Source organism: Bradyrhizobium sp. USDA 4502, from assembly GCF_054063355.1.
This window is the reverse complement of the sequence record NZ_JBSSGF010000001.1, coordinates 8162390-9065249: the sequence shown is the minus strand read 5'-3', so window position 1 is coordinate 9065249 and position 902860 is coordinate 8162390. Positions and strand designations below refer to the sequence as shown.

Below are 902860 nucleotides of genomic sequence, written 5' to 3'. Positions count from 1 at the left end.
GGCTTTCCGAGCCCGGCCAGCGCGTCGAGAGGCAGTCGTGCAATCGCATCGGGATCGAGCGACTTGCAGACATTTTCATCAAGCGCATTGCCGAGTTTGCGAAAGCGGAAAGCCGCGCGATCGAGCGCGAGGACGCCCTGCGCGACATTGTCCGCCGCCGCGCGCACGTCGTTCGTGAGGCCTTCGAGTCTCGTCGCCAACGTAGTAAGCTGCGACTTGGTTGGCTCGATGCTGACGGCGGCGTAGTCGCGCACGGACACGACCAGCAGGTCGAGCTGTTTCAACAGCCGCACCGCCTGCTGAGCGAACTCCTTGGCGGTGACCGGCGTGGTCAGAGCCGGCGGCCCTTCAGGACCGCAATTGGAACTGGCATCGACCTTGCACTCGTCGGCCGGATCGGGAACTATGCCCGGCGACGGCGCGACGACGTTGAGCACCTTGGCAATGGCTGCAACAGCCTCGCCGCACATCGTCCGCGCGCCGCCCAGCGCATTGTCAATCGCGGGTTGGGCGATGGACTGTGCCGCTGACGCAAGCAGCTTGAGCTTCTCTAGGAGTCTTGCCGGATCGAACTTCGCGTCGTCTAACACTGCCCTTATTTCTCGCGCCGCCCCCAACAACACGCGGAAATTCGCCACTACTGTTCTGAAGATGATGCCTTCGAGCCTGTCGGCCGCGCGCGACCCCCGCGCCTTCCAGTTGTTTACTGCTTGCTCAAGCGCGTTCGCCATCGGCGACGGCACCGGAAAGACCCCGAGGACAGTGCGCAACTCCTTTATCGCGGCTTCGAGCTGCTTGCGAAGTTCATCGGAGATGTCTTTCAACGCATTTTCGACGGCGACATCGTCGGACAGGAACGCGTCGAGAAGCGCGTCCCGCTTGCCGCGGAGGACCGCGGTAAACGTCTCCTCGATTTTCTTCTCCGCTGCCTTGGATGCCGCTGAGGGGTCAGCCACGAGGTCAACCGCAGGCAGCGCGAAAACGAGACGTCGGTACGCGACCAGCGCGGAATCCTCGAGCAGTGTGCGAACCTGCTCCCTGACCTCGCTTTCGATGTTCGCGAGAGCCGCGGCTGCCGTCCTGTCGATCAAGCCGCTCGCGGCTCGGATCAGATCATCGAGCGTGGTCTTGAACGCATCCTTCAGCGCCGCGCGCACCGGCGCCACGGGATCGCGGGCGACGCGGTCGATCGCCGCGATGAAACGTCTCCCGGACGCATATATCTTCGCAAAATGTTCCGTCAGAGCCGGGAGTTCGGTGACCGCAGCGCTGGTCTCGATCGCCGCGTCGACAGCGCGCCGCAGGTCCGCGTAGCTGGCGCCGACATCCGGATAAAGTCTGGTCAGCTTCGCATCGGCGCCTTCGGCTCCAGTCGCAGCTGCGCCGGACGCGATTGTCTGCGCCCACTCGCTCTGCAGCGTATCGAGTGCATCTCGCAGCGGGATCAGCAGCGCGTCACGCACTTTGGCAATCGCCGCGGAGCCATTCTGTTCGCCTTGCGTTATCAGCGAGGATGCATATTCGGTGACTTCCTTGAATTCGGGTGTCTGGGAGATCGCGGCGAGCAGCAGCTTGAGCGCTTCGGCAAAAGTCAGAATGCCTAGTATCTTGGCATCCGTATCGAAGAACGAAGCGGCGTCTGGCTTCGCGATCTGCGCCGACGCGGGAGCAGTCGGCGTAGGATCGGTCTTCGAAGCAACCGTGCCGCCGATCGGACCGCGCGAGCGTGAAACGCCGATAAGATTCGTCGTCGGGCGCGTCGCGCCGCCGCTCCTGTCTCCGGCGGCTCCCATTTCGAGTTTGACAGATTCCTTGAAATCTAGAAAGACGTCCGTCTGAGCCTCGGTCAGCGCATCGGCCGGATTGCAGGCCGCAATTTTGCTTTTGTCTTCGGTCAACTTGTCCGGCGTCGGAAAGCCAAACGCTGTGTATTCGTTATCGAACTTTACCGTGACCGGCTCAACCCGGCCTCCGGCGAAACGGTCGACGCGCTCGATCCGAACATCGGCCTCCGCCATGACAGGATAGAACGGAGGCTGGTCCGCACCCTGCAACAGCGGCGGAAAGTCGAAATCGACGTTGTCGAAGCTGGCTTGCCGCGCACAATTGATCTTCGGTAACGTGCTTTGCTGGCCCTCGGCCTCGAGCAACCAACTCAAGGTCTCGAAGCTGGTGTTGTCCGGCTCGGTCTCCGGCGCATAGCGACGCTTGATGCCGCTATGCTGCATGCGGCGGCGCCACTCCTGATCGCCGGTGAGGGTCGTATTGTAGTATTTGGTGAGGCGCCGCATCGCTTCTTCGTCGTTGGCGGCGGTATTGTCGACGAAGATCAGCGGCAGGCGAACGCGGGTACCGCGCTGGTCGATCTGCATTTCGAAGCGGATATCGGCCCCGTCGCGCGGCGAAGTGCGCGGCCAAAACACCAGGCCGGGGCTGATCGTGGTCGAGCTGGCGCGGAGAAAGATGCGTCCCTCATTCGCAACCATAGAGCATTTTCCACATGATGTGGATCATCTGGTGTATCCAGCATGCCTAAAGTAGTTGGCACACATCTGCGGCGCAAACGACTTGACGAGTTTGCCGATGAGTTTGAGCAGGGCTTGGACCGTGCGGGTGGCGCCTTTGCGCAGCGCAGCTTTCAACCGGGAGAAGGCCTGTTCGATTGGATTGAGGTCGGGCGAGTAGGCCGGCAGATAACGCACGCGGGCGCCGACAGCCTCGATCGCCTCGCGGACACCGGCGATCTTGTGAGTGCGCAAGTTGTCCATGAAGACGATGTCGCCCTTGCGCAAGGTCGGCGCCAGGACTTGCTCGACATAAGCCAGGAACGAGGGCCCATCCATTGCACCGTCGATGACATAGGGCGCCGTGAGGCCATCGATGCGCAGCGCGGCGACAAGCGTCAGCGTCTTCCAGTGACCATGGGGCACGCCAGAGACGAGGCGCTCACCGCGAGGAGAGCGCCCATAGTGCCGGACCATCTTCGTCGTGACCGCAGTCTCGTCGATAAAGATGAGGCGCGGTGCACGCAGCTTGGGCTGCTCGGCTTTCAGCGCGGCACGCTCGGCAGCGACGTCAGGTCGATCCTGCTCGGCGGCGTGCAGTGTTTTTTTTTGAAGGTGATGCTGTGACGGTCGAAGAAACGCCAGATCGAACCGATGCCGGCCTTTTGCTTTCTCTGAGAGCGCAGACGCGCGCGGATCTCCTCGAGCGTCAGGTCCGGCTCCGCGGCGATCAGCTCGATCAGCCACTGCTTGTGCTGCTCCAACGGCGAGCGGCTGTGCCCGGTGCCGGGCTTGGCCTCAACGTTTCCGGTCTTCCTCCAACGATCCATCCATCGGATCGTAGTCGAAGCGCCGAGATTGAGAATGCGCGCAGCCTCACGTGCGCTTTCGCCGGACTCAACAAGCTCAACCGCACGCACCCTGAGGTCCTTGGAGTATCCCTTCGCCATCGCATGCCCCGCATGTTGTCGCGGGCAACACCGAATCTGATTTGCGTGCCCGTGGGAATCCCCTTTGACTGTTCCGATTCACCTCAACTGGAAACCGCTCTAGTCTCTGTGGGATTATTCGAACCGACCGTCGCCGCTGCCGGATCGACGATATCCGACGTCACCCGGGTCAGCAGTTCGAGACGTTCGACCGGCCAGCGACGGCCGCCATTGGGCTGCCCGATCGCCGGATAGTTTTTTTCCGGCACGCCGACACGCAGGAACATGCGCTGGATCAGGAAGGCGGTCGGCCTGCCGTCGGGCGCGGCGTAGAATCTGCGCTCGGTGAGCTTGATCAGCGATGCGCGATGACCGAGCGGAAACAGAAACCCCTTGTAGATGACCTCAACCTTGATGTCGCGGCCGAGCACCACGAGGTGACGCCAACGTTCGATCGACAGCGCGTCGAACAGGTTGCGGCGGCTATCCTTCAGATCTTTCCGCAGGGCCTCCGGAACCAGCGACTGGAAGAAGCTGACCGGAACGACGACCTTGGCGGACGCCGGCGGAACAAAGGACGTATCGGCATTGAATGTGCCGCCGAGGGCGGTGAGCGTCAGTTCGCTTACGTCAAGCGCTTGAGGCTTGTAGATCGCTGAGCGATCCGCTAACGCGACGCCGGCGCCAAGTTTTTCCGGAAGCGCGTCGCGCAATTCGAAGCCGGCAGGAATATTGATCTGGCTGAGGTCGGTAAGACTTCCGTCCTCCTTGCGGCGTCCGCGCACCGGCAGCCCGGGGACCGACGACAGGATTACGAGTTCGTGCCTATCATACGCATCGAGGCTGGCACGAAACTGTTCCGTATCGGGCGCGGGAGGTTTGATCGAGGAAAATTCGTGCCCCAATGCCCACGGCGCCCACGGTCCGCGCGGCGGCGTACCGATCTCCCGATCGACCAATGCCTCCGGCCGGAAGTCCGGCGACCAAATGGCGCGCACACTCGACGTACCCGACGTTTCGTCGAGCGTCGCAAACCACAACGGAACCGGCTGCTCCGCATTCGGCGTCAGCCCCAGCTTCTGCGCGATGTGCTGCGGGATCGACAACGGCGTACGGAACGAAGCATCCTGCGCCGGTGACAGCATTAGCCGGAACGGCATCTCGATCGACGTCTCGTGCCAGCGTGGCGGTTCGCGGCTCGCGCCATAAATCTCCGCCATGCGCTGCGCGCCGGTCACGCGACCCGCATTCGGCGCCAATGATTTGGGAGCAGGACAGTCTGCGTCGATCTTGCCGTCACTCAGGCGGCGCGCCCAAGCGTCGCCGCGCGTGAGGCCCTGGTGCAACAGCTTCTCCGCTTCGTCGAGCGTCTCGTTGCGCCCCCAACGCGATGCCGCCCGCCCGCCCGGCAATGGGTCGAACAGCTTCTCGGCCCGACGCACCACCGCGAGGTCAAACGAACCCCAATTGGTCAGCGCCGCCATCGTGAACGGAAACGAACCCGCCGGCTTGCCCTCGATCCTCTCACCCGGCCTACGCTCCGGATCGGGACGCCCGCCCTCGTAGTCATCGGCCGAAATCCGAAACGCCAGACGGGACGGGCCGGAGAGGCGCGCCTCTGTCGGAATTTTAAACGCGTCGGCGCTCCTCAGTTCATCATCGAGCGCTTTGATGACGGCGAGAATGTCGGCAATCGCCCGATTCTGCAAATCGCCGGCCGGGACCTTTTCGATGAACGCGACATAGGTTTCGCGTCCCGGATATTCCTGCGGCGCGGAAATGCTGGCGCTATACAGTTTCCCTGCCAGCCCCTTCTCAACGTAAAGGGCGCGGAATCGTTGGTAGTTTGGCGTGGTGTCGCGCTGCTCCTTGCGCAGTTCGCGCTCGTGCAGATAGGGAGCCCATTCGGGATTTTTGAACAGGCCTCGGGCTCGGGCCGAACCTGGCCGCCCTTGGCGCCGCCTTGCGGAAACACCAGACCGAGTTCCTCGCGCAACTCCACCTTCAGCGGCTGCGGGATATCGATATCAGGCAGTGAGCGCAGACGATCCCGCGGAGGCAATCCATCTTCGCTCTTGACCAGGGCCAGGGCAGCTTTGCGTGCGATCCGCCGCGCGTCGGGATCGAGGAAATCCTCGCCCACGTAGATTTTTTGATCCTCCGGCAGATCTCCGGCGAATTCCAGGAATTTGGCTACAAAAGTCGTAAAATCGGCCCCCGTGGCACTTTGTGTGCCGCTGATCTCTTTTCGTTTGTTCAGCCGGCTCGTCGGGTCGCCGTTACGCAGTATCTCGGCGTCCGCGCGCGAAACCTCGGTGCCGGCGCTGGGCGCCGGCAATTTGGGCTCGGTGGGAAGCTGTCGAAAGAACGCGCGTTCAGCGATATGTTGCGGCGGAAACTCTACGACCATAAGCGGTCGCGGATCACGTGGCGCGTCGAAACGCGACGGCGCGGTCGCGGTGGCCTCGGGATCGCTGCAGGCAGGTTGCGGCGACGTCGGAAGGAACCAGCGGCGGCGCCGGTCGGGCAGTTCGGCGGCCTTCTTTCGTTTGGCTTCCTCGGCGGCGTCCACCTGTTGGGTCGTTGCACCCTCAGGAAGGTCGCGACCAATCGGTTTGAGGTCTCGTAAGGGGAGTGGCGGGCGATGCGCGACGAAATCGGCCAAGCGCCGGTCAGGCACGATCCACTTGCCGGTGTCGTCGAGTTCGAGCAGGAGATCCTGGAAACGATAGCCGAGCGACAGCAAGTCGCGCGGCCGGCGCACACTGAGCCGTGCTCGCGCCAACGATATCTGCGCCTGCGCAACCGCACCACCTAGGTTCACGATCGACTCGGCCTGCGGCGGCGTCGTCTCTGGAATGAGAGTCCCGCGCCCGTCCTTGCGAACCCGGCCGACTCTGACGTCGGGAATCCTGAACAGGCACTCTGCTTCGTCGAAATCGAGACTGGTGAATATCTCGGTATCGCCGTCGACTGGAATCGCCGCGTGGGTCAACGCCATCGGCGCGGCGAAACGACCGAGCGTTCCACCGGCAGTGCTTTCGACGCGGATCGGCGGGACGCGAGCTGCGGCTCCTGGACGCGGCCGAATCGCTGGCAACGGTTCCACGCAGAACGGACCGAAGCGGGTCTCGATTTCGAGCTTCGATTGTGGCTCGAGTTCGGCAATCATATCGAGTTGGTTGTTCGCATCACCAATACCCGCATTGACGCCGCGCCAGAGAGTCCCGGTCAAGGCATCGAACTTCGCCTCTGGCGCGGACTTTGCGCTGTCCTTCGCCCGTGCCTTTGCGTCGGGCAGCACTCGCAGCGCGAACCAACTACGCAGCGACAGGACGGTTTCGCGGGCCGATCCGGCGTTGCGCAGACCGACATAGACGCTGCCGGCGACGGGCTCGGGCTTTATCGCAAGCGCCGCGTCCGGCCCGAGGCGCACGGTGACGCCGGAGGCGCTGCCAACCGCGAACTCGCGCAAGAACCGAGCATCCCGGGCCAGCCCATAGAGCATCACACCGATTTGGCCTGACGAAGACAGGCGAAGGTCCTCGTTCTCAAACAATGCCCGCACATCCTCCGCGTCTGCGGCTTTTGGCGGCGTTGCGCCAGCACCGCCCGCGGTCACGCGCAACACCCCCGCCTCCTTGGGCAGCAGAAATGCCGTATCGCGCCGCGCGGACTGCTTTTCCCCTGCTACGCGCAGGTCCGCCCGCTTGCGTGACAGCAATGCGAACGACAGAATGGAGAAAACCGCGCAATCGCGGCCCTCGTCTTTGAGAACGCTGAACGTGGGCGCGTTTCCCGTGCCAACCAGCCGGAAATGACCGTCGCGGTGGAATGTCAGGACGACGTGACGCTCAGCGTCCTGGGCGAAAAGCAGTCGCGGGCCGAACAACTCTTCCATCAGGGCTTTGGCTGCAGGTTCGCTGAGCGCTGCTGCGATCTCGGGCGTCGAATCATTGAACAGCAGATCGTCGAGACTCGACGCGGCGTTGGGCACGCCAGTCCGCAACGCGATGCTGTGGCCGGCGATCCGCTCGAACGCAAGGGAAAGGCTCCAGTTCTGTTTCGACTGGTCTGGTTTCAGCGTCAGGAGCACTGCGAATGGTTTGCCGCCGGGAAACTGGGCGTCGAGCAGCTTCGCGGCCCAACCAGTTTCGGTTCGATAGCGGATGAAACGGCCTTGGATGCCGTCGGAATGCTGGCGCTCCTTGTCCTGAAAGGCATAGAAGCTCGCCGCATCGAGGCGCATGAATTGCACGTTTTTCGGATCGTCGCCTCTGCCGCGCCTGACATAAGTGATGATCAGCGCTCTGCGCGTCGCGTCCTCATAGTCGACCGTGACTTGCGGCTCGCGCGCAGCTTCGGCCGGCGCGCTAGTCGCCAAAACAGCTGACGCCGCCCCTACAATAACCGCGCGCCGAGAGATGTCCGGAAGGGCAAAAGGCTCCTCTTTGTAGGATTCATTGTCGTCACAACGAAGACTGGGTTGGAATTTTTCAACGTCGTCAGCCACCGGTGCCCCCGAGCGATTCGCCGATCAAAGATGCCGTGCCGCACGGCGGTTTCGCACTTTCGTCTGGGACCAAGCGGCCATAAGAATTTGCACATGCAATAGTTGTATCCACCATATTCACGAATGAGTTCGATGCATCGGTAACGAAACCCCGTGGGTCTTCCGAAGCAGGCGATCAATAAAATCGATCAGCGATTGGGCATCCTCGAACGCGCCAGAATGCTCGTTATCGCCGAGAGTTACCCGTCCACGCCACGCACTTCCATTTTCGAGCCAGATGTGAACGACGAAGCTCATTTCGGCGGAAGCCTCGCTACCCATCGCACGCCCCGTCGAACAGAGATCCGTTTGGAAACGTGAGCTTAGCCGATCGCCTTCATTCGCCTGGCACAAGAGCTTGAACACAGGGGCAACCGAACGAAACCCACAGGCAACTGAAAGATGACAACGTCGTCACTGTGACGTCACTACGCATTCCGACGCCGGACAACGGGCTTCTCGAGGCTATGACTTCCGGTCGACGTGTTAACGTGCTCTATCTTTTTGACTTAACGGCTAACCATTTCACATAGGTTGATACGTCACGGCAAACATTCCTGTTCGCTGATAGCTACTCAGATCAGGAATGGGGAAGATTGGTTGAGCGCAATAATTTAAGGAGCGTGCTGCGGCGCGCATTACAAAGCCACCGGCGAACTCGTCGCGAGAAGGATGATAAGCCGCTGTTGAACGGCACCCACGCCATCGGCCCACATAGTGAGCGGTCCGGTTGTTACTTGTCGCCTATTCTCAATGTGATGCGGAGCATCCCGATGACTACAGCGGCTGTTCTATCCTGATGCGCTCAACGAGATCGCGCGTCGTCTTTGAAGGCGCAATCCCGAGTTCATGTTTCAACAGCTGAGCCAGCCGTTCATATTGGCGCATTGCTGCAGCCCGCTGCCCCGACGCGGCATAAAGCTCGATGACGTGCTGTTGGACCAATTCCTGCAGAGGCTCGATCCGGAGGGCAGACAGGCCGGCTGCGAGCGCGTTCTCCAAATCCCCAACAGCGGAATAGTGCTCCATCAGCCTGCGATATCCGCGCAGGCAAAGTACGCGCAGCCGCTCACGCTCGATCAGTACCCAATCGTCATACCAGCCTAGCATCAGATCACCGCGATAATGGCCAAGAGCGGTGGTGAGGCTGCTCACCAGCGACGGCTCTAATCGACCAGGAGATGCCGACAGCGACAGCGCCATACCGGCCTCAAACGCGACGATGTCGAACCAGATCTGGGACGAAACACAGATTCGTGGCTCGCCTCGCGGCGAGAATTCAAGCCAGCTTGACCCGCCGACATTCAAAGCACTTCGCAGTCGCGACAAAGCTGTCCCGAGACAAGACCTCGCGCGGGCAGGCTCACTTGACGACCAGAATTGTTCGATAAGAACGTCACGAGGATGATCAATCTCACGAAACAATACAAGGTAAGCTAGGAAGGAAATGTTTTGCCGCGACAGGGCTATTTCGCTATCGCCAGCCGACACGCGCGTTCGACCCAAGAACTCAACAGAAATTTGCACGCGGTCCCCCAAAAAAGAAATTTGTAGGAAGACTTTTTTCAATGGCTTTAATATCAGTAGAGACTAGTCGTGATCGGACGATCGTGCAATCTTTGAATGTATCAGTTTTCTCGTTCTGGATATGCTGCCAGCGGTATTTGACGGCCGGTGCCCCGCGCGCAGCGGCGATGCGATGATCATACAATGCCTCTCTTGCCGCTCTTCAAGAGGTGCCTACCGCCCCTATCCCGGTCAATTGGAATCTCTTGCCGCGATGGTCGACTGAAATTCTCGGCCGTGACCGGAGCAAACTACTGCGGGCTACCTACTCGCGCCTGAACGCTCGCCGCCGGGGGACTTTGCCTTCGACTGCGCATGGAAATCATCCAAGTGGTCCGCCAGACCCGCAGGAATCTGTGCTTGATCGCGCAGCGGCTCCGCCCACGATCGCCTCATGAAGCGCCTGCGCTTGCGAAGGCTCAACATCTGATCGGGGGCATGTCGATAAGGTGGTCCCAGGGCGGGAACCGCGATGGATCCATGGTCGCGCGAGTGGCAAAAGCGAGACTCGGACGCCAGCGTGATGTCGCATATCCTCGTCGCCCGCATCCCGGACCGTTCCGCGCGGCGCCAAGTGCAGGGCCGGCGGCCCCCTGAAGTCGCCGGCCCGGATCTCGCTTAGTCGTCCGTGAAGAATGCGGATTGACTTGAGAAATAAGCAGAATTGGTCTTGATGTAGTATTCGATTTTGCAGGGAAGCGGGGTTTTGGACCTCGCTTTCTTGCGTTTTAGGTTTTGCTTTTGGGCGATTCGTGATTCCCTGACGGCGTCGTCGACATTGGGGAATGCGATAAGCAAGCCGCGGGATGATCGCCAGAAAGACCTGTTGCTTCCGGCGCTTGATCAGATCATCGACATGGGTCATCCGCTGGTGCGGTTGGCAGCGCTGATCGACTGGAACATCCTGAATGAGCGCTTCAGTTCGGTGTGCCAAGCAGGGTCGGGACAGCCGGGCTTGCCGACGCGGCTAGTCGCCGGCCTGTTCATTTTGAAGCACATGCACAACCTGGCAGATGAGGTGCTGTGCGCTCGCTGGATCGAGAACCCCTATTACCAATACTTCTGCGGCGAGCTGAGCTTCCGCCACCGTCTGCCGTTCGATCGATCGTCGATGACGCGCTGGCGGCAGCGGCTCGGCGAGGAGCAGCTCGTTGCGCTAATCCAGGAAAGTCTGTCGGTGGCGCACAAGACAGGCGCCCTCGGCCCGAAGGACCTGGAGCGCGTGATGGTCGATACCACGGTGCAGCCCAAGGCGGTTGCGCATCCGACCGACGCGCGGCTCCTGCATCGAGCAATCATCAAGCTGGTCGGGCTCGCCAAGCGCAACCGTGTGCCGCTACGCCAGAGCTATCTGCGCCTGGCCAAGCGCGCCGCCATCATGACCGGCCGCTATACCCACGCCCACCAGTTCAAACGCGCCCGGCGGCAGCTCAAGTTCCTGCGGACACGGCTTGGCCGGATCATCCGCGACATCCGCCGCAATATTGATGGCGATACGGTGCTGGAAGCTCGCTTCGGCCCGTTGCTCGGTTTAGCGCAGCAGGTGCGCAGCCAGGATCAGCATCAGCGCGGTCCGAAGGTCTATGCGTTACATGCTCCGGAGGTTGAGTGCATCGGCAAGGGTAAAGCCCGCGCGCCCTACGAGTTCGGCTGCAAGGTCAGCATCGCCACCCCTGTGACGTCTCCGAAGGGCGGCCAGTTCGTGCTCCATGCCAAGGCGCTGCATGGCAATCCCTTCGATGGGCACACGCTCGGTCCCGTAATCGCCGACATGGAGAAGCTCACCGGGGTGGAGGCTCGCGGTATCCACGTCGACAAAGGATATCGCGGTCACAACCACCCGCATCGGTTCAGGGTCTGGATCTCGGGTCAGGTCCGCCGCGTCACAGCTTCCATCCGTCGCGAGATGAAGCGTCGCGCGGCTGTCGAGCCCGTCATCGGCCACGTCAAGGCCGAGTACCGCATGGACAGAAATTATCTCAAGGGACGCCTCGGCGACCGCATCAACGCTGTTCTCGCCGCTGCCGGCTATAACTTCGGCCTGCTGCTGCGATGGCTCGCAGAGCTCTTGCGTGTCATCATCCGAGCCTTCTTCGAGACCGTCCCGGCTCGAAACACCGCTTAAGCGGGGCGCCGGCGCAAGTTCTTCACGAACGACCATGTATCCCCACGAACCGGTGGCGAGTTTTTCCACTACACCGGACCGGATGCATTCAAGGGCTTCGCCGCGAACGGCGTTCTATGGCTTGCGCACCTTCTGAAGCGGATCGACGAACATGAGGTGTCGACCCATGCCAAGCAGCACGGCTGAACAGGATACACGGACGTCTCGAAGGGATCCGCTTACCTGAAGACCCTGGCCAAGGACCTGTTTTACACCTCGGTGACGCCGATCGGCGCGACCAACGACAGGGCAATGTGAGCTGCTTTCGCCGAGTGGGGCACCGGCGTCCGGCTCCGACTTCGCATCGAGGTCGACCGGGATCGGCAGCATGGCGAATTGCGCAAGATCCGGTATCTCGTCCCCGGCGAGAAGACGCTCCTGAATCTGATCAACGACGATCTGAACGCCGCCGGCTTCCCCGAATTCCTGCCCTGGACGACTTCCAAGATCGGAGCGTTCTGTCTGCCGGAGGCAATCTACGGCGGCGAATACGAGGTCAGACTGCTGTACAAATTCCATCAGGACGCGGTGCCCCACGCCCAGAAGGACCCGAGAGACCTCCGAGAGGACAGCGGCAAGTTCGAATACTGGAAGCTTCCGCTCAACCAGGACAACCGCATCGCCTCCGTGACGCTGCTCGGCATCGAGGCCGGACCGAACGCAAACATGGCCGAAATTCGCAATATCGTGGCCGGGTCCGGCTTTTCGGGAATCAATCCCACGCAAGTGCCGTGATCGCCGACCCCCGCGACGTCACGCCGACGCATGACGTCGACAGGGAAGGCGGCAGGCCGCACAAGGCAGAAAACTTCGGCTACCGCGTGGGCAGGTTCAGCGGCGTGTACGAGAAGATGAACTCGCCGGTCACCTGAACCTTCGCGGGTTTACCGCGCTCCATGCGCGGGATCGCTCCGAGCGCGGTCTTGATCGCGGCACCGAGCGAGCGATTGATCCGCGCCTTCGTGTGATTGCCTCGCTCGTCCGCGGGCCGGCCGCCGATGGCGCGGCTGTACTTTGGGTTCAGACGCTCGTCCTGTCGGATGTGGCGGAAGACCTTCAGCGTGATGTCGGAATTGTCGACATTGGGATTCTCGCGGACGAAGCGGCGTGCATACGCGATGGCTTCCGCCTTGATCTCGATCTCGTCCTGCAGGCGCTGCGCCGCTTCGGGTTCGGTCTTGCGGATCTCTTCGAGCACTTTGTGGGCGATGATGTCGCCGGCATAGTCGGCGGTCTCCTGGCCGGCAGCGAGTGCGGCGCGCGCGAGCGCTTCGCTGACGACAAGGTCGAGGCGGATGGTCATCGGCACCAGATTGTCTCGCATATCGCTCTCCAGCATAAAGCATCTTTACGATGGGTGAGGCATAGGGCGGTACCTTCTCGTTGTCAATCATAAAGATGCTTTATGCTGGACTAGCGGTTCGGCGATTCAGAACCGCGCCGGCCCGTCTGCAGGAAGGCGCCCCCGACCACGCTGCCGAGTATCTGCGCCGCTCGTTGGAGATTTTCCCGGAGCAGCCGTCTCAAGAATCTCTATGAAGTGCGATCTGCCGACCGCAATCCTTCAGGTATGGAACCGGAATGAGGGATTTGGAGCGACGTTGTCCGACAACTCCGTCATGATCTCCCCGACTCGCTTGGCGAATAGAAGCGTAACCGGAAGCCGAGTAATTCCGTCGCTCGAATTCCAATTCATCTTCGAAAGCAGCAGGATTTCACGCGCTCGGGCCTCGATATCCGTGTCGCCTGCCGATCCGATCTGAATGGGCGACGGAATGTGCGCACCGGGAAACTCCTCCCACCAAGGAACATATCCGCTGGTGAAGAGGAACGACTCCCCTTCGATTTGACACAGCGTTCCACGCCACGGTTCTTCAGAGCCCTTGCGGACGAGACGGAAGGGCGTCTGGCGCAACCAGACCAGGTCGCAACCGGGCACAGAACCTCTAACTGCGCGACGGAATCCCTTTTCCTCGTCGGACTGATAGATCGAAGTCTTGTGGACCACGATCCTCTTGGGCAGCAGACCTGTTCGGAGGCGATAGCCCTCCATGACGTCCTTCATCAAAGAGTAGGCTTGGGACTCGTTCAGGTAGGGCTGCCGGTCGATCCGCTGTTCGTGGCCGATGTGTGCCCCTTTCAGACAGAAGGGCTCATGGTCGGACGAGAACGCCTGCGCGACGCTGGCGTAGACGAGGTGCCCACCGCGCTTCTTCAGGTGATGGAAGGATACGCCGACGAAGCAGACGCCCTCCGGAAGGCCGGACGGACGCCAGGGCAATCCACCCGCCTTGTAGTAGAGTGCCGTGGTGAAATTCCAGTTTCTCGTCGCCTGGCTTTGGCCCGTATCGTCGTTGCGCTCAATCGTGCTCCGCCGCAGGATCTGGATGGGCACCGCGTTGTCGTACTTGTGCACTCTCGACTTCAGAGCCCGGTAGAATGTCCGGAATAGTAGATCTTCAGCGCTGGTCCGCAGCGCTTCGGCTTCGGCCAGGTCTTCCTCGCTCGGAGCGAACAGGTCGAATTGTGCGCTCTCCTCCTCCTGTTTCAAGATCTCCAGCGCGCGCCGCTCTCTCGCCGAGAGACCAGGATTCTCGATTCTGAGGTCGCCCAGTTCGTCCGGAATGCAGACCACTATGCAGTCCGGACGGGCGTCGCCGAACATGGTGACCATCGGACCTTCGAACATCTCGACGAGCGTCTCAAAGGCGTCGGCGCCGATGGGCTTCCTGAAGAGGCGATCGTAAGTGCCGTCGTCGAGGACGCGCACGAACTGATCGTCGATCTCGAATTTCGCCTTCAGCGCACGTGCCGCTCCCGGCCAATCGCGGTAGCGCCGCGCGTTCCTCTCCTTAGCCGGACGGAACAGATCGATGTCGCCGATCCATCGGCGCGCGGCGGCAACATCGGAAGCCAAGCCAATGAGACCAAGCCGAAAGCGCCGGCCGCGATTGTCGACGGGACCGTGCGCGACCAGGGCACGCCGCGGATCGACGTCCTCATGTCCGTTGTTGAACTGAACCGTTGGTTCAGGCAGGCACTTGATCTTGATCGCGATCGTCATCGATCAGTCCTTCCTCGGGAACGTCTATCGACAGGAATGAACCCTCGAGCAGGATGTCCTGTGCATCAACCTGGCTCAGGTTGATGGCCGGGGTGCCCTGCGCGATGAACCGTCCCCAGAACACGAGGTCGCCGTCGACGGCCTGATTCCTGTCGAACTTCATGCGTCGGCTCGCGCGCTTCGTCCTCGCGTATCCCGGCAGGGGTACGGAAGCGTCCGGTCCCGTGAACATGTAGAACGGCTTGAGACGCACGCCCCACAGCGACCCGACGCGCGCGACGTCGTAGGCGAAACCTTCGTTCTCGAACCAGACCGGCGGCTTGTCGCTTCTCTGCTTGACGACCTCGCGAGGCACGTTCTTTCGGGTCGGGGTGTCGTACACGTACTTGCGGGGACCCTTGTTGACGCCGACAAAATAGGCGCGCCGTTGAGACTTCATCCCGGCTTCGATCATGAGGCCATGCCTTTTCAACCGCACAAGTTGTCCCTCGAAGTGTTTGCGAAGGAACCACGTGAACACCCGCGCCAGATCCGAATCGGATTCGAGGTCCGGACGCTCGGTGACCACCACTTTCCCGTCGGTCATGACTGGACGAAGAACCGAAGTGAGGACGGCGGGCGGAGCCAGGGACCATAATTCGCCGCTCCAAAGAAGGACCGTCCCGGCCTCTTCGAGTGGGACAGCCTGCGCGATCTCCCGCAGCGTCCCTCGAACCTTGACGCGCGAAACCGCTTCGGGAAGAGCCGCGAATGGCAGGAGGTTGACGATGTAGGTCCCTATCGGCCGAGTGTCGATGGCGACGCCGGCGATACGCCCGGACGAGGTCGGCTGAAAGATCTCGGCCCGGAAGCTGTCGTCGCCGGGCGGAAACTTGAACACCGCCTGGCCGCTTCCGTCGCGTGCGTAGCGGGCCACATCGGTCAGACCGGTCCCAGCGCGCTCCATCGCGCTCATGCCAAAGAAGATGTCGCACAGCGCCCTGTTGCGAACCGACGTCAGTTCGCTCACGGGTTCGAACATTCCGTCGTCTCCGATGAGGAGCTTTTCCGTCAGCGGCTGGGAGGGGCGGCCGGGGTTGGAGAAGGAGATCTTCCGTCCCGGTTCGACGTCGATCGCGGAGGGACGAGGGTCTTCGTAGTCCCGGTGGACCAGGAGATTGACCACCAGCTCGATGAGAGCTCGCTGGTGATAGGCTAGTCTCTCTACGTGACGACCGACCGTCTTCACCTTGATCGTAGGATTGACGTCTTTGTCGCCCATCCAGTCCAGAAGATCGTTCCGTTGTTTGATGAGGTTGCCCTCAATGACCTGTCGCTTTTTTCCGTCGACGGTCGCGGTGACCACGGCGTGACGGAAGAACCGCTGCGGCTCCGCACCGAAAAGAAGAATCGCGGCGTTGGTCGGCCTCTGCGCTCCATCGCATTCGACCAGAAGTCCGTGTTCGCGCAGGAACGCCGCGAGCGTCGCGGACGTCGGCTCGCGTAGCTTGAGCTTTCTGGCATACTCGATCGCGGTGCGGAGCGTGAGGTCCAGATCCAGATCTGCGAGTGTAGCCGTCGCCGCCGGCCGGTCGTCGAACGACACTTCGCCTCCGGCCGCCGGCGAGCCCAAATTTCTCTGCTGACCGGCGAGCGAGACGTCGAGGTCGCGAAAGAGTTCGTCGAAGCCGTCGATCTCGAGGAGCCGAAAGTTGCCGCCAAGCCGGGCCTGGAGCGCGAGGACGTTCGGGTGAGGACTGTCGCCGGCGCGCTGGCACCAGAAGATGCCCTTCTTGAACGCGAGATCGCTGGCATCGCCCAGCAGGCACTCCATGATGGAAGGTTCCGCCCCCCTGTACCCGACGACGACCAGCGGAGTGGACTGCAGCAGGGGAAAGAGCAGGCTGACGAGTTTGGAATCGAGCGAGGTGACCTCTTCGGCCAAATTCTTGTCGGTATAACCCTCGGCCTTTCCGTGTAGCCAAACGACTTGCGCCCGGTTGAAGATGTCGAATTCCCGGAAGTCGCCCGGTGCTCGATTGACCTCCGAAACCGAGTGGAGATGCGGGCGCTTGTCGTTCAGCGCCTTGGGCAGGCAGATGTCGAAGTTGGTGGTAAGGAGCGTGCCGGCAAGCCCACGCAGAACGAGTTCCGCGAGCGCCCTATAGCCGATCCCAACGTCTTCAGTGGGCTGGACCAGATCGAGCAGAACCTTCTGCCGATAGGCCTGGGGCTGAAGAAGATGTTTGACCGCGAGCGGGAAATTGTCGGCGAATCGATTCTCATCGTTGATGAACCAGGACTGCTGGTTCAGCCACGCTCTCCACTCCGACGTCTTGACCTGCTCGGGTAGGACGTTTCCGCCCAAGATCCGCTCGGAGAAATACCGCCGCGCCATGCGCCGTACGGCTTCGTCCGCCAGCGGAACACCCGAGGTGAAGGAAGCGCCGGCACCGAGCAGCACGGTAGGCCGCGCCTCGTTGTTTGGGCTGAAGATCGACGCAAGCTCACGCACGCTCTGGATGTGGGACATCGGAGTGCCATCGGCTTAGGAATCGGAGGCTTGGAACAATACAGGAACAAGACGCCATGACCAGTGTCGATCCAACTACTTTCCCCCAATTTTTTTGGCGGAAACGCTGAGAGCGTCGCTACGAGGTAACGACGGCCTCGGACCGCTCGCGCTCACCCCATCCCCGCGATAGTCTCTGCTTCACGTCGTGGCGCGTCAGGACCTTCTCGCACAGCTCCCAGCGATCGCCCTTCGGAGTCACGTCACCGGCATAGCGCAGGTCGAACGCATTCGCTCGGGTCCGCCGCTCTGTGTACTCCCTCAGGCGGGCCTCCAGTTCCTCCTCGTCCTCGATCCAGTCGTCGTCAATGACGTCCGGCAACGTGCCGAAGATATCGAAGCGATTCCGCGTGCGCTCGGAGAGCTTGGCGTAGACTTTCTCGTCGACGGTTTGCTGCGCGACCCCGTGATAGAGGAGGTTCAGCATGTCGACGCAGTCGCGACGCTGACCTCATCGGCGATCTGGTGCGTACGTGTCATTCATCCCTACCAGCCAGCAGCGTTCGGATCCTGATTGTCACGTCAGCTCTTGCGACCCATGCCTTCCTGACCGACCTGCTCGCGCGGGAGCCTCTTCTGTTCCTTCAGAGGCCCGACATTCATCGACGAGAAATTTTGGGGCTGAACATGCATTATCCCGCGCTACCATCCGATTTGTGCGCCACTGCACGCATGGGCTTCCGAATCGGACCGCGCGCCCTTGCTTGGACGAGCCAACCACCTTCATGTTGCGATGCACAGATCGGCGGAATGGATCGCCTGTCATAGGGCATCGCGATGCCACGGCAAATAGCGCTACCGCCATCACTTGCACCACGGCTCATCAGTCGCGAAGCCGCGGCCGCCTACGTCTGCGTGTCACCCAACACGTTTGATGAGATGGTGAAGAACGGCCAAATGCCCCGAGCACGATTGCTTGGGGAGCGGCGTCGGGCTTGGGATGTCCGTCAACTCGACATCGCCATTGATGAACTGCCTTCCGATGGCAATAATGCTCGCGTTGATGACACGTGGAATGATGTCGATGCCCCGCAAGCTGCCGCCTTACGTCGAGCGTAATCACGTCAAGGGCCATACGTATCTATCGTTTCGTCGCGGCAAAGGACCCCGTTCTCGTTTGCCGAATGATCCCACGAGCGAAGAATTTATGGTGGCATACCAAGCCGCGTTGCTCGGCCAATTCGTACCGGTCCGAGATCGGTTTGTGCCGGCCGCGCCTGGCACTATCGCGGCGCTCATCGCCTCCTACATGAAGAGCGCCGAATACGTTGGCCTCCGTGACACGAGCAAGACGGGCTACATTGGCCGTCTTGAGACGCTCCGGATCGAACACGGTCATCGCACAGTCGCCGGGCTCTCGCGCGAGCGCATCATCACTGGCATCCTTCAACCCTATGCGAATCGCCCAGGTGCGGCACTCGATACACTGAAGAAGCTCCGGATACTGATCCGTCACGCGATCAATATCGGATGGCTGAAGCATGATCCGTCATTGGGTATCAAGCGGCCGAAGATCAAGAAAATTCGGTCGTGGACCGACGACGAAATTGAGCAATTCAAAAAATGCTGGCCGCTCGGGACCAAGCAGCGCACTGCGTTTCACCTGTTCCTCAATCTGGGTCAGCGTCGCTCCGACGTAGTCAGGATGGCGCAGACGCACATCACGCCAGAACGCAAGATCAGGATAAAGCAACAGAAGACTGGGCGCGAGCTCCTCATCCCGTTGCATCGGGACACCGTCGAAGCGCTCAACGCATATGACATGCAACGCGTCGTGATCATTACGACTGCTTATGGCAAGTCCTTCACCGTTGATGGTTTCAGTGGATGGATGCGCGACGCTATCTCGAAGGCCGGACTGCCTCTCGATTGCAAGCCGCACGGTCTACGGAAAGCCGCCGGACGTTTGCTCGCCGAAGCCGGCGCAACGGCGAAAATGATCATGGCTGTCCTCGGACACACGACGCTAGCTGAAGCTGAGCGCTATACGGAGGAGGCTGATCAGGCGGCCCTCGCGGAAGACGCGGTGATCAAGCTTGAAGGACGGAACGCGAACGGGATTTCCCAAACCGCTTCCGCAGGTTTGGGGAAAACGCCGAAAACGAAAGGGAAAGCAAGTCGAAAGGTCTCAGGCTGGCGCTCCCTAGGGGAATCGAACCCCTGTTTCAGCCTTGAGAGGGCCGCGTCCTAACCGCTAGACGAAGGGAGCGTTGAGAGGCAAGGCAATAGCCTTGAAATCCGGCCGCCGCAAGATGCCTTGTGCATTGCGGCGGGGATTTTGTCACGCATGCTTTACGAACGCCCCCGGGGGCATCCGGCGCCATAGCGCTGGATTCCGGGTTCATCGCCGCGCGATGCCCTCAGGTGTGCAATCGCGCACCCGGGAAGACGAGGCCGGGCGAGATGCCGCGCGTGCCTTTGCCGAGCGCGTCGCACCTGCACGCTACAGTGGCACCGCCCGCGCGATTGCATGATGGCCACCCTGAGATGTCATGTCGTCGTCGTGCACGGCCCTGCTTTCGCCAAATGGCAATGCAAAACACTTGGCTGTGAAGTCACCCGGCGTCCGTCTCTGCTAACATCGCAGCCCTTCACCATGCTGCGCCCCGCACGGCGCCGGACAAGCGAGAGGAGTGCTTGGAACAAAGCGCAAGCGCTTGACGGCCTTGGCGCACGGCAGATTTGGCTCACGAATATCTTGGCACAACAAACATCAGCGCGGTCGCAGGCCATGGAAGACGTTCCGCACCTCGCGCCGCACAGGTCAATAGCTTAAGCAGAGCGAGGACAGACCATGATCAAACTAAAAATCAACGGCCAGGAACAGAATTGGGACGGCGACCCGGATCTTTCGCTGCTCTGGTATCTCCGTGACGAAGCAGGCCTCACGGGCACCAAGTTCGGCTGCGGCCAGGCGCTGTGCGGCGCCTGCACCGTGATCGTCGACAAGGAGGCGGTTCGCGCCTGCATCACCTCGGTGTCCGACGTCGTCGGCCGCGAGGTCACCACCATCGAGGGGCTGCATCCGACCGGCGACCATCCGGTGCAGAAGGCCTGGCGCCAGGTCAACGTGCCGCAGTGCGGCTACTGCCAGGCCGGCCAGATCATGCAGGCCGCGGCGCTGCTGGACCAGAACCCGAAGCCGAGCCACGACCAGATCCGCGAAGCCATGGCAGGCAATATCTGCCGCTGCGGCTGCTACCAGCGGATCGAGAATGCCGTCCATCTCGCATCGACGGGGGTATGACATGAATATCCGCACCAACCCCAGCAAGCTTCGCGGCTTCGAGAAGCACGTGAAGGTCGAGAACGTTTCGCGCCGCAGCATCCTCAAGGGGCTCGGCATCGCCGGCTCTTTCGTGCTCGCCGCGCCCGTGATGACGCGCCAGGCGTTCGCCTATGAGACCGGCGCCGGCAAGATGCCGCACGGCGTCGTGGTCGATCCGCGCGTGTTCGTCGCGATCGCCCCCGACGGCATCGTCACCATCCTGGCGCACCGCTCCGAGATGGGCACCGGCGTGCGCACCAGCCTGCCCTTGATCGTCGCCGAGGAAATGGAGGCCGACTGGTCGCGCGTCCATGTCCAGCAGGCGCACGGCGACGAGGTCAAGTTCGGCAATCAGGACACCGACGGCTCGCGCAGCACGCGGCACTATCTGATCCCGATGCGCCAGATCGGCGCCTCGGCGCGCTCGATGCTGGAAGCCGCCGCCGCCAAGAAATGGGGCGTGCCGGTTACCGAGGTGAAGGCGCAGAACCACGAAGTGGTGCATAGCGCGAGCGGCCGGAAGGCAGGCTTCGGCGAACTCGCGGCCGACGCCGCGAAGGAGTCGGTGCCGAGCGTCGAGGGCCTCAAGCTGAAGGACCCCAAGGACTTCCGCTATCTCGGCAAGGGCCAGGTCTCGATCGTCGACCTGCACGACATCACCACCGGCAAGGCGAATTATGGCGCCGATGTCCGCCTGCCCGGCCTGAAATACGCCGTCATCGCGCGTCCGCCGGTCACCGGCGGCAAGCTCAAGTCGTTCGACGACAGTGCGGCCAAGAAGGTGCCGGGCGTCGAGAAGGTGATGGAGGTCAAGGGCTGGCCCTGGCCGTCCAAGTTCCAGCCGCTCGGCGGCGTGGCCGTGATCGCGCGCAACACCGGCGCCGCAATCAAGGGCCGCGACGCGCTGAAGATCGTCTGGGACGACGGCGCCAACGCCAAATACGACTCCGTCACCTATCGCGCGTCCCTCGAAGAGGCCGCGCGAAAACCCGGCCTCGTGGTGCGTAAGGAAGGCGACGCCGATGCGGCCCTGAAGACCGCCGACAAGGTGATCACGGGCGAATATTATTTGCCGCATCTCGCCCATGTCAGCATGGAGCCGCCGGTCGCGGTGGCCGACGTCAAGGGCGACAAGGCCACGATCTGGGCGCCGGTGCAGAGCCCCGGCGGCACCCGCGAGGATGTCGCCAAGACGCTTGGCATCCCCGAGGACAATGTCACCGTCAACGTGACGCTGCTCGGCGGCGGCTTCGGCCGCAAGTCGAAATGCGACTTCGCGCTCGAGGCGGCATTGCTGTCGAAGGAGCTCGGCGCGCCGGTCAAGGTGCAGTGGACCCGTGAGGACGACGTGCATCACGACTTCCTGCACACCGTCTCCGTGGAGCGGATCGAGGCCGGTCTCGACAAGAGCGGCAAGGTGATTGCGTGGCGGCACCGCAGCGTGGCGCCGACCATCGCCTCGACCTTCGCCGCCGGCGCCAATCACGAAGCGCCGTTCGAGCTCGGCATGGGCCTGATCGACAACCCGTTCGAGATCGCCAACTTGCAGTGCGAGAATCCGGAAGCGGCCGCGTTCACGCGGATCGGCTGGTTCCGCTCGGTCTCCAACATCCCGCGCGCCTTCGCGGTGCAATCCATGGTCGGGGAAATCGCGCATGCGACGGGCCGCGACCAGAAGGAGATGCTGCTGGAGCTGATCGGAAGCCCGCGGATCGTCAACCTGTCCTCGGTGAAGGATCCCTGGAACTACGGCGAGCCCTATGACAGCTACCCGATCGACACCGCGCGCTTGCGCAAGGTGGTCGAGCTGGTCGCCGAGAAGGGCGAGTGGGGCCGCAAGGTGCCGAAGGGCCACGGCCTCGGCATCGCGGTGCACCGCTCGTTCGTCAGCTACATCGCGACCATCGTCGAGGTGGCGGTCGACGACAAGGGCAAGTTCTCGGTGCCGCGGGTCGATACCGCGATCGATTGCGGCACTTACGTCAATCCGGAGCGGATCCACTCGCAGATCGAAGGCGCTGCGATCATGGGGCTCAGTCTCGCCAAATACGGCGAGATCAGCTTCAAGGACGGCAAGGTGCAGCAGGGCAATTTCGACGACTTCCCGGTGATCCGGATGGACGAGTCACCTGTGATCACCAACGTCTACATCGTGCCGCCCGGCGCCGACACCCCGCCGAGCGGCGTCGGCGAGCCCGGCGTGCCGCCGTTTGCGCCGGCCTTGATCAACGCGATCTTTGCCGCGACCGGAAAGCGCATCCGCGCTCTTCCGATCGGCAAGCAGCTGGAGACGTGAGGCTGGAACGTCAGGCGAGATAGGTCGTTCTCATCGATCAACGGGAGCAGATCGATGAGAACCCCACCTCAAACATTCGGGACACTCGCGGCAACCCTGTCCGCGGGCGTCTTGCTTTTTGCGACACAGACGGCGCTTGCCCAGACCGCCTCGCCGCCAAGCGCGACGGCGACCCGTCCGGCGCGGGTGCTGCCCGACCAGAGCTCGGTTCCGAGCAGCGGGCCGCCAGCGACCACCGGCCAGACCACTGGCGAGGCCAACCGCGATCCCACGATCAAGCAGATGAACGACGACGAGAAGCGGAAGGTCGATACCAAGGGCAAATAAAGCAAGCGCGGACCGGGAAGCGGCGGTCTCCCCATCCGCCGCCTCCCGATCGCATCGCCCCCTATCGGTGAGAAGCGCTTTCGAGCGAAACGAACACCGTTACGCTTGAAGAAAACGCGTCATAACAAGCCGGAGCTTCGGTCCTCATTCAATCAGGACCGAAGCTCAGATCGTGCCTTACTTCTTGTCGAGCGCGAACACCCAGATCACGCCGCCTTGCGGGACGTTGTTCTCGAAGCCCTTGACCTTGCCGGCCAGTGCATCCTGGATGCGTTGCGCGTCGACGCCCCAACCCGACTGGACCGCGATGTATTGCGTTCCGTCGACCTCATAGGACATCGGCATCGCCATGATGCCGGAGTTGGTCTTCTGCTCCCACAACAGCTCGCCGGTCTTGGCGTTGAAGATGCGGAACATCCGGTCGTTGGTGCCGCCGGCGAGAACCAGATCGCCCGCGGTCGCCGTCACCGAGCCGAACAGCTGCGAGGTCTTGAAGTCGTGCTGCCAGACCTTCTTGCCGGTGGCCGGATCCCACGCCTGCAACTCGCCGAAATGGTCGGCGTTCGGTGCCGGCGTCAGTCCGATGTCCTCCGGCTTGGTGCCGAGCCAGAGCTGGCCGGGTACCAGCGGCTGCTTCTCGCCCGTGAAGCCGCCGCAGAAGTTCTCGTTGGCGGGAACGTAGACGAGCTTGGTGCTCTGGCTGTACGCCGCCGACGGCCAATCCTTGCCGCCCCACAGCGACGGACAGAACTCGACCCGCTTGCCGATCACCGGCTTGTGCTCGGGATCGACGATCGGCCGGCCGGTCTCGGCCTCGATGCCTTTCCAGACGTTGGTCTTCACGAACGGCCAGCCGGACACGTAGTTGATCTTGTCGGGCTTGTTCTCGAGCACCCAGAAGATGGCGTCGCGTCCCGGGTGGATCAGGCTCTTGAACGACCGTCCGTCACGCTGCAGGTCGACCAGCATCGGCGCATCGACCTCGTCCCAGTCCCAGGAATCGTTCTGGTGATACTGGAAGTGCTTCTTGATCTTGCCCGTCTCGGGATCGAGACCGATCACCGAGCTGGTGTAGAGGTTGTCGCCGGCGTGAGCCGAGCCCGGCCACGGCGCAGCGTTGCCGACGCCCCAGAGGATCGTCTTGTTGTCCTTGTCGTAGGTGCCGGTCATCCAGGCCGATCCGCCGCCCGACTTCCAGTCGTCGCCGCTCCAGGTCTCATGCCCGGGCTCGCCCTCGCCGGGGATGGTGAAGGTGCGCCAGAGCTCCTTGCCGCTCTCGGCATCGTAGGCGACGACATAGCCGCGCACGCCGAACTCGCCGCCGGAGCCGCCGACGATCACCTTGCCGTCGACCACCAGCGGCATCAGCGTCAGGTATTGACCTTTCTTGTAGTCCTGGACCTTGGTGTCCCAGACCACCTTGCCGGTCTTGGCATCGAGCGCGACGACGTGGTCGTCGGTGGTGGCGAAGTAGACCTTGTCCTGCCACAGGCCGACGCCACGGCTGGTCGGATGCAGCTGGAACAGATCGTCGGGAAGCTGCCGCTTGTAGCGCCAATACTCCTCGCCGGTCTTGGCGTTGAGCGCGATCACCTGGCCCATCGGGGTCGCGGCGAACATCACGCCGTTGTTGACGATCGGCGGCGCCTCATGGCCCTCGATGACGCCGGTCGAGAAAGTCCAGACCGGCTTGAGGCCCTTGACGTTGGAGGTGTTGATCTGGTTGAGCGGACTATACCCCTGTCCGTCATAGGTCCGGCGATACAGCATCCAGTTGCCGGGTTCGGGATTTTCGAGCCGCGCCGAGGTCACCGAACTGTAGTTTTCGATCGGCCCCGCGACGGCATAGGTCGAAATGAGGCACGTGAATGCGACACAACTCGACAGTAACCACTGCTTGCTTGTCATGAGATGCTACCTCCCTGCTCTGTTTTGATTTTTTCAGTTTAGGTCATGCAGAAATCCCGATGTGGCCTCATCCTCCCTGCTGAGCACCCACCTTTCCGACGAATGGCGCTGCGACCGTGATCGCGCCGTCGGCAACCGTCAGCGGCAATGCCGCGAGGCGACGTGGCGCCGGCCCGAACACGACCTGCGCATTCTGCCGCGGATCGTATTCGGAGTTGTGACAGAGGCATTTCAGGACGTTCTTGTCGCCCTGCTCTTCCTTCAACCAGGCAGTTATCGGACATCCGGCATGCGTGCAGATGACCGAGTAGCAGACGATGCCGTCAGGGGCGCGGGCGCGCGTGGCATCGTCGAGTTCGCTCGGATCGAGCTTGACCAGCACGACCTCGTTCAGCCGCGAGCCCTTGCGAACGACCGAGGTGTTCGGGTCCTGCGGCCAGGCGCGAATGGGCGGGCCGCCCAAGGTCAGATCTTCCGACTTGATGACCTGGCCGGCCTTGTCGCCTTCGGCGCGCACGAGCCGATCGGCTTTTTGCGGCCGCTCGCTGGCACCGGGCTGTTCTTCATCATCGGCGGCGGCTGGTTCGATCGCGGCGAGACAGGCGCAGCCTGCGAGCGCGGTCAACACCGCGCGGCGCGTCGGGTCGGCGCACGACCCTGCCGCATCGGATTCACCGGACTGTTCGATCGAAGCGCTGGAGTTGGCTTGCGACATGGCGCAAGCTGAACGTGCAACTCGGCCGAAAAGATGGCGGCACACCTTCTCGATGCGAGAACGCATGCGCAAAAAATACGCTGCAGCTTTGGGTTGATCGACGGCGCGGCTTCGCGATTGCTGCGATCAGGGCTCGTTGACGAAGCTCAGCCTGCCGACAGGTTTCAGCGTCTTTGCATCAAATGTGCGAATCTCTGTTGCACCGCCCACGTCAAGCGTGAGGACCAATCGTTCGCCGGCGACACCGGTGGCGACGATGCGCGCGCCTTTCGGCAGCGCAGCAGTGACGTCGGAAACGGAAACGGGGCTTCCCTCGCTGCGATAAAGGCGGTAGCCGATGGCAATCAATACGACGGCCACGGCCAGTGCCGAGGTCAGGCCCGCGATCAGCATCATGCGCCGCACCCGCGCGATCAGCGCGGCCTGGTCGGGGGTCGGTTCGGTCACAGCGGTGTCGGTCATCACAAGGCTCTATCTTTGCAAGTGTCTTCGCAACAAGTCTCTTCGAATGGCGGTCGGAAGCTGGAGGTCGTCGTCGCCGGCGACGAGGGCTCGGCCCGGCTCGACCGCGTGCTCGCGCAGCGCAGTCCCGAGCTGTCCCGGTCCCGGCTGAAGGCGCTGATCCTCGCAGGTTCCGTGACCGTCAAGGACGCCGTCGTCCGCGACCCCGCTTATCATGTCGCCAAAGGCGATACGATCATAATCGACGTGCCGGAGGCCGCGCCCGCCGAGCCGCAGGGCGAGGACATCGCGCTCGATATCGTGTTCGAGGACGACGACATCATCGTCATCGACAAGCCGAGGGGCCTCGTCGTGCATCCCGCCGCCGGCCACGCCAGCGGAACGCTGGTCAACGCGCTGATCGCCCATTGCGGCTCGAGCCTGTCCGGCATCGGCGGGGTCAAGCGGCCGGGCATCGTGCACCGCCTCGACAAGGACACCACGGGGCTGATGGTGGTCGCCAAGAACGACCACGCCCACCAGTCGCTGACCGCGCAGTTCGCCGACCATGGCCGCACCGGGCCGATGGAGCGCGGCTACATGGCGTTCGTCTGGGGCGTGCCGAACCGGCCCCACGGCACGATCGACGCGCCGATCGACCGCCACCCGCACGCCCGCGAGAAGATGGCGGTGCGCCAGGGCGGCCGCGAGGCGATCACGCATTTCGAGGTGCTCTCGAGCTTCGCCGGCCGCGACGGCAAGCCGGTCGCCTCGCTGCTGGCGTGCCGGCTCGAGACCGGGCGGACCCATCAGATCAGGGTGCACCTCGCCCATCTCGGCCATCCGCTGCTCGGCGACAGCGTTTACGGCGCCCACTTCAAGACCAAGGCCGGGCAGCTCGGCGCGGAAGGTAAGGACACACTCACTGCGCTGGGCCGGCAGGCCCTGCACGCCTATCTGCTGGCATTGGAGCACCCCCGGACCGGAGAACTTTTGCACTGGGAGGCGCCTTTGCCGGAGGATTTGCTTCTTCTGCAACGGGCGCTGGAAGCGGCGGTATGACGCACCACTTCCGGAAAAGCCGCGTTATGACAACAGGTTATACCTGCCACACGGGGACGTGACGTCAGCAATCCTTCCCTATCACGGACAGTTTGGTGTATGTTGCACCTGCGCTGAATATCCAGCGCGGAACATCGCAGCATGGCCGGCTTTAACCCAGCGGCCACCTGCCGGGCCCGCCGCTATCGGGGGCCTGAACCACTGGAGGGCGCTCAAATGGCCCGTACAGCTACGTTGCCGGTCCTCAATGGAGAATCCGGCCTCTCTCGATACCTCGCCGAGATCCGCAAGTTCCCGATGCTGGAACCCCAGCAGGAGTACATGCTCGCCAAGCGTTGGCGCGAGCATGACGATCGCGACGCGGCGCATAAGCTCGTCACCAGCCATCTCAGGCTCGTGGCCAAGATCGCCATGGGCTATCGCGGCTACGGCTTGCCGATTTCCGAGGTCGTCTCGGAAGGCAATGTCGGCCTGATGCAGGCGGTGAAGCGATTCGAGCCCGAGAAGGGCTTCCGTCTCGCCACTTACGCCATGTGGTGGATCAAGGCGTCAATACAAGAGTACATTCTGCGTTCCTGGTCGCTCGTGAAGATGGGCACCACCGCGAACCAGAAGAAGCTCTTCTTCAACCTGCGCAAGGCGAAGAGCAAGATCTCCGCCCTGGAAGAGGGTGATCTCCACCCCGACCAGGTCAAGCTGATTGCCAAGCGCCTCGGCGTGACCGATCAGGACGTGATCGACATGAACCGCCGCCTCGGCGGTGACGCGTCGCTCAACGCCCCGATCCGCGACGACGGCGAAGCCGGCGAATGGCAGGACTGGCTGGTCGACAACTCGCCCAACGCCGAAGCCCTGATGGCCGAGAGCGAGGAGTTCGATCATCGCCGCCAGGCCCTGAACGGTGCGATCGGCGTGCTCAACCCGCGCGAACGCCGCATCTTCGAGGCGCGGCGTCTGGCGGATGAGCCGATGACGCTGGAAGACCTCGCCGCCGAGTTCGGCGTGTCGCGCGAGCGCGTGCGGCAGATCGAGGTCCGCGCGTTCGAGAAGGTGCAGTCGGCCGTGAAGGGCACGATTGCCCGGCAGGAAGCCGCGCTCGAAGCCGCGCACTGATCGCGCAGCAGCGAGCCAACAGACACGAAAGCCGGCGGCAACGCCGGCTTTTTTGTTGTTTGCAAAGTGGTGCTCGGCACGCACCTCGATCCGGGGCGTGTAGCCATCAATCCGCCTGCCGACGAATGTCCGCATCAGCCTCGGTACAAGCGAGGCGCGCTTGGTCATGTCGGCTAAGGGGCCAGTTTCGGACCTTCCCGACAGGCTGCAGTGTCTTCGTGCAACGCTACCTGTTCCCCGGATGCGTCAGGTGACGTAGAATGTCACGGCCCTTGAAGCGGGACGTGCCGAAATCACCGTCCGGGCAAACGAGCAGCACAGGTGCTATCGGCAGGCACACGCTCTCCTAGAGGCCGTTCTTTTTTCGGTTTCGCACCACCGTTCACCACGAACTTTGCGCGCTGCATTTGCGGCCGCTCGTTCGGTAACGTCGGGAGAAAAGCGATGAGGAAGGTCGATCGAAGGTCCGCACTGGGAATCGCGTTGGCAGCGGTTTCGACTGCCATGATCAAGCCCGCCGAGGCTCAAGCCACGGGCTACAAGGATACGGCACCTTGGCCAGGTGTCGTGTTGCGTGAATATGAAGGCGAGACACCATCCCTGATCCCAGGATTTAAGACGGTCTCAATGCGCGATGTCATTATGCAGCCGGGATCGAAGACCATGGGCCCCCCGATGATGAATGCCATGATCTGCCATATCACCGAAGGGGAGCTTCGGCTTGAACAGGAGGGAAAGACCTTTACGGGCAAGAAGAATTTTGTCTGGACCTGCAACAAGGAAACAAAAGAGCAGGCGTACAATGATGGGAATGTGGTCGCGATCATGCGGATCACGGACCTGAAGGCCTGAGGCTCTCTTTCTTCGCAAGAGATAGCAAGAGACAGATTGCAGGAGCGGATGGCGCACGCGACGGCGCGCCATCCGCGTGCAGGACCGCTTCGGGCCAGAAGGCGATATCCCTGAACTCGGATCGGGTTTCCGCTTCGTCCCCGAAAGCAGGCGTCCTGGATTTTAATGGAGTACGCGGCCCTACTCGCCCACTGCCGCGCGAGCTCATTCCGCCGAAAACCACGGAGTGTCCTATGGCTTCGCCTTCGCCGACTTCGACGGCACCTTCAAGTCACTGACGGGAAATCCGAGGGCGACGATGAACCGGCATAAACTCCAAAGCGACCCATTGATGCGCGGATATTGATACGCGGATACTTCAATCCGGGTCCTACCCGTTCCGCAGTCGGTCTCTCCGTTGGGAGATAGTCAACATGGCATCACCTGGAAAAATCCAGGAGTACGGATCGCAGGCACCGGATACGATTGCGGCGAAGTTATTCAACTTCGAAGTCGGCAAGTTCGCCATAAAGCCGGAACATTCCAATTGGCTGATCAGTGTCGTCGCTCCAAGATTGAGGAGCGGAGGAAGCCTTACAATTATAGGACTTGCGAGTCGTACCGGCAGCGACGATTTCAACATGGAATTGTCGCAGAATAGGCTGCGGGCTGTAATTGATTTGCTTCGCAAGCAAGTGCCCAACAATTTCAAAGTTGCGCTCGAGGTGGCGAAAGGGGAACGCGCGGCCAAGTATGCAGGTGAAATGGATGGGGTGGAAAACGAAGCCTGGCGTGGTGTGATCATCTCAGTTTGGAATAAGCCAAATCCACCACCGCCACCGCCACCACCGCCGCCTCAACCGAAACCTCAATTTTATCCGGAGGAACGCAAGTTCTTCAAACGTTGGCTTGGCTTCGGCGTCAAGTCTGGCGGACAGTTGTTGATCGGCGGCATCGAGAGCACGACCGCGTACGTCGTGAACCTGGGAGATTTGGAGACCTTTGATCTCCAGATTATTAGCAGCCGGTGGGGACTGGGTCTTGGAGGCAGCGGAGGGGCCGTTGCTGTTATCGGCTTTGGTTTCAGCGTTCCATATGAGTTGCACCGTGAACCCCTGAATGACTGGGGCGTCAATGTCGCATTTACCGAAAAGCTGATCTCGAAATCGGCACTACAATCGATCCATAACAGCAAGTACTTCATCGATGGCTTGAAAAACGGCAGGTACGTGGCACCCGCGCTGAATACGCGTAACACCTTTACGGCTATTGGCTTACTTCAAAACGTGAGAAATGCACTCCACACGCTGTACGGAGGATTCGAGGCAGCCAAGGGCTCGGGCGTCATTGTGCTCGACTTGCCGTTTTTAGGTGTGGGACTTGAATTGTCCGCTTTCTTGACGCGAGGAACCATGTACGTCTCGAATCCTTCCCATTGGATTGAACCGAGCTGAAGGCTCGGACGAGACTCGCCAAAGCCTTGCCGCTACCGAGGGACTTCCGGTTCACCTCGAAGACCCGGCGTTCTCGATGGTCACGCAGGCCGTCAGCGATGGTGTCCGGCGGCCCCGCGACGGGAGGGGTTCCTTTTTGCTCGCCGCCGGTGTTTCCTCTGCACGGCGGAGAACGGGCATGCGGGGATCGCTGGGGGAAAAGATCGGTGAAGGCGTCTTCGCTGATGTCCACGCCTGGGCGCCCGGTCAGGTCGTCAAATTGTCCAAGCCAGGTATCCCGCAGTGGGTCGTCCGGCACGAGATGCAAATGACCCGCGCGGTCTTCGCCGCCGGCGGCCCGGCGCCGGAGGTGCTCGGCGAAGTCACCCTGGACGGCCGCTTTGGCATCGTGCTGCCGCAGTTCGATGGGCCGACCCTGACGCAGGCTACGCGCACCGGCGCCATCACGCGTGAACAAGCGGGCGCAATCCTCGCGACGCTCTGCCTTGCCGTCCACAAGACGCGACCGCCGCCGGACGCACTCTCGCTGCGCAAGGCGATGGACGCCCGATTGCGGTTCGGCGGCAGCGTGCTTCCGGAGCGCATCACCACCGGCGTCCTCGCGCTGATCGAGCACCTCTCGCCCGATGACGTGCTGTGCCATTCCGATCTTCACCCCGGCAACGTGATCATGACGGCGCAGCGTCCGAGACTGATCGACTGGCTCGGCGCGGCTCGTGCGCCCGCCGCCTACGAGATTGCACAGTGCCATGTCCTGATTGCCGAGCTTGACCCGGAACACGGCGACGATCCGGAGCGGGCCACGGTCAATTCGGCTCTGCAGGCGGAGTATGCGCGGCTGGCCGGCATAGCCCCTGCGGCGCTCACGGCGGCGATGCAGCCCTATTTGCCGATCGTCCGCGTCTTCCTCCTGCTCGGCGGGGCCATGCCTGAGATGCGGGAGCGGCTGATCCAGCGCGTCGAGGCGGCCCTGCGCCCGGCGGGGTGATTACTCCCGGTCATCCCGCCTACGCCAAGGCTACGCCGGGCCGACATACTCGCTCGGCCGCCGAAGCTTCAGCGAAGGCGGCATGCCCGGCCATGGCCGTTCGAACAACGGCGTCGCTTCGCTCCGCCTATGACGAGTGACCATAGGGTGAGGGTCACAGCAACACGGGAGCTAAAGATGCAGGGATCGCTGGGGGAAAAGATCGGTGAAGGCGCCTACTCCGAAGCCTACGCCTGGGCGCCGGGGCAAGTCGTCAAACTGTTCAAGCCCGGCTTGCCGCGGCGGATGCCCTGGTTCGAGGTGCACATGATCCGCGCCGTCCACGCTGCCGGCGCTCCGGTGCCGGAGGTGTTCGGAGAGGTGACCCTGGACGGGCGCTTCGGCATCGTGCTGCAGCGCCTCGACGGACCGACCCTGCTGCAGCTAACCCGAACCGGCGCGGTGACGTTCGAACAGGCCGGCGCGATCGTCGCGGCTCTTGCCATGTCCATTCACAAGACGCCCCTGCCGCCGGAGGTCCTCTCCATGCGCGAGTATATGGAGGCTCAGTTGGAGCACGACGACGGCAAGCTACCGAAGCACATCGCCACTGAAATCCTCGCGCTGATCGATCGCTTGCCGCCGGGCGACGGGCTCTGCCATACCGACCTGAGCCCCGGTTACGTGATCATGACAGCGGAAGGCCCAAAGCTGGTCGACTGGGTCAGCGCGATGCGCGGGCCCGCCGTCCTCGAGCTTGGGTTCTTGCGCGTGATCCTGTCCGAGCTTGGGCCGGAAGTCGCCGACAATCCGGAGCGGCCGCGCGCGACCAATGCGGCGGCGCAATCCGAATATGCCCGGCTCAACGGCATGTCTCTCGCGGATCTAACGGCGGCAATGGAGCCGTATTTGCCCATCGTCCGCACCTTCGCCGTTCTCGGCAACGCGGTGCCTTCGCTGCGGGAGCAGCTGATCCAGCGCATCGAAGCGGCACTGCGCTCGGGAGACTGAATTGTTCTGGTCGCGCGTATGGCTCCGGTCTGGCCGCCAGATCGGAGCCATTTCATTTTGCCGGTCCGTGCGTTTGATCGGCCAACATGATGGTGACCTCTCTCCGCACGCTTCACAGCGCTCCGTCGCAATTCATCGAACGGCGCTCAATTGCCTGGCGTTTTCGAACCTTGCTTGGGCCTCTGAGAGGGCACTGTCGATGGCGAGTCCCAGTCAATCATCTTCAAGCAAATGAGGAGTTCGACATAGCTTTGTACTTGCCCTGACCCTGCCATGAGTTCGCAACTTTCTCGCGGTCCCGCCGGGACAGTTAGCCAGATCGAGTTTAGCTGCTGCCGCGCAACCGCCTCGTCACTCACGCACTTGCTCGCGTCCTGGGGAAGTCCCGACGCTTTATCGTCAACGGAAACGTCCGCGCAAAGCGACTTGATGTCGAAGTTGGGAACACTGTCTGAAATTTGTACGGGCGGCTGACCAACGAGCGATAATGCCAAGAGCGCTGCCCTCATGAGATCTCCCTCCCCGTCCGGTGCGCCCAGCTGGAAGGCGGATTGAGCTGGGACTGACGCGGCTTCGGAGGCTGTAGCGGCCGCCCTCCGCCCACGACGTTACATTGCGCCTTTTTCCCAGTTTCTATCCACTACGAACCGCAATGCTGCGGCGCGCTACTACTTTTGCGCACGCGATTTGCCTGCCAGTCTGTTGGTGACGAATAGTTCGGAATGGCAATTGCCGCGGGCATTTGCCGATTTACGATGTGCTCAGTGAGACGTGATCCCTAACGCGAAAGGACGGCTGTGACCGCGGGCCCTGCATGCTGGTGCTCTTGGCCGTCGCGATGGTGTGGGGGTTGTAGCGCTGATCATCCGAGCAGAAGAGCGCCGCCGACGAAGAAAACGATCGCTAGAGCTATCAGGCTGTACTCGACGCCATCCATCCCGATCGACCATCGAACGAGGAACCAAGCAAGCCCCAGCTCAGGGGGTGAGCTGGGGCTGCCGGGGCTGGAAGGCTGTAGCGGCACAGCCTCTACTCACGACGCTACGACTTTCCCGAATTTGATCCACAAGAAACCGCTGTTGCTGCAGCGCGCTACTACCAATGCCCCACGCACGCGATCATACGGTCTCATACAGCGCACCGACGCCTGGCATGCCGCAGGTTACGGTGCGGCCACCCAGCCCATTTTGAACGGGGCTGCTTCTCAAGTTGTAGATCTGGGACAGAAGAATTGAGTTACTGGGCGTCGGCCATCTTCGATCGAGAAGCCTGCGGTTGCGCGTTGACTGCCGAGGGCCGGCTCGACGGCGACGCCGGTTCCTGCGATGAGACGGCGGCGTCGGGCAGCGCGCCCGGGGATGGTCGATGGGCGGCGGGTGCCGGAAGCACGATCACTTTCGCGCCGACTTTCACCCGATCATAGAGGTCCGTGACGTCGTCATTGGTGAGCCGGATGCAGCCGGACGAAACCCGCTTCCCGATTGTATCGGGCTTGTTGGTGCCGTGAATTCTGTATTCGGTATCGCCCAGATACATCGCCCGGGCACCGAGCGGATTGCCGGGGCCGCCCGCCATGAACCGCGGCAGATAAGGCTGGCGCGAAATCATCTCTGCCGGCGGACGCCAATCCGGCCACTCTGTCTTGCGGGCCACGACCTGTTCACCGGACCATGTGAAACCTTCGCGGCCGACACCGATGCCGTAGCGCATCGCCTGCCCGCCATTCAGAACCAGATAGAGGAATGTGTTTCCGGTATCGATGACGACGGTGCCCGGCGGCTGGTGACTGACGTAGTCAACCACCTGCCGAGCAAATTTTCCGGGAGCGTCAGCGGCTTTTGGTGTTTCGATCCGGGGCGCGGCGACCGGGATCGGAACCGGAGCTGGCGCTGGAGCCTGAACCGCCGCCGCTACGTGAATGGGAGTCGACGGCGCAGGACTAGATGGTGCCGGCACCTGGTGCGCGGCTTGCTTCCGTATCGGTTGAACGCTCGCCGGCCGCCACAGCAAGCCGTACCCCAATGCGGCAGCGGCCACGACGCCAACTACAACTCTTCCGGCCACTGGTAGCGCGAGCGTCTCGGTCTTTCCACGTTTGGCCCGCTTACCCATACCTCTCCCCTGATCGCTGTGCCCGGAAGGGGTATCCGGCAAATTTTAACAAGCTTCGAAGCGATGTCGCCCAGGCTGGAAATCGCCAAGCGTCGTTAACGCCAGCCCCTGTGCTGCAACACCCATCGTCCACATTCGATCGCCGGTTCGGGCAAAGCAAGGGCCGCCCAAAGGCGGCCCTCGCGCAAAGATGCAACATCACTTCAATGTATAGGTACCAGTCTGGTGATTGCAGTCTTGAAAGGTTCCCTCTTTGATGACCGGGAAAGGCCCTAAGGGTTGTATCGTTGCGGTCATGACCATGCCGTCGTACTTCCCAGTCCCCGCGACTGTCTCTCTGGTTACCTTTCCTTCTGACGTCGAGAAGTACGAAAGTCGCTTATCACCGTCGCGGTCAATGGACTCGCAGACCGTGGTGCCAGTAATTTTCCCACCAAGAGACGCACTAACCCCTACGCACCGGAATGTATCTTTGTCGAAAAGCCCACCCGGAGGATTGCTTCGGATAGAGCCGGTATGCTCATAGCTTCGCGCGATGTGGGTCTTGGAAAATGAGATAGTGCTGCTCGTGCCCGACCAGCACGCCGTGTAATCGAAGTTGCCTTCTTTTGGGAGCTCGGCGGCGAAAGCAGACGGTGCCAACGCAAAGACGATCAACGCTAAGGGATACCTGCATGCGCTTTCCATAGTACCCTCCGTATGGATTGGCAGAACGAACGATGCCAACGCGAGCGTGAGAGGACGCATTGATCCAGATCAATGGATGAAGACGAGGAAATGTCCGCGATGGGTCAAGGCTGCCCTGGCCAGTCCGTAGGATAGGTAGAGCGCAGCGATACCCATCATCCCACCGCGCAGCACAAGCTTGATGGGTATCGCTGCGCTCCACCCATCCTACGAAGCGGACAAAACAGGCGCTTTTGGCTATGTCGGCCAGGGTCCAAAAGCAGACGAATTATTGCGCTTCGGCGCGGAGACGGGTTGGCCAACCGACACGGACCGACGTTTCATCCGGGTCAGAGATCGCGAATTCGTACATCCCCCACGGCTTGTCTTCGGGTGATTGCTGAAATTCGCGCGCCGCAGCATCAACACTCTCGAGGTAAAGATAAAGCCCAAAAGGGTTTCTGCCCGGCGTCAGCCATCCCTCGACCGCGTCCGTCAGATGTAGATATCCGCCCTTCCCGTTCGACAGCATGCGATAGGTGTCGGGCTCTCCCGGAGCAGGCCTTTCGCTGTCCGGGCGCGCAAAGCCCAGCCGATTGTAGAACCGCTCCGACGCATCAAGGTCATTGCACGGCAGGATCGCGATCAAAGCTCCAGAAGGGCTCATCTTGGTGCACTCCAACGTCACGCAACAACTTGCGTCCGCACTTCTCAATGTCTGAAAATTTGTCACCTTTAAGGTGGGAGTTGGGGTTGGGACAGCCAGATGACCGCTTCAGAAGGCGATATCGCCGAGGTCGGGTCGGGTTGCCGCTTCGTCACGAAACGCTAGCGTCCCGGATCTTGATGAGTACCCGCCCTACTCGCCCCACTGCCGCGCCATGGTGGCGAGCGCGCAGCCCTCGCAGTAGCGGGCATCCTTGAAGTCGATCCAGTTGTGGGCGTAGACGCGCTCCGGCGGGATGCCGTAACGCGCGCGCAGCAGCTTCACCAGCACCCGCCAGGCCGCGACCTGTGCGTCGGTCGGGCCCCTCGTGACGTCGGGGTAATTGCCAGCGAACTCGACGCCGATCGACGTGTCCTTGTTCACTTGGTGATAGGTCTTGCTGTTGTCGATGTATTTGCTGTCGTTGCGATCGGCGCCGTCTGTGTGGGTCGGAACGAGGTTGTCGGAGACCGCCCAATAGACCGTGCCGTCGGTTTCGACCCAGACCATGACGCCGCGCCGGGTCGGGTTCTTGTGCTGCGCCTCGGCGCCGTATCGCGCCGAGCCCTGCGGCCCCTCGGTCTGGTGCACGATGATGTTGCGCCAGGGATGCGATCTGGTGACGTCGCCCCAGGCCGCCAGCCAGACCATCTTCAAGCCGGGAATCTCGGGCGTGCCTTGCGATCGCGCGATGGTCGCGAGATCGGGCGTTTCGGCCGATGCGGCAGCGAACAGGACAAGCACAAGAAGTGCGGTGAGCAGGCGAGGCATCATCACGGAGATCCGGTGTCGTCTCTCGTTAGCACGCTCAGGCGCGCTTGCGCAGGCTCGCCTCGACCGTCTCGGGCGCCGGCTTCGGCTCGTAGGTCGCGTAGCCGTTCTTGCCGCCCTTCTTGGCGTCGTAGAGCGCGTGGTCGGCGGCGGCGACCAGGCGATCGGGATGCAGGCCGATCTCGCGGGTCCATTGCGCGACGCCGATCGAGACCGCGATCGGAATGTCCCTGCCGGTGCACTGCTCGGCATCGGCGCGGCAGACCTCGAGCACGCGGCGCGCGATCATCGCGCCTTCGCGCAGCGTCGAGGACGGCAACACGATGCAGAACTCGTCGCCGCCGGTGCGGGCCAGCATGTCGCCCGGGCGGAGCCGCGTCTGCGCCATCAGCGTGAAATGCTGCAGGCAGGCGTCGCCGGCGGCGTGGCCATGGGTGTCGTTGATGCCCTTGAAGCCGTCGAGGTCGATCACCAGCAGCGCGAACGCCTCGCCGTTGCGGTCGGAGCGCGCGCATTCCTCGGTCAGCCGCTGCAAGAGATGGCGGCGGTTGCCGACGCCGGTGAGATCGTCGAGCAGCGCGAGGTCGGCGACCTCGTTGCGCAGCCGGTCGATCGCCATCAGCAGGAAGCCGAAATTGAGCGCCATCGACAGGAACACCATCAGCAGGATCACCAGCGACTGCCCCGCAGAGAAGCGGACGAAGGAGAACTCGCCGGGCTGCAGCAGCGCGCCGACGGCACGCAGCGCATAGATGCCGATCAGCACGGAGGCGACGATGCCGGCGAGCCGGGCACCGGGGCTGACGCGGCCGTTCTCGGACGACAGCAACAGCTTCAGCGTCAGCGCGAACGGCGTGACCTGGGCAATGGTGTAGACCAGGATGCGCATCGGCATGCTGTCATAGGCGAAGATGAAGGTGCCGAGACCGGCGAAGGCCAGCGCCGTGGTCAGCAGGGTGGCGCGCCAGGTCGCAGGCTTGTCGTAGAACCGCTCGATGCCCATCGCGGCAAGGCCGGCGGCGAACACCATCAAGGTCCCGGCCGCAAGCAGCGGCAGCAGCGAGTCCGTCAGCATCACGCGAAGCATCGCGCAGCTGGCCCCGGCGGAGGCGACGAGGGCCGACGCGGTCCAGAACCGCGCCGCGCCGAAAGCAGGATAGCTGCGCGCGACATAGGCCCAGGCCAGCCCGAGCGCGAGAAAATTGATAATGAATACCGTCCAAAGCGTCGGAACGCTCAACATCGCCCCTGTTCGAGAGCCGTATCGGCCTCGCCTCTCCTGAAATGACCGTCTGCCCCCTCCGGGCGTTTCCTCAAATGACAATCCCCGTTGTCTTACGGAACAGCATGCGGCCGCGCCGCTTAACGGAGCGTCACCCACAACGTGCCAATCCGCGCCGTGGTTTTGAATTGATGAAGATCTGCGCATCCGCCGTTTGCGCATCGTTAAGCATGACGGATGCGCCGACGCCGCGACGCGCGACATGCGCAACGCTTTGCGAAAAAGCTGGCGAAAACGCGTAACAGTTGTGGATAACACGATGACGACGCCGTGACAGCACGCGGCAGCAGCCTCCGAATCTGCTGAGTTTGATATCGAGGATGTTGCGAGGCTGGCCCTCCGCCAAGCATGCCTCGGAGTCGCGTTCAATCCATGAAACCCTGAGAGGATACTATGGCTAAGAAAGCGAAGAAGGCGAAGAAGGCGAAGGCGAAAAAGGCCACCAAGAAGAAGGCCGCCAAGAAGTAACGAATTCCAGCCCGGGTAGCGGCTCTTGCCCTGCCCGGGCACCCGGACCGGGACAACCGGTCGCAGCGACGTCAACCTCGAATTCACCACCCTACATCGATCGGCCCCGAACTGACGGGGCGCAAGGCAGCAGGCGCAACGCCTGCTTTTTTATTGCCTGCGTCCGGGCGTGACGGCCGCGACGTCAGCGCTCCGCCAAGGCGAGCCTGGCGCCGAGCAGGGCAAAGCCCGCGGCAAAGCTTCGCCGCAGCCAGGCCATCACCTTCGGCCGGGTGATGACGCGGTCGCGCACCGAGGCGGCGAACAGCCCGTAGACCGCGAACACCGCAAAGGTCATCGCCATGAAGACACCGCTGAGCTCGACCATCCGCGCCAGCGGGTGCGGCTCGTCGACCGCGATGAACTGCGGCAGGAAGGCCAGGAAGAAGATCGACAGCTTTGGATTGAGGATGTTGATCAGGATCGCGGTCACGATCACCCGCCGGCGCGAGCGCGGCTTGATCTCGGTGTCGACGGCAAGCGCGCCGCGCTCGCGCAGCGCCTGCCAGGCCATGTAGAGCAGATAGACGACGCCGCCCCATTTCAGCGCCGCGAACGCCACGGCGCTGGTGTGCAGGATGGCGGCGAGCCCGAGCATCGCCGCGATCATCTGCGGCACGATCCCGAGCGTGCAGCCGAACGCCGCCGCGACGCTCGCCCGCGCTCCCCGGGTCAGCGCCACCGCCAGCGTATAGAGCACGCCGGTGCCGGGCGAGGCCACCACGATCAGCGACGTCAGCAGAAAGGACCAGGTCACTTCAAATCCTCGGCGGGCGGGACAGGCGGACGGGACATCGTCCGCCAATATCACGGCGACGGGGACGGCGGAAGCGGCTGCCGGCCTCCGCCCGGCGCCAGCGTCGACACCCCGTTATGACGACCTGCGCCATCCGCGATGCGAAAGCTCCGACGCCTTCATCTCGGCGACCCGGATCACGTCCAGCGGCGCCCAGGGCTTGGCCCAGAACAAGGCGCCTTCGGGCAGGCGCTGCCGCAGCGGCTTGCCCGAGGTGACGATCACGTCGAGATCGGGTCTGTACTTCTTCGCGGCATAAGCGAGCTCGATGCCGGTCATGTTTCCGGCCAATTCGACGTCGGTCATCATCAGCACGACGTTGTCGCCGTTGCCCTGCAGCACCAGCTCGGCGGCCTCGGCGCTCTCGCAGGCGATGACGTCGAACTCGCTCTCCTCCAGCAGCAGCCCGATCATCTCGCGCTGCATCGGGTCGTCCTCAACCACCAGGGCCTTCGCACGGTAGGGCTTTGACTGTCCCATGGGTGTGGCTCCCTTGGTTTGAATGCTTCGCTTCGAGCGCGTAACATAGATTAAATGCTCAAAATCACTGGATGGTTCAGTTCCAATTTGAGAAAAGCGTGGAAATGCCGTGTTCCTCGCTTGGCAACCACCACCCCCGTTGAGATGGAGCTCACCCGACATGACCGCGATCCCTGGATCCGCCGCTGCCGTGACCGGAGCCGCCAGCGGCATCGGCCGCGCGCTCGCGCATGAACTGGCGCTGCGCGGCTGCGATCTGGCGATCGCCGACCGCGACGAGGCCGGCCTGCAGGCCGCCGCCGCGGAGATCGCGAAAGCGAGCCCGCGCAAGGTCACCGTGCATCGGCTCGATGTCAGCGAGCCGGACCAGATCACGGCGTTCGCGGAGGCCGCCGTTACAGCGCACCCCTCGCTCAACATCGTCGTCAACAATGCCGGCGTCGCGCTGCTCGGCGAGTTCGGCGAGTTCGATCAGGCGCAGATGGAGTGGCTGTTCAACATCAATTTCTGGGGCGTGGTGCACGGCACCCGCGCCTTCCTGCCGCAGCTTTCGCGGCAGCGCGAGGCGCATATCGTCAACGTCTCCTCGATCTTCGGCATCATCGCCCCGCCCGGCCAGAGCGCCTATTGCGCGGCCAAGTTCGCGGTGCGCGGCTTCTCGGAAAGCCTGCGCCACGAGCTTGCGGTGGCGAACAGCCCGGTGCGCCTGTCCGTGGTGCATCCGGGCGGCGTCGCCACCAACATCGCGCGCAGCTCGCGCGCCGGCACCGGCGTCACCGACAATGCCCGCCGTGCCGAATCGATCGAGCGCTTCGACGCGCTGGCCAGGACCACGCCGACCGCGGCCGCGCAGCGCATCATCGCGGGCATCGAGAAGAACCAGCCCCGCATCCTGATCGGCAAGGACGCATACTTCATGGACCTGCTGCAACGCTTCCGCCCGGCGACCTACTGGAAAACGATGCAACGGATGATGGAGAAGACGGCGGCGCGGCGGATCGCGCGCGATGCCGCGAGGGCGAGCCAGTAGCACGATAGCGCGGAGTAACCCGCGCACCGCCGTCGTCCCGGCGAAAGCCGGGAGGTGGATTCACATTCGAAGTGCAACACTTGAGCAAAGGACTCGGCGGGCGTGCGGTAGTCAAGGCATTTGCGCGGGGTGTTGTTGTAGGCGGCGATGAACTGGCAGAACCTGGCGGTCGAGAGGGTTACGAGATCCGTCTTGCGGGGAATAAAGCGGCGCATCCTGCCGATGGCGTTCTCGATGCCACCCTTCTGCCAGGGGGCATGGGGATCGCAGAAGAAGGTCGCGATCGAGAGGCGGTGCAGCGCCAGGTGACCGGCGAACTCGGTGCCGTTGTCGAAGGTAACGCTCTGGCGCAGCTCTTGTGGAAGGGTCGCGAAGAAGCCCACGAGATGGCGGGCGACACCGCGCGCGACCTTGCTGGCAAGGCGGATGCCGAGCAGCAGCCGCGAGGTGCGCTCGTGCACGGTCAGCACGGCCTGACCGTATTTCGAGAACATCATCAGGTCGGCCTCCCAGTGTCCGGGCACGCTGCGGTCGGCCACTTCGAGCGGCCGATTTGCCAAGGATACACGGCCTTCGATGAAGCTTGCGGGGCTGCCGCCCCGCTTGCCGCGGCAGCCGCGCTTGCTCTTGGCGCGCGGCAGATAGCGCCGCCAGTTGAAGTCCGTGGTGCGCCTGAGTTGGCCATAGATGAAGCGGTAGATGGTCTCGTGGGAGATCACCTTGCGCCCGCACTCGCGGGCCAGCCGGCCAGCGACCTGCTCGGGCGACCAGCCGCGGCGAAGGCGTTGCAACACCGCGCGGCGCAGGCCGGGCTCCCGTTCGAGGCGTCCGCCCGTCCAGCGCCGCGCTCGCATCTGGTGCTGGGCATAGCTCGGCTTGTAGCCGACCTGGCTCCCCCGATTGCGCCTCAGTTCCCGAGAGATCGTTGATGGCGAGCGATCCAGAGCTGCCGCGATTTGCCGGACCGAGCTGCCATTGGCCGATAGGCAGGCAATCTCGCATCGGTCGTCCAGAGAGAGCTGCTTGTAAGTCCGCCCCATGGCAACACCTCCTCAAGGAAGTGTTGCACTTCGTTTGTGAACTCAGGGGACCCATTACCACAGGATTGGGTGGGTGAGGCACGCCGGGGGCCACAGCGTCGTGCAACACGGACATTTGTGGTTATGGGTCCCGGGTCAAGCCCGGGACGACGCTGAGGATGCTGCCGGCCCGCGGGTCATACTGTGCCTGCGCATCACAGCTGCGCGTCATCGTGACACGAGATTACCCGCCCAGCTGCTTCTTCACCCCGAGCGCCAGCCGGAACAGCGGATCGCTCCGCTCCGATGGATAGAGCGCGCTCTTCGCGACCTGCGGGAAATTGTCGTTCTTCCAGAACGACGCCGGCGCGAACGAGAATTTGGCGACCAGCCGCCGGCCGAAATCCATCTCGTAGGGAAAGTAGTTTTCCTTCTGCTCGGTGCCGGACATCTCCGGATACTCGCCGAGCAGATAGCCCTCCTGGATGTGCGGCCGCACCGCCGACGGCGGGCAGACGCTGGCGAGGCGCACGATCTGCAGGCCGGCCTCGGCGCTCGCGGTGATCGCGCCGCTCAGATTCGGCACGCCGAGCACATAGAGGAAGGCGGTGCCGGTCTCCGCCAGCGAGGCAAAGGAGGCGGCGATCCGAATCGAATGGGTGACGTCGAGCAGCGGCGTGGTGCAGACCTCGTAATGCTGCAGGATCGACCAGCGCAGGATGCGATGCCGCTTCAACCGCTCGAGCCCGAGCAGCTTTTCCCTGGCGTATTCGGCGATCAGGATCCGCTCGGCGCGTTGCAGCGCATCGAACCGGCCGACCAGCGTCGCTTGATCGGGATTGCCGCGGCCGCCGCGAAACAGCGTCGGCTTCAGCGACGAGTTGCGCTTGATGTTCCTGTAGTCGGCGCCCTGGCCGCGAAACAGCAGCACATGATCGCGGTTGAGGAATTGCAGCTCGGCGATCTTGGTGGCGAGCTCGAGATAGGAGCCGACGCGATGGCCCGGCCCCTCCCGCACCGCCGAGTTCTTCGCGACCTGGCATCCGCGGCGGTCGAAGAACGACCAGATTTTTTGGCTGCCGATGGTTTCCATGGGACATTGCGCATCTGGGGCTCGCGAAGCGAGAGCCCGGAATTCATTTCTCAACACATGATGCGACCCGATGGAAGCAATCCATCGTCCCGCATTTGCCGAAAGATGGATTGCTTCGCTCCGCTCGCAATGACGGACAAGGCCGCCGCGCCTTCACCGCCCCACGAGCTGATCGGCAAAATACCCGATGGTCTTGCGATAGATCACCGCCCTGTTCCACTCGCGCATCGCCTCGAAATTCGCGGTGCCCTCGCCATAGGGCGCGCCCATCTTGAAGCCACTGGTGTGCAGGAGGTTCGCGGTCGAGGCCAGCACGTCCGCGACCGAGTGGCGCAGGTCGACATGGCCGTCGCCGTCGAAATCGACGCCATACTTGATGTAGGACGACGGCAAGAATTGCGTCTGGCCGATCTCGCCGGCATAGGCGCCGATCATGTCGTTGAGACGGAGATCGCCGCGCTGCACGATCTTGAGCGCGGCGAGCAGCTCGCCCTGGAACAGGTCGGTGCGGCGGCAATCATGCGCCAGCGTCGCGAGCACGCGAAACACCGGCAGCTTGCCCATGTCGCCCTTGCCGAAATCCGTCTCCAGCCCCCAGATCGCGACCAGGATCTGGCGCGGCACGCCGTATTGCTGCTCGATCTTCGAGAGCAGCGCGGCGTGACGCTGCAGCATCGCGCGGCCGCCATTGATGCGCCCGGGCCCGACCCGGGTTGCGACATACTGCTCGAACGTCTTGTTGAAGGTGTAGCGCTGCCGCCGGTCGAAGGCGAGCACCCCGCCATCCTGCTGCACGCCGCCGAGCGCCGCGGAGATCACATCCTGCTGGATGCCGGCGCTCGCCGCCTCCTGCGAGAACGACTGGACGAAGGTCGGAAAACTGCCACCGCAGCGCGCGGCATAGGAGGGGGTGGCAAGCAGCAAGGCGCCGAACACAACCGCCAAACGACACCTGAGCATGCAAAAATCCCCCTGCTTCGATTGGCCGATCATGCCATGGAGCAAACGAGGCAGTCAAAGTGTCGGCACGACGCTCCATCCACCGCTGCCGCAGCTACGCGCCTCAATCCATGTTCGCACGGTGAATGACCACGGCGCATCCATCAACCGATCGGCACGTAGCTGAAGCTCAATCCCTGAGCTGGCGCTCCAGGTCCACAAAATCGATCTCCGCCCAGCGCTCGGAAATCCTGCCGTCCTGAATCCGCCAGAACGTCATGCCGCGGAATTCGACGTGGCGGCCGGTTGGCTGGATGCCGCGCCATGGGCTGCGGTGCCGGCCGCGCCAGACGAAGCGGCCGGCGACGATGTCGCGCTCGGCCACCAGGCATTCCGCCACCGCCGACAGGTCGGCGAAAGTCTCGTGCATCGCGGCCGAATGCGCGATCACGTCCTCGGCGCTCAGCCGCTTGCCCACCGCATGGTCGAAGAAGTCGGGCGCCAGCTGCGCGCGGATCGCCTCGGGATCGTGGCGGTTGGTCACGGCCTCGTAATGCGCGAGCACGAGCGCCTTGTTGGCGTCGATTGTGGCGTTGGACATCGGCGATCGATTCTCGAAGGGAAGGTTGTAGAAAGAGAAAGATGCGCCTCATACGCGAATCGGACGGGATGGCGCAAGTGACGATGGTCAGAAAAAGCTCGGCTTTCGGGCGTCGCTCGTTTGCGCGCCGATACGAAAGACGGCTGCCGGGAAAGTGCGCCGGCGTGCGCGGCTCCGCGGCCAGCCATTCCCTCGTCTCTGCCCCTCGCCTCTGCGCGAACGGCAGGCCGGCCGGCCTACCGGCGGTAACATCATCCGTTGGCTTGACTGCCGGTGGCATGCAAGCGGCGGTGCCCGGGCGAGCCACGCACCGCACGGCAGCATTTGAGGACACGACACATGAACGCCGAAGCCGCCGGCCGCGACCAAGAAGCACGGGCCGGGCAAGCCGCTTCCGCCGGCAGGCGGCCGGCCGTGCTGTCTTGTTCATGCAAAGCCGCGCCGCTAAAGCCAGGCGCGCCGGCTGCAACGCCGCCGTCATTTGGGGACGCCATCCGATGACGCGTTTGGGGATGAGGGTGTGCTGCCGATGACGATCGCCTTGGGCTTCCCCTTGGGTTTCGCACGCGCGCGCAGGGCCGCCGCATCGATCGGTGTCGTGCTCGCGCTCGGCGCTGTTTTGAGCGCAGCGATCGACAGCGCCGCCGCGCAGAACGCCCCCGCCAAGCGCGCGCCGGCGCAAGGCGCCGGCAGCACGCAGGCGATCGCCGCACAAATGAAGAACGCCGTCGCGCTGACGCGCGGCGGCAAGATCGACGCCGGATATGCACAGCTGCTTGCAGCACTGGATGCCGCAGACAAGCTCGACGACGGCCAGTTCGTCATGGAGCATTATTTCGACGCGACCGCGACGCTGCGCGCGGTCAAGCGCGACGATCTCGCCGAAAAACTGTTCGTGCGCGCGTTCCAGAGCAAGGCGGCGGCGCAACGGCCGCCCGGCAATGCCGACGTGCTGCTGATGTACGCGATCCTGCTCTCCGACCACGCCAGGATCGCCGAAGCCGTTCCGCTTTACATGAAGGCGATCGCGGCGTTCAACGCCTATTGGGGCGAAGGCTCCGAGGAATCGCTGATCGCGAGCGACAAGCTCGCGGTCGCGCTGTCCGCCAACGGCTCGGCGGCGTCGGCGACCAATTTGGGCCGGCACAATTTCGAGCGCGCGGAGAAGGCGCTGGGGCCCGACCATCGCACCACCTGGAAGCTCGCCAACAATTATGCCGACATGCTGCGCGAGATCGGCGCGCCGGCGAAGGCGCTCGAGCTCGATCTGTTCGCGATCGAGAAGCGCGCCAGACATTATGGCGAGAACCATCTCAACACGCTGGTGACGGTCAACAACGCCGGCCAGGATTTCCTCAATCTCGGCCGCTTCGACGACGCCCGCCGCTACTTCCGCCGCCACCGAGCGATCGCGGCCGCGATGGCGCCGAAGGATCCGAGCTTTGCCGGACAGGCCGACGCCTGGCTGTTCTACACCGACATGCTTGCCGCCGGCGATGCCGCGATCGCGCCGGCCGATCTGGGGCGGCTGGAGGCGATCGTCGCCAATGAGGCGAATTATGCGGATTTCCTGCGCATCAAATCCGCGGTGCTGGCTGCCGGCCAACGCGAGCAGCGCCGCGGGCGGGACAAGGGGATGCGGCTGCGCGAGACCGCGCTGGCGATCTCGACCCGCGCCTTCACCGCGCAGCATCCGATCAGCTTCGAGATCAAGCTCGGCATCGCGACCGCCCTGATCGCTGATGATCCGAGCCGCGCGGTGCAGGCCTTCGCCGCGCTTGACCGCGAGATGTTCGACTGGATGAAGCGCGAGGTCGGCACATCGGGCGATCGCGCCGTCGCCGAAGCGATCCGCGCCCATGCCGACCATCTCTTGTTCGCGTTCGGCCGCTTCGCCACCGGCGCCGGCTCCGCCGTGGCGCAGCCGGCCTTTGCCGCCGCCGTGCTGCGCTGGAAGACGCTCGGCGGCGCCGACGGCACGGCGCTGCGCCGGCTCGAGACAGAGGTCGCCGGCAAGGACGAGGAGACCGCGACGCTGCTGCGGACGGCGCTCCGGCTCAACGGCGAGAAACAGGAGCTGTTCTCGTCGGGCAATATCGACGACTGGGCGAGGTCGGTGTGGGGGCGGCAGGACGCCGCCGAGAAGGCGCTGCAGAAGCGGCTCGATGCGATCGGTGCGAAGCTGCCGCAAGACCCGATCCGTCCGTCACAGCTGCTCGCGGCGCAGGAAGCCGTCGTCAACTATTTCATCACCCGGCAATGGAAGGCGGATCGCCAGGCGAATGCGCCGCTGGCGGCGACCGTGCTCTACGCGATCGTCGAGACCGCAACGAGCGAGGCGCGCGTGGTCGATCTCGGCGATCCCGGCCGGATGGTCGACACCGGCGTGCGCACCGAGATCGCGCGCCTGCGCGCGACGCGGGCTACTGCGCCTGATCCCGACACGCACGCGCCCGACGTCAAGGGCCGCTTCCAGAACCTCCGGGCGCGGCTGTTCGCGCCGCTGGAGCCGCTGCTGCAGGACAAGACAACGCTCTATGTCGTGCCCGACGGCTTCCTGTTTGCCGTGCCGTTCGCGCTGCTGCCCGGCAGTGGCGGCGGCCTGCTGGAGGACAAGTTCACGATCCGGATGCTGACCAGCCCCGATGCGCTGATCGCGATCCATGCGCGCGAGACGCTCGATCAGCGAGGGGCGATGCTGCTCGCCGGCGGTATCGAATATGGCGAGCCGGGGCCGATGCCGCTGCCCGCGACCCGGACCGAGATCGAGGCGATCGCCAAACTCGCCCGCACCCGCGGCGCGCCGGTCGAGATGCTGACCGGACGCGGCGTCAGCGAAGGCACGCTGCGCGCGGCGATCGGCAAGGCGCGCATCGCGCATCTGGCGACGCACGGCTTCTATCGCGACGGCACAGCGTCGGGCCTCGACACGCTGTGGCAGAGCGGCATCGTGCTGTCGGGCGCCGGCGACAGCCGATTTCCGCTGCGCGACGAGAACGACGGCTATCTCTATGCCTTCGAATTGATGGACTGGGACCTGTCCGGGCTCGACCTCCTGGTGCTGTCGGCCTGCGAAACCGGTCGCGGCGACGAGAGCTTCGTCAGCGGCCTGCGCGGCCTGCCGACCGCGCTCGGCATCGCCGGTGCGCGCCGCGCGCTGCTGACGCTGTGGCCGGTCGCCGACGATGGCACCGCGAGTTTTACCGTGCGGTTCTACGAGCACCTCGCGGAGGGGCTGACCTATTCCGATGCGCTGCGCCAGACGAGGCGCGATGCGCGCGACGGCAAGGTCGCGGGCGCGGGCGACGCCAGCGTGTGGGCGGCGTTCGTGCTGTTCGAGGGCTGAGCCGTATATGTCGTTGATGTGACCGGACGGGCACCGCGAGCGCATGCCGGGCCGAACTGCGCCCGGCGTTGCGCAAGGGCGGCACGCAACTCGATCGCGCAGGGCAGACCGGCGCACGGGCGCGGGCGATTTGCTTTGACAGCGGCGCCCCGATCGAGGACAAGCCGCGCATGCCGAAAAAACCCGGGACCAATCCCAAAGGCGAATTCGCCTTCTTCAACGTCTTCTATGAAGACGGCTCGCAGCGCTCCAACCGCCGCGTGCCGTCGGAGCTCATTGGCGGGCTCGACGGCGACGAGCCGGTGCGCGCCTTCCTGCGCGAGCAGGACCGCGAGATCGCCGAAAAGGGCGGCCGCCCGCCACTCGAGATCAAGTCCATCGAGCGCGTCGGCGCCAAGAAGAAGTAGCGGCGTCCACACAACTCTATCCACGTCATTGCGAGCGCAGCGAAGCAATCTCCTCGCGATGACGTCGGAGACGGATCAAAATGAAAACGGCGGGCCCAGGCCCGCCGTTGTTGTTTCGATGGATTGCCGGGTCGAGCCCGGCAATGACAATCGGAAATATTAGTTGTCCAGGAAGCTCCGCAGCTTCCGCGACCGCGACGGGTGCTTCAGCTTGCGCAGCGCCTTGGCTTCGATCTGGCGGATGCGCTCGCGGGTGACCGAGAACTGCTGGCCGACTTCTTCCAGCGTGTGGTCGGTGTTCATGCCGATGCCGAAGCGCATGCGCAGCACGCGCTCCTCGCGCGGGGTGAGCGAGGCCAGCACGCGCGTCGTGGTCTCGCGCAGGTTGGACTGGATCGCGGCGTCGATCGGCAGGATCGCGTTCTTGTCCTCGATGAAATCGCCGAGATGCGAATCCTCTTCATCGCCCACAGGCGTTTCGAGCGACAGCGGCTCCTTGGCGATCTTGAGGACCTTGCGCACCTTCTCGAGCGGCATGCCGAGCTTCTCGGCGAGCTCTTCCGGGGTCGGCTCGCGGCCGATCTCGTTCAGCATCTGGCGCGAGGTGCGGACGATCTTGTTGATCGTCTCGATCATGTGCACGGGGATGCGGATGGTGCGGGCCTGGTCGGCGATCGAGCGGGTGATCGCCTGCCGGATCCACCAGGTGGCGTAGGTCGAGAACTTGTAGCCGCGGCGATATTCGAACTTATCGACCGCCTTCATCAGGCCGATATTGCCTTCCTGGATCAGGTCGAGGAACTGCAGGCCGCGGTTGGTGTACTTCTTGGCGATCGAGATCACGAGCCGGAGGTTGGCTTCCACCATCTCCTTCTTGGCCTGACGGGCCTCGCGCTCGCCCTTCTGCACGCCGTGCACGATCTTGCGGAATTCGCCGATCTCGAGCCCGGTGAGCGCCGCCAGCGACTGGATCTCGTGGCGCAGGTCCTTGATGCGGTCCTTCTCGTGATGGACGAAGTTCTTCCAGCCCTTGGCCGACAGCTTGGAGACGCGGTTGAGCCAGCGCGGGTCGAGCTCGGAGCCCTGGTAGTTGCGCAGGAAGTCCTCGCGCGCGACGCCGTGGCTGTCGCCGAGGCGCAGCAGGCGGCCCTCGAACGAGACCAGCTTCTTGTTGATGTCGTAGAGCTGCTCGACCAGCGAATCGATGCGGGCCTGGTTGAGGCGCAGCGACTTCACCTCGACGATGATCTCGTCCTTCAGCTTCTTGTACTTGCGCTCCTGCGAGGGCGACAGCGACTCGCTCTGCAGCTGGTTGGCGATGTCCTGCTCCTGCAGGCGGCGCAGCTTCTTGTACTCGGATGCGATCTTGTCGAAGGTCTCGACCACCTTCGGCTTCAGCTCGGCCTCGATGGCGGCGAGCGACATCTGGTTCTCGAACTCGTCGTCGTCCATGTCGCCTTCGGCGGCGGCCTCGGCGGGATCCTTCTCCTCGGTGGCGGCTTCGCCACCGGCGGGCGCGGCGCGGAACGGGGTCGGCGACGGCGGCGCTGCCGGCGGCGCGACATGGGCCGGCGCACCGGCCTGCGCGTCGCCGCCATTGCCCTCAGCGGCGGCACCCTCGGCGCCGTTGTTGCCGATCAGGTTCGGATTGATGCCGCCCTTGGACTCGGGGCCGGCATAGGTGGCTTCGAGATCGATGATGTCGCGGAGGAAGATCTTTCCTTCGTTGAGCTCGTCACGCCAGATGATGATGGCCTGGAAGGTCAGCGGGCTTTCGCAGAGGCCCGCGATCATCGCCTCGCGGCCGGCCTCGATGCGTTTTGCAATCGCGATTTCGCCTTCGCGCGACAGCAGCTCGACGGTGCCCATCTCGCGCAGATACATGCGCACGGGATCGTCGGTGCGCTCGCCGGGCTCCGACTTCTTGACCTCGGTGACGGCCTTCTGCGTGACCTCGACGAGCTCGTTATCGGTCTCGTCGTCGCCGTCGTCCTTCTCGTCCTCGCCTTCGCTGTCGTCGGCCTCGGTGACGTTGATGCCCATGTCTGACAGCATCGACATGATGTCTTCGATCTGTTCGGGCGACGTCGTGTCGGAGGGCAGCACTTCGTTGAGCTGATCGAAGGTCACGAAGCCGCGCTTCTTGGCCTGCTTGATCATCTTCTTCACCGCGGCATCCGACAGGTCGAGCAACGGCGACGGCGCGTCAGCGGCATCCTTCTCAGGAGCATCCGCTGCCTTGTCGTCCTTTTCCTTGTCCTTAACCTGCAGCGTCTTTGCCTTGGTGGCCATTCACTAAGCTCCCGAAACGCGGTCATGCAAAATGGCGCCACGCACGCGCATCCGCACGAAATCTAGATTTACTCTCTCGACGCACAAAGGGCGGCGCAATATCTCGCCACCCCTGTCATCCGTCTCGACGGTTTCCAATCTGCAATAGCCCGTCGCGTCTTCCGTAAAAGTGGACACCGGTTTTACGATCGGAAGACGCGACAGATCTAGATCTGACGCATTTTCTGACGGCGAACCGGGAACCACTTCGCCTGAAAATGCTACGGTAGCTATTAAGTTTCGCTTAACCCTGTTTTTGCAGCCAAACCATGGATTTGGCGAGTCTTTTCGCGGGTGCGGCCAGCGCCGTCCGCAGCATTTTTGTTATCAGACATTACGCTGGAACCGGCCCGATAATTCGCCGAACCCTTCAATCAGGGCTTCGGTCCCGTCGGCTTCTGCCATCCGGGCCTGGATATCCTGCAACCATGCCAGATTGGCCTCGCTGGAGTCTTCAGCCAAAGCCGCTTCCGCATCTTTTCTTTCCCTAAGTAAGGCGTGGGTTTTCTGATGCAAGGCAACGAGTTGACGCCAGGTTGATAAAACATCCTCGCGCGCCGCGCCGACCTGCGCGCCCCACACCGCCTGGGTTGTGATCGCCCGCTCAACCCTTTGAAGAATCGGGGATAATCCGCCCGCTTCGAGGTCGGCCCGCATCTTCTCGGCCTGCTCCTCGGCGTCAGGGGAATGGTGATGGTCGTGGGCAAAGGCGGCGATGATGGCGGCCCTGAGCTTGTGGGCCTCGGGATGGGCGAGCTCCAGCGCCGCCACCTCCTCGAGATGGTCGTGCAGCAGCCAGGGGTGGTTGATCAGCGATTGCAGGATCAGGGCCTCGCGGCGGGAGACCGCGCTGCGCTGGCCGCGCATGATCGGGCTGTTGGCCAGTTGGGGGCTGGCGGCCTGATAGGGACCCCGTGAAATCCCGGGGGTGGCACCGAACCGGCCGCCCTGCGGGCCTCCCTGTCGGCCGTTTTGGGCAGGTCCCCGGGGGACAAACTGGCGGGGTGATTCGCCGCCGCGGCCGCCGCCGAAATTGCCCCTTCCGTAGCCGCCGCGGCCATAACCGCCGCGGCCGCCCTCGGGCGCAAAATTGCGCTGCAGCCGCTCCTGCAGGTCCTGCCGGTAATAGCGGCGCACCACCTCGTCACGGATGCCATTGGTGAGCTCGCCGATCCGCGCCTCCAGCGCGGCGCGGCGCTCGGGCGTATCGAAATTGCCGCCCTCGATCTCGCGCGACCAGATCATTTCGGCGAGCGGACGCGCGGCCGAGATCACGTCCTCGATCGCGCCGCGGCCGCCGGAGCGGGCGAGATCGTCGGGGTCCTGCCCTTCCGGCAGCAGCGCAATCCGCAGGCTCTTGCCCGGCTTGAGCTGCGGCAATGCAAGGTCGGCAGCACGATAAGCCGCCTTCTGGCCGGCGCGGTCGCCGTCGAAGCAGAGGATCGGCTCGTCGACCATCTTCCAGAGCAGGCCGAGCTGGTTCTCGGTCAGGGCGGTGCCGAGCGGCGCGACGGCGCCGGGAAAGCCCGACGTGACCATGGCGATGACGTCGACATAGCCCTCGACGACGATCAGCTGCGCGCCGTCATGCGCGGCCTGCCGCGCGGTGAACAGATTGTAGAGATTGTCGCCCTTGTGAAACAGCGTGGTTTCCGGCGAGTTCAGGTACTTTGCCGGAACGTCCTTCTCCAGCGCACGCCCGCCGAAGGCGATGACGCGGCCGCGGGCATCCGTGATCGGGAACATGACGCGGTCGCGGAAACGATCGAACGGCACCGGCTTGTCCTCGCCGGACACCAGAAGCCCGGCCTCCACCATGTCGTCGGTGGAGATCCCTAACGCGCCGAGATGCTCCTTCAGCGCGAAGCGGTCCGGCGGCGCATAGCCCATCCGGAACTGGAGCTGGGTCGCCGGCGAGATGGCGCGGTCGGCGAGGTAGCCACGCGCCTTGGCGCCGCCGCGCGAGGCCAGCGTGTCGGCGAAGAACTTGGTCGCCAGTTCCATCACGTCGTGCAGGGTGCGGCGGTGCTGCTCGTGCCGCGCGGCGTCGGGCGTCACCGCCGGCAGCGGGACACCCGCCATCGCGGCGAGACGTTCCACCGCCTCGGGGAAAGTCACGCCCTCCGTCTTCATCAGGAAGTCGAAGATGTTGCCGTTCAGCCCGGACGAGAAGTCGAACCAGGCCTGCTTCTGGTCGTTGACGAAGAACGACGGCGTCTTCTCCTGCTGGAACGGCGACAGCCCCTTCCACTCCCGGCCGGCCTTCTTGAGCTTGACGCGCCTGCCCACGACTTCCGAGACCGGAAGCCGGGCGCGCAGCTCATCGAGGAATTCGGGCGTGAAACGCATCAGTCAGGATTTTGGGCTCGGGCGGCGAATCGCGGACAACCGGTTAGCCATATAGCGGCACGGCCCGCCATGCCGAACAATGTGGGGCTTTTCCGGGCTATTCACAGGTCTGGCCCGTCACGGCTCCGTCGAGCGGGCTACCCCCAAATCCACGGTGGAGAGCCTGTGCGGCAAGCTTGCCCCCTCCCCGCTTCCGGGATTGGATAGGCCATGTTCACGACATTCAGAGGCGGACAGAGCGGCGGCTGGCAGGTCACGTCCATCACGCGGGTGAAGGGCGAGACGCTGCCGAAGGTCGCGGCGTTGTCGATCGTTGCGAGCGAGTCGATCGCGCTGCCGCTGCTGCCGGCGCAGACCTCCTGGCGGCTCGCCGGCGTCGCCAGCCATCTGCGCTACACCGAGAAGGAGGAGCGCGAGAAGCTCTTGGCCGTGCAGGCCGGGCTCGGCCGCAGCGAGGCAACCCACGCGGCGCTGATTCCGATCCGGAAATCCGCGGCGTGGTGGGAGCTGACGCAGGAGGAGCGCCGCAAGATCTTCGAGGACAAGTCGCACCACATCGAAGGCACCCTGAAATTCCTCCCCGCGATCGCCCGCCAGCTGTTTCATTCGCGCGACCTCGGCATGCCCTTCGACTTCCTGACCTGGTTCGAGTTCGCCCCCGACCACGTCACCCTGTTCGACGAACTGGTCGGCATGCTGCGCGCGACCGAGGAATGGAGCTATGTCGAGCGCGAGGTCGATATCCGCGTGGTGCGGGAGGATTGACTTCTCTTTCGTCGTGGCCGGCACAGCCGTCAGAATGACGGCGTCGCTTCCGCTCGCCTATGACCCGGCAATCCATCAAAAGAATGACTATTGCGAAGTGAGATGGATGCCCGGGTCAAGCCCGGGCATGACGAAACATGCGGCACGTCCGGGCGCTAATGCTCCAGGAATTTTCCTGACGCGATCCGTGGCAGCTCGGTGACCGGCCAGTTGTAGAGATAGGTCCACGCCTCGCTCACATTGCCGTCGGCAAGCGTGACCTCGAGCATCTCGCGGACATATTCGGTCGGCGGCGGAAAGCCTTCGCCGCAGGCTTCGTACATGTCGAATTCACGCAGCATGGCCTCGCGCTCACGCAAGCGGAACAGTTCACCATGCACGATGTCGGCCGGATCGTCCGACACGACCAGGCCCGGATAATGCTTCACCAGATAGAGCCGGCCGCTGCACTGCGCCGGCCCGAGAAACTCGGCATTGCCCGCGAGCAGCTTCGCCATCGGATGGTCGAAGCCGCGCATCAGCGTGCCGTAGACGAAAAGAAGATCGGGGGTCATGGGTTCAGTTGTCATTCCGGGATGGTCCGAAGGACCAGACCCGGAATCTCGAGATTCCGGGTCTGATGCTAACGCACCATCCCGGAATGACAGAAAATCCCGGGGGACGCTAGGCCGCCGCCACCTCATCGGTCACGACGACGAACTTCGTCAGCGTCATGCGGCCGAAGCTCGTGGTGAGGGCGACGTCGGCGGCGTCGCGGCCGGTTGCCATCAGGATGCGGCCGATCCGCGGCGTGTTGTGGCGGGCATCGAAGGTGTACCACTGGCCGGACAGATAGACCTCGAACCAGCCGGAGAAATCCATCGGCGCCGGGTCCGGCGGCACGCCGATGTCGCCGAGATAGCCGGTGCAGTAGCGTGCCGGAATGCCCATGCAGCGGCAGAAGGTGAGCGCCAGATGCGCGAAGTCGCGGCAGACGCCGGCGCGGCTTTTATAGACGTCGTGCGCCGACTTCATGTGATGGGCGTGCTGATAGCCGAACGTCACGTGGTGGTGCACGAAATCGGTGATCGTCTGCACCCGCGCCCAGCCCTGCTGTGTGTTGCCGAACAGCGACCAGGCAATGTCGGTCAGCTTGTCGGTCTCGCAGTAGCGGCTCGGCATCAGATAGAGCAGCATATCGTCAGGCAATTGCTCGATCGGCAGCTGCTGCGCCGCCGGATTGACGGGATCCGGCAGCCCGGGATCGCGCACCAGCGCGCTGCCGCGGAAGGTGACGCCACCGCTGGGCGCCACCAGACGCCCGCAGACATTGCCAAAGCCGTCGCGATAGAGGCCGATCGGCACGTCCGGCTCGGTCGAAAGGCGCTCGGTGCCGACGATGTCGGCGTAGCGCGACGGATGGATCGACAGCATGATCACCATCGGGGTCGGCTGCGCCGCCGTGTAGGTGATCTCGAAGCCGACCTTGATCTGCATCGTCAGGCCGTCTCCTGCTCCGCGTTCTCGCCGACCGAGACCACCTTGATGTCGACATCCATGCCGAGAAAGGCGTCCGCCGCGCCGAGATAGACGCCGTGCAGCGGGATCGCCTGGCGCGGGTCGCGCGCCACCGCGACGCGGATCAGATCGCGCGTGCCGACGATGCCGTTGGTCGGATCGAACTCGATCCAGCCCGCGCTCGGCAGATAGACCTGCACCCAGGCATGGGTCGAGCCGCCGCCGACATAGCCGTGCGCGCTGCCGGGAGGCATGGCGAGATAGCCGGAGACGAAGCGCGCGGCGACGCCGAGCCGGCGCAGCGCCTCGATCATGAACAGCGCATAGTCGCGGCAGGTGCCGGACTGCGTGCGCAGCGTGTCGAGCGGATGCTGGGTGCCCTGCTCGTAGCGCTTGCGATAGCTGAACGCCTCGCGGATGCCGTGGGTCATGCCGCTGAGGATCTTGAAAGTCGGCGTCGGCGCCTCGACATCGAGGAAGCGCCGCGCCCAGGCCGACAGCTCACCGTTCGGGTCGCCATATTGCGGCGTAATGAACTGCTGCAGGTCGGGGAATTCCTCATCATCGTAGAGGAACGGATAGAAATAGGCGGGATCGTCCGGCGTCAGCGCAAACGTATCGGCCGGATTGTGCTCCACCGTCGCGGTCGAGACGAAGGACAGCATGTCGGCGCGCTCGTCGAAGGCGGCGATCGCCATGCTGTTGCCGAACACGTCGTGGATCCAGCGCAGCGACATCGGCTGTGGATCGATCACAAGTGCGCTGTCGAGCACGCGCAGATCATGGCCGTCACGGGGGCGCAGCATGATGCGGTGTTCGCCGAACGCCACCGGGCGCGCGTAGCGATAAACGGTCTTGTGATGAATAGTCAGCAGCGGCATCTTCAAACAATCATCGTGATTTCGGGCTGCATAATCTATAGAGAAAGCTGCCCGATTCCAGATCAGCATGCCGCCTGAATAGGCAAAGTTGAGGAAAAAAGCCCTTGAATTACGGAGGCGGTCCATCGTTCCTGCTCGCGAGCACCGACGCTTCACCGGTTCTTGAACACAATGCCGACGGCCGCTCGCCGTTCCTGTTCACCTGCGACCACTACGGCAGGCTGATTCCCTCTCCGCTCGGCGACCTCGGCCTGCCCGAAGATGAACTGGTGCGGCACATCGCCTGGGACATCGGCATCGCCGGCGTCGCAACCCGGCTCTCGGAGCGGCTCGGCGCGCATTTGATCGCGCAGCGCTATTCGCGGCTCGTGATCGACTGCAATCGTCCGCCGCATGTCGCAAGCTCGATCCCGCTGATCAGCGAGGCCACCACGGTGCCGGGCAATGAAGGCCTGTCGCGCGAGGCCGCCGAGATGCGCCACGCGCAGATCTTCGATCCCTATCACAAACGCATCGACGAGATCATCGACGCGCGTGCGCGTCGGGGCCTGCCGACGATGCTGGTGTCGCTGCACAGCTTCACGCCGATCTACGCCGGCATCGCGCGACCCTGGCACATCGGCACGCTCTACCACCGCGACACGGTACTGCCGCCGCTGCTGCTGAAGCATCTGCGCGCCGAGGGCGATCTCGTGGTCGGCGACAACGAGCCCTACGCGGTCAGCGACGAGACCGACTACACGATCCCCGTGCATGGCGAGGCACGCGGCCTGATGAACTCGGGCATCGAGATCCGCCAGGACCTGATCTCCGACCAAGCCGGCGAGACGGCGTGGGCCGAACGGCTGGCGCGCATCCTCGGCGAGATCGAGGCGACGCTGCGCACGGAAGCGCTGATCTAGCGACTGACGGTCAGCCAGGGCGTGGCCTCTAGCCCGAAGGCGGCTCGACGTGCTTTAATTGGCCGGGTTGAACTTCCAAGTTAGGGTAGTCCGTGGCGCCCGAGCGAGTGGAAAGGCGACTGGCAGCAGTGCTGGCGGCAGATGTCGCCGGCTACAGTCGCCTGATGGGAGCGGACGAGGAAGGCACGCTCGCGCGGCTCAAGGCGGCCAGAAAGAATCTCATTGATCCAACGATCGCCGCTCATCGAGGCCGCATCGTCAAAACGACCGGCGACGGCATGCTTGTCGAATTCGGCAGCGCCGTCGATGCAGTGCGCAGCTCTGTAGAGGTTCAGGGCAGGATGGCGGAGCTCAACGTATCCGCACCGCAACAGCAGCGGATCGAATTTCGCATCGGCATTCACGTCGGCGACATCATCATCGACAACGACGACATCTTCGGCGACGGCGTCAACATCGCCGCGCGGCTGGAGAACATCGCGGACCCGGGCGGCATATGCCTGTCTGACGACGCCTACCGGCAGATCCGGAGCAAGGTCGATGCAGCCTTCGAAGACATGGGCCAACAGAATCTGAAAAACATCACTGAGCCGATCCGCGCCTGGCGAATGAAGATTGGCGCCAGACCTTCGCCTGAGCGCCATCCAACTCCCGCCGAATCGCATCACGTGCGCCCGTTTTCGGGAAAGCCCTCCATCGCGGTGCTGCCGTTTCAGAACATGAGCGGCGACAGCGAGCAGGAGTATTTCGCGGACGGGATCGCGGAAGACGTCCTTACGACCCTGTCAAAGATACAGGAATTGATGGTGATAGCTCGCAACTCGAGCTTCGCGTTCAAGGGGCAGAACCGGGACATTCGCGAAATCGGGCAGATCCTGGGTGCTCGTTATCTGCTGGAGGGGAGCGTTCGAAAGATCGGCAATCGCATCAGGTTGACGGCGCAGTTGATTGATGGTCGAGACGGCGGCCATCTCTGGGCGGATCGCTTTGACGGAGACCTGGACGACGTGTTCGATCTCCAGGACCGAATTACGCAAGAGATCGTCGAAGCGCTCGAGGTCCAGTTGACGGTCGGCGAACGCGCAAGGGTGTGGAGAAAGCGCTCGGGCAGTCCGCTGGCTTATGAGTATGTCTTAAAGGGACGCGCCCTGTACGTTAATTTCGCAAGGCAAACTCACGCACAGGCCCGGAAGCTTTTTGAACAGGCGCTGGAGATCAATGCCTCGTTTATGCCGGCGCTCTACTTGTTGGGTCTGACCCTGACCGACCAGGCGCGCTTCGGTTGGATCAAGGATGAAAATGAAGCGTATCAAGCCGCACTGGGCTGCGCTGATCGGGCTCTCGCCGCCGACCCGAGCTTCGGGGAAGCATACCTGGTGATCGGCTATGTTCGTACCTATCAACGTCGTCATGATGAGGCTGTGGCAGCAGGAGAAACGGCGATCAGCCTCGCTCCCAGCAGCTCTGACGCCCATCACATGGCGGGCATGTACCATGGCTACGCCGGCAATTTCCGAAAGGCCGTCCTCTACGAGGAACACGCCCAACGGCTCAGTCCGATTGAGCGCAACGAATCGATGGTGGACGAAGCGCGCGCAAGATTTCATCTCGGAGATTTCGCGGCGGCGCACGATATAGCCTCCCGCGTGCTGAGGCAGCGGCCGCTCTGGCTGACCGCGCAGTCGACACTCATAGCGGCGCTCTGGAATCTCGGCCGGCAAGATGAAGCGCGGATGATCTCAAGCGACTTGCTGGCGGGCCACCCCAATTTCAGCCTGGCCCGCTGGGCGGGGCTGCTGCCGTATCGTCGACAGGGCGACCTGGACGCATTGGTCAACCCGCTACGCATGGCGGGGCTCCCGGAGTGAAGCCCGATGCCGCACGCCAGGCACCTGCGCGGCCGCGACTGCTTGTTCGGTTGCCGGTACGGCTTCTTGCGCATCTCCGCGGATGAGACACCGCAGGGATCGGCATATTCCGATTGGACCGGCTTTGCTGATTGCCCGGCCGGTTCGAAGCGCGATCAGGCGAACCCGATCAATTCGGCTGGCGCCGCCAGATGAACACCAGATAGAGCAGCACAGGCAGGCCGAGCCCGGCCCACGAGACCGCATCCCACCAGCCGTCGCCGACCAGCGCGCTGATCAATCCGACCGTGCTCACGATCGCGATGACGAGCGGGGCGGCGAAGATCTGGGTCAATGAACGATGCGAGACCATGCTGGCGTCACGACGATAATGCGGGGTTGTCGAGGGAGGCGGCGTTGGCGATCGCGCGTTCCTGGCTCACGCCCGCCTTGCGGCGGCGCATCCACAGATACACGCCGGTCACCAGGATGAAGATGGTCAGGATGTCGAGCAGTGCCCAGACGATCTTGAGCGGCATGCCGCCATAGTCGCCGAAATGCAGCGGCTGCGAGACGAACAGGGTCGTCACATACCAGGGCATGTCCCTTGTGTCGGTCAGCTTGCCGGTTTCCGCGTCGATCAGCGCCGGTTTGAGCAGCCGCGAGGTCAGCGGCGTATCGCCATGCAGGAACACGGCGTAGTGGCTCTTGCTGCTGAACAGGGTTCCCGGGAAAGCAACGAAGCTCGGCGTCATGCCGGGCACCGCATGGGTGGCCACTTCGACCGCCGCATTCAGCGAGGTCAGCTTCGACGACACCGGCCGGTCCCTGTACTGCGCCGTCATTTCGGCGAGCTGGCCGAACTGCCACATCTTGAGCACGAGGTCGGCCCAGGTGTTGATGACCCCGGTGAAGCCGACGACCAGCGTCCAGGCGACGAGCAGGATGCCCGCGAGATTATGGACGTCGAGCCAGCGCACGACGCGGGTCCGCTGCGCGCGATAGGCGCCGAAACGCAGTTTCCGCATCGACGGCGCGTAGACCACGATGCCGGAGATGATCGCGACGCAGAACAGGATCCCCATCAATCCGAGGAACAGCTTGCCGGGCAGGCCTGCGAACATGTCGGTGTGCAGCTTCAACATGATGTAGGTGAAGCGGCCGGTCACATCGGGCGCATCGAGATAGGCGCCGCTATGCGTATCCATCCGGATCAGCAAATTGTTGGTCGGATCGGCATCGATGGTCGGACCGACGCTGACGAACATCGCGCTCGGATCGTCGCGATCCCAGATCAGGAAGTGAGGCACCTTTCCGGGTGCCTGCGCCAACGCGTTGCCGAGCAGACGGTCCAGATTGGCCGGCGGCGTGCCTGGCGGCACGTCGGGCGGCTTGACCTGGCTGTGCAGGAGATCGTCGATCTGCTCGTGGAAGATCAGCGGCAGGCCGGTGATGCAGAGCAGCAGCATGAACAACGTGCAGATAAGGCTGGTCCATTTATGGACAGCGCCCCATCGCCGCAAGGATCTGGTCGTCGCAGTCAATTTCGTTACCTAGTTCCAGGTGTACTTCATCGTGCCCAGCACCGTGCGGCCATTGCCGAGGCCGCAATAGGGAAGCCCGGTGAGGCAGGATGCAACGTAGAAGTGATCGGTCAGGTTGGTCACGTTGACCTGTGCCTTCCAGCCCTTCAGGTCCGGCCGCAGATAAGCGAAGTCGTAGCTGACCGACGCATCGAGCAAGGCATAGGAGGGAATGACAAAGGTATTGAGGTTGTCGCCGTAGGTCTCGCCGACATAGCGCACGCCGAGGCCGAGCCCAAGGCCCGCGAGCGCGCCGTCATACCAGGTATACTTGCCCCAGACCGCGCCCTGGTCCTGCGCCGTGTTCATCATGTACTTGCCGGCATAGCCGGCGATGCTCGTCGTCACCCGCGGATCGAGATGGGTGTATCCCGCCGTGATCTCGAGCTCGCGCGTGAGATTGCCCTTCAGCTCGAGCTCGAGGCCGCGGACACGCACGGCATCGGTCTGCACGTTGAACAGCGGGTTCAACGGATCGGCGGTCAGCACGTCCTGCTGACGGATATCGAACGCTGCCGCCGTCACCATGAAGTTCGAGCCGTTCGGCTTGAACTTGACGCCGACTTCCGCGCCCTCGCCCGTCGTCGGCCTGAACGACCGGCCGGCGCTGTCGGCGCCGAGGTTGGGCGTGAACGAGGTCCCGTAGCTGACATAGGGCGCGAGGCCGATATCGAACAGGTAGCTCAGGCCGATGCGCCCGGTTTGCGCCGAGTCATCGCGCGAATAGTGGCCGGCCGGCGGATAGAACGCCATGCTGGTGAAGCCGGAGCTGACCCAGTCCTGGCGGCCGCTCATGGTCAGCGTCCAGCGATCGAGCTTGATCTGATCCTGCAGATAGGCGCCGAGCTGCGACTGCCTGTCGTCGCGCAGAATGAAAGGCGCCAGCGAGCTGGCTGACGGAACGGCGGTGCCGTAGACCGGACTATAGGCATCGATCGGCGCAATCGGCGTCGTGCGATAGTCCGTGTTCGCCCACAGATCGAAGTAGTCGACGCCGGCCAGCACCTTGTGGACCAGCGGCCCGGTGGCGAAATCCGCCTGCAGCTGATTGTCGAGCGCGACATTGGCGGCGTTGGCCTTGACGTAGTTGTAGGTGCGCGCGACCAGACGATCCGTCACCATGCCCTCGGTCCGCACCGATGCGAGGTCGTTGCTGACCTGGGTGTAGCGGAGGTTTTGCCGGAACTGGAAGATGTTGTCGAAGCGATGCTCGAACGCGTAGCCGACCGCGAACTGCTCGAGATGATAGCCATCCAGCCCGGGCTCGCCGAGGTAACGGCTGTAGGGAATATGTCCGTTGGGGTTGGGCAGGAACGACACCTGTCCCGGGACGTATTGCTGGTAACCCTTGTTGTCGACCTTCTGGTACTGCGAGAGCACGGTGAAGCTGGTGTCGTAGGTCGGGCGCCAGGTGAAGCTCGGCGCGATGAACAGCTTGTTGTCCTGAACGAAGTCGGTCTGGCTGTTGCTGTCGCGGCCAAGGCCGACGATGCGGTAAAGGAACCGGCCGTCCTTGTCGGCCGGACCGCCGATATCGAAGGCGCCCTGGAAGCGATCGAACGAGCCGAACGATCCCTCGATCTCGTAATGCGGCGTCTCGGTGGGCCGCTTGCTGACCAGGTTCAACAGGCCGCCCGGATCGGATTGTCCATACAGGCCGGATGACGGCCCCTTCAGGACCTCGATGCGCTCGAGACCATAGGTCTCGATGCGCGGGACCGCGAAGGTCGTGGTGTCGGTCGGCAGCCGCAACCCGTCGAGATAGCGCGGCGCGGTGAAGCCCCGCAGCTTGAACTCGTCGAAGAACGCGTTGGCGCCAAAACTCTCGATCGTCACGCCGGGCGTGTAACGCAGCGCTTCGGTGATGTTCTGCGCACCCTGCGCCTGGATCTGATCCTGGGTGACGATCGAGATCGACTGCGGCGTCGTCAGGACCGGGCTGTCGGTCTTGGTTGCGGTGACGCTCTGGCTGGCGAGATAACCGGTGACCGGGCCGTTGCCGCGCTCTCCGCCGCCACCTGCCCCCGGTGCTGGAACGTTCTGCGCGGGCGCCCGGTTCGCGATCGATCGCGGCGTCGTACGTGCAGGACGCGCCGCGCGTCGCGCCGGCAGCGTCCGCCGCGCCTGCTGCTGTTGTTTCGGCGCCTCGACCGTCACCGGCGGCAGCGCCGATTGCGCAACGCTTTCACGCGGCGTCACCACACTCAGCGCGAACAAACCGCTGCCAGCCATGTACCCGGCCGCCAGCGCAGTGCGACGAAACATCCGACCCCCGTCAACTCACATCGCCTTCATCCTCGCCGTCACTAACACGATGAAAGACGTACGCAGCTGATCGGTGATTAGAACACATCCAGTGTTGGGCTTATCGCCGATGGTGTTGCGAGCTCGCAACGTGAACGCAGCGAAACTGCGTCAATGCGCCTCAGATTTTTCGAGCGCTTCTAAGGACGATTCTAAACTGCGTTTCGCTCCGCGATACTTCGAGTCAGTTCCGCGCACAGCGATCGAACGACGCCGTGCGCGGAAGCGATGATCGCAGTTGCGGTGCTCTCGCCGAGCTCAGCGTCAGACTTCGGTGACGTGCTCCGGATCGGCGGATGCGAGCGCCGCGGCACGCTCGGCGCGCGGCGGATAGATCCAGACGGTGTTGATCTCCCGCTTGGTCTTCTTGGCCACATCGCCGACCATCTCGACCTTGCGCTCCCAGCCGCGGGTGAACAGCGCACCGGCCTCGCCGAGGTCGAGGCAGGTGACATAGGCCTTCTGGTGATACGGCTTGGTCGCGACACCGAGCAGCTCTGCCGCGGCGTTGTTGCCTGCAAAGGCGCCCATCCGCGTCGCGTGCTGGCACGACATCAGCGCGTAATTGCCGACATCGTCGCATGCAGCGCGCGCCGCATCGCCGGTGGCGAACACGCCCGCGACCGACGGCACGCGCAGATCACGATCGACCAGCAGCCGGCCGAAATTGTCGCGTTCCGCCGGGATCTGCGTGGTCAGCGGCGCGGCGCGAATGCCCGCCGCCCAGACCACGGTCGCGGCCTCGATATGCTCGCCGCTGGAGAGCGTGACGCCGGACTTGCTGACCTCGGCGACGCCGGCACCGAAGCGGCCTTCCACGCCGAGCTTGCGCATCGCGTCCTCGATGATCGGGCGCGGGCCCTCGCCCATGTCGGGTGCAATCGCGGCGTTGCGATCGACGATGACGACGCGCGGCTTGGCGTCCTTGCCAAGGATCTCGCGCAGCCGCGCCGGCATCTCGGTCGCCGCCTCGATGCCGGTGAAGCCGCCGCCGGCAACGACGACAGTGTCGCGTGCCACTGATGCCGGCTGCCTGGCGAGGTCGTGCAGATGGCGGTCGAGCGCGATCGCATCCGCAAGATTGTCGACGCTGAAGCCATGCTCGGCGAGACCGGGTACGTTCGGACGGAACAGCCGGCTGCCGGTCGCCACCACAAGGCGATCATAAGGCAGCGTCTTGCGCGCGTCCTTGGCGGTGACGATCTGTACGGTGCGGGCCTTGGTGTCGACGGCTTCGGCGCTGCCCTGCACATAGACGACGTCGATCGCGTTGAAGACGTCGAGCAGCGGCGCGGTCAGCGTCTCCGGCTTCGGCTCGTAGAGCCGCGGGCGGACCACCAGGGTCGGCTCCGGCGCGACCAGGGCGATCTCGAGCTCCTCGGGCGAAACGCCCTTGATGTCGCGCAGGCGGGCTGCGGAGAGCGCGGCATACATGCCGGCAAAGCCGGCGCCAATGATGACAATTCGCATGGGTATCTCCTCTGGGTTGACAGTCTCTGATGTCCGCGCGTTGCCGTCGCTGCCTGCCGCTTGCGGCGAAGCCTGTCGCGATCGGCGACGCGAAGAGGTGGAAAGGCGAGCGCCTATTGCCGGGCGCAGCTCGACAGGAACGGCGTGCGCGCCCCGGGCATGCAGGCTGCGCGGCAGCCTCTCGCGCCCGACAGCGCTCCATGGTGAAGGCCGATCGGCAGCGCGGCGCTCGGGAGCCAATCGCGGTAGAGCGCCTGGGCGGCGTCGCTGATCATCACCGACGTCATGGCATCGGCGCCCTGAACGGCCTGCGCCGGCGCATCGGCATCCTCGCCGGTTGCCGACGTGAAGCGGACGGTGAGCGTAAGCCCGTACATCAGTGCAGTCGCGAGAACCCGGCGTCGCCGCGTGACTGCAAGGGAGCTACCGAAATCCTTCCAGGCCATCGCTTGTCTCCGTTGTTGGCGTGGGCGCCACGGTGATCTAGCGAATTGGCCGTATGAGTGCCCCAGAGCGATTGCCTGACCTGAAGAGCGATTGCGGCTAGAGCATTTTCGGTTCTTTGCTCGAAAACGCTCTACCGCAGACGGCGCCGCCAATCGCTCGGGGTTTCGCCGGTCAGCTTCCTGAATGCGGCCGCGAACGCGGTCTGCGAACTGTAGCCGAGCGCCGCCGCGATCGAGACCACGGATGCGTCGGTGTCGCGCAGCATGTTCATGGCCTGCTCGAGCCGGTGCTGGCGCAGCCAGGCATGCGGCGAGAGCCCGGTGCTTTCCTTGAATGCGCGGCAGAAGTGAAAGCGCGACAGGCCGGCGTCCGCCGCCAGCGCCGCGAGCGAGACGTCCGCATCGCTGTCCGAGCGCAATCGCTCGATGGCGCGGCGCAGCGCCGTCGGCGCAAGACCGCCTACGGTCACCTGCACGGTCGCAGGCACGCCGGCGTGCGCCGACAGCAGGCGCGTGGCCAAAAGATCCGTCAGTTGCTGCCGGAACAGCGCATCCAGCGCCGCGCTGCCCTCGAGTGCATCAGCGGCGCTCAGCAGCAACCGCGATGTAATCGGATCGGGATGCCCGGTGCGCTCCAGCAGATCGCCGGGAGCGGCGGTGTCGGCCTCGCCGGCGACGCGCGCCAGCGTCGCATGCGGAAGATAGAGCTGAACGACATGCACCGACTGGTGAATATCCCAGCGCGAGCTCGAGCCGGCCGGGATGATCGTCACGACCCCGGACCGGGCCGTTCCGATCGAAGCCACCCTGCCGGTGCGCCGCTCCAGCCGCTGCGAGCCTGCGGGATAGCTCATGACGACGTGGTCGACCATCGGCCTGACCACGTCGTGCAGCGCGTCATGCTTCCAATAGGCGATCGCGCCGCTCGACGGGTCGGCCGCCATGCGAAGCGGCTGCGTCTTGAGCACGCGGGCCATCTCCTGGCCGGCCGGGCAGCGCGGACCGGCCGGCGCCTCGGCCTGCCGCGCATCGGATGCGGCGGGCGAATCCCGCAAAGGATCGTGCAGGATCGGCTTACTCATCACCTGTGCTCGCGTTTGAAGGCTCATGCGCTCCCTCCTTGCGGGCCGGTCTGTCGGACCCATGAGGCGCGGAACTGCCCGCCGGACCTAAGCGCCGCGCGGTTCGAATGTCTTTCCTGAAACGGCCATGCTTTGCCCAATTCTGCGCCAAGCGCGCGGCTGCGACATTTCTGCGTCCGGCACGGTCGATTGGACCAAAGCAGTTGAATTCATTCCGGAATCGCATTGCGCTGAACGACCGGCAGCATCGTTCATGATCGCGTGAGACAACTGGACTGCGCCGCAGCAATCCCGGATAATGAGTGACGGCTTCGCAGGCTGACTGACAAGTCCCTGCCCGGCTGCACATCAATGATGGACTCAACACGCATGGCACAGGCGGGCGCCTACGGGCAGCGGCTCGGGCAATTCCTACGCCTGAGGGATACGCCGCCGGCGCTGATCACGCGCACGCTGCGCAGCGCCGAACTCGCGGTCACCGAAACCCGGGACGACAACCCGGTGCCCGGGCTGTCCGGATCGCTCACCGCCGAGGATGCCTTTCTGGTCAGCCTGAAGCTGCACGATTATCCGGACTGCGAATTGTGGGAGGGCGGCAAGTGCCTCATGAAGCGGGATATCCCGGCGGGCGCGACCTATCTTTACGATCTCAAACGCGATCCGCGCTACGTGATCGACAAGCCGTTCCACTCGCTGTTCTTCTATCTGCCGCGCTCGGCGCTCACTGATTTCGCCGAACAGACCGGCTCGCCGCGCATCGGTGAACTGTCCTGCGAAATCGGCACCGGTCACGACGATGGCGTCATTCGTCACGTCGGGGCGCTGCTGCGCGAGGGATTGCGCCGGCCGGACGAAACCAACCAGCTGTTCATCGATCACATGATGCTGGCGCTGACCGCGCACGTCACCCGGACCTATGGCGGAATACAACATCCGACCGGACCGACCCGTGGCGGCCTCGCCGCCTGGCAGATCAACCGCGCCTGCGAAAAGCTCGAATCCGACCTCAGCGGGAAGATTTCGCTGAAGCAGATCGCGGCCGAGCTCGATCTGTCGGTCGGCCATTTTTCGCGCGCCTTCCGCATCTCCACCGGCCTGCCACCGCACCAATGGCTGCTTCAGCAGCGCCTGAAGGTGGCCAAGCAACTGATGGCGGCGCGCGACCTGTCGCTGTCCGAGATCGCGATTTCGGCCGGCTTCGCCAATCAAAGCCACTTCACGCGGGTGTTTTCCGCCGTGGTCGGCGTCAGCCCGGCGGCGTGGCGGCGCGAGATGCACCGCCCGGCGAGAAGCGAGAGCTGAACAGCGCCGCGCTCAACCGGCCGGCGCGGCTTGAACGGCGTGCTTCGCATGCCATTTGGGACCCGGTCCGCGCATGTAGTGCAGCTCGGGCCGGTAGGGATCGCGAATTCGCGCGATCAGGTTCTGCAAGCCCGTCGTGATCGCGTTCCAGCCGTCGCGCAGAGCGAGCAATGATGCGTGCGGTGACAGCATGGCGCCCTCTCAGTGCGGCTTGCCGAGCACGGATGCGAAGGACAGGATCAGGATCTCCTCGCCGGCGTCGTCGCTGACATGCACGACCCAGTCGCGCCAGTCTTCCAGGCTGACCGTTGCGACAAGCGATCGCATCATGCACGTCGCCGCCTCGCAGGCCTCCGAGAGGCTGGTCACCGAGGTGCCGCGGCGATCCATCAGCACCCCGTGCGTGGTCGAGCAATGGAAAAAGACCTGGGTCATGTGCGTATCCTCGCAAGCTCCGGACCAGAAGGTCATCTTTGGAGCTCCACGTTTCTTCGACGCGACCATTCGAAAGGCGGTTCACACGGACGCGGGCCGCGCGGCGGCCTCGCGGAATGGTGATCAAGCCCCAGCACCGCCTCCTCACCAAATCGCGATTTGACAGTTTTTCCATATTTGTCAAAATCGTCAAATGGGACCGAAAACCCGCATCCTCGATGCCACCATGCTGGTGTTCCGCCGGCACGGCTTTCGCCGCTCCTCGATCGAGCAGGTCGCCGAGGCGGCCGGCCTGACGCGGCAGGCGCTCTATCACCACTTCGAATCCAAGGAAGCGCTGTTCCGTGCCGTGATCGAGCGCGTGCATGAGTCCGCGATCGCGGCCGAGGAGACCGCCCTTGCCGCGGCGGAGACCGCGGGCGGCGATCTCGGCGACATCCTCGCCGCGGGCATGACCGCACGGATGTCGACCATGATCGGCTCGCTGGACGGCTCGCCGCATCTCGAGGAGTTGTATTCCGAGCACCTCGTGCACGCGCGCGACCTCTACCAGACCTACGCCGCGCGCTATGCGGAGCGCATGGTCGCGACGATCACGCGGATCGTGCGCAAGCAGCAGCTCGCGCTGCCGCAGGACCTCTCGCCGGCCGAATTCGCGCGGCTGGTCGAGATGGCGATGTACGCAGCGAAGTCGCAATATCCGGCGATGCAGCCGGCGGATGCGTTCCTGAAGGACATGGCGATCATGGTGCGGACGCTCTGCGCCGGCGCGCTACCGAAATCGCAGAAGCCGCCCGTCAAGAAGGCGGCAATCCCCAAGAGGCCGACCCGCAGGACAACTGGAGGACATCCATGAGCACGACGACCGTCAATGGCCGCGTCGAATCCCTGCCCGATGATCCCGATGCGCTCTTGATCGACATCGTGCGCGACCAGCTCAAGCTAACCGGCACCAAGCTGGTGTGCGGCGCCGGCGTCTGCGGCGCCTGCACCGTGCTGGTCGACGGCGCGCCGGTCGCAAGCTGCCTGATGCCGGCGCACGCCGCCGCCGGCAAATCGGTGACGACGGTGGAAGCCATCGGCGCGTCCGGGCTGCATCCGGTGCAGAAGGCGTTCATGGCGCATGACGCCCTGCAATGCGGCTTCTGCACGCCCGGCTTCATCGTGGAAGCGACCGCGTTCTGCGACCGCTGGCGCGCGACCAGGGGAACGGCGGTGCCGTCGCGCGAGGAGATCGGCGCGGCGCTGTCCGGTCATCTCTGCCGCTGCGGCGCCTATGACGGGATCTTCCGTGCGGTGGCGGATGCCTGCGCCGGCCGTTTCGACGGCGATCATGTCACGGCGCCCCGCATCGAGGCCCGCGACAAGGTGACGGGCGCGGCGAAATACACCGTCGACATCCATCATGACGGCCAGCTCGAAGGCCTGATCCTGCGCTCGCGCGAGGCGCATGCGCGCATCGCCACGCTCGATCTGGCGCCGGCGCGCGCGCTCCCCGGCGTTACCGCGGTGTCGCTGCTCGGCGACGACCGTGTCGTGCGCTATGTCGGCGAGCCGATTGCGGCGGTTGCCGCCCGCGATCGCAAGACGGCGCTGGCCGCGCTGGCCGCGATCAAGCTGACCAGCGAGCGCCTGCCCGCCGTGGTCGGGCTCGACGCCGGACGCAAGGATGATGCGCCCGTGGTGTTCGACAAGGCGAGCCGCAAGCGGGCCGGCAACGTCTCGGAAGCGGCCGGCGGGCCGGCGCCCTGGAAGCAGAACGTCCGCGGGCCGACCGCGGTGTTCTCGACCCGCGCCAAGAAGGCCCGCAACTGGGTGGACGAGGCGCGCCAGGCCAACAACAAGCTACTCGTCGAAGCCACCTTCCGCACCGCCACGCAGCAGCATGCTTGTCTCGAGCCCCACGCCGCGGTGGCGCGCTTCGACGGCGACCGGCTGACCCTGCACGCCTCGACCCAGCAGGTGTTTCACCTGAAGGAGCAGATCGCAAAACGCTACAAGCTCGATCACGACAAGGTCCGCGTGATCGCGGAGCACGTCGGCGGCGGCTTCGGCTCGAAAGCGAGCCTCGGCACCGAGACGATCGCCGCGATCGAGCTGGCCCGCGCGGCGAAAGCGCCGGTGCGGGTCGCCTATGATCGCCAGGAAGAACTCTCGGTCGCCGGTTATCGGCCGGCCGCGGAGTTGAAGGTCGCGCTGCTACCTTCCGAGCAAGGCGGCCTGAAGGCGCTCTCGGTCACCGCGCATGCCGATACCGGGGCCGCGACCAACTCGACCATCGCGGGACTGGCGCGGCTGATCTATCCGGCCGAGGCGAAGGACCTTTCGGATTTTGACGTCATCAGCAATCTGCCGCCCGGCGCCGCCTTCCGCGGCCCCGGCGGTCCGCCGATGGCATTCGCCGTGGAGCAGTCGATCGACGAGGCCGCGCTGCGGCTCAACGTCGATCCGATCGCCTTGCGCAAGCGCTGGGATCCCGATCCCAACCGGCAGCGGCTCTACGATTGGGCATCAGGGCTCGAGATCTGGCGCAACCGCAAGCCGGCGCAGAACGGCCGCTATCGCCGCGGCATCGGGGTCGCCACGGGCTACTGGCTCTATCTGTGGCAGCCGAAGGTGAAGGTCGAGGTCGCGGTCAAGGGCGGCCGCATCGTCGCCAGCACGGCGACGCAGGACATCGGCACCGGCACCCGCAGCGTGCTTGCCGACGCGATCGCGCGCGAGTTCGATCTCGAACCCGGCGAGATCGATGTGCGGATCGGCGATTCCTCGCTGCCCGAAGGCCCCGGCTCCGGCGGCAGCCGCGTCACCGCCTCGGTGATGCCGCCGACGCTGCAGGCGGTGCGGAAACTGAAGGCCGCGATGCTCGAACAGGCCACGCGAAAGCCGGCGCCCGGCTCGAACGCGCCCTGGCGCGAGCTGATCGCGCGCTCGCCCGACATCGCAATGGTGGAGACGCGCGGCGAGGACGGCAAGAACACCGCGCCCGGCATCCGCTCGCCGCTGCGCGAAGTCGGCCTGATGGGCATGGTGTTCGGCTGGATGATGCGCCGCTTCTCGAACATCGCGGTCGGCGCCGGCGTGCCGAGCTCGGTGCAGGTCATCGAGGTGGAGGTCGACACCTGGCTCGGCCATGTCCGCGTGCTCAACGTGCATACCGGCATCGCGGTCGGCAAGATCGCAGCGCCCGCGCTGGCGCGCAGCCAGGCTTGCGGCGCGGTGATCCAGGGCCTCGGCTACGCGCTCTACGAGGCGCGCGAGCTTGATCCGAAGACCGGCGACGTTCTGACCGCGGGGATGGAGGATTATCGCATCCCTGGGATCGCCGACACGCCGGAGATCGAGGTCCATTTCGACGAAGCCGGCTTCGACCATGTGCTCGGCAACAGCGTCGGCATCGGCGAGGCGTCGACGGTGCCGACCTCGGCCGCCGTCGCCAACGCGATCCACAACGCGATCGGCGTCCGCCTCACCGAGATTCCGATCCGGCCCGATCGCATCGTCGCCGCGCTGAAAAGGAGGGATGCCGCATGAGTGTCGCGACTGCAGACGTCATATCCGCGCCCGAATTCCGCGCCGCCGGCACCGATCTGTCGGAGCGTCGCCGCAGCGGCCTGTCGTGCGGCTCGATCATCGATCTCGCCGCCAGTCCCGATACGATCGGTGTTGCGTCGAATGCGGACGGCTCGGCCCGCATCGGCGCCCTGACCACGATCGCTGCGATCGCATCCGATCCGCGGCTCGCCGAGGCTTACCCCGGCATCGCCGCCGCCGCGCAGGGCCTCGCCACGCCGCAGATCCGGCACATGGCGACACTCGGCGGCAATCTCGCCCAGCGCTCGCGCTGCTGGTATTTCCGCAATCCGCAGATCGCCTGCCTCAAGAAGGGTGGCGCCGACTGCCCGGCGCGATCCGGCAACCACCTCTATCACGTCGCGTTCGATCTCGGCCCATGCGTCGCGCCGCATCCGTCGACGATGGCGATGGCGCTGCTCGCCTATGATGCGAAGGTCACCACCGATCGGCGCAGCGGCTTGTCGATCTCCGAGCTGCTCGGCGACGGCAGCAACGGCGCGGCCGACAATCTGCTTGCACCGGGCGAACGCATCGAGCGGATCGAGCTCCCCGTTCCGCTGGCCGGCGAGCGCGCGCTGTACAAGCGCGCCATCAGCCGGACGCATGCGGAATGGCCGCTGGTCGAGATCTGCGTGCGGGCGGTGATCTCCGGCGGCGCGTTCCAGCAGGTCCACATCGCCGCCGGCGGCATCGCCCCGGTCCCGCTGCGTCTGACCGCGTCCGCGGCGGCGCTGCAGGGTAAGCAGATTAACGCGGCGACCATCGCGCAAGCCACCGAGCTGGCGATCTCGGGAGCCAGGCCGCTGCCGATGACCGGATACAAGCTCGAGCTGCTGACGGGCCTGGTGCGCGACGTGGTCGAGCGGATCGTGGCGTAGGATCAAGCGCCCATTCGCGGCCTCGAGACAGCGTCGCGTCTGGAATGCATAGATCCAGGAATTCCTACGCCGGTATGCCGGCCTCACACAGCACGGCGACCATGCGGTCGCCCCATTCGGCGGATCTGGTCGGAAAATTCTGCCGCGCGTAGGACGCGCGGAAATCGGGCCGCAGCTTGAGCAGCCGGCCGGCGATGACGCGCGCCTCGTCGAGGCGCCCCGAGCCGACCTCGTTCATGATCAACGCGCTGAGCGTGTGCGCGTCTTCGCCGATGACCAGCGCCTTGGCGGCGGCCGCACGGCCCTGCTCATACTGACCGAGCATGAAATGCGCGAAACTGATTCCGTTCCACATGGACGCCCGCCCGGGATCGATCGGGCTGAGCCGGAGTCTGTGCTCAAAACTTTCGATCGCGCGTGCCGGCTGGACGCACATGAGCGAAATCCAGCCGCGATATCCCCACGCCGCAGCATCATTCGAATTGAGCGAGATCGCCTCTTCGATCATGGTCTCAGCGCGATCGTAGTCGTGGCCGAGATAGGCAAACATGTGAGCCGCGCGCGCCAGCACGAACGGATCGTCGCTGGCTAGCGCGCAGGCGAGCCCGGCGATCCGCAGCGCCTCCGCCAACTCCTCCGCGCCGGGGGGCGTGCCGCGCGTGGTCTGTTTCAGCAGCGACGAATAGGCCAGCATGACCTGAGCGGCTGCATAGTTCGGATCAAGCCCGCAGGCCTTGTTGAACCACTCGCCGAGTTCAGCGTCGCCCCACTTGGAGCGATCTGCATAGGCCGCAATGCCTCTCAGAAAGAGATCGTAGCTATCGAGACGGTCGGTCGGCTTGGTTCGGGTTCGTTCGATTTCGCTCTGCTGGATCTTCGGAGCTATGATGCTGACGACATTCGCGGTGACCTGGTCCTGCAGGTCGAACACATCCCTCAGTTCGCCGTCGAACCTGTCCGCCCAGAGATGCGTACCGCTGCCGGCCTCGATCAGTTGCGCGGTGATCCGAACGCGGCCGCTCGACTTGCGCACTGATCCCTCCAGCACGTATCGCACACCGAGCTCGTGCCCGACCTGCTTGATGTCGACGGACTTCCCCTTGTAGGTGAAGCTTGAATTGCGCGCGATCACAAACAGCGATCTGAAGCGCGACAGCGCGGTAATGATGTCCTCGACGACGCCGTCGGCAAAGTATTCCTGCTCCGGATCGCCGCTCATATTCTGGAACGGCAGCACCGCGATGGAGGCCTTCTCGGCAATCGCGGCTGGGGAAGCCGGTGCAGTGAACGCGTGCTTCGCGATCGCGGCCGCTGCGGAGGCGCCGCCGACGCGAACTCTCCATGTCCGAATAGGCTCGGCAATATTCTTCAGGACCTGCGGCCCCATGTCCTCGAAGGTCGCATCGACCTTGCCGCGAATGTGCCGTTGCACGTCATCGGAAATGCAGACGCCACCCGGCTCGGCAATCCCCTCCAGGCGCGCTGCGATGTTGACGCCGTCGCCAAAGATATCGTTGTCATCAAAGATGATGTCGCCGACGTGGACTCCGATTCGGAATTCGAGCCGCTGCTCCGTTGGCACGGCAGCATTCTGATCGGCCATGCGGCGCTGCACTTCGACGGCACTGCGCACCGCGTCGACGGCGCTGGCGAATTCAACGAGGATTCCGTCGCCGGTCGTCTTGACGACGCGGCCGCGATGTGCCGCCAGCGCTGGATCCAGCAACGCTCGCCTGACCGACTTCAGCTTGGCCAGAGTGCCTTCCTCGTCGATTCCCATCAGCCGGCTGTAGCCGGCGATATCGGCCGCCAGAACCGCTGCCAGACGCCGATCCATGCTATCGGTGGTCAAAGACATGCCCCCGGACGAGGGGTTAATTTTCGTCGCCGATCAAAGCACGGCTGACGGCCTCCGGGCTAGAGCAAACGTCTGCGCTGCTTGCCCAGGCTGGAAATCGGCGGCATTGTCAACGACGACCTTGAGGCTATCGCCCAGCGGGTCTATCGCGCCCGGGTCAGCGCCAGCCAGATGCCGCCGCCGATCATGAAGCCGCCCGAGATGCGCGACATCAGCCGGGTCCGCTCCTTGGAGAAGAATTTGCGGGCGCGGCCGGCAGCCAAGGCGTAGGCGGCGTCGGTCAGCACGGCGGTCGCCATGAAGGTGAGGCCGAGCAGCGCCACCTGCGGAACGTGCGGCTTGTCCATATCCATGAACTGCGGGATGAAGGCGCCGAAGAACACCAGCACCTTCGGGTTCGAGAGCAGCACCAGAAAGCCTTGCAGGAAGAAGCCGCCGCGCGGCGGCGGCGGCGTGTCGTCGGTGCTGACGCCCTCGACCGGCGAGCGGATCAGCTTGAAGCCGAGCCAGACCAGATAGGCGGCGCCGGCAAAGCGCACCCAGTCGAACCAGTAGCCCATCGTCGCCATCAGCGAGGTCAGCCCGACCGCGACGGTGCCGATCACGATCGCAAGTCCGACCTGCGCGCCCAGCACGTTGGTGAGCGCGGCGCGCGTGCCGTAGCGCAGCCCGTTGGCGATCACCATCGTGACGATCGGACCGGGCAGCAGCGCCAGCGCGATGCAGGCGGCGACGAAGGCGAAATAGGCTTGCAGGGACATGGGAGAGCTCGTTTGTTTCTTATCGTCATTATGCACGCAAGAGCCGAACATGGAAGCGGCCCGCCGCCTCTCCCCGTTCTTCGCGGGGTCGAGACGAGCGAAGCTCGCTCTTAGAGGGTTGGGGTGAGGGGCTCTCTCCGCCAGGCGGTGCGGGCCGTTAGACCTGTACCCCCCTCACCCGGATCGCATCTGGCGATGCGATCCGACCTCTCCCCGCAAGCGGGGCGAGGTGAAGAGAGATCACGCTCAACGGCCCTCCATGGCCGCGATCATCCATGACCTGATCTCTTGCCCCTCCAGAAATTTCAACGTCGCTAGCTGCACGCGCGCGGCATCGCCGCTCCCCTGCGCCGCGACCGCCATCAGGTCGCAGCGATGCGACACCGCGATGCCGATCGCAGTGCGCTTCCCGTTGGGCATCTCGAGATCATAGACCCTGATCCGCCCCGGCATATCGGCGACAGCAACGACATCGCCCGCCTTCAGCGGCACAAAGCGCGGGCTGATCATGTCGACATCGGCGACGCGATCGACCTCGTCGTCATCGGCGACGCCGCCGTCGCAATTGCAGAAGCCGAGCTTTGGCCTGAGATAAACCTCGACGTCGTCACCGCACTCCGCCGCGCCGCAACGGAAAGCCCGGCCGGCAGGCCAGCCGTCGCGCGGAAACGGCCAGCCGATCTCGCGCCACGCGGCCGCGCGCGGCGGCGCCATCTCGTAGCCGGCGACGGCGGAGAGCCCGCCGAGCACGAGGATCATCGCCGCGATGACCCGCCATGAGTGCATCATCGCGTGCTCACGGCAGACCGGCGACGGCGCGCGCCGCGCCGGTCAGTTCGAGGATGTGCAGGCCGGTGTTGGCGCGGTCGACCGCATAGATGTAGCCGCGCTCGTCGGTCTCGACATTGTTGGTCTGGATCGCGGCCTTGCAGCGGTCCTTGCCGTCGATGGTGACGCAGCGCTTGTCGGTCGCCGCCGTGATGGAGGGAATGAAGTACCCCACTTCCTTCGGGTGATAGGGATCGCGGATGTCGAGCGCGCGGACGCCGGCGTTGAAGAAGGCGATGAAGGCCAGCTTCTTGTAGTAGACCGGCGCCATGCTCTCGTTCGACGAATGCGAGCCGAACCGGCCGCCGCGCGCGCAGAACGCGCCGGAGGCCTCGGGTACCGTGTAGCTCGAGATCAGCATCGGCCGCGCCTCGGTGGTGACGTCGGCGAACCACACCATCTGCCGGGCCTCGCCACATTCGTTCTGGATCGCCTCGTCGACGATCATCACGATGTCGCGGCTCTTGCCATCCTTGTCGTGGGCGAATTCGGCGATCGGCATGCCGGGCATCGGAAACACCGTATGCGCGCCGTTCATGGCGGACAGCGGCATCCGCGCGATCTCCGGGTATTTCAGATTGTCCGGCGTCGGCTCCTTCGGTCCGTTCAACAGCTTGTCGCGGTCGACGATCTGCAGGAAGCCGCCCTTGTTGGTGCCGTAGCCGAAATAGACGCGATTGCCCGTTGGCCCGGTCGAGATCGGCCCGTGCAGTTCGGTCGGCACCGCGCCGGTCGCGCCCGGCTCCTGCCCGGGCAGGCCGAAGTCCCTGATCTTCTTTGGCTGCGCGGGATCGGAGAGATCATAGACCTGCGTCATGCGCCGCGTGCGCCAGTCCGGCGCGCCCGACACCAGGAAGGCGATGCCGGTGCTGCATTCCCAAAAACTCTTGTGCGTGTCCTTCAAGCCGCCGATCCGGGTGACGAGCGCCGGATTGGCGGGATCGGCGACGTTCCAGATCTCGTGCGCCTCGCTGCCGAAGGTGCGCAGCATGTAGACTGCGTTGCGATCGCCCTTCGGCAAATCCTTGCCGTCGCAGATCCGCACCATCTGCGCGCCGCCCGATTCATACTTGCCTTCCTGTCCGGGAATGTGCCGCAGATATTTCGGATGCGCGGGATCGGTGACGTCGACGATCGAGGTGCCGTTCGGCTCGGCCTTGCCGGTCACCGGGTTGACGGGATCGGGAATGTCGTCGGTGCCGCCGTGATGACCGATATAGGCGATCCATCTGTCGCCCTGATGATGGATGGTCGGCTGATAGGCGCTGCGCGCCTGCAAATCGTTGGTTCCAACCAGCCTCATGTTGGAGGCCTCGGGCGGATCGCCGATCTTCTGCTGGGCGCTCGCACCATTCGCGAGCAGGACAAGAACCAACGTGCAGCAAACTGCCGTAACGCGACCGCCCATGCGCACCACCCAATGTTCCACACCAATCTGCGTTGGCTGCCGGCGAAGCTAGCACGGTGCTGCCGATGCCAAAACACACGCTCTTGACATGCAACCATTCGGTTGCCTATTATCCGACCCATGGATGAAGTCTTCAAAGCCCTCGCGGATGCCTCACGGCGAACGCTGCTTGACCGGCTTCACGATCAGAACGGGCAGACGCTCGGTGAGCTCTGCGACGGCCTCGACATGACGCGTCAGGCCGTCACCAAGCACCTTGTGATTCTCGAGGAGGCCAACCTCGTCACCACGATCAAGCATGGCCGCGAGAAGCTGCACTATCTCAACCCGGTTCCGATCCATCAGATCGGCGAGCGGTGGATCAGGAAGTTCGAGCGCGGGAAACTCGCCGCGCTGAGCGAGTTGAAAAGACAATTGGAGAAGCGTGATGAGTAAACCGGACTACGTCTACGTCACCTATATTGAGACCACCGCCGACAAACTGTGGCATGCGCTGACATCGAGCGACTTCACCGAACGCTTCTGGTTCGGCTATCGCATCAGTTCCGACTGGAAGGTCGGCTCGCTTTATTGTCTTACCAAGGACGGGCGACGCAGCGTGCAGGGCGAGGTGCTGATCGCAGATCCCTCGAACAAGCTCGCCTACAGCTGGGACGTCGTGAAGGAAGGCGTCGAGCGCGAGCAGGTCTCGCGCGTGACCTTCGACATCGAACCGCACGGCACGGTCGTCAAGCTGACCGTGACGCACGACAATCTCGGCCCGAAGACGCTGCGCGACATCTCCGGCGGCTGGCCGATGGTGATCGCAAGCCTGAAGAGTTTCCTGGAGACCGGGCGCGAACTGCCGGCCGACCTGCTCACCAGCGGCGCCAGGGAGGCCTACCATGCCTAAGCCCGAATTCGCCTACGTCACCTACATCGAGACCACGCCGGACAAACTGTGGGACGCGCTGACCAAGAGCGCGTTCACGCGGCAATACTGGTTCGACACCGAGCTACAATCGGACTGGAAGGTCGGCTCGCCGCTCGCGCTGGTGATGGGCGGCAAGACCACCGACACCGGTGAGATCCTCGAGGCCGACCGGCCGCGGCGTCTCGCCTACACCTTCAAGCACGTGCTCGACGAGGACATGCGCAAGGAGCCGGCAACCAAGGTGGTCTTCACGCTGGAGGCCCATGGCAAGATCGTGAAGCTGACCGTGACCCATGAGGGCTTCGGTGCGGGCAGCAAGCTGCTCGACGGCATTTCCAAGGGCTGGCCGGCGATCCTGTCGGGGCTCAAGAGCCTGCTCGAGACCGGCAAGGCGGTCACGATCCCGCCGGCCGCGCTCGGGATCGACGGCTTCGAATGACAATGAAAATCTATCGACGGGTGCGTACAGACATGAACATCGAGAAATTCAAACCGGCAATCGTCTACGCGATCTACATCGCCGCCACGCCCGAGAAGGTGTGGCAGGCTTTGACGACTGCCGAATTCAGCCGGCAGTATTTCTCCGGCAACGCGATCGAGGTCGACCTGCGGATCGGCGGCGCCTACGTCGTGCGGACGCCCGACGGCGCGCTGCACATCTCCGGCGAGGTGATCGAGTGCGATCCCCTGAAGCGGCTGACCGTCACCTTCAACGTCAACTGGCCGCAGCTGGTCGAAAAGCTCGGGCCGACGCTCGTCACCTGGGAGATCGAACCGGCAGGCGACGGCGTGAAGCTGACGCTCCTGCAATCGCATGACCGTCCGATCAGCGACGACATTCTCGCAGGCGGCCGCACCGGCTGGCCGGCGATCCTCTCCAGCCTGAAGAGCCTCGTGGAGACCGGCAAGGCAATGGTGATCCCGATGCAGCCGCCAGCGCGCATGATGGCCGCGCTGAAGGAATTGGGAATCCCGATGCCGACGTAAGGTTGGCGATACAGTCGCTCCATACTCCGCTGTCGTCCCTGCGAAAGCAGGGACCCATAACCACCGCTCTGCGTGTGAAGTTCGCTGGGGCCACGGCGTCGCACAACAACATATAGCTGTGGTTATGGGTTCCGGGTCGCGCTTCGCTTGCCCGGGACGACGGTGAGGAGGTATTACGCCCAGCCCTCGTAGCTCACGCCACGAGCAAGAGCGCAACAATCAGGTTGGCCGCAAACAGCGTCGCGTCGATGGCGAAGATCCTGAGCATCGGGCCCTTCAGCACCGGCCAGTAAGCGACCCCGACGCGCCCGCCGCGCATCAGCACAGGCAAATTATAGGCGAACTGGCTGAAGTGACACGCGGCGAAAAACAGGAACAATGCGAGCTGCGCCTCAACGCCGTGAAAGAACGGCGGCCTTGCGGCCAGGAAGTACATCGAGAGCAGCCCGATCGGCAGATTGATGCCGCCGAGAAACGCGACGCTGGCCGACAAGGTCGGCGCAATCGGGTTGCCACGCTCCTCGCGTGGGACCAGGATCTTCAGCGTGTTGCGTTGGGCGATGCTGAACTGGACGAATGCGGCGCCAAACCAGAGCGCGTTGAGCAGCAGGACGACATCCGAAAATCGCATGGGCTATTTTCCGTAGAACGCTTCGCTGCGCACCACACGGCCGGCGCCATCGAAGTCCATGAACTCGCTGGCGCGCGTATCGCCGAGTTGCCACCACACCGTCAGGCGCGCGATGGTCTCGTCCCAGCTCCAGTTCAGGATCTTGAGGTCCGCGCTTGCGATGCTGCCATAGGCCTTACGCCAGTAGGCGCGGATATTCTCGGCCCCCGTGACCACCGGGGCATCCGTCAACTTGAGCGCCAACGGGCTGCGCATCTCGGCATCGTCGGCGAAGTGCGCGACGACGGCGTCGATATCGACGTTGCACCAGTTCGCGCACCACGCCTCGACAAAGCGTCCGGCAGCCGCCCGGTCCATGATCTGTTCGCCCATGCGACTGCCCTCCCCTGCGTGACTGCAGGGCAGACTGGCACGGTGGAATCTTCACGTCAACTATGTTGACTTGAGAGACTAGTTGTTGTCGGCGATCGCTCCCATCACCGCCATCCATGCGGCGGTGCCGGGCGCGCCGACGCGATCGAACGCCTCGCGGAGCACCTCGCGCTCGTGGTCGGACGCGCGCTGCTCGATGCGTTGCCCTGCTGCGGTCAGGTGCAGCAATTTGGAACGATGCTGCTCGGGCGACCGCTTCGCCGCCACGAGCTTACGCTCCAGCAACAGGCCAAGTGGCCGGTTCAGGGCCTGCTTGGAAATGCCGAGCACCTCGATCAGCGAGCCGATCGAGATGTCGGGCCGCCGCGCAATGACGTAGAGAATGCGATGGTGCGGCCGCGACAGGCCAACCGTGGCAAGATACTGGTCGGCCGCCAGCGTCATCCCGCGCCAGCCGTAATACATCAGCTCCAGCGCCGCATCCAGTTCGTGGAGCTTCCTGAGCGAGGCGCGATGCAGGCCGGGCGCCTGCGAGGCAGTCTTTTGCATGTGCGTATCGTGACGAACTTGCCGGAGAGAATCTAGCCCAGCGCTCTCAGCTCCCGGCGCAGCACCTTGCCCGTCGCCGTCATCGGCAAGCTGTCGGCGAACTGCACGAAGCGCGGATACTCGTGGGCGGCGAGCTGGACCTTGACGAACTCCTGGATCTCGCGCGCCAGGGCATCGCCCGGCGCGTAGCCCGGCCGCAGCACGATCCAGGCCTTGATCGATTCGGTGCGGATCGGGTCGGGGATGCCGACCACCGCCGACATCGCGACCGCCGGATGCTTCATCAGCGTGTGCTCGATCTCGGACGGGCCGACCCGATAGCCGGCCGTGGTGATGACGTCATCCTCGCGGCTGACGTACCAGAAATAGCCGTCCTCATCCTGCACGCCGAGATCGCCGGTCAGCAGGAACTCGCCGGCATATTTCTTCGCGGTCGCTTCCGGATTGCGCCAGTACTCGATCATGGTGCAGGGGCACGGCTGGCGCACGCCGATGATGCCGCGCTGGCCCCGCGGCAGTTCCGCGCCCTTGTCGTTGACGATGCGGACGTCGAAGCCCGGCGTGGCGCGGCCCATCGAGCCCGGACGGATCGGAAACAGATTGGAATTGCTGCCGATCACGAGATTGCATTCGGTCTGCCCGAACACCTCATGGGCGTCGATGCCGAAGGTGTCGCGCACCCAATCCAGCAATTGGCCGCCGAGCGACTCGCCGCCGGTGAAGATGCTGCGCAGCCTGACGCCGGAATTCTTTACATTGGCCTGCCGCATCAGCTTCAGCGCGGTCGGCGGCAGGAACACGTTGCGGATGCCGAGCTCGGCCATCATCCGCATCGCCGCCTGCGGCTCGAACTTGCGGGCGCGGTGTCCAACCATCGGGATGCCGTGGTACCAGAATGCGAACAGGCCGTTGATCAGGCCGCCGATCCAGGCCCAGTCGGCCGGCGTCCACATCAGGTCGCCGGGCCTCGGCAGGAAGTTGTGGCACATCTCGACATTGGGCAGATGGCCGAGCACGACGCGATGCGCATGTAGCGCGCCCTTCGGGTTACCCGTGGTGCCCGACGTGTAGATGATCAGCGCGGGATCGTCGGCCGAGGTGTCGACGGTCGCGAACTCGGGCGATGCCGACTTGACCGCGCTCCAGAACGGTTTCGTCCCCGCCGGCGTCTTATCGCCGACGATATAGACGCTCTTCAACTCGGGCAGACGATCGCGGACTTTCGCGATCTTCTCCCAGCCTGCTTCATCGGTGATCACGGCCTTGGCAGCAGAATTCGACAGGCGGAATTCGAGCGCATCCTCGCCGAACAGCGCGAACAGCGGGATCGAGATCATCGCTGCGCGAAACGCCGCGAGATGCGCGACCGGCAGTTCGAGCGATTGCGACAGGAACACCGCGACGCGGTCGCCGCGCACCAGCCCGTCGTTGGTCAGCACATTGGCGAAACGGCGCGAGGCGTCCGCGACCTCGTCGAACGAGGTGCGCGTGGTGCCGCCATCCTCGTCGACATAGACCAGCGCGAGCCGCCCGGTGCCGTCGGCATGGCGGTCGCAACACGCGGTCGCCATGTTGAAGCGCGCGGGAACGTCCCAGCGGAAGTTGCGATAGAGTTCGTCGTAAGTAGCGGCTTCCTTGAGCATGGTGTGTTTTGCTTCCGTCCCTCGTCATGGCCGGGCTTTCCCCTGCCATCCGCATTTGCTGCGGCAGATTGTAGAGACGTCGATGCCCGGGACAAGCCCGGGCTGACGAAGAATGTGATGCCCGGATAAAGAACCCCGGATGGAGCGGTCGCGCGAACGCGCGCCCGATGACAGGCTCCGCGCAATCCGGGGTTCTCATCGAGTGGACAGACTCCCCCGGATTTCGCTTCACTGCATCCGGGCTACGAACATCCTTGAGGAGAAAGCCGTCAGGCTGACGCCCGCTCCGTTGCGACCTCGGCCTTGAGGCTATCGAGGTCGCGATAGATCGACGCGACCGCGAGCACGCGCCCGCCGCGCTTGTAGCGCAGCACGCAATCCCTGCCGGCAATGCTGCCGTCCACCGCGATCTCGTCCCACTGCTCGGCATGGCCGACATAGTTGATCGGCACGTCGTAATGCTGGCTCCAGAAGAACGGCACCGCGTCGAACACCTCGCGCTGCCCAAGCATATTCCGCGCGGCGGTCTGGCCCTGGCGCTCCGCCACCACCCAATGCTCGACCCGGATCGTCTCGCCGCTGTGCGGATCGGGCCAGCGCGCGATATCGCCGGCCGCGTAGATGCCGGGAACGCTGGTCTCGAGATAGGCGTCGACTGTCACGCCGCGGTCGATGGCGAGCCCGGCCGCTTCCGCCAGCGCCAGCCGCGGCTTCACGCCGACACCGACCACGACGAGATCGGCATCGAGCACAGGCCCGCTCTTCAGGCGGGCTCGCTTGCCCTCGATCGCGGTCACCGTGTCGCCGAGGTGGAATACGACACCATGCTCTTCGTGCAGCGCACGGACGAAATCGCCCATCTCCGGCCCGAGTACGCGCTCCATCGGCCGCTGTTCCAGCCCGACCACGTGAACCTCGATCTGGCGCGCGCGGAGCGAGGCCGCCACCTCGAGACCGATGAAGCTTGCACCGATCACCACCGCGCGGCGCGCTCCGCTGGCCGCGGCGATGATGGCCCGGCAATCGTCGACGGTGCGTAGCACATGAACGTGGGGCTGGTCCGCGCCCGGGATCGGCAGCCGCACCGGCTCCGCGCCGGTCGCCAGCAGCAGCCGGTCATAGGCGAGCGTTTCGCCGCCGGCGAGCACGACATTGCGGCGGCCGGTATCGATCGACTTGACCTCGGTCCTGAGTTTCAGATCGATCGCCGCGTCACGATAAAAATCGTCCGGCTTCAGCGGCAGCCAGTCTTCCGGCGCGCTGCCGGCGAGGAAGTCCTTTGACAGGTTCGGACGATCCACCGGCGGCGCGGCCTCGCCGCTCAGCATGACGATGCTGCCGCGATAGTCCTGCCGTCGCAGCATCTCGGCGGCGGCAAACCCCGCCCCGCCGCCGCCGACAATCACGATGCTGCCGGGCGCATCGACCGGGCCCTTGACGCGGAGTTTCGGCTGCGCGCGCTTCTCGCGCACGATGATGCGATCGCCCTCCCGCTCGACCTTCCAGACAGCGAGCGCGTTGAAGGCGGGCGCGGCGGTCGCTTCACCGGTGCGAATATCGAAGCAGGCGTGATGCCAGGGGCAATGGACGGTCTCGCCCTCAAGGAGGCCTTCGGCGAGCGGGCCGTGGTAATGGCTGCAATGCGCGTCGATGGCGAAGATATCCGCCCCCGAGCGCACCAGCAGCACGTCCTCGTCGCCGACATGGCCGAGCAACATCGCGCCCGTGAAGTCGGAGAGGGCAACGCCTTGTGTCAGATCCGGACCGGAAGGAGCTTGCTGATCGGCCATATCATTCCTCCATCGCCCTGTGACGCTCTAAACCGCGATGCCGAGGAATTCCTGGCGGGTTAGCGCATTGTCGCGAAAGCAACCCAGCATGCGGCTGGTCACGAGATCGGTACCCGGCTTGTGCACGCCGCGGGTCGTCATGCAGTGATGCGACGCCTTGATGATGACGCCCACGCCCTGAGGCTTCAAGACGTCGTTGATGGTGTTGGCGATCTGCGCCGTCATCTTCTCCTGAATCTGCAAACGCCTGGCATAGATGTCGACCACCCGGGCGAGCTTGCTGATGCCGACCACGCGGCCGTTCGGGATGTAGGCAACCCAGGCCTGACCGATGATCGGCGCCATATGATGCTCGCAATGGCTCTCGAAGCGGATGCCCCGCAGGGCAATCATTTCGTCGTAGCCTTCGATCTCCTCGAAAGTCTTTTCCAGGATCTCCGCGGGACGTTGGTCGTAACCCGCAAAGAATTCCTCGAACGAACGCGTCACACGCGCCGGAGTTTCAAGCAAACCATCCCGCTCGGGATCGTCGCCGGTCCAGCGGATGATGGTGCGGACTGCTGCCTCGACTTCGGCCCGGGTCGGCTTGTCGGATTCGGTTTGAGCAGCTCTTGCACGATCCAGCGCATGCACAATCGGGTTCATCGGGGCCTTTCCTTTGCGGAGTCATCGCGAGGTCATGCCCGTCAGATGCTCCGTCAGCAGAAAGGTTCCCGCAATTCGGTCCGCGGCACTTTGCGCCGCAAGCCAGCCGGGACGAACGGCTAGCCCGTCAGCGCCGCCTTCACCAGGCCGCTGGCCTTGCCGAAATCCATCTGGCCGGCGTATTTCGCCTTCAACGCGCCGATCACCTTGCCCATGTCCTTGATGCCGGCGGCACCCGTCTCGGCGATGATCGCCGAGATCGCGGCCTTCACGTCGTCATCGGACATCTGCTTCGGCAGGTACGCCGAGATCACGGCGATCTCCTCGCGCTCCTGGGCCGCGAGCTCGGCGCGGCCGCCCTTGTCATAGAGCTCGACCGACTCCTGGCGCTGCTTGATCATCTTCTGCAGCAGGCCGAGCAGGTCGGCATCGGAGAGGGGCGGCTTGCCCTGCCCGCGCGCGTCGATGTCGGCGTTCTTGATGGTCGAATTAACCATGCGCAGCGTGGACAGCTTGCGCTCGTCCTTCGCCTTCATCGCTTCCTTGACCGCAGTATTGATGTCGTCGCGCAGCATTTCGTTGTCCTTGAGCCAACAATCCCCTCATCTAGGCAGTTTGCACCGGCAGAACAACCTAGTTCCTCAGCCATTCGACCAGCGCATCGGCGCAGGCCTGCGGCAGTTCCAGCTGCGGCAGGTGACCGCAATTGGCGAGCACCACAAGTTTTGCGCCGGGAATGCCGTTGGCCATCTCGTCCGACAGCGAATTCGGCACGGTGTTGTCGGTATCCGACGTCAGCACCAAGGTCGGGCACTTGATCCAGGCCATGCTCGGCCGCGAATCCGGCCGGCTGAGCACCGCGTTCTGCTGGCGGATGAAAGCCTCGGCGCCGACGTCCTCGCTCATGTCGTCGACGATCCGGCGCAGGCTTGCATCGCCCTGCCGCGACGGATGCACGAAGCCCGGAAACAGCTCATCGACCACGCTGCGATATTGGCCGCTTCTGGCACGCTCGATCATGCCGCGGCGACGCGCGGTCGCTTCCGGCGTATCGGCCCGCGCCTGGGTGCTCATCAGCGCCAGCTTCGCAACCCGGTCCGGCGCCTGCCGCATGATCTCGAAGGCGATGTAGCCGCCCATCGAGTGCCCGGCGAGCGCAAAGCGCGGCGGCGCCTCGGCCAGGATCCGGCGGGCGATGGCCCCCATATTGTCGTCCCTGATATGGTTGGCGACCGTCACCGGCCCGCATCGCCACAGCGCCGGAATGACGGGGGCGAAAATCCGCGGCGAGCAGATGAGGCCCGGGACGAGCAGGATCGGCATCGTATTATCCATGCGGGAGCTCCGGACGGGTCATTTTCGGCAAGCAAACGGCCGCTTCAGGGAACTTTAGATTAAAAGGCCGTTCGGGCCTGTCAAATCGGCCGGTATTGCCGTGTGAATCCGTGCCCTTTCGCTTTGACGCCGCAGGGTGCGGCGTCTATTTAAAGGGCTCATGACAACATCCGAAAACGCTCCCGCCTGGCCGGACCATAAACCGACCGCGCTCCTTGTGCTCGCCGATGGTACCGTGCTGGAAGGCTTCGGTCTCGGCGCGGAAGGCCACGCCGTCGGCGAGGTCTGCTTCAACACCGCGATGACCGGCTATGAGGAGATCCTCACCGATCCGTCCTATGCCGGCCAGATCATCACCTTCACCTTCCCGCATATCGGCAATGTCGGTACCAACGAGGAAGACATCGAGACGGTGAACATGGCGGCGACGCCCGGCGCGCGCGGCGTGATCCTGCGCTCGGCGATATCAGATCCCTCGAATTACCGCGCCACCCGCCATCTCGACCTGTGGTTGAAGGCGCGCGGCATCATCGGCCTCTCCGGCATCGACACCCGCGCGCTGACCGCGCTGATCCGCTCCAAGGGCATGCCCAATGCGGTGATCGTGCACGCCAGAAACGGCGAGTTCGACCTGCACGGCCTGAAGGAAGAAGCCCGCGAATGGCCCGGCCTCGAGGGCATGGACCTGGTGCCGATGGTCACCTCCGGCCAGCGCTTCACCTGGGACGAGACGCCCTGGGTGTGGGGCAACGGTTTCGGCCAGCAAACCGCGCCGGAATTCAACGTGGTCGCGATCGATTACGGCATCAAGCGCAACATCCTGCGCCTGCTCGCCGGCGTCGGCGCCAAGGTGACCGTGGTGCCGGCGACGACCGCCGCCGAAGACATCCTGGCGATGAAGCCGGACGGCGTGTTCCTGTCGAACGGCCCCGGCGATCCCGCCGCCACCGGCAAATATGCCGTGCCCGTGATCCAGAAGGTGATCGCGTCGGGGACGCCGACCTTCGGCATCTGCCTCGGCCATCAGATGCTTGGCCTTGCCGTCGGGGCCAAGACCATGAAGATGCATCAGGGCCATCACGGCGCCAACCATCCGGTCAAGGACGAGACCACCGGCAAGGTCGAGATCACCTCGATGAACCACGGCTTTGCCGTGGACCAGGCGACGCTGCCGAAAGGCGCGACCCAGACCCATATCTCGCTGTTCGACGGCTCCAATTGCGGCATCGCGCTCGAGGGCAAGCCGGTGTTCTCGGTGCAGTATCACCCGGAAGCCTCGCCCGGCCCGCGCGACTCGCACTATCTGTTCCAGCGCTTCGCCGATCTGATGCGGAAGAACAAGCGCGCGGCTTAGAGCCCGATCGTCATTGCCGGGCTTGACCCGGCAATCCATCCCTTGAAGAAGATGGATGCCCGGATCAAATCCGGGCATGACGGCTATTGCGCGCGGCTGGCACCGACAGCAGCAATGCGTCTTCGCATCACATCACGGGAAATCTCGACATGACCGCCCCCGCCACCCCGAAGCCCGTCTACGGCGTCTCCTCGATGGCGGTGATGGCATCGATGTCCGGGCTCGACTTCGTGCGCGGCATCTTCGCCCGGACCCTGCCGGAGCCGCCGATCATGGAGAATGTCGAGCCGTTCGACTGCTCCGCCGAGACCGGCCATGTGGTGATCCACAGCGTCCCGGGCCTGCGCCACTACAACCCGATCGGCTCGGTGCATGGCGGCTACGCCGCGATCCTCTTGGATTCCGCGATGGGGCTTGCGGTGCAGACCACGCTGCCGCAAGGCTTTGGCTACACCACGCTGGAGTTCAAGATCTCCTTCGTCCGCGGCATGAGCCAGGACACCGGCAAAATCCGCACCGAGGGCCATGTGCTCAACGCCGGCCGCCGGGTTGCGACGGCGGAAGCGCGGATTACCGACGACAATGGCAAGCTGCTCGCCCATGCCACCACGACCTGCCTGGTGTTCGAGTTGCCCAAGACGACCTGAAGGCAATCGCGTCTTGGCGCCAGATCTTGGCGCATTGGAGCCATGACGAAGCGCGCTGGATCGCGGCCTGCGCTCTGTGATTGAGTTTCCCTGTCCGAGATCAGGCAAACATGATCCGGCCCGGAAAGGAAACGCCGATGATTTCAGCCCATTCAGACATGACCATCCGCGACATCCGCGTGACGATGCTGCGGCTGCCCTGGGCCGACGATCCCTGGCTGAAAGGCGCAGCGCTCGGCGCGACGCGCGACATTCTGATCTGTGACGTCGAAACGTCCGGCGGCGTTACCGGCATGGGCTATCTGTTCGTGTTCAAGCCGGCGATGAAGTCGATCGCGGCCTGTCTCGAGGAATGCATCATTCCGCGCGTCATCGGCAAGGACGCCACCGCGATCGAGGCGATCTGGCGCGATCTGTGGACGGCGACGATGACCTATGGCCGCGGCGGCATCGCCACGATGGCCATGTCGGCGCTCGACATCGCGCTGTGGGACGCGGTCGGGAAACGGGCCGGCCTGCCGCTGCACCGGCTGTGGGGGCACTATCGCTCGGAAATCCCGATCTATGGTTCCGGCTGCTTCCGGGGCGCCGGCGGCGACGGGATGATCGAGAAGGCGCTGCATTTCGTGAAGCAGGGCTACAAGGCGATCAAGATGCAGGTCGCGCACGTCCACACGCCGGCGCAGGACCTCGACAATGTGCGCCGCATGCGCGAGGCGCTCGGGCCCGACATCGACATCATGATCGACGTCAACATGGGCTGGAGCGCCGATGTCGCGATCGAGATGGGACGCAAGTTCGAGAAGTACGATATCTACTGGCTTGAGGAGCCGGTGCCGGCCGATGATTTCGCCGGCTATCAGCGGATCGCGGCGGCGCTGGACATGCGCGTCGTCGGCGGCGAGACGCATTTCACGCGCTACGATCTGCGGCCGTTCTTTCTCAATCCCTGCCTGCCGATCCTGCAACCCGACCCGATGCGCGGCGGCATGACCGACCTGCGCAAGATCGCGGCGCTTGCGGACACGTTCGGCATCACCATCGCGCCGCATCTGTTTCCCGAACTCAATGTGCACCTCTTGGCTTCGATTCCGAACGGGATCTGGTGCGAGAACATGGCGCTGATCGACGATCTCTGGGTCGACCCGCCCGAAATCGCCAACGGCATGATCACCGCGCCGGAGCGGCCCGGGCACGGGCTCAGGTTCAGGGAAGACGTGTTGAAGTTCAAAATCTAGCTGGAACGGTTTGCGGACCGACGGTTTGATGGTCTGGAGACCACCTCGCAGCGCTGGAGAGCCACCATGTCGGTCGTCCGTACCGATATCGAACCCCAGACCATCGTCTTCCGGGACGACGGCCTCGTGCCGAACAATCCGATGCCGTTCCTGGTCTACAAGGCCGCCGTCGACGTCAGCAAGAATCCTGAGGCCACCATCGAGCAGCTGTTCGGCGAGAACGGCTGGGGCGCGATGTGGCGCAACGGCGTCTACGACTTCGCGCATTACCACGCCACCGTGCACGAGGTGCTGGGCGTCGCGCGCGGCCGCGCGCGCGTGCAGTTTGGCGGCGAGCGCGGGCAAGCACTCGAGATCGCGGCCGGCGACGTCGCGATCCTGCCCGCCGGCACCGGGCATCAATGCCTGTCGGCGAGCGACGATTTCTGCGTGGTCGGCGCCTATCCGCCGGGCCCCCCGATGGATCTGCAGCGGCCGACGCCGGAGAACCACGCCAGGGCGCTGAAGACGATCCCACAGGTTGCGATCCCCGCGACCGATCCGGTGATGGGCAAGGACGGGCCGCTGGTGCGGCTGTGGAAGCGCTAGGATTCAAGATTATCGAACGGACTGTGCTTCGTTCTCCCCCTTGGGGAAGGTGACGGGATACAGGCAACCTAAATTGATTATCCGTAGCCCAATCGTTATGCGTGGGGCTCTTTTTGCGCGCTCAACGGATTCCCGAAACTATGCGGGCAGAGAATGCCCGTGATCACGGAAGGCCGCTGACGATTCGGCCTGTCGCCATATTGAGCGCTACTCGCTCCCGCTTCCTGCTCGTGCTAGAGTGCCACGCGTGGAGGTAGTGCAGCCCTTTTCAACGTTAAGCCTGCCGGCATCACTTTTCAAAGAACCTTGATTTAAGTCAGCATCGCTGCGGCGATTTATACCGCCAATGACACCTTAAGGCGCGCGATTCATCTGCGGGAGTGACAGAGCTTCCGCGTCCGCTGCTGCTCTTTTTGCGGAGGTCATACACATCACCTGACGGCATCAGATGCTCCGCGCCTCCCACAAGCAACCGCAACACATATCAGAAGAGGAAATTCGACATGTTTCGAGGAATTCTGACGCTGACATTGTCGCTCTGCATTGGCGCGGCTACCGCGCCTGCAGCGCTGGCCCAGACGGCGCCGGCAATCAACGAGCAGGAGGCACACGCGATCGCGGTGGACGCCTATATTTACTTCTACCCGCTCCTGACGATGGACATCACGCGAAAGCAGTTCACCAACGTCGAGCCCGGCAAGGACAACTTCAAGGGCCCGATGAATACCTTCGTCAACGTGCCCGAATACCCACCGGCGAATTTCAAGGGCGTGGTGCGGTCCAATTTCGATACGCTCTATTCCGTTTCATGGCTGGACATGACCAAGGAGCCGGTTGTCGTCTCCGTTCCCGATACCGATGGACGCTTCTATTTGCTCCCGATGCTGGACATGTGGTCGGATGTGTTCGCCTCGCCCGGCTGGCGCACCACGGGCACCAAAGCGGGGACCTTTCTGGTGACGGCTCCGGGATGGCGGCCTGATCTGCGCGACAGGTTTGCGGAGGAGTTCAAGCTTCCGAAGGATACCCAGCGCATCGACGCGCCGACGCCTTACGTCTGGGTCATTGGCCGCACCAAGACGGACGGCCCGCCGGACTACGATGCGGTCCACAAGATCCAGGCCGGCTACAAGGTCACGCCTCTTTCCGAGTTCGGCAAGACTCAGAAGCCGACCGAGGTCAGGATCGATCCCAGCGTCGACATGAAGACGGCGCCCAAGGTGCAGGTCGATACCATGTCGGCCGGCGTCTACTTCGCGCAGGCCGCCGAGCTGCTCAAGCTTCACCCGCCGCACATCACCGATGAACCAATCATCGCGCAGATGAAGAGGATCGGCATCGAGCCCGGCAAGAGCTTCGAAATCAGCAAGGTGGACCCGGTGCTGCAACGGGCGCTGGAGACGGCGCCGCAGGACGGGCAGAAGCTGATGGCATGGAAGGTGCCGACGCTGGCGCGCGTTGCGAACGGCTGGTCGATGAACACCGACACGATGGGCGTTTACGGCAACTACTATTTGAAGCGTGCGATCGTCGCGCAGGTCGGGCTTGGCGCCAACCTGCCGGAGGACGCCATTTATCCGCTCAATCTCGCCGACAATACCGGCAAACCGCTCGACGGCGCCAACAAGTATACGATCACCTTTGAGAAGGGCGCGGCCCCGCCGGTCAATGCCTTCTGGTCGATCACGCTTTACGACCAGGAAGGATTCCAGGTCGGCAACGTGCTGAACCGCTTCGCGGTCTCCAGCTGGATGCCGTTCAAATACAACCCGGACGGCTCGCTCGATCTCTACTTCCAGAACGAAAGTCCGGGCGCGGACAAGCAAGCCAACTGGCTCCCGGCGCCGAAGGGCGCTTTCAACCTGACCATGCGCCTTTACGGTCCGAAATCGGAGGCGCTGACCGGAAAGTGGAATCCTCCGCCGATCGTGCGATTGGAGACAGCGGTGGGTCTGTCAGCTCAGTAGGCTTCAACCGCACTGACCGCAGCCGGGCGGCCAGACCGCAAGCTTCGCGAAGCAGTCCGGAGCAAAGCAGCTCTGGATTTGCTTCCTCGCGGGTGCGGCAACGCAGCTTACGCCGCGTTGCTGCCTTCCTGGCGGCTGGCCTCGAACAGGAACCAGGTGCGGCGCTCGGTTTCGTCGATGAAGGTTTCGAGCAGGCCTGCGGTGCCGGAGTCCTCCTGGTCGTCAGCCAGCTTGTGCGCCTTGCGCATCGCAGCCGCCATGTGCTTGTTGTCTTCCATCAACTCGCGCAGCATTTCGCGCGGCGGCACATAATCGTCGTCATTGTCCTTGATGGTCTGATGCTTGGCGATATCGCCGATCGACTTCAGCGTCGCGCCGCCAAGCTTGCGCACCCGCTCGGCGAGCTGGTCGGTGGTCGCGAAGATCGCCTCCGACTGCTCGTCCAGCAACAAATGGTAATCATGGAAATGCCGGCCGCTGACGTGCCAATGGAAATTCTTGGTTTTCAAATAGAGCGCGAAGGCGTCGGCCAGAAGCGTGTTGAGCGAGGCCGAGATCGTGTGAACCGCAGCCTGCGGCAGGTCGCTCGGCGTGTCGAGATCGGGCGAGATCTTGTCAGTCTTGGCTTTGCTCACGTTGGACCTTCCTGTTAGGAACCCGTATTTCGGCGCATTGAACATTGGCCGCCGGACCGCTAACGCATCATCAGCCCACCCGTTCCTGAGGCCAGGAACCCGTTCTGCCGGATACCAAACGCGATGGATGAATGGATCGATTATTACGATTCCACGCATACGATCTATGCGAGCCGACTGCACCGTGACCTGCATTTCCAGATCATCGCAAACGACATCATCGGCTACATCGCTTCGCCGGATGCCGTGGTGCTCGACTATGCCTGCGGCGAGGCGCTGTCGGCGGCGAAGGTCGCCAATGCCTGCGCCCAGCTCTATCTGGCGGAGCCGGCGCCCGGCGTACGCGGCCGTCTGGTCGCGCGCTTTGCGCCCGACACCCGCATCCGTGTCCGCTCGCTCGATGACCTGAAGCACATGGACGCGGACTCGATCGACCTCGTGGTGATGAACTCGGTGGCGCAATACATGACGCCGCAGGAGCTCGATTCCGCGTTCGACGTGATCCACCGCCTGCTGAAGCCCTCGGGCCGGTTCGTGCTCGGCGATATCCTGCGGCCCGAAGTCGGGATGGCGAGGGACGTCGTGGCCCTGCTGCGCTTTGCGGCGACCCACGGTTTCCTGCGCGATGCGCTGGTCGGGCTGGCTTCGACCGCGCTGTCCGACTACCGCCAGCTGCGCACTAGGATCGGACTGCAGCGCTACCGCGAGGACGAGATGATCGCCAAGCTCGGGGCCGCGGGGTTCAGCGCCCGGCGCGCGCCGCGCAACATCGGGCACAATCCGTGGCGAATGACGTTCGTGGCGCACCACTGATCCAGGGTTGCGCCAGCTATTAACGTTACCCACCAGTAAACGTGGCGGCCGCTGAAATAATCAGCAATGATCCACTCGGCCCGGTGGCGGAAGCTTCGACGCGGCAGTGGTGCAACACTGTTTATCCTGGTTCAAATCCAGGCCGGGCCTCCAGCCTTCGCTGCTGACGCAGCCTCGGCTCGGCAGGCCTTCTCGTAGCGAAGGCTGCCGCGGCGTAGCCCGCAGGGCGAAGCCGGGCCGATAGCCCCCTCCCCATCCCTCGCCCCCAACGGGCATACGCCGAATGCGGATTTTCCCCCAGAATCGCGGTTGATTGCGCGTTTTTGGGGGTTTCGCGGGTGCGGAAACTGGTCTAAAGACCACCCGCGCGCGAGGGATCGCGCTTCCAGCGCTACAACATGTAGCGCATGGCTCGAGGGACGCGCGGGAAGCGCGCCCTTTTTTTGTGCCTAAATTCCAGTCCGCGAGAGCCGATGCCCAAAAGAACCGACATCTCCACCATCCTGATCATCGGCGCCGGTCCCATCGTGATCGGCCAAGCCTGCGAGTTCGACTATTCCGGCACGCAGGCCTGCAAGACGCTCAAGGAAGAGGGCTATCGGATCGTCCTGGTCAATTCCAACCCGGCGACGATCATGACCGACCCGGAGCTGGCGGATGCGACCTATATCGAGCCGATCACGCCCGAAATCGTCGCCAAGATCATCGAGAAGGAACGCCACGTCGTGCCCGGCGGCTTCGCGCTGCTGCCGACCATGGGCGGCCAGACCGCGCTGAACTGCGCGCTGTCGCTGCGCAAGCAGGGTACGCTGGAGAAGTTCGACGTCGAGATGATCGGCGCCACCGCCGACGCCATCGACAAGGCCGAAGACCGCCAGCTGTTCCGCGACGCCATGGAGAAGATCGGGCTGCAGACGCCGAGGTCGCGGCTCGCCAATGCGTCGGCGCTGAAGAAGTCCGACCGCGACAAGTACCTCGCCGATCAGGCCAAGCTGTCCGGCCCCGAGCTCGAAGCCTTCGAACGGCAGTGGGAAGGCGGCGAGAACGAGCGGCGCAAGCGCTACCAGCAGCAGGCCTTGGCCGAAGCGCTGATGGCGCTGTCCGACATCGGCCTGCCCGCGATCATCCGCCCCTCCTTCACGCTCGGCGGCACCGGCGGCGGCATCGCCTACAACAAGGAAGAATATCTCGACATCATCGAGCGCGGCCTCGACGCCTCGCCGACCAACGAGGTGCTGATCGAGGAATCCGTTCTCGGCTGGAAAGAGTTCGAGATGGAGGTGGTGCGCGACAAAAAGGACAATTGCATCATCATCTGCTCGATCGAGAACGTCGATCCGATGGGCGTGCACACCGGCGATTCCATCACGGTGGCGCCGGCGCTGACGCTCACCGACAAGGAATACCAGATCATGCGCGACGCATCGATTGCGGTGCTGCGCGAGATCGGGGTCGAGACCGGCGGTTCCAACGTGCAGTTCGGCATCAATCCGGACGACGGCCGCATGGTCGTGATCGAGATGAATCCGCGAGTTTCTCGTTCTTCGGCATTGGCTTCGAAGGCCACCGGCTTCCCGATCGCCAAGGTCGCCGCCAAGCTTGCGATCGGCTACACGCTCGACGAGATCGCCAACGACATCACCGGCGGCGCGACGCCGGCCTCGTTCGAGCCGACGATCGACTACGTCGTCACCAAGATTCCGCGCTTTGCGTTCGAGAAATTCCCCGGCGCCTCCTCCACGCTGACCACCTCGATGAAGTCGGTCGGCGAGGTGATGGCGATCGGTCGCACTTTCCAGGAGAGCCTGCAGAAGGCCCTGCGCGGGCTCGAGACCGGGCTGACCGGCCTCGACGAGATCGACATCGAGGGCCTCGGCCGCAGCGACGACAAGAACGCGATCCGCGCGGCGCTCGGCACGCCGACGCCGAACCGCCTGCTGCAGGTCGCGCAGGCGATGCGGCTCGGCTGGTCCAACGAGGATATCTTCAATTCCTGCAAGATCGATCCCTGGTTCCTCGCGGAGCTGCGCGCCATCGTCGAGATGGAAGGCAAGATCCGCGGCAGCGGCCTGCCGACCAATGCGTTCGCCATGCGGATGCTGAAGGCGATGGGCTTCTCCGACGCGCGGCTCGCCGTGCTCACGGAGACCATCGAGGCCGACGTCACCGCCAAGCGCCACGCGCTCGGGGTGCGCCCGGTGTTCAAGCGCATCGACACCTGTGCGGCGGAGTTCGCGTCGCCGACCGCCTACATGTATTCGACCTATGAGCGGCCGTTCGCCGGCGAACTCGCCGACGAGAGCGCGCCGTCGGACCGCAAGAAGGTGATCATCCTCGGCGGCGGCCCGAACCGCATCGGCCAGGGCATCGAGTTCGACTATTGCTGCTGCCACGCCTGCTTCGCGCTCGAGGACGCCGGTTACGAGACCATCATGGTCAACTGCAACCCGGAAACGGTGTCGACCGACTACGACACCGCCGACCGGCTGTATTTCGAGCCGCTGACCGCCGAGGACGTGCTCGAGATCATCGCGACCGAGCGCAAGAACGGCACGCTGCACGGCGTGATCGTGCAGTTCGGCGGCCAGACCCCGCTGAAGCTTGCCCGCGCGCTCGAAGCCGCTGAAGTGCCGATCCTCGGCACCTCGCCTGATGCGATCGACCTCGCCGAGGACCGCGACCGCTTCAAGCGCGTGCTCGACAAGCTGCGTCTCAAGCAGCCGAAGAACGGCATCGCCTATTCGGTCGAGCAGGCCCGCCTCGTCGCCGCCGATCTCGACCTGCCGCTGGTGGTGCGTCCGTCCTACGTGCTCGGCGGCCGCGCGATGCAGATCATCCGCGAGGAGAACCAGCTCAACGACTACCTGCTGGGAACGCTGCCCGAGCTGGTGCCCGCCGACATCAAGGCGCGCTACCCGAACGACAAGACCGGGCAGATCAACACCGTGCTCGGCAAGAACCCGCTGCTGTTCGACCGCTATCTGTCCGACGCGACCGAAGTCGACGTCGACTGCCTCTGCGACGGCAAGGACACCTTCATCGTCGGCATCATGGAGCACATCGAGGAAGCCGGCATCCATTCCGGCGACTCCGCCTGCTCGCTGCCGCCGCATTCGCTCGACGCCAAGACCATCGAGGAGCTGGAGCGGCAGACCCGCGAGCTCGCGCTCGGGCTCGACGTGGTCGGCCTGATGAACGTGCAATACGCCATCAAGGACGGCGAGATCTACGTGCTCGAGGTCAACCCGCGCGCATCCCGCACCGTGCCGTTCGTCGCCAAGGTGATCGGCACGCCGGTCGCCAAGATCGCGGCGCGGATCATGGCCGGCGAAAAGCTCGCCGACTTCAAGCTGAAGAAGAAGAAGCTCGGCCATGTCGGCGTGAAGGAATCGGTATTCCCGTTCGCGCGTTTCCCCGGCGTCGATACCGTGCTCGGACCGGAGATGCGTTCGACCGGCGAAGTGATGGGCATCGACCGCTCCTTCGAGGTCGCGTTCGCGAAGAGCCAGCTCGGCGGCGGCACACGCGTGCCGCGGCAGGGCACGGTGTTCGTTTCGGTGCGCGGCGACGACAAGATGCGCATCGCGGATGCGGTGCGGCTGTTGCACTCGCTCGGCTTCAAGGTGATGGCAACCTCGGGCACGCAGCGCTACCTCAGCGACAACGGCGTGCCGACGGAAAAGGTGAACAAGGTGCTCGAAGGCCGTCCGCACATCGTCGACGCCATCACCAATGGCGACGTCCAGCTGGTCTTCAATACCACCGAAGGTCCGCAGGCGCTGGCCGACAGCCGCTCGCTGCGGCGGGCTGCCCTCTTGCATAAAGTGCCATATTACACCACTCTTTCGGGCGCGGTGGCGGCCGCACGGGGAATCCGGGCCTATCGGGCCGGGGACCTTGAGGTCCGCACGCTTCAGAGTTACTTTTCCGAAAGCTGACCGCTGCCCGGGCTGAAGGCCCGAAGCGGTCAATTAGCCGAATGGCTGGAACTCACCGCGCGATTGGATGTTGTCACGGCCCTTAGCGGGGCCGAATATCACTGGGCTTCCGGGCGCGTTGGCGCCCTGATTCCTGCGTTAGCTGAACTGGATATTCGTGCACGGCCGCCGGGCGCGCGCGATGAAGGACGAAGATGATGGATAAGGTTCCGATGACCGCGGGCGGATACGCCGCGCTGACGGACGAGTTGAAGCATCGCCAATCGGTGGATCGTCCGCGCATCATCGAACACATCGCGGAAGCGCGCTCGCACGGCGATCTCTCGGAGAACGCCGAGTATCACGCCGCCAAGGAAGAGCAGTCGCACAACGAGGGCCGCATCGCCGAGCTCGAGGACAAGCTCGCGCGCGCCGACATCATCGACATTTCGAAACTGTCAGGCGACACCATCAAGTTCGGCGCGACCGTGACGCTGATCGATGAGGACACCGAGAAGAAGGCGGTGTGGCAGATCGTCGGCGAAGTCGAGGCCGACGCCAAGAAGGGCCGCATCTCCATCACCTCGCCGCTCGCGCGCGCGCTGATCGGCAAGAAGAAGGGGACCACCGTCGAGGTGATGGCGCCGGGCGGCGCCAAGGCCTACGAGATCACCAAGGTCGAGTGGCGGTAGTTACCTTCACGTGACTGGTGCAGAAAAGCCGCGTCCCGCACGCGGCTTTTTTTATGCCCCGCGTTTCTCCCCGGTCTGACAGCAATGTGAATGGAGAGCCGCTGCACGCCATGCCAGTGAGGCCGTGACATGTTTATGCAGTATAATCATGTCGGGGGACGGAGTTCGGGCTGACGATCGCGTCGCAACACGGATCGCTGCGCGTCACCGTGCCGCTGCCGCGTTCTCTCGCAACTGCCATCGCGCGAGGAATGATTCCAGGCGCAAGGTGTTGACATCACACTCCGGTGGCGGACACCGTGTGTTTCTGCATCTTGCAACGTTCCAGTGTGTCAAACAGGGGGTAAATGACAATGGACCAGATGTTCTCCAAGCTCCAGCCGGTGGCGCTCAGCCTGTTCCGGTTCATCACCGGACTGCTGCTGTTTCAGTTCGGCGTTGCCAAGATTCTCAAATTCCCACCCGGGACAATGTTCGAGAAGGTCGAGTTGTTCTCATTGATCGGCGCGGCCGGCGCACTCGAATTGGTGCTCGGCGGGCTCCTGATGATTGGCCTGTTCTCGCGGATCGTCGCCTTCATCCTGGCGGGTGAAATGGCCTTCGCTTACTTCATCGGCCATTTCCCAAAAGGGTTCTACCCGCTGCTCAATAACGGCAGTCTGGCGATCGCGTTCTGCTTCGCCTGCCTCTACCTCGCGACCTCGGGCCCGGGTCCGATCAGCGTCGACGCTGCGATGGGGAAGAGGTAGCAGCGCTAGGCGCTTCCCACTCCTTGATGACGTCATTCCGGGATGGCGCGTTAGCGTCAGACCCGGAATCTCGAGATTCCGGGCTCGATGCTAACGCATCGCCCCGGAATGACGCGCACAGCGCTCTAGCCCACCGCCTTCAATCCCAGCGGCACCGCGGCCTCGTACTTCGAATTGTGCAGCACCAGTGACGTCCTGACGTTGCGCACATGCGGCGCCGCCGTCAGGTGGGTGACGAAATCCTGGAACGTCGCCATGTCGGGCGCGACGCATTTGAGGATGAAATCGACTTCGCCCGACAGCATCCAGCATTCCCGCACCAGCGGCTCGGCGCGCACGAAATTCTCGAAGGCGCGGAGATCGGCGTCGGCCTGGCTCGACAGATGCACCGAGGCGAACACCGTGACGTCGTAGCCGAGGCGGCGCGGATCGAGCAGGCCGCGGTATCCCTGGATGTAGCCTTCCTCCTCCAGCGCCCTGACCCTGCGCAGGCAGGGCGGCGGCGAGATACCGACGCGTTTGGCCAGTTCCACATTGGTGATTCGGCCATCGGCCTGGATCTCGGCGAGGATTTTGAGGTCGATCTCGTCAAGGTTCTTCGACACGCGACTACAGTTCCCTAGGGGTTTGGAAGGCTTGGCGGATCCGCCGGCAACTCTCATAGCGCAGCCCGCTGGCATTGCGCAATTTTATTGCGCGTGCAGCGCACGATTTCGCGAATGTGACTTCAGTTCCGGGGAAAAATCGCTGCCATGGATTGCAAATCTTGCATAGCTTCCCAGATATCTTAGACTTGGATTTGACACTTTCAGCACCGCCGTGACCTGCTTCCGGGGTGCTTCCCACACAAGTCCCCGTCAAAGTCCCCAGCAGAGAGGGATCAGCTAATGCCCGCGCCTGTCCACGCCAAGGTCGTCATCATCGGGTCCGGCCCCGCCGGCTACACCGCAGCGATCTACGCGGCACGCGCGATGCTCGAGCCGGTGCTGATCCAGGGCATCCAGCCGGGCGGGCAGCTCACCATCACCACCGACGTCGAGAACTATCCCGGCTTCGCCGATGTGATCCAGGGCCCCTGGCTGATGGAGCAGATGGAGAAGCAGGCGGCCCATGTCGGCACCAAGATCGTTACCGATCACGTCAACAAGCTGGAACTCGGCCAGCGCCCGTTTCGCCTGACCTGCGATTCCGGCGACGTCTATCTTGCCGAGACCGTGATCCTCGCCACCGGCGCTCAGGCGCGCTGGCTCGGCCTGCCCTCGGAAGAGAAGTTCCAGGGCGGCGGCGTGTCGGCCTGCGCGACCTGCGACGGCTTCTTCTATCGCGGCAAGGACGTCGTGGTGGTCGGCGGCGGCAACACCGCGGTCGAGGAAGCGCTGTACCTGACCAATCACGCCTCCCAGGTCACCATCGTGCATCGCCGCGGTCATTTCCGCGCCGAGCGCATCCTGCAGGAGCGGCTGTTCAAGCATCCCAAGATCAAGGTGGTGTGGGATTCGGCAATCGACGAGATCTGCGGATCGGAGAACCCGAACAAGGTCACCCATGTGCGGCTAAAGAACGTCAAGACCGGCGCGCTCACGAACCTCAAAACCGACGGCGTCTTCATCGCGATCGGCCATGCGCCGGCGACGGAGCTCGTCAAAGGCCAGATCAAGCTGAAACCGTCGGGCTATGTCGAGGTTGCGCCGAACTCCACCGCGACCTCGATGCCCGGCCTGTTCGCCGCGGGCGACGTGGCGGATGAAACCTTCCGGCAGGCGGTCACCGCCGCCGGCCTCGGCTGCATGGCTGCGCTCGAGGCGGAACGCTTCCTGGCTCTTCGCGCGAGCGATCGCGCAGCGGCGGAATAATCATGGCACGATCTCGCGACGGATTTACGGATATGGATTGGGACAAGCTGAAGGTCTTTCACGCAGCGGCGGAGGCTGGCAGCTTCACTCATGCCGGCGAACAGCTTGGCCTGTCGCAATCGGCGGTCTCCCGCCAGGTCAGCGCGCTGGAGCAGGAGCTCTCGGTGTCGCTGTTTCACCGCCACGCCCGCGGCCTGATCCTCACCGAACAGGGCGACCTCCTGTTCCGCACCGCGCATGACGTGTTCATGCAGCTGCAGGCGGCCCGCGCAAAGCTCACCGACAGCCGCGAGCGGCCGAGCGGCGACCTCAAGATCACGACGCCGCCGGCGCTGGGCATCAACTGGCTGATCCCGCGGCTCGACGAGTTCACCGCGCTCTATCCCGACATCCGGATCTCGCTGATCGTCACCGACGAGGATCTCGACCTCTCGATGCGCGAGGCCGACGTCGCGATCCGCACCCGCAAGCCGACCCAGCCGGACCTGATCCAGCGCAAGCTGTTCTCGATCGGCTTCCATGCCTACTGCTCGCCGGAATACATCAAGCGCTTCGGCACGCCACGCACGCTCGATGATCTCGACTCGCACCGCATCATCATGCTCGGCGACTCGCAGGTGCCGGCGCATCTGCAGAACCGCAGTTGGCTGATCGATGCCGGCCGCAACGGCTCCGGTCCGCGCGAGCCCTACTTCAAGGTCAACAACATCCTCGGCCTCGTGCGCGCCTGCCAGCAGGGCCTCGGCATCGCCGCGCTGCCGGACTATCTGGTCGAACAGAACAACCTCGTGCAGCTGTTCGGCGAGTCCGACTCGATCGCGCTCGACACCTACTTCGTCTATCCGGAAGAGCTGAAGACGGTGGCCCGGGTGCAGGTGTTCCGCGACTTCGTGGTCAGCAAGGCGCAGCGCTGGCCGTCGTGATTAAGCCGCCCTTATAGGGCTGCTTTATAGGGATATCCGTGCTGCCCCCGGTCTCCGCATGACTGACATGCGACCTGGATAGTTGCTGCAAGCCGTCGATGGGGATCATAGTGCTTACACGCTGAGCGTTCGCGTCGCGCATATGTCCCCCTCCTCCAGTGGCGCGGAAGTTCAGTAATCCCTCTTGGAAGGTGATTGTGTCGGCCTCACGTGGCCAATACCTTAAGCCGGGCTCACTCGAGCCCGGCTTTTTTTCATCGCCGTGCCTTTTCACCTCCACGTCATGCGCAAAACGCGCCGCACGCGCCGATCAGCATGTGCATTGACAACAACCTCGCAGCGCAGCATCATTATCCAATGATCACGACTTCGTGCGCCGTTCTGTCGTCGAAAAAAGCTCCCCTCCCGGGGACACGAGATCGCGCGCGATAAGATCACCTTCGCATTCAGACCGATCCCGAAACCCCGCCGCCTGGACGGGGTTTTTTGTTGGTCCCGTCTCCGGCTTTGCCTTCTTAAGGAGATGGAACATGACCGATCTACATCAGCAATTGCAGGGCCTCTGGCTGCCTTTGATCACGCCATTCCGTAACGGCGAGCTCGACGTCACGTCGCTGCGGCGTCTCGTACGGCACTACGCCAATGGCCCCGTCGACGGGTTCATTCTCGGCGCAACCTCCGGCGAGGGCATGGCGCTCAGCGTGGACGAACTGGAGGGGCTGGTGAGCGTCGTGCTCGACGAGCTCAGTGCCAGCTCCCGCCATTTGCCGGTCTGTCTCGGGCTCTCCGGCGCCTCGACCGCCCGGATGAAGGAAGCGCTGGATGATACGGCCGACTGGCCGATCAACGGCTATCTGATCGCCAGCCCCTATTACATCAGGCCCTCGCAACGCGGGCTCGTGCAGCACTTCAACGCGCTCGCCGATCACGCGTCGTGGCCGATCGTGCTTTACAACATCCCCTATCGCACGGCGGTGAACCTGACCAACGAGACGCTGCTGGCGCTCGCGGACCATCCGAACATCGCCGGCATGAAGGATTGCTGCGCCGACCGCGCGCAGTCGATCGACTTCCTCAACCGCCGGCCGGCCGGCTTTCGCGTGCTGACCGGCGAGGACGCGCAAACCTTCGATGCGCTCTCGGACGGCGCCGACGGCGCGATCCTGCTGTCCGCACATCTGGAAACGAACACCTTCGCTGCGATCCGCACGCTGCTGCAGCAGGGCCAGCGCGACGCGGCGCTGGCCGCCTGGCAGAGCGTCGTCGGCCTGACGAGGCTGCTGTTCGCCGAACCGAGCCCCGCGCCGGCCAAGCACTGGCTGTGGCGACAGGGGCTGATCGACAGCCCCGAGGTGCGGCTGCCGATGGTCGCGGTGAGCGAGGATCTCGCAACCTGGCTCGATGCCGAGATAGAGCGCCGCGCGCAGCTGCTGCTGCCAGCCTAAGTCTTGTAGCCCGGATGCAGCGCAGCGAAATCCGGGGGCATCTCCACGTGGCGAGACCGGCCCCGGATTACGCTGCGCTTCATCCGGGCTACCGATCTTGCTGGCTCAATCCAGCCTCGTCCTCGCCAACCGCAGCGCATTGCCGATCACGCTGACCGAAGACAGCGCCATCGCGGCGGCGCCGACCATCGGCGACAGCAGGATGCCGAACAGCGGATACAGCACGCCGGCCGCGATCGGCACGCCGGCCGCGTTGTAGACGAAGGCGAATGCCAGGTTCTGGCGGATGTTGTGCATGGTCGCGACCGACAGCCGCCGCGCGCGCACCAGGCCCATCAGGTCGCCGGTGAGCAGCGTGACGCCGGCGCTCTCGATCGCGACGTCGGTGCCGCCGCCCATCGCGATGCCGACATCGGCGGCGGCGAGCGCCGGTGCGTCATTGACGCCGTCGCCCGCCATCGCGACGGTGCGCCCCTCGCCGCGCAGCCGCTGCACGACCTCGCTCTTGCGCTCCGGCAGAACGCCGGCCTCGACGTCGTCGATGCCGAGCGTCTTTGCCACCGCCCGCGCGGTTGTCTCGTTGTCGCCGGTCAGCATCACGATGCGCAGGCCCTCGGCACGCAGTGCCTGCAGCGCGCTGGTCGCGGACGGCTTGACCGGATCGGCAATTGCGATCACCCCGGCGATGCGGCCGTCGACCGCGACATAGATCGCCGTCGCGCCGTCCCGCCGTGCAGCCTCGGCCGCCTCGTCGAGCGCTGCCGTCGCGATCTTCAACTCGGCCATCAGCACCGCGTTGCCGAGCGCAACCTGCCTGCCCTCGACCGTGCCGGTCGCGCCCTTGCCGGAGGGCGAGGCAAAATTGCTGACGGCGGCGGATGCGAGCTTGCGCTCCCTGGCAGCGGCGATAATCGCCTGCGCCAGCGGGTGCTCGCTGCCCTGCTCGACACTGGCGGCAACGCGCAGCAGATCGCTCTCGTCGAATCCTTCGGCAGCAATGACGCGCACGACCTTCGGCTTGCCCTCGGTGAGCGTTCCGGTCTTGTCGATGACCAGCGTATCGATCGCCTCCATCCGCTCCAGCGCCTGCGCGTCGCGGATCAGGATGCCGGAATGCGCACCGCGGCCGACGCCGACCATGATCGACATCGGCGTCGCCAACCCCAGCGCGCAGGGGCAGGCGATGATCAGCACCGTGACGGCGGCGACCAGCGCGAAGGTCAGGCGCGGCTCGGGGCCGAACACCGTCCAGGCGATGAAGGCGAGCGCGGCAGCGGCGATCACCGCCGGCACGAACCAGCCGGCGACGCGATCGGCCAGCCGCTGGATCGGCGCGCGTGAGCGCTGCGCCTTCGCCACCATGTCGACGATCCGCGACAGCATGGTGTCGCGGCCGATCTTCTCGGCGCGCATCACGAGGCCGCCGCTCTGGTTGACGGTGCCGCCGATCACCCTCTGGCCTTCGGCTTTCGTGACCGGCATCGACTCGCCTGTGACCATGGACTCGTCGATGACCGCACTGCCCTCGATGACGACGCCGTCGACCGGCACCTTCTCGCCCGGCCGCACGCGCAGGCGGTCGCCGACCTTGATCGCGTCGATGTCGATGTCCTCGTCGCCATGTTCGGTGATGCGCCGCGCGGTCTTGGGGGCGAGACCGAGCAGCGCGCGGATCGCGCCCGAGGTCTGCGCGCGGGCGCGCAATTCCAGCACCTGGCCGAGCAGCACCAGCACCGTGATCACGGCTGCCGCCTCGAAATACACCGCGACCGCGCCGTGCATGTCGCGGAACGCGGGCGGGAACAGCTGCGGCGCCAGCGTCGCGACCACGCTGTAGACATAGGCAACGCCGGTGCCCATCGCGATCAGCGTGAACATGTTGAGATTGCGGGTGACCAGCGACTGCCAGCCGCGCACGAAGAACGGCGCGCCGGCCCACAGCACGACCGGCGTCGCCAGCACGAGTGAGACCCAGTTCGACCAGTGCAGCGGCACCAGCTGCATCAGTCCGAGATGGCTGCCCATCTCGAGCACGAACACCGGCAAGGTCAGCGCGAGGCCGATCCAGAACCGCCGCGTCATGTCGATCAGTTCGGGATCGGGACCGTCGTCGAGCGAGACCTGCTCGGGCTCCAGCGCCATGCCGCAGATCGGGCAGCTGCCGGGGCCGACCTGGCGCACCTCGGGATGCATCGGGCAGGTGTAGATGGTGCCCGCGGGCGCCGGCGGCTCCTCTTCACGCGGCTTGAGATACTTCTCAGGGTCGGCTTCGAAGCGCTCGCGGCAGCGGCCGCTGCAGAACAGGTACTCCTCGCCCTGGTAGCTGAAGCGGTGCTTGGCGGTCACCGGATTGACCTTCATGCCGCAGACCGGATCGATAGCGAACGCCGCCTCGGCCGGCGGCGTGTCGTGATCATGCTTGCCGCAGCAGCAGGAATGCGCGGCCGCGCCATTGTGGTGATGATCCGCGTGCGAATGGTCGTGCTTTGCGTGTGCCACGAAACTCTTCCCGGCCGGTAACCCGACCTCTTGATTTAGATACCCTAGGGGGGTATATGAGACCTATGAGAGACGAGGTCAAGACATCCTGCTTAAAACGGCTCAAACGGATCGAAGGTCAGATCCGCGGATTGGCCGCCATGGTCGAGGACGACCGCTATTGCATCGACGTGGTGACGCAGATCGCGGCCGCGCGCGCGGCGCTGCGCCGCGTCGAGGAAGAGGTGCTGCGCGATCATGTGGCGCATTGCGTCGAGCATGCGATCTCGTCCGGCGACAAGGCCGACCAGCGGCGCAAGATCGCCGAACTGATGGACGTGATCGGGCGCGCGGATAGGTGAGGCGAGCGCCGCCCCATACTCGATGTCGTCCCTGCGAAAGCAAGGGACCCATAACCACAGGACGTGGCGATGAAGCGCGCTGGGGCCACAGCTCGCTTCAACAACACGACCCTGTGCTTATGGGTCCCGGGTCGCGCTTCGCTTGCCCGGGACGACGTGGGAAAGAGCGCCACCCGCACACTCAGTGTCGTCCCGGCCTTCGCCGGGACGACGTGGGGAAAAAGCTCTCTCGAAATCGATGCTCAGGTATTGAATCTGAAATGCATGACGTCGCCGTCGGCGACGACGTACTCCTTGCCTTCAAGCCGCAGCTTGCCGGCATCGCGCGCGCCGGCTTCGCCGTTGCCGGCGATGTAGTCGGCATAGGCGATGGTCTCGGCACGGATGAAGCCCTTCTCGAAATCGGTATGGATCACGCCGGCGGCAGCGGGCGCCTTGGTGCCGCGGTCGATGGTCCAGGCGCGGGCTTCCTTCGGGCCGACGGTGAAATAGGTGATGAGATCGAGCAGCCGGTAGCCGGCGCGGATCAGCCGATCGAGGCCGGCCTCTTCCAGACCCAGCGTCTCCAGGAAGTCAGTGCGTTCCTCACGCGACAACGTCGCGATTTCGGATTCGATCTTGGCCGAGATCACGACCGCGACCGCGCCCTCCTCCTTGGCGCGCTCGAACACTGCCTTGGAGAAATTGTTGCCGTCCTTGGCCGAGCCTTCCTCGACGTTGCAGACGTAGAGCACGGGCTTCGAGGTCAAGAGCCCGAGCATGCGGAACGCACGCTCCTCCTCCGGCTTGCGTTCCAGTCCGCGGGCAGGCTTGCCGTCGCGCAGCAACACCAGCGCGCGGTTGACCAGCTCGAGCTGCTCCTTGGCTTCCTTGTCGTTGCCCTTGGCCTTCTTCGAGAGGTTGTCGACGCGCTTCTCGAGGCTGTCGAGATCGGACAGCATCAGCTCGGTCTCGATGGTCTCGATGTCGGCGAGCGGCGCGATCTTGCCTTCGACATGGGTGATGTCGGAATCCTCGAAGCAGCGCACCACATGGGCGATGGCGTCGACTTCGCGGATGTTGGCGAGGAACTGGTTGCCGAGACCTTCGCCCTGCGACGCGCCGCGGACGAGGCCCGCGATGTCGACGAAGGTCAGCCGGGTCGGAATGATCTGCGCGGACTTCGCGACCGCCGCGAGCTTCTCCAGCCGCGGATCGGGCACCGCCACCTCGCCGACATTCGGCTCGATGGTGCAGAACGGATAGTTCGCCGCCTGGGCGGCCGCCGTCTCGGTCAGCGCATTGAACAGCGTCGACTTGCCGACGTTAGGCAGCCCGACGATCCCGCATTTGAATCCCATGTCTTCCTCAATATTCTCTGGTTCGTCATGGCGGGCTCGTGCCGATGACGAATAAGGGAGATCAGGCCGGCTTCTCGCCGCCGTTCTCACCCTTGTCGAAAAATCCCTTGGCCTGCATCGTCAGATGCACCTTGTTGGCGAACGACGCGTCGTGCCCCGCAGCCAGCAGGCCGGCATTGTCGGCGACGGCCTGGCACAGGGCCTCCACCCACGCCCGGTCGCTCTTGGCGAAGTCCGACAGCACGTGGCTGTGCACGAGCTCCTTGACGCCGGGATGACCGATCCCGAGCCGCACCCGCCGGTACTCGTTGCCGATATGCGCGGAGATCGAGCGCAGGCCGTTGTGGCCGGCGATCCCGCCGCCGATCTTGACCCGCACCTTGGCCGGCGGCAGTTCGAGCTCGTCCTGGAACACGGTGATGTCGGAGGGCGCGAGCTTGAAGAAGTTCGCCGCTTCCTGCACCGCGCGCCCGGACTCGTTCATGTAGGTGGTCGGCTTCAGCAGCACGACCTTCTCGCGATCGACGACGCCCTCGGAGGTCTCGCCCTGAAAGCGACGGCGCCATGGTGCGAAACCATGACGCCGTGCAATCTCTTCGACCGCCAGGAAACCGATATTGTGCCGGTTGCTGGCGTATTTCGCGCCGGGATTACCGAGACCGACAAAAAGGCGCATGGCGCGGCATCCCGCGTCGGCGCGCCATCAGACGATCGCGCGCCGACCTGATCGGTTACTTCTTCTTGTCGCCACCGGCGGGAGCCTTGGCACCCGCGGCCGGAGCTGCAGCACCCGCAGCCGGAGCGGCCGCAGCGGCCGGAGCTGCAGCACCCGCGGCCGGAGCAGCGCCACCGGCAGCAGCCGCAGCCGCGGCCTTCTGCTCTTCGGCGTAGCCGGACGGCGGCACGAGGGTGACCAGGGTCGCGTCCTCGCGGGTCAGCGACTTCACGCCCTTGGGCAGCTTGATGTCGGTGAGATGCAGCGAGTGGCTGATCTCGAGGCTGCCGACATCGGCTTCGATGTATTGCGGAATGTTGTCGACCGCGCATTCGAGCTCGAGCGCGTGGGTGACGATGTTCACGGTGCCGCCGCGCTTGATGCCGGGGGCGGTTTCCGCGTTCACGACGTGCAGCGGCACGCTGACGCGGATGGTGGCGCCTTCGCCGAGCCGCATGAAGTCGACATGGACCGGGAAGTCCTTCACCGGGTCGAGGTGGTAGTCGCGCGGAATCACGCGGTGCTTCTTGCCCTCGAGATCGATATCGAACAGCGTCGTGAGGAACCGGCCCGCCAGGATGCGCTGGCGCAGTTCACGGTCGTCGACCGAGATGGTGACGGGGGGCTGGTTGTCTCCGTAGATCACTCCGGGAACTCTCCCGGCGCGACGCTCTGCCCGGGCGGCCCCCTTGCCGCTCTTCGGACGCGCGGTCGCCTTCAATTCCTTGACGGTCGCCATAGCGTTAAGTCCTTGTATTTAAAAAGTTAAAGGCCGCAGCGCGGCCCATGCTCAGGTCCACAGCAAGCCTCCAGGGGTGCGGGGGCCGCGGACGTGGCGGGCTTTTAGCCCCAAAGGGCCGAAATGACAAGGAAATGAAGGGATTTTTCTTGGGTTACCGAGCGAGGATCGTAGCCCGCATGGAGCGAAGCGAAATCCGGGACCACTGCCTCCGCGGGGCCGGCCCCGGATTGCGCTTCGCTCCATCCGGGCTACGGGGCTGCGCTCCGGGCCTTTTCAGCCGGCCGTACCGCCGAGCTTGGCTTCCAGCGCCGCGATCCTCGCCTTCAGCGCCTCGTTCTCCTCGCGCGCCAGGCGGGCCATGTCCTTGACCGCGTCGAATTCCTCGCGCTTGACCACGTCGAGGTCGCGCAGGATCCGTTCCGCCTGGTTGCGCATGACCGTGTCGACCTCGCGCTTGACGCCCTGGGCGGCGCCCGCGGCATCGTTCATCAGACGGCCGATCTCATCGAAAAACCGGTTGCTGGTCTGGGTCATCTCGCAAAACTCTCCGCGTTCACTGCCTCGCGCCAAAGACAATGGCGATCTCAGCCATCCGGTTCAAGTCCGCCGCGAATGGCAGGCCTCCCGAGGCTTGCCTTGTCATGCTCCGGTTTCCTTGCAATCGTATGAACTCACAACAGAAATCGCACACATAACGCGAGCAGAAACGCCATGATCGACCAGACCGTCGAGATCCCGACCAAGGACGGCAAGACCACCACCTTCATCACCCATCCCGAGCGCGGCGGCCCCTTCCCCGTCGTCATCTTCTACATGGACGCGCCGGCGATCCGCGAGGAGCTGCGCGACATGGCGCGTCGGCTCGGCACGTCCGGCTATTATGTGATGCTGCCCAATATGTATTACCGCGCCGGCGTGATGGAGCTCGGCCCGATCAATCCCGATCCGGAATCGCCCGAGCGCAAGCGCATGTTCGAGCTGATGCACTCGCTCAACATTCCGCTGGTGATGGAAGACACCAAGGGCCTGCTCGCCTATGCCGAGACGCAGAAGGCCGCCAACACCAGGATCATCGGCACCGTCGGCTATTGCATGAGCGGCCGCTATGCGGTGAACGCGGCGACGCATTTCGGCGATCGCGTGAAGGCCGCCGCCTCGGTCTACGGCACGCATCTGGCGACCGACCAGCCCGACAGTCCGCATCTTGCCGCGCAAAAGACAAAGGCCGAACTCTATTTCGCCTGCGCCGAGACCGATATCTACGCGCCACAGGACATCATCGAGCAGGTGAAGGCCGGCATGAAGGGATCGAACAACGAGGTCGAGATCTATCCCGGCACGCATCACGGCTTTGCGTTCCCCAAGCGTCCGGTCTATGACCGCGACGCCGCCGAACGCCATTGGGAGCGGCTCCTCGCGCTTTACCGGCGCAACCTCGTGGGCTGAGCCTCAAGACGCACGATGCCGTTCCTGCTGATCGACTTTCCGGTGTTCAATCCCGTCGCGCTCTCGCTCGGGCCGATCGTGATCCGCTGGTATGCGCTGGCCTACATCGTCGGCATCGTGCTGGGCTGGATCTACGCCCGCTCGCTGATCAAGAAGGAGCGGCTGTGGGGCGGCCCGGCACCGATCACGCTGCCGCAGCTCGACGATTTCATCCTCTGGGTCACCATCGGCATCATCGTCGGCGGCCGCACCGGCTATGTGCTGTTCTACAATTTGCCCTTCTTCATCGCGCATCCGGCCGAAATCCTCGAATTGTGGAAGGGCGGCATGTCGTTCCATGGCGGCTTCCTCGGCTGCGTCGCCGCGGTGATGCTGTTTGCCCGCCGCAACAACATCCCGATCCTGTCGCTCGGCGACATCACCACCGCGGTCGCGCCGATCGGGCTGTTCCTCGGCCGGCTCGCCAATTTCATCAACAGCGAATTATGGGGCCGTCACGCCGATCCGAGCCTGCCCTGGGCCATGATCTTCCCCAATGGCGGGCCGCTGCCGCGGCATCCGAGCCAGCTCTACGAAGCCGGGCTCGAGGGCATCGTGCTGTTTGCGGCGCTGGCGATCATGATCCGGATGGGCGCGCTCAAGCGTCCCGGCCTGATCCTCGGCAGCTTCATCACGATCTACGGCGTTGCCCGAATCATCGGCGAGCACTTCAGGGAGCCCGACCCGCAACTCGGATTCCTGTGGGGCGGACTTACCATGGGCATGCTGCTGTCGGTGCCAATGATCATCGTGGGCGTTATCATCATCACGGCCGCCGTCCGCCGCAGGGCGAACGGTCCGGCACCGAGTTCAACCTGAACAAGTTCAATCTAAAGCAAGTGCAATCCAAGGAAGGCCGTGAACGAACCCTCCCCGCTGCTGGATGAGATCAGGAAGCTGATCAAGCTGTCCGGGCCTATGCCGGTCTGGCGCTACATGGAACTGTGCCTGATGCATCCGCGGTACGGCTACTATCTGTCGCGCGATCCGCTCGGCCGCGAGGGCGATTTCACCACGGCGCCCGAGGTCAGCCAGATGTTCGGCGAACTGCTCGGGCTGTGGAGCGCCTCGATCTGGCGCGCGATCGGCTCGCCGGAGACGTTCCGCCTGATCGAGCTCGGGCCCGGCCGCGGCACCATGATGTCCGACGCGCTCCGTGCGCTACGCGTGCTGCCGCCGCTCTACCAGTCGCTCAGCATCCACCTCGTCGAGGTCAACCCGGTGCTGCGCGAGAAGCAGTACGCGACGCTGGCGGGCGTGCGCAACATCACCTGGCACGATAGCATCGATGACGTGCCCGAGGGACCGGCGGTGATCCTCGCCAACGAATATTTCGACGTGCTGCCGATTCACCAGATGGTCCGGCGCGAGACCGGCTGGCACGAGCGGACCGTCGGGATGGATGCCAATGGCAATCTGTATTTCGCTCCCGCGCCCGAGCCGACGCCGCATTTCGAGGTGCTGCTGCCGCCGCTGGTGCGCGCCGCCCCGCTCGGCGCGGTGTTCGAATGGCGGCCCGACAACGAGATCATGAAGCTCGCCACGCGGCTGCGCGACCAGGACGGCGCCGCGCTGATCATCGATTACGGCCATCTGCGCAGCGACGCCGGCGACACCTTCCAGGCGATCGCGCGCCACAGCTTCGCCGACCCGCTGAAGAACCCGGGACAGGCCGACGTGACCGCGCATGTCGATTTCCAGGCCCTGGCGCGCGCCGCCGAGGATGTCGGCGCGCGCGTCCACGGACCGGCGACGCAGGGCGACTTCCTCAAGCGCCTCGGCGTCGAGGCCCGTGCGGCCGGACTGATGGCGAAAGCAAGCCCCGAAGTCTCCGCCGACGTCGCCGGTGCGCTGAAGCGGCTGACCGATTCCGGACGAGGCGGGATGGGCTCGATGTTCAAGGTCATGGCCATCTCCGACCCGCGCCTCACCTCGATCGCCGGATTGAGCGATCAGCCTGACGAGACCGAACAATGACATTAGGATCACCGCTGCTGTCGTCCATTCCGGGCCTGCGCCATGCCTTCTTCTCGCGCGAGGGCGGCGTGTCGGAGGGCATCTATGCCGCCCTCAATGGCGGGCTCGGCTCGCGCGACGATCCGGCCAAGGTCGCGGAGAACCGACGGCGGATAGCGGCGCAGCTCGGCGTGCCGCTCGATCACCTCGTCAGCGTGCATCAGGTTCACTCGCCTGACGTCGTGGCCGTGACCGGTCCATGGAATGGCGCCGCGCGCCCGAAGGCGGACGCGCTCGTCACGCGCACCGAGGGCCTTGCGATATCGGTCACGACGGCCGACTGCGGCCCGATCCTGTTCGTCGATCCCAATGCGCGGGTGATCGGCGCGGCGCATGCCGGCTGGAAGGGCGCGCTGACCGGCGTGCTGGAATCGACCATCGACGCGATGGAGAAGCTCGGCGCCGAGCGCGGCGGCATCGTCGCCGCCATCGGCCCGCTGATCCGCAAGGAGTCCTACGAGGTCGGCAACGAATTCGTCGAACGCTTCATCGAGGCCGATGCGGAGAACGGCATGTTCTTCATGCCCGCCGAACGCGACGGACACGCGATGTTCGATCTTGCCGGCTTCATCCGCATGCGGCTGGAAAATGCCGGCGTGCTGATGATCGACGATCTCGGCATCGACACCTATTCCGACGAGCGCTGCTTCAGCTACCGCCGCTCCGTGCATCGCAAGGAAGCCGATTACGGCCGGCTCGTTCACGCCATCGCGCTGGAAGGCTGACGCCGGGCACTCCCGCGATTTTTGTGCGACAAGCGTCTTGACTCTCCACCTGCTGGAGACCGGACAAGCGGCGCATGACACAACGCACCTACAGCATCGGCGAGGCGGCGCGGCTCAGCGGAATTTCCGTCCGCAAGCTCCGCTTCTATTCGGACCAGGGGTTGCTGCCGCCGGCCGGCCGCACCGCGAGCGGCTATCGCGTCTTCACCGACGACGAACTGGTTCGCCTCGACCTGATCCGCTGCCTGCGCGATGCGGGGCTCGGTCTCGATGCCATCCGTGAGGTTCTGACCAAGGAACTCTCGCTGGTCGAGGCGCTGCAGCTTCGCCTCGAGACGCTGGAAGCGGAGATCGCGGCACAGCGCCGCGTCGCCTCGGCCCTACGGGCTGCGTTGCGTTCACCGCAACTCACCGAAGCAGACTTGAGAAGATTTTTGACCATGACGCAGCTGTCCCGCACCGAGCGCCGCAACGTCGTCGAACGCTTTTTCGAGAAAGTGTCCGACGGCATCAACATCGACCGGAAATGGATCCGGCAGATGATCGAGACCAGCGTGCCCGAATTGCCGGACGAGCCGACGCCCGAGCAGTGCGATGCCTGGATCGAGCTTTCGGAAATGCTCAACGACCCTTCCCTCGTCGCCAACATCCGCGCCAACGCGGAGGACGTCTGGAATCACCACGTGCTGGATCTCGCCGCTTGGCAAGCGGCCAACGAAACCGTGCTGGCGAGAGCCAAGGAGATTATCGCGCGCGACCTCGGCCCGACGTCGGAGGCCGGCCAGGCGCTGGCGCGCGACTGGCTGGAAACATCGGCGCGATTGCTGAAGCGAAAACCTGATCTGGAATTCCGCAACTGGATCCGCGGCAAATATGCCCTGCACGATGCCCGTGCGGCGCGCTATTGGGAGCTCGTCGCCATCATGCGCGGGCAATCGCCGGACGCGAGCCCGAACCGCGAATGGGCCTGGATCACCGCAGCCATGCGGCACCATCTCTCTGACTGAGCAGGGAAATCCGAAACCTCGTGGCGCGCCGCCCGGATCGGTTAAGTGCTGTGGCCGTCCTGCCCTAGACGTTAAGCCGTTTTAACGATATCGCAGGATGCAATGAGGGAAGCGTCGAACCGCCAGTTTCAAACTGGGACAGCCGTGCGTGCCGCGATCGCATGTTCGTGGCTCGCGGTCGCGTGCGCGCTTGGCGGCTGCGCGGCCGGCGGCAACGTGGCCGACTCCTACGCCATGGCCACGCCGGCAAGCAGCGGCGCAACCGTTGCGTTCGAATCGATCGACGGCCCGCCGCCCCAGGTGTTCGACCGCATGGTCGGCGTGCTCGACAGCGAGTCCAAGCTGCGCAGCCTGTCGATCGTGTCGCGCCAGGGCGCTGCCGCCTATCGCGTGCGCAGCTATCTGTCGGCGCAGGTGGTGCGCGGCCGCACCATGATCGCTTGGGTGTGGGACGTCTACGACAGCAACCAGCAACGCGCGCTGCGGCTCTCCGGCGAGGAGCCCGCCGGCAAGGCCGGCCGCGACGCGTGGGCCGCCGCCGACGACCTAGTGCTGCGCAAGATCGCCCAGGCCGGCCTCAGCGGCCTGTCCGGCATGATCAATGGCGGCCCGGCGGACAGCCCCGCGCCCGCCCCGGCACCGGACCTCCGCGGGCCCACGGTGGCAAGCGCCCCGGCCGCCGCCGCGCCCGAGACCGTGGCGCTCGGCTATTCCGCCGACTAAACCCCGTTATCGCCCGGGGAAATGCGTTTTTTGCCCAGGAAAACGGCGGCCAAAGCCGGCTAATGGGTTGCCATCGGATGCGCCTGCCTGATATTCCCTCGCGCACCGAAAACCCGCCGGTTCTGTAAGGACTTGAGATGCTGAACGTCGTATCCAGCAAGGCGCGGGGGGAAGCATCGATGTCGGCAAAGAACGGATCAATCAAACTCGTCGCCGGCAACTCCAATCCTGCGCTGGCGCAGGACATCGCCAAGGGACTTGGCATCGAACTGACCAAGGCCGTGGTCCGGCGCTTCGCCGACATGGAGATCTTCGTCGAGATCCAGGAGAACGTCCGCGGCTCGGACATGTTCATCCTGCAGTCGACGTCGTTTCCGGCCAACGACAATCTGATGGAACTATTGATCATCACCGACGCGCTGCGCCGTTCCTCGGCGCGCCGCATCACCGCGGTGGTGCCCTATTTCGGTTACGCCAGGCAGGATCGCAGGTCCGGCTCGCGTACGCCGATCTCGGCCAAGCTGGTCGCCAACCTGATCTCGCACGCCGGCGTCGACCGCGTCATGACGCTCGACCTGCATGCCGGCCAGATCCAGGGCTTCTTCGACATCCCGACCGACAACCTGTTCGCGGCGCCCCTGATGGTGCGCGACATCAAAGAAAAGTTCGACCTCGCCAAGGTGATGGTGGTGTCGCCCGACGTCGGCGGCGTGGCGCGTGCCCGCGGCCTCGCCAAGCGCATCAACACCCCGCTCGCCATCGTCGACAAGCGCCGCGAGCGCCCCGGCGAGTCCGAGGTGATGAACGTGATCGGCGACGTCGCCGGCTACAACTGCATCCTGGTCGACGACATCGTCGATTCCGGCGGCACTCTGGTGAATGCGGCCGAGGCGCTGATCGCGCACGGCGCCAAGGAAGTCTCGGCCTACATCACCCACGGCGTGCTGTCCGGCGGCGCCGCCGCGCGCATCGCCTCGTCGCGGCTGAAGGAACTGGTCATCACCGACTCGATCCTGCCGACCGAGGCCGTCAACAAGGCGCCGAACATCCGCCAGATCTCCATCGCCGGCCTGATCGCCGAAGCGATCGGCCGCACCGCGGCGGAAGAGTCGGTTTCGAGCCTGTTCGATTAAATCGATATTTGCTGTCGTCCCTGCGAAAGCAGGGACTCATAACCACAGGCCTTGTTGTTGCGAAGGCTGTGGCTCCAGCGTTGTCAATCAATTCGCATTGGTGGTTATGGGTCCCGGCTCAAGGCCGGGACGACACCGAGTATGTGGCAGCCACCCCGCTAAAACCCCGGCCGTGGAACGTGGCTCATCAGCGTCCGCGCATAGCCGCCATCGACGATGATCTCCTCACCATTGACGTATGACGAGCGGTCGCTGGCCAGGAACAGGGTCGCGTCCGCCATGTCCTGCGGTGCGCCGATCCGGCGCATCGGCACCACGGCGGTGCGCCGCTCGGTGACCCCTGGCGTGTCGTAGAAGGCCTGGCTCATCGGCGTCACGACAAGGCCGGGGCTGACCACATTGCTGCGGATGCCATGCGGCCCCCATTCGGCGGCGAGTTGCTGCGAGAGCATGACGACCGCGGCCTTGCTGACGCTGTAGGCGCCGCTCTGCCCCTGCGCATTGCTGGCAGCGATCGAGGCGACGTGGATGAGGCTGCCGCGTCCGGCCTTGCGCATCTGGTGGCCGAACGCCTGGGCGCAGATGAAATAGCCGGTGAGATTGACCGCCAGCACCGCATTCCACTCCGCGAGCGGCAGCGTGTCGAGCCCGCCCGGGCGCAGCACCGCCGCTGTGTTGACGAGGATGTCGCAAGCGCCGAGCGTGCGCGCGACGGCGTCGGCGGCTGCCGCGACATTGTCCTCGCTGGTCGTGTCGCAGGTCGCGACGAGATGACCGTCGCCGAACTCGCCAAGCTTTGCCTTGGTCTCCGCAAGGGAGCGCTCGTCGCGATCGAGCGCGGCGACCCTGGCGCCGGCCCGCGCGAAACTGACGGCGATGGCGCGGCCGATACCGCCGCCTCCGCCGGTGACGACGGCAACGCGGCCCGACAGGCCGAGCCAGTCGGAAGAATGTTGTTCGGTCATGGGGCGCCTCCCGCGCGTTTTGGTTTTATGCCGCAAGCATAACCGAACGCGCCGCAGGCGAGAGCGATCCCGGCACGCATGCCGGAATCGCTTTTCCGCCGATGCTAGCCGGGGATCCCCGCCGCGACCTGGCCGCGCAGACGCTCGAGGCTGAGCAGCGTGTTGGCGCAGGCTTCCGCGACCTCGATCCCCTTGATGACGAAGTGCTTGCGGAAGAACTCGTAATGCACCTCGGTCTCGTGGAATTGCTGCGGCGTCAGCACCGCCGAGAACACCGGCACCTCGGTGCGCAATTGCACATCCATCAGCGCCTTGATCACGGTGTCGGCGACGAATTCGTGGCGGTAGATGCCGCCATCGACGACGAGCCCGGCCGCGACGATCGCGGTGTAGCGGCGGGTCTTCGCCAGCAGCTGGGCATGCAGCGGGATCTCGAACGAGCCCGGCACCTCGAACACGTCGACATTGGTGATATGGCGCGCCTCGATCTCCTTCAGGAAGGAGATGCGGCACTCTTCCACCACGTCGCGATGCCAGGACGACTGCACGAAGGCAACGCGCTGCGGCTTTGCGAAGTGCGGATGCTCCGGCGTCGGCGGATTGGCCGGCGTATCGGGAGCGATTTCTGCCTGGGGGGTTTGGACTTGAGAAGCTTGAACGTCTTGATCTTGCAACATCTGATTCATGGCTTTCCTCTTTCAGGACCAGAATCAGGGCACACGGACAACGACACGAGCCCACGCGAAAATCGCGTTGGCTGCCGCAACCGTTCTCTTTCATCCGGACTGTAACCGTCGGCTTCGGAATTGCACCGAATCTGCTGACCCTTCCGCCGGCTTCGCGGAGGAAGGCGCTCGCGGGCTTGGGCTCATCACCCTTACCGCCGGTGGGGATTTTCACCCCGCCCTGAGAACTCGGCACGCCCGGGATGGACGTGCCTGAGGAGAAATATGACCAAAGCGCGACAGCCGGGCAAGGCCTTTGGCATGGGGAAACGGCATGTCCCCATGAGCGCGTTGCGGCTCTGCGAGGTTGATGCGAGGGCCCGACAGCTGATTCACAGGCGCGGCGAAGCGCCGGCAAATGGTTAACAAAGCGTTACGCAAACGCCTAGATTCCGATTTGTTCTCAAAATCACAGATGTGGCGGAGATCAGCTGTGGACGATGCGCGCTTTGGCTGTGGACGGACTCGGCGTGCGGTTGCGCGGATTCCGCAAATCACATCACTTCATCGGCGTCAGGTCCAGGGGCATCCGGAAGCCCGCATCAGGAACTGCACTCGGCCACGACGCAGTATGTCGCAAGTGCCGGCTTCCGTGTGCGTATCAAGCGATCATAAGAACAAGGTCCGAGACGGCATGTCCCTCCTCGAAAGCATTATCGATTCCCGGAATAACCCGCTTGCGGTGGTCGAAGATATTGCCACCGACAACAACTGGGCGTTCGAGCGTTCCGGCGAAGACGAGGTGACGATCGTCTCCAAGGGAGACTGGATCGATTATCAGCTCTCGTTCACCTGGATGGGCGAGATCGAGGCGCTGCATCTCGCCTGCGCCTTCGACATGAAGATGCCGCAGGCGCGCCGCGCCGAGGTGCAGCGGCTGGTCGCCGCGATCAACGAACAATTGTGGGTCGGCCATTTCGATCTGTGGACCCACACCGGCATGGTGATGCACCGTCAGGCGCTGGTGCTGCCCGGCGGCCTCACCGCCTCCACCGCGCAGTGCGAGGCCATGGTGGTCAACGCAATCCACGCCTGCGAGCGCTACTACCCGGCGTTCCAGTTCGTGGTGTGGGCCGGCAAGTCGACCGCCGACGCGATGGCCGCGGCGATGTTCGATACCGAGGGCGAGGCGTAAGCTCCACGGACTCAATCGTCATGCGCGGGCTTGACCCGCGCATCCATCCGACAAAGCTGCTTTCATTCCGATGGATTGCCGGGTCAAGCCCGGCAATGACATTTGGCAGCTTGTGGCTCGCGCTTCACTTCACTAGAACCGCCTGTGGTTATGGGTCCCGGCTTTCGCCGGGACGACACCGGGTTTGTGGAGACGCCTGTGAGCACGAGCAGCGCACTGAAAAACTCGACCGGCACCATCGCGCTCGCGGGCGCGGGCAAGATGGGCGGCGCCATGCTGACCGGCTGGCTCGCGCAGGGCCTTGCACCCGAGCGCGTCGCGGTGATCGACCCGCATCTCTCGCCGGAGATTTCCGTGCTTGCCGCAAAGGGCGTGCGGCTCAATCCGCAGGCGAAGGATCTCGGCACGGTCGACACGCTTGTCGTCGCGGTGAAGCCGCAATCGTTCCGCGACGCCGGCGCCGCACTGAAATCCTTCGTCGGTCCCTCGACACTCGTCGTCTCGATCATGGCCGGCACGACCATGTCAGCGCTGGAAGAGGTTGTCGGCGGCGCGGTGGTGCGCGCGATGCCGAACACGCCGGCAGCGATCGGCCGCGGCATCACCGTCGCTGTACCGTCGAAGCGCGTCACCGCCGGGCAGCGCGCGATGACCGATGCGCTGCTGAAAGCGACCGGGCTCGTCGAATGGGTCGACGATGAGAGCCTGATGGACGCGGTGACCGCGGTCTCCGGCTCGGGCCCTGCCTATGTCTTCCTGCTCGCCGAGGAGCTGGCGCGCGCCGGCGTTGCGGCCGGCCTGCCCGAGCAGCTCGCGACCACGCTGGCGCGGGCGACCGTCGCCGGCTCCGGCGAGTTGCTGCATCGCTCGGATCTGCCGTCGGCGACCCTGCGGCAGAACGTCACCTCGCCCGGCGGCACCACGGCTGCGGCGCTCGAGGTGCTGATGGCCAGTGACGGCATGCAGCCGCTGATGACCCGCGCGATTGCCGCCGCGACAAGGCGCTCAAGGGAGTTGGCGAAGTAGCGCATGCACCGTCATTGCCGGGCTTGACCCGGCAATCCATCGAACAAGGACGCTTTCTTCCTTGATGGATGCGCGGGTCAGGCCCGCGCATGACGAGTTCGCCGGACCAACGACACAGGCCGCCTACTGCGCCGAACCCGACGTCCCGGCCAGCCGCTTGTTGAAGCTTTCGACATTGATCAGACCGCGGGCATGGCGGCCTTCGCCGAGCTTGCGCGAGCCCTCAAAGGCCTCGACCTCGAAGCGGATCACGCGGCGTTCGACCGCGATCACTTTTGAGGTCGTCCGCACGGTGGCGCCGACCAGCGCGGCGGCGAGATGGCGGATATCGACCTCGGTCCCGACCGTGACCCAGCCGGGCTGCAGCGCGGCGCGAATGGCATCGCCCGACGCCATCTCCATCTCGAGGATCATCATCGGCGTCGCATAGACCATCGGCATGCCCGGCACGAAATGCCCGACGGTGCGCTCCGGCGGCACCACGAGCATGCGCTCGGCGCTCATGCCGATCCTGATGAAATCGCGTGCGTCCATGGATGCCTTGCTCGTCATTCCGGGGCACGCGAAGCGTGAACCTCAGGTGCGCAATCGCGCATCGGGGAATCTGGAGATTTTGATCGAGATCCCCGGCTCGCGCTAATGCGCGCCCCGGGATGACGCGCTTTCGCGCGTCACTTCTTCGCCGCAGCCGCGCGCTCGACGAACGACTTGCCGCCCTTCATCTTGTGATGCAGCGGCGCTTCGTTGATCTGGATCACGACCGCGTCGGCATCGACGCCGAGATTCTTCACCAGTGCCTGGGTGATGTCGCGCATCATGCCGAGCTTCTGCTCGTCGGTGCGGCCGGCGGCCATGCTCACGGTGATCTCAGGCATTGTTGCTCTCCCTCTTGTTGTCGCCATGGCCGGGCTCCTCCCGGCCATTCACGTCGCCGCGCATCAAACAAGAGGTGGATGCCCGGCACAAGGCCGGGCATGACGTCACAAGCGAATGGCTATCCCCACGCCACGTCATGCCGCGCCAGGACCTCGCGGACCCTGGCGACCAGATCGGCCTCCGCGCAGGAGAACTGCGCCGGACGCGTCTCACGCCATTCCTGGTTGGAGGCGATCGCAGCGGCGGCCTTGGCGCCCTCGATCAGATCCTTGATCTGCACCTCGCCGCGCGCCTTCTCGTCCGAGCCCTGGATGATCACGCAGGGCGAGTTGCGGCGATCGGCATATTTGAGCTGGTTGCCCATGTTCTTCGGATTGCCGAGATAGAGCTCGGCGCGGATGCCGGCCTGGCGCAACTGCGCGACCATCTTCTGGTAGTCGGCGACGCGATCGCGGTCGAACACGGTGACGACGACAGGACCGAACTCGGCCTGCGTGTCGAGCTGGCCGAGCATCGTCAGCGCCGCCTGCAGGCGCGACACGCCGATCGAGAAGCCGGTTGCCGGCACCGGCTCGCCGCGGAAGCGCGAGACCAGACCATCATAGCGGCCGCCGCCACCGACCGAGCCGAACCGCACCGGGCGGCCCTTCTCGTCCTTGGTGTCGAGCAGCAGCTCAACCTCGTAGACCGGGCCGGTGTAGTATTCGAGGCCGCGAACAACGGTGGGATCGATGCGGATGCGATCCGCGCCATAGCCGGACGCCGCGACCAGCTTGGCGATCTCCTCGAGCTCGCTCACGCCGGCCTGACCAACTTCGCTCTTCGCCAGATAGGTCTCCGCCGCAGCAATCGCCTCTCGCCAATCGTCGCGCTGCTGCGTGACGGCCAGGACGATATCGGCATCCGCGGGGCTCAGGTCGGCGCCCTTGGTAAAGTCGCCCTTGCCTTCTTCGCCGCCATCCCATCGTCCGGGACCAAGCAGCTTGCGAACCTCGTCGGCGGGAAATTTGTCCAGCTTGTCGATCGCGCGCAGCACCGTGAGACGGCGGCCCGCATTCTCCTCACCGCCGAGGCCGATCGCCTCGAGCACGCCGTCGAGCACCTTGCGGTTGTTCACCTTCACGACATAGGAGCCGCGCGGAATGCCGAGCGCTTCCATCGTGTCGGCCGCCATCATGCAAATCTCGGCGTCGGCCGCCGGCGTCGCCGAGCCGACCGTGTCGGCGTCGAACTGCATGAACTGGCGGAAGCGGCCGGGACCGGGCTTCTCGTTGCGGAAGACATAGCCGAACCGATACGACCGATAAGGCTTCGGCAGCGCGTCGAAGTTTTCCGCGACATAGCGCGCCAGCGGCGCGGTGAGGTCGTAGCGCAGCGATATCCACTGCTCGTCATCGTCCTGGAACGAGAACACGCCCTCATTGGGCCGGTCCTGGTCGGGCAGGAACTTGCCGAGCGCGTCGGTGTATTCCATCGCCGGCGTCTCCACCGGCTCGAAGCCGTAGAGCTCGTAGACGGCGCGGATCTTCTCGACCATCGCCCGCGTGGCATTGATCGCGGCCGGGCCGCGATCTTCCAGCCCGCGCGGCAGGCGCGCCTTCATTTTCTGGGGTTTTTTGGGTTTCTCGGCCATGAGCGGCCGTTTACCAGCCGGCGCGCAAGGCGGCAACCGGTGCCGCTACGCTGTCATTCCGGGGCGCGTCGAACGACGCGAACCCGGAATCTCGAGATTCCGGGTTCGATGCTGCGCCTCGCCCCGGAATGACGTTGCGTCCGTCACTGGACGTTCCTGATCCAGTTATGCGGGTCGTTGGTGCGACCGTACTGGATGTCGACCAGCTTCTTGCGCAGGCCCATGGCGACCGGGCCGGCCACGCCGCCGCTGATCTGGAAGTCGCCGCTCGCCGAGCACACCTTGCCGATTGGCGAAATGACGGCCGCGGTGCCGCAGGCGAACGCCTCCTTCAGCTTGCCGCTGGCGGCGTCAGCGCGCCATTGCTGGATGGTATAGGGCTCCTCGCGCACACGCGTGCCGGCATCCTTGGCAAGCGCGATGATCGAGTCGCGGGTGATGCCGGGCAGGATGGTGCCGAGCGGCGGCGTCAGCAGCGAGCCGTCGTCGAATGCGAAGAACACGTTCATGCCGCCGAGCTCCTCGATGTAGCGGCGCTCGACCGCATCGAGGAACACGACCTGGTCGCAGCCCCGTTCGATCGCCTCGGCCTGCGCGCGCAGGCTGGCGGCGTAGTTGCCGCCGCACTTGACGGCGCCGGTGCCGCCGATCGCGGCGCGGGTGTAATTCTCCGACACCCAGATCGACACCGGCGCAGGGCCGCCCTTGAAATAGGAGCCGACCGGGGAGGCGATGACCGAGAAGATGTATTCGGCCGACGGCTTCACGCCGAGGAAGACCTCGCTCGCGATCATGAAGGGCCGCAGATAGAGACTGCCCTCGCCGCCCGGGATCCAGGCGCGATCGATCCGCACCAACTGCTCGACCGCATCGATGAACAAATCCTCGGGCAACGGCGCCATCGCCATGCGCTCGGCCGAATCATGGAAGCGGCGGGCATTGGCGTCCGGCCGAAACAGGTTCACGCCGCCGTCGTCGCGCTTGTAGGCCTTGAGGCCTTCGAAAATTTCCTGGGCGTAGTGCAGCACCGCGCCGGCCGGATCGAGCGGAAAATTCGCGCGGGCCTCGATGCGGGCACTGTGCCAGCCCTTGCCCTGGCTGTAGCGGACGATCGCCATGTGATCGGTAAAGACCCGGCCGAAGCCAGGGTCCACGAGCTTCGCCGCGCGATCCTTGTCGGATGTCGCATTCGGCGAAGGCTGGATATCAAATTTCAAAGTCATTTTTCTTGCTTTCCGCTGTCGGAACCGGCGCGATACCCGGCGCCGGCCTGTTTCCCCCGGAGCCATCAGGCTCGGCTGGCCCGAACTTCACCACCGCCGGCCGCGCCGCCGGCTTCCATCGCCAACATGCCGTTTAGACATGCTTTTGCGGAATGCTGAAGTCCAGTATGTTTGCCCAAATGCCGCTCGACAATCGCACGGTAGTCCAATTTGCGGCCCAAACCGCCTCACAGGCTCGTTCAGGCCGCCTTAAGCGCTGTCGAGGACAAAACGACCTAATGTTTCGTCGTGACAGGCGGTTTTGTAACATTGAACCCAAGATACGTCAATATGACTGACATAAATTTCTCAGGCATGGCTGCCAAGCCCGATTCGCAGGGAGACGACAACGCTCCTGGGGCGGGGGCGCGCGACCTGCGCTGGGACATCATCGAGCTGTTGTTCTTCGCCTACCGCGACTTTGTCGGCGATGCCGACCAGGAACTGGAGGCGTTCGGCTTCGGCCGCGCCCACCACCGCGTCATCCACTTCGTCACCCGCTATCCCGGCCTGAAGGTCGCCGACCTGCTCGACGTCCTGCGCATCACCAAGCAGTCGCTCGGGCGCGTGCTCAAGCAGCTGCTCGACGAGGGCTACATCGTGCAGAAGACCGGCAACAACGACCGCCGGCAGCGCCTGCTCTACGCCACCCCGAAGGGCGAGGCGCTGGTCGCCAAGCTCGCGGGGCTGCAGACCGACCGCATCAACCGGGCGGTCGCCGGCATCGATCCGGCCGGCGTCGAGACGGTTCGCCAATTCCTCCGCGCGATGATCGACCGCGACGATCCCGACAAGGTGCTCGAAGCGATCTTCGGCGGCGGCAGAAAAACGAGGGAGTGAGCTGGTGCAGGCTGCAACCATGATGCGCGCGCCGGTCGAGCCGGCCGACGACGCGCCGCATCTTCTGCTGGTCGACGACGACCGCCGCATTCGCGACCTGCTGTCGCGCTTTCTTTCCGGCGAAGGCTACCGGGTCACGACGGCAATGAGCGCCACCGATGCGCGCGCCAAGCTGCTCGGGCTGCATTTCGACCTGCTGATCCTCGACGTGATGATGCCCGGCGAGAACGGCTTCGACCTCGCCCGCTTCATCCGCAGCTCCTCGACGGTGCCGATCATCATGCTGACCGCCCGCCACGAGGCGGAAGCCCGCATCGAGGGCTTGCAGATCGGCGCCGACGATTATGTCGCCAAGCCGTTCGAGCCGCGCGAGCTCGTGCTCAGGATCGGCAATATCCTCAAGCGCAGCGCGCCGCCGCAGGTCGCAGTCGTCGAGCAGATCGCGTTCGGCCCCTATATTTTCCACATCGAGCGCAGCGAACTGCGTCAGGGCGAGGAGATCATCCACCTCACCGATCGCGAGCGCGAGATGCTGCGCATCCTCGCCAGCGCGCCCGGCGAGACCGTGCCGCGCGCCGAGTTGACCTCCGGCGGCACCGTCAACGAACGCGCGGTCGACGTGCAGATCAACCGCCTGCGCCGCAAGATCGAGCACGATCCTGCCAATCCGCTGTTTCTGCAGGCGGTGCGCGGCATCGGCTATCGCCTAGTGGCTTCGCCCTGAGCATGACCCAGAAAGTAGCCCGCATGAGCGAAGCGATATGCGGGGTTGGCAAACCCCGGATATCGCTTCGCTCATCCGGGCTACGAAATCCCATCGCTCTATAAGTATCGAACATGAGCACGCTCGACTCCGGCCTGACCCTGATCCGCAACGCCTCGCAGCGCGTCTCGAAGGCGAACGGCTGGATGGGCAATGCGTTCAAGAGCTGGATGCCGACCGGCCTCTATGCGCGCGCGCTGCTGATCATGATCGTGCCGATGGTGATCCTGCAGACCGTGGTGGCGTTCGTGTTCATGGAGCGGCACTGGAACACGGTGACGCGGCGCCTGTCGGCCGCGGTGGTGTCCGATATTGCCGCGCTGATCGACGTCTACAAGAGCTACCCGCAGGACAAGGACCGCGCGCAGCTTCGCCGCATCGCCCAGAAACTGCAGCTGGTGGTCGACTTCCTTCCCGCCGGCGACATGCCGCCGCCGGGGCCGAAGCCGTTCTTCTCGCTGCTCGACCAGACGCTTTCGGTGCAGCTCGGCCGCCAGATCAGCCGCCCGTTCTGGATCGACACCGTCGGCAAATCCAATTTGGTCGAGATCCGCGTGCAGCTCGACGATTCGGTGATGCGGATCTTCGCCCAGCGCAGCGCGGCCTACGCCTCCAATTCGGAGATCTTCATCTTCTGGATGCTCGGCACCTCGACGATCCTCCTGATCGTCGCCGTGCTATTCCTGCGCAACCAGATCAAGCCGATCCTACGGCTCGCCGACGCCGCCGAAAGTTTCGGCAAGGGCCGCGAGGCGCCGAACTTCCGGCCGCGCGGCGCGCGCGAGGTGCGGCGCGCGGCGCAGGCCTTCATCGAGATGAAGGCGCGCGTCGAACGTTCGATCGAGCAGCGCACCGCGATGCTCGCCGGCGTGTCGCACGATCTGCGCACCATCCTGACCCGCTTCAAGCTCGAGCTTGCCCTGATCGGCGAAGGCCCCGAGATCGACGCGATGCGCAAGGACGTCGACGAGATGTCGATGATGCTGGAGGATTATCTCGCCTTCGCGCGCGGCGATTCCGGCGAGGTCGCGCAGCCGACCGACATGGCGTTGGCGCTGGAGGAATTGCGCAGCGACGCCGAGCGCCACGGCCACACCGCAACCGTTGCATTCCACGGCCTGCCCGTCGTCACGGTGAAGCCGGCCTCGTTCAAGCGCTGTCTCGCCAACCTCGTCTCCAATGCAGCGCGCCACGCCAACACGATCTCGATCACCGGCCATCGCGACCATCGCTATCTCAACGTCACGGTCGACGACGACGGGCCGGGCATCCCCGCCGACATGCGCGAGGAAGTGTTCAAGCCGTTCCTGCGGCTCGACGATGCCCGCAACCAGGACGAAGGCGGCACCGGGCTCGGGCTTGCGATCGCCCGCGACATCGCCCGCTCGCATGGCGGCGACATCATGCTCAGCGAAAGTCCGATGGGCGGCCTGCGCGCCGTCGTGCGGGTGCCGGTGTAACCTACCAGCGGTAGGACAAGGTGCCGATGACCTGCCGCCGTTCGCCGGCATAACAGTAACCGGACTGGCAGGTCTGGTAGTGCGTGTCGAACAGATTGGTCGCGTTGACGCGCATCGTGGCGCCGAGGAAGCGCCGGTCCAGCTTGCCCAGATCGTAATCGATCACCGCATCGAACAACGTCGTCGCAGCGTTCTGGAACGTGTTCTGGTCGTTACCGAAGTTCGTGCCGATATAACGCACGCCGAGACCAAGCCCGAGGCCTTCGACGGGCACGCCGGACTGGAACGTATACTTGCCGAAGGCGGCGAAGGAATTCCTCGGAATGCCGGAGAGCTCATTGCCGGTCGTATCGGGATTGCCCTGCGTGATCACGACGTTGAGATGGGTGTAGGCGGCGGTGAGATCAAATCCCTGCTTGAGCGCGAGCTTCGCCTCGAGCTCCACACCCTTGGATTCGACCTGCCCGGTCGCTGCCTGGAATGCCATGTTGTTCGGATCGGTACGCAGCACATTGTCCTGCGTGATGTCGAACACCGCGGCGGTCAACAGCACCGGAACGTTCGGCATCTGGTACTTGATGCCCACTTCCTTCTGCTCGCCGGTGGTCGGCCTGAACGGCAATCCGGATGCGTCGACGCCGACCTGCGGGGCGAATGCCGTCGCGTAGCTGATATAGGGCGCAATGCCGTTGTCGAAGACGTAGCTCAGGCCCGCACGGCCCGTGAAGGCGGTCGCCTTCTGCGTTGACGGCACGCCGTCGAGACCCGCGGTCGTGGTCTGCGACACCCAGCTCTGGCGGCCGTTGAGCGTCAGAATAAAGCCTCCGAGCTTGGCCTGCTCCTGCGCATAGACACCGACCTCGTCGGTCGACTGCTTGTTGAAGATCGAGAATGCCGGCGTCGCGATGGCCTGGGCGCCGTAGTTCATGGTCAGGAGATTGAGATCGGGCGCCGGGCCGTAACCGATCTTGTCGTTGTAGTAGGAGTGACCGTAGTCGACGCCCAACAGCACGGTATTCTTGATCGCGCCGAGCATGAACTTGGCCTCGGCCTGATTGTCGAGCGTCACCGTGTTGAAGCTGTCCAGGATCCGCCACGCGGACCGCGACGCCAGATTGGTGCTGCTGTCGATTGAATCGATCTGGGTGTATTTCGCGTCGACGTCGACCTGGTAGAAGCGGAAGTTCTGCCGCACCGTCCACACGTCGTCGACATTATGCTCGAACGCGTAGCCGATGCGATATTGCTTCTGATCCATCGCGCTGAACGCCGGATCATTCGAATAGATGTTGGTCAACTGTCCGTCAGGCGTGCGGAAATTGCCGATGCTGGCGGCGGTTCGGCTCTTTTGATATTCGCTGAGGATGGTGAAGGACGTGTCGGCGTCCGGCCGCCAGGTCAGCGCCGGCGCGATATAGGCGCGATCGTCGTCGTTGCCGGGGTACCAGGTCTTTGCGTCGCGAAGCAGGCCCGTCAGCCGGTAGTGCAGCTGATCGCTGCCGGGCACCGGACCACCGACATCGAAACTGCCCTGGTAACGGTCGTAGGTGCCGCCCTGCAGCTGCACCTCACCGAATGCCGTCAACGGCGGCCGCTTGGTCGTGACATCCACGATGCCTCCCGGAGAGCCGAGGCCATAGAGGCCCGAGGCTGGTCCGCGGAGGATCGACACGCTGTCGAGACCGTAAGGTTCGATCTTGGGAATTGCGAAGTTGCCGCCGCCCTGGCGCAGGCCGTCGCGATAGATCCCTGTATAGGTCGCGTCGAAGCCACGGATGTAGAAACTATCGAACCTTGGATCATAGCCGAACGCCGTGGTCGTCACGCCGGGCGTGTAGCTGACGGCGTCCTTGAGCGTCTGAACGTTGCGATCCCTTAGCTCCTTTTGCGTCACGACCGAAAGCGACTGCGGCGTTTCGATCAGCGCTGTGCTGGTCTTGGTGCCGGCCGTGCTCGCGGTTGCGACGTACCCCGTGGTCGTACCGATCGCGCCTCCTGTGCCTTGCGACCGCGGAGCCTGGCTCCGGGCGGGCGCCGCGGCACTGCGGCGCCGGTTCGCCGCGACCGCGCGCGAAGTCCTGGTGTTCTGGCTTGAAACGACGGCACCGCGCTTCCTTGCGGCGCCAGGTTCATCCACCGTCACTGCGGGAAGTTCGCTGACATTGCTCTGCGGAGGACTTGTCTGCGCCTGAGCGCTGGCGACGTCTGCACCCATTGGCACAAGTATGACCGAACCGAGTAGCGCCGCATTGATCGCAGCCGTTGATGCGAGCAAGCCGCGCTTGCTCCGCAACGAAGCCATTCCCACCGAACAAATCCCCACATTGCCTTACGCCGACATCGATCGAGTCGCGTTTGCGACAAGGCCGACATCGATTGGGGCGGACTTCTATCGGCGGGATGATCGAAATTCCACACGCGCAAAATAGAATCGATGGAAGCAGCAACGAAGCGCAACACTGGAGTGGTTCAAGATGCGCATCACTGGAACGATTCAAAACGACATGTTGGCGGGTCAGGCTTTCGACACGACGAATGCGATGCGCGTCGTCTCTCGCAGAGAGTCTCGAACGCGGGAGCACGCGGCGATCATTCAATGATGTTGCATCCCGTCGACGTCATCGCGCGCCAAGGAGCGCACGAACGCGGTGAACCGTCATCTCCGCGCAAAGGCTATCGCATTTCGTGGCGGCGTGCTCGTGGCCATCCTTCGAGACGCCCGCCTTCGGCGGGCTCCTCAGAGCCTGACTGAAAAATGGGTGAGTGATCTCAGTGGGGTGTGATTCCATCGGATTTGCAAAGATTCGAGGGAGAGCACGATGCCCTGGACCAAGATCACTCGGGAGCAATATCGGCGGGACGATCTGCGTTATGCAAGCGATATGACCGATGCGGAGTGGGCGCTGATCAGACGCCTGTTGCCGCGAGCGAACCGGCGCGGCCGGCCGCGTAAGACGGAGCTGCGTCGTGTGATCGAAGCGATCCTCTATATCGTTTCGACCGGCTGCCAGTGGCGGGCGTTGCCGCAGGAGTTCCCGCCCTATTCGACGGTGCAGGGCTATTTTTATAGATGGCGGGATACAGGCCGGTGGCAGAGGATTGTCAGCGTGCTTGTCCGACGGGCGCGAAAAAAGCTTGGACGGACACCGAAGCCGACGGCAGCCGTGATCGACAGTCAAAGTGCGCCGACCACCCAAGCTGGCGGACCGCGCGGCTACGATGCAGGCAAGCGCATCTACGGCCGCAAGCGGCATATCGTGACGGATACCAATGGCCTCCTCCTCGGGGTTCATGTTCATCCGGCCAACGTTCAGGACTGCCATGGCGCCGTACCGCTGCTGAAGAACGTGCGGATGAACTTCCCCCGGCTGCGCCACGTCTTTGCCGACCGGATCTACCGCGGAAATCAACTCCTCGACGCGCTCTCAGACTGCGGTCCATGGACTGTCGAGATCGTCGAGCGGCCTCAAGGCGTCAAAGGCTTCCAGCTTCTGCCGAGGCGGTGGGTGGTTGAACGCACATTCGCTTGGTTCGGCAGATGCCGCCGCCTCGCCAAGGACTTCGAGGCGACGGTGGCAACCGAAGCTGCCTGGCTGCTGATTGCACACATCAGGCTCCTGACCCGCAGACTCGCGGCTGCAGCTAAGGTTGGGTGATTTATGAGTCAGACTCTCAGGATGAGGTCTTGTTCTGCGGCACAATAGTAGACCCTCATGGTGAGGAGCGCCGCTTGCGGCGCGTCTCGAACCACGAGGCCAAGCACTTGCGCGGTCGCCAAGGGGCATATGCGATAGCCCTGGGGGTGACGGGAAGGATCGGATGGATTGCGCATCGCGTCAGCGCAAGGTTTGCTCCGCATTTTCGTCGCGAGCTACTCGAAATGATGGTGCGGCAAGCGGCGCCGCCTCTCAGCGTGCGAGGCGATGCATTCAGGCGCGCGGCAACAGCCGGATGCGCTGCGCGCTACTTCTGCTTGGGCAGGAGGCCCTTCAGCTTTTCCATGTCCTTGACGTTCATCTTCATGCCGCCGGGCATGATGATGTCGCCGGCCTTCTGGTCGCTCTTGCAGGCGCCGAGCCATTTCGCCTCGATGGTCATCGTGGTGTCGCGCGAGCCGGCCGCGCCGCCCTCGGCATGGGAGGTGCTCTTCACCGTGTAGGCGGAATTAAAATCGCCGACGATCTCGGCATGGCTCTGCATCGTCATGCCGGCGACGCTGCAGACGCTGTCGCTGACATAGCCGGTCGCGGTCTTCTGGATATCCTGCTTCGAGCAGACTTCCTTGGCCATCGGCGAGGCCGCCGCGCTCATCTCCTTGTCGGTGGTCTCGTCGGTGCAGTGCTGCATGGTGATTTCGGGCATCGGCCCGCCGGTGCGCACCATCTTCATCTCCCACAGACCGGCCTTGCGGATCGGCAGGTCGACGGCACTTGCGGCGCCAGCGGACAGGACAAGGCACACAGCCGAACCAAGCAAGGCAAGCTGTCGGGTCATGCGGTCGGCTCCCGGCTGAACGATCGAAAGATCCGGTGCGCGCTCAGTAGAGCGTGCGCAGCGGCCTCTGGGCTGCGCCATAGGGCACCCAGCGACAGGCGAAAGAGATGTAGCCGCCCGGATAGTTCTGCATCGCAAGGAACTTAACCACCTTGCCGTAGGAGGCGCAGTGATCGACTGCGAGTTGCCGGGCGTCGCTCTGGGTCGCCAGCGTATAGGCGATGATACCGCCGGTATCATTGCCCTTGAACGGCGGTACCGGCTGCATCCAATCCGCCCGCGCCGGCACAACGGCCAGCATCCCGCAAACGGCAACCAGGCACGCGGCCAATTTCCTTCGCATCGCAGACTCCATTTCGCTTCGAGCCAACATAGAGTGCGCCGGCGACCGTGAAAAGAACGAGCCGGCTCCCCAAAGTGGACTTCTCCGCAGGTGTTGCCGCCCTGCACTTGACCTTGCCGGGGCTTCGCGGCACCGTCCGCGGCATCGGATAATCGGGTGGATTCCCATGCGCAACCTGTTCAACTCCCGCAATAAACTCGGCCGCAAGCTCGGCCTCGGCGCCGCACTCGTGGTCGGCCTGCTGGCTTTCGGGGGTACGGCCCAGGCCGCCAATCCGCTCGAAATGAACTTCTGGCTGTCCGGCCCGCGCTATGACGGCAATGTGGCCCCATGCGAGAAGGCCCTGACGGTCATCAGCACGCAATTCCAGGAAAAGGAAGCCACCTTCTGGAATTCGCCGCTCGTGATCACCGGCTTCAACGGGATTCACGAAACCGCCTTCCGCCCCTGGCAGTCCGACAATATCCCGCGCCGTTATTGCACGGGCGAGGCGATGCTGAGCGACGGCAAAGTGCGCAAGGTGCACTATTCGATCATCGAGGACGGCGGCTTTGCCAGCATCAATCAGGGCGTCGAATGGTGCGTCGCGGGGCTCGACCGCAACTGGACCTATAACCCGTCCTGCAAGGCCGCGCGGCCCTGATCTCCGACCAGATTGCTAAAGCAGGAGCCGCCGCCATTTGGACGGCGGCTTTTTGTTCTTGAAATGTTCTCGCAGCCTGCTAGGCTCTGGGCGGTCGAGTGAGGGAGCGTTTGATGCCTCGGTTGGACACGATTTCCCGATTTTTGATTTCGGTTGCCATTATTCTGTGCGGTGCGGTCGGGGCGTCGGCCCAGGATCGCCGCCAGAATGCGCCCGGTGAGTTCGATTTCTATGTGCTGTCGCTGTCGTGGTCGCCCTCGTTCTGCGAGGCGGCGAGCGAGCGCGGCAACAACGGCCGCGGCACGCAGGCGCAATGCGGCGGACGGCCCTATTCCTTCGTGGTGCACGGCCTGTGGCCGCAATATGAGCGGGGCTTTCCGGAATACTGCCAGCGGCCCTCGCCGCGACTCGCCCGCAGCATCATGAGCTCGATGCTCGACCTGATGCCGGCGCCCGGGCTGATCTACAACGAGTGGGACAAGCACGGCACCTGCTCCGGTCTCGGCGAGCGCGCCTATTTCGAAGCCATCCGCAAGGCCCGCGCCACGGTGAAGATCCCCGAGGAATTCCTGCAATTGTCGGAGCCGAAGACGGTCGCGCCCGACGAGCTGGAGACGGCATTCATCAAGGTCAATCCGGGCCTCAGCAACTCCGCGATCTCGGTGACCTGCGACAGCAAGCGGCTCAGCGAGGTGCGGATCTGCCTCAGCAAGGATCTGCAATTCCGCTCCTGCGAGGAAATCGACCGCCGCGCCTGCCGCCGCGATCAGGTGCTGATGCCGCCGGTTCGCGGCGGCTGAAACTCTGGGTCATGGCCGGCAGACCCGCGCTGCGCGTCGTCGCGCAGCATGTCCCGGCCACCTGCGCCATCGCGAAACAAGCAAGATAAGGCGCAGATGCCCGGGAGCCGGCTACGCCAAGGCTTCGCCGAGCTCGGACGTTACCCCCGCCGAAGCTTTAGCGAAGGCCGGGACAAGCCCGGGCATGACGAGTACAACATGCGCACCCTTTGGGAGCGCAGCACGATCATCACATGAACTACCGTCACGCCTTTCATGCCGGCAGCTTTGCCGACGTCATCAAGCACATCGTGCTGGTGCGCATGCTCACCTATCTGCAGGACAAGCCGGCGCCGTTCCGCGTCATCGACACCCATGCCGGCGCCGGTCTCTATGATTTGACGTCGAGCGAAGCGCAGCGCGGCGGCGAATGGCTCACCGGCATCGCGCGGCTGATGCAGGCGCGGCTCTCCGACCAGGCATTGCCGCTGATCGCGCCCTATCTCGACATCGTCAGAGCATTCAATCCGAAAGGCGAGCTGAAAGCCTATCCTGGTTCGCCGTTGATCGCGCGGGCGCTGCTGCGTCCGCAAGATCGCCTCACCGCCTGCGAGATCGAACCGACGGCGCGCAAACAACTGATCGACGCGCTGCGACGCGACGCGCAAGCGCGCGTCGTCGATCTCGACGGCTGGATGGCGCTGCCCGCATTCGTGCCGCCGAACGAACGGCGCGGCCTGGTGCTGATCGATCCGCCGTTCGAAGCGAAGGACGAGTTCGAGCGGCTGGCCAGTGCTTTCACGGAAGCGTACGCGAAGTGGCCGACCGGCTCGTATCTTTTGTGGTACCCCGTAAAAACCCGGAGAGCCACCGATGAGCTAACGCGCAGTGTGGCTGCTGCAGCAGCAAGCAGCCGGGCCGCCGGCAAATGCCTGCGATTGGAATTCAGTGTGGCACCGCAAGAAGCAGGCGCAGGCCTCGTTTCCACAGGGCTTTTGCTGGTGAATCCGCCGTGGACGCTGGCGAATGAGTTGAAGATCATCCTGCCCGAACTCGAGAAGCCGCTCGGTCAAGGCGGCGCGGGACGCTTCAGACTCGAGACGCCTAAACCATGATCGACAACCTCCTACTGAAAAGTTCAATTTTGAGCATAGGCAATTTGCGCGGAACCGTATTATGCTCATCCTGTTACGACTGGCTTTACGTTCCGCTTCCGCGAATGGTTGCGGCGGAGTGACAAGGCCGAAATAAATCCAGGCAGACCGGCGGCGTGACGCCGGCCTGTTCAGGTGGCCAAGCTTCCGACAAGCGAATGTCGGTCAACCGCTACGCGGCGTGCGCGTAGCGGTGGAGCAATACGGGGGAGGAGTTTCCCGATGGCCATGACTGGGACAGTCAAGTTCTTCAACGGAGAGCGTGGCTACGGCTTCATCAAGCCTGATGATGGCGGCCGCGATGTGTTCGTTCACATCACAGCTGTCGAGCGTGCAGGATTGAAGGACCTGACTGAAGGACAACGCATTACGTTCGAGGTTGAGCCCGACAAGAAGGGCAAGGGCCCGAAGGCGGTCAACCTGGTGGTCTCATGACGAGCGCTCGCGATGCGCGGCTCGGAATGAACACCGAATGAGGCGTTGCGTGTGAGTTGGCTGCCGAGCGCGTGGCTGGCGCTCGCTGGATGACCACCTGCATGATGCGGACGCGACCGGCGGAGCCGCATATCCCACACGTGCGGCCCACCGATTGGATTCGCGCACGCCGCGGCGTGTACACGGCCGTGCGCGACGTTGAGATCATCAACACAAAGAAAAACCCGGCCGTGCACGGCGCGGCCGGGAGTTAATGGTCGACGTTTCTTGTTCTCAGAAGTGATAGTTGATGCCGGCGCGAACCAGGCTGAAGCTGTAGCCGTTCGACACGCCACCGGTGATCGTGAAATTGCTGTTGGCAAGGTCGACGTAGAGATACTCGATCTTGGCGCTCCAGTGCGGGGCAAAGCCCATTTCGGCGCCGGCACCGACGGTGAAGCCCGCATTGGTGTGGCTCTCCGTGATGCCGAACGTCTCGCCGCGCAGTTCGCCGAAGGCGAGACCGCCGGTCGCGTAGAACAGCACGTTGTTGACCGCATAGCCGGCGCGGCCGCGCACCGTGCCGAACCACGGGTTGGAGAACTTCCACGGCGCGAACCGGTCGTCGGCTGTGGTGCCCTGGATATCGGCCTCGATACCGAACACCCAGGGGGAGCCGTTCTGGAAGTTGTAGCCGGCCTGTACACCGCCGACGAAACCGGACGGCTTGGTCGGGTTGTTCTCCACCGAGCCCCAGCCATAGCCGACATTGCCGCCGAGATAGGGGCCGGCCCAGCTATAGGCATTGAGCGGCTGATAGACGGTATAGGGCGATCCGTAGTTGAGATCGGCCGACGCCGCCGAGGTCGTCCAGCCTGCAACGATCAGTGCCAGCGCACGCGCAACAAACCGGGGCATTGGTACTCTCCAGAACGCAACTGCCGCAGCCCGCCGGCCAGGGCCGGCGTGGTTACGGAATTCCACTTTTTTCGCTAAGGTTTATCGAGAGTTTTAAGTTAAAGGGCTGTTAAGCCCGGTTACCGGCCCGCTCATCAGTCTTAACAAGGTGTTACACACCCCTCCCGCATGCGCGCGGGGCCCCGGTAACCTCCTGCAATCGAGGTGCTTTTTGTTGGTGCCGTCAGCGCTGGCGACCGGTCGCCCAAGCACTTAGTTTACGGCCCATGGTTCACGATTCTCCCGAGCGCCCGACGCCGGCCCCCAAGGTTGACTCCAAGGCTGACCCCAAGCCACGGCGCGGTTCAAAGTCCGACCTGCCACAGGACGATCTGGCGCTCGATACAAGCGACGTCGATCCCGAAACCTCCGCCGCCGAGGAGGACGACGAGGCACGCCTGCCCGAGGCTTCGGAGGACGCCGCCGAGGCGGTCGCCGAGGGCACGCTCTCGGTCGGACATGCCGCGATCGAGAACGCGGTCCGCCTCGCCCCGACCTCGCCCGGCGTCTATCGCATGCTCAACGCCGCCAACGACGTGCTCTATGTCGGCAAGGCGAAGAACGTCAAAAAGCGGCTGTCGTCCTATGCGCGGGCCAACGCGCCGCTGCCGGCGCGCATCCTGCGTATGATCGCGGCGACCACGCAGGTCGAGATCGTCTCGACCATGACCGAGACCGAGGCGCTGCTGCTCGAAGCCAATCTGATCAAGCAGCTCCGTCCGCGCTTCAATGTGCAGCTGCGCGACGACAAGTCGTTTCCCTATATTCTGATCACCGGCGACCATTGGGCGCCGCAGATCCTCAAGCATCGCGGCGCGCAGTCGCGGCCCGGGCGCTATTTCGGCCCGTTCGCCAACGCAGGCGCGGTCAACCGCACCATCACGGCGCTGCAGCGCGCGTTCCTGATTCGTTCCTGCACCGACGGCTTCTTCGAAAGCCGCAGCCGGCCCTGCCTGCTCTATCAGATCAAGCGCTGCGCCGGTCCCTGCACGCGCGAGATCGACTTCCCCGGCTATAGCGAACTGGTGCGCGAGGCGACCGAATTCCTCTCCGGCCGCAGCCACGCCGTGAAGGAGCTGCTCGCGGCCGAGATGGAGAAGGCCTCCGGCGAGCTCGAGTTCGAAACCGCGGCGCTGTACCGCGACCGTCTCGCGGCGCTGTCGGCGATCCAGTCGCAGCAGGGCATCAATCCGCGCACGGTCGAAGAGGCCGATGTGTTCGCAATCCACCAGGAGGGCGGCTACTCCTGCGTCGAGGTGTTCTTCTTCCGCACCGGCCAGAACTGGGGCAACCGCGCCTATTTCCCGAAGGCCGAGAAGAGCTTCACGCCCGAGGAGGTGCTGTCCTCGTTCCTCGCGCAATTCTACGACGACAAGCCGCCGCCGAAGCTGATCCTGCTCTCGCACGAGATCGAGGAAAGCGCGTTACTCGCCGACGCGCTGTCGGTCAAGGCCGGATCCAAGGTCGAGGTCACCGTGCCGAAGCGCGGCGAGAAGAAGGAGCTGATCGGCCACGCCCTCACCAACGCGCGCGAGGCGCTCGGCCGCAAGCTCGCCGATACCGCGACGCAAAGCCGGCTGCTGGAGGGCATGGTCAGCACGCTCGGCCTGCCGCACAGACCCAAGCGGATCGAGGTCTACGACAACAGCCACATCCAGGGCACCAACGCGGTCGGCGCGATGATCGTGGCGGGACCCGACGGGTTCATGAAGAACCAGTACCGCAAGTTCAACATCAAGTCCGAAGGGCTGACGCCGGGCGACGATTACGGAATGATGCGCGAGGTGCTGGAACGCCGCTTCAAGCGGTTGCTGAAGCCGCCGGAGGGCGAGGCCGCAGCCAAGACGAAAGCGGATGACGATTCGTTCCCGCAATGGCCCGACCTCGTCATCATCGACGGCGGCCGCGGCCAGCTCAACGCGGTCCGGGAGATCTTCCAGAATCTCGGGCTGACCGAGGTCTCGTTGATGGCAGTTGCCAAGGGTCCGGAGCGCGATGCCGGGCGCGAAACCCTGTTCATGCCCGACCGCGAGGCCATCAAGCTGGAGCCGCGGGACCCGGTGCTCTATTTCATCCAGCGGCTGCGCGACGAGGCCCATCGCTTCGTGATCGGCTCGCACCGCAAGCTGCGCAAGAAGGACATCCGCGAGGCCGGCCTGCAGGAGATCCCGGGCATCGGCCCGTCCCGCAAGCGTGCCTTGCTGCACCACTTCGGAACGCTCAAGGAGATCGAGCGGGCCTCGATCGCCGACCTCGGCAAGGTTCCCGGCGTCAGCGCCGAGAGCGCCCGCAAGATTTTCGAGTTTTTCCACGCCCAGCCGGGTTAAACCAAAGGCGAGTCATCAGGGCGTCGCCTGCGACAGGGCATCTAGGGCATGATGCGGAAAAGTGTGAGGCAGTTATCCGAAAAGATCATGCTTAAACAACGGGCTAAGGCGCTATGACGATGAAGCGCAATCTGGTCGCGCTTGACGCGTCCGCACGGTTGACCTTCTCGCTTCAGCGGTATTGGTAGAACGGATGAACATCGCCACGACCCGGGGACAGACCAAGACCATGTCCCTCCCGAATATCCTGACCTACGCCCGGATCGCCGCGATCCCGGTGGTGATCGGCTGCGTCTACTGGCAATCGATCCTGGACGGCCCGTTGTGGCTGCGCTGGGTGGCGCTGGCCGTGTTCATCGCGGCGGGGGTCACCGACTATCTCGACGGCTATTATGCCCGGATCTGGGACCAGCAGTCCGCCTTCGGCCGGATGCTCGATCCGATCGCCGACAAACTCCTGGTCGCCTCCAGCCTCTTGATGCTGGCCGCCGACAATTCGATCCATGGCTGGACGCTGTGGGCGGCGATCGTGATCCTGTGCCGCGAGATCCTGGTCTCGGGCCTGCGCGAATATCTCGCAGGGCTCAGGGTCAGCGTTCCCGTCACCAAGCTGGCGAAATGGAAGACGACGATCCAGCTGGTAGCGATCGGCTTTCTGATTGCCGGCGAAGCGGGCGAGCAGGTCTTCCCTGCCACCACCTTGATCGGCATCGTGTTGCTCTGGATGTCGGCGATCTTCACGATCTACACCGGCTGGGATTACTTCCGTGCCGGCATCCATCACCTCATCAAGGAGGATGAGGGATGAAGCTGAAATATTTCGCCTGGGTGCGTGAACGCATCGGCAAGGCCGAAGAGATCGTCGAGCCGCCGGCCGAGGTGCGCACCGTCGGCGAGCTGATCGGATGGCTTGCCGCGCGCGATGACGCCTATGCCTATGCCTTCGAGAAGCCGACGGTGATCCGCGCCGCGATCGACCACGCCCATGTCAAATCGGACGCGGCGATCTCCGGCGCCCGCGAGATCGCGTTCTTTCCGCCGATGACCGGCGGGTAGGATAGCGTTTTCGAGCGAAGTGGGTACCGGTTCGCGTGAAGAAAACGCGTCAAGCAAAGAAGTCCACATGACCGTTGCAGCGACCATTCGTATCCAGCAAGCCGACTTCGACGTCGCGCAGGAGATCGCGGCCTTGAGCCGAGGCCGCACCGATGTCGGCGCGGTCGTCAGCTTCAGCGGCATCTGCCGCGGCAACGAACAGGGCGAGCCGATCGCGGCGCTGACGCTCGAACATTATCCGGGCATGGCGGAAGCAGAGATTGGACGCCACGCCGACGAGGCGCTGTCGCGCTGGCCGTTGCAGGGCCTCACCATCATCCATCGCTTCGGCCGCATCGCGCCGGGCGAGAACATCGTGCTGGTCGTGACCGCCTCGGCGCACCGGCAGGCCGCGTTCGAGGCCGCCGAGTTCCTGATGGACTATCTGAAGACCAGCGCACCGTTCTGGAAGCGCGAGGAAAGCACGCGCGGCGCGAGCTGGATCGAGGCGCAGGGCCATGACGACGCGGCCGCCGCGCGCTGGACCAAATCCTGATGGCCAAGCGCAGCAAAGTGCCGGCCAAACGCAGCCTCGCCGTGCCGAAAGCGCCGAAAGTCGGCGCCGGCGAGCTGCACACCCTGTTCGATTTCCTGCGCTATGCCGTGAGCCGCTTCAACGCGGCCAAGCTCGTGTTCGCGCACGGCACCACCGATCCGGTGGCCGAGGCCGCGTTCCTGATCTGCGAAACGCTGCACCTGCATCCCGACCAGTTCGAGAACTTTGCCACCGCGCGCGTCACGATTGCCGAGGGCAAGCAGATCCTCGACCTGATCGAGCGCCGGATCGCGACGCGGAAGCCGGCCGCCTATCTCGTCAACAAGGTCTATATGCGCGGCCTGCCGTTCTATGTCGACGAGCGCACCATCGTGCCGCGCTCCTTCGTCGGCGAATTGCTGGATTCGCATTTCGGCGGCGACGAGGACGGCACCTCGCTGATCGGCGATCCCGAAGAGGTCGAACGCGTGCTCGACCTCTGCACCGGCTCCGGTTGCCTTGCGATCCTGGCGGCCCGGCATTTCCCCAACGCCGCGGTCGATGCCGTCGATATTTCAAAGGACGCGCTCGAGGTCGCCGCGCGCAACGTCGCCGATCACGGCCTCGACCATCGCCTGACGCTGCATCGCGGCGACCTGTTCAAGCCGCTCGGCGACAACAGATACGATCTCATCATCTCGAACCCGCCCTATGTCGACGCCGAAGGCATGGCGGCGCTGCCGCGTGAGTGTCGTGCCGAGCCGAAGATCGCGTTCGACGGCGGCGCTGACGGGCTCGACATCGTACGTCGCCTGCTCGATGAGGCGAGGCAACATCTGACCCCGCAGGGCGGCCTGCTCTGCGAGATCGGCCGCGGCCGCGGCAATCTCGAGGCCGCCTACCCGAACCTGCCGCTGCTCTGGCTCGACACCGAGGACTCCGAGGGCGAGGTGTTCTGGATCGCTGCCGCGGACCTCTGACCGGCGTGCCGCCGCCGGCTCCGGCGATTTGCGGAGCCCGATCCGGGCGAAGCGAAAATCGTGTGCAGTTCCAGCCGGTTCCGAAGATCGCTGGCCCGTCGAATCAACAATGGTGCTAAGGTCGCGGTCCGGGGACGTTCGGACAGAGGGCGCGGGCGCGCGACATGATTCGCATTTCGACGATCTTCATCGCCATCTGCATGGTGCTGGTCGCAGCCTCGCTCGGCTTCGTGCTGTATTCGGTGGCAGGCATCAGCGGATCGGAATCGGCGATCGTGGCGCTCGCCGCCCTCACCTGCCTGATCCTCTACAATGCGGTCTCGATGCGGCTGCGTGACCGCAGCGACGTCGGCGGCCAGATCGCGGATCTGTCGCGCGGCACCGCCGACCTTGCCCGCCAGGTCGCCGAGTTCGGCCGCCGGCTGGCCGCGGTCGAAGGCCGCGTCGCCTCGGCCAACTCCTCTGGCGCCGACCGGATGCAGGGCATGGCCGGCGAGATCAGCGAGCTCGGCGGACTGGTGCGGCAGCTTGCGGCATCCGTCGCCCATCACGAGGACCTGCTGGCGGCGGCTCCGGCGGTGCAGCCGGTCGCGTCCCCGCGCGACGATGTGTTGCAACGGGTTGCGCCGGCGCCGACCGTCGTGGTTGCGCCTCCGCCGCCACCTGCGGCTCCGCCGGAGGTCTCGCGCAGCCAGACCCAGCTGATCGGCGCGATCAAGCAGGCCATCGACGAGAACCGCCTCGACATCTACCTGCAGCCGATGGTGACGCTGCCGCAGCGCAAGGTGCGCTACTACGAGGCGGTGACGCGGCTGCGCGACGAGCGCGACCAGGTGCTGGCCGCCGAGGATTTCATCGAGGCGGCCGAGGCCGGCGGCCTGATCGGCCGCATCGATCACATGGTGATGCTTCGCTGCGTCCAGGTGCTGCGCCGCCTGATGATCCGCAGCAAGGATGTCGGCGTGTTCTGCAACGTCTCGGCGGCGACGCTGTCAAACCCGGCGCATTTCACCCAGTGTCTCGACTTCCTCGAGGCCAACCGCGCGCTGGCGCCGTCCTTCGTGCTCGAGTTCAAGCAGGCGACCTTCCGCAATCTCGGCCCGACCGAGAGCGAGAACCTCGCGGCGCTGGCGCAGCGCGGTTACCGGTTCTCGATCGACCATGTCAGCGACCTTCGCCTCGAGCCGCGCGAGCTCGCCGATCGCGGCGTCCGCTTCATCAAGGTGCCGGCGGCGCTGCTGCTTGACGCCAAGCAGATCGCGAGCACCGATATCCATCCTTCGGATCTGTCCGACCTGCTCGGCCGCTACGGCATCGACCTGATCGCCGAACGGATCGAGGGCGAACGCTCGGTGGTCGACCTGCTCGACTACGATGTCCGGTTCGGCCAGGGGTTCCTGTTCGCGCCGCCGCGGCCGTTGCGGCCGGAGGGGGCATCTGCTACCGCCGAGACTCCACAGACCAACCCCCAGGATCTTAATGGCGCCAGCACTTCAGCCCCTGTCTCCAGCCCCGCAGCTCCGCCGCGCGCAACCGGCAGCGCCGCGCTGGCGCGCCGCGCCCTCGGTCCAAATTAGCCGGCAATTCGCATCATGACCTCACTGCGTTTCGTGGAGCAGCTGCGCGACCTCGTCGGCGGCGTCGATGTGGTGCTGTCGGATATCTGGGGCGTCGTGCACAACGGGCTCGAGTCCTTTCCCGAGGCCTGCGAGGCCCTGCACACCTTCCGCCAGCAGGGCGGCACGGTCATCCTGATCACCAACGCGCCGCGGCCGGCCGATTCCGTGCAGCGACAACTGCGCAAGCTCGGCGTCGCCGACGAGACCTATGATGCGATCGTCTCCTCGGGTGACCTGACGCGCCACTTCGTGGCCGATCATCCGGGCCAGAAGATCTTCTGGATCGGCCCGGAGCGCGACAGCTCGATCCACCGCGGCCTCGACGCCACGCTGGTGCCGCTGGAGCAGGCCGACTACATCATCTGCACCGGCCTGTTCGACGACGAGACCGAGTCGGCCGAAGATTATCGCGACACGCTGCTGAAGGCGCTCGAGCGCAAGCTCACGCTGGTCTGCGCCAATCCCGATATCGTGGTCGAGCGCGGCGACCGGCTGATCTACTGCGCCGGCGCGGTCGCCGAACTCTATCGCGAGCTCGGCGGCGAGGTGATCTTCTACGGCAAGCCGCACCGGCCGATCTATGAGCGCGCCATGGCTCTGGCCGCCGAGCGCCGCGGGCGTCCGACCGAGCTCAGCCGGGTGCTCGCGATCGGCGATTCCGTGCGCACCGATCTCACCGGCGCCCTTGGCTTCGGCATCGATCTGTTGTTCGTCACCCGCGGCATCCATTCCGAAGAGTTCGAGGGCATCGAGCAGCTCGATGCAGCCTCGATCAAGGAATTGTTCGGCCATCCGCCGCGCGCGCTGATGCGCGAGCTGAAGTGGTAGCCAAAAAGTCGTCGGACTCCCTCGCCCCGCTCTTGTGCGGCGTCGAGACGAGCAAAGCTCGCTCTTGGAGGGTTGGGGTGAGGGGCTGCCTCCCCAAGCGCTGGATGCCGAGAGACCTGTACCCCCTCACCCGGATTGCATCTCTCGATGCAATCCGACCTCTCCCCGCAAGCGGGGCGAGGTAAAGGGGCGCGCTGCCAAAATATCGAAAACAACCCCATGCAAAGTAGCCCATGGCGCCCGGTGTTCGACCAGGCGCCTGTCGACCAGGCGCCTTGACACGTCGGGCAACTCAGCGATATTCTTCTAATATTCCGAAATCATGCCGCCCCCTTCGTCCCGCAAGCGGGGCGGGGTGAAGGGAAGCGTGATCAAATGCAAATGCCCGGGACAAGCCCGGGCATGACGTGAATTTCAATCGATGGGATGGACGGGCGTGTTACGCGGTGGCCATGTCCGGGAACACCGCCTCGATCTTGGTCTTCAGCGTGGCCGCATTGAACGGCTTGACGATGTAGTTGTTCACGCCGGCCTTCTTGGCCGCGATCACGTTCTCGGTCTTGGATTCCGCCGTGATCATGATGAAGGGCGTGGTCGCGAGGTTGGGATCGGCGCGGACTTCCTTGAGCAGGTCGTAGCCGGTCATCGGCTCCATGTTCCAGTCGGAAATCACCAGGCCATACTTCTTGCCGCGCATCTTGTTCAGCGCTGCGGAGCCGTCGGAGGCATCGTCGATATTTTCAAATCCAAGCTGCTTGAGAAGATTCCGGATGATGCGGATCATGGTGCTGTAATCATCAACCACCAGAACCGGCATGGACAAATCAACCGCCATCTTTCCCCCCAAAACACAAACGCAACTTGGCTTCTGCACAAACGCAGCTTTCCGCCAACGACTAACAGCAGCCGTTAAACAGCGCGTTAACCGGCTGAATCCGGATTGTTACGGATTTGACGCGATTTTCGTTAGCCTTGACTTCCACGCCGCCGCCGCGTCACGGTCCGGCCCGCACCAATCATGCTTAAGAATCCTTGAAGAATACCGCTCATGAGCACCGGCTTTACCGTTATCCGCGACAACACCCCCGCAAGCGCCATTCCGAAAGGCGCCGTGGTCGCGATGGGGAATTTCGATGGCGTCCATCTCGGTCACCGCGCCGTGATCGGCGCGGCGCTTGCGATGGGCAGAGCACGCGGCGTGCCCGCGCTTGCCGTGACCTTCGAGCCGCATCCGCGCAGCTTCTTCAGCCCGAACACCCCGCAATTCCGTCTCACGGACGAGACCAACAAGCTGCGGCTGCTCGCGGCCACCGGGCTCGCCGGTGCCGTCGTGATGACGTTCGACAAGGCGCGCGCCGGGACCTCGGCACAGGATTTCATTCACCATGACCTGATCGGCCGGCTCGGCATCAGCGGGATCGCAGTCGGTTACGACTTCCATTTCGGCAAGGGCCGGGTGGGCTCCCCGAGCCTCCTGGTCAGCGAAGCGCCGCGGCTCGGCATCGAGGTCGATGTGCAGGCCCATGTCGACATCGAGGAACGTCCGGTTTCCTCCAGTGCCATCCGCATGGCGCTCGCCGAGGGCGAGATCGCGGATGCGACCACGATGCTGGGCGGACCGTGGTTCGTCACCGGCAAGGTGGTCCACGGCGAGAAGCGCGGCCGAGATCTCGGTTACCCCACCGCCAATATCCGCCTCGACAAGCATTGCGGCTTGAAGCACGGCATCTACGCGGTGCGGGTCGGCAAGGGCTCGCAACGGTTCGACGGTGTCGCAAGCTTCGGGCGCCGGCCGACCTTCGACAACGGCGCGCCGCTGCTCGAGGTGTTCCTGTTCGACTTCAAGGGCGATCTGTACGACGCGGTCCTTGATGTCGCATTCATCGGTTTCATTCGCGAAGAGCTGAAATTCGACACCATCGAGGCGTTGATACGCCAGATGGATGACGACAGCGCCAAGGCGCGCGCGGTGCTGGCCGCGGCGCCCGACGCGTTCCCGCAGCTCGGAGTGATTGGTTGAACCGGACTGAAAAGCAAAAAATGCTGGCGGGCGAGCTGTATCGCCCGGATGCAGAGCTCGCCGCCGAGCATACAGCGGCGGAACAATGGATGGCACGCTACAATGCGTCGGGCGCATCGTCCGCGGCCGAGTTGCACGCGCTGCTCGGCGAGCGCTTCCGCAAGGTCGGCAGGGATGCCGTGATCCGCCCGCCGTTCTTCTGCGATTACGGCAGCAATATCAGCCTCGGCGACGGCGTGTTCCTCAACTTCAATTGCGTCATCCTCGACGTCGTCGAGGTCGCGATCGGCGATCGGACCCAGATCGGACCCGCGGTGCAGATCTATACCGCCGACCACCCGCGCGATGCCGAAACCCGCCGCGCCGGGCTGGAATTCGGCCGCCCGATCCGGATCGGCAGCGACGTCTGGATCGGCGGGGGGGCCATCATTCTGCCCGGCATCACGATCGGCGACGGCGCCCTGGTCGGGGCCGGCAGCGTGGTCACACGGAACGTCGCCCCCGGCGCGATCGTGGCGGGAAATCCGGCCCGGGCACGGCCGGCCTGAACCGCGCCATGCGCGGCCCTGCGAGCCACCGGGGGCTTTGCGATTTCCCCGTCCGGCTGCTATGGAAACCCCATGTTTTCGCGGCGCATCATACGGATTAGCGGCCCGGCTTCCGCCTGAGCCTGAAGGCTCGGCGCAAGACCGGGACTTCGCCGTTTCACCCGCGATTGATCGCGTATCCGCGCCCGCACCTGCCAAATCAGAGCTTTCATGTCCGACAAGCCGCAAAAGATCGACGCCCAAAAGACTGACGTTAGGGACTATTCCAAGACCCTTTACCTGCCGCAGACGGATTTCCCGATGCGCGCCGGCCTGCCCCAGCGCGAGCCGGAAATCCTGAAATACTGGAACGACATCGGCCTCTACGACAAGCTCCGCCGGGAAGCCGAGGGCCGCGCCAAATTCGTGCTGCATGACGGCCCGCCCTACGCCAACGGCAACATCCATATCGGGCACGCGCTGAACAAGATCCTCAAGGACGTCGTGACCAAGAGCCAGCAGATGCTCGGCTTCGACTCCAACTACGTGCCGGGCTGGGACTGCCACGGCCTGCCGATCGAATGGAAGATCGAGGAGGAGAACTACCGCTCCAAGGGCAAGCAGAAGCCCGATTTCCGCGACTCGGCGGCGATGGTCGCGTTCCGCAAGGAATGCCGTGCCTATGCGACGCACTGGATCAACGTGCAGCGCGAGGAGTTCAAGCGGCTCGGCATCATCGGCGACTGGGACCATCCCTACCAGACGATGAGCTATCCGGCCGAGGCCCAGATCGCCCGCGAGCTGATGAAGTTCGCCGCCAACGGCACGCTCTATCGCGGCTCGAAGCCGGTGATGTGGAGCGTGGTCGAGAAGACCGCGCTTGCCGAAGCCGAGGTCGAATACGAGGACTACACCTCCGACATGGTGTGGGTGAAATTCCCGGTCACCTCGCCGGCGCATGGCGCGCTGGCCAATGCCTCGGTCGTGATCTGGACCACCACGCCGTGGACGCTGCCCGGCAACCGCGCCATTTCGTTCTCGCCGAAGATCGCCTATGGCCTCTACAAGGTGACGGACGCGCCGGCGGACAATTGGGCCAAGACCGGCGATCTCCTGATCCTGGCCGACGCACTTGCCGCCGAGGTGTTCAAGCAGGCCCGCGTCACGTCCTATGAGAAGGTCCGCGATATTCCCGGCGACACGCTGGACGCGGTGGAATGCGCCCATCCGCTGCGCGGCTTCGGTGGCGGCTACGAATTCATCGTGCCGCTGCTCGCCGGCGAGCATGTCACCGACGACACCGGCACCGGCTTCGTGCACACCGCGCCGAGCCACGGCCGCGAGGACTTCGACGTCTGGACGGCCAACACCCGCGAGCTCGATGCGCGCGGCATCCCGACCGCGATCCCGTATACGGTCGACGAGAACGGCGCCTACACCGCACAGGCGCCGGGCTTCACCGGCAAACGCGTGCTCAACGACAAGGGCGAGAAGGGCGATGCCAACGAGGCCGTGATCAAGGCGCTGATCGAGGCCGGCAGGCTGCTCGCGCGCGGCCGCCTCAAGCACCAGTATCCGCATTCCTGGCGTTCCAAGAAGCCGGTGATCTTTCGCAACACACCGCAATGGTTTATCGCGATGGATAAGCCTATCACAGCGAAACTCCTTCCTGAACTTCCGGCATCGCGGGTCGACGACGTAGACTTTGTTGATGACGAACCTGTTTTGGACACGATTCGAAACCGAGCACTAATTGCTATCGGTGAAACGAAGTGGGTTCCTGAAGCGGGCCGCAATCGCATCAACGGCATGATTGAAAATCGCCCCGACTGGGTGATCTCGCGGCAGCGCGCCTGGGGCGTGCCGATCGCCGTGTTCGTGCGCGAGAACAGCGACGGCTCGGCCGAGATCCTGCAGGACGAGGTGGTCAACCAGCGCATCACCGAAGCGTTTATGGAGGAAGGCGCCGACGCCTGGTACATGGACGGCGCCCGCGAGCGCTTCCTCGGGTCCCGCGCGTCCGAGAACTGGAAGAAGGTCGACGACATCTGCGACGTCTGGTTCGATTCCGGCTCCACGCATGCCTTCGTGCTGGAAGACCGCCAGAACTTCCCGCAGCTCGGCAACATCGTCCGCAAGGTCGATGGCGGCAACGACACCGTGATGTATCTCGAAGGCAGCGACCAGCATCGCGGCTGGTTCCACTCGTCGCTCTTGGAAAGCGCCGGCACGCGCGGCCGCGCGCCTTATGACATCGTGCTGACCCACGGCTTCACGCTCGACGAGAACGGCCGCAAGATGTCGAAGTCGCTCGGCAACACCGTCGAACCGCAGAAGGTGATCAAGGATTCCGGCGCGGATATCCTGCGCCTGTGGGTGTGCGCCACCGACTATGCCGACGACCAGCGCATCGGCCCGGAGATCCTCAAGAACACCATCGAGACCTATCGCAAGCTACGCAACTCGATCCGCTGGATGCTCGGCACGCTGCATCATTTCAAGCCGAGCGAGAAGGTCGCCTTTGCCGAGATGCCCGAGCTCGAGCGGCTGATGCTGCACGAGCTCGCCGGCCACACCGAGACCATCCGCAAGGCCTATGCCGACTTCGACTACAAGACCGTGGTCGCAAGCCTCGCGGCCTTCATGAACTCCGAGCTGTCGGCGTTCTACTTCGACATCCGCAAGGACACGCTGTATTGCGATCCGCCGTCCTCGGTGGCGCGCAAGGCGGCGCTGACCACGATCGATCTGCTCTGCGACGCGATACTGAAATGGCTGGCGCCGATCCTCAGCTTCACCACCGACGAAGCCTGGCGGATGTATCGGCCGAACGCCGAGCCTTCGGTGCATCTCACGTTGTTCCCTGAAGGTCTCGAGCAGTTCCGCGACGACGCGCTTGCCGCGAAGTGGGAAACGGTCCGCAACGTCCGCCGCGTCGTCACCGGCGCGCTCGAGCTCGAACGCGCCGCCAAGCGGATCGGCTCCTCGCTCGAGGCATCGCCGGTGATCTACGTCGCCGACAGGGAGATGCTGGCCACGCTGTTCGACATCGATCTCGCCGAAGTCTGCATCACTTCGAACTATGAGGTGCGCAAGGGCGAGGCGCCGGCCACAGCCTTCCGCCTCGATGCCGTGCCTGGAGTTGCTGTCGTGGTCGAGAAGGCGGTCGGCACCAAATGCGCCCGTTCGTGGAAGATTCTGCCGACGGTGGGCGAGGACCCCGAATATCCCGACGTCTCGCCGCGCGACGCGCAAGCGCTGCGCGAATGGAAGGCGCTGGAGGTCTCGGCTTGAGCTCGCCCGTTCGCGCCGGTGTGCTTGCGGCGGTGATCACCCTGATCGCCGACCAGGCCTCCAAGCTCTGGCTGCTCCATGTCCTCGACATCGTGCATCACGCCCCGGTGCGGGTGACGCCGTTCTTCGACCTGGTGCTGGCCTGGAATCCAGGGATCAGTTTCGGCTGGTTCCAGAGCGAGACCCCGGCGGCCCAGATCCTGCTGATGGTGATCAAGGCCGCGGCCGTGATCGCGCTGGCGATCTGGATGGCGCGGTCGCGGACCTGGCTCGCGACGGTGTCGCTCGGCCTGATCATCGGCGGTGCCATCGGGAACGGCATCGACCGTTTCGCCTATGGCGCGGTGGTCGATTTTGCCCTGCTTCATGCCGAGATCGGGGGAAAAACCTTCAATTGGTACATCTTCAACCTCGCCGACGTAGCCATCGTTGCTGGCGTGGCAGCCCTATTGTATGATTCCGTGGTGGGGACCCCCGCCGTAAAAGCGCCCTGATCCCGGCCGATACGAGCCGGTCAGCGGTCGACACCTGCTCAAGCGGAACTGTGCCTAAGCCAGTGATCGCTTTGGCGAATTTTGAGATGGGAATGGCGCGATGCGCAACACCAAAGCCCGCGGTTACCTGATCGAAACGTCCCGGATGCCGCTGATGCGCGGCCTGCGCCTGGCGTTCGTCGCAGCCGGGATCGGCCTTGTCATGACGGCCGGCCCGGTGCGCGCCGGCGACGATGAGGATGACGGCGACGATGGACTGACCTTCGAAGAGCGGATCGTCGACAATCTGATGACCGGGCTCGGCGCCAAGAGCGCGGCCAGCAAGGGCATCGACTACCGAGAGCGCTCGCCGCTGGTGGTGCCGCCGAAGCTGGATTTGCCCCCGCCGGCATCGACCGCCCAGGTCAACGCGCCGAACTGGCCGAAGGACCCTGATATCGCGGCGCGCAAGGCTGCGATCGCGGCGCGCAAGAAGGATGTCAAGAAAGAGCCGTGGCAGTCCGCGGTGGCGTTGACGCCGGCCGAGATAGAGGCGGGCCGCAAGCAGCAGACGGCCACCGATGGCCGCAAGGAGCCGCTGGAGCCCGGCGTGAGCACCAATCCGTCGCTGATGCCGAGCCAGCTCGGTTACACCGGCGGCCTACTCGGCATGTTCAAGGGGAACAGCAGCGAGTCCAAACCGTTCAAGGGTGAGCCGACGCGCGACTCGCTGACCGAGCCGCCGCCGGGCTACCAGACCCCGTCCTCGGGCTTTGCCTACGGCACCGGACCGATGATGCCGAAGTCGCAAGAAGGCCAATACGACGTCATGAGCGGAAAACCGGTACAGTGATCGCTTGGCCTCCGCGGGCGAAGGCTGACATGAGCAAAGCTTAATGCGGGGCGGCGGGTGTCTCTCCGCTTCGTGACCATCGGCACGGGAACGACCGTGTACGATGGCATGCTTTCGCGCCCCGGCCGTGGGTCCGGGCTTTCATAAGGACCATGATGCGCTCTCGCCGATCGATCGCCCTGTTCGCTGCCGCATTCGTTTCCACCATCCCGCTGCCGGGTGCCAGCCTCCGCGCCCAGACCACCGTCACCTCGGAACGCCCCGCCAGTTTCACGCTCGACAACGGCCTGCAGGTCGTGGTGATCCCCGACCACCGCACGCCGGTGGTCACGCAGATGATCTGGTACAAGGTCGGCTCGGCCGACGAGACGCCCGGCAAGTCCGGCCTGGCGCACTTCCTCGAGCATCTGATGTTCAAGGGCACCGCCAAGCATCCGGCCGGCGAGTTCTCGCAGACCGTGCTGCGCGTCGGCGGCAATGAGAACGCCTTCACCTCGGTCGACTACACCGGCTACTTCCAGCGCGTGCCGCGCGAGCAGCTGCCGACCATGATGGAGTTCGAGGCCGACCGCATGACCGGCCTGATCCTCAAGGACGAGAACGTGCTGCCCGAGCGCGATGTCGTCCTCGAGGAGTTCAACATGCGGGTTGCCAACAACCCGGATGCAAGACTGACCGAGCAGATCATGGCCGCGCTTTATCTCAACCATCCCTATGGCCGGCCGGTGATCGGCTGGCACCAGGAGATCGAGAAGCTCGACCGCGAGGATGCGCTCGCCTTCTACCGCCGCTTCTACGCGCCGAACAACGCGATCCTGGTCATCGCCGGCGACGTCGACGTCAAGGATATCCGCCCGCTGGTCGAGAAGAACTTCGGCCCGATCCCGGCGCAGCATGCGATCCCCGAGAAGCGGGTCAGGCCGCACGAGCCGACACCGGCCGCGCCGCGCACCGTGACGCTGTCGGATCCGCGCGTCGAACAGCCGAGCCTGCGCCGCTATTACCTGGTGCCCTCGGCGACAACCGCCGCTTCAGGCGAGAGCCAGGCGCTCGATGTGCTCGCGCAGTTGATGGGCGGCGGCGCCAACTCCTATCTCTACCGCTCGCTGGTGATCGACAAGGGCCTCGCGATCTCGGCCGGCGCCGGCTACCAGGGCACTTCGCTCGATCCGTCGCAATTCTCGATCTCGGTGACGCCGAAACCCGGCGTCGAGTTCGCGCAGATCGAGGACGCGATCGACAAGGTGATCGCCGACCTCGCGCAGAACCCGGCGCGCGCCGAGGATCTCGAACGGGTCAAGACCCAGCTCATCGCGGAGGCGATCTACGCCCAGGACAACCAGGCGACGCTGGCACGCTGGTATGGCGGCGCGCTGACCACCGGGCTCAGCATCGAGGATATCCGCAGCTGGCCGGACCGCATCCGCGCCGTCACCGCCGAGCAGGTGCGCAATGCCGCCGCCAGCTGGCTCGACAAGAAGCGGTCGGTGACCGGCTACCTGATCAAGGATACTGCGCCGAAACGTGAGGAGAAGCGCTCGTGATCTATTCCCTCACCCGCCGTGCGGCGCTGATCGGCGGCGCCTGCGCCGCGCTGCTGACGCTGACTTCAGTGCCCTCGCAGGCCGCGGCCAAGATCCAGCGGCTGGTATCGCCCGGCGGCATCGAGGCCTGGTTCGTGCAGGACGCGACCGTGCCGCTGATCGCGATGGAATATGCCTTCAGCGGCGGCGCCAGCCAGGATCCGCCCGGCAAGCCCGGCGTCGGCAATCTGGTCGCCGACCTGCTCGACGAGGGCTCCGGCGATCTCGATTCCAAAACCTACCATGAGCGGCTCGAGCGCCGCGCCATCGAGCTCAGCTTCCAGTCGAACCGCGATCAATTCCGCGGTTCGCTGCGCATGCTCAAGGACAACAAGGACGAAGCCTACGACCTGTTGCGGATGGCGCTGACCTCGCCGCACTTCGAGCCGAAGGACGTCGAACGGATCCGCGCCCAGGTGATCGCCAATCTGCGCCGCGAATCGACCAATCCGTCCTCGCTCGCCGGCCGCAAGTTCCTCGAACTCGCATTCGGCGATCATCCCTATGCCAGGACGGCCACCGGCACGCTCGACAGCGTGCCGACCATCCAGATCTCCGATCTCAAGGACTACACCCGCCGCATCATCGCCAAGGATACGCTGCGCGTTGCCGTGGTCGGCGACGTCGATGCCGATACGCTCGGCAAGCTGCTGGACAAGACCTTTGGCGGCCTGCCGGCGAAAGCCGAATTGACGCCCATTCCTGACGTCGTGGCGACCAGGCCGCCGCAGCGCGCCTTCGTCCCGCTCGACGTGCCGCAGACCGTCGTCACCTTCGGCGGCCCCGGCATCGCCAGGCACGATCCGGACTTCATGGCGGCCTATGTGGTGAACCACATTCTCGGCGGCGGCGGACTGTCGTCGCGGCTCTACAAGGAAGTGCGCGAGAAGCGTGGGCTGGCCTACTCGATCTATGAAGCGCTGGTCTGGATGGATCACTCCGCGCTGTTCATCGGCAACACCGGCACCCGCGCCGATCGCGCCGGCGAGACCGTCGATGCGATCGAAGCGGAAGTCCGCCGCATCGCCGAGGAAGGTCCGACGCAGAAGGAGCTCGACGAGGCGAAGTCCTACCTGAAGGGGTCGCAGATGCTGGCGCTCGACACCTCCTCCAAGCTCGCGCAGGCGATGCTGCAATACCAGCTCGACAAGCTGCCGATCGATTACATCGAGAAGCGCAACGCCATCGTCGACGCGGTGACGCTCGACGATGCCAAGCGGGTCGCCAAAAAGCTCTGGGGCAACGGCCTGCTCACCGCAATCGTCGGCCGCGCCCCGCAGGCCGCGGCGCAGCCGGTGTCGGCGCCGCCGAAGGCGAACTGACGCGCTTCGGCGCGCTCTCACTTCTTCGTCCGCACCACCGCCGTGGCCACCCCTCTCCCCACCCTCCCCCGCAAGGGGGGAGGGAGCTGGAACAGCGTGCTCACCTCACACCGAGTCACCGCAAACACTACAGCCCGTTCTCGGGCCGTCAGGGACGTATAGGCGGTAGGGCTCCCTCCCCCTGCGGGTAGGGCAATCGCATATGGCCGTTTGAGGCGATCGGAGTTCCCACAAACTCGTCATGCCCGGGCTTGTCCCGGGCATCCACGTCTTCGTTTCCACGCGAAGAAAAGACGTGGATGGCCGGGACAAGCCCGGCCATGACGGCGCGGAAGAATCGGCTCATTCCATATGCGATTGCCCTGCTTTTGCGGGGGAGGGTGGGGAGAGGGGTAAGCCACACGCGGCGCTCTCAGACGTACCTAACGCTGCATCTACGCAGCTGAAGCACGCACAGCACAAACCCGCTATCCTGCGGCCTGCCGATTCTTCCCTCCACGGGTGATGTCATGCTGCGGGTGTCCCGCGACCTTGCGATCGACGAGAACGACATTGAGATCGTCTTTGTCCGCGCCTCCGGCCCGGGCGGACAGAATGTCAACAAGGTCTCGACCGCGGCGCAGCTTCGCTTCGATACCAACAAGATTGCATTGCCGGCAGACGCCGCGCAGCGGCTGGCGCGGCTCGCCGGCAGCCGCATGACCAAGGAAGGCGTGATCGTGATCCACGCCTTCCGCTTTCGCACCCAGGAACGCAATCGCGCCGATGCGATCGAGCGGCTGCTCGAGATGTTGAGGGAGGCGATGGTGCGGCCGACACCGCGGCGGCCGACCAAGCCGACGCTCGGCTCCAAGCAGCGCCGGCTCGAGGGCAAGAAGCGCCGCAGCGACATCAAGGCGGGGCGCAGCGCCCGCCGTTTCGACGATTAGATCATAACGCGTTTCCACGGAATCGCATCATGATCTCATCTCCTTGTTTGAGCATGATCTTTTCGGAAAACCGGTTTCCACTTTTCCGGATCATGCTCCAGGGAACGCCGGACGCAGCGCGCGCGGCACTGCATCCGGGATCCGGTCAGCGTAACCAGAAGCGTTTTCGCGCGAAGCGGATGTCGGTTCGCGCGAAGGAACGCGTCAGAACAAGAAGCTCGAGCCTTGGTTCCGATTGATCAGAACCGCGAAGGCTCTCGTGCTTCAGTACTTCTTGGTTGCGGGCGCCATCTCGGAACCGCCCGACTTCGGTGCCGTGCGTCCGCTGCCGACCGTTCCCTTGCTGCCCGACTTGGCGGCGGCGCCGCTCTTCTGCGTCGTCGCGCCAGGTTGCGCCGTCATTTCCTCATCGCCGCTGCCGGACATGCCGCCGCCCTGCTGCATGGTACCTCTGCCCTGTGCACCGCCGCGGGTATCCGGTGCAGTCGTTCCCTGTGCCAGGACGGGGCCGGCCATCGCGGCCGAGATGGCAAGGGCGAGCACGCTGGTTTTTGCAAACGTCATCCATTTCTCCTGGGACTTTAATTGACGATGGAGGAGCGGCGCAGGTGGTGCGCCGTTTGCAGCGCCGACCCTGAACCCCATCGCGCAAGACTGCATTTTCCGCAAACGGCGCACGCGAGATGCAAGCTGCGTCGTGTGGTGATCGTGCAGGGATTTCGCGGTCATTTTGCGAAATTGTCGTCCGCATATGCGGCAACCACCGGTTCCGCGCCAGATCACCGCCCAGCTTTGTTCTGCTGTGAAACAGCCCGCTACTACCAACGGCGGATTTCAGCCTCCTACAGTCACCGCACAGAGGCGGTGATGTAGATGACAAAGCTGCGCGCAAGGTGGTCGTTGGGGCTGGGATTTTGCAGCGCAATGCTTGCAGTGCAAATGACGGCTGCGCAGATGCCCCTGCCCGCCGCCAGGCCGCCCGATGGGGCGACGCTGTTCAAGCAGCAATGCGCGACCTGCCACACCACCAACATGTCGGATGCCGTCCGGCAAGGCCCGTCGCTCTATAAGGTCGTCGGCCGCCACGCCGGCAAGGCCGACGGCTTCAAATATTCCGCGGGATTCAGCAAGGCCGATTTCGTCTGGGACGACGCCAGGCTCGATGCCTGGCTGACCAATCCGCAGGAGGTGATCCCGGGCGCCGTGATGGCCTACCGGCAGGCCAAGCCGGAAACCCGCGCCATGATCATCGCCTATCTGAAGGAGCTGAACTGAATGGCGAAACCCGTGCATTCGATGATCCGCGTGTTTGACGAAGGAAAAGCGCTCGACTTCTACCAGCGCGCGTTTGGCCTGGAGATCGCGGACAATCTGAGATTTCCCGATTTCGCGCTGATCTATCTGCGCCATCCCTCCTCGCCCTTCGAGGTCGAGCTCACGGTCAACTTCGATCGCAAGGAGCCCTACACGCTCGGCGACGGCTACGGCCATCTCGCCGTCATCGTCGATGACGTCGATGCCGAGCACGCGCGCTTCGAAAAGGAGAAACTGTCGCCGGGGCCGCTGCGCGACTTCAAGCACGACGGCAAGACGCTGGCGCGCTTCTTCTTCGTCTCCGATCCCGACGGCTACAAGATCGAGGTGATCCAGCGCGGCGGGCGCTTCGGCTAGAGCATGCTCAGACAACAAGGCAATTGCACAAATAAAAATTGACGGAGGAACCCATGAGAGAAATCGATCGACGCAGCAAATATGACCGGCGTGTCTTTCTCAAAGGCGCGGCCGTGACCGCACCCGCAGTCGCGATTGCGACCTCGACGGGGCTCGGTATCACCGATGCGTGGGCCGAAGGCGCCACGACGCTGACGCCGGCCACGCTGAAGACGCTGCTGAAGATGGCGCGCGATATCTATCCGCACGATTTCCTCGGCGACAGCTACTACATAGCAGCGGTCAAGCCGTATGACGAGAAGGCCGCGAAGGATCCGGCGGTCAAGTCGCTGATCAATGACGGCGTCACGAGGCTCGATCAGGCGGCCAACGACCGCCACAAGATGCCTTATGTCCAGGTCGCCTGGGAAAACGATCGCGTCGCGCTGCTGCAACAGATCGAACAGAGCGCCTTCTTCCAGAAGATCCGCGGCGACCTCATCGTCTCCATCTACAACAACAAGGAGGTGTGGCCGCGGTTCGGCTACGAGGGCTCCTCGGCCGAGCATGGCGGCTACATCAAGCGCGGCTTCGCCGATATCGACTGGCTGCCGAAGGTCTAACGGGTCGGGAGGAAACAATGGCAAAATTCGATCTGAATGACAGCGGCGTTGTGGTGATCGTCGGCTCCGGTGCCGGCGGCGGAACGCTCGGCAATGAACTGGCGCAGAAGGGCGTCAAGGTCGTGATCCTGGAAGCCGGCCCGCGCATCGAGAACCAGGACTTCATCAACGATGAATGGGACAGCTTCACCCAACTCGCCTGGTCCGACGCGCGCTCGACCTCGGGCAGCTGGCGCGTCCACCAGGACTTTCCGGGCCTGCCGGCCTGGATCGTGAAGGCGGTCGGCGGCTCGACCACGCACTGGGCGGGCGCCTCGCTGCGCTTCGACGAGCACGAGTTCAAGATCAAGTCGGCCTATGGCACCATTCCCGGCGCCAACCTGATCGACTGGCCGATCACGCTCGCCGAGATGGAGCCGTGGTACGCCAAGGCCGAGGACAAGATGGGCGTCACCCGCACCAACGGCATCCCAGGGCTGCCCGGCAACAATAACTTCAAGGTGATGGAAGCCGGCGCCAGGAAGCTCGGCTACAAGGAGGTGCACACCGGGCGGATGGCGATCAACAGCGAGCCGCGCGACGGCCGCGGTTCCTGCCAGCAGATCGGCTTCTGCTTCCAGGGCTGCAAGTCGGGCGCCAAATGGTCGACGCTCTACACCGAGATCCCGAAGGGCGAAGCCACCGGCAATCTCGAAGTGCGCCCCGGCAGCATGGTGATCAAGATCGAGCACGACCAGTCCGGCAAGGTCACCGGCGTGGTCTACGCCGATGCGACGGGCGCGATGCAGCGCCAGAAGGCCCGCGTCGTCGCGGTCGCCGGCAACTCGATCGAGAGCCCGCGGCTCTTGCTCAACAGCGCGTCCAGCATGTTCCCGGACGGGCTCGCCAATTCATCCGGCCAGGTCGGCCGCAACTACATGCGGCATATGACCGGCAGCGTGTATGCGAGCTTCGAGAAATCGGTGCACATGTATCGCGGCACCACGATGGCCGGCATCATCCGCGACGAGGCCAAGAACGATCCGAAGCGCGGCTTCGTCGGCGGCTACGAGATGGAGACGCTGTCGCTCGGCCTGCCCTTCATGGCCGCGTTCCTCAATCCCGGCGCCTGGGGACGCAGCTTCACCAGCGCGATCGAGGGCTATCCGCGGATGGCCGGCATGTGGCTGGTCGGCGAGGACATGCCGCAGGAGACCAACCGCATCACGCTGGATCCGAAGATCAAGGACAAGTTCGGCATGCCGGTCGCCAGCGTGCATTTCGACGATCATCCGAACGACGTCGCGATGCGCGATCACGCCTACAAGCAGGGCTCCGCGGTCTATGAGGCGGTCGGTGCCACCGTCACCTATCCGACGCCGCCCTACCCCTCGACCCATAACATGGGCACCAACCGGATGAGCGAGAAGCCGCGCGACGGCGTGGTCAACAAGTTCGGCCAGACCCACGACATCAAGAACCTGTTCGTCTCCGACGGCAGCCAGTTCACGAGCGGAGCGGCCTGCAACCCGACGCTGACGATCGTGTCGCTGGCGATCCGCCAGGCCGACCACATCGCCGGCGCGATGCAGCGCAAGGAGATCTAGACCAGACGACCATTCGAACCGAGTCCGGATTCCGCCTCACCTCGCCCCGCGTGCGGGGAGAGATCGGAGCGCATCGTTAGATGCGTTCCGGGTGAGGGGGAGTCTCCGCAAACGCAGCTGTCACCGGATACGCGGAGACGGCCCCTCAGCCCAACCCTCTCCCCGTAAGCACGGGGCGAGGGAGCGCAGCGCCGTCGTGGTCGCCACTGCGCTTTAGCAAGAAAATACAATTCCCCTCTCACTGAAGCGGCCCTGTCCAGTCAGGGCAAGGCCGCTTTCTTTTTGCGTGATGGACTTGCGCGAAATCTATTCCGCCGCATCCATGATCGCCGCCGCCCCGCGATAGTCCGGGACCACCGCCGGCGCATTGGCCTTGGCGCGGTAGATCAGGCAGGAGCAGCGCAGCAGCGACGCGAAATTGTTCACCTCGCCGTGATGATCCAGCACCTCGTTGTGCAGGGTGGTGAGGAACTTGGCCAAGGTCATGCCTTCCTTGGCCGCGATCTCCTCCAGCGTATCCCAGAACGACATTTCCAGCCGGATCGAGGTGCAATGGCCGTCGATCCGCAACGATCGGGTCTGCGATTCATAGTCGCGTTGCGGCTGATGCGCGAAAAGATGGCACATGGCGTTCCTCCGGCGAGAACTTATAATTTTTCTAAACGATATACCTGTGCGCGCGGCCCCACAATCGGGACGTAGGGCGTAACGCGCCGGCCGCCGAAGCCAAGCGTCTTCAAGGCGCTAGGCCGGACTCATCCCCAACCCGCATCCGGCCGCCATATCGGTCCCATGCATTTGCCGGCGCGGCGACTTATAGTAATGGCCAGCCTCGAATCGCTCCTCCGAACGTCCAATCCATGCCCGTCCGCCAGCTTCCCGAACAGCTCGTCAACCGCATCGCTGCCGGCGAAGTGGTCGAACGCCCCGCGAGCGTGGTCAAGGAACTGGTCGAGAACGCGATCGACGCCGGCGCCAGCAGGATTGACGTTTTCACCGATGGCGGCGGGCGGCGCCGGATCGGCATTACCGACGACGGCGGCGGCATGACCCGCGCCGACCTCGCGCTTGCGGTCGACCGTCACGCCACCTCCAAGCTCGACGACGAAGACCTGCTGCGCATCCGCACGCTCGGGTTCCGCGGCGAGGCGCTGCCCTCGATCGGCGCGGTCGCAAAGCTCGGCATCACGACGCGTCATGCCAGCGAGCCGCATGCCTGGTCGCTGTCGGTCGAAGGCGGCGAGAAGTCGGAGGTCATGCCGGCCGCGCTCGGCCAGGGCACCCGCGTCGAGGTCAATGAACTCTTCTATGCGACGCCGGCGCGGCTGAAGTTCCTGAAGACCGACCGCACCGAGGCCGAGGCGATCCGCGAGGTGGTACGCCGCCTCGGCATGGCGCGTCCCGACATCGCCTTCACGCTGGCCGGCGAAGAGCGTGCGCCGGTCACCTGGGCCGCGGCGCTGCCCGGCGCGGCCGGCCGGCTGACCCGGCTCGGCGATATCCTGGGTGCGGATTTTCGTGCCAGTGCGATCGAGGTGCGCGCCGAGCGCGAGGGCGTCGTGGTCGAAGGCTTTGCCGCCGCGCCGTCGCTGACCCGCGCCAATGCGCTCGGGCAATATCTGTTCGTCAACGGCCGCCCGGTGCGCGACAAGCTGATCCTCGGCGCCGTGCGCGCGGCCTATTCCGACTATCTGCCGCGCGACCGCCATCCCGTCGTGGCGCTGTTCGTGACCTGCGACCCCGAGGGCGTCGATGCCAATGTGCATCCGGCCAAGACCGAGGTGCGCTTCCGCAACGCCGGCCTGGTTCGCGCGCTCATCGTGCACGCCTTGAAGGAGGGCCTTGCGCGCGAAGGCAGGCGCACCGCGGCCAATACCGCCGACGGCGCCGCGCTCTCGGCCTTCCGCCCGGCCTTCACGCCGCCACGTCCGGGCAATTGGGACTGGCGCGGCTCGCCGTCCTATCCGGTTGGTCCGATGCGCGCATTCGACGGTGCGGCGGCGCCCGCCTTCGCCGAGCCCGGACAGGCCGCCTTCGACGTCGGCGCGCCGACCGCCGATGTGCGCTTCGAGGCCGCGCCCGCGCCCGACCTGCTCGACCGGCCGCTCGGCGCCGCGCGCACCCAGATCCACGAGACCTACATCGTCTCGCAGACCCGCGACGGCCTCATCGTGGTCGACCAGCACGCGGCGCATGAGCGCATCGTCTATGAGAAGCTCAAGGCCTCGCTGGCGAAGAACGGCGTGCAGCGGCAGATCCTCTTGATCCCCGAGATCGTCGAGCTCGATGAGGCGACCGTCGAGAAGCTGCTCGACCGCGCCGAGGAGCTGGCGTCGTTCGGGCTGGCGATCGAATCCTTCGGCCCCGGCGCCGTCGCGGTGCGCGAGACGCCTTCGCTGCTCGGCAAGGCCAATGCGGCGGGCCTGTTGCGCGACCTCGCCGAGCACATGGCCGAATGGGACGAGGCGCTGCCGCTGGAACGCCGGCTGATGCACGTCGCCGCCACCATGGCCTGCCACGGCTCGGTCCGCGCCGGCCGCCGCCTCAAGCCGGAAGAGATGAACGCGCTACTCCGCGAGATGGAGGACACGCCGAACTCCGGCCAGTGCAACCACGGCCGCCCGACCTATGTCGAATTGAAGCTGAGCGATATCGAGAAGCTGTTCGGGCGGCGGTAGTCTCCATCCCCGTCGTCCTGGGCAAGCCAACGGGTCGGCGCAAAGCGCCGCCCGATGACAAACTCCGCGCGACCCGGGACCCATAACCACCGATCTCTCGTTTGAGAGACGCTCGGGCCACAGCGCGCTTCCACAAAGCACATTCGTGGTTATGGGTCCCTGCTCCCGTGCGCAATTGCGCACTAGGCAGGGACGACAGATCAGGGCATCCTACAAATCCTTGCGCGCGAACACCTCCAACGCCGTGCGCAACTGTGCGATCCATTCGTTGCCGTCCTCGAACTCGCCCGCCGCAATGCGAGCGCAGATCCGATCGAGATCATCGTCATCGGCTGCACGCTTGCCGATCTGCCGGACGATCGCGGCATAGCCGTCCACCAGCAGCACGAGGCCGGGCGCGCTCGCTGCAACATATTGCTCCCGCGCATCGCGGAACAGCCGGGACGCGTCGTCGTAGCGGCCGAGCGCAAGGTCGAAGGCCCCCACCATCCAGACGCCCGTTCCCTCGCGCAGCGGTGCGAGCCCCAGGCTCCGCACCAGCGCTAACGAACGTTCCGCAAGCTCGCGTGCGGCCAGCAGATTGTCCTGATTGATCGGCTTGTCGGACACGCTCCAGCCCGGCCAGCAATCGGCCGCCGCATTGAACGTCCAGCGCTGGACCATCATGAGCGCGTCACGCGCGTCCCCATCCCGCGCGCCGCAACCGCGCTCGATCTGATCGGCGGCATCGCGCGCTGCCGCAAGCAGCGCCGCATCATCGCCAGCGCCGCGCAACGCCTTGACCTGCGTCTCCAGCTGACCGGCCAGCCCGGCAAGAGTGTCGGCCATGGTTCGCGCTCCCCTAGCGGTGATGAATCAGTATCGCGTAGGATGGGTAGAGCGCAGCGAAACCCATCATCTTTCCCGCGGCCCGGAAGTTGATGGGTTTCGCTGCGCTCTACCCATCCTATGAATTCTAGATTGCGGTGACAGCACGCAAAAACACGAACTCGGTGTCGTCATAGGCCCGCCGCTCGAGCTCCTCGAAGCCCTCGGGTGCCGCGAACGCCGCGGCCTTTGCCTCTTCCACCACGAGCAGCGCGCCCGGCGTCAGCCAGCCGCCGTCGCGCAGCGAGGCGAGCGCCTTGTCGGCCAGCCCCTTGCCATAGGGCGGATCGAGAAACACCAGCGAGAACGGCTCGACCGGATGCGCCGGTCCAAGATCGGTGGCATCGCGGCGATAGACCTTGGTCGTGCCGCCGAGGCCGAGCGACTCGACATTGTTGCGCAGCAGCGCGCGCGCCTCGGCGCCATTGTCGACGAACAGCGTGAACCTGGCGCCGCGCGAGACCGCCTCGATGCCGAGCGCGCCGGTGCCGGCAAACAGATCGAGCACGCGCGCGTCCTCAATCGGATTGTCGTAGGCGTGGATCAGAATGTTGAACACGGACTCGCGCAGGCGGTCCGCGGTCGGACGAATCTCGCGGCCCGCAGGCGAAGCGAGATTGCGGCCCTTCAGCCTGCCCCCGACGACGCGCATCGACCGTTACTCGTCGCGCGGCTTGAGATCGCGCTTGCCGTGATAGCCGCGCTTGGGACGGCGCGGCGGGCCGTAGCCGCTCGCTTCGTCTTCATTGCGGGCACGCGCTTCCTCGCTGCCGGTGCGCTGCACCAGCACGCGGCGGCCCTTGCGATCGTTGATGGTTTCGCGCTTGCTGGGCTTCGGCTTCCTCGCCGGTGCATGGTCGCCGTCGGCTGCGTCACGCTGCTCCGGTCGCGTGAAGTCGGCGCCCGCGATCTTGGCGATCTTCTCGCCGAGCTGCTCGCGCAGCACCCGCGTCTTGACCTCCTCGACCTTGCCCTCCTCGAGCTCGCCGAGCTGGAACGGGCCGTAGGAAATCCGGATCAGGCGGTTCACCTCGAGCCCGAGATGCGCCATCACGTTGCGCACCTCGCGGTTCTTGCCTTCGCGGATCGCAAACACCACCCACACATTGGCGCTCTGGTCGCGTTCCAATGTCGCGTCGATCGGCCCGTATTTGACGCCGTCGACCTCGACGCCGCCCTTGAGCTGGTCGAGCTGGCTTTGCGTCACTTCGCCATGCGCGCGCACGCGGTAACGGCGTAGCCATCCTGTGTCGGGATGCTCCAGCGTCCGCGCCAGGCCGCCGTCATTGGTCAGCAGCAACAGGCCTTCGGTGTTGAAGTCGAGCCGGCCGATCGAGATCAGCCGCGGCAAGCCCTCGGGCAGATTGTCGAACACGGTCGGCCGCCCCTCGGGATCGGCATGCGTCGTCATCAGCCCGCGCGGCTTGTGATACATGAACAGCCGGGTCCGCTCGCGCGGCGGCAACGGCTTGCCGTCGACCGCCACCACATCGTTGTCGGTGATATCGAGCGCCGGCGAGTTGATCACGCGTCCGTTGACGGTGACGCGCCCTTGCGTGACGATCTCCTCGGCATCGCGGCGCGAGGCGAGACCGGCGCGCGCCAATACCTTGGCGATGCGTTCACCTGTCTTCTTCGGCTTCGGCTCGGGACGCTCGCGCCGGTCGTCGGTGGCGCGTTCGCGATAGGCACCGCGGCCGCCGAAGGCCGGGCGCTTCGCAAAGATCCTGCTGTCGTCCTCATTGTCGCGGCGCGGCCGGTCGGAGAAGCGACCCTCGCTGCGCGGGTGCTCCTGCCAGTCGGTGCGGCCTTCGGGCCGCTCACGCCGGCGATTGTCGCGGCCACCATCTTCATTATGACGATCCCAGCGCGGCCGGCCGAACTTCGGACGATCACCCTGCTCGCGGTCGTCGCGTGACTTCGAGAACCGCGGACGTTCGCCGCCACCGCGATCGTCGCGCGACCGCGAAAAGCGCGGGCGCTCGTCGCCGCCGCGGTCGTCGCGCGGCTTGTAGCCGTCGCGCGGCGTGCGATCCCGCTTTTGCCAGGGCTTCTCGTCGCCGCGGTCGCGGCCCTCGAAGTCGCGGTCGCGCTTGAAGCGCGGGCGATCGCCGAAATCGCGGCGCGGTGCGTCGCCATCCTCGCGGCGACGGAACGGGCGGCCTTCGCCCTTGTCCCCAAACGAGCGCTTGTCGCGATCGCCGCGCGAAAACTTCCGGTCATCGAATTTGCGCTCGGCGCGCTCGCCGCGCGGCGCAAAGGTCCGCTTCTCGCCGTCGCGCTCGCCACGCGGCCTGTAGGGGCGCTTCTCGCGATCGCCATAGGACCGCTTCTCGCCGAACTTGCGGTCGGATGAGCGGCCCTCCGAGCGCGCGCCGCCGCGCTGCGGACGATCGCCCGCATCAAAGTCCCGGCGCTCGCCGCGCGGTTTGAACGGGCGCTTTCCGCCACCCTCGCCGCCGCGGTCGTCGCGCTTGAAGCGCGGCCGGTCGCCGTAATCGCGGCGCGGCGCATCGCCGTCCTCGCGGCGGCGGAACGAGCGGCCCTCGCCCTTGTCGCCGAACGAGCGCTTGTCGCGATCACCACCTTTACCGCCGAAGCTGCGCTTGCCGAACGGCTTGTCCGATCCGCGGGAGCCACTGGGCCGCCCCTTCCCGGGCGCCCCCCGGTCCCGCCGGCCGCGGGAATCGTTGTTTTTGTCGCTGTCGCGGGGCATGAATGTTCTCGCCTGGAGGTTCAATTGGGGCGCAGGGCAACCGGCGATACGCGCGCCATCTGGGCGCGACTGGCGCAAAACCGGCATCCACTTCTGCTGAAGGCGACGCTACTAGCAGGTTTCTTCCGATGATACGAGGCATGTCTGCCCCTTCTTTCATGGATTTGGCGCTAAAAACCGCCGAAAGTGCCGGAAAAGCTGGCGAGGTTCCGATCGGATGCGTGATCGTGCGGGGCTACGAGGTGATCGCCACCGCCGGCAACCGCACCCTGACCGACCACGATCCGACGGCCCATGCGGAAATCCTTGCGATCCGGCAGGCCGCCGAGGCCATCGGCACCGAGCGGCTGGTCGATTGCGACCTCTACGTGACGCTGGAGCCCTGCACCATGTGTGCCGGCGCGATCTCCTTTGCCCGCATCCGCCGGCTCTATTACGGCGCCGCCGACCCCAAGGGCGGCGCGGTCGAGTCAGGCGTCCGGTTCTTCGCGCAGCCGACCTGCCACCATGTGCCGGAGGTCTATGGCGCGGTCGGCGAGACCGAGTCCGCGCGCCTGCTGCGCGAGTTCTTCAGGGAGCGACGCTAACGAATTCGTAGCGCGGACGACCTGTAGCCCGGATGAAGCCAACGGGTCGCGCGAACGCGCGCCCGATGACAGGCTCCGCGCAATCCGGGCTACCAAGATCTTGAACCCGTCATCCTGAGGAGCGCGCAGCGCGTCTCGAAGGATCGACGGCCACCAGCCGGGCCGTGCATCCTTCGAGACGCGCGTTCCGCGCTCCTCCAGCGACAAAGGCGAAGCCTTTGCGCGGGGATGACGGTGCTACCCCGCCAGGAAAAACTCCCGCAGCAGCTTCGCGGTCGCCTCCGGGGCCTCCTCGGGCAGGAAGTGCCCCGACGCCACCGGCGCGCCGCTGACATTGGTGGCCCAGGTCTTCCAGGTGTCGAGCGGTGTCGTTGCGGCGCTCGCAACCCCGGCATCGCCCCACAGCGCCAGCATCGGGACCGTGATCTTCTTGCCGGCGTCGACATCGGCCTTGTCGATCTCGTAGTCGGCATAGGCGCCGGCGCGATAGTCCTCGCACATCGCGTGGATGCGCGCGGGATCGCGGAATGGCGCAAGGTAGTGCGCGAGCGCGCGCGGATCGATCGCCTCCAGCGTCTTGCTTTTGGTCTGACTCGCCATCTTCTCCCTGAGGAAGAATTCGCCATTGTTGGAGATCAGCGTCTCCGGCAGCGGATAGGGCTGCGCCAGGAACGCCCAGTGATAGATCTTCAACGCCGACAGGCGATTGAGCTTCTGCCAGTAATCATAGGTCGGCGCGATATCGAGCACCGCAAGCTTCGACAGCCGGCCGGGATGATCGAGCGCGAGCCGGTACGACACCCGGCCGCCCCGGTCGTGGCCGGCGAGCGCGAAATGCACGTGCCCGAGTTGCTCCATCACCTCGACCATGGTCTTCGCCCAGGCCCGCTTGGTGTAGGGCGTATGATCCTTGTCGCTGTCGGGCATATCGGACCAGCCATAGCCCGGCAGGTCGGCGACGATCAGCGTGAACCTGTCGTCGAGTTTCGGCGCAACCGTGTGCCACATCACATGCGTCGAGGAGAAGCCGTGCAGCAGCAGCAAGGGCGGGCCCTTGCCGCCGACGCGGGCGAAGATGCGGCCCTGCGAGGTGTTGATCCATTCGGACGCATAGCCGGGAAAAAGATCAGCGAGATCAGGCATCGATAGCTCCTTCCCTGTGGCGGCCGCGCTGCTTCAAACTTTGTTCGGCGTTGCCGCTGGCTTTGACGAGGTTTATGCCATCCTCAAGTCCTGCCAACAACAACATGAAACGAGGAAGTGCCATGTCGATCGACTTCGAAATTCCCGCCGAAGCCAAGGCGATCCGCGAGAAGGTTCGCAAATTCGTCCACGACGAATGCATTCCGGCGGAAAAGGAACTCGACACCAAGCCGCTTGCCGAGGTGCTGGGACCGCTGCGGAAGAAGGCCCGCGCGCAGGGCCTGTGGTGCCCGTTCGTGCCCAAGGAGTATGGCGGTATGGGCCTCGGCCCGCTCGCCAACGCGCTGGTGCAGATGGAGCTCGGCGAGAGCATGCTCGGCGCGCTCTCGATGAACACGCAGGGACCGGACGACGCTTCGATGATGACGATCCTGGCGCACGGCACCGAGCACCAGAAGGAAAAATTCCTCAAGCCCCTGCTGAACGGCGAAAAGCGCATCTGCTTCTCGATGACCGAAAAGGCCGCCGGCGCCGATGCCACCGGCATGCAGACCACGGCGGTGAAGGACGGCAACGAGAACTACATCCTCAACGGCGAGAAATGGTTCTCCTCGTCGGCGAGCGTCGCCGACCTCGCACTGGTCATGGCGAAGACCGATCCCAACGCGCCGCGCCACAAGCAATATTCGACCTTCATCGTCGAGCTGCCCAACCCCGGCTACCGCATCAAGCGCAACGTCGCCAACATGGCGATCGAGGGTCCGCATGACGACGTGATCCATGGCGGCCACTCCGAGATCGAGATCAAGGATCTGAAGGTGCCGGCCGACAATCTGCTCGGCGGCGAAGGCAACGGCTTCAACATGGGTCAGCACCGCCTCGCCTACGGCCGGCTGCGCCACGGCATGCACAACGTCGCCAAAGCGCAGCGCGCGCTCGACATGGCGGCCGCCCATGTCACCAAGCGCTCGACCTTCGGGCAATTACTGGCTGACCGGCAGGCGGTGCAGTTCATGCTCGCCGACTGTGCCAGCGAACTCTATATCGGCCGGCTGATGCTGCTGCACATCGCCTACAAGGCCGAGAAGGGCCTCGACATCCGCCAGGAGAACTCGATCGCCAAGATCTTCCACGCCCACATGGTGCACAAGGTGATCGATACCGCGATCCAGCTGCACGGCGCGCTCGGCTTCAGCCAGGATACCCCGCTGGCGAAATGGTACACCCAGGTGCGCTCGCAGCGGCTGGTCGACGGCCCCGACGAGGTGCACAAGTGGAAGATCGGCAAGAACGTCATCAAGGCGTTCCGCGAGCACGGCACCACAGCGTCAGCGGCAGGCGGGGATCTGCTCTGACCCACTTCGTCATTCCGGGGCGGCGCAACGCGCCGAACCCGGAATCCCGAGATGAGGTGAGAAGGTGTCCACAACATCGAGATTCCGGATCGACGCGCGATGCGCGTCGTCCGGAATGACGGCGTGGGGCCGAACCTAGCCGCTCGCCGCAAACAGCTCCCATGTCCCGGGCAGTCCCTTCAGCTCGAACGCGCCGCGTTCGGCGAATTTCAACCCGGCGCCCGCGACCAGATCGGTCACCACGCGTGACACCAGCACCTCGTTCGAGCCACACTGCGACATCACGCGCGCCGCGGCGTGGACCGCTATGCCGCCGATATCCGCCCCCCTCACCTCGATCTCGCCGGTATGCAGGCCCGCTCGCACCGGCAGGCCGATCTGCCGCGCGGCCGAGCCGAACGCCAGCGCACAGCGTACGGCGCGGCCCGGACCGTCGAAGGTCGCCAGAATGCCGTCGCCGGTGCTCTTCACCAGATGGCCGCGATGGCGGCCGACCACCTGCTGCGCGAGTTGATCGTGATCGTCGAGCAGACGTCGCCAACGATGATCACCCATCGCGGCGGCGCTGCGGGTCGAATCGACGATATCGGTGAACAGCACGGTCGCAAGCACACGGTCGAGCTCGGCATCACCACCATCGCGATGGCCGGTAACGAATTCCTCGATATCGCCGAGCATCGCCTCGGTCTCGCCGACCCAATAGTAGTGATCGCCGCCCGGATATTCCACGTATTTCGCGCCGGGGATCGAGCGCGCGACGGCACGGCCGAGCGCCACAGGAACGCGGGCATCGCCGGTCCGATGCAGGACAAGCGTCGGAGTCTGGAGCATCGGCAGGATCGCCGTGACGTCGATCGCGCGATTGAGAACGAGCAGCGTCCGCAACGCTCCCGGACTGCTCGACAGCCGCTCGAATTTCGCGATCTGCGCGATCACTTCCGCATTCGTTGCCTGGCTCGGCGCGACAGTCTTGACCGTATCGCCAGAACCCCAGTTCTGCACGATCTCGTCACAGCGCAGCTGCCACACATCGTCCGCCAGGCGATCCTTCGAGCGGGCAAAGCTGCCGAGCAGAACGAGATGCGAAACGCGGTCCGGATAGGTCGCTGCAAACAGCACACTCATCGGGCAGCCCTCGGAGAAGCCGAACAACACCGCCTTCGCGGAGCCGATAGCATCCATGATGGCCCGGACGTCGTCCATGCGCTGCTCGAGGGAGGGCGCGCCGGTCATCCGATCCGACAATCCCTGTCCGCGTTTGTCGAAGGTCACGACCCGGGCGAAGCGCGACAGGCGGCGCAGCACGGCGGTGTAGCCGGGCATCTCGTGCATGAACTCGATGTGCGAGAACAGGCCGGGGACAAGGATGATGTCGACAGGACCATCGCCCATCACCTGATAGGCGATGCTCGCGTCGGCGCTTTGCGCGTAGTGCGTCTCGGGCAGTCTGAAATCGGTCATTCGAAGGCCCCGGGGCGCGCCATTGTCGCCGCTGAGGCCGGATCGATCAACCCTTCTCCGCCTCCACCGCCTGCCAGGCGATGTCGCGGCGGCAGAATCCGTCCGGCCATTTGATGCGATCGACAGCCTGATAGGCGCGGTCGCGCGCCTCGGTGACCGTCTTGCCCATCGCGCAAACGTTCAACACCCGGCCGCCATTGGCGATGATCGCGCCATCCTTCGCCACCGTACCGGCGTGGAAGATCTCGACGCCCTCGACCTTGGCGGCGTCGTCGAGGCCATCGATCCGCGTGCCCTTGATGTAATCGCCGGGATAGCCCTTGGCCGCCATCACTACCGTCAGCGCCGGGTCCGGATACCAGCGCAGATCGAAGTTCTTCAATTGCCCGTCGATGGAGGCGAGCAGCGCCGGCACGATGTCCGACATCATCCGCATCATCAGCACCTGGCACTCGGGATCGCCGAAACGGACATTGTATTCGAACAGCTTTGGGCCCTGCGCGGTCAGCATCACGCCGGCATAGAGCACGCCCTTGAACGGCGTGCCGCGGCTCTTCATCCCGGCCACCGTCGGCAGGATGATCCGCGCCATGATCTGGTCGTGCACCTCTGATGTCACGAACGGCGTCGGCGAATAGGCGCCCATGCCGCCGGTGTTCGGCCCCTTGTCGTGATCGAACACCCGCTTGTGGTCCTGCGCCGAGGCCAGCGGAATTGCGGTCTCGCCGTCGCACAGCGCGAAGAAGCTGATCTCGCGGCCCGACAAGAATTCCTCGATCACGACCTCGGCGCCGGCCGAGCCGAACGCGCCCTCGAACATCATCGCAATCGCGGCCTCGGCCTCGGGCAGCGTCTGTGCCACCACGACGCCCTTGCCGGCGGCAAGCCCGTCGGCCTTGACCACGATCGGCGCGCCCTGGGCACGGACATAGGCCACCGCGTCCTTCGCATTGTCGAAGCGGCGATAGGCGCCGGTCGGAATGTTGAACTCGCTGCACAGGTCCTTGGTGAAACCCTTCGAGCCCTCGAGCTGGGCGGCCTGCCGGCTCGGTCCGAACGCCTTGATGCCTTCAGCGGCGAGGTCGTCGACGATCCCGGCGGCGAGCGGCGTCTCCGGACCGACCACCACCAGATCGACCGCATTGCCCCGGCAGAATTCGATCACCGCGGCATGGTCGGCGATATCGAGCGCAACGCATTCGGCCTCGCGCGCGATCCCGGCATTGCCCGGCGCGCACCACAGTTTCGTCACCAGCGGGGATGCGGCGATCTTCCACGCCAGCGCATGTTCGCGGCCACCGGAACCGAGCAGGAGGATGTTCATCTGTGTCGCCGATCAGAGGGGTTGTAACGCCATTTCGTCCGGTTTAGCACGCTCCCGAACCGCGGCAACACGCGGTTCGATCAGATGTGGATATGTGATTCGACGCCCGAAACGCGGCGTCCGGACCTTGCACACGGGGTCGAAAACCCCGATTCTATAGATCAGATGACCGCTGCTCCGAATCTCGTCAACGCGCCTGAATTCACCGTCTCGGAACTCTCTTCCGCCCTGAAGCGGACGGTGGAGGACCGCTTCGGCCATGTCCGTGTCCGCGGCGAGATTTCGGGCTTTCGCGGCCCGCATTCCTCCGGCCACTGCTATTTCGCGCTGAAGGACGAGAGCGCCAAGATCGAGGCGGTGATCTGGAAGTTCGCCCACGCCCGGATGCGCTTCAAGCCGCAGGAGGGCCTCGAGGTCATCGCTACCGGCAAGCTGACCACCTATCCGAACTCCTCGAAGTACCAGATCGTCATCGATTCGCTGGAGCCCGCCGGCGTCGGCGCGCTGATGGCGCTGATGGAGGAGCGCAAGAAGAAGCTCGCCGCCGAGGGCCTGTTCGACGAGGCCCGCAAGCAGCTTTTGCCCTGGCTGCCCGAGGTGATCGGCGTCGTCACCTCGCCGACCGGCGCCGTGATCCGCGACATCCTGCACCGGCTGGAGGACCGCTTCCCCCGCCGGGTGCTGGTCTGGCCGGTCAAGGTGCAGGGCGACGGCTCGGCCGAGCAGGTCGCGGCCGCGATCCGCGGCTTCAATGCGCTTCCGGAGGGCGGCCGGATTCCACGGCCCGATCTGCTCATCGTTGCGCGCGGCGGCGGCTCGCTGGAGGACCTCTGGTCGTTCAACGAGGAGATCGTGGTCCGCGCCGCGGCCGAGAGCCACATCCCGCTGATCTCGGCGGTCGGCCATGAGACCGACATCACGCTGATCGATTTCGTCGCCGACAAGCGCGCGCCGACGCCGACCGCCGCCGCCGAGATGGCGGTGCCGGTACGCAGCGAGCTGTTCGTCGAGGTCGCGGCGCTCGCCCGCCGCACCATGGTGTGCTGGCAGCGTGCCCAGGAGACCCGCCGCAACGAGCTGCGCGCCGCGGCGCGGGCGCTGCCGGCGGCGCACGAACTGCTCGCGATCCCGCGGCAGCGGCTCGATCATCTCGCAGCAGGTTTGCCGCGCGGGCTGAAGGCCAATACGCACGCGCATTTCCGCCGCTTTGCCGCCAGCAGTTCGCGCCTCACCATCGGCGTGCTGCGCGGCCAGATCGCGCATGCGCGGCAGCGGCTCACCGCATCCGGCGAGCGCATCACGCTATCGGCGCGCGCGCTGCTGCATCGCCGCCGCGAGCGCTTCAGCGGGCTCGAGATCCGGCTCAAGGCCTCGAAGCTCGCCAACGCCAAGGCCCAGCGCAACGCCATCGCCCGCGACCTCGAGCGCACCCACCGCCTCGCCGAGCGCGCCCGCCGCGCGCTGGTAACGACGATGCAGCGGCTCGAGGCGCGCGTCGCCCATAGCGGACAACTGCTATCGGCGCTGTCCTATCGCGGCGTGCTGGCGCGCGGCTTTGCGCTGGTGCGCGACGCGCAGGGCCACGCCCTGCACTCCGCCGCGGCGGTCGGCCCGAACGCCGGCCTGTCGATCGAATTCGCCGATGGCCGCGTCGCCGCCACCGCGAACGCCGATCAGCCCCCGGCGACGGTGGCGCCCGAGAGCCAGCCGAAGCCTCAGCCGCGCGAGGCGAAACCGGCAGCGCCGAAGCGCGTCACCAAGCCGGTCGATCAGGGCAGCTTGTTCTAGCCCGGCAACAGCTGTCTTAGCGCGACAGCCACTCGGCGACTTGCTTTTGCGCATCCTTGCGCGCGCCGGTATCGGTGCCGACGTGACCGCGCTCGGCGATCTCGGCATCGGAGGCCGCGACCGCGTGCAGCGGCAGGTTGGGCCGGTCGAAGTCGTGATAGGCCTCGGGATAGACCACGATCCGCGCCAGCGCGCTGCGGCCGCGGGCGCCGTCGACCATCTGGTGGCAGGCCGATGACGATGTCACGTCGTCGCGCGCGCCGATCAGCACCAGCGTCGGCACCCGCGCGCTCCAGCCGAGGCCGAACGAGGCGCGGCAATCCGGATAGAATGCGACCGCCGAGCGAAAGTCCGGCTCGACGTTGCGCGACCACATCTGCGGCCGCACCGCCCACAGCAAAGCGGCGGCGCCGTTGCCCCAGCCGATCAGGCTGATGCGGCCCTTCGCCACCCATTTCTGCTGCACCAGCCACTGCCGCGCCGCGTTGATGTCGGCGACCCGCGCACGGCGGGTCTGGACCTGATGCTCTTTGATGCGGCACTGCGGACCGAGCTCGCGCGAGCCGTAGCTGTCCGGCAACAGCACCGCATGGCCGGTCGTCAGCAATTGCTCGGCCCAGTCGCGATAGCGCGGCAGCACCGGCTCGGAACGGCCGGCGAGACCGCCGCAGCCATGCAGCGCGATGACGGTCGGGAACGGGCCGTCGCCATCGGGCCGGTAGAGCTGCGCGTGCAGCGTGACGTTGCCTTCGGGGATCTCGACCTGATGCGGGTCCGGGAGCGGCGCCGCGGCCGCGGCCGGCACGGCAAGCATGGCGAGGCACATGAAAACTGACGTGAGGCGCATCCGATCCGGCCGGCTCGTTATGGCGCTGCAAACACAGCGGACCACACCGACAAGGCTACCATGCGCCTCCGCCGCCAAATCATCACAAGTCGGTGGTTTAACGGGCGGACATGACACCCTATCTGTGATAGACGGTTTCATCGACATCCAGATGGCCTCGTTGGAGGCAAGGCGGAGAGCTCAATCGTGCTGAACAAGTTCGGTCCCTCGGGCCATGGCGAAGCGCAGGTGCAATATCTCGACGGCGATTTCCGCGTGATCTCGCCCGGCACCTTTGTGCGTTGTGCCATCACCGACGTCCGGATTCCGCTCGACGAGCTGAAGTACTGGAGCGTCGACCTGCAGGAAGCCTACGCCACCCCGACCGCCGTGCTGCAGCGCCACCATCCCGGCGTCCTCAAGCCGCAGGCCTAGGCTCAAGGCCGGGTTCATTTGCGCAGCCTCCTGTCCCGCGCCCTGAACAGCTGATCGGCCACCAGGCGCCGCAGCGCGTCGCCATCATCGAATTGCAGCGTCACCGCAAACGGCACGATCGCCTGTGCCCAGGCCGGCATCCCGTCCGGACCACGCAACCGCGCGAGATCCTTTTCCGTCGTCACCAGCGTCAGGGCGTCGCCACGCGCGTCAGCAACGAGCGCTTCGATCTCCTCCTTCGTGAAGGCATGATGATCGGCGAAAGCCTTGCTGCGCACGACGTCCACGCCGCTTAAGAGCAATGTGTTGAAGAAGCGCGCGGGATCGCCGATGCCGGCAAAGGCGAGCGCACGTGTTCCGTTCAGCGCCGCCAGCGAAGCCTGGTCCGGCTTCAGATGCGCCGACAGCACCGGCTTGCCGCGGGACGCGAGATCGGCCGCAATCCGTTGCGCCGCGCTCCCCTCGCCGACCACGATCAGCGCGTCGGTCCGTTCCAGCTGCGGCGACAGCGGCGCGCGCACCGGTCCGGCCGGAATCACGCGGCCATTGCCGACGCCGCGCGTGCCGTCGATCACGATCAGGCAGACATCCTTGGCCACCGAGGGATTCTGGAAGCCGTCGTCCATCAGGATCACGCTGGCATTCTGGGCGCGCGCCAGCGCCAGGCCCGCGGCGCGGTCGCGCGACACCACGACCGGCAAACTCGCCGCCATCATCAGCGGCTCGTCGCCGACTTCGGCCGCCGTGTGGCTGTCGCGATCGACCTTGACCGGGCCAGCGAGCCTGCCGCCATAGCCGCGGCTGAGCACCACCGGCCGCTCGTCGAGTTCGCGCAGCAATTTTGCCAGCGCCAGCACCGTCGGCGTCTTGCCGGCGCCGCCGACATGGTAATTGCCGACGCAGATCACGGGAATGCCGGCATCGACGCCGGATTGCCGCATCCGCCGTGCGGCGACCGCGCCGTAAAGCGCGGCAAGCGGTTGGAGCAGTTGCGATGTCCAAGACGACGGCCGGTGCCAGAAGGCCGGCTCACGCATTGGCGGCTCCCATCTCGAGCCGCAACTGCAACAGATAGGGCTCAAGAGCGGTCACCGTGCGCTCCAGCGCGCCACCGAGCTGTTCGACGACGCGCTCGGAGGCCGCCAGCGAATTGTCGCGGGCCGCGGAATCCGCAAGGAACTGGCCGAGCTGCTTGACCAGCGCTTCCCGATCATCGGCGCGGCGCGCGCCGCCGGCGCGATCGAGCGCCTCATAGACATCGGTGAAGTTGAACACGTGCGGGCCGTGCACGATCGCCGCGCCAAGCTTGATCGCCTCGATCGGATTCTGGCCGCCATGCGCAACCAGCGAGCCGCCCATGAACACGATCGGCGCGAGGCGATAGAACAGGCCGAGCTCGCCCATCGTATCGGCGACGTAGATATCTGTTGTCGCGACCGGCAGATCCTCATGCGAGCGCAGGCCGGGGCGCAGGCCGGCCTCCGTCACCAGCCGCGCCACCGCCTCGCCGCGCGCGGCATGCCGCGGCACGATCACTGTGAGCAGGCCGGGGAAGAATCCCGCGAGCGACTTGTGCGCCTCGATCAGGATCTCTTCCTCGCCGCGATGGGTCGACGCCGCAACCACGATGGCGCGGCCGCGGGTCACCGACATCAACCGCTCCAGCTTGGCCGGATCGGCCGGCGGCGCCGCGACGTCGAGCTTGAGGTTGCCGGTGACGACGACGTTGTGGCTGCCGAGCGCGGCAAAGCGTTCGGCGTCGGTGTTCGACTGCGCGAGGCAGATGTCGAACCGGCCGAGCAACGCGCCGATGGTGTTGGAGACCCGGCGCCAGCGCGGGAAGGAGCGCTGCGACATCCGCCCATTGATCAGCACCATCGGCAGCCGCCGCGCGGCGCTCGACAGGATCAGATTCGGCCACAAATCGGATTCGATGAACAGCGCCAGCGACGGATGCCAGTGATCGAGGAAGCGCGTCACATAACGCGGCGAGTCGTACGGCACGTATTGATGGATGACGTCGGGCGGGAAGCGCTTGGCGACGATCGCGGCCGAGGTCACCGTGCCCGAGGTGAGCAGGATGCGCAAATTGAGCGCGCGCAGCCGCTCGATCAGGCCGGCCGCTGCCAGCACCTCGCCGACGCTGGCGCCGTGAATCCATACCAGCGGGCCCTGCGGCCTGGTATCGGCGCTCACGCCGCGCCGCTCGCCGACACGTTCGGGATCTTCCTTGCCGAGCTTGAGCCGCCGCTTGATCAGCGCAGGCGCGAGCGGCACCATCGCGGACGACAGCTTGCGGTACACACGCAACGTCATCGGTAGCGAGCTAGCCAAGCGCTGCCTCCGGCCGCCCGACCGCTGCATAGGCACGTCGGGTCGCTTCGTTGAGAAGTTCCTCCACGTGCTGCCGAAGCTTTTCCATCGTCGCGGCGTCGGCGTCGGGCGGCACATAGACCGGCTCAATACCTACCACTGCGCCGCGCCCGAATGGCAAATTGATGGTGGTCGAATCCCAGTTTTTCAACCGGATGAATCGGCTGGTGACCATCGCAAAGGGGATGATCGGCCGGCCGGTCTCCCGCGCCAGCATGATGGCCCCGAGGCCCGCCACCCGCGCCCGCTTCGGCACGTCGGCGGTGGTGGCCATGTTGCAGCCGTCTTCCAGCGCCCGAACCATCTCCAGGAAGGCGCCGACGCCGCCCTTGCGATGGAACGCGCCGGAATGATCGCCGGAACCTCTGATGGTGCCGATGCCGAGCCGCTCCACCGCGAGGGCGTTGAACTCGCCGTCGCGGTGGCGGGAGATCAGGACCTTGGCGCGGTAGCTCTCCTTGGTCTTGATGAACGGCGTCATGAAGTGCTGGCCGTGCCAGAACACGAAGATCGCCGGCATCAGGGGCTCGACGATCCCGTACACGTCATGCGGCTGGTAGCTGAAGCGGTTGGTGTACCACACCAGCCGCAGATACTCGGCCGCAAGCACACCCAGCGCGCGCTGCACGAAGCCGCTGCGCAGCAGATCGCGAAAAAGTCGTTTCAATGGGAATGCTTTGTGTCCTGCTCAGGATCGAGCAACCGGTGGAGGTGAACGACGAAGTAGCGCATCTGGGCGTTGTCCACGGTCTGCTGCGCCTTCGCCTTCCAGGCCGCATAGGCGGTCGCATAGTTCGGGTAGACGCCGACGATCTCGACTTCGTCCAGGTTCTTGAAGGTGTTGTGCTCAAGATCGGTCAACTCGCCGCCGATCACGAGGTGAAGCAGCTGGGGCTGGGCATTGTCTGACATGATGGTGCTTTTCCTAACGAGATGCCCGGCAAACAAATGAAGTCGTAGTCGTCACAGGTCTGGTCGTCACAATCGGAAACGCGGCGCGGATCGGCGAGGCCTCACGGCAAAGGACGGCTGCGAAAATGCTCGACAATGCGTGCATGACGTTCGCGTCCTGCTGCCACCAGCACCCCATGCGTCACCTCCCGGCGATTGTACTCAATCGCGTCCCCCGAGAGCGCGGTCATCTTACCACCCGCTTCCTGCACGATCAAATTCGCGGCGGCAAGATCCCAGTCGCGGCTTTGCCCGCCTGCAAAGGCCGCGTCAAGTCGACCTTGTGCTACACGGCACAACCTGAGCGCCAGCGATCCGATCCGCGGATAGAGCGTGATCTCGTCCAGCGTCGGGCTGAGCCGCTGCACCAGCGGCTTCGGTCCCGCCATCCGCGGAAAGTTGAAATCGGTGCCTGCGGTTGCATGCACCGCGCCGTCGTTCAGGGTGGCGCCCTGTCCGCGGGCGGCGAAGAAGAATTCCTCGCTGACCGGCGCATACACCGCCGCGAGCACCGGCGATGCATTTTCAACCAGCGCCACACTGACGCACCAGTCCTCGCGGCCGGCGAGATAGGCGCGGGTGCCGTCGATCGGATCGACGATCCAGGTGAAGCGCTTGCCGATCCGGGTGTCGTTGTCGGCGCTCTCTTCCGACAGCCAGCCGTAGCCGGGCGTTGCCGAACGCAGCTGCTGCTCCAGGAGGTCGTTGACCGCGATGTCGGCCTCGGAGACCGGCGAGGACGCGCCCTTGATCCAGTTCTTCAATTCGGTGCGGAACAGTGACGATGCGAGCCGGCCCGCTTCCTGCACCGATCTGGTCAGCAAGACGGCATCGCGCGCCTTGGTCCAGTCGTCCGTATCAGCGTCCGCCAAGCGTCAGGCCCTCGATGCGCAGCGTCGGCGAATTGACGCCGTAGCGGAATTCCAGATCGTTGGCGGCGACCAGCGACTTGAACATCGGCAGCAGATGGCCGGCGATGGTCACTTCGCTGACCGGATAGGTGATCTCGCCGTTCTCGATCCAGAAGCCGGACGCGCCGCGGCTGTAATCGCCGGTCACGCCGTTGACGCCGGAGCCGATCAGGTCGGTGACATAGAAGCCCTGCTTGATGTCGGAGATCAGCTCCTTCGGCGTCACCGAACCGGGCTCGAGATGCAGATTATACGTTCCGGGAGACGGCGAGGACGACACGCCGCGATGCGCATGACCGGTCGTAACAAGCCCGAGCTCGCGCGCGGTCGCCGAATCCAGTACCCAGGTGGTGAGCACGCCCGCATCGATCAGCGCCGTCTCCTTCACCCTGACGCCCTCGGCATCGAAGGTCTGCGAGCGCAGGCCGCGCACGCGCAAGGGATCGTCGATGATGCGGATGTCTTTGGAGAACAGCTGCTCGCCGAGCTTGTCCTTCAGGAAGCTGGTCTTGCGCGCGATCGAGGCGCCGTTGATGGCGCCGACGAGATGGCCGACGATCGAACCGGCCACCCGCGGATCGAACACCACCGGCACCTTGCAGGTCTCGACCTTGCGCGGATTGGACCGCGCCACCGCTCGCTCTCCGGCCTTGCGACCGACGGTAGCAGGTGAATCGAGATCGGAGGCATGCGGCGCGCTGGTGAAATCGTAGTCGCGCTCCATGCCGGTGCCCTCACCGGAAATCGCCGTCGTCGAGATGCCGTGGCTGGAGCGCAGATAAGAACCGTGGAAGCCGGTCGACGTCACCAGCACCATGCCGCCGATCCCGGTCGAGGCCGACGCGCCGCCGGACTTGGTGACACCCTTGACCCCGAGCGCCGCAGCCTCCGCTTCGATCGCGCGCTGCTCCAGTTCGGCCGTGCTCGGAACCTTGCGATCGAGCAGATCGAGATCGGGGAAATCGTGGGCGTGGAGCGCCGGATCGGCGAGACCAACATATTTGTCGTCCGGCGCCACGCGCGCCATCGCGACCGCACGCTCGGCAAGCTTGGCGACCCCGTCGCCGCTGACGTCATTGGTCGACACCACCGCCTGGCGGTGACCGACGAACACCCGCAGGCCGACGTCATCGCCTTCGGAGCGCTCGGTTTCCTCGACGCGGCCGTCGCGCACCTCGACGCCCTGCGAGACGCCGCGCACCGCGATGGCATCGGCCGCATCGGCCCCCGCGCGCTTTGCGGCATCGACCAGGCGCTGTGCAAGGTCGCTCAGGCCCGATTGGTCGAACAGATCGGAGCTATCGCCGTGTCGCGATGCAGATGGTGAAGAGTTCACGAACGAATTCCTGCGGATTGAGGGGGGCCCGGAACGAGGTCGACAGACCCACCAGATGTGCCGGTTTCACAGGGATTTCAAGCACTTTGCGCCGCAGGCAACAAAGATTTGAGTGATGGGGGCAAGGCTTCGTCAATCATGCGGGCCAACCTCTTGTCAATCATGGCACGAGGTGAGGAGGGATTAACCAGGCTTTTTAAGGGGGAACGGACATCGCTCGGCTAGGCTCTCACACAACGACCGGGAACATAATCCCGGCGGGGAGACAGAGCTTTGAGGCGTCAAACACCAACAAGCGGAATCAATTCCGCCGGGTCGAGCTGCGCGTTGCGGCTCGACCCTCTTTCCCTTCCGCTCAGCTTCCACGCGCAGGACGCGCGCGCGGATGGCGGCATGCGGCAGGTCGAGCTTCATCGCGAACATGTCGTGCTGCGCCGTGCCGTTCTCGGCATGCGGATGGCGGTCAATGTTCGCGTCAGCGACTTTCTCGGCGTCGCGGTGCGCGGCATCGACGACGCGCAGATGCTGGTGCTGGTTCACCGCGATCCCGCGCTCAGCATTCCGCTCGGCTCCAGTTCGGATGCCGAGGAGATCAGCTCCGCCTGGCAGATGTGGAGCGACATCTTCCGTCTCCCGCAACTGACCGAGCCTGCGCCGCGGACGCCCTCCCCGCGCCGCCGTCGCCGCAACGCGATCCGCGCGCGGAGACCGAAATTCCTGGTCCACCGCCGCGCCGGCGTCAGCCTCAACGGCACCAGCGTACATCGCGGCGAACGCGAGATCATCGCGCGGGATTGAGTTCGGCGCACTCAGCATGAACGGGATCGCGGCCCCAGCGTCGCGCAACAATTGTGATTTGGGGTAATGGGTCCTGGCTTTCGCCAGGACGACGATGAGGATGGGACGACGATGAGGATGGGTTTCGATTCATCGTCTCACACCACGCGGTGTCATCACCCGCGCATGCGTGATTTGTCGTACCTCTCGCCGTCATTTCGAGCTGCGTAGGATGGGTAGAGCGAAGCGAAACCCATCAACTCTTGTTCTGCGGCGAGAATGACGGGTATCGCTTCGCTCCACCATCCTGCGAAGTCGTCACGCCGCGCGCAGCACCGCGTCGACGACCAGGCTCGCGAACAAGATCAAGCCGGCGTCGCGGTTGGACTTGAAGATGCGCAGGCAGAGCGCGCCATCGCTGATGTCGAGCCGCCGGATCTGCCAGGCGAGATGCAGCGCGAACGCCGCCAGCCCAATCCAGGCCGGCCAGCGCGCCCCTGCGAGTGCGAACGCCACGCCGATCAAGAGCACGGCGAGACCATAGAAGATCACGAGCGCACGATGGGTGCGTGCACCGAACAGGCGCGCGGTGGATTTGACGCCGATCAGCGCATCATCCTCGGCGTCCTGATGGGCGTAGATGGTGTCGTAGGCGATCACCCAGGCGATCGATCCGGCGTAGAGCGCAATCGCGGTCGCATCGATGCGCTCGAGCGTCACCGCAAATCCCATCAGCGCGCCGTAGGAGAAGGCAAGGCCGAGCACGACCTGCGGCCACCAGGTGATCCGCTTCATGAACGGGTAGATCGCGACGATCAGAAGCGAGGCGATGCCGGTCATCACCGCGAAGCGGTTGAACTGCAGCAGCACGAGAAGCCCGATCAGCGCCTGCAGGACCATGAAGACCACCGCCTGCGTCACCGTGACCTGCCCGGCGGGGATCGGCCGCGACCGCGTGCGTTCGACCTTGGCGTCGAGATCGCGATCGGTGATGTCGTTCCAGGTGCAGCCGGCGCCGCGCATCACAAAGGCGCCGATGAAGAACAGCAGGACCACGAGCGGCAGCGAGCGCACATCATGCGCGACGCCGGCGGCGAGCGCCGCCGACCACCAGCACGGCATCAACAGCAGCCAGGAGCCGATCGGCCGGTCGTAGCGCGCAAGCCGCAGATAGGGCCGCGTCCAGACCGGCGCATGGGTATCCACCCAGTTGCCTGTGGAATCGGCAACGCGGGTGGAGACATCGCTCATGGGTGATCCATCAACGGGTGAGGACGTTGCCGTTCAGCGTATCGAAGGTGCTGCCGCCCTTCTTGGTCGGCGTCGCTTCCGGCAGCGAGGCGGACGAACCGAGCACGTCGCTCAAGCTCGGCCCCGCTGGCCCACGCGGCTGCGCCGCCGCCTGCTCCGCGACATTGCAGACCTTCTTCAGCAGCGCTTCGGTATTCTTGTGTCCGGCCTTGAGCTGGTCGGCGATCTGCGGCGGAATTCCGCACTTCTGCGCATTGGTGTCGACATATTTGATCATCTTGATCTCGGCCTGGCTGTAATTGCCGATCAGCTTGCAGGCCTCCTGGGGGCTGGCGTGGCGATCGCTCGCCGCCTTGATCGCCTTGCCGCGCTTCTCCGCATCCTCGCGCAGCGGCGTGAAATTCTTCATGCAGGCGTCGGCGGCACCACCACCACCCGCACCCGGCGGGGGCGGCGACGACAGCCCGCCGCCGGCGATGGGGGCCGCGCCACTGCTCGGAAATGCCGACGGCGTGGCACCGACCCTGGCCGCCGGCGCGCCGTTGACCGGCGGGAATGCGGAATCCGAGGCGGTTCCGGCCTGGCTTGGACGCATGCCATTGACCGGCGGAAACGCGGGGTCGGACGCGGTGCCGGCCTTACCGGCCTGATTGGGCAACGGGGCCGGAAAGGCGCTCTGCGCGGCGGCTTGCCCCACGGACAGGGCGGTCGCAGCAACGGTCAGCACGATCAGACGGCGGATCATCGAGGGTGTTTCTCCGGCAAAAGGTCCAGGCAACCCCAGCGCAACAAAAACGAAGCAACGAATTTTGGGGGCGTTTTACGATTCCTGTGAGGCCTTAACAACCCGTGGATTTGGGCGACAGCGCGGCGTAGGGCCACACCGGCCATATTAAATTGTTCCCCGATTCTAAGCCTTTAGGCTACGAACGGCGGTAAAATGGACCATCAAATTTGCCTGAACAGGATTTTCGGTAAGGCCCCGGTTTGGATTCATGGGCCGACGCCGCGGGCGACCGAACAACAAAAGGGACCGCGTGCAAGCGGCCCCTTGGACTAAAGAAATGACTTGGTGACAGAAGCAATATATCGACGCTCAATATTACCTGGCTGGCGAGTTCCTGAGGAGTCCGCGGGATTACGGTGTCGCGCGGTTTGGTAAACTGGCCACACCGCACTGAAGCCGCCTCGGATATGCCTGAACTCGATTTCCGCAGCCCCCGCCTGTTTGTCGACGCCCCGCTCGGCGCCGGCGCAACCGTTCCGCTCGAACGCGATCAGAGCAACTATCTCGGCAACGTGCTGCGGCTCGGCGCCGGCGACAGCGTGCTGGTGTTCAACGGGCGTGACGGCGAATGGCGCGCCGAGATTTCCGGCCGCAAGCGCCCCGACACGCTGACGGTCGCGGCACAGACCCGCCCACAGGACCGCCTGCCCGACGTCACCTATGTGTTCGCGCCGCTGAAGCATGCGCGGCTCGACTACATGGTGCAGAAGGCGGTCGAGATGGGCGCCGCGCGGCTGGTGCCGGTGCTGACACGCTTCACCCAGGTGTCGCGGGTCAACGGCGAGCGGATGCGCGCCAATGCGGTCGAGGCCGCCGAGCAATGCGGGATCATCTCGCTCGCCGAAGTCGCCGATCCCCTGCCCCTCGAACGTTTCCTGGCGGGGCGCGATCCGGCGCGGCTGCTGGTGTTCTGCGACGAGGCGGCCGAGGTCGAAAGCCCGGTGCAGGCGCTGGCGGCGGCAACGGCTGCGAATGCCGGGATCGATGTCCTGATCGGCCCGGAAGGCGGCTTTGCCGAGGAGGAGCGCACGCTGCTGCTGCGCCAGCCCGCCATCCTCCGCCTCGCCCTCGGCCCGCGCATCCTGCGCGCCGACACCGCCGCCGTCGCCGCGCTGGCGCTGGTGCAGGCGGCACTGGGGGACTGGCGAGGAAATGGGCCACACACTCCCTCCCCGTCATCCTGAGGTGCGAGCCTCTTCGGCGAGCCTCGAAGGATGCACGGCCCGGCTGGTGGCCGTCGATCCTTCGAGGCTCGCTGCGCTCGCGCCTCAGGATGACGGAACCTGCAGCTCGTTTGCCCGATGAAAGCCGAGGGCAAACATCTGCCCCTAGCCAAGCCGTCGCAAAATCGTTAACGCACGCAATCATTAAGCCACTTGGCCGATCGCTGTCGAAACCCCGATCCGGCCATGGTAAGGGCTGCCCCGAACCACCCTTGGAACCCGCACCGGAACCTGGTCCGGAGCTATTGGACGTCGAGATGACCGAAGCTGCCGCACCACGATCCGCCGCCGGATCCGCCGTCTGGGCGGATGCGCTGCTGGCCTCGTTCGCGCAGGCCGGCTATCAGAGGTCCGAGCCCGCGATCCTGCAGCCCGCCGAGCCGTTCCTCGATCTCTCCGGCGAGGACATCCGCAAGAGCCTGTACCTGACGACCGACCCGAGCGGCGAGGAGCTCTGCCTGCGCCCGGACCTCACGATCCCGGTGGCGCGCGACTACCTCGCCTCTGCCCGCGCCGGCCAGCCCGCCGGCTTCAGCTATCTCGGCCCGGTGTTCCGTTATCGCGGCGGCGCGCCGAGCCAGTTCCTGCAGGCCGGCATCGAATCGTTCGGACGGCAGGACCGCGCCGCGGCCGATGCCGAGATGCTGGCGCTGGCGCTGGAGGCGACCACGGCGTTCGGGTTGAAGGACGTCGAGATCCGCACCGGCGACGTCGCGCTGTTCAACGCGCTGATCGATGCGCTCGACCTCTATCCGGTGTGGCGGCGCCGGCTGATCAAGGACTTCAACCGCAAGGTCTCGCTGACCGACGACATCGAGCAGCTGGCGCTCAAGACGGCACCGGGCCGCAACGAATATGAGGGCGTGCTCGCTGCGCTGGCCGGCTCCGACCGCAAGGCGGCGCTGGCGCTGGTCACCGATCTGATGTCGATCGCCGGCACCACTAATGTGGGCGGCCGCACGGTGGCCGAGATCGCCGACCGCTTCCTCGAGCAATCGACGCTGAAGGGCGGCGCGCTGCCGCGCGATGCGGTCGCGACCATCAAGCGCTTCCTGGCGATCGCGGGCGATCCCGACGACGCGGTCGCGCAATTGCGCGCGCTGGCTGGCGAGGCCAAGCTGAACCTTGCCGCCGCGATCGACCAGCTCGAGAGCCGGATCGGCTTCATGGCCGCGCGCGGCATCGACATCCGAAAGACCCGGTTCTCCACCGCGTTCGGCCGCGGCCTCGACTATTACACCGGCTTCGAGTTCGAGCTGCACGCCAAGGGCAACGGCGCCGAACCGCTGGTCGCCGGCGGGCGCTATGACGGGCTGATGACGCAGCTCGGCTCGGCGAGCCCGATCCCCGCGGTCGGCTTCTCGGTCTGGATCGAGGCGATGACCCGGCATGGCCAGGCCATCTCCTCCTTCGGAGCCGCCCAATGAGCACGCCCTTCGTCGTCGCCGTTCCCTCCAAGGGGCGGCTGCAGGAAAACGCCGAAAGCTTCTTCGCCCGCGCCGGGCTGACCTTGTCGAAGGCCGGCGGCGCCCGCGACTATCGCGGCACCATCGCCGGCGTCGACAATGTCGAGATCGCCTATCTCTCGGCGAGCGAGATCGCGGCCAATCTGGCTCGCGGCTCGGTGCATCTCGGCGTCACCGGCGAGGACCTGGTGCGCGAGAGCATTCCCGATGCCGACAAGCGCGTGCTGATGATCGAAGGCCTCGGCTTCGGCTTTGCCAATGTCGTGGTCGCGGTGCCGCAGGCGTGGATCGACGTCCGCACCATGGCCGATCTCGACGACGTCGCGTCCGGCTTCCGCGAGCAGCACAATCACCGCATGCGGGTGGCGACCAAATACATCAATCTGACGCGCGGCTTCTTTGCCAAACACGGCGTCGGCGACTACCGCATCGTCGAAAGCGCCGGCGCCACCGAGGGCGCGCCCGCCGCCGGAACCGCCGAACTGATCGTCGACATCACGACGACCGGGGCGACGCTCGCCGCCAACGGGCTCAAGGTGCTCGACGACGGCGTCATGCTGCGCAGCCAGGCCAATCTGGTGGCGTCGAAGGATGCCGACTGGTCGAAGGGCGCCCGCGAGACCGCGCGCGTGATCCTCGACCATATCGCGGCGCGCGCCCGCGCCAGCAAGTATCGCGAGGTCCGCACCCGCTTCGCCGGCTGCAACGATGCGCTGCTCTCCGAGGCGCATAACCGCTTCGGCGTGGTCGCCCCGTTCGGCGGCCCGACCTCGTCGGGCATGCTTACGCTGCACTGCCCACCGGGCAAGCTCTACGCGCTCGGCAGCTTCCTGCGCGAGCACGGCGCCGAAACCGTGTCGGTGGTGTCGCTGGACTATGTGTTCGACCGCGAGAACCCGCTGTTCGCCAGGCTCGAGGCGTTCCTGCGACAATGAGGCGGCCACGCCGTTCATGTTGGCGACAGCTACCCTGCGGTACCATATTGTGTTCGAGGGATCTCTCGTTTTGACGCGGTTTCTTCGTGCGAGGCGGAAGGCCATTTCGCTCGAAAACGCTCTAGTTCTGGAACCTGATCGATGATGCTGGGCTCTGACGTTTCCAGCCTGACCACGACCGCCAAGACCGCCGCCGGGCAGGGTCTGTCGATCGTCGTTCCCGTCTACAACGAGGCGGCCGGGCTTGCTGCGTTGCATGAGCGGCTGATCAACCTCGCCAAGACGCTGCGCGCCCGCTACGGCCTCGCCTGCGAGGTGGTCTATGTCGATGACGGCAGCGCGGACAACACGCTGTCGATCGCGCGCGGCCTGCCCGCCGACGGGCTCGACCTGCAGGTGGTGTCGCTGTCGCGCAATTTTGGCAAGGAGGCGGCGCTGATGGCCGGCCTCGACCACGCCCGCCGCGGCGCGGTGCTGTTCATGGATGGCGACGGCCAGCATCCGCCGACGCTCGTCGAGCAACTGGTCGCACACTGGATCGATGACGGCTACGACGTGGTCTACACGGCGAAGGCGCATCGCGACAATGAATCGGCCGCGCGGCGGCTGGCCGTGCGCGGCTTCTACGCGCTGATCAACTGGGGCGCCCGGCAGCAGATCCCGGAGGATGCCGGCGACTTCCGCCTGCTGTCGCCGCGCGCGGCCGCGGCCCTGCGGCAATTGCCGGAGCGCAACCGCTTCTTCAAGGGCCTCGCCAGCTGGATCGGCTTCAGGCAGATCCGCGTCGACTACGAGCCGGCGCCGCGCGCGCACGGCGTCACCACCTTCAACGCCGGCCGGCTGATCGGCCTGTCGATCGAGGGCCTGACCTCGTTCTCGGTGGCGCCGCTGCGCTTTGCCAGCCTGCTCGGCGCGCTGCTCGCCGGCGCGGCGTTCCTGTTCGGCCTCTCGATCCTGTGGGAAGTGCTGACCACCGGCAAGCAGGTCCCCGGCTATCCGTCGCTGATGATCGGCATGATGACGATCGGCGGCGTGCAGCTGATCATGATCGGCATCGTCGGCGAATATATCGGCAAGATCCTCTCCGAGCTGAAGGCGCGGCCGATCTACTTCGTCGCCGAGCACACCGAGAAGCACGCCGACGGCGGCGCGGCGCAAAATGCCTCCGAGCGGACCGCCGCGGAATGAACACCGATACGCCGCGCCGGATCTGGCTGTGTGCTGACGATTATGGCTTGAGCGACGGCATCAACCGCGCGATCCGCGACCTGATCGAGCGCGGCCGCCTCAATGCGACGTCGGTGATGACGGTGACGCCGGCGATCGGCCGCGATGCGGCCAGCGCGCTCACGGCGTCGGTGGCGAACAGCCCGCGCTGCGCGATCGGGCTGCATGTGACGCTGACCGCGCCGTTCCGGCCGCTGACGATGCATTTCCGCCCGCTCGACAGCGACATGTTCCTGCCCTTCCCGCGGCTGCTGCGCGCCGGGCTGATGCATCGGCTCGACGCCGAACTGGTCCATGCCGAGGTGCTGGCGCAGCTCGACGCCTTCCATGATCTGTTCGGCCGCGCACCCGACTTCGTCGACGGTCACCAGCACGCGCAGCTGTTCCCGCAGGTGCGCGACGGCTTCCTGCGCGCCGTGAAGGAGCGCGCGCCGGGCGCCTGGGTGCGGCAGTGCGGCCGCGAAGGCCCGCTGGCGCGCCAGCTGGCGGCGCCGAAGGCGCTGGTGCTGAACGTGCTCAGCACGCAATTCCGGATCAAGGCGCAGCGAGCAGGCCTGCGGTTCAATCCGGCCTTCGCCGGCGCCTATGATTTTACGCGCGGCAATGATTTCGCGGCGCTGATGCAGGGCTTCCTCGACGGCATGCCGGAGGACGGGCTCGTGATGTGCCATCCAGGTTTCGTCGATGAAACGCTGAAGAGCCTCGACCCGCTGACGACGCAGCGCGAGACCGAACATGCCTATCTGGCAGGCGACGATTTCCCCGCGCTGCTGGCCCTGAATAAAGTTACACTCGAATAAAGTTACATTGGCCTGACAAGGTTCATCCGGTCGTATTGTCGCATACATAAATTTAATTCTGGCCCCCACTCCTTGCGCCACAAACCCGGTCCTACATCTCGGACGCGCCGATTCGATCGGCGCGATGGAGAACGCCATGACACCGCAAGAACGCCAACTGATCGACGATCTCTTCGACCGGCTCGCCAAGCTGGAGAATGCCCCGCGCGACGGCGAGGCCATGTCCGCGATCATGCAGGGTCTGCGCAGCGCGCCGAATGCGGTCTACGCGCTGGTGCAGACCGCGCTGGTGCAGGACGAGGCGCTGAAGCGCGCCCACGACCGGATCCAGGAACTCGAGGCCGCGGTCGGCCAGCAGCAGGGAGCCCAGCAGCAGGGCGGCGGTTTCCTCGATTCGATGCGCGATGCGATCTTCGGCGGACAGGGCCAGCAACATGGTTCGGTGCCGCCGGTGCGGGCGCCCGACATGGGCGGCCGCGATCCGGGCAGCCGCCCGGTCTGGAACTCGGGCCAGGCGATGCAGCAGGCCGGCGGCGGCTATGGCCAGCCTTACGGCCAGCCCGCGCAACCCTACGGCCAGGGCTATGGCGGCCCGCAGCCGCCGGCGCTCGGCGGCGCGCCGGGTGGCGGTGGCGGCTCGTTCCTCGGCACGGCGGCGGCGGCCGCGGCCGGCGTGGTCGGCGGCGGACTGTTGCTCTCCAGCATCCGCGGCATGATGGGTGGCGGCAGCCACCAGTCGATGGCCGATGCCGGCGGCCTCGGCGGCGGTTCGCGTCCCTGGGGCGGCGACCAGTCGTCGAGCGACCTCGCGCGCGACGCCGGGGTCAACGACATCGGCTCCAACCGCGACAGCGGCTCGCGCGCCGGCGCGTTCGACCAAGCGCAGGCCGACCGGGACAGTGACGATGATCAAGACGCCGACGACTTCGACAATGATGACGACGGCTTCGACGGCGGCGGAGACGGTGACGACAGCAATTACGCGTAAGCGTCTCACCTGAAACACAAACGGCCGCTCCATCGAGCGGCCGTTTTCATTTGATCAGTCGTAGCCTGGGCAGAAGCTGTTCTCCTTCCCCCTGAAAGGGAGAAGGTCGGGATGGGGGTCAGCCACAAACGCCGCTGCTCGTGGAGAGAGATGATCCCCACCCGCTTTGCTCTGTTGAGCAAAGCGACCTCCCCTTTTCAAGGGGAGGTTGACGCATCGTGCGGCTCGCTGTCCCGGATTTCGCTTCGCTCCATCCGGACTACAACTTCACATCACGACGACCCTGGCGCCGACATTGACGCGGCCGTAGAGGTCGATGACGTCCTCATTGCGCATCCGGATGCAGCCGGACGAGACGTTGGTGCCGATCGTCCAGGGCTCGTTGGAGCCGTGGATGCGGTAGAGCGAGGAGCCGAGATACATCGCGCGGGCGCCGAGCGGATTTTCCGGGCCGCCTTCCATGTGCCGCGGCAGATCGGGACGGCGCGCCAGCATTTCCGGCGGCGGCGTCCAGGCCGGCCACTCCTTCTTCGCCGAGATCGTCTTGATGCCGGCCCAGGTGAAGCCGGGCCGGCCGACGCCGATGCCGTAGCGCAGCGCGCGGCCGTCGCCCTGCACCAGATAGAGAAACTTGTTCGGCGTATCGACGACGATGGTGCCGGCGCTTTCCCTGCCGCTATAGTCGACCAGTTGCTTCTCGTATCTCGGATCGAACGGGCGCTGCGCCGGATCGCCCGCGGCCTCTTCCTGCTGGCGGAGCATCTGCTGCTGCGGATCCATCGGCGGCAGCTGACGGTTGCCGTAATAGCCGGGCTGCTGCTGATACGGCTGCGGCGAATAACCCTGCGACGACGGCGCATCGCCGAACAGGAATTCGATGAAGCCGCCGCCCATGTTGGAGCGCTGCGGCTGCACATAGGCGGTGCGCATCGGCGGCTGCGGAGCGCCCTGATTGGCATAGATGACGGCGGGCCCGGCGGGCGCTGCCGCGTCGATCGCCATGGCGTGATGGGGAACGGCAATAAGAGAAGACGCGCCGGCGAGCAGCGCAAGCGTGGTTTTCCTGAGCATCGACGTACTCTGTACTGGTTTCGTCGTGACGTGATGCGCGCGGCGCCGACTTTGCGCCGTTGCACGTGGTCAATAAGCAATGAAAACCGCATCGGTTTGGTAAACGGATCGGCCGTTTCGATTCACCACATCGGCAATGGAGCGCGGTTTTCCCTGACAGCGTTTATTTTGCGTGAACGGCGTGGCGACATGGTTAATCGCCGGTATCGCCGCGCTTGCGCGCTATCCGCGCAAACGGTTCCGGCGTGAACCTGACGTTAAATCCGCTCTGTCTAGAACGGACTTCAGTGAAGGGGCGGGAATGAAATCATGTCAGTGAAGCGCAAGCGTTTTCGTGTCGAGCAGGCGATGGGCGAGGTTGTGATGCCGGAGCCGGATGTTTCGGGCGGCGCCGATCTCGGTCCGATGCATCGCGAGATCATGGCCGAGCTTCGCTCGATCCGCGCCCAGATGGCCGCAGCCCCGGCACAGCGCACCGGCGACAGCGTCGATGCCGCGGTCGCCCGCGAAGTCGCCGAGACCCACGCGCTGCTCGAGACCTACCGCGCGCAGGTCGAACAGTGCGAGAAGCTCAAGGTCGAGCTCGACCTGATCCACGACGCGATCAGCCGCACCAAGCGCGAGATCGCCGTGCTGCACGGCAAGAGCTTCAACGGCGAGGAGATGGCCAAGGTCAATGGCGAGCTTGGCGCCGTGGTCGGCGGCACCGAACAGGCCACCCAGCAGATCCTCGAGGCGGTGGAGGCGATCGACCAGGCCGCGACCGCGCTCGCCAACAACGTCACGCCCGACCAGCAGAAGCGGCTCAGCGAAGATATTCAGGAGCGCGTGGTCTCGATCTTCGAGGCCTGCAACTTCCAGGACCTCACCGGCCAGCGCATCAGCAAGGTGATGCAGACGATGAAGTTCATCGAACAGCACATCAACGAGATGATGAACATCTGGGGCGGCGTCGACGCCATCAAGTCGCACGTCCCGGCGATCGTCGACACCCGCGAGGGCGATGCCCGCCTGCTCAACGGTCCGAAGCTCGACGGCGACGCCGGCCACGCCTCGCAGGACGACATCGACGCGATGTTCAACTGAGGTTCGTCAGATCAACACGAAAAACGCCGGCCCTCGGGCCGGCGTTTTTGTTTGAGCGATGGTGCACTCCCGCGAGGATCGCCGCCTCGCCCTCCGCGCAAGCCGATCGTCGCAACGCGTCGGATCGGTCAAGGCGACTTACCAATCGCGGCATCCTTTATCCTCCGTCGCCATACAACATCGCCTACTGGCTGCCGGCTGGCTCGCCATCTCGCTCACGCTCGGAGTTGCGCACGCCGTATTCCGGCGCGGTCGCGTCACCTATCATCGGATCATCGGCGCGGGCTGCCGTATCTGCTGATCGGGCTCGGCTTCGGGACGCTATTCGTCTTCCTCGGGTTGTGGTTTCCGGATGCATTCAAGGGAATGAATCTCGAGGATGACTCAGCCCCTGCGAGCTCGGTCTATTATCTCAGCTTCGTCACGCTCACTTCTACCGGCTACGGGGACATCATCCCTGTGCACCCGCTAGCGCGCAGCCTGTGCAATGTCGAGAGCGTGATCGGCCAGCTTTACCCGGCCACGCTGCTGGCGAGGCTCGTTACGCTCGAACTGAGAGACCAGGGCTCATAAGGCTTGTATTTCACGCTGCGAACCCGGCTCGCGCTACTTCGGGCTTCGGGCGACCGAGCCTCGCTCCCTTGGCACAAACCGCCCTATCGCCTTCAAGTTTTCCGACGTAGATTAGGTGCCCGATGGAAGGGATCGTTCATGGCACCCGGGTGCTTAAAACCGAACCCGTCAAATCACGTCCTCTATGACGAGAAGAGCTTGCTGCGACATCGAGCCGCGGCACCTCCCATCGGCGCTGCAAAAGTCGGATCGGCTCGCCAACCACAACGCGCATTTCAATCGAGCAAATTGCCTCGTCAGCTCAGGCGTCGATGGGTCGAACCGTCGAGCGGTGACGTGGTGCTCCGCATCACTCTGGCCGCGAGCGCGCTCTGGCCGATCCTGCTGTTGACCGTCCTGTTGCTCGAAGCTCAGTAAGGCACGGCAGGCCCGACGGATTGTCGCCGCTGATTGTCATGGATGATTTAGAAGCGGCATTCGACCGGATGCACTACAGTACTGGCGCCCAGTCGCGACCTGAACGCCAGTAGAGTCGTTCATTCATACAAGGCGCAGACCCCTCCCTGCCAGCGCACGCATCTGCGAACGGCTCGGCGAGTTTGACGGACGGTCGTCCTTGCTACGCATACACCATTGATACGCGTCCGGCCCGGACCGCAGCCGACGGCCACCGGTATTGCCATTGTTTCCGTCTGGGGGAGCGGCGCGGGTGTCATGGCTTGCGCAGGTGCTCCAACACACAAAGCGAAGATAAAGACAGCAAACAAGCGGATCATTGTGTTCCTCCATTTAATCCTTTGAGGCACCACAGCTCCACTCCATAGCGATGGAAAGGCCCGGCCTTGACTTGCGTCAAGGCTCGCAGGCATGCGTCCCCTCACCGCAGGCATATGCTACTTGATCACCAGATGAAGTTGCCGAACCACCCATATCGCGGACGTCGCTCCGCAAAATGCGCATAAGGTGACGGCGCGTATCTCCTGGCATGGGCATACTTCCGAGGCGGCTTGGCTTCCCTCGCCTTGCGGCCCGACGATTTTGGCCGCTCGATTTCGGATTTCTGCATCTGGGCAAACGCTTCCCGCTCGCGAACGATCGGGGAAGGCCCGACAGTTTCGGCCGCGGCTGGAGCAGGAATTTCCGCGACCTGTTCAGGAACGATAGTCGGGAGACTGGTGTCGTAAACGACAAGGTCGGGCAGCTTTTCCATCGAACGGATGCGAATGGTCGGACGACTCGAGTCGGGCTGCTTTGCCAGTGGAGAATTGGGGATGGTGGCATCCAGAAGGAATAGCAGCGCGAGCAGCACTCCGCCGATATACAGGAAATACCGCGCCACTGGCATGGATCGCTCCATCCGCCATTGTGCACATCGCCAGGCTTCTTTGCCCAAGGGCACGCATCTGCGCTGAAGCATGGCTCAGCACCGCGTCAGGCGGCTACCGGCCGACGAGACCGCATTGACGTGCGCGTGGTCGACACCAGCGTCCCATTCAAGAACTTCAGGACCTTTGACATAGATCAACAGTATCGCGACAAGGATGAATCAGTCCGATCCTCCGTCTCGACAACATGCATCTTGTGCCAGCGTCGACGGTTGCAAATCCGCTGGCAGGTTTGTTGTCGCGGGTGCATATTACTGCGTGAGGGAAATTGTCATGCGTATGCCGGGAGCCAACATTGGGTGCCGGTTGCATGGGACTTCCGGAATCTGCGTGTGACCAACGTGCAGAGCCTCCTATTAAAAATTGGCAAGCAGTTCGTATCGCAATAGCAATCGCCGCAAGTGCAACAAGCGGCGCGTGGTGGAAGCGAGCGTTTGAGCTTGTGGTGAGGACAGCCAACCGCCGGTAAGCACAGCGCGAGGTCGTCTTTGAAGGTGCGACGATGAGCGCCGGGCTTCTTTCAATCGCGCTGATGGCGTGCGCCTTGCTACCGGATCACTGATTGGGGCGGAGCCACTGGAGTACTCAACACTGGAGATTGAACATGACGCAAAGAATTGTCCGAAATACTGCAATTGCGCTTTCGACTATCGCTTGTGCGACACTGTTCTCCATCACCTGGTCCGAGCGGGGCGGTCTTTCGGCGTCGGTCGAAAGTGCCCAGGCGCGTGTGGGCCGGCCGCTGACGCCCGTGAGCGTCGCCGGCGTCGCGCGTCGTCAGACCCGGCGCGCCGCGTACGGGTACGGGGTGGGCGCGGGTGTCGCCGCTACGGCAGCGGTCGCTGCGGCCGCCGCTACCGCGCCGGCCTATTCCGGCTGGGGCACAAACGATTGGACCAATTCGTATGCCGCCCAGACGGATCCCTACTTCGGCCAGCCCTACTATCCGGCACGAGCCTACCAGAGGATCAGTCCGTATTACGGATATGCCGGATGGACGGAGTACAAGGCAGCCAATGGTATCGGCTGCGAGCCCGGCACGATGACCAAGATGGCTGACGGCCGCATGTACGTCTGTCAGTGAAGCCGGCGCAACGGCAGCGCAAGAGGGCGGCTCCCTGAGCCGCCCTCTTTCACGATGAAGCAGATCAATCCCACGCGGCGACGGGTCGCGCGCGGCGTTGATCTACGTCAACATCGCCTCCCCCTTTTGCCACTGACGATACCTTGGGCCGCATCTGAAGCGGGCTCCATCACCTTCAGTTCACGTGCGATGAGGAGGATCACCATGCGTCGGACGAACATTTTTCCAACCAAGTCAGTGACGGTTGCGGGAATAGCGGCGAGCCTGATGTTGGGGTTTGCAGGCGCCGCTCTCAGTCCAGCACCGGCCAACGCCGTGATTTACTGCACGTATGTCGGTTATCCGGCAGGCTGCGTGGCGCGGGCAGGCGTTGTGCTCAGGCCTCGTCCGGTGGCGCGCGCTGCGGTCCGCCACAATGCGGGCGGCAATTTGAATGGCGGCGTCAATCGGGTTGGCGTGCGGCGATAAGGCCGTGTTTGCGGGTCTCCTTCCCTTCTCCCCTTGTGGGAGAAGGTGGCGCGGATGCAATCCGCGCCGGATATGGGGTTGTCGCCGCCTACTCAAATCTCGAAAGGGTCACTCGCGGAGGGAGACCCCTCACCCGGATTGCATCTGACGATGCAATCCGACCTCTCCCACAGGGGGAGAGGTGCGCCGACTATGCGGCGCTATGTCGGCAGATCGCTCGAAGTCCCGCCGTTACGCCCTTGGCGCGCAGCGGACATAGACCATGTTGCCGTAGCGGACCCCGGCGTCCTTGTCGACGAAGCGGGTGATCATGACGCGGCCGTCGAACGAGACGATCTCGCGGTCCTGCTCGCCGGGCACAGGTCCAGGCGGGCCGATATAGTTCTTGCCACTCGGGGAACCCTTCAGCCGCAGTTCCTGCGGGGTGGCCTGGTCGGCCAGATGCATGATGACGCCGCCGTTCTGGCCGGCGCCGATCACGTAAGGCTGCTTGCACTGGCCGCGCGCGGCGGCCTCGGTGCGGGCGCGATCGGCGGGATTCTGGAACGAGGCGAGACCCCAGCGGCCGACGATCTCATCGGCGCGGATGCTCGCGGGCATTTCGGGGGCGGCCCCCGGCTCGGCTGGCGCCGGCTCAGGGTTCGACGACAACGACGGCAGGCTCATGCTGCCGCACGCCCCCAAGAGTGTCGTCAGCGCCGAAACAGCCGCGAACCGTGCGACCAATCGCGCGTTGAATGACCTGATCATATGCATCCCCCGACTATGTCCCGGCCGCACCCGTCCTGCAGCCAAGCGTAAAACTTAAGACGGAGCAATGACGTCTGACAAAATTACGTCATCGCTACGATTTGGTTTCTGGTCCACCATCCTATATTGGCCTCACCAAGGCCTTAACCCGTTTGCTTGACAGAAACTGCGCCAAGCCATATTTCCCGGCCCACAATTAGCACTCTCGCACCACGATTGCTAAGAGCGTCGGGCGTCCTGCCCAGCGCCGACCGGGTCGGCATCCAACGCCGGTCCCGATGAACCGGACCTGAAACCGAGCCTCCAAGAGGGAACGTCATGGCTAAATCCACCTTCCGCCCCCTGCACGACCGCGTCGTGGTCAAGCGTATCGATGCCGAGGAGAAATCCAAGGGCGGCATCATCATTCCGGACTCGGCCAAGGAGAAGCCGTCCCAGGGCGAGATCGTCGCCGTCGGCCCGGGTGGCCGCGACGAGGCCGGCAAGCTGATCCCGATCGACCTCAAGGTCGGCGACCGCGTGCTGTTCGGCAAATGGTCGGGCACCGAGGTCAAGCTCGACAACCAGGAGCTCCTGATCATGAAGGAGTCCGACATCATGGGCGTGCTGGCGTAAGCGCCATTCAACTGCGCGGCCGCACCACTCGCATCGTCATACCCGGACTTGATCCGGGCATCCATCACACTTCCGAAGAGTTCTTACCAAGGCGATGGATCGCCGGGTCAAGCCCGGCGATGACGAGCGCGGAAACGGCAAGCGCGTCTCTCAAAACTGACAGGAGTTCAAATCAATGGCTGCCAAGGACGTAAAATTCGCCGGAGATGCCCGCGACCGCATGCTGCGCGGTGTCGACGTGCTCGCCAACGCCGTGAAGGTGACGCTCGGCCCCAAGGGCCGCAACGTCGTCATCGAGAAGAGCTTCGGCGCTCCCCGCATCACCAAGGACGGCGTCACCGTCGCCAAGGAGATCGAGCTCGACGACAAGTTCGAGAACATGGGCGCGCAGATGCTGCGCGAGGTCGCTTCCAAGACCAACGACACCGCCGGTGACGGCACCACCACCGCGACCGTGCTGGCGCAGGCCATCGTCCGCGAGGGCGCCAAGTCGGTCGCCGCCGGCATGAACCCGATGGACCTCAAGCGCGGCATCGACACGGCAGTATCGGCCGTGATCAAGGACATCGAGAAGCGCGCCAAGCCGGTCGCCTCCTCGTCCGAAGTCGCCCAGGTCGGCACCATCTCGGCCAATGGCGATGCCGCGATCGGCAAGATGATCGCGCAGGCAATGCAGAAGGTCGGCAACGAGGGCGTGATCACCGTCGAGGAGAACAAGTCGCTCGAGACCGAGGTCGACATCGTCGAGGGCATGAAGTTCGACCGCGGCTACCTCAGCCCCTACTTCATCACCAACGCCGAGAAGATGACCGCCGAGCTCGAGGATGCCTACATCCTGCTGCACGAGAAGAAGCTGTCCGGTCTGCAGTCCATGCTGCCGGTGCTGGAAGCCGTGGTGCAGTCGGGCCGTCCGCTCTTGATCCTCGCCGAGGACGTCGAGGGTGAGGCGCTGGCGACCCTGGTCGTCAACCGCCTGCGCGGCGGGCTCAAGGTCGCCGCCGTCAAGGCGCCGGGCTTCGGCGATCGCCGCAAGGCGATGCTGGAGGACATCGCGATCCTGACCGGCGGTCAGCTGATCTCCGACGACCTCGGCATGAAGCTCGAGAACGTCACGGTGAACATGCTCGGCCGCGCCGGCAAGATCGTGATCGACAAGGAGAACACCACGATCGTCAAGGGCGCCGGCAAGAAGAAGGACATCGACGCCCGCGTTGGCCAGATCAAGGCGCAGATCGAGGAGACCACCTCGGACTACGACCGCGAGAAGCTGCAGGAGCGCCTCGCCAAGCTCGCCGGCGGCGTTGCGGTGATCAAGGTCGGCGGCGCGACCGAGGTCGAGGTCAAGGAGAAGAAGGACCGTGTCGAGGACGCGCTGAACGCGACCCGCGCCGCGGTGCAGGAAGGCATCGTGCCGGGCGGCGGCGTGGCGCTGCTGCGCGCCAAGAAGGCGGTCGGCCGGCTCACCAACCCGAATGCCGACGTCCAGGCCGGCATCAACATCGTGCTCAAGGCGCTCGAAGCTCCGGTCCGCCAGATCTCGGAGAACGCCGGTGTCGAGGGCTCGATCGTGGTCGGCAAGATCCTCGAGAACAAGTCGGAGACCTTCGGCTTCGACGCGCAGACCGAGGACTATGTCGACATGGTCGACAAGGGCATCATCGACCCCGCCAAGGTGGTGCGCACCGCCTTGCAGGACGCCTCCTCGGTGGCCGGTCTGCTCGTGACCACCGAGGCCATGGTCGCCGAACTGCCGAAGGATGCAGCGCCGGCAATGCCGGGCGGCGGCGGCATGGGTGGAATGGGCGGCATGGGCGGCTTCTAAGCCTCCCACATCCCCATCGAGATCGAAGGCCGCCTCCGGGCGGCCTTCTTTTTTTGCAGTTTGATTACGATCGGGATGCAAGGATCATCGCATGTCCCGCGACGCCAAATCACTGACGTTGACGCTCGTGCTGTTCTACGCGATCGGCGCCGTGCTCGCGGTCGGCGCCTATGCCCTGGACAGCATCGATGATCTTGCGGTCGTCTTGATGTTCTGGCTCAGGCAAACGCTGACGTTCGTCGTCCTCGGCGCGGGTTATGGCGTCTATTACGTCATTTCCGGTTCTGCCGGTCATCGTCCGAAAGCGCCGCTGCGGTTTCTGGACATATCGTTTCTGGCCGCTGCCGCCACGCTCGGTGTTGGCATGCTCGTGCACAGTTGAGCGATCCTTGACGCGACGGCCTGACAGTCCGTTACGCGACGCAGATGTCGGACACCGCCACCTTCTGGAACAGGTGCGGCGAGGCTACCGCCGAGGCCGGATAGGCCGAGAGCTTGGCCCTGAACTCGGGGTTCATGAAGGCGGCGCGGAAGGCGGCGGTCGATTCCCAGACCGCGTAGTTCAGATAGGCCGGGCTCTCGCCGAGCGCGCGGTGCAGCTGGGTGGAGATGAAGCCCGGCTGCCGCTTCATGATGGCGGCGTCGTCCTGCCAGGCCTTGAGAAACGTGTCCTCGTCGGCCGCATCGAGCGTGAAGAGGTTGACGAGCACGACGTTGCTGGCATCGACCGCGAGCTGGCGGTCGATCGGGAAAGCGGGGTCCAGGGGGCGCATCTGCGGCATGGTTGGCTCCGTTCGATATGGTGTTACGATGTCATTCCGTACTGATGGATACATACAAAAATTGACATTATGATGTCAATACGTTTATATGGTGACAAATGCCGAATGCAAAACGAACGCCGGCGGGCGAAGCCCTGAGCACCCTGATTCCCGACCTGTTCAGGCTCAACAGCCTGCTGTTCACATCAGGCGACCGGCTGGTGGCCGGGCTCGGGCTGACCAGCGCGCGCTGGCAGATCCTCGGCGCCATCGTCGCCACAGAGCGCCCGCAACCGGTCGCATGGCTGGCGCGCGACCTCGGCGCTGCCCGACAGAACGTGCAGCGGATCGTCAACGACCTCGAACGGGACGGGCTCGTCGCCTTCGAAACCAACCCGCATCACCGCCGCGCCCAGCTCGTCGTGCTGACCGCCAAGGGGCGGCAAAGCTTCGACGCGGCCATGCGCCTGCAGCTGCCTTGGGTGAACGGCCTCGCCGACGGGCTGTCGATGAAGGACCTCGAAACCGTGAGCCGGGTCGTGACGGTGCTGCGCGGCCGACTGGAGGGCGGCGAGGAACCTGACGAACGCACATGACCGCGATCGCGGCGCGCGGCCGCCGTTAGGCGGCCTTCTTTTTTGGCCAATGACATGGAGGTTTGCTAGTTACGACGGAACCGATTCTGCCCTTCGAGGACTTATCGTATGCGCGCGCTCCCGCTCCTGCTGCTCGGTCTTGCCGTCACCTCGGCGCCTGCCCTCGCCCAGATGAAGCTGCAATCGAAGGCGGCTCCCGCCAATGGCCCCGAGACGCGCTATTTCACCTCGATCGACGGCCTGATGGACGGCAATGCCGACGTCGTGCTGAAAGAAACCCGCCAGGGCAAGACCGTGACCGCGGCCGTGCTCGACGTCTGCTATCCCGCCGACAAGAGCTCCGACCGCAAGGACCGCTTCGTCGCCAACCTGACCGTCAGCGGCCAGACGCTTTCCGGCACCGCCCAGAGCGTCGCCGACAAGCAGCCGGTCACCGTCAAACTGAACCGCAAGCAAACCGGCGACGGTTTTGAGTTCCGCGGCCAGATCACGATCGGCCAGACCGTGACCGAGGTCGCCTCGACGGACAATTCCGATCTCAGCGAGAAGGAATTCCAGGACAACCAGGCCACCGAGGACGGCATCACGCCGCAGCCGAAGGATTTCACTGACGTTTCGCCGGAATCGATCGGTGTGCGGGTGAAGCTCGATGCGGCGGCGGATTTCCTCAAGAGCCTAAAAGGCGAGGCCGTCGAGATCGGCACCTCCAGCCTTGCGGTGACCTGCGATGCGATGCGCTCCGGCGAGCAGACCATCAACCTCACCGTCGATCCCGAGCACGCCGGCGCGCTGCTCGCCAAGGCGAAATCCGCGCCCGGCGTGACCGCGGCCGGCTGGACCAGCGGGGTGGTCGAAATGGACCGCACCATCCGCTTTGCTGCCGCCGATTGGCGCGAGGGCGACAAGGTCAACAAGGACAAGCTGGCATCGGCGATCGCGGGCGTGCTGGCGAAGACGCTTGCCGCAAAGCCCGCCTCGGCGACGTGGAACGCGAACACCGGCAAGCTCAAGCTGGTGCTGAAGCGGCCCAGCACGATTTACCCGGCGCTCGGCCTCACCCAGAATTACGAGGTCACTGCCCTGGTCTCGCCCGACAAGCCCGGAAGCTCTGACCGGCTGATGCTGTGGGTCTCGAGCCCCACGGTCTCGACATCGGACGACAGCGCCGGCGCCAAGCTCAATCTGTCCGACGATTCCAGCAGCGACGAGGAAGGCAGCGAGACCAGGGACGACAACGGCGCGATCGACGCGCTGCTCAAGGAGTTCAAGGGCCAGCGCTGGGACGCCGACAAGTCGGTGTGGCGGTAAGGCCGCCGCTGTCGTGAGTTAAGCCGCCCTCGTCTTCAGCGGCACGACGTTGTCGCGCACCGCCTTCGGGGTGGCGTCCGGACCGGACTGAAGCATCCCGTCGCTTCTGACGAACAATTCAGAACGAGGCTCGATCGCAGCGCGATCGAGCAGCGCCCGCAGCTCGGGACGAAGTCCGTCGCCACGCAGCGCGGCGATCGCATCGAAGTTGCGCATGATGTTCTCCTGAGTGATCGCGAACAGGTTTTCGCGCGTGTGTTGCGCGGGCCACCCGCTTCCCGATAGCGCGACGACGTTTGAGAAGCGGCGCTAAGCGCCATATCGACAAAGCGGAATCTCGCCCGAAAGCCGGCTGCACGCCCGATCTGGAATCGGGTGGTGCGAGACACGCCTCCAAATGTTCACTGCGCGCATCGAGAGAACGCCGGTCGCGATACCGGCAACGCGCAAATGGAGACGAAGAGATGTCAGAGGAAAACAAGAACGTCGTAGGCCGGTGGTTCAAGGAGTTCTGGGGCACCCCCTGGAATCCGCGCATCATCAACGAGCTCGCCACAGCAGACATTGTCGTGCATTACCCGATGCACGAACCGAAGAAGGGCCGCGCCGCGGTCACGCAATTCATGACCGAATTTCGCGAAGCCTTTCCGGATCTCAATTTTTGGGGCGTCGGCGATCTCGTCGCGGAAGGCGATCTCGTCGTCGGCCGCTGGGAAGGCGGCGGCACGCACACAGGACCTGCGTTCAGCGACTTCCGCCTCGGCTCACTTCCCGCGGCCTCCGGCCGCAAGATGACGTTCGCCGGCACCACCGTGCTGCGCGTGCAGGACGGACGGATCGCCGAGGAGCTCGGGCAGGAAGATGCGATCACAGCCATGCTGCAGCTCGGCCTCATTCGTTTGCCCGAAAACGACGGAGCCGCGTCGCGGCCGGGCGGCGAGCTGCCCGCCGGCTGGAACAACATGGCGGGATATCCGGAGGGGCCGCGCTGAGCACGGCCGGAGTGCATGGCTCCATCGACAATCGCATGCATTATGTATGATGACCCGAACGCGTTTGCTGCGCGTTCGGGTAACGCAATCGATCGGCGCGGTGAACTTGAAGGTCTCTAAGCCGCAGGCTTGCTGGAGGCATTCCAATATTGCTGCGCCGGCATCGTATCTCCCGATGCAGTGCCGGCGCGGTCTCGCCGCCGCAATTTGCGTCAAGACGGGAAGATCAGGCACGTCGTCGTGCCGTGGGCGAGCAGCCGGCCCTGCTCGTCGGTGACCCTGCCTTCGGCGGTGCCGATGCGGCGGCCGCAATTGAGCACATTGCCTTCCGCTCTGATCGGACCGGTGTCGGGCGTGATCGGACGCACCAGCGAGATCTTGAACTCGAGCGTGGTCTGGCTGGTGCCGGCATCGAGCGTCGACTGCACGGCAAGCCCCATGCAGCTGTCGAGCAGCGTCGCGGTGAGGCCGCCATGCACGGTGCCCGCCGGATTGAGATGCGCATCGGTCGGCACCAGCGTGACGACAACGCGGCCGCGCTCGGCTTCGGCGACGTCATAACCGAGTGTCCGCGCGATGGTGTTGAGCGGCAATGCGCCGCTGGCGAGGCCCTGCACGAATGCGAGGCCGCTCATCTTAAGCTTCTGTTCCGCACTGACGGTGCCGTAGCTCTTGGCCATTGCCGATCTCCATCGGGGTTTATTGGATCGCGACGGTTGGCCGCTTGCACCGCAGCGACGCGGCGGAGCGGCCGTAGAGTTTAGCGAATGCGGCATTCATGCGCCGCGCGCTGGAGAAGCCGGCGTGCTGCGCCACCAACGCAAGCGGCAGCTCGCTGCCGTCGATCAAGCGCTTGGCGCGCTGCACGCGCAGCGACAGCGCGACCTGGAGCGGCGAGGCATCGAGATGCTCGGCGAACAGACGCGACAGATGCCGCGCGCCGACGCCGAGCCGCCCCGCCAACGCCTCGACATTGCCGCGGTCGAGCGCGCCCTCCTCGATCAGCGCCAGGGCACGCTCGACGGTGGTCCTGGTGCCCTTCCAGGCCGGGCAGAACGGCGCCGCCTCGGGACGGCAGCGCAGGCAGGGCCGGAAGCCAGCACGCTCGGCCGACGCCGCGCTGCCATAGAACCGCACATTGCGCGCGAGCGGCGTGCGCGCCCGGCAGACCGGGCGGCAATACACACCGGTGGTCTTGACCGCGACGAACACGACGCCGTCCCAGGCCGGGTCGCGGCGCTGAAAGGCTGCATATTGTGCGGCGAAATCGAGCATGCGACCGCTATAGCCCCGCCCGCGCGCCGCGACGACCCGCTTTGCGGAGACGACGTCCGGAAACGACCGCTGCATGCGGAAAATACCCGGGCATCTACGGGGGCCTGCGACCAAAAGACTTCGTGCCGCCGCAGTTCGGTCACCGAAAATTAAGGCTCGATTTAGTTTCGAGGATCATGCTTCGCGCCATCGAACACAGGTCACGCCATGCAAGACCGCGAGCCGATCAACGCTGCGAGCATCTGGCCGACGGATGTGACGGAGGGTCATTCGCCGGCACCGACGGCGGACCTCTGGGATGTCACCGGCGAGAACCACGACGCCGCCCTGCTGCTGCGGGAGCCGTTTGCCGACCGCATCGGCACCGCGCTCTTGGCAGCGACCGCACTCGCCGCAAGCTTCGTGCTGGGATGGACCGGCGGAGCCAACTGGCACGACCTTGCAGCTCCCGCCCCGGTGCCGGTAGCCCAGAAGGAAGCGCCGGTCCCGCACATTGCGGAGGTGGCGCCGAGCCGAAAGAACGAGGGCCCGCGCCGGGCCGCGTCCAACGCCGACCCCGTCGTCACCGGCAGCATTCCGAGGACCGCGCCGGCCAGCCCGCGTCCGCTCGCCTTGGGCGCCGCGCCGACGACCTTGAATGCACAGGCCGCCGCATTGGGGCCGAAGCAGGCGCCGGCGGCGGCGCCGGAGACGCGGCCGAGCACCATCCCGGGATGGTCGGTGGTCGAAGTCCGCGACGGCACCGCCGTGCTCGAGGGCCCCGAAGGCGTCAAGATGGCCGCGCGCGGCGACGTCGTGCCCGGCCTCGGACGGGTCGATTCGATCGTGCGCTGGGGCAACCGCTGGATCGTCGCCACCGCAAGCGGACTGATCGCAACGCCCTGAGCGTTTTGTCTTGACGCGTTTGCTTGACGCGAACCGCCGTCCGCTTCGCTCGATGACGCTTTAGTTGCTGTTGATCACGAAACGCAGCGACTTGCTGCCGGTGAAGGTCACCTCGTCACCGTGCCGCCGCCAGCCCGTCATGTCGCCGAGCGCCGCCAGCAGATCCTTGTCCGCCTGCGCCCGCTCCGGCGTGCAGGTGCGGTTCTCCATCGCGCCGGGAACGAAGACGATGGTGTTGCCGGCCACCGAAAACTGGCCCTTGCCGCCGTCGCACCACAGCTCGAGGATCACCTCGCCATTGTCGCCGACCTCGATCGAGGGAATCCGCTTGGAGCCCGGCATGCGCGCGGCGTCGAGCGTCATGACGAAGCCGAACGGGAACTCCTCCTCGGCCCGCGCCGGCCCCGCGCCGAGAGCCGCGGCAATCAGCGCCAACGCGGCGATGCCGCCGTTCAAACCTCGCCTCATCGAAATCATGCCAATCCTCGAAATGCGACGCGCAACTGCGGCCCCTTCTATGGGAGCAGAGCGCGATTGGCCAGATTGGCATTGCCGGAAAATGTGCCTGAAAAGCAAATCCCCGCGAGTCGTTCGCTCGCGGGGATCCGTGGTTCGATGGACGCGTCGTGGCGCTATTTCAGCACCAGCATCGTGAACGGATAGACATAGGCCTGCAGGGTCACGAACAGACCGACCAGACACGCCAGCACGATCGAGTGCAGGAACACGTAGCGCAGGATCGAGCCCTCGTGGCCGTACCAGTTGGTCGCGGTCGAGGCGACCACGATCGATTGCGCGTCGATCATCTTGCCCATCACGCCGCCCGAGGAGTTCGCCGCCGCCATCAGGATCGGCGACAGGCCGAGCTGCTCGGAGGTGATCTTCTGCAGATTGCCGAACAGCACGTTCGACGCGGTATCCGATCCGGTCAGCGCCACGCCCAGCCAGCCGAGCAAGGTGCCGAAGAAGGGATAGAGCACGCCGGTCGCCGCGAAGGCGAGGCCGAGCGTGGCGTCGACGCCGGACAGCCGGGTCAGCGTGCCGATCGCCAGCATCGCCGAGATCGTGATCAGCGAGATCGCGCAGATGCGGATGGTGCGGCCATACTCGGCGATCAGCTTGAGCGGCGAGAAGCCCATCAACAGACCCGAGATAATCGCGGCGATCAGCATGCCGGTGCCGGTGAACGACAGATAGGTGAAGCCGAACACGGCGCCTTCCGGCGTCGGCTTGGCGGCCACCGGCGGCACCTTGAAGATCAGCTTGTCGAGCTCGGGGACCGGATAGTTCCAGACGAAGTTGGCGTTCGCCCAGGCCTTGAAGGCACCGTTGCCCCAGATCAGCATCAGGATGCAGACGATGATCCACGGCAGCAGCGCGCTCCACATTTCGCCCTGGGTCAGCGGCGTCTTGTCGAGCGGAGGTGCGGCGGCCATCGTCGCCGCCGATTCATCGCGGCCGCGCAGCGCCGGCGACAGCCAGAGCTGCCGCGGCTGCCAGACCTTCAGGAACAGGATCAGGGCGCCCATCGAGATCAGCGAGGCGCCGATGTCGACGATCCAGGGATTGATGTAGTTCGAGATCACGAATTGCGGGACCGCAAACGACACGCCGGTGACCAGGATCGCCGGCCACACCTCCTTCATGCCGCGCCAGCCGGCAAACGCCCACACCACCCAGAACGGTACGATCAGCGAGAACAGCGGCAGCTGCCGGCCGACCATCGCGCCGAGGATGTAGGGGTCGAGCCCGGTGACCGAGGCGAGGCCCTGGATCGGCGTGCCGAGCGCACCGTAGGCAACGGGTGCCGTGTTGGCGATCAGCGACAGGCCGGACGCGGCGAGCGGCGAGAAGCCGAGCCCGATCAGCACCGCGCCGGTGATCGCGACCGGCGTGCCGAACCCGGAGGCGCCCTCGAAGAAGGCGCCGAACGAGAACGCGATCAACAGCAGCTGCAACCGCCGGTCCTCGGTGACGCCGCCGACCGCGCGCTTGAGCAGCTCGAACTTCCCGCACCTCACCGTGACCTGGTAGAGGAAGATGACGTTGAGCACGATCCAGCCGATCGGGAAGAACCCGGTGATCACGCCGAGCAGGGTGGCGCGGATCGACATGTTGGCCGGCATGGTGAAGACGAAGATCGTGATCAGGTTGGTCACGATCACGGCGATGATGGCCGCAATGTGCGCCTTCACCTTGCCGCTGGCGATCAGCACCAGCAGCGTGACCACGGGAATGGCGGCCGCGACCGTCGACAGCGCCGCATTGCCCAGCGGGTTGTAGATTTGATTCCAGGTGTTCATCTCGGGATCCTTCCCACATTATTATGCAGCGCGCCGGCCTGCATGCGGGCAGGCGCGACTGGTGCGATTGCGGGAGTCCGTCGGAAAATCTGCAGCCCCGGCTCGCGAATGAACGATCGGTAAGGATCGCTCACATCCTCGCGAAAAATCGAAGGTCCCCCGCCCCTCGCCGTTGTCCTCATGCTAGGATTGACTCGATTGCCGGGACAAGCCAACGCTTGCATGCCAGAACTACGACTTTAGTCGAGGGCTACCCCGATTGTCCCGATTCTTCAGGCCTTTGCGGCCCCTTCCCCGGAGACGATAATCTGTGAACAACATTCGCTCGACGCTCGCGACGGTGTGGCGCATCGCCTCGCCTTATTTCAACTCCGAGGACAAATGGGCCGGCCGGGGGCTGCTTGCGGCGGTCATCGCGATCGAACTGGCGATCGTGGGCATCAACGTTCTGATCACGCAGTGGAACAACCGCTTCTACAACGCGCTGCAGGAACGCAATTGGGATTCCTTCGTCAGCGAGATCATCTATTTCTGCGTCGTCGTCGCGTTCTTCATCCTGCTGGCGGTCTACCAGCTCTACCTCAATCAATGGCTGCAGATCCGCTGGCGGCAATGGATGACCACACACTATCTCGGGGACTGGCTGCATCAGGCCAATCACTACAGGATGCAGCTGCAGGGCGACGCGGCCGACAACCCCGACCAGCGCATGACCGACGACGTCAAGCTGTTCGTCGACCGCACGCTCACGCTCGGCCTCGGCCTGTTGAGCTCGGTCGTCACGCTGGCGTCTTTTCTCACCCTGCTGTGGGGCCTTTCCAATGAGGCACCGCTGCATTTGTTCGGTACGGAATATTCAATTCCCGGCTACCTTGTCTGGTGCGCGCTGATCTACTCGGTGCTCGGCACCGTGCTGACCCATCTGATCGGCTGGCCGCTGGTCGGCATCGATTTCAAGCAGCAGCAATATGAAGCCGATTTCCGCTTCAACCTGGTGCGCGTGCGGGAAAACTCCGAGCAGATCGCGCTGCTGCAGGGCGAACCGGCCGAGCGCGAGCGCCTGCGCGTTCGCTTCGGACGCGTGGTGGAGAACTGGATCGCCCTCATGAACCGGACCAAGAAGATCACCGCGTTCACGGCGAGCTATAATCAGGCCTCGGTGATCTTCCCCTATGTGCTGGTGGCGCCGGCCTACTTTGCGCAAAAGATCCAGCTCGGCGGCATGATGCAGACCGCATCGGCGTTTTCGAACGTCCAGGGCGCGTTCTCGTACTTCGTCAGCATCTATCGTCAACTGGCCGAATGGCAGGCCGTGGTGAACCGGCTCGATGGATTCGAGGCAGGGATCGCGGCGGCATCAAACCTCGCCAAGCGCGACGACCGAATTCATGTCACGGCGACGCCGGGCGACGGCGCCGTCAGCCTGCAGGATCTGGTGCTGCGGCTGCCGGACGGCACGCCGCTGCTGAACGCGGACCGGTTCGGCTTCCGCAAGGGCGAGCGCACGCTGATGACCGGCCCCTCGGGCGCCGGCAAGTCGACACTGTTCCGCGCGATCGCCGGGATCTGGCCGTTCGGCGATGGCGCGGTCGAGATCCCGGCCAATGCCAGCCTGATGATGCTGCCGCAACGTCCCTATCTGCCGATCGGCTCGCTGCATGACGCCGTCGTCTATCCGGGCGAGGCCAGGCAATTCGATGCGGGACAGGTCCGCGAGGTTCTCACCGCCGTCGGACTGCCGCAGCTTGCGTCGCGGCTCGAGGAACAGGCGCACTGGAACCGGATGCTGTCGCTCGGCGAGCAGCAGCGGCTCGGCATCGCGCGGGCGCTGCTGCATGCGCCGCAGTTCCTGTTCCTGGACGAGGCGACGGCCTCGCTCGACGAACCGGCGGAAGCCGCGCTGTACAGGCTGGTTGCCGAGAAGTTGCCCGGCACCACGGTGGTTTCGATCGGCCACCGCTCGACGCTCGACACCTTCCATCAGCGCAATGTCACGCTGGTCCGCGACGGCGACCGCTTCACCCTGCGCGACGCGGTCAAGGTCGCCGCGTCGTAAGCGGCATTAGGGGGCAGCGGCGGCCACGGCTTGCGGCTAACCCCGGCGGGGGCAGCCCACAGGTCTCGCGAGCGCCTTTAGCTATTGTCCGCCCTGTGCCGATTAGACCTATCCGGCCAAAACAAAAAGGGCGGCAGATTGCTCTGCCGCCCCTCGATCCCCGGAGGAGAGATTACTTCAGGTTGGACATCGCGGTCAGGTCGACCGAGAGCTTGGCGATGCCGGCCGCGCCGCACCAGTTGGAGCTCGTGCCACCCGGATTGATCGGGGTGACGGCCGTGGTTCCGCCCGCGGTGAAGTCGCTGGTGAAGGCGCTGCAATCACCCTTCGACATGTCGGTGTCGGAGTAGCGCAGATCGAGCGTGAACACCTTGTAGGTGAAGCCGATGCCGATGTTCCAGGTGTTGTAGTCGGCATACTTGATGCCGTTCGGAAACGCTGGGACGCCGTAGAAGCTGTCGGAGGTGCCGAGCCACTGCCGGCCGAACTCACCCGACACGTACATGCCGACGCCGCTGCTGCCGAACACGGTGCTCGGCGCAGTGTACTTGCCGATGATCGAGGAGTAGTTGCCCCAGGCGCCGGTGTTGAGGAAGTTCGGCGAGTAGTATTCGTTGATGGTGAACGCCCAGTTGTCGTTGATGGTCCAGGTCGCCTTGCCATAGACTTCGAAGAACGACACGTCCTTCTTCATGACGGCGAGGTTGGTGAGGGTGTTGGCCTGGCAATCGGCGCTCAGCGGATTGCCTGCGAAGTCGGCCACGGCACCGCCGCCGTAGTAGCAGGTCCCGCCCGGATACAGGTAACCCCAGACACCGATGTCGAAGGCGAAGGCGCCGAAGGTCGGGCGGATACCGCCGTAGACGTCGACTTCAGCCGCGGCGCGATTAGCGAAGGAGATGCTTTCGGTCGACGTACCGACGTAGAGCTGCAGATCCTTGCTGACGTTGTAGCGCGGCTCGAAATAGGCAGTGACCGACGGATTGTGGTTGGACTGGGTGACGCCGCGGAAGATGTAGTCGCTCATGATGCCAGCGCCAAAGGCGATGTCCCACGGGTCGAACGGAGCCGGCGGCGGCGCCTTGACGGCCTTCACCGCCATGTCAGCTGCCATTGCCGAGCTCGAAATCATTGCTAGCGCCGTTGCTAACAAAGCCAGTTTCTTCATGACGATCCCCATCTAACTTTTCCAGACAGCCCAGCTCCGGTGGCCCCCAGGGCGCGCGCTAACGGACTGCAACTAAATCGCGTGGATCAATCTGAGGCCCGTGCACGGTACCGTGAAGCCAAAAAGACATGCATGTGCCGCCTTTTTAGGCGTTCTAGCCATCTTGCCGCATGTTGACTTGCGGGTGTTGCATTTGCACCACAAGACTGCTGCTCCCGCACCGGTTGAACGGGTCATTCGGACAGGGAAACGGCAACAGTCGGCTCGGCGCGAGAGCGTTCGGTGCGAATCGCCGTGCCCGTAAAAGCACGGATTGTCGTCGCACCTACGGAAGAAGCCGCAGCGTTGCGCGCTGCGGCTTCGATCAGTTGAACCTCGGCAATGTGGCAGCGGCTTAGTGGTGCTCGCCGCCGTCGGCCGACCCCGCAATCCAGCCCGGCGCCGGTTCGTGGCTCGGTGTGGCCCAGCTCGGCGCCGGCTGCGGCTCGGGCGCCGGGGGTGCTGCGACCGGAGCGGCCGGCTTCGGCGCGGCAGCCTTCTTCGGAGCAGCGGCCTTCTTCGGCGCGCTCTTCTTGGCAGCGGCTTTCTTCGCAGCCTTCTTCGGCGCAGCCTTCTTGGCGGCTTTCTTTGCCGTTTTCTTTGCAGCTTTCTTGGCCGACTTCTTCGCCGATTTCTTTACAGCCTTCTTGGCGGATTTCTTCGCAGCCTTCTTGGCCGACTTCTTCGCGGACCTCTTCTTCGCCGCTACCACCTTCTTGGCCTTTTTGGCCTTCTTGCTTTTCTTCGCCTTCTTCGACTTCGCCATCGTGGTCCTCCTGTTGCCGCTATCTGAGTCCACCGGGCGCATTGAAGTGATCGCTTGCCGGACGTTGGCTGCACCTCGAAGAGAGGCACCCGGGCATGATGGCCGCGCGATCGCTTCGCGTCTGTGGCAAGGAAGCGCCGGTCCTTCACGTTGCGTCAGGGCAAGGCTGAGGTCCGGATCATGCTCGAGTGGCAGTCGATCAATTCAATCCTGGCCGGGGACCTCCTGTCGCCCAATCGAGAAGCTCAATCGTGTGCACCACAGGAACTGACGTACCGCCGGCAATCTGAACCATGCAGCCAATATTGCCCGCAGCGATCATGTCCGGTTTGACAAGCGCAATATTGGCGACCTTGCGATCGCGCAATCTGCTCGCAATGTCGGGCTGGAGAATGTTGTAGGTCCCCGCCGAACCGCAACACAAATGGCTCTCGGGCACATCTTTCACCACGAATCCATTCTTGGAAAGCAATTCTTTCGGAAGTTGAGTGATTTTCTGTCCATGCTGCAACGAACAAGCCGAGTGATAGGCGACGGTGACGTCGCCTTTCTGCGTTGAAGGCGCGAGCTCGAGGCCAGCGAGATACTCGGTGATATCCTTTGCCAGCGCCGAGATTCGCTTGGCCGGCTCCGCGAATGTTTTGTCCTCGCGCAGCAGGTAGCCGTAGTCTTTGACAACTGTCCCACAGCCCGAGGTCGTCACCAGGATGGCGTTGAGCCCGTTCTGGTCCGCTTCCCTTTGCCACACTGTGATGTTGGCCCGCGCGCGCGCCAGCGCGTCGCCGTCCTGTCCCATGTGATGGGTCAACGCGCCGCAGCATTGCTCGTCCTTGACCAGCACCACCTCGACGCCGTGCCTGGTCAGGACATTGATCGCGGCCTGATTGATGCGTGGCGCCAGCACCTGCTGGGCGCAGCCCTGCAGCAGCGCGACCCGGCCGCGCCGCCGGCCGATCGGCGCAAACACGGTTCCCGCAGCCGGCCCCGGTTGCGGCAGGCCGCGCGGCGCGAGCGCCAGCATCGCCTTGATCCGCCGCAGCAGACCCGGGCTCGACGCACCGACCGATGGCGTCGGCAGCAATGCGGCGAACGGACGGGCGAGCCCGGCCAGGATCATGCTGATCCGGAACAGGCCCGGCCGCGGCAGCACGAGGGCGAGTACCCACCGCAGCAGCCGCTCGGTCAGCGGTCTCTGGTAATCCCGCTCGATCCGGACCCGGGCCTGGTCGACGAGGTGCATATAGTTCACGCCCGACGGACAGGTCGTCATGCAGGCGAGGCACGACAGGCAGCGGTCGATATGCTTGACCACGTCGGCCGTCGGCGGCTTGTCCTTCTCCAGCATCTCCTTGATCAGGTAGATGCGGCCGCGCGGGCTATCGAGCTCGTCGCCGAGCAGCACATAGGTCGGGCAGGTCGCGGTGCAGAAGCCGCAATGCACGCAGGCGCGCAGGATCTTGTCGGCTTCCTTGATGTCGGGATCGGCGAGCTGCGCCAGGGAAAACTCGGTCTTCATGCAGCCCCGCCTCGCATCATCCGGCCGCGGTTGAGGACGGACCTAGGATCGAAGCTCGCCCGGACCCGTTCACCGAGCGCGGCAAGCCCGGCCGCCTGCGGCTGGAACACATCGACCGCCCGGCGTACATCCTCGGCGGCGCGGATCAGGGTGGCGTGTCCGCCGATGGCCTCGACCTGGCCGCGGACCAGCGCGGCCTGGGCGTCGGCGCCCGGCGGCAGCGCGGCCCAGATCAGCCCCCCGCCCCAGTCGTAGATCACGTCGCCGCCAGTGGCGCGCGACAACGCCTGGCCCAGCGCGCCGCCAGAGGCCGGCGGGCAAACGATACGCCACACCGGCCAGGCTGCGAGCGCGCCGTTCGCCGCGAACGGCACCACGTCGCGCAGCGCGCTCCAGATTGCGGCCGACGCATCGTCGGCGAGGCTGTCGACCGTTCCATAGGACGAGAGCGTCTGGCTCAGCGAGGCCGCCCGATGTGCCGCCGACGCCGAAATCCCCTCCAGCCGCACCAGCGTGACCGGATGGCCTGAGGCTGCGAGGCCGGCGAGCGCACCGCCCCCGGTCCGCAACGCCGAACCCGGAAGATGCGCGGCGCCGGAGACGTCGAAGGGCGAACCCAGCGCCGCCGTCATCGCCTTGTTGGCGGTGACGTCGTCGAGCCCGCGCAGCAGCAGCGTCCGTTCGGCTTCCGGCTTCGGCATGACCTTAAGCGTGACCTCGGTCATGACCGCGAGCGTGCCCCAGGAACCGGTCAGCAGCTTGCAGAGATCGTAGCCGGTGACGTTCTTCACCACCCGCCCGCCGGTCTTGAAGCTGTCGCCAAACCCGGACACCGCGTGCGCCCCGAGCAGATGATCCCTGATACCACCGGCCTTGATGCGGCGGGGACCGGCCAGTCCGGCGCCGATCATGCCGCCGATCGTGCCGGCGCCCGCGGTGCCGAGCAGCACAGACGTGTCCATCGGCTCGAAGGCGAATTGCTGGTTCTTGGCGTCGATCAGGGATTGCACGTCGGCGAGCGGCGCGCCGGCCTGCACGGTGATGATCAGTTCGTTCGGCTCATAGGAGGTGACCGCATTCAGCGCCGAGACGTCGAGCAGCGCATTGGTCGCCATCGGATGGCCGATGGCGCGCTTCGATCCATGTCCAATGACCTCAAGCGGCTGCTCGCTGGCAACCGCCGCGCGCACCACTTCCTCGACGTCTTTTGCGTCTCTGACCCTGAGCGTATCCACACGCTAGGCGGTAACGAAATTTCGCGCCGAAATCAAATGCGCACCGAACGAACGTCTGAATGCGGCAAGCCGACCTCGTAATCCCGACGGAAGGGCCCGGCGGCCGGGGCTTGGCGCCATCCGGCAGGCATGGAAACCGCGGTCAGGCTGCCCTACTCGGAACGTCCCGCCAGCTCAAAAATTCGCCGCGCCAGGAGAGTTTGGCCCGAGAGTTCGAAGGGCTCGTCACCTCTGTGGGCGCGCCACCGGCCGTCCCTCCATCCGAGCGCCAGCGCCTTGACCAAATCGAAGAAGCTGACCCGGCCTGATTTGACCCCCCGCTTGAGCGTGTCCGGCATGGTCGACCAGATCAGCTCACACTCGGCATCGCGCTCGATGCGTTCGCTTGCCTCGACGGATCGGTCTTGATCGTTCCATATCTGGCTGGCGCGCATCGCCGGCCCGATCCTGTCGGTCCAGCGGAACGCGTGCTGCTCCCGTTCGGCGTATCCGTGGCGTGCGAGCCACTTCATCGCCGTCGCGTATCCGGGAGGAGGTTCGAACCAGTCGCGCTGGTCCGACAGGACGTCCCGGCTGTAGCCGCCGCAGGCGATGGCGACAAAGGACTGCACGATTTGCACGATACGCGGGTCGCCGTCGCCAATCGAAGCAGCGAGGAAATCCGGCATCTCTGCCGCATTCATCGAAAACACGGCCCTTGTCACGGCGTCGTCGGCTCCGACCGGCTCGACATGCATCACGCCGACGTCGAGCAGCGCCTGCTCGGCGGCCACCCAGTCGCTCGGGCAGGTGCGCGCGATGAAGCCGCCTTTCTGGCCGGCACCATCGCAGCCGGGTCCGGCAAAGAATGCGCAGAGGCTGGCCGCCAGATGACCGCACATACGCCCTTCGAGGCCTCCGATGTCTGTGACCTTGACCATGCCGGAACTGTACGACAGGCGACTTAAGCCGCCGTTAGCGCGATGCTTCCATGCGTCGCAGCGTGGCAAGCGCCGATATCGGGAAAATCGCGTCGTGCGGTCTCTGCTGCAACACTTCGATCATTGCCGAACTGTTTTCACAACATCGACATTTCGATCATCGCCGAACTCGGTTCGCCGAACGATCCACTACCTCTCGCGTTGCGGTTCGGCCGGCAGGACGGTTGGCGCGAATCATCTGGAGGCGAACATGAAACGTTCGGAAGTTTCGACCACGACGATGATCCTCACCCGACGATCGGCCATCGGCTCGTTCGCGATCATGGCGATCGCCGGCGTCTCGCCCTGGGCCGGATCGCAAGCTCGATCGGAGCACAGCAATGGAGGAATGCCAATGAAGCACTATGCGATGAGCACGAGAACCATCAGCGACGCGATCAACACGTCAGGCCTTCTGGTTGTGGCGCAATGGGAAGCCAAGGAGGGACAGGCCGACAAGGTGGCGGAAATCCTCGACGGCTTCCTGCCCGAGGCGCAGAAGGACCCCGGCACCAAGCTGTTCCTGATCGGCCGCGGCAAGGATAATCCGGCGCAATTCCTGTTCTACGAATTGTTCCAGGACGAAGCCGCGTTCAAGGCACACCAGGACAGCGCGGCTTTCAAGACCTACATCGCGGAGCAGGCGCTGCCGCTGCTCGCCAAGCGCGAGCGGTCGCAATACGCGCTGCTGTGAAGAAAAGCGGGGCGGGGAGGATGCTAGAGCGTTTTCGAGCGAAGTGGACCCGGTTCGCGTGAAGAAAACGCGTCAAGACAAGAAGCGAGAGCTTCGGTTCTGATTCAATCGGAACCGAAGCTCGTCCTTCCCGCCGGCGCGGGTCAGATCGACGCGCCGCTGTTGCCGAGCGTTGCGCGCAAGCCGGCCCGCTCGGGCGGCCTGCGCCAGAAGCCGACGATCGAGATCCGCGACAGCACCGCCGCCTCGAGGCTCTCGACCTGGGTTCGGAGCCGAAGCGCGCGTTTCTCGACGAGATGCCAGGACACGACGGCGACGCCGAAGGCGAGCGGCAGGCTGATCAGGAGGTTCAGATACCAGTGCTGGACCGGCGGGCCGAAGGTGGCGACGCATTGCTGGATGACGAAGCCGTAGAGATAAAGCCCGTAGGAGTAATCGCCTGACGAGACGATCCAGCTCCGCCGCGGATTCATCAGGCCGAGATAGCAGGCGACATAGGCGGCCGGCACGGGAGCCAGCGCGTCGCCGCGCCCGGTCGCCATGCCGGCGGCGCACAGCACCAGCGCCAGCAGGCACAGCGTGCGGTTGAACGGCACCTTGTCGCGCCAGAGGTAGAAGCCGACGCCGGCAAGGAAGCAGAACACCAGAAGGTGCGGGCGAAGCTGGATCGGCACCTCGTCCCAGCGCCAGATGTCGTAGACGATGAGCCCGATCTGGGCGATCACCATGAACCCCAGGAACGCCACCCGGTTGAAGCAAATCGTGAGCACGGCGAGCAGCGCCAGGATGACGTAGCACCACAGCTCGTACGGCACGGTCCAGAGCTGGGCGTTCACCAGATCGGGCAGCGGATTGTGCAGGAATACGCCCGGCAGCTCGTAATGGATGTCGCCGACGATATTGAGAAAATAGGCGTGGAATTTCGGATCGGCGACATATTGCGCCAACGGCAGCTCGGTGAAGACCGAGCCGATGATGATTGCCGATAGCGTGGTTTCGACCGCGAGCGCCGGTCCGATCCGCAGCACGCGCAGGCCGAGGAAGGAAATCAGACTCTTGCACCGGAGCAGGCTTGCGGTCACCAGGAAGCCGCTCAGGGCAAAGAACAGCGCGAGGATCATCGCGACGCCGATGCGCAGCGTGCTCTGGATTTCTAGCGCGCGGCCGAGCCCGAGCGTCACGTTCGTGCTGTGCAGGCCAATGATCGACGCCGCCAGCGCGATCCGCATGTAGTCGAAACCCGCGGGCCGATTGCGCGAAAGCGCCAGCTGATCGGCCAGGCTGGGCATCGATGTGCTCCCGAAGACGTGCATCTGCGGAAAATACCGAGCAACAGTCTAAGGCCGTGTAAATGGGTCCGCGCTGTAATTGCAGCGACGCACGGGCGCCGGCCACCGTGCAAGGATCGGTTAAGGTTATCGGCCGGCTAGGGCGATCCGTCGAATTGTATCGACCGGCCCTCGCGCGTTGGTGGCTCTGGGCGCACGCTCACGCATGTTGGCCTCGGGGCCCAATAGCCGACGTGGCTCCTGATGCCTTAGAAGCAGACTTGTTATCGTCATTCGGCAACCATTGATTTGATCGCGGGTCCGCCGGGAGAACCACCACGATGCTCATCAAACTGACGGCCATCGCGCTGCTCGCGATGATCGCGCCGGGACAGGCGCGTGCCGCGATGCTCACCGACGCCGAGACGACGTTCCTCGACCAGCTCGCGACCGCAGCCGCGGTGCTCGAACAACGATGCACCGGCTATGAGGCCAATGGTGCCGGCGGCGTTCAAACGGGCGCCAGACTTCTCGGCAGCCCCGACGCCGCGATGGCCATGATCAATGCGTTCGACGCGGCGATCAAGGCTCACGACGGCAATGACTACGATCCGCGCAAATTCCGCCCCGAGGTGTCCGAAGCGGCCGGCAAGACCTTCAAGCGAGTCCGGGCGGCGTTGATCAGAGACCCGGAAGGGGCCTGCGCCGCCTATGGCGATAGCGGCGCGGCGTCGGGGCTACTCAGACGGTACTAAAGCGCGATGAGATCGGGTTGAATCGTCATCGCGCTTTAGCTCTTTGTTTGACTATGATCTTTTCGGAAAACCGCTTCGCACTTTTCCGGATCATGCTCTAGAACCGCGGGATATCCGGGAAGGCCAGCTTGCCGGCGTGGACATGGACACGGCCGAGCTCGGCGCAGCGGTGCAGGGTCGGAAACACCTTGCCGGGGTTGAGCAGGCCCCCGGCATCGAAAGCGCATTTCAGCCGCTGCTGCTGGTTGAGGTCGATCTCGGTGAACATGTCCGGCATCAGGTCGCGCTTCTCGATGCCGACGCCGTGCTCGCCGGTGAGCACGCCGCCGAGCTCGACGCAGCAGCGCAGGATGTCGGCGCCGAACGCCTCCGCCTTCTCGATCTCGCCCGGCTTGTTGGCATCGTAGAGGATCAAGGGATGCAGATTGCCGTCGCCGGCGTGGAACACATTGGCGACGCCGAGGCCGTATTTCTCCGAGAGGTCGCGGATCCGCGCCAGGGCCTTCGGCAAGGCACCGCGCGGGATGGTGCCGTCCATGCAGAGGTAGTCCGGCGAGATGCGCCCGACCGCGGGGAACGCCGCCTTGCGGCCGGCCCAGAACAGATTGCGCTCGGCCTCCGAGGTCGAGATCTGGCAGGAGGTCGAGCCGCAGCCTTGCGCGATCGCCTCGACCCGCTTGATCAGCTCGTCGACCTCGACCTGGGGGCCGTCGAGCTCGATGATCAACAGCGCCTCGACGTCCAGCGGATAACCGGCGTGAACGAACGCCTCCGCGGCGTGGATCGCGGGCTTGTCCATCATCTCCATGCCGCCCGGGATGATGCCGGCGCCGATGATCCGGGCGACGCATGCGCCGGCCGCCTCGACCTCGGCGAAGCCGACCATCAGCGCGCGCGCCGTCTCCGGCTTCTGCAGGATGCGCACCGTGATCTCCGTGATGACGCCGAGCAGCCCTTCCGAGCCGGTGATAATTCCCATCAGATCATAGCCGGCATTCTCGGCCGACTTGCCGCCGATGCGCAGGATCTCGCCACTCATCAGCACGATCTCGCAGCCGAGCACGTTGTTGGTGGTCATGCCGTATTTCAGGCAGTGCACGCCGCCGGAATTTTCCGCGACATTGCCGCCGATCGAGCAGGCGATCTGCGACGACGGATCGGGCGCGTAGTAGAAGCCGGCATGGGCGACCGCCTGGCTGATCGCGAGGTTGGTGACGCCGGGCTCGGTGACCACGACGCGGTTCTCGAAGTCGATCTCGCGAATCCGCTTGAACTTGCCGAGCCCGAGCAGCACGCCGTCGGCAAGCGGCAGCGCGCCGCCGGACAACGAGGTGCCGGAGCCGCGCGGCACCACCTTGATGCCTTGGCCCTGGCAATATTTGAGCACCTTTGACACCTGCTCGGTGGTATCGGGCAGCACCACGACCATCGGCGGCTGCCGATAGGCGGTCAGGCCGTCGGATTCATAGGCCAGCATCTCGGCGGCGCTGTCGATCACGCCCTCGCCCGGGACGATTGCGCGCAAGGCGGCCACGATTTCGGCGCGGCGAGCGAGGACGGCCTGGTCGGCCGCCGGCATCATGATGGACATCGTTGTTCCCTCGGCTGGGCTTTTGCCCTTCGCCGATTTGTTACGACAAATCAATCACGTCTGCACCTGTTTCAGTGCACCGGCCGAAGGTCGGATTGCCCCACCCCGCAATGGCGAGTTCTCTCTCGGACAAGCGGGCGGCCGCGAAACCTGTCAAAGTTTCGTGGCTTGTCCTGTCCAAGCCGGACATGCCACAAACGATCACTACCTCCCGGGACGAAACGAAGAGAACCCCATGAACCTAAAGACCTTGAGCGCGCTGGCGGTCGTCACATCGCTGGCTTCCGCATCCTCCGCGCTGGCGCAGGATGCCGCCGCCGGCAAGACCTCGTTCAATAAATGCCTCGCCTGCCACGCAATCGGCGAAGGCGCCAAGAACAAGGTCGGCCCCGAGCTCAACGGCCTCGACGGCCGCCATTCCGGCTCCGCGCCGGACTACAATTATTCCGATGCCAACAAGAATTCCGGCATCACCTGGAACAAGGAAACCTTCCTCGAATACATCAAGGATCCGAAGGCCAAGATCCCCGGCACCAAGATGGCATTCGCCGGCATCAAGAACGAGAACGAGGCCAACAACCTCTGGGCCTACGTCTCCTCGTTCGACAAGGACGGCAAGCAGAAGTAATCGGCGGTATCGGTCGCGCCGTCCACCCGGCGCCAATGCCGGGGCGGACGTTAGAACGGGGATGGCCTTTCTTCGAAACGCCATCCCCTTTCAGCGCGGCAACAGATTGGTCTTGGCGAGATCGACCACCTCGTCGCCGCGGCCGCTCATCACCGCGCGCAGCACCCACAGGCTGAATCCCTTTACCTGCTCGAGCGTGATGGTCGGCGGCATCGACAGTTCCTGCGTCGCGGTCACGACGTCGAGCACGGCCGGGCCGTCATGCGCGAGCACGTCGCGGATCGCGCCCTCGAGCTCGCCGGGATCCTCCACCCTGACGCCGTGAATGCCCATGGCGCGGGCCATCGCCGCAAAATCCGGATTCTTCAGATCGACCCCGGTCTCGATGAAGCCGGCGGCCTTCATCTCCAGCGCGACGAAGCCGAGCACGCTGTTGTTGAAGATCACGACCTTCACCGGCAGCTTGGCCTGGGTCAGCGTGATCAAATCGCCCATCAGCATGGCGAAGCCGCCGTCGCCAGACATCGACACCACCTGCCGTCCCGGCTGCGCCGCCTGCACGCCGATCGCATGCGCCATCGCATTGGCCATCGAGCCATGGACCCAGGAGCCGACCAGACGGCGGCGGCCGTTCATTTTCAGATAACGCGCGGCCCAGATCGTCGGCGTGCCGACGTCGGCGGTGAACACCGCATCCTCGCTCGCCTGCTCGCTCAACAGGCGCGCCAGATATTGCGGATGGATCGGCTTCTGGCCCGGCTTGCCGCGGGCGAGATCGTCGAGCCCGGCGCGGGCGTCCTTGTAATGCGCGAGGCTGGCATCGAGATGCTTGCGGTCGGTCTTCACATGGAGCTTCGGCAGCAGCGCGGCGATGGTCTCGCCGACCTCGCCGACGATGCCGAGATCGAGCTTGCAGCGGCGGCCGAGATTTTCGGGGCGGATATCGACCTGCGCGATGTTGATGCCGGTCGGGAAGAACTGCTTGTAGGGAAAATCGGTGCCCAGCATCAGCAGCACGTCGCAGCCGTGCATGGCGGCATAGCCGGAGGAAAAGCCGATGAAGCCGGTCATGCCGACGTCATAGGGGTTGTCGTATTCGACATATTCCTTGCCGCCGAGCGCGTGCACGATCGGGCTCTTCAGCGTCTCGGCAAGCTTGATCAAGCCGTCATGCGCACCGGCGCAGCCGCGGCCGCAGAACAGCGTGACACGTCGCGCGCCGTTGAGCAGTGCCGCCAGCGCGTTCAACTCGGTGTCGGCCGGACGCACCACCGGCGCCGGCGGCAGCAAGCCGGCATTCGGCGCGATGTCGCGCTTCGGCGCCGTCCGCATCGCGACGTCGCCCGGCAGCACCAATACGGCGACGCCGCGCTTGCCGACCGCGGCGCGGATCGCGTTCTCCAGCATGTAGGGCAGTTGCGCCGGATCCGACACCAGTTCGCAATAATGGCTGCATTCGCGAAACAGGTCCTGCGGATGCGTCTCCTGGAAATATCCGCCGCCGATCTCGGCCGACGGGATCTGCGCCGCGATCGCCAGCACCGGCGTGCGGCTGCGATGCGCGTCGAACAGGCCGTTGATGAGGTGCAGATTGCCCGGGCCGCAGGAGCCCGCGCACACCGCGAGCGCGCCCGTGATCTGGGATTCGGCGGCGGCGGCGAACGCGGCCACCTCCTCGTGACGCACATGCAGCCAATCGATCGTGCCGCGCTTGCGCAACGCCTCGGTCAGGCCGTTGAGGCTGTCGCCGACGACACCGTAGATGCGTTTGACGCCGGCCTGGGCAAGGGTTTCAGCGATGAGGTCGGCAATGTTGTCGATCCGCATGAGAGGTGTCCTTTGCTGCAATCCGAAACCGCGTGGGCCGCATGATGTTCGGCGCCACGCGGCGGCGCAAGCCTTGCCGGATCACATTCGCGCGGCGCAAAGGCGCGGCAGCTATTGCGCCGTCACCGCGTCCCGCACCATCAGGCCGGCCATCGTCTCGATCTCGGACGCCACGAGATCGGGCACGACGTACTGCACCATGTGGCCTGTGTCCGGCAGCACGGTCAGCTTCGCGTTCGGCGCCGATGCGGCGAGCGGCCGCGAGTGGATGCCGGTCGAGACCGTCTTGTCGACGTCGCCCGAAATGATTGACAGCGGCGCCCTGATCTCGGCATAGCGCGGGGCCTGTTCGACAACGGCCGCCTTCAGCGTGACGAGGTCGCGCGCATTGGCGATGAACTCGCGCGGACGCAGCAGGAGCAACGACTCGCTGTCGCGGACGAAATCAGCCGGCACCGGCTGCGGCGCGAACACGCCGCGCGTAGCCGAATTGGCGACGAGGAAACCGAGCGGCAGCGTGATCGTGTGCGCAAGCAATGGTCCGATCAAAGGTGTCGAGATCGCATCATTGTAGCGTCCGGCGCCGCCGCGCCACGGATAGGCGACGGGCGCGAGCAGCACGAGGCCGGCGACGCGGTCCGGATGATCCAGCGCAATGCGCAAGGCGAGTGCGCCGGCCCAGGAATGCGCCACCACGATCGCCCGCTCGACGCCGAGCCTGGTCAGCGCCTCCACGATCATCCGGGCCTGGATCGCGGGCGTCGAATCCGCGACGCGCGCGCGGGTGCTCCAGCCGTGACCCGGCCGATCGATCAGGATCACCCGGCGCGCTTTGGCAACGCGATCGCCGAGCGGCTGCATCGCGCGGAGATTGGAGCTTGCACCATGCAGCATCACGACCGGCGGCCCGACCGCATCGCGCGGGCCGAGTTCGACCACATGCAGCCGCGCCCCGGCCACATCGATCATTCGCCCCTGCGGCGGGAAGGCCCGCTGGATCAGCAGGGCGCCGAGCTGTGTCACCAGCGCCAGGGCCAGCCCTGCGACCGCCAGCGCAATGATTGCGGTCAACATCGAGGGGATCCGAAAGGTCTTAGGCACCTGATTGGGCACCTGACAATTACGACGAAGCCGAAATCAGGTTTCGCGCGGATGTGCCCCCTGCCAGGGCATGCTCTTGTTCGGAAAGCCAATTGTCGATTATCCGGCTCGCGCCCCGGCGCGGAGTTGTCCACAATGCGCCCAGCCTGTGGATAGCGGGTTCATACCTGCGTCATTAGTCATTTCATAGATTGGCGGTGGCAATTTCGCCATCAGACGCGAGGCTTCATCGAAACCGGGACGCCATTGGAACGCTTCCTGGTTTGTACACGGTATCCACAGGAACCGGCGTCCGCATGACGAGTTCAACGGGAAGTAATCGGAGGAGTACCATGATTTCCGACCCTAGCGATGCGGCCATCGATCAGATCGTGGCGAGCTGCAATGGCGACCTGCGCGGCGCCCTGAAGGCACTGTTGCTGGTGAATGAGCACCTGGAGGCGGAGCTTCAGCAATTCTATGCTGCCGTAGCCCAGGACACCGCGTCCCGCGGCAAGTTCTTGCACTAGCCTCCTGCGCCGGACCGGACCGCGAGCAAGCATCAAGCTCGCGAGCAACGTGTCCATTCGCGGCCATCGCCCCACGATCGCGATCAATCGCACGCAATCAGATATCGCGGCCTTCGACCTTTTCGGTCAGCTGCTTGACGATCTGCGGCACCTTCTCGAGGTAGGGATCGACAGCCAGCGCCTTGCGGAAGGCGTCGAGCGCACGCTTGTCGTCGCCCATGTCCTGCATGATCATGCCGACGCCCGCCAGCGCGCCGAAATGGCGGGGTTCGCGGGTCAGCACCTGCTGCAGGTCTCCAAGCGAACGAACGTAATCGTTCTTCAAATAGTAGATCGTCGCACGCCGGTTCCAGGCCTCGACATAGTCGGGCCGGAGCTTGATCACCGCGTCCAGCAGCTTCAGTGCGACATCGACATTCTGGGCGTCGATCGCCGCCTTGGCGCGCACCATCAACAGCGCCGCGGTATCGCTCGGGGTTTGCAGCCACAGCGCCCAGATCCGCGCCTCGACATGGCGGGCACTGTCCTCGTCGGGCGCGGCCTTCAGCGCGCCGAACAGGAAATCCAGCCCGCGGGCCCGGTCGGCCGGCACCTTCGGCAGCTTGGTCGGAGCTTCAGGTAGTTTTTTCTGGGCCCTGGGCGACGGGACCACGCGCGGATCGTCCTGCGCGACGGCCGCAACGGGCATGGCCAGAAGCGCGGCGATCAGGATCGCCAGCCGGCGGTTGGTGGGCACCAGGAACTTGAATCCGAGCTTTAATCCCATCGCCGAAGTCTAGACGCACAACGCCGCACTGCAAAGCAGCGCGGCGTCAAAGACCTGTGAAGGAAGGATCGGAATCGGCCGGCGATCCGGGTGGGATCAGCCTTGTCGATCAGATTTGTTGGATCAACCCTGGCGCGCCTTGAAGCGGCGCTGGACCTTGTTGATCACATAGACGCGGCCCTTGCGGCGAACCAGACGGTTGTTGCGATGGCGGCCGCGCAGCGACTTGAGCGAGTTACGGACCTTCATGGGACAATCCTGTTACTTCGAAAGGCCCGTGTTGGAGGCCGTACCTGATCAATGCCAATAATTGGCAAAATGGGATTTATCCCGACAAGCGGCCTGCCGCCCGGGACCGCCGCGTTCTAAGCCATCGGACCGTTAAATGTCAACCGAGATGGGCCGATTTTCGGGCCTGCCCTGGTCCGGAACCCGCGCCGGGTACCGCGCCATGCCATTGAGATCGCTTCGGAAACGGCGACGACTACAATTATCCGGACCAACGACGGACCCGCCGTCGCCCTTTGACCATGGCGCCACGGCCGCCGAATCGAGTTTTCGTCCTCCTCGCGCCCGCCCCCGACCGAACCGGACCTCGCGCCGGGCCGAGCTCGGCGCGAGGCCATAAGCCTTCAACGCCACAGCGCTTGCGAAAATCGTTATATCATATAATTATTTTCCATCACCAATGAACACGCCGCCGGGGAAACCGAATGCCCAAGCTCAAACTGCCCGACATCGAAAAGGTCATCGCCATCGACATCCACACCCATGCCGAGGAGCCGTGCGGCATGCATGGCGACGACGGCTATGACGACTTCCAGGCGCAGATGGCCGACTACTTCAAGTCGCCGCACAAACATCCGCCGACCGTGCCGGAGACCGCGGCCTACTACCGCGCCAAGAACATCGCCGCGGTGATCTTCCCGGTCGACGCCGAGCGCGAGACCGGTTTCCGCCGCTACAACAATTACGAAATGCTCGAGGTCGCCTCCGACCATCTCGACGTGCTGATCCCGTTCGTCTCGATCGATCCGCACAAGGGCAAGCTCGGCGTCCGCGAGGCACGCAAGCTGATCGAGGAATACGGCGTCCGCGGCTTCAAATTCCACCCGACCATGCAGGGCTTCTACGCCAACGACCGCATGGCCTATCCGCTCTATGAAGCCATCAACGACGGCGGCGCGATCGCGCTGTTCCACACCGGCCAGACCGGCGTCGGCTCCGGCATGCCGGGCGGCATGGGGATGCGGCTGAAATATTCCAACCCGATGTACATGGACGACGTCGCTGCGGATTTTCCCGACCTCAAGATCATCCTCGCGCATCCCTCCTTCCCCTGGCAGGAAGAGGCGCTGTCGGTCGCGACCCACAAGCCGAACGTCTATATCGACCTGTCTGGCTGGTCGCCGAAATACTTCCCGCCGATCCTGGTCCGCTACATCAACTCGATCCTGCAGGACAAGATGCTGTTCGGCTCCGACTGGCCGGTGATCACGCCGGACCGCTGGCTCGCCGACTTCGCCAAGCTCGACATCCGCGAGGAGATCCGGCCGAAGGTCCTGAAGGCCAACGCGCGGAAGATTTTGGGAATCTAAGGGAGTATTGTCGGCGGCAAGCTTCGGAGGTGGTTCATGACGAACTTCACCGGACTTGCCACCCTCTCCGCACTCCTGATCGGAAGCGCAGGACTCTGCTGCGCGGCACGCGGCGGGCAGCCGCCCGCGTTCGTCGAATTCGAGAGCCCGCTTGCAAGTGCGCAGCCGCTGCAAGGCTATCTGCGAACACCCGATGGACCGGGCCCCTCGCCCGCCGTGGTGCTGCTGCACGGCTGCAGCGGCTTCTTCAAGCAACTCGACGAGCGCTGGGGCAAGCGCTTGGCGGCCTGGGGCTATGTCACGCTCACGGTCGACCGGTTCGGGCCGCGCGGCATCACCAGCGCCTGCACGAGCGGCGCGCCGGCCGCAACCGTCCATGACGCCTATCGTGCGCTGAGCTATCTCGCGCGGCAATCGGCGGTCGATCCTGATCGCGTCGCGGTGGTCGGGTTCTCGCAAGGCGCCTGGCTCGCCCTGCTCTCGGTCGAGCGTGGCGCGATCGAACATAACGCGGCAGAGAAATTCCGCGCAGCCGTCGCATTCTACCCGCCCTGCCTCAGCATCAAGGGCGACATGACGGTGCCGACGCTGATCATGGTCGGCGAGCTCGACGACTGGACGCCGGCCAAGGAGTGCCGGACCCTGGCCGAGGGCCGCGACGACTACGGCATCTCCCGGCAGAATCATGCGGGACACCCGATCGAGCTGATTGTCTATCCCGGCGCCTATCACGGTTTCGACGTGCCGCATTACACCACGCCGGTGCAGCTGCTCGGTCATCACCTCGAATTCAACGAGGTGGCCAGGGATCAATCCATCGACGCACTCAGGAAATTCCTGTATGCGACAATCGGCGGGCAAGAGAGATCACAATGACCATCAAGGCAATCGTCTTCGACGCCTACGGCACACTCTACGACGTCCAGTCGGTGGCCGACGTCACCGAGGATGCGTTTCCCGGCTACGGCGACATCATCACGCAGGTCTGGCGCATCAAGCAGCTCGAATACTCCTGGCTGCGTTCGCTGATGCGGCGTTACCAGGATTTCGCTGTCGTAACCCACGACTCCCTCGCCTACACGCTGCGCTGCCTCGGCCTGCAATATGACGCGGCGACCTTCGCCCGCATCATCGACAAATATCAGCATCTGGCGCTGTATCCGGATGCGCTCGCCGCGCTCGAGGCGATGAAGGACAAGAAGCTCGCGATCCTGTCCAACGGCAGCCCTGACATGCTGAATGCGCTGGTGCGCAATTCAGGCCTCGACCGCGTGCTCGATGCCACCATCAGCGTCGATGCCCACAAGGTGTTCAAGCCGGCGCCCGAGGCCTACACGCTGATCGAGGAGGTGCTGAAAGTACCGCCGGCGGAGGTGCTGTTCATCTCCTCCAATCCGTGGGACGCCTGCGGTGCCAAGTCGTTCGGCCTCAACGTCGCATGGATCGAGCGGGTGACGCCGCAAGCGATGGCGCTGGCCTGCGTCGAAAGCGAGACGGTCGCCCCATTGACGATGTTCAAGGCGCTACGTACCCAGATGGACGAGCTCGGCGTCGTGCCCGATCACCGGATCCGCGGTCTCTCCGAACTTCCTGCCCTGGTGTCTGCCAGATCCTGACTAGCAAGGTCCTGAACAACATGAGCCTCGAGTCCGTCCGCGCCTTCTTCGCCGAGAAGGCGCCCGAAATCTCCGTGATCGAATCCAACACGAGCTCCGCGACCGTCGTGCTGGCGGCGGAGGCCTATGGCGTCGAGCCGGCGCGGATCGCCAAGACGCTGAGCCTGCGGGTCGGCGACCGCGTGGTGCTGATCGTCGCCGCCGGGACGTCGCGGATGGACAACAAGAAGGTGAAGGCGGCGTTCGGCGGCAAGCCGAAGATGCTCGGCCTCGACGAGGTCGCCGACATCACAGGCCACGAGGTCGGCGGCGTCTGCCCGTTCGGGCTGAAGACGCCGCTGCCGGTCTATTGCGACGTGTCGCTGAAGGCGTTCGATGTCGTGGTGCCGGCGGCAGGCTCGACCCACAGCGCGGTCCGCATCACGCCCGACAAGATGGCGGAGCTGACTGCGGCCGAATGGGTCGACGTCTGCGAAGTCAGACCTGGGGACTAGTCCTCATCGTCGAACGGCGGCCGCGATGGCGCCGGCTGCATCGGCTGTGGTGCGCGCGGCCGCTGCTGCATCTGCGGCTGCTGCGGCGCACGGCCCTGCGCTTGCGGCTGTTGGGCCCGCCCCTGGGTCTGCGACTGTTGCGCGTTTGATTCGAACACGGCGCGACAACTGTTGGAAAGTTGCGGCGTGTTCTGCCGCAGGCAAGCCACGATGCGCTGCACGTCGGGCACCTGGTCGCTGCAGAGCCGCCACACGTCCGGTGTGCACGCCATCTGCTGTTCCCAGGTTCCCCGATACTCCTCGGCGACGGCGGCCGTTGCCGTGACAGCTCCGCCGATCGCTATGGCAAGGCTCAGGACGATCCGCTGCGATCGCATGTCGGGCTCCCGTTGTTCCAGATACTGGCCCGCGCGCGCATGTTCCCGCGCCGCGATTTGCTCCAAAGCTGCCCAATGAATGCGGCCAAGGATCGTTCGCGCGGACAACTAAAAGTGAAGAGAGTTTGTCCCGGGAGTTCCCTATTCGACCTTGCCGATCTTCTTCACCGCCGCGATCAACCGCGCGCTGTCGTCTGCAACAAATTTTGAGAACGCCGGCGCGTCCATATAGGCGACCGGACTGCCCGCAGTCTCGAAAGTCTTGATCACCTCCGGCGCCTTCACGGCATCAGCCATCGCCGCGCGCAGCCGCTCCATGATCGGCGCCGGCAGCGCTGACTGCGCGAACAGTCCCGCCCAGATGTAGAACTCGACGTCCTTGTAGCCGAGTTCCTTGAAGGTCGGCAGATCGGGGAAGCTCGCGATCCGCTCGGCGCCCCAATTGGCGAGCACGCGCATCTTGCCGTCCTCGACCTGCTGCTTGAGCGTGCCCGGCGCCGACGCCAATGCCTGCACGGTGCCGGAAAGCAGTGCGGTGAGCGCCGGGCCTGCGCCGCGGAACGGCACATGCAGCAGCTTGATTCCTGCGCTCGCCGCGAACATCTCCATCGCGACATGCAGCGTGCCGTACGGACCGGACGAGCCGTAGGGGATCTGTCCCGGGCGTTTCTTCGCGTCGTCGACGAATTCCTGCAGCGTCTGCCACGGCGCCGAGGCCGGCACCGCCAGCAGCGTCGGGTCGGCGAGCACGCGCGCGATCGGCGCGAACTGCGACACCTCGTAGGCAACCGGACGATCGAACAGCCGGTCGGCCTCCGGCAGCACCGCGAGCGAGGACAGCGTCATCAGCAGCGTATAGCCGTCGGGCTCGGCGCGCGCCGCCTGCGCATTGCCGATCGATCCGCCTGCTCCGCCGGCGCGATTGTCGACGATGACGGGCTTGCCGAGGATGCGCTCCAGCGCGAGCGCCACCGGCCGCGCCGCAAGGTCGGCCTGGCCACCGGCCGGAAACGGCACGATCATCGTGATGTTGCGGTTGGGATAGGCGGCTTGCGCAAACGCGGAGTTGGCGAGCGCAGCCTGCGCAAGCGGCAATGCGGCAGCGACGCGCAGGAGTTCGCGGCGGTTCATCGAGAGTTTCTCCCCAATCATCTTTTTTGGCGATCGCAACCGATCGCGATGCCGCGGTCAGAGCCGCGGCTTGGTCGTATCGTGCAGGAGCGGAGCGCTGATCTCAAGCGTCCCGCGCGTCGCACCTGACGCCGACTGACCGATGGGGAAGATCGAGCCTGGTCGGGCCGAGTGCATGTTGAGATTCGATCGAATAACGACGGCGCTGTGCTCCCTCTCCCCGTTCTTACGGGGAGAGGGTTGGGGTGAGGGGCTGCCTCCGCGTAAACGGCGACAGTTGGACTTGTGGAGGCTCCCCCTCACCCGGAACGTATCTGACGATGCGTTCCGACCTCTCCCCGCACGCGGGGCGAGGTAAAGCTGAGTCCGCTGCGCGATGCGATGCAAGTCATCTTGCTCTAGCGCTTGCGCGCCGCCTTGCGGGTCTTTCCGACCGACCGCTTGCTGGCGGCGCCGCGCTTGGTCGCGGTCTTCTTGCTGGCGGCCGCGCGTCGGACCGGAGCAGCTGCGGCCGGCCGCTTGCGCGCCACCGCCTTCTTCGGCGCCTTCCTGGTCGTTTCCCTCGCAGCTTTCCTGGCGGCCTTCTTCGCTGCTTGCGGACGCGCGCGTCGCGCGGTTGTCGCGCCGCGGCGCCGCGTGCTGCTGCCTCCGATCGGAACGAGGTGGTCGTCGGCATCCAGTGTGAGTTGCTGGAGCGGAAACGCCGGCAGGAAGCTCGGGTCGTTGTAGAGCTTGCTCAAACTGTCCTGATCGAACTTGCCGCCCTGCCCGCGGTCCTCGCCCGCGCCGGCGCGCCAGGCCGCTTCCCAGACCCGGGCCAGGGTCTTGGCACCATCCTGCATGCAGGCCGCGGTGGCATCCTTCAGCTTCGACCACAGCGCCTCGACCTGGCCGCTGCCCATGTGGGAGTTGAACAGGTTGACGATGGTCATCGGCGGCAGCCGCTTCACGGTCCGCTGCATCAGCGCGACCACGGCAACCGCGGCGTCGCGGCCGGTCGGGGTGCCGCCCGGGACGATCTCCGCGACGTCGCTGGTCCTGGCGTCAGGGATCATCTTGATGAGATCCTTGCCGTGGTGGCCGATCATCGTGGTCTCGTACACGCTGTGCACCTTGGCATGCGCCTTGTCGTTCGGATCGAGGCCATGGTGGAATTGCGAGATATGCAGCGGCTGGCAGGCATCGCCGATGTAATGTGCGACGATGCCCGCGGCGCAGACGAATTCCAACTTCTTGTTGGCGGCGGCATACTCGACCATCTCGTCGAAAATCTGCCAGACCCGGAACGGCAATGCACCGCGCCGGTCCTCGCCGATCCCTTCGTAATAGTCGTTCCAGACCTTCGGATCGACGTTGCGCGTCGACTCCGCGCAAAGATCGAGCAGCGTCTTGCCGTCCCTGCCGGGCTTGTCCATGTCGGCGAAATGGTTGCTTTCGTCGGTGTGCCGGGTGAAGCGCCAGACCAGGTCGGCGACATCGGCCAGCGGCGAGAACGTGCCTCGCTGATGCGGCTTGAGGTCGACGAGCAGCTTGTCGTCGAGGCCGATATTGTCGGCATTGGCGTCCATCATGGCGGCAAGCTTGGGAAGCTTCGCGGCAATCAGACCGGTCGCGTAGGCGCCGATCTTGACGTGACCCCATTCGCCCCAATACTCGGTATGGCCCGCGTTCCAGTCGCCGATCAGTTCGACATCGAGCTCACGGCACAGCGTCGACATGCAGATGCCGAGCGCGACCTGCATCGGGACCTTGCCGCTCGATCCGAACAATTCCTGGCCGCCCCATTCGAGCGCCAGGGGACTGAGGATCCGCGCGCCGCTGGCGTTCTTCTTGGCGTCCGGATCGTCGACAAACCAGACCGTGCCGGAGTCGCCCGGATAATTGTTGAGCGGCGTGTCGCCGTCGCGCGGGCCGATCACGAAATCGCTGACATATTCCACGCCGCCGACGGTCTTGTAGCGATAGAACAGGCCGAGGATCTTGCCCTTCATCAATCCGCTGGTCGCACCGAACGCGATCAGCGGCTGGTTGATGATGTCGAGACGGAAGGTGCCGACATTGAGGTCGACGACGTCGCCGACCTGGCCGACGCCGTAAACCTGTGCGGTCCAGCCCTTGACGTCATCGACGCGGATCAGGCCGGCATCGAGATTGGCCACCACGCGCGAGCCGGGCCAGCCGGGATAGACCTCGCTGAAGGCGCGCTTGCCGAGTTGCAGTGCATCGCTGATGCCGAGGCGGCGGTCGGTGTTCTTGAAGCCGGCGAAGATCTCGCGGCCGGCAGCGCCGACCACGTGACGGTTGGAGAGCGCAAACACCGTCTCGCCATTGGTGACGAGACAGCCGATCGAGCCGCGGTGGATCTTGCCCTGGATCATGGTCTGCACCGGAAAGCCGCCGCCGACCAGATCGCTCTTGAACACCGGCGGATCGACGGTGCCGGGACTGCCCTCGTTCGGATCGACCTTGACGACGCAGGTGGGCACGACGCGACCATCCGGCAGATAGAGGAACGGAGGCACCAGCTGGTCCTGCTTCTCGGGATGGTTCTTCAGCTCGGAGCGCTTCATCCAGTCGCGGACGAAGACGAGGATGCAGGGCCACGACCAGTCCTTGACCGACGAATTGAACAGCGTGCGCGGTCCGAGTGCCTGCGGCTTGGAGTGCGCCTTTCTTTCCGTCGCGTTGCGGTCGTTGTCCCGGATCAGATAGCGGCCGATCGCCGTGGCGTAGACCGATTGCAGATGTGCCAGATGCACGTGATAGGCCTCGCGGGCATCGAGCAGATCCTTCACCGACAATGACGTGAAGTCATGCTTGGTCAGATCAATCATCTGGTTCCTCCGAAAATGCGCTTTGCGGCAACACCGGTGCAGGACGCAGAAATAGACGATCGCGGCAGCCCTCGATCGTGGGTTAGTTCACATAAGCAATACAATTTAAAAGGGATGACACGAATGTGACGGGGCGGGCCGGATGTCCCTCCACCGCTCCGCGTGCGGATTTCTATTTCCGCTGCGCGCGCCCTTTGGCGAAATGCTTCGCCAGGAAATCCGCCAGCACCTCGACGCGCGCGGGCCGCGGGCCGCCGGGCGGGGTGACGAGATGCACGGCGCCCTCGGGCTGCTTCCAGCCTTTCAGGATCACCTCGACCTCGCCCCGCGCGATCGCGTCGCCGACGATGAAGTCGGGCAGATCGGCGATGCCGAGACCGGCGAGCAGCGCGGGCATCACAGCCTCGCCATTATTGACCCGGAGCTGGCCGGCGGGACGCACGCTCGCCTGCTCGCCCGACGCGTTGGTGTAGTGCCAGACGCCCTGAGTCGAGAGATAGGCGTAGCCGAAGCATTTGTGCTCGGCGAGATGCATCGGATGGGTCGGCCGGCCGTGGCGCTTCAGATAGGACGGCGCGGCCACCGTGTAGCGCGGCATGCCGCACAGCCGCCGCGCGATCAGTGAGGAGTCCGGCAGCCGCGCGATGCGCAGCCCGGCATCAAAACCCTCGCCGATCAGATCGACCGTGGCGTCGCTCAAGTGCAGGTCGATCGACACCTCCGGATAGGCCTCCATGAATTCCGGCAGCAGCGGCGCCACCGTCTTGATGCCGAAGCTCATCGGCACTGCGAGCCGCACCAGGCCGCGCGGCGTGGTCGATTGCGCCAGCGCCTCGTTCTCGGCGGCCTCGCCATCGGCGAGCAGCCGCGCGGCGCGCTCCGACAATTTCTGGCCGGCATCGGTCAGCGCCAGCCGCCGCGAGGTGCGGTTGAACAGCCGGGCGCCGAGCCGCTCCTCCAGCCGGCTGACCGCCTTGGACACCGTCGCCTTGGACAGCGAGAGCTCGGTCGCGGCCGCCGCAAACGACCGTAATTCCACGACTTTTGCGAAGATCGCGAGCGCCTCGAAGTCCGGCAGTTTCGACATGGGCCGCTGTCCTGATTGCTCAATACTGGAAACAATGAGTTTCAATAGTTTCTATTTCTATACCACAGCCGGAGGCATATCCAAGTGCCATCAAATTCAACCGATGGAGAAATCCAATGACAAAGAAGCTCTCAGGCAAGGTTGCCCTCGTCACCGGCGGCTCGCGCGGCATCGGCGCGGCCAGCGCCCGTGCACTCGCCGCGGAAGGTGCGAGCGTCGCGATCAGCTACGTCGCCTCTCCCGAGAAGGCCGAGGCCGTGGTCGCCGAATTGAAGGGCAAGGGCGTCAACGCCCGCGCCTACAAGGCCGACCAGGCCTCGTCATCCGATGTCGATCAGCTGGTGAAGACCGTCGCCAAGGATTTTGGCCGGCTCGACATCCTGGTCAACAATGCCGGTGTCGCATCGGGCGGCGCGGTCGACGACCCCAAGGCCGACACCGCGACGCTCGCCCGCCAGGAGGCGATCAACATCAACGGCGTGATCACCGCGATCCGCGCCGCCTCCAAGCTGATGGGCGAAGGCGGCCGCATCGTCACCGTCGGCTCGATGCTGGCGGACCGCGCCTCGTTCCCGGGGCTTGCCGACTACGTCGCCACCAAGGCGGCCGTCGTCGGCTACACCAAGGGCGCGGCGCGCGACCTCGGACCGCGCGGCATCACCGTGAACGTGGTGCAGCCCGGCTCGATCGACACCGACATGAACCCGAAGGACGGCGGCGAGTTTGCCGAGACGCAACGTTTGCAGCACGCGCTGCAACGCTTCGGCCGCCCGGAGGAAGTCGCAGCGGGCGTCGTGTTCCTGGCAAGCCCGGAAGCCTCGTTCGTGACCGGCACCGTGCTCAACGTCGACGGCGGCTTCGGCGCCTGATCGCAAAATTTTCTGGAGACGCCGGGCGCAGTGCGCCCGGCCTGCTCCTCAACATCGACATCAAGGGGAATGACCATGATCGAACTCAGACCATTCGCAAAGCTTGGCGGCGCCGACCACGGCTGGCTGAAGGCCAAGCACCACTTCTCGTTCGCGAGCTACTACGATCCCGATAATGTCAGCCACGGCGCGCTGCGCGTCTGGAACGACGACGAGATCGCGCCCAACTCCGGCTTCCCGGCGCATCCGCACGCCAACATGGAGATCATCACCTATGTTCGCGAAGGCGCAATCACGCACCAGGACTCGCTCGGCAACAAGGGACGCACCGAAGCCGGCGACGTCCAGGTGATGAGCGCCGGCAGCGGCATCCGTCACTCCGAGTACAATCTGGAGCCGGCGAAGACCAAGATCTTCCAGATCTGGATCGAGCCGACGACGAAGGGCGGCCACCCGACCTGGGGCTCGAAGCCATTCCCGAAGGCGGACCGCTCCGGCAAGCTCGTCACTATCGCCTCGGGTATCGACGGCGACGACGACGCGCTGCCGATCCGTGCCGATGCGCGGGTGCTCGCCACCACGCTGAAGGCCGGCGAGAGCGCGGAATACGCGGCCGACAAGGCCCGTCACCTCTATCTGGTGCCGGCGGCCGGCAGCATTGAGGTCAACGGCGTGCGCGTCAATGCCCGCGACGGCGCCGCGATCCGCGACGAGGCCAAGCTAAAGATCACCGCGCTCGAGGATGCCGAGCTCGTGCTCGTCGACGCGGCCTGATCACCACATCCACACTCGTCATGCCCGGGCTTGACCCGGGCATCCATCGGGCTTCGCAAGAGTTCTCCGTTTGATGGATTGCCGGGTCAAGCCCGGCAATGACGGGGTTCCTTAACCTCACCCTACTGCCAAACCACAAGGAGGCCATCATGGCCAAGGTTCTCGTTCTCTATTACTCTGCCTACGGTCACATCGAAGCCATGGCGAATGCCGTCGCGGAAGGCGCGCGCGAAGCCGGCGCCACCGTCGACATCAAGCGCGTCCCCGAGCTGGTGCCGGCCGAAGTCGCCAAGGCCTCGTACTACAAGCTCGACCAGGCCGCGCCGATCGCCAAGATCGACGATCTCGCCAACTACGATGCGATCATCGTCGGCACCGGCACCCGGTTCGGCCGCATGGCCTCGCAGATGGCCAACTTCCTCGACCAGGCCGGCGGCCTCTGGGCCAAGGGCGCGCTGCACGGCAAGGTCGGCGGCGCCTTCACCTCGAGCGCGACCCAGCATGGCGGCCAGGAGACCACGCTGTTCTCGATCATCACCAACCTCCTGCATTTCGGCATGACGGTGGTCGGCCTGAACTATGGCTTTGCCGGACAGATGAAGCTCGACGAGGTCACCGGCGGCGCGCCCTACGGCGCAACCACGATCACCGGCGGCGACGGCAGCCGCCAGCCGAGCGAGAACGAACTCGCCGGCGCCCGCTATCAGGGCCGCGCGATCGCGGAGACCGCGAGGAAACTTCACGACTGATGCGACGGGGGCGGCATTCTCGTTCGCGATTGCCGCCCCTACCAAGTCGCGACGTCGTTCCCGGACAACGGCGCAAGAGCGATCGCTGCTCGAACGCCAAGAGACGCCAAGAAAGGCCGATAATCGACGTAATAGGCGTCCATGCCCAGGATTGCCTGACAATTGGCCGCGAATTGAGCCCTTGAGCGGCGACAAGCCGCGTGTCATCGTGCCCGTCAATATCCAGGCCGGAGCAACATGACGGTTCCCTGTCGCGTCCTAATGATCTATCCGAAGTTCGTTCAGGACTCCTTCTGGAACTATACGGAAGCTTGTGAACTCGTCGATGCGAAGTATCCGGCGGCGCCGCTCGGACTGATCACCGTCGCCGCCATGCTGCCGAAGCATTGGGATATTCGCCTCATCAACCGTAACACCGAGCCCTTGACGGACGCCGATCTCGACTCGGCCGATCTTGTCATGATCGGCGGCATGCTCAACCAGCAACCTGATTTTCTCCACCTGATCGATCTCGCACACCGGCACGGCAAGCCGGTATGTGTCGGCGGACCTGACGTCTCCTCCAGCCCGCATCTTTACGCCGACGCGGACTTCCAGGTGATCGGTGAGGCAGAGCAAATCATTCAGCAATTCGTCGCCGCCTGGGAAAGTGGAGAGCGCAAGGGCGTGTTCGTCGCCGAGAAATTCAAGATCGACGTCACGTTAAGCCCGATGCCCCGCTATGACCTGATCAAGTTCGAGCACTATCTCTTCATTGGCGTGCAATATTCGCGTGGCTGCCCGTTCACCTGCGAGTTCTGCGATATTATCGAGCTGTATGGTCGTGTGCCGCGCACCAAGACCCCCGATCAAATTCTCGCTGAGTTGCAAGCGCTCTACGATCACGGTTATCGCGGACATGTCGATTTCGTCGACGACAACTTCATCGGGAACAAGAAAAACCTCCGCATCCTGCTGCCGCAGCTCAAAGCCTGGCTGGAGGAGCGAGACTATCCGTTCGAGTTTTCGACGGAAGCCTCGATCAATATCGCTGACGATAGCGAGCTGTTGCAGGCGATGAAGGACGCGAACTTCTTCGGGATTTTCGTCGGCATTGAGAGCCCGGATCCGGAGACCCTCGTGCAGATGAAGAAGAAGCAGAACACCCGGCGCGACATCGCCGAATGCATTCACAAGATCTATGGCTACGGCATGTTCGTCACCGCGGGTTTCATCGTCGGGTTCGATACCGAGAAAGCCTCGATGGGGCACGCGATGATCGACTTCATCGAGGAGGCGAGCATTCCAGTCTGCATGGTTGGACTGCTCTATGCACTGCCGGGCACACAGCTGACGCGGCGGCTGGCGAAGGAAGGCCGCCTGCACGAAGGCCACGATCTCATGAAAGTCGAGCAGGCGGGCGACCAATGCACGCTCGGCTGCAATTTCGACACCATACGTCCGCTGCGTGACATCCTTGAGGACTACAAGGCAGTGATCGGGCACGTGTTCAACCCGACGGCCTATGCAGGACGGCTGTCGCGGCTCGCCGCCATGCTCGACCGGTCCGACCGGCGCCGCGACCTGCCGGATGGCGACATACGCAAGAGGCTTGGCGGCATCGAGGGCGTGCACACGATCATGCGTGCCCTGCCGGAGGTCCGCGAACCGTTCTGGAAGACCTTCGTCGAGGTCGCCAAGTCCAATCCGGGCGCGCTTCGCTACATCGTGATGCTGATGGCGCTGTATTTGCATTTCGGGCCATTCTCGAAACACGTGATCCGTGAGATTGACCGCCGGATTGCCGCCCTCGACGATATGCCGCCGGTGAGGACCACGGAGCTTGGGCCGCGAACTAACCTACGTGCGGTTTGACGGCAAAGCGCGTTCGTGCGCTTCGCCGACCAGAGCACGTCGCGCGGAACCAGAGGATCGGTTCGCCCGAGGTCATCGCGACACAATTCGTAATAGCCGAAGCACTGTACGTCGCGCAGCCCAGAGGTTTGTCATGACCAACACACAGAAGACCCGCTGGCCGGAACTGCCGACCGCGGCGTGGCGCGACAGCTGTGCCACGCTCCAGCTCTTCACCCAGATCGCCGGCAAGATCCGGCTGGCGAAGTCGCCCTGGCTCAATCACTCCTGGCACGTCACGCTCTATGTCACGGCGCGCGGGCTGACGACCTCGCCGATCCCCGACGGCGATGGCACGTTCCAGATCGACTTCGATTTCATCGATCACGTGCTCCGCATCTCGACCAGCGACGGCACCGAACGGCAATTCGCGCTGGCCGGTCAATCGGTCGCAAGCTTCTACGCGGCGGTCATGAGCAATCTGAAGGACCTCGGCATCGACGTCGCCATTGACGAGATACCGAACGAAGTCGCCGATCCGATCCGCTTTTCGCAGGATACGCAGCATGCGTCGTACGACGCGGATGCCGTGCGCCGGTTTCACCAGATCCTCGTGAACTGCGATCGCGTGTTCAAGCAATTCCGGACCGGCTTCCTCGGCAAGGCGAGCCCGGTGCATTTCTTCTGGGGCAGCTTCGATCTCGCGGTGACGCGGTTTTCCGGCAGAACCGCGCCGCGGCATCCCGGCGGCGTGCCCCATTTGCCCGATGAAGTGGCGCACGAGGCCTATTCGCACGAGGTCAGCAGCGCCGGCTTCTGGCCGGGCGGCGGCGCGATCGATTATCCCGCGTTCTATTCCTACGCCTATCCGGAACCCGCGGGCTATCGCAGCGCGCCGGTACGGCCCGACGCCGCCTTCTTCAGCGAGGCGCTTGGCGAATTCATCCTGCCCTACGACGCCGTGCGGACGGCTGCGGACCCCGACAAGGCGCTGCTCGAATTCCTGCAATCGAGCTATGAGGCCGCGGCCATCAACGCGAACTGGGACCGTGCTGCGCTGGAATGCGCACCGGGCCAGCCGGGCGTGGTCCGAGGGGTCTAGCGGCGCGCTGTGCCGGCGGCTCAATCCTCTTCGCGCGACGGGGTCGCCTTGCCGAGCGCCTGCTTCAGCCGCGCGGAGAATTTCGGATAGTGACGCAGCGCCAGCACGCCGCGGTCGCGACCAAACGCTTCGTTTGCGATTCTCGTGGATAGTCGGCGAAGGCGCATAAGTTAAATTTTCGTGTTACGCCTTTACCGCATCGTTGCATCGCCGAGCTATCTTTCGGACGACGCCCCGCGACCCCGGCCGGCTCGAACACAACAGGCAGTATATTCGTGAGCGCCCCGCAACCCGTCACGATCCCGCGACAACCACCGCACGCTGATCGGTCATGACGCGGCCATCGATCCTTGCCCTCGCGGTCAGCGCGTCCATTCTGCTGTCGGTCGCCGCGCGGGCTTGCCCCGCCTTGATCGAAGGCGTCCCGGCCGACCGGCTCGAGGCGCTGTCACGCGGCGTCAATGCCGACGGCTGGATGGCCGATCCGCGGTCGGCGCCGCCCCGCAGCCTGCTGCTCGAGCTGCGCAAGGCCGGCATGACCCACATCCGGCTGCCGGTGCCCGCCGACTTCGTCATGCCGCGCTTCGCCGCGAAAGCCGAGATCGACAGCCGCCTGCGCACCGTCAATGCCGCGCTCAAGACCCTGCTCGCGCTCGGCTATGCGGTGTCGATCGACCTGCATTCCAGCGAGCGCTTCAACGCGCTGCACAAGGACGATCCCACCAGTGCGATGATCGAAATGAAGCGCGCCTGGACCGAGCTCGCACGGGTCATGCAGCGCTATCCGTCCGACCGTGTGTTTGCGGAACTGTTGAACGAGCCGGATGTCGAGGCCGCGCAATGGCAGGGCGAAGTCCGGGAGCTGGCCGGTTTCATTCGCGGCCTGCTGCCGCAGACCACGCTGGTCACCGGTCCGGTCAACTGGCAGCGCGCGGATTCGCTGCCGGATTTCACTCCGCTCGACGATCCGAATGTCGTCTATGCCATCCACTTCTATGATCCGATGGTATTCACCCATCAGGCCCATTGGGATCCGGGTGAACCGCTGCATGATGTCACCGGATTGCCTTATCCGGTCCGCGCCGACGATCCCAGGGTTCAGCAGCTGCGGGAGCAGCTCACCGCGCTGGACAAGCGCAAGGCGCTCGCGATGGTGGACCGCGCCATTCCCGACCGCGGCGTCGACAAGTGGCTCGAGCCTGCCGCCGCCTGGCAACGGCAATATTCGCGGCCGATCATCATCAATGAATTCGGTGTGCTCAAGGCCGGAGCGCCGCGCGACAGCCGGCTGCGCTGGCTCGCCGGCGTGACGGCCTACGCCCGGCAACAATGCTGGGGCTGGACCCATTGGGAGCTATCGCAAGGCTTCGGCCTCGCCGACCCGGTCACCGGCAAGGTCGACCGCGAGGCGCTGAGGGCCCTGCTCGGGACCCGCTGACCCATCTGGTTAACCGGTTCTTACACAATGCGCGGCTAGATCGACGATGCGGTGTGGCACGCCCACACGTCCGGTCACATTAGGTCAGAGCCCGTGCAAGCAGAGATAGCCCCGCGGCCGCTGTTGGCCGGCGATCTGATTCCTGCACTCGGCATCGCCGTGGCATCGATCGCATTCGCACCGATCATGCAGGCGGCCAACGCCGGGCTCGCGATCGTCGTCGAAAGCCTGATCGGCTGCGCCATCGTGCTCGCGGTGCCGGCCTACGCGCCGTCGATCGCCATCTTCATCATCTTCTTCCAGAACCTCTTCGTCTCGATCCTGTCGTCCTACATGACGACCGAGCAGGAGATGGATTTCGTCAAGGGCTACAATTTCCTGGTCATCGCGGTGATGTGGCTGGTCACGCTGGCGCTCTACGCGCTGCACGAGCGGAAACATTCCGCCGAGATCGACCGGATCATGAAATGGGGGTTGATCACCCTCGCAACCGTAACGGCGTATTTCCTGCTCGGCGCCACGCAGGACTCGCACGCGGCCCTCGTCTATCTGCGCAACATTGCGCTGCCGCTGTTTCTGTTTCAGCTATCGCTGCTGACGGCCGCAACCTTCGAGATCCGCATCACGCCGTTCCTGGTGACGGTTGCCGCGCTGCTGATCGTCTGCGGATATGTCGAACTGCTGTTCCGCGATTTCTGGCTCTCCATCACCAACGGCTACACGTTCTGGCATTTCGACGAGCTGAAGGCGACCCGCTCCGGATCCTGGGAAGCCGAGATGCGCGCAACCGGCAGGGTGCCGGTGGATCTGATCGATCGCTTCCGTTTCAGCTTTCTCAACAGCCCGTTGTTCGAAGACCTCGGCCTCTCGTCGTTGCTGCGTATCTTCGGACCGAATATGAGCCCGATCAGCTTCGGTTACGGGATCGCCTTCTCCATCCTGTTCCTGTTCGCGGTCGGATATCGCTGGCTGGCCTTGGCCGCGATCCCGCTGCTGATCTGCTGCAGCGTAAAAGGCGCGCTCATCCTGGTCATCTTCGTCGCCCTGGGCTGGACAGCAACCTGGCTGCTCGGCGCAACCGTCACCCTTGCCGTCGCACTGGTCGGGCTCGTGCTGTACGCCATCGCGGCGATCTATATCGGACTCCAGATCGGCGACTTCCACGTAATCGGCTTCATGGGCGGCTGGGACGGCTTTCGGCAGAATCCGATCGGCCGCGGACTTGGCGTCGGCGGCAACCTCTCCGAAGGTTATTTCTCGATCGATTGGAACGCCGCGCAGGCGGCCGGCACGATGGACGGCGCGGTGGAGAGCGCCGTCGGCGTGTTGCTGTACCAGATGGGGATCGGCTCACTGGTGCCGCTTGGCTACTTCCTGGCGATGGCGCTGAAGGCCTGGCGGCTCTACGCCTCGTCGGGAATCCTCATCCAGGGGCTCGCCGCTTTCGGCACGATGGTCGTTCTGGTGAACGGCATCTTCCAGGAAGAGGCGCTGTTTGCGCCGCCGGCACTTGGGCTGTTGCTGTGCCTGACCGGACTCGTGATCGGCCACCATCTGCGCACGCAGAGTGACGATCGGAAGGTCTCTGCGACCGACAGTGCTCCTCAATGAGGAGGGGCCTCGTCGCAGTGCGACCGAGGCCCCGCTCAACCTGCGCCGTCAGAGCGGCTTGATCTGCACCTTGCGGAACTTGACCACGCCCGAACCATACTGGAGCGCGATATAGCCGTTGGCGTGCTTGGAATCCTGGGCGTCGACGGTCTTCTGGCCGTTCAGCGTCACGACGAAATGCGGCCCCTGCGCCGTGATCTCGTAGACGTTCCATTTGCCGGCCGCCTTCGGCATCGGATCGACCTTGCCGACGTCGACAATCGCGCCGGTGCCGTAGGTCGGGTCCGGCCGCTTGTCGAAGATGTTGACCTCGTAGCAGACCTTGGAGTCGATCACCTTGTTGCCTTCGCAGCGGATGAAGATGCCGCTGTTGGCATCCTCGTCGGTCCAGAACTCCGCCCTGATCTGGAAATCCTTGTATTGGGTCTTGCTGACGAGATAGGAGAGATCCTTGCCGTCGAGCTTGTCGGCGACCAGCGCGCCGTCCTTCATCGCCCAATTGGCCTTGCCGACCTCGTCCCAGTCACCCTTCTTGGAGCTGTCGAGCAGCGTGACCCAGCCGTCGTCCCCCGAGGCGGCGGTGGAAAATTGCAGCGCGGCCGCACCGATCACAAGTCCCGCCGCCAGTATCGACAGATGCTTCTTCAAGGTTATCCTCCCGTCTTTTGGTTGGCGCGCAACCTATCATCGTCTGCGGCGGCGTAAATGCTTTTTCATATTGCAACTGCGTTGTGTCACGGATCGTTGTCGCAATCCTGAGGTCAGACATGCACGGCCGCGTCTTGCCGGGCTGAAGCAAGGACGACTAGCATCGCGCGGTATACGAGCGCGGCAGTCGCTCGAGAAATCCGATCTGGGAGCATACCGATGACGGCATCGAACGGGTCCTGGCGATATCTGATGATGCCGTTGGCCCTCGCCGCGACGCTGAGCGTCAGCTCCGCGGCCGAGCTCAATCCGGCCGCCGTCACCTACAAGCTGCCGGATCAGATTCCCTGGAGCCCGGTCGACGCGCGCGGCGCGCAGAATGCGGTCGTGGTCGGCGATCCCTCGAAGCCCGGCTTCTACATGGTCTACACCAAATGGACCAAGGGCAGTCACTTCAGCCGTCCACACTTCCATCCCAACGACCGCTACATCGTGGTCCTCAAGGGTACCTGGTGGGTGGGCTCGGGTCCGAAATTCGATCCCGATCACGGCACCGTGGCGATGCCGGCCGGCAGCTTCGTCACCCATTTCGGCAAGCAGGTGCACTGGGACGGCGCCAAGGACGAGGACGCCGTGCTGCTGATCATGGGCGAAGGCCCGGCCACCGCGACCGAGGTCGAGCAGAAGTAGCCGGAACCGGCTAGCAACCTTTGCATCCAGGCGGCGTTTCATCCTCATCAGCATGACGAGGATATGACGCATGGCAAACGCTGCCGACATTCGGGAACATATGGATGTGATCTCGTCGGACAAGAAAACGGTCGGCAAGGTCGACCACATGGAAGGCACCGACCAGATCAAGCTGACCAAGCAAAGCTCGCCTGACGGTCAGCACCATCACTTCATTCCGCTGTCCTGGGTCGACCATGTCGACCAGCACGTCCACCTCAACAAATCGGGCTCCGACGTGACGGCGCATTGGCAGCACGGCCGCCAATAGCCGCGTTGCGCGAGGTGGGAGCGATGCTATCATCCCGGCCCAAGGAAGGGCCTTCGATGCATCCCGCCGCCAAGCTGCAATTTGCCCGCATCGTCGACGAGTTCGCGCGCTGGCGCGTCATTCCGGAACCGGAACGGCCGCCCGCGCCGGCCTGGTGGTGGGGGCCGGCATTCGAGATGCGCGATGCCGCCGAACCGCTGCCATCCGCCTGGAGCCGCCAGTTGCGCCTTGCCGACGGCGCGAGCTTTGCGGAGGCTGCCGTTGTGTTGCGCCAGACTTTGGCCGGCCAGGACATCCTGCCGTGGCCCTATGATTTCTCGCGCAAGGTCGCATCCACCGATTCCGACGTTCGCGACCTGCCCGTGCAGCCGTCAGACGACAGCGCGTTTCCGCCCTAGATCCGGCTCGGCCTCGCTGGTCGCCTCGCCATCCAGCGACGGCTGCAATGGCGGCGACGCCTCTGCCTGCGACGGCTTCAACAATTCGGCGAGATCGCGCGGCGGCAGCGGCCGGCTGAACAGGAAGCCCTGCATCTCGTCGCAGGCATGGGCGCGCAGGAATTCCTGCTGCTCGGAGGTCTCGACGCCCTCGGCGACGATGGTCATGCCAAGCGCCTTGCCCATCGAGATGATCGCCTGCGCGATCGCGACGTCCTCGGAATCATTGGGCAGGTCGCGCACGAAAGAGCGGTCGATCTTGATGGTGTCGATCGGGAACTGCTTCATCAGCGACATCGACGAATAGCCGGTGCCGAAATCGTCGATCGCCAGCCGAATGCCGCGATTCTGGATCGCGTCGAGCACGCGCACCGCGCGCGTCACGTTGCGCATCACCATGCTCTCGGTGACCTCGAGCTGGAGCAACGCCGGCGACATGCCGCTCTCCTCCAGCGCCGCGTCGATGTCGTCGAGCAAGTTCGGATCGCCGAACTGCCGCGGTGAAAGGTTGACCGCCATCGTCACGGCCCTGAGGCCGCAGCGCTGCCACGCCATGTTCTGCCCGCAGGCTTCCTTCAACACCCAGCGGCCGATCGGCACGATCAGGCCGGTCTCCTCGGCAAGCGGGATGAACTGCCCCGGCGATACCTTGCCAAGCTCGGGATGGGTCCAGCGCAGCAGCGCCTCGACGCCGCTGATCTGCCCGCTCGCCATGTCCACCTTGGGCTGATAGTCGAGCGAGAATTGCTTGCGCTCGAGTGCGCGGCGCAATGCGCTCTCCATCGTCAAGCGCTCGATCGACTGCGCCCTGATCTCGTTGGAGAAGAAGCGGAAGCCATTCTTGCCGTCTTCCTTGGCGAGATACATCGCCATGTCGGCATTCTTGGTCAGCGTCTGCACGTCCGAGCCATCGGCCGGATACATCGCGATGCCGATCGAGGCCGTGGTGTGGCACTCATGCCCGCTGAGCTGCAGCGGCTGGCTGAGCGAAACCAAAAGATCGCCGGCGATGCGCTCGACGTCGTCCCGTTCGGCGGTTTCCTCGAGGATGACCACGAACTCGTCGCCGCCGAGCCGCGCCACCACGTCGCTCGCGCGCAACGATCCACGCAGCCGCTCGGCGATCGCCACCAGCAGCATGTCGCCGGCGTCGTGGCCGAGCGAGTCGTTGATCACCTTGAAGCGGTCGAGATCGATGAACAGCACCGCGAGCTGCCGGCGATGGCGATCCGCCGCCGAGATCGCGTGATGCAGCATCTCGTTGAACGTCTCGCGGTTCGGCAGATTGGTCAGGCTGTCGTGCGAGGCAAGATATTCGATGCGCTCGTCGGCCTTGTGTTTCTCATCGGCGCGATCGAAGCTCTCGAGCGCGAACGCCAGATTGTCGGCAAGGCGCTGCAGCAATTCGGCGAACTCCGGCGTGAACGTGTCCTTGTCGATCGCGACGAAGATCATGACCCCGACCACCTGCCCGCTGACAACAAGCGGAAACGAGGCGCTGGACTGCGTTCCATCGAGCCGCGCGCGCTCATGGAAAGCGGCGGTCTCGGGATCGGCAAAATAGTCGTTGATGATGCACGCCTTGCCGGAGCGGAACGCCCGGCCGCAGGCGCCGCGCCCCTCGGGGTGCGCCTCGCTGGTCGAGAGCGTCACCTGGCGCGCGCCCTCCGCCGCCGGCCCCGCAATCGCGACGATCCGCAGATAGTCGCTTCCGGTCTGCGCCAGCGCGATCGTGGTCGAGGTGAACTTGCCGCCGGTCGCCGCCGCCGCGCAGACCAGTCGATACAATTCGGCGCGGGACTTCGCCCGCATGATCGCCTCATTGGTCGCGCTCAGCGCCGCGAACATCCGCGACAGCCGCTCCTTCTGCTCGTCGTCCCGCGCCTTCTCGTCGGCGCGATCGAAATTGGCCAGCGCAAACGACACGTTCTCGGCAAGCCGCTGCAACAGCGCCATCATCTCCGGGCTGAAGGTGCCGAACTCGCTGGAGAGAAACACCAGCGCGCCGATCGCCTCGCCGTTCTTGAGCAGCGGCAGGGCTGCGCCCGATTTGCTGCCGCTGTCGCGCACGGCCGGATAGACGTGCGATTCGGGGCCGAAATCGCTGAGATAGTCGTTGCTGATGCAGGGCCTGCGCGTGCGGATCGCAACGCCGGTCAGCGTCTGTCCCTCCGGACGCGCCGCGTCGGCCGACAGCTGAACCTCTCGGGCCCGCACCCGGTCCGGGCCCGAGGCGGCCACATTGTCCAGAAAGACCTCGCCCGGGCGCACCAGCCTGATCGTGGCCGAGACGAACTGGCCGCCGACCGCCGCGGCATCGCAGACCAGATCGAACAGTTCGCTGCGGGATTTCGCCCGCATGATCGCCTCGTTGGTCGCGCTCAGCGCCGCGAACATCCGCCGCAGCCGCTCCTTCTGCTCCTCGGTCCGCGCCTTCTCGTCGGCACGGTCGAAGCTGCCGAGCGCATAGGAGACGTTGTCGGCGAGCCGCTGCAGCAGCTCGGCGAATTCAGCCGAGAAGGTGTTGCGCTTGGCGGAGATGAACAGCATCACGCCGACCGGCTCGTCGTCGACGATCAGCGGGAACGCCGCGCCCGATCGCGCATCCTCGCGGTCGATGACGTCGCGGAACGGATTGCTGGCGACGTCGCCCAGAAAATCGTTGTTGATGCAGGCGCGCCGCGAGCGGAACGCCCGGCCGCAGACGCCGCGCCCTTCGGGGCGAGCCTCGCTGCGGGAGACGTTGAGGCGGCGCGCATTTGCCGCGGTAGGCCCCGCGACCGCCATCATCTCCAGGAAATCGTCGCCGGGCTTCGCGATCAGGATGCTGGTGGAGTTGAACCCGCCGCCATGCGCCGCCGCCGCGCAGACCAGCTCGAACATCTCGAGCCGCGATCTCGCGCGCATGATCGCCTCGTTGGTCGCGCTTAGCGCCGCGAACATCCGCGACAGCCGCTCGCGCTCGGCGTCGGCCCTGGCCTTTTCGGTGGCACGGCCGAAATTGTCGAGCGCGACCGAGACATTCTCGGCGATCCCCGCGAGCAGCGCGATGATCTCCTCGTCACGCGCCCAGGAATTGCTAGTGAAGAAGATCAGGACGCCGACGCTCTTGCCGAACCGGATGAGCGGCAGCGCGACGCAGGCCATCAGGCCGCTGCCGCCGATCGGCATATGCGACGGGCTCATCGATATCGGGATATCGTGCTCGACGCAGGGCCGCTGGGTCCGGAACGCCTCGCCGCAAATCCCCTTGCCGTAGACGCTGTCCGGATCGGTCGAGAAGCGCGTCTGCGTGATCAGGTCGAGCGCCTCGCCGGTGCCGGCGACAGGCTCGAACCAGTGCGTGTCGGGTTCGGCCAGCAGCACCACCGTGGCGAAGGACTTTCCGCTGAACACCGCGGCATCGCAGACCCGCTGATAGAGATCGTGCTCGGTCTTGGCGCGAAGGATCGCCTCGTTGGTTGCGCTAATGGCACCGAACATGCGGTTGAGCCGGCGCATCGCCCGCTCGCCGCTCTTGCGCGAGGCCTCGTGGTCGAAATTATCGAGCGCGAAGGACACGTTCGCGGCCATGCGCTCGAGCAGCGAAACGGCCTCGTCGCTGAGCGAATTGATCTCGCGCCGCGTCACCATGAAGACGCCGACGCTGCGCCGGTTGCAAACCAGCGGCACCGCGGCGGCCGCCCCGACGCCGGCCGCTGCCGCGCCGCTGCGCCAAGCCGCCGAAACAGCGTCGTTGACATAGTCGTTGCGGACGCAGGCCTTCTGGTCGCGGAACGCGCGGCCGGCCACGCCTTCGCCCTCCGGGGTGTTGGCGATCGCGGAAATGGTGATGCTGCATAGTCGCGCGACATCGTCGCCGTAGCCAGCCGCGAACCTCAAGAGACCGGTATCCGGCTCCAGCAAAAACACGGTCGCGGCCAGGAAGCTCCCGCTCGAGAACGCGGCTTCGCAGACCTTGCCGTACAATTCTTCTGGTGATTTCGCGTACAGGATCGCTTCGTTGGTGGCACTCAACGCCGCGAAGGTACGCCCGATGCTCGACTGCACGATTCCTGAAGGCCCCGGGGCCAACCCCTCCAATCTGGCGGGGAACATTGCCCGCGAGAGGCCTAAGTGGTGGTTAGCGTATCCGGCAAGTTGCACGACAAAGTAAACGGCTGACGAATGCCGGCAGCGGTTTTCCGGGATATTACGGACACCGGTGTGCCAGCCTGAGGCGGAGGGCGGCGAGGCGCGGATGGACGTCCTGCTCGCGCCGCCGGAGCAGCCAAATTCCGCATCGCGACCGCGCCTGTTCCACTCGGTGAAATCGCGGCGGCGAGCACCCTGCTGGCGGTATGGCCGCCCGGATTTTCTGCCCTTGCTCGCCCCTCGGCGCTTTGAGAGCATGACGTCGACAACAGCAAGCACGACCCGCGCATCACGCGGGCAGACCGCGAGGAAAATCCCATGCCGATCGTCCAGGCCGACCGTCTCACGCGCATCGGCGCGGCACTCCTCAAGGGTGCCGGCGCATCGGAGGAGGAAGCCAGCGCAGTCGCCTCCGGCTGCGTCAACGCCAACCTCGCCGGCCACGACTCCCACGGCGTGATCGCAATCCCGACCTATATCGACCGCATCAAGGCCGGCCACATCGTGCCCGGCGCGAAATGGACCATCGTGCAGGAGACACCGACCACGACTGTGATCGACGGTCATTGGGGCTTCGGCTTCCACGTCAACGCCAAGGCGATGGAGATGACCATCAACAAGGCGAAGACCGCCAATGTCGCGGCCTGCACGGTGTTCCGCCAAAGCCACGTCGGACGGCTCGCGCATTACCCGATGATGGCGATGCGCGAAGGCATGATCGGGATTGCGGCCGCCGATTCCGGCCGCTCGCCGAAACACGTGGCGCCGTTCGGCGGCCGCGAGGCCCGGCTCGGCACCAACCCGCTCTCGATCGCGGTGCCCTCCGACCTCGAGGCGCCATTCTATCTCGATATGGCGACCTCGGCAGTCGCCGCCGGCAAGATCCAGCTCGCGGTGGCGCGCGGCGAGAGCATCCCGAAGGGCTGGATCATCGATGCCGAGGGGCGCGACACCACTGACCCAAAGGACTACCGCAGGGGCGGCGCGCTGCTGCCGCTCGGCGGCAGCGAAGGCTACAAGGGCTCGGGCCTTGCCGCGATGGTCGAGGTGCTGTGCGGCCTCCTGACCGGGCTCGGCTTCGGCGTCGAGCCGACCGGCCGACACAACGACGGCTGCTTCATGGCGGTGTTCAACGTCGCCGCATTCCGTCCGCTCAAGGACTTCAGGAAGGAAGTCGCCGACTTCGCCCGCTATTTGAAATCGACGCCGCCCTCGGAAGGGAGCCGCGGCGTGCTCTATCCCGGCGAGATCGAATATCTGCGCGAGCAGCAGCGGCGCAAGGACGGCATCGAGATCGAGGATGCGACCTGGGACAAGCTCAAGGCGCTCGCCGCCGATTACAAGCTCACCGATGAGCTCGACCTTCGCTGATAGTTGCGGACACAGGAGAACGACATGACACGGCAAATGGCGCTGGTTGGCTTTTTGCAGGCGCAGAACTGCACCAACCTGCCGAGCTCCTGGCGTCACCCGGAATCGCGCGACGATTCGATGTCGGCGGACTACTATCAGGAGATCGCGCGCATCCTGGAGCGCGGCAAGTTCCACATGGCGTTCTTCGACGATCGCCTCGCAATGCCCGATCGCTACGGCAACGATCACGCCCACACCGTCGAATACGGCATCCGCTGCGTGAAGATGGACCCGATCGTGGTGCTGACCACGATGGGCATGGTCACCACCAAGCTCGGCCTCGCCTCGACCGCCTCCACCACCTATTTCGAGCCGTTCGACGTCGCCCGCCGTTTCGCCACGCTCGACCTGATGACGGGTGGCCGCGCCGCCTGGAACGTGGTGACGTCGGTCAATGACGGCGAAGCGCTCAACATGGGCCGCGAGCAGCATCTCGAGCACGACCATCGCTATGACCGCGCCGACGAGTTCATGGAGGTGGTGCTCGGCCACTGGGACGCCTGGGAAGACGGTTCGCTGCTGATCGACAAGAAGAGCGGCCGCTTCGCCGATCCGACCAAGGTGAAGCGGCTCGACCACAAGGGCGCGTTCTTCACCTCGCGCGGCCCGTTCACGGTGCCGCGCTCGCCGCAGGGCCATCCCGTCGTGATCCAGGCCGGCGCCTCCGGCCGCGGCCAGCGCTTTGCCGGGCGTTGGGGTGAGGTGATCTTCACCGCGGCGCGCAACCTCGCCAATGCCAGGCAGGGCTATGACGCGATCCGGGGCGAAGCCGCCAAGGCCGGGCGCGATCCCGACCAGATGTTCCTCTGCAATCTGATCACCCCGGTCACCGGCGCGACCAAGGCCGAGGCCGAGGACCGGATGGCGGTGATCCAGAAGCTGCCGCTCGAGATCGACGCGTTGTCGCTGCTCGCCGAAGGCCTCAACTTCGATTTCGGCGCCAAACCGATCGACGAGCCGCTGACCACCGAGGAGTTGCAGGGCATGCAAGGCATGCTCGGCATTCGCGACGGCGTGCTGCGCACCTCCGGCAAGAGCAATCCCTCGACCCGCGACTTCATCACCTTCTCCGGCCGCGGCCAGGTGCAGGACGCGATGGTCGGCGGCCCGAAGGAGATCGCCGACCGGCTGGAGGAGATGTTTGTCAATCGCGGCTGCGACGGCTTCGTCGTCGCGGCGAGCTACGTGCCGGGCTCCTATGCCGACTTCGTCAACCACGTGGTGCCCGAACTGCAGAAGCGCCGGCTGTTCCACAAGGATTACGCCGGCACGACGCTGCGCGAGAATCTCGAGCTGAAGCGCCCGGCCGCGGGCGCCTGGAAGACCCGCGCGCAGGCCGCGGAATAGAGGGACATCATCATGCGCTGGCTGAAATTTACTGCCGCAGGCACTACGTCTTGGGGCCTCGTCGAGGGCGACGCCGTCACCACCGTCAATGGCGATCCCTTCGGTGAATGGAGCAAGACGTCGAAGACGCATGCGTTGAAGGACGTCAAGATCGAGCTGCCGCTGATCCCGCGCACCTTCTACTGCGTCGGGCTGAATTATTTGAAACACCTCAAAGAAGCCGCCGACAAGGCCGGCACGGTGCCGAACGTTCCCGATCGTCCCGAGATCGGCTACCGCGCGCAGAACGCGCTGATCGCCCATGACGAGAACGTCGTGATCCCCGCGAGCGCGACCGAGAAGATCCATTACGAGGGCGAGCTCGTCGTCGTGATCGGCAAGACCGCCAAGCACCTGACCGAGGCCAACGCGATGGACTGCGTGTTCGGCTACACCATCGGCAACGACGTCTCCGAACGCAGCTGGCAGAAGGCCGATCGCGGACTGTGGCGTGCCAAGAACGCCGATACCTTCAAGCCGATGGGTCCGTGGATCGAGACCGATGTCGACCTCGACCGCATGGAGACCGCGATCCGCGTCAACGGCAAGGAAACCGGCCGCTTCCACACCAACGAGATGATCTTCGGCATCGTCCCGTTCCTCGTCGAACTGACCAAATATTTCACGCTGTCGCCCGGCGACGTGATCTGGATGGGCACCGACGGCGCCTCGCCGGACCTGAAGGACGGCGACGTGGTCGAGATCGACATCACCGGCATCGGCACGCTGCGGAACAGGTTCGTGAGGGAGAAGGTGTGAGGCGGCTTGCACCACTTTAGAGCCGTCATCCTGAGGTGCTCGCGAAGCGAGCCTCGAAGGATGCACGGCCGCCGCTCCATCCTTGCGTCGAGAGCCGGGCCGTCGTGCTTCGAGGCTCGCTGCGCTCGCACCTCAGCATGACGGTGATGGACCGGGTCGCTTCTCTCTCCATTTGTCGTCCCGGCTTTCGCCGGGACGACGGCGAGTTTGTGGCGCCGCTTGTGGATCACACATCCGCATTCTCGCGACATCATTTGCCCGACGGGCCATCGTGACGTGATCACACAGCCGTTCGCATCGTGACAACACAGGGCGAAGCGCAATAAGGTCCGCGCGCACTCATCAGACAAGTCAGCCATGCCACTTTCACGCCGAACGTTGCTTCAGGGCTCCCTGCTATCGGCCGCAGGGATCGTTTGCGGGCCGTCGACCGCCCTTGCCGAGCAGCCCGCGGAGCTTCCGACGTCGGAGCAACGCAAGCAGATGGCTGACCTGGCCGCCGACTTCATGAAGGACTACGATGTACCGGGTCTTTCGATCGCGATCGCAATCAAGGGAAAGCCCGCTTATGTCGAGGCGTTCGGCGTTGCGGATCGGGAGACCGGCGAAGCATTGACCCCGCAACACCGCTTCCGGATCGCGAGCATATCGAAGCCTGTGACCTCGACCGGGATCTTCACCCTGATCGAGGCCGGCAAATTGCGGCTCGGCGACTATGTGTTCGGCGCAAGCTCCATTCTCGGCAAGGACTATCCGACGACACCCACGCTGCCAAGCTTGATGCCAGTCGGCTCGTCTCGCTCCCATGTCGAGCAGATCACGATCGAGCATCTCTTGACCCACACCGCCGGAACCTGGGGAAACCAGTTTCGCGATCCGATGTTCATGAACCAGAACCTGAAGCATCGCGAACTGATCAGCTGGACGCTGGAGCATATGCCGCTCACCAGTCCGCCAGGCGAAGCCTATGCCTATTCGAACTTCGGCTATTGCATCCTCGGCCGCGTGATCGAAAAGCTGAGCGGCCAGAGCTACGAGCAATACATCAAGGACGCCGTCCTGAAGCGATGCGGCATCACCGACATGCAGATTGCCGGCAATACGCTGAGCGAGCGCGCAAGCAACGAAGTGAAATACTACAGCCAGACCGGCGATCCGTACCGGATGAACGTCGCCCGGATGGATTCGCACGGCGGCTGGATTGCGACGCCGGGCGATTTGACGACGCTGTTCGTCCATATCGACGGCTTCAAGGACACCGAGCAGCTGCTGACCGACGACAGCCTCCGCGTCATGAGCACCCCCAGCGCCATCAACCCCCGCTACGCCAAGGGCCTGTTCGTCACCGCGAACAACAATTGGTGGCACAGCGGCCTGCTGGACGGAACGACGACGATCTCGGTGCGAACCAGCGGCGACTTCTGCTGGTCGGCGTTCACCAACACCAGATCGCGGGAAGGCATGACCCGCGCCCTCGACCTGCTGGTCTGGCACATGGTCAAGACGGTGCCTGACTGGCATCCTCAGAAGCGCGCCTAGACCCTCCCGTCGTTCCGCGATGACCTGAACGAGCAATGCAAATCCGGGCTCTTCTCACCGCTCAGCCCGCGGCCTGCTCTTCACGTGATCGATGAAGGCGCGCAGCTTCGGCATGATCTGGCGGTGGCCGGGATAGTAGAGGAACACGCCCGGCGTGGTCGGCGCGAACGGCTCCAGCACGCGGACGAGCTTCTTCTCCTTCACGGCGCCTGATATCAGCGGTGCGGGGACTTGCGCGAGGCCCACGCCTTCGATGGCGGCGCCGACCAGCGTCGGGAAATCATGGCCGATGAAGGATCCCGACACGGCAAGCTCGATCGAACGGCCGTTGTCGGTCAGCGACCATGGCGCGAGCCCGCCGTTCGATCGCCGCAGCCGCAGGCACGCGTGTTCGCGCAAATCGTCCGGGCGTTTCGGCCGGCCGCGGCGCGCGAGATAGTCCGGGCTACCGACGATGGCGAACGGGAACGGCTTGGTCAGGCGCACCGCGACCATGTCCGGGTTGATGAACTGGCCCATCCGGATGCCGGCATCGAAGCCGCCGGCGGCGAGGTCGACCAATTCCTCGCTGGCGGCGAGCTCGACCTCGATCTCGGGATAGGCCTTGCAGAACGACGCGATCAGCGGCTCCAGCAGGATCGGCACCACCGAGCGCGGTACGGTGAGACGCAACAGCCCGGCGGGCTTCTGCCCGAGCTCGCGCGCCGCCCCACTCGCCGCGACCAGCTCCTCGAATGCCGGTCTTGCGCGCGCCAGAAACCGTTCGCCGGCATCGGTCAGCCCGACGCTGCGGGTGGTGCGGATGAACAACACGGCGCCGAGGCGCGCCTCAAGGGCGCGCACCGCCTGGCTGATCGCCGATGGCGTGACGCCGAGCTCGGCCGCCGCGCGGCGAAAACTGCGGTGCTGGGCGACGGCCAGGAACGCCTCGACACCGTCGAGCGCGCCCTGCCGGACTGTGAAGTTCTGCTTCATGGCCTGTGAACATTATCGCGAATAGTCGCTCGCGGAAAGCCGCCCTACATCGGAGCCACAAGCAGCGGCAACGCGACCTGCGCTGCTCACGCGACATCACGACATCCGTCGTGAACGGAGACATGCGACCGATGCAAGCAATCCGTCACACAATCCTGGCTCTCACCCTCACTTTGACAGGCACCACTTCCATGACCGCTCCCTCCTTTGCCCAAGCTCAAGCACAAGCCCAAGCCACCGTCACCACCGGTGTGATGGTCATCCTCACCGCGAAAGCCGGCGTCACCCGCGATCAGGTGATGGCCGTGATGCCGGACGAAATCCGGCAGACCGTGCAGCTCTATCTCAACGGCAAGATTCGCGAATGGTATTCGCGCTCCGACGGGCGCGGCGTGGTCTTGCTGCTCGACGCCAAGGATGCATCCGAGGCGCACGCGATCATGGAAGGCCTGCCGCTGTCCAAGCTCGATCTGATGGATCACGAGTACATCGGGGTCGGCCCGCTGCTGCCGCTCCGCCTGCTCGTCGCCAAGCCCTGAGCGTCAAGGTCCTGAACGCAAGCCAGCCGAACCGATCGACAACAAGGGAATCCGCCGATGCCCCCGGGCTTCAATCTTCCATTCGTCCTCAGCGTCGCCGGCGCGTTTCTGACAAGTGCTGTCGTCGCCGTCACCTACGTCTGGCCGGCGGTCCGCGCGATGCCACGTGATAACGCGCTCCGACTGCTCGCAGCGTTCCATGCGTTCAGGTTCCTGGGCATGAACTTCATGGTGGCCGGGTTCGTGTCGCCGCAGTTGAGCACGGATTTCGCAAGCGAGGTCGGATGGGGCGATCTTGTCGCCGCCGTTCTCGCGCTGCTTGCGATGGCGGCGCTGTCCTGGCGGTGGGCGATCGCGATTCCGATCGTCTGGGTCTTCAACATCTGGGGCACGCTGGACCTTCTCAACGCCTATTACAACGGCGTGAAGATCGGCGATCCCGGCCTGTTCGGCGCCGGCATCTATATTCCGGCGCTCTATGTGCCGCTGCTGCTGGTCAGCCATGTCATGGTGTTCATGATTCTGTTGAAGACCAAGTCGACAGAACAGGCAGCATGACCCGTATCTTCGTAGATTCCATGGGGCGGTGAGCGTGGCCTTTCCGATAGATTTGGGTTTCCACACTCGAACCATCGGAGAAGTCAGATGCAAGCATCGACCGCAGGCACGCCCACCGCCAGCCATTGTGGCACAATTTTTGTTGCGATCGAACTCAGTCAGAAGACGTGGCTTGTGACGCTGCACAGCCCGGACCGGGATCGGATGTCGCGCCACAAGCTGCAAGGAGGCGATCACGCCGAACTGCTGGCGTTGATCGAACGGACCCGCGCCCGGGTGGCGGAGAAGCTCGGATCGGTGCCGCGTGTGGTGAGCTGCTATGAAGCCGGCTATGACGGCTTTTGGCTGCACCGGCTGCTGGAGGCGGCCGGGATTTTGAACTTCGTGTTCGACCCCGCGAGCATTGCGGTGGAGCAGCGGGCACGGCGAGCAAAGACGGACCGGATCGACGGCGAGCTATTGCTGCGCACGCTGATGGCCTATTTGCGGGGTGAGCCGCGGGTGGTCCGGATCGTGCGGGTGCCGCGCGTGGAAGCGGAGGATGCCCGGCGCGCCAGCCGCGAACGCGACCGCCTGGTCACCGAGCAGACCGCCCACAGCAACCGGATCAAGGCGTTGCTGCGTCTTCGGGGGATGGCGGTCGGCAATCCGCGGCGGCGCGACTGGCTTACCTGGCTCGAGCGGCAGCGCGACTGGCAGGGCGAGGCGCTGCCGCCGCATCTTCTGGCCGAGATCAAGCGCGAGCACGCCCGGCTGATGCTGGTGTGTGAGCAACTCGCGGCGCTGGAGCAGACCCAGGCTGCGGACACTTCTCCGGCGGTTCCGACGCCGATGGTCGAGCGACGAGATCAATTGCAGCGGCTCAAGGCGCTCGGCCCGGCCTTCACGGCAACGCTGGTGAACGAGCTGTTCTACAAGGACTTCCGCAACCGCCGCGAGGTCGCCAGCTATTGCGGATTGACGCCCAGTCCCTGGAAGAGCGGCGGCACCGATCGCGAGCAAGGCATCAGCAAGGCCGGCAATCGGCGCGCCCGCCACAAGGCGATCGAACTGGCCTGGCTGTGGCCTCGTCATCAAGGCGACAGCACGCTCAGCCGCTGGTTCCGCACCCGCACCGCCGACGCCGGCAAGCGCGCCAAACGCATCGCCATCGTCGCGCTGGCGCGCAAGCTGATCGTGGCATTGTGGCGCTATCTCACCACCGGCCTCGTCCCCGACCAGGCCGTGATCAAGGCGTAAAACCGACCACCCCACCACGCGCCGCGGCTTCGCCGCGCTCCGTGCGGGATGGATGATGACCGTGCCATCCTAGGGCTTCAACCGCCGTTTCGTAGATGGGTCTCATCCTCGCCAGGCTTCCTCGCCGCAAGCATGCGGAAAGTGGGTACGGATCAAACAATCCGACCGGATATGAGGTGATGCAGTGAACTGCAGCAATCTTCGGAAGCCAATCCCTGTTCGTTGCCCGGTCGTCGCGCTGCGCTACGCTCGGCTCCGCGCGCCGCCCTCTTGCCGTCAAACACCAACCCAGACCTCGCGAAGAGACTTGACTCACAAATCCCCATATGAGGATGGGTAGAGCGTGCGAAACCCATCAAGTCGAACCCGCGGCACCATGATGGGTTTCGCTTCGCTCTACCCATCCTACCGACTGGTTCGACCGTCATCCTGAGGTGCGAGCGGAGCGAGCCTCGAAGGATGCACGGCCGGGCTGGAGGCCGTTCGCCCTTCGAGACGGCCGCTACGCGGCCTCCTCAGGGTGACGGGACAAAATTGAGCGCGCGGCCCCATCATCGTCGTCACCTCAAAACGGCAACGCCACGCCGGTCTTGATCTCCTTCAGGATCACGTTGGTGCGGACGTGGCGGATACCGGGAATGCGGAACATGAACTCGTCGAGGAATTTGTTGTAGGCGTCCATGTCGCGCACCACGACACGCAGATGATAGTCGGCGTCGCCGGTGGTCGCGAAGCATTCCAGCACCTCGCGGCGCTTCATCACCCGGGCGACGAACTCGTCGACGAACTTGACGTCGTGGCGCTCCAGCGAGACGTGCAGGATCGCCGAGGTCGCAAAGCCGGCGCGCTCGCGCGCGACCAGCGCCGAATAGCCCGAGATGACACCGGACTCTTCCAGCGCACGAACCCGGCGCCAGCACGCCGAGGTCGACATCCCGACGGTTTCCGCAAGCTGCTGGTTGGTGGCGCGGCCGTCCTTCTGCAGTTCGGCGAGGATTTTCTCGTCCTGCTCTTCGACCATTGCGAGGCCCTCGATTTGGTAGATCCTACCGAACTACATCGTTCTCAGCAATATCCTGCCGATTTTTCCGCGACAAATGAATGGATAGGTAAGACCTACCACGCCCACAGGCATAGCCTTGTCGGATCAGACATCGCGAATCCCGGAGAGGTCAGTCATGGGCCAGATGCCGTTGCTCGACGCCTATCAGCTGTCCGAGCGCTACAGCCGCGACCGCGGCCGCGTCTTCCTCACCGGCACGCAGGCGATCGTCCGCATCGTGCTCGACCAGGCGCGGCGCGACCGCGCGGCCGGCCTCAACACCGCGGGCTTCATCTCCGGCTATCGCGGCTCGCCGCTCGGCGGCGTCGATCTCGAACTGTGGAAGATCGGCGAGCAGCTCAAGGACAGCCGCATCGAATTCCTGCCCGCGGTGAATGAGGACCTCGCGGCGACCGCCGTACTCGGCTCGCAGCAGGTCGAGACGCAAAGGGATCGCGAGGTCGATGGCGTGTTCGCCCTGTGGTACGGCAAGGGCCCCGGCGTCGACCGTTCCGGCGATGCGCTGAAGCACGGCAATGCCTATGGCTCTTCGCCGCGTGGCGGCGTGCTCGTCGTCGCCGGCGACGACCATGGCTGCGTGTCGTCCTCGATGCCGCATCAGTCCGACGTCGCCTTCATGAGCTGGTTCATGCCGACGCTGCATCCGGCCGATGTCGGCGAATATCTCGCATTCAGCGAGTATGGCTACGCGCTGAGCCGGTTCTCCGGCATGTGGGTCGGCTTCAAGGCGATCTCGGAGATCGTGGAATCCGGCGCCTCGGTCGAGCTTTCGCCGCCGCGCCGTTTCGTGCAACCGGATTTCGTGCCGCCGCCCGGCGGCCTGCATTATCGCTGGCCGGATCTGCCGGGCCCGCAGATCGAGGAACGGCTGGAGGCGAAGAAGCACGCGGTCTACGCGTTCGCGAAAGCCAATCCGATCGATCGCCACATCTACGACATCAAGGATGCGAGCTACGGCATCGTCACCACGGGCAAGGCGCATCTCGATCTGATGGAGGCGCTGCGGCTGGTCGGGCTGGATGAAGCCGCCTGCCGCCGCTTCGGCATCGACATCTACAAGGTCGGCATGGTGTGGCCGCTGGCGCTGCACGATGCGATGGAGTTCGTGAAGGGCAAGCGCGAGATCCTCGTGGTCGAGGAGAAGCGCGGCATCATCGAGAGCCAGTTCAAGGAGTATTTCTACGACTATCCCGGCGCCAAGCCGGACCGGATGGTCGGCAAGCATGACGAGAGCGGCGCGCGGCTGATCTCCTGGACCGGCGAATTGTCGCCGCGCATGCTCGCCGACGTGCTGGCGCGCCGGCTCGACCCGATGTTTCCGGAATTGCAACTCGCTCGCCGCGTTGCCGCGCTGGTGCCCGAACAGGACCGCATGATCGCGGTGCCGGGCGCGACCCGTACGCCGTATTTCTGCTCGGGCTGCCCGCATAACACCTCGACGAAAGTGCCCGAGGGCTCCAAGGCGCTGGCCGGCATCGGCTGCCATTTCATGGCAAGCTGGATGGACCGCGAGACCTCGTCGCTGATCCAGATGGGCGGCGAAGGCGTCAACTGGGCGGCATCGTCGAAATTCACCGGCAACAGCCACGTGTTCCAGAATCTCGGCGAAGGCACCTACTATCACTCCGGCTCGATGGCGATCCGGCAGGCGATCGCCGCGAAAGCCAACATCACCTACAAGATCCTGTTCAATGACGCGGTGGCGATGACCGGCGGCCAGCCGGTCGACGGCCCGGTCAGCGTGCAGGCGATCGCGCACTCCGTCCGCGCCGAGGGCGTCGCGCGGATCGCGCTGGTCTCCGACGACCCCGCGCATTTCTCGCCGGCCGACCTGCCCGTGGGCGTCACCATCCATCCGCGCGAGGCGATGGACGCCGTGCAGCGCGAGCTGCGCGCTGTTCCCGGCGTCACCGTGCTGATCTATCAGCAGACCTGCGCCACCGAGAAGCGGCGGCGGCGCAAGCGCGGACAGATCAAGGATCCCGCGCGCTTTGCCTTCATCAACGACCTCGTCTGCGAGGGTTGCGGCGACTGCTCGGTGGAATCCAACTGCCTCAGCGTCGAGCCGAGGGAGACGCCGTTCGGCCGCAAGCGCCGGATCAACCTCTCGACCTGCAACAAGGATTTCTCCTGCCTCAACGGCTTCTGCCCGAGCTTCGTCACCATCGAGGGCGGCAAGCGGCGGGCGAAGAGCGCGAGCGCGATCGATCCGCTGACGCGTGCAGCGGCGCTGCCGATGCCGGAGCTCGCGGCGCTCGAGCGGCCCTATGATCTCTTGGTCACGGGCGTCGGCGGCACCGGCGTCATCACGGTGGGCGCGCTGATCGCCATGGCGGCGCATCTCGAGGGCCGCGGCGTCTCGGTGCTCGACTTCACTGGTTTTGCGCAGAAGTTCGGCCCGGTGCTGAGCTACCTGCGGCTGGCGGCCACACCCGACGCGCTGCATCAGGTGCGGATCGACCAGGGCGCGGCCGACGCGCTGATCGGTTGCGACCTCGTGGTGAGCTCGTCGGCAAAAGCATCCGGCACCTATCGCAAGGGGATGCGCGCTGCGGTCAATACCGCCGAGATGCCGACCGGCGACGTGGTGCGCTTCCGCGATGCCGACCTCGCCTCGCCGGTTCGCTTACGCGCCATCGAGCGGGTGATCGGGTCGGGCAACCTCACCATGATCGACGCCAACGCGCTGGCCGAGCGGCTGCTCGGCGACAGCGTCTTTGCCAACATCATCATGCTCGGCTTTGCCTGGCAGCAGGGCCTGGTGCCGGTGTCGCTGGATGCGCTGATCCGCGCGATCGAATTGAACGGCGTCGCCATCGAGCGCAACAGGCAGGCGCTGGCCTGGGGCCGGATCGCCTTCGCCGATCCGGAGTTCTTGCCGAAGGCCGACGGTGCTGCGGCCGATGTGCCCGAAACGCTGGAGCAGGTGATCGCGAGGCGCGCCGATTTCCTCAGGGCGTATCAGGACGAGGCCTATGCCGCGCGCTATCGGGCGACAATCGACCGCGTGCGTCGCGCCGAAGTGGCGCTCGGCAGCGAGACCTTGACCGACGCCGTGGCCCGGTCGCTGTTCAAGCTGATGGCCTACAAGGACGAATATGAGGTGGCGCGGCTGCATATGCAGTCGGGCTTCCTCGACGAACTCAGTCAGGAGTTCGACGGCGACTTCACGGTGCAATATCACCTTGCGCCACCGTTCCTCCCGGCGCAGCGCGATGCACGGGGACGGCCGAGGAAGCGCGCGTTCGGACAATGGATCCAGACGCCGCTGCGGTTGCTCGCGGGCCTGAAAGGGCTGCGCGGCACGGCGTTCGACGTGTTCGGCTATACCGCGGAGCGCCGCACCGAGCGCGAGCTGATCACCTGGTATGAGGCGCTGATCGAGACCATGCTCGGCAAGCTCGACAAGGCACGGCTGCCCGATCTCGTCGCGCTGGCAAAGGCGCCGATGGAGATCCGCGGTTATGGGCCGGTGAAGGATGCCGCGATCGAAAAGACCAGAGCGGAGGTCGCGCGGCTCACCGCACGACTTGCCTCCGCGCCGTCAGACCAAGGCGACGGCTCAGGCCGCCGCGCGGCGCTTAGCGGGTGATATCAGGCCGACTACGACGGTCGCGAGCACCGCCACGACGATGTTGAGCAGCAGCGCACCGAGGCCGACATAGAAGCTGTAGCTGGCATCGCCGAGCGAGATGCTGGCGAGCGGCTTCAGCCCGTTGCTCCACGCGGTATATGTGCCCCAGCCGATGCCGACCGCCCAGCCGAGCAGCAGCCCTTCGGCACGGAACCAGACGGTGAACAGCCCGAACACCAGCGCCGGCAGGGTCTGCACGATCCAGAGGCCGCCGAGCAGTTGCAGGTCCAGCGCATATTGCGTCGGCAGGAACAGGATGAAGGCGAGCGCACCGACCTTGACCACCAGCGATGTGATCTTCGCCACCGACGCCTCACCGGCGTGCGAGATGTCCGGGTTGACGTAGGACTTCCAGACATTGCGCGTGAACAGGTTGGCGGCGCCGATGCTCATCACCGCCGCCGGCACCAGCGCGCCGATCGCGATCGCCGAGAACGCAAAGCCCGCGAACCATTCCGGGAACAGCGTCTTGAACAGCATCGGCACCACGTCGTTCGGCGAAGTCACCTTGATGCCGGCGGCATAGGCCATGTAGCCGAGCAGCGCGATCAGGCCGAGCAAGAGCGTATAGGCCGGCAGCAGGATCGCATTCTTGCGGATGGTATCCGCCGACTTCGAGGCGAAGATGCCGGTCAGCGTGTGCGGATACATGAAGGCGGCGAGCGCCGAGCCCAGCGCCAGCGTCGCATAGGGCAGATACTGTCCGGGCTTCAACGTCAGGCCGGTGGCGCCGCCCTTCGCCGTGAAGGCGTCGTTGGCGGCCGAGAACACCGCGCCGTAGCCGCCGAGCTTCGCGGGCACCACGACCACGGCGGCCAGCACCACGATGTAGATCATGATGTCCTTGACGAAGGCGATCAGCGCCGGCGCGCGCAGGCCGGAGCTATAGGTATAGAGCGCGAGGATCACGAAGGCGGCGATGATCGGCAGTTCGCCGGACAGCCCCATCGCCTTGATCACGACTTCCATGCCGATCAGCTGCAACGCGATGTAGGGCATGGTCGCGACCAGGCCGGTCAGCGCCACCGCGAGCTCGAGCGCGCGCGAGCCATAGGCGCCGTGGACGACATCGGCGGCGGTGACGTAGCCGTTCGCATGCGCCTTCTTCCACAGCACCGGCATGACAGCGAATACGAAGGGATAGACAATGATGGTGTAGGGCAGCGCGAAGAAGCCGTAGGCGCCGACCGCGTAGACCAGCGCCGGCACCGCGATCACGGTGTAGGCGGTGTAGAAATCGCCGCCGACCAGGAACCAGGTGATCCAGGTGCCGAACTGGCGGCCGCCGAGGCCCCATTCGTCGAGATGCTCGCTGACCGGGCCGGATTTCCAGCGCGCCGCGAAGAAGCCCATCACGGTGACGAGCGCAAAGAAGAAGATGAAGACGCAGAGCGCCACCCAGGCGATGTGATCGGTCATGGCTGTCCCCTCACCGCGGCTCGTCGGCATCGGGCCGGCGGCTGCGATAGACCAGCCAGATCAAGAGCGAGGAGATCGGCACCCAGGCGAGCTGGTACCAGTAGAAGAAGGGAAAGCCGAACAGGGAAGGCTCGACGAAATTATAGAACGGCACCCACAGCAAGCCGATGAACGGCAGCAGCAACAAAATCCACATGGCCTACTCTTTGACGCAAGACACAGCTCAAGGCGGGAGGTTCCGCTGATCATGGCAACGATCCAGGAACCGGTCCGTTGCGTCTAGAATCACGGTTACGGCAATGCGACGCAAAAAGATGTGATCGTCACCTGGCGCATGCCGCCTATTCGGCCTTGATGCCGGCGTCCTTTATCACCTTGCGCCAGCGCGCTTCCTCGCCGGCAAAGTAGCGGTCGAGCTCGGCCCGCGGTGAGGCCACCATCACGAGGCCCTCATTGACGCTGAGCTTCTTGAAGGCCTCCGCCTGCACGGCCTTTGCCGCCGATCTGTTGAGGCGATCGATGATGTCGGGCGGCGTATTCGCCGGCGCGTAGAGGCCGTACCAGGATTCGGCGACATAGCCGGAGGCGCCGGCTTCCGACACCGTCGGCAATTGCGGGAACGCGGCCGAGCGCTCAGCGGACGTCACTCCGATCGCGCGCAGCTGCCCGGCCTCGACCAGCGAGGCGCAGCTTGCCACCGTGGTGAACATCACCTGGATCTGGCCGCCCAAGAGGTCGGTGATGGCGGGCGCCGCGCCCTTGTAGGGAACGGTGGTGAGATTGACCCCGGCCATGTGCTTGAACAGTTCGCCGGCGAGATGCGCCGAGGTGCCGGTGCCATAGGTGCCGTAGGACAGCTTCTGCGGATCGGCCTTCGCGGCCGCGATCAGATCGGCAATCGACTTGATCGGCGAAGCGGGATTGACCACAACGACGTTGAAGGAGCGCGCCACCAGCGCCACGGGCGCAAAATCCTTGTGCGCATCATAAGGCAGCTTGCTGTAGAGGCTCGGATTGACCGCGTTGGCGAAGGTCGCCATCAGCAGCGTGTAGCCGTCGGATGGGCTCGCCGCGACGCTCTGCGTGCCGATGATGGTGCCCGCCCCCGGCTTGTTCTCGATGATGACGGTGACGCCGAGATCCTTCTGCATCTCCTGCGCCAGCGTCCGCGCCACGACATCGGTGCCGCCGCCCGGCGCAAACGGCACCACGATCTTGACGATGTGGTCGGGATAGGCGGCGCGCGCCGGCAGTTGCAGCAGCAGGTTTGCTGCGAGCGCGAACAGGAGTGATGCGAGGAGACGAAACGGCATGGCAGGCCCCGGCAGCAGGCGGTGCCGTCTTCATACACGCGAACGCTATGCAAGGGATGCCGGGCCGTCATGACGCGGTAGGAACGTCGTACTATTAGTCCCGTCATCCCCGCGCAAAGGCTTCGCCTTTGTCGCTGGAGGTGCGAGCGGAGCGAGCCTCGAAGGATGAACGGCCAGCAGCCGGGCCGTGCATCCTTCGAGACGCCGCTGCGCGGCTCCTCAGGATGACGGGGTGAATCTAAGTGCGAGCTCCTTCGCTCACGAATACGGATTGATCAGCTTCTGCTGCTCGGTGGCGTGGTGGACCAGCAGGTCGATGAAGGTGCGGACCTTCGCCGAGAGATGATGGCGGTGCGGATAGACAGCATTCATGGTGAGCTCGACCGGCCGGTATTCGGGCAGCAGGCGGACCAGTTGTCCCGACTCCAGTTCGTCGCGGACCAGGAAGCCGGCCGCGAGGAAGACGCCGACGCCGGCCAGCGCCGCGAGCTTCAGGGTTTCGCCGCTGTTGGAGATCAGATTTCCGGAGACGCGCACCGCAGCCGGCGTTCCCTTGCGGTCGGCGAAGCGCCACTCGTCGCCATAGGGATAGTTGGCGTGACGCATGCAGTTGCGCGCGGAGAGATCGGCCAGCAGCGTTGGCTTGCCGTGCTGTTCGATATAGCCGTGCGAGCAGCACAGCACGTGGCGCCAGGTCGCGATGGTGCGCACGATCAGGCTGGAGTCCGGCGGCGGCACCATGCGCACCGCGAGATCGTAGTTCTCGTCGATCAGATCGGCATTGCGCTCGCCGATCGTGAGATCGAGCTTGACTTCGGGATAGGTGGCGAGGAACTCGGCCACCGCCGGCGACAGGAACTGGACGAGATGGGTGTTGGTGAAGATCCGCAGCGTGCCGCGCGGCACCGATTGCTGGGCGCCCGCGATGTCGTCGGCCTGCTCGATATCGGCGAGGATCTGGACGCAGCGGTCGTAATAGGCCTGGCCGACCTCGGTGAGGCTGACCTTGCGCGTGGTGCGGTTGAGCAGCCGGGCGCCGAGCCGGTCCTCCAGCGACTGGACGTGGTTGCTCACCATGGTGGTGGACATGTTGAGCTTGCGCCCGGCGGCGGAGAAGCCGCCGGAATCCACGACCCGGACGAAGGCGGTCAGGCTGGTCAGGCGATCCATGCGGTAAGGTCCGGATTATCAGCGCTGGCTTGATAATGCTTCCAGTTTTATCGGGATTATCACAGCGGGGAGGACATTGCATCTAAGGGGCGTACTGGGCGCCCTTTCTGGAAGGACGCGAATGTTCGACCCGGAGGATGCCATGTCGACCACTACTTATGTCCCTGAACAAGCAACAAAAATCGGCCTCCGCCCGTCGCGGAAAACGGTCAAGCGGGTGGCGCTCGGGCTCGCCGCGATCATCGGCGCCGCCGTGGCAGCCGACTTTGGTTACGACTACGTCACCACCGGCCGCTACCTCGAAACCACCGACGACGCCTATGTGAAGGCCGACTCCACGATCATCGCCCCGAAGGTCTCGGGCTACATCGCCAAAGTGCTGGTCACCGACAACCACCCGGTGAAGGCCGGCCAGTTGCTGGCCGAGATCGACGACCGCGATTACCGCACCGCGCTCGGCCAGGCCAAGGCCGATGTCGACGCCGCCAGCGCCTCGGTACGCAACCTCGATGCCCAGCTCGAACTGCAGCAGCCGATCATCGACCAGAGCACGGCCGACGTCACCGCCGCCGAGGCCAACCTGAAATTCGCGCAGGAAGAGCAGACCCGCTACGACGGGCTGATGAAGTCCGGCTCCGGCACCATTCAGCGTGCGCAACAGACCGACGCAGCGCTGCGCGCCAACACCGCGCAATTGCAGCACGCGAAGTCGGCGCTGTCGGCGGCGCAGCGCAAGGTCGACGTGTTGACCACGCAGCGCGCCCAGGCCGCAGCGCAGGTGGACCGTGCTCGCGCGGTCGAGCAGCAGGCCGAGCTCAACCTGTCCTATGCCCGGATCACCGCGCCGGTCGACGGCACGGTCGGCGCCCGCACGCTGCGCGTCGGGCAATATGTGCAGGCCGGCACCCAGCTGATGGCGGTGGTGCCGCTGGACGCGGTCTATGTGGTCGCCAATTTCAAGGAGACGCAGCTGACCCATGTGCGCAACGGCCAGCCGGTCGAGCTCACGGTCGACAGTTTTCGCGGCACCACGCTGAAGGGCCATGTCGACAGCCTGTCGCCGGCCAGCGGCCTCGAATTCGCGCTGCTGCCGCCCGACAACGCCACCGGCAATTTCACCAAGATCGTGCAGCGCGTGCCGGTCAAGATCGTGCTCGACGATCAGAGCCTCACCGGCCTCTTGCGCCCCGGCATGTCGGCGATCCCGACCGTCAACACCAAGGCAACGGTGCTGGCCGAGCGCGAGGAGAAGCGGCGGCTGGCATCAGTGACGCGGGCGAACGGCGGATAGGACCAAACGCTTCTTCGGCTGGCTCCGCGCGATCGATCACCCATCGGTGGTCGATCGCGTTTTGCTGTCTACGCCCTCTTCGCCTCTCCCGCTTGCGGGTGGGGGCTCTCTCCGCGAGTCATCTTGTGGAGAGAGCCCCCACCCCACCCTCCCCCGCAAGCGCAGGGGTGTCCGGGGAATGATTCACTGTGTCGCGGTGCATGCTCGGCAGGACCGAGGCAAATCGGTCTTTTCTGGTTGTCGAGACACAGAGGGCCGAGCATGCGATATCGCGGTAGCATTTTTGGAAGGCTGCTTGAACCGATCAATCGACGGCAGTTTCAGACGGTTGTGGATCGTCTGGACGGGGATGCCTACGACAAGTCGTTCAGGAGCTGGGATCATCTGGTGGCGCTGATCTATGCCCAGCTTAGCGGCAACAGCAGTCTGCGCGGGGTGGTGACTGGCTTCAACGCCAATTCGCAGCATCACTATCACTTGGGAACCGGCAAGCTGTCGCGCTCGACGTTGTCCGATGCCAATGCCCGCCGTCCGATCGGCATTTTCGCGCAAACCTTTGCGGCGCTGTCGGCGATGGCGCGTCGCCAGCTGCGGAGTGAAGGCATGGAGATGGTGCGTCTGATCGACGCCAGTCCGATCCCGCTCGGCAAGGTCTGCAGTTGGGCGACGTGGAACGGCCGCATCCGCGGCATGAAGCTGCATGTCGTCTACGACCCAAGGAGCGATGTCCCGACCTGCGTCGAGATGACGGCCGCGAACGTCAATGACATCGAGATCGGCCGACAGACCCCAATCCAGCCCGCCACCACCTATGTGTTTGACAAGGGCTATTGCCGTTTCGACTGGTGGCAGAAGATAAATGATAGCAAGGCTTTCTTCGTTACCCGGGCGAAGACGAGCATCCGTCTTCGCTCGCTCAGGCATCGCGCCATCCGCAAGCGTAACGGGGATGGCTTCGAAATCCTTGCCGATGACGAGGTGAAGCTCACCAGCAAGGGCGATTCGCGCCTTCCAATCCCGCTCCGCCGCATCAAGATCAGACGCGAGAAAGGCGGCAAGATCACACTCCTGACCAACGACCTTGCCCGTAGCGCCGTCGAGATCGCCGCCCTCTACAAGAGCCGATGGCAAATCGAGCTGCTGTTCCGCTGGATCAAGCAGCATCTCGATATTCGCAAGTTCCTCGGCGCCAACGACAACGCGATCCGCCTTCAGGTGCTCGCTGCGATGATTGCCTACCTGCTGCTGCGCATCGCCGCTCACACCAACTGCATCAAAATGCTCCCGCTCAGGTTCGCCGAACTCGTCGGCCAGCTCCTGCTCACGCGTCGATCCCTCGCTGCCATCGACAAACCTCCGCCCATCAACCCCAGCCGTCGGAAATCAACCATCTCACCTGACCAGATGGAGCTCCGCTATGCCTGAATTTCCCCGGACACCCCTGCCGCAAGCGGGAGAGGGAGCTTGAGAGGCGTGCTCACCTCACTAGTCGACGGCACGCAGGCCAAACGCAGCCGTCGTGCCGTGGTCATAACCGCAGTCGCTCTCTCAGCCGCAGCCGTTGATTATCAACCTCTACCGGACAATCCTTCCAGTCTTTCTCGGATTATCGAAACCGGCCGCCTAATACATCTTGTGTGGGTAGCAAGGACGACCTCGATGACCGCACTTCACCCCACAGCCGACGCAGCGAACGCCGCCGCGCTCCCCGCCCCCGCAGCGCCGGCGGCGCCGGCGATCCCCACGAAAACCTGGATCGCGGTGATCGGGGCGACGCTCGGCGCGTTCATGGCTGTGCTGAACATCCAGATCGTCAACGCCTCGCTCGCCGACGTGCAGGGCGCGATCGGCGCCGGGATCGACGACGGCGGCTGGATCTCGACCTCCTATCTGATCGCCGAGATCGTGGTGATCCCGCTCTCCGGCTGGCTCGCGCAGGTGTTCTCGGTGCGCATCTATCTGCTCACCAATGCGTTCCTGTTCCTGGTGTTCTCGGCGGCATGCGCGCTGGCGCAGGACCTGCCGCAGATGATCGCGCTGCGCGCGGTGCAAGGCTTCACCGGCGGCGTGCTGATCCCGATGGCGTTCACGCTGATCATCACGCTACTGCCGAAGGCCAAGCAGCCGATCGGGCTCGCGCTGTTCGCGCTGTCGGCGACGTTCGCGCCGGCGATCGGCCCGACCATCGGCGGCTATCTCACCGAGAACTGGGGCTGGCAGTATATCTTCTATGTCAACCTGGTGCCGGGCGCCGTGATGATCGCGATGCTCTACGTCTCGCTCGATCCGAGCCCGATGAAGCTGTCTCTGATCCGCCAGGGCGACTGGCTCGGCATCATCACCATGGCGATCGGCCTCGCCGCGCTGCAGACCGTGCTGGAGGAAGGCAACAAGGACGACTGGTTCGGCTCGCCCTTCATCGTCCGCCTGTCGGTGATCGCCGCCGTCGCGCTGGCCGCCTTCCTGATCGTCGAGTTCACCGTGGAGAAGCCGCTGCTCAATCTGCGCCTGCTCGCCCGCCGCAATTTCGGCTTCGGCATGCTGGCCAACTTCCTGCTTGGCATCGCGCTGTACGGCTCGGTATTCATCCTGCCGCAGTACCTCGCGCGCATCCAGGGCTACAATGCCGAGCAGATCGGCATGGTGCTGGCCTGGACCGGGCTGCCGCAGCTCGCGCTGATCCCGCTGGTACCGCGGCTGATGCAGCGCTTCGACCCGCGCCTCATCATCGGCGTCGGCTTCGCGCTGTTCGCCGGCTCCAACTTCATGAACATCTTCATGACCAACGACTACGCCACCGACCAGCTGTTCTGGCCCAACATCGTCCGCGCCATCGGCCAGGCGCTGGTGATGGCGCCGCTGTCTGCGGTTGCGACCGCGGGCATCGAGCTGGAGAATGCGGGCTCGGCCTCCGCGCTGTTCAACATGATGCGCAACCTCGGCGGTGCGGTCGGCATCGCCGTGCTGCAGACGCTGCTGACCAAGCGCGAGCAATATCACTCCAACGTGCTGATGCAGTCGGTCTCGCTGCTGGAACAGGCCACACGGAACCGGATTGAGCAGCTGACGCAGTATTTCATGAACCACGGCGTCGCCGACCAGGCCGCGGCCGCCCACCGCGCAATCGCGGCGATCGGCAAGGTCGTGCAGAAGCAGGCCTACATCCTCGCCTTCAGTGATACCTTCTATCTGCTCGGCGTCGCGCTGATCATCGCACTCGCGGCGACACTCTTCCTGAAGAAGCCGGGCCAGCTCGCTGGCGGCGGTGCGCACTAACCCAAACCACAACCACGGAGAACGACCATGAAGCCCCGTATGAACTTCTACCAGGCCGCACCCGAGACCATCAAAGCGCTGGTCGCGGTCGAAAACCAGATCGCTGCGAGCGGCCTCGAGCAATCGCTGATCGAGCTGGTCAAGACCCGCGCCTCGCAGATCAACGGCTGCGCCTACTGCATCAACATGCACACTGAGGATGCCCGCAAGCACGGCGAGACCGAGCAGCGGCTCTATTTGCTCAACGCCTGGCGCGAATCCCCGCTCTACAGCGAGCGCGAGCGCGCGGCACTGGCCTGGACCGAAGCGCTGACGCTGGTTGCGGAGACGCATGCGCCCGACGCCGACTATGAGGCCGTGCGCGCCCAGTTCTCGGACAGCGAGCTGGTCAACCTGACCACGCTGATCGGCGCGATCAACGCCTGGAACCGGATCGCCATCGGCTTCCGCGCGGTGCATCCGGTGAAGGCGAAGGCGGCGGCGTAAACAGCGCGGACGATCCATCCCCGTCATCCTGAGGAGCCTGCGCAGCAGGCGTCTCGAAGGATGCACGGCCACAGCCGGGCCGTCGACCCTTCGAGGGCCGCTGAAGAAGCGGCCACCTCAGGGTGACGGTGCCAAGGCGATGCGCAGACCGTAGGGTGGGTTAGCCGAAGGCGTAACCCACCATTCTCTCCGCGGTGAGCAAAGTCGGTGGGTTACGCTGCGCTAACCCACCCCACCCAGCGTCAAACCGCCGTCGCGCGGGCGAACTCGACGTAGATCTCGCGCAGGCGGTTGGTGATCGGGCCGACCTTGCCGCCTCCGACCTTCTTGCCGTCGATCGCGACCACGCCCTGCACGAACACAGAGGCGCTGGTGATGAAGGCTTCCTTGGCAGCGAGCGCTTCCTCGATCGTGAAGGCGCGCTCCTCGATGCGCAGCTGGCGTTCCTCGGCGAGCTTGACCACCGCCTTGCGGGTGCAGCCGGGCAGGATCTCGTTGCCGTTCTGCCGGGTCACGATGACATCGTCCTGGGTGACGATGAAGGACGAGGACGAGCCGCCCTCGGTGACCTTGCCGTCCTCGATCATCCAGGCTTCGCCGGCGCCGGCCGCGGCGGCCGCCTGCTTGGCCAGCACCTGCGCCAGCAGCGCCACGCTCTTGATGTCGCGCCGCTCCCAACGGATGTCGGGTACCGTGATGACGTTAATGCCGGTCTTGGCCGAGGGCGCGTTGATGATGTCCTTTTCCGAGGTGAACATCACGAGCGTCGGCTTGACGTCGGCCTTCGGGAAGGCGAAGTCGCGGCCCTTGTCGGCGCCGCGGGTGACCTCGAGATAGACCATGCCGTTGACGAGGTCGTTGCGCGCAACCAGCTCCTTCTGGATCTCCTCGATCCGCTCCAGCGTCTCCGGCAGCGCGAGCTGGATCTCGCCGACCGAACGCTTGAGCCGCGCCAGATGCGAGGCGTTGTCGATCAGCTTGCCCTCGAGCACCGCCGCCACCTCGTAGATGCCGTCGGCGAACAGGAATCCGCGGTCGAAGACCGAGACCTTGGCCTCCGAATGCGGCACGAACGAGCCGTTGACGTAAGCGATCTTTTCCACGCGAGTTCTCCTGCCGACGAAGGGGGTTTCAGGCCTTCGTATACGCAAATTGTTAACGGGGGAAAACCCTGTAGCCGCCGTCATTCCGGGGCGATGCGCAGCACCGAACCCGGAATCTCGAGATTCCCCGTACGCAATTGCGCACCTGCGGTCTGGTCCCTCGGACCATCCCGGAATGACAGCCAGGCCCTCCACGTCATTGCGAGCGAAGCGAAGCAATCCATAGCGCCGCCTACGCGGATGGATGGATTGCTTCGTCGCTTCAGCGCAAATTGCCTTGCAATTTGTCGCGAGCTCCTCGCAATGACGGAGGGGCGTCCGGCGCTCCCCGGCCTCAGTGCTGCAGGATCTTCGACAGGAACTTCTGCGCGCGGTCGCTGCGCGGCGTGCCGAAGAAGTCGGCCTTCTTGGCGTCCTCGACGATCTCGCCGCGGTCCATGAAGATGACGCGGTCGGCGACCTTGTTGGCAAAGCCCATTTCATGGGTCACGACCATCATGGTCATGCCCTCGCGGGCGAGGTCCACCATGACGTCGAGCACCTCGCTGATCATCTCCGGATCGAGCGCCGAGGTCGGCTCGTCGAACAGCATCGCGATCGGGTCCATCGCCAGCGCGCGGGCGATCGCGACGCGCTGCTGCTGGCCGCCGGACAACTCCGCCGGAAACTTCTTGGCATGATCCTTCAGCCCGACGCGCTCCAGAAGCTTCATGCCCTTGGCGGTGGCGTCCTCAGACTTGCGGCCGAGCACCTTCTCCTGCGCGAGGCGGAGATTGTCGATGATCCGTAAGTGCGGGAACAGTTCGAAATGCTGGAACACCATGCCGACGCGCGAGCGCAGCTTCGGCAGATCGGTCTTGGGATCATTGACCTTGACGCCGTCGAGCGTGATGTCGCCGCCCTGGATCGGCTCCAGCGCGTTGACGCATTTGATCAGGGTCGACTTGCCCGAGCCGGACGGGCCGCAGACCACCACCACCTCGCCCTTGGCGACGCTGGTGGTGCAGTCCTTCAGCACCTGGAAGCTCGGCCCGTACCATTTGTTGACGTGGTTGATCTCGATCATGATGGCTCAGCTTTTTTGTTTAGGCATGACCTTGTCGGAAAACCGGTTCCCACTTTTCCGGGTCATGCCTCAGCGAACGATGGCAATGCGCGCCTGCAGGCGGCGAACGCCGTAGGACGCGATACAGGAAATGACGAAGTAGACCAGCGCGGCGAACAGATACATTTCGACCAGGCGGCCGTCGCGCTGCGCGACCTTGCTGGCGGCGCCGAGGAAATCCGGGATCGACAGCACGTAGACCAGCGAGGTGTCCTGGAACAGCACGATGGTCTGCGTCAGCAGCACCGGCAGCATGTTGCGAAACGCCTGCGGCAGCACGACGTAGCGCATCGACTGCGCGTAGGTCAGGCCAAGCGCGCTGGCCGCGGCCGGCTGGCCCTTCGAGATCGACTGAATGCCGGCGCGCATGATCTCGGAGAAATACGCCGCCTCGAACGCGATAAAGGTGATCAGCGAGGAGGCGAAGGCGCCGACCGTGATCGGCCGCGACGCGCCGGTCAGCCACTGCCCGATATACGGCACCAGGAAGTAGAACCAGAAGATCACCAGCACCAGCGGCAGCGAGCGGATGAAGTCGACATAGAAGCCCGCGATGCGCCCGAGCACCTTGTAGCTCGACAGCCGCATCAGGGCGATCAGGGTGCCGAACACCAGGCCGCCGAACGCGGCGAGCGCGGTCAGGGTCAGCGTGAAGCGCATGCCCTCCAGGAACAGGTAGGGCAGCGAGCGGCGGATGACGTCGAAATCGAAACTGCCGATCATCGTCATTTGCCCGTGATGTAGCCGGGGATCGCGACATAGCGCTCGAGGAAGCGCATCGCGGTCACCACGACGAAATTGAGGAGCAGGTAGAGCACGGTTGCCGCCGTGAACGCCTCGAACACCTGGAACGAGAACTCCTGCATCGAGCGGGCCTGGCCGGTCAGTTCGATCAGGCCGATGGTGATGGCGACCGCGCTGTTCTTGATGGTGTTGAGGAATTCGGAGGTCAGCGGCGGCAGGATGATGCGGAATGCCATCGGCAGCAGCACGTAGCGATAGGTCTGCACCGTGGTGAGGCCGAGCGCGGTCGAGGCCTGCTTCTGCCCGCGCGGCAGCGAGGTGATGCCGGCCTGCAATTGCACGGCGACGCGCGCCGACATGAAGAAGCCGACGCCGATCGCGGCGGTCCAGAACGGCGCATTCGGCAGTTGCTTCAGCCACAGCCCGGCCGACCGCGGCAGCAGTTCGGGCAGCACGAAGAACCACAGGAACAGCTGCACCAAGAGCGGCATGTTGCGGAAGAACTCGACCCAGCAGAAGCCGATCCACGACGCGGTCCGCGACGGCAGCGTGCGCAGCACGCCGATCACCGAGCCGGACACCAGCGCGATGATCCAGGCCAGCACCGACACCTTGACGGTGACCACCAGCCCCGACAGCAACAGGTCGAGATAGGTGCCGGTCCCCATCGGGTTCGGCTCAAGGAAGATGTGCCAGTTCCAATTGTAGTTCACAGGTCCCCCACGCGGCCGTGCCGGTCACGGCATTACGCCGGCATCGCGCGCGGCGTCTATGCAAATGTCCGGCCATTCTCCTCCAAAAATGGCCGGACATGCTAACTTTCAGGACCCGCTCCCAAAAGGGACGACGGGTCATACACAGCGGTCAGTTGACCAGATAGGCATCCGGATCCGGAGAGTCCGACGGCTTCGCAAACTGCTTCTTCATCTCCGGTCCAGCCGGCGAGTTGAGATTAAGGCCCTTCGGCGGGATCTTTTGGGTGAACCACTTGTCATAGATCTTCTGGCCCTCGCCGCTGGTGTAGAGCGCGGCGGTTGCGGCGTCGACGACCTTCTTGAACGGCGCGTCGTCCTTGCGCAGCATGATGCCGTAGGGCTCGGGCTTGGAGAACGCGTCCTTGGAGATCACGTAGTCATCCGGCGACTTCGAGCCGGCGACGAGGCTCGCGAGCAGGATGTCGTCCATCACGAAGGCGACCGCGCGATCGGTCTCGACCATCAGGAAGGCCTCGGCATGATCCTTGGCCGGGATGATATTGACGCTCAGCCCGCGCGCGAGGTTGGCCTCGGTCAGCTGCTTGATGTTGGTGGTGCCGGCGGTCGAGACCACCGTCTTGCCCTTCAGATCGTCGATCGAATTGATCTTGCTCGCCTTCTTGGTGACGTAGCGGCTGGCGGTCAGGAAGTGGCTGTTGGTGAAGGAGACCTGCTTCCTGGCGCTCGGCATTGTTGGTGGTCGAGCCGCATTCGAGGTCGACGGTGCCGTTGGCCATCAGCGGAATACGCGTCGCCGAGGTCACCGGGTTGAGCTTGACCTCGAGCTTGTCGAGCTTCAGCTCCTTCTTCACGGCATCGACGATCTTGTAGCAGATGTCCATGGCGTAGCCGACCGGCTTCTGGTTGTCGTCGAGATAGGAGAACGGGATCGAGGAGTCGCGGTAGCCGAGCGTGATCGCGCCGGTGTCCTTGATGTTCTTCAGCGTGCCGGTCAGCTCCTGGGCTTGCGCCTGGCTCGCGCCCAGCGCGGCGGCGAGCGCGAAGCCGATCAGATAGTTGCGTGTCATACGTCTACTCCTTGCGTGGAAACGGTCGTTCTAGTGCGTGAGAATATCAGCGAGGACGGGTGCGATATAGCGGCGAAACTGTTCCGGATTCTCGCTCATCGGAAAATGACCGAGCTGCTCCATGATCGTGACGCTGGCGCCCCCTATTGCCGCTGCCGTCCGCCTCGTGTCCTCAGGCGTGCAAGAGAAATCATACTCGCCCGTAAGCAGATAGAGGTTGCATACTTTAGTCTCGATTGACGCGACCCGGCCGCGCAGGTCGCCGTCGACACGGTAGAAATACAGGTCGCCCTTGAACACGCCGGGGCCGCCCTGCTTGTAGGCCCACAGCGTTTCCATCCGCGCAGGCTCCGGGCTTTGCGGGGCGATCAGCCCGGACACCAGCGCGGCGCAGACTTCGCCGCCGTGAACGTCCGGCCGGTTCAGCCAGTTGGTGTCATACCACGGCGCCTGGAAATCGGCAGCCTCGAGCCCGATCAGCGCGCGGAACTCGGCGGCATATTCGATCGCAAGGTTAAGCACGATGCGGCCGCCGATCGAGCAGCCCATCACGACAGGCTTCTCCAACCGCAGCGCACGGCAGAAAGCGCGGATGGTCTCGGTGTAGCGCGCAGTGGTGAGTTGGTATTCATCGCCGGTCCAGCTCATCGGCGGATTCGACTTGCCATGCCAGGGCATATCGAAGGCAATGATGCGGAAATTTTCGGCAAATTGCGTATCCGCGAGCAGATGGCGCCACTGCCGCGCATCCGATCCCGCGGTGTGCAGGCAGACCAGCGGAATGCCCGTGCCGTTCTCCTCGAAATAGATCCGGTGCAGCTCGCCGCCGATCTCGACGTGAACGTAGCGGCCGACCATCGGCTCGATGTGGCCGTCCATGATCTTGCCGCTCATGATACGGCCGCCGCGAAATGCTGCCGCGGCAGCGCCAGCAGGTCCTTGAAGTATTGCAGATGCGCCATGAAGGGATGCAGGTCGCCTTCCAGCACGGCCTCGCCGCGCTTGGTCAACGCCAGCAGATCGTGCCAGCCGGGCTTCGGCTCGGCCTGCCAATAGGCGGACCAGGCCTGCGGCGTCGCGCGATAGGAAAAGCGCCAGGAGCGCATCAGGACCGGCGAAGGCGCAAGTTCGACGATGCGCCCGGCCCGGATCGCGGCATGAAACGGCCGCGCCATCGGGCCGATCAGGCAGTCGCAATCGAGCAGCCGCCCGCGCGCAAGCAGCCGAGGGGCCTCGTCGAGCAACGCGGGAAGGCCGGCAAACGCCCTCGTCACAGCGTCGTCGGTGGCGTCAGGCGATGGCGTCATCTGTCGGGCGGCGTTCCTGCAGCGGGCGGCGCCATGATGACGGCAACCGCGCAATCCCGCAAGGCGCCGATGCCTTTGGGTTCCCTTGATTATTCGCTTGACCAAACCCGGCTTGCCGGTCAGGCGCGCACACCCCGCGCCCTCCCGGCACATTGCCAGGAACGGCCAATCCGTCCGACCAAAGGCCGATTGAATTCCGCGGCTCGGCAGGTCGCGCCAAATCGCGGCAGACCAATTGTCGCAGCCGGCGCTTCGAGCGCAATTCGCGCTTCCGTTGCCCGCCCCGTTCTGTCCAATGCGCTCGGTCCCAGCATGACAGGGACAATCATTGCCAACACCGAACAAGACGCGGCCGCGATCGAACGCGGTCATAAGGGAGAGATCGAGATGTCGCACCGCAATCGCTTGATGGTCCTGCTCGCCGCCGCCGGCATGCTGGTGTCAACAGCGGCGCTCGCGCAGGACTATCCGACCAAGCCGATCACGCTGATCGTGCCATGGCCGGCGGGCGGCTCGACCGATATCTCGATGCGCGCGATCGCCGAGAGCGCCTCGAAGGTGCTGGGCCAGCCGATCGCGGTCGACAACAAGGCCGGCGGCGGCGGCACCGTGGGTCCCGCGACGATGGCCGCCGGCGCCAAGCCCGACGGCTACACCATCGCCCAGATCCCGATCACCGTGTTCCGCCTGCCCCTGATGCAGGAGGTGTCCTGGGATCCGGCGAAGGATTTCTCCTACATCATTCACCTCACCGGCTACACCTTCGGCGTCACCACCAACGCGGAGTCGCAGTTCAAGACCTGGCAGGACGTGGTCGATTTCGCCAAGAAGAACCCGGGCAAGGTGACCTATGCGACGCCCGGCACCGGCACCTCGCTGCATGTCGGCATGGAACAGATCGCCCTGATGGCCGGGATCAAGCTGACCCAGGTGCCGTTCAAGGGCGGCGCCGAGACCAATGCGGCCGTGCTCGGCCAGCACACCATGCTGCAGGCGGATTCCACCGGCTGGCGGCCGCTGGTCGATGCCGGCAAGCTCCGCCTGTTGATGGTGTGGACCGGCGCGCGCTCGCCGAACTATCCGGACGTACCGACGCTGAAGGAGCTCGGCTACCCCATGGTCTATGACTCGCCGTTCGGCATCGCCGGCCCCAAGGGCATGGACCCCAAGATCGTCGCCAAGCTGCACGATGCCTTCAAGAAGGCGATCGAGGACCCGGCGGTGATCGCGACCCTCGCCAAATACGACATGGTGCCGAACTACAAGAACACCGAGGACTACAAGAAGTTCGTGGGGGAGGTCACCGAGTCCGAGCGCAAGGTGATCGACACGCTCGGGCTGGCCAAGAAGTAAGGACTGGCCGCGAAGTCTCCGTCCGTCATTGCGAGGAGCGAAGCGACGAAGCAATCCATCCCTCCGCACATGCGGTGAAATGGATTGCTTCGCGGAGCCTGTCATCCGGCGGCGCTTCGCGCCGACCGGGTGGCTCGCAATGACGGGGATAGGTCGATGCCCCACCTTGCGACTTGACGAGAGCACATCCCATGACAGACCAAACCAACGTCAAATTCCGCCTCAACAACTCCGAGCTCTGGGGCGGGCTGATCGGGCTCGGGCTCGGCGCCTTCGTGATCTGGTCGGGCCTCAAGCTGAAGCTCGGCACCATCAACGATCCCGGCTCCGGCTACGTGCTGTTCTACACCGGCATCCTGATGTGCGTGTTCGCGGCCTCGATCATGATCGCGGCGGTCACTGAGGGCGGCCCGACCTTCGCCTCGCGCTGGGAGAATGCGCGCTGGGGCAAGCCGGTGCTGGTCATCGTCTGCCTCACCGCGTTCGCCTTTGCGCTGGAGCCGCTCGGCTTCCTGTTGTCGGCGATCCCGCTGATGCTGTTGCTGCTCCGCGTGATCGATCCGGTGCGCTGGTCGCTGGCGATCCCGCTGTCCATCCTTGCCCCGCTCGGGATGTGGTGGGTGCTGAAGCACCTGCTCGCGATCCAGCTGCCGAGCGGCATGTTCGAGATCGGTTGAGCGCCCATGGATACTCTCGTCAACGTCGCCCACGGCCTCGGCGTCGCGCTGCTGCCGATCAACCTGCTCTACTGCTTCATCGGCGTGTTCATCGGCACGCTGGTCGGCGTGCTGCCCGGCATCGGCCCGATCTCGGCGATGTCGCTGCTGCTGCCGGTGACGCTGTCCGGCACGCCGGAATCCGGCATCATCATGATGGCCGGCATCTATTACGGCTCGATGTATGGCGGATCGACCACCTCGATCCTGGTCAATATCCCCGGCGAAGCGGCTTCCGTCGTCACCTGCATCGACGGCCACCAGATGGCCAAGCAGGGCCGCGCCGGCCCCGCGCTCGGCATCTCCGCCTTCGGCTCGTTCATCGCCGGCACCTTTGCGCTGATCGCCCTGATGCTGGTGGCGCCCTCGCTCGCCAGCGTCGCGATCGCGTTCGGGCCGGCCGAATATTTCAGCCTGATGGTGCTCGGCCTGGTGGTGCTGACCTTCCTCACCCAGGGCTCGATGGCCAAGGCGCTGCTGATGGCCTGCATCGGCGTCGTGCTCGGCCTGGTCGGGCTCGACAGCATCACGGCGCAGCCGCGGCTGACCTTCGGCCGCCTCGAGCTGATCGACGGCATCGGCCTGGTGCCGGTCGTGATGGGCCTGTTCGGCGTCGCCGAGGTGCTGCTCAACACCGAGCAAGCGATCAAGCGCGACATCATCAAGACCAGGATCAACCAATTGCTGCCGAGCAAGGAGGACTGGAAGGCCAGCGCCGGACCGGTGGCGCGCGGCACGGTGCTCGGCTTCTTCCTCGGCATCCTGCCCGGCGGCGGCGCCGTGGTGGCATCGTTCGCCTCCTACGCGCTGGAGAAGCGGCTCTCGAAGCATCCGGAGCGCTTCGGCCACGGCGCGATCGAGGGCGTCGCGGGGCCGGAATCGGCCAACAATTCCGCGGCCGGCGGCGCCTTCATTCCGCTGATGACGCTCGGCATCCCACCGAACGTGGTGATGGCGCTGCTGCTCGGCGCCTTCGTGATCCACGGCCTGCAGCCCGGACCGTTGATGATCTCGCAGAACCCGACGCTGTTCTGGGGCATCGTCGCCAGCATGTATATCGGCAACCTGATGCTCTTGGTGCTCAACCTGCCGATGATCGGCATGTGGGTGCAGCTGCTGCGGCTGCCCTACAACGTGCTGTTCCCGCTGATCATCCTGTTCACGATCATCGGCGTCTATTGCTCCAGCAACAACGTGTTCGACGTCCACGTCATGATCGCGTTCGGCGTGATCGGCTATTTCATGCGCAAACTCGGCTACGAGCCGGCGCCGCTGGTGCTGGCCTTCGTGCTCGGGCCGATGCTGGAGAACAATCTGCGCAAGTCGCTGATCCTCTCCCAGGGCAACCTCATGACCTTCGTGGAACGGCCGATCTCGGCGATCTGCCTCGCCTTCGCGCTGGTGCTGCTGGTCGGCCCGCTGCTGCCCTCGCTGCGCAAGAAGCGCGAGCTGGTGGCGCTGGATGAGGGGGCGTAGGAGAGCGAGCCCGACTTCAGCCGCGCCGGCAGCGCGCCCCCTCGCCCCGTTCTTACGGGGAGAGGGTTGGGGTGAGGGGCTGCCTCCGCAAGCACGGTGATAGCAGTATCCGCGGAGGCCCCCCTCACCCGCACGCGGGGAGAGGCAAAGTGGCAGCTCAACCGACCTTCGCCGCACGCCCGTTCTTCGGCGCCTGGGCCAGGGCGCGGGCCAGCACCTGGGCTTCCTTCTTCAGCATGTCGGCGAGCTCGCCTTCTCGGCGGCGGATGCGGTCGGACGCGGCGCCGATCGAGAGCGCGGCGACCACCTCGCCGGCATCGTCGCGGACCGGCACGCCGACGCCGCCCATGCCGGGGAACGCGGCGTCGATCAGCACGGTGTGGCCGGCCTTGCGTGCCATGGCGATCCGCTCGCGCAGGAACTTTGGCGTGATGCGCGGCGATTTCGCCAGCCGCGGCACGATCACCTCGATCACAGCCTCGATCTCGGCATCCGGCAGCCAGACCAGCAGCGCCAGCGCGCCGGCGCCGACGCCGAGCGGACGGCGGCTGCCGATCTGCAGATAGTTCGGCTGCAGCGGATGGTTGCCGACCGAGCGCGCCAGATAAAGCGCCTCAACGCCGGAGCGCACCGACAGCAGCGCCGTATCGGCCGAGCGCTCCGACAGCCGGAGCAGGCTCGGCTGCGCCAGCTCGGCGATGTCGACCGAACGGCGCGCGCCGACCGCCATCACCCGCGCCTCCTGGCCGAGCTCATAGGTCTTGGCGCCGGCGACGCGGCTGACGAAGCCTTCCTCAATCAGCGAGTTGAGAATGCGCAGCGCCGTCGCCTTGTTCAGCGAGGTGGAGTCGGCGATGTCGGTGAGCCGCAACGGCGAGCGCTGCGCCAGCACGCGCAGGATCGCGCAGACCTTCTGGATCGCGTTGAACTTGTCGGGTTGGCCCGGCTCCGGCAGTGGCCTCTTGCGGCTGGTCCGTGCGGTCGCAGTCGTGGAGGCGTTCATGCCCTGGCCTTCCTTGCCGTCAATTCCAAATCCTGAACCGCGCACGACGTTTAGACGCGCCCGGCGGACATCATCCTAGGACGGATGACGTGCGCCGGACACCGTATACTTTCGTCAGATGAAACTTTGATTTCGACTATCTACGCTGCTGTGCAACAATAAGGATATTTGAATTTCGCATCACGAAATCTGATGCGGTTAGCATGATCCTTTCGAAAAACCGCTTCGCACTTTTTCGGATCATGCGCTACGCCAGCCGCAGCCTGCGGATCGTGAACAGCGCGCAGAGGCTGAGGATGCAGACGGCGGTGAGATAGTAACCCGGCGCGAGCTCGCCGATCGCCGCGAAGCCACCCATCCAGGTCATGATCGCCGGCCCCATGCCGCCGAACAAGGTGACGCCGATATTGTAGCTGAGACCGAGCCCGGTCGCACGCGTCGCCGCCGGAAACAGTTCCGACATCAGCGCGGCGAGCGGCCCGTAATACAGCGACTTGAGGACGCCGAGCCAGAGCACGCCGATCAGGATGATCATCGGCGTCGGCTTGCCGGTGAGCAGGAGGAAGGCCGGGAAGATCGACACCAGCAACAGCAGCGCGAACAGGATCATGTGGGTGGTGCGTCCGATCTTGTCGGAGACCATGCCTGCGATCGGCGCCAGCAGCGCAACCGCGGTCTGCGCGGCGAACGAGGCGATGAAGCCAACCGATGGCGCGAGGTTGAGCGTCTTCACCACATAGGTCGGCATGTAGACGATCAAATAGTTGACCGCGGTCGACACCGCGAGCGCGCCGATCGCGAGCATCGTGGCGAGCTTCTGCCGCGCGAACACTTCCCTGACCGGCGATTCCTTCTTCGCCGCCGGCGGCGGGGTCGCATCGTCGACATGGTTGCGGATGTAGATGCCGACCGGGCCGATCAGGACGCCGAACAGGAACGGCAGCCGCCAGCCCCAGGACTGCAGATCCTCCGGGCTCATCAGCGAGGTCAGCAGCGCACCGAAGCCCGCGCCCAACAGACCGCTGACGCCCTGGCTCGCGAACTGCCAGCTCGCCACGAAACCGCGCCGCTCCGGCATGTGCTCGACCAGAAACGCGGTCGAGGAGCCGAACTCGCCGCCGGCGGAAAAGCCCTGCACCAGCCGCGCCAGCAGCACCGCGATCGGCGCCAGGATGCCGATGGTCTGATAGGTCGGCATCAGCGCCAGCACCAGCGTGCCCAGCGTCATCAGCACGATCGACAGCATCAGCGAGGCCTTGCGGCCGTGCCGGTCGGCATAGGCGCCGAGCACGACGCCGCCGATCGGGCGGATCAGAAACGACAGGCCGAAGCTGCCGAAGGTCAACAGCAGCGAGGTGGTCGGATCATTGGCCGGGAAGAACGCCTTGGAAAGATACACCGCGAAGTAGGCGTAGACCGAGATGTCGTACCATTCGAGCGCATTGCCGACCGAAGTCGCAACGATCAGGCGGGTGATGTTTTTCTTGGTCGTAACGTCGGCTTCGGAGTTAATCGGCGTCGATGTCGATAGTGTCATCAAATTTCCTTGGCCGTGTCGGCACTCTTCTCTCAACGCGTTGTACCCGGGCTTATCGTTCGAAGAACGGCGTTGCGTCCGCTCGCCTAAGCCCGGCCATTCACATCCTCCCCGTCATCCTGAGGAGCGGCGTCAGCCGCGTCTCGAAGGATCGACGGCCACCGGCGGGGCCGTGCATCCTTCGAGGCTCGCTCCGCTCGCACCTCCAGCGACAAAGGCGAAGCCTTTGCGCGGGGATGACGGGGAAAAAGCGCGCCCGTCCTTCGACCTTAACGCGCGGCCTCGCCGAGGTCCCAGAACAGGCCGGCCATGATGGTCAGCGCCTCCTCGGTCACCGGCAGCAGGATGTGCTCGTCGGGGGCGTGCTGCGAGCAGCCCGGATAGGAATGCGGCACCCAGATCGTCGGCAGGCCGAGGCCTTCGGAGAACACGTCGTTCGGCAGCGAGCCGCCGAAGTTCGGCAGCACCGCCGGCGCCTTGCCGGTGGTGGCGCGGATCGAGTTCGCCGCCCAGTCGATCCACGGGCTGTCCATGTCGGTGCGCGAGGCGGCAAAGCGCTGCGTGCCCGAGACCTCGACCATCGGGAAACCGTTGTTGTGCAGATAGTCCCGCACCGCGTCGATCACCTCGAGATGCCGGGTGCCGACGACGAAGCGGAGCTGCAGCACGGCGTTGGCCTTGCCGGGAATCGCGTTGGCCGGCTTTTCGATATTGCCCGACGACATCGCCAGCACCTCCAGCGTGTTCCAGGCATAGAGCCGCTCCGCCGCGGTCAGGCCCTCCTCGCCCCAATCTTCCGCCAGCGCCGGTTCGTCTGCCGACGGCTTGACCTCGACGTCGGCGAGCGCGACGCGGACGCGGTTCGAGATCGGCGGGGGTTTCAGGATCTCGAGCTTCATGCGACCCTTGCCGTCGACCAGGCTCGCGATCGCGCTCGCCAGGATCGTGGCGGGATTGGCGAGCACGCCGCCCCAATTGCCGGAATGGTTGCCGCCCTCGCGCAGATTGACGTCGAGATGGATGCGGTTGCCGCCGCGGCAGCCGAGGAAGATGGTCGGCCGCTCCGCCGACAGCCGCGGCCCGTCGGAGGCAATGAACAGGTCGGCCTTCAGCTCCTCGCGATGCGCCTCGCAGACCTCGCGCAGATCGGGCGAGCCGATCTCCTCGCCGGTCTCGATGATGAATTTGGCATTGAAGCCGAGCTTGCCGCCGCGCGCCTGCTTCACCGCGCGCAGCGCCGCCATGTTGATCGAATGCTGGCCCTTGTTGTCGGCGGTGCCGCGGCCATAGACGCGCTCGCCCTTGACCGTGGTCTGCCAGGGATTGAGCCCGTCGCGCCATTCGCCGACCATGCCGTCGACGACGTCGCCATGGCCGTAGGTCAGCACGGTCGGCCGCGAAGCGTCTTCCTGATAGTCGGCAATCAGATAGGGCCCGCGGCCGGTCGGCGACTCGATCAGGTGGGTCTTGAAATCGAGCTCGGCGAAGGCCGGTTGCAGATTCTCCACCAGATAGGCGCGCAGCGCATCGGCCTTGTCGGCATTCAGGCTCTCGGTCTGGTAGCCGACCCTGCGGTCCAGTTCCTTCAAGAACTCTCCCGATTGAAAATGCTCTCGCACCTTTGCGATTGCGTCGGCCCGTGTCGCCATGATTGTTCCTTCGTCCGGTCGCGTCTTGGCATGATCGCACCGGAACGCCACGCTTTGCGTCCCGATCATGCTTCTGGAGGGGCGCAACCTATCGGGATCGGCTCGCGACCGGAAGGGCGCGAAATGCGAATGGGCCTTGCCAAAACGTGGGAAGTCGCAACAAGTTGAAGCGGGACGCCCGGCATCGACCGGGCAGCATTCGAAGCGGCGCGCAAGGTTTCGACAATGACAAAGCAAATCCGGCTCAACGCCTTTGCCATGAACTGCGTGGCGCATCAGTCGCCGGGTCTGTGGACCCATCCGCGCGACCGCACCAAGGACTACAACAAGCTGTCCTACTGGATCGATCTGGCGAAGACGCTGGAGCGCGGCCGATTCGACGGGCTGTTCCTCGCCGACGTGCTCGGCGTCTACGACGTGTATGCCGGCAATCCGGATGCGGCGCTGCGCAACGCGGCGCAGACCCCGGCCAACGAACCGTTGATGCTGATTCCAGCGATGGCGGCGGTGACCGAAAATCTCGGCTTTGGTGTCACCAGCAATCTCTCCTTCGAGCCGCCCTACCCGTTCGCGCGGCGGATGTCGACGCTCGATCATCTGACCGGCGGCCGGGTCGGCTGGAACGTGGTGACCGGCTATCTCGATTCCGCCGCGCGCGGCGCCGGCAAGGACAAGCAGACCGCGCATGACGACCGCTACGAGCTCGCCGACGAATATATGGAGCTGGTCTACAAGCTCTGGGAAGGCAGCTGGGAGGACGATGCCGCGATCCGCGACGTCGCGCGCGGCATCTTCACCGATCCGAGCAAGGTGCATCCGGTACACCATGACGGCAACAACTACCGGCTCAACGCGATCCACCTGTCGGAGCCGTCGCCGCAGCGCACGCCGGTGCTCTACCAGGCCGGCACCTCGCCGCGCGGCCGGCAGTTCGCCGCCGAGCACGCCGAATGCGTGTTCATGTCGGGACCGTCGGCGAAGGTGATCGGTCCGCGCGTTTCGGCGATCCGCGAGCTCGCCGCCGCGAAGGGCCGCAACCCGGCCGAGATCCTGATGTTCTCGATGATGTGCGTCGTGGTGGCGCCGACCGAGGCGGAGGCGAAGGCGAAGTACGCCGAGTATCGCCGCCATATCAGCCATGAGGGCGCACTGGCGCTGATGTCGGGCTGGACCGGCGTCGACTTCTCGACCTATTCGCTCGACCAGGAAGTGCGCCACGTGCAGAACGACGCCGGTCGTTCCGCGATGGACAACGTCACCCGCGCCGATCCCGACCGGGTCTGGACCGTGCGCGAGGTCGCCGAGCATGTCGGCATCGGCGGCGCCGGCCCCGTGGTGGTCGGCTCGCCCGAGCAGGTCGCCGACAAGATCGAGCAATGGTTCGAGGACACCGACGTCGACGGCCTCAACGTCGCGTTTGCGATCTCACCCGGCGATTTCGAGGACATCGCCGACATGCTGGTGCCGGAGCTCGTCAAGCGCGGCCGCTACAAGCGGGAGTATGCCAAGGGCACCTTGCGGGAGAAGCTGTTCGGCGCAGGGCGTGCGAGGCTCGATGCGACGCATCCGGCGAGTCGGTATCGGGTGAAGCGTAGCGCTGCGGCGGAGTGATCCGCGCCGTCATTGCGAGCCACCCGGTCGGCGCGAAGCGCCGCCGGATGACAGGCTCAGCGAAGCAATCCATCGTTCCGCATATGCGGGATCATGGATTGCTTCGTCGCTTCGCGCCTCGCAATGACGCGGCACACACATCTGCCCATCCTGTCATCCTGAGGAGCGCGCTCTTGCGCGCGTCTCGAAGGATCGACGGCCACCGGCCGGGCCGTGCACCCTTCGAGACGCGCTTCGCGCTCCTCAGGGTGACGGGGATGGATTGAGCACGCAGCGAAATCTCAATTCACCGAATTGCTCACCACCACCTCGATCAGCTTCGCGCCGGGCCGGCTGAACGCCGACTTCATCACACCCTTCAGCTCCTGCGGATCGGTGACCTTGATCGCCTCGAGCCCAAGCGAGCGTGCGAGGGCGGTGAAATCGACCGGCGGGTCGATGAAGTCCATGCCGACATAGTTGTCGTCGCCGTGGAAGGCGAGCAGGCGCTGCTTGATGATGCGGTAGCCGCCATTGTTGACGATGACGAAGTTGAGCGGCAGCTTGTGATTGGCTGCGGTCCACAGCGACTGGATCGAATACATCGACGAGCCGTCGCCGGAATAGCACACCACCGGACGCTCTGGATTGGCGAGGCTGACGCCGACCGCGGCCGGCAGGCCCCAGCCGATGCCGCCGGATGCCAGCGCGTGATAGCCGTAGCGGTCGCGATGCGGCCTCAAGCCAATGATCTGGCGCGACGAGGTCAGGCCCTCGTCGACCAGGATCGCGTTGTCGGGCATCGCCTCCACGACCTGCAACGCCAGCCAGTCCGGATCGATCGGCGAGGTCTGGCTCGCCTTCGAGATCTGCTCGACCAGCGCCTTGCGCTTCGCCGCCCAGTTCTTCGTCGACAAGGCCGCGAGTCCCCGCTTGGCGCGCGTCTCCAGCGCGCCGTCGGCGGCCTCCTTCAACGCCGGCACCAGCGCGCGCAGCGTTTCCTTGACGTCCGCCTTCACACCGCGATCTCGGCGCCGTAGTTCCTGGCAAGGTCGCTGTCGACCAGGCCGACCTGCACGACCGAGAGCCCGTCCGGCAGCGGATCGACCTCGCTGTAAACAGACATCCGCAGCGGATCGCCGCCGAGCGCGATCAACAGATCATGCGGCGCCAGCACGTCGCGCGCGACCTTCTGCAGCCGCGCGATCGCGCCCATGAAGCTTGGGCTTTCGGACAGGAAATGCGAACCGTAGGGCGTCGGCGATTGCCAGGCCGGGCAGCCCAGCGTCTCGGCGAGATCGGCCGCCTCGCGCAGCGCATCGCTTTTCACGATCTCGTCGCCGACGACGATCACCGGTCGCTCCGCTTTCAGGATGCGCGCGGCCAGCGCCTTGAGCGAATCCTCCGACGGCCGGACCCGCGTGTCGATCCGGGTGGAGCGGCCGAGCTCGATGCCGGCTTCGGAATTGAGAATGTCGCCGGGCAGCGAAATGAACACCGGCCCGGTCGGCGGCGTGGTCGCGATCTTGGCGGCGCGGCGCACGATGCGCGGCAGGTCTTCGAGCCGCGTCACCTCGACCGCCCATTTCACCAGCGGCGTCGCCATCTGCACCAGCGGACCGTAGAGCACCGGTTCGGTCAGGCCGTGGCCCTGTTCCTGCTGCCCGGCGGTCAGGATCAGCGGCGTGCCGGTGAAGCTGGCATTGTAGAGCGAGCCCATCGCATTGCCGAGGCCCGGCGCAACATGAACATTGCAGGCGACCAGCTTGCCGGAGGCGCGGCTGAAGCCGTCGGCCATCGCGACCACCAGGCTCTCCTGCATCGCCATCACATAGGTGAGATCGGGATGGTCCTTCAGCGCGTGCATGATCGGCAGTTCGGTGGTGCCGGGATTGCCGAACAGATGGGTGACGCCCTCATCCTTCAGCAGCGCCAAAAATGCCGAGCGGCCAGTAATGCGATTCTTCATGTTCCCTCCAGGCCTGTCGGCGCGTTGACCGACGGGGATCAAGGGAGATGACCAAACTTGCGCAGCTGGAGCAATCGAGCAGGCGGTCATGGCCGCATTCCGCAGGCGCGCGCCTGAGGCGAAACGCTCGCTAGAACATCCCCTCGCGCTCGCTGCGCTTCCTCTTTTTCGAGCGCTGCCAGACCACGCCGGGATAGCCCTTCAGCGGCACCAGCGGCTCGCCGGTGTAGGCCCATTCCTGCAGTTCCTCGATCGCGATGTGATAGAGCGGCTGCCGGCCGGTGCGCCCCGAGAACAGCGCGCGCGGGATGTTGACCATGTGCGGCGACCGCGCGCGTTCGTAGATGATGGGCGTGCCGCAATTGGCACAGAAGCTGCGCGCGGTCTTGCTTTTCGCGTCCTCGTAACGCGACAGCTCGCTCTCGCCCTGCGTGATGCGGAAGCGCTTCTTCCAGCTGCCGACATAGGTCGCATAAACCGCGCCGTGCGCACGACGGCTGGCGGCGCTGTGATCATGCCAGGCCCAGCGCGCCGGCACGTCGATCTCGAACCGCACCTTGCCGCACAGGCATTGGCCGGCCGCGGGCTTCGCCAGCGCCACCGGCTTTGGCTTCTTGGTCGGCTCGAACTCGTCGTCCGGAAACATCGCGGTCTCCCATCAAGGCACTGTAGCCCGGACGAGCGAAGCGATATCCGGGCTACGAAGAGTTAAGCCTGCGCCAATTCGTCGTGCACCGGATAATCCGTGTAGCCCTTCTCCTCGCCGGCATAGAAGGTGGCGCGGTTGTACTTGGTCAGTGGATAGCCGCGCTGCAGACGGCGCGGCAGGTCCGGATTGGAGATGAAGTAGCGGCCGAACGCGATCGCATCTGCATGGCCTTCGGCGACCGCGCTCTGTGCGGTTTCGCTGACGAAATTGCCAGCCGTGATCAGCACGCCGCTCCACATCGGGCGGTACAGCACCATCGCGGACGGCACGTTCTGCCAATCGACCTCGGCACGCCCGGTGCCCGAGGCGCGCGGCTCGATGAAATGCAGATAGGCGAGCCCGAGCTTGTCGAGCGCCGTGATGGCGTGGCTGTAGAGCGGCATCGGGTCAGCCTCGCCGCTGCCATTGGCGATGCCGTAGGGCGAGAGCCGGACGCCGACGCGGCTGGCGCCCCAGACCTCGGTCACCGCCTGCGTCACCTCCATCAGGAAGCGGACGCGGTTCTCGATCGAGCCACCGTACCGGTCGGTGCGCAGATTGCTGCGCGACTGCAGGAACTGCTCGATCAGATAGCCATTGGCGCCGTGAACCTCGACGCCATCGAAGCCGGCGGCGAGCGCGTTTTTCGCGCCTTCCCGATAGGCCTCGACCATCAGGGCGACCTCGTCGGTATCGAGCGCGCGCGGCGTCTCGTAGTCGACCACCTTGCCGTCCGCCGTCATGCACTTGAACTCGGAGGGGATCGCCACCGCCGACGGCGCCACCGGCAGCGCGCCGCCCGGCTGGAACGAGGAATGCGAGACGCGGCCGACGTGCCAGAGCTGCAGGAAGATCAAGCCGCCCTTGGCGTGCACGGCATCCACCACCTCGCGCCAGCCCGCGATCTGGGCCTCGCTATAGATGCCGGGAACACCGGGATTGCCGAAGCCGGTCGCGACCACCGGCGAGGCCTCCGCGATCAGCAGGCCGCCCGGCGTGGCGCGCTGCGCGTAATATTCCGCGTTCATCGGCCGCGGCGCGAGGCTCGGCCGCGCCGCCCGCATCCGCGTCAGCGGCGCCATCACGACGCGATGTTCGAGCTGGTAGGGACCGATCTTGAGCGGAGAGAACAGCGACGGAGGATTCATGCCTGCCCCAATTAATCTTGTGTCATTTCCCGTTGTAGTCCGGGCATGATCCGCCCGGAAAACCGGTACCCACTTTTCCGGATCATGCCCGTTATCTAACGGGTTCATCTTGTTCATGAAAGCGGGTAGTGGCAATCTGTTGCCACGAGAACAGGTCTCCCATGTCGAAATCGAGCGCCTCATCGCTCCCCTCCCTCAGCGTCCGCATCGACCTCGATGCCGAGGACCGGATCGGGCCGGGCAAGATCCTGCTGCTTGAGCGGATCAAGGAATGCGGCTCGATCTCCGCCGCCGGCCGCGCCATGGACATGAGCTACAAGCGCGCCTGGGACCTGGTCGACGAGATCAACCGCATCTGCCGGCAGGCGGCGGTGGAACGGCAGACCGGCGGCAAGAATGGCGGCGGCGCGGTGTTGACCCCGTTCGGCCTCTCCTTGGTGGCACGCTACCGCAAGATCGAGCGCGACGCGGCAAGCGCCGTACGCAAGGATCTCGAGGCGCTGCGCAGCGACATCGGCAAGCCGAAGAAGGCCGCCGGACGCTAAACGCAGGAACCGGCGGCCGCAGCACGGGGCGCTTACGAAAAATATCGAAAACAACCCCATGCAAAGGAGCCGGCGGCGGCCGGCGTTCGACAACGCAGCTTGACGCGTCGGGCAAATCAGGGGTATTATTCTAATATTCCGAAATCATGCGGGCGTTGGGGTGAGGGCTTCGCTCCGCGAGCACGCCGAGCATCGAGACCCGTACCCCCTCACCCGGATTGCATCTGGCGATGCAATCCGACCTCGCCCCGCAGGCGCAGGGGTGTCCGGGGAAATTCAGGCATAGCGGAGCTCCATCTGGTCAGGTGAGATGGTTGATTTCCGACGGCTGGGGTTGATGGGCGGAGGTTTGTCGATGGCAGCGAGGGATCGACGCGTGAGCAGGAGCTGGCCGACGAGTTCGGCGAACCTGAGCGGGAGCATTTTGATGCAGTTGGTGTGAGCGGCGATGCGCAGCAGCAGGTAGGCAATCATCGCAGCGAGCACCTGAAGGCGGATCGCGTTGTCGTTGGCGCCGAGGAACTTGCGAATATCGAGATGCTGCTTGATCCAGCGGAACAGCAGCTCGATTTGCCATCGGCTCTTGTAGAGGGCGGCGATCTCGACGGCGCTACGGGCAAGGTCGTTGGTCAGGAGTGTGATCTTGCCGCCTTTCTCGCGTCTGATCTTGATGCGGCGGAGCGGGATTGGAAGGCGCGAATCGCCCTTGCTGGTGAGCTTCACCTCGTCATCGGCAAGGATTTCGAAGCCATCCCCGTTACGCTTGCGGATGGCGCGATGCCTGAGCGAGCGAAGACGGATGCTCGTCTTCGCCCGGGTAACGAAGAAAGCCTTGCTATCATTTATCTTCTGCCACCAGTCGAAACGGCAATAGCCCTTGTCAAACACATAGGTGGTGGCGGGCTGGATTGGGGTCTGTCGGCCGATCTCGATGTCATTGACGTTCGCGGCCGTCATCTCGACGCAGGTCGGGACATCGCTCCTTGGGTCGTAGACGACATGCAGCTTCATGCCGCGGATGCGGCCGTTCCACGTCGCCCAACTGCAGACCTTGCCGAGCGGGATCGGACTGGCGTCGATCAGACGCACCATCTCCATGCCTTCACTCCGCAGCTGGCGACGCGCCATCGCCGACAGCGCCGCAAAGGTTTGCGCGAAAATGCCGATCGGACGGCGGGCATTGGCATCGGACAACGTCGAGCGCGACAGCTTGCCGGTTCCCAAGTGATAGTGATGCTGCGAATTGGCGTTGAAGCCAGTCACCACCCCGCGCAGACTGCTGTTGCCGCTAAGCTGGGCATAGATCAGCGCCACCAGATGATCCCAGCTCCTGAACGACTTGTCGTAGGCATCCCCGTCCAGACGATCCACAACCGTCTGAAACTGCCGTCGATTGATCGGTTCAAGCAGCCTTCCAAAAATGCTACCGCGATATCGCATGCTCGGCCCTCTGTGTCTCGACAACCAGAAAAGACCGATTTGCCTCGGTCCTGCCGAGCATGCACCGCGACACAGTGAATCATTCCCCGGACACCCCTGCGCTTGCGGGGAGAGGTGAAGAGAAACAGCGGGACCAGCCCTAGCCCGTTTTGATCCAGACGGCCTTGACGTTGAGATATTCCTCGACGTGCTGCTTGCCGGACTCGCGGCCGTAGCCGCTCATCTTGTAGCCGCCGAACGGCACCGCCGGATCCATCGCCTGGTAGCAATTGACCCAGACCGAGCCGGCGCGCAGCGCCTTCGCGACCTGGTGCGCCTTGCTGACATTGGTGGTCCAGACGCCCGAGCCGAGGCCGAAGGTGGTGGCGTTGGCGCGCTTGATCAGTTCGTCCGGATCCCTGAACGAGATCGCCGAGATCACCGGGCCGAAGATCTCCTCCTGCGCGATGCGCATGTTGTCCTGCACATTGGCGAACACGGTCGGCTGCACGAAGTAACCCTTCGACAGCGCGCCCTCGGTGAGGCGGCCGCCGCCGGCCAGCGCCTTGGCGCCCTCCTTCTGGCCGATGTCGAGATAGCCCGACACCCGGTCCATCTGCTGCTGCGACACCAAGGGACCAATCTGGGTGTTGGGGTCGAGGCCGTTGCCGACCTGCAGCTTCCTGCCGAACTCGGCGACGCGGCCGACGAATTCGTCATAGACCTTCTGCTCGACGAACAGCCGCGTGCCGGCGCTGCAGATCTGGCCGGAATTGGCGAACACCGCCATCGCCGCACCGGGCACCGCGGCGTCGAGATCGGCGTCGGCGAACACGATGTCCGGCGACTTGCCGCCGAGTTCGAGCGAGACGCGCTTGAGGTTGCCGGCCGAGGCGCGGATGATCGCCTGGCCCGTGACGTGCGATCCGGTGAAGGCGACCTTGTCGACATCGGGATGCGAGGCAAGCGCGGCGCCCGCGGTCTCGCCATAGCCCGGCACGACGTTGACGACGCCGGGCGGAATGCCGGCCTCCATGCAGAGTTCGCCGATGCGCAGCGAGGTGAGCGGCGATTCCTCGGCCGGCTTCAGCACCACGGTGCAGCCGGTCGCGATCGCGGGGCCGATCTTCCAGATCGAAGCGGTCAGCGGCCCGTTCCAGGGAATGATGGCGCCGACCACGCCGATCGGCTCCTTCAGCGTGTAGGAGAAGATCTCGCCGGGCAGCGAATTCTCGATGGTCTCGCCATGGATCGCGGTCGCCTGGCCGGCATAGTAACGCAGCATGCCGATCGCGCGCAGGCGGTTGCCGCGGGTCCGGCTGATCGGTGCGCCCATGTCGAGCGTGTCGAGCTGGGACAGTTCCTCGAAATTGGCTTCGACGAGTTCGGCCAGCTTGAGCAGCATGTTCTGCCGCTCGAACGGCTTCACCTTGCTCCAGGGCCCTTCGAACGCGCGGCGCGCCGCCGCGACCGCACGGTTGATGTCCTCGGCATCGCCCTCGGCGACCGACGCGAGCAATTCACCGGTCGCGGGATTGTGCGTCTCGAACTTCTTGCCGGAGGCGGCGTCGACCCATTTGCCGTCGATCAGCATCTTCTTGTAGGAGCCATCGGCATAAGGATGGCGCGTGATCGGAACAGCCTGCGAAACAGCCATGTTTGCACTCCCTGTAAAATGTCGGCTGAGGTCTTTTGGAAGCGTTATATCCCGAATTCTACAGCGCCAGCGCGAAACCGTAAAGCCGAGCCGGCGTTGATCAGGGCGGCGCGCACGAAAACCTCCCATGCGCGCGCGTGCATGGTACGATAGCGACTGAACCTCAGCCACACATGTGTCCGGAGACCACCGATGCCCCACCCCGTGATATCAGCCAATCATGTTGCCGTGATCACCGGCGGTGCGTCCGGCATCGGGCTTGCCGCCGCATTGCGGTTCGCGCAGGCCGGCATGAAGGTCTGCATCGCCGACCTCGGCGACGACCGGCTGAAGGATGCTGCGACAAGACTGTCATCTGCGGCGCCGGGCGGCGCGGCTGATATCATGACGGCAGCGGTCGATGTCAGCCGCGCCGACGCGGTCGCAAGCCTGGAGGCCGCGGTCGCGAAAAAGTTCGGCGGCACCGATATCCTGATGAACAATGCCGGCATCCAGCCCGGCAGTGCGATGTTCGGGCCTGCGGACAATTGGCAGCGCATCCTCGGCGTCAATTTGTGGGGCGTGATCAATGGCACGCAGGCGTTCGCGCCCAACATGATCAAGCGCGGCCGGCCGGGGCTGATCATCAACACCGGCTCCAAGCAGGGCATCACCACGCCGCCGGGCGATCCCGCCTACAACGTCTCCAAGGCCGGCGTGAAGGCATTCACCGAAGCGCTGCAGCACGAGCTGCGCAACACCGACGCCTGCAGGATATCAGCGCATCTCTTGATTCCGGGCTTTGTCTTCACCGGATTGACCGCGCGCGGCCGCACCGAGAAGCCGGCCGGCGCCTGGACAGCGGAGCAGACCATCGACTTCATGATCGAACGCCTCGATGCCGGCGATTTCTATATCCTCTGCCCCGACAACGACGTGCCGCGCGCGCTCGACGAGCGCCGCATCCTGTGGGCCGCCGGCGACATCGTCGAGAACCGCCCGCCGCTGTCGCGCTGGCATCCGGATTACGGCGATGCTTTCGCCGCGTTCGTGAAGGGGAGGTAGGGCCACCCGTCATTGCGAGGAGCTCGCGACAAAATTGCAAAGCAATTTTGCGCTGAAGCGACGAAGCAATCCATGGCACCGCATGCGCGGAGGCATGGATTGCTTCGCTTCGCTCGCAATGACGTGAAAGCGTCGTCGAGCGCACTATCGTAGGACGGGTAGAGCGAAGCGAAACCCATCATCTCTCCTGCGGCCCGCTATTTGATGGGTATCGCTTCGCTCCACCCATCCTACAAAGCTCTCAATTCGCCCGCACCTGCATCCTTGTCACCGGCTGCGCCACCAGCGCCTCGCCGAGCTCGCTCTGCTGGGCGCGCGGAATCGAGAAGCAGACGCTGAAGCCGTCCGTGGTCTTGAGCGTCACCATGCCCTGCGCCGGATCGGTCGACTGTTCGATCACCCAGGAGTCCAGCGGATAGGCGTAGCGCAAGGTCTGGTCGCCGAAGCGGGTCTGCAGCGCCTTGCTGATCAGCCCGGGCAAGGTCATGACCAGCGCACCGACCTGGTTGATCGACAGGCGGATGGTTGCGGGCTCGCCCTTGCCGTCCACGAAGCCAAGCGAAATGGCGCGGCCATCGGACGCGACTTCGCAGGTGGTGAGCTCCTGGGTTTCGATCTGCATGCCGGCACTCCGGATCATCGTTATATTCCATTTAATATATCGCGAAGACGACCAGCGTCCAGCCCTTAAAATTATAGCCGCGGCAGCCATCGGCAGAGCCGCGCGCGGCATTAGAATCTATTGAAGCCTGCGGTGCCCCGATTGACGCCGGGCGGGCAACCGCGAATAAATCGGCACAAAGCCCAGGCTGATTTTTCTTCGCGATTTTCCAGAGAATTCATTCGGTTCGGCAGTGCCGCGCGCATGCCCTGAATGGCCGTGGCATCCGCGCCGCAGTCGTGATATACACGCGAATATAGCGAGGTCCGCGAAGGACCCGTTTGACCAGGGAGAGCAAGGCCAATGAGTGATTACAAGCTTCTCATCGACGGCAAGATGGTACCCGGCGACCAGACCATGCCGGTGCTCAATCCGGCGACCGAAGAGGTGGTGGCGCAATGCCCGCGCGCCTCCAGGGACCAGCTCGACAAGGCCGTCGCCGCCGCCAAGGCCGCCTACGCGGCCTGGGCCGCCACGCCGATCGAGGAGCGCCGCAAGCTGATCATCAAGATGGCCGAGGTGATCGAGACCAACGCCAACGAGCTCGCACATATCCTGACCAGCGAACAGGGCAAGCCGCTCGCCGATGCCACCGGCGAGGTGATGGGCATGGCCGGCTTCTTCCGCTATCTCGGCTCGCTCGAACTGCCGATGCGCGTGATCGAGAATTCCGGCGACCGCAAGGTCGAGGCCTATCGCCGTCCGCTCGGCGTGGTCGGCGCGATCATTCCCTGGAACTATCCGCTGCTGATCCTGGCGTTCAAGCTGCCGTCGGCACTGCTCGCCGGCAACACGCTGGTGGTGAAGCCTGCGCCGACCACGCCGCTGGCCTCGCTGCGCTTTTCCGAACTGGTCAAGGACATCCTGCCGAAGGGCGTGCTGAATTTCATCGCCGACGCCAACGATCTCGGCGACCACATGACCAAGCACCCCGACATCCGCAAGATCTCCTTCACCGGCTCGACCGCGACCGGCCAGAAGGTGATGGCGAGCGCATCGCAGACCTTGAAGCGGATCACGCTCGAGCTCGGCGGCAACGATGCCGGCATCGTGCTCGACGACGTCGATCCGAAGAAGGTCGCGCCGGGGATTTTCGAGGGCGCGTTCCAGAACTCGGGCCAGGTCTGCCTCGCCATCAAGCGGCTCTATGTGCACGAGTCGGTCTATGACGAGATCTGCAACGAGTTGGTCGCGATCGCGAAGAACACCGTGGTCGACGACGGCTCCAAGCAGGGCACCAAGCTCGGGCCGCTGCAGAACAAGATGCAGTACGAGAAGGTCAAGGCGTTCCTCGACGACGCCCGCAAGAATGGCAATGTGATCGCCGGCGGCGCCGCGATGGACCGTCCCGGCTATTTCATCGAGCCGACCATCGTGCGCGACATCAAGGAAGGCTCCAAGCTGGTCGACGAGGAGCAGTTCGGTCCGGTGCTGCCTGTCATCAAGTACTCCGACAAGGACGATGTGATCCGCCGCGCCAATGCCACCACCTACGGCCTCGGCGCATCGGTCTGGTCGTCCGACATCAAGCGCGCGCACGAGATCGCGACCCAAATCGAGGCCGGCACGGTGTGGATCAACAAGCACCTCGACATGGCCCCGAACATTCCGTTCGGCGGCGCCAAGCAGTCGGGCATCGGCACCGAATTCGCCGAGGAAGGCCTCGCCGAATTCACCCAGCTGCAGATCATCAACGGCCCGCCGGCCGCCTGATCCATCAACATGCGGCCGCGACGCCCAGGCGCCGCGGTCGCCTCTCCCCTCCACAACGAACAGAGCCCATCATGTTCGATGCCCAATGCGACCTTGCCGCCCTGGTCTATGACGCCAATGACGATCCCGATGCCGTCCTGCGCGACTTCGCTGCCGATCTGAGAGCACACGGCGCGCGCGTGGTCGGCATGGTGCAATCAGGCCAGTGTGCGGACTCCACCCTGTCGGCGGTGCTGGTGCATAGCGGCGAGACGCTGCTGCTGGCGCAACCGCCGAGCCAAACTCCTGCGAGTCCTGGCGCGACCGGCTGCAAGCTCGATCTGTCGCGGCTGCAGGCCGCCGGCATCCGCGTCGCCGACGCGCTCGCCGGAGGCGCCGATCTCGTCATCGTCAATCGATTCGGCAAGCGGGAACGCGACGGCAAGGGGCTCGGCTTTGTGATCGAGCGCGCGCTCGGCGCCGACATCCCCGTCGTGATCGCGGTGTCTCGCACGAGCTTTGCGGACTGGATCAAGTTCGCCGGCGGGATGAGCGTGAAGCTCGCCTGCGACCGCCACGCGCTCGACGCCTGGTGGCACAGCGTCTCGCTGCGGACCGCGGCCAGGATCGCGCCGGATCACGTCACGGTCTGCGAAGTATTCAAGTAGGCCTGCTTCGTAGGATGGGTGGAGCGCAGCGATATCCATCATCCCGCAGCACCGATGCAATTGATGGGTATCGCTTCGCTCCACCCATCCTACGCGACCTTCGCAAGCGCTATCACCGTCATCCTGAGGAGCGCGCACTTGCGCGCGTCTCGAAGGATCGACGGGCATCGGCCGGGCCGTGCATCCTTCGAGGCTCGCTCCGCTCGCTCCGCTCGCACCTCCAGCCTTTGCGCGGGGATGACGGTGTGAGAATTGTAGCGAGCGGCCTCCGCACGCCGTCGTCCTGGCGAAAGCCAGGATCCATCACCACCGAATTCGATTGAGAACGCGAAAGTGGCCCCAGCGTCGCACAACAACAAGCGGTTGGGGTAATGGGTCCTGGCTTTCGCCAGGACGACGCTGAATACATTCACATCCTCTCAGGATGACGGGAGGGCGGCCCCGCTCACAGCGTTTCCTGCTTGTGGTCGCAGTTCTTGCAGGTGAACTTGACGCGGGACTGGCCCTTTTCCGCCTGTACCCGGTTCGGCGCGCCGCATTTGCCGCAAACGGCCTCGATCCGGGTCGTGCCCTGCTTGATGACCAAGTTCCGCTTTTCCATGGTCTCGCGGATGAGGCGTTCGGCCTCCTCGCGCAGCGATTGCTTCGACATCATCTCCACCGGTCGTTGGTTAGCGGGCGGCGTCATAGCACGACCGCGTGAAGTTTTGACAGCGGGGATTGCAGCTTAATTTTCAGACAATGAGCCGGTCAACCGGCAACCGGAAATGCCGCGGTTTCAACGGTTTTGATGGCCGGCCGATGCGGAACACGTTGACGAGGCGCAGATCGGCACCGATTTTACCGAGCTTTCGCAGCCGGTCGTTGAAGTCAGGGTGATCGGCCAGCGCCGAAATCGGGCACGCCGCGAAACCGGCGCGATCGATCTCCAGCCAGGCGCGGTAGAAATGCCGTCCGGTCGTGAGTGGATCCTCACCGAGCGGACGGCAAAACAGCACGATCGCCGATGCCGACGCAGTCTTGGCGCCGTCGGCAAGCAACGACGCGGCGAGGCCGAGACGATCGAGCGGCTTGAACAGGCTGCCGAGCACGTAGCGCGCGGCGGTGGCCTCGACCGCATTCATGGCGAGCGCATCACGGTTGAGCCCATCGAGCAGATAGTGCGGATGGCCGGGCGACAGCCGCATCCATGCGAGCAGCTCGGCCCGGTAGTCGTCGCCGCGGACAAACGAGAATTCGGCCCGGTCGGCCCAGCCGGCGATATCGGCAATCGCCCCGCGATCGCCAATGCAGATCACATCGTCGCGCGCGGCAGCAAGCTGCGCCAGCGCCGCCGCATCGTCAGCCGACGCCGCGAACTTGCCGCGCCACGACACGCGGCGTGCCACGAGGTCCGCCAGCGGATCGGGCTCGGCTCCTTGCCTGATCGCAAAAGAGCAGAGCACGGAGAGTTGCGGCGACAGCGGCTGCTCGAGCGTGGTCATGCCCGTGATTGCGAAGCCACGCCGGTTGAGCGCGAGGCTCATGCCCTCCAGCGCCGCGCCGTGCGACACCAGCATGTCATGCCCCGCGGGGTCGGCGACCGGCGCACGCACACCGGTCGCGTCGACCAGCGCCAGCCGCCCGTCGCCGAGCAGGCGCCAGCGGGTCGGCTGGATGTTGTGGACGCTCGGCGCCAGCCGCGCCTCCGCGACCACCTCGCGCAGCAGATCCGGTGTCAGCTCGCTCATGCCGCGGCCAGCCGCTTGGTGAACAGATGCAGCCGGTGCAGCGGCCTGGCGCCGACCTTCTCGACCTGGCGCAGCGACGGACCGTTGATATCGGCGATCCAGGTGCCACCGAGCGTGCGGTAGCCCGCCTCCTGCAACGCCAGCGCGGTGCGGTAGAGCATCGCGCCGTTGAGGCCGCGATTGTGCAGGTCGCGGCAGACCGACTGATAGATCAGCACCGCGCGCCTGTTCATGATGCGGTGCTGCACGAATCTGAACGGCGCTGTCAGCCCGACCCGGCCGTCGATCGCCTTGATCAGCGGATTGAGGTCAGGGATCGCGATGATCGCGCCGGCGCGCCGGCCGCGGTGATAAACCACGGTCGAAATCCGCCGGTCGATGATCCACATCATGTCGCCGGCCTGAAACAGATATTCGGCGGCGGTCGGCGGCACGAACATCGGATTGTCGGCAAAGCCGTCATTGAGGATCAGCCGCGCGTCCTCCAGCCGCACCTTGAAGGCGGAACGCTTGATCGGCTGCCAGACGAAATCCGGGTCAGTGAGCACCGCGCGCTGCTTGTCGCCGAGCAATTGCTCCGGCTTGCCGCCGTCGAGCGCGATCTCGAACGTCGTCATCGGGAAGGTCGCGGCATAGCCGGCGCGTTCGAGATGCTGTGCAATGTGCGGCGGCGACCACATCATGTCGGTGAACGGCGCATGGTCGAACCCGTCGGTCATCACGCCGATCTGCTGCATCGCCGTGAGGTTGAAGTTGCCGGTGACGCGGCTCATGCCGCGCGCCGACAGCCATTGCTCGGCGGCGCGCAGCAGCGCATCGGCCACCTCGACGTCGTCGATGCAATCGAAGAAGCCGAATGCACCATGGCGGGTGCCGTGCTTGTGGTTGGACGCGTCGTGGATCGAGGCGGCGATGCGGCCGACCGGCCGTCCATCGCGATGCGCGGAGAACAGCGCGTATCGGCCGTGGCCTTCGGTGACGAACGGATTCTTCGCCGGATCGAACATCCGGTCGAAATCGCTCCACAGCGGCGGCACGTAGAGGCTGTCGGGCCCATAAGCGTTGAGCGCGGCGTCGAATGCCGCCCTGCGGTCACCCTCGCGGATCTCTGATGTCATTTGGCCTCCGGGGTCAACGCCAGCAGCCGGCGCACCAGCGCCAGCGCGGTCTCAGTGGCGGGGTCGGCCGCGGTGACGGGCACCGCGAGCACGATCAGGTCGAGCGGATCGTGTCCGAGCACGATGACATGGGAGGCGTTGTTGGCTGCGATCAGCGACACGATGCGCTCGGCCGCGGGATCGGTCGGCGCCAGTCCCCACGGCGCGTCGGACCGCCGCAGCACACGCCGTGTCGACAGGAAGTCGTGCAGCAGCGGCGGATCGTAGAGCGCAAGCTCGTTCTCGCGGAAGCGCCGCGCGCTTTCGAAGATCGGGTGCCGCGCCAGCTCGGCGATCAACTGCTCCCTTGTCTGCGCCGGCGATGCCGCGACTGAGTTGAGCACGCCCGGCTCCTGCGATTCGAACAGCGCCCGCAGCGCGTCCGTCATCAACCCGATGGTCAGGACGCCGGCGATCGCAACCGCGACGAAACGGATCATCTGCGCGGCGTCGACGTCGGGCGCCATGAAGGCAGCGGCGAGCCCCAAGAGGCCCGAAGAGATCAGCCGCAGCGCCATCATCGCAAGGCCGTGCCGGCGCGTCTCGGCGCCGCCGCCGGCGATCAGCATCACCGTCACCGTGAGCAGCGCGCCCAGCGCGCCGAGCCGCACAGGGATATGGGGAAACAGCGTACGGAAGTCGGTCAGGATGAACGGGATCACGACCAGCGCGCCGACCGCCATGCGGCCGATGCTGCGGTTCTCCGCAGCCATCAGCGCAGAGCGATCGCGCGTTGCCAACAGCAGCGCGCAGGTGGCGAAACCCAAGAGCTGGAACAGCGCCAGCGCGATCGCGTAAGGCATCACCAGCCGTTGCAGTCCGAACAGGCCGCCGAGCCCGAGCAGGATGGCGCCCGCCAGCGCCGCGATCTTGACCGGGCGCGGCGCGTGGCGCCGCAAAATGCCTTCGGTGACGATCAGGGCGCCGAGCGGGACCAGCGAGGCCGGGATCACCGAGAGGCGGTCGAGCAGGCGGCTTCCGGTCCACCAGGCAAGGCCGCGGTCGAGGAACAGGATCGCGATCACGCCGAGCGCGAGCAGCAGGCGGCGCGTCAACGGGCTCCTCGGATCGCGCCGGTAGAACGTCATCATCGCCACGGCGAGCCCGATGGCGCCGCACAGATTGACGATGGAATCGGCGATCACCCCGGAGGTCATTTGCCGCCCATCAGTTCATCGATGGCCCGCCGCACCAGCGGACGCATCAGGGCGGCGACGAGCGCATTGCGCGGCTTCTCGATCGCGGGCCGATGCGGGTTGAGAAACCAGCCGCGGCAATCGGTGCCCGAGGTGCGGCCGAGGATCAGCGCGACCGCCTCATAGGCCATCAGCATGCCGGTCGAGATCACCATCGGCGCAAACGACATCCGGCTACGGCGGCCGGCGGCGACTTCGCCGGCGATGGCGAGGTCGACATAGTTGCGCGACGAGGAGTGCAGCATCACGTGCTCGATCTCGGCACGCATCGCGGCGCGACGGTCGTCCTCAGTGATATCGGTCCAGTCCTTGCCAAGCGTCGGAAAGCCGAGGCGCTGCTCGGGCCGCGGATCGTGCGGGCGCACCACGATCACCGACGGCAGCGGCGACATGTAGGCGTCGATCACGGTTGCATCGGCGCGCTTCGCGGTCCGGTACAGATGCACGCCGGCAGCGATATCGTCCATGCCGTTGACGATCACCGGGCACTGCGCGGCAATCGCGGCGAGCTCGCTGGTCCAGTTCTCGCCAAGCACCTCGATCTCGATGGTCGGATTGATGCGCTTTGCGGCTTCGGCGGCAACTGCCGCCTTCTCGCGCCCGACCTCGTCGGCGAAGGCGAACACCTGGCGGTTGAGGTTGGAGACCTCGAAGCGATCGATGTCGGCGATCACGAATTTGCCGACGCCGGCGCGCGCCAGCGCCATGAAGGCCGCGCCGCCCATGCCGCCGACGCCGCAGACGAACACCCGCGCCTGACGCAGCAGCTGCTGCTCGTGCTCGTCGATGAAGCCGATATTGCGGCCAGTGAAGGAGTAGTAGTCGAAATTCATCGCGCGGCCCCGCTATCCTGCTTGCGCGGACGCAGCGTGCCGAAGGCGCGGCTGTCGTCCATCCAGTAGACCACCGGCAGCACCAGCCGCTGCAGCGCCAGCATCGCGGACGCCGCGAGCAGCGACGGCAGCGAGCCCGAGGGCACCTCGCTCATGAGATAGCGGCGCGCGCCGGCAAGATCGACGCGGCCGATCTGCAGCACGTCGTCGCCGCGGCCGTAATCCAGCTCGCGCTCGCAGAACTCGTTGTAGATTGCGTTGCGATGTTTCGGTGCGATCTCGAAGGTCTTCTTCAGCGCGTCCGAGCCGCCGGTATAGGCGTTGGTGATGACCGAGCGCGCCTCGTCGAAGCCGGCCTCCTCGCCGACGCCGAACACCGCGCGATGCCTTGCCATGATGCCGCGCGCCAGCTGCAGATGCGCAAAGCTCTGTCGCGCGCCCGGCAGCGGCGACGGGTAGACGTCCGAGAACGTATCGCTGACCATGCCGACCACCGCCGGGACCTGGGTGACGTTGGAAATCCATTTCGGCCGCAGCCCGTCGCGGGCGAACAGCACCAGCGCGGTCAGGCCGTAGAGCACCCAGGACAGCCCCTGCCCGCGCACATCGGGATCGACCATGACGAGGCCGAGATGGGTGACCTCGGCCGGCTCGCCGTCGAGCGGCACGTCCATCACCGACAGCGCGTTGAACGCGATCGGCCGCCCGGTGTCTTCCTCCGAGATCAGCGTGACGACGGCGCGCGACAGCCGCTCGGGTTCGCCGGAGAAGATGCCATAGGTCAGGCTCTCCTCGGGCAGCGTCTTGGCGGCGACGATGCGCAGCTGCTCGACCAGCGCGTCGAGCTCGTCCCTCGGCAGCGACAGACCGGGCGATTCGACGATGCGGGTGCGTTGGCCGGCCTGGGTGCGCAAGCTGAGATCGATGGTCGGCTGCGACAGCGCCTTCAGCCAGAAGCCGCCATGGCTGCGCAGACCGTCAAAGGCGGCGCGCGCCTTGCCAAGACTCTTGCCAAGGTTCTTGCTGCCGCGCGAAGCCGGCGTGGGATTGTCCGTGGACGCCATTTCTCTGTCCCTCGGGCGCGATCTCTGCACTCCCGCCTGTTAAAGAGCCATGAGCGCAACCTGACGCTGTTTGCCGCACGGTAAACAAGGCCTTCCGGAAACGGAACAAGTTGGTGGCAAGAGGCAGGTAGCCTCATTGCGAGCGAGGCTCGTGGCTGAAGAGTGCCAGCTCCTTCACCGTCACCCTGAGGAGCGCGGAACGCGCGTCTCGAAGGGCGACGGCCACCAGCCGGGCCGTGCATCCTTCGAGGCTCGCCGAAGAGGCTCGCACCTCAGAGCCTGACTGAAAAATGGGTGAGTGATCTCAGTGGGGTGTGATTCCATCGGATTTGCAAAGATTCGAGGGAGAGCACGATGCCCTGGACCAAGATCACTCGGGAGCAATATCGGCGGGACGATCTGCGTTATGCAAGCGATATGACCGATGCGGAGTGGGCGGTGATCAGACGCCTGTTGCCGCGAGCGAACCGGCGCGGCCGGCCGCGTAAGACGGAGCTGCGTCGTGTGATCGAAGCGATCCTCTATATCGTTTCGACCGGCTGCCAGTGGCGGGCGTTGCCGCAGGAGTTCCCGCCCTATTCGACGGTGCAGGGCTATTTTTATAGATGGCGGGATACAGGCCGGTGGCAGAGGATTGTCAGCGTGCTTGTCCGACGGGCGCGAAAAAAGCTTGGACGGACACCGAAGCCGACGGCAGCCGTGATCGACAGTCAAAGTGCGCCAACCACGCAAGCTGGCGGACCGCGCGGCTACGATGCAGGCAAGCGCATCTACGGCCGCAAGCGGCATATCGTGACGGATACCAATGGCCTCCTCCTCGGGGTTCATGTTCATCCCGCCAACGTTCAGGACTGCCATGGCGCCGTACCGCTGCTGAAGAACGTGCGGATGAACTTCCCCCGGCTGCGCCACGTCTTTGCCGACCGGGTCTACCGCGGAAATCAACTCCTCGACGCGCTCTCAGACTGCGGTCCATGGACTGTCGAGATCGTCGAGCGGCCTCAAGGCGTCAAAGGCTTCCAGCTTCTGCCGAGGCGGTGGGTGGTTGAACGCACATTCGCTTGGTTCGGCAGATGCCGCCGCCTCGCCAAGGACTTCGAGGCGACGGTGGCAACCGAAGCTGCCTGGCTGCTGATTGCACACATCAGGCTCCTGACCCGCAGACTCGCGGCTGCAGCTAAGGTTGGGTGATTTATGAGTCAGACTCTCAGGATGACGGGACTGCCAAGTCTAGCATCCGATCCGCGCAAAGCGTCTTAGGCAAAAGCGGCGAGTGCGAAACACCCGCCGCTTCATCCTGGCTTCGGCTCACCCGGCCTTGGAGACCTCCATCAGCAGGCGCTCCGCCTTGGCGTCCTCGATGCGGTTGACGAACTTGCTGCTCTCGTAATTGTCGCGCACAGTCTTGGTCAGCGTGACGCAGGTCTGGATCAGCATCACGATGCCCATCGTGAGATAGCCCTTCATCCAGAGGTCGATCGGCAGGAAGAACACGCCGACGGCGACGAGGAAGGCGGAAGCCGCAAAGGACGCGTAAGTGAAGGTAACCCAGCTGCCGCTGTGGGGTTGGATGGTCTGGTTCATGGTCGTCTCCTTGATGATAGATGGTTTGAAATTGGCTTGGTTTCAGACTTGAAGTTCAGGCTTGAGGTTTCAGGCTTGGGATTTCAGGCTGCTGGCGGGCGCTTGGCTTTCAGCCGCGCCAGCACGTCGTCGGCGGTCGATTTCATGCGCGGGCCAAAACCCTGCTCGGCGAGCTTCTCGGCGGTGGCGAGCGGTCCCGCGGCGGCGTCGATCTCGATCAACGCCTCGTCGGCGGCCTGGATCTCCATCTGCCGCTCGCGCAGCCGCTTCAGCGTCGCCTCCGCTTCCGGCAGCGTCGATTCGTAGGGGCGTGCAGCCTCGATGCCGCTCCGGCGCAGCGAACGCACCGCTTCCGATGCGCGGGCCAGCCGGCGGCCGCGGTCGAGCTCGGCGATGCGCGCCTCGGCGTTGCCGACATGGCGCTTCAGCCGCGTGATCTCGGAGGCGAACAGCGCGCGTGCGGTCATCGCGGCATCGCGCTCGGCTTCGAGATTGGCGATCGCCTGCGCGGCTTCGCGGGCGAGGTCTTCCCGGCCGCCCTCGAGTGCCGCCGACGCGCGCACCTCGAGATCGGCGATCCGGGCGTTGGTGGCGTCGAGCCGCCGGCCCTCCTGCTGGTCGCCGGCGATCGCCAGCGCCAGGGTCCGCTTCGAGCGGTCGACGGCGGCGGCGGCATCGCGCATCTGCTGGTCGAGGATGACCAGCGCGGTGCGGTCTTGAAGTTCCTCTTCGGCCACCGCAACGGTGCCGCGGAAAAGAGTGAAAACAGTTTTGAACATTTCATCGCTCCCTGTTATGAGCATCGCTCATGAATCTCTTGTACCACATAATGAGCATCGCTCAAGAATTATTTGAGCAACGCTCAAGACAATGGTTAACGAAGGATCAAAGATGTCCAAGGCATTGGAACGACGTGCAAAACTGCGGGAAGCGCTGATCGAGGCGGCGGAACGGGCGATTGCGGCAAAGGGTCTCGGTGGCCTGAAAACCCGCGAACTGGCCCAGGAAATCGGGGTCGCCAATGGCGGCGTCTACAATCTGGTCGAGGATGTCGACGAGCTGATCCTGCGCGTCGGCTCGCGCACGCTGGCGCGGCTCGATGCGTCGCTGTCGCTGGCCGAGATCGGCGGGGCTGCCGCGCCGCGCGAGATGCTGGTGCGGATCGCGGTCGCCTATTGCGATTTCGCCGCCGACAATCTCGAACTGTGGCGCGCGCTGTTCGAGCATCGCATGCAGCCCGGCAAGCCGGTGCCGGAATGGGCGATCACCGAGCAGATGGAATTGTTCCGCCACATCTACAAGCCGCTCGCCGCGCTGTTTCCGCAGCGTTCGCCGGCGCAACTCGGCGTCACCGCGCGCAGCCTGTTCTCCGCCGTGCACGGCATGGTCGCGCTCGGGCTGGAGCACAAGCTGATCGCGGTGCCGATCGGCGCGCTGCGGAGCGAGATCGCGACCTTGACGCGCGCGATGGTCGACGGGCTGACGGCGAAGAAGGAATAGGCCGCGTGCCCCAAACCGCACGATGTCCCCCGCCATGCGGTCAGGCAAAGTTGCCGCAGAGCACCGTGAATTGCAGCTGTTGCCCCAGGGGGACGCAGCGGCCGAGGTCAGAAAAGGGGGAAAGCCACTTGCGGAATGACCGAACCGTAGCCATTTACCACGGATCGAGTTTCGGCCGAACGACTTGGCCTCGCCGCTGATAGCGTGCCTGACTGACGACCCTCACCCCCTGAACTTCGAATTCGCCTGCTGCGCTCGTGAGTGCGGCTCCAAACACGCATCTATAGGACGATTTTCCATGAGCATGGGAACTGTGAAGTGGTTCAACAGCCAGAAGGGTTTCGGCTTCATTCAGCCGGACCAGGGAGGCCAGGACGTTTTCGTTCATATCAGCGCAGTCGAACGCGCCGGCATGAGCACCCTCAACGAGGGACAGAAGGTCTCTTTTGAGATCGTTGCAGACCGCCGGACCGGCAAATCTGCTGCGGACAATCTGCGCGCGGTGTAAGCTGCGACAATCGGCCATGATGCTTTGACCCCGGATGAACTGGCAAAGCCTCTGGTTACGCGACCCCGCGACCGGTCACCCGGCCGCGGGGTTCTCTTTGTCAACACCGCGCGCAATGCCCGCCAGGACCAGGACTTGAACCGTCCGCCGGCGAAACGGCCTGCGCATTGAAGCAGCTGAGGTCGCGAGCGTGTCCACCAATATCGATCCAGCTCGGCAGCACGACGACATCATGTACCCGCAGGTCCTCCCGTTTCTGCTGGTCCACGCAGGGTGTCTGGCGGCGATCTGGACGGGCGTCTCATGGCAAGCGATTGCAATTTGCGTCGCCCTATACTGGCTGCGCATGTTTGCGATCACCGCCGGCTATCATCGGTACTTCTCGCATCGGGCTTATTCAACAAGCAGGACGTTCCAATTCATCCTCGCATTCCTCGCCCAAAGCAGCGCTCAGAAAAGCGTCCTTTGGTGGGCCGCGAAACATCGACATCACCATCTTCATTCGGATACCGAGCAAGATGTGCATTCGCCGGGGCATAAGGGCTTCGTGTACAGTCATCTCGGGTGGATTTTTTATCGACAGCACGATGCAACTGATCTGACGAAAGTTGCGGATTTTGCCTCGTATCCGGAGTTGATGTGGCTTCACAGATTGGAGGTCTTGCCGGCGATCGTGGTCGCAGGTCTGTGCTTCCTCATCGCCGGATGGCCCGGGCTCGTGGTCGGTTTCTTCTGGAGCACCGTGCTGCTGTACCACGCCACGTTTTGCATCAACTCCCTCGCGCATGTTCACGGGCGCAAGCGATACGTTACGGGCGATGACTCCCGCAACAATTGGCTGCTGGCTCTGTTTACGATGGGTGAGGGTTGGCACAACAATCATCACGCCTACCAAAGCAGTGCGCGGCAAGGCTTCCGGTGGTGGGAGATTGATGTGACCTATTATGTTTTGGTGACTTTGTCCTTGCTCGGTATTGTCTGGGACCTGAAGGCGCCGCCCACGCTGGTTCTCCGCAACGAGCAGCGCTTGGGATCGCGTGTGATAAAGCGAACGGCTGAACAACTCGCTGGTCGCTTCAATCCCGAGTACATCGCGCAGGCCATCAAATCGTCGGTCCACGAAACCGGATTGTCGGTGCGGGAAGCGCTTGTTCTGTTACAGCATCGCGCCGACTTGCATCTGCCCAGCATACCAACGCGCGACCGGTTGTTGGCTGAAGCCCAGGCCATGTTCGCGAAGACAAGTTCGTTGGACGACATTGTCGACCGTGCGCATGAACTCCTGGTGGAGTCGGTTTGCCTCCTGCTCGCCGTTCCACCTCGGATGGCCGGCGCAAATCCGAAACCTCAGGTGAGCCAACCGTAACATTTTGCCTTGGCCTTTTCCCAACCTCGCGGCTCCATCGTGTAGGCGCGCCCGGGTTCGAGCGCGTAGATCGTCAGGAAGCGCAGCGGCCGGTCCGGGTCGCAATTGCGAAACAGCGTGTGCGGAACCTCGGGTCGATCCTGCAAAGTCTCGCCTGCCCGATATTTTTGTGGCGCCTCGTCGCCATAGGCCGACTCGGCCATGCCTTCGACGATGAAGACCACGCCGCCGACTGGATGCCGATGCAGCGGGGCGACCCCGCCGGGCGGATAGGTCACCTCGGCAACGACAAGCTCGCGATCATCGCCGGGCAAAGCGAGACGCTCAAGGGTCTTGCGGGTGACGCCGGCGAATCCGGCTTGTTGAGCTTTTGCCTGACCGTCGCTGCCTTCAGCCATTGGAACCCTTTCTTGACGCGTGAGCCTCCGTCCCGAACCGGGCCGCAGTGACTATGGGGGCGCTCCAGCGACGCAACAAGCGCGCAAGCATTTCAACACATGTCGCGCGGGCGAGGCGAAGCCCTTGCCACCCCTGCTCCCACGTTGCAGGATTCCTGCGCAGTAACCTTTCAGCAGTGGGCCTTGCATGAAAACGAGTATAGTCACGACGCGGGCGTTGGGGGTCGCCGCCCTGGCGCTCATCTTTGCATTAAATGTCACGCCGGCGTCTTCGGCGCAGCCCGTACCGGAATGCTCGATGTCGATGACATTGGCGGACTGGGGCGAGAATTCGAGCGGCGATATCGACGTCGCCTCGGGCCAAAGCTGCCAGATCCCGATCGGGATCCGCGGCACGGTGACGGACTCCGCGATCTCGCAAAAGCCGGCCTACGGCAAGCTGAAGAAGATCAACGCATCGACCTTCGAATACAGGGCGAAGGCCAAGTACAAGGGCAACGACACGTTTGCCATCAAGGCCACGGGTCAGGGGCCGAAGGCGTCCGGCACCTCGGTCATCACGGTGCGCGCGACGATCAAGTAGTCCCTCGATCGCGCGCTGAAAAGACCGACAAGATTAGTTCGAATGGCGTTGTGCTCCCTCTCCCCGTTCTTACGCTAGCGTGTCTACACGGTTTTGGGGCGCGACAGATTGACTCGGTGCAGCAAGAAGTGGCGTCTCTGCAGCATGTTGTATGATTCTCTCACTGGCGCTTTGATTCGAAGGAGCGCCAGCGATGCAGCCGGATTTGTCTTTGGGTGAGTTCGGGGACGTTCGTCTCGACAAAAGGGGGCGACGCTTCTGCGGGCTATGCTTTGCACGCGCAGCGTCTGCTTGCGCCAGATGGCCCGGGGCGATTGGGCTGCCAATATGGCGTTCTGGCGGTTTGTGAACAACCCCCAAGTCACGATCGATAAATTGATTGAGGGCTGGAGCGCGCAGACGCGGACTGCGGTCAGCGGGCGTCATGTGCTGGCGATCCAGGATACGAGCGAGGTCAAGTTCCAGACCCAGGCGGGACGGCGGCGCGGGCTGGGCAAAGTCGGCAAGGGCAATGCTCGCGGCGTGCTGTTGCATGCGATGATGGCGGTGGATGCCGACAGCGGGGTCTGTCTTGGCCTTACTGGCGGCAACGTTTGGACGCGCAAAGGCAAGGTAAAAATCCCGCATGAGCGGCGCGCCTTGGCCGACAAGGAGTCGGCGCGCTGGGTGACGGCCGCCGAGCAAGGCCGCGACGTCCTGGCAGATGCCCGCATGATCACCGTCGTCAACGACCGCGAGGGGGATTTCTTTGCTCACTGGGCGCTGACGCCAGCTGAGAATGTCCATCTTCTGTCGCGTGCCATGCACGACCATGCGCTGGTCGATGGCGACACACTTTATCAGGCGGTCGAGCGGAGCCGCTTCTGCGACAACGCGGTGATCGATCTGCCGCAGCGAATGGATCGGCGCGGCCGGCAGGCCCATCTCTCGATGCGCTTCGGAACCGTCGTGCTCAAGCGGCCGCAGAGGCCCGGCGTCACCGACTTGGCGGAGGGCATCAAACTCAGCTTCGTAGAAGTGGTCGAGTTGCATCCGCCGAGAGGTGCGGAGCCCATTCGCTGGCTGCTCCTGACCACTCATCCGGTCGCCACCGTTAAAGACGCCTGGCAGATCGTCTCCTGGTACCGCCAGCGCTGGATCATTGAGCAACTCTTTCGCTCGCTGAAGAGCCAGGGTTTGCGCATCGAGGATAGTCAGATCGAGAGCGCCGAAGGCCTGATCAAGCTCGTGGCGGTCGCCACCAGAGCGGCATGTATCGTCATTCAACTCGTTCAGGCCCGCAACAGTGGCGAAGAATTGCCGGCTGAATTTGTCTTCACCGCAGAAGAGATCGAGACGCTCAGGGCCATCAACAAAACCATGAAAGGTCGCACCGAGCTTCAGAAAAACCACCATCGCCCCAACACTCTTGCTTGGGCGGCATGGATCATCGCAAAACTCGGCGGATGGACCGGCTACGCCTCCCACCGTCAACCTGGACCAATCACCTTCCACACCGGAATGGCCCGCTTCCAAATCCTCGCAAATGGCCCGACAAACGTGTAGATGCACTAGCGTTCTTACGGGGAGAGGGTTGGCGTGAGGGGCTGCCTCCGCGCATACGGTGATAGGTGCGTCCGCGGAGACTCCCCCTCACCCGGAATGCATCTATCGATGTATCATAGCCGAAGCTCCGCTTCGGCGTTCTTGAGAACGGCCGCCGAAGGCGGCCTATGCCTCTCCCCGCACGCGGGGCGAGGTGAACGGAGTCCGCTGCTCGTATCAGGCCGGCCGCGCGCCGGTGCGGATGATCGATCCGACATGCTGGCCACGCAGCGCCGCCGCGAGCCGGCCGGGAACGAGGCCGTTCACGACCTGCACCCGCTCGATATGCCGCGCATTGGCCATCACCTCGAGCAGCGCGGGATCGAACGGCAGCGTGCCCTTCAGCTTCGCAAGGTCGGCGAGGCTGGCCTCGCGCAGCAGCTGCGCCTTCTTCCCCTCGGGACCATTCGGATCGTCGGTGTAGACGCCGTCGACATCCTCGACGATCGTCAGGCCGGCGGCACCGAGCGCATCGGCGATCAGGAACGCACCGGTGTCGGCGCGATGCAACGGGATGCGCGAGACCGGGAATTCATGATGGTGATAGGGCGGAAACGCGCTGCCCACCACGGCGCGGGCCGCGGAGAGATGGATCGCAAGCTGGCTCGCGATGGTCGGATGCTCGATATAGGACACGCCCTCCGGCGCGAGCAGGCAGGCCAGGATATGGCCGTTCTGGCCGGCTTCGCTTGCAGCGAGCGGCGCGAGCGAGCCGACCGGCAGGCCGAGATCGAGGCCGACGCTGTAGAGATGGCGGGCGCGGATGCCGGCGCCGGTCAGGATCAGCAGGCGGTGCTCGGGCAGCAGCGAACGCAACTCGGCGACGATCGGCAGGATCGCCTCGTGGCCGCGATCCATGATGGAGCGGCCGCCGATCTTCACCACCTGCACCCAGGGCAGCAGCGGGATCGGGCGACCGCCGGCGACGGGACGGGTGAGATCGCTGTCGAGCAGGGTCTGGCGCGCGAGCGGCGAGGCGACGTGCTTGATGGTGTCGTCCATGGTCGTGTCCCTGCTCAGTTCGCGGTGATGATGGTGCCGACATGCTCGCCCGCAAGCGCACGGGTGAGGTTGCCGGGGACGAGGCCATTGACGACCTGCACCTGGCGGACATGGCGCGCGGTGGCGAGCAGATCGAGCACCGGGAATTCGAGGATCGAATCCTGCAACCCCTTGGCCTTCATCTCGGCGACCGAGATCTTCGGGATGAACGTCGCGCCCTTCGAGGTCTTGGGGTTCGCGGTGTAGAGACCGTTTTCGTCCTTCACATAGATCATCGCCTTGCAGCCGAACTGTTCGGCGACCAGGAAGCATCCGGCGTCGGTGCGATAGGGCGGGATCATGCCCTCGGCTGCCGGCCGCATCCAGAGGCCGTAGGGCGGCATGCCGCTGAAGATCACGGCGTTCACCTCGGCGAGATAAAGCGGCACGGCCGAAAGCCCGGCGCCGCTGACCGCGGAGATGCCGTGCCTGGCGAGCAGCTGGCCCAGCATCACCGCGTTCTGGTCGGCGACCGAGGCGCCGAGCTGCGACAGCACGCCGGCCGGCAGCCGCAGCCCGGCCGCGATCGAATAGAGGTGCCGGGCGCGGGTGCCCGCGCCGGTCCCGATCAGCAACTTGTGCGCCTTGCGGGCCGCGACGATCTCGTCGACCAGCGGGTAGACGGCGGCGCGGCCGCGGTCGATCACGCTCTGCCCGCCGATCTTGATCACGGTGGCATCCGGCAGGATCCGGAAGTCCGATGCCGCCTCCGCCGTCGCCAGAAGCTGCGGATCGGTCAACGATCGCTGCATCAGCAGCGCTTCAAGCTCCGCCGTCGTGTTCGCCATGAGAAACGTTCCTTATGTCCAATACGCCGGGGCATTGCTTCCGTCGGCCCGCGATGTTCGATGTCTCCACCGGTGGCTCGCAAAGACCCGTGTTCGAATTGCACTGCTAACGGCAAGCCTGGCGCGTCTCAAGCCGCAACGGCAGGGATAGACCATCGCGAATGGCGCCGGCGAGTGCGTTTCCCGACACCCGCTGCGAGGCCGTTCGGAACGGGATACCTATGACGTTTTGCCGCACGCGACCCGACTGATGGGTGTGACACCCATCATAGATGCTGCATTGAAATTCTGCGATCCTGAATTTGATATTAACGATTTCTTTGGAATGCGCTGATCTCAGCCGGACGACACTAATCTCAGCCTGGCCCGCCTCACGGGCCAAAATTGATTGCCTTGCACCTTGGAAATTAGCCGGTCTCGACCGGCGCAGCCCACGAGGAAGCAAACCATGGCCAATTCCGCACCGGTCGTCACGATTGGTAACCACAGCCTGTTGTACAATCAGTGGCAAAAAATACAGCCATGGCTCACTTATGCCGACTCCGACGGCAATCCCGCGCAGAAATTTCAGTTCTGGGACGGCGGCACAGCTGCGAACAGCGCCTATTTCTGGACTTCCACCAACGACCATTGGGCCGCCAACACGACGATCGAAGTTTCGGCATCTGACCTGTCCGACGTGTGGGTGCGTGCCGGCGCGGTCGGCGGCACCGAGACACTGTGGGTACGCGCCTTCGACGGGACCAATTGGGGCAACTGGACGTCTTTCACGCTCACGACGATTCCAAACACTGCGCCGGTCGTCACGGTCCCCGACGTGCAGCTGCACACCAATACATGGACGCAAGCCAAGAATTGGCTGACCTACTCCGATGCCAACGGGGATGCAGCCACCAAATATCAATTCTGGGACAGCGGCACCTCCGCAACAAGCGCCTATTTCTGGACTTCCACCAATGACCATTGGGCTGCCAACACGACGATCGAAGTGGCGGCCGCCGACCTGGCCGATGTCTGGATCAAGGGTGGCTCGACAACCGGTGCCGAGACGTTCTGGGTCAGAGCGTTCGACGGAACAGACTGGAGCAACTGGGACAGCTTCACGCTGACGTCGGCCAATACTCCGCCCGTCGTGACAGCCGGTGATCATTCCATACATATCGATCAATGGGTCACCGTCGACAACTGGTTGACCAAGACCGATGCCAATGGCGATGCGATCACGAAGTACCAGTTCTGGGATAGCGGGACCGCCGCCACCAGCGCCTATTTCTGGACACCCGACAATTCCCACTGGGCCGCCAACACGACGATAGACGTTTCGGCTGCGGACCTCGCCAATGTCTGGATCCATGGCGGCTCGACAACCGGTTCCGAGACGATGTGGGTAAGGGGATTCGACGGAACGGAGTGGAGCTCCTGGGACACATTCACCGTGACGTCGACGCCAAACACGATCCCCGTCGCGACCATCAACGACCAGTCGCTACACGTCAATCAATGGGTCAAACCGCAAGGCTGGCTCACTGCCACCGATGCCGAAGGTGACACGATCACCAAATACCAGTTCTGGGACGCCGGCGCGGGCGCAACCAGCGCCTATTTCTGGACACCCGACAATTCCCACTGGGCTGCCAACACGACGATCGACGTTTCAGCATCCGATCTGGCCAATGTGTGGATCAAGGGCGGCTCGACGACCGGTTCCGAGACGATGTGGGTAAGGGCATTCGACGGTACCGCCTGGAGCAATTGGGACAGCTTTAATCTGACGTCGACCAATACGGCTCCGACCGCGACGATCAACGATCAAACGCTGAACGCCGCGCAGTGGGCGCAGCTCGTCAACTGGACGACGGCATCCGACACTGACGGCGATGCAATCACCCAATACCAGTTCTGGGACGGTGGCGGGGCTGCGACCAGCGCCTATTTCTGGACGCCCGACATTCACACTGGGCGTCCAGCACGGTCATCGACGTCTCGGCGTCCGACCTCGCCAATGTATGGGTGCGAGGTGGCACCGCGGCCGGTACCGATTCCATGTTTGTGCGCGCTTTCGACGGAACGAGCTGGAGTGCCTGGGACAGCTTCACCGTGACCAGCCTGGCAAACCACGCACCCGATGCCTCGATCAGCAATCAGACCTTGCATGTCAACGAGTGGAGCCAGGTCGGCAACCTGGTGTCCTATGCTGACGCTGACGCGAATCCCGCGGCCGCCTATCAGTTTTGGGATGGCGGCGGCAACGCCAACAGCGGCTATTTCTGGACCTCTGCGAATTCCCATTGGGCAGCCAGCACCGTGATCGACGTCAATGCCGCCGACCTCGATGATATCTGGATGCGTGGCGGCGCCACCACCGGCAGTGAGACGATGTATGTGCGCGCCTATGATGGTATTGACTGGAGTGCGTGGCACGCGTTCACGCTCTCGACCATCGTCTAGCTGCCCCGGCGTGACGTCGTGCGGACATGCGCCGGCGTGTCGCGCCGGCGAATATCGGGGGGTACGACCTAACTTGGCGTGAAGATCACCTTGCCCTTGAATGCCGCCGCCTGCGCGATCGCCTGTGAAAAATCCTCCAGGCGATAGGTGCCGACCACCGGCGCGCTGATCGCACCCGATGCGACCATCGGCACCAGATGGTCATACATTCCGGCCAACGCTTCGTCCGTCGCAGTCTTGCCCCAATGACCGAGCCAGAAGCCGCGCACCGACACCTCGTTGAAGATCACGCTCAAGGCCGAGCCGGAGAACGGCTGTCCGCTCATCGCGCTGTAGATGACGAGCACTCCTTTTGGCGCGAGGCAGTTCATCAGGTTCAAGGCGGATGAGCCGCCGACCATGTCGAGCGCCAGCTGGATCGGCGCCCCACCCGTTTCCCTGGCGACGCGCTTCGCGAGATCCGGCCCGTCGAGCAGCACGATATCGCCGCCGACCGACTTGACCTCCTCCATGACCTCCTCGCGGCGGACGATGTTGACGGTCTTGAGCCCGAGCGACTTGGCGATGGCGATCACCGCGCGCGCCGTCGCCGAATTGGCGCCGTTCTGGATCACCCAGCCGCCGGGCGGCACTTTCACGAAATCGGTCAGCAAGAGATAGGCGGTGGCCGGATTGACCCCGATCATGGACAGTTGCTGGACATCGGCATTGTCAGGCAGCGCACGCTGCCATGATGCGGTGAATTTGACCCGCTCGGTCCAGGTCGGGACCGTGAAGGGAATCAGCGTGCGGTCGCCCTCCTTCAGATTCCTCACCTGCGATCCGGCGGCAACAACCCGCCCGACGCCCTCGATCCCGAGCGTGGCCGGCGGTGACGGCAGATAGCCGTAGCGCCCGGCGATGATCATGAAATCCGAATTGTTGATCGGCGCAGCCTCAACCGCGACCACGATCTCGTCGGGGCCGGGGCTGCCGACGTCCGGCACCTCGTTGAGCTTGACCACGTCCGCTGCACGTCCGAAGGCAACGACCTGAACCGCTTTCATGGCGTGATCTCCCGATTTCGTTGTGTACTTCTAAGTACAGAATAAGGATTACGTCAATAGCCGGACCTGCCTTCACGGCAAGGTGAAGGCTTCACATCCGACGCGGGAGTACATAAAAGATGGATATGGCAAGGCCGCGCAGCTTCGATCCGGACGATGTCCTGGAAATCGCCCGCCAGATGTTCTGGCAGAAGGGCTTTCAGGCGACTTCGCTCGACGACATCACGGCGGCAAGCGGCGTCGCGAAACCCAGCCTCTATGCGGCGTTCGGCGACAAGAACGCGTTGTTCCTGAAGGTGCTGGACCGCTATCACGACGGCATCCTCGGCTGGGCCGAGCGCGTGCTGGCGCAGCCGGGGCCCACGCGGGACGTCATCAGGCAGTGGCTTACCGGCTTCATTCCCTATTGCTCGGGCGAGAAGGGACAGCGCGGCTGCCTGTCGATCAATTCCGCGACCGACGGCTCGCTCGACCAGGTCGAACTCCGCAAGAGCATCGAGCGCTACAACCGGCGGCTTGAAGAGCTGCTGCGCACGCGGCTGCGCACCGATCGCGCCCAGTTCAGGAAGGGCTTTGACCCCGACGTCACCGCCCACACCATCATGGTGGTGCATGCCGGACTGCTGGCTCTCGCGCATCAGAGGCCGGATTCGAAGCAGGTGAAGGCCGTGATCGACCAGGTGATGAGCCTGCTCGCCTGAGTTTGTCGGCACCCGGCCCTCCCGGCAGCAGCTCCGCTGCTCTCACGAATGTGATTATATTACGATTATCATCTAATTGATGTCCCGATCTCGATGACCATGTCCGGGTTGGCTGTCATGGGCTTTCCGGATTTTGGGGATCAGATGAACAATCGGTTTTGGCGTGCGGCAATCGTTGTAGTCACCGCCCTGCTGGCGAAGCCGGCGATCGGGCCGGTGCAGGCCCATGATCACGGGCATCCCGAATTGAACGCCTGGTATGAGAGCCTGCGCAGCGTCAAGGGCCCCTGCTGCGACGGCAGCGACGCGAAGCGTGTCGATGACGCCGATTGGGACACCAAGGACGGCCACTATCGCGTCCGGCTCGAAGGCGAGTGGGTCGATGTTCCCGACGAGGCCGTCGTCGCCGGACCGAACCGTGCCGGCCGCACCATGGTCTGGCCGTATTATCTGGACGGGCACCCGAGGCCACGCTGCTTCATGCCGGGCAGCATGGGCTGAGTGCCCGCGAAAGCGCTATGCGCCCGGTTCGGTCACAGCGCGAGCTGGATCCGGTCCTCGCCGTCGGCCTCCGGCTTCGCCGGCACGGCGCAGCAGATCAGCACCTCGTCATCGGCCACCTCGGCGGCGGGCTGCTTCACATAGGTCACGGCGCCTGCCAGCAATCGCGCTCGGCAGGTTCCGCAATTGCCCTCCCGGCAGCTGAAGGCGGGGCTAAGGCCACGCGCTTCCGCCAGTTCGAGCAGCGTCCCCGCCTCCGGCGTCCAGCGCGCCTCCTTCAACGAAGTGGTGAAGGCGACCGGGACCGGCGTCGTCGCCGGTGGCCGGCGCGGCGGCGCTGTGGTGATGAGGTCGGGCGTCCGGACCAGCGACGAAGGACCGAAGGCTTCGGCGTGAATCCTGCCGTCGGCAATATTGTAGCCGCGCAGGGCGTCATAGAGCGATTGGGTGAACTGAGGCGGTCCGCACAGATAGAAGTCATAGTCGTTGAACGGCAGGACGCGCGACAACAGCGCCATGTCGATCCGTCCCGCCGCGTCGTAGTCTGTGCCCTGCTCGGCACCGTCGACATCGCCGAGGACGCGGATGATCCGCACCGCGCCGCCGGCGGCATCCACCAGCTGCTGCAATTCGTCGCCGAACGCGCGATCCTGTTTCGCATGCGCAGCCTGAAACAGGAATGTCGGCCGGATGCCGCGGGTGCGCAGCCCCTCATAGACCACGTGGCGCAGCATCGCGAGCAGCGGCGTGATGCCGACACCGCCGGCGAGCAGCACCGCGGGCCGCTTCTCGCGCGCATCGATCGTGAAGCCACCAGCCGGAGCGCGCGCTTCGATGATGTCGCCGACATGGATGGTGTCGTGGAGATGCTGCGATACGACACCGTCGCGCTTCACGCTGATCCGGTACATGCCGTCCGACGGCGCGACCGACAGCGTGTAGGTGCGGATGACTGGCTTGTCGATACCGGGCAACGAGAGACGGATCGGCAAATGCTGTCCCGCCCGGTGCGGAAGCAACCCCGCGCCGTCGTCCGGCTGCAAATGAAACGAGCGGATCGATCGGCTCTCGTCGACGATCCCAGTGACCTTGAACGGCCGCCACCGCGTCGCGCGCTCGGCCGCGCGGATTCGGTCGGCGGTCTGCCCCCAGTCGCCGGTCATCAGCGAATTCGGCGACCAGCCTTCGGCCCGGAACGCCCAGCGCAGCGGCAGCGCGCCGCGCCTGCGCACCAGACGGCGGGCACGGAAACTCCAGATCCGCTCGGCGCCCTGAAACGCCGCGATCTCCGGCGAGTCCAGCATCACCTCGGCATCGCCGCTCAGCTGCAGCAGGTCGCCGGTCTCGAAATCGACGAACACCAGCCCGGCCTTGCCGTTGACGAGGATGTTGCCGAGCGTGTTGAAGAACAGATTGCCGGAGAAATCGGGGATCGTCAGCATGCCGTCGTCGGCTACGCGGACGAAGCCCGCCCGGCCGCCGCGATGCGAGACGTCGACCTGGCGACGGTCCTCACGCTCGGCATAGGACGCCACGAAGAACGTGTCGGCCGCCTTGATCATGTCGCGCGCGGCCTGATCGAGCGTCGTGCTCGCCTCGATCTCTCCCGCGAACGGTTCATCCGGCGCGCGCACGAAGGCGAAATCGCGCAGCTGGATGTACTGCGGGCAATTGCCAAAGCTCTGATCGAGCTCGAAGCTGAGTGCCTTACCTGACGATGCACGCAGCAGCCCGTTGGCACGGTTGCGGCGCCGCGTGTGCAATTCGATTCCGAGCAGTCCGATCGCATCGCCCTCGCGCATCCCCTCGCTGACGGGATCGCTGCGGTCGGGCCGCGCATCGATCTCGAGGCTGCGCGGTGTCGGCGAGGAAATGAAGCCGGGCCTACCGGCCAGCAACGAAGCCCAGGCGTCGCCGCTTCGGTCCACGCTGCCGACGACGATGAAGGGAATCTGCGCGAAGAAATCGCGATGCTGGTCGGGCATGAAGTCGCGCACCGCGCGCTGGCCGACGGCCTCCATCTTCTCGGCGACGCCGACCTGCCGTTGGATCGCCTTTTCGCCGGCATGCCAGGTCGCGAGCTCGCTCTTGGTTCGTCTGTCGCTCATCGTATCGCCCTCCCCTTCGGGGGTTGGACGGGCGCGCCCGACGGCACGCCCGGTCAGTAGGTCACGCAGCCGCCAGACCGACGGGGGTCTTGGCGAAGGCGACGAAGCCCGGCAGCGCCTCGATCCGGCGCAGCCACGCGTTGACGCGCGCATAGGCGGAGAGATCGACATTGCCTTCGGGTGCGCTGGACAGATAGCTGTAGAGCGCGACATCAGCGATTGTCGGCGCCTCACCGACCAGCCAGTCGCGCCCGGCGAGATGGGCTTCGAGCCGTTTCAGCAGAACATGCGCCCGCGCGATCACGTCGTCCGGATTGTGCTTCGCGCCGAACACGGTGATGAGGCGTGCCGCTGCGGGCCCAAACGCAAGATCGCCGGCAGCAACCGACAGCCAGCGCTGGACCGCGGCAGCGCCCTTTGCATCCTGCGGCAGCCAGTCGGTCCGGCCGAGCTTGGTCGCGAGATAGACCAGGATCGCGTTGGAGTCGGGGATGATTACGCCGTCATCATCCAGCACAGGCACCTGGCCGAACGGGTTGAGCGCGAGATATTCCGGCCGCTTCTGCGCGGCGGACTTGAGGTCGACGTCGACCAGTTCGTGCGGAATTCCCAGCAGGGACAAAAACAGCCGCGCGCGGTGCGCGTGGCCGGAGAGAGCGAAGTGATACAGCTTCATGTGCCGTTCCTGATGTGGTGGACGGGTTCATTCCCGATCGCCAGCTCAAGGTGGCCCATTGCAGCGGTTATTATAATTGCCGTCGACGGCACTTCATTATTGCATAAGTCGCAATAACACTTACTTGCGTCATGGCCGGGACTGTTCCTGCCACGACGAGGCCCTCGGCGGCGCACACGGTCGCGCGAACTGCGCCAACCTAAATCTCGACGATCACGTAGTTGTCCTCGATGTGCACCGGGAACGTCTCGGCAACATACGGCCCCTTCTGCAACTCGGCGCCGCTCTCGACCGCGACCGGATAGGAGCGGATCCTGAACCGCTTGGGATCGAACCAGGACTGCCCGTTGCGCATGTCGAATTCCCAGCCGTGCCACGGACAGCGCAGCATCTCGCCGACGCGGTCGCGCTGATAGATGCCGGGCTCCGGCGAGGTCAGGCGCGCGACGCAGGCCGCCTTCTCCAGCGGCGCGCCCTCATGCGGGCAACGATTGAGCAGCGCGAAGAACTCGCCATTGACATGGAACACGACGATGTCGCGGCCATCGAGGCCGAACACCTTGTTGCCGCCGGCCGGAATCTCACTGGTGCGCGCGACGATGTGACGGGTCATCGGAATCCTGGTGCCTGATGAGAGTAGGTCGAATAGCGACGGCGCTGCGCTCCCTCGCCCCGTTCTTACGGGGAGAGGGTTGGGGTGAGGGGCTATCTCCGCGGATACGGTGACAGATGAGATTGCGGAAGCTCCCCCTCACCCGGAATGCATCTAACGATGCATTCCGACCTCTCCCCGCACGCGGGGCGAGGTGAACCGGAGTCTGCGGCTCGGTTCGAAGCGAGGTCATCTCAATCCTAGAATTTGTAAACCGCGCGGGCGTTGGCATTGAAGATCTTGCGACGCTCGGCGTCCGTCAGCGGCGTCTTGAAGGCGTAGCGCGCGTCGTCATAGTCCCAATGCGGATAGTCCGACGAGAACAACAGCCGGTCGATGCCGACCCATTCGATCAGCTGCCGCAGGTGCCTGGCTTCATCCGGTTCGTCGATCGGCTGGGTCGTGAACCAGAAATGCTCCTTCACATATTCGCTCGGCCGGCGCTTCAGATGCGGCACCTCGCTGCGGAAGCGTTCGAAGTGCTGATCCATCCGCCACATCGTCGCGGGAATCCAGCCGAAGCCACCTTCGATGAACACGATCTTCAGTTTCGGGAAGCGCTCGGGAACACCTTCCAGCACCAGGCTGGTGAGGTTCGAGGCCACCGTGTGCGCGTTCGACTGATGCTCCTCGCAATAATAGGACGGCCAGCCGCCGCCGGTCGGAGCATGCCCGCCATAGCCGCCGACATGGATGCCGAGCGGCAGATCGAGCTCTTGCGCGCGTTCATAGATCGGCCAGTAGCGGCGGCGGCCGAGCGGCTCATTGGCACGCGGCGAGACGTTGATCTGGATGTATTCGCCTGATTTGGCGCAGCGCTCGATCTCGGCGAGGCCGAGGTCGGAGCCATCCTGCCCGACCAGGATCGAGGCCTTCAGGCGGGGATCGCGATGCGCCCAGAACGCCAGTTGCCAGTCGTTGATGGCGCGCTGGATCGCGGCGCCGAATTCCAGATTCTGCTGCGAGAAGATGAAGAGATCGAGCACCTGCAGGATCCCGAACTCGACGTCGAAGGGATCGAGATGCTGCTTGCGCATGAAATCGAGGTCGGAGCCGGGCACGCCGCCGGTCGGCGGCCAGGCATCGCGCCGCGCGATCAGCGGCGAGGAGCGCGGATACGGCGTGGTGCCGATATAGGGCGTGCGCAGGTGGCTGCCGTATTCCTTGAGATGCTGCTGCCAGCGCTTCGGCAAGAACTCGTTGAGGTCGCTGTGCGCGTGAAGGCTCGGATGGATGTCGCAGTCGATGATCTTCAGCCGCGTCGCCGCGGTCTTCTCCTGGTCGAGCATCGGGCGGTCGATGACGTCACTCATGCGATCCTCCTTCTTGTTTGCGCATGATCTTGTCGGAAAACCGGTTCCCACTTTTCCGGATCATGCGCGCGAATTACGAATTCAGCTTCAAACGCGGGAACGTTTCAATCGGATTGTCCTCGCACATCCGCTTGACGATGCTGTCGGGCAGATATCGCGGGATCGGATCGTCGCCGTCGAACTGCCAGTGCGGATAGTCGGATGCGAACAGGAACATCTTGTCGGAGCCGATCTGGTCGATGATGTCGGCGACGCTTGTTGCATCCAGCGGCGCGTCGAACGGCTGCATGGTGACGCGGAAATGGTCGCGGATGATCGCGGCCGGCTCGCGCTCCACCCACGGCACCTCGACTCGCACGCCGCGCCAGGTCTTGTTGGCGCGCCACATGAACGCCGGCAGCCAGCTGACGCCCGACTCCATCAGCACGACGGTCAATCCGGGATACTTCCCGAACACGCCCTCATAGATCAGGCTCAACGCCTGCGCCTGGAACGCCTGCGCCTCGGCGAGATAATATTCGTAGCGGTAGGACGGCCAGCCGATCGAGCTCGGCGCGCCCCGGTAGGCACTGCCGGCGTGGATCGCGATCGGCAGCTTGTATTTCTCGGCGGCCTGATAGATCGGCCAGTAATGCCGCCGGCCGAGCAGCGTCTCGCCTTGCGAGGGCACCAGCACCGAAACGAAGCGATTGTCGCCGGCCCTGCGCTCGATCTCCTCGACTGCAAGGTCGGGCGCCTGGATCGGCACCACGATCGAGGCGCGCAGCCGCTTGTCTCTCGCAAGCCACTCGGCCGCGATCCAGTCGTTGATCGCCCTACAGAAGTCCGCCGCCATGTAGGAATCGAATACCGCCTGCGCGCCATAGACGACGTTGCAGATCGCGTGGCTGGCGCCGAGCTGGTCGAATGCGCCGCGCTGCACCATGGCAAGATCGCTGCCGGGCTTGCTGCCGTCCGCCGGCCGCCAGTCGGCGCGGCCGGACAGCGGCATCGACGGCGGATAGGAATTGAGGTCGAGCCCGTCGATGGCGCGGCTGACGACCTGTTCCTTCCAGTGATCGCTCAGATAGGGCAGCAGCGTGGTGCGCGTTCCCCCCACCGCGGGATGGATGTCGCAGTCGATGCGCGTGGCCGCCATGGCGTTCCCCGGATTGATCTTCTTGTCGTCGTTGTTGGCGGCATCGCTGCCACGGATCGGACTGTGACGCCGATGGCGCGATCGTGCAAGCGGGTCCACGCGGGGCCGCCCTGCCCTGCGCGCATCCGCGCCTCACGCGAAGTTGCGGGATCGCGTGTGAATGGCGTCACCTGTTCAGGCCACGAGACGTGCTAGCGATTCCGCGCCGCGGAAAGCGCGGGCACCGGGAGACGGGAATGAGACTGGGCCGACTGACGATCCTCGCATGTTCAATGTCGCTGGCCTCGTCGGCCGCCTGGGCCGCGCCTGCGACCACCTCCGGCTCGGTCGCGCTGGCGCTCGCCGGCGTGGTGGCGCCCTACTCGCCGTTGCCGGCCAAGGAGAAGAAGGCGGTCGCCGCGTTCTTCGGCGGCGACAGCAATGTCCCCATCACCGGGAAGATCGTCGTCACCGCCGACAAGGTGGTCTGCCGCGCCAGCAATGTCGACATCACCTCGCGCTCCTGCGCGCTGACCTTCGGCGGCAATACCCGTACCGTGAAGGGACGCGAGGCCAACGCGATCTTCGCCACCGAAGCTTTGGCCGGCGTGCCGCCCGACGGCGCCGCGGGCACGATCTACGAGGCGTTGTCGAAACTGTCCTGCACGCTCGATCCGAAAGTGATCAAGGACAAGGCCGGCGGCGGCGCCGACTGCAGCTTCGAGCCAGGGAATTAGCCCCACTCAATCTCCCTGCAGGGCGACGCCCAGCCTCGCCGCGACACGGCGCGCAGTCTCTTCCCGCTGCTCCGTGATCGCGCGCACGGCCTGGCGCGACTGCTGCAGGATTTCGGGTGGCGCGGTCTCCGGCGTGCCGCTGTCGAACGGCGGCTCCGGCGCATACACCATATAGAGCTGGATCGCGCGCGCGGCATCGTCGCCGCGCAGTTCAGCCGCGAGCCGCAATGCGCCATCGATGCCTGCCGTGACTCCGGCGGCAAAGACGAAGCTTCCGTCCACCACCACGCGTTGGTTCACGGGCGTAGCGCCGAAAAACGGCAGCAGATGAAACGACGCCCAATGCGTCGTCGCCCTGCGCCCCTTCAGCAGGCCGGCCGCTCCGCAGATCAGCGCGCCCGTGCAGACCGAGAAGATGCGGCACGCCCCCGCCGCCTGCCGGTTGATCCAGCCGAGCACCTCCGCGTCCTCCATCAGGGCTTGCTGACCGAAGCCGCCCGGCACATGCAGCACGTCGAGCGGCGGCGCATCGGCGAGCGTCGCATCCGGTGTCAGCCGCAATCCCTTGATGTCGCGGACCGGCTCGGCGGTCTTGCCGTAGATGCGGTAGGTCGAATTCGGAATCCGCGACAGCACCTCGAACGGCCCGGTCAAATCGATTTGATCGACGCCTTCGAACAGCAGCGAACCGATCCGGAGATGAACATCGTGAGCAATCATCGAACTTCCCTCGAACTTTCCTTGCGCTATGGACAAAGCGAATCTAGCGCGGCAGGTTTCGGCGATGACGCCAACCAGCCCACGTTTTTCGCCAAACCGCCGCCGCTCGATCGAAGTGCTGGCATATCCGGCTGTGCAATTGCTCGACGTCACCGGGCCATTGCAGGTGTTCGCGTCCGCCAATGCGCTGGCGGCCAAGGCAGGCAACGCCGAGCCATATGAAGTCCGCGTCGTTGCAAAGGATGGCCCGAACGTTGAGTCATCCGCCGGCGTCGGGCTCGCGGTGCATCCGCTGCCCGCCATCGACACCGCGGTCGACACGCTGGTGATTCCGGGCGGCGACGGCGTCAACGCCGCGACGGCCGATGCCGTCCTGGTGGACTGGGTACGCGAGCGCGCCGGGCAGGCGCGCCGCACCGCATCGGTCTGCACCGGCGCGTTCCTGCTCGCCGCATCGGGCGTGCTCGATGGCCGGCGTGCCGCGACCCATTGGGGATTTTGCGCAGAGCTCGCCGAGCGTTTTCCTGATGTCCGCGTCGAGCCCGATCCGATCTTCGTGCGCGACGGTTCGTTCTGGACGTCGGCCGGCGTCACCTCCGGCATCGATCTGGCGCTGGCGCTGGTGGAGGAGGATCTCGGCCGCACGGCGGCGCTTGCCGTCGCCCGCTATCTCGTCGTGTTTTTCAAACGGCCGGGCGGACAGGCGCAATTCAGCGAAATCCTGTCGCTGCAAGCAACCGACGACAGGTTCAGCGCGCTGCACGACTGGATCAGCAACCATCTCGCCGGCGATCTCTCGCTGTCGACGCTGGCGAAACAGGCCGGCATGAGCGAGCGCAGCTTCAGCCGCCATTACGCGGAAGCGACCGGCTTGACGCCGGCACGCGCGATCGAGCGGCTCCGGGTCGAGGGCGCGCGGCATCTGCTTTCGGAAACGCGCCTGCCGATCAAGCGCATCTCGCAGCGTTGCGGCTTCGGGTCCGAGGAGACGATGCGGCGCAGCTTCCTGCGCCTGCTGTCGACCACGCCGCAGGACTATCGCGCCAGGTTTGCGCTCTGAAGTGCACGGCCGGCCGCGCGGTCGACGTGCAATGATTGACGCCAGGCGCGATCGCCTCAGCCGTTCCAGGCATATTCCTGCAACGCCGCCTCCAGCGGCGGATTGGTGACGCTGCCGGTGTAGTTGGTGATGGTCGAGGCCGCCACGATGGTGATCACCTCAAGCACGAGGTCCTTGTAGAACCCGGCTGCCAGGAATCGTTCGATCTCCTCTTCGTCGAGCCGCCCACGCTTTTCGATCAGCGACCGCGCCAGCGTCGAGAGCGCGCCGAGTGTCTTGTCGGCAGGCGAGCGGCCGGCACGCATCGCGTCGACATCGGCCGGATCGAGGCCAGCCTGCAAGCCGAGCGCGGAATGCAGCGCGACTGCCCAGGCGCAGCCATTGGTCACCGCGTCGGTGAGCAGCACGGTCTGGATCTGCTGCTCGGTGAAGCTGCCGCCGTGAACCTTGTCGAAGATGCCGAGGAAGCTCTGGATCAGCACGGGTGACGTCGCCATCGTCGCCGCAAGGTTCGGGATCATGCCGAACCGCGCCTCGACCTCGCGCAAAGTAGGCCTCGAGGCTTCAGGGGCAGACTCGAGCGTATGGACAGGAAAAAGCGCCATCGGAAATGCCTTTCGCGGTGTTGATTGAACCCGAAGCCTCCAGGCGCGGCTGAGCTGTTGCGATCCGCGCGCGGGCAACCGGATTCGATGGAAGCTATCTAGACCCGCCCTGACGCGTGCGTTCGCCAAACTCCCCACGTTCCGCGCCATCCAGGCGGCGGTGCGGGGCTCGCTGAGCTTCAGCTCCGTCCACTGTCATTGCGAGCGAAGCGAAGCAATCCATGTTTCCGCGCAACGGATAGATGGATTGCTTCGTCGCTGTCGCTCCTCGCAATGACGGTTGCAAGTCCCGCTTAGACCCCGGCGCGGTCCTTCACCCGCCGCGTCACGATCCCGAGCAGGCGGCCGAGCGTGCCGGCGGCGGGGCCCTTCTTGCGCGCCAGCGCCAGCGGCGCGACGAGGCCGGTGGCGCGCTCGAGGCGGAGATAGGAGACGCCGGCGGTCTCGAGCCGCGCCATCGATTCCGGCACGATCGAAATGCCGAGCCCCGCCGCGACGAGGCTGAGCGTCGACACCATCCGCGTCGCCTCCTGCGTCACCTTCGGGCTGAAACCCGCGGCGCGGCAGGCGGCGATGATACTGTCGTAGAGGCCGGGCCCGGTCGGACGGCGGTAGAGGATCAGCGGCTCGTCGGCGAGCGAGGCCAGCGAAGTCCGCCGGCGGGTGTCCTTGCGGGCGCGCGGGTGATGGTCCGGCAATGCGACCACCATCTCCTCGTCGAGCAGATGCGTGATCGTGAGGTTCTCCAGCCGCTCGCCTGGCGCACGCACGAATGCGGCATCGAGCCGATCGGCCTCGACGGCTGCGATCAGCTCGCCGGTCGAGGCCTCCTCGAGCGACAGCGTGATCGCCGGCGCGCGCTCGCGCATTTCGCGCATCACGCCGGTGACGAAAGGATGGAAGGCGGCCGAAGAGGTGAAGCCGATTGCAAGCTGCCCCTCCTGGCCGCGGCTCGCGCGGCGCGCGGCCTCCACCGCGAGGTCGGCGTCGCGCAGGATCGCGCGCGCCTTGCCGACGAAGGCACGGCCGGCCGCGGTCAGCTCGACCCCGCGCGGCTGCCGGCGAAACAGCGGCGCGCCGATCGCGGCTTCCAGGGCGCGGATCTGCTGGCTCAGCGGCGGCTGCTGAATGCCGAGCCGCGCGGCGGCGCGAGTGATATGGCCTTCCTCGGCGACCGCGACGGCATAGCGGAGATGGCGCAGTTCGATCATCAGGACAATCCATATGCAATAGATATGCAAATTCGCATATCCATATATTGGATATTTGGCACGCGGCCAACTAGAGTCGGCTCAACAACAAATCAAACCGGAGCCGCCCCGCCGATGGACGCCATCCCCGCCGCGCAAACCACTAAGCATCACGCACCTGACGTCGGCGAGTTGTTCACGGGCTTCTTCATCCTCGGACTGACCGGCTTCGGCGGCGTGCTGCCGCTGGCGCGCCACATGATGGTGGAGAAGCGCGGCTGGCTCACCGGCGCGGAGTTCACCGACCTGCTCGGGCTGTGCCAGTTCCTGCCCGGCGGCAACATCATCAACATGTCGGTCGCGGTCGGGCTGAAGTTTCGCGGCATTCCCGGCGCGTTCGCGGCGATCCTCGGCCTGATCGCGGTGCCGACCGCGGTCGTGATCGGCCTTGGTGTGATCTATGGCCGCTTCGCCGACGACCCGGTCGTCCGTCATCTGTTCGGCGGTCTCGCCGCCGCGGCGGCCGGGCTCCTGATTTCCACGGCGATCAAGATCGCCTGGCCGCTGCGGCGCGATGTGCTCGGCCTCTTCATCGGTGCGCTGTGCGTGCTCGCTATTGCCGTGTTCAGATTGCCGCTGCTGCCGACCCTGTTGACGCTGGCGCCGCTCAGCATTGTCCTCAGGTCGAGGCAGGCATCATGAGCGCAACCCTCGTCACGCTCGCGCTGATCTTCGCCGAACTCTCGCTGCTCGCCTTCGGCGGCGGCAACACCATCCTGCCGGAGATGCAGCGTCAGGTGGTCGACGTCCATCACTGGATGACGGCGCAGGAATTCGGCGCGCTGTTCGCGCTGGCGCAGGCGGCACCCGGGCCGAACATGATGGTGGTGCCGCTGGTCGGCTGGCATGTCGCGGGCTTCTCCGGCGTGCTGGTGACATCGCTCGCCAAGTTCGGGCCGTCGTCGCTGGTGACAGGCTTCGCGCTGCGGCTCTGGGAACGCTTCAAGGACCGACCCTGGCGCCGCACCGTGCAGGCGGGGCTGGTTCCGGTCACCGCCGGGCTCGTCACGGCCAGCGCCATCGTCATCACCCACGCATCGGCCTCGAGCTGGGGCACCATCCTGATCGCGGCTGGCGTCGCGATCGCCACCACCACGACGCGCATCCATCCGCTTGTCGCGCTCGCCGCCGGCGCGGTGCTCGGCCTGTCCGGCATCGGACAGCCCTGACACTCGGCCTGTTGCGGCGATGGCGCATCGTTCCACGCGGCGATGTGCGCGCTTTCGCCGCAATGGATGCGACGTCGCCAGCGGCTATGTTGATAATGCCATGATCGACACGCTTCGCATCGACACCCGTATTGCGCGCCGCGAATTGCGCGCCGGACGTCTGCACGCAGGCAATTAGCCGGCCGGCGATCGCGCGCCGTCCGGATTCCTCGACGTCATCAAGATCATTTCAGTCCGTCGCGTCGCGAGATATCCGCGCGCCGGCGCTCGTGCGCCTCCGATCAACCGCAAAGATCAACCGACATGACCCGAACCATTCAAAACAGCTTTACCGCCCTGGCATTGCCGCCGATCGTGATCACCGCGAGCGAGGCGCATCGCCTCAGCGCGCTGGCCGATTCCAGCATGGCGGTGTTTCCCCGCGTCGCCCAGTTCCTCGCACGCGAGACGGACCGCGCCCAGCTCGTCGCCGACGACGCCGATTTGCATGACGTGGTCCGCATGGGCTCGCTTGTGCGCTACCGCGACGACGAGACCGGCGACGTCAGGGAGGTCATGCTCGTCTATCCGCACGAAGCCGACATCGCGCTGCGGCGCATCTCGGTGCTGACGCCGGTCGGTGCGGCGCTGATCGGATTGTCGGTCGGCCAGACGATCGATTTTCAGACGCCGAGCCAGCAGACGCGTTCGGTGACGGTTTTGGCCGTGACGCATGAGGGCTAGCGGCTTTACGCCGCCTGATGACACTGTCCCATCTCGATCCCGTGCCGGCGCCCGCGCGCGATGCCCTCGGCGATCGCCTTCACGACGATCTCGGCGTCTTCGGGGGAGAGATGATCGAGCGGCTGCCAGGCGCGCATGATGTCGCGTGCGCGATCGAGGTCGCCGTAGATTGCAAGGAGAGGAAGCGATTTGCTCGGCATGTCCGTTGCTCCCAACCGCAGCTGGGCGAGTCTACTCCATCTGGACAGGTCGAGCCATGCGTCCGGCAACCGCGATTGCGTGCATTGCAGATCGCCGATGCATGGCGAGGGCGTTCCTGCCCCCGCCATCAACGCATTCGGTTACTCCGCGCCGGAGCCGCCCTGCACGATCTTCTCGTTCAGCTTCTGATCGACGGTTTCGACCGTGCGGTCGATCTCGGCGCTCGGCGTGCCGAGCTGATGCGAGATCAGCTTCACCAGCAGGTCGACGCGTTCTATGAAGGGCGCGCCGGCGGCGACCGCGCGGGCCGCCGATGACGGCTTGAGCAGGCTTTCCGCGGCCTTGGCGTATTTCGCGAACGGCACCTGGTCCGCGGGGTCGGCGCCGAGCTTGCGCGCGATGCCGTCGACGTGGTCGTAGATCGCCTGCGAGCGCGTCAGGTCGCCGTGCACGGCGTCGCGGATCGATTGCGGCTCCGTCGGCGTGATGCAGCGATAGTTGCCGGTCAGCAGCATCGACCACTTCGCCAGCGGCACGAACAGCGAATCGAACACCTTCAGCTTCACCGGAACGTCCTGGCCGTCGAGCGTCACCGCGTCGATGTCGGCTTCCAGCTCGCGCAGCACCTTGTTGTGCTTGTCGTCGGCGAAGGCGGAGGCCTTGAAGTTGGTCGGCAGGCCGACATGCAGCACATTGGCCTTCTCCTCCGGCGGACGGAAGGCCTGCGGATCGGGCGAGCACAGCGTGACGAGGCCCGGCTCGAAGCGCTCCCACACCTGCGCGTTGGTGTAGGCCTCCTCGAGGTCCATGCCGGCGAGTGCGGGGATCCGCTTCAGATACGGCAACGGCGGCATGTTCATGATCGACAGGCAGGGCAGCTTCGCCGCCGCGATCTTGATCATCAGCACGCGAACCGTGTGGTTGGTGTATTGCGGCTCCTGCATCGCAAGGCCGACCATGTCGTAGCGCGAGACGTCGACATCGGCAGGCGTGACGGCGTCGAGCTTGCCCGGCAGATCGCGCGAGAAGATCGAGCGGTGCTCCTTCTCGTCGCGCAGCTTGATCCGCACCTCGGTGCCTTCGCGGTTGATCAGGTCGGCGGTGTTCTTCCGGCACACCAGGGACACGTTGTGACCCGCCATCAGCAGCTTGGTCCCCAGCAGGGAGCCGTAGGAGGCTCCCAAAATCAGAATGTTGCGCGCCATGCTCTCTCCAATAGCCCTCCTCACGAAAGGCTTGCTCTCCAAATCCTGTCCGAAGCTGCTGCCGAACCGATGCCCGGTCGATCTTGGCCGTCCCGCATCCACGGGCCGACGATCGCCACATCACCAGACAATCAAGATCAGCTGGTGTATGGTATGCCACCGTCTATCGCAGATCGACAAGCGGCTGCCAAGGGGATTATCTCGCGTGCGGATTTTCGTTCCGCGATCAGGAAGGGCATTCGAGCTTGCAAGTCGCCGCCGACCCGACGGATCGGGCTGAAGAAATCCTCGTCTCAGCTTCCCGGCTGTTTGCCCGCCACTCCTATGCCAACGTGACGATGGAGCAGGTCGCAGCATCGGTGCAGGCCGTGCCGGGCGCGCTGTACCACTATTTCCGCGACAAGGAAGATCTCATCTTCCACTGCTATCTGCGCGGCCTTGCGATCTATCGCCACGAAATCGAGGCGGCCGCCGAGCCCGGCATCGACGGGCTCGAGATAATCAGGCGCTTCGTGCGCGGCAGGCTGAGGCCCGAAGGCCAGCGCATGATCCTGTTCAGCGATATCGATGCGCTGGCCGCGCCCTACAGCAGCGAGGTCCATGCCAAGCGCTGGCAGAATGCCGCGCTGCTGGCGGACATCCTCGATCGGGGCGTGGCGGACGGCTCGATCGCCTGCGACGAGCCGCTGCTCACGGCGGTGGCGCTGATCTCCATCCTGGACTGGGTTCCGTTCTGGCTGTCCGAACGCGACTACTACACGCGGCAACAGGGGATCGATGCCATCGACGACATCATCACGCATGGCGTCTACCGGCGCGAGATCGCGCTTCCCAAAATGCCCGAGCCGCTCAGCCTCGCCCCTTTTCTCGAGGCTCGCACAGCGTTGAACAAGCGGGCCGCCAAGTTCGACAGGATGCTGTCGATTGCTTCCGACAGTTTCAACCGAAGGGGCGCCTCGGGCACGTCGCTCGAGAGCATCGCCGTGGATGCGGGCATGACGCGCGCCGGCATCTACTATCACTTCAGTGAAAAGGAGAGCCTGCTGCTGGCCTGCCTGCGACGCGGGCTCGCCGGCGAGGTCAGCATTCGCGAGCATCTGCAAGAGCACAGCCTTGGAGCATTCGATCACATCGTTCAGCGAATTCGCCTGCTGTTGATGCTGCACGACACGCCCTGCGGCCCAAAGGCGACCTACCACAACATCAACTATCTCAACGACGCAGACCGAAAAGCCTATGTCGGAGACGTGCTGGCGACGATCCGACAAGACCAGAACAGCTATCAGCGCTGGGTCGACGAGGGCCGTTTCCGCCGCATCGATACCTATTTCGCGGAGCGCATTCTCACCGGAATGGGCCACTGGTATCCGATCTGGTTCAAGACCAGGCGTGACTGGTCTCCAGCCGAGATCGCCGATCATTTCGCGCGGCTGTTCCTCGCGGGCCTCAAGCCGCGCCGACATCCGGGCTAAGGCGCCACGGTAGCGATCGTGGTTTCCCCTTCCCCCTGAACGGCGAAGATCGGGATGGGGGTCAGCCGCAGGCGACGCTCCAAGTGGCGACAGCCGATCCCCACCCGCTTTGCTCTAACGAGCGAAGCGACCTCCCCTTTTCAAGGGGAGGTTTGGAGACGGACGACGCCGGTTCGGAACCGCGAATAAGCGTGAGCCCCATCCAAAAGTTTACCTGTAATTCAAAACAGCGCCCGATTCCGCCGACATATGGCCTATAACATCATAATACCTTCTGCTAAAACTTGACGCAGTATTCAAAGCGAAAGTTGCGAAGGCTCGGCGATTGGGGTTATGAGACGGCCTCGATCGCTAAAGATCAAGAAACACGAGCAAGGGAGAACGCAGGATGCATAGGCTGATCGTTGCCGCCGCGGCAGCGCTGACGGTGTTGGGAGGCGCGGCGTCCGCGCAGGAATCCATCAAGATCGGCTATATCGATCCGCTCTCCGGCGGCGGCGCCAGCGTTGGCGAAGGCGGCCTGAAGACGTTTCAGTATCTCGCCGACGAGTTGAACGCCAAGGGCGGCATCCTCGGCCACAAGGTCGAGATCGTCCCGCTCGACAACAAGACCAATCCGCAGGAAAGCCTGGTGCAGGCGCAGAAGGCGGTCGACGCCGGCGTCCACTACATCACCCAGGGCAACGGCTCGTCGGTCGGTGCGGCGCTGGAAGACTTCGTCACCAAGCACAATACGCGCAACCCCGGCAAGGAAGTGCTCTACTTCAACTACGCCGCGGTCGATCCGGCGATGACCAACGAGAAGTGCAGCTACTGGCATTTCCGCTGGGATGCGAACTCGGACATCAAGATGGAAGCGCTGACCAACTACATGAAGGGCCAGCCGTCCATCAAGAAGGTCTACCTGATCAACATGGACTATTCGTTCGGCCAGTCGGTGCGCACCACGGCGCGCAAGATGCTGGGCGAAAAGCGGCCGGATATCCAGGTCGTCGGCGACGAACTGCACCCGATGCTCAAGGTCACCGACTTCTCGCCCTACATCGCCAAGATCAAGGCGTCCGGCGCCGACACTGTCGTGACCGGCAACTGGGGCCAGGACTTCGCGCTGCTGCTGAAGGCGGCGGCCGACGCCGGCCTCAAGGTCAACTGGTACACCTATTATGCCGGCGGCGCCGGCGGACCGACCGCAGTCAAGCAGGCCGGCCTCGAGGGCCAGGTGTTCCAGATCAGCGAAGGCGTCCCGAACTCCGGCAACAAGGCGGCGATGGATTTCGAGAAGGACTTCCGCGCCAAGACCGGCATTTCCGTCTGGTATCCGCGCGCGGTCAACGAGATGCGGATGTTCAAGGCGGCCGCCGAGAAGGCCAATTCGATCGATCCGGTGAAGGTCGCGGCCGCACTCGAAGGCATGAAGTTCGACGTGTTCGACGGCGGCGAGGGCTTCATCCGCAAGGACGACCACCAGTTCTTCCAGCCGATCTACATCTCCTCGTTCGGCGCGCTGGCCGACAAGACCAAGGAGCCGTTCGACGAGGAAAACACCGGCTGGGGCTGGCGCATCGTGTCCAAGATCGACACCGCGCAGACGATGCTTCCGACCACCTGCAACATGAAGCGGCCCTGATCGGCCACATCAGTCATTCCGGGATGGTGCGCAAGCACCAGACCCGGAATCTCGAGATTCCGGGTTCGCCCGCTGACGCGCGCGCCCCGGAATGACAGGTAAGCTCCTTTCCTTCGACAGGTCTGATCACGTGAACCGTTCCAGTCTCAAGCGAGTGCGCCGTGGCTGAGCTGATCGTCATCTCGACGCTCAACGGCGTCCTGTTCGGCATGCTGCTGTTCCTGTTGTCCAGCGGGCTCACCGTCATCTTCAGCATGATGGGCGTGCTGAACTTCGCGCATGCCAGCTTCTACATGCTCGGCGCGTTCTTCGGCTTTCAGCTCACGCGCTGGATCGGATTCTGGCCGGCCCTGGTGCTGGCGCCGCTGCTGGTCGGCGCGGTCGGCATGGCGGTCGAGCGCTACGGTCTGCGCAACACCCACAAGCACGGCCATGTCGCCGAACTGCTGCTGACCTTCGGACTTGCGTTCGCGATCGAAGAGATCGTCTCGATGATCTGGGGCAAGAGCCCGGTGGACTACCGCGTCCCGGCGGCGCTCGACTTCCCCGCCTTCACCGTGTTCTCCACCAATTACCCCGCCTACAAGATCTTCATGCTGGTGATCTCGGTCGTGATCTTCATCGCGCTGCTGGTCACCTTGAAGAAGACGCGCGTCGGCCTGATCGTGCAGGCCGCGCTGACCCATCCGAGCATGGTCGGCCATCTCGGCCACAATGTCGGCCGCGTGTTCATGCTGGTGTTCGGCGTCGGCAGCGCGCTCGCGGGCCTTGCCGGCGTCATCGCCGGTCCCTCGCTGGTGACGCAGTCCGACATGGCCGCGCTGCTCGGCCCGATCCTGTTCGTCGTCATCGTGTTCGGCGGCCTCGGCTCGCTGCCCGGCGCCTTCATCGCTTCGCTCCTGATCGGCTTGATCCAGACCTTTGCAGTTGCTTTGAACGGCTCGCTCGCCAGCGTGTTCGGCCCGCTCGATCCGAGCCTCGGCCCCTCGCCGCTCACGGACATCTGGAACGTCACGATCGCGCAGATCGCGCCGATCCTGCCTTATGTGCTGCTGGTGCTGGTCCTGATCTTCCGCCCCATGGGCCTATTGGGGACGCGCGAGTCATGAGCAACGCTTCCACGCCCTCCATCGCTGCGGCCAAGCAGGAGCCCGGCAGCGCCTTGAGCTTCTATGGTGTCTGGCTGCTCGCCGCGGTCGCGCTGGTCGTGCTGCCGCTGGTGTTCGGCACCGGCGGCTCGCTGACCTCCTTCAGCCTGATCGGCATCGCGATCATCTTCGCGCTGTCCTACAACATCCTGCTCGGCCAGACCGGGCTGCTGTCGTTCGGACACGCCGTGCAGTATGGCCTCGGCGGTTTCCTCGCCGTGCACGTCATGAACGCGGTCGCGAGCCACAACTGGCCGATCCCGCTGCCGGTGATCCCGCTGGTCGGCGGCATCGGCGGCATGGCGTTCGCCCTCCTCGTCGGCTGGGTCATGACCAAGCGCGCCGGCACCGTGTTCGCGATGATCTCGCTTGGCATCGGCGAGCTGGTCGCCTCGTCGTCGCTGATCCTGCGTAGCGTGTTCGGCGGCGAATCCGGCATCACCACCGACCGCACCTCGCTGATGCCGATGTTCGGCTGGACCTTCGGGCCGCAGATCCAGGTCTATTACCTGATCGCGTTCTGGGTGATGGTGTCGGCGATCGCGATGTATGCGCTGACCCGCACGCCGCTCGGGCGGATCTGCAACGCGGTGCGCGACAATCCGGAGCGCGTCGAGTTCATCGGCTACGATCCGCATGTGGTGCGCTATCTCGCCTACATGTTCGCCGGCTTCTTCGCCGGCATCGCCGGCGGGCTGACCGCGATCAATTTCGAGATCGCCAACTCGGCCTATCTCGGCGCGACGCAGTCAGGCCTCGTGCTGTTCTCCGCGTTCATCGGCGGCACCGCCTATTTCTTCGGTCCGATCCTCGGCGCCATCCTGGTGACCTATCTGCAGCTCGGGCTGACCAGCGTCACCTCGGTCTGGCAGCTCTATTTCGGCATCATCTTCATCGGCATCGTGATGTTCGCACCCGGCGGCATCGCCGGCATCCTGATGAAGCACCGTCCGCTGATCCGCGCCGGGACCCTCGGCACCGTGATCCCGTCCTATCTGGTCGCGGCGATCCCGACGCTGGCGCTGGCGCTCGGCATCATCCTGACCATCGAAACCGTTGCGCGGTTCTCGGGCGGCGATGTGATCAACCTGCTCGGCGTTCCCTTCGTCGCCACGGCGCCGACCACCTGGGCGGCCGCGGCGGTCCTGCTCGTCGGCGGCTTCCTGGTCGCGCGCATCACCTGGCGGCGCGTCGCGGAAGCCTGGGACCGCGCCGCGACGGTGGCCCGTGACCGGGGGTATCTCGCATGACCGCAGCCATCCAAGTCAACGCCGTCGAGAAGAGCTTCGGCAATGTCGCCATCATCCGCGATCTCAACCTGAGCGTCGCCAAGGGCGAGCGTCACGCCATCATCGGCCCGAACGGCGCCGGCAAGTCGACGACGTTCAACCTGATCAGCGGCCACATCAAGCCGACCTCCGGCGAGATCCGCCTCAACGGCGAGGTGACCTCGGGCTTGCGGCCCTTCGAGATCAACCGGCGCGGGCTGTCGCGCTCGTTCCAGGTCACCAACGTGTTCGCCCGCATGACGGTGTGGGAGAACGTCCGCTGCGCCGTGCTGTGGGCGACCGGCCACCGCTACGCGTTCTGGAAGAACGTCGACAATCTGCCCGAGGTGAAGCAGCGCACCGCGCAGATCCTCGACGACATCCATCTCAGCCACCGCCGCGACGTGCCGGCGGGCCTCTTGACCTATGCCGAGCAGCGCGAGCTCGAGATCGGCATCACGATCGCGGGCGGCGCCAGCGTCATCATGCTGGACGAACCGACCGCGGGCATGAGCCACGCCGAGACCGAGCGCGCCGTCGCGCTGATCCGCCGCCTCACCGAGGGGCGCACGCTCGTGATCGTCGAGCACGACATGAGCGTCGTGTTCGGCCTCGCCGACCGCATCTCGGTCTTGGTCTACGGCCACATCATCGCCTCCGGCACGCCGGAGGAGATCCGCGGCAATCCGAAGGTCAAGGAAGCCTATCTCGGCGAGGAGGTCGACTGATGCTCGAGGTCAGGAATCTTCACGCCTATTACGGCAAGAGCCACATCCTGCAGGGCGTCGATCTCGACATCGCGGCCGGCGAGGTCGTCAGCCTGCTCGGGCGCAACGGCGTCGGCCGCTCCACCACCGTCAAGGCGATCATGGGCGAGGTGCCGCCGCAGGGCACCATCCGCTTCAAGGGCCAGGATATCGCAGGTCTTCCGAGCCACAAGATCGCACGCCTCGGCCTCGGCTATGTGCCGGAGCATCGCGATATCTTCCCGAGCCTGACGGTTCGCCAGAACCTGATCCTCGGCATCAAGGACCCGCGCCGCCCCGGCAAGTGGCGGCTGCAGGAGATGCTCGACATGTTCCCGAACCTCGCCGCGCGCGCCGACACGCCGGCGGGCGTGCTGTCAGGCGGCGAGAAGCAGATGCTGACCACCTGCCGCACGCTGCTCGGCGACCCCGAATTGATGATGATCGACGAGCCGACCGAAGGCCTCGCACCGCTGATCGTGCAGCAGGTCGGCGAGCTGATCGCGCGGATCGCCAAGGCCGGCGTCGCGATTCTCCTTGTCGAGCAGAAGCTGTCGATCGCGATGAAGATCTCCAACCGGGTCTACATCATGGGCCACGGCCGCGTCGTGTTCGAAGGCACCCCCGACCAGCTCAAGAGCAATGCCGCCGTTCGCGAGGAATGGCTCGAGGTGTGAGGCGGCGGTCGGCGAATAGACGACGCAATCGAAAGTCCGCTTAGCAGCGCCATCAGTCAGTTCGCGAACACGACCCAGACCAGCGCGACCAAGAGACTGTGGAAACAAATTATCGAAGCCAGGAATAGCCAGTCGTCCCCGGTCATGGGGCCGAAAACCACGGCCGAAGCGCGGCGACAGCGACACGCGAGCTGGGACAAGAGGTTCGACTGCATCGGACTGCCCTAGCGGAGTACACTCCGCCAGGTCTTGCTAGTCTGTGCCAGCTAGTTGAGAGCTGGTGTCAGCCCATCACCGATCGCCATTCGAGCTGCGATAGGCCCTCGGCGTGAGGCCGGTCCAGCGGACGAACGCATGTGTGAAGGAAGAGACCTCGCTGTAGCCCAATAGCCATGCGATCTTGGAAATCGGCAGCTCCTCATCTTCGAGGTAATGGCGGGCAAGGGCAATTCGAAACGCCTTGAGAACGTCTGAGAAGTCCACCCCCTCCGACGACAATGCGCGAGCGAGAGTTCTCCGGCTCATGCCAAGACGACGCGCGACCGCCTCGGCATTGGCTTTGCCGTGCGGCAGCAACTGGGCGATGTGTCCTTCGACGCGTGACTGCACGCTGCTTCGTCTCGGTGCCCGGTTACGAAGCGCTTCGTCGGCATATTGAAGCAACATCCTGTTGAGATGCAAATCGGCCCCCACGACAGGCAATGCGCCGATCCGGGACGGAAACAAAAGCTCGTCGCTGTCCGCTGCAAATTCGATCTCGCATCCAAGAAGAGATCGCACATCCGACGGCGTTTCTCGTCTGGAGTGCTTCAACTTGATTTGCTTTGGGACCAGCCTGCCGTCAGTCAGTGCGCGGCAAATACGGATCAGCGCAACCAGCCAGAATTCCGCATGGTGACGATCCGACGACCGATCGATGTTGACATATTCGAACCCGATGGCGAAGCCGCGATCCAGCGAGCTTCGCAACCGCACACCCTCGTTGTTGATCGCGCAGTAGCGTCCGCCGATTTGCAAGGCGTCAACGAGATGCTCCGATGAAGCCATGACGTAGTACAGAAGCCCGATCTCGCCCAGCTCGAAGCCTTGAGCCAGATGGAGTCCGAAGCAGTCGTCCTGCAATTCCCTTGCGGCGAGTTCGAGCAGCCTGACCTGCGCTCGTGCATCGATGCGGCGCTTGCGGTCCTCGACGTCGTCGATTGCCAGGCCTGCAGCTGACACGATCGGGACCGGATCAACCTGCGCATCGCGCAGCCGGGCACATGCGAGACGCGCGATTCCCCCGGCAGAGCTCGGTATCGACGGCAAGGCGCTAGCAACGCGTGTGGCGGCTTTCATTCGGCACCGAACTGTGTTCGTGGCTCAACGTCGGGAGCTTCCGGGATCGTATTTTGACCTATGTCAAACGAGCTCATGGGTTCGAGGCATCCGGTCTGACACCATCTCGCAATTTAACGACCCAGGATCACAAGACGCAACGGACGCAAATCGTCTAGCCGATTGCTCCGCGGCCAATCCATTTCTGCCTTGAAACGACGGCAGTCGGCTTCCAATGGGCCTGCGCAGGGGCGAACTCGTCATGGGCTTGGTCAAGCATGCAAATTCGCTGGGACAGGCGATTGGCGCCGAAGCGAACAGCCATATGAGCTAGGTCGTGGTTGGACAAACACCTGCCCAGCATAGCGGCATTCATCGTTCAATTCATTACACGATCATTGAAGGCGAGACCGCCGGCACCTGGCGTTACTCGTTCTCCATCGGCGATCGCAACTATTCGGGAACGGTTCAGGCGGTCCTGGGATTGCTGGCGGCACGCCGCGTAAGGATGAAGATCGATCGGGTGTTAAGGCAAAACGCGTCAATTGATCATCAAGGCCGGCAGCGGGTGGAGAAAGAGGTCGAGACGCCCGCTCCGCTCGTCCCACCAGCCGATCCCAAGGACTAGCGCGGCTGCAGCCGCGCTAGCCCGGCCGGAGCAACGCCACCACGTCGCCCGCGCGCAGCGTCTGGCCGGGCTTCACCGGCACCGAGGCGATGCGGCCCGCCGCGGGTGCGTGCACGGAGATCTCCATCTTCATCGACTCGATGATGGCCAGCACGTCGCCGGCCGCGACCTTGGCGCCTTCCTCGACCAGCACCTTCCAGATGTTGCCGGGCACTTCGGAGAACGCGCCGATCTGACCGTCGGGAATCCCCGTCGCGGCGGCTGCCGCATCGATCGTTTCAGCCGGCGCCTCGTCGAGCTTCATCTCGCGCCAGCGCTGGCGCTCGGCATCGAACGCGGCCTGCTGCGTTGCCTTGAACGTGGCGATTGACGGCTTCGCGTCGGCCAGTGTCCTGGCATAGTCGGCGTAGGAGAACTCGCCCTCTTCGATCCTAATGTCGTATTGGCCGTGCGGGAACGCGGCGCGCGCGTCGAGCAGTTCATCGGCGTCGACCGGGAAGAAGCGGATCTTGTCGAAGAACCGCAGCAGCCAGGGATGGCCCGGCTCGAACACCCGCGTGGTGCGCCAGGTGTTCCAGACCTGGATGGTGCGGCCGAACAGCTGGTAGCCGCCCGGCCCTTCCATGCCGTAGATGCACATATAGGCGCCGCCGATGCCGACCGCGTTCTCCGGCGTCCAGGTCCGCGCCGGGTTGTACTTCGTGGTCACCAGCCGATGCCGCGGGTCGAGCGGCGTCGCCACCGGCGCGCCGAGATAGACGTCGCCGAGGCCGAGCACGAAATAATCCGCGTCGAACACGATGCGGCGGACATCGTCCTCGCTCGCAAGTCCGTTGATGCGCCGGATGAACTCGACATTCGACGGACACCATGGCGCATCGGCGCGCACCAACTCCTGATATTTGCGCATCGCAAGCTCGGCCTCCGGATCGCGCCACGACAGCGGCAGATGCACGGTGCGGCTCGGCACCCGCATCGCGTCGACCGGCGGCAATTCGCGCTCGATCCGCCTGAGCACGTCGAGCAGCTTCGTTCGCGACAACGCGGTGCCGTCATAATGGATCTGCAGCGAGCGGATGCCGGGCGTCAGATCGATCAGGCCACTGAGCTTCGCCTCTTCCAGCGCCTGCGCCAGCACATGCACGCGCAGCCGCAGCGCGATGTCGAGCTCCATCGGACCATACTCGACCAGCAGATTGTCGTCGCCGGCGCGGCGATAGACCACCGGAATCGGGCCGTCGTCATTCCGACCGACGATCGCCGATCCGAGCTCAGGCGCGCGCAGCATCGTGGGGCCGGCCACCGGATCGTCGCGTTTGACCGGCACGAAGCGGACGGTGTCGCCCGGCCTGAGCTGGCCGACCTTCCATAGCTCGTCGCGGGCGACCACGGCCGGACAGACGAAGCCGCCGAGGCTCGGTCCGTCGGGCCCGAGAATGATCGGCATGTCGCCGGTGAAGTCGATCGAGCCGACCGCATAGGCGTTGTCATGGATGTTCGACGGATGCAGCCCGGCCTCGCCGCCGTCGGCGCGCGCCCAGCGCGGCTTCGGCCCGATCAGCCGCACGCCGGTGCGGGCGCTGTTGAAATGCACCTCGTAGCTCGTCGCGAACAGCGTCTCGATATCCTCGTCGAGGAAGAAATCCGGCGCGCCGTGCGGGCCGTAGACGACGCCGATCTGCCACGCCGATGTGAGTTGCGGCCGCTCGTGTTCCGTGGCGCGCCGCGGCGCCGCAAGGCCCGATGGCTCGGCACCGATATGCAAGACGTCGCCGGCCTTCAGCGATCCCGTCGCATGGCCGCCGAACGCGCCGAGCGCAAACACGGCACGCGACCCGAGAGTTTCGGGCACGTCGATGCCGCCGCGCACGGCGAGATAGGTGCGCTGGCCCGGGCCCTTGATGCTGCCGATCACGAGCGTCTGGCCGGCGCGTATCGCGAGCGGCTCATCGTAGGCGACATCAGCGCCGTCGAGCGATGCCTTCATCTGCGCGCCCGACAGCGCGACGATCGTATCGGTGTTGAAGCGCAAGGTCGGCCCGTTGACCGTCAGCTCCAGTGCGGTCGCCGTCTCCGGATTGCCGACCAGGCGATTGGCGAGGCGGAACGACCGCTCATCCATCGGGCCGCTCGGCGGTACGCCGACATGCCAGAGATGCAGCCGGCCGGGCAATTCCTGCACTCCGCTTTGCGCGCCCGGCGCGACAACGTCGATGGTGCGCGGGCGATAGCCGAATTCGCCAAGCACACTCGTCGCCACTTGCCCGCTGCGGAACACGTCGGACGCCGCGATCGCACGCAGATAGTCCAGATTGGTCTCGATGCCGGCGACGACCGTATCGTCCAGCGCTTTCGAAAGCCGGGCGATCGCGGCCTCGCGCGTATCGGCTGAAACGATGATCTTGGCCAGCATCGGATCGTAGAACGGCGACACCTCGGTGCCGGTCTCGATCCAGCCGTCGATCCGCGCCTCCGGCGAAAAGCTGACCTGCGTCAGCCGGCCCGCGCTCGGGCGGAAGCCGGCGCCCGGGTTCTCGGCATAGAGCCGCACCTCGATCGCCGCGCCCTTTGGTGCAAGCGCGCCCGCCTGGCCGAGCACATCCTCGCCGGCCGCCTGCCGGATCATCCATTCGACGAGGTCGACGCCGGTGACCTGCTCGGTGACGGGATGCTCGACCTGCAGGCGGGTGTTCACCTCGAGGAAATAGAAATCGTCGCGCTCGACGTCGTAGATGAACTCCACGGTGCCGGCAGATTCATAAGCCACTGCCTTGCCGAGCGACACCGCGGCCGCGTGCAGCCGCCGGCGGATGTCGGCGGACAGCCCCGGCGCGGGCGTCTCCTCAAAGACCTTCTGGTTGCGCCGCTGCAGCGAGCAATCGCGTTCGCCGAGCGCGACCACGCCGCCCTTGCCATTGCCGAAGATCTGCACCTCGATATGCCGCGCTCGCGCAACGAACCGCTCGAGATAGACCCGGGCGTCGCCAAAGCTGGCCCGCGCCGTGCGCTGCACCGATTCGAAGCGCTCGCGCAGCGTCGCCATGTCGTGGCACAGCTGCATGCCGATGCCGCCGCCGCCCGCCGTGCTCTTCAGCATCACCGGGAAGCCGATTGCTTCAGCCTGTTGCACCGCCTCGTCGATCGTCTCCAGCAGGCCGGAGCCCGGCAGCAGCGGCACGCCGCTGCGCTCGGCGATCTCGCGTGCCTTGTGCTTGAGGCCGAAGGCGTCGAGATGCTCAGGCCGCGGCCCGATGAACTTGATGCCGTGCTCGGCGAGCCGTTCGGCGAAACGGCGGTTCTCTGACAGGAAGCCGTAACCGGGGTGCACCGCCTGCGCGCCGGTCGCAAGGCACGCCGCCATGATCGCATCGACGTTGAGATAGCTCTCCGCGGCGGGCGCCGGACCGATCCGCACCGCCTCGTCGGCGTCGAGCACCGGCCGGGTGAAACGGTCGGCGTCGGAATAGACCGCGACCGAGCCGATGCGCATGCGGTGCAATGTTCTGCCGATCCGCCCGGCGATCTCGCCGCGGTTGGCAATCAGGACCTTGCTGAACATGCCTCACGCCTCCGGCTCGACGATCGCGACGTCGAAGATCGTGACCTGGACCGGCGTCGGGAAGAATCCGTTGCAGGGATTGTTGATCTGCGGACAGTTCGAGATCAGGCACAGTACGTCCATCTCGGCGACCAGCTCGATGGCGTCGCCGGGCCTGGAGACGCCGTCGACCACGGTGAAATTGCCGGCGGGATCGATCGGCACGTTCATGAAGAAGTTCAGATTCGGCACGATGTCGCGCTTCGACATGCCGTATTTCGCGGCTTCGATCACGAAATTCTCGCGGCAGGCGTGCTGATAGCGGGTCTGGTGCCCGAACCGCACGGTGTTGCTCTCACAGGAGCAGGCGCCCGCCGATGTGTCGTGCAGGCCGCAACTGTCTGCCGTCACGCGCAGCATCACGCGGCCTTCGTTGGACATGATCCTGGTGCCCAGCCCGACATAGGCCGAGCCCTGCGCGCGCAGCGTATCCTGGCCGCTGTAGCGCTCGCCGAAATCACTGGCGCAATAGAACAGCGTGTCGACCGCCTGCTGGCCATGGCTATCGGTGATCCGCAGCGTCTGCCCCTTGCGGATGATCGCCGACCACGGCTTGCGCGCGGGAATTTCGACATCGAGAACGATGCGGCCGGCGGTGCGAACAGGTTGCATGGTCATCGCACGGCTCGTTCCAGGGCTTCGCCGAGATACAGCGCATTGTTCTGATAGGCGCGGGCCGCTTCCGCGGTCGCAGTCCGGCACAGATCGTCGGCCGCCGGCGCGGCCGCGCGGTAGCGCACGATCTCCACGCTCGCCTGCGGATAGATTTTGGCGGGATCGAGCGGATGCGGGCAGTTCGACAGCGCGATCAGAAGCTCCATCTCCGCGCGCAGATCGACGAAATCGCCCTGCTGCCGCCGCTGCTCCGACCAGACAAACTTGCCGTCGGCGTCGATCGCGACCGGTGCGAAGAAGCTGACACAGGGATGGACATCGCGGCGATCCAGGCCAAGCTTGGCCGCGGCGAGAATGAAATTGTCACGTGTGTTGCGGAAATTGCCTTCGCCGTATTTGGCCAGGTTGGTCGCCGCGGTCGAGCCGCCGACCACGGCATCATGCGCGGCGCTGCTGTCCTCGGTGATGCCGAGCAGCGCGCGTCCCATGTCGGACATCAGCACCCGTCCCTTCTGCAGCCGCGCCGCCCACTGCACCTTGATGGTGTCGGCGTGGTTGAGCCGCTCGGTGGTGTCGGCATTGTTCCAGGCGAGCAGGCTGACGGTCGACGTCCCCGACGTGTTGACGATGCGCAGCGTGTCGCCGCGGTTCAGCCGCGTGGTCCAGTACCAGCCGGAGGGGATCGTCTCACGGTGAATGACCGTGTCGGCGTCGATCGGCGCGGCGTCGCGCGCAGTCGGCGCCGGCAGTGTCCGCGGCGCGTGCTCCTGTCCCGCCGCCTTCAGCTCGTTATACCGCCGGGTATGCGCCGCGATCTCGGCCTTTTGTTCCTCTGTGAGGATCATGGTTGCTCCTTCAAGACGAGAGCGCCGGGCCGTCCCGGCTGATGCTCCTTGCCTGACCGGGTCGTCCCGGTCGGAGCTGGTTGAACTGACGACCGCAACTCAGCACTGCGGCGCGGAAAGATCTCGAGGTCGCGCGACACCGTGGCGCCGTAGCGATCGCGCTCCTCCGGCCGGTTGCGCTGCCGCTCCAGCGCTATGACCCGCGTTGCGAGGCCGAAGGCTTCACTGAGGTCATGCGTCACCATCACGACGGTGAGATGGGTCTCGTTCCAGAGCCGCTTCATCAGAAGGTGAATGTCGGCACGAATACCCGGATCGAGCGCGCCGAACGGCTCGTCGAGCAGCAGGATCTTCGGACCGCGCATGATCGCCTGCGCCAGCGCGAGCCGCTGCTGCATGCCGCCCGACAAAGCGGACGGATATTTGCTCTCCTGACCGGCGAGCCCGACCTCGGCGAGCAGCTTCATCGCTTCGTCGGTGGCAGCGCGGCGCGCGGCGCCGAACAGCCGGCCGGTGAATTTGGCGTCGCGCAGTTCGCGCCCGAGCATGACGTTCTGCAGCACTGTGAGATGCGGAAACACCGAGTAGCGCTGGAACACCACGCCGCGGTCGGCGTCCGGCTCGCCGGGCAACGGCTTGCCGTCGACCAGGATTTGGCCGCGGGTCGGCTGCTCCTCGCCGAGCAACATGCGGAGCAATGTGGTCTTGCCGCAGCCGGACGGGCCGACCAGCGCGATGAAGGCGCGCGGCTCGACCTCCATCGTGATGCGCTCGAGCACGATGTGGTCGCCATATTCCTTCCAGACGTCTTCGAAGCGGATCGCGCTCATTCCGCCCTCACCGACGCAAACCAGGGAAACAGTTTTCGCTGCGTGACGCGCAGGCCGACATCGATCAGGAACGCCAGCAGTGTGATCCAGGCGACGTAGGGGATGATGACGTCCATCGCGAGATAGCGGCGCACCAGGAAGATCCGGTAGCCGAGCCCGGAATCGGAGGCGATCGCCTCCGCCGCGATCAGGAACAACCACGCCGGCCCGAGCTGCAGGCGCAGCACGTCGATCAGCCGCGGCAGGGTTTGCGGCATCGCGACGCGCAGCGCGATCTGCCAGGTCGAGGCGCCGAGCGTCTGCGCCTTGACGATCTGCTCGCGCGGCAACTCCTGCACCTTCATGGCGAGGTCGCGGATCATGCAGGGCAGCGTCCCGATCACGATCAGCGCGATCTTGGAATTCTCACCCAATCCCATCACGATGAACAGGATCGGGAGCAATGCCAGTGGCGGCACCATCGACGTGACGGACACGAACGGCCCGAGCAGGGCGTTGGCGCCCGGCAACAGCCCGATCACGATCCCGAGCACCAGCGCCGCCACCGTCGAGATCGCCAGCGCCGAGCCGAGCCGCCCCAGGCTGGCGACGGTGTCGGAGGCCATCAGATAGCCGCCGGTACGCGGGTCGACCTCGAACGCCATCTGCTTGACGGCCTGCACCATGCTCGGCAGCGCCGGCAACAGCTTGTCATTCGCGTTCTGCGCGAGCCGCGCGCTGGAGCCGGCGAAGTAGGCGATTGCGACCAATACGAACGGCAGCGCGAGCAGATAGAACCGCGTCTGCCGTCCCGGCCGTATGTTCACAAGTCGCATGGTCAGCTCCTGCTTGGGGCGACGCGCTGCGCGTCCGAGCTTGGCGTCAGAGCTTGCCCTTGGCGGCCTCGTCCATGTAGGTCGGGTCGAAGCGCAGCTTGACGTTCGACTTGTCGCCGAGCACCGACTTGTCGGCGAGCTCGATGCCGACCGCGTCGGCCGACTTCGCGCCCTTGCCGAGCAGGTCCTTCTCGAACAGGAATTTGCGCACGCGATCCATGGTCACGCCGACGGTCTGGCTGCGCGTGAAGGCTTCGGCATCGGTTGCCTTGTCGAACAGTTTTGTGGTCGAGAGCTGGCTGTCGAAGCCGGCGAGGTCGGTGCCGGAGGCCTTGGCCATCGCCTCCTTGGCGGCCTTCGCCGCGGCATCGTTCGCCGTCATTTTGGACAGCGTCTCGTACCAGATGCCGACCAGCGCCTTGGCGAAATCCGGATTGTCCTTGGCGACTGCGGTGTTCACCACCATCAGGTCCATGATCTCGCCGGGGATCTGCGAGGAATCGAACACCTTCTTCGCGTCGGGCGAGCCGAGGATTTCCGTCACGATCGGATTCCAGGTCACCACCGCGCTGACGTCAGGCGTCTTGTAGGCGGCCGCGATATCGGCGTCGGAGGTGTTGATGACCTTGACGTCCTTCTCGCTCAGCTTGCTGGTCTCGAGCGCGCGCGCCAGCAGATAATGCGACACCGAGAACTCGACCAGGTTGACGGTCTGGCCCTTGATCGCGGCGAGGTCGCTCTTGTTCTTCAGGATCACCGCGTCGTTGCCGTTGGAGAAATCGCCCATCACGACCGCGGTGGTGTCGACGCCGCCGGCTGCCGGAATCGAGAGTGCGTCCATGTTGGTGATGGTGACGGCGTCATAGCCGCCGGCGGTGTACTGGTTGATCGATTCAACGTAGTCGTTGAACTGCTTGACCTCGATCGCGATGCCGTATTTGTCGGCCCATTTCTTGACGATGCCGGTGTCGGCCGCATAGCCCCACGGCATCCACCCGACATAGATCGACCAGGCGACCTTGAAGCTTTTCTTCGGCGCGGCGTCGGCCGTAGGCGCAACCGCCAGCACGACCGCGCAGCCGATGACAACAGAGCGAAGGAAGAAAACGAATTTGTTCATTGCCGATCCCTCTTGCGAAATTTCACAAAAAGGGACTGGCGAAAAGACCATCGCTCCGCCAATCCCTTGGCTGACGAGGTCTCCCGGGCTTTTATCCCGCCGTGCACCTGCGGGGATGTCTCCCCCGCAAGCGGCTGCTCTCGGACCAGCACCTTGCTTCGCAAGATCGGAACCCTAGCGGCCAACTCGACGCCATTGATGCACGAGGCGTGCCAGCGGTCCGGCAATTGAATCTCATGAGATTTTTCCGCGCGCGCGGGCGCGGCCACGACAGTGTCTTGCTTAAAGATTGCGCAGACCTGCTCAGAATTGGCTCTGTCCTTTCGCGACCGGCATCAGCAGGATCGCGCGATGGTTGATGTCGAGGGGAGTTCGATGCGCAAGCTTCTGAGCGTTCTGTGCGCCGGCCTCTGGCGCGGATTGCACGGCCGGTTCGGCCTGGTGCCGAATTCCGAACTAAAAGACTGATCGCAAGATCGCAAAAAAAGAGCCCCGCTCTGCAGCGGGGCTCCTGCACAGAGATCCTATTTCCGATCGGAGTTTTGCGCCGGCGTCTGCGGGCTCTGGCCTGAGCCTGACGACGGCGGGTTGTTGTTCTGGTTGGGCTGGCTGGACTGCGTGTCCCGGCCGGCATTTGACTGATTGCCGTTGCCCTGACCGACGGTCGACTGGTTCTGCGGTGCAGCCTGGCCCGTCGTATTCTGCTGCGGAGCCTGCTGCTGAGCGGACGGCTGATTTCCGCTCTGGCCGGTTGTCGACTGGTTCTGCGGCGAGTTCGCCTGACCCGTGGTCTGCCCGGTCGTGTTCTGCTGGGCAGGCTGCTGAGTGCCGGTCTGGCCGGTCGACTGGTTCTGCGGCGCGTTGGTCTGACCGGTCGTCTGTCCAGTCGTGTTCTGCTGGGTGCGGCTCTGGCCGACCGTCGACGATGCGCCCGCGCCCTGACCGATTCTGTCGGACAGGCCGAGTGCGGTCACCGTGCGCGTGTCGACGCTGCCGCTGGTCGTGATGCCTTCCTGACGCTGGAAGGTGATCAGCGCCTCGCGGGTCCGCGATCCCAATACGCCGTCGGCCTCGCCGACCAGCAGGCCGCGGTCGATCAGCACCTGCTGCACCTCGCGGATCTGCTGCGGGTTCAGGTCCATCATCGCAACGCTAGCGCCACCACCGCCGCCGCGATGGCTGAAGCGCGTCCGCGGTCCGACCGGGACCACGTCGACGACGCGGCGCTCGCGATCGAGGAACACGACTTCATCCTCGACGACGAAGAAACTATCGTCGCGATAATACGGGAACGCATCGATCAGCGCCGGGAAGGTTGCGACCGACACCGCGTTGAACCTCCGCGGCACCACCACGCCCGGATTGACCGCGAAGTTGATCGTACTGACATTGACGCGCGGTGCGTTACGCGCCGACAGCACCGAGCGCTGGATCGTGCTCTGCTGCTGCGCGGTCACGGTGCGCCCAGCCTCGGTCTGGACCGTGGCGTTCGACTGGGCCTGGGTCTGAGCGGTTGTCCCGGTTTGTCCCTGGGCCTGACCGGTGGTCTGTCCGGAGTTCATCCGGTTTTGCGTCGTGCCGGACTGCGGAGCGGCCGCGCCCGTGGTCTGGCCGGCTCGCGTATTCGGGGCCGCCGTTGTGCCCTGGCCGGTGGTCGTGTTGGCGCCCTTTGCCTGGTCCGTGGTCGTGCTCTGGCCGGTCGTCGTGCCCGCCTTGCCTTGAGTCTGGCCTTGAGCCTTGTCCTGAGCCGTCCCCTGACCGGTCGTGGTGCCCTGGCTGCGGTTCGCAGTATTGGCGCGATTCTCCTGCTGCTGCTGGCTTTGCCGCGTCGTGGCGTTGCCGCGTTCGCGGGATTCAGATCGGCCCATCTGCTCGCGCTGGTTTCGGCTCTGGCCGACGGTCTGCTCTTGCTTGCTCTGGTCTTGCTTGCTCTGGCTGCGCTGACCCTGCTCGGCGCGGCCGCTCTCGCGGGCCTGGCCGGTGGTCTGGCTGCGCTCGGCCGCACCGCGGCCCATCTGTCCTTCAGCCCTGCCGCTCTCTCGTGCGCCCTGGCTTTCTCGTGCGCCACCCTGGCCGCGACCGGCCGTCATGCCTTCGCTTCGCCCTTCGCTTCGCGATGCCCCGGGACTGCCATGCATTGCGCCGCCGGAACTGCCGGCCGGCGAGCCTGCGGAGCGGCCGTGTTCGCTACCGCCACCGCCCGCGCCGACGCTTCCGCCACCACCCATGCCGCCCCCGCCCTCGCGCATGCTCTGCGCCGAAGCGAGACTGACGCCGGCCAACAGCACGGCCGTCGTCAGCAGAAACTTGCTCTTCATCATCTTACTCTGCATTACCGATTCCTCCTGCAGTCTAGCGGCTGGCCGGATTGCGAAGCTTGGCGCCAAATGGCTGGCGCGCTCCGCGCCGTGGCCGCGTTCCAACAAAGCCGGCGAGCGACACGACGCAGCGGCGCGCGCGACTCACCGGTGAACCTGCCTTGTGAGGAAACAGCGTCGCCGCCCGCACCGTTCCTAGATGCCGGCGCGACGCGACATTTCGCACCAAGGGAACTGCCGAGCGATCAAGCTGCAGGAACCGATGGCCGCGCTTTCCCGTTTTGAAATCAAGCGTGGTTTCGCCGTCACGTCGATGTTCAGCGCGTTCCCGCGGATCATCATTCGCTGCGACCGGCGGAGGATCGGAACCGGTTCCGTTCGCCCTTGAACATTTGATTCCCCGTCAACGGCGGCACCACTGCGCCCACCTCGCCGCCAGGCTTGTTGCAGGCCCAGGTTCATTGCAGGCGCGCGGCCATTCGCAACCAATGCCCCCCTGCCCCGTTGACCGGCTGGGCAACTATCATCGAGGAGGATCCCATGAGGAAGACAGGCCTTGTTCTTGCAACCGTCGGTGCGCTTGGGGTGAGCGCCATCGCAGCCCCGGCGCCCGCCGAAGCACGGTGGGGACACGGCGGGTGGGGTGCCGCGCTCGCAGGCGGATTGATTGCCGGCGCAGTCGTCGGCGGCCTCGCCTCGTCAGCCTATGGCTATCCCGGCTATTCCTATGGTTACGGCTACCCCGGCTACGGCTACGGTTACGGCTATTCGCCCGCCTATTACGGGTACGGCAGCTACGCCTATGACGACGGCTATTACGCTGCGCCGTATCGTTGGGGCGGCGGTTACACCACGACATATTATAGCGGATACCGGCCGGCCTATTACGGCTACCGCTATCGTCACGTGGTGCGGCCGGCATACGCCTATTATCGCGGCGGCTATCCGCGCTGGCATCATCGCTGGCGTCATTGGTGAGATCGGCCAGAGCAACCCGGCGCGGCCAGCCGAGCTGACTGGCGCCGGCAAGAGGCCGACAAGGGTCGACCGGGTTGAGCGGCAGCGTTACCCGGCGACCCGCAGCGCGGTCACCGCGACGCAGGCGTTGCCTAACGGAATCAGCACCACCTGCGCGCCGTTCGGCAGCGCCATCGTCGCGAGATCACCGAGCGCGCCGGTCTGTCCGTTGAGCTTGGCGAGTTCGGCGGCAACCGTCGAACAGCTCTCCGTCCGCGGCGTCACCCGCACCAGATTGCCTTCGCAGGACGATCCAACCGGCGCGGCAAACACGATACCGGCGGCCTGCTGATTGGCGGCGGGGGTGGCTTGGCTGGCCTGGTTAGGTGCGAGCGCGACCAGCGACTGCACCGAATGCGAATTGCCGGCCTTGGCGTCCCACTGCGACTGCGCGGTGTAGCTGGAGTTCATCGCGAGGCCGCGGCCGAGCGTCCCGAACAGATTGGCGCAGGTCACGATGTTGCCCTGCCGCGCGTGCTCGTCGAACACGGTCGGTTGCTGGCCCGCCTGCTGCGGCGGAACGGATGCCGCGGCAGACGGCGGCGTCGGCGCTTCCTGCGGACGCTGCTTGTGCGGCTGCGGCTTCGCGGCGACGGCGGGCTTTTTGGCCGGCGCGGGCGTCGCCGGCTGCAGCGGCATCGGCTGCGACTGGGCCGGCTGCATCTGCTGGGCATAGCCCACGACGCCGGCCGCACTGAGCGCCGCCACGACGACCGCCGTGAAAATCAGGATGGGGGTCTTCAGTCGCATCGGCGTATTCATCCTCTCGTCCCGCACTCCGATGCGTCGCTCCGGCTTCCGGATCCGCATGCAGCCTGTCGTCTCATTTCAGCTTCGCGAGCACGCCGGACAGTCCGTCCAGCGGCGCCTCCAGCACGATCGGCCCTTGCGGCAGCTGATAGGACACGCGGCACGGCGTCGCCGCGCGGATGTGCCGCCTCAGCACGTTGCCGATCGCGACCGTGGCGAAGCAGAAACTGGCATCGCAGCGATCGGTCTGCGTGACGATGCGGTCCGGACTGTCGCCCAGCGCGAGCTCGATCTGCGCACCGACCCCGGCGGCCGCGGGTATCCGCATCGCCATCAGCGGTTTGCCGTCGGCGGTCGCGATCAGCGACCAGTTGAAGGCGACCGCGCCCTGCGCGTTGACGATCGATTGCGTGACGTTGCAGACGCGGCGCTTCGATTTGAGACTCTCGTCGCAAATCAGGGTCCAGTTCCTGAACGGCTGGATCATCCGTCTGAACTCGCCGAGCGTCTCGCCCTCCGGCACCACGACGTCCGACGGCTTCACGGCGTAGGCGGCAGGCGGCGCGCCCTGCGCGGCGGCGCTCGCCGCCGCCCCGAGCCAGATCATCAAAGCCAGACACGCCAGCCGCCTCGTCGACGTCAGGGTCAATTGAGCGTCAGGCTCACGCCGGCGCTGACGCCCCAGTCGCCGCCGGCGGTGGTTGCCGCCGCGTTGGTGCGCAGCTTGCCGTTCTCGCTGGTGTAGCCGATGCCGAAGGCGAGCGCGCCCTGGCTGCGCCAGACGCCGCCGCCCGCCGAGGCGCTCACCTTGCCGGGCCGGTCGTCATAGCGCAGCGATGCGGCGGCCATGCCGATCGCGGCCGCCCGCCAGGCGTCCTGCCGCACCTCGCCGATCTGGCCGTTGAGCTGCTGGAACGCGCTGTTGAGCTGATTGACGTTGACCGCATCGGTGCCGAGGACGCCGGGCGCCACGTTGCTGATGGTCACTGGCGCGCCGTTGCCGCTGTTCAGCGTCAGCTTGTTGGTGGTGTTGCCGGAACCGTCGGTATCGTAGCGGATCGAGCTCGACGCAACCGCCTGGAGCTGGCTGACATTGACCGCATCGGTCGCCGCCGAGCCCGCGGCAACGTTGGTGACGCGGCGTTCGGCGCCGGACGAGCCGACCGACACTTCGCCGGTCGCAACCCCTGCGACACTCTTGCCGACCACAGGCGTATAGGCCGCGTCGCTCAGATTGGCCGTGGTGGCGGCGTTGGCACCGAGCGCCAGCGAGTTGGCCGCCGTCGCCTTGGCGCCGGCACCGATCGCGACCGAATTGTCGGCCGATGCGGCCGAGCCGTTGCCCATCGAGATCGCATTGGCGCCGCTCGCGACCGACTGCGGCCCGATCGCGACGCTCTCCGCGCCGGTCGCGATGGAATCCGCCGCGGTCGAATTGGCGTGGAAATATTTCACGCCGCCACCGCCGGTCGAGATGTTGCTCACCGTGGTGTAGAGAGCGGCGAGCGAGGTGTTGGTGGCCCAGAGCTGCGAGCCATTGATCGCGTCGGTCGAGGTCTGGGTGATCTGGCCCGCGGCCACGTTGGTGATGGTGCGCTCCGCACCGGCGCTGCCGACACTGACGGTCGAGGTCGGCGTCGTGCCGGCGAAGTTGTAGGTGGTGCCGCCGATCGAGGGTGCTCGAAGTCGCGACCACAGTGGAGGTGGTCGAATTGGCGCCGAGCGCGACGTCGCCGGCCTGCGCCGTCGCCTTGGCGTTCGGACCGAGCGCGACGCTGGTCGGGTTGGTGGTCTGGGATCCGGCGCCGATCGACACCGACTGGACGCCGCTCGCCTGGGCATTGGTGCCGAACGCGATCGAATCGGCGAAGTTGGACACCGAATTCTGGCCGATCGCGATGCCGCCGGGCGCGGTCTGCGCCACGGTTGCGCCGAAGCCCATGCCGATGCCGTTGTCGCCATTGACCACGGTCGCAGGGCCCACCGCGACCGAATTGTTGCCGACCGCAAGCGAGTCGGCGAGCGTCGAGTTGGCGTGGAAGTATTTCGTCGTCGTGGTCGCGAACGACGTCAGCGCACCGGTCAGCTGCCGCACGGTGACGGCGTCGCTGTCCTGGGTGCCGTCGGCCACGTTGGTGATCTGCCGGTAGCTCGTCGCGTTGCCGACCGACACCGCGCCGAGCAGCGCGAGATCGGTGGTGTTGTAGGGGATGATGGTGCCGCCGATCGTGCCGGAAGCCGGCGCGAGCGCGCGGTTGGAAATCGACCCCGAGCCGATCGCGACGCCGCCATCCACCGTCGCCCGGGTGTTGAAGCCGAGCGCGGTGGAGTTCGTCGCGGTCGCTGAGGCGGCAACGCCGGCCGCCATCGAGTTCACGCCGGTCGCGCCGTTGTTGTTGTAGTTGGCCTGCTGGGTGCCGCCGTCGTTGACGCCATAATAATGCGTCAGGCCGTTGCTGACGACGGTCGACAGGCTGTCGATCGCGGACGTCGCGGCAAACAGCTGCGAGCCGTTGATCGCATCGGTCGAGCCGTTGCTGACCCGTCCCGCCGCGACGTTGGTGATGGTGCGCTCATTGCCGACCGAGCCGACGCTGACCGTCGAGGTCGGGGTGGTGCCGGCGAAGCTGTAGGTGTTGCCGCCGATGACGATGCTGGCAGTTTGAACCGCCGCACTGGTCTGGCTGCCCGAGCCGAGCGCGATGTCGTTGGCGTTCGCGGCGTTGGCGCCGTTGCCGATCGACACCGAGCCGCTGCCGGTCGCGGTCGACACCGGTCCGATCGCAACCGAGTCGGTCCCCGCCGCGGAGGAATCCGCCAGCGTCGAATTGGCGTGGAAATATTTGATGCCGCCGCCGGTGTTGATGTTGTTGACGGTGGTGGCGAGGCCGTCAACCGCCTGGTTGGTGGCCCAGAGCTGCGATCCGTTGATCGCATCCGTCGAAGAGTTGCTGATGCGGCCCGCCGCGACATTGGTAATGGTGCGCTCCGCGCCGACCGTACCGACGCTGACGGTCGAGACCGCTGTCGTTCCGGCGAAGCTGTAGGTGGTGCCGTTGATCACCGTGTTCGGCGTGTTGACGGCGGCAGCGGTGACGCTGCCGGAGCCGAGCGCGACATCGCCGGAGCTTGCCGCCGCCGTGGCGCCGTTGCCCAGCGCGATATTGCCGGCAAGTCCGGCGGCGCCAGCCGTCGAGCCATTGCCGAGCGCCACGGAGCCCTGCCCGATCGCCTTGTTGTTGTTGCCGATCGCGACGGCGCCGTTGGCCTGGTTGGCGGCGGTGGCGCTGGCCGTGCCGTCACTGTTGGCGATGTTGTTGGCGCCGCCGGTGAAGGCGCCGGTGCCGCTGGCATAGCTGGGATCGCCGATCGCCACGGCGCCGTTGCCAAAGGCGGTGTTGTTCGCGCCGATCGAAACGGCCTGCCCGCCGGAGGCCGTCGCATTGGTGCCCACGGCGACAGCATTGGCGGCACTGGCCGCCGCATTGTTGCCAACGGCGATTGCGCTCGTGGCCGATGCTTTGGCGCCGATGCCGAGTGCGGTACTGGCGATTCCGCTGGCGCTGGCGCTGACGCCGGCCGCGAGCGAATTGTCTCCCGTCGCGTGCGCTCCAGACCCGAACGAGGAAGAGTTTTGGCCGCTGGCAACGGCCGTGTTGCCAATCGCAGTGCTGGCGGCGGCACTCGCATTTGAGGCAGTGCCGATCGCCAGCGAACTTGTGCCGGCGGCACTGGCCCCAACACCGGTTGCGATCGAACTGATGCCGGCGGATGCCGCATTGTTGCCGATCGCGATGCCGCCGGTCGCGGCGTTGGCGACGATTGCGCCCGATCCGATCGCAACCGAACCACCCGTGCTCAGCGCTTGCGCCTGATTGCCCACAGCCACGGCAAAATCTGCGGCTGCGTTGCTGGAGCTGCCTCCGGCGAATGAGTTGATCCCCGACGCGGTCGCCTGCTTGCCAAGAGCAGTCGCGCTGTCCGCCGAGGCAACGGATGCCCAGCCTCCGGCCCACGAATAGTTGGCGCTCGCCAAGGAGCTGACGCCGACCGCGGTGGCATTGCCCCCGGTGGCGCTGGCGAATGTGCCCAGGGCGCTCGTGCCGGCGCCGGTGGCATTGGCTTGAACACCGAGCGCGACCGAATTGACGCCGCTCGAGACCGTGCCCTGGCCCAGCGCCATTGCACCGCCAGTGCCTGTTGCCTTCGCGTTCAGGCCAAGCGCCACCGAGTACTGTGCAGACGCAACGGATGAACGTCCAACCGCAATGGCGTCGACCTGGGATGCTGTCACATCCGTGCCGATGCCGATGGCGCTCGTAGCGAGCGCGCCGGTTCCCGCGGCCGTACGCGACCCGAGATAGAGAGAGTTTAGCTGTGAAGCGATCGACTGAAAACCGATCGCGATGGCGTTCTGGGCGCCGGCGCTGGTGCCGGTGCCTTGGGCAACTGCATCCAGCCCGGCTGCGTTTGCTCCACTCCCGATCGCGATGGCGCGCAGGCCGCTGGCCGACGAATTGGTGTCGATCGCCACGGAATCGGTGCCGGTCGCAGTTCCACCACCAAGCTGTACGCTTCCGGCGCTCGCGGCCGAGGCGGTTACTACGACGACAGCAAATGCACCAAGCGTCACGGCAACGGCCGACGCTCGCCCGCCGCCGCCGAGCGCACCAAGTCCCAGCCGATCGCGCTTCACACCCAAAACCCGGTGCGCCAACCGCAACACCGCCAGCAACCGCCGCCGCAGCGAACGGCTGCCCGCAACGCCCGTTGCGACCCAGCTCCGGACGAAGCCGGCGCGGCCCTGACGCGTCAGCGATTCGGTTGAATTGCGTGCGATGGCCATGGTGCGTCCCCTTTGCGACATCTTGAAAAGACGTCGGGGGAGCCATGCCGCGGACTGTACCGACATGCGCGTCCCTTGGGAGCGCATGTGGAGATGTGAAGACCGCGCGACGTGCGCTCGCCTTCCGGTCCTGGCCGATGATGTGTCGAACTCAACGAGCGCATCTTGCCACCCAGCGCTCGCTCGACTGCCCCACCAATTTGCCCCGAGTCGTCATAAACAAAAATGATAGACACATATTTGACAACGTCACTCAGCAGGCCGTCCAAATAACACGCAGATCGTCTCACAAGTTGAATGATTTGCTCGATGCACCATGAGTTGTTTGTGCGCATCTCAACCGGTGGTTGATCGACGGCGCATGCGTTCGCGCATCTCGCGCGGGCTGACGCCGAATTCGCGGCGGAAGGCGCGGGTGAAATCGGACGCCAGCTTGAAGCCGTGGCGATAGGCGATCTCCTGCACCTGCCTGTCGGCGGACGAGACGAGTTCTGCATGTGCCGCGCGCAGCCGCTTGCGCAGGATGTAGCCGGCAACGCCCCCGACGCTCTCGAATGCACGGTAGAGGGCAGAACGCGAGATCCGCAATTGCTGCGCGATGCGGTCCGGCGTCAGGTCGAAGTCGGCGAGATGCGACTCTATATAAAGACGCGCCCGCTCGAACAGCACGGACTCGATCGCGCCGCGTGCCTGCTCCAGCCGATCCGAGGAGAGCTGGATGCACGCGGCGATCATCTGCGCGGTCGCCCGCCCCGCCTGCCTCAACTCCTCCGCGGACATCAGGGTGATGCGCGTTTCGACTCGGTCGAGATAATCGGCCAACAATTCGATCAGATTGCCTTCGAGTAGAATATTGCAGACAGCGTCGAGCTGATCGGCCACACCGGCGAACGACTGGCGCGGCAAGCCCAGCACCAGGCCGTCATAGTCCGTGATGCTGCCGCGGAAATCCTCATCGAGCGAGATCAGGAACATGGCGCCCGGCCCGGCGTGAATCCGCCGCTCTGCGGTCTCGAAGCGGGCTTCGCCGGAGCGCACCCGGTACAGCCACCAGATATCGACGGGCGCGCCATGCGACGGTCTGATGACGCGGGCGAATGATTGCGCGGCGAATCGCCCCGACGTGAAGACGACATCGGCCATGTTGCAGGTCAGGTACTCCACCAGGAACCCGTGCGCAGGGCTATGACCTTCCGGTGGCGTAACGTCGACCAGCGAAGCCATCCGCGTTTTCCAGACCTCGAACTGCTCCGAGGGCGGATAGTGTCGTGTCGAGAACCGCCGCGGCGGCGCGGGGGTTAGATCCCTGATGTTCCGCGGCTCGCGCGGCAAAGGAACGTGTTCCAGGAGCTGCGCTGCGCGTGCCGGCGTCTTGTCGTCTTCTTGCATGTACTTTCGTGCCCCGTTGGCGCGAACGACGAACGTTGGCTCAACGGAGGCGCATTCCCAAGGTTGCGTCGCCGGCCGCTCACAGACCGGCGAATTTCGGGGAGACAAGGAAGAGGCAATTCGGGATTCGGACATCGACGGCTTACGCCGGCCGCTCCTGATAGGGTTGACGCAGGTTCCTCTGGCAGTCGTGCTCGCACATGGCGTTCATCATTGTCGCGTCATTGCCGTGTCCGGCTCGGATGCTCCGTCACGGATCGGCTTGACTGATCTAGAGAACAATCTGCGCGAGAACCAGAGGGGCGGCAACGCGCGTCGTGCAGAAATCCAAAATTGCGTTCATGCGATGCGATCGGGCAACGCATCATCGCGGAGTCTTCGGAAAATTTTCTCGATCTCCGCGCCTGGACGAAACGCATGTCGCTGCAAAGGCGCGACCTAAGCACGGTAGATGACATATCGAGAATCCCACGCATGGCCGCATTGCGAGCGCTCTTGCCCAATCATGCGGCAATCCACCGCGTGCGACGTGAATGCATTCGTACGAATCGAACACGCGCGAGGCGTACATGCGCGCGCACGCTGCGGCATTCACATATGAGCGTCGAGATGACGAAAGTCACGACTGCCCGACGAATTTTTTCGGCGAGCACAGCGCGCCGAGCAAGCGAAGCGTCGCAGGCGGCTCGCGCCGTCCCGCGAGGTCATGCCGCGCGCGATGCGAGAGAAAACCCTGCCGCTGCTGCTCAAGCCTGCACGCGCGCGGATTTCCTGTACTGCGCGGTTTCAGCGCGCAGCAGATCGCAGAATTGAAGTGCGAGACGGCTTCGCGGTCGCTGCGAAGGAAGCAGCAACATGGTGGCGATCTCCAGCCGCGGCACGAACGGCTTGAGGACGATTCTGGAGCTTGCAAAATCCCGGGCCACGATCGGGTCGACGATCGAGAAACCCAGTCCCTGCGCAACCAGGGCACAACGCTGCATGCTGTACTGGATCTCCGCGACCGTCTTGATCTCAACCTTGGCCTCATCGAGGATGCGTTCAAAGCGGGATCGATGCGGTGCGCTCGGGGAAGCTGCGATCATGGGCTCCCCCCGCAGGTCTTGCGCTGAGATCGATCGCTTCGAGCGCAACCGGTGCTGGCGGGGCAGGACGCAGACCGCCTCCGTTGTCATGAGGAGCTCGTCGTCGACCGCGGCAAACCCCGCCTGCGGCCGCGCCAGCCCGACGTCGCATTGTCCCGAGGCCACCAGGCTCCAGACGCGCTCGGGGCTGTGGACGGCCACGGATACGACGATGTCGGGATTCTTCCTCAGGAAGCTGCTGACGATCTGCGGCATCAACGAATAGGTGAACGCCGGAAGACATGCGATCCTGAGCGTCCCGCTGCCACGCTCGCGAATGCCGCGCGCGGCGCGCGCCAGATATTCGAGGCCGGCCTGGCTTCTCTCGACCTCGCGCAGGAATATCTCGCCTTCCGGCGTCAGCGTGACGCCGCCTCGCCCGCGTTCGAACAACGCAAAGCCGATCTCGCGCTCGAGACGTGCGATCGCGCGGCTGATGAAAGGCTGCCCCACCCGAAGGCTCAAGGCGGCCTTGGTGATTCCGTTGTGGCGCACGACCTCTCGAAACAGGTCAACATGTCTTGGATTCAGGGGCATGACCAATTTGCATATGAACTGGCGTTCCGGTCATTTGACGGCATGCGCATCGGGTGCGTCAATACGGCATGTACCCGTCGAGCAACCATGCAAGCTTCGCCACCGACCGCATCCTGTTGACCAGGATCACCGGCCCGGAGACTTCGCGCGCGCAGCAGCTTCGCGAGGCAGCCATGCTGCGGCGGCTCGATCGCGGGACATCTGACCGGCCGAATACCGCGCGCCCGGCGACGGCATGGGACCAGGTCGACACCGCGGCCGCGTTCGCAATCGAGGCCGCTGGATCGGGAGACCTTCTCGGCGTTTCCGGGTTCGGCGCGATCGACCGGCACGAGAAGCGGGCGACCTTCGCTCCGATCTGGACCGTCGGACGACTGGACGAGGCCGTGCTCGTCAGTCACGTTGCACATCTGATGACGCGGTATGCGTTCGAGGTGCTCGTCGTCGAGCGGGCCGAGGTGCATCTGGACTGGCGCCGGAGGCATATGCTTGATCTCTACGCCAACCTCGGCTTCCGCTGCGAAGGCAGACTTCGCGCATATTTCGCAGCCGATGAAGAGCCGTCCGCCGATGCTGCGGTCCTCAGCGTGGTTCGCTCCGAATGGCCCTCCGTTGTGCGTCGGCAGCGCGGGGTTCTCGCTGGCGAAACGTGGCGCTACCAGCTTCCGTCCGACCGCCCTCCATAGCGGCGACAAACTCACACCTGGTGGTCGGTGTCCTCCGGTAATGATGGCGCGAGAATGCGAAGGCATGACCGACAGCGCAACACACTCGGTGTCGTCCCTGCGAAGGCAGGGACCATAACCACGAATGCTGATTGTTGGGCATCGTTGGAACGACGAGTCCCGCCGACAACGTCCGCCGCGGCGTATGGATCCCTGCTTTCGCAGGGACGACGCCTGGAGGGAGCCGCGGCCCCTCGGTTCAAGCACTGTTGTTTCTGGAATACCGGATCACCTGCATGCACGCATGATGACACCGAGAGCTTGGCTGTTTGACTGGTTGAATCAGAAGTCGCCGCCACGTCATTCCAAAGCGTGGCTTGCCGAGCCGAAGCTCGCGGCCGCAGGCCCGCCTCCGCCCGTTGGGCTTCGGCGCGGCATCCTTCTCTCGCTTCGCGAGCGAAGGATGGTGGGTGCGACAGGGATCGAACCTGTGACCCCTACCATGTCAAGGTAGTGCTCTCCCGCTGAGCTACGCACCCAAAGCGTATTTGGATCGGGTCCCTATAACGGACGGCGGCGGGGCAGGCAAGGATACAAAGTGAAGGTTTTTTGGCGAATCAGGCCGCCAGCAACTTATTCACTTCGCTGACCAATTCCCTGAGGTGCACGGGCTTGGCCAGCACCTTGGCGTTTTTCGGCGCCTCCGAATCGGAATTGAGGGCCACCGCGGCAAAGCCGGTGATGAACATGATCTTGATATCGGGATCGAGTTCCGAGGCACGGCGCGCCAGCTCGATACCGTCCATCTCGGGCATCACGATGTCGGTGAGCAGCATTTCGAACGGCTCCTCGCGCAGCCGCTGGTAGGCCGACATGCCGTTGTCGTGCGGCGAGACCTTGAAACCCGCGTTTTCGAGCGCCTTGACCAGGAAGCGGCGCATATCGGTGTCGTCTTCGGCGAGAAGTATTTTCGGCATGGCAGGAATCGTCGAATCCGGCTTGAGGAGCAGTCCGAACAGTAAGCCCGACAGACGGTAAATTTCGGGTGAAATTTGCGTCAAGCCAGCGGCAAATGCGCGCCACCCATTTGTGGACCGAACCAGACATCGAATCAACCGGGTGCCGCATTTGCTGCTTTTAAGACGCGTTCCAGCTGAAACCACACTCTTTTCACTTGGCAGAATGATCGCGATTACCGACAATGCGTGCCCATAAATCTCCGCTTTTCCGGCAGACTCAGTTGCTGCGGGGGCGAGGCGGACGCAAGGGACGGCGCCAAGAGAATGACCGAATTTGCTGGCGAGTTGTCGCCCCCGTTCGAGATCGTTGAGCCGCAGGCCTGGCGCGCGCCGATCATCTTCAATTCCCCGCATTCGGGCTCGGTCTATCCGGCCGAATTCCTCGACGCGTCGCGAATCGATGTGGTGTCGCTGCGCCGCTCCGAAGACTCTTTCATGGACGAGCTGATCGCGGGCCTCAGCGATCGCGGCTTTCCGATCGTGCGGGTCAACTTCCCGCGCTCCTATGTCGACGTGAACCGCGAGCCCTACGAGCTCGACCCGCGCATGTTCACCGGGCGGCTCCCGAGCTTTGCCAATACGCGCTCGATGCGGGTGGCCGGCGGCCTCGGCACCATCCCGCGCGTGGTCGGCGACGGCCAGGAGATCTATCGCGAGCGGCTCGACGTCGACGAGGCGCTGCGCCGGATCGAGGTGCTCTACAAGCCCTATCACCGCGCACTGCGCCGGCTGATCAACAAGGCGCACCAGGCGTTCGGCGCGGTGATGGTGGTCGACTGCCACTCGATGCCGTCGGTCGGCGTGTCGCGCGACGAGCCGCGCCGGCCCGACGTCGTGATCGGCGACCGCTACGGCACGAGCTGTGCGCCGCTATTGCCCGACCTCGTCGAGGAGATCATGAGCTCGCTCGGCTATTCGATCGGCCGCAACAAGCCCTATGCCGGCGGCTTCATCACCGAGCATTACGGCAATCCGGCGAGCGGCCTGCACACCGTGCAGATCGAGCTCAACCGCGCGGTCTATATGGATGAGCGCCGCCGCGAGCGCGGCCCGCGCTTCGCGCAGGTGGCCGCCGACTTTGCCACCCTGGCGGATGCGCTGGCGAAAATCCCGTTCGGAGATCTCGGCCCGTTCCAGGCGGCCGCGGAGTAGCGCTCGGTTCGGCCGGGACTGCGGTTGCCAACCGAAGCCGTGAATATGGAATTCAGTCGGCGACTGGGCCTCACGCGAAACTGGATTCCGTGTTCACGCGCGGAAGCAATGAGCCAAGAAAAAAGGGCCGCTTGAATGAACAAGCGGCCCAAGTCTAGGGAGGAAACGCCCAAGGAGGGCAGCGATAGCGCGAGGCGCTACCGCACCGCAACAATATGCGACCGCGCTGCACAAAACGCAAGAACTTTCGAAACATTTCTTGGGTAATGTTGGAAAGTCTGGCGAAACTGCAACAGGCCGGCAGGAGCGGCTTTCCGTATGTAGGATCAATATCTTACAAGGAAAGCCCCGAGCGGTCGGCGCTCTGCGCATAGCTTGTATACCAGAATTCGCAACTTCGTGATCGAGACCGAGACCCCGGGCGCTTTCGAATCCGAAGCCAAATCGAAAGTCCGGAACCGCGTCACCGGGCTGGATAACACTCCGTTAATCGTGCGCGCCGCGCCGGATTGAGCTAGGCAAGACCGCATCCGATTTCTACCGCGTCGTTTGCGCAGTTCAGGGACATGCCGTGACGGTCATCGACTTTACCGCCTTCATCGGCCGCCTTGCGACCGCATCCGGCGAAACCATCCTGCCGTTCTTCCGCACCTCGCTCTCGGTCGACAACAAGAGCTCGAACGATTTCGATCCGGTCACCGAGGCCGACCGGGCGGCGGAAGCCGTGATGCGGCGGCTGATCAAGTCGAACTTCCCCCAGCACGGCATCGTCGGCGAAGAGTTCGGCAATGAGCGCGAGGACGCCGACTATGTCTGGGTGCTCGATCCGATCGACGGCACGAAATCCTTCATCGCCGGCTTTCCGATCTGGGGCACGCTGATCGCGCTGCTGCACAAAGGTACGCCGGTATTCGGCATGATGCACCAGCCCTATATCGGCGAGCGCTTCTCCGGCGACAACGGCTCGGCGCACTACTCCGGCCCGTCGGGCGAACGGCGGCTCTCGGTGCGGCGCTGCGCCTCGCTGAAGGAAGCGACCGTCTTCACCACGAGCCCGCTGCTGATGAATCCGGATGACCGCGCCCGCTTCGGCCGTATCGAGAATACGGCGCGCCTGTCGCGCTATGGCGGCGACTGCTACTCCTATTGCATGCTCGCCGCCGGTCATCTCGACCTCGTGGTCGAGACCGAGCTGAAGCCCTACGACATTGCCGGCCTGATCCCGATCGTCACCGGCGCCGGCGGCGTCGTCACCACCTGGGACGGCAAGCCGGCGCAAAGCGGCGGCCGGATCATCGCGGCCGGCGACCCGCGCGTGCATGAAGCGGCGATGAAGCTTTTGAACGCCTGAGTTCCCTGCCTGATTTCTTGAGTTGCCGGGCGTCTGATCCGCGCCCATCCTGACCGCAACCAGAAAAGTCAGGGATGGGCGACATGACGATGCGCGGCAGGCTGCTGGCAGCCCTTCTCCTGTTTCTCGCGCCCGTCACGGCTTTCGCCCAGGATTTTCCGACCAAGCCGATCCGGCTGATCGTGCCATTCCCGCCCGGCGGGCCGAACGACATCATCGCACGGGTGATCGGGCAGAAGATCTCGGAGCTCGCAAGGCAACCCGTCATCGTCGACAACCGCGCCGGCCAGGGCGGCGTGCTCGGCACCGACGCAGTCGCGAAGGCCGCGCCCGACGGCTACACGGTGGCGATCGCGAGCGCCGGCGCGCTGGCGATCAGCCCCAGCATGGAGAAGGTCGCCTACGACACGCTGAAGGACCTCGCGCCCGTGACGCTGGTCGCGACCGTGCCGGAGATGCTGGTGGTCGCCGCCAACGTGCCGGCGAAGAACATGAACGAACTGGTCGCGCTCGCCAGGGCGCAGCCGGGCAAGCTCAACTTCGCCTCCTCCGGCCCGGGCAGCCTGCCGCATCTCGCCTGCGAATTGTTCAAGCTGACGGCCAAGGTCGACATCGTGCACGTGCCCTATCGCGGGGCCGCGCCGGCGGTGAACGACCTGCTGGGTCAGCAGGTGCAGATGACCTTCCTCGACCTGCCGGTGATCCTGCCGCAGATCAAGGCTGGCGCGCTGCGGCCAATCGCGCTCGGTGGGCGCGAACGCGCGCCGACCGCACCCGACGTGCCGACCACCTCCGAGGCCGGCATGCCCGACCTGGTCATCGAGAACTGGTACGGCATGGTCGCGCCCGCACGCACGCCGCCCGCGATCATCATCAGGCTGAACCAGTTCGCCACCGCGGCAATGGCCGATCCGATCGTCAAGCAGAAGCTCGCCGAGCAGGGTCTGACGCTGGCCGGCGACACGCCGGAGCATTTCCGCGACTTCATCGCCGCCGACATCAGGAAATGGGCGAAGGTGATCCAGGACGCCGGCGTGGTGACGACGAAATGAGCCAGCCGTCAGCGCTGCGCTTCGGCGCGCAGATAGTCCACCAAGTTGCTTGGCCGCGCGCGGCAGCGCCTTGAAGCTGCGCGCGCAGATCGTCAGCCGGCGGTTGGCCCAAGCGTCGCGGATCCTTATCGTCGTGATCGGCATCGACGCCGCGCAGCGCCGCGCCGCGGTCTCCGGGATCACGGCGATGCCGACATCGGCGGCGACCATCTGGCAGATCGCGTCGAAGCCGCGCAGGCGGGCGCGGAAGCGCAGCCGCGCCCCGAGCTTTGCGGCATGCCGCGAGATATGAACCTGCAGCGCGGATGTTGCCGTGAGGCCGACGAAATCGCGGCCGACCACTTCCTGGAAGTCGATCTGGCGGCGGCCGCCGAGATCGCCGCGCCGCGACGCCACCAGCATCAAGCGGTCCTCGCTGAACAGGAAGCGCTCGACGCTGTCGGGCAGCGCGTGCTCCGCGGCGAAGCCGAGATCGGCGGCGCCGCTGGCGATCGCGGTCGCGATATCGGTGCTCTCGCGCTCCTCGACATCGACGCTGATATCGGGATGCTCGTGCAGGAAGGCCGCGAGCGCGCGCGGCAGATGCTCCGACAGGCCCGAGGTGTTGGCGAGCAGCAGCACGTTGGCGCGCACGCCGCTGGCATAGGCGGCGAGATCGCTTTGCAGCGCCTCGACATTGTGGATCACGATGCGGGCGTGGCCGAGCAAGCTCTCGCCCGCCGCAGTAAGTTCGACGCCGCGGCGGCCGCGCTTGAGCAGCGCGACGCCGAGCGCTTCCTCGAGGCCCTTGATCCGCTCGCTGGCCGAAGCCAGCGCAAGGTTCGCGCGCGCCGCGCCCTGGGTGATGCTGCGCGCATCGGAAACCGCGATGAACAATTGCAAATCGGTCAGGTCGAACCGCATGACGTTTCCCACCCCATACCTTCGGGTCGTCCGAAGGCTAACTCCGTAACCTCCAGATTGTGCCGTTCGCATCGATCGGTCAATGTGCCGCCATGGTCGACCATCTCCTGATCTTCATCGCTTTCGCCTTCCTGCTCGCCGGCTTCGTCAAGGGGACGCTCGGCCTCGGCCTGCCGACGGTCGCGATGGGGCTGCTCGCAACCACGATGGCGCCGGGCCAGGCGATTGCTATCGTGATCGTGCCGGCGATCGTCACCAATATCTGGCAGACCTTCGTCGGCCCCTATCTGCGCGACATCATCAAGCGGCTGTGGCCGTTGATGCTCGGCACCGTGGCGGGCATCTGGATCAATGCCGGGCTGCTGACCGGGCCTTACGCGGCCTACGGCACCGTCGTGCTGGGCGTGCTGCTGGTGATCTACGCGATCGTCGGGCTGAGCAGGTTCAGCTTCAAGGTCGCGCGGCGCGACGAGAAATGGATCGGCGGCATCGTCGGCGTCATCACCGGGCTGATCTCGGCGGCGACCGGCGTTCAGGTCATCCCCTCGATGCCTTTCATGCAGGCGATCGGCATGGAGAAGGACGAACTGGTGCAGGCGCTCGGCGTGTTCTTCACCACTGCGACCGTGGCGCTCGCCTTCAACCTCACGGCATCGGGCCTGCTGACGGCAGCCACCGCGCTGCCGGGCGCGGTCGCGATGGCGGCGTCGTTCACCGGCATGTTCATCGGCCAGGCGGTTCGCACACGGATGCACCCCGAGGTGTTCCGCCGCTGGTTCCTGATCGCGATGATCCTGCTCGGCATCTATCTCGCCGGCAGCGCACTGCTCAAGATCCACGGTTAGAGCGGCAAAGCGAGAGCCTCAAGGCGCGAGCTAGCGCGCCTCCAGCGTCGCGACGCGGACGCCGAGATAGATGAAGAGCGCGCCGAGCGAGCGGTTGATCCAGGCGATCACGCCGGCCGATTGCCTGATGTGGCCGGCAGCCCGCGCCGCGAAGGCCGCAAGGCCAAGGCACCACAGCGTGCCGCCGGTGATGAAGATCAGGCCGAGCACCAGGAAGGCGAGCGTCTTGTGCGGCGAATCGGCCGCCACGAATTGCGGCAGGAAGGCCAGGAAGAACAGCGCCACCTTGGGGTTGAGGATATTGGTCAGCGCCCCCTGCCAGAACACGCGCGAGATCGAGGTCTCGCCGCCCTGCCCGGCGATCTCGGCGACCGGCTTGGCGCGCGAAAGCAGCATCTGCAGGCCGGTCAGCACCAGATAGGCCGCGCCGACCAGCTTGACGGCCAGGAACGCGGTCGACGAGGCCATCAGCAGCGCCGACAGGCCGATCGCCGCACCCAGCACATGGACCAGGCAACCGCAGCTGATTCCCATCGCCGCAGCAGCTCCGCCGCGCCATCCGAGCTGAATCGTGCGCCCGATGATATAAGCGGTATCCGGCCCCGGTGTGACGTTGAGCAGCAGGCCGGACAGGACAAACAGCCAAAGTTCGTGAATTCCCAGCATGGCAGTGAGATTAACCTATGCAAGTAACCGCCCGGAAAGGATGATCAGCCAGCCGGCGCCATCCCAGCGACACACGAATTCAGTAGAGAAACCACTGTACGATCCGTTGGTCGCATGCCAATTCCTGCTACTATGCATTATAGGTGCCTGCAAACCGGGCTTCCGCCGGACCCGGCCTGTCTTGTAAGTATCGGATTCGGTCACCTCGGCTAAGTGGCCATTCCAGGGCACAGGAGACATGGAAAGACGGCTCGCTGCCATTCTTTGCGCTGACATCGCCGGCTATTCCCGCATGATGGGTGCCGACGAGGCGGGGACGCATGCCTCGTTCAAGGCGCACCGCAGCGCGATTTACCCGATCATCCTCAATCATGGCGGCCGAATCGTCAAAAACACCGGCGATGGCTTCCTCTTGGAATTTCCGAGCATCATCGGCGCGATCGAGGCCGCCGTCGCGATGCAGACCCTGATGGCCGAGCGCAACGAACATTTGCCGGCCGACCGCGCCATGCACTTCCGGATGGGCGTCCACATGGGCGACGTGATGGCCGACGAGGACGAGGTGTTCGGCGACGACGTCAACATCGCAGTCCGTCTCGAGACGGTCGCAACGCCCGGCGGCATCGCGGTGTCGGACAAGGCCCGCACCGAAGCGGGACGGCGGCTTGCCGTCACCCTCGTCGACGCCGGCCCGCACCGCTTCAAGAACATCGCCGAGCCGGTCAATGTCTGGACCTGGGCGCCGGCCGGATCCGATGCCCAGGAGCAGGTTCCGGACGACGGCCCGCATCTGCCGGGGCAATACCGGACCGCAATCGTCGGCGTGCTGCCGTTCGACAATCTGAGCGGCGGCGCCGACGAATATTTCTCGGACGGCCTGACCGAGGACCTGATCCACGCGCTGTCGCTGCAATCCTTCTACCGCGTGCTGAGCCGCAACTCGACCTTCGCCTACAAGGGCAAGAACGTCTCGACGCGGCTGATCGCGCGCGAGATCGACGCGACCTATCTGATCCAGGGTTCGGTACGGCGCGCCGGCAACAAGATCCGCGTCTCCGCCGAGCTGATCGCGCCCGAGAAGGGCGAGCAGCTGTGGACCGGCCGCTACGACCGCGACATGGGCGACCTGTTCGCGATGCAGGACGAGATCACCGCGAATCTCTCCGCCGCCGTCGCGCAGGAGATCTATCGCGCCGAAGCATCGGCACCGGCGCGCTCGCCGAACGCCGAACTGACGGCGTGGGATCGCTTCCTGAAGGGGCTGTCGCACTACTATCAGCAGACCAAGGACGATTGCGAAACCGCGATCGCGCTGTTCAAGGAGGCGATCGAGCTCGACCCCGCGCTGTCGATCGCGCGCGCCTATCTGGCGCTGATCCAGATCCAGAGCATCCAGTTCGGCTGGATTCCGAGCACGCGCGAATTGTGGGCCTCGTCGGTCAGCCTGGCCGAGAGCAGCGTGCGGCTCGACCCGCGCTCCTCGTTCGCGTTTTCGCTGCTGGCCTATCTGCACGCGATGCAGGGCCATTACGAAGCCGCGATGGACGCCATCAAGCGGGCGATCGAGCTCAACCCCTACGACATGGGCGCGCGCGGCGTTCTGGGAATCTGCCACATGGTGATCGGCGATCATCGCAAGGCGGTCGATCTGTTCTCGACGGCGGTCCAGCGCGGCAACAGCGACCCGCGCTACCAATGGGCGGCGCTGAACGCATTCAGCCATTATCTGCTCGGGCAATATGACGCGTCGCTGTCGTGGTCGCGCGAGGGGCTGTATCTGAACCCGAACCATCTGCAGTGCCTTGCGGTGCGCACCGCAGCGCTCGCCCAGCTCGGCCGCGCCGACGAGGCCGCGCAGGCGGCCGAGGCCCTGCTCGCCAACCATCCCGAGCTGACGGTCGAGCGTCACTTGCGCAATTTCCACTGGAAGAACCCGGCCGACATCGCGCATTATCGCGACGGCCTCTTGAAAGCCGGCCTGCCGTTCGGCAAACTCGCTCTGGTTGCATCCACCTCGAAATTCGCCGTCGACTCCTGAGCGAATTCATCCACCGGTAATGGATGCTTTTTAAGCTGAAGCTTTTCAGGATGTGGTTTGATGTCCGATACGGCTGCAAGCGCGGCGCCCGCCCCGCAGATTTCCCCCGACAATCCCTGCCCGTTCCTGCGGGCGCTCGTCGCCGGCAACTATGTCGGCGGCCATATCGTGCCGCTGCCTGAACTGACCGGGACCATCGGGCGCGCAACCGGCAAGACCGGGTTCGAGGGATTCACCGCGCGGGCGAAGATCTTCATGGTGGCGCAGATCGCCAACGGCCTCGGTCCTTTCAGCCAGCTGCGCAGCCTGTTCCAGGGCGCCATTCTCGACGCGCTGCGCAACGGCCCGCTCGACAAGCACGGCGCCGGCTCGCGCATCCTCGACCAGCACGCGGTGGTCCATGAGGACGAGATCGCGCGGCTCGCGACCTTCGGCAGCGACTACAAGGCACCCGACGGCAGCGTCGAACGCGGGCTGTCGGCCGCCGAGATCAAGACGTTCATGGCGGCGAACTTCCAGCGCGCCAAGGACGAGCATCCGCCGTCCTACGGCATCCTGCACTGCTACTATCCGCTCTTGATGCTCGGCGAGTGGCCGGTGCTGCTCGACATCATGGGCAAGGGCGAAGGGAAGAACCGCTATCTCAGCGTCGCCGAGGTCAGGACGCTGTTCGTGGACAAGCGCTTTCCTGACCGGATCGTCGCGCTGCTACAGCGCTAGATTTTTGTTGGACGCGTTTTCTTCACGCGAACCGGTTTCCCCTTCGCTCGAAAACGCCATGTTTCACTTGAACAGCGGCGTGCCCGGCACGAACGCATCGAACGCCGCCCAGAATTGGCCGCGGTAGCGGTCCTGCTCCTGCAGGATCTCGTGCTTGGAGCCGGCGATCACGAGATGCGAGCCGGCGCGCAAGTGATAAGCGAACTCCTCGATCGCGGCCGTCGACACCACCTCATCATTGCTCGCCGCCAGCATCAGGATCGGCTGGCGGATTTCCGACGGATACGACGTGCCGCGGAAGGTGCGCATCGCGGTGAACGCGGTGTCGGCCCAGGCGATCGTCGGCGCCGCGATGCCGAGCGTCGGATCTTCTTCCAGGATCGCCGCGTTGCGGGCATGGCGCACCGGATCGCTGGTCACGGGATTGCCGATGAAGGGCGCGAGGCCGACCAGTTCGTCGCTGCCGCCGGGAACATAGCGGCCGCCCTGCCCGGCCAGCCGCATGATCCGAAGCAGCGCGCTCGGGAAGAACGACACGCGGCGGCGCGGCAGGTCGATCATCGGCGCCGACAGCACCATGCGGTCGAACCAGCGCTTGCCGGCATGCGCGAGGCGCAGCATCACCGCACCGCCCATCGAATGCGCCAGCGCGAAATAGGGCGGCGGGCAATCCGGCAGCACCACCTGCTGCACGAAGGTCTCGACGTCGACCTCGTAGTCGGCGAAGTCGCGCACATAGCCCTTGCGGGGATCGCGCAGCCGCCGCGACGAGTGGCCCTGCCCGCGCCAGTCGATCATCGCCACCGCAAAGCCGCGGTCGCGCAGATCGCGCACGGTCTCGAAATATTTTTCGATCATCTCGCCGCGCCCGCCGAACACGCAGACCGTGCCCTTGCGGCCGGGCGGCGGCGCCCAGCGCGCAAAGCGCAGCTCGGCCCCGTCTGGTGTCTTGATGGTGCCACTGACAACGTCGTCCGGAACCGGGTTGGCGGGAATCGAGACGAGCGTCATGAAGGGGACCGGAGTGGTGAGACAGGGTGGAGATCAAGGACGCCGGCGCCGAAAAATGCGACGCGGTTTCCGCCTCTTGAACGCGACGTGACCCCTCCCATATCACCTCCGTGCAGGCCGCTACCAGTGCTTCGGAACCGAAACATCAGGCTGCACACATCTAAGCCCGGCCCGATGGCGGGCGGGTAACTGAAACAGTCGCTCAATGGAGGACTATTCCTATGCGTAGCTACGACCTCACTCCGTTTTATCGTTCCACCGTCGGCTTCGACCGCCTCTTCAACCTGCTCGATCAGGTGACCTCGGACGGCAGCCCCGGCTATCCCCCCTACAACATCGAGCGCACCGGCGAGAATGCTTACCGGATCAGCGTTGCAGTCTCCGGCTTCTCGCAGGCCGAGCTTTCGATCGTCGCGAAGGAGAACACGCTGACGATCAAGGGCGAGAAAACCGCCAACGAGAACTCCGGCAACGGCGCCGAAGTGCTCTATCGCGGCATCGCCTCCCGCGCCTTCGAGCGCGTCTTCCAGCTTGCCGACTTCGTGCAGGTGAAAAACGCTTCGCTCGAGAACGGTCTGCTCCACGTCGATCTCGTCCGCGAGATTCCCGAGGCCAAGAAGCCCCGCAGCATTCCGATCGGCGGGGGCGAGAAGGCTCCGCAGGTCGTTGACGGCTCGGCCGGCAAGGTCGCCGCCTAAGCAACAAACCCCGCGTCAGCAGATATTGGCTGATCGCGAAAACGCCCCGGGAAACCGGGGCGTTTTTTGTTGCCGTCAGTCCGTAGCCCGGATGAAGCGAAGCGCAATCCGGGAGGGTCGTGCCGCCGGGAACGTCCCCGGATTTCGCTCCCCATCCGGGCTACGGATCTCACTCCAATCCCTGCACCTTGGGCATTGCCTGGGTCGGCAGGATCGCGGGCGCGGGCGCCGGCGGCGGAGCACCCTGACCGACGGTCGGAGCCTCGGCTTGCTGGACGGCTTGCGGCGCAGCCTGGGCCTCAGCCGGCTTCGGGGCTGCGGCCTGCTCGGCCGTCGCGGGTGTGGCTGCCTGAGCAGGCTGCGGCGTGGCCGCCTGCGGGACGGCGGCCTGGGCCGCCGGGGCCGGAGCCTGGGCTGCCGCCGGCGCTTGGGCAGCCGCCGGAGTCTGGGTCGCCGGAACCTGAGCCGCCGGAACCTGGGCCTTGGCCCCCAGCGGGTTCCGCTTCGGCACCGGCACGCGGCTGGCAACATGCGGGATCGGGAGTGGCGGGCGCGGCACCCGGGCCTGGATCGGCCGCGGCATCGGCCCGACGGGACCGTCGGTCGCGCTCATTTCCTCTTCGTAATTGTCGCCGAGCCGGGAGGCCGGCGTGAAGCGGATGATGTGCCCGTCACGGGCATCGATCACCAGCCGGCCGTCGTCGCCGCCCTGGTCGATCACCGAGATCGTGTAGACGAACCCGCGCTGCCGGGGCGCGCCAAGTGGCAGATAGCCGTTCTCGCGGAGCACGGTATAGACCTCGACCGGCGGCAACAGGCTCGGGACCCGGCCAAAGCGCGGCGGCGGCGGAACCTCGGGCATGGCGGCATAGGGCCCGTCCATGTCGGATACCCTGACCAGAAGCGGGCTGCCGATCCGGGCGGACGTCGCCAGCTGGGCCTCGGCCGAGGCTGCGCTGAGCGCGAGGGCGGCGGCAGCAACCGAACCTGTGAACAACTTCATCGCCGTAACTCCTGTCTGCCCCGCCCTGGAGCGTTTCCGCTCTCTTGCCGGCTTGCCCGGGGCAAAACTTCAGTTTCAAATTCGGCGGTCCTTGGTCCCTCCTTGGGCCAGATCACGGCGTGTTTGCTTCGAATCGGGGGCGCCTCATGCCCGCCGAGCCGTTCGATCCGAGCATGCGGGCGAGGACTTCCTCGCGCTTGTGTGATAGACAAAAATTTGGCAAGGTCTAAGTTAGGACAGTAAAGCTGTCTCAATTTCGAGGCCATCCCGGCATAGGGATTGCAACGAGACCTCGGCGCCCCGAGCTCCGAGAATGCTGCAGGCAGGGCCGTCCCTCAGGGGACGTTGAAACGCCCGTCGTCTGAATTTAGGAAAATGCGGCTCGCGGCGGACGAGCGGTGGCCCGGTGGGTGCCGCAACGTCCAAGGTGCGCCAAATATGGTGGGGCCCTTACGAAAGGGAGAGGACACATGAGCGGGTCGGAATTCGAGCGCGAAAACATCGTGGCAGGAACGCTGTCGGCGACCGCGGACTCGAAAGCCGCCGAGCCCGCGCGTGAGTTGCATACTTGGCGCCCGGAAGCCGAAGGCCTGTTTGATCCGAGCCTGGAAAAGGATTCCTGCGGCGTCGGCTTCATCGCCAACATCAAGGGCCAGAAGTCGCACCAGATCGTCTCCGACGCGCTGAACATCCTGTGCAACCTCGAGCATCGCGGCGCCGTCGGCGCCGACCCGCGCGCCGGTGACGGCGCCGGCATCCTGGTGCAGATCCCGCACGCCTTCTTCGCGCGCAAGACCGCAGAGCTCGGCTTCAAGCTGCCGCAGCCCGGCGAATACGCCATCGGCGCGCTGTTCATGCCGCGCGATGCCGCGTGGCGGAACGTGATCAAGAGCATCATCGCCGACGAGATCAAGAACGAGGGCTTCAAGCTGCTCGGCTGGCGCGACGTGCCCAGCGACAATTCATCGCTCGGCGTCACCGTGAAGCCGACCGAGCCCTACCACATGCAGGTCTTCATCGGCCGCAATGGTGCGGCCAAGACCGAGGACGATTTCGAGCGCCACCTCTACATCCTGCGCAAGTCGATCTCGCAGGCGATCTATCAGCGCCGCGACCGCGGCATGGCGGGCTACTATCCGTGCTCGCTGTCGTGCCGCACCGTGATCTACAAGGGCATGTTCCTCGCCGACCAGCTCGGCAAGTACTATCCCGACCTGCATGAGGCCGACTTCGACAGCGCGCTGGCGCTGGTGCATCAACGCTTCTCGACCAACACCTTCCCGACCTGGTCGCTGGCGCATCCCTACCGGATGATCGCCCATAACGGCGAGATCAACACGCTGCGCGGCAACGTCAACTGGATGGCGGCGCGACAGGCTTCCGTGCATTCGGAGCTCTACGGCAAGGACATCAGCCGCCTGTGGCCGATCTCCTATGAGGGCCAGAGCGACACCGCCTGCTTCGACAACGCGCTCGAATTCCTAGTGCAGGGCGGCTACTCGCTGCCGCACGCCGTGATGATGATGATTCCGGAAGCGTGGGCCGGCAATCCCCTGATGGATGAGCAGCGCCGCGCGTTCTACGAATATCATGCCGCGCTGATGGAGCCGTGGGACGGCCCGGCCGCGATCGCCTTCACTGACGGCCGCAAGATCGGCGCGACGCTCGATCGCAACGGCCTGCGCCCGGCGCGCTATCTCGTCACCAAGGACGACCGCATCGTGATGGCGTCCGAAATGGGCGTGCTGAAGATTCCGGAGGACCAGATCGTCACCAAGTGGCGGCTGCAGCCCGGCAAGATGCTGCTCGTCGACCTCGAGCAGGGCCGCCTGATTCCCGACGACGAGATCAAGGCCGACCTCGCCAAGAGCCATCCCTACAGCGACTGGCTGCATCGCACCCAGATCCAGCTCGAGGAGCTGCCGGATGCGCCGGCCAAGGGCGTGCGCTCCAACCTGCCGCTGCTCGATAGGCAGCAGGCGTTCGGCTACAGCCAGGAAGACATCGCGATCCTGATGACGCCGATGGCGGCCACCGGCGAGGAAGCCGCCGGCTCGATGGGCAACGACACGCCGATCTCGGCGCTGTCGGACAAGCCGAAGCAGCTGTTCACCTACTTCAAGCAGAACTTCGCGCAGGTGACGAACCCGCCGATCGACCCGATCCGCGAGGAAATCGTCATGAGCCTCGTCTCGATCATCGGGCCGCGGCCGAACCTGTTCGACCTGCAGGGCGTCGCCTCGACCAAGCGCCTCGAAGTGCGGCAGCCGATCCTGACCGACGCCGATCTGGAAAAGATCCGCTCGATCTCCGACGTCGCCGAGACCCACTTCAAGTCGCGCACGCTCGACACCACCTTCCACGCCGGGTTCGGCGCCGCGGGCATGGAGCAGGTGCTCGACGAGCTCTGCGCGCGCGCCGAGGGCGCGGTGCGCGAGGGCATCAACATCATCATCCTGTCGGACCGCATGACCGGCACCGACCGGATTCCGATCCCGTCGCTGCTGGCCTGCGCCGCCGTGCATCATCACCTGATCCGCACCGGTCTGCGCACCTCGGTCGGCCTCGTCGTGGAATCCGGTGAGCCGCGCGAGGTGCATCACTTCGCCTGCCTCGCCGGCTACGGCGCCGAAGCGATCAACCCCTATCTCGCGTTCGAAACCATCCTCGCGATGAAGGACCGGCTGCCCGGCGCGCTCGACGACTACGAGATCGTCAAGCGCTACATCAAGTCGATCGGCAAGGGCCTGCTCAAGGTGATGTCCAAGATGGGCATCTCGACCTACCAGTCCTATTGCGGCGCGCAGATCTTCGACGCGGTCGGCCTCAAGGCGGACTTCGTCGCCAAGTATTTCGCCGGCACCCACACAAGGATCGAGGGCGTCGGCCTCGGCGAGATCGCCGAGGAGACCGTGCGGCGCCACACCGACGCGTTCGGTGACGGGCAGATCTACAAGAGCGCGCTCGATGTCGGCGGCGAATATGCCTACCGCACCCGCGGCGAGGACCATGCCTGGACCGCGGAATCGGTCTCGACGCTGCAGCATGCCGTGCGCGGCAATTCGCAGGAGCGCTACCGGGCGTTCGCCAAGATCCTCAACGAGCAGTCCGAACGTCTCTTGACGCTGCGCGGCCTGTTCCGGATCAAGGGCGCCGAGGACGACAAGCGCAAGCCGGTCAAGCTCGAGGACGTCGAGCCGGCCAAGGACATCGTCAAGCGGTTCTCGACCGGCGCGATGTCGTTCGGCTCGATCTCGCGCGAGGCGCACACCACGCTCGCGATCGCGATGAACCGGATCGGCGGCAAGTCGAACACCGGCGAAGGCGGCGAGGAGTCCGACCGCTTCAAGCCGATGCCCAACGGCGATTCGATGCGCTCGGCGATCAAGCAGGTCGCCTCGGGCCGGTTCGGCGTGACGACGGAATACCTCGTCAACTCCGACATGATGCAGATCAAGATGGCGCAGGGCGCCAAGCCCGGCGAAGGCGGCCAGCTGCCCGGCCACAAGGTCGACGCGACGATCGCCCGCGTCCGGCATTCGACGCCGGGTGTCGGGCTGATCTCGCCGCCGCCGCATCACGACATCTACTCGATCGAAGACCTCGCCCAGCTGATCTACGACCTCAAGAACGTCAATCCTGACGGCCAGGTCTCGGTGAAGCTGGTGTCGGAGGTCGGCGTCGGCACGGTTGCCGCAGGCGTCGCCAAGGCGCGCGCCGACCATGTCACGATCGCGGGCTTCGAGGGCGGCACCGGTGCCTCGCCGCTGACCTCGATCAAGCATGCCGGCTCGCCGTGGGAGATCGGTCTTGCCGAGACCCACCAGACGCTGGTGCGCCAGCAGCTGCGCAGCCGCATCGCGGTTCAGGTCGACGGCGGCTTCCGCACCGGCCGTGACGTCGTGATCGGCGCGCTGCTCGGGGCCGACGAGTTCGGCTTCGCCACCGCACCCCTGATCGCGGCGGGCTGCATCATGATGCGCAAGTGTCATCTCAACACCTGCCCGGTCGGCGTCGCGACCCAGGATCCGGTGCTGCGCAAGCGCTTCACCGGCCAGCCGGAGCACGTCATCAACTACTTCTTCTTCGTCGCCGAGGAAGTCCGCGAGATCATGGCGCAGCTCGGCTACAAGACGTTCGACGAGATGGTCGGCCAGGTCCAGATGCTGGACCAGACCGCGCTGGTCTCGCATTGGAAGGCCAAGGGCCTCGATTTCTCCAAGCTGTTCGTGCGGCAGAAGGAGGAGAAGGGCCAGACGATCTATCACTCGGAGAGCCAGAACCACCATCTGGAAGCCGTGCTCGACCGCCGGCTGATCGAGAGGGCGCAGGCCGCGCTCGATCGCGGCGCCCCGGTCAAGATCGAGGAAGAGATCAACAACACCGACCGTTCCGCCGGCGCGATGCTGTCGGGCGCGGTGGCCAAGATCTACGGCCATGCCGGCCTGCCGCTCGACACCATCCATGTCGGCCTGAAGGGCACGGCGGGACAGGCGTTCGGCGCCTGGCTCGCCAAGGGCGTCACCTTCGAGCTCGAGGGTGAAGGCAACGACTATGTCGGCAAGGGCCTCTCGGGCGGCTGCATCATCGTCAAGCCGCCGAAGATCTCCGGCATTGTGCCGGAAGAGTCGATCATCGTCGGCAACACCGTGATGTACGGCGCGATCGCGGGTGAGTGCTACTTCCGCGGCATCGCCGGCGAGCGCTTCGCGGTGCGCAACTCCGGCGCGGTCGCCGTCGTCGAGGGCGCCGGCGATCATTGCTGCGAATACATGACCGGCGGCATCGTCGTGGTGCTCGGCAAGACCGGACGCAACTTCGCGGCCGGCATGTCCGGCGGCATCGCCTATGTGCTGGACGAGGCCGGCGACTTCGACAAGCTCTGCAATCTGTCGATGGTCGAGCTCGAGCCGGTGCTGTCGGAGGAGATGATCAACGCCGACACCTACCACCACTCCGGCGACCTCGAGGCGCATGGCCGGGTCGACGTGTTCCAGAACCTGCTCGACTCCGACGTGGAGCGGCTGCACGTCCTGATCACGCGTCACGCCAAGCTGACGGGTTCGAAGAAGGCGGCGGAGATCCTCGCCGACTGGAAGAGCTGGCTGCCGAAATTCCGCAAGGTGATGCCGGTGGAGTACCGCCGCGCGCTGAAGGAAATGAAGGCCAACGCCGACGCCGAGCCGAAGATCGCGATCGGCGCGTAGGGTTCATCACGCGTCATTCCGGGGCGCGCAAGGCGCGAACCCGGAATCTCGCAAGGCAACTTCAAGATTCCGGGTCCGCGCCTTCGGCGCAGCCCGGAATGACGGAACAACTGAGATGCAGGGGCATCGGGTTTCAATGGGTAAGATCACAGGTTTTCTCGAGATCGAGCGGCATGACCGCAAGTACGAGCCGGTCGCCGATCGACTCAAGAACTTCAGGGAATTCGTCATTCCGCTGAGCGAGAAGGACACGCGCGACCAGGCTGCGCGCTGCATGAATTGCGGCATCCCCTATTGCCACGGCACCGGCTCGACCGCGCCGGGCACGCCGGGCTGCCCGGTCAACAACCAGATCCCCGATTTCAACGACCTCGTCTATCAGGGCAACTGGGAAGAAGCCTCGCGCAACCTGCACTCGACCAACAATTTCCCCGAATTCACTGGCCGCATCTGCCCGGCGCCGTGCGAGGCGTCCTGCACGCTCAACATCGACGACAACCCGGTCACCATCAAGACCATCGAATGCGCGATCGTCGACCGCGCCTGGGACAATGGCTGGCTGAAGCCGGAGATCGCAGCCGTTAAGACCGGCAAGAAGGTCGCCGTGATCGGCTCGGGTCCCGCCGGCATGGCCGCCGCGCAGCAGCTCGCGCGCGCCGGCCATGAGGTGCACGTCTACGAGAAGTTCGCCAAGGCCGGCGGCCTGCTGCGCTACGGCATTCCCGACTTCAAGATGGAGAAGGACATCATCGATCGCCGCGTGGCGCAGATGGAAGCCGAGGGCGTCACCTTCCACTACGGCAAGGCCGTGGGCGGCTCGACGCCAGGCGCGATCGATCCGCAGGAGCTCGCCAAGCAGTATGACGCCGTGGCGCTGACCGGCGGCGCGGAAGCCCCGCGCGACCTGCCGATCCCCGGCCGCGAGCTTTCCGGCATTCACTTCGCGATGGACTTCCTGCCGCAGCAGAACCGCCGCGTCTCCGGCGAGCCGCTGAACGGCGCCGCCGACATCCTCGCCGGCGGCAAGCATGTCGTCGTGATCGGCGGCGGCGATACCGGCTCGGACTGCATCGGCACCTCGTTCCGGCAAGGCGCAAAGTCGGTGACCCAGCTCGAGATCATGCCGGCGCCACCCGAGCACGAGAACAAGGGCGTGACCTGGCCGAACTGGCCGCTGAAGATGCGCACGTCGTCGAGCCAGGCCGAAGGCGCGGTGCGCGAATTCGCCGTGCTGACGACGAAGTTCGAAGGCGTCGACGGCAAGGTGACGAAGCTGCATTGCGTCAAGGTCGACGATAAGTTCAAGCCGCTGCCCGGCACCGAGTTCACGCTCGACGCCGAGCTCGTGCTGCTGGCGATGGGCTTCGTCCATCCGGTGCACGAGGGCCTGCTCAAGACGCTGGGCGTCGAGCTCGATCAGCGCGGCAACGTCCGAGCCTCTCTGCACGACTACCAGACCTCGCGCGCGAAGATCTTCTCAGCCGGCGACATGCGCCGCGGCCAGTCGCTCGTGGTCTGGGCGATCCGAGAAGGCCGCCTGTGCGCGCGCTCGATCGACACCTTCCTGATGGGGAAGACCGATCTGCCGGGGTAAGCGCGTCAGCCGCCACGCCACTGCAGCCACACACTGAACTGTCATCGCCCGCGAAAGCGGCGATCCAGTATTCCAGAGACGTCAAGGCTTGAACGGACAGGCCGCGGCGTACTGGGTGCCCCGCCTTCGCGGAGCACGACACCTCATTTGAGATGCGACTTAGGCATCCTCACCGCTAATTCTGCACCCGCACGCCGAGCATCACCACCGTCGACGCCGAGCTCTGTCCCGGCTGGTTGGAATCCAGCCAGTCGCGGCGCAGCGTGCCCTTGATCCAGAGGCTGCGGGTCATCTTGTAGATCAGGTCGCCTGACACCGAGTAGATCGTGTCGTTGCGGTTGTCGCCCTGGTAGTCGAGCGTGCCGTAGGTGAACTTGCCGATGCCGGTCAGCCAGCGGCGGAAGTCGTGGTCGACCTCGACGGTGTAGGTGCGTGACAGCACGCCCGAGGTGCCGGGCAGCGTGGTCTCGCCGATCTGGGTGTCGGAATAGAATTTGGCCGTGGTCAGCGGCGTCGCGGTCCAGGTCAGCGAGGCCGTTGTGAGCAGGCCTTCGAGTCGGCTAAGCCGCGGGTCGACATAGTCGCGCATCGCATAGCCGATCGAGATCTCACCGAACAACAGCCGGGTGAACTCGAACGACGTACCGACCTTGGCATAACCGCCCGACGAATTGCGCGCGTAGCCGTTGCGGTCGAGATAGAGATCATGGAAGCGGCTGTCGCCCTCCACTTCCACGAACGGCTTCACGGCCGGATTGAGCTCATAGCTGACGCGGCCGACACCGCCATACTGCGTGAAGTTGCGATCGTCGTTGGACGACGAGGTGCCGTCGGTCAGCTTCGACCACTGATAGTCGGTGCGGTCGACGGTGCCGCCGAGCGAGACCTGCATGCGGTTGAAATTCTGGTCGATGCCGAAGGTGCCGCCGACGGTGGTGTAGATCGGATATCTGGCGAGGCCGGCCTGCACGTTCGGGCTGCCGGGATTGTCGGTCGAGACCAGCAGGCGGGCCTGCGCCGTGAGATGCGTGTATCTGGAGACGTCGAGCCGGCCGTCGACATGACCGGTGAAGTTCGGACGGTCGATGTCGAGCGGCGCCGACAGCGGTGTGCCGTTGGCGTTCGGCGTCAGCTCGGAGCCATAGCCGGTGAAGGAGCCGCGCAGATCGGCGACGACGGCGTGACGCTCCCAGTCGGAGACCGCGAGGAATTCCGGCGCGACCATGTAGAACGCCCTGCCCTGCGGCGAGTAGAGCCGGCCCGGATTGGTGTCGTAGCCCGCCATCACCTCGACCGCGGTCTTGACCATGAACGAGCCGGCGTAGTCGCCGACCGCGCCGAACGGATCGTCGTCGATCTTGAGCCGCTTGCGCGGCGGCTGGCCGACGATGGTGCCGGCCATCGCCGGCGGCAGCGGCGTCTTGTTGGCGGTCTCCGAGGGCGGGATCGACAGCCGCAGCTGCCCCGTGCCGTTCAATGGCACCGGCGTCGGCGGCGGCGAGCCGGGTCCCGCCGGCGGCTTCGGCTTGGCCTGACCCGGATAGTATTTCGGCTTCTGGCGCTTGCGGTTGAGCGAGTCGTAACCCGACGTCGAGGCGCCGTTCGCCGCGGGGAGCCCGTAGGTCGGGACCTGCCCGATCCGCGTCGTCGTTGATGTCGATGAAGACGATGACGAACGGCGATCGCGATCGGCGTCGGGCAGCTTCAGGCCATTGAGGGGATCCATGGCGTCGGCCGTGGTCCGGCGCAGCGGCGAATCCTGCGTGATCACCTGGCTCTGGCGATTAGGGCTGAACAGATCGGGCGTCACGGTCTGGGCCGCGGCGAACCCGGTGGTCACGGTCAGCGCCAGGACGGTCACGGCAGGGCATGGCAAAACCGCGCGGACGAGGCGTCCACGCCGGTCTTGGCCGCTTGCTGGCCGCCGCAACACGATGGAAAAACTCCAACGAATTCACATACTTGTCGGACGCACTCCACCGGGCGGCGGAAAACGTCGTTAATGGAGTTAAAACAATTATGGTTAATGAGCCGTTGAGGATCGGCCGCCGCGCGTCGCATCGCGGAATCGAACGTGCTAAGGGAGACGCCCCGGGTGCAAAACCCTCCCTTGGAATCCTAAATGGCCAAACCGAAACCGCTGATGACCAAATCATCCGGCCCCGATGACGGCGCCGTTCAATCGGCGCTCCGCACCCTCGATGCCGAAGCAAGCGGCGTCGCAGCCCTCTCCGCGGCACTGAAGTCCGACCTCGGCGCGCCGTTCGCGGCGGCGTCCGAGTTGATCGGCAATGCCAAGGGACGGCTGATCGTCACCGGGCTCGGCAAGTCCGGCCATATCGGGCGCAAGATCGCCGCGACCTTTGCCTCGACCGGCACGCCGGCGTTCTTCGTGCACGCCGCCGAAGCGAGCCATGGCGATCTCGGCATGATCACGATCGATGACGTGATCCTGGCGCTGTCATGGTCCGGCGAGCAGCCGGAGATGCGCAACCTGATCGCCTATGCCGCCCGCTTCGGCATTCCGCTGATCGCGATGACGGCCGACAAGGACTCGACGCTGAGCAAGGCCGCCGACGTGCAGCTGACGCTGCCGAAGGCCCGCGAGGCCTGCCCGCACAATCTGGCGCCGACCACGTCCTCGCTGATGATGCTGGCGCTCGGCGATGCGCTGGCGATCGCGCTGCTCGAGGGCCGCGGCTTCACCTCGACCGATTTCAGCGTGCTGCATCCGGGCGGCAAGCTCGGCGCGCTCCTGAAATATGCCCGCGACCTGATGCATGGCGGCGACGCGCTGCCGCTGAAGCCGCTCGGCACCAAGATGTCCGATGCGCTGGTCGAGATGACCTCCAAGGGTTTTGGCTGCGTCGGCATCGTCGACCGCCACGGCCATCTCGTCGGCATCGTCACCGACGGCGATCTGCGCCGGCAGATGCGCCCCGACCTTTTGACGCTGTCGGTCGACGAGGTCATGACGAGGACGCCGAAGACGATCAGCCGTGACACGCTGGCCGGCGAAGTGCTGGAACTGCTCAACGCCTCGAAGATCACGACGCTGATCGTGACCGACGCCAAGAAGCCGGTCGGCATCATCCATCTGCACGATCTGCTGCGGGCGGGCGTGGCGTAGAGCCGCGCTTTCTTCCGTCATTGCGAGCGAAGCGAAGCAATCCATCTCTCCTCGCGCGGAGACATGGATTGCTTCGTCGCTTTGCTCCTCGCAATGACAACTATGCTGGAAATCTTGCCGCGGTTTCCTCCAGCGGCAGGGCCAGCGCGTTGGCGAGGTAGGAGACCGTGCGGTAGAAGCCGCACAAGAGGATGATCTCCAGAATCTGGTCCTCACCGTAATGTGCCGACAGCGCCGCGAATTCCTCCTCACTCAATGTCGCGCGGGCATGCAGCGCGTCGACTGCCGTGATCATTGCCTGTTCGGCCTGCGACCAACAGCCGGCATCGGCCGCACCGCGCACGGTGGCGTCGACCTGCTGCTCCGTCAGTTCGGCGGCGGCGCGGAACGCCGTGACGTGGACGCCCCATTCATACTCGCAGGCATTGAGTGCGCAGGTGCGGTCGATCACGATCTCCCGCGCCCGCAAGGGAAGCGGGCCGCGGTCCAGCAGGCTGCCGCCGCGAAACTTCTCCCAGGCGCGCGGATGGCCGGCCATCACGCGGAACAGCACCAGCGGCGGCTTGCCGCGCATGGTGCGATCGAAATGCTGTTGAACGTCCGCCGGATAGGGCGGATCGAGCGGCGCGAGGCGTGACATGGGCTGATCCCGTTGCTACATTTAATGTAGCGACACGCTACAATATCTGTAGCGACTCGCAAGAGGGATCCGAAAGGAATTCGCGATATGCCGAAGCAGGGCCCAGTCACAAGACCCGGCGTCCGCGGCTCGCGGTCCGGCCGCCCGATCATGGCGCTGCTCGATTTATTGGGACGGCGCTGGACCTTGCGCATCATCTGGGAGCTGCGCGAGGGCGCGCTGACCTCGCGCGCGCTGCGCACCGCCTGCGACGAGGCCTCGCCGACCATCCTGCAGACGCGATTGACCGAGCTGCGCGAGGCCGGGTTCGTTGAACTATCGGAGGATGGTTACGGCCTCACCGCGCTCGGCCGCGAGTTATTTGCGACATTCACGCCGCTCAACCGCTTCGCCGAGCGCTGGAGCAAGCAGGGCGGCAGCTAGACCTCGGCGGCCATCAGTGTGTAGCCCGCATGAGCGGAGCGACATGCGGGACCGGTTTCCCCGGGTATCGCTGCCTCACCCGGGCTACGGATTACTCGCCCGAAGCAGCATCCGACGCTCGGGGCCGAGTCGTCGTCAATGGCTCAGGCCAGACTAAGCGATCGCCACCGTCAGGCTGGCACCGTCGGCGCGGACCACCTTCACCCGGCTGCCGGCCGGCGCATCGGGGCCGGCGACGCGCCACACCGTGTCGTCGATCCGCACCGTGCCAGATCCGTCGATGATCGGCTTCTCCAGCGTGAATTCGCGGCCGACCAGGGCTTCGTTGCGGCGGTTGAGGAACGGGTTGGTCTTGCTGGCCGCCGTCGCGCCCTTGGCAAAATGCCGCCATGCCGGCACCGCCAACGCGGCGAACACTGCGAACATCAAGAGCTGTATCTGCCAGGACGGCGTGAAGGCGAACGACAGCAGGCCCACAAGGAGCGCCGCGAGCCCGAGCCAGAACAGGAACACCCCGGGCGCCGCAAGCTCCAGCGCCATCAGGATAAAGCCGAAGATCAGCCAGTTCCAGGTACCCAATGTCGAAAACATCTCGGCCATGACGTGACCTCTACCATTGCGGGCGCGACGCCGTCACGCCCTCACCGCTGCGGCGGCACCGGAGGCGGCGCCGTCGGACCGGCCGGCGGCACCGAACCGCCGCGCCGTGCTGCGGCCGTGGCGGAGGCCGCGCTCTCGCCGAAGGTGGCGCGGGCGATCTCGCCGATGCCGGCCAGCGAGCCCAGCACGCTCGAGGTTTCGATCGGCAGCATCAGGACCTTCTGGTTCGGCGATTCCGCAAGCTGGCCGAACGCCTTGATGTACTTGTCGGCGATGAAATAGTTCAGCGCCGCGACGTCGCCCTTGGCAATCGATTCCGACACCATCTGGGTCGCCTTGGCTTCGGCCTCGGCGAGCCGTTCGCGCGCCTCGGCGTCGCGGAAGGCGGCCTCGCGGCGGCCCTCGGCCTGCAGGATCTGACCCTGCTTGGCGCCCTCGGCGCGCAGGATCTCGGATTGCCGCTGGCCCTCGGCCTGCAAGATGTCGGCGCGTTTGACGCGCTCGGCCTTCATCTGCCGGCCCATCGCCTCGACGAGGTCGGCCGGCGGCACGATGTCCTTGATCTCGATGCGGTTGACCTTGACCCCCCAGGGCGAGACCGCGGCGTCGACCACGCGCAGCAGCCGCTCGTTGATCTCGTCGCGATGCGACAGCACCTGGTCGAGATCCATCGAGCCCATCACCGAGCGGATGTTGGTCATGGTCAGGACGGTGATCGCCTGGTTGAGATTGGCGACCTCGTAGCTCGCCTTGGCGGCATCGAACACCTGGTAGAACGCGACGCCGTCCACCGTCACGGTGGCGTTGTCCTTGGTGATCACCTCCTGCTCGGGGATGTCGATCACCTGCTCCATCATGTTGATCTTGCGCCCGATGCGGTCGAAATAGGGCACGATCAGATTGAGGCCGGGGGACAGCGTGCGGGTGTATTTGCCGAACCGCTCGATGGTCCAGTCAAAACCCTGCGGAACGGTCTTGATCCCGGCGAACAGCGTAACGATGACGAGAAGAACAAACGCGATCGCGAAAACGTCGAAGCCAGTCATAAAGTCCTCCAGGGCCGGCGAGACCGTCGCCAGTCACGGTCGTGCATTGGTCGGCAGGACCGCTCCGCCGGTTCAGCCGGCTGTTGTTCTCCCTAGCACATAGGAAGCTGCTGTCGGATGACCAGATGCCAACGAATGCCCGTGCCCGGTGTCACGGATCGTTAACAATCAAATCCAGCCTTGTTAAATCCAGCCTTGTTAGATCCAGCCTTGCAGCTCGCGCAGCACGAGCTGGCGGATCACGTCCATGCCGCCGTCGCTGTCGTTGAGGCAGGGGATCGCTGCGAATTGCTCGCCGCCATTGTGCCGGAAGATCTCGGCATTCTCCTGCGCGATCTCCTCCAGCGTCTCCAGGCAATCGGCGGAGAAGCCGGGCGTGACCACGGCAATGCCCCGCACGCCGTCCTTGGCGAGTTTCTCGACCGTCTTGTCGGTATAGGGCTGCAGCCACTCGGCCTTGCCGAAGCGCGACTGGAAGGTGAGGATCAGCCGGTTGGCATCGAGCCCGAGCCGCTTGCGCAGCGCATTGGTCGTGGCGATGCATTGCGCCTGATACGGATCGCCCTTGTCGACATATTCCTTCGGCATGCCGTGGAACGAGGCGACGATGATCTCGGGCTGGAACGGCAATGTCGCAAGGTGCGCGTTGATCGAGACCGCGAGCGCCTCGATGTAGTCGGGATCGTCGTAGTAAGGCGGCGTCACCCGCAGGATCGGCTGCGCGCGCATGCCGGCCAGCACGCGAAACGCCTCGTCGCAGACCGTCGCCGACGTCGCGGCGGAATATTGCGGATAGAGCGGCACCACCAGCAGCCGGCCGCAGCCCTGCGCCGCCAGCGCCTCGATGCGCTGCTTGATCGAGGGGTTGCCGTAGCGCATCGCCCAGTCGACCACGACGTGGTCGTGATCGGCGATCGCCTCCGCCAGCTTGTCGGCCTGCGAGCGCGTGATGGTCTTCAGCGGCGACTCGTTCTTCTCGGTGTTCCAGATCTTCAGATAGTCGCGCGCCTTGCGGGCCGGACGGACCCGCAGGATGATGCCGTTGAGGATCAGCTTCCAGAGCAGGCCCTGATCCTCGATCACCCGCGGATCGGACAGGAATTCCTTGAGGTAGACCCGCACGCCGGCGGCATCCGCCGTATCGGGCGTGCCGAGATTGACCAGCAGCACGCCGACGCGTTCCGGCTTCGGCGCCCCGGCAGGCTTCGCGCTCTCGAAGGGGATCACCGTGCTCATGGCCTTGCGCTAGATATCCTTCGCCTGGGAGCTTTGGGCTTCGCGCGTTGCTCCAACCTTGTCAAGCCGAGTGCGGGTTGGCTACGTTCCCGTGCGGAATAAGGGGGAACCATGACGATCGCCGAATGGTGCGTCTTCGGGACGCTGATGCTCTCGCTGCTGACGATCGTATCGGTGAAGTGGACCGGCTTCCGCAGCTTCGACAATGCCAGACCGCGCGATCCCGACTTCTACGACGATCCGATCCGCTCGCGGGCGCTCGGCGCGCACCAGAACGGCATCGAAGCCTTCCCGTTCTTCGCCTTCGCCGTGCTGCTCGCCGAATTCCGCGTCGGCCCGCTGCGGCTGATCGACGAGCTCGCCGTGCTGTTCCTGATCGTGCGGATCGCCTACGTCTTCACTTATATCGGCAACCGCCCGACGCTGCGCTCGATCCTCTGGAGCATCGGATTTGCGATCAACATCGCGATCTTCCTGCTGCCGGCGATCAGAGGGTATCTGACGAGTTGAGTGCGAATCCGCTCCCCTCCCCGTCATCCTGAGAGTCTGACTCATAAATCACCCAACCTTAGCTGCAGCCGCGAGTCTGCGGGTCAGGAGCCTGATGTGTGCAATCAGCAGCCAGGCAGCTTCGGTTGCCACCGTCGCCTCGAAGTCCTTGGCGAGGCGGCGGCATCTGCCGAACCAAGCAAATGTGCGTTCAACCACCCACCGCCTCGGCAGAAGCTGGAAGCCTTTGACGCCTTGAGGCCGCTCGACGATCTCGACAGTCCATGGACCGCAGTCTGAGAGCGCGTCGAGGAGTTGATTTCCGCGGTAGATCCGGTCGGCAAAGACGTGGCGCAGCCGGGGGAAGTTCATCCGCACGTTCTTCAGCAGCGGTACGGCGCCATGGCAGTCCTGAACGTTGGCCGGATGAACATGAACCCCGAGGAGGAGGCCATTGGTATCCGTCACGATATGCCGCTTGCGGCCGTAGATGCGCTTGCCTGCATCGTAGCCGCGCGGTCCGCCAGCTTGCGTGGTCGGCGCACTTTGACTGTCGATCACGGCTGCCGTCGGCTTCGGTGTCCGTCCAAGCTTTTTTCGCGCCCGTCGGACAAGCACGCTGACAATCCTCTGCCACCGGCCTGTATCCCGCCATCTATAAAAATAGCCCTGCACCGTCGAATAGGGCGGGAACTCCTGCGGCAACGCCCGCCACTGGCAGCCGGTCGAAACGATATAGAGGATCGCTTCGATCACACGACGCAGCTCCGTCTTACGCGGCCGGCCGCGCCGGTTCGCTCGCGGCAACAGGCGTCTGATCACCGCCCACTCCGCATCGGTCATATCGCTTGCATAACGCAGATCGTCCCGCCGATATTGCTCCCGAGTGATCTTGGTCCAGGGCATCGTGCTCTCCCTCGAATCTTTGCAAATCCGATGGAATCACACCCCACTGAGATCACTCACCCATTTTTCAGTCAGGCTCTGAGGAGCGCGTAGCGTGTCTCGAAGGATGCACGGCCCGGCTGGTGGCCGTCGATCCTTCGAGACGCCTGCTACGCAGGCTCCTCAGGATGACGGATAACCTGGAGTGGGACCCTACAGGCACGTCGCCCGTTCGGCCGCGATGTAGCCGAACAGCAGCCCGAGCCCGAACAGCAGCACAAGGCCCGCGGCGGCGAACTCCAGGCCGCGCATGATCACCATGCCGCCGCCGTCGCGCGCCGCGCTCAGCCGCTCGGCCACGCCGCGCGCCGACACCGCGACCAGCGCGATCGCCGCCACCGTGATGGCGGTGCCGAGCCCCATCACGAAGGTCGCGGCAATGCCGGCCCAGAACAGGCCCTGCGCCAGCGCGAACACCAGCACCAGGATCGCGCCCGAGCAGGGCCGGATCCCGACCGTGAGGATCGCGCCGAGCCCCCGCCGCCAGCCGCCGGGACCGGCGAGCTCGGCCGGCGTCGGCCCGTGCGAATGGCCGCAATGCTCGTCACGGACGTGCTGCGCGTCATGCCCGTGATCGTGACCGTGATCATGATGATGCCCGTGATCGTCATGCGCGTGACGGTGATGGTGATCATGGCGGTGGTCGTGGTGATCGTGATCATGGTGGTCGTGATGATGCGCGCCGGCCATCGCCAGCGCCGGCCGCGGCGCCTGCAGGGCGCGGAAGAAGCTGCCGCCCTTGACCCACACCAGCCGGGCGCCGAACGCCGCGATCAGCGCGTAGCTTGCGATCTCGATCGCCTTCTCCGCCCCGCACATCGTCTTCGCGGTCGCGTTGAGCAGCCAGGCACAGATGCCCACGATCAGAACGGCGACCACCGACTGCATCAGCGCCGAGGCGAACGACAGCACGATGCCGCGCCGCGCGGTCTCGCGATTGGCGACCATGTAGGACGAGATCACCGCCTTGCCGTGGCCGGGGCCGGCGGCATGGAAGATTCCGTAGGCAAAGGAGATCGCAAGCAGCGTCCAGACCGCCGAACCGTCGGATTTCGCGGCGCGGATGGTCTGGGAGATCTCGCGGTAAAACTCCGACTGTTTCGCCAGCAGCCAGCCGACCAGGCCGCCCTGCGGCTCCGCCGCGCGCGGCGCGCCGAACGGATTTTGCGCCAGCAGCGCATGAACGGCGCCATCAAGCAATGCTATTGCAGCGACCACGGCGGCTGTGACGACGAGGCCGCGCGTCATGCGCGAGACGGTCGGCGTCATGGGCACTCCACCGAGACCTTGTTGGCGAACATCATGCCGAAATTGCCGTTGCCGCCGTCGAGAAAGGTCTGCTCGCCGAGCTTCTGCGCGGCTGCGGTGCCGTCGCTATTCGGCCGTTCGAACTGCATCTTGCAGCCCGCCGCGGCGCCGACCAGCTTGACCGGCTCCTTCTCGGCATACTGGAAGTCGATGAAATAGGTCGGGTCGAACACTTCGAGCGCGAGCTGCCTGGCCTTGAACGGCGTCTTCACCGGCAAGGTGAAGTGCAGCGTCAGCGCCGAATCCTTGTATTCGAGGAAATAGTCGACCGGCTCGGTGAACTTCTGCTTCTTGCCGTCGCCCTTGGCGAAGGTGAAGTAGGCGTATTCCTTCAGCGATTCGACATTGGTCTGCGCCAGCGGCGCCAGCTCCTCGCGGCTGTAGGCGCCCTTCACCTTGGTCTCGATGCCCTGCAGCGCGTAGGTCGAGAACATGTCGTCAAACGTCCAGGCGTGCCGGACCCCGGTGATGGTGCCGTCGGGCGCGTAGATCAGCTCGCTCCTGGCGACGATCCAGACATGCGGATGGGCCTCGGCGGCCGCCGTGCCGAGCACGACGGACACCGCAAGCACGAGCCAGCCGATCAGCCGGTTCAACGACGGCCGCACCTCAGGCCGCCTCGGGCGTTTCGAGCAGGCCGCGACGGCGCAGCAGCGCGTCCGGCTCGGGCTCGCGGCCGCGGAAGGCGACATAGGCCTCCTCCGGATCGCGCGAGCCGCCCGACGAATAGATGTCGTCATGCAGCCGCTTGGCGGTCGCGGGATCGAAGATGTCGCCGGCCTCCTCGAAGGCGCCGAAGGCGTCGGCGTCCATCACCTCCGACCACATGTAGCTGTAGTAGCCGGAGGCATAGTGGTCGCCGGAGAAGATGTGGCCGAACTGGGTCGGCCGGTGCCGCAGCGAGATTTCGGCGGGCATGCCGATCTTCTCCAGCTCCTTCTGTTCGAAGGCGCGGACATCCCAGCTCGCCGCTGCCGGCTGGGTGTGGAATTCGAGGTCGACCAGCGCAGAGGAGACGAACTCCACGGTGGCAAAGCCCTGGTTGAACTTGCGCGCGGCAAGGAAGCGCTTGAGCAAATCGTCCGGTAGTGCCTCCCCGGTCTCGTAGTGGCGGGCGAAGCGCTGCAGCACCTCGGGCCGCTCCTGCCAGTGCTCATAGAGCTGCGAGGGCAGCTCGACGAAGTCGGTGAACACGCTGGTTCCGGACAGTGACGGATAGGTCACGTTGGACAGCATGCCGTGCAGGCCATGGCCGAACTCGTGGAACAGGGTCCGCGCGTCGTCGGGCGACAGCAGCGACGGCGCGCCATCGGCGCCCTTGGCGAAGTTGCAGACATTGATGACCAGCGGCGCGACGGCACCGTCGAGCTTCTGCTGGTCGCGCAGCGAGGTCATCCAGGCGCCGGAGCGCTTCGAGGGCCGCGCGAAGTAGTCGCCGTAGAACAGCGCCTTGTGCTGGCCGTCGCGGCCCTTGACCTCCCAGACCCGGACGTCCGGGTGCCACACCGGGATATCCTTGCGCTCCTCGAAGGTGACGCCGAACAGGCGGGTGGCGCAGTCGAACGCGGCCTCGATCATGTGGTCGAGCACCAGATAGGGCTTGATCGCGGAATCGTCGAAATTGGCGCGGCGCTGGCGCAGCTTCTCGGCGTAGTAGCGCCAGTCCCAGGACGCGAGGGTGAAATTGCCGCCCTCCTCCGCGATCAGCGCCTGCAGCGCGTCGCGGTCGGCGAGCGCCCGCGCTCGCGCCGGCTTCCAGACCCGCTCCAGGAGGCCGCGTACGGCCTCCGGCGTCTTGGCCATGGAATCCTCGAGGCGGTAGGCGGCGTAGGTCGGGAAGCCCAGGATCTTGGCGGTCTCCTCGCGCAGCCTGAGGATCTCCACGATGGTGGCGTTGTTGTCGTTGGCGTTGCCATTGTCGCCGCGCGCCGTGAAGGCCTTGTAGACCTTCTCGCGCAGGTCGCGCCGCGACGAGCTCTGCAGGAACGGCTCGACCGAGGAGCGCGACAGCGTCACGATCGCCTTGCCTTGCATGCCGCGCTCTTCCGCCGCAGCCTTGGCAGCCGCCACAAATGTGTCGGAGAGGCCGGCGCGGTCGGCCTCGCCGAGCTCCATGAACCACTCCTGCTCGTCGCCGAGCAGATGGTGGCTGAACGAGGTGCCGAGATGGGCGAGGCGCTCGTTGATCTCGGCCATGCGGGCCTTTGCCGCATCGTCGAGGCCGGCGCCGGAGCGGCGGAAGCGGGTGTAGGTGCGTTCCAGCAGCCGCATCTGCTCGCCAGTCAGGCCGAGGGAGGCGCGCTTCTCGTGCAGCATGGCGATGCGGCCAAACAGCACAGCGTTCATCATGATCGGATTCCAGTGCCGCGCCATCCGGGGCGACACCTCCTTGTCGATCTCCAGGATCGCCGGGCTCGAATGCGCCGAGACCAGGTCGTAGAACACCGCCGAGACCTTCGACAGCAGCTTGCCGGAGCGCTCCAGCGCGGTGATGGTGTTGTCGAAGTCGGGCAGCGCCGGATCATGGGTGATCGCAGTCACTTCCGCGGAATGATCGGCGAAAGCCTGCTCGAAAGCGGGGAGGAAATGCTCCGGCTTGATCTCGGCGAACGGCGGCGTCTCGAGCGGCGTCCGCCATGCCTTCAGGAGGGGGTTGGCAAGAGCCTGAGCCTTGGCGTCTGCGCTGGTTTCTGACATCGAATGTCCCGTTTTTCGCCTTGAAAATGCTGCCCAATCTATATCACGCGATACGGCATTTTTGGGCCTTTTGCGCTTGATAGATGGGCACTTTTCGGAGAGATTGCGCCCCCTGAACAGGACCTATTTCATGACCATGCAGCCCTCCAACTCAGGCAACCGCACCATCGCCTGGCCAAGCGTCATCACCGTGATCTCGGCGGCGATCCTGATCGGCGCGGAAGTGTTCGGCGCGGCGTTCGCCGGCGGCTGGGCGCTCGCGATTCTGCTCGGGCTCGACGACGTCGCCGCGCACATCCTGCAGGCGGTGCTGTTCGGCATCGGCGTGCTGATCATGATCGCCTTCATCCGCGCAGCTCAGCGCGTCGAGCCGTTCACGCGTCGCGCGTGAGTTTGAGCGATTCAAGAAAGCACTGCGGCACAGGGCTAAAACGCACACACGCTTCGTTAGTCATTCTTAACAGCCGTTCATCTTCAGCGCGTCCGACGCGTGCTGCGCGCGACATCGCAAGCACGCGTTAGGGAAATTTGCCGCTATCGCAAAAAAATTCTTGCGCCACGAAGTCAAAAGACTTATTTCCTGCCTTGCCCAATTTCGCACGTGCCTGTGGTCGTGTGTCAGTCGGTAGGTATCCGGACAAGAGGCCGGACAGCCGCCAAGGGGTGGAAGAACCGAGGGTCGCTTACGTCCATCAGGACACGAGGCGGCCAGCATCTCTCTCCAGGGATGCCGTTGAAGGTCTCATCACTCTTTGCAACCGTGACTGGCAGCCGGAGGCGAACCGGCGCACCCCGCTCTCAACGGGGGACGCGACTTAAAGCAACGACGGATCGGGCTTTTTTGGTCTCTACCGGCGGTCCAACGCCGGCCCGGGCTACTGAAAAGGCTTGTCCTTCATTGCCAGGTGATCGGGCGGGAAACTCTCCCAACCAATCCACGGCAGCACAGTCTGGTTTGAGTCTCTTGGCCTCAACGCGCCTCCATCGCGCGATGTGGCCGAAGCGCTCTTACCCGACGTCACGTTGATGCGGATCCCGTCGCTGGGACCGTTGGAGAGTGCCATGACTGAACGTATCCAGGAATTCCTGCGCCACCGCCGCCAGGATGGACTCGACACCGAGCCGTGCCTCGTCGTCGACCTCGAAGTCGTGCGCGACAATTACCAGACCTTCGCGAAGGTGCTGCCGGACAGCCGCGTGTTCTATGCGGTGAAGGCCAACCCGGCGCCCGAAGTGCTGTCGCTGCTGGCCTCGCTCGGCTCCTGCTTCGACACCGCGACGGTTGCGGAAATCGAGATGGCGCTGGCCGCCGGTGCGACGCCGGACCGCATCTCCTATGGCAAACACGATCAAGAAGGAGCGCGACATCGCGCGTGCCTTCGCGCTCGGCATTCGCCTGTTCGCGGTCGATTGCGCCGCCGAGGTCGAGAAGATCGCCCGCGCCGCCCCCGGCGCCAAGGTGTTCTGCCGCATCCTCTATGACTGCGCCGGCGCCGAGTGGCCGCTGTCGCGCAAGTTCGGCTGCGACCCGGAGATGGCGGTCGACGTGCTCGACCTCGCCAAGCGCCTGGGCCTGGAGCCGTGCGGCATCTCGTTCCATGTCGGCTCGCAGCAGCGCAAGGTGAAGGCGTGGGACCGCGCGCTCGCGATGGCGTCGACCGTGTTCCGTGACTGCGCCGAGCGCGGGATCAACCTCACCATGGTCAACATGGGCGGCGGCTTCCCGACCAAGTACCTCAAGGACGTTCCTCCGGTCCTGCAATATGGCCGGTCGATCTTCCGCGCGCTGCGCAAGCATTTCGGCAACCAGATTCCGGAGACGATCATCGAGCCGGGCCGCGGCATGGTCGGCAATGCTGGAATCATCGAGACCGAAGTCGTTCTGATCTCGAAGAAGAGCGACGAGGACGAGGTGCGCTGGGTGTATCTCGACATCGGCAAGTTCGGCGGTCTCGCCGAGACGATGGACGAGTCGATCCGCTACGCCATCCGCACCCCGCATGACGGGGCGGACATGACGCCGTGCGTGCTCGCGGGCCCGACCTGCGACAGCGCCGACGTGCTGTACGAGAAGCTGCCGTATCCGCTCCCGGTGACGCTCGAGATCGGCGACAAGCTGCTGATCGAAGGCACCGGCGCCTATACGTCGACCTACTCGTCGGTGGCGTTCAACGGCATTCCGCCGCTGAAGACCTACCACATCTGACCCGCCTCGTTTTCGAGGCCCGATAAACCGGGAGCCGGCCCCGCCGGCTCCTTCCCGATCATTTTTGATTTTTCCTGAACGACGCTTGCCGCGGCGTACGACATGCCGTTGCAAGCGGGGACTGACGTGCCATGACTGCAAAACGGAACACCCCCGTTGCCCTCATCCGAGATGCCGCCCCGTTCGCGATCCGTGCGGAGCGTGGCTCGGACGTCGTCGCACGCGAAGCGCTGCTGGATGCCTGCTTTGGCTGTAATCGCCATACGCGCACCTGCCAGCGCCTGCGCGACGGACGCGCGCCCGCCGAAGGCCTGAGCCTTGCGGCCGTGCGCCAGGAAGGCCGGCTGGTTGGAACCGTGCGGTTGTGGCACGTCAGCGCGGGGGGCCGCAGCGCGCTGATGCTGGGGCCGCTGGCAGTCGATGACGACTGCCGCGGCCTCGGCGTCGGCGCCGCGCTGATGCGGCGTGCGCTGGCGGTGGCCAAGGCGCGCGGCCACGGCGCCGTGATCCTGCTTGGCGATGCGCCCTACTACGCCCGCTTCGGCTTCACGGCGGCCAAGACCGGCGAGCTGTCGCTGCCGGGCACGTTCGAGCGCGAGCGGCTGCTCGGCGTCGAGCTTGTCGCAGGCGCGTTGGATGGCGCCTGGGGCATGATCACGCCGACCGGCGCGCCGCTGCCCGAGGCCAAGGCACCGCGGACGCGATCCCGGACCCGGAAGGCACCGCTCGCCGTGCCGCACGCGGCGTAAGGCGGGCCGCCATGTCGGAGCACCTTCCCATCACCGATGGCGCGCGCCCGCGTTGGCGTGGCCTCGTCACCACGGTCATGCTGATTCTGATCTCGGTGATGATCGTCAGGGATATCCTGGGCCGGCGCTGGACCGGCACGCCGCCATCGTCGCCGGACAGCACGCTGCAGTCCCATTAGTGCCGGCCGCACCAGGCCTGAACCAAGGGGTTGCGCGGGCGCCAAAAATGCCCGTAAACCCCGCGCAAAGCCATTTTCAGTCGAGGTCCAATATGTCCCGCCGCCTGATTTCCACCGGCTCGCCCTTTGAGAAGACCGCCGGCTACAGCCGTGCCGTGATCGACGGCGACTTCGCCTTCGTCGCGGGAACCACCGGCTATGACTACGCCACGATGACCATGCCGGCAGATGTCACGAGCCAGTCACGGAACTGCTTCAAGACCATCGAGGCCGCCCTCAAGGAGGGAGGCTTTGCGATGGCCGACATCGTCCGCGCGACCTACTACCTCACCGACGCCCGTGACGTGGATGCCCATTTCGCGGTCTGCGGCGAGGTCCTCGGCGACATCCGCCCGGCCGCAACGATGCTGATCGTCGCGGGGCTCTACAAGCCCGAGATGAAGGTCGAGATCGAAGTCACCGCGAAGCGTCGCAACCCCTGATCCACCCTATCCGCCGCTAGGCACTCTCCTGGAGAAAATGATGAGCCCCGCCTCGCAGATCTACGCGAAGATCACAGGTCCCATTGTTATGATCGGCTTCGGCTCGATCGGCAAAGGCACGCTGCCTTTGATCGAGCGGCATCTCGATTACGACAAGTCGCGCGTCACCGTGATCGACCCCAAGGACGAGGGCCGCAAGGCGCATTGCGAGAAGCACAACGTCAAATTCATCCAGAAGGCCGTGACCAAGGACAATTATCGCGACCTGCTGAGCCCGCTGCTCACCGAAGGCGGCGGCCAGGGCTTTTGCGTCAATCTGTCGGTCGATACCGGCTCGACCGATATCATGGAGCTGTGCAACGAACTCGGCGCTCTCTACATCGACACCGTCAACGAGCCCTGGCTCGGCTTCTATTTCGATTCCTCGAAGGGCCCGGAAGCGCGCTCCAATTACGCGCTTCGCGAAGTGACGCTGGCCGCCAAGAAGGCGCGCCCCGCGGGCTCGACGACGGCCGTCTCCTGTTGTGGCGCCAATCCCGGCATGGTCTCATTCTTCGTCAAGCAGGCGCTGCTCAACGTCGCCGCCGATCTGAAGCTCAATGCCCCGAAGCCGAAGACCAAGGCCGAATGGGCGGACTTGATGCGGCAGGCCGGCGTGAAGGGCATCCACATCGCCGAACGCGACACCCAGCGCTCCAAGTCGCCGAAGGAGCCTGACGTCTTCGTCAACACCTGGTCGGTGGAAGGTTTCCTGTCGGAAGGCGTGCAGCCGTCCGAACTCGGCTGGGGCACCCATGAGAAATGGATGCCCGAGAATGCGCACACCCACGAAGCCGGCTGCGGCGCCGCCATCTATCTGATGCAGCCCGGCGCCAACACGCGCGTGCGCACCTGGTGCCCGACCCGCGGCGCGCAGTATGGCTTCCTCGTCACCCACAACGAGTCGATCTCGATCGCCGATTACTTCACGGTGCGTGACGCATCGGGCACGGCGATCTATCGGCCGACCTGCCACTATGCCTATCACCCGGCCGATGACGCCGTGCTGTCGCTGCATGAAATGTTCGGCCGCGCAGCGAAGATGCAGGAAAAGCACCACATCCTCGATGAGAACGAGATCGTCGACGGCATCGACGAGCTCGGCGTGCTGCTGTTCGGCCATGACAACAATGCCTACTGGTACGGCTCGCAGCTCTCCATCGAGGAGACCCGCAAGCTCGCGCCGTATCAGAACGCCACCGGCCTGCAGGTGACGTCCGCCGTGCTCGGCGGCATGGTGTGGGCGCTGGAGAATCCGAACGAAGGCATCGTCGAAGCCGACGAGATGGATTTCGATCGTCTCTTGGAAATCCAGCTGCCGTATCTCGGCCCGGTGAAGGGTTTCTACACCGACTGGACCCCGCTGACGGATCGTCCGGGACTGTTTCCGGAAGACATCGACACCAGCGATCCCTGGCAGTTCAAGAATATTCTGGTGCGCTGACAGGGTCATCCCGGGATGCGCGCTTAGGCGCGCAGACCCGGGATCTCGAAATCGTGGCGCGAGATTCGCAGGTGCGCGAGTGCGCACCATGGTCCATCGCCGACGCGATGCCCCGGAATGACTTCGTCATCTCGCCATGTAGTCGAACGCGACCGAGCCGAGGCCGAGCGTCAGGTCTGCCTTGAAATGCAGCGCCGAGACCACCTCGCGCACCGGCAGGCGGGCGACGTCGCACAGCGCGTGCGGAAACAGGCCGAGCGCGGCGGGGCCGGTCCAGGCCTCCTTCAGCGTGATGTCTTCCAGATGAAACCGCACCAGCTCGCAGATCCGCGGGCTGCCGTCGACATGCGGGATGATCTTCAGAATGAAGTTCGGCGCCGTCATCGACTTCAAGACGGTGTCGTGGTCGACCTTGCGATGCTTGTAGCCCATGGTGGCGGAGGCGCAGAGCACCGAGCCGTAATGCAGCGAGCCGACCAGCACATCGCTCTCGACCTCGATCCTGGGCTTTGCCAGCTTCTTCGGAAATCCCCACAGCTCGCGGCCGCCGGCGATCGGGCCTTCATCGTCGAGATACATTGCGTGGGTGTAGGCGCCCTCCTCACCCCTGAAGCGAACCGGGATCACCTGCCCGGTCTCGGTGTAGTCGCCGAAGCCGGTCGAGTCCGGCATGCGGATGAACTCGTACTTCACCACCGGCTCGGCGACCTCGAGCGGCTCCGGCACCACGGCGGCGAGCGCTTCCAGGTCGGTCTTGTAGGTGATGATGAAATATTCGCGGTCGAAGAACCGGTAGGGCCCCGGCGGAAACGACGGGTTGGTGAGCGGCATCGAATAGGCGGTGCGCCGGACGTCCTCGATCTTCATGGCAGGCCCCATCTGTCGTTGGCGAGACGACAGATTATGGAGGGCGCCGGCGGCGGAGGCGAGACCGTATAATCGGCAGCGTCCGTCAAATCCGCGTCACAATGCGGGCCGCGGCGCGCTTACTTTTTCTCGATCGGCGGCGCGGTCTTCTCCGCGGGCGCGGGCGGCAGCACCGGCTTGGCGCCGGACTTCCGTGCCTCATCGTCGGGACGCGCGGGCTGCGGCGCCGGCGTGGTCGGCCGCTCGCCGCCGGGCTTCGACTCGGCCGGTGGCGCCGTCTGCTGCGGCTCGGGCGTCGGCGTCGGTTGCAGCGGCTGGGTCGCCTGCGCGATCTCTTGCGGCGGAGCGGCATTGATCGCGTGCAGCGAAAGCACTGCGATCGCAACGCCCGCCGCCACCAGCGTCGAGGCGATCAGCATGTCGATTCGCAACCTGGTCCGATCCACAGCCATCTCGTTCACCTGCGCCTTGTCCGCGGGGTCAACGATCCCGCCACGGCATGGTTCCGAAGCGGTGCCTGCGGGAACCTCGGCTCAATCCGTGGTGCTGACCTCCCAGGTCGCGTGCCGCACGCCGGGCTGATGCTGCAGGTCGACCACCACGGCGTTCAACTCGTTGGGCTCGACCGCGGTCGAGACCAGCGTCGCCACGATCTCGAGGAAGTCGTCGCCGGCCTCGACCACGTCGACATCGGCAACCGGGTAGTTCGCTGCCTCCAGCTTCTCGACCAGGCGGTCGCGCATGTCGGGCAATGCCTCGGGAGTGACCGCGAGCTTGAAGTAGTAGGTCGCCTCCGAGGCCTTCTCGTTCAGCGGGATGCGGTTGATGGCGTTGACCAGCGGACGCAGCAGCGTGTTGCCGGCGATCACGAACACGGTCAGCGCCGCCGCCTGCGCCACGAGGTCGGCACCGGCGCAGGAGCCGACCGCGGCCGAGGCCCATAGCGTGGCCGCGGTGTTGAGGCCGCGCACGTCCATGCCCTGCTTCATGATGACGCCGGCGCCGAGGAAGCCGATCCCCGACACCACATAGGCGATCACCCGCACCGCGCCGTCGGCGCCGGCCAGATGCATCGCGAGGTCGACGAAGGCGGCAGCGCCGACCGCGACCAGCACATTGGTGCGCAGACCCGCGGTGCGCTGTCGGTACTGCCGCTCAGCGCCGATCAGGGTGCCGAATACAAAGGCCGTGGTCAGGCTGACCAGCGTGTCGATGAAGTCGGCGAGCTGGAACGTGGTGAGAAATCGCATGACGCTGCGGCCCCGGCGCGAGCTTCGTCTTTTGACGCGTTTTCTTCACGCGAACCGGTACCCACTTCGCTCGAAAACGCTTCGTCTGCCGCGATCTCTTACATTTCCACGATGCCCGCGTCACCATCTTCCGTGCCGAAGGCGAGCAGCGTGCCCTTGGCATTCCATCCGAGCGCCGACACCGCCGTGCCGGCGTTCCGGCGCACCAGGATCTCGGCGCCGTCCTCGAGCCGGACCATCAGCACGGTGCCGTCGGCATAGCCGACCGCCATGATGTCGTTCTTCGGATGGCAGGCGACCACGGCGACCCGCGCCGGCATCGGCGCCAGCATCGCCGGCTCCTTGCCCATCGGGCCGTCCTTGCTGGTGAACGGCCAGACGATCACGGTATCGGCGCCCGAGGTCGCGAGCCCCTTGCCGCCGACACTCCATGACATCGAGCGCACCCGGCCGGGATAGCCGCTCATCCGCATATGCCGGTTGTCGGCGAGCCGCCAGCCATGCATCGCGGGCTCGTGCATCGCGGTGACGAGGAATTTGTTGTCCGGGCTGAACATGACGGCGAGATGCGAGCCGGCCCATTCCAGAAACTCCGGATTGGCCGCCATGTTGGGAAACCACAAGGTCACGCCGTTGTAATGCGCGATCGCAAGCCGCAGGCCCTTCGGCGCAAAGGCTAGCCCGCCGACGGTCGACGGTACCTCGAAGGTTTTTTCCTCGCCCTTCGGATTGCGCACGAACGCGGTCTTGCCCGCCGACCATGCCAGCGTGCCGTCGCTGTGCAGGGCGACGTTGTCGATCCAGCGCCGCTTGGCGTCGGTCGCAATGACAGAGGTCTCGCCCTTGGCGTCGATCGCGATCAGCTTGCCGTCGTCACCGCCGGTGACGAGCCGCTTACCGTCGGAGGCGGCGCACAGGATGGCGCCGAAATGCGTCTGCGTCCGCGTGATCTCGCCGTCGGCGGTCGCGATCGCAACGCCCTCCTCGGAGCCGACGAAGAACGCGCGGTCGCCGAGGAAATGCACCGAGCTCACCGCCGCGCCGAGCGGCAGCGGCTTGACGCGGTCGGTGATCGAAACGATGGAAGAAGGGGCCTCGCCCAGATCGAACTCTTTCATCACGTGGTGATGCACTGCTCGAAGCCGTCGCGGATCGCCTGCTCGGGCAGTTCGCGACCGATGAACACGACGCGGCTCTCGCGCTTCTCGCCGTCCTTCCATTTCCGCTGATGGTCGCCCTCCAGCATCATGTGGACGCCCTGGAACACGTAGCGGTCGTCATCGCCGGTGAAGGCGAGGATGCCCTTCGAGCGCAGGATCTTCTGGCCCTCGGTGGCGACGAGCTGCTGCAGCCAAGGCATGAACTTGGTCGGGTCGAGCGGCTTCTCCGAACGCAGCGACAGCGATTGCATGTCCTCGTCGTGATAATGCTTCAACCCGGCATGGCCGTGCTCGTGATCATGGTGGTGGTGATTATGATCATGGTGATGATGATCGTGATCATGGTCGTGATCGTCGCCGGCCTCGAGGAAATCCGGCTCGATCTCCAGGATGCGGTCGAGATCGAACGCGCCGCGCTCCAGCACGTCGGTCAGCCCGACCTGGCAACGCTCGGTGCGGTGCAGCTTGGCATAGGGATTGATGCCGCGGATGCGGGCTTCGACCTCGGCGAGCTCGGGCTTGGAGACCAGGTCGGTCTTGTTCAGCACGATGACGTCGGCGAACGCGATCTGGTTCTTGGCTTCCGGCGCGTCCTTGAGGCGGTCACTCAGCCATTTGGCATCGGCGACGGTCACGACCGCGTCGAGCCGGGCGTTCTTCTGCACGTCCTCGTCGACGAAGAAGGTCTGCGCGACCGGCGCGGGATCGGCAAGGCCGGTGGTCTCGACGATGATGGCGTCGAACTTGCCCTTGCGCTTCATCAGGCCGTCCATGATGCGGACGAGGTCGCCGCGCACCGTGCAGCAGACGCAGCCATTGTTCATCTCGAACACTTCCTCATCGGCGCCGATAATGAGGTCGTTGTCGATGCCGATCTCGCCGAATTCGTTGACGATGACGGCGTATTTCTTGCCGTGGTTTTCCGACAGGATGCGGTTCAACAGCGTGGTCTTGCCGGCGCCGAGATAGCCCGTCAGCACGGTCACAGGAATTTTTTGCGAAGCTTCAGCCATAACAACTCCGAAGGAACTTAGGGCCGCGCTCAATCCAGGCAGGGAGGCCCCTGCCCTACTCGGCGAGCGCGCTGATCAGGGCCTTTATATTGTGCCTGACCATATCAATGTAAGTGGGTGCATCGCCCTTTTCGGCCGTCAAACCGTCCGAATACAGGGTGCCGCCGACCCGGGCGCCGGTCTCGGCCGCGATCCGCTCGATCAGGCGGGGATCGCTGATATTTTCGAGAAAAACTGCCGGAATTTTCGCAACCTTGATCTGGGCGATGATGGCGGCGATATCGCGCGCGCTGGGCTCGGAATCCGTGGACACGCTGAGCGGCGAGAAGAACGTGACGCCGTAGGCGTCGGCGAAATAGCCGAAGGCGCCATGGGTCGAGATCACCTTGCGCCGCGCCTCCGGCACTTTCGCCACCGCCTCATGCACCTCGCGGTCGAGCGCCTCGAGCTTGGCCAGATAGGCGTCGGCATTGGCCTTGAAGATGGCTGTGTGGTCGGGGGCCGCGGCGATCAGCCCGTCGCGAATATTGACGACGTAGATCTTCGCATTGGCCACGGATTGCCAGGCATGCGGATCGTCATGCCCGCCCATCTTTCGTGGCATGATCCCCTTGGTCGCCACCGCGACCGGCGCCTTGCTGCCCGAGGCCTGCAGCAGCCGCGGCATCCAGCCCTCGAAGCCGAGACCATTGATCACCACGAGCTTGGCGTCGGCGACCTTCTTGGCATCCGCCGGCGTCGGCGCGTAGACATGCGCGTCGCCGTCGGGCCCGACCAGCGCCGTCACGTCGACATTATTGCCGCCGACATTGCGCACCATGTCGGCGAGGATCGAGAAGCTCGCGACGACATTGATGCGCTCGGCGGCGCGCGCCGGTCCACTCGCCAGCAGCAGCGCCAGACCAATCAAACCGAACAATCGCCGCATCGTACTCACGCCTCGAGATGGCGGCCGGGAAACAGCTGCCGCACCAGGCCGCTGACATTACCGAACAGCAGCGACACAATATACAGCCCCGCCGCGACCAGGATGATCGCGGGGCCGGATGGAATCCGGGTCTGGTACGACAGCACCAGTCCGGCATAGCCCGACAGCATCGCGCTCACCACCGCGATGCAGATCATGGTGGTGATGTCGCGCGACCAGAACCGCGCAATGCCCGCGGGCAGGATCATCAGTCCGACGCCGAGCAGCGTGCCGAGCGCGTGGAAGCCGTTGACGAGGTTGACCACGACCAGCGCGAGGAAGGCGAGATGCGCCGGCGCGCCGGCCCGGCTCACGGTGCGCAAAAACACCGGATCGACGCATTCGATCACCAGCGGGCGATAGATCACCGCGAGCACCAGGAGCGTGAGGGTGGCGTTGAACGCGATCACCAGCAGCGTCTGGTCGTCCATCGCCAGGATGTTGCCGAACAGCACGTGCAGCAGGTCGATATTGGTGCCCTTGATGGACACGATGGTGACGCCGAGCGCGAGCGAGACCAGATAGAAGGTCGCAAGCGAGGCGTCCTCCTTCAATTCGGTGGTGCGGGCGACGAGGCCGGCGAGCAGCGCCACGGCAAAGCCCGCGATCAGGCCGCCGGTCGTCATCGCGAACAGGTTGAGCCCGGACAGCAGGAAGCCGATCGCCGCCCCCGGCAGGATCGCATGCGCCATGGCGTCGCCGACCAGGCTCATCCGCCGCAGCATCAGGAACACGCCGATCGGCGCACCGCCGAGCGACAGCGCGATCACCGCCGCCAGCGCGCGGCGCATGAATTCGAATTCGGTGAAGGGCGTGACCAGCGCGTCGGATAGCATCGGCGTCAGGCGGCCCGCGAGCGTGGATCGGCGGCGCAGGCCGCGGCGCTATCGTCGAACGCCTCGCACATCCGCATTGCGACCATCAGATTGTCCGCCGTCAGCGCCTCGGCGGTCGGTCCCCATTCGACCGGGCCGCGCGCCAGCAGCAGCGTCTCCGGGAAATTGTTGCGCACCATGTCGAGGTCATGCAGCGCCGCCAGCACGGTGCGCCCCTCGCCGTTCCACCGCTTCACCAGCGCCAGCAGGTCGGCGGTGGTCTTGGCGTCGATGGCGTTGAACGGCTCGTCGAGCACGATCAGCCGGGCGTCCTGCAACAGCACGCGCGCGAACAGCATGCGCTGGGTCTGGCCGCCGGACAGCGTGCCGATCGGGCGGTTCTCGAATCCGTTGAGGCCGACGGCGGCGAGCGCCGCCAAAATCTTCTCGCGCGCGGCCTTGCCGATGCCGCCGAAGAAGCCGGTGGAGCGCCACAACCCGGTGCCGACGAAATCGAACACCGAGATCGGGAAGCTGCGGTCGATGTCGGCAGACTGCGGCAGATAGGCGATGTCGCGATGATCCAGCCCGTCGAGATCGATCACGCCCGACAGCGGCTTGAGCACGCCGGCGATGCCGCGCAGCAGGGTCGACTTGCCGGCGCCGTTCGGGCCGATCACGGCGAGCAACGCACCCGCCTCGACGGCGCCATTGAGATGATGCACCGCCGGGTGGCGGTCATAACCGAGCGTGACGTCACGGAAGGTAACAAGAGCAGCCACAGGTCTCACCTCATCGCCAGCCAGACGACAGCCCACAGGCCGGCACTGACCGCGAGCGCCGCGAGCAGTCGGGCCGGCACGGGCATGCGCAGGATCGACCAGTGCGCGGCCTGCGCCGGATGCGCGTGCGGGGCGTGGCTGTGCCCGTGGGGATGGGCGTGGCCGTGATGGTGGTCCTCGTGGGTGTGCGTATGCGCCATGCAACGACTGTTATATTATAACATAACGCGAGTCTACAAAGGAGGAACTCATGGCGGACCCGCAAAACCGGGGAGATTTGAGCCGCGGCGAGGGGCAAGTCGTTTGTCTACCAGCTTGTCTATGTGAGCTAGACCCAAAGATGCCATTCCCGTCACCCTGAGGTGCGCGCAGAGCGAGCCTCGAAGGGCGACGGCCCGGCTGGTGGCCGTGCATCCTTCGAGGCTCGCAAGAGCTCGCACCTTGGGATGACGGGATGTAGAGCAGATTCAATTGTCAAACAGCCGAGCACGCGGTGTCATCACGCGCGCGGGCCGGTGATCCAGTATTCCAGAGGCAGTCGTGCCTGAGCCGAGAGGCCGCGGCGTACTGGATCGCCCGGGCTGAACTGCGAGCCGGGCGATGACAGCCTTAATGGTGACGCAGCTTCGCATTCTGGCGGCATGTCCGATCGGCGCGTGAGGAAAATATCGGCGGAAGGCTTCGACGACGGAGAGGCAGCCCCTATGCGACCAGCACGTAGACCAGCATGACAGCGGTGATCGCCATCCAGACGAGCGAGAGGCGGAAATACAGCAGGTCCCAATTCATGGGCGCGAGCGTACACGCCCGCGCTGACGCCAACCTTTCACCAGGTTAAAGCATCGCGGATTTATTAACTAAGCACGCCAGCGGAATGGATCAGTGGTTGGCACGCCGAAAGACACAGCCCTGGCCCTCAATTTATGAACATGGCAATCGCCACGAGGATGACCGGGCTCAGCCCCATCAGCACGACAAACACGCTGTAAAGTAGGTTGCCCATAACGCCGCCCTACGTTGGAAGGGGAAGCTATGCCGGGAGGAACTCGGCAAGCCAGTGCAGTTTGTGCCAGCGGTGTTCGAGCTTTGGGAATTACCCAGTTATCTCAGGTACCTAGCTGGACACCCCGTAACACTACGGGGCGACACAGCTCAGGCAGAGAAAAGGGCGACGAGCGCCACCACCGCCAAAGCGGTAGCGACGCACCCTGCGATCATGACCCAGTCCTGACGCTTCGCCATGCCGGACACGCTCACCCGGCCAGCGCAGGTCGCGTTGACCTAGGTCAACCGGCCAAAATCATTCATCGGCCGTCGAGGCATCACGCAACGAGGCAGCCTCACGCCTCGCGCGCGTAACTCTTCAACCTTGCCTCAAGCACCGCGATCACCTGGTCGCGGACCGGATCGCGGGAGCCTTTCAGCCAGGCGGCGGCGAGCGGCAGGCGGCCGGTGCTGCTGCCGCGCGTCAGGCGGAGCGGCACAAAGCGGACGCCGGGGATCGCCATCCGTGCGGTCCAGCGCGGCACGATGGCGACGCCGAGCCTTGCTGCGACCATGTTGACGATGGTCTGCTTCTCGTCGGCGATCTCCTGGATACGCGGCGTCAGCCCGGCCTCGAACAGCTTTTTATGCGGCCAAGACGTGAATGCCCGGCGCAAGGCCGGGCATAACGCGTTGTGGGGGAAGCGATCGAGCTCGTGTGCTCTCCGGCAAGAGCCGGGCGCATCGTCACAGTGCGGGGGTCCACCTGTTGCGATGACGGTAGAGCTTTGACAGGCTGAAGTTTCCGACCTCTTGTTCGCCCTTGCGGAAAATGGCTATCGCCTTCTGAACGCTCATTTCCGAAATGATATCGGGCCGGCTCCCACAGAGCATGACGAGCTCGAAGATCAGATTGGTGAGGGCGGGCATATCGGTCCATTGCTGCGTCTGATAGGGCTCCTCCCAATGAGCCCAGGCCCAATCTTCGATCAGATAGAGACCATCGCTCTTGAGATAATGGAAGGACGCCTCGAAGCTTGCTCGCGAGAGCTCGTATTGATGCGAGGCGTCGTCGATAATCATATCTATTCGCTGGCCGGGGAATTCCGTCCTGATGATGGTCTGGACGCGCGCGGTGTCGCCTTGCGACGTATTGTAGTATAATTTGACGCGGTCCGTCAGACCGTGGTCGCGGATCAGGCCAAGCACCGCTGGGCTCGCAGGTCTGATATCGATCCCGACGAACTTGATACGTTCCTCGATCGCGGCAAGAAGCAAAGCCGAACCACCTTCGAAGATGCCGAATTCCAGGATATTGGTAACCCCGTTCTCGCGAATGAGGCTTTTGTAGCGATCAATCATCCCGCGGTTCTTGATGATCGCGATGGAATCCTTCGTCGTCCTGGCATCATTGAAGTTCTGCCTGATCAGGCCAAACTTCATGTTGTTGATCACGAAGGTATTCTCATCACTCCAGACTTCATCCATTGGGAACCCCCTGTCGATATTGACTCAATTAACTGATCGCTGTTGTTTGCCCTGTGGCGTGCAGAGCCTCTCCTGCCAGATAAGCGGTATTTTTTCTCCATCCTCCGACGGTGCTTGGCGCAATTCCTCGCCTGCAATCTGCATGCCTGGCGGACATGGCCACGCAGTTGTCATCGAATCACTGGCCGATTTGCATCCGGCGCCAGCCGTTGTAGTTGAGATCGATGACGAACCGACGGCACACGCCTTCGGATCGATCCGCGTCGGCCACACCAGCTTGAACGGCGGAAGTGTCGGGCGTCGGCCCGCCGCGTTGGCGATCACTTTGAGACGCCGCACGCCTTCAGACAGCGTCGGCTGAATCCAGCCGCCTTCGGAGCTCTCGTTCCAGGCATAGATCACAACGCTCTTGAAGCGATCGTTGCGCGGATTGTTGGCCGCCTGACTGATTGCAGCACGGATTTGCCGTGTCCATTCCTCATCGGTGGCAGGTTGACACCAGTCCGGATTCGGCTTGCGAGTTTTCAGTTCCTGAGGATCGCGCAAAGCCGGTCGATAATCCCAGCCAAGCGTCACGGTTGGTAGGAAGCCTCCAGAACCATTCTGGGCTTCGGCTTGCCAGGCTTTCTGTGCAAGAGCCGCGCAACTGGCGTACGGCAGGGATTTTCCATTCGACCCAAGGGCGGTCGCATATGTACTCGCCGCATCAAATCCTATCCTGTGAGCAACGGGCTCCGTCTCGGACAGGTTGAAGAGCAAGGCAACCAGGTAGAGATCTCGGCCGGTCGCGGCCTTGACCCGATCCCTCATATCCTTCAGGGCCGCCTTTGTACCCTCTTCACCCCCAAGCCCCTTTATCCACGGGGTCATCGTACCAAGCAGGAAGAACACAGGCGCCGAGCCGTCGCTCGCCCGCATGTAATCCGGCCCAGCTACCGCTTTGCTGATTGCATCACTCACCATCGGCACATCACGAGGGGGGAATGACAGGTTGAAATTCAGCGCGTATTTGATGCCGAGCTTGTCTGGAAGCCGAAGAAAATTTCCCAACGCCCGATTGAGCGCCACGGCTCGACTGGGATCGCGTCCCCAGGACGAACTCTCCAGGTAGTAGCCGAAGATGAAATAATCCAAGCCTGCGGACTTCGCGTAATGCACGTCCGCATTCAGTGCTCGTTCGGTGTTTCCGGGAAAACCGAGATTTCCGTTCGGCAGACGCTCTGTGTAATACGGAGCGCGCGCGCGCAATCCAGGGTCGGCCAGGACCTGCCCATAGGGACTGTCGAGACTCCAATTGTCCCACCGAATGGCACCTAATGAGACCTTGCTCGACGAGGCCGGTGCCGCAGTTGGTGCGGCGGGCGCTGCGGGTGCCACGGCGGAAGGACTGCCCTTGCTCACCTGAGCCATGGCTGGGAATGAGGAGACTGCCGTCGCAAGCACAACAAGCAGACGGATCGAGCAGTGTCGGGCTGTCCACATCATCACTTTCCCTTGGTCCAAAGCCGCCATGATGCGGCTCGGGATTTCGGTTGTTACTCGACATGCATTCAAGAAGTAACAAAGGGCGCTTATGTGGCGGCGCACTGCAATCGTATCCGTTGAAGCGGAACATCGATGCAACAGCGTGACATCAGACTTGCCTTGGTTCTCGCGAGCATTGCGCCGCGATTCACATTAGGTCGAAATAGAACGGGATCGGTGGAACTTTCTGCGCCATGCGTTTCAGTTGATCGAGGAACTTTCTGCCGCCGAAATGGGCACAGGTGTTGCCGCGCTCCATGCCTCGCGACGACACGGTTGAAAAATCGAATGATCCTTCCATTGGTTGAAGACAGAGGCTCCGCGTTTTGCAACACAGGTCCCGAATCCATCGATCCGCAAAACGCGTGGTGGAATGGATTCCGAGCTCGCGCTTCGCACGCCCCGGAATGAAGAGAGAGAGGGACGTGTTCACGCCTCGCGCGCGTAACTCTTCAACCTTGCCTCAAGCACCGCGATCACCTGGTCGCGGACCGGATCGCGGGAGCCTTTCAGCCAGGCTGCGGCGAGCGGCAGGCGGCCGGCGCTGCTGCCGCGCTTCAGGCGGAGCGGCACAAAGCGGACGCCGGGGATCGCCATCCGTGCGGTCCAGCGCGGCACGATGGCGACGCCGAGCCTTGCCGCGACCATGTTGACGATGGTCTGCTTCTCGTCGGCGATCTCCTGGATACGCGGCGTCAGCCCGGCCTCGTCGAACAGTTTTGTCGTCAGATCGTGGCTGTGCGGCCGCGAGCGGCGTTCCGGCACGATCAGGGGCTGATCCGCGATGTCGGGCAGCACGATCTGCTTGCGCCGCGCCAGCGCGTGCTTGTGCGACAGCGCCACCACGGCGGTCTCCTGCAACAGCTGGACAAACTCGATGCGGCGGTCGGGCCGCTCCGGCGGGCGCACAAACGCAAGGTCGAGCGCGCCAGACAGCAGCTTCGGCAGCAGGCGGATGGTCTTCTCCTCGAGCAGTTGCACCGCAACATCAGGATGGGCGGCGCGGAGGTCGCGCAGCAGCGGCGGCAGCAGGCCGGCCGCCGCGCTGTCGATCGCGCCGATCCGGAAGCGGCGCGCCTGTGGCTTGCGCAGCCGACGGCGAAAGCCGTTCTCGATCGCCTCAGCGCGGCCGAGCAGCGCGCGGCCCTCGCGCAGCAGCACAGCGCCGTCCTCGGTCAGCGACACCGCGCGCGTCGTGCGCGCGAACAGCCGCACCCCGAGATCCTCCTCCAGCAGCTTGATGTGGCGGCCGAGCGCCGACGGCATCATCTGCAGGCGCTGCGCCGCGCGGCCGAAATGCAGTTCCTCGGCAGCCGCGACGAAGCAACGAAGCTGGTGCAGTTCCAAGACGTCGCTTCCTTATGCCCCGCGTTCGTCATGGCCGGGCTTGTCCCGGCCATCCATGTCTTTTCTTTGCCGCCAAGACGTGGATGCCCGGCACAGGCCGGGCATGACGCCAAGTGAGGTCGGGTCCGATTATATCATTTTTTTGTATAAACCGGCGCGGATTGAAGCGGAAGGGCGCGAGCTTCTAGGCTTCCCGGTGGCGCGCGACAGGCGCCGTCCCAACAAACAAGACGAACCCGGGAAGAAGCCCATGGAAAGCCAGCTTGGCGCGCGCGTATTGCGCAAGATCTCACTGCGCATCGTGCCGTTCATCATGCTGCTGTACTTCGTGGCCTTCATCGACCGCGTCAATATCGGCTTCGCCTCGCTGACCATGAACAAGGACATCGGCTTGTCGCCGACCGTCTATGGCTTCGGCGCCGGTATCTTCTTCTGGGGCTACTTCCTGTTCGAGGTGCCCTCCAACATCATCCTGCACAAGATCGGCGCGCGGATCTGGATCGCGCGGGTGATGATCACCTGGGGCCTGGTCTCGGCGGCGATGGCGCTGGTGCAGGGCGCGACCAGCTTCTACGTGCTGCGCTTCCTGCTCGGCGCCGCCGAAGCCGGCTTCTTCCCCGGCATCATTCTCTATCTCTCCTACTGGTTCCCGGCGCGGCAGCGCGCCGCCGTCACCGCGCTGTTCATGGCGGCGGCGCCGCTCTCAACCGTGCTCGGCTCGCCGCTCTCCGGCGCACTGCTGGAGATGGACGGAATGCTCGGCTTCAAGGGCTGGCAATGGCTGTTCGTGCTGGAGGCCGTGCCCGCCGTGCTGCTGGGCTTCGTCGTGCTGGGCTTCCTGACCGACCGGCCGGAGCAGGCCAGATGGCTGGCCGACGACGAGCGCGCCTGGCTGGTCAAGACCATGAAGGCCGAGAACGACGGCAAGGCCACGACCGCGAGCCACAGCATCTGGCGCGGCCTCGCCGACCCGCGGGTGCTGGCGCTGGCGCTGGTCTATTTCGGCACCTCGGCCGGGCTCTACACACTTGGGGTGTGGGCGCCGCAGATCATCAAGGCGTTCGGCCTGTCGTCGATCCAGGTCGGCTTCCTCAACGCCGTACCGGCGACGGTTGCCGTCATCGCAATGGTGCTATGGGCGCGACATTCCGACCGCACCGGCGAGCGCACCTGGCACGTGGTGCTGGCCTGCCTGATGGCCGCGGCGGGACTTGCGCTCGCCGGGCTGTGGACCGGCCTTGCGGCCGTGATCGCGGCGCTGACCCTGGTCAATATCGGCATCTCCTCGTCGAAGCCGCCGCTGTGGAGCATGCCGACCATGTTCCTGTCCGGCTCGGCCGCAGCGGCCGGGATCGCCACCATCAACTCGATCGGCAATCTCGGCGGCTTCGTCGGGCCGGCAATGATCGGCTGGATCAAGGAGCGCACCGGCAGTTTCGACGGCGGTCTTTATTTCGTCGCCGGCCTCCTGGTGCTCTCGGGCGTGCTCACGCTGCTGCTGTCGCGCGCGCAGAGCGCGCCGGCACAATCCGAACCGCAACCCAATCCCGTGCGAACCCGCTAACCATCGATCGGAGAGATCCCATGCGTATCCATTCCATCGCCGCCATTCCCGCCGACGGCATCGGCCCCGAAGTGATCTCCGCGGGTGTCCGCGTGCTGGAGGCGCTGGCCGAGCGCAGCGGCGACATCAGCTTTAACGTCAAGACCTTCGACTGGGGCTCGGACTATTACAAGAAGCACGGCGTGATGATGCCGGCCGACGGGCTCGCGGAGCTGAAGAACTTCGACGCGATCTATTTCGGCGCGGTCGGCGCGCCCGATGTGCCCGACCACATCACGCTGTGGGGCCTTCGCCTGCCGATCTGCCAGGGCTTTGACCAATACGCCAATGTGCGGCCGACCAAGATCCTGCCCGGCGTCGCCTCGCCGCTGCGCAATGTCGGCGTCGGCGATCTCGACTGGGTGATCGTGCGCGAGAATTCCGAAGGCGAATATGCCGGCATGGGCGGCCGCGCGCACAAGGGCCTGCCGGAAGAGGTCGGCACCGAAGTCGCTGTCTTCACCCGGGTCGGCGTGACGCGGATCATGCGCTATGCGTTCCAGCTCGCGCAGTCGCGGCCGCGCAAATTCCTCACCGTGGTGACCAAGTCGAACGCGCAGCGCCACGGCATGGTGATGTGGGACGAGATCGCCGCCGAGGTGGCGAAGGACTTCCTCGACGTCACCTGGGACAAGATGCTGGTCGACGCCATGACGGTGCGCATGACGCTCAATCCGATGAGCCTCGACACCATCGTCGCGACCAATCTGCATGCCGATATCCTCTCCGACCTCGCCGGCGCGCTGGCCGGCAGCCTCGGCGTGGCGCCGACCGGCAACATCGACCCGCAGCGCCGCTATCCCTCGATGTTCGAGCCGATCCACGGCTCGGCCTTCGACATCACCGGCAAGGGTATCGCCAACCCGGTCGCGACCTTCTGGACCGGTGCGCAGATGCTGGAGCATCTCGGCGAGAAGGACGCCGCGGCGCGCCTGATGGCCGCGGTCGAGAAGGTGTGCGCGGCCGGCGTGCTGACGCCCGACGTCGGCGGCAAGGCGACGACCAGGGAAGTGACCGACGCGGTGATCGACGCGATCCATGGATCGAATGCGTGAGGGGGCGGTCGCTTCGCATCATGCAGTGAGGCGAGCACGCTAGTAGGGATCCCTCCCCCCTTGCGGCAGGGGTGTCCGGGGAAATTCAGGCATAGCGGAGCTCCATCTGGTCAGGTGAGATGGTTGATTTCCGACGGCTGGGGTTGATGGGCGGAGGTTTGTCGATGGCAGCGAGGGATCGACGCGTGAGCAGGAGCTGGCCGACGAGTTCGGCGAACCTGAGCGGGAGCATTTTGATGCAGTTGGTGTGAGCGGCGATGCGCAGCAGCAGGTAGGCAATCATCGCAGCGAGCACCTGAAGGCGGATCGCGTTGTCGTTGGCGCCGAGGAACTTGCGAATATCGAGATGCTGCTTGATCCAGCGGAACAGCAGCTCGATTTGCCATCGGCTCTTGTAGAGGGCGGCGATCTCGACGGCGCTACGGGCAAGGTCGTTGGTCAGGAGTGTGATCTTGCCGCCTTTCTCGCGTCTGATCTTGATGCGGCGGAGCGGGATTGGAAGGCGCGAATCGCCCTTGCTGGTGAGCTTCACCTCGTCATCGGCAAGGATTTCGAAGCCATCCCCGTTACGCTTGCGGATGGCGCGATGCCTGAGCGAGCGAAGACGGATGCTCGTCTTCGCCCGGGTAACGAAGAAAGCCTTGCTATCATTGATCTTCTGCCACCAGTCGAAACGGCAATAGCCCTTGTCAAACACATAGGTGGTGGCGGGCTGGATTGGGGTCTGTCGGCCGATCTCGATGTCATTGACGTTCGCGGCCGTCATCTCGACGCAGGTCGGGACATCGCTCCTTGGGTCGTAGACGACATGCAGCTTCATGCCGCGGATGCGGCCGTTCCACGTCGCCCAACTGCAGACCTTGCCGAGCGGGATCGGACTGGCGTCGATCAGACGCACCATCTCCATGCCTTCACTCCGCAGCTGGCGACGCGCCATCGCCGACAGCGCCGCAAAGGTTTGCGCGAAAATGCCGATCGGACGGCGGGCATTGGCATCGGACAACGTCGAGCGCGACAGCTTGCCGGTTCCCAAGTGATAGTGATGCTGCGAATTGGCGTTGAAGCCAGTCACCACCCCGCGCAGACTGCTGTTGCCGCTAAGCTGGGCATAGATCAGCGCCACCAGATGATCCCAGCTCCTGAACGACTTGTCGTAGGCATCCCCGTCCAGACGATCCACAACCGTCTGAAACTGCCGTCGATTGATCGGTTCAAGCAGCCTTCCAAAAATGCTACCGCGGTATCGCATGCTCGGCCCTCTGTGTCTCGACAACCAGAAAAGACCGATTTGCCTCGGTCCTGCCGAGCATGCACCGCGACACAGTGAATCATTCCCCGGACACCCTGCCCTTGCGGGGGAGGGTTGGGGAGAGGGGCGCACTTGCTCCGCATCCAGTTAGAGCGGCGACACCTGCTGCGCGCTGATGCAACAGCATCATCCAATCTCTGACACCACGCCCGGGGCCACCCCTCTCCCCAACCCTCTCCCGCAAGGGGAGAGGAGCCTGAGAGGGTGCTCACCTCACGAAAGCGTACCCGCCTCCGCGCAATTGGTCAGCCGCGCGGGCACGCCGATGGCGGTGCAGCCGGCGGGCACATCCGTCGTCACCAGCGCGCCGGCGCCGATCCTGGCGAAATCGCCGATGGAGAGATGTCCGATCACCGTGGCGCCGGCGCTGAGCAGCACGCCGTGGCCGATCTTCGGCGCGCGGCGCGGATCATCCTGATGCCGCGCGATGGTGACGTTCTGCAGAATCGTGACCTCGTCGCCGACCGAGGCCAGCGCGCCGATGATGATGCCGGTGCCGTGATCGAGGAAAACCGCGGTTCCGATCCGGGCCGATGGGTGAATGCTGATCTGCAACTGGTCCGCCGTCGCGCTTTGCATCATGAGCGCAAGGTCGGGGCGGTCCTCGCGCCACAGCCAGTTCGATACCCGCCAGGCTTGCAGCGCGACGAAGCCCTTGAAGTTGAGGAGCGGCGGCAGGAAGCCCGTGATCGCGGGATCACGGCGCACGATGGCCGTGAGATCGGTGGCCGCGGCATCGACCAGCCCGGGCTCGGCCGCATAGGCTTCGCGGGCGGTCCGCGCGAACTGCGCGCGATCCTCTTCCGCGCGGCTGATATGCCGGCCGATCAGAAAAGCGAGCGCACCGCCGAGGTCGCCCTGATCTAGGATGAAGGCGGCCGACGCCTCGAGGAACGGATCGGCCGCGATCGCCGCCTCCGCCTCGCGCCGGATCGCAAGCCAGAGCTCGCCGGCCGTCACTGTCGCTGATCCCGCCATGGTCTTCACCTCATCGTCCGGATCCCAAACGATAGAGTGGGCGTCACCATCCCAAAATGCAAACCGCCCGCTTGCTCATCGCAAACGGGCGGCTCAGGGCCATCAGGTTCTATGGGGGCACATCGCCTGAAGGCTAGCGCTTGCCTCGCGCGATCAACCCTGCGGCGGCTGGTCGGTCGGCGGGGTCGGACGGGTCTTGTGCTGCGCCATGAAGGCGTCGAACTCCTCCTTGTCCTTGGCGTGGCGCAGGCGATCGAGGAAGTTCTTGAACTCGACCTGCTCCTCCTCGAGACGGCGCAGCGTATCCTGGCGGTACTCGTCGAAGGCGCGGTTGCCACTGGAGGGCGGACCGAAGCCGCCAAACGGGAAGCCGCGGCGCTCCATGCGGCTCTTCATCCGCTCCATCTTGTCCTGCATCCGCTCCATCTTGTTCTGCCAGCGATCCATATCGTTGTGACTCCAACAGGCCATCTTTCTGCTCCCGAGTGTGAAAAAGAGAAGGGCGAGGCCGATCGGCCACCAGATCATGAAGCCAAGGATGATCCCGGCGATCTTCAGGGGATGCCACGGCGTCGCGTAGAAGTAGGGACGGTAGGGCTCTTCGACGGGGCCGCGCCAGCGATTGACATCAGCGGTGTAGGCCATTTCCTTCTCCATCACGGCATCACGCCGTTGTGAATGTAAATAACATTTACATAGGTAGCCGATCCCTCGGGAAAGTCAAGCAGCGCGGGTGACGCACCCCTCGGATTATTTTTGGCTTGGCCGTTGAACCTTATTTCGCCTTGCCCCACGGACCGGCGGGCTTGTCGTCGGCGGCCGCGGTTCCAGGCCGGCGGTCGGTCGGGAAGCCGAGGCCGCGCAGATAGATCAGCACTTCGGCCTCGAGCAGATCCTCCGGCGACATCGGCAGCTTGCGCCGCGCGGCATCGCCGCGGCCGAACAGCGAAGCGACGCCGTGCGACATCGCCCAGATGTGCAGCGCCATCATCATCGCCGGCGGACGCGGCATGCCGGGCGGCGCCAGTGCCGCGAGCCGTTCGGCAGCGGCGCGGATGATCGCGAAGGCGCGCTCGCTTGCGGCCATCAAGGTCGGATTGGAATCGACCGGCAGGCCGGATTCGAACATCGCCGAATAGAACGCGGGCTCCTCGCGGGCGAAGGCGAGATAGGCCTTGCCGACCCGCTCGAACGCCGTGACAGTGTCGGGGCGGCCGTCGTCCCAGGCCTGCGTCAACAGCGATTCGAACTGCTCGAAACCGCGCTGCGCGATGCTGGCGATCAACTCGTCGCGGTCGCGGAAGTGGCGGTACGGCGCGGCCGGGCTGACGCCGGCCATCCGCGCGGCATCGGCGAAGGTGAAGCCGGCCGGCCCCTTCTTCGAGATCAGGTCGAGTGCGGCCTGCAGCAACGCCTCTTTGAGATTGCCGTGATGATAACCGCGCTCGGCGCGGCCTTGGTCCTTGCGCCAGCTCATGTGAACGGCTTTTACATGAGCTGGCGGTAAAGGTCACTAGCGGGGCGGCGGCGCGTCAATCAAGATTAACGGACCAGTCAGTCGGGGGGCTTCCGCGCAACGCCGTCAGGCACGTTGCATGACTAGGCGGGGACGTAGGTCAACCTGATCGTGTTTTCGCCTATCCGGTCGCTTGCCACCAGGCGGAGCGGCGCGCGGGGCCCGACGAAGAATGGCTTGCCGCGCCCGAGCACGATGGGCCGGAGGTACAGTCGATACTCGTCAATCAGGCCAAGCTCGGTCAGACTCCCCGCCAGGTCCGGCCCGGCGACTTCGATCTCCCCGTCGAGCCGGGCCTTCAGCCCGCGCACCGCCGCCTCAACGTCCCCCTCGACCAGTGTCGCGTTGGGTCCGACGGATTTCAGCGAGCGCGACACGACCCACTTTGGCCGTCTCCGCCACACTGCCGCATAGTCGCGCTCCTCTGCATCCCAATCAGGAAGGTCGTCGTCCCAATAGCGCATCACCTCGTACATGCGGCGGCCGTACAACATGCCGGCCACGCTGCGCACCTGCTCGATGAAATGACGAAAGAGCCCGGTGTCCGGCACCATCGCCTGATGATCGACATAGCCGTCGAGCGACTGGTTCAGTCCGAAGACAAGCTTCGCCATGGCGCAAGACCTCCACTCCAGGGCTTTCAGATTTGCTCGGGCCGGTGTGACCTGGACACGAAGTCGGCCGCTGGCGAGCGGAGGCCCTCTCCGCGAGTTACACAGTGGAGAGGGCCTCCATCCGCCTGCGCGCGACGACCTCCCCCGCGAGCGGGAGAGGTTCAGGGAGCCCATGGCCCAAAACGATTGCCTATCGGCCCGGGATCGGCAGCACCGGCATGATCTCCACGGCTTCGCCTGGGAAGATCGAAAAATGCGGGTGGTTCTCGAACAGCTTTGCCGCTGCCTCATGCGAGGGCGCGCGCACCACGGTGAAGCCGGTCATCAGATTGGCGATGTCGGTGACGCCGCCCTGCCCAACCTTCTTGGTCTTGCCGAGCGGTCCGCCCATCTCGACGATCACGTCATGGTGCTTCTCGACCCAGGCGCCCCAGGCCGCCATGCCCTGCTGCTCCTTGGCACGCCGTTCGGCCTCGGGCAGCGCATTCCAGGCTGCCATCCGCGAGCCGGTGCTGCCGCCGCCGAGATAGACCGCGAGAAAGGTGTTGGTGCTCATCTTGCATCTCCATTGTAGTCGTTACTGGTTTGACGATCGTTTGCTGACGCGATGACGCCGTGCGGCGGCATCGCTACTTGTTGCAAGACCGGATCATGCGGTGTCAGCGCAGAGCCTTGCCCCAGCCGCCCTGCGGATGCTCGAAGGTCGCGGCGGCCTGCTGCACCTCTTCGGAGAAATCTGCCATCTCCTGCACCTGGCGGATCTCGATCATCTCGTTGGCGGTGGCCGGGCACTTGCTGGCCCATTCGATGGCCTCGGCGCGCGAGGCGACCTCGATCATCCAGAAGCCGCCGATCACTTCCTTGGCCTCGGTGAACGGGCCGTCGATCACGACCGGCACGCCGGTGTCGAACTTGACGCGCGCGCCGGCAGCCGGCGGATGCAGGCCTTCCAGCGTGATCAGCACGCCGGCGTCCTTCAGCGCCTGATTGTACCGCATCATCGCGGCGACCCGTTCGGGGTCGAGCTCGAGCTTGGCCGGCGCGGACTCGTAGCCGAGCGGGATCATCAGCATCATGAAACGCATTGGTCGGATTTCCTTGCCTGTTGAGTAACTCGCAATCTTCACCCTCGTCATGCCGGGAAGCCCCACGCGGCGCCGGCCCGGAATCCACGACTTGCGACGATGATCATGTATTCCGGGCGCATCGCCGGTGCGATATCGCGGAATGACGTCGGGTGTCATTTCTTGCCCACCTGCGCGCGCAGGCGCTCTCCCCGCTCGCGCAGCTCGGGCGTCAGCGCCTCGCCGAAATCCTCCGCGGCAAACACCTGGCGGATTTCGATCTCGGAGCCGCCGTCGAACGGCGCGCGCTTCATCCAGTCGATCGCTTCGTCGAGCGACTTGGTCTCGATCAGCCAGAAGCCGGCGACCAGATCGCTGCTCAGGCCGAACGGGCCGCGCGACACCGTGCTCTGCCCGCCGGCATATTTGACGCGGGCACCCTTGCTGGTCGGATGCAGCCCCTCGCCGGCCTGCATCACGCCGGCCTTGACCATCTCCTCGTTGAACTTGCCCATCGCCGCGAGCAGCTCGGTGCTCGGCATCACGCCGGCCTCGGTATCCCTGTTCGCCTTCACGATCACCATGAACTTCATCGTCCTGCTCCGTTGTCCTGTTCAGCTGCCTTGCCGGTATCTCCGGTGCTCGTCTCAAGGACGACGCGGGGCTTGCCACGCCGACAGGCCAAGCGAAATTATTTCGGAGGTCATTGCATCGCGCGCCACAGCCCTCAGCGGTCCTGCCTGACAAGTTCGCCGTCCTGGTGCGATGGGCCGAAATAGACGTCGATGCGCGACACCTTGTCGCCGTCGAACACGAAGAACTCGGTGTTGCGAAAGCTCTTGCCGTCGCGGGCGACGCAGCGATAGGTGACGAAGGCTTCGAGGCCGTCGACCATGATGCGCTCGATCTCGTGGCGGCCGATCCAGCCGGAATCGCGCCAGCACTCGGCGAAATAAGTCGGCTTGTCGATGTTCTCGCCATAGGGCGTCGAGAAGCGGAAATCCTCCGCGAACGCCGCCTCGACGCTCGCGCGGTCATTGGCGAGGTAGGCGGCGAAGAGGGAGCGGATGATCTCCGCCCTGTTGCCAACTGCAGCCATGTCGTCTCCCACACGTATTGCCCGGGCCTCCGGAGCGGCCAGCGCTCCGGAAACCCGGGCCTCAGCGAGATGACGAACGAGACGGCGCGAAAGCGACATCCCGCCATAATTTATTTTTGGAACCGGGTCGGAGGCCGGCCTGCGTCAGGTTTCCTGCGGGAACATGCCGAAATAGGGCTCGGCCTCCTTCAGGACACGCGCGAAGGACGGCCGCGCCATCAGCCGCTCGAGATAGGCGGCCAGATGCCGATGTCCATCTCCGAACGGCTCGACCTTGTTGCCGTAGAACATCGTCGGCGCGGCCGCGCAATCGGCCAACGAGAAATGCTCGCCCATCATCCAGCCGCCACGCGCGCGTTGCTGATTCAAGATCAGTTGCTGATCCAGGATCGCATAGGAGGTGCGGAGTTGCGCCCGCGCCTCGGCGACGCCATGCGGATCCTTGCTGTCCGCAGGCCGCAGCCGGTCGCCGACGACCTTCTGCATCGGCAGGTGGACATAGAGATCGAGGAAACGATCACGCAGCCGGGTCTGCAGCGCGAGGTCCGGATCCTCGGGGATCAGCCTGACGGCACCGGGATAATGCCGGTCGAGATATTCGATGACGATGCTCGATTCCGGCACCGTCTCGCCCCGCGTCTCGTCGCGGAGCACGGGAAAGCGGCCGATCGGCGACAGCGCGAGCAGCGCCGCGCGCTCGGCAGGATCGCCGAGATTGACCATGTTCGGCGTGAACGGCGTGCCGTTCTCGTAGAGCGCAATCAGCGCCTTCCAGCAGAACGAGGACAGCGGGTGGTAATGCAGGGTAAGCGACATCGGAACTCCATCATGGAATGAGTGACCGGAGGACGAGCCCGGGACCGCCCTTCCGACATCTCGTGCGGCGATTTTTTTCGTATGGATACTTTTCGTATGGATACTTATTGCGGTCGGCGGGCGTGGAGACCCAAGCATCGAACGCGACGCACATTCATCGAGGACGCGAGACGCGCCTTGTTCCCATGCTGAAAGAGTATAGAACGGCCGACGCACCCATGTCATTGCGAGCCAACGGGTCGCGCGAAAGCGCGCCCGATGACAGGCTCCGCGAAGCAATCCACCTCGCCACACGGGAAGAATGGATTGCTTCGTCGCTATCGCTGCTCGCAATGACGGCCGAGCCAGTTGAGCGCCTCTCAGGTTGACATCACCAGGTAAAGGTCGCAGACGGTCGGGATTTCCTGCCCGAACCGATGGACCATCCGATGAATCCCGCTTCCCCCAAAGTCGCACTCGTGACCGGCGCCGCGCGTGGCATCGGGCTTGCCGCGGCGAAACGCTTTCTCGCCGACGGCTGGCGCGTCGCGCTGCTCGACATCGAGGGCGAATTGCTGCGCGCGGCGGTCGCGGCGCTGAAGCAGCCCGACGACGCGCTGGCGCTGACCTGCGACGTATCGGACGCCGCTGGCGTGGCAGCCGCGATCTCTGCGATCACGGACCGGTTCGGCCGGCTCGACGCGCTGGTCAACAATGCCGGCATTGCCGTGTTCACGCCGGTGCTGGAGACCTCGGACGCCGACTGGAGCCGGATCATGGCGGTCAACCTCACCGGCCCGTTCCTGTGCACCAAGGCGGCTGCGCCTGTGATGCGCGAGCATGGCGGCGGTGCGATCGTCAACATCACCTCGATCTCGGCGGTGCGCGCCTCGACGCTGCGCTCGGCCTACGGCACCAGCAAGGCCGGCCTTGCGCATCTCACCAAGCAGCTCGCGGTCGAGCTCGCCTCGCTCGGCATCCGCGTCAACGGCGTCGCGCCCGGGCCGGTCGAGACCGCGATGGCCAAGGCCGTCCACACGCCGGAAATCCGCGCCGACTATCACGACGCCATCCCGCTCAACCGCTATGGGCTGGAGGAGGAGCTGGCGGAAGCGATCTTCTTCCTGTGCTCGGATCGCGCCAGCTACATCACCGGACAGATCCTCGCCGTCGACGGCGGCTTCGACGCCGCCGGCATCGGCCTGCCGACCCTGCGCGGCGCGCGACGGAATGGGTAGACTCAGCGATACACTCACCCCATCTCCGTCATCCTGAGGAGGCCGCGAAGCGGCCGTCTCGAAGGATGGACGGCCCCGCTGGTGGCCGTCGACCCTTCGAGACGCGCTACGCGCTCCTCAGGGTGACGGAATTGCTAGTGCCGCTGAGTGACTAAATTAGCGCTCGTTCACCGCGACCACGCGCCAGGCATTCGGCAGCCGGTCGATCCGCGTCAATGACAGTGGATCGATGACGAAGCGCAGCGCGAGCTCCGGGGCAAGCTCGAGCGCGATCGCAAGGATCGCGCGAATGGTGCCGGAATGCACGACCAGTACGACGTCGCCGGCCGGCAGACGCGCGAGCCCTGCCCGCGCCCGCGCGATCTGATCGGCAAAGCTTTCGCCGCGCGGCGGCCGGTTGTTGCCCGGCGATTGCCAGAACGCGCGATAGGCTGCGCCGAGCTCGGCTTCGATCTCGCTATGGCGCCGGCCGGTCCAATCGCCAAAATCCTGCTCGCGAAAGGTGTCGTCCTCCGCTGCCGTCAGGCCGAGCTTTGCTGCGGTCTCGCGAGTGCGCCGCGCCGGACTGCAGACCGCGAGAGCGTAAGCCGGCAGCCTCACCTGCAACGACGCGAATGCCGCGGCATCGCTGAGGTCGGCGGGCGCATCCGGCGCGTGGATCACGCCGCGCGGACCGTCCACCGGCGCATGACGGATTAGCCAGAGACGCGTTTCGCGATCCATGTTCCGCCCACGCTTTCATTTTGACGCGTTCTCTTCACGCGAACCGGTATCCACTTCGCTCGAAAACGCCCTAACCTAACCGCGCCGCAAGCAACACCAGAATCGCAGTCTCCGCGACCTGCTCGGCGCCGCCGAGCACATCGCCGGTCTGGCCGCCGATCTGCCGCTTTGCCGCGAGCACCATGACCAGTGCGCTCGCACCGGCCGCGATCGCCGCCAGCAGCGCGCTGCCGAACGGCAAGGCGAGGACTGCGATCAGCAGCGCCAGGCCGGCCGCGACCACGGCAATTGTCCCATCGGGCCTACCGGCATTGGCGGCGAGCCCGTCCTTGCGCGCATAGGGCAGGCTGATCGCGATCCATGGCAGCACGCCGCGGCCCAGCGCGTGCGCAGATATCAGGCTCTGCACCACAAATCCGTTCGGAAGTGCAGCCAGCGCCGCGAGCTTGGCGGCAAAGCTCACCACCAGCGCCAGCGCGCCATAGGTGCCGAGCCGGCTGTCGCGCATGATCTCGAGCTTGGCCGCGACATCGCGGCCGCCGCCGAACCCGTCGGCGACATCGGCGAGCCCGTCCTCATGCAGCGCGCCGGTGAGCAGCGCACCGCCGCCGAGCGCGAGCGCGGCGGCGGCCAGATCCGGCACACCGATCGCCCGCAGCAGCAGGCAAAACAGGCCGATCGCCGCCCCGATGGCGGCCCCGACCAGGGGAAACAGCCGCTGCGCCCGGGCAAAGCTCTCCGGCCGCGCGCCGTCCGGATGCGACATCGGCAGGCGGGTCAGGAAGGCGGTGGCGGTCCTGAGCTCGTCGAGCCATTGATTCATGGTGAAGGCCTGGAAATTGGGCTAAAGCGCGACGAGATCGGGCTCGATCTCATCGCGCTTTGGCTTCCTGTTAGGGCATGATCTCCACGCAAATGCTACGCATTTGTCGCGAGGGAAAACCGCTTCACACTTTTCCGGATCATGCGTTAGCTTGCGGCCCGCTCGACGAGGGAATCGCATGCAGTTCAGTACTCTAGACGACATCCGCGGCTTTTGTCGCAACCTGCCGCAGGGCGACGAGGCCAGTGCCGCGGCCGCCACGCAGCGCCAGCAGAACCTGACCAAGCCGCCGGGAAGCCTCGGCCGCCTGGAAGAGGTTGCGATCTGGCTGGCGCGCTGGCAGCGGCGCGAGATGCCCCGGCTCGACCACGTCACCATCGCCGTGTTCGCCGGCAATCACGGCATCGCCGAGCGCGGCGTTTCAGCCTATCCCTCCGAGGTCACCGCGCAAATGGTGGCGAACTTCGCCGCCGGCGGCGCTGCGATCAACCAGATCGCCAGGCTTGCCGGTGCCGAGCTGCGCGTCGAGCCGCTCGAGCTGGCGCGCCCGACCCGCGATTTCACGACCGGACCGGCGATGGACGCCGCCGATTTCCTCGTCGCGCTCGATACCGGCTGGCGCACGGTGCCCGAGCAATGCGATCTGCTCGTGGTCGGCGAGATGGGCATCGCCAACACCACGGTCGCCGCGACGCTGTGCGCGGCCTTGATGGGCGGGCGCGGAGTGCGTTGGGCCGGCCGCGGCACCGGCGTCGACGATGCCGGGCTGATACGCAAGCGCACCACGATCGATGCGGCGCTCAAGCTGCATCGCGGCGCGATCGACGATCCGTTCGTCACCGCGATGTCGCTCGGCGGACGCGAGCTCGCGGCGATCGCGGGGGCCGTGCTGGCAGCGCGCGCACGCTGCATTCCGGTGCTGCTCGACGGCTTCGTGGCGACAGCGGCGGTGCTGCCGCTGGCGCGGCTTGCGCCCGATAGCCTCGCGCATTGCCGCGCCGGACATGTGTCGGCCGAGCTTGGCCACCGCGAATTGCTGCGCGAGCTCGAGCTCGCCCCCTTGCTCGACCTTAACATGCGGCTCGGCGAAGGCTCCGGCGCGGGGGTTGCGATCCTGCTGTTGCGCGCGGCGCTCGCCTGTCATGGCGGCATGGCGACCTTTGCCGAGGCCGGCGTCTCCGGCGCGGACTGAGGCTCCCGGGAGAGCCGGAGGGTTCCCTCAAAAAAGCCGGTGCATAGCGTCGGCGCGGGTCGACAATCTTCGCGTGTGCAGCATGACCTCTGCGCGCTGGAGGCCTAACCTTCGCGGCGGTGGGATGCCGGCCGGCGTCTCAGCCGTGCTGAACCAGATACCGGGGAGAAATCACCTCATGTCGGGCGTTCTCATCAATCTGATCATTCAGGTCATCAGCGGAGCCGTCGGCGGCAATGTCGCGGCGGGAGCGGCCAAGAACATCGATCTCGGCACGCTCGGTAACACCATCGCAGGCGCCATCGGCGGCGGCGCGGGCGGACAGCTTCTGGGCATGCTGATCCCGCTGCTCGCCAATTCCGGCGCGACGCCTGACATCGGCAGCATCATCGGCCAGGTCGCCGGCGGCGGCGTTGCCGGCGCTGTGCTCACTGCGATCGTGGGGGCGCTCAAGAACCGCGCGGCCTGAGCCACCTGCTGTCGCGACCGGGACATCGGTCTTGACGATGCCCCATTCCGGCGCGAGCCTTCCGGCTTGAGATGCGGCGGCACCTCGATCGCATCGTGGCAGGGATTGCGCGCATGAAAATACTTGTCGCGGCGGCAGCTCTCTGCGCAACGGTTAGCTGCGCGCAAGCAGATGTTCGTATCCTCGCCAGCCCCGGCGGGCAGGTCGGCCCGTTCATCGAACTGTTCGACAAGGTGCGCGAATCGGGCGAGCGCGTCGTGATCGACGGGCCCTGCCTGTCGGCCTGCACCCTGGTGCTCTCGATGGTGCCAGGCGACCGCATCTGCGTGACGCGGCGCGCCGTGCTCGGCTTCCACGCCGCGCGCTCGATCGACCAGCGCGGCCGCACCTATGCAGAGCCGGAAGCGTCCGTGGCGGTGCTGCAAGCCTATCCAGCACCGGTGCGCGGCTGGATCGCCCGCCGCGGCGGCCTGACCTCGCGCCTGCTATTGCTGCGCGGCCGCGAGCTCGCGGCGATCTATCCGCGGTGCAGGTAGCGGCAAATTTACACCGTCATTGCGAGGAGCGAAGCGACAAAGCAATCCATGTCCCCGCTTGCGGAGCGAAGGATTGCTTCGCGGAGCCTGTCATCGGGCGCGCTTACGCGCGACCCGCTGGCTCGCAATGACGTGGATAGCGCGGCACACACCATCTCCGTCAGCGCGAGCGGACGGAACGTCCGTGCCTACATCCCCTGCGGGCAGTTCACCATCCAGGGGATGCCGAACTGATCGATGCACATGCCGAAGCCGTTGGAGAAGAAGGTCTTGCCGAACGGCATCGTCACCGTGCCGCCCTCTGACAGCGCCTTGAAGCGGCGTTCGGCCTCCGCGGGATCCTCGACCTGCAACGCGACGTGGAAGCCCTGCGGCTTCTGGAAGTGGCCGGGCGGGGCGTCGGAGACCATGATGATCTCGCCGTCGATCGTGAGGCGGGCGTGCATGATCTTGTCCTTCCAGCCGGGCGGCGTCTGCATCTCCGCACTGCCCTCGCCATAGGGGAAGGTTTCCTCGATCCGCGCGCCGAGAACCTTCTCGTAGAATTTCAGCGCGGCGCCGCAATTGCCGTCGTAGGAGAGATAGGGGTTGACCTGCATCGCATGCTCCCTTGGGTCATTCGAGCCTCGCCCCGGTGGTACCGGAACGAGGGCTCCGGATTGTCATCTTGACGCGTTTTCCTGACACGAACCGGTAACCACCTCGTTCGAAAACGCGCTACTTTTCAGTCAGTTTCTTCAGATTGGCGAGACCGACCTCGAAATCCCTGCCGATCATGCGATCCAGGTTCATGAACACCTGCATCACCTTCGACATGAAGACGGCCGGACCATACATGGTCCATGTGACGCTGGTCGCATTTCCCTGCGGCAGCATTGTGAACTCGGCAGTGTTATGGCCTTCGAACGGCTTGATGAAGTCGAGCTTGATGACGATCTTCGACGGCGCGGAGGATTGCAGGATCTCCATGCGGCCGGCGCCGACATTCTTGTTGCCGTCCCAGGCGTAGGCCGCACCCTGCCCGCGCCCGGCGCCGCTGTAGATGCGCTTCATGGCCGGATCCCGGTTCTCGTAGGGTGACCAGAGCGTCCACTGATGGAAATCGTCGATCAATGGAAAGATCCGCTCGGCCGGCGCGTTGATGCTGATCGCACGCGTGACGCGGAGCGTGCCCGGCTTGGTCGCCGCGAGGATGAGGATGACGGCGATCGCGACGCCGAGGACAATCGCGATGATGGCAATGGTCTCCAACATGTCAGTCTCCACAGGGATGGATTGAACAATACCTCACCGGCGAAATGGAAGCATTGCGCGCAGATTGCCGTCGCGCAGATAGAGCCCGCCCCACAGCATCAGGCCGGGATAGAGCCCGAACAGCGTGTGGGTGAACAGCGGGCTGCCGATCCGCACATGCGATGCGATCGCGCCGCCGAGATAGCCGGTGAGCAGGATGGCGCCGAGGATCGAGGTCGGCGGCACCGAGTAGAGCAGCGTGCAAACGATGGTGATGATGCCGAGGCTACGCGCCAGCGCATCGCTCGCGCCGAAGCCCATCCTGTCCATGGTCTCGGTGACGACCGACAACGGCACCAGCTTGATCGCGCCGTCGAACAGCAGGAACAAGACGACCACGCCGCTCATGACGCGGCCGGCGATGCGGGCGGGCTTTGAGACTTCGGTGTCGACGATCGTCGGCATGACAGGCTCCGTAACGCTTGGTGATGCTCTCTGCCTTCATGACGAACGGCGGAGTACGCGGCCGACAAGGCGGGCGAAGATTTTTTCGGAAGCGCTGTCAGGTAGAGTCGATTGAGAGCCGCGACGGGATTGAGCTCCCTCTCCCGCTTGCGGGACGCTCGCGGGGGAGGCGCGTTGCCAAAATATCGAAAACAACCCCATGCAAAGTAGCCGGCGGTGGCCGGCGTCCGACCGGGCTACTTGACACGTCGGGCAACTCAGGGATAGTTTTCCAATATTCCGAAATCACCCAGACGCACGCTCGCCCCCGGCGGGCATTTGGCATTCGCGCGCTTCTGCAAGCGACGTTTCCACGTCGTCATGGCCGACAGCCATATGCGATAGCCCTGCGCTTGCGGGGGAGGTGCAGCGAGTATGCCGGTGCGCTGTTGCTGACCGCTACTTCGCCTTCGCGTTGCGCGGCTGGCTGTCGCGCATCAGGCGGTCGATGTGCATGCGGATATGGGCGGCTTCGGCGGTGGTGTTGGCGAGCGCGATGGCGCGGTCGAAGGCGATGCGGGCGTCCTCGTTGCGGCCGAGCTGCATCAGGAAGGCGCCGCGGACGCCGAAATAGTGGAAGTAGTTGGCAAGCCGCGGCGCCAAGGGCTCGATCATCTCGAGCGCGGCTTCCGGCCCCTTTACCTTGGAGACCGCAACGGCGCGGTTGAGCGTGATCACCGGCGACGGCTGCATGACCTCGAGCGCGCCGTACAGCAGGTCGATCTGGGTCCAGTCGGTATCCTCGGGCTTTTCCGCGCGGGCATGCAGCGCCGCGATCGCCGCCTGCACCTGATAGGGCCCGCTGCGGCGGTGGCGCATCGCCTTGTCGATCAGCGCGAGGCCCTCGGCGATCTGCTTCTGATTCCACAGCCTGCGGTCCTGGTCGTCGAGCAGGATCACCTGGCCATCGGCGTCGAAGCGCGCCTCGGCGCGGGCATGCTGCAACAACAGCAGCGCCGTCAGCCCCATGATCTCGGGCTCGCTCTGGAACAGCCGCAGCAGCAGGCGGGCGAGGCGAATCGCCTCCTCGCACAGCGGCGCGCGGATTTCGGCGGTGTCGCCGCTCGCCGAATAGCCCTCGTTGAAGATCAGATAGATCATCGCCGCGACCGAGGCGAGCCGCTCGCTGCGCTCGACCGCGCCAGGCGTCTCGAACGGCACGTTGGCATCGGCGACGCGCGCCTTGGCTCGCGTGATGCGCTGCTCCATCGCCGCTTCCGAGACCAGGAAGGCGCGCGCGATCTGCTTCACCGTAAGACCTGAGACGATGCGCAGCGCGAGCGCGATCTGCTGCGTCGCCGGCAGATCCTTGTGACAGCAGATGAACAGCAGCCGCAGGATGTCGTCGCGGTAATGCGAGCCGTCGAGCCGCTCGGCGATCTCGTCCTCGGCGTCGTCGAGGTCGGAGATCGCCTGGTCGTCCTCGGGCAGCGGCTGCTGCTTCTTGTTGCGGCGGACCTCGTCGATCGCGACGTTGCGGCCGACCATGATCAGCCACGCCGCGGGATCGCGCGGCGGGCCGTTCTGCGGCCAGCTCTTGAGCGCCCGCAGGCAGGCGTTCTGGAACGCCTCCTCGGCGGTGTCGAGATTGCGGAAGTAGCGCAGCAGGGCGCCGACCGCCTGGGGACGCGCGGACGTCAACGCAGCATCGATCCAGGCGGTGTCGGTCACGCTCACGCCTTGGTACCTCCCTGATTGAAGTAGCCGACCGGGCGGATCTCATAGGTGCCGCCGGGATTGGCCTCGCCAAGGTCGCGCGCGATGTCGAGCACCTCGTCGAGGTTCTTGCCCTCGACCAGATAGAAGCCGAGCAGCTGTTCCTTGGTTTCGGCGAACGGGCCGTCCAGCACCAGCGGCGGGTTTTCCTTGCGCAGCGTGGTCGCCGCGGTGGTCGGCAACAGCCGCGCCACCGGGCCGAGCTTGCCCTGCTTGGCGAGCTTGTCCTGCACGACGGACAGTTTCTGCATGACGGAGGCGTCGTGTTCCTTGCTCCAGGAGCCGACCATGTCTTCGTCATGATAGCAGAGGATGGCGTACAGCATCGAAAAGGCATCTCCGTTCATTGCAAGAACGAACGATTATGCCCGCTGCCGACAGGGGGCGCGAAAGAAATTTAGGTTCCGGATGCCGACGGTGAATTTTGATCGCGGCTCCATGGCGCGCTTCGACGGACGGGACGTTTGTCGCGGCGGCGATGAACGTGCGGTTGCCGATAGACGCCGTAGCGGGCGGCGATCCGGCGCGCCTTGGCTTCATCGCTCTCGCGATGGCGGACGTGGCTCCTCGTCACCGGACAGGACGCCTGCTGCCGTGGAGGCGCCACGGGTTGCGCCTGAGCCTGCGATCGGGCCGACCGGGCCTCGCCCTGCGTTGGAGCAACCTTCGGTTGAGCCTCAGCCGGCGCGTCAGCGTTTACGAGCACGGGCGTGGGCCGTGGCGCCGGCGGCGCGGATGAAAGCCCACGCCAGGATCAGTTTGCGCATGGAAGTTCTCCCCTGTTGATGGCAGGAGATGAGAGCGGGCCGGACCCGCTCTGTGACATGCATCACATAGACGTTGGAGGTATCGGGATGAGTAAGGGCGCGCTCGCGCTGCTGATCAATGGCGGCTCGGAAAACTGGTCGTCGGCGCGCTGGAAGGCGCGGTTCGACGCGGTCTGCCCGAACCGCCGCGTGGTGCTGCTGCCGGACGGCGCGCTCGATCCCGCCGAGGTACATTACGCCGCGGTGTGGAAGCCGAAGCCGGGCGAGCTCGCGGCATTCAAGAACCTGCGCGTCATCTTCAATCTCGGCGCCGGGGTCGACGCGCTGATGGCCGATCGCTCGCTGCCCGACGTGCCGCTGGTGCGGGTCGCGGTCTCCGATCTCACCGACCGCATGACCGAATATGTCGTGCTGCACGTTCTGATGCATCACCGCCAGGAGCTCTATCTGCGGGAGTCGCAGCGGGTGAAGCGCTGGGCGCCGGACTATCAGTGGGCGGCGAGCGCGATCACCGTCGGCGTCATGGGGCTCGGCACCCTCGGTGCCGCCTCGGCGCAGGCACTGCGCGCGCTCGGCTTCCGCGTCGTCGGCTGGAGCCGCAGCGAGAAGCGGATCGACGGCATCGCCTGCTATCACGGCGCGGACGGGCTCGACGCATTCCTGCGCGAGACCAACATCCTGGTCTGCCTGCTGCCGCTGACGCCGGACACAAGGCACGTGCTCAACCGCGACGCGTTCGCGAAGCTGAACCGCAACAGCCCGCTCGGCGCGCCCGTCATCATCAATGCCGGCCGCGGCGGCCTGCAGAACGAGGCCGACATCCTGCGCGCGCTCGATGAAGGCACGCTGGGCGCCGCCTCGCTCGACGTCTTCGAGACCGAGCCGCTGCCCGAGGCGAGCCCGTTCTGGAGCCATCCGAAGGTGGTGCTGACGCCGCACAACGCCGCCGACACCGACGCCGACGAGATCTCGAAATATGTCGCGCAGCAGATCGCGCGCTTCGAGGCCGGCGGCGCGCTGGAGAACCTCGTCGATCGCAAGCGGGGGTATTAGCACCGGCGCGTAGCCCGGATGCAGCGAAGCGAAATCCGGGGTTCTTTGCGCCGGACAAACCGCTCCCGGATTGCGCTACGCTCCATCCGGGCTACGAAACCGGCGATGCGGAATCGCGCTTGAACGTCATTGCGGGGAGCTCGCGACAAAATTGCAAAGCAATTTTGCGCTGAAGCGACGAAGCAATGCTTCGCTTCGCTCGACGGACAAGATGCACGGCTGACTAAGACGCCTTGCGCGCGAAGGTGACGTGGGTCGCGTGCGGGCTCGCGACATGCGAGACGACGGCGTAGCCGAGGGCAGGCAGATCGAGGCCCGCGAACAAACTCTCACCGGCGCCGAGCACGACCGGCGGCAGCACCAATTGCAGCTCGTCGAGCAGACGCGCCTGCAGGAATTGACGCACCACCGAGACGCCGCCGCCGACGCGGATGTCCTTGTCACCGGCAACCGCGCGCGCCCGCTCCAGCGCCGCGAGCATGCCGTCGGTCACGAAGTGAAAAGTCGTGCCGCCTTCCATCTCGATGTCGGGCCGCGCGTGATGGGTCAGCACGAACACCGGCGTGTGGTACGGCGGATTGTCGCCCCACCAGCCTTTCCAGGCATGATCCGGCCATGGTCCGCGGATCGGGCCGAACATGTTGCGGCCCAGGATCCAGGCGCCGATCCCCTCCATCGACTTGCGCGCGATCTCATCGTCGAGACCGGTGGTGCCGCCATCCTGGCCGGTCATCGCGCGAAAGGTGCGCGTCTCGAAGAACCAGGCCGCGGGCAGCGTCAGGCCGCCGACGCCGAACGGATGTTCGAGGCTCTGATTCAGCGCCGCGCCAAATCCGTCGATCGAGACCGTGAATACTGAAGTCCTGACTTTTCCCATGATGTTCCGCTTCCGTGAGTGGGGAGACCTTACGGAAGACGGGCGGGAAAGCCAGCGCCCGACATTTGCCCGGCAAGAAAATTGGACGGCTATTTCGCCCCGCACAGCACGTCGATCGCACCCTTCACGATCGCCTCGAGCTCCTTGCGCGGCACGCGGGCACGGGCGCGGATCGCGATGGTATGGATGGTGGCAGAGGCCAGATGCGCCAGCGACGCCGGATCGGTCCCCTCAGGCAGTTCGCCGCGTTCCTTGGCATGGCGGAAGCAGATGCCGAACGCCTTGTCGAGCTCGGTCAGTCCCTCGACCACCATGGTGCGGATGTCCGGATCCGACACCGCCTCGGACGCCGCCGTCATCACGGTGAAGCAACCGCGCGGGCCCGGACTCGCCGGAGAGATAGATGTCGAGCGCGATGCGATAGATGCGCTCGAGCCGCTCGCGCAGCGGCGCGTCGGCGCGGAAGATATCGACCATCGCGGCGCGCGCATCGTCGCGATAGCGCTGGTAGCTCTTGATGTAGAGCTCGCGCTTGTCGCCGAACGCGCCATAAAGGCTCGGCCGGTTCATGCCGGTCGCAGCGCTCAGATCATCGAGCGAGGTCGCGGCGAAGCCGTCGCGCCGGAACAGATCGAGCGCCTTGCCGAGCGCGACATCGGGCTCATAGGCGCGCGGCCGCCCGCGGCGCTTCGGCGCGACCGGCCCCGCGATTTTGGCAGCAGTTGGCGGCCTCTTACTTTTTTGTACCATTTCGCATTTAATTCCTTGACGCCACCAATATTATCCAAGACAGTACAAAAATCAATAACGGCCGGACCCCCGCGCCAGACACTGGAGGCACCCATGGACCTTTATTTTTCGCCCCTCGCCTGCTCGATGGCGACCCGCGTCGCGCTCTACGAAGCGGGCCAGCCGGCCAACTATCTCGAGGTCGACCCGAAGACCAAGGCGGTGCGCAACGACGGCTCCGACTTCAACAAGGTCAACCCGCTCGGCCTGGTGCCGACGCTGCGCACCGACGACGGCGTCGTGCTGACCGAGAACGCCGCGATCCTGCAATATGTCGCCGACCAGTTTCCGCGCGCCGGCATCGGCACGGCGTCGAACGCCGAGCGTTCAAAGCTGCATCAATGGCTGTGCTTCATCGGCACCGAGCTGCACAAGGGCCTGTTCCTGCCGCTGCTCGACAAGAAGGCGCCGCCGGAAGCCAAGACCTATGCGCTGGAGAAATACGTCTCGCGGCTCGACTATGTCGAGAACCACCTGAAGGGCCGCGAGTACCTGCTCGACCACTTCAGCGTCGCCGACGGCTATCTCGTCACCGTGATCAACTGGACCATGGCAACGCCGCCGATCGAGCTCGCGAAATGGCCGGCGCTGAAGGCCTATTACGAACGCCTGCGCGCCCGGCCCTCGGTCGCGAAGGCGATCGCGGAGGAGTTCGAACTCTACAAGGCCGAGATCGCGCGGCACAAGGCTGCGGCGTAAGGTTTCTTACGACGGAGGCACTGTCTTCTCTCCCTCTCCCCGTTCTTACGGGGAGAGGGTTGGGTGAGGGGCCGCTTCCGCGAGTTGCGAATGCGGTGAGACCTGTACCCCCTCACCCGGATCGCATCTTGCGATGCGATCCGACCTCTCCCCGCAAGCGGGGCGAGGTGAAGGGGTGCCGCGGTCAGCATCCTCGGCAAATCGAAAGCTTGCGGGTGTTGGAGAGCTCATCCGCAGGCTCCCCCTTTCGTGTGGCTGGAGGCGGCGCGTCCATGAAGACTAGCTGGAATTTCTTCCACTCATCTTAGTATTCCGCCGGCAACGTGTACGGCTGGCATTCAGTGATCGCTCGCAGCGCACTGTTTTGATAAGCCTGAGCATAGTCTGATGTGGCCGGCTTGCTCCCTGGCAACACCACAGGTTGCCCATCGAGCCTGCCCTCTCGCGTCAGCTCGATCATAAACTCAACCCTTACACTTGCTGCATCGCTTTCGACGCGTGGAGGTCTCCTCCAACACCTCTCGAGCTGATGTCTGAACATCGCCCCCAAGTATCGGCCCCGCGCATTTCATTCCTCGCTGCGCTTGGCTGGATAGCAACGGCTATGAAGACGGTCGCGAGGAGGAAGCCTGCGAGCGCAACGGCGGCAGAACGTTTATTTGGCATGTAATGAGGTCCGGCAGACGCGGTGAGGTTGCAACGCGGACCAGAATAAACCGCCCCTCATCGGGACTCGCAAATCGTTTTCGACGAGCCGGCACAAACGCGCCGTAGCCCGGATGGAGCGAAGCGCAATCCGGGATCGATCTTGCCACAGGAGAGTGGGTGCACTCCAAGAGATCGTCCCGGATTTCGCTGCGCTCCATCCGGGCTTCAAGGCTACCGAGAGCCGATCAGAACGGCTCCTGCGCCAACCCCGGCACGTCGGCCGGACGCGGGCCCGGGGCGGGCCAGTGGAAGCGGCGGTCCTTCTCCGAGATCGCGATGTCGTTGATCGAGGCCTCGCGGCGGCGCATCAGGCCGTGCTCGTCGAACTCCCACTGCTCGTTGCCGTAGGAGCGAAACCAGTTGCCGCCGGCATCGTGCCATTCGTACTGGAAGCGGACCGCGATGCGGTTGCCGTCGAATGCCCAGAGATCCTTGATCAGGCGATACTCCTGCTCCTTCTCCCATTTGCGGGTCAGGAAGGCCACGATCGCCTCGCGGCCCTGAAACACCTCGGAGCGGTTGCGCCAGCGGCTGTCCTCGGTATAGGCGCCGGCAACCCGAACCGGGTCGCGCGAATTCCAGGCGTCCTCCGCCATGCGCGCTTTCTGTGCGGCGGTCTCGCGGGTGAAGGGTGGCAGCGGCGGGCGTGACATTGGCGATCCCTCGCGGTTGAAGCATGATCCGGAAAAGTGTGAAGCGGTTTTCCGAAAAGATCATGCTCGAAATGTAAGACAAACGCGATCGATCTGATCGCGTTTTGTCACGCGCAAATCTATCGCCGCGCCGCGCAGAGTCGATGGGTCGTTTCTTATCGCCCGATAGCTGGAGCCTATTCCGTTCCGGTTGTATCGGAACGGGGCTCCGGATTCCTGTTTTGACGCGTTTTCTTCACGCGAACCGGTACCCACTTCGCTCGAAAACGCTCTAAGACAGATCGGCCTTCATCAGCGCGCGAATAGCCTTCGGAATCGGCTGCGCGCGGCCGCCGCTGATGAAGGCGACGCGGACCTCGGCCTTCACAAGCACGTCATCGCCGCGCCGGACTTCCTGAGCGAGCATGATGGAGGCGCCCTTCACAGCGATCGGCCAGGTCACGACGTCGAGCACGTCGTCCATCCGCGCCGGCTTGAGGAAGTCGAGCGTCATCGAGCGCACGACAAAGGCGAAGCCGCCGGTCTCCTCCTGCGCTTCATCGAACAGCGCCTGCTGCTCGGCGCCCATCAGGCGGAGATGATTGGTGCGGCCGCGCTCCATGAAGCGCAGGTAATTGGCGTGATAGACGATGCCGGAAAAATCGGTGTCTTCGTAATAGACGCGGACCTGCATATGGTGGCGGCCGTCGCGGATCTGGCCGTCGAGAATGGGTGAGGTCATTTGCAGCCCCCGATTGCGCAAGACTTTGGTTCGTATTGCGCAAAATCGCCGGCCGACGCAAGCACGGTCGGGAAATCTTGGGATCGGCTGGCGATCTGGATCAGGCGACCTTCTGGAATACCTTGTTTCTGACGACCTCTTGGTACCGATGATCTGTTCTGACCAGGTCGTCAACGATCATCTTGACTTGAAAAGCGTCGATCTGCTCATCGGTATATTGATCGCCGATTGCCGGAATTTTCGTCGGATCGAGTGACGATCCCCTCAGACGCCATTCATAGTCGTCGAAATCCATGTAACCGCCAACCTTGAGCAGTTTGTCGCACAAGAAGTAGTTCAAAGCGTCGACTGCGACCGTATGCGCGCCGTCGAGAAAGCAATAATCATAGATCGGAGCGCCCTCATACTGCCTGATCAGCTTCATGAGAGACCAGTTGTAGGAATCGTTGAACTTCTGGGTGTTGCCGAAATATGAGATCTTGTTTGGGTAGGCGCTGAGCTTTGTCTCCGCGCGCTGGACCGCATCGTTGAAATCGAAAAGATGCAGCTCACACTCGGGAAACAGCTGGCAGACGTTTCTTGCGGTATCCGCCATGTAGATTCCAAATTCGGCGTAACGGAACGGCTGCTCCCGGCCGAAAACGGTTTTCATGAACTCGTAGGTGCCTGTCGTCCCCTGAACGCCGACGACGAGCTTCTTGGGATACCAATCCTGCATTTTGCGCAATCCCTCCCGCTACCTTAGGGTGAAGGGTACCGCCCACAGAAATATGCGGCAACTTACGATCCTTCATCGCGGCCATGTCGAAAGGCGCCACTCCGGAACCGGAACGGATACAGCGGTTACTTTCGGCGGAACCGCCGTCGGCCCGCATCCGATGCGCAGCTCTCGCCCACGCAAGCGTAGTCAGGACACCACCGGCCCCTTTGCGCCGAGCGTGACCTGCACGATCTCGGGCGGCACGCCGAGGCGGAACGGCATGATGCTGCAGCCGAGGCCACCGGAGACGACGACGTCGCATTTCAGCTTGATATGGCCATACGCGAGCCGCATGCCGTGCTTCACCGGTACTGCCGGCGACCAGCCGAGCAGCCGGACCTGTCCGCCATGGGTGTGGCCGGACAGCTGCAACGCGACACGCGAGGGCACCCGGAGCGCGACGTCGGGCTCATGCGCGAGCAGGATCACCGGCGCGTCGTCTGTGACCTTGGCAAGCGTCGCGTTGAGATCGTCGACGCCGATGCGCGTGACCTGGCGATAGGGCCGCGCCGCCATGAAGGCGAGCTGGTCACCGAGACCGGCGAGCCAGAACGGACGACCGTCCTTGGCGAGCCGCACCGCGTCGTTCTCGTAGACCGGAATCCCCGCCCCCTCCAGCGCGCGGCGCGCCAGCGGGATGCCGCGCCCCAAGCGCTGTACCGCCTTGTCTTCCCAGTAGTCGTGGTTGCCGAGCACGGCGTGCACGCCGAGCGGCGCCTTCAGGCCCTTCAGCACCGCGGCCCAGTCGGAGGCCGGAATGAAGCGGGTGACGTGGCGTAGCCCCGCGACATAGTCGCCGAGCAGTACGATGATGTCGGGGTTCAGGGCGTTCGTCCGCTCGACGATCTCAGCGATGCGATCGAGCGACATCCAGGGATCGCAGGCGTGGATGTCGGCGAGTGCGGCGATCTTGAGCGGAAAGTCCGCCGGCCATTGCCGCGGCGACAGATCGTAGCGCGTGAGCGCGAGGCGGACGACCGGCTCGCTCAAGCCATAGGCCGCGGTCGAAGCGGTGGCGGCGGTCAACCCGCCGAACCCGCGCAGAAAATGACGACGTGAAATCATGGATGTGTGATCGGTGATGCCTGGCGCTTGTCGAAAACACTCTGGGCTATCATAGGCCCTTTGATTGGAGCGAAATTGGGCCGCGTTTGTGCAGACGGCCTGCAGGGATGCCGCAATGGTTAGTAGGCAAGGTTACCGGCAAGCGCGACGCGCTGCATCAACACGTCATTCACGTCTTTGGGAGCGGAGGGCTTTTGCTTCAGCATGAAGAACCGCTTCGCGCTCTTCCGGATCATGCGTCAGTCCTCGTCGCCATTGCCGCCGAACAGGCCGAATTGCGAGGGATCGCGGTTCGGCTCGGCGAGACCGAGATGACGGAAAGCATGCGAGGTCAGGAGCCGGCCACGCGGAGTACGCTGCAGATAGCCGCACTGGATCAGATAGGGCTCGATGATGTCCTCGATCGCATCGCGCGGCTCCGACAGCGCCGCCGCCATGGTCTCGACGCCGACCGGCCCGCCGCCATAGTTCAACGCGATGGTGGTGAGATAGCGCCGGTCCATCGCGTCTAACCCGACGCTGTCCACCTCGAGCGCGCTCAACGCCCGGTCAGCGATGCCGCGGTCGACGGAATCGGCATCGGCGGCGGAGGCAAAGTCGCGCACCCGGCGCAGCAGGCGGCCGGCGATGCGCGGCGTGCCGCGGGCGCGGCGCGCGATCTCATTTGCGCCATCAGGACTCATGCCGATATTGAGCACGCGGGCGCCGCGGGTGACGATCTTCTCGAGCTCTTCCTCGGTGTAGAAATTGAGCCGGATCGGAATGCCGAAGCGGTCGCGCAAGGGATTGGTGAGCAGCCCCGCACGCGTCGTCGCGCCGACCAGGGTGAATTTCGACAATTCGATTTTCACAGAACGCGCCGCGGGACCTTCGCCGATGATCAGGTCGAGCTGAAAATCCTCCATCGCGGGATAGAGCACTTCCTCGACCGCCGGGCTGAGGCGATGGATCTCGTCGATGAACAGCACGTCGCGCTCTTCGAGATTGGTCAGCAGCGCTGCGAGATCGCCGGCCTTCGCAATGACAGGGCCGGAGGTCGCACGAAAGCCGACGCCGAGCTCACGCGCGACGATCTGCGCCAGCGTGGTCTTGCCGAGGCCGGGGGGACCGACGAACAGCACATGATCGAGCGCCTCGCCGCGTTTCTTCGCAGCCTCGATGAAGATCGAGAGATTCTTGCGCGCCTGGGCCTGACCGACGAACTCGGTCAGCGACTGCGGCCGCAGCGCGGTGTCACCGACATCGTCGGAGCGGCGTTCAGGCGAGACCATGCGCGAGGGCGTATTCATGATGCGAGACTAACACGAGATTGTTCTCCCTCTCCCCGCTCTTGCGGGGAGAGGGTTGGGGTGAGGGGCTCCTTCCGCGAGCGCAATGTGTGTCGAGACCTGTACCCCCTCACCCGGATCGCATCTGCGATGCGATCCGACCTCTCCCCGCAAGCGGGGCGAGGTGAAGAACAGAGGCGCTCCAATCCACGGATCACTTCGACAGTTCCTTCAAGCCCAGCCGGATCAGCTGCGCGGTCTCGGCGCTCTCACCGGCGCTGCGCGAGGCGGCGGCGATGGCGGCGGCGGCCTGCGGCTGGCCGTAGCCGAGATTGACCAGCGCCGAAATCGCGTCGGTGACCGGACGCGGCGCGCGGTTGTTGTCGATCGCGCCAGACAGTTGCACCACCGCGGGATCGACATCGGCAAAGCCCGGCGCCTTGTCCTTCAATTCGCTGACGATGCGCTCGGCGACCTTCGGCCCGACACCCGGCGTCCGCGCCACCGCCGCCTTGTCGCGCAGCGCGATGGCGTTGGCGAGATCGGTCGGCGGCAGCGTGCCGAGCACCGCGAGCGCGACCTTGGCGCCGACCCCCTGCACGGTCTGCAGCAGGCGAAACCATTCGCGCTCGTGATCGCTGCGGAAGCCGAACAGTTTGATCTGGTCCTCGCGGACGTAGGTCTCGATCGAGAGCACGGCGGCGCCGCCCGGCGACGGCAACGCCTGCAACGTGCGGCTCGCACAATGCACCTGATAACCGACGCCGCCGACGTCGAGGATCACGTAATCCTCGCCATAGGAATCGATCAGACCCTTCAGCTTGCCGATCATAGGTTCGCCACCCTGAGCCGCAGCGCGATGCTCTGGCGGTGGTGGGCGTGGGTGATCGCGACCGCGAGCGCGTCCGCGGCGTCGGCGGACGGCGGCTCGGCTTTCGGCAGCAGGATCTTCAGCATCACCTGGATCTGGTTCTTCTCGGCATGTCCGGCGCCGACCACGGTCTTCTTGACCTGGTTGGGCGCGTATTCGGCGACCGAGATACCGAACATTGCTGGCGCCAGCATGGCGACGCCGCGCGCCTGGCCGAGCTTCAGCGTGGCCACGCCGTCCTTGTTGACGAAGGTCTGCTCGACCGCCGCCTCCGCAGGCTTGTAATCGGCGAGCACGGCGGCCAGCCCCTCATGGATCGCGAGCAGCCGGCTCGCCAGCGGCAGATCGTCCGGCGGTTCGACCGAACCGCAGGCGATATAGACGAGACGGTTGCCTTCGGTCTCGATCACCCCCCAGCCGGTGCGGCGGAGACCCGGATCGATACCGATGATGCGGACGGGGGAGCGAATCGGCTGGGATGTCATGGGGTAGTGATACCGCCTGCGCCGGGAGAACGAAACACAAACGGAGCGCCATCCCCTGCTCCGCGTGTCGTTGTACTCGGCCCGCTCGTCATCCCCGCCTAGTGCGCAATTGCGCACGGGAGCGGGGATGACGTACGCCGCGGCTTCTCGAATCAAACGCAGGTCTCTGGAATGCTGGGTCGCCCGCCTTCGCGGGCGATGACAGTGGTGTGTTGGGGGCGGACGACGCTCTTACCCGCCCATCTTCGCGATCAGCGCGTCGGACACCTCGAAATTGGCGAACACGTTCTGGACGTCGTCGTGCTCGTTGAGCAGGTCCATCAGCTTCAACAGTTTTTCGCCGGTCTCGTCGTCGACCGAAACGGTGTTCTGCGGCTTCCAGGTCAGCGCCGCCTTGCGCGGCTCGCCGAACTTCGCTTCCAGCGCTTTTGCGACTTCGCGGAAAGTGTCCTGCGAGGCGTAGACCTCGTGGCCGCCTTCGCTGGAGACCACGTCGTCGGCGCCGGCCTCGATCGCGGCGTCCAGCATGGCGTCGTCGGAGGCGACCTTGGCGTCGTATTCGATGATGCCGGTGCGGTCGAACATGAAGGCGACCGAGCCGGTTTCGCCGAGATTGCCGCCCGACTTGGTGAAGAAGGAGCGGATATCGGAAGCGGCGCGGTTGCGGTTGTCGGTCAGCGCCTCGACGATGACGGCGACGCCGCCGGGGCCATAACCCTCGTAGCGGATCTCGTCATAGTTCTCGCCCTCATTGCCCGCGGCCTTCTTGATGGCACGGTCGATATTGTCCTTGGGCATGTTCTCGGCGCGGGCCGCGACCACGGCGGCGCGCAACCGCGGATTCATCGCCGGGTCCGGGGTGCCGAGCTTGGCCGCCACGGTGATTTCGCGGGCCAGCTTGCCGAAAAGCTTCGACTTCTGGGCATCCTGCCGGCCCTTGCGGTGCATGATGTTCTTGAATTGGGAATGGCCGGCCATGCGACGTCTCTTCGGAGCTTAGGGTCTGAACAGGAATGGAAAACGCGGCCTTATAGGCCCCTCACGGTCAAAATCAAAGGATCGCCGGGGCCCTCCGGCGGAGGAATACTACCGCAAGCCGGAATATGAGGCACTTGTTAACCATGACTTCATGCCCGGATGCGAGGATCGCCCCGTCCCGCCGCAACTTTCCACAGCCCCAAAGAGCCCACATGGCGTTCGGTTTGTTTCGAAAGCAAGTGCCGGAGCCGGCTGCGCCGGCCGTCGCGCCGCAGGTTCCAACCGCGGCCGCAACCCCTGAGGTCTCGGCCGAGACTGATTCGGCCAAGGATTCATCCAAGGATTCCTCCAAGGAGATCCTGGAATTGCTGGAACTCGAGCTCGGCGCGATGATCCGCCAGCTCGAACGCGCCGCGAGCTCGGTCGCCGACGGCGCCGAGGCGACGGCAGCCAAGCTCGCCACCATCCGCACCCGCACCGACGCGCTGACCGGCCGCAGCAGCGATGCGCAGAGCACCGCGACGACGTTCTCGCAAGCCGCCGACCGCTTCACCCACTCCGCCGAGGGCATCGGGGCGCAGGTGCGCAGTGCGAGCCAGCTCGCTGACGACGCCGCGGCCGCGGCGCGCGAGGCCACCGCCAATGTCGATCGCCTGCGCGAATCCTCAGCCGCGATCGGCAACGTCGTCAATCTGATCGCGCAGATCGCGCGGCAGACCACGCTGCTTGCACTGAACTCGACGATCGAGGCGGCGCGCGCCGGTGCCGCCGGCAAGGGCTTTGCGGTGGTCGCAACCGAGGTCAAGGCGCTGGCGGTGCAGACCCAGAGCGCGACCGAGGAGATCACCCGCAAGATCGAGGCATTGCAGAAGGACGCCACCGGATCGGCCGACGCGGTGCACCGCATCTCCCAGGCGATCGAAAAGATCCGCCCGGTGTTCGAGAACGTCAACGGCGCGGTCGCCGAGCAGAATGAAATCACCGGCGAGATGGGGCAGAACGCCGCCTCCGCCTCGCACTTCATCGTCTCGGTCGGCACCAGCGCCGGCGAGATCGACTCGGCAACGCGCGAAGCCGCCGCGCATGGCGACAATGTCGCCAAGGCCGGCAAGGCGGTGACTGCGTTCGCGCAGAAGCTGAAAGCGCGCTGCGCGGTGCTGCTGCGCCAGGACGAGCGCGGCGATCCGCGCAAGAACGAGCGCCTGCCTTGCAGCCTCAAGATCGAGATCACGACCACGCGCGGCATCGTCACCGCACCGGTCTACGAGATCGCGATGGACGGCATTTTGATCGGCGGCGCCGATGCCGAGAAGCTGCCGGCGCAAGAGACCCTGAACGCGACATTGCCGGAGATCGGCGCGTGCCGGATCCGGATCGGCGAGCGCTCCAAGGCAGGCAGCCAGGCCCGCTTCGAGGCGGCAACGGCCGAGCTGCGCGAAAAAATCGAAGACCGGATGTGGGCGATCCACGAGGAGAACGCCGAGCTCGTCACCCGCGCGATCGAAGCCGGCAGCACGCTGAGCAAGATGTTCGAGAACGGGCTGGCGAGCGGCGCGATTACAATCGCCGACATGTTCGACACCGACTATGTCGAGATCGCAGGCACCAACCCGGTGCAGTACCGCACCAAAATGCTGGACTGGGCGGAGCGCACGCTGCCGGCGTTCCAGGACGCATTCCTCGCCAGGGACAAGCGAATGGCATTCTGCGTGATGATCGACCAGAACGGCTATCTGCCCGTCCACAACAAGCTCTACTCGCAGCCGCAGCGGCCGGGCGACGTGGCATACAACACCGCCAACAGCCGCAACCGCCGCATCTTCAACGACGCCGCGGGCCTCGCCGCCGGCCGCAACCAGCGCGCCTATCTGATCCAGACCTATGCGCGCGACATGGGAGGCGGCAACACGGTGATGATGCGCGAGATCGACGTACCGATCCGCGTGCGCGGCCGGCACTGGGGCGGGTTCCGCACCGCCTACAAGCTTTGAACGCTTCGTAGCCCGGATGCAGCGAAGCGTAATCCGGGATGCATGTTTCCACGGGCAGGAGTCCCGGATTTCGCTGCGCTGCATCCGGGCTACACGGTGCGCGCTCAGGCAAGACCGGCAGCGCGAATCACGCTTTAGGGTTGGAATGGGGAATGCTGCGGCGGCCGACAGGCCGCTGTAACGGAGGAAGCGTCGACATGTCGGCCGCGCAGCTTGCAGTTCTGGATACGTCATCGGACCGAACGCTGGCCGAGCGGCTGGTGGACCAGCTCGCCGACCACATCGGCGGCCTCGGGGTCGAACTCGCCGACATCGCCGGCAACGTCCAGGAAGTCGCGAACCGCGTCAGCAGCCAGTCCGAGCGCTTCCATCATTTGCAGACGACGGCCGAGACGATGGTCGCCGCCAATCACGACATCGCCAACGCATCACAGGCGGTGCAAACGACCGCATCCGCCGCGGTCGGCCAGATCGCGGAGTCGCGCCATGTGGTCGAGACGGCGGTCAGCCATATCGCGGAGCTCGTCGCGGCGGTCGGACGGATCGAGGCGCGGCTCGCCGCGGTCGGCTCCGCGCTGAGCCAGGTCGCCAAGGTTTCCGGTTCGATCGAGGCGATCGCCAAGCAGACCAATCTGCTGGCGCTCAACGCCACCATCGAGGCGGCGCGCGCCGGCGATGCCGGCCGCGGCTTTGCCGTGGTCGCGAGCGAAGTCAAGAACCTTGCGGAAGCGACCCGCCAGGCGACGCATCAGATTTCCGACACCGTGCGCGATCTCGACGGCCAGATCGGCAGCCTGATCGGCGAGAGCAGCGATGCCTCGTTGCGCGCCAAGAGCGCCGGCGAAGGCGCCCAGCAGATTTCGGGCATCATCATGCGCGTGCAGGAAGGCTTCTCATCCGTCGGCGCCGAGATCGGCAGCGTGGCGCGCGCCGCGACCTCCAATCTCGGCCATTGCGACAGCGTGATCGCGGAGCTGAACGAGCTGGCCAAGGGCGTCGACCTCTCCTCGCGCGACCTCAAGCACGCCGACAGCCGCGTCGCGAAACTGCTCGAGCTCTCCGAGAGCCTGATCGTGACCATCGCCGACAGCGGCGTGGAGACCAGTGACACGCCGCTGATCCGTGTCGTGATCGACACCGCAAGGCAGATCTCGGAGCTGTTCGAGAATGCCGTCGCGCGCGGCGAGGTCACGCTCGCGCAATTGATGGACGAGAATTATCGCGAGATCGCCGGCACCAATCCGAAGCAGTACCTGACCGACTACGTCGCGTTTACCGACCGCGTGCTGCCCGCGATCCAGGATCCGATCCAGAAGAGCGATCCGCGCATCGTGTTCTGCGTCGCCTGGGCGCGCAGCGGCTATCTGCCGACCCACAATCCGAACTACCGGCAGCCGCAGGGGCCGGACCCGGTCTGGAACAACGCCAATTGCCGCAACCGCCGCCTTTTCAACGACCGCGCGGTGAGCAAGGTCGCGGCCAACACAAAACCGTTCCTGCTGCAGACCTATCGCCGCGACATGGGCGGCGGCAATTTCGTGCTGATGAAGGACCTGTCATCGCCGATCGTCGTAAACGGCCGCCGCTGGGGCGCATTCCGGATGGGCTTTAGGCAGGGTTGACGGCAGCTCCGTAGCCCGGATGGAGCGAAGCGTGATCCGGGATCAATGCCACCGCGGAGAGATTCCCGGATTTCGCTTCGCTGCATCCGGGCTACGGCAACCTCACTTCACCCAAAACCCCGGCACCGCGGGCTCGAGCCGCCCGCCGGCGCGCACCGGCGCGACCTTCACCGCGAGCCCGGTCGCATCGTCGGTCTCGACCGCGATGCCGCTCAGTGTTGCCACACCGCCCGCCGGCTCGAAACGACCGGAGGGAATGCCGGTGAGGAAGCGCTGCAGCGGCTCCTCCTTCTGCATGCCGATCACCGAGTCATAGTCGCCGGTCATGCCGGCATCGCTCATATAGGCGGTGCCGCCCGGCAGCACCTGATGATCAGCGGTCGGCACATGGGTATGGGTGCCGACCACGAGGCTGACGCGGCCGTCGCAGAAGAAGCCGATGCCCTGCTTCTCGCTGGTCGCCTCGGCATGGAAATCGAGCACGATGGCGTCACAGCCCTCGCGCAGCGGGCAGGCCTCGAGCTCGCGCTCGATGGCGCTGAACGGATCGTTCGAGGACGGCTCCATGAAGACGCGGCCGATCGCGTTGAGGACCAGCGCGCGCTTGCCGCTCTTGGTATCGACCAGCGTGGCGCCGCGGCCGGGCGAATGGCGCGGAAAATTCAGCGGGCGGATCAGGCGCGGCGCGCGCTCGATGAAGACCAGCGCCTCCTTCTGATTCCAGGCGTGGTTGCCGAGCGTGATCGCATCGGCGCCGGCGTCGAGCAGCTCCTGATAGATCGCCTCGGTGATGCCGAAGCCGCCGGCGGAATTCTCGCCATTGACGACCACGAGATCGAGCGACCAGTCCCTGATCATGCCGGGAAGGTGGTCGGCGATGGCGGTGCGGCCGGTCCTGCCGACGACGTCACCAACGAAGAGAATTCGCAAGGTTAGCTACTCCGGAAATCGAACGTCTTGCGCTCCGTTAGCACAAAATCGAGCGGGACGTCGTGCGACAGCGCCGGAATCGCCTTGGTTTCCTGTGCAGCAAAGGCAAGTCCGACCCCGATCACATGCTTGGCCTTGCGCAGATGCGCGAAGGTATAGTCGTAATAGCCGGCGCCGTAGCCGATACGGTGACCGAGCTTGTCGAATGCCGCGAGCGGCACCAGCATCACGTCCGGATGCACCTCGGCGGCGGCCGGCGACGGCTCGGGAATGCCGAGCGGCCCGAGCATCAGCCGGTCCTGCGGCGACCAGCTGCGGAAGGTCAGCGACTGGCCGCGCGCGTTGATGCAGGGCAGCGCGAGCCGCGCGCCCTTGTCGGCAAGCTTCTTCATCAACGGCGCCGGATCGAGCTCGCTGCGGATCGGCGCATAGCCCGAGACGATCATGCCCTGCGCGATCTCGAACGGCGCGCCGCGCTTGGCGAGCGCTTCGGCAGCCGTCGCGCGCTGCTCGTCGCTCAGCGCATCGCGCTTGGCGAGAGCAAGTGCCCGGAGCTCGGCCTTCGATGGAGATGCGTGCATGATCCATCTTCCGCTGTCGTCGTCCGCGACAACGGACGATCCATCATTCCAGAGACGCTAGCTTTCGTTAAGGCCAGGCCGCGGCGCGCTGGACGCCCCGTATCGCGGGGCACAACACTGCTAGACAATTCAACCGCCGCAGCGCGACGACAAGGCAACAGCAAAAATAAGTGCGAAGCCGCAGAGGCCGTTGGAGCGCTCGATCCCGGAGTTCCCTACGAAAGTAGGTGGGCACCATATGTCCGGGTCCACGGACCCGGCCAGGGACAGTTCCCTAAAGGATCGATAAGGCCCCGGGGATATATGGCTCCTGACGCACGACGCAGCTTCGCGGGGGCTAATCTAGCCATCGTTGCCCCAATCCGCCAGCGGTAAGGAAGACGCAGCCGAGACCCATGCACTTCTCTCCACCCTCCCCTGGAGGGGGAGGGTCGGTACGCATGAAGCGTAGCGGAATGCGAACCGGGGTGGGGTGATCTCTCAACGCGGGCACTGCGCGTGTGGAAAGACCGTCACCCCACCTCGCCGCTCATTTCATGAGCGTCGATCCTCCCCCTCCAGGGGAGGATAAGATTCACCCGATGCCGGAAAATATAGATCACCCGATCGCGATGCCGCCGCCGATGGTGCGGTTGAGCACCTGCGTGGTGCGCTCGATCCGCTCCGCGGCGGCGTTGAGCGCGTTGGAGACCGCGGTCTGGGTCGCGCGGGCGCGGTCGATGGCGGCAACGCGCGCATTGCGCAGTTGCTCGACCTCTTCCTCGAGGCTGCGGATGCGTGCGCTGGCGTCGACCAGTTCGTCGCAGGCGGTGAGCGCCGCCATCACTGTCAGCCGCGCATCGCCGATTTCGCCGAACTTGCCGCGCAGCGATTCCACGCGTTGCTGGAGATTTTCCGCGAGCTTCAGGAGCCGCACCTCCTGGCCCTCCTCGCAGGCCATCCGGTATTGCCGGCCATTGATGGTGACGTTGATGTGGCTCATCTAGGGTCTCCGCCGTCGAGCACGGCGCGAATGCTGCCGATTGCCGCGTCGAGTTTTTCCGCGATCTCGCGATTGGCGCGCTCGAGCTTGCGCGTCTTCACCAGCGATCCGTCGAGCTCGTCGGCAAGCCTGGAGCGATCGGCGCCGAGCGCCTGGATGCGGCTCGCCAATTCGTTCTCGTCGCGGTCGGCCTCGCGGCGCCGCTCCACCGAACTCTCCAGCGCATCAAGCGCTGCCATCAGCCGCTTGGTCGCAGCATCGATATCGGCAAGCGGTGCCTCGGTATTGCCAGACCCGTTGGCGAGACGATCACTCATGACACGCGGCGTGGACCCTTCAAGTCGGTTGGCTTGGTAGCCTGCGGAAGACAGGCCTGCCGCACGGCAAAACTGGCGGTTCGGCAAGCGTTTACGGGACGAAATTTACGTGGCAAGCGAGGGAAGCGCAACGGCGGCGCAGAACTATGCACCGTTGAATGAAATAGGGCGATTTCGGGCAACTTTTCCCCGTTTTGAGGCGTTTCATCGCCTTGGACTTGCGGAATTGAGGTGCTAATCCACCCCCAACCCGTAAGGCCATCCACGCGCGTATCGCGGCTGCCCGCCCCGATCCGTCCCGCAATCAGCTCCTCATTTTAGGCGGACTTTTCATCATGACGCAGGTCGATCACACCCGTATGGCCAATGCGATCCGTGGCCTTGCCATGGACGCCGTCGAGAAGGCTAATTCCGGCCATCCCGGCCTGCCGATGGGCGCCGCCGACGTCGCGACCGTCCTGTTCACAAAATTCCTGAAATTCGATGCGGCCGACACGGCGTGGCCCGATCGCGACCGCTTCGTGCTCTCGGCCGGCCATGGCTCGATGCTGCTCTATTCGTTGCTGTACCTCACCGGCAACAAGGACATGACGCTCGACCAGCTCAAGCATTTCCGCCAGCTCGGATCGCTGACACCGGGACACCCGGAGAACTTCCACACCAGGGGCATCGAGACCACCACCGGTCCGCTCGGCCAGGGCATCGCGACCGCGGTCGGCATGGCGCTCGCCGAGAAGATGCTGGCCGCCGAGTTCGGCAAGAAGATCGTCAACCACCACACCTATGTGCTCGCCTCCGACGGCGACCTGATGGAGGGCATCTCGCAGGAAGCGATCGCGCTCGCCGGTGTCTGGCGGCTCAACAAGATGATCGTGCTGTACGACGACAACGGCATCTCGATCGACGGCCCGACCTCGATCTCCGATTCCGTCGATCAGGTGAAGCGCTTCAAGTCCGCAGGCTGGGCCGCCGAATTGATCGACGGCCACGATCCGCAGGCGATCGCCGCTGCAATCACCCGCGCGCAGAAATCCAACAAGCCCTCGATGATCGCCTGCAAGACCACGATCGGGTACGGCGCGCCGCACAAGGCCGGCACCGCCAAGGCGCATGGCGAGGCGCTCGGCGCCGACGAGCTCAAGGCGGCCAAGGAGAAGCTCGGCATCTCGCTCGAGCCGTTCTCGGTGCCCGACGATGTGCTGAAGGCCTGGCGCGAGGCAGGCGCCCGCGGCGCCGCCGAGCACAAGGCGTGGGACGAGCAGTTCGCGCAGCTCGGCAGCCGCAAGCGCGCCGAGTTCGAACGCCGCATTCGCCACGAGCGGCCGCAGTCGCTCGCCAAGGGGCTGCGCGCTTTCAAGAAGGGGCTCCTTGAAAATCCGCTCAACGTCGCGACCCGCAAATCGTCGGAAGCAGCGATCGAGGTGATTGCGGCTGCGATGCCGATGGAATTCGTCGCCGGCTCCGCCGACCTCACCGGCTCCAACAACAACAAGGCGAAGTCGGCGACGGCGTTCGGTGCCAAGACGCCGAAGGGCCGCTTCATCCATTACGGCGTCCGCGAGCACGGCATGGCGGCGTGCCTCAACGGCATCTTCCTGCACGGCGGCTTCGCGCCGAACGGCGCCACCTTCCTGGTGTTCACCGACTACGCGCGCGGCGCGATGCGGCTGTCGGCGCTGATGGGCACCGGCGTCGTCTATGTCATGACCCATGACTCGATCGGCCTCGGCGAGGACGGCCCGACGCACCAGCCGGTCGAGCATCTCTCCGCGCTCCGCGCGATGCCCAACATGCGCGTGTTCCGTCCCTGTGACGCGGTCGAGACCGCCGAGTGCTGGGAACTGGCGCTCAACCGCGTCGACGGACCGACGGTGCTGGCGCTGACCCGCCAGAACCTGCCGCAGCTCCGCACCACGGCGCCGAACGACAACCCGTGCAGCCACGGCGCCTATGAGCTGGTCGCGGCGCAGGGTGACGCAAAAGTGTCATTGTTCGCGTCGGGTTCCGAGGTCCAGATCGCGGTCGAGGCGCAGAAGCAGCTCGCCGGACGCGGCATCGCGACGCGGGTGGTCTCGGTCCCGTCGCTGGAATTGCTGCTGGCACAGCCCGCCGAGCGGCAAAATGCCATTATCGGCAACGCCCCGGTCAAGATCGCGATCGAGGCTGCGGTACGCTGGGGCTGGGATGCCGTGATCGGCCATGACGGCGAATTCATCGGCATGCACGGATTCGGCGCCAGCGCTCCGGCGAAGGACCTTTTCCGGCATTTCGGCATTACTGCTGAAGCCGTCGTTAACGCTGCCACGAAGCGCGTCTGACGCTGGCCTGACACCCGTCGGCCAAGGTTGAGCTTGTCGCAAAAAAGGATTACCTAAGCTCCATCTTTTCCGTACGCGCCCGGCCGAACCGGGCGTTCCGCCGTAAAAACCTCGTGGGAGCGCTCCCGCGGGGCTGACAACAGCATTAGAGGAGACGAGCATGGCAATCCGCGTCGCGATCAACGGGTTTGGGCGTATCGGCCGCAACATTCTGCGCGCCATCGCCGAGTCCGGCCGCAAGGACATCGAGGTGGTCGGCATCAACGACCTCGGCCCGGTCGAGACCAACGCACACCTGCTGCGCTTCGATTCCGTGCACGGCCGCTTCCCCGGCACCGTCACGGTCGACGGCGACACGATCAGCCTCGGCGACAACAAGATCAAGGTTTCGGCCGAGCGCGATCCCTCCAAGCTGCCGTGGAAGGCGCTCGGCGTCGACGTCGCGCTGGAATGCACCGGCATCTTCACCGCGAAGGACAAGGCCTCCGCGCACCTCACCGCCGGCGCCAAGCGCGTGCTGGTCTCGGCGCCCGCCGACGGTGCTGACGCCACCATCGTCTACGGCGTCAACCACGACACGCTGACCAAGGATCACCTGGTGATCTCGAACGGCTCCTGCACCACCAACTGCCTCGCGCCGGTCGCCAAGGTCCTGAACGACACCGTCGGCATCGAGACCGGCTTCATGACCACGATCCATGCCTATACCGGCGACCAGCCGACGCTCGACACCCTGCACAAGGATCTCTATCGCGGCCGCGCCGCGGCGATGTCGATGATCCCGACCTCGACCGGTGCCGCGAAGGCGATCGGCCTCGTGCTGCCCGAGCTGAAGGGCAAGCTCGACGGCGTCTCGGTCCGCGTTCCGACCCCGAACGTTTCCGTGATCGACCTCAAGATCGTCGCCAAGCGCGCAACCGACGTCAAGGAGATCAACGAGGCGATGAAGCGTGCGTCCGAGCAGCAGCTCAAGGGCATCCTCGGCTACACCAACGCGCCGAACGTCTCGATCGACTTCAACCACGATCCGCACTCGTCGACCTTCCACATGGACCAGACCAAGGTGCAGAACGGCAACTTCGTGCGCGTGATGTCCTGGTACGACAATGAGTGGGGCTTCTCGAACCGTATGGCGGACACCGCCGTCGCGATCGGCAAGCTGGTTTAGGTTCGACTGTTCGTGATGCCCGGCTCACCGCCGGGCATCTGCGTGTTTGCCGCTCCGTCATTCCGGGATGGTCCGCAGGACCAGACCCGGAATCTCGAGATTCCCCGATGCGCAATTGCGCATCTGAGGTTCGATGCTACGCATCGCCCCGGAATGACCCCAGGAGTTCGACACCCCCATGACAAAATCGTTCCGCACCCTCGACGACGTCAACGTGAAGGGCAAGCGCGTGCTGCTGCGCGTCGACCTCAACGTCCCCATGGAAAATGGCCGCGTCACCGATGCCACCCGGCTCGAGCGCGTGGCCCCCACCATCAGCGAAATTTCCGACAAGGGCGGCAAGGTGATCCTGCTCGCCCATTTCGGCCGCCCCAAGGGACGCGATCCCAAGGAATCGCTGAAGCCGGTCGCCGACGCGCTGTCGAAGGTGATCAAGCGCCCGGTCGGCTTCGCCGAGGACTGCATCGGCGAGCCCGCGGCCGCCGCTGTCGCGGCCCTCAAGGACGGCGACATCCTCTGCCTGGAAAACACGCGTTTCCATAAGGAGGAAGAGAAGAACGACGCCGGCTTCGTCGCTGAGCTCGCCAAGCTCGGCGACATCTGGGTCAACGACGCCTTCTCCGCCGCGCATCGCGCCCACGCCTCGACCGAAGGCCTCGGCCACAAGCTTCCCGCCTATGCCGGCCGCACCATGCAGGCCGAGCTCGACGCGCTCGGCAAGGCGCTGGAAGCGCCGACCAAGCCGGTGATCGCGATCATCGGCGGCGCCAAGGTCTCGACCAAGATCGACCTCCTGGAAAACCTCGTGAGCAAGGTCGACGCGCTGGTGATCGGCGGCGGCATGGCCAACACCTTCCTGCACGCGCAGGGCGTCGCCGTCGGCAAGTCGCTCGCCGAAAAGGATCTTGCCCCGACCGCGCTGCGGATCATGGAAAAGGCCAACGCCGCCAATTGCGCGATCATCCTCCCCGTCGACGCTGTCGTCGCCAACCAGTTTGCCGCCAACGCGCCGTCGCATGCCTATGGCCTCGATGCGATCCCGGCCGACGGCATGATCCTCGACGTCGGTCCGCAATCGATCGCGCGCATCCATGCCGCGATCGACGACGCGGCGACGCTGGTCTGGAACGGACCGCTCGGCGCCTTCGAGCTGACGCCGTTCGACCGCGGCACCGTGGTGTCGGCCAAGCATGCCGCCGAACGCACCAAGGCCAGGAAGCTGATTTCGGTCGCCGGCGGCGGCGACACCGTCGCGGCGCTGAACCAAGCGGGCGTCGGCGGTGATTTTTCCTACGTCTCGACCGCGGGCGGCGCGTTTCTTGAATGGATGGAAGGCAAGCCGCTGCCGGGCGTCGAAGTTCTGAAAAACCGTTGATTTAGGTTACATCCGCGAACTTGCACTACAGGGAGAAATGGAATGGCTCGCATTACGTTGCGGCAACTGCTCGACCACGCGGCCGAGCATGATTACGGCGTACCTGCCTTCAACATCAACAACATGGAACAGGCGCTGTCGATCATGGCGGCAGCCTCCGAGGTCGACGCGCCCGTCATCATCCAGGCTTCGCGCGGCGCGCGGTCCTACGCCAACGACGTCATGCTCAAGCACATGATGGACGCCGTCACCGAGATCTACCCGCAGATCCCGGTCTGCGTGCATCTCGACCACGGCAACGAGCCCGCCACCTGCATGACCGCGATCCAGTCCGGCTTCACCTCGGTCATGATGGACGGCTCGCTGAAGGCCGACGGCAAGACCCCCGGCGACTGGGACTACAATGTCGGCGTCACCAAGACCGTGACCGGCATGGCCCATCTCGGCGGCATCTCGGTGGAAGGCGAGCTCGGCGTGCTCGGCTCGCTCGAGACCGGCATGGGCGACAAGGAAGACGGCCATGGCGCCGAGGGCAAGCTGTCGCACGACCAGCTGCTGACCAACCCGGACGAGGCCGTGAAGTTCGTCAAGGAAACCAAGGTCGACGCGCTGGCGATCGCGATGGGCACCTCGCATGGCGCCTACAAGTTCACCCGCAAGCCCGACGGCAACATCCTCGCCATGAACGTGATCGAGGAAATCCATCGCAAGCTGCCGAACACGCATCTCGTCATGCACGGCTCCTCGTCGGTGCCGCAGGAGCTGCAGGAGATCATCAACGCCAATGGCGGCAAGATGAAGCCGACCTGGGGCGTGCCGGTCGCCGAGATCCAGCGCGGCATCAAGAACGGTGTGCGCAAGATCAACATCGACACCGACAACCGGATGGCGATGACCGGTCAGATCCGCAAGGTGCTGAAGGACAATCCGGAAGAGTTCGATCCGCGCAAATACCTCAAGCCCGCGATGGAGGCGATGACCAAGCTGTGCAAGCAGCGCCTGCAGGAGTTCAACACCGCGGGCCAGGCCAGCAAGATCAAGAAGGTGCTGACCACGGCGGAAATGGCCAAGCGCTACGCCGCGGGCCAGCTCGACCCCAAGGTCGCCTGACGTATCTCTCCCTCTCCCCGCCCTTCGCGGGGAGAGGGTTGGGGTGAGGGGCTGCTTCCACGAGCGGCGAATGCGGTTAGACCTGTACCCCCTCGCCCGGATTGCATCTAGCGATGCAACATAGCCGAAGCTCGACTTCGGCGTTCTTTGCCGACGGCCGCCGAAGGCGGCCTATGCCTCTCCCCGCAAGCGGGGCGAGGTGAACAGAACAAGCCAAATCTACGCGCGATCTCAGCCGCGACGAACGTTTTCTAGGCATTTGCCCGAGAACCGCCTATTTTGGTTTGCAAAGGCAATGGCTCTGGAGGACGCCCCGATGAACCTCTCCGACCTCAACAAAATCGCGCTTGCCATGGTCACCCCGGGCAAGGGCATTCTCGCCGCCGACGAATCCTCCGGCACCATCAAGAAGCGGTTCGACGCCATCAAGGTCGATTCGACCGAGGACAATCGCCGTGACTATCGCGAGATGCTGTTCCGCTCGCAGGAGGCGATGAGCAAGTACATCTCCGGCGTCATCCTTTACGACGAGACGATCTGGCAGAATGCCAAGGACGGCACGCCGCTGGTCAAGCTGATCGAGCAGGCCGGCGCGATCCCCGGCATCAAGGTCGACGAGGGCACGCAGGCGCTGCCGAACTGCCCAGGCGAACTCGTCACCGTCGGCCTCGACAAGCTCGCCGAGCGGCTGAAGAAATATTACGAGCGCGGTGCGCGCTTTGCGAAGTGGCGGGCGGTGATCGATATCGGACCGCGAATCCCGACCCAGACCGCGATCCGTGCCAACGCCCATGCGCTGGCGCGCTACGCCGCGCTGTGCCAGGCCGCGCAGATCGTCCCGATCGTCGAGCCGGAGGTGCTGATGGACGGCGATCATGACATCGACCGCTGCTACGAGGTGACGCAGCGCGTGCTGAACCGCACCTTCCAGGAATTGCGGGTGCAGCGCGTCGCGCTCGAAGGCATGATCCTGAAGCCGAACATGGCGATCTCGGGCAAGAAGTGCCCGAAGCAAGCGCCGGTGCAGGAAGTCGCCGAGAAGACCATCCGCCTGCTCAAGAGCTGCGTGCCGGCCGCGGTGCCCGGCATCGCCTTCCTCTCCGGCGGCCAGAGCGACGAGGAAGCGACCGCGCATCTCGACGCCATGAACAAGTTCGGCAATTTGCCCTGGCGGCTGACCTTCTCCTACGGCCGCGCGCTGCAGGCGGCGCCGCAGAAGGCGTGGTCCGGCAAGCCCGACAACGTCCCCGCGGGCCAGCGCGCCTTCTCGCATCGCGCCCGGATGAACGGGCTCGCGAGCACCGGCAATTGGGAAGCCGGCCTCGAGAAACAGGCGGCATAGTTGGCGACCAAGCCCGTTCCGCCGCGGCCGACGCCGCGCCTCTATCTGGCAACGCCGGCGGTCGATGAGCCTGCGCGGCTTGCGGCCGAGCTCACCGAGCTGCTTGCCGCGGCCGATGTCGCGGCCGTGCTGGTGCGGCTGCGCGAGAGCGATCCGCGCAGCATGATCTCCACCATCAAGGCGCTGGCGCCCGCGATCCAGAACGCCGGCGCGGCGCTGCTGATCGACGGTCATCCCGATATCGTGGCCCGCGCCGGCGCCGACGGCGCGCATCTGACCGGCGTCGCCGCGATGGAAGAGGCGTCGCCGGCGCTGAAACCCGACCGCATTGTCGGCGTCGGCGGACTCGCGACCCGCCACGATTCCATGGCCGCGGGCGAAGCCGGTGCCGACTATGTGCTGTTCGGCGAGCCCGACGCCAACGGACAGCGGCCCTCGCGCGAGGCCATCGCCGAGCGGCTGGAATGGTGGGACGAATTGTTCGAGCCGCCCTGCATCGGCTTTGCAACCTCGCGCGAGGAAGCCGAGACGTTCGCGGCGGTCGGCGCGGATTTCGTGCTGGTCGGAGACTCCATCTGGTCCGATCCGCGCGGCGCCAAGGCGGCGCTTGTCGAGATCGGAGAGGCGATTGCGCGGGCGCATGCAGGCACATTCGGCAAGGCCAAGGCCGACGGAAAGGCCGAGGGATGACGCCGGAATGAAATGCCTGCGTCCGATAGGTGTTGCGCTCGGCTGCACGATGCTGGCGAGCGGCGCGATGGCGCAGCTCTCGATCACGCCGCCGGCACAGACGCCGCCCGCGAAGAAGGAGGCTCCGAAGCCGAAGGTGCATTCGCCGGTCGCGAAGAAGCCGACGCCCAAGCCCGCCGCCTCCGCGACGCCGAAGCCTGCCGCATCTCCGACGCCCTCGCCGACCCCGACCCAGGCCGTCGACGATCCCAATGTCGACCTCGTCTACGGCGCCTATCAGCGCGGCATGTACAAGACCGCGTTCGACCTCGCGACCGCGCGCGCGCAGAACAACAACGATGCCAAGGCCATGACGATGCTGGGCGAGCTCTATGCCAATGGGCTCGGCGTCAAGCGCGACTACGTCAAGGCCGACGAGTGGTACAAGCGCGCCTCCGATGCCGGCGACCGCGAGGCGATGTTCGCGCTCGCCATGATGAAGATCGCGGGCCGCGGCGGCGCGGTCGACAAGGATGCCGCGGTCAAGCTGCTGGCGTCGTCGGCCAAGCTCGGCGAGCCGAAGGCGGCCTATAATCTCGCGCTGCTCTATCTCGACGGCCAGACCCTGCCGCAGGACCTCCGCCGCTCCGCCGAGCTGTTGCGCATGGCCGCCGACGCCGGCAGCCCCGAGGCGCAATACGCGCTCGCGACCTTCTACAAGGAAGGCACCGGCGTGCCGAAGGACCTCGAGAAGGCGGCGCGGCTGCTGCAGGCCGCCTCGCTGGCCGACAATGTCGATGCCGAGGTCGAATATGCCATCGCCCTCTACAACGGCTCGGGCACGCCGCGGAACGTGCCGGCGGCGGTGGCGCTGCTGCGCAAGGCGGCCCGGCAGAACAGCGCGATCGCGCAAAACCGCCTCGCCCATGTGCTGGCGACCGGCGCCGGCGCCCCGGTGGACAAGGTCGAGGCGCTGAAATGGCACACGGTCGCCAAGACCGCCGGCAAGGGCGACCCCGATCTCGACGACATCCTCGCCGATATGAGCCCGGAAGACCGCGCCAAGGCCGAGGCAGCCGCGCGAAAATGGATCGGAAACAACGTCAAATGACGCCTTGACGGCGCCACTTCCAGAGGGCACCCAGTCCGGAAACTCGGGCGGCTAGGTCGCTCCCTCCTGATCCGTCATCCTGAGGAGCGCGAAAGCGCGTCTCGAAGGATGAACGGCCCGGTCCGGGGCCGTGCACCCTTCGAGGCTCGCTGCGCTCGCACCTCAGGATGACGGATTTGCGTGCGCCGCCTGATCGACTTTCACATTCTCGGGTCACAAGTTCTCATCATGCTCTATTCCGCTCTCATCAATGTCATGGTCAAGGCCGCGCGCCGCGCCGGCCGCAGCCTCAAGCGCGACCTCGGCGAGATCGAACATCTCCAGGCGTCGCTGAAGGGGCCGGCAAACTTCGTCTCGCTCGCCGACAAGCGCGCCGAGGAGATGCTCTACACCGACCTCGAGAAGGCCCGGCCCGGCTACGGGTTCGTCGGCGAGGAAGGCGGCAAGCGCGAAGGCTCTGACAAGAGCCACACCTGGATCGTCGATCCCCTGGACGGCACCACCAACTTCCTGCACGGCATCCCGCAATTCGCGATCTCGATCGGGCTGAAGCGCGAGGACACCGTGATCGCCGGCGTGATCTACAATCCCGCCAATGACGAGCTCTACATCGCCGAGCGCGGCAAGGGCGCGTTCCTCAACGACCAGCGCCTGCGCGTCGCCGGCCGCCGCCAGCTCAACGAATGCGTCGTGGCCTGCGGCCTGCCGCATATCGGCCGCGGTAGTCACCAGCTGGCGCTGCAGGAGATGGCGGCGCTGCAGACCAAGGTCGCGGGCTTCCGCCGCTTCGGCGCCGCCTCGCTCGACCTCGCCTTTGTCGCCGCCGGCCGGCTCGACGGCTATTGGGAGCGCAATCTGCAGGCCTGGGACGTCGCGGCCGGCCTGCTGATGGTCCGCGAAGCCGGCGGCACCGTCTCCGGCATCCAGGGCAATGACGACCCGCTGCAGACCGGCCACATCGTCTGCGGCAACGAGTTCGTGCACGGCGAGCTGATCAAGATCCTGAAGCCGCTCGGGCAGTAACGCGACGGCGCGATTTAATCGTCGTCATCCTCATCATCGTCGTCCTGCCCGTCACGAAATTCACCGCCCGCGGTCAGGCCCTCGATGGTCGTGGCGCCCTTCGCCTTGATCACCCGGCGCGGCGGGACCGCGCTCTCGCTGCGCAGCGCCTCCATCAGTTGTTCCGAATGGGTGACGATCCAGATGTCGGCGCGGCGCGACGCCCTGGCGATCAGCCTCGCCAACGGCGCCAACAGCGAGGGATGCAGGCTGGTCTCGGGCTCGTTCAGCGCGATGAACGGCGGCAGCCGATAGCCCATGAACACGGCGAGCAGGCAGATATATTTCAGCGTGCCGTCGGATAGTTCGTGCGCCTTGAACGGGCGCGGCACGTCAGCCTGCTGCAGCTCGAATTCGCACCGTCCGTTTTCCGCCCATGCCCGGAGCTCGGCACCCGGGAACGCATCCTCGATCGCATCCTGCAAGTCGACCGCATCCTGCCTGATCGCGCTGAGCGTTGCCAAGGCGGCGGCCAGGTCGCTGCCATCGGCGCTCAGCGAGGGCGTCGTGATGGCGAGACAGGGCTTTCGAATCGGCGAGCCCGGATCGGTGCGAAAATCGTGATAGAAGCGCCAGCTCTGCAGCGAGTTTCGGATCAGGTCGATTTCGGGGCACGCCTTGCCGTCGAGGAAATCCGCGAGCGCGGTCTCCGACGGCAGCACCGCATCCTTGTGCTCGCTCCAGGCGCCGCTCTCGCCGCGGACGCTGACGTATGAATTGGTCCGCTCCATCATCAGGACTTTGCGCTTGCCGTGGATCGCCTCGATGCGTTCGGACTTGATCATCGGCTCGCCGGGAAATGCCGCCTCGAGCGGGCCGCGATGCCCGAGCTCGATGGCGTATTTGACGTGATCGAACCTGACCTCCAACCGCAGCCTTGCATCCTCGCCGCGCTTGCGCAGGCCCGACCAGCAGACCGAGTTCAGCCCGCCCTCGTCAGCGATCGTGCGCGTGATCCGGCCGGTCGCAGCATCCCGCAACAGCGACAGGGACTTGTAGAGATTGGATTTACCGACACCGTTCTCGCCGACGAAGACGGACAGCGGCTGGATGGGCATGAAGAGCCGCCGGATCGAGCGATAATTCGAGATCGCAATATCGCTCGGCCGCATCGCATGCCCTCAATCGCCGGGTTGCCCAAACGCTTCCCGTTCAATCCAGAGCTGCAATCTGGATTGGTCGGCTTGCGAAAGCAAGCCGCTGATCTGACCAGCGTCGGTCCCTGATGTCAGTGACCGATCCTTGCCGGCGCGGGCGGGCCATACACCTCACCCTGCTCCGGCGCCGTCTCACGGTCGCCGGCCAGCACGCGCTGCACGCTGACGAAGAACACCGGCACCAGAAGCAGCGCGAGGATCACCACCGCGATCATGCCGCCCATCACTGACGTGCCGAGTGCCTGCTGGCTGGCGCCGCCGGCACCGGTCGCGATCGCCATCGGCAGCACGCCGCAGACGAAGGCCAGACCGGTCATCAGGATCGGGCGGAATCTGAGACTGCAGGCCTCGATGGTCGCCTCGACCAGCGGCTTGCCCTGCGCGCGCAGATCCTTGGCAAACTCGATGATCAGGATCGCGTCCTTGGCGGCAAGACCGATGATAGTGATCAGGCCGACGGTGAAATAGACGTCGTTTGAGAGCCCGCGCATCGTCGCCGCCACCACCGCGCCGAGAATGCCGAGCGGAATGGTGAGCAGCACCGCGAGCGGAATGGTCCAGCTCTCATAGAGCGCGGCGAGCAACAGGAACACCACCAGCACCGACAGCGCGAGCAGGAACGGCGCCTGCGAGCCCGACAGCTTCTCCTGCAGCGACTGGCCGGTCCATTCATAGCCGAAGCCACGCGGCAGCTTGTCGGCGAGCCGCTCCATCTCGGCGATCGCATCGCCCGAGGTGAAGCCCGGCCGCGCCTCGCCGGAGATGCGCACCGCCGGATAGTAGTTGAAGCCCGCGATCTGCGTCGGTCCCTTCGACCACTCGATGGTGGCGAAGGCCGAGAACGGCACCAGCTGGCCGCGGCTGTTCTTGACGTTGTAGTTGAGGATGTCGTCCGCGTTCATGCGGCTGGTCTTGTCGGCCTGCACGATGACGCGCTGCATGCGCCCGCGGTTCGGGAAGTCGTTGATGTAGTTCGAGCCGAGATTGGTCGAGATCGTGTTGTTGATGTCCTCGAAGGTGAGGCCGAACGCGCCCGCCTTCTCGCGGTCGATCATCAGATTGACCTGCGGCGCCGGCGGCAGGCCTTCGACATAGACCTTCTGCAGGATCGGGCTGGCATTGGCCTCAGCGATCAGGCGATCGGACGCGGCGATCAGCGCCGAATAACCCTTCTGGCCGCGGTCCTGCAGGCGGAACGAGAAGCCCGAGGAGTTGCCGAGGTTGTCGATCGGCGGCGGCTGCAACGCCGAGATCCTGGCGTCGCGGATCGACGACAAATCGCGGTTGATGTCGGCGACGATGGCGGCGGCGGAATCCTTCGGGCCGCGCTCCGACCAGTCCTTCAGGGTGATGAAGGCCTGCGCGGTGTTCATGCCCTGGCCGAGGAAGCTGAAGCCGGTGAGGAACGTGACGTTCTCGATGCCGGCGCGGTCCTTGAGGTACTTCTCGACCTGCTCGACCGCGGCTTCGGTGCGGGCATAGGACGACTCCGACGGCGTCTGCACGTCGGTCGTGATGAAGCCCTGGTCGTCGACCGGCAGGAAGCCGCCGGGCAGCCGGACGAAGCCGTAGGCGACGCCTGCGAACAGCACCAGATAGATCAGCATCAGGCGGCCGGTGCGCTTCAGCCCGGCCTGCACCGTGCTGACATAGCCGGCGCGGCTGGTGTCGAGCACGCGGTTGAACCAGCCGAACACGCCCTTGCTGGCATGGCCGTGGCCCTTCTTGACCGGCTTGAGCAAGGTCGCGCACAGCGCCGGCGTCAGCGACAGCGCGAGCAGCGCCGAGAACGCGATCGCCGCCACCATGGTGACCGAGAACTGCCGGTAGATGATGCCGACCGAGCCGGGGAAGAACGCCATCGGCACGAACACCGCCATCAGCACCAGCGTGATGCCGATGATGGCGCCGGTGATCTGCGACATCGCTTTCTTGGTGGCTTCCTTCGGCGGCAGACCCTCCTCCGCCATGATGCGCTCGACGTTCTCGACCACGACGATGGCGTCGTCGACGAGGATGCCGACCGCCAGCACCATGCCGAACATCGTCAGCATGTTGATCGAGAAACCCGCGATCATCAGCGTGGCGCAGGCGCCCAACAGCGCCACCGGAACCACGATGGTCGGGATGATGGTGTAGCGGATGTTCTGCAGAAACAGGAACATCACGACGAACACCAGCACGACGGCCTCGACCAGCGTCGTCAATACCTTCTTGATCGAAGCCTCGACCACCGGCGTGATGTTGTAGGGGATTTCGTAGGAGATGTTGGCCGGGAAGAAGCGCGACAGCTCCTTCATCTTGGCTTCGACCGCGCTCGCGGTCGCCAGCGCATTGCCCTTCGGCGACAGCAGCACCGAGAGGCCGGCGGTCGGCTTGCCGTCGAGGCGGGTGTTGAACTGGTAGCTGAGGCCGCCGATCTCGATCCGCGCGACGTCGCGCAGGCGGACCGTCGAGCCGTCGGCGTTGGCGCGCAGGATGATGGCGCCGAACTCGTCGGGAGAGGACAGCTGGCCCTTCACCAGCACCTGCGCGGAAATCTTCTGGGTATCTGTGCTCGGCTCGGCGCCGATGCTGCCGGAGGCGACCTGGGCGTTCTGCGCCGTGATCGCCTTGTTGACGTCGTCGGCGGACAGGCCGTAGCCGACCAGCTTGGCCGGATCGATCCAGATCCGCAAGGACCGCTCGGTCGAATACAGCGTGGCGCGGCCGACGCCGGGGATGCGGCGCACCTCGCCCAGCACGTTGCGGATCATGAAGTCGCCGAGGCCCACTTCATCCAGCGAGCCGTCGGTCGAGTTCAGCGTGATGATCTGCAGCACGGCGGACGAGGCTTCCTCGACCAGGATGCCCTGCTGGATCACGGCGCGCGGCAGCCGCGCCTCGACGCGCTTGAGGCGGTTCTGCACCTCGACCGAAGCCTGGCTGGTGTCGGTGCCCGGCTTGAAGTTGGCGATGATCTCGACCTGGCCAAGCGAGTCGGAGGTCGATTCGAAGTTCAGGATGTTGGCGGCGCCGTTGAGCTCCTCCTCGATCAGCCGCGTCACGCTGTTGTAGAGGTTCTCCGGCGACGCGCCGGGATAGCTGGTCGAGATCGAGATCGAGGGCGGCGCGATGATCGGATATTGCGCGACCGCGAGCAGCGGAATCGAGATCGCGCCGATCAGACAGATGAACAGCGCGACGACCCAGGCGAAGATCGGCCTGTCGATGAAGAAGCTAGGCATATCGGATCACCGCACTGCGTGCGCGGTCTGGTGCGAATCCGTCGGTGCTGCAGCTGCGTCGACCTCGCGCCAGGCTTGCGGCCGGACCTTGTCGCCGGCGGCGAATTTCTGGAACCCCTCGACGACGACCTTGTCGCCGGCCTTCAGGCCATCGGTCACGAACCAGGAACCACCCTGCAGCGAGCCGGTGCGCACCGGCTGCACCGCGACGTGATTGTCGGCCTTGACAACGAACACCTCGCTGCCGCCGCCGCCATTGCGCTGGATCGCCTGCTGCGGCACGGCAATCGCATCGCTGTCGATGCCCTGCTCGATCAGCACGCGCACATACATGCCCGGCAGCAGGATGCGATGCGGGTTCGGGAACTCGCCGCGCAACGTCACCTGCCCGGTATAGGCGTCGACCTTGGCGTCGGAGAACAGCAGCTTGCCCGGCAGCGGGTAGATCGAGCCATCGTCGAGCACGAGGCGCACCTTCATCGCGTCGGGCGCGATGCGGTCGAGATCGCCGCTCTCGAAGGCACGGCGGAGCTGGTTCATCTCGGTCACCGACTGCTGGAAGTCGGCGTAGATCGGATCGAGCTGCTGGATGGTCGCAAGGCTCGCGGCGTCGTTCTGCACGACGAGCGCGCCCTCGCTGACCAGCGCCGCGCCGATGGTGCCGTCGATCGGCGCGCGGATCGCCGCATAATCCAGATTGAGCTTGGCGCGCGCAACTTCGGCCTCGCGTCCCTGCACATCGGCTTCGGCCTGCTTCAGCGTCGCGATCGCCTTTTCGTTCTCGGCTTCCGGCGCCGCGCGCTGGCTGGTCAAGGTGGCGATACGGCGGGCCTGCAGCGCGGCCTGTTCGAGCACGGCCTTGGCGCGCGCCAGCGCCGCCTCGGTCGACTGCAATTCGACTTCGAACGGGCGCGGATCGATCTGGTACAGGGGATCGCCGACCTTCACCTCGCTGCCCTGATGGAACATGCGGTTGACCACGATGCCCGAGACGCGCGGGCGTACCTCGGAAACACGGGTCGGCGCGATGCGGCCCGGCAGCTCGCGCAGCATCGCGCGCGCCTGCGGCTTCACGGTGACGACACTGACGTCCGGCTCGGGTGCTTGCACGGCGGCGGTTGCGGTGTTCGGCTCGTCGCAGCTTGCAAGCAGTGGCGCCGTCACGGCCAGCATCAGAGCAATGCATGCCGATTGCGCGCGAAGTCCAGACATTGAGATAATCGCCCCTGAAACGTTTGAACAAACGAACGGCGGTGTCACGGCGACACCGCTCGTGTTGCTGTGATGAAAATAAAATCTGCTTGCTGCGACGCAATGCGTTTTTGGGCGGCTCAATGTCACAGAACGCTATCGCTCTGATTTCGCGGCATCTTTTGTCTTGTCACCGCATTGTGAGCGGGTTCCATCGCAGGCTGTGGGAATGCATTAAGGTCTGCATGAGCGGGAACCCTGCCATTTTGCCTGCGCGGAATGCCGCACCTCGCAACATCGAGACAATCGGACCGAATCACCATCGTCGCGTTCGCCTCACCGAATGACGCGTGCAAGCCGACCTCATTTCGCGATCTGCGGGTGGGGTGTGCAACTCAGTGGATAGTGAAGCGAGGAGCGGTCGGAAAGCCGTGCAAAGCGGCAACGGCCCACGAGATTCCAACTCAAGGTCCTGTTTGCTGCCCCTGGAATCGGCTTTCCTCACTCCGCCGCTGTGCCATATTGCTCGCAGATGCGGCCTTCGCGAACGGATGACCCGGCAATGCCTCCTTCCCGCTCCGACATGGAGATCGAATTGAGCAAGCTGTCCTCGCCTCGGATCTTCCTGGTGCGGATGCTGGTGTTCCTGGTGCTCTGCAGCCTGGTCGGGGTCGTGCTGTACAAGCAGATCGTCACGGCCTTCTTTGCCAATCCGGGGCTGAACGCCCTGATCGGGGCGGTGCTGCTGATCGGCATCATCCTGGCGTTCCGCCAGGTGATCCGGCTCTATCCCGAGGTCGCCTGGGTCAACAATTTCCGCATCGCCGATCCCGGCCTTGCGATCGAGCGCCGCCCGACGCTGCTTGCCCCGATGGCCGCGATCCTCGGCGGCGAACGCTCGGGGCGGATGTCGATCTCGCAGCAGACCATGCGACATCTGCTCGATTCGATCGCAACCCGCCTCGATGAAGCCCGCGACATCTCGCGCTACATGACCGGCCTGTTGGTGTTCCTCGGCCTGCTCGGCACGTTCTGGGGCCTGATCGAGACGGTGGGCTCGGTCGGCAAGGTGATCGACGGGCTCAAGGTCGGCGGCGACTCCGGCGCGCTGTTCGATACGCTGAAGGAGGGCCTCGCCGCGCCGCTCGGCGGCATGGGCATCTCGTTCTCGTCCTCGCTGTTCGGCCTCGCCGGCTCGCTGATCCTCGGTTTCCTCGACCTGCAGTCGAGCCAGGCCCAGAACCGCTTCTACACCGACCTCGAGGACTGGCTCGCCGGCACCGTGCGCGGCATTTCCGGCGATGAACCTGGCGTCTCCGGCGACATGCAGGGCGCCATCGATCGGCTCCGCACCGCGCTCGAGGAAGGCGGCGGCGGCCGCAGCACCACGGCCGCGATGGCCAATCTTGCCGAGGCGATCCAGGGACTGGTTGCGCATATGCGCACCGAGCAGCAGATGATCCGGGAATGGGCCGACGGCCAGGGCGAGCAGAACCGCGAGATCAAGCGGCTGCTCGAACGCCTCGCCCGCCAGCCCGAGAAGAGCTAGCCGGGGAGCAAGCCCAAGGAGACACCCATGGCCCTCGCCCGCTCGCGCCGCAGCGAATCCGGCTTCAACTACTGGCCCGGCTTTGTCGACGCATTGTCGACGCTGGTGCTGTCGATCGTGTTCCTGCTGTCGGTGTTCCTCGTCGTGCAGTTCTTCCTGTCGCAGGAGGTCACCGGCAAGGACAAGGCGCTGGAACAGCTCACCGCCAAGATCGCCCAGCTCAACGACCTGCTGTCGCTGGAGAAGCTCTCCAAGCTGACGCTCGACGACCAGGTGGCGCAGCTGCGCGCCGGGCTCGCCTCGGCGGAAGGCGAGCGCGACCGCATGAAGGGACTCTATGAGGGGCTCGCGAGTTCCGGCAGCGACGCGCAGGGCCGCGCCAACGAACTCAACAAGGCGCTGGAGTCCGAGAAGGCCGTATCGTCGCGCGCACTGGCGCAGATCGAGCTGCTGAACCAGCAGATCAGCGCGCTGCGCCGCCAGCTCGCTGCGCTCGAAGAGGCGCTCGACGCCTCCGAGAAACGCGACAAGGAATCGCAGAACCGCATCGCCGATCTCGGCCAGCGCCTCAATGTCGCGCTGGCGCAGCGGGTGCAGGAACTATCGAAATACCGCTCGGAATTCTTCGGCCGGCTGCGTGCGATCCTCGGCAACCGTCCCGATATCCGCGTCGTCGGCGACCGCTTCGTGTTTCAGTCGGAAGTGTTCTTCGACACCGGCCAGGCGACGCTGCTGCCCGAGGGCAAGACCGAGCTCGAAACGGTCGCGAGCGCCCTGATCGATCTCGACAAGCAGATTCCGCCCGAGATCGCCTGGGTGCTGCGCGTCGACGGCCACACCGACGTGCGGCCGATCAACAGCCCGCTGTTCAAGTCGAACTGGGAATTGTCCTCGGCGCGCGCGATCTCGGTGGTGCAGTACCTGGTCTCGCTGGGCGTGCCGGCGCAACGCCTGGTCGCCGCCGGCTTTGCTGAATTCCAGCCGCTCGACACCGCGCAGACCGAAGAGGCCTACAAGCGCAACCGCCGCATCGAGCTGAAGCTGACGGAACGCTAGGACGACGGCGCCTGGACAACCAGTCGCCATTGCCGGGCTCGACTGTGTTTGCGTGAACCCGTGAGGACGGGCACACGGCGCTATCCGTTCGTTGTCCTGGCGAATGCCAGGACCTATAACCACCGCATTTGATGATGAACGGGATCGCGGCCCCAGCGTCGCGCAACAATTGAGATTTGAGGTTATGGGTCCTGGCTTTCGCCAGGACGACATTGAGTGTGTGGCGAGTTCTGTGAGTCACACATCCGCATTCTCGCGACATGAATGTCCAAACTTCATGTCGAAAGATCCGCAACACCGGCGAGGCGTCGCCGCGATCGGTGGAGACCGTTCATTACACGGATATTTGCTTCGCCCTGGCGAGGCGTCCGGGAACGCATCAAATGCGGCTGACGTTATGTTGGTATCGCAATCTCGCGGGCTTGGCGGATGTCTCGTCTCCGTCGCGGCTGTGCCTGTCGCTCAAGCCTCACCGCGCCATCTCGGACCAGCACATGTTCAAGACCAAATTTGCCATCGTCGTCGCCGCCGGCCTCATCCTCGCACCGGCCCCGCTTCTCGCGCAGAACACCGGCGGCACCCCGCTGCCGCCGAGGCCTGGCGACCGCGCCGCACCGTCGAACGGCGTCGGCGGCACTGCGCTCCCGACCCAGTCCGGCCAGCGCGTCGCACCGTCTTCGGGCACCGGCGGCGGCAGCGCCGCACCGGCGCTTCCGGGAGGCCCGACGGGCACCACCACCGGCAATGCCGACAACAACCCGCAGCGGCGATGACGTGAGCCACACTTGCGCGGGACGTCCTGGCGTGAACCATTGAACGCGCGCCCGATGCGATCGGCGATGGTCTGCGCCGATGTCCATTCGAACGTTGATTGATGAAGCCGCGCTAGGTCGCGCCGGCCGGCTCCGCGGCCGGTTCAACCGGCTCGACCTCGGCGGTCACGAATTTGAGCCCGTAGGTCTTGCCGCGCCGCCAGACCACCTCGCAAGGGAAGCGCTTGGCGTGATCGGCGAGCAATGTCAGCGCAAGCCGGTCCTTCACCTCGAACTCGACCTCGGTGGTGATCTTGGCGCCGCCCGGCGAGATGTCGACCACGGCGCATTCGCTCTCGGTCGCGCCGTCGTCGACCGTGATCCAGGCCGCACGATTGTTGAGCTGGCGCCGCGGCTCGCGACTGACCTTGATCCGTGCTCGATTGCTCGCCATCGTCGCCGTCCTTGAAGCCATTGGTCATTGAAAGACATTGCACGCCGTGCACGTCGCTCGACGCGCCCGGCACAGAACCGCAACGGCCACAATGCCGGCCCCCCGTAAAGCCCGGCTTAGCGCGATCGCTTGAACTTTACCGGAATCTTGACGCGGCTTTTAGCGAACAGGGATTCTGCAACTCCATCAGCGGGATACCGGCCGCATGGACAGCCGCCGGCTTGACACGGAGACTGCACTCTTGGTGAAGTGGCGGCCGTGGCCTTGGCCACATCCCTGCAACAAGAGCGCTTCAAGCCGCCTTTTCCGACGGAAACGACCATGCTGATCCCCCTCGCCGACGTGCCGCGCTGGTATGCCGAACGCAAGCCCACGGATGCGATCGCCATCAGTCATGGCGCGGATGCGCTGACCTGGCTCGAGCTCGAGCGCCGCGCCAATGCACGGGCGCGCGCCTTCGCCGCCAAGGGCGTCAAGCCCGGCGACTTCGTCGCGATCGGGCTGCCCAACAGCAACGCGTTCTTCGAGACGACCTTCGCGGTGTGGAAGTGCGGCGCGACGCCGACCTCGCTGTCATGGCGGCTGCCGCGCGGCGAGGCCGCTGCCGTGCTCGAGATTCTGAAACCGTCGCTGGTGGTCGGCGGCGAGGCCGACTGGAATGCGCCGAATTCGCTGCCGGTGAATTTCGTGCCGGACGGATTCTCCGAGGAGCCGCTCGATGCGCCGGTCGCGCGCTACTGGAAGGCGATGACGAGCGGCGGCTCGACCGGGCGGCCGAAGGTGATCCTCGATCACAACCCCGCGGTGATCGAGACCACGGCCGAGGCGACGCTCGGCATTGCGCGCGACACCTCGCTGCTCAATCCGGGGCCGCTGTATCACAATGCGCCATTCATCCTCTCGCACTTTGCGCTGTTCGGGGGCGGAAGGGTCACCGGCATGGTGAAGTTCGACGCCGAGGAGACGCTGCGGCTGATCGAGCGCGAGCGCGTGCAATGGGTGAACTTCGTGCCGACCATGATGCACCGGATCTGGGCGCTGCCCGAGGAGGTGCGCAACCGCTACGACGTCTCCAGCCTGAACATCGTGTTTCACATGGCAGCGCCGATGCCGCCCTGGCTGAAGGAGAAGTGGATCGAATGGCTCGGCCCCGAGCGGATCTGGGAGCTCTATGGCGGCACCGAGCGGCAGGGCGCCTGCGTGATCTCAGGCACCGAATGGATGGCGCACAAGGGCTCGGTCGGCAAGATCGGCGAGACCGCGAAACTGCGCATCATCGGCGAGGACGGCAACGACGTCGCGTCCGGCGAGACCGGCGAAATCTATTTCCTGCCCAATGACGGCGCCGGCTCGACTTATCACTATCTCGGCGCAACGCCGAAGCGGCGGCCGGACGGCTGGGAGTCGCTCGGCGACATCGGCCGACTCGATGACGAAGGCTATCTCTATCTCGGCGACCGGCTCGCCGACATGGTGCTGCGCGGCGGCGCCAACATCTATCCGGCCGAGGTCGAGGCCGCGGTCAGCGAGCATCCCGAGGTGCGCTCCTGCGTCGTGGTCGGACTGCCCGATCCGGAATTCGGCCAGCGCGTGCATGCGATCCTCGAGCTCGCCGACAGCGCCGATGCACAAGCGATCGCCGACGGCATGGGCGATTTCCTGAAGGACCGGCTCAGCCGCTACAAGCATCCGGAAAGTTTCGAGCGCGTCGGCACCGCGCCGCGCGACGATTCCGGAAAGGTTCGCCGCACCATGCTGCGCGACGAGCGCGCCGCGTGGATCAAGGACAACCGTGCCTTCCGCATCATGCCGGCGCGTGCGGCAAAAACCGAATAGGTTCAATTATCTTGCGAGGGGCAGGTCTGCACGCCACATGAGCTGTGCAGGCGGCCCTGCAAGGTATATCATTCCATCTTCCCTGCCGGCAGAACCTCGGTCTACCTTGAGGTTCCAGCGCCCTGCACGCCAGGAGATCCCTTGATGCCCTCCACGACCGAATGGAAAGTGCCCGCGGCCTTTCAGCCTCGCCCTGAAGATTACCGCTACGATCTCGATCGCGCGCTGATGAGTGTGGTCGGGCTGCACTCGATCATTCCGCCGGATGCTTTCAGCGCCGAGACGCTCGGCACCGAGCGCGCCGGCAATGGCGTCCTGATCGACGACGGGCTGGTGCTGACGATCGGCTATCTGATCACTGAAGCCGCCACGGTGTGGCTGCATCTCGGCGACGGCCGCGCGGTCGAGGGCCACGCGCTCGGCTTCGATTTCGAATCCGGCTTCGGCCTGGTGCAGGCGCTCGGCCGGGTCGATCTCGAGCCGCTGCGGATCGGCTCGTCGGCGGCGACGCAGGTCGGCGACAATGTGGTGCTCGGCGGCGCCGGCGGCCGCACGCGCTCGGTCGCAAGCCAGATCGCGGCGAAGCAGGAATTCGCCGGCTACTGGGAGTATCTGCTGGACGAGGCGATCTTCACTTCTCCGTCGCATCCGAACTGGGGCGGCACCGGGCTGATCAACAATGCCGGCGAGCTGATCGGCATCGGCTCGCTGCAGCTCGAACGCGAGCGCTCGGGCCACGCCGAGCATGTCAACATGATCGTGCCGATCGATCTGCTCAATCCGGTGCTGGACGATTTGCGCAAGTTCGGCCGGGTCGACAAGCCGGCGCGGCCGTGGCTCGGCATGTTCACGACCGAGATCGACAACCGCCTCGTGGTGGTCGGCGTCGCCAGCAAGGGACCGGCGGCGCGCGCCGAACTGAAGACCGGCGACGTGATCCTCGCGGTCGACGGCGACAAGGTGACGAGCCAGGCCGGCTTCTACCGCAAGCTCTGGTCGCTCGGCGCGGCCGGCGTCGACGTGCCGCTGACCATCTATCACGAGGGCGTCACCTTCGACGTCACGCTGACCTCGATCGACCGCATAAAGCTGTTGAAGGCGCCGCGGCTTCATTGAGGCAAAGGGAAGAGGCAGCGGCGATGAGCGAGGCCGTGGTTGACGACATCGTGGCCGTGCTGCCGCCGCTGTTGCAGACGCTGGAATCGCTGTCGTTCGTCGCGCGCAACCTCAATCCGCCGGACTTCGATCGCGTGATGCAGATCGCGGGCGAGCCCGAAGAGGCCTTGCAGGCGGTGCGGCCGCGGCTCGCCGACTGGCCGGAGAAATTCGCGCACATCAAGACCGCGCTGGAAGCTGCGATCGAACCGGCGCTGTCAGGCTATGCGGGACTGCGCGCGGTGCAGAACGGCGAAGGCGATCTGGTCAGCGTATTCCGCGCGCTGCGCTATCTGCCGCGGGCGCAGGAGGCGCTCTATCCGCTGACCGAGCTGCCGCCGGTCAGCGGTTTCTTCATCGCGCCCGATCTGCGCGAGGATACCGAGCTGCAGGCGAAGCTCGCCGCCAAGCCCAACGCCGACACCGGCATCTTCCATGAGCGCAACGAGCCGGGCAGCCGCGGCGGCTTCTCGATGTACGTGCCGGAATATTACACGCCGGATCGCGCCTGGCCGCTGGTGATGGCGCTGCATGGCGGCAGCGGCAATGGCCGCGGCTTCCTGTGGAGCTGGCTGCGCGATGCGCGCAGCCGCGGCGCCATCCTGGTGGCGCCGACCGCGACCGGCCAGACCTGGGCGCTGATGGGCGAGGACACCGACTCGCCGAATCTGAACCGCATCCTCGACCAGGTGCGTGCGCGCTGGAAGATCGACGAGACGCGCCTGCTGCTGACCGGCATGAGCGACGGCGGCACCTTCAGCTATGTGAGCGGGCTCGACGGCGCCTCGCGCTTCACGCATCTGGCGCCCGTTGCCGCGACCTTCCATCCGCTGATGGCAGAGATCGCCGACGCGGAGCGGCTGCGCGGCTTGCCGATCTTCATCACCCACGGCCGACTCGACTGGATGTTTCCCGTGCAGACCGCGCGGCAGACCCAGGGCATGCTGTCAGCCGCCGGCGCCAGGGTGACCTATCGCGAAATCGACGATCTCAGCCACACCTATCCGCGCGAGATCAATGCGGAGATCATGCAGTGGATGAATGGTGAGCGAGCCGACAGCACCTGAGGGATCGTATCCCGTCATTGCGAGCCGAGCGAAGCAATCCATTGTCACCGAGCACGCGGGCAGATGGATTGCTTCGTCGCTGTCGCTCCTCGCAATGACGTTGCGGGGAGAAGATTACCCGTTCACTCGCGGCTTGAGCAGGTCGGAGAAGCCGACCCGGTGCAGCATCTCGTTGCGGACGCGGTCGATCACGCCGAATGCGACTTCGGCGCCGTCCTGCGTCGGATCGATGTGGACGCGGAACGGCCGCTTGCCGAACGGCGTGTCGACGACTTTGACGATCACGTCGGCGACCGACGAGGCGTCGGCATCCTCGGGCACGATCGCCGCGAACGCCTTCATGATCTCCTCGCCGAAGCCGGCATAGGGACCGGCCTCATATTCGGCGACGCGGGCCTCGTCGGCGGGACGGCCGGAATGCGCAAAGTGGTTGGTGCCGCCGGTGAAGGCGCCGGGCACGATGATCGAGGTCTCGACGCCCCAGCGCGTAAGCTCCCGAGCATAGATCACGGCCATCGCATCCATGCCGGCCTTGGCCGCGAAATACGGCGCGAGATAGGGCGGCGTGCCGCCGGCCGAAGAGCTGCTCGACACCCAGACCACGAGTCCCCTGCCCTGCTTGCGCAGCTGCGGCAGCGCCGCGCGATTGACGCGCTGGGTCGACAGCACGTTGACGTCGTAGAGCTCGGCAAGCTGCTCGGGCGTGAAGGCCTCCGCCGGGCCGAACACCATGTGGCCGGCATTGTGCATCACGACGTCGAGGCGACCTTCCTCGGCGACGATCTGCGCAATCGCCGCATCGATCGACGCCTGCCAGCCGACATCGAGCTCGAGCGAGCGCAGGTCGACCTTGTTGTCGCGCGCGAACTCCTCGATATCGGCGACCGCGGAGGCGTTGCGGCCGGTGGTGTGGCGCATCGAGGCGTAGACGGTGTGGCCGGCCTTGGCAAGCGCGTTGGCGGTGAGGCGGCCGAAGCCGCTCGAAGCGCCGGTAATGACGATGACCTGTTTCATGACACGTATCCTTGTGATCGGTTGAATGCGAGTTGGGTTGGAGATGTGCGGGCGTCAGACCAGGCCGCCATTGGCGCGGAGCGCCTGGCCGTTGATCCACGAGCCGTCGGGGCCGGCGAGGAACGACACGACATTGGCGATGTCATCGGGCGTGCCGAGCCGCTCCAGCGGCACCATCTTGGCGAAGCGGTCAATCAGCTCGTCCGACTTGCCGTGCAGGAACAGGTCGGTCGCGGTCGGCCCGGGCGCGACCGCATTCACCGTGATGCCGCGGCCGCGCAACTCCTTGGACAGGATCGCGGTCAACGACTCGATTGCGGCCTTGGTCGCGACATAGATGCCGTAGGTCTCAAGCTTGGTGCCGACGACGCTGGTCGAGAAGTTGACGATGCGTCCGCCGTTGCGCAGCCGGCGCGCCGCCTCACGCATGGTGTTGAAGCTGCCCTTCAAATTGACCGCGACCTGCTGGTCGAACGCGGCATCGTCGCTGTCGGCGATCTTGCCGAGCTTCATGATGCCGGCGTTGTTGACCAGCACGTCGACGCCGCCGAAGGCGGCTTCCGCCGCGTCGAACATGCCGCGCACCGCGTTGGCATCGCTGACATCGGCCTTCGCCGTCAGTGCCCGGCCGCCGGCGGCCTCGATCCTGTCGGCCACCGCCTGGGCGGGTTTGGCGTCGCCGGAGTAGTTGATGACGACGGTGAAGCCGTCCTTGGCGAGGCGTTCGGCCACCGCCGCGCCGATCCCGCGCGAGGCACCCGTCACCAGAGCTACCTTGTTGGTTTGGTTGGTCATTTTCAGTCTCCCATCAGGTTGTGCGGCCGCGCCGCGTTGGATGGGAGGACACTAGGTCTTGGCGTCTTCCGGATAATCATGCATCATCCGACATCACTATTCGTTATTTCCGGACAATAGATGGACCGTTTCGACGCGATGCGCGTGTTCACCCGGGTGGTCGAGCGGCGCAGCTTTTCGCTCGCCGCCGAGGATCTGGGGCTGCCGCGCTCGACGGTGACGGACGCGGTGAAGGGACTGGAGGCGCGGCTCGGCGTGCGGCTGCTCGAGCGCACCACGCGCACGGTGCGCCCGACGCTCGATGGCGAGGCGCACTACCGCCGCTGCCTGTCGCTGATCGCGGATCTCGAAGACGCCGAGGGCGCGTTCGGCGGCGCGCGGCCGAAGGGGCTGCTGCGGCTCGAGGTGCAGGGCACGCTGGCGCGGCACTTCCTGCTGCCGAACCTGCCGGGCTTCCTCGCCGAATATCCTGATATCGAGATCAACATGAGCGAGAGCGACCGCTGGGTCGATCTGATCCGCGAAGGCGTCGACTGCGTGCTGCGCTTCGGCGAGCTGCCCAACAGCGACATGATCGCGCGGCAGGTCACGATGCTGGAGCGGTTGACCTGCGCGACGCCGGATTACCTTGCGCGTTTCGGCACACCGGTCGACCCGTTCGCACTCGATGGCCATCGCATGATCGGCATCCGCTCGCTGACGACCGGACGCCTGCGGCCGATGGAGTTCGTGATCGACGGCGTGCTGAAACAATTTCCGCTGCCGGCGCCGATGTCGGTGACCGGCCCCGAGAGTTACCTGGCGAGCGCCAAACTCGGTCTCGGCCTCGTGCAGGTGCCGCGCTTCCACGCCGAAGCCGATCTGACAAACGGCACGCTGATCCCGGTGCTGCAGCAATGCCCGCCGCCATCGGTGCCGGTAAACCTGCTCTATCCGCGCAACCGCCAGCTCTCGCCGCGCGTGCGCGTGTTCATCGATTACGTGATGCGGGCGTTCGCGCGCAGTTGATCGATCGCCGGAACCACAGCGAGCCCGGCGACGTTATGCTTCCGACACCGGAGGGATTGAGCGATGCGGACCTTTTTCGGCATGATTTTGGGCGCGCTGCTGCTGATATGCGGCGTCTACGTCTACGATTCCATGCGGACATCGAGCGTCGCCAATGGCGAGGTGGCGCAGGACACGCGCACCATCGTCAATTGGGACGTCGCAGCGCATGACTGGAACCTGCTGAAGACGCGCACCCGCGAGCAGTGGGACAAGATCGCGGCGAAGTAACGATTGTTTTCAAGCCGACACAAAAAGCAAATGGCCTCTCGCCGGAGAGGCCATTTTCGTTGCAGGAAGCGCGATCAATTCTGCTCGGTCTTGCGACCCATATTGGCCTTGCGGGCGTCGGCGATCACCTGCTCGAACTGATCCATGCTGAGCACGCCCGGTACGCGGTACTTGCCGACGATGAATGACGGCGTGCCGTTGAAGCCGAACGCCAGCGCCTGCTCGTTGTTGCGGGAAAGGATCGCATCGATCGCCTTGGCGTTGGCGTCGTGATCCTTCTTCAGGCGGTCCATGTCGAGGCCGGCGCCCGAGAGCAATTCGGCGATGCGCGGCTCGGTGATGCGCGAATTGACCGAGATCATCGCCTCATGCGCGACGTCGAACTTGTTCTGGTACTTCGCCGCCAGCGCCATCCGCGCCGCGACCTTGGAGACCGGTCCGAGGATCGGCCAATCCTTCAGCACGAGGCGGACCTTGCCGTCGTCCTGCACCACCTGGCGCAGCTCCGGCGCGAGCTTGCGGCAATAGGGGCAGTTGTAGTCGAACCATTCGACGATGGTGATGTCGCCCTTGGGGTTGCCGATGTCAGGAATATCCGGATCGCGCAGCACCTGCTCCTCGGTCAGGACATTGTCGTCCTCGGCGCGTGCGGCGCCCGCGGCCATGAGAGCGATGCCGGCACCGAACAGGCCGAGCGCGCCGCGGCGGGTGGCACCGGCGTTGATCAGGGGCGATTTCGTCAGTTGGTTCATAGCTGGCTTTCGCAAGAGCTCTTCACCCTTCTACGTTCAGGACACATTGATGTTACGCAGCAGCATATAGATCGCCACCACGATAATCACAGTCGCAAACACGATATTAAGCGCGCCGCGCCGTTCCGACAGGTGGCGGGCGCTGCTTGTGCCGAGAAGGCCGCCCGCGATGCCGCCGGCGACGAATAGCCCCGCCAGGCCCCACGACACCAGCCCGGACCACGCATAGCTCAGGGCCGTGGTCATGCCGAAGGCGGTGACGGCAACCAGCGAGGAACTGACCGCGTTCATGATCGGCATCCCGGTCGCCAGCATCAGCGCCGGCACGATCAAAAAGCCGCCGCCGATGCCGAAGAACCCCGACATGGTTCCGGTGGCAAGCCCGAGGCCGATGATCGCGGGCATGTTGGACATCGAGATCTTGACGTCGGTCAGCCCGACCCGCGCGCGATTCTTCAGCATCAGGCCCGCGATGACCAGCATCACCAGCGAGAACAGCGCGAGCAGCTTCTGCCCCTCCAGCATCTTGCCGAGGATCGAGCCGCCGAACGCGCCCAGCATGCCCGACAGCGCGAACACCAGCGCGCAGGACCAGATCACGGTGCCGCCGCGGGCGTGGTTGGAGAGATTGACCGCGGCGTTGGCGGCGACCGCGATCGCCGAGGTGCCGATCGCGACATGCGGCTCCGGCACGCCGACCACGTAGACCATCAACGGCACGGCAAGGATCGAGCCGCCGCCGCCGACCAGGCCCAGCGAAAAACCGACCAGCATGCCCGATGCCAGCCCAAGCACGCTTTGAGTTGCGGAGAAGACCAAGGGGAACAGACTCGCGTTTGAGCCGGCGACCCTAGAAGGATTTGCTGCTCAACGCCATACCAATAGCACAAAACTGCCCTGCAGCCGGACTCTCTATATCAGCATGATCTCCGCGCAAACGCGTTGCGTTTGTCGCGAGGGAAAACCGGTTCCCACTTTTCCGGATCATGCTCAGCGCAGCAGATATGTCACAGCCAGCGGCACCAGCAGCGAGGTGACCAGCGCATTCAGGCTCATCGCGATCCCGGCGAAGACACCGGCGACCTCGTCGACCTGGAAGGCGCGCGCGGTGCCGATGCCATGGGCGGCGATGCCCGCCGCAAAGCCGCGGGCGCGAAAGTCGGTGATGCCGGTGAAGTTCATCAGGGGCGTGACGATGATCGCCCCCATGATGCCGGTGAGGATCACCGACACTGCGGTCAGCGAGGGATCGGCATGCAGGGATTCGCTGATGCCCATCGCGACGCCGGCGGTGACCGATTTCGGCGCCAGCGACAGGATGACGTCGCGCGGCAGCCCGAACGCCTGCGCCAGCAGCACCACCGAGACGATCGCCGTCAGCGAGCCGATCGCGAGCGCAACCAGCATCGGCAGGATCGCCGCCGCGACCCGCCGGCGATTCTCGTAGAGCGGCACCGCGAGCGCCACCGTCGCCGGCCCGAGCAGGAAGTGCACGAACTGCGCACCGGCAAAATAGGTGGTGTAGGAGGTTCGGGTCAGCAGCAGGAACACGCCGATGATCCAAACCGAATGCAGCACGGGATTGGCGAGCGGGTGCCGCCTTGTCTTCAGCGACACCGCGTCGGCCGCCGCATAGATCAACAGCGTCACCGTCAGCCAGAGCAGCGGCGACTGCGAGAGATAGACCCAGAGCGAGAACGGATTGTCGTTCACGGCCTCTCCTCCTCGCGCGACAACAAACTGCTCGCCGCAACGAAGGTTGCAACCGTCGCCAGCAGGGTGACGATGACCGAAACCGCGAGGATCACCAGGACCGCGATGCCGTGCTCGGCGAGCAGATCGAGCTTCTGCACCACGCCGACGCCGGCCGGAATGAACAGCAGCGAGAGATTGGCGAGCATGCCGCGGCTCGCGCTCTCGACGCCGTCATCGCCGAGCGGCCCGCGCGCCAGCGCCGGAAAGCGGTCGCGCGCCAACAGCAGCAACAGCAGCAGCACGAGGCCAACCACCGGGCCCGGCACCGGTACCGCCAGCGCGCGCACGGCGACCTCGCCGACCAGCTGGCAGAGCAGGATCAGGCTGAGGCTGGCGATCATGGCAGGAAGCTCACGCGAGACATCCGCCTATCAGGTCGGTGTGGCGGGACCTTGTCAATGCGTGGGTCTTGGATGCATGCGCAGATCTTGGGCGCCGTCGCCTTCAAATCCGTCACACTTTCTCAGACCGTCATCCCCGCTTGTCGTCCCTGCGAAAGCAGGGACCCATAACCACCGCATTCGGTGATGACCGGGATCGTGGCCCCAGCCAGCGCAACAATTGAGATTCGGGGTAATGGGTCCTGGCTTTCGCCAGGACGACACGGGGTGTGTGGCGCGGCCTGCATCCACAATCGTCGTCCCTGCGAAAACAACCGCGCCTCGACCCGCTCAGCACCGTCATCCTGAGGCGCGAGCTCTTGCGAGCCTCGAAGGATGCACGGCCCGGACAAGCCCGCGCACTCCTTCGTCGTAACGATGGGGCCGTCGACCCTTCGAGACGCCGCTTTGCGGCTCCTCAGGGTGACGGAGATAGAGCTCCACCCGTCGGCGGCGACTCCCGCCGCGCCAGCGCCATCAGCGTTCCGCTCATGGTCGCGACCAGCGTCTCGACGCCGTCCTGGATCGCGTAGGCGCGGCCGTCGCAGACCGTCAGTGTGCGGCCGGGCTTGACCACGACGGCGCGGAACACGAATCGCTCGCCGCGGGCCGGCGCCAGCAGATTGGTCTTGAACTCCACGGTGAGGATGTCCGAACCGGCCGGCATCAGCGTGAAGGCGGCGATGCCGCAGGCATTGTCGAGGCCCGCGGTGATGATCCCGGCATGCACGAAGCCGTTCTGCTGGCAGAATTCCGGCGCATAGGGCATCGCGAGATCGACCTCGCCGGGCTCCATGCGCGCGATCGAGATACCAAGCGTCTGCATCGCGCGCTGGCGTGCGAACGTATCGGTCGCGACCGCACGGTAATCGGGATTCTTCGGTTCGAAACGCGGCATGGCGGTCACGCGATTGCGGGCTCGGACGGCACGAGATGCGGCATCGCCGCGTAGCGGATCGCCGGCGCGAACGGCGTCGATCTGCGCGCGGCACGGTCGATATGCACGGCCGCGATCTCGCAGGTCGCGGCGATCTCGCCGGTCTCCGCATTGCGCATCTCGTGCAGGATACGGATCGACTTGTCGCGGAACTCGACCAACCGGCTCTTGACCTCGACGAGGTCGCCGGCGAGCAGCTCGCGCTTGTAGGAGATGTTCTGTTGCACGGCGGCCATGCCTCGGCTGGACTCGCGCAGGTAGCTCGGCGTCAGGCCGAGCCGCGCGAACATGTTCCAGCTCGCCTCGTCGAACTTGCCGACATACCACATGACGTTCATGTGGCCGATATGGTCGCAGTGCCAGGGATAGACCGTGCCGCGATAGGTCGCCTCGCCCTCCATCGGATCCCTCCTTCGATTTTTGATACGGTAGCGTATCAAGGACGAAGCAGGCTAGCAATACGGTACCGTATCAAAGCATGATCCGGAAAAGTGCGAAGCGGTTTTCCGAAAAGGCCATGCACAAACAAGCGATTAATGCGTGATGACGATCCCATTGCGCATTATGATGCGCGGAGATCGCATGACTGAAAGCAAAGGCGACGTCTGGGTCGCGGCCGGCTTCGCCGAACTCGCGCATAGCGGGGTCGACGGCGTGCGGGTCGAGGTACTGGCGAAGAATCTCGGCGTCACCAAGGGCGGCTTCTACCGCCGCTTCAGGGATCGCGCCGCGTTGCTCGAGGCCATGCTGACGCGCTGGCGCGACGGCCGCATCGCATCGATCGAGAAGCACACCGCGCTCGACGGCGCCAGCGCGCGCGAGCGGCTGAAGGCGATCATCACGCTGTATTCGGAGCGCATGAACACCGAGGCGATGGCGGTCGAGCTCGCGATCCGGCAATGGGCGCGCACCGATGAGGCCGCCGCCGCCGCCGCCGCGAGCGTCGATGCCGCGCGGCTGAAGAATGTCGCCCAGCTCTATCGCGCCACCGGGCTGCCGACTGAAGAGGCCGATGCGCAGGCCTTCCTGTTCTACTGCTTCATCTTCGGCCAGAGCCTGCTGTTTCTCGAGCGCGGCCCGCGCAAGCGCGCGCAATTGCTGGCGCAGTCGGCGGACAAGCTGCTCACGGAAAACCCGTAGAGAGAGCTGCAGCCAATAGAGCCGGTGCAAACAGAAAGCGGCCGGCTTACGCCGGCCGCTCGCCAGACTCGGTCGGCTCGCTCAGGCGCCCTTCAGGCGCTTGTTGCATTCGCTGTAATAGCCACCGCCCTTCTGGATCCACTTCAGGCCGCCATTGCCGCCGGTGGCCTTGTTGGCGTTGTACTGGTCGACGCAGGTGTGCATGCGTCCCTTGCCTTCGGACTCCTTGGCGTATTTGGGATCGATGGCGTTCGGAAATACGGCGGGTCCTGCCGGCGCCGCCGGTGCCGCGGCGGGCGCCTGCTTGGCTTCCTTCGGCGCGGCCGGAGCGGGCGCGGCGGCTGCCGGCGGCGGAGCGGCGGGCGCCGCAGCCGGGGTCGCGTCGGCGCCGCACTGCGCCTTGCGGAAATCATTCCACTTCTGGCCGCCGAGGGTGCCGGCCGACTTGGCCGCCTGGTACTTGGCGCTGCATTCCTGCGCGGTCAGGGCCTGCGCCGGCGCGCTCGCCGCAAAGGCTGCAAAGCCCGACACCGCAAGCACGCACAACAATCTGATTTGAATGGTCATCGCTGGTCTCCCGTCATCCCTGGTTTCCCGTTGGTTTCCCGTGGGGAGCATTGGCGTAAGACCATTATCCTAGCGCAACCCCGACTTGCGACAACGCGCCTGCGCGCCTGCGCGTTAAAATATTGTGGCGGCGGGACCGCTGCATGTTCATCCACGGTTCAGCATCGTCGCGCGACGTTTCGGCCCTCTTTCCCTCACGAGGTGCCCCATGAAGACGATTTCCACGCTCGCGTCCGCAACCGCCCTGGCCTCCCTGCTGCTGATGGGCGGAGCTTTCGCGCAAACGGCCGCGCCCGCCGCCAAGGACGCCGCTCCGAAGGCCGAGACCAAGGCGCCGGCCGAGAAGAAGCCGCGCACCGCCGAGTCGCTGGAATGCTCGAAGGAAGCCGACGCCAAGGGGCTGCACGGCAAGGAGCGCAAGAAATTCCGCTCCGAGTGCAAGAAGGAGAAGTCGGGCGGCGCCGCCGCTGCGCCCGCGGCGACGAAGTAAACATCCGGGCAGGTTTGATGCGATTCGCTCTCCCCATCGGGGAGGGCAGTCGCAACTGCGCTCGATCCCTCGACGAACCCGTGATGCCCGGCCTTGTGCCGGGCATCTACGTGTTGGATTGCGCGTGGGAAAGGCGTGGATGGCCGGGACACCTGCGCGAAGACGCGCTTCGCGCTTCTGCCCCGTCATGACGAATTTGTGGCGATACTGATCGCAATCCCCGGCCCGTTTCGAAGGGTGAAAATCTGTGCGCCAGGCGAGCCGGAGCGCAATGCTGCAATCGCGAGATGCATTTGTCGCGTTCACGCGAATTTGCCATAAGGCGGCGTGACCCTGATCCGCGCTTCGATGGCAACGGCCATTCCCGACCGCAGCAAAGTCCTGAACGGGCTCGAGACCCTCGTCATCGGCACCGTCGGCGGCTTGCTGTTTCTGTGGGCAGAATTGCCGGGCGGCCTGATCTCGGGGGCGATGGTCGCGGTCGCGATCGCCGCATTGGCCGGACGGCCGCTCGCGGTGCCGGCGGTGCTGACGCAATCGGTGCTGCTGTTGCTCGGCATCTCCCTGGGCTCGCTGATGTCACAGCAATTGCTGCAGCACGTGAGCTCCTATCCGCTCACCATCGGCCTGCTGGCGCTGGCGACGTTCTGCTCGACCTTCGGCTCGAGCCTCTATCTGCAACGCATCCATGGCTGGGACCAGACCTCGGCTTTCCTTGCCGGCAGCCCGGGCGCGCTGTCGCAGATCACGATCCTCGCCGCGGAAAAGGGCGCCGACGTCGCGGCGATCGCGGTGGTGCAGACCATGCGCGTGATCATCTTGACCGCGGCGCTGCCGCTGGTGCTGGCGCTGACCGGGGTGACGCATGCAGCGCCGCCGCCATTGCCGACGACGGTCGCCTCGCCGTTCGGCCTCGTCGCGCTGGTCGCCTTATCGATCGGCGTCTCGCTGCTGCTGCGCTGGATCAAATTCCCCGCCAGCTGGATGTTCGGCGCGATGCTCGCCTCCAGCCTGCTGCACGGCTCCGGGCTGGTCGATGGCGGCCTGCCGCCCTGGCTCCGCAACGTCGCGCTGGTCGGCATCGGCGCCATCATCGGCACCCGCTTCGCGCGGATGAAGACCTCGACGCTGCTCAGTCACGTCAATGCCGGGCTCGGCTCGTTTGCGATTGCCATCCTGATCTCGGCCGTGTTCGTCGCGGTGATCGGCTTCACCACCCATGTGCGGCTCGCCGACGTCGTGGTCGCCTTCGCGCCGGGCGCGATGGACGCGATGCTGGCGCTGGCGTTGACGCTGCACATCGACCCGATCTTCGTCGGCGCGCATCATCTGTCGCGCTTCCTGTTCGTCACCATCTCGACGCCGGGCATCATCCATCTGTTCGGCCGGCCGCAGGACGACGTCGACGATTAGGCCCCCTTTGTCCCGTCATCCTGAGGAGCGCCACCGGGTCCGCGCGAAGCGCGGCCCGATGACAGGCTCCGCGCGTCTCGAAGGATGAACAGCCCGGCTGGTGCCCGTCCATGCGTCGAGAGGGCCGCTTCGCGGCCTCCTCCAGCGGCAAAGGCGAAGCCTTTGCGCGGGCATGACGGATAACGAGAAAACCGTACGGCCCGACCTCAGGCCCTCGCGGCCTTCATCACGCCCCAACCGGCGATCGCGGCCATCACGAGCGAGATCAGCACGTTGTAACCGGCCAGCGAGATGCCGAGGAAGCGCCACTGCACCTCGTCGCAGCGCACCACCTTCACCTTGTCGAGCTGGTCCAGCAGCGAGCCGGCCTTGCCGAAATCCACCATCGGGCCGGTGCAATCGGTCGGCCCCGGCCAGAACCCCCATTCGACACCGGCGTGATAGGTGCCGAGCCCGGCATTGGCGAGCGCGGCGAGGCCGAGGATCGCAAGGCCCGCGAGCAGCACCGGACGCGGCGCGCCGCGGGCGGCCGCGAGCGCCACCAGGGCGCCGAGCGGCACCGCGAGGTAATAGGCATAGCGCTGCTCGAGGCAGAGCGGACAAGGCATGATCTCCAGCACGAGCTGGAAGAACCAGGCGCCGGCCAGGGTCGCCGCCGCGATCACGGCAATCGCCAGCGACGAGGTCAGCGCCGGATTGCCGGCGGCGGAAGCATGCGACGGATGGGCGGTGGCAATCGTCACGTCGGTCCTCCGGGGAGCATCGTTCGGGAGGGTCATGGGCCCTGCTCCAAGGTCGTCGATTGCGGTCGTATCGCGTGAAAATACCGCTGTCGAGGCGCGGGACAATCACATCCGCGCGGGTTGACCGTGACGGCCGCCGTCCGCCGCGGTCAGATCGCGTTCAGTCGGTGATGCGTGGGAACGCGCAGGCCCCACTGGGTCATCGCCGCCTGCAGCTCATCGGAAAAGAAAAGGCTCGGATTGAGCAGCCTGCGTTCATGCCAGAGATGGGCGCCGACGCTGACACGCTTCAAGACCGTCAGACTGCCATAGCCCTTTTTCGTGGGATTGTTTGCAAAATACGCCGTCGATCCCTCCGACACCTGATGGACGGCGCTTTGTTCCGGCACGAAGCTGTCGATGTAACGGCGGACGATGATGCCGTAATACGGAACGGGGTAGTCCTTGCCCTTCGGCGTGGTGATCCGTAGCGGCCAGAACTGGTGCACGCCCGGCTCCAGCTTCTCGATGATCGCGTGCAAGGTTGCATCGACGGCACGGACGCCGTTGGTCAAATGCAGCAGCGATCCGAGCGATTTGCGTGAATCCTCCATCCTGAATTCCAACGGACGTTCGTGCGGCTCGAGCAGGCCACTGTCCTCCCTGAACTTGCGAGCCACCTCCCCGATGTAAGCGACGTGCCAGTCGTTCAGCGCCGCCCTTTGCTCCGCAGACATCTGCTCGTCGAAATATTGCTTGAGGCCTTCCTCCCAGCCCACATAGTCGCCGTTCGGGAAGAAGTCGCCGAATTGGCTGCGCTCGTTCCATCCCCACACCATGTTCAAGTGCCCCTTGCTTCAAGTGCCCCGTGCGTTCATCGAGATCGACGAACCGGACAATACCGTTACGCTCGCGCCTCCGTCTCGAAGTAGGTTGCCGCAGCCGCGGCCAGGCTTGGGGACGGTGGCAGCGGCTGCCGCCGCCGGGCAAACTCTTCCGTGACTGCCATACGGACGGCAACGGCCTTGCGTCGTCCTCGGGGTCACACCCACCGGAAATTCCGCTGCCGGGGCGCGGGACATCCCGCCCGCGCGGGTTGACCATGACGGGCCGCCCGCTATAGTCCGCCGCGCTTCGCGACCCCGGCCTTCCCGGCCGGGACCGTTGCGAATGCCCCTGTGGCGGAACTGGTAGACGCGCTCGACTCAAAATCGAGTTCCGCAAGGAGTGCTGGTTCGATTCCGGCCAGGGGCACCATTCAGCGCAGCCGTAGCCGACAAGCCATCCGCACGAAGGCTCGTCCCGGCGTAGCCCGAAGGGCGAAGCCGAATCCCGCCGCTGGGCGCCATTCGCGTGCGATCCAGGCCGTAAACATTCGAAAGACCTCCCCTTTAGCTAGAGGGGGCCGGTTTCCTGCCGCGTCCGAGCGCGAATTGACCGACCGGGCCCTCCACGTGGAATTCAAGCCCCGTCATTTTTGCAAACAGATCGATGTTGCAGGTGCCGATTGCGCAGCCACCAAGGCCCATGTCGGTCGCCGTCAGATAGAACGTCTGGATCAGGTTGCCGACGTCCTTCAGGATCAACGAATATGCGATTGAGCTGTATTTCCAGGAGATCCGCCCAAAGCGCGCGGCGATCGTGATCAAGACCTGCGGTGAACCGGATGCGTCCATGGCAAACTCGGCCGCCGTAGAAAGCGCTTGGAGTTGTTGGGCGGAGGTGTCGATCGCGACAAGCGCGTGGCTGCCCGCGTCATAGTGGTAAAGTCCACGTGCAAGCTCCCCGCAGTTCAAGACCGCCAAGTATAGTTCCAGCTCATACGCGCCGCCTGCCGACGGATAGGGTCTTGCGCTGTAGGTGACCTCGGGACCGCCGTCAAAATCTGCGCCGATCTTCCATTCCGACAGCACGCGGGCTGTCGTGTCGAGAAACTGCGCGAGCTCGGCGAGCGTGACCGGATGCTGGTCGTCGAAATCTCGTATTGAATGGCGTTCGCGCAACAGCTTCGCGAAGTGCGAGACCGACCCCGACGTGGAGAATTTGCCGAGGTCGATCTTCTTGCCGGGCCAAGGCGGGCGCACCGCGGGTAGCGGTGGAACGACGCCCGCATGGGTGAACGCGCCGCCAACTGGATTGGTGTGCCGGCCCTCCGTGCTCCGCGTATGAAACACGAGATCGTGGAAGTCCCAGAGAACGAGATTGCCGTCGCCTTCATTCACCCGAAGGCCGTCGCCGTCTTTCGCATTGAGCTTGATCAGCATCTTGCTGTCGAGCAGCAATCCGAGCAGATCGAGGTTGGCGGAGGCCGCATGGCGGCGAAGCTTGCTGATCTTCTGAGGCCGCGACAGGGCAGCGAGGGTGGCAGCGATGGCGGGATCGAAAATCCGAAACAGCGCGCCGGCGCGCGGCGATTCCAGCACCATCTCGCTGCCGCGCCGGCGTAGATAAGCGAAGCGCGACAGCACAATGGTATCACCGTTCCCCAGCTTTGCACGTTGTGGCCAGTATTCGGCGACCTGCGGCTCGATGACCACAAGGTCTTGCTCGTCACGCGGAGAGTATAGGCGGTATTCGAGAAGTCCGTGCCCTGCCAGTCGCCGCACGAGGGCATGAACCTGCCTCGCGAGGACGCCTTTGCCCGCAAAGGAGGCGAGCGGCAGGCCGCTGGTGAGATGTCCCGCACGGTCGACCGCTGCCGCACTGAATTGTCCCAGATTGATCGAGTAGCCGCCCAAGCCTGCAGCGATGCTTCCGTCCGCCTGCATGTGAAGGGAGCAACGACCGTTCAATCGGGCGACGATGACGGGTGCGATCTTCCTGAGCTTCGTTTTCCGGAAGTTGCGCAACGAGCCAGCCTTCAGGTGTGTGGAAGGAATGGCGTGAGCTCGCTTTCCAGTCGCGGACGATTCAGCAATCCGAGCTTCATCGGAACATCGTAAAGTCGGCCGGGCGCGAAGCGGCGATAGAAATGTCGCAACCCCGGAACGAGCACTCTGACGACGGGCACCTGGACATCGGGCCGCGTCTGGTCGAGCACGAGGAAATCAAATCCCGCGCCGGTGGCAATCTCGATGCAGGCATTGACCTGGTCGCGCGCGTTGTCGTGAACCTTGAGGCTCGGCGCCGACGGCACGATCGGATTGTCGCTGGGGATCAGGAACGGATAATCGTCCAGTCGCAGCGGCGTGACACCGTCCAGCGTCGGCTTCTCGCCACTTCCGCCGCCCATCATGCCAATCGACATGAACTGGGTCAGTTCGGTGAGGGAACGCAGCAGGGCTATGCGGCGATCGAAATGTGAGCCGGAACCGAATTCGATATTTTCGTGTCCGTTCTGCATCCAATGGATGATCGCCACGTAAGAGGGAATACCGAGATCGCTGGTGATGTCGAGCACCCAAAGCCTGCGCCCCGCATCGGCAAGCTGGGCTTGCAGATCCCGCACATAGGGATCTTCGAATTGCGCGAGGTCGACTTCTGCACGTTGCAGCCGGTTGTACCACCAGATCGCGTAGGCGTCGCGTTCGACCAGTTCGAGGAAGCCTTGAACGATGGCTTCCTCCCGGGTGTTGCCGGCCGCGCATCCGTTGGAATCCGTGTGGAAGCCGCCATAGAAGAAGTACAAGAGGCCCGTTGGAAGATGTTTGAAACGCTTGTCCCGTAACGACCAGACCGGCGACCACTCCGTCTTGGTCGAGGGATCGAGCGGCTCAGGCACCAGATGTGAATCGTCCGGCTGCGAGGTATGTCTGTTTTGAAACTGCGCGTTGCTGAAAAGCTGTACTTCGTTGGGAAGAAGAGCGGCGCCGGGAGCGAAATCGACAAAGCGGCGCTTCGTCCTGATCTCGTCGCCCTGGAAAATACCCGAATAGCGCTCGATCGCCTCCATCAACGCGCTGGCCTCGCCCTGCTCGGCTGTGGAGCCCTTGCCGAAGCTGCCGCCGCTCAATCCGGATCTGAGCTGGTCGACGTTCCAGGCCGGCGCCGAGAAATTGTGGTAGGCGAAAAAGTTCGTGTTCATCGGCAGATCGGCCTCGATCCGCTCGAGCCGCGAGACGACGCCGGTCAGCGGACTGACGTGCTTGCGGAACCGTGCTACGGTGGCTCGCGACGTCACGGCGCGGTAACCGCCGCTGGTCATGACGAGCTTTCCGCCCTCCGCGATCTCGATCGGCGCTGCCGCCCGGCGCGGACTCTGCAGCTTCCTGCTGCCGCAGGTAGGACACTGCGGGCGTCGCGCGACGTAATGCTTGGCAATGACGGCACCGGTCAGGTCGAAGCTTGCGATGTGATCGCGCAGATCGGTACGAAATCCCGAGGCAATCGCTTTTGCAATTTCAACAGCAGCGAAGTGGATGCCGATCTGTCCGACGGCGTCGCCGACCAGGGGCGATACGGCGACCACCTGCGCCGCTCTGCGATCGAGAAATCCCTTGATCTCCCGATTGCGTATCATGCGATCGAACAGGCAAGTCCAGCAGGCGCTCTCGCCCGGCTTGAACACGGGTCCCACCAGCGGAAACACGCCGGACGGCTGCGCCAGCAGCCAGGGCGTCCCATCGCCAAAGCGCTTTCCGTTCAATTCGACGAGCCGCCGGTCAAGATAGTCGTTCGCCAGTGTGATCGTGAGCTTGGGCGACCGCTTGGTGATCCGAACACCGAGCTTGCTCAAGGCCGCGGCAAGTTCGTTGGCGCCTTTGACATCGATGGCTTCGACCCGCACGGGGCAATCGCGGAGATTCTGTTTTGCGACCTCTGGGGGCAGGCCGAGACTCGCCCAATATCCATCGACGGCGCCTGCGAACGCGTGCGGCGCTCCGCTTACGACATATCGGCGCTCCAGCAGCCGCCTGATCGCTTCCTCGATCTTGTCGGCGGGAAAATTCTTTGAGAGCTGCCGAACGATCTCTGGTGCAGCCTTACCATTTTTGCCGATCGCCGCGGCCACCGCACAATAGAGATCACCATGCAGGAAGAATTTGCGGTTCTCGGAGTAGAGGCAGACCACATCGGGAGGAATCACATAAGCGGTAAAGTTCGGCGCGAATCGCAAAATGCCCTTGCGGCTCTGCCTCGCGGTGCGGCTCTTGCCATTGACTGTCATCGGGGCGGCACGCTGATCCTGTTGCAGTCACTTCCGATCGCCGGAGCGCGGCAAACCATGGCATTGCGCGACTTGTGCGCCGCGTTCGGCCACCGGCATTCTGCGAGCAATTTGGATCACACTCGCCCACCGTCGGCAAGCTGATCAGCCAGGCGCGGCGAATGTATAACGAAAGCAAAAAATTGGCCGGGTCGTTCGGGCGCCCGGCCAATGAAATCGCGACGTGCCGACGCCCAGTCAGTGAGCGCTAGCACCAGCGGCAGCGGCCCCAGGATGCACAGCAGCCTGCGCATGAGACCAATGGCACGCCTACGCCGATCCAACCAACGCCGCAGCCGCCACATCCACCGCAACCGACACCGCAGCGGCAGCCTCTGCAGGCCCTGCATCCTCCGCAACCCCTGCAGCCTCCGCAACCTCTGGCGCCTCCGCAGCCACGGCAACCACCGCATCCCCGCGCGAGCAGCACGCGGCCTCCGACGCTTTCATCGTCGATGAGATTGAGGTGGAAGGTGGCGAGACTGACGTCGGCGAGTTCTTCCTCACTGAGCGTCGTCATATGGCCCGGCGCGAAGTTCGGCTTGTGTTGAACGTCGCCGGAGGGCACGGCGGAGGCATATGCGCTGCCCGCGAGCGAAAAAGTCAGACCGGCTAATCCCAGCGCCGGTACCGCGGCGTTGGTCGTTCGCTTCTTTCTCGAAGCTTGCTTCGCCCGCTGCATGGCCGCATCCTCCAAGTTTGGAAGAAAGGACTTCCGAAGCACGATCTTACGCCGAGCGAACGAGGCAGACAAGAATTACGGTATACACAAAATGTAATAGAGCTCGTTCTGATTGCATTCATCTTCATGAACGATATCGCGCAATTTGGTCGATTAAATCGACAATCCGCGCCCGTGGAGCGGATTGCAACGGGTGCAATTTGATGCAGTGCGCAATCGTCGGCCCGCTTGAACGGGGAAATTAGCTTGGTCGATCAACTCGGACGCTTCGCCTGGTATGAGTTGCTGACGACGGACATGCCGGCAGCAGCTGATTTTTATGGCAAGGTCATCGGCTGGGCGGTGGAAGATGCGTCGACTCCGGAATTCGCCTATACGCTGCTTACTGCAGGCGACGCCCCGGCAGTTGGACTCATGCATCTCCCGGAAGAGGGGCTGCGATTGGGAGCGAGGCCGAGATGGGTCGGCTACATCGCCGTCGATGACGTGGATGCGAAAGCCGTGCAGATCCGCCGTCGTGGGGGCGCCATTCTGGTAACGCCGACCGCCAGCAATATTGGCCGAATTTCGGTGGTCGCCGATCCGCAAGGAGCGACGTTTGCACTGGTTTCCGGGCTGACATATGGCCAACGGCAACCCAGCGGATTGGACGAGCCTGGACGCGTGGGCTGGCACGAGTTGCTGGCTGAAGACCGGAACAAGATCTTCCCGTTTTACGGCGAGCTTCTTGGCTGGCAGAAGGCTCACGCTGAAACCGGGCCGGCCGACCTGTACGAATTGTTTTCGGCGGCCGGCCAGACGATCGGCGGAATGCTCACCAAACTTCCGAGCGTATCGCAACCCTGCTGGCTCTATTACTTCAATGTCGACGACATCGGTGCGGCTGCCAAGCGCGTTGATGCTGGCGGGGGCCGGGTCCTCCAAGGTCCAATCGAGTTGCCCGACGGTTGCTGGATCTTGCGATGTGCCGATCCCCAAGGGGCTCTATTTGCGCTACAGGGAGCTTGGGATCAGAAAGGCATTGAGCGACCCTCCGCCTCGGAACTCAATTGGTCCGCCAGGTGGGGTGATGTCGCTTCGCAGGGCAAATTGGTCCTTCACAAGACCAAGCGATAGGTCGGAAACGTGTCGACCTTGTCCGCAGCAGAATTATACAGGTATTTAAATTAGGTAGATTGCGCATTTGTATTCTGAATGGTGCACCACGCTTCGCCTTTGCAGGCTTCGCGTGGCGCGGCCGCGAAGCCTGCAAGGGCGAAGCGTGTCCGGCGAAGCTCGAGCAACGCGAAAGCGAAGACGGACTGTTTACAATCACCACACCGCACTGACTCACGATCGGCAGCCGATCCTAGGCTGGCCGGCTCGACAACGCGTCGCTGTCCGAGAGCACAACCGCGGTGATCAAATTAGCAGCCATTGCGCGGACCAAGCCTGACGTCTTCGGCAGTGTCGCGGCCGCCTGACGGGACGTACCGGCCATATTTTGGCCATAGCCCGTTTCTTAAACGCCTGCGCGGGCCATGCCCCGCCTTCGTTATGCGTCGCCTGACCGATGCGGTCGCTTCGCAAGCCAATCGCAGATCATCGCTGCGCTTCCCCCCACAACATGGATGGTCTGCCAACAGCAAGAAGGACTTTGTAATGCGTAAACTTCTCGCCGCTGTGGCGGTTCTTTTGGCGTTCGCTTCAACTGCCGAAGCCCGCGGCCGTCACCATCACCATCGGCACTCTGCACATTCCGGTCGCCCAGCTGCGTGGTGCGGCTGGTTCATGCGCACCCAGGTCGGCAGCGATCCCGGTCCGCAATTCAATCTGGCCCGATCCTGGGCAAGCTACGGCACCAATGCCGGCGGCCCCTCGGTCGGCACCATCGTGGTTTGGCGTCACCACGTCGGCAAGATCGTGGGTCAGGAGAACGGCCAGTGGATCGTGCAGAGCGGCAACGACGGGCATGCCGTGCGCACGCGGCCGCGCTCGCTGGCCGGCGCCATCGCATTTCGAAATGCCTACGCTTCGTTCTAAAGCGCGATGAGATTGGGTCGAATCGTCATCGCGCTTTGGCCTCTTGTTTGAGCATGATCTTTTCGGAAGACCGCTGCGCACTTTTCCGGGTGATGCTTTAGGGAACCTCGACGCTTCAGCTGACATGCGAGCTTGCGACAGCCGGGCGGTATACGAACCGTTCATGATCGCACCTTACGCTGCAGCAGGGTTTCGCCCTGAAGCCCTCAGACGGGCGCCGTCATCTGTGTTGACCAGATGGCGGCGCCTTTTTCAGGAGCCAATTGGCTTGCCCCAGAAGTCGAAAAAAGTTGCGACGGCCGCTCAGACTGTTTCTTACTGGTCGGCCGCTTACGTCAGTCTCTGCAATGGCGTGACGGTTTTCGCTGTGACCGGCGGCGTGCTCGGGTTTCTGCTGGTCGCCAAGCACTATCTGTGAACTTCAGCGCTTTCCGAGACTCCTCAGATACGCGCAGAACATGTCGGCCATGGCGTCGGCATAGGTCGCGATCTCGGCGGGCGTTCGCGGGCTCTCGGAAAAATCCTTGCCCACCGTGCTCAGCGTCGTCGTGATCAAATCGCCGGCCATCGCGCGCACCGCGCCGGACGCTTTCGGCGATGCCGCGCGCATGAACGCTTCGACGATGCGCTCGCCCGATGCCCGTGCCGCGCGCGCCTCGGGCGCATCGCGATAGAGCGGCGCGGCGTCGCTGAGCGCGACGCGCACCGCGGCCTCCTCGCATTCGGAGCGGATGAAGGCGCGCACCAACGAACGCAGCCGATCCAATGGCGGCCGCCTGGCATCCTCGAGAATGTCACTCAGCAGGCTGGTGGTCTGCCGCCTGCGACAGGGCAATATGCGCGAGCTCGAAACCGTCGGCGACATCAAGTCGGCGATCAACATCTCCGACGATGCGCTGCTGAAGGAGATGTTCAAGGATTGGGGGACGTTTCAGACCCGGCTGGCGCAAGCCATCGAGAAGAAGTCGCCAAGCGACGTCAGGCAGACGCTCGAGCCCTGGCTGAAGCGCAACAAGGACTTCATGAAACAGCTGCTCGTCGAAACCCAGGGTAAGGTGGAGAAGCTGCGGCCGCTGGAGGCCCGCTAGAGCACAAGGAGCGCAGATCCGCTTCGGCCGGACCCTGCCGCTCAGATCATCGCAGCGACACGTTCGAGGCCAATCAGGCGCGCCAGCGAACGGACCTCGTTCTTCTGATCCTCGCGGAGCTGGAACAGCAGCGGCATCGCCGCCGACTTCAGCTGCTGGACCTCCTCGGAGTCCGGATCGATCGGCATGCTGCCGGATGCGGGATCGCCCTGGCGCTTGGCGTGGATCTTGCGGGCGACGGCGCGCAATGCGGCCTCGACCGCCGGCCAGTAATATTCCTGCGACGACGACAGCTTCAGCCGGTCCTTGATGCCGGCGATCTGGGCGTCGCTCAGCAGGGCGTAGCTCTTCTGCGGCGCCGGCTTGGCCGCAGCCTTGGGCTTCGGCGGCGCCGGGGCGACCGGCGCGGGTTCGGCGATCTTCGGCTGAGCCGCATCGACGGGGTCGGTGATCTTCGGCAGGCCGACATCGGTCGGCTCGACGGAGGCATAGGCCTGGCGCACCGTGTCAGTCGCGCCCGGAATCGCGGCTTGGGCCCGTAACAGGAGCGGAGACGGATTGGCGGGAGGCTCAATCGGCTGGGGCGCCTCAAACGAGGCCGCGGCAAGCGTCGAGACGGCGAGCTTGTCCTGCTTGCTGGCACGATTGGCGACCGGTCCAATGTCGGCCTGCGCCGCCGGCAGGCTGTCACGGCCCAAAATGGCTGTTACCGCGGCGCCCGCGAGGAGGAAGCATGTCAGCGCGGCGAGGGTGATGGCTCTGGTCAAAAACTACTCCATTGCCGGCCGGTGTCACCGCAAACTGCGCGCGAAATGCGGCGGTACCGTGCCGTGACGACGCCAAATAGGTGAAATTGTCCCGAAACGGCCGGAAAATCAGGCCGCGACGTCGAGCTCATAGGCCTCTTGGATATCGGCGACGATCTCATGCGCCGTCCAGAGCGCGCCGGGCTGGACCGTGTGCATGCTGACCGTCCAGTTGGTGCGGCGGGTGCGCGGCGTGCTGACAATGTCGAATTCGACCTGACGGCACAGCGGATGCCGCTGCAGGGCGTAAAACACCCGGGTCCGGAGCTCGTCGAGTGATGCCGGGGTCTTGGAGAGCGGCTCAAAAGCCATGTCGCATTCCCACAAACTACCGGGCGACCAGCCGTGGCGGCCCGTGACGCTATTGTTGGGACTGGCATGGTTAATGCCGCGTTAAGCGGATGGGCGGGATTTGAGTGCTGCTATTTCGCGAACCAGCGCGGTTTCGAGCACCGGTTGGCGCGAAGAGAACGCGTCAAAGCAGCGACTCTAGAGCCGCACCCGCGCGCTCGCCGCCTCATACTCCGCGATCGTCTGCGCCACGAGTTCGTCGACGCCGAGCACCCCGGTCACCCCTGAGGTGGAATGACCGCCGCTCCAGATATCGCGCCAGCGTTTGGGGCGGCTTTCGCGGGCGCCGATGTCGATGTCCTTGCCGATGTCGATCGCACCGCGTGCCGGCAGGTCGTCGGGATCGAGACCGGCGGCCTCGATCGAGGGCCGCAGCATGTTGGTCTGCAGGCCGGTGAACGCCGTCGTGAGCATGACGTCGTCGGCGGTGGAAGAGACCAGCATCTGCTTGTACCTGCCGTCCGCCATGCTCTCGCGCGTCGCGATGAACTTGGTGCCCATATAGGCGAGGTCGCAGCCGAGCGCCTCTGCGGCGCGGAGCGCGTGGCCGTCGCTGATGCCGCCGGCAAGCACGATCGGTCCATCGAAGAAGCCGCGCACAGCGCGGACGAACACGAACGGATTGAGCCAGCCGGTCTGGCCGCCCGCACCCGCAGTGAGCAGCACGAGCCCGTCGGCGCCGGCTGCTGCTGCGCGCTCGGCATGGCGGATCGAGGCGACGTCGGCGAACACCAGCGCGCCGGCATCGTGCAGAGGGCCAAGCACCGGCGCGGGCGAGCCGACCGAGGTGATCACAAGCTCGGGCTTGTGCCGCAGCAGCACGGCGAGATCCTGGGCCAGCCGCGTGTTGGAGCGATGCACGATCAGGTTCGGGCAGATCGGCGCCGCGGCTCTACCGCTGGCGTCGGCATGCGCCTGCAGGCGGCGCGCGATGTCGCCGAGCCAGGCATCGAGCTGTTCCGTCTCACGGCAATTCACCGTCGGAAACGAACCGATCACGCCGTTGCGGCAGGCCGCTACCACCAGTTCGACACCGGAAACCAGGAACATCGGTGCTGCAATCAGCGGCAGCCGCAGGCGACCGCGAAAACGCGCGAGAGGATCGGCGGACAAGTTGTTTCTTCCCATCGTCATTGTGTTAGCGTTGCCGCCAACATTGGCACGACAAAAGCCAAAGACAAAGGCGGGAGGGACAACCAGATGAGCAATCCGCTCTATGCATTTCCGGCGGTGTGCGAACAGACCCTGCGGGCGCTGGCGCGCTATCCATCGCGCACCGCCTTCGCATGGCCGGGCGGCTCGCTCAGCTATCAGGGCGCGACCGACCTGATCGGACGCATGCAGAGCGTGTTCATGCGGCTCGGCTTTGCGCCTGGCACCCGCGTCGCGCTGCTCACCGCCAACCGCGCCGACAGTTGGTGCGCCGGCGTCGCCGCGCAATTGTCGCGGCTCGCGATCACCTGGCTGCATCCGCTGGGCTCGCTCGACGACCAGCTGTTCCAGATCGAGGATTCCGAAGCGCAGATGCTGATCGTCGACGGCATCACGTTTCGCGATCGCGGCGGCTAGCTCACGGCGAAGGCGCAGGGCCTGAAGACCGTGTTCACGCTCGGCCCGGCGGATTACGGCGCCGACCTGTTGCAGGTGGCTGGGGACGCCGGCAGCGCAAGCGCGAAGAGTTTCGCCCGCGCCGACGACATCTCGACCTTGAACTACACCGGTGGCACGACCGGCAAATCCAAGGGCGCGCTGCGCTATCACCGCGAATATGGCGGCTTCGCCGCCGCGATCCTCGCCGATTTCGAGATTCCGGAGACGCCGCGCTACCTCACCGTGGCCCCCATCAGCCATGTCGCGGGCACCAAAGTGCTGCCGACGCTGATGCGCGGCGGCACCGTGCACATGCTGAAAGGGTTCGATCCGGAGGCCGTGTTCACGACCATCGCGCGCGAGAAGATCAACTTCACGCTGTTCGTGCCGACCATGATCTATGTGATGCTGGATCATCCCGCGCTCGACAAGACCGACCTCTCCTCGCTCGAACTCCTGCTCTACGGCGCGTCCGCGATGTCGCCGAGCCGGCTGGTCGAAGGCATCGAGCGGATCGGCCCGGTGTTCTCGCAGCTTTATGGCCAGACCGAATGCTATCCGGTCTCGGTGCTGCGCAAGGCGGATCATGACCCGAAGACACCGGACCTGTTCCTGTCCTGCGGCTTCCCGATCGCCGCCTGCCAGGTCAAGATCCTCGATCAGGACGACGAGGAGGTCGCGACCGGCGAGGCCGGCGAGATCTGCGTGCGCGCCACGCATGTGATGGCCGAATACTGGAAACGGCCCGACATCACGGCGGAGACGCTGAAGAGCGGCTGGCTGCACACCGGCGACATCGCGCGCATGGACGAGCGCGGCTACATGTTCATCCTCGACCGCAAGAAGGACATGATCGTCTCCGGCGGCTTCAACATCTTCCCGCGCGAAGTCGAGGATGTCTTGTCGCAACACGCCGACGTCGCGATGGTCGCCGTGGTCGGCGTGCCCGACGACAAATGGGGCGAGGCCGTCACCGCAGTCGTGGTCGCGCGCGAGGGCGCTGCGCCCGACGCCGACGAGCTGATCGGACTGGTGAAGGCGAAGAAGGGCTCGGCGCACGCGCCGAAGCAGATCCAGTTCGTCAAGGAGCTGCCGATGACCGGCGTCGGCAAGGTCGACAAGAAGGTGCTGAAGGCGCGCTTCTGGAGCGGCCGCGACCGCATGGTGGGGTAGGATGCTCGCACGACGATTGCTGGTCCCGTCATCCTGAGAGGTTGTGACGCTTTTGCTCCGCCGTCATTGCGAGGAGCGAAGCGACGAAGCAATCCATCTCTCCGACCTGCCGGGCTATGGATTGCTTCGCTTCGCTCGCAATGACGCGGATGGAGCTGTGCGCACCGTCACCCTGAGGCGCGAGCGGAGCGAGCCTCGAAGGATGCACGGCCCCGATGTTTCAGCTTGCGCTATCTCCGCTTGCGGCAGCAGCCGGGCCGGCGCCCTTCGAGACGCCGCTTCGCGGCTCCTCAGGGTGACGGGGACAGAGTGGAAGGCGTGGCGAGACTGTCGGCGCTGGCGGCAGCAGCTTGCTGACCGGTGCCCTGCCCGAGCAACTGATCGAGCCGGTCGCGCAGCTGATCCTGGTGGTAGGGCTTGGCCAGCCGCGGCAGGTCGACCTGGGTGCCGTCGGGCAGTTCGGCATAGCCGGTGGCGAGCAGCACCAGAAGCTGCGGCCGCACCTTGCGCGCAGCGGCGGCGAGTTCGATGCCGGTCATGCCGGGCATCACGTGATCGGTCATCATCAGGTCGATCTCCTGGTCGCTCCTGAGGATTTCGAGCGCCTGCGGTCCGGAATTGACGCCGATCACGCGGTGACCGAGGTCCTCCAGCATTTCCATGGTGGACATCGCGATCAACGGATCATCGTCAACCAGCAGGATCACCGCCGAGCGCTTGACCGTCTGCGCTGCAGGCGCCGGGCTCTCGACCTCCGGCACCGCCGTTGCAACCGGCAGCACCAGTGCAGCCGTGGTGCCCTTGCCGACCGCGCTCGACAGCTCCAGCTCGCCGCCGAGCTGCTCGGCGAGCCCATGCACCATCGACAGGCCGAGCCCGGTGCCCTTGCCCACCGGCTTCGACGAGAAGAACGGCTCGATCGCGCGCTTCAGCACGTCCGGCGACATGCCGGTGCCGCTGTCGATCACCGAGAGCTTCAAATAGTCGCCAGGCTGCAGCGCCGGATCATTCTTCGCCTGCCAGGCCGCGAGGCGGATCTCGATCACGCCGCCATCCGGCATCGCGTCGCGCGCATTGATCGCAAGGTTTAGCACCGCGAGCTCAAGCTGGTTGCTGTCGACGCAGGCAAGCGGCAGCCCCTCGGGAATGTCGAGCCGCAGCATGATGCGCGGTCCGAGCGAGCGCTCGAGCAGATTGCTCATATCGCGCACCAGCGCGCCGAGATCGACCGGCACCGCGCGCAGATCCTGCTGCCGCGCGAATGCCAGCAGCCGCTGCGTCAACGACGCGCCGCGCTCGGCGCCCTGCAATGCGCCGTCGACCAGCCGACGCAGGCGTGGGTCCTCCGGCAAGCGCTTGCGCAGCAGATCGAGATTGCCCATCACCGCCATCAGCAGATTGTTGAAGTCGTGCGCGACGCCGCCGGTGAGCTGGCCGATCGCCTCCATCTTCTGGGCATGGCGGAGCTGTTCCTGCGCCCGCTCGCGCGCCGCGACCTCCTTCATCAGGTCGGCGGTGCGCTGCTCGACCCGCTGCTCCAGCGTCGCGGTGAGTTCGGCGAGTGCGGTGCGCTCGGCGGCAAGCTGCGCCAGCAATGCCTCGCGCTCGATCTCCGCGGTCTTGCGTGCGCTGATGTCGGAGCAAACGCCGACCAGCGAGCGGATGCCGCCGTCGGGCCGACGCACCGCACGCGCGCGCACGTCAACCCAGTGCTCGGTGCCGTCGGGCCAGATGTTGCGGTATTCGATCTGATAATCCGAGCCGGTGCGCAACGTTTGTTCGACGATCTCGCTCCGGCGCGCGCGGTCGTCGGGATGCACCGCGGCCAGGAGATCCTGATAGGTGAAGGTATCGCCCGGCCTGCGCCCGAAATATGTCTTGCAGGTCGGCGACGCCTCGAGCTCGAAATCCGGCAGGTGAAGCTCGAGCGCGCCGAGATGACCGGCATTGAGCGCGGTCTGCAGCAGACCTTCGCTCTCGGTCAGATCCTCGAGGATCTGACGGGTCTGGTATTGGCGGCGGCGGCCGCGCACCGTCGCGGCGACCAGGCTTACCAGCGTGGTCGGATGAAACGGCCGCTCGATGAAGGTGACATTGCCGAGCGCCCGGCCGAGCCGCGCGGCTTCGGGATTGCGCTCGGGTCCCCCCTTCTCGCTGATCAGTACGATAGGAAAATCCGACCATGACGGCTGCTCGTTCAGCCAGTGCGTCAGGCCGGCGAGATCGGCGGCACTGATCACCTCGTCGGCAATGATGGCAAGGCCCGCTCCGCTTGCGATCTGGCGTTCGAGCTCGGCGAGATCACCGCAGATGTTGGCGTAATAGCCAGCTTCCTTGATCAGGTGGGCAGTCTTGACGGCGTCCCGCTCGCTCGCGGCGAGGATGACCGCGCGTTCCGAGGACGGACCAGGCTTCATCGCGTCTGTCCCTGCGGCGGCCGGGCGTCGACACCGTCCGGCACATCACACAACCGCCGGACGGCCATGGCCACGATGCCGGCGGCGGGATCAATACGCATCATGGGACCCCCTAACGGGAGCGAAACTCGCACCTGCCGCCAACCGTTCCCGGGAAGCGGAGTTATTTTTGCCGCAGGGGCAGTCGCTTGGGACTGTCCCTCGGCCGTGGCCGCAGGATCAACGAGCGCGTCCTAGCGCCGCTCGATGACCAGGCTCTGGACCGCCTGGCCGAAATAGCCGCGCTGATCGGCGAGCCGCGACATTGCAAGCCCGGCGCCGTCGGGCCCGATCCAGGACTGGCCGTCGAGCAGGATCCAGTCGCCGACCGGCTCGCGCGCCAGGCTCACCGAGAGATCAGCGTTGATGAAGGTCCATTGGCTGAAATCGAGCGCCGGCGAGGTGCCGTTGGAGAAGTCCGAGGCAACCACTGCCCGCATCGCCTGCGAGACGGCGGCGCCCGCAATCAGCGGGCGGTCAACGCGGAACCAGATCGCACCAGGTCCCATCACGCCGAAGCGGCCGCGCGCGGCCCGCATCGAGATGCACTTCACGAACGGACTGTTCGCAAGGTTGCCCGGCTCGATCATACTTTCGTCGGGCCCCGGCAGATCGACCGCAAGCGGGGCGATGTCAGGCGGCAATTCGGCGGTCTGTTGCTTGATCTTGAGCACCGTGGCCGAAACCACGAGAACGCCGTCGGCAAGCAGCCTGACGCCACAGAGCTGGATCTTGCGGCCGTCGCGCAGGACCTCGCTCTGCACGGTCAGCGGCGCCACCGGCACCGGGCGCATCAGGTCGATGGTGACGCGCGCGATCCGCATCGGCACCGGCGTCGGAAGGGCTTCGGCCGCCCACACCACCAGCGCTGCCGGTGCGGAGCCGTGCTGCATCCGCGGATCCCACGGACCCGCGGCGTCAGGACTGGTGACGACGCGGTCGCCGTCAACGCGAAAGATCGGCTCCATCAGGCGAGCGCCGGATCGACCGCGTCTTCATACTCTTTCCTGAACCGGGCGATCAGCTCGGCTGCGGGCACCACCTTGGAGATGCTGCCGACGCCCTGGCCCGAGCCCCAGATCTCCTTCCAGGCCTTCGGCTTGGCGCGCTCGCCGGATGCATCGGTGCCGAAGCTCATCTTCGAGGGATCGGAGGTCGGCAGGTTTTCCGGATCCATGCCGGCCGCGACGATCGACGGCTTCAGATAATTGCCGTGCACGCCGGTGAACAGGTTGGAGTAGACGATGTCCTCGGCGGACGAATTGGTGATCATGTCCTTGTAGCCCTCGACCGCGTTTGCCTCTTTGGTCGCGATGAAGGCCGAGCCGATATAGGCGAAGTCGGCACCGATGATGCGCGCGGCGCGGATGGCGCGGCCGTTGGAGATGGTGCCCGACAGCGCGATCGGCCCGTCGAACCATTGCCGCGTCTCCGACACGAACGGGAACGGCGACAGCGTGCCGGCGTGACCGCCGGCGCCGGCCGCGACCAGGATCAGGCCGTCGGCGCCCTTCTCGATCGCCTTGTGCGCGAACTTCTGGTTGATCACGTCGTGGAAGACGATGCCGCCCCAGCCGTGGACGGCCTGGTTGAGCTCCTCGCGCGCGCCGAGCGAGGAGATGATCATCGGCACCTTGTGCTTCTCGCAAAGCGCCATGTCGTGATCGAGCCGGTTGTTCGACTTGTGCACGATCTGGTTCACCGCGAACGGCGCCGACGGCCGCTCCGGATGCGCCTTGTCATAGGCGGCGAGCTCTTCCTTGATCCGGTACAGCCATTCGTCGAGCAGCTCCGGCGGCCGCGCGTTCAACGCCGGAAACGAGCCGACCACGCCGGCCTTGCACTGCGCGATAACGAGGTCGGGCACGGAGATGATGAACAGCGGCGCCCCGATCACGGGAAGAGACAGGCGGCCCTTGAACAGAGCAGGCATGGACATTTGAAGCGGATCCTCAAGCGTTGGTCGTTGGTTGATCTCGAATGCTGACCGTCATACCAACAAGGCAATCTTTCCAGTGTCAAGTATTGCGTTTTGGCGCTGCAAAAAGGATGACAAATCCTCATCCTGAAACCGTGTTTTCGCGGGCGCCTGGCATCCCAGACGCAAAGCCTGGCCGTCGCTATTGGCAGACCGCCCGTGTCACGAAATTTTCCGTCCTGCAGTCGTTCGGGCCGCGCTTGTGGCCCGGCAGATAGACCAGCGGCGAGCATTTCTCGGAGGCGTCGGTATCGATGCCCTTGCCTTCCCGAAACCCCTTGCTCTGGCACAGCCGGTCGGCGCCGATCTTGCAGTCCGGCGCACCGTTCGAGGCCACCACGCAGGCCGCGCGTCCGGTCACCACCGTCGAGGGGCGCGCGATGTTCGACAAATCGTTGATGGTCTCGCCGGGGCTCTTCAGCGGCGGCAGCGCCGATTTCGACTTCTCGAACAGCTTTCCGATTTCATTGATCAGCCCGGGATTCTCGCGCTCGACCGGCGCCGGCGGCAGCTCGATCTGTTGCTGCTGCGAAGGCGCGACCGGCTGCTGCGCCGGCGACTGCACGCCAAGCGTCGGCGGTGCTGTCTGGGCCCGGCTGTAGTCGAGGGTCGTCAGCGTCATCGACAGCGCAAGACCTGACAGCACAAGACCCGACAGCGCAATGCGCGCCCTTGCGCGCGTGGGCCTGACGAGCGTGAGCCCGGCAGGATCGAGCAGGTCCGCGATTCCATCAGCCATCGCGCTGAGCGTAACCCGAAGCCGCGCGCAGGCAAAGCCGCAAGCGGTCGGTCGCTAGTGTCCCGAATCCGAAGTTCGCATCATTTGCCGCACCTTCGGAGCGAACTTCGGATTCGATAAGGACACTAGCAAACTTATGATTCTAGTGTGCTTTATGAATGCGAAGTTCGTGAAAGTGGCTGCCGCGAAATCGCACGAACTTCGCATTCAGCACACTAGATCAGCTTGAATGCGACAACAAAGCCCAGCACCAGCACGATCGCGCCGATCGCGACCCACAGGCCGAGCCGCTTCTCGAGCTCGGCGCGGATGAAATCGCCATAGCGGTTGAGCAGCACCGCGACGAAGAAGAAGCGGCCGCCACGCGCGACGATCGAGCACAGGATGAACAGCCAGATGTTGTAGCCGGCAAAGCCTGATGTGATCGTCACGAGCTTGTAGGGGATCGGCGTCAGTCCCTTCAGCAGGATGATCACGGCGCCCCATTCGGCGTAGGAGGCGCGGAACGCGTCGACCTTGTCGGAGAGGCCGTAGAGATGGATCAGCCACTGCCCGAGCGAGTCGTAGAGTAGTGCGCCGATCGCATAACCGAGCACGCCGCCGGCAACTGACGCTGCCGTGCAGACCGCGGCGAACCACCACGCCCGCTTCGGCCGCGCCAGCGACATCGGCAGCAGCATGATGTCGGGAGGGATCGGGAAGAAGGAGCTCTCAGCGAAGGCGACGGCCGCGAGAATCCACAGCGCATGGGGCTTGTCGGCCGCGTCGACGCACCAGTCGTAAATCCGTTTCAACATGGGCGCGATGAACCATCATGGAGCGGATTTGTCCATGCCGGGATTGAGCTGAATCTGGTTGATTTACGGCTACCGTTTGAGCAGCCGGTTCTCCAGCGCGACAATTCGGCGCCGAACCACCGGGACCGGCGCGGGTTTGGGCAGCTTGACCGGCGACTTCGGCAGCTTCTCGGCGATCCCGAGCAGCCGCTCGCGCCGCTCCATCTCGCGCCAGACATCCTCCGGCTTCACGCCGGCCGACGCCCAGAGAACGGCGAGATTGTAGAACAGGTCGGCGCTTTCGCGAATGACGGCATCCGACTTGCCGCTCACGGCGTCGATCACCACTTCGATCGCTTCCTCGGCGAGCTTCTTGGCCATCTTGGCCGGGCCGCGCTGGAACAGCCGTGCCGTGCGCGACGTAGCCGGATCAAGATCCTTGGCCGCGATCACCGCCTGGTAAAGCCGCTCGATCGAATCACTCATGCTTCGAGCCTAATCGAAACGCGTCGCCAGCGTGTTAACGGCGACGACGAAAAAATCCACCGGGCCGCGGCCGGTGGATTGGATGCTTTGTGACAGTTCTGAGAACCGCCGACCGCCGTCAGTACGGCTGATACGGCAGTTGCGAGCGGCGCCCGTAATAGCCGCGGTAACCATAGTACGGTCCGCCGCCATAATAGACCGGGCCGCCACCATAGTAGACGGGACCACCGTAGTAGCCCGGGCCACCATAGTAGCCGTAGGAGTCGTAATAGTCGCGGCGGCTCTGAGCAGCGGCGATCGCGAGGCCCGTGCCGACGATCCCGGCGAACGCCGCCGCAGCCGCTGCGCCACCGCCGCCATAGTAGCGACGGCGGGCACTGATGTCGGTCGCGCCGCTCGTGCCTTGTGACGTCGTCACAGCGGTCACCTTGCCTGTCTGAGCAGAGCCTGCGAACGCCATCGTCGGCTCGACGGCCGTCAACGCCACCGCGGCAACCGTTGCCAATGTGGCTGCGCGGCCAATGGACGAAAAAACACCTTTTCGCGCAAACATTGCAGTCATCCTTTGTGGAAGCCGGCCCGACGGGCCTTGGTTAGCTAACCCACTGCCTCCAGATTAGGTTCCCCAAACCGAATGCAAGCTGAACGACCTGAGGTGAAAACATGGCAAGCCGAAGCCTGGCAGTCATCGACCGTTCACCTTGCCTGGGGCAAAATGCCTGCAAATAACGCTTGAAATTGACGCTTGCTCTGGCGCATTCGATGTCATGAAGCAGGCGCGCCGGCGCGGCACTTTGTCTCGCCTCCCGGATGTCATGATGCAGGTAAGTCGGACCACCGTTCTCCGCTGGATACTGGCCGGCATGATCGGCCTCACGGGGGGCGTGTGGCCGGTGTTGACGCCGCTGCGCGCCAGCGATCTGCCGCCGCCGCTCACCATCCAGTTCACGCTCGACCGTCCGCTTGATGCCGCCGCCGCGCCATTCGTGATGGCGTCGACCGGCGGCCTGTTCAGCGCGGAGGGCCTTGCGGTCGGCACCAACGTCGCGACCAGCTCGGCGGATGCCATCGCGCGCGTCGCCGACGGCTCGAGCGATTTCGCCCTCGTCGACATCAACTCGCTGATCGGCTTTCGCGACAAGCCTGGTGCTGCGCCCGTCAAGGCGGTGTTCGTGCTGTTCAACCAGGCGCCCTATGCGATCATCGCGCGCAAGAGCCGCGGCATCAGGACGCTGAGCGACATGCAGGGCAAGAGCCTCGGCGTCGCCGAGGGCGATCTCTCGATCCGGCTGTGGCCCGCGGTCGCGAAGCAGAACGGCATCAAGCTGTCGAGCGTGAAGCAGAGCACGATCAGCGCCGCGGTGCGCGAGCCGATGCTCTCCGCCGGCCAGGTCGATGCCGTTACCGGCTTCTCCTATCTCTCGGCGATCAATTTGCGCGATCGCGGCGTGCCCGCCGACGATCTCGCGGTGCTGCGCTTCGCCGACTATGGCTGCGAGGCCTACGGCTTTGCCGTGATCGTCAGCCCGCGCCTTGCCGCCGCGAAGCCGGATGCGGTGAAAGGATTCGTGCGCGCGGCGATCGGCGGCACCAACCTCGCGATCAAGGATCCGGCCGGCGCCGCCGGCGAGGTCGCGAGCCGGATGGATGGCGGCTCGCGCGATCTGGAGCTGGAGCGGCTGAACGCCATCATCCGCGACAACATCCTGACCAGCGAGGTGAAGCGCGACGGCATCGGCGGCATCGAGACGGAGCGCTTCGAGCGCTCGGTCGACCAGCTCGCGGAGGACTTCAAATTCCAGAAGCGGCCGCACGCCGCCGACATCTTCGACGAGGCTTTCCTGCCGCCGATCGACGGCCGCCTGGTGAATTGAGAGCAAGCGAAGCGGCACCAAATGTTCAGCGTCGTCCTGGCGAAAGCCAGGACCCATTACCCCAGCCGTTTGTTGTTGCGCGACGCTGGGGCCACTATCCCGCTCCCAATCAAATTCGGTGGCTATGGGTCCTGGCTTTCGCCAGGACGACGGCGTAGGGAGCCGCTCGCCACAATCACCCTCACCCTGAGCATGACGCGCTGTCACCGCTGGCCCTGCATCGCGAACCCTGATTAAATTGCATTCCCGCCTGATCGGGCGCCCACCGCTGACGAGTGCCGCCGGCATGTCCATGCTTCGCCTCTATACCCGCGTCCTCGAACTGCTCGGCAAGGAGGCGCGGCTCGGCTGGATCCTGGCCATCGCCAACGTGCTGCTCGCCGGCGCGCAATTCGCCGAGCCGGTGCTGTTCGGCAAGATCGTCGACGTGCTGTCGGGCCGGCCGGTCACCGGGCTGTTCGCGACCTCCTCGGCATGGCCGCTGCTCGTCGCCTGGGCGGCGTTCGGCCTGTTCACGATCGGCTGCAGCGCGATCGTGGCGCTGCAGGCCGACCGGCTGGCGCACCGCCAGCGCCAGGCGGTGCTGACCGATTATTTCGAGCACATCCTTCAGCTGCCGCTGACCTTCCATTCCGGCACCCATTCCGGGCGGCTGATGAAGGTGATGCTGAACGGCACCGACGCGCTGTGGCGGCTCTGGCTCGGCTTCTTCCGCGAGCATTTCGCCGCGATCATGTCGCTGATCGTGCTGCTGCCGCTCTCGCTCTACATCAACTGGCGGCTGGCGGTCCTGCTGTTCGGGCTCTGCGTCGTGTTCACCGTGCTGACCACGCTGGTGGTGCGCAAGACCTACGGCATGCAGAGCGAGGTCGAGGCCTATTACAGCGACCTCTCGGCGCGCGCCTCGGACGCGCTCGGCAATGTCGCGCTGGTGCAGAGCTTCGTGCGGATCGATTCCGAGGTGCAGGGCCTGCGCTACGTCGCCGACAAGCTGCTCGCGGTGCAGATGCCGGTGCTGTCATGGTGGGCGCTGGTCACCGTGATCACGCGCGCCTCGACCACGATCACGGTGCTCGCGATCTTCACCGTCGGCATCGCGCTGCATAACCAGGACCTCACCACGGTCGGCGAGATCGTGATGTTCGTCTCGTTCGCCACCATGCTGATCCAGAAGCTCGAGCAGGTGGTCAGCTTCATCAACAACGTGTTCATGGAAGCGCCGCGCCTGCAGGAGTTCTTCGACGTGCTCGATGCGGTGCCGGCGGTGCGCGACCGGCCCGGCGCGGTCGATCCCGGACGGCTGTCCGGCCTCGTCGAGTTCGACGACGTCTCGTTCTCCTATGACGGCAAGCGGCCGGCGATCGAGGATCTCAGCTTCACCGCCTTGCCGGGCCAGACCATCGCGCTGGTCGGCTCGACCGGCGCCGGCAAATCGACCGCGATCGCGCTGCTGCATCGCGCGTTCGATCCGCAATCGGGCATCATCAGGATCGACGGTATGGACATACGCGCGCTGAAGCTGACGGCGCTGCGGCGAAACATCGGCGTGGTGTTCCAGGAGGCGCTGCTGTTCAACCGCTCGCTCGCCGACAATCTGCGCGTCGGCAAGCCCGACGCGACCGACGAGGAGCTGCGCACCGCCGCGGCGCGCGCGCAGGCGCTGGATTTCATCGAGCGCAGCGAAAAGAAGTTCGATACCCATGCCGGCGAGCGCGGCCGCATGCTGTCCGGCGGCGAACGCCAGCGGCTGTCGATCGCGCGTGCGCTGCTGAAGGATCCGCCGATCCTGATCCTCGACGAGGCCACCAGCGCCCTCGACGCCGTCACCGAGGCCAAGGTGAATGCCGCTCTCGACGAAGTGATGAAGGGCCGTACCACCTTCGTGATCGCGCATCGCCTGTCCACCATCCGCCACGCCACCCGCATCCTGCTGTTCGACCAGGGACGGGTGATCGAAAGCGGAACTTTCGATGAACTGGTGGCGAAAGGCGGGCGTTTTGCCGAACTGGCGCGGGCCCAGTTCATGGTCCAGGAACAGGCGCGCGCCGGCATCGAGACACCATAATTCCCGCCTTTCCAATTGAGGCGGCTGCCGAAATTCAGCCGATTTCGTCCACGATATAATTCCCCGGCCTCTGTTCTCTGCTGGCAAGCCGGTATAGGGTTTGCATCGCCGCAATGCGGCGCCGGACACGCTTGAAACCCGTACGTCACAATCGCAAGACCTCCTTTTTTCAAGGCGGGTCTCAAAGGACCGGAACCGGATTCGTGCACCTTCCTCGCCCGTCATTGAAATGGATTCTGGCCGTCGCGATGCTCGCCGTCGCCGCGCCGCAAATGGCGCAAGCCGAGGCACTGCTGGTTGTCGAGGCCGATTCCGGAAAGGTGCTGCAGGCCGACAATGCGACGATGCCGTGGTACCCGGCTTCGCTCAGCAAGATGATGACGGCCTATGTGACGCTGAAGGCGGTCAAGGACGGCCGCGTCTCGCTCGACACGCTGCTCACGGTGTCGCCGACCGCGTCGTCGCAGTCGCCCTCGAAGATGGGCTTCCGGCCCGGCACCCAGGTCACCGTCGACAACGCGCTGAAGATGATGCTGGTGAAGTCGGCCAACGACATGGCCGTGGTGCTGGCCGAGGGCATCGGCGGTTCGATCGACGGCTTTGCCGGGATGATGAACCAGACCGCGCAAAGGCTCGGCATGACGCAAACGAGCTACGTCAATCCGAACGGCCTGCCCGCCGACGGCCAGATCACCTCGGCGCGCGACATGGCGATCCTCGCCCGCGCCATCATCCGCGACCTGCCGGAATACGAGTATTTCGTCCACATCCCGTCGATCCGCTTCGGCCGCCGCATCACCCAGAACTTCAACAAGCTGATCGGCCGCTATCCCGGCGCCGACGGCTTCAAGACCGGCTTCATCTGCGCCTCCGGCTATAATCTCGTGGCGTCGGCGACGCGTGACGGCAAGCGGCTGATCGCCGTGGTGCTCGGCGCCTCCTCGGGCCGCATGCGCGCGATCCGCGCCGCGCAGCTCCTGGACCGCGGCTTTGCCAACAATGGGATGGCGTGGCTGCGGCCCTCGCTCGGCACCGTCGACAATCTGGTGCCGATCGATTCCACGCCGCCGAACCTGCGCGAGGAGATGTGCGGTCCCAAGCACAAGCGGCCCGCCAGCGACGAGGACGCAGAAGACACCGTCGCCAGCGCCGGAAGCTCCAGCACCAATGGCGACGGCGGCGTCAGCTTCTTCGCCTCGGGCCTGCAGGCTGCGATGCCGACCAAGCCGGCCGACATGCTGGCGCAGCCGGCCGCGGCCTCCGAGCCGGTCGTGGTTTATACGGGGCCGACCAAGACCGGTGCTGCGTTGATCGCCGCGGTCGAGGCCGACACCGAGAAGATGCAGCCGGTCAAGCGCGCCAAGGGCAAGCACAGCCGCGTCGCGGGCAAGAAGCCCGATGCGGCCGATGACGCGAAGGCCGACACCAAGGGTGCCTCCAAGTCGGACAGCAAGCCGGCGGCGGCCAAGCCCGCGCGTCACGCCAACGCCAAGCCGGATGCCGCAGCTGCGAAGACGGCCGCGGCGGACAAGCCCGCCGCCGCAAAGCCTGCCGGCAAGCCGGCGGCGGCAAAGCCGGCCGCCAAGCCGAAGACTGCGGCCGACAAACCCAAGGCTGCAGACAAGCCGAAAGGCGACGCCAAACCGGCCGGCTAGCACAGCGCCCGCCCGTCATTTCCGACCGTCATTTCCTCCAATGCGTCGATAACGCGCAGCGGCTTGCCATTGGCCGCGGCATCGCTCAATACTGCCTGAAATAACGCGGCCAAAGGTCGGAAAACCCGGAAGCAATCCGGGACATCAGCCAAATTTGAGAGAGGGGATTGACCATCATGGAGCGCATCTGGCTCAAGCATTATCCGGCCGGCGTGCCCGCGGATATCGACGTCACGCAATATTCGTCGCTGGTCGAATTGCTGGAAGAGAGCTTCAAGAAATTCGCCGATCGCAAGGCGTTCATCTGCATGGACAAGGCGATCACCTATCGCGAGCTCGACGGGATGTCGACGGCGCTCGGTGCCTACCTGCAGAGCAAGGGCCTGCAGAAGGGCGCACGGGTCGCGCTGATGATGCCGAACGTGCTGCAATATCCGATCGCGACCGCCGCCGTGCTGCGCGCCGGCTTTGCCGTGGTCAACGTCAATCCGCTCTACACCCCGCGCGAGCTCGAGCACCAGCTCAAGGATTCCGGCGCCGAGGCGATCATCGTGCTGGAGAACTTTGCCACCACCGTGCAGAAGGTGCTTCCCAACACCGCGGTCAAGCACGTGATCGTCGGGAGCATGGGCGACCTGCTCGGCCTCAAGGGCGTGATCGTCAATCTGGTGGTGCGCCGGGTGAAGAAGATGGTGCCGGCCTGGTCGATTCCCGGCGCCGTCGGCTTCAACGAGGCGCTGTCGGCCGGCCGCGCCGCCAAGCTCAACAAACCGACGCTGACGCTCGATGACGTCGCCTTCCTGCAATATACCGGCGGCACCACCGGCGTCTCCAAGGGCGCGACCCTGCTCCACCGCAACATCCTGGCCAACGTGCTGCAGAACGACGCCTGGCTGCAGCCGGCGCTGGCGAAGCCGCCGATCGTCGAACAGATGGTCATCGTCTGCGCGCTGCCGCTCTATCACGTCTTCGCGCTCACTGCCTGCTATCTGCTGGGCATGCGGGCCGGCGGCACCAATCTGCTGATTCCGAATCCGCGCGACATGGCGGGCTTCGTCAAGGAGCTGTCGAAGTACCAGGTCAGCTTCTTCCCGGCGGTCAACACCCTCTACAATGGCCTGCTGAACACGCCCGGATTCGACAAGCTCGACTTCTCCAAGCTGAAGATCGCCAACGGCGGCGGCATGGCGACGCAAAGGCCGGTCGCCGAGAAATGGTTGAAGGTCACGGGCATCTCGTTGTCGGAAGGCTATGGCCTGTCGGAGACGTCGCCGACCCTGACGTGCAATCCTGCAACGATCGAGGAGTTCTCCGGGACGATCGGCCTTCCCGTCCCCTCGACATGGCTCTCGATCCGCGACGATGACGGCAATGAATTGCCGATCGGCGAGGCCGGCGAAATCTGCGCCAAGGGCCCGCAGGTGATGGCGGGCTACTGGAACAGGCCCGACGAGACTGCGCGCGTGATGACCGCGGACGGTTATTTCCGCACCGGCGACATCGGCGTGATGGACGAGAAGGGCTACACCAAGATCGTCGATCGCAAGAAGGACATGATCCTGGTCTCCGGCTTCAACGTCTATCCGAACGAGATCGAGGAAGTGATCGCAAGCCACCCGGGCGTGCTCGAATGCGCCGTGATCGGGGTGCCCGATGCGAAGTCCGGCGAAGCGGTGAAGGCCTTCGTGGTCAAGAAGGACCCGAACGTCACCGCCGAGGACATCATCAAGTTCAGCGCCACCCAGCTCACCGCCTACAAGGTGCCGAAGCAGATCGAGTTCAGGACCGACCTGCCGAAGACCAATGTCGGCAAGATCCTGCGCCGCGAGTTGCGCGACGAGAAGAAGGCCGCGGCCTAAGGCCTGAGTGGACTGACGTTCGATGTCTGACGCAAGCCTCGCGACGCCGGCTGACGTGCTTGGCTTCTGGCGGAATGCCGGCCGCGACCGCTGGTACAAGCACGACGACGCCTTCGATGCCGAGATCCGCAGCCGCTTCCTAGCCACCTGGCAGAAGGCGGCTGCCGGCGAATTGTCGTCATGGGAGGCGAGCGATGAGGGCGCGCTGGCGCTGACCATCGTGCTCGACCAGTTTCCGCGAAACCTGTTTCGAGGCGACGCCAGGACCTTTTCAAGCGATGCGCTGGCGCGTGAAGTGGCAAGGCGCGCCATCGACCGCGGCGTCGATGCGCGGACCGCCCCCGTGCTGCGCGAATTCCTCTATCTGCCGTTCGAGCATTCGGAGGACCTCGACGACCAGCAGCGCTGCGTGACGCTGTTCCGGCGATATGACTGCCATCCCGACAACGTGAAATACGCCGAGGACCACGCCGACATCATCCGCCGGTTCGGCCGCTTCCCGCACCGCAATCGCATGCTGGGCCGGCAGACCACGGCCGAGGAGCAGGCCTTTCTCGACGCCGGCGGGTTTTCCGGCTGATGACGGAACGGTGACCAGAGCCTTTTCCGTTCCGATTGCATCGGAACGGGGCGCTAGATTCTTGTTTTGACGCGTTTTCTTCACGCGAACCGGTATCCACTTCGCTCGAAAACGCTTTGACGTCCGGCATTGCCGTTCTTCGGCGAGCCCGTATTGTGCCGTGCTGTAGCCGGGTTTAAGACAGTTCCGCTTCACCGAGGGAGAACAACGATGACGATCAATGTTGGCGACAAGCTGCCGGAAGCCAAGTTTCGCGTGATGACCGCCGAGGGGCCGCAGGTCAAAACCACCGACGACATTTTCAAGGGCAAGAAGGTCGCCCTGTTCGCCGTGCCCGGCGCCTACACCGGCACCTGCCACAAGATGCATCTGCCGAGCATCTTCCTCAACGCCTATGCCATGAAGAACAAGGGCGTCGACACCATCGCGATCGTCTCGGTCAACGACGCCTTCGTGATGAACGCCTGGAAGCGCGACACCGACCAGCGCGACGAAGCCGTTTTCCTCGCCGACGGCAATGCCGACTTCGCCAAGGCGATCGGCATGGAGCTCGACGCCTCCGGCAACGGCCTCGGCATCCGCTCCAAGCGCTACTCGATGCTGGTCGAGGACGGCGTGGTGAAGAAGCTCAACCTCGAGCCCGCCCCGGGCAAGGTCGAGGTCTCCGGCGGCGACACGCTGCTCGGTCAGCTGTAAGCCGACGCTTCTTCCCTTCTCCCCTTGTGGGAGAAGGTGGCGCGGATGCAATCCGCGCCGGATGAGGGGTCTCTATCCGCGGAGACAGACCCCTCACCCGTCCGCGATGCTGCGCATCGCGTCCACCCTCTCCCACAAGGGGAGAGGGCAAGATCGCCGAAATTTAGGGAATCGTAGGATGGGTAGAGCGCAGCGAAACCCATCGCCTTCGTGCCGTGCATTGAGATGATGGGTTTCGCTGCGCTCTACCCATCCTACGCACCCGGCTCGCTGCGGCCCTAATTCTTCAACTTCGCCATCGCCACGCCCTCACGCGCCAGCTCGTCGGCGCGTTCGTTCTCGGTGTGGCCGGCGTGGCCCTTGATCCAGTGCCAGCGCACCTCATGCGGCTTCAGCGCGGCATCGAGACGCTGCCACAGCTCGACATTCTTGACCGGCTTCTTGTCGGCGGTGCGCCAGCCGTTGCGCTTCCAGCCATGGATCCAGCCGGTGATGCCCTGGCGGACATACTGGCTGTCGGTGGTGAGATCGACCACACAGGGCTTCTTCAGCGCTTCCAGCGCCGAGATCGCCGCCATCAGCTCCATGCGGTTGTTGGTGGTGTGCGCCTCGCCGCCCTTCAATTCCTTCTCGACGTCGCCAAATCTGAGGATCGCGCCCCAGCCGCCCGGCCCCGGATTTCCGGAGCAGGCACCATCGGTAAAAACAGTCACATGCGGCTTGTCGCTCACGCCGCGCACCCGGCCGGCGTGACGCCATAGTCGTTGATAGCAGCGACGCTCTGCTGGAAGCGCAGCTTGCGGACATATTCCAGCGGGTCCTTCGGCTGCACCAGCGCGCCTTCGGGCACGTTGAGGAAATCGACCAGGCGCGTCAGCAGGAAGCGCATCGCGGCACCGCGCGCGAGCAACGGCAGCGCGGCCTCTTCCGCCGCCGACAGCGGGCGCTCGCGACCATAGGCGTTGAGCAATGCGCGCGCCTTGGTGACGTTGAAGGAATGATCCGGCTCGAAGCACCAGGCGTTGAGGCAGATCGCGACGTCGTAGGCCAGGATGTCGTTGCAGGCGAACGGGAAGTCGATCAGGCCTGAGAGCCTGTCGCCCAGAAAAAACACGTTGTCGGGAAACAGGTCGGCATGGATGACACCGACCGGCAGATCGGTCGGCCAGGCGGCTTCGAGATGATCGAGCTCGCGCGCGATGAAATCGTGCAGGCCCGGCTGCACGCTGTCGGCCCGTGCGGCGGCGAGATCGAACAGCGGCCGCCAGCCGGCGACCGACAGCGGATTGTTGCGGACCAGCGGAAAATCGCGGCCGGCAACGTGCATTTTGGCCAGCGCCTCGCCGACGCCGGAGCAATGCGCCACGTTCGGCCGCCGCGGCCACACGCCCTCGAGGAAGTTGATGATCGCGGCGGGCCGGCCGGCGAGCCGGCTAGTGACCTCGCCCTTGCGGTTGCGCGCCGGCTGCGGGCACGACACGCCGCGCTCGGCGAGATGGCCCATCAGCGACAGGAAATACGGCAGGTCGTCCTCCGCCACGCGCTTCTCATAGAGCGTGAGGATGTAGGCGCCCTGGCTGGTGTGCAGCAGGAAGTTCGAATTCTCGACGCCCTCGGCGATGCCCTTGTAGGAGAGCAGTTCGCCGATGTCGTAGCTTTTGAGGAATTCCGCGAGGTCTTCGGCGGCAACGTCGGTGTAGACCGCCATATGGTCTATTCCGCCGCGGCAGCGTCAGGCCGCAGCGAACGCGGCAGCGGGAAGAACTCGTTCTCCTCCGCGGCCGAGACCGTCTCCACGTGCAGTTCGTAGCGCTCGGCGAAGGCGCCCATGATCTCCTCGACGATCACCTCCGGCGCCGATGCGCCCGCGGTGATGCCGAGGCTCGTGATGCCTTCGAACCTGCCCCAGTCGATGTCGCTGGCGCGCTGGGCAAGCACGGCGATCGGACAGCCCTCGCGCTCGGCGACCTCGCGCAGGCGCTGCGAGTTCGACGAGTTCGGCGCGCCGACCACGATCAGGGCGTCGACCACCGGCGCCACCTTCTTCACCGCGAGCTGACGGTTGGTGGTCGCGTAGCAGATGTCTTCCTTGTGCGGACCGTTGACGTTCGGGAAGCGCTGCTTGAGCAGCGTCACGATCTCCGCGGTGTCGTCGATCGACAGCGTGGTCTGGGTCACGAAGGCGAGGTTGTTGGGGTCCTTCGGAACGAAGGTCTTGGCGTCCTCGGCGGTCTCGATCAGGGTCACGGCGCCAGCCGGCAGCTGCCCCAGCGTGCCGACCACCTCGGGGTGGTGGGAATGCCCGATCAGCAGGATCTCGCGGCCGCGCTTGAAATGGATCGCCGCCTCGCGGTGGACCTTGGTCACCAGCGGGCAGGTCGCGTCCAGCGAGAAGAAATTGCGGGATTTGGCCTCGGCAGGAACCGATTTCGGAACGCCGTGGGCCGAAAACACCACCGGCGCGTTGGTATCGTCGGGGATTTCGGCCAATTCCTCGACGAAAATGGCACCTTTGGTCTTCAGGCTGTCGACCACATACTTGTTATGGACGATTTCGTGCCGGACATAGACCGGCGCACCATAAATGGTGAGGGCACGTTCGACCGTGTCGATGGCACGGACCACCCCGGCACAAAAGCCGCGGGGGGAACAAAGCACGATTCTAAGGTCGGGTTTTTTGGCTGACATCGGGCTGTCTCGGGGCAATCTCGGGACCGAATCACCCCTCGCCGGCGGGCGGGGAACGGCCAATTTGAGTAAGGACTTGGGACTGCTTTCGGGCGCTGTCAAGGCGATTTTGCTGGCCCATTGCGCCATTCCCCCCGGAGGGCTTATATAGGCCCTATAATTCCCGTCATCGCCGATGACTACCAGCTTCGCCTCGACAGAGGTGGGCGAAGCACAAAGGAGATTTGCCATGAGCAACGCACCGCTGATGCCGAAGGCGACTGCCGTGTGGTTGGTCGACAATACCGCCCTGACCTTCGATCAGGTGGCCGATTTTACCAAAATGCACCCCCTCGAGGTCCGCGCCATCGCCGACGGCGACGCCGCCCAAGGCATCAAGGGCATGGACCCGATTTCCAACGGCCAGCTGACCCGCGAGGAGATCGAGCGCGGCGAGCGCGACCAGAACTACCGCCTCAGGCTCCAGGAGAGCAAGGTGGTGCTGCCCTCCGCCGCCAAGAAGAAGGGCCCGCGCTACACCCCGGTGTCGCGCCGCCATGAGCGTCCGAGCGCGATCCTCTGGCTGGTGCGCAACCATCCCGAGCTGAAGGACGCCCAGATCATGCGTCTGGTCGGCACCACCAAGACCACGATCGCCAGCGTGCGCGACCGCACCCACTGGAACGCCTCGACCCTGACCCCGATGGACCCGGTGACGCTCGGCCTGTGCTCGCAGATCGAGCTCGATTTCGAGGTGCAGCGCGCCGCCAAGGAGAAGCCGACCACCACGGTCTACGGCGGCGCCACGCTGCTGCCGGCCTCCGAGACCACGCGCAAGGACGAGCTGGACGACCAGCCGATCGAGCGCCACGACGATCTCAACGTCGATGCCGTGTTCGCCAAGCTGAAGACGATCGGCGGCAAGAAGCCCGCCGACGAGGAAGAGTAAGCGCGGATCGCGCAACTCGAAGCGCAGAATACGAAACGCGGCAGGGCAACCTGCCGCGTTTTTGCTTGGATGCGCATGCGATGGGCGTGACCGCGACCGTCGGCGCGGCTCAATGCCGGTCGGGATTGTTCATCATGTATTCGCCGAGATCGCGCTGCCGCCGATCGGTGCGGGCTTCGGCGTTCTGGCGCTGCACGTCGCGGTTCTTGCGGCAGGCGACGTAATCAGGCGAGCCGACCGCCACCTTGCCGCCGGCCTGGCAGTACTGGTCGTCGTCGCCCATGCTCTCCGCGATCGGCGATCGGCCGCGCTCGAGACAGCCCGCAAGCAGCGGCAGGGCGAGCAGCAAGGCGAGTGGCGCGCGTGCGGAAATGGATCGCATCCGTGGGTCCGTATCTCGTGGCATATGACAGGGAGGCCGGGATGACCCGGCAATCCATCAAAATCAAGGCCGTTTTGCTTCCGAATGCGGAAGTCTTGTTCCACAGGTGCCGACCTCAGGCGCGGGAGGTGCCAGCACTCCCTCGCCCCGCTCTTGCGGGGAGAGGGTTGGGGTGAGGGGCCGCCTCCGCAGAATGAAGCAGCGAGCGCGCGGAGCCCCCCTCATCCGGATCGCATTGCCATGCGACCCGGCCTCTCCCCGCAAGCGGGGCGAGGCAACAAGAGCTACGCCTTCCCCTTCAGCGCCTCGCCGATTTCGTCGAGCACCTTCGGGTCCTCGATCGTCGCCGGCATGGTCCAGGGCTCGCCGTCGGCGATCTTCTTGATGGTGCCGCGCAGGATCTTGCCGGAGCGGGTCTTCGGCAGCCGCGCCACCGTGATCGCGAGCTTGAACGCGGCGACCGGCCCGAGCTTGTCACGCACCAGCGCCACGACGTCCTTCTCGACCTCGGCGGGCTGCTTGGTCACGCCGGCCTTCAGCACCAGGAAGCCGCAGGGCACCTCGCCCTTGATCGCGTCCTTGACGCCGAGCACGGCGCATTCGGCGACATCGGGATGCGAGGCAAGAATCTCCTCCATGCCGCCGGTGGAGAGCCGGTGGCCGGCGACATTGATGATGTCGTCGGTGCGGCCCATCACCCAGACATAGCCGTCCTCATCCTTGTAGCCGGCATCCGAGGTCTTGTAGTAGCCGGGGAATTCCGAGAGATAGGCGTCGCTGAAGCGATCGTCCTGCTGCCACAGCGTCGGCAGGCAGCCCGGCGGCATCGGCAGCTTGATGACGATCGAGCCCATCGTGCCGGCCCCGACCGGCTTCGCCGCCTCGTCGACGATGTCGACCTGATAGCCCGGCATCGGCACCGTGGGCGAGCCGTGCTTGACCGGCAGCTGGCCGAGCCCGACCGGATTGCCGGCGATGCACCAGCCGGTCTCGGTCTGCCACCAATGGTCGATGACCGGCACCTTGAGCTGCTGCTCGGCCCACTCCACCGTCGGCGGATCGGCGCGCTCGCCGGCGAGGAACAGGGTGCGGAAGCTCGAGAGATCGTAATTCCGGATGAACTTGCCCTCGGGGTCCTCCTTCTTGATCGCGCGGAACGCGGTCGGCGCGGTGAAGAAGGCGACCGCCTTGTGCTCGCTTATCACGCGCCAGAACGCGCCGGCATCCGGCGTGCCGACCGGCTTGCCCTCATACATGATGGTGGTCGCGCCGTGAATCAGCGGGCCATAGACGATGTAGGAATGGCCGACCACCCAGCCGATGTCGGAGCCGCACCACCAGATCTCGCCGGGCTTGACGCCGTAGAGATTGTGCATCGACCATTTCAGCGCGACGAGATGACCACCATTGTCGCGCACCACGCCCTTCGGGATTCCGGTCGTGCCCGACGTGTAGAGGATGTAGAGCGGATCGGTGGCGGCTACCGGCACGCACGGCGCGGCCTTGCCGGCGTCGAATGCGGCGCGGCGCAGCGTCGCCCAGTCATGATCGCGGCCCGCGGTGAGCTCGCAAGCCTGCTGCGGCCGCTGCAGGATGATGCAGGTCTCGGGCTTGCTGCCGGCGAGGCGGATCGCCTCGTCGAGCAGCGGCTTGTATTGCACGATGCGCCCGGGCTCGATGCCGCAGCTCGCCGAGAAGATCAGCTTCGGCTTGGCATCATCTATACGGGTCGCGAGTTCCTTGGCCGCGAAGCCGCCGAACACCACGCTGTGCACCGCGCCGATCCGCGCGCAGGCGAGCATCGCGACGACAGCCTCCGGCACCATCGGCATATAGAGGATGACGCGATCGCCCTTCGCCACGCCGAAATCCTGCATCACCGCAGCCAGCGTCTGCACCTCCTCCAACAATTCGGAATAGGTGAACTTGGTGATCGTGTTGGTGAGCGGCGAATCGTGGATCAGCGCGACCTGGCTGGCGCGGCCGCCGGCGACATGGCGATCCAGCGCGTTGTAGCAGGTGTTGACCACGGCGCCGGCGAACCAGCGCCCGTAGGCGCCCATGGAGGGATCGAAGATCTTCTTGGCCGGCTCGATCCAGTCGATCTCGCGCGCCGCTTCCGCCCAAAAGCCCTCGGGGTCCCGGAGCGAGCGGGCATACACCTCATGATACCGGCTCTGCTGGATATTCATCGCGTTTCTCCCTCGCGCGGTCGCGCGTCATTTGCCGACCATTGTCACGGGAAGTGGCGCCGTTTCAAGCCGAAATGACCGCGACCTTCGGCCGGGTCGGAGCAAAGCGTTTTCGAGCGAAGTGGGTCCCGGTTCGCGTGAAGAAAACGCGTCAAAACAAGAATCTAGAGCTCATTCCGCTTCGATCGGAACGGAGCACTAGTAGCCGTCGACGCCGTTGATCCGCTGCAGCCGCTCGCGCATCGCCTTTTCCAGATCGTAGCCCGGCTTGCCGAAGTCGGCATTGCGGCGGGCGATGAACTGATCCTGCGCGCGCTGCAGCTCGCGCGCCTGGCGCGGATTCTGCGTCTCGCGCACCGTGCGGAAGGTGGATGCGACGATCTCGCGATCGAGATCGGCAAGCGTGGGATTGGCGCAGATTGCCTTCTCCACCGGCCGGCGCGCCTTGCGGCAATCGAAGCTCGGCTTGCCGGCGACCGCCATCATGGCGCCGATCCGCTCCAGCTCCAGCGACAGCGATTTGTAGTTGGCCCTGGCGGCGGCGTGATTGGGGTCGAGCTTGACGGCAGCACCAAAATCCAGGATCGCCTTCGGCCGGTCGCCCTTGCGGCGCCACAGCTCGCCGCGCGCATTATGCGCATCGGCAAGCGATGGATCGAGCTTGAGCGCGGTGTCATAGTCTGCGATCGCGCGATCGATCATCTGCTTGCGGTCATAGGCGCCCGCCCGCGCCATCAGCGCCTTGACGCGATCGGGCCTCGTCGCCTTCTCATTGTCGATCAGCGCGCCGCAGACATCGATGATCTTGTCGTCATCGGCGGCCGCTGCCGCCGCGATGCAGGGGCCGGCGTTGGCCTGCACATCCTCGCCCGGTTCGCTGCCGGTGGCGCGCGCAACGCCCGTCATCAGCGCGCCCGACAGGCCGACACAGACCAGCATCGCGGCCAGATTTGCAGGTTTGCGTCGCATCCTGATCGCCGACAAATCGTCCCTCTTCCGCGCCCGAACCGCCGGCCTCCGATGCCCGGCGGCGCGCCATTTGCCGCAAAACCACACGCTGGATTATACGTCAATTGCGACGATCGGCTGCATCGGGGGTTCGGCTTGCTCACATTCGAATGGATCATCGGGCTGTTGCTCGCGGCGGTGGCGCTATCGGCGCTGGCGCGGCGGATCAAGGTGCCCTACCCGACCTTCCTGGCGCTCGGCGGCGTGCTGCTGACGCTGCTGCCGTGGGCCCCGACCTGGGCGCTGGAACCGAAACTGGCGCTGGCGCTGTTCGTCGCGCCGGTGCTGCTCGACGCCGCGTTCGACACTTCGCTGCGCGATCTCCGCAACAACTGGCTGCCGGTCTCGACGCTGGTGGTGGTCGCGGTCGGCGTCACCACAGCGGCGGTCGCGGTGGTCGCGCATTGGCTGCGCCCGGACATGCCATGGGCGGTTGCGATCGCACTCGGCGCCATCGTGGCACCGCCGGACGCGGCCGCAGCCACCGCGATCCTGCGCCAGGTCAACCTGCCCTACCGGATCCAGAAGATCCTCGAAGGAGAAAGCCTGCTCAACGATGCCAGCGCGCTGCTCATCTATCGCGTCGCGGTCGGCCTCGTCGCCGCCGAGCACATGAAGATCCGCGAGTTCGTGCCGTCCATCACGATTGCGCTGGTCGGCAGCCTCGCCGCCGGCTTCCTGTTCGCGCAAGTCTGGATGATGATCACGCGTCGCATCACCGAGGCACCGAGCGCGATCATCACGCAGTTCGGCGGCACTTTCATGGTGTGGATCATTGCCGAGCATCTCGGGCTGTCCGGCATCCTCACCATCATCGCCTATGCGATCACCATCTCGCGCACCGCGCCGGCCCGCACATCGGCGCGGCTGCGCGTGTCGTCCTACGCGGTGTGGGAAACCGTCGTGTTCGTGCTCAACGTGCTCGCCTTCATGCTGATCGGCCTGCAGTTGCGCCCGATCTGGTCCGGGCTCGACGACGAGGTGCGGTGGAAGTATTGCAGCTTTGCCGCCGCGATCCTCGCCGTCGTGATCCTCGCCCGCATCCTCTGGGTAATGCCCTACGGCGCGCTGCTGCGCACACTGAAGACGCGCAACCTGCTGCCCGCCCACGTGGTGGACGCCGTGCCGACCTTGAAGCGCGGCTTCATCGTGTCCTGGTGCGGCATGCGCGGCATCGTCACGCTGGCGGCGGCGTTTGCGCTGCCTGAATGGTTTCCGTATCGCGATCTGATCCTGCTGACGGCGTTTGCCGTGGTGCTCGGTTCGCTCGTGATCCAGGGGTTGACGCTGCGGCCATTGATCCTGGCGTTGAATTTCGCTGACGACGATCCGGTCGGACGCGAGGCGGCCCATGCCCGCGGCGTGGTGTTTCGCGCCGCGCTCGACGAAATCGACGCCGACCCGTCGGAGGAGGCCGAGATCCTGCGGCTCGAATATCGCGCCGTGCTGCTGCGCGCCGAGAATGATCCCGACGGCGGCCTGACCTCGCGCGAGCTGCCGTCGGATCCGCTGCGCCGCCGCGCCATCGCCGCGGCGCGTCAGGCATTGCTCAATCTGCGCCGCATCGAGGCGATCGGCGACGACGCATTCCATCTGGTCGAGGAAGAGCTCGACCGCGCCGAGCTCAGCGTGGAGGCCTAAAGCGCCATGAGGTTAGGATGAATAGCCGCCGCGACAGCACTGCGCTCCCTCTCCCCGTTCTTTACGGGGAGAGGGTTGGGGTGAGGGGCTGTCTCCGCGTAACCGGCGATAGCTGCATTTGCGGAGAATCCCCTCACCCGGAATGCATCTAGCGATGCATTCCGACCTCTCCCCGCACGCGGGGCGAGGTAAAGCGAAGTTCGCTGCTCAGGCGCCCGACTTCACGCCCCTGACTTGGAGGTGATGCCGCCGTCGACCACGAGCTCGATGCCGGTGACATACTTCGATTCGTCCGACGCCAGGAACAGCGCGGCATTGGCGACGTCCCAGGCGTCGCCCATATGCCCCATCGGCACCTGCGCGTCGCGGGCGCGCCACATCGCCTCGACATCGCCCTTGGCGTAGCTCTGCGCCAGCCCGGCCGAATGCGCGACCATCGGTGTCTTCATCAGTCCGGGCAGGATCGCGTTGACGCGCACATGCTTCGAGGCGAACTCGACCGCGGTCGAGCGCGTCATCTGGTTCATCGCGGCCTTGCTCGCGTTGTAGCTGACATAGGAAATGCCGACATGGCGGATCGAGGCGATCGAGGAGATGTTGATGATCGAGCCGCCGCCCTGCTTGATCATGACGGGAATGACGTGCTTCATCGACAGATAGGCGCTCTTGAGGTTGACCGCGAAGACGCGGTCCCACTCGGCTTCCGCAACTTCCACCACGCTGCCGACCTCGGCGATGCCGACATTGTTGTCGAGCACGTCGATGCGGCCGTAGGCCTTCAGGCAGGCCGCGACCATCGCCTCGACCTCGCCGGCGCGCGAGACATCGGCGGTGAATGCGGCAGCCTTGCCGCCCTCGCCGGTGATGATGCCGACGGTCTCCTCCGCCGCGGCGCCGTTGCGATCGACGCAGAAGACGCTGGCGCCCTCGCGCGCAAAGGTGACGGCGGTCGCCTTGCCATTGCCCCAGCCGGGCCCGATCGAACCCGCGCCGACCACCATCGCAACCTTGCCCTTGAGCCGATCCATCGCCTGTTCTCCCTTGTTGTTCTTGTCGTGACTGTAGCCCGGATGAGCGAAGCGATATCCGGGAGCGCTATCCCCCGCATATCGCTCCGCTCATGCGGGCTACGGATACTTACTACGGATTCTCGCAAACACTCATCGTCGTGACATTAGCACCGATCGGATGCCCGATAATCTCCGATAAGGTCTGGCAGCGTCCCTCCTGGCACAGGTGCCATTCACCCGCGGCGCCGGAATTGCCGAGCACGACCTCCGCCCTTGGCATCGGCGGGGGCGACCATTGAAACCAGCCATCGACAAGGCGCGCCTCCGGCGGCGGCTCCATGCCGGCGCCGGTGCCCTTGACGCGCGCCTGTTGCAGCGTCAGCCCGGCCGGCGTGACCAGCCAGTCCTCCTGCCACGCGCTCTTCTCGATCGAATGCGTCCAGGCGAGCGTGAACGCCGCAATCGACAGCGCCTTCACGACTCCCGCGGAAGCGAGGCAGAGGCTCAAGCCGCCGCCACCGCATTGCGCGGACGCTGCCGCCATTGCCATAGCACGACAGCAGCAGCGAGCGTGAAGCCCGCTGTATCCGAGAACGGGAAATCGCCGAGCAGGCAGAGCGCGGCGCCGAACGCGACCAGGATCTCGATGAAAGTCAGCCGCGTGAACAGGAAGCCGATCGCGACGATGCCGAACAATCCGATCGCCACCAGCGCCTTGAAGGTCGCCAGCGCCACCGCGCCGTAGAAGCCGAGTTGCGCCTGCATCGGATCCCCGGTCTGCAGCATCAGCGCCGGCGAATAGACGAAGATGAACGGAATGACGTAGCCGGCAAGCGCGATCCGCATCGCCTCCCAGCCGATCTTGTCCGGGTTCTCCTTGGCGATCGGCGCCGCCGCCAGGGCCGCGAGCGCAACCGGCGGCGAGAGGTCGGCCATGATGCCGTAGTAGAACGCAAACATGTGGCTTGCGATCAGCGGCACGCCGAGCTTGGCGAGCGCAGGCGCGGCCAGCGCCGCGGTGATGATGTAGGTCGGGATCGTCGGGATGCCGGTGCCGAGCAGGATCGACAGCAGCATGGTCATGATCAGCGCCAGGAACAGGCTCTTGGCGCCGAGCCCGATGATCCAGCTGCCGAAGATGGTGCCGACGCCGGTCTGCGTCATCATGCCGATGATGGTGCCGACGATGGCGCAGGCCATGCCGACCGTCAGCGCCGATTTGGCGCTGTCGGCGAGCGAGTCGCGGCAGGCTTTTAGGGTGGCGCGGCCGCCGCGGGTGATCGCCGCGATCACGATGAGACCGGCGACGACGCTGGCGACCGGAACGATCTCGATGCCGTGGCGCGACACCGCGGCAACCACCAGCGCGAGGCCGATCCAGAAGATGTAGCGCACGATGGTGTTGGAGAAGCCGAGCGTGATGCTGGCGCCGAGGATCAGCGCGACCGTGAGCGCAAGGCCCATGCTGCCGGCATAGAGCGGCGTGAAGCCCTCGAACAGCATGTAGACCAGCGCCGCGAGCGGCAGCACCAGATACCAGCGCGCCACCAGCGCCTTCCAGGCGCTCGGGATCTCCGAGCGCTTCATGCCGACGAGGCCGTGCTTGCCGGCCTCCAGATGCACCATCCAGAACGCCGAGGCGAAATAGAGGATCGCCGGGATCACCGCGGCCTTGACGATCTCCGAATAGGGCACGCCGAGCGTCTCGGCCATGATGAAGGCGACCGCTCCCATGACGGGCGGCATGATCTGGCCGCCCATCGAAGCGGTGGCCTCGACGCCGGCGGCGAAGGCGCGGCGATAGCCGAACTTGATCATCAAGGGGATCGTGAACTGGCCGACGGTAACGACGTTGGCGACGCCCGAACCCGAGATCGTGCCCATCATGCCCGAAGCGAACACCGCGACCTTGGCGGGGCCGCCGCGGGTGCGGCCGAACAGGCCGAGCGAGACGTCGGTGAACAGCTGGATCATGCCGGCGCGTTCCAGGAACGAGCCGAACAGGATGAACAGGAAGATGTAGGTTGCCGAGACGTAGATCGGCACGCCGTAGAAGCCCTCGGTGCCGAACGAGAGATGGGTGACGATCTGGTCGAAGTCATAGCCGCGGTGATTGAACGGCGACGGCAGATATTGGCCGAAGAACCAGTAGAGCAGACAGGCGCCGCACATCAGCGGCAGCGCCGCCCCCATCAGCCGCCGCGTGCCCTCGAAGATCAGGACCGCGAGCAGCGTGCCGACCGCGAGGTCCATGTTGGTCGGATCGCCGTCGCGGGCGATCAGGTCGGCATAGAAGATCCACTGGTAGAGCCCGCAGAGGAAGCCGGCGGCGCCGACGATCCAGCTCACCGCGCGGCCCAAATCGGTCTTGGCGGTGAAATTACCGATCAGGCCGAAGGTCAGGAGGATCAGGAAGCCGACATGGACGCCGCGCACCACCTGGCTCGGCAGGTAGTTGAAAGCTGCGACATAGAGCTGGAACACCGCAAAGGCGAGACCGATGGCATAGGCCAGATGCCCCCAGGCACCCGGGCCGAAGCCTTCCGGAAAGCCATGCTCGAAATTGTCGAATTCAACCTTGATGGGCTGCTCGCCCTCAACCTGCTGCTGCATATGATCAGTCCCCCGCCGTGTCCGCGACGTCCATAGTACCTGCGTGGCGCTTGGGCCGCGTCCCCCGCACGTCATGCGCGGGCTTGACCCGCGCATCCATCGAAAAATGAGCTCTTTAGAAAGATGGATGGCCGGGTCAAGCCCGGCCATGACACCCTCGAAGCGTAACCGGCCTTACTTGATCAGGCCCTTCTCCTTGTAATAGCGGATCGCGCCGGGATGCAGCGGCACCGGGCTGCCGGTCGCGGCGGCCTCGAGCTTGATCTCCTTGCCCGCGGCGTGGGCGTTGGCGAGTTCCGGCAGCGATTCGTAGACCAGCTTGGTCATCTGATAGGCGAGATCGTCCGACACCGCGCTCGAGGTCACGAGGTAGTTCACGACCGCGGCGGTCGGCACGTCCTTGTCCTGGCCCGTATAGGTGTTGGCCGGGATGATCACGGAGACGAAGGGCGGGCCGATCTTGTCGACGGTCTCCTTCGGCACGGCGACCACGGTGATCTCGCTCGAGGTCGAGAGGTCCTTCAGCGAGGCGACGCCGAGGCCGGCGGACTGCAGCGTGGCGTTGAGCTGGCGGTTCTTCATCAGATCCACCGATTCGGCGAACGGCAGGTACTCGACCTTGCCGAGATCCTTGTAGCTCATGCCGGCGGCCGCGAGGATCGCGCGCGAGTTGAGCTCGGTGCCGGACTTCGGCGCACCGACCGACAGGCTCTTGCCCTTGAGATCGGCGAGTGTCTTGATGCCGCTCTCGGCGGTCGCGACGATCTGGATGTAGTTCGGATAGATCGCGCCGATGGTGCGCAGCTTGTCGAGCTTGTTCTTGAAGCCGGCTTCGGCGTCGCCTTCCCAGGCGGCTTTGAGCGAATCGCCGAGCGTGAAGGCGATCTCGCCGCGGCCCTGCTGCAGCAGCACCAGGTTCTCGACCGAGGCCTTGGTCGCCTGCACCTGGGTTTTCACGCCGGGGATCTTGTCGCCGTAGATCTTCCCCGTCGCGACGCCGAGCGGATAGTAGACGCCGGAGGTGCCGCCGGTGAGCACGTTAATGAACTGCTCGGCCTGTGCGACAGGCGCGGACAAAACGCTGGCTGCCACGATCGCAGCAGCCATCAACTTGGAATTCATGAGTATTATTCTCCCCTTAAGCCGGCCGGAAATTGGCCGGACACCCCCGCCGGGTCAACCCATCCAAATGACGCATGCGCGGCGGAAATCCCCGATAGCAACACCACTTTACCTGCGCGGGAACTCCCCGCGCGACCGGGCGACCGCTTCGAGCTGGTTGCCGCGACCCGGGCGCTGGCGGCCGCTAACGGCTCGGTATTCGCGCCGGCGATCGCCGCGGTGACTCTCGGCATTGTCGGACCCAAAGCGTTCGCGGCGCGGACCGGCCGCAACGAAGCAGCGAAGATCGGCTTGCGGCCCCGGATGTCGGCTTGAGCACCGCTGTAGCCGGATTCATTGTCGTCCATGCAGGTTGCAGCGCTGCATTCCTGTTCCTTGCAGCTATCGCTTGTGCCGCGCTGATCGGCTACTGCGCGTTGATGCGGGAGACGTTGCGAACAGCAGCGACGACGTCACGCACATCTGCATTGGCATCACAAAACGGATGATCTGATTCGTCATCGGCGCTCTGCGGAGCACTCTGCATGATGCGATCTGATGTCCGACAATGACGCAATTCCGCGTCTGCGTCGACGCGACAACACAGTCATTAACGCCGTCTCTCGATGACACACGCGCACAGTGTTTCTGCCGATGTGCAAAGTCGGACGCGATCGCGCTCATGAATGTCAGATGACGCATTTGTTGCAGGTGTAGCAGCGGTGAGACGCCGCGATTCCAGCGCCATTTGAATCGAATTGAATCCTTTAAGGTTAGCGGGGCAATCAATGTATGATCCAGAAATTTCCATGATTGCCGCCGCTCTAGGATGTACGAGTCAAGCCGGGGTAACTACGGACAAGGCGGGGCATGAATCACATCAGTCACATCGAACGCACGCGAGCCGGCTGGTTCGGACATCGCAAGCTGACCCCACGCGCATGCATTGCGGACAGCAAAAAACACCTTCGGACCTTCCTCGCCGAGGCGCTGGAAGACCTCGGCTTCATCACCAGTGAATGCAGCCAGGCTTTGGAACTCGACACCGTTCTGGACGCGGAACGGCCCGATCTCCTGGTGCTCGGTGTGTCCGTGGACGGCATCGAAGTCAGTAAAATTCTCGAGACTTTGGTGAGAAAGGACTATGGCGGCAAGGTCCTCGTCATCGGGCAGCCGGACTCGATCATCGTCAAGGCGGTCCGGCAAATCGGCGATGAGTACGGCATCGCCATGCTGCCGGCGCTGTCGACGCCGTTCAGCGCCGGGACCCTTCGCGACAGTCTTGCGTCGTTGATGCCGCTTGAACCCGCGCCGAGCCCGGCGGTGGACGTGCCCGAAGCGCTGAAGGCCGGCTGGCTAGAGCTGTGGTACCAGCAGAAAATTCATCTCCGGACGCTGGTGCCGAGCGGCGCCGAGGCGCTGATCCGGATGCGCCATCCGGCCTGGGGCGTCGTGCCGCCGGCCTACTTCATCCCGGACGAAAGCGATCCGCATTTTCATGCGCTGTCCGAATTCGTGATCGAGCGCGCGATCGAGGACTGGCGCTATCTCCTCGAGCAGACCGGACCGGTCAATCTCTCGATCAACCTGCCGATCTCATTCCTCGCCGACGATCGTGCCGTGCGCGAGCTCTGTTACCGGATGCCGGATCATGCGGCCTTCGCGGGCCTGTTGATCGAGATCGACAGCACCGACGTGGTCGATAATCTGGATCTGGCGATCGATGTCGCCCGGCGCGTTCGACTGCACAATATCGGCATCTCGATCGACAATGTCGGCGCGAACTGGCCGTCTTTGCTGGGCCTGCCGAACTTTCCGTTCGTCCAGCTCAAGGTCGACCATCAATTCGTCACCGGCTGCGCGGATCAGCGCCTGAAGCAGACGGTGTGCCGGCGTGTCGTGGAGCTGGCCCACGACAACGACGCGCAGGTCGTGGCCCAGGGGGTCGAGACGCGTGCGGACTTTCTCGCCGCGCACGAAATGGATTTCGATCAGGTCCAGGGCTACCTGTTCGGCAAGCCGATGGGCGTCAAGAAGTTCGCCCGCTCACGCATGCATTTCTCTGAGAAAGAGCCAGCCTCCTGAGGCATCGCCTCTGGTCAGGCTCATGTGTCGCGATCGATCGCGCGCAGCGCTTCGCCGCGCGCGATCAGGCGTTTTGCATTGGAATAGGTCGGCACCTCGAGCAGCGAGCCGTCAAGTTCGACGCGCCCAAAGCCCTTTGTCCGCGCCGCTTCGAACGCCGCGGCGATCCTGCCCGCCTGGCGCAACTCCTCCTCGCCCGGCGTCAGGACGCCGTTGACGATCGGGGCATGCGCGGGATCGACCAGGCTCTTTGCGGTGTAACCCAGCCGGCGCGCCCAGATCGTGTCGCGTTCGACGCCTTCAGCGTCGCTCCAAGTGTAGGGACAATCGACCGCGACGACATCAGCGGCACGACATTCGACGATGAAGCGCTGCCGCGCGTAAGCCAGCTCCAGGCCATCGCTGCCGCGCTCGGCACCAAGATCGGCGGCGAGGTCTTCGGAGGCCATCAGGCAACCGATGACGCGCCGGCTCGCCATGGCGATCGCACCGGTCTGCACCAGACCGCGCGCGAACTCGATATTCGGCAGCAGCGATGTCGATCCCTCGGCGATACCGCAGTCGCGCTCGAACCGCGTCACCGCCTCGTCAAGCCTGACGACATGGTGCGGCTCGGCGACCTTCGGCAGCGCGACGATATCCGGACGTCCGCGCATCACGGCGGCGAGATCGTCCATGCCGTCCTGGTCCAGCGGATTGACGCGGACCGCGACCATCACGCCCTGGTCGCGCCAGGCGGCGTAGAGCTCGGCCGCCAAGGCCCGCGCCTTCGGGCGCAGCGGCGGCGGGGTAAAATCCTCGAGCTCGTGGATCAGCACGTCGGCGCCGCTGGCGGCCGCGTGCTGCAGCACGTCCTCGTTGGCGCCTTCGAGAAACAGCCAGGAGCGGCACAGCGGGGCCGGGCGCAGCTTGCGCATCACGCGGCCCGCGCCGACGTCACTGGAACGTCATGTCGAGGCATTTCGAGATGTCGGAGCCGAGGCCGGACGAAATGGTGATGCAGCCGCGGATCTTCTGGGTGTTGACGTCGTTCGCCCAGATCGCATAGCCGCCGGGACCGAAGAACGAGTTGGTGTTCGGCGGCTCGGTCTCGGTGGCGTCGAAGGTGTAATTGCCGTCGGTCTCGAAAATGCGCGGCTTCTTGGTGCAGCCGCCGTCGGCCTGCACGTTGATGACCTCCTTGTTGTCCCGCGTCAGCGCCAGCGAGACCTGACAGCGGAAGTATTCCGAGGTCTTGGCGTTGAACAGATAGGCGTAGGACTTGCAGGTCGCGGTGTTGAGCTTGCCGGCGGACAGGCCGCGGCTGCAGGAGATCCGCTGGTTGTTGGAGAGCCTGAACTCGTCCGCCTGCGCGACTGACGCCAGCGTCATGAACGACAGAGCGACACCGATTCCGATCTTCATGACGTGGTTCATCCTGATCATCCCAAGGTCGTGTTTCTGGCAATCCAAGCGTTTGTAAACGGTAACGCGAAAATAGTCGCCAAGCTTGATGCGGGAATTCACAAAGTCGCCGATCCGCGAGCGGTCGCGCCGATTGTCGTATTGACGCGTGAACATCGTTCGTGATTTGTTCAAAAACGTGGGGACGACGCCGTTTTCTCGGCCGGAGGTGGATCATGACGCATTTTTTGACCAAGACTTTTATCGCGACTGCGGCGTTTGCCGCGCTGACGACCTGCGCATTCGCGCAGGAGGCTGCGCCCTGGGAGCTGAAGCCCGACATGGGCTACGCCTATGACAAGGACGGCAAGACCTGGTCCTACAAGATGGGCACCAACAACGCCGGCACGCTGCTGAAGGGCGCCAAGAAGGTGCCGAAGGGGACGCTGTTCTTCATCGGCCAGAACGGCCAGCTCTACATGCGCTCCGGGCCCTATCTCGAGGGCGACGGCAAGTTCAAGTTCGGCTCGAATTAGAGCGTTTTCGAGCGAAGTGGACGCCGGTTCGCGTCAAGAAAACGCGTCAAAACAAGAATCTAGAGCTTCGGTTCTGATTCAATCAGAACCGAAAATGCCCTAGTGTCCTGAACCAAAAGTTCATGGCATTTTATGCCTTGGCGGGCAGATTGTAAGCGCAGAAGCGTTCGATTGAGCCGAGAATGTCGTCAGCTGATTTGGTCCATCGGAACGGCATTGGGTCAGCGTTGTGATGGTCGATGAAGGAGGCAATCTCGGCCCGTAGCGCCGCCACACTGCGATAGATGCCGCGCCTAATCTTACGCTCGGTGATGAGTGCAAAGAAGCGTTCGACCTGATTGAGCCAGGATGAACTGGTTGGCGTCAGGTGGACGTGCCAGCGCGGCCTCTTTGCCAGCCAGTTGCGGATCAACGGCGTCTTGTGGGTTGCGTAATTGTCCATGACGAGGTGGACGTCCAGATCGTCTGGAACCGCAGCTTCGATCTCATCGAGAAACTTGCGGAACTCTTTGGCACGATGGCGTCCATAGCATTTGCCAATGACCCGGCCGGTTGCGACGTCGAGGGCGGCAAACAGCGAGGTGACGCCATGGCGTTTGTAGTCGTGACTACGGCGCGCCGGCTGGCCAGGTCGCATGGGCAGCATGGGCTGGCTGCGATCCAGCGCCTGGATTTGCGACTTCTCATCGACACACAGTACGATGGCGCGCTCGGGCGGAGCTACGTAAAGGCCGACGATGTCGCGAACCTTGGCGACAAAGTCGGGGTCGGTTGAGAGCTTGAAGGTCTCCAACCGATGCGGCTGCAAGCCGAAAGCGCGCCATATACGCTGTACTGTTGAGACTGACAGCCCGCTGGCCCGCGCCATGCTGCGCGAACTCCAGTGGGTGGCCCCGGGAGGCTGGGTCTCAAGGGTGCGAACGATCACCGCCTCGATCCGGGCATCCTCAATCGTGCGTGGCGTCCCCGATCGCGGCTCGTCCCAAAGACCTTCAAGCCGATGCTCGGAGAACCGCCGCCGCCATTTGCCGACCGTGTCGGGATCGACAGCCAAACGGGCCGCCACGACCTTGCTCTGCTCGCCCTCAGCACAGGCCAGGACGATCCGAGCCCGCAGCGCCAACGCCTGAGCAGTGCTTCGACGCGACGCCAACGATGTCAACTCAGCACGTTCCACCTCATCAAGCTCCAGCGGAGCAAAGCGCCGACCCATCGCCAATCCTCCCCAAATCAGGAGAGTCCGCTATCATCGAGTCGATTTGGAGTCCGCCGAACTTTTGATTCAGGACACTAGCGGCTTTCGGCAGGTATCAGAACGCCGTGGCCAATTCCTTCGCGCCCGGCTTGTTGCTGTTGAAGTCCATCCGCTCGTTGGTGACGGCAAGCAGCCTGGCCACCGTGTTGTGGCGGATGGCGACCGGGTTGCGCTCGTAGCCGGAGCGCTGGAAGAAATTCGCGGTCGGCACCTGCTCGCGCATCGCCTGCGGCATGGTCACCATGTCGAGCCCGGTGCCGTCGCCGGTCAGGTTCATCATCTCGAGCTCGGCCGCCGTCAGCGGCCGGCTGTAGCCCTTGTTGCGGGCGAAGATCACCGAGGTCAGCAGCTTGTGGGTCTGCAGCATCGGGCCGACATCGATGTCGAGCACCATGGCATGGCACGCCCAGCCCTGCGGCGTATCGGCGAGGCGCGCATGCGCCGACCAGTCGTCGGGCACGGTGCGCGTGAACGCGACCATCTTCTTCAGCACCGCGAGTTTGTGCTCCATCGCCTTGCGCGCGGGCCCCTGCGTTCTCGCAACCCGCTCGGTCAGATCCCGCACGAATTCATGGCCCTGCTCGGCCAATAGCTCGACGGTGTTGGTGGTGAGCAGCTGGTTGTAGCCCATCGCGGTGGAGATGGCGCGCTTGCCGCCGTGCTCGATGCCCGCCTGTACGTCGTAAGTGCCGGTGCCGCCGGTCTCGAACGAATAGACCCGCACCGCCTGCTCCGGCGTCAGCCCCGCGGCGCGCGCGTAACGCGCATAGGCGCGCTTGAACTCGACCTCGCTGGCCGGCCGCTGCGGCGTGAACTGGAATTGCTCGGCCGCCGCCCTAACCAGATCGGAGGCCACCGGAAGCGTCTTGGGCGGACGCGGCGGCTTGCCTTCCTCCTCTTCCGGGGCCGGATTGACCGGCCGCTTCGGACCCTCATAGACCGGCGGCTGCTGCAGCACGTAATCGTCCAGCGAGATCTGCACGCGGTCGCGCCGCTTGGCGTTGCGGCCGCGCCTCTTCTCGGCGACCGCGTTCCAATAGGCGCTGGCGTCCTGCTCGAAGGCGGCGCGCGCCTCCTGATATTCCTGCAGCTTGCGGCGATATTCCATGATCGCCTGCGGCGATGCCTGCGCCATCGCATTGGCGACGGAAGGCGGCAGCGCGCCGGCCTCGCCGGCAAATACGGACGGCGCGCCGGCGACGAGCGCGAGCGCGAAAAATCCAGGGCACAGGCGAATCAATTGCGGGCGCATGGCCTCGTTGTAGCAAGCACGGCCGCGAAGTCAGCCCGGAATTGTCCGGATCGCAGCGGCCGGATGCCGCGATCAATGCAGAATATTCGCCACAATGCGGTGTTCTCCGAACGAAAGCCTTGGAGAAAGCCCTGGAGATTGCGATGAGAATGGCACTCTGGCTCGTCGCCGCCTGCGCGTTGACGCTCGCCGCATCGGCGCGCGCCGAGCGTCCGGACTGCGGAACGTTTCCGGATACGCGTTCACGCTTCACCTGTTACGAGAATGTGTCGCGGGCGCCTCAGGAACCCGAGGCCGCGGCGCATTCGCCTGGTGCGCAGGGGAAATCAATAAAGATGAACGCCCGCAAGCGGCATCACAAATAGCGGCATCGTTGCGGCCTACTTCCATGCGAATACCGGCTGCTCCAGTTCGGCGACGCGGGTGCTGCGGCCGGCCAGCACCTCGCGAAATTGATAGATCAGCGCGGCGGTCGGCGCATGGATCTGCTGGCCACCGAGGCGGAAGCGGATCACGCGGCGCGAGCTTTCCGGGATCGTGACGAAGCTGAACGCGCCATCCAGCTCGATCGCATCGAGGCCGATGCGATGGACGGAGGCGACCTCGTCCGGGTTCGGCGTGATCGCCGCATGCGCACCGGCCCAGACCACGACCGGCGTGATCAGATAGCCGGATCGCGTCGGATAATCGTCGAGCATGCCGAGCACGTCGCTCGGGCCAAGCGCGAGCCCGAGCTCCTCATGCAATTCGCGCAGCGCGGCCTCGGCCTGCGTCTCGCCGGCATCGCAGCGCCCGCCCGGCAGCGCCCATTGCGCGCTGTGGGCGCGCAGGCGCGCGCTGCGGCGGGTCAACAGGAACGCCGTACCGCTGCCGTCGTCGCCTTCGGTCAGCGCGATCGCGACCGCCGCGCGCTTCAGCGTCGGCGCGGCGTCCGCCGGTGCCAAGCGTGCGAATGCGGCACAGAGCTCTGCGATATTCCGCCGGGTGGCATCGTCAAATGTGCGGGCCATTGACCTTGACTACAACACAACAGCGTTTGATGAAATGACTGCGACCACATGCCTCCTGCGATCAATCATCAGCAAGCAACGGACCCCACCTCATGACGGCCAAGGCCGCGGACAAACTCACATCCGACGGCTGGAAGATCGCCGAAACCACGGGATTCCTGACGCTGATCGGCCCGTTGTGGGAACGGTTGAAGGACGGCGCGCTTGAACTCGCGCTGATCACCGAAGACAAGCACCACAATCGCCGCGGCCTCGTGCAGGGCGGCGTGATCATGACCTTCGCCGACCGCGCCTGCGGCATGGCCGCACGCTACGTCTCGGGCAAGCCGACGCTTGCGACCGTGCAGCTCGACACCCATTTCGTCGAGGCCGGCAAGATCGGCGAGATCCTGACGACGCGGCCGCGCGTGGTACGCTCGACCCGCAGCCTGATCTTCATCACGGCCGAGGTGACCGTCGACAAGCGCTGTATCGCGATGGCCAACGGCGTGTTCAAGATCCTGAAGAACGACAGCTGATCCTTTGTCATTCCGGGATGGTCCGAAGGACCAGACCCGGAATCTCGAGATTCCGGGCTCGATGCTGCGCATCGCCCCGGAATGACCGCAGGAAAGGAAAGTCCGATGCAATATCGCCAGCTTGGCCGTAGCGGCCTGAAGGTCTCGCCGATCTGCCTCGGCACCATGATGTTCGGCGGACCGACCGACGAGGCGACCTCGGCGCGGATCGTGGCGAAGGCGCGCGAGGCCGGCATCAACTTCATCGACAGCGCCGACGCCTATAATGCCGGCAAGTCCGAGGAGGTCGTGGGGCGCGCGATCTCCAACAGCCGGTCGAACTGGGTGCTCGCGACAAAACTCGCCAATCCGATCGGCGACGATCCCAACCACGGCGGGCTGTCGCGTCGCTGGGTGTTCCAGGCCGCCGACGAGAGCCTGAAGCGGCTCGGCACCGACTACATCGACGTCTACTATCTGCACAAGGAAGATCACACGACGCCGCTCGACGAGACGGTGCGCGCGATGGGCGACCTGATCCGCGCCGGCAAGGTGCGCTATTTCGGCGTCTCCAACTACCGCGCCTGGCGCGTCGCCGAGATCTGCAACATCTGCGACCGGCTCGGCATCGACCGCCCGGTCGCGAGCCAGCCCTATTACAATGCGATGAACCGGATGCCGGAGGTCGAGCATTTCCCGGCCTGCGCCTATTACGGGCTCGGCATCGTGCCCTATAGCCCGCTGGCGCGCGGCGTGCTTACCGGCAAATACGCGCCCGACGCGGCGCCACCCGCGGACACGCGTGCGGGGCGCAACGACAAGCGCATGATGCAGACCGAGTGGCGGCCGGAATCGCTCGAGCTCGCGCAGGAGATCAAGCGCCACGCCGAGAGCAAAGGCATCACCGCCGGGCAGTTCGCGGTGTCCTGGGTACTGAACTCGTCGTTCGTCAGCGCCGTGATCGCGGGGCCGCGCACCGAAGCGCAATGGGACGACTACATCCGCGCGCTCGACTATCGCTTCACCGCCGAGGACGAAGCCCTGATCGACCGCCTCGTCGTCACCGGCCATCCCTCGACGCCGGGCTTCAACGACCCCGCCTATCCGATCGAGGGGCGCCGGGCGCGGAGCGGATCGTCGCTGTAGCGGCAGCGTCACAATTTTAGTTTGTGCGCTCCGCCCGCCGTCATTGCGAGCGGAGCGAAGCAATCCATCGTGCCGCAAGCGGAGAAATGGACTGCGTCGTCGCTGACGCTCCTCGCAATGACGGTGTGTTGCACTCGCTCGGTACGGATAACCCGCTCGGCAACGCCGAAGTTACGTTTCGTAGCTTCCGAATTGCGCGAAGCCCGAGTCGGCTGCAGCATCAGGGCATGGAAATGCTGATGCTGGTGCTGCAATGACGGCATCCAATGTACTGGACTGGATCGTGGCCCTCCTCGTCTGCTGGGCGAGCCTGACCGCAATCTTTGAACCTTCGCGCGGTGCCTCGCAGTGCGACGTATCCACCGCGACGAGCAGCGCGCCGCAGGCCTCACTGGCGACCCCGACGCAGGCGGAGTTCGAGGAGATGATCCGCGACATGAAGCTGCATGATTGAACGGGATCGGCAAACCGCGAAAATCCTTCCGCATCATCTCCCAAATGAAACAGGGCGGCGCCGAAGCGCCGCCCTGCCCTGATTGCCGTTTGCTCGCCGCTTACTTCGCGAGGTCGAAGCGGTCGGCGTTCATCACCTTGGCCCAGGCCGCGACGAAGTCCTTCACGAACTGCTCCTTGGAGTCGGACTGGCCGTAGACCTCGGCGAACGCCCGCAGCTGCGAGTGTGAGCCGAAGATCAGGTCGACGCGGGTGCCGGTCCACTTCACCGCCTTGGTCTTGCGGTCGCGGCCCTCATAGACGCCCTCGCCGGCATCGCTCCACACCGTGCCCATGTCGAGCAGGTTGAGGAAGAAGTCGTTGGTGAGCGTCCCCGGCTTGCCGGTGAAGACGCCGTGCTTCGACTTCTTGGCATTGGCGCCGAGCACGCGCAGGCCGCCGACGAGGACCGTCAGTTCCGGTCCGGTCAGCCGCAGGAGCTGTGCACGGTCGACCAAGGCCTCTTCCGGCTGCAGGAACTGATGCTTGCCGCCGATATAGTTGCGGAAGCCGTCAGCCCGCGGCTCGAGCGGAGCGAACGACTCGACGTCGGTCTGGTCCTGCGTCGCATCGGTGCGGCCCGGCGTGAAGGGGACCTTCACATTGGTGCCGCCGTCCTTCGCCGCCTTCTCGATCGCAGCCGCGCCGCCGAGCACGATCAGATCGGCCAGCGAAACCTTCTTGCCGAACTCCTTCTGGATGGCTTCGAGCTTGCCCAGCACGCCCTTGAGCTGCGCGGGCTCGTTGACATCCCAGTCCTTCTGCGGCGCAAGGCGGATGCGTGCACCATTGGCACCGCCGCGCTTGTCGGAGCCGCGGAACGTGGAGGCCGAGGCCCAGGCGGTCGACACCAGTTCGGACACCGACAGGCCCGAGGCGAGGATCTTCGCCTTGAGCGCCTCGATATCCTTGTCGTCGATCACGGCGTGATCGAGCGCCGGTACCGGATCCTGCCAGATCAGCGTCTCCTTCGGCACCAGCGGGCCGAGGTAGCGCTGGATCGGACCCATGTCGCGGTGCGTGAGCTTGAACCAGGCGCGGGCGAAGGCGTCCGCGAACTGATCCGGATGCTCATAGAACCGGCGCGAGATCTTCTCATAGGCCGGATCGAAGCGCAGCGACAGGTCGGTGGTCAGCATCGTCGGGACATGCTTCTTCGACGGATCGAACGCGTCCGGAATGACGGCGTCCGCGCCCTTTGCCTTCCACTGCTTCGCACCCGCCGGGCTCTTCGTCAGCTCCCATTCGTACTTGAACAGGTTCTCGAAGAAGTGGTTGCTCCACTTGGTCGGGGTCTGGGTCCAGGTGACCTCGGGACCGCCGGTGATCGCGTCAGCGCCGACGCCGGTGCCGAACTTGCTCTTCCAACCGAGACCCTGTTCCTCGATCGCGCCACCTTCCGGCTCCGGACCGATCAACGACGGATCGCCCGCACCGTGGGTCTTGCCGAAGGTGTGGCCACCGGCGATCAGCGCGACGGTCTCCTCGTCGTTCATCGCCATGCGGAAGAACGTCTCGCGAATGTCCTTCGCGGCGGCGACCGGGTCCGGATTGCCGTTCGGGCCTTCCGGGTTGACGTAGATCAGGCCCATCTGCACCGCGCCGAGTGGCTCGGAGAGCTGGCGCTCGCCGCTGTAGCGCTCGTCACCAAGCCAGGTGCCTTCCGGACCCCAGTACAGCTCTTCCGGCTCCCACACGTCGGCGCGGCCACCCGCAAAACCGAACGTCTTGAAGCCCATCGATTCCAGCGCAACGTTGCCGGCGAGGACCATCAGATCGGCCCACGAGATCTTGCGGCCGTACTTCTGCTTGATCGGCCACAGCAGCCGGCGCGCCTTGTCGAGGTTGGCGTTGTCCGGCCAGCTGTTGAGCGGGGCGAAACGCTGCTGACCGGCACCGGCGCCGCCGCGGCCGTCGGTGATGCGATAGGTGCCCGCCGAATGCCAGGCCATGCGGATCATCAGGCCGCCGTAATGGCCGAAGTCGGCCGGCCACCATTCTTGCGACGTCGTCATCAGGGCCGTGAGGTCCTTGATCACGGCGTTGAGATCGAGGCTCTTGAATTCCTTGGCGTAGTCGAAGCCCTTGCCCATCGGATCGGACAGGCTGGAGTTGCGATGCAGCACCTGAACGTCGAGCGTCTCCGGCCACCAGTCACGATTCGAGTGCCCGCGAGGCCCGCCTGTGAATGGGCATTTGCCCGCGCCTTCGTCGGTTTTTGCGTCCATGTTTCTTCTCCGAGGTGATGGATTCTGGAATGCGCTGGAGCTCTTCCAAGAACGATTCTACGCAACCCAATCCATCAGAGGAAATTGACTTTAGTGATCGCGTCGATAAGATTATCTGATGATAAATGTCACACTCCGGCAACTCAGGTATTTTGATGCTCTGGCCCACCACCGCCATTTCGGGCGCGCCGCGGATGCCTGCGCGGTGTCGCAGCCGGCGCTGTCGATGCAGATCCGCGAAATGGAACAGGCGGTCGGCGGCGTGCTGATCGAACGCAATGCGCGGCAGGTGACGCTGACGACCTTCGGCGAGGACCTGCTGCGCCGCGTGCGCGACATCCTGCGTTCGGTCGACGAACTCGGCGACTTCGCGCGCGCCTCGCGCGACAAGCTCGCCGGGCGGCTGCGGGTCGGCATGATCCCGACGATTGCACCATATCTGCTGCCGAAGGTGATCGAGAACCTGGCGCGGCTGCATCCCGAGCTCGACATCCATGTCCGCGAGACGCTGACGCCGAAGTTGATCAAGGAGGTCGCCGAAGGCCGGCTCGACACCGCGATCGTGGCGCTGCCGGTATCGGAACCGTCGCTGACCGAGGTCGCGCTGTTCTCGGAAAACTTCCTGCTGGTGCGGCCGGGCGAGGATGCCAAGACGCCGGTGCCGAGCGCCGAGATGCTGCGCGAGATGCGGCTGTTGCTGCTCGAGGAGGGCCACTGCTTCCGCGACCAGGCGCTGTCGTTCTGCAACATGCAATCCTCGCCGCCGCGCGAGGTGCTGGACGCGAGTTCGCTGTCGACGCTGGTGCAGATGGTCGGCGCCGGTATCGGCGTCACCCTGATCCCCGAGATGGCGGTGACGGTGGAGACGCGCTCGGCGCCGGTCACGGTCTCGCGCTTCAAGCATCCGCAGCCGTCGCGCACCATCGGCATGGTCTGGCGCAAGACCTCTCCGCTCGCCGCGCAGCTCCAGCAGATCTCCGAGGTCGTCAGCCTCGCCGCCCGCGCCCTGCGCGCGCCGAAGCAGGACGGCGCCAAGGAGCCGGCGAAGCGCGCGGGGCGAAGGAAGGTGGCGTGATTGCCGAGACGCTGCGGCGAAGATGTAGTTCTGGTTTGACGCACACGTCTCGCCACCCCCACAACCGTCGTCCTGGCGAAAGCCAGGGACCCATAACCACCGCGTTTGATTGTGAACGGGATCGTGGCTCCAGCTTCGCTCAACAACTGATGGTCGGGGTAATGGGTCCTGGCTTTCGCCAGGACGACATCGAATATGTTGCGCGGTCTGTGAATCATACGTCCGCATTCTCGCGGCGAATGACGAGATGACGCGGCGCCCCTACTTCTCCAGGTACTTCTTCATCTCGGCGATCAGGCCGTCGCGCAGTTCGGGGCGCTTGAGGCCGAAGGCGATGTTGGCGCGGAGGAAGCCGGGCTTGGAGCCGCAATCGTGGCGCTCGCCCTCGAACTCGACGCCGTAGAACTTCTGCGTCTTCGCAAGCCCGATCATCGCATCGGTGAGCTGGATCTCGCCGCCGGCGCCGCGCTCCTGCGTGGCCAGGATGTTGAAGATCTCCGGCTGCAGGATGTAGCGGCCGGTGATCGACAGGTTGGACGGCGCGGTGCCCTGCGGCGGCTTCTCGACCATGCGGTCGACCTCGAAGATGTTGCCGGTGCGTTTGCCGACGCTGCAGATGCCGTATTGATGGGTGAGTTCGTCGGGCACCGCCTCGACCGCGATCAGGTTCGACTTATCACCAAGCCTGCTCGCGGCGTCGATCATCTGCTTGAGGCAGCCCGGCGTGTTCAGCACCAACTCGTCCGGCAGCACCACCGCGAACGGCTCGTTGCCGATGATATCGCGTGCGCACCACACCGCGTGGCCGAGCCCGAGCGGCGCCTGCTGCCGGGTGAAGCTCATCGCGCCGGCCTCCGGCTGGTTCTGCGCCAGGATATCCTGCTCGGTCTTCTTGCCGCGCTGCGCCAGCGTGGTGTCGAGCTCGAACATGCGGTCGAAGTGATCCTCGATGACACCCTTGTTGCGGCCGGTGACGAACACGAAATGCTCGATGCCGGCTTCCCGGGCCTCGTCGACCACGTACTGGATCAGGGGCTTGTCGACGATCGTCAGCATCTCCTTCGGCATCGCCTTGGTGGCGGGCAGCACGCGGGTACCGAGACCGGCGACGGGGAATACGGCTTTGCGGATCTTCATGGGATTATCGGAAGCCTTGAAATGGGTGGGACGGCGGCACGAAATGAATCATGCCTTTGGTACCCCGTTTTGCAGCCGCCAACAAAGGCGGATGTGTGGTGCGGCTTAATTCCGCCGTTCCCGTCAGCCAAATGCGGGCCGCAACAAAATCTCGCCCTTGTTAAGTTATTGGAAACCGTGCCGGGGCCTTCTGGAACAGCACGATTTTGACAGGCACACGACAAATGCGCGCGATGGGAACATCAAGGACCAAGCTTTTCGGCGCGAGCCTGATCGCGCTGGCCCTGCTGCTGCCCGGCAGCACGCAAGCCCAGTCGGCGGGCAACGGCCTGACCAACCTGATCGACAGCATCTTTTCCGGACCGAACGCGACGCCGCCGCAGGCCGCAACCGGACAGGACGGCGCGGCACCGCCGTGGAGCGGTGAAGACGGCGCCTCCGGCCATCCGCTGATGACCGCAGCGGCGATCCGCCAGGCCGCGTCGGACTTCCCGAACTGCGTCGCAGCGATGTGGCCAGATGCCGCACGGCGCAACATCACCCAAGAGAATTTCGAGCGCTTCACCGCCGGCCTGACGCCCGATCTGCGCATCATGGATCTGATGGATTCGCAGCCGGAGTTCACCAAGGCGATCTGGGATTATCTCGACATCCTGGTCAGCGACACCAGGCTCGCCAAGGGGCGCGAGATCCTTGCGAAATACAAGCCGCAGTTCGATGCCACCGAGAAGGCCTATGGCGTCGACCGCTACATCATTGCGGCGATCTGGGGCATCGAGTCGAACTACTCGACCCAGATGGGCGATCGCAACGTGGTGCAGTCGACCGCGACGCTCGCCTGCATCGGCCGCCGTCAGGCCTATTTCAAGGACGAGTTCCTGTCGGCGCTGGAAATCCTCAGCCGCGGCGACCTCAGGCCCGAGCAGATGCGCGGCTCCTGGGCCGGCGCCTTCGGCCCGACCCAGTTCATGCCGACCGCGTTCAAGCGCTATGCCGTCGATGGCGACGGCGACGGCCGCCGCGACGTCGTCGACAATCCGAGCGACCTGATCGCCTCGACCGCCAACAATCTGAAGAAGGACGGCTGGCAGACCGGCGCGAGCTGGGGCTACGAGGTCGTGCTGCCGCAAGGCCTCAATTACATGCTGGCCGACCGCGCCAAGGCCATGCCGCTGTCGCAATGGGAGCATCTCGGCCTCAAGCGGCCGAACGGCCAGCCGTTCCCGCGGCCGTCCGACAAGGCCTATCTGCTGGCGCCGGCCGGCGCCGAGGGGCCGGGCTTCCTGATGCTGCAGAATTTCCGGGTGATCATGAAGTACAACCCGGCCGAGGCCTACGCGCTCGCCATCGGCCATTTCGCCGACCGCCTGCGCGGCGGCCAGCCCTTCGCGCAGCCCTGGCCGCGGCAGGAGCGGGTGCTGTCGCGCGCCGAGCGGCTGGAACTGCAGCAGCTGCTCGCCCAGCGCGGCTTCTACAAGGGTACGCCCGACGGCCAGTTCGGCGGCCAGACCCGCGAGGCGCTGCGCGGCTTCCAGGTGTCGATCGGGGCACCGGCCGACGGTTTTGCCACCGCCGAGGTGCTGGAGCGGCTGCGGGCGCGGTAGGGCTGAAGCCGGAGGACCGCCTCCCGTAGCCCGGATGCAGCGCAGCGAAAGCCGGGGTTCTCGCCGTGCGGCTGGTCTGGTCCCGGATTACGCTTTGCTCCATCCGGGCTACGGCTCTTGCCCCTCCCGCAAGCGGGAGAGGGGGCACGGTTCCGTCGCCGCGACGGCTAGGCCCTCCACCCCGAAAGTAACCGTGAAATCCGATATTTGCCGCCTGCCTTGACGGCGGCCGGCGGCACCCGATTTATGGTGGAAAAGCTGCCCGCTTGCGGCCCGATTCCGCTAGTATGCTCACGTACTTCCAGATCATTTGCGACCGAACGCGATGCGAGAGCCAAAGTCCTTTTTGCGCATATTCACCGAAGCCGGTCCGCTGGTCGCGCTGACGGTGGCGCTTGCGCTGTTGATCGGCATCGCCCAGCCCGCCTCGGCGCAATTCTTCGGCTTCCCCGGCTTCGGCGGCGGACCGCCGCAACCGCAGCGCCGCGCTCCGCCGCAGCACGGTGGTGGCGGCTGGTTCGGCGGCGATTTCTTCGCGCCGTTCCAGCAGCAGCAACCGCAATCATCGCAGCCGCAGCGGCCGCGCGAGGATTTCTCGCGCGCTCCGGCACCGGCCAAGCGCGAGGCGGCCGCCGAGCGCAACGTGCTCGTCATCGGCGACGCCATGGCCGACTGGCTCGGCTATGGCCTGGAAGATGCCTATTCCGACCAGCCCGACATGGGCGTGATCCGCAAGCACAAGACGGTCTCCGGCCTGATCCGCTATCAGCCCAAGGGCGATCCGGCGGATTGGGCCGCGGCCGCGAAGGGCATTCTCGCCACCGAGAACCCCGACGCCATCGTCGTGATGCTCGGCCTCAACGACCGCACCGCGATCCGAGAATCTGTCGTGGAGAAGAAGGTCGACAAGAAGGACGAGAAAAAGGACGCGCGCGGCAAGCCCGAAGCCAAGCCGGGCGACAAGCCCGATGCCGCCGCCAAAACTGATGGCAAGCCGGTCGAGGCCGAGCCGCCGGCCGACGACGCCGACAATGACTCGCAGGCCGCGCCGGAAAAGACTGCGCGTTCGCCGAACGGCCTCTATGAATTCCGCGACGACCGCTGGGTCGAGCTCTACGGCAAGAAGATCGAGGAGTTGATCAACGTGCTGAAGAGCAAGGGCGTGCCGGTGCTGTGGGTCGGCCTGCCCGCGATCCGCGGCCAGAAGGGCACGTCGGACATGCTGTTCCTCGACGCGCTCTATCGCGACGGCGCCGGCAAGGCCGGCATCACCTATGTTGACGTCTGGGACGGCTTTGTCGACGAGGCCGGCCGCTTCATGCAGAAGGGCCCGGACTTCGAAGGCCAGCCCCGCAAGCTGCGTACCGATGACGGCGTGTTCTTCACCAAGGCCGGCGCGCGCAAGCTCGCGCATTATGTCGAGCGCGAGGTGACGCGCCTGCTCGCGGTGCGCTCCGGGCCGATCGCGCTGCCGAGCGAACCCGCGACGCCGGATACCAGCGCGGAGCCCGGCAAGCCCGCGCCGCGGCCGCTGGCGGGCCCGGTGCTGCCGCTGGTCGCCTCCACCGTCGGCACCGATCAATTGCTCGGCGGACCGGGCTCGCGGCCCGCCGCCGTCGATGCGCTCGCCGCGCGCACGCTGGTGAAGGGGGAGGCGCTGGCGCCACCCGCCGGCCGCGCCGATGATTTCGTCTGGCCGCGCCGCGAGATGGGCCGCGAGCAAGCCAAGGGCGATGTGCCGGTTGCCGCGACCACGCCCGCCGCGCCGGCGGGCGGACCGGCCAATCCGCCGCCCTCGACCACGGCGATCGCGCCCGACGGCTCGATCATCACCGCACCGAAGCCGCCAAGGCGCGTGTTCCGTCCGGCCCAGACCCAGGCCCAGCCGCAACAGCAGCCGCAGACACAGCCTTGGCTGCGCGATCTGTTCGGGTTCGGCGCGCCGCAGCAGCGCCCGTTGGTCGCTCCGCCGCCGCGCCCGCCGCGCGGTGTCGGACAGCGGGCCGCAGTGCCGGGGAGTCCGTGGCAGTAGGCCGCGCGTCTTCCGATAGAATTGACGCTACATCCACGTCATTGCGAGCCAACGGGTCGCGCGAACGCGCGCCCGATGACAGGCTCCGCAAAGCAATCCATCGATCCGCACGCGCGGACGGCTGGATTGCTTCGTCGCTTCAGCGCAAAATTGCTTTGCAATTTTGTCGCGAGCTCCTCGCAATGACGGTGGGCGAGATGGTATCAACCGTAATAGCGCCAGCGCGACGGCGGCGGGCGGCGCGGCTGGCGCGTCATCAGGAGCGCGAGTGCAAAGCCGATGCCGCCGGCGATCAGCAGCGATCCCAGCGGGTTCTCCTGCACCGCATGCGCCATCGCCTTCTGTCCGCTGCGAACGGTCTCGCCGCGATGCTCATAGGCATCCTTGGCGTAGTTGACCGCGGTGTCGGCGGCGTCGCGCGCGGCGTCCTTGGCCTGGCCGTAAAGATCCTGCACCGAGCCCGCGGCTTCGCGCGCGCGGCCCGAGGCCTGGGTCTGCGCATCGCCGGTCGCGTCGCCGACAGCACCTTCGGCCTTGCCCGCGAACTCCTTCGCCGTTCCGAAAATCCGATCCTTGTCCATCGTCACGCTCCCTGATCTGTCCGGGAGCTAACCGGGAAACGGCGCGCAGGTTCCTGCGGTTACAGGATCAGCCCACCGTCGACGACGATGGTCTGGCCGACGATGTAGGAGGCGAGCGGCGAGGCCAGGAACAGCGCGGCGCCGGCCATGTCGGCGGGCGTGCCGAGACGCTTCAGCGGAATGCGCTCGAGCGCGCCTTCGAGACGCTTCGGATTGGCCGTCGTCGCCTTGGTCATCTTGGTGTCGACGAGGCCAGGCGCGATGCCGTTGACGCGGATGCCGTTCTCCGCCCAGGCCTCGCCGAGCGTGCGCGTCAGTCCGACGGCGCCGGTCTTCGAGGCGTTGTAGGCCGGATTGCCCATGGTGGAATGATAGGCCGCGGTCGAGCTCACGATGATCAGCGAGCCTTTGCTCGCGCTCAGCATCGGCTGGAATTTGGTCGCGCAGGCCATCAGGCTCATCAGGTTGACCTCGAGCACCTTGCGAAAACCCTCCATCTCGAATTCCCCGCGGCGGTAAATCACCGCGCCCTGCGCCAGCACCAGCACATCGAGCCGGTCGAACGACGGCCTGAAGGCCTCGATCGCCTGCGGGTTGCTGACATCGAGCTGCGCGTAGGCGAGGCCCTCGAGATGCGAGCCCTCTTCGGTGGAATAGTCGCTCGCCTGCGCACGGGTGCCGCAGATCGCGACGCGCGCGCCCCTGGCGCGGAACGCCTGCGCGATGCCGTTGCCGATGCCGCTGGAGCCGCCGACCACCAATATCTGCTTGCCGCCGAAATCGAGCTCGTTCATCGCGCGTTCCTCTCTCGTGCTGTTGTCTTGATTGAGCATGATCCTTCTCGGAAAGCCAACCGGGAAACTTGCGTTAACGCGCTGCGCGCATGCCGATATCGGATCAGTAGTTTGACGTATCCTGCGATCGGTGCCAGCGTTGCCGTCTCTCACAACGCAAAAAATCAACGGGGGGTCCGTCATGTCCGAATACAAGCAGCTCAGCCGTTCGGTGAAGGGCCTCACCGTTCTGGTCACCGGCGCCGCCAGCGGCATGGGCCGCGCCACCGCGCGGGTGTTTGCCGATGAAGGTGCCAACGTCGCGGTCACCGACCTCACCGAAGAAGGCACGCAGACGGTGGCGAAGGAGATTTCAGCAAGCGGCCGCTCGGCGAAGGCCTGGACGCTCGACGTCGGCGATCGCGGCGCCATCACCAAAGTCGTCAACGACGTCGCCACGCATTTCGGCGGGCTCGACATCATCGTCAACAATGCCGGCATCTCGGTGCGGGTGCCGATCGACGATCCCGCGTACGAGGACGCCTGGGCCAAGGACATCGCGGTGATGCTGACGGCGCATCCGCGCATCATCCGCGCGGCACTGCCATACCTGCGCAAGTCGCACTCGCCGCGCATCGTCAACATCGCCTCGACCGAGGCGCTCGGCGCGACCGCGCTGCACAGCCCCTACTCCGCGGCCAAGGGCGGCGTCACCAGCCTGACCCGCTCGCTCGCGGTGGAGCTGGGACGCGAAGGCATCACCGTGAACTGCATCTGCCCGGGCCCGATCCGCACCGCCATCACCGACCGCATCTCCGAGGAGCACAAGACGCTCTACGCCAAGCGCCGCACCGCCCTCGCCCGTTACGGCGATCCGGAAGAGGTCGCGCACATGACGCTGAGCCTGTGCCTGCCCGCCGCATCGTTCCTGACCGGCGCGGTGATTCCGGTCGACGGCGGGTTGATGGCGCGGAATGCCTGACCCGCGCACGGCCCGCGAGCGTTGACAGCGCGCGCGCGGCGAGTAGCCTTCCCGTCAAACGAAGCGGGAAAACCGCCCGCGACAGACGGGGAGATATGCCAATGACGGTCCTGATCCGGCAGCTTCACAAGCATTTCGTCGGCGAGGTTTCCGGCGTCGATCTGCGCAAGCCGCTGACGAAGCAGGAAGCGATCGACATCGAGGCCGGCATGGACAAATACGCCGTGCTCGTGTTCCACGGCCAGGACATCTCCGACGAGCAGCAGATGGCGTTCGCGCTGAATTTCGGCGAGCGCGAAGATGCGCGCGGCGGCACGGTGACGAAGAAGCAGGACTACCGCCTCGCCTCCGGGCTGAACGACGTCAGCAATCTCGGCAAGGACGGCAAGCCGCTGCCGAAGGACCACCGCACCCATCTGTTCAACCTCGGCAACTGCCTGTGGCATTCCGACAGCTCGTTCCGGCCGATCCCGGCGAAATTCTCGCTGCTGTCGGCGCGCGTGGTGAACCCGAAGGGCGGCAACACCGAATTCGCCGACATGCGCGCCGCCTATGACGCGCTCGACGACGAGACCAAGGCCGAGATCGAGGACATGATCTGCGAGCACTCGCTGATGTATTCGCGCGGCTCGCTCGGCTTCCTCGACTACACCGACGAGGAGAAGCAGATGTTCAAGCCGGTGCTGCAGCGCCTGGTGCGCACGCATCCGGTGCACGGCCGCAAGTCGCTGTATCTGTCCTCTCACGCCGGCGCCATCAGGGGCATGAGCATGCCGGAGGCGCGGCTGCTGCTGCGCGATCTGACCGAGCACGCGACGCAGCCCGAATTCGTCCATGTGCACAAATGGACGGTGCATGACCTCGTGATGTGGGACAACCGCCAGACCGTGCACCGCGTCCGCCGCTACGACCAGTCGCAGCCCCGCGACATGCGCCGCGCCACGGTGGCCGGCACCCAGCCGACGGTCGCGCAGAAAGCGGCGGAGTAGCGGTCGCGAAGGCTGTCGTAGCCAAACCATCGCTGTCGTAGTCGAACCCACAGCTGTCGTCCCGGGCAAGCGAAGCGCGACCCGGGACCATAACCACAGGGCGCTGTTGTTGCACGACGCTGTGGCCCGAGCGCGGTGCCGCAATTGCATACGGTGGTTATGGGTCCCTGCTTTCGCACTAGTGCATCTACACGTTTGTCGGGCCATTTGCGAGGATTTGGAAGCGGGCCATTCCGGTGTGGAAGGTGATTGGTCCAGGTTGACGGTGGGAGGCGTAGCCGGTCCATCCGCCGAGTTTTGCGATGATCCATGCCGCCCAAGCAAGAGTGTTGGGGCGATGGTGGTTTTTCTGAAGCTCGGTGCGACCTTTCATGGTTTTGTTGATGGCCCTGAGCGTCTCGATCTCTTCTGCGGTGAAGACAAATTCAGCCGGCAATTCTTCGCCACTGTTGCGGGCCTGAACGAGTTGAATGACGATACATGCCGCTCTGGTGGCGACCGCCACGAGCTTGATCAGGCCTTCGGCGCTCTCGATCTGACTATCCTCGATGCGCAAACCCTGGCTCTTCAGCGAGCGAAAGAGTTGCTCAATGATCCAGCGCTGGCGGTACCAGGAGACGATCTGCCAGGCGTCTTTAACGGTGGCGACCGGATGAGTGGTCAGGAGCAGCCAGCGAATGGGCTCCGCACCTCTCGGCGGATGCAACTCGACCACTTCTACGAAGCTGAGTTTGATGCCCTCCGCCAAGTCGGTGACGCCGGGCCTCTGCGGCCGCTTGAGCACGACGGTTCCGAAGCGCATCGAGAGATGGGCCTGCCGGCCGCGCCGATCCATTCGCTGCGGCAGATCGATCACCGCGTTGTCGCAGAAGCGGCTCCGCTCGACCGCCTGATAAAGTGTGTCGCCATCGACCAGCGCATGGTCGTGCATGGCACGCGACAGAAGATGGACATTCTCAGCTGGCGTCAGCGCCCAGTGAGCAAAGAAATCCCCCTCGCGGTCGTTGACGACGGTGATCATGCGGGCATCTGCCAGGACGTCGCGGCCTTGCTCGGCGGCCGTCACCCAGCGCGCCGACTCCTTGTCGGCCAAGGCGCGCCGCTCATGCGGGATTTTTACCTTGCCTTTGCGCGTCCAAACGTTGCCGCCAGTAAGGCCAAGACAGACCCCGCTGTCGGCATCCACCGCCATCATCGCATGCAACAGCACGCCGCGAGCATTGCCCTTGCCGACTTTGCCCAGCCCGCGCCGCCGTCCCGCCTGGGTCTGGAACTTGACCTCGCTCGTATCCTGGATCGCCAGCACATGACGCCCGCTGACCGCAGTCCGCGTCTGCGCGCTCCAGCCCTCAATCAATTTATCGATCGTGACTTGGGGGTTGTTCACAAACCGCCAGAACGCCATATTGGCAGCCCAATCGCCCCGGGCCATCTGGCGCAAGCAGACGCTGCGCGTGCAAAGCATAGCCCGCAGAAGCGTCGCCCCCTTTTGTCGAGACGAACGTCCCCGAACTCACCCAAAGACAAATCCGGCTGCATCGCTGGCGCTCCTTCGAATCAAAGCGCCAGTGAGAGAATCATACAACATGCTGCAGAGACGCCACTTCTTGCTGCACCGAGTCAATCTGTCGCGCCCCAAAACCGTGTAGACACGCTAGTGCGAAAGCAGGGACGACACCGTGAATGTGGACAAATCGTCGACGACGTCAGCGCGGCCTACGCGTGGCCCGCGTCGTTCGACAGCATGCCGGCCTCGATGCCGATCTTGCGCAAGGCGCGCGCGTATTTCTCGTCGACGTCGGTACCGAAGATCAGCTCCGGATCGGCGTCGCAATGCAGCCAGCCATTGTGCTGGATCTCGTTCTCGAGCTGGCCCGGCGCCCAGCCGGCATAGCCGAGCGCGAGGATCGCGTGCTTCGGCCCTGCGCCCTTGGCGATCGCCTTCAGGATATCGACGGTCGCGGTAAGCGAGATGCCGTCGTCGATGTTCAGCGTCGCATCCTGAATGTAGAAGTCGCTGGAATGCAGCACGAAGCCGCGGCCGGTGTCGACCGGCCCGCCCTTCATCACCTTCATCATCTCGGCATTCTCGGGCAGCTGAATCTGGTCCGACTTCTCGATGATGTCGAGCTGCACCAGCAGCCCGGGGAAATCGATGCTGCCGGCGGGACGGTTGACGATGATGCCCATCGCGCCCTCGGAGGAATGCGCGCACATGTAGATCACGGAGCGTTCGAAGCGCGGGTCGTTCATGACAGGCATCGCGATCAGCATCTGGCCGTCGAGGTAGCCGCCTTCGGCGGCATGGGCACCGACGGCCGGGCTTCTGCCGGCGGCGGTCTTGCGAGTCTTGCCTGGTTTGCCTTCAGGGCGCATCCGCAAAGGCCTTTCCTGCTGATTTCGCATCCTGATATCGGGTGGCGGTTCTGTCAATCAACCATCGACCGCCGTGCGGCGATGCATCACAAGCAATTCAATGGTTTGCACCGAAAGTTGCAGGTAAAGACGTCTCATGATCGTCATAGTTCCCTTGCGTGCCGCATTTGGCGTTGCCGCCCTGTTTTCCGTCGCATGTATGGCCACGGAGGTCCGCGCCGACGACGCCTCGCCGTGGCAACAGGACACGCATTCGGCGGTGCGGCTGCTCGCCGGATCGCGCAGCGGCGCGGTGCTGCTTGGCGGCATTGCGTTCCAGTTGCAGGACGGCTGGAAGACCTATTGGCGGACGCCCGGCGATTCCGGCGTGCCGCCGCGGTTCGATTTCTCCAGGTCGGACAACGTCGAGGCGGTCACCGTGATGTGGCCGGCACCGCGGCAATTCGACGACGGCGCCGGCGGCACCTCGCTCGGCTACAAGCACCAGGTGGTGCTGCCGCTGCGCATCGTGGCGAAGAATCCCGATAAGCCGCTGGTGCTGCGCGCCGACATCAACTACGCGGTGTGCGAGAAGCTGTGCGTGCCGGTGGAGGCGAAGGCCGAGCTGGCGTTCGCGAGCGTCGCATCGACCGAGGACGCCGCGCTGTCGGAAGCGCTCAACGCGGTGCCGAAGCCCGCCAATATCGGCGACCCCATCCCGCTTTCGATCCGCGACGTCAAGCGCGACGGCAAGAACAACGTGCTGGTCGATGTCAGCGCGCCCGAGAGCCGCGACCTCAGCCTGTTCGTCGAGGGGCCGACGCCCGACTGGGCGCTGCCGGTGCCCAAGCTCGTTGCGCAGGCGCCGCCGGGCGTGAAGCGTTTTTCTTTCGAGCTCGACGGCCTGCCGCCCGGCGCCAAGGCCGACGGCGCCGCGCTGAAGCTGACGCTGGTCGGCGGCGACAAAAGCTACGAATTCAATATCAATTTGAATTGAGCCGTAGGGTCATTCCGGGGCGATGCAGCGCATCGAACCCGGAATCTCGAGCTCCCGGGTTCAGTGCTTCGCACTGCCCCGGGACGACCCCGAAGGGGTGCGTCGCCGAACCCAATCTTAACGTTTCGTTGATAGATCGGTGGCCATTGCCGCCGTGCGGCGCTTTAGGAATTTTCCGCCTTGGCTGTGATGGAGACACAATCGGCAACCTCTGCGCCATTGGGCCGGGCCGCACGCCTGCGTGGCCTCGCTGCGCGCGCGCTCGGCGGCACCAACGAGGCGTCGGTCACCAAACGCCTCGCCGGCATGATCTTCGCCATCCGCGTCATCAGCGCCGCCATCGCCTATCTCGCGCAGATCCTGCTGGCGCGCTGGATGAGCGGCTCGGATTACGGCATCTATGTCTATGTCTGGACCTGGGTGCTGCTGCTCGGCAGCACCATGGATTTCGGCATCGCGCCCTCCGCGCAGAAGATCATTCCGGAATACCGCGCGCGCGGCGACCTTGCGGCGCTGCGCGGCTTCCTCTCCGGCGGCCGCTGGGTGGTGCTGGCGACGTCCAGCATGGTCGCGCTGCTGCTCGCCGGCGTGATCCACCTCGCCTCGCCCTGGATCGATCCCAACGCCGTGGTGCCGCTCTATATCGGTTGCCTGACCTTGCCGCCCTTCGTCGTCGCCAACACCCAGGACGGCATCTCCCGCGCGCATGACTGGATGCAGCTCGGCCTGATGCCGCAGTTCATCGTTCGGCAGGGGCTGATCATCGCGCTGACCGCCGGCGCACTGGCGCTCGGCCTCAATCTCGGCGCCACCGCGGCGATGATCGCGAGCGCGGCCGCGGTGTACATCGCGGCGATCGGCCAGATGATCGTGCTCAACCGCCGCCTCACCGCCCATCTCGGGGTGGGCGAGAAGACCTACGACGTCAAGGGCTGGTTCGCGATCTCGCTGCCGATCATGCTGGTCGAGAGCTTCTATCTGCTGCTCGGCTACACCGACGTGCTGATGCTGCAGCAATTCCGCTCGTCCGAGGAAGTCGGCATCTATTTCGCCGTGGTGAAGACGCTGGCGCTGGTGTCGTTCGTGCACTACGCGATGGCGGCGACCACGGCGCACCGCTTCGCCGAATACAACGCGCTCGGCGACAAGGACCGGCTGTCGGCCTATGTCGCACACGCCATCAGCTGGACGTTCTGGCCCTCGCTGCTCGCGACCATCGCCCTGCTGGCGTTCGGCAAGCCGCTGCTGTGGCTGTTCGGCCCGAAATTCGTCGACGGCTACAGCATCATGTTCGTTGCCGCGATCGGGCTCGTGGTGCGCTCGGCGATCGGGCCGGTCGAGCGCCTGTTGAACATGCTCGGCCACCAGAGCATCTGCGCGACCGCCTATGCGGTGTCATTCCTGATGAATGTCGGGCTCTGCATCGCCCTCGTCCCGCGTTACGGCGGCATGGGCGCCGCCGCCTCGACCTCGCTGTCGCTGACCTTCGAGACGATCCTCTTGTTCTATGTCGTGCGCTCGCGCCTCGGGCTGCACGTGCTGGCGTTCGGCAAGCGGCTGCCGGCGTCATAGCATTCCGCCGGCGCGGCATTGTGCGATGCATGACCGCCGCCGGACTGAGAAACCTGCCTGACCGCGTTCAGCCTTGCGCCGGTCAGGCGCGCCTGATGTCCGCCCGCTCCCAATGCTGGCCGGCAACCATGCGGCGGAAGAACCACAGAACGGCCGGGCAAGCCAGGAGCATGGCGGCGCCGAAGTCGAGCGCCGCGCTCGCGGAGCCGACCGTGGTGGAGAGCTTTCCTCCGATCGCAGGTCCAGCCAGCATGCCGGCGTAAAAGACGGTGTAGAATATTCCCATTCCGATCGGCCGCGTCTTCTGCTCGAGCACGCGCGCAGGCAGGCTCATGATCGGACCGGCAGGCAGGCCGCAGAGGATTCCAAGAGCAATGACGACGGGAAGCACCGTGCCGCTGCGCGACAGCAGCAGTGTCAGGAGCGCGAAGGCGATGCAGCCCGTGACCAGGATGACCTCGCCGCGCTTGGTCCGATCGGCGAGGAAGCCGCCTAACGGCACCGAAAGGGCGGCGAGCCAGAGCACGATACTGATGGTTGATCCGGCTGCGGCGCCGGACCAGCCTTGCTCGACCAGCATCGATGGACCGAAACTGAAGATCATCGCAAAGCCGATGTTGTAGAGACACCAGATCAGGCCGGCGGCAATCACGGCGCAGATCGTGTCGGCGGTCAGGCTGCTAGGCTCGCCTTCAACCGCGACGGCCGCATCCGGCGCGCGATAAACCAGAGCGATGAGGCCGAGACCGATCAGGATCACCCCGGCGACGGCAAGATTGACGGCATGGAGCCCGAGCGTGGCTCCGATTGCCGGCAACAGCATGAGAGCGACTGCGATGCCGGCCGGCCATGAGTTGATGAAAATGGCCATCGCGGTGGCGATTTCCCGGCCGGCAAACCAGTCCGCGACCATCTTGGTCATCAGAACGTTCAGGAGCACGCCGCCGATGCCGGCAGTCAGCCGGCCCGCGATCTGCACGCTCCACGACGTCGACGTGGTCATCAGCAGTTCGCCTGCCAGCATCATCAGGAGACCGGCAAGGACCACCACCTTGTCGCCATAGCGGCGGCCGATCGCGCCGCCAGGCAAGGCAAGCAAGGCGCCCGGCGCAAAGTAGAGCCCGATCAGAACGCCGATATCGGCCAGGCTCGCGCCCAGACCCTGGCTGAGCTGTGGCGCGATGGCCGCGACGCTCTGAAACTGAAAGGCGATGGTGGCACGAGCGACGAACAGAGCAGCAAGAATGGTCCAGCGGCTTCGCATTTGGATTTTCTCCGATGCCCAGAACTATGTCGTCGGCTTGATGTTCTGGTTCAGGCGGAAGAAATTCGTCGGATCGTATTTGCTCTTGAGCGCGACAAGACGCGCGTAATTTTCACCATAGGCATCGCGCACCCGGTCTTCGCCCTCATCCCCCAGGTTGTTGGCATAGACACCGCCGGTCGAATAGGGCCTGACGGCACTCCACAGCTCGCGCGCCCAACGCATGTTCGCCTCGTCACCGGCCGGATCGTCCCAGATCGCAACCGGAAAGCAGTCGAACGCCGCATCACGGTTGGCGTAAGGCGAGCTCGATACCGGAACCCGTGCAATTGCGCCGCCGACATGCTGGAGAACCAGCAAGGACGCGGTGTTGGGGGCTCTCGCATAGGCGTCGAGCAGCGCGTCGATCGCGCCGGCACCGATCTCGCGCAGGAACTGCGCCTTCCAGTAGTAGCGACGTCCCCGCGGAAACAGGGCATCGCCGCCTGACTGAATCTCGAGATAGGGAACGGTTGCGAGGCGCGTCTCGACGGGCGAGCCGAACTTGACGATCGGCGAAAGGGCACGCTCACCGTCATGATGCGAGCCGACATAGCAACCGGAGATGTTGAAGAACCGGTCGCCCGACGGCAGCGTCACAAGGGCCGCATCGACGTTGACCTCATCGGCAGCGTTGCGGGCGAATTCATCGTAGAACTGCATGGCCTCGCGCGCCTGATCGTAAGGATAAAGCGTTGACGCGACGGGCAACGACGTGCCGATCGCATGCAACTGGTATTCGAACGCAGTCACGATGCCGAAATTGCCGCCGCCTCCTCTCAAGCCCCAGAGCAGGTCGGGGTGTTCGGTCGCGCTGGCCCTTAAAACCCGTCCCTCGGCTGTCACCACTTCGGCGGCAATCAGGTTGTCGCAGGTCAACCCGTATTTTCGCCCGAGCTTGCCGAAGCCGCCGCCAAGCGTGAGCCCGGCGATGCCGGTGTCGCTGTTGATCCCCATGGTGGTCGCCAGGCCGTGCGCCTGCGTGGCACGATCGAATTCGCCGAGATCGAGGCCGGCCTCCGCGCGCGCGGTGCGCCTGACCGGATCGACATCGATGCGTTTCATCCGCGACAGGTCGATGACCATGCCACCGTCACAGACCGAGAGGCCGGCGACATTGTGGCCTCCGCTGCGAACGGCCACCGGGAACGTGCGGGACCTCGCGAACGTCACAGCCTCGACCACGTCCTGGGTATCCGCGCAGTAGGCGATCATGGCCGGCCGCCTGTCGACGGCGCCGTTCCAGACCTTGCGCGCCTCGTCGTAACCGGCGCTCCCGGCGAGGACCACCTTGCCCTTGAGCCGTAGCTGGGAGCTGGGCCGAAGCTCGGAATGCGGTTCGCCCATCACCTCGTTGTATGCCTGCCGCTGCTCCATCCGATTTGCTCCTCGCCAGGAACGCCCATGCCATCATCCCACGGCGTGCCAAATCGTCCTGAATCCGATCGGAAAAAGTTGCAAAATTTCGCCAAAAGCGATGGCTGCAGGCGATGGCGACGCCTGCAGCCTCAAAGCAAAAGCCGGCCCTGATCCAATCAGGGCCGGCTTGTCTCTTAGGCCGCCAAATCCCGCCGGAAAATTACTCCGCGGTCCAGCCGCCGTCGATCGAGTAGTTGGAGCCGGTGATCTGCGCGGCATCGTCGCTGCACAGGAACAGCGCAAGCGCCGCGACCTGATCGGAGGTCACGAACTCCTTGGTCGGCTGCGCGGCGAGCAGCACGTCCTTGATGACCTGCTCCTTGGTCATGTTGCGCGCCTTCATGGTCTCCGGGATCTGGTGCTCGACCAGCGGGGTCCAGACATAGCCCGGGCTGATGCAGTTGCAGGTGATCTTGTGCTGCGCGAGCTCCAGCGCCACCGTCTTGGTGAGACCGGCGATGCCGTGCTTGGCCGAGACATAGGCCGACTTGAACGGCGAAGCGACCAGCGAGTGCGCCGAGGCGGTGTTGATGATGCGGCCCCAGCCGCGCTTCTTCATGCCGGGCACCGCGGCGCGGATGCCGTAGAACGCGGACGACAGATTGATCGCGATGATCGCTTCCCACTTCTCCGGCGGGAATTCCTCGATCGGCGCAACGAACTGGATGCCGGCATTGTTGACCAGGATATCGACCGAACCGAAGGTCTTCTCGCCGAGCGCGATCATGTCGGCGATCTCGGCCGGCTTGGTCATGTCGGCCGGCGAATGCACGGCCTTGACCTTGAAGTCGGTCTCGATGCCGGAACGCTCCTTCTCGATATCGGCCGGAACGCCCATGCCGTTGAGAACGATATTGGCGCCGGCGCCGGCGAAGGCGCGCGCGATCGCCAATCCGATGCCGCTGGTCGAGCCGGTCACAACGGCGGTCTTGCCTGTCAACGTACCCATTATCGGTCGCTCCTATTTGCTTGCGGGGGGTGTGGGTTCATCCCCCGTGAGGTCGTAAGTCACCATGGTCTCCCCGGACTGCGGCCGTTCTAGCCATTCTTTGTGACGCATCGACAAATGCACGTCGCGGACGCCCGCGCCCCAGTGCTCGACCATCGCAACATGGGAGAAGTCGTAGTCCTTCGAGGAGCTCTCGTAGTTCTTGCTCTTGTAGATCAGGTGAACCACCGTGACGGTGTTCTCCTTGGACGCCTTGCGCAGCAGCTCGACCGACGGATCGTTCTTCAGGTAATCGGGCAGCTTGCCGATCAGGTCGCGTACCGCCATGCGGGCGTTGTGGATCTGCCTGTTCTTGTCGGTGTTCATCCGCGTCCGGCTGGAATAGCGGATGTCCTTCTCGCGCTCGGCGGCCTCCAGCAGCGTCTCCGGCAACGGCCCGCGCGCGCTGAACAGATCGACCTGGAAGATCAGGAGATCGCGGCTGGTCTCCTCGTCGAGCACGAAGTCGAGCGGGGTGTTGGAGGCGATGCCGCCGTCCCAATAATGCTCGCCCTCGATCACCACGGACGGAAAGCCCGGCGGCAGCGCGCCCGAGGCCATGATGTGCTCGGGGCCTATCTTCTTGCCGAGCTTCCTGAACTCGTAATTGTCAAAATAGCGGAAATTGCCCGAGGTGACGCTGACCGCGCCGACCGACAGGCGCGTCTTCAGATCGTTGATCCGGTCGAAATCAACGAGGCGCTCCAGCGTCTTCTTCAGCGGCGCGGTGTCGTAATAGCTCAGCGATTGCGAGCTGCCGGGCGGCCACAGCGGCGCCGGCGGAATCCGCGGCGTGAAGAAGCCGGGCACGCCGAAGGTCGCGATGATGGCGGCGCTGGTCTCGTTGAACAGCGAGCGGGCGCGTTCATGCTTCGAGACCGGATTCCACGGCACCGGCGCCGACACCATCTCCCAGAATTCCTTCAGCCGCGGCACGCGCTCGGCCGGCTCGTTGCCGGCGATGATCGCGGCGTTGATGGCGCCGATCGAGATGCCGGCGATCCATTCCGGCTCGAAGCCTGCGTGGCAGAGCGCCTGAAAGGCACCGGCCTGATAGGAGCCGAGCGCGCCGCCGCCCTGAAGAACCAGCACGCGCTGCGCTTGCGCGGGCGTCGAGGCCGGCGCGGAATCAGAAGTATCCATTCGTAACCGTTGGGGCTGCAAACAACGAGAACGGCGCACCGTGGCGGCTGTTCGCCGCCGCGTCAATCAACGAGATGAAGGGCTCTCTGTTTGAGCATGATCTTCTCGGCAAACCGCCTCACACTTTTCCGGATCATGCTCTGGATCACGCGGAATTTATCGAGGTCAGGTTGCCGCCAAAATGAGCGTCCAGAACACCTTGTACTTGGTGTTGGGAGCATAGACGGCCGCGATGCCCATTTTTGTGACACCGTTCTTCAGCATATTGGCCTTGTGCGGCGGTGAATCACGCCAGCCCGAAAAGGCTTCCGCCAGCGTGTGATAGCCGGCCGAGATGTTCTCGACCGCCACCGTCGCAGGATAGCCCCCGGCCTGCAGCCGCTTGCCGAGCGGGGCCTTCACGTCATGGTCCATCTTGTTGCGCGCGGCCATCGCCTGCGACTGCTGCTCGGCGAGCTTGGTCAGGTCCGGATCCACCACGACGGTGCCAAGGCCATTGTTCTGGCGATACTGCGAAAACATGATCGCGGCCGCCTGGCTATCCAGGACAGCGCCGGGTTGGGCCATGTTGAGATACATGGTCGGTTCTTCCGGGATTTTGGTGTCCGTGCCGCAGCCGGCAAGCAGCAGAAGCCCGAACAGGGCGACCGTCGTCCGTTTCACTGTAAGAAAACCCCCAAAGATTAGCCCGCCGTTGTTGCATACCAACCGTGGCTGAATGGTGAACAGGGGCTAACTTTTGGCTGTGAAATGCCGTCATTCCGGGGCGCGAAGCGAGCCCGGAATCTCGAGATTCCGGGCTCGGTCCTACGGACCGCCCCGGAATGACGGTGGATGTGGTCAGGAACCGTCGCCCGGATGCCTACTCCTGGACGGCAAAGATCCGGTAGCGGCGGGGCTGCAGGGAGACGATTTCGCCGGCCTGGAGCTCGCGGTCGCGGGGGGCGTCGATCTCGATCACGGTCTTGCCCTCGCTCCCCGACAGGGCCACCTCGGCGCGCTGGATCGGACCGAACGAACGGACGTGCCGGATGGCGCCTTCCAGGGCGCCGGTTCCAGCCGGGCCGACCGCCATGTCGTGGCGGCGGACGAACAGTTTTGCCGCGCCCGATGCCGCGCCGAGCGCCGGAATGTTCAGGGGACGGCCGTCCAGCCGCACCGCATCGCCGGCGACGTCGACCGGCAGCACGATGGATTCGCCGATGAAGCCGTGCACGAAGGCGGTCGCCGGATTGTCATAGACCTCGCCGGGCGAGCCGATCTGCTCGATCTTGCCCTTGTCCATCACTACGACGCGGTTGGCGACTTCGAGCGCTTCTTCCTGGTCATGGGTGACGAAGATCGAGGTGACGTGGATCTCGTTGTGCAGCGAGCGCAGCCATTGCCTGAGCTCCTTGCGCACCTTGGCATCGAGCGCGCCGAACGGCTCGTCGAGCAGCAGGATCCGCGGCTCGATCGCGAGCGCGCGCGCCAGCGCGATGCGCTGGCGCTGGCCGCCGGACAATTGGCTGGGATAGCGGTTGGCGAGCCAATCGAGCTGCACCAGGTCCAGCAGGTTCTTGACGCGGGCGCGGATCGTCGCTTCGTCCTTGCGGACCGCGCGCGGCTGCACGCGCAGGCCGAAGGCGACGTTCTCGAACACCGTCATGTGGCGGAACAGCGCGTAGTGCTGGAACACGAAGCCGACCTGGCGCTCGCTGGCGCCGCGCGAGAGCGCATTCTCGCCGTCGATCGCGACCTCGCCCGAGTCGGGCCAGTCCAGGCCCGCGATGATGCGCAGCAGCGTCGTCTTGCCGGAGCCGGACGGACCGAGCAGGGCAAGCAACTCGCCGTCGGCGACTTTGAGGTCGACATTGTCGAGCGCGGCAAAGCTGCCGAACGTCTTTACGATATTCTTGACTTCAATCGCCATCGGGCACCTCTGCCTCGTCGAGCCGCCGCTCGAGAACGGTTTTCGCCACCAGGGTGATCAGCGCCAGCATCGCGAGCAGCGACGCGATCGCGAACGAGGCGACGAACTGGTATTCGTTGTAGAGAATTTCGACCAGCAGCGGCATCGTGTTGGTCTCGCCACGGATGTGGCCGGACACGACCGACACCGCGCCGAACTCGCCCATCGCGCGCGCGTTGCAGAGTAGGACGCCGTACAGCAGGCCCCATTTGATGTTGGGCAGCGTGACGCGGAAGAAGGTCTGCAGGCCGGAGGCGCCGAGCGAGATCGCCGCCTCCTCTTCCTGGGTGCCCTGCTCCTGCATCAGCGGGATCAGCGCGCGCGCCACGAAGGGGAAGGTGACGAAGATCGTCGCCAGCGCGATGCCGGGTACCGCGAACAGGATGTGGACGTTATGCGCCTGCAGCCACGGCCCGAAATAGCCCTGCGCGCCGAACAGCAGCACGTAGACCAGGCCCGAAATCACCGGCGAGACCGAGAACGGCAGGTCGATCAGCGTGATCAGGAAGGTCTTGCCGGTGAATTCGAACTTCGAGATCGCCCAGGCCGCGATCACGCCGAACACAAGATTGAGCGTGACCGAGATCGCGGCGATCAAGAGCGTCAGCTTGATGGCGGCGAGCGCCTCAGGCTCCGCCAGCGCCGCGAGATACGCGCCGATCCCTTTCGAGAACGCCGACGCAAACACCACGACCAGCGGCAGCACGACGAAGACGCTGAGGAAGGTAATCGCGAGCGCGATGATGATGAAGCGGATCGGGCCGGGCTCGGTGCGCAAATTGTGCTGCGCCGTCCCCGGCTCCGCGCGCGGGATCTCGAGCCGCGGCGCCGGCGCCGCGACGCTGACATCGGTCGCGGGTGCGTAGGTCCGCAGTTGCGTGGTCGAGGTCACCAATCCCGTCTGCATCGACATCTCGACCTCAATGCACGGGGATGCGGGCTTGCGCCCAGCGCTGCAGCCGGTTGATCAGGAAGATGATCAGGAACGAGGCCACCAGCATCACGACCGCGATCGCGGTGGCATCGGCATAGCGGAATTCGGACAGCCGGATCACGATCAACAGCGGCGCGATCTCGGAGACATTGGGCAGATTGCCCGCGATGAAGATCACCGAGCCGTATTCACCGATGGCGCGGGCAAAGGCCAGCGCGAAGCCGGTGAGCAGCGCCGGGATCAAACTCGGCAGGATGACGCGAAACACGGTGTGCCAGCGATTGGCGCCCAGGCTCGCCGCCGCCTCCTCGATCTCGGGATCGAGATCGATCAGCACCGGCTGCACCGTGCGCACCACGAACGGAATGCCGATGAAGATCATCGCTATGAAGATGCCGATCGGCGTGAACGCGACCTTGATGCCGAGCTCCGCGAGCGGCGCGCCGAGCCAGCCCTTCTGGGCGAACAGCTGCGTCAGCGCGACGCCGGCGACCGCCGTCGGCAAGGCAAACGGAATATCGACGATGGCGTCGAACAGCCGCCGGCCCGGAAAGCGGTAGCGCACCAGCGCCCAGACGATGACGGTGCCCATCACCAGATTGACGCAGGCGGCCGCAAACGAAAGCCCAAACGAAATCTTCAGGGCATTCAGGGTGCGGCGGCTGGTGATGATGGCCCAGAACTGGTCGAGGCTGAGCTCGAACGTCTTGAGGAACAGCGCGGCCAGCGGAATCAGGATGATAACGGAGAGCCATGTCAGGGTCAGTCCCATGGTGAGACCGAACCCCGGCAGGGTACTGCGACGTGCAACCGCTGTGCTCACATATCCCCCTGATAATCCGATCAGTTCTTGTAGATCTGATCGAAGATGCCGCCCTCGGCGAAGTGCTCCTTCTGGGCCTTGGTCCAACCACCAAAAACGTCGTCGATGGTGAAAAGTTCAACCTTGGCGAAGGATTTTTCGTACTCCTTGGCGATCTCGGGATCGCGCGGCCGGTACGAGTTGCGCGCGGCGATCTCCTGGCCTTCCTTGGTGTACCAGTACTTCAGATAGGCCTCGGCGACGGCGCGGGTGCCCTTCTTGTCGGCGACCTTGTCGACCACGGCGACCGGCGGCTCGGCCAGGATCGACTGCGCCGGGGCCACGATCTCGAACTTGTCCGCGCCGAATTCGCGAAGCGCCAGAAAGGCTTCGTTCTCCCACGCCAGCAGCACGTCGCCGACGCCGCGCTCGACGAAAGTCACGGTCGAGCCGCGCGCGCCGGTGTCGAGCACCGGCACGTTCTGATAGAGATCGGCGACGAACTTCTTCGCCTTGTCCGCGGAGCCGAACTTCTTCTGCGCATAGCCCCAGGCGGCGAGATAGTTCCAGCGCGCGCCGCCCGAGGTCTTCGGGTTCGGCGTGATGACGCTGACGCCGGGTTTAATCAAATCGTCCCAATCCTTGATGCCTTTGGGATTGCCCTTGCGCACCAGGAACACGATGGTCGAGGTGTAGGGCGAGGCGTTGAGCGGCAGCCGCTTCTGCCAGTCGGCCGCGATCAGGCCCTTGCCCGCGATCGCATCGATGTCATAGGCGAGCGCCAGCGTGACGACATCGGCCTGCAATCCGTCGATTACCGAGCGCGCCTGCGAGCCGGAGCCGCCATGCGACTGCTTGATCTCGACGCTCTTGCCGGTTTCCTTCTGATAGGCCGCGGCGAACGCCTTGTTGAAATCGACATAGAGCTCGCGGGTCGGATCATACGACACGTTCAGCAGCGAATAGTCGGCCGCAAAGGCCGAGCTCGCCCACAACAGTCCCGCGACCAGCGGCAGGATACGACGGATCATTTCGCTCTCCATTCAACCTGAGAAATGTCAGGGAACACGCAAGACATAACTCACGGCGAAGTGGTCTTAAGTCAACGAAACCGGTTTTCTTTGTTTTCGGCGGCGCAGCGCGCTTGTGCTACGAAGTCGCGGCACTGCGAAGGCTTTGTCGCGTCGCCAAATCGCGATGAAGGTTCATCGCGATTGAGCGCCCCCGCGCAAACGCTTCGCGTTTGTCGCAGGGATCATGCTTACGACATCTTCATCGTATGGATGCCGCATTCCGTCTTGGCCCGACCGCGCCAGCGGCCGTCGCGTGCATCCTCGCCGGCAGCGGACCGGCTGCTGCAAGGCATACACCCGACCGACTGATATCCCGATGCGACAAGTGGATGCGGCGGCAGCTTGCCGAGCGTGTAGATCGCCTCGATCTCCTCGCGCGAGACGTTGGCGAACGGATTGAATTTCAGCCTGACGCCGTCATCCTCGACAACCGGGATGTCGGCGCGGGCACCGCCCTGGAAACGCTTGCGGCCGTTGATCCAGCCGGCGAACGGTTTCAGCGCGCGCGCCAAGGGCTCGACCTTGCGGATGCGACAGCAGGCGTCGGGATCGGTGAACCACAGCTCGCGGTCCGGATCCTGGCGCGACAGCGCTTCCTCATCGGGCTTGATCGAGCGCACGTCAGTGAGGCCGAGCGTCTTGATCAGCGTGTCACGATAAGCCAGCGTCTCCTCGAACAGCCAGCCGGTATCGAGAAACACCACCGGGATCGCCGGATCGACATCCGCCATCACCTTGAGCAGCGCGGCGGACTCGGTGCCGAACGACGACACCAGCGCCACTTTCTCGCGGCCGAGCGTCTTGACCGCGGCTGCGATCACCTCGGCGGGCGAGGCCGTGCGCAGCGCGCGATCGAGCGCATCGGCCGCGGGCAATGCGGCCGGCGCCACCACGAGCCCTGGTGCAAGCGTGCTCACTGGCCGGCGCTCTCCGAGTGACGCAGCTGCATGCGGCGGTTGAGTGCGGTGACGCGGCCGTCGCCGGTCGGCTGGTAGAACACCGAATAGCGCTTCATGGTCGCGGCAAACGCGTCGGCGTCGGCATCCTTCTTCACCTCGAAGGCGTCGAAGCCGGCGCGCGTCATGAACACGAACTGGTCGCGCAGGATCTGCCCGGTGGCGCGCAGCTCGCCGTCATAGCCGTAACGCTCGCGCAGCAGGCGCGCCTGGCTGTAGGCGCGGCCGTCGCGGAAGGTCGGAAACACCAGCGCGACCGAGGCCAGCCGATCGAGATGCGGCACGAGATCGTCGAGGTTGCGGTTGTTCGGCCAGATCACCCCTAGCTTGCCGGGACGGCGCAGCAGCGCCTCCGGATCGGCGAGAAAGCGCTCGGCGCTCACCAGCACCGCGCCGTCGCCCGGCAGCTCGGCGCCGTCGGCGACATGCACGAACAGATCGGTGGTGATTCTTCCCTGCTTAACGAGTGGCATAGACCCGCTCCCTGATAGGCTCGACGCCCAGACGCTTCACCGTATCGACGAACAATTCCTCGGGACGGTCGCGCAGCGCGAGATAGGCTTCGACAATGTCTTCGATCACGTCGGCGACTTCCGCATAGGGAACGGCCGGGCCGATCAGCGTGCCCAACTGCGCGTTCTCGTCGGCGCGGCCGCCGATCGTGATCTGGTAGAATTCCTCGCCGTTCTTCTCGACGCCGAGAATGCCGATGTGGCCGACATGGTGATGGCCGCAGGCATTGATACAGCCGGAGATGTTGATGTGCAGCCGCCCGATCAGGTCGGCGGTGTCGTGGTTGGCGAAGCGCCGCGTCAGCTCCTGCGCGATCGGGATCGAGCGCGCATTGGCCAGCGAGCAGTAGTCCAGCCCCGGGCACGCGATGATGTCGGTGACGAGGTTGACGTTCGGCGTCGCGAGGCCGAGGCGATCGAGCGCCTTGAACAGCTGCGGCAGGTCGCGCTTGGCGACGTGCGGCAGCGCGAGGTTCTGCTCGTGGCCGACGCGGATCTCGCCGAACGAATATTTGTCCGCGAGGTCGGCGACCGCGTCCATCTGCTCGGCAGTGGCATCGCCCGGAGGGCCACCGACCGGCTTCAGCGACAGCGTCACGATCGAATAGCCCTGCACCTTGTGCGGCGCGACCGAGTTCTTGCGCCAGCGCTCGAACAGCGGATCATGCGCGGCCTGCTTCAGCTCGTCCGGCATGTGCGGCAGCTTCTCGTAAGGCGGATAGGAGAAGCGCGAGCGGACCTCCTCAATGGCGGCGCGATCGAGCGTCAGCCCGACATCGCCCATCGCCTTCCACTCCTCCTCGACTTCCTTGGCGAACTTCTCGATGCCGAGCTCGTGCACCAGGATCTTGATGCGCGCCTTGTAGATGTTGTCGCGGCGGCCGTACTGGTTGTAGACGCGCAGGATCGCCTCGACATAGCTCAGGATGTCGCGGCCGTGGACGAACGGCTTGATGGTCTTGGCGATGAACGGCGTTCGGCCGAGGCCGCCGCCGACCAGCACCTCGAAACCGGTCTCGCCGTCGGCGTTCTTGTGCAGCCGCAGCCCGATGTCGTGGATCTTGATCGCGGCGCGATCGTGCTCGGAAGCGGTGATCGCGATCTTGAACTTACGCGGCAGGAACGAGAATTCCGGATGCAGCGTGGTGTGCTGGCGCAGGATCTCCGACCAGATCCGCGGATCCTCGATATCGCCGGGCGCTACCCCTGCCCACTGGTCCGAGGTGACGTTGCGCATGTTGTTGCCGGAGGTCTGCATCGCATGGATGCCGACTTCGGCGAGATCGGACAGCGCGTCGGGCAGCTCGGCGAGCTTGATCCAGTTGAACTGGATGTTCTGCCGCGTGGTGAAGTGGCCGTAGCCGCGATCGTAGCGGCGCGCGACATGGGCGAGCCGGCGCAACTGCTTCGACGACAGCGTGCCGTAGGGGATCGCGACGCGGAACATGTAGGCGTGCAGCTGCAGGTACACGCCGTTCTGCAAGCGCAGGATCTTGAATTCGTCCTCGGTGAGTTCGCCGGAAAGGCGGCGCTTCACCTGGTCGCGGAATTCCGAAACACGCTCGTTGATCAGCGTGCGGTCGAGTTCGTCATATGCATACATGATGGATGAGCCTTACGCCGGCACCTGAAGATCGATCGTGACGCCCTTGGCGCGGATGTGTTCGCGAAGATTGCCCGGCTTGAGCTTGCCGCCGTCCTTGAGCTCGACCGGCGCGATGTAGGGGCCGACCGCGCCGACATCGTCGGCGGTGGCTTCGGCCAAAAGCGCTCGCGCGTCGTCGGAGGTGCTGACGACGGCGGAATCGGACAATTCGGTGGACCAGCCTTGCTTGGCGGTTCGGTACACCACGGCACCATCCCAGGTACGGTTGGCGGTCACCACCGAGGGGCCCGTGATCCTGATTTTCTTCTGTTCAAGCGGAGAGGTCATTCGGCAGCTTTCAGCAGTTCGGAGAACATCTGGTTGGAGAAGAGTTGGGTGACGTTGGACCGGCTCCACGGCGCGGAATGCGCGACCACGTCGCCGATGATGAGAATGGCCGGACCGCCGTCGACCTGTTTGACCAGTTCGGGCAGCCGCGCCAGCGTGCCGACCGCGGCCTTGGCATCCGGCCGCGTCACGCGCGCGAACACGCCGACCGGCGTCTCCGGCGAGCGGCCCGCGGCAAGCATGCCTTCGCGGATCGAAGGCGCCGCGGTCATGCCCATATAGACGACGACGGTCATCTTCTTGTCTGTCAGCACCGACCAGTCGACAACCTCGGCATCGCGCGCCTTGTGCGCGGTGAGGAAGGTGATGCGCAGCGCCTCGTGCCTGAAGGTCAACGGCACTTCGAATTGCGCGGCCGCGCCCAGACCGGCGGAGACGCCCGGAATGATGGAGTAGGCGACGCCGGCGTCGCGCAGCGCCTCGATCTCCTCGCCGCCGCGGCCAAAGATAAAGGGATCGCCGCCCTTCAGCCGCACCGCGCGCTGGCCCGACTGCGCGGCCTCGATCATCAGTGCATTGATGGCATCCTGGCCGATGCCGGGCTTGCCGACACGGCGGCCGACCGGGATCCGCGTCGCATCGCGCCGGATGCGGTCGAGAATTTCGGACGACACCAATTCGTCATAGAACACGACGTCGGCATCCTGCAGCGCGCGCAACGCTTTCACCGTGAGCAGATCCGGATCGCCGGGACCGGCGCCGACCAGCGTCACGTGACCGATGGCTTTGCCTTCCGCGCTCGCGCCGGCGAATGCGGCGGGATCGGTGATCGCGTTCAGCGCTTGCTCGGCCTCGTCCTTGCGGCCGGCCAGCACCAGCGCGCCGATCGGGCCGTCGACAATGCGCTCCCAGAAGCGGCGACGCAGCGGAAACTCCTCGATGCGGGCGTGGATCGATTTGCGGACGCCGCCGATGAAGCCGGCGAGATCGCCGATCCGCGCCGGCAGCACCGCCTCGATCTTCTCGCGGATGCGGCGCGCCACCACCGGCGACGTGCCGCCGGTGCCGACCGCGACCACGACATCGCCGCGATCCACGATCGCCGGCATGATGAAGGTGGAATGTACGAGGTCGTCCATCACGTTGACCGGCAGGCCGATCGCTTTGGCGCGCACCGACATCGCAACACCGATCTCGCCTGCGCCGGCACAGAGGACGGCGATGACATCGGAAAGATCGGCGGCGAGCGGATCGCCTTCGGCGCGCTCGATCCGCGCGGCGTCCTCCGCCGCAAGACCGGCAATGTCATGATCACCGTCGGTCGCGTACCAGCGCACCGCGGCGCCGGCGGCTGCGAGCAGCCGCAACTTGGCGCGCGCGAGGTCGCCCGCTCCAACGAGCAGCACCTTGCCGCTTTGCAGATCCAGAAACACCGGCAGATATCGCATCAGACACTCGCTTCCCCAACTTGGGGGTTGACTGAAATTATTTTCTATTTATCTCTCGATCAAGGCCAGCAAAGAGAAAATTATTTCTTCTCTATTGCAGCGCAACTTTAGAATTTTCAACTCCACAGGCCAAGGCCAAGAGATGCATCTTCTCGACAACGAATCCGTCGCCGCCAGGACGCGGTCCGCAGCGCTTAGCAATGCATCTTCCGTGCCGGGGATTCCCGCCAATCAGGCGCCTCCGTCGATGGATCATCTCGACGAGCTGGAGGCGCAGAGCATCTACATTCTGCGCGAAGCGTTCGCCCGGCTGAAAAAGCTCGCGTTGCTGTGGTCGCTCGGCAAGGATTCCAACGTGATGATCTGGCTGGCGCGCAAGGCGTTCTTCGGCCGCGTCCCGTTCCCGGCATTGCACGTCGACACTGGCAAGAAATTTCCGGAGATGTACGCGTTCCGCGACCGCTTCGGAAAGGAGTGGGATCTCGACCTGCGCGTCGAGCCCTGCCCGCCGATCGACAGCGTCGACCCGACCCTGCCGCCGGCCGCACGTTCCGCCGCGCGCAAGACCGAGGGCCTGAAGCTCGCGCTCAACAAGTTCGGCTTTGACGGATTGATTGCCGGCATCCGCCGCGACGAAGAGGCCACCCGCGCCAAGGAGCGCGTGTTCTCGCCGCGCGGCCTCGAAGGCGAATGGGACGTCCGCGACCAGCCGCCGGAGTTCTGGGACCAGTTCAACGCCTCGCCGCCGCAAGGCGCGCATTTGCGCATCCATCCGATCCTGCATTGGACCGAGGCCGACATCTGGGCCTACACCAAGCGCGAAGGCATTCCGATCATCCCGCTCTATCTCGCCAAGGACGGCAAGCGCTACCGCTCGCTGGGTGATGCCGACATCACCTTCCCGGTCGCCTCCACCGCCTCCAACATAGACGAGATCCTCACCGAGCTCGACGGCACCAAGGTCCCGGAGCGCGCCGGCCGCGCGCTCGACCACGAGACCGAGGATGCGTTCGAGCGGCTGCGCGTCGCCGGCTATCTCTGATCAACACTTCAAGCAACACCAAGCTTCGTGCGAGCGTTCCGATGAACATGATCCTTCCCACTGCCTCGATCTCGGCAACGCCCAACGGCACGACGCGGCCGCAGGTGCGCATCGTCATCGTCGGCCACGTCGATCACGGCAAGTCGACGCTGGTCGGGCGCCTGCTGCATGAGACCGGCAGCCTGCCGGACGGCAAGCTGGAAATGCTGAAGGCGGTGAGCGCGCGGCGCGGCATGCCGTTCGAGTGGTCGTTCCTGCTCGATGCGCTGCAGACCGAGCGCGACCAGGGCATCACCATCGACACCACCCAGATCCGCTTCCGCACCCGCTCGCGCGACGTCGTGCTGATCGACGCGCCCGGCCACGCAGAGTTCTTGCGCAACATGATCACCGGCGCCTCGCAGGCCGACGGCGCGGTGCTGATCATCGATGCGCTGGAAGGCGTGCGCGACCAGACCAGGCGGCACGGCTATCTCCTGCATCTGCTCGGCGTGAAGCAGGTCGCGGTCGTGGTCAACAAGATGGACCGCGTCGAGTTCAGCGCCGACCGCTTCAAGGAGATCAGCGACGAGATTTCCGCGCATCTGATCGGCCTCGGCGTCACGCCCACGGCGGTGATCCCGATCTCGGCGCGCGACGGCGATGGCGTTGCCGAGCGCACGGCGCGGATCGACTGGTACAAGGGACCGACCGTGGTCGAGGCGCTCGATGCGCTCGAGCCGGCACGCCCGCTGGCCGAGCTGCCGCTGCGGCTGCCGGTGCAGGCGATCTACAAGTTCGACGACCGCCGCATCGTGGCGGGCCGCATCGAGTCCGGCAGCCTGAAGGCCGGCGACGAGATCGTGATCATGCCGACCGGCAAGATCGCGCAGATCAAGACCGTCGAGAGCTGGCCGGTGACGCCGGTGGGCGCCCCGCAGGGCGCCGGCCGCTCGGTCGGCATCACGCTCGACCGCGAGCTGTTCCTCGAGCGCGGCGACATCATCGGACATTCCGGGCAAAGCCCGCGCGACACCCGCCGCATCCGCGCCCGGATCTTCTGGCTGCACGACAAGCCGCTGACCAAGGGCGAGCAGATCCTGATCCGGCTCGGCACCAAGGAAAGCCGCGCCACCGTGGTCGCGATCGAGAAGGCGGTCGATCCCGGCGCGCTGTCCAACGAAGAGAACACCGCGATCGCGCGCAACCATGTCGGCGAGATCGACATCTCGCTGGCGCAGCCGGTTGCAACCGATCCCTACACCGACAATCCGCGCACCGGCCGCCTCGTGATCGAGGTCAACGGCCGTATCGCCGGCGGCGGTCTCGTGCTGTCGGTCGACGCCGGCCGGCCGGCGGTGCCGGTCGATATCGTGCCGGTGGAGTCCGCGCTGCGGCCGGACGAGCGCTCGGCACGCTACCACCACAACGGCGCAGTGATCTGGCTGACCGGCCTGCCCGGCTCGGGCAAGTCGACCCTGGCGCGGGCGCTGGAACGGCGCCTGTTCGGCAATGGCGGCTCGCCGATTCTGCTCGATGGCGACACGCTGCGTGCCGGGCTGAACGGCGATCTCGGCTTCTCGCCGCAGGACCGCGCCGAAAACATCCGCCGCCTCGCCGAAGTCGCGACCCACCTGGCGCGCAACGGCCATATCGCCATCGTCGCCGCGGTGTCGCCATCGACCTCCGACCGTGCGGCAGCTCGCCGCATCGCCGACAGCGCGTTCCGCGAAATCTATGTCGCGACGCCGGCCGAAGTCTGCGAGACCCGCGACCCCAAGGGCCATTACGCCAAGGCCCGCTCCGGCGGATTGCCGTCTTTCACCGGCATCACCAATGACTACCAGCCGCCGACCGGCAACGAACTGACCATCGACACCTCGAACCGCTCGGTCAGCGATGCCACCGACGAGATCGAGCGGATGCTGGCCACGACTGGCATCCTGTTCGACGAACTGACCGACCTCGCGGCGAATATTTAGCTTCTCTTGCTGTCATCGCGCGGCTCATTGTCCAGGCGATCCAGTATTCCAGAGACAGCAATTATTGAGCCGATAGGCCGCGGCGTACTGGATGCCCCGCTTGAAGCGGGGCATGACGGCGGTATTGAGGCCTATTCCGCCGCGCGGCTTTCGGTCCCGTGCCGTACCATCCCCGGCGATTGCCCGGTGACACGCTTGAACGCGCGGCTGAACGCCGCCTGTGACGCATAGCCAAGCCGCTGCGCGATCACATCGATCGGCTGGCGTTCATGCTTGATCCACTGTGTCGCGAGACGCATGCGCAGCTCGGCAAGATAGCGCAGCGGCGATTGCCCGGTCATGGCCTGGAAGCGCTCGGCGAACAGCGAACGCGAGCAACCCGCCTCCGCCGCCAATTCAGCAACAGTCCAGTTGCGGCCGGGCTCGCGATGCAGCGCGCCGATCGCGCGGCCGAGACGCGGATCACGCAAGGCCTCGAACCAGCCCATGGCGTTATCGCCGCCGCATTCGACCCAGCCACGCACGATCGACGCGGCGAGCACATCGGCGAGCCGCGCCATCACGCCGACGGAGCCGGCCCGCGGCGTGCAGGTCTCCCGCTCCATGGCCTTCAGCATCGGTTCGATTTCCGGCTGGCGCGCAAGCAAGGTGTCGGCCCGCATCACTTCCGGCATCAGCGCGATCAGCGGGCGCATGCCGCCAAGATCGAAATTCATGCAGGCGCTGAAGACCAGGACCGACTCGTCCTGCGGGCATCCTTCAGGGCAGGCCGATGTCACATCGACATTGCCGCATAGCGTCTCGGTCTTGAAACGCTCGACGTCGCAACTCGGCTCATCCGGGGCCGAGACAAGATCATGCGCGCCGCCGCGCGGCAGGAAAATCGCGTCACCGCATCCAAGGGGAAGCAGCGTCGCATCGGCGTAGCGCAGAAGTGCCGTGCCATGTGCAACGAAGTGGAATTGCGCGCGCCCGTACGGCGTTTCGAACCGAAACCCGAAGGGCGCCCGCGTCTCGACCCGACGGTAGTGAACGCCCTCAAGCCGCATGCCGAGCAGCAACTCGCTCACCAGATCGACGGCGGCGTCGGTCGTATCGGCGGTGGACGATCTGGACGAATGATCAAACATTGGAGCGTTTATGGCATAGATCGTCCAAAACCTCCAGCCTATGTCTGCGGTGCAACATAGATGGAAGGTTCGGCCAATGGATCAAGAAGTGGACCCCGCTCTGGCGCACGCCGATGCCGTTGCGCTGATGCCGGGCGACGCCGCGCTCAAGGTTGGTGACAAGCCGGCCTCACCGGAAAGGCCCGCCTGGGGCGCCGTCGCGGCCATGATGCTGGGCGTCACCGCACTTCTGACGGCCGAGTTCCTGCCGTCCGGTCTGTTGACGCCGATGGCGCGCGATCTCGGTGTGAGTCCGGGCCTCGCCGGTCAGGCCGTGACCGCGACCTCGCTGGCCGGGCTGGTCGGAGCATTGTTCACGCCGACACTGACGCGCAGGTTCAATCGAAAGCCGGTGCTGCTCAGCTTTTCGATTCTCCTGGTGATCTCCAATCTGCTGGTGGCGCTGGCGCCGAGCATCACGTTCCTGCTGGCGGCGCGGATCGTGCTCGGCCTTGCCATCGGCGGGTTTTGGGCGATGGCGGCAGCGACGACGATCAGGCTGGTACCGCCGTCGCTGGTTGCCCGGGCCTTGTCGATCGTGATGAGCGGCATTCCCGCCGCGATGATCATTGCCGTTCCGCTCGGCAGCTATCTCGGCGAGGTGGCGAGCTGGCGCTCCGTGTTCCTGCTCGCGACGGCATTGGGCGCAGCGGTATTCGTCATCCAGGCACTTGCTCTGCCGCGTTTGGCTCCAAGGGGAGAAGCCGGGCTCGACACCCTGATCGACATCCTGACACGGCCGGGGATCGGCGCCGGCATCTTGGCGGCAACGTTGGTCTTCACCGGACACTTCGGCTATTTCGGCTATATCCGTCCATTCCTCGAGAGCGTGACCGGGCTGGGCGCCGCCGGAGTTGCGGCGACCTTGCTTGCCTTCGGCGTCGCGAACTACCTCGGCTCGTTCGCGAGCGGGCTGATGGCCGAGCGCAAACTCAAGCTCACGCTGATCGCGATGCCGCTGGCGATCAGCGTGATCGGTCTGTTGCTCTCGGTCTTTGGCAAGGACGTCATTCCGGCTCTGGTGCTGGTCGCACTCTGGGGCTTCGCCTTCAGCGGCGTACCGGTCGCGACCACGACATAGATCACCCGCATGGTGCCCGACGAGACCGAGAGCGGGACCGGACTGACCGTGGCGTCGATCTTCCTCGGCATCACCATGGGCGCGGCCGGCGGCGGGCTGGTGCTTGATCTGATGGGCGCAGCCGCTGTGTTCGTAGCGGGCGCAATTCCCCTGGTGCTCGCTGCATTGCTCATCGCCAGCAAGGTACGCACCAGGGCGCCCTGACGGGCCTTTCCGGGCGCGGACCCTGGCGTTTGGAAAATTCGGGGTCGCCGCCCGGGTGACGGTGTAGCGTGGGGCCGGAAAGGGGGCCTTCTCAGAACCGGGACTTTAGGGCTAAAAGGGCCGTGAACGCGGCCCTTTGGCGCGTTTTTTGCTGATTTCTCTCGAAAACAGCTCCTAAACGCCCCATTTCTTTGAGAAAGCCCATCATGACTCGTGTCGATGCCCATGGATTGAAGATCGCCTCTGTCCTGTTCGATTTCATCGCCAAGGAGGCGACGCCGAAAACCGGGATCGCCCCGGATGCGTTCTGGGCCGGACTTGCCGCCATCATCCAGAAGCTCGGACCGAAGAACCGCGAGTTGCTCGCGGTCCGCGACACGCTGCAGGCCAAGATCGACGACTGGCATCGCGCCAAGAGGGGCAAGGCGTTCGACATCAACGCCTACACCGCGTTCCTCAAGGACATCGGCTACCTGCTGCCCGAGCCCGCGACCCACAAGGTCGAGACATCAAATGTCGATGAGGAAATCGGCAAGATCTGCGGCCCGCAGCTGGTGGTGCCGCTCACCAACGCCCGCTACGCGCTGAACGCCGCCAACGCGCGCTGGGGTTCGCTGTACGACGCGTTCTACGGCACCGACGCGATCCCGCACGATCCGAGCGAGGCTGGCCGTGGCTACAACAAGGCCCGCGGCGACAAGGTGATCGCGAAGGCGAAGGCGTTCCTCGATGCCGCCGTGCCGCTCGCGACCGGAAGCCACACCGACGTTACCTCCTACGCCGTGATCGCGGGCCAGCTCTCGGTCAAGCTGAAGAGCGGCAACTCGACCGCGCTGAAGAATGCCGCCCAGTTCGCCGGCTATCAGGGCGACGCCGCCCAGCCTTCCGCGATCCTGCTCGTCAACAACGGCATGCATGTCGAGGTCAAGATCGACCGCAACAACGTGATCGGCAAGGATGACCCGGCCGGCGTCGCCGACATGATCCTGGAATCGGCGGTCTCCACCATTCTCGACATGGAGGACTCGGTCGCCGCCGTTGACGCCGAGGACAAGGTGCTGGTCTATCGCAACACGCTCGGCCTGATGAACGGCACGCTGTCGGCCGATTTCGAGAAGGGCGGCAAGACGCTGACCCGCTCGCTCAATGCCGACCGCGTCTACAAGAAGCCCGACGGCAGCGAGCTGAAGCTGCACGGCCGCAGCCTGCTGTTGATGCGCAATGTCGGCCACCACATGTTCACCGACGCCGTGCTCGACGCCAAGGGCGAAGAGATTCCGGAAGGCATCCTGGATGCCGCGGTCGCCGGCCTGCTCGCGATCCACGACCTCAAGGGCAATTCCAAGGTCAAGAACAGCCGCACCGGCTCGGCCTATATCGTCAAGCCGAAGATGCACGGCCCCGACGAGGTGACGCTGACCTGCGACCTGTTCGCCGAGGTCGAGAAGATGCTGGGCCTGCCGGAGAACACGCTGAAGGTCGGCATCATGGACGAGGAGCGCCGCACCACGGTCAACCTCAAGGCCTGCATCCAGCGCGCCTCCAAGCGCATCATGTTCATCAACACCGGCTTCCTCGACCGTACCGGCGACGAGATCCACACCTCGATGGAAGCGGGTCCGATGATCCGCAAGAACGACATGAAGGCGCAGCCGTGGATCAAGGCCTATGAGGACTGGAACGTCGACAACGGCCTGATCGACGGCCTGCCCGGCCATGCCCAGATCGGCAAGGGCATGTGGGCCGCGCCCGACAAGATGGCCGACATGCTGACGCAGAAGATCGGCCATCCGCAGGCCGGCGCCACCACCGCGTGGGTGCCGTCGCCGACCGCGGCGACGCTGCACGCGCTGCACTATCACCAGGTCAACGTGATCGCCCGGCAGCAGGAGCTCGCCAAGGGTGGGCCGCGTGCCAAGCTCTCCGACATCCTCACCATTCCGGTGTCGCAGTCGAACTGGGCGCCCGACGATGTGAAGCAGGAGATCGACAACAACTGCCAGGGCATCCTGGGCTACGTCGTGCGCTGGATCGACCAGGGCGTCGGCTGCTCCAAGGTGCCCGACATCCACGATGTCGGCCTGATGGAAGACCGCGCCACGCTGCGCATCTCGAGCCAGCACCTCGCGAACTGGCTGCATCAGGGCGTCATCACCAGGGACCAGGTGATGGAGTCGCTGAAGCGCATGGCTGTCGTCGTCGACAAGCAGAACGCCGGCGATTCGCTCTACAAGCCGATGGCGCCCGCGTTCGATGGCACCGCCTTCAAGGCCGCCTGCGACCTGATCTTTGAGGGCCGCACGCAGCCGAACGGCTATACCGAATACATCCTCACCGCGCGCCGCCGCGAGGCCAAGGCCGCGGGCTGATCTGCAAGCGATCGCAACGACAAGCAAAAGCCCCGGCGATAAGCCGGGGCTTTTTTGTTGGCGCCGCAAGTAACGCCGGGAAGAGCCGGACGCGATCACCTGCCGTCGCAAGGGCGCACTGCCAAATTATCGAAAACAACCCCATGCAAAGGTGCCGGCGGATACGGCGACTGTTCGACACGACAACTTGACTCGTCGGGCAAATCAGCTCTACATTTCCATTATCCCGAAATCGTGCAGACGCCCTCGCCGTGTCACCCCCCGCTCATGCATGCGCGGGTGACGACACCGAGAAGCTGTTTGACAGCTTGAATCACGACCGCCGCCATTGTCGTCCTTGCCTAGTGCGCAATTGCGCACCAGGCAGGGACGACGATGAGCATGGTTGCGCTTCGCTCCTTGCAATGACGGATCTAGAACACCGCCAGATACTTCAGCAGCGAGATGATGCCGATGATGATGACGACGGCGCGCGCGATCTGCTTGGCGCGGCCGTCGAGCGGCAGCATGTTGATGAGATAAAGAACGAGAATAACGACAAGGAAGGTGACGAGTACGCCGACGAGCATGCGGAGCCCCTGATGGCATCGGTGAATGTGCTGTTCGCCCTTTGCTAACGTGCGGGAGGCAGGCCGGTTCCGCGCCAGGAACAAAGCGGCCGCCGAGGTGTGATCGACGCTACTCGCGCGCCACCACTGCCGGCCGGCCATATTTGGCGCGGATGCGATCCGGCGCCGGCGTGAAGTTGAGCTGCGCGCCGCGCCGGTCCGGACGGCTCACCGACATCAGCCCGTCCTTGCCGGCGACAATGTCGCCCTTGCGCAAGGTCGGATCGTCCTCGATTTTCACCGCGGCGAGGCCGACAGAGTCCTTGCCGTTGCAGGTGCAGCCCGAGACCAGCTCGTCGCGATAGCGGAACGCGTTCGGCAGCTCGGAATACGGCTTGCCGTCTTCCGTCGCAGCGTTGTCGATATTGCCGCCATAGACCACTTCGGTCGCGCTCGCCGGACAGAAGCTGTTGCAGCTTTCCGCCTTGCTCTGGTTGCCGGTCGCAGCAAGCGGGAAATAGCGGCCGTCGCAGGTCCGCACGCAATAGGCCTGGCCGACGTCATAGCGCGGACGGCGCTCGACCCGCGGCATCATAGGCGGGCCATCGTCGAACGGCATCCGAATCATCGGCGGGCGGCCCTGCATCAAGCCGCCGAACAGTTGCGAGAAGAAATCCTGGGCTTGCGCCGCAGGCGCAAGGGACAGGCCAAGCACTGCCGCGGTCCCGAACGCCCACCGCCTGGAGTATCGCGTCACCATCACCGGCCCTCAGTACAACATCGATCGTCAGTACAACGAGGAAGCCGGCGGGATGTTCATTGCTTGACGCCCGGACGGCAGCGTCGTCACCGCGGGGCGCGGCCGCACCGCGGCCGGCCGGACCGAGATCTGCGTCGTGGTCGGGCCGATCTCGCGCGCGGCGAGGTGCGGCGCGTTCTTCGGCAGCACCACGACCCTGGTGCCGACATCGACCCGGCTGAACAGGTCGGAAACGTCTTCATTGGTCAGGCGGATGCAACCGGACGAGACGAACTTGCCGATCGTCGAGGGATCGTTGGTGCCGTGGATGCGGTATTCGCTCGAGCCGAGATACATCGCGCGCGCACCGAGCGGGTTGCCCGGGCCGCCGGCCATGAAGCGCGGCAGATAGGGCTGGCGCCTGATCATCTCGGCCGGCGGATGCCAGTCCGGCCATTCGGCCTTGCGGCTGATGGTCTGTGTGCCGGCCCAGGTGAACCCCTCGCGGCCGACGCCGACGCCGTAGCGGATCGCCCGGCCGCCGCCGAGCACGTAATAGAGCGCGGTGTTGCCGGTATCGATGATGATGGTACCGGGCGCCTCGGTCGTGTTGAGCGCGACGGTGGTCCGGCGCAGCCGCTCCGGCAGCGCGCCGTCCTCGCCGGTCCCACTCGAGGGGTCGTTCATCACCTCGTCGGCGGGAAATGCGCCCGGCTGCGTCGACGCATAGCCGAGCGCGGAAGAACGGACCTGGGCGCTGGCCGACGTGGTGACGACAAACGGCGTCGCAAACAGGACGCTGGCGAGGGCAAGGGTGCGCGCGGCGCGCGACGCAAGCCGGCGGCTGGAAACAGACTGCTGTGTCATGTGCTGCCCCTGGACGGGATGCGCATCGTGGTGATGCGATGCCCGGCCAACGCGGATGGTCGCGAGTCGGTTCCGCCGCGAATCGTCGCGAAGCCGCGATTGTCAACCCGTCACGTCTCACGAACGCGCGACGGAACTTTCCGGGGAGCGGCCCGTTGTCATCGCGCCATTCGACGCGCGGGGCGACCACGCGACGGGCTTGTTCGTCCTCACGCGGGAGGAGTTCGGTGCGCGCCTTTCCAAGTGAAGACCTGCTTGGCAAAGCGCCCGAAGGCACGCCAGTCCCCGACAGCAAGATCGAACTGCCGCCGGTGGTCAGCCGCGCCGAGGCCGTCGCTTTCGCATTGATGGCCCTGCTGGTTATCGTCATCGTCGCGGTGCTCTATTTCGCACGCGCCTTCTTCCTCCCGATCACCATGGCCTTCATCGTCGGCACCATGCTGTCGCCGGCGGCGGGCATGCTCGAACGGTATCGGATTCCGCGCGCACTCGGCGCGGTCGTCATCGTGATCGCGGTCGGCGCCGCCGTCAGCTTCATGGTCGGGCTGATTGCCTCGCCGGTGATGGAGTGGAGCTCGCGGCTGCCCGAGCTCGGCGCGATCCTGAAGGAGAAGCTGCACGTGTTCGACCGGCCGCTCGCGCTGTGGCAGGAATTGCAGACCATGGTCGGCGGCTCCGATACGCTGGCCACGCTCCAACTGCCGAAATTCGAATGGGTGCAGCCGACGCTGGAATTCCTGTCGCCGACCTTCGCCGAATTCCTGCTGTTCATCGCGACCCTGATCCTGTTCATCGCAAGCTGGAAGGATCTGCGCCGCGCACTGGTGATGGCATTCAGCGAACGCACGGCGCGGCTGCGTACGCTGCGCATCCTCAACGAGGTCGAGACCCATCTCGGCAATTATCTCCTGATGGTGACCATGATCAATGTCGGCGTCGGCATCATCACCGGCGCGATCTGCGCGGCAACGGGCATGCCAAACCCGGCCGGGCTCGGAGCGCTCGCCGCGACGCTGAACTTCGTTCCGATCATCGGGCCGATTGCGATGTTCGTCGTGCTGGTCGCGGTCGGCATCATCGCCTCGCCGACCATCGGCGCCGGGCTGATCGCGCCGGCGTGTTTTGCGGTTGTGACCTTCATGGAAGGACATTTCGTCACGCCGACGATCGTCGGCCGCAGGCTGTCGCTGAACGCGCTGGCAGTCTTCCTGGCGCTGGCGTTCTGGACCTGGCTATGGGGCCCGATGGGCGCCTTCCTGTCGTCGCCGCTCCTGATCGTGGCACTGATCGTCAAGGAGCATTTGATGCCGGTCGATTCGCCGCAGCTGCCGGAGGAGTAGCAAGGCGTTCTCAAGCGAGGCCGGCACCGTTTGAAAGCCCGGTTTCACGGCTGGAACCATGCACCGCGCGGCGCGTTTTTGTTCCAGCACGCAAGTTCTCCGGGAGCTTTTCGATGTCGAGCACGGACAGCGCATTTGGGATCAAGAACATGACGGACAAAGCGACCTACGAACGCCTTGAAAAGGATGTCACCGCCGTGAAGAACGATATCGCCGCCCTCACCGAACAGATCACCGACGCGCTGAACTCGTTTGCCAACAACGCGGGCAAGCAGGCCCGCCGCCGCTACAAGGATGCGCGCGCCAGTGCGGAAGATACACTCGACGACATGTCGGAGCGCGGCAGCGCGATGATGGGCGCGGCGCAGGATGCCGCATCCTCGATCGAGGAATCGCTGGAAGATATGATCACCCAGCGGCCGCTGGCGACGGTCGGCCTTGCGCTCGGTCTTGGCTTCCTGATCGGCGTCACCTGGCGCCGCTAGGCAATCTGCGGTCTCCGGGGGATGAGCCCCATAGTGGCGATCACGCGGAAACCACCCCTCTGGATGCGATGGCGGCGCTGGCGCGCCGCCGCCGCGTTTGTCGATGCGCTTTTCAAGGCAAGGTTCAAGGCAAGATTCAAGGCAAGGTTCAGGGCAGGGCTGGTCGATGCTTCAGCGGCTGATCAATGACGTCAAGGATTCCACCGGCAACGCGCTGCGGCTGACGTCGCTGGCCGCGGCCGCCGCGATCGCGCTGTTCATCACCATCGCCTTTCTTTGCGCGGCCGCCTTCGTCTACGTGCTGCGGCATTACGGGCCGGTGGAAGCGTGCCTCGCCGGCGCCGCGCTGTTCCTTGTCGTCACGCTGATCGCCGCCAGCGTCTACATCGTGCGCAAGCGCGAGATGCGCCGCCGCGCCGAGAAGGCGGCAAAGGCCGCCGCGGCCAATGTGTTCGCCGATCCGGTGGTGGTCGCCACCGGCCTGCAGATCGTGCGGGCCATCGGCGTGAAGCGGCTGATCCCGATCCTGGCGATCGGCGGCCTCGCACTCGGGCTGATGGCAAGCCGCAGCGCCGCCAGCAGCGGCGAGGCGGACGAGGAGGAGAAGTAGGCTACCGGGCCAGCTACCAAGCTCCGCCGTCATCGCCCGCGACGGCGATCCGGTACGCCGCGCCCTATCGGCTCGCCCGGACAAACAAGCCGGGCGATGACACCTACTCAGGTCACGCAGCGACCGGGCTGCAACAGCTTGGCCACTTCGGTCAGCACGCTGACCACGGGCTCGCAGGCCACCTTGCGGGTGTCGCCGGGCCGTGCCCGAGCCGGCACTGCGGGGCGATGGCGCGCCTCTTCCTTGGCCACGGGGACGCGGACCAGCACCGACGTATCGGGAAGCCGCTCGACCTTCAGCGCAACGGTCCGGCTCGGCAGGCCGGTGACTGGAACCGTGGCACGGTCGGTCTTGGCGGCGCGATTGACGGCGCTCTCCGGCGCCAGTGCGGTGGTGACCTGCTGGCGGCCGATGAGATCGTGGCCAGATGCCAGCTGGACGGCGCCAAGCGTCAGCCCAGCCGCCAGCGCAGCGAAAATTCCCATCTGAATCTTTGACATGGTGATGTCCCTCGCCCCATGGAAATTCGCTCGACGATCCCTTGGCGATCCCGGACACAACGCGAACGAAACCCGCGGGGTTCTCGCGTCCGGCCATCACTTAACCGTGTACGAAAATATTTTCGCTTGTGCGGAACGACTCAGGGGGTGTGCGAGTCATTGGAAGAGCCGGTTATTCCCCCTGCCCCATTGACCGGCGACGTAGGGCGCGACCGTGGTGATGCCGGTCGCGCCCTGCTCTTTTTCTGGTGTGCCGCGAACGATGCGTCAGCCGGCCTGTCGCTCACCGGTCGCAATCGAAAAATCTGAAACCAAAGGCCCGGTCCTCCCACTCGCGAGAGGACCGTCCGCGTCAGGCATTGTCGTTCGATGGCATGTCCTGGGATCGAACAACCGTCACTTCATGGCATGACGGGCAACGGCCGACGTGAAACTTGATTCCGGTTGTCTGGTCGTCGACGAGCATCAATTCGCTCAAGGGCTCACCGCATTTGCAGGTGACCGTTTTCTGATCGGCAAAGTACATCTGACGTCCTCCATAAGCCTGGAGATTTCTCGTCTTCGGGGCGAGCTTGTTTGCGCCGTGCTCGCCCCCTCGCTTCCGCTCCTTCTCGGTCGATCAGATCCGGGCCATCCGGATTGGTGGGTGTGACTCCAAGCGCTTATTTCGAAGCGGATTTCGCCTTCCGTGACTCCGCGGCTTCGCGCGCCTGCCGCTCGGCCTTGAGGCGCTGGAAGTTGTCGTAGAACGCCTTCTCGTTGGCGCGATGCTCCTTCATCGCCTGCGATGCATCTTGCTGACGCTGCGCATCACGGTCCTTGCGCTGCTGGGGAGTAAGATTCATGCGACCTCCGACTAAGCTCTTGAATCAACGCCGGATTCAACGCACGAGGCCGGAAAAGGTTGCACCTTGGGAAGGAACTGGATCTATTTGCGCAGGCTCGCCCAGACGCCGCCGAGGATCAAAAGACCGCCGACCAGATGGATCAGCTTCGGCGGCTCGCCGAGGATGATCCAGGACAGCAGCGCGCTCGCGATCGGTGCGACGTAGAGCACCAGCGAGCTCCGCACCGAGCCGAATCTGGCGCCGAGCCAGGCGAAGCCCGCATAGGCGATCAGGCCGGGCACGAGGCCGGCGAAGACATAGGCCTCGAACGCCCGGGTGTTGAACACCTCCGCCGGGGTGGCCCACATCTCCTGGAGCGCCGGCGGCAGCGAGCACAGCGCGCCGGCCGCCGAGAACAGGCTGACCCGCGCCAGCAGCGAGGCGCGCGGCGCGACGCGCGACTGCAGCAGCGTGTAGCCGGACCAGCCGAGCATCGCGCACACCACCAGGAGATCGCCCCAGGCCGCGCTCGATTGCGTCAGCGTTTCCAGATGACCGCCCGAGACGATCAAGAGCGCACCGCCGAGCGCCAGCGCCGTACCGAGCCATTGCAGCGGACCGATATGCTCGATGCCGAGCGCCGCCGAGATCAGCAGCACCATGATCGGCGACAGCGCGAAGATCAGCGCGATGTGGATCGCCGTGGTCGTGATGCCGGCGATGTAGACCGGGCCGCCGCACAGGAACATGCCGAGGAAGCCGGCGGCGAGGATCGGCCAGAGGTTCTGCGCCAGCGGGATCTTGCCGTCGCGGATCGCTGCGATCGCAAACGGCGCGAGGCCGATGGCGATGATGCTCCAGCGGAAGAAGGCGAGTGAGAACGGCGGCACCGAGCCGGCAAGCCCGCGCGCCAGAACCTGGTTGGAGGCTTGCCCGACCGCGACCAGGATGAAGCCGGTCAGCGCGACCGCGTCCTCCCAGCCTTTGGCGGGGCGGCTGACCTGCGCTTTCGGCAGCTCCGCATCCATGACACCGCCCCCTCAGCCGGCGCGATAAGCTCGCACGTCCGCTACTGCTCGGCCGCTTCGCGCTCCATGTCGCGGCCGGCGAGATCCTCGCCCTGCATGTTGGCGTATTCGCGCGCCATCTCGCGCATCAGGAATTTGGCGGGGACGTCGTGATAGCTGCCGTGGTCGTTGACATACTGCATGTAGGCGCGCCCTTCGCCGTCGAAGGGATGCAGCAGCGCGTCGGCGTGGCCGTCGAAATCGAGCGGCTTGACGCCGAGCTTGGCGCACAGCGTGTCGTTGAAGGTCGGGGTCGCCTTGCGCCAAGCGCCATCGACGAACACTTCGGTGAAGCCGTGCCAGGTGAACAGGTCCGAACCCATGCTCTGGCGCAGCTTCTCGGTGGTGAGATGGTTGCGCACATCGGCAAAGCCGATACGCGCCGGGATGCCGTGGACCCGGCAGGCCGCGGCATAGAGCGCCGCCTTGCCGACGCAGTAGCCGTTGCCGGCGGCGAGCACGCTGGAGGCCCGGTAGCTCTCGGGCGAGCGCATGCTGACATAGGGGTTGTAGCGGATGCCGTCGCGCACCGCGGTGTAGAGCCGGCGCGCCTTGTCGCGCGCGCTGGCGTCAGACGGAACGGCGGCGCGGGCGAACGCCTCGATGGCGGGATGGTCGCTGTCGACATATTCGCCAGGGTCGGTGTAGAGGCGGCTGATCGTATCGGGGAGATGCTCGGTCATGGCGCAAGCTTAGCAAGCCATCTGCGCAGTTCAATGCAGCACGCGCAGCCCTTCCGCAGCCCTGCCCCGCTCAGTTCTTGAAGTGTTCGTCCAACTGCGGCGGCGGGTAGCTGCGCCGCCTCGCCTTGAAATATTCACGTGCGAAATGGATGCCGATCCCGATCAGGAACGGCGGCGCAAGCGCGGCGGCGATCATCAGCGCGGTGAGCGACTTCGGCGTCAGGATGTCCAGCACCATCGACGCCAGCAGCCACAGCGTGGCAGCAATCACCGCGACGTCGATATGCTTCATTCCCCGGTCTTTCCCTTGGTTCCTGGCTGCCATCCGGGTTCCATCCTACCGGCTGGTCCCGGACGCGCCAAGGATTCCGGGCGGCGGACGGTACCTCCCGCCCTTCACTTTCATGTTTGGAACGGCGCTTGCGCCGGCCACGTTGGTGCAGAAGTCCTGGATCCAGGATCAAATCCTGATCCGGATCCGCCGAGCACGGAGGCCGCGATGGGCAACTCCAGTGACATCCACAGCGGCGTCGACCATCCCGCCAGCCGGAACGGCGTCAACGATCCCGTCGACGGCGTCGATGTGAAGCGAAGCTTCAACGACAACCAGACGCCGCACGAACGTGCGCAATGGGCCGCCGATGTGCGCGCCGACGCCACGCCGAAGCGCGGCGAGCCGTTCCTGCCCGAGGCGCTGAGACGGCCGCCGACCGCACCGCTCAATCCACGCACCGGCCGCCGCGCGACTGATTAGCGCCTAGCGAGACTGGTATATCCATTCGTCAATTTCGCCCCGTCATCCTGAGGTGCGAGCCTTGCGGCGCAATTGCGCCGCTGGGCGAGCCTCGAAGGATGTACGGCCACTAGCCTGGCCGTGCATCCTTCGAGACGCGCGTTCCGCGCTCCTCAGGATGACGGAAAAGCGACCGCTTAGCTGACCATCAAGTCGTGAACGCCCGCACCAGCAGCAGGCCGCCGAACAGCGCGAGAATCGAAAGCGCAACGGAGGCTGCCATGTAGGCGCCGGCCGACCATAGCTCGCCGCGCTGCATCAGCACGATCGCATCGAGCGAGAAGGTCGAGAAGGTGGTGAAGCCGCCGCAAATGCCGACGGTGAGAAACACCCGCATCGCCTGGCTGGCATTCCAGCTCAGCGCGAACGCCTCCGCGAAGGCGCCGATCAGGAATGAACCCACGATGTTGATCACCAGCGTGCCCCAGGGAAATTCCGTACCGACAAGGCGCCCCGCGCCGATCGCCACCAGATAGCGCGCGACCGATCCCAGCGAACCGCCGATCGCGACCGCCGCCAACAACTGAACGTTCAATGCTCCACCTTTCCGGCTCGCCATTCGACGAAGCCCGCCACCAACCCAAGCACGAAGGTCGCCGCGACCAGCTCGCCCGGCGCGCCGACCAGCAGGGCGACGACACCGACGAGCCAGATCGACCCGACCAGCGACAATGCGATTGAGAGTGAACCAGGAAGACCCGTCATGCGCTGTCCCTTCTCATTCGCGGGACACGGCGGGTCGGCGGTGGCGCATGCTCCTACCGACGCTGTCGCGCCCGGTAGGAGTCATCAGCCTTGCGGCGGTTATCGGGGGACTCCATCCCCATCAACATGGGAATGGTAGGCGGGTGGAGCGGCGGGAGCAAGTGGGCCGTTCCGCCGTTTCGCTTCTCGGCTCAGCCGGCCGGCGACAGCATCGCGTTCAATTCGACGGCTGTCCGCAGTTGCTCGATGCGCGCGACGATCTGCTCGCGTTCGGCACCGCGCGGCAGTTGCGCGAGCCGGCTTTCAAGTCGCACGCGGTGTTCCTCGAGGCGCTGCTCGAATGTGTGGGGTTCAGATCGCTTCCGCTTTTGAATCGTCCTCTGCATTATCGACCTTTGGCGGTTGAAGACCGGGGCTGTTGGCCCAGCGGTCCAGTTGCTCGATGACTTTCGCGTGGCTCGGACGCCGCGGTTTCGGGGCTTCCGGCTCCTCGGATAGCTTGCGGGGAAGCTTGACGTGGTTGGTCATGGCATCTCTCCAGCAGCATAACGAGATGGGTGGCCGGACCGTTCCTTTATTTTTTATCTAAGCTATTGATTTCATTTGATAAATTTACTCAATCAGCGTTTTTGTCTCAACCGATGGAACCACACGCGAGTTTGGCGGTTTAGCAAATTACTCAACAAGCTAAGTCTGGGTGTTTTGCGATGAATGAGCTTCGCGCTGAGCGTCTTCAGGTCATGCTATCGCCGGAGGAGTTGGCAGCCCTCGACGATTTCCGCTTCAAGCACCGCATGCCGACCCGCGCCGCGGCGGTCCGCGAGCTGCTCAAGCTCGGTCTGGCCGGCATTGGCGTCGATGGGGGGGCAGGAGTGAAATCGAGCGATTATGGGGTGTTCAACCGAGGCCCTGAGGGGCACACCCAAGGGGACGCGCCGCAAGAGGATTGAGGGCGCGTTGGCGCAAGGGTTGGCAGTTTCAACTCGCGAACAGGTCGACAATCGCCTTCAGGCTGCACACCACGAGGGCCGACGTGAACATCGCCGTGCCGAGATCTGCGAGATAAAGCAGTTGCGCCCTCTGCTCCGCATCAAGCCGCGCGATCGCCTTGCGCATGGCCAAGCTCCCTTTTCGGGAGAACGCGATGCGCCGATGTCCGTTCCCTCCTTTGCGTCAGGCCCGCTGCAGCGCCAGCGTCACGCCGCCGAGCGTCAGTGCCATGGCGCCGATCTCGCGCAGGCCCAGCGGCTCACCAAGAATGATCGCGGCCGACACCACGCCGATGACAGGCACCAGCAGCATGCCCGTTGACGCCGATGTCGGCGGCAGGCGGCGCAGCGTCTCGAACCAGGTGAGATAGCAGATCCCCATCGGCATCAGCGTCATATAGGCAAAGCAGCCGAGTCCGAGCGGCGTGATCGCGGCATAGTTCGGATGCTCGAAAAGGATGCCGAGCAGGAGCATCACGAGGCAGCCGATGCCGACCTGCCAGGCGACCACCGCGAGCGGCGGCATCGGCAGCGGCTTGCGATTCAGCACGTTGCCGAGCGCGAACAGGATGGCGCAGGCGAGCGCCAGCGCGATACCGGTGAGCTTGTCGGCGCTGAACGCAAAGCCATTGCTGCCGAGCAGGAGCGCAACGCCGGCGACGCCGAGCACCAGCGCCCCAAAATCCCGCAGCGTCGGGCGGCTGTGCAGCACCGGCCAGGCGAACAGCATCGCCCAGATCGGCATGGTGTAGGCGAGCAGCGCGCCCTCTCCGACCGTGACGAATTTCATCGCGATGGTGCCAAAGCCCATCCAGGCGAAGACGTTGGTGAAGGAGGCAAACAGCAGCCGCGGGATCGCCTCGCGCGGCACGGCGAGCGATTGTCCGCGGGCCAGCGCCAGCGTGCCCAGGATCACCGCCGCGCAGGTGCCGGCAAGCCCGCGGGCGAACAGCGGCGGCCATTGCTGCAGCAACAGCTTCATCAGCGGCCAGTTCAGGGCCCAGCCGAAGGCCGTCACCACCAGGCAGAGAAAGCCCGCCGTTCTATCGCGCTGCGTCGTATCCATGGGCGGCGCTTAGCAGGCGAACGCCCGGGATTCCACATCGCTTCGCGTATGAGGGGGACGTGGCCTATGCAGGGACGCGCGGCACGTGCGGACACCGCTCCGTCAGGCGAAGGTGCCGATCGTGATCCGCGGCCAGCCGTCGTTTTTCCGAGCGGCGGCAAGCCTGGCCGTCCAGGCATCGATCAGGCTTGCGATGAGCAGGCGGCCGGTGCCGCGCATGTCGGGCAGTTTCATGGTCGGCGTGCCGAGCGCGAGCGCGACCACGCCGTGGGTCGCCGCCAGCAGCGCGGTTGCGAGCCGCTGCGGCAGGCCAGGCGCCGGCTCGGCGCCATGTGCCGCCAGAAATTCCCGCACCGAGATCACGAACATTTCGTAGCTGCGGCGCGCAATCTCGGTCTCGCCGAAATAGACGCCGTCGGGAAAACGGCGGTCCTCGATCGTACCGGACATCGAGAACAGTGAGCGGAAGTGATCGGGATTGTCGGCCCAGTAATCGAGATAGGTTTCCATCACGCGCCGCAGCCGCAGATCGCTGTCGGCCGTCTCCGCGCGGACCCGCTCGAGGCGTTCGGCGACCGCCTCGAGATTCTGCTGCTTCACCGCGAGCAGCAGCAACAGCTTGGTCGGGTAATATTTGAGGACGGTGCCCTTGGAGTAGCCGATCGCGTCGGCGATCTTCTGGATCGATACGGTCTCCAGCGTGCCGGCGGCGAACTCCTTGCGCGCGGTCTTAAGGATCAGCGCCTTCAGCGCCTCCTTGTCGGCCTCCTGGCGCGCCCTGCGCTGAAAGCGCCGTGCGCCTTTGGCTCGCTCCACGATCGACATCCCCATCTGCCTCGCGCCTCCATGCCGCGCACCCGCCCCAATGGCAACCCCGCCCTTGCACTATGCGAGTTAATTGACTATGGTCAATTAACTAATGACAAGACGGGAGGACCCGATGAGCAGCCAAGCGAGCTCCCTTGCAGGCGAAATGGCCCGCAGCGATTTCGATCCGTTCAGCGCGGCGACGCGGGCCGATCCCTACGGCACCTATGCGGAGCTGCGTGCCGCGGCGCCGGTCGTCCGCCTGACCAAATATGACATCTGGGCGGTGCCGCGTTTTGCCGAGGTCAAGACGATCTTCGGAGACCATGTCAATTTCAGCAACGCCGGCGGCGCGGGACTTGCGAACCACTTCACGGAAAAGCCGTGGCGACCGCCAAGCATCGTGCTGGAAGCCGATCCGCCGCTGCACACGCGAACCCGCGCGGTGCTGGCGCGGATCCTCTCACCCGGCGCGATGCGGCGGCTTGCAGATGATTTCAAGTCAACGGCGACGCGGCTGATCGACGGGCTGGTCGAGCGCAGATCGTTTGACGCCATCAAGGACATCGCGGAGGTGTTTCCGGTCAGCGTGTTTCCCGACGCGCTCGGCATCGACCAGGAGGGCCGCGAGAACTTCCTGACCTATGGCGCGATGGTGTTCGCCGGCTTCGGGCCCGAAAACGATTATTTTCGCGATCTGATGCAGCAGGCGCCCCGCGTGCTGCCCTGGGTCGCGGCGCGCTGCCAGCGCGAGGCGCTGCGCCCGGGCAGCTTTGGCGCGCAGGTCTATGAGGCGGCCGACGCCGGCGAGATCAGCGCGGAGGAAGCACCATTGCTGGTGCGTTCGCTGCTCTCGGCCGGGCTCGACACCACGATCAGCGCGATCGGCATGGCGCTGTACACGCTTGCGCGCCATCCCGAGCAATGGTCGCTGCTTGCAGCCGATCCGTCGTTGTCGCGCGCGGCATTCGACGAGACGCTGCGCTTCGATTCACCGGCGCCGTTCGTGTTCCGCACCACGCCGAATGACACCGAGATCGCCGGCGTCAGGATCGGCAAGCACGAGAAGGTGCTGCTGCTGCTCGCCTCCGCCAACCGCGACGAGACGCGCTGGGAGCATGCCGACCAATTCGACGTCAGACGGCGGCTCTCCGGACACATGGGCTTCGGCATCGGCATCCACGGCTGTGTCGGGCAGATGGTGGCGCGGCTGGAAGCGGAAGCCGTAATCACCGCGCTCGCCAGCCGCGTCAGGCAGATCGAGATTGCGGGCCCCACGGCCTTCCGCGACAGCTCGGGCCTGCGGGCGCTCAGCACGATGCCGGTCCGCGTGACGCCGCAGTAACGTCGCGATCGAAGGCTTAAAAAAAAACCAGCGTACCTTTCGGCACGCCGGTCTGGATTTTGCTTCCTTGCGTAAACTCAGATCATGCCGATGCCGCGCGCGGCGTGCGGTTGCGCGAGTTGCGCTGGAAGAACAGCGCCTGGCTCGCCACCGCCGACACCATCGCCGGCTGGAACGGCTTTGAGATCAGGAATGCCGGCTCCGGCCGCTCGCCGGTCAGGAAGCGCTCGGGATAGGCGGTGATGAACACCACCGGCACCTCGAAGGTCCGCAGCAACTCGTTCACGGCATCGAGGCCCGACGAGCCGTCGGCGAGCTGGATATCGGCGAGGATCAGGCCGGGCTTCTTGTTCTTGGCGAGCGCCACCGCGTCGGAATGCGTGCGCGCAACGCCGATGACGTTGTGGCCGAGATTCTTCACCAGGCTCTCGAGGTCCATGGCGATGAAGGTCTCGTCCTCAATGATCAGGACGTCGGTGGCGATCTCGGCGGCCATCTCGCGGCCGGCGGCATCGGTGAGCTTGCGCGTCTCGGCGATATCGGTGCCGAGAATGTAGCCGACCTCCTCCTCCGAGAAGCCCTCGAGCGACAGCAGCAGGAAGGCCTGGCGAGGCAGCGGCGTGATGTTCGACAGCCGCCGCTCCGGCGGCAGCGACAGCGTCGCCACGTCGGCATTGTCGTTGTTGTTCACCGACACCGAATTCCAGATCTGGGTGAACAGCCGAAACAGGCCGGCGCGCGGCCCGTGGGTCTGATCCAGCAACGATCCATCCTGCAACAGGGCCTCGAGCATGGCCCCGACATAGGCGTCCCCCGACGCCTGATTTCCGGTCAGTGCGCGAGCGTAACGGCGCAACAGCGGAAGGTGTTCGGCAACGATCTGCGATCGGGACATTCCCACTCCATCCTTGTTCGTGAGGCCTGGCGGCCTGAAACCCGTTGTCTGGGGGCGGCAGAATCCAGTTCTGGGACGACCCCGGTTCCCCTGCATCGCCGACTACGCGCGAAAGCCGAAAAAGTTCCACGAAATAGTTCCAGCATTCCGGAACTTTCTGCGCAACTTTGCATTAGCTCCAGACCGACGAGGCAACGCGGCCAGCCTCTTTTTTCGAGGAAACGACTTGGAAATCAGAGACTTAACTCCCGGGGAAGCGTGGATCACATCATGAAGGAAGTAAAGAAGCAGGGCGGTCTCAACGCCGAGATTCAATCGAGAATCGGCCACCAGCTTCGCGCCATGTACGATGACGTGGTGCGACAGGGCGTACCCGACCGCTTTGCGGAGCTGATCCGCAAACTCGACGGGCCGGAGGCTGCGGCGGCGGCCGTCGCCGGGGGCGATACCGACAAGAACAATGGAGGGGACTAATGCCTCTCACGAATGAACTTCGCGACGATATCCTTGCGTCGGTCCCGAGCCTGCGCGCGTTCGCGATCTCGCTGTCCGGTAATGGTGACCGCGCCGACGATCTGGTGCAGGAGACCCTGCTGCGCGCGATCGCCAACATCGACTCGTTCCAGCCCGGCTCGAACCTCCCCGCGTGGCTGTTCACCATCCTGCGCAACCTGTTTCGCTCCGACTACCGGAAGCGGCGGCGCGAGGTCGAGGATGCCGAGGGCAATTATGCCAAGACGCTGAAGAGCCAGCCTTCGCAGGCGGCGCATCTGGAATTCGAGGAATTCCGCGCCGCGCTTGAAAAGCTGCCGCAGGACCAGCGCGAGGCGCTGATTTTGGTCGGCGCGTCCGGCTTCTCCTACGAGGATGCCGCGGCAATCTGCGGCTGCGCGGTCGGCACCATCAAGAGCCGCGTCAACCGCGCGCGATCGAAGCTCTCCGCGCTGCTCTATGTCGACAGCGCCGAGGATTTCGGCCCCGACAACACCGTGCGTGCCGTGATCGGCGGCAATGGCGGCTAAGCGCGACCACGGCGATAGATGAGAAAAGGCGGCCCGAGGGCCGCCTTTTTATATTGGCCTGCAAGGCCCGGTGACGCTGAGCGCGCCGTCAGCTGGCCATCGCCTTGACGGACGCCGGCTTGAAGCCGTTTCTCAATTCGAGGATCTTGGCTGCGATTTCGGTCACCGGGACCGGGTGACTGAACAGGAAGCCCTGCGCCTCGTTGCAGCCTTCGGCCCGCATATGATCCAGCTGCTCGACGGTCTCGATGCCCTCCGCGATCGTGGTCATGCCGAGGCTTCTGCCGAGGCTGATGACGGCGCGGACGATCGACTTCGATCCATGCGTCGCGGTCGCATCGCGCACGAAGGACTTGTCGATCTTGAGCTTGTCGAACGGGAAGCTGCGCAGATAGCTCAGCGAGGAATAGCCGGTACCGAAATCATCCAGCGCGATGCGCACTCCCTGCGCCTTCAGCTTGTGCAGCGTTGCAAGCGTCTCGTTGCTGTTCGCGAGGAACACGGACTCGGTGATTTCGAGCTCCAGCCGGCGCGGCGACAATTTTGACGTCGCGAGCGCGCCGACGACGACATCGGTGAAGTCGGCATCGCGAAACTGGACCGCGGATACGTTGACCGCGAGCTTCATCTCGCTGGGCCAGGTCGTCGCCTGTTCGCAGGCGCGATTGAGCACCCATTCTCCCAGCGGGCCGATCAGGCCGATCTCTTCCGCGATCGGGATGAACTGGTCCGGCGGCACCAGCCCGCGCTTGGGGTGATGCCAGCGCAGCAGCGCCTCGAAGCCGCAGATGCGGTCGAGATGGAGATCGTAGAGCGGCTGGTAGAACAACGAGAACTCGTCCTTGACCATCGCCTCGCGAAGGTCGAGCTCGATGGCCCGACGCCGCTGCAGGCTGGCGTCCATCGCAGGCTCGAAGAAGCGCCAGGTGCCGCGGCCTTCCATCTTGGCGCGGTACAAGGCGACGTCGGCGTTCTTCAGCAGCTTCTCGCCGGTGGTGCCGTCGCCCGGCGACATCGAGATGCCGACGCTGCATCCGACGACGACGCGATGCCCGTTCAGCTCGTACGGCGCACCCACGCATTCCACGATGCGGCGCGCGAGGCGTTCGGCCTCGTCGCCGCCCTGGACGCCACACTGGATGACCGCGAACTCGTCGCCGCCCAAACGCGCGACGGTGTCGACCTCGCGGACGCAGGCGTTGAGCCGGTCCGCGACCGCGCACAGCAGTTCGTCGCCGACCGGATGCCCGAGCGTGTCGTTGACCTGCTTGAAATTATCGAGATCGAGGCAGAACACCGCGAAGCCGAGCCCGCGGCCGACCTGCGCAACCGCCAGCTCGATCCGCTCGGCCAGCAACGTCCGGTTCGGCAGCTTGGTCAGGGCATCGTGCCGGGCCATGAACGCGATCTGCGATTCCGCCCGTTGCTGTTCGGTGACGTCCTCGCAGGTGACGAGCCAGCCGCCATCGGATGTCGGCCGTTGCGCGATCGCAATGATCCGTCCATCGCTGAGATGCTGCAGATAATTGCCGTCGTGCAGGGCCATCGAGCGCTCGCGCTCCGCCAGCAGGTCGGTGACGGTCCGCTCGCCGTGATTGCCCGCGGCGATGCTCAGGTCGAGCACCTCCTCCATGGTCATTCCGGGAACGACAAGCTCCGGCGATATATCGAAGATCTCGCAGAACCGGCGGTTGGCGACTTGCAGCCGCGCCTCGCTGTTGTAGAGGCACAATCCTTGCGACATGTGCGTGAGCGCCGCGTCGAGCCGCAGATTGGTTTCATGCAGCTCGGCCTTCTGCTGCTTCAGCGCGGAGATGTCGCTGTAGACGAGGACGACGCCGCCCTCCTGCGTCTCGCTGCGGCTGACGCGCAGCCAGCGTCCATCCGCAAGCTGCGCCTCGCTCGCAAAGCCATCGATGTCACCGTCGGCAGGCGCCAGCCTGGCGGCATCGAGCGGATTCGACTGCAGGAGCTGCGGCGAGAGACGGATGAATTCACTCGCGCGCGAGTTGGCCAGCGCGACCTGGCCATCCGCGTCGAGCAGCACGACGCCCTCACGCGACGTTTCGAGCGCATCGGAAAGCCGTGCCTGCGCCGAGCGGCGTTGCGATACTTCTTGATTGACCATCCGCCGGATGTTGTCGCGCATCGTTTCCATTGCGGTCAGAAGCGTGCCAAGCTCGTCGGTCCCGCCCTTGGGGATGGTCGCGTCGAGGTCGCCGCCGGCGATGCTTCGCGCGGCCCGCGATGCGATCGCGACCGGCCCGATAATGCGGCGCGCCAGCAGCCACGAAAACAGCGCCGACAGAAACAGCGCGACGGTCAGCCCGGCCACGTTGAGCTGCAGGTCCCGCTTGATCGTCGAGAGCGCCTTTTGCCTGAACAGGAAGCCATCGCCGGCCGTATAATTGACCAGCAGCTCGACCTGCTGACTGACAATCTTGGAGTAGCGATCGACATCGCCGACCGTCGCACCCGGTGCGCGCGGATCGGCCGCCGCGCTGCCCTCCGTGGACGGTCCGATCGCGCGCCGGTGCAGCGCCATCCAGGCGTCGGCGGCTTCCTGAACCTTAGCGGCGGCTTGCGCAGCGCGCGAGGATTGCGACCGATCGGCAGCAATCGCCAGGTCTTCCGAGAGCGTCTTCGCGAGCTTTTCAATCTGGCCATCGAGATTGGCGCGAATCTCCGGATCCGTGGTCAGCAGGCGTTGCGACGAGGCGACCCGCATCGCGGCGAAATCCGCACCGGCCGCGCGTGCATAGTTGATCGACATCAGGGATTCGTCGAACGTCTTGGCCACCAGATCGCCGGCATGGCGGATGCCGAGGATGGAGTACCCGCCGAGGGCGACCGCAACGGCGCTCATAGCAAGGCAAAAAATCAGAATCTGGCTGCGGATCGAACCCTTGGTCAGGGCAAGACGCGAAAGGCGGACGGTTGCGAACCGAAAGGCCGCACCGCTCTTTACCTTGAGGTTGCCAAATAGGCTGTCCATGCCCGCGTTTCGCCGTAGTGCTCGATACTCAAGCTACGCAGAAACGCGCAGCACTGCGGAAAATAACTGTCTGCTCAAAATTGCTTTAGTAGTGACTGGAACTCATGCTGAAATCGTTAAGATCAGCTGGCGATAATCACCCTTACAGGTGATCCGGGAGCCACATTTGCAGCCCGGGATAGCCGATATTTGGTGTTCGAGGTTCAGCGGGGGTCTCATGCAGTCAGGCTTGTTGCGCGCCTTGCGCCTGGGCCAGTTCGGCCGCGTGCCGTTTGCGGCGGCGATCGTCACTGGAGCGCTTATTGGAGCAGCTTTGGGCGCAGCCCCTTATGTCATTTCGCAGAAGGATCGTGAATTCAAACCCGCGCAGATCTCGATCAAGCGGGGTGAGGTTTTACGGTTCGTTAACGATGACGGCGAACTGCTGCATCACGCTTATTTGAGCACTGATACGTTCAGCTTCGACTCGGGTGACCAGCAGCCGGGCAGCAAGTTCGACGTCACCTTCTCGGTGCCCGGCGACTACACCGTGCTGTGCGGCATTCACCCGAAGATGAAGCTCGCGGTCCACGTCGCCAAATAGCCGCCCCAGGCGGCGGCGATCTACAGGACCGACGTCTTGAAGATCGCGGCGTGGCCGAAATAATAGACGAACAAGGTCACCGACAGCGCGGCACAGAGCGCGACCGGGGCGAGCCACGGCGCACGGCGGTCGCGCGACAACACCTTGTTGTCGGCGACAATCGCAAGCAGGACAGCGATGATCGCCGAGTGTCCAATCGTGTCGATCTTGCCGAATTCGAAGCACGCGCTGATGAACATCCCCGTCAGCACGGTGGCGGCGCAACGCCGGATCAGCGGCGTCCAGATCAAGGCAAAGGCAAGCGTGAATTCCACCATGCCGGCGGCGCGCATGTAGAACTCGTTGTCGAAGCCCAGCGTCATCGCGGAATGCTCGATCAGCAGCGGGAAGCTCCACTCCGGATAGGCCCATTTTTCAACCGAGGCCCACATCAACGTCACCGCGGCGGCGTAGCGCATCACATCGATCGGCCGAACTCCGAACAAATCCTTGTTCAACCCAACCAGTGCAAAATAGGCGGCAACACCGAGAAAGATCGGGTAATCGGCGAGGTGAAAGACACCGTAGTCGCGCACACCGATCCCGAACAGGACCACCATCCCCGCCGCCGACAGCGGCAGCGTGCGGCGTGACAGCATCCCGGCAGCGATCGCAAGCTGCAGCGCGCCGACGTACGGCGATGTCGTCTTCAACTCGGGCGTCAGCAGGATGCCGCCCACGGCCCAGATCGAGATGAAGAAGAACCCGCACACTGCGCGCATCATCAATTCGGTGCGCAGCCGCAGTCCCTCGGTGACACGGTCCATGACCCGGATCGTGGCGTCACCCAGCGAGGTGGGCTCGATCAGGCAACCCGCAAACAGCCAGAAGATGGCGACGCCGAGCAGCAGCTCGAAATCCAGGCAAAGGACATTCTCGAGTCCGCGGGGCTGACCGGCGACATCGTAGGCACAAAACCATTTGACATGTGCCTCGGCACTGCGCGCGGCGACGACACAAAACAGAACCGCTGCAAGGCACGTGGCGAAAAAGGAGCGCACCGCCGAGACGGTATCTCGCGCCCATCCACTAAACATTGAACCAACCGCCCACACACTTAAGGACTTGTTTAACTTATATCAAATTTTAAGCTTTGCGCCTGCCGGGACATCCCGTGGTTGCATTGTGGTTAATCGTGGCGGGCGAGCCCCCGGCCTGTCCCTTAGTGCAGTCTTTACAGCCGGTTGCCTCAAATTTTAGCTAATTCCGGCACGGGAGCTCAATTCAACTGTCGTAGTGAAATCCGGACAAATCGGATCGGGAGGCCGGTACAGTGTTCGGAGCGTTGAGCGTCGTAAGTATCGGGGTGGGGTCGGCCCTCGCCTGTTTGACAAGATCGTCCGCCGCGCGCGCAGCGACCCTCGAGACCTGCGCGGGCGCATTCGTGATCGTGGGGCTCGGCCTCCTGGGCGCGGCGCTGCCGCACCTGTCCTGAACGAACCTCGTTCTGAACCGCGTTGAGCCGAGGTCAGCGCGGCAGTTTGGGGACGCCTGCCACCGGCGGGGCCGTTGCGGTCAGGGTTTGCAGGAAGGCGATGAGGTCGTTCTTCTCCTCTGCCGTCAGGGACAGCGGCTTGATGTCGGGCGATCGGCTGGGCCGATCGATCCCACCCTTGTTGTAAAGCTCGATGACATCTTCCAGCGTTGCCACCGATCCGTCGTGCATATAGGGCGCGCGGCGCGCGACGTCGCGCAATGTCGGCGTCTTGAACGCATATTTCAGCTTCGCCGAGGTCGGAAAGAAACGGCCGCGCCCGATGTCATGGCCCTTGGCGGTGCCGATATCCTGGAAGGATCCGTCGGAAAACGACGGGCCGCTGTGGCAAGCCGAGCAACGTGCCTTGCCGTTGAAAAGCTCAAAGCCGTGCTGGGCTGATTTGCTGATGGCGGTGTCGTCGCCCTTGATCCAACGGTCGAACGGAGCCTCGCCTGCGACGATGGAGCGCTCGAAGGTCGCCAATGACGCCTCGATCCTCGGCCGCGTGATCGCGCCGTCTCCGAATGCGTGGGCGAAGGCATCGACATAGCCGGGGATCGCCGAAAGTCGCGCAATCAATTCCGGCTCGGTCATGTTCAGGTTCGCCGGACTGAGGATCGGCCCGAACGCAACGGATTCCAGATCCCTGAACTTACCGTCCCATCCCAGCGGCTCGAAGAAGGCCACATCGATCAATGTCGGCGAGCGGATCGGCAGGCCCTTGGGATCCTCACCGATGGCGCGCGGAAGGCCATCGGCCCATGAAAGGGATGGCCTGTGGCAACTCGCGCAGGAGTGTGTCTTTGACCTCGACAGCAGCGGATCGAAGAACAGCAGTTGCCCAAGCGCGGATTTCGCCTCCGAATAGGGATTGCGGCTCGGGAACGGAACGACGTCCGGCCTCCGATAGCTGGCACGGATTGTCGCAGGGTCGCCGGGCGGCGCTGCCGGAGTCAAGGCAAGCGACAGCCCTACCGGCAAAACTGCCGCGAGCAAGGTCAGGCTGACCCAAAGCCTCATCGGGGTCCTCAGACGGTATCCTGCTCGGTATATGCCCAAGCATGTTCAACGAAGTTTTAACAATCGGTTGCGGTCTATTACTGATAGTGGGCATTGGTCACGATGACGCTGGCGCATGCTTGCGCGCGTGATTTCGATCAATCCGCGCGTCGATCCGATCACACAACCTGAGGCAGCCGCTACTTCTTCACCGGGCGCAGCGGCGCGGAGAACTGCTCGGTGCGGTCGCGCTCGGTCATGTCGACGACGGTGTCCATCGGCGCGGTCAGTTCATAGACATAGGAGACGTCGGTGAAGTAGCGCTTCGCGGTGCCGCCGAGCGCCTCGGGCGCGACGCGGTCGAGCAGGATCAGGCCGAAATCACTGTCGGCTCGCCGCGTCGCCTGGCTGGTGTTGAACTCTTCCCAGCGGAAATGAAAGACCAAGTCCGCATCCTCGCCGACGACCTCCCAATTGGCGACGATGTGCGGGTGCTTGCCGACCAGTGACAGCCCTTCGTCGGAATGCGAGGCGAGCTCGAAGAACAGCAGCGACAGCGATTGGGCGGCGCGGGCGCTGACCGTGATGTCGGGACCGTTCACCGCGATCCGGTCGGCATGCGGGATCGCGCGCGATTCGAACAGGCCCTTCAGCTTGACGCCCTGCCACTGGCTCTCGCTGAGCAGCGTGACGACGTTCGACATCGCATGGATGCGCCCGATCAAGAGTTCGCGCGCGACATCGATATCGGCGCCGTGCCGCAGCGTGCGGGTCACGATCGACTGGATCACCGCGAGGATGTTCTTGACGCGATGGTTGAGCTCGTCGATCACGGCGGTCAACCGGCGCTCGAATCCGATGCGGACCTCGATCTCGCGGCTGAGGCGCAAATTGTTATAGGCGACATAGCCGAACAGGCCGCAGACGATGCCGGTCAGCGCGAGGCCGATCGCCGCGACGATGGTCGCGGTCTGCTGCGCACGCACCGTGGCGTTGCTCTTGGCGTAATAGTCGAGCGACCAGTCACGGCCGCCGAACGTCACCGTGCGCACCATCGACGGCAGCGGGCCGTCCTGGCGCACCGCGCGCGAGGTGACGATGCCCTGCTCGTTGGCGGTGAACTCGTCGTTGGAGTCGCGCGGATCCTTCAACGCCACCGCGAACAGCGAGCTGTCATCGTTGGTCAGCATCAGCGACGACAGCTCATAGGAGAAGGTGATGAAGCCGGCCGGCTCGGACGCGCCCTCCTGGAACACCGGCGCGGCGAGCACGACCCCGACCGGGCCGTTCTGCCGCAACAGCGGCACCGGATCGGAGGCTACCGGCTTGGCGTTGGCCATCGCCCGTGCCAGCATCGGGCCCACCACCGAGTGGCGGTCGAAGGCGCGGCCCGGAATGCTCAAGGTCTCCGGATTGCGCGGCTCGACGTCCATCAGCACGTTGATCGGCTTGTCGAGCGCCTTGAGGTCGAGCGCCTGGTCGTCGAAATCCCGGATCGTCGGATTGGTGAAGCCGTTGGCCTTCAGCTCGGCCTCCGCCGCGGCGAGCTCGTCCGGCTTGAGCCGCGCGATCCAGGCGGCGACGACGAAATCGGTCTTGAAGGCGTAGATCGCCGAGCGCAGCGGCTGCAGCATGTTGGCCTTCACCATCGACGGCGCCCGGAACAGCCCGGAGGCGACCCGCGCCAGCAGCTCGCGCTCGGTCAGGCGGTCCTGCACCAGGCTGGCGTGGACATCGATCGCCCGCGCCAGCGCGATGCCGTCGATCGCGAGCTCCTGATCGTGCACCCGATAGGCGGCAAGACCGGAGAGCAGAACTCCGATCAGCGCAATCAAGGCAACGATGAAGCCCAGTCGAACCACACGCTTACTCGGCAATCAGGGGGTGGCGAAAGGGGACGGAAGTCATCTGGCTTCTGCAAGGGCGGCGACAAATCAGGATGCGATGAAAGCCCGCCGCAAAGGAATATGGAATAGCGATCATCGGTCCGCAACAGGAGCCGGTCGGCAGCATTAACGACGACGCCACCCGGCGGTCTTTGGCGGCGCCAAAAGTTGCTAATCGGCAAAGTTGGAAATTGTTCCGGCGATTGCGCAGCTTTTTTGCGGCGGGTGCGCGCACTCGCTCGTTCACCGTCACCCTGAGGAGCGCGGCACGCGCGTCTCGAAGGGTGAACGGCCCCACCCGTGGCCGTACATCCTTCGAGGCTCGCTCCGCTCGCACCTCCAGCGACAAAGGCGAAGCCTTTGCGCGGGGATGACGGGACTGGCCGACCCTGCCACAATGATTAACGTCTAGCTGGCCTAACCCGCCTTGACCTTGCCCTGCGACCGAAGGCCGCCCTTGGTCTCGATGAAGCTGATGATGCGATCGAGGCCGTCGCTCTTCTTCAGGTTGGTCATCACGAAGGGCCGCTCGCCGCGCATCCGCCTGGCGTCGGTGTCCATCTTCTCGAGTGACGCACCGACATGGGGTGCGAGATCGATCTTGTTGATCACCAGGAGGTCGGATCGCGTGATGCCGGGGCCGCCCTTGGAGGGGATCTTGTCGCCGGCGGCAACGTCGATGACGTAGATCGTCAGATCGGCCAATTCCGGCGAGAAGGTCGCCGCCAGATTGTCGCCGCCGGATTCGATCAGCACCAGATCGAGGTCGGGGAATTTTGCCCGCATGTCGGCGACCGCGGCGAGATTCATCGAAGCGTCCTCGCGGATCGCAGTATGCGGACAGCCGCCGGTCTCGACACCGGCGATGCGGTCCGGCGTCAGCGAACCGGAGCGCACCAGAAACTCGGCATCCCATTTGGTGTAGATGTCGTTGGTGATCGCGGCGATGTCGTAGCGCTCGCGCATCGACTTGCAGAGCAGGTCCATCAGCGCGGTCTTGCCGGAGCCGACCGGGCCGCCGACGCCGACACGAAGTGGGCCGTGGGAAGTGGGCATATCAACAAGTCCCTCTATTGTCGTCCCGGCGAAAGCCGGGACCCATACCGCGTGATCCTTCAACCGGGTCCAGTGGCCGACACCATCCGCAACAACCACCCCCTGTGGTTATGGGTCCCTGCTTTCGCAGGGACGACAGCGGAGGATGCATCATGACCGGAACAGCCTCGTGTATTGCGTCTCGTGACGCAGGCTTGCGAGATCGGCGCGAAAGGTCGCGCCGCCGAGATCGTCGAGCGAGGCCGCATTGGCCCGCGCCGCGGTCGCAGCAACGACCAGCTCGAGACCGGCCAACACGCGCTGACTGTCGGTCTGCCCGAGCGGGATCAGCCGGCTGCTCGCGGAAATCCAGTTCGAGGTCACTGCATGCAGGAAGGCGTGCAGCGCCGGCGCAAGCCGAATGCCGTGTGCAGCGCTGACGATGCCGACCGCGACGGGGTAGACGACAGGGCCGTTGCAAGCCGCAATCATCGCGTCGAGGCCGGGCGAATTCCACGCGGCACGGGCGATCTCGATGAAGGCGCGCCCCTGCGTCGTGGTCTCGAGCTGCCGCTCGCGCGACGGCACGAAGACCGCGGCAAGCTCGGCGACCTGCTTCAGCCCGGCATGATTGGGCTGCAACGCCGCGCGAAAACTCTGCGCGAGAAACACGGCGTCGCAAAATCCGCTGCCGTCGGAAAGCATCGCGGCGAGCCAGCCGCGCAGCGACGCGGCATCCGTGATGTCGCCGGCCTCGACCGCCCATTCGATGCCGCTGGAATAGGCGAATGCCCCCACCGGAAAGGACGGCGACAGCCATGTCATCAGCCGGTACAGCGCGGCCGCCTCGTCCTCCGCCATCCCACCGCGCAGCGCGGCGGGATCAGGCTCATTTGTGGTCATGAGCATGGGAGTGATCGTGGTGATGATGAGCATGCTCGCAATGCTCGTCATGATGATGGTGGTGGTCATGGTCAGGCCCATGATCATGGTCATGGTGGTGACCGTGATCATGCGCATGGCTGTGGGCATGATCGTGCCCGGTGTGACCATGCGCGTGCTCGTCGGCATGCGCATGCTCCGCATAGGCGCCGCCCTCGGGATCGAACGGCGCCTCGATCTCGATGACACGGGCCCCCAACCCCTTCACCATCGCCTCGATCACGTGATCCCTGCGGATGCGCAGGCCCTTCGGCATGATCTGGGTCGGCAGATGACGGTTGCCGAGATGCCAGGCGACCCGGATCAGATGATGCGGATCGCTGCCCCGGATTTCCGCCAGCGGCTCGGGAGCTGCGACCACCTCGACGAGGCGGCCGTCCTCCAGCACCAGCGCATCGCCGCCGCGCAGCGCGACGGCGTTTTCGAGATCAAGCAAAAATTCGAGCCCGCGCGTCCCTGACATCACCATCCGCCGCCGGTGCCGGTCGTCGAAATCTAGCACGACGGTATCGGCTGGCGCTTCCTTCCAGCGGTGCTGTCCCAGGACCTTGGTGGCGCGGATCATCGATGCCTCAGAGCTTCTCGACCTTGGCGTCGCTGATGATCTCGATCACCGTCGGCCCGGTCTTCATGTTAGCGGAATATTCGCGCCATACCTTCATGTGCGGCGCCCTGGCATGGCCGTTGAGATCCTCGCGGCTCTCCCAGCGCTCGACCACCACATAGAGGTTGGGATCGTTGACGCTGACATTGCCGTCATAGGAGATGCAACCCTTCTCCTTGCGGGTCTCGACCGTGCAGGCCTTGTGCCCCTTGATGAAGTCGTCCTTGTTCTCCGGCTTCATCGGCGTGGTGGCGATGACATAGATCATGGATTATCTCCCTTCTTTTTTCGTTAGCGGACGTCGACCTTCTCGGGCGTGATCACCTCGATCTTCGGCGGCGCGGCCATGCATTTCACCGCGACCCGGCCGAACGTCTTCATGTGCTCGGCGGTGCGATGCGGCACCAGCGCCTCCGCGTTCTCCCACTGCTCGACGAACACCATCTTGCTGTGGTCGGTGACGCTCTCATGCAGATCGTAAGCGATGTTGCCGGGCTCCTTGCGGGTTTCCTTGATGCAGGCCGTCGCCGCGGCGATGAATTCGGCGCGGGTCTCGGGCTTGATGGTCAGCGTGGCAACGACGTAAATCACGGAAATTCCTCCCGGTTTTCTGTTTTGGCTTGAGTCTTGTTTTGACGCGTTTTCTTTCCGCGAACCGGAAATCCAGTTCACTCGAAGACGCTCTGGTTACCGGGATGGGTTTTAGAACATAAAATAGCGCTGTGCCATGGGCAGCACCTCGGCCGGCGCGCAGGTCAGCAGTTCGCCGTCTGCGCGTACCTCATAGGTCTCGGGATCGACCTCGATCTCGGGCGTCGCGTCGTTGTGGATCATGCTCTTCTTGGAGATCTTGCCGCGGGTGTTCTGCACCGCATAGAGCTTCTTGGCTGTGCCGAGCTTGCGGGCGAGACCGCCGCTCGCCGCGGCCTTCGAGGTGAACACCACCGAGGATGCGGTCAGCGACTTGCCGAAGGCGGCGAACATCGGCTGGTAATGCACCGGCTGCGGCGTCGGGATCGAGGCGTTGGGATCGCCCATCGGCGCCGCTACGATCGAGCCGCCCTTGATGATGCAATCCGGCTTGACGCCGAAGAACGCCGGCGACCACAGCACGAGGTCGGCCATCTTGCCCTTCTCGACGGAGCCGATCAGCTTCGACACGCCGTGCGCAATCGCGGGGTTGATGGTGTATTTGGCGATGTAGCGCTTGACGCGGAAATTGTCGTTGTCGTTGCCCTTGTCCTGCGGCAGCGACCCGCGCTGCTTCTTCATCTTGTCCGCGGTTTGCCAGGTGCGGATGATGACCTCACCCAACCGGCCCATCGCCTGCGAGTCCGACGACATCATCGAGAGCGCGCCGAGGTCGTGCAGGATATCCTCGGCGGCGATGGTCTCCTTGCGGATCCGGCTCTCGGCGAAGGCGAGGTCTTCGGCGATCGACGGATCGAGGTGATGGCACACCATCAGCATGTCGAGATGCTCGTCGATGGTATTGCGGGTGAACGGCCGGGTCGGATTGGTCGAGGACGGCAGCACGTTCTTCAGCCCGGCAATCTTGATGATATCCGGTGCGTGGCCGCCGCCGGCACCTTCGGTGTGGAAGGCATGGATGGTGCGGCCCTTGAACGCCTTCACCGTATCCTCGACGAAGCCGGATTCGTTCAGCGTGTCCGAATGCAGCATCACCTGGACGTCGTAGTCGTCCGCCACCGAGAGGCAAGTGTCGATCGCGGACGGCGTCGTGCCCCAGTCCTCGTGCAGCTTGAGCGCGCAGGCGCCGCCCTTGATCATCTCGACCAGCGCCGCCGGACGCGAGGCGTTGCCCTTGCCCGAAATGCCGAGATTGACCGGGAAGGCGTCGAACGACTGGATCATCCGCCCCATGTGCCACGGACCCGGCGTGCAGGTGGTGGCGAAGGTGCCGTGCGAGGGGCCGGTGCCGCCCCCTAACATCGAGGTGACGCCAGACATCAGCGCGTGCTCGATCTGCTGTGGGCAGATGAAATGGATGTGGCTGTCGAAACCGCCGGCGGTGAGGATCTTGCCTTCGCCGGCGATCACGTCGGTGCCGGGACCGATGACGATGGTGACATTGGGCTGGATGTCGGGATTGCCGGCCTTGCCGATCGCCGCGATCATGCCCTCCTTGATCGCGACGTCGGCCTTCACTATGCCCCAGTGATCGACGATCAGCGCATTGGTGATCACGGTATCCGCCGCGCCCTGCGCGTTGGTCACCTGCGACTGCCCCATGCCGTCGCGGATCACCTTGCCGCCGCCGAACTTCACCTCCTCGCCATAGGTGGTGAGATCCTTCTCGACCTCGATGATCAGATCGGTGTCGGCAAGCCGAACCCTGTCACCGGTGGTCGGACCGAACATGTCGGCATAGACGGAACGCTTGATCTTCACGGACATGTCAGCCCCCAGTTTCAGCCAGCGCGGCCTTGGCGCGCGCAATCGCGTCGTCGAAAATGCGGTCAAGCCGCGGATTGATGCCCCGGCAACCGGCAACGACCTTGTCGGCCCAGGCCGCATAGTCGGCGAGATCGTCGCGCTCGTCCTTGCTCGGATGCGGCACGATCCGCGCGCCGATATTGCTGATCTTGTCGGCGATCTTGATCAGCTTTGCACCGGGAGATTTGTGCGGAGCATCCTCGATCTGCTTTTGCCGGCGGGCAGGCTTTGGCAGGCTCATGTCATCGGTGCACTCGACAACGAGATCGGCAACGCGCGCGCTGAACTTCTGCGCGAGCTCCTCGCGCGTGGTCTCGGTGTCCTCGATGGTGTCGTGCAGCCAGCCGGCAGCCACCAGTTCGGCATCGGTGCCGTTAGTGACCTGGGCGAGCAGATTCGCGACCTCGGCGAGATGGTTGATGTAAGGCTCACTCCCCCGCCCCTTGCGCGCCATCCCGTTATGACGGTGCGCGGCAAGCTCGGCAGCTTCGGAGACCATGCGGACAGCGGGAAGCATGGCGCTACAGCTTCCCCTTCACCTCGGCGCGAAAGCCGTAGATCACGCGCTTGCCGGCGAGTGCGACGAGCTGGACGTCGCGGGTCTGGCCGGGTTCGAAGCGGACGGCGGTGCCGGCGGCGATGTCGAGGCGCATGCCGCGGGCTTTCTTGCGGTCGAATTTCAGCGCCGGGTTGGTCTCGAAGAAGTGGTAATGCGAGCCGACCTGGATCGGACGATCGCCGGTGTTGGCGACCGAGAGCGTCACGGTCTTGCGGCCGGCATTGAGCTCGATCTCGCCGTCCTTGATGAAGAGTTCGCCGGGGATCATTCGTCTCTCCTGTCATTCCGGGGCACGCGAAGCGTGAATCCGGAATCTCGATCAACAATCTCTGGATTCCGGGTTCTGCCTTCGGCCGCCCCGGAATGACGCTCGTGGCTATCGGATCGGCTCGTGCACGGTGACGAGCTTGGTGCCGTCGGGGAATGTCGCCTCGACCTGGATGTCGTGGATCATCTCCGGGATGCCATCCATCACCTGCGCGCGGGTCAGGACCTTGGCGCCGGCCTGCATCAGCTCGGCGACGGTGCGGCCGTCGCGCGCGCCCTCGACGATGAAGTCGGTGATCAACGCGACGGCTTCGGGATGGTTCAGCTTGACGCCGCGCTCGAGCCGGCGCCGCGCCACCATGGCCGCCATCGATACCAGGAGCTTGTCCTTTTCGCGGGGAGACAAATTCATGCGAGCACTCTGAAAGCGTTGAAAGGATTAGTTGAGCCAAAGCCGCGGCAGCGGGACAGTGGAGGCGCGGCCGAGCACCGTCATCATGTCGGCCCGCAGCCGGGCCGCATCTTGGGCACAGAAGCGGGCCATTGCAAAGCCATTCCAGGCGGAGATGCCGACCTCGCCGCCGAAGCTTTCCGACGCCTCGCGGATGCGCTCGACCAAGGCTTCGTCACCCGGCACGATCAGCGCCGTGCCGATCGCGCAGCCGCCGCCCGCGATCGCGGGTCGCGCGAGCTTCTCGCCGATCTCGCCGTCGAGCCTGACGGTCTCGGCGAACACCAGCTTGCCGCCACGGCGCATCCGCCAGCGGTCGACGAACTCGCCGTGGCGCATGGTCTCGCCCATCGCGGCGCGGCCGAACACCACGATCTCGCAGAGCAGGAGCGAGGCACCCTCGGCAAGGTCGATGTCGAAGCCGCGGTGAATGCGGGCACGGTCGAACAGGATGGTTTCCTGCGGCAGCCAGGCGAGATGCGCGCCTGCGGCAACGGTCAGCGCGATGTCGAGCCGTGCCGCCGCTGCCGGTGCACGGTAGACTTTCTCAGCCGCCGCGGTGGTCAGCGTCAAACGCGCGCCCTCGCCGGCCGCGACCGCGATCTCGAAGCGGTCCCCGCCGGCAATGCCGCCGGCGGTGTTGACGAACATGGCCGAGAGACCGTCGTCCTCCGGCGATGGGAAGCGGACGCGCAGCGAGCCGGACTCATGCAGGTCGCCGCGGCGGGTGGCGCCGTCTTTCAGATGCACGCCGAACCTGACAGCACCCTGGGCGCGGTTTGCCGCAAACGTCGCCGCTGCCGCGCCTGCGATCCCGGTCCGCATTCCCCCGACGCTCCCTTCGCGCGCCACAACAGGCGGCTCACATCCTGTTCACAGCGCCATCTGGCGGCTGATCTCGGCGGGATCGAGGCTTGCGCGGTCGCAGGCATATTTCACCGCACCCCGGTCCATTACGGCAAAACTGTCGCCGAGTTCGCAGGCAAAGTCGAGATATTGTTCGACCAGCACGATCGCGATGTTGCCGAGGTTGCGCAGATAGGAGATGGCGCGGCCGATATCCTTGATGATCGAGGGTTGAATGCCCTCGGTCGGCTCGTCGAGCAGCAGGAGCTTCGGCCGCATCACCAGCGCCCGGCCGATCGCGAGCTGCTGCTGCTGGCCGCCGGAAAGGTCGCCGCCGCGGCGGCCCAGCATGGTCTCCAACACCGGAAACAGCGAGAACACGTCGTCGGGAATGTTGCGGTCTTCGCGCTTGAGCGGACCGAAGCCAGTCTTGAGGTTCTCTTCCACCGTCAGCAGCGGAAAGATCTCGCGGCCCTGCGGCACGAAGCCGATGCCGCGACGCGCCCGCTCATAGGGCTTTAGCGCGGTGATGTCCTTGCCGTCGAAATTGATCGTGCCGGAGGCGATCGGATACTGGCCGACCATCGCGCGCAGCAGCGAGGTCTTGCCGACGCCGTTGCGGCCGAGCACGCAGGTGACCTTGCCCGGCTCGGCGGTCAGCGACACGCCGCGCAGCGCCTGCGCCGCACCGTAATAGAGATTGATGTTGTCGATCTTCAGCATCGCGCTAGCGCCCCAGATACACTTCGACCACGCGCTCGTTCGACGACACCTGGTCGATCGAACCTTCGGCGAGCACCGAGCCCTCATGCAGGCAGGTCACCTTGACGCCGAGCTCGCGCACGAAGGTCATGTCATGCTCGACCACCATGATGGTGTGATTCCTGTTGATCTCCTTCAGGAGCTCCGCGGTCAGATGGGTCTCGACATCGGTCATGCCGGCGACCGGCTCGTCGACCAGCAGCACCTTCGGGTCCTGCGCCAGCAACATGCCGATCTCGAGCCACTGCTTCTGGCCGTGCGACAGACTGCCGGCGAGGCGGTTGCGCGCATCGGTCAGGCGGATGGTCTCGAGCACCTTGTCGATGCGCTCGGACTCAGCCTTGCTGCCGCGCCAGAACAGCGTGCCGCACACGGAATGATCGACATTGAGCGCGAGCAGCAGATTGTCCTGCACGGTCTGGCTCTCGAACACCGTCGGCTTCTGGAATTTGCGACCGATGCCGAGCTCGGCGATACGGGTCTCGTCGAGCCGGGTCAGGTCGACGGTGCCGTCGAACAGCACCGTGCCCTCGTCGGGTTTGGTCTTGCCGGTGATGATGTCCATCATCGTGGTCTTGCCGGCGCCGTTCGGGCCGATGATGGCGCGCATCTCGCCGGGCTCGAGCGCCAGCGACAGATTGTTGATGGCGTGGAAACCGTCGAACGAGACGTGCACGCCGTCGAGGTAGAGCATGGCCGAAGTGGCGCGGGTATCCATGACGTTCATCTGCCTACTCCGCCGGGTTCGGTGCGCCGATGCCGTCTTCGCGCGCGGCACTCTCGGCGTCGGGTGAGTTGCGCCGCGCTTTCAGCGGCTCCCACCAGGCGTTGAAGGTACCGACGATGCCCTTGGGCAACAGCAGCGTGACCAGGATGAACAGCGCGCCCAGCATGAACAGCCAGTACGGTGCGAGCGGCCCCGAGGTGAAGAACGTCTTGGCGTAGTTGACGACGACGGCGCCGAGCGCCGCGCCGACCAGCGTGCCGCGGCCGCCGACCGCGACCCAGATCACCGCCTCGATCGAGTTGGCGGGCGCGAACTCGCTCGGATTGATGATGCCGACCTGCGGCACATAGAGTGCACCGGCAACGCCGGCCATGCACGCCGACAGCGTGAACACGAACAGCTTGTAGGATTCGACACGATAGCCGAGGAAACGGGTCCGGCTTTCGGCGTCACGCACGGCGATCAGGACCTTGCCGAGCTTCGAGGTCACGATCGCGCGGCAGATCAGGAACGCGATGATCAGCGCAAGGCAGCTCAGCAGGAACAGCGCCGCGCGGGTGCCTTCGGCCTGCACGTTGAAGCCGATGATGTCCTTGAAGTCGGTCAGCCCGTTATTGCCGCCGAAGCCGAAATCGTTGCGGAAGAACGCCAGCAGCAGCGCATAGGTCATCGCCTGCGTGATGATCGACAGATACACGCCGGTGACGCGCGAGCGAAAGGCGAGCCAGCCGAAGCAGAAGGCGAGCAGACCCGGCACCAGCAGCACCATCAGCGCGGCAAACCAGAACTTGTCGAAGCCGTACCAGTACCAGGGCAGCTTGCTCCAGTTCAGGAACACCATGAAGTCGGGCAGGATCGGGTTGCCGTAGACGCCGCGGCTGCCGATCTGGCGCATCAGGTACATCCCCATCGCGTAGCCGCCCAGCGCGAAGAACGCACCGTGGCCGAGCGAGAGGATGCCGCAATAGCCCCAGATCAGATCGATCGAGAGCGCAAGGATGGCGTAGCAGACATATTTGCCCCACAGCGCGACCAGATAGGTCGGCACCTGGAACAGCGAGCCCTGCGGCAGCAGCAGGTTCGACAACGGGATCAGCACGCCGATCGCGGCGACGATCAGGACGAACGCGGTCGCGGCGCGATCGAGCGAACGGGTGAGGATGTGCGGCGTCATGCTTCCACCGCCCGACCCTTGAGCGCGAACAGGCCGCGCGGCCGCTTCTGGATGAACAGGATGATCAGCACCAGGATCGCGATCTTGCCGAGCACCGCGCCCGCGACAGGCTCGAGGAACTTGTTGGCGATGCCGAGCGTGAAGGCGCCGACCAGCGTGCCCCAGAGATTGCCGACGCCGCCGAACACCACGACCATGAAGCTGTCGATGATGTAGCTCTGGCCGAGATTCGGGCTGACATTGTCGATCTGCGACAGCGCCACGCCGGCAATGCCGGCGATCCCCGAGCCGAGACCGAAGGTCAGCGCGTCGACGCGCGAGGTGGCGATCCCCATCGAGGCCGCCATGCGGCGGTTCTGGGTCACCGCGCGCATCTCGAGGCCAAGCGCGGTGTAGCGCAGCATCGCCAGCAGGATGGCAAACACCGCGAGCGTGAAGCAGAGGATCCACAGCCGGTTATAGGTGATGGTGATCTGGCCGAGCTCAAAGGCACCGCTCATCCAGGAGGGGTTGCCAACCTCGCGGTTGGTCGGGCCGAACGCGGTGCGCACCGCCTGCTGCAACACCAGCGACAGGCCCCAAGTCGCGAGCAGCGTCTCCAGCGGACGGCCGTAGAGGAAGCGGATGATGGTGCGCTCGATCACGACACCGATCAAGCCGGCGACCAGGAAGGCGAGCGGCACCGCGATCAGCAGCGAATAGTCGAACAGCGCAGGATAGCGGCTGCGGATCACCTCCTGCACCACGAAGGTGGTGTAGGCCCCGAGCATCACCATCTCGCCATGCGCCATGTTGATGACGCCCATCACGCCGAAGGTGATGGCAAGCCCAATCGCGGCGAGCAGCAGCACCGAGCCGAGTGATAGGCCGTACCAGGCATTCTGCACCATCGACCACATCGCCAGATTGCTCTGGATCGAGGACACCGCGCTTGCGGCCGCGTTGGCGACCAGCGGCGGCTGGTCGGCGCCGAGGCCGGTGAGCAGCGCCAGCGCCTCCTGATCGCCGCGCGCCTTGACCACGGCGACGGCGTCGAGCTTGTCGCTGTCGGATGCGTCCGACTTGAACAGGATGATGGCGGCGCGCGCCTCGGCGAAGGCCTGCTTGACCGACTTGACGTTCTCCTTGGCGAGCGCAGCCTCCACCGTCGGCAGCAAATTCTCCTCGTGGCTCTTGAACACCGACTGCGCGGCGGCGAGGCGTTTGGCCGGATCCGGCGACAGCAGCGTCAGGCCGCCGAGCGCAGCCTCCACGGTGCGGCGCAGGCGGTTGTTGAGGCGGACGGCGGCGGCGTTGTCAGGCAGCTTGTCGACGGCAGCACCCGTGGCGGCGTCGACGATCTTGCCGTCGGTCCGCGTGATGAAGACCTTCTTGCTGTCGGGATCGGCCGAGAGCCGGCCGTCCTGCAGCGCGCTGATGATGGGCGAGGCCAGCGCATTGCCCGACGCGGCGACCTCACCGATCGCAGCCTCGGTGTCGGAGAACTCGTCATTGGCGAATTTGGCGACCGAATCCTCGAACGGACCAGCCAGCGCCGGCACAGCAAGGCAGCTCAGCAGCAGGATCGAGAGAAACAGCGCACGAAAACGATCAATACAATTGGCGAACACGTCAGTACCCCGGCAGGAGTGTGAGGAGAAGGCGGCGAGCTGTGCCGCCTTCTCCAGGTTCTTGGATGGTTGTGTTGTGTCGTCGATCAGGTCAGGAGCTCAGGAGCCCTGTTGTCAGGAGCCCTATTGTCAGGAGCCCTGGCCGCCGCACTTGTTGGTCTTGGTGTTGAAGTTGCCGCACTTCTTGCCGACCCAATCGCCGATCAGGTCCTTGGAGCCTTCGAGCTCCTTCGACCAGGCGTCGCCGGCCACCAGGCCCGGGGTCTTCCAGACCACGTCGAACTGGCCGTTGCCCTTGATCTCGCCGATGAACACCGGCTTGGTGATGTGGTGGTTCGGCAGCATCTGCGACACGCCGCCGGTCAGGTTCGGCGCCTCGATGCCGGGAAGCGCATCGATCACCTTGTCCGGATCGGTCGACTTCACCTTCTCGACCGCCTTCACCCACATGTTGAAGCCGATGTAGTGCGCTTCCATGGGATCGTTGGTCACGCGCTTCGGGTTCTTGGTGTAGGCCTGCCACTCCTTGATGAACTTCTCGTTCGCCGGGGTCTTGATCGACTCGAAGTAGTTCCAGGCGGCGAGATGGCCGAGCAGCGGCTTGGTGTCGATGCCGGCGAGCTCTTCCTCGCCGACCGAGAACGCGACCACCGGGATCTCGGTCGCCTTGATGCCCTGGTTGCCGAGCTCCTTGTAGAACGGAACGTTGGCGTCGCCGTTGATGGTGGAGACCACCGCGGTCTTCTTGCCAGCCGAGCCGAACTTCTTGATGTCGGCCACGATCGTCTGCCAGTCAGAGTGACCGAACGGCGTGTAGTTGATCATGATGTCGTCCTGGGCGACGCCCTTCGACTTCAGATAGGCTTCCAGGATCTTGTTGGTGGTGCGCGGATAGACGTAGTCGGTGCCGGCCAGCACCCAGCGCTTCACCTTCTCTTCCTTCATCAGATAGTCGACCGCCGGGATCGCCTGCTGGTTCGGCGCCGCGCCGGTGTAGAACACGTTGCGCTCGGACTCCTCGCCCTCATACTGTACCGGGTAGAACAGGATGTTGTTCAGCTCCTTGAACACCGGGAGCACGGATTTGCGCGACACCGAGGTCCAGCAGCCGAACACGACCGCGACCTTGTCCTTGGTGATCAACTCGCGGGCCTTTTCGGCGAACAGCGGCCAGTTCGAGGCGGGGTCGACCACGACGGGCTCGAGCTTCTTGCCGAGCACGCCGCCCTTCTTGTTCTGCTCGTCGATCAGGAAAAGGATCGTGTCCTTCAGCGTGGTTTCGCTGATGGCCATGGTGCCCGACAGCGAGTGAAGGATGCCAACCTTGATGGTGTCGTCGGCCGCTTGCGCGGGCGCGAGGGACGAGGACGCAGCCAGACCCAAAATCAGGCCGGCCGTCGCCGCGAGCGCGCGGCGGCGGGTCATCGTCGTTATTTTGTGAGAAAGCTGAGTAAGCATGAAATGTCGTCTCCCTGACGCAGGCGTGGAACGCTGCGAACGGCCGCTTGGCCGCCTGCGGTTAAGGGAATCGCAAGAACTGTGCCACGGTGCGCAGCCCCTGTAAGCCGATGAACCGGTTAGATAATTTCATCGGTTCCGGGCAAATACGGAAGCCGACTGCTCAATCATTGAGCCGCCAACTTGACTGCCGAAAGAGCAATCAGATTATTTTGTAGGCAGAATCGCCGCCTTGGCTAAATTTCCGGCATCGATTTGTGACAGTTTGCGCGATGGTTCAGCGAACTCCGGGCACCAAAGACGGCAATCTCATCTTGAAACCGCCCAGTTCCTGGTCCATATCCTCGCCATGCCCGCGAGAGTCGCGGTGCCTTCGCGAGCTGCGTGTTCAAGCTGCCCCAAGCGGCTTCTGGCTCGCCTTTCAGCTAACCCAGCTTGACGCCCCAGACACGCGGGTGTCCCCGAATGCCTTCACACGCTTCCGGCCGATATGGGCCGGGACGACGACGGCTTTTATGGAAAGAACCACCTTTTGACCTCCTTTCAGGATTTCGGCCTCGCCGATCCCATCGCCCGCGCGCTCCGAGAAGAAAATTATCTCACGCCGACCCCCATCCAGGCCCAGACCATCCCGCTAGCCCTTGCCGGCCGCGACGTCGTCGGCATCGCCCAGACCGGCACCGGCAAGACCGCCTCCTTCGCGCTGCCAATCCTGCACCGGCTGCTGGAGAACCGCGTCCGCCCGCAGCCCAAGAGCTGCCGCGTGCTGGTGCTCTCGCCGACCCGTGAACTGTCCGGCCAGATCCTCGACAGTTTCAACACCTATGGCCGCCACATCCGGCTGTCCTCGACGCTCGCCATCGGCGGCGTGCCGATGGGCCGCCAGGTCCGTTCCCTGATGCAGGGCGTCGAGGTGCTGGTCGCCACCCCCGGCCGCCTGCTCGATCTCGTGCAGAGCAACGGCCTGAAGCTCAACCAGGTCGAGTTCCTGGTGCTCGATGAAGCCGACCGCATGCTCGACATGGGGTTCATCAACGACATCCGGAAAATCGTCGCCAAGCTGCCGATCCGGCGCCAGACGCTGTTCTTCTCGGCCACCATGCCCAAGGACATCGCCGAGCTCGCCGAGGCGATGCTGCGCGACCCGGCCCGCGTGGCGGTGACGCCGGTGGCCTCGACGGTGGATCGCATCGCCCAGCGCGCGATCCAGGTCGATTTCGCGGCCAAGCCGACGGTTCTCGCCCAGTTGCTGAAGCAGGAGCCGGTCAACCGCGCCCTGGTCTTCACCCGCACCAAGCACGGCGCCGACAAGGTGGTGAAAAGCCTTGCCAAGGCCGGCATCGAGGCCAATGCGATCCACGGCAACAAGTCGCAGAACCACCGCGAGCGCACGCTGGCGGCGTTCCGTTCCGGCGAGATCCGCACGCTGGTGGCGACCGATATCGCCGCCCGCGGCATCGACGTCGACGGCGTCAGCCACGTGGTGAATTTCGACCTGCCCAATATCCCGGAGACCTACGTCCACCGCATCGGCCGCACGGCGCGCGCCGGCGCCGACGGCGTCGCGATCTCGCTGATCGCCGGTGCCGAGGAGATGGGCTATCTGCGCGATATCGAGCGGCTGATCCGGATTACCGTGCCGCGGGAAGACCGCCGCACACAAGGCAGCTCCTCTGGCGGCCGCGAGGCCGCCGGGCCGGCGCAGGCCACCCACCCGCACCGGGGCGGCCGTTCTGCACCCCGTGCGCATAATGTCCGTGGGAATGAGGCCGCTCCGGGCGCAAAAGGCCCTCGCCGCCGCCGCCGTCGAGGTGGTAATAATGGCGCGCCGCAGACGAGCCGGGGCGAGTCGCCGCGTCCGTCGCAGGCCGGCAACAGCGAAGGCATTCAGGGCGTCGCCTTCTTGCATCGCGAGAGCCGGCCGAATCCGCAATCCAACCGCAACAACCGACCGAAGCACTAGCCGTCGCTCGATCTGGAGAAACATATGGCTAAGGAAGAGCTGATCCAGTTCGAAGGACTGGTGACCGAAATCCTCCCCGACGCTCGTTACCGGGTGCAACTCGATGCCGGGCACGAGATCGTCGCCTACACCGCCGGCAAGATGAAGAAAAACCGCATCAAGACGCTGGCCGGCGACCGCGTTACGATCGAAATGTCGCCCTACGATCTCGAAAAGGGGCGCTTGATCTTCCGGCACAAGGACGAACGTCCGAGCGGCGCGCCGGGCGGCCCGCCGCGGGGCGGAGCCCAGCGCGGCGGCCAGTTCCGCCGCCGATAAGCGGGGTATTGCAACCGCTGCGGGCATGACGTCCTGATGTCCTGCGCACAATTGGCCGGCGGCTGCGCCGGCCAAAAAATCGCGCACGTCAGGATTGTTTTCAGGATTGTTTTGAAGCCTTCTATCGAATAATATCCTACCCATCGATTTTCGGCCGGACGACATTAGCCAATACCGGTACAGCCGGTTCAGACGCTGACGACCCTTCCAAAAATTCGATCTCACCACCCCGCCGATCAGCGGGTCTTGAACTTGTATATCTGAGAAGGGACTACCCACGTGAGCATGGGAACCGTGAAGTGGTTTAACGCGACCAAGGGCTACGGCTTCATCCAGCCGGATGAAGGCGGGAACGACGTGTTCGTGCACATCAGTGCAGTCGAGCGCGCCGGCCTTGGCACTCTGCGTGAAGGCCAGAAGATCTCCTACGAGATCGTGGCTGACCGCCGTTCCGGCAAATCCTCGGCCGACAATCTGCGCGCCGCCGGATAAGCCGATTTCCCGGGAGCGCGAAGCTCCAGGAAATTGTCGCTAAAGCATCAAGGGCCGCACCTTCGGGTGCGGCCCTTTTTGTCTGGATTGCCGACCGGTGTCCGCGTCGTTGGAAAGCTCTAGAGCTTTTCCCGTTCCGATGGAATCGGAACGGGGCTCTAGATTCTTGTTTTGACGCGTTTTCTCCACGCGAACCGGTATCCACTTCGCTCGAAAACGCTCTAATAGGTCGAGCAGGTCGTCGGCATGGTGGCGGACGTCGGGGCATAGAACACGCAAACCGACTGCCGCGGCCTTGTGAAGGCGACATCGGTGAGATTGATGCCGCTCTTGGCCATCACATAGCCGACCGTCGGAACGTATTTGTAGCTGACTTCGCTGAAGATCAGATATGTGCCCGCAACCAGCAGCGCCGCCGGAACGACGCTGGTCACGACATCACCCTGGCTGCGGCTCGAGGCCGTCAATGTGGCCTGGGTGGCGCCCGTGGCCATCACCCCCGCCTTGCTCCACTGGATCCGCGCGACCTTCGAGGCATCGACGTAGATTTCCGACAAGGTGACCTTGGTCGGCGTCGGATCGTACGGCGTCATGATGCCGACGCTGGCACTGAAGAAGTTCTGCAGGTCGGCATCCACCACCTGCGTCGACTGCGAGGTCAGGTCCGACGCGGCGCGCGCCATAAGCGTGACCTTGCGGTCGACCGCGACACCGGATGAAAACTCGACGGTGCCGAAGAACAGCACCAGCATCAGCGGCAGGACGAAAGCGAACTCGACGGCGGCAAGGCCCCGGCGGTCATTGCACAGGGCCACGACGGAGCGCAGCAAGGCCGCTGCCTGGGTTTTCATGACGTTGCTCATGAGCATGTCGCCCCGGCGGTCCCGGATGGCTCGTTCTTGAATGTCGCGGTCGCGGTCAGCAGCCGCTTGCCATTGGCGAGGTTGGCGACATTGAAGCCAAGCTTGGTGACGAACAGCGGCCACTGATAGAACAGCCGGACCACCACGACGTCGCCGTCCTTGCCGGGACACCATTTCATGGCCGGAATGAATGCGTTGTTGGAATCGATTGGAGGCGCGATGTTGACGCTGCTGAAGCCCGTCGCCGCGGGGTAGCTGCGCACGTCGACCGATATGCCGTTGGCGCAATCGAACAGCGGGTTGACCTGGCCGCAGACGTAGTCCTTGAACTGCTGCTGGGTATAGCTTGCGCCCTGCGCCTGACCGGTCATGATCATGCGCGCAGAATCCTGCGTCACCGTCTCCAGCACCTGGCTCGCAAAGAAGATCATCGCCACTTCGATGATCGCAAACAGCAGTCCGAAAAACAACGGCGCGACCATCGCGAATTCGACCGCGGTCGCGCCACGGCGGTTTCTGCGAAAGCGATGGAGGAGGCGCGTGAAAGAATGAGCGGGTAGCGGCATCAACGACCCCGGATCAACATGGCGGCAACAACTACCCAAGACTCATTGTCGAAGTATTTCGCCGGATCGAGACAGGGCGACCCGATCCGTCAGGCCTTTCTTAACCATGTCGGATGAACCGCCTGCGGCAGGCGGCTGCCCCGGCGTGCGAAGCGCCGGCGCGGACACGCGCTAGTTCTGCGGCTTCGCGGCCGCGCCCGAGCCGGAGGCCTGGCTGTTGAGCGAGCCGGCCTGGTCCATGGTCGACTTGAAGTAGGTCTCGCCGTCGCCGAGGGTGATGCGACGCTGGCAGACCGGCATGCAGCTGTAGGTCTCGCGATCGACGCCGCGATAGACGGTGACAAGCTGGTCGGTCGGACCTTCGACCTGGATCTGGCGATCCACCAGCACCTGGCCGGTGCGGTCGAGTGCGATGAAGTTGGTCGCGCCGTAGCCCTTGCCGGTCACGACGACAACGCCGCCATTCTGCAGGGTGACGTCGGCGATCAGCGGGTTGCCGACCACGATGGTGGAAATGCCGCCGGGCAGCTTGACGAGCTTGGCCTGATCGACATTGACCGCAATCCGGTCCGGATCCGGCGCGGCCGTTGCGAATGCGGGCCACAGCAGAACGGCTGCGGCCAGCGAGATGAATCCAATGCGCGCGACGGCGCCAATACGCTGGAATTGAAACGACATACCTTACCCCGGGACGTTAACAAGCCGGCAAAAGCGATACGCAGCGGACCGGCGCCCGACGCAGGCAAATCTGACGGCAATTCATTTAAGAAGAGCAAAAATCGACCGCTGAATTGCGCGGATGTCACGACTTCCGGAACGGATCGGCCAACGGCCCGGTGATCCCGCGGAAAAACGCCGCCGCGCCGCCTAGCCGGCGGCACGCACATGCACCACCACGCGATCGTCCGCGTAGAGGCGCTGCCATCCATCGATGTGATCGAGAAACTTGGAGGCGGGCGTTGCCGGATCGAGCATCACCGCATCGACCCTGTAGGTCTTGAGCAGGTCGAGGAAGCCGTCGACGTCCTTGAGCTGGAGCGCACGGTAATACGCCATCTCGAATTTCTCGCCGTAAAGCTCGGCACGGCCGTCGACGAACACCGGCACCTGGCGCCAGATCAGATAGCCGCCGAACTGCAGATCATTGAGCACGCGCTGCACGTTGTGCGCCTTCAGCGCGTCGACAGCGGCAGCGGGCGAATGGATCGTCGGCGGCGACATGTCCCGACGCGCCGCAATGAACCAGGTCGAGGCGCAGAGCGCGGTGATGAGCACCGCGGCCGGCGTGGCCTTCAGCCGGGCCACGCTTGCGGCACGCAGGCCGAACTGGGTTGCCACCGGCGTCAGCGCGGCCAGCGGCAACAACAGGGCGAAGAGCTCGAGATTCCTGACATGGGATAGCGCCATGTGCAGCAGGCCCAGCGCCAGGGCGATCCGCGGCAGCGGCAGCTTCACCCCGCAATAGAGCGCCCCCCCGATCAGGCCGAGAATGGTCAGCTCGAATGCATCGACGTGGCTGAAACTCGCCGGCATCCACTCCGTGATGAGATGCAGCAGTTCACCGAGGCTGAGAATCCTGAGCGAGGCGAAGATCGTTCCCCAGCCATAGGGCGTCACGCAGCACGCGGCCAGCGCGCCGAGGCCGAATGCGGCCCAGCGCAGCGCCAGCGGCAATCTTTGCGCCGGCGCGGCGTTCCACAGCGCATCGAGCGCGAAGGCGCCGGCCAGCACCAGACCAAACAGAAAGCCGCCATGCAGATTGGCCCAGAGCGCGATCAACGGCAGCAGCCAGAACGAGGGGGCCTCGCGGCGTTCGCTGGCGACCATCAGGCCGCTCGCCCAGACCATCATGATCGGCAGCGCAAGCACATGCGGACGGGCCAGCAGATGCCCGCAGGTCAACACCAGCGCCGCCAGCGCGATCAGGCTCGCATGGATTGCCGGCAGCGCACGGCCGAGGATGGCGGTGAGCAGCGCGAAGGTGGCGGCACCGCAGGCCGCGGCCAGCACCGCAGGCCCGGTCCACCCGGCAAGGTCGTAGGCCTTCGCGAACAGGACCTGCGCCAGCCACGACGACGACACCCAAGGCTCACCCGCTTTCGTGAAGGAATAGATATCGACCGACGGCAATGCGCGGTGGTCGAGGATCCACCGGCCGACGGCAATCTGCCAGTAGGTGTCGGAATCGGCGAGCAGCCTGTCGCCGACGACCAGCAGCAACGCATAGACGCCGCACGCCATCCAGAACCAGGCCGGGACTTCGGCGAACACCGAGGCCCGCGCCTGTGGGATGGTTGCGGTCTCAGCACTCATGCGCGCGCAGTCCGGTCAATGACGGAACGGATAGGCCAGCTGTCCGCCGATTTCGGCCGGCACGCCCTGCTCGGCGTCGACGCCGTAATCATCCGGAAGCTTGCCTTCGGGCATGCGGAATGTCCCGAACAGAATGTCCCAGAGCGGAAACGTGCCGGCGAAATTGGTGTCGCCACCCTCCTCCAGCGCGGTGTGATGCCAGCGATGAAACACCGGCGTGGCGATCACATATTTGAACGGGCCGAGCGTCCAGTTCAGGTTGGCGTGCACGAAGGCGGAATGGAATGTGGTGAAGGGACCGACCCACAGCATGATGTTCGGCGAGATGCCGGCTATCAGCAGGATCACGTCGACCGAGATCGTGCCGATCAGCAGATTGACGGGATGGAAGCGCGCCGCCGAGATCCATTCGAGATCCTCGGAGGAATGATGAATGGCGTGGTACTTCCAGAAGCCGCCGCCGTGAAACATCCGGTGCAGCCAATACAGCATGAAGTCGGAGGCGACCAGGAAGATGATCGATTGCAGCCAGAGCGGCAGCTGCGCCAGCGGGCCGTGTCCGTTCTCGTAGAACGAGATCAGCTCGTCGGCACCGTGCACATCGAACACCGCGGCCGCGCCCACCACCAGCAGCCCGATCCGCAGCACGCGGGCGAATACCGGCACGAAGAACCAGTAGCAGATGTCCGTGACCAGCTCGCGCTTTTGCCACCACGGCTTGCCGGGATTGCAGGCCCAGAAGTGGGTCAGCACCGTGAAGAACAGCGCGAGGCCGATCGTGATCGGCACCACCCTCATCATCGTCTGGCCGAGCATCTCGATGACTTCGATCGGAAGGGTGGACATGGCAGCCTCATACTACGGAAGCCCCATGGGTATAGATGTGCGCTTAAGGAGCCGTGAATAGGCGCCGGACGCCGGGTCGCAGCAACAATCTGCAATTTGAGCGGACCGTTTAATGCCAAATTTACTGTGCGCAACATCAGCGGGTTCCCGCAGAGTTTATGCGATCAAATTAACTGCGCCGAAATCGTCCAACACTAGGGTGCCGCAATGGTCACGGTGCTGAGAACGCCGGCGAGACCAAATCTAGTTCGACCAGCCACGTGTACACAGGAGTGATTTTATGAAGAACCTCGTTTCGCGCTTCGTGAAGGACGAATCGGGCGCGACCGCCATCGAGTACGGCCTGATCGCCACCGGTATCGCCATCGCGATCATCGCTGCAGTCAACGGCGTCGGCACGAAGCTCTCGGGTACCTTCAACTCGATCTCGGGCTCGCTGAAGTAAGCCGGCTTCGACGAATTCGCATCAAAGGTCCCGGCAATCCCGGGACCTTTGCTATTTGTCGGGGGCCGATCGGCAGCCTCTGTTGAAGGTGCCGGCAATCCTTTTCCGATTGTTCATCATTGGCCGCTAGCGTCGGGTCTCGACCGCAGCTCCAGCTTGACGGCATGAATTCATGATCCTCGACATCGCACGCTTGATGCTGTTTCCGGCCCTGATGGCCTTTGCGGCGGCGAGCGATCTCCTGACCATGACGATCCCGAACCGGATTTCGCTGGCGCTGGTGGCGGGCTTCTTTGTCCTGGCGCCGCTGACCGGGATGGGCGTCCACGAGATCCTCACCCATGCCGGCGCAGGCGCGCTGGTTCTGGTGGTGGCGTTCGGCATGTTCGCGATGGGCTGGGTCGGCGGCGGAGACGCCAAGGTCGCGGCCGCGGCCAGCCTGTGGTTCGGGTTCGAGCACCTGCTGCCCTATCTGGTCTTTGCCTCGCTGTTTGGCGGTGCGCTGACCGTGCTCTTGCTGCAGCTGCGGCAATGGCCACTGCCCTACCCGCTCGCGTCCCAGGCCTGGCTCAGCCGCCTGCACGACAAGCAGACCGGAATTCCCTACGGCATCGCACTCGCCCTTGGGGCCCTCCTGATCTATCCCGAGACGGACTGGATCAAGACGATCGATCTCGCGCACTTCGCCATGCGCTGAGAAAGCAGCGGTAACCGCCCGTTAAGGCGATTTAGATACGCCTCATTAACCATGCTTTGACGAATAGCTGGTCAACTCCCATCACGGCGGCGGCAGCGTCGCGGCGTCATGTGGAAAGTGAAGCGTAATGGATAAGGCCCGCATTCTGGTCCTGGCAATTGCAGGCTGCGCCGGCCTTGCGGCGCTTTATTTGGCGAGCGGAAGCGACGACAAGCCGGCGGCTCCTCCGCCAGTTGCGCAGCTGCCGACCGTCGACATCCTGGTCGCGCGCTCGGACATCGGCCTCGGCCAGGCAGTGAAGGCCGAAGATCTGCAGTGGCAGACCTGGCCGGCGGCGACCGCCAGCGCCAGCTTCATGCGTAAGGACAGCCACGCCGACGCCATCAAGGACGTCACCGGCTCGATCGCGCGCGCCCCGTTCATCCAGGGCGAGCCGATCCGCGAGCAGAAGCTCGTCAAGGCCGACGGAAGCGGCTTCATGGCCGCGATCCTGCCGACCGGCATGCGGGCGGTATCGACTGAAATCTCTCCCGAGACCGGTGCCGGCGGCTTCATCCTGCCGAATGACCGGGTCGACGTCCTGCTGTCGAAGCGGGACAAGAATCCCGACCGCAACGGCGCCGAAATCGTCAATTCCGAGGTCATCCTGACCAATATCCGCGTCCTTGCGATCGACCAGGCGCCGAAGGAGAAGGACGGCACCAACGCACTGATCGGCAAGACGGTGACGCTGGAGCTGAAGCCTGACCAGACCGAGACGCTGGCGCGCGCGCGCCAGAGCGGCGTCCTGTCGCTGGCGCTGCGCAGCATCGCCGACAACAACGGGAACGACGTCAGGATCGAAGACAACCACCAAAGACGCGGTGAGACGATCAACGTCATCCGCTTTGGCGTTGCCAACCAGGCAACGATGCAGAAGTGACCATGAGGACACAGGTGATGAAGGGCGGGGCAACTCAACGGACGATGCGGGCCTTCATGGTCCGCGCATTGTCGTTCTCGGCCGTCGCGGCGCTCACGCTCAACCCGGCACTGACGCCGGTGGTGGCGGGCGACTACCGCGCCGCTCCCGCCGCGGCCGACGGCCAGATGAACGCCCGCTTCCTCTCACTCGGCGTCGGCAAATCGGTGGTGATCGATCTGCCGAGGGACATCAAGGACGTGCTGGTCGCCGATCCCAAGATCGCCAATGCCGTGGTCCGCTCGGCGCAACGCGCCTACATCATCGGCGCGACAGTCGGCCAGACCAACATCGTGTTCTTCGACGCCGCCGGCCAGCAGATCGCGGCCTATGACATCGCGGTCAAGCGCGACCTCAACGGCGTGCGCGCGGCCCTGCGCGCAGCGCTGCCGAATGCCGATATCCAGATCGAGGGTGTCGGCGAGGGCGTCATGCTGACGGGAAGCGCGGCGAGCCCGATCGAAGCGCAGCAGGCCGGCGAGATCGCCACGCGGCTGGTCGGCAGCGCCGACAAGGTCGTGAACTCCATCACGGTTCGCGGCCGCGACCAGGTGATGCTGAAGGTGACGGTCGCCGAAGTCTCGCGCAGCCTGATCAAGCAGCTCGGCATCGACCTCACCGCGAACCTCAATTACGGCACCACTGTGGTGAAATTCACCAACAACAACCCGTTCACGGCAAACAACGCAGCGCTGGTGCCCGGCAACGCCCTCACCACTTCGTTCGGCGCGGCCCCATCGGTGTCGGCGACGCTCCGCGCCATGGAAAGCGCAGGCGTGGTGCGGACGCTCGCCGAGCCGAACCTGACTGCGATCTCCGGCGAATCGGCGACCTTCATCTCGGGCGGCGAGTTTCCAATTCCGACCGGCGTGACCTGTCAGACGACGACGGGAGGCGCGATCGGGAATTGCGTTCAGACCGTCAGCTTCAAGAAATTCGGTATTTCGCTCAACTTCACGCCCGTGGTGCTGACCGAGGGACGGATCAGCCTGCGCGTGATGACGGAAGTGTCGGAAGTCTCGACCGAGAACTCGCTGACCGGCGGCGCCGGCGGAACGACGATCCCCTCGATCAAGACCCGGCGCGCCGAGACCACGCTGGAAATTCCCTCGGGCGGCTCGATGGCGATGGCCGGCCTGATCCAGGACCAGACCAAGCAGGCGATCAATGGCCTTCCCGGGCTGGCATCGCTGCCGGTGCTCGGAACGCTGTTCCGCAGCCGGGACTTCGTCAACAACCAGACCGAAATGATGGTGCTGGTGACGCCCTATGTCGTTCGCGCGGTGGCGCAGAAGGACCTGTCGCGTCCGGATGACGGCTTCGCCAACGCGTCCGATCCGCAGGCCGACCTGCTCGGCAGCATCAACCGCGTCTACGGCGTGCCCGGCCGCACCGAGCCGGCGCGGAATTACCGCGGCACTTACGGCTTCATTACGGACTGAGGCGGACGATGACACAGACCACATCCAGGACATCCGCCGGTTACCAGCGCGGCATCGCTCTCGCCGGAGCGCTCGTCAGCCTCGCGATGACGCTCGGTGCCTGCCAGCACGCCGCGGACAACAGTTTCGCGATGGTGAACGCGCCGGCCGACTATCGCCAGCGTCACCCGATCGCGGTCACCGAGGCTGATCGCTCGATCGTGGTCTTCGTCGGCCGCAGCCGCGGCGGCCTGACTGCGGAGCAGCGCGCCGAGGTGATGGGGATGGCGCAGGACTGGATGCGCGAGGGGACCGGCGCCGTCACCATCGACGTTCCCGCCGACACGCCGAACGCACGGACCGCCCAGGAATCGCTGCGCGAGATCCAGGCCACGTTCACCGCCGCCGGCGTGCCGCCGCGCGGGATCCTCGTTCGCAAATACCATCCCGAGGATCCGCGCCAGATGCCCGCGATCCGCGTGAACTATCCAAAGATCAAAGCGGTCGCCGGGCCGTGCGGCCTCTGGCCGGAAGATCTCGGCCCATCGATCCACAACGGGTCCTACATCGAGAACAAGCAGTACTACAATTTCGGCTGCGCCAATCAGCGCAACCTCGCAGCCATGGTCGAAGACCCGACCGACCTCGTGCAGCCGCGCGCGGAGACCCCTGCCTATACGTCGCGTCGTAACATCGCCTTCGACAAGTATCGCAAGGGCACCACCACCGCCACGAGTTATCCCGAGTCCGACAGGGCCAAGCTAAGCGACACAGGAAAATGATCACCTACGCGCAGCAAAACTCCGAAGAGCAGACGGACGCCCCGCCGCAGGCCGTGGACGACCATATTGCTCCGGCGCCACGGGTTTCGGTCCAGGCGTTCTGCGAAACGGTCGAGACCGCTGCCGCCGTCCAGTCGGCCGGCGAGGATCGCCGGCTGGCCAAGGCTCACCTCAAGATCCAGATGGGCGGCATGGCGGCCGCCATCGAGGCCTATCGCTCGGCGCCGACGCCCAACGTCATCATCCTCGAGACCGAGGGCCGCGGCGACATCCTGGCCGGCCTCGATCAGCTCGCAACGGTGTGCGACGCCGGCACACGTGTGGTCGTGATCGGCCGCGTCAACGACGTCACCCTGTATCGCGAGCTGGTGCGGCGCGGCGTCAGCGATTACGTGATCGCGCCGGCCCATGCGATCGACGTGGTGCGCGCGGTCTGCAACCTGTTCTCGGCGCCGGAAGCCAAGGCGGTCGGCCGCATCGTCGCCGTCGTCGGTGCCAAGGGCGGTGTCGGCGCCTCGACCATCGCCCACAATGTCGCCTGGGCGATTGCCCGCGATCTGGCGCTCGACTCCGTGGTCGCCGACCTCGACCTCGCCTTCGGCACCGCCGGCCTCAACTACAACCAGGATCCCGCACAGGGCATCGCCGACGCCGTGTTCTCGCCGGACCGCGTCGATACCGCCTTCGTCGACCGCCTGCTGTCGAAATGCACCGACCATCTGAGCCTGCTGGCGGCGCCGGCGACGCTCGACAAGGTCTACGATTTCGGCGCCGAGGCGTTCGATGCGATCTTCGATACGCTGCGGACCACGATGCCCTGCATCGTGCTCGACGTGCCGCATCAATGGTCCGGCTGGACCAAGCGCGCGTTGATCGCGGCCGACGACATCCTGATCGTGGCGGCGCCCGACCTCGCCAATCTGCGCAATGCCAAGAACATGTTCGACCTGCTGAAGGCCTCGCGGCCCAACGACCGCGCACCGCTTTATTGCCTGAACCAGGTCGGCGTGCCGAAGCGTCCCGAGATCGCGGCCGGTGAGTTCGCCAAGGCGATCGAAAGCCAGCCGATCGCCGCCATCCCGTTCGATCCGCAGATCTTCGGTTCGGCCGCCAACAACGGCCAGATGATCGCCGAGATTTCCGCCAATCACCGCGCGGTCGAGATGTTTCTGCAGATGGCGCAGCGGCTGACAGGCCGCGGCGAGACCAAGAAGCCGAGGGGGTCCTTCCTGTCGCCCCTGCTCGAAAAGCTGCGGTCCAAATAGTGGTCCGCGTGGAGTCACGACGTCGTGTTTGGTAAGCGTAGCGGAAACGATGGGGACGTGCGGGCACCCAAGCCCGCGTTTCAGGCGCCGGAACCTGCCGGCGCGCCGGCGATGTTGCGCGAGTCCGTCGCACCGGCGATCTCGTCGCCGCCGCTGGCACCTAGCAAGCCGCCGCCTGCCCCCGCCGTCGAAGCCCGCCGCTCGGACAACTACTACCAGGTCAAGGCGACGATCTTCGGCGCCCTGATCGAGGCGATCGACCTCGCCCAGCTCGCCAAGCTTGACAGCGAATCGGCGCGCGAGGAAATCCGCGACATCGTCAACGAGATCATCGCGATCAAGAACATCGTGATGTCGATCGCCGAGCAGGAGGAGCTGCTCGACGACATCTGCAACGACGTGCTCGGCTACGGCCCGCTGGAGCCGCTGCTGTCGCGCGACGACATCGCCGACATCATGGTCAACGGCGCAGGCACCGTGTTCATCGAAGTCGCCGGCAAGATCCAGCGCACCGGCATCCGCTTTCGCGACAACCAGCAGCTGCTCAACATCTGCCAGCGCATCGTCAGCCAGGTCGGCCGGCGCGTCGATGAATCCTCGCCGATCTGTGACGCCCGCCTCGCCGACGGTTCGCGCGTCAACGCCATCGTGCCGCCACTGGCGATCGACGGGCCCGCGCTCACCATCCGCAAATTCAAGAAGGACAAGCTGACGCTGGAGCAGCTCGTCAAGTTCGGCGCGATCACCCCCGAAGGGGCGACCATCCTGCAGATCATCGGCCGCGTCCGCTGCAACGTGATCATCTCCGGCGGCACCGGCTCGGGCAAGACCACGCTGCTGAACTGCCTGACCAACTATATCGAGCACGACGAACGCATCATCACCTGCGAAGACGCCGCCGAGCTTCAGCTGCAGCAGCCGCATGTGGTGCGGCTGGAAACCCGGCCGCCGAACATCGAGGGCGAGGGGCAGGTGACGATGCGCGAACTGGTCCGCAACTGCCTGCGTATGCGCCCGGAGCGCATCATCGTCGGCGAAGTCCGCGGACCCGAAGCATTCGACCTGTTGCAGGCCATGAACACCGGCCACGACGGCTCGATGGGCACGCTGCACGCCAACAATCCGCGCGAAGCACTGTCGCGCTGCGAATCCATGATCACCATGGGCGGCTTCGCGCTTCCGTCACGCACCATTCGCGAGATGATCTGCGCCTCGGTCGACATCATCGTGCAGGCCGCGCGCCTGCGCGACGGTTCGCGCCGCATCACGCACATCACCGAGGTGATGGGCATGGAAGGCGATACCATCATCACCCAGGATGTCTTCCTCTACGACGTGGTCGGGGAAGACGCCAACGGCAAGATCATCGGCAAGCACCGCTCGACCGGCATCGGCCGGCCGCGCTTCTGGGAACGTGCGCGCTATTACAATGAAGAGAAGCGGCTTGCGGCAGCGCTGGATGCCTCCGACGCGCCGGCGCCGGTCTAGGGGAACGCAGGATGCAGATGCAAACTCTGGCTCTCGCCTTCCTCGCCGCCACGACGGTCGGCGGCATCGCCTGGGTCTTCCTGTATCCCTACCTTTCGGGGGAGAAGAAGGCCGAGTCGCGGCGCGCGTCGGTGGCGCGCAGCGAACCCACGACGACACGAAACGCCGACCGCACGCAGCGCTCCCGCCGCGAGCAGGTAGAGGGATCGCTCAAGGAGCTCGAGGCGCGTCGGCAGAAGGACAAGAAAGTCCCGCTCGGCGTGCGCATCTCGCAGGCCGGACTGGAGTGGTCGGAGCAGAAATTCTGGATGATCTCCGGCGCCCTTGGCCTGTTCGGGTTCGGCGTGGCCTTCATGGTTGGCGGAGGCCTGCTCGGCGCGGCCGGCATCGGCTTTGCCATGGGTCTCGGCCTGCCGCGCTGGGTGCTCGGCTTCCTGAAGAAGCGGCGGGAAAAGGCGTTCTTGAAGGCACTGCCTGACGCCGTCGACGTCATCGTGCGCGGCATCAAGGCCGGCCTGCCGCTGTTCGAATCGCTCAAGGCGGTCGTCAACGACGCGCCGGAGCCGCTGCGCAGCGAATTTCTCGCCATCATCGAGACCCAGGCGATCGGCATGCCGCTCGGCGAAGCCTGTGCCCGGCTCTACGAGCGGATGCCGCTGCCGGAGGCCAACTTCTTCGGCATCGTGATCGCGATCCAGCAGAAGTCCGGCGGCAATTTGTCGGAAGCGCTCGGCAACCTGTCGCGGGTGCTGCGCGACCGCAAGAAGATGGCCGAGAAGATCCAGGCGATGTCGATGGAAGCGAAGGCCTCCGCCGCCATCATCGGCTCGCTGCCGCCGATCGTGATGATCCTCGTGTTCCTGACGACGCCGGACTACATCGCCCTGCTGTGGACCAATTCGATGGGCCAGCTCATGCTGGTGGCCTGCGCGATCTGGATGTCGATGGGCGTGCTGGTGATGAAGAAGATGATCAACTTCGATTTCTGACGGTGCAGCATGATTGATATTCTGGTCGCCAAGCTCCACGACGTCAGGTTCATGACCATGCTGCTTGCCTTCTTCGCGGCAAGCGCGACGGTCTACACGCTGGTGATGCCGCTGCTCGCCGGCGGCGATCTCAACAAGCGCATGAAGGCGGTCGCCAGCGAGCGCGAGCGCCTGCGGCAGCGCGAGCGCGACCGTCTCTCCAGGTCGGAAAAGGTGACGCTGCGCCAGACGCCGAAGCAGGCCGTCTCCAAGATGGTGGATGACCTGAACCTCACCAAATGGCTGGCCCAGGAAGCGGCGATCGAGAAGCTGGTGATGGCGGGCTATCGCGGCCACGCTCCGTATGTCTATTTCCTGGCAGCGCGGGCGGTCACGCCGATCCTGATGCTGATCGGCGCGATCATCTATACGTTCTTCATTGCCGGCGCGAACTGGTCGCTCACGCTCAAGATCGGCATTTGCGTCGGCGCGGCCTATGCCGGCCTGCAGGCGCCGATGCTGTTCCTGAAGAACGCGATCTCCAAGCGCCAGCTCCAGATCAAGCGCGCGTTCCCGGATTCGCTCGACCTGCTGCTGATCTGCATCGAGTCGGGCATGTCGGTCGAGGTCGCGTTCCGGAAAGTGGCCAACGAGATCGCCGGGCAATCGGTCGCGCTGTCGGAGGAGTTTGCGCTGACGACCGCGGAACTGTCCTATTTGCAGGATCGCAAGACCGCCTACGAGAACCTGGCGCGCCGCACCGGCCTCGAAGGCGTGAAGTCGGTGTGCATGGCCTTGCAGCAGTCCGAACGCTACGGCACGCCGCTCGGCCAGAGCCTCCGCGTGATGGCGCAGGAAAACCGCGACATGCGGATGAACGAGGCCGAGAAGAAGGCCGCGGCACTGCCGCCCAAGCTGACGGTACCGATGATCCTGTTCTTCCTGCCCTGCCTGTTCATCGTGATCCTCGGCCCGTCCTACATCAAGATCGCCACGATGCATTGAGTTGCCTCGCCTGCGCCGGCTGCCTCTCTCCTTCCCTCTGAAAGGGGGAAGGCCGGGATGGGAGTCAGCCGCAGACACCGCTCCTCGTGGAGAGATGATCCCCACCCGCTTTGCTCTCACGAGCAAAAGCGACCTCCCCTTTTCAAGGGGAGGTTTGGAGTATGCATAGCCCAAATGACGGTCTGTCTTCTCCTTCCCCCTGAAAGGGGGAAGGTCGGGATGGGGGTCGGCCGCAGACGCCGGTGCGCATAGAGAGATGATCCCCACCCGCTTTGCTCTCACGAGCAAAGCGACCTCCCCTTTTCAAGGGGCGGTGGAGCTGCCGCGTTTGGTTTAGTCGTCCTTGGCGACGACCGGCGCCGCACGCGACGCGGTCCGCGGCCCGTCCTTGCGGTTCAGCATGTCGCGGAGATAAGCGACGTTGGCCGCGGCCTCATCCGACGGCAGGTCGGCCTTGACGATCGTTTCCGCCTCCGCGAAGCGGCCCTGCAGGCCGACGACCAGCGCAAGGTTCTGCCGGATCCGGGTGTCGGCGCGAGCGCTGGCATAGGCCTGGCGCAGCGTCTCTTCCGCTTTCGGCAAATCCTTGGTCAGCATGTAGGACAAGCCGAGATTGGACAGCACCGACGGCTCGTCCGGAGCCAGCCTGAGCGCACTGGCGTAATAGCGCCGCGCCTCCTCGTGCCGGTTCATCTTGTCGAGCGTGGTGCCCTGCACGGACAGGATCCGCCAGTCCGGATTGTCCGGGCTGTGCGCGCGGCTCAGCACGTCGAATGCAGCCTGCGAATTGCCGTTGTCGGCCAGCGCGCGGCCGTAGGCGGCGAGCAGCGCCTTGTTGCCGGGGTTGGCGATCGTGGCCTGCTCGAGCACGGCGCAGGCCTGCGAGCGCTGGCCGGTCATGCGCAGGGCCTGGCCGTAGGCGACCGCGGCGGCGACATCCTTGGGATTCTTGCGATAGCGCTCGCCATAGGCCTCGACGGCCCGGCGCGGATCATCGGGCGTGGGATCGGACCGCGACGTGATCGATCCCGCCACGTCGGACATGGTCTGGCAACCGCCAAGCCCTGCGGCCAGGACCGCCAGAAGGGCTGCGGAAGCAAGATGCCGGGTCAGATTGGACTGTCGACGCATGGCACTGTGACTCACGAAATCGGGCGAACGGTTCCAGCCGAGCGTGCCAGCAATAGACTGTTAACCCTAACGTCTGGTTAACTGGCGGTGCCGGCAGCCGACGCGCCGGTTCCGGCCCTGCACGTCGCGTGAACCGTTGGCCCGCTACCATCCGTGGCGAAAGGCGTGTAGTAGCCCACCAACGACGCCAGAACAGCCGAGAGCCGCATGCCATCCGTGTTCGAGACCGCCCCCACGACCGCCGCCACGCCGATTACCTTCGTCACCAAGGCGACATGGGATGCGATTCAGGGCGAGCTGCCGGCGCCGGCGCGCCAGTTCGCGGCAGCCAATGACTTTGCGGCCAAGCCCGGCAAATTACTCGTCCTGCCGGCGGCAGACGGCGGCATCGCGCAAGTGCTGTTCGGTCTCGAGGACGCCGACCACAAGGCGCGCGATCCGTTCCGGCCCGGCGCCCTGCCCGACCTGCTGCCGCCCGGCGTCTACCGCTTCGCCAATGCGCCGCACGACACCAGACTTGCCGCGCTCGCCTTCGCGCTCGGCTGCTATCGCTTCGGCCGGTATCGCACCAACAAGGCTCCCGAAGTCCGGCTGGTGCCGCCCGACGGCGTCGACACGGCAGAGATCACCCGGATGGCGGATGCCGCGGCGCTGGCGCGCGATCTCATCAACACGCCGTCCAACGACATGGGACCGGCCGAGCTCGCTGAGGTGGCGCGCGACCTCGCGACGCGGTTCGGCGCTGCCTTCAATTGCATCGACGGCGACGAGCTCGCCCAGAACTTCCCGCTGATCCACGCCGTCGGCATGGCGTCGACGCGGTCGCCGCGATTGATCGAGCTGAGCTGGGGCGACCCCGACCATCCGAAGGTGACGCTGGTCGGCAAGGGTGTCTGCTTCGACACCGGCGGGCTCGATCTCAAGCCTTCGAGCGGCATGCTCATCATGAAGAAGGACATGGGCGGCGCCGCCAACGTGCTGGCGCTGGCCCAGATGGTGATGGACGCGAAGCTCAAGCTGCGGCTGCGCGTGCTGATCCCGGCGGTCGAGAACGCGGTTGCCGGCAACGCGTTCCGCCCGCTCGACATCTTCAAGTCGCGCAAGGGCATCACCGTCGAGATCGGCAACACCGACGCCGAAGGGCGGCTGGTGCTCGCCGACGCGCTGGCGCTCGCCGACGAGGAGACGCCCGATCTTTTGGTCGATCTGGGCACGCTGACCGGCGCCGCGCGGGTGGCGCTGGGCCCGGATCTGCCGCCGTTCTACACCAATGACGAGGCGCTCGCCGGCGACGTCGCATCTTGTGCGAAGAGCGAGAACGACCCGCTCTGGCGGATGCCGCTGTGGCCGGCCTACGACGCCTGGCTCGACTCCAAGACCGCCGACATCACCAACGCACCGTCAGGCGGTTTCGCGGGCTCGATCACCTGCGCGCTGTTCCTGCAGCGCTTCGTCGAGCACGCGAGGAGCTGGCTGCACGTCGACATCTACGGCTGGACGCCGTCGGCAAAGCCCGGCCGTCCCGAAGGCGGCGAGTGCCAGGCGGCGCGCGCGATCTACAAATTGCTGAGCCAGCGCTATGCATGACCCCCGTCTGACACCGGCCCGCGACGACCTCGCGGCGAAGTATCTGGAGGGCAAGGTCAAGGCCTCGCACTTCGTCGAAGGCGAAGTGCTCGAGGTCGGCGACGCCATCGCGCCGCTACGCCAGGCGCCGGCGAGCGATGCCGAACAGATGACGCAGGCGCTCCGGGGCGAGCGCGTCACGGTGTACGATCGCAACGGCGAAGGCTGGGCCTGGGGCCAGCTCGCCGATGACGGCTATGTCGGCTGGATTCCCGAGGCCGCGCTGGCCAAGCCCGGCGCCGCGCCGACGCACAAGGTGACGGCGCTGCGCACGCTGGCGTTTCCGGGCCCGTCGATCAAGCTGCCACCGGTCGAGGCGCTGGCGATGGGGACGAAGCTCGCCATCGTCCGCGAGGACGGTGCGTTCGCGGTGACCCGCGAGGGCTGGCACCTGCCACGCCGGCATCTCGCGCCGCTCGACACGATGGCAGGTGATTTCGTTGCGATCGCCGAGCAATTCGTCGGCTCACCCTATCTGTGGGGCGGCAAATCGAGCCTCGGCATCGATTGCTCAGGCCTGGTGCAGATCGCGCTGACCGCCGCCGGCACCGGCTGCCCGCGCGACAGCGACATGCAGCAGGAAGGCCTCGGCCGCGAATTGACGGTCGCGGAATCCAAGCAGCTGCAACGCGGCGACCTGATGTTCTGGAAGGGCCATGTCGCCATCGTGCGCGACGCGACCACGATCGTGCACGCCAACGCGCATCACATGGCAACGGTGGTGGAGAACACGCAGGCTGCGATCGCGCGGATCAAGACCGCCGGCAGCGAAGTCCTGGCGATCAAGCGGCTTTGAGCAATATACATTCCCGTCTCCTGAGGAGCGCGAAGCGCGTCTCGAAGGATGGACGGCCCCAGTCCACGCCCCCCTTCGAGGCTCGCCCAGCGGCGCAATTGCGCCGCAAGGCTCGCACCTCCAGCGACAACGGCAAAGCCGTTGCGCGGGGATGACGTGGAACGACGAAGATGCCTACGTCGCTACCGCCCCGTCGCCGGCCGCTTCGATGCGGAACGCGGCGGCGAACAGCGCGCGGGTGTAGTCGCTCTTCGGATTCTTGAACAGCTCGGAGGCCGGTCCCTCCTCCTCCACCTTGCCCGATTTCATCACGATCAGATGGCTCGCCAGCGAGGCGACCACACGCAGATCGTGCGAGATGAACATGTAGGTGAGGTCGCGCTTGCGCTGCAGGTCGCGCAACAGGTCGACCATCTGGGCCTGCAGCAGCATGTCGAGCGCGCTGGTCGGCTCGTCCAGCACGACGAAGTTCGGCTCCAGCACGACCGCGCGCGCGATCGAGATGCGCTGGCGCTGGCCGCCGGAGAATTCGTGCGGATAGCGGAAGCGCCAGTCCGGATCGAGCCCGACATCCTTCATTGCCTTGATCACCCGCGCCTCGCGCTCCTCGCGCGACAGCTGCTTCTGGTGCACCTCAAGGCCCTCGGCAATGATGTCGGCCACCGACATGCGCGGGCTGAGCGAGCCGAACGGGTCCTGGAACACGATCTGCATGTCGCGGCGGAACGGCCGCATCTGCTTGAAGCGCAGGCCCTGGATGTCGTTGCCGAGGAAAACGATCGGACCATCGGACGAAATCAGCCGGAGCAGCGCGAGCCCGAGTGTGGTCTTGCCGGAGCCGGATTCGCCGACCACGCCGAGCGTCTCGCCCTTGCGCACCGCGAGGCTGACGCCATCGACCGCCTTGATGTGGCCGACGGTCGAGCGCAACAGCCCGCGCTTGATCGGAAACCAGACCTTGAGATTGTCCGCCGACATCACGACCGCTGCGCCCGGCTGCGGCGGCGCCGGATCGGGCTTCGGCTCGGCCGCGAGCAGCGCCTGGGTATAGGCGTGCTTCGGCGCGGTGAAGACCTGCTCGACCGGCCCCTGCTCGACGATCTTGCCGTTGTTCATCACGCAGACCGTGTCGGCGATGCGGCGGACGATGCCGAGGTCGTGGGTGATGAACAACAGGCTCATGCCGAGCCGCGCGCGGATCTCGGCCAGCAGCGCCAGGATCTGCGCCTGCACGGTGACGTCAAGCGCGGTGGTCGGCTCGTCCGCGATCAACAGATCGGGCTCGTTGGCGAGCGCCATCGCGATCATCACGCGTTGGCGCTGGCCGCCGGACAATTGGTGCGGATAGCTCTTGAGCCGGGTCTCCGGCTCGGGGATGCCGACCTGGCCCAATAGCTCCAGCGTCCGCGCCCGCGCCGCCGCGCCACTGACGCCCCTGTGCAGGGACAGGATCTCGCCGATCTGGGTCTCGATGGTCTGGAGCGGATTGAGCGAGGTCATCGGCTCCTGGAAGATGATCGAGATGTCGTTGCCGCGAACCTCGCGCATCTGCTGATCGGACGCGGTCAGGAGGTCGCGGCCGCGGAAGCGGATCGCGCCTGAGGGATGCGAGGCCGTCGGATAGGGCAGCAGCTTCAGCACCGACAGCGCGCTGACGGATTTTCCCGAGCCGGATTCGCCGACCAGCGCGACGCACTCGCCGCGCTTGATCGAGAACGAGATGCCGTCGACCGCAAGCGAGCGGCCGAAAGCGACCGAGAGGTCGCGGACATCGAGCAAAGACTGGTTGATCGCGTCCATGCCTCAGCCCTTCGAGAACGTCTTGCGTGGATCGAAGGCGTCGCGCGCGGCTTCGCCGATGAAGATCAGGAGCGACAGCATGATCGCGACCGAGAAGAAGCCGGTGAGGCCGAGCCACGGCGCCTGCACGTTGGCCTTGCCCTGCGACAGCAACTCGCCGAGCGAGGGCGAGCCGGGCGGCAGGCCGAAGCCGAGGAAATCCAGCGCCGTCAGCGTCATCACCGAGGACGAGACGATGAAGGGCAGGAAGGTCATGGTCGCGACCATCGCGTTCGGCAGCAGATGGCGGAACATGATCACGCCGTTGGAGACGCCAAGCGCGCGCGCCGCCTGGATGTATTCGAAATTGCGGCCGCGCAGGAACTCGGCGCGCACCAGCCCGACCAGCGAGACCCAGGAGAATAGCAGGAGGATGCCGAGCAGGATGAAGAAGCCCGGCGGCAGCACCGCCGAGATGATCAGCAGCAGATAGAGCGAGGGGATCGCGGTCCAGATCTCGATCAGCCGCTGGAAGATGAGATCGGTCCAGCCGCCGAAATAGCCCTGCACGCCGCCCGCGGCGATGCCGATGATCGAGGACAGGATGGTCAGCGTCAGGCCGAACAGCACCGAGATGCGGAAGCCGTAGATCAGCCGCGCGACCACGTCGCGGCCCTGATCGTCGGTGCCGAGCCAGTTGTATTCGAGGTCGCGGCAGCCGGTCAGGCCCTTGCGCTTCACCACGTCCTTGCACTGCTCTTCGGTCAACAGCCAGGTCGGCTTCGACGGCACCGCCGTCGGCGGGTCGAGGTTGCGGCTGTCGTAGGAGTAGCGGATCGGCGGCCAGATCATGCTGCCGCCCTTGGCGGCGATCTGCTTCTGCAAGTATGGATCGCGATAATCGGCTGCGGTCTCGAAGTCACCGCCGAACGTGATCTCGGCGTAGGTGAAGATCACCGGCCAGTACAGGCGGCCATCATATTTGACCATCAGCGGCTTGTCGTTGGCGATGAAATTGGCGAACAGCGACGCCACGAACAGCACGAGGAAGATCCAGAACGACCAGTAGCCGCGGCGATTGGCCTTGAAGTTCTGCCAGCGTCGCTTGTTCAGCGGCGACGGCGAAAAGGCGTGGTGCGTGGCGGGCACCGCTTCGCCGAGCGGCGATTGCGTCGTGGTCTCGACCGGCTGGGGCGCGAGCATCGTCATCAGACCTCCCGCGCTTCGAAGTCGATCCTGGGATCGATCCACATATAGGCGAGATCGGAGAGCAGATTGACCACCAGTCCGACCAGCGAGAAGATGAACAACGTCCCGAACACCACCGGATAGTCGCGGTTCAACACGCTCTCGAAGCCAAGCAGGCCGAGCCCGTCGAGCGAGAAGATGGTTTCGATCAAGAGCGAGCCGGAGAAGAACGCGTGGATGAACGCGCCCGGGAAGCCTGCGATCACGATCAGCATGGCGTTGCGGAAGATGTGGCCGTACAGCACCTGGCGCTCGCTGCAACCCTTGGCGCGCGCGGTCATCACATATTGCTTGCGTATCTCGTCGAGGAACGAATTCTTGGTCAGCAGGGTCATGGTGGCGAAGGCGCCGAGCGCCATCGACACCAGCGGCAGCGTCAGGTGCCAGAAATAGTCGATGATCTTCCAGTACCAGGGGAATTGCGACCAGCCGTCCGAGGTCAGGCCGCGCAGCGGGAAGATGTTGAGGAACGAGCCGCCGGCAAACAGCACGATCAGGAGGATCGCGAACAGGAAGCCCGGGATCGCAAAGCCGATGATGATCACCGCCGAGGTCCAGGTATCGAACCGCGAGCCGTCCTGCACCGCCTTGCGGATGCCGAGCGGGATCGAGATAAGATAGGTCAGCAGCGTCATCCAGATGCCGAGCGACATCGAGACCGGCAGCTTCTCCTTGATCAACTGCAGCACGCTGACACTGCGGAAATAGCTGTTGCCGAAATCGAACCGCGCGAAATTCCAGACCATCAACGCGAACCGCTCGGGCGCCGGCTTGTCGAAGCCGAACTGCACCTCGAGCTTCTTGATGAAATCCGGGTCGAGCCCCTGCGCGCCGCGGTATTTCGAATTGATGGCCGCGCCTGCGCCCGCGCCCTGGCCGCGCTGCGCGCCGAAATCGCCGCCGCCTCCCGACACGCGCGACGTGCCGCCGGTGTCGGCGCCGTTGATCTGCGCGATGACCCGCTCGACCGGACCGCCGGGAGCAAACTGCACGACCACGAAGGAGACGAACAGGATGCCAAGCAGCGTCGGCAGCATCAGGAAGATACGTCGGGCGATATAGGCGCTCATCGGCTACTTCGCCTGCTCGAGCTTCGCGGCCTTGGCCGCATCATACCACCAGTTGTCGGGCGCGCCGACGCCCGCATATTTCGCCGGCTTCTCCGGATGCCCGAACTGGTCCCAATAGGCGACACGGTGCTTGTTAGAATACCATTGTGGCACCCAATAGCGGCCGGCACGGAAGACGCGATCGAGCGCGCGGCAGGCAAAGGTTAAGTCCGCCCGCGTCTCGGCAGCGATAGCTTTTTCGATTAATGCGTCGATCGCCGGGTTGGCAACGCCCGCCAGATTGTAGGAGCCCTTGGTGGTCGCAGCCTGGGACGAGAAGTAAGGCCTCAGGCTGTCACCCGGCGTCGCCGACATGGATATACGCTGGGTCGTCACCTCAAAATCGAAAGCCTCAACACGCGCACGATACTGCACTGCGTCGATCTGCCTGATGTTGGCATCGATGCCAAGCGGCTTGAGATTCTTGATGAAGCTGGCGTGATGCGGCTGGAAAGTCGGCTCATCTAGCAGGAACTCGATCGTAAGCGGGTCGCCGTTAGGCAATCGCCGCTTGCCATCCTTGACGACGCATCCTGCATCGTTGAGCAACTGCGTCGCCTTTCGCAGCAATGCGCGGTCCTGTCCCGATCCATCCGACACCGGCGGCACAAAGGGCTCGCCGAACACCTCATCCGGCACTTGGCCGCGGAATGGTTCGAGCAGTTTCAATTCCTCGGGCGAAGGTAGTCCACTAGCCACCATGTCCGAATTCTGGAAAGGCGAGACGCTGCGCGCGTAAGCGTCGTACATGATGGTCTTGTTGGTCCATTCGAAATCGAAGGCATAGATTAGCGCTTCGCGAACGCGCGGGTCTTTGAACTTGTCGAGACGGGTGTTAATGAACCAACCCTGCCCACCGGACGGTGTTTCGTCCGGCAATGTCTCGCGCTTGACCCGCCCGTCCTTGATAGCCGGGAAATCGTACCGCGTCGCCCAGACACGGGACGTGAATTCCTCGCGAAACAGATAATTTTTGCCTGTGAAGCCTTCGAACGCGACATCGCGATCACGGTAGAACTCGTAGCGGCACGGTGTCGAAATTGTAACTGCCGCGATTGACCGGCAAGTCGGCTGCCCACCAATCCTTGAGGCGGTTATACTCGACGTAACGATTGACCTCGAACTTGCCGACCATGTACGGCCCGGAGCCCAGCGGAACTTCGAGCGTGGACTCATCAAACTGCCGCTTCGCGTAATAGGCCTTCGAGAAGATCGGCAGACCCGCAACATAAAGCGGCACGTCGCGCGCGCGATTAGGCGCGAAGGTCACGATCACGGTGCCGTCGTCGGGCGCCTCGGCCTTCACGAAATCGCGCAGTTGCACCACGATCAACGGATGCCCCTTCTCCTTCAGCGTATTGAGCGAGAACGCGACATCCTGCGCAGTCAGCTTCGAGCCGTCGTGAAAGCGAGCCTCGGGCCGCATCGTGAAGCGGTAGGTGAGCTTGTCGGGAGAAATCGAGACCGATCTTGCGGCCAGGCCGTACATCGCGTCAGGTTCATCGCCCGCGCGTGCCATCAACGAATCGAAGGTCATCTCCATGCCCTTCGCGCCTTCACCCTTGAGGATGAACGCGTTGAACGAACTGAACGTAAAGAAGGATTGGTTGTAGGCACGGGTCGAAGGGATCATTGAGAACGCCCCGCCCTTCGGCGCCTTCGGATTGACGTAGTCGAAGATCTTGAAATCCGCCGGATATTTCAGGTCGCCGAACACCGACATGCCGTGCATCTCGGTTCCGTTGTCGGCCACCGCCGGCGCAGCACGCAAGCCTGCAGCACTCAACGCACCGATGCCGAGGCCGAGTGCGTGCCGACGGGAGAATAGCGCCATGCGCGAATCCTTGAGTTTTATGAACGCTTGAGCTTGGCCGCCTTGTCGGCGTCGTACCACCAAAGATTTGGGAATCCCGAAACAGCGTATTTCGGCAGCGGGTCGGGATGGCTGAAGCGATCCCAATAGACATAGCGCTGCTTGTCGTAATTGAAGTGTGGAACAAGATAGAAGTTCCAGAGCAAAACCCGATCCAGCGCCTTCGCGGCGGCGACCTGATCGACGCGGCTGGTGGCGAAGATGATGCGTTCGATGATGGCATCGACCGCCGGATTCTTGATGCCGGGAAGATTGTTCGAGCCGGGCCGGTCGGCCGCCTGCGAACCGAAATTGTCGCGCTGCTCGTTGCCGGGCGAGATCGATTGTCCCCAGACCTGGGTCACCATCTCGAAATCGAAATCGCGCACCCGGTTCTGATACTGCACCGTGTCGACGGCGCGCAGATTAACGGTGATGCCGAGGCGCTCCAGGCTCGGCTTGTAGAACAGTGCGATCCGCTCCATGCCGGAATCGCCACTGTTGCCGAGGATCTCGACCGTGAACGGCTGGCCTGAGGAATCCACCAGTTTGCGGTCGCGGATCTCGAAGCCGGCTTCCTTCAACAGCCGCGTCGCCTCGCGCAGATTGGCGCGCACGTTTTCCGGCGTGCCTCCGACCGGATCCTTGTAGGGCGTCGTGAAGACTTCCGGCGGCACCTTGTCGCGTAGCGTCTCCAGGATCTCGAGCTCCTTGCCCTCCGGCAGGCCGGTCGCCATCAAATCGGGGATGCCGTCGAAATAGCTTGAATCGCGATGATAGTCGCCGGTCGAAAGCACGCGGTTCATCTCTTCGAAATCGAAAGCATAGTTGAAGGCGCGGCGCAGTCTGGGGTCGGCGAATTTCGGGCGCCTCAGGTTGAACACCCAGCCCTGCATCCGGCCTTGATTGCGGACGGTGAAGAGCTCCTTGAGCAGCCGCTTCTCACGCACCGGCGGAACGTCGTAGGCCGACGCCCACTCCTTCGCGCTGCGCTCGCCGTACCAATCGAACTGGTCGGCCTTCAGCGCCTCGCGCGCGACGGTGTCGTCGCGGAAATATTCGTAGCGCAGCTCGTCGAAATTGTTCTGTCCGATCGCGATCGGAATATCCTTGCCCCAGTAGTCCTTGACGCGCTCGAGCACCACCGATCGTCCGGCAACGAACTCCTTGATCCGGTAGGGACCCGAGCCAAGCGGCGGCTCCAGCGTGCTCGCGGTGATGTCACGCTTCTTGCCCTGCGCGTCGGTGCCTTCCCACCAATGCTTGGGCAGGATGACGAGCTGACCGGTGATCATCGGCAGCTCGCGGTTGCCCGGGCTGTCGAAGGTGAACTTGATGTCGCGATCGCCGACCTTCTCGGCCTTTTCGATGTGCCGGTAGTAGGCGCTGAACATCGGGCTGTTCGCCTTCCACGCCTCGAACGAGAAGATCACGTCCTCCGGCGTGACCGGCTTGCCGTCGTGCCAGCGTGAGCCGGGCCGCAGGCGGTAGATCACGTAGGAGAAATCGTCGGGGAAGGCTGCCGCCTCGGCGAGTTCGCCGTAATACGTATCGGGCTCGTCGAGCGAGGCCTCCATCAGCGAATCGTAGATGCGGGTGACGGAAGAGGCGACCGTGCCCTTCAACCCCGCAACGACCAGGTTGAAGCTGTCATAGGTGCCGGGCTGGAACAGCCGCACCACGCCGCCCTTCGGCGCGTCCGGCTTGACGTAGTCGTAGCGCTTGAAGTCGGCGGGATATTTGATTTCGCCGTAGGTCGAGAGGCCGTGCCGCCATTTCAGCCCGTTGGGGGCTTCGTCGGCGAAGGCCGGCGTGATCGCCGACAGGCCGGGGGTGAGTCCGAGCGCCGGAGCCATTGCCGCCAGTGCGCTGCCTTGAAGGAGGTGTCGTCGGGTGATCGCCAAATTCGGTCTTCCTGCTTGCGGCCCCGCTTACATGGGACCCAATATAAGGCAACGGTTCGACAAATTACGTTGCTTTTTCCTCATGATATTGGTCCGGGAACAATATCGGTGCGGCGAAACGTCCCGATAACAACCCCGCGACAGCGGATTCCCCATGCGAAAACGGCCAGGCAATGCCTGGCCGTTTCATCCGCATGCTTGCGCGAAGCAAATCGTTACTTCGAGGCGGTCGGGAGCGGAGCCGGGTGCTCCGAGTTCGAATTCAGATAGGCGATGATGTCGGCGCGCTCGCTGTCCTTCGGCACGCCGGCAAAGCCCATCGCGGTGCCCGGGATGAAGCCCTTCGGGTTGGTCAGGAACTTGTTGAGGTCGTCGAAGGACCATTCGCCGCCCTTGCCCTTCATCGCGGCCGAGAAATTGAAGCCACGGCCCTCGCCCTTCTTCTCGCCGACGACGCCGAACAGGTTCGGACCGACGCGGTTGGGACCGCCCTTCTCGAAGGTGTGGCAGGCCTGGCACTTCTTGGCGGCCGCCGCGCCCTTCTCGACGGAAGCGGTCTGCAGCAGCTTCTCGATCGGCTCGGATGCGGCCGCAGCGGCCTCGCCGCCACCGCCATGGGACTCTTCCTTCACAGCGATCTCAAAACCCGGCTTCTCCGGCAGCTTCGGCGCGAATTTCGCGCTGGCGGCAAAGCTCATCACCAGGACGACGATGCAGGTGCCGAGAACCGCACCGAGGATTTTGTTGAGTTCGAAGGAGTCCATTTTGGGTCAGGCTCCGGGCCTTGAATGTCGACTTCAGGCCGGGAATACGGCCGCGGGGAAAGACCTGGGAATCGGCCTTATCGCACCGCCCCAAGCAGGGTTGAGATATCGGTTTGCCCGCGCTCTGGCAACCCGTATAAACGCGCCGAATTCAACCTCCTCCCCGGCAATTTCCGCAGGCCGGACGGGCTCCGACACGAATGACCCAACCCCGTACCTTGGTGCTGATTCCGGCCCGCATGGCCGCCACTCGCCTTCCGGGAAAGCCGCTGCTCGAGATCGCCGGCGTGCCGATGATCGTCCATGTGCTGCGGCGGGCCGAGGCGGCGGGCATCGGCCGGGTTGCGGTTGCGACCGACACGGCCGAGATCGCTGCAGCGGTGAAGGCTGCGGGCGGCGAGGTCGTAATGACCCGTCCCGACCATCCGTCCGGCTCGGACCGGATTTATGAAGCGATGACGACCCTCGACCCCGACGGCCATGCCGAGATCGTGGTCAATCTGCAGGGCGATTTCCCGACCATCAGCCCCGAGACCATCCGCAGCGTGATGCCGGCGCTCGACGATCCCGCAGTCGACATCTCGACCCTGGCCTCGCGCATCCATACCGAGGAGGAGGATCAGGCCCCCAGCGTCGTCAAGGCAGTCGGCTCGCCGATCGGGCCGAACCGGTTGCGCGCGCTGTATTTCACCCGCGCCACCGCGCCTTATGGCGACGGGCCGCGCTACCATCATATCGGCCTCTACGCCTACCGCCGCGCCGCGCTGGAGCGGTTCGTGGCGCTGCCGCCCTCGCCGCTGGAGCAGCAGGAAAAGCTCGAGCAACTCCGCGCGCTGGAGGCCGGGATGCGGATCGACGTCACCATCGTCGATACCGTCCCGCGCGGCGTCGACACCCCGGCCGATCTCGAAACCGCCCGCAGAATACTTTCCAAAGCCTGACCGGCTGGTAAAAGGCCACCCATGACCAAGAAGCTGAAAATCGCGTTCCAGGGCGAGCCTGGCGCCAATTCCCATATCGCGATCGTCGAGGCCTATCCCGACGCCGAGCCGATGCCCTGCCCGACCTTCGAGGACGCGCTGGCCGCGATTTCCTCGGGCGAGGCCGATCTCGGCATGATCCCGATCGAGAATTCGGTCGCCGGCCGCGTCGCCGACATCCACCATCTCTTGCCCGCTTCGGGGCTGTTCATCGTCGGCGAATGGTTCTTGCCGATCCGCCACCAGCTGATGGCGATCAAGGGCACCAAGCTCGCCGACATCAAGAGCGTGGAGAGCCATGTCCACGCGCTCGGCCAGTGCCGCCGCGTCATCCGCAAGCTCGGCATCAAGCCGATCGTCGCCGCCGACACCGCCGGCAGCGCCCGCGACATCTCCGAGCGCGGCGACAAGAGCGTGGCGGCGATCGCCTCCCGCCTCGCCGCCGACATCTACGGTCTCGACATTCTCGCCGAGGACATCGAGGACGAGGCCCACAACACCACCCGCTTCGTGGTGCTGGCGCGCGAGGCCAAATGGGCCACGCAGGGTTCGGGGCCGCTGGTCACGACTTTCGTGTTCCGGGTGCGCAATTTGCCCGCCGCGCTGTACAAGGCGCTGGGCGGCTTTGCCACCAACGGCGTCAACATGACCAAGCTCGAAAGCTATATGGTCGACGGCAATTTCTTCGCCACGCAATTCTATGCCGATGTCGACGGTCACCCCGATGAGCGCGGCCTCGCGTTTGCGATCGAGGAATTGAAATTCTTCTCGCGCGAATTCCGCATCGTCGGCGTCTATCCCGGCCATCCGTTCCGCGCGACTTTCAGCGAGACGCAGGATTGACGCAGTCATTCCGGGGCACGCGAAGCGTGAACCCGGAATCTCGAGATTCCGGGTTCGATGCTGCGCATCGCTCCGGAATGACGGGGTCAAGCCGCCGCCCTCTTCGCAAGCCCGAACGCCTCGGCGAGCAGGCTGTACGACTTCTTCCGCGCGGCATGGTCGTAGACCGCTGATATCACCATCAGTTCGTCGGCCTGGGTCGCCGCGATCAGCGGCTCCAGCTTCGTCATCACGGTTGCGGGGCTGCCGACGAAGAGGCGGGCGCGGTTGCGCGCGATCGAGGCGCGCTCGGCGTCGGTGTAGGGATAGGCCTCTGCCTCCTCGACGCTCGGCAGCGGCAGATACTGGCCGCGGTCGCGGCGCAACCGGTTGAGATCCATCGACAGCGCAAGCCGCTCGGCTCCAGCGTCGGTCTCCGCCGCAACAACCGCAACCGCCAGAATCGCCTGCGGCGTCGCACGCCAGCCCGACGGCTTGAAATGCGCGCGATAGTTCGTCATCGCCGCAATTGCATCGTGAGTGGCAAAATGATGCGCGAATGCAAAGCCCATCCCGACCTGGGCCGCGAGTTCGGCGGAATAGTCGCTCGAGCCGAGCAACCAGATCGGCGGCAGCGGCGAATCATCCGGCATCGCCACCACATTGTTGTAGGGATGGCCGGGCGGGAAATCGCGCGTCTCCCACAAGGTCAGCTCGTGCAGCCGCTCGAGGAAATCATCGCCTTCGCGGCGATCGAGCCGGCTGCGCAGTGCGTAGGCGGTGGCGCCGTCGGTGCCGGGCGCGCGGCCGAGGCCGAGATCGATGCGGCCGGGAAACAGCGCCTCCAGCATCTTGAAGCGCTCGGCGACGACCAGCGGCGCGTGGTTGGGCAGCATCACGCCGCCGGAACCGACACGGATATGCGACGTCACCGCCGCGATCTGCCCGATCATCAGATCGGGCGCCGGGCTCGCGACGGAAGCCAGGTTGTGGTGCTCGGCGAGCCAGTAGCGGACGTAGCCAAGGCCATCGACATGGCGTGCCAGGTCGATGCTGTTGCGGAGCGCAACAGCCGGCCTGGTGCCAGTGGTGACGACCGACAGGTCGAGGACGGACAGCGGAATCATGGCCCTCAACCTAGTGTGGCGCCACGAGGCGACAAAGGCCCCGGCCACGCAGACCAGTCCCGCGGCGGAACGCCGGCGCCGGCAGCCGCCGATTTTGGGACGATATACGACGGTTCATTGACGCACCAAGTTACCCACAATCGATTTCGATCTCCAATCACTTGCAGAATCCTTATTATATCAATATTTTCAATATATTAATGCTACCGTCGCGAAACCAACGGGTTGCCCACCGAGCGTCCACGATAGTCAATTTCTGCCGAATCTGCGCCACGAATGGGCAATTTCCCACATCCGATGGGCTGTTTGATTCGACGCGTTTGGCTTATCTTGGGGCCTTCATATCCAGGCCGGATGTCTGCCCTCCAGTTGCGGAGCCTTTGCGTATCATGACCGAGACCATTTCCTCCGTGCCGAACGCACCACGTGCGCCCAAAGCGCCGAAAATCTCCTTCGAGTTCTTCCCGCCGAAGACCGAGGAGATGGAGCGCAATCTCTGGGAGACCATCAATCGCCTGGCGCCGCTGACGCCGAACTTCGTCTCGGTCACCTACGGCGCCGGCGGCTCGACCCGCGAGCGCACCCATTCGACCATCACCCGCATCCTGCGCGAGACCGATCTGCTGCCGGCCGCGCATCTGACCTGCGTCAGCGCCTCGCGCGGCGAGATCGACGACATCGTCGACCGCTATCATGAGGTCGGCGTCCGTCACATCGTCGCGCTGCGCGGCGATCCGCCCGGCGGCATCGGCACGCCCTACTTCACCCATCCGGACGGCTACCAGAGTTCGGCCGAGCTTGTCGCCGGCATCAAGCGGCGCCACGCCGACATCGAGATCTCGGTGTCCGCCTATCCCGAGAAGCATCCGGAAGCGAAGGATTTCGACGCCGACATCGACACGCTGAAGGCCAAGGTCGACGCCGGCGCGACGCGCGCGATCACTCAGGTGTTCTTCGACAACGACCTGTACCACCGCTATGTCGACCGGGTGCGCGCGCGCGGCATCGAGATTCCGATCGTGCCGGGCATCATGCCGATGCACAATTTCAAGCAGGCGCGCAATTTCGTGACGCGCGCCGGCACCAGCGTGCCGGACTGGCTCGCCGAGAAGTTCGAGGGCCTCGACAACGACGCCGAGACCCGCAAGCTGGTTGCCGCCACCGTCGCCGCCGGCCAGGTGCAGAAGCTGTTCAAGCACGGCGTCGACACCTTCCACTTCTACACCATGAACCGCGCGGACCTCGTGTTCGCGATCAGCCACCTGCTCGGCATCCGGCCGAACGGTGCCCAGAAAGCTGCCTGACACATGTCCGTTCCCGTTTCCCCCAAGCGTAACGCTTTGCTCGCGGCTGCCCGCGAGCGCATCCTGGTGCTCGACGGCGCCATGGGCACGATGATCCAGGGCCTGCAGTTCGACGAAGCCGCGTTCCGCGGCGCGCGCTTTGCGGACTTCCACCGCGACATCAAGGGCAACAACGATCTGCTGATCCTGACCCAGCCCGATGCGATCACGGACATCCACGCCGCATATCTGCGCGCCGGCGCCGACATCGTCGCGACCAACACCTTCTCCTCGACCTCGATCGCGCAGGCCGACTACGACATGTCGGACCTCGCCTATGAGCTGAACCTGCAGGGCGCCCGCCTGGCGCGCGCCGCCGCCGAGCGGGTGAGCGCCGAGGACTGCAAGCCGCGCTTCGTCGCCGGCGCACTCGGCCCGACCAACCGCACCGCCTCGATCTCGCCCGACGTTTCCAATCCCGGCTATCGCGCGGTCACCTTCGACGATCTGCGCAAGGCCTATGGCGAACAGGCCAAGGGCCTGCTCGACGGCGGCGCCGACCTGCTGCTGGTCGAGACCATCTTCGACACGCTGAACGCCAAGGCGGCGCTGTACGCGATTTCCGAGATCATCGAGGAGCGCGGCATCGACGTGCCCGTGATGATTTCCGGCACCATCACCGACAAGTCCGGCCGCCTGCTCTCCGGCCAGTTGCCGGAGGCGTTCTGGCATTCGGTGCGGCACGCAAGGCCGATCACGATCGGCTTCAACTGCGCGCTCGGCGCCGAGGATCTGCGCGCGCATATCGCCGATATCGGCCGCGTCGCCGACACGCTGGTCTGTGCATACCCGAACGCCGGCCTGCCCAACGAATTCGGCCAGTATGACGAGACGCCGGACTACATGGCGCGGCTGATCGGCGAGTTCGCGGCCGCCGGCCTCGTCAACATCGTCGGCGGCTGCTGCGGCACCACGCCCGACCATATCGCCGCGATCGCCAAGGCCGTCGCCCCGCACAAGCCGCGCGTGGTGCCCGAGATCGCACCGCGGCTCAGGCTCTCCGGCCTCGAGCCGTTCACGCTGACCGACGCGATCCCGTTCGTGAATGTCGGCGAGCGCACCAACGTCACCGGCTCGGCGCGCTTCCGCAAGCTGATCACCGCCGGCGACTACACCGCCGCGCTGCAGGTCGCGCGCGACCAGGTCGAGAACGGCGCCCAGGTCATCGACGTCAACATGGACGAGGGCCTGCTCGATTCCGAAGCGGCGATGGTGACGTTCCTCAACCTCGTCGCCGCCGAGCCCGACATCGCGCGCGTGCCCGTGATGGTCGATTCCTCGAAGTTCCACGTCATCGAGGCCGGCCTGAAATGCATCCAGGGCAAGCCGATCGTGAACTCGATCTCGCTCAAGGAAGGCGAGGAGAAGTTCATCCATGAGGCGACCGTCGCCAAGCGCCACGGCGCCGCCGTGGTGGTGATGGCGTTCGACGAGACCGGCCAGGCCGACACGTTCAAGCGCAAGACCGAGATCAGCAAGCGCGCCTACGACATCCTGGTCGGCCGGCTCGACTTCCCGCCCGAGGACATCATCTTCGATCCGAACATTTTTGCGATCGCGACCGGCCTCGAGGAGCACAACAATTACGGCGTCGACTTCATCGAGGCGGCGCGCTGGATCCGGGCGAACCTGCCGGGCGCCCACATCTCCGGCGGCGTCTCCAACCTGTCGTTCTCGTTCCGCGGCAACGAACCGGTGCGCGAGGCGATGCACTCGGTGTTCCTGTATCACGCGATCCATGCCGGCATGGACATGGGCATCGTCAATGCCGGGCAGATGATCGTCTACGACGACATCGATCCCGAGCTGCGCCAGACCTGCGAGGACGTCATCCTCAACCGCGATCCCGGCGCCTCCGAGCGGCTCTTGGCGCTGGCCGAGAAATTCCGCGGCAAGGAGAAGCAGACCAAGGAGCAAGATCTCGCCTGGCGCGAATGGCCGGTCGAGAAGCGGCTGTCCCACGCGTTGGTGCACGGCATCACCGAGTTCATCGAGCAGGACACCGAGGCCGCCCGCCAGAACGCGTCCCGTCCGCTCGACGTCATCGAGGGGCCGCTGATGGCCGGCATGAACGTGGTCGGCGACCTGTTCGGCGACGGCAAGATGTTCCTGCCGCAGGTCGTGAAGTCGGCCCGCGTGATGAAGCAGGCGGTCGCCTATCTGATGCCGTTCATGGAGGAGGAGAAGGCCCGCAATCTCGCCAACGGCATCACCGGCGGCCGCAACGCCGCGGGCAAGATCGTGCTCGCGACGGTGAAGGGCGACGTCCACGACATCGGCAAGAACATCGTCGGCATCGTGCTCCAGTGCAACAATTTCGAGGTCATCGACCTCGGCGTCATGGTGCCCGCCAACAAGATCATCGAGACCGCGAAGGCCGAGGGCGCCGACATCATCGGCCTGTCCGGCCTGATCACGCCCTCGCTCGACGAGATGAGCTTCCTCGCCGGCGAGCTGCAACGGCAGGGCATGAACCTGCCGCTCCTGATCGGCGGCGCCACCACGAGCCGCGTGCACACCGCAGTGAAGATCGACCCGAACTATCCGGGCGGCCCGGTCGTGCATGTCAATGACGCGAGCCGTGCCGTCGGCGTCGCCTCCTCGCTGCTGTCGGCCGAGAAAAAGCAGGCCTACGCCGCCGAGGTACGCGCCGAATACGCAAAAATCTCGACGGCGCATTTCCGCGCCCAGGCCGACAAGAAGCGGCTGAAGCTTGGCGAGGCCCGCGCCAACAAGGTCGCGATCGACTTTGCGGCGGCGCCGCCGAAAAAGCCGGCCTTCTTCGGGCTGAAGAGCTTCGACGCCTACGATCTTGCCGAGCTCGCCGACTACATCGACTGGACGCCGTTCTTCCAGACCTGGGAGCTGACCGGCCGCTTCCCGGCGATCCTCGACGACCCCAAGGTCGGCGAGGTCGCGCGCTCGCTCTATGCCGACGCGCGCAAGATGCTGGACACGATCATCAAGGAAAAATGGTTCACCGCCCGCGCCACCATCGGCTTCTGGCCGGCGAACGCCGTCGGCGACGACATCGAGGTCTATGCCGACGAGACGCGGAAGCAGAAGATCGCGACCTTCCACACGCTGCGCCAGCAGCTCGAGAAGCGCGAGGGCCGCTTCAACGCCGCGCTGTCCGATTTCATCGCGCCGAAGGAAACCGGCATCGCCGACTATATCGGCGGCTTCGTCGTCACCGCGGGGATCGGCGAGGATGCAGTCGCCGACCGCTTCAAGAACGCCAATGACGACTACTCCTCGATCCTGTGCAAGGCGCTGGCCGATCGCCTGGCCGAAGCCTTCGCCGAGCGCATGCACCAGCGCGTGCGCAAGGAGTTCTGGGCCTATGCGCCCGACGAGGCGTGGTCGGCGGACGAACTGATCCTCGAGAAATATGACGGCATCCGCCCGGCGCCCGGCTATCCGGCGCAACCCGACCACACCGAGAAGCGGACTCTGTTCGCGCTGCTCGATGCCGAGGCAACGGCCGGCGTGAAGCTGACCGAGAGCTTTGCGATGTGGCCGGGCTCGTCGGTCTCGGGCCTGTACTTCTCGCATCCCGAAAGCTTCTACTTCGGCGTCGGCAAGATCGAACGTGACCAGGTCGAGGACTACGCCGCGCGCAAGGCCATGACGGTCGCCGAGATCGAGCGCTGGCTGGCGCCGGTGCTGAACTACATCCCCGCGCAGGACGGCGCCAAGGGACCGGCGATCGCGCCCGCCGCGACGCCCGCCAACGACGCGGAGCTGGCCTCGCATCCGCAGGGCTGCACCTGCGCCGTGCATCTCGCCTGGCGCAAGAAGAAGGTGGGGGCTGGGTAGGCCTCCTCGACACGTGTCATCGCCGGGCTTGACCCGGCGATCCATCTTCAAAAACACTTCCGAAGATTGATGGATGCCCGGGTCAAGCCCGGGCATGACGTATTGGAGTGCCGTAGCCCGGATGCAGCGAAGCGTAATCCGGGATAGACTGCAACGGAACGACGGACCGGCCCCGGATTTCGCTTGCGCTTCATCCGGGCTACGGGTCTGGATAGACCTTTCTTCCCTTCTCCCCTTGTGGGAGAAGGTGTCGCGGACAAAGTCCGCGACGGATGAGGGGTCTCTATCCGCGGAGACAGACCCCTCACCCGTCCGCGATGCCTTGCATCGCGTCCACCCTCTCCCACAAGGGGAGAGGGGAAGAAATGCGGGGTGCACTCCATGCAGTTCTTCTCCTTCTGGCGCTCGCTGGCGAGCTTTCGGGTGCGGATTGCGCTCAACCTCAAGGGCGTCGCCGCCGACGTCGTCTTCGTCGATCTCGATGCGGACGCGCATCGCACTGATGCCTATCGCAAGATCAATCCGCAGATGGCGCTGCCGGCGCTGGTGACCGACGACGGCACGGTGCTGTTCCAGTCGCTCGCGATCATCGATTGGCTCGACGAGACCTACCCGAGCCCGCCGCTACTGCCGGCGGATGCGCTCGGCCGCGCCCGGGTGCGCGGGCTGGCGCTGATCGTCGCCTGCGAGGGCCATCCGCTGCTGACGCCGCGGGTGCGGCGCTATCTCGACCGCGAGCTCGATCTGCGCGACAGCCAGCAGAACGCGTGGCGACGGCACTGGACGGTCGAGACGCTGGCGGCGCTCGAGGGGCACCTCGCCGGCCACAAGGCGACCGGCCGGTTCTGTCACGGCGATGCGCCCACCCTTGCCGACATCTGCCTGGTCGGCCATGTCACGGCGGCGATCAACCAGCAGATCAGCCTGTCGCCCTGGCCGACCGTGAAGCGCATCCACGAGACCGCCATGGCGCTGCCGGCGTTCGCCAAGGCGCATCCGTCCGCGCAGCCGGATACACCGGAAGCGATGCGGGCGAAGTAGTTTGCGGACGCGCTGCAAAGGACGGGCAGAGACGCAAACGTGTGCGCGGTTCTCTCTCGATCGTCGTCCCGGCGAAGGCCGGGACCCATACTCCGCGGCGGTTGTGGCGGAGGGGACTCGTCGTTGCAGCACTGCTCAACAACGACCATCGGTGGTTATGGGTCTCAGCTTTCGCAGGGACGACACCGAATGTGTGGCGTCGTCTGTGACACACTCCGCGTTCTCGCGACATGATGTGTCCGAGCTTGGTCTTTCGTTCCGCCCTCAGAGGGCGCGGGGAAAGCAGGGTGCCGATCGCACCCATGGGCCCCGAGCAATGGGTAGAAAGAGGAAGCCTGCAGGGCGTGCTCACCTCACGCTCGCCATGTTCCGACCGATGCGATCCCTGACCGTCTGCGCGATCGCCGCCGGCGCTTCGTCGGGAATCGCGAAGCACGAGCTCGCGTTGATCTCGCAGAGCACGTAGGTGTCGGCGCCATCAGCATCGCGTGGGCCGTAGAGGAAATCGGCATCCCAGATCACCGGCAGCGACGCTTCATCGATCGTCAGCGCGGCGATCATTTGCGGGATCCATTCGTCCTCCATCAAGCTTCGCAGCCTCTGGAATTGCGGAGCATCGGGGCCGCGCATGATGCGCGGTCCGGGTTGCGCTTCCGGAGAATCCGGGCCTTGCGGGGGCGGCGGGATCAGGGCCTTGATCAATTGGTGCCCGAAGCCCGCGACCTTCGCTCCGCTGACATAGCAACGGATCATGCCCTCGGGCAGGCGCGGCTGGAAAGCCTGATCGATGATGCAGCCGCCCCAGCCGAAATATTGCTCGCAGCGCGCCATGAAGTCTGCCAGCGGCATCTCCTCCGGCTGGCTGCCGCGCAGCGCATGCAGCACGCGAATCGTCGCGTCGGTCTTCGGCACGGTTTCCACCTTCCAGACGCCCTGCCCGCCATTGCCGCGGTTCTGTTTGAGCACGCGCGGACCACCCGCGCGCAAGCGCGAGGGAAATTCGGCGCGGAACGCATCGACCGTGGCGTATCGATGGGTGTCGGCGCCCCAGCCGAGGTGTCGCGTCCGGTACAGCACGTCCTTGACGCCCATCTTGAGGATGATGTCGGGATGCGCGCTGACCCATGGTCCCGCCGCCGCGACCTCGCGCAGCAGCGGATCGAGGGCGGCGCGCGTCTTGCCCTGATGGATCGGATCGACCCAGACCAGAACGCCGTCCATCGTCAGCAATTGGTCGCGAACGGCATCGGCGAATGTCTCGTCATAGACGACGGGAACGGCCTCGATGCCCGAAGCGGCGAGCGCTTCGAAGACGCGGACGAAACGGCTGTTTTGTGGGGTCGCCTCCCGGCGCGACGCGGCGTCGCCACGCGACAGGATAGCGATTTTGCCAGGACGATTTTCGGAACGAAGACGTGTGTGTGGTTGGGTGTCCATGTGAAAGCTCCACGACGGTGAGTGTCGCGCAGAGCTTGGACCGAGGTCTCACGGGGAGTCTGCCTTGTCCCCTTGAGGCAAATCTAGACCACCGCGCGCAGGTTTCAAGATGGAAGTGGAGCGAAGCGGATCTGGCCACGATCCCGGATCACGCCGTGATCCCGGATCAGGCCGTGATCCCGTGCAACCCGAGCCAGCCCGTGTAGAGGCCGACGAGCACGATCAGCGCGGCCGACACGTAGGGGGCGCGATGGGCAAAGCGGCTGAAGCCGACCCAATGACGTTCGACATGACGCAGGCTGAGCGCGGCCGCAACGCCGGCAGAGACCATGGTGAGCGCAAGCCCGATGCCGAAGCAAAGCACCAGCACGAAGCCGAGGCTGAACTGCTTGAGCTGGAGACAGAGCAGCAGCACGGTGATCGCCGCCGGACACGGAATCAGCCCGCCGGTCAGGCCGAACAGGATGATCTGCCATGTCGTGACGGTGCGTCCGGCAAAGCGCTTGCGGATATCGGCGGCGTGCGCGCGCGCATGCGCGTCGTCCTCGTCGCCGAGATTCATATGCGCATGGTCATGCTCCTCGAACAGGACTTCCGCCACGTCCGCGCGGACTGAGACGCGCACCTTGAAGGCATGCGGCTCCGGAATTTCGTCGATGCTTTCCAGATAACCACCCCTGTCGGCGAAGCGAAAGCGTTGCTCGCTGCCGTCGGGACGGATCGTCACGACATCAACGTCGCCGGCCGCCGGCAGCGCTCCGGCCTCGCTTCGCAACCGCCAGCGCGGCGGCACGCCGTCCTCGAAGACCTCGAGCGACAGCGATTGTCCGGCCAGGACAAGCTGGCGCGTTTCGTCGTGATGATGGTGGTGATCGTGATCGTGTTCGGCAGCCTGCTCGCGCCAGGTGCGCCAGGCCATCCAGGCCGCGATCGCGATGATGATCACCGCCGACGCCAGTTGCAGCCAGGCTTCGCTGCGTTCTCCGGACCATTGCTGGCCGAAATGAAGTCCGGCGAGTGCGACCAGCCAGACGATGGCGGTGTGCGAGATCGTCGCCGCCACGCCGAGCAGCACCGCCTGCGCCACCGTGCCGCGGATCGCGATGATGAAGGCCGCCATCATCGTCTTGGAGTGGCCGGGTTCGAGCCCGTGCAGTGCGCCGAGCAGGATCGCGCTGGGTACGAACAGCCACGCATGCGCGCTGCTCTGCTGGAGCAGCTGAGACAGGTCGGTCATGGCACTCACTTCAAATAGGTACGAACGACGTCGATCAGGTCCGCGGCGCCCTGCGCCTTCTCGGGATCCTTTTCCCGGGCAGGATCCACGACATGGTGGCGGATGTGATCCTCGAGCAATTCCGCAGTCAGCCCGTTGATGGCACCGCGAACCGAGGCCACCAGCATCAGCACGTCGGCACAACCAATCTCGGACTCCAGTGCACGCTCGACGGCCTCCAGCTGGCCCTTGATGCGGCGAACCCGGCCGACGAGCTTGGACTTGTGCTTGATGGTATGCGACATGATTGTAATATAGGGGGGTACCCTATATTGGTCAACCTCGCTGTCGGCCAGCCGGGGCGCGCATCGAGACATGGCGGCGGGATGTCAGCGGCGGGCGTCAGCCCATGCTGCCAGGCATGAAGCAGCGCGCCTTCGGATGACCGTCTATGTAGTAAGGCCACACGATGGGTCGGCCGGACAGGTTCGGCCCGGGCACGACGGCTTCGTTCGGAACGTCAACCCACTCGCCATCGATGCGCACCCGATAATGGCCGTTCCTGGTTTCCCAGTCGACGTCGTCGATGTGCTGCGCATCCGTGCCATCGCAGCAGGGACCCTTGCTGCTATGCAGGCCCTCGTACCAACCATTCAAGTCGGGGTGCTGGTGATCGTGGGCGAGAGCGCCGCCGGTTGTTGTGATGAGCAGCATAACGACAAGAGCAACAGGCGTCGCATGCCAATAATGACTGTCCATCAATCGGCATTGCTCCAATGAATGCAGGCGGGAGCGCGACACGATCGCGGTGTCGGCATCTACCTGAGTTGGTCCCTGCCACCGCGCAACTCGGCAGCGAATTGTATGTTCCTATTCGCAACTCGCCGCAGATGGAGAGATGACCCATCGGCCAGAGTCCACGAATGCTTGTTCCAAGCCGCGCGATGAAGTTTTCGTGACTGTCGATCGGCGATTGCTGCTGGATTTGGCAAAGTCAGGTTGACAGCCCGGAAATCAGGGTTTTTGATGCGGCTACGGGGATGTGCGATCTCCCCGCGAGGCGACATGCCCAAGAATCGCGTCCTGTCACCAAGGGCGCACCATGTCGTCATACACATCGATCTCATCAGAAAAATTGTCCCGTCTCATCGGTACGGCGAAGGCGCCGACGCTCGTCGACGTTCGTCTCGATGAAGATTTCGCTGCCGATCCGCGCCTGATTCCGGGCGCGGTCCGCTATTCCCATCTCGACGTCCAGGACTGGGCTTCCCGTTTCACCGGGCAGTCCGTGGTCGTGGTCTGCCAGAAGGGACAGAAGCTTTCCGAAGGCACCGCCGCCTGGCTGCGCTGCAGCAACATCGCGGCCGAGATTCTCGAGGGCGGCCACCTCGGCTGGCGGGAAGCGGAGCTACCGACCGTTCCCGCCGACAAGATTCCGAAACGCGACGGGCGGGGCCGCACCGTCTGGGTGACGCGATCGCGGCCGAAGATCGACCGCATCGCCTGTCCATGGCTGATCCGCCGCTTCGTCGATCCCGCGGCCGTGTTCCTGTTCGTCACATCGGCGGAGGTCGAGGCGGTCGCCGAACGGTTCGACGCCACGCCGTTCGACATCGAGAACGTGTTCTGGAGCCATCGCGGTGAGCTCTGCACCTTCGACGTGATGGTCAAGGAATTCGGCCTCGCGACGCCGGCGCTGGAGCGGCTCGCGACGATGGTGCGGGCGGCCGATACCGCGCGGCTCGAGCTTTCGCCGGAGGCGCCCGGGCTGCTCGCCGCCTCGCTCGGCCTGTCGCGCATGTTCGACGACGACCTCGAGCAGTTGAGCGCCGGGCTGCTGCTCTACGACGCCTTCTACCGATGGTGCCGCGACGCGACCAAGGAGACGCACAACTGGCCGACCAGCAAGGTGAAGCCATGACCGACGTCGCAACGACAGCGAAAGCGCGCGGGCATGAACCCGCGCACGGCATCTCCTTCAACGAGGCGCTGCTGGTCTGGATACGCGTCGCCATCCTGAGCTTTGGCGGACCGGCCGGCCAGATCGCGGTGATGCATCGCATCCTGGTCGAGGAGAAGAACTGGATATCCGAGGGGCGTTTCCTGCACGCCCTCAATTACTGCATGCTGCTGCCGGGGCCGGAGGCGCAGCAGCTGGCGACCTATATCGGCTGGCTGCTGCATCGGACGCTCGGCGGCATCGTGGCGGGCGGGCTGTTCATCCTGCCCGGCATCTTCGCCATCATGGGCCTCAGCTATATCTACGCGGCGTATGGCAATGTCGGGTTTGTCGAAGCGCTGTTCTTCGGCCTGAAGGCCGCGGTGCTCGCCATCGTCATCCAGGCCGTGGTGCGGGTCGGCAAGCGCGCGCTGCGCAACCGGGTGATGATCGCGCTCGCGGCGATCGCCTTTGTCGCGATCTTCTTCTTCGCCGTGCCGTTTCCGCTGATCATCGGCGCCGCCGCGGTCACAGGGCTGGTGGGCGCACGTCTCGGCCGGAGCGAATTTGCGGCGATCGAGCATGGCGGCAAGAATTCCGCCGTGATCGACAGCATGCTCGGTGAAGCGGTGCCGGACCATGTCCGTCCCAACGCATCGCGCACTTTGCGGGTCGGCGCCATCTGGCTCGCGCTCTGGCTGGTGCCGGTGTTCGCCCTGCTGATTGCGCTCGGGCCCGGCGACGTGTTCACCCAGATCGCGATCTTCTTCAGCAAGATGGCAATGGTGACGTTCGGCGGCGCCTACGCCGTGCTCGCCTATGTCGCGCAACAGGCCGCCGACTATTATCACTGGGTCAGCCCGCGCGAGATGCTGGACGGACTCGGCATGGCCGAGACCACGCCCGGACCGCTGATCATGGTGGTGCAGTTCGTGGGCTTCATGGCCGCGTTCCGCGAAGCAAGCGGGCTGTCGCCGATGTTGGCCGCCACCCTCGGCGGGTTGCTCGCGACCTGGGTGACGTTCACGCCGTGCTTCCTGTGGATCTTCGTCGGGGCGCCCTACATCGAGGCGCTGCGCGGCAACAAGCCGCTGGCGGGCGCGCTTTCGGCGATCACCGCCGCCGTGGTCGGCGTGATCCTCAATCTGTCGATCTGGTTCGCGCTGCACACGCTGTTCCGGCAAACATTCCCTGTGCACGGGCTAGGCCTGTCGTTCGACGCGCCGGTGCCTGCTAGCCTCGACTGGCCGGCGATGGCGCTGTCGATCGCCGCCGCGATCGCGATCTTCCGCTTCAATGCGGGGATGCTCAGCGTCCTCGCCGCCTCCTGCATCACGGGCGTACTGCTGCGCCTTGTCGGCATCATCTGAGCGGAACGGCGCGCAGCTTGAGAACCTGGGGCAGCACAACACAACCAGGAGAACAACCATGCAGACACGACGACTCTCCCGTTTGATTCTCGTCCTGACGATCGCGGGCGCGGTCATGCCGGCCCATGCCCTGACGCAGGACGAACTCGTCGCAAAACTTCGCGCCGCCGGCTACGCCGAGATCAGCGAGGTCAAGTCGACGGCCGAAGGCACGACGGCGAAGGCGATGAAGAACGGCAAGCCGGTGCGGCTCGTGATCGACAGCAGCGGCCAGGTCAAGGAGCGGGACTGAGCTCCCGCGCGCGCGAAAGCCGTCAACCGATCGATGGAGTGATAATCATGATGAGAGCAACTGTGGCCCTGTGCATGGCAGTGCTGGGGCCGGGCGCAACCCTGGCAGCGCCGGCCGCCCACGATGAGCGGCAGGACGCGGCAGTGACAATGCAGGCGGCGATGGTCCACCCGCAAGCGAGCGAGACGCTGCGCGGCGTCGTCGATCGTGTCGATGAACGCAACGACACGCTGCTGATCCGGTTATCTCCGGACCGGATCGAACCGTTCAAGGTCCAGGACGGCCTGATCTTCAATGCCGTCCGCTTCGGCGATCCCGTCGAAATCGCGGTGCAGAACATCGCCGGGTTCCGGACCATCGTCGGGCTCTCGATGCAATAGAGCCACGATCCGAAGCATCGAAAGAGATTCAAGGGAGCAATCCAATGCGACACACGATTTCGGCGCTGATCGGCGTCGGTGCCTGTCTCTTCGCCACAGGCGGAAGCGCGCAAAAGATCGACTGGCAGGTATTCACCGAGCCGTTCGTCTCGTCGGCACATGCGCAGGCGATCGACTGGCAGAAGGTCGACGATACGCTGGGCAGAAAACCCGCCGTCACCGGTGACGTGCATCGCTACGGCTTTCCGCGGAGCGATCTGACGGTGACGCTCGACGGCATCACCATCAAGCCGGCGCTGGCGCTCGGCGGCTGGGTCGCCTTCAAGCCCATGCACGACGACGTCATGGCGATGGGCGACCTGGTGCTGCTCGAATCCGAGATCAACCCTGTCATGCTGAAGATGATCGGAAACGGCCTGCAGATCACGGCCGTGCACAACCATTTGCTCGGCGCGAGCCCAGCCACCTTCTACATGCACGTCGCCGGCCACGGTGACCCGGTCAAGCTCGCCGCCGCGATTCGGGATGGCCTCGCCGAAAGCAAGACGCCGCTCAAGGCCGCGGCGCCGGCCGCGCCGCCGCCGACCATCGATCTCGATACCGAGCAGCTCGATCAGATTATCGGCGTCAAGGGCCAGGCCAATGGCGGCGTCTATCAGTTCAACGTGCCCCGCCGCGATCCGATCATCGAACAGGGCATGGCGTTGAGCCCGGTCGGTCCGTTGGGCGTCGCCATCGGCATCAACTTCCAGCCGGCCGGCGGCGGCAAGGCGGCGATCACCGGCGATTTCGTGCTGACAAATGACGAGGTCAACCCCGTCATCATGGCGTTGCGGACGCACGGCATCGACGTCACCGCGCTGCACAGCCACATGCTGGACGAACAGCCGCGCCTGTTCTTCATGCATTTCTGGGCCAATGACGACGCCGTCAAGCTCGCCAAGGGCCTGCGTGCCGCGCTCGACAAGACGGCCACGACAAAAAGTTGACCCTGGTCTCGGAGGGATCAACGATGCGAAGCCTCACGGTCATGTCCATGTGGCGCACGCTGCTCAGGAGTGCCCACGTGATGCTGCGCATTGCCGCCACGGTGCTTGCGATCGCGCTGACATCGGCTCGGCCGGCGCCGGCGAACGATGGCAAGATCGTTGTCTTTGTCTGCCTGCACGGCGTGGTGAACAGCCAGATGGCGGCGGCCTATTTCAACAAGGCTGCCCAGGAGCGCGGATCGCGGATAAGGGCGGTCTCACGCGGCATCGACCTTTATCGGTCGGTGCCGGTTAGGGTGCGGGATGGCCTTGCACTCGATGGTCTGGAGGCGGCCAACACGCCGCAACAGCTGACCATCGACGACATGGCCGCGGCAGACCAGGTGGTGGCGTTCGATCAGATCCCCGCCGCCGAGCGGCACGGACGGGCCGACGTGGCCTACTGGTCCGGCATTCCCTTGGGTATCGATGATTATGAGTCGGCCCGGGATCAGATCGTCCGGCGCATCGAGGCCCTTATTCCGACGCTGGCAGCGGCAACCGAACCGGCAGGAGACAAGACGCCCCTTCAGCTCGAAACGAAGATCCTGCTCGGCGGTGTCCGCGGTCGGATTGATCACCTGGCGGTCGACCTGAAGCGGCAGCGACTGTTCGTGGCCGAGCTCGGCAACAACAGCGTCGGCGTCGTCGATCTGGCTGCGCGCAGTTTGCTTCGAACCATTACCGGACTGAGCGAACCCCAAGGCGTCGGCTATGAGCCGTCGACCGACACCCTCTACGTCGCCAACGCCCGCGACGGATCGGTGCAGCTGTACGAAGCCAACGAGTACAAGGCGGCCGGGCGAATCGAACTCGGCAGCGATGCCGACAATATCCGGGTCGACGCGGCGGCCAAGCGCGTCATCGTCGGCTATGGCGATGGTGGCCTGGCAGTCGTCGACCCATCCACGCGGACAAAGGTTCGGAGCCTACTCCTTAAGGCACATCCGGAAAGCTTCCAGCTTCAGCCCGATAGTGGGCGCATCTTTGTCAATCTGCCTGACGCGCGAACCGTCGCGGTGGTGGACGTTGCTTCCGGGAAACAACTCACCAGCTGGCCGCTGGACAAGGGCGGTAATTTCGCGATGGCCATCGATCACGAACGAAGTCGCGTTCTCCTGGTGTATCGCAGCCCAGCCGAGCTTGCAGCCTTTTCGACCGACGGCAAGGCGATTGCAGCCACCGGCACTTGCGGCGATGCCGACGACCTCTTTGTAGATGGAAAGCGCGGACGCATTTATGTGAGCTGCGGCGCTGGATACGTCGATGTATTTGAGATTGATGGAGCGGCCTATCGACTGATCGCGCGCCGGCCGACGGCAACGGGCGCACGAACATCGCTCTTTGTGCCGGAGCTGGACCGTCTGTTTGTTGCGGTCCGCGCGGGGCCTGCCGGACCGGCGGCAATCTGGGTGTTCAAGCCAATGCCTTGAGATCGACTTTGTGGGGAGACGGCGCATGTGGAAACGCAGCCGGGGCTTTCGCAGCTATTCGAGACGCCTTGCGCCTCGCTTCATGGTCGCTCTTGGACTGATCGCCTGGTCTGACCCCGCCTCGGCCTATCGCCCCTTCGATGGCACGGATGCCGCTGTTGCCAAGAAGGGGGAGATGGAGGTCGAGTTGCAGCCGGCCGGACGTTTGCGTGATGAGAGCGGAACAAGCCTGATCGCGCCGGCCTGGGTTCTCAACTACGGTCTGAGCGAGAGTTGGGAAGCCGTCTTCGAAGGCCAGGGACAAACGTCGCTCTCTCCGCCCGGACCGACCAGCCTGACTGCAGCCGGAGCGTTTCTCAAGCACGTGGTCGTACCCGGTAGCCTGCAGGACAAGACCGGTCCGAGCATTGCGACCGAATTTGGCGTCCTTCTTCCTGACAGTACCGGCAATTCGGGCGTTGGCGTAAGCCTGGCCGGCATTGTCTCGCAGCGCTGGGATTGGGGCACCATTCACTTGAATGCCGAGACTGCCATTACCCGCGACCATCATGGCGACGTGTTCGTGGGTGCTATTGTCGAAGGACCGATGACCTGGACGGTGCGCCCCGTCGCCGAGATATTCTACGAGAACGAGTTTGGAAAAGAGGATACGTTCTCGGGGTTGGTCGGGCTGATCTATCGTGTGCGCGACGACCTCAGCTTCGACATCGCGGTCCGGCACGCGCTCACCGGAGGCCATCCGGTAAACGAGATACGTGCGGGATTGACCTTCGGCTCTCCGCTTTCCTTCTTCGAAGGTCACGCCGCGCACCAGGCGTCGCCAATTCCACCTCGATAGCTACTGGCGGTCCCGGTTCTCTGGATGGGCTCGCCAGTCTCGACCGACAGTCTGATGGCCGTCGTCTGGTATTGCCTGGCCGGCGTGGTCCCTCTCGCCGCCTTGAGCCTTCCAGTCACGCCCGATCTTAACGTCCTCGGCGCGACTGCGATCCTGCTCGCGGGTTTGCTCCGACTGCTGAGGCGGCTGGGCCTGTTGGACAGGCGTAGACTGTGCTTTTGCATCGCTTCCGGCGAACGCGAAGGTCATTGCGACCGCGGAGATGAACGCAACCGATATGGAATTCTTCATGGTGTTGTCCCTTCCTCATGCTCTGCACTAACGCTCCGTCATCGCCTTTGTTCGGAAACAAACGGGCTTCTGGCTGCACGTGGAGGTCGGAACCGGGCGCTCTGCACGCGAACAATGACGGTCAATATTTCGGCCGGTGCGAAGTAGACCATTCGCGCGCGTGTTCGATCGGCACCCGCTGCACGACGGCGCGAACCTTCTGCGTTGCGGGCAGATTGTCCATGCGTTCCCGCCAGCGGCAGAATGCCGGGAATTTCGGATACATCGACTGCCCTTCGGCGGTGAGGCTGAAGGCGAACGTGCTCGGCAGCAGATAGAAATCCGCAATCGAGAGTTCGTCCCCGAGCAAAAAATCCTTGCCGTGCGCAAGCTGGCGCTCGGCCACCGCTAGCCCGGTCTCGACCTTGGGCAGCGCATGTGCCACGACCTTCTCGTCGGGGGCGATGCCGAGTTCCGGGAAAACCAGACGCTCATGCGTCACGTGATAGATCATGTAGGGGTAGTAATAGTTGTTAACAGCGCTGATCCACTGGTTCATGTGCGCCCGCGCCTTGATGTCTTTCGGCGTCAGCGACACGCCGCCAAAGGCTTCGTCGACATAGGCGGCAATCGCACTCGTCTCGTAGACGGTGAGATCGCCGTGTTTCAGAATTGGGACACGGTTGAACGGGTGCAGCGCCAGGTGATCGGGCTTGCCCATGACCGGTTCAAGGTCGTGGAATTGGTAAGCTACGTCCTTGTGCGTCAGGATCAAGCGGACGATGTTGACAAAACTGCTGCGTGGGAAACCGTAGACGATCGGACCGGACATCCGCTTTCTCCTTTCTGATTTGGTCTCAGCGCCAGAACGGCTTGGAGGCCTCGCGCAGCGCCTGCTCGCGCGTCAGGCCGAGATCGCAAAGCAGATGCGGGTCATCGGCAATCGCGCGAAGCGCGATGCGCTGAAACGGCCGGTCAAGCAAGCTCCACCATACGGGGCGCGGAGCGCCAGGCGACCTTCCTGAGCTGAATTGATGAAGTGGTGTGGCCGGGTCGGCGGCGGGCACCGGCGGGATCGACCGAGATGTATCGGTTAAAGGACGGACACGACAGGCTCCAAATCGCTTGAAATGCTTCACTGGAGCTGTTCAATAATCGTGCGGGGCGGTTTCCCGCAAAGCATCGTTTCTCGTGCCTGCCCTAATTTTTCTCATGAAGTCGTGCGATGCGCCCACGCCTGCCGCCGCTCAATGCCCTGAAGGCCTTCGAGGCCGCCGCGCGCCACGAGAGTTTTACGCGCGCTGCCGAAGAGCTTTGTGTCACGCAGGGTGCCGTCAGCCATCAAGTGAAAGCACTGGAAGCCGAGCTCGCAATAAAGCTCTTCAACCGCGAGCGCCAGCGCCTGATCATCACAGAAGCCGGGCGCGACTATCTCGCTGTCGTGCGCGACGCGCTCGACCGCATCGCCATCGGCACCGAGCGGCTGTTGCAACGGCAGAATACCGGCGTGCTGACCGTATCGACGTCGCCGGACTTTGCGGCGAAATGGCTCGTGCACCGGCTCGGCCACTTTGTTGAGGCGCATAGCGGCATCGACCTGCGCGTCTCCGCCACGCTGCACCACGTCGACTTCGCGCGCGAGGAAGTGGATCTCGCGGTGCGCCACGGCGACGGCAACTGGCCGGGGCTTGACGCGGTGCGGCTGAGCCCGGAGCGGCTATTTGCCGTGTGCAGCCCAAAGCTATTGTCCGGCAAGCGACGCCTGAGCAACCCCGCTGACATCCTGAAATTTCCGCTGATCCATATGGACAGTCGCGCCGACTGGAAGAACTGGCTTGAGGAAGCGGGACTTGACGATGCTGCCGCCACGCATGGCCCGGTCCTCAATCGCGCCAGCATGGTGATTGATGCCGCCATCAATGGGCAAGGCATTGCGCTCGCGCGCACCACGCTGGCGGCGTGGGACCTCATCAACGGCCATCTGGCGCGGCCGTTTCCGCAGTCGCTGCCATTGTCGAAGACCTACTGGATCCTCTGCCCGAAGGCGACCGCAAGCCTGCCGAAGATCGTGACGTTTCGCGATTGGTTGCTCTCGGAGGCCGCAAGCGACCTGCGCAGGCTTAGAAAGCTCGGCGGAACCTCTCATCGACTGAAGTGAGTGCCGGCAGGCTTCCAAACACAGGGAACGGCCCTGCGGCCCTCGGGATTGTCGTGGGACGCACCACCCACCATGCATGGAGCCCGATCATTGCTGCAGCTGTACAGGTCGGCGACCTCTGATTGGCGGAGCATCGGCGCCGAAGTGCCGTCCGAGGTCATCTGGATCGATCTGCTCGATCCTACGGAGGACGAAAAGCAGTTCGTCGAGCGCGCGCTCGACATCCGCGTCCCGTCCGAGCGATCGTTGAGCGAGATCGAGGCGTCGAGCCGCCTGATCACCGATCATGACCGGCTCTATCTGAGCTCGCCGGCGGTGCGGCTCGACGACAACAACGAAGCCGAGATCACCAATATCGGTTTCGTGATCGGCCCAAAGGTGCTGGTCACGGTGCGGTTCGCGCAGCTGACCACGTTCGACGACGTCATGAAGCGGATCGGCACTGACAAGAGCCTGCAGAACGGCATGTGCGTGTTCACCGCGCTGCTCGAGGCCATGATCGATCGCGGCGCCGACGTGCTGGAGCATCTCGGCGCCAAGACCGACAGGCTGTCGCGGGGCGTCTTCAAGGGCGGCCTGGTGCGGAGCAAGCGTCCGGTGCGCTCCAGCCGCAGGTTGCGCGAGGCGCTGGAGAACATCGGCGAGCTCGCCGATCGCCTGGCGAAGGCGCGCGACGTGTTGCTCGGCGTCGGCCGGGTCGCGAGCTTCGCCGATGACGTCGGCAATGAATGGATCACGTCGGCTTCGAAGCGCCGGCTCGAGGCCGTCTCCAAGGATGTGGCTTCACTGGGTGATTACGAGACCCGGCTCTCGGACAAGATCCAGCTGCTGCTGGACGCCGTGCTCGGCTTCATCAACATCCAGCAGAACGACCTGTTCAAGATCCTGACCATCGTGTCGGTGGTCGGCGTTCCCCCGACCATCCTGGTCGGGGTCTGGGGCATGAATTTCAAGGAGATGCCGGAGCTGAGCTGGACCTTCGGCTATCCCTTGGCCTGGGCCGCGATCATCGCCAGCGGCATCCTGCCGGTGCTCTGGTTCAAGCGGCACGGCTGGTTCGACTAAACAAGCGAAGTTGAAACGCCGCCGCGTTATCCGCGTTGAGAACCTGCCTGCGCGTCTATAAATCTGAAGCTGCCCCACCCGCCCCTGCGGCGCTGTCATTCCGCACCGAAGAGTTCAGCCTATGCGCCCCCACATCATCTGCCACATGGGCACGTCGATCGACGGCCGGCTTCATCCCAGCCGCTTCACCAAGGCCGCCGCCGGCATCTCGGCTGACGTGCTGCGCGGCCACTACGAAAGGATCCATGACGGTTTCGATGCCGATGGATGGATCATCGGCCGCGTCACCATGAACGAGATGGCCAAGGGAACGGAGCGGCATATCGCCAACCCACTGAGGCTGCCGCGCGAGGCGCATCTCGGCAACCGTAACGGCCGCAAGCTTGCTGTCGGCATCGATCCGTCGGGCCGTGTGCATTTCGGCAAGGACAATGTCGGCGGCGATCATGCCGTCGCTGTGCTGGGCGAGCAGGTGTCCGATGCGCACCTCGCCGAGCTGCGCGAGGACGGTGCGTCCTACATCTTTGCAGGCACCAAGGGCGACGATCTGCCGGGCGCGATGGCGCAGCTCGCGTCGCTGTTCGGCGCCAGGACGCTGCTGCTCGAAGGCGGCGGCGGGATCAACGGCGCCTTCCTGAAGCATGGGCTGATCGACGAGTTCAGCACATTGATCTTTCCGGCGGTCGACGGCGTCGCCGGCTCGCAAAGCATCGTCGACTATCACGGCCCCGACGGCGACCGCCCCGGCGCCGGTCAGTCGCTGCGGCTCACCCATTGCGAGGCGCTGGAAGGCGGCATGGTCTGGCTGCGTCACGCCGTGGAGCGCGCGCCGGATTAAGCGCGCCTATGGCTTGGGATTCTCCACCCAGCCGGTCCGACATGCGGCGACGAAGAACGCGACGCCGCGCGCGACATGGGCGTCGATCTCGGGATCGAGCGCCTTTAGGTCGACCTCAAACAGCGCCCGGAGCAGCATCGGCACCGCGATGATGTCGAGGAACATCCGCGCCGTCGTCGGCAGGTGTTCGGGCGCGAAGGCCGGCAGCTTGCCGAGCTGGTCGGATTGCGTCAGGTCGCGCAGCAGGTGAATGCCGAGCTCGGTGCTGAGCGCGCGCGCCCTGCGGTTGACGTTGGCGGCGAGATCCGGGAAGCGGTGCGCTTCCGCGATGGCGAGCCGCATCAGGCCGATCCGGTCGGCATCGAAGCCCCAATGCAACAGGGTCGAGGCAACGCTGGTGAGGCGCTCCTCGATGGTCGCGCCGACCGGCGGATCGGCCTTGAACTCGGCGATGCGTGCCAGGATGTCCCGCGTCACCACTTCCGTGAACAGCGCCCGCTTGTCGCGGAAGCGCGCATAAATCGTCCGCTTGCCGGAGCGCGCGACTTCCGCGATCTCATCGATGCTCGCGCCCTCGAACCCGCGCTGCAGGAAGACCCGGCGCGCGGCGTCGAGGATGCGTGCATCGACCTCGCCGGCGAGCTCCTTCGGCGGCCGGCCGGCGCGCACCTCGACCGGCTTGGTTTTCGGTAGCCGCGGCTTCTTCAGGGTGCTGGTGGTCATCGCATCGACCCGGGTTCGATGGGCCGGTCAGGCCGGCAATATCAGGCAATATAGCCTTATCACATCTAGTTGTAAATAGAACGACACAGTTCCGTTTCTATTGACGACGCACTGCGGCGGAACTATTTGCCGCATAGAACGGAACGGTTCTGTTCCTATTTGCGAAGGCCTTGCAGACCTCGCCTGACAGCAGGAGCCGCCATCATGTTTGAAGACACTGTTTTGGAGCGCGACCAACCGGGGCATGAGGGTATCGAGGGGGCGTCCTCGGCTCCGGCCTCCCATGAGCCTGACCGGCCCTCGGTCACCGCACGAACTCCGGCGCAGGAGCATCCCGCGGGCAAGCAACCCGCCCCGCCGGCAACAATCCCGCCCGAGGTCATCGGCAAGACAACACGGCGCAGCTTTCTCCGCCGCCGTCCGGTCGTCTCCGCGATCGGCGCCGTGCTGCTCGCCGCAGCGATCGGCGGCGGCTATCTCTACATGGACTACAGCGCGCATTTCGAATCCACCGACGACGCCTTCATCGCCGCGCGGCAGTCGGCGCTCGCGCCGAAGATCTCCGGCTACATCACCGCCGTCCCGGTCACCGACAACCAGCATGTCGCGGCCGGCGACGTGATCGCCCGGCTCGACGACCGCGACTATCGCGTCGCGCTGGCGCAGGCCGAGGCGCAGGTCGCGGCCGCGCGCGCCAGCATCGAGAATGTCGATGCGCAGCTCGACGTGCAGCAGGCGCAGATTGCTGCCAACCAGGCGCAGGTCGACCAGGCGCAGGCGGCGCTGGTGTTCGCCCAGCAGCAGGCAACGCGCTACCAGCATCTGGAGCAATCCGGCTACGGCACGGTGCAGAATTCCGAGCAGTTCACCTCGCAGCTGCATCAGCAGCAGGCTGCGCTGCTGAGCGCGCAGGCGACGCTCAACCTCGCGCAGCGCCAGGTCGAGTCGCTGAAGGCGCAGCGCAAGAGCGCGGTCGCGAACCTCGCCCAGGCCGAGGCGCAGCGCGACCAGGCCAAGCTCAATCTGTCCTATACGACGGTCACCGCCGCCCAGCCGGGCCGCGTCGTCAGCCTGTCGGCCGCGGTCGGCCAGTTCGCGCAGGCCGGCACCAACCTCACGATGTTCGTGCCCGACCAGACCTGGGTCACCGCGAACTTCAAGGAGATCCAGCTCGACAAGATGCGGCCGGGCGAGAAGGTGACGATGAAGATCGACGCCTATCCCGGACGCACCATCCAGGGCCATGTCGAGAGCGTGCAGCCGGGCTCCGGCACCGCGTTCTCGCTGCTGCCGGCGCAGAACGCCACCGGCAACTACGTCAAGATCGTGCAGCGCGTGCCGGTGAAGATCGTGATGGACAACCCACCGGCCGACGTCGCGCTCGGCCCGGGCATGTCCGTGGTGCCGACGGTGCGGATCAATCCCGCGCCGTCCCTGTTCGAGCGCCTTGAGAAGTCGAGCCTCGGGAGGCTGTGATGAGTGCCGCCGCCATCGATGCCAAAGGCATTCCGGCTCCGAGCGTCACCGTCAATCCCTGGCTGATCGCCATCGTGGTCGCGCTCGCGAGCTTCATGGAGGTGCTCGACACCACCATCGCCAACGTCGCGCTGCCCTATATCGCCGGCGGCATGGGCGTGAGCGAGGACGAGGCCTCCTGGGTGGTCACCACCTATCTGGTGTCCAACGCCATCATCCTGACCGCCTCCGGCTTTCTCGCCCGCACGCTCGGGCGCAAGACCTTCTTCCTGATCTGCCTCGGCATCTTCACGGTCAGCTCGATCCTGTGCGGTTTTGCGTCCAATCTGAACGCGCTGCTGCTGTTCCGTATCCTGCAGGGTCTCGGCGGCGGCGGAATGGTGCCAGTTGCGCAATCGATTCTCGCCGATGCCTTCCCGCCGGCCAAGCGCGGGCAGGCGTTCGCGGTGTTCGGCATTGCCGTCGTGGTGGCGCCGGTGGTCGGGCCGACGCTCGGCGGCTGGCTGTCCGACAACCTCTCCTGGCACTGGTGCTTCCTGATCAACGCGCCGGTCGGCGTGTTCGCGATCGCGCTGATCGCGGCCGTGCTGCAGGAGCCCGCGACCGCGAAAGCCAAGGGGGCGCAGCCCCAGGACAACAGGTTCGACTTCATCGGCTTCGCGCTGATCGCGACCTTCCTCGGCGCGCTCGAGGTGGTGCTCGATCGCGGCCTCGAGGACGACTGGTTCGCCTCGCCCTTCATCATCACCTTTGCAGTGATCTGCGCCACGGCGTTCGTGCTGATGATCCCGTGGGAGATGACCCGGCGCAATCCGATGATCGACCTGCGCATGGTCGCAACCCGGCAGTTCGGCGCCTGCTTCCTGGTGATGCTGGCAACCGGCGCCATCCTGCTCGCCACCACGCAATTCTTGCCGCAACTGGTGCAGCAGGATTTCGGCTACACCGCGACCTGGGCCGGCCTCGTGCTCTCGCCCGGCGGCGTCGTCACCATGATGATGATGTTCGCGGTCGGCCGGCTCGCCGCCAGGGTGCAGCCGAAATACCTGATCGTTGCCGGCGCGCTGGTGATCGCCGCCTCGATGTACAGCATGACCAACGTCTACGGCGATCTCGGCTTCTGGTTCATGGCGCGCTCGCGCATGCTGATCGGCGTCGGCCTGCCGCTGATCTTCGTGCCGATCATGGCGGCGTCCTATGACGGCATTCCCGCTGGGAAGACCGACCAGGCCTCCGCGCTGATCAACGCGGCGCGCAACACCGGTGGCTCGATCGGCGTCTCGATCGTGTCCAACGTGCTGACGCATCGCCAGCAATTCCACCAGAGCCGGCTGGTCGAGCAGGTGACGCCGTCGAGCCCGCAATACCAGGACACGCTGCACCAGGTCACCGACTTCTTCGTCGCCCAGGGCAGTTCGCTGGCGCAGGCGCACAGTCAGGCGATCCAGTGGATCGGACAGCAGGTGCAGACCCAGGCCTCGTTCCTGTCCTACATGGATGCGTTCTGGGTCCTGATGCTGATCTCGCTCTCCGCCATCCCGCTGGCGCTGACCTTGCGCAAGGTCAAGCTCGGCGGCCCCGCCCCCATGGGTCATTGATCCCGGCGCCGGCATGGATGGCGCTACCGCAGAATGCAGGCGTGGCTAAGCCGCGCTATCGACCGGACAGGTCCGCGCGCCACGCGCGGGCCTTCGCGGTCGTCTCCTCGACGAAACGCGTTTTGCCGTTGCGATAGGCCGCGATGTCCTCTCTCGAGGAGGCAGCAAGGGCCTGCTTGATCTCGGCGTAGGCACGGGACACCTCGGGGTGCGCGCGAAGATAGTCGCGAAACACCAGCAGCGTTTCCCAGCGCGGATTGGATGGCTCCATCACATGCAGATGATGGGTCCACGGCCCCGGAGGACCCTTGCGGAAGAACAACTCGCCAGGCAGCCACGCCGCGTATTCCGGTATGTAGTGGTAGCCGAGCGTATCGATCGGCTTGATGCAGCGTTCCCGTGCCTCCGCGAGGCTGGGGACACCGACCATCAGGTCGATGATCGGCTTCGACGGCAAGCCCGGAACCGCGGTGCTTCCGACATGCTCGATGGCCAGAGCCAGCGAGCCGAGCGCATGCTCGATCCTCGCGCGCTCCGTCTCGAACATGGCCGGCCAGTTGGGATCATACTCCAGGACAACGATTGGCCCGGCGCCGTATTTCTCCATGGCACACCCTGATTGCTTGCCGCGAAGTCCCCTTCGCGGGTCAATCAAACCATGATGCGACTAGGTTCGACCAGAGGCGCGGCGCCGGTGGCCGCGCCACCACAGGCCGAAGGCGATCGTGACCGCAGCGGCCAGCGAGAACCAGGTGATGGCGTACTGCATGTGGTCGTCCTTGAGCCGCACCTTGAGCGGTCCGGGCTTCGGCGTGCCGCTGTCGGGCACCGGCCCCTCGAGGTCGATGTAGAACGGCGCGACCTGGCCCCAGCCGAGCGCCTGCGCCATCGCGCGATGGTCGCGCACGAACCACAGCCGCTTCGCCGGATCTTCCTTCGGCGTCAGCCGGCCCGGCGGCTCGGGAAAGCGGATATAGCCCGTGAGTTCAACCGGCGCGCCGGTGACGAGGCGGCCGACGACGCGGTCCTCGAAGGCGCGATCCTGCATCGTGTTCTGGACAAAGCCGGTGTTGATCACGACGGTCTCGCCGCTGGCGAGCTTCGCCGGCAGCAACGCCCAGGTGCCGGGACCCGAAATGTCGTCGCGCACGGCGGAGCCGGAGCTGAACACCATCGCGTCAGGCTGCTTCGCATAGGTCGCGGTCAGGGTCACGCGGCGGAATTCATCCTTGGCGGAGGTCAGCGTCGGCCATGCCGACGGCGGCGGCAGCGCCTCGGTCGGCGCGGCCAGCCGCGCCTCGAGCGCTGCGATCAGCGCGTGCTTCTCGACCCGGCGCTGCAATTGCCAGAAACCGAGGGCGATAAACACCGCGATCAGGATCAACGTGAAAATGCCGAAGCCGGCCGCGCTCGGCCGGCGCGTCGTCACATCATTCATTTCGGGTCGCGCTCGATCAATTGGCCTTCGGCGGCCTTGTGGTGGAATTGCAGCGCGATCAGAAGTGCCTTCATCGATCGTAGCGGCAGGATCGTGGTGACCAGGATCAACGGCAGCCACAGCGCGGCATGCACCCAGAACGGCGGCTGGTACTTCACCTCGACGATCAGCGCCGCCGCGACCACGATCGCGCCGGCCAGCATGATGACGAAGATCGCCGGCCCGTCGCCGGAATCGATAAAGGCGAAGTCGAGGCCGCAGGCCTGGCAGCGCGGCGCCAGCGTCAGGAAGCCGGAATAGAGCTTGCCCTTGCCGCAGCGCGGGCAGCGGCAGGCGATGCCACGCAGTGCGCTCTCAGTGACGGTCGGCTGGGTATCGGTCATCGGTTCTCTTCAAAAACAAAGGGGCGGCCATTCGGCCGCCCCCTCTTAGCACGTCGGCCGGCAATTAGTGTGCGCCGTGGGCCATCGTCTCGGCGCCGTGGCCCCAGACGTAGATGCAGATGAACAGGAACAGCCAGACCACGTCGACGAAGTGCCAGTACCAGGCGGCAAACTCGAAGCCGAGGTGCTGCTTCGGCGTGAAGTGGCCGGCATAGGCGCGGATCAGGCAGACCAGCAGGAAGATGGTGCCGACCAGCACGTGGAAGCCGTGGAACCCGGTCGCCATGAAGAAGGTCGCGCCATAGACGTTGCCGCCGAACGAGAACGTCGCATGGGCGTACTCATAGGCCTGCACGCAGGTGAAGAGGGCACCGAGGATCACGGTGAGGATCAGGCCCTGCTTGAGGCCCTGGCGGTCGTTCTCCAGCAGCGCATGGTGCGCCCAGGTAACGGTGGTGCCCGAGGTCAGGAGCAGCAGCGTGTTGAGCAGCGGCAGATGCCAGGGATCGAAGGTCTCGATGCCGTGCGGCGGCCAGGTACCGGGAACGGAGCAGGCACCCATCGCCGTGCCGGCGCCGCAGCCGAACACCGCATCGCGGGTGGCATGCACCGCGTCGGCCGGGAACAGCGCCGCATTGAAGAAGGCCCAGAACCAGGCGACGAAGAACATCACCTCGGAGGCGATGAACAGGATCATGCCGTAGCGGTGGCTGATCTGCACCACGCGGGTGTGGTCGCCCTTGTACTGGGCTTCCTTGATCACGTCGCCCCACCAGCTCGCCATCGTGTAGAGCACGCCGATGGTGCCGACGCCGAACACGATCGGGGCGGCGGAGAACATGTGGTGCATCCAGCCGATCGCGCCGAACGCCATGATGAAGGCCGAGATCGAGCCGACCACCGGCCACGGGCTCGGGTCGACGAGATGATAGTCGTGATGCTTGACTTGCGCCTCAGCCATTGCCGTCTCTCCATTCGCGTGCCGCAAGGCACGTCTTAAATCTTAAATTCCAAAACTAGCCGCCCTTGCGCTGTTCCGCCTCGCCCGCCGCCACGGGCTTCGGCGCGGCGTCGCGCACGGGGAAGAAGGTGTAGGACAGGGTGATCGTCTTCAGCGTGTCGTTCTCGCTGTCCTTGGCCAGCGCCGGATCGACATAGAACACCACGGCCATCTCGCGCTTTTCGCCCGGCGCCATGGTCTGTTCGGTGAAGCAGAAGCAGTTGATCTTCTGGAAATAGGCGCCGACCGTCAACGGCGCGACATTGTAGGACGCCTGGCCGGTGGTGGTGCGCGCCGACTGGTTGGTGACGGTGTAGTAGACCGTGACCACCTGGCCGATCTTGACGTCGATCGTGTTCTGCTCCGGCTCGAACTTCCAGGGCAGGCCCGGCGCGACGTTGGAATCGAAGCTGACCGAAATAGTGCGCTCGAGCGGCGCATCCGAAGGCACCGAGGTCGCGACCTGGGTGGTGCCGTTGAAGCCGGTGGTGCGGCAGAACCAGTTGTAGAACGGCACGGCGGCGTAGGACGCGCCGACCATCAGCACCACGACGAAGCCGCAGATCGAGGCAACCACGGCGTCGCGCGTCAGCGTGCGGCGCGTGACCTTGGCGCCCTCACCCTGCTGCGGTCCCTGGTTGGCCATCTCACTCACAGCGGCCGCACCAGCACGGCCGGCCCCTTGACGAGGGTGACGGCGAAGAACAGCACGACCAGGATGCCGAGCGCGAGCGCGATGGCGATCGAGCGCTGGCGGCGGCTCTTGAGCTGCGCCTCGGTGAGGACGATGCCTTCTGGTTCGCGTTTCTCGTCCATTGATATCCCATGCGCCCCCATCTCGCCCCCCGGCTCCCTATCCGATGAAGACAGGCGCAATCGCGCGGACCACGACCTCGGCGAGAAGGACGGCAAACAGCGCGAACAGATAGAGGATCGAGAAGGCGAACAGCCGGCGCGTGGCGCGGTTGGCAGCCGTCCCCTCGCGGCGGCGATATACCTCGATGGCCAGCCACAGCATGCCGGCGCCGAGCACCAGCGAGGTGACGCCGTAGATCGCGTCGAAATAGCCGAGCGGCCACGGCGCCAGCGCGATCGCGACCAGCACGATGGTGTAGAGCAGGATCTGCAGCCGGGTCGCGTCGGGACCGGCGACGACCGGCAGCATCGGGATGCCGGCGCGGGCATAGTCGTCGCTGCGGAACAGCGCCAGCGCCCAGAAATGCGGCGGGGTCCAGAAGAAGATGATCAGGAACAGGAGGATCGGCTCGACCGAGAGCGATCCGGTCGCGGCGGCCCACGCCACCACCGGTGGCAAGGCACCGGCGGCGCCGCCGATCACGATGTTCTGCGCGGTCCAGCGCTTCAGCCACATCGTGTAGACCACGGCATAGAAGAAGATGGTGAAGGCAAGCAGCGCACCCGCCACCCAGTTGACCAGAATGCCGAGTGTCATCACCGAGAAGAAGGCGAGCGTGATGCCGAACGCGGCCGCCTCGGTCTGCGTGATGCGGCCGCGCGGAATCGGCCGGTTGGCGGTGCGCGTCATCAGCGCGTCGACGTCGCCCTCATAGGCCATGTTGAGCGCGCCGGAGGCGCCGGCGCCGACCGCGATGCACAGGATCGAGGTGAATGCCAGCACCGGATGCACGTGCACCGGCGCGATCATCAGCCCGACCAGCGCGGTGAAGATCACCAGCGACATCACGCGCGGCTTCAACAGCGCGATGTAGTCGCCCACTTCGGCCTCGGAGATCCGGGGCAGCTCGATGGCGTTGTGATCGACAACCGACAAGATCAGGTCTCGCTTCTCTCAAAAGGCGCGGCGCACCCTTAAAGTGCGCCGCGTTGTCGTGGACTTACTGCACGCGGGGCAGCACTTCGAACTGGTGGAACGGCGGCGGCGAGGTCAGCGTCCACTCCAACGTGGTCGCACCGGCGCCCCACGGATTGTTCGCGGCCTGCTCCTTGCGGACGAAGGCATCGATCACGCCGTAGATGAAGATCAGGACGCCGATGCCGGAGATGTACGAGCCCCAGGAGGAGATCAGGTTCCAGCCGGCGAACGCATCCGGATAGTCGACATAGCGGCGCGGCATGCCCGACAGGCCGAGGAAGTGCTGCGGGAAGAACACCAGGTTGACGCCGACGAAGGTGAACCAGAAGTGCAGCTTGGCGATCCGCTCCGAGTACATGTAGCCGAAGATCTTCGGGAACCAGTAGTACCAGCCGGCGAAGATGCCGAACACGGCGCCGAGCGACAGCACGTAGTGGAAGTGCGCCACCACGTAGTAGGTGTCCTGCAGCACGCGGTCGACGCCGGCATTGGCCAGCACGACGCCGGTGACGCCGCCGACGGTGAACAGGAAGATGAAGCCGATCGCCCAGATCATCGGCGCCTTGAACTCGATCGAGCCGCCCCACATCGTGGCGATCCACGAGAAGATCTTCACGCCGGTCGGCACCGCGATCACCATCGTGGCGGCGACGAAATAGGCCTGCGTCGCCGAGGACATGCCGACGGTGTACATGTGGTGCGCCCACACCACGAAGCCGATGCCGCCGATCGCGACCATGGCGTAGGCCATGCCGAGATAGCCGAACACGGGCTTGCGCGAGAAGGTGGAGACGATCTGGCTGATCATGCCGAAGGCGGGCAGGATCAGGATGTACACTTCGGGGTGGCCGAAGAACCAGAACAGATGCTGGAACAGCACCGGGTCGCCGCCGCCGTCAGCCGCAAAGAAGGTGGTGCCGAAATTGCGGTCGGTCAGCAGCATGGTGATCGCACCGGCGAGCACCGGCAGCGACAGCAGCAGCAGGAACACGGTAACCAGGATCGACCACACGAACAGCGGCATCTTGTGCAGGGTCATGCCCGGCGCGCGCATGTTGAAGATCGTGGTGATGAAGTTGATGGCGCCGAGGATCGACGAGGCACCCGCGAGATGGAGCGAGAGAATCGCGAAATCGACCGCCGGTCCCGGATGGCCCGAGGTCGACAGTGGCGCATACATGGTCCAGCCCGCGCCGACGCCGTTGGCGCCCGGCTCACCCTCGACGAAGGTGGACATCACCAGCAGCGCGAACGAGGCCGGCAGCAGCCAGAACGAGATGTTGTTCATGCGCGGGAACGCCATGTCGGGCGCGCCGATCATCAGCGGCACCATCCAGTTGCCGAAGCCGCCGATCATCGCCGGCATGACCATGAAGAAGATCATGATCAGGCCGTGCGAGGTCACGAACACGTTATAGGTGTGCGTCTCGTGGAATATCTGGACGCCCGGATACATCAACTCGGCACGGATCGCGATCGACATCGCCGCGCCGATGATGCCCGCGATCACCGCAAAGATCAGGTACATCGTACCGATGTCCTTGTGGTTCGTGGAGTAGAGATAACGCCGCCATCCGGTCGGATGGTGGGCGTGATCGTCATGGGCGTGATCGTCGTGTGTCGCTGCGCCTGTCGCCATGTTCAAAATCCTGCCTTGCAGTCCCTCTTGGACCTTGCGGTCCCGTCGCCCTTATTCCATCCGCGCCGTAAGCCGTGAGGCTTACTGCGCCGCCTGACCAGCCGAGGCGTAGGAATTCGCCGGGTTGGTCGCAAACTTCTTCTTCGCGCCTTCGACCCAGGTCGCGAATTCCTGGTCGCTCACGACCCTGACCGCGATCGGCATGAAGGCATGGTCCTTGCCGCACAGTTCCGAGCACTGGCCGTAGAACACGCCGGTCTTGGTGGCCTTGAACCAGCTCTCGTTGAGGCGGCCGGGGATCGAGTCGATCTTCACGCCGAAGGCCGGCACCGCGAAGGAGTGGATCACGTCGGCGCCGGTGGTCTGGATCCGCACCACCTTGTTGACCGGGACCACCATCTCGTTGTCGACGCCGAGCAGGCGCGGCTGCTTGTCCTTGTCGAGCAGCGAGTCGAACTCGAACTTGCCGTTATCCGGATAGGCGTAGGACCAGTACCACTGCTTGCCGGTGACCTTCACCGTGAGATCCGGCTTCGGCACGTCGAGCTCCAGGAACAGCAGGCGGAACGACGGCACCGCGATGCCGACCAGGATCAGCACCGGGATCAGCGTCCAGGCCACCTCGATCAGCGTGTTGTGGGTGGTCCTGGAGGGGACCGGGTTGGCCCTGGCGTTGAACTTCACCACCACGATGATGAGCAACGCGAGCACGAACAGCGTGATCAGGGTGATCAGCACCAGCAGGAAATTGTGAAACCAGATGATGTTTTCCATCACCGGGGTCACGCCTTCCTGCAGCGTGTGCTCCCAGGGCGCCGGCTGCCCCATTTCGGCGAAGGCCGATCCCGCGGCGACAGACGCCACACCCGCCACCGCCAACCCCAGCAATTGCCTGCCCAACCGGCCAATCGACATCTTCATGCCGCTCGCGCTCCCTTGCATTATTCCCCAAAGCACCCCCGGCATGTGGCCGAAAATGCAGCACGATCCGCCCTGACAAACGGCCTTCCGGACATACCCGTCTCTGAGTCAAGGTGGGTACGGGAGCCAGATCGCTAGAACGCGTCGAAATCCAGCCTCTCAAACCATAATTCTCCGGCGCTCGCAATGCAGTAGTGGGGCCGAAAGCCATGCGCCTGCGATGAAGCTGCCGCTTGCGATTTTTCCTGCAAAATCAAGCGAAAGCACTTGGACCAATTGTCCATGCCGCTTGACAGGGGGATTACCGGATGTACCCACAGACAGGGCAGCGCACAGGAACCTGATTCGCTGCGGGCTGCCCCAATCCGGCGCGAGAATGGCTTCACGATCGCCTTCAAGGCGCCGTCATTGCGGTATCAGTCGACGCCTGAGCATGATCCGGAAGAGTGGAAACCGGTTTTCCGAAAGATCATGCTCAAACAAGAAGATGAGATCATGATTCGCTTCCGGGAAGCGCATCGTGGCGCGCGTGCTACCGGCGGCCGGACGGCCGGACCGACCGAACATCTATAAGGATCGACCCGGATGGGCGCTTCGAACATTCGTTTGACGATGGCCAGCCGGCTCGGCGGCCTCGCGATTCTGGCCCTCTGCCTCGGCCTTTCTCTTGGCCTTTCTCTTGGCCTGACCCAGCCGGCGAACGCGCAAGGCGCGGTGCGCTCGGTCCACGGCGACTGGCAGATCCGCTGCGACACTCCGCCCGGCGCCCAGGCCGAGCAATGCGCGCTGATCCAGAGCGTGGTAGCGGAAGACCGCTCCAATGCCGGCCTGACCGTGATCGTGCTGAAGACCGCCGACCAGAAGAGCCGCCTGATGCGCGTGGTCGCGCCGCTCGGCGTGCTGCTGCCCTCCGGCCTCGGCCTCAAGCTCGACAATCAGGACGTCGGCCGCGCCGGTTTTGTCAGGTGCCTGCCCAATGGCTGCGTCGCCGAGGTCGTGATGGACGACAAGCTGCTCGGCCAGCTCAAGAACGCCAAGACCGCGACCTTCATCATCTTCGAGACGCCCGAGGAAGGGATCGGCTTTCCGCTCAGCCTGAATGGCCTGGCGGAGGGGTATGACAAATTGCCCTAGCGGCGCCGAGCGGCACAGGAAAGCGTAGCCCGGATGGAGCGCAGCGCAATCCGGGGCCGCTCTCATCGCGGATGAACCAGTCCCGGATTTCGCTGCGCTTCATCCGGGCTAAGCCATCTCAGCGGACTCCCGCATAGTAGTCGAACAACGCGCTCGCCTCCGTGGACAGCCAGTCCGCCTCACCCGTCATGTAGCCTTCGACCTGTCCGGTGATGCCGATCAAAAATGAGATCGGCATGCCGTACAGCGCGAACGGCGTATCGACCTCGGCGACGTCGACGCGCGACACGAGACCGCCGGGATCGAAGCCGACCGCGAGGTGGCGCAGCTTGAGCTGCTTGACGTAGGGCGCGACCGGCGCGCGGTTGCGATCGGTGCTAACAGCGATAACCACGAGATCGCGACGACCGCTGGCGGCAAGGCGGTCCAGCATCGGCAGCTCGGTCCGGCACGCCGCGCACCAGGTGGCCCAGAAATTCACCAGCACCAGCTTGCCTTTGAACGCGGAGAGATCAAGCGCACCGCCGGTGAGCGCCGGGATCGCAACCGGCGGCACCGGGCGGGCGCCTTCGACCTGCGTGAACTGATGCCGGATGGTGCCGAATTGCGGCGGTCCCGACGCTGCGAGCACAGCTCCGGTGGGCATTGCGAGCGAGGCGCCGGCGCCAATCATGCCGGCAACGACGGCACGGCGCGTCGGTACGTGAGCTGACGTCATGACAAATTCTCCGCTTGGCTTGATCGCTGCATCGCTCAGGACCGGATGTAGGACCAGCCGGCTTCCTGCAATTCGATGATGCGCCCGGGCCCGTTCGGCACCAGGTCGACATGATCGAGCAGGACCAGCGGATGTCCCTCGGCGCGCTCCATGCCGAGCCTGGTGGCTTCGCAGACCACGAAGCGGATGTCCGGCGTGAGCCCCCTCGCCACCCGGAGCAGATCCTTCACCGGCGAGGTATCGGCGCGCAGCATGTGGACGCCGGCATTGTAGGCGACGACCTCGATCTCGAACGGCTCGTTGCGCTCCCGATAATATTTCGGGAGGTTGAGCGCGGTCGAGATCAGCGCCCGCATCGTGGTCGGGTCGTCGCTGTTGATCGGCAGCACCAGGCGGTGCATGCGCGGCTCCGGCTTGCTGGACTCAGGTTTCTTGGGCTCGGGTTTCGAGACCGCCGCGACCGAACCGGTGAGCAGCATTGTCGCGGCGAACGGCACCGCGAAGGCCAGCACCAGCCCGGTCACGACCATCAGCTTGCGGAGAGAGACGCGCATCGCGCTCGCCTCACGGCGCGCTCGCGAGCAGGGCGAACTGGCTGCGCTTGGCGTAGGCGACGATCACACTCAATGTCAGCAGCACGAGGGCGGGCACCGGCGAGCCGCCGATCACGAAAAGATGGCTGATGGTGGCGCCGACCATGATGCAGCTCAGCAGCACGCCGCCGAACGCCGCGACCGGGGGCAGCAGGATCAGGATCGCGCCGAGCAGCTCCAGCGATCCGGTGAAATAGCGGAACCACTGACCGAGCCCGATATGCTCGAATTCCTCGACCAGCATCGGCACGCCGTAAAGCTTGGCCGCGCCCGCGGCGGCAAAGGTCAAAGCGAGCAGTCCCCTGACGACCCAGAGGCTGACGGATTTCCAGCGCGACGGCGCCGCGGCAACTGCAACTGACATTGATGACTCCCGAGTTGTTCGTAAGGCCGGACCGCGGCCACCCGACCGATCGGCGGCTGGCCCGCGGCTTTCGGTGGTCTAAATTCGGGAGTAAGATGAAAAGAACAAGTAGGATGCTTTTTGTGAGGTAGTATGAAAAAACTGACTATTGAGCCTGCCGAGCCTCCGGCGGCGTCCGAGCCGTGCAACGGCGACCTGTCGGCGCAATTTCATCGCGCGCTGTCGGTGCTGGCCGGAAAATGGAAGGGCGACATCCTCTGGCAACTGGTCGAGCGCAAGCGGCGGTTCGGCGAGCTGCGCCAGTCGATCCCCGGCGTGACCCAGCATATGCTGACCACGCAGCTGCGCGATCTCGAGGCCAACGGCCTCGTCAAGCGCACGGTCTATCCCGAGGTGCCGCCCCGGGTTGAGTACGAGATGACGCCGTCCGCCAAGGCGCTCAAGCCGGTGTTCGATGAACTGTACCGCTGGGCACAGGAGCATGGCTTTCCGACCTCGGCGCAGGGCACCGCACAGCCGAAGCCGCAATCGGGCGATGCAGCCGAGCGCGAAAGCCCGCCGCGGAAGGCGGATCGGCGCTCAAGGTGATGACGACAAGGTGAGGACGCCGACGGGGCACTGTGATCGACAGTACAGCCGCAGGCACTCCCGGTTTGCCACCCCAACCACTATCTTTGGTGATCGCCGTCCGGGCCTGAACCGGGACCGGTACAGGTTTCCGGGTTGTAAGATGAGTTTTCCGCTCGTCTCTGCTTCAATCCCCCGAAATCCCTGCTGCGGGTTCCCCACTGGCAATCAGTTGCGCTTCAGGCAAGGATGACGAGGAATCGCCAAGCAATCGCATTGCGTCGGAGTGACCATGACCAATCCCGCCACGACCTCCCTGCTCGACCGCGCCAATCTGGACCGCGATGCCGTCCGCCGCGAGGTGTCCCGCGGCCTTGAAGGCGCCGACGACGGCGAGCTGTTCCTGGAGTTCGGGCAGACCGAGGCGCTGGTGTTCGACAACGGAAGGCTGAAGCAGGCGACCTATGACACCTCGCAGGGCTTTGGCCTGCGCGCGGTCAAGGACGACGCGGTCGGCTATGCGCATTCCTCCGACGTCTCGATCCCGGCGCTGATCCGCGCCGCGGATGCGGTCGCGGCCGTGCGCGGCGGCTATGCCGGCACTTTCGCCGCGGCGCCCGCCCACACCAACATCAGGCTCTATGGCGACGAGAACCCGCTGGACGGCCCGGCGTTCGAGGCCAAGGTCAAGCTGCTCGGCGAGATCGACGCCTATGTCAGGGACAAGGACCCGCGGGTGCGTCAGGTCTCGGCCAGCCTCACCGCGACCTGGCAGGTGGTCGAGATCCTGCGGCCCGACGGCGAGAGCTATCGCGACATCCGCCCGCTGGTGCGCGTCAACATCTCCGTCGTCGCCGGCCAGGGCGACCGCCAGGAGAGCGGCAGCAAGGGCTATGGCGGCCGCGAGGGCTATGCCCGCTTCATCGAGACCAAGGCCTGGCGCGACGCCGCCGACGGCGCGCTGCGCGAGGCGCTGGTCAATCTCGAATCGGTGCCGGCGCCCGCCGGTGAGATGGACGTGGTGCTCGGCGCCGGCTGGCCCGGCGTGATGCTGCATGAGGCCGTCGGCCACGGGCTCGAGGGCGATTTCAACCGCAAGCAGACCTCCGCCTTTGCCGGCCTGATGGGCCAGCAGGTCGCGGCCAAGGGCGTCACCGTGGTCGACGATGGCACCATGGCCTCGCGCCGCGGCTCGCTCTCGATCGACGACGAGGGCACGCCAACCAACCGCACCGTGCTGATCGAGGACGGCATTCTGGTCGGCTACATGCAGGACCGCCAGAACGCCCGGCTGATGGGCATGAAGCCGACCGGCAACGGTCGTCGGCAGAGCTATGCCCATGTGCCGATGCCGCGCATGACCAACACCTACATGCTGTCGGGCGACCGCGACCCGGCCGAGATCATCGCCTCGGTGAGGAACGGCATGTACGCCGCCAATTTCGGCGGCGGCCAGGTCGACATCACCTCGGGCAAGTACGTGTTCCAGTGCACCGAGGCCTACAAGATCGAGAACGGCAAGCTCGGCGCGCCGCTGAAGGGCGCCATGCTGATCGGCAACGGACCGACCGATCTCCACAGGATCACCATGATCGGCAACGATCTTGCGCTGGATACGGGAATCGGCACCTGCGGCAAGAACGGCCAGGGCGTGCCGGTCGGCGTTGGCCAACCGACGCTCAGGATGGAACGGATTACGGTCGGAGGAACGGGCTAGTGAGCAGCGGAAACGAAGTCGTGACGGCCAAGCCGACCAGCTGGCGCGGGCAGGCCGTGCAACTGGCCGCGATCGTGGCCGTCGTGTTCCTCGCCAAGGGCGCGATCGCGGAGCCGTTCTACGTGCCGTCGGGATCGATGGAGCCGACGCTGCTGATCGGCGACGCGCTGGTCGCCTCGAAATATCCCTATGGCTACGGCGCGGCTTCGCTGCCGATCCAGATCACGCTGCCGGAAACCGGCCGCGTGTTCGGCGAGGCGCCGAAGCGCGGCGACGTTGTCGTGTTCCGCTGGCCGGGCGACCGCTCGCAGGCCTGGGTCAAGCGCGTGGTCGGGCTGCCCGGCGACCGCATCCAGATGCGGCAGGGTCAGCTCTTCATCAACGATCATGCGGCGACGCTGAAGCCCGACGGCACCGGCTTCGCCGAAGACGATCGCGGCGGCGGCGAAGAGGCGTATCGCTACATCGAGACGCTGCCGAACGGCGTCAACCACGCGATCTTCAAGATCCGCGACAACGGCCGGCTCGACAACACCCAAGAGGTGACGGTGCCGCCGGGCAAACTGTTCGTGCTCGGCGACAATCGGGACAATTCCGCCGATAGCCGCGTGCCGGTGCGCGACGGCGGCGTCGGCCTCTTGCCGATCGACAATCTGATCGGCCGCGCCGACGCCGTGGTCGGCTCCTGGGACCTCGGCATCCGCAGCCAGCCGGTCTGGACCTGGCTCTCAGGCTTCCGCCTCGCGCGCTTCTTCACCTCGGTGCAGTAGACGCGTAGCCCGGATGGAGCGCTGCGCAATCCGGGATCTCCCACTCTGCAAGATGTCCCGGATTTCGCTTCGCTCCATCCGGGCTACATTCCTTGCGGGATGATAGTCGTGACCTTCGACGACATCAGGCACATCGCGCTGGCATGGCCGGAGGTCGAGGACGGCTCTTCCTACGGCACGCCGGCGCTGAAGGTGCGCAACAAGATGCTGGTGCGGCTCAAGGAGGACGGCGACAGCCTGGTGATTCCGGGCGTCCCGCCGGAGGAGCGCGACATGCTGGTCGAGCATCAGCCCAAGGTGTTCTACTTCACCGATCACTACCGCGACTACCCGACGGTCCTGATCCGCCTGTCGAAGGCCAAACGTCAGACCGTCGAGCCCTTGCTGCGCCGGCACTGGCGCACGCTGGCGTCGAAGAAGGCGGTCCGGGACTACGACGCGACCGCCTCGTCGTGACGCAGGACGAATTCCTCGCAGCCGCGCTGCGCAACCCGGCCAATCAAGCCATCACCGACGAGTTGTACCGCCTCGGTCTGCCCGATGCGTGGCTGGTCGCCGGCTGCCTGGTGCAGACCGTGTGGAACGTGCTGACCAGCCGGCCGCTCGATCATGGCATCAGCGACCACGACATCTACTATTTCGATCCGGATACCTCATGGGAGGCCGAGGATGCGGTGATCCGTGAGCTCAAGGCACGGCTCGGCCGTCTCGGTGTCGCGATCGAGGTGCGCAACCAGGCCCGCGTCCATCTCTGGTATCCCGACAAGCACGGCCTGCCCTACCCGGCGCTGTCGCGTTCGACCGACGGCATCGATCGCTTCCTCACCGAAAACACGCAGATCGGCATCCGCCGCACCACGCGCGGCCACGACGTCTATGCGCCGAACGGTTTCGATGATGTCGCCGGCATGATCGTGCGGCCGAACCGGACCGCGAACTTTTCGCCGGCGAACTATGCGACGAAGGCGGCGCGCTGGAAGGCGCTCTGGCCCGAGATCACGGTGCTGGCGGCGGAGTAGCCCGTCATCGCGTAGCCCGGATGAAGCGCAGCGAAATCCGGGGCAGGCCCATCCACGGTGAGCGCGGTCCCGGATTACGCTTCGCCTCATCCGGGCTACGGATTCACCGCACCACGCCCGACGTGAACCCCGCCTTGCGGCGCGGCGGCTTGATCTCTTTCTTCAGGAAGCAATGCGCGTCGCGGCCGGCATAGCCGGGCCGGGCGTAGGTCCAGGCGCGGCACTTGTTGTCGGCGGTGCAGGCGGCCTGGCAGGCCTCGTCGCCGTCGCTGCTCTTCAGCTCGAAATTCTTGTAGTCTCCGCCGAGGCGGTCGATCGAAGTTTCGATGGCGCCGTTGCGCGGTTCGACCACGCCCGCGCCGCGCACCCCGGAGACGCAGCAGACGTTCTGCACCCGTGGCGGCACGGTGCTCTTCAGCCAGCACACCGCCCCATTATTGGCGTCGGTCGGATAGTTGAAGCTCCAGGCGCGGCAACGGCGGTCACGCTCGCAGGTCAGCGCGCAATCGGCCGGATCGCCCGTCGTCACCGGCGCGTTGAGATAGTCGCCGCCGGGGCGGTCGAAATTGGTCTGCGCCAATGCCGGGCGTGCGACGACCGCGGCCGCGAGAGCCGCAAACACCACCACACACGCCCTAAAGAGGCGGCCTATCCCCATGAGATTGCTTTCAAATTCGCGCAGCCCCGCGCGTTTCGCGGGGCGTCATTTGAACGCCATGAACCTGTACGGCTGATGAACGGCGGGTGCGACACCACCGCCGTTCGCGCGCGCCTCACGCCCGGATCGGATCCAAGCGGGGACTAAAAGGCGTATTCCTGATAGGCCGGTTCCACCGAGCCCTTCCAGGGACCGTTGAACTTCTCCAGCATCTCCTCGGCCGGCGAGCGGCCGGCCTCGATGATGCGCTCGAGCGGTTCGAGGAAGCGGCTCTCGTCGCGTCCGAGATGATCGATCCGGCCGCGCCGCCGCAATCCGGCATGCGACAGGATCAGGCACTCCTTGGCGATCTCGAACAGATAGCGATCCTTGATCCGCGACTTGAAGCCGAAACGCGGCACGTCGTCACGCAGCGCCTGCCGCTCCGGCGCGGTCCAGTGGCGGACGATGTCCCAGGCGGCATCGAGGCTGTCATTGTCGTAGAGCAGCCCGACCCAGAACGCCGGCAGCGCCGGCAGCCGGCCCCACGGCACGCCGTCGGCGCCGCGCATTTCGAGGTAACGCTTCAACCGCACCTCGGGGAAGATCGTCGAGAGGTGATTGGCCCAGTCCGACAAGGTCGGGCGCTCGCCCGGGAAGGCGGCATTCTTGCCGGCGAAGAAATCCCGGAACGAGGAGCCGGAGACGTCGATATATTCCTCGCCCCGCTTGACGAAATACATCGGAACGTCGAGCGCGTAATCGACATAGCGCTCGAAGCCCATGCCGTCCTCGAACGCGAACGGCACCATGCCGCTGCGCGCATTGTCGGTGTCGCGCCAGATCTCGGAACGGAACGACAGGAAGCCGTTGGGCTTGCCTTCGGTGAACGGCGAGTTGGCGAACAAGGCGGTCGCGATCGGCTGCAACGCCAGCGACACCCGCAGCTTCTTCACCATGTCGGCTTCGGAGGAGAAGTCGAGATTAGTCTGCACCGTGCAGGTCCGGAACATCATGTCGAGGCCGTATTTGCCGACCTTCGGCATGTAGTTTCGCATGATCTTGTAACGCCCCTTGGGCATCACGGGGATCTGCGCGCGCGACCAGGACGGCGTCATGCCGAGGCCGAGGAAGCCGATGCCGAGCGGGGTTGCGATCTCCCGCACCTGCGCCAGATGCGCCATCAATTCCGACTGCGTCTGATGCACGGTTTCGACCGGCGCGCCCGACAGTTCGAACTGCCCGCCGGGCTCGAGCGAAATCGCGCCGCCGCCGGTGACGTCATAGAGGCCGATGATGTTGCCGCGCTCCATGATCGGCTCCCAGCCGAGCAAGAGCTTCATGCCCTCGAGCAGCGCGCCGATGCCCTTGGCGCCTTCATAGGGCACGGGCTGATGGCCCTCCAGCGTGAACGGAGTCTTCTCGTGCTCGGTGCCGATCCGGAATTCGGACTCAGGCTTCACGCCGGCTTCAAGCCACGCCACGAGTTCGTCGCGCGACTGCAGCGGCGTCATGTCGATCTGGTCACGCGCCATAGATAATCCAACTCAAAGGCGCTTCGATCGAAGGCGCGCGGTGGCAGGGACATCCGCGAGCCACAACGGCTGCGGATGATGGAATCAGCAATATCATCGGGCAGGCACGCCGTCTCGCGCAGGCGCAGCCTTGCTGTCAGCCTTGGTCTCGTTCTTGACGTCGCCTTTGGCGTCGCCGCAGGCGCAGCCGAGCCGGTCGAGCAGGCCGCACAGCCTGGTTGCGTCGGCGTCGGATAATTTCGAGCCGACATGCTTGTCGATCGCGGCGGAATAGGCGTTCCACATCCGCTTCTGCAGCTCGCGTCCAGCCTCGGTGATCTCGACGAACTGGCCGCGCTTGTCGATCTTGCATTCGCGGCGGGCGGCGAGCCCCTCGTCGACCAGCTTGTCGATCAGCCGCGAGGTCGAATATTGCGGGATCAGCATCTGGCGCTCGAGCTCGACCGGACGCAGCTCGCCCGACGGCGCGCGGGACAGCTCGAGCAAAGCGTCATACCAGGCGAGCGGCGGAAAACCGGCCTTCTTCAAATCCTGCTCGACGCAGTCCAGCACCCGGCTCGGCACCCGCATCAGGCGGATCCAGGCGGCCGTCGCCTCGCTCGATAGCTTGCGTTTCATGGTCTAGCTCATAGGGTCCCGGCACCGACTGTACCGCACTGAATGCATCTGCATCAATCTTGACTATTTCATGCAGGCGCATGTAGGCAATCCCTCTCCGGACGCCAAGAACAAGGGAAGGAATACCCCTATGAAGCTTTATTACACCCCCGGTGCCTGCTCCCTCTCCCCCCATATCGCCCTGCTCGAGGCCGGGCTGCCCTACGACCTGGTCAAGGTCGATCTCCGCGCCAAGAAGCTCGAAAACGGCGACGATTTCCTCCAGGTGAACCCCAAGGGCCAGGTGCCGGCGCTGACGCTGGATACCGGCGAGATGGTCACCGAGGGGCCAATCATCATCCAGATGATCGCCGACAAGGCCGCCGACAAGAAGCTGGCACCGGCGAGGGACTCCAACGAGCGCTACAAGCTGCTCGAATGGCTGAACTACACCACGACCGAGCTGCACAAGAATCTCGGTCCGATGTTCTCGCCCGTGCTCGCCGACGACGCCAAGGCCTTCTTCAAGGACCGCGCCATGGGCAAGTTCAAGTATGTCGAGAGCCAGCTCGCCGGACGCGACTATTTGATGGGCAACCAGTTCACGGTCGCCGACGGCTACCTCTTCACCATGATCATGTGGGCGCAGGACCGGCTCGGCTTCGACTTCTCCGGCCTGCCGAACGTGACGGCCTACAAGGCCCGCGTCGCGGCGCGCCCGAAGGTGCAGGAGGCGCTGAAGAAGGAAGGCCTGCTCAAGGCGGCCTGAGCCGAACAAGGCCGGCCTCGTGGCACCACGCGGCCGGCCCTTGCCGATAATTGTCGACAGGAAGAAGCTGGCCACGACCCATCTGCTGCCGGGCATGCCGGTCGAGGTGTGTCCGACCACCGAGCGGACGGTGCTCTCCTGTTTGATGAAGCCGCTGGCCGACCAGGTCCACCGCGCCTTCAGGGAGAAATGAACGGTGCAAACCTTCAGGACGTGCTGGAACAAAATCAATTTAATCGGCATTCTACCGATTAAGACTACTTTCGGCTGAGGGCGTGGCCGTCCTTGTTCGAGCGATCCAACTGACTGACTATGACCTGCGGCGCGCCCTCCGCTCCAACTGGTCTAAAAATGTGACGATCGCCTTTACCCTTTTATTGACCAGCACCCTGGTTGGGCTGGCAACCAGTTTGTACTTTCGGGTTTGGACATTGATGCTGGAGTCGCCGCTGGTCGCGGTGCTCGCGGCGATCGTGCTCCAATCCGACGGCTTTTCCTTTGCCACCGGTGCTCCGATCGTCGTCGCCTGTCTCGCCTTCAACCAGTTCGCCTATCTCGCCGGCGCCTTGCTCTCTCCGGGGACTGACGGCTCAATGGCGGAAGAAATTGACGGCCTGCCAGACCGTCGCGGCGAGCACAATATCCGCGGCCAGAACGAGTAGCGCGAGGCCGGCCCATGACGGGCCCTTGCCCCGCAGACGCAGCGGCTTCCGCCATCGCGACGACCGCAGGGAAGACAAGGAATCCTTCGCCGCGATCTCCGCGGCTCCTTCCTTGAACGCAGAACTCATCGCACGACACCCTCACGCTGATCGTCGCCCCGGCGATCGACGAGCAAGAGTGATGCCAGCAGCGTGGTGCCAGTGGGGAACGAGCGTGGCGGGACTTTGACGCGCATGACCGTCGCACAACAGGATCAAGTCGGATCGATGACCGGCTTGATCCTGCGCGAGTTCGCCTCAGAAGTTTACGCCGCCTGCTTCTTCGGCGGGAAGCGGCCGTAGAAGGTTTCGCCCTTGGCGGCCATCTCCTCGAGCAGCTTCGGCGGCGTGAAGCGCGAGCCGTACTTCTTCTCGAAGCTGTGGCAGAGTGCGACGAAGTTCCTGGTGCCCATGAAGTCGATGTAGGACAGCGCACCGCCGGTGAAGGGCGCGAAGCCGAAGCCGAGGATTGAGCCGACATCGGCCTCGCGCACGTCGGTGATGACGTGATCCTCGACGGTGCGCGCGGCCTCCACCGCCTGCACCACCAGGAAGCGCTGCTTCAACTCCTCGACGCTGAGCGTGTCGGGATCGAGGTGCTTCGGCTGCAGATTGGCGAGCCCCGGCCACAGGCTCTTCTGGCCCTTGCCCTTCTCGGGATAGTCGTAGAAGCCCTTGCCGTTCTTGCGGCCGAAGCGGCCCTGCTTCTCGACCATCTCGACCATCAGCTTCTTCTGCGCCTGGTCGATCGCATTGGGGCCGAGATCAGCCTCGGTCGCCTTGGTGATCTTCAGGCCAAGATCGAGCGCGACCTCGTCCTGCAGCGACAGCGGCCCGACCGGCATGCCGGCCATCTTGGCGGTGTTCTCGATCATCGCCGGCGGCACGCCCTCGAGCAGCATCTCGTTGCCCTCGGAGATGTAACGCATCACGCAACGGTTGGCGAAGAAACCCCTCGAGTCGTTCACCACGATGGGCGTCTTGCCGATCGCGCGCACATAGTCGAGTGCGGTCGCCAGCGCGACGTCGCCGGTGTTCTTGCCGAGGATGATCTCGACCAGCATCATCTTCTCGACCGGCGAGAAGAAGTGGATGCCGATGAACTTGCCCTGGTCCTTGAACTCCTCGGCCAGCGAATTGATCGGCAGCGTCGAGGTGTTGGAGGCGAAGATCGCGCCCGGCTTCAACAGCGGCTGGGCCTTGGCATAGGTATCCGCCTTGACCTTGCGATCCTCGAACACCGCCTCGATGACGAGGTCGCAGTCCGAGATCACGTTGTAGTCTGATGTGGCCGAGATCCGCGCCAGGATGGCATCGGCCGCGTCCTGCTTCATCCGTCCCTTGGCGATCAGGCCGTCGACCACGGTCTTGGCGTGGCCCTTGCCCTTGTCGGCGCTCTCCTGGTCGCGATCGACCAGCACGACGTCGATGCCGGCCTGCGCCGAGACATAGCCGACGCTGGCGCCCATGAAGCCGGCGCCGATCACGGCGAGCTTCTTGACCTTGGTCGGCGGCATGCCCGCCGGGCGGCGAGCGCCCTTGTTCAATTCCTGCATCGACAGGAACAGCGAGCGGATCATCGCCGCCGCTTCCTTCGAGCGCAGCACCTTGGTGAAGTAGCGCGACTCGACCCGCAGCGCGGCGTCGATCGGCAGCTGCAGGCCCTCATAGACGCAGCTCATGATGGCGCGCGCGGCCGGATAATTGTCGTAGGTCTCGCGGCGATAGATCGCATTGCCGGCCGGGAACATCTGCATGCCCATCTTGGAGAAGACGGGGCCGCCGGGCAACTTGAAGCCCTTCTCGTCCCACGGCGCGACCGCCTTGCCGCCGCCCTTGATCCAGTCCTTCGCGGCCTTGATCAAATCGGCCGCCGGCACCACCGCGTGAATCAGGTTGAGTGCCTTGGCGCGGGTGAGATTGACCGCCTCACCCTTGAGCAGCAATTGCATCGCGTCCGCCGGCTGCACAAGACGCGGCACGCGCTGGGTGCCGCCGGCGCCGGGGAACAGGCCAACCTTGATCTCGGGCAGGCCGAGCCGGGTCTTCGGGTTCTCGGCCGCGACGCGGTAGTGGCAGGCCAGCGTGATCTCGAAGCCGCCGCCGAGCGCAAGGCCGTTGATCGCGGCGACCCACGGCTTGCCCGAGGTCTCGATCGCGCGGAACGACTGCGACATCTGGCGGCTCTGCTCGAACAGCATCTGGTTCGCGGCTTCCTCGCCCTTCTCCTTGAAGAGCTGCGCGTAAGAGCGGTTCATGCCCTCGAGCATCGAGAGGTCGGCGCCGGCGCAGAACGCCTCCTTCGCCGAGGTGATCACGACACCCTTGATCGCAGGATCGCTGGTCGTCTGCTTGATGATCTCGCCGATCTCCTGGGTCGAGATCTCGTCGAACACGTTCATCGAACGATCAGGGATGTCCCAGGTGACGAGCGCAATGCCGTCGGCGTCGACGTCGAACTTGAAATTCTTGTAAGCCATGTTGCTCGCTCCCCTCGCCTCAGACGCGCTCGATAATGGTGGCGGTGCCCATGCCGCCGCCGATGCACAGCGTCACCAGCGCGGTTTCCTTGTTGGTGCGCTCGAGCTCGTCGAGCACGGTGCCGAGGATCATCGCGCCGGTCGCCCCTAACGGATGGCCGAGCGCGATCGCGCCGCCATTGACGTTGATCTTGGCGTTGTCGATGTCGAACGCCTGGATGTAGCGCAGCACCACCGAGGCGAAGGCCTCGTTGAGTTCGAACAGGTCGATGTCCGACTTCTTCATGCCGGAGCGCTCGAACAGCTTTTCGGTGACGTCGACCGGGCCGGTCAGCATCATCGCGGGCTCCGAGCCGATATTGGCGAATGCGCGGATCTTCGCCCGCGGCTTCAACCCGTGCTTGGCGCCCGCCTCCTTGCTGCCGAGCAGCACGGCGCCGGCGCCGTCGACGATGCCGGAGGAATTACCGGCGTGATGCACGTAATTGACCTTCTCGACCTCGGGATGCGACTGGATCGCCACCGCGTCGAAGCCGGCCATCGCCGCCATCGCCGCGAAGGACGGCTGCAGCTGCGCCAGCGACTGCATCGTCGTGGTCGGGCGCATGTGCTCGTCCTTGGCGAGGATGGTCAGGCCGTTGACGTCCTTGACCGGCACCACCGACTTGCCGAAGCGGCCCTCGTCCCAGGCCTTGGCCGCACGCTGCTGGCTCTGCACCGCGTAAGCGTCGACGTCGTCACGCGAGAAACCGTATTTGGTCGCGATCAAATCGGCCGAGATGCCCTGCGGCATGAAATAGGCCGGCACCGCCATCGAGGGATCCATCGGCCAGGCGCCGCCGGAGGCGCCGATGCCGACGCGGCTCATCGATTCCGCGCCGCCACCGATCACGAGCTCATGCTGGCCGCTCATGATCTGGGCCGCGGCGAAGTTCACGGCATCGAGGCCGGAGGCGCAGAAGCGGCTGATCTGCACGCCCGGCACCTTCTCGCCGAGGCCGGCGTTCAGCGCCGCGAAGCGGGCGATGTCGGAGCCGGCCTCGCCGACCGGGTCGACGACGCCGAGCACGACGTCATCGACGGAATCCTCGGGAAGATTGTTGCGCTCCTTGAGCGACTTCAGCGGCACCGTGGCGAGCGCCAGCGCGGTGACCTCGTGCAGTGCGCCGTCGGCCTTGCCGCGGCCGCGCGGGGTACGAACGTGATCGTAGATGTATGCCTCAGGCATGACGCCCTCCTTGATATGAGGATCATAATATATACGGAAAGACCCGCCGCCGCAGCAGTGCGGCGGCAATTTTCAGGGCTTTCTTGTTTGACGCGTTTTCCTCACGCGAACCGGTCTCCACTTCGCTGGAAAACGCGTCAGAACGCTTCCGCGGCCAATTCCATCGTGGTGGCGCTGCCGCTCTGGATCCGGGCCAGATGCACGGCGGTCTCCGGCAGCAGCTTCTCCATGAAGAAGCGGCCGGTCACAAGCTTGGTGTTGAGGTAGGGCGTGGTGCCGGCGGCGGCCTTGTCCTGCGCCACCTTGGCCATCTTCGCCCACATATAGCCGAGCGCGACGAGGCCGAACAATTTCATGTAGTCGGTCGCGGCGGCGCCGGCATTGTCGGGCTTGGCCAGCGCGTTCTGCATCAGCCAGCCGGTGGCCTGCTGCAGATGGCCGAGCGCGGTGGAGAGCGGGGTGATGAACGGCTTCATCGCCTCGTCGGCGCCATGCTCCTTGGCGAAAGCGCCGACCTCGCCGAAGAACGCCATCGCCGCACGGCCGCCGTCGCGCGGCAGCTTGCGGCCGACCAGGTCGAGCGCCTGGATGCCGTTGGCGCCCTCATAGATCATCGCGATGCGCGCATCGCGCACGAACTGCTCCATGCCGTGCTCGGCGATGTACCCATGGCCGCCGAACATCTGCTGCGCCGAGACCGTGTTGGCGAACCCGGTGTCGGTCAGGACGCCCTTCAGCACCGGCGTCATCAGGCCCATGTGATCGTCGGCAGCCTGGCGATCCCCAGCGTCGTTGGAGCGGTGCGCGACGTCGCTCTTCAGCGCGGTCCATACCACCATGGCGCGCGCCGCCTCGTTGAAGGCGCGGATGGTGAGCAGCGTGCGGCGCACGTCGGGATGTACGATGATCGGATCAGCCGGCTTCTCGGGTTCCTTCACGCCGGTCAGCGAGCGACCCTGCAGGCGCTCGCGGGCATAAGCGACCGCGTTCTGATAGGCGACCTCGGACTGCGCGAGGCCCTGCACGGCGACGCCGAGGCGAGCCTCGTTCATCATCACGAACATGCCCTGCATGCCCTTGTTCTCTTCGCCGATCAGCCAGCCGGTGGCGTTGTCGTAGTTCATCACACAGGTGGAATTGCCGTGGATGCCCATCTTGTGCTCGATCGAGCCGCAGCTGACGCCGTTGCGCTGCCCGAGCGAGCCGTCGGCATTGACCAGCACCTTCGGCACCACGAACAGCGAGACGCCCTTGATGCCGGCCGGCGCGCCTTCGATGCGCGCCAGCACGAGATGGATGATGTTCTCAGTGAGGTCGTGCTCGCCGGCGGAGATGAATATCTTGGTGCCCGTGATCTTGAAGCTGCCGTCGGCCTGGCGCACCGCCTTGGTGCGGAGCAGGCCGAGATCGGTGCCGCACTGCGGCTCGGTCAGGTTCATGGTGCCGGTCCACTGGCCGGCGACCATCTTCGGCACATAGGTCTGCTTCTGCTCGGGGGTGCCGTGCACCAGCAGCGCCGCGGTCGCGCCCATCGTCAGCCCTCCATACATCGAGAACGCCATGTTGGCGGAGATCTGGAATTCGTTGACGGCCTGCGAGAGCGTCACCGGCAGGCCCTGGCCGCCGAATTCCGTCGGCGCCGAGAGGCCGAGCCAGCCGCCTTCGGCGACCTGCCTGAAGGCATCCTTGAAGCCCTTCGGCGTGGTGACGCTGCCGTCGTCATTGCGCTTGCAGCCCTCGAGATCGCCTGTGCGATTGAGCGGCTGCAACACCTCTTCGCTGAGCTTGGCGGCCTCGCCGAGGATCGCCTCGCGCACATCGGCCGAGGCATCGGTGAAGCCGGGAAGATTGCCGTAGCGATCGATCTGGAAAACGTCGTTGAGCAGGAAGCTGACGTCTTCGACGGGGGCTTTGTAGGTTGGCATGCTGATCTCCCGGCTGGCTCGTGGCCGCATATGCGACGGACGCTGCGCAGCGTGTCCTTGGGTTGTTGGAGCGGACCTTATCCGGTTCCGGAGGTCCGCGGCAGATGCTATCGCGACTGTGATTGCGACGTTGCGCCGCTTTGCTTCATCAACTCCTCGCCCATCATCCGATGCAGCAGGTTGATCGCCTTGAGCGGACGCACCATCACCTTGAAATGCGTGATCCGGCCGTCACCATCGAACGTGATGATGTCGACGCCGTTGAGCTTGATGCCGTCGATCTCGTTCTCGAATTCGAGCACCGCGCCGGTGTCATTGCGCCACTCGCCGAGATACTTGAAGGTCGGGCCGCCGAGCACCTTGGCGGCGCTGGTGAGATATTTGAAGGTGATGTCGCGGCCGCGCTGCGGCGTGTGCACGACCGGACTTTCGAACACCGCGTCGGGATGCAGCAGGTCCCACAGAGCGGCGGTGTCGTGGGACTTCATGTAGGCGTACCACTTGTCGAGGCCCGGCTTGCTCATTCGGACGTCTCCTGCGGCGGGGTTAAGAAGCCTGGACATCGGCGCGCGCGACAGGGCGGCACGCCGATCACCATATGCATATTGACGCATATGCACACTAACGCATAAAGTCAAGCGAACTTCAGAATGGCCTTTTGGGGAACTGAGATGGAGGTGGGCGTTGGCACTCGGTGACGCAATCCTTGCCTGCCTCACGGAACGTCCGATGACGGGCTATGAGCTCGCCAAGACGTTCGATGCGTCGATCGGCTTCTTCTGGAAGGCCGACCATCAGCAGATCTACCGGGAGCTCTCGCGGCTGCGCGACAAGGGCCATGTCCAGGGCCGCGAGGTGGTGCAGTCCGGCAAACCCAACAAGCTGGTCTATACCCTGACCGCCGAAGGCCGCGCGGCGCTGAAGCACTGGGCAGCGCGCCCGAGCGTGCCGCCCTCGATCAAGGATGACCTTCTGGTCCGGCTCTATGCGCTCGACTGCGTCGATATCGAGCCGCTGCGCAACGACCTGATGGCGCGGCTGGAGCATCACCGCGACCGCTATGAGCGCTATGAGCGCCTGCTCAACAAGCGCTTCCCCGACGGCACCGCGCCGCCGGCCGATGTCGGCAAGATGCTCAGTCTGCGCCTCGGCATGCGCCATGAGCGGATGGTGGTGGAATGGTGCGAGGAGGCGCTCGACGCGCTCTCGGCCATGTCCGGCCGCAGCAATGTGCTGCCGCTCGACGACGGCAAGCGCGAAAGCAACGGCTAGAAACAAATCTCCAACCTCCCCTTGAAAAGGGGAGGTCGCTTTGCTCGAAGAGCAAAGCGGGTGGGGATCATCTCTCTCCACACGCAGCAGTGTGTGCGGCAAACCCCCATCCCGACCTTCCCCCTTTCAGGCAGGGGTGTCCGGGGAATGATTCACTGTGTCGCGGTGCATGCTCGGCAGGACCGAGGCAAATCGGTCTTTTCTGGTTGTCGAGACACAGAGGGCCGAGCATGCGATATCGCGGTAGCATTTTTGGAAGGCTGCTTGAACCGATCAATCGACGGCAGTTTCAGACGGTTGTGGATCGTCTGGACGGGGATGCCTACGACAAGTCGTTCAGGAGCTGGGATCATCTGGTGGCGCTGATCTATGCCCAGCTTAGCGGCAACAGCAGTCTGCGCGGGGTGGTGACTGGCTTCAACGCCAATTCGCAGCATCACTATCACTTGGGAACCGGCAAGCTGTCGCGCTCGACGTTGTCCGATGCCAATGCCCGCCGTCCGATCGGCATTTTCGCGCAAACCTTTGCGGCGCTGTCGGCGATGGCGCGTCGCCAGCTGCGGAGTGAAGGCATGGAGATGGTGCGTCTGATCGACGCCAGTCCGATCCCGCTCGGCAAGGTCTGCAGTTGGGCGACGTGGAACGGCCGCATCCGCGGCATGAAGCTGCATGTCGTCTACGACCCAAGGAGCGATGTCCCGACCTGCGTCGAGATGACGGCCGCGAACGTCAATGACATCGAGATCGGCCGACAGACCCCAATCCAGCCCGCCACCACCTATGTGTTTGACAAGGGCTATTGCCGTTTCGACTGGTGGCAGAAGATCAATGATAGCAAGGCTTTCTTCGTTACCCGGGCGAAGACGAGCATCCGTCTTCGCTCGCTCAGGCATCGCGCCATCCGCAAGCGTAACGGGGATGGCTTCGAAATCCTTGCCGATGACGAGGTGAAGCTCACCAGCAAGGGCGATTCGCGCCTTCCAATCCCGCTCCGCCGCATCAAGATCAGACGCGAGAAAGGCGGCAAGATCACACTCCTGACCAACGACCTTGCCCGTAGCGCCGTCGAGATCGCCGCCCTCTACAAGAGCCGATGGCAAATCGAGCTGCTGTTCCGCTGGATCAAGCAGCATCTCGATATTCGCAAGTTCCTCGGCGCCAACGACAACGCGATCCGCCTTCAGGTGCTCGCTGCGATGATTGCCTACCTGCTGCTGCGCATCGCCGCTCACACCAACTGCATCAAAATGCTCCCGCTCAGGTTCGCCGAACTCGTCGGCCAGCTCCTGCTCACGCGTCGATCCCTCGCTGCCATCGACAAACCTCCGCCCATCAACCCCAGCCGTCGGAAATCAACCATCTCACCTGACCAGATGGAGCTCCGCTATGCCTGAATTTCCCCGGACACCCCTGCCTTTCAGGGGGAAGGAGAAGAGGAGCAGCACCGCAGGGCATTGTCCTGATCCGGCGCAACAGGTTCCCGGATTCCCTAACTTTAGCGCCCGTCGGCCGCATTCCTTAACCCGTTATTTACCGTGACGGGAAAAAGTCAGCAGCTGAAGCAGACGCCCGGCGCAGAATTCGATTGTCTCTTAACGGGAATGCGCGGGGAGGCTGCGGGCGCAGGGTGTAGCGCCGGAGTCGGGACCGGACGGAATCATGAATTCGCGCGTATCGTGGAGTGTTGACGGCATCGATCCCTCCGTCCGCGACAGGGCCGAGGCGGCTGCGCGCCGCGCCGGCATGTCGTTGAACGACTGGCTCAACTCCACCGTCGGTGAACCGAGCCCGCCGGATTGGCGCATGGAGCAACGGCAGCCGATGCCGAGCCGGGAAAGCCGCGAGGTCGCCGATATCCACCAGCGGCTCGACGCCATCACCCGGCAGATCGAACAGATTGCAAAGCCTCTGACGCGCGCCGAAGCGGTGCGCGCCGAAGTGCCGCGCGGCCAGCCCGCCGTCGCGCGGCAGCTGAACGACGCGATTTCGCGCCTCGATGCCCGGCTGTCGCAAATTTCGCGGCCGCAGGCGGCGCGCGAGCCGCAGCCACAGCCGATGCGTGAGTCGCAGATGCAGCGCGAGCCGCAGATGCATGACCGGCAACTGGAGGAGAGGCTGCGCCAGGCGGAGGCGGTCGAGCGCGCCGCAGCCCAGGTCTATCGCCCCTCGCCGCCACTGAGCCCGGCCTCGTTCGATTTCGCGATCGCGGAGATCGCCGCGCGCCAGAACGAGCTCGACGTATCGGCACAACGGCAGATGCCGCCGCGCGGCACGCCGCCGATGCCGCAATCGACGCCGCCGATGGCCGCCTATGCGCCACCGCCGCCTGCCGGGCCCGACTTCTCCTCGCTCGAGCGTCAGCTGCTCAAGATCACGAGCCAGATCGAGGCGCTGCAGCGGCCCGACCATATTGAGCAGTCGATCGCGGCCTTCCGCGGCGAGCTTGCGGAAATCCGCCAGGCGATCACCGAGGCGATGCCGCGCCGGGCGATCGAGTCGATCGAGAACGAGATCCGCTCGCTGCATCACCGGATCGACGAGCTCCGCCAGGAGGGCCGCAACGGCCAGGGCCCAGGCGATCGCCGGCATCGAACGCGCGCTGTCGGAAATCCGCGAGTCGCTGCGCACGCTGACGCCCGCCGAGCAGCTCACCGGCTACGACGAGGCGATCCGCAATCTCGGCGCCAAGCTCGACATGATCCTGCGCGCCAACGACGATCCGTCGACGGTGCATCAGCTCGAGAGCGCGATCGCCGCGCTGCGCGCCATCGTCTCCAACGTCGCCTCCAACGACGCGCTGCTGCAGCTCTCCGGGGACGTGCATGCGCTGGCCGCGAAGGTCGACCAGCTGTCGCAGATGTCGCGCGCCGAGAGCCATGGCGATGCCTTCGCCGGGATCGAGCAACGCATTGCCGCATTGGCCTCGACGCTGGAGACCCGCGAGCGGCCGGCCGGCTATGACAACACCGATGCCATCGAAGGCGCCCTGCGCTCGCTGTCGGAGCGGATCGACCGCCTGCAGGTCGGCAACGACAGTTCGTCGGCATTCACCCATCTCGAGCAGCGCGTCTCGTATCTGCTCGAGCGCCTGGAGTCCGCCGACCAGCGCTCCGGCAATCTCGGCCGGGTCGAGGAAGCGCTGCATGACATCATGCGGCACCTCGAGGCGCAGCACGCCCACATCGCCTCGCTCGCCGACGCCGCCCGCAACGTCAACACCTCCTCGCCGCAGCCGATGATGGACAGCGGCATCGTCGACATGGTGAAGCGCGAGCTGTCCGACATCCGCTTCAGCCAGTCGGAGACCGACCGCCGCACCCAGGATTCGCTGGAGACCGTTCACAACACGCTCGGCCATGTCGTCGATCGTCTCGCGATGATCGAGAACGATCTGCGTACGGTGCGCACCGCGCCGCCTGCTCCCGCGCCGGCCGAACCGCGGATGGAAGCTCCGCGGATGGAGATGCCGCGCGCGGCGATGTCGCAGCCGATCGCGCAGCCCAAAGCTGAAGCGTACAAGCCTGAATCGTACAGGCCCGAATTGCCCAATCCTGCGCTGGCGCAGGAGCACTTCATGTCCGCGCCGCGCGAATTCCATGCCGCGCAGCCGGTCGAGAGCGCGCCGCCGCCGCTGCCGCCGCGCGCGATCAGCGAGATCCTCGAGCCGCATGCGGCGTCCGCACGCGCCGCGATCGCGCCGGACCTGCCACCGGATCATCCGCTCGAACCGGGCACACGCCCCTCCGGCCGCGTCGCTTCGCCGTCGGAGCGGATCGCGGATTCCGAGCGCGCGATCTCTGATCTTCCCGCCGGCAAGAAGGAGCCGGTCTCGACATCGAGCTTCATCGCCGCCGCACGCCGCGCCGCGCAGGCCGCTGCCGCGCAACCCGTCAACGAGAAGGCGGCGCGCGCCGCGAGCAAGGCTGCAGCCAAGGCCAAGGAGAAGGCCGACAAGGCCGCGAAGGCGGCTGCCGCCAAGGCCGGCACGGCCGCGGCCGGCGCGACGGCGACTGGCGCGCCGGAGGCGCAGCCCTCGACCATCACCTCCAAGATCCGTTCGCTGCTGGTCGGCGCGAGCGTGGTCGTGATCCTGCTCTCGACCGCCAAGATGGCGATGAACCTGCTCGACACCAGCTCCGCGCCGCAGGTGCCGGCGATCGAGCACAGCGAGCCGGCCACGCCGCCCATGCAGCCGCCTGCCGAGAATTCCGCAGCCCCCGCCCCGGCTGCGCCGTCCGGCCTGCCCGGGTCGTCAGTGCCCGGGCCATCGATGACCTCGCCGACCCCGCTCGGCCGCCAGTCCAACAATACTCCGGCGCCGAACACGCTCGACAGCGCGCAGGTGACGTTACCGCCGGCAATCGCGCCCGCACCGGCCGCCGCGCCTGAGCCGACCGCGGTACCAACGGCCGCTGCCAACGACGTCACCGGCACGATTCCGACCGCACCGCCGCTCGGCGGCAAGCTCGCCATGGTCCAGATCCCCGCGGGCGAGAAGCTGCCCGATGCGATCGGTGGTCCGGCGCTGCGCAGCGCCGCGATCAAGGGCGATGCGGCCGCGGCCTATGAGGTCGGCGTCCGCTTTGCCGAGGGCAAGGGCGTGACCGCCAATGTCGACGAAGCCGCCAAATGGTATGCCCGCGCGGCGCAGGCCGGCGTGGTGCCCGCGATGTTCCGGCTCGGCACCTTCTACGAGAAGGGCCTCAGCGTGAAGCGCGACTTCGATGTGGCGCGACGCTATTACGTGCAGGCCGCCGAGCGCGGCAACGCCAAGGCGATGCACAATCTCGCCGTGCTCGACGCCGATGGCGGCGGCAAGGGCGCCGACTACAAGAGCGCCGCGCAGTGGTTCCGCAAGGCGGCCGATCGCGGTGTTGCCGACAGCCAGGTCAATCTCGGCATCCTCTATGCCCGCGGCATCGGTGTCGAACAGAACCTCGCCGAGTCCTTCAAGTGGTTCAGCCTCGCGGCCGCACAGGGCGACGCCGACGCCGGCCACAAGCGCGACGATATTGCCAAGCGGCTCGACCCGCAGTCGCTGGCCGCAGCGAAGCTGGCGATCCAGACTTTCACCGCCGAGCCGCAGCCGAGCGATGCGGTCAACGTCCCGGCGCCCGCCGGCGGCTGGGACGGCGCGGCCGCGCAGCCCGCAGCGGCGAAGCCGGTCAAGCAGCCCTCGAAGCGGACCGCGGCGCTCGCCGCTCCGGCTCACTAGGTTCGAGACGGCTGCGGCGCCTTGACGGTGCCGCTGTCCTATACCTCCGGCCTTCGGCCGTGTAGACAGGCGCGCAGTTCCGCGCCGTCGGCGCACGTTCCGGAGGGTCAGGCTTGTCTGTCGATGATCGCCAGGATGATGGAACGGGCCACCGTTCCTCGCCGACCGGTCCCCGCGTGGCGCCGCCGCGGCAGGCGCCGTCTCCATTTGCCCGGCGCCCCTCAGCCCCGCCTCCGCCGACGCCGCAAGGGAACGCGGCATCGCCGCCTCGCGCGTTCCGGTTCTCGCTCTGGTCCATCATCATCTTCGTGCTGCTGTTGTCGAGCGTCGCCATCCAGGCTTACCGGGACCTGTCGACGCCGGGCGCCTGGGACTTCTGGCGCGAGACTTACATCGCGGCCAGCATGACGTCCGCGGTGATTCCCGACGTCGACATCGACGGATCGGGCCGCGGCCGGCGGGCGCTTGCGATCAGCGGCAAGATCGGCTCGGCCAGCGCGAGCTGGTTCCGCGACCGGCTCAGCGAGGCGCGTCTCGCACCGGGCGACGTCGTGCTGCTGTCGTCGCCGGGCGGTGCGCTGAACCAGGCCGCCATCATGGGCGAGGTCATCCGCACGCACGGGCTGGTCACCGCGGTCGCCACCGCCGGCGCCTCGGGCAAGCTCCGCCCCGCGTCCTGCGCCAGCGCCTGCGTCCTGGTCTATGCCGGCGGCCAGACCCGCTATGGCATCGCGGGCTCGCGACTCGGCGTGCATCGCTTCACGACGAGCACGCCCGTCAGCGATCCCCTCGCCGAGGCCCAACGCATCCAGGGCATGGTGCTGGGCTACATGACCAAGATGGGCGTCTCTTCCGGGATCGTCGAGGCGATGTCGCAAACCTCCGATATCCGCTGGCTGAACCCGAAAGAAGCGCTCGCGCTGAACCTGATCACCAAGCCGGTCGATCGGCCGTGAGGCGACACAGGCGTCATTAATCTGAATTATCAACCACGTCCGCAGACGGCGGCCAGGTGCGGCGAAAAATGCCCCCGGGAGCGGATTCTTTAGTCCCTCCCCCCGCCGATTTCAGTTATGCAAGAACGCGGCAATCGACCCGCGTTCGCCTGCGTCTTGCGCGCCGACCGGATTCGTTCAGCCGGAGAATGCCCGACCAGAACGACATCACGCCGTGATGCGGCCTTGTGCCGAACTCGCGGCGAACCGACAAGAAGCGACGCGCGTGCAGCTCTACCTCCCGATCGCCGACATTCCGGTCAATGTCTTCCTCATCCTGGCGATGGGCGCGGCGGTTGGATTCGTCTCCGGCATGTTCGGCATCGGCGGCGGCTTCCTGATGACGCCGCTGCTGATCTTCGTCGGCATCGCGCCCGCTGTCGCGGTCGCCTCCGTCGCCAGCCATATCGCGGCCTCCTCGTTCTCCGGTGCCATTTCCTATTGGCGCAGACGCGCGATCGATCCGCTGCTGGCGGCGGTGCTGCTGGTCGGAGGCACGCTCGGCACCACGTTCGGGGTGTGGACCTTCACCTTCCTGCGCTCGCTCGGCCAGCTCGACCTGATGATCGCGCTGTCCTACGTCATCCTGCTGACGACGGTCGGTGGGCTGATGTTCTGGGAAGGTTTGCGCGCGATGCTGCGCGTCCGCCGCGGCGGTCCGATCGCGCTGCGCAAGCCCGGCAGCCATGGCTGGATCCACGGCCTGCCCCTGAAGCTGCGCTTCAAGCGCTCCAAGATCTATCTCTCCGTCATCCCGGTCGTTGTGGTCGGACTCGCGATCGGCTTCATCGGCGCCGTGATGGGAATCGGTGGCGGCTTCATCCTGGTGCCGCTGATGATCTATGTGCTGCGGGTGCCGACCTCGACCGTGATCGGCACCTCGATGGTGCTCACCCTCGTCACCATGGTGTTCGCAACCATGCTGCACGCGGTGACCAACCATCTGGTCGACGCCGTGCTGGCGCTGATCCTGATGGTTGGCGGCGTCACCGGCGCGCAGTTCGGCGCCCGCGCCGGCCAGAAGATCCGCGGCGAGCATCTGCGCCTGCTGCTCGGCCTGCTGGTGCTCGCGGTCGGCATCCGCTTTGCGGTGGAACTGGTGATCCGGCCGCAGGACCTCTACAGCATCCGCGAAACCGGCGGAGCCCCGCCATGAGGCTGCGCGCGGCGCTCGCGATCATCGGCTTCGCCGCCGCCGGCCTGGCGGCCGCGCCCGCTCATGCCGAGCGGCTGATCGTGTCGGTCTCCAACCACCGCGTCACGGTGACGCCGAACTATTCCGGCGGCGAGCTCGTGCTGTTCGGCTCGGTCGAGAAGGACGACAAGGCGCCGGCCAATCGCAACAATTACGATCTCGTCGTCACGGTGTCCGGCCCGCGCGCCGACATGGTCACGCGGCGCAAGGAGCGCAAATTCGGCATCTGGATCAACACCGACTCGCGCCAGTTCCTGCAGGTGCCGGGCTATCTCGCGCTGTTCTCGAATCGCCCGTTCGACCAGATCGCCTCGCCCGAGGTGCAGCGGCGGCAGCAGCTCGGGCTCAACAACGTGCTGCTGATGCAGCGGGTCGGGCCCGACTATGCCGACGTGGTGCCGAACGACCCGTTCCGCAGCGCCTTCGTGCGGCTGCGCTCCGAGCACGGGCTGTACCGTGAGGCGACCTCGGCGGTGACCTTCCTGACCCCGACCCTGTTCCGCACAGGCATTCCGCTGCCGGCGGAGGTGCCGATCGGCACCTATAATGTCGAGATCAAGCTGTTTTCCGACGGCGCGCTGGTGACCAAGGCCGAGACCGCGTTCGAGATCGTCAAGGTCGGCTTCGAGCAATTCGTCGCCACCACCGCGCGGCATAACGGCCTTGTCTACGGCCTGATCACCGCGTTCATGGCGCTGATGACCGGCTGGATGGCCTCGATCGTGTTCCGCAAGGATTGATCTAGCCAGCCCTGCTTTGCAATGCGCTTTCGAACGCGTTGCTGAGGATCGAGAGGCCAAGATCGATCTCGTCGTCGCTGATCGTCAGCGGCGGGGCGATGCGGAATACGCTGCCCATGCCGGGCAACTGAACGATGTTGGTGCTCAGTCCAAGCTGCATGCAGCGCTGAGAGACACGCGTTCCGAGCGCTTCGTCAGGCTCCTTGCTGTAACGGTCGCGCACGATCTCGATGCCCTGCATCAGCCCCCTGCCGCGCACGTCACCGATGCATTCGAACCGGTTCTGAAGTGCGAGGAGCCCGTCCCTCAGCCGCGCGCCCGCTATCCTGGCGCGCTCGACCAATCTGTCGCGAAGGATGATCTCGATGACCTTCAGCCCGACCGCGGCCGGCATCGGGTCCGACACATGCGTCGTGTAGAACAGGAAACCGCGTTCGTGACACCGCTCTTCGATCTCGGCGGAGGTGATGACCGCAGCCAGAGGCAGCCCGGCACCGAGCGTCTTCGACAAGGTCAGGATATCAGGCACGACACCGTCGCGCTCGAAAGCGAACATGGCGCCGGTTCGGCCAAGGCCGGTCTGTGCCTCGTCGACGATCAGCAGCATGCCGCGGGCCCGGCACAGCTCCTTCAACTCGGCAAAGTAGCCTTCGGGCAGATCGATCAGGCCGCCGGAGCTGAGGATCGGCTCGGCGATCATGCAGGCGAGCGAGCCGGTCGATTGGCGATCGATCAGATCGAAGGCGTAGGCCAGCTCGGCCCGCCAATCGGCCGCATTGCCGAAGCGCGGGCGATAGGGGTTCGGCGTCGGAATCGCGAGCGAGCCGACCGGCGCCGGACCATAACCCTTGCGGCCGGCCGAATAGGTCGTTCCGGCCGCGCCAGACGTCATTCCGTGCCAGGACTGCGCGAACGCGACGGTCTCGAAGCCGCCGGTGGCGAGCTTGGCCATCTTGATCGCAGCTTCATTCGACTCGCCGCCGGTGCTCAGCAGCATGACGCGATCAAGCCCCGGCGGCAGCAGGCCCGCGAGCTGTTCGGCCAGCGCGACGACCGGGCGCGTCAGCATGCCGCTGAAGAGATGGTCGAGCCGTTCGGCATGCTCGCTGATGGTCTGGACGATCTCCGGGTGACCGTGACCGAGCACGGCGCTCATCTGCCCGGACGTGAAATCCAGGATGGCCCGGCCGTCGGCGTCATAGACGAAGGACCCGGAGGCACGCTCGATGATCACGGGAGCGAACGTCCCGCCATAGCGAATGAGGTGACGCCGCGCGCGATCCCAAAAGGATTTGTCGTCATTTCCGGCCATGCCCGCTCCTTGCTGCTCGGTTGCAGCGATCAAAGAACCCTCGCACCACATCTTATGCGCGCGCGAGGGCAATGACATTGCGATTTGAGATGCATTTCAGCCCTTCTTCTGCAAACAATTGCGCAAAAGATGGAGAATGCGAAAGAAATGGGAACCGCGATCGTGATTGACGAGATCGACCGAAAAATCCTCGACGTGCTGCAGGTCGAGGGGCGCATCACGAATCTCGAGCTGGCCGAGCGGATCGGCCTCTCGTCCGCCCCCTGCATGCGACGCGTTCGCACGCTCGAAGAGGCCGGCGTCATCAATTCCTATGTGGCGCTGGTGGACCCGACGCGGGTTGGACTCGGATTCGACGTGATCGTCGAGGTCCGTCTCAAGCAACAGAACAGGGAATCCTTCACGCGCTTCGAGCGGAAGGTGATCGACCTTCCGGAGGTCGTCGAATGTTGCATGATTGCCGGCGATTGGGATTACTCGCTACGGATCGTGTCCTCGGACCTCGCGCGCTATCAATCCTTCATCCTCGACCGCCTTATGCATCCGGATAGCGACGTCGCGAGCTACCGCACGACGATCATCCTGCGAAAGGTCAAATCGACGACCAAGATCGATAGCTCGCTGTTCGGCGAGGGTTGAGGAGTTCGAACAAGCTACAGCAGGAAGCCGATCCCCATCGCGATCACGCTGAGCGCCATCGCGCCGGTCGAGAGCCAGCCGAGCCAGTACAGCCATCCGCGGACCACAAAGCGGTCCATGATGTCCCGGCGGCGGGCCATGAACATCAGCAGCACCATCACCGGCACCGCGAGCACGCCGTTGACGACCGCACTCCAGTACAACGCCGAGATCGGATCGATCGGCGTGAAGTTGAGCGCGATGCCGATGCCGCCCGACAGCGCCAGCACCGAATAGAACGCGATCGCCTCCTTCGGCCTGCGCGTCAGCCCGACCCGCCATCGCCGGCCCTCGCCGACCGCATAAGCCGTCGCACCCGCGAGCACCGGGATCGCCAGAAGGCCGGTGCCTACGATGCCGAGCGCAAAGATCACCTCGGCAAACGGCCCGGCGATCGGGCGCAGCGCCTCGGCGGCCTGCGCCGAGGTCTGGATATCGGTCTTGCCGGCGGCGTGCAGCGATGCGGCGGCGGTGACGATGATCGACAATGCGATCAGGTTCGAAAACGCCATGCCGGTGATGGTATCGGCGCGGATGCGCGAGAATTCGTGCCGGGCGCCGTAATGCCGTTCGATCAGCGGATGCTTGGTGGCGTCGACCCGCTGCTCCTCCGCCTCCTGCGAGGCCTGCCAGAAGAACAGATAGGGCGAGATCGTGGTGCCGAGGATCGCAACGATGGTCGTGAAATAGTCGGCGCTCCAGCTGATGCGCGGCAGCAGCACGCCGGCCAGGGCATCCATCCACGACACCTTGGCAAAGGCGAGCGCCGCGACATAGGCGAACAGGCTGAGCGTCAGCCATTTCAGGATCGCGACGTAGCGCCGGTAGTTCATGAAGATCTGCGCGGCCACCGAGGTCACGCCGAACAGCACCACATAGAGGATGGCCGGACCGCCGATCAGGAGCTTTGCCGCATCGGCCATGGCCGAGAGGTCGGCCGCGATGTTGATGGTGTTGGCAATCGACAGCAGCGTCACCGCGACGGCGAGCAGCCAGCCTGGATAATGCCGGCATACATTGCCCGCGATGCCATGCCCGGTGACGCGGCCGACCCGCGCCGAGATCTCCTGGATCGCGCTCATCAGCGGAAACGTCAGCAGCATGGTCCAGCCAATGCCGTAGCCGAGTTGCGCGCCGGCCTGGCTGTAGGTGCCGATCCCCGAAGGGTCGTCGTCGGAAGCGCCGGTGATCAGCCCGGGTCCGAGCGTCTTCAGGACGCGGCTGAAACTGAACGGCTGGCGCCGAGGCTTCGCCGCCGGCGCATCGTCATGTTTGTCGTGTGGTGGGATCGTCCCTTGCCGCGTCATGTCCGGTTCCAGCCGTCTGACAACGAGCCGGATACCGGCAAGGTTCCTGGGACGAAACCTACGGCTCGATGACCGTGGCGATGCCGGGCTCGAGGATGCGCAGACGGCGGCCGAAGCCGAGCGTATCGAAGCTCGCGCGCAGGTCGCTCGCGCTCTGCCGGAAATGCGCCCAGCCGTCGGTATGAACCGGCACGATCACCGCGTCCGCAAAGGCGCGCGCGGTTTCGATCGCGTCATTGGTGTCCATGGTGAGATGGAAGGGGCCGCGGGTTTGCGCCGCGCCGGCGAACGGCAGCACCACGCCGCAGTCGAAGCGCCGCGCAACCTCGGCGACGCCGTCGAACCAGGTGGTGTCGCCGCTGACATAGACCGGACGGCCCGGTTTTGCCGGTTCGACGACGAAGCCGATGACGTCGCCGGACAACGGCTCGATCCCCGCCGGTCCGTGCCGCGCCGGCGTCGCTGTGATGGTGAGGGTCCGGCCGCCCTTCTGCAACTCGGTCGAGGCCCAGCGCGCAAAGCCCTCGGCGTTGCCGCCGAGCCGCCTGGCGCCGGCCTCCGTCGTCAGCACGCGCTTCGCCTCTTTAAGGAAATCCCGGCCGGTATGGTCGAGATTGTCGGAATGCTGGTCGTGGCTCAGCAGCACCGCATCGATCGCGCCGACATCGCGCGCGCCGAGCGCGGGGCCCGTCAGCTTCTCCAGTTTCACATGCGGCAATTGATACTCGCCGGGCGCATCGAAGGTCGGATCGGTGAGCAGGCGGAACCCGTCGATCTCGATCAGGGCGGTGGGACCTCCGATCAGCGTGATGGTGATGCTCACGTCATACTCCTGTTGGGCGCGGCTGCGGGGCGGGTCACCAGGTAAATGCCGAGCGCCACCGGAACGATCCCGAGCAGGTCGCGAAATTCGACATGCTCGCCGAGCACGAGATAGGCGAACAGCATGCCGAGCGGCGGCATCAGGAAGTGATAGGCGCTTGCGGCGGTCGCACCACACACTTTCAGGAGATGAAACCAGAGCAGATAGGCAAGGATCGAGCCGCCGAGCACGAGGAAGGTGAAGGCGCCGGCAAGCCGCATGCTGGGCACGATGTCGCTGACACTGGAGAGCGTGAAGGCGAACGGCATCACCGCAAGGCCGCCGGCCATGTTCTGGATGCCGTTGCCGATCCACAGGCTGCCCTTCGGTGCCAGCAGCTTGAACAGCACGGTGCCGGCGACGATCGAGGCGAGCGAGGCCAGCGTGAACAAGATGCCATGCGGGCTGTCCGATCCGACCGACATGCGATGCCAGACGATGAAGGCGACGCCGACGATGCCGAGCACGAGACCGATCACCTTGCGCAAGGTCATGCTCTCACCGAGGAACAGCGCTGCCAGCATGGCGGTGAACACCGGATTGGCCGAGACGATCAGCGCGCCAAGTCCGGCGGAGACCGTCTTCAGGCCGGTATAGCCGAGGCCGAGATAGAGCGCGTTGTTGGCGACGCCGAGCACGGCGAACACCGCCGCATCGCGCCAGGTGAGATCCCATTGGTCGCGGCGCAGCCATGAGATGGTGAGGATCAGAACCCCGGCGAGCGAAAACCGCGCGGCGAGCAGGATCAGCGGCGGGCAGTCGGTGACGCCGATTTTGCCGGCCACGAACGCGTAGCTCCAGAGCAGGCAGAACAGGGCAATCAGCAGCGGCAGGGTGTTGAAGCGGGCGCGGGGGGCGGCCATCGAGGTAGCGGCGGACATGGGCGAATTCTCCTTCGGCCATGATCTAGGCCTGCGCCTTGATATTTGGAAATTAAATGATAGACTAGCGTACAGTGGATTTATAAATGGAGGCTGCGATGCTCGACCTGGAGCTGTTGCGCAGTTTCGTCTCGGTGGTCGATGCCGGCGGCTTCACCCGCGCCGGAGAGCGCGTCCACCGCACGCAGTCGACGGTGAGCCAGCAGATCAAGCGCCTGGAGGAGGATGTCGGCCAGCCGCTGTTGATCCGCAGCGGCAAGGATGTCACCCCGACGGAAGCCGGCGAGCGGCTATTGACCTATGCGCGGCGGCTATTGTCACTCGCCGAGGAGGCCCGCGACGTGCTCTCGCGGCCCGGCAGCGAAGGCGCGATCCGGATCGGCATCACCGAGGATTTTGCCGCCTATCGGCTGACAAAGCTGCTCGCCACCTTCGCGCGCAGTCATCCGACCTTGCGGCTCGACGTGCGCTCCGGCCAGAGCCTGTTCCTGTACCGCGATCTCGAACGCGGCGATCTCGATCTCGCGCTGATCAAGCGCGCCGCCAATGAGAAGGGCGGCATCGCGGTCTGGCCTGAACGCGTGCACTGGGTCACCAGCAAGAGCCACCCACGCGATACGACGGCCGGCTCGGTTCCGCTGATCGGTTTCGCCTCGGGCTGTCTCTACCGCGCCCGCGCCATCCATGCGCTGGAGAGCGCCGGCCGCAACTGGCATATGGCCTACACCTCCTCCAGCCTCGCCGGCATCCAGGCCGCGGTCGCCGCGGGCCTCGGGCTCAGCATCCTGTCGGAAATGTCGATCCAGGCGGAGCATCGCGTGCTGACCGCAAAGGACGGCTTTGCGCCGATCGACCGCACCGAGGTCGCCCTCGTCGCCGCCCCCGAAGCCAGCCCGGCGACACTCCGGCTGGCGGACAGGCTCGCGGAGTATTGCGAAAGCGTGCAGGCGAAGGCGGCTTAGGTCGAGGTCGCGCAACAATCTCTGCTGTCGTCCCTGCGAAACACGAAAGCAGGGACCCATAACCACCGCATGCAGTAGTGATGCCGCGCTGGGGCCACAGCTTTGCGCAATCTCGAAGAGCGGTGGTTATGGGTCCCGGGTCGCGCTTCGCTTGCCCGGGACGACACTGAGTCTGTGGCAGGCGCCCGCGATCCTCAATAACACCGCGACGCGACGAACGCGTGGACGCGGTTGTCGCCGAGCACATGGGCCATGAAGCCGGGCGATCCGAAGATCCGTGTGAACGCGCCATCGCGGATGCTCAGGCCGCCGGTGTAGGCGCCGAACGCCGGCATCACCGCGCGCTCGCCGTCACAGGCGAAGCAGCGGCGCTCGATCGAGCGGCCACGGGTCGGCACCCGCGCCTTGGGGTGCAGGTGTCCGGCGATCTCGCCGGCGGCGCCGGTCGGCTCATGGCGGAACACGATCGGACCGATCGCGACTTCGGTCGCGACCACGCCGCCGAGATCGGACGGCAGCGCCGGATCGTGATTGCCCGAGATCCAGATCCAGTTGCGCCGCAGCTGCAACGCCGCGAGCGCCTCGCGGTCCGGATTGGACAGGCGTTCATGCGCATCGCGATCGTGAAAGCTGTCGCCGAGCGCGATCACCTGCCGCGGATCGTGCCGCGCGACGACAGCGGCGAGCCGGCTCAGTGTCGCGACCGTGTCGTAGGGCGGCAGCAGCACGCCGCGGCTGGCGAAGCTCGAGCCTTTTTCCAGATGCAGGTCGGAGACCACGAGCAGGCGCTGCGCTTCCCAGAACAGCGCGCCGGAGAAATCCGCCACGAAGCCGACATCCGCCACCGTGACCCTCGAAACGCGCATGTCGTCACCGTCTCGCAAAGCTAGCGCGCTTGCCGTCACGTCCTGTTCCCCAGAATACCAGCGTTACGTCGTCGCCTCCCGCACGAGTTCCTCGGCCGCCTCGGCCAGGAGCTCGTCGGATGCTTCGCCATAAACTGACTCGCGGCCGATTTCCAGCAGCGCGGGGACGGCAAGCGGAGAAACGTGGTCGAGGTCCTTGTGGGTGATTCGGCCGTGGATGCGCGAAAGCATGTCGCTGAGACGGCGAAGATCGAGCAATCCCGTGGCGGCATCGCCGCGCGCGGCGCGCAGCAGCACATGGTCGGCCTGGTGCTTGCGCAGCACGTCGTAGATCAGGTCGGTCGAGAACAGCACCTGGCGGCGCGACTTCTCCTCGTCGGTGAAGCGTCGCGCGATCAGGCCGGAGATGATGGCGCAGTTGCGGAAGGTGCGCTTCATCAGCGCCGATTCCGCAAGCCACGCCTCGAGGTCATCGCCGAGCATGTCGGGATCGAACAGCGCGTTGAGATCGAGCTTGCCGTGCCGGATCATGAAGGAGAGATCGCCGACGCCCCAGACCGCAAGCGCATACTCGTTGGCGACGAAGCCGAGCGGACGGGCGCGGGCGCGCTCCAGCCGGCGGGTCAGCAGCATGCCGAGCGTCTGATGCGCGAGCCGGCCCTCGAAGGGATAGCAGACCAGATAATGGCTGCCGCCGCGCGGAAAGGTCTCGACCAATAGCTCGCGCACCGCCGGCACACGCGAGAATTTTCGCTGCAGCGACAGCCAGTCGTGCACCTGGTCCGGCAGCGCGTTCCAGGCCCGGCTGTTGTCGAGCAGCTTGCGGACGCGTTCGGCGAGATAGGTCGAGAGCGGGAACTTGCCGCCCATATAGGACGGCACTTTTGCATCTTTATCATTGGTGCGGGAGACATAGACCTGGTCTTCAACCAAGGCCTCGTAGCGCACCACCTCACCGCCAAAGACAAAAGTGTCGCCGGGCACGAGGCCCTCGATGAAGACCTCCTCGATCTCGCCGAGCATCCGGCCGCCGCGCGCGATCGCGCCGGTCGATCCGCTACCGCCGGCGCGCGAGCGCACCAGCCGCACCTTCAGCATGGTCTCCTCGACAATGGTGCCGACGTTGAGACGATAGCTCTGCCGCACCTTGGGATTGGTGACGCGCCAGCGGCCCTGCTTGTCCTGCTTGATGCGCGCGAAACGCTCATAGGTCTTCAGTGCGTAGCCGCCGGTGGCGACGAAATCGACGACATCGTCGAAATCGGTGCGTGCGAGCGATGCATAGGGCGCTGCGGTCCGGACCTCATCATAGAGTTCATCGGACAGAAACGGCTTGCCGCAGGCGCAGCCGAGCACGTGCTGGGCCAGCACGTCGAGCGCGCCCGAGCGCAGCGGCGGCGTGTCCTGCGCATTCTCGGCGATCGCGTCGATCGCGACACGGCATTCCAGCACCTCGAAGCGGTTGGCCGGCACCAGCACGGCGCGCGAGGCCTCGTCGAAGCGGTGGTTGGCGCGGCCGATCCGCTGCATCAGCCGCGACGAACCTTTCGGCGCGCCGATATTGATGACGAGATCGACATCGCCCCAGTCGACACCGAGATCGAGCGAGGAGGTGCAGACCACGCCGCGCAGTTTTCCGGCGGCCATCGCGTCCTCGACCTTGCGGCGCTGCGCGACGTCGAGCGAGCCGTGATGCAACGCGATCGCCAGCCCGTCGTCATTCATGCGCCAGAGATCCTGGAACAGCATCTCGGCCTGGCTGCGGGTGTTGACGAACACCAGCGTGGTCTTGTTGCGCTTGATCAGCTCGTAGACCTCGGGCAGCGCATGGCGCGCGCTGTGGCCGGACCACGGCAGCCGCTCCCTGGTGTCGAGCATCTCGACCACCGGCGGTGCGGCGCCGCCGGCGGTGACGACGTCGGCGGATGCATTCTGGCCACCGGGCTGCGGCACCAGGAAGCGCGCGAGCTGCTCCGGCTCGGCGACCGTCGCCGAGAGGCCGATGGCGCGGATCTGCGGCGCGATGGTCCAGAGCCGCGCAAGTCCGAGCGACAATAGATCGCCGCGCTTGGAGGTGACGAGCGCATGCAGCTCGTCGAGCACGATGCGCTTCAGCGAAGAGAACAGGAACGGCGCGTCGTCGGATGCCAGCAGCAGCGCCAGCTGCTCCGGCGTGGTGAGCAGGATGTCGGGCGGATAGCGCCGCTGCCGCTGCCGCCGCGACACCGGCGTGTCGCCGGTGCGGGTCTCGATCCTGATCGGCAGCCCCATCTCGGCGACCGGCGTCTCCAGATTGCGCGCGATATCGACCGCGAGCGCTTTCAGCGGCGAGATGTAAAGCGTGTGCAGCCCGCCGCTGCGGCGAACACCGCGGCCGGTGGAGATAAGGGCTGGGCGAACCGTCTTCGATTCAATTTCGTCGCTTGCGAGATCGTCGGGCTCCCTCCCCCTGAAAGGGGGAGGGTTGGGGTGGGGGTCAGCCGCTCGCTCCGTGCCCGCGGCTGACCCCCACCCGTCGCGCTCGGTTGCGCTAGTGCGCCCCCGAGCGTGCCGACCTCCCCCTTTCAGGGGGAGGTAAGAGTTCTTGCCCTGCCCCTCTCCACTCAACTCCACCAGTGTCGGCAAGAACCCCGCCAGCGTCTTGCCCGCTCCGGTGGGCGCGATCAGCAGCGCCGAGCGCTGCTCGCGCGCTTTCGCCAGCAGCGCGAGCTGATGCTCGCGCGGCGACCAGCCGCGTGAGGCAAACCAGTCGCGAAACCGGCGCGGCAGGAGATCGGCCGTTTCCGACGGCGGAACGGAAAAGAGATCGAGCGTCGACACGCCCAAGAGGTAGGTGGTTCAGGCGGCTTCGTCGAGGGCGGAGCGGAAATGGCGGCAGGTGGCAGGACTACCAGCGCGCTCCGTGCGCTGCGAAGCGCCTGGATGTCACCTCGCCCCGCCTGCGGGGAGAGGTCGGAATTCAAGCGCAGCTTGAATTTCCGGGTGAGGGGGTACAGGTCTTACAACTCGCACCGCCTCGCGGAGGGAAGCCCCTCACCCCGCCCTCTCCCCGCAAGAGCGGGGCGAGGGGGACGAGAGAGCGAGGCTTACCCAACTACTCTGTCATCGGCTGGCCGGAGAGGTCCCAATCCTTGCCGTTGAAGATCGAGACATAGAGCGTCTTCATCGGCGTGTAGTCGTCGGGCGTGTAGCTGTAATTGATGCCTTCAAGGAAATAGGGCGAGTGGAAGCCGGCGAGCGTCGTGGCGTGCTTCAGCACGTTGGCGCGGGTCAGATCGTCGCCGCAGCGGCGCAGGATTTCGCCCATCGTCGCCGCCTGGCCGTAGCCCGCGAAGGCGATGGTGTTATCGGGGTCGATGTTCGGCAGGTACTTCTTGCGCAGCTCCTCGAACGCGATCACGTCCGGATCCTTCTCGTAGCGCGGCACGCCGACTTCCTTGTTGTAGCGGATCGCGACGATGTCCTTGGCGTTCTCGAGGCCAGCGGCGCTCAGGATCGAGCGACCGGTCGAGCCCGCCGACAGCAATTGCAGCGGCTTCCAGCCGAGCTCGGTCACCTTGCGGATCGACTGCGACGTCGCCTTGCCGGTGGTGATGTTGTAGAAGACGTCGGCGCCCGACTTCGAGAGATTGATGAGCTGCGAATCGACCGTCGGATCGGTGAGATCGTAGGTCTGCTCCATGATCACCTGTGCCTTGCCGCCGGCATCGGCCAGCACCTTCTTGAACGGCCCGAGGAAGTCGCGGCCGAAATCATCGTTCTGGTAGAGGATGCCGACCTTGGCGTTCGGCTTCACGCTGACGACGTGCTTGGCGAGAACGCGTGCCTCGGTCGGATAGAGCGGCAGGCCCGCCATGGTCCATTTGAAATTCTTCGGGTCGTTCCACTTCGAGGCGCCGGTGTTGAGCAGAAGCTGCGGCACGCCCTTGGAATTGAGATATTTGTGCACGGAGGTCTGCGGCGCGGTGCCGAGCGAGCCATACAGCGCCAGCACCTCCTCCTGCTCGACCAGACGGCGCGTCGCCTCGACGCATTTCGGCGCGCTGTAGGCGTCGTCCATGGTGAGGAATTTCACCTTGCGGCCGTTGATGCCGCCCTTGTCGTTCAGCATCTGGAAATAGGCTTCGCCGACGCGGCCGAGCACACCATAGAGCGAGCCGGGGCCGGAATGCGGCACGGTCTGGCCGAGCTTGATCTCGGTGTCGCTCGCACCCGGATCGTACTTCTTGTCGGCGGCCCGGACGAAAGGCGCGGGCAGCACGGACGCGGCGATCACGGACAATGCAGTGGCGCCGAACTCGCGCCGTGTATGTTTTTTCATTATTTCTCTCCCTGAGACGAAAAGCTCTCTCGCATTCCGCCCTGCGCCGGGCAAGCGCGAAGTCATGACTTTGCGGCGCAATGCCGCGTCGCGGCAAATGCGTAGCGTGTAGACTCAAGTTTGGGTGCGTAACGTGAATGACTCTTCCCTTCTCCCCTTGTGGGAGAAGGCGAAGCGGTCACGGCTTGACCGCGACGGCGACGAGTCCGGGTGCCGGGATATTGTCTTCATTGCGCGCCGAGAGATCGTCGAGCTGGGCCAGCGTCAGCCCCGCGGCAGCGACGGAGTCGCGCACGTAAGCTGCACTGTGGGCGTAGCGCAGTCCCTCGCCGATGATGACGCCTTCGCCGTCATGGGTCTCGGCCGTGAAGGCGAGCACGCCGCCCGCCACCAGGACGCGGCTGGCCTCGGCGAGCACCGGCGCGAGATCGGCGACATAGACCATTGCATCGGCGGCCAGGATCAATTCGGCGCTGGCCTCGCGTTTGGCCGAAACGGCCTTCAACATGTCGTCGACCTCGAGCTCGGCATAGAGGCCGGTGGCGCGCGCCTTGTCGATCATGCGCGGCGACAGGTCGATGCCGATGAAGCGATCGACATGCCGGGCGAATGCGCCGGCCGCCAGCCCGGTGCCGCAGCCGAGATCGATCGCACGCTTGAAGAAGGCCGGTTTCTTTGCGCCCGCACGCACCGACAGCACCGCCTTGAACAGCAGTGCCGGGCCGCGATAGCCGAGATCGCCGACCAGCGCGGCCTCGAAGCGCGGCGCATATTGATCGAACAGCGTCTGGACATAGCCCGGCGGCATCGCGCTGACGGCCTCGACGCCGAGCTGCATCAGACGAAGGCCGGCGCCATGACGGTCTTCGGGATCGGCGTCGCGCGCGCCGCGGAACGCTGCGATCGCGGCATCGCGCTGACCGAGCTCCAGGCGGATCTTGCCCAGCGTGTACCAGGCCGACGGGAATTTCGGCACGAGCTCGATCGCCTGTTCGAGCAGCTCGGCGGCGGCCGGCAGATCGCCCTTCAATTGCAGGTCGCGCGCGAACTCGTAGCGGCGGTCAGCGACGAGGTCGCCGGAGGACAGAAACAGGCGGGGGGCCATTCGCTTTAAGGAACCAATCTCGGCCGGGTCCGGCCATCCATCAAAGCACGGACTTTTTCCGGAGATGGATGCACGGGTCAAGCCCGCGGATCCGGCTAAACATCGCAGATCGAGCGCCTATATAGGGACGATGCGCCCGCAAGACATCCTGATGCCCGTCCCGGCCGGGCTTTGCTGCAAGCCCGGCGGCTTCCACATCGATCCTGTCAGGCCGGTCGAGCGGGCACTGATCACCCATGGCCATTCCGACCATGCGCGGGCGGGTCACGGCGCGGTGCTCGCGACCCAGGAAACGCTCGACATGATGCGGCTGCGCTATGGCGAGAATTTCGCCGGCTCGACGCAGGCGATCGCCTATGGCGAGGAGATCAGGCTCGGCGACGTCGCGGTGACGTTTCATCCCGCTGGCCACGTGCTGGGCTCCGCCCAGATATCGGTGACCTGCAAGGACACCCGCATCGTCGCCTCCGGCGACTACAAGGATGCGCGCGACCCGACCTGCGCGCCGTTCGAGCTGGTGCCCTGCGACGTCTTCATATCAGAGGCGACGTTTGGATTGCCGGTGTTCCGCCATGGCGATGCCGCCGGCGAAGTAAACAAGCTGCTGGCCTCGGTCAAACTGTTCCCGGAGCGCGCGCATCTGGTCGGCGCCTATTCGCTCGGCAAGGCGCAGCGCGTGATCGCGCTGCTGCGCGAGGCCGGCTACGACGCGCCGATCTACCTGCATGGCGCGATGGAGAAGATCACTTATTACTATCAGGAGCGCGGCATTGCGCTCGGCGAGCTCCGGCCCGCGCGCGGCATGAAGAAAGCCGAGCTTGCCGGCACCATCACGCTGGCGCCGCCAAGCGCGACATCCGATGTCTGGACGCGCCGCTTTCCCGATCCAGTCACCGCATTCGCCTCGGGCTGGATGCGCGTGCGCGCCCGGGCCCGGCAGGGCGGCGTCGAGCTGCCGCTGGTGATATCAGATCATGCGGACTGGGATGGGCTGACGGCGACGATCGCGGCGACCGGCGCCGGCGAGATCTGGGTCACCCACGGCCAGGAAGATGCGCTGGTGCATTGGTGCAAGACCAAAGGCCTTGCCGCGCGGCCGCTCGATCTGGTCGGCTATGGCGACGAGGATGAAGGCGAGACGGCCGCACTGACCGGCGAGGCCCAGCTCGCCGGCGAGGCGGAAACATGAACCGTTTTGCCGAGCTGCTCGACCGCCTCGCCTACGAGCCCGGCCGCAACAACAAGATCAAGCTGCTGGTCGCCTATTTCCGCGAGACCGAGGACCCCGACCGCGGCTACGCGCTGGCGGCGCTGACCGGCGCGCTGTCGTTCAAGCACGCCAAGCCCGGCCTGATCCGCGACCTGATCACCGAACGCGCCGACCCGGTGCTGTTCGGCTACTCCTATGATTACGTCGGCGACCTCTCGGAGACGGTCGCGCTGATGTGGCCGAAGGCGGAGCTGCCGGGCCACAACAACCCGCCTCCCCCGACGCTGACTGATGTCGTCATCACGCTGCGCACGCTCGGCAAGGCCGAGCTGCCGGCGCAGCTGGCGCGCTGGCTGGACGAGCTCGACGAGACCGGGCGCTGGGCGCTCTTGAAGCTCGTCACCGGCGCGATGCGGATCGGGATCTCGGCGCGGCTGGCGAAGACCGCGGCGGCGGCGCTCGGCGACAAAGACCCGCACGAGATCGAGCTGCTGTGGCCGGGCCTGTCGCCGCCCTATCTCGACCTATTCGCCTGGCTCGAGGGCCGCGGAGACAAACCGGTCAACCGCGACCCTGCGCCGTTCCGCCCGGTGATGCTGGCGCATGCGATCGAGGATGGCGATTTCGCCAACCTCGACGCCGCCGATTTCAGCGCGGAATGGAAATGGGACGGCATCCGGGTGCAGGCGGTGTCCGGCCGCGATGCGCGCGGCCACGTCCAGGCGCGGCTCTATTCGCGCACCGGCGAGGATATCACCGGCAGCTTTCCGGATCTGGTGCCGTCGCTGTATCTGCCCGGCGCGATCGACGGCGAGTTGCTGGTGCTGCGCGACGGCCGCGTGCAGACCTTCAACGTGTTGCAACAGCGGCTGAACCGCAAGGTCGTTTCGCCGAAGCTGATCAAGGAATTTCCGATCCACCTGCGCGCCTACGACCTGCTCGGCGACGACGAGAACGATCTGCGCGAGCTGCCCTTCACCGAACGCCGCGCGCATCTCGAAGCCTTCGTCGCCAAGCTGAATGATCCGCGCATCGATCTGTCGCCGACCGTCCCGTTCGCGAGCTGGGAAGAGCTAGCCGCGGCGCGTGCCGATCCCAAGAGCGCCGGCGCCGGCGACGATGCCGACGCGGTCGAAGGCGTGATGCTGAAGCGGCGCGACGCGCCCTATCTGCCTGGACGGCCGAAAGGTCCGTGGTGGAAGTGGAAGCGCGATCCGCACATCATCGACGCGGTGCTGATGTATGCCCAGCGCGGCCACGGCAAGCGCTCGTCCTATTACTCCGACTATACGTTCGGGGTCTGGACCCATGGCGATGATGGCGACGAGCTGGTGCCGGTCGGCAAGGCCTATTTCGGCTTCACCGACGAGGAGCTGTTGCAGATCGACCGCTTCGTCCGCCGCAACACCACCGAGAAGTTCGGCCCGGTGCGGCATGTCGTGCATGAGCCGGATCAGGGGCTGGTGCTGGAGGTCGCCTTCGAGGGCTTGCAGCGCTCGCCGCGTCACAAGTCCGGCGTCGCAATGCGCTTCCCCCGGATCAGCCGCCTGCGCTGGGACAAGCCGCCGCGCGAAGCCGACCGGCTGGAGACGCTTGAACGGATGTTAATCTCCATGACAGGAAGTTAAATCCCAAGCGCGCATGACAGCCATTGATCGCGGTGCGCGGGTTTCCCATGTGCACCGCCGTGACCTATAATGCGGGCGATTCCGTTAGACCTCGGTTCTGATGGAATCGGAACCGAGGTCTAGGTTTTGTTTTGACGCGTTTTCTTCACGCGAACCGGTGCCCACTTCGCGCGAAAACGCTATTGGAGACAGCAATGCCAAACGACATCCGGGACTTGCCGGCCGGCCGGAGTGACGGCCTGTACCGCTTTCTCGGCGGATCGCCGCTCTCTGTGGCGTTCCGGTTGATTCTGCTGTCGATTCTGGTCGGTGTCGTGCTCGCCGCGATCGGCCTCGATCCATGGAACATCCTCAACAGCATCCGCAGGCTGTTCCAGAGCATCTGGGATTTCGGCTTCGACGCGATCAACTGGGCCTGGCGCTACTTCCTGCTCGGCGCCGTCATCGTGATTCCGATCTGGCTGTTGTCGCGGCTGTTCGGCGCGCCGCGCGGCCGCTGATCTCAGGGAGTTCGCAGCCGATGCAATTGCGATTTGTCGGCTGCGGCGATGCATTCGGCTCCGGCGGCCGCTTCAACACCTGTTTCCACGTCAGCGGCGCGCGCAGCAATTTCCTGATCGATTGCGGCGCCTCGTCGCTGCCGGCGATGAAGCGGCTCGAGATCGACCGCGACGCAATCGACCTGATCCTGATCACGCATTTCCACGGCGACCATTTTGCCGGCCTGCCGTTCTTCCTGCTCGACGCGCAGTTCTCCCGCCGCACCCGGCCGCTGGTGATCGCCGGGCCCGAAGGCATCGAAACGAAACTGCCTGCGGTGATGGAGGTGATGTTCGAGCATTCCTCCAAAACCAAACAACGCTTCGATCTATCCGTCGTTACGCTGGCGCCGCGCGAAACGCGCAGCTTCGGCGAGGTGACCGTGACGCCCTACCCTGTCGTGCATGGCGAGTCCGGCGGGCCGTTCTTCGCGTACCGCGTCGAGGCGGAAGGCCGCATCATCAGCTACAGCGCCGACACCGAATGGACCGACGCGCTGATCCCGGCGGCGCAGGACGCCGACCTCTTCATCGCCGAAGCCTATACCTACGACAAGATGGTCAAGAACCATCTCAGCCTGAAGACGCTGGAAGCGCATTTGCCCGCCATCAACGCCAGGCGCGTGGTGCTGACCCATATGAGCGACGACATGCTCGGCCGCATCGACGATTTGCCCTACACGGCGGCGAGCGACGGCATGGTCGTGGCGCTCTGACCATGCAATGCCTTGCCCGCCGATCTTCCGCCATCGCATTGCTCTGAGAACAATTCCGGCATGGTCGCGCGACGGATGTCGCGATAGAAACGGATATTCCTTGCAATTGTAGCCATGCACGCACCCATCCACCCGAAGATCACGACGCGTCAGGTGTTCGCCATCGCCGGCCCCGCGATGGTCGCCAACCTGACCACGCCGCTGATCGGCATCGTCTCGACCACCGCGATCGGCCGCCTCGACGACGCCGCGCTGCTCGGCGGCGTGGCGATGGCCTCGGTGATCTTCGACTGCCTGTTCTGGCTGTTCGCCTTCCTGCGCATGAGCACGCTGGCCTTCACCGCACAGGCGCAGGGCGCCGGCGAGATCAAGGAATATGCCGCCATCCTGGTGCGCGGCTTCATCGTCGCCGGCCTGATCGGCGCGGCGCTGATCGCGCTGCAGGTGCCGCTCGCCGCGGTCACGTTTCAGCTGATGGGCGGCAGCGAAGGCGTCACGCGCGCGGCCAAAGCCTATTTCATGATCCGGATCTGGTCGGCGCCGCTGGCGCTCGCCAATTACGTCATCCTCGGCTGGCTGGTCGGCCAGGCCCGCGCCAATCTGGCGCTGGCGCTGCAGATCGTGATCAATTTGATCAACATGGCCGCGACCGTGCTGCTGGTGCAGGTCTACGGCACCGGCATCGCCGGTGCCGCGATCGCCGCCGTGCTCGCCGAGACCGCCGGTTTCGCTGTCGGCATCGTCGTGGCCTGGCGGATCTCGCAAGGCGGCTTCGCGGTGCCCGCGGCCACGCTGTTCGACCGCGCCAAGCTGATGCGCATGCTGGCGGTCAATCGCGACATCATGGTCCGCACCGCGGCGCTGATCGTCGTGTTCCTGTTTTTCACCGCCAAGGGCGCGCGCGAAGGCGACGTGACGCTGGCGGCGAATTCGGTGCTGAACAATTTCCTGCTGGTGAGCGCCTTCTTCCTCGACGGCCTCGCCAATGCCGCCCAACAGCTGTGCGGCCGCGCCTTCGGCGCACGCGATCCACGCGGCTTTTCCGATTCGACCCGGCTGGTGCTGCTGTGGGGGATCGGCTTTGCGCTGGTGGTGTCGGTGCTGTTCGCACTGTTCGGACCGGCGCTGATCAATTTGATGACGACCAGCGACGACGTGCGCCGCTATGCGCGCGAGTTCCTGCCGTTCGTGATCCTGGCACCCCTGCCCGGCGTGTTCGCGTTCGGCTTCGACGGCATCTATGTCGGCGCCACCTGGGCGCGCGAGATGCGCAATCTGATGCTGGCCTCGCTTGCGATCTTCCTCGCCACCTGGTGGGCGCTCAGCTCGTTCGGCAACACCGGCCTGTGGATCGCGCTGCTCGGCTTCTACGTCGCGCGCGGCGGCCTGCAGGGCCTGCGCTATCCGGCGCTGCTGCGGAAGACGTTCAAGACGGCGTAAGTCCGTAGCCCGGATGGAGCGAAGCGCAATCCGGGCTACGAAGTTCTCTTCCCCTTCCCCCTTTCAGGCAGGGGTGTCCGGGGAAATTCAGGCATAGCGGAGCTCCATCTGGTCAGGTGAGATGGTTGATTTCCGACGGCTGGGGTTGATGGGCGGAGGTTTGTCGATGGCAGCGAGGGATCGACGCGAGAGCAGGAGCTGGCCGACGAGTTCGGCGAACCTGAGCGGGAGCATTTTGATGCAGTTGGTGTGAGCGGCGATGCGCAGCAGCAGGTAGGCAATCATCGCAGCGAGCACCTGAAGGCGGATCGCGTTGTCGTTGGCGCCGAGGAACTTGCGAATATCGAGATGCTGCTTGATCCAGCGGAACAGCAGCTCGATTTGCCATCGGCTCTTGTAGAGGGCGGCGATCTCGACGGCGCTACGGGCAAGGTCGTTGGTCAGGAGTGTGATCTTGCCGCCTTTCTCGCGTCTGATCTTGATGCGGCGGAGCGGGATTGGAAGGCGCGAATCGCCCTTGCTGGTGAGCTTCACCTCGTCATCGGCAAGGATTTCGAAGCCATCCCCGTTACGCTTGCGGATGGCGCGATGCCTGAGCGAGCGAAGACGGATGCTCGTCTTCGCCCGGGTAACGAAGAAAGCCTTGCTATCATTGATCTTCTGCCACCAGTCGAAACGGCAATAGCCCTTGTCAAACACATAGGTGGTGGCGGGCTGGATTGGGGTCTGTCGGCCGATCTCGATGTCATTGACGTTCGCGGCCGTCATCTCGACGCAGGTCGGGACATCGCTCCTTGGGTCGTAGACGACATGCAGCTTCATGCCGCGGATGCGGCCGTTCCACGTCGCCCAACTGCAGACCTTGCCGAGCGGGATCGGACTGGCGTCGATCAGACGCACCATCTCCATGCCTTCACTCCGCAGCTGGCGACGCGCCATCGCCGACAGCGCCGCAAAGGTTTGCGCGAAAATGCCGATCGGACGGCGGGCATTGGCATCGGACAACGTCGAGCGCGACAGCTTGCCGGTTCCCAAGTGATAGTGATGCTGCGAATTGGCGTTGAAGCCAGTCACCACCCCGCGCAGACTGCTGTTGCCGCTAAGCTGGGCATAGATCAGCGCCACCAGATGATCCCAGCTCCTGAACGACTTGTCGTAGGCATCCCCGTCCAGACGATCCACAACCGTCTGAAACTGCCGTCGATTGATCGGTTCAAGCAGCCTTCCAAAAATGCTACCGCGATATCGCATGCTCGGCCCTCTGTGTCTCGACAACCAGAAAAGACCGATTTGCCTCGGTCCTGCCGAGCATGCACCGCGACACAGTGAATCATTCCCCGGACACCCCTGCCTGAAAGGGGGAAGGTCGGGATGGGGGTCAGCCACAGGCGACGCAGCTCATGGAGAGAGCTGATCCCCACCCGCTTTGCTCTGGCGAGCAAAGCGACCTCCCCTTTTCAAGGGGAGGTTAGGGCGCAGCCGGATTTCGCTTCATCCGGGCTACCCGCACCTACCTCACCGGCCACTCCTCGGCTGTAATCGTCGCCGCATCGGCGCCGACGATTTCCGACAGCGAGTCGCGGCCGGTGCGCAGCAGGGTCGAGGACAGATCGCGCTTGATGTCGTCGACGAGGCCAAGGCCCTTGTAGACCAGCGAGGAATAGAGCTGGATCAGGCTGGCCCCGGCACGGATCTTGGTCAGTGCGGCGCCGCCGCTATCGATGCCGCCGACGCCGATCAGCGGAAACGCGCCTTCGACACGGACATAGGTCTCGGCCACCATCCGCGTCGACAGCCGGAACAGCGGACGGCCCGACAGGCCGCCCTGCTCCTTGGCGCGATTCTCCTCGCGCAAGGTCGAGGGCCGCGCCAGCGTGGTGTTGGCGACGATCATGCCGTCGACGCGGCGCGAGCGGGCGATGTGCACGACGTCGTCGAGCTCGGCGAGGCTGAGGTCGGGCGCGATCTTGAGCAGGACCGGCGAATCGCCGGCGTTCTTGCGCACGCGCTCGCGGGTATCGATGACCCGCGCCAGCAGATCGTCGAGCGCCGCCGATTGCTGCAGATTGCGCAGGCCGGGCGTGTTCGGCGAGGAGACATTGACGGTGAAATAGCTCGCGACCGGCGCAAACGTCTCGATCAGCTTCACATAATCGGCTGCGCGGTCGGGCGAATCCTTGTTGGCCCCGACATTGACCCCGACGATGCCGCCGGCGCTGGCGCGCGCGGCGAGCCGCCGCAGCACGGCCTCCGCACCGTCATTGTTGAAGCCCATGCGGTTGATGACGGCCTCGTCGCGCTCCAGGCGAAACAGCCGCGGCCGCGGGTTGCCGCCTTGCGGCTTCGGCGTCACCGAGCCGATCTCGACAAAGCCGAAGCCGAGCCGCAGCAGCGCGTCGGGCACCTCCGCGCTCTTGTCAAAACCCGCCGCCATGCCGATCGGATTTGGAAAGTTGAGTCCGAAGGCACGCACCGCGAGCTTGGGGTCATCCGGCCGCTGCCGGATCGGCGGCAGCAGCTTCAGGCCCTGGATCGCCATGCGATGGGCATCTTCGGGATCGAACCAACGCAGCAGCGGCAGCGAAAAAGCGTCGAAGGCACGGATCACGGCTTGAGCTCCGGAACGTCGTGGCCACCGTCGGAGCGCGCGCGCAGGTCGAGGATCTCGGTGACCGCGCCGAGGTCGAGTTCGCCATAGAGATGCGGGAACAGCTCGTCATTGCGCGACCGCTCCCAGCGCAGGGCATCGCCCAGCGCATCGGCATCGACCGCGACCAGGAACAGGCCGGTTTGCCCGTGGTAGTGCTTGCGCGCGGTCTCGGCCACCTGGGAGGCGGTGGAAAAATGGATGAAGCCGTCGCGTTTGTCGTCGGCACTGCCCCGGTACACGCCCTGCCGCTCAGCCTCGCGCCAGGCCGAAGCGGGGGTGATTTTGTAGATCATCGGCACGGGCCGGCCTTCCCTTTTGTCCTTGAGTCTCTTGGGGTTTTATCCGGATTTGAGGGGAAATGCCCCAGACGCCATCTGGCGAGCGAGGGACCGTATCGGCGGCGGCGGCGCAACTCAAGCGGTGCCAGGGCACATCGGCCGACAGATTTGCGAAAACGCCAAGTTTCAGGCAATAATTCCTACCATCCGGGATACCTCGATGGCCAAACAGCCCAAAGCCACCCGACCGCTGACCCACGCGCAGGTCTGGGCCGCGCTCGACCGGCTCGCCGAACGCGCCGGGCTGTCGCCGTCGGGCCTTGCCAAGCAGTCCGGACTCGACCCCACCACCTTCAACAAATCCAAGCGCGTGACCGGCGACGGGCGCGAGCGCTGGCCCTCGACCGAATCGCTCTCCAAGGCGCTGGCCGCGAGCAATGCCAGCATGGAGACCTTCGTGCAGTTGCTCGGCGATGGCGCGCGCGGCGGACAGTCGGTGCCGCTGATCGGCTTCGCGCAGGCCGGCGCCGGCGGCTATTTCGACGACAGCGGCTTTCCCGCCGGCAAGGGCTGGGATGAAGTGGCGCTACCGGCGACATCAGACGAACACGCCTATGCGCTGGAGATCGAGGGCGACTCGATGAAACCGGCCTATCGCGAAGGTGACATCATCGTGGTGTCACCCGCGACCGCGATCCGCCGCGGCGACCGCGTGGTGGTGCGCACGACCGGCGGCGAGGTGATGGTGAAAGAATTGAGACGCCGCACCGCCAAGATGCTGGAACTGGCGTCGCTCAATCCGGAGCACCCCGACCGCATGCTCGATGCCGAGGAAGTCGCGTGGATCGCACGCGTGGTGTGGGCGAGCCAGTAGCCGGCTAAACCAGTAGCCACATAACCACTGTCGTCCCGGCGAAAGCCGGGACCCATAGCCACCGAAGATTATTGCTACACCACGCTGGGGCCGCAGCGCGCTTCAACAACGCGACCCTGTGGTAATGGGTCCCGGCTTTCGCCGGGAGACGGCGGAGGTTAGAGCGCCATCCAAGCCCATTACGTCGCGTAGTCCGGCTCCTTGCGATCGAGCATCCGCTTCAGCGCATCGAAATGCCGCTGCGCCGGGGACGGGCCGTTGTAGAGATGGTCGTCGCGGAAATCGCGTTTGGTCTTCTCCACCACATGCTGCGGCAATTGCTTGAGCGGCTGCTGGGTCCACATCGCGTAGATCTGCACCTGTGCGGCGCGCTCGATGTAATAGAGCCGGTCATAGGCATCGGCGACCGTCTCGCCGACGGTCGAGATGCCGTGATTGGCCATGAACAGGATGGTCTTGTTGCCGATCACCTTGGCGAGCCGCGCGCCTTCCTCGGGATCGAGCGCGGGGCCGGTGTAGAGGTCGTCATATGCGATCGCCTCCGACAGCCCGACCTCGGTCTGGCCGATCTCCTTGATCCGCGGATCCTCGAGCCGTGTCAGCGCGCTCGCATAGGGCATGTGGGTGTGGAACACGGCCTTGGCCTGCGGCAGCGCCTTGTGGATCGGCGCATGGATGCAAAAGCAGGAGCGCTCGACCTCACCCTCGCCGCGCTTCACCTCGGCATCGTCGATGCCGACCTCCATGAAGGAGGATGCTGTCACCTCCGACCAGTGCATGCCGAACGGGATCTGGTAGTAGCGGTCGGTGCGGCCGGGCACCACCAAGGTGAGGTGGTTGAAAATACCTTCCGAAAAGCCGTGGATGTAGGCGAGCCGATGCGCCGCCGCGAGATCGACCCGCGCCTGCCATTCCTCGGCGCTCGAACTGTCCTGCAGCGATGTCGGCGAAACCCTGAACTGCATGCGCATGCTCCCGTCTGTGCCGGCCTCTCGGCGGAGGCCGTGCTGATTTTATGGATGCGAGTGTAGCGCAATCCGGCGCCAGGCTCCGGTGAAATTGCCGATGGCCTGCTATCCGAATTTTGCGGGCTCGGCGTCATTGTGTGATGATGCGCTGCGAAGATCGCGGATCGGCGGCTTCGTTGGCTGCGGCGGAAAGCCACATGAGCGGCCTGCACTTTCCAACCCAACGCAACCCACTCCGCAAAGCCCAGAGTTACGCAATGACAGGACCATCCGACCGCAAGACCATCGCCATCGTCGGCCTCGGCAGCATCGGCGGCATCGTCACCGGCCTGCTGCGGGCGGTCGACAAGCATGACGTGATCGCCTGTGTCCGGCGCCCGCTCGATCGGCTCACGGTCGAGCGGGCGGAAGGCACGGTGGAAGTGCCGCTGCGCGCCCTCACCGATCCGGCAGCGGCTACGCCGGTCGACTGGGTGTTGTTGTCGACCAAGGCGCAGGACACGGAATCGAGCGCGCCCTGGCTGCAAAGGCTGTGCGGGCCGCGGACGCGCGTCGCGGTGCTGCAGAACGGCATCGGCCACGCGGAGCGGCTGGCGCCATTGGTCGGCGCCGCCACGGTCGTGCCGACCATCGTCTATTACAACGGCGAGCGGCTGGCGCCGGATCGCATCCGTTTCCGCCGCGCCGGCGAGCATGAATTCGCGGTTGCCGATGACACAGACGGACGCGCGTTCGAAGCGCTGCTGGATGGCACGGCGATGCGCGTGCGGCGCTCCGCCGATTTCACCACGCTGGCGTGGCGCAAGCTTCTGCTCAATGCGGTCGCCAATCCGATCACCGCGCTCACCTTGCAGCGGCAGGCGGTGTTCCGCCGCGCGGACGTCAAGGCGCTGTGCCGCGCAATCCTAGAGGAGGCCGCGAATGTCGGCCGCGCCGACGGCGCCCAGCTCGCGCCCGACGAGGCCGAGCTGATGCTGGCGACGTTGTTGACCTATCCGCCAGACGCCGGCACCTCGATGTATTTCGATCGTGTCGCGGGACGCCCGTTCGAAGCCGATGCTCTCACCGGCGCGATCGTCGCGGCCGGCGAACGGCACGGCGTGCCGACGCCGCTCAACGGCCTGCTGCTGACGCTGCTGCGCGCCACCAGCGACGGCCTGCGCGACGCGGCGCAGGCCGAGCGGCGATGAGCGCCGCGATCCCTACGACGACCGCGCCAGCGCGCCGTCGATCATGTTGACCGCGTTCTGCACGCCGTAGACCGCGACGAAGGAGCCGAAGCGCGGGCCCTTCTCCTGGCCGAGCAGCACCTGGTAGAGCATGTTGAACCAGTCGAGCGAGACGCCGGGACGGCCGTCCTTGCCCTTCTTGACCATGTCGAGGAACGGCTCGCGGCGGCCGATCTCATAGACCACGTTCTGGATGTCTTCCGCGGTCGCGTTCGCCGGCATGTTGGCGAGCGCATCGCGCAGATCCTGCAGCGCAGCGCGCTCTCCTTCGGTCGGCTCGCGGAACTGCTTGGTCGGCGCCACGAAGTCGCGATAGTAGTTGATGGCGTAGCCGACCATCGCATCTAACTTCGGATGGGTCTGCGGCGTCACGCCCGGACGATAACGGCCGATGAAACCCCACAGCGTCTCGGCATTCTCCGCGTTCGACGACGACACCAGCGTCAGCAGCAGCTGGAAGGTGACCGGCATGTCGGCCTGCGGCGGCTTGCCGGAATGGATGTGCCAGACCGGATTCTGCAGCTGCTGCCGCGCTTCCTGCCGCGTGAAGCCGTCGAGGAATTGCTGGTAGTCGTCGACATTGCGCGGGATGACGTCGAAATAGAGCCGCTTCGCCGCCTTGGGCTCGCGATACATGAACAGCGACAGCGATTCCGGCGAGGCATAGCGCAGCCACTCGTCGATCGTCAGGCCGTTGCCCTTCGACTTCGAGATCTTCTGGCCCTTCTCGTCGAGGAACAGTTCGTAGTTGAAACCTTCCGGCGGCGTGCCGCCGAGCGCCGAGCAGATCTTGCCCGACAGCTTCACCGAGTCGATCAGGTCCTTGCCGGCCATTTCATAGTCGACACCGAGCGCGTACCAGCGCATCGCCCAGTCCGGCTTCCATTGCAGCTTGCAGCGGCCGCCGGTGACAGGAACCGTGACGGTCTCCTTGGTATCGGGGTCTTCATACGAGATCGTGCCGGCCTTGGCGTCATGCGCCGTCACCGGCACGTAGAGCACAAGGCCGGTGCGCGGACAGATCGGCAGGAACGGCGAGTAGCTTGCCGCCCGCTCCTCGCGCAGCGACGGCAGCATGATCGCCATCACCTTCTCGATCCGCTCCAGCATGCGCAGCAGCGCGGCATCGAAGCGGCCGGAGGTGTAGTACTCGGTCGAGCTCGCGAACTCGTAGTCGAAGCCGAACTGGTCGAGAAAGGCGCGCAGCCGCGCATTGTTGTGCTGGCCGAAGCTCGGATGGGTACCGAACGGATCGGGCACCTTGGTCAGCGGCTTGCCGAGATGCTGCTCCAGCAGCTCCTTGTTCGGCACGTTGTCCGGCACCTTGCGCAGGCCGTCCATGTCGTCGGAGAAGGCGAGCAGGCGCGTCTTGATCTTGTCCTCGGTGAGCACGCGGAAGGCGTGGCGCACCATCGTGGTGCGCGCGACTTCGCCGAACGTGCCGATATGCGGCAGGCCCGATGGGCCGTAGCCGGTCTCGAACAGCACCTCGTCCTTCGGATTTTTCTTCAACCGCGCCACAATCGCTTTCGCCTGCTCGAACGGCCAGGCGTTGGATTGTTCGGCGAGCGCCCGCAGGTCGCTCGGGCTGGCAGAAGGATCAATCACGGACATTCCTCAGGTTCTCTCCAAAAAGGCCGCGAAAACTAACGCTTTCGCGGCAAAATGCAAAACGACGGGAAGTTTGTCGTCATTCCGGGGCGATGCGCAGCATCGAACCCGGAATCTCGAGATTCCCCGGGGTGCAATTGCACCCCTGAGGTCTGGCCCTACGGACCATCCCGGAATGACGAACTCAGAACGGGCTGACCGAGAAATAGCGCAGCCACAGATCGGTGAAGCGGCCTTTTTCCCAGATCCGGAACAGCGCCCAGTTCAGCGACTGCCGGAGCAGGTCGTTGCCCTTGCGGACCGCGATGCCGACGCCCTCGCCGAAATAGCGGCTCTCGACAAAGGGGCCGCCGGCAAAGGCGCAGCATTCGGCGGAATCGGTGCCGTTGATCCAGAACGCGAGCGAGATCGCATCGCCGAAGACGAAGTCGACCTCGCCGCGGCGCAGCGCCGCGCGCAGCGTGTCGTTATCCGGATAGGAGTGGATTTCGGCGTCGGTGAACATCGCCTTGAGGTAGGCCTCGTGCGAGGTCCCGGCGATGACGCCGACCTTCTTGCCCTCGAGATATTCCGGGCGGATTTCCGGCATCGCGTTGTCACGGCGCGACACGAAGCGGGCCGGCGCGCGATAATAGGGATCGGTGAAATCGACCTTGGCGCGCAGCTGCGGCGTCACGGCCATCGACGCGATGATGGCGTCGCCCCGGTTGGTCGCCAGGGCATCGATCAGGGTCTCGAAGCGGCGCATCTGGATGGTGCAGGTGACCTTGATCTCGTCGCAGAGCGAACGCGCGAGGTCGACGTTGAAACCGGCCGGATTGCCGTCGGGACCGGTGAAATTGAACGGCGGATAGTCGGTCTCGGTCAGAAAGCGGATCACGGTGAGGCGCGACAGGTCCGGGCGGTCCGGCCGGCGCCGCGGGTCCCAGAAACCCGGCACCGCCTGCGGCGCGGCCTCGGCGGCGGCCTTGGGCGGCAGGGTCGGGGCCGCCTGGGTTGCCGCGGGGGCCGCAGGCGCTGCCTGCGGTGCAGCCGGCGCCGAAGGTGTCGCTTGTGCGGGGGCCGCCTTGGTGGGCGGAGCCGGAGCAGGAGCCGTCTTGGCTGCCGGCGCCTGTGCGGGGGGTGTCTGTGCAATTGCAGGGTACGCCAAGGCCAGCAAGGCAGCCGCGATCATGCCCGCGGCCAGGCAAAGCTGGCGCGAACGGACGGCAAGGGGCTGGACAGAGGGATTTGGCATAACCGGCAATTTCAGGAAATTGAACGGCTTATAGCCGAATCGGCGCCTGAAGCGAGCGCCGATTGGGTTAATTCTGAACCGGAAAGGGCGATCAGAGATACCGTTTCAGATCGGCCGCCGCCTCTTCCGGCGTCCGTTTCAGATTGAACGGCGCGACGAAATGACCGTCGCGGTCCATCAGATAGATCAGCGCGGTGTGGTCCATCGTGTAGTCGCCATCCTTCAGCGGCACTTTCTTGGCGTAGACACGATAGCTCGACAGCACCTTGGCGATCGCGGCGGGATCGCCGGTCAGGCCCTTGAGGTGCGGATCGAAGCTCGACAGGTAATCCTTCATCGCGGTGGCGGTGTCGCGTTCCGGATCGACCGAGACGAAATAGGCATTCACGCGATCGGCGTCCTTGCCCATCGCCTTCAGGACCTCCGAGATCTCGAACAACGAGGTCGGGCAGATATCCGGGCAATGGGTGAATCCGAAGAAGATCAGGGTCGGCTTGCCCTGGAGGTTCTTGTCGGTAACGGTCTGGCCGGACTGGTCGGTGAGCTGGAACGATCCGCCGATCGCGGCCGGCGCGGCAACGGTGCGCAAGCCGCCGATCGCCCACAGCATGAGGAACAAGCCGACCGCCAGACTGCCCGCGAAGGCAGCGAAGATCACCAATGGGCGCGTGGTCCGGGGCATGATGCGAGGGCGTCCTTGTCAGAAGCAGGCGGAGATGCCGGCCGTGATCATTTCGAAAAACACCGCGGTCCCGTAGTGGAACCAGAGCGCGGCAGCGGCAAGCAGGGCCAATCCGCCGATACCGGCCGCACCCCACAGGATCGCAGACGCCACCCGGGTCTGTGGAGCCGTTACGAGCTCGGATCGGGTGGAGATCGGCTGAACCATGAGGCTGAGATAAGCCGGGTTCCGGCAGGCAGCAAGCGCAATGGCGGTCGCAGGCCGTCAAATGATGGCGAGCGATTCCGGTGCCGGCGCGTTCATGCCCCGGCGTCTGCCGAGGCCAATGGCCGACGAGGGTCAAACAGAGAAGCAGCCGGAGCTTAGTGCGCGGGCTTCGGCGCCGAGGCCTGGGCGTTGAGGTAGCACGGCTTGTACAGCGCCTGCAGTTGCTTGCCGCGCAGGAAGATCATGCGCCGGGTCAGGCCACCACGCCCCGAAATCCATCTGCGTACCGCCGGCGGATACATCAGGTACAGCATATGGGTGGCTTCGGGATTGGGGACCGGACGGCCGTTATCGCCGTAATCCCAGGCTGCGTGGAAGCCGAGGCTGGCGTGCGAGGTCACACAAATCCGGTCGTGAGGAACCTTGCCGAGCACGATGGTGCAGGCCGAGGCACATAGCCCGTCGATGATGACCGTCTCGCCCGAAGTCCGCAGGTCCTGATACCTGTCGACATAGACGCCGATCTTGCCGCCGCGATCGTCGGCGATCCTGACTACAGCTTGAGACACCCCCATTCCCGCCAGCAGGAGAACCGCAGCGAGCAACCCCGTCATCAACTTCATTTTGGCCAGCCCCAGTCGAAACCGAATCTGTTTGGTCTGTGATGCAAGACGATCGTGAGCGTGTTGTGTGCGCGGATTTTTGTCCAGACGAGTGAAGCCGGTCAAAACAAATTCAAATTGGGTGTTGCGCGCACGCTGCAGTGAAAGTGGGGAAAGGTCCCAAACTGGAACAGCGCGGCGCACGTGCTTGGTGCTCCGCCGCCACAGGCAAGGTCCATTTGGCGTTGACCGCACGCAATGAGGCGGTCTTGAATCTCGGCGGGACGGGGGACCTGAACATGGCTGACGATGCAGATGTGATCGTGATTGGCGCGGGGCTTGCCGGTCTCGTGGCCGCAACCGAGATCGCCGACGCAGGCAAGCGCGTCATCGTGCTCGACCAGGAAGGGGAACAAAGCATCGGCGGCCAGGCCTTCTGGTCGTTTGGCGGCCTGTTCCTGGTCGATTCGCCGGAGCAGCGCCGGCTCGGCATCAAGGATTCGGTCGAGCTCGCGCTGCAGGACTGGATGGGCACCGCGGGTTTCGATCGCGAGGAGGATTACTGGCCGCGCAAATGGGCTGAAGCCTATGTCGCATTCGCGGCGGGCGAGAAACGCGATTGGCTGCGCGCGATGGGCCATCGCATCTTCCCGGTGGTCGGCTGGGCCGAGCGCGGCGGTTACGACGCGATGGGCCATGGCAATTCGGTGCCGCGCTTCCACGTCACCTGGGGCACCGGACCCGGCATCGTCGAGCCGTTCGAACGCCGCGCGCGCGAGGCCGCGAAAAGCGGACGGCTGATATTCAAGTTCCGCCACCGCGTCGATGCGCTCAGCGTCACCAACGGTGTGGTCGACGGCGTCGGCGGCGCGATCCTGGAACCGAGCTCGGTCGAGCGCGGCAAGAGTTCCTCGCGCAACGTCGTCGGCGACTTTTCCTTCCGTGCGCCTGCGGTAATCGTCGCGTCCGGCGGCATCGGCGGCAATCATGATCTGGTGCGGCAGAACTGGCCGAAGCGGCTCGGCGAGCCGCCCAAATTCATGATCTCCGGCGTGCCCGAACATGTCGACGGCCGCATGATCGGCATCACCGAGGCGGCGGGCGGCCGGCTGATCAACCGCGACCGCATGTGGCACTATGTCGAGGGCATCCGGAACTGGAACCCGATCTGGCCGCGTCACGGCATCCGGATCCTGCCGGGACCGTCGTCGCTGTGGTTCGACGCGACGGGCAAGCGGCTGCCGGCGCCGCTGTTCCCGGGCTCCGACACGCTCGGGCAACTGCATTACATCATGGGCACCGGCTACGATTATTCGTGGTTCATCCTGACCCAGAGCATCATCAAGAAGGAGTTCGCGCTGTCCGGCTCCGAGCAGAACCCCGACCTCACCGGCAAGAGCTGGCGCATGACGATCAAGCGCGCCACCAACAAGGGCGCGCCGGCGCCGGTGGAGGCGTTCAAGCAGCACGGCGCCGACTTCATCGTGCGCGACAATCTCGCCGATCTCGTCGATGCCATGAACAAGCTCGCAGGCAACGATCTGTTGCAGCTCGACGCCATCAAGGCGCAGATCGAGGCGCGCGACCGCGAGATCACCAACCCCTACGTCAAGGATGCGCAGGTGATGAACCTGCACAATGCGCGGCGCTATATCGGCGACAAATTGATCCGCACCGCGAAGCCGCACCGGATCCTCGATCCCGAGCACGGTCCGTTGATCGCGGTGAAGCTCAACATCCTCACCCGCAAGACGCTCGGCGGGTTCGAGACCGATCTCGATTCGCGCGTATTCGGCAACGATCACCAGATCATCCGCGGCCTCTACGCGGCCGGCGAAGCCGCCGGCTTCGGCGGCGGCGGCGTGCACGGCTATCGCTCGCTGGAAGGCACGTTCCTCGGCGGTTGCCTGTTCTCGGGCCGCAACGCGGGACGTGCGGCGGCGAAGGCGGTGAACTGAGGCGTGCTACTCCGAGATCCAGTCGTTGGCCCGCCGGCGTGAACCGGCGGGCTTTTCAGCGGAAGTTCCCCGAGCCGTGTTGCGATCAGGCGGTCTTGGTGAAAAGCGTCAGGATGCCGTTGGTGAGATTGACCGCGACAACTTGTGCCGAGCTCAGGCCCTTCGCCTTCAGCGCGGATACTGCTTCTTCAGATGCGTCGATGGAACCGCGAAGGTTCCGCAGGTCGTCTTCGCTTGCCTTTGCGACGACAGCCTCGACCTTTGACCGGGCGTCGGGCTTGAGTTCCTTGATGTCCACGACCTGGATGCTCCGGATGGCGGTGGGCTGATCAGATTGAGCCTGCGGCATCGCCTTCGGTTGCGTTCCCTGCACCTGCGCCCAAGCAGGTGTTCCGAGCGAGAGCGCCGCAACGATGACGGACGCCGTAGAGATGCGGATGTGCATGAGTATTCCTTGTCTTGATTACCCCCAACATCCCGCGACAACGGGCTTTCCTTGCTTAAGGTTCCGCCGGAAATCCGCTCTCTGGACTAGTGCTTATGCGACCGTCGCCGGGGGGCGGGTCAAAACATCGAAAACAACCCCATGCAAAGTACCAAGTAGCGGGCGGTGGCCGGCGTTCGAACAAGCAACTTGACACGTCGGGCAACTCAGAGGCATTATTCTAATATTCCGAAATTGCGCATCTTACTCTAATCCGCCTCCGCGCTGAGGAAGCGAACGCCGAACGTATCGGCGTTGGCCTCGCCCCAATCGTAGAGTGCCTGCAGCATCGGCTTCAGCATCTCGCCGCGCTTGGTCAGGCAATAGCGCGAGGAGCCGCCGCCGCGCTCCTGCTTGACGAAGCCCGAGTTGCAGAGATCACGCAGGCGCTCGGTCAACACCTTGTCGCTGAGCTGCGGGATGTCGTGGCGCAATTCGCCGTAGCGCATCGGCCGGACCTTGAGCCGGCTCAGGATCACCGTCTTCCATTTGCCGCTGAGCTGATCGATCGAGAACTCGACCGGGCAACCATATTTGCGCTTGGTCTTGCGGATCATTGCAACTCTCCCGCGGCACTTTCCATCTGGTTCGTTGAGAGCCGCCATCGATCCATCTAAGCACGCATTGCACGGGTTGGGCGAGTTCAGGGATCATTGCAAGACATGACAGACGACAATTCCGCCCAGGGTCCAAGCGACAAGCAACAGCCGCGCAAGCGCATCGTCGTCAGACGCAATGGGCCTTACGAACCGGAGCCCGGCACTCCGATCGTCGATCATCTCGGCGTGCCGATCGCAACGGAGGCCCCGGTGCGGCTCTGCCGCTGCGGACAATCGCAGACCAGGCCGTTCTGCGACGACAGCCACGTCGCGCGCGGCTTCACCGACGCTAGGGATCCGCGGCGCGCACCGGACAGGCTCGACGTTTATGCCGGGCAGCAGGCGTTCGTGTTCGACAATCGCGGCACCTGCGCACATTCCGGCTTCTGCACCGACCGCCTTAACTCGGTGTTTCGTCTCGGCGAGGAGCCTTTCATCGCAGCCAGCGGGGCGCGCCTCGACGACCTCCTCAACGCAGTGCGCAGATGCCCGTCGGGCGCGCTTGGCATCGGTATCGGCCCCAAGCGTGACGCCAACCTGTCCGGCGTCAGCAGGCCGCCGCAGATCGAAGTGTCGAAAGACGGGCCTTATCGCGTCACCGGCCATGTCGAACTGGTCGATGAGGATGGCGCGCCGATCACACAGAACGCGGGCGCGTCGCAAGAGCATGTCAGCCTGTGCCGCTGCGGCGCGTCGCTGAACAAGCCGTTTTGCAGCGGCATGCATTGGAACGTCGCGTTTCGCGATCCCGTTCCCGATCCGATGCGCGAGCCGACGCTGTTCGAATGGGCTGGCGGCTATCCGGCGCTGCTCGACATGACGCGCATCTTCTACAGTCGTTACGTGCCGGAAGATCCGCTGCTCGGTCCGCTGTTCGCCGAGATGTCGCCGGACCATCCGGAGCGGGTGGCGGCGTGGCTCAGCGAGGTGTTCGGCGGCCCACGCTTCTACACCGAGCGCTACGGCGGCTATCGGCGAATGGTGTCGCAGCACATCGGCAAGGAGATCCGGCCGGAGCAGCGCGCATTGTGGGCGACCTACATGGTGCAGAGTGCCGACGATGCGGGCTTACCGAGCGATCCGGAATTCCGCGCCGCCTTCGTCGCCTATATCGAATGGGGCTCGCGGATCGCAGTGGAGAATTCCGGCGCCGGCGCAACACCGCCGCCGAACATGCCGGTGCCGCGCTGGTGGTGGGTCTGCAACGCAACGCCGGCCGCACGGCCGTCCGCAACCGCGAGCGATGCGCAGGCCGCGAACGAGATCAGCGTGGCACTCCCCGGCCCCGGCGAGGCCGTGCAGTTCGAACAGCACATCCGACCGCTGTTCCGGCCGATGGACCGCAGTTCGATGCTGTTCGCCTTCGATCTCTGGAACGAGGCGGATGTCGCCAGGCACTGTCAACAAATCCTGGCACGGCTCGAGGCCGGGACCATGCCGTGCGACGGTGCCTGGCCGGCCGAGCGAGTGGCGCTGTTCGCACGCTGGACGAATGGGCAGAATCCGCCGACCTGATTGCGCCGAGCCGATCTCGGAGCAATTTCGAGCGATTTCGGTGAACGGCGCTGCAAATTGTGCAGTGGCGGCGCTCGCTCTGGCAGGTTAGACAGTGCCCGCCATTCAAGTGGAGACCCAAATGAGCATTCAGCGTTTCGAAACCGGCCCGCGCATGAGCCAGGCCGTCGTGCACGGCAACACCGTCTATCTCGCCGGCGTCGTCGCCGGCAAGACCGCGGGCGGCAGCGTCACCGACCAGACCAAGGACATCCTGTCGATCATCGACGGCCACCTCGCCAAGGCCGGCACCGACAAGTCGAAACTGCTCAGTGCGACGATCTACATCACCGACATGAAGACGTTCCCGGAGATGAACGCGGTGTGGGACGGCTGGGTCTCCCAGGGCAACACCCCGGCCCGCGCCACCGTCGAGGCCAAGCTGGCGGCGCCGCAGTACAATGTCGAGATCATGGTCGTCGCGGCGAAATAGACGCGACGCACGTCATCCAACGGATACCGGATGCCCCGGATTGCAAAGCGCAATTCGGGGCATTTTTCATCTTGCACTCACGCGCTGATCCGCGCTTGCTCGCCGGCAGCCTCACCGAGATCGGACTGAAGCCAGCGGGCAATCCGGCGCCATGAGCCGGCGAGAGCCTTGCAGCCCATGAACAGTCCGAGGTGACCGCACGGCTCGGTATGGCATTGCAGCCACGCGGGCGGCGTGGCCAAGAGCCGCGCTGTCGCAAATGCCTGGTCGGGCGGAACAACGATGTCGTTCTCTGCGGCGAGCAGGAAGACGGGCTGCTTCACGGCAGCGAGATCGATCTTGCAGCCAAGCGCGAGGAAGTCGCCAGCCGCGATCCGGTTCTGGCGAAAGATCCAGTCGGTCACTTCGAGGTAGTAGGTGCCCGGCAGATCGAGCGTCTCGTCATTCCAGCGCGTGAAGCGATCGAGCAACGCCCGCGCATCCTCCGAATTGCGGTCGAGCCGCCTCTGCAGCGCCGCTTCCGCGTCACGCATGGTGAACGGGATGCTCCAGGCCTGCAGCATGTGCTTGCCGCTGATGATCCCATCCCCCTGACGGACCAGCGCCTCGAAGCCTTGCGGTGGAAGCGAGGCGACCATCCGGGAAAGCTCCGACGGTACCGAGACGTCGACCGGGCTGCCGGCAAGCACAAGCCGCCGTACCTTGCCGGGAAAGCGCGCCGCATAGAGCAACGACAGCCAGCCGCCCTGACAGAGACCTGCAAGGTCGACCGGCGGCCCGATCGTGTCGACGGCCACGTTGAGATCGGACAGAAAGGTGTCGATCGAGAAATATCGCATCTCCGGCGCCGCCGAGCGCCAATCCGTGAGATAGAGACGCGCAACGCCAGCCTTCTGCAACGCCTCCATCAGGCTGTGGCCGGGGGCAAGATCCGCAATCTGCGCGCGATGCAGCGCATAGGGCGCGCAGACCAGAAGCGGCCGGCCTTCGGCCGCTCTCGAGAAATCCAGCAGGCACATCGACGGCAGCTGAAGCGCGACCGAATGGGCTGTCGTCCAGGGCAGCGCCGCCGCTTCGCCCGACGAATCCGTGGGCTCGGGCGGACGGTTGGGGTACCACTGCGAGTAGATGTCCAGCGCCAATCGCGCGGCTTCAAACGGCCATAGCCAGGCGTCCTGCGCCCAGTTGGTGCTCGCACTTCGATCCGATCGATCCGTCTTTTCGGGCAAGCTCATTCACCGATTGATCGCTACCGGGATGGTCTGGCCAACGCGGGTCACCTTCACGCCGACAAATTCAGGTCGGATCAGTTTACGCCAAACCGGCTGGAGCGGCAGCCACGCCGGGATGTCACGATCTCGCGACCCCGGCGCCGCTTGCTGCCAAGCAGCAAACGTCCGTAGTTGCAACGGACTAAAGCGCGATGAGATTGGGTTGAATCATCATCGCGCTTTAGCTCCTTGTTTGAGCATGATCTTTTCGGAAAACCGCTTCACACTTTTCCGGATCATGCTCTAGGCGGCGCGTGCCGTGCCCTTCTCCGCCTCGAGCTTGCGCGCGAACAGCCAGCGGAAATAGGTCAGCGGGGCATCGGCGCCGATCGCGAGCAGCTGATAGTCCGGATCGGCGTCGAACACGCGCTGCTGCGCCTCGATGATATCCTTGTCCTCGTTGAACCCTTCCTCGAGGCTGTGCCGCAGCGACAGTGCGATGTTCGGATTGTCGATGTCGAAATCGTGCAGGTAATTCCAGAAGAAGTGCGTGGTCGAGCGCGTCTCCGGCGTCATGAACTGCGCGTTGCGATATGACCGCGTGCCCGGAACCTGGACGCCCTTCTCGACGCCCTGCCCCGCCGGCGCGAACGTGGTGTCGAGCGTGAAGATGCCGGGCACGATCATGCGGCCGATATTGCGGCGGTCGATCTTGTCGGCTTTGTTCGGGATCACCTTCTTGTGGTAGGGCGGCGGCTCGGCGCCCATGTGCCAGCGCTCGACACGGAAACCGTCATCCAGCTTCTCGATCGCGACCGGCTTGGTCTTGTAGGCGTATTCCTCGGAGCCGCCGAGCGTGTTGGTGTGCACGAAGGCGAGATGCGCGAAGTCGCTGAGGTTGTCGACGATCAGGAGCCAGTTGGCCTTGTAGTGCATGTAACCCGGCAGGCCGCGCCATCTGGGATCCTCGAGCGGCGGATAGTCGAGGATCAGCTTCGGATCGGCCTTCTCGGGATCGCCGGTCCAGATGAAGATCAGATTGTAGCGCTCGACCACGGGATAGCTGCGCACGCCGAGCTTGGCGGGGATCGTTTCCTGACCGGGAATCTGGATGCATTTGCCGTCGGCCGCGAACTTCATGCCGTGATACATGCACCTGATGTCGTCGCCCTCGATGCGCCCCATCGAAAGCGGCGCGGCGCGATGGCAGCAGCGGTCGTCCAGTGCGACGACTTTCCCGCTCGACCCGCGATAGAGCACGATCGGCCGTTCCAGGATGGTGCGCGCGACCATCTTGCCGTCGATCAGTTCGTGATTCCACGCCGCCACGTACCAGGTGTTGCGCAGGAAAATTCCGTCGTCAGCCATCTCACCCTCCCGATGCAAGATTTGGTTGCGACGAGGTTAGGTGATTGCGGTCACCGGGATAATCCGATTTGGCTGGACACACTGTACCGGTGGATGGACAATCGGCCATGGAGTGGCGCGACTGGGAGCTGTTTTGCGAGGTTGTCGAGCATGGCGGCTTCACCGCGGCCGCGCGCGTGCTCGGCCATCCCAAATCGAGTCTCAGTGCTGCGGTGCAGCGTCTCGAAGCCAATCTCGGGCTGCGGCTGATCGAGCGCACCACCCGGCACCTGCGGCTGACCGATTCCGGCGAAACCATCTATCGCAAGGTGCGCCCGCTGTTCACCGCGCTGCACGACACCCACAGCGAGGCGTTGGCGATGTCGAGCGCGGTTGCGGGCACGCTGCGCATCAAGGCGCCTTATGAATTCGGCGCGCATCATGCGGGGCCGGTCGCCTGCGCGGTGATGGGCCGCTATCCGGAGCTTTCGATCCGGATCGACGTCGAGCACGACATCGTTAGTCCGATCGCCGAGAACTACGACATCGTGTTTGCGATGCTGGAGACGCCGCTGCCGTCGGCCGGCATCGTGATCCGCCGCGTCTTCACGCTCGAGCGCGGCCTGTTCGCGGCACCGGCACTGCTGGAGAAATTCGGCGAGCCGCGCACGCTGGATGATCTGAGAAAGCTGCCGCTGCTCACCGGCCCCAGCGATCCGCCATGGGCGATCACCGCTCCCGGCGGCGCGGTCGAGCATCTCGCGGTCGATCGCGCACGCCTGACCAGCTCGAATGCCCATGTCCGGCTGCAGGCGGCGCTCGCGGGCCATGGCGTGCTGCGGGTCACCGCCAGCTACACCCGCGCCGCCGTCGCGGCCGGCCAGTTGCGGCGGCTGCTGCCCGATCATGTTTGCGAGCCGCTCAACGTGCATGCGCTGTTGGCGGCGCGGCAATTTGTCCCGGCGAAGGTGCGCTGCTTCCTCGATGCGATGGAGGCGCATGCGCGCGGGGATCCGGAGGCCTATATCAGGCCGTAGCGGTCTTTTTTGGCCGATTACCATTTTCCCGGGAACCTGCACGGTCGGTCGGCATCCAATGGTATTATTCCGCCAACAGTGAGGGCGACCCGCCATGCGCCAGGTCCATGTAACGTCCCTGCCGCCGAACCGCTCGGACGATGCCGAGTTGGTGCAACGCGCGCTTGCCCGCGACGAGGCCGCGATCCGCGCCATCATGCAGGCGAATAATCGCCGGCTGTTCCGGCTGGCGCGCGGCATCCTGCGCAATGACAACGAGGCCGAGGACGTGGTTCAGGACGCCTATGTGCGCGCCTTTACCCATCTCGACCAGTTCCGTGGCGACTCCAGCCTCTCGACCTGGCTGTCGCGGATCGCGATGAACGAGGCGCTCGGCCGCCTGCGCCGCAGGCACAGCAGCGTCGAATGGTCCGATCTGCCGAAAGGTGCTCCTGAAGCCCAGATCATCCAGTTCCCCCTGTCGTCAACGGACGATCCGGAAAAATCCATGGCCCAGCGTGAGATCCAGCACGTCGTCGAGCACGCGATCGACGAGCTGCCCGAGGCGTTCCGTCTCGTCTTCATCACCCGCGTGATCGAGGGCATGAATGTCGAGGAGACCGCTGAGATCCTCGGCCTCAAGCCGGAAACCGTGAAGACCCGCCTGCACCGCGCCCGCACCATGCTGCGCGACAATGTCGAGCGGAAGATCGGCCCCGTCGTCATGGAGGCGTTCCCCTTCGCGGGCAAGCGCTGCGAGCGATTGACCGAGGCGGTTCTGAAACGGCTCCGCGCCACCGCCTGAATTTTTCGGGAACCTCTGCTCGCCCGCACCATCCAACTCCTGTGCAAGCAACGACGCGCCGCGCGCTACGCCCGGCTCAACAGGAGTTTCAAACCATGTTCGTTCGATTGGGTATCGCGGTCGCCGCGCTCAGCCTCCTCAACTGCGCTGCGCTGGCGCAGGGCGCAAAGCCGACCGATCCGCAGATCGCGCACATCGCCTATACGGCCGGTGTGATCGACATCAATGCCGCCAAGCAGGCGGAAGAGAAGGCCTCCAACAAGGAGGTCAAGGCGTTCGCCAAGGACATGGCGCGCGACCACGAGGCGGTGAACAAGCAGGCGCTCGACCTCGTCAAGAAATTGAAGGTGACGCCGGAGGACAACGACACCAGCAAGGCGCTGTCGAAACAGGCGGCCGACAAGCTCGCCGAACTCGGCAAGCTGAAGGGCGCCGCCTATGACAAGGCCTATATCGACAACGAGGTCGCCTACCACAAGGCCGTCAACACCGCGCTGGAGACGCAGCTGATCCCCTCGGCCAGCAATCCCGAGCTGAAGGGCCTGCTGCAAACCGGCCTGAAGATCTTCCAGGGCCACCAGCAGCATGCCGAACATGTCGCGGCCGGCCTGAAGTAAGGAGGCGCGCGATGTTGCCAGGACGCTGTCTCGCAACGCTGGCTTTGCTCGCGCTCGGCGCGATGGCCGTCCCGGCGCATGCGGCCACCATCCAGATCGTGATGGACAATCTGGTGATCTCCCCGGCCGAGGTGTCGGCCAAGGTCGGCGACACCATCGAATGGGTCAACAAGGACGTGCTGGCGCACACCGCCACCGCGAAGAACGGCGACTTCGACGTGACCATCGCGCCGAAGAAGACGGTCAAGTCGGTCCTGACCAAGGCCGGCACGGTCGACTATTACTGCCGCTACCATCCCAACATGAAGGCGGTGCTGACCATCGCACCATAGCCCGCGCGATGACCCCAGAGGTAATCGATCGGCGCACGCGAACCTTCGATAGTCCGGACCGCCGTACAGTCCGGCACTATCGAAGGAGAGCACCATGACCGACCATGCCACCATCGCCCGCCGCTATATCGATCTCTGGAACGAGCGGACGCCGAGCCGGCGCCGCGAGATGCTGAGCGAGAACTGGACCGCCGATGCGCGCTATATCGATCCGCTGATGAGCGGCGACGGCCATGAGGGCGTCGACGCGCTGATCGCCGGCGTGCAGCAGAAGTTTCCGGACTTCCGCTTCAAGCTGATCGGGGAGCCGAACGGCTTCGGCGACCATGTCCGATTCTCCTGGGGCCTTGGCCCTGACGGCGTCGACAGCCCGATCAAGGGCACCGACTTCGCCATGCTGAAGGACGGCCGGATCAGGAGCATCACCGGCTTCCTCGACCAGGTGCCGGGCGCCTGAGGCCTTCCTCGGGCAACCGCGACCTATATCCTCTCGTCATTCCGGGGCGCTTTCCACGCCGGCGATGTCGCTGCCAGAGCGTTTTCGAGCGAATGGATCCCGGTTCGCGTCAAGAAAACGCGTCAAAGCAAAGAATCGAGAGCTCCCGTTCCGATTCCATCGGAACGGAAAAGGCTCTAGTCTTCCCGAAACACAGGGAGGACGCCATGAAGGCAGATTACGCCTTCGAGACTTCTGTCGTCAGCGACATCACGCCGGCGCTGCTGGCGATCGGCCGCGACAGCTTTCCGCAAGCCCTGATCGGCGCGCTGCGGCGCGTCGCCGGGGTCGGTCATTGCATGGTATTCTCGTTCACCGGCCCGCGGACCGCCGCGTGCCTGCTCGATGTCGGCAACATCCCGACCGGGCGCGACCTCGGGATCGCCTATTCCGAACATTTCCATCAGGCCGACCCGAACCGCGATGCGGTGTTCGAGGGACGGGCGCAGGCCGCACCGATCGTGCTGCCGAATTTTGCCCGCCGCATGTACAGCGACGGCTACCGCAAGATCTTCTTCGACGACTCCGACATTGTCGACAAGTTCGCCTCCGCGATCTGGACCGGCGACATCTGCTTCTATGTCAACTTCTACCAGATCACCGCGCAAGGCCGCTTCAGCCGCGAGCAGATCGCGCGCCTGGCCGCGGTCGCGCCGGCGTTGACGGCGGCCGTGGCGCGGCATTTCCAGCGCGACCCGGCAGCGGATGTTGATCCGATCGAGCGGTTGAAGATCCTGTTTGCGACCGCCGAGCCGCTGGCAAGGCTGACCGGGCGTGAGCAGGAGGTCTGCCTGCGCATCCTCTCCGGCCTCAGCTCGGAAGCGATCGCGGCCGAGCTCGGCATCGGGCTGCACTCCGCCCTCACCTATCGCAAGCGCGCCTATGACAAGCTCGGCATCTCCTCGCAGAACGAGCTGTTCGCGATCGCGCTGCGCCTGATGGCGTCGGCGCGCCAGCTGAACTGAGCGCGCTCCACGCGGCGGCCTCCCGCTGTCCCCAGCGCTGGGGACAGACGGGCCGCGCCGCCCGGCCTATGCTCGGCTCGAAAACCCGAGGCCAAACCGAGATCACGTCGTGAGCACCGCGCCCCATTTCGACATCGACGTCCCTGCCTTCTGGCAGGATCCCTATCCGGCGCTGGCGCGCATGCGCAAGGAGGCGCCGATCGCCTTCGTGCCGCAGCTCGGCAGCACGCTGCTGTGCAGCCGCGACGACATCTTCATCTCGGAGAAGCAGATCGACGTGTTCTCGTCGCACCAGCCCGAGGGGCTGATGAACAAGCTGATGGGCCACAACATGATGCGCAAGGACGGCGATGCGCACATGAACGAGCGCAAGGCGATCTTTCCGGCGATCTCGCCCAAAACGGTCAGATCGCACTGGACGGCGCAGTTCGAAGCCCACGCGACGCGCATCCTCGACGAACTGAAGCCGGACGGCGTGGTCGATTTCGTGCAGGCGTTCGCGCTGCCGTTCTCGGCCGAATGCCTGAAGTCGATCACCGGCCTCACCAACATGCGCTTCCAGGACATGAACGCGTGGTCGCAGGGAATGATCGACGGCATCGCCAATTATGTCGGCGATCCCGCGATCGAGGCGCGCTGCCATGCGGCGACCTCCGGGATCGATGCCGCGATCGACGACATGGTCCCCAGGCTGCGCAAGACGCCCGACCTCAGCCTGCTCGGCGTGATGCTGCAGACCGACATGCCGATGGAGAGCGTGCGCGCCAATATCAAGCTTGCGATCTCGGGCGGCCAGAACGAACCGCGCGATGCGATCGCCGGCACGGTATGGGCGCTGCTGACCCATCCCGACCAGCTTGCGCTGGCGACGAGCGGCACGATCCCGTGGCTGCAGGTGTTCGAGGAATATGCGCGCTGGATCTCGCCGATCGGGATGTCGCCGCGGCGAATCGCAAAGCCCTGGACGATCAGGGACGTCGCCTTCGAGACCAATGAGCGCGTGTTCCTGATGTTCGGCTCGGCGAACCGCGACGAGAAACACTTCGACAAGCCGGACGCGTTCGACGTGCGCCGCGACGCCAGCAAGAGCATCGCGTTCGGTGCCGGCCCGCATTTCTGCGCCGGCGCCTGGGCCTCGCGCGCCATGGTCGCCGACGTCGCGCTGCCTGCGATCTTCAAGCGGCTGAAGAATCTGCGCCTGGTCGAGCACCAGCCGGCGCGGATCGGCGGCTGGGCGTTCCGCGGCCTGCTGGATTTGCCGGTGACGTGGGACGCGTAGCGTGCTTTGCGCAGGTTCAGTGCACGGGACCCGGCACGACGAGGCTCAGCAATCGCGCGTCGCGTGATGGGGGGACCGTCGTGGTCCAGGCCTCGCCCGCATCGACGAGGCAGGACAAACCGTCAGGCCGCGACAAGAGGATCGTCCAGGTACCCGCCGGCGAAACAAAGACCTCCACGAGGTGGCCGCGATCGGACAATCCGCGGTGCACCTCAACCTCGCCGAAATGGTCTTTGAGGAAGGTCACGAAATCGGACCGGGAGGCGCAAGTCTGCGCTGCGCCAGCCACCGTCGACATCAACGCGGCAGCCAAGGTGAGTGCCGCCAAGCGGATACATCGCAACATGGCCCCCTCCTTGTCCGGGCAGCCATGCACGACCATCGGCGAACCAAGCTCACTGCAGCGAACTCAAGCAGGGTCGATGATCGCGTACTCCACCCAAGGTGGTGATCAGGCACGAGAATTTCAAGAGCGGCAGCGGCGGCATCATGCTTCGACAAGGTTTCGCCCGAGCCCTTCAGCCAAGCCCGCCACACCGGCTCCGCTCGCCAGATCAACGTCCATGCGCGCCGGCGATCGAGAGAGCGTCCTAAAGGCCCTGACCAGGCGTCCTCTCATCGTCCCCAGCGCAGCACAACCGGATCGAGTGTCCGCGCGATCTCGATCAGCCCGGCGCGCGTCGCGGGATGCAGCGGTTGCAGCGGGTGGCGCACTGCATCGGACTTGATGACGCCGCCCTCGCGCATCAGCACCTTGCAGGCCTGCAGCCCGCATTGGCGGTTCTCGTAATTGATCAGCGGCAGCCAGCGCGCATAGGCCCCGACCGCCTCGTCGCGCCGGCCGGCGAAGAACGGATCCATGATCTGGCGGATGCCGTCGGGATAGCCGCCGCCGGTCATCGCGCCGGTGGCGCCGGCATCGAGATCGGCCATCAGCGTGATCGCCTCCTCGCCGTCCCACGGCCCCTCGATCTCGGCGCCGCCCTTCTCGATCAGGCCGCGCAGCTTGTTCGCCGCCATCGGCACCTCGATCTTGAAGTACCTGATATTGGCGAGCTCCTTTGCCATCCGTGCCAGGAAATCCACCGACAGCGGCGTGCCCGCGACCGGCGCGTCCTGGATCATGATCGGGATGTTGATGGCATCCGACACGACCCGATAAAACTCGTAGATGCCCGGCTCGCCGACGCGGAAGGTGGCGCCGTGATAGGGCGGCATGATCATCACCATCGCAGCACCGGCGGCTTCCGCCTCGCGGCTGCGCGCGGCGCAGACCGCCGAGGAGAAATGCGTGGTGGTGACGATGACGGGAATGCGGCCGGCGACATGCTCGAGCACCGTATGCATCACGGTCTCGCGCTCGGCGTCGGTCAGCACGAACTGCTCGGAGAAATTGGCGAGGATGCAGATGCCGTGGGAGCCGGCGTCGATCATGAAGTCGACGCAGCGCCGTTGTCCGTCGAGGTCGAGATTGCCGTCGGCGTCGAAGATGGTCGGCGCCACGGGGAAGACGCCGCGATAGGGGCGCTTTGCGACTGCTGTCATGATAACGACCTCCCAGGTTGTTGTCGGATTTTCTTGTCAGCTCTGGCGGAACGGCAGCGGCGGGCCATCGAGCCGGCGCAGGCCCGGCTCCCGCCGCTCCAGCCACCAACCATACTGCTTCGGCCAGGACGCGAACACCTCGCCGCCTCCACCGCCAAGCGCAAGCTCGGCATGCAGCGGCCAGTTCGGATCGAACAGCGCCTCGCGGCCGATCGCGACCAGATCGGCATGGCCTTTGGCCAGGACGTCTTCTGCCTGCTGCGGGTGCAGGATGAGGCCGACCGCGATGGTCGCAATGTCGGCGGCGCGGCGGATCTCATCGGCATAGGGCACCTGAAAGCCGTAGCCGCGCGGAATCCGCGCCGCGGTCGCCGAGCCGAGCAGGCCGCCCGACGAGCAATCGATCAAATCGACACCGCGCGCCCTGGCTTCGCGGGCGAACGGGACCTGGTCCTCGAGCGTCAGGCCGCCGTCGATACCGTCGACCGAGGAAATCCGCACCGACAGCGGCCGCTCCGCCGGCCAGGCCGCGCGCACGGTCTCGATGATCTCGAGCGGATAGCGCATCCGCCCGGCGCGATCGCCGCCATAGGCATCGGTGCGGCGGTTCGACAATGGCGAGAGGAATTCGTGCAGCAGATAGCCATGCGCGCAATGCACCTCGACGAATTCGAAGCCGGCCTCCACCGCGCGCAAGGTGGCGCGCCGCCATTGCTCGCGCAGCGCGGCGAGTTCGGCCACGTCGAGCGCGTGCGGCATCAACCAGCCGTCTTCCATCGGGATCGCGCTCGGCGCCACCGTCCGCCACGGCAAATCGCCGCGAGCGCGGTCGGCCTCATCGAGGGCGGCATTGCCGTACCAGGGACGCTGCATGCTGGCCTTGCGGCCGGCATGCGCGAGCTGGATCGAGGGCACTGCGCCATTGTCCTTGAGGAAGGCGGCGATCCGTTCGAGCGGCGCGATCTGCTCGTCGTTCCAGATGCCGACGTCGCCATGAGTGATGCGGCCCTCGGCGACAACCGCTGCAGCCTCGACCATCACGAGCCCGGCGCCGCCCTGGGCGAACTTGCCGAGATGCACGAGATGCCAGTCATTGGCGAGACCGTCGGTCGCCGAATACTGGCACATCGGCGAGATCAGGATGCGGTTTCGGGAGGTCACGCCGCGAAGCGTGATCGGCTGAAACAGAAGCGGCTGCGACATCGGGACCTGCGGGACGGTGTTGGCGGGAGAAATCGTGGCAGAAAGCTAGGCGGCGCGCCCCGGGATCGCAAGTCATGCCGCGGCGCAGGCGGCAAGACCTGCACGCATGCAGCACTTGCGCAACGGCGCGATCTGCAAAACCCGCAACATCTGCCGCAGAAAATTTCCCGGCTGGTAGACACTTTCGGTCATCCCCGGGTCACGTCACGGATCGCAATTCGTCGCGGACATCCCTACATTGCCGGCATGAAGAAAATCGGATTCCTTTCGTTCGGGCACTGGACGCCCTCGCCGCAGTCGCAGGCCCGCTCAGCCGCAGATGTGCTGCTGCAATCCATCGACCTTGCGGTCGCGGCCGAAGAGCTCGGCGCGGACGGTGCGTATTTTCGCGTCCATCACTTCGCTCGCCAGCTGGCCTCGCCGTTCCCGCTGCTGGCGGCCGTCGGCGCCAGGACCAGCCGGATCGAAATCGGCACCGCCGTGATCGACATGCGCTACGAAAATCCGCTCTACATGATCGAGGACGCCGGCGCGGCCGACCTGATCGCGAGGGGACGCCTGCAACTCGGCATCAGCCGCGGCTCACCCGAGCAGGTGATCGACGGCTGGCGCTATTTCGGCTATCAGCCGGGCGAGGGCGAAACCGACGCCGACATGGGCCGGCGTCATGCCGAGATCTTCCTCGACATGCTGCGCGGCCAGGGATTTGCGCAGCCCAATCCACGGCCGATGTTTCCCAATCCTCCCGGCCTGCTGCGGCTCGAACCACTCTCGGAAGGCCTGCGCGAGCGCATCTGGTGGGGCGCCGGCTCGAACGCCACCGCGGTGTGGGCGGCGAAGCTCGGGATGAACCTGCAAAGCTCGACGCTGAAGAACGACGAGACCGGAGAGGCTTTCCACATCCAGCAGGCCGCCCAGATCCGGGCCTATCGTGCCGCCTGGAAGGAAGCCGGGCACACGCGCGAGCCGCGGGTCTCGGTGAGCCGCAGCATCTTCGCGCTGGTCGACGATCGCGACCGCGCCTATTTCGGCAACGGCCAGGAGCAAGACCAGATCGGCTTCATCGATGAGAGGACGCGCGCCATCTTCGGCCGCGGCTACGCCGCCGAGCCGGACAGGCTGATCGAGCAGCTCAAGACGGATGAGGCGATCGCGGAGGCCGATACCTTGCTTCTGACCGTCCCCAATCAGCTCGGCGTCGACTACAACGCGCATGTGATCGAGACGATCTTGACCCAGATCGCGCCCGCTTTGGGCTGGCGCTAAATCCATCGCGAACGTCAGCGATACTCGCCCGGCGCGCAGCCTCGTCACATCGAGCAGGACCGGGATAAGGACCCGCGCCGGCCGTCTTCTAGGGGGGCTGTTGAGAGGGAACGGCCAGGCGCGGGCTTGAACCGACCGTTCTCGCCGGAGGTCGGTCGGCTCTATTCGACCAATGCCGGAACCCGCGACATCGTTCCGGCGGAACTTCGTTCTCAAACGCGGAGAACTACGGAAACATAACTGCGCGTTGTGAGAAGAACAGGTCGAGTACGGTGCGTTAGGCGCGCACGTTGCGTGAACAGATCGCCGTAATATCCCGGGATAATAGCGAAGGCCGTCTGCGGATCCCCTGGGTCAGGAATCCCTGTCGCGATTGCGCCGGGTGAGATCGAGCCGATCGACGCGCTCGTCGATCCGCCGGTTCAGCTCCTCGTCTTCTCTTTCATTGCTGCCGCGGCGGGCGCGAACCACCAATGCACAACATCCGAGCAAAACGATCGCGAAGAGCGCGTAGTACCACCATGCCATGCACTGATCTCAAATGACGCTCGCGACAACGGGCGGAAAGGTCATCGTTCAGGCCGGTAAGGACGCGCCGACCTTGGCGCATAATAGGGGTTCACCAGGCAGGTCGCCGGCATGCCCACAGCGCTGGCCTGGCACTGATCCAGCGACGTGAAGATGCAGTCCATGCGTTCGCCGACCAACTCACCGTACACATGCATGCAGACGGGATAGCGCGGATCATACATTTGCGCGGATGCCGGCCTCGTCATCCAAAGCGCGCCCAGCGCAAGCAGCAGCGCTCCAAGCAACCTCACGTCACGTCTCCTGCTGTCGTCAAATACATTGCCGTGCCGACAAACTGTCCCGCGACATTTGCCTGAAGGCTGGAGCGGGCGAAGGGAATCGAACCCTCGTATGCAGCTTGGGAAGCTGCCGTTCTACCATTGAACTACGCCCGCGATCTCAATTGCTTGAGGTCGCACCTCAGGGGTGCGACCGGCCGGACCATAGCCCGGGCGGAGGCAGCGGATCAAGCGCGCATTGGAGCCGATCGCCGCACCGCCCCCGCTAGTGGCCCATCCTCACGAGCACGTCATTGATGACAAAAGCCGCGGCAGCAGCAGCATTGCAGCTGCCGCTTCGTGCATAGATGCAGGCATCGGCGATACCGACGCGGGCACAGCTTTGCCTCGAATAATCCGCCGGCAGATCACCGGCGGCCGCGGGCCGCGCGAGGATGCGATTGAAGGCCGGCTTGGTCGCCTGCAACAGCGGCGGCAGGATCAGCTCGGCGAGCGGATCGGCGGGCTCCAGCGCATAGAGCGGTACTGGGCCGACCAATCGTTCCCGCCCTGGCAACAGCTGGAAACGGACATTGTAAAGTGCGAGGCCGCACAGCTGCGGATCGCTGCGCAGTTCGGCGGCGAGCCGCGCCGCGCCGACACCGCGCGTCCAGTAGTCGCGCATCCCTTCGCTGGCGCCGGCGAGCGTCACCGAGAGCAAGGCCCAGCCGCCGGTGACGATCGGCAATGCCCAGCGGCGCCACCCGGGTTTTGCGCGCAGCCATTGCACCCAATCGGCCGATCCCAGCGCCGCGACGATGATGAACAGTGCCACCGACAAGAAGACGAAGCGGTATTCCTTGTGGGCGATCAAGCTGTGGAAGACGAGGTTGACCAACGCCACGGCCAGCAGCAGCGGCGCATGCCGCGCGCCGCGCCAGATCGCGGCGAGCGGCAACACGATCGCCGCCGACCACACGATCAGGAAGTTGGCGAGATAGGCCGAAGGCGGCGTCACGCCGAACTCGGTCGCGCGATCGTGCAGCAGGTTTTCCTTGATGTTGCCGATCAGCCAGGCGAACGGCATGGCGCCATGCGCAAGGTCGATCGCGGCGGTGAGCATCAGCGCGGCGAGACCGCCCGCGATCATAGGAATCAGGTCTCGCCAACGCATCCAGCAGGCGCCGAGCGCAAGCACGGCGATGGCCGGCGCGTACTGAAAGCGGCAGACAAAGGCGAAAGCGAGCAACGCGCCGCCGATCGCCAGATGCCGCGGCGACGGACGGCCGGTCACCAGCAGCGCCGCCGGCACGACCAGCGCCGTCGCCAACGGCTCGCCCAATGTGTGCGGCGCGAGCAGGATCAACTCGAACCAGACTGCCGCAGCGAACGCCGCGACGATGGCATGGGTTCGCGAAATCCGTGCACCAAAGAACCAGGCGCTGACCACGATCGACAGTGACGCAGATGCGGCGACCAGGCGCGGCACCAGGAAAGCGCCCTCGCCCCCCGGCGCAATCAAGCCGCCCACCGCGACCGGCCCGGCCAGCAATGTCGGCAGGAACCAGCCGCGAATGCCTTCGCGCCACTCCCACGTCAAAATGCCGTCATGGCCGAGCATCCGCCACGCCGGCTCGAGATACTGAAAGATCTCGTCCGGATACATCACGTTGGGCCAGAGCGCGGCCGCAAGGCGCAGGACCAATGCCAGCAACAACAATGCGAACAGCGGATGAAGACGCCCGGTCGATGTCCCGGCCACGGCTGTGCTGCCGCGCGCCCCATCCGCGCCGGTGCTGGTCATCGTTCCGCCGATCGTACCGTGGAGCAGCATGCTGACGACCAGATAGCGGGCAAAGCCTTTAAGATGCGTGACTGATAAATTGGCGGGGTCACACAGAAGGGGCCGCGACATGGTTAGCTAAACGTCAAGATTCCGGATGCGCGCGCCGGCGACAATGTTAGGATCGCGCGCATGGGGGCGGGTGGCGTCATGGCGGGGCGTGGGCATACCATTTTCGACACGGCGATCGGCCGATGCGGCATCGCGTGGGGCGAGCTCGGCGTGGCTGGCGTGCAGCTTCCCGAGCTGCGCGAGATCGAGACCCGCAAGCGGCTATTCAAGCTTTATCCTGACGCGCGCGAGATGCGGCCTCCCGAGGAGGTCGCTGTCGCGATCGAGGGCATCGCCGCGACCTTGCGCGGCGGCATTGGGGACCTTGCCGGCGTTGCGCTCGACATGAGCGGCATCCCGGCCTTCAACGCGCGCGTCTACCAGTTTGTCCGCACCATTCCCCGCGGCGAAACCCGGACCTATGACGAGGTGGCGAGCGCCTTGCGCGCGTCCGGCGCGGTCTATTCGGTGGCACAGGCGCTCGGCCGCAATCCCTTCATGGTCATGGTGCCCTGCCACCGGGTGCTCGAGGCGGGCAATTATGCCGGCCGGATCTCGCCGAACGGCGGCAGCATCTCGAAACGGCGGCTGCTCTCGATCGAGGGCGCCCAGCCGACCACCAGCAAGACCCTTTTTGATGTGCTGCTGCCCGTTGCACGGCTCCGGCCGCAAGCTTAAATCCGGGGTATGGTCCGAACCACGCTGCTGCAGCGCGATCGCATCACGGTGAACGAGTTCCGCTGCACGGCGGAACCCGGCGACAAGCCGTTCGCCGAGCAGTTCGCCTGCCACTCGGTGTCCTATGTGCGCAGCGGCAGCTTCGGCTGCCATTGCCGCGGCCGCTTCCATGAGCTGGTGGCAGGCTCGATCCTGGTCGGCCATCCCGGCGATGAATACACCTGCACGCACGACCACGTGGTCGGCGACGAATGCCTGTCGTTCTTCCTGGATCCGGAGCTGGTCGAGACCATCGGCGACCGCGCAGCGGTCTGGCAGGTCGGGTCGGTGCCGCCGCTGCCGGAACTGATGGTGATCGGCGAGCTGGCCCAGACGGCGGCAGCTGGCAACAGCGACGTCGGCCTCGACGAGATCGGCCACCTCCTCACCAGCCGCCTTGTCGAGCTGGTGTCCGACCGCAAGGCAAAGCCTCTCACCGCAGGCTTGCGCGATCGCCGCCGCGCCGTCGAGGCCGCGCTGTGGATCGACGCCAATTCGCCGCATCAGATCGACCTCGACGATGCCGCGGAGCAGGCCGGCTTGAGCACCTTCCATTTCCTGCGGCTGTTTTCAGCCGTGCTCGGCGTGACCCCGCATCAATATCTCGTGCGCTCGCGGCTGCGCCATGCGGCGCGGCGACTCGCCGATGACGACAGCCCGGTCACCGACATCGCCTATGACGTCGGTTTCGGCGATCTGTCCAATTTCGTGCGCAGCTTCCACCGCGCCGCCGGTGCCTCGCCGCTGAAGTTCCGCCAGGCCTCGCGCGGCGACCGCAAGATTTTCCAAGAACGTCTCGCGCTGCAATAGCTAGGCTGCTCCGGTCCGCGCGTCTTTTGATGCGCCCAACGACTGGAGATTTCCCATGTACGACCATATCGGATTGCGCGTTGCCGACCTCGACGCCAGCGTGCGCTTCTACACCGCAGTGCTGGCACCGCTCGGCTTCGTGCTCTGCTCGCGCGACGACAGCGGCGCCGGCTTCGGCCCGAAGTGCGAGCCCGCGCTCTGGCTGCATTTGCACAAGGGCAAGGCGCAAGGTGGCGCGCACATTGCGTTCCGCGCGCCGAGCCACGACGCGATCAAGACATTCCATACCGAAGGCCTGAAAGCCGGCGGCAGGGACAACGGCGCGGCGGGCCATCGCAAGGATTACAGCCCGACCTATTACGCGGCGTTCCTGCTCGACCCCGACGGCAACAATGTCGAGGCGGTGTCGACCTAGCACACCACAGCTCCGCCGTCATTGCGAGCGGAGCGAAGCAATCCATCTTTCCGCCTGCTGCGGTGTGGATTGCTTCGTCGCTTCGCTCCTCGCATGACGACACATCTGAAACCAACGAGGATTGAACGATGGCTTCCATTCACAAGGATATCCCGATCGACGCGCCGGCAGATCATGTCTGGGACGCGTTGCGCGATTTCGGCGCACTGCATACGCGGCTGGTGCCGGGCTTCGTGACTGACACGCAACTGGACGGCGACGTCCGCACCGTCAGCTTCTCCAACGGCACCGTGGCGCGCGAGACGCTGGTCGATTGCGACGACCAGCGAAAGCGGCTGGTCTATGCGATCAGCAGCGAGCGGTTGAAGCAGCATTCCGCCTCGGTGCAGGTGTTCGCCGAGGGCGACACGCGCTGCCGCGTGGTGTGGATCGCCGACGTGCTGCCGCACGAGGTCGCGCCCTACATGGACGCGCAGATGGATCTCGGCGCGGCGGCGATGCAAGCCGCGATGGCCAAATCGGCCAGGGAGAAGAGCGCGGCGTGATCCGCTAGGTCATGCGACTGGCCGCGCATTTCGAACTATGACCGTCACCCTGAGGAGGTCGCGAAGCGACCGTCTCGAAGGGCGACAGCCCCGCCGTTTCTGCGAGCGCACGCCGAAACACCTGGGCCGTCGCCCTTCGAGACGCCGCTTCGCGGCTCCTCAGGATGACGGGTTTAATATCTACGACAGCGCCGGCTGCGCCTCGGCGACCGGTGCCGACTTGCCCCAGCGCGTCAGGATCACGCTGAGGCAGGACAGCACGCCGAGCACGCCCATCGAGGCGGCGGCGAGTGCGAAGAAGTTCTGCGCGCTCGCCTCATGCGTCGACAGCCACCAGCCGCCGGTGCCGATGAAGATCAGCCGCGCTGTCTGCGCCAGCACCGGGCCCAGCACCTTCGCGGCACCCTGCGAGGAGAAATACATCGACATCGCAAGGCCGATGAACGCGTACATCGGCGCGGCGGTCGAGAGATATTGATGGCTGGTCGCCCGCACGTGCGGATCATTGGTGAACAGATTGACCCAGAGGTCGGGGAAGACGGCGATGAAGCTGCCGACCACGCCGACCGCAAGGAACGACACCGTGCCCGCGGTCCAGGCGATGCGCCGGGCCCGCGCGACGCGCTCGGCGCCGACCGCCATGCCGATCATCGGCACCGAGGCGATGCCGACCGCGAAGGCGACCGAGGTCAGCATGAATTCGAGCCGCGCGCCGATGCCGTAGCCGGCGAGCACCGCGGTGCCGAACTGCGCCAGCATGTGGGTGAAGATCGAGATCGTCAGAACCGACTGCAACGGCGAGAAGCAGGACACCGCGCCGACCTTGAGGATGTCGATGAACATCGCCCATTGCACGCGCAGCCCCTTGAGCTTCGGCTTCACGCGGGCACGGCCCGAGAACAGATACCAGCCCATCACGCTGATGCTGATCGAATAGGCGATCAGCGAACCCGCCGCGACGCCGCGCATCCCGAATTGCGGCACCGGCCCGAGGCCGAGGCCGAGCGTGCCGCCGAGAATGATCTGCCACACCGCCGAGGACAGGATCATGGTCGACGGCAGCTTCATGTTGCCGGTGCCGCGCAGGATGCCGGCCATGGTGTTCATCAGCCAGGGCAGGATCGCGCCGCCGAAGAACACCTGCGAATAGGCGATCGCCTGCGCCAGCACATTGCCCCGGCCGCCGAGCAGTTCGAGCAGGCGCGGGCCGAAGATCAGCATGCCCAGCATGAACGTCAAACCAAAGGTCAGGCCGATCAGCAGCGCATGCATCGCCAGCGTCGAGGCGCGCTCGATCTCGCCGGCGCCGAGCGCACGCGCGATCGCGGATGCGACGCCGCCGCCCATCGCGCCGCCGGACATCGTCATGGTCAGGATCACGCAGGGAAACACCAACGCCATCGCCGCGAGCGACTCGACGCCGAGCCGGCCGATATAGGAGGTCTCCGCGATCACCACGCAGGTGCCGGCCGAGAGCGCGATCACGTTCGGCCACGCCAGCCATAGCAGCGTGCGCAGGATCGGCCCGTCGAGCAGCGCATTGCGCGCCGGCTTGGTCACCGGCGGCGGCAGCGGCCGCTCTTGTTCGTCGACAGGAATTTCGGCGAGGCCGAGATCGGACATTTGTACTCCCACGCGCGATCTGGGGAGCCGCGCCATGGTGTTTCCCTACCATGGCGGCGGCGGAATCCACGTGCGCGGGGCGCAAGGGGGGCCTGCGCGATTGCAGGTGAACCCGGATGAACCTTGGGGCTAGCCGATCGACCAGACGAACGGCGCGCCGGCGGCGCTGTTCGGCTTCAGATGCACCGGAATATGCCGCCCGCAGCCGGCGGCCAGCCCTTCGAACAGGCCGGTCAATACGCTGGCGCAGGCCGGATGATAGTCGGCCACGTCGGCCATCAGCTTCCAGCCCTGCTGGCGGATTTCGAACTGGCCCTCGGATTCGGTGATGTCAGCAATATCGTCCTGCGACTCGAAGAGAGTGCGCAGGAATGCGGCAAATTCCGTGGCACGGCCACGGCGGCCGCCGAGCGCCTGCGCGACCTCGTCGTAATACTGCATGCCGATCAGTCTGCCGGTGAGATGCAGCAGATAGCTCGCATCCTCCGGGCCGAACACCTGCACGATGACCGGCGCGGCCGTCTTCACATATTCCATCGCGTAGTTGCGATAGGCCTTTTCCAGCCGCGGCTTCGGCCAGCTGTCGACCGGCAGCGCCGGCGCGGTGTTCGGATCGAATAGCGGTGCCTCGAGATGGCGCGCGAACACCAGGCGCTGGTCGAGCTCGAGCGGATGATCGTACTCGCAGTAATAGCCCTCGAGCCCGTCCTGGCCGTCGACGCTCTGCTTGGTGCAGACGAAGCCGAGCCGCAAATCCCCGAGTGCGACGCCGTTGTTGGCGTGCCAGCCGCGCAGCATCGCGCGCGAGACCTCGCCGGGCACGCCGCAGATCGCCGTGCCCTTCCAGATCCAGCGCGGCGGGCGGATAGCGGATCCAGGCCTTGCGATCCGTCTCATACATGTATTCGACATGCACGCCGCCGATCCAGTTGGAGAGGTAATGATATTGCGCGGCCGCGACCGCCGGCGGCAGGCCGTCGAGGCCGAGCTTCTTCAAGCCAGGGAGAAAGCGTTCCTGCTGCTGGCGGCGAAACACACGGAAGACGAACTCGGCGGCATCGGCCGTGCCGCGCCGCGTGACGACGGTGAGGATCAGGCCGGTGAAGAAGGCGTGATAGAGATCGGCGACGCTGCGCCACTTCCGCCACTGCGTTTCGCGCGCGTCCTGCTCTCCGGTCATGTCTGCTCCCGCTGTTCTTGTTGGCGAGATAAAGCCTCGCGCGCGTAATCGTAGCCCGGATGGAGCGAAGCGCAATCCGGGGCAGCTCATTGCGCGTATGCAGCGTCCCGGATTTCGCTAGCGCTTCATCCGGGCTACGGAATTAAGCGCGCGAAACGGAATTACACGCGAAAATGCTTGGAAAGCTTCAGGCCCTGCGCCTGATAGTTCGAGCCGATGCGCTGGCCATAGAGAGCATCGGGGCGCTCGAGCATCCGTTCATAGACGAGGCGGCCGACGATCTGGCCATGCTCGAGGATGAACGGCACCTCGCGCGAGCGCACCTCCAGCACGGCGCGCGCGCCCTTGCCGCCGGCGCCGGCATAGCCGAAACCAGGATCGAAGAAGCCGGCATAATGGACGCGGAATTCGCCGACCAGCGGATCGAACGGCACCATCTCCGCGGCGTAGTCCGGCGGCACCTGCACCGCCTCTTTCGACGCCAGGATGTAGAACTCGCCGGGATCGAGAATGAGACTGCCGTCGGGCCGGGCCTTGATCGGCTCCCAGAAGTCGTCGACGGCATAGCCGCCGCGGCGATCGACATCGACCACGCCGGTATGGCGCTTGGCGCGATAGCCGACGAAGCCGCCCGAGCTCTCGCCGGAAAGATCGACGGAAAGCGCAACGCCATCGGAGAGATCGGCATCGTCGATATCGACCAGCCGCTCGGCGGCATGCAGCGCATCGAGCTCGTCGGCGGTCAGCGTCGCCTCGCCGATCCGGAAGCGGACCTGGCTGAGCCGCGAACCCTCGCGCAGCAGCACGGGAAACGTCTTCGGGCTGATCTCGGCGTAGAGCGGGCCGTGATAGCCGGCGCCGATCATGTCGAAGCGGCGGGTACCGTCGGCGATCACGCGGGTGAAGACGTCGAGCCGTCCGGTCGAGCTCTTCGGGTTGGCCGCGGCCACGATCTCCGGCGGCAGCGCCAGGCTCTCCAGCAGCGGCACGATGTAGACGCAGTTGGTCTCCAGCACCGCGCCGTCGGACAGATCGATCTCGTGCAGCTTCAGCTCGTCGATCCGCTCGGCGACAGTGGCATCGGGTCCCGGCAGGAAGCTGGCGCGGACCCGGTAGGCGATGTCGCCAAGGCGCAGATCGAGGCTGGCCGGCTGGATCTGGCTCTCGACGAAGTCATAGGCGGGCAGAATGAGGCCGGCCTCCGCCATCTCCGCGATCATGCGGTCGGGCAGGATTCCGTTGGATTCATCTTCCAGCGTGAACGACACGATGCGGTCCCTCGGCGATCCCTCGAGATGGCCCAAAAATCATACTCCAGGCGGCCATCAAGCCCCAAAATATGGGCTTTTACGGGTTATCCGATGACCGTCTTGACGGAAAGGGCGCGAGGGAATATCAGCTGCACTTATCCCGTGGTGATTTGAGCCGGCCGGCTTGCAGCCACGTTAAATAAGTCGCTAAACAGGCCGGGGACAGTGTGATCCCGGCTTGTGGAGGTTGCTCCAGGCCGGTTTTTTTGTGGCCATTCTCCAGGGGAAATGGCCACCTCGGAGGTCACATGTCTGAATCTGAAACCACGGCCCGCTTTCGTCCCGAAACCCGCCTTGTCCATGGCGGCACGCTGCGCTCGCAATTCGGGGAGACGTCGGAAGGGCTGTTTCTCACCCAGGGCTACGTCTACGACACCGCCGAGCAATGCGAGGCGCGCTTCAAGGGCCAGGACCCCGGCTTCATCTATTCGCGCTATTCCAACCCGACCATTGCGATGTTCGAGCGCCGCATGATCGAGCTCGAGGGTGCGGAAGCCGCGCGCTCGACCGCAACCGGCATGGCCGCGGTGACCACCGCGATCCTGGCACCGCTGAAGGCCGGCGATCATGTGGTGGCCTCGAAGGCCCTGTTCGGCTCCTGCCTCTACGTGGTGCAGGACCTGTTGCCGCGCTACGGCATCGAGACGACCCTGGTCGACGGCCTCGATCTCGACCAGTGGCAGCGCGCATTGCGGCCGAACACCAAGACCTTCTTCCTGGAGAGCCCGACCAATCCGACGCTCGACGTGCTCGACATCGGCGCGATCGCAGAGATCGCGCATAGCGGCGGCGCCCGGCTGATCGTCGACAACGTGTTCGCGACGCCGATCTGGCAGAGCCCGCTGTCGCTCGGCGCCGACGTCGTGGTCTATTCCGCGACCAAGCATATCGACGGCCAGGGCCGCTGCCTCGGCGGCATCATCCTGTCGTCGGAAGCCTTCATCGCCGAGCACATCCATAATTTCATGCGCCAGACCGGGCCGTCGCTGTCGCCGTTCAACGCCTGGGTGCTGCTGAAGGGGCTGGAGACGCTCGGCGTCCGCGTCCGCGCCCAGACCGAGAACGCGGCGAAGATCGCCGAGGCGCTGGCGAAACATCCGAAGATCACGCGGCTGGTTTATCCGGGCCGCCCCGATCATCCGCAGGCCGAGACGGTGAAGAAGCAGATGGGCGCCGGCTCGACGCTGGTCGGCTTCGAGGTGAAGGACGGCAAGGCCGGTGCCTTCCGCTGCCTCAACGCGCTGAAGATCTCGCGCATCTCCAACAATCTCGGCGATGCCAAGAGCCTGGTCACGCATCCCGCGACCACGACGCATCAGCGCCTGGCGCCGGAGGCCCGCGCCGAGCTCGGCATCAGCGAAGGTTTCGTTCGCTTCTCGGCCGGGCTCGAGCATCCCGACGATCTGATCGAGGATTTCGAGCGGGCGCTGGAGCAAGTCTGAAGCAACGCGTCGTGGCCGGGCTTGCCCGGCCACGACGGCTTCTCTTGAAGATTAAGTCGCAGCCGTCGTGACGCCGCCGTCGACCACGATGGTCTGGCCGGTCATGAAGGTCGACGCGTCGGAAGCGAGATAGGCCACAGCGCCTGCGATCTCGTCGGGCTCGCCGATGCGGCGGAGCGGCGTCGATGCGGTGCGGCGCTTCAGATTGTCCGGGTCCTCCCACAGCGCGCGGGCGAAATCGGTCTTCACCAGGCCCGGCGCCACGCAATTGACGCGCACGCCCTTCGGGCCCCACTCGCCGGCGAGGCTGCGGCACAGTGCGAAGTCGGCCGCCTTGGAGATGCCGTAGGCGCCGATCACGGTCGAGCCGCGCAGGCCGCCGATCGAGGAGATGATCACGACCGAGCCCTTGCCGCGCTCGGCCATCTGCGGGATCGCCAGTGCGGACAGCCAGATGTTGCTCTTGACGTTGGAGCCCATGATCTTGTCGAAGGCCTCGTCGGTGATGTCGAGCAGCGGGCCGTAATAGGGATTGACCGCGGCGTTGCAGACCAGGATGTCGATCTTGCCGTAATGCTTGATCGTCCCCGAGACCAGCGCCTCGACCTCGTTGCGGCGCGCGATGTTGCAGGGGATGACGAGCGCGTCGCCGCCCGCCTTCTTGATGCCGTCGGCGACTTCCTGGCAAGCATCCGCCTTGCGCGAGGAGATCACGACCTTGGCGCCGAGTTTGGCCAGGAGCTCGGCCGAGGAGCGGCCGATGCCGCGGCTCGAGCCGGTGATGACCGCGACCTGGCCGGTGAGATCGAACGGGGTGTTTTTCATTGTTGTTGTTTCCCTGTTATTTGCACGTCATTCCGGGGCGCGACGCAGTCGCGAACCCGGAATCCAGAGGTTACGGCGCCAGATTCCGGGTTCTCGCTTCGCGAGCCCCGGAATGACGGAGATGGCTCAGGCCAACAACCCGCCGCCCTCGCTGACGCGACGGAGGTGGTAGTCGGTGTCGCCGAGCGTGTTCTCGATCATGGTCAGCCGCTTGAAGTAGTGGCCGATCTTGGCTTCCATGGTCATGCCGATGCCGCCATGAAGCTGGATCGACTGCTGGCCGACGAACTTCAGGGACTTGCCGACCTGCACCTTGGCGGCGGCAACCGCCGACGCACGCTCCTTGGCATCGTCGAAGTCAGACGCCATGGTGGCGAACATCGACATGCTGCGGGCCTGCTCAAGCGCCACGAACATGTCGGCGGCGCGGTGCTGCAGGCTCTGGAACGAGCCGATCGCAACGCCGAACTGCTTGCGGGTCTTGATGTACTCGACCGTCTCCTTCAGCGACTCGTCCATCGCGCCGACCGCTTCCGCGCACAGCGCAATGCGGGCTTCGTCGGCGACGCGTTCGATCAGAGGCAGGCCGTTCCCGGGATCGCCGATCGCGGCGTCAGCACCGACCTCGACATTGGTGAAGGTGACGTCGGCGGCGTGCAGGCCGTCCTGGGTCGGATAGCCCTTCCTGGTGACGCCCTTGGCATCCGCCGGAACCAGGAACACGCCGATGCCGGTCTTGTCGCGCTGGCCGCCCTTGGTGCGCGCGGTCACGATCAAGGTCTGGGCGTTCTCGCCGTTGAGCACGACGAACTTCTCGCCGTCGATCACCCAGCCGTCGCCTTTCTTCTTCGCCGTGGTCACGACATCAAACAGGTCGTAGCGCGAGTTCTTCTCGAGCTGGGCAAAGCCGAAGGTTTTGCTGCCGTCGATGATGCCGGGAATGTGCTTGGCCTTCTGCTCGGCCGAGCCGCCATGGCGCAGAAAACCGCCGGCGACCACGACGGTGGCGAGATAAGGCTCGACCACCAGCGCCTTGCCGAGCGCTTCCATCACGATCATGGTCTCGACCGCGCCGGCGCCGAAGCCGCCGTCGGTCTCCGCGAAGGGCAGACCAAGCAGGCCCTGCTCGGCGAGCTTGCTCCAGAGCGCTTTGCTCCAGCCGCCCTTCTCCTTCATGTACTTCTTGCGCGCATCGAAGTCGTAGGCATCCGCCAGCAACCCGTCGACGCTTTCCTTGAGAAGCCGCTGCTCCTCGGACAGATCAAAATCCATGTTCGTTCCCTTAACTAACTGATCGTTGTTCAAGCCGGGGCCTCTTCACCTCGCCCCGCTTGCGGGGAGAGGTCGGATCGCGAAGCGATCCGGGTGAGGGGGTACAGGTCTCTCGGCAGTCGTTGCTCGGAGAGATGCCCCTCACCCCAACCCTCTCCCCGCGAAGAGCGGGGAGAGGGAGAGGATCAAAGCCCCAGCACCGCCTTGCTGATGATGTTGCGCTGGATCTCGTTGGAGCCGCCGTAGATCGAAACCTTGCGGTTGTTGAAGTAGCTCGGCGCGATCTGCGCGGTCCAATCCATGCTCTCGTTGGAACCGGCATCGCCGTGCTCGTCATAGGGCGCGGCGAACGGACCGATGATCTCCATCAACAGCTCGGTCGTGGTCTGCTGGATCTCCGAGCCCTTGATCTTGAGCACCGAGGAGGCCGGATTGGGCTTGCCCTTGCCGTGCTTGCCCTCGTCGGCGACGACGCGGAGCTGGGTCAGCTCGAGCGCCTTCAGCTCGATCTCGCAGGCCGTGAGCTTCTCGCGGAACGCCGGATCCTCGATCACCGGGCGGCCGCCGGCCTCGACCTTGGAGGCCAGCGCGCGGATGCGGCGCAGCCGCTCCTTCGACACGCCGACCCGGGCGATGCCGGTGCGCTCATTGCCGAGCAGGAATTTTGCGTAATCCCAGCCCTTGTTCTCTTCGCCGATCAGGTTCTCGTAGGGCACCTCGACGTCGTCGAAGAACACCTCGTTGACCTCGTGGCCGCCGTCGATGGTCTGGATCGGACGCACGGTGACGCCCTTCGACTTCATGCTGAACACGATGAAGGAGATGCCCATCTGCTTCTTCGCGGCCGGATCGGTGCGGCAGAGGCAGAAGATCATGTCGGCGTGCTGGGCGAGCGTGGTCCAGGTCTTCTGGCCGTTGATGATCCACTTGTCGCCACGGCGCTCGGCCTTGGTCTTCAGCGACGCGAGGTCCGAACCCGAGCCCGGCTCCGAGAAGCCCTGGCACCACCAGTCGTCGACATTGGCGATGCGCGGCAGGTATTCCTTCTTCTGCTTCTCGTTGCCGAAGGTGTAGATCACCGGGCCGACCATGCTGACGCCGAAGGCGAGCGGCTGCGGCGCCGGATAGGACTGCAGCTCTTCGTTGAAGATGTAGTGCTGCACGGTGCTCCAGCCGGTGCCGCCATATTCCTTCGGCCAGTGGGTGACACCCCAGCCCTTCTTGTTGAGGATGCGCCACCAGGTGACCATCTCGTCCTTCGACAGATGGCGGCCTTCCTGCAGCTTGCGCCGGGTCTCCGGCGGCACGTTGTTCTTGAAGAACTCCCGCACCTCCTCGCGAAACGCTATCTCTTCCTTGGTGAAAGCGAGATCCATCGGATCCTCCTTTTGAGCGAAACCTAACGTCTTGTTCCATCGTCGTCCTGGCGAAAGCCAGGACCCATTACCACCGGCCTTCGTTGCCTTGCGAAGGCGACTACCGTCCGTGCCCCTTACCCCGGCCGCGGGGTATGGGTCCTGGCTTTCGCCAGGACGACGGCGAATTACTGCAACACCTCGAACAAACCCGCCGCGCCCATGCCGCCACCGACGCACATGGTGACGACGGCGTATTTGGCCTTGCGGCGGCGGCCCTCGATCAGCGCGTGGCCGGTGAGCCGCGCACCCGACATGCCGTAGGGATGGCCGACCGAAATCGCGCCGCCATTGACGTTGATCTTCTCCGGATCGATGCCGAGCTTGTCGCGGCAGTACAGCACCTGCACCGCAAAGGCCTCGTTGAGCTCCCAGAGATCGATGTCGTCGACCTTGAGGCCGTGGCGCTTCAGCAGCCGCGGCACCGCGAACACCGGGCCGATGCCCATCTCGTCCGGCTCGCAGCCGGCGGAGACGAAGCCGCGGAAGATGCCGAGCGGCTTCAGCCCGCGCTTGGCGGCTTCCTTGTCGCTCATGATCACGGCGGCGCTGGCGCCGTCCGAGAGCTGGCTGGCATTGCCGGCGGTGACGGTGAAGCCCTCGCCGCGCACCGGCTTGAGGCCGGCAAGCCCTTCGGCCGTGGTCTCCGGCCGCGGACCTTCGTCCTGCGACAGCGTCACCTCCTTCATCGTGACGGCACCGGTCGCCTTGTCGGTGACCGCCATCATGGTGGTGATCGGCGCGAGCTCTTCCTTGAACTTGCCGCCCTGCTGCGCGGCCGCGGTGCGGCGCTGGCTCTCGAGGCCATACTCGTCCTGCTTCTCGCGCGAGATGTTGTAGCGCTTGGCGACGATCTCGGCGGTGTCGATCATGGGCATGTAGACCTCGCCCTTGATCTTGAGCAGCGCCGGATCCTGGGCGTGGAAGGAATTCATCTTGTCGTTCTGCACCAGCGAGATCGATTCACCGCCGCCGCCGACCGCGATCTCGACGCCGTCGAAGATCACCGAGCGCGCGGCGAGCGCAATCGCCTGCAGGCCGGAGGCGCATTGACGGTCGATCGTGGTGCCGGCGACTGTCACCGGCAGCCCGGCGCGGAGCAGCGCCTTGCGCGCGATGTTGCCGCCGGTCGCGCCCTGCTGCATCGCCGCGCCCATCACCACGTCCTCGATCTCCCTCGGATCGACCTTGGCCCGCGCCACCGCTTCGCCGATCGCGTGCCCGAGCAGGGTCGCGCCCTCGGTGACGTTGAGCGCGCCGCGATAGGCCTTGCCGATCGGTGTGCGGGCGGTGGAGACGATAACGGCGTCGGTCATGGGCGGAATCCTGATGCGGTCTGTTGTTGCGTGGATTGAGATGTCTCGGTTTGAGCACTTTTGGGCTGCTGCTGGCGCAATTCGTGACGCGACAGCTTTCCAACCGGGGTGCGCGGCAGCTCGTCGACGAACTCGAGCGCTGCCGGCAGTTCATGCTTGCCGACCTTGCCGGTGAGGAACGCGCGCAGCTCGTCGATCGAGAACGCCGGCTGCCCGTCGCGCAGCTTGATGAAGGCCTTTGCCGCCTCGCCGCGGTAATCGTCGGGAATGCCGATCACGATCACCTCCTGCACGGCGGGATGGGTGTAGATCGCCTGCTCGATCATCTGCGGATAGACGTTGAAGCCGCCGGAGATGATCATGTCCTTCTTGCGGTCCACCAGATAGAAATAGCCGTCGGCGTCCATGTAGCCGATGTCGCCGGTGAGGAAGCAGTCGCCGACGAAGGCCTCGGCGGTCTCCGCCGGCCTGTTCCAGTAGCCCTTGGTGACGTTCGGGCCGCGGATACGGATTTCACCGACCTCGCCGACCGGCATCACCCTGGTGGAATCCTCCAGCGACACCACGTCCATCTCGATGCCGGGCAGCATCAGCCCGATCGAGCCCGGCTTCTCCGGTCCCTCCTTGGGATGGCCGGTGCCGGGCGAGCAGGTCTCGGTCATGCCCCAGCCGCTCTTCAGCTTCATGCCGACGCGGCGCTCGAAGATCTTCGCGACCTCGACCGGCAGCGGCGCGCCGCCGGAGCCGGCGACCACCAGCGAAGAGAGATCGCGCTTGTCGAGATCGGGCAGCGAGGCGATCGCGATCCACATCGTCGGCACGCCAGGAAACACCGTCGCGCGCTTGACCTCGATGTCGCGCATCACGGCCTCGACGTCGAAGCGCTGGTGCAGCGAGATCAGATGGCCGCGCCGGATCGCCGACAGCAGCACGACGGTCAGTGCGTAGATGTGAAACAGCGGCAGTACGCAGATCACGCGCTCGATCGCATTGCGTTCGAGCCGCCCGGGCTTGCCCCAGACGTCGTAGATCGACACCGCCGCGGTGAGATTGCCGTGGCTGAGCATTGCGCCCTTGGGCAGGCCCGTGGTGCCGCCGGTATATTGCAGCAGCGCGACGTCCTCGACGTCGACCGCCGGCCATTGCGACGGCCTGGTCGCGCCGTCGATGAACTGGCGGTGGGTGATGATCGCGGGATTGTCGGGCAGCGCGGTTTGCGGCGTGCCGACCTTGCCCCAATTGTCGTCCTCGCAGACGATCAGACGGTCGAGCAGACCCTTGGCGAGGAATTTCAGCGCGGTCGGCAACAGCGCCGACAAATTGCTGGTGACCAGCACCCGCGCGCCTGAATCGGACAGCTTGTGCGACAGCGCGATCTCGCCGTCGAGCGGCGACAGATGCACGACGCGGGCGCCGGCCTTGAGCGCGCCGAAGAAATTGATCGGATGGTCAGGCGAATTGCCGAGGAACAGCGCGACCGAGGCGCCCTTGCCGTAGCCGGCCCGCATGAAGGCCGCAGCGGCGGTCTCGACCAGGGCTTCCAGCTCGGCGTAGCTGATCGGCCGGTCGCGGAATTCGAGCACCGGGCGCGCGCCGAACTCCGCCGCGGCGCTCGAGAGCAGGTCCGGCAGCGTGCCGCGCGTGATCTCGTCGCTCCACTGCACGCCGTTGGGATAATATTGTTCGCCGGGATAGGTCATGAAAACCAGACTCTGGAAACTGTCATTCCGGGGCACGCGCAGCGTGAACCTAAGATGCGCAATTTGCGCATCGGGGAATCTCGAGATTCCGGGTCTGCGCCTTACGGCGCATCCCGGAATGACACGTGGTTACAGTCGGCCAATCACGCCGCCTTCGACGGCGCGGCGAGCGAGGCGAAGGTCTTGCCCTCGTCGGCGAGCTTCTTGAGCAGCGGTGCCGGCTCGAGCGAGGGATCGTTGGTCTCCTTGGCGTAGAAAGCCAGACGATCGGCGATGTGCTTGAGGCCGACGGTGTCGGCCCAGAACATCGGACCGCCGCGATAGATCGGCCAGCCATAGCCATAGAGCCAGACCACGTCGATATCCGACGGACGCGCCGCGATGCCCTCGGCGAGGATCTTCGCGCCTTCGTTGATCATCGGGTACATCATGCGCTCGAGGATCTCGTCGTCGCTGACGACGCGCTTCTTGCGGCCGAGGCGCGCCAGCGTCTCGTCGATCAGCTTCTCGACCTCCGGATCGGGCAGCGCCGCGCGCGAGCCCTGCTCGTACTTGTAGTAGCCCTTGCCGGTCTTCTGGCCGAAGCGGCCGGCTTCGCAGAGCGCGTCGGCGATCTCCGACTTGATGCCGCGGTCCTTGCGCGAGCGCCAGCCGATATCGAGACCGGCGAGATCGCCCATCGCGAACGGGCCCATCGGCATGCCGAACTTGGTCACCACGGCGTCGACCTGCTGCGGCAGGGCGCCTTCGAACAGCAGCTTCTCGGACTGCTTGCCGCGCTGCGCCAGCATGCGGTTGCCGACGAAGCCGTCGCAGACGCCGACCACTGCCGGCACCTTGGCGATCTTGCGGGCGATCGAGACGGCCGTGACCAGCGCGTCCGGCGCGGTCTTGTCGGCGCGCACGATCTCGCACAGCTTCATGACGTTGGCCGGCGAGAAGAAGTGCATGCCGAGCACGTCCTGCGGACGCTTGGTCGACTTCGCGATCTCGTCGATGTTGAGATAGGAGGTGTTGGAGGCCAGCACCGCGCCCGGCTTGGCGTACTGGTCGAGCTTGCCGAACACTTCCTTCTTGACCGCCATGGTCTCGAACACCGCCTCGATCACGAGATCGGCGTCGCCGATGTTCTCGATGCCGACGACACCGTTGATCAGCGCCATCCGCTTGGCGGGCGCGTCCGCCGGGATGCCGCCGCGCGCGGCGGTCGCCTCGTAGTTCTTCTGCATGATGCCCATGCCGCGCTTGAGCTGCTCCTCGCCGGTCTCGATCAGGGTGACCGGGATGCCGGCATTGGCGAACGACATCGCGATGCCGCCGCCCATGGTGCCGGCGCCGAGGATGGCGACGCGCGCCACGTTGCGGCCCTTGGTGCCCTCGGGGACACCGGAGATCTTGGCGGCCTCGCGCTCGGCGAAGAAGGCGTAGCGCTGTGCCTTGGACTGGTCGCCGTTCATCAGCTTGAGGAAGCCCTCGCGCTCCTTCTTCAGGCCCTCGTCGAACGGCAGGTCGATCGCGGCGCCGACGGCGTCGGCAGCGGCGAACGGCGCCTCGAGGCCGCGCGACTTCTTGGTCAGCGCAGCGACCGCATTGGTGAAGATCGAACGATCGGCCTTGGCCGCGGCGAGCTTGCTGTCGTCGTCGCGCAGCTTGCGCAGCGGACGCTTCTCGGCGACCACCTTGCGCGCGAATGCCTCACCGCCCGAAGCCGGTCCCTCGACGATCTCCTCGATCAGGCCGGCCTTCAGCGCCGCGTCCGCGCCGATCGGATCGCCGCCGACGATCATCTTGACCGCGAGCTCGGGACCGACCGCGCGCGGCAGGCGCTGGGTGCCGCCGGCGCCGGGCAGCAGGCCGAGCTTCACCTCGGGCAGACCGAGCTTGGCGTCCTTGGTGGCGACACGGTAGTGGCAGGCCAGCGCGACCTCGAGGCCGCCGCCGAGCGCGGTGCCGTGGATGGCGGCAACGATCGGCTTCGGCGAGCTCTCCATCAGGCTCAGCACTTCGGCGAGCCCGGGCGGCTTCGGCGGCTTGCCGAATTCGGTGATGTCGGCGCCGGCGATGAAGGTACGGCCGGCGCAGGTCAGCACGATGCCCTGGACCTGCGCATCATCGATCGCGCTCTTGATGCACTCGAAGATGCCGCCGCGCACCGCGGCGCTCAGCGCATTCACAGGCGGACTGTTAACCGTGACGACGGCAATATTGTCATGACGTTCGAGCTTGACGACTTCACTCACCGGGACTCTCCCTGGATGCTTGTTCTTGGACTTGTGTTGAGTAGCTGCACGACTTGCGTTGAGCCGCTACGATTAGACCAATTTCGCACTGCGAAATTTAATTCCACATCTTGACATGGAGGGTTATTTTGAAGCACGTGCCTTGTCAACGAGCATGACAAGGGCAGGGCAAGGATAGGGATGAAGCGCGCTAGCAAGAAAGCCGCGACCGATCGCAATTTCGTCGTCGCCCTTTCCCGCGGACTGGACGTCCTGCGCGCATTCCAACCCAATGACGGGCTGCTCGGCAATCAGGAGATTGCAGCCCGCACCAAGTTACCGAAGCCAACCATTTCCCGGCTGACCTACACGCTGACCAAGCTGGGATACCTTACACCTGTACCGAAGTTCGAGAAGTACCAACTCGCGCCGTCGGCGATGGCACTCGGCTACGCCGCGCTCGCCAATCTCGGCGTTCGGCATTTGTCCGAGCCCTATCGAGAAGAAGTGATGCGCGCGACCGGCGGAGCGGTCGCCGTCGGCGGACGCGACCGCCACAGCATGATTTATTTCGGCCAGAGCCGGAACGGCCTGGCGCTCGGCGTACAACTCGACGTCGGCTCGCGGGTGCCGATCGCAACCACCGCGATGGGGCGTGCTTATATTTGGGCATTGCCGCCCGACGAGCGCGCGGCTTTACTGCGTGAGTTGCGGGACCACTACGGCAGCCGCTGGGCCAAGATGCGCGACGGCATCGAGCGCTCCGGCGAGACGGTCGCGAAGCACGGCTTCACGATGTCCGCAGGCGACTGGCAGAACGACGTCGCCGCAGTCGGCGTTGCATTGAGATTGAACGACGGAACCGGTCCTTACGCCTTCAATTGCGGCGCGCCGGCATTCCGCTTCACGGAAGACAGATTGCTCAACGACATTGGACCTCGTCTTGTCGCGATGGTAAGGAACATCGAGCAGGCGCTCGGTGGAATGGCGCCGCAATCCAAAAAAGAAGAACGCAAAAAGACCAGAGTAGGAGGGAAAGTTGCACGTTTGGCCGAGGGGATCAGATAGCCTCCATCACGTCCAGCGAAACGCATCGCAGGGCCGCTCGCACCGCTCGAAGACGGCGGGCGAGACGAGATGACGCAGGCACAGCTCGCGCAGGGGAATGATCCCCTGCTCGCGGTTCGCGACGTCAGCGTCGTGTTCGGCGGCATCATCGCACTGAACGGCGTGTCGTTCGACATGCGCCATGGACAGATCCTCGGGTTGATCGGGCCGAACGGCGCCGGCAAGACGACGCTGTTCAATTGCCTGTCGCGGCTCTATCAGCCGTCGTCCGGCGACATCCTGATGGAAGGCAAGAGCATCCTGTCGCGCCCGCCGCACCGGATCGCCGAGATCGGCATCGGCCGCACCTTCCAGAACGTCGCGCTGTTCCCCAACCTGTCCGTGATCGACAATGTGCGCGTCGGCGCGCATGCGCGCACCTCGAGCGACATCGTCAGCGACTCGCTGCGCCTCGCCTGGGTCCGCCGCGGCGAGACCGACATGAACAAGAAGGTGCACGACATCCTCGGCTATCTCGATCTCGAGGACGTCGCCCACACCGTGGTCTCGGGACTTCCGTTCGGCACCCAGAAGCGCGTCGAACTGGCGCGCGCCCTGGCCGCGGATCCGAAGATCCTGCTGCTCGACGAGCCGGCCGGCGGCCTCAATCACGAAGAAGTCTATGTGCTCGGCGACCTGATCCGCAAAATCCGCGACGACCGCAAGATCACCGTGCTGCTGGTCGAGCATCACATGGGTCTCGTGATGTCGATCGCCGACCACGTCGTCGCGCTCAATTTCGGCCGCAAGCTTGCCGAAGGCACGCCGGCCCAGGTCCAGGCCGACCCTGATGTCATCAAGGCCTATCTGGGGAGCAAGGACCAATGACCACGATGCTCAACGTCAAGGACCTGCGCGCCTATTACGGCCAGGTCCAGGCCCTGCACGGCCTCTCCTTTTCGCTCAACGAGGGCTCGCTGACCACGCTGCTCGGCGCCAACGGCGCCGGCAAGACCACCACACTGCGGGCGATCTGCAACATGGTGCGCTCCACCGGCGCGATCGAGTTCGAGGGCAAGCCGATCGGCACGCGCTCGACCGAAAACGTGGTCCGCCTCGGCATCGCCCATGTGCCGCAGGGCCGCGGCACCTTCACCAACATGACGGTGGAGGAAAACCTGCAGCTCGGCGCCATCAGCCGCCCGGACAAGAAGGCGATCGGCGCCGACATCGAACGGATGTACGAGCATTTCCCGGTGCTGAAGCAGCGCTACACCCAGCAGGCCGGCACGCTGTCCGGCGGCGAGCAGCAGATGCTCGCGGTGGCCCGCGCGCTGATGCTGCGGCCGCGCCTGATGCTGCTCGACGAGCCGTCGTTCGGCCTCGCGCCGCTGATCGTGCGCGACCTGTTCCGCATCCTCGGCAAGATCAATCGCGAGGAAAAGGTGACCATCCTGGTGGTCGAGCAGAATGCGCAGCTCGCGCTTGAGCTCGCCGACCAGGCCTACGTGATCGAAACCGGACGGATCGTGATGTCGGGCAATGCCAAGGACATCGCGAACAACGAAGACGTCCGCAAATCCTATCTCGGCTACTGAGGGAGCTGGCACAATGGAGCTTTTTGCCAACCAGGTCCTGGCCGGCATCGCCACCGGCGCGATCTATGCCTGCATGGCGCTCGCGGTGGTCATGATCTACCAGGCCATCGACCATCTGAATTTCGCCCAGGGCGAAATGGCGATGTTCTCGACCTTCGTGTCCTGGCAGCTGATGCAATGGGGCGTGCCATATTGGGGCGCCTTCGTGCTCACCGTCGCCTTTTCGTTCGCCGCCGGCATCGTCATCGAGCGGTTGCTGTTCAAGCCGCTGGCGAAGGCGCCGATCCTGACCAACGTCGCCGGCTTCATCGCGCTCTACGCGATCATCAACTCGGTCGCCGGCCTGATCTGGGACTTCACCATCAAGCAGTATCCGACGCCGTTCGGTTCCTCACCGTTCCTCGGCAGCCAGCTGATCTCGACCCATCAGGCCGGCATGATCGGCATCACACTGTTGATGCTGCTCCTGCTGTTCTTCTTCTTCCGCTTCACCCGGGTCGGTCTTGCGATGCGCGCCGCCGCATCGCTGCCGGAATCGGCCCGGCTGGTCGGCATCAACACCTCGTGGATGATCGCGCTGGGCTGGGGCATGGCCGCCTCGATCGGCTCGATCGCCGGCATGATGATCGCACCTGTGGTGTTCCTCGAGCCTAACATGATGCTCGGCGTGCTGATCTATGGATTTGCCGCAGCCGTGCTCGGCGGCCTGTCGAGCCCGTTCGGCGCCGTCATGGGTGGCTTCCTGGTCGGCGTCTTCGAGAACCTCGTCGGCACCTACATCCCCGGCGTCGGCAATGAACTGAAACTTCCGATCGCGCTTGCGCTGATCATCGTCGTCCTGGTCGTGAAACCGGCAGGCCTGTTCGGCCGCGCCATCGTGAAGCGAGTTTGATCATGAGCGCCGCTGAAGAAGTCGAAGTCGTCACCGAAGGCCAGGCCGTCGAGGCAGTTCCCAAGCGCGCCATGACGCTGGGCTACGGCACCTCGCTCGTCGTGCTCGCCGCGCTGATCCTGATCCCGCTGTTCGTCAAGAACTTCATCATCTTCCAGATGACGATGCTTCTGATCTACGGCCTTGCGGTGCTGGCGCTCAACATCCTGACCGGCGGCTCCGGCCAGTTCTCGCTCGGCCAGAGCGCGTTCTACGCCGTCGGCGCCTACACCTCGGCGATCCTGATGGAGCATGCGGGCATGAACTATGCCCTCACGCTGCCGATCGCCGGCATCGTCTGCTTCGGCTTCGGCTTCCTGTTCGGCCAGCCGGCGCTGCGGCTTTCCGGCGTCTATCTGGCGCTCGCGACCTTTGCGCTCGCCACCGCGATGCCTCAGCTTCTGAAGCTGGGCTATTTCGAGCACTGGACCGGCGGCGTGCAGGGTCTCGTGGTCACCAAGCCGGATGCGCCGTTCGGCCTGCCGATGGGGCAGGACATGTGGCTGTATTACTTCACGCTGGTGGTCACGATCGCGATCTATATCGCTTCGGTGAACCTGCTGCGCTCGCGCTCCGGCCGCGCCTTCATGGCGATCCGCGACAACGAGATCGCGGCTTCCGCGATGGGCGTCGACGTCGCGCTGTACAAGACGCTGGCGTTCGGCGTCTCGGCCGGCATCACCGGCGTTGCCGGCGGCCTCGGCGCCATCGCGGTGCAGTTCGTGGCGCCCGACGGCTACACCATCCAGCTCGCGATCTCGCTGTTCCTCGGCATGGTGGTCGGCGGCGTCGGCTGGCTGCCCGGCTCGATCGTAGGCTCCGCCTTCATCATCTTCGTGCCCAACATCGCCGAGGGTATTTCGAAGGGCCTTTCGGGCGCGGTGTTCGGCGTGCTGCTGTTCCTCGTCATCTTCCTCGTGCCGCACGGCGCCAGGCAGGTCGCGATCGTTGCCCAGCAACTGGCCGCAAAGTTCAAGAAAAACTGACAGCCTATAGAAGCAAACCAGGAGATATTATGCTTTCTACCGTTCGGATCGCCGCGATTTCCGCGGCGATCGTCGCTGTTGCCGCGACGTCCACTGCCGCATTCGCCCAAAAGAAATACGACACCGGCGCAAGCGATACCGAGATCAAGGTCGGCAACATCATCCCCTATTCGGGACCAGCCTCCGCCTACGGCGTGATCGGCAAGACCGAAGAAGCCTACTTCAAGATGATCAACGATCGCGGCGGCATCAACGGCCGCAAGGTCAATTTCGTCAGCTATGACGACGCCTATTCGCCGCCGAAAGCCGTCGAACAGGTGCGCAAGCTGATCGAGAGCGACGAGGTACTGCTCGTCTTCAACCCGCTCGGCACCCCGTCCAACACCGCGATCCAGAAATACCTGAATTCCAAGAAGATCCCGCAGCTGTTCGTCGCGACGGGCGCCACCAAGTGGAACGACCCGAAGAACTTCCCGTGGACCATGGGCTGGCAGCCGAGCTACCAGAGCGAAGCGCAGATCTACGCCAAGTGGCTGATGAAGGAGAAGCCCGACGCCAAGATCGCGATCCTCTATCAGAACGACGATTTCGGCAAAGACTACCTCAAGGGCACCAAGGACGGCTTTGGCGCCAAGGCGGCCTCCAGCATCATCATGGAGGAGAGCTACGAGATTTCGGAGCCGTCGATCGACGGTCACATCGTCAAGATCAAGGCCGCCAATCCCGACGTGCTGCTGATCTACACCACGCCGAAGTTCGGCGCGCAGACCATCAAGAAGACCGCCGAGCTCGGCTGGAAGCCGCTGCAGATCATCACCAACGTGTCGGCCTCGGTCGGCAGCGTGATGCAGCCGGCCGGCTTCGACAACGCGCAGGGCGTGTTGTCGGCGGCCTACGCCAAGGACGGCGCCGACGCACAGTGGAACAACGACCCCGGCATGAAGAAGTGGGCCGAGTTTCTCGACAAGTACATGCCGGGCGCCGACAAGACCGACGGCGGCTATGTGTACGGCTATGGCGCCGCACAGACGCTCGCCAAGGTGCTCGAAATGTGCGGCGACGATCTCACCCGCGCCAACGTCATGAAGCAGGCGGCGAGCCTCAAGGACTTTACGCCCGACACCCTGCTGCCCGGCGTCAAGATCAATACCTCGGCCACCGACTTCGCCCCGATCGCCCAGCTGCAGATGCAGCGCTTCAAGGGTCAGAAGTGGGAACTGTTCGGTGAGATCATTTCCGGCGACGTCCCCTCCGAGTGACGTTGCACTGCGGGAATAAAACAACAGCCTCCGCGATATCCGTCGCGGGGGCTTTTTGTTGACGGCCCGCGCCGATGGTATTGAATACTCCAAACAAAGAACCCGAGGTGGGGAAACCATGACTGCCGCACGTCCGTCCCTGACGGCGCTGTTGTCCGCATTCGCTCTGATCCTGACGAGCTGCAATGTCGCGCTGGCGCAGAAGAAATACGACACCGGGGCCAGCGACACCGAGATCAAGATCGGCAACACCATGCCCTATAGCGGCCCCGCCTCGGCCTATGGGGTGATCGGCAAGACCGAGGCCGCCTACTTCAGGATGATCAACGATGCCGGCGGCATCCACGGCCGCAAGATCAAATTCATCTCCTACGATGATGGCTACTCGCCGCCCAAGACGGTGGAGCAGGCGCGCAAGCTGGTCGAGAACGACGAAGTGCTGCTGCTGTTCGGCTCGGTCGGGACCGCGACCAATGCGGCGATCCGGAAATACATGAACGAGAAGCAGGTGCCGCAGCTGTTCATCGCCTCAGGCGCCTCGAAGTGGAACGACCCGAAAGATTATCCGTGGACCATGGGCTGGCAGCCGTCCTACCAGGACGAGGCGCGGGTCTACGCAAAATACATCATGAAGCACAAGCCCGACGCCAAGGTCGCCGTGCTCTACCAGAACGACGATTTCGGCAAGGACTACCTCAAGGGCTTGAAGGACGCCTTCGGCGACAAGGCATCGATGATCGTCGCCGAGGAGGCCTACGAGACATCCGAGCCCACGGTCGACAGCCACATCATCAAGCTGAAGGCCGCCGGTGCCGACACATTCGTCAGCATCACGACGCCGAAATTCGCGGCACAGGCGATCAAGAAGGCGGCCGAGATCGCGTGGACGCCGTTGCAGATCGTCGCCAACGTCTCGGCCTCGGTCGGCGGCGTGATGCAGCCGGCGGGCTTCGAGAATTCGCAGGGTATCCTATCGGCATCCTATCTCAAGGACGGCGCCGATCCGCAGTGGGACAAGGATCCCGGCATGGAGAAATTCCTCGCCTTCCTCAAGAAGAATTATCCCGACGCCAACAAGCTCGACGGCGCCACCTCGTTCGGCTACGCCGCCGCACAGACCATGGTGAAGGTGCTGGAGATGTGCGGTGACGACCTCACCCGCGCCAATGTCATGAAGCAGGCCGCAAGCCTGAAGGATTTCGTCCCCGGCACGCTGCTGCCGGGCATCAGCATCAACACCTCGGCCACCGATTTCGCACCGATCAAGCAACTGCGCCTGATGCGGTTCAAGGGCGAAAAGTGGGAGCTGTTCGGGGACATCATTTCGAGCAATCTGAGCAACTGATCGACACGTCGGTCTGTTCGATCCGCGCTCAACTCAACGGCGTCGCTTTACTCGTCCGCAATCTCCGCAGTTGGCGCTACGCACACGCGAACGCGTTGGCGGATTTTTGAGCAGCGGCCCGCCATGAGGGTGGTCGACTAAAGACGCAGCCCCTGCGGCAATGCCGCAGGGGCTTTTCATTGAGACACCCCAGGTAAGATGATAGTTTTTACGACCAATAATGAGCCCTCGAAACAGGGGGCCGCGGCACATCATCGGCAATCAGGGAGAGAAACGGCATGTCTGCAATACGACAATTGACGGCATTTGCTGCTGCGCTTGCGCTCGTCGCCGCATCCGGCAGCGCTGCGCTTGCCCAGAAGAAATACGACACCGGCGCCTCCGACACCGAGATCAAGATCGGCAACATCATGCCCTATAGCGGAGCGGCCTCAGCCTATGGCGTGATCGGCAAGACCGAGGAGGCCTATTTCCGCAAGATCAACGCCGAGGGCGGCATCAACGGCCGCAAGATCACCTTCATCAGCTACGACGACGCTTACACTCCGCCGAAGACGGTCGAGCAGGCGCGCAAGCTGGTCGAGAGCGACGAGGTACTGCTGATCTTCAATTCGCTCGGCACGCCGCCGAATTCGGCAATCCAGAAATACATGAACCAGAAGAAGGTGCCGCAGCTGTTCGTCGCCACCGGCGCCACCAAGTGGAACGACCCGCAGAATTTCCCCTGGACGATGGGCTGGCAGCCCAACTACCAGAGCGAGTCCATCATCTATGCGAAGTACATCCTGAAGAACAAGCCGGATGCCAAAATCGCGGTGCTCTACCAGAACGACGACTACGGCAAGGACTATCTGAAGGGATTCAAGGACGGGCTCGGCGCCAAGGCCGCGTCGATGATCGTCGCCGAGGACAGCTATGAGGTGACGGAGCCGACCATCGACTCCCACATCGTCAGGCTCAAGGCCTCCGGCGCCGACGTATTCTTCAACATCACGACGCCGAAGTTCGCCGCGCAGGCGATCAAGAAGAATGCCGAGCTCGGCTGGAAGCCGCTACACTTCCTCAACAACGTCTCCGGATCGATCGGCAGCGTGATCAAGCCCGCGGGCTTCGAGAACGCCCAGGACATCGTCTCGTCGCAATATTTCAAGGATCCGACCGACGCGCAGTGGAAGACCGACAAGGCGATGATCGCCTGGAACGAATTCCTCGATAAGTACTATCCGGAAGCGAACCGGGCCGATGCCTCGGTGATGTACGCCTATATCGTCTCGCAGGGCCTGGTCCACGTGCTCAAGGCCTGCGGCGACAATCTGACCCGCGAGAACATCATGAAGCAGGCAGCCAGCATTCGCGATTACGAGCCCGGCGGCCTGCTGCCCGGCGTCAAGGTCAACACCTCGGCGACCGATTTCGCGCCGCTTTCGCAACTGCAATTGATCCGCTTCAAGGGCGAGACCTGGGAGCGCTTTGGCGAAGTCTTGAGCGCCGACGTCGGCGGTTAGGCCGGGAAGGTCGACCAAAGATACCGCCCCTGCGGCGTTTGCCGCAGGGGCTTCTCATTGAGACGAACCGCCTAAAATGATAATCACTGCAGCCAAACAAAGAGCTCTCCAAGCAAGAGGGCCGAGACACATGACAAACAGGGAGAGAGACATAGATGTCCGCTACCAAAAAACTTGCGGTCCTCGGGGCCGCGCTCGCGCTCGTCGCGACATCCGGCAGCGCTGCGCTTGCCCAGAAGAAATACGACACCGGCGCCAGCGATACCGAGATCAAGATCGGCAACATCATGCCCTACAGCGGCCCGGCGTCCGCCTATGGCGTCATCGGCCGCACCGAGGCCGCCTATTTCAAGAAGGTCAACGACGCCGGCGGCATCAATGGCCGCAAGATCAACTTCATCTCCTACGATGACGCCTACTCGCCGCCGAAGGCCGTGGAACAGGCCCGCAAGCTGGTCGAGAGCGACGAGGTGCTGCTGATCTTCAACTCGCTCGGCACGCCGTCGAACTCGGCGATCCAGAAATACATGAACTCCAAGAAGGTGCCGCAGCTGTTCGTCGCCACCGGCGCCACCAAGTGGAACGACCCGAAGGACTTTCCCTGGACGATGGGCTGGCAGCCCAACTACCAGAGCGAGACCCAGATCTACGCAAAATACATCCTGAAGAACATGCCGAACGCCAAGATCGCGGTGCTCTACCAGAATGACGATTACGGCAAGGACTATCTGAAGGGCCTGAAGGACGGGCTTGGCCAGAAGGCCGCCAGCATGATCGTCGCGGAAGAAAGCTTCGAGACGTCCCAGCCGACCATCGACAGCAACATTGTCAAGCTGAAGGCGAGCAACGCCGACGTCTTCATCGACATCGCGACGCCGAAATTCGCGGCCCAGGCGATCAAGAAGGTCGCCGAGATCGGCTGGAAGCCGACCCACTTCCTCAACAACGTGTCGGCCTCGGTCGGCAGCGTGATCAAACCGGCCGGCTTCGAGAACGCACAGGATATCATCTCCGCCGCCTACCTGAAGGACGCTTCCGACAAGCAATGGGACAATGACCCGGGCATGAAGGAGTTCTACGCCTTCATGGCCAAGGACTTCCCCGAAGGCGACAAGCTCGACGGCGGCACCGTGGTCGGCTTCGGCGTGGCGCAGACGCTGGTCCAGGTGCTGAAGCAGTGCGGCGACAACCTCACCCGCGAGAACATCATGAAGCAGGCCGCAAGCCTGAAGGACTTCCGCACCGAGGTGCTGCTGCCTGGCGTCAAGATCAACACCGCGGCGAACGATTTCGCGCCGATCAGCCAGCTGCAGCTGATGAAGTTCAAGGGCGAGAAATGGGAACTGTTCGGCGAGGTCATCAGCGCCGACGTCGGCGGCTGATTTCCCGCCGCCTCCCGACCGGGAATGGCCCCCTGCGATACCGTCGCAGGGGGCTTTTTGTTGGCGCATTTCCGGGCGAAGCGGGTACCGATTCGCGCGAAGAAAACGCGTCGGAAACCGGAATTTAAAGCCATGGCCTGCTCGCACGCCGGCCCGGGCAATGCCCGCTTACACTTTGCCCGGCAATACGCTAGGTAAACCGGCAAGACACCCGACAAGAAACCGACGCCCTTGCGCGGCGGCAACAACAAGGAGATTTCGGGAAATGCCGATGCCGATCCGACACCGTGTCGCAACCGCCCTGCTCGGCCTCGCCGTCGCCGCCGCGACCGGCAATGCTGCATGGGCGCAGAAGAAATACGACACCGGTGCGAGCGACACCGAGATCAAGATCGGCAACATCGTGCCCTATAGCGGCCCGGCGTCGGCCTATGGCGTGGTCGGCAAGGCGATGGCCGCGGTGTTCAAGAAGGTCAACGACGACGGCGGCATCAACGGACGCAAGATCACTTTCGTCTCCTATGACGACGCCTACTCGCCGCCGAAGGCCGTCGAGCAGGCCCGCAAGCTGGTCGAGAGCGACGAGGTGTTGTTCCTGTTCGGCACGCTCGGCACCGCCTCCAACACCGCGATCCAGAAATATCTCAACGCCAAGAAGGTGCCGCAGCTGTTCGTCGCCACCGGCGCGACCAAGTGGAACGATCCGAAGGCCTTCCCATGGACCATGGGCTGGCTGCCCAGCTATCAGAGCGAGTCGCGAATCTACGCGAAATATCTGCTTAAGGAGAAGCCCGCCACCAAGGTCGCGGTGCTCTACCAGAACGACGACATGGGCAAGGACTACCTCAAGGGCCTGGAAGACGGCTTCGCCAGCGATCCCGCGCGCGTCGTCGCCAAGGAGAGCTATGAAGTCGCCGAGCCGACGATCGATTCCCATGTGGTGCGGCTGAAATCCTCCAATCCCGACGTCATCGTCTTCTTCACCACGCCGAAATTCGGCGCCCAGGCGATCAAGAAGCTCGGCGAGATGAGCTGGAAGCCGGTGACCATCGTCTCCAACGTCTCGGCCTCCACCGCGACCGTGATGCGTCCGGCCGGCCTCGACAATGCGCAGGGCGTGATCTCGGCCGCCTACGCCAAGGACGCCAGCGATCCGCAATGGAAGGACGACGCCGGCATGAAGGCGTTCGACGAACTGCTCGCCAAATACATGCCTGACACCAACCGCGTCGATGCCTCCGCGATGACCGGCTACAACATGGCGACCACGATGGTCGAGGTGCTGCGCCGCTGCGGTGACGACCTCACCCGCGCCAATGTGATGAAGCAGGCGGCGAGCCTGAAGCAATTCGCGCAGGGCGGCCTGCTGCCCGGCGTGACGCTGTCGACCGGGCCTGCCGACTTCCAGCCGATCGAACAGCTCCAGCTGATGCAGTTCAAGGGCGAGCGCTGGCAATTGTTCGGCGACGTCATCAGCGGCGAAGTCGGCGGAAACTGACCGCGTTACATAAGGCACAACCATGACCGACCGTCGTTCTTTCCTGCGTTCGATCTTCGATGCCGCTGTGGCGGCTGCGCATCCCGATGTCGTGCTGGCGTCGCGGCTGCGGCCGGTGCCGAAGGGACGGGTGATCTGTCTCTGCGCAGGCAAGGGCGCCGCGGCGATGGCCGCGGCGGCCGAGCGGCATTATCTCGACGCGCTCGAGCTCGATCCGTCGCGGCTGGTCGGCATCGCCACCACCCGCCACGGCCATGGCGTGCCGACCCGCCGCATCAAGGTGGTCGAGGCCGGCCACCCGGTGCCCGACGAGGCCGGGCTCAAGGCGGCGGACGACACGCTGCAGCTCGCCGCGACCGCGACCCCGGACGATCTCCTGCTGGTGCTTTTGACCGGCGGCGGTTCGGCGAACTGGATCGCGCCGGTCGACGGCGTGAGCTTTACCCAGAAGCAGCAGGTCAACCGCGCACTGCTGCGCTCCGGCGCGCCGATCGGCGAGATGAACACCGTGCGCAAGCATCTCTCGCGCATCAAGGGCGGACGGCTGGCGCGCGCCGGCCAGCACGCGGCCGAGATCGTCACGCTGGCGATATCGGACGTGCCGCATGACGATCCCTCCGCGATCGCCTCCGGGCCGACGGTGCCGGATCCGACCACGCTGGCGGACGCCCGCGCACTGGTCGCCAAATACAATCTCTCGATCGACGACGCGGTCCGCCGCGCGCTCGACGATCCCGCGAACGAAAGCTGCAAGCCCGGCGATGCCGCCTTCGCGCGGGCGACATTCGAACTGCTGGCAAAGCCGAAGGCCTCGATCGACGCCGCGGTGAAGGTCGCGCGGGACGCCGGCTACGAGACCATCGCGCTCGGCGCCGATCTCGAAGGCGAGGCCCGCGAGATCGCGGCCGAGCATGCGCGGCTGGCGCTGAAGGCGCGCAGCGAAGGCAAGCGCGTTGCGATCATCTCCGGCGGCGAGCTGACGGTGACGGTGCGCGGCAATGGCCGCGGCGGCCCCAACCAGGAATACGCGCTGGCGCTGGCCGGCCTACTGAAGGATACACCCGACGTCTCGGCACTGGCCGCCGATACCGACGGCGCCGACGGTGGCGCTGGCAGCGCGACCGACCCGGCCGGCGCCGTGATCGACCAGGCGACATTCGCGAAGATGAAATCGATCGGCCTCGATCCGAAGGCCTATCTCGAGAACAACGATGCGACGGGGTTCTTCGCCCAGACCGGGGATTTGCTCCTGACCGGCCCGACGCTGACCAACGTCAATGACGTGCGGGTGATTTTGGTGGATTAGGCCGTATCCTCGACGGACCCAAGGCCAGTCTCGGGCTGCGCCCAAAGCTCCTGATAGTTACGAAACTTCGCAAGCGTCTCGTCATATCGCGTCGGCTCGAGCACCGGCAAAATGCGCTTCAACACTGAGTTGATCGGCGCGGAGGTGTGCCGAACGTATAAGTCGATCGGATCAAGCAAGTGCCTCAGGTGCAGCTTTGGATCATAGTTCAGCCCGCTGCTGCGAAACCATTTGTACCCGTTGGCGATTGCCCAGCTCACCATGTCGCGAAACACATAATGATAGAGGTGCAGGTCTAAGGCGACATCGTAGTCGAGACCTATGTACTCCGCATAGATCGCGTCACCATGTACCATGCATGCGGCAAACGCGACGATCCGCTCGTTCTGACGCCAGAGGAAGAAGCGGACCTTGTCCCCCATCCGCCGCCCCAAGTCGCAGAAGTATTGTTCCGTCAGCTTCTCGAAGTGCAGTTTCGAACGCTGATAGACTTGGAAATACAATGGATAGATCTGCGCGATCACCGGCGTCGCGTCGTTGACGACGTTCATCTCGACGGATGGAGAGGCCCGCGCTGTCGCCTCAAACTTCTTGCGGAGTTTCTTGCGGGTTGCGCTGTTGAGCGCATGATTCATATAGTCATCGAAATTGGCGTAATCGATGCAAAGCCTGGTCATGGGCAGGCTGGGGATGCGGGTGAAGCCGTGAGCGATCAAACAGTCGAGGATAGGTCGGTATCGCGCCGGAAACTCCTTGAGCACGATCAGCCGCGCCCCGAGCCTGCGAGCATGTATTGCAATCGTAGAGGCCAGCAGTTCCGCGCAGCCTCGATGGCAGGCCTCGTCCCCGTCAAGATGACCTTCCCCTGCGACGCACCCGACCATGAGCGCACGGGCGCGCATCAAACCTGGCCACATCCGGCGAATGGCGTCGATGAGTACGCCAAACCGCGGGCTCGCACCGGCCAGCAAATCCAGGTCCATTAGGAAGAATGGCTGTACAGCACAAACCTGATCAACCGCATCTTTGATGAGGAAATACCGGTAATCGAACTCGGGATGAAGGGTATCCTCGACCAACTCATAGTATCGATGATCCTTGCGCTCGCTCGCGAAGGCGAACTGCCAGCGCGGACAACGCTCCAAATCGTTCCGCACGATGACTTGGAGACGCGGCGGACATTGCATCGGCACGCGTCTCGTGAGGTCGCCGATTTGGCTCGTCAAGTGCGCTGTTGCAGCTTCCGGCACGATCTCACGCTCGCCACGGATCCCGGCCCTAGGCAGCATTTATCACGGCGCCAAAACAAAGCAGCTAACATATCCGTCAGAAACTAACTCGTTAGTCATTTGCGATTTGGCGTTGGAGCAGAACACTCCTGATACGACCCGCACGCGCGGACACCCGCCGTCCAGCGCGGCATCCGGGGAGCGGACTCATGGCAGCGGTGATTGGAGTCACGGGACTTGCGTTTGAGGCGCGGATCGCTGCAGACCTGCATACGCAGGCGATCTGCAGTGGCGATGGCAGCACGCTCGCGGAGTCTCTCGCGTCGGCAATTGCTGAGGATTGCTACGGTCTTATCAGCTTTGGCGTCGCGGGCGGCCTTTCGCCCGACCTCCCGGCAGGCGCATGCGTCGTAGCATCGACGATCGTTTCGGAAACGATTCAGCTCTTCACTGATCGGGACTGGTCGCAAGCCTTGCTTCGACTCATCCCCGGTTCGATTTATGGCCCTATTGCTGGTGTGACCACGGTCGCCATGCATCCAGAAGCGAAGCGCTCGCTACATATGAGTACAGGCGCGCTGGCGGTCGATAACGAATCCCATGTGGCGGCGAGTGTCGCTGCAGCGCGCGGCCTCCCTATGACTGCCGTCCGCGTGATCATGGATCCGGCCGGTCGGCAGCTTCCTGCCGCCGCCCTGTCCGCAGTGCGTGCAAACGGGACGATCGATCTCGCCGCGCTGGTCCGTGCGACAATGAAACAGCCGAGCGAGTTACCGATGCTGCTTCGGACCAGTCTCGACGCACTGTCCGGATTTGCGGCACTGCTTCGCTGCCGTCAATTGCTTGGTCCTGGATTAGGGTTGCCTTCCTTGCAAGCAGAAGAGTCGGAGCCAAGTTCAAGTATCGTAGCGGAAGATCGTATGATCGCCCTCTAGAGCGTTTTCGAGCGAAGTGGGCACCGGTTCGCGTGAAGAAAACGCGTCAAAACAAGAATCTAGAGCTTCGGTTCTGATTCAATCAGAACCGAAAATGCTCTAGTCGCTTTTTTAGCCGAACGGGCTGCTATACCTGCCGACTGCGTTCGTGACCTCAACGCGCACTGAAAGTGAGGCCGGCGCGCTCCTTTAGACGCTTGCGCAAGGCCGGCCCCATCAGCGCGCCCGGCGTCCAGATGCCGCCCTCACCCTGCACGTCACGCACGACGCAGAGAGCGCTTTCGGTGATCATCTTGCTTGTCGAGCCATAGCCCGGATCGCGGTCGCCTGTGACAACGGCTTCGACCCGTCCGCCATCCGGCACCTCGCCCAGAAAGAAGATGTCGTAGAAGCCCCTCTCGCGCGCTTCCCGGGTCGGGCCTGCGCCGCGTTTGAGACCGCCGGTCCCGAACAAGGACACCACCGTGGCGAACGTCTCCGTCGTCACGCTCGCGATGTCCCCAAGTCCCGGCGCCACCATCATCTCGTCATAAACGAAGTCCCTGCCGTAGGGATGGCCCAACAGGAAGTTCGTGCGGTGCACGTTCTTGGTGTTGATCGGCGCCATCGGGAACGGCACGAGCCACGCGTGCATGCTTGTGTCATATTCGGGGACGAGGCCCGACGGCTGAGACGGCCCAGTGAAGCCCGGCGTCAACGCGAAGGGATCGGTCAGCAGCCGGATCAGGGCCGGGTCGCGCGCCGCGGCGGCCAGCGTCGCCTGAGCGCTCGCCGCGGTGCCGCCAGACATGCCACCCCTCACCTTGCGCAGACGGGCCTTCACCCGCCGCGCCGGGCGTCCGAATTTCTCGCGCGCCTTCTCCTGCAACGTGAGCACACCGAGATCGAACGGGATGGAATCGAAGCCACAGGAGAAGACGATGCGCGCGCCGGTCCGTTTTGCCTCTTCGTGATGGGCGTCGATCATAGCCCGCATCCAGCCCGGTTCGCCGCAAAGATCAACATAGGCCGTGCCGGTGGCCGCGCATGCCGCCACTAGCTCGGGACCGTGAAGCTGATAGGGCCCGACCGTGGTGACGACCACGGTCGCGCGCTCGCACATCGAACGCAGGCTGGCCGGCTCGGCGGCATCCGCCTTCACTAACGGCAAATCGTCCGGTGCGCCGATGTCGGCACGCACTTTCTGGAGTTTGTCGGTCGAGCGTCCCGCAATTGCCCAGGACGGAGCATCGTCGCCGCGATAGGATGTCGCCAGATATTCGGCGATGAGACCCCCGGTGTAACCCGTCGCGCCATAGACGATGAGGTCGAAGTCCCGCTTCACGGCGTTGATCCTCCTCGAGCCCCCGGAAGCGCTCCCTTCAGATCCGTTAGCAACGCTCGGTACGCTTCGCGGCCATTTGCGAGGGGCCGGGCAACATACGGGCCATCGCGCTTGACGGAGGATACCACAATTGCCGCCCTTCGGCGCGCAACCTCCCGGCGATTTCCGGTCCCCCCTTGAGAGCCCTCGTGAGTACGGACGCTGGTCGGCGTGAGCCGAAGCAACAGCCGGCACATTTGAGCGCCTGTGGCCGCTTGCAAACGCCCTCCGACGGCCTACCATGGATTGGGGAGTTCGCGTGCAGGAGCGAAGCCATGGAACTCACCGTGGTGCCTATCGTCAAGCCGGATGAGACCAACTTCATCTTCGGCCAGTCGCATTTCATCAAGACCGTGGAAGACCTTCACGAAGCGCTGGTGGGCACGGTTCCGCGCATCCGCTTCGGGTTGGCTTTCTGCGAGGCCTCCGGCAAGCGGTTGGTGCGCTGCTCCGGTAACGACGACGCCTCGCTCGCCCTGGCACGCGACAACGCATTGGCGATCGGCGCCGGTCACACCTTCCTGATTTTCCTCGGCGACGGGTTCTTTCCCGTCAACGTGCTGCCGGCGGTGCGCTCAGTGCCGGAGGTCTGCCGCATCTATTGCTCGACGGCCAATCCAACACAGGTGATCGTCGCGCGGACGGAGCTCGGGCGCGGCGTGCTCGGCGTGGTGGATGGCGCCTCGCCGCTGGGTGTCGAAACCGACGCCGACATTGCGTGGCGGAAGGATCTGCTGCGGAACATCGGCTACAAGCTTTAGACCGCGATGGTTCGCCGCCTGGCGGCGCCCGCATGCCGGATATGTGTCAACCCAACGCGTCATTGCGAGCGGACGGGCCGTCACGCCCCCTCAAAACTCCTGCGCGAGCTTCGCCAGCATCTCCAGCAGCGCGGCGTGGTTGGCCGGACCGAGCACCTCGATCAGCCGCGCCTCGTGCTTGTTGGCGACCAGCTTCTTGGCGCGCGCCAGCACGGCGCGGCCCTTGTCGGTCAGGACGAGGATGTGGGAACGGCGGTCGTTGGTGGAGCGCATCCGCGCGCAAAGGTCGCGGCTCTCCAGCGCGTCGAGCATCGCGACGAAATTCGGCCTGAGGATGCCGAGCGTGTTGGCGATCTCTGTCTGGTTGCGGCCCGGATTCTTGTCGAGCAGAAGCAGCACCGAGAACTGCGCCGGCGTCAGCTGCAGCGGCGCGACGCAGCGCAGGAAGTCCTCGAATACCCTGAGCTGCGCGCGCTTCAACGAATAGCCGAGCAATCCGGACAGTTCGCCCAGTTGCAGCATGCTGTCGTCCCCGGCAGAATCGGCCGGTTCCCTGCGCAGGGCCCGCGACGAACGAAGGGCATCGGTGGCGGTCTTGGAAACAGTCATCGCTCCAGGCTCGCAATCCCGCTACAAGAATCCCGCACGACACTCGGGGACCTTGAGATTATATCTAATAATTGTTATGGACTATATCAAATGTCGGCAGCTTTCAACAGCCGATATCGGCCGACCTGACCGGCACGACCGGTTGAGGCGGTCCGACGCTTGAGGGGGAGCGCTCGGCCTTGAACACAACGATCATGCTGTTCCTGCTGCAGGACGGCATCACCAATGGCGCGATCTACGCACTGCTGGGGCTGGCCCTGGTGCTGGTGTTCGCGGTCACGCGGGTGATCCTGATCCCGCAGGGCGAATTCGTCACCTACGGCGCGCTGAGCTACGCCATGCTGGCGACCGGCCAGGTGCCCGGCACCGCACGGCTTGCGATCGCGATGGGCCTCGTCGCCTTCGCCCTCGACCTGTTCTTCGCCCGCAACGCGCTGCATGCGCGGCTGGTGATCCGCTCGGTCGCGCTCAACATCGCCTTTCCCGTCGCGCTGCTCGGTCTGATTTACGCGCTGGTCGGTCCCGGCACGCCGATCGCCGTCAACATCGCGCTCGCGCTCCTGATCGTGGCGGCGATCGGGCTGTTCCTCTACCGCATCGCGTTCCAGCCGATCGCGCACACCTCCGTGCTGGTGCTGCTGATCGCCTCGGTCGGCTGCCATCTGGCGCTACAGGGCCTCGGCCTGGTGTTCTTCGGCGCCGAAGGCCTGCGCGCGCCTGCGCTGTCGAATGCCGCAGTAACCGCCGGCCCGCTCCGCTTCACCGGGCAGAGCCTTGCGGTCTACGGCCTGACGATCGGCTTCATCGTCGCCCTGTGGCTGTTCTTCGGCTACACCAAGACCGGCAAGGCGCTGCGCGCCACCGCGGTCAACCGCCTCGGCGCCCGCCTGGTCGGCATCCGCACCACGCTGTCCGGCCAGATCGCGTTCCTGCTCGCCTCCGTCATCGGCGCGATCTCCGGCATCCTGATCGTGCCGATCACGACGCTCTATTACGACACCGGTTTCCTGATCGGCCTGAAGGGCTTCATCGCCGCCATCATCGGCGGCCTGGTCAGCTATCCCCTGACCGCGGTCGCCGCCATCGTGGTCGGCATCGTCGAGGCCTTCTCGTCGTTCTACGCCAGCAATTTCAAGGAAGTCATCGTGTTCACGCTGATCCTCCCCGTGCTCGTGTTACGCTCGCTCGCGGCGCCCGAGGTCGAAGAAGAGAAGGATTGAGCGCGATGACGCAGCGCCTTCCCCTCATCATCTTCGCGCTCGTGATGGCGGTGATTCCGCTTGTCCCGGGTATCCCGCCGTTCTGGATCGTGCTGCTCGACAATATCGGCCTCGCCGCGCTGGTCGCGATGGGCCTCGTGCTGCTCACCGGCGTCGGCGGCCTGACCTCGTTCGGCCAGGCCGCGTTCTGCGGGTTCGGCGCCTACACCACGGCGGTGCTGACCACCGCCTACGGCGTCTCGCCCTGGCTGACGCTGCCGGCTTCGCTGTTGGTCAGCGGCATCGCCGCCGTGCTGCTCGGCATCGTCACGGTGCGGCTATCCGGCCATTATCTGCCGCTCGGCACCATCGCCTGGGGCATCGGGCTGTTCTATCTGTTCAGCAAGCTCGAATTCCTCGGCCGCAACGACGGCATCTCGGGCATTCCGCCGCTGTCGATCGGCTCGTTCAAGATGCTGAGCCCGGATGCGATCTACTACGCGATCTGGGTCGCGGTGCTGCTGTCCGCGCTGCTCACCATGAACCTCTTGGACTCCCGCACCGGGCGCGCGATCCGCGCCTTGCGGCGCGGCCATGTTGCGGCGGAAGCGTTCGGCGTGCAGACGCCCCGCGCCAAGCTGTTGGTGTTCATCTATGCCGCGGTGCTGGCCGGCCTGTCCGGTTGGCTGTATGCGCATTTCCAGCGCGCCGCCAACCCAACGCCGTTCGGCGCGCAGGCCGGCATCGAGTATCTGTTCATCGCCGTGGTCGGCGGCGCGGGCTACGTCTGGGGCGGCGTGCTCGGCGCCGGCATCGTCGTGATCCTCAAGGAGGTGCTGCAGAGCTACCTGCCCTACATCTTCGGCGGCCAGAGCCAGCTCGAGACCATCGTGTTCGGCATCATGCTGGTGCTGCTGCTGCAGCTCGCGCCCCAGGGCGTCTGGCCCTGGCTGATGTCGCGGCTGCCGTTCAAGCCCGCCCGCAAGACCCTGGACACGTCCGTGAAGCTGGAGCACCGCGAACGGGCGCCAGGAACGTCTCCGATCCTTCTGCACATCGACAAGGCGCGCAAGCAGTTCGGCGGCGTGCTCGCGGTCAACGACGTCTCGTTCGACGTCAACGCCCGCGAGATCGTCGCGCTGATCGGCCCGAACGGCGCCGGCAAGAGCACGACCTTCAATTTGATCACCGGCGTCCTGACCGCGACCAGCGGCAAGATTTCAGTGCTCGGCAACGAGGTCGCGAACGCTCCGCCGCAGGAGGTCGTCAAGCTCGGCGTTTCCAGGACTTTTCAACACGTCAAGCTGGTGCCCGACATGACCGTGCTGGAGAATGTCGCGATCGGCGCGCATCTGCGCGGCAATTCCGGCGCGATCTCCAGCATGCTGCGGCTCGACCGCGCTGATGAGGCGAGGCTGCTGGCGGAAGCCGCGCGGCAGATCGCGCGCGTCGGCCTGTCGGACCAGATCGACCAGCTCGCGGGCTCGCTGTCGCTCGGACAGCAGCGCATTGTCGAGATCGCCCGCGCGCTGTGCGTCGATCCGATGCTGCTGCTGCTCGATGAGCCGGCCGCCGGCCTGCGCCACATGGAGAAGCAGCGGCTGGCCGCGCTGCTCCGGCAATTGCGCGACGGCGGCATGTCGGTGCTGCTGGTCGAGCACGACATGGGGTTCGTGATGGATCTCGCCGACCGCATCGTGGTGCTGGATTTCGGCACCAAGATCGCCGAGGGCACGCCGGCCGCGATCAAGCGCAATCCCGACGTGATCAAGGCCTATCTCGGAGCCGCCGCATGAGTGCGCTGCTATCGGTGACCGACGTCCACATCTCCTACGGCAAGGTCGAGGCGGTGCGCGGCGTTTCGCTCGACGTCGCCCAGAACGAGATCGTCACCATCATCGGTGCCAACGGCGCCGGCAAGACCACCTTGCTCAACGCCATCATGGGCGTGCTGCCGCTGAAGGGGCGCACCAGCTTCGCCGGCGTCGACATGGCGCCGCTCGATATCGAGGACCGCGTCGCCACCGGCCTCAGCCTGGTGCCCGAGCATCGCGAATTGTTCGGCACCATGAATGTCGAGGACAATCTCGAGCTCGGCGCCTTCCGGATTGCGAAGGCCGTCGCGGTGGCGTCGCTGGAGCGGGTCTACACGCTGTTTCCGCGGCTCAAGGAGCGGCGCAAGCAGCTTGCCGGAACGCTGTCCGGCGGCGAGCAGCAGATGCTGGCGATGGGCCGCGCGCTGATGGGCGCGCCGAAGCTCCTGATGTTGGACGAGCCGAGCCTCGGCCTCGCTCCGATCATCGTCGCCGACATCTTCCGCATCGTCGGCGAGCTCCGCTCAGCCGGCGTCTCGGTGCTGCTTGTCGAGCAGAACGCCCAGGCCGCATTGCAGATCGCCGACCGCGCCTATGTCATGGAGCTCGGCGAGTTCGTGTTGTCAGGCTCCGCGACGGAAATCGCCGCCAACAAGGGCGTCGCCGCGAGCTATCTCGGCTTCCAGCACGAAGGCGAAAGCGCGATTTAGAACGCGCAACTCCGTCGCGGAGAGACCGTCACCCCACCTCGCCGCGCATTACATGCGCGGCGATCCTCCCCCTCCAGGGGAGGATGAAGGCAGGTGCGCCTTCCGGGAAATGATTTCTGACCGCGCTTGCATTCGCGCAAGGATTGCGCTCCACTTCACCCTCCCCTGGAGGGGGAGGGTCGATTGCGCGCGCGATGCGCAGCATCGCGGGTGCGATCGGGGTGGGGTGAAGCCACACAAATGGTCTCAACATCAATCCGCAGAGCCGCCGCGAAGAAGCTGCGCGCCAACACGACGCCGCATGAACGAATCCTGTGGCGCGCGCTGAGAGAGCTGCCAACGGACGGAACGCATTTTCGAAGGCAGGCACCGATTGGCCCTTACGTCGTCGATTTCTTCTGCCCGGCCAAGCGACTCATCGTCGAGCTGGACGGACACCACAACGACGATGAAGTGGCGAAGCGCGATCGTGCGCGACAAGAGTGGCTGGAGCGGGAAGGATATCGCGTCGTCAGGTTCTGGAATTCGGAGGTCAGTGAGGATTTGAATGCCGTGCTCGAACGGATCTATGTCGAGCTCTATGGCGCTCGCGAAGCGGAAGCTGTGCCGCTGAAGCACTACCGGCGGCGATAGACTGTCACCCCACCCCGCTTCGCATCGCTGCTCGCGATGCGAAGCGACCCTCCCCCTCCAGGGGAGGGTAAGAAAAAGCCGGCCCCATCGGGACCGGCTTCTTCGTTTCAGAGATCGCGACCGGCTTACATCGCCGGGACGTATTTGCCGTCCTTGACCGTCAGCAGGATGCGCGAACGGTCGTCGAGGCCGTAGCGATCCTTTTCGGTCCAGTTGTAGACGCCCTGGGTCGCGACGATCTCCTTTTCGGAGATGAAGGCCTTGCGAATCGCCTCGCGGAATTCCGGCGTGCCGGGCTTGGCGGTCTTCAGCGCCACCGGGATGATGCGCTTCATCACCTCGAAGGCATCGTACGAGTGGCCGGCGAACTGGCTGCGGCTGTTGGCGCCGTACTTGGCTTCATAGGCCGTGTTCAGCGCGAGGCCGGGCTTCTTGGTCAGCGCGCTGTCGGGCTGGGTTTCCGGCGACATGATCGGGCCGGCCGACATGATGACGCCTTCCGCGGCCGCACCGGCGATGCGGATGAAGTCCATGCTGGCGGCGCCGTGGGTCTGGTAGATCAGACCCTTGTAGCCGCGCTCGCGCAGCGCGGTCTGCGGCAGCGCCGCGGCGGTGCCGGAAGCACCGACGAGGATGGCATCGGGATTGGCGGCGACGAGCTTCAGCACCTGGCCGGCGACCGAGGTATCCGGACGCGCGAAGCGCTCCTCGTCGGTCATGGTCAGGCCCATCGGCACGGCCTGCGCCTTGAAGTCGTTGACCCAGAGGTCGCCGTAGGAATCCGAATAGCCGATATAGCCGACGGTCTTGATGTTGTGCGCCTTCATGTGCTCGTAAAGCACCTTGCCCATGATCGGAATCGACTGCGGCAGGTCGACCGACCACTTCATGCGCGCCTCGTTGATCGGGAACGGCGCGAGGCCGAAATGCGGGATGCCGGCCTCGTTGGCGACCGTCGACACCGCGATCGACGGCGGCGTGGTGCAGGAGCCCATGATGATGTCGGCCTTGGACTCGGTGACGAAGCGCCGCGCGTTGGTGGTCGCGGCCGTCGGATCGCCGCCGTCGTCGAGCACGATCAGCTTCAGCGGCACCCCGCCGATCTCCTTCGGCACGAAATCGAGCGCGTTGCGCTCGGGAATGCCGAGCGCCGCGGCCGGCCCCGTGGTCGAGATCGAGATGCCGATGGTGATTTCATTGGTCTGCGCCAGTGCGGGCGCGCCCGGCAGCACGATGGCTGCTGCGAGCGCCGCGGCGAGAGTGGCCTTCCTCATTCATTCCTCCCTGCAGTTAAGTTTTTTGGGTTTAAACCGGTTTTGCGGGCCAATTCAGCCCCTTCTTTAGAGCATGATCCGGAAAAGTGGAAACCGGTTTTCCGAGAGGATCATGCTCCGAAAGTCGAGTCATGAGGGGGTGCGAGTCAGCCCTTCATGAAGCGGTCAATGATCTCCTGCGGAAACGGCGCCGATTTCAGCTTGGCGGGATCGTCCGGGTGGCGGCCGACCAGCACCCTGGTCTCGAACGCCTCGATCGCCAACGCCTCGCCCTTGAACACGCGGTGCACCACCTCGAAGCTCGAGCGCTTGATGCTCTCGACCCGGCTCTCGATGGTAATCCAGTCGCCATGGGTCGACGGGATGTGAAATTTCGCCCGCGTGTCGACCATGGGAATGCCGACCAGGCCGTATTTGTGGACGAGGTCCTGCTTCGAATAGCCGGCGGCTTCGAACATGATCGAGGTCGAGTCGTCGAACATCGCGAAGTAGCGCGGGTAGTAGACGATGTTGGCGGGGTCGCAATCGCCCCACTGGATCTGCACGTCGCGCCGATTGACGAACATGGTTTATCCTCGATCGAGCATGAGCGATCCGGAAGGGCGTTCGTGCTCTTCCGGATCATGCTTCAGCGCGGCGCCATCCGGAGCGCGGCATCGAGCCGCACCACTTCGCCGTTCAGATAGGGGTTGTCGATCATGTGCAGCGCCAGCGAGGCGAACTCGTCGGCCTGGCCGAGCCGGCGCGGGAACGGGATCGCGGCGGCGAGCGAATCCTGCGCTTCCTGCGGCAGGCCGGCCAGCAAGGGCGTCATGAACAGGCCGGGCGCGATAGTCAGAACGCGGATGCCGAATTGCGCGAGCTCGCGCGCGATCGGCAGCGTCATCGCGACGATGCCGCCCTTCGATGCCGAATAGGCCGCCTGCCCGATCTGACCGTCATAGGCCGCGACCGACGCCGTCGAGATCACGACGCCGCGCTCGCCGGTTGCGAGCGGCTCAAGCTTGGCCATGTCAGCGGTCGCAAGCCGCAACATGTTGAAGGAGCCGATCAGATTGACCTTGATCACCTTGTCGAAGTCGGCCAGCGCCATTGGCCCCTCGCGGCCGATCACGCGTTTTGCCACACCGATGCCGGCGCAGTTCACCAGCACGCGCGCCGGGCCGTGCGCCTTGGCGGCGGCGGCCACCGCGGCCTCGGCGGCCGCCGCGTCGGCGACGTCGCAGACGACGGGAATGCCGCCGATCTCGGCCGCGACGCTCTCGGCGAGCTTGGCGTTGAGGTCGCAGACCGCGACCTTGGCGCCCTGCGCGGCGAGACCGCGCGCGGTCGCAGCGCCCAATCCCGATGCGCCGCCGGTGACGATGGCGGCCTGGCCCTTCAACTGCATGGCTTTCTCCTGTTCGAGAACTAGACTGACGTGATCACCGATGCCGGCGGCACCGGCGCATAGAGCGCTTCGATGATGTCCGTGCGATGCTCCAGCACCGCGCGCTGGTTGATCGAGCCCTTGTCGGTGACCTCGCCGCGATCGATCGACAGCGGCGTGTCGAGCAGGATCGCGCGCGCGATCCGGTTCGACGAGCCGGTGGCGCCGGCCAGGACGCGCGCGAAGCGCTCGCGGAAGGCCGTCCGCACCAGCGGATCATTGGCCGCGACGGCGATGTCGCCAGAGGCGAGCTGCGGATTGATCAGGCGGCAGCCGTCGAGATCGAGGATCACGATCGCGGCGAGCTCGTCTCGGTTGAGCCCCGCGATCACGACGTCGCGCACCAGCGGCGCGCAGGTGCCGACGAAGCGCGCCCGCAACGGTCCGACGCTGACCCAGGTGCCGCTCGCCAGCTTGAAATCCTCGGCGATGCGGCCGTCGAAATCGAAACCGGCATCGAGATCACCAGCGTCGGCAGGCTTCAGCGCGTCGCCGAACTTGTAAAAGCCCTCCTCGTCGAACGCCTTGGCGGTCAGCTCGGGCTGCCGCCAGTAGCCCGGCGTCACGTTCGGGCCCTTGGCGCGGACCTCGAGCTTGCCGTTGTTCGGAACGAGCTTCGCATCATTGCCCGACACCGGAAGCCCGACATGGCCGGAGCGGCTGGTATCCGGGCGCACCGACATGAAGAACGGCGAGGTCTCGGTGGCGCCGAGGCCGGTCAGGACAGGCACACGATAGCCCTTCTCCTGCACGGCGAGCGCATCGAGGCTGTTCCAGACGAACGGCGACAGCGCGGCGCCCGAGAAGAACATCGCATGCAGCCGGTCGAAGAATCTTGCCCGCAGACCGGCGTCGTCGCGCAGATAGGGCAGCAGCGATTCATAGCCCTTGGGCACGTTGAAATAGACCGTCGGCGAGATCTCGCGCAGGTTACGCACCGTCTCCTCGATGCCGCCGGGCATCGGCTTGCCCTCATCGAGATACATCGAGCCGCCGTTATAGAGCGTCAGCCCGACATTGTGATTGCCGCCGAAGGTGTGATTCCACGGCAGCCAGTCAACGATAACCGGCGGCTCGTCCTTGAGGAATGCGAGCGTCTCGCGCAGCATCACCTGGTTGGCGCAGATCATGCGCTGGGTGTTGATGACGGCCTTGGGATTGCCGGTCGACCCCGACGTCAGCAGAAATTTCGCGATCGTGTCCGGACCGATTGCCGCATGGGTCGCATCGAGGCGCGGGTCTTCCGGCGTCGCCAAGAGGCCGGCAAGGCGCGTCACCTCACGGCCGGGCACGGTGCCGCGGCTCGCGGCGATCTCGACATCGGATCCGACATTGGCACGCAGTGCGTCGGCAAACTTGTCGGCGTCGTCGACGAAGATGAGGCCCGGCGTCAGAAGCTTGATGACGAAGCTGAGCTTGCCATAGCCGCGCGACACCAGCGAATAGGCCGGCGACACCGGGCAGAACGGAATGCCGGCATAGAGCGCGCCGAGCCCCATTAGGGCATGGTCGATCGAATTGCCCGACAGGATCGCGATCGGCCGCTCGGCCGACAATCCGCGCGCGATCAACGCGGAGGCGATGCGCCTGATAGCCTCGAGCAATTGCACGTAGGTGATTTGCCGCCAGCCGCCACCGGCGGCGCGCTCGGCCATGAACACGCGGTTCGGCTCGGCCTTCGCCCAGTGGTGCAGGCGATCCGTGAGGCGGACCGGAAAATCGGCGAGGCTGAGCTTCGGTCGGAGGTAGATCGTGCCGTCGTCGCGGCGCTCGACAGTGACGTCGGGATTGCCGAACGAGATCGGGCGCAGCGGATGCGCGCTCGCAGTGGTCGCAGACGGCGCGGCGCTCATGTCGGCTTCACCTTGGCGGTCTTGCGATCAAGAAACGCGCGGATGCGCTTCTTGGCTTCCTTGTCGCTCTGCGCCACCGTCGCCATCAGCGATTCCATCAACAGGCCGGTCTGCGGATTGGCCTCGGCGATCATCGGCAGCGCCTGCAACACGGCGAAGTTGGTCAGCGGCGCATTGGCGGCGACGCGCTCGGCAAGCTCCAGCGCTTTCGGCAGCGCGCCGTCGGCCTCGGTGAGGTATTGCGAGAAGCCGTAGGCGGCGCCCTCCGTCGCCGAATAGACCCGCCCGGTCAGCATCATGTCCGCCATCCTGGGCACGCCGATCAGGCGCGGCAACCGCACCGATCCGCCGCCGCCGACGAAGATGCCGCGCTGGCCCTCGGGCAGCGCGAAATAGGCCGACGGCTCGGCGACCCGGATATGCGCGGCGCAAGCCAACTCCAGTCCGCCGCCGATCACCGCGCCCTTCAGTGCGGCGATGACAGGCACGCGGCAATACTGGATGCGGTCGAACACGCGGTGCCACATCTGGGAATGCACCAGGCCCTCGGTGGCGTCGCGCTCGGTCAGTTCGGAGAGGTCGAGGCCGGACGAGAAGTGATCGCCGATGCCATGGATGACGACGGCGCCGACCGCATCCGGTATCGCGGAGAAGCAATCCCGCAGCGCCAGGATGATGCCGTCGTTCAGCGCATTGCGCTTGGCGGGACGGTTCAGCCCGACCGTCAGCACCGCCCCTCGCGTCTCGATCCTGAGCAGCGAAGCGTCTCCCTCGCCGGCAGCGTTTCCCATGGCGTTATTGTTTCCCGTTCAGAATAGTTATGTTTTATAACGATTAGCGGGAGAGTCAATATGGGCGCGCACGGCTGGTGGCCATCGACCCTTCGAGACGGCCGCTGCGCGGCCTCCTCAGGGTGACGGTGATGGAGTTGATACGCGCGGCTCCCTCCACCCGTCGTCCCTGCGAAAAGCGGGGACCCATAACCACAAACGGTTATTGCTGCGCGACGGCGGAACGACGAGTCTCGTTCACGGCACAGACCGCGGAGTATGGGTCCCTGCTTCGCAGGGACGACACCGAATGTGTGGCGGATCCCGGCGGGTGAGACGGCAAGTGTGCGAAGCTACAGCACCTGATGCACGTCGATCACGACGCGGTCGGCGTGGCGGGCGGCGGAGCCGACGAAGATGTGCTGCATCAGCCAGCGGTAGTTTTCGGCGCCGGTTTCGAATTTCGGCACGGTGCGGAAATAGATCAGCTTCGGGTCGACCGGCTCGCCGCGCTTCAGCTTCTGCAACAGCTCGACCGGCCCGAAGCGGATGCCCTTGTTCTCGACATAGACGACGGCGCCGTCGTCGGTCTCGAACGCATATTTCGCCTCCAGCTCGATCAGCTCATTGGGCCGGATGATCTGGAAGTCCGCACCGAACGCCAGCACCTTGCCGTTGACCTTCTCGCCCTTCACCTCGCCGCCGATGATCGGAATGATGCGGCGGACGCCGGTGCCGATGTCGCCGGCGGACGTCACCTCCGCGATCCGGGCGGTGATGGTGAAGACGTATCTGGTCTCAAGCTCGGGATTCATAGGCCTAACCAATCATGCGCTGCGGCAGCCAGGTCGCAAGCAGCGGGAACAGGATCAGGATCACCAGCCGGATCAGGTCGGTGATGACGAACGGCAGCACCCCGACAAAGATCGTCGACATGTTGACGTCCTTGATGACGCTCTTGATCACGAACACGTTCATACCGACCGGCGGATGGATCAGGCCGAGCTCGACCGTCATGACGATGATGATGCCGAACCAGATCGGATCGAAGCCGAGCGCGGTCACCACCGGAAACACGATCGGCACGGTGAGGATCACCATCGCCATCGCGTCCATCAGGCAGCCGAGCACCAGATACATCAGGAGGATCAGCGCCAGCACGCCATAGGGGCCGATGCCGAGCCCGGTGAGGAATTCGGTGACGTGCTGCGGCGTCTGGGTGATGGTGAGGAAATAGCCGAAGCAGAGCGCGCCGATCAGCACCGTGAACACGGCGGCCGCGGTGCGCGTCGCCTGCAGCAGCGATTGCAGGATGCCTTCCCTGGTCAGCTTGCCACGGAGGATACCGATGATGAAGGCGCCCACCGCGCCGACCGCGCCGGCTTCGGTCGGGACAAAGAAGCCGCCATAGAGCCCGCCGATCACGAACAGGAACAGCAGCAGCGGCGACCAGACGTCGCGCAGCGCGACGAAGCGCTCGTGCCACGACGCCTTCTTTCCCGCCGGCAGGAAGCCGGGCCGCGTCACGCCGATGATGCCGATCGTGATCATGTGCATCAGGATCGCGAGCAGGCCCGGCACCACGCCCGCGATAAACAGCTTGCCGATGTCCTGCTGGGTGATGATGCCGTAGACCGCGAGCACGGTGGACGGCGGCAGCATCGCCCCGAGCGTGCCGCCGACCGCGATCACGCCGGCGGCGAAGGATTGCGGATAGCCGAAGCGGCGCATCTCGGGATAGGCGACGGCCGAGAAGGTCGCGGCGGTCGCGACCGACGAGCCCGAGATCGCGGCAAAGCCGCCGCAGGCGGCGATGGTCGCAATGCCGAGCCCGCCCTTCCAATGGCCGACAAAGGTGTTGGCGGCGCGGAACAGCTCGCGGCTGATGCCCGAGACCGACACGAAGGCGCCCATCAACAGGAACATCGGGATCACGCCGAAGGAATAATCCGTCACCGTACGCATCGTGGTCTGGCCGACCAGCTTGAGCGCCGGCGCGAAGCCGGTGAGATAGCCAAAGCCGGTGATGCCGACGAGACCCATCGCCATGCCGACGGGGACACGGAGCAGCATCAGCACGAACAGGCTCACAAAGCCGATGACGGCGACGGTCTCGGGACTGAGGTCGAGACTCATGGCCGTCTACTCCGCGGTCTTGATCTTGGCGTCATGGATATCTTCCGGATGGAAGATCAGACGGTAGGTGCGGATCGCGATCAGCAGCACCGCGGAGACGTCGCCGATCCACGACACCAGGAAGAACGGCCAGACCGGCACGCCGAGATCCATGGTGACGATATGGCTGTTCCTGGTGTCGATCACCTTGTCGACCAGCGTGTAGGTCTGCACGCTCACCACGAACAGCAGCACCAGCGTCGCGAAGATGTCGATCCAGCGCTGGTAACGCGGCGAGGCATTGGCCCAGACCAGATCCACGGTGATGTGGGTGCCGCGATAGCTCGTCGCCGCAATGCCCCAGAAAATCAGGATGCCGAGCAGGAACTGGCCGAAATTGTAGTAGTCGGGGATCGTCACCGCGAAGAATTTGCGCATGAACACCGCGGTGAAGGTGTTGAGCGCGACGACGCCAACGAAGAAGGCCGCGACCCATTCGATCGAATCGATGAAGCGATCCATGAAATTCTTGCGCGCCGGCTCGGGTGGGCCGGTGATAGCGCCGTCTGGGGAAACTTCGGCAGATTGCGTCATGCGTTGCTTCGATGAGCTCCCTCTCCCCCGCTCTTGCGGGGAGAGGGTTGGGGTGAGGGGCTGCTTCCACGAGTCGTGAATGCGGTGAGACCTGTACCCCCTCACCCGGATCGCATCTGACGATGCGATCCGACCTCTCCCCGCAAGCGGGGAGAGGTGAAGGGGAGCGGGATCAGATCCCCGCCTCGAACTTCTTCAGCGTGGCCTGCAGATCGGCGTCGATCTTTGCCGCATCGCCGCCGGCCTTTTTCACCGCCTCGGCCCAGCTGTCGCGCAGCGGCTTGACCGCCTTCTTCCACTCGGCGAGCTGATCCGAAGTCAGCGGATAGACCTCGTGGCCTTCCAGCGCCTTCATCTTGGTGCGGCCATTGGCTTCGAAATCGGTCCAGGGGTCAGTGACCTTGGAGGCCCATTCCGGCGTGCAGTGATCGTCGATCACCTTCTTCTGGGCAGCCGACATCGAATTATATTTGGCGAGGTTCATGTTGTAGGTGAACACCGTCGAATAGAGCGGCACGTCCATGTGGTACTTCACCACCTTGTCGATGCCGAACAGGAAGATCGAGCCCCAGGGGAAGGTGATCTCGTCGGCCACGCCGCGCTCGATCGCGTCGCGCGATTCCGGCGCGGAGGCCTGCACATTGGTGCCGCCGAACATCTTCACCATCTCGCCGATGGTGCTCTGCGCGGGACGCACCTTGACGCCGGAGAGGTCGCTCGGCAGCACGATCTTCTTCTTGCCGTGCAGCGCGCCCGGATCGTGGATGAAGGCGAAGCACAGCTTGGTGTCCTTCATCTCGGTCGGCGCATATTTGTGATACCACTCGTTCAGCGCCAGCGTGCCCTTCTTGCCGTCGGAGAAGGTGAACGGAAGCTGGCCGGCGGCCGCGATCGGGAAACGGCCGGGCTGATAGCCAGGATTGACATAGGTGACGTCGGCGATGCCGTCGCGCGCCATGTCGTAATGGTCGAACGCCTTGCCGAGTTGCTCGGACGGAAACACGGTGACCTTGATGGTGCCGCCCGATGCCTTCTCGATGTCGGCGGCCCAGGCCTGGGTCGCGGGCACCAGCGGATGCGCCGGCGGCACCCATAGCGACACCTTGAGATTGACGGTCTTGTCCTGCGCGACGGCAGGTCCCGCGGCCGGCACGATGGCGGCGGCCATCAACACCGCCAACATTGTCTTCCTCATCACGTCTCCTCCTCTCCAGGACGGGCTTCGTGCCCGGCTCATTACTTAACATGTTATCTAATTCGCGCGGATATTCAAGATGAAATCCGGCGGGCGGACGCCTCGTCGCACCCTCCGCCCGGTCCCGCGCCACCGCATCTTGCGCTGCGGCGAACGCGCGGGTCCCGCGCAAATCCGCCTTGCCAAAATCGTTATATGATATAGTTGCCTTGGCAAGTTGCCAGCGCGGGCACCGACTAAAAGCCTATCCGATCGGGAGGACAAGGTATTGCGGACAAAAGTAGCAATCATTGGTGCAGGTCCGGCCGGACTGTTGCTTGGGCAACTACTTCATACTTTCGGCGTAGACAACATCATTCTTGAGCGGCAGACCCCGGACTATGTGCTGGGGCGGATTCGCGCCGGGCTGCTCGAGGAAGGCACCGTGTCGCTGCTCGAGAGCGTCGGCGCCGCTGCCCGGCTGCACCAGGAGGGCCTCGTCCATCACGGTCTCGAACTGGCGTTCGGCGGCGCACGGCACCGCATCGACCTGCATGGTTCGACCGGCAAGACCGTGACCATCTACGGCCAGACCGAGGTCACGCTCGACCTGATGAATGCCCGCAAGGAGGCCGGCCTGACCTCGATCTACTCGGCGGCCGACGTCAAGCCGCTTGATTTCGATACCGATCATCCGCGCGTCAGCTACGTCAAGGACGGCGTCACCCACGAGATCGCCTGCGACTTCATCGCCGGCTGCGACGGCTTCCACGGCATCAGCCGCGCCAGCATGCCGGCGTCGGCGATCACCAGCTACGAACGGGTGTATCCGTTCGGCTGGCTCGGCATCCTCTCGGAGACGCCGCCGGTCTCGCCGGAGCTGATCTACAGCAACCACGAGCGCGGCTTTGCGCTGTGCACGATGCGCTCGTCCCACCGCAGCCGCTATTACGTGCAGTGCCCGCTCGACGATCATGTCGACCAATGGTCGGACGAGCGGTTCTGGGACGAATTGAAGCGGCGCCTCGACCAGAAGGCCGCCGACGAGATCGTCACCGGCCCCTCGATCGAAAAGAGCATCGCGCCGCTGCGCAGCTTCGTCGCCGAGCCGATGCGGTTCGGCCGCATGTTTCTGGCGGGCGACGCCTCGCACATCGTGCCGCCGACCGGTGCCAAGGGCCTCAACCTTGCCGCCAGCGACGTGCATTATCTGTCGCAGGCGCTGCGCGAATACTACGACGAGAAATCCTCCGCCGGCATCGATGCCTATTCGGGACGCGCGCTGGCGCGGGTCTGGAAGGCGGTGCGCTTCTCCTGGTGGATGACCTCGATGCTGCACAAATTTCCCGACGAGGGCGAATTCGCCGCGCGCATCCAGATCGCCGAGCTCGACTACCTCGTCAGCTCGAAGGCGGCGTCGACCTCGCTGGCGGAGAATTACGTGGGGCTGCCGTTCTGATCACCGACTGCCGGCTTCGTCATCCCGCGCAAAGGCTTCGCCGTTGTCTCGAGGTGCCGGCGCAGCGAGCCTCGAAGGATGCACGGCCCGGCCGGTAGCCGTCGATCCTTCGAAACGGCGCTGCGCGCCTCCTCGGGATGACGGGACGTGATGCCTGGGCTTAGGCAGCCGCAACGGCCGGCTTCGGCATCAGCCAGGCCAGCACCAGCGCGATCAGCAACAGCGCCGGGATGTCGCCCAGCAAGTGACCGCGCTCGGCCTCGTCACTGATCGCCTGCACGGCCATGATGCCGCCATGCACGACGCTCGACCACACCGCGAACCAGATCAGGCTGCGGTGCCGCAGCGGATCGCGCGCGGCGAGCAACAGGAATACGCCCAGCGTCGCATAGATGCCGACGATCATCATCGGGTAATGCGAATGGCCGTGGCCCCAGGACCAGCCGGACGGCCAGAGCTGGAACAGCGGATAGACAGCGAAAATCGCGATCAGACCGACCGCGACGAGCGCAATGCGAAGGCAGGTCAGGCGGGTCTCGGCCGACATGGTCTCTCCTCACGCCATGGACGCGGCGCGGAGCATGTCACAAACTGCGGCCGGATGCGCGTGAACTGCGTCACGGTTGGGAAGCGGCCGCGATGCTGACATTGTATCCCGCACCCGGCGCGAGCGAGCTTCAAACAGCCGTGCAAATCCCGTTTAAAACTTTGTAGGCGGTGAAACCGTCATCGACATCGCGTTCAATGGCGTCAACCCAACGTCATATGCGAGCTTCAGATGACCACCGATACGCAAGTCGTGCCCGACAATCCCCAAGACGTCCCTCAAGGCTTCGAGCCGCTGTTCCGCAAGAGCCCGCTCACCGAACCCTGGGAGCCACTTTACCAGAAGAAGACCGAGCGTGCCGTCATCATCGGCCTGCGGCTGGCGAGGCCGCATACCAACGGCCGCGGCCTGATCCATGGCGGCCTGATCGCAGCCCTTGCCGACAACGCGATGGGCTATAGCTGCGGCCAGGCGACCGGCTGGACCACCTCGTTCGTGACGATCTCGCTCGCGGTCGATTTCGTCGGCTCCGCCAATGTCGGGCAATGGCTCGCGATCGAGAGCGACGTGATCAAGACCGGCAGCACGATCTGCTTCGCGCAGAGCCTGATCAAGGCCGACGGGGTGACCATCGCGCGCGCCAACGGCACCTTCCGCGTGGTGCCGAAGAAGCCGCCGGTGAGCTAGTCGAAATACCAGTCGGTGATCTCGGTCACGAGATCGATGAAGGTCCGCACCTTGGCCGACAACAGCCGCGTCGTCGGATAGACGACGTGGATCGGCACCGCCGGCTGCTCGAACTCGGCGAGCACGATCTGGAGCCGCCGCGCCTTCAGCGATTCGGCGGCCTGGTAGGCCATCACCCGGGTCAGTCCGCCGTCCTGCTCGGCGTACTGGATGGCGGCGTCCGAGCTGTTGCTGGTGAAGCGCGGCGCAGGGGTGATGCGGACTTCGCGGCCATCCTCCATGAAGCGCCAATCCGGCGTCGCGGTCATGGCGCCGAACTGGATCGTGTCGTGGGCGGTGAGGTCCGCCGGTCGCTTCGGCTCGCCGCGACGCTTGAGATAGCCGGCCGACGCCACCACGATGCGGCGCATCCGGCCGACATGCCGCGCCACCAGCGTCGAATCCGGCAGGTGCCCGAGCCTGACCGCGAGGTCGACGCCGTCCTCGACCAGATTGATCCTGCGATCCGACAGCCGCAGGTCGACGCCGACGCCGGGATAGCGCTTCAGATAGGCGCTCACCACCGGGCTGACATGGAGCCGCCCGAAGCCGAACGGTGCCGAGATCACCAGGCGCCCTTCGGGGCGGGTGCGCTCGTTCTCCACCGCGTCCTCGGCCTCCTCGACATCGGCGAGGATCCGGCGCGCCCGCTCCAGATAGCGCGAGCCGGCGTCCGTCAGCGTCACCTGCCGCGTGGTCCGCTGCAGCAGCCGCGCGCCGAGCCGCTCCTCCAGCGCCGCGATCAGCCGCGTGATGGCGGACGGCGACAGGCCGAGCTTGCGGGCGGCGGGGGCGAACCCCTCGAGGTCCGCCACCGCGACGAAGGCCTGCATGGCGTCGATCCGGTCCATGGCACTATTGCATAATCGGCAACAGTGAAGTGTCAATGCACAAGATTGCTTACGATCTGGGAATGTCCATCTTGAGCGGCGAGGACAACCACTCAGGCGCCCGTCACGGGAGGCTCCGATGTCAGATGGTCACAGCTATGCGAGCGACGTCGCATTCAGTCCGGCGGTGAAGGCGATCCAGACCCGCAAGGGCTCACGCGCCACCTACGCCGAAGTCGAGGCACATGGCGGCTGGCGCAGCGAGATCGACGAGAACCTCGCCGGCTTCCTCGGCGAGGTGAACAGCTTCTATCTCGCGACCGCCTCGGCCGACGGCCAGCCCTACATCCAGCATCGCGGCGGACCGAAGGGTTTTATCAAGGTGCTCGACAAGCACACCATCGCGTTCGCCGACTACAGCGGCAATCGCCAGTTCATCACCCAGGGCAATCTCTCGGAGAATGCCAAGGCCTATATCTTCGTGATGGATTACGCGCACCGCCGCCGCGTCAAGCTGTGGGGCGAGGCGAAGGTGGTGGAGGACGATCCGGCGCTGACCCGCACGCTGATGCCGCAGGGCTACCGGGCGCGGCCCGAGCAGGTGATCCTGTTCAAGGTCACGGCGTGGGACACCAACTGCCCGCAGCACATTCCGCAAAAGTTCGACGCGGCCGATGTCGCGGCAGCGCTGGCCTCGCGCGACCAGCGCATCGCCGAGCTCGAGGCGGAGCTGGCCGCATTGAAGGGCCAGCCCGCCCCTGCCGCGCCGGCTTAGGCCGCCTGCTGCTGCAGCGGCGCCCAGGCGAATTCCGGATAATATTGCCGCATCATCCGGCCGACATAGGCGGTGAGATTGTCGAACTTCTCGGTGCGCTCGCGCAGCGGCGAATCGAAGAACGGGGTGAGGATTCCCGCCAGCGCGCCGAACGCGGTGGCATCGGTGCCGCACGGCGCATGGCCCATCAGATACGGCTTGTCGCCGAGCTGCACCGACAGCGCGAACAGCGAGCGGATCGCGAGATCAACGTCTTCGTCCGGTCCGTGGCGGCCAAGTCCGCTCAGCAGATAATTCTCGGCAACGCGGAACTGGGCGTCCTCGCGCATCTTGTCACGCATATGGTCGGGCGCGCCGTCGAAGAAATGCGCGGGCCCCTTGGCGAAATTGGTGTCGTCGACCCATCGCGCGCCGACCAGCGCCCAGTAGACGTGATGCTCGATCATGCGCTCGAAGGCCCAGGCCTGGGCGCGCGCCTGCAGGCTGAGCGGCGCGTCGAAATCGAAGCCGTATTTGCCCTCGATATGGGCGCGGATGAAGGTCGAATCGGCGATCGTCTCGCCGTCGTCGGCGATGAACGGCAGCTGGCCCTTGGGAGACGCCGGCGGCATCGCCTTCTCCTTGCGATAGTCGAGCCCGGCCATCTTGAGCTGGACCTCGGTTTTGGTCACGAAGGGGCTGATTTCCGGCAAGCCGAAGCCCGTGCCAAAGCCAAAAAGCGTAATCATATGAAGCTCCCGATCGCCTGTGGTCGTGAATTGAAGCTAGCTGTCCCCTGCTGCCAGCATGGTGTCAGCAGTAGTGGCATTCACTGTCGAACGGGCCGACGGGTGCGAGGCGGCGAACCGCCCCGCGAACGCGCTTGACCAGCCGTGCCCGCCCGTAGGACCAGACCGTGCTGATCGACTGTGCGATCAGCGCGACCAGGGCCCAGCGCAGGTCGCCGGAGGTGGAGTAGACCGTGACCAGCTGTTCCAGCGCAAAGCCTTGCGCCTGCCGGAAACCGAGTTCGTCAAGATTCGTCATGGACAAATTCCCTTCACTTGAGGTGTTGTCCTGATATAGCCCCCACCTGCTGCCAACATGCTGTCAGCAGTAGCCGGACGGGACCCAGAAAAGCCTGCGCACCGAGAGACGACGAGACCCGTCAAGACACTCGTCAAGACGGCTGCCAAAACCGCTACCGAGACACTCGACAAGACACGTGCCAAGAGAGCGATCGAGAGAGTTGCCATGAGACGCGCCGACCGGCTGTTTCAGATCATCCAGGTGCTCCGCCGCACCCGTAAGCCTTTGACCGCCGATGCAATCGCAGCCGAGCTCGAGACGTCGAAGCGGACGATCTATCGCGACATCGCCAGCCTGATCGAGCAGCGGGTGCCGATCCGCGGCGAGGCCGGCATGGGCTACATCCTGGAGAAGGGATTCGACCTGCCGCCCTTGATGCTGACACCCGACGAGATCGAGGCCTGCGTGCTCGGCGCACAGTGGGTGGTCGGCCACGCCGATCCGGCGCTGGCGCGCGCGGCCGAGGACCTGATGGCCAAGATCGCCGAGACCGTGCCCGACCGGCTGCGGCCGTTCGTGCTGGAGCCGGCAAGCCGGGCCCGCTCGGCCTGGAACCGGGAGCCCGACCGCATCGACATGGTCAGGACCCGCAGCCAGATCCATGAGGGCAAGAAGATCACGCTGAACTATCGCGACGAGCATGGCCGCGATAGCGAGCGCACGATCTGGCCGATCGCGGTCGGCTATCACGAGGCGGTGCGGCTGCTCGCCGCCTGGTGCGAGCTGCGCAAGGATTTCCGCAGCTTCCGCACCGACCGCGTGGTCACGGCGGTCTATCACGACGAGAAGTATCCGGAGCGGCGCGACCTGCTCAGGGCGCGCTGGCGGCGCAGCCTGGTCTGGGAAGCGCCGAGGGACACCTGATGGCCGACAACGCGACCGACACAAGCCCCTGCCCGTCCTGCGGCGCCTGCTGCAGCTATTCGGAGAACTGGCCGCGCTTCACCATCGAGGACGACGCGCAGCTCGATCTGATCCCACCGCAATTCGTCAACGCGCGGCAATCAGGCATGCGCTGCGAGGGCGATCGCTGCTCGGCGCTAGCGGGCCGGGTCGGAGAAGCAACGCGCTGCGAGGTCTATCCGGTGCGGCCGGAAGTATGCCGGACCTGCCAGCCGGGCGACGCGGAATGCGCGATGGCGCGGCGCCGGCACGGGCTGCCGCTCATCGCGAGCGCGCAGCCGATCTAACCAGACGTTACGCCGTGACCCTGTCGCTGACGTCCTCGTCGTCGAGTTCGTCATCGACGATCGGCGCGAAGGTCGTCAGCGGCTTGGTCGACAGCGTGATCGGCTTGCGGCCACCATGCGAAACGGTGGCGGCGCGGGCCGGCTCGCGCGACAGCGCGTAGAGCGTCGAGCCGACACGGCCGCCTGAATTCGCCAGCTCCCACTCGCTGCAGCTCGACGCGATCGCGACCGCGAGCGCGTGCAGATGGCTGCGGCGATAGCAGAACAGCGCGAGCCTCGCCCTGACATCGGGCGCGACATTGGCAACCAGCAACGAGAGCCCGTTCGGATTGGCGCGATACATCTGGCCGAGCAGATCGTCGGCCACCGGGCAGGCATCGTTCTCGAAGGCGTCGCGGCTTGAAAACATTTGCAAATCCCCCTCGATCGGGAAGATGCCGCGTAATCCTCTAACGAAAGGTTAACCACGGCCTCCGGTCGCTTCCGGAGGGTCTTGCCCGTTGCGCGCGAATCACATCCGCCCGCCGCAACCCGGCTGGATTCGTGGTTCAGGACGGGAGGAAAGGTGCGCGCGAGCCGCTCAGTTCGCGGCCATGTAGATCGACAGCGCGAAGCCGGTGAGGTGGTGCAGCGCCTGGTCGACCCCGATCAGGGTCCAGAACCAGGGGTGGCCGGATTCCAGCGTCACGCCGAAATGCGAGGCGCAGATGCCCTTGGCCCGATCGACGATGATGTGGATCACGAAGTCAATGAAGGCGACGTACCAGAACCGCGGCGCCACCACCAGGATCAGCGCCAGGGCGACCGCGAGATGGACCAGGCAGTGCGCCAGCAGCGGCAGCGCCCAGCCGGTCTTCTGGTCCTTGCCGATCGCCATCCAGGCGTTCTGCAGCATGAAGTCGGCGATGATGTGCTTTGCGGTGAGAAGCAACATCCATCCCACCAGGGCACCAACCGACACCGACGATGACATGGAGGGAAACAACAAGCTGACGCCCTTTTACTTCGATGAATGTGATTGCAAGAAATCCGGGTCAGGCCGTCAGCACAATTCCGCAAACCGAAGCGTGTCTCATTTATGACATCTCCGGCGCCGGAATGCACCTGCGCCTCCTCGAAAATCACATCTCGGTCCGACCGTCGATAGTGGCAATGGTCATGTGGCATCGCGGCGCAGGCCGGCCGAGATTAAGGTTACGGCCGGCGGCCGGTTTGCATTCCCCCCGGGGAGGTATATCGTCGGCAACATAGGAAATTTTCTTTCTTTTATAGCCATTTACGGATTCACCGGGCAGCGCCGCGCCGATCGGGTCGCGGCAATGGGCCGTCCCGGACGGGTGATGAGCCAGGTAATCAGCCATGAGTGCCGAAGCCCCCTCGCCTGCGCCGATGCCGCCGCCGCGCCCTCCGGTCGCCAAAACGGTCGTCAAGACCAACCGCGCGCAGATCATCGTCTTCACCCTGCTGACGCTGCTCCTGAGCGCGGTCACCGTGATCGGCGGCCGGCTCTGGCTGCGCAATTCCGAAACGCTGGTGTTCGCGGTCGGCGATGCCAAGGGCTCGGAGGCGAAATTCGCCGCCAGGCTCGCCATCGTGCTGAAGAATAATTCGTCGCGGCTGCGGCTGAAGATCGCGCCGAACCCCGACAACGCCAAGGCGCTGGCGCAATTCGATCGCCGCGACGCCTCGCTTGCCATCCTGCGTACCGACGCAAGGGTGCCGCCGCGTGCCCGCGCCATCGCGATCCTCGAGCATGACGTGGTGCTGGTGCTCAGCCCCGGCGGCAAGAAGATCAAATCGCTGAGCGAGCTCAAGAAGAAGCGGATCGCGGTCGTCGGCGACGGCGAGAACAGCGTCAATTTCGTCCGCAGCGCGCTCGAGATTGCCGACAGCCCCGACGCGGCGCAGCGGGTACAGCAGGCGCCGCCGAACACGCCTTTCGACAAGCTGTTCACCTCCGGCTTTGCCGCCGTGATCGCGATCGAGCACGCCTCGAAGATCGTGAAGGACAAGACCTACGAGCAATATGCCAAGCGCGCCGGCGGCTTCACGCTGAATGCGATCGACGCGGCCAAGGCGCTGGCGCGCAAATACCCGGCGATTTCGGAGGAGACGGTCTCGACCGGCATGCTGTCGTCCTCGCCGGCGATCCCCGATGACGAGGTCGACACCATCGGGCTGGAATGGCTGCTGGTCGCGCAATCCTCGATGTCCACGACGACAGCCGCCGAGCTCGCGCGCATCATCTATGAGAACAAGTCGGAGCTTGTGCTCGACGACGGCTTCGCCTCCAAGATCGAGCCGGCGGCGACCGACAAGGACGCATTCATCGTCGCCCATCAGGGCGCCGCCGAGTACATCAACGACGATACCAAGTCGTTCATGGATCGCTACAGCGACGTGATGTATCTCGCTGCCGCCGCGCTCAGCATCATCGGCTCGATCTTCGCCGCGATCTACACCAAGATCACCCGCGTCGCACCGGAGAAGGCCAGCGAGCTGGCGGGCAGGATCCTCGACATCGGCGAGCGCGTCGAGCACGCCACTTGCGCCGAGCATCTCGACGAATTGCAGGACGAGCTCGAGGCGATCCTGCGCGGCGCGGTGACCGGCCTGCGCGACGGCACCGTTTCCGGCGACGGAATGGACACGTTCAAGCTCGGCTACGAATTGGTCCGCGACGAGATCGCACTGCGCCGCGATCACCTCAAGCGCCACCCGGCGACGCCGGACGAGAACCTCGTGGTGGTGAAGGCGGCGAACGGGTGAAACCAAGCCGTTGGTTGCGCCACAGATACAACTGTCGTCCCTGCGATCGCGCCACATGCACCACTGTCGTCCCGGCTTTCGCCAGGACGACACCGCCTATGTTAAACGGCCGGTGAACCATACATCCGCACGCTCTCGACATGCACCGGAGCGCAGCGCTTACTACCCGACCGCCGCGTCCGTCGGCGTCGCAGCGGCGTCGAGCTGCCGTCCCTCGTGATCCATATGCAGGTAGTTCGGGTTGAACAGGCCGGCGTGCATCAGCCGCTCGAGATTGGGGACGACCAGGGTCTTTCCCTTGAGTACGATCAGGCCGCCGGCGCGCAATTCCTGCAGCGTTCGGTTGACGTGAACCTTGGAGAGCCCGGTGGCATCGGCGAGATCGCCCTGGGTCAGCGGGAAATCACAGCTGTCGCCCTGGGTCAGGCCTGCAGCACGCAGCCGGAGCCAGATCTCGCACAGCAGATGGGCCATCCGCTCCAGCGCCGTTCGCTGGCCGAGGCTCATGGTCCATTCGCGCTGGATCGCCGCGTTGACCAGGGTTTCCCACCAGAACGCGGTCACGATGCGCGGATGTCCGGCCGCGACCTTGTCGAAGAATTCGCGGGAGAGGTCGGCGATCGACACTGCCGTGACGGTACCGATCGAATGATCCATCTCGCGCAGGATGAAGACGTTCACGTCGCAAATGTCGCCGGGCAGAAAGAAGGCCACGATCTGACGCCGGCCGTCCTCGAGCTGCTTGTAGCGATAGGCCCAGCCGGACAGGATCAGATGGACGTCCTTCGGCTTCTCGCCCTCGCGGACGATGTCGACCCGCGGACCAAAATGGCGGACGCGCTCGGTAGACGCGCGATTGAGAAGGACCTGGTCTACCGGCGAAAGCCGTGCAAACTGCTCCAATTTCCGGATTAGCGACGCCAACGATTGGTCTCCCGCATGTTTAATCGGGCAACTGCAGGACCGACTTCAATTACGTATGTTACCTTGCACAGCTATTGACGTATGTTCACTAGTGTACAGACGTCCCAAGGATGCGACGGTTACATCCCGAGCATCACGCACACCTCGGCTCCCGGTGGGTACCACCGGTGAAATACGGGTCCCCCGGCTCGGGGGGACGTCTAAGGGACGTTCAGACGAACGGCACGCCGTAGTAGTCGTTCACCGCGCGCGTGGTGCCGATATCGGACCAATTCCACTCGCGCTCGCTGCCGTATTTCGGCGCGCCGCGCAGCTGGCTCTCGGTGACGCCGGTGACATAGCCGCCCAGCCTCGTGTCGTATTTGAGCGACTGCCAGGGCAGCGGATAATGGTCGTTGCCGAGACCGAGAATGCCGCCGAAGCCGAGCACGGCGTAAGACACCCGCCCGCTCTTCTTGTCGATCATCACCCGTTCGATCGAGCCGATCTTGCGCTCGTCGGAGCCATAGACCGCGGTGCCCTCGACCTTGTCGCTGCCGATCAGGTTTCCGACCTCCTTCTCGTCCATCGCCATGTCAGTTCTCCATTGATCCCTCGACGCCAACGGTCGGCCCGGGTCATCGTTCCTGCCGCATTGCCGCGATTGCTGCAGAGCGGAACGCCGTTCAGCCCGTTGGAGGATCGCCGCGGTCGTCCGATGTCATGCCGGATCCCGGCGTCTTGTCGGCATCGTTCAATTTCGGATCACGCGTCGCTTCGCGCGCATTCGACTTTCGCGGGTCGGTCTTATGCGCGGTCTGCGCGCGCTGCTTGTCGGCCGGCTGCTCCTGCCCCTTGTTGTCTTTCACGATGCCCTAATTGGAATGTGCCACTGCTTATGTCCTTCTTGTTGCCTTGGCTGCCTTGGTTGAAGACATGCGGGCCCCGGCGATCAAATTCGCCGAGGCCCGTCACCGGAGTGGTCCACCGCCTTTCGGGGAGCAAAGCAGCGAACGCACGGGTGTTACGCAGAGCACCGAAGATCGTTCCTGCGATCTTCGCGATCCCAGGTCGCGATCTCAGGTCTCGATTTTGGGTCGCGATTTCGGGCGCGCGTTTTTTTCAATTCGACCGATGTCATGGGTTAACGACGGCATCCCGGGAACAAGCCTAGTATTGCTGGTTCCAGCTCGGAGACGGCATGATCAAGAAGAAGCGCAAAAGATCGCGGCCTCCCGGATCGTTCGAAAACCGCTTGCAGAAATTCGCCGAAGATTCGCGCATTGCGGCACGCAAGCTGCCGCCGGGACGGGAACGCGAAATGCTGATGAAGAAGGCCAGACAGACCGAGACTGTGATGGAAGTCAGCGAATGGCTGACGTTCCGCAAGTAGCCGCGAGTCGCAAAGGAGAGCTGCGATGATCGAGGAACGGTTTGACTCACGCACGCTCTTCGCCATGAACGCTGCGCTTGATCGCGTTTGCGCAGACGCAGCTCACGGCGAGGAACATGACACCCGCCGCCGCGTTGCCAGATACATCATCAAATGCGCCAAGAGCGGCAGGACGACGCTTTCCGAGCTGACCGAAGCCGGACGGCAGGCGCTGGCCAAGGCTACCGCCGCGGCGTGAAAACCGGCGCAAGTGCCCTGTTGCCCTCGGCCCTCAGCAGAGGCAGCTACGCATGCGCATTGCAATCAGCATCGGCCTGCTGGCCTTTTTGGCCGCCGTCGGCGTCTACGCCTATGAAGGTCTGACTGTGGACGCTCCGGTGCCGACCTATGGCATCGTGGTGTTCACGATCGGCATTGCGCTTCTGGCCGCGGTCTGCATCGGCCTGATGGGCCTGTTGTTCTATTCCAGCCGCCGCGGCTACGACGAGCCGCCGCACATCAAGCGGTAGAGAGCGGGAATGCAACGCACTCGAGCCCGTCACCGTCATCCTGAGGAGCGCGGAACGCGCGTCTCGAAGGATCGACGGCCCGCCTGTGGCCGTGCATCCTTCGAGGCTCGCCCAGCGGCGCAAGTGCGCCGCAAGGCTCGCACCTCAGGATGACGGGTCCAGCACTGACATCTCGTTCAATGCGACTCAACTCCCGGCGCCCGGGCGCGGATCTCCGCGATCTTGCGCTTCAGCGCTGCCTGCCGCGGATCGGGCATGGTGGCTGCGCGCGCTTCCGCAATGGCGCCGGCAAGGTCGGGGAGCACGAGCACGCCGTCGAAGGTCGGCTTGGCGAGCCCGTCGATGATCACGTGCCAGTCCGCGATGCCCTGGCGGTAGGGATCGCCGTAACCCTGGATCATGGTCGCGGTCTGCACGACCGCCGGGGCGGCGCCCGGCTGCTTGGTCAGGCTGCGGTCGATCATGTGCAGCCAGCGCTCGACCCAGACGCGCTCCCTGGCATAGCGTCCCGAGAACAGCCGCCAGCGCTTCAGGCCCGCCTCGATCCTGAGCCGGCGAACGCTGAAGCGGTTGTTGGCGCTGAAGCGAATCGAGACCCGGCGACGCCGCCAGCCGAACTGATCCAGCACGCCGAGCACCGGATCGGCGACCACGGCCGGCAGGGCGTCGATCAACTCGTCCAGGCGAAACTTCTTGACGTCGTCGGCCGAGCGCGCCGCAAGGCCGCCCGCCGCACTGACTTCGCCAAGCTTGAGCTGCGCGATGCGGATCGCGTCCTCATACGCCATGCGCTCCGCCATCAGGCGGCCGATCTCGGCAAGCAGGGCGTCGTCGACGCCGCGGCGGCCGACGAAGCGCTTGAGCCGGTCGATATAGAGCTGTGCGTAGCTCGTGCTCTGATAGGCGATCAACAGATCGATGGCCTTGGTGACGGCCGGCCCGAGATGGTCCGGGCAGGCGTCGGGCAGCACCGGCGGCCCCTCGTCCTCATCGCCGATGATATCGGCAAAGAGGTAACGGAGCGAAGCCAGGAGACCGTCGTCATCCGCCACTGCGGCGCCTCCAGAACTCGTCACGGGGCTCATGCAGGTTTGGGCTCCGCGACCTGTGGGGTGGCGTGCTGCGCGAGCTGCTGCTCGAGCGTCGAGATATTCTGGAACAGGCGGGCGCTGGCGAGGCGCAGGAAGTAGAAGCCGAACGCCGGGTTCTGGACGTAGAGCTGCTCGACCTGGTCATAGGTCACCGACAGCACCATGCCGGTCTCGACGCACTCCAGCGTCTGGGTTCGCGTGTTCGACGGCGACAGCATGCCGAACTCGCCGACTAGGGCGCCGACCGGCAGCTCGATGCCGGATTCGACCAGGCGGAAGCGGCCACTGACAATGTAGAACATGCTGTCGGCCTTCTCGTCCTTGTAGAACAGGACTTCGCCCGCGGTGCATTTGCGTTCCGTCGTGAACGGCTTCAGCCATTCCATCGACAGATCGCTGTTGACCGATTTCTTCACGTTGCGGACCAGTTGCAGCATCTGGTGCAGCCGATAGGTGTTCACCGGCAGCAGCACGGCATGCAGGATCAGCGTCGCGTAATTGTGGGTCGGGACGGCGGTCGCGATCAGGATGATGTTGGTCAGGATGGCGAAGACGCGCAACGGGATCATGGTCCGCATCGACAGCGTGGCAACCACGAAGATCGATGCGAAGAAACTGCCGGCGGCGCCGGCGTGCTCCGCGAGATGTGAGGTATCCATCGGAAACCAACCAATTTCTCAAGAAGTGAATAAGATCGCCTTATTAGTCGCTTCATTCCGGCCAAGGTCGCATCGGCGAACCAGCATCCCTGATATACGGGGAAAAAGCGACGTTTTGTCCGATTTCTCACATTCGCGGGCGCAAAATCGGGCCAACATGGTTAGGCCTTTCGTCCAACTGATGGGTCTTCCGCCGCGAGCATCCCGCCATGGCCTGCGCGTTGACGGCCTCAACCGGGAGAGGCACGTTGTGACATCGGCTCTGCCGTTCGCAGGGCCTCAATTCCAGCAATTCATCGACAGGCAAGCTCCGTACCGATGTCCAAGCGGCTCGTCCTTCCGGCCTTGACGCGCTTCGTTTCCGCCACCGCCGGCCGCAACATGACCACGGCGGCCTATGTCGCCGTCGCGGCCGGTGTCGCCATGATGACGCTGCTGACGGTCGCGCCGGCCCATGACGCGGCGCCGCGCTGGGTGGATGCGCTGCTGTGGGCCTGCCTTGCCTATTTCGTATTCGAATGGCTGGTGCGGCTGCGCCACATGGGCCGGCAGGGCAAATTCTGGTTCTACGCGCTGTCCAGCGCCGGCGTGGTCGACGCGATCGGCGCGCTGGCCGTGCCGGTGGCCTTGCTGTCCGGAGTCGAGCCGAAAACCGCCTGGCTGCTCGGCGTGCTCTGGGTGCTCAAGGTGGTGCCGGGCATTCCCGGCCTGCGCCAGCTCCGGCGCGTGCTGGTCGTGGAATCCGGGCCGCTGCTCAGCGTGCTCGTGATCTTCCTGATGGTGGTGTTCCTGGCCTCCGTTGCGGAATATTTCCTGGAGCGGGACGTCCAGCCGCAGACCTTCGGCAGCGTGCCGGCGGCGCTGTGGTGGGCGGTGGTGACGCTGACCACGACCGGCTACGGCGACGTGGTGCCGATCACCCCGCTCGGCCGCGTGGTCGCCGCCATGGTGATGATCTCGGGCCTCGGCGTGTTCGGGCTGTGGACCGGTATCCTGGCGACCGGTTTTGCCGCCGAAACCCGCCGCGACAATTTCTTGCGAACCTGGGAGACCGTCAGCAAGGTGCCGTTCTTCGCGCATCTCGGCCCGGCCGCGATCGCCGACGTCACCCAAATGCTGCGGACCATGGACCTGCCGCCGCGCACCATGATCATCCGCAAGGACACCAATGGCGACTGCATGTATTTCGTCGCCGCCGGCGAGGTCGAGGTCGACCTGCCCGGGCGCAAGGTGAAGCTTGGCGAAGGCGAGTTCTTCGGCGAGATGGCGTTGCTCGGCAACACCAAGCGCGGCGCCAGCGTCTCGACCAGCAAGGTGACCAGGTTGTTGGTGCTTGACCTGGTCGATTTCCGCCTGTTGATGGCAAGGCATCCCGATCTCGCCGAGACCATCGACGCCGAGGCCAAGCGGCGCGAACGTGAGAATCAATAATGATGGAGACCAAGATGGCTGACGCGGCCGACACCGCCAGCGGACCCGTGCTCGAAATCGCGGGCGCGCGCGCAACGATCCGCCTCAACCGGCCGAAGCACCTCAACCGCCTGCAGGCCGAGGATCTCGGCGAGCTGCTGACATTGTTCGACCGGATCGAGGCCGATCCCGCGATCCGCGTGCTGGTGCTGACCGGAACCGGCCGCGCGTTCTCCGCCGGCTACGACCTCAACTCCGTCGCCGAGCGCGCGGTGAGCGCCAGCGAGCAGCAGAGCGCGGGCTCGGCGTTCGAGGTCGTGGTCAACCGCCTCGAGGATCTCAGCGTGCCGACGATCTGCCGGCTCAATGGCGGGGTCTATGGCGGCTCGACCGACCTCGCGCTCGCCTGCGACTTCCGCATCGGCGTCGATACCGCCGAGATGTTCATGCCGGCGGCGCGGCTCGGGCTGCACTATTACAAGAGCGGCATCCAGCGCTATGTCACGCGGCTCGGCGTCGATAACGCCAGGATGCTGTTCCTGACCGCGCAGAAGATATCGGCGCCCGAGATGCTGCGGATCGGCTACCTCACCGCGATGGTATCGCTCGACCTGCTCGACGAGGAAGTCGACAAGCTCGCGACGATTTTGGCGGGCAACGCGCCCAAGGCGATGGCCGGCATGAAGCGCGCAATCAACGAATTCGCCCGCGGCGAGCTCGACGAGGCCGCCGCCGACGCCCGTCACCGCGACAGCATGCGCGGCGACGAGATCAAGGAAGGCATCAAGGCCTTCGCCGAGAAGCGGGCGCCGCGGTTTTAGCGATTGGTCGCACGGCACACTCCCTTCACCCTCCCCTGGAGGGGGAGGGTCGGGTCACATGGAGCGCAGCGGAATGTGAGACGGGGTGGGGTGATCTCTCAGCACGAACGGTGCCCGAGTGGAGAGATCACCCCACCTCGGTTCGCATTGCATGCGAACCGATCCTCCCCCTCCAGGGGAGGATGAGAGCAGTGCCTCTTCACGCCCGCTTCGACCGCATCGCACGGACCTGCGCGATGTCAGGATCCGCGGCGAGTGCCTGGTAGCGCTTGCTGTCGACGGCGTAGAGCGCGATGCGCCCCTCGGCGTCGGCATGGACACCCCAGCCGAAACGCTTGCCGAGCGGCGAGGCGCGCATGCAGGCCTGGCCGCGCGAGAAGAACGTCTCGCGGGCGAGGCTGTGCGCCTTCTTCGCCGCTCTCGCATCGAGCGCACGGCCGGCCGCCGACGTCGCGAAAACCACATCGTCAGAGGTGTACTTGTAGGGCGCGCCCGCGATCATCCGGTATTGCAGCACGGCGACCGTCGGCTGGCCGCCGCGCAGCTGCGGCTCCTCGCCGCGCTGCGCCGGGCAGTCCTCCGCGACGTGGATCAGGGTGTTGAAGCAGTTGGTGCTGTGCAGGACTTTCGCCATCGGCCCGATCCGTATCACACTCCGGCGACTGCTGCATGCTGCGCCGCCATCTCGTCATCGGCCTTCGATATCCGCTGGAAAGCCGGGCGCGCGGCGATGCTCTCGGTATAGCGAACAAACACGTCCCTTTTCGGCACGATGCCGAACATCATGGTCCAGCTGAGCGCGATGCCCCAGAGGATGTCAGCCGCCGTGATCTCTTCGCCGAGCAGATAGGGCCCCTTTGCCAGCTGCGATTCCAGCGCGCCCAGCATGGTGTCGTAATCGGCATAGGGCGACTGCGTGATCGGCGCGGGCTCGCGCTTCATGAAATGGTCGATCACGGCCGGCTCGAACGATGAGCCGTAATAGGCGATCCAGCGCAGATACGGGCCGCGGCGCGGGTCGTTCAGCGCCGGCGTCAGGCCGGCCTGCGGAAACAGATCGGCGAGATAGATGAAGATCGCGACCTGCTCGGTGATCAGCGCGTCGCCGTGGCGGATCGCCGGCACCTTGCCGAGCGGATTGATGGCGAGATAGGCGTCCTTGCGCTGCTCGCCCGCCTTCATGTTCAGGACCTGCAGGTCATACGGCGCGCCGAGCTCCTCCAGCAGCACGCGGGTGCCGGTGGCGCGGCTCTGCGGCGAATAATACAGCGTGACGCGGTCGGTGGGGGCAGCGGTGGTCATGGCGGGTCTCCTTGCGCCGTCGGGGCATGGCCCCGTTATGCCCGCCTATACCTGACATCTTGTGTCAGGTATGATCCGGCCATGCGCGCGAGCCGGCTGTTTTCCATCCTCACCACCCTGCAGGCGCGGGGCCAGGTCACCGCGCCTGAGCTGGCGGAAGCCTGCGAGGTCTCGGTGCGCACGATCTATCGCGACATCGACGCGCTCGCGGCCGCCGGCGTTCCGGTTTACGCCGACCGTGGCGCCGAGGGCGGCTATCGCCTGCTCGACGGCTATCGGGTGCGGTTGAACGGCCTGTCGCAGGGCGAGGCCGAGGCGCTGTTCATGGCCGGACTTCCGGGGCCCGCCGCCGCGCTTGGCCTCGATGCCGCGATGGTGGCGGCGCAGACCAAGCTGATGGCGGCGCTGCCGGAGAACCTGCGGCCCAACGCGCGAGGGATGCAGCAGCGCTTCCATCTCGACGCGCCCGGCTGGTTCGGCGAGACCGAGGAGCCGGAGCATCTGCGCGCCATCGCCGGCGCCGTGCTGCGCGAGACCATGCTCGAGATCCGCTACCAGAGCTGGAAAGCCGAAAAGCGGCGGCGCGTGGCGCCGCTTGGCCTCGTGCTGAAGGGCGGCAGCTGGTACCTCGCCGGCCTCGTCGACGGCAATGTGCGCACCTACCGCGTCGCGCGCGTACTGGATTGCACCGCGCTGGAGACGCCGTTCGCGCGGCCGGCGGAGTTCGACCTCGCCGCCTATTGGCGCGCCTCGATCGAGCGGCTGGAGGCCGAGCTGCATCCGAACGAGGCCACGGTGCGGCTGTCGCCGCTCGGGCTGAAACTGTTCGATGCGCTGGCCCACCCTTACGTGAAGGCGCGGATGCAGCTCACTGATGGCACCGACGCCGACGGCTGGCGGCTCGCCACCATGCCGGTCGGCAAGACGGTGTGGCATGCAGCGACCGAGCTGCTGCGGCTCGGCGCCGAGGCCGAAGTGGTCGCGCCGTTAGAGTTGCGCGAGAAGATGGCCGAGCTGACGGGCGCGATGGCCGCGCGCTATGCCGACGCGCCGCCACGCCGCGCGATGGCGGGCGCTAAAGCGCGATGAGATTGGGTGAATGGAGCCGCAGGAGCAGTGCGCTCCCTCGCCCCGTTCTTACGGGGAGAGGGTCGGGGTGAGGGGCTGTCTCCGCGCATACGGTGATAGCTGCGCTTGCTGAGACTCCCCCTCACCCGGAACGCATCTAACGATGCGTTCCGACCTCTCCCCGCGCGCAGGGCGAGGTGGAGCAGAGTCTGCGGTTCGCTGCTTGCTAGTAGCGGCTGTCGGAGCTGATGACGAAGCGGTCGAAAAAATTCACCGGCAGAATTTCGAACCGATCCAGCGTCAGCGTAATCCCGGTCACGAAGTCGACGCCCTTGATCGTGCCCTCAAGATCGATCCGCCGGCCGCGACGCAGGCCGCGGGTTTCCGGATGTTGCTCGATGTCGATATAGGCATAGATCGGATTGTCGAGCCGCGAATGGCGATGCCAGCCGCGCTGCAGGAAGCTGAATTGCAGCACCGAGCCCGCGCCCCAGTCGATCGCGTCGAAGAAGCGGGTCTTCCAGGCAACGGGCCGTCCCAGATAATGCGCGGCGATGAACGCGTCGCGCTCGAGTGCAGGCAGACGGTGCAGCTGCCAGCTGATCTCCGCCGGCGTCAGGGAGGCGTTATTCGCCATTGTTGTTCTTGTCGTTTCTTCTTGTAGCTCTTCTTATCCTCGGCGGGAGGGTGAACCGACCTTCCCGCCTTGAGGAAATTATACATCAACGAATGTGACAGTATCTTCCACGGTCGCGCGCGACGTGCGGTAGCTGTTCACCTTTTGCGCGTGATCCGCATAGCCGAACGAGATACCGCAGACAACCCGGCGATCGTCGGCCAGGTTGAAATGACGACGGATCAGCCCGGAATGGCGCGCGATCGCCGCCTGCGGGATGGTGCCGAGCCCGAGCGCCTGCGCCGCCAGCATGAAGTTCGAGACATAGCCGCCGCAGTCGATCGCACCATAGATGCCGAGCGGCTCATTGGTGTGGATCACGGCAATGTGCGGCGCGCCGAAGAAATTGTAGTTTTCCAGCGCCTGTTTTGCATAGGCCGGCTTGTCGCCGCGCGCGATGCCGAGCGTGCTGTAGAGCTGGAAACCGCTTTCGCGGCGGCGCTCCAGATAGACGCCGACATATTCGCGCGGCGGCGTGAAGTCGTAATCCTCGCCGAGGCCGCGCGACGCCTCGGCATAGATCGCCTTGCGAAACCGCTCCTTGGCCTCGCCGGAGACGATCAGCACCTGCCAAGGTTGGCTGTTGCACCAGGATGCGGTGCGCTGCGCAGTCGACACAATGTGCTCGATGACCTCGCGCGGCACCTCGCGCGGCTGGAACGCGCGCACCGAGTAGCGCTCGTTGAGCAATTCCTCGAGCGCGCCGATACGGTCCTCGGTCGCGTAGCGCGGGTTCGGTGTCTTCGCGTCCATGATATATCCTCTTTTTTCGTCATTCCGGGGCACGCGAAGCGTGAACCCGGAATCTCGAGATTCCGGGTTCGATGCTTCGCATCGCCCCGGAATGACGACTAACCACCCCGCCCCTTGGTCGGGATCTTGTTGTAAGGCACGTCCTTGTCGACGCGGATGTCGCCGGGCAGGCCCAGCACGCGCTCGGCGATGATGTTGCGCAGGATCTCGTCGGTACCGCCGGCGATGCGCATCGAGGGCGACGACAGCAGCATCTGCTGGAACTGGCCGTTGGCCTGCTCCTCATCGGTGCCGGTGAGGCTGCCCGCCGCGCCCTCGAGGTCCATCGCATAGGTCGCGATGTCTTGCAGCATCAGGCCGGAGACGAGCTTGCCGATCGAGTTTTCCGGGCCCGGTCGCTCGCCCTTCGACAGCGCCGAGATGGCGCGGTAGCTGGTGTATTTCAGCCCGCTCGCCTTCACCGCCCAGCTCGCAAGTCTGGAGCGCACCGCCGGATCGTCGATCGCAAGACCGTCCTCCAGCATCAAATTGGAGCAGAACTCGAACATCTCGGGCACGCCGGTGGCGAGCCGCGCGCCGATCGACATGCGCTCGTTCATCAGCGTGGTCAGCGACACGCTCCAGCCCTCGCCGACCGCCCCTAACCGCTGGCTGTCCGGGATTACGACGTCGGTGAAATAGACCTCGTTGAACTCCTGCATGCCGTTGGCCTGCTTGATCGGCCGCACCTCGACGCCGGGGCTCTTCATGTCGAGGAAGAACATGGTGAGGCCCTTGTGCTTCGGGACATTCGGATCGGTGCGCGCGATCAACAGGCCGTAGTCGGAGTAATGCGCGCCTGACGTCCAGATCTTCTGGCCGTTGACGACCCAATTGTCGCCTTTCTTCTCGGCGCGGGTGCGCAGCCCCGCGACGTCGGAGCCGGCCGACGGCTCGGAGAACAGCTGGCACCAGATCTCCTCGCCGGAGGCGAGCTTCGGCAGATAGCGGCGCTTGGCATCCTCGCTGCCCCAGGCCATCACAGTCGGGCCGCACATGCCCTCGCCGATCTGGAACGGCTGGGTCAATTTGCCGTAGACGCCCTCTTCCTGCTGCCAGATCACGCGCTCGATCGGGGTGGCGCCGCGGCCGCCATATTCCTTCGGCCAGTGCAAGCAGGCCCAGCCGCCCTCGGCCTTCCTCTTCTGCCAGGCCTTGCCGACCTCGACCATGTCGTGCCTGGCGAGCCTGATACGGCCGAGCGACGACTTCGAGAGCTCCTCTTCGAACTCCTTCGGCGCATTGGCCGCGATCCAGTTGCGGGCGATGGCGCGGAACTCGGCTTCCTGCGGCGTGTCATCGAAATTCATGGCGGCTCCTTTGTTCTGTCATTCCGGGGCGATGCGCAGCATCGAACCCGGAATCTGGAGATTTATTGTGCGGCTCGAGGTTCCGGGTTCGCCGCTTCGCGCCGCCCCGGAACGACGGTTAAGCTCTTCCCTTGGTCGGGATCTTGTTGAAGGGAACGTCCTTGTCGACCCTGATGTCGCCGGGCAGGCCCAGCACGCGTTCGGCGATGATGTTGCGCATGATCTCGTCGGTGCCACCCTCGACGCGGGTGCCCGGCGCGCGCAGCAGCATCGCCTGGAATTTGCCGGCGACCTCGGCATCCTCAATCCCGTTCAGCGCGCCGGCCGCGCCCTGCAGATCGAGCGCGTAGGTCGCGACGTCCTGGATCATCGAGCCGGCGACCAGCTTGCCGATCGAATTCTCCGGTCCCGGACGCTCGCCCTTCGACAGCGCCGAGATCGCGCGCATGCTGGTGTATTTCAGCCCGCTCGCCTTCACGGCCCAGTTGGCGAGCTTGGAGCGCACCGCGCGGTTCTCGATCGCGGGGCCGTCCTCCAGCATCAGGCTGGTGCAGAAGTCGAACAGCTCGGGAAAGCCGGTGGCGACACCGGCGCCGATCGACATCCGCTCGTTCATCAGCGTGGTCAGCGACACGTTCCAGCCGTCATTGACATTGCCGAGCCGCTGCGAGTCCGGAATGCGCACGTCGGTGAAATAGACCTCGTTGAAGTCGGAGGCGCCGCTCGCCTGCTTGATCGGCCTGACCTCGACGCCCGGGCTCTTCATGTCCAGGAAGAACATGGTGAGGCCCTTGTGCTTGGGCACGGTCGGGTCGGTGCGGGTAAGCAAGATGCCGTAGTCGGAATAATGCGCGCCCGAGGTCCAGATCTTCTGGCCGTTGATCACCCACTCGTCACCATGCTTCTCGGCGCGGGTGCGCAGGCCGGCGACGTCGGAGCCGCCGGCCGGCTCGGAGAACAGCTGGCACCAGATCTTCTCGCCGGAGGCAAGCGGCGGCAGATATTTGCGCTTCTGCTCCTCGCCGGCGAACGCCATCATGGTCGGGCCGCACATGCCGTGGCCGATGATGAACATCGAGCTAAGGCGGCCGAACGGGCCCTCCTCCTGCTGCCAGATCACGCGCTCGATCGGCGATGAGCCGCGGCCGCCATACTCCTTCGGCCAGTGCAGGCAGGCCCAGCCGGCATCGGCCTTCTTCTTCTGCCAGGCCTTCGCGACCTCGAGAATGTTGGCGCCCTTGAGCGCAACACGGCCGAGCGAGGCCTTGCGCAGCTCGTCCTCATGTTGCTTCGGTGCATTGGCCGCGATCCAGGCTTTCGCCTCGGCGCGGAATGCGGCCTCCTGCGGGGTGTCGTCGAAATTCATGGTGGCTTTCTTTCCGTCATTCCGGGGCGATGCGCAGCATCGAACCCGGAATCTCGATTCCCAACCTCTGGATTCCGGGTTCGCGCTACGCGCGCCCCGGAATGACGAATCGTATCGTTACGCCGCGTTCTTCTTGCGCATGCGGTCGATCAGCGCGTCTTCCCAATAGGACAGGCTGCCGAGACCGAGCGCCACCGCATTGGCGCGGCGGTAGTACATGTGGCAGTCGAACTCCCAGGTGAAGCCCATGCCGCCATGCACCTGGATGTTGTTCTTGGCGCAATGCTGGAATGCCTGCGTCGCGCTGATGCGCGCGGCGGCGGCGGCTTCCGGCAATTCGCCGGCATTGGTCGAGAGCGCCCAGGCGCCGTAGTAGCAATTCGAGCGCGCCAAGGTTGCCGACACATACATATCGGCCAGCATGTGCTTGACCGCCTGGAACGAGCCGATCGGCCGGCCAAAGGCAATACGATCAAGCGCATAGTCGCGGCCCATCTCCAGCGCGCGGTCGGCGCCGCCGACCTGCTCGAACGCCGTCAACACGGCCGCGCGATCGAGCACCTGGGAGATGACGCTCCAGCCCTCGCCGGTAGCGCCGAGCGGCTCGGCCTTCGCATCCTTGAAGGTGAATTCGGCCTGGCCGCGGGTCAGGTCGATGTTGGTCAGCGACTTGATTTCGACGCCGCCGGCCTTGAGGTCGACGATGAACAGGGAGATATCGGACTCGCGTCCGCTCGAGCCGGTGCGCGCGGCGACCACGGCGAAATCGGCGATCGCGCCATCAGGCACCGGCTTCTTGACGCCGTTGAGCACGCCGCCATTGGCCGTCACCTTGATCGCCTTCGGCGACGGGTTGCCCTTGCCCTCGAACAGCGCCAGCGTGCCGATGGCTTCGCCCGCGGCGATCTTTGGCAGCCACTTCTGCTTCTGCGCGTCACTGCCTGCGATCAGGATCGCTTCGGCGGCGAGATAGACGGTGGAGGAGAACGGCACCGGCGCCAGCGCGCGGCCCATTTCCTCCGCGATCACGCAGAGCTCGAGATGGCCGGCGCCCGCACCGCCGAACTGTTCCGGGATCGCGACGCCGAGGAAGCCCATCTCGGCGAGGCCCTTCCACAGCGCCTTGTCGTAAGGCGCCTTGCCGTCGAGCACCTCGCGCACGGCCTTCGGCGGGCACTGTTCGCTGAGGAACTTCCGCGCCTCGTCGCGCATCTGCTTCTGTTCGTCGGAGAAATCGAAATTCATGGCGCTTACCTTTTTCTTGCTGTCATTCCGGGGCGATGCGCAGCATCGAACCCGGAATCTCGACGTAAGGAACCTCTGGATTCCGGGTTCACGCTTCGCGCGCCCCGGAATGACGCGTTTGCTTTCGTAGGATCAGTTCAAGATGATCACGTCGTCGCCGGGCTTGCCGGCATACAGCTTCTCGACCAGTGCGGCGCGGCGTTCGAGGCCGGCGCGCTGGTTGATGTAGCCCTTGTCGGTGAGCTCGTTGCCGTCGATCGACGGCGGCTCGACCATCAGCATCGCACGCGCGATACGCATGCTGCTGCCGGTGGTGGACGCATTGTGCGCCTGCAAACCCTTCTTCAGGCAGGCAAGCACTTCGGGATGCCGGATCACGTCCTCGTAGCTGGCATCGGCATTGCCGACGAGCTGGCGGCAGGCGTGCAGGTTCGGCCAGCACAGCAGGCTGATGAACTCACGGTCCTGCCCCGCAACCAGCGCGTCATGCACGACCGGCGTCGCGGCTGATATCGCATCGGTGCGCAGCGAGCCGACATGCACGAACGTGCCGGTGGTCAGCTTGAAATCTTCGACCACCCGGCCGGCAAAGATGATGCCTTGCAGCGGATCTTCGGGATCGACGAACACGCCGGCATCGCCGATGCAGTAGAAGCCTTCCTCGTCGAACATCTTGGCCGTGAGGTCCGCCTGGCCGAAATAGCCTGGCGTGACGTTGACGCCGCGCAGCCGCAATTCATATTTCGAGCCGCACGGCACCATCTTCAGCTCGACGCCGGGGAACGGCAGACCGATCAGGCCGACGCGCTCGGTATCCCAATAGGTGCCGGTCGAGGTCGGCGCGGTCTCGGTCGAGCCCCAGCCGGTGTAGAACACGATGCGCTCGCCCGTGGTCTTCACCGCCAGCGCCTGCATGCGGTCATAGAGATCGTCGGGCAGCCGCGCGCCGCCATAGGCCATGATCGAGAGGTTCTTGAAGAAGCTCGCGCACAGCGCCTCGTCCTTCTCCATCGCGGCGGCGAGCGCGGCATAGCCGGCCGGCACGTTGGCGTAATAGGTCGGCGACACCTCGCGCAGGTTCCTGATGGTCTCCTCGAGCTGGCCCGGCATCGGCCGGCCGTCGTCGATATAGAGCGTGCCGCCGTCGACCAGCACCGGATTGAACGCGGCGTTGCCGCCCATGGTGTGATTCCACGGCATCCAGTCGAGCACCGTCGCGATCGGTCCCTCCGTTTCACGCGGGCGCACCTGCATCATCATCGCCGCGTTGGCACACATCATCTCCTGGGTGTTGATGACGGCCTTGGGCATGCCGGTCGAGCCCGAGGTGAACAGCAGCTTGCCGACGGTCTTGGGCGTGATCTTCGCGATGGACTCGCCGACCGCAGCCGTCACCGGCGTTGCCGCGAGGTCGGCAAAGGCCGCGCTCCTGATGCCCTCGCAGGGACGCAGGACGTGGACGACCGTGATGCCGGTGAGATCGATCGCTTTGAGCGCCTTCTCGAAAGTCGGGCCGTCCTGCACCATCACGACGGCCGGCTTGATCAGGTTGAACAGGTATTTGAGCTTGAGATGATCCTGGCTCATCAGCGAATAGGCCGGCGACACCGGCGCGGCCGGCAGCCGCGCCTGCATCGCGGCCTGCGTCATCAGCGCGTGCTCGATAGAATTGCCCGAGAGGATCGCGACGGGCCGGCCGTCGCCAACGCCAAGATCGAGCAGGCCTTGCGTCAGCGCATCGACGGTGCGCTTGGCTTCACCATAGGAGACCTTGCGCCATTGCCGGTCGGGACCACCGCGTTGCGCGAGCCAGATCCGCTCCGGCGCCTGCGCCGCCCATTTGGCGAGATAGGCCGGAATATGCGTCTCGTAGGCCTGGAGCGGAATCCGCGACTTCAGGACGACGGTGCCGTCACCGCGCCGCTCGACCGCGATGTCACGTGCGAGCCAATCTACCTTGCGAAAGGCAGGTTTCGTCAGCATCGCCGCGTCTCCTTCCATTTTGCGTCTCCCGGAATTCTTGTCCTTTTGAGGATCTGTTCTCAGCGCCTGATATAGACAGGCTTTCGTTTCTCGAGAAAGGCCCTGATGCCTTCCTGGAAATCTTCCGAGCGGCTGCACAGCACCTGATTGCGATCTTCCATCGCGATCACGGCCTCGATCGAGCCGGCATCGACGCTCATGTTGATGCATTCCTTCGAGAGGCGGAGACCGACCGGCGAGGCCGTCATCATTGCCTCGACATAAGGATTGGCCGCCGCATCAAGATCGGTGGCCTCGACCACCTCGGACACCAGGCCGACCGCAAGCGCGCGGTCGGCATGGATGAAGCGCCCGGTGAGGATCAATTCGGAAGCAACCGACACGCCGACGAGGCGCGGCAGGAAATAGCTGGTGCCGATATCGCAGCCGCCGAGACCGAGCTTGATGAAGGCGCAATTCATCCGCGCGTTCTTCGCCGCGATGCGGATGTCGGCGGCAAGCGCCAACGCGAAGCCACCGCCGGCGGCCGCGCCCTGCACCAGCGCGATGATCGGCTGCGGAGCGCGCCGCATCAACATCACGATGTCGGCGATGCGCCGCTGCGAGTCCAGCGACTCCGTGACGCCGGGCGGCTCGGTCTGTCCACCACGGCGCGCCATCGCGTGCTTGAGATCGAGCCCGGCGCAGAAATTCGCACCGGCGCCCTTCAGCACCACGACGCGGGTGTCGCGATTGCGCTGCAGGCCCTGGAAATAGACGTTGAGCGCGTCGATCAGCGAAGGGGCGAGTGCGTTGAGGCTCTCGGGGCGATTGAGCGTGACCCAATCGACCCCGTCGTGATGTTCGATCAGCAGCGGCTGAGACACGCGCATGGTCCTCCCGACCGTCGTCCCGGCCAAGCGAAGCGCGAGCCGGGACCCATAACCACAGGCTTTTGTTGTTTTGCGCGGTGTCTGCCAGCTTGCCTGTTACAGACGCCGCGGAGTATGGGTCCCGGCTCCAGCGCGCAATTGCGCGCAAGGCCGGGACGACAGCGGAATTCGCCGTTAGCGCGGCGCCATGCGGATGGCGCCGTCGAGGCGGATGGTTTCGCCGTTGAGCATCGGGTTCTCGACGATGTGGACCGCGAGATTGCCGTATTCCGAGGCATCGCCGAGGCGGGCCGGATGCGGCACCTGGGCGCCGAGGCTCTTACGCGCTTCCTCGTTCAGACCCATCAACAGCGGCGTCAGGAACAGGCCCGGCGCGATGGTGTTGACGCGGATCTTCAGGCTGGCGAGGTCGCGCGCGGCCGGCAGCGTGAGGCCGACGACGCCACCCTTCGAGGCGGAATAGGCGATCTGGCCGATCTGGCCTTCATAGGCTGCGACCGACGCGGTGTTGATCGCGACGCCGCGCTCCTCGCCGATCGGGGCCTCGGTCGCCAGCCGCTCGGCGAACAGGCGCAGCACGTTGAAGGTGCCGATCAAATTGACGTTGATGATGCGGACGAACTTTGCCAGCGGATAGACGCCGTCCTTGCCGACGATGCGCTGCGAGCCGCCGATGCCGGCGCAGTTCATCAGCACGCGCGCGATGCCGTGCGCGGCCTCGGCCTTGGCGATAGCAGCCTTGATGGCGTCCTCGTCGGTGACGTCGGCATGCAGCGCGACGCCCTTCACCTCGGCGGCGACTTTCTCAGCGTTTTCCTTGTTCTGGTCGATCACGCCGATCTTGGCGCCCTTGGCGGCCATGGCGCGCGCGGTTGCGGCACCAAGGCCGGAGCCACCGCCGGTGATGAGAACGGCAACGTCTTTCAACTGCATGGATACAACCTTTCCTTGGGCGTTTCTTCTCTAGACTTCGAACTTTGTTATCCGGCGGCGACTGCTGCCGTTTCCTTATCGGGATTGAGCACGCCGCCGAAGATCAAGGCTTCCATGTGCTTGATGTAATCGCGGCAGACCTCGTCGGTGATCGGGCCGACGCCGACCGCGCGCGACATCGCGTGACGGCCGAAGAACAGATGATCGCAGGCGCCGATCAGGCTGGTGTAGAACAACACCGGATCGATCTTGCGGAATTCGCCGGCCTTGATCCCTTCTGCGAGCAGCCGGCGGTGAAAATCCAAAAGCGGCGCGACGAAGAATTTCGACACCTCGTTCGCGGCGGCAGGCGAGCTCTCGTGCAGGAGATAATGGATCAGCCGGTTCATATAGGGGAACTGGTGATAGGCGCGGATGATGCCGCCGATATGCAGCCGCAATTTCGCGGACGGCGTGATCGGCTGGCTGATGAGATATTCGAGTTGCGATATCTCGGTGGCGGCGTCGCGCGCCAGCAGCGCCAGCAACAGCCCGTCCTTGTTGCCGAAATGATATTTCACCAGCGCGGCGTTGACGCCCGACTTCTGCGCGATGTCGGACAACGAGACCTCGATCGAGGCGCGCTCGATCATCAGCTCACTGGCCGCAACCAAAAGCTTGTCGGCGGTGGCATTTTTGCCGGCCGGAAGTTTCGTCGGTACGCTGGTATTCAACTGCGCTCTGGTCCCGCTCTGTGTCAGGGGGTCGACGGTAAATCGAGGCCGCACATAAGCCCATGGCGGGGCCGCACTCAAGAGTTAATTGATTGATTGACTAAATGCTGAGCCACCCCTTAAATCCGGCCCAACTTTCAGACCGCCCAATCCGGAAACATCAGGGAGATCAGACATGGCCGAGGCATATATCGTCGCCGCCGCTCGCACCGCGGGCGGCCGCAAGGGAGGGCGTCTCGCCGGCTGGCATCCGGCCGATCTGGCCGCGACCGTGCTCGATGCGCTGGTCGAGCGCACCGGCGCCGACCCCGCGCAGGTCGAGGACGTGATCATGGGCTGCGTGATGCAGACCGGCGAGCAGTCCACCAACATCGCGCGCAACGCGGTGATGGCCTCGAAGCTGCCGGAGAGCGTGCCGGCGACCTCGATCGACCGCCAGTGCGGTTCCTCGCAGCAGGCGCTGCACTTCGCGGCGCAGGCGGTGATGTCTGGCACGATGGACTGCGTGATCGCCGCCGGCGTGGAATCGATGACCCGCGTGCCGATGGGCCTCGCCTCCTCGCTGCCCGCCAAGAACGGCTTCGGCCACTACAAGAGCCCGGGCATCGAGGCGAAGTATCCCAACATCGTGTTCAGCCAGTTCACCGGCGCGGAGATGATGGCCGAGAAGTACGGCCTGTCGAAGGATGAGCTCGACGAATACTCCTATAACAGCCATCAGCGCGCGATCGCAGCAACGCAGGCCGGCTATTTCAAGGACGAGATCGTGCCGGTGACAATCACCCGCGCCGACGGCTCGACCGACACCCATCACATCGACGAAGGCATCCGCTTCGACGCCAGCCTCGACGGCATCAAGGGCGTCAAGCTGATCGCCGAGAACGGCAAGCTCACCGCGGCGAGCGCCAGCCAGATCTGCGACGGCGCCTCCGGCGTCATGGTCGTCAACGAGAAGGGCCTGAAGGCGCTCGGCGTCAAGCCGATGGCGCGCATCCATCACCTCACCATGATGGGCGGCGACCCCGTGATCATGCTGGAAGCGCCGCTGCCGGCAACCCAGCGCGCGCTGCAGAAGGCCGGCATGAAGATTGACGACATTGATCTCTTCGAGGTCAACGAGGCCTTCGCCTCGGTGCCGACCGCTTGGCTGAAGACCACCGGCGCCGATCCGGCCCGGCTCAACGTCAACGGCGGCGCGATCGCGCTCGGCCATCCGCTCGGCGGCAGCGGCACCAAGCTGATGACGACGCTGCTGCATGCCCTCAAGCAGCGCAACAAGCGCTACGGCCTGCAGACCATGTGCGAAGGCGGCGGCATGGCGAATGTGACGATTGTCGAGCGGCTGTAAGAAAAGTCCGCATCAGCGGCCACAACAATGATGTCGTCCCGGCGTAGGCCGGGACCCATAACCACAGCCGTTTGTGGTTAGGCGCGGCTGGGGCCACAACTCAGTCCAACAAGAAAAATTGGTGGTTATGGGTCCCCGCGTTCGCGCTAGGGCATTTACACATCTCTTCGAGGCTAGAAAACCGACTCATCATCAAGGGGTTAGCTACTAGGCGAGAGCCGAAATCGGCGGGCGCAACCCTAGTGCAGATGAGTAAGTTCTCTGCGGTTTTCGGCCAACTCTTTGAGAAGACTCCGGAAAGACTGCGGAGGATATGTATATACGCTAGCGCGTTCGCGGGGACGACCACTATTGATGCTCCGAGGAAACACAATGACCCATCCGTCGATCCACGCGCGTACCCATCCGAACAAGATCGCCTACCAGATGGCGGGCAGCGGCAAGGCGATCACCTATCGCGAGCTCGACGAGCTTTCGAACCAGGGCGCGCATCTGTTCCGCTCGCTCGGCCTGAAGGCCGGCGACCACATCGCGCTGCTGATGGAAAACCGGCTTGCCTTCATGGAGATCTGCTGGGCCGCGCAGCGCTCGGGTCTCTATTACACGGCGATCAGCCGCTACCTGACGGAAGAGGAGATCGCCTACATCATCAAGGACTGCGGCGCGAAGGTTTTCATCACCACGCCGCAATGCGCCGACAAGGCGAAGGGCCTGATCAAGGGCGAGGCGGGCGAGCCGCTGTTCTACATGATGGACGAGCCCTCACCGGGCTTCCGCTCCTACGACAAGGAAGCCGGCGCGCAGCCGACCACGCCGGTTGCCGACGAGGTCGCCGGCTACGACATGCTGTATTCCTCCGGCACCACCGGCCGGCCAAAGGGCATCAAGAAGCAGTTCGAAGGCAACCGGATCGACGTGCCGAACCCGTTCCTGCGGATTCTCACCGCAGACATGTGCGGCATGAATGCGGACAGCATCTATTTGTCGCCGGCGCCGCTCTATCACGCCGCCCCGCTACGCTTCAACATGATGGCCACCGTGCTCGGCGGCACCTCCGTCATCATGGAGCATTTCGACGCCGAAGAATTTTTGAAGCAGGTCGAGAAGCACAAGGTGACGCAGTCGCAGCTGGTGCCGACCATGTTCGTGCGCATGCTGAAGCTGCCCGACGAAGTGCGCACACGCTACAAGGTCTCGTCGCTGAAAGGCGCGATCCACGCCGCGGCGCCCTGCCCGGTCGACGTCAAGGCCAAGATGATCGAATGGTGGGGACCGATCCTGATCGAGTATTACGCCGGCTCCGAAGGCAATGGCGTCACGGTCTCGACCTCGCAGCAATGGCTGACCCACCGCGGCACGGTCGGCCGCGCGGTGGTCGGCAAGGTCAAGATCCTCGACGAGAACGACGAGGAAGCGCCGACCGGCCAGATCGGTCAGGTCTTTTTCGCCGACGCGCCGGCGTTCTCCTATCACAACGATCCGGAGAAGACGAAGAAGGCCTACAACACCAAGGGCTGGTCGACGCTCGGCGATGTCGGCTACCTCGACGAAGAGGGCTTCCTCTATCTGACCGACCGCAAGAGCTACATGATCATCTCCGGCGGCGTGAACATCTATCCGCAGGAGACCGAGGACGTCCTGATCACGCATCCGGCGGTGTCCGACGTCGCGGTGTTCGGCGTGCCGAACGAGGAGATGGGCGAAGAGGTCAAGGCCGTGGTGCAGCCGCACGACATCACCAGGGCCGGCAAGGAGCTCGAGGCCGAGCTGATCGCGTTCTGCCGGCAGCACTTGTCGCCGATCAAATGCCCCAAGAGCATCGACTTCGAGCAAGAGCTGCCGCGTACGCCGACCGGCAAACTGGTGAAGCGCCATCTGCGCGACCGCTATTGGCCGAAGGCGGCAGCGAAGGCGTGACCGCGCTTCACCCTCCCCTGGAGGGGGAGGGTCGGTTCGCATGCAGCGAAGCGAAATGCGAAACGGGGAGGGGTCAGGTCTCTCCACGAATACCTTTCGAGTGGAGAGATCCGACCCCTCCCCGCCGCTCATTTCATTCGCGTCGACCCTCCCCTTTCAGGGGAGGGTTAAGTCACACCGCATGTCAGAGACACGCTACGCTTCGTCATGTCGCGAATCTTATGCAAACCTACAAATCCTCCGCCGGTGCGCACGCGACCGATGCCACGGCACGCAAATGCAGCTGGCCGTGCTTGCCCGATGCCGTGGTGGTCCATTGCGCATCGATCTGCTGAAAATCTTCCGACAGCTTGCCGCGATGGCTGCCGTCGGTTTCGAACGCCCCGTCGCCATCGGGCGAGCGTTCGAAGATCTCGACCTCGAGATCGGACAGCCGGACGAACATCTGCACGCCGATCTTGGTCACGTGGCGACCGACCTCATATGAACCGCAGCCGCGCGCTTCCGCGTTCTGCTCGTTCAGGGCCTGCACTTTGTCGAAGGTAATGACGACGTTCTGCACCGCGTTGTCGCCGTCCCACAGGAATTCGCCGACATAGGCGCGCGGCAGTTTCTCGGTGAGCTGCCTGATGTCGGCGGCACGCACCGCCGACATCAGCACCAGACTTGCCGCCACGATCACCACGCCGAGACGCGACATCCAGCCGGGCAGCTCTGCAATCCTCGCGTGGCGCATGCGGTATGCATCCCCTGGGCAAAATTGCTATCGTTCAATAATGACCGTCAGCATACAGCCAAATGCGCTGGTTCTGCGGCGATGCCCAACAGGTGATCTGCACAATGGAAGCCCTCCCCGACGTCCCGCTGCCCTCCACCATCCGCTCGCGTTATGTCGACGGGATCAACGGCCTGCGCATGCATGTGCTGGAAGCGGGCTTTGAAACATCCGGCCGGCCCTGCCTGTTGCTGCTGCACGGCTTTCCGGAGCTGGCGTTTTCCTGGCGCAAGGTGATGCCGAAGCTCGCCGCAGCCGGCTATCACGTGATCGCGCCGGACCAGCGCGGCTATGGCCGCACCACCGGCTGGAGCGCGGAGTATGACGGCGATCTCGCGTCGTTTCGTCTCCCCAATCTGGTGCGCGATGCGCTCGGGCTGGTCGCAGCGTTCGGCTACAAGCACGTCGATGCCGTGATCGGGCACGATTTCGGCTCGTCGGTCGCGGCGTGGTGCGCGCTGATCCGGCCCGACGTGTTCCGCGCGGTGGTGATGATGAGCGCGCCATTTTCGGGACCGCCGTCGCTGCCGTTCAACACCGCGAGCGCGCCGGCAAAGCCCGCGAGCGAAGACCCCGTGCATCGCGAGCTCGCCGCGCTGCCGCGGCCGCGCAAGCATTACCAATGGTACTATTCGACGCGTCCGGCCAATGACGACATGCATCGCGCAGCGCAGGGCGTGCACGACTTCCTGCGTGCCTATTACCACCACAAAAGCGCGGACTGGAAAGACAACAAGCCGCATCCGCTGCAATCCTGGTCGGCAGGCGAACTGGCAAAACTGCCGACCTATTACGTGATGGATTTCGCCAAGGACATGGCCGCCACCGTCGCCGAGGAGATGCCGTCGCGCGAGGCGATCACTGCCAACACATGGCTGCCGGATATCGAGCTCGCTTATTACAGCGCCGAATATCAGCGCACCGGATTCCAGGGCGGGCTGCAATGGTATCGCTGCGGCACCTCGGGGGCGTTCGTCCCGGAACTGCAGACCTGGAGCGGCCGCACGATCGACCAGCCGTCCGCCTTCATTTCCGGCAAGCAGGATTGGGGCACCTACCAGCGGCCCGGCGTGTTCGAGGCGATGCAGACGAAAGCTTGCACCAACATGATCGGCTGCCATCTGGTCGACGGCGCCGGCCATTGGGTGCAGCAGGAACAGCCCGATGAGGCGAGTCGGCTGCTGCTCACATTCCTGCGAGACGCCGGCGCGCGGCGCTAGACGCTCGTTCGGCCGTCGCGTTGCATCCCGTTGATCTCAGGCGTTTTCCTCGCTCAACCCGCGCGGCTTGCCGGCGCTGCGGCAGCGAATCCGGGCCGACCCGGATTTGACCCGGCGCCAGCGCAACCCTATAGTTTAGAACTATTCTAATTCTAAACTCCGCGAACAAGGCGTTGCCGTGAAGAACTTTGCCGATCTGACCGAGCGCGAGGTGCTGGCGGTCGCGATCGCCTCCGAGGAGGAGGACAGCCGCATCTACATGACGTTCGCGGAGGATCTCGCCGAGCGCTATCCCGACACCGCCAAGATTTTCGAGGAGATGGCCGAGGAGGAGCGCGGCCATCGCCACCGGCTGCTGGAAACCTACGAGCAGCGCTTCGGGGCGCATCTGCCGCCGATCCGGCGCGAGGACGTCAAAGGCTTCCTGCGTCGCCGCCCGATCTGGCTCACCAAGAACCTGCCGCTCGACACCATCCGCAAGGAAGTCGAGACCATGGAGCTGGAGGCCGAGCGCTTCTATGCCAAAGCGGCCGAGAGGGCCGAGGATGTCGGCGTGCGCCGGCTGCTCGGCGATCTCGCCGAGGAGGAGAAGGGCCACGAGAAGCTCGCAGTGAAGCTGACCGGCGAGATCCTCAAGCCGGACGTGCGCGCGGAGGAAGACCGCACCCGGCGGCGGATGTTCGTGCTGCAATATGTGCAGCCGGGCCTTGCCGGATTGATGGACGGCTCGGTCTCGACCCTGGCGCCGCTGTTCGCCGCCGCCTTCGCCACCCATCACAACTGGCAGACCTTCCTGGTCGGGCTTGCCGCCTCGATCGGCGCCGGCATCAGCATGGGCTTTGCCGAGGCGCTGTCCGACGACGGCTCGCTGACCGGGCGCGGCTCGCCGTGGCTGCGCGGCCTGACCTGCGGATTGATGACGACGCTCGGCGGGCTCGGCCACACCATTCCCTATCTGGTGCCAGACGCCTGGCCGAACGCATTCTGGATCGCGACCGCGATCGCCGGCATCGTTGTGTTCTTCGAATTGTGGGCGATCGCCTTCATCCGCGCGCGCTACATGGACACGCCGTTCCTGCAGGCGGTGTTCCAGATCGTGCTCGGCGGCGCAATCGTGCTCGCGGTCGGCATCCTGATCGGCGCGGCGTAGCAACGGTTCAAGTCTCCCTCTCCCCGTTCTTACGGGGAGAGGGTTGGGGTGAGGGGCAATATCCACACGTGACGCAAGTGGACGTACCTGTACCCCCTCACCCGCCGCGCAAGCGCGCGGCGACCTCTCCCCGCAAGCGGGGCGAGGTAAAGCAGAGCAATTCCGATCAAACACGGCGACAACGTTACGGCTACAGCGCTTGCGGGCGGCAGCCAAACTGCCCATCATCGCGCCAACAACAAACCGGGAGCACGCCGTGGCCAAATCGCAATACAGCTTCAAGACCGCCGTCGAATTGTCGGAGGCGCTGCGCAACAAGCAGGTCTCGGCCGGCGAGCTCGCACAAGACGCGATCGGCCGCATCGAGCGCCACGACGGCAAGGTCAACGCGGTCTGCGTGCGCGATTTCGAGCGCGGCCTCGCCGCTGCGCGCGCCGCTGACGCCGCGATCGCGCGCGGCGAGCACAGGCCGCTGCTCGGCATTCCCATGACGGTGAAGGAATCCTTCAATGTCGCCGGATTGCCGACGACCTGGGGCTTCCCGCCGCAAAAGGACTTCGTCCCGACCGAGGACGCGCTGTCGATTCAGCGGGTGAAGGACGCCGGCGGCGTGATCCTCGGCAAGACCAACGTGCCGGTCGGGCTCGCCGACTGGCAGAGCTACAACGAGATCTACGGCACCACCAACAACCCCTACGACCTCGGCCGCACGCCGGGAGGCTCCTCCGGCGAATCGTCGGCGGCGCTCGCCGCGGGCTACGGCGCGCTGTCGCTCGGCTCGGACATCGGCGGCTCGCTGCGCGTCCCGGCGTTTCATTGCGGCGTCTATGCGCACAAGCCGACCTTCGCGCTGCTGCCGTCGCGCGGCCACACCGCGCCGCCGGCGCCGCCCATCATCTATGAGCGCGACCTTGCGGTGACCGGCCCGATGGCGCGCGGCGCGGCCGACCTGTCGCTGCTGCTCGACGTGATGGCCGCTCCCGATCCGCTCGATGCCGGCAAGGCCTATCGCCTCGACCTGCCGGCGGCGCGCCACGCCAGCATGAAGGATTTCCGGATCCTCGTGATCGACACCGATCCGGTGTTGCCGACCGACAAGGCGGTTCGCGGCAGCATCGACAAGCTCGCGAGCCACCTCGACAAGGCCGGCGCGAAGATATCGCGTTCGAGCCCGCTGCTGCCGGATTTCGCGGCGTCCTCGCGGCTCTATATGCGGATGCTGCTGTCGTTCCTCGCCGCGACCTTCCCGTCGGAGGTCTATGCCGGCGCCTGCGCGGCGGCGGCCGCGCTGCCCGCCGGCGACAACAGCCTGCAGGCCGAACGGCTGCGCGGCATCGCGCTCAGCCACCGCGACTGGGTGCAGGCGACAGTCGTCCGCTCGCGGCTGCGCGCGCAATGGCGCGAGCTGTTCAAATCGTTCGACGCGGTGATCTGCCCGATCATGCCGACGCCGGCCTATCCGCACGATCATGAGCCCGACCAGGAGCAGCGGCGGATATTGATCGACGGCGAGCCTTACATCTACACCGACCAGCTCGCCTGGCCCGGCATCGCGACCCTGCCCGGCCTGCCTTCGACGGCGATCCCGACCGGCTTTGCGCCCGACGGATTGCCGGTCGGCGTGCAGATCGTCGGCCCATGGCTCGAGGACCGCACGCCGCTCAAGCTCGCCGAGCTGATCGAGCACGAATTCGGCGGCTTTGTGCCGCCGAAGATGTTCGATGATTAGGTGCTGGAAAAAACCGTCATTGCGAGGAGCGAAGCGACGAAGCAATCCATATCTCAACGAGCGGCGAGATGGATTGCTTCGCTGCGCTCGCAATGACGGACAACAAAACCAGGGAGAACGCCAATGAGCAACGATCTCGAGGAGCTGACAAAGCTCAACAAGGATTACGTCGATTCGGTTCAGAACTGCGACGTCAAGCGCTTCGACGAAATTTTGGCGCAGGACTTCTACTGCACCAATCCCGACAAGAGCCTGGTCGACCGCGCTGCCTTCCTGAAGCAGACGGCGATCCCGGTGAAGATCAAGGGCCTGAAGGCCGAGGACGTCAAAATCCGCATCCTCGGCGATTTCGCCATCATCCACGCCCAGACCAGCTACACCAACGCGGACGGAGAGCCGGCGCATGGCCGCTACACCGATTGCTGGGCGCGGCAGAATGGAAAATGGCTCGCGGTATCCGCGCACGTCGCGCGTTAGTTCGAACCGTCATTGCCGGGCTTGACCCGGCAATCCATCGCCTTCGAAAGATTCATTAGAGGATGGATGCCCGGGTCAAGCCCGGGCATGACGCGTAGCGCGGAATCAGCTATCAAACATGATCACGCTGCGCAGCGTCTTGCCGGCTTTCATGTTGGCAAAGCCCTCGTTGATCTCGGAGAGCTTCAGCTTGGCCGAGATCCAGTCTTCCAGATGCAGCTTGCCGCGCATGTAGAAGTCGACGAGGCGCGGCATGTCGACGCGAAAGTGGTTGGAACCCATCGACGAGCCCTGGATGCGGCGCTCGCGCAGGAAGTCGAAGCCGTGCAGCTCGATCTTCTGGCCGAACGGGATCATGCCGACGATGGTCGCGGTGCCGCCCGCCGCCAGCATGGCAAAGGCCTGCTCGGCGGTGTCCTTGCGGCCGAGCACCTCGAAGGAGTGCTGCACGCCGCCGCCGGTGAGCTCGCGCACCTGCTGGACCACGTCGCCGCGGGCCGGATCGACGATATCGGTGGCGCCGAGCTTGGTCGCAAGCTGCAGCTTCGCCGGATTGGTATCGATCGCGATGATGCGGCCGGCGCCGGCGATCTGCGCGCCGTTGATCGCGGCCATGCCGACGCCGCCGCAGCCGATCACCGCCACCGTCTCGCCGGCGGTCACCTTCGCGGTGTTGACCACCGCGCCATAGCCGGTGATGACGCCGCAGCCGATCAGCGCGGCGAGATCGAGCGGCATCTCCTTCTTGATCTTCACGATGGCGTTCTCGTGCACCAGCATCTGCTCGGCGAACGACGACAGATTGAGGAACTGGTTGAGCTTCTCCTTCCTGCCCCATGACAGGCGGTTGGAGGCGCCGGGCAGCATCTTCACCGTGGTGTCGGTGCACAGCACGGTGCGGCCGGTGGTGCAGTTGTCGCAGGTGCCGCAGAACACCGACAGGCAGGTGACGACGTGATCGCCGGGCTTCACGTAATTGACGTCGGAGCCGACCTTCTCGACCACGCCGGCCGATTCATGGCCGAGCACCGCCGGCAACGGATGCGGATAGAGGCCTTCCATGAAGTGCAGATCGGAATGGCAGAGGCCCGCGACCGCGGTGCGGATCAAGACCTCGCGCGGCCCCGGATTGGGCACGCTGACATCCTCGATCACCAGCGGCTGATTGACTTCATGCAGGACGGCGGCCTTCATCGGGGTCTCCCTTGACGTTTTTGATTGTTTGAAAAGTTCGCTCGCGCAGCAGCCTACGCTGCGTCAAGCAATTCGCCAACCTCGGCCATGCCGACCGCGCGATCGCCGAGCAGATGCTCGGTCATCCTGCGCTGAACGGTATTTTCCGTTAGCCGGAACGGATCGCCCGGCAACACGCGATGATCGACCACCATCCGCGACAGCAACAGCCGCCGCGCATCGCCGCGCATCTCGTGGATGCGTCCGCCCTCCCACGCCAGCGCGACCGCGCTTGCGACATGGTAGATTAGGCTGGTGGCGCGTCGCGCATCGCCCTCATTGTCGATGCGGCCGGCCACCTCGCGCGCAAACGCGACCGCGCGGTCGCTGAGGTCGCGCAGCCGGTTGCGCCAGGCCTGCGGCACATTCGGGCTGTCATCGAGCCGCGCATGCAGATCCGAGGCGAGCGCATTGTCGGCGCCATGACGTCCGACCGCGCGCTTCAGCGCATCGATCGCGACGATATTGCCGGTGCCCTCCCAGATCGAGCCGAGATGCGCGTCGCGCAGCAGCCGCGGCGTGACGAATTCCTCAATGTAGCCGATGCCGCCGCGCATCTCCATCGCATCGCCGCAGACCTTTCGGGCGTCGCGAGTGGCGCGGAATTTCAGCGTCGGCGTCAGGATGCGGAGCAGCGCCGCGGCGTCCTGGCTGCCGGCCTCGGCGCGGTCGAGCGCGTCAGCGGTCAAAAAGCTCATCGACAGCGCCTGCTCGGTCGGCAGCATGATCTTCATCAACTGCCGCCGCGCTAGCGGCAGGTCGATGATGCGCTGGCCGAACACCACGCGGCCCTTCGCTACGGTGATAGCGTCGTGCCAGGCGCGGCGCATCAGCGCGGTCGATTTCACGCCGTTGGAGAGCCGCGACGAATTCACCATCTCGGCCATCTGCACGAAGCCGCGGTCGAGCTTGCCGACGGCGTAGGCGATCGCGCCGTCGAACTTGATCTCGCCCGAGGCCATCGAGCGGGTGCCGAGCTTGTCCTTCAACCGCACGATCCGGTAATGGTTCTGCGAACCGTCGTCGAGGAAACGCGGCATCAGGAACAGGCCGACGCCGCGGGTGCCCGGCCCGGCGCCTTCCGGCCGCGCCAGCAGCATCACCACCTTGGCATCGGCGTTCGAGCAGAACCACTTCTCGCCATAGAGCCGCCAGTGATCGCCCTCCTGCACGGCGCGCGTGGTCAGCGTGCCGACATCGGAGCCGCCCTCCTTCTCGGTCATGAACTGGCCGCCCTGCGTCAGCTTGCTCATGTCGGTCTGGGTCAGGCCGTCGAGATATTTCGCCTTCAATGCCTCGCTGCCGAAATTCGCCAGCAGCTTTGCACAGCCGTCGGTGACGTTGATCGGGCAGCCCATGCCGAATTCGGTCTGGTTGAACAGGAAGGTGAAGGCGTGCTTGGCCACGACGGGGTATTTGTCGGGCCAACCCATGATGCCCTTGCGGAGCGACAGCGCGTGAATGCCGAACTCGCCGAACGCGGCCTTCTCGATCTCGCGATAGGCCGGATGATATTCGATGTGCTGCACGTCGCGGCCGAACTTGTCGCGCTGGTGCAACACCGGCGTATGCCGGTCGGCAAGCCGCGCGCATTCGTCGAGATAGCCGCCGGCCAATGCACCGAGGCGGTCGAGATGCGGCTCGATATGGCGGAACAATGCATCGGGCAGATGCAGCTTCAGAAGGTCGGTCAGCGCCGGATCGGCCCGGTAGAAATTCATTCCCGTCGTGTCGGGCGCCAGCAGGCCCGGCTGGCTGGCGGCTGACGTTTTCGGATCCTGCTTGTGCGGCTGCATTGAATTCCCGGCTTCGGTGCTCATTTGTTTGGGCACGACTATCCTCCTCCGGCCGAGCAAAGGAAAGCCCAATGGATATTCCAAAATACAAGATCGCCCTGATCGTCGGCGCCGGCGAGGGCCTGAGCGCCTCGTTGACGCGGCTATTTTCGCGGGAGGGAATTCGCGTGGCACTCGGCGCCCGCAGCATCGAGAAGCTCGGCGCGCTCTGCACCGAAACCGGCGCGCGGGCCTATGCTTGCGACGCCACCAAGGCCGAGGATGTCGAACGTCTTTTTGGTCTGGTCGAGCGCGAGATTGGAACGCCTGATCTCGTGGTCTACAACGCCTCCGGCCGCTCGCGCGGGCCCTTCGTTGAACTGGTCCCTTCAGAGGTCGAGCAGGCGATCGCGGTCTCGGCGTTCGGCGGATTCCTGGTGGCGCAGGAGGCGGCGAAGCGCATGCTGCCCAACAAGAAGGGCGCAATCCTGTTCACCGGCGCCTCCGCCAGCGTGAAGGGCTATGCGCAATCGGCGCCGTTCGCGATGGGCAAGTTCGCCTTGCGCGGCCTCGCGCAGAGCATGGCGCGCGAACTGTCGCCGCAGGGTATTCACGTCGCGCATTTCGTGATCGACGGCGGCATCCGCAGCGCTGCGCGCGCCGAGCCCGCCGACCGGCCGGACTCGATGCTCGATCCCGACGCGATTGCACTGAGCTACTGGAACGTGCTGCAACAGCCGCGCAGCGCCTGGACCTGGGAGCTGGAATTGCGGCCTTGGGTTGAGAAGTTTTGAGATGACGAAGATCATGTAAGCAGCGTAGGCTGGACGAAACGCCAACGTGATCAAGATCGCGAGCAAGCTGTGAGGCGGTGCGCACGAGGCTTGGCGCCTTTTGCTCACCGCGTGAAGTAACTTTCACCGTCATTCCGGGATGGTGCGCTAGCACCAGACCCGGAATGACGAAACAAACAGACATGGGGAGCGACGACATGACCGCTGAAATCAAGATCGAGACCGGCACCGACGAACTGCTCTGCGTGATCCGCGATCGCGTCGCCGTCATCACGCTGAATCGCCCGGACGCCCGCAACTCGCTGTCGGACACACTGACGCCGGCGCTGCGCACGATGATCAAGACCTGCGGCGAGAACCCCGAGGTCGGCGTGCTGCTCGTCACCGGCGCCGGCAAGGCGTTCTGCGCCGGCGGCAACGTCAAGGGCATGGGCGCGCATCGCGACAAAAAGAAGCTCGAAATGTCCTATGAGGACAAGGTCGCGGATTTGCAGGAGCGCCAGCGCCTGCTCACCGGCTCGCTGGCCTCGGTGCGCAAGCCGACCATTGCTGCCCTTCCCGGTCCCGCGGTCGGCGCCGGCCTTGCGATCGCGATGGCCTGCGACATCCGGATCGCGGCGCAATCCGCCTTCATCTCGACCGGTTACTTGCGCGTGGCGCTGAGCGGCGATTACGGCATGGCATGGCTGTTGACGCGGCTGGTCGGCACCTCGCGCGCCCGCGAGCTGATGTTCACCTCGGAGAAGGTCGACGCCACGAGATGCGAGCAGATCGGTCTCGTCAATCGCGTGGTGCCGGACGAAACGCTGCAGGACGACGCCTTTGCGCTGGCGAAGTCCATCGCCGAAGGCCCGACGCTGGCGCTGCGCTACATGAAGGACAATCTCGACGAGGCGCTGCAGTTCGCCTTCGCCACCGCACGCGACCACGAGGCCGAGCGGCTAATCCGCCTCACCACGACGGCCGATCACAAGGAGGCCGTGCAGGCCTTCATCGAGAAGCGCAAGCCGGTGTTTCGGGGGAGTTGATCCCAGTTCAGCGTCCCGTCATTGCCGGGCTTGACCCGGCAATCCATCGAAAGAAACGCTTTCGCTCAATGGATGCGCGGGTCAAGCCCGCGCATGACGAGTAGCAGTCGCGGCACCGGTTGGGAAAAGAAAAGGGCCCGGTTCTGGAGGGGCCAGAACCGGGCCTAGTCAGTCAAACCGCAAGCGAGGACATCGCGGCCAAGCGGGAAGTGGCGGCAAGCCGCCAGCTGGCACAGGGAATGTCTTGCGGTTCGACGTGGATCTCTTTTGCAAAGCGCACCAGCTTCCAATCGCCGGCGCTCGGCATGAAGGCGTAGCCCGACTTCCGGGCGAGGCCGATCATCGTCGCATTGGAACGCAAGGTGTCGCCGAAGATGCGCTCGGCTCCGAAGGACGCCGCGCGGCATTCGAGATTCTTGAGCAGCGCCTTGCCAATGCCGTGGCCCTGCCACCGGTCATCGATCGACAGGCCGAACTCGACGCTCGACGTATCGGCATGGAAGGCGTAGCGGGCTTCGCCGACGATGGTCTCAAAGCAATCGACCGGCATCGTCGCGACCACCGTGAACCGGTCAGCCTCGCCGACATGGATGAAACGCTCGAGCTCCGTCTTCGGCAGCTCGCTCAACGCGCCCAGGAAGCGGTTGTAACGGGACCCCGCGGAGAGCGAGCGGATGTAGCTCTGCAGCTCTTCGCGGTCGCGCGGCTCGACGAAGCGCACCTTGACCTCGCTGCCGTTCTTGGCGCGCAGCACGTCAGAGTATTGCTTGAGATCGTCGAGATGCAGCGCAACCATGACACGCTCCTCGGGTGAAGAAATTAGCCGGCGCCCCTCGATCGAGGCGACGCCAGCGGTGGCGTCCTTCTCAGGCCCGCCAGAACGGCTTCTCGGTCTCGAAAACGATGTCGCTGCGGGACATGCCGATGTCGTGCAGATCGCGCTCGGTCCACTGCGACAGCTCGCGGCGGCGCTCGTAGCGCTCCCACCAGACATGCAACGTCTCGCCGACCTGGTTCAGCAGGCCCGATGCGTGATGATTTGGCGTATGATGATTTGTCATCGATTCATGGGTGAAAATGGACATCTGCGACTCCTATCGGTAACCTGTTGGCGGCAATATCGGAGCTATTTGGTCCACTCACAAACGACACTTTGTACCGTTTCGCATGAATTAAAGTCATGTATTGGAGACGCATAAGAATTGGAGACGCATAAGAGATGACCAGCCGCCTGCCTTCGCTGAATGGCCTGAGGGCGTTCGAGGCCGCCGCGCGCCATATGAGCTTCACCCTGGCGGCGTCCGAACTGAACGTGACGCAGACCGCGATCAGCCATCAGATCCGGCGGCTCGAGGAGGAGCTCGGCGTCCGTCTGTTCGTCCGCCAGAACCGCTCGCTGAGCCTGACGCCGGAGGCTACCGAATACCTTCCCGGCGTCCGCGCCGCCTTCAACGACCTCAGGCTCGCCACCGACCGCCTGCTGCGCCGGGACGACGATCACGTGCTGACCGTCTCGACGCTGGCATCGCTTGCCGCCAAATGGCTACTGCCGCGGCTGTCGGCCTTCCAGGAGGCGCATTCCGGCATCGACGTTCGCATCACCACCTCGACCAGCCTGGTCGACTTCCAGCGCGACAAGGTCGATGCGGCGATCCGCTATGGCCGCGGCCAATGGGCGGGCCTGCGTGCCGATTGGTTGATGGCGGATGAGCTGTTTCCGGTGTGCAGCCCGTCGCTGCTACAGGGAACCAGACCGCTGAAATGCCCTGAAGACCTCAGGGATCACACGCTCCTCCACACCAGCAACGCCAACAGCGACGACTGGCGGCTGTGGCTGACCGCGGCGGGGCTGCCGACCGATATTTCCAAGCAGCCCGGCGTCACCTTCGACCTGCTGTTCGTGACGATCCAGGCCGCGATCGACGGCATCGGCATCGCGATGGGCCGCACCTCCTATGTGCAGGACGACATCGCCAAGGGCCGCCTCGTGGTTCCCTTCAAGATCACGCTGCCGGCCGACGCCGGCTTCTACCTGGTTTCGCCGCAGGGACGCGCCGATACGCCAAAGCTCTCCGCGTTCCGGAGCTGGCTCGGCACAACGGCGCACGCCGCGCCTTGATGCGCCGCACGCGACGGCCGGGGCTTCGGCCCTACCAGAGCCGAAGCGCCAGATCGTTGTTTTGACGAGGTTTCTTCGCGCGAACCGGTATCCCCTTCGCTCGAAAGGCTCCCTGCGATTTCCACCTACGGCTTTTTTCCCATAGCCCCCCGCGTGATTCCGGGTTGGTCGGGCCCGATAGCCGTGCCAAATTGCCGCACATGGCAGTTAACTGCTTTGGCCGGCGAGACAATTTGCGCCGGCCGTTTTTGTCACGGGGAGGAAAGGGCGTTATGTCGCAGTCGAGTTCATCGCAAGTCCCGCAGATCAAATCGCGTCTTGGCGCCATCCTGCGCGCGACCAGCGGCAATTTCCTCGAGCAGTTCGACTTCTTCCTGTTCGGCTTCTATGCCCAGGCGATTGCAAAGGCTTTCTTCCCCTCCGAGAACGAGACCGCGGCGCTGCTCAACGCGTTCGGCGTGTTCTGGCTCGGCGCCTTGATGCGCCCGGTCGGCGCCGTCGTGCTCGGCGCGTATATCGACCGCATCGGCCGCCGCAAGGGCCTGATCGTGACGCTGTCGATCATGGCTATCGGCACCGTGGTGATCGCGCTCTGCCCGAGCTATGCGACGATCGGCATTGCGGCGCCGATCATCGTGCTGATCGCGCGCCTGCTGCAGGGCTTCTCCGCCGGCGTCGAGCTCGGCGGCGTCTCGGTCTATCTCGCGGAGATCGCCACGCCCGGCAATCGCGGCTTCTACACCTCGTTCCAGTCGGCGAGCCAGCAGGTCGCGATCTTCGTCGCCTCGATCCTCGGCTTCGTCCTCAGCGAGAGCATGCCGGCCGCGACCGTGGCCTCCTGGGGCTGGCGCATCCCGTTCTTCGTCGGCTGCCTGATCATCCCGGTGATCTTCTTCCTGCGCCGGACGCTAGAGGAGACCCCGGCGTTCCTCGCGATGAAGAAGCATCCGACCGCAAGCGAGGTGTTCGCCTCGGCGATCGCGAACTGGCGCATCGTCGTGCTCGGCATGATGATCGCGGTGCTGACCACCACCACCTTCTACTTCGTCACCGTCTACACGCCGACCTTCGGCAAGACCGTGCTGAAGCTCTCGACCCAGGATGCGCTGCTGGTGACGCTGCTGGTTGCAGTGACCAACTTCATCTGGAATCCGGTCGGCGGCGCGGTGTCGGACCGGATCGGCCGCAAGCCGGTGCTGCTGGCGATCGCCGGCCTGTCCCTCATCACGGCCTATCCGGCGCTGCACTGGCTGGTGACCAATCCGTCGTTCGGCAAGATGCTGGCGGTCGAGATGATGTTCTCGTTCTATTTCGGCGTCTACAGCGGCACCATGCTGGGCTGCCTGGTCGAGATCGTGCCGGCGCATGTCCGCACCACCTGCTTCTCGCTGGCCTTTGCACTGGCGGCCGGGCTGTTCGGCACCTTCACGCCGTTCGCCTCGACCTGGCTGATCCAGCAGACCGGCGACAAGGCTTCGCCCGGCTACTGGCTGATGTGCGCCGCAGCTCTCGGCATCGTCGCTGCGCTGATCGTCTATCGTGGCGGCCAGACCATCGAGCAGCGCGAGACGGTTGCGGCCTGATATTCCACTTCGCGGCCGGGTGGGCTCGCTGGGCATGACTTCTCCGGAAAATCGCGACACGCTTTTCCGGATCATGCTCATGCGTCCGGCCGTGTTGCTTTCCATGCCAACAACGATAACAAGAGCGCATGGTTGATCTGACGCGCAGGTTCGACGTCCTGGTGATCGGCGGCGGCAACGCCGCGCTGTGCGCGGCGATCAGCGCACGGCGCGCCGGCGCCTCGGTGCTGGTGCTGGAAGGCGCCCCGAAATTCTATCGCGGCGGCAACACCCGCCACACCCGCAACATGCGCTGCGCCCATGACGCGGCGACCGAGATCCTCACCGGTCCCTACACCGAGGAGGAGTTCTGGAAGGATTTGCTGCTGGTGACCGGCGGCCAGACCGACGAGGAACTGGCCCGCTTCATGATCCACGAGTCCAAGGACATCCTGAACTGGATCGTCGAGCAGGGCGTGCGCTGGCAGCCGTCGCTCGGCGGCACGCTGAGCCTTGGCCGCACCAACTCGTTCTTCCTCGGCGGCGGCCGCGCGATGCTGAACGCGCTCTATCGCACCGCCGAGGAGCTCGGCGTCGACATCCTCTACGATGCCGAGGTCATCGACCTCACGGTCGAGGACGGCATGTTCCTTTCGGCGCAGCTGAAGCAGCCGGTCGGCGGCAAGACCGAAGTCCGCGCCTCGACCCTGGTTGCGGCCGCCGGCGGCTTCGAGGCCAACATCGAATGGCTGAAGGAATACTGGGGCGATGCGGCCAACAATTTCCTGATCCGCGGCACGCCCTATAATCGCGGCGCGATCCTCAAGATGCTGCTCGCCAAGGGCGTGCAGGAGATCGGCGATCCGACGCAATGCCATGCCGTGGCGATCGACGCCCGCGCGCCGAAATTCGACGGCGGCATCATCACGCGTCACGATTCGGTCGTGTTCGGCATCGTCGTCAACAAGCATGCCGAGCGCTTCTACGACGAGGGCGAGGACATCTGGCCGAAGCGCTATGCGATCTGGGGCCGGCTGGTCGCCGCGCAGCCGGACCAGATCGCCTACATCATCTTCGACTCGACCGTGGTGACGAGCTTCATGCCGACGCTGTTTCCACCGATCGCGGGCGCGACGATCGCCGAACTCGCCGGCAAGCTCGAGCTCGACGCGGCCGCGCTGGAAAAGACCATCACCGAGTTCAACGCCGCAGTGCAGCCCGGCACCTTCGACCACACCATCCTCGACGACTGCGCTACCCAAGGCATCACGCCGGCGAAGACGCATTGGGCGCGCCGGATCGAGACGCCGCCCTATCTCGCCTATCCGGTGCGGCCGGGCATCACCTTCACCTATCTCGGCACCCGCGTGAACAGGGAGGCGCGGATACTGATGAAGGACGGCAAGCCGTCCGCCAACATGTTCGCGGCCGGCGAGATCATGGCCGGCAACGTGCTCGGCAAGGGCTATGCCGCCGGCATCGGCATGACCATCGGCAGCGTGTTCGGCCGCGTCGCCGGCCGGGAAGCAGCCAAGAATGCGCGGAACTGAAGGCGGGACTGACGCGATGCACGGGACGAGGATCTTGCAGGAAGCTGACCGTCTGATGACGGTGTGCAATTCCTGCCGCTATTGCGAGGGCCTGTGCGCGGTGTTTCCCGCGATGGAGATGCGCCGCGCCTTCTCCGACGGCGATCTCAACTACCTCGCCAACCTCTGCCACGGCTGTGGCGCCTGCTACACCGACTGCCAGTTCTCGCCGCCGCACGAATTCAACGTCAATGTGCCGAAGACGCTGGCGGTCGCGCGCGCCGAATCCTATGCCGCCTATGCCTGGCCGCGCGCCTTTGCCGGCGCATTTGCGCGCAACGGCCTCGTCATCAGCCTGATCGCAGCGCTCAGCGTCGCCGCCTTCATCTTCGGCTTCGCCGCGGTCAATGATCGCGGCGTGCTCACTGGCATCCACACCGGTCCCGGCGCGTTCTACAAACTGATGCCGCACAATGCGATGGCGCTGCTGTTCGGCGCCGCCCTGCTCTACGCGATCCTGGCGCTGGTGATGGGCGTGCGCGCGTTCTGGCGCGACATCGGCGAGCCGGTCGGCATGACGACGGATGCGAAGGCGCTGTTGCAGGCGGTCCGCGACGCCGGCGAGCTGCGCTATCTCGACGGCGGCGGTGTCGGCTGCTTCAACGAGGACGACCAGCCGACCGACCGCCGCAAGCTGTATCACCACTTCACCTTCTACGGCTTCATCCTGTGCTTCGCCGCGACCTGCGTCGGCACGCTATATCACTACCTCCTGGCGCGCGAGGCACCCTATGCGTGGTGGGATTTGCCCGTCGTGCTCGGCACGCTCGGCGGCATCGGGCTCGTGGTCGGTCCGCTCGGACTCCTGTCGGAGAAATGGAAGCGCGACCGCGTGCTGGTCGACGAACAGCGCATGGGCATGGACACCGCGTTCATCCTGATGCTGTTCCTGACCAGCATCACCGGCCTCGCCTTGCTGCTGTGGCGCGAGACCGCCGCGATGGGCCCGCTGCTGGCGCTGCATCTCGGCGTGGTGTTCGCGCTGTTCATCACCATGCCCTACGGCAAATTCGTGCACGGCATCTACCGCTTTGTCGCGCTGGTGCGCTACGCGCGCGAACGGCAGATGATGGCGGAATGAATGGTGGTGGGTTAACGCAGCGTAGCCCGGCTTACGAACTCATCCTGCATCGGGCTTTGTCGCCAGGGCACAGAACCACTCATTTGTCTCGACCAGCTGAGCCTGCGTGAAGCCGGCTGCTGCCAGCTTTTCCGCCACCCCTTCCTTGGGCTGTCCGGAATAGCGCGTAAAGCCGAGCGCGATCCTGCCGCTCGGCTTCATCACGCGCCGGACCTCCCGTAGCCCGGCGACGGCGTCCGGCCAGACTTGCATCGAGTTGATCGCCAGCGCCGCATCGAAGCTGTCCGCATCGAATGGCATGCGCTCCACGGAGCCAAGCCAAAGCTCGACACGACCATCCTCGATCGCGGCCGCGTTCCGGGCGCGAGCTTGCCCGACCATCTCCTGCGACGGATCAATGCCCGCGACGCGTCCGGCCGGTACCAATGTCGACAGGCGATGAATGACGGCGCCCGGACCAAACCCAACTTCGAGCACGCTGTCATCAGGTCCGACCTCGAGGCGATCTGCGACCCACGCGCCGCAATCTGCATTGGTGCGCGCCATGATCATGCCGCCGAGCCTCCCCAGCAGGCCCCGAGGACGGCCAAACGCACGCAAGAGGATGCTTTGCATGACGCTCACCGATTGCCATCTCCGGCGAACAGGATTTCGGGACGGTCGCGGCTACAAATCCACCACCACGTAGTCACTCTCCACCGCGACCTTGATGGTCTCAGCGACATACGGTCCCTTCACCACATTGGTGCCCGGCTCGACGCTGACCGGATAGGCGCGCACGCGGAAGCGGCGCGGGTCGCAATAGGACTGGCCGGTGCGGATGTCGAACTCCCAGCCGTGCCAGGGGCAGCGCAGGATCTCGCCGAGCTTGGTGTATTCGATTTCGCCGGGGTCCGACGACGACGCGAGCCCGATCAGCGGCCCCTCACACAGCGCCGCGCCCTGATGCGGGCAGCGGTTCAGCAGGCCGAAGAACTCGCCCTTGACGTTGAAGACCGCGATCGGCCGTCCGTCGATCTCGAGAAATTTTCGCGAACCCGGCGGCAACTCGTCCACCGGGGCGATCACATGCCGCGCCATCAATCGTTCTCACGCATGATCTGATTCGAAAAACCGGTTCCCACTTTTTCGGATCATGCGATACTGTACAGCTGCTTGGCGTTGTCGAGATAGAACGCCTGGCGATTGGCATCGCTGACGCCGGCCGGCAGCACGCGCGACGGCTCGTCGTAATCCCAATGCGGGTAATCGGTCGCGAACAGCAGCCTGTCCCAGCCGATCCACTCGATGGTCTGGAACAGATGGTCGCGGCTCTCCGGATCCTCCATCGGCTGCGTCGTCCACCAGATGTGGTCGCGGATATATTCCGACGGCTTGCGCTTCAGATGCGGCACCTCGGCATGCAGCCGCGAAAACACCTTGTCGAGCCGCCAGGCCAGCGACGGCGCCCAACCGAAGCCGGCTTCGACCATCACCATCTTCAGTTTCGGGAAGCGCTCGAACACGCCCTCGAGCACGAGGCTCGCCAGCGCGGTCTGCTGGCACTGCGAATGCCCGACCATCTCCTCGATATAGTAGCTCGGCCATCCCGACGCGGTAATCGGGTTGCCGCCGAAGCCGAAGGCGTGCACACCGATCGGAAGGCCGGCTTCCTGTGCCGCCTCATAGATCGGCCAGTAACGGCGCTGGCCGAGCGGCTCGACATTGCGGCTGAGCAGCAGCACCTGGACGAAATTTGTGTCGCCCGCGCGCTTGCGGATTTCGGCGGCGGCCGACATGCCATCCTCATTGGCGACGACGACCGAGCCTTTCAGGCGGGAATCCTTGCTGGTCCATTTCTCGATCTGCCAGTCGTTGATTGCCGAACAGATCGCGCCGGCGAGATCCTGGTTGCGGATGCCCTGTCCGGTGTTGAGCGGGTTGAGCACGCCGAGCGCGACATTGTTGGGATCGAGGTGCTGCTTCTGCATGAAGGACAGCGACGAGCCCTGCGGGCCGCCTTCCGGCGGATAGGCATCGCGGCGCGACGCATTCGGCTGCGCCTTCGGATAGGGCGGGCCTCCCATCATGCCCTGATAGGCATGGACGCCGAAGGTCTCGAGATGCGCATGCCAGCGCTTTTCGAGATAAGGATACAATTCATCCTTGGTGGCGCGGGCCGGATGGATGTCGCAGTCGGCGATCGCGGTCTTGATGCTGGTCGGCGATGCGGTTTCGGGACGCTCGCGGAGCTGGATGTTCATGGCGTCATCTCCTTCACCTTGAGCCGGCCATAGGTCGCATGCGGATTATCGATCATGATCTTGCGTACCAGATCCTGCGACAACCCGTGCGGCAGCACCTCGTCACCGTCGAACTGCCAATGCGGATAATCTGACGAGAATAGGATCAATTCGTCCGACTGCATATGGTCGAACAGGCGGTTCAGCGTGTCTCCGTCCGGCGGCGCATCGACCGGCTGCAGCGAGAAGCGGATGTTGCTGCGCACAATCTCCAGCGGCGCGCGGTCGACCCACGGGGTCTCCATGCGCACGCCGCGCCAGAACTTGTGCAGCCGCCACAGGAATGGCGGCAGCCAGGTGAAGCCGGACTCCAGCATCACCATTTTCAGGTTCGGATGGCGCGCGAACACGCCCTCGACGATCAGGCTGGTGAGCTGGGTCTGGAACGCCTGCGCCTGCGCAACATAATCCTCGATGTGATAGGAGCCCCAGCCGACCGAGGTCGGCGGATTGTGATAGGCGCTGCCGGCATGGATGCCGACCGGCAGGCCGAGCCGTTCCGCCGCGGCGTAGATCGGCCAGTAGTGCCGCTTGCCAAGCGGCATGTCGCCCATCACCAGCATCAACACCTGCACGAAGCGCTTGTCCTGCGCACAGCGCTCGATCTCGGCGACCGCCTTTTCGATGCTCTGCACCGGGATCACGATCGAGCCGCGCAGGCGATCGTCCTTGTCGAGCCATTCCTTGACCAGCCAGTCGTTCAGCGCGCGGCAGAACGCATCGGCCATGTCCTCGGAGAACACCATCTGCACGCCGTAGAGCGGATTGCAGATGCCGTAGGCCGTGCCGAACTGGTCGAGCGCCTGGCGCTGCATGTCCGCAAGGCTCGAGCCCGGCTTGCCTTGCGCTGGACGCCAGTCCGGCCGCGACGAGATCGGCGAATTGGTCGGATAGGATTGCGAGATCAGGTCGGTCATGCCGCGCGTCGTCACCTGGTCGCGCCAGTAGTCGTTCATGTACGGCAGCAGGCTGGTGAGGTGAGGCACGGCGGGATGCAGATCGCAATCCACGCCGCCCGCGATCGGCGACGTCATGATGTTTCCTCCGCGCACGCTCTCACGACAAGCTTGTCGGGCGGCGCCTGGTTCTTGTCTTGCATTCAATCAGGCCATGCCGCGGCCTGCAACTCGGCAAAGGGCTGCGTGGTGTGCTAGGAGGGCAGGACGCCCCACGGGATTTTCATGGCAAGCAACGAGAAAGAAGGCCGATGAACGCGCTCACATCCATCGCCGAACAGGTCGCCGCAAAACTGATCGCGAACAAGCAGACGATTGCGGTCGCGGAATCCTCAACCGGCGGACTGATCTCCGCATCGCTGCTCGCGGTTCCCGGCGCGTCGGCCTATTTCCTCGGCGGCGGCGTGATCTACACCCGCGACGCGCGGCGCGCGCTGATGGACATTCCCGACGACGCCATGCGTGGGCTCCGCTCGGCGTCGGAACCTTACGCGCAATTGCTGGCGCGGCAGATCCGCGAGCGCCTCGCGACCGACTGGGGATTGTCGGAGACCGGTGCCGCCGGCCCGACCGGCAACCGCTACGGCGATGCCGCCGGCCACAGCTGCATGGCGGTCGCAGGCCCCCACCAGCAGGTGATCACGCTGGAGACCGCGAGCGGCGACCGGCAGGCGAACATGCAGGCATTTGCGAAGGCGGCGCTGGAGCTGTTGTTGAAGAATCTGGAACGGTGACTTCGTAGCCCGGATGAAGCGAAGCGCAATCCGGGACGACTTCATCCGCTGAGCGACTGTTCCCGGATTTCGCTGCGCTTCATCCGGGCTACAAGAGCAGCGCGCGGCTCACTTCTCGCGGAACGAGCGCATGAACTGGTCGCTCATCGGCTTCATCAGGTAGGACAGCATGGTGCGGTCGCCGGTCTGGACGAAGGCTTCCACCGGCATGCCCGGGATGATCTTCACCTCGCTGCCGAGGCGCGCGACTTCTTCCGGCGGCATCGAGACGCGGATTGTGTAATAGCTCTGCCCGGTGCGCTGGTCGGTGGTGACGTCGGCGGAGACGCGGGTGACGACGCCGTTCAGCTCCGGCGTGGTGCGCTGGTTGAAGGCGGAGAGCCGCAGAACGGTCTTCTGTCCGACCTGCAGCTTGTCGATGTCCTGCGGATTGACCTTGGCTTCGACCGACAGATCGTCGGCCTTCGGCACGATCATCATGATGGCGTCGCCCGCGGTGATGACGCCGCCGACGGTGTGCACGGTCGACTGCAGCACCACGCCGTCCTGCGGCGCGCGGATGTCGATGCGGCGGAGCTGGTCCTCTGCGGTGACCTTGCGCTCGACGAACTCGCCGATCTTGTCGTTGGTCTCGCGCAGGTCCTTCGAGACCTCCGACAACATGTCCTTGTCGACCTGGATGATCTGCAACTCGGTCTCGGTGATCTTGCCCTTGGCCTGCGCGCGCGAGGCGATGTACTGCGCGCGCTCGCCGGAGAGCCGCGCCGCGTCGCGCTCGAGCGTGGTCAGGCGCGTCAGCTGCACCAGATGCTGCTCATAGAGCTGGCGGACGCCGACCAGCTCCTGCTGCACCAGCGCGATCTCCTTGTCCTTGGCGCTCTCCTGCGCCTGCAGGCCGGAGATCTCCTCGTTGAGCTGGGTGACGCGCTCGCGCAGCTGCGCCTTCTGGCCGGTGCGGCCGTTGACGCGAACCTCGAACAGCTTGGTTTCGCTCGCCATGATGTCGCGAACGTCCGGATCCTTGGCCTGCTCGAGCAGCTGCGGCGGGAAGGTGATCTTGTCGCGGCCCTGCTGCTCGGCCTCGAGCCGGGCCGCGCGCGCATAAAGACCGTTCAGCGTCTTGACCACGATTGCGAGGCTGGCCTTCACGACGGTCTCGTCGAGGCGCACGACGATGTCCCCCGCCTTGACCACGTCGCCGTCGCGCACCCGCACCTCGCCGACGACGCCGCCGGTCGGATGCTGCACCTTCTTGACGTTGGATTCGACCACCACCGAGCCCGGCGCGATCAACGCGCCCGAGATCGGTACCGTTGCGGCCCAGCCGCCGACGCCACCGCCGAGAACCAGAACCACGGCGAGGCCGACGATCAGATGCTTGCGGATCGAGCGATGTGCGTTGCGCGGTTGATCGGTCATGACTTGGCGGCTCCCGCATCCGCGACGATCTTGATCGGCGTCGGCACCGGCGGCGCAGCACGCTGCAGCACCTGCGCAAGCACGGCCTCCTTCGGCCCGAAGGTCTGCATGCGGCCATCCTTCAGCACCAGCAGATGGTCGACGCCCTCGATGCCGATCGGCCGGTGCGCAACCACAATGACGATCGCGCCGCGCTCGCGGGCGCCGCGCACCGCACGGGTCAGCGCCTCGTCGCCTTCGCTGTCGAGATTGGAGTTCGGCTCATCCAGCACGATCAGGAACGGGTTGCCGTACAGCGCCCGCGCCAGCGCCACGCGCTGCGCCTGGCCCGCGGAGAGCGCGGTGCCCTGCTCGCCGACCTGGGTGTCGTAGCCCTCGCGCATCTTGATGATCATCTCATGCACGCCGGCCTCCTTGGCCGCCGCGATGATGCCGTCGGACTTGGCGTCGGGATCGAACCGGCAGATGTTCTGGGCGACCGTACCGGCAAACAGTTCGACGTCCTGCGGCAAATAGCCGACGTGACGGCCGAGCTGGTCCGACGACCACTGGTCGAGCGCGGCGCCGTCGAGCCGTACCTTGCCCCGCGCCGGCATCCAGACGCCGACCAGCGCCCGGATCAGCGACGACTTGCCGGAGCCGCTCGGGCCGATCACGCCGACGCCGCTGCCGGCTTCGACGGCGAAGGTGATGTCCTGCACGATGGCGCGCTGGTCGCCCGGCGCGACCATGGTCACGGCCTCGACCGAAAGCTTCTTCTCCGGCGCCTGCAACAGCGTCTGCTCGGGCCGCGCCGGAATTTGCTGCAGCAGGCGGTTGAGCCGCTGCCAGCTCTGCCGCGCGGCGACGAAGCCCTTCCAATGCGCGATCGCGAGATCGACCGGCGCCAGTGCCCGCGCGCTCAGGATCGAGCCGGCGATGATGATGCCGCCGGTGGCCTCCTGATGGATCACGAGATAGGCGCCGACCGCGAGCACGGCGGACTGCAGCATCATGCGCAGCACCTTGGCGACCGCGCCGAGCCCGCCGGTGACGTCGCTCGCACGCTGGTTGCCGGACAGATATTCCTCGTTGGCCTCGTTCCACCGCCTGTTCATGCGGCCGGCCATGCCCATCGCCACCAGCACCTCGGCGTTGCGGCGGCTGGAGGCGGCGAGATCGTTGCGCCGCGCCGCGAGCGTCATCGCTTCCTTGGCCGGCGTGCGCGACAAGTATTCGGTGATCAGCGTCAACGTCACCAGAATGATCGCGCCGATCAGCGCCGTAACGCCAAGCAGCCAGTGGAAGGCAAAGCAGATCACCATGTAGAACGGCAGCCAGGGTAGATCGAAGAACGCGCCGGGACCCATGCTGCCGAGGAAAGAGCGCACATTGTCGAGGTCGCGCAGCGGCTGCAGGCCCTCGCTGCGATTACCCGCCATCAGCGGCAGCCGCACGACGGTGTCGAACACCCGCGCATTGAGCGCTTCGTCGAGCGAGGTGCCGACGCGGCCGAGGATCCGTCCGCGCAGCAGGTCGAGCACGCCCTGTGCCATGTAGAGGACCGCGGCGATGACCACGAGGCCGACCAGGGTCGGAACGCTGCGGCTCGGCAGCACCCGGTCGTAGACTTGCAGCATGAACATCGAACCTGTCAGGTAGAGCAGGTTGATCATGCAACTGATAAGGCCGACGCCGATGAAGGCGCTGCGGCAAGCGCGCAGCGCCTCAGCCAGTTCGGATCGCCGGACAGCGGGCGCGGCTGCCATAAAAACTGATCTCTGCAAAACAAAAGAGTTACGTGATCACCACGTTGTATAGACGTTTGCGACCACCGTCCATTTTAAGTCGCGTGAACCAAAGCATGGTTCGCGGCCTCATTTTGTGATCGCACCGACAGTTGACGGAATAAATTAGGGTTAACCGGCGGCGGAACCCTGGCCTCGCGCGGGCGCGCTTCCCGGAAGCGGTACGAGAATGACCGACATCGAGACCCGGCCGATCTCGCCATCCACATCGAGCAACACCCCGCTGCCGACGCCGAGCCCGGCCTCCGGGCGCCAGCGAGCCTCGGCGCGAACGCCGATCCAGGCGCCTCGCGGTGGCCTGAACAGCTGCACCGCGAGGTTCGGATTGGGGTCGGCCACCACGTTCTGGACGGGCCGCGCGATGCCGTGGGTCCAGTCAGCCGGGCCGAGCACCCGCGCCAGCGGACCGGCGCCCGCTATGACGGCGTGATGCAAGCGAAACCAGGCGGTATCGCCGCCGGCACGGGCTTCCATCGCATCCATGAACCAGCTGCGGCCATGGACCGCGTGTGGGCTGCGCAACGGAAACACCGTGGGATCCACCTGATCGGCTGCGCTCCCGTAAAATCCCGGGACCTCGACGGCACGCTCGCGCGACAGCGTCACGCGTACCGTCGCGCAGGGTTGCTCCTCGCCGGCCGGCCAGAGCGTGTTGTCGACGACGCTGACCCGGCCGCCTTCGGTCACCACGGTAACGTGCGTGCGCAGTTCCGCCATTGGCGTCGGCCGCAGGAACCAGGCCGCCGCCGAGATCGCGGTGCCCCAGTTGCGCGCGCCGGCCATGGCCTCGACCTCGCCGGTCAGCAGGCTTGCGACCGCCCCGCCCTGAAGGCCTGTGAACGGCCCGGCCGCCAGCGCCGCGGGCTTCCAGTGATGGGGCGTGGCGAGCGGTTCGAAGATGGCCAAGGCGAATGATCCCCTGAGATGAGCAGGATTGAGCGTTTGGCCAATCTGATCCAAGAATAGGGGCCATGACAAAAGGCCATTCATCACTTCAGGTGAGCAGGATTCACCCATTGGATGCCCCCGATCCGCGGGTGATCCCGCCGCTGCCGGCGCTGCTCGCCTTCGAGCGCGCGGCCACTCAACTCAGCTTCCGGCGTGCCGCGCGAGACCTGTCGCTGAGCCCGTCGGCAATCAGCCACCAGATCCGCGGACTGGAAGAGCAGTTCGGCACCAAGCTGTTCGTCCGCGGCGCGCGCCAGGTGCGGTTGACCAACGACGGCGAGCGCTACCTTGCAAAAGTGTCGGCCGCGCTGGCGACACTGCAGGAGGCGAGCCGTGACATGCTGCGGCAACGCGGCGAGGCCAGCGGCGAGCTCTGGATCAGCTCATTGCCGTTCTTCACCAGTGCCGTGCTGCTGCCGGCGCTGCCGGAGTTCAAGCGGCGCCATCCGCAACTGATGCTGCGGATCGAGGCCACCCACCAATATGCCGACTTCAACGGATCGCGCGTCGATGTCGCGATCCGCTACGGGCGGGAACATGCCACCGGGCTGAAGGTCGAGCCGCTGGTACAGGTCAAAGGAATGCCAGTCTGCACGCCGGCACTGGTCAAGGCTGGTCTTCGGACCCCAGCGGACCTGTCGCGCGAGGTACTGATCCATGTCACGACGCAGCCGCGGGCGTGGCCGGCCTGGCTGAGGGAGGCCGGGCTGCCGAATCTCGCTCCGCGCGGACATCTGTGGCTCGACAGCGTGCCGGCGATGCTGGAGGCCGCCGAACACGGGCTCGGCGTCGCGATTGCGATCGCGCCGCTGATCAAGGCGCGGCCGGGCTTCGGCAAGCGGCTGGTGGCGCCGTTTGCGTTCGAGGCGGCGCACAGTGAGACGATTTACCTGGTCTCCCGCACCGAGCAGGCGCGGGACCGCCGCATCGCTGCGGTGCGGCGCTGGATCACGGACGCCGTGGCGCGCGCGAGCTAAACCGTGGCGGACGCCGGCTCGGCCAGGATGCACCGTGCCAGGCGGCCGGGAGCGACCTGCACACTCGGTGGCAGGCTCTCGCTGCAGCGCGGCTCAGCGAACTTGCAGCGCGGTGCAAAGGAGCAACTGGCCGGCGCATGATCGAGCGAGGGCGGGGTGCCCGGAATGGTTTCCAGCCGTTGGCCGCGCATCGCGCCGTGAATGGTCGAGGCCAGCAGGCCCTTGGCATAGGGATGCACCGGCGAGCGCACGATGTCGCGCAAGGCGCCCTGCTCCACGATCTGGCCGGCATACATCACCGCGACCCGATCGCAGATCTCGATCGCGACACCAATGTCGTGGGTGACGAAGATGACCGACATGCCGAACTCGCGCTGTAGCTCGCGCAGCAGCAGCAGGATCTGAATCTGGACGGTGGCATCGAGCGCCGTGGTCGGCTCGTCCGCGAGCAGGATCTTCGGCTTGCAGGCCAGCGCCAGCGCGATCATCGCACGCTGGCGCATGCCGCCCGACATTTCGTGCGGATAGGAGTCCAGCCGCCGCTTCGCGGAGGGGATCCGTACCACCTCGAGCATTTCGAGCGCGCGGGCCGTGGCCTCGCGCTCGCTCTTGCCCTCGTGGCGCATCACCGTCTCCGCGATCTGGCGGCCGATGGTGTAGACCGGATCGAGCGCCAGCGCCGGCTCCTGGAAGATCATCGAGACGGTCTGGCCGCGGAATGCGGACAGCGCCTCGTCGTCCATCGCCAGCACCTCTTGTCCCAGCACCTTGACGCTGCCGGAGATCTGCGTGCGTTTCTTCGGCAACAGCCGCATCAACGCGCGCAGCGTCACGCTCTTGCCCGAGCCGGACTCGCCGAGCAGCCCCAACACCTCGCCCTCGCCGAGCTGTAGGCTGAGATCGTTCACGGCATGAACCGTGCGATCGCCGGTGAAGCGGATGTTGAGGTTGTTGATCTCGACGAGGTTGGTCATGCGAGCATGGGCACCCTGGCGTGGAAATCGGTGGCGCGCTGGAAGGCGGCGCCGATCCGAAGCAGAACCGCTTCCTCGAAGGAGCGGCCGATCAGCTGCATGCCGACCGGCAGACCCGTCTTGGTGAAGCCGGAGGGAATCGAGAGCGATGGCAGACCGAGATAGTTGACCGGGCGGGTGAAGCGCGTCAGGCGCTGCAGCACCGCGTCGGCGCCCGGACCATTGCCGACATCACTCTCGGCAATCGTGGGCGCCGGCACCGGCGACGACGGCGCGATCACCGCATCGACCCCGTTGACCGCCGCGTTGTGCGCGGCGAGCGCGGGACCACGCCAGCGCATCGCCTCGAGATAGGTGACCGCCGGAATGGTCAGGCCGTTCTGCAGCCGCATCAGGACCTGCGCGCCGTAATCCTGCGGCCGCTCGATCATCCAGCGCTTGTGGAAGGCGGCAGCCTCGACCGCGAGCACCAGCTGCGATGCCGAAGAGAGCTGGCGCTGATCGGGCAGCTCGACCTTGACGATCTCGGCGCCCTCTTTCTTCAAGGTGGCGACGGTCTCGTCGAGGATACGCGCCACCTCAGGGTCGAGGTCGTCGACATAGAACGCCGTCGGGACGCCGATCTTCAGGCCCTCCAGCGACTGCTTGGTCGCGGCCATATAGTCCGGCACCGGCTGTGTCGACGCTGTCAGATCCTCGGGGTCGGCGCCGGCCATCAGGCCGAGCAGCAGCGCGCAGTCCTCCGCGGTCTGCGCCAGCGGACCGACGGTATCGAGCGACTGCGACAGCGGCATCGCACCGGCGCGGCTGATGCGGCCGACCGTCGTCTTCAGGCCGGTGACGCCGCAGAAATGCGCCGGCATGCGCACCGAGCCGCCGGTGTCGGAGCCGAGCGCCGCGAAGGTGAGCCGCGCTGCAACCGCCGAACCCGAGCCCGACGAGGAGCCGCCGGTGATGTGCTCGGTGTTCCAGGGATTGCGCACCGCGCCGTAATGCACGTTGTGGCCGGTCGGCCCATAGGCGAACTCGACCATCTGCAACGAGCCGAGCCGGACCTGTCCGGCATCCTTCAGCCGCTGCAGGGCGGTCGCAGTCGTCTTCGGCACGAAGTCGCGGCGTATCAGCGAGCCGCAGGTCACGACCTTGCCGGCGTCGTAGTACATGTCCTTGTGCGCCAGCGGCACGCCATGCAGCACACCGCGACTATTGCCCTTGGCGAGCGCGGCATCGGCCTCGGTGGCGGCGGCCAGCGCCTGCTCGGATTCGATCGCCATATAGGCGTTGAGGCGCGGCTGCCATTCCGCAACGCGATGCAGCACGGCGCGCGTCACCTCATGCGAGGAAACTTTCTTGTCGGCGATCGCCTTGGCGACCGCGGTCAGCGTCATCAGGGCCGGATCAGAACTCATTTCGACACCTTCTCGATCTTCTGCGCGATCTGCGCCAGCAGGAAGCTCGCGGGTTCGAGATCGAAGGGCAGCGTACCGGAGATCGGTGCGAAGCCGTCGAATGCCGGCCCGATCGAATTGGCGATCCGGGTGGCGACTTCGTCGTCGGCGGGCACGTCGGCGACGTGCGCGATCACCTTGACATCCTTGGGAGTAGGTCTGGTCATGCCGCGTTTTCTCCTTTTGCTTTTGCCGGCGCGCGGCTGTGCCCCGAGCCAGGAATGGCCATGTAGCACGCCGCTTGATGGCTCATTGTATCGAGATCGCTGAGTTTTGGCGTGTCGTTTGCGCAGAGCGGCTCCGCAAACGGGCAACGGGTGTGAAACCGGCAGCCCGGCGGCGGATCGATCGGATTGGGCGGATCGCCCGAGATCGGCGGCACCTCGGTGCGCTTGTCGGGATCGGATGACGGCATCGCCGCCAGCAGCGCGCGGGTATAGGGATGCGCCGGCGCGTCCCAGACCGCATCGACCGGGCCGAGTTCGACGACCTCGCCGAGATACATCACCAGCACGCGGTCGGAGATGTAGCGGACGACGTTGAGATCGTGGCTGATGAACAGGTAGGTCAGGCCGAATTCGCGCTTCAGGTCGGCGAGCAGATTGAGCACCTGCGCCTCGACCGATTTGTCGAGCGCGGACACCGCTTCATCGAGGATCACGAGCCGCGGCGACAGCGCGAGCGCACGCGCGATATTGACGCGCTGCCGCTGGCCGCCGGACACTTCGTGCGGATAGCGGTTGGCGAAAATCTCCGGCCGCAGGCCGACCTTGCCGAGCAATTCGCGCGCCAGCGTCCGCGCCGTGTCGTCGGCCATGCCGTGGACCTTTGGCCCGAAGGCGATCGATTCCTCGATGGTGAGGCGCGGGTTGAGCGAGGCGTAGCTGTCCTGGAACACCATCTGCACGCCGCGCCGCAAATCGCGCAGCGAGAGCGACGGACCGACCTGCCGGCCGTCATAGATGATATCGCCGGCATCGCGTGCCATCAGGTGCATCAACAGCCGCGCCGTGGTCGACTTGCCGCAGCCGGATTCGCCGACGATGCCGACGGTCTCGCCCTTCATGACCGCGAAGGTGACGTCGTCGACGGCGCGCACGGTCTTGCGCGGGCTGAACAGGCCGCCGCGCACCGGGAAGTGCTTGGTCAGTCCCTTGACCTGCAGCAGCGGCTGCGCGGCGCCGCCGATGTCGGCGACCGGCTCCAGCATATCGACGGAGAGATTGGCGTCGCTCATGCTCTAATTCCTGATGTCCATGGCGCTGCGCATGCCGTCGCTGAGCAGATTGAAGCAGATCGAGACCGCGAAGATCATCGCGCCCGGCAGCGCCGCGACCCACGGATTGACGTAGATCGCGGTGCGCAGCGTGTTCAGCATCAAGCCCCATTCCGGCTCCGGCGGCTTGGTGCCGAGCCCGAGGAACGACAGACCGGCCGCGAGGATCATCGACACCGAGATCAGGCCGGTGGCGTAGACGAAGATCGGGCCGAGCACATTGCCGAGCATGTGGACGCGCATGATGGTGAAGGGCCCGGCGCCGGACGCGCGCGCCGCCTCGACGAAATCCATGTTGCGGACGCCGGTGGTGACGCTTTCGGCGACGCGGGTGATCTGCGGCACGAACACAATGGTCAGCGACACGATCGAATTGGTGATGCCGGCGCCGAGCGCGCCCGAGATCGCAATCGCCAGCAGCACCGAAGGAAAGGCGTAGAACACGTCGACGGTGCGCATGATCGCGGTGTTGAGCTTACCGCCGACATAGCCGGCGACGAGGCCGAGCGAGGTGCCGATCACGAACGCGAAGATCACCGGCAGGATGCCGATGACCAGCGACAGCCGTCCGCCATAGATCAGCCGCGCCAGCATGTCGCGGCCGAGCTCGTCGGTACCGAGCGGATAGCCCGGCGTGCCGATATGGCGCAGGCGGCGGATCATCGAGCCCTGATAGGGATCCGCAAGATGCAGCCACGGCGCCAGCAGCGCGGAGGCAAAGATCAGCACCAGGATGATGGCGCAGGCCATGCTGACCTTGTCGCGCCTGATACGGCGGGCAACCGTCGCCCAATAGCCGCGCGCCTTGGTGGTCGGGGCAGCCTGCAACGCAGTATCGCTCATCGCGCTCATGCTCTAGCTCCGCTTGATGCGCGGATCGATCGCGGCCTGCGCGATGTCGACCAGGAGGTTGAGCAGCACGAAGAACAGCGCCAGCACCAGGATCGTGCCCTGCAGCAGCGGCAGATCGCGCTGGAAGATCGCCGAGTTCAACAGCAGGCCCGAACCCGGCCAGGAGAACACGGTCTCGATCAGGATCGAGCCGCCCAGCATGTAGCCGAGCTGCAGGCCCATCACCGCGAGCGCGGTCGGCGCCGCATTCTTGATGACGTGGCGAAACACCTCGGTCTCGCGCAGGCCTTTTGCGCGCAGCGCCTCCACGAAATCCTGGCTCAGGATGTCGCCGGTCAGCGCGCGCACCGTGCGGGTGACGATGCCCATCGGGATCACCGAGGTGGTGATCGCCGGCAGCACCAGATAACGCAGATGCTCCCAGTCCCACGCCCAGGCGCCGGAGCCGCCGGGACCTGCGCCGACCGCGGGCAGCCAGTTGAGCTGCACCGAGAAGATGATGACCAGCACCATGCCGAGCCAATAATGCGGCAGCGACACGCCGGCTATCGCCACCGAGGTCGCGACCTTGTCGACCCAGGTGTCGCGGAAATAGCCGGCGATCAGGCCGAACAGCAGGCCGAGCGTAAAGCCGATCATCGCGGCCGCAATCGCCAGCATCACGGTGTTGCCGACGGCACGCATCACCTCGGTCAGGACGGGCCGCCCGGTTGCGATCGAATTGCCGAGATCGCCATGGATCGCGCGCCACAGCCACAGGCCGAATTGCACCGGCAACGGGCGATCGAAGCCGTAGGCCGTGCGCAATTGCGCGGCGAGCTCCTGCGAGGCATCGGCGGGCAGCACCGCGACCAAGGGGTCGCCGGGCGTGATGTGCACCAAGAGGAAGCACACCAGCGCCACGCTGAGCACGATCGGAATGACGTAGACGATCCGTCTGGACGTATAGGCGAACACGTTGCGTTCTTTCTTCCTTCTCACCTTGTGGGAGAAGGTCGCGCGCCGAGCGCGCCGGATGAGGGGTTTCTATCCGCGGATACAGTCATTTCAGATCGGAGAGGAGCGCCCGCGGAGACAACCCCTCACCCGGCTTCGCTTTCGCGAAGCCACCCTCTCCCACAAGGGGAGAGGGTACACCTATTGCGCGGCTAGCGCCTCACGGCGCGACCGTGACCGGCGAGAAGTCGACGAACCAGCTCTTCGGCTGCACAAATCCCTTGATCTTCGGGCTCATCGCGCGCGGTGCGACGTCGTGGGCGACATAGAGGAAGGCCGCGTCGTCGACCGAGGCCGCATGCAGCTCGGCCAGCGCGGCGTCGCGCGCCGCCGGCTCGAAGGTCTGGCGGGCCTTCTTGACCAGCTCGTCGAACTTCGGGTTGTTGTTGAAGCCCCAATTGTTCGATACCGGCGGCGCCATGCCCGACTGCAGGAAGCGCACCAGCGCGAAGAACGGATCCATCGCCGCATAAGTGACGTTGATGGCGTTCGAGCCGTTGGCGGTCGGATCCTTGGTGCCGCGCCGCCAATTGGTGAACAGCGTGTTCCACTCGATGACGTCGAGCTGCACATCGAAGTAGCATTCGGCCAACGCCTGTTGCAGATACTCGTTCATCGGCAGCGGCAGCATCTGGCCCGAGCCCGATGCCGAGGTCTGGATCTTGACCGTCAGCTTCTTGTTCGGACCGAAGCCCGCCTCCTGCATCAGCTTCTGCGCGGCCGGCTTGTCGTACTTGATCTGGAAGGTCGGGTTGCCGCGCCAGGGATGGCCGGGCTCGAACGTGCCGGTCGCCGGCACCATCAGGCCGGCAAGCAGGCCGTCACGCAGCCCTTCGCGATCGATGCAGAGATTGGCCGCCTTGCGGACGCGGATGTCATTCCACGGCGAGCCCTCGACGCGCGAGAACTGCCACGGCCAGACATGTGGCTCCTCGTTGGAATAGAGGTTGAAACCACGCTGCTTGATCTCGGGCAGCGCGTCCGGCGCCGGCGCCTCGATCCAGTTGACCTGTCCCGACAGCAGCGCCGCCGTCCGGGCATTGGCCTCCGGCATCGGCAACAGCACCATCTTGTCAGCCTTCGGCACCCGTGCCTTGTCCCAGTAATTCTCGTTCTTCACCAACTCGAGCCGCTCGCGCGGGGTGAAGCTCGACATCTTCCAGGGGCCGGTGCCCGACGCGTCCTTGGCGAACGCGGCCCACGCGGCCTGCGACTTCGCCTTGGCGTCGGCGCCTTCGGCCTTGTCGTAGAATTTCTGCCACTTGGCCGGGCTCGCCATGAACAAATTGGTGAGGTTGATCGGCAGGAAGCTGTCCGGCTCCTTGGTGGTCAGCTCCACCGTCATGTCGTCGATCTTGCGCGCCGAGACCAGCGTCGGCATGCGCGAGGCGGTGACGCCGACCTGGCTCGCATCGTATTGCGGCGCGTCCTGCTTCAAGACCTTGTCGACATTCCAGACCACGGCGTCGGCGTTGAACGGCGAGCCGTCATGAAAGGTGACGCCGGGGCGCAGCTTGAAAATCCACTTGGTCTTGTCGGCATCGTCGACCTTCCACTCGGTGGCGAGGCCCGGAATCATCGCACTTGCCTTGTCCGACGAGGACAGGTCCCACATCGTCAGCGCGTCATACATCGTCAGACCCGTGAAGCGATTGCCCTCAAAACCCTGGTCGGGCTGGCCGAGCGTGCGCGGAATATCGGCAGCGGTCATGCCAATGCGCAGCACAGTCTCGGCGCCGGCGATCGCCGGCACGCCTGTGGCTATCGCAAGCGCCAGCATGATCGCCGTCGCATTGGTTTTCCTGTTACGCATCTGAGCAGCCCCTTCGAGTCTGGTGACGTCTTGGTGATTATTTCTTGGGCAAGCGTATGCAATGCCTGTGCCAAGGGGAATAGTTCATCAGCAAATAACCGCCGGGCGCGTCATTTCTTCCCACCTCGGGCCCGAACGGAGCGAAGATGCCTATTCTGGCATCATGCTTGCAAGATTTGGCTCCAACGTCTTTCCAACGGAGCCTTCATATGCGTGCGCGCAATTCGATCCTGATGGCGGCAATGGCGCTTGCCTTGACCGCGGGCTGGCCGGCCATGTCGGCGCAAGCCGAGTCCATTGTGCGCTACGGCATTTCGATGGCCGACATTCCGCTGACCACCGGCCAGCCCGATCGCGGCGCCGGCGCCTATCAGTTCACCGCCTACACGATCTACGATCCGCTGGTTGCCTGGGAGATGGATGTTGCCGACCGGCCGGGCAAGCTGGTGCCCGGGCTTGCGACCGAATGGAAGGTCGACGACAGCGACAAGACCAAATGGCGCTTCACGCTGCGCAAGGGCGTCAAATTCCACGACGGCAGCGACTTCAATGCCGACGCGGTGATCTGGAATCTCGACAAGGTGCTGAACGACAAGGCACCGCAATTCGACAAGCGGCAGAGCGCGCAGGTCAAGACCCGCCTGCCTTCGGTTGCGAGCTACGCCAAGGTCGACGATTTCACCATCGAGATCACCACCAAGACGGTCGACTCCTTCTTCCCCTATCAGATGCTCTGGTTCCTGGTCTCGAGCCCCGCGCAATATGAAAAGCTCGGCAAGGACTGGGACAAGTTCGCCAGCCAGCCCTCCGGCACCGGTCCGTTCAAGCTGACCAAGCTGGTACCGCGCGAACTCGCCGAACTGACGAAGAACCCGGGCTATTGGGACAAGAAGCGGCTTGCGAAGGTCGACAAGATGATCCTGATCCCGATGCCGGAAGCGCTGACCCGCACCAACGCGCTGCTGGCCGGCCAGGTCGACCTGATCGAATCGCCGGCGCCCGACGCCGTGCCGCAGCTCAAGGCCGCCGGCATGAGGATCGTCGACAACGTGACGCCGCATGTCTGGAACTATCACTTGAGCGTGCTGCCGGGCTCGCCATGGACCGACATCCGCCTGCGCAAGGCGCTCAACCTCGCGATCGACCGCGACGCGGTGGTTGGCCTGATGAACGGCCTCGCCAAGCCCGCCAAGGGCCAGGTCGATCCGTCGAGCCCGTGGTTCGGTGAGCCGACGTTCGAACTGAAATACGATCTCGCGGCCGCCAGGAAGCTGGTGGAGGAAGCCGGCTATTCGAAGGACAAGCCGCTGAAGACGACTTTCATCATCGCCCAGGGCGGCACCGGGCAGATGCTGTCGCTGCCGATGAACGAGTTCCTGCAGCAGAGCTTCAAGGAGATCGGCATCGACATCGACTTCAAGGTGGTCGAGCTCGAGACATTATATACGCACTGGCGCAAGGGCGCGGCGGACGAGATGAATGCCGGCATCACCGCCAACAACATCGCCTATGTCACGTCGGATCCGCTCTACGCCATCGTTCGGTTCTTCCACTCCGGCCAGGTGGCGCCGGTCGGCGTCAACTGGGGCGGCTACAAGAACCCGAAGGTCGATGCGCTGATCGACGAGGCCAAGCAGACCTTCGATTCCGCCAAACAGGATGCGCTGCTGGCGCAGGCACACGCGCTGATCGTCGACGATGCCGCGCTGGTGTGGGTGGTGCACGACACCAATCCGCACGCGCTGTCGCCGAAGGTGAAGACCTTCGTGCAGGCGCAGCACTGGTTCCAGGATCTGACCCAGATCGGGCTGGAATAGACATTCCATCGTCGTCCTGGCCTAGCGCGCAATTGCGCACGGGAGCCGGGACCCATACGCCGCGGCCGCCGCAATGGGCACGCGGCGAGACGATCTTCCGTCAACGACCATTCGTGGTTATGGGTCCCAGCCTTCACCGGGACGACAGCGGGCTTGCGTCGGCTATTTCGTCGTCAACGCGAATGCGCCGTTCCAGTCGTCGGGCGGCGGCTCCTTCTGGAAGGCGTGGATGCGCGCCTCGTAGAGGCGGTAGAGATATTGCAGCGTCTGCCCGTCGTCGGTCTTGCGGCCGCGTTCGATCGCGGCGAGCGCGCCGTCCCAATCGCGGCTGCGGTAGCAGGCGAGCATCTCGATGGTCAGGTTGCGCAGCCGCTGGAAGCGGCCGGAGTTCGCGACATCCTCGCGGCCGGCAATCGCATAGATCACCTCGGGCTCCTTCTTGCCCTTGACCATGATGAAGTCGAGCTCGAGGATCGCAAACTTCTCCTTCACCGCGAGCGCGGTCTTCGATCCCACGATGATCGGGAAGCCGTACTCCTTGGACTGTCCCTCGAGCCGCGAGGCCAGATTGACGCTGTCGCCGAACACCGAATAGTCGAAGCGCACATCGGAGCCCATATTACCGACCACGCAGGAGCCGGTGTTGAGACCGACACCGATGTTGAGCGGCACATAGACGTGACCGCCGTCCTTCGCTTCCTGCTCGCGCTCCCGGTTGAGGTCGTCGACGCGCTCCAGCATGTCGAGCGCCGCATCGCAGGCGTTAAGCTGGTGCTGCTTGTCATCGAGCGGCGCGTTCCAGAACGCCATGATGGCGTCGCCCATATATTTGTCGATGGTGCCCTTGCGGGCGAGGATCGCGTTGGAAAGCGGAGTAAGGAAGCGGTTCATCAGCGCCGTGAGGCCCTGCGGATTGCTCTTGTAGGTTTCCGAGATCGAGGTGAAGCCGCGCATGTCCGAGAACATGATGGTCATCTCGCGTTCCTCGCCGCCGAGCACCAGCCGCTCCGGCGACTGCGCCAGTTGCTCGACCAGCGCGGGCGACATGTACTGCACGAATTGCGACCTGATCTGGCGGCGCTGCTGCTGCTCGCGCACGAAGGCGGAGAAGATCAGCGTGAGATAGATCGCCGTGGTCGACATCAGCGGATAGGTGAAGTCGATCAGCAGCCGGTGCTGGGAATAGAAATACCAGGAGGTGCCGATCAGCACCGAGGCAAACATTCCGCCGACGGCGACCAACGTGATCGGACCGAACTTCGGCGCGAAGGCGATGACAAGGAGCCCCATGATCAGCGCGGCGAAGAACTCGATGCCGATGCCGTAATTCGGCTGCGAAACGACATCGCCGGTCAACGCGCTCTCCAGCACCTGGGCATGGACCTCGACACCGGGCATCGCCGGCGTCACCGGCGTCGTCTTGATGTCGTTCAGCCCGGTTGCTGAGGTGCCGATCACGATCAGCTTGCCGGCAATTCGGTCCGGTGAGACGCGCCCGTCCAGCACATCGACCGCCGAGACATAGATCGAGGGATCGCGGCGGGCGTAGTGGATCCAGAGTTGGCCGTGGAGATCGGTCGGGATCGCAAAGCCCTTGAGACCCAGGCTCTTGATACCGGCCTTGTCGGCCTTGATCAGGATCGTGCCGGAGCCGCTCGCCACCCGCAGCATCTCGAAGCTCAGCGACGGCATGGTGATGCCCTGCGCCACCATGATCATCGGCACGCGCCTGACGATGCCGTCGCGCTCCGGCCTGATCGTGAACAGGCCGCGCCCGGCAGCCGCCTCCTCGAGCACCGGCACGTTGCGCAGCAGCCCCGGGAACATGTACATGAAAGGCTGCGGCTCCTCACCGAGCATCGCAAGTCCGGTGACCGGAAGCTTTTCGTTGAGGTCGGCGCGGACGTTGGGCCCGCCGGATTCGCCGAGCACCACGCGCGAGTTCTTGATGGCCTCGGCCATGATGCTGTCGTTGCTCGGCAGTTGCCGCAGCCTCGCGCGCATCTCCTCATCGAGGCTGCTGAACGTATCGGCGGCGATATCGGGGTTGAGACGATCCGGCTCGGAGAACACCGCGTCGAACGCGATCACCACGGCGCCGAGCCGGGTGAGATTGGTGACGATGTCGGCGAGCCGGGTCCGTGGCCACGGCCACTGTCCGAGCCGGGGATCGGCGAGGCTCTTTTCGTCGATGTCGACGATGGTGACGGGCCGCGCGGTCTTCTGGCGCGGTTGCAGCGCCTGGAATGTGTCAAACGTCCTGACGCGAAGCTCCTGAACCGGAGCCGGATCCACGATCCGCAGCGCAGCAATGCCGATCAACAGCGCCACGCAGACCAGCCGCGCGTAGCCGAAGCGCCGTGCGAACCACCTACGTATCGCCTTCAGCCGTTTCATGCCATCTGGATATCACGCGCGCAGAATTGTTCCAATCGAGCAAGCATGCGCAGTGCACAATCAGCCGGACCAGCCCCCCGGCGGCACGGCCGGGCGTCCGTCACGTAAAATGAATAATGAAGTCGTTCTGGGACAGGCTCGCCTTCGCGACATTGTGCAATGTGATCGTGTCTGCGCTGTCGATCGTGATCAGCGTGTCCGCTGAATTGGTCGGCGATGTCGCAACATGCTGATCGAACCAGGTGCTGAAGGTGCTTGCCGAGACGACCGTGGACAGGTCGATCTGGTCCTCGCCTGGCGTGAAGTTCAGGATCGTGTCGTGGTTGAAGTTCGGCGCAAACACGAACTTGTCCTGATAACCCGACCCGAAGAACACGTCCTTGTCGCTGGTCCCGGTCAGAATCACGGGCTCGGGCCGGTCCTGTTGGACGTTGAAGATCAGGTTGACCGTATCGGTTGCGCCATGGCCATCGGTCACGGAGAGCGCGATCGTGTCGGTCGCTGGAGCTGTCTGGCCGGGGTTGTAAATGAGGCCCGGCGATCCAAGCGCGGTGTTGATGCTGGAGAGAAGCCCCTCCTGCGACGAAGGTGCAACGCTGCTGCCCGCACCGGGCGTCGTCGCCGCGGCCATGGTGAAAGTCTCGTCGGCCGTCGCATCGGCGTCCGTCACGGTCAGGCCGGAGATCGTCTCGGTCCCGTTGGGATGTTCGGTGATACTGACGTTGTCGGTGTGGATCACGGGCGCGTCGTTGGCGCCGATCACGTCGATCGTCAGCTTCGCGGTCCCGACGGCGCCATGCGCGTCGATCGTCTCCACATCGAACGTGTCGGCATAGGTGCCCTTGCCCAACGCGTTGATCGCGGCAGCATCGGGAACATAGCTGTAGGTGCCGTCCGGGTTGACGGTAAGCGAGCCGTAGAGGCCCGCGATCTGCGTGACCGCAGTGTGGTCCGAATTGAGCGCGGCATAAGTCAGCGTCGCGGTTTCGCCATGGTCGACGTCGTTGCCATGGAGCGTGCCGGTCAGCGTGCCGAACGTGTCGTTATCGGCGGTATCGGTGAGCGTGCCGGCATTGACGTCGGCGAGTATCGGCGCGTCGTTGGCGCCGTTGATCGTGATCGTCACAGGCTCGTTGATGATGCCGCCATGGTGGTCGTCGATCTGGATCGTGTAGGTCAGCGTCAGCGTCTCGCCGAGGGCGAGATAGTCGAAATTCTGGTCCGCGGCCGAGAACGTCCAGGTCGACGATCCGATTGAACCGCCGGTCCCGTCCGTCAACGTCCCCAGCGACAGCCAGTTCAGGATCGTGGCCTCGTCGGGCAGGCCCGTCGTCGCCCCGGATTCGGCGACGCCGGTGATGGTCATGGTGTGGGTGTCGCTGAGATCCACATCGGTGAAGGTCACGGTGCCGGATGCGCTGTCCAGCGTCGATGAACCGGTCGTATCGGGTTGTTCGGGGATGATGGCCGCCTGAGGTGCCGACGTGACGATCGGCGCGTCATTGCTGCCGGTAATCGTGATCGTCACCGGTTGGCTGATCACGCCGCCATGATGGTCATTGACCTCGACCGTATAGGTCAGCGTCAGTGTCTCACCGTCGGCAAGATAATCGAAATTGCGGTCGGCGGCCGAGAAGGTCCAGGCCTGGGATCCGGCGACCCCGCCGGTCGAATCGGTCAGCGTCCCCAGCGAGAGCCAGTTCAGAATCGTGGACTCGTCCTCAGGCAGGCCTGTGGTCGTTCCGGATTCCGCGACGGCGGTAATGGACACAATGTGGGTGTCGCTGAGATCGACGTCGGCAAATGTCACCGCGCCCTGGGCCACGTCGAGCTTGATCGATCCGGTCTCGCCGATCATCTCGGGGACCGTGGCGGTCGGCGGCTCCGACGTGAACGTCGGCACGTCGTTGGTGCCCGTGATGGTGATGGTGACGGGCTGGGTGACGACACCGTCGTGGTGGTCGTCGACCTGGATCAGGTAAGTCAGCGTCAACGTCTCGCCAGCAGCGAGATAGTCGAAATTCCTGTCGGCGGCCGAGAAGGTCCAGGCGCGCGATCCGGTTACGCCGCCGGTCGAATCCGTCAGCGTGCCGAGCGACATCCAGCCCAGTATCGTCGCCTGATCGGGAAGCCCCGTGGTCACGCCCGTTTCGGTGACGCCAGCCACGGTGACGCTGTGGATGTCGCTGAGATCGACATCGACGAAGGTCACGGTACCGGATGCGGTATCCGGCACAACCGAACCGGTCGTCTCCTCGGCTTCAGTGATGGCGGCCGCCTGGGTCGGCGAGGTGATCACCGGCCTGTCGTCGGTGCCGACGATCGTGATGGTGACCGGCAGCGTGATGACGCCGCCCTGATGGTCGTCGATCTCGACCGTGTAGGTCAGTGTCAGCGTCTCGCCGGTGGCGAGATAGTCGAAGCTCCTGTCGGCGGCCGAGAACGTCCAGGAGCGCGATCCCGTCACGCCATCGGTCGAATCGGTCAGCGCGCCCAGCGACAGCCAGCTCAGTACGGTGGCGTGGCTGGCAAGTCCGCCGGTGACGCCGGCCTCGGTGACGCCCGTGATGGTGACCGTATGCGTGTCGGTCAGATCCGCATCGGTAAATGTCAGCGTGCCGTGCGCCGTATCAGGCTGGGCGGAATTCGTCGTTGCTGCGAGTTCGGTGATCGAACCGGCTTGCGCCGAGGACGTCACCACTGGCGTGTCGTTGGTGCCGGTGATCGTGATCGTGAAGGTCTTGAACGTGGTCTCGTTGTTCGGTGCGAAATTGTTATCGACGCGCGCGACATAGGTCAGCGTCAGCGTTTCTCCGGCAGCGAGGAAGTCGAACGCGCTGTCGGCAAGGTTGTAGGTCCAGGTCGCCGAACCGGCATTCTTGTTGTTCGGATCGGGCTCGAGCAGCAACGGGATCTCGACGGTCTTGATGGCAGCAAGCTGCGCTGCCGTCAGCGATGAGGTCACGTCGCTGCCGTCGGCGTCCCGGTAGCTGAACGCGGAATAGTCGACCTTCGCACTCGGTATGTCACCGACATTGAGGTCCAGCCACTTGATCTGGCCCGTCGCGGTGTCGAACAGCCCGCTTTGGGTCAGCCCCGGCCGCTCGGTGAACGCCGCGTCCTGGGTCACGACCTGCGGCGGCCCCGGGATGTGGTCAATCCTGCTGTTGGGAACGCCACCGGCCTGAGGGCCGGTCGTGTTGACGAAGGTCAGCAGAATGATGATCGGCGCGCCACTGTCGCTGCTGGTGAGCTTGAAGCTGCTCGATACCGGGACGACGCTGTCCGTGAAGTTGGTGGTGAGCTTGGTGTTGGGATTGTTGTTGTCGGTGAACTTCAGCGCGAAGACGTCGGAGATCAGCTTCTGCGCATCGGTCGACAGTTGCGCCGACGAGACGAAGCTGACGCTGCCCTGACCGTTGACGATGGTCTGGGTGCCGGCCTGATCGACGGTCGCGATCGGATTGAGCGTCGTCTTGTCGAACAGGATGTAGGAGCCGGTGCTGCCATCGGGCTCGACCAGCACCTGGAATTTGGCCGGCGGCACGCCGCCGGTGCCCTGCACGTCGAAATCGATCTCGACCAGCACCGCGGTGCCGCGGATGCCCATGGTCGCGACCGGCGTATCGACCTTCATGTCGCCGTGCTTGGCGGTCGCGCCGGCCACGAAGGAGATCGTGCCCGAGACCAGACTCATCAGCGACGTATTGCTCGACCCGTTCGGGTCGTAGATCATTTCGTTCAGCACCATCTTGGCGTTCGGTCCGAGACCGAACACGGTGCCGTCGATGAAGGTGATGCCGAGCGTAGAGTCGCCGCCGGACTGCACCACGTCACCCTTGTTGACGTTATCGCCCTGGTTCAGGACGATCGCGACGCCGTTGCGGATTGCCGTGGCGTTCCCGGTCAGCTTGGTGACATGGCCGATGACCTTAGCCGGCTCCGCCGCGCCGCCGGCCTGGGCATATTGGGTGTGGCCGGTGAGTGCGTTGACGAGATCGCCGGTGAGATGCGCGCCGTCAGGCGACGCCAGCGGCGCGCGCTTCTCGCCCTTGAAATAGTCGTGCAGGACGAGTTCCCGATCGTCCTTCGCGATGACGAGGTCGAGCCCGGTCCGCTTGAAGTCGCCGGTGAACAGCAATTGCCCGTCGTCGACGATGATCGCGCCGGGCGGAGCATGCGTGGAAACACTGTCGACGTGCACATATCCACGGGCATAAGCGTCCGTGTTCGGCAACAGGCCGTCGAATTTCTCGACAAAGTTCACTGCGGATCACCGCACGAGAGTTAATATTGTTAAAATATCCGAATGATTATGCCTGCATATCATCGGATAAAGCTTGGCGAAACCACTCTGTGCTTGCGCAAGGTGGCCCTGTTGTGCGGATTGACTGGATGTGACTTGGCTCACGCTGTGAAGAGCCGTGTAGTTCGGATTCGCCTGACGGTACCATAAGGTGGGATTTAAGCCAAGATACGTACTGAGCCACGTATTCGTGGTATTGATTGGCATTTCTGTACTTGCCTCTATTTCCCCTTAGCCCAGAGCGGGCATTTGACCCCAATTTCCCGGCCAAAGCTGTGACTTAGCTTACAAATCACAGCAGTCCCGTGCGCGGACCGGCCGGGTTAACCAGAGGGCAAGGATGAGTTGCAAAGCAGTGGAAAAAGGTTCGCCGCTTCCTTTCACAAACCGGTAAAGTTTTCGGGACCCCAAGCAGGCGCCCTTTAGCCTCTTCCCCTGATTCCCCACATCTTAAGTCGATTCGAAGGGATCGTTCGCCATGCTGCCCGGCATGAAACGATCCGGTCGCGTGCGCGGTGCAATGTCCACCCGCCGAAGAGCGGACAGGGGGTGTCGGATGAGATTCTCGCTTCGCCCGCTTGCGCTGCGCGCCGTCATGCTGGGCTTCGGCCTGGCCCTGGCCGCGCCGGTTGCCGAGCTCAATGCCGCTTCGCTGCTTTCGCCCGGTCCGGCGACGCTGATCAGAAAATCGACCGAGCCGTTCGGCCTGACGACCAGCCTGCTTGCCGACGGCGGCCTGCACGACAAATGGCTCGGCGTGCAGCGCCGGCTCGCCGACGAATTGGAGCAATTGGCAGCCTGCGAGAGCGACCGCGCCAGCTGTGCGTCGCCGGCGGCGCTGCGATTCCTGGCGATCGTCGAAGCCGGACGGGCGCGTCAGGGTCGCGCCCGGCTCGGCGAGATCAACCGCGCGATCAACCTTGCGATCCGTCCGGGCAGCGATCTTGCGGCCTATGGCGAGCCCGACGTCTGGGCGACGCCGCTCTCCACCTTCGCCCGCGGCAGCGGCGATTGCGAGGACTATGCGATCGCGAAATTGGTGGCACTGCGCAAGGCCGGCGTGGCGCCGGAAGATCTGCGGATCGTCGTCCTGCATGACCTCGTCGGCGGCGAGGACCATGCGGTGGTCGCGGCGCGGCTCGACGGCCGCTGGCTGACGCTCGACAACCGCCGCATGGCGATGATCGAGGACAGCGACATCAGGAGTTTTCGGCCGACCTTCGTGATCGACCAGCACGGCGTCAGCCGCTATGTCGACGCCCCGCTCGTCGCCGAGGCCGCTTGGCGGCCGGCGGCGCGAACGAACTAAGAGCCGGCCAGACATACTTTCCCGTCATTGCGAGCGAAGCGAAGCAATCCATCCCTCCGCGGAAAGATGGATTGCTTCGTCGCTTCGCTCCTCGCAATGACGACTGAATCCAGATGAGCGACTGCCCGTCAGAACATCAGATTATCCTTCACCAGCACCCAGCGGCCGCCCTTGACCTGCTGCACTTGGGTGATGGTGTTGGCGAGATGATCCGTCTTGGAGAACTTGGTCGGCGGCGAGCTGAAGATGTCGAGGAATTTGTCGCCTGACTCCAGCGAGTCCAGCATCTTCTGGCCGGAGAGATCCTTGCCCGCCTTCTGCGCGTAGAAGGCGAAGGTCATCACCGCGTTGTAGCCGATGATCGCCTGGGTATTGGCGTCGGTGTTGAACATCTTCTTGTAGTTCACCAGCCAGTCCTTCACCTTGCCCTTGGCCGTGTCCTCGTAGGGAATCTCGAAGCCCGAGGCCGCATAGAGCCCTTCGACGGCTTCCTTGCCGAGCGCCGGCACTTCGAGCACGTTGGTCGGGGTGGCGCCGAGGAAGGTCACGTCCCAGCCGAGCTTCTTGGCCTCGTTCATCGCGCCGATGGTCTCGCGGATCACGGTGCCGAGCACGACGAGGTCGCAGCCGTCGGCCTTCATCTTGGCGACCTGCGCCGAGAAGTCGGAGGCGCCGCGCTTGTAGCTCGTGACCGATGCCGGCTGCACCTTCATCGCGCCAAGCTGCTGGGTAAAGCCGTCGAGCACGTTTTTGCCGTACTCGTCATCCTGATGCATGATGCAGGGCTTCTTGAAGTTCTTCCACTCCATCATGTATTTGAGCGCGGCGCGCGTGCTCTCGACATAGGGCAGGAGGTTGTTGAACTTCAGCCGCTCCTGCGGCTTGGCGGGATCGAACTTGAAGGTGAATTCGGCGGCCGTCAGCGGGAACAGCTGCAACACGCCCGCATCGAACAGGATGTCCTGCGCGGCGAGCACGGTCGGCGAGCCCATCGGGCCGATCATCGCGAACACCTTGTCGCGCTCGACCATCTTCTGCGACGCCAGCACCGCCTTCTTCGGATCGTAGCCGTTGTCCTCCAGGATCATCTTGATCTTGCGGCCGTTGATGCCGCCGCCGGCGTTGATTTCCTCGACCGCCATCTTCATGCCGTTGGACACCGGAACGCCCCAGACCTTGATCGGGCCGGACAAGTCCTGATGCGTTCCGATCACGATCTCGGTCGGCGAGATGCCTTCATTGGTGACCTTGGTCTGGGCTGCGGCCGGCAGACAGGTCAGCGCCAGCGCGCTCACCGCAAGGCCCAGCGCCTTCAGCGATTTCGACATTGCAGTCTCCTCCTTAACAAAGGCCCATGTTGAGCGAAGGGTCGGGCCTGCTCGCTCCCTCGCCAATTTCCTTCTCCTCGGCTATGCCACCGCGCGTTCGCCATACATGGCGGCGATCTCGGCCGCGTAGCGCTTGTTCACGAAGCTGCGCTTCAGCTTCATGGTCGGCGTCAGCTCCTCGTCCTCGGGCGTGAGCTGGCGCTCGATCAGATAGAATTTCTTGACGGTCTCGACGCGCGCGAACTTCACGTTGACCGCCTCGACCTCGCGCTGGATCAGATCCTGGATTTCGCGGGCGCGGCACAGGCTCGCGTAATTGGTGAAGGGGATGTCGTGATCCTGGGCGTATTTCTCGACATTCTCCTGGTCGATCATGATCAGGCAGGTGAGATACGGCCGCTTGTCGCCGATCACGACCGCATCCGAGACATAGGGCGAGAATTTGAGCTGGTTCTCGATCTCGGACGGCGTGATGTTCTTGCCGCCGGAGGTGATGATGATGTCCTTCATCCGGTCGGTGATCTTGACATAGCCTTCATTGTCGATCGTGCCGACGTCGCCGGTGTGCAGCCAGCCTTTGGCGTCGATCGTCTCGGCAGTCCTCTCCGGCTGGTTGAGATAGCCCATGAACAGGAAGTCGCCCTTGATCAGGATCTCGCCCTTCGGGCAGATCATCACCTCGCCCCAGGGCGCGGCCTTGCCGACCGAGCCAAGCTTGATGCGATCCGCCGGCATCATGGTCGCGACGCCGCAATTCTCGGTCTGGCCGTAGACCTCGCGCATGTCGATGCCGAGCGCGAGATACCAGCGGATCAGATCCGGCGAGATCGGTGCGGCGCCGGTCAGCGCAATCCGGCAGCGGTCGAGCCCGAGCATGCGGCGGATGTTGCGGAACACCAGCCAATAGGCCGCGCGGTTGGCGAGCCGCAGCGACAGTGGCGGCGTCTCGCCCTGCAGCCGGCACTCGGTCATCCGGTTGCCGATCGCGAGCGCGCGGGCATACATCCAGTTCTGGAACGGGGTCGCATCCTTCAGCGCGATGGTGATGCCGGAATAGAACTTCTCCCAGATCCGGGGCACCGCGAGGAACGCGGTCGGCTGCACCTCGCGAAGATTGTCCGGCACCGTCTCCGGGCTCTCGGCGAAATTCATCACCGATCCCAGCGCGAGCGAGAGGTAATAGCCGCCGACCCGCTCGGCGACGTGGCAGAGCGGCAGGAACACCAGCCGCTCCTCGCTGTCGGTCGAGGGGTAGAGATCGTTGGCGTGGCGCATCTGGTGCGTCACGCTGCGGTTGGAGTGCATCGCGCCCTTGGGCGGGCCCGTGGTGCCGGAGGTGTAGACCAGGATCGCGAGATCGGAGGCGGTGCGGCTGCCGGTCATCTCGTCCCACAGCGCCGGATTGCCCCAGGCATGATTGCGGCCGAGCGACGTGAATTCCGCGAGCGACAGCACCATCGGATCGGAGAAGCCGGAGAGGCCCTCCATGTCGAACACGACGATCTTCTCCAGCGTCGGACAGCGCGACCGGCAGGTCAGCACCTTGTCGAGCTGCTCCTCGTCCTCGACGAAGATCACTCGCGTGCGGGAATCATTGATGAGGTATTCGACCTGCGCCGCCGAATCGGTCGGATAGATGCCGGAAGAGACGCCGCCGGCGCATAGGATGCCCATGTCGGCATAGACCCATTCCGGCACCGCGTTGGCGATGATCGAGCCAACGTCGCCGGGACGGAAGCCTGTGGCATGCAGGCCGTAGGAGATGTCCTTGGAGATCTGCAGCCATTCGCGCCAGCTGGTCGGTTGCCAGATGCCGAACTTCTTCTCGCGGATCGCGGGCCTGTCGCCACGCGTTTGAACCGCGAGCAGAAAGCTCCTCGCGATCGTGTCGGCAACCGTCAGCACCGCTGGTCCGGCCATGCGCGCTCCCTCCTCTGCCGCCGGTCTCACGCGCCGGCTTGTGTTGCCGGTCTTGTTGGCGAAACTGGCCTGAAATCTAGCTCCAACTCTCTTTCAGTGCCAAACCTTCCTGGGCGCCCTTGCCAGCGCCCAGTCATTCTCAACGCCACGTCTTCTTCTTTTTCCAACGCCGCTCGCCGCGCGCACCGGCTTCCTTGGCGCCGAGGTAGAACTCCTGGATATCGGGTGAATTCATCAGACGCTCACAGGTGTCGTTCATGACGACGCGGCCGATCTCCAGCACATAGCCGTAATGCGCCGTCTCCAGCGCGATCTTGGCATTCTGCTCGACCAGCAGGATCGACATGCCCTGCTCCTCATTGACGCGGCGGATGATGGTGAAGATCTCCTTCACCAGGATCGGCGACAGCCCGAGCGACGGCTCATCGAGCAACAGCAGCGTCGGCCGGTTCATCAGCGCCCGCCCGATCGCCAGCATCTGCTGCTCGCCGCCCGAAAGCTGCCCGGCCGGCTGGCCGAGCCGCTCCCTCAGCCGTGGAAAATAGCCGTAGACGCGCTCGAGGTCCTGCGCCACACCGTCGCGGTCCTTGCGCAGATAGGCGCCCATCATCAGGTTTTCGCGCACCGACAGGAACGGAAACACCTCGCGCCCCTCCGGCACGTGGCTCAGCCCGAGCCTCACGATCCGGTCGGCCTCCATGCGCTGGATCGGCTTGCCGAGGAATTCGATCGAGCCCTTCTGCGGGTCGAGGATGCCGGAGATCGTCTTTAGGACCGTGGTCTTGCCGGCGCCGTTGGCGCCGAGCAGCGTCACGATCCGGCCGCGCGGCACCTCGAGGCTGATGCCGCGGATCGCCATGATCGGCCCGTAATAGCTTTCGATGTTGGAGAGTTTCAGGATGATGTCCGCTGTGCTCATGGCATCATCCTCATGCGCCGAGATACGCTGCGACGACGTCGGGATGGTGCTGCACCTCGGACGGCGAGCCCATCGCCAGCACGCGGCCGTAGTTCAGCGCGATGACGCGGTCGGAGACGCGGTTGACCAGCGTCATGTCGTGCTCGACCATCAGCACGGTGATGCCGAGCTCGCTCTTCATGTCGCGGATCCAGAACGACATGTCGTCGGTCTCCTCGACATTGAGGCCGGAGGACGGTTCGTCGAGCAGGATCAGCTTCGGCTCCGAGCACAGCGCCCGCGCCAGCTCGATCACCTTGCGCACGCCGTAAGGCAGTCCCGAGATCAGCTTGTCGCGGTAGGGCTCGAGATCGAGGAACTCGATCACCTGCTCGACGCGGCGGCGATGCGCCTTCTCGCCGGCACGAACGCTCGGCAGGAACAACAGTTCCTGCCACAGCCGGGTGGTGGAATGGCGATGGCGGCCGACCAGGAGATTGCTCAGCACGGTCGCGTTCTCGAACAGCTCGATGTTCTGGAAGGTGCGGGCGATGCCGAGTTTCGCGATATCGTAGGCCGGCTCCTGGGTGATGTCCTGATCCTCGAAGAAGATCTTGCCGGAGGTCGGCGGATAGATCCGCGAGATCAGGTTGAAGATCGAGCTCTTGCCGGCGCCGTTGGGCCCGATGATCGAGAGGATCTCGCCCTTCTCGACCGCGAAGCTGACCGCATCGACCGCCTTGAGGCCCCCGAAATGCAGCGACAGGTTCTCGGCGCGGAAATAGCTCATCTGTTCCGCTCCGATTTCACATAGATCTTCTGCCGCTTGAAGGTGGCGCGCTTGTAGAGCGGGAACAGCTGGAAGAAGAGCTTGATCTTGAGCCAACGGCCATAGAGTCCGAGCGGTTCAAACAGCACGAACAGCACGATGATGATGCCGTAGATCGCGCCCTTCAGTCCGTTGGCGGAGGCGAAGGCTGCGACCGCGTCCTGGATATGGCCCGCGCGCTCGGTGCCGGCGCCGAGGGTGGCAGCAATGCCGCCGATCACGCCGGGCATATCGTCCTTCAGATAGGTCAGGAACGGATCGATCATGACCAGGAAGATCGCGCCCAGCACCGCACCGTGCAGGCTGAACGTGCCGCCGATCAGGATCACGATGATGAACTCGATCGAAAGCTGCAGCGTGAACATCTCGGGCGAGATGAAGGACAGCTTGTGCGCGAACAGCACGCCGGCAAAGCCGGTGATCGCCGCCGAGATCGCGAACGACTTCACCTTATAGAGCGCGACATTGATGCCCATGCTGCGCGCCGCGGTCTCGCTGTCGCGGATCGCGACAAAGGCGCGCCCGGTCGGCGAGCGCAGCAGATTGAGCGTGCCGACGATGGTCAGCACCAGCACCGCAAGGCAGAGGTAATAGAAGGTCGGGCCGTCGCGCGACACCGTGGTGCCGAGCAGCTGCATGGTCTTGACCCGCATGCCCTCATTGCCGTTGGTGACGCTTTCCCAGCGCGCCAGGATCTCCTCAACGATGAACGCAAAGGAGATCGTCGCGATCACCAGATAGATGCCCTGCAGCCGCAAGGCCGGAAATCCGACCAGCGCGCCGACCACGCCGGTCAACAGCCCCGCGGCGAGGAAGTAGACCGGGAACGGCACGTTGAACTGCTGCAGATAGGCGGCGGTATAGGCGCCGATCGCAAGAAACGCGGCATGGCCGAGCGAGGCCTGTCCGGTGAAGCCGGTCAGGATCAAGAGCCCGACGCCGACGGTCGCGTAGATGCAGACGAAGACAAGCTGGCTCATCAGATAGCTTGAGAGCACGTAAGGCGCGATCAGCAGCACCGCCAGCAACAGGCCGTAGGAATAGATGTAGCCCGAATGCGGGAACAGCTTGATGTCGTCTTCGTAATCGGTCTTGAAGAGAAACCGCATGTGTCGCTCCTCAGACCTTCTTGCGGACGTGAAGGCCGAACAGGCCCTCGGGCTTGAGCAGCAGCACCGCGAGCAGCACGATGTAGGGCGCGACGTCCTTCCATCCCTGCGGCAAATAGAAGCCGGCCATGCTCTCGATCACGCCGATCAGGACGCCGCCGACCACGGCGCCCGGGATCGAGCCGAAGCCGCCGAGCACCGCGGCCGGAAACGCCTTCAACCCCAGCACAAGGCCGACATTGGAATGAATGAAGGTGATCGGCGCCAGCAGCACGCCGGCGCAGGTCGCGACCGCCGCCGAGATCGCCCAGACGATCGAGACCACCCGCTTGACCGGAATGCCCATGTAATAGGCAGCCAGCATGTTCTCGGAGCTGGCGCGCATCGCCGTGCCGAGCGTGGTGCGGTTGAAGAACAGATAGAGCAGCGCGCACAGGATGATGGTCGCCGCGATCACCGACAGCTTGTCGTAGGCAAGCACCAGGCTGCCGATCCGAAGGACGCCCTGGCTGAACGGCGTCTCGATCTTGAAGTCGTCGGTGCCCCAGATCATGCCGGAGACCGAGCGCAGGAAATAGCCGAGCCCGATCGTCGCCATGATGATGGAGAACTGTGGATAGCCGAGGATCGGCCGCACGACGAGCCGCTCGGCCAGCATGCCGAACAGCGCCATGCAGATCACCGCGCCGGCGAACCCGACCCAGTAATTCAGCCCGAGCATGCCGATGAAGGTGAAGGCGAAAAAGCCGCCCAGCATCATCAAATCGCCTTGCGCGAAATTGACGACCTCGGTTGCCTTGTAGACCAGCACGAAGCCGAGCGCGATCAGGCCGTAAACGCAGCCGAGCGCGATGCCGCTGACGAGCTGCTGAACAAAGTCCAGCATCGTTCCCTCCCCGATGCCCGGCGATTCTTATCCGATCGCTCGTTGCATCCCGCCTTCACGCCCTTGTGTCTGGAGCGCCGAAAGCCGCCTATGTCCGCCCCGATTGAGCCAAAAGGCCCGATCCCTGTCAACAAACCGCTGTTGTCGCTGTATCATCACATTTGCGGAGATTTGCCGCAGCACGGACTAATACGGATATCACCTTTGATTTGCCCCGTGCGATTCACTGCACCGAAACGGTTTTTGTCCAAGCTTTGCGCAACCGACGAGCGAAATTCCGGATCGCCACCACGCCATGACACCTGAACTGTCCGCACTCGCCGTGCGAGGGTTAACCAAGCGTTTTGATCGCCCGGCGGTCGACGCGCTCGATCTCACGATCCGTATCGGCGAGTTCTATGCGCTGCTCGGACCGAACGGCGCCGGCAAGACCACGACGCTGCGCATGGTGGCGGGGCTATTGCGGCCCGATGCCGGCTCGGTGTCGATCCTCGGCATCGATGCGCTCGCCGATCCGGTCGCCGCCAAGCAGATCATGGCTTGGGTGTCCGACGAGCCGATGATTTACGACAAGCTGACGCCGCTGGAATATCTCGAATTCGTCGCCGGCCTGTGGGGCATCGATCCGCGCACCTCGGAGAGCTCGGCGCGCGATCTCCTGATGTCGCTCGGGCTCGAGCCGCATCTCAACGAGCGCTGCGAAGGCTTCTCCAAGGGCATGCGCCAGAAGGTGGCGCTGGCCGGCGCGCTGGTGCACGATCCCCGCCTGATCATTCTCGACGAACCGCTGACCGGCCTCGACGCGCTGTCGGCGCGCCACGTCAAGGGACTGCTGCAGGAGCGCGTCCGCGCCGGCTGCACCGTGATCATGACGACCCACATTCTCGAAGTCGCCGAGCGGATGGCCGACCGGATCGGCGTGATCGCGGCCGGCAGGCTGATCGCCGAGGGCACGCTGGCCGAGCTGCGCGCGCAGAACGGCCGCAACGACACCACCCTCGAGGACATGTTCATCGCGCTGGTCGATACCGAAGCGGCGGCCGCGTGAGCTCGGTCGCCCACCTCACCTGGTTCGCGCGGCACGAATTCCGCCTGGCGTGGCGCGAATGGCTGGCGATGATGACCGGCGGCCGTCGCCGGCGCAATCGCGCCGTGATCGGCCTTCTGATCTTCGCGGCGATCCTGCATCTGCCGGCTTATGCCGTGGTCAACCGCTATGCCGACCTGCGGTTTCCGCTCGACCCGTCGTCGCTGATCGTGCTGACCGCGACGATCTTCCTGGCCTGGGCGCTGATGCTCTCGCAGGCGATCGAGTCGGTGACGCGCGTGTTTTACGCCCGCGCCGATCTCGATCTGATCATGTCGTCGCCGGCAAAACTCACCAACATCTTCTCGATCCGGATCGCCGCGATCGCGCTGACGGTGAGCAGCATGGCGCTGTTGCTGTCGACGCCGTTCATCGACGTGCTGGTCTATCTCGGCGGCCCGCGGTGGCTCGCCGGCTTCGGCGTCGTCCTTGCGATCGGGCTGTCGGCGGCAGCCGCCGCGATCGCCGTCACCGCGTTCCTGTTCCGCCTGATCGGGCCGAGCCGGACGCGGCTGGTGGCGCAGGTCGTCTCCGCCGTGATCGGCGCCGGCTTCGTCATCGCGCTGCAGGTCGTGGCCGTGCTGTCCTACGGCACGTTGTCGCGCTTTGCCTTCCTGACCTCGGAAACCGCGGCGCGAATTGCCCCCGCCCTCGGCAGCCTGCTGTGGTGGCCGGCGCGGGCATCGCTCGGGGACCTCGAAATCATGATGCTGCTGCTCGCCGCGGCGCTGGTGATGCTCGGCGGCGTGATGGCGATATTCGCACCGCGGTTTGCCGATACGGTCGCCAGCGTCGCCGCCAATCCGGCTGCGGTGACGCGGGGACGCGCCCGCGCGTTCCGGGCGGGCTCGCGGCAGCAGGCGCTGCGGCGCAAGGAATTCTTGCTGCTGCGCCGCGATCCGTGGCTGCTGTCGCAGACCCTGATGCAGATGCTCTATCTGCTGCCGCCGGCGCTGATGCTGTGGCGCAGCTTCTCCGGTACGTCGACCGCGATCGTGCTGATTACGCCCGTCATCGTGATGGCCGCAGGCCAGCTCGCCGGCGGGCTCGCCTGGCTGACCATCTCCGGCGAGGACGCGCCCGATCTGGTGGCGACCGCGCCGCTGCCGCCGTCACGCGTGACCCGCGCCAAGGTCGAGGTGGTCCTGATCGCGATCGCCGCAATCTTCGCCCCGCTGGTGGCCGCGCTGGCGTTTGCCTCGCCAGGGCAGGCCGCGGTCACGGCGATCGCAATCCTCATCGCGACCGCATCCGCCGCCGCGGTCCAGCTCTGGTTCCGCGCGCAGGCCAAGCGCAGCCAGTTCCGCCGGCGCCAAACCTCCTCCCGTATCGCGACCTTCGCGGAAGCCTTCTCCTCGATCGGCTGGGCCGCAACCGCGGCACTGGCCCTGACAATCCCGACGGCCGCGCTGGTCAGCGGCATTCTGACGCTGCTGACGCTTGTCATCGCCTGGAAGATCAGCCCGCGGCGCTAGCCTTCATCACCTCGATCACCGCCGCGGCAAACGCCTCGGGCGCTTCCTGCGGCAGATTGTGGCCGGCATGCGGAATCAGGCGATGGGCAAGGCGGCCGGTGTACTTTGCCGCAGAGCGACTGCCGTCGGTCGCGAACGTCACGCCGTCATCGGCGCCGTCGAGCGAGACGGCGGGGACCCTGATGACAGGCAATGTGTCGAGCCGCCGCTGCAAATCCGCATATTGCGGATCCCCATCGACAACGCCGTAGCGGTGCCGATAACTGTGGATCACCACGTCGACATAATCAGGATTGTCGAACGCGACCGCAGTCCGCTCGAAGCAGGCGTCGTCGAACGCCCAGCCCGGCGACCATTGCGACCACAGGATTTTGGCGATGCCGCGCCGGTTGGCGGCAAGCCCCGCCCGCCCCCGCTCGAGCTGGAAGTAGTACTGATACCAAAGCGGCACCTCGCGATCCGGCGGCGCCGGCACCATTGCATGCGCGATGTCCTGGATCATGTAGCCGTTGGTGCAGACGAGTCCGATGCATCTTTCCGGCCACAGCGCCGCACCGATCGATGCGGCGCGGCCGCCCCAGTCATAGCCGGCGAACACCGCGCGCGCGATGCCGAGCGCGTCCATCAGCGCCACCATGTCGGCACCGACCGCCGCCTGCTCGCCCGAGCGCGGCGTCGCCTTGTCGCGGAACGCCGTCGGTCCGTAGCCGCGCAGATAGGGCACGATGACCCGACAGCCTTGCGCCGCCAGCATGGGCGCGACGTCCACATAGGAATGGATGTCGTAGGGGAAGCCATGCATCAGCAGCACGGCCGGCCCAATGGAGGGGCCCCGCTTCGTAATAGGCGATGTTGAGCACACCGGCCTCGACATGGCGCAATGGCTCGAGCCGTTTGGTCGAAGGCGCGCGCTGCGAAGAGACGGTATCAGTCACGCAGAACTCCCTGATCTCGATCGTTTGCGCGGCATCCTAGCGTGTCCCGACGCAATAATCGCCCGGCTCGTGTTGCAGCCCGCGCCATGGAGCGATGCACGGGCCTCATCATGACGGCGCGCCAATTGCGCGCTACTCTTCCGTCCGCGGATGCCGCCGCAGACGGAACAGGTCATGCTGAGATTGCTCGCCGCGCTGGTCTTGCTGGGATCATTGACCGGTCACGCCTTCGCGCAGGACGCCCAGCGCAGCGAATGCCTGGCGATGGCCAATGCGCCGCCGCGCGCCGTCCCCGTGAGCTACCGCCGCGTCGCGGACAAGAACGCGACCAAGTCCGACGAAGTCGCGATCACCTATGCCGGCCATTCGACCTACTATATCGACACGCCCGGCGGCATCCGGATCGCGACCGACTATAACGGCGTCTATCGGACCGGGCGGCTGCCCGACGTCGCGACCATGAACCGGGCCCACGCGACCCATTACACGCTGTTTCCCGACCCCAAGATTCCCCACGTGCTGCATGGCTGGGGCGAGAACGGCCAGGCCGCGCATTACGCGATGCGCATCGGCGACGTCTATATCCGCAACGTCACCACCGACATCCGCCGCTACTGGGGCGAAGACTCCGGCGGCGAGATGATCAAGGACGGCAATTCGATCTTCATCTTCGAGGTCGCCGGCCTCTGCATCGGCCATCTCGGCCACCTCCACGTCAAACTCGACGACAGCCATTTCGCCGCGATCGGCCGGCTCGACATCGTGATGGTGCCGATCGACGGCACCTATACGATGTCGCTCGACGGCATCTCCGAGATCACCAGGCGATTGCGCGCCGCCGTCGTGCTGCCGATGCACCGCTTCGCCACCCCGCTCGACGAGTTCATGCGCCTGATCGGCCAGCAGTTCGAGATCGATCGCCGCGGCGGCGAGCGCACCTTGCGGATTTCGCGCGACACCCTGCCGGCGACGCCGACGGTGATCATCCTCGATGGGGTGTGAGGCTCAACGCACTCATTCCTCCGCCGCCTGGCTGCGCCGGTAGTGCCGCCGCGATTTGGCAAGATTGCCGCAATCGCCCATCGAGCACCACCGCCGGTTCTGGGTACGGCTCTCGTCAACGAACAACCAACCGCAACCCCGCTCATCCTGGCACTGCTTCACCCTCAGCGCACGGGGCCCGGTCAGAAGGCTCACCGCCGACCATGCGATCGGCTTGAGCAGCGTCTCGGGCGCAACTTTCCCGGCTGTCGGCAGCCACCGCAGGGTGTCGCCGACAGGTCCGAGCGCAACACCGCCCAACGCGGCTTCGAGGTATCGGTTGATATCGGCCAGCGCCGTCGGATCGATCCGGCCGCCTCCGATGCGGCCGATAAAGATCCTGTAGAGCGCCTCGCGCAGACCATGCGCCGCATTCAGAAAGGCATCGGCCTCGTGCGGTGAGGCTTTCCATCGCGCCCTGAGTTGCGCGGCGATCCGGCGATCCGCCAGTTCGGCATCGACCAGCCATTTCAGGATGGAATCCGAGGTCGCGATCCGATCCTCAACCAGGTCGCGGAGACGCCATGCGACGGTATTGACGAACTTGATGCTGAGCTCTTCCCGGGACGACGCCTCAGCCGAAGGAACGCGCGGCATGGTCCAGCAACTCCTCCGGAACGCATAACCCCTTAATGGGTTGGATTTGATAACCCATTAAGGGGTTAGAATCTAGCTCGGGAGCCTCGTATGTCCAAGCGCCTTTTGATTGTCGGCGCGTTCGCCGCCATCTATCTGCTTTGGGGTTCCACCTACTTCGCGATCGCGCTCGGCTTGAAGTCGATCCCGCCGTTCCTGCTGATGGGCCTTCGCTCGCTCGGCGGCGGCCTGATCCTGATCGCGCTGAACGGGGCGGACGTCACGCGTGTTTCGCGGTGGAACTGGCTGACCGCAGCACTTTGCGGCGTGCTGTTCTTCGTCGGCTGCCATGGTGTTCTCGCTTATGCCCAGCAATCGGTTCCGTCCGGCATCGCCGCGATCATGCTGGCTACGATCCCGTTCTGGGTGTTGCTCATCGATTTCCTGTATCCGCAAACCCGGCGTCCCGCGACCATGACGCTCGCCGCATTGCTGCCCGGCCTTGCTGGTGTTGCAATCGTGGGCTGGCAATCGGCCGAACAGGGCCATTTCAGTATCCTTCCCATTCTGCTGCTGCTCGCTGCGGCGTTCTCCTGGGCGGTGGGCACGGTGCTGTCGCGCCGGACTTCGGATCATGGTTCGCCAACATTGTCGTCAGGCATGCAACTGTCGATCGGCGGCGCGGTCCTGTTTGCAATCAGTCTTGCGTCCGGTGAACTGGAAGGCTTCTCGCCGCGCGGCGTTTCGGCGCCCTCGCTCGCGGCCGTGATCTATCTCGCCATCGCCGGCAGCGTCATCGGCTTCACGGCATTTCGCTGGCTGCTAGACAATGTGTCGACGTTCATGGTCTCGACCTACATCTTCGTCAACCCGATCATCGCCGTGCTGCTCGGCACGCTGATTCTGGGCGAGCCGTTTTCCGTCACGATGTTGTTTGGAGCGCTTCTTGTCATCGCCTCGGTCATCATCACCTGGCGCGCCGAGCAGGCATCGCCGGCGTCGGCCAGGCAAGCTCAGTCGATGACATGGTCGCGACCGGCAATACGGTCGGGTTGACCGGCACGCGCAGACGTACGCATGCCTCCTCAGGCAGAGGTCAGGCAGAGGCCCGGGTTTGACGCGCTCGTGCGGCTCGTTATCCTCCCCAAAGCCGACATGGTATCGGCGGCCGACAAGAGCAAGAACAGGGAGCATCATCGATGGCCAGCACTCTGCCCGCCTCCGCCAGCGGGCTCTATGCCAATCCGCGTGAAGACTGGCTCGCCCAATACACCGAGGAGATCATCGACCCGGCCCGGCCGATCGTCGATCCGCATCACCATCTCTGGGATCGCGGGGGCTTGCGCTATCTGATCGAGGAGATGCGCGACGACATCGCGTCCGGCCACAACATCGTGGCGACCGTCTATGTCGATTGCCGGTCGATGTACCGCGGCGACGGCCCGGAGGCGTTCCGTCCGGTCGGCGAGGTCGAGTTTGCCAACGGCGTCGCGGCGATGGCGGCGAGCGGCGGCTACGGCAAGGCGGCGATCTGCGCCGGCATCGTCAGCCACGTTAACCTTCTGATCGGCGATCAGGCCAAGGCGGTGCTGGAGGCGGAGATTGCCGCCGGCAACGGCCGGTTCCGCGGCATCCGCCACTCCTCGGCCTGGGATGAAGACCCCAACGTCGCCCACATGTACGCGAACCGACCGAAGGGCATTCTGCTGGACTCCACCTTTCGTAGGGGGTTCGCCTGCCTGGCACCGCTCGGCCTCAGCTTCGATGCCTGGTTGTTCCACCCGCAGATCAGCGAGCTGACCGACCTCGCCCGCGCCTTTCCCGATACCAGGATCGTGCTCGACCATTGCGGCGGCCCGGTCGGCACCGGCCGCTTCGCCGGCAAGCGCGCGGAGACCTTTCCGGTCTGGAAGGCGTCGATCCAGGAGATCGCCAGATGCCCGAACGTCGTGGTCAAGCTCGGCGGGCTGGCGATGTGCCTGCTCGGCTACGACTTCCACCTCCGCCCCAGGCCGCCCTCGTCGGAGGAACTTGCCGCCGCCTGGCGGCCTTATGTCGAGACCTGCATCGAGGCGTTCGGTCCGGACCGTTGCATGTTCGAGAGCAACTTCCCACCTGATAAGGGGCAATGCAGCTACCAGGTCATCTTCAACACCTTTAAACGGCTTGCATCACAATATAGCGAAGCCGAAAAGACGGCGTTGTTCTTGAAGACGGCAAAGGATGTCTATCGGCTCGATATCGGGTAAACTCTCGACTCATGGATGACGGCATCACCATCCGGCCGCTTCGAGAGGCTGATGCGGAAGCGGTGGTCGAACTTTACGCAAAGGCAGCCGCGGTGGAACCGCGGCTAGGCCCTGTCACGCTGCCGCAATGGGACCAGTTCCTGAAGCTGCCGCAGAACCGCGGCGGGCGCGGCTTTCGTGTTGCCGAGCGCGATGGCGCACTCGTCGGCCTCGCCGAGTCCTCGTTGCGCGACCAGGGCGCGCATCACACCCGATTCCTCAAGATCGTCGTGGCGCCCGAGATGCGCCGCCGCCGGATTGGCCTCGCGCTGTTCGACGAGGTGCTTGCGATCGACGCCGATGCCGATCTCACCGTGCAGACGCTGGTGAGCAGCGACTGGCCGGCCGGAATGGCCTTCGTCGCGGCCTTCGGCTTCGTTCATGTCGAGTCCGAGATCGGGATGAAGTGCGTCGAGCCGCTGCAGCCGGCGCGCACGCTCGCGGCCGCGCGCGCCACCATCGAGCAGGTCAGCGACGTCAGCGCCTGCGCGGGCGAGGTCGCGCGCATCCACAATGCCGCCTATGCCTCGGACGCCGCCTTCCGCCTGTACTCGCCGGAGGAGATGGCGCAGGTCCTGACCGAAAGCGAAGTCTGGATCGCGTCGGAGGATGGACAGATGTCGGGCTTCTGCCTGACCGAGCCGGAACGGAACTCGATGTGGATCGAGTCGGTCGCCGTCGATCCGGTGCGGCAGGGACGCGGGCTCGGCCAGCTGCTGGTGTATCGCGTGCTGGCCGCACACGACGTCTCGATCGAACACCCGTGCTGGCTCAACGTCTCGAGCCGCAACGCTCCCGCGCTGAAGATCTATCGCCGGCTCGGCTTCCGGCCGCAGCACGAGACCTGCCGCTTCAGCGCGCCACGCGGCGACCTGCTCGCCGCGCGGGGGCGGAGGTTTCAGTAGAGCGCGATGACATTGGGTCGGTAGCGACGGCGACGGGATTGCGCTCCCTCGCCCCGTTCTTACGGGGAGAGGGTTGGGGTGAGGGGCCTCTCCACATATTCGGTGACAGCTGCATTCGCGGAGGCGCCCCCTCACCCGGATCGCATCTGAAGATGCGATCCGACCTCTCCCCGCACGCGGGGCGAGGTGAAGAGCGTCGGCCCCCTTACGCCCACTCGCCCTTGCGGAACACCGGCACGCTGCGACCGTCGGCATGGATGCCGTCGATGTCGGTGTCGGCGGAGCCGATCATCCAGTCGATATGGATCAGGCTCTTGTTGCCGCCCTGCTCGGCGATCTGCTGCGGCGTCAGCTTGTCGCCATTAACGAAGCATTTCGAGTAGCACTGGCCGAGCGCGATGTGCGAGGCGGCGTTCTCGTCGAAGAGCGTGTTGAAGAACAGCAGCCCGCTCTTCGAGATCGGTGAGGAATGCGGCACCAGCGCGACCTCGCCGAGGCGGCGCGCGCCCTCGTCGGTGTCGAGCACCTTCTTCAGCACTTCCTCGCCGCGCGAGGCCTTGGCCTCGACGATGCGGCCTTCCTCGAACTTGACCGAGATATTGTCGATCAGCGTGCCCTGATAGGACAGCGGCTTGGAGCTGACGACGTGGCCGCTGACGCGGCGGCAGTGCGGGGTGGTGAAGACTTCCTCGGTCGGGATGTTGGCATTGCAGACGATGCCGTTCTTGGCAGTCGACGCACCGCCCTCCCATTCATGACCGTCGGCGAGGCCGATCGTGAGGTCCATGCCGGGTCCGGAATATATCAGCGCGTGGAAGCGCTGGCCGTTCAGCCATTCGGTGCGCTCGCGGAGCTTCGCATTGTGCTGTGCCCAGGCGGCGACGGCGCCATCCTGATCGACCCGGGACGCGGAGAAGATCGCATCGGCAAGCTTGGCCACCGCGACGTCCTCGGCATCGTCGGGGAACACCTGCTTGGCCCAGGACGTGCTCGGATAGGCGATGATGTTCCAGTTGGTGTCGAAATTGACGATCTTCTCCAGTGCCGGCTGGTAGGCGATCGAATTGGCCTTGCTGGCGCGCGCCACCTTGACCGGGTCTTCGCCCGACAGCAGCATCGGATTGTCGCCGACGATCGCAAGCCGCGCGGTGTTGGCGCCGAACGCCTTCGCCATGCCCTCATAGAGCCAGCTTGCGGCGCGATCGAAACTCGCATCGTTGGCGTAGCGGTAGCGCGCCAGCGTGAGCTCCTCGTCCGAGAAGAATGGCGTCACGAGACCCGCACCGGCCTTGTAGGCATGCTCCACCACCCGCCGCACCAGCGGCATCGCTCCGGCGGGCGCCGTGAGCAGCAGATCCTGCCCCGGCTGCAGCTGCAGGCCGACCTTGATCGCGACTTCGGCGAGCCGGTCGAGCTTCACGGGATCGATCGATGCGGAAAGGTTGCGTTGATGTGCGGTCATGAAGCGCCGTGTCGTTTGAGGAACCCTCGGGATTCGTAGTCCAATTCGATCCGCATCCGCAAGGTTCCTGCCCGCCGCGCCCGATCACGCGACGGCGAGCAATTGCCTCGAATTTTACCGCTTCACCGAGGCCAGCACCCGGTCGACCATCTGCGGCGCCAGGCCGAGATAGTTTTTCGGCGCGGTGAGGCGGTCGATCGTCGCCCGATCGATCCGGCTGGCGACGCGATCATCCGCCGCCAGCGCCTCGGCCAGCGTCAGGCCCTTGTCGTTGGCGCGGCGGCAGGCGTCATAGACCACGTCATGCGCCTCCTGTCGGCCGATCGAAGGCGCAAGGCCCATCATCACGGCTTCGGCCACGATCAGCCCGCAGCTGATGTCGAGATTGTCGGCCATCCGCTGCTCGTCGACGATCAGACCGCCAAGCGCGAACCTCGCCTGGTGCAGCGCGCCCGCGGTCAGCACGAAGCTTTCCGGGATCGCCATCCATTCGGCGTGCCATGGACCGGTGGCGCGCTCGAAATCCTGCACCATCGCATCCAGCATCAGGCCGGCATGCTGGCGCACCGCCTTGGCGGCGGCGAGCATCAGCTCCGACGAGATCGGGTTGCGCTTCTGCGGCATGGTCGAGGACGCGCCGCGCCCTTTGACGAACGGCTCGTAGACCTCGGCGAACTCGGTCGACGCCATGATCATGATGTCGAGCGCGATCTTGCCGAGCGTTCCCGTGACCAGCGCGAGGAAATTCACCGCTTCCGCCAAGCCGTCGCGCGCGACATGCCAGGTCGAGACGGGCACGCCGAGCCCGAGTTCCTCGCACAGCGCCTGCTGGACCTCGAAACCCTTGTCGCCGAGCGAGGCCAGCGTGCCGGCGGCGCCGGCGAACTGGCCGACCAGCACGCGCGGCTTCAGCTCCGCAAGCCGCGCGGCGTGGCGATCGAACGCGGCGAGCCAGATCGCGGTCTTGTAGCCGAACGTCACCGGCAGCGCCTGCTGCAGATGGGTGCGGCCGGCCATCGGCGTGTCGCGGTATTTTTTCGAGAGATCGGCGAGGATGCCGCGCAGCGCAGCGATGTCGTCCTCGATGATCTTCAATCCGTCGCGCAGTTGCAGCACCACGGCGGTGTCCATGACGTCCTGCGTAGTCGCGCCCCAATGGACGTAGCGGCCGGCCTCGCCGCACTGCTTGGCCATCTGATGCACCAGCGGCAGGATCGGGTAGCCGACGACGTCGGTCTCCTGCCGCAGCAGATCGAAATCGAGCGCGGCAACATCGGTACGTTTTGCGATCTCCGCGGCGGCTTCAGCGGGAATCACACCGCAGCGCGCTTCGGCCTTCGCCAGCGCGACCTCGACCTCGGCATAGCGCTCGATCAGCCGCAGGTCGGAAAACACCTCGCGCATCTCGCGCGTGCCGAAGGCATCGCGAAACAATACGGAATCGAGCACGGTGGTCGAGGTCGGGAAGGCGGACATGGGCAAATCCTGTTGCCGGTCGCAGACGGCAACGTCCCTATCACGGCAAGGGCCCGTGCCCTACCCCTCCGGCGGCGCCTCGCCGAACACCTCGGCTGCGATCTTGCTGGTCTCGATCGCGGCCGGAATGCCGCAATACATCGCGACCAGCAGCAGCACGTCCTGCACCTGCGCGGCGGTGCAGCCATTGGCCAGCGCGCCCTTGGCATGCACGCGGAACTCGGCCGGCTTGCTGCTCGCCGCGGTGATGCCGAGCATCACGAGGCTGCGGATCTGGTCGGACAGCCCGCTGCGCTCCCAGACGTCGCCGTAGACATAGGCATTGATGATGTCCTGCAGCGGCGTGCCGAAATCGCCCGCAGCGGCCATCCGCTTGGCGACATCGCCCTCGCCGAACATCTTCTGGCGCCGGCGCAGTCCGCGCGCATGGAGATCGCTGATGTCCACCATCGTCGTCTGGCTCCCCTGAATGGGCTATTTATACGGATAAATATGACGCACCTCAACATTCCAGCAGGCCTGGCGCTTGCCTTTCTAAGGTATTTGTCCGTATAAATTTGCAAAAGCAGACACGAGGGGACCGGGATGAAGTTACGGCTGGGGCTGCTCGTCGTCCTGCTTGCGACGCTTTCCATCCTGCCGGCTTTCGCCGCGGACGATTTCCCGCAACGGCCGCTCAAGATCATCGTGCCATTCCCGGCCGGCGCCGGTCCCGACAATGTCGCGCGGCTGGTCGGCCAGCATCTGCAGGACGCGTTCGGCCAGACCGTGCTGATCGAGAACCGCGCCGGCGCGCTCGGCAGCATCGGCGCCCAGGAGGTCGCCCGCAGCGCGCCCGACGGCTACACGCTGTTGATGGGCACCAACACCACCCATGCCAGCAACGTCGCGACGCTGAAGAGCCTGCCCTACGACCCGGTGAAGGATTTCGCACCTGTCATCCGCACCACCACCACGGCGATGGTGCTGCTGGTCAATCCCAAGCTCGCGGCCAGGGACCTGCCGCAGTTCCTCAGCTACGCCAAGGCCAATCCCAACCTGACCGCGGGCTACGGTTCCGGCGCATCGCAGATCTCGATCGCCCAGCTGCAATCGCGCGGCGGCCTGTCGCTGGTCGCGGCGTCGTATCGCGGCGTCCCGCAGGCGATGACCGACGTGATGGCGGGGGTGATCGATCTCACCTTCGGCGACTTCTCGGTCGCGATCCCGCAGATGCAGGGCGGCACCTTGCGCGGCATCGCCGTGACGTCGGCGACCCGCAACGAGCTGACGCCCGGCCTGCCCGCGCTCGCGGAAGCGATGCCGGGCTTCGAGGCCACGATCTGGTACGGCCTGTTCGCGCCCGCCGGCACGCCGGAACCCGTGGTCAGCAAACTCTACGCCGAGTGTGCGAAGTACCTCGCGATGCCGGAGACGAGGAAGAAGCTCGCCGATGTCGGCGTGATGGTGGCGCCGCTCGCGCCCGCCGAGTTCGGTGCCTTCGTCAGGAGCGAGGTCGTGCGCTGGTCGGCGGAGGTCAAGGCGGCCGGCATCCAGCCGCAATAAAGCGAGGCGGCGTCGCATCATGGCTCGCGAGACACCCGTTGGCATGATTGGCCTGGGGCTGATGGGATCGGCGCTCTCCGCGCGGCTGATCGACGCCGGCATCGGGGTGATCGGCTTCGACATCGACGCCGCGAAGACAGATGGCCTGCGAGCCAGCGGCGCCGAGTTCGCGGCTTTTGCCGCCGACGTGGCAGCGCGCTGCCGGACCATCGTCATCGCGGTGGATGACGCGGCCCAGGTCAAGGGATTGCTGCCGGAGCTCGCCAACGCGACGGCGCCGCCGCGCATCATCTGCACCACCACCTGCGCGCCGGGCGAGATCGCGGCAATCGCCGAATTCGCCTCCCGCTCGCGCCTCGCCTTCATCGAAGCGCCGATCTCGGGGACCAGCGCCGAGGTCCGTGCGGGCACGGCTACCGCGCTGGTCGCCGGCGATGCCGACATCATCGACGCCGCCGCGGCGACGCTCGATATCCTCTGCCCGCAGCGGATCAATGTCGGCGCGATCGGCAATGCCAGCCGCACCAAGCTCGCCATCAACCTGATCCTGCAGAACAACCGCGCCGCGCTGGCCGAGGGCATCGCCTTTGCCGAAAGCCTCGGCCTCGACGGCGCGGCGTTCCTTGCGACCGCGCGGCAATCGGCGGCATATTCCAAGGTGATGGACAGCAAGGGGCCGAAGATGCTGGCGCGGGATTTCTCGCCGCAATCGCATATCGCGCAGACCTTGAAGGATGCCGAGCTGATCCTGCAGGAGGCCGGTCGGCACGGCCTGCCCTTGCCGCTGACCTCGGTGCAGGCCGAACTGCTGCGCGCGGCGATCGCGCTTCAAGGGCCAGACAACGACAGCGCCGCGGTCATCGAGGCGATCCGGGCCGGCCGCGGCCACGGTGAGGGACAGTCATGATCAACTGTGCGATCGCGGGCCTCGGTCGATGGGGCCGCGCACTGGTCCGGGCCGCGCGCAACGAGCCGCGGCTCAGGATCGTCCGCGCGGTGGAACCCGACGCCAACGGCGCCGCCAGCTTTTGCGAGGCGCACGGCCTCTCCATCGCGGCGAGCCTGGACGATGTCCTCGCCGACCCTCGCATCGATGCCGTGCTGCTGGCGACGCCGCATTCGCTGCACAAGGGCCAGGTGATCGCGGCAGCCGGCGCCGGTAAGCAGGTGTTTTGCGAGAAGCCGCTGGCGCTTCGGCGCGCCGATGCCGCGGAGATGTTCGCGGCGTGCCGCAGCGCCGGCGTGGTGCTCGCGGTCGGGCATAACCGCCGGTTCTGGCCGTCGATGCAGGCGCTGCGCGCGATCACAGCCAGTGGCGAGCTCGGCACCATCCTGCATGTCGAGGGTCACAACAGCAACGAGAACTCGCAGAGCATCACGCAGGGCTGGCGGCTGTCGCCCGAGGAATCGCCGGGCGGCGGCCTGACCGGCGCGGGGCTGCATGTGCTCGACGGCTTCGTCAGCCTGCTTGGTCCCGCGCGCCAGGTCTATGCCCGGTTGAGTGCGCGCGAGGCCGGACCGCCGCCGCTCGACACTGCAACCTTGGCGATTGAATTTGTGAATGGCGTGAGCGCAACCCTTGCGACAATTCGCGCAACACCGTTCTATTGGCGCGTGCATGTGTTCGGAACGAAGGGATCCGCCGAGGTGCTCGACGAACAGACGATGGTGCTGCGGAAATCCGGCGAGGCGCCTGCGACGACGCGCTATCCGGCAATCGACACCCTCACCGCGGAACTATCGGCCTTTGCCGACGCCGTCGAAGGCAAGCAGCCGTTCCCGGTGCTCGAGGCAGACGTGCTGGCGACGCTCGCCGCGTTCGAGGCCGCGCTGCAGTCGATGCAATCGGCACATCCGGTCGTCTGCCATACGGCATACCAGTGATCCGCCATGTCTGAACAACCGGACCGAGCGCGATCGTCCCGCTACCGCGACATCGCCACCGGACTGCAGAAGGACATCCGGCTCGGCACCTACGCGGTCGGCAATCTGCTGCCGACCGAGACCGAGCTGATGGCGAGCTACCAGGCCAGCCGGCAGACCGTGCGCGAGGCGCTGCGCATCCTGATCGACCAGGGCCTGATCGTGCGCCGCGCCGGCCTCGGCTCGGTGGTGATCGCATCCGAGCCGCCGGTGCTGTTCACCCACAGCGTCAAGTCGCTCGGCGAGTGGCTGCGCTATTCCAACGAAACCTACCGCGACGTCGTTGCCAGCAGCGACATCGTCGCCGACCGCAAGCTGGCCGGGCTCTTGAAATGCGAGCCCGGCAAGAGCTGGTTCCTGATCGAGGCGGTGCGCCGCTCCGACCAGTTCGCAGCCCCGCTCGGCTGGGCCGAGATCTACGTGCTGCGCCGGTTCGCCGATGTCGTGACCCGGCCCGACCACGGTCGCACCCCGGTGCATGAGCAGATCGCCAGGATGTACGGCCAGGTCACCGAGCGCGCGCAGATGGAAATCTTCGTGCGGGGCATGCCGGCGCCGATCGCCAGGGCGCTCGGCGTCAAGACCGGCTCGCCGGCGCTCACCGTGGTACGCCGCTACTACGGCCAGCGCGAGGAACTGTTCGAAGTCACCATCACCACGCACCCCGAGGGGCGCTACACCTACACGATGGATATGCAGCGCTCGCTGCGGCCGAAGCTCTAGCGCACCCGGGCCAGATGGGTGCTGGCAGAGGTGTGTGCCGTCTGCGGGGTGCCGCTCACGCCCCAGATCGCGACCGCAATCAGCGCGGCCGCCCAGACATATGGCACAGCATTCAACTTCTTCATTTCCGGGATCATCCCCAACGTCTCAGCAGGACCGACTGACCTTGCGACCCAGGTTGTGAATCTCACCACCGCGGTCCTCAGCGTCTCACCAGGCAGCCGTCCTTCACAACGCTACTAAGGTTAGACCTTGTCGGTTTCAGGACGCCTTCGTGCGAATCCGGAAATGATTTCGTCGGAACCGGGCTCTCTTATCCGAATTGATGAGACGGCGGGCCGAAGGGGTCCGGCTCCATTCGAGGCAACACTTAAGAGAATTTTCTGCCCAAATTTGAATCAGACGCACAGCAAACCTTCCAAAGATGCACCCACTGAATTCTTTTTGATTGTCGCCCCGACTCCCGCCGTGCGATCAGGGCCTGTGACACTGTGATGACAAGGGCTTCTCCCGTGACTGCCGAACCGGCCAAACCGCAAGGCGACTCCCGTCGCCGCTCCAAGGAAACCCAGGACGAGGTGGCGCGGTCGCTGGAACGGGAATTGAAGCTGCTGACGGAAGAGCGCCAGGAGCGCGCGCTCCGGTTCGGCCTCGACATTGCGGGCAAGACGCCGAAGGTGGACCAATAAGGTCGCCGCCGCGCTGAGAGCCTCGGGCGCATAGTTTCCTTAGCATTGTCGATTCGCGCGGCCGTCTGCCATGGCGGTGTGCGTGTTGGCGTGCGCCGGTCGTGATTTCCTGCGATCATGCCGCCAAGATCGCTGCGCGGGCACGACGCCTTCTGCACTACTGCAACGACCAGTCCCAGCTACAACGTCCGCCGCGGCGTATGGGTCCCGGCCTTCGCCGGGACGACGCGAAGGAAGCCGAGCTTCACGTGCCCGAAATGGACAGGGACGCGGCCCGCGCTCGAGCTATTGCGCGCCCGGCGCTTCAGCGTCGGCCTTAACGTCGCGGCCGAAGCGATCCTTGCCGCTGAGCCGGGCCTTGCCGCCATCGAATGACAGCAGCCATCGGCGGTCGGTATCGCCGCCGACCAGACGCAGGTCGATCGCGAATGTCTGGTTGTCCTGCCACGTCCCCTTCAGTGCCATCACGCCGAGCGCCATTGGCTGACCGAGACGGTAGGCACCGTCGAGCCCGATCGGTCCTGCCACTGTCGTCACCGGCCTCGCCGAATCCGGCGTCGCCGTTTCGAGTTCGTAGTGCGCGGGCTGATCCGTCAGATGCAGCGTCAGTGCCCGCAAATTGAAGCCATTGGCCGGGAAGCGCCAGGTCTTGCCGGAGATGGCGGCGGCCGTCTCGGGCACGGCACCAACCGTCGACAGCTTCTCGGTTGCGATATCGCGCAACGCGCCCGCGAGCTGATTGCCGCCGACGGAGTTCACCGGCAGCGCCGTGTCGGATTTGACCGCGCCGGAAATCCCGTCGGCCATCCTGCCGAACGAGCAATAGTCGCGCGCGGTCACGACCGTGACGATGTCGAGCGCGGGAAACAGCATGACGAGCTGGCAGCGGTCGCCGACCGCCATGACAACCTGCCGCTGCGGCATCACCCAGAAGAAATTGGCGTAGCGCAACGATGAGTCGAACGAGGCGTGCATCTCCGTCGTCGCATGCCTGATGCGATCGACCCAGCCGGTCGGCAGCAAGCGCTGCCCGTCCCATTCACCGTCATGCAGATAGAGCAGGCCGATCCTGGCGGCGTCGCGCGGCGCGAGCTGAAGTCCGCCGCCGCCCTGCGTCAGTCCGGGACCGATGCTGTTCCAGTACGGCGCGGCTATCCCGAGCGGGCGAAACAGTTTGGTCACCGCGTAGTCCCGCGCGCTCATGCCGGTGAGCTTGTTGATTATGGCGGCCAACAGCTGCGCATTGCCGGTGTTGTAGTAGAACGCCTCGCCCGGCGCCTTCGCCATCGGGCGATCGAGGATGAACTGGATCGCATCAGGGCTGCGCTCCCACTCGATCAGCGAGTCCGGTCGGCCACCCTCAACGCCTTCGGTCCAGGCCATTCCCGAGGTCATGTCCAGCATGGTCTGGACCGTGATCGCCCGCTTGCGGTCGTCGAGATTGGCGATGGTGCGATCGCCGAAGAAATCCACCATGCGATGGTCGAGGCTGTCGAGCACGCCATCCCTGAGCAGCATCGCGACCAGCGTTCCGGTCACCGCCTTGGTGACGGAATTGAACAGATGCGGGATCTCCGGCGTGTAGGGCGCATAGTAGGCGTCGAGCACGATCCGGCCGTGCCGCGCGATCAGGAGGCTATCGAGACTGTGGGCCGCGCCGTCATTGACGAGCCGCGCCAGCGCGGCGGAATCCATCCCCTGCTCTTCCGGCGTCGAGGTCTGCCACTGCCAGGTCTGCCACTGCGAGGTCTGCGGTACCGGCTCGGCGGCGCCTTGCGCCTGGGCTGCGCCCGACAAAGCCGAAGCTGCAAGCACGAGCCCTGCAAGCATCGGCAGCGCCAAACGTTGAACTTGCATCGGCGTCTCATTGCGACACGGCGGAGAGCCGCACCATCCGCGATCCCTCGCTTGCTTGTCAATCGTCGCCGCGACCGCGCGCCATCAGGACGTCGGCAAAGCCGTCTAGCGCTGCCGCTGCGCGAGATAGAATCCGGCCAACACGGCGGCCAATCCGGCCGCCTGCAGCGTGGTCGGTGGCTCGCCGATCAGGAGCCATCCCAACAGCAGGGTCAGCACCGGCACGGTCGCAGGAAATACGGCTGCGCGGGCAACGCCGAGGCGCTGGATCGACACCGCGAACAGATACATCGCCGCGGGCCCGGCCAGGATGCCCTGGGCGATGGCCTGCAGCGCGTTTTCATGCAGGCCGATGGCCGCATCGCGAGCGAGCCCACCCGAGGCGGCGTACAGCGGAAACAGCGAGAGCGACAGCACGCTGATGACGCTGGCCACGGAGAACGCCGAGACACGCCAATAGCGCACCAGCGTGGCGAAGCCTGCGAACATCAAGCCGGTCGCAACGAAGATCAAATCGCCGATCACGGCGCTCGGCCCCATATGGCCGATCGACTCGCTGCCGATCACGGCAAGGCCGACGACGATGACGACAGCGCCGGCTGCCCGCGAGAGCGAGACCGCTTCCTTCAGCAAGACGACCGCGAGAAACAATCCACCCAGCGTCGCGCAGGACGGCTGGATCACGCTGCCATGCCCCAGCGGCACGAACATGAAGCCGGCATAGCTGATCAGCGACATCACCGGCCCGCCCAGCAGCATCAGCGCCATGCCGCGGCCCCAGCCGATGCCGCAGAGATCGCGGAGGCCGGCGCGCACAACGAGCGGCAGGAAGACGATGCCCGACCACAGGAAGCGATGCATCAGCAGGTCGACCGGTGTGAAACCGACCTTCAGGCCGTGTCGGGTCGCCACGAAGCCGAGCGCCCAGCACAGCGCCGCACCGAGGCCGCATGCGACCCCGAGCAGGATGGCTTTCGTATCTGGAAGAGCTGCAGCCTTGGCGATGGCCGGACGTTCGTTCATCGCGAACGACTACGTTAGTGCCGGAAGCGGATCAACCCATCGATACGCACGGCTGGTTGGCGCAAGCCTACCAGGGTCCGCTTGGATCAAGCTTTGACGTCATTCCGCGCTGCCGCGAAGTCCGCTTGCTGCAAAGGGCGAGCTCGAGGGCCGGTTCACCCTAAGGGAAGCTGGCCTTTCACAGACAAGACGTGGGACTTACTTCCGCGGTTCAACCACGGTTTTTGTCGATCCGTCCGGCGCTCCCTGCATTCCCGGCGGGCTTTGACCTTGCGGGCTTTCCGGCGGCGCACCACCTGATTTTGTTTCAAGTGGCCCGGTCCAACCTTGTGGCTGCAATTGACCTTTTTCTTCCGGTGCCGAGCGCCCGGTTGCCGTGTTCACGTCCTTGTTGGGATCGGCCTGGGCTAGCGCGAATCCACACGACAACGCCCAGCCAATCGTCGTCATCAGAATGATCCTCATTCCGACCTCCCTTGGCTAATCGTACCAAACAGGCTGGACCGGCTTCGGTTCCGTTTGCCGAAGGAGGCGACCAAAATCGGCGTCAAACGATACCCGCTATGGGTCCAGCAGCGGACGTTCGGATGTGGAGCATCAATCTTAAGCCGCGGGCGAACCGCTGCGTTGAGGAAACAGCCGAGGTGCGCCCTCAGGAAGTAACCCGTAAGCCTGGAGCACGCCGTAGACGAGCGCTGCTAGAATGATGAAACCGACGATGCGATTGAGTTTGAACACCTCGAAGCTCTTCGTTGCCAAACGCGATATTGGCTGAGATGCACCACTCACAGCAAGAGCGTTGAAGTCGCGAAGATCAACGTGGCTTTGTGCAAATGGGCCACTAACCTAAACAAGGCCTTCAGAGATCAGGCCGCGCTGTAACCGCCGTCGACCACGTGCGATGCGCCGGTCATGAACGACGCCTTGTCCGAGCACATCCAGACCACGGCTTCGGCGATTTCCTCGGGCACGCCGAGGCGACGGACCGGCACCTTGGCGATGATCTCGTCATAGCGTTCGTCCATCGTCTCCTTGGTCATCGGCGTCTTGATGTATCCGGGATTGACGCAATTCACGCGGATGCCGTCCTGGGCATATTCGATCGCGGCGGACTTGGTCAGCCCGACGACACCGTGCTTGGTCGCGACATAGTGGCCGGACGTCGCGAGGCCGACCAGGCCTGCGATCGAGGCCGTGTTGACGATGGCGCCGCCACCGCCCTGTTTGAGCATTTGCGCGACCTCGTATTTCAGGCACAGGAACACGCCCATCAGATTCACTGAGAATATCTTGGCCACCGAGGCCTGGGTGAGTTCATGAATGCGCTGGCCGGGCGGCCCGACGGAGCGCCCGGCAACGCCGGCATTGTTGAACGCACAATCGATGCGCCCGAACGCCGAAACCGTGCGGGCCACCATGTTCGCGACCTCGGCCTCGTCGGTGACGTCGCCCTGGATCGCGATCGACTGGCCGCCGGCGGCATTGATCAGCGCGACCGTCTCCTCGATGCCGTCCTTCGAGAGGTCCGACACCGCCACGCGCGCGCCTTCACGCGCCATGGCGATCGCCGTCGCCCGGCCGATGCCGGAGCCGCCGCCCGTCACCAATGCAGCCTTGCCGTCCAGAATGCCTGCCATGAGAAACTCCTCTAAAGCGCGACGCGATCGAATCGAATCGTCATCGCGCTCTTTGCTCCCTGTTTGAGCATGATCTTGCCGGAAAACCGCTTCGCACTTTTCCGGATCATGCTCTAGCGCTTGCCTTCGATTGCGATCTCGACGAGGTACGGCCGCTGCGCCGCGACGGCCTTTGCGACGGCACCGGCGATGCCGTCCGCGTTCTCGACCCTGACCGCCTCGACGCCCATGCCGGCCGCGAGATGCACGAAGTCGAGCGCGGGGCCGGTGATATCCATGTTCTGATAGGGATGCTGGGTGCCGGCTTCAAAGTTCTGGCGCCAGACGTCCACATTGTGCTTGAGGATGCGGTACTCGCGGTTCGCCAGCACCACGAACACGATCGCAAGCTTGTGGTGCGCGGCGGTCCACAGCGCCTGGATCGCGTACATCGCCGAGCCGTCGCCGGAGATCGCGACCACCGGACGATCCGGCATCGCGACCTTGACGCCGATCGCCCCGGCGAGGCCCTGGCCGATGCCGCCGCCACGACCGCCGAAATAATCGCCGAAGCCGCGATAGTCGAAGGCGCGCGCGAGATCGAGGCTCGCCGTGATGCTTTCATCGACGATGACGACATCATCGGGCAGGCCGCGACGAAGCTCCGCGGTGACACGCGGCATCGCGGTCGGCTGCCGGTCCCAGCTTTTCTCGACGCGTGCGCGATAGGCCTCCTTCTCCTTCGCCTGCAATTCGGCCAGCGCGGCATTGCGGTTCTGCGCGGCCTGCCTGAAGTCCGCGCCCGCCTTTGCACGTACCGCTTCCGACAAGACACCGACGCTGACGGCGATGTCGCCGACGATGCCGGCATCGAGCCGGTTGTTGAGCGCGAGACGCTCGGCCGAGGCTTCGATCTGCAGCACGGACGCGCCGTCAGGGATGTGACCACCAGGCGCAAACCAGATGTCCTCAAAGAACGGGCCGCCGACCAGCAGCACGAGATCGGCATCGCCGAGCGCCTTGCGCACCTGCCTTGCGTCGCCCGGAAGCGACTGACGATAGCTCGGATGGCTGGTCGGGAACGGCGCGTGATGGCGGAGCCCCTCGAACCACACGGTGGCGCCGATCGCTTCCGTGAGCACCACCAGCGCCTGCTCGCCGCCCGATCGTGCCACGTCGTCGCCAGCGATGATGGCCGGCTTTTTCGACTTCAGAAGCAGCGCGACAAACGCTTCGATGCCGGCCGGATCGGGGCGCGTCGAGCGCCACAAATTGTCCGGCGCCAGAGCATCGACCGCGGTCTCCTGTTCCATGACGTCGATCGGCAGCGACACGAACACCGGCCCCTGCGGCGCATCGGTCGCCACCTTGAACGCGCGGCGCATGATCGGCGCGATCTCGTCGGCGCGCTCGATCTGCACGCTCCACTTGGTCACCGGCGCCGCCATCGCGACGAGGTCATGGCCGAGCAGCGGATTCTTCAGCCGCATTCGCGTATCCTGCTGGCCGGCCGTCACGACCACGGGCGAACCCGCCTTCAGCGCGCCGTAGAGCGAGCCGATGCCGTTGCCGAGGCCGGGAGCGACGTGCAGGTTGGCGACGGTGACCCGCCCCGACGCCTGCGCGTAGAAGCTGGCGGCGCTGACCGCGACACCTTCATGCAGCGCCATGATGTATTCGAGTTGCGGAAAGGCCGGCAGGCTATCGAGCAGCGGCGTTTCGGTCGTGCCGGGATTGCCGAAGATATGGCGCACGCCGTGCGACACGAACGATTCCATCAGCACACGACGCCCGCGCATTCGCTCCCTCTCGATCGTTCTGATCCGTTTTGCGCATCATCGGCCGGGGAGCGCCCCGTGGCAACCGTGCGAGACGGCCAGCATCCGCGCGGCCGGCTGCGTCTTCCGCATGGCTTCAAGGCGCGGCCGCGCCAGCGAGGCCGCGGCCCTGCCACTTCCGCGGCCAAAGCAGCCACGAATGAAAAGGGCCACCGTTTTGGGTGGCCCTTTTGCTCATTTTTTGAGGTTGGCGGCAAACAGCTTTGCGGCTTCGGCCTTGGATTCCTGATCCGCCTTGGCGTCGTATCTGAGCGGCAGGTTGAACTTCTTGCCGAGCTCGGTGGCTTCGGGGTTGGTGAACGCGTGAACCGCGCCGGGATACTCGACGATGCGGTAATCGGCCTTCGCGGCGTCGAAATCCTTCTTCAGCGCATCATACTGCTCGCGCTTCACGAACGGGTCGTCCGCGCCGTTCAGGATCAGGATTTTCGCCTTGACGGTGCCCGGCGCCGGTGCGGGGGTGTTAAGACCGAGCGATGCGTGGAAGCCCGCGACGGCGGCAAGATCGGCGCCGGTGCGCGCCATGTTCAGCACCACCGCGCCGCCGAAGCAGTAACCGACGGCGCCGATCCGCTGCGGATTGACCGAGGCCTGCTTGGCGAGTTGCTCGCGCGCGGCATTGAAGCGCTGCTCCATCACCTTCGGGTTCTTCATCACCGAGCCCGAGAGCGCGCCGGCATCCTTCGGGTTGTCGGCAGTCTTGGCGTCGCCGTACATATCTGCGATGAAGGCCACGTAGCCCTGCTCCGCGAACTTCCGCGCCTCGTTGTGGATATGCGGGGTGATGCCCCACCATTCGTGCACCATGACGATGCCGGGCCGCTTGGCCTGGGTCGCGTCGTCATAGACGACGAAGCCCTTCATCGTGGTCTCGCCATCGCTATAGGTGACTGGCTCTTCCTTGACCGCTGCGTGTGCGCTCGCAACCATCGCGATGGCGCAGAGTGCTCCCACTATGTTCGTTATGATCGTTCGCATGCTGACCTCCTGCGGGTTTGGCACGAAACGACATTGGCATACCAGCGAATCCTGCGCTAGGCTTGGAAAGCGGAGCCGCTTCGCTCGCCGGCTGCGCATCATCTCCCGAGCGCGCGGGCGTCCGGCCCGCGGCCGAGCGCGCCAACATTTCTGTCGGTTGCTGATCTGTGAACGATGTTGCGTCAAGGTCAGCGCGTCGCCGTTGCTGAGCTTGTCGCGCTATCGATGAACGCAACCGGCGTGCCCTTCGCGACACCGGCCGCGACGCGCTGCGCGTCCCAGTTGGTGAGCCGGACGCAGCCGTGGGACTCCGCCTTGGAGACCTTGCCGGGATCGGGCGTGCCGTGAATGCCATAGCCTTCGCCCGAGAGGTTGATCCAGACCACACCGACCGGGTTGTTCGGACCGGGCCTGATCGTGAACGGCGTCTTCGATCTGACGCCCTTGAACGCGTATTCCGGATTGTAGCGATAGGTCGGGTTCTTGTTGATCGCTGTCACCTTCAGCGTTCCGCTCGGCGTCGGCTTCTCCGCGCTGCCGACCGTCGCAGGATAGAAGCCGAGCAGCTTGCCTGCTGCATCGAACGTGCTGAGCGCCTGCCGCGTCTTGTCGACCTCGACGCGCGCGACTTGCGGCGGTTTTCCGGCATCGGCGACGTTCGCAACCGCAATGGTCTCGCCGGCCTTGTCGAACGTCTGTCCCGGATTGAGCGCCTGAAGCAGCGCCTCGCTCATGTGGAATTTTTCGGCGAGCGCTTCGCGTGGACTGGTGTAGCCCAGCGCCGGCAAGCTCTTCATGCTCTCCATCTTCGCGGGGATCCTCTTCGCGAACGGCCCCTTCACGTCGGCGTCGACGATCGTGTAGCTGACGATCGCAGGCCCCTCGCTGGCGGCTGTGAGCCCGCTCCAGAGCTCTGGCGTCACCGCCTTGTCGAAGGACAATCCATTCGCGTCGGCAAACGCCCGGAGCGCCTTCTGCGCGTTGTCGCCCAGCTTGCCGTCGATCTCGCCGGGAGAAAAATGCGCACGGTCGAGCAGGATCTCGAGCCTGGCAACGAAGGCGTTGAGCTGACCACGGTCCGGCAACTTTGCGGGCGGCGCCGCCACGTCGTTGATCGCGGCCGCATCAAGACCGGCGGCCACCGCTGGCGGGGCCGACACGAGCAAAAGTGCGATGGCAAAGCGTGCAACGGAAAACGGTCGGAACATCGTGTATCCCAACGTGGCTACTTTCCGTAAAGCTACGGAAAGCGTCGAAGTTCCAATGCGAATAGCGGCCAAGTTCCGCGGCGGAACGGCCGATTTCGCGGCTTCGCCGCAATCGACCCGCTAAAAAGTCGTGATCCGAGGTGCATTTGCGCGCAACCCACATCACAATTCAGGTCTCTGGAAGCAAATGCGATTTGTCATCGCGGCGCTTGCCGCGTTTCTTGTCTTGATGCTCGATTTCGATCGTTCGCCAGGTTCGATCAATGGCTCAACCCAAGCCCCGACATTCTCGCGCGACGCGACATCCGACGCCGTTCCGTTTGCCGCGCGCTTTATCGAAAGTGCTGATGCCGGCGAGGCGCCCGCTGCGACGGGCGCGGACAAGACGCCCGCGCCTGCGGCGCAGCCGAGCGATGCCGCGGCCGAGCCGCAGCCGTCCGCGATCGACAAATTCTGCCACAGCCTGAAGGACGCGGCGCAGGCGAGCGAAATCCCCGTTGCGTTCTTTGCGCGGCTGATCTGGCAGGAGAGCCGCTTTCGCTCGAACGAGATCAGCCATGCCGGTGCGCAGGGCGTTGCGCAGTTCATGCCGGAGACGGCGGCCGAAGTCGGGCTCGACGATCCCTTCGATCCGCTGCAGGCGTTGCCGGCATCCGCAAGACTGCTGCGCAAGCTGCGCGACGATTTCGGCAATCTCGGCCTGGCGGCGGCCGCCTACAATGCCGGCAGCGGCCGCGTCCAGAAATGGCTCGCCCGGCAGAGCGAGCTGCCGCGCGAGACCCGCGACTATGTCCGGATCATCACCGGCACCAAGGCGGAGGACTGGGTCGAGCATGCCGAGACGCTCGCCATCCGCATCGACTTGCCGGGCGAAGCGCCGTGCGAAGGCATAGGCGGCCTCTCGAAGGCGAAGGATGTCGCCTTCGTCGCGGCGTCGCCGGCGTCCGCGGTGACGACGATCATCCGCAAGGCCGAGGCCGCGCGAGAGGCGGCAAGGTCGGTCGCCGGCCGCGCGCGCAAGCGGCTCGCGCTGCTGCTCAGAAAGAGCTCGCCGGGCGCGGCCCGGCTCGGCAAGGCGCGCCCGACCGTCGTCGCCGCCAAAACGAAATCCGGCAAGACCCGCGCCATTCACGTCGCCTCGCGCGCGCGTTCGTCGAGCTGAGGCCGCGTCACGACGCGTGCACCGCCGCAAGCGTGGGCCGGCGATATTTCCGCTCAGGAAACTGAGCGCACTGGTGTATGTTGCCGGTCGTTTTCAGATCGGTTTGCTTGCAATTTTCATTTCCCAGTGGGCGTTGTCATGACGTTGATCGATGGTTTGGGTTATCTGGCGTCGGCGCTTGTGTTGCTGACGTTCTGCATGAGTACGATGTTGAGCCTGCGCGCTGTCGCGATATTCAGCAATCTGGCATTCATCAGCTATGGATTGGGCGACCGGATCTACCCGGTGCTTATCCTGCATATCATTCTGCTGCCGCTGAACGTGGTGTTGCTGTTCCAGATGGTTCGGCTGCTTCGGAAAGCGAAGCGTGCTGCAGCGACGGACCTTTCTCCGAACTGGCTGCAGCCGTTCATGCAGCCGAAGCATCTCAAGGCGGGAGAAACGATCTTCCGGAAGGGCGACGACGCCGACCTGCTGTACATGGTCGTGTCCGGCGAGGTCAGGTTTCCCGAGATCGATCGCGGGGTATCGGCGGGTGAACTGTTCGGCGAGATCGGGCTGTTTTCGCTCGAGCGCCGCCGCACGCAAACCGCTCAAGCCGCGACCGATGTAGATCTGCTCTGGATCAGCGACAGCGCACTGAGGAAGCTGTGCGAGCGCAACCCGGGACTGTCGCTGTATTTCCTGCGCTTGACGGCGACGAGGATGACGGAAAACGCGGCTCGCGCTATCGGGGTCGGCGAGGTGGCGCCCAGTCCGGCGTAAGGTGCGCCGCCTCGCTTGCCGGCGCTACGGCGCGGACGACGCCGCAAGGCTCGGCAGCGGCGCAAACTGCATCTCTGCAACGGCCGAGCCGGCGTATGCACTGGCGATCAGGATCATGACTCGAATGGCGACGAACATGGTGCCTCCTCAGTCTTGTTGTTGGTCTTTCAATGCCAGAGACTTCTTTCCCGCCGGTGAGGAAAGCTGGTTGCCGCAACCTTGAAGGCATTGGTAAGCGGGCCGTTTACGCAAGCCCATTCATGAGTTGGGAACCGTATCGGCTGATCGGCCGCAGCGCTAAACGCGCGGTTCACCGTCACCGGGCATTGTTCGCCTCAATCAAGAAGGCGCAAGCACAATGCCGATTTTCAGGACGATCCTTGTTGTCGTATCGATTTTTCTTGCCGGTTTGTACGTCTACGACAGTTGCCGCAGCGATGGGCTCGCCATGCCGGTTTCGGGAAACGGAATCCTTGCACGGCGCTGGCCGGAACCGGACGCGTTTCATCCGACGGCAGCCCCTGTTTCCGCGACCGCCGGCACCGTGACGCCGGCCGCGCGCGTTAGGGAAACGTTTGCGATGTTCATCCCCAAGGATGCGCGACGCCATCCGATGCAGCGCAGCCTTTAGAGCATGATCCGGAAAAGTGGAAACCGGTTTTCCGAAAAGATCATGCTCAAACAAGGAGATGAGATCATGATGCGATTCTGTGGAAACGCATCATGATCTAGCGGCCTCGGGTCAGCCCAGCGATGCGCCGGCCTTGGCGCGGCTTATTCCGAGCGTCACGATGCGCTGCAGAAGATCCGGATAGTCCAGCCCGTCATGCCCGGCGGCCGTCGCGAACTCCTGGCTCTTGGCGATTTCGGGGTTGGGATTGGCTTCGATGAAATACGGAACGCCATTGGTGGACAGGCGGAAGTCGATGCGCGCATAGCCATCGAGCCCCAGCGTCCGGTAGATGCGCTTCGCCAGCCGTTGGATATGGGCGGATAGTTCCGGCGTGAGATCCTCGGCCGGGCCATCGACAATCCCGACGCGCTCCTGATAGCTGGTATCGTGCTTGACCTTTTCGGTGGCGATCTGGCGCGCGGCAGGGCCGCCCATGCTGCCGAATTTCAATTCCCACACCGGCAGCACCCGCAGCCGGTTGTTGCCGAGCACGCCGACATAGAGCTCGCGTCCCTCGATGAATTGCTCGGCGATCGCGGCCGTTCCGATCCGCTCATGGATGAAGGCGACGCGCTCGGCGAGCTTCTCGTCGGTATCGACGATCGACGCCTGCGAGATACCGAGCGATCCATCGCTGCTCAGGCTCTTGACGATCAGCGGCAGCTCGAGACGCGGCGGCCGCTTGACCTTGCGGCGCATCGGAAACACCGCGAAGGCCGGCACCGGAATCCGGCGGTGGTGCACCAGCGTCTTGGACAGATCCTTGCCGCGCGCCAGGATCAGGCCGCGCGGGTTGCATCCGGTATAGGCGATCTTCATCAACTCGAGATAGCTCGCGATGTGCTGGTCGTACACGACGTCGTAGTGAAACTCCTCCAGCAGCGTGAACACGACGTGCGGCTTGAAGCCCTCGATCTCGTCGCGCACCGGCTTGATTTCCTCCTGCACGCCAAGCGGACGTACCTCATGGCCGGCCGCGCGCAGGGTGCTGACGACGTCGTATTCCGTCTTCCACTCGTTGATCTCCCGCGCGCTGTATCCATCGCTGGAGTCGGGCGGCACACAGTCCGGGTGCATCAGCACCAGAATGCGAAGCTGTTTCATAGCGCGATCCATTTCCGGCGCGACGGGCCGAACAGCGCGTGCATAGTCTTGGCGGTCAGCAGAATGGTGAAGTTTGTCACGAGCTTCTGCTCGGGGCCGACGGCACGCAGATTGAGCTCGCGGCAGCGCGAGATCATATCATCGAGCACGGCATCGAGCGTCAACTGGTTCTCGCCCGTCCAGCGCGCCACCAGCTGCCTGATCTGGGCGCGGTGCCGCCTGATGAAGGCTGCGGCCGGCGGACGCCGATAATGCCGCGGATCGGCGGAGAACAGCTTGGAGAGATCGCGGTCATAGGTCTTCGGCGGCGTGAAAGCGTAGAATGCCTGCTTCTTCCTGTAGTGCTCGGCGAGCGTTTGCTTGAGCGTATGCAGCGGATCGACCCGCTCGCGCGTCGGGAGCAGCGGCCGCTTGCCGGCGATCTCGCCCATCAGCTCGTCGACATATTCGAGCTTCTTCAGCGCGGGCCAGCCGGCATAGCGCGTCCGCCAGTTCGAGCGCGGCCGCAGCCACACCGCGAAGGTCTCGGCGAAGTCCTCATCCGGATGGCTCTGCGCGTACCAGAGCCGAAGATGCTGGACATAATTGCGGCTGGCCGGATTGGGCCGGTAGTAGCGCGGGTAGTGCTGCGACGACGGGCCGAACAGCTGCTGCCAGCGCCGGCGGCGCTGCAGCTGGTAGCCGTGCTGCACGGCGTGCCCCGCCTCGTGGCGGAGAATGGCCATGCACTCGGACCACGAGGCGCCCTCGACGTCGAGCATCATCTTCTTCTCGAGCTTCATCAGGCGGGGATGGGCGAGGTAGAACGGGATCGCGATGCCGGGCACATCTGCCGGGCTGAACCATTCGCTCGAGATCCATGTGTGCGGCCGCAACCGGATGCCGCGCTCCTCGAGCTCCTCATAGAGCGTATTCACACAATCGGCGAGCCAGGTGCCCTCGACGGCAACCCTCAGACGATTGAGCGGTTGCGCGAGCAACTGCTCGTCCGTCAGCTTTTCCCAGGCAAATTTGCGGCGCGGCATAGGCTTCCAAAGTCTAAAGCAAATCGGACTCTGGATGGTGTCATAGGTTGCCGCCGGCAACAACCGCCGGGCCTTCGCGGCGAGCCTCCGGCCAATGCCGGCATCGGGCCGGCCCGAGTGTCCGCCTTGGGCGGCGGGCAGCGCGCCGAGCCCGATTCGCCGGCTCAAGGCGACGCTCATCTGGCGTCCTAAGGCTTGACCCAGCGTTGCACGGCAGCGGCGGTGTCGGCCGGCCTGGTGTTGAAGCAGATGGCGGCATCGGGGGCGAGCCGGTGCACCAGATTGAGGATCGTCTCGAACAGCAAGAGCCGCTCCGGCGGCTCGCGCAGCCCGGCACCGATCACGACGCAGTCGTAGCGGCGCGCGTTGAGGGCCGCCGCCGTCACGGCTTCCGCCGTATCGCCGAGGTCGATCAGGCAGCTCTCGACGTCGTAGCCGAGCGTCCGCAGGCCGTCGATCTGCGCGTCGAGATAGCTGCGTACCAGTTCGGGCGTGAACTGCGGCATGACGGACAGATCGACGAAGGTAGGGTCGAGGCCGATCGCCAGCACGGATGGCTTCGTCATGGTGGCAGTTCCCGGTTCAAAAGAATTTTGTCCGAGCATGCCGCAGATTTGAGTCGAAATCACGGACACGACGACCCGAAGCTACCTTGTAGCCCGGGTGAGCGAAGCGACACCCGGGGTTGCTCGTCGCAAAGACCCGCATCTCGCTTCGCTCATGCGGGCTACATGGTTTCGCTCCGTCGAAATCGCCGAGCCGTCAGCGGCAGCCATGATCCTGCGCGGCACGCGCAGCGATTGCGGCGCGCCGCTTGAGGAACTCGCGCTCGCGCGAATTGCCGGCTAATGCGGCGGCGGCCTCGAACGCGGCATGCGCCTCCGCGAAACGGCTCAGCTTATTCAGCAGATCGCCGCGCACGCTCGGCAGCAGATGATAGGATTTCAGCGCCGGCTCATCGGTGAGGCCGTCGACGATCGCGAGTGCGGCCAGCGGCCCCTCGGCCATGCCGATCGCAACTGCGCGGTTGAGCTCGATCACGGGTGAATCCAAGAGCGCGGCGAGATCGCCGTACAGCGCGGCGATGCGGCGCCAGTCGGTCGCGTCCGGTGTTCCGGCTTCGGCGTGGCAGGCGGCGATCGCGGCCTGCAGCACATAGAAGCCGCCGGCGCCGCCGAGCTCGCGGGCGCGCGCCAGCGCGAGCTGCCCGCGGCGGATCTGCAGGCGATCCCACCGCGCACGGTTCTGGTCCATCAGCAGGATCGGCTCACCGGACGCATCGGTGCGCGCCGCCATCCGCGAGGCGTTGAACTCCATCAGCGCCAGCAGGCCGTGCGCCTCCGGCTCCGATGGTGCGATCGAGGTCAGCACGCGGCCCATGCGCAGCGCCTCGTTGCAGAGCTGCGGCCGCAGCCATTCGTCGCCGCTTGCCGCGGTATAGCCCTCGTTGAAGATGAGGTAGACGACCTCGAGCACGGAGGCGAGCCGCTCGGACAGCTCCTCGCCGCGCGGCGTCTCGTAGGCAAGGCCCGACTCCGACAATGTGCGCTTGGCGCGCACGATGCGCTGGGCGATGGTCGCCTCCGCCTGCAGGAAAGCGCGCGCGATCTCCTCGGTGGTGAGGCCGCAGATCATCCGAAGCGCCAGCGCGGCGCGCGCCTCCCGCGACAGGCGCGGATGGCAGGCGGTGAAGATCAGCCGCAGCAATTCGTCACCGATATCGTCGTCGAGCGCGGCATCGAAGTCGGGCATGGTCTCCTGCTCCCGCGCCAGGTCGTGCGCGATCACGCCGTGCTTCTCGGCCAGCATGCGATTGCGGCGCAGATGGTCGAGCGCGCGGCGTTTGGCCGTCGCCATCAGCCAGGCACCGGGCTTTTCCGGCACGCCATCGGCCGGCCAATGCTCGAGCGCGGCGACCAGCGCTTCCTGGGTCAGGTCCTCGGCGAGCGGCACGTCGCGCAGCATCCGCGACAGGCTGGTGATCAGCCGCGGCTGCTCGATGCGCCACACCGCAAGGATCGTGGCCTGGATGTCGGCGGCCGTCATCGCCGCCGACCTGGATTCTCGGCTTGACGCGTTGTCTTCACGCGAACCGGCGTCCAATTCGCTTGCGAACGCCCTGTTCGCGCGGCGCATCAGGCGCAGGCGGACACATCGACCTGACAACCGCCGTCGCCGCCCGGGGTGGCGAAGGGGCGAACCTCACAGGTTCCCTCCCAACCCGGCATATGCTCCTTGTGCAGCTGCATGAACTCGACGGCGGCGGCGACCGCCTCTTCCCTGTTGCGGAGCTCGAAGATCGCGTAGCCGCCGATCATCTCCTTGGTCTCGACGAAGGGCCCGTCGACGACGTTGAGCTTGCCGTCGGAGATGCGGACCTGGGCGCCCATCGCTACCGGCAACAGCCCGCCGGTGTCGATCATGCGGCCCGCCTTGATTTCCCGCTCGGCAAGCCTGCCCATCGCCTCCATCAGAGCGGGCGTCGGCGGGCCCGGGGGCTGCGCGGAGGTGACGATATACATGAAGCGCATCGGAAAACTCCTGTTGGGCGAGACGCGGCGATGATCGCCGCAAGACCGGCTCGCTATCGGGAACGACGATCCGGGAGGAGGTGAATCGACATGGGAAAGGGAATTTTTTTCGGGCAGAAGCAGATCGTACCGGCCCCATCGTCGTCCCTGCGAAAGCACGGACGACACGGAGCTTGTGGCAATCCCGTAGCCCGGGTGAGCGAAGCGATACCCGGGGAATGCACCGGCGAAATCCCGCATATCGCTTGCGCTCATGCGGGCTACGAAGCCAGCACCCGATCTACTGCTCCCGCAGCATGATCAGCGGGTCGGCGCTGTCGGGGACGCGGCGCCACTGAGCATTGTCGTCGGCCTCGAACTGCCAGGTCTCGCCCTTGGCCGACATCAGGATCATCTGGCCGTGATCGAGCCGCCACATGGTCGGGTTGAAGGCCGCGACCGCGGGATCGCATTTGCCTTTCAGGAACACCTGGAAATTGTCGTTGCCGGCGTCGGTGTTGGTCAGCACCAGCGTGCAGATCGCCTGGCCGTTGCCGCGGACCATCGACCAGTCGCCGATCATCTGGTCCATCGATTTGGCGAGCGAGCGCGCCGCGGCAAGGTTTTGCAGGATGTAGACGCCCTCGTTCGTGCGCATGCCTTCGAAGATGCCGGTCTCGACCTCGGTGAAATCGATCACGGTCTCGCCGGCGGCATTGTGCAGCCGCACGATGTCGCCGAGGCCCTTGATGCTCCAGCCGGTGATGTCCTTGGTGAAGGGCAGCGCGGCGGCGCAGGCGGGCTCGAGCTCGAGCTTGAAGCCTTGCGGCGCCGTATCGCCCTTCAGCGTCACGACGCAGGTCTTGCTGCGCTCGGTGGTGGCGAGCTCCCACTGCCCGATCATGTCCTTCTTCAACGTCGTGACGTCCTGCGCCGCTGCCGGACCGCACGCGGCCAGCAGCAGACACAGCACGGCGTTGAAGCGGGACAACGACATCAGCGATCCTTGACCGGCGTTTCGGCAACCGGCGTCAGCGGCGGCTTGCCGGCGAACCAGTTCTTGATATTGTCGACCACGAGCTGGTC

General features: G+C 64.9%; 849 protein-coding genes, 5 tRNA genes, 1 other RNA gene, 15 pseudogenes and 4 riboswitches (2 of these 874 cut by a window edge). Of the genes and pseudogenes, 384 read left to right on the top strand and 486 right to left on the bottom strand.

Annotated features, from left to right (window positions below):
* From ACVW1B_RS42300 to ACVW1B_RS42285, 4 genes are all read right to left on the bottom strand, one after another.
* On the bottom strand, positions 1-2372 hold the 5' portion of the coding sequence (locus tag ACVW1B_RS42300) for a hypothetical protein (RefSeq protein WP_456822987.1). It extends 2284 nt beyond the left edge of the window; the window shows 2372 of its 4656 coding nt (coding positions 1-2372); its start codon is at positions 2370-2372; its stop codon lies beyond the left edge, outside the window.
* A 138-nt stretch (positions 2373-2510) separates the two neighbouring features.
* Positions 2511-3454 (bottom strand): IS630 family transposase gene (locus tag ACVW1B_RS42295; RefSeq protein ID WP_141343507.1). Its coding sequence is split into 2 segments (ribosomal slippage): positions 2511-3113 and positions 3116-3454, totalling 942 coding nucleotides; the frame shifts between segments, so codons are not numbered across the junction.
* Positions 3455-3537: 83 nt separating this feature from the next.
* Positions 3538-5142, bottom strand: a complete 1605-nt coding sequence (locus ACVW1B_RS42290; protein ID WP_456822986.1) for a hypothetical protein — start codon at positions 5140-5142, stop codon at positions 3538-3540.
* Entirely contained in the window at positions 5082-7946 is a 2865-nt protein-coding gene (locus ACVW1B_RS42285) for a hypothetical protein (protein ID WP_456822985.1), read from the bottom strand. The genes ACVW1B_RS42290 and ACVW1B_RS42285 overlap by 61 nt, the downstream gene beginning before the upstream one ends.
* A 153-nt stretch (positions 7947-8099) precedes the next feature.
* On the opposite strand from ACVW1B_RS42285, the gene ACVW1B_RS42280 reads away from it, so the two are divergent.
* Positions 8100-8306 (top strand): hypothetical protein, encoded by a 207-nt coding sequence (locus ACVW1B_RS42280; protein WP_456822984.1) that lies wholly within the window; start codon positions 8100-8102, stop codon positions 8304-8306.
* A 456-nt stretch (positions 8307-8762) separates the two neighbouring features.
* On the opposite strand, the gene ACVW1B_RS42275 is transcribed toward ACVW1B_RS42280, so the two are convergent.
* The gene (locus ACVW1B_RS42275) at positions 8763-9554 is read right to left on the bottom strand and encodes an AfsR/SARP family transcriptional regulator (protein WP_456822983.1); all 792 of its coding nucleotides are present in this window, start codon (positions 9552-9554) and stop codon (positions 8763-8765) included.
* 787 nt (positions 9555-10341) lie between these two features.
* Here ACVW1B_RS42275 and ACVW1B_RS42270 point away from each other — a divergent pair.
* Together ACVW1B_RS42270 and ACVW1B_RS42265 are read left to right on the top strand one after the other, a co-directional pair.
* Positions 10342-11676, top strand: a complete 1335-nt coding sequence (locus tag ACVW1B_RS42270; RefSeq protein ID WP_456823095.1) for an IS5 family transposase — start codon at positions 10342-10344, stop codon at positions 11674-11676.
* A 375-nt stretch (positions 11677-12051) separates the two neighbouring features.
* Positions 12052-12450, top strand: a complete 399-nt coding sequence (locus tag ACVW1B_RS42265; RefSeq protein WP_456822982.1) for a hypothetical protein — start codon at positions 12052-12054, stop codon at positions 12448-12450.
* 79 nt (positions 12451-12529) lie between these two features.
* Here ACVW1B_RS42265 and ACVW1B_RS42260 read toward each other — a convergent pair whose 3' ends face one another.
* The 5 genes from ACVW1B_RS42260 to ACVW1B_RS42240 all read right to left on the bottom strand — a co-directional run bounded on the left by ACVW1B_RS42260 (position 12530) and on the right by ACVW1B_RS42240 (position 18813).
* Complete coding sequence (locus ACVW1B_RS42260; protein ID WP_456822981.1) at positions 12530-13039, bottom strand: hypothetical protein; 510 nt, start codon at positions 13037-13039, stop codon at positions 12530-12532.
* A gap of 240 nt (positions 13040-13279) precedes the next feature.
* The gene (locus ACVW1B_RS42255; protein WP_456822980.1) at positions 13280-14779 is read right to left on the bottom strand and encodes a hypothetical protein; all 1500 of its coding nucleotides are present in this window, start codon (positions 14777-14779) and stop codon (positions 13280-13282) included.
* Entirely contained in the window at positions 14745-17291 is a 2547-nt protein-coding gene (locus ACVW1B_RS42250; protein WP_456822979.1) for a hypothetical protein, read from the bottom strand. Before ACVW1B_RS42250 ends, ACVW1B_RS42255 begins: the two co-directional genes overlap by 35 nt.
* 118 nt (positions 17292-17409) lie before the next feature.
* The gene (locus ACVW1B_RS42245) at positions 17410-17757 is read right to left on the bottom strand and encodes a hypothetical protein (RefSeq protein ID WP_456822978.1); all 348 of its coding nucleotides are present in this window, start codon (positions 17755-17757) and stop codon (positions 17410-17412) included.
* A gap of 654 nt (positions 17758-18411) precedes the next feature.
* Positions 18412-18813, bottom strand: a complete 402-nt coding sequence (locus tag ACVW1B_RS42240) for a hypothetical protein (protein WP_456822977.1) — start codon at positions 18811-18813, stop codon at positions 18412-18414.
* 9 nt (positions 18814-18822) lie between these two features.
* Here ACVW1B_RS42240 and ACVW1B_RS42235 point away from each other — a divergent pair.
* Positions 18823-19275 (top strand): annotated as a pseudogene (locus ACVW1B_RS42235) (tyrosine-type recombinase/integrase); the annotation flags it as partial.
* 189 nt (positions 19276-19464) lie between these two features.
* On the opposite strand, the gene ACVW1B_RS42230 reads toward ACVW1B_RS42235, so the two are convergent.
* Positions 19465-19539 (bottom strand) — tRNA-Glu (locus tag ACVW1B_RS42230).
* 585 nt (positions 19540-20124) lie between these two features.
* Here ACVW1B_RS42230 and ACVW1B_RS42225 point away from each other — a divergent pair.
* Genes ACVW1B_RS42225 through ACVW1B_RS42215 form a run of 3 tightly spaced genes read left to right on the top strand, consistent with a single transcriptional unit; the run spans position 20125 to position 23221 of the window.
* Positions 20125-20577, top strand: a complete 453-nt coding sequence (locus ACVW1B_RS42225; protein ID WP_028333166.1) for a (2Fe-2S)-binding protein — start codon at positions 20125-20127, stop codon at positions 20575-20577.
* 1 nt (position 20578) lies between these two features.
* Positions 20579-22894 (top strand): xanthine dehydrogenase family protein molybdopterin-binding subunit, encoded by a 2316-nt coding sequence (locus ACVW1B_RS42220; protein WP_225647995.1) that lies wholly within the window; start codon positions 20579-20581, stop codon positions 22892-22894.
* A gap of 54 nt (positions 22895-22948) precedes the next feature.
* A complete protein-coding gene (locus ACVW1B_RS42215; RefSeq protein WP_310879708.1) occupies positions 22949-23221 on the top strand; it encodes a hypothetical protein in 273 nt (90 codons plus the stop codon).
* 177 nt (positions 23222-23398) lie between these two features.
* On the opposite strand, the gene ACVW1B_RS42210 is transcribed toward ACVW1B_RS42215, so the two are convergent.
* From ACVW1B_RS42210 to ACVW1B_RS42200, 3 genes are all read right to left on the bottom strand, one after another.
* A complete protein-coding gene (locus ACVW1B_RS42210; RefSeq protein WP_225159733.1) occupies positions 23399-25129 on the bottom strand; it encodes a methanol/ethanol family PQQ-dependent dehydrogenase in 1731 nt (576 codons plus the stop codon).
* A 67-nt stretch (positions 25130-25196) separates the two neighbouring features.
* Positions 25197-25844: a QcrA and Rieske domain-containing protein gene (locus tag ACVW1B_RS42205; RefSeq protein ID WP_253604091.1), complete on the bottom strand. Its 648-nt coding sequence runs from the start codon at positions 25842-25844 to the stop codon at positions 25197-25199.
* Positions 25845-25970: 126 nt separating this feature from the next.
* Complete coding sequence (locus ACVW1B_RS42200) at positions 25971-26306, bottom strand: hypothetical protein (RefSeq protein WP_028333161.1); 336 nt, start codon at positions 26304-26306, stop codon at positions 25971-25973.
* A gap of 21 nt (positions 26307-26327) precedes the next feature.
* On the opposite strand from ACVW1B_RS42200, the gene ACVW1B_RS42195 reads away from it, so the two are divergent.
* The 6 genes from ACVW1B_RS42195 to ACVW1B_RS42170 all read left to right on the top strand — a co-directional run bounded on the left by ACVW1B_RS42195 (position 26328) and on the right by ACVW1B_RS42170 (position 32723).
* Positions 26328-27347 carry an RluA family pseudouridine synthase gene (locus ACVW1B_RS42195; protein WP_244435987.1) on the top strand — a complete coding sequence of 340 codons (1020 nt, stop codon included), beginning with the start codon at positions 26328-26330 and terminating at the stop codon, positions 27345-27347.
* A 216-nt stretch (positions 27348-27563) separates the two neighbouring features.
* Positions 27564-28460, top strand: coding sequence for an RNA polymerase sigma factor RpoH (rpoH, locus tag ACVW1B_RS42190; RefSeq protein WP_024581019.1), 897 nt, complete (start codon positions 27564-27566; stop codon positions 28458-28460).
* A 444-nt stretch (positions 28461-28904) separates the two neighbouring features.
* Positions 28905-29312, top strand: coding sequence for a hypothetical protein (locus ACVW1B_RS42185; RefSeq protein WP_253604095.1), 408 nt, complete (start codon positions 28905-28907; stop codon positions 29310-29312).
* 413 nt (positions 29313-29725) lie between these two features.
* Positions 29726-30745 (top strand): hypothetical protein, encoded by a 1020-nt coding sequence (locus tag ACVW1B_RS42180; protein WP_456822976.1) that lies wholly within the window; start codon positions 29726-29728, stop codon positions 30743-30745.
* Positions 30746-30923: 178 nt separating this feature from the next.
* The gene (locus ACVW1B_RS42175; protein WP_456822975.1) at positions 30924-31733 is read left to right on the top strand and encodes a phosphotransferase; all 810 of its coding nucleotides are present in this window, start codon (positions 30924-30926) and stop codon (positions 31731-31733) included.
* Positions 31734-31910: 177 nt separating this feature from the next.
* On the top strand, positions 31911-32723 hold the full coding sequence (locus tag ACVW1B_RS42170; protein ID WP_456822974.1) for a phosphotransferase: 813 nt from the start codon (positions 31911-31913) through the stop codon (positions 32721-32723).
* A gap of 1236 nt (positions 32724-33959) precedes the next feature.
* Here the strand turns inward: ACVW1B_RS42170 and ACVW1B_RS42165 are convergent.
* The 6 genes from ACVW1B_RS42165 to ACVW1B_RS42140 all read right to left on the bottom strand — a co-directional run bounded on the left by ACVW1B_RS42165 (position 33960) and on the right by ACVW1B_RS42140 (position 40043).
* Positions 33960-34835 carry a L,D-transpeptidase gene (locus ACVW1B_RS42165; RefSeq protein WP_456822973.1) on the bottom strand — a complete coding sequence of 292 codons (876 nt, stop codon included), beginning with the start codon at positions 34833-34835 and terminating at the stop codon, positions 33960-33962.
* A 955-nt stretch (positions 34836-35790) separates the two neighbouring features.
* Positions 35791-36168 (bottom strand): VOC family protein, encoded by a 378-nt coding sequence (locus tag ACVW1B_RS42160; RefSeq protein ID WP_456822972.1) that lies wholly within the window; start codon positions 36166-36168, stop codon positions 35791-35793.
* A gap of 192 nt (positions 36169-36360) precedes the next feature.
* Positions 36361-36981, bottom strand: a complete 621-nt coding sequence (locus ACVW1B_RS42155) for a peptidoglycan recognition protein family protein (RefSeq protein ID WP_456822971.1) — start codon at positions 36979-36981, stop codon at positions 36361-36363.
* A 34-nt stretch (positions 36982-37015) separates the two neighbouring features.
* A complete protein-coding gene (locus tag ACVW1B_RS42150; RefSeq protein WP_456822970.1) occupies positions 37016-38221 on the bottom strand; it encodes a GGDEF domain-containing protein in 1206 nt (401 codons plus the stop codon).
* Positions 38222-38912: 691 nt separating this feature from the next.
* Complete coding sequence (locus tag ACVW1B_RS42145; protein ID WP_038386831.1) at positions 38913-39524, bottom strand: LysE family translocator; 612 nt, start codon at positions 39522-39524, stop codon at positions 38913-38915.
* A gap of 114 nt (positions 39525-39638) precedes the next feature.
* On the bottom strand, positions 39639-40043 hold the full coding sequence (locus ACVW1B_RS42140; protein ID WP_057018055.1) for a response regulator: 405 nt from the start codon (positions 40041-40043) through the stop codon (positions 39639-39641).
* Positions 40044-40203: 160 nt separating this feature from the next.
* Between ACVW1B_RS42140 and ACVW1B_RS42135 the strand changes: the two genes are divergently transcribed.
* Positions 40204-41073, top strand: coding sequence for an SDR family NAD(P)-dependent oxidoreductase (locus ACVW1B_RS42135; protein ID WP_253604108.1), 870 nt, complete (start codon positions 40204-40206; stop codon positions 41071-41073).
* Positions 41074-41126: 53 nt separating this feature from the next.
* On the opposite strand, the pseudogene ACVW1B_RS42130 reads toward ACVW1B_RS42135, so the two are convergent.
* The 4 genes and pseudogenes from ACVW1B_RS42130 to ACVW1B_RS42115 form a co-directional block, all read right to left on the bottom strand.
* Positions 41127-42113, bottom strand: a pseudogene (locus ACVW1B_RS42130) (IS30 family transposase); the annotation flags it as partial.
* Positions 42114-42336: 223 nt separating this feature from the next.
* Positions 42337-43185, bottom strand: coding sequence for an FRG domain-containing protein (locus ACVW1B_RS42125; RefSeq protein WP_456822969.1), 849 nt, complete (start codon positions 43183-43185; stop codon positions 42337-42339).
* Positions 43186-43338: 153 nt separating this feature from the next.
* The gene (locus ACVW1B_RS42120) at positions 43339-44145 is read right to left on the bottom strand and encodes a lytic murein transglycosylase (RefSeq protein WP_076827939.1); all 807 of its coding nucleotides are present in this window, start codon (positions 44143-44145) and stop codon (positions 43339-43341) included.
* Positions 44146-44314: 169 nt separating this feature from the next.
* Positions 44315-44725 carry an ester cyclase gene (locus ACVW1B_RS42115; protein WP_456822968.1) on the bottom strand — a complete coding sequence of 137 codons (411 nt, stop codon included), beginning with the start codon at positions 44723-44725 and terminating at the stop codon, positions 44315-44317.
* A gap of 529 nt (positions 44726-45254) precedes the next feature.
* Here ACVW1B_RS42115 and ACVW1B_RS42110 point away from each other — a divergent pair.
* Positions 45255-48071 (top strand): CHAT domain-containing protein, encoded by a 2817-nt coding sequence (locus ACVW1B_RS42110; protein WP_456822967.1) that lies wholly within the window; start codon positions 45255-45257, stop codon positions 48069-48071.
* 170 nt (positions 48072-48241) lie between these two features.
* Positions 48242-48478, top strand: coding sequence for a hypothetical protein (locus tag ACVW1B_RS42105; RefSeq protein ID WP_026192271.1), 237 nt, complete (start codon positions 48242-48244; stop codon positions 48476-48478).
* Positions 48479-48637: 159 nt separating this feature from the next.
* Here the strand turns inward: ACVW1B_RS42105 and rpoD are convergent, their stop codons facing one another.
* Positions 48638-50770, bottom strand: a complete 2133-nt coding sequence (rpoD, locus tag ACVW1B_RS42100) for an RNA polymerase sigma factor RpoD (RefSeq protein WP_057018061.1) — start codon at positions 50768-50770, stop codon at positions 48638-48640.
* Positions 50771-51136: 366 nt separating this feature from the next.
* Positions 51137-53158, bottom strand: coding sequence for a DNA primase (gene dnaG / locus ACVW1B_RS42095; RefSeq protein ID WP_456777576.1), 2022 nt, complete (start codon positions 53156-53158; stop codon positions 51137-51139).
* A gap of 210 nt (positions 53159-53368) precedes the next feature.
* On the opposite strand from dnaG, the gene ACVW1B_RS42090 reads away from it, so the two are divergent.
* A complete protein-coding gene (locus ACVW1B_RS42090; RefSeq protein WP_076827947.1) occupies positions 53369-53923 on the top strand; it encodes a chlorite dismutase family protein in 555 nt (184 codons plus the stop codon).
* Between the two features lie 155 nt (positions 53924-54078).
* Here ACVW1B_RS42090 and ACVW1B_RS42085 read toward each other — a convergent pair whose 3' ends face one another.
* From ACVW1B_RS42085 to ACVW1B_RS42075, 3 genes are all read right to left on the bottom strand, one after another.
* On the bottom strand, positions 54079-54477 hold the full coding sequence (locus ACVW1B_RS42085; protein ID WP_456794174.1) for a gamma-glutamylcyclotransferase family protein: 399 nt from the start codon (positions 54475-54477) through the stop codon (positions 54079-54081).
* Between the two features lie 109 nt (positions 54478-54586).
* Complete coding sequence (locus tag ACVW1B_RS42080) at positions 54587-55399, bottom strand: transglutaminase-like domain-containing protein (protein ID WP_456793806.1); 813 nt, start codon at positions 55397-55399, stop codon at positions 54587-54589.
* Positions 55400-55401: 2 nt separating this feature from the next.
* Positions 55402-56301 (bottom strand): transglutaminase family protein, encoded by a 900-nt coding sequence (locus ACVW1B_RS42075; protein WP_168855223.1) that lies wholly within the window; start codon positions 56299-56301, stop codon positions 55402-55404.
* 104 nt (positions 56302-56405) lie between these two features.
* On the opposite strand from ACVW1B_RS42075, the gene ACVW1B_RS42070 reads away from it, so the two are divergent.
* Positions 56406-57203 (top strand): N-formylglutamate amidohydrolase, encoded by a 798-nt coding sequence (locus tag ACVW1B_RS42070; protein WP_456793805.1) that lies wholly within the window; start codon positions 56406-56408, stop codon positions 57201-57203.
* A 128-nt stretch (positions 57204-57331) separates the two neighbouring features.
* Positions 57332-59071 carry an adenylate/guanylate cyclase domain-containing protein gene (locus tag ACVW1B_RS42065; protein ID WP_456793803.1) on the top strand — a complete coding sequence of 580 codons (1740 nt, stop codon included), beginning with the start codon at positions 57332-57334 and terminating at the stop codon, positions 59069-59071.
* A 169-nt stretch (positions 59072-59240) separates the two neighbouring features.
* Here the strand turns inward: ACVW1B_RS42065 and ACVW1B_RS42060 are convergent, their stop codons facing one another.
* The 6 genes from ACVW1B_RS42060 to ACVW1B_RS42035 all read right to left on the bottom strand — a co-directional run bounded on the left by ACVW1B_RS42060 (position 59241) and on the right by ACVW1B_RS42035 (position 65935).
* Positions 59241-59423: a hypothetical protein gene (locus ACVW1B_RS42060; RefSeq protein WP_016839685.1), complete on the bottom strand. Its 183-nt coding sequence runs from the start codon at positions 59421-59423 to the stop codon at positions 59241-59243.
* Positions 59424-59430: 7 nt separating this feature from the next.
* Positions 59431-60573: a PepSY-associated TM helix domain-containing protein gene (locus ACVW1B_RS42055; protein ID WP_456823094.1), complete on the bottom strand. Its 1143-nt coding sequence runs from the start codon at positions 60571-60573 to the stop codon at positions 59431-59433.
* Between the two features lie 30 nt (positions 60574-60603).
* Positions 60604-62898 (bottom strand): TonB-dependent siderophore receptor, encoded by a 2295-nt coding sequence (locus ACVW1B_RS42050; protein WP_456793802.1) that lies wholly within the window; start codon positions 62896-62898, stop codon positions 60604-60606.
* Between the two features lie 303 nt (positions 62899-63201).
* Entirely contained in the window at positions 63202-64407 is a 1206-nt protein-coding gene (locus tag ACVW1B_RS42045) for an NAD(P)/FAD-dependent oxidoreductase (protein WP_253604137.1), read from the bottom strand.
* 113 nt (positions 64408-64520) lie between these two features.
* Positions 64521-64853 (bottom strand): hypothetical protein, encoded by a 333-nt coding sequence (locus tag ACVW1B_RS42040; RefSeq protein ID WP_253604139.1) that lies wholly within the window; start codon positions 64851-64853, stop codon positions 64521-64523.
* A 131-nt stretch (positions 64854-64984) separates the two neighbouring features.
* Positions 64985-65935 (bottom strand): helix-turn-helix transcriptional regulator, encoded by a 951-nt coding sequence (locus ACVW1B_RS42035; protein ID WP_253604140.1) that lies wholly within the window; start codon positions 65933-65935, stop codon positions 64985-64987.
* A 369-nt stretch (positions 65936-66304) separates the two neighbouring features.
* Between ACVW1B_RS42035 and ACVW1B_RS42030 the strand changes: the two genes are divergently transcribed.
* Positions 66305-67237, top strand: coding sequence for a helix-turn-helix domain-containing protein (locus ACVW1B_RS42030; protein ID WP_456793800.1), 933 nt, complete (start codon positions 66305-66307; stop codon positions 67235-67237).
* Between the two features lie 12 nt (positions 67238-67249).
* Here ACVW1B_RS42030 and ACVW1B_RS42025 read toward each other — a convergent pair whose 3' ends face one another.
* Positions 67250-67429, bottom strand: coding sequence for a hypothetical protein (locus tag ACVW1B_RS42025; protein ID WP_456793799.1), 180 nt, complete (start codon positions 67427-67429; stop codon positions 67250-67252).
* Positions 67430-67438: 9 nt separating this feature from the next.
* Positions 67439-67672: a DUF6894 family protein gene (locus ACVW1B_RS42020; protein WP_253604146.1), complete on the bottom strand. Its 234-nt coding sequence runs from the start codon at positions 67670-67672 to the stop codon at positions 67439-67441.
* A 193-nt stretch (positions 67673-67865) separates the two neighbouring features.
* On the opposite strand from ACVW1B_RS42020, the gene ACVW1B_RS42015 reads away from it, so the two are divergent.
* Genes ACVW1B_RS42015 through ACVW1B_RS42005 form a run of 3 tightly spaced genes read left to right on the top strand, consistent with a single transcriptional unit; the run spans position 67866 to position 72126 of the window.
* Positions 67866-68528, top strand: a complete 663-nt coding sequence (locus ACVW1B_RS42015; protein WP_310879691.1) for a TetR/AcrR family transcriptional regulator — start codon at positions 67866-67868, stop codon at positions 68526-68528.
* Positions 68525-71206 (top strand): molybdopterin-dependent oxidoreductase, encoded by a 2682-nt coding sequence (locus tag ACVW1B_RS42010; protein WP_456793798.1) that lies wholly within the window; start codon positions 68525-68527, stop codon positions 71204-71206. Before ACVW1B_RS42015 ends, ACVW1B_RS42010 begins: the two co-directional genes overlap by 4 nt.
* Positions 71203-72126 carry an FAD binding domain-containing protein gene (locus ACVW1B_RS42005; RefSeq protein ID WP_456793797.1) on the top strand — a complete coding sequence of 308 codons (924 nt, stop codon included), beginning with the start codon at positions 71203-71205 and terminating at the stop codon, positions 72124-72126. Before ACVW1B_RS42010 ends, ACVW1B_RS42005 begins: the two co-directional genes overlap by 4 nt.
* Before the next feature lie 64 nt (positions 72127-72190).
* Here ACVW1B_RS42005 and ACVW1B_RS42000 read toward each other — a convergent pair whose 3' ends face one another.
* The 4 genes from ACVW1B_RS42000 to ACVW1B_RS41985 form a co-directional block, all read right to left on the bottom strand.
* A complete protein-coding gene (locus ACVW1B_RS42000) occupies positions 72191-73963 on the bottom strand; it encodes an adenylate/guanylate cyclase domain-containing protein (protein WP_456822966.1) in 1773 nt (590 codons plus the stop codon).
* A gap of 164 nt (positions 73964-74127) precedes the next feature.
* Positions 74128-74745 (bottom strand): LysE family translocator, encoded by a 618-nt coding sequence (locus tag ACVW1B_RS41995; protein ID WP_028333127.1) that lies wholly within the window; start codon positions 74743-74745, stop codon positions 74128-74130.
* A 246-nt stretch (positions 74746-74991) separates the two neighbouring features.
* Positions 74992-75534, bottom strand: a complete 543-nt coding sequence (locus tag ACVW1B_RS41990) for a hypothetical protein (protein ID WP_456793795.1) — start codon at positions 75532-75534, stop codon at positions 74992-74994.
* 7 nt (positions 75535-75541) lie between these two features.
* Positions 75542-76981 (bottom strand): LVIVD repeat-containing protein, encoded by a 1440-nt coding sequence (locus tag ACVW1B_RS41985; protein ID WP_456822965.1) that lies wholly within the window; start codon positions 76979-76981, stop codon positions 75542-75544.
* Between the two features lie 120 nt (positions 76982-77101).
* On the opposite strand from ACVW1B_RS41985, the gene ACVW1B_RS41980 reads away from it, so the two are divergent.
* Genes ACVW1B_RS41980 through ACVW1B_RS41965 form a run of 4 tightly spaced genes read left to right on the top strand, consistent with a single transcriptional unit; the run spans position 77102 to position 78881 of the window.
* Positions 77102-77416 carry an ArsR/SmtB family transcription factor gene (locus ACVW1B_RS41980; protein ID WP_028343393.1) on the top strand — a complete coding sequence of 105 codons (315 nt, stop codon included), beginning with the start codon at positions 77102-77104 and terminating at the stop codon, positions 77414-77416.
* Positions 77409-77873 (top strand): SRPBCC family protein, encoded by a 465-nt coding sequence (locus tag ACVW1B_RS41975; protein WP_253604166.1) that lies wholly within the window; start codon positions 77409-77411, stop codon positions 77871-77873. Before ACVW1B_RS41980 ends, ACVW1B_RS41975 begins: the two co-directional genes overlap by 8 nt.
* Positions 77866-78333 carry an SRPBCC family protein gene (locus ACVW1B_RS41970; RefSeq protein ID WP_057018077.1) on the top strand — a complete coding sequence of 156 codons (468 nt, stop codon included), beginning with the start codon at positions 77866-77868 and terminating at the stop codon, positions 78331-78333. The genes ACVW1B_RS41975 and ACVW1B_RS41970 overlap by 8 nt, the downstream gene beginning before the upstream one ends.
* 32 nt (positions 78334-78365) lie before the next feature.
* A complete protein-coding gene (locus ACVW1B_RS41965; RefSeq protein WP_456793793.1) occupies positions 78366-78881 on the top strand; it encodes an SRPBCC family protein in 516 nt (171 codons plus the stop codon).
* Positions 78882-79074: 193 nt separating this feature from the next.
* Here ACVW1B_RS41965 and ACVW1B_RS41960 read toward each other — a convergent pair whose 3' ends face one another.
* From ACVW1B_RS41960 to ACVW1B_RS41925, 8 genes are all read right to left on the bottom strand, one after another.
* Positions 79075-79512 (bottom strand): hypothetical protein, encoded by a 438-nt coding sequence (locus ACVW1B_RS41960; protein ID WP_456793792.1) that lies wholly within the window; start codon positions 79510-79512, stop codon positions 79075-79077.
* Between the two features lie 3 nt (positions 79513-79515).
* A complete protein-coding gene (locus tag ACVW1B_RS41955; protein WP_092087414.1) occupies positions 79516-79884 on the bottom strand; it encodes a nuclear transport factor 2 family protein in 369 nt (122 codons plus the stop codon).
* A 78-nt stretch (positions 79885-79962) separates the two neighbouring features.
* Positions 79963-80433 carry a MarR family winged helix-turn-helix transcriptional regulator gene (locus ACVW1B_RS41950; RefSeq protein ID WP_092087412.1) on the bottom strand — a complete coding sequence of 157 codons (471 nt, stop codon included), beginning with the start codon at positions 80431-80433 and terminating at the stop codon, positions 79963-79965.
* 32 nt (positions 80434-80465) lie between these two features.
* The gene (locus ACVW1B_RS41945; protein WP_456822964.1) at positions 80466-82076 is read right to left on the bottom strand and encodes an acyl-CoA synthetase; all 1611 of its coding nucleotides are present in this window, start codon (positions 82074-82076) and stop codon (positions 80466-80468) included.
* Positions 82077-82345: 269 nt separating this feature from the next.
* The gene (locus tag ACVW1B_RS41940; protein ID WP_456822963.1) at positions 82346-83866 is read right to left on the bottom strand and encodes an FAD-dependent oxidoreductase; all 1521 of its coding nucleotides are present in this window, start codon (positions 83864-83866) and stop codon (positions 82346-82348) included.
* 27 nt (positions 83867-83893) lie between these two features.
* Positions 83894-84511 carry a GTP cyclohydrolase I FolE gene (gene folE / locus ACVW1B_RS41935; RefSeq protein WP_456822962.1) on the bottom strand — a complete coding sequence of 206 codons (618 nt, stop codon included), beginning with the start codon at positions 84509-84511 and terminating at the stop codon, positions 83894-83896.
* A gap of 119 nt (positions 84512-84630) precedes the next feature.
* A complete protein-coding gene (locus tag ACVW1B_RS41930; RefSeq protein WP_028333117.1) occupies positions 84631-85086 on the bottom strand; it encodes a GatB/YqeY domain-containing protein in 456 nt (151 codons plus the stop codon).
* A 58-nt stretch (positions 85087-85144) separates the two neighbouring features.
* Positions 85145-85846 carry an alpha/beta fold hydrolase gene (locus ACVW1B_RS41925; RefSeq protein WP_253624871.1) on the bottom strand — a complete coding sequence of 234 codons (702 nt, stop codon included), beginning with the start codon at positions 85844-85846 and terminating at the stop codon, positions 85145-85147.
* 160 nt (positions 85847-86006) lie between these two features.
* Here ACVW1B_RS41925 and carA point away from each other — a divergent pair, with 160 nt between their 5' ends.
* The 5 genes from carA (at position 86007) to ACVW1B_RS41900 (ending at position 91640) form a co-directional block, all read left to right on the top strand.
* Positions 86007-87200, top strand: coding sequence for a glutamine-hydrolyzing carbamoyl-phosphate synthase small subunit (gene carA, locus ACVW1B_RS41920; RefSeq protein WP_057017029.1), 1194 nt, complete (start codon positions 86007-86009; stop codon positions 87198-87200).
* A gap of 149 nt (positions 87201-87349) precedes the next feature.
* Positions 87350-87847: a PaaI family thioesterase gene (locus ACVW1B_RS41915; protein ID WP_168855236.1), complete on the top strand. Its 498-nt coding sequence runs from the start codon at positions 87350-87352 to the stop codon at positions 87845-87847.
* Positions 87848-87984: 137 nt separating this feature from the next.
* Positions 87985-89085 carry a mandelate racemase/muconate lactonizing enzyme family protein gene (locus tag ACVW1B_RS41910; protein ID WP_456822961.1) on the top strand — a complete coding sequence of 367 codons (1101 nt, stop codon included), beginning with the start codon at positions 87985-87987 and terminating at the stop codon, positions 89083-89085.
* A 66-nt stretch (positions 89086-89151) separates the two neighbouring features.
* Complete coding sequence (locus ACVW1B_RS41905; RefSeq protein WP_456822960.1) at positions 89152-89673, top strand: hypothetical protein; 522 nt, start codon at positions 89152-89154, stop codon at positions 89671-89673.
* A gap of 503 nt (positions 89674-90176) precedes the next feature.
* Positions 90177-91640, top strand: coding sequence for a DUF1254 domain-containing protein (locus tag ACVW1B_RS41900; RefSeq protein WP_456793786.1), 1464 nt, complete (start codon positions 90177-90179; stop codon positions 91638-91640).
* 107 nt (positions 91641-91747) lie between these two features.
* Here ACVW1B_RS41900 and ACVW1B_RS41895 read toward each other — a convergent pair whose 3' ends face one another.
* Positions 91748-92275: a Dps family protein gene (locus ACVW1B_RS41895; RefSeq protein ID WP_456777598.1), complete on the bottom strand. Its 528-nt coding sequence runs from the start codon at positions 92273-92275 to the stop codon at positions 91748-91750.
* Positions 92276-92398: 123 nt separating this feature from the next.
* On the opposite strand from ACVW1B_RS41895, the gene ACVW1B_RS41890 reads away from it, so the two are divergent.
* From ACVW1B_RS41890 to ACVW1B_RS41870, 5 genes are all read left to right on the top strand, one after another.
* Positions 92399-93088: a class I SAM-dependent methyltransferase gene (locus ACVW1B_RS41890; protein WP_016840682.1), complete on the top strand. Its 690-nt coding sequence runs from the start codon at positions 92399-92401 to the stop codon at positions 93086-93088.
* Between the two features lie 77 nt (positions 93089-93165).
* A tRNA-OTHER gene (locus ACVW1B_RS41885) sits at positions 93166-93241 on the top strand.
* 320 nt (positions 93242-93561) lie between these two features.
* Entirely contained in the window at positions 93562-97026 is a 3465-nt protein-coding gene (gene carB, locus ACVW1B_RS41880) for a carbamoyl-phosphate synthase large subunit (RefSeq protein WP_456822959.1), read from the top strand.
* A 197-nt stretch (positions 97027-97223) separates the two neighbouring features.
* Complete coding sequence (gene greA / locus ACVW1B_RS41875) at positions 97224-97697, top strand: transcription elongation factor GreA (RefSeq protein WP_018269816.1); 474 nt, start codon at positions 97224-97226, stop codon at positions 97695-97697.
* 353 nt (positions 97698-98050) lie between these two features.
* The gene (locus ACVW1B_RS41870; protein WP_310879676.1) at positions 98051-98446 is read left to right on the top strand and encodes a DoxX family protein; all 396 of its coding nucleotides are present in this window, start codon (positions 98051-98053) and stop codon (positions 98444-98446) included.
* Between the two features lie 125 nt (positions 98447-98571).
* Here the strand turns inward: ACVW1B_RS41870 and ACVW1B_RS41865 are convergent, their stop codons facing one another.
* Positions 98572-99051 (bottom strand): Lrp/AsnC family transcriptional regulator, encoded by a 480-nt coding sequence (locus ACVW1B_RS41865; protein ID WP_016845095.1) that lies wholly within the window; start codon positions 99049-99051, stop codon positions 98572-98574.
* Between the two features lie 282 nt (positions 99052-99333).
* On the opposite strand from ACVW1B_RS41865, the gene trxB reads away from it, so the two are divergent.
* The 3 genes from trxB (at position 99334) to ACVW1B_RS41850 (ending at position 102667) form a co-directional block, all read left to right on the top strand.
* Positions 99334-100299: a thioredoxin-disulfide reductase gene (trxB, locus tag ACVW1B_RS41860; protein ID WP_456777600.1), complete on the top strand. Its 966-nt coding sequence runs from the start codon at positions 99334-99336 to the stop codon at positions 100297-100299.
* A gap of 2 nt (positions 100300-100301) precedes the next feature.
* Entirely contained in the window at positions 100302-101222 is a 921-nt protein-coding gene (locus tag ACVW1B_RS41855) for a LysR family transcriptional regulator (protein ID WP_026192264.1), read from the top strand.
* Positions 101223-101752: 530 nt separating this feature from the next.
* Positions 101753-102667 (top strand): 4-hydroxy-tetrahydrodipicolinate synthase family protein, encoded by a 915-nt coding sequence (locus ACVW1B_RS41850; RefSeq protein WP_253604181.1) that lies wholly within the window; start codon positions 101753-101755, stop codon positions 102665-102667.
* 105 nt (positions 102668-102772) lie between these two features.
* Here the strand turns inward: ACVW1B_RS41850 and ACVW1B_RS41845 are convergent, their stop codons facing one another.
* Positions 102773-105166: a heavy metal translocating P-type ATPase gene (locus tag ACVW1B_RS41845; RefSeq protein ID WP_456777601.1), complete on the bottom strand. Its 2394-nt coding sequence runs from the start codon at positions 105164-105166 to the stop codon at positions 102773-102775.
* Positions 105167-105231: 65 nt separating this feature from the next.
* Between ACVW1B_RS41845 and ACVW1B_RS41840 the strand changes: the two genes are divergently transcribed.
* The gene (locus ACVW1B_RS41840; protein ID WP_018269815.1) at positions 105232-105507 is read left to right on the top strand and encodes a metal-sensitive transcriptional regulator; all 276 of its coding nucleotides are present in this window, start codon (positions 105232-105234) and stop codon (positions 105505-105507) included.
* A gap of 242 nt (positions 105508-105749) precedes the next feature.
* Here ACVW1B_RS41840 and ychF read toward each other — a convergent pair whose 3' ends face one another.
* From ychF to ACVW1B_RS41820, 4 genes are all read right to left on the bottom strand, one after another.
* Complete coding sequence (ychF, locus tag ACVW1B_RS41835; RefSeq protein WP_057016605.1) at positions 105750-106847, bottom strand: redox-regulated ATPase YchF; 1098 nt, start codon at positions 106845-106847, stop codon at positions 105750-105752.
* 61 nt (positions 106848-106908) lie between these two features.
* On the bottom strand, positions 106909-107523 hold the full coding sequence (gene pth / locus ACVW1B_RS41830; protein WP_253604190.1) for an aminoacyl-tRNA hydrolase: 615 nt from the start codon (positions 107521-107523) through the stop codon (positions 106909-106911).
* A 55-nt stretch (positions 107524-107578) separates the two neighbouring features.
* Positions 107579-108301, bottom strand: coding sequence for a 50S ribosomal protein L25/general stress protein Ctc (locus ACVW1B_RS41825; protein ID WP_283064486.1), 723 nt, complete (start codon positions 108299-108301; stop codon positions 107579-107581).
* A gap of 276 nt (positions 108302-108577) precedes the next feature.
* A complete protein-coding gene (locus ACVW1B_RS41820) occupies positions 108578-108838 on the bottom strand; it encodes an accessory factor UbiK family protein (RefSeq protein ID WP_050384261.1) in 261 nt (86 codons plus the stop codon).
* A 177-nt stretch (positions 108839-109015) separates the two neighbouring features.
* Between ACVW1B_RS41820 and ACVW1B_RS41815 the strand changes: the two genes are divergently transcribed.
* The 7 genes from ACVW1B_RS41815 to ACVW1B_RS41785 all read left to right on the top strand — a co-directional run bounded on the left by ACVW1B_RS41815 (position 109016) and on the right by ACVW1B_RS41785 (position 115393).
* Positions 109016-109750 carry a dienelactone hydrolase family protein gene (locus tag ACVW1B_RS41815; protein ID WP_057016608.1) on the top strand — a complete coding sequence of 245 codons (735 nt, stop codon included), beginning with the start codon at positions 109016-109018 and terminating at the stop codon, positions 109748-109750.
* A gap of 15 nt (positions 109751-109765) precedes the next feature.
* Complete coding sequence (gene lgt / locus ACVW1B_RS41810; protein ID WP_057016609.1) at positions 109766-110608, top strand: prolipoprotein diacylglyceryl transferase; 843 nt, start codon at positions 109766-109768, stop codon at positions 110606-110608.
* 99 nt (positions 110609-110707) lie between these two features.
* On the top strand, positions 110708-111766 hold the full coding sequence (locus tag ACVW1B_RS41805) for a class I SAM-dependent methyltransferase (RefSeq protein WP_456781767.1): 1059 nt from the start codon (positions 110708-110710) through the stop codon (positions 111764-111766).
* Positions 111763-112530 (top strand): peptidoglycan editing factor PgeF, encoded by a 768-nt coding sequence (gene pgeF, locus ACVW1B_RS41800; protein WP_456777602.1) that lies wholly within the window; start codon positions 111763-111765, stop codon positions 112528-112530. The genes ACVW1B_RS41805 and pgeF overlap by 4 nt, the downstream gene beginning before the upstream one ends.
* 74 nt (positions 112531-112604) lie before the next feature.
* The gene (locus ACVW1B_RS41795; protein WP_092089027.1) at positions 112605-113537 is read left to right on the top strand and encodes a MerR family transcriptional regulator; all 933 of its coding nucleotides are present in this window, start codon (positions 112605-112607) and stop codon (positions 113535-113537) included.
* A gap of 102 nt (positions 113538-113639) precedes the next feature.
* The gene (locus tag ACVW1B_RS41790; RefSeq protein ID WP_310879671.1) at positions 113640-114260 is read left to right on the top strand and encodes a hypothetical protein; all 621 of its coding nucleotides are present in this window, start codon (positions 113640-113642) and stop codon (positions 114258-114260) included.
* 179 nt (positions 114261-114439) lie between these two features.
* Entirely contained in the window at positions 114440-115393 is a 954-nt protein-coding gene (locus tag ACVW1B_RS41785; protein WP_028344316.1) for a ribose-phosphate pyrophosphokinase, read from the top strand.
* 158 nt (positions 115394-115551) lie between these two features.
* Here ACVW1B_RS41785 and ACVW1B_RS41780 read toward each other — a convergent pair whose 3' ends face one another.
* Together ACVW1B_RS41780 and ACVW1B_RS41775 are read right to left on the bottom strand one after the other, a co-directional pair.
* Positions 115552-116358 (bottom strand): SDR family NAD(P)-dependent oxidoreductase, encoded by an 807-nt coding sequence (locus ACVW1B_RS41780; RefSeq protein ID WP_456777603.1) that lies wholly within the window; start codon positions 116356-116358, stop codon positions 115552-115554.
* Positions 116359-116462: 104 nt separating this feature from the next.
* Positions 116463-117044 carry a 6,7-dimethyl-8-ribityllumazine synthase gene (locus tag ACVW1B_RS41775; RefSeq protein WP_283064504.1) on the bottom strand — a complete coding sequence of 194 codons (582 nt, stop codon included), beginning with the start codon at positions 117042-117044 and terminating at the stop codon, positions 116463-116465.
* A gap of 78 nt (positions 117045-117122) precedes the next feature.
* Positions 117123-117276, bottom strand: a riboswitch (FMN riboswitch).
* Positions 117277-117717: 441 nt separating this feature from the next.
* Between ACVW1B_RS41775 and ACVW1B_RS41770 the strand changes: the two genes are divergently transcribed.
* Together ACVW1B_RS41770 and proC are read left to right on the top strand one after the other, a co-directional pair.
* Entirely contained in the window at positions 117718-118218 is a 501-nt protein-coding gene (locus ACVW1B_RS41770; RefSeq protein ID WP_456777604.1) for a YbjN domain-containing protein, read from the top strand.
* Between the two features lie 150 nt (positions 118219-118368).
* Positions 118369-119244 carry a pyrroline-5-carboxylate reductase gene (gene proC, locus ACVW1B_RS41765; protein WP_456781768.1) on the top strand — a complete coding sequence of 292 codons (876 nt, stop codon included), beginning with the start codon at positions 118369-118371 and terminating at the stop codon, positions 119242-119244.
* Between the two features lie 123 nt (positions 119245-119367).
* Here the strand turns inward: proC and ACVW1B_RS41760 are convergent, their stop codons facing one another.
* From ACVW1B_RS41760 to ACVW1B_RS41745, 4 genes are all read right to left on the bottom strand, one after another.
* Positions 119368-119778 carry a thioesterase family protein gene (locus ACVW1B_RS41760; protein WP_253604206.1) on the bottom strand — a complete coding sequence of 137 codons (411 nt, stop codon included), beginning with the start codon at positions 119776-119778 and terminating at the stop codon, positions 119368-119370.
* 137 nt (positions 119779-119915) lie between these two features.
* A complete protein-coding gene (locus ACVW1B_RS41755; protein WP_018269806.1) occupies positions 119916-120119 on the bottom strand; it encodes a tautomerase family protein in 204 nt (67 codons plus the stop codon).
* 119 nt (positions 120120-120238) lie between these two features.
* On the bottom strand, positions 120239-121753 hold the full coding sequence (gene hisS / locus ACVW1B_RS41750; RefSeq protein ID WP_456777605.1) for a histidine--tRNA ligase: 1515 nt from the start codon (positions 121751-121753) through the stop codon (positions 120239-120241).
* A 143-nt stretch (positions 121754-121896) separates the two neighbouring features.
* Positions 121897-122976 carry a branched-chain amino acid aminotransferase gene (locus tag ACVW1B_RS41745; protein WP_456777606.1) on the bottom strand — a complete coding sequence of 360 codons (1080 nt, stop codon included), beginning with the start codon at positions 122974-122976 and terminating at the stop codon, positions 121897-121899.
* Between the two features lie 330 nt (positions 122977-123306).
* On the opposite strand from ACVW1B_RS41745, the gene ACVW1B_RS41740 reads away from it, so the two are divergent.
* The 3 genes from ACVW1B_RS41740 (at position 123307) to ACVW1B_RS41730 (ending at position 126078) form a co-directional block, all read left to right on the top strand.
* Positions 123307-123855: a MarR family winged helix-turn-helix transcriptional regulator gene (locus ACVW1B_RS41740; RefSeq protein WP_375166630.1), complete on the top strand. Its 549-nt coding sequence runs from the start codon at positions 123307-123309 to the stop codon at positions 123853-123855.
* Between the two features lie 19 nt (positions 123856-123874).
* Positions 123875-124579, top strand: a complete 705-nt coding sequence (locus ACVW1B_RS41735) for a response regulator (protein ID WP_375166656.1) — start codon at positions 123875-123877, stop codon at positions 124577-124579.
* A 113-nt stretch (positions 124580-124692) separates the two neighbouring features.
* Positions 124693-126078, top strand: coding sequence for an ATP-binding protein (locus ACVW1B_RS41730; RefSeq protein ID WP_028333083.1), 1386 nt, complete (start codon positions 124693-124695; stop codon positions 126076-126078).
* A 1-nt stretch (position 126079) separates the two neighbouring features.
* Here the strand turns inward: ACVW1B_RS41730 and ACVW1B_RS41725 are convergent, their stop codons facing one another.
* Positions 126080-128215, bottom strand: a complete 2136-nt coding sequence (locus ACVW1B_RS41725) for a TonB-dependent siderophore receptor (protein ID WP_456777607.1) — start codon at positions 128213-128215, stop codon at positions 126080-126082.
* A 682-nt stretch (positions 128216-128897) separates the two neighbouring features.
* On the opposite strand from ACVW1B_RS41725, the gene ACVW1B_RS41720 reads away from it, so the two are divergent.
* Positions 128898-129734 carry an IS5 family transposase gene (locus ACVW1B_RS41720; protein ID WP_225164260.1) on the top strand — a complete coding sequence of 279 codons (837 nt, stop codon included), beginning with the start codon at positions 128898-128900 and terminating at the stop codon, positions 129732-129734.
* A gap of 307 nt (positions 129735-130041) precedes the next feature.
* Here the strand turns inward: ACVW1B_RS41720 and ACVW1B_RS41715 are convergent, their stop codons facing one another.
* Together ACVW1B_RS41715 and ACVW1B_RS41710 are read right to left on the bottom strand one after the other, a co-directional pair.
* A complete protein-coding gene (locus tag ACVW1B_RS41715; protein ID WP_018269802.1) occupies positions 130042-130572 on the bottom strand; it encodes a DUF3617 domain-containing protein in 531 nt (176 codons plus the stop codon).
* A gap of 43 nt (positions 130573-130615) precedes the next feature.
* Positions 130616-130915, bottom strand: coding sequence for a hypothetical protein (locus ACVW1B_RS41710; protein WP_028341043.1), 300 nt, complete (start codon positions 130913-130915; stop codon positions 130616-130618).
* A 166-nt stretch (positions 130916-131081) separates the two neighbouring features.
* Here ACVW1B_RS41710 and ACVW1B_RS41705 point away from each other — a divergent pair, with 166 nt between their 5' ends.
* The 4 genes from ACVW1B_RS41705 to ACVW1B_RS41690 all read left to right on the top strand — a co-directional run bounded on the left by ACVW1B_RS41705 (position 131082) and on the right by ACVW1B_RS41690 (position 133926).
* Complete coding sequence (locus ACVW1B_RS41705) at positions 131082-131558, top strand: hypothetical protein (protein WP_057016620.1); 477 nt, start codon at positions 131082-131084, stop codon at positions 131556-131558.
* A gap of 113 nt (positions 131559-131671) precedes the next feature.
* Positions 131672-132358, top strand: a complete 687-nt coding sequence (locus ACVW1B_RS41700) for a ribonuclease T2 family protein (RefSeq protein WP_057016621.1) — start codon at positions 131672-131674, stop codon at positions 132356-132358.
* Positions 132359-132591: 233 nt separating this feature from the next.
* Positions 132592-133452 (top strand): 23S rRNA (adenine(2030)-N(6))-methyltransferase RlmJ, encoded by an 861-nt coding sequence (locus ACVW1B_RS41695; protein ID WP_456822958.1) that lies wholly within the window; start codon positions 132592-132594, stop codon positions 133450-133452.
* A gap of 261 nt (positions 133453-133713) precedes the next feature.
* Positions 133714-133926, top strand: coding sequence for a cold-shock protein (locus tag ACVW1B_RS41690; RefSeq protein WP_016844477.1), 213 nt, complete (start codon positions 133714-133716; stop codon positions 133924-133926).
* Between the two features lie 273 nt (positions 133927-134199).
* On the opposite strand, the gene ACVW1B_RS41685 is transcribed toward ACVW1B_RS41690, so the two are convergent.
* Positions 134200-134823 carry an outer membrane protein gene (locus ACVW1B_RS41685; RefSeq protein ID WP_253604218.1) on the bottom strand — a complete coding sequence of 208 codons (624 nt, stop codon included), beginning with the start codon at positions 134821-134823 and terminating at the stop codon, positions 134200-134202.
* A gap of 266 nt (positions 134824-135089) precedes the next feature.
* Here ACVW1B_RS41685 and uvrC point away from each other — a divergent pair, with 266 nt between their 5' ends.
* The 7 genes from uvrC (at position 135090) to ACVW1B_RS41650 (ending at position 142186) form a co-directional block, all read left to right on the top strand.
* On the top strand, positions 135090-137189 hold the full coding sequence (gene uvrC, locus ACVW1B_RS41680) for an excinuclease ABC subunit UvrC (RefSeq protein ID WP_456777608.1): 2100 nt from the start codon (positions 135090-135092) through the stop codon (positions 137187-137189).
* Between the two features lie 193 nt (positions 137190-137382).
* A complete protein-coding gene (gene pgsA / locus ACVW1B_RS41675; protein ID WP_028333075.1) occupies positions 137383-137997 on the top strand; it encodes a CDP-diacylglycerol--glycerol-3-phosphate 3-phosphatidyltransferase in 615 nt (204 codons plus the stop codon).
* On the top strand, positions 137994-138245 hold the full coding sequence (gene moaD / locus ACVW1B_RS41670) for a molybdopterin converting factor subunit 1 (RefSeq protein ID WP_310879665.1): 252 nt from the start codon (positions 137994-137996) through the stop codon (positions 138243-138245). The genes pgsA and moaD overlap by 4 nt, the downstream gene beginning before the upstream one ends.
* A 67-nt stretch (positions 138246-138312) precedes the next feature.
* Positions 138313-138780, top strand: a complete 468-nt coding sequence (locus ACVW1B_RS41665; RefSeq protein WP_456777610.1) for a molybdenum cofactor biosynthesis protein MoaE — start codon at positions 138313-138315, stop codon at positions 138778-138780.
* Positions 138780-139739, top strand: coding sequence for a 50S ribosomal protein L3 N(5)-glutamine methyltransferase (prmB, locus tag ACVW1B_RS41660; RefSeq protein WP_456777611.1), 960 nt, complete (start codon positions 138780-138782; stop codon positions 139737-139739). Before ACVW1B_RS41665 ends, prmB begins: the two co-directional genes overlap by 1 nt.
* A gap of 164 nt (positions 139740-139903) precedes the next feature.
* Positions 139904-141316: an EAL domain-containing protein gene (locus tag ACVW1B_RS41655; protein ID WP_456822957.1), complete on the top strand. Its 1413-nt coding sequence runs from the start codon at positions 139904-139906 to the stop codon at positions 141314-141316.
* 15 nt (positions 141317-141331) lie between these two features.
* Complete coding sequence (locus tag ACVW1B_RS41650; protein WP_456777613.1) at positions 141332-142186, top strand: TIGR01459 family HAD-type hydrolase; 855 nt, start codon at positions 141332-141334, stop codon at positions 142184-142186.
* A 439-nt stretch (positions 142187-142625) separates the two neighbouring features.
* On the opposite strand, the gene ACVW1B_RS41645 is transcribed toward ACVW1B_RS41650, so the two are convergent.
* Positions 142626-143021 (bottom strand): response regulator, encoded by a 396-nt coding sequence (locus ACVW1B_RS41645; protein ID WP_016844467.1) that lies wholly within the window; start codon positions 143019-143021, stop codon positions 142626-142628.
* A gap of 213 nt (positions 143022-143234) precedes the next feature.
* Here ACVW1B_RS41645 and ACVW1B_RS41640 point away from each other — a divergent pair, with 213 nt between their 5' ends.
* The 8 genes from ACVW1B_RS41640 (at position 143235) to arfB (ending at position 153187) form a co-directional block, all read left to right on the top strand.
* Complete coding sequence (locus ACVW1B_RS41640; protein ID WP_310879661.1) at positions 143235-144206, top strand: bifunctional riboflavin kinase/FAD synthetase; 972 nt, start codon at positions 143235-143237, stop codon at positions 144204-144206.
* Positions 144203-144754 carry a sugar O-acetyltransferase gene (locus tag ACVW1B_RS41635; RefSeq protein ID WP_168856566.1) on the top strand — a complete coding sequence of 184 codons (552 nt, stop codon included), beginning with the start codon at positions 144203-144205 and terminating at the stop codon, positions 144752-144754. Before ACVW1B_RS41640 ends, ACVW1B_RS41635 begins: the two co-directional genes overlap by 4 nt.
* A 210-nt stretch (positions 144755-144964) precedes the next feature.
* Entirely contained in the window at positions 144965-148027 is a 3063-nt protein-coding gene (gene ileS / locus ACVW1B_RS41630) for an isoleucine--tRNA ligase (protein WP_456777615.1), read from the top strand.
* Positions 148000-148521: a signal peptidase II gene (lspA, locus tag ACVW1B_RS41625; protein ID WP_456777616.1), complete on the top strand. Its 522-nt coding sequence runs from the start codon at positions 148000-148002 to the stop codon at positions 148519-148521. The genes ileS and lspA overlap by 28 nt, the downstream gene beginning before the upstream one ends.
* 100 nt (positions 148522-148621) lie before the next feature.
* Entirely contained in the window at positions 148622-149353 is a 732-nt protein-coding gene (locus ACVW1B_RS41620) for a hypothetical protein (RefSeq protein ID WP_253604237.1), read from the top strand.
* A gap of 152 nt (positions 149354-149505) precedes the next feature.
* Positions 149506-150897 carry a M16 family metallopeptidase gene (locus ACVW1B_RS41615; RefSeq protein ID WP_456822956.1) on the top strand — a complete coding sequence of 464 codons (1392 nt, stop codon included), beginning with the start codon at positions 149506-149508 and terminating at the stop codon, positions 150895-150897.
* Positions 150894-152258, top strand: a complete 1365-nt coding sequence (locus ACVW1B_RS41610) for a M16 family metallopeptidase (protein ID WP_456777617.1) — start codon at positions 150894-150896, stop codon at positions 152256-152258. Before ACVW1B_RS41615 ends, ACVW1B_RS41610 begins: the two co-directional genes overlap by 4 nt.
* A 509-nt stretch (positions 152259-152767) precedes the next feature.
* Positions 152768-153187, top strand: a complete 420-nt coding sequence (gene arfB / locus ACVW1B_RS41605) for an alternative ribosome rescue aminoacyl-tRNA hydrolase ArfB (protein WP_456822955.1) — start codon at positions 152768-152770, stop codon at positions 153185-153187.
* 264 nt (positions 153188-153451) lie between these two features.
* Here arfB and ACVW1B_RS41600 read toward each other — a convergent pair whose 3' ends face one another.
* On the bottom strand, positions 153452-153751 hold the full coding sequence (locus ACVW1B_RS41600) for a hypothetical protein (protein WP_057016634.1): 300 nt from the start codon (positions 153749-153751) through the stop codon (positions 153452-153454).
* A gap of 390 nt (positions 153752-154141) precedes the next feature.
* Between ACVW1B_RS41600 and ACVW1B_RS41595 the strand changes: the two genes are divergently transcribed.
* Genes ACVW1B_RS41595 through ACVW1B_RS41580 form a run of 4 tightly spaced genes read left to right on the top strand, consistent with a single transcriptional unit; the run spans position 154142 to position 157046 of the window.
* Positions 154142-154462: a c-type cytochrome gene (locus ACVW1B_RS41595; RefSeq protein ID WP_438080472.1), complete on the top strand. Its 321-nt coding sequence runs from the start codon at positions 154142-154144 to the stop codon at positions 154460-154462.
* Positions 154463-154858, top strand: coding sequence for a VOC family protein (locus ACVW1B_RS41590; protein ID WP_057016635.1), 396 nt, complete (start codon positions 154463-154465; stop codon positions 154856-154858).
* Positions 154859-154911: 53 nt separating this feature from the next.
* Entirely contained in the window at positions 154912-155460 is a 549-nt protein-coding gene (locus ACVW1B_RS41585; protein ID WP_018269794.1) for a hypothetical protein, read from the top strand.
* Between the two features lie 17 nt (positions 155461-155477).
* Positions 155478-157046 carry a GMC family oxidoreductase gene (locus tag ACVW1B_RS41580; RefSeq protein WP_229190508.1) on the top strand — a complete coding sequence of 523 codons (1569 nt, stop codon included), beginning with the start codon at positions 155478-155480 and terminating at the stop codon, positions 157044-157046.
* 306 nt (positions 157047-157352) lie between these two features.
* On the opposite strand, the gene ACVW1B_RS41575 is transcribed toward ACVW1B_RS41580, so the two are convergent.
* Positions 157353-157673: a ribbon-helix-helix domain-containing protein gene (locus ACVW1B_RS41575; RefSeq protein WP_016848007.1), complete on the bottom strand. Its 321-nt coding sequence runs from the start codon at positions 157671-157673 to the stop codon at positions 157353-157355.
* A gap of 233 nt (positions 157674-157906) precedes the next feature.
* Between ACVW1B_RS41575 and mutL the strand changes: the two genes are divergently transcribed.
* The gene (gene mutL / locus ACVW1B_RS41570) at positions 157907-159724 is read left to right on the top strand and encodes a DNA mismatch repair endonuclease MutL (protein WP_456777619.1); all 1818 of its coding nucleotides are present in this window, start codon (positions 157907-157909) and stop codon (positions 159722-159724) included.
* Between the two features lie 210 nt (positions 159725-159934).
* Here mutL and ACVW1B_RS41565 read toward each other — a convergent pair whose 3' ends face one another.
* The 3 genes from ACVW1B_RS41565 to ACVW1B_RS41555 all read right to left on the bottom strand — a co-directional run bounded on the left by ACVW1B_RS41565 (position 159935) and on the right by ACVW1B_RS41555 (position 163307).
* A complete protein-coding gene (locus tag ACVW1B_RS41565; RefSeq protein ID WP_456822954.1) occupies positions 159935-160498 on the bottom strand; it encodes a hypothetical protein in 564 nt (187 codons plus the stop codon).
* A 181-nt stretch (positions 160499-160679) separates the two neighbouring features.
* Positions 160680-161243: a 16S rRNA (guanine(966)-N(2))-methyltransferase RsmD gene (rsmD, locus tag ACVW1B_RS41560; RefSeq protein WP_092089085.1), complete on the bottom strand. Its 564-nt coding sequence runs from the start codon at positions 161241-161243 to the stop codon at positions 160680-160682.
* A gap of 6 nt (positions 161244-161249) precedes the next feature.
* Positions 161250-163307 (bottom strand): pseudouridine synthase, encoded by a 2058-nt coding sequence (locus ACVW1B_RS41555; protein ID WP_456777622.1) that lies wholly within the window; start codon positions 163305-163307, stop codon positions 161250-161252.
* 140 nt (positions 163308-163447) lie between these two features.
* Here ACVW1B_RS41555 and ACVW1B_RS41550 point away from each other — a divergent pair, with 140 nt between their 5' ends.
* Positions 163448-163894 (top strand): nucleoside deaminase, encoded by a 447-nt coding sequence (locus ACVW1B_RS41550; RefSeq protein ID WP_225163883.1) that lies wholly within the window; start codon positions 163448-163450, stop codon positions 163892-163894.
* Positions 163895-164131: 237 nt separating this feature from the next.
* Here ACVW1B_RS41550 and ACVW1B_RS41545 read toward each other — a convergent pair whose 3' ends face one another.
* Entirely contained in the window at positions 164132-165037 is a 906-nt protein-coding gene (locus ACVW1B_RS41545) for an alpha/beta fold hydrolase (RefSeq protein WP_456777623.1), read from the bottom strand.
* A gap of 122 nt (positions 165038-165159) precedes the next feature.
* Between ACVW1B_RS41545 and ACVW1B_RS41540 the strand changes: the two genes are divergently transcribed.
* On the top strand, positions 165160-166392 hold the full coding sequence (locus ACVW1B_RS41540) for an acyl-CoA dehydrogenase family protein (protein ID WP_253604254.1): 1233 nt from the start codon (positions 165160-165162) through the stop codon (positions 166390-166392).
* 135 nt (positions 166393-166527) lie between these two features.
* Here ACVW1B_RS41540 and ACVW1B_RS41535 read toward each other — a convergent pair whose 3' ends face one another.
* Positions 166528-167853: an adenylate/guanylate cyclase domain-containing protein gene (locus ACVW1B_RS41535; protein ID WP_456777626.1), complete on the bottom strand. Its 1326-nt coding sequence runs from the start codon at positions 167851-167853 to the stop codon at positions 166528-166530.
* 46 nt (positions 167854-167899) lie between these two features.
* A complete protein-coding gene (gene purD / locus ACVW1B_RS41530; RefSeq protein ID WP_456777627.1) occupies positions 167900-169177 on the bottom strand; it encodes a phosphoribosylamine--glycine ligase in 1278 nt (425 codons plus the stop codon).
* Positions 169178-169342: 165 nt separating this feature from the next.
* Between purD and xseA the strand changes: the two genes are divergently transcribed.
* Complete coding sequence (gene xseA / locus ACVW1B_RS41525) at positions 169343-170965, top strand: exodeoxyribonuclease VII large subunit (protein ID WP_456777628.1); 1623 nt, start codon at positions 169343-169345, stop codon at positions 170963-170965.
* Positions 170966-170981: 16 nt separating this feature from the next.
* On the opposite strand, the gene ACVW1B_RS41520 is transcribed toward xseA, so the two are convergent.
* Positions 170982-171779, bottom strand: coding sequence for a dienelactone hydrolase family protein (locus tag ACVW1B_RS41520; protein ID WP_456822953.1), 798 nt, complete (start codon positions 171777-171779; stop codon positions 170982-170984).
* A gap of 219 nt (positions 171780-171998) precedes the next feature.
* On the opposite strand from ACVW1B_RS41520, the gene ACVW1B_RS41515 reads away from it, so the two are divergent.
* Complete coding sequence (locus ACVW1B_RS41515) at positions 171999-172226, top strand: DUF2093 domain-containing protein (protein WP_016848019.1); 228 nt, start codon at positions 171999-172001, stop codon at positions 172224-172226.
* A 14-nt stretch (positions 172227-172240) separates the two neighbouring features.
* Here the strand turns inward: ACVW1B_RS41515 and lpxK are convergent, their stop codons facing one another.
* From lpxK to ACVW1B_RS41485, 6 genes are all read right to left on the bottom strand, one after another.
* Positions 172241-173263 carry a tetraacyldisaccharide 4'-kinase gene (gene lpxK / locus ACVW1B_RS41510; protein WP_456777630.1) on the bottom strand — a complete coding sequence of 341 codons (1023 nt, stop codon included), beginning with the start codon at positions 173261-173263 and terminating at the stop codon, positions 172241-172243.
* Positions 173256-174590 (bottom strand): 3-deoxy-D-manno-octulosonic acid transferase, encoded by a 1335-nt coding sequence (locus tag ACVW1B_RS41505; protein WP_456781769.1) that lies wholly within the window; start codon positions 174588-174590, stop codon positions 173256-173258. Before ACVW1B_RS41505 ends, lpxK begins: the two co-directional genes overlap by 8 nt.
* Positions 174553-175266, bottom strand: a complete 714-nt coding sequence (locus tag ACVW1B_RS41500) for a lysophospholipid acyltransferase family protein (RefSeq protein WP_050384219.1) — start codon at positions 175264-175266, stop codon at positions 174553-174555. The genes ACVW1B_RS41505 and ACVW1B_RS41500 overlap by 38 nt, the downstream gene beginning before the upstream one ends.
* Entirely contained in the window at positions 175263-175511 is a 249-nt protein-coding gene (locus tag ACVW1B_RS41495) for a DUF4170 domain-containing protein (RefSeq protein ID WP_016848023.1), read from the bottom strand. Before ACVW1B_RS41495 ends, ACVW1B_RS41500 begins: the two co-directional genes overlap by 4 nt.
* 101 nt (positions 175512-175612) lie before the next feature.
* Positions 175613-176422: an inositol monophosphatase family protein gene (locus ACVW1B_RS41490; RefSeq protein ID WP_456822952.1), complete on the bottom strand. Its 810-nt coding sequence runs from the start codon at positions 176420-176422 to the stop codon at positions 175613-175615.
* Positions 176409-177797, bottom strand: coding sequence for a TldD/PmbA family protein (locus ACVW1B_RS41485; RefSeq protein ID WP_456822951.1), 1389 nt, complete (start codon positions 177795-177797; stop codon positions 176409-176411). The genes ACVW1B_RS41490 and ACVW1B_RS41485 overlap by 14 nt, the downstream gene beginning before the upstream one ends.
* A 273-nt stretch (positions 177798-178070) precedes the next feature.
* Here ACVW1B_RS41485 and ACVW1B_RS41480 point away from each other — a divergent pair, with 273 nt between their 5' ends.
* Positions 178071-178595 (top strand): DUF6101 family protein, encoded by a 525-nt coding sequence (locus ACVW1B_RS41480; protein WP_456777633.1) that lies wholly within the window; start codon positions 178071-178073, stop codon positions 178593-178595.
* Between the two features lie 297 nt (positions 178596-178892).
* Here ACVW1B_RS41480 and ubiA read toward each other — a convergent pair whose 3' ends face one another.
* Complete coding sequence (gene ubiA / locus ACVW1B_RS41475; protein ID WP_456777634.1) at positions 178893-179825, bottom strand: 4-hydroxybenzoate octaprenyltransferase; 933 nt, start codon at positions 179823-179825, stop codon at positions 178893-178895.
* A 10-nt stretch (positions 179826-179835) separates the two neighbouring features.
* Positions 179836-180570, bottom strand: coding sequence for a hypothetical protein (locus ACVW1B_RS41470; RefSeq protein WP_092086865.1), 735 nt, complete (start codon positions 180568-180570; stop codon positions 179836-179838).
* Between the two features lie 449 nt (positions 180571-181019).
* Between ACVW1B_RS41470 and ACVW1B_RS41465 the strand changes: the two genes are divergently transcribed.
* The 6 genes from ACVW1B_RS41465 to ACVW1B_RS41440 all read left to right on the top strand — a co-directional run bounded on the left by ACVW1B_RS41465 (position 181020) and on the right by ACVW1B_RS41440 (position 187251).
* On the top strand, positions 181020-181796 hold the full coding sequence (locus ACVW1B_RS41465) for a 16S rRNA (uracil(1498)-N(3))-methyltransferase (protein ID WP_456777635.1): 777 nt from the start codon (positions 181020-181022) through the stop codon (positions 181794-181796).
* 296 nt (positions 181797-182092) lie between these two features.
* A complete protein-coding gene (locus ACVW1B_RS41460; RefSeq protein ID WP_456777636.1) occupies positions 182093-183262 on the top strand; it encodes an ATP phosphoribosyltransferase regulatory subunit in 1170 nt (389 codons plus the stop codon).
* A complete protein-coding gene (gene hisG / locus ACVW1B_RS41455; RefSeq protein WP_092086859.1) occupies positions 183259-184236 on the top strand; it encodes an ATP phosphoribosyltransferase in 978 nt (325 codons plus the stop codon). The genes ACVW1B_RS41460 and hisG overlap by 4 nt, the downstream gene beginning before the upstream one ends.
* A 141-nt stretch (positions 184237-184377) precedes the next feature.
* Positions 184378-185424: a glycosyltransferase family 2 protein gene (locus ACVW1B_RS41450; protein ID WP_456822950.1), complete on the top strand. Its 1047-nt coding sequence runs from the start codon at positions 184378-184380 to the stop codon at positions 185422-185424.
* Complete coding sequence (locus ACVW1B_RS41445) at positions 185421-186263, top strand: ChbG/HpnK family deacetylase (RefSeq protein ID WP_456777638.1); 843 nt, start codon at positions 185421-185423, stop codon at positions 186261-186263. The genes ACVW1B_RS41450 and ACVW1B_RS41445 overlap by 4 nt, the downstream gene beginning before the upstream one ends.
* 136 nt (positions 186264-186399) lie before the next feature.
* On the top strand, positions 186400-187251 hold the full coding sequence (locus tag ACVW1B_RS41440) for a DUF2076 domain-containing protein (protein WP_057016664.1): 852 nt from the start codon (positions 186400-186402) through the stop codon (positions 187249-187251).
* Between the two features lie 267 nt (positions 187252-187518).
* Here ACVW1B_RS41440 and ACVW1B_RS41435 read toward each other — a convergent pair whose 3' ends face one another.
* A complete protein-coding gene (locus ACVW1B_RS41435; protein WP_456822949.1) occupies positions 187519-188322 on the bottom strand; it encodes a L,D-transpeptidase family protein in 804 nt (267 codons plus the stop codon).
* Positions 188323-188631: 309 nt separating this feature from the next.
* Between ACVW1B_RS41435 and ACVW1B_RS41430 the strand changes: the two genes are divergently transcribed.
* Both ACVW1B_RS41430 and ACVW1B_RS41425 read left to right on the top strand, forming a co-directional pair.
* On the top strand, positions 188632-189408 hold the full coding sequence (locus tag ACVW1B_RS41430; RefSeq protein WP_456777641.1) for a protein phosphatase CheZ: 777 nt from the start codon (positions 188632-188634) through the stop codon (positions 189406-189408).
* A 366-nt stretch (positions 189409-189774) separates the two neighbouring features.
* Entirely contained in the window at positions 189775-189981 is a 207-nt protein-coding gene (locus tag ACVW1B_RS41425; protein WP_375167012.1) for a potassium channel family protein, read from the top strand.
* A gap of 901 nt (positions 189982-190882) precedes the next feature.
* Here ACVW1B_RS41425 and ACVW1B_RS41420 read toward each other — a convergent pair.
* Positions 190883-191326 carry a hypothetical protein gene (locus ACVW1B_RS41420; RefSeq protein ID WP_083715002.1) on the bottom strand — a complete coding sequence of 148 codons (444 nt, stop codon included), beginning with the start codon at positions 191324-191326 and terminating at the stop codon, positions 190883-190885.
* Positions 191327-191970: 644 nt separating this feature from the next.
* Here ACVW1B_RS41420 and ACVW1B_RS41415 point away from each other — a divergent pair.
* Complete coding sequence (locus ACVW1B_RS41415) at positions 191971-192450, top strand: hypothetical protein (RefSeq protein WP_244558799.1); 480 nt, start codon at positions 191971-191973, stop codon at positions 192448-192450.
* Positions 192451-192639: 189 nt separating this feature from the next.
* Entirely contained in the window at positions 192640-192918 is a 279-nt protein-coding gene (locus tag ACVW1B_RS41410; protein ID WP_141339615.1) for a hypothetical protein, read from the top strand.
* Positions 192919-193149: 231 nt separating this feature from the next.
* Here ACVW1B_RS41410 and ACVW1B_RS41405 read toward each other — a convergent pair whose 3' ends face one another.
* Entirely contained in the window at positions 193150-193668 is a 519-nt protein-coding gene (locus ACVW1B_RS41405; RefSeq protein WP_456777642.1) for a hypothetical protein, read from the bottom strand.
* 318 nt (positions 193669-193986) lie between these two features.
* Between ACVW1B_RS41405 and ACVW1B_RS41400 the strand changes: the two genes are divergently transcribed.
* From ACVW1B_RS41400 to ACVW1B_RS41390, 3 genes are all read left to right on the top strand, one after another.
* Complete coding sequence (locus ACVW1B_RS41400; protein WP_018269780.1) at positions 193987-194283, top strand: co-chaperone GroES; 297 nt, start codon at positions 193987-193989, stop codon at positions 194281-194283.
* Between the two features lie 175 nt (positions 194284-194458).
* Positions 194459-196105: a chaperonin GroEL gene (groL, locus tag ACVW1B_RS41395; protein WP_157344563.1), complete on the top strand. Its 1647-nt coding sequence runs from the start codon at positions 194459-194461 to the stop codon at positions 196103-196105.
* Positions 196106-196196: 91 nt separating this feature from the next.
* Positions 196197-196487 carry a hypothetical protein gene (locus ACVW1B_RS41390; protein ID WP_253604287.1) on the top strand — a complete coding sequence of 97 codons (291 nt, stop codon included), beginning with the start codon at positions 196197-196199 and terminating at the stop codon, positions 196485-196487.
* Between the two features lie 31 nt (positions 196488-196518).
* Here the strand turns inward: ACVW1B_RS41390 and ACVW1B_RS41385 are convergent, their stop codons facing one another.
* Positions 196519-196887, bottom strand: coding sequence for an antibiotic biosynthesis monooxygenase family protein (locus ACVW1B_RS41385; protein WP_253604289.1), 369 nt, complete (start codon positions 196885-196887; stop codon positions 196519-196521).
* Positions 196888-196985: 98 nt separating this feature from the next.
* Here ACVW1B_RS41385 and ACVW1B_RS41380 point away from each other — a divergent pair, with 98 nt between their 5' ends.
* Entirely contained in the window at positions 196986-197462 is a 477-nt protein-coding gene (locus tag ACVW1B_RS41380) for a MarR family winged helix-turn-helix transcriptional regulator (protein WP_057018090.1), read from the top strand.
* 108 nt (positions 197463-197570) lie between these two features.
* Positions 197571-198770, top strand: a complete 1200-nt coding sequence (locus tag ACVW1B_RS41375) for a hypothetical protein (RefSeq protein WP_456777643.1) — start codon at positions 197571-197573, stop codon at positions 198768-198770.
* 18 nt (positions 198771-198788) lie between these two features.
* On the opposite strand, the gene ACVW1B_RS41370 is transcribed toward ACVW1B_RS41375, so the two are convergent.
* Positions 198789-198986 carry a hypothetical protein gene (locus tag ACVW1B_RS41370; RefSeq protein WP_304498743.1) on the bottom strand — a complete coding sequence of 66 codons (198 nt, stop codon included), beginning with the start codon at positions 198984-198986 and terminating at the stop codon, positions 198789-198791.
* Between the two features lie 248 nt (positions 198987-199234).
* Here ACVW1B_RS41370 and ACVW1B_RS41365 point away from each other — a divergent pair, with 248 nt between their 5' ends.
* Positions 199235-199762 (top strand): ester cyclase, encoded by a 528-nt coding sequence (locus ACVW1B_RS41365; protein ID WP_456777644.1) that lies wholly within the window; start codon positions 199235-199237, stop codon positions 199760-199762.
* Between the two features lie 212 nt (positions 199763-199974).
* Here ACVW1B_RS41365 and ACVW1B_RS41360 read toward each other — a convergent pair whose 3' ends face one another.
* Complete coding sequence (locus tag ACVW1B_RS41360; protein ID WP_057018094.1) at positions 199975-200442, bottom strand: PaaI family thioesterase; 468 nt, start codon at positions 200440-200442, stop codon at positions 199975-199977.
* A 19-nt stretch (positions 200443-200461) separates the two neighbouring features.
* Positions 200462-201037, bottom strand: coding sequence for a bifunctional transcriptional activator/DNA repair enzyme AdaA (locus ACVW1B_RS41355; RefSeq protein ID WP_456781770.1), 576 nt, complete (start codon positions 201035-201037; stop codon positions 200462-200464).
* 207 nt (positions 201038-201244) lie between these two features.
* On the opposite strand from ACVW1B_RS41355, the gene ACVW1B_RS41350 reads away from it, so the two are divergent.
* A complete protein-coding gene (locus tag ACVW1B_RS41350) occupies positions 201245-201922 on the top strand; it encodes a hypothetical protein (protein ID WP_456777645.1) in 678 nt (225 codons plus the stop codon).
* A 60-nt stretch (positions 201923-201982) separates the two neighbouring features.
* Here ACVW1B_RS41350 and ACVW1B_RS41345 read toward each other — a convergent pair whose 3' ends face one another.
* Complete coding sequence (locus ACVW1B_RS41345; protein WP_456822948.1) at positions 201983-202399, bottom strand: META domain-containing protein; 417 nt, start codon at positions 202397-202399, stop codon at positions 201983-201985.
* Positions 202400-202554: 155 nt separating this feature from the next.
* The gene (locus ACVW1B_RS41340) at positions 202555-204225 is read right to left on the bottom strand and encodes an L-lactate permease (RefSeq protein ID WP_038380167.1); all 1671 of its coding nucleotides are present in this window, start codon (positions 204223-204225) and stop codon (positions 202555-202557) included.
* 310 nt (positions 204226-204535) lie between these two features.
* Here ACVW1B_RS41340 and ACVW1B_RS41335 point away from each other — a divergent pair, with 310 nt between their 5' ends.
* Entirely contained in the window at positions 204536-206281 is a 1746-nt protein-coding gene (locus ACVW1B_RS41335) for an ABC transporter ATP-binding protein/permease (RefSeq protein WP_456822947.1), read from the top strand.
* A gap of 172 nt (positions 206282-206453) precedes the next feature.
* Here ACVW1B_RS41335 and ACVW1B_RS41330 read toward each other — a convergent pair whose 3' ends face one another.
* The 5 genes from ACVW1B_RS41330 to ACVW1B_RS41310 all read right to left on the bottom strand — a co-directional run bounded on the left by ACVW1B_RS41330 (position 206454) and on the right by ACVW1B_RS41310 (position 211994).
* Positions 206454-207449: a TorF family putative porin gene (locus ACVW1B_RS41330; protein WP_057018099.1), complete on the bottom strand. Its 996-nt coding sequence runs from the start codon at positions 207447-207449 to the stop codon at positions 206454-206456.
* Between the two features lie 394 nt (positions 207450-207843).
* Positions 207844-208254 carry a histone gene (locus tag ACVW1B_RS41325; RefSeq protein ID WP_456822946.1) on the bottom strand — a complete coding sequence of 137 codons (411 nt, stop codon included), beginning with the start codon at positions 208252-208254 and terminating at the stop codon, positions 207844-207846.
* Positions 208255-208453: 199 nt separating this feature from the next.
* Positions 208454-209770 carry a glycolate oxidase subunit GlcF gene (gene glcF, locus ACVW1B_RS41320; protein ID WP_456777647.1) on the bottom strand — a complete coding sequence of 439 codons (1317 nt, stop codon included), beginning with the start codon at positions 209768-209770 and terminating at the stop codon, positions 208454-208456.
* The gene (locus ACVW1B_RS41315; protein WP_456777648.1) at positions 209767-211005 is read right to left on the bottom strand and encodes an FAD-binding protein; all 1239 of its coding nucleotides are present in this window, start codon (positions 211003-211005) and stop codon (positions 209767-209769) included. The genes glcF and ACVW1B_RS41315 overlap by 4 nt, the downstream gene beginning before the upstream one ends.
* A gap of 152 nt (positions 211006-211157) precedes the next feature.
* Positions 211158-211994, bottom strand: a complete 837-nt coding sequence (locus tag ACVW1B_RS41310; RefSeq protein ID WP_253604306.1) for a hypothetical protein — start codon at positions 211992-211994, stop codon at positions 211158-211160.
* 181 nt (positions 211995-212175) lie between these two features.
* On the opposite strand from ACVW1B_RS41310, the gene ACVW1B_RS41305 reads away from it, so the two are divergent.
* Positions 212176-212658, top strand: coding sequence for a putative quinol monooxygenase (locus ACVW1B_RS41305; protein WP_225162242.1), 483 nt, complete (start codon positions 212176-212178; stop codon positions 212656-212658).
* A 143-nt stretch (positions 212659-212801) separates the two neighbouring features.
* On the opposite strand, the gene ACVW1B_RS41300 is transcribed toward ACVW1B_RS41305, so the two are convergent.
* Entirely contained in the window at positions 212802-213947 is a 1146-nt protein-coding gene (locus tag ACVW1B_RS41300) for an acyltransferase family protein (protein WP_456777649.1), read from the bottom strand.
* A 320-nt stretch (positions 213948-214267) separates the two neighbouring features.
* Here ACVW1B_RS41300 and ACVW1B_RS41295 point away from each other — a divergent pair, with 320 nt between their 5' ends.
* Positions 214268-214681 carry a hypothetical protein gene (locus tag ACVW1B_RS41295; RefSeq protein WP_310883275.1) on the top strand — a complete coding sequence of 138 codons (414 nt, stop codon included), beginning with the start codon at positions 214268-214270 and terminating at the stop codon, positions 214679-214681.
* Positions 214682-214778: 97 nt separating this feature from the next.
* On the opposite strand, the gene ACVW1B_RS41290 is transcribed toward ACVW1B_RS41295, so the two are convergent.
* Positions 214779-216272, bottom strand: a complete 1494-nt coding sequence (locus ACVW1B_RS41290; protein WP_456822945.1) for an FAD-linked oxidase C-terminal domain-containing protein — start codon at positions 216270-216272, stop codon at positions 214779-214781.
* Between the two features lie 235 nt (positions 216273-216507).
* On the opposite strand from ACVW1B_RS41290, the gene cycA reads away from it, so the two are divergent.
* Positions 216508-216900 carry a cytochrome c-550 CycA gene (gene cycA, locus ACVW1B_RS41285; RefSeq protein ID WP_018269764.1) on the top strand — a complete coding sequence of 131 codons (393 nt, stop codon included), beginning with the start codon at positions 216508-216510 and terminating at the stop codon, positions 216898-216900.
* Between the two features lie 90 nt (positions 216901-216990).
* Here cycA and poxB read toward each other — a convergent pair whose 3' ends face one another.
* A complete protein-coding gene (poxB, locus tag ACVW1B_RS41280; RefSeq protein WP_456777651.1) occupies positions 216991-218727 on the bottom strand; it encodes a ubiquinone-dependent pyruvate dehydrogenase in 1737 nt (578 codons plus the stop codon).
* A gap of 111 nt (positions 218728-218838) precedes the next feature.
* Complete coding sequence (locus ACVW1B_RS41275) at positions 218839-219801, bottom strand: alpha/beta fold hydrolase (protein WP_456777652.1); 963 nt, start codon at positions 219799-219801, stop codon at positions 218839-218841.
* Positions 219802-220160: 359 nt separating this feature from the next.
* Between ACVW1B_RS41275 and ACVW1B_RS41270 the strand changes: the two genes are divergently transcribed.
* On the top strand, positions 220161-220337 hold the full coding sequence (locus ACVW1B_RS41270) for a hypothetical protein (RefSeq protein WP_018269760.1): 177 nt from the start codon (positions 220161-220163) through the stop codon (positions 220335-220337).
* Between the two features lie 97 nt (positions 220338-220434).
* Here the strand turns inward: ACVW1B_RS41270 and ACVW1B_RS41265 are convergent, their stop codons facing one another.
* Together ACVW1B_RS41265 and ykgO are read right to left on the bottom strand one after the other, a co-directional pair.
* Positions 220435-221103: a tetratricopeptide repeat protein gene (locus ACVW1B_RS41265; RefSeq protein ID WP_456777653.1), complete on the bottom strand. Its 669-nt coding sequence runs from the start codon at positions 221101-221103 to the stop codon at positions 220435-220437.
* Positions 221104-221226: 123 nt separating this feature from the next.
* A complete protein-coding gene (ykgO, locus tag ACVW1B_RS41260) occupies positions 221227-221352 on the bottom strand; it encodes a type B 50S ribosomal protein L36 (RefSeq protein ID WP_002718645.1) in 126 nt (41 codons plus the stop codon).
* Between the two features lie 464 nt (positions 221353-221816).
* Between ykgO and ACVW1B_RS41255 the strand changes: the two genes are divergently transcribed.
* The 4 genes from ACVW1B_RS41255 to ACVW1B_RS41240 are packed head-to-tail and all read left to right on the top strand — an operon-like array spanning position 221817 to position 224811.
* Positions 221817-222701 (top strand): amidohydrolase family protein, encoded by an 885-nt coding sequence (locus ACVW1B_RS41255; RefSeq protein ID WP_456777654.1) that lies wholly within the window; start codon positions 221817-221819, stop codon positions 222699-222701.
* A 36-nt stretch (positions 222702-222737) separates the two neighbouring features.
* Positions 222738-223577: a dienelactone hydrolase family protein gene (locus tag ACVW1B_RS41250; RefSeq protein ID WP_456777655.1), complete on the top strand. Its 840-nt coding sequence runs from the start codon at positions 222738-222740 to the stop codon at positions 223575-223577.
* Entirely contained in the window at positions 223574-224317 is a 744-nt protein-coding gene (locus tag ACVW1B_RS41245; protein WP_456822944.1) for a haloacid dehalogenase type II, read from the top strand. The genes ACVW1B_RS41250 and ACVW1B_RS41245 overlap by 4 nt, the downstream gene beginning before the upstream one ends.
* Before the next feature lie 20 nt (positions 224318-224337).
* Complete coding sequence (locus ACVW1B_RS41240) at positions 224338-224811, top strand: YbaK/EbsC family protein (RefSeq protein ID WP_456777657.1); 474 nt, start codon at positions 224338-224340, stop codon at positions 224809-224811.
* Here the strand turns inward: ACVW1B_RS41240 and ACVW1B_RS41235 are convergent.
* The 4 genes from ACVW1B_RS41235 to ACVW1B_RS41220 form a co-directional block, all read right to left on the bottom strand.
* Entirely contained in the window at positions 224808-225188 is a 381-nt protein-coding gene (locus ACVW1B_RS41235) for a hypothetical protein (protein WP_168856521.1), read from the bottom strand. The two genes, ACVW1B_RS41240 and ACVW1B_RS41235, sit on opposite strands and share 4 nt — an antisense overlap.
* A 141-nt stretch (positions 225189-225329) precedes the next feature.
* On the bottom strand, positions 225330-226319 hold the full coding sequence (locus ACVW1B_RS41230) for a tripartite tricarboxylate transporter substrate binding protein (protein WP_456777658.1): 990 nt from the start codon (positions 226317-226319) through the stop codon (positions 225330-225332).
* Positions 226320-226717: 398 nt separating this feature from the next.
* Positions 226718-229153, bottom strand: a complete 2436-nt coding sequence (locus ACVW1B_RS41225) for a Nal1-like putative serine protease (protein WP_456822943.1) — start codon at positions 229151-229153, stop codon at positions 226718-226720.
* Between the two features lie 172 nt (positions 229154-229325).
* Positions 229326-230240: a LysR family transcriptional regulator gene (locus ACVW1B_RS41220; RefSeq protein WP_016846155.1), complete on the bottom strand. Its 915-nt coding sequence runs from the start codon at positions 230238-230240 to the stop codon at positions 229326-229328.
* A gap of 116 nt (positions 230241-230356) precedes the next feature.
* Between ACVW1B_RS41220 and ACVW1B_RS41215 the strand changes: the two genes are divergently transcribed.
* The 5 genes from ACVW1B_RS41215 to ACVW1B_RS41195 all read left to right on the top strand — a co-directional run bounded on the left by ACVW1B_RS41215 (position 230357) and on the right by ACVW1B_RS41195 (position 235567).
* Positions 230357-231109 carry an SDR family NAD(P)-dependent oxidoreductase gene (locus ACVW1B_RS41215; protein ID WP_253588107.1) on the top strand — a complete coding sequence of 251 codons (753 nt, stop codon included), beginning with the start codon at positions 230357-230359 and terminating at the stop codon, positions 231107-231109.
* A gap of 75 nt (positions 231110-231184) precedes the next feature.
* Complete coding sequence (locus tag ACVW1B_RS41210; protein ID WP_092086905.1) at positions 231185-231883, top strand: pirin family protein; 699 nt, start codon at positions 231185-231187, stop codon at positions 231881-231883.
* Between the two features lie 149 nt (positions 231884-232032).
* Entirely contained in the window at positions 232033-232632 is a 600-nt protein-coding gene (gene wrbA / locus ACVW1B_RS41205) for an NAD(P)H:quinone oxidoreductase (RefSeq protein ID WP_456777660.1), read from the top strand.
* A 237-nt stretch (positions 232633-232869) separates the two neighbouring features.
* Positions 232870-234486, top strand: coding sequence for a B12-binding domain-containing radical SAM protein (locus ACVW1B_RS41200; protein WP_456777661.1), 1617 nt, complete (start codon positions 232870-232872; stop codon positions 234484-234486).
* Between the two features lie 133 nt (positions 234487-234619).
* Positions 234620-235567 (top strand): DUF5996 family protein, encoded by a 948-nt coding sequence (locus ACVW1B_RS41195; RefSeq protein WP_253604326.1) that lies wholly within the window; start codon positions 234620-234622, stop codon positions 235565-235567.
* A gap of 20 nt (positions 235568-235587) precedes the next feature.
* On the opposite strand, the gene ACVW1B_RS41190 is transcribed toward ACVW1B_RS41195, so the two are convergent.
* Entirely contained in the window at positions 235588-235734 is a 147-nt protein-coding gene (locus ACVW1B_RS41190) for a hypothetical protein (RefSeq protein WP_253604328.1), read from the bottom strand.
* Between the two features lie 164 nt (positions 235735-235898).
* Between ACVW1B_RS41190 and ACVW1B_RS41185 the strand changes: the two genes are divergently transcribed.
* Together ACVW1B_RS41185 and ACVW1B_RS41180 are read left to right on the top strand one after the other, a co-directional pair.
* Entirely contained in the window at positions 235899-237005 is a 1107-nt protein-coding gene (locus ACVW1B_RS41185) for a glycoside hydrolase family 5 protein (RefSeq protein ID WP_456777662.1), read from the top strand.
* Between the two features lie 93 nt (positions 237006-237098).
* Positions 237099-238616, top strand: coding sequence for a hypothetical protein (locus ACVW1B_RS41180; protein WP_456777663.1), 1518 nt, complete (start codon positions 237099-237101; stop codon positions 238614-238616).
* A gap of 48 nt (positions 238617-238664) precedes the next feature.
* On the opposite strand, the gene ACVW1B_RS41175 is transcribed toward ACVW1B_RS41180, so the two are convergent.
* The gene (locus ACVW1B_RS41175; protein ID WP_057015457.1) at positions 238665-239264 is read right to left on the bottom strand and encodes a 3-keto-disaccharide hydrolase; all 600 of its coding nucleotides are present in this window, start codon (positions 239262-239264) and stop codon (positions 238665-238667) included.
* Between the two features lie 219 nt (positions 239265-239483).
* Here ACVW1B_RS41175 and ACVW1B_RS41170 point away from each other — a divergent pair, with 219 nt between their 5' ends.
* From ACVW1B_RS41170 to ACVW1B_RS41160, 3 genes are all read left to right on the top strand, one after another.
* On the top strand, positions 239484-239954 hold the full coding sequence (locus ACVW1B_RS41170; protein WP_229160372.1) for a cupin domain-containing protein: 471 nt from the start codon (positions 239484-239486) through the stop codon (positions 239952-239954).
* Between the two features lie 70 nt (positions 239955-240024).
* The gene (locus ACVW1B_RS41165) at positions 240025-240264 is read left to right on the top strand and encodes a DUF2171 domain-containing protein (RefSeq protein ID WP_057015458.1); all 240 of its coding nucleotides are present in this window, start codon (positions 240025-240027) and stop codon (positions 240262-240264) included.
* Between the two features lie 56 nt (positions 240265-240320).
* A complete protein-coding gene (locus ACVW1B_RS41160) occupies positions 240321-240662 on the top strand; it encodes a hypothetical protein (protein WP_168856512.1) in 342 nt (113 codons plus the stop codon).
* Here the strand turns inward: ACVW1B_RS41160 and ACVW1B_RS41155 are convergent.
* Positions 240636-244751 (bottom strand): bifunctional diguanylate cyclase/phosphodiesterase, encoded by a 4116-nt coding sequence (locus tag ACVW1B_RS41155; RefSeq protein ID WP_456822942.1) that lies wholly within the window; start codon positions 244749-244751, stop codon positions 240636-240638. The two genes, ACVW1B_RS41160 and ACVW1B_RS41155, sit on opposite strands and share 27 nt — an antisense overlap.
* Before the next feature lie 402 nt (positions 244752-245153).
* Here ACVW1B_RS41155 and ACVW1B_RS41150 point away from each other — a divergent pair, with 402 nt between their 5' ends.
* The 4 genes from ACVW1B_RS41150 (at position 245154) to ACVW1B_RS41135 (ending at position 249932) form a co-directional block, all read left to right on the top strand.
* Entirely contained in the window at positions 245154-246206 is a 1053-nt protein-coding gene (locus ACVW1B_RS41150) for an Ldh family oxidoreductase (RefSeq protein ID WP_456822941.1), read from the top strand.
* A gap of 24 nt (positions 246207-246230) precedes the next feature.
* A complete protein-coding gene (locus tag ACVW1B_RS41145; protein WP_456777666.1) occupies positions 246231-247595 on the top strand; it encodes an LLM class flavin-dependent oxidoreductase in 1365 nt (454 codons plus the stop codon).
* Positions 247596-247607: 12 nt separating this feature from the next.
* A complete protein-coding gene (locus ACVW1B_RS41140) occupies positions 247608-248393 on the top strand; it encodes a fumarylacetoacetate hydrolase family protein (RefSeq protein WP_057015462.1) in 786 nt (261 codons plus the stop codon).
* A 483-nt stretch (positions 248394-248876) separates the two neighbouring features.
* A complete protein-coding gene (locus tag ACVW1B_RS41135; protein WP_456822940.1) occupies positions 248877-249932 on the top strand; it encodes a serine hydrolase domain-containing protein in 1056 nt (351 codons plus the stop codon).
* A gap of 54 nt (positions 249933-249986) precedes the next feature.
* Here ACVW1B_RS41135 and ACVW1B_RS41130 read toward each other — a convergent pair whose 3' ends face one another.
* On the bottom strand, positions 249987-250907 hold the full coding sequence (locus tag ACVW1B_RS41130; RefSeq protein WP_456777668.1) for a LysR family transcriptional regulator: 921 nt from the start codon (positions 250905-250907) through the stop codon (positions 249987-249989).
* A 191-nt stretch (positions 250908-251098) separates the two neighbouring features.
* Between ACVW1B_RS41130 and ACVW1B_RS41125 the strand changes: the two genes are divergently transcribed.
* From ACVW1B_RS41125 to ACVW1B_RS41115, 3 genes are all read left to right on the top strand, one after another.
* Positions 251099-251446, top strand: a complete 348-nt coding sequence (locus ACVW1B_RS41125; RefSeq protein ID WP_225645680.1) for a hypothetical protein — start codon at positions 251099-251101, stop codon at positions 251444-251446.
* Between the two features lie 57 nt (positions 251447-251503).
* Positions 251504-252004, top strand: a complete 501-nt coding sequence (locus ACVW1B_RS41120) for a hypothetical protein (RefSeq protein WP_456777670.1) — start codon at positions 251504-251506, stop codon at positions 252002-252004.
* 87 nt (positions 252005-252091) lie between these two features.
* Complete coding sequence (locus ACVW1B_RS41115) at positions 252092-253243, top strand: IS110 family RNA-guided transposase (protein ID WP_253609103.1); 1152 nt, start codon at positions 252092-252094, stop codon at positions 253241-253243.
* 565 nt (positions 253244-253808) lie between these two features.
* Here ACVW1B_RS41115 and ACVW1B_RS41110 read toward each other — a convergent pair.
* A complete protein-coding gene (locus ACVW1B_RS41110) occupies positions 253809-254264 on the bottom strand; it encodes an Lrp/AsnC family transcriptional regulator (protein WP_057015467.1) in 456 nt (151 codons plus the stop codon).
* Between the two features lie 157 nt (positions 254265-254421).
* Between ACVW1B_RS41110 and ACVW1B_RS41105 the strand changes: the two genes are divergently transcribed.
* Positions 254422-257898: an indolepyruvate ferredoxin oxidoreductase family protein gene (locus ACVW1B_RS41105; protein ID WP_456822939.1), complete on the top strand. Its 3477-nt coding sequence runs from the start codon at positions 254422-254424 to the stop codon at positions 257896-257898.
* On the opposite strand, the gene mctP is transcribed toward ACVW1B_RS41105, so the two are convergent.
* The 4 genes from mctP to ACVW1B_RS41085 all read right to left on the bottom strand — a co-directional run bounded on the left by mctP (position 257869) and on the right by ACVW1B_RS41085 (position 261842).
* On the bottom strand, positions 257869-259359 hold the full coding sequence (gene mctP, locus ACVW1B_RS41100) for a monocarboxylate uptake permease MctP (protein WP_225162209.1): 1491 nt from the start codon (positions 259357-259359) through the stop codon (positions 257869-257871). The genes ACVW1B_RS41105 and mctP overlap by 30 nt on opposite strands.
* 10 nt (positions 259360-259369) lie before the next feature.
* The gene (locus tag ACVW1B_RS41095; protein ID WP_038384255.1) at positions 259370-259555 is read right to left on the bottom strand and encodes a DUF3311 domain-containing protein; all 186 of its coding nucleotides are present in this window, start codon (positions 259553-259555) and stop codon (positions 259370-259372) included.
* A 145-nt stretch (positions 259556-259700) separates the two neighbouring features.
* Complete coding sequence (locus ACVW1B_RS41090; protein ID WP_456777672.1) at positions 259701-260672, bottom strand: tripartite tricarboxylate transporter substrate binding protein; 972 nt, start codon at positions 260670-260672, stop codon at positions 259701-259703.
* A gap of 258 nt (positions 260673-260930) precedes the next feature.
* A complete protein-coding gene (locus ACVW1B_RS41085; RefSeq protein ID WP_456777673.1) occupies positions 260931-261842 on the bottom strand; it encodes a LysR family transcriptional regulator in 912 nt (303 codons plus the stop codon).
* A gap of 142 nt (positions 261843-261984) precedes the next feature.
* Between ACVW1B_RS41085 and ACVW1B_RS41080 the strand changes: the two genes are divergently transcribed.
* From ACVW1B_RS41080 to ACVW1B_RS41065, 4 genes are all read left to right on the top strand, one after another.
* Positions 261985-263133 carry an HlyD family secretion protein gene (locus tag ACVW1B_RS41080; RefSeq protein ID WP_456777674.1) on the top strand — a complete coding sequence of 383 codons (1149 nt, stop codon included), beginning with the start codon at positions 261985-261987 and terminating at the stop codon, positions 263131-263133.
* A gap of 261 nt (positions 263134-263394) precedes the next feature.
* Positions 263395-264558, top strand: coding sequence for an IS4 family transposase (locus ACVW1B_RS41075; RefSeq protein ID WP_057015126.1), 1164 nt, complete (start codon positions 263395-263397; stop codon positions 264556-264558).
* 234 nt (positions 264559-264792) lie between these two features.
* Positions 264793-266409: an MDR family MFS transporter gene (locus ACVW1B_RS41070; RefSeq protein WP_456777675.1), complete on the top strand. Its 1617-nt coding sequence runs from the start codon at positions 264793-264795 to the stop codon at positions 266407-266409.
* Positions 266410-266436: 27 nt separating this feature from the next.
* On the top strand, positions 266437-266895 hold the full coding sequence (locus ACVW1B_RS41065; protein ID WP_028332972.1) for a carboxymuconolactone decarboxylase family protein: 459 nt from the start codon (positions 266437-266439) through the stop codon (positions 266893-266895).
* A gap of 242 nt (positions 266896-267137) precedes the next feature.
* Here the strand turns inward: ACVW1B_RS41065 and ACVW1B_RS41060 are convergent, their stop codons facing one another.
* The 7 genes and pseudogenes from ACVW1B_RS41060 to ACVW1B_RS41030 all read right to left on the bottom strand — a co-directional run bounded on the left by ACVW1B_RS41060 (position 267138) and on the right by ACVW1B_RS41030 (position 272937).
* On the bottom strand, positions 267138-267998 hold the full coding sequence (locus ACVW1B_RS41060; protein ID WP_456777676.1) for a D-amino-acid transaminase: 861 nt from the start codon (positions 267996-267998) through the stop codon (positions 267138-267140).
* 334 nt (positions 267999-268332) lie between these two features.
* The gene (locus tag ACVW1B_RS41055; protein WP_057015476.1) at positions 268333-269064 is read right to left on the bottom strand and encodes an amino acid ABC transporter ATP-binding protein; all 732 of its coding nucleotides are present in this window, start codon (positions 269062-269064) and stop codon (positions 268333-268335) included.
* A gap of 69 nt (positions 269065-269133) precedes the next feature.
* Positions 269134-269826, bottom strand: coding sequence for an amino acid ABC transporter permease (locus ACVW1B_RS41050; protein ID WP_225162205.1), 693 nt, complete (start codon positions 269824-269826; stop codon positions 269134-269136).
* 2 nt (positions 269827-269828) lie between these two features.
* Positions 269829-270560, bottom strand: a complete 732-nt coding sequence (locus ACVW1B_RS41045; protein ID WP_050385176.1) for an amino acid ABC transporter permease — start codon at positions 270558-270560, stop codon at positions 269829-269831.
* Positions 270561-270711: 151 nt separating this feature from the next.
* Positions 270712-271630 (bottom strand): annotated as a pseudogene (locus ACVW1B_RS41040) (amino acid ABC transporter substrate-binding protein).
* Between the two features lie 30 nt (positions 271631-271660).
* Positions 271661-272524, bottom strand: a complete 864-nt coding sequence (locus tag ACVW1B_RS41035) for an alpha/beta fold hydrolase (protein ID WP_456777677.1) — start codon at positions 272522-272524, stop codon at positions 271661-271663.
* A complete protein-coding gene (locus ACVW1B_RS41030; RefSeq protein ID WP_310883303.1) occupies positions 272521-272937 on the bottom strand; it encodes a hypothetical protein in 417 nt (138 codons plus the stop codon). Before ACVW1B_RS41030 ends, ACVW1B_RS41035 begins: the two co-directional genes overlap by 4 nt.
* A gap of 387 nt (positions 272938-273324) precedes the next feature.
* Here ACVW1B_RS41030 and ACVW1B_RS41025 point away from each other — a divergent pair, with 387 nt between their 5' ends.
* From ACVW1B_RS41025 to ACVW1B_RS41015, 3 genes are all read left to right on the top strand, one after another.
* Positions 273325-274290 (top strand): Bug family tripartite tricarboxylate transporter substrate binding protein, encoded by a 966-nt coding sequence (locus ACVW1B_RS41025; protein ID WP_038384272.1) that lies wholly within the window; start codon positions 273325-273327, stop codon positions 274288-274290.
* A 191-nt stretch (positions 274291-274481) separates the two neighbouring features.
* Positions 274482-274967 (top strand): tripartite tricarboxylate transporter TctB family protein, encoded by a 486-nt coding sequence (locus ACVW1B_RS41020; protein WP_028332964.1) that lies wholly within the window; start codon positions 274482-274484, stop codon positions 274965-274967.
* A 6-nt stretch (positions 274968-274973) separates the two neighbouring features.
* Positions 274974-276482, top strand: coding sequence for a tripartite tricarboxylate transporter permease (locus ACVW1B_RS41015; protein ID WP_028332963.1), 1509 nt, complete (start codon positions 274974-274976; stop codon positions 276480-276482).
* Between the two features lie 157 nt (positions 276483-276639).
* Here the strand turns inward: ACVW1B_RS41015 and ACVW1B_RS41010 are convergent, their stop codons facing one another.
* The 3 genes from ACVW1B_RS41010 to ACVW1B_RS41000 form a co-directional block, all read right to left on the bottom strand.
* Complete coding sequence (locus ACVW1B_RS41010) at positions 276640-277485, bottom strand: IclR family transcriptional regulator (protein ID WP_057015479.1); 846 nt, start codon at positions 277483-277485, stop codon at positions 276640-276642.
* 247 nt (positions 277486-277732) lie between these two features.
* Positions 277733-279022, bottom strand: a complete 1290-nt coding sequence (locus ACVW1B_RS41005) for an MFS transporter (RefSeq protein ID WP_456777678.1) — start codon at positions 279020-279022, stop codon at positions 277733-277735.
* A 269-nt stretch (positions 279023-279291) separates the two neighbouring features.
* Complete coding sequence (locus ACVW1B_RS41000) at positions 279292-280671, bottom strand: M20 family metallopeptidase (protein WP_253604367.1); 1380 nt, start codon at positions 280669-280671, stop codon at positions 279292-279294.
* Positions 280672-280896: 225 nt separating this feature from the next.
* Between ACVW1B_RS41000 and ACVW1B_RS40995 the strand changes: the two genes are divergently transcribed.
* On the top strand, positions 280897-282282 hold the full coding sequence (locus ACVW1B_RS40995; protein ID WP_456777680.1) for an LLM class flavin-dependent oxidoreductase: 1386 nt from the start codon (positions 280897-280899) through the stop codon (positions 282280-282282).
* 281 nt (positions 282283-282563) lie between these two features.
* Here the strand turns inward: ACVW1B_RS40995 and ACVW1B_RS40990 are convergent.
* The 3 genes and pseudogenes from ACVW1B_RS40990 to ACVW1B_RS40980 all read right to left on the bottom strand — a co-directional run bounded on the left by ACVW1B_RS40990 (position 282564) and on the right by ACVW1B_RS40980 (position 286066).
* Positions 282564-284230: pseudogene (locus ACVW1B_RS40990) on the bottom strand (thiamine pyrophosphate-binding protein).
* Between the two features lie 130 nt (positions 284231-284360).
* The gene (locus tag ACVW1B_RS40985; protein WP_456777682.1) at positions 284361-284876 is read right to left on the bottom strand and encodes a GFA family protein; all 516 of its coding nucleotides are present in this window, start codon (positions 284874-284876) and stop codon (positions 284361-284363) included.
* Between the two features lie 62 nt (positions 284877-284938).
* The gene (locus ACVW1B_RS40980) at positions 284939-286066 is read right to left on the bottom strand and encodes an alkene reductase (RefSeq protein ID WP_456777683.1); all 1128 of its coding nucleotides are present in this window, start codon (positions 286064-286066) and stop codon (positions 284939-284941) included.
* Between the two features lie 161 nt (positions 286067-286227).
* On the opposite strand from ACVW1B_RS40980, the gene ACVW1B_RS40975 reads away from it, so the two are divergent.
* Positions 286228-286611 (top strand): winged helix-turn-helix domain-containing protein, encoded by a 384-nt coding sequence (locus ACVW1B_RS40975; RefSeq protein ID WP_016846469.1) that lies wholly within the window; start codon positions 286228-286230, stop codon positions 286609-286611.
* 276 nt (positions 286612-286887) lie between these two features.
* Here the strand turns inward: ACVW1B_RS40975 and ACVW1B_RS40970 are convergent, their stop codons facing one another.
* Both ACVW1B_RS40970 and ACVW1B_RS40965 read right to left on the bottom strand, forming a co-directional pair.
* On the bottom strand, positions 286888-288051 hold the full coding sequence (locus ACVW1B_RS40970; protein ID WP_057015126.1) for an IS4 family transposase: 1164 nt from the start codon (positions 288049-288051) through the stop codon (positions 286888-286890).
* 139 nt (positions 288052-288190) lie between these two features.
* Positions 288191-289687 carry an aldehyde dehydrogenase family protein gene (locus ACVW1B_RS40965; RefSeq protein WP_456822938.1) on the bottom strand — a complete coding sequence of 499 codons (1497 nt, stop codon included), beginning with the start codon at positions 289685-289687 and terminating at the stop codon, positions 288191-288193.
* 192 nt (positions 289688-289879) lie between these two features.
* Here ACVW1B_RS40965 and ACVW1B_RS40960 point away from each other — a divergent pair, with 192 nt between their 5' ends.
* On the top strand, positions 289880-290731 hold the full coding sequence (locus ACVW1B_RS40960) for an SDR family NAD(P)-dependent oxidoreductase (RefSeq protein WP_456777694.1): 852 nt from the start codon (positions 289880-289882) through the stop codon (positions 290729-290731).
* A gap of 241 nt (positions 290732-290972) precedes the next feature.
* Here ACVW1B_RS40960 and ACVW1B_RS40955 read toward each other — a convergent pair whose 3' ends face one another.
* Positions 290973-291353: a hypothetical protein gene (locus ACVW1B_RS40955; RefSeq protein ID WP_456777693.1), complete on the bottom strand. Its 381-nt coding sequence runs from the start codon at positions 291351-291353 to the stop codon at positions 290973-290975.
* A gap of 342 nt (positions 291354-291695) precedes the next feature.
* On the opposite strand from ACVW1B_RS40955, the gene ACVW1B_RS40950 reads away from it, so the two are divergent.
* Together ACVW1B_RS40950 and ACVW1B_RS40945 are read left to right on the top strand one after the other, a co-directional pair.
* Positions 291696-293105 carry an aldehyde dehydrogenase family protein gene (locus tag ACVW1B_RS40950; protein WP_456777692.1) on the top strand — a complete coding sequence of 470 codons (1410 nt, stop codon included), beginning with the start codon at positions 291696-291698 and terminating at the stop codon, positions 293103-293105.
* 71 nt (positions 293106-293176) lie between these two features.
* Complete coding sequence (locus tag ACVW1B_RS40945; protein WP_456777691.1) at positions 293177-293752, top strand: DUF2478 domain-containing protein; 576 nt, start codon at positions 293177-293179, stop codon at positions 293750-293752.
* Between the two features lie 445 nt (positions 293753-294197).
* Here the strand turns inward: ACVW1B_RS40945 and ACVW1B_RS40940 are convergent, their stop codons facing one another.
* The 6 genes from ACVW1B_RS40940 to ACVW1B_RS40915 form a co-directional block, all read right to left on the bottom strand.
* The gene (locus tag ACVW1B_RS40940; RefSeq protein WP_024581255.1) at positions 294198-294404 is read right to left on the bottom strand and encodes a hypothetical protein; all 207 of its coding nucleotides are present in this window, start codon (positions 294402-294404) and stop codon (positions 294198-294200) included.
* Between the two features lie 82 nt (positions 294405-294486).
* Positions 294487-295482 (bottom strand): hypothetical protein, encoded by a 996-nt coding sequence (locus tag ACVW1B_RS40935; protein WP_456822937.1) that lies wholly within the window; start codon positions 295480-295482, stop codon positions 294487-294489.
* Entirely contained in the window at positions 295479-296600 is a 1122-nt protein-coding gene (locus ACVW1B_RS40930) for a GNAT family N-acetyltransferase (RefSeq protein WP_456822936.1), read from the bottom strand. Before ACVW1B_RS40930 ends, ACVW1B_RS40935 begins: the two co-directional genes overlap by 4 nt.
* Positions 296597-297796, bottom strand: a complete 1200-nt coding sequence (locus ACVW1B_RS40925) for a hypothetical protein (RefSeq protein WP_456822935.1) — start codon at positions 297794-297796, stop codon at positions 296597-296599. The genes ACVW1B_RS40930 and ACVW1B_RS40925 overlap by 4 nt, the downstream gene beginning before the upstream one ends.
* On the bottom strand, positions 297793-298668 hold the full coding sequence (locus tag ACVW1B_RS40920) for a HesA/MoeB/ThiF family protein (protein ID WP_456777687.1): 876 nt from the start codon (positions 298666-298668) through the stop codon (positions 297793-297795). The genes ACVW1B_RS40925 and ACVW1B_RS40920 overlap by 4 nt, the downstream gene beginning before the upstream one ends.
* On the bottom strand, positions 298665-299732 hold the full coding sequence (locus tag ACVW1B_RS40915) for a hypothetical protein (RefSeq protein ID WP_253604390.1): 1068 nt from the start codon (positions 299730-299732) through the stop codon (positions 298665-298667). Before ACVW1B_RS40915 ends, ACVW1B_RS40920 begins: the two co-directional genes overlap by 4 nt.
* A gap of 354 nt (positions 299733-300086) precedes the next feature.
* Here ACVW1B_RS40915 and ACVW1B_RS40910 point away from each other — a divergent pair, with 354 nt between their 5' ends.
* Positions 300087-300923 carry an IS5 family transposase gene (locus ACVW1B_RS40910; RefSeq protein ID WP_253625200.1) on the top strand — a complete coding sequence of 279 codons (837 nt, stop codon included), beginning with the start codon at positions 300087-300089 and terminating at the stop codon, positions 300921-300923.
* Between the two features lie 117 nt (positions 300924-301040).
* On the opposite strand, the gene ACVW1B_RS40905 is transcribed toward ACVW1B_RS40910, so the two are convergent.
* The gene (locus ACVW1B_RS40905) at positions 301041-301316 is read right to left on the bottom strand and encodes a YiaA/YiaB family inner membrane protein (protein WP_038384293.1); all 276 of its coding nucleotides are present in this window, start codon (positions 301314-301316) and stop codon (positions 301041-301043) included.
* Between the two features lie 83 nt (positions 301317-301399).
* On the bottom strand, positions 301400-302095 hold the full coding sequence (locus ACVW1B_RS40900; RefSeq protein WP_456777686.1) for a PspA/IM30 family protein: 696 nt from the start codon (positions 302093-302095) through the stop codon (positions 301400-301402).
* Between the two features lie 112 nt (positions 302096-302207).
* On the opposite strand from ACVW1B_RS40900, the gene ACVW1B_RS40895 reads away from it, so the two are divergent.
* The 3 genes from ACVW1B_RS40895 (at position 302208) to ACVW1B_RS40885 (ending at position 304690) form a co-directional block, all read left to right on the top strand.
* Positions 302208-302816, top strand: a complete 609-nt coding sequence (locus ACVW1B_RS40895) for a TetR/AcrR family transcriptional regulator (protein ID WP_050385268.1) — start codon at positions 302208-302210, stop codon at positions 302814-302816.
* 298 nt (positions 302817-303114) lie between these two features.
* The gene (locus ACVW1B_RS40890; RefSeq protein WP_028341292.1) at positions 303115-303324 is read left to right on the top strand and encodes a cold-shock protein; all 210 of its coding nucleotides are present in this window, start codon (positions 303115-303117) and stop codon (positions 303322-303324) included.
* Between the two features lie 232 nt (positions 303325-303556).
* On the top strand, positions 303557-304690 hold the full coding sequence (locus ACVW1B_RS40885; RefSeq protein WP_456781771.1) for an acyl-CoA desaturase: 1134 nt from the start codon (positions 303557-303559) through the stop codon (positions 304688-304690).
* Here ACVW1B_RS40885 and ACVW1B_RS40880 read toward each other — a convergent pair.
* Positions 304672-305088, bottom strand: coding sequence for a cupin domain-containing protein (locus ACVW1B_RS40880; protein WP_456777684.1), 417 nt, complete (start codon positions 305086-305088; stop codon positions 304672-304674). The two genes, ACVW1B_RS40885 and ACVW1B_RS40880, sit on opposite strands and share 19 nt — an antisense overlap.
* Before the next feature lie 298 nt (positions 305089-305386).
* On the opposite strand from ACVW1B_RS40880, the gene ACVW1B_RS40875 reads away from it, so the two are divergent.
* Together ACVW1B_RS40875 and ACVW1B_RS40870 are read left to right on the top strand one after the other, a co-directional pair.
* On the top strand, positions 305387-305671 hold the full coding sequence (locus ACVW1B_RS40875) for a hypothetical protein (protein ID WP_028332940.1): 285 nt from the start codon (positions 305387-305389) through the stop codon (positions 305669-305671).
* 300 nt (positions 305672-305971) lie between these two features.
* Positions 305972-307216 carry an IS4 family transposase gene (locus ACVW1B_RS40870; protein WP_456781775.1) on the top strand — a complete coding sequence of 415 codons (1245 nt, stop codon included), beginning with the start codon at positions 305972-305974 and terminating at the stop codon, positions 307214-307216.
* Positions 307217-307432: 216 nt separating this feature from the next.
* Here ACVW1B_RS40870 and ACVW1B_RS40865 read toward each other — a convergent pair whose 3' ends face one another.
* Entirely contained in the window at positions 307433-308257 is an 825-nt protein-coding gene (locus ACVW1B_RS40865; protein ID WP_316398829.1) for an amino acid kinase family protein, read from the bottom strand.
* 14 nt (positions 308258-308271) lie between these two features.
* Positions 308272-309084, bottom strand: coding sequence for an amino acid kinase family protein (locus ACVW1B_RS40860; protein WP_456777697.1), 813 nt, complete (start codon positions 309082-309084; stop codon positions 308272-308274).
* 448 nt (positions 309085-309532) lie between these two features.
* Between ACVW1B_RS40860 and ACVW1B_RS40855 the strand changes: the two genes are divergently transcribed.
* Positions 309533-311185, top strand: coding sequence for a hypothetical protein (locus ACVW1B_RS40855; RefSeq protein WP_456822934.1), 1653 nt, complete (start codon positions 309533-309535; stop codon positions 311183-311185).
* A complete protein-coding gene (locus tag ACVW1B_RS40850; protein WP_456822933.1) occupies positions 311182-311532 on the top strand; it encodes a hypothetical protein in 351 nt (116 codons plus the stop codon). The genes ACVW1B_RS40855 and ACVW1B_RS40850 overlap by 4 nt, the downstream gene beginning before the upstream one ends.
* A 68-nt stretch (positions 311533-311600) precedes the next feature.
* Here ACVW1B_RS40850 and ACVW1B_RS40845 read toward each other — a convergent pair whose 3' ends face one another.
* Complete coding sequence (locus ACVW1B_RS40845) at positions 311601-312578, bottom strand: zinc-dependent alcohol dehydrogenase family protein (protein ID WP_253604401.1); 978 nt, start codon at positions 312576-312578, stop codon at positions 311601-311603.
* 119 nt (positions 312579-312697) lie between these two features.
* Here ACVW1B_RS40845 and ACVW1B_RS40840 point away from each other — a divergent pair, with 119 nt between their 5' ends.
* Together ACVW1B_RS40840 and ACVW1B_RS40835 are read left to right on the top strand one after the other, a co-directional pair.
* Positions 312698-313279, top strand: a complete 582-nt coding sequence (locus ACVW1B_RS40840) for a TetR/AcrR family transcriptional regulator (protein ID WP_456777701.1) — start codon at positions 312698-312700, stop codon at positions 313277-313279.
* A 144-nt stretch (positions 313280-313423) separates the two neighbouring features.
* The gene (locus ACVW1B_RS40835; RefSeq protein WP_310881456.1) at positions 313424-313780 is read left to right on the top strand and encodes a hypothetical protein; all 357 of its coding nucleotides are present in this window, start codon (positions 313424-313426) and stop codon (positions 313778-313780) included.
* Between the two features lie 32 nt (positions 313781-313812).
* Here ACVW1B_RS40835 and ACVW1B_RS40830 read toward each other — a convergent pair whose 3' ends face one another.
* From ACVW1B_RS40830 to ACVW1B_RS40810, 5 genes are all read right to left on the bottom strand, one after another.
* Positions 313813-315888, bottom strand: a complete 2076-nt coding sequence (locus ACVW1B_RS40830) for a 2Fe-2S iron-sulfur cluster-binding protein (RefSeq protein WP_456822932.1) — start codon at positions 315886-315888, stop codon at positions 313813-313815.
* Positions 315889-315949: 61 nt separating this feature from the next.
* A complete protein-coding gene (locus ACVW1B_RS40825) occupies positions 315950-316564 on the bottom strand; it encodes a glutathione S-transferase family protein (RefSeq protein ID WP_456777703.1) in 615 nt (204 codons plus the stop codon).
* 199 nt (positions 316565-316763) lie between these two features.
* Positions 316764-317177 (bottom strand): Rieske (2Fe-2S) protein, encoded by a 414-nt coding sequence (locus tag ACVW1B_RS40820; RefSeq protein WP_456777704.1) that lies wholly within the window; start codon positions 317175-317177, stop codon positions 316764-316766.
* 239 nt (positions 317178-317416) lie between these two features.
* Complete coding sequence (locus ACVW1B_RS40815) at positions 317417-318529, bottom strand: amidohydrolase family protein (RefSeq protein WP_092089441.1); 1113 nt, start codon at positions 318527-318529, stop codon at positions 317417-317419.
* Positions 318530-318602: 73 nt separating this feature from the next.
* The gene (locus tag ACVW1B_RS40810) at positions 318603-319667 is read right to left on the bottom strand and encodes an amidohydrolase family protein (RefSeq protein ID WP_456823093.1); all 1065 of its coding nucleotides are present in this window, start codon (positions 319665-319667) and stop codon (positions 318603-318605) included.
* Between the two features lie 236 nt (positions 319668-319903).
* Between ACVW1B_RS40810 and ACVW1B_RS40805 the strand changes: the two genes are divergently transcribed.
* Positions 319904-320383: a hypothetical protein gene (locus ACVW1B_RS40805; RefSeq protein ID WP_456822931.1), complete on the top strand. Its 480-nt coding sequence runs from the start codon at positions 319904-319906 to the stop codon at positions 320381-320383.
* Positions 320384-320389: 6 nt separating this feature from the next.
* Here ACVW1B_RS40805 and ACVW1B_RS40800 read toward each other — a convergent pair whose 3' ends face one another.
* Positions 320390-321103: a DJ-1/PfpI family protein gene (locus tag ACVW1B_RS40800; RefSeq protein WP_456822930.1), complete on the bottom strand. Its 714-nt coding sequence runs from the start codon at positions 321101-321103 to the stop codon at positions 320390-320392.
* A 64-nt stretch (positions 321104-321167) separates the two neighbouring features.
* On the opposite strand from ACVW1B_RS40800, the gene ACVW1B_RS40795 reads away from it, so the two are divergent.
* Positions 321168-322163 carry a GlxA family transcriptional regulator gene (locus ACVW1B_RS40795; protein WP_456777707.1) on the top strand — a complete coding sequence of 332 codons (996 nt, stop codon included), beginning with the start codon at positions 321168-321170 and terminating at the stop codon, positions 322161-322163.
* Positions 322164-322219: 56 nt separating this feature from the next.
* On the opposite strand, the gene ACVW1B_RS40790 is transcribed toward ACVW1B_RS40795, so the two are convergent.
* Positions 322220-322768, bottom strand: a complete 549-nt coding sequence (locus tag ACVW1B_RS40790; protein WP_456777708.1) for a carboxymuconolactone decarboxylase family protein — start codon at positions 322766-322768, stop codon at positions 322220-322222.
* Positions 322769-323061: 293 nt separating this feature from the next.
* Positions 323062-323976, bottom strand: coding sequence for a LysR family transcriptional regulator (locus ACVW1B_RS40785; protein WP_456823092.1), 915 nt, complete (start codon positions 323974-323976; stop codon positions 323062-323064).
* Positions 323977-324093: 117 nt separating this feature from the next.
* On the opposite strand from ACVW1B_RS40785, the gene ACVW1B_RS40780 reads away from it, so the two are divergent.
* The 3 genes from ACVW1B_RS40780 (at position 324094) to rnk (ending at position 325910) form a co-directional block, all read left to right on the top strand.
* Positions 324094-324660: a chromate transporter gene (locus ACVW1B_RS40780; protein WP_076827649.1), complete on the top strand. Its 567-nt coding sequence runs from the start codon at positions 324094-324096 to the stop codon at positions 324658-324660.
* Complete coding sequence (locus tag ACVW1B_RS40775; RefSeq protein ID WP_057017908.1) at positions 324657-325187, top strand: chromate transporter; 531 nt, start codon at positions 324657-324659, stop codon at positions 325185-325187. Before ACVW1B_RS40780 ends, ACVW1B_RS40775 begins: the two co-directional genes overlap by 4 nt.
* A gap of 303 nt (positions 325188-325490) precedes the next feature.
* A complete protein-coding gene (gene rnk / locus ACVW1B_RS40770) occupies positions 325491-325910 on the top strand; it encodes a nucleoside diphosphate kinase regulator (RefSeq protein WP_456777710.1) in 420 nt (139 codons plus the stop codon).
* Between the two features lie 5 nt (positions 325911-325915).
* Here the strand turns inward: rnk and ACVW1B_RS40765 are convergent, their stop codons facing one another.
* Positions 325916-326110 (bottom strand): hypothetical protein, encoded by a 195-nt coding sequence (locus ACVW1B_RS40765; protein ID WP_076827654.1) that lies wholly within the window; start codon positions 326108-326110, stop codon positions 325916-325918.
* A 141-nt stretch (positions 326111-326251) separates the two neighbouring features.
* The gene (locus ACVW1B_RS40760) at positions 326252-327316 is read right to left on the bottom strand and encodes a ketopantoate reductase family protein (RefSeq protein WP_028332920.1); all 1065 of its coding nucleotides are present in this window, start codon (positions 327314-327316) and stop codon (positions 326252-326254) included.
* Positions 327317-327561: 245 nt separating this feature from the next.
* On the opposite strand from ACVW1B_RS40760, the gene ACVW1B_RS40755 reads away from it, so the two are divergent.
* The 6 genes from ACVW1B_RS40755 (at position 327562) to ACVW1B_RS40730 (ending at position 334254) form a co-directional block, all read left to right on the top strand.
* On the top strand, positions 327562-328788 hold the full coding sequence (locus ACVW1B_RS40755) for a TetR/AcrR family transcriptional regulator (protein WP_456822929.1): 1227 nt from the start codon (positions 327562-327564) through the stop codon (positions 328786-328788).
* 388 nt (positions 328789-329176) lie between these two features.
* The gene (locus tag ACVW1B_RS40750) at positions 329177-330415 is read left to right on the top strand and encodes a branched-chain amino acid ABC transporter substrate-binding protein (RefSeq protein WP_456822928.1); all 1239 of its coding nucleotides are present in this window, start codon (positions 329177-329179) and stop codon (positions 330413-330415) included.
* Positions 330416-330576: 161 nt separating this feature from the next.
* Positions 330577-331524, top strand: a complete 948-nt coding sequence (locus ACVW1B_RS40745) for a branched-chain amino acid ABC transporter permease (protein ID WP_016847025.1) — start codon at positions 330577-330579, stop codon at positions 331522-331524.
* A complete protein-coding gene (locus ACVW1B_RS40740; protein ID WP_456777712.1) occupies positions 331521-332813 on the top strand; it encodes a branched-chain amino acid ABC transporter permease in 1293 nt (430 codons plus the stop codon). The genes ACVW1B_RS40745 and ACVW1B_RS40740 overlap by 4 nt, the downstream gene beginning before the upstream one ends.
* Complete coding sequence (locus ACVW1B_RS40735) at positions 332810-333559, top strand: ABC transporter ATP-binding protein (RefSeq protein WP_028332917.1); 750 nt, start codon at positions 332810-332812, stop codon at positions 333557-333559. The genes ACVW1B_RS40740 and ACVW1B_RS40735 overlap by 4 nt, the downstream gene beginning before the upstream one ends.
* Positions 333559-334254, top strand: a complete 696-nt coding sequence (locus ACVW1B_RS40730; protein ID WP_050385202.1) for an ABC transporter ATP-binding protein — start codon at positions 333559-333561, stop codon at positions 334252-334254. The genes ACVW1B_RS40735 and ACVW1B_RS40730 overlap by 1 nt, the downstream gene beginning before the upstream one ends.
* A 291-nt stretch (positions 334255-334545) precedes the next feature.
* On the opposite strand, the gene ACVW1B_RS40725 is transcribed toward ACVW1B_RS40730, so the two are convergent.
* Positions 334546-335592, bottom strand: coding sequence for an AraC family transcriptional regulator (locus ACVW1B_RS40725; protein WP_229159805.1), 1047 nt, complete (start codon positions 335590-335592; stop codon positions 334546-334548).
* A gap of 316 nt (positions 335593-335908) precedes the next feature.
* Here ACVW1B_RS40725 and ACVW1B_RS40720 point away from each other — a divergent pair, with 316 nt between their 5' ends.
* Complete coding sequence (locus ACVW1B_RS40720) at positions 335909-336199, top strand: hypothetical protein (RefSeq protein WP_310881464.1); 291 nt, start codon at positions 335909-335911, stop codon at positions 336197-336199.
* Between the two features lie 16 nt (positions 336200-336215).
* Here ACVW1B_RS40720 and uca read toward each other — a convergent pair whose 3' ends face one another.
* From uca to ACVW1B_RS40685, 7 genes are all read right to left on the bottom strand, one after another.
* A complete protein-coding gene (gene uca, locus ACVW1B_RS40715) occupies positions 336216-339758 on the bottom strand; it encodes an urea carboxylase (RefSeq protein WP_456822927.1) in 3543 nt (1180 codons plus the stop codon).
* 3 nt (positions 339759-339761) lie between these two features.
* The gene (locus ACVW1B_RS40710) at positions 339762-340415 is read right to left on the bottom strand and encodes an urea amidolyase associated protein UAAP2 (protein ID WP_310881466.1); all 654 of its coding nucleotides are present in this window, start codon (positions 340413-340415) and stop codon (positions 339762-339764) included.
* Positions 340412-341257: an urea amidolyase associated protein UAAP1 gene (locus tag ACVW1B_RS40705; protein ID WP_456777715.1), complete on the bottom strand. Its 846-nt coding sequence runs from the start codon at positions 341255-341257 to the stop codon at positions 340412-340414. The genes ACVW1B_RS40710 and ACVW1B_RS40705 overlap by 4 nt, the downstream gene beginning before the upstream one ends.
* Complete coding sequence (locus tag ACVW1B_RS40700) at positions 341254-342087, bottom strand: ABC transporter ATP-binding protein (RefSeq protein WP_456777716.1); 834 nt, start codon at positions 342085-342087, stop codon at positions 341254-341256. The genes ACVW1B_RS40705 and ACVW1B_RS40700 overlap by 4 nt, the downstream gene beginning before the upstream one ends.
* Positions 342084-342902, bottom strand: a complete 819-nt coding sequence (locus ACVW1B_RS40695) for an ABC transporter permease (RefSeq protein ID WP_456777717.1) — start codon at positions 342900-342902, stop codon at positions 342084-342086. Before ACVW1B_RS40695 ends, ACVW1B_RS40700 begins: the two co-directional genes overlap by 4 nt.
* Before the next feature lie 46 nt (positions 342903-342948).
* Positions 342949-344022 carry a putative urea ABC transporter substrate-binding protein gene (locus tag ACVW1B_RS40690; protein ID WP_456777718.1) on the bottom strand — a complete coding sequence of 358 codons (1074 nt, stop codon included), beginning with the start codon at positions 344020-344022 and terminating at the stop codon, positions 342949-342951.
* A 78-nt stretch (positions 344023-344100) separates the two neighbouring features.
* Positions 344101-344211: riboswitch (guanidine-I (ykkC/yxkD leader) on the bottom strand.
* Between the two features lie 335 nt (positions 344212-344546).
* Complete coding sequence (locus ACVW1B_RS40685) at positions 344547-346355, bottom strand: peptidoglycan-binding protein (RefSeq protein ID WP_456777719.1); 1809 nt, start codon at positions 346353-346355, stop codon at positions 344547-344549.
* A gap of 247 nt (positions 346356-346602) precedes the next feature.
* Between ACVW1B_RS40685 and ACVW1B_RS40680 the strand changes: the two genes are divergently transcribed.
* Both ACVW1B_RS40680 and ACVW1B_RS40675 read left to right on the top strand, forming a co-directional pair.
* Positions 346603-346728 (top strand): hypothetical protein, encoded by a 126-nt coding sequence (locus ACVW1B_RS40680; protein WP_456777720.1) that lies wholly within the window; start codon positions 346603-346605, stop codon positions 346726-346728.
* Between the two features lie 152 nt (positions 346729-346880).
* The gene (locus tag ACVW1B_RS40675; protein WP_253604434.1) at positions 346881-347318 is read left to right on the top strand and encodes a hypothetical protein; all 438 of its coding nucleotides are present in this window, start codon (positions 346881-346883) and stop codon (positions 347316-347318) included.
* A gap of 87 nt (positions 347319-347405) precedes the next feature.
* On the opposite strand, the gene ACVW1B_RS40670 is transcribed toward ACVW1B_RS40675, so the two are convergent.
* From ACVW1B_RS40670 to ACVW1B_RS40650, 5 genes and pseudogenes are all read right to left on the bottom strand, one after another.
* Positions 347406-348107, bottom strand: a complete 702-nt coding sequence (locus ACVW1B_RS40670; protein WP_456822926.1) for a hypothetical protein — start codon at positions 348105-348107, stop codon at positions 347406-347408.
* A gap of 73 nt (positions 348108-348180) precedes the next feature.
* The gene (locus ACVW1B_RS40665; RefSeq protein ID WP_456822925.1) at positions 348181-348714 is read right to left on the bottom strand and encodes an invasion associated locus B family protein; all 534 of its coding nucleotides are present in this window, start codon (positions 348712-348714) and stop codon (positions 348181-348183) included.
* Between the two features lie 38 nt (positions 348715-348752).
* Positions 348753-352953, bottom strand: a pseudogene (locus ACVW1B_RS40660) (beta strand repeat-containing protein).
* Between the two features lie 336 nt (positions 352954-353289).
* Complete coding sequence (locus tag ACVW1B_RS40655; protein WP_456777723.1) at positions 353290-354342, bottom strand: helix-turn-helix domain-containing protein; 1053 nt, start codon at positions 354340-354342, stop codon at positions 353290-353292.
* Between the two features lie 746 nt (positions 354343-355088).
* Positions 355089-356003 carry a LysR substrate-binding domain-containing protein gene (locus ACVW1B_RS40650; RefSeq protein ID WP_253609803.1) on the bottom strand — a complete coding sequence of 305 codons (915 nt, stop codon included), beginning with the start codon at positions 356001-356003 and terminating at the stop codon, positions 355089-355091.
* 173 nt (positions 356004-356176) lie between these two features.
* Between ACVW1B_RS40650 and ACVW1B_RS40645 the strand changes: the two genes are divergently transcribed.
* Entirely contained in the window at positions 356177-356689 is a 513-nt protein-coding gene (locus ACVW1B_RS40645) for a GNAT family N-acetyltransferase (protein WP_456822924.1), read from the top strand.
* 443 nt (positions 356690-357132) lie between these two features.
* Here ACVW1B_RS40645 and ACVW1B_RS40640 read toward each other — a convergent pair.
* Positions 357133-357207: transfer RNA gene (locus ACVW1B_RS40640), tRNA-Val, on the bottom strand.
* Positions 357208-357285: 78 nt separating this feature from the next.
* Positions 357286-357645, bottom strand: a complete 360-nt coding sequence (gene cpdR / locus ACVW1B_RS40635) for a cell cycle two-component system response regulator CpdR (RefSeq protein ID WP_016843340.1) — start codon at positions 357643-357645, stop codon at positions 357286-357288.
* A 306-nt stretch (positions 357646-357951) separates the two neighbouring features.
* On the opposite strand from cpdR, the gene ACVW1B_RS40630 reads away from it, so the two are divergent.
* The 3 genes from ACVW1B_RS40630 to ACVW1B_RS40620 all read left to right on the top strand — a co-directional run bounded on the left by ACVW1B_RS40630 (position 357952) and on the right by ACVW1B_RS40620 (position 361242).
* A complete protein-coding gene (locus tag ACVW1B_RS40630; RefSeq protein WP_456777747.1) occupies positions 357952-358839 on the top strand; it encodes an N-formylglutamate amidohydrolase in 888 nt (295 codons plus the stop codon).
* 571 nt (positions 358840-359410) lie between these two features.
* The gene (gene hisN / locus ACVW1B_RS40625; RefSeq protein ID WP_456777748.1) at positions 359411-360190 is read left to right on the top strand and encodes a histidinol-phosphatase; all 780 of its coding nucleotides are present in this window, start codon (positions 359411-359413) and stop codon (positions 360188-360190) included.
* An 83-nt stretch (positions 360191-360273) separates the two neighbouring features.
* Positions 360274-361242 (top strand): tripartite tricarboxylate transporter substrate binding protein, encoded by a 969-nt coding sequence (locus ACVW1B_RS40620; protein WP_456822923.1) that lies wholly within the window; start codon positions 360274-360276, stop codon positions 361240-361242.
* 8 nt (positions 361243-361250) lie between these two features.
* Here ACVW1B_RS40620 and ACVW1B_RS40615 read toward each other — a convergent pair.
* Positions 361251-362145, bottom strand: a pseudogene (locus tag ACVW1B_RS40615) (LysR family transcriptional regulator).
* Between the two features lie 92 nt (positions 362146-362237).
* Here ACVW1B_RS40615 and ACVW1B_RS40610 point away from each other — a divergent pair.
* Positions 362238-362990: a sulfite exporter TauE/SafE family protein gene (locus ACVW1B_RS40610; RefSeq protein WP_456777749.1), complete on the top strand. Its 753-nt coding sequence runs from the start codon at positions 362238-362240 to the stop codon at positions 362988-362990.
* Between the two features lie 30 nt (positions 362991-363020).
* Here ACVW1B_RS40610 and ACVW1B_RS40605 read toward each other — a convergent pair whose 3' ends face one another.
* Positions 363021-363656, bottom strand: coding sequence for a LysE family transporter (locus tag ACVW1B_RS40605; RefSeq protein ID WP_438077550.1), 636 nt, complete (start codon positions 363654-363656; stop codon positions 363021-363023).
* A 238-nt stretch (positions 363657-363894) separates the two neighbouring features.
* On the opposite strand from ACVW1B_RS40605, the gene ACVW1B_RS40600 reads away from it, so the two are divergent.
* Both ACVW1B_RS40600 and ACVW1B_RS40595 read left to right on the top strand, forming a co-directional pair.
* Positions 363895-365694 carry an adenylate/guanylate cyclase domain-containing protein gene (locus ACVW1B_RS40600; RefSeq protein ID WP_057016253.1) on the top strand — a complete coding sequence of 600 codons (1800 nt, stop codon included), beginning with the start codon at positions 363895-363897 and terminating at the stop codon, positions 365692-365694.
* A 60-nt stretch (positions 365695-365754) separates the two neighbouring features.
* Positions 365755-366414, top strand: a complete 660-nt coding sequence (locus ACVW1B_RS40595) for a hypothetical protein (RefSeq protein ID WP_253604448.1) — start codon at positions 365755-365757, stop codon at positions 366412-366414.
* A 63-nt stretch (positions 366415-366477) separates the two neighbouring features.
* Here ACVW1B_RS40595 and ACVW1B_RS40590 read toward each other — a convergent pair whose 3' ends face one another.
* Complete coding sequence (locus ACVW1B_RS40590) at positions 366478-367425, bottom strand: alpha/beta fold hydrolase (protein ID WP_057016251.1); 948 nt, start codon at positions 367423-367425, stop codon at positions 366478-366480.
* Positions 367426-367646: 221 nt separating this feature from the next.
* On the opposite strand from ACVW1B_RS40590, the gene ACVW1B_RS40585 reads away from it, so the two are divergent.
* Positions 367647-368123 (top strand): Hsp20 family protein, encoded by a 477-nt coding sequence (locus ACVW1B_RS40585; protein ID WP_076827682.1) that lies wholly within the window; start codon positions 367647-367649, stop codon positions 368121-368123.
* A 169-nt stretch (positions 368124-368292) separates the two neighbouring features.
* Here ACVW1B_RS40585 and ACVW1B_RS40580 read toward each other — a convergent pair whose 3' ends face one another.
* Positions 368293-369126, bottom strand: a complete 834-nt coding sequence (locus ACVW1B_RS40580) for a hypothetical protein (RefSeq protein WP_253604452.1) — start codon at positions 369124-369126, stop codon at positions 368293-368295.
* A 470-nt stretch (positions 369127-369596) separates the two neighbouring features.
* On the opposite strand from ACVW1B_RS40580, the gene gltB reads away from it, so the two are divergent.
* Both gltB and ACVW1B_RS40570 read left to right on the top strand, forming a co-directional pair.
* Positions 369597-374333 carry a glutamate synthase large subunit gene (gene gltB / locus ACVW1B_RS40575; protein ID WP_456822922.1) on the top strand — a complete coding sequence of 1579 codons (4737 nt, stop codon included), beginning with the start codon at positions 369597-369599 and terminating at the stop codon, positions 374331-374333.
* A 136-nt stretch (positions 374334-374469) separates the two neighbouring features.
* On the top strand, positions 374470-375927 hold the full coding sequence (locus ACVW1B_RS40570) for a glutamate synthase subunit beta (protein WP_456822921.1): 1458 nt from the start codon (positions 374470-374472) through the stop codon (positions 375925-375927).
* Positions 375928-376102: 175 nt separating this feature from the next.
* Here ACVW1B_RS40570 and ACVW1B_RS40565 read toward each other — a convergent pair whose 3' ends face one another.
* Entirely contained in the window at positions 376103-377788 is a 1686-nt protein-coding gene (locus tag ACVW1B_RS40565; RefSeq protein WP_456822920.1) for an outer membrane beta-barrel protein, read from the bottom strand.
* 261 nt (positions 377789-378049) lie between these two features.
* On the opposite strand from ACVW1B_RS40565, the gene ACVW1B_RS40560 reads away from it, so the two are divergent.
* Positions 378050-379057, top strand: a complete 1008-nt coding sequence (locus tag ACVW1B_RS40560) for a KpsF/GutQ family sugar-phosphate isomerase (protein WP_057016246.1) — start codon at positions 378050-378052, stop codon at positions 379055-379057.
* A gap of 100 nt (positions 379058-379157) precedes the next feature.
* Here the strand turns inward: ACVW1B_RS40560 and ACVW1B_RS40555 are convergent, their stop codons facing one another.
* A complete protein-coding gene (locus tag ACVW1B_RS40555) occupies positions 379158-379697 on the bottom strand; it encodes a carboxymuconolactone decarboxylase family protein (RefSeq protein ID WP_456793677.1) in 540 nt (179 codons plus the stop codon).
* 87 nt (positions 379698-379784) lie between these two features.
* Between ACVW1B_RS40555 and ACVW1B_RS40550 the strand changes: the two genes are divergently transcribed.
* A complete protein-coding gene (locus tag ACVW1B_RS40550) occupies positions 379785-380120 on the top strand; it encodes a winged helix-turn-helix transcriptional regulator (RefSeq protein ID WP_456822919.1) in 336 nt (111 codons plus the stop codon).
* 153 nt (positions 380121-380273) lie between these two features.
* Here ACVW1B_RS40550 and ACVW1B_RS40545 read toward each other — a convergent pair whose 3' ends face one another.
* The 3 genes from ACVW1B_RS40545 to hemH form a co-directional block, all read right to left on the bottom strand.
* A complete protein-coding gene (locus tag ACVW1B_RS40545; protein ID WP_172648663.1) occupies positions 380274-380720 on the bottom strand; it encodes an NfeD family protein in 447 nt (148 codons plus the stop codon).
* A 41-nt stretch (positions 380721-380761) separates the two neighbouring features.
* Positions 380762-381766 carry an SPFH domain-containing protein gene (locus ACVW1B_RS40540; protein ID WP_076827695.1) on the bottom strand — a complete coding sequence of 335 codons (1005 nt, stop codon included), beginning with the start codon at positions 381764-381766 and terminating at the stop codon, positions 380762-380764.
* Positions 381767-381964: 198 nt separating this feature from the next.
* Entirely contained in the window at positions 381965-383002 is a 1038-nt protein-coding gene (gene hemH / locus ACVW1B_RS40535) for a ferrochelatase (RefSeq protein WP_456822918.1), read from the bottom strand.
* 111 nt (positions 383003-383113) lie between these two features.
* On the opposite strand from hemH, the gene ACVW1B_RS40530 reads away from it, so the two are divergent.
* Positions 383114-383512, top strand: coding sequence for an MAPEG family protein (locus tag ACVW1B_RS40530; protein ID WP_016842609.1), 399 nt, complete (start codon positions 383114-383116; stop codon positions 383510-383512).
* A 48-nt stretch (positions 383513-383560) separates the two neighbouring features.
* Here ACVW1B_RS40530 and ACVW1B_RS40525 read toward each other — a convergent pair whose 3' ends face one another.
* The 4 genes from ACVW1B_RS40525 to ACVW1B_RS40510 all read right to left on the bottom strand — a co-directional run bounded on the left by ACVW1B_RS40525 (position 383561) and on the right by ACVW1B_RS40510 (position 388441).
* On the bottom strand, positions 383561-384397 hold the full coding sequence (locus tag ACVW1B_RS40525; protein ID WP_076824982.1) for an IS5 family transposase: 837 nt from the start codon (positions 384395-384397) through the stop codon (positions 383561-383563).
* A gap of 192 nt (positions 384398-384589) precedes the next feature.
* Positions 384590-385705 carry a nickel/cobalt transporter gene (locus tag ACVW1B_RS40520; protein WP_310881484.1) on the bottom strand — a complete coding sequence of 372 codons (1116 nt, stop codon included), beginning with the start codon at positions 385703-385705 and terminating at the stop codon, positions 384590-384592.
* Positions 385702-386340 carry a DUF1007 family protein gene (locus ACVW1B_RS40515; RefSeq protein WP_456823091.1) on the bottom strand — a complete coding sequence of 213 codons (639 nt, stop codon included), beginning with the start codon at positions 386338-386340 and terminating at the stop codon, positions 385702-385704. The genes ACVW1B_RS40520 and ACVW1B_RS40515 overlap by 4 nt, the downstream gene beginning before the upstream one ends.
* A 13-nt stretch (positions 386341-386353) precedes the next feature.
* Complete coding sequence (locus tag ACVW1B_RS40510; protein WP_456777757.1) at positions 386354-388441, bottom strand: M3 family metallopeptidase; 2088 nt, start codon at positions 388439-388441, stop codon at positions 386354-386356.
* A gap of 130 nt (positions 388442-388571) precedes the next feature.
* Here ACVW1B_RS40510 and ACVW1B_RS40505 point away from each other — a divergent pair, with 130 nt between their 5' ends.
* The 6 genes and pseudogenes from ACVW1B_RS40505 (at position 388572) to ACVW1B_RS40480 (ending at position 393540) form a co-directional block, all read left to right on the top strand.
* Positions 388572-388832, top strand: coding sequence for a hypothetical protein (locus tag ACVW1B_RS40505; RefSeq protein ID WP_168857868.1), 261 nt, complete (start codon positions 388572-388574; stop codon positions 388830-388832).
* A 671-nt stretch (positions 388833-389503) separates the two neighbouring features.
* Positions 389504-390647: pseudogene (locus ACVW1B_RS40500) on the top strand (type III PLP-dependent enzyme).
* A gap of 131 nt (positions 390648-390778) precedes the next feature.
* Positions 390779-391396: a GNAT family N-acetyltransferase gene (locus ACVW1B_RS40495; RefSeq protein ID WP_456777758.1), complete on the top strand. Its 618-nt coding sequence runs from the start codon at positions 390779-390781 to the stop codon at positions 391394-391396.
* Positions 391397-391407: 11 nt separating this feature from the next.
* Entirely contained in the window at positions 391408-391575 is a 168-nt protein-coding gene (locus ACVW1B_RS40490) for a hypothetical protein (RefSeq protein WP_456777759.1), read from the top strand.
* Between the two features lie 92 nt (positions 391576-391667).
* On the top strand, positions 391668-392057 hold the full coding sequence (locus ACVW1B_RS40485) for a RidA family protein (protein WP_076827703.1): 390 nt from the start codon (positions 391668-391670) through the stop codon (positions 392055-392057).
* 40 nt (positions 392058-392097) lie between these two features.
* Positions 392098-393540 carry a homospermidine synthase gene (locus ACVW1B_RS40480; protein ID WP_028341360.1) on the top strand — a complete coding sequence of 481 codons (1443 nt, stop codon included), beginning with the start codon at positions 392098-392100 and terminating at the stop codon, positions 393538-393540.
* Positions 393541-393666: 126 nt separating this feature from the next.
* On the opposite strand, the gene ACVW1B_RS40475 is transcribed toward ACVW1B_RS40480, so the two are convergent.
* From ACVW1B_RS40475 to ACVW1B_RS40415, 13 genes are all read right to left on the bottom strand, one after another.
* Positions 393667-394407, bottom strand: coding sequence for an acetoacetate decarboxylase (locus ACVW1B_RS40475; RefSeq protein WP_456777761.1), 741 nt, complete (start codon positions 394405-394407; stop codon positions 393667-393669).
* A 119-nt stretch (positions 394408-394526) separates the two neighbouring features.
* Positions 394527-394859 carry a hypothetical protein gene (locus tag ACVW1B_RS40470; protein ID WP_253604469.1) on the bottom strand — a complete coding sequence of 111 codons (333 nt, stop codon included), beginning with the start codon at positions 394857-394859 and terminating at the stop codon, positions 394527-394529.
* Positions 394860-394940: 81 nt separating this feature from the next.
* On the bottom strand, positions 394941-395657 hold the full coding sequence (locus ACVW1B_RS40465; RefSeq protein ID WP_038384367.1) for an MgtC/SapB family protein: 717 nt from the start codon (positions 395655-395657) through the stop codon (positions 394941-394943).
* 98 nt (positions 395658-395755) lie between these two features.
* Positions 395756-396775: a WD40 repeat domain-containing protein gene (locus tag ACVW1B_RS40460; protein WP_456822917.1), complete on the bottom strand. Its 1020-nt coding sequence runs from the start codon at positions 396773-396775 to the stop codon at positions 395756-395758.
* Positions 396775-397830 (bottom strand): CobW family GTP-binding protein, encoded by a 1056-nt coding sequence (locus tag ACVW1B_RS40455; protein WP_225163849.1) that lies wholly within the window; start codon positions 397828-397830, stop codon positions 396775-396777. The genes ACVW1B_RS40460 and ACVW1B_RS40455 overlap by 1 nt, the downstream gene beginning before the upstream one ends.
* Before the next feature lie 55 nt (positions 397831-397885).
* Positions 397886-398758, bottom strand: coding sequence for a metal ABC transporter substrate-binding protein (locus tag ACVW1B_RS40450; RefSeq protein ID WP_253604471.1), 873 nt, complete (start codon positions 398756-398758; stop codon positions 397886-397888).
* 5 nt (positions 398759-398763) lie between these two features.
* Entirely contained in the window at positions 398764-399633 is an 870-nt protein-coding gene (locus ACVW1B_RS40445; protein ID WP_168857863.1) for a metal ABC transporter permease, read from the bottom strand.
* Positions 399634-399638: 5 nt separating this feature from the next.
* Positions 399639-400394 carry a metal ABC transporter ATP-binding protein gene (locus ACVW1B_RS40440; RefSeq protein ID WP_028332852.1) on the bottom strand — a complete coding sequence of 252 codons (756 nt, stop codon included), beginning with the start codon at positions 400392-400394 and terminating at the stop codon, positions 399639-399641.
* 5 nt (positions 400395-400399) lie between these two features.
* The gene (locus ACVW1B_RS40435; protein ID WP_038384372.1) at positions 400400-400594 is read right to left on the bottom strand and encodes a hypothetical protein; all 195 of its coding nucleotides are present in this window, start codon (positions 400592-400594) and stop codon (positions 400400-400402) included.
* A gap of 1140 nt (positions 400595-401734) precedes the next feature.
* Entirely contained in the window at positions 401735-402055 is a 321-nt protein-coding gene (locus tag ACVW1B_RS40430) for a LysR substrate-binding domain-containing protein (RefSeq protein ID WP_456822916.1), read from the bottom strand.
* A 70-nt stretch (positions 402056-402125) separates the two neighbouring features.
* Positions 402126-402866 carry a class I SAM-dependent methyltransferase gene (locus ACVW1B_RS40425; RefSeq protein WP_057016230.1) on the bottom strand — a complete coding sequence of 247 codons (741 nt, stop codon included), beginning with the start codon at positions 402864-402866 and terminating at the stop codon, positions 402126-402128.
* Between the two features lie 24 nt (positions 402867-402890).
* Positions 402891-404378, bottom strand: coding sequence for a glycoside hydrolase family 71/99 protein (locus tag ACVW1B_RS40420; RefSeq protein WP_253604473.1), 1488 nt, complete (start codon positions 404376-404378; stop codon positions 402891-402893).
* A gap of 441 nt (positions 404379-404819) precedes the next feature.
* Complete coding sequence (locus ACVW1B_RS40415; protein WP_456822915.1) at positions 404820-405737, bottom strand: LysR family transcriptional regulator; 918 nt, start codon at positions 405735-405737, stop codon at positions 404820-404822.
* 250 nt (positions 405738-405987) lie between these two features.
* Between ACVW1B_RS40415 and ACVW1B_RS40410 the strand changes: the two genes are divergently transcribed.
* Entirely contained in the window at positions 405988-407301 is a 1314-nt protein-coding gene (locus ACVW1B_RS40410; RefSeq protein ID WP_456777765.1) for an MFS transporter, read from the top strand.
* 20 nt (positions 407302-407321) lie between these two features.
* The gene (locus tag ACVW1B_RS40405; protein ID WP_456822914.1) at positions 407322-408395 is read left to right on the top strand and encodes a tartrate dehydrogenase; all 1074 of its coding nucleotides are present in this window, start codon (positions 407322-407324) and stop codon (positions 408393-408395) included.
* Positions 408396-408480: 85 nt separating this feature from the next.
* Here ACVW1B_RS40405 and ACVW1B_RS40400 read toward each other — a convergent pair whose 3' ends face one another.
* From ACVW1B_RS40400 to ACVW1B_RS40355, 10 genes are all read right to left on the bottom strand, one after another.
* A complete protein-coding gene (locus tag ACVW1B_RS40400) occupies positions 408481-409644 on the bottom strand; it encodes an IS4 family transposase (RefSeq protein ID WP_057015126.1) in 1164 nt (387 codons plus the stop codon).
* Positions 409645-409917: 273 nt separating this feature from the next.
* Positions 409918-410682, bottom strand: coding sequence for a serine O-acetyltransferase (locus tag ACVW1B_RS40395; RefSeq protein ID WP_456777767.1), 765 nt, complete (start codon positions 410680-410682; stop codon positions 409918-409920).
* 153 nt (positions 410683-410835) lie between these two features.
* Positions 410836-411327 (bottom strand): DUF2852 domain-containing protein, encoded by a 492-nt coding sequence (locus ACVW1B_RS40390; protein WP_026192213.1) that lies wholly within the window; start codon positions 411325-411327, stop codon positions 410836-410838.
* 130 nt (positions 411328-411457) lie between these two features.
* Positions 411458-412159, bottom strand: a complete 702-nt coding sequence (locus ACVW1B_RS40385) for a TetR/AcrR family transcriptional regulator (RefSeq protein ID WP_225647905.1) — start codon at positions 412157-412159, stop codon at positions 411458-411460.
* 122 nt (positions 412160-412281) lie between these two features.
* A complete protein-coding gene (locus ACVW1B_RS40380; RefSeq protein ID WP_253604486.1) occupies positions 412282-412812 on the bottom strand; it encodes a dihydrofolate reductase family protein in 531 nt (176 codons plus the stop codon).
* A 190-nt stretch (positions 412813-413002) separates the two neighbouring features.
* Positions 413003-413368, bottom strand: coding sequence for a YciI family protein (locus tag ACVW1B_RS40375; RefSeq protein WP_028341377.1), 366 nt, complete (start codon positions 413366-413368; stop codon positions 413003-413005).
* 103 nt (positions 413369-413471) lie between these two features.
* Positions 413472-413897 carry a YciI family protein gene (locus ACVW1B_RS40370; protein WP_092087574.1) on the bottom strand — a complete coding sequence of 142 codons (426 nt, stop codon included), beginning with the start codon at positions 413895-413897 and terminating at the stop codon, positions 413472-413474.
* Positions 413898-414052: 155 nt separating this feature from the next.
* Positions 414053-414469 (bottom strand): YciI family protein, encoded by a 417-nt coding sequence (locus ACVW1B_RS40365; protein ID WP_057016223.1) that lies wholly within the window; start codon positions 414467-414469, stop codon positions 414053-414055.
* A 134-nt stretch (positions 414470-414603) separates the two neighbouring features.
* Positions 414604-414975: a nuclear transport factor 2 family protein gene (locus ACVW1B_RS40360; RefSeq protein ID WP_456777768.1), complete on the bottom strand. Its 372-nt coding sequence runs from the start codon at positions 414973-414975 to the stop codon at positions 414604-414606.
* Between the two features lie 144 nt (positions 414976-415119).
* A complete protein-coding gene (locus tag ACVW1B_RS40355) occupies positions 415120-415791 on the bottom strand; it encodes a glutathione S-transferase family protein (RefSeq protein ID WP_456822913.1) in 672 nt (223 codons plus the stop codon).
* Between the two features lie 428 nt (positions 415792-416219).
* On the opposite strand from ACVW1B_RS40355, the gene ACVW1B_RS40350 reads away from it, so the two are divergent.
* A complete protein-coding gene (locus ACVW1B_RS40350) occupies positions 416220-417008 on the top strand; it encodes an SDR family NAD(P)-dependent oxidoreductase (RefSeq protein WP_456777770.1) in 789 nt (262 codons plus the stop codon).
* A 156-nt stretch (positions 417009-417164) separates the two neighbouring features.
* Here ACVW1B_RS40350 and ACVW1B_RS40345 read toward each other — a convergent pair whose 3' ends face one another.
* On the bottom strand, positions 417165-417731 hold the full coding sequence (locus tag ACVW1B_RS40345; RefSeq protein ID WP_456777771.1) for a histidine phosphatase family protein: 567 nt from the start codon (positions 417729-417731) through the stop codon (positions 417165-417167).
* 70 nt (positions 417732-417801) lie between these two features.
* On the bottom strand, positions 417802-418554 hold the full coding sequence (gene cobS / locus ACVW1B_RS40340; protein WP_456777772.1) for an adenosylcobinamide-GDP ribazoletransferase: 753 nt from the start codon (positions 418552-418554) through the stop codon (positions 417802-417804).
* Positions 418555-418732: 178 nt separating this feature from the next.
* Here cobS and cobT point away from each other — a divergent pair, with 178 nt between their 5' ends.
* From cobT to ACVW1B_RS40325, 3 genes are all read left to right on the top strand, one after another.
* Positions 418733-419746 (top strand): nicotinate-nucleotide--dimethylbenzimidazole phosphoribosyltransferase, encoded by a 1014-nt coding sequence (gene cobT / locus ACVW1B_RS40335; protein ID WP_456822912.1) that lies wholly within the window; start codon positions 418733-418735, stop codon positions 419744-419746.
* 178 nt (positions 419747-419924) lie between these two features.
* Positions 419925-420215, top strand: coding sequence for a hypothetical protein (locus ACVW1B_RS40330; protein ID WP_016842535.1), 291 nt, complete (start codon positions 419925-419927; stop codon positions 420213-420215).
* Between the two features lie 113 nt (positions 420216-420328).
* The gene (locus ACVW1B_RS40325) at positions 420329-420751 is read left to right on the top strand and encodes a S49 family peptidase domain-containing protein (protein ID WP_057016263.1); all 423 of its coding nucleotides are present in this window, start codon (positions 420329-420331) and stop codon (positions 420749-420751) included.
* A 188-nt stretch (positions 420752-420939) separates the two neighbouring features.
* Here the strand turns inward: ACVW1B_RS40325 and ACVW1B_RS40320 are convergent, their stop codons facing one another.
* From ACVW1B_RS40320 to ACVW1B_RS40300, 5 genes are all read right to left on the bottom strand, one after another.
* Complete coding sequence (locus tag ACVW1B_RS40320) at positions 420940-421350, bottom strand: VOC family protein (protein WP_225647897.1); 411 nt, start codon at positions 421348-421350, stop codon at positions 420940-420942.
* A gap of 118 nt (positions 421351-421468) precedes the next feature.
* Positions 421469-422005 (bottom strand): SRPBCC family protein, encoded by a 537-nt coding sequence (locus ACVW1B_RS40315; protein ID WP_456777774.1) that lies wholly within the window; start codon positions 422003-422005, stop codon positions 421469-421471.
* A 33-nt stretch (positions 422006-422038) separates the two neighbouring features.
* Complete coding sequence (locus tag ACVW1B_RS40310; protein ID WP_456822911.1) at positions 422039-422449, bottom strand: DoxX family protein; 411 nt, start codon at positions 422447-422449, stop codon at positions 422039-422041.
* Positions 422450-422887: 438 nt separating this feature from the next.
* Positions 422888-424165 carry an RNA polymerase sigma factor gene (locus ACVW1B_RS40305; RefSeq protein ID WP_253604511.1) on the bottom strand — a complete coding sequence of 426 codons (1278 nt, stop codon included), beginning with the start codon at positions 424163-424165 and terminating at the stop codon, positions 422888-422890.
* The gene (locus tag ACVW1B_RS40300) at positions 424162-424530 is read right to left on the bottom strand and encodes a YciI family protein (RefSeq protein ID WP_028332829.1); all 369 of its coding nucleotides are present in this window, start codon (positions 424528-424530) and stop codon (positions 424162-424164) included. The genes ACVW1B_RS40305 and ACVW1B_RS40300 overlap by 4 nt, the downstream gene beginning before the upstream one ends.
* 528 nt (positions 424531-425058) lie before the next feature.
* Between ACVW1B_RS40300 and ACVW1B_RS40295 the strand changes: the two genes are divergently transcribed.
* Positions 425059-426024, top strand: a complete 966-nt coding sequence (locus ACVW1B_RS40295) for a 2-hydroxyacid dehydrogenase (protein ID WP_456822910.1) — start codon at positions 425059-425061, stop codon at positions 426022-426024.
* A 223-nt stretch (positions 426025-426247) separates the two neighbouring features.
* On the opposite strand, the gene ACVW1B_RS40290 is transcribed toward ACVW1B_RS40295, so the two are convergent.
* Positions 426248-426901 (bottom strand): dihydrofolate reductase family protein, encoded by a 654-nt coding sequence (locus ACVW1B_RS40290; RefSeq protein ID WP_456777776.1) that lies wholly within the window; start codon positions 426899-426901, stop codon positions 426248-426250.
* Positions 426902-426990: 89 nt separating this feature from the next.
* A pseudogene (locus tag ACVW1B_RS40285) lies at positions 426991-427651 on the bottom strand (TetR/AcrR family transcriptional regulator).
* A gap of 93 nt (positions 427652-427744) precedes the next feature.
* Between ACVW1B_RS40285 and ACVW1B_RS40280 the strand changes: the two are divergent.
* A complete protein-coding gene (locus ACVW1B_RS40280) occupies positions 427745-428389 on the top strand; it encodes a glutathione binding-like protein (RefSeq protein WP_456777778.1) in 645 nt (214 codons plus the stop codon).
* A gap of 893 nt (positions 428390-429282) precedes the next feature.
* Here ACVW1B_RS40280 and ACVW1B_RS40275 read toward each other — a convergent pair.
* The 8 genes from ACVW1B_RS40275 to ACVW1B_RS40240 all read right to left on the bottom strand — a co-directional run bounded on the left by ACVW1B_RS40275 (position 429283) and on the right by ACVW1B_RS40240 (position 435898).
* Complete coding sequence (locus ACVW1B_RS40275; RefSeq protein WP_456777779.1) at positions 429283-429750, bottom strand: nuclear transport factor 2 family protein; 468 nt, start codon at positions 429748-429750, stop codon at positions 429283-429285.
* Positions 429751-430021: 271 nt separating this feature from the next.
* Positions 430022-430471, bottom strand: a complete 450-nt coding sequence (gene ybgC / locus ACVW1B_RS40270; RefSeq protein ID WP_253604529.1) for a tol-pal system-associated acyl-CoA thioesterase — start codon at positions 430469-430471, stop codon at positions 430022-430024.
* 100 nt (positions 430472-430571) lie between these two features.
* On the bottom strand, positions 430572-431189 hold the full coding sequence (locus ACVW1B_RS40265; protein ID WP_076825032.1) for a hypothetical protein: 618 nt from the start codon (positions 431187-431189) through the stop codon (positions 430572-430574).
* Between the two features lie 189 nt (positions 431190-431378).
* The gene (locus tag ACVW1B_RS40260; RefSeq protein ID WP_253604531.1) at positions 431379-432296 is read right to left on the bottom strand and encodes a metallophosphoesterase; all 918 of its coding nucleotides are present in this window, start codon (positions 432294-432296) and stop codon (positions 431379-431381) included.
* Between the two features lie 239 nt (positions 432297-432535).
* Positions 432536-433585 (bottom strand): Holliday junction branch migration DNA helicase RuvB, encoded by a 1050-nt coding sequence (gene ruvB, locus ACVW1B_RS40255; RefSeq protein ID WP_253604533.1) that lies wholly within the window; start codon positions 433583-433585, stop codon positions 432536-432538.
* Positions 433586-433778: 193 nt separating this feature from the next.
* Positions 433779-434396: a Holliday junction branch migration protein RuvA gene (gene ruvA / locus ACVW1B_RS40250; RefSeq protein ID WP_456777781.1), complete on the bottom strand. Its 618-nt coding sequence runs from the start codon at positions 434394-434396 to the stop codon at positions 433779-433781.
* Entirely contained in the window at positions 434393-434920 is a 528-nt protein-coding gene (ruvC, locus tag ACVW1B_RS40245; protein WP_456777782.1) for a crossover junction endodeoxyribonuclease RuvC, read from the bottom strand. Before ruvC ends, ruvA begins: the two co-directional genes overlap by 4 nt.
* A gap of 231 nt (positions 434921-435151) precedes the next feature.
* Positions 435152-435898, bottom strand: coding sequence for a YebC/PmpR family DNA-binding transcriptional regulator (locus ACVW1B_RS40240; protein ID WP_028332817.1), 747 nt, complete (start codon positions 435896-435898; stop codon positions 435152-435154).
* 212 nt (positions 435899-436110) lie between these two features.
* Between ACVW1B_RS40240 and ACVW1B_RS40235 the strand changes: the two genes are divergently transcribed.
* Both ACVW1B_RS40235 and ACVW1B_RS40230 read left to right on the top strand, forming a co-directional pair.
* The gene (locus tag ACVW1B_RS40235; protein WP_456777783.1) at positions 436111-437889 is read left to right on the top strand and encodes a methyl-accepting chemotaxis protein; all 1779 of its coding nucleotides are present in this window, start codon (positions 436111-436113) and stop codon (positions 437887-437889) included.
* Between the two features lie 197 nt (positions 437890-438086).
* Positions 438087-439511, top strand: coding sequence for a methyl-accepting chemotaxis protein (locus ACVW1B_RS40230; protein WP_456822909.1), 1425 nt, complete (start codon positions 438087-438089; stop codon positions 439509-439511).
* 102 nt (positions 439512-439613) lie between these two features.
* Here ACVW1B_RS40230 and ACVW1B_RS40225 read toward each other — a convergent pair whose 3' ends face one another.
* The 5 genes from ACVW1B_RS40225 to ACVW1B_RS40205 all read right to left on the bottom strand — a co-directional run bounded on the left by ACVW1B_RS40225 (position 439614) and on the right by ACVW1B_RS40205 (position 442321).
* The gene (locus tag ACVW1B_RS40225; RefSeq protein ID WP_092087611.1) at positions 439614-440441 is read right to left on the bottom strand and encodes a TIGR00282 family metallophosphoesterase; all 828 of its coding nucleotides are present in this window, start codon (positions 440439-440441) and stop codon (positions 439614-439616) included.
* 2 nt (positions 440442-440443) lie between these two features.
* Entirely contained in the window at positions 440444-441022 is a 579-nt protein-coding gene (locus tag ACVW1B_RS40220) for a 5-formyltetrahydrofolate cyclo-ligase (RefSeq protein ID WP_137476855.1), read from the bottom strand.
* A gap of 171 nt (positions 441023-441193) precedes the next feature.
* Positions 441194-441354: non-coding RNA, 6S RNA (gene ssrS / locus ACVW1B_RS40215), on the bottom strand.
* Positions 441355-441620: 266 nt separating this feature from the next.
* The gene (locus ACVW1B_RS40210; RefSeq protein WP_028332812.1) at positions 441621-442004 is read right to left on the bottom strand and encodes a cell division protein ZapA; all 384 of its coding nucleotides are present in this window, start codon (positions 442002-442004) and stop codon (positions 441621-441623) included.
* Complete coding sequence (locus ACVW1B_RS40205; protein WP_456777785.1) at positions 442001-442321, bottom strand: DUF4164 domain-containing protein; 321 nt, start codon at positions 442319-442321, stop codon at positions 442001-442003. Before ACVW1B_RS40205 ends, ACVW1B_RS40210 begins: the two co-directional genes overlap by 4 nt.
* A gap of 335 nt (positions 442322-442656) precedes the next feature.
* Here ACVW1B_RS40205 and tkt point away from each other — a divergent pair, with 335 nt between their 5' ends.
* From tkt to ACVW1B_RS40165, 8 genes are all read left to right on the top strand, one after another.
* Positions 442657-444639: a transketolase gene (gene tkt / locus ACVW1B_RS40200; protein WP_456822908.1), complete on the top strand. Its 1983-nt coding sequence runs from the start codon at positions 442657-442659 to the stop codon at positions 444637-444639.
* Positions 444640-444799: 160 nt separating this feature from the next.
* Positions 444800-445807, top strand: coding sequence for a type I glyceraldehyde-3-phosphate dehydrogenase (gene gap, locus ACVW1B_RS40195; protein ID WP_016842563.1), 1008 nt, complete (start codon positions 444800-444802; stop codon positions 445805-445807).
* A gap of 178 nt (positions 445808-445985) precedes the next feature.
* Entirely contained in the window at positions 445986-447182 is a 1197-nt protein-coding gene (locus tag ACVW1B_RS40190) for a phosphoglycerate kinase (RefSeq protein WP_456777787.1), read from the top strand.
* Positions 447183-447224: 42 nt separating this feature from the next.
* Positions 447225-448292 carry a class II fructose-bisphosphate aldolase gene (fba, locus tag ACVW1B_RS40185; protein ID WP_168859026.1) on the top strand — a complete coding sequence of 356 codons (1068 nt, stop codon included), beginning with the start codon at positions 447225-447227 and terminating at the stop codon, positions 448290-448292.
* Between the two features lie 316 nt (positions 448293-448608).
* Complete coding sequence (locus ACVW1B_RS40180; RefSeq protein WP_456777788.1) at positions 448609-449634, top strand: class I fructose-bisphosphate aldolase; 1026 nt, start codon at positions 448609-448611, stop codon at positions 449632-449634.
* Entirely contained in the window at positions 449635-450324 is a 690-nt protein-coding gene (locus ACVW1B_RS40175; protein ID WP_456822907.1) for a thiamine phosphate synthase, read from the top strand. It abuts the gene before it with no gap.
* A 7-nt stretch (positions 450325-450331) separates the two neighbouring features.
* A complete protein-coding gene (locus ACVW1B_RS40170) occupies positions 450332-451414 on the top strand; it encodes an HcpA family protein (RefSeq protein WP_456777790.1) in 1083 nt (360 codons plus the stop codon).
* A 228-nt stretch (positions 451415-451642) separates the two neighbouring features.
* Complete coding sequence (locus tag ACVW1B_RS40165) at positions 451643-452437, top strand: inositol monophosphatase family protein (protein ID WP_456822906.1); 795 nt, start codon at positions 451643-451645, stop codon at positions 452435-452437.
* 14 nt (positions 452438-452451) lie between these two features.
* On the opposite strand, the gene ACVW1B_RS40160 is transcribed toward ACVW1B_RS40165, so the two are convergent.
* The 3 genes from ACVW1B_RS40160 to ACVW1B_RS40150 all read right to left on the bottom strand — a co-directional run bounded on the left by ACVW1B_RS40160 (position 452452) and on the right by ACVW1B_RS40150 (position 458072).
* Positions 452452-453588, bottom strand: a complete 1137-nt coding sequence (locus ACVW1B_RS40160; RefSeq protein WP_456822905.1) for an AAA family ATPase — start codon at positions 453586-453588, stop codon at positions 452452-452454.
* A gap of 116 nt (positions 453589-453704) precedes the next feature.
* Complete coding sequence (locus tag ACVW1B_RS40155; RefSeq protein ID WP_456777792.1) at positions 453705-456860, bottom strand: multidrug efflux RND transporter permease subunit; 3156 nt, start codon at positions 456858-456860, stop codon at positions 453705-453707.
* A gap of 6 nt (positions 456861-456866) precedes the next feature.
* Positions 456867-458072: an efflux RND transporter periplasmic adaptor subunit gene (locus tag ACVW1B_RS40150; RefSeq protein WP_456822904.1), complete on the bottom strand. Its 1206-nt coding sequence runs from the start codon at positions 458070-458072 to the stop codon at positions 456867-456869.
* Between the two features lie 541 nt (positions 458073-458613).
* On the opposite strand from ACVW1B_RS40150, the gene ACVW1B_RS40145 reads away from it, so the two are divergent.
* The 3 genes from ACVW1B_RS40145 to ACVW1B_RS40135 all read left to right on the top strand — a co-directional run bounded on the left by ACVW1B_RS40145 (position 458614) and on the right by ACVW1B_RS40135 (position 461429).
* On the top strand, positions 458614-459600 hold the full coding sequence (locus ACVW1B_RS40145) for a flagellar motor protein MotA (protein ID WP_456777794.1): 987 nt from the start codon (positions 458614-458616) through the stop codon (positions 459598-459600).
* Positions 459601-459627: 27 nt separating this feature from the next.
* Complete coding sequence (locus ACVW1B_RS40140; protein WP_057016193.1) at positions 459628-460656, top strand: peptidoglycan -binding protein; 1029 nt, start codon at positions 459628-459630, stop codon at positions 460654-460656.
* Between the two features lie 383 nt (positions 460657-461039).
* The gene (locus ACVW1B_RS40135) at positions 461040-461429 is read left to right on the top strand and encodes a hypothetical protein (protein WP_456777795.1); all 390 of its coding nucleotides are present in this window, start codon (positions 461040-461042) and stop codon (positions 461427-461429) included.
* A 112-nt stretch (positions 461430-461541) separates the two neighbouring features.
* Here the strand turns inward: ACVW1B_RS40135 and ACVW1B_RS40130 are convergent, their stop codons facing one another.
* The gene (locus ACVW1B_RS40130) at positions 461542-461862 is read right to left on the bottom strand and encodes a PilZ domain-containing protein (RefSeq protein WP_456777796.1); all 321 of its coding nucleotides are present in this window, start codon (positions 461860-461862) and stop codon (positions 461542-461544) included.
* 321 nt (positions 461863-462183) lie between these two features.
* Between ACVW1B_RS40130 and ACVW1B_RS40125 the strand changes: the two genes are divergently transcribed.
* The 3 genes from ACVW1B_RS40125 to ACVW1B_RS40115 all read left to right on the top strand — a co-directional run bounded on the left by ACVW1B_RS40125 (position 462184) and on the right by ACVW1B_RS40115 (position 465920).
* Entirely contained in the window at positions 462184-463698 is a 1515-nt protein-coding gene (locus ACVW1B_RS40125) for an AMP-binding protein (RefSeq protein ID WP_456777797.1), read from the top strand.
* Between the two features lie 144 nt (positions 463699-463842).
* Positions 463843-464814 carry a S1C family serine protease gene (locus tag ACVW1B_RS40120; RefSeq protein ID WP_057016190.1) on the top strand — a complete coding sequence of 324 codons (972 nt, stop codon included), beginning with the start codon at positions 463843-463845 and terminating at the stop codon, positions 464812-464814.
* Positions 464815-464837: 23 nt separating this feature from the next.
* Positions 464838-465920 carry a carboxylesterase family protein gene (locus ACVW1B_RS40115; protein ID WP_456822903.1) on the top strand — a complete coding sequence of 361 codons (1083 nt, stop codon included), beginning with the start codon at positions 464838-464840 and terminating at the stop codon, positions 465918-465920.
* Between the two features lie 114 nt (positions 465921-466034).
* On the opposite strand, the gene ACVW1B_RS40110 is transcribed toward ACVW1B_RS40115, so the two are convergent.
* Both ACVW1B_RS40110 and ACVW1B_RS40105 read right to left on the bottom strand, forming a co-directional pair.
* Positions 466035-466934: an SDR family oxidoreductase gene (locus tag ACVW1B_RS40110; protein ID WP_456777799.1), complete on the bottom strand. Its 900-nt coding sequence runs from the start codon at positions 466932-466934 to the stop codon at positions 466035-466037.
* Between the two features lie 54 nt (positions 466935-466988).
* Positions 466989-467729: an SDR family oxidoreductase gene (locus ACVW1B_RS40105; RefSeq protein ID WP_456777800.1), complete on the bottom strand. Its 741-nt coding sequence runs from the start codon at positions 467727-467729 to the stop codon at positions 466989-466991.
* A gap of 120 nt (positions 467730-467849) precedes the next feature.
* Here ACVW1B_RS40105 and ACVW1B_RS40100 point away from each other — a divergent pair, with 120 nt between their 5' ends.
* Both ACVW1B_RS40100 and ACVW1B_RS40095 read left to right on the top strand, forming a co-directional pair.
* Complete coding sequence (locus ACVW1B_RS40100; RefSeq protein WP_456822902.1) at positions 467850-468737, top strand: LysR family transcriptional regulator; 888 nt, start codon at positions 467850-467852, stop codon at positions 468735-468737.
* 63 nt (positions 468738-468800) lie between these two features.
* Positions 468801-469007, top strand: coding sequence for a hypothetical protein (locus tag ACVW1B_RS40095; protein WP_016841536.1), 207 nt, complete (start codon positions 468801-468803; stop codon positions 469005-469007).
* A 74-nt stretch (positions 469008-469081) separates the two neighbouring features.
* Here the strand turns inward: ACVW1B_RS40095 and ACVW1B_RS40090 are convergent, their stop codons facing one another.
* From ACVW1B_RS40090 to ACVW1B_RS40065, 6 genes are all read right to left on the bottom strand, one after another.
* On the bottom strand, positions 469082-469759 hold the full coding sequence (locus tag ACVW1B_RS40090; RefSeq protein ID WP_456777802.1) for a DsbA family protein: 678 nt from the start codon (positions 469757-469759) through the stop codon (positions 469082-469084).
* Between the two features lie 36 nt (positions 469760-469795).
* Positions 469796-470533 (bottom strand): sulfite exporter TauE/SafE family protein, encoded by a 738-nt coding sequence (locus tag ACVW1B_RS40085; protein ID WP_051003131.1) that lies wholly within the window; start codon positions 470531-470533, stop codon positions 469796-469798.
* Between the two features lie 216 nt (positions 470534-470749).
* Positions 470750-471472 carry an LrgB family protein gene (locus tag ACVW1B_RS40080; protein ID WP_456777804.1) on the bottom strand — a complete coding sequence of 241 codons (723 nt, stop codon included), beginning with the start codon at positions 471470-471472 and terminating at the stop codon, positions 470750-470752.
* The gene (locus tag ACVW1B_RS40075) at positions 471469-471855 is read right to left on the bottom strand and encodes a CidA/LrgA family protein (protein WP_018269670.1); all 387 of its coding nucleotides are present in this window, start codon (positions 471853-471855) and stop codon (positions 471469-471471) included. The genes ACVW1B_RS40080 and ACVW1B_RS40075 overlap by 4 nt, the downstream gene beginning before the upstream one ends.
* A gap of 457 nt (positions 471856-472312) precedes the next feature.
* Positions 472313-472792: a PaaI family thioesterase gene (locus ACVW1B_RS40070; RefSeq protein ID WP_253604580.1), complete on the bottom strand. Its 480-nt coding sequence runs from the start codon at positions 472790-472792 to the stop codon at positions 472313-472315.
* 5 nt (positions 472793-472797) lie between these two features.
* Positions 472798-473232 (bottom strand): acyl-CoA thioesterase, encoded by a 435-nt coding sequence (locus ACVW1B_RS40065; RefSeq protein WP_253604581.1) that lies wholly within the window; start codon positions 473230-473232, stop codon positions 472798-472800.
* 181 nt (positions 473233-473413) lie between these two features.
* Between ACVW1B_RS40065 and ACVW1B_RS40060 the strand changes: the two genes are divergently transcribed.
* Positions 473414-473971 carry a TetR/AcrR family transcriptional regulator gene (locus ACVW1B_RS40060; RefSeq protein ID WP_028342569.1) on the top strand — a complete coding sequence of 186 codons (558 nt, stop codon included), beginning with the start codon at positions 473414-473416 and terminating at the stop codon, positions 473969-473971.
* A gap of 81 nt (positions 473972-474052) precedes the next feature.
* Here ACVW1B_RS40060 and ACVW1B_RS40055 read toward each other — a convergent pair whose 3' ends face one another.
* A complete protein-coding gene (locus tag ACVW1B_RS40055; protein ID WP_310882955.1) occupies positions 474053-474538 on the bottom strand; it encodes a hypothetical protein in 486 nt (161 codons plus the stop codon).
* A gap of 208 nt (positions 474539-474746) precedes the next feature.
* Here ACVW1B_RS40055 and ACVW1B_RS40050 point away from each other — a divergent pair, with 208 nt between their 5' ends.
* Together ACVW1B_RS40050 and ACVW1B_RS40045 are read left to right on the top strand one after the other, a co-directional pair.
* Entirely contained in the window at positions 474747-475028 is a 282-nt protein-coding gene (locus ACVW1B_RS40050; RefSeq protein ID WP_168857374.1) for a PsiF family protein, read from the top strand.
* Positions 475029-475355: 327 nt separating this feature from the next.
* Entirely contained in the window at positions 475356-476441 is a 1086-nt protein-coding gene (locus ACVW1B_RS40045) for an AbrB family transcriptional regulator (RefSeq protein WP_456777805.1), read from the top strand.
* 206 nt (positions 476442-476647) lie between these two features.
* Here the strand turns inward: ACVW1B_RS40045 and ACVW1B_RS40040 are convergent, their stop codons facing one another.
* Positions 476648-477220 carry a disulfide bond formation protein B gene (locus tag ACVW1B_RS40040; protein ID WP_456777806.1) on the bottom strand — a complete coding sequence of 191 codons (573 nt, stop codon included), beginning with the start codon at positions 477218-477220 and terminating at the stop codon, positions 476648-476650.
* A gap of 113 nt (positions 477221-477333) precedes the next feature.
* The gene (locus tag ACVW1B_RS40035; protein ID WP_456822901.1) at positions 477334-477942 is read right to left on the bottom strand and encodes an imm11 family protein; all 609 of its coding nucleotides are present in this window, start codon (positions 477940-477942) and stop codon (positions 477334-477336) included.
* Positions 477943-478335: 393 nt separating this feature from the next.
* On the opposite strand from ACVW1B_RS40035, the gene ACVW1B_RS40030 reads away from it, so the two are divergent.
* Positions 478336-478420, top strand: a tRNA-Leu gene (locus tag ACVW1B_RS40030).
* A gap of 134 nt (positions 478421-478554) precedes the next feature.
* On the opposite strand, the gene ACVW1B_RS40025 is transcribed toward ACVW1B_RS40030, so the two are convergent.
* Both ACVW1B_RS40025 and ACVW1B_RS40020 read right to left on the bottom strand, forming a co-directional pair.
* The gene (locus tag ACVW1B_RS40025) at positions 478555-479931 is read right to left on the bottom strand and encodes a SagB/ThcOx family dehydrogenase (protein ID WP_456823090.1); all 1377 of its coding nucleotides are present in this window, start codon (positions 479929-479931) and stop codon (positions 478555-478557) included.
* Positions 479932-480023: 92 nt separating this feature from the next.
* Positions 480024-482270, bottom strand: a complete 2247-nt coding sequence (locus ACVW1B_RS40020) for a TOMM precursor leader peptide-binding protein (RefSeq protein WP_456822900.1) — start codon at positions 482268-482270, stop codon at positions 480024-480026.
* 967 nt (positions 482271-483237) lie between these two features.
* Here ACVW1B_RS40020 and ACVW1B_RS40015 point away from each other — a divergent pair.
* From ACVW1B_RS40015 to ACVW1B_RS40005, 3 genes are all read left to right on the top strand, one after another.
* Complete coding sequence (locus tag ACVW1B_RS40015) at positions 483238-484107, top strand: VOC family protein (protein WP_456777809.1); 870 nt, start codon at positions 483238-483240, stop codon at positions 484105-484107.
* Between the two features lie 654 nt (positions 484108-484761).
* Positions 484762-485013 (top strand): C40 family peptidase, encoded by a 252-nt coding sequence (locus ACVW1B_RS40010; protein WP_057016389.1) that lies wholly within the window; start codon positions 484762-484764, stop codon positions 485011-485013.
* A 163-nt stretch (positions 485014-485176) separates the two neighbouring features.
* Complete coding sequence (locus tag ACVW1B_RS40005) at positions 485177-485431, top strand: hypothetical protein (RefSeq protein WP_141340215.1); 255 nt, start codon at positions 485177-485179, stop codon at positions 485429-485431.
* A gap of 3 nt (positions 485432-485434) precedes the next feature.
* On the opposite strand, the pseudogene ACVW1B_RS40000 reads toward ACVW1B_RS40005, so the two are convergent.
* Positions 485435-485833, bottom strand: a pseudogene (locus ACVW1B_RS40000) (TetR/AcrR family transcriptional regulator); the annotation flags it as partial.
* On the opposite strand from ACVW1B_RS40000, the gene ACVW1B_RS39995 reads away from it, so the two are divergent.
* Positions 485805-486101: a hypothetical protein gene (locus ACVW1B_RS39995; protein ID WP_253610078.1), complete on the top strand. Its 297-nt coding sequence runs from the start codon at positions 485805-485807 to the stop codon at positions 486099-486101. The pseudogene ACVW1B_RS40000 and the gene ACVW1B_RS39995 sit on opposite strands and share 29 nt — an antisense overlap.
* A gap of 41 nt (positions 486102-486142) precedes the next feature.
* Here ACVW1B_RS39995 and ACVW1B_RS39990 read toward each other — a convergent pair whose 3' ends face one another.
* The 3 genes from ACVW1B_RS39990 to ACVW1B_RS39980 all read right to left on the bottom strand — a co-directional run bounded on the left by ACVW1B_RS39990 (position 486143) and on the right by ACVW1B_RS39980 (position 488392).
* Positions 486143-486868, bottom strand: coding sequence for a hypothetical protein (locus ACVW1B_RS39990; protein WP_456777810.1), 726 nt, complete (start codon positions 486866-486868; stop codon positions 486143-486145).
* 108 nt (positions 486869-486976) lie between these two features.
* A complete protein-coding gene (locus ACVW1B_RS39985; RefSeq protein WP_225162945.1) occupies positions 486977-487219 on the bottom strand; it encodes a hypothetical protein in 243 nt (80 codons plus the stop codon).
* A gap of 177 nt (positions 487220-487396) precedes the next feature.
* Positions 487397-488392 carry an NAD(P)H-dependent flavin oxidoreductase gene (locus ACVW1B_RS39980; RefSeq protein ID WP_456777811.1) on the bottom strand — a complete coding sequence of 332 codons (996 nt, stop codon included), beginning with the start codon at positions 488390-488392 and terminating at the stop codon, positions 487397-487399.
* 66 nt (positions 488393-488458) lie between these two features.
* Between ACVW1B_RS39980 and ACVW1B_RS39975 the strand changes: the two are divergent.
* Positions 488459-490021 (top strand): annotated as a pseudogene (locus tag ACVW1B_RS39975) (AMP-binding protein).
* Between the two features lie 290 nt (positions 490022-490311).
* Here ACVW1B_RS39975 and ACVW1B_RS39970 read toward each other — a convergent pair.
* The 7 genes from ACVW1B_RS39970 to ACVW1B_RS39940 all read right to left on the bottom strand — a co-directional run bounded on the left by ACVW1B_RS39970 (position 490312) and on the right by ACVW1B_RS39940 (position 497009).
* Positions 490312-492438, bottom strand: a complete 2127-nt coding sequence (locus tag ACVW1B_RS39970; RefSeq protein WP_456777813.1) for an ATP-binding protein — start codon at positions 492436-492438, stop codon at positions 490312-490314.
* A gap of 233 nt (positions 492439-492671) precedes the next feature.
* Entirely contained in the window at positions 492672-493445 is a 774-nt protein-coding gene (locus ACVW1B_RS39965) for a thioesterase family protein (protein WP_310882947.1), read from the bottom strand.
* Positions 493445-494416 (bottom strand): NAD(P)H-dependent flavin oxidoreductase, encoded by a 972-nt coding sequence (locus tag ACVW1B_RS39960; protein ID WP_283064901.1) that lies wholly within the window; start codon positions 494414-494416, stop codon positions 493445-493447. Before ACVW1B_RS39960 ends, ACVW1B_RS39965 begins: the two co-directional genes overlap by 1 nt.
* A gap of 181 nt (positions 494417-494597) precedes the next feature.
* Positions 494598-495194: a hypothetical protein gene (locus ACVW1B_RS39955; RefSeq protein ID WP_310882945.1), complete on the bottom strand. Its 597-nt coding sequence runs from the start codon at positions 495192-495194 to the stop codon at positions 494598-494600.
* A 215-nt stretch (positions 495195-495409) separates the two neighbouring features.
* Positions 495410-495991: a YqaA family protein gene (locus ACVW1B_RS39950; protein ID WP_456777814.1), complete on the bottom strand. Its 582-nt coding sequence runs from the start codon at positions 495989-495991 to the stop codon at positions 495410-495412.
* Positions 495992-496060: 69 nt separating this feature from the next.
* Positions 496061-496456: a phosphoribosyl-ATP diphosphatase gene (gene hisE / locus ACVW1B_RS39945; RefSeq protein ID WP_456822899.1), complete on the bottom strand. Its 396-nt coding sequence runs from the start codon at positions 496454-496456 to the stop codon at positions 496061-496063.
* A 118-nt stretch (positions 496457-496574) separates the two neighbouring features.
* Positions 496575-497009, bottom strand: coding sequence for a hypothetical protein (locus ACVW1B_RS39940; RefSeq protein WP_253604604.1), 435 nt, complete (start codon positions 497007-497009; stop codon positions 496575-496577).
* A 265-nt stretch (positions 497010-497274) separates the two neighbouring features.
* Between ACVW1B_RS39940 and ACVW1B_RS39935 the strand changes: the two genes are divergently transcribed.
* The 6 genes from ACVW1B_RS39935 to ACVW1B_RS39910 all read left to right on the top strand — a co-directional run bounded on the left by ACVW1B_RS39935 (position 497275) and on the right by ACVW1B_RS39910 (position 505185).
* Positions 497275-498330, top strand: coding sequence for an ABC transporter substrate-binding protein (locus tag ACVW1B_RS39935; protein ID WP_456777815.1), 1056 nt, complete (start codon positions 497275-497277; stop codon positions 498328-498330).
* Between the two features lie 286 nt (positions 498331-498616).
* Positions 498617-500395 (top strand): glucan ABC transporter ATP-binding protein/ permease, encoded by a 1779-nt coding sequence (locus ACVW1B_RS39930; protein ID WP_225162952.1) that lies wholly within the window; start codon positions 498617-498619, stop codon positions 500393-500395.
* Between the two features lie 203 nt (positions 500396-500598).
* Complete coding sequence (locus ACVW1B_RS39925) at positions 500599-502050, top strand: D-alanyl-D-alanine carboxypeptidase family protein (protein WP_456822898.1); 1452 nt, start codon at positions 500599-500601, stop codon at positions 502048-502050.
* Between the two features lie 176 nt (positions 502051-502226).
* Positions 502227-503909 (top strand): long-chain fatty acid--CoA ligase, encoded by a 1683-nt coding sequence (locus ACVW1B_RS39920; RefSeq protein ID WP_253604610.1) that lies wholly within the window; start codon positions 502227-502229, stop codon positions 503907-503909.
* A gap of 22 nt (positions 503910-503931) precedes the next feature.
* Positions 503932-504489, top strand: a complete 558-nt coding sequence (locus tag ACVW1B_RS39915) for a DUF924 family protein (RefSeq protein ID WP_310882942.1) — start codon at positions 503932-503934, stop codon at positions 504487-504489.
* A gap of 210 nt (positions 504490-504699) precedes the next feature.
* Positions 504700-505185, top strand: a complete 486-nt coding sequence (locus tag ACVW1B_RS39910) for a peroxiredoxin (RefSeq protein WP_018269652.1) — start codon at positions 504700-504702, stop codon at positions 505183-505185.
* 278 nt (positions 505186-505463) lie between these two features.
* Here the strand turns inward: ACVW1B_RS39910 and rnhA are convergent, their stop codons facing one another.
* The 3 genes from rnhA to ispH are packed head-to-tail and all read right to left on the bottom strand — an operon-like array spanning position 505464 to position 507873.
* Entirely contained in the window at positions 505464-505916 is a 453-nt protein-coding gene (gene rnhA, locus ACVW1B_RS39905; RefSeq protein WP_456777817.1) for a ribonuclease HI, read from the bottom strand.
* Positions 505913-506893, bottom strand: coding sequence for a homoserine kinase (locus tag ACVW1B_RS39900; protein WP_225645181.1), 981 nt, complete (start codon positions 506891-506893; stop codon positions 505913-505915). Before ACVW1B_RS39900 ends, rnhA begins: the two co-directional genes overlap by 4 nt.
* Before the next feature lie 5 nt (positions 506894-506898).
* The gene (ispH, locus tag ACVW1B_RS39895; RefSeq protein ID WP_456777818.1) at positions 506899-507873 is read right to left on the bottom strand and encodes a 4-hydroxy-3-methylbut-2-enyl diphosphate reductase; all 975 of its coding nucleotides are present in this window, start codon (positions 507871-507873) and stop codon (positions 506899-506901) included.
* Between the two features lie 229 nt (positions 507874-508102).
* Between ispH and ACVW1B_RS39890 the strand changes: the two genes are divergently transcribed.
* Entirely contained in the window at positions 508103-508801 is a 699-nt protein-coding gene (locus ACVW1B_RS39890; protein ID WP_076825203.1) for a DUF1013 domain-containing protein, read from the top strand.
* A 109-nt stretch (positions 508802-508910) separates the two neighbouring features.
* Here the strand turns inward: ACVW1B_RS39890 and ACVW1B_RS39885 are convergent, their stop codons facing one another.
* The 3 genes from ACVW1B_RS39885 to ACVW1B_RS39875 form a co-directional block, all read right to left on the bottom strand.
* Positions 508911-509183 carry a hypothetical protein gene (locus ACVW1B_RS39885; protein ID WP_075969207.1) on the bottom strand — a complete coding sequence of 91 codons (273 nt, stop codon included), beginning with the start codon at positions 509181-509183 and terminating at the stop codon, positions 508911-508913.
* A gap of 284 nt (positions 509184-509467) precedes the next feature.
* Positions 509468-511375 carry a propionyl-CoA synthetase gene (locus ACVW1B_RS39880; protein WP_456777819.1) on the bottom strand — a complete coding sequence of 636 codons (1908 nt, stop codon included), beginning with the start codon at positions 511373-511375 and terminating at the stop codon, positions 509468-509470.
* Positions 511376-511573: 198 nt separating this feature from the next.
* Positions 511574-512344: a tetratricopeptide repeat protein gene (locus ACVW1B_RS39875; RefSeq protein ID WP_082653725.1), complete on the bottom strand. Its 771-nt coding sequence runs from the start codon at positions 512342-512344 to the stop codon at positions 511574-511576.
* Positions 512345-512479: 135 nt separating this feature from the next.
* Here ACVW1B_RS39875 and ACVW1B_RS39870 point away from each other — a divergent pair, with 135 nt between their 5' ends.
* Positions 512480-514024, top strand: a complete 1545-nt coding sequence (locus ACVW1B_RS39870) for a cation:proton antiporter (protein ID WP_310882938.1) — start codon at positions 512480-512482, stop codon at positions 514022-514024.
* A gap of 221 nt (positions 514025-514245) precedes the next feature.
* Here the strand turns inward: ACVW1B_RS39870 and ACVW1B_RS39865 are convergent, their stop codons facing one another.
* The 4 genes from ACVW1B_RS39865 to ACVW1B_RS39850 form a co-directional block, all read right to left on the bottom strand.
* Positions 514246-515052, bottom strand: a complete 807-nt coding sequence (locus ACVW1B_RS39865; RefSeq protein ID WP_253604628.1) for an SDR family NAD(P)-dependent oxidoreductase — start codon at positions 515050-515052, stop codon at positions 514246-514248.
* 112 nt (positions 515053-515164) lie between these two features.
* Positions 515165-515578 (bottom strand): DUF1850 domain-containing protein, encoded by a 414-nt coding sequence (locus ACVW1B_RS39860; protein ID WP_456777820.1) that lies wholly within the window; start codon positions 515576-515578, stop codon positions 515165-515167.
* On the bottom strand, positions 515539-517647 hold the full coding sequence (locus ACVW1B_RS39855; RefSeq protein WP_456777821.1) for a TRAP transporter permease: 2109 nt from the start codon (positions 517645-517647) through the stop codon (positions 515539-515541). The genes ACVW1B_RS39860 and ACVW1B_RS39855 overlap by 40 nt, the downstream gene beginning before the upstream one ends.
* Before the next feature lie 174 nt (positions 517648-517821).
* Positions 517822-518769: a TAXI family TRAP transporter solute-binding subunit gene (locus ACVW1B_RS39850; RefSeq protein ID WP_456822897.1), complete on the bottom strand. Its 948-nt coding sequence runs from the start codon at positions 518767-518769 to the stop codon at positions 517822-517824.
* Between the two features lie 141 nt (positions 518770-518910).
* On the opposite strand from ACVW1B_RS39850, the pseudogene ACVW1B_RS39845 reads away from it, so the two are divergent.
* Positions 518911-519048: pseudogene (locus ACVW1B_RS39845) on the top strand (MFS transporter); the annotation flags it as partial.
* Between the two features lie 570 nt (positions 519049-519618).
* Positions 519619-520833: an EAL domain-containing response regulator gene (locus ACVW1B_RS39840; RefSeq protein ID WP_456777822.1), complete on the top strand. Its 1215-nt coding sequence runs from the start codon at positions 519619-519621 to the stop codon at positions 520831-520833.
* Positions 520834-520853: 20 nt separating this feature from the next.
* Here ACVW1B_RS39840 and ACVW1B_RS39835 read toward each other — a convergent pair whose 3' ends face one another.
* Together ACVW1B_RS39835 and ACVW1B_RS39830 are read right to left on the bottom strand one after the other, a co-directional pair.
* Positions 520854-521750, bottom strand: a complete 897-nt coding sequence (locus tag ACVW1B_RS39835; RefSeq protein WP_456777823.1) for an HpcH/HpaI aldolase/citrate lyase family protein — start codon at positions 521748-521750, stop codon at positions 520854-520856.
* A gap of 19 nt (positions 521751-521769) precedes the next feature.
* On the bottom strand, positions 521770-522249 hold the full coding sequence (locus tag ACVW1B_RS39830; protein ID WP_028334752.1) for a hypothetical protein: 480 nt from the start codon (positions 522247-522249) through the stop codon (positions 521770-521772).
* Between the two features lie 203 nt (positions 522250-522452).
* Here ACVW1B_RS39830 and ACVW1B_RS39825 point away from each other — a divergent pair, with 203 nt between their 5' ends.
* Positions 522453-522752, top strand: coding sequence for a hypothetical protein (locus tag ACVW1B_RS39825; protein ID WP_016845604.1), 300 nt, complete (start codon positions 522453-522455; stop codon positions 522750-522752).
* A 130-nt stretch (positions 522753-522882) separates the two neighbouring features.
* On the opposite strand, the gene ACVW1B_RS39820 is transcribed toward ACVW1B_RS39825, so the two are convergent.
* Positions 522883-523965, bottom strand: a complete 1083-nt coding sequence (locus ACVW1B_RS39820; RefSeq protein WP_253604297.1) for an IS630 family transposase — start codon at positions 523963-523965, stop codon at positions 522883-522885.
* 97 nt (positions 523966-524062) lie between these two features.
* A complete protein-coding gene (locus tag ACVW1B_RS39815; protein ID WP_438077367.1) occupies positions 524063-525259 on the bottom strand; it encodes a hypothetical protein in 1197 nt (398 codons plus the stop codon).
* Positions 525260-525378: 119 nt separating this feature from the next.
* On the opposite strand from ACVW1B_RS39815, the gene ACVW1B_RS39810 reads away from it, so the two are divergent.
* Positions 525379-525624: a hypothetical protein gene (locus tag ACVW1B_RS39810; protein ID WP_456777824.1), complete on the top strand. Its 246-nt coding sequence runs from the start codon at positions 525379-525381 to the stop codon at positions 525622-525624.
* A 15-nt stretch (positions 525625-525639) separates the two neighbouring features.
* Here the strand turns inward: ACVW1B_RS39810 and ACVW1B_RS39805 are convergent, their stop codons facing one another.
* Entirely contained in the window at positions 525640-526269 is a 630-nt protein-coding gene (locus tag ACVW1B_RS39805; RefSeq protein ID WP_253604639.1) for an NUDIX hydrolase, read from the bottom strand.
* A 92-nt stretch (positions 526270-526361) separates the two neighbouring features.
* On the opposite strand from ACVW1B_RS39805, the gene ACVW1B_RS39800 reads away from it, so the two are divergent.
* The 3 genes from ACVW1B_RS39800 to ACVW1B_RS39790 all read left to right on the top strand — a co-directional run bounded on the left by ACVW1B_RS39800 (position 526362) and on the right by ACVW1B_RS39790 (position 528366).
* Entirely contained in the window at positions 526362-526787 is a 426-nt protein-coding gene (locus ACVW1B_RS39800) for a PaaI family thioesterase (RefSeq protein WP_456777825.1), read from the top strand.
* Between the two features lie 105 nt (positions 526788-526892).
* Positions 526893-527912 carry an aldo/keto reductase gene (locus ACVW1B_RS39795; RefSeq protein WP_456822896.1) on the top strand — a complete coding sequence of 340 codons (1020 nt, stop codon included), beginning with the start codon at positions 526893-526895 and terminating at the stop codon, positions 527910-527912.
* A 253-nt stretch (positions 527913-528165) separates the two neighbouring features.
* Positions 528166-528366, top strand: a complete 201-nt coding sequence (locus ACVW1B_RS39790) for a hypothetical protein (protein WP_057016417.1) — start codon at positions 528166-528168, stop codon at positions 528364-528366.
* A gap of 100 nt (positions 528367-528466) precedes the next feature.
* On the opposite strand, the gene katG is transcribed toward ACVW1B_RS39790, so the two are convergent.
* Positions 528467-530632 (bottom strand): catalase/peroxidase HPI, encoded by a 2166-nt coding sequence (gene katG, locus ACVW1B_RS39785; RefSeq protein WP_253604641.1) that lies wholly within the window; start codon positions 530630-530632, stop codon positions 528467-528469.
* Positions 530633-530750: 118 nt separating this feature from the next.
* Here katG and ACVW1B_RS39780 point away from each other — a divergent pair, with 118 nt between their 5' ends.
* Positions 530751-531707: a hydrogen peroxide-inducible genes activator gene (locus tag ACVW1B_RS39780; RefSeq protein ID WP_028342619.1), complete on the top strand. Its 957-nt coding sequence runs from the start codon at positions 530751-530753 to the stop codon at positions 531705-531707.
* 261 nt (positions 531708-531968) lie between these two features.
* Here the strand turns inward: ACVW1B_RS39780 and galU are convergent, their stop codons facing one another.
* Positions 531969-532844, bottom strand: a complete 876-nt coding sequence (galU, locus tag ACVW1B_RS39775; protein WP_028334743.1) for a UTP--glucose-1-phosphate uridylyltransferase GalU — start codon at positions 532842-532844, stop codon at positions 531969-531971.
* A gap of 224 nt (positions 532845-533068) precedes the next feature.
* Between galU and ACVW1B_RS39770 the strand changes: the two genes are divergently transcribed.
* Complete coding sequence (locus tag ACVW1B_RS39770; protein WP_456822895.1) at positions 533069-534448, top strand: lytic murein transglycosylase; 1380 nt, start codon at positions 533069-533071, stop codon at positions 534446-534448.
* A 325-nt stretch (positions 534449-534773) separates the two neighbouring features.
* The gene (locus tag ACVW1B_RS39765) at positions 534774-536480 is read left to right on the top strand and encodes an SGNH/GDSL hydrolase family protein (RefSeq protein WP_076825226.1); all 1707 of its coding nucleotides are present in this window, start codon (positions 534774-534776) and stop codon (positions 536478-536480) included.
* 203 nt (positions 536481-536683) lie between these two features.
* Here the strand turns inward: ACVW1B_RS39765 and ACVW1B_RS39760 are convergent, their stop codons facing one another.
* Together ACVW1B_RS39760 and ACVW1B_RS39755 are read right to left on the bottom strand one after the other, a co-directional pair.
* Entirely contained in the window at positions 536684-537061 is a 378-nt protein-coding gene (locus tag ACVW1B_RS39760) for a CsbD family protein (protein ID WP_050387227.1), read from the bottom strand.
* Between the two features lie 59 nt (positions 537062-537120).
* Positions 537121-537855: an SDR family NAD(P)-dependent oxidoreductase gene (locus ACVW1B_RS39755; protein WP_456777830.1), complete on the bottom strand. Its 735-nt coding sequence runs from the start codon at positions 537853-537855 to the stop codon at positions 537121-537123.
* Between the two features lie 181 nt (positions 537856-538036).
* Between ACVW1B_RS39755 and ACVW1B_RS39750 the strand changes: the two genes are divergently transcribed.
* A complete protein-coding gene (locus tag ACVW1B_RS39750) occupies positions 538037-538816 on the top strand; it encodes an SDR family NAD(P)-dependent oxidoreductase (RefSeq protein ID WP_456822894.1) in 780 nt (259 codons plus the stop codon).
* Positions 538817-538917: 101 nt separating this feature from the next.
* Positions 538918-539805: a TauD/TfdA dioxygenase family protein gene (locus ACVW1B_RS39745; protein WP_456822893.1), complete on the top strand. Its 888-nt coding sequence runs from the start codon at positions 538918-538920 to the stop codon at positions 539803-539805.
* Between the two features lie 187 nt (positions 539806-539992).
* Here ACVW1B_RS39745 and ACVW1B_RS39740 read toward each other — a convergent pair whose 3' ends face one another.
* Entirely contained in the window at positions 539993-541237 is a 1245-nt protein-coding gene (locus ACVW1B_RS39740) for an IS4 family transposase (RefSeq protein WP_456781775.1), read from the bottom strand.
* Between the two features lie 284 nt (positions 541238-541521).
* Positions 541522-542181: a YqgE/AlgH family protein gene (locus ACVW1B_RS39735; protein ID WP_456781776.1), complete on the bottom strand. Its 660-nt coding sequence runs from the start codon at positions 542179-542181 to the stop codon at positions 541522-541524.
* A 136-nt stretch (positions 542182-542317) separates the two neighbouring features.
* Here ACVW1B_RS39735 and ACVW1B_RS39730 point away from each other — a divergent pair, with 136 nt between their 5' ends.
* On the top strand, positions 542318-543157 hold the full coding sequence (locus ACVW1B_RS39730) for a protein-disulfide reductase DsbD domain-containing protein (protein WP_456777833.1): 840 nt from the start codon (positions 542318-542320) through the stop codon (positions 543155-543157).
* Positions 543158-543346: 189 nt separating this feature from the next.
* Positions 543347-544729 (top strand): oligosaccharide flippase family protein, encoded by a 1383-nt coding sequence (locus tag ACVW1B_RS39725; RefSeq protein ID WP_456781777.1) that lies wholly within the window; start codon positions 543347-543349, stop codon positions 544727-544729.
* 82 nt (positions 544730-544811) lie between these two features.
* On the opposite strand, the gene ACVW1B_RS39720 is transcribed toward ACVW1B_RS39725, so the two are convergent.
* From ACVW1B_RS39720 to cysG, 14 genes are all read right to left on the bottom strand, one after another.
* On the bottom strand, positions 544812-545993 hold the full coding sequence (locus ACVW1B_RS39720) for an MFS transporter (RefSeq protein ID WP_456777834.1): 1182 nt from the start codon (positions 545991-545993) through the stop codon (positions 544812-544814).
* A gap of 24 nt (positions 545994-546017) precedes the next feature.
* Positions 546018-547409, bottom strand: a complete 1392-nt coding sequence (locus ACVW1B_RS39715; RefSeq protein WP_456777835.1) for an FAD-binding oxidoreductase — start codon at positions 547407-547409, stop codon at positions 546018-546020.
* Positions 547410-547611: 202 nt separating this feature from the next.
* Positions 547612-548400: a 3-hydroxybutyrate dehydrogenase gene (locus ACVW1B_RS39710; protein ID WP_137476689.1), complete on the bottom strand. Its 789-nt coding sequence runs from the start codon at positions 548398-548400 to the stop codon at positions 547612-547614.
* 12 nt (positions 548401-548412) lie between these two features.
* Positions 548413-549582 (bottom strand): DUF3734 domain-containing protein, encoded by a 1170-nt coding sequence (locus tag ACVW1B_RS39705; protein ID WP_438077346.1) that lies wholly within the window; start codon positions 549580-549582, stop codon positions 548413-548415.
* Positions 549583-549747: 165 nt separating this feature from the next.
* Positions 549748-550245, bottom strand: coding sequence for a CAP domain-containing protein (locus tag ACVW1B_RS39700; protein ID WP_456777836.1), 498 nt, complete (start codon positions 550243-550245; stop codon positions 549748-549750).
* 199 nt (positions 550246-550444) lie between these two features.
* Entirely contained in the window at positions 550445-551494 is a 1050-nt protein-coding gene (locus tag ACVW1B_RS39695) for a sulfate/molybdate ABC transporter ATP-binding protein (protein ID WP_456777837.1), read from the bottom strand.
* Positions 551484-552446 carry a sulfate ABC transporter permease subunit CysW gene (gene cysW, locus ACVW1B_RS39690; protein WP_456777838.1) on the bottom strand — a complete coding sequence of 321 codons (963 nt, stop codon included), beginning with the start codon at positions 552444-552446 and terminating at the stop codon, positions 551484-551486. The genes ACVW1B_RS39695 and cysW overlap by 11 nt, the downstream gene beginning before the upstream one ends.
* 7 nt (positions 552447-552453) lie before the next feature.
* Positions 552454-553260: a sulfate ABC transporter permease subunit CysT gene (cysT, locus tag ACVW1B_RS39685; protein WP_092086688.1), complete on the bottom strand. Its 807-nt coding sequence runs from the start codon at positions 553258-553260 to the stop codon at positions 552454-552456.
* A 50-nt stretch (positions 553261-553310) separates the two neighbouring features.
* Positions 553311-554300, bottom strand: a complete 990-nt coding sequence (locus ACVW1B_RS39680; protein ID WP_050387293.1) for a sulfate ABC transporter substrate-binding protein — start codon at positions 554298-554300, stop codon at positions 553311-553313.
* Positions 554301-554530: 230 nt separating this feature from the next.
* Complete coding sequence (locus ACVW1B_RS39675; protein ID WP_456777839.1) at positions 554531-555259, bottom strand: phosphoadenylyl-sulfate reductase; 729 nt, start codon at positions 555257-555259, stop codon at positions 554531-554533.
* On the bottom strand, positions 555256-555771 hold the full coding sequence (locus ACVW1B_RS39670) for a DUF934 domain-containing protein (protein ID WP_016845212.1): 516 nt from the start codon (positions 555769-555771) through the stop codon (positions 555256-555258). Before ACVW1B_RS39670 ends, ACVW1B_RS39675 begins: the two co-directional genes overlap by 4 nt.
* Positions 555758-557413, bottom strand: coding sequence for a nitrite/sulfite reductase (locus ACVW1B_RS39665; protein WP_456822892.1), 1656 nt, complete (start codon positions 557411-557413; stop codon positions 555758-555760). Before ACVW1B_RS39665 ends, ACVW1B_RS39670 begins: the two co-directional genes overlap by 14 nt.
* A 12-nt stretch (positions 557414-557425) precedes the next feature.
* Positions 557426-557743 (bottom strand): DUF2849 domain-containing protein, encoded by a 318-nt coding sequence (locus ACVW1B_RS39660; protein WP_028334721.1) that lies wholly within the window; start codon positions 557741-557743, stop codon positions 557426-557428.
* On the bottom strand, positions 557740-559191 hold the full coding sequence (gene cysG / locus ACVW1B_RS39655) for a siroheme synthase CysG (protein WP_316395944.1): 1452 nt from the start codon (positions 559189-559191) through the stop codon (positions 557740-557742). The genes ACVW1B_RS39660 and cysG overlap by 4 nt, the downstream gene beginning before the upstream one ends.
* A 247-nt stretch (positions 559192-559438) precedes the next feature.
* On the opposite strand from cysG, the gene cysD reads away from it, so the two are divergent.
* Together cysD and cysC are read left to right on the top strand one after the other, a co-directional pair.
* On the top strand, positions 559439-560233 hold the full coding sequence (cysD, locus tag ACVW1B_RS39650) for a sulfate adenylyltransferase subunit CysD (RefSeq protein ID WP_038386140.1): 795 nt from the start codon (positions 559439-559441) through the stop codon (positions 560231-560233).
* Between the two features lie 41 nt (positions 560234-560274).
* Positions 560275-562194: an adenylyl-sulfate kinase gene (gene cysC / locus ACVW1B_RS39645; RefSeq protein ID WP_253604665.1), complete on the top strand. Its 1920-nt coding sequence runs from the start codon at positions 560275-560277 to the stop codon at positions 562192-562194.
* 131 nt (positions 562195-562325) lie between these two features.
* On the opposite strand, the gene ACVW1B_RS39640 is transcribed toward cysC, so the two are convergent.
* Positions 562326-563324, bottom strand: a complete 999-nt coding sequence (locus tag ACVW1B_RS39640; protein ID WP_456822891.1) for an AraC family transcriptional regulator — start codon at positions 563322-563324, stop codon at positions 562326-562328.
* Between the two features lie 76 nt (positions 563325-563400).
* On the opposite strand from ACVW1B_RS39640, the gene ACVW1B_RS39635 reads away from it, so the two are divergent.
* The 3 genes from ACVW1B_RS39635 (at position 563401) to ACVW1B_RS39625 (ending at position 567017) form a co-directional block, all read left to right on the top strand.
* A complete protein-coding gene (locus ACVW1B_RS39635) occupies positions 563401-564444 on the top strand; it encodes an MFS transporter (protein WP_456822890.1) in 1044 nt (347 codons plus the stop codon).
* A gap of 12 nt (positions 564445-564456) precedes the next feature.
* Positions 564457-564648, top strand: a complete 192-nt coding sequence (locus ACVW1B_RS39630; protein ID WP_456822889.1) for a hypothetical protein — start codon at positions 564457-564459, stop codon at positions 564646-564648.
* A 206-nt stretch (positions 564649-564854) separates the two neighbouring features.
* The gene (locus tag ACVW1B_RS39625; protein WP_456822888.1) at positions 564855-567017 is read left to right on the top strand and encodes a malate synthase G; all 2163 of its coding nucleotides are present in this window, start codon (positions 564855-564857) and stop codon (positions 567015-567017) included.
* A gap of 413 nt (positions 567018-567430) precedes the next feature.
* Here the strand turns inward: ACVW1B_RS39625 and ACVW1B_RS39620 are convergent, their stop codons facing one another.
* The 3 genes from ACVW1B_RS39620 to ACVW1B_RS39610 form a co-directional block, all read right to left on the bottom strand.
* Entirely contained in the window at positions 567431-567586 is a 156-nt protein-coding gene (locus tag ACVW1B_RS39620) for a Thivi_2564 family membrane protein (RefSeq protein ID WP_085970696.1), read from the bottom strand.
* Positions 567587-567695: 109 nt separating this feature from the next.
* Entirely contained in the window at positions 567696-568325 is a 630-nt protein-coding gene (locus tag ACVW1B_RS39615; RefSeq protein ID WP_225645131.1) for a DUF2865 domain-containing protein, read from the bottom strand.
* Between the two features lie 27 nt (positions 568326-568352).
* Positions 568353-569171, bottom strand: coding sequence for a L,D-transpeptidase (locus ACVW1B_RS39610; RefSeq protein WP_456777843.1), 819 nt, complete (start codon positions 569169-569171; stop codon positions 568353-568355).
* Positions 569172-569398: 227 nt separating this feature from the next.
* Here ACVW1B_RS39610 and ACVW1B_RS39605 point away from each other — a divergent pair, with 227 nt between their 5' ends.
* The 3 genes from ACVW1B_RS39605 to ACVW1B_RS39595 all read left to right on the top strand — a co-directional run bounded on the left by ACVW1B_RS39605 (position 569399) and on the right by ACVW1B_RS39595 (position 571606).
* Entirely contained in the window at positions 569399-570511 is a 1113-nt protein-coding gene (locus tag ACVW1B_RS39605) for an AI-2E family transporter (protein WP_456777844.1), read from the top strand.
* Positions 570512-570624: 113 nt separating this feature from the next.
* Entirely contained in the window at positions 570625-570996 is a 372-nt protein-coding gene (locus ACVW1B_RS39600; RefSeq protein ID WP_016842979.1) for a DUF883 family protein, read from the top strand.
* Positions 570997-571162: 166 nt separating this feature from the next.
* The gene (locus tag ACVW1B_RS39595; protein WP_456777846.1) at positions 571163-571606 is read left to right on the top strand and encodes a hypothetical protein; all 444 of its coding nucleotides are present in this window, start codon (positions 571163-571165) and stop codon (positions 571604-571606) included.
* Between the two features lie 107 nt (positions 571607-571713).
* On the opposite strand, the gene ACVW1B_RS39590 is transcribed toward ACVW1B_RS39595, so the two are convergent.
* The 6 genes from ACVW1B_RS39590 to ACVW1B_RS39565 form a co-directional block, all read right to left on the bottom strand.
* Positions 571714-572106, bottom strand: a complete 393-nt coding sequence (locus ACVW1B_RS39590; protein WP_092086566.1) for a hypothetical protein — start codon at positions 572104-572106, stop codon at positions 571714-571716.
* Between the two features lie 352 nt (positions 572107-572458).
* On the bottom strand, positions 572459-572632 hold the full coding sequence (locus ACVW1B_RS39585) for a hypothetical protein (RefSeq protein ID WP_310883139.1): 174 nt from the start codon (positions 572630-572632) through the stop codon (positions 572459-572461).
* 136 nt (positions 572633-572768) lie between these two features.
* On the bottom strand, positions 572769-572951 hold the full coding sequence (locus ACVW1B_RS39580; protein WP_028334711.1) for a hypothetical protein: 183 nt from the start codon (positions 572949-572951) through the stop codon (positions 572769-572771).
* 83 nt (positions 572952-573034) lie between these two features.
* Positions 573035-573961: a DMT family transporter gene (locus ACVW1B_RS39575; protein WP_253604681.1), complete on the bottom strand. Its 927-nt coding sequence runs from the start codon at positions 573959-573961 to the stop codon at positions 573035-573037.
* 41 nt (positions 573962-574002) lie between these two features.
* Entirely contained in the window at positions 574003-574683 is a 681-nt protein-coding gene (locus tag ACVW1B_RS39570) for a transglutaminase-like domain-containing protein (RefSeq protein ID WP_456777847.1), read from the bottom strand.
* Between the two features lie 70 nt (positions 574684-574753).
* Positions 574754-574975: a hypothetical protein gene (locus ACVW1B_RS39565; RefSeq protein WP_057016139.1), complete on the bottom strand. Its 222-nt coding sequence runs from the start codon at positions 574973-574975 to the stop codon at positions 574754-574756.
* A 207-nt stretch (positions 574976-575182) separates the two neighbouring features.
* Between ACVW1B_RS39565 and ACVW1B_RS39560 the strand changes: the two genes are divergently transcribed.
* Positions 575183-575437, top strand: coding sequence for a hypothetical protein (locus ACVW1B_RS39560; RefSeq protein WP_310883143.1), 255 nt, complete (start codon positions 575183-575185; stop codon positions 575435-575437).
* Positions 575438-575624: 187 nt separating this feature from the next.
* Here ACVW1B_RS39560 and crcB read toward each other — a convergent pair whose 3' ends face one another.
* The 4 genes from crcB to ACVW1B_RS39540 all read right to left on the bottom strand — a co-directional run bounded on the left by crcB (position 575625) and on the right by ACVW1B_RS39540 (position 576709).
* Entirely contained in the window at positions 575625-576011 is a 387-nt protein-coding gene (crcB, locus tag ACVW1B_RS39555; protein ID WP_310882002.1) for a fluoride efflux transporter CrcB, read from the bottom strand.
* Positions 576008-576181 (bottom strand): hypothetical protein, encoded by a 174-nt coding sequence (locus ACVW1B_RS39550; RefSeq protein ID WP_225161321.1) that lies wholly within the window; start codon positions 576179-576181, stop codon positions 576008-576010. The genes crcB and ACVW1B_RS39550 overlap by 4 nt, the downstream gene beginning before the upstream one ends.
* 68 nt (positions 576182-576249) lie before the next feature.
* Positions 576250-576310: riboswitch (Fluoride riboswitch) on the bottom strand.
* A gap of 62 nt (positions 576311-576372) precedes the next feature.
* On the bottom strand, positions 576373-576495 hold the full coding sequence (locus tag ACVW1B_RS39545; RefSeq protein ID WP_456777848.1) for a hypothetical protein: 123 nt from the start codon (positions 576493-576495) through the stop codon (positions 576373-576375).
* A 37-nt stretch (positions 576496-576532) separates the two neighbouring features.
* Complete coding sequence (locus ACVW1B_RS39540; RefSeq protein ID WP_194295308.1) at positions 576533-576709, bottom strand: hypothetical protein; 177 nt, start codon at positions 576707-576709, stop codon at positions 576533-576535.
* 179 nt (positions 576710-576888) lie between these two features.
* Here ACVW1B_RS39540 and ACVW1B_RS39535 point away from each other — a divergent pair, with 179 nt between their 5' ends.
* Positions 576889-577131, top strand: coding sequence for a hypothetical protein (locus ACVW1B_RS39535; protein WP_310882003.1), 243 nt, complete (start codon positions 576889-576891; stop codon positions 577129-577131).
* 28 nt (positions 577132-577159) lie between these two features.
* Here the strand turns inward: ACVW1B_RS39535 and ACVW1B_RS39530 are convergent, their stop codons facing one another.
* The 3 genes from ACVW1B_RS39530 to ACVW1B_RS39520 all read right to left on the bottom strand — a co-directional run bounded on the left by ACVW1B_RS39530 (position 577160) and on the right by ACVW1B_RS39520 (position 579061).
* On the bottom strand, positions 577160-577297 hold the full coding sequence (locus ACVW1B_RS39530) for a hypothetical protein (protein WP_310882004.1): 138 nt from the start codon (positions 577295-577297) through the stop codon (positions 577160-577162).
* Positions 577298-577354: 57 nt separating this feature from the next.
* Positions 577355-578236 carry a DMT family transporter gene (locus ACVW1B_RS39525; RefSeq protein WP_456822887.1) on the bottom strand — a complete coding sequence of 294 codons (882 nt, stop codon included), beginning with the start codon at positions 578234-578236 and terminating at the stop codon, positions 577355-577357.
* A gap of 102 nt (positions 578237-578338) precedes the next feature.
* A complete protein-coding gene (locus ACVW1B_RS39520; RefSeq protein WP_253609809.1) occupies positions 578339-579061 on the bottom strand; it encodes a TetR/AcrR family transcriptional regulator in 723 nt (240 codons plus the stop codon).
* Positions 579062-579176: 115 nt separating this feature from the next.
* Here ACVW1B_RS39520 and ACVW1B_RS39515 point away from each other — a divergent pair, with 115 nt between their 5' ends.
* On the top strand, positions 579177-580388 hold the full coding sequence (locus ACVW1B_RS39515; protein WP_456777850.1) for a cytochrome P450: 1212 nt from the start codon (positions 579177-579179) through the stop codon (positions 580386-580388).
* Positions 580389-580470: 82 nt separating this feature from the next.
* Here ACVW1B_RS39515 and ACVW1B_RS39510 read toward each other — a convergent pair whose 3' ends face one another.
* Complete coding sequence (locus ACVW1B_RS39510) at positions 580471-581283, bottom strand: response regulator (RefSeq protein ID WP_016847263.1); 813 nt, start codon at positions 581281-581283, stop codon at positions 580471-580473.
* Positions 581284-581553: 270 nt separating this feature from the next.
* Here ACVW1B_RS39510 and ACVW1B_RS39505 point away from each other — a divergent pair, with 270 nt between their 5' ends.
* Both ACVW1B_RS39505 and ACVW1B_RS39500 read left to right on the top strand, forming a co-directional pair.
* Positions 581554-581757 carry a NepR family anti-sigma factor gene (locus ACVW1B_RS39505; protein WP_018269610.1) on the top strand — a complete coding sequence of 68 codons (204 nt, stop codon included), beginning with the start codon at positions 581554-581556 and terminating at the stop codon, positions 581755-581757.
* A complete protein-coding gene (locus ACVW1B_RS39500) occupies positions 581757-582305 on the top strand; it encodes a sigma-70 family RNA polymerase sigma factor (RefSeq protein WP_016847265.1) in 549 nt (182 codons plus the stop codon). Before ACVW1B_RS39505 ends, ACVW1B_RS39500 begins: the two co-directional genes overlap by 1 nt.
* Before the next feature lie 88 nt (positions 582306-582393).
* Here ACVW1B_RS39500 and ACVW1B_RS39495 read toward each other — a convergent pair whose 3' ends face one another.
* Positions 582394-585300: an EAL domain-containing protein gene (locus tag ACVW1B_RS39495; protein ID WP_456777851.1), complete on the bottom strand. Its 2907-nt coding sequence runs from the start codon at positions 585298-585300 to the stop codon at positions 582394-582396.
* A gap of 217 nt (positions 585301-585517) precedes the next feature.
* Between ACVW1B_RS39495 and ACVW1B_RS39490 the strand changes: the two genes are divergently transcribed.
* Positions 585518-585883, top strand: coding sequence for a methylamine utilization protein (locus ACVW1B_RS39490; RefSeq protein ID WP_028334698.1), 366 nt, complete (start codon positions 585518-585520; stop codon positions 585881-585883).
* Between the two features lie 20 nt (positions 585884-585903).
* Here the strand turns inward: ACVW1B_RS39490 and ACVW1B_RS39485 are convergent, their stop codons facing one another.
* The 18 genes from ACVW1B_RS39485 to urtA all read right to left on the bottom strand — a co-directional run bounded on the left by ACVW1B_RS39485 (position 585904) and on the right by urtA (position 603143).
* The gene (locus ACVW1B_RS39485) at positions 585904-586887 is read right to left on the bottom strand and encodes a hypothetical protein (protein WP_456781778.1); all 984 of its coding nucleotides are present in this window, start codon (positions 586885-586887) and stop codon (positions 585904-585906) included.
* A 503-nt stretch (positions 586888-587390) separates the two neighbouring features.
* A complete protein-coding gene (locus tag ACVW1B_RS39480; RefSeq protein ID WP_456777852.1) occupies positions 587391-588419 on the bottom strand; it encodes a cytochrome-c peroxidase in 1029 nt (342 codons plus the stop codon).
* 179 nt (positions 588420-588598) lie between these two features.
* Positions 588599-590260: a CHASE domain-containing protein gene (locus ACVW1B_RS39475; protein WP_225161328.1), complete on the bottom strand. Its 1662-nt coding sequence runs from the start codon at positions 590258-590260 to the stop codon at positions 588599-588601.
* Between the two features lie 441 nt (positions 590261-590701).
* Complete coding sequence (ureG, locus tag ACVW1B_RS39470) at positions 590702-591340, bottom strand: urease accessory protein UreG (RefSeq protein ID WP_028334695.1); 639 nt, start codon at positions 591338-591340, stop codon at positions 590702-590704.
* A gap of 150 nt (positions 591341-591490) precedes the next feature.
* A complete protein-coding gene (locus ACVW1B_RS39465) occupies positions 591491-592228 on the bottom strand; it encodes an urease accessory protein UreF (RefSeq protein WP_456823089.1) in 738 nt (245 codons plus the stop codon).
* On the bottom strand, positions 592209-592826 hold the full coding sequence (locus ACVW1B_RS39460) for an urease accessory protein UreE (protein WP_456777853.1): 618 nt from the start codon (positions 592824-592826) through the stop codon (positions 592209-592211). The genes ACVW1B_RS39465 and ACVW1B_RS39460 overlap by 20 nt, the downstream gene beginning before the upstream one ends.
* Positions 592827-592833: 7 nt before the next feature.
* Positions 592834-593133, bottom strand: coding sequence for a putative quinol monooxygenase (locus tag ACVW1B_RS39455; protein WP_028342270.1), 300 nt, complete (start codon positions 593131-593133; stop codon positions 592834-592836).
* Between the two features lie 23 nt (positions 593134-593156).
* Positions 593157-593456 carry a putative quinol monooxygenase gene (locus ACVW1B_RS39450; protein WP_024581875.1) on the bottom strand — a complete coding sequence of 100 codons (300 nt, stop codon included), beginning with the start codon at positions 593454-593456 and terminating at the stop codon, positions 593157-593159.
* A 111-nt stretch (positions 593457-593567) separates the two neighbouring features.
* Positions 593568-595283, bottom strand: coding sequence for an urease subunit alpha (ureC, locus tag ACVW1B_RS39445; RefSeq protein ID WP_253604700.1), 1716 nt, complete (start codon positions 595281-595283; stop codon positions 593568-593570).
* A 1-nt stretch (position 595284) separates the two neighbouring features.
* On the bottom strand, positions 595285-595839 hold the full coding sequence (locus ACVW1B_RS39440) for an HD domain-containing protein (RefSeq protein WP_456777854.1): 555 nt from the start codon (positions 595837-595839) through the stop codon (positions 595285-595287).
* 4 nt (positions 595840-595843) lie between these two features.
* Positions 595844-596149: an urease subunit beta gene (locus ACVW1B_RS39435; RefSeq protein ID WP_028334688.1), complete on the bottom strand. Its 306-nt coding sequence runs from the start codon at positions 596147-596149 to the stop codon at positions 595844-595846.
* Positions 596150-596257: 108 nt separating this feature from the next.
* Complete coding sequence (locus ACVW1B_RS39430; RefSeq protein WP_028334687.1) at positions 596258-596560, bottom strand: urease subunit gamma; 303 nt, start codon at positions 596558-596560, stop codon at positions 596258-596260.
* A gap of 27 nt (positions 596561-596587) precedes the next feature.
* Entirely contained in the window at positions 596588-597424 is an 837-nt protein-coding gene (locus tag ACVW1B_RS39425; protein ID WP_168858006.1) for an urease accessory protein UreD, read from the bottom strand.
* Between the two features lie 48 nt (positions 597425-597472).
* Positions 597473-598168 carry an urea ABC transporter ATP-binding subunit UrtE gene (gene urtE, locus ACVW1B_RS39420; RefSeq protein ID WP_018269603.1) on the bottom strand — a complete coding sequence of 232 codons (696 nt, stop codon included), beginning with the start codon at positions 598166-598168 and terminating at the stop codon, positions 597473-597475.
* Positions 598169-598172: 4 nt separating this feature from the next.
* Positions 598173-598934: an urea ABC transporter ATP-binding protein UrtD gene (gene urtD / locus ACVW1B_RS39415; RefSeq protein WP_253604708.1), complete on the bottom strand. Its 762-nt coding sequence runs from the start codon at positions 598932-598934 to the stop codon at positions 598173-598175.
* A 4-nt stretch (positions 598935-598938) separates the two neighbouring features.
* Positions 598939-600108, bottom strand: a complete 1170-nt coding sequence (gene urtC / locus ACVW1B_RS39410; protein ID WP_456777855.1) for an urea ABC transporter permease subunit UrtC — start codon at positions 600106-600108, stop codon at positions 598939-598941.
* Positions 600105-601703: an urea ABC transporter permease subunit UrtB gene (urtB, locus tag ACVW1B_RS39405; protein WP_375167117.1), complete on the bottom strand. Its 1599-nt coding sequence runs from the start codon at positions 601701-601703 to the stop codon at positions 600105-600107. The genes urtC and urtB overlap by 4 nt, the downstream gene beginning before the upstream one ends.
* A gap of 144 nt (positions 601704-601847) precedes the next feature.
* Positions 601848-603143, bottom strand: a complete 1296-nt coding sequence (gene urtA / locus ACVW1B_RS39400; RefSeq protein ID WP_456822886.1) for an urea ABC transporter substrate-binding protein — start codon at positions 603141-603143, stop codon at positions 601848-601850.
* Between the two features lie 523 nt (positions 603144-603666).
* Between urtA and ACVW1B_RS39395 the strand changes: the two genes are divergently transcribed.
* The 3 genes from ACVW1B_RS39395 (at position 603667) to ACVW1B_RS39385 (ending at position 605949) form a co-directional block, all read left to right on the top strand.
* A complete protein-coding gene (locus tag ACVW1B_RS39395; RefSeq protein ID WP_430641161.1) occupies positions 603667-605139 on the top strand; it encodes a DEAD/DEAH box helicase in 1473 nt (490 codons plus the stop codon).
* Positions 605140-605163: 24 nt separating this feature from the next.
* A complete protein-coding gene (infA, locus tag ACVW1B_RS39390) occupies positions 605164-605457 on the top strand; it encodes a translation initiation factor IF-1 (protein WP_016842649.1) in 294 nt (97 codons plus the stop codon).
* 279 nt (positions 605458-605736) lie between these two features.
* Entirely contained in the window at positions 605737-605949 is a 213-nt protein-coding gene (locus ACVW1B_RS39385; protein ID WP_016842648.1) for a cold-shock protein, read from the top strand.
* Positions 605950-606170: 221 nt separating this feature from the next.
* Here ACVW1B_RS39385 and ACVW1B_RS39380 read toward each other — a convergent pair whose 3' ends face one another.
* The 5 genes from ACVW1B_RS39380 to ACVW1B_RS39360 form a co-directional block, all read right to left on the bottom strand.
* A complete protein-coding gene (locus tag ACVW1B_RS39380; RefSeq protein WP_225645084.1) occupies positions 606171-606800 on the bottom strand; it encodes a TadE/TadG family type IV pilus assembly protein in 630 nt (209 codons plus the stop codon).
* 8 nt (positions 606801-606808) lie between these two features.
* Positions 606809-607378 (bottom strand): TadE/TadG family type IV pilus assembly protein, encoded by a 570-nt coding sequence (locus ACVW1B_RS39375; protein ID WP_076824889.1) that lies wholly within the window; start codon positions 607376-607378, stop codon positions 606809-606811.
* 171 nt (positions 607379-607549) lie between these two features.
* Positions 607550-608056, bottom strand: coding sequence for a pilus assembly protein N-terminal domain-containing protein (locus ACVW1B_RS39370; protein ID WP_057016118.1), 507 nt, complete (start codon positions 608054-608056; stop codon positions 607550-607552).
* 189 nt (positions 608057-608245) lie between these two features.
* Positions 608246-609691 (bottom strand): hypothetical protein, encoded by a 1446-nt coding sequence (locus tag ACVW1B_RS39365; RefSeq protein WP_456822885.1) that lies wholly within the window; start codon positions 609689-609691, stop codon positions 608246-608248.
* Between the two features lie 15 nt (positions 609692-609706).
* A complete protein-coding gene (locus tag ACVW1B_RS39360) occupies positions 609707-610537 on the bottom strand; it encodes a sterol desaturase family protein (RefSeq protein ID WP_438077276.1) in 831 nt (276 codons plus the stop codon).
* A 280-nt stretch (positions 610538-610817) separates the two neighbouring features.
* Here ACVW1B_RS39360 and ACVW1B_RS39355 point away from each other — a divergent pair, with 280 nt between their 5' ends.
* The 9 genes from ACVW1B_RS39355 (at position 610818) to ACVW1B_RS39315 (ending at position 619569) form a co-directional block, all read left to right on the top strand.
* The gene (locus ACVW1B_RS39355) at positions 610818-610982 is read left to right on the top strand and encodes a Flp family type IVb pilin (RefSeq protein ID WP_016842642.1); all 165 of its coding nucleotides are present in this window, start codon (positions 610818-610820) and stop codon (positions 610980-610982) included.
* A 172-nt stretch (positions 610983-611154) separates the two neighbouring features.
* Positions 611155-611679: an A24 family peptidase gene (locus tag ACVW1B_RS39350; RefSeq protein ID WP_028334676.1), complete on the top strand. Its 525-nt coding sequence runs from the start codon at positions 611155-611157 to the stop codon at positions 611677-611679.
* Between the two features lie 127 nt (positions 611680-611806).
* Positions 611807-612601, top strand: a complete 795-nt coding sequence (gene cpaB / locus ACVW1B_RS39345) for a Flp pilus assembly protein CpaB (protein WP_456822884.1) — start codon at positions 611807-611809, stop codon at positions 612599-612601.
* A gap of 2 nt (positions 612602-612603) precedes the next feature.
* Positions 612604-614082 (top strand): type II and III secretion system protein family protein, encoded by a 1479-nt coding sequence (locus ACVW1B_RS39340; protein ID WP_456777858.1) that lies wholly within the window; start codon positions 612604-612606, stop codon positions 614080-614082.
* Positions 614083-614090: 8 nt separating this feature from the next.
* Positions 614091-614843, top strand: a complete 753-nt coding sequence (locus tag ACVW1B_RS39335; protein WP_456777859.1) for a CpaD family pilus assembly protein — start codon at positions 614091-614093, stop codon at positions 614841-614843.
* Positions 614840-616108, top strand: coding sequence for an AAA family ATPase (locus tag ACVW1B_RS39330; RefSeq protein ID WP_018269598.1), 1269 nt, complete (start codon positions 614840-614842; stop codon positions 616106-616108). Before ACVW1B_RS39335 ends, ACVW1B_RS39330 begins: the two co-directional genes overlap by 4 nt.
* Before the next feature lie 24 nt (positions 616109-616132).
* Positions 616133-617596 carry a CpaF family protein gene (locus tag ACVW1B_RS39325; RefSeq protein ID WP_456777860.1) on the top strand — a complete coding sequence of 488 codons (1464 nt, stop codon included), beginning with the start codon at positions 616133-616135 and terminating at the stop codon, positions 617594-617596.
* An 11-nt stretch (positions 617597-617607) separates the two neighbouring features.
* On the top strand, positions 617608-618585 hold the full coding sequence (locus ACVW1B_RS39320) for a type II secretion system F family protein (RefSeq protein ID WP_456777861.1): 978 nt from the start codon (positions 617608-617610) through the stop codon (positions 618583-618585).
* A gap of 9 nt (positions 618586-618594) precedes the next feature.
* Positions 618595-619569: a type II secretion system F family protein gene (locus tag ACVW1B_RS39315; protein ID WP_456777862.1), complete on the top strand. Its 975-nt coding sequence runs from the start codon at positions 618595-618597 to the stop codon at positions 619567-619569.
* Between the two features lie 333 nt (positions 619570-619902).
* On the opposite strand, the gene ACVW1B_RS39310 is transcribed toward ACVW1B_RS39315, so the two are convergent.
* Positions 619903-620700, bottom strand: a complete 798-nt coding sequence (locus tag ACVW1B_RS39310; RefSeq protein ID WP_456777863.1) for a tetratricopeptide repeat protein — start codon at positions 620698-620700, stop codon at positions 619903-619905.
* A gap of 207 nt (positions 620701-620907) precedes the next feature.
* Here ACVW1B_RS39310 and ACVW1B_RS39305 point away from each other — a divergent pair, with 207 nt between their 5' ends.
* Both ACVW1B_RS39305 and ACVW1B_RS39300 read left to right on the top strand, forming a co-directional pair.
* On the top strand, positions 620908-622287 hold the full coding sequence (locus ACVW1B_RS39305; RefSeq protein WP_456822883.1) for a leucyl aminopeptidase family protein: 1380 nt from the start codon (positions 620908-620910) through the stop codon (positions 622285-622287).
* Positions 622280-623122, top strand: a complete 843-nt coding sequence (locus ACVW1B_RS39300) for a C40 family peptidase (protein WP_456822882.1) — start codon at positions 622280-622282, stop codon at positions 623120-623122. Before ACVW1B_RS39305 ends, ACVW1B_RS39300 begins: the two co-directional genes overlap by 8 nt.
* Before the next feature lie 174 nt (positions 623123-623296).
* On the opposite strand, the gene ACVW1B_RS39295 is transcribed toward ACVW1B_RS39300, so the two are convergent.
* The 6 genes and pseudogenes from ACVW1B_RS39295 to ACVW1B_RS39270 form a co-directional block, all read right to left on the bottom strand.
* A complete protein-coding gene (locus ACVW1B_RS39295; protein ID WP_456822881.1) occupies positions 623297-624922 on the bottom strand; it encodes an ABC transporter ATP-binding protein in 1626 nt (541 codons plus the stop codon).
* A gap of 3 nt (positions 624923-624925) precedes the next feature.
* Complete coding sequence (locus ACVW1B_RS39290; protein WP_456777866.1) at positions 624926-626110, bottom strand: ABC transporter permease; 1185 nt, start codon at positions 626108-626110, stop codon at positions 624926-624928.
* Positions 626110-627219: a microcin C ABC transporter permease YejB gene (locus ACVW1B_RS39285; protein WP_057016107.1), complete on the bottom strand. Its 1110-nt coding sequence runs from the start codon at positions 627217-627219 to the stop codon at positions 626110-626112. The genes ACVW1B_RS39290 and ACVW1B_RS39285 overlap by 1 nt, the downstream gene beginning before the upstream one ends.
* 3 nt (positions 627220-627222) lie before the next feature.
* Positions 627223-629092: pseudogene (locus ACVW1B_RS39280) on the bottom strand (extracellular solute-binding protein).
* 17 nt (positions 629093-629109) lie between these two features.
* Positions 629110-630966, bottom strand: coding sequence for an extracellular solute-binding protein (locus ACVW1B_RS39275; RefSeq protein ID WP_456781780.1), 1857 nt, complete (start codon positions 630964-630966; stop codon positions 629110-629112).
* A 263-nt stretch (positions 630967-631229) separates the two neighbouring features.
* Positions 631230-631778, bottom strand: coding sequence for a c-type cytochrome (locus tag ACVW1B_RS39270; RefSeq protein ID WP_028342300.1), 549 nt, complete (start codon positions 631776-631778; stop codon positions 631230-631232).
* A 200-nt stretch (positions 631779-631978) separates the two neighbouring features.
* Between ACVW1B_RS39270 and ACVW1B_RS39265 the strand changes: the two genes are divergently transcribed.
* Both ACVW1B_RS39265 and ACVW1B_RS39260 read left to right on the top strand, forming a co-directional pair.
* Complete coding sequence (locus tag ACVW1B_RS39265; RefSeq protein WP_229190896.1) at positions 631979-632719, top strand: 3-deoxy-manno-octulosonate cytidylyltransferase; 741 nt, start codon at positions 631979-631981, stop codon at positions 632717-632719.
* Between the two features lie 21 nt (positions 632720-632740).
* Positions 632741-633601 (top strand): prephenate dehydratase, encoded by an 861-nt coding sequence (locus ACVW1B_RS39260; RefSeq protein ID WP_076824865.1) that lies wholly within the window; start codon positions 632741-632743, stop codon positions 633599-633601.
* Between the two features lie 86 nt (positions 633602-633687).
* Here ACVW1B_RS39260 and ACVW1B_RS39255 read toward each other — a convergent pair whose 3' ends face one another.
* Positions 633688-634707: an LLM class flavin-dependent oxidoreductase gene (locus tag ACVW1B_RS39255; protein WP_456777867.1), complete on the bottom strand. Its 1020-nt coding sequence runs from the start codon at positions 634705-634707 to the stop codon at positions 633688-633690.
* 389 nt (positions 634708-635096) lie between these two features.
* Between ACVW1B_RS39255 and metF the strand changes: the two genes are divergently transcribed.
* The 3 genes from metF to maiA all read left to right on the top strand — a co-directional run bounded on the left by metF (position 635097) and on the right by maiA (position 640910).
* Positions 635097-636011: a methylenetetrahydrofolate reductase [NAD(P)H] gene (metF, locus tag ACVW1B_RS39250; protein ID WP_016840922.1), complete on the top strand. Its 915-nt coding sequence runs from the start codon at positions 635097-635099 to the stop codon at positions 636009-636011.
* A 3-nt stretch (positions 636012-636014) separates the two neighbouring features.
* Positions 636015-639869, top strand: coding sequence for a methionine synthase (gene metH, locus ACVW1B_RS39245; protein WP_456777868.1), 3855 nt, complete (start codon positions 636015-636017; stop codon positions 639867-639869).
* Between the two features lie 381 nt (positions 639870-640250).
* Positions 640251-640910, top strand: coding sequence for a maleylacetoacetate isomerase (gene maiA / locus ACVW1B_RS39240; RefSeq protein ID WP_456777869.1), 660 nt, complete (start codon positions 640251-640253; stop codon positions 640908-640910).
* Positions 640911-641258: 348 nt separating this feature from the next.
* Here the strand turns inward: maiA and ACVW1B_RS39235 are convergent, their stop codons facing one another.
* The 4 genes from ACVW1B_RS39235 to ACVW1B_RS39220 all read right to left on the bottom strand — a co-directional run bounded on the left by ACVW1B_RS39235 (position 641259) and on the right by ACVW1B_RS39220 (position 644322).
* Positions 641259-642347 (bottom strand): Cj0069 family protein, encoded by a 1089-nt coding sequence (locus ACVW1B_RS39235; protein ID WP_456822880.1) that lies wholly within the window; start codon positions 642345-642347, stop codon positions 641259-641261.
* A gap of 166 nt (positions 642348-642513) precedes the next feature.
* Positions 642514-643584 carry a nickel/cobalt efflux transporter gene (locus ACVW1B_RS39230; RefSeq protein ID WP_456777871.1) on the bottom strand — a complete coding sequence of 357 codons (1071 nt, stop codon included), beginning with the start codon at positions 643582-643584 and terminating at the stop codon, positions 642514-642516.
* A gap of 5 nt (positions 643585-643589) precedes the next feature.
* Positions 643590-643868, bottom strand: coding sequence for a metal/formaldehyde-sensitive transcriptional repressor (locus tag ACVW1B_RS39225; protein ID WP_016847064.1), 279 nt, complete (start codon positions 643866-643868; stop codon positions 643590-643592).
* 97 nt (positions 643869-643965) lie between these two features.
* The gene (locus tag ACVW1B_RS39220) at positions 643966-644322 is read right to left on the bottom strand and encodes a hypothetical protein (protein WP_225164498.1); all 357 of its coding nucleotides are present in this window, start codon (positions 644320-644322) and stop codon (positions 643966-643968) included.
* Between the two features lie 343 nt (positions 644323-644665).
* Here ACVW1B_RS39220 and ACVW1B_RS39215 point away from each other — a divergent pair, with 343 nt between their 5' ends.
* From ACVW1B_RS39215 to ACVW1B_RS39185, 7 genes are all read left to right on the top strand, one after another.
* Positions 644666-645484: a chromate resistance protein ChrB domain-containing protein gene (locus ACVW1B_RS39215; protein WP_225164497.1), complete on the top strand. Its 819-nt coding sequence runs from the start codon at positions 644666-644668 to the stop codon at positions 645482-645484.
* Positions 645481-646872, top strand: coding sequence for a chromate efflux transporter (gene chrA, locus ACVW1B_RS39210; protein ID WP_456777872.1), 1392 nt, complete (start codon positions 645481-645483; stop codon positions 646870-646872). Before ACVW1B_RS39215 ends, chrA begins: the two co-directional genes overlap by 4 nt.
* Positions 646873-646930: 58 nt before the next feature.
* Positions 646931-647164, top strand: coding sequence for a hypothetical protein (locus tag ACVW1B_RS39205; protein ID WP_057016095.1), 234 nt, complete (start codon positions 646931-646933; stop codon positions 647162-647164).
* Between the two features lie 47 nt (positions 647165-647211).
* Entirely contained in the window at positions 647212-647544 is a 333-nt protein-coding gene (locus ACVW1B_RS39200; protein WP_456822879.1) for a hypothetical protein, read from the top strand.
* Positions 647545-647588: 44 nt separating this feature from the next.
* Positions 647589-648533 (top strand): DUF1259 domain-containing protein, encoded by a 945-nt coding sequence (locus ACVW1B_RS39195; RefSeq protein WP_456777874.1) that lies wholly within the window; start codon positions 647589-647591, stop codon positions 648531-648533.
* An 80-nt stretch (positions 648534-648613) separates the two neighbouring features.
* On the top strand, positions 648614-650005 hold the full coding sequence (locus ACVW1B_RS39190) for an arsenate reductase/protein-tyrosine-phosphatase family protein (protein ID WP_456822878.1): 1392 nt from the start codon (positions 648614-648616) through the stop codon (positions 650003-650005).
* A gap of 25 nt (positions 650006-650030) precedes the next feature.
* Positions 650031-650843: a hypothetical protein gene (locus ACVW1B_RS39185; RefSeq protein ID WP_456777876.1), complete on the top strand. Its 813-nt coding sequence runs from the start codon at positions 650031-650033 to the stop codon at positions 650841-650843.
* A 412-nt stretch (positions 650844-651255) separates the two neighbouring features.
* Here ACVW1B_RS39185 and ACVW1B_RS39180 read toward each other — a convergent pair whose 3' ends face one another.
* Both ACVW1B_RS39180 and ACVW1B_RS39175 read right to left on the bottom strand, forming a co-directional pair.
* Positions 651256-651945, bottom strand: a complete 690-nt coding sequence (locus ACVW1B_RS39180; RefSeq protein ID WP_456777877.1) for a glutathione S-transferase family protein — start codon at positions 651943-651945, stop codon at positions 651256-651258.
* 25 nt (positions 651946-651970) lie between these two features.
* A complete protein-coding gene (locus ACVW1B_RS39175; RefSeq protein WP_256521239.1) occupies positions 651971-652096 on the bottom strand; it encodes a DUF1127 domain-containing protein in 126 nt (41 codons plus the stop codon).
* A 242-nt stretch (positions 652097-652338) separates the two neighbouring features.
* On the opposite strand from ACVW1B_RS39175, the gene ACVW1B_RS39170 reads away from it, so the two are divergent.
* The 3 genes from ACVW1B_RS39170 to ACVW1B_RS39160 all read left to right on the top strand — a co-directional run bounded on the left by ACVW1B_RS39170 (position 652339) and on the right by ACVW1B_RS39160 (position 655174).
* Positions 652339-653271 (top strand): transcriptional regulator GcvA, encoded by a 933-nt coding sequence (locus ACVW1B_RS39170; RefSeq protein WP_168858833.1) that lies wholly within the window; start codon positions 652339-652341, stop codon positions 653269-653271.
* Between the two features lie 90 nt (positions 653272-653361).
* Positions 653362-654336, top strand: a complete 975-nt coding sequence (locus ACVW1B_RS39165; RefSeq protein ID WP_456777878.1) for a magnesium transporter CorA family protein — start codon at positions 653362-653364, stop codon at positions 654334-654336.
* A 121-nt stretch (positions 654337-654457) separates the two neighbouring features.
* Positions 654458-655174, top strand: a complete 717-nt coding sequence (locus tag ACVW1B_RS39160) for a dihydrofolate reductase family protein (protein ID WP_456777879.1) — start codon at positions 654458-654460, stop codon at positions 655172-655174.
* A 6-nt stretch (positions 655175-655180) separates the two neighbouring features.
* Here the strand turns inward: ACVW1B_RS39160 and ACVW1B_RS39155 are convergent, their stop codons facing one another.
* Positions 655181-655897 carry a TetR/AcrR family transcriptional regulator gene (locus ACVW1B_RS39155; protein ID WP_253604741.1) on the bottom strand — a complete coding sequence of 239 codons (717 nt, stop codon included), beginning with the start codon at positions 655895-655897 and terminating at the stop codon, positions 655181-655183.
* A gap of 204 nt (positions 655898-656101) precedes the next feature.
* On the opposite strand from ACVW1B_RS39155, the gene ACVW1B_RS39150 reads away from it, so the two are divergent.
* Both ACVW1B_RS39150 and ACVW1B_RS39145 read left to right on the top strand, forming a co-directional pair.
* Positions 656102-657373 carry an efflux RND transporter periplasmic adaptor subunit gene (locus tag ACVW1B_RS39150; protein WP_456777880.1) on the top strand — a complete coding sequence of 424 codons (1272 nt, stop codon included), beginning with the start codon at positions 656102-656104 and terminating at the stop codon, positions 657371-657373.
* On the top strand, positions 657373-658971 hold the full coding sequence (locus ACVW1B_RS39145; RefSeq protein ID WP_456777881.1) for a DHA2 family efflux MFS transporter permease subunit: 1599 nt from the start codon (positions 657373-657375) through the stop codon (positions 658969-658971). Before ACVW1B_RS39150 ends, ACVW1B_RS39145 begins: the two co-directional genes overlap by 1 nt.
* 55 nt (positions 658972-659026) lie before the next feature.
* Here ACVW1B_RS39145 and ACVW1B_RS39140 read toward each other — a convergent pair whose 3' ends face one another.
* From ACVW1B_RS39140 to coxB, 9 genes are all read right to left on the bottom strand, one after another.
* Positions 659027-659578, bottom strand: a complete 552-nt coding sequence (locus ACVW1B_RS39140) for a GrpB family protein (protein WP_456777882.1) — start codon at positions 659576-659578, stop codon at positions 659027-659029.
* A 60-nt stretch (positions 659579-659638) separates the two neighbouring features.
* Complete coding sequence (locus ACVW1B_RS39135) at positions 659639-660409, bottom strand: SURF1 family protein (protein WP_456777883.1); 771 nt, start codon at positions 660407-660409, stop codon at positions 659639-659641.
* A complete protein-coding gene (locus ACVW1B_RS39130) occupies positions 660406-660792 on the bottom strand; it encodes a DUF983 domain-containing protein (protein WP_253604745.1) in 387 nt (128 codons plus the stop codon). The genes ACVW1B_RS39135 and ACVW1B_RS39130 overlap by 4 nt, the downstream gene beginning before the upstream one ends.
* A 64-nt stretch (positions 660793-660856) precedes the next feature.
* Positions 660857-661753: a cytochrome c oxidase subunit 3 gene (locus tag ACVW1B_RS39125; RefSeq protein WP_057016083.1), complete on the bottom strand. Its 897-nt coding sequence runs from the start codon at positions 661751-661753 to the stop codon at positions 660857-660859.
* Between the two features lie 55 nt (positions 661754-661808).
* Positions 661809-662438 (bottom strand): cytochrome c oxidase assembly protein, encoded by a 630-nt coding sequence (locus ACVW1B_RS39120; protein WP_076832349.1) that lies wholly within the window; start codon positions 662436-662438, stop codon positions 661809-661811.
* A 5-nt stretch (positions 662439-662443) separates the two neighbouring features.
* Positions 662444-662608, bottom strand: coding sequence for a hypothetical protein (locus ACVW1B_RS39115; protein ID WP_028334632.1), 165 nt, complete (start codon positions 662606-662608; stop codon positions 662444-662446).
* A gap of 37 nt (positions 662609-662645) precedes the next feature.
* Complete coding sequence (locus ACVW1B_RS39110) at positions 662646-663584, bottom strand: heme o synthase (RefSeq protein ID WP_028334631.1); 939 nt, start codon at positions 663582-663584, stop codon at positions 662646-662648.
* A gap of 64 nt (positions 663585-663648) precedes the next feature.
* Positions 663649-665265, bottom strand: a complete 1617-nt coding sequence (gene ctaD / locus ACVW1B_RS39105) for a cytochrome c oxidase subunit I (RefSeq protein ID WP_456822877.1) — start codon at positions 665263-665265, stop codon at positions 663649-663651.
* Between the two features lie 81 nt (positions 665266-665346).
* Positions 665347-666186 carry a cytochrome c oxidase subunit II gene (gene coxB / locus ACVW1B_RS39100; RefSeq protein ID WP_026191935.1) on the bottom strand — a complete coding sequence of 280 codons (840 nt, stop codon included), beginning with the start codon at positions 666184-666186 and terminating at the stop codon, positions 665347-665349.
* 267 nt (positions 666187-666453) lie between these two features.
* On the opposite strand from coxB, the gene ACVW1B_RS39095 reads away from it, so the two are divergent.
* A complete protein-coding gene (locus ACVW1B_RS39095; protein WP_092088071.1) occupies positions 666454-666759 on the top strand; it encodes a hypothetical protein in 306 nt (101 codons plus the stop codon).
* A gap of 12 nt (positions 666760-666771) precedes the next feature.
* Entirely contained in the window at positions 666772-667320 is a 549-nt protein-coding gene (locus ACVW1B_RS39090; RefSeq protein WP_076832351.1) for an invasion associated locus B family protein, read from the top strand.
* Between the two features lie 118 nt (positions 667321-667438).
* Here ACVW1B_RS39090 and ACVW1B_RS39085 read toward each other — a convergent pair whose 3' ends face one another.
* Genes ACVW1B_RS39085 through ACVW1B_RS39075 form a run of 3 tightly spaced genes read right to left on the bottom strand, consistent with a single transcriptional unit; the run spans position 667439 to position 668995 of the window.
* A complete protein-coding gene (locus ACVW1B_RS39085; RefSeq protein WP_253604751.1) occupies positions 667439-668038 on the bottom strand; it encodes a TlpA family protein disulfide reductase in 600 nt (199 codons plus the stop codon).
* A gap of 35 nt (positions 668039-668073) precedes the next feature.
* Entirely contained in the window at positions 668074-668592 is a 519-nt protein-coding gene (locus ACVW1B_RS39080; RefSeq protein WP_456777884.1) for a DsrE family protein, read from the bottom strand.
* Between the two features lie 10 nt (positions 668593-668602).
* On the bottom strand, positions 668603-668995 hold the full coding sequence (locus tag ACVW1B_RS39075) for a DoxX family protein (protein WP_456777885.1): 393 nt from the start codon (positions 668993-668995) through the stop codon (positions 668603-668605).
* Between the two features lie 132 nt (positions 668996-669127).
* Here ACVW1B_RS39075 and ACVW1B_RS39070 point away from each other — a divergent pair, with 132 nt between their 5' ends.
* The 5 genes from ACVW1B_RS39070 to ACVW1B_RS39050 all read left to right on the top strand — a co-directional run bounded on the left by ACVW1B_RS39070 (position 669128) and on the right by ACVW1B_RS39050 (position 673068).
* The gene (locus tag ACVW1B_RS39070; protein WP_253604759.1) at positions 669128-669583 is read left to right on the top strand and encodes a winged helix-turn-helix transcriptional regulator; all 456 of its coding nucleotides are present in this window, start codon (positions 669128-669130) and stop codon (positions 669581-669583) included.
* 271 nt (positions 669584-669854) lie between these two features.
* On the top strand, positions 669855-671279 hold the full coding sequence (gene tldD, locus ACVW1B_RS39065; RefSeq protein ID WP_456822876.1) for a metalloprotease TldD: 1425 nt from the start codon (positions 669855-669857) through the stop codon (positions 671277-671279).
* Positions 671279-672049, top strand: a complete 771-nt coding sequence (gene lepB, locus ACVW1B_RS39060) for a signal peptidase I (RefSeq protein WP_456777886.1) — start codon at positions 671279-671281, stop codon at positions 672047-672049. The genes tldD and lepB overlap by 1 nt, the downstream gene beginning before the upstream one ends.
* Positions 672050-672157: 108 nt before the next feature.
* Positions 672158-672505 (top strand): MmcQ/YjbR family DNA-binding protein, encoded by a 348-nt coding sequence (locus ACVW1B_RS39055; protein ID WP_092088124.1) that lies wholly within the window; start codon positions 672158-672160, stop codon positions 672503-672505.
* Positions 672502-673068 carry a nucleotidyltransferase family protein gene (locus ACVW1B_RS39050; RefSeq protein WP_456822875.1) on the top strand — a complete coding sequence of 189 codons (567 nt, stop codon included), beginning with the start codon at positions 672502-672504 and terminating at the stop codon, positions 673066-673068. The genes ACVW1B_RS39055 and ACVW1B_RS39050 overlap by 4 nt, the downstream gene beginning before the upstream one ends.
* A gap of 103 nt (positions 673069-673171) precedes the next feature.
* Here the strand turns inward: ACVW1B_RS39050 and ACVW1B_RS39045 are convergent, their stop codons facing one another.
* The 3 genes from ACVW1B_RS39045 to ACVW1B_RS39035 all read right to left on the bottom strand — a co-directional run bounded on the left by ACVW1B_RS39045 (position 673172) and on the right by ACVW1B_RS39035 (position 675858).
* Positions 673172-673726: a PAN domain-containing protein gene (locus tag ACVW1B_RS39045; protein ID WP_456777887.1), complete on the bottom strand. Its 555-nt coding sequence runs from the start codon at positions 673724-673726 to the stop codon at positions 673172-673174.
* A gap of 143 nt (positions 673727-673869) precedes the next feature.
* The gene (locus ACVW1B_RS39040; RefSeq protein ID WP_092088053.1) at positions 673870-675240 is read right to left on the bottom strand and encodes a glutamate--cysteine ligase; all 1371 of its coding nucleotides are present in this window, start codon (positions 675238-675240) and stop codon (positions 673870-673872) included.
* A gap of 93 nt (positions 675241-675333) precedes the next feature.
* Positions 675334-675858 carry a MarR family winged helix-turn-helix transcriptional regulator gene (locus ACVW1B_RS39035; protein WP_016847103.1) on the bottom strand — a complete coding sequence of 175 codons (525 nt, stop codon included), beginning with the start codon at positions 675856-675858 and terminating at the stop codon, positions 675334-675336.
* A 130-nt stretch (positions 675859-675988) separates the two neighbouring features.
* On the opposite strand from ACVW1B_RS39035, the gene gstA reads away from it, so the two are divergent.
* The 3 genes from gstA (at position 675989) to ACVW1B_RS39020 (ending at position 677268) form a co-directional block, all read left to right on the top strand.
* A complete protein-coding gene (gene gstA, locus ACVW1B_RS39030) occupies positions 675989-676606 on the top strand; it encodes a glutathione transferase GstA (RefSeq protein ID WP_456777888.1) in 618 nt (205 codons plus the stop codon).
* Between the two features lie 40 nt (positions 676607-676646).
* A complete protein-coding gene (locus tag ACVW1B_RS39025; protein WP_456777889.1) occupies positions 676647-676799 on the top strand; it encodes a hypothetical protein in 153 nt (50 codons plus the stop codon).
* Between the two features lie 82 nt (positions 676800-676881).
* The gene (locus ACVW1B_RS39020) at positions 676882-677268 is read left to right on the top strand and encodes a hypothetical protein (RefSeq protein ID WP_240536793.1); all 387 of its coding nucleotides are present in this window, start codon (positions 676882-676884) and stop codon (positions 677266-677268) included.
* Positions 677269-677573: 305 nt separating this feature from the next.
* Here the strand turns inward: ACVW1B_RS39020 and ACVW1B_RS39015 are convergent, their stop codons facing one another.
* The 4 genes from ACVW1B_RS39015 to ACVW1B_RS39000 all read right to left on the bottom strand — a co-directional run bounded on the left by ACVW1B_RS39015 (position 677574) and on the right by ACVW1B_RS39000 (position 683464).
* Entirely contained in the window at positions 677574-679787 is a 2214-nt protein-coding gene (locus tag ACVW1B_RS39015; protein ID WP_456777890.1) for a 3-hydroxyacyl-CoA dehydrogenase NAD-binding domain-containing protein, read from the bottom strand.
* A gap of 19 nt (positions 679788-679806) precedes the next feature.
* Complete coding sequence (locus ACVW1B_RS39010) at positions 679807-681015, bottom strand: acetyl-CoA C-acetyltransferase (protein WP_283065077.1); 1209 nt, start codon at positions 681013-681015, stop codon at positions 679807-679809.
* A gap of 137 nt (positions 681016-681152) precedes the next feature.
* Positions 681153-682940 (bottom strand): acyl-CoA dehydrogenase C-terminal domain-containing protein, encoded by a 1788-nt coding sequence (locus ACVW1B_RS39005; protein ID WP_456777891.1) that lies wholly within the window; start codon positions 682938-682940, stop codon positions 681153-681155.
* Between the two features lie 107 nt (positions 682941-683047).
* Positions 683048-683464 carry a nuclear transport factor 2 family protein gene (locus tag ACVW1B_RS39000; protein ID WP_229191371.1) on the bottom strand — a complete coding sequence of 139 codons (417 nt, stop codon included), beginning with the start codon at positions 683462-683464 and terminating at the stop codon, positions 683048-683050.
* Positions 683465-683624: 160 nt separating this feature from the next.
* Between ACVW1B_RS39000 and ACVW1B_RS38995 the strand changes: the two genes are divergently transcribed.
* The 6 genes and pseudogenes from ACVW1B_RS38995 (at position 683625) to ACVW1B_RS38970 (ending at position 692357) form a co-directional block, all read left to right on the top strand.
* Positions 683625-684212, top strand: a complete 588-nt coding sequence (locus ACVW1B_RS38995; protein ID WP_057016062.1) for a PadR family transcriptional regulator — start codon at positions 683625-683627, stop codon at positions 684210-684212.
* A 230-nt stretch (positions 684213-684442) separates the two neighbouring features.
* Positions 684443-685606, top strand: a complete 1164-nt coding sequence (locus ACVW1B_RS38990) for an IS4 family transposase (protein ID WP_057015126.1) — start codon at positions 684443-684445, stop codon at positions 685604-685606.
* A gap of 265 nt (positions 685607-685871) precedes the next feature.
* Positions 685872-689427 (top strand): annotated as a pseudogene (locus ACVW1B_RS38985) (hypothetical protein).
* 113 nt (positions 689428-689540) lie between these two features.
* Positions 689541-690383: a hypothetical protein gene (locus tag ACVW1B_RS38980; protein ID WP_456777893.1), complete on the top strand. Its 843-nt coding sequence runs from the start codon at positions 689541-689543 to the stop codon at positions 690381-690383.
* Positions 690384-690648: 265 nt separating this feature from the next.
* Positions 690649-691578: a sulfite exporter TauE/SafE family protein gene (locus ACVW1B_RS38975; protein WP_076832838.1), complete on the top strand. Its 930-nt coding sequence runs from the start codon at positions 690649-690651 to the stop codon at positions 691576-691578.
* Positions 691575-692357 (top strand): TIGR02186 family protein, encoded by a 783-nt coding sequence (locus tag ACVW1B_RS38970; RefSeq protein ID WP_456777894.1) that lies wholly within the window; start codon positions 691575-691577, stop codon positions 692355-692357. Before ACVW1B_RS38975 ends, ACVW1B_RS38970 begins: the two co-directional genes overlap by 4 nt.
* Position 692358: 1 nt before the next feature.
* Here the strand turns inward: ACVW1B_RS38970 and ACVW1B_RS38965 are convergent, their stop codons facing one another.
* Positions 692359-693669, bottom strand: a complete 1311-nt coding sequence (locus ACVW1B_RS38965) for an aspartate aminotransferase family protein (RefSeq protein ID WP_456822874.1) — start codon at positions 693667-693669, stop codon at positions 692359-692361.
* Between the two features lie 147 nt (positions 693670-693816).
* Here ACVW1B_RS38965 and ACVW1B_RS38960 point away from each other — a divergent pair, with 147 nt between their 5' ends.
* The gene (locus ACVW1B_RS38960) at positions 693817-694308 is read left to right on the top strand and encodes an Lrp/AsnC family transcriptional regulator (protein ID WP_168858469.1); all 492 of its coding nucleotides are present in this window, start codon (positions 693817-693819) and stop codon (positions 694306-694308) included.
* 14 nt (positions 694309-694322) lie between these two features.
* Here the strand turns inward: ACVW1B_RS38960 and ACVW1B_RS38955 are convergent, their stop codons facing one another.
* Genes ACVW1B_RS38955 through ACVW1B_RS38945 form a run of 3 tightly spaced genes read right to left on the bottom strand, consistent with a single transcriptional unit; the run spans position 694323 to position 697397 of the window.
* Complete coding sequence (locus tag ACVW1B_RS38955; RefSeq protein WP_456822873.1) at positions 694323-695654, bottom strand: NRAMP family divalent metal transporter; 1332 nt, start codon at positions 695652-695654, stop codon at positions 694323-694325.
* Positions 695655-695712: 58 nt separating this feature from the next.
* Complete coding sequence (locus ACVW1B_RS38950) at positions 695713-696477, bottom strand: MBL fold metallo-hydrolase (RefSeq protein ID WP_456777897.1); 765 nt, start codon at positions 696475-696477, stop codon at positions 695713-695715.
* Positions 696474-697397 carry a DMT family transporter gene (locus ACVW1B_RS38945; RefSeq protein ID WP_456777898.1) on the bottom strand — a complete coding sequence of 308 codons (924 nt, stop codon included), beginning with the start codon at positions 697395-697397 and terminating at the stop codon, positions 696474-696476. Before ACVW1B_RS38945 ends, ACVW1B_RS38950 begins: the two co-directional genes overlap by 4 nt.
* A 98-nt stretch (positions 697398-697495) precedes the next feature.
* On the opposite strand from ACVW1B_RS38945, the gene ACVW1B_RS38940 reads away from it, so the two are divergent.
* Positions 697496-698359 carry a LysR family transcriptional regulator gene (locus ACVW1B_RS38940; RefSeq protein WP_456777899.1) on the top strand — a complete coding sequence of 288 codons (864 nt, stop codon included), beginning with the start codon at positions 697496-697498 and terminating at the stop codon, positions 698357-698359.
* Positions 698360-698553: 194 nt separating this feature from the next.
* On the opposite strand, the gene pdeM is transcribed toward ACVW1B_RS38940, so the two are convergent.
* The 4 genes from pdeM to ACVW1B_RS38920 form a co-directional block, all read right to left on the bottom strand.
* Positions 698554-699225, bottom strand: a complete 672-nt coding sequence (pdeM, locus tag ACVW1B_RS38935; protein ID WP_456777900.1) for a ligase-associated DNA damage response endonuclease PdeM — start codon at positions 699223-699225, stop codon at positions 698554-698556.
* Positions 699226-699288: 63 nt separating this feature from the next.
* The gene (locus ACVW1B_RS38930; RefSeq protein ID WP_456781781.1) at positions 699289-702045 is read right to left on the bottom strand and encodes a ligase-associated DNA damage response DEXH box helicase; all 2757 of its coding nucleotides are present in this window, start codon (positions 702043-702045) and stop codon (positions 699289-699291) included.
* A 274-nt stretch (positions 702046-702319) separates the two neighbouring features.
* Positions 702320-703546 (bottom strand): ABC transporter substrate-binding protein, encoded by a 1227-nt coding sequence (locus ACVW1B_RS38925; protein ID WP_176937109.1) that lies wholly within the window; start codon positions 703544-703546, stop codon positions 702320-702322.
* A 178-nt stretch (positions 703547-703724) separates the two neighbouring features.
* On the bottom strand, positions 703725-704651 hold the full coding sequence (locus ACVW1B_RS38920) for a methyltransferase domain-containing protein (protein WP_456777901.1): 927 nt from the start codon (positions 704649-704651) through the stop codon (positions 703725-703727).
* A gap of 130 nt (positions 704652-704781) precedes the next feature.
* On the opposite strand from ACVW1B_RS38920, the gene ACVW1B_RS38915 reads away from it, so the two are divergent.
* The 5 genes from ACVW1B_RS38915 to ACVW1B_RS38895 all read left to right on the top strand — a co-directional run bounded on the left by ACVW1B_RS38915 (position 704782) and on the right by ACVW1B_RS38895 (position 710184).
* Positions 704782-705840, top strand: a complete 1059-nt coding sequence (locus tag ACVW1B_RS38915) for a ligase-associated DNA damage response exonuclease (RefSeq protein WP_456777902.1) — start codon at positions 704782-704784, stop codon at positions 705838-705840.
* Positions 705837-707489: a cisplatin damage response ATP-dependent DNA ligase gene (locus ACVW1B_RS38910; protein WP_456822872.1), complete on the top strand. Its 1653-nt coding sequence runs from the start codon at positions 705837-705839 to the stop codon at positions 707487-707489. The genes ACVW1B_RS38915 and ACVW1B_RS38910 overlap by 4 nt, the downstream gene beginning before the upstream one ends.
* 194 nt (positions 707490-707683) lie before the next feature.
* On the top strand, positions 707684-707989 hold the full coding sequence (locus tag ACVW1B_RS38905; RefSeq protein WP_028334595.1) for a DUF6460 domain-containing protein: 306 nt from the start codon (positions 707684-707686) through the stop codon (positions 707987-707989).
* A gap of 20 nt (positions 707990-708009) precedes the next feature.
* On the top strand, positions 708010-708744 hold the full coding sequence (locus ACVW1B_RS38900; RefSeq protein WP_456777904.1) for an MBL fold metallo-hydrolase: 735 nt from the start codon (positions 708010-708012) through the stop codon (positions 708742-708744).
* 114 nt (positions 708745-708858) lie between these two features.
* Positions 708859-710184, top strand: a complete 1326-nt coding sequence (locus tag ACVW1B_RS38895; RefSeq protein WP_456777905.1) for an MATE family efflux transporter — start codon at positions 708859-708861, stop codon at positions 710182-710184.
* 87 nt (positions 710185-710271) lie between these two features.
* Here the strand turns inward: ACVW1B_RS38895 and ACVW1B_RS38890 are convergent, their stop codons facing one another.
* The 3 genes from ACVW1B_RS38890 to ACVW1B_RS38880 all read right to left on the bottom strand — a co-directional run bounded on the left by ACVW1B_RS38890 (position 710272) and on the right by ACVW1B_RS38880 (position 713133).
* The gene (locus tag ACVW1B_RS38890) at positions 710272-711435 is read right to left on the bottom strand and encodes an IS4 family transposase (protein ID WP_456822707.1); all 1164 of its coding nucleotides are present in this window, start codon (positions 711433-711435) and stop codon (positions 710272-710274) included.
* Between the two features lie 259 nt (positions 711436-711694).
* Positions 711695-712792, bottom strand: coding sequence for a quinone-dependent dihydroorotate dehydrogenase (locus ACVW1B_RS38885; RefSeq protein WP_225642147.1), 1098 nt, complete (start codon positions 712790-712792; stop codon positions 711695-711697).
* On the bottom strand, positions 712789-713133 hold the full coding sequence (locus ACVW1B_RS38880; RefSeq protein ID WP_028334591.1) for a DUF952 domain-containing protein: 345 nt from the start codon (positions 713131-713133) through the stop codon (positions 712789-712791). Before ACVW1B_RS38880 ends, ACVW1B_RS38885 begins: the two co-directional genes overlap by 4 nt.
* Positions 713134-713332: 199 nt before the next feature.
* Here ACVW1B_RS38880 and ACVW1B_RS38875 point away from each other — a divergent pair, with 199 nt between their 5' ends.
* On the top strand, positions 713333-713986 hold the full coding sequence (locus ACVW1B_RS38875; protein WP_016844853.1) for a S24 family peptidase: 654 nt from the start codon (positions 713333-713335) through the stop codon (positions 713984-713986).
* 179 nt (positions 713987-714165) lie between these two features.
* Here the strand turns inward: ACVW1B_RS38875 and ACVW1B_RS38870 are convergent, their stop codons facing one another.
* Entirely contained in the window at positions 714166-714951 is a 786-nt protein-coding gene (locus ACVW1B_RS38870) for a class II aldolase/adducin family protein (protein ID WP_456777906.1), read from the bottom strand.
* A gap of 260 nt (positions 714952-715211) precedes the next feature.
* Here ACVW1B_RS38870 and ACVW1B_RS38865 point away from each other — a divergent pair, with 260 nt between their 5' ends.
* On the top strand, positions 715212-716144 hold the full coding sequence (locus tag ACVW1B_RS38865) for a 2-dehydropantoate 2-reductase (RefSeq protein WP_456777907.1): 933 nt from the start codon (positions 715212-715214) through the stop codon (positions 716142-716144).
* 12 nt (positions 716145-716156) lie between these two features.
* On the opposite strand, the gene ACVW1B_RS38860 is transcribed toward ACVW1B_RS38865, so the two are convergent.
* The 5 genes from ACVW1B_RS38860 to ACVW1B_RS38840 form a co-directional block, all read right to left on the bottom strand.
* The gene (locus ACVW1B_RS38860) at positions 716157-717797 is read right to left on the bottom strand and encodes a lysine--tRNA ligase (RefSeq protein WP_229189382.1); all 1641 of its coding nucleotides are present in this window, start codon (positions 717795-717797) and stop codon (positions 716157-716159) included.
* Between the two features lie 181 nt (positions 717798-717978).
* A complete protein-coding gene (locus ACVW1B_RS38855) occupies positions 717979-718968 on the bottom strand; it encodes a transporter substrate-binding domain-containing protein (protein WP_456777908.1) in 990 nt (329 codons plus the stop codon).
* A 154-nt stretch (positions 718969-719122) separates the two neighbouring features.
* Complete coding sequence (locus tag ACVW1B_RS38850) at positions 719123-719713, bottom strand: SCO family protein (protein WP_028339030.1); 591 nt, start codon at positions 719711-719713, stop codon at positions 719123-719125.
* 18 nt (positions 719714-719731) lie between these two features.
* A complete protein-coding gene (locus ACVW1B_RS38845; protein ID WP_276486903.1) occupies positions 719732-719866 on the bottom strand; it encodes a hypothetical protein in 135 nt (44 codons plus the stop codon).
* A 209-nt stretch (positions 719867-720075) separates the two neighbouring features.
* Positions 720076-720543, bottom strand: coding sequence for a hypothetical protein (locus ACVW1B_RS38840; protein WP_057016040.1), 468 nt, complete (start codon positions 720541-720543; stop codon positions 720076-720078).
* A 278-nt stretch (positions 720544-720821) separates the two neighbouring features.
* On the opposite strand from ACVW1B_RS38840, the gene ACVW1B_RS38835 reads away from it, so the two are divergent.
* Positions 720822-722480: an FAD-binding dehydrogenase gene (locus ACVW1B_RS38835; protein ID WP_456777909.1), complete on the top strand. Its 1659-nt coding sequence runs from the start codon at positions 720822-720824 to the stop codon at positions 722478-722480.
* Positions 722481-722565: 85 nt separating this feature from the next.
* Here ACVW1B_RS38835 and ACVW1B_RS38830 read toward each other — a convergent pair whose 3' ends face one another.
* Both ACVW1B_RS38830 and ACVW1B_RS38825 read right to left on the bottom strand, forming a co-directional pair.
* A complete protein-coding gene (locus ACVW1B_RS38830; RefSeq protein WP_168858453.1) occupies positions 722566-722925 on the bottom strand; it encodes a hypothetical protein in 360 nt (119 codons plus the stop codon).
* A gap of 248 nt (positions 722926-723173) precedes the next feature.
* Complete coding sequence (locus tag ACVW1B_RS38825) at positions 723174-723521, bottom strand: winged helix-turn-helix transcriptional regulator (protein WP_163153530.1); 348 nt, start codon at positions 723519-723521, stop codon at positions 723174-723176.
* Positions 723522-723626: 105 nt separating this feature from the next.
* Here ACVW1B_RS38825 and ACVW1B_RS38820 point away from each other — a divergent pair, with 105 nt between their 5' ends.
* Both ACVW1B_RS38820 and ACVW1B_RS38815 read left to right on the top strand, forming a co-directional pair.
* A complete protein-coding gene (locus ACVW1B_RS38820) occupies positions 723627-725078 on the top strand; it encodes a CDGSH iron-sulfur domain-containing protein (RefSeq protein ID WP_456822871.1) in 1452 nt (483 codons plus the stop codon).
* Between the two features lie 121 nt (positions 725079-725199).
* Positions 725200-725550 carry a RidA family protein gene (locus ACVW1B_RS38815; RefSeq protein ID WP_456822870.1) on the top strand — a complete coding sequence of 117 codons (351 nt, stop codon included), beginning with the start codon at positions 725200-725202 and terminating at the stop codon, positions 725548-725550.
* A 77-nt stretch (positions 725551-725627) separates the two neighbouring features.
* Here ACVW1B_RS38815 and ACVW1B_RS38810 read toward each other — a convergent pair whose 3' ends face one another.
* A complete protein-coding gene (locus tag ACVW1B_RS38810; protein WP_456777911.1) occupies positions 725628-726779 on the bottom strand; it encodes an alpha/beta fold hydrolase in 1152 nt (383 codons plus the stop codon).
* Between the two features lie 285 nt (positions 726780-727064).
* On the bottom strand, positions 727065-728129 hold the full coding sequence (locus ACVW1B_RS38805) for an aromatic ring-hydroxylating dioxygenase subunit alpha (protein ID WP_456777912.1): 1065 nt from the start codon (positions 728127-728129) through the stop codon (positions 727065-727067).
* Between the two features lie 107 nt (positions 728130-728236).
* On the opposite strand from ACVW1B_RS38805, the gene ACVW1B_RS38800 reads away from it, so the two are divergent.
* From ACVW1B_RS38800 to ACVW1B_RS38770, 7 genes are all read left to right on the top strand, one after another.
* Positions 728237-729145: a LysR family transcriptional regulator gene (locus tag ACVW1B_RS38800; protein ID WP_456822869.1), complete on the top strand. Its 909-nt coding sequence runs from the start codon at positions 728237-728239 to the stop codon at positions 729143-729145.
* Positions 729146-729239: 94 nt separating this feature from the next.
* Positions 729240-729929, top strand: a complete 690-nt coding sequence (locus tag ACVW1B_RS38795; protein WP_253604817.1) for an RNA polymerase sigma factor — start codon at positions 729240-729242, stop codon at positions 729927-729929.
* Between the two features lie 95 nt (positions 729930-730024).
* Positions 730025-730546 (top strand): DUF4142 domain-containing protein, encoded by a 522-nt coding sequence (locus ACVW1B_RS38790; protein ID WP_057016034.1) that lies wholly within the window; start codon positions 730025-730027, stop codon positions 730544-730546.
* 11 nt (positions 730547-730557) lie between these two features.
* Positions 730558-730878 (top strand): cupredoxin domain-containing protein, encoded by a 321-nt coding sequence (locus tag ACVW1B_RS38785; protein WP_456822868.1) that lies wholly within the window; start codon positions 730558-730560, stop codon positions 730876-730878.
* A 94-nt stretch (positions 730879-730972) separates the two neighbouring features.
* Positions 730973-731335 carry a nuclear transport factor 2 family protein gene (locus ACVW1B_RS38780; protein WP_028339048.1) on the top strand — a complete coding sequence of 121 codons (363 nt, stop codon included), beginning with the start codon at positions 730973-730975 and terminating at the stop codon, positions 731333-731335.
* Positions 731336-731541: 206 nt separating this feature from the next.
* Positions 731542-732339, top strand: a complete 798-nt coding sequence (locus tag ACVW1B_RS38775) for a helix-turn-helix transcriptional regulator (RefSeq protein WP_456822867.1) — start codon at positions 731542-731544, stop codon at positions 732337-732339.
* 109 nt (positions 732340-732448) lie between these two features.
* On the top strand, positions 732449-733618 hold the full coding sequence (locus ACVW1B_RS38770; protein WP_456822866.1) for a cytochrome P450: 1170 nt from the start codon (positions 732449-732451) through the stop codon (positions 733616-733618).
* 16 nt (positions 733619-733634) lie between these two features.
* Here the strand turns inward: ACVW1B_RS38770 and ACVW1B_RS38765 are convergent, their stop codons facing one another.
* The 3 genes from ACVW1B_RS38765 to ACVW1B_RS38755 form a co-directional block, all read right to left on the bottom strand.
* Positions 733635-733946: a hypothetical protein gene (locus tag ACVW1B_RS38765; protein ID WP_456822865.1), complete on the bottom strand. Its 312-nt coding sequence runs from the start codon at positions 733944-733946 to the stop codon at positions 733635-733637.
* Between the two features lie 287 nt (positions 733947-734233).
* A complete protein-coding gene (locus ACVW1B_RS38760; protein ID WP_456822864.1) occupies positions 734234-735163 on the bottom strand; it encodes a dihydrodipicolinate synthase family protein in 930 nt (309 codons plus the stop codon).
* Between the two features lie 36 nt (positions 735164-735199).
* Positions 735200-736366, bottom strand: coding sequence for an NADH:flavin oxidoreductase/NADH oxidase (locus ACVW1B_RS38755; RefSeq protein WP_456822863.1), 1167 nt, complete (start codon positions 736364-736366; stop codon positions 735200-735202).
* 246 nt (positions 736367-736612) lie between these two features.
* Here ACVW1B_RS38755 and ACVW1B_RS38750 point away from each other — a divergent pair, with 246 nt between their 5' ends.
* Positions 736613-737632 (top strand): LLM class flavin-dependent oxidoreductase, encoded by a 1020-nt coding sequence (locus ACVW1B_RS38750; protein ID WP_253604839.1) that lies wholly within the window; start codon positions 736613-736615, stop codon positions 737630-737632.
* Positions 737633-737986: 354 nt separating this feature from the next.
* On the opposite strand, the gene ACVW1B_RS38745 is transcribed toward ACVW1B_RS38750, so the two are convergent.
* From ACVW1B_RS38745 to ACVW1B_RS38730, 4 genes are all read right to left on the bottom strand, one after another.
* Positions 737987-738160, bottom strand: coding sequence for a hypothetical protein (locus ACVW1B_RS38745; RefSeq protein ID WP_225642200.1), 174 nt, complete (start codon positions 738158-738160; stop codon positions 737987-737989).
* A gap of 41 nt (positions 738161-738201) precedes the next feature.
* Entirely contained in the window at positions 738202-738453 is a 252-nt protein-coding gene (locus tag ACVW1B_RS38740) for a DUF3551 domain-containing protein (RefSeq protein ID WP_057016029.1), read from the bottom strand.
* Positions 738454-738523: 70 nt separating this feature from the next.
* Positions 738524-738597: transfer RNA gene (locus ACVW1B_RS38735), tRNA-Gly, on the bottom strand.
* A gap of 109 nt (positions 738598-738706) precedes the next feature.
* A complete protein-coding gene (locus ACVW1B_RS38730) occupies positions 738707-740254 on the bottom strand; it encodes a 4-amino-4-deoxy-L-arabinose transferase (RefSeq protein ID WP_456822862.1) in 1548 nt (515 codons plus the stop codon).
* A 159-nt stretch (positions 740255-740413) separates the two neighbouring features.
* On the opposite strand from ACVW1B_RS38730, the gene ACVW1B_RS38725 reads away from it, so the two are divergent.
* The 4 genes from ACVW1B_RS38725 to ACVW1B_RS38710 all read left to right on the top strand — a co-directional run bounded on the left by ACVW1B_RS38725 (position 740414) and on the right by ACVW1B_RS38710 (position 742801).
* A complete protein-coding gene (locus ACVW1B_RS38725) occupies positions 740414-740992 on the top strand; it encodes a methylated-DNA--[protein]-cysteine S-methyltransferase (protein ID WP_456823088.1) in 579 nt (192 codons plus the stop codon).
* Positions 740993-741001: 9 nt separating this feature from the next.
* Positions 741002-741841 (top strand): helix-turn-helix domain-containing protein, encoded by an 840-nt coding sequence (locus ACVW1B_RS38720; RefSeq protein ID WP_456822861.1) that lies wholly within the window; start codon positions 741002-741004, stop codon positions 741839-741841.
* A 55-nt stretch (positions 741842-741896) separates the two neighbouring features.
* Entirely contained in the window at positions 741897-742256 is a 360-nt protein-coding gene (locus tag ACVW1B_RS38715) for a VOC family protein (protein ID WP_456822860.1), read from the top strand.
* A 128-nt stretch (positions 742257-742384) separates the two neighbouring features.
* Positions 742385-742801: an SRPBCC family protein gene (locus ACVW1B_RS38710; RefSeq protein WP_076832454.1), complete on the top strand. Its 417-nt coding sequence runs from the start codon at positions 742385-742387 to the stop codon at positions 742799-742801.
* 180 nt (positions 742802-742981) lie between these two features.
* On the opposite strand, the gene ACVW1B_RS38705 is transcribed toward ACVW1B_RS38710, so the two are convergent.
* The 3 genes and pseudogenes from ACVW1B_RS38705 to ACVW1B_RS38695 form a co-directional block, all read right to left on the bottom strand.
* Entirely contained in the window at positions 742982-744424 is a 1443-nt protein-coding gene (locus ACVW1B_RS38705) for an MATE family efflux transporter (RefSeq protein WP_168857616.1), read from the bottom strand.
* Between the two features lie 129 nt (positions 744425-744553).
* Positions 744554-745604 (bottom strand): annotated as a pseudogene (locus ACVW1B_RS38700) (hypothetical protein).
* 161 nt (positions 745605-745765) lie between these two features.
* A complete protein-coding gene (locus ACVW1B_RS38695; protein WP_028339061.1) occupies positions 745766-746872 on the bottom strand; it encodes a 2'-deoxycytidine 5'-triphosphate deaminase in 1107 nt (368 codons plus the stop codon).
* Between the two features lie 134 nt (positions 746873-747006).
* A riboswitch (SAM riboswitch) is annotated at positions 747007-747086 on the top strand.
* Between the two features lie 76 nt (positions 747087-747162).
* Between ACVW1B_RS38695 and ACVW1B_RS38690 the strand changes: the two genes are divergently transcribed.
* On the top strand, positions 747163-748356 hold the full coding sequence (locus ACVW1B_RS38690) for an O-succinylhomoserine sulfhydrylase (RefSeq protein WP_456822859.1): 1194 nt from the start codon (positions 747163-747165) through the stop codon (positions 748354-748356).
* Between the two features lie 51 nt (positions 748357-748407).
* Here the strand turns inward: ACVW1B_RS38690 and ACVW1B_RS38685 are convergent, their stop codons facing one another.
* The 6 genes from ACVW1B_RS38685 to ACVW1B_RS38660 all read right to left on the bottom strand — a co-directional run bounded on the left by ACVW1B_RS38685 (position 748408) and on the right by ACVW1B_RS38660 (position 757124).
* Positions 748408-749181, bottom strand: coding sequence for an SDR family NAD(P)-dependent oxidoreductase (locus ACVW1B_RS38685; RefSeq protein ID WP_253604864.1), 774 nt, complete (start codon positions 749179-749181; stop codon positions 748408-748410).
* Positions 749182-749307: 126 nt separating this feature from the next.
* Positions 749308-750453, bottom strand: a complete 1146-nt coding sequence (gene pimD / locus ACVW1B_RS38680; protein ID WP_456822858.1) for a pimeloyl-CoA dehydrogenase small subunit — start codon at positions 750451-750453, stop codon at positions 749308-749310.
* 185 nt (positions 750454-750638) lie between these two features.
* On the bottom strand, positions 750639-751829 hold the full coding sequence (gene pimC / locus ACVW1B_RS38675) for a pimeloyl-CoA dehydrogenase large subunit (RefSeq protein ID WP_057016017.1): 1191 nt from the start codon (positions 751827-751829) through the stop codon (positions 750639-750641).
* 167 nt (positions 751830-751996) lie between these two features.
* Positions 751997-753184, bottom strand: a complete 1188-nt coding sequence (locus ACVW1B_RS38670; protein ID WP_456822857.1) for an acetyl-CoA C-acyltransferase — start codon at positions 753182-753184, stop codon at positions 751997-751999.
* A complete protein-coding gene (pimA, locus tag ACVW1B_RS38665) occupies positions 753181-754884 on the bottom strand; it encodes a dicarboxylate--CoA ligase PimA (protein WP_456822856.1) in 1704 nt (567 codons plus the stop codon). The genes ACVW1B_RS38670 and pimA overlap by 4 nt, the downstream gene beginning before the upstream one ends.
* 143 nt (positions 754885-755027) lie before the next feature.
* Positions 755028-757124 (bottom strand): 3-hydroxyacyl-CoA dehydrogenase NAD-binding domain-containing protein, encoded by a 2097-nt coding sequence (locus tag ACVW1B_RS38660; protein WP_253604874.1) that lies wholly within the window; start codon positions 757122-757124, stop codon positions 755028-755030.
* 180 nt (positions 757125-757304) lie between these two features.
* On the opposite strand from ACVW1B_RS38660, the gene ACVW1B_RS38655 reads away from it, so the two are divergent.
* The 11 genes from ACVW1B_RS38655 to ACVW1B_RS38605 all read left to right on the top strand — a co-directional run bounded on the left by ACVW1B_RS38655 (position 757305) and on the right by ACVW1B_RS38605 (position 769960).
* Positions 757305-758171, top strand: a complete 867-nt coding sequence (locus ACVW1B_RS38655) for an IclR family transcriptional regulator (RefSeq protein WP_018269093.1) — start codon at positions 757305-757307, stop codon at positions 758169-758171.
* 69 nt (positions 758172-758240) lie between these two features.
* Positions 758241-759038 carry an ABC transporter ATP-binding protein gene (locus tag ACVW1B_RS38650; RefSeq protein ID WP_016847575.1) on the top strand — a complete coding sequence of 266 codons (798 nt, stop codon included), beginning with the start codon at positions 758241-758243 and terminating at the stop codon, positions 759036-759038.
* Positions 759035-759748 carry an ABC transporter ATP-binding protein gene (locus tag ACVW1B_RS38645; protein WP_038384532.1) on the top strand — a complete coding sequence of 238 codons (714 nt, stop codon included), beginning with the start codon at positions 759035-759037 and terminating at the stop codon, positions 759746-759748. The genes ACVW1B_RS38650 and ACVW1B_RS38645 overlap by 4 nt, the downstream gene beginning before the upstream one ends.
* 13 nt (positions 759749-759761) lie before the next feature.
* Positions 759762-760640 carry a branched-chain amino acid ABC transporter permease gene (locus ACVW1B_RS38640; RefSeq protein ID WP_028339071.1) on the top strand — a complete coding sequence of 293 codons (879 nt, stop codon included), beginning with the start codon at positions 759762-759764 and terminating at the stop codon, positions 760638-760640.
* A 2-nt stretch (positions 760641-760642) separates the two neighbouring features.
* Entirely contained in the window at positions 760643-761665 is a 1023-nt protein-coding gene (locus ACVW1B_RS38635; RefSeq protein ID WP_092085378.1) for a branched-chain amino acid ABC transporter permease, read from the top strand.
* A gap of 29 nt (positions 761666-761694) precedes the next feature.
* A complete protein-coding gene (locus ACVW1B_RS38630) occupies positions 761695-762924 on the top strand; it encodes an ABC transporter substrate-binding protein (RefSeq protein ID WP_456822855.1) in 1230 nt (409 codons plus the stop codon).
* Positions 762925-763042: 118 nt separating this feature from the next.
* Positions 763043-764269 (top strand): ABC transporter substrate-binding protein, encoded by a 1227-nt coding sequence (locus tag ACVW1B_RS38625; RefSeq protein WP_456822854.1) that lies wholly within the window; start codon positions 763043-763045, stop codon positions 764267-764269.
* A 278-nt stretch (positions 764270-764547) separates the two neighbouring features.
* Positions 764548-765774 (top strand): ABC transporter substrate-binding protein, encoded by a 1227-nt coding sequence (locus ACVW1B_RS38620; RefSeq protein ID WP_076832477.1) that lies wholly within the window; start codon positions 764548-764550, stop codon positions 765772-765774.
* 155 nt (positions 765775-765929) lie between these two features.
* Positions 765930-767156, top strand: a complete 1227-nt coding sequence (locus tag ACVW1B_RS38615) for an ABC transporter substrate-binding protein (protein WP_057016010.1) — start codon at positions 765930-765932, stop codon at positions 767154-767156.
* A gap of 265 nt (positions 767157-767421) precedes the next feature.
* The gene (locus ACVW1B_RS38610; RefSeq protein WP_456793538.1) at positions 767422-768654 is read left to right on the top strand and encodes an ABC transporter substrate-binding protein; all 1233 of its coding nucleotides are present in this window, start codon (positions 767422-767424) and stop codon (positions 768652-768654) included.
* Between the two features lie 22 nt (positions 768655-768676).
* Positions 768677-769960, top strand: a complete 1284-nt coding sequence (locus tag ACVW1B_RS38605) for a glycerate kinase type-2 family protein (RefSeq protein WP_253604882.1) — start codon at positions 768677-768679, stop codon at positions 769958-769960.
* On the opposite strand, the gene ACVW1B_RS38600 is transcribed toward ACVW1B_RS38605, so the two are convergent.
* Positions 769957-771186 carry a GNAT family N-acetyltransferase gene (locus tag ACVW1B_RS38600; protein ID WP_456823087.1) on the bottom strand — a complete coding sequence of 410 codons (1230 nt, stop codon included), beginning with the start codon at positions 771184-771186 and terminating at the stop codon, positions 769957-769959. The genes ACVW1B_RS38605 and ACVW1B_RS38600 overlap by 4 nt on opposite strands.
* Positions 771187-771398: 212 nt before the next feature.
* Here ACVW1B_RS38600 and ACVW1B_RS38595 point away from each other — a divergent pair, with 212 nt between their 5' ends.
* A complete protein-coding gene (locus ACVW1B_RS38595; protein ID WP_253604884.1) occupies positions 771399-772124 on the top strand; it encodes a phosphorylase family protein in 726 nt (241 codons plus the stop codon).
* A 154-nt stretch (positions 772125-772278) separates the two neighbouring features.
* On the opposite strand, the gene ACVW1B_RS38590 is transcribed toward ACVW1B_RS38595, so the two are convergent.
* Positions 772279-773448, bottom strand: a complete 1170-nt coding sequence (locus ACVW1B_RS38590; RefSeq protein ID WP_253604885.1) for a saccharopine dehydrogenase family protein — start codon at positions 773446-773448, stop codon at positions 772279-772281.
* Positions 773449-773762: 314 nt separating this feature from the next.
* Here ACVW1B_RS38590 and ACVW1B_RS38585 point away from each other — a divergent pair, with 314 nt between their 5' ends.
* Positions 773763-774248: an adenosine-specific kinase gene (locus tag ACVW1B_RS38585; protein ID WP_456822853.1), complete on the top strand. Its 486-nt coding sequence runs from the start codon at positions 773763-773765 to the stop codon at positions 774246-774248.
* A 90-nt stretch (positions 774249-774338) separates the two neighbouring features.
* Here ACVW1B_RS38585 and ACVW1B_RS38580 read toward each other — a convergent pair whose 3' ends face one another.
* Positions 774339-774857 carry a MarR family winged helix-turn-helix transcriptional regulator gene (locus ACVW1B_RS38580; protein WP_028336531.1) on the bottom strand — a complete coding sequence of 173 codons (519 nt, stop codon included), beginning with the start codon at positions 774855-774857 and terminating at the stop codon, positions 774339-774341.
* A 179-nt stretch (positions 774858-775036) separates the two neighbouring features.
* Between ACVW1B_RS38580 and ACVW1B_RS38575 the strand changes: the two genes are divergently transcribed.
* From ACVW1B_RS38575 to ACVW1B_RS38560, 4 genes are all read left to right on the top strand, one after another.
* Positions 775037-776077, top strand: coding sequence for a branched-chain amino acid ABC transporter permease (locus ACVW1B_RS38575; protein WP_456822852.1), 1041 nt, complete (start codon positions 775037-775039; stop codon positions 776075-776077).
* A gap of 5 nt (positions 776078-776082) precedes the next feature.
* Complete coding sequence (locus ACVW1B_RS38570; protein WP_456822851.1) at positions 776083-777852, top strand: branched-chain amino acid ABC transporter ATP-binding protein/permease; 1770 nt, start codon at positions 776083-776085, stop codon at positions 777850-777852.
* The gene (locus tag ACVW1B_RS38565; protein WP_456822850.1) at positions 777849-778580 is read left to right on the top strand and encodes an ABC transporter ATP-binding protein; all 732 of its coding nucleotides are present in this window, start codon (positions 777849-777851) and stop codon (positions 778578-778580) included. Before ACVW1B_RS38570 ends, ACVW1B_RS38565 begins: the two co-directional genes overlap by 4 nt.
* Positions 778581-778763: 183 nt before the next feature.
* Positions 778764-779213 (top strand): endonuclease domain-containing protein, encoded by a 450-nt coding sequence (locus ACVW1B_RS38560; protein WP_456822849.1) that lies wholly within the window; start codon positions 778764-778766, stop codon positions 779211-779213.
* 125 nt (positions 779214-779338) lie between these two features.
* Here ACVW1B_RS38560 and ACVW1B_RS38555 read toward each other — a convergent pair whose 3' ends face one another.
* From ACVW1B_RS38555 to ACVW1B_RS38515, 9 genes are all read right to left on the bottom strand, one after another.
* On the bottom strand, positions 779339-780487 hold the full coding sequence (locus ACVW1B_RS38555; protein WP_456822848.1) for an ABC transporter substrate-binding protein: 1149 nt from the start codon (positions 780485-780487) through the stop codon (positions 779339-779341).
* 146 nt (positions 780488-780633) lie between these two features.
* A complete protein-coding gene (locus ACVW1B_RS38550; RefSeq protein WP_092085351.1) occupies positions 780634-781053 on the bottom strand; it encodes an acyl-CoA thioesterase in 420 nt (139 codons plus the stop codon).
* 62 nt (positions 781054-781115) lie between these two features.
* Complete coding sequence (locus ACVW1B_RS38545) at positions 781116-781877, bottom strand: SDR family NAD(P)-dependent oxidoreductase (protein ID WP_456822847.1); 762 nt, start codon at positions 781875-781877, stop codon at positions 781116-781118.
* 20 nt (positions 781878-781897) lie between these two features.
* The gene (locus ACVW1B_RS38540) at positions 781898-783769 is read right to left on the bottom strand and encodes a feruloyl-CoA synthase (protein WP_456822846.1); all 1872 of its coding nucleotides are present in this window, start codon (positions 783767-783769) and stop codon (positions 781898-781900) included.
* Positions 783766-784560, bottom strand: a complete 795-nt coding sequence (locus tag ACVW1B_RS38535) for a crotonase/enoyl-CoA hydratase family protein (RefSeq protein WP_168857598.1) — start codon at positions 784558-784560, stop codon at positions 783766-783768. Before ACVW1B_RS38535 ends, ACVW1B_RS38540 begins: the two co-directional genes overlap by 4 nt.
* A gap of 332 nt (positions 784561-784892) precedes the next feature.
* A complete protein-coding gene (locus tag ACVW1B_RS38530) occupies positions 784893-785354 on the bottom strand; it encodes a DUF3237 domain-containing protein (RefSeq protein WP_076832505.1) in 462 nt (153 codons plus the stop codon).
* A 4-nt stretch (positions 785355-785358) separates the two neighbouring features.
* Complete coding sequence (locus tag ACVW1B_RS38525; protein WP_028336540.1) at positions 785359-786675, bottom strand: TRAP transporter large permease; 1317 nt, start codon at positions 786673-786675, stop codon at positions 785359-785361.
* 6 nt (positions 786676-786681) lie between these two features.
* The gene (locus ACVW1B_RS38520) at positions 786682-787248 is read right to left on the bottom strand and encodes a TRAP transporter small permease (RefSeq protein ID WP_137481064.1); all 567 of its coding nucleotides are present in this window, start codon (positions 787246-787248) and stop codon (positions 786682-786684) included.
* 172 nt (positions 787249-787420) lie between these two features.
* The gene (locus ACVW1B_RS38515; protein WP_076832508.1) at positions 787421-788443 is read right to left on the bottom strand and encodes a TRAP transporter substrate-binding protein; all 1023 of its coding nucleotides are present in this window, start codon (positions 788441-788443) and stop codon (positions 787421-787423) included.
* Between the two features lie 268 nt (positions 788444-788711).
* Here ACVW1B_RS38515 and pobA point away from each other — a divergent pair, with 268 nt between their 5' ends.
* Positions 788712-789881, top strand: a complete 1170-nt coding sequence (pobA, locus tag ACVW1B_RS38510) for a 4-hydroxybenzoate 3-monooxygenase (RefSeq protein ID WP_456822845.1) — start codon at positions 788712-788714, stop codon at positions 789879-789881.
* A 160-nt stretch (positions 789882-790041) separates the two neighbouring features.
* On the opposite strand, the gene ACVW1B_RS38505 is transcribed toward pobA, so the two are convergent.
* A complete protein-coding gene (locus ACVW1B_RS38505) occupies positions 790042-790428 on the bottom strand; it encodes a DUF6632 domain-containing protein (RefSeq protein WP_253604899.1) in 387 nt (128 codons plus the stop codon).
* A gap of 231 nt (positions 790429-790659) precedes the next feature.
* Between ACVW1B_RS38505 and ACVW1B_RS38500 the strand changes: the two genes are divergently transcribed.
* Positions 790660-791115 carry a PaaI family thioesterase gene (locus tag ACVW1B_RS38500; RefSeq protein WP_076832511.1) on the top strand — a complete coding sequence of 152 codons (456 nt, stop codon included), beginning with the start codon at positions 790660-790662 and terminating at the stop codon, positions 791113-791115.
* On the opposite strand, the gene ACVW1B_RS38495 is transcribed toward ACVW1B_RS38500, so the two are convergent.
* The gene (locus ACVW1B_RS38495) at positions 791112-792005 is read right to left on the bottom strand and encodes a LysR family transcriptional regulator (RefSeq protein WP_253604901.1); all 894 of its coding nucleotides are present in this window, start codon (positions 792003-792005) and stop codon (positions 791112-791114) included. The two genes, ACVW1B_RS38500 and ACVW1B_RS38495, sit on opposite strands and share 4 nt — an antisense overlap.
* Positions 792006-792123: 118 nt before the next feature.
* On the opposite strand from ACVW1B_RS38495, the gene ACVW1B_RS38490 reads away from it, so the two are divergent.
* Positions 792124-792759, top strand: a complete 636-nt coding sequence (locus ACVW1B_RS38490; RefSeq protein ID WP_057015991.1) for a pyridoxamine 5'-phosphate oxidase family protein — start codon at positions 792124-792126, stop codon at positions 792757-792759.
* On the opposite strand, the gene ACVW1B_RS38485 is transcribed toward ACVW1B_RS38490, so the two are convergent.
* Entirely contained in the window at positions 792756-793487 is a 732-nt protein-coding gene (locus tag ACVW1B_RS38485) for a glutathione S-transferase family protein (protein WP_253604903.1), read from the bottom strand. The two genes, ACVW1B_RS38490 and ACVW1B_RS38485, sit on opposite strands and share 4 nt — an antisense overlap.
* 64 nt (positions 793488-793551) lie before the next feature.
* A complete protein-coding gene (locus ACVW1B_RS38480; protein ID WP_225160897.1) occupies positions 793552-793785 on the bottom strand; it encodes a hypothetical protein in 234 nt (77 codons plus the stop codon).
* A gap of 207 nt (positions 793786-793992) precedes the next feature.
* Between ACVW1B_RS38480 and ACVW1B_RS38475 the strand changes: the two genes are divergently transcribed.
* A complete protein-coding gene (locus tag ACVW1B_RS38475; RefSeq protein ID WP_028336549.1) occupies positions 793993-794691 on the top strand; it encodes a helix-turn-helix transcriptional regulator in 699 nt (232 codons plus the stop codon).
* On the top strand, positions 794691-795017 hold the full coding sequence (locus tag ACVW1B_RS38470; protein ID WP_253604905.1) for a YkgJ family cysteine cluster protein: 327 nt from the start codon (positions 794691-794693) through the stop codon (positions 795015-795017). Before ACVW1B_RS38475 ends, ACVW1B_RS38470 begins: the two co-directional genes overlap by 1 nt.
* Before the next feature lie 7 nt (positions 795018-795024).
* On the opposite strand, the gene ACVW1B_RS38465 is transcribed toward ACVW1B_RS38470, so the two are convergent.
* The 3 genes from ACVW1B_RS38465 to ACVW1B_RS38455 form a co-directional block, all read right to left on the bottom strand.
* Positions 795025-795426: a hypothetical protein gene (locus tag ACVW1B_RS38465; protein WP_016847470.1), complete on the bottom strand. Its 402-nt coding sequence runs from the start codon at positions 795424-795426 to the stop codon at positions 795025-795027.
* Between the two features lie 171 nt (positions 795427-795597).
* Entirely contained in the window at positions 795598-795951 is a 354-nt protein-coding gene (locus ACVW1B_RS38460) for a DUF3307 domain-containing protein (protein ID WP_016847469.1), read from the bottom strand.
* 187 nt (positions 795952-796138) lie between these two features.
* Entirely contained in the window at positions 796139-796378 is a 240-nt protein-coding gene (locus ACVW1B_RS38455; RefSeq protein WP_253604907.1) for a hypothetical protein, read from the bottom strand.
* On the opposite strand from ACVW1B_RS38455, the gene ACVW1B_RS38450 reads away from it, so the two are divergent.
* The gene (locus ACVW1B_RS38450; protein ID WP_253604909.1) at positions 796377-797786 is read left to right on the top strand and encodes a TAXI family TRAP transporter solute-binding subunit; all 1410 of its coding nucleotides are present in this window, start codon (positions 796377-796379) and stop codon (positions 797784-797786) included. The genes ACVW1B_RS38455 and ACVW1B_RS38450 overlap by 2 nt on opposite strands.
* 162 nt (positions 797787-797948) lie before the next feature.
* Here the strand turns inward: ACVW1B_RS38450 and ACVW1B_RS38445 are convergent, their stop codons facing one another.
* The 3 genes from ACVW1B_RS38445 to ACVW1B_RS38435 all read right to left on the bottom strand — a co-directional run bounded on the left by ACVW1B_RS38445 (position 797949) and on the right by ACVW1B_RS38435 (position 799561).
* Complete coding sequence (locus tag ACVW1B_RS38445) at positions 797949-798710, bottom strand: Crp/Fnr family transcriptional regulator (protein WP_092085323.1); 762 nt, start codon at positions 798708-798710, stop codon at positions 797949-797951.
* Positions 798711-798921: 211 nt separating this feature from the next.
* Positions 798922-799284, bottom strand: coding sequence for a PRC-barrel domain-containing protein (locus ACVW1B_RS38440; RefSeq protein WP_016847466.1), 363 nt, complete (start codon positions 799282-799284; stop codon positions 798922-798924).
* Positions 799285-799375: 91 nt separating this feature from the next.
* The gene (locus ACVW1B_RS38435; RefSeq protein ID WP_310880870.1) at positions 799376-799561 is read right to left on the bottom strand and encodes a hypothetical protein; all 186 of its coding nucleotides are present in this window, start codon (positions 799559-799561) and stop codon (positions 799376-799378) included.
* A 329-nt stretch (positions 799562-799890) separates the two neighbouring features.
* Here ACVW1B_RS38435 and ACVW1B_RS38430 point away from each other — a divergent pair, with 329 nt between their 5' ends.
* From ACVW1B_RS38430 to ACVW1B_RS38420, 3 genes are read left to right on the top strand one after another with little or no spacing between them, the layout of a single operon-like run.
* A complete protein-coding gene (locus ACVW1B_RS38430) occupies positions 799891-800082 on the top strand; it encodes a hypothetical protein (RefSeq protein ID WP_456813616.1) in 192 nt (63 codons plus the stop codon).
* A gap of 25 nt (positions 800083-800107) precedes the next feature.
* Positions 800108-800320, top strand: coding sequence for a hypothetical protein (locus tag ACVW1B_RS38425; RefSeq protein ID WP_225160892.1), 213 nt, complete (start codon positions 800108-800110; stop codon positions 800318-800320).
* Between the two features lie 52 nt (positions 800321-800372).
* A complete protein-coding gene (locus ACVW1B_RS38420; RefSeq protein ID WP_253604913.1) occupies positions 800373-800591 on the top strand; it encodes a hypothetical protein in 219 nt (72 codons plus the stop codon).
* 176 nt (positions 800592-800767) lie between these two features.
* Here the strand turns inward: ACVW1B_RS38420 and ACVW1B_RS38415 are convergent, their stop codons facing one another.
* Entirely contained in the window at positions 800768-801643 is an 876-nt protein-coding gene (locus ACVW1B_RS38415; RefSeq protein WP_253604915.1) for a DUF6537 domain-containing protein, read from the bottom strand.
* A gap of 29 nt (positions 801644-801672) precedes the next feature.
* Complete coding sequence (locus ACVW1B_RS38410; protein ID WP_016847460.1) at positions 801673-802341, bottom strand: Crp/Fnr family transcriptional regulator; 669 nt, start codon at positions 802339-802341, stop codon at positions 801673-801675.
* 318 nt (positions 802342-802659) lie between these two features.
* On the opposite strand from ACVW1B_RS38410, the gene ACVW1B_RS38405 reads away from it, so the two are divergent.
* Both ACVW1B_RS38405 and ACVW1B_RS38400 read left to right on the top strand, forming a co-directional pair.
* On the top strand, positions 802660-803772 hold the full coding sequence (locus ACVW1B_RS38405) for a cyclic nucleotide-gated ion channel (RefSeq protein ID WP_057016272.1): 1113 nt from the start codon (positions 802660-802662) through the stop codon (positions 803770-803772).
* Positions 803773-803786: 14 nt separating this feature from the next.
* Positions 803787-804572 (top strand): enoyl-CoA hydratase/isomerase family protein, encoded by a 786-nt coding sequence (locus ACVW1B_RS38400; protein ID WP_253604917.1) that lies wholly within the window; start codon positions 803787-803789, stop codon positions 804570-804572.
* Positions 804573-804771: 199 nt separating this feature from the next.
* Here ACVW1B_RS38400 and ACVW1B_RS38395 read toward each other — a convergent pair whose 3' ends face one another.
* Both ACVW1B_RS38395 and ACVW1B_RS38390 read right to left on the bottom strand, forming a co-directional pair.
* Positions 804772-805206 carry a DUF6157 family protein gene (locus tag ACVW1B_RS38395; protein ID WP_253604919.1) on the bottom strand — a complete coding sequence of 145 codons (435 nt, stop codon included), beginning with the start codon at positions 805204-805206 and terminating at the stop codon, positions 804772-804774.
* Positions 805207-805220: 14 nt separating this feature from the next.
* Entirely contained in the window at positions 805221-805874 is a 654-nt protein-coding gene (locus ACVW1B_RS38390) for a glutathione S-transferase family protein (RefSeq protein WP_253604921.1), read from the bottom strand.
* Between the two features lie 81 nt (positions 805875-805955).
* Between ACVW1B_RS38390 and ACVW1B_RS38385 the strand changes: the two genes are divergently transcribed.
* Positions 805956-806963, top strand: coding sequence for a helix-turn-helix transcriptional regulator (locus ACVW1B_RS38385; protein ID WP_456822844.1), 1008 nt, complete (start codon positions 805956-805958; stop codon positions 806961-806963).
* Positions 806964-807168: 205 nt separating this feature from the next.
* Here the strand turns inward: ACVW1B_RS38385 and ACVW1B_RS38380 are convergent, their stop codons facing one another.
* The 9 genes from ACVW1B_RS38380 to ACVW1B_RS38340 all read right to left on the bottom strand — a co-directional run bounded on the left by ACVW1B_RS38380 (position 807169) and on the right by ACVW1B_RS38340 (position 816832).
* Positions 807169-807579: a hypothetical protein gene (locus ACVW1B_RS38380; RefSeq protein ID WP_253604924.1), complete on the bottom strand. Its 411-nt coding sequence runs from the start codon at positions 807577-807579 to the stop codon at positions 807169-807171.
* Positions 807580-807657: 78 nt separating this feature from the next.
* Positions 807658-808371, bottom strand: a complete 714-nt coding sequence (locus ACVW1B_RS38375; protein WP_253604926.1) for a nitroreductase — start codon at positions 808369-808371, stop codon at positions 807658-807660.
* Positions 808372-808469: 98 nt separating this feature from the next.
* Positions 808470-809720 (bottom strand): acyl-CoA dehydrogenase, encoded by a 1251-nt coding sequence (locus ACVW1B_RS38370; RefSeq protein ID WP_253604928.1) that lies wholly within the window; start codon positions 809718-809720, stop codon positions 808470-808472.
* A 118-nt stretch (positions 809721-809838) separates the two neighbouring features.
* Positions 809839-811086: an acyl-CoA dehydrogenase gene (locus tag ACVW1B_RS38365; protein ID WP_253604930.1), complete on the bottom strand. Its 1248-nt coding sequence runs from the start codon at positions 811084-811086 to the stop codon at positions 809839-809841.
* Between the two features lie 117 nt (positions 811087-811203).
* Entirely contained in the window at positions 811204-812331 is a 1128-nt protein-coding gene (locus ACVW1B_RS38360; RefSeq protein ID WP_253604932.1) for an acyl-CoA dehydrogenase family protein, read from the bottom strand.
* Between the two features lie 132 nt (positions 812332-812463).
* On the bottom strand, positions 812464-814332 hold the full coding sequence (locus ACVW1B_RS38355) for an AMP-binding protein (protein WP_253604934.1): 1869 nt from the start codon (positions 814330-814332) through the stop codon (positions 812464-812466).
* A 41-nt stretch (positions 814333-814373) separates the two neighbouring features.
* Positions 814374-815180 (bottom strand): enoyl-CoA hydratase/isomerase family protein, encoded by an 807-nt coding sequence (locus tag ACVW1B_RS38350; RefSeq protein ID WP_253609820.1) that lies wholly within the window; start codon positions 815178-815180, stop codon positions 814374-814376.
* 180 nt (positions 815181-815360) lie between these two features.
* Positions 815361-816119 (bottom strand): SDR family NAD(P)-dependent oxidoreductase, encoded by a 759-nt coding sequence (locus tag ACVW1B_RS38345; RefSeq protein ID WP_016847447.1) that lies wholly within the window; start codon positions 816117-816119, stop codon positions 815361-815363.
* Between the two features lie 47 nt (positions 816120-816166).
* A complete protein-coding gene (locus ACVW1B_RS38340; RefSeq protein ID WP_253604937.1) occupies positions 816167-816832 on the bottom strand; it encodes a TetR family transcriptional regulator in 666 nt (221 codons plus the stop codon).
* A 175-nt stretch (positions 816833-817007) separates the two neighbouring features.
* Here ACVW1B_RS38340 and ACVW1B_RS38335 point away from each other — a divergent pair, with 175 nt between their 5' ends.
* Both ACVW1B_RS38335 and ACVW1B_RS38330 read left to right on the top strand, forming a co-directional pair.
* Positions 817008-818180, top strand: coding sequence for an acetyl-CoA C-acetyltransferase (locus ACVW1B_RS38335; RefSeq protein ID WP_253604938.1), 1173 nt, complete (start codon positions 817008-817010; stop codon positions 818178-818180).
* Positions 818181-818552: 372 nt separating this feature from the next.
* The gene (locus tag ACVW1B_RS38330) at positions 818553-820097 is read left to right on the top strand and encodes an acyl-CoA synthetase (protein WP_253604940.1); all 1545 of its coding nucleotides are present in this window, start codon (positions 818553-818555) and stop codon (positions 820095-820097) included.
* 229 nt (positions 820098-820326) lie between these two features.
* Here ACVW1B_RS38330 and ACVW1B_RS38325 read toward each other — a convergent pair whose 3' ends face one another.
* Positions 820327-820833 (bottom strand): hypothetical protein, encoded by a 507-nt coding sequence (locus ACVW1B_RS38325; protein WP_253604942.1) that lies wholly within the window; start codon positions 820831-820833, stop codon positions 820327-820329.
* A 104-nt stretch (positions 820834-820937) separates the two neighbouring features.
* Between ACVW1B_RS38325 and ACVW1B_RS38320 the strand changes: the two genes are divergently transcribed.
* The 4 genes from ACVW1B_RS38320 to ACVW1B_RS38305 all read left to right on the top strand — a co-directional run bounded on the left by ACVW1B_RS38320 (position 820938) and on the right by ACVW1B_RS38305 (position 825448).
* Complete coding sequence (locus tag ACVW1B_RS38320; protein ID WP_253604944.1) at positions 820938-822092, top strand: alpha/beta hydrolase; 1155 nt, start codon at positions 820938-820940, stop codon at positions 822090-822092.
* Positions 822093-822270: 178 nt separating this feature from the next.
* Positions 822271-823242 (top strand): iron exporter MbfA, encoded by a 972-nt coding sequence (gene mbfA / locus ACVW1B_RS38315; RefSeq protein ID WP_456822843.1) that lies wholly within the window; start codon positions 822271-822273, stop codon positions 823240-823242.
* 256 nt (positions 823243-823498) lie between these two features.
* Positions 823499-824971 carry an amidase gene (locus ACVW1B_RS38310; RefSeq protein ID WP_456822842.1) on the top strand — a complete coding sequence of 491 codons (1473 nt, stop codon included), beginning with the start codon at positions 823499-823501 and terminating at the stop codon, positions 824969-824971.
* Positions 824972-825094: 123 nt separating this feature from the next.
* Positions 825095-825448 carry a nuclear transport factor 2 family protein gene (locus ACVW1B_RS38305; RefSeq protein WP_028336576.1) on the top strand — a complete coding sequence of 118 codons (354 nt, stop codon included), beginning with the start codon at positions 825095-825097 and terminating at the stop codon, positions 825446-825448.
* 105 nt (positions 825449-825553) lie between these two features.
* Here the strand turns inward: ACVW1B_RS38305 and ACVW1B_RS38300 are convergent, their stop codons facing one another.
* Positions 825554-826642 carry a Zn-dependent alcohol dehydrogenase gene (locus tag ACVW1B_RS38300; RefSeq protein WP_018269116.1) on the bottom strand — a complete coding sequence of 363 codons (1089 nt, stop codon included), beginning with the start codon at positions 826640-826642 and terminating at the stop codon, positions 825554-825556.
* A 53-nt stretch (positions 826643-826695) separates the two neighbouring features.
* Entirely contained in the window at positions 826696-828477 is a 1782-nt protein-coding gene (locus ACVW1B_RS38295) for an acyl-CoA dehydrogenase family protein (protein WP_253609821.1), read from the bottom strand.
* A gap of 71 nt (positions 828478-828548) precedes the next feature.
* Between ACVW1B_RS38295 and ACVW1B_RS38290 the strand changes: the two genes are divergently transcribed.
* Positions 828549-829250: an SDR family NAD(P)-dependent oxidoreductase gene (locus ACVW1B_RS38290; RefSeq protein WP_076832562.1), complete on the top strand. Its 702-nt coding sequence runs from the start codon at positions 828549-828551 to the stop codon at positions 829248-829250.
* Between the two features lie 197 nt (positions 829251-829447).
* Entirely contained in the window at positions 829448-830278 is an 831-nt protein-coding gene (locus tag ACVW1B_RS38285; RefSeq protein ID WP_253604949.1) for an enoyl-CoA hydratase, read from the top strand.
* Positions 830279-830450: 172 nt separating this feature from the next.
* Here ACVW1B_RS38285 and ACVW1B_RS38280 read toward each other — a convergent pair whose 3' ends face one another.
* Both ACVW1B_RS38280 and ACVW1B_RS38275 read right to left on the bottom strand, forming a co-directional pair.
* Positions 830451-831074, bottom strand: a complete 624-nt coding sequence (locus ACVW1B_RS38280) for a GNAT family N-acetyltransferase (protein ID WP_253604951.1) — start codon at positions 831072-831074, stop codon at positions 830451-830453.
* Between the two features lie 70 nt (positions 831075-831144).
* Positions 831145-831363: a DUF1127 domain-containing protein gene (locus ACVW1B_RS38275; protein ID WP_176937012.1), complete on the bottom strand. Its 219-nt coding sequence runs from the start codon at positions 831361-831363 to the stop codon at positions 831145-831147.
* Positions 831364-831497: 134 nt separating this feature from the next.
* On the opposite strand from ACVW1B_RS38275, the gene ACVW1B_RS38270 reads away from it, so the two are divergent.
* The 4 genes from ACVW1B_RS38270 (at position 831498) to tcuB (ending at position 836629) form a co-directional block, all read left to right on the top strand.
* Entirely contained in the window at positions 831498-832397 is a 900-nt protein-coding gene (locus ACVW1B_RS38270) for a transcriptional regulator GcvA (protein ID WP_253604953.1), read from the top strand.
* A gap of 272 nt (positions 832398-832669) precedes the next feature.
* Positions 832670-833980: an MFS transporter gene (tcuC, locus tag ACVW1B_RS38265; RefSeq protein WP_016846804.1), complete on the top strand. Its 1311-nt coding sequence runs from the start codon at positions 832670-832672 to the stop codon at positions 833978-833980.
* 128 nt (positions 833981-834108) lie between these two features.
* Positions 834109-835509, top strand: coding sequence for an FAD-dependent tricarballylate dehydrogenase TcuA (tcuA, locus tag ACVW1B_RS38260; protein WP_456822841.1), 1401 nt, complete (start codon positions 834109-834111; stop codon positions 835507-835509).
* A gap of 16 nt (positions 835510-835525) precedes the next feature.
* Positions 835526-836629, top strand: a complete 1104-nt coding sequence (gene tcuB / locus ACVW1B_RS38255; RefSeq protein ID WP_253604957.1) for a tricarballylate utilization 4Fe-4S protein TcuB — start codon at positions 835526-835528, stop codon at positions 836627-836629.
* Positions 836630-836668: 39 nt separating this feature from the next.
* Here tcuB and ACVW1B_RS38250 read toward each other — a convergent pair whose 3' ends face one another.
* From ACVW1B_RS38250 to ACVW1B_RS38235, 4 genes are all read right to left on the bottom strand, one after another.
* Positions 836669-837181 carry a class I SAM-dependent methyltransferase gene (locus ACVW1B_RS38250; RefSeq protein WP_253604958.1) on the bottom strand — a complete coding sequence of 171 codons (513 nt, stop codon included), beginning with the start codon at positions 837179-837181 and terminating at the stop codon, positions 836669-836671.
* Positions 837182-837295: 114 nt separating this feature from the next.
* The gene (locus tag ACVW1B_RS38245; RefSeq protein ID WP_016846808.1) at positions 837296-837709 is read right to left on the bottom strand and encodes a Rieske (2Fe-2S) protein; all 414 of its coding nucleotides are present in this window, start codon (positions 837707-837709) and stop codon (positions 837296-837298) included.
* A 53-nt stretch (positions 837710-837762) separates the two neighbouring features.
* Positions 837763-838872: an amidohydrolase family protein gene (locus tag ACVW1B_RS38240; RefSeq protein WP_253604960.1), complete on the bottom strand. Its 1110-nt coding sequence runs from the start codon at positions 838870-838872 to the stop codon at positions 837763-837765.
* Complete coding sequence (locus tag ACVW1B_RS38235) at positions 838869-839945, bottom strand: amidohydrolase family protein (RefSeq protein WP_168858649.1); 1077 nt, start codon at positions 839943-839945, stop codon at positions 838869-838871. The genes ACVW1B_RS38240 and ACVW1B_RS38235 overlap by 4 nt, the downstream gene beginning before the upstream one ends.
* Before the next feature lie 173 nt (positions 839946-840118).
* Between ACVW1B_RS38235 and ACVW1B_RS38230 the strand changes: the two genes are divergently transcribed.
* Positions 840119-840601 (top strand): CinA family protein, encoded by a 483-nt coding sequence (locus ACVW1B_RS38230; RefSeq protein WP_253604962.1) that lies wholly within the window; start codon positions 840119-840121, stop codon positions 840599-840601.
* 108 nt (positions 840602-840709) lie between these two features.
* On the opposite strand, the gene ACVW1B_RS38225 is transcribed toward ACVW1B_RS38230, so the two are convergent.
* From ACVW1B_RS38225 to ACVW1B_RS38215, 3 genes are all read right to left on the bottom strand, one after another.
* Positions 840710-842020 carry an HlyD family type I secretion periplasmic adaptor subunit gene (locus ACVW1B_RS38225; protein WP_092085270.1) on the bottom strand — a complete coding sequence of 437 codons (1311 nt, stop codon included), beginning with the start codon at positions 842018-842020 and terminating at the stop codon, positions 840710-840712.
* Positions 842017-843768: a type I secretion system permease/ATPase gene (locus ACVW1B_RS38220; RefSeq protein WP_253604964.1), complete on the bottom strand. Its 1752-nt coding sequence runs from the start codon at positions 843766-843768 to the stop codon at positions 842017-842019. The genes ACVW1B_RS38225 and ACVW1B_RS38220 overlap by 4 nt, the downstream gene beginning before the upstream one ends.
* 150 nt (positions 843769-843918) lie before the next feature.
* A complete protein-coding gene (locus tag ACVW1B_RS38215) occupies positions 843919-844713 on the bottom strand; it encodes an acyl-CoA thioesterase domain-containing protein (RefSeq protein WP_253604966.1) in 795 nt (264 codons plus the stop codon).
* 110 nt (positions 844714-844823) lie between these two features.
* Here ACVW1B_RS38215 and ACVW1B_RS38210 point away from each other — a divergent pair, with 110 nt between their 5' ends.
* Positions 844824-845732 (top strand): LysR substrate-binding domain-containing protein, encoded by a 909-nt coding sequence (locus ACVW1B_RS38210; protein WP_253604968.1) that lies wholly within the window; start codon positions 844824-844826, stop codon positions 845730-845732.
* Here ACVW1B_RS38210 and ACVW1B_RS38205 read toward each other — a convergent pair.
* The 7 genes from ACVW1B_RS38205 to ACVW1B_RS38175 all read right to left on the bottom strand — a co-directional run bounded on the left by ACVW1B_RS38205 (position 845729) and on the right by ACVW1B_RS38175 (position 853091).
* A complete protein-coding gene (locus ACVW1B_RS38205) occupies positions 845729-846706 on the bottom strand; it encodes an ABC transporter ATP-binding protein (protein ID WP_253604970.1) in 978 nt (325 codons plus the stop codon). The genes ACVW1B_RS38210 and ACVW1B_RS38205 overlap by 4 nt on opposite strands.
* Positions 846703-848115 (bottom strand): amidase, encoded by a 1413-nt coding sequence (locus ACVW1B_RS38200; protein ID WP_456822840.1) that lies wholly within the window; start codon positions 848113-848115, stop codon positions 846703-846705. Before ACVW1B_RS38200 ends, ACVW1B_RS38205 begins: the two co-directional genes overlap by 4 nt.
* The gene (locus ACVW1B_RS38195) at positions 848112-848321 is read right to left on the bottom strand and encodes a hypothetical protein (protein ID WP_076832604.1); all 210 of its coding nucleotides are present in this window, start codon (positions 848319-848321) and stop codon (positions 848112-848114) included. Before ACVW1B_RS38195 ends, ACVW1B_RS38200 begins: the two co-directional genes overlap by 4 nt.
* Positions 848318-849391, bottom strand: a complete 1074-nt coding sequence (locus ACVW1B_RS38190; protein WP_253604974.1) for an ABC transporter ATP-binding protein — start codon at positions 849389-849391, stop codon at positions 848318-848320. The genes ACVW1B_RS38195 and ACVW1B_RS38190 overlap by 4 nt, the downstream gene beginning before the upstream one ends.
* Before the next feature lie 3 nt (positions 849392-849394).
* Positions 849395-850282, bottom strand: a complete 888-nt coding sequence (locus tag ACVW1B_RS38185; protein ID WP_092089726.1) for an ABC transporter permease — start codon at positions 850280-850282, stop codon at positions 849395-849397.
* 3 nt (positions 850283-850285) lie between these two features.
* Positions 850286-851239 carry an ABC transporter permease gene (locus tag ACVW1B_RS38180; protein ID WP_050382524.1) on the bottom strand — a complete coding sequence of 318 codons (954 nt, stop codon included), beginning with the start codon at positions 851237-851239 and terminating at the stop codon, positions 850286-850288.
* A 199-nt stretch (positions 851240-851438) separates the two neighbouring features.
* Positions 851439-853091: an ABC transporter substrate-binding protein gene (locus ACVW1B_RS38175; protein ID WP_375167035.1), complete on the bottom strand. Its 1653-nt coding sequence runs from the start codon at positions 853089-853091 to the stop codon at positions 851439-851441.
* Between the two features lie 209 nt (positions 853092-853300).
* On the opposite strand from ACVW1B_RS38175, the gene ACVW1B_RS38170 reads away from it, so the two are divergent.
* Complete coding sequence (locus ACVW1B_RS38170; protein WP_253604982.1) at positions 853301-854908, top strand: ABC transporter substrate-binding protein; 1608 nt, start codon at positions 853301-853303, stop codon at positions 854906-854908.
* 162 nt (positions 854909-855070) lie between these two features.
* On the opposite strand, the gene ACVW1B_RS38165 is transcribed toward ACVW1B_RS38170, so the two are convergent.
* Both ACVW1B_RS38165 and ACVW1B_RS38160 read right to left on the bottom strand, forming a co-directional pair.
* Positions 855071-857305, bottom strand: coding sequence for a CHASE2 domain-containing protein (locus tag ACVW1B_RS38165; protein ID WP_253604983.1), 2235 nt, complete (start codon positions 857303-857305; stop codon positions 855071-855073).
* 100 nt (positions 857306-857405) lie between these two features.
* The gene (locus ACVW1B_RS38160; protein WP_253604984.1) at positions 857406-861572 is read right to left on the bottom strand and encodes a VCBS domain-containing protein; all 4167 of its coding nucleotides are present in this window, start codon (positions 861570-861572) and stop codon (positions 857406-857408) included.
* A gap of 595 nt (positions 861573-862167) precedes the next feature.
* Here ACVW1B_RS38160 and ACVW1B_RS38155 point away from each other — a divergent pair.
* Positions 862168-862920, top strand: a complete 753-nt coding sequence (locus tag ACVW1B_RS38155) for a transglutaminase-like cysteine peptidase (protein WP_253604985.1) — start codon at positions 862168-862170, stop codon at positions 862918-862920.
* Between the two features lie 128 nt (positions 862921-863048).
* Here the strand turns inward: ACVW1B_RS38155 and ACVW1B_RS38150 are convergent, their stop codons facing one another.
* The 6 genes from ACVW1B_RS38150 to ACVW1B_RS38125 form a co-directional block, all read right to left on the bottom strand.
* Complete coding sequence (locus ACVW1B_RS38150; RefSeq protein ID WP_050382511.1) at positions 863049-864248, bottom strand: ABC transporter substrate-binding protein; 1200 nt, start codon at positions 864246-864248, stop codon at positions 863049-863051.
* A gap of 81 nt (positions 864249-864329) precedes the next feature.
* A complete protein-coding gene (locus tag ACVW1B_RS38145) occupies positions 864330-866168 on the bottom strand; it encodes an AMP-dependent synthetase/ligase (protein WP_225163333.1) in 1839 nt (612 codons plus the stop codon).
* Between the two features lie 139 nt (positions 866169-866307).
* Positions 866308-867087: an ABC transporter ATP-binding protein gene (locus tag ACVW1B_RS38140; protein WP_018269124.1), complete on the bottom strand. Its 780-nt coding sequence runs from the start codon at positions 867085-867087 to the stop codon at positions 866308-866310.
* Between the two features lie 10 nt (positions 867088-867097).
* Complete coding sequence (locus tag ACVW1B_RS38135) at positions 867098-867856, bottom strand: ABC transporter ATP-binding protein (RefSeq protein WP_028336610.1); 759 nt, start codon at positions 867854-867856, stop codon at positions 867098-867100.
* Complete coding sequence (locus tag ACVW1B_RS38130; RefSeq protein WP_016846829.1) at positions 867853-869004, bottom strand: branched-chain amino acid ABC transporter permease; 1152 nt, start codon at positions 869002-869004, stop codon at positions 867853-867855. The genes ACVW1B_RS38135 and ACVW1B_RS38130 overlap by 4 nt, the downstream gene beginning before the upstream one ends.
* 10 nt (positions 869005-869014) lie before the next feature.
* The gene (locus tag ACVW1B_RS38125) at positions 869015-869890 is read right to left on the bottom strand and encodes a branched-chain amino acid ABC transporter permease (RefSeq protein WP_028336612.1); all 876 of its coding nucleotides are present in this window, start codon (positions 869888-869890) and stop codon (positions 869015-869017) included.
* A gap of 295 nt (positions 869891-870185) precedes the next feature.
* Here ACVW1B_RS38125 and ACVW1B_RS38120 point away from each other — a divergent pair, with 295 nt between their 5' ends.
* Positions 870186-870938 carry an ABC transporter ATP-binding protein gene (locus ACVW1B_RS38120; protein WP_253604987.1) on the top strand — a complete coding sequence of 251 codons (753 nt, stop codon included), beginning with the start codon at positions 870186-870188 and terminating at the stop codon, positions 870936-870938.
* Positions 870935-872452 (top strand): permease, encoded by a 1518-nt coding sequence (locus ACVW1B_RS38115; RefSeq protein WP_253604988.1) that lies wholly within the window; start codon positions 870935-870937, stop codon positions 872450-872452. Before ACVW1B_RS38120 ends, ACVW1B_RS38115 begins: the two co-directional genes overlap by 4 nt.
* Here ACVW1B_RS38115 and ACVW1B_RS38110 read toward each other — a convergent pair.
* Positions 872436-873333: pseudogene (locus ACVW1B_RS38110) on the bottom strand (alpha/beta fold hydrolase). The gene ACVW1B_RS38115 and the pseudogene ACVW1B_RS38110 overlap by 17 nt on opposite strands.
* Before the next feature lie 228 nt (positions 873334-873561).
* On the opposite strand from ACVW1B_RS38110, the gene ACVW1B_RS38105 reads away from it, so the two are divergent.
* The gene (locus ACVW1B_RS38105) at positions 873562-874389 is read left to right on the top strand and encodes an MBL fold metallo-hydrolase (protein WP_168858233.1); all 828 of its coding nucleotides are present in this window, start codon (positions 873562-873564) and stop codon (positions 874387-874389) included.
* Between the two features lie 12 nt (positions 874390-874401).
* Here the strand turns inward: ACVW1B_RS38105 and ACVW1B_RS38100 are convergent, their stop codons facing one another.
* Positions 874402-875025, bottom strand: a complete 624-nt coding sequence (locus ACVW1B_RS38100) for a CGNR zinc finger domain-containing protein (protein WP_253604991.1) — start codon at positions 875023-875025, stop codon at positions 874402-874404.
* Between the two features lie 90 nt (positions 875026-875115).
* On the opposite strand from ACVW1B_RS38100, the gene ACVW1B_RS38095 reads away from it, so the two are divergent.
* From ACVW1B_RS38095 to ACVW1B_RS38085, 3 genes are all read left to right on the top strand, one after another.
* On the top strand, positions 875116-876060 hold the full coding sequence (locus ACVW1B_RS38095) for an EamA family transporter (RefSeq protein WP_253604993.1): 945 nt from the start codon (positions 875116-875118) through the stop codon (positions 876058-876060).
* A gap of 143 nt (positions 876061-876203) precedes the next feature.
* On the top strand, positions 876204-877253 hold the full coding sequence (locus ACVW1B_RS38090; RefSeq protein WP_253604995.1) for an amidohydrolase family protein: 1050 nt from the start codon (positions 876204-876206) through the stop codon (positions 877251-877253).
* Between the two features lie 11 nt (positions 877254-877264).
* On the top strand, positions 877265-878197 hold the full coding sequence (locus ACVW1B_RS38085; RefSeq protein WP_225645440.1) for a GNAT family N-acetyltransferase: 933 nt from the start codon (positions 877265-877267) through the stop codon (positions 878195-878197).
* A gap of 205 nt (positions 878198-878402) precedes the next feature.
* On the opposite strand, the gene ACVW1B_RS38080 is transcribed toward ACVW1B_RS38085, so the two are convergent.
* The 3 genes from ACVW1B_RS38080 to ACVW1B_RS38070 form a co-directional block, all read right to left on the bottom strand.
* On the bottom strand, positions 878403-879659 hold the full coding sequence (locus ACVW1B_RS38080) for an aminopeptidase (RefSeq protein ID WP_253604996.1): 1257 nt from the start codon (positions 879657-879659) through the stop codon (positions 878403-878405).
* A 114-nt stretch (positions 879660-879773) separates the two neighbouring features.
* Positions 879774-881135: a 3-carboxy-cis,cis-muconate cycloisomerase gene (gene pcaB, locus ACVW1B_RS38075; protein WP_456822839.1), complete on the bottom strand. Its 1362-nt coding sequence runs from the start codon at positions 881133-881135 to the stop codon at positions 879774-879776.
* 60 nt (positions 881136-881195) lie between these two features.
* On the bottom strand, positions 881196-881585 hold the full coding sequence (locus tag ACVW1B_RS38070) for a carboxymuconolactone decarboxylase family protein (RefSeq protein ID WP_212054563.1): 390 nt from the start codon (positions 881583-881585) through the stop codon (positions 881196-881198).
* Positions 881586-881720: 135 nt separating this feature from the next.
* On the opposite strand from ACVW1B_RS38070, the gene ACVW1B_RS38065 reads away from it, so the two are divergent.
* The 4 genes from ACVW1B_RS38065 to ACVW1B_RS38050 are packed head-to-tail and all read left to right on the top strand — an operon-like array spanning position 881721 to position 885326.
* Entirely contained in the window at positions 881721-882680 is a 960-nt protein-coding gene (locus ACVW1B_RS38065; RefSeq protein ID WP_253605000.1) for a Bug family tripartite tricarboxylate transporter substrate binding protein, read from the top strand.
* Between the two features lie 19 nt (positions 882681-882699).
* Entirely contained in the window at positions 882700-883587 is an 888-nt protein-coding gene (locus ACVW1B_RS38060; RefSeq protein ID WP_253605002.1) for an NAD(P)-dependent oxidoreductase, read from the top strand.
* Positions 883584-884564, top strand: a complete 981-nt coding sequence (locus ACVW1B_RS38055) for a Gfo/Idh/MocA family protein (protein ID WP_253605004.1) — start codon at positions 883584-883586, stop codon at positions 884562-884564. The genes ACVW1B_RS38060 and ACVW1B_RS38055 overlap by 4 nt, the downstream gene beginning before the upstream one ends.
* A gap of 6 nt (positions 884565-884570) precedes the next feature.
* Positions 884571-885326: a GntR family transcriptional regulator gene (locus ACVW1B_RS38050; RefSeq protein WP_225164541.1), complete on the top strand. Its 756-nt coding sequence runs from the start codon at positions 884571-884573 to the stop codon at positions 885324-885326.
* On the opposite strand, the gene ACVW1B_RS38045 is transcribed toward ACVW1B_RS38050, so the two are convergent.
* On the bottom strand, positions 885323-885451 hold the full coding sequence (locus ACVW1B_RS38045) for a hypothetical protein (RefSeq protein ID WP_016847287.1): 129 nt from the start codon (positions 885449-885451) through the stop codon (positions 885323-885325). The two genes, ACVW1B_RS38050 and ACVW1B_RS38045, sit on opposite strands and share 4 nt — an antisense overlap.
* Positions 885452-885838: 387 nt before the next feature.
* On the opposite strand from ACVW1B_RS38045, the gene ACVW1B_RS38040 reads away from it, so the two are divergent.
* Positions 885839-886015, top strand: a complete 177-nt coding sequence (locus ACVW1B_RS38040; RefSeq protein ID WP_162832420.1) for a hypothetical protein — start codon at positions 885839-885841, stop codon at positions 886013-886015.
* A 285-nt stretch (positions 886016-886300) separates the two neighbouring features.
* On the opposite strand, the gene ACVW1B_RS38035 is transcribed toward ACVW1B_RS38040, so the two are convergent.
* The 7 genes from ACVW1B_RS38035 to ACVW1B_RS38005 form a co-directional block, all read right to left on the bottom strand.
* On the bottom strand, positions 886301-887872 hold the full coding sequence (locus ACVW1B_RS38035; RefSeq protein WP_253605006.1) for a serine hydrolase domain-containing protein: 1572 nt from the start codon (positions 887870-887872) through the stop codon (positions 886301-886303).
* Positions 887873-887977: 105 nt separating this feature from the next.
* Complete coding sequence (locus ACVW1B_RS38030) at positions 887978-888895, bottom strand: DMT family transporter (protein ID WP_253605008.1); 918 nt, start codon at positions 888893-888895, stop codon at positions 887978-887980.
* A 198-nt stretch (positions 888896-889093) separates the two neighbouring features.
* Positions 889094-889360 carry a hypothetical protein gene (locus ACVW1B_RS38025; protein ID WP_141340539.1) on the bottom strand — a complete coding sequence of 89 codons (267 nt, stop codon included), beginning with the start codon at positions 889358-889360 and terminating at the stop codon, positions 889094-889096.
* 401 nt (positions 889361-889761) lie between these two features.
* A complete protein-coding gene (locus ACVW1B_RS38020; protein ID WP_253605010.1) occupies positions 889762-890532 on the bottom strand; it encodes an SDR family NAD(P)-dependent oxidoreductase in 771 nt (256 codons plus the stop codon).
* Between the two features lie 113 nt (positions 890533-890645).
* Positions 890646-892310 (bottom strand): thiamine pyrophosphate-binding protein, encoded by a 1665-nt coding sequence (locus ACVW1B_RS38015; protein ID WP_253605011.1) that lies wholly within the window; start codon positions 892308-892310, stop codon positions 890646-890648.
* 213 nt (positions 892311-892523) lie between these two features.
* Positions 892524-893327 (bottom strand): dienelactone hydrolase family protein, encoded by an 804-nt coding sequence (locus ACVW1B_RS38010; RefSeq protein ID WP_253605013.1) that lies wholly within the window; start codon positions 893325-893327, stop codon positions 892524-892526.
* Positions 893328-893515: 188 nt separating this feature from the next.
* On the bottom strand, positions 893516-894535 hold the full coding sequence (locus ACVW1B_RS38005; protein WP_253605014.1) for a L,D-transpeptidase family protein: 1020 nt from the start codon (positions 894533-894535) through the stop codon (positions 893516-893518).
* A 187-nt stretch (positions 894536-894722) separates the two neighbouring features.
* Between ACVW1B_RS38005 and ACVW1B_RS38000 the strand changes: the two genes are divergently transcribed.
* The 3 genes from ACVW1B_RS38000 to ACVW1B_RS37990 all read left to right on the top strand — a co-directional run bounded on the left by ACVW1B_RS38000 (position 894723) and on the right by ACVW1B_RS37990 (position 897093).
* Positions 894723-895697 carry a lytic transglycosylase domain-containing protein gene (locus ACVW1B_RS38000; protein ID WP_253605015.1) on the top strand — a complete coding sequence of 325 codons (975 nt, stop codon included), beginning with the start codon at positions 894723-894725 and terminating at the stop codon, positions 895695-895697.
* Between the two features lie 138 nt (positions 895698-895835).
* Positions 895836-896462 carry a Crp/Fnr family transcriptional regulator gene (locus ACVW1B_RS37995; protein WP_076832668.1) on the top strand — a complete coding sequence of 209 codons (627 nt, stop codon included), beginning with the start codon at positions 895836-895838 and terminating at the stop codon, positions 896460-896462.
* A gap of 358 nt (positions 896463-896820) precedes the next feature.
* Entirely contained in the window at positions 896821-897093 is a 273-nt protein-coding gene (locus ACVW1B_RS37990; protein WP_253605018.1) for a hypothetical protein, read from the top strand.
* Between the two features lie 111 nt (positions 897094-897204).
* Here ACVW1B_RS37990 and ACVW1B_RS37985 read toward each other — a convergent pair whose 3' ends face one another.
* The 7 genes from ACVW1B_RS37985 to ACVW1B_RS37955 all read right to left on the bottom strand — a co-directional run.
* Positions 897205-898239 carry a D-alanine--D-alanine ligase family protein gene (locus tag ACVW1B_RS37985; RefSeq protein WP_050382451.1) on the bottom strand — a complete coding sequence of 345 codons (1035 nt, stop codon included), beginning with the start codon at positions 898237-898239 and terminating at the stop codon, positions 897205-897207.
* The gene (locus ACVW1B_RS37980) at positions 898236-899444 is read right to left on the bottom strand and encodes a putative zinc-binding metallopeptidase (protein ID WP_253605020.1); all 1209 of its coding nucleotides are present in this window, start codon (positions 899442-899444) and stop codon (positions 898236-898238) included. The genes ACVW1B_RS37985 and ACVW1B_RS37980 overlap by 4 nt, the downstream gene beginning before the upstream one ends.
* Before the next feature lie 8 nt (positions 899445-899452).
* Positions 899453-899830: a type 1 glutamine amidotransferase family protein gene (locus ACVW1B_RS37975; protein WP_253605022.1), complete on the bottom strand. Its 378-nt coding sequence runs from the start codon at positions 899828-899830 to the stop codon at positions 899453-899455.
* Between the two features lie 196 nt (positions 899831-900026).
* Positions 900027-901310 (bottom strand): RNA polymerase sigma factor, encoded by a 1284-nt coding sequence (locus tag ACVW1B_RS37970; RefSeq protein WP_057020111.1) that lies wholly within the window; start codon positions 901308-901310, stop codon positions 900027-900029.
* Positions 901311-901399: 89 nt separating this feature from the next.
* Positions 901400-901795 carry a YciI family protein gene (locus tag ACVW1B_RS37965; RefSeq protein WP_456822838.1) on the bottom strand — a complete coding sequence of 132 codons (396 nt, stop codon included), beginning with the start codon at positions 901793-901795 and terminating at the stop codon, positions 901400-901402.
* Positions 901796-902075: 280 nt separating this feature from the next.
* Positions 902076-902771 carry an AprI/Inh family metalloprotease inhibitor gene (locus ACVW1B_RS37960; RefSeq protein ID WP_253638002.1) on the bottom strand — a complete coding sequence of 232 codons (696 nt, stop codon included), beginning with the start codon at positions 902769-902771 and terminating at the stop codon, positions 902076-902078.
* Positions 902771-902860, bottom strand: partial view of a 2-hydroxyacid dehydrogenase gene (locus tag ACVW1B_RS37955; protein ID WP_253605033.1) — the final stretch only. 894 nt of this gene lie beyond the right edge of the window; only the last 90 of its 984 coding nucleotides appear in the window; its start codon lies beyond the right edge, outside the window; its stop codon occupies positions 902771-902773. Before ACVW1B_RS37955 ends, ACVW1B_RS37960 begins: the two co-directional genes overlap by 1 nt.

Excerpts from the sequence above, each read along its gene's own strand:
- ACVW1B_RS38790 (WP_057016034.1), top strand. The coding sequence starts at position 730,025 with ATGTTCGTTCGATTGGGTATCGCGGTCGCCGCGCTCAGCCTCCTCAAC.
- ruvB (WP_253604533.1), bottom strand. The coding sequence starts at position 433,585 with ATGAATACGCCCTCGCGCATGGTCTCGCCTGAACGCCGCTCCGACGAT.
- ACVW1B_RS42000 (WP_456822966.1), bottom strand. The coding sequence starts at position 73,963 with ATGGATCGGCGTCTGGCAGCGGTTCTGGCGGCCGATATCGCCGGCTAC.
- ACVW1B_RS39955 (WP_310882945.1), bottom strand. The coding sequence starts at position 495,194 with ATGGCTGATGGAATCGCGGACCTGCTCGATCCTGCCGGGCTCACGCTC.
- ACVW1B_RS38730 (WP_456822862.1), bottom strand. The coding sequence starts at position 740,254 with ATGCTGCTCCACGGTACGATCGGCGGAACGATGACCAGCACCGGCGCG.
- ACVW1B_RS38965 (WP_456822874.1), bottom strand. The coding sequence starts at position 693,669 with ATGGCCGGAAATGACGACAAATCCTTTTGGGATCGCGCGCGGCGTCAC.
- ACVW1B_RS40820 (WP_456777704.1), bottom strand. The coding sequence starts at position 317,177 with ATGACCCGTCACATCGTCGCGCGCACCAGTGAGATTCCGGCCGGCGGC.
- ACVW1B_RS39535 (WP_310882003.1), top strand. The coding sequence starts at position 576,889 with ATGAATGAGCTTCGCGCTGAGCGTCTTCAGGTCATGCTATCGCCGGAG.
- ACVW1B_RS41035 (WP_456777677.1), bottom strand. The coding sequence starts at position 272,524 with ATGAGCGGCAAGATCATGGACGGCCACATCGAGCCGATGGTCGGCCGC.
- pgsA (WP_028333075.1), top strand. The coding sequence starts at position 137,383 with ATGAACATCGCCACGACCCGGGGACAGACCAAGACCATGTCCCTCCCG.
- ACVW1B_RS42155 (WP_456822971.1), bottom strand. The coding sequence starts at position 36,981 with ATGATGCCTCGCCTGCTCACCGCACTTCTTGTGCTTGTCCTGTTCGCT.
- ACVW1B_RS40790 (WP_456777708.1), bottom strand. The coding sequence starts at position 322,768 with ATGGCGCTTTTTCCTGTCCATACGCTCGAGTCTGCCCCTGAAGCCTCG.
- ACVW1B_RS42105 (WP_026192271.1), top strand. The coding sequence starts at position 48,242 with ATGCCGAAAAAACCCGGGACCAATCCCAAAGGCGAATTCGCCTTCTTC.
- ACVW1B_RS38875 (WP_016844853.1), top strand. The coding sequence starts at position 713,333 with ATGGCCAAACAGCCCAAAGCCACCCGACCGCTGACCCACGCGCAGGTC.
- ACVW1B_RS39350 (WP_028334676.1), top strand. The coding sequence starts at position 611,155 with ATGATCCTCGACATCGCACGCTTGATGCTGTTTCCGGCCCTGATGGCC.
- ACVW1B_RS40435 (WP_038384372.1), bottom strand. The coding sequence starts at position 400,594 with ATGGCGCATACGCACACCCACGAGGACCACCATCACGGCCACGCCCAT.
- ACVW1B_RS41980 (WP_028343393.1), top strand. The coding sequence starts at position 77,102 with ATGGATGAAGTCTTCAAAGCCCTCGCGGATGCCTCACGGCGAACGCTG.
- ACVW1B_RS39965 (WP_310882947.1), bottom strand. The coding sequence starts at position 493,445 with ATGGAGCCGATCTTTCGCGTTGACGGCGACCGCGTCGTCACCAGTCCT.
- hisE (WP_456822899.1), bottom strand. The coding sequence starts at position 496,456 with ATGAGTGATTCGATCGAGCGGCTTTACCAGGCGGTGATCGCGGCCAAG.
- ACVW1B_RS38155 (WP_253604985.1), top strand. The coding sequence starts at position 862,168 with ATGAGATTCTCGCTTCGCCCGCTTGCGCTGCGCGCCGTCATGCTGGGC.
- carA (WP_057017029.1), top strand. The coding sequence starts at position 86,007 with ATGACAACATCCGAAAACGCTCCCGCCTGGCCGGACCATAAACCGACC.
- ACVW1B_RS40975 (WP_016846469.1), top strand. The coding sequence starts at position 286,228 with ATGTCGAAATCGAGCGCCTCATCGCTCCCCTCCCTCAGCGTCCGCATC.
- ACVW1B_RS39935 (WP_456777815.1), top strand. The coding sequence starts at position 497,275 with ATGCAGGTAAGTCGGACCACCGTTCTCCGCTGGATACTGGCCGGCATG.
- wrbA (WP_456777660.1), top strand. The coding sequence starts at position 232,033 with ATGGCCAAGGTTCTCGTTCTCTATTACTCTGCCTACGGTCACATCGAA.
- ACVW1B_RS41580 (WP_229190508.1), top strand. The coding sequence starts at position 155,478 with ATGGCAAAATTCGATCTGAATGACAGCGGCGTTGTGGTGATCGTCGGC.
- ACVW1B_RS42255 (WP_456822980.1), bottom strand. The coding sequence starts at position 14,779 with ATGACGATCGCGATCAAGATCAAGTGCCTGCCTGAACCAACGGTTCAG.
- ACVW1B_RS40595 (WP_253604448.1), top strand. The coding sequence starts at position 365,755 with ATGTCCGATACGGCTGCAAGCGCGGCGCCCGCCCCGCAGATTTCCCCC.
- ACVW1B_RS39825 (WP_016845604.1), top strand. The coding sequence starts at position 522,453 with ATGACGCATTTTTTGACCAAGACTTTTATCGCGACTGCGGCGTTTGCC.
- ACVW1B_RS40860 (WP_456777697.1), bottom strand. The coding sequence starts at position 309,084 with ATGGCGAACACGACGGCGGAGCTTGAAGCGCTGCTGATGCAGCGATCG.
- ACVW1B_RS40110 (WP_456777799.1), bottom strand. The coding sequence starts at position 466,934 with ATGAAACAGGTCATCGTCATTACCGGCGCTTCGAGCGGCTTCGGCCGC.
- ACVW1B_RS39290 (WP_456777866.1), bottom strand. The coding sequence starts at position 626,110 with ATGACGATGCTCGCGCCCCAGCCGGTCGAGACCACGACGCAATCGCCG.
- ureG (WP_028334695.1), bottom strand. The coding sequence starts at position 591,340 with ATGCCCACTTCCCACGGCCCACTTCGTGTCGGCGTCGGCGGCCCGGTC.
- uvrC (WP_456777608.1), top strand. The coding sequence starts at position 135,090 with ATGGTTCACGATTCTCCCGAGCGCCCGACGCCGGCCCCCAAGGTTGAC.
- ACVW1B_RS41620 (WP_253604237.1), top strand. The coding sequence starts at position 148,622 with ATGCGCAACACCAAAGCCCGCGGTTACCTGATCGAAACGTCCCGGATG.
- ACVW1B_RS38755 (WP_456822863.1), bottom strand. The coding sequence starts at position 736,366 with ATGTCGCAGCCGCTTCTGTTTCAGCCGATCACGCTTCGCGGCGTGACC.
- ACVW1B_RS40465 (WP_038384367.1), bottom strand. The coding sequence starts at position 395,657 with ATGCGATTTCTCACCACGTTCCAGCTCGCCGACTTCATCGACACGCTG.
- ACVW1B_RS39360 (WP_438077276.1), bottom strand. The coding sequence starts at position 610,537 with ATGTCCACCCTTCCGATCGAAGTCATCGAGATGCTCGGCCAGACGATG.
- ACVW1B_RS38230 (WP_253604962.1), top strand. The coding sequence starts at position 840,119 with ATGAACGCGCTCACATCCATCGCCGAACAGGTCGCCGCAAAACTGATC.
- ACVW1B_RS39490 (WP_028334698.1), top strand. The coding sequence starts at position 585,518 with ATGCAGTCAGGCTTGTTGCGCGCCTTGCGCCTGGGCCAGTTCGGCCGC.
- ACVW1B_RS40960 (WP_456777694.1), top strand. The coding sequence starts at position 289,880 with ATGCCCCACCCCGTGATATCAGCCAATCATGTTGCCGTGATCACCGGC.
- ACVW1B_RS39695 (WP_456777837.1), bottom strand. The coding sequence starts at position 551,494 with ATGGCGATTGAAGTCAAGAATATCGTAAAGACGTTCGGCAGCTTTGCC.
- ACVW1B_RS41925 (WP_253624871.1), bottom strand. The coding sequence starts at position 85,846 with ATGGATAATACGATGCCGATCCTGCTCGTCCCGGGCCTCATCTGCTCG.
- ACVW1B_RS38270 (WP_253604953.1), top strand. The coding sequence starts at position 831,498 with ATGACCAGCCGCCTGCCTTCGCTGAATGGCCTGAGGGCGTTCGAGGCC.
- ACVW1B_RS39320 (WP_456777861.1), top strand. The coding sequence starts at position 617,608 with ATGCAGATGCAAACTCTGGCTCTCGCCTTCCTCGCCGCCACGACGGTC.
- ACVW1B_RS39900 (WP_225645181.1), bottom strand. The coding sequence starts at position 506,893 with ATGGCGGTCTACACCGACGTTGCCGCCGAAGACCTCGCGGAATTCCTC.
- ACVW1B_RS39940 (WP_253604604.1), bottom strand. The coding sequence starts at position 497,009 with ATGTTTGCGCGAAAAGGTGTTTTTTCGTCCATTGGCCGCGCAGCCACA.
- ACVW1B_RS38070 (WP_212054563.1), bottom strand. The coding sequence starts at position 881,585 with ATGGTGGACATCAGCGATCTCCATGCGCGCGGACTGCGCCGGCGCCAG.
- ACVW1B_RS40780 (WP_076827649.1), top strand. The coding sequence starts at position 324,094 with ATGGACGCCATCCCCGCCGCGCAAACCACTAAGCATCACGCACCTGAC.
- ACVW1B_RS41540 (WP_253604254.1), top strand. The coding sequence starts at position 165,160 with ATGTCGATCGACTTCGAAATTCCCGCCGAAGCCAAGGCGATCCGCGAG.
- ACVW1B_RS38140 (WP_018269124.1), bottom strand. The coding sequence starts at position 867,087 with ATGAGCACAGCGGACATCATCCTGAAACTCTCCAACATCGAAAGCTAT.
- ACVW1B_RS39910 (WP_018269652.1), top strand. The coding sequence starts at position 504,700 with ATGACGATCAATGTTGGCGACAAGCTGCCGGAAGCCAAGTTTCGCGTG.
- ACVW1B_RS40845 (WP_253604401.1), bottom strand. The coding sequence starts at position 312,578 with ATGAAAGCGGTTCAGGTCGTTGCCTTCGGACGTGCAGCGGACGTGGTC.
- ACVW1B_RS38500 (WP_076832511.1), top strand. The coding sequence starts at position 790,660 with ATGACCACCGATACGCAAGTCGTGCCCGACAATCCCCAAGACGTCCCT.
- ACVW1B_RS42050 (WP_456793802.1), bottom strand. The coding sequence starts at position 62,898 with ATGTTTCGTCGCACTGCGCTGGCGGCCGGGTACATGGCTGGCAGCGGT.
- ACVW1B_RS40160 (WP_456822905.1), bottom strand. The coding sequence starts at position 453,588 with ATGCGGCCGAGCGATATTGCGATCTCGAATTATCGCTCGATCCGGCGG.
- ACVW1B_RS41555 (WP_456777622.1), bottom strand. The coding sequence starts at position 163,307 with ATGCCCCGCGACAGCGACAAAAACAACGATTCCCGCGGCCGGCGGGAC.
- ACVW1B_RS41110 (WP_057015467.1), bottom strand. The coding sequence starts at position 254,264 with ATGGTCGAAGAGCAGGACGAGAAAATCCTCGCCGAACTGCAGAAGGAC.
- ACVW1B_RS39565 (WP_057016139.1), bottom strand. The coding sequence starts at position 574,975 with ATGAAGCATATCGACGTCGCGGTGATTGCTGCCACGCTGTGGCTGCTG.
- ACVW1B_RS39215 (WP_225164497.1), top strand. The coding sequence starts at position 644,666 with ATGTCGTCATACACATCGATCTCATCAGAAAAATTGTCCCGTCTCATC.
- uca (WP_456822927.1), bottom strand. The coding sequence starts at position 339,758 with ATGTTCAGCAAGGTCCTGATTGCCAACCGCGGCGAGATCGCCGGGCGG.
- ACVW1B_RS40550 (WP_456822919.1), top strand. The coding sequence starts at position 379,785 with ATGCCGAAGCAGGGCCCAGTCACAAGACCCGGCGTCCGCGGCTCGCGG.
- ACVW1B_RS41420 (WP_083715002.1), bottom strand. The coding sequence starts at position 191,326 with ATGCCAGTGGCGCGGTATTTCCTGTATATCGGCGGAGTGCTGCTCGCG.
- ACVW1B_RS41905 (WP_456822960.1), top strand. The coding sequence starts at position 89,152 with ATGTCGGTCGTCCGTACCGATATCGAACCCCAGACCATCGTCTTCCGG.
- ACVW1B_RS40490 (WP_456777759.1), top strand. The coding sequence starts at position 391,408 with ATGTCGGAGCACCTTCCCATCACCGATGGCGCGCGCCCGCGTTGGCGT.
- ACVW1B_RS40875 (WP_028332940.1), top strand. The coding sequence starts at position 305,387 with ATGTCGATGACATTGGCGGACTGGGGCGAGAATTCGAGCGGCGATATC.
- ACVW1B_RS41440 (WP_057016664.1), top strand. The coding sequence starts at position 186,400 with ATGACACCGCAAGAACGCCAACTGATCGACGATCTCTTCGACCGGCTC.
- ACVW1B_RS39995 (WP_253610078.1), top strand. The coding sequence starts at position 485,805 with ATGTCACTCAGCAGGCTGGTGGTCTGCCGCCTGCGACAGGGCAATATG.
- ACVW1B_RS38250 (WP_253604958.1), bottom strand. The coding sequence starts at position 837,181 with ATGATCATGGCGCGCACCAATGCAGATTGCGGCGCGTGGGTCGCAGAT.
- ACVW1B_RS38925 (WP_176937109.1), bottom strand. The coding sequence starts at position 703,546 with ATGAAAAAACATACACGGCGCGAGTTCGGCGCCACTGCATTGTCCGTG.
- ACVW1B_RS38795 (WP_253604817.1), top strand. The coding sequence starts at position 729,240 with ATGCGCCAGGTCCATGTAACGTCCCTGCCGCCGAACCGCTCGGACGAT.
- ACVW1B_RS41815 (WP_057016608.1), top strand. The coding sequence starts at position 109,016 with ATGATCGACCAGACCGTCGAGATCCCGACCAAGGACGGCAAGACCACC.
- ACVW1B_RS38085 (WP_225645440.1), top strand. The coding sequence starts at position 877,265 with ATGGATGACGGCATCACCATCCGGCCGCTTCGAGAGGCTGATGCGGAA.
- ACVW1B_RS40260 (WP_253604531.1), bottom strand. The coding sequence starts at position 432,296 with ATGATTTCACGTCGTCATTTTCTGCGCGGGTTCGGCGGGTTGACCGCC.
- ACVW1B_RS40235 (WP_456777783.1), top strand. The coding sequence starts at position 436,111 with ATGGCGTTCGGTTTGTTTCGAAAGCAAGTGCCGGAGCCGGCTGCGCCG.
- ACVW1B_RS38035 (WP_253605006.1), bottom strand. The coding sequence starts at position 887,872 with ATGCAAGTTCAACGTTTGGCGCTGCCGATGCTTGCAGGGCTCGTGCTT.
- ACVW1B_RS38955 (WP_456822873.1), bottom strand. The coding sequence starts at position 695,654 with ATGACGCGGCAAGGGACGATCCCACCACACGACAAACATGACGATGCG.
- ACVW1B_RS38425 (WP_225160892.1), top strand. The coding sequence starts at position 800,108 with ATGATCGAGGAACGGTTTGACTCACGCACGCTCTTCGCCATGAACGCT.
- ACVW1B_RS38705 (WP_168857616.1), bottom strand. The coding sequence starts at position 744,424 with ATGTCCGATCTCGGCCTCGCCGAAATTCCTGTCGACGAACAAGAGCGG.
- ACVW1B_RS41380 (WP_057018090.1), top strand. The coding sequence starts at position 196,986 with ATGCCGAATGCAAAACGAACGCCGGCGGGCGAAGCCCTGAGCACCCTG.
- ACVW1B_RS38135 (WP_028336610.1), bottom strand. The coding sequence starts at position 867,856 with ATGAGCTATTTCCGCGCCGAGAACCTGTCGCTGCATTTCGGGGGCCTC.
- ACVW1B_RS39560 (WP_310883143.1), top strand. The coding sequence starts at position 575,183 with ATGGGCAACTCCAGTGACATCCACAGCGGCGTCGACCATCCCGCCAGC.
- ACVW1B_RS41145 (WP_456777666.1), top strand. The coding sequence starts at position 246,231 with ATGACACGGCAAATGGCGCTGGTTGGCTTTTTGCAGGCGCAGAACTGC.
- ACVW1B_RS38775 (WP_456822867.1), top strand. The coding sequence starts at position 731,542 with ATGAAGGCAGATTACGCCTTCGAGACTTCTGTCGTCAGCGACATCACG.
- ACVW1B_RS38305 (WP_028336576.1), top strand. The coding sequence starts at position 825,095 with ATGAGCAACGATCTCGAGGAGCTGACAAAGCTCAACAAGGATTACGTC.
- ACVW1B_RS41700 (WP_057016621.1), top strand. The coding sequence starts at position 131,672 with ATGCCTCGGTTGGACACGATTTCCCGATTTTTGATTTCGGTTGCCATT.
- ACVW1B_RS40855 (WP_456822934.1), top strand. The coding sequence starts at position 309,533 with ATGGCCAATTCCGCACCGGTCGTCACGATTGGTAACCACAGCCTGTTG.
- ACVW1B_RS39205 (WP_057016095.1), top strand. The coding sequence starts at position 646,931 with ATGCAGACACGACGACTCTCCCGTTTGATTCTCGTCCTGACGATCGCG.
- ACVW1B_RS39005 (WP_456777891.1), bottom strand. The coding sequence starts at position 682,940 with ATGCCAACCTACAAAGCCCCCGTCGAAGACGTCAGCTTCCTGCTCAAC.
- ACVW1B_RS41005 (WP_456777678.1), bottom strand. The coding sequence starts at position 279,022 with ATGACACTATCGACATCGACGCCGATTAACTCCGAAGCCGACGTTACG.
- ACVW1B_RS41665 (WP_456777610.1), top strand. The coding sequence starts at position 138,313 with ATGACCGTTGCAGCGACCATTCGTATCCAGCAAGCCGACTTCGACGTC.
- ACVW1B_RS38555 (WP_456822848.1), bottom strand. The coding sequence starts at position 780,487 with ATGAGGAAGGCCACTCTCGCCGCGGCGCTCGCAGCAGCCATCGTGCTG.
- ACVW1B_RS41265 (WP_456777653.1), bottom strand. The coding sequence starts at position 221,103 with ATGGGATTAAAGCTCGGATTCAAGTTCCTGGTGCCCACCAACCGCCGG.
- ACVW1B_RS42175 (WP_456822975.1), top strand. The coding sequence starts at position 30,924 with ATGCGGGGATCGCTGGGGGAAAAGATCGGTGAAGGCGTCTTCGCTGAT.
- ACVW1B_RS38025 (WP_141340539.1), bottom strand. The coding sequence starts at position 889,360 with ATGAGGATCATTCTGATGACGACGATTGGCTGGGCGTTGTCGTGTGGA.
- ACVW1B_RS38650 (WP_016847575.1), top strand. The coding sequence starts at position 758,241 with ATGACGCAGGCACAGCTCGCGCAGGGGAATGATCCCCTGCTCGCGGTT.
- ACVW1B_RS39840 (WP_456777822.1), top strand. The coding sequence starts at position 519,619 with ATGAATCACATCAGTCACATCGAACGCACGCGAGCCGGCTGGTTCGGA.
- ACVW1B_RS41070 (WP_456777675.1), top strand. The coding sequence starts at position 264,793 with ATGACCGCACTTCACCCCACAGCCGACGCAGCGAACGCCGCCGCGCTC.
- ACVW1B_RS40885 (WP_456781771.1), top strand. The coding sequence starts at position 303,557 with ATGTACCCGCAGGTCCTCCCGTTTCTGCTGGTCCACGCAGGGTGTCTG.
- glcF (WP_456777647.1), bottom strand. The coding sequence starts at position 209,770 with ATGAAGACCGAGTTTTCCCTGGCGCAGCTCGCCGATCCCGACATCAAG.
- ACVW1B_RS41295 (WP_310883275.1), top strand. The coding sequence starts at position 214,268 with ATGCTCATCAAACTGACGGCCATCGCGCTGCTCGCGATGATCGCGCCG.
- ACVW1B_RS42245 (WP_456822978.1), bottom strand. The coding sequence starts at position 17,757 with ATGCTGAACCTCCTCTATCACGGGGTCGCGCAGCAAACCGTCGACGAG.
- ACVW1B_RS40910 (WP_253625200.1), top strand. The coding sequence starts at position 300,087 with ATGCCCTGGACCAAGATCACTCGGGAGCAATATCGGCGGGACGATCTG.
- ACVW1B_RS40310 (WP_456822911.1), bottom strand. The coding sequence starts at position 422,449 with ATGCCGACGATCGTCGACACCGAAGTCTCAAAGCCCGCCCGCATCGCC.
- ACVW1B_RS40070 (WP_253604580.1), bottom strand. The coding sequence starts at position 472,792 with ATGCCGCGTTTCGAACCGAAGAATCCCGATTACCGTGCGGTCGCGACC.
- ACVW1B_RS39670 (WP_016845212.1), bottom strand. The coding sequence starts at position 555,771 with ATGCCACTCGTTAAGCAGGGAAGAATCACCACCGATCTGTTCGTGCAT.
- ACVW1B_RS38745 (WP_225642200.1), bottom strand. The coding sequence starts at position 738,160 with ATGGCATGGTGGTACTACGCGCTCTTCGCGATCGTTTTGCTCGGATGT.
- ACVW1B_RS38545 (WP_456822847.1), bottom strand. The coding sequence starts at position 781,877 with ATGCAGTTGAAGGGCCAGGCCGCCATCGTCACCGGCGGCGCATCGGGA.
- ACVW1B_RS42165 (WP_456822973.1), bottom strand. The coding sequence starts at position 34,835 with ATGGGTAAGCGGGCCAAACGTGGAAAGACCGAGACGCTCGCGCTACCA.
- ACVW1B_RS38330 (WP_253604940.1), top strand. The coding sequence starts at position 818,553 with ATGACCCATCCGTCGATCCACGCGCGTACCCATCCGAACAAGATCGCC.
- folE (WP_456822962.1), bottom strand. The coding sequence starts at position 84,511 with ATGAACCCGATTGTGCATGCGCTGGATCGTGCAAGAGCTGCTCAAACC.
- ACVW1B_RS40540 (WP_076827695.1), bottom strand. The coding sequence starts at position 381,766 with ATGACTGGCTTCGACGTTTTCGCGATCGCGTTTGTTCTTCTCGTCATC.
- ACVW1B_RS40115 (WP_456822903.1), top strand. The coding sequence starts at position 464,838 with ATGAGCGAGGCCGTGGTTGACGACATCGTGGCCGTGCTGCCGCCGCTG.
- ACVW1B_RS40355 (WP_456822913.1), bottom strand. The coding sequence starts at position 415,791 with ATGTCGCTTACCCTGCATTACCACCCGCTGTCCTCGTTCTGCTGGAAG.
- ACVW1B_RS40670 (WP_456822926.1), bottom strand. The coding sequence starts at position 348,107 with ATGCGACTGAAGACCCCCATCCTGATTTTCACGGCGGTCGTCGTGGCG.
- ACVW1B_RS38050 (WP_225164541.1), top strand. The coding sequence starts at position 884,571 with ATGTCTGAACAACCGGACCGAGCGCGATCGTCCCGCTACCGCGACATC.
- ACVW1B_RS40365 (WP_057016223.1), bottom strand. The coding sequence starts at position 414,469 with ATGAAGTTCATGGTGATCGTGAAGGCGAACAGGGATACCGAGGCCGGC.
- ACVW1B_RS38910 (WP_456822872.1), top strand. The coding sequence starts at position 705,837 with ATGAACCGTTTTGCCGAGCTGCTCGACCGCCTCGCCTACGAGCCCGGC.
- rsmD (WP_092089085.1), bottom strand. The coding sequence starts at position 161,243 with ATGCGCGTCGTCGGGGGCAGGCTGAAGGGCCGCAATCTCGCTTCGCCT.
- ACVW1B_RS40170 (WP_456777790.1), top strand. The coding sequence starts at position 450,332 with ATGAAATGCCTGCGTCCGATAGGTGTTGCGCTCGGCTGCACGATGCTG.
- ACVW1B_RS38245 (WP_016846808.1), bottom strand. The coding sequence starts at position 837,709 with ATGGCGCGGCATGTGATCGCCCCGGTGGACGAGTTGCCGCCGGGTTCG.
- ACVW1B_RS39680 (WP_050387293.1), bottom strand. The coding sequence starts at position 554,300 with ATGATCCGTCGTATCCTGCCGCTGGTCGCGGGACTGTTGTGGGCGAGC.
- ispH (WP_456777818.1), bottom strand. The coding sequence starts at position 507,873 with ATGTCAGCCAAAAAACCCGACCTTAGAATCGTGCTTTGTTCCCCCCGC.
- ACVW1B_RS40400 (WP_057015126.1), bottom strand. The coding sequence starts at position 409,644 with ATGCGATACCGCGGTAGCATTTTTGGAAGGCTGCTTGAACCGATCAAT.
- ACVW1B_RS41200 (WP_456777661.1), top strand. The coding sequence starts at position 232,870 with ATGACGGTTCCCTGTCGCGTCCTAATGATCTATCCGAAGTTCGTTCAG.
- ACVW1B_RS38635 (WP_092085378.1), top strand. The coding sequence starts at position 760,643 with ATGAGCGCCGCTGAAGAAGTCGAAGTCGTCACCGAAGGCCAGGCCGTC.
- ACVW1B_RS41290 (WP_456822945.1), bottom strand. The coding sequence starts at position 216,272 with ATGTCCATCATGATGCCGGCGGCCGACCAGGCCGTCCTCGCTCGCCGC.
- ACVW1B_RS38240 (WP_253604960.1), bottom strand. The coding sequence starts at position 838,872 with ATGAACATCCAGCTCCGCGAGCGTCCCGAAACCGCATCGCCGACCAGC.
- ACVW1B_RS41995 (WP_028333127.1), bottom strand. The coding sequence starts at position 74,745 with ATGTCCCTGCAAGCCTATTTCGCCTTCGTCGCCGCCTGCATCGCGCTG.
- ACVW1B_RS40760 (WP_028332920.1), bottom strand. The coding sequence starts at position 327,316 with ATGGCGCGCAACATTCTGATTTTGGGAGCCTCCTACGGCTCCCTGCTG.
- metH (WP_456777868.1), top strand. The coding sequence starts at position 636,015 with ATGTCCGTTCCCGTTTCCCCCAAGCGTAACGCTTTGCTCGCGGCTGCC.
- groL (WP_157344563.1), top strand. The coding sequence starts at position 194,459 with ATGGCTGCCAAGGACGTAAAATTCGCCGGAGATGCCCGCGACCGCATG.
- ACVW1B_RS41780 (WP_456777603.1), bottom strand. The coding sequence starts at position 116,358 with ATGACCGAACAACATTCTTCCGACTGGCTCGGCCTGTCGGGCCGCGTT.
- ACVW1B_RS41650 (WP_456777613.1), top strand. The coding sequence starts at position 141,332 with ATGACCTCACTGCGTTTCGTGGAGCAGCTGCGCGACCTCGTCGGCGGC.
- ACVW1B_RS40605 (WP_438077550.1), bottom strand. The coding sequence starts at position 363,656 with ATGCTGGGAATTCACGAACTTTGGCTGTTTGTCCTGTCCGGCCTGCTG.
- ACVW1B_RS39480 (WP_456777852.1), bottom strand. The coding sequence starts at position 588,419 with ATGAGGCTTTGGGTCAGCCTGACCTTGCTCGCGGCAGTTTTGCCGGTA.
- ACVW1B_RS40495 (WP_456777758.1), top strand. The coding sequence starts at position 390,779 with ATGACTGCAAAACGGAACACCCCCGTTGCCCTCATCCGAGATGCCGCC.
- ACVW1B_RS41140 (WP_057015462.1), top strand. The coding sequence starts at position 247,608 with ATGCGCTGGCTGAAATTTACTGCCGCAGGCACTACGTCTTGGGGCCTC.
- ACVW1B_RS40795 (WP_456777707.1), top strand. The coding sequence starts at position 321,168 with ATGACGCCAACCAGCCCACGTTTTTCGCCAAACCGCCGCCGCTCGATC.
- ACVW1B_RS40510 (WP_456777757.1), bottom strand. The coding sequence starts at position 388,441 with ATGTCAGAAACCAGCGCAGACGCCAAGGCTCAGGCTCTTGCCAACCCC.
- ACVW1B_RS40800 (WP_456822930.1), bottom strand. The coding sequence starts at position 321,103 with ATGATTGCTCACGATGTTCATCTCCGGATCGGTTCGCTGCTGTTCGAA.
- ACVW1B_RS39000 (WP_229191371.1), bottom strand. The coding sequence starts at position 683,464 with ATGAGCAAGCCGGGCCTCGACAAGTGGTACGCCTACATGAAGTCCCAC.
- ACVW1B_RS41960 (WP_456793792.1), bottom strand. The coding sequence starts at position 79,512 with ATGCGATTTTCGGATGTCGTCCTGCTGCTCAACGCGCTCTGGTTTGGC.
- ACVW1B_RS38430 (WP_456813616.1), top strand. The coding sequence starts at position 799,891 with ATGATCAAGAAGAAGCGCAAAAGATCGCGGCCTCCCGGATCGTTCGAA.
- ACVW1B_RS38945 (WP_456777898.1), bottom strand. The coding sequence starts at position 697,397 with ATGTCCGCCGCTACCTCGATGGCCGCCCCCCGCGCCCGCTTCAACACC.
- ACVW1B_RS42040 (WP_253604139.1), bottom strand. The coding sequence starts at position 64,853 with ATGGCCTGGAAGGATTTCGGTAGCTCCCTTGCAGTCACGCGGCGACGC.
- ACVW1B_RS40880 (WP_456777684.1), bottom strand. The coding sequence starts at position 305,088 with ATGGCTGAAGGCAGCGACGGTCAGGCAAAAGCTCAACAAGCCGGATTC.
- ACVW1B_RS40900 (WP_456777686.1), bottom strand. The coding sequence starts at position 302,095 with ATGTTCAAAACTGTTTTCACTCTTTTCCGCGGCACCGTTGCGGTGGCC.
- ACVW1B_RS38855 (WP_456777908.1), bottom strand. The coding sequence starts at position 718,968 with ATGATCGCGGCTGCCTTGCTGGCCTTGGCGTACCCTGCAATTGCACAG.
- ACVW1B_RS38610 (WP_456793538.1), top strand. The coding sequence starts at position 767,422 with ATGCCGATGCCGATCCGACACCGTGTCGCAACCGCCCTGCTCGGCCTC.
- ACVW1B_RS38190 (WP_253604974.1), bottom strand. The coding sequence starts at position 849,391 with ATGAGCGACGCCAATCTCTCCGTCGATATGCTGGAGCCGGTCGCCGAC.
- ACVW1B_RS38235 (WP_168858649.1), bottom strand. The coding sequence starts at position 839,945 with ATGACGTCGCCGATCGCGGGCGGCGTGGATTGCGATCTGCATCCCGCC.
- ACVW1B_RS41695 (WP_456822958.1), top strand. The coding sequence starts at position 132,592 with ATGAACTACCGTCACGCCTTTCATGCCGGCAGCTTTGCCGACGTCATC.
- ACVW1B_RS38860 (WP_229189382.1), bottom strand. The coding sequence starts at position 717,797 with ATGTCCGTGATTGATCCTTCTGCCAGCCCGAGCGACCTGCGGGCGCTC.
- ACVW1B_RS40025 (WP_456823090.1), bottom strand. The coding sequence starts at position 479,931 with ATGCAGGCGGACGGAAGCATCGCTGCAGGCTTGGGCGGCTACTCGATC.
- trxB (WP_456777600.1), top strand. The coding sequence starts at position 99,334 with ATGCCCGCGCCTGTCCACGCCAAGGTCGTCATCATCGGGTCCGGCCCC.
- ACVW1B_RS38205 (WP_253604970.1), bottom strand. The coding sequence starts at position 846,706 with ATGACCAACCTCGTCGAGATCAACAACCTCAACATCCGCTTCACCGGC.
- ACVW1B_RS39495 (WP_456777851.1), bottom strand. The coding sequence starts at position 585,300 with ATGGACAGCCTATTTGGCAACCTCAAGGTAAAGAGCGGTGCGGCCTTT.
- ubiA (WP_456777634.1), bottom strand. The coding sequence starts at position 179,825 with ATGAGCGATGTCTCCACCCGCGTTGCCGATTCCACAGGCAACTGGGTG.
- ACVW1B_RS41370 (WP_304498743.1), bottom strand. The coding sequence starts at position 198,986 with ATGCGCAACTTCGATGCGATCGCCGCGCTGCGTGGCGACGGACTTCGT.
- ACVW1B_RS40300 (WP_028332829.1), bottom strand. The coding sequence starts at position 424,530 with ATGCTGTACGCCATCCTCTGCTATCATGACGAAGACATGGTCGGCTCC.
- ACVW1B_RS38920 (WP_456777901.1), bottom strand. The coding sequence starts at position 704,651 with ATGGCCCCCCGCCTGTTTCTGTCCTCCGGCGACCTCGTCGCTGACCGC.
- ACVW1B_RS40150 (WP_456822904.1), bottom strand. The coding sequence starts at position 458,072 with ATGTCTGGACTTCGCGCGCAATCGGCATGCATTGCTCTGATGCTGGCC.
- ACVW1B_RS40970 (WP_057015126.1), bottom strand. The coding sequence starts at position 288,051 with ATGCGATATCGCGGTAGCATTTTTGGAAGGCTGCTTGAACCGATCAAT.
- ACVW1B_RS39980 (WP_456777811.1), bottom strand. The coding sequence starts at position 488,392 with ATGACGATGGGAAGAAACAACTTGTCCGCCGATCCTCTCGCGCGTTTT.
- ACVW1B_RS40915 (WP_253604390.1), bottom strand. The coding sequence starts at position 299,732 with ATGGCGTCCACGGACAATCCCACGCCGGCTTCGCGCGGCAGCAAGAAC.
- ACVW1B_RS38000 (WP_253605015.1), top strand. The coding sequence starts at position 894,723 with ATGCGATTTGTCATCGCGGCGCTTGCCGCGTTTCTTGTCTTGATGCTC.
- ACVW1B_RS41305 (WP_225162242.1), top strand. The coding sequence starts at position 212,176 with ATGAAACGTTCGGAAGTTTCGACCACGACGATGATCCTCACCCGACGA.
- ACVW1B_RS39225 (WP_016847064.1), bottom strand. The coding sequence starts at position 643,868 with ATGTCGCATACCATCAAGCACAAGTCCAAGCTCGTCGGCCGGGTTCGC.
- ACVW1B_RS41730 (WP_028333083.1), top strand. The coding sequence starts at position 124,693 with ATGAGCACGCTCGACTCCGGCCTGACCCTGATCCGCAACGCCTCGCAG.
- ACVW1B_RS41445 (WP_456777638.1), top strand. The coding sequence starts at position 185,421 with ATGAACACCGATACGCCGCGCCGGATCTGGCTGTGTGCTGACGATTAT.
- ACVW1B_RS42210 (WP_225159733.1), bottom strand. The coding sequence starts at position 25,129 with ATGACAAGCAAGCAGTGGTTACTGTCGAGTTGTGTCGCATTCACGTGC.
- ACVW1B_RS40870 (WP_456781775.1), top strand. The coding sequence starts at position 305,972 with ATGGCCCGGGGCGATTGGGCTGCCAATATGGCGTTCTGGCGGTTTGTG.
- ACVW1B_RS40710 (WP_310881466.1), bottom strand. The coding sequence starts at position 340,415 with ATGACCATGCAACCTGTTCGCACCGCCGGCCGCATCGTTCTCGATGTC.
- ACVW1B_RS40280 (WP_456777778.1), top strand. The coding sequence starts at position 427,745 with ATGGACCTTTATTTTTCGCCCCTCGCCTGCTCGATGGCGACCCGCGTC.
- ACVW1B_RS38720 (WP_456822861.1), top strand. The coding sequence starts at position 741,002 with ATGGTCCGAACCACGCTGCTGCAGCGCGATCGCATCACGGTGAACGAG.
- ACVW1B_RS41850 (WP_253604181.1), top strand. The coding sequence starts at position 101,753 with ATGACCGATCTACATCAGCAATTGCAGGGCCTCTGGCTGCCTTTGATC.
- ACVW1B_RS42260 (WP_456822981.1), bottom strand. The coding sequence starts at position 13,039 with ATGCGAGACAATCTGGTGCCGATGACCATCCGCCTCGACCTTGTCGTC.
- ACVW1B_RS40815 (WP_092089441.1), bottom strand. The coding sequence starts at position 318,529 with ATGAGTGACGTCATCGACCGCCCGATGCTCGACCAGGAGAAGACCGCG.
- ACVW1B_RS40165 (WP_456822906.1), top strand. The coding sequence starts at position 451,643 with ATGCTCTATTCCGCTCTCATCAATGTCATGGTCAAGGCCGCGCGCCGC.
- ACVW1B_RS39570 (WP_456777847.1), bottom strand. The coding sequence starts at position 574,683 with ATGACCGAGCATCTCCCCGATACGATCAGCCGCCTCTACACCGACCCT.
- ACVW1B_RS39510 (WP_016847263.1), bottom strand. The coding sequence starts at position 581,283 with ATGTCCCGATCGCAGATCGTTGCCGAACACCTTCCGCTGTTGCGCCGT.
- ACVW1B_RS40530 (WP_016842609.1), top strand. The coding sequence starts at position 383,114 with ATGACGATCGCCGAATGGTGCGTCTTCGGGACGCTGATGCTCTCGCTG.
- ACVW1B_RS38365 (WP_253604930.1), bottom strand. The coding sequence starts at position 811,086 with ATGAATTTCGACGACACCCCGCAGGAGGCCGCATTCCGCGCCGAGGCG.
- ACVW1B_RS41770 (WP_456777604.1), top strand. The coding sequence starts at position 117,718 with ATGTCCCTCCTCGAAAGCATTATCGATTCCCGGAATAACCCGCTTGCG.
- ACVW1B_RS40050 (WP_168857374.1), top strand. The coding sequence starts at position 474,747 with ATGAAGACGATTTCCACGCTCGCGTCCGCAACCGCCCTGGCCTCCCTG.
- ACVW1B_RS40040 (WP_456777806.1), bottom strand. The coding sequence starts at position 477,220 with ATGACCCTCCCGAACGATGCTCCCCGGAGGACCGACGTGACGATTGCC.
- ACVW1B_RS41855 (WP_026192264.1), top strand. The coding sequence starts at position 100,302 with ATGGCACGATCTCGCGACGGATTTACGGATATGGATTGGGACAAGCTG.
- ACVW1B_RS38550 (WP_092085351.1), bottom strand. The coding sequence starts at position 781,053 with ATGTTCGTCAATCGGCGCGACGTGCAGATCCAGTGGGGCGATTGCGAC.
- poxB (WP_456777651.1), bottom strand. The coding sequence starts at position 218,727 with ATGCGGATCGACAACATTGCCGACCTCATCGCTGAAACCCTTGCCCAG.
- ACVW1B_RS40380 (WP_253604486.1), bottom strand. The coding sequence starts at position 412,812 with ATGGCGAAGCTTGTCTTCGGACTGAACCAGTCGCTCGACGGCTATGTC.
- ACVW1B_RS41300 (WP_456777649.1), bottom strand. The coding sequence starts at position 213,947 with ATGCCCAGCCTGGCCGATCAGCTGGCGCTTTCGCGCAATCGGCCCGCG.
- ACVW1B_RS38805 (WP_456777912.1), bottom strand. The coding sequence starts at position 728,129 with ATGGCTGACGACGGAATTTTCCTGCGCAACACCTGGTACGTGGCGGCG.
- ACVW1B_RS37990 (WP_253605018.1), top strand. The coding sequence starts at position 896,821 with ATGCCGATTTTCAGGACGATCCTTGTTGTCGTATCGATTTTTCTTGCC.
- ACVW1B_RS38395 (WP_253604919.1), bottom strand. The coding sequence starts at position 805,206 with ATGGCGAAAGTCCTGCACAGCACCAACTGCTTCAACACCCTGATCCAC.
- ACVW1B_RS38570 (WP_456822851.1), top strand. The coding sequence starts at position 776,083 with ATGACGCAGCGCCTTCCCCTCATCATCTTCGCGCTCGTGATGGCGGTG.
- ACVW1B_RS40740 (WP_456777712.1), top strand. The coding sequence starts at position 331,521 with ATGAGCAACGCTTCCACGCCCTCCATCGCTGCGGCCAAGCAGGAGCCC.
- ACVW1B_RS38800 (WP_456822869.1), top strand. The coding sequence starts at position 728,237 with ATGGAGTGGCGCGACTGGGAGCTGTTTTGCGAGGTTGTCGAGCATGGC.
- ACVW1B_RS42045 (WP_253604137.1), bottom strand. The coding sequence starts at position 64,407 with ATGCGAATTGTCATCATTGGCGCCGGCTTTGCCGGCATGTATGCCGCG.
- cpdR (WP_016843340.1), bottom strand. The coding sequence starts at position 357,645 with ATGCCGAAAATACTTCTCGCCGAAGACGACACCGATATGCGCCGCTTC.
- ACVW1B_RS39185 (WP_456777876.1), top strand. The coding sequence starts at position 650,031 with ATGTGGAAACGCAGCCGGGGCTTTCGCAGCTATTCGAGACGCCTTGCG.
- ACVW1B_RS40350 (WP_456777770.1), top strand. The coding sequence starts at position 416,220 with ATGAATCCCGCTTCCCCCAAAGTCGCACTCGTGACCGGCGCCGCGCGT.
- ACVW1B_RS39085 (WP_253604751.1), bottom strand. The coding sequence starts at position 668,038 with ATGACGTCAGCTCACGTACCGACGCGCCGTGCCGTCGTTGCCGGCATG.
- ACVW1B_RS37995 (WP_076832668.1), top strand. The coding sequence starts at position 895,836 with ATGACGTTGATCGATGGTTTGGGTTATCTGGCGTCGGCGCTTGTGTTG.
- ACVW1B_RS39805 (WP_253604639.1), bottom strand. The coding sequence starts at position 526,269 with ATGGCCCGCACATTTGACGATGCCACCCGGCGGAATATCGCAGAGCTC.
- ruvC (WP_456777782.1), bottom strand. The coding sequence starts at position 434,920 with ATGACATCCCAGCCGATTCGCTCCCCCGTCCGCATCATCGGTATCGAT.
- ACVW1B_RS41405 (WP_456777642.1), bottom strand. The coding sequence starts at position 193,668 with ATGATCAGGTCATTCAACGCGCGATTGGTCGCACGGTTCGCGGCTGTT.
- ACVW1B_RS40945 (WP_456777691.1), top strand. The coding sequence starts at position 293,177 with ATGTTCGATGCCCAATGCGACCTTGCCGCCCTGGTCTATGACGCCAAT.
- ACVW1B_RS39640 (WP_456822891.1), bottom strand. The coding sequence starts at position 563,324 with ATGTTTGATCATTCGTCCAGATCGTCCACCGCCGATACGACCGACGCC.
- ACVW1B_RS38100 (WP_253604991.1), bottom strand. The coding sequence starts at position 875,025 with ATGCCGCGCGTTCCTTCGGCTGAGGCGTCGTCCCGGGAAGAGCTCAGC.
- tcuB (WP_253604957.1), top strand. The coding sequence starts at position 835,526 with ATGCACGGGACGAGGATCTTGCAGGAAGCTGACCGTCTGATGACGGTG.
- ACVW1B_RS38785 (WP_456822868.1), top strand. The coding sequence starts at position 730,558 with ATGTTGCCAGGACGCTGTCTCGCAACGCTGGCTTTGCTCGCGCTCGGC.
- ACVW1B_RS40545 (WP_172648663.1), bottom strand. The coding sequence starts at position 380,720 with ATGGCCGAGATGTTTTCGACATTGGGTACCTGGAACTGGCTGATCTTC.
- ACVW1B_RS40995 (WP_456777680.1), top strand. The coding sequence starts at position 280,897 with ATGACAAAGCAAATCCGGCTCAACGCCTTTGCCATGAACTGCGTGGCG.
- ACVW1B_RS40750 (WP_456822928.1), top strand. The coding sequence starts at position 329,177 with ATGCATAGGCTGATCGTTGCCGCCGCGGCAGCGCTGACGGTGTTGGGA.
- ACVW1B_RS41075 (WP_057015126.1), top strand. The coding sequence starts at position 263,395 with ATGCGATATCGCGGTAGCATTTTTGGAAGGCTGCTTGAACCGATCAAT.
- ACVW1B_RS38390 (WP_253604921.1), bottom strand. The coding sequence starts at position 805,874 with ATGACCACCGCTGCCCCCACCGACCGCGTCACGCTGTATTATTCGCCG.
- ACVW1B_RS41365 (WP_456777644.1), top strand. The coding sequence starts at position 199,235 with ATGTCAGAGGAAAACAAGAACGTCGTAGGCCGGTGGTTCAAGGAGTTC.
- galU (WP_028334743.1), bottom strand. The coding sequence starts at position 532,844 with ATGAAGATCCGCAAAGCCGTATTCCCCGTCGCCGGTCTCGGTACCCGC.
- prmB (WP_456777611.1), top strand. The coding sequence starts at position 138,780 with ATGGCCAAGCGCAGCAAAGTGCCGGCCAAACGCAGCCTCGCCGTGCCG.
- ACVW1B_RS39465 (WP_456823089.1), bottom strand. The coding sequence starts at position 592,228 with ATGCTCATGACCACAAATGAGCCTGATCCCGCCGCGCTGCGCGGTGGG.
- ACVW1B_RS41450 (WP_456822950.1), top strand. The coding sequence starts at position 184,378 with ATGATGCTGGGCTCTGACGTTTCCAGCCTGACCACGACCGCCAAGACC.
- hisG (WP_092086859.1), top strand. The coding sequence starts at position 183,259 with ATGAGCACGCCCTTCGTCGTCGCCGTTCCCTCCAAGGGGCGGCTGCAG.
- ACVW1B_RS38410 (WP_016847460.1), bottom strand. The coding sequence starts at position 802,341 with ATGGATACCTCACATCTCGCGGAGCACGCCGGCGCCGCCGGCAGTTTC.
- ACVW1B_RS38360 (WP_253604932.1), bottom strand. The coding sequence starts at position 812,331 with ATGAATTTCGATTTCTCCGACGAACAGAAGCAGATGCGCGACGAGGCG.
- ACVW1B_RS38475 (WP_028336549.1), top strand. The coding sequence starts at position 793,993 with ATGAGACGCGCCGACCGGCTGTTTCAGATCATCCAGGTGCTCCGCCGC.
- ACVW1B_RS39285 (WP_057016107.1), bottom strand. The coding sequence starts at position 627,219 with ATGAGCGCCTATATCGCCCGACGTATCTTCCTGATGCTGCCGACGCTG.
- ACVW1B_RS40830 (WP_456822932.1), bottom strand. The coding sequence starts at position 315,888 with ATGAGCGACAGACGAACCAAGAGCGAGCTCGCGACCTGGCATGCCGGC.
- ACVW1B_RS41645 (WP_016844467.1), bottom strand. The coding sequence starts at position 143,021 with ATGGCGGTTGATTTGTCCATGCCGGTTCTGGTGGTTGATGATTACAGC.
- ACVW1B_RS41940 (WP_456822963.1), bottom strand. The coding sequence starts at position 83,866 with ATGGCCGATCAGCAAGCTCCTTCCGGTCCGGATCTGACACAAGGCGTT.
- ACVW1B_RS41415 (WP_244558799.1), top strand. The coding sequence starts at position 191,971 with ATGACGCAAAGAATTGTCCGAAATACTGCAATTGCGCTTTCGACTATC.
- ACVW1B_RS40890 (WP_028341292.1), top strand. The coding sequence starts at position 303,115 with ATGAGCATGGGAACTGTGAAGTGGTTCAACAGCCAGAAGGGTTTCGGC.
- ACVW1B_RS40455 (WP_225163849.1), bottom strand. The coding sequence starts at position 397,830 with ATGGCTGAAGCTTCGCAAAAAATTCCTGTGACCGTGCTGACGGGCTAT.
- ACVW1B_RS38625 (WP_456822854.1), top strand. The coding sequence starts at position 763,043 with ATGACTGCCGCACGTCCGTCCCTGACGGCGCTGTTGTCCGCATTCGCT.
- ACVW1B_RS38460 (WP_016847469.1), bottom strand. The coding sequence starts at position 795,951 with ATGTTGCTTCTCACCGCAAAGCACATCATCGCCGACTTCATGCTGCAG.
- ACVW1B_RS39795 (WP_456822896.1), top strand. The coding sequence starts at position 526,893 with ATGCAATATCGCCAGCTTGGCCGTAGCGGCCTGAAGGTCTCGCCGATC.
- arfB (WP_456822955.1), top strand. The coding sequence starts at position 152,768 with ATGCTGCGGGTGTCCCGCGACCTTGCGATCGACGAGAACGACATTGAG.
- ACVW1B_RS39585 (WP_310883139.1), bottom strand. The coding sequence starts at position 572,632 with ATGTACTTTGCCGATCAGAAAACGGTCACCTGCAAATGCGGTGAGCCC.
- ACVW1B_RS38540 (WP_456822846.1), bottom strand. The coding sequence starts at position 783,769 with ATGAGCGCCGCGCCGTCTGCGACCACTGCGAGCGCGCATCCGCTGCGC.
- ACVW1B_RS41505 (WP_456781769.1), bottom strand. The coding sequence starts at position 174,590 with ATGCAGCGGTCGGGCGGCCGGAGGCAGCGCTTGGCTAGCTCGCTACCG.
- ACVW1B_RS41760 (WP_253604206.1), bottom strand. The coding sequence starts at position 119,778 with ATGGACGCACGCGATTTCATCAGGATCGGCATGAGCGCCGAGCGCATG.
- ACVW1B_RS40935 (WP_456822937.1), bottom strand. The coding sequence starts at position 295,482 with ATGAGCGAGCTGACACCGGATCTGCTGCGCGAGGTGGTCGCGGAGGCG.
- ACVW1B_RS40645 (WP_456822924.1), top strand. The coding sequence starts at position 356,177 with ATGCTGCGGCGGCTCGATCGCGGGACATCTGACCGGCCGAATACCGCG.
- ACVW1B_RS41520 (WP_456822953.1), bottom strand. The coding sequence starts at position 171,779 with ATGCTTGCCGTGCCGGCCGCGGCCGCGGCGCCGCTCCCGGACCCGCAT.
- ACVW1B_RS40450 (WP_253604471.1), bottom strand. The coding sequence starts at position 398,758 with ATGCGGCGATTGTTCGGTTTGATTGGTCTGGCGCTGCTGCTGGCGAGT.
- ACVW1B_RS39610 (WP_456777843.1), bottom strand. The coding sequence starts at position 569,171 with ATGACACAGCAGTCTGTTTCCAGCCGCCGGCTTGCGTCGCGCGCCGCG.
- ACVW1B_RS39160 (WP_456777879.1), top strand. The coding sequence starts at position 654,458 with ATGCGCCCCCACATCATCTGCCACATGGGCACGTCGATCGACGGCCGG.
- ctaD (WP_456822877.1), bottom strand. The coding sequence starts at position 665,265 with ATGGCGACAGGCGCAGCGACACACGACGATCACGCCCATGACGATCAC.
- ACVW1B_RS39540 (WP_194295308.1), bottom strand. The coding sequence starts at position 576,709 with ATGACCAACCACGTCAAGCTTCCCCGCAAGCTATCCGAGGAGCCGGAA.
- ACVW1B_RS39890 (WP_076825203.1), top strand. The coding sequence starts at position 508,103 with ATGAGCAACGCACCGCTGATGCCGAAGGCGACTGCCGTGTGGTTGGTC.
- ACVW1B_RS40460 (WP_456822917.1), bottom strand. The coding sequence starts at position 396,775 with ATGAAAGAGTTCGATCTGGGCGAGGCCCCTTCTTCCATCGTTTCGATC.
- ACVW1B_RS41090 (WP_456777672.1), bottom strand. The coding sequence starts at position 260,672 with ATGCCGTTTCGTCTCCTCGCATCACTCCTGTTCGCGCTCGCAGCAAAC.
- greA (WP_018269816.1), top strand. The coding sequence starts at position 97,224 with ATGGATAAGGTTCCGATGACCGCGGGCGGATACGCCGCGCTGACGGAC.
- ACVW1B_RS41015 (WP_028332963.1), top strand. The coding sequence starts at position 274,974 with ATGGATACTCTCGTCAACGTCGCCCACGGCCTCGGCGTCGCGCTGCTG.
- ACVW1B_RS42135 (WP_253604108.1), top strand. The coding sequence starts at position 40,204 with ATGACCGCGATCCCTGGATCCGCCGCTGCCGTGACCGGAGCCGCCAGC.
- ACVW1B_RS41125 (WP_225645680.1), top strand. The coding sequence starts at position 251,099 with ATGACCGCTCCCTCCTTTGCCCAAGCTCAAGCACAAGCCCAAGCCACC.
- ACVW1B_RS39525 (WP_456822887.1), bottom strand. The coding sequence starts at position 578,236 with ATGGATACGACGCAGCGCGATAGAACGGCGGGCTTTCTCTGCCTGGTG.
- ACVW1B_RS40390 (WP_026192213.1), bottom strand. The coding sequence starts at position 411,327 with ATGGCCTACACCGCTGATGTCAATCGCTGGCGCGGCCCCGTCGAAGAG.
- ACVW1B_RS38710 (WP_076832454.1), top strand. The coding sequence starts at position 742,385 with ATGGCTTCCATTCACAAGGATATCCCGATCGACGCGCCGGCAGATCAT.
- ACVW1B_RS41545 (WP_456777623.1), bottom strand. The coding sequence starts at position 165,037 with ATGCCTGATCTCGCTGATCTTTTTCCCGGCTATGCGTCCGAATGGATC.
- ACVW1B_RS40480 (WP_028341360.1), top strand. The coding sequence starts at position 392,098 with ATGAGCCCCGCCTCGCAGATCTACGCGAAGATCACAGGTCCCATTGTT.
- ACVW1B_RS38825 (WP_163153530.1), bottom strand. The coding sequence starts at position 723,521 with ATGATCCGCAAGACCAAGCGCAAATATGGTTGCCCGGTCGAGTTCTCG.
- ACVW1B_RS38565 (WP_456822850.1), top strand. The coding sequence starts at position 777,849 with ATGAGTGCGCTGCTATCGGTGACCGACGTCCACATCTCCTACGGCAAG.
- ACVW1B_RS40120 (WP_057016190.1), top strand. The coding sequence starts at position 463,843 with ATGCCCTCCACGACCGAATGGAAAGTGCCCGCGGCCTTTCAGCCTCGC.
- ACVW1B_RS38275 (WP_176937012.1), bottom strand. The coding sequence starts at position 831,363 with ATGTCCATTTTCACCCATGAATCGATGACAAATCATCATACGCCAAAT.
- ACVW1B_RS41010 (WP_057015479.1), bottom strand. The coding sequence starts at position 277,485 with ATGAACGCCTCCACGACTGCGACCGCACGGACCAGCCGCAAGAGGCCA.
- ACVW1B_RS40005 (WP_141340215.1), top strand. The coding sequence starts at position 485,177 with ATGATCGCACCTTACGCTGCAGCAGGGTTTCGCCCTGAAGCCCTCAGA.
- ACVW1B_RS41345 (WP_456822948.1), bottom strand. The coding sequence starts at position 202,399 with ATGATTTCGATGAGGCGAGGTTTGAACGGCGGCATCGCCGCGTTGGCG.
- ACVW1B_RS40230 (WP_456822909.1), top strand. The coding sequence starts at position 438,087 with ATGTCGGCCGCGCAGCTTGCAGTTCTGGATACGTCATCGGACCGAACG.
- ACVW1B_RS38595 (WP_253604884.1), top strand. The coding sequence starts at position 771,399 with ATGGCAGCGGTGATTGGAGTCACGGGACTTGCGTTTGAGGCGCGGATC.
- ACVW1B_RS40370 (WP_092087574.1), bottom strand. The coding sequence starts at position 413,897 with ATGCGTTTCATGATGCTGATGATCCCGCTCGGCTACGAGTCCGCGCCG.
- ACVW1B_RS39355 (WP_016842642.1), top strand. The coding sequence starts at position 610,818 with ATGAAGAACCTCGTTTCGCGCTTCGTGAAGGACGAATCGGGCGCGACC.
- ACVW1B_RS38150 (WP_050382511.1), bottom strand. The coding sequence starts at position 864,248 with ATGTCGAAATCGCTGAAGGCGCTGGGCCTTGCGGTGAGCGCGCTGGCG.
- ACVW1B_RS41915 (WP_168855236.1), top strand. The coding sequence starts at position 87,350 with ATGACCGCCCCCGCCACCCCGAAGCCCGTCTACGGCGTCTCCTCGATG.
- ACVW1B_RS38120 (WP_253604987.1), top strand. The coding sequence starts at position 870,186 with ATGACACCTGAACTGTCCGCACTCGCCGTGCGAGGGTTAACCAAGCGT.
- ACVW1B_RS41840 (WP_018269815.1), top strand. The coding sequence starts at position 105,232 with ATGAGAGACGAGGTCAAGACATCCTGCTTAAAACGGCTCAAACGGATC.
- ACVW1B_RS39305 (WP_456822883.1), top strand. The coding sequence starts at position 620,908 with ATGCCATCCGTGTTCGAGACCGCCCCCACGACCGCCGCCACGCCGATT.
- ACVW1B_RS38145 (WP_225163333.1), bottom strand. The coding sequence starts at position 866,168 with ATGGCCGGACCAGCGGTGCTGACGGTTGCCGACACGATCGCGAGGAGC.
- cpaB (WP_456822884.1), top strand. The coding sequence starts at position 611,807 with ATGGATAAGGCCCGCATTCTGGTCCTGGCAATTGCAGGCTGCGCCGGC.
- ACVW1B_RS39790 (WP_057016417.1), top strand. The coding sequence starts at position 528,166 with ATGACGGCATCCAATGTACTGGACTGGATCGTGGCCCTCCTCGTCTGC.
- ACVW1B_RS38065 (WP_253605000.1), top strand. The coding sequence starts at position 881,721 with ATGAAGTTACGGCTGGGGCTGCTCGTCGTCCTGCTTGCGACGCTTTCC.
- ACVW1B_RS41975 (WP_253604166.1), top strand. The coding sequence starts at position 77,409 with ATGAGTAAACCGGACTACGTCTACGTCACCTATATTGAGACCACCGCC.
- ACVW1B_RS40930 (WP_456822936.1), bottom strand. The coding sequence starts at position 296,600 with ATGACATCAGAGATCCGCGAGGGTGACCGCAGGGCGGCATTCGACGCC.
- ACVW1B_RS41170 (WP_229160372.1), top strand. The coding sequence starts at position 239,484 with ATGACGGCATCGAACGGGTCCTGGCGATATCTGATGATGCCGTTGGCC.
- pth (WP_253604190.1), bottom strand. The coding sequence starts at position 107,523 with ATGCGCCTTTTTGTCGGTCTCGGTAATCCCGGCGCGAAATACGCCAGC.
- ACVW1B_RS40620 (WP_456822923.1), top strand. The coding sequence starts at position 360,274 with ATGACGATGCGCGGCAGGCTGCTGGCAGCCCTTCTCCTGTTTCTCGCG.
- ACVW1B_RS41130 (WP_456777668.1), bottom strand. The coding sequence starts at position 250,907 with ATGAAGCAGAACTTCACAGTCCGGCAGGGCGCGCTCGACGGTGTCGAG.
- ACVW1B_RS39520 (WP_253609809.1), bottom strand. The coding sequence starts at position 579,061 with ATGTCGATCGTGGAGCGAGCCAAAGGCGCACGGCGCTTTCAGCGCAGG.
- ACVW1B_RS40130 (WP_456777796.1), bottom strand. The coding sequence starts at position 461,862 with ATGGCGAGCAATCGAGCACGGATCAAGGTCAGTCGCGAGCCGCGGCGC.
- pimD (WP_456822858.1), bottom strand. The coding sequence starts at position 750,453 with ATGGATTTTGATCTGTCCGAGGAGCAGCGGCTTCTCAAGGAAAGCGTC.
- ACVW1B_RS39665 (WP_456822892.1), bottom strand. The coding sequence starts at position 557,413 with ATGTATGCATATGACGAACTCGACCGCACGCTGATCAACGAGCGTGTT.
- ACVW1B_RS39530 (WP_310882004.1), bottom strand. The coding sequence starts at position 577,297 with ATGCGCAAGGCGATCGCGCGGCTTGATGCGGAGCAGAGGGCGCAACTG.
- ACVW1B_RS38615 (WP_057016010.1), top strand. The coding sequence starts at position 765,930 with ATGTCCGCTACCAAAAAACTTGCGGTCCTCGGGGCCGCGCTCGCGCTC.
- tldD (WP_456822876.1), top strand. The coding sequence starts at position 669,855 with ATGACCAATCCCGCCACGACCTCCCTGCTCGACCGCGCCAATCTGGAC.
- ACVW1B_RS41890 (WP_016840682.1), top strand. The coding sequence starts at position 92,399 with ATGGATGAATGGATCGATTATTACGATTCCACGCATACGATCTATGCG.
- ACVW1B_RS41950 (WP_092087412.1), bottom strand. The coding sequence starts at position 80,433 with ATGCAAAAGACTGCCTCGCAGGCGCCCGGCCTGCATCGCGCCTCGCTC.
- ACVW1B_RS41430 (WP_456777641.1), top strand. The coding sequence starts at position 188,632 with ATGTCAGTGAAGCGCAAGCGTTTTCGTGTCGAGCAGGCGATGGGCGAG.
- ACVW1B_RS42185 (WP_253604095.1), top strand. The coding sequence starts at position 28,905 with ATGAGGAAGGTCGATCGAAGGTCCGCACTGGGAATCGCGTTGGCAGCG.
- mutL (WP_456777619.1), top strand. The coding sequence starts at position 157,907 with ATGCCCGTCCGCCAGCTTCCCGAACAGCTCGTCAACCGCATCGCTGCC.
- carB (WP_456822959.1), top strand. The coding sequence starts at position 93,562 with ATGCCCAAAAGAACCGACATCTCCACCATCCTGATCATCGGCGCCGGT.
- ACVW1B_RS40685 (WP_456777719.1), bottom strand. The coding sequence starts at position 346,355 with ATGCAGAGTAAGATGATGAAGAGCAAGTTTCTGCTGACGACGGCCGTG.
- ACVW1B_RS40920 (WP_456777687.1), bottom strand. The coding sequence starts at position 298,668 with ATGAATTTCGACTACTACTCCTTCACTGGCCGCAATATCGGCTTCATC.
- ACVW1B_RS38095 (WP_253604993.1), top strand. The coding sequence starts at position 875,116 with ATGTCCAAGCGCCTTTTGATTGTCGGCGCGTTCGCCGCCATCTATCTG.
- ACVW1B_RS38465 (WP_016847470.1), bottom strand. The coding sequence starts at position 795,426 with ATGTTTTCAAGCCGCGACGCCTTCGAGAACGATGCCTGCCCGGTGGCC.
- metF (WP_016840922.1), top strand. The coding sequence starts at position 635,097 with ATGACCGAGACCATTTCCTCCGTGCCGAACGCACCACGTGCGCCCAAA.
- ACVW1B_RS42225 (WP_028333166.1), top strand. The coding sequence starts at position 20,125 with ATGATCAAACTAAAAATCAACGGCCAGGAACAGAATTGGGACGGCGAC.
- ACVW1B_RS40325 (WP_057016263.1), top strand. The coding sequence starts at position 420,329 with ATGAAAATACTTGTCGCGGCGGCAGCTCTCTGCGCAACGGTTAGCTGC.
- ACVW1B_RS42240 (WP_456822977.1), bottom strand. The coding sequence starts at position 18,813 with ATGCTTCAGCCATCCGATATTGATCGCGTGACGGATCAGTATCCGGAG.
- ACVW1B_RS40680 (WP_456777720.1), top strand. The coding sequence starts at position 346,603 with ATGGCCGCGCTTTCCCGTTTTGAAATCAAGCGTGGTTTCGCCGTCACG.
- ACVW1B_RS42200 (WP_028333161.1), bottom strand. The coding sequence starts at position 26,306 with ATGACCGACACCGCTGTGACCGAACCGACCCCCGACCAGGCCGCGCTG.
- ACVW1B_RS39750 (WP_456822894.1), top strand. The coding sequence starts at position 538,037 with ATGTCCGAATACAAGCAGCTCAGCCGTTCGGTGAAGGGCCTCACCGTT.
- ACVW1B_RS39130 (WP_253604745.1), bottom strand. The coding sequence starts at position 660,792 with ATGACCGATACCCAGCCGACCGTCACTGAGAGCGCACTGCGTGGCATC.
- ACVW1B_RS37980 (WP_253605020.1), bottom strand. The coding sequence starts at position 899,444 with ATGAGCGTCGCCTTGAGCCGGCGAATCGGGCTCGGCGCGCTGCCCGCC.
- ACVW1B_RS41655 (WP_456822957.1), top strand. The coding sequence starts at position 139,904 with ATGATTCGCATTTCGACGATCTTCATCGCCATCTGCATGGTGCTGGTC.
- ACVW1B_RS39200 (WP_456822879.1), top strand. The coding sequence starts at position 647,212 with ATGATGAGAGCAACTGTGGCCCTGTGCATGGCAGTGCTGGGGCCGGGC.
- ACVW1B_RS39625 (WP_456822888.1), top strand. The coding sequence starts at position 564,855 with ATGACTCGTGTCGATGCCCATGGATTGAAGATCGCCTCTGTCCTGTTC.
- ACVW1B_RS38620 (WP_076832477.1), top strand. The coding sequence starts at position 764,548 with ATGTCTGCAATACGACAATTGACGGCATTTGCTGCTGCGCTTGCGCTC.
- ACVW1B_RS39195 (WP_456777874.1), top strand. The coding sequence starts at position 647,589 with ATGCGACACACGATTTCGGCGCTGATCGGCGTCGGTGCCTGTCTCTTC.
- ACVW1B_RS38640 (WP_028339071.1), top strand. The coding sequence starts at position 759,762 with ATGGAGCTTTTTGCCAACCAGGTCCTGGCCGGCATCGCCACCGGCGCG.
- ACVW1B_RS38130 (WP_016846829.1), bottom strand. The coding sequence starts at position 869,004 with ATGCGGTTTCTCTTCAAGACCGATTACGAAGACGACATCAAGCTGTTC.
- ACVW1B_RS38485 (WP_253604903.1), bottom strand. The coding sequence starts at position 793,487 with ATGATTACGCTTTTTGGCTTTGGCACGGGCTTCGGCTTGCCGGAAATC.
- ACVW1B_RS39620 (WP_085970696.1), bottom strand. The coding sequence starts at position 567,586 with ATGCTCGTCGGCGTACTCGTCACCTTCCTTGTCGTTATTCTCGTTCTT.
- ACVW1B_RS39915 (WP_310882942.1), top strand. The coding sequence starts at position 503,932 with ATGTCTGACGCAAGCCTCGCGACGCCGGCTGACGTGCTTGGCTTCTGG.
- ACVW1B_RS40275 (WP_456777779.1), bottom strand. The coding sequence starts at position 429,750 with ATGTCACGCCCGCCGCTGCCACCCTTCACCCGCGAGACCGCCGCACAG.
- ACVW1B_RS39735 (WP_456781776.1), bottom strand. The coding sequence starts at position 542,181 with ATGCGCCCTGAAGGCAAACCAGGCAAGACTCGCAAGACCGCCGCCGGC.
- rpoD (WP_057018061.1), bottom strand. The coding sequence starts at position 50,770 with ATGGCCACCAAGGCAAAGACGCTGCAGGTTAAGGACAAGGAAAAGGAC.
- ACVW1B_RS38225 (WP_092085270.1), bottom strand. The coding sequence starts at position 842,020 with ATGACCGATCAACCGCGCAACGCACATCGCTCGATCCGCAAGCATCTG.
- ACVW1B_RS41235 (WP_168856521.1), bottom strand. The coding sequence starts at position 225,188 with ATGCGATCGCAGCGGATCGTCCTGAGCCTTGCCATAGCGATCGGCGGA.
- ACVW1B_RS40725 (WP_229159805.1), bottom strand. The coding sequence starts at position 335,592 with ATGAAAGCCGCCACACGCGTTGCTAGCGCCTTGCCGTCGATACCGAGC.
- ACVW1B_RS42160 (WP_456822972.1), bottom strand. The coding sequence starts at position 36,168 with ATGAGCCCTTCTGGAGCTTTGATCGCGATCCTGCCGTGCAATGACCTT.
- ACVW1B_RS39950 (WP_456777814.1), bottom strand. The coding sequence starts at position 495,991 with ATGTTGAAACGGATTTACGACTGGTGCGTCGACGCGGCCGACAAGCCC.
- ACVW1B_RS38670 (WP_456822857.1), bottom strand. The coding sequence starts at position 753,184 with ATGACCGACGCCGTTATCGTCTCCACCGCCCGCACACCGATCGGCAAG.
- ACVW1B_RS38125 (WP_028336612.1), bottom strand. The coding sequence starts at position 869,890 with ATGCTGGACTTTGTTCAGCAGCTCGTCAGCGGCATCGCGCTCGGCTGC.
- ACVW1B_RS41120 (WP_456777670.1), top strand. The coding sequence starts at position 251,504 with ATGCCCCCGGGCTTCAATCTTCCATTCGTCCTCAGCGTCGCCGGCGCG.
- ACVW1B_RS40505 (WP_168857868.1), top strand. The coding sequence starts at position 388,572 with ATGACCATGCAGCCCTCCAACTCAGGCAACCGCACCATCGCCTGGCCA.
- ACVW1B_RS41025 (WP_038384272.1), top strand. The coding sequence starts at position 273,325 with ATGTCGCACCGCAATCGCTTGATGGTCCTGCTCGCCGCCGCCGGCATG.
- ACVW1B_RS41210 (WP_092086905.1), top strand. The coding sequence starts at position 231,185 with ATGATCGAACTCAGACCATTCGCAAAGCTTGGCGGCGCCGACCACGGC.
- ACVW1B_RS38015 (WP_253605011.1), bottom strand. The coding sequence starts at position 892,310 with ATGCGCGGGCGTCGTGTGCTGATGGAATCGTTCGTGTCGCACGGCGTG.
- pgeF (WP_456777602.1), top strand. The coding sequence starts at position 111,763 with ATGACATTAGGATCACCGCTGCTGTCGTCCATTCCGGGCCTGCGCCAT.
- ACVW1B_RS41250 (WP_456777655.1), top strand. The coding sequence starts at position 222,738 with ATGACGAACTTCACCGGACTTGCCACCCTCTCCGCACTCCTGATCGGA.
- ACVW1B_RS38060 (WP_253605002.1), top strand. The coding sequence starts at position 882,700 with ATGGCTCGCGAGACACCCGTTGGCATGATTGGCCTGGGGCTGATGGGA.
- ybgC (WP_253604529.1), bottom strand. The coding sequence starts at position 430,471 with ATGACCTCACCCATTCTCGACGGCCAGATCCGCGACGGCCGCCACCAT.
- ACVW1B_RS41690 (WP_016844477.1), top strand. The coding sequence starts at position 133,714 with ATGGCCATGACTGGGACAGTCAAGTTCTTCAACGGAGAGCGTGGCTAC.
- ACVW1B_RS40940 (WP_024581255.1), bottom strand. The coding sequence starts at position 294,404 with ATGTCGAAGCAATCGCTGCGCGAGGAGGCCGAACGCCTCATCCGCGAG.
- ACVW1B_RS39150 (WP_456777880.1), top strand. The coding sequence starts at position 656,102 with ATGTTTGAAGACACTGTTTTGGAGCGCGACCAACCGGGGCATGAGGGT.
- ACVW1B_RS40085 (WP_051003131.1), bottom strand. The coding sequence starts at position 470,533 with ATGCTGGTCGGTTTTTCGCTGGGCCTGGTCGGCGGCGGCGGCTCGATC.
- ACVW1B_RS38480 (WP_225160897.1), bottom strand. The coding sequence starts at position 793,785 with ATGACGAATCTTGACGAACTCGGTTTCCGGCAGGCGCAAGGCTTTGCG.
- ACVW1B_RS38960 (WP_168858469.1), top strand. The coding sequence starts at position 693,817 with ATGGGAACCGCGATCGTGATTGACGAGATCGACCGAAAAATCCTCGAC.
- ACVW1B_RS41225 (WP_456822943.1), bottom strand. The coding sequence starts at position 229,153 with ATGATTGATCTGACCAAGCATGACTTCACGTCATTGTCGGTGAAGGAT.
- ACVW1B_RS40865 (WP_316398829.1), bottom strand. The coding sequence starts at position 308,257 with ATGGACGACACCATCAAGCACGTCGCCTCGCCGCTCGCGCGCCAGACC.
- ACVW1B_RS41790 (WP_310879671.1), top strand. The coding sequence starts at position 113,640 with ATGAGGGAAGCGTCGAACCGCCAGTTTCAAACTGGGACAGCCGTGCGT.
- ACVW1B_RS41550 (WP_225163883.1), top strand. The coding sequence starts at position 163,448 with ATGTCTGCCCCTTCTTTCATGGATTTGGCGCTAAAAACCGCCGAAAGT.
- ACVW1B_RS39220 (WP_225164498.1), bottom strand. The coding sequence starts at position 644,322 with ATGGACAGTCATTATTGGCATGCGACGCCTGTTGCTCTTGTCGTTATG.
- ACVW1B_RS38905 (WP_028334595.1), top strand. The coding sequence starts at position 707,684 with ATGCCAAACGACATCCGGGACTTGCCGGCCGGCCGGAGTGACGGCCTG.
- ACVW1B_RS41985 (WP_456822965.1), bottom strand. The coding sequence starts at position 76,981 with ATGGGCGGTCGCGTTACGGCAGTTTGCTGCACGTTGGTTCTTGTCCTG.
- ACVW1B_RS41600 (WP_057016634.1), bottom strand. The coding sequence starts at position 153,751 with ATGACGTTTGCAAAAACCAGCGTGCTCGCCCTTGCCATCTCGGCCGCG.
- ACVW1B_RS38380 (WP_253604924.1), bottom strand. The coding sequence starts at position 807,579 with ATGGCGAATAACGCCTCCCTGACGCCGGCGGAGATCAGCTGGCAGCTG.
- ACVW1B_RS41020 (WP_028332964.1), top strand. The coding sequence starts at position 274,482 with ATGACAGACCAAACCAACGTCAAATTCCGCCTCAACAACTCCGAGCTC.
- ACVW1B_RS41785 (WP_028344316.1), top strand. The coding sequence starts at position 114,440 with ATGTCGGCAAAGAACGGATCAATCAAACTCGTCGCCGGCAACTCCAAT.
- ACVW1B_RS39140 (WP_456777882.1), bottom strand. The coding sequence starts at position 659,578 with ATGGAGAAATACGGCGCCGGGCCAATCGTTGTCCTGGAGTATGATCCC.
- ACVW1B_RS38280 (WP_253604951.1), bottom strand. The coding sequence starts at position 831,074 with ATGGTTGCGCTGCATCTCGACGATCTCAAGCAATACTCTGACGTGCTG.
- ACVW1B_RS39660 (WP_028334721.1), bottom strand. The coding sequence starts at position 557,743 with ATGACCTCTCCGCTTGAACAGAAGAAAATCAGGATCACGGGCCCCTCG.
- ACVW1B_RS40630 (WP_456777747.1), top strand. The coding sequence starts at position 357,952 with ATGACCGAATTTGCTGGCGAGTTGTCGCCCCCGTTCGAGATCGTTGAG.
- ACVW1B_RS42125 (WP_456822969.1), bottom strand. The coding sequence starts at position 43,185 with ATGGAAACCATCGGCAGCCAAAAAATCTGGTCGTTCTTCGACCGCCGC.
- ACVW1B_RS39440 (WP_456777854.1), bottom strand. The coding sequence starts at position 595,839 with ATGCTTCCCGCTGTCCGCATGGTCTCCGAAGCTGCCGAGCTTGCCGCG.
- ACVW1B_RS40765 (WP_076827654.1), bottom strand. The coding sequence starts at position 326,110 with ATGCCGAGCAAATCGCTTCCTCTCCTTGCAATCTACGGCGACCTCGAT.
- ACVW1B_RS41740 (WP_375166630.1), top strand. The coding sequence starts at position 123,307 with ATGACTGACATAAATTTCTCAGGCATGGCTGCCAAGCCCGATTCGCAG.
- ACVW1B_RS41325 (WP_456822946.1), bottom strand. The coding sequence starts at position 208,254 with ATGGCGAAGTCGAAGAAGGCGAAGAAAAGCAAGAAGGCCAAAAAGGCC.
- ACVW1B_RS39080 (WP_456777884.1), bottom strand. The coding sequence starts at position 668,592 with ATGCGCGTCTCTCTCCGCAAGCTGATGGTCGTGACCGGGCTGGTGCTG.
- ACVW1B_RS40555 (WP_456793677.1), bottom strand. The coding sequence starts at position 379,697 with ATGTCACGCCTCGCGCCGCTCGATCCGCCCTATCCGGCGGACGTTCAA.
- ACVW1B_RS42075 (WP_168855223.1), bottom strand. The coding sequence starts at position 56,301 with ATGCCGCTGCTGACTATTCATCACAAGACCGTTTATCGCTACGCGCGC.
- ACVW1B_RS39145 (WP_456777881.1), top strand. The coding sequence starts at position 657,373 with ATGAGTGCCGCCGCCATCGATGCCAAAGGCATTCCGGCTCCGAGCGTC.
- ACVW1B_RS39070 (WP_253604759.1), top strand. The coding sequence starts at position 669,128 with ATGAAAAAACTGACTATTGAGCCTGCCGAGCCTCCGGCGGCGTCCGAG.
- ACVW1B_RS39715 (WP_456777835.1), bottom strand. The coding sequence starts at position 547,409 with ATGGAGCAGCGGCAGGCATACAACGAGGTGATGGGCGAACCGCATTCC.
- ACVW1B_RS38400 (WP_253604917.1), top strand. The coding sequence starts at position 803,787 with ATGGCTGACGCGGCCGACACCGCCAGCGGACCCGTGCTCGAAATCGCG.
- ACVW1B_RS40950 (WP_456777692.1), top strand. The coding sequence starts at position 291,696 with ATGAGTGATTACAAGCTTCTCATCGACGGCAAGATGGTACCCGGCGAC.
- lgt (WP_057016609.1), top strand. The coding sequence starts at position 109,766 with ATGCCGTTCCTGCTGATCGACTTTCCGGTGTTCAATCCCGTCGCGCTC.
- ACVW1B_RS39365 (WP_456822885.1), bottom strand. The coding sequence starts at position 609,691 with ATGAGTGCTGAGACCGCAACCATCCCACAGGCGCGGGCCTCGGTGTTC.
- ACVW1B_RS38900 (WP_456777904.1), top strand. The coding sequence starts at position 708,010 with ATGCAATTGCGATTTGTCGGCTGCGGCGATGCATTCGGCTCCGGCGGC.
- ACVW1B_RS38495 (WP_253604901.1), bottom strand. The coding sequence starts at position 792,005 with ATGGACCGGATCGACGCCATGCAGGCCTTCGTCGCGGTGGCGGACCTC.
- ACVW1B_RS41050 (WP_225162205.1), bottom strand. The coding sequence starts at position 269,826 with ATGATCGGCAGTTTCGATTTCGACGTCATCCGCCGCTCGCTGCCCTAC.
- cycA (WP_018269764.1), top strand. The coding sequence starts at position 216,508 with ATGAACCTAAAGACCTTGAGCGCGCTGGCGGTCGTCACATCGCTGGCT.
- ACVW1B_RS38470 (WP_253604905.1), top strand. The coding sequence starts at position 794,691 with ATGGCCGACAACGCGACCGACACAAGCCCCTGCCCGTCCTGCGGCGCC.
- ACVW1B_RS40520 (WP_310881484.1), bottom strand. The coding sequence starts at position 385,705 with ATGACGCCGACCGTCTCGCGCATGACGCGCGGCCTCGTCGTCACAGCC.
- ACVW1B_RS39985 (WP_225162945.1), bottom strand. The coding sequence starts at position 487,219 with ATGGCTTTTGAGCCGCTCTCCAAGACCCCGGCATCACTCGACGAGCTC.
- ACVW1B_RS38370 (WP_253604928.1), bottom strand. The coding sequence starts at position 809,720 with ATGAATTTCGATGACACGCCGCAGGAAGCCGAGTTCCGCGCCATCGCC.
- ACVW1B_RS39425 (WP_168858006.1), bottom strand. The coding sequence starts at position 597,424 with ATGCGGACCGGGATCGCAGGCGCGGCAGCGGCGACGTTTGCGGCAAAC.
- ACVW1B_RS40955 (WP_456777693.1), bottom strand. The coding sequence starts at position 291,353 with ATGCAGATCGAAACCCAGGAGCTCACCACCTGCGAAGTCGCGTCCGAT.
- proC (WP_456781768.1), top strand. The coding sequence starts at position 118,369 with ATGGGTCCCGGCTTTCGCCGGGACGACACCGGGTTTGTGGAGACGCCT.
- ACVW1B_RS39755 (WP_456777830.1), bottom strand. The coding sequence starts at position 537,855 with ATGAACGAGCTCGATTTCGGCGGCAAGCAGATATTGGTGGTCGGCGGC.
- ACVW1B_RS41495 (WP_016848023.1), bottom strand. The coding sequence starts at position 175,511 with ATGTCAGACAATGCCCAGCCCCAGCTGCTTCACCTCGTGATCGGCGGC.
- ACVW1B_RS39580 (WP_028334711.1), bottom strand. The coding sequence starts at position 572,951 with ATGAATCTTACTCCCCAGCAGCGCAAGGACCGTGATGCGCAGCGTCAG.
- ACVW1B_RS40695 (WP_456777717.1), bottom strand. The coding sequence starts at position 342,902 with ATGCGACTTGTGAACATACGGCCGGGACGGCAGACGCGGTTCTATCTG.
- ACVW1B_RS38055 (WP_253605004.1), top strand. The coding sequence starts at position 883,584 with ATGATCAACTGTGCGATCGCGGGCCTCGGTCGATGGGGCCGCGCACTG.
- tcuA (WP_456822841.1), top strand. The coding sequence starts at position 834,109 with ATGGTTGATCTGACGCGCAGGTTCGACGTCCTGGTGATCGGCGGCGGC.
- ACVW1B_RS40700 (WP_456777716.1), bottom strand. The coding sequence starts at position 342,087 with ATGAGCGCGATCCGCTTCGAAGACGTCTGGAAGGAATATGGCGACCAC.
- ACVW1B_RS40470 (WP_253604469.1), bottom strand. The coding sequence starts at position 394,859 with ATGGCTGTGGATCGGACCAGGTTGCGAATCGACATGCTGATCGCCTCG.
- ACVW1B_RS40375 (WP_028341377.1), bottom strand. The coding sequence starts at position 413,368 with ATGAGCACCAACACCTTTCTCGCGGTCTATCTCGGCGGCGGCAGCACC.
- infA (WP_016842649.1), top strand. The coding sequence starts at position 605,164 with ATGGCTAAGGAAGAGCTGATCCAGTTCGAAGGACTGGTGACCGAAATC.
- ACVW1B_RS39270 (WP_028342300.1), bottom strand. The coding sequence starts at position 631,778 with ATGGACTCCTTCGAACTCAACAAAATCCTCGGTGCGGTTCTCGGCACC.
- ACVW1B_RS41160 (WP_168856512.1), top strand. The coding sequence starts at position 240,321 with ATGCATCCCGCCGCCAAGCTGCAATTTGCCCGCATCGTCGACGAGTTC.
- ACVW1B_RS39090 (WP_076832351.1), top strand. The coding sequence starts at position 666,772 with ATGGGCGCTTCGAACATTCGTTTGACGATGGCCAGCCGGCTCGGCGGC.
- ACVW1B_RS38185 (WP_092089726.1), bottom strand. The coding sequence starts at position 850,282 with ATGAGCGCGATGAGCGATACTGCGTTGCAGGCTGCCCCGACCACCAAG.
- ACVW1B_RS39155 (WP_253604741.1), bottom strand. The coding sequence starts at position 655,897 with ATGACCACCAGCACCCTGAAGAAGCCGCGGCTACCGAAAACCAAGCCG.
- ACVW1B_RS39705 (WP_438077346.1), bottom strand. The coding sequence starts at position 549,582 with ATGGATACTTCTGATTCCGCGCCGGCCTCGACGCCCGCGCAAGCGCAG.
- ACVW1B_RS41030 (WP_310883303.1), bottom strand. The coding sequence starts at position 272,937 with ATGACGCCATCGCCTGACGCCACCGACGACGCTGTGACGAGGGCGTTT.
- ACVW1B_RS39920 (WP_253604610.1), top strand. The coding sequence starts at position 502,227 with ATGGAGCGCATCTGGCTCAAGCATTATCCGGCCGGCGTGCCCGCGGAT.
- ACVW1B_RS40445 (WP_168857863.1), bottom strand. The coding sequence starts at position 399,633 with ATGCTATCCGACGCGCTGGTCACGCCCTTCACCGAATTCGAATTCATG.
- ACVW1B_RS38820 (WP_456822871.1), top strand. The coding sequence starts at position 723,627 with ATGACAGACGACAATTCCGCCCAGGGTCCAAGCGACAAGCAACAGCCG.
- ACVW1B_RS41390 (WP_253604287.1), top strand. The coding sequence starts at position 196,197 with ATGTCCCGCGACGCCAAATCACTGACGTTGACGCTCGTGCTGTTCTAC.
- ACVW1B_RS41240 (WP_456777657.1), top strand. The coding sequence starts at position 224,338 with ATGAGCCTCGAGTCCGTCCGCGCCTTCTTCGCCGAGAAGGCGCCCGAA.
- ACVW1B_RS41095 (WP_038384255.1), bottom strand. The coding sequence starts at position 259,555 with ATGTGGATTTTGTTGCTGCTGCCGTTCATCGGCTTGCTGTGGGTGCCG.
- ACVW1B_RS41165 (WP_057015458.1), top strand. The coding sequence starts at position 240,025 with ATGGCAAACGCTGCCGACATTCGGGAACATATGGATGTGATCTCGTCG.
- ACVW1B_RS41330 (WP_057018099.1), bottom strand. The coding sequence starts at position 207,449 with ATGAAGAAACTGGCTTTGTTAGCAACGGCGCTAGCAATGATTTCGAGC.
- ACVW1B_RS39835 (WP_456777823.1), bottom strand. The coding sequence starts at position 521,750 with ATGCGCAAGCTGCGCCCGGCCCCGCTGTGCCGCTCCTGGCTGTTTCTC.
- ACVW1B_RS42015 (WP_310879691.1), top strand. The coding sequence starts at position 67,866 with ATGGGACCGAAAACCCGCATCCTCGATGCCACCATGCTGGTGTTCCGC.
- ACVW1B_RS40985 (WP_456777682.1), bottom strand. The coding sequence starts at position 284,876 with ATGTTTCCGGACGACGAGTTCGAGCCGACCAAGAAGCCAAAGCCGGTG.
- ACVW1B_RS38520 (WP_137481064.1), bottom strand. The coding sequence starts at position 787,248 with ATGACGCAATCTGCCGAAGTTTCCCCAGACGGCGCTATCACCGGCCCA.
- ACVW1B_RS42085 (WP_456794174.1), bottom strand. The coding sequence starts at position 54,477 with ATGACCCCCGATCTTCTTTTCGTCTACGGCACGCTGATGCGCGGCTTC.
- ACVW1B_RS41705 (WP_057016620.1), top strand. The coding sequence starts at position 131,082 with ATGCGCAACCTGTTCAACTCCCGCAATAAACTCGGCCGCAAGCTCGGC.
- ACVW1B_RS39180 (WP_456777877.1), bottom strand. The coding sequence starts at position 651,945 with ATGTCCGGTCCGATCGTCTACGGTTTCCCACGCAGCAGTTTTGTCAAC.
- ACVW1B_RS39850 (WP_456822897.1), bottom strand. The coding sequence starts at position 518,769 with ATGAATTCCAAGTTGATGGCTGCTGCGATCGTGGCAGCCAGCGTTTTG.
- ACVW1B_RS41945 (WP_456822964.1), bottom strand. The coding sequence starts at position 82,076 with ATGCTCAAGGAAGCCGCTACTTACGACGAACTCTATCGCAACTTCCGC.
- ACVW1B_RS40320 (WP_225647897.1), bottom strand. The coding sequence starts at position 421,350 with ATGCAGGTCAACCCCTATCTCTCCTACGACGGCAATTGCGGCGCCGCG.
- ACVW1B_RS40090 (WP_456777802.1), bottom strand. The coding sequence starts at position 469,759 with ATGAACCAACTGACGAAATCGCCCCTGATCAACGCCGGTGCCACCCGC.
- ACVW1B_RS39880 (WP_456777819.1), bottom strand. The coding sequence starts at position 511,375 with ATGAATATCCAGCAGAGCCGGTATCATGAGGTGTATGCCCGCTCGCTC.
- ACVW1B_RS39830 (WP_028334752.1), bottom strand. The coding sequence starts at position 522,249 with ATGAACCACGTCATGAAGATCGGAATCGGTGTCGCTCTGTCGTTCATG.
- ACVW1B_RS41965 (WP_456793793.1), top strand. The coding sequence starts at position 78,366 with ATGAACATCGAGAAATTCAAACCGGCAATCGTCTACGCGATCTACATC.
- ureC (WP_253604700.1), bottom strand. The coding sequence starts at position 595,283 with ATGTCCGTGAAGATCAAGCGTTCCGTCTATGCCGACATGTTCGGTCCG.
- ACVW1B_RS38630 (WP_456822855.1), top strand. The coding sequence starts at position 761,695 with ATGCTTTCTACCGTTCGGATCGCCGCGATTTCCGCGGCGATCGTCGCT.
- ACVW1B_RS39860 (WP_456777820.1), bottom strand. The coding sequence starts at position 515,578 with ATGGCGGCAGCGTCCGCGCAATGCGGTGGCGGCGGCTTGAGCCTCTGC.
- ACVW1B_RS39745 (WP_456822893.1), top strand. The coding sequence starts at position 538,918 with ATGACGGTCCTGATCCGGCAGCTTCACAAGCATTTCGTCGGCGAGGTT.
- ACVW1B_RS41970 (WP_057018077.1), top strand. The coding sequence starts at position 77,866 with ATGCCTAAGCCCGAATTCGCCTACGTCACCTACATCGAGACCACGCCG.
- ACVW1B_RS37960 (WP_253638002.1), bottom strand. The coding sequence starts at position 902,771 with ATGTCGTTGTCCCGCTTCAACGCCGTGCTGTGTCTGCTGCTGGCCGCG.
- tkt (WP_456822908.1), top strand. The coding sequence starts at position 442,657 with ATGACGCAGGTCGATCACACCCGTATGGCCAATGCGATCCGTGGCCTT.
- ACVW1B_RS40420 (WP_253604473.1), bottom strand. The coding sequence starts at position 404,378 with ATGGCGGCTTTGGACCAAGGGAAAGTGATGATGTGGACAGCCCGACAC.
- ACVW1B_RS39295 (WP_456822881.1), bottom strand. The coding sequence starts at position 624,922 with ATGGACGCGATCAACCAGTCTTTGCTCGATGTCCGCGACCTCTCGGTC.
- ACVW1B_RS40240 (WP_028332817.1), bottom strand. The coding sequence starts at position 435,898 with ATGGCCGGCCATTCCCAATTCAAGAACATCATGCACCGCAAGGGCCGG.
- ACVW1B_RS42140 (WP_057018055.1), bottom strand. The coding sequence starts at position 40,043 with ATGGGACAGTCAAAGCCCTACCGTGCGAAGGCCCTGGTGGTTGAGGAC.
- ACVW1B_RS40065 (WP_253604581.1), bottom strand. The coding sequence starts at position 473,232 with ATGGAGGGCGAGGCGACCTATCGCGGCACGGTCTATCCCTGGCACTGC.
- ACVW1B_RS40155 (WP_456777792.1), bottom strand. The coding sequence starts at position 456,860 with ATGCCTAGCTTCTTCATCGACAGGCCGATCTTCGCCTGGGTCGTCGCG.
- ACVW1B_RS41230 (WP_456777658.1), bottom strand. The coding sequence starts at position 226,319 with ATGAACCGCCGCGAACTCCTGCGCGTCGCTGCCGCATTGCCGCTTGCG.
- ACVW1B_RS41220 (WP_016846155.1), bottom strand. The coding sequence starts at position 230,240 with ATGTCGAAACTGCCGGACTTCGAGGCGCTCGCGATCTTCGCAAAAGTC.
- ACVW1B_RS39765 (WP_076825226.1), top strand. The coding sequence starts at position 534,774 with ATGCGAGAGCCAAAGTCCTTTTTGCGCATATTCACCGAAGCCGGTCCG.
- ACVW1B_RS40730 (WP_050385202.1), top strand. The coding sequence starts at position 333,559 with ATGCTCGAGGTCAGGAATCTTCACGCCTATTACGGCAAGAGCCACATC.
- hemH (WP_456822918.1), bottom strand. The coding sequence starts at position 383,002 with ATGAGCACGGTGATCCCCTTCGAGAGCGCGAAGCCTGCCGGGGCGCCG.
- ACVW1B_RS39045 (WP_456777887.1), bottom strand. The coding sequence starts at position 673,726 with ATGGGGATAGGCCGCCTCTTTAGGGCGTGTGTGGTGGTGTTTGCGGCT.
- ACVW1B_RS40965 (WP_456822938.1), bottom strand. The coding sequence starts at position 289,687 with ATGGCTGTTTCGCAGGCTGTTCCGATCACGCGCCATCCTTATGCCGAT.
- ACVW1B_RS38605 (WP_253604882.1), top strand. The coding sequence starts at position 768,677 with ATGACCGACCGTCGTTCTTTCCTGCGTTCGATCTTCGATGCCGCTGTG.
- ACVW1B_RS40475 (WP_456777761.1), bottom strand. The coding sequence starts at position 394,407 with ATGAAGATCGAGGACGTCCGGCGCACCGCCTATTCGATGCCGCTCACC.
- ACVW1B_RS38580 (WP_028336531.1), bottom strand. The coding sequence starts at position 774,857 with ATGACTGTTTCCAAGACCGCCACCGATGCCCTTCGTTCGTCGCGGGCC.
- ACVW1B_RS38915 (WP_456777902.1), top strand. The coding sequence starts at position 704,782 with ATGCGCCCGCAAGACATCCTGATGCCCGTCCCGGCCGGGCTTTGCTGC.
- ACVW1B_RS38195 (WP_076832604.1), bottom strand. The coding sequence starts at position 848,321 with ATGACCAGACCTACTCCCAAGGATGTCAAGGTGATCGCGCACGTCGCC.
- ACVW1B_RS41720 (WP_225164260.1), top strand. The coding sequence starts at position 128,898 with ATGCCCTGGACCAAGATCACTCGGGAGCAATATCGGCGGGACGATCTG.
- ACVW1B_RS41870 (WP_310879676.1), top strand. The coding sequence starts at position 98,051 with ATGGACCAGATGTTCTCCAAGCTCCAGCCGGTGGCGCTCAGCCTGTTC.
- ACVW1B_RS41990 (WP_456793795.1), bottom strand. The coding sequence starts at position 75,534 with ATGATGCACTCATGGCGGGTCATCGCGGCGATGATCCTCGTGCTCGGC.
- ACVW1B_RS38285 (WP_253604949.1), top strand. The coding sequence starts at position 829,448 with ATGACCGCTGAAATCAAGATCGAGACCGGCACCGACGAACTGCTCTGC.
- ACVW1B_RS38970 (WP_456777894.1), top strand. The coding sequence starts at position 691,575 with ATGAGGCTGCGCGCGGCGCTCGCGATCATCGGCTTCGCCGCCGCCGGC.
- ACVW1B_RS38440 (WP_016847466.1), bottom strand. The coding sequence starts at position 799,284 with ATGGCGATGGACGAGAAGGAGGTCGGAAACCTGATCGGCAGCGACAAG.
- ACVW1B_RS40105 (WP_456777800.1), bottom strand. The coding sequence starts at position 467,729 with ATGACCAACCAAACCAACAAGGTAGCTCTGGTGACGGGTGCCTCGCGC.
- ACVW1B_RS41385 (WP_253604289.1), bottom strand. The coding sequence starts at position 196,887 with ATGCCGCAGATGCGCCCCCTGGACCCCGCTTTCCCGATCGACCGCCAG.
- ACVW1B_RS40600 (WP_057016253.1), top strand. The coding sequence starts at position 363,895 with ATGGAAAGACGGCTCGCTGCCATTCTTTGCGCTGACATCGCCGGCTAT.
- ACVW1B_RS40610 (WP_456777749.1), top strand. The coding sequence starts at position 362,238 with ATGGTCGACCATCTCCTGATCTTCATCGCTTTCGCCTTCCTGCTCGCC.
- ACVW1B_RS40570 (WP_456822921.1), top strand. The coding sequence starts at position 374,470 with ATGGGTAAGATCACAGGTTTTCTCGAGATCGAGCGGCATGACCGCAAG.
- ACVW1B_RS42020 (WP_253604146.1), bottom strand. The coding sequence starts at position 67,672 with ATGACCCAGGTCTTTTTCCATTGCTCGACCACGCACGGGGTGCTGATG.
- ACVW1B_RS40125 (WP_456777797.1), top strand. The coding sequence starts at position 462,184 with ATGCTGATCCCCCTCGCCGACGTGCCGCGCTGGTATGCCGAACGCAAG.
- ACVW1B_RS39265 (WP_229190896.1), top strand. The coding sequence starts at position 631,979 with ATGACCCAACCCCGTACCTTGGTGCTGATTCCGGCCCGCATGGCCGCC.
- ACVW1B_RS39855 (WP_456777821.1), bottom strand. The coding sequence starts at position 517,647 with ATGCAGCAGCAGGTTGAGGGCGAGCAGCCCATCAAGGTTGAATTCGAC.
- ACVW1B_RS41055 (WP_057015476.1), bottom strand. The coding sequence starts at position 269,064 with ATGATCGAGATCAACCACGTCAACAAATGGTACGGGCCGAGCTTCCAG.
- ACVW1B_RS40735 (WP_028332917.1), top strand. The coding sequence starts at position 332,810 with ATGACCGCAGCCATCCAAGTCAACGCCGTCGAGAAGAGCTTCGGCAAT.
- ACVW1B_RS38870 (WP_456777906.1), bottom strand. The coding sequence starts at position 714,951 with ATGCAGTTCAGGGTTTCGCCGACATCGCTGCAGGACAGTTCGAGCGCC.
- ACVW1B_RS40825 (WP_456777703.1), bottom strand. The coding sequence starts at position 316,564 with ATGAAGCTGTATCACTTCGCTCTCTCCGGCCACGCGCACCGCGCGCGG.
- ACVW1B_RS42010 (WP_456793798.1), top strand. The coding sequence starts at position 68,525 with ATGAGCACGACGACCGTCAATGGCCGCGTCGAATCCCTGCCCGATGAT.
- ACVW1B_RS39340 (WP_456777858.1), top strand. The coding sequence starts at position 612,604 with ATGAGGACACAGGTGATGAAGGGCGGGGCAACTCAACGGACGATGCGG.
- ACVW1B_RS38515 (WP_076832508.1), bottom strand. The coding sequence starts at position 788,443 with ATGAGGAAGACAATGTTGGCGGTGTTGATGGCCGCCGCCATCGTGCCG.
- ACVW1B_RS39720 (WP_456777834.1), bottom strand. The coding sequence starts at position 545,993 with ATGCGAAGCCGCTGGACCATTCTTGCTGCTCTGTTCGTCGCTCGTGCC.
- ACVW1B_RS38535 (WP_168857598.1), bottom strand. The coding sequence starts at position 784,560 with ATGGGAAACGCTGCCGGCGAGGGAGACGCTTCGCTGCTCAGGATCGAG.
- ACVW1B_RS40315 (WP_456777774.1), bottom strand. The coding sequence starts at position 422,005 with ATGTTGGAGACCATTGCCATCATCGCGATTGTCCTCGGCGTCGCGATC.
- ACVW1B_RS39135 (WP_456777883.1), bottom strand. The coding sequence starts at position 660,409 with ATGAATGATGTGACGACGCGCCGGCCGAGCGCGGCCGGCTTCGGCATT.
- ACVW1B_RS39375 (WP_076824889.1), bottom strand. The coding sequence starts at position 607,378 with ATGCCGCTACCCGCTCATTCTTTCACGCGCCTCCTCCATCGCTTTCGC.
- xseA (WP_456777628.1), top strand. The coding sequence starts at position 169,343 with ATGACCGCTGCTCCGAATCTCGTCAACGCGCCTGAATTCACCGTCTCG.
- ruvA (WP_456777781.1), bottom strand. The coding sequence starts at position 434,396 with ATGATCGGCAAGCTGAAGGGTCTGATCGATTCCTATGGCGAGGATTAC.
- ACVW1B_RS41795 (WP_092089027.1), top strand. The coding sequence starts at position 112,605 with ATGACACAACGCACCTACAGCATCGGCGAGGCGGCGCGGCTCAGCGGA.
- ACVW1B_RS41825 (WP_283064486.1), bottom strand. The coding sequence starts at position 108,301 with ATGGCGACCGTCAAGGAATTGAAGGCGACCGCGCGTCCGAAGAGCGGC.
- ACVW1B_RS40665 (WP_456822925.1), bottom strand. The coding sequence starts at position 348,714 with ATGATCTGGCTCGGGGCGGCGGCGAGCGCCGCCGCGCAGGGCGCGCCG.
- ACVW1B_RS41105 (WP_456822939.1), top strand. The coding sequence starts at position 254,422 with ATGGGCCAGATGCCGTTGCTCGACGCCTATCAGCTGTCCGAGCGCTAC.
- ACVW1B_RS39335 (WP_456777859.1), top strand. The coding sequence starts at position 614,091 with ATGACACAGACCACATCCAGGACATCCGCCGGTTACCAGCGCGGCATC.
- ACVW1B_RS38690 (WP_456822859.1), top strand. The coding sequence starts at position 747,163 with ATGTCTGAATCTGAAACCACGGCCCGCTTTCGTCCCGAAACCCGCCTT.
- ACVW1B_RS39615 (WP_225645131.1), bottom strand. The coding sequence starts at position 568,325 with ATGGTGACGCGATACTCCAGGCGGTGGGCGTTCGGGACCGCGGCAGTG.
- ACVW1B_RS42110 (WP_456822967.1), top strand. The coding sequence starts at position 45,255 with ATGACGATCGCCTTGGGCTTCCCCTTGGGTTTCGCACGCGCGCGCAGG.
- cysC (WP_253604665.1), top strand. The coding sequence starts at position 560,275 with ATGAACATGATCCTTCCCACTGCCTCGATCTCGGCAACGCCCAACGGC.
- ACVW1B_RS41615 (WP_456822956.1), top strand. The coding sequence starts at position 149,506 with ATGATGCGCTCTCGCCGATCGATCGCCCTGTTCGCTGCCGCATTCGTT.
- ACVW1B_RS40840 (WP_456777701.1), top strand. The coding sequence starts at position 312,698 with ATGGATATGGCAAGGCCGCGCAGCTTCGATCCGGACGATGTCCTGGAA.
- ACVW1B_RS39120 (WP_076832349.1), bottom strand. The coding sequence starts at position 662,438 with ATGGCCAACCAGGGACCGCAGCAGGGTGAGGGCGCCAAGGTCACGCGC.
- ACVW1B_RS40675 (WP_253604434.1), top strand. The coding sequence starts at position 346,881 with ATGAGGAAGACAGGCCTTGTTCTTGCAACCGTCGGTGCGCTTGGGGTG.
- ACVW1B_RS41535 (WP_456777626.1), bottom strand. The coding sequence starts at position 167,853 with ATGACCGATTTCAGACTGCCCGAGACGCACTACGCGCAAAGCGCCGAC.
- ACVW1B_RS41270 (WP_018269760.1), top strand. The coding sequence starts at position 220,161 with ATGATTTCCGACCCTAGCGATGCGGCCATCGATCAGATCGTGGCGAGC.
- ACVW1B_RS38030 (WP_253605008.1), bottom strand. The coding sequence starts at position 888,895 with ATGAACGAACGTCCGGCCATCGCCAAGGCTGCAGCTCTTCCAGATACG.
- ACVW1B_RS41470 (WP_092086865.1), bottom strand. The coding sequence starts at position 180,570 with ATGATCCGCCGTCTGATCGTGCTGACCGTTGCTGCGACCGCCCTGTCC.
- ACVW1B_RS40580 (WP_253604452.1), bottom strand. The coding sequence starts at position 369,126 with ATGAAGTTGTTCACAGGTTCGGTTGCTGCCGCCGCCCTCGCGCTCAGC.
- ACVW1B_RS42030 (WP_456793800.1), top strand. The coding sequence starts at position 66,305 with ATGGCACAGGCGGGCGCCTACGGGCAGCGGCTCGGGCAATTCCTACGC.
- ACVW1B_RS40135 (WP_456777795.1), top strand. The coding sequence starts at position 461,040 with ATGCGGCTGACGTTATGTTGGTATCGCAATCTCGCGGGCTTGGCGGAT.
- ACVW1B_RS40410 (WP_456777765.1), top strand. The coding sequence starts at position 405,988 with ATGGAAAGCCAGCTTGGCGCGCGCGTATTGCGCAAGATCTCACTGCGC.
- ACVW1B_RS38830 (WP_168858453.1), bottom strand. The coding sequence starts at position 722,925 with ATGCACATCCGCATCTCTACGGCGTCCGTCATCGTTGCGGCGCTCTCG.
- ACVW1B_RS38005 (WP_253605014.1), bottom strand. The coding sequence starts at position 894,535 with ATGTTCCGACCGTTTTCCGTTGCACGCTTTGCCATCGCACTTTTGCTC.
- ACVW1B_RS38165 (WP_253604983.1), bottom strand. The coding sequence starts at position 857,305 with ATGAAACGGCTGAAGGCGATACGTAGGTGGTTCGCACGGCGCTTCGGC.
- ACVW1B_RS41375 (WP_456777643.1), top strand. The coding sequence starts at position 197,571 with ATGCGCGCGCTCCCGCTCCTGCTGCTCGGTCTTGCCGTCACCTCGGCG.
- ACVW1B_RS41775 (WP_283064504.1), bottom strand. The coding sequence starts at position 117,044 with ATGAATCAGATGTTGCAAGATCAAGACGTTCAAGCTTCTCAAGTCCAA.
- ACVW1B_RS38990 (WP_057015126.1), top strand. The coding sequence starts at position 684,443 with ATGCGATATCGCGGTAGCATTTTTGGAAGGCTGCTTGAACCGATCAAT.
- ACVW1B_RS40010 (WP_057016389.1), top strand. The coding sequence starts at position 484,762 with ATGCGCACCCAGGTCGGCAGCGATCCCGGTCCGCAATTCAATCTGGCC.
- ACVW1B_RS37970 (WP_057020111.1), bottom strand. The coding sequence starts at position 901,310 with ATGACGGCCGCCGACATCCAGGCCACGATCCTTGCGGTGTGGCGCATC.
- ACVW1B_RS41255 (WP_456777654.1), top strand. The coding sequence starts at position 221,817 with ATGCCCAAGCTCAAACTGCCCGACATCGAAAAGGTCATCGCCATCGAC.
- pcaB (WP_456822839.1), bottom strand. The coding sequence starts at position 881,135 with ATGTCCGCCTTCCCGACCTCGACCACCGTGCTCGATTCCGTATTGTTT.
- ACVW1B_RS41080 (WP_456777674.1), top strand. The coding sequence starts at position 261,985 with ATGTCGACCACTACTTATGTCCCTGAACAAGCAACAAAAATCGGCCTC.
- urtA (WP_456822886.1), bottom strand. The coding sequence starts at position 603,143 with ATGACCCGCCGCCGCGCGCTCGCGGCGACGGCCGGCCTGATTTTGGGT.
- ACVW1B_RS38290 (WP_076832562.1), top strand. The coding sequence starts at position 828,549 with ATGGATATTCCAAAATACAAGATCGCCCTGATCGTCGGCGCCGGCGAG.
- ACVW1B_RS42150 (WP_456822970.1), bottom strand. The coding sequence starts at position 38,221 with ATGTTGAGCGTTCCGACGCTTTGGACGGTATTCATTATCAATTTTCTC.
- ACVW1B_RS40925 (WP_456822935.1), bottom strand. The coding sequence starts at position 297,796 with ATGACCTCCGGGGTGATCGCCGATTCCATCGTCAATCTGTGCGGCGCC.
- ACVW1B_RS40395 (WP_456777767.1), bottom strand. The coding sequence starts at position 410,682 with ATGGCGGGATCAGCGACAGTGACGGCCGGCGAGCTCTGGCTTGCGATC.
- ACVW1B_RS41955 (WP_092087414.1), bottom strand. The coding sequence starts at position 79,884 with ATGGGCGAACAGATCATGGACCGGGCGGCTGCCGGACGCTTTGTCGAG.
- cysD (WP_038386140.1), top strand. The coding sequence starts at position 559,439 with ATGGATCATCTCGACGAGCTGGAGGCGCAGAGCATCTACATTCTGCGC.
- ACVW1B_RS39230 (WP_456777871.1), bottom strand. The coding sequence starts at position 643,584 with ATGACCGACCTGTCTCAGCTGCTCCAGCAGAGCAGCGCGCATGCGTGG.
- ACVW1B_RS38325 (WP_253604942.1), bottom strand. The coding sequence starts at position 820,833 with ATGCGCCACGCGAGGATTGCAGAGCTGCCCGGCTGGATGTCGCGTCTC.
- ACVW1B_RS39595 (WP_456777846.1), top strand. The coding sequence starts at position 571,163 with ATGCTTCAGCGGCTGATCAATGACGTCAAGGATTCCACCGGCAACGCG.
- ACVW1B_RS39075 (WP_456777885.1), bottom strand. The coding sequence starts at position 668,995 with ATGTCAGTTGCAGTTGCCGCGGCGCCGTCGCGCTGGAAATCCGTCAGC.
- cysG (WP_316395944.1), bottom strand. The coding sequence starts at position 559,191 with ATGCGATATCTGCCGGTGTTTCTGGATCTGCAAAGCGGCAAGGTGCTG.
- ACVW1B_RS39885 (WP_075969207.1), bottom strand. The coding sequence starts at position 509,183 with ATGCGATCCATTTCCGCACGCGCGCCACTCGCCTTGCTGCTCGCCCTG.
- moaD (WP_310879665.1), top strand. The coding sequence starts at position 137,994 with ATGAAGCTGAAATATTTCGCCTGGGTGCGTGAACGCATCGGCAAGGCC.
- ACVW1B_RS40205 (WP_456777785.1), bottom strand. The coding sequence starts at position 442,321 with ATGAGTGATCGTCTCGCCAACGGGTCTGGCAATACCGAGGCACCGCTT.
- ACVW1B_RS41435 (WP_456822949.1), bottom strand. The coding sequence starts at position 188,322 with ATGCTCAGGAAAACCACGCTTGCGCTGCTCGCCGGCGCGTCTTCTCTT.
- ACVW1B_RS39740 (WP_456781775.1), bottom strand. The coding sequence starts at position 541,237 with ATGGCCCGGGGCGATTGGGCTGCCAATATGGCGTTCTGGCGGTTTGTG.
- ACVW1B_RS38685 (WP_253604864.1), bottom strand. The coding sequence starts at position 749,181 with ATGAAAAACACCCCGTTCGATCTCACCGGCCAGGTCGCGGTCATCACC.
- ACVW1B_RS40210 (WP_028332812.1), bottom strand. The coding sequence starts at position 442,004 with ATGAGCCACATCAACGTCACCATCAATGGCCGGCAATACCGGATGGCC.
- ACVW1B_RS41715 (WP_018269802.1), bottom strand. The coding sequence starts at position 130,572 with ATGACCCGACAGCTTGCCTTGCTTGGTTCGGCTGTGTGCCTTGTCCTG.
- ACVW1B_RS42115 (WP_456822968.1), bottom strand. The coding sequence starts at position 44,725 with ATGTCCAACGCCACAATCGACGCCAACAAGGCGCTCGTGCTCGCGCAT.
- ACVW1B_RS41085 (WP_456777673.1), bottom strand. The coding sequence starts at position 261,842 with ATGGATCGCCTGACCAGCCTGACCGCCTTCGTCCGGGTCGTGGATTCC.
- ACVW1B_RS40095 (WP_016841536.1), top strand. The coding sequence starts at position 468,801 with ATGCGGACCTTTTTCGGCATGATTTTGGGCGCGCTGCTGCTGATATGC.
- ACVW1B_RS39725 (WP_456781777.1), top strand. The coding sequence starts at position 543,347 with ATGGAGACACAATCGGCAACCTCTGCGCCATTGGGCCGGGCCGCACGC.
- ACVW1B_RS39395 (WP_430641161.1), top strand. The coding sequence starts at position 603,667 with ATGGGCCGGGACGACGACGGCTTTTATGGAAAGAACCACCTTTTGACC.
- ACVW1B_RS38375 (WP_253604926.1), bottom strand. The coding sequence starts at position 808,371 with ATGGACGCGAAGACACCGAACCCGCGCTACGCGACCGAGGACCGTATC.
- ACVW1B_RS42090 (WP_076827947.1), top strand. The coding sequence starts at position 53,369 with ATGTTCACGACATTCAGAGGCGGACAGAGCGGCGGCTGGCAGGTCACG.
- urtD (WP_253604708.1), bottom strand. The coding sequence starts at position 598,934 with ATGAACGTCATGGATACCCGCGCCACTTCGGCCATGCTCTACCTCGAC.
- ACVW1B_RS42180 (WP_456822976.1), top strand. The coding sequence starts at position 29,726 with ATGGCATCACCTGGAAAAATCCAGGAGTACGGATCGCAGGCACCGGAT.
- ACVW1B_RS42005 (WP_456793797.1), top strand. The coding sequence starts at position 71,203 with ATGAGTGTCGCGACTGCAGACGTCATATCCGCGCCCGAATTCCGCGCC.
- ACVW1B_RS38300 (WP_018269116.1), bottom strand. The coding sequence starts at position 826,642 with ATGAAGGCCGCCGTCCTGCATGAAGTCAATCAGCCGCTGGTGATCGAG.
- ACVW1B_RS39300 (WP_456822882.1), top strand. The coding sequence starts at position 622,280 with ATGCATGACCCCCGTCTGACACCGGCCCGCGACGACCTCGCGGCGAAG.
- ACVW1B_RS41410 (WP_141339615.1), top strand. The coding sequence starts at position 192,640 with ATGAGGAGGATCACCATGCGTCGGACGAACATTTTTCCAACCAAGTCA.
- ACVW1B_RS39275 (WP_456781780.1), bottom strand. The coding sequence starts at position 630,966 with ATGGCTCCGGCGCTCGGACTCACCCCCGGCCTGTCGGCGATCACGCCG.
- ACVW1B_RS39460 (WP_456777853.1), bottom strand. The coding sequence starts at position 592,826 with ATGATCCGCGCCACCAAGGTCCTGGGACAGCACCGCTGGAAGGAAGCG.
- ACVW1B_RS38450 (WP_253604909.1), top strand. The coding sequence starts at position 796,377 with ATGAGTGCCGAAGCCCCCTCGCCTGCGCCGATGCCGCCGCCGCGCCCT.
- ACVW1B_RS41340 (WP_038380167.1), bottom strand. The coding sequence starts at position 204,225 with ATGAACACCTGGAATCAAATCTACAACCCGCTGGGCAATGCGGCGCTG.
- ACVW1B_RS41150 (WP_456822941.1), top strand. The coding sequence starts at position 245,154 with ATGCCGATCGTCCAGGCCGACCGTCTCACGCGCATCGGCGCGGCACTC.
- ACVW1B_RS38090 (WP_253604995.1), top strand. The coding sequence starts at position 876,204 with ATGGCCAGCACTCTGCCCGCCTCCGCCAGCGGGCTCTATGCCAATCCG.
- ACVW1B_RS40655 (WP_456777723.1), bottom strand. The coding sequence starts at position 354,342 with ATGCAAGAAGACGACAAGACGCCGGCACGCGCAGCGCAGCTCCTGGAA.
- ACVW1B_RS39260 (WP_076824865.1), top strand. The coding sequence starts at position 632,741 with ATGACCAAGAAGCTGAAAATCGCGTTCCAGGGCGAGCCTGGCGCCAAT.
- ACVW1B_RS38895 (WP_456777905.1), top strand. The coding sequence starts at position 708,859 with ATGCACGCACCCATCCACCCGAAGATCACGACGCGTCAGGTGTTCGCC.
- ACVW1B_RS42215 (WP_310879708.1), top strand. The coding sequence starts at position 22,949 with ATGAGAACCCCACCTCAAACATTCGGGACACTCGCGGCAACCCTGTCC.
- ACVW1B_RS39600 (WP_016842979.1), top strand. The coding sequence starts at position 570,625 with ATGTCGAGCACGGACAGCGCATTTGGGATCAAGAACATGACGGACAAA.
- urtE (WP_018269603.1), bottom strand. The coding sequence starts at position 598,168 with ATGCTGAAGATCGACAACATCAATCTCTATTACGGTGCGGCGCAGGCG.
- hisS (WP_456777605.1), bottom strand. The coding sequence starts at position 121,753 with ATGGCCGAGAAACCCAAAAAACCCCAGAAAATGAAGGCGCGCCTGCCG.
- ACVW1B_RS42120 (WP_076827939.1), bottom strand. The coding sequence starts at position 44,145 with ATGCTCAGGTGTCGTTTGGCGGTTGTGTTCGGCGCCTTGCTGCTTGCC.
- ACVW1B_RS40100 (WP_456822902.1), top strand. The coding sequence starts at position 467,850 with ATGGACCGTTTCGACGCGATGCGCGTGTTCACCCGGGTGGTCGAGCGG.
- cobT (WP_456822912.1), top strand. The coding sequence starts at position 418,733 with ATGCAGTTCAGTACTCTAGACGACATCCGCGGCTTTTGTCGCAACCTG.
- ACVW1B_RS39635 (WP_456822890.1), top strand. The coding sequence starts at position 563,401 with ATGGATCAAGAAGTGGACCCCGCTCTGGCGCACGCCGATGCCGTTGCG.
- ACVW1B_RS41900 (WP_456793786.1), top strand. The coding sequence starts at position 90,177 with ATGTTTCGAGGAATTCTGACGCTGACATTGTCGCTCTGCATTGGCGCG.
- ACVW1B_RS41000 (WP_253604367.1), bottom strand. The coding sequence starts at position 280,671 with ATGGCGACACGGGCCGACGCAATCGCAAAGGTGCGAGAGCATTTTCAA.
- ACVW1B_RS39255 (WP_456777867.1), bottom strand. The coding sequence starts at position 634,707 with ATGATTCCGCTGTCCGTCCTCGACCTGTCGGTCGTCACCACTGGCACC.
- ACVW1B_RS39800 (WP_456777825.1), top strand. The coding sequence starts at position 526,362 with ATGACGGCCAAGGCCGCGGACAAACTCACATCCGACGGCTGGAAGATC.
- ACVW1B_RS39575 (WP_253604681.1), bottom strand. The coding sequence starts at position 573,961 with ATGGATGCGGAGCTGCCGAAAGCGCAGGTCAGCCGCCCCGCCAAAGGC.
- ACVW1B_RS38170 (WP_253604982.1), top strand. The coding sequence starts at position 853,301 with ATGCGTGCGCGCAATTCGATCCTGATGGCGGCAATGGCGCTTGCCTTG.
- ACVW1B_RS41195 (WP_253604326.1), top strand. The coding sequence starts at position 234,620 with ATGACCAACACACAGAAGACCCGCTGGCCGGAACTGCCGACCGCGGCG.
- ACVW1B_RS38525 (WP_028336540.1), bottom strand. The coding sequence starts at position 786,675 with ATGAGTCTCGACCTCAGTCCCGAGACCGTCGCCGTCATCGGCTTTGTG.
- lpxK (WP_456777630.1), bottom strand. The coding sequence starts at position 173,263 with ATGCGTGAGCCGGCCTTCTGGCACCGGCCGTCGTCTTGGACATCGCAA.
- ACVW1B_RS38655 (WP_018269093.1), top strand. The coding sequence starts at position 757,305 with ATGAAGCGCGCTAGCAAGAAAGCCGCGACCGATCGCAATTTCGTCGTC.
- ACVW1B_RS40330 (WP_016842535.1), top strand. The coding sequence starts at position 419,925 with ATGTCGGGCGTTCTCATCAATCTGATCATTCAGGTCATCAGCGGAGCC.
- ACVW1B_RS38505 (WP_253604899.1), bottom strand. The coding sequence starts at position 790,428 with ATGTCGGCCGAGACCCGCCTGACCTGCCTTCGCATTGCGCTCGTCGCG.
- ACVW1B_RS41460 (WP_456777636.1), top strand. The coding sequence starts at position 182,093 with ATGACCGAAGCTGCCGCACCACGATCCGCCGCCGGATCCGCCGTCTGG.
- ACVW1B_RS39435 (WP_028334688.1), bottom strand. The coding sequence starts at position 596,149 with ATGATCCCCGGCGAACTCTTCATCAAGGACGGCGAGATCGAGCTCAAT.
- ACVW1B_RS38045 (WP_016847287.1), bottom strand. The coding sequence starts at position 885,451 with ATGAAGAAGTTGAATGCTGTGCCATATGTCTGGGCGGCCGCGCTGATT.
- dnaG (WP_456777576.1), bottom strand. The coding sequence starts at position 53,158 with ATGCGTTTCACGCCCGAATTCCTCGATGAGCTGCGCGCCCGGCTTCCG.
- ACVW1B_RS41585 (WP_018269794.1), top strand. The coding sequence starts at position 154,912 with ATGAGAGAAATCGATCGACGCAGCAAATATGACCGGCGTGTCTTTCTC.
- cobS (WP_456777772.1), bottom strand. The coding sequence starts at position 418,554 with ATGAATCAATGGCTCGACGAGCTCAGGACCGCCACCGCCTTCCTGACC.
- ACVW1B_RS38490 (WP_057015991.1), top strand. The coding sequence starts at position 792,124 with ATGTCAGATGGTCACAGCTATGCGAGCGACGTCGCATTCAGTCCGGCG.
- ACVW1B_RS41575 (WP_016848007.1), bottom strand. The coding sequence starts at position 157,673 with ATGTGCCATCTTTTCGCGCATCAGCCGCAACGCGACTATGAATCGCAG.
- ACVW1B_RS39035 (WP_016847103.1), bottom strand. The coding sequence starts at position 675,858 with ATGAAACGCAAGCTATCGAGCGAGGCGACGGCCGCCTGGATCCGCCTG.
- ACVW1B_RS39115 (WP_028334632.1), bottom strand. The coding sequence starts at position 662,608 with ATGGACGAGAAACGCGAACCAGAAGGCATCGTCCTCACCGAGGCGCAG.
- purD (WP_456777627.1), bottom strand. The coding sequence starts at position 169,177 with ATGAACATCCTCCTGCTCGGTTCCGGTGGCCGCGAACATGCGCTGGCG.
- ACVW1B_RS39875 (WP_082653725.1), bottom strand. The coding sequence starts at position 512,344 with ATGCGACGCAAACCTGCAAATCTGGCCGCGATGCTGGTCTGTGTCGGC.
- ACVW1B_RS38405 (WP_057016272.1), top strand. The coding sequence starts at position 802,660 with ATGTCCAAGCGGCTCGTCCTTCCGGCCTTGACGCGCTTCGTTTCCGCC.
- ACVW1B_RS40650 (WP_253609803.1), bottom strand. The coding sequence starts at position 356,003 with ATGCCCCTGAATCCAAGACATGTTGACCTGTTTCGAGAGGTCGTGCGC.
- ACVW1B_RS39455 (WP_028342270.1), bottom strand. The coding sequence starts at position 593,133 with ATGATCTATGTCATCGCCACCACGCCGATGAAGCCGGAGAACAAGGAC.
- ACVW1B_RS41425 (WP_375167012.1), top strand. The coding sequence starts at position 189,775 with ATGAATCTCGAGGATGACTCAGCCCCTGCGAGCTCGGTCTATTATCTC.
- ACVW1B_RS38455 (WP_253604907.1), bottom strand. The coding sequence starts at position 796,378 with ATGGCTGATTACCTGGCTCATCACCCGTCCGGGACGGCCCATTGCCGC.
- ACVW1B_RS40075 (WP_018269670.1), bottom strand. The coding sequence starts at position 471,855 with ATGATCGCCAGCCTCAGCCTGATCCTGCTCTGCCAGCTGGTCGGCGAG.
- ACVW1B_RS38645 (WP_038384532.1), top strand. The coding sequence starts at position 759,035 with ATGACCACGATGCTCAACGTCAAGGACCTGCGCGCCTATTACGGCCAG.
- ACVW1B_RS38835 (WP_456777909.1), top strand. The coding sequence starts at position 720,822 with ATGGCTGACGATGCAGATGTGATCGTGATTGGCGCGGGGCTTGCCGGT.
- ACVW1B_RS40220 (WP_137476855.1), bottom strand. The coding sequence starts at position 441,022 with ATGCACGCATCTCCATCGAAGGCCGAGCTCCGGGCACTTGCTCTCGCC.
- ACVW1B_RS42205 (WP_253604091.1), bottom strand. The coding sequence starts at position 25,844 with ATGTCGCAAGCCAACTCCAGCGCTTCGATCGAACAGTCCGGTGAATCC.
- ACVW1B_RS38105 (WP_168858233.1), top strand. The coding sequence starts at position 873,562 with ATGCTGAGATTGCTCGCCGCGCTGGTCTTGCTGGGATCATTGACCGGT.
- ACVW1B_RS38890 (WP_456822707.1), bottom strand. The coding sequence starts at position 711,435 with ATGCGATATCGCGGTAGCATTTTTGGAAGGCTGCTTGAACCGATCAAT.
- ACVW1B_RS41595 (WP_438080472.1), top strand. The coding sequence starts at position 154,142 with ATGCCCCTGCCCGCCGCCAGGCCGCCCGATGGGGCGACGCTGTTCAAG.
- ACVW1B_RS40345 (WP_456777771.1), bottom strand. The coding sequence starts at position 417,731 with ATGGATCGCGAAACGCGTCTCTGGCTAATCCGTCATGCGCCGGTGGAC.
- ACVW1B_RS38200 (WP_456822840.1), bottom strand. The coding sequence starts at position 848,115 with ATGAGTTCTGATCCGGCCCTGATGACGCTGACCGCGGTCGCCAAGGCG.
- ACVW1B_RS38355 (WP_253604934.1), bottom strand. The coding sequence starts at position 814,332 with ATGGAAGGAGACGCGGCGATGCTGACGAAACCTGCCTTTCGCAAGGTA.
- ACVW1B_RS42060 (WP_016839685.1), bottom strand. The coding sequence starts at position 59,423 with ATGGTCTCGCATCGTTCATTGACCCAGATCTTCGCCGCCCCGCTCGTC.
- ACVW1B_RS42250 (WP_456822979.1), bottom strand. The coding sequence starts at position 17,291 with ATGTCCCACATCCAGAGCGTGCGTGAGCTTGCGTCGATCTTCAGCCCA.
- ACVW1B_RS41360 (WP_057018094.1), bottom strand. The coding sequence starts at position 200,442 with ATGGCCAAGAGCTACGGCACCGTCAGTGCGGAACAGAAGCTTAAGATG.
- ACVW1B_RS40145 (WP_456777794.1), top strand. The coding sequence starts at position 458,614 with ATGCCTCCTTCCCGCTCCGACATGGAGATCGAATTGAGCAAGCTGTCC.
- ACVW1B_RS39370 (WP_057016118.1), bottom strand. The coding sequence starts at position 608,056 with ATGTCGTTTCAATTCCAGCGTATTGGCGCCGTCGCGCGCATTGGATTC.
- ACVW1B_RS38760 (WP_456822864.1), bottom strand. The coding sequence starts at position 735,163 with ATGACAGCAGTCGCAAAGCGCCCCTATCGCGGCGTCTTCCCCGTGGCG.
- ACVW1B_RS39505 (WP_018269610.1), top strand. The coding sequence starts at position 581,554 with ATGAAGGAAGTAAAGAAGCAGGGCGGTCTCAACGCCGAGATTCAATCG.
- coxB (WP_026191935.1), bottom strand. The coding sequence starts at position 666,186 with ATGAAGATGTCGATTGGCCGGTTGGGCAGGCAATTGCTGGGGTTGGCG.
- ACVW1B_RS39820 (WP_253604297.1), bottom strand. The coding sequence starts at position 523,965 with ATGGGTCGGCGCTTTGCTCCGCTGGAGCTTGATGAGGTGGAACGTGCT.
- ACVW1B_RS42035 (WP_253604140.1), bottom strand. The coding sequence starts at position 65,935 with ATGAGTAAGCCGATCCTGCACGATCCTTTGCGGGATTCGCCCGCCGCA.
- ACVW1B_RS40835 (WP_310881456.1), top strand. The coding sequence starts at position 313,424 with ATGAACAATCGGTTTTGGCGTGCGGCAATCGTTGTAGTCACCGCCCTG.
- ACVW1B_RS38750 (WP_253604839.1), top strand. The coding sequence starts at position 736,613 with ATGAAGAAAATCGGATTCCTTTCGTTCGGGCACTGGACGCCCTCGCCG.
- ACVW1B_RS38585 (WP_456822853.1), top strand. The coding sequence starts at position 773,763 with ATGGAACTCACCGTGGTGCCTATCGTCAAGCCGGATGAGACCAACTTC.
- ACVW1B_RS40895 (WP_050385268.1), top strand. The coding sequence starts at position 302,208 with ATGTCCAAGGCATTGGAACGACGTGCAAAACTGCGGGAAGCGCTGATC.
- ACVW1B_RS38220 (WP_253604964.1), bottom strand. The coding sequence starts at position 843,768 with ATGGCAGCCGCGCCCGCTGTCCGGCGATCCGAACTGGCTGAGGCGCTG.
- ACVW1B_RS39930 (WP_225162952.1), top strand. The coding sequence starts at position 498,617 with ATGTCCATGCTTCGCCTCTATACCCGCGTCCTCGAACTGCTCGGCAAG.
- ACVW1B_RS37975 (WP_253605022.1), bottom strand. The coding sequence starts at position 899,830 with ATGACGAAGCCATCCGTGCTGGCGATCGGCCTCGACCCTACCTTCGTC.
- ACVW1B_RS39550 (WP_225161321.1), bottom strand. The coding sequence starts at position 576,181 with ATGACGGGTCTTCCTGGTTCACTCTCAATCGCATTGTCGCTGGTCGGG.
- ACVW1B_RS42080 (WP_456793806.1), bottom strand. The coding sequence starts at position 55,399 with ATGCAGATCAAGGTCGGCTTCGAGATCACCTACACGGCGGCGCAGCCG.
- ACVW1B_RS39015 (WP_456777890.1), bottom strand. The coding sequence starts at position 679,787 with ATGGCTTACAAGAATTTCAAGTTCGACGTCGACGCCGACGGCATTGCG.
- ACVW1B_RS40180 (WP_456777788.1), top strand. The coding sequence starts at position 448,609 with ATGAACCTCTCCGACCTCAACAAAATCGCGCTTGCCATGGTCACCCCG.
- maiA (WP_456777869.1), top strand. The coding sequence starts at position 640,251 with ATGCAGTTCTTCTCCTTCTGGCGCTCGCTGGCGAGCTTTCGGGTGCGG.
- ACVW1B_RS41710 (WP_028341043.1), bottom strand. The coding sequence starts at position 130,915 with ATGCGAAGGAAATTGGCCGCGTGCCTGGTTGCCGTTTGCGGGATGCTG.
- mctP (WP_225162209.1), bottom strand. The coding sequence starts at position 259,359 with ATGACCGATCACATCGCCTGGGTGGCGCTCTGCGTCTTCATCTTCTTC.
- ACVW1B_RS41215 (WP_253588107.1), top strand. The coding sequence starts at position 230,357 with ATGACAAAGAAGCTCTCAGGCAAGGTTGCCCTCGTCACCGGCGGCTCG.
- ACVW1B_RS40385 (WP_225647905.1), bottom strand. The coding sequence starts at position 412,159 with ATGAGCTGGCGCAAGGACCAAGGCCGCGCCGAGCGCGGTTATCATCAC.
- fba (WP_168859026.1), top strand. The coding sequence starts at position 447,225 with ATGGCTCGCATTACGTTGCGGCAACTGCTCGACCACGCGGCCGAGCAT.
- ACVW1B_RS38725 (WP_456823088.1), top strand. The coding sequence starts at position 740,414 with ATGGCGGGGCGTGGGCATACCATTTTCGACACGGCGATCGGCCGATGC.
- ACVW1B_RS38020 (WP_253605010.1), bottom strand. The coding sequence starts at position 890,532 with ATGGCAGGCATTCTGGACGGCAAGGCTGCATTGGTGACGGGCGGCGGC.
- ACVW1B_RS39730 (WP_456777833.1), top strand. The coding sequence starts at position 542,318 with ATGATCGTCATAGTTCCCTTGCGTGCCGCATTTGGCGTTGCCGCCCTG.
- ychF (WP_057016605.1), bottom strand. The coding sequence starts at position 106,847 with ATGGGATTCAAATGCGGGATCGTCGGGCTGCCTAACGTCGGCAAGTCG.
- ACVW1B_RS40360 (WP_456777768.1), bottom strand. The coding sequence starts at position 414,975 with ATGGCTGCAGTTGGCAACAGGGCGGAGATCATCCGCTCCCTCTTCGCC.
- ACVW1B_RS38715 (WP_456822860.1), top strand. The coding sequence starts at position 741,897 with ATGTACGACCATATCGGATTGCGCGTTGCCGACCTCGACGCCAGCGTG.
- ACVW1B_RS39960 (WP_283064901.1), bottom strand. The coding sequence starts at position 494,416 with ATGTCCATGCCTGCTCTGTTCAAGGGCCGCCTGTCTCTTCCCGTGATC.
- ACVW1B_RS41820 (WP_050384261.1), bottom strand. The coding sequence starts at position 108,838 with ATGACCCAGACCAGCAACCGGTTTTTCGATGAGATCGGCCGTCTGATG.
- ACVW1B_RS41590 (WP_057016635.1), top strand. The coding sequence starts at position 154,463 with ATGGCGAAACCCGTGCATTCGATGATCCGCGTGTTTGACGAAGGAAAA.
- gltB (WP_456822922.1), top strand. The coding sequence starts at position 369,597 with ATGAGCGGGTCGGAATTCGAGCGCGAAAACATCGTGGCAGGAACGCTG.
- ACVW1B_RS39380 (WP_225645084.1), bottom strand. The coding sequence starts at position 606,800 with ATGAAAACCCAGGCAGCGGCCTTGCTGCGCTCCGTCGTGGCCCTGTGC.
- ACVW1B_RS40265 (WP_076825032.1), bottom strand. The coding sequence starts at position 431,189 with ATGCAGGATTGGTATCCCAAGAAGCTCGTCGTCGGCGTTCAGGGGACG.
- ACVW1B_RS40055 (WP_310882955.1), bottom strand. The coding sequence starts at position 474,538 with ATGACCATTCAAATCAGATTGTTGTGCGTGCTTGCGGTGTCGGGCTTT.
- cysW (WP_456777838.1), bottom strand. The coding sequence starts at position 552,446 with ATGTCGATGCAGACGGGATTGGTGACCTCGACCACGCAACTGCGGACC.
- ACVW1B_RS40290 (WP_456777776.1), bottom strand. The coding sequence starts at position 426,901 with ATGGGAAAAGTCAGGACTTCAGTATTCACGGTCTCGATCGACGGATTT.
- ACVW1B_RS38175 (WP_375167035.1), bottom strand. The coding sequence starts at position 853,091 with ATGCGTAACAGGAAAACCAATGCGACGGCGATCATGCTGGCGCTTGCG.
- ACVW1B_RS39770 (WP_456822895.1), top strand. The coding sequence starts at position 533,069 with ATGCGCGCGATGGGAACATCAAGGACCAAGCTTTTCGGCGCGAGCCTG.
- ACVW1B_RS39040 (WP_092088053.1), bottom strand. The coding sequence starts at position 675,240 with ATGGCGCGTGACCAGATCGACATGACGCCGCTGCAGTCGCGCGACGAA.
- ACVW1B_RS40060 (WP_028342569.1), top strand. The coding sequence starts at position 473,414 with ATGACTGAAAGCAAAGGCGACGTCTGGGTCGCGGCCGGCTTCGCCGAA.
- ACVW1B_RS38780 (WP_028339048.1), top strand. The coding sequence starts at position 730,973 with ATGACCGACCATGCCACCATCGCCCGCCGCTATATCGATCTCTGGAAC.
- ACVW1B_RS39190 (WP_456822878.1), top strand. The coding sequence starts at position 648,614 with ATGCTGCGCATTGCCGCCACGGTGCTTGCGATCGCGCTGACATCGGCT.
- ACVW1B_RS39310 (WP_456777863.1), bottom strand. The coding sequence starts at position 620,700 with ATGCGTCGACAGTCCAATCTGACCCGGCATCTTGCTTCCGCAGCCCTT.
- chrA (WP_456777872.1), top strand. The coding sequence starts at position 645,481 with ATGACCGACGTCGCAACGACAGCGAAAGCGCGCGGGCATGAACCCGCG.
- ykgO (WP_002718645.1), bottom strand. The coding sequence starts at position 221,352 with ATGAAGGTCCGTAACTCGCTCAAGTCGCTGCGCGGCCGCCATCGCAAC.
- ACVW1B_RS40590 (WP_057016251.1), bottom strand. The coding sequence starts at position 367,425 with ATGACGCTCGTCTCGATTCCCGCCAACCCGGTTCCGGACGACGTTGTC.
- ACVW1B_RS39500 (WP_016847265.1), top strand. The coding sequence starts at position 581,757 with ATGCCTCTCACGAATGAACTTCGCGACGATATCCTTGCGTCGGTCCCG.
- ACVW1B_RS40190 (WP_456777787.1), top strand. The coding sequence starts at position 445,986 with ATGACAAAATCGTTCCGCACCCTCGACGACGTCAACGTGAAGGGCAAG.
- ACVW1B_RS42220 (WP_225647995.1), top strand. The coding sequence starts at position 20,579 with ATGAATATCCGCACCAACCCCAGCAAGCTTCGCGGCTTCGAGAAGCAC.
- katG (WP_253604641.1), bottom strand. The coding sequence starts at position 530,632 with ATGGACGCAAAAACCGACGAAGGCGCGGGCAAATGCCCATTCACAGGC.
- ACVW1B_RS38840 (WP_057016040.1), bottom strand. The coding sequence starts at position 720,543 with ATGAAGTTGATGACGGGGTTGCTCGCTGCGGTTCTCCTGCTGGCGGGA.
- ACVW1B_RS40775 (WP_057017908.1), top strand. The coding sequence starts at position 324,657 with ATGAGCGCAACCCTCGTCACGCTCGCGCTGATCTTCGCCGAACTCTCG.
- ACVW1B_RS38345 (WP_016847447.1), bottom strand. The coding sequence starts at position 816,119 with ATGCAGTTGAAAGACGTTGCCGTTCTCATCACCGGCGGTGGCTCCGGC.
- ACVW1B_RS41685 (WP_253604218.1), bottom strand. The coding sequence starts at position 134,823 with ATGCCCCGGTTTGTTGCGCGTGCGCTGGCACTGATCGTTGCAGGCTGG.
- ACVW1B_RS39515 (WP_456777850.1), top strand. The coding sequence starts at position 579,177 with ATGAGCAGCCAAGCGAGCTCCCTTGCAGGCGAAATGGCCCGCAGCGAT.
- tcuC (WP_016846804.1), top strand. The coding sequence starts at position 832,670 with ATGTCGCAGTCGAGTTCATCGCAAGTCCCGCAGATCAAATCGCGTCTT.
- ACVW1B_RS38295 (WP_253609821.1), bottom strand. The coding sequence starts at position 828,477 with ATGCAGCCGCACAAGCAGGATCCGAAAACGTCAGCCGCCAGCCAGCCG.
- ACVW1B_RS42025 (WP_456793799.1), bottom strand. The coding sequence starts at position 67,429 with ATGCTGTCACCGCACGCATCATTGCTCGCTCTGCGCGACGGCTGGAAC.
- ACVW1B_RS38080 (WP_253604996.1), bottom strand. The coding sequence starts at position 879,659 with ATGACCGCACATCAACGCAACCTTTCCGCATCGATCGATCCCGTGAAG.
- pimA (WP_456822856.1), bottom strand. The coding sequence starts at position 754,884 with ATGACCTATCCCGGCGAACAATATTATCCCAACGGCGTGCAGTGGAGC.
- ACVW1B_RS39170 (WP_168858833.1), top strand. The coding sequence starts at position 652,339 with ATGCGCCCACGCCTGCCGCCGCTCAATGCCCTGAAGGCCTTCGAGGCC.
- rnk (WP_456777710.1), top strand. The coding sequence starts at position 325,491 with ATGACCCGAACCATTCAAAACAGCTTTACCGCCCTGGCATTGCCGCCG.
- ACVW1B_RS39430 (WP_028334687.1), bottom strand. The coding sequence starts at position 596,560 with ATGAATTTGTCTCCCCGCGAAAAGGACAAGCTCCTGGTATCGATGGCG.
- ACVW1B_RS38940 (WP_456777899.1), top strand. The coding sequence starts at position 697,496 with ATGCTCGACCTGGAGCTGTTGCGCAGTTTCGTCTCGGTGGTCGATGCC.
- ACVW1B_RS37965 (WP_456822838.1), bottom strand. The coding sequence starts at position 901,795 with ATGCGCTTCATGTATATCGTCACCTCCGCGCAGCCCCCGGGCCCGCCG.
- ACVW1B_RS40485 (WP_076827703.1), top strand. The coding sequence starts at position 391,668 with ATGTCCCGCCGCCTGATTTCCACCGGCTCGCCCTTTGAGAAGACCGCC.
- ACVW1B_RS40805 (WP_456822931.1), top strand. The coding sequence starts at position 319,904 with ATGAGACTGGGCCGACTGACGATCCTCGCATGTTCAATGTCGCTGGCC.
- rpoH (WP_024581019.1), top strand. The coding sequence starts at position 27,564 with ATGGCCCGTACAGCTACGTTGCCGGTCCTCAATGGAGAATCCGGCCTC.
- ACVW1B_RS40690 (WP_456777718.1), bottom strand. The coding sequence starts at position 344,022 with ATGAACAAATTCGTTTTCTTCCTTCGCTCTGTTGTCATCGGCTGCGCG.
- ACVW1B_RS41190 (WP_253604328.1), bottom strand. The coding sequence starts at position 235,734 with ATGCGCCTTCGCCGACTATCCACGAGAATCGCAAACGAAGCGTTTGGT.
- ACVW1B_RS39235 (WP_456822880.1), bottom strand. The coding sequence starts at position 642,347 with ATGGACACCCAACCACACACACGTCTTCGTTCCGAAAATCGTCCTGGC.
- ACVW1B_RS39760 (WP_050387227.1), bottom strand. The coding sequence starts at position 537,061 with ATGGACAAGGATCGGATTTTCGGAACGGCGAAGGAGTTCGCGGGCAAG.
- ACVW1B_RS40705 (WP_456777715.1), bottom strand. The coding sequence starts at position 341,257 with ATGATCCTCACAGAGGAACAAAAGGCCGAGATCGCGGCGCATACCCGG.
- ACVW1B_RS39330 (WP_018269598.1), top strand. The coding sequence starts at position 614,840 with ATGATCACCTACGCGCAGCAAAACTCCGAAGAGCAGACGGACGCCCCG.
- ACVW1B_RS38530 (WP_076832505.1), bottom strand. The coding sequence starts at position 785,354 with ATGAATCCCGAGCTTGAGACCAGATACGTCTTCACCATCACCGCCCGG.
- ACVW1B_RS38850 (WP_028339030.1), bottom strand. The coding sequence starts at position 719,713 with ATGCCCCGGACCACGCGCCCATTGGTGATCTTCGCTGCCTTCGCGGGC.
- ACVW1B_RS40140 (WP_057016193.1), top strand. The coding sequence starts at position 459,628 with ATGGCCCTCGCCCGCTCGCGCCGCAGCGAATCCGGCTTCAACTACTGG.
- ileS (WP_456777615.1), top strand. The coding sequence starts at position 144,965 with ATGTCCGACAAGCCGCAAAAGATCGACGCCCAAAAGACTGACGTTAGG.
- ACVW1B_RS38010 (WP_253605013.1), bottom strand. The coding sequence starts at position 893,327 with ATGCGAACGATCATAACGAACATAGTGGGAGCACTCTGCGCCATCGCG.
- ACVW1B_RS39815 (WP_438077367.1), bottom strand. The coding sequence starts at position 525,259 with ATGCGCCCGCAATTGATTCGCCTGTGCCCTGGATTTTTCGCGCTCGCG.
- ACVW1B_RS41185 (WP_456777662.1), top strand. The coding sequence starts at position 235,899 with ATGACGCGGCCATCGATCCTTGCCCTCGCGGTCAGCGCGTCCATTCTG.
- ACVW1B_RS37985 (WP_050382451.1), bottom strand. The coding sequence starts at position 898,239 with ATGAAACAGCTTCGCATTCTGGTGCTGATGCACCCGGACTGTGTGCCG.
- ACVW1B_RS39865 (WP_253604628.1), bottom strand. The coding sequence starts at position 515,052 with ATGGATCGGCTCAAGGGCAAGGTTGCGATGGTGGTCGGCGCGGGTTCG.
- ACVW1B_RS40585 (WP_076827682.1), top strand. The coding sequence starts at position 367,647 with ATGCGTAGCTACGACCTCACTCCGTTTTATCGTTCCACCGTCGGCTTC.
- ACVW1B_RS41735 (WP_375166656.1), top strand. The coding sequence starts at position 123,875 with ATGATGCGCGCGCCGGTCGAGCCGGCCGACGACGCGCCGCATCTTCTG.
- ACVW1B_RS40405 (WP_456822914.1), top strand. The coding sequence starts at position 407,322 with ATGCGTATCCATTCCATCGCCGCCATTCCCGCCGACGGCATCGGCCCC.
- ACVW1B_RS39710 (WP_137476689.1), bottom strand. The coding sequence starts at position 548,400 with ATGGGTACGTTGACAGGCAAGACCGCCGTTGTGACCGGCTCGACCAGC.
- pimC (WP_057016017.1), bottom strand. The coding sequence starts at position 751,829 with ATGGATCTCGCTTTCACCAAGGAAGAGATAGCGTTTCGCGAGGAGGTG.
- ACVW1B_RS41135 (WP_456822940.1), top strand. The coding sequence starts at position 248,877 with ATGGCTGACCTGGCCGCCGACTTCATGAAGGACTACGATGTACCGGGT.
- ACVW1B_RS40525 (WP_076824982.1), bottom strand. The coding sequence starts at position 384,397 with ATGCCCTGGACCAAGATCACTCGGGAGCAATATCGGCGGGACGATCTG.
- ACVW1B_RS40980 (WP_456777683.1), bottom strand. The coding sequence starts at position 286,066 with ATGAATCCTCCGTCGCTGTTCTCTCCGCTCAAGATCGGTCCCTACCAG.
- gstA (WP_456777888.1), top strand. The coding sequence starts at position 675,989 with ATGAAGCTTTATTACACCCCCGGTGCCTGCTCCCTCTCCCCCCATATC.
- gap (WP_016842563.1), top strand. The coding sequence starts at position 444,800 with ATGGCAATCCGCGTCGCGATCAACGGGTTTGGGCGTATCGGCCGCAAC.
- ACVW1B_RS41805 (WP_456781767.1), top strand. The coding sequence starts at position 110,708 with ATGCCGGTCTGGCGCTACATGGAACTGTGCCTGATGCATCCGCGGTAC.
- ACVW1B_RS40020 (WP_456822900.1), bottom strand. The coding sequence starts at position 482,270 with ATGACAGTCAATGGCAAGAGCCGCACCGCGAGGCAGAGCCGCAAGGGC.
- ACVW1B_RS38815 (WP_456822870.1), top strand. The coding sequence starts at position 725,200 with ATGAGCATTCAGCGTTTCGAAACCGGCCCGCGCATGAGCCAGGCCGTC.
- ACVW1B_RS40425 (WP_057016230.1), bottom strand. The coding sequence starts at position 402,866 with ATGGATGAAGTCTGGAGTGATGAGAATACCTTCGTGATCAACAACATG.
- ACVW1B_RS41245 (WP_456822944.1), top strand. The coding sequence starts at position 223,574 with ATGACCATCAAGGCAATCGTCTTCGACGCCTACGGCACACTCTACGAC.
- ACVW1B_RS39590 (WP_092086566.1), bottom strand. The coding sequence starts at position 572,106 with ATGTCAAAGATTCAGATGGGAATTTTCGCTGCGCTGGCGGCTGGGCTG.
- ACVW1B_RS39780 (WP_028342619.1), top strand. The coding sequence starts at position 530,751 with ATGATAAATGTCACACTCCGGCAACTCAGGTATTTTGATGCTCTGGCC.
- ACVW1B_RS41115 (WP_253609103.1), top strand. The coding sequence starts at position 252,092 with ATGCAAGCATCGACCGCAGGCACGCCCACCGCCAGCCATTGTGGCACA.
- ACVW1B_RS38865 (WP_456777907.1), top strand. The coding sequence starts at position 715,212 with ATGACAGGACCATCCGACCGCAAGACCATCGCCATCGTCGGCCTCGGC.
- ACVW1B_RS41745 (WP_456777606.1), bottom strand. The coding sequence starts at position 122,976 with ATGACTTTGAAATTTGATATCCAGCCTTCGCCGAATGCGACATCCGAC.
- ACVW1B_RS38385 (WP_456822844.1), top strand. The coding sequence starts at position 805,956 with ATGCGCGCGAGCCGGCTGTTTTCCATCCTCACCACCCTGCAGGCGCGG.
- urtC (WP_456777855.1), bottom strand. The coding sequence starts at position 600,108 with ATGACGCCGCACATCCTCACCCGTTCGCTCGATCGCGCCGCGACCGCG.
- lspA (WP_456777616.1), top strand. The coding sequence starts at position 148,000 with ATGGAAGGCGCTGGAGGTCTCGGCTTGAGCTCGCCCGTTCGCGCCGGT.
- ACVW1B_RS38335 (WP_253604938.1), top strand. The coding sequence starts at position 817,008 with ATGGCCGAGGCATATATCGTCGCCGCCGCTCGCACCGCGGGCGGCCGC.
- ACVW1B_RS40560 (WP_057016246.1), top strand. The coding sequence starts at position 378,050 with ATGGCCAAACCGAAACCGCTGATGACCAAATCATCCGGCCCCGATGAC.
- ACVW1B_RS41755 (WP_018269806.1), bottom strand. The coding sequence starts at position 120,119 with ATGCCTGAGATCACCGTGAGCATGGCCGCCGGCCGCACCGACGAGCAG.
- ACVW1B_RS41465 (WP_456777635.1), top strand. The coding sequence starts at position 181,020 with ATGCCTGAACTCGATTTCCGCAGCCCCCGCCTGTTTGTCGACGCCCCG.
- ACVW1B_RS41350 (WP_456777645.1), top strand. The coding sequence starts at position 201,245 with ATGCAAGACCGCGAGCCGATCAACGCTGCGAGCATCTGGCCGACGGAT.
- ACVW1B_RS41930 (WP_028333117.1), bottom strand. The coding sequence starts at position 85,086 with ATGCTGCGCGACGACATCAATACTGCGGTCAAGGAAGCGATGAAGGCG.
- ACVW1B_RS39315 (WP_456777862.1), top strand. The coding sequence starts at position 618,595 with ATGATTGATATTCTGGTCGCCAAGCTCCACGACGTCAGGTTCATGACC.
- ACVW1B_RS38420 (WP_253604913.1), top strand. The coding sequence starts at position 800,373 with ATGCGCATTGCAATCAGCATCGGCCTGCTGGCCTTTTTGGCCGCCGTC.
- ACVW1B_RS39010 (WP_283065077.1), bottom strand. The coding sequence starts at position 681,015 with ATGCCTGAGGCATACATCTACGATCACGTTCGTACCCCGCGCGGCCGC.
- ACVW1B_RS41910 (WP_456822961.1), top strand. The coding sequence starts at position 87,985 with ATGATTTCAGCCCATTCAGACATGACCATCCGCGACATCCGCGTGACG.
- ACVW1B_RS41355 (WP_456781770.1), bottom strand. The coding sequence starts at position 201,037 with ATGCTCGATTTCGCCGCACAATATGCAGCCTTTCAGCGCCGCGACCCG.
- ACVW1B_RS41275 (WP_456777652.1), bottom strand. The coding sequence starts at position 219,801 with ATGTTGACCGCAATCATTGCGCTGGCGGTCGCAGGGCTGGCCCTGGCG.
- pdeM (WP_456777900.1), bottom strand. The coding sequence starts at position 699,225 with ATGCGCGTTTCGAGGGTCACGGTGGCGGATGTCGGCTTCGTGGCGGAT.
- ACVW1B_RS40905 (WP_038384293.1), bottom strand. The coding sequence starts at position 301,316 with ATGAACCAGACCATCCAACCCCACAGCGGCAGCTGGGTTACCTTCACT.
- ACVW1B_RS41400 (WP_018269780.1), top strand. The coding sequence starts at position 193,987 with ATGGCTAAATCCACCTTCCGCCCCCTGCACGACCGCGTCGTGGTCAAG.
- ACVW1B_RS41640 (WP_310879661.1), top strand. The coding sequence starts at position 143,235 with ATGAGCACCGGCTTTACCGTTATCCGCGACAACACCCCCGCAAGCGCC.
- ACVW1B_RS41065 (WP_028332972.1), top strand. The coding sequence starts at position 266,437 with ATGAAGCCCCGTATGAACTTCTACCAGGCCGCACCCGAGACCATCAAA.
- ACVW1B_RS40295 (WP_456822910.1), top strand. The coding sequence starts at position 425,059 with ATGAGTAAGGGCGCGCTCGCGCTGCTGATCAATGGCGGCTCGGAAAAC.
- ACVW1B_RS40810 (WP_456823093.1), bottom strand. The coding sequence starts at position 319,667 with ATGGCGGCCACGCGCATCGACTGCGACATCCATCCCGCGGTGGGGGGA.
- ACVW1B_RS39970 (WP_456777813.1), bottom strand. The coding sequence starts at position 492,438 with ATGAAGCCTGGTCCGTCCTCGGAACGCGCGGTCATCCTCGCCGCGAGC.
- ACVW1B_RS42170 (WP_456822974.1), top strand. The coding sequence starts at position 31,911 with ATGCAGGGATCGCTGGGGGAAAAGATCGGTGAAGGCGCCTACTCCGAA.
- ACVW1B_RS38320 (WP_253604944.1), top strand. The coding sequence starts at position 820,938 with ATGGAAGCCCTCCCCGACGTCCCGCTGCCCTCCACCATCCGCTCGCGT.
- ACVW1B_RS39125 (WP_057016083.1), bottom strand. The coding sequence starts at position 661,753 with ATGGCTGAGGCGCAAGTCAAGCATCACGACTATCATCTCGTCGACCCG.